Raw genomic sequence first — 922,746 nt, 5'->3', positions numbered from 1 at the left:
TTCTATCATTTTTTATACTGAGGAGTTCATGATTTTCAATATCTTTTACTGGAATTAGTATGGCGTGCTTTAATTTTAATGTCTCTAATATTTGATAAGTTAAATCATCCATACAACAAATCCATACAGTAAATTTAGCGTTGAAATTTTCTAAGGAATAATAAGAGGTCAATCCTTGAATTAATCGTTCTTTACTTATAATCATGGAAAAGTTCATAAAATGATTGGATTGATTCATTTTTCTTCTTAATTGTGAATCTTTATATAAGGTTTGAGCTTTATTTATATCTTTTTTACTTAAAAATTGTTTAGTATCTTTATTGAATTTATTTTTTAATTGATTTAAAACAAATTGAATTCTCTCTAAATACGGAGTGTAAATATGGTTTAATATATTATTGGGTATTGAAATTGCTCCTAAAGACCAAAGATCAAAATCATTTTCATTAAAGATAGTAATACATGCAAAATGGTAAACAACTAGTTTGTCGTTTTCAATAAATACATCGTTTTTAGTCTTGTCAATTTTATAATCGTTATTATATATACAGTTCCAAGGCGCAGCATTTATACCTAAGTTATTTGAAATTTTTACTTTTGGAAAATATATAGGGATATAATCTAAATACTTTTGGTCTCCAAATTTCCCCTCCTCAGCCTCGGCACTGCACCAATCTAGACATTTATTTTTCCACCATCTTACACTTTTTAGTCCATAGAGATCATTCTTAAATCCAATTAGCCCAGCCTGATATTTTCCATACATTTTTTCTACCCAATCACGATCTCTTTGGGGGGTAAGGAAAATAGAGTATTCACCCCATTCCTCAAAAATAATATTAGGATCAGAGAAAAAGCATAAATCACCATCACAATATAGAATAGATGGTAAATCATAATTGACCAATAAATATTCTATCAAGACAGATTTTAAAGTCCAACAATATTCATTTACTTTTCTTTTTCTTTTAATTGCTTTTAGTTCACTATCTTCTAATTCTTCAACTTGTAAAAGGTTTACATTAATTAAATTCATTTCTTTTAATAGTGAATATGCAAAAGGGTCTATACAACAAATCCACAATGTGAATTTTTCTGAGTACTGCATTAATGATTGCTGTAAAGCAATGATTTTCAAGACATATTCATTACCTACAATGACACAGAAATGATTATTTAGATCATGTTGTTGATTATAGAATTGGGGATTCATTCTTTTTTGAGTATTTTTTTTGGAGAGATTTGAAGCTTTAATTCCTGTTGAAAGCGGGTTAACTATTTTCTCATTAGAGGGGATATACAATCGAGGTAAACTTATTTTTTTATCATTAGAGTTCAATGTTTATTCAGTCCTCTCCACTAAAATTTATTAGGATTCCAACTTTCATCTACAGTTTTTAAATCTTTAGGTGTATCGACACTAGCCCAAAAGTCATTGTGTTCATAGACTGCGAGCTCATTGTCTTTTATTAAATTGCGAAGAGGATCTTCTTCTAGAACACAATCATCACTATCACCTAAATAATCGAATATTTCTTTGTTAAATACAAAAAAACCGCCATTAATTACTTCATCAAGTAATGGTTTTTCTTTAAAATCAATAGCAATTCCATTTTCGACCGTCAATAGGCCATATTGACTATTTTTTTTAATTCCAGTTAATGTAGCAATTTTTCCTTTTTCTTTATGGAATGCTATTAGTTGATCAATATCTATATTTGCTAATCCATCGCCATAAGTTAATAAAAAGGTTTCATCCTGTACAAAGGGTTCAAGTTTTTTTAGCCTTGCCCCGGTCATTGTATCAATTCCTGTATTTATAAAGTGTATATTCCAATTTTCTAATTCCTGAAGTAGCGTATATTGATTGGTTTTAAAATTCAAACTAAAGTCATTCTCTTTCCAGCTAAAGTCCATAAAATATTCTTTAATTTTCTCACCTTTATATCCTAGGGGCAAAATGAAATCAGAATGTCCATATTTTCTATACCAATTCATTATATGCAAGAGGAGAGGCTTTCCTTGAACTCGAACTAATGGTTTGGGAATGTCCTCTAAAATTCCTTGCATCCGAAGCCCTTTTCCGCCACACAAAATTATGACTTTCATAAATTTCTTTCCTTCCTCTCTATATATTTTACTAATTTAAACTATGTAGTTTGTTTGATAAATGTATACACGGTTGTACCATAATGACAATCAACTAAAAAATATATGTTAGATTTATAATTCAAATGCTGATTAAACGTGAAGAATACGCACTGTAGTTTATTCTCAATCTTATGTAAATTAGGTTATTCTAAAATCAATGCTTTATTTTATTTAATACTAATGAAAGAAATTACTTGTTTGTAAGATAAAAGAAGGGGAGGGGAATCAAGGGAATTAAAGAAGCTTATAATGAAAAATCTAAGAAGGAAATTAACTATTTAAAGGAAGAGTGAACAAATATTACATTGTAGATTTTACAAATTTAAAAAAGAGCACCGTATAAAGGTGCTCTAGTGATGGAATCAATTTTGTAAAGAACCATTTATTCAATAAAGAAGGACTTATGAGTTATTATATGAACGGTTTATTAATTAAGTGTGTATCAATTAGATGGGAATTTTATTTCTCTACACCTATTTTAATTTACTGGAAAAATCATGTTAAAAGTAAGAAGAAAAGTATTAAGTTAATGTTATTTTATTTAAAATATAATTCCAATCGGAATCATCACCTTCCCATCTATCCTGATAACGTGGGAGTTCAATTGAACAAACCCTCGATATTCCCCAATTTTGTTCAACGATATTAGATATATCCTCCTTAAAATTGACAATAAGAATATTAAAATCTTTATTTGTAATTTCGGATAATACGTTTTTTAATTCAACCGCTTCATCTCGATTTCCCCAAATCCTAATGAATAAAATTGATTCACTACTATTTATTTTTTCAAGGAATCGATTAATTCTAGTGTCTAATTTAGCTTTAAAAGAAGGATAGGTTGATTTCCAATCCTTTTCTGAGTCAATAGGAAAGTCATGCATTGAAAAACAATTATAATAAGTGTCCTTTATACAATAGGTAATTCGTTCTGCCCATTTAGTTTGATTATCAAATTCTGATTCAATAAGACCGTAACTTTCTGAACCTTCTATGACCATATTTTCCAACTTCATAAATTTTTCAAATCGATTTTGAAGTAATCTGTTTACATCTGAAAGTGATGGATAATAAAACCAATCTAAAGGTCCAGAAAATGTTCTTAAATGGTGCCTTTTGATTTGGTTAGTGACTTGACACAAGCCTCCTAAACTTACAATTACGCCATAGGATTTTTGTATATCATCTAGGTTCATCCTCATCATCCTTTTTAAAAGTAATTTAAATTATCTATTCAGTATATGATGCAATAACATATTGATGTGGACATATATATCAAAGTACATAGAGCTAAGACATTGGTATAAATTTGAAAAGTCAAAATCCCTAAGTTAAGGGGTTATATCTTTAATGTTATATCATTGAGTTGCTATTGGGATGAAAGCTGGTAGGGATTATACTCTCCAGTAACTTAAATTAGAAACCAGTTCTTGATTACTACAGTAAAATTGTTGTGCCTTTAAAAGAATCCTTAGATAAAAAAGAAAAATCTATTGGTTAGCATTTAACCAGTAGATTTTTCTTTGAGTTATTATCTTTTACATAATAATTATAGAAGATGGAAAATTCCACTTAGAAATAATTTTAAGCAGAAGAATAGACTAGTCTAATTTCTAATGGTTCCAGTATCTTTTATTTTGACGTGTGTCTTTACATTTATTTTAGCCTCTGCTAACGCTTGCAACCAATTTCCTTTTACTTTTTTCCACTCTTTATATTGAAATGCTCTAGCATATTGGGATAATCCGATTGGATCAATTTTATTCTGCTGTATTTCATATAACATATTTTGTAAATTATTATTAATTTCTTTTTGAATAGCACTTTTTAAATTATTTATATTTTTTTTATTATCATAGTGCCCTTTAATTGAATTCGGATTGGTTTTTTCTATTAAAGCTACATTAGCGTAAATATCGAGATTAAATACAAACTTTCCGTTTTGAAAATTAACAACTACCTTCCTTGTCGCGTTCTGTACGAATATAGAAGTGTTTGTTTTTTTGTTGGACTTTTTAGGAGGAAGCGCAAGGTGTAGTATCATTCGCCCGCTACTTTTTTGCTTATTTATAAGATTGAAAAATTTAACATCTTTTTTAGGGATATGAGTTAAATATTTCCCTTTTCGATTTAAAAATGCAATTCCTACTGTATCGATTTCATTCTTTGTTTTTTTGATAATTGGAACAGTTTGCGTCATTCCTTCTTCATTTTGTTCTCTCATTAATTGTTGAATTGTAGAAGAGACGGATTGGTTATTTTGAATTGACGATTCGATTACACCATTTATATAAGATGAAAGTGATGGTTTACTAGGCTTATGAATTGTAAAAATTTGTTCTGCAGGTCCATCTACAAGTACTACTTTAGCATTAATGGTAGCGTAAGGGTCACGGTAAGAAGAATCAAGCTCCTGCAGCCAATTTGCTTCTTGCGCTAATTTTTTTCCAATTAAAATGATTTCAGCTTTGGAAGCTGTCATAAAGCCCGTTAACTTCGTATCTATCTTACTGAATCCAGTATATACAGTTGATGCTTGTGTCCAATGTTCTATAGTACTTTTTTGCTGTTTATGATGAAAGAGTGGTATGCTTGTTCCAACTTTTATGTCTCCATTAGGGGTTCTATCCAAGCCAATTAACAGGATTAATGAAACCTTCTCAAGAGGAATTCTCTGACTACAACCAATTATATATACACAACAAATTACAATCCATATCCATTTTCGAATCAAAGTTGTTTCCTCCTAGTAATCCAAGTAAAAAGAATACTGTAAGCGAAAAATAAGATTGGTAATAGAATAAAGAAAACGACATTTAAGATATCCATAAGAGAATATATAAACAAATATTGATCCACATCGGGATTTAGGAAAATAAATAGGCCAACTATAAATAACATAAAAGCAAGCAGCGCCCAATTGCGGGCGTTTTTTTGAAGTGAAATGGCCACAGATTCAAAACTGAAAAATAAATACGGATATATCGTAGTGGAAAATACAATTAAATAGTAAGCGATATATATAATTTCTAATCGTTCCATGAAAGAAAAACGAACCCCTTTTAACAGATGAAATACTGGCCAGATTACGTCTTTTATCCCCTCTGGACTAAAGTATATATAAGAAAGAATAGTAACATATAGATAGAAAAACATGGTTCCAGTATTCGCTATTAGTAGTCCTTTTATGGCTTTTTGCTTTTTTTGTAAGAATGGATATATATAATATGCAATTTCTAGGCCAGCATAAGGAGTAATGGTTTCTTTTGTTGCCTTTACAATAGGGTATAATCCTTCTTTAAATATAGGTAGTAGGTGTAAAGGATTGTAGTTAGTCTTTAGTGAAAAAAGAAGAAATAGTGGCATCCAAGTAGTGAAGAAGAAAACAAGCATAGAATAACTAGTAAGAGCCCTTAACCCACTCAGGGTTAAAATAATAAAAGGTAATAGTAATAATATGGTGATTTGATAAGCAGGAGTGGAAGGGAATATCCACACTTTTACAATATCGGTTGCCTTTAATAAAGTATTAAATCCAGCAAAAAATAGATAAAAGGCATATGCAAGAAAAAGAATTGTCCCTATCCATTTACCAAAGTATGTTTTTAAGATTTGTGAGAAATTTTTGTTAGGATTTTTTTGTAACATTAATATAATAAATACCCCGATTATAGAAGTAACTATCCATCCGAGAATGATCGAAATCCAGCCATCTGTGCCAGCATTAGTAGCAAGGGGGCTTGGCATAATTAACATACCAGATGCAAGTTGAAGCGAATGAATGAAAATAATAAATTCGAATAAAGTTACTTTTTGGAACTTAAGATTTCCCATGTTAACCACCTTCTTTTTTCTTTCTTTGTTTCGGCTGTCCTGTACTCGAGCGGGTGGTAATCATCGAAATAGGAAATCTTACAAAAGAATCTTTTAACTCTTGGAGACGAAATGGTGCGATTGGCATTCCATATGGTGAACCATAGGAAGTTAGTGAAACAAAATGAGCAAATAAAAGCATTAATCCACTAACAATACCTACAATCCCATAAAAGTAAGCCAATAACATCATTGGAAAACGGATAAGGCGTATAGAACTTGATAAATCATAATTAGAAACAATAAATGAAGCAATGGCTGTAATAGATACGATAATAACCATAACGTTACTAACAAGACCAGCTTGAACAGCCGCCTGTCCAATTACAATCCCTCCAACGATTCCAATAGTTTGTCCAATTGGTTGTGGTAAGCGAATGCCAGCTTCACGTAGCATTTCTAGTGTAATTTCCATTATAAAAGCTTCCAATAAGGGGGAGAAAGGGACTTTGACTCTTGATGTTGCAATAGAAGTGTATAAGTCTATAGGAATAATTTCAAAGTGAAAAGAGACTATAGCAATATAAAATGCGGGTAAAAAAATAGCTATAATAAATCCTGCAAATCGTAATAAGCGAAAAAATGATGCGATGAGCCAATGAATATTATAGTCATCTGGGGTTTGAAAAAATCCAATCAAATTCATAGGAACAACCATTGCACCAGGTGATCTATCCATTAACACTGCTACTTTCCCATCAAGTATATGATTTGAAATGGCGTCTGGGCGTTCGCTTAAATAAGCCTGTGGAAAAGGAGTCCAATTTTGATCTTTTGTATAATTAGATAGCTCTCCAATACTTAATACCGCATCTGTTTTGATTTTACAGATTCTAGTTTCTATTTCTTGGACTACATCTGCGTTTGCTACATCACCTAAGTAAATTAAATAGACTATAGAAGTGGCTCGTTCTCCAATCGTCAGCTTTTTGATCTTTAACTCTGTAGAAGGAATATATCGACGAATAAGACCTATATTTTTTGTGGCATTTTCAATAAATCCATCATGGGATCCTTTAATAGTAACTTCTGAAATTGGCTCTTGAATCGCCCTTTCTGCCCAGCCTTTTGTGTTTATTAGAAGTGACCGCTTTTCTCCCTCCATAAACAGTACACATTGCCCCTCAAGTAACCCTTCTTTAATTTCATTCCATGTATATACTATTTTGGTATGAGTAGCAATAATATTAGAATTAAATATTTGACTGTCTTCATTTACTTCTTGTAATAATGGTGTAACAACATTGGTTTTTAATGCAACACCATCTGTAAGGCCTTCAAAATAATATAGTAAAATATTCGTGTTTGTTTTTAATTGCAAAGGATGTTCAATTAAATCTGCACTAATATCAAAGATATTATCTAGTGTATTTTTAAGTTGTTTTAAGTTACTTGTTTGAATCTTTTCAATGGTTTTATCTGTCTTAGTTTCTAAGGTCTCTTCATTTAAGGACAAAATTGACACCTCTTTAATATATAACGATTAGTTGTATTTATTATTTTTATATGATTGAATTTTATTCACTAATTTAAACTAATTGGAGATAAGAATTAATAAATTTGATGTGCTATATTATTAATTCAATAATTGAGAGCAAAAAGCAGATGTAATTTGTGTGGAAATTTAAGTATTAAGATAGAATTGAAATTTGAATGATTATAATAAAAAGAACCCTTGATAGGTTCTTTTTTAGTTGGTAAATATGTTGTCAACAATAGATGGCGATAAAGGTAGTAATTTAGATGTCTTTATGTTAATCAGCTAAATTTTGTAGGAAGAATTCATTTTTCATTTATTTGGGTGTTCTAGTGTATTTGAATTTTGCGCACTAACAAATTTTGTTTAGGGACAAAATGCATTTTCTTAATTATCAGAAAAAATAGCGCAACAAAATTCCTATTAATTATTTTGGTAGGTATCAAATATTTCTTTGGCCTTATTTTCTTGATATTACCGTACGTTTATATGTTTCTAAGGGAAAGAAATACTTTCATGTTACCATCTATTGTTTGATTAAGATGGTAACATGAAAGTGAAACGTTTACAACCAGAAAATAAAGAAAAAATATTAAAATGCGACTTTTTTCGACAATTATTCTATGTTTATATTTAATTTTATTATAGGAAAAGGCGGAGGGAAGCGGACCTTTTCCTATAAACTGTTTTGTTGGAATTAGAAATAACTAAAAAAGTAATAATAGCTTAAAATTAAAATGAAATTCAATGATAAAGTTATTATTGAATTTTTGAACCTCAGGTGTCTTGAAAGTATGGTCAAATTTTAATCCACTTTGCATTTCTTCCTTTTGTAACTAGCTTAATATGGCCAAACAGTTGCAAGGAATTTAAAGCCTTACTGATTGTACTCTCTGCAATGTCTGGATAAGTGTTACGAATACTTTCTTTAGTAAAGGGTTGTTTTTGTTTAAGTATAAAATCCTGAATTCTCTCAACTTTAGTATGTTTACATATAGAATCTAGAACTGTGTTATGAAGATCTTTGTAAGCCTCTAATATAATGGTTAAAAACGTTTTTAACCAAAAGCTATTATTATGTTCCTCGCAGTACCAATTCACCGAAGATTTATAAATCGAATTGTAATAATCAGATTCATGTTTCTTAATATATTTATCCAAACATACATATTTTACAAATGTATGTCCACTCTTAATTAACAGCAATTGCATTAACATAAATGCCAACCTGTTATTACCTTGATTGAAAGGGACTATGCAATAAAAATTTAATATAAAACGAGCTATTAATAAAAGTGAATGAAGCCCCTTACTAGTATTTAATGAGTTGTATTGATCACATAATTGCTCCATAAACTGTGGAATAAGTTCATGTGGAAGAATGCGGTAACTATTCAAGTGCATTCCATGTTCTGGAATTCCTGGAATAATAAAAGGTTTTTCACGCCATTTGGCACTGTCAGAGGTAATGTAATGTATTAGTTGAAAATGTAATTCCTGTATAGTTGCTGGATTGATTAATAAAGTACAGGAGTTTTTATGTACAAAAGAAAGTGTTTGATAATAGCAAAAAATAGCATCTTCCGAAATATTTTGAGGTACGATATCATCTAAAATAAGTTCTTTTAATCTTTTATTAGGAACTTTTATATCCTCGTAAATAGTTGTGAAATTTTTTATGTAATGTAGTGGTATAGTTTTTTCTAAGCTATTAAATATGTCCTTGTTTTGTTCCTGATAAGCAGCTAATTTTCCTTTGAATTCGCTAATTTCACTTATTAAATTTATTAACCTCCTTTTCAATTCAATATTTTTATACTTATCATCAAAAAAGTCTCTCATTTTTGTTCCCCCTGTAACCCCTTAACACGTTGTTGCATATATCTTTCCATTCTAAAGGTATTCCACGACATCATTGTAAAATAACGACATTTTCGTTCTGATTTTAAATATATATCAGAATCTATATTTTTATTTAACAATTAAAACATGGAGATTATAAAGAAGAATCGTTAGGATTCAATTTTAATAGGCATAATCCTAACATCAAATGTACAAATGTACAATAAAAAAATAAAAAATATAAAACTATCGACTCTTTTGAAAGATTATTTAAAAGGGTTTTAAGAAATTGTAGGTATAGAGTGCTTTAGTTTAGCAGTAAATATTGAAGTGGTAATAAAGTTTTCATAGGTAATCATAAAGTAGATAAACTATTAATTTGTGACAATTATGTGTCTAATCTATTATATACTTTTATGAGAATTCTAAAATTAAATCCTAAAGAGCTGAATTTTCTATATTTATCATAAAGATCAGAAGAGGTGTGTTGATGAAATGTATCATTTTATATAAAAATATGTAACGTTTAATACTCGTATTGTAAAATATTTTGACATACGTTAATTTAAATATTAGGTACAGGAACATTTAATAAAAACTCAGTACTAAAATACCCTTTAAACGTTTCACCCTAAAAATCGTTCTCAAGCACACTGAAATTCATCCTTTGTTTCTGTGCCTTATTAGCTAAAAATAACATAATAAATTGTTAAAATGTGATAATTAAAAATGGGATTTTAAATCTTTTCTCTTTTCTTAAACGTTAACAATCTCTTGATAATTTGTTTAAAGTAAGGAAATACAGGATAGAAAATAGCTATTAATAAAGAAAATACAGTTAAGCTAGATACCTTAAGCTATTTTATGAGTAATTAAGCGTTAGTTTGAATTAGTAGGGGTATTATATGTGTTTTAACCTCAAGTGTATATGTTTAAGGTTAAAGGATTTGTGAGTGGTATAAAAGCAAAAAATTTATTTTTCCTATATGAGGAATTTTTTTGTTTTAATATTTGAATTTTTTGTGAAATTAAACGGAGTTTTTATTCTTCTTTTAATACATAATGTTACAAAATTGCGTAATTGTATTTAATTTATTTTTATAGGAGATTAAAAATAATAATAAATGCACCAATTTATGAGAGATATTAATATATTAATTGATGATTTGTTCGTTTATCCTTATATTGCTATTATATTAGCGAAAGCAATATATTGGGGGGACAAAAATGAAATTGAAATTAACATCTAAATTGGAAAGATTAAGAACAAGTAAAAAGGGGATTGGTGCTTGTGTTTTGGCTGCAGGCATGACGGCAATCACAATGGCTCCTCAAAGTGCGTATGCACATGGGTTTGTTGAAAAGCCGAGTAGTCGTGCTGCTTTATGTAGTCAGAATTATGGGGTATTAAATTTAAATTGTGGAAATGTAATGTACGAACCTCAAAGTCTAGAAGCACCTAAAGGATTTCCAGATAGTGGACCGATTGATGGGAAAATCGCTTCGGCAGGAGGGTTGTTTGGAGGTATTCTTGACCAACAAACATCAAATCGTTGGTTCAAAAACACAATTAAAGGTGGAGTAAATACATTTACATGGAAATATACAGCAGCACATTCTACAAGTAAATGGCATTATTACATTACAAAAAAGGGATGGGATCCTAACAAACCATTAACACGTGCTGAATTAGAACCAATCGGAACTGTGAAACATGACGGTTCGGCTGCATCAAATAATTTAACACATACAATTAATGTACCAACTGATCGTAATGGTTATCATGTTATTTTAGCTGTATGGGATGTAGCAGATACGTCAAATGCTTTTTATAATGTAGTTGATGTAAATTTAGTAAATAATGAAACTCCTGATACAGTAGCTCCAAGTCAACCAACTGAATTAAATGCCTCTAAAGTTTCTGCCAATAGTGTTGAAATAACATGGAAGGCTTCCACTGATAATATAGGTGTAAAAGAATATCAAGTGTTACGTAATGGAGAAGTAATTGATACGGTACCAGGTACAACTTTTATTGATAAAAAATTAAAAGCAGATACGGAATATACTTATACAATAAAGGCATTAGACTCTGCTGGAAACATATCAAAAGAAAGTGAAAAACTGAAGGTTAAGACAACACATACAATCCCCGATATAGAGGCTCCAACTCAACCAAAAGGATTACATAGTATGGGTACAACATCGACAACTGTTGATTTAATGTGGAGTCCGTCAGAAGATAATGTAGGTGTTGACCATTATATTGTATATAGAGAAAGCGCTGGGGTTATGAATAAAATTGGAACAGCGGCTAATACATCCTTTATGGATAAAGATTTGAAGGCTAATACATCGTATAATTATGTAGTGACGGCGGTTGATTTAGCTGGAAATGAATCTAGTAGAAGTGATGTTTTGAATGTAACAACAAAGTCAGAGAATTCCGCATATGAAAAATGGGATGCAAGAAAAGCATATACTAAAGGTGATAGAGTAGTACATGAGGGGAAAGTGTACGAAGCGGTTCAAAATCATCAAGGAAATGGCGACTCAAATTGGATTTTTGCTTTATCGCTTTGGAAGCCAGTTTTGAATAAATGATAAGCTCAAAAAGATAGTTTACAATTTTGGATTGCTCTTTAAAAATTAAGGGCTGTTCCAAATATAATTATCTAATGGATTAAATGATATGTTAATAAAGTGAAACTGTAATCAGTGGAGGTTTTGTTCATCCCCGACTGATTATCAGCCCTCACCAATCGGGCTTTTACGGGCGCCCGTTAACGCGGGATAAAATTTAATCGCTATCCTAATGTTTACGAAATGAAATTAAAAAAAGAATCCCAATGGAATTCCATTGGGATTCTTTTTTTCTAATTTGTAATAGCGTAAATTTTCACTGTGAATTTGCTAGTGGCACCAATTGGACTTGCAATATAATATTTAGTATTTGTGTAAGCTTCAGTCTTAGATTCATGTGAAATATTCTTCCAACGAGTGGAATCTATTCCCAGGGAAACATCAATCATTACATTGAAAGAAATAGTAGAAGGATAATCTTTTTCTGAAGGCTCAATAACCCATTTTAATTCTTTTGTACCTACAGGTAAACTATCAATTTTAAAGTTTTGGCTGGATCGATTTTGTTGCCCTGATAAAGGACTAGATTCAGATGCTATTTGCGAAATTAATATTTCTTTTTCATTTGAATGTATACCATTTAATTTAATGATACTATCAATTAAACCTGGACCAGGAAAATCAGCTGCGATGATACCAGAATGTTTAATTGCGCCTTGTTGTAAGAGTTCGGTCCCAAGTATATTCATCCCCCCATAGTATACTTGTCCGTTTCTATCGCGAGGGAAATCACTCCACGCATTAGTGGAATTCGTTTGAATCAATTTAGGACTACTGTCAGTATTTCTGCCTTCTTTTCCGCTTGCAACAAACCAAGGATATACATTATTTAAAAATGCGGCTGCGCCCCCCGTACCACTAAAATGGTTGAGGTGAATTTTTCCATTATTAAAGTTAGTATTTGTATTTTGTAGATGGTTTTTTATCGCAATCCATTTTGTGTATATTTCGTTTGGTCCGCTTCCAATTTCAAATTTATCTTGTATATTCAAACCTTCGTAATCAATCCCGTACAATTGAGTGGATGTAAAGTTTTGTAAGATTACAATTTTCCCGCGGGTATCTCCTAAAGTAGGATTATTTCTATCTGAAGTTTGTACGGAATTAGGATCCCAAAAATATGAAGCATTAACGTTTTTGTATTTTAAAAATATCTCCTTAAATGATAGAGATCCATTTTCAGGAGTAGTTTCTTCTTTTAAGCGCATTAATATTGTTTCTGTTGGATGAGCTTTTAAAAATTGAATGGTCTCTTTCAATACATCTTCAAACACAGCTTTTTGATTTACAACACCATGATACATTGCAAAAGAATCTTTTACACGTTTAACACGCATATCTACATATCGAATTCCGGAATTTAATTGTTGGGATAAACTCATAGTTTGATTTCTTGTCAAATTTTCATCAATAAAACTTGCTCCATGTAAAGCCATTGTACCGTGAGTCCCTGGAATAGATATTTCACTTATTTTTGTTGAATCTTCTATTTTCGCCATCCACGATGGATTTTGATACCCTATATTGGATTCATAGGAGTAACCTGGATGACTATTAGCTAAAATAGTAGATGGTGTACTTAAACTTGCTAGTGTAATACAAGTAAGGATACTAATTTTAAAGAAATTTCTCATTTTTATTTTGTTCATTTTTTCTCTCCTGACCTTTAAACAATTGTTAGATGATTTTTTACTATATTTATTGTTTTTCATTCTTAAGATAATAAATTTTTGTATTTAGAAATAATTAACAATAGGGGGAGTAAGTTATTTGAGACTTTAATAATTTGTTATTATAAATTGTCTCTAATAGCCAAATGGATTATTGAAAAATCGAAGTATAGCCTCCCAAAAAAACAACTGTTTATTGCATTGAATACAAACAAAACAGAAGTCCTAAAAAAGACTTCTATTTTGTGACATATAATGAATAATAAGGTGGTAAACAAATCAAGATAATGTGATTGAGTGGTAAAAATTTATTAATAGCTGTTTTAGAATCTCTTATAACAAGGCTGATTACAAAAAGCGGATCTCTACACTGCTAATAAAAATTGAAAAATTCTACTCATTAAAACTTAGACTAACTACAGTTGCAATTGATTGGGCTGCATGTTCCCAGCTTCCATCTATAACTTTACCAATTTGCTGACCAAGTGTATTTAAATCATTTGGATTAACTGGAATTCCATTATACGCAGCAAGAATTGATAAAAGTGGAGCGGCAAATGGTGTCCAACCACCTCTATCAATATTAAATACAGGTTTATCTAGTACCTTTCCATCTTGTACTGTAAACTCATAATAAAATTGATCATCTGGACGAAAACTTAAATGATGAGAAATTTGCCCCTTAACATATTTTTTTCCTGCACCTAGGTTTACTACTTCTATTTCTTTTACATTAAATTCATGTTCAAATACTTTAATTTTTTTGACTTCTGGACCATTTAAGGCAGCTTGAACGGCTGTTTCCAAATTATTTTGTGCCAAAGGTTGAATACTCGATTGTGCCTCTTTGTGTTGAATAGGAGCCTCTTTTTCTGCAGCAAACACCGAGGTAGTAGGTAGTGCACCTGTAGCTAACGTAGCGGCAAGTGCTGTTGTCATAATGATTTTTCTTTTCATCTTCATAGTTTTTCTTCCTCTCTTAAAGTTATGATATATAATCTTTTAAAGACTGACACGGTGCAATTTTTTTCATAATGCACGTAAAAAATTAGTTTAAGAATTATGTGAAATCTTGTCAGAAAATTAAAGTTAATTATATATGTATTTAAGATGATATCTATCTACACATATTTTTTCAATTTTTAGATAAATGAAATAGTAATGACTTCTTAAGAATTAATTTAGCACCTTGTTTATCTAGAAAAGTCCTATAAACACATTTAATTCATAGTAAAAGTAATATATTTGATATTAAATGTCTTGCATAATGCGATAAAAGTTCACAATTTTTTTTATCATTATATACAGAAAAAGGTAACGAAACTTAAGCGATATGTAATACTTGTCATAGTTGTGAATTATGTAAATCTATTTAGTGTAACAGCTAAGATGTTAGATCTTGTTTTTCTTAAAAACATTACTTATTCGGATTCATGAAAAGGATTTTAATGGATTAGTTTGATTTGATATAAAAAGAGGACGCATTTTTATTTGCGTCCTCTTTTTATGATAATTTATTTTACAAGTTAAGAAGAATCTTTGATCATCTAAATAAATTCTATCACCCTATTAGGAGATGCTAGTAGAACAATATGGACTTTTATTTAGTTCATTTTCTAACAGTTCGTTTAATTCAATACTATAGGCAAGCATAGTACTTAGTTCAGAACCTTCTTCTATTGTTTTATTGATAATACTCTTTCTTGGTACTATTCTAAGTATTTTTCAGCTAGGTAAGAGGGGTATGTTGAAATAGGAGGGCCCATCTTAAAGTAGGATAAATTGGTCTTTGAAATCGGTATACAGTTCTTTAATAAATATAGTTTTTGCAATATATCTTTATCTATGGGATGAAGCATATAATCTGTCATGATGAAATAATTGTGATGGTAGATAAATACTTTTCCTTCTGGTAAAACCGCGTGACGAGATAAATTTGGATAAATAGGTGGTCCATCTGAAAATTGATTTAAACTACGTTGTGAAACTTTAATAATTTCTTGAACTGAAAATTTAAATTTGCGAAATGCAATGGTGTCAATAAATGGACGTTTTTGATTATTTTCTATATAAAATAACTCTCCTTTTTCACTTTGCACAACCCGTAGATTTGGAATTGACTCTGTAAGGGTTATGGGGGGCCCTTCTGTATATTTGTAGATAAATGGATCGGGAATTAAGACAATTTCATTTTGATTATATTTGAAGTAAGAAAGCATATCTTTCGAAATAAGCCTGCGTTTAAAGTTATCAATTAAAAATACTTTACCTTGTGAATTACTAAATAAAATACCATTTAAATCTTTTGAAGGGAGGTTAGCATATAGGTTTTGGAAAGAGAATGGTGTTTTAAAAGTAATATCGAGCACTTTGTTAATGGGATAAAAAGGTTGAAATGTATTTAGGCGTTTCCAAAACATTGCATCTCCAGCAAACCAATATAAAGGATTTGTATCCCAATATCCACAGTACTTTTCATAGACTTTTAATAATATTCTTCTAGTATGCATAATTGAACAATGATCTACAACATTAGCAGCTGTATATAAAATTTCCGAAGCTTCTCTCACAAATTCATTTGTAGGTTGTAGGTTATAATCAACATATTTTACGTATTGGGAAGAGTAGACTACATCAATTTCAGGATGTTTTTCTAAGAAAGACAACATTTCAGCTAATCTGTTTGGAAGGTATATAGTATCATCTGTTAAATAGCAAATATAATCCCCACAAGTTAATGGTAGTGCCTCATTGATAAGTGTTGCATATCTTGTAGTTTTATATCGTTCATCATCTTGTATAAAACTATTCGTATAAGTAATTCGAGGATCCTCTAGATAATTTTTTATGACATTTATAGTTTCTGGACAGGAGTTATCATCCATAATAAAAAGTTCCCATTCTTTATAAGTTTGCATTAGAACACTTTCAATAACTTGATTAATTAATGATGGCTTATTATAACTAGTAAGGATAATTGATATTTGGGGTTGCAAAGTCTTCACCTCTATTGAGAATATTGAATGTGTTTTTCTAGTGAAATCTAATAATTAAAGCTTTATCGACACTTTCTTTTTTATACTTAAATAATTTATGACTTTTTCATAGATATGGTATGGACTATAGTGGAGAAAAAAGAGACATGGGTGAATATAAATACTGCTATTAATTTTTTATAGATAAAGAAACCTTTTTTAAAATTATCGGAACGGTTTGTCCTTTCTATTTATATAATAACGTAACTGTTTTTGTATTTATTGATAAGGAGGAGAGAGAGATTTGCCTAAAATTTCAGTTATAATGACAAGTTACAATAAGCCTGCGTTTGTTGAAAAATCTATATTAAGTGTATTAAACCAAACCTTTCAAGATTTCGAGCTTTTTATAATGGATGATGATTCAGATGAAATGACCCAGAAGGTGATTCAACCATTCATAAATAATGAAAATGTACATTTTTATAAAAGTAATGTAGCTCATATTTCTGAAAGGACAAAAAAAGTAAGATATGCCGCTTTAATTAATGAGGCACTTAAGCATGCTAAAGGAGAATATATAACTTATATTACAGATGATAATCAATATGAAGAAGAACGTCTTAAAAAGATGTCTAGTTATCTTGATGAGAATAAAGATGTTCAAATTATTTATTCTGCATCAAAAACGATTCATATAGATGAAACAGAGATGCCTATTAAAACGGTTGAGAGACCTGCAAAAAAAATTACGAATAATGCTCCATGTACAATTGATCATTGTTCTATTATGCATAGAGCATCTGTTTTACCAATTCTTGAAAAAAGGTGGAATTCTTATTGGGATGAAGATCCTCAGTTTTACCGGATAGGAGATGCACGCTTCTTTTGGAGATTAAATCACTATTGGGATTTTTATCCCTTAGATGAAATTTTAGATATCAATTATATTACTCCCCATTCAATACATGCGCAGTTATTTGCAGAAGAAAAAAATGAATTTGTGCAATTATTACCACCACAAAGAACATGCAAAGAATTAAGGGAAGACTTAAGAAGAAAAAGAGGGTGAAAAATTGAGTGACATTTATTTGAAAAATTACTGGCTATTAAATTTAGAGTATATAAATATTTTTTCAAGGTTAAAGCATTATAATATTCCTTTACCATTACTGAGTAATTTTTATCAATATTTAGATGAAGATATAAAAAATAAAATGAAAGATAATAATTTTTACAAGCAATTGTCAATTGAGCCAATAGCAGAAACACAGTTACAGTTAGAGTTTGAAAAAATAATGTCTGTATTTCAATCAAAAATAAAAAGAAAAAACCAAAATGGAGCAATCCTCCTAAATTCAGATTATCTCCGTTTTTCAGTAAGTAACTTTACTCACTTTAATCCAAATCAAACAAAGATATTAACTAGATCAAAAAAGACCGAACTCTATGGTCTTCCTACAGTTTGTGCACCAGATTATATAAATAAATCTGCTAATACCGCACATGTTTTTATAGAAAAAGCTAAAGAAATCTTTTTAAAGTTTAATAAGCACCCACTATTTTCAAACCTCTTTTTTCAAAAAAAATTACTAAGCGACCTTCCTATCATGATTGAGAAACTTAATATGGCTCATTTTATTTTTAAAGAACAAGATATTTCTGGTGTGATTGTCGGTACTACGGAAGATATAACAAGTAGAGCTCTTACTTTTCTTTCTAGTAGTGAGGGTATACCGAGTTATTGTCTGCAGCATGGTGCAGTAATGGGGGAAGAAGCATACTTTCCGGTTTTCGCAACAAAACAGGTCGTATATGGGAAATATGAAGAAGATTGGTACCTTCAAAAAGGGGTCAGTGAATCTCAAATCGAAATACTAGGGCACCCCAGATATGATGAGATCTTTGATAGAGTATATATGGATAAAAAGAATCTTTTTAATAAATTAAAAATAGACCCCTCTACAAAAGTGGTTTTTATTGCAACCCAGCCATTTAAAACTTCATTTTATACTGAATTGACAGAAAAGTTAGTGGAAGACAAAAATATTACGGTTATTATAAAACCACATCCTTGGGAAAAAGGGCGTAATTTAGTGGGAGAATATATTAAGTTAAGTAACTTATATCCTAATGTTAAATATATAACAAATGAAGTAAACATATATGATGTTATTTTACATGCAAATCTTGTGGTTATCTCAAATTCAACAGTGGGATTAGAGGCAATGTTATTAGATATACCTGTAGTTGTTTATAAATCTTTATTAGAGGAAAGGGATTATAAATATTACGATACATTAGATTGGCTTGTAAATCATTCTATGGAGGATATGACTAGCACGATTAAAAAGGTTCTAAATAATCCTTTACAATCAAATTTAGCAAAAGAATTAAGAAGAAAATTTATTAATGAAAACTATCCGCAAGAAGCATGCACAAAAAGATTAATAAATTTAATTCAAATTGAAAAAGATTAAAATCGTCACCATTTATAAATATTTGAAGTAAAAGATTATATCCTCAGTTTTCAATGATTAATATGTATTTTAAACTTGCAATAGAAACGTATGTTTCTATATCCGGCAAACTAGTTTATCTCTCAACAAATGGATTGCCTATGGAATTACAAACAAGTTGAAGAGAGTTTTTTTGCTAAAATTATTTTTTAATATGAGGAGGTATATATTTTCATGTTTTTTAAAGATAAAAATGTTTTAATTATTGGTGGAACAGGAACAATTGGAAAAAGCATTCTTTCTAATGTTCTACAGGAAAAGCCAAAAGTGGTAAGAGTTTTTAGTAGAAGTGAATACAATCAATTTTTATTACAAGAAGAATTTAGGGATAAAAATCGAAATATTCGTTATTTAATTGGGGATATTCGTAATTATGATCGAGTATTTAGTGCGATGGAAAATATTGATTATGTATTTCATGTGGCCGCGATGAAGCATGTTTCGTTTTGTGAATATAATCCGTTTGAAGCAGTTTTGACCAATATTTTTGGAACACAAAATGTAATAAAAGCGGCAATTGCTCAGAAAGTAAAAAAGGTAGTTTTTACAAGTTCTGATAAAGCGATTTCACCAACAAATAATTACGGTGCAACAAAATTGACTGCTGAAAGATTGATTACGTCAGCGGAATATTCAAAAGGTTCAAGTGAAACGACATTTACAAGTGTTCGCTTCGGAAATGTGATGGGATCAAGAGGCTCTGTCATTCCTTTATTTGAAAATCAAATTAAAGAAAACCAAAAAATAACTGTAACGGATCTTAGTATGAGTAGATTTATGATGACACTGAACCAAGCAACTATGTTAACAATTGAAGCAATGAAAATAGCAAAGGGTGGTGAAACTTTTATATTAAAAATGCCAGTTATTTCATTAAACGATTTAAGTGAAGTGATGATAGAAGAAGTTACAAAGTTATATGGATTGTCCAAGGAGAATATTAAAATTGAAGAAATTGGTTTAAAACCGGGTGAAAAAATGTATGAAGAACTTATGACACATGATGAATCTTTACAGGCTTTTGAATTACCAGATATGTTTATCATTCCTAGCCCATTAAAAAAGGGTACTCAATATGAAAATGCAAAAAGGGCGAAGGCAGGCTTTTACCGTTCTGATAATCAAAATGCTATTTCAAAAGAAGAGCTTAGAAATTTAATATTAAACCAGCAGCTATTAACAGGAGGGGAGAAAATATGAAAATATTAGTAACTGGTGGTGCAGGTTTTATTGGTAGGTGGGTTGTAAAGAGATTATTGCAGGATAAGCATGAAGTATGGATATTAGACAACTTAGCAAATTCAACTACTGCAAATATTACCGAGTTTGCACACGATCTAAATTTAAAACAATGCATTCAAGGAGATATTAAAGATAAAAAATTAGTTGCTCAATTATTTGAAAATAATTCATTTGACCTTTGTTATCATTTAGCAGCGAGTATCAATGTTCAAGATAGTATAGATGATGCTAGAGCAACTTTTGAAAATGATACAATAGGTACTTTTAATTTGCTAGAACAATGTCTTAATTATGATGTCAAAATGGTCTTTATGAGTACTTGTATGGTATATGATAAAGCTACTAATATACAAGGGATATCAGAATTAGACCCAATTAAACCAGCCTCTCCATATGCGGGATCAAAAATTGCTGCTGAAAACATGGTTTTATCTTACTATTATGCTTATAAGCTACCAGTAGTGGTTATTCGCCCATTTAATACGTATGGTCCATTCCAGAAAACAGGTGGGGAAGGTGGGGTTGTTGCCATTTTTATAAATAATAAATTAGATAATGTACCACTGAATATATATGGGGATGGAAAACAAACGAGAGACCTTTTATACGTTGAAGATTGTGCAGATTTTGTTGTGGCAGCAGGATACTCTGCAAAAGCAAATGGTCATATTATCAACGCTGGAACAGGGCAAGATATATCCATTAATAAATTAGCAGAATTGATTTCGGGAAATAAAGTAAGCATTCAACATGTAACTCATATCCATCCGCAAAGTGAAATTCAAAAATTATTATGTAACTATGAAAAAGCAAAAACAATATTAAACTGGGAACCAAAAGTTTCTTTAGAAGATGGAGTTATTAAAACAGAAGAGTGGATTAAATCTTTAAAAATTAATCCTAAGGAGAAAGAGTAATGGTAAGGGGAATCCTCGGTATGCATGGAGGAAAGCCTGTTAGAGAAACTTATTTACCATATGGCCAGCAACAAATTGATGAATATGATATTCAGGCTGTTGTAGATGTATTAAAAGGGGATTTTTTAACAACAGGACCAATGGTTCAACAGTTTGAAGAGGCTATAGCGAAATATGTGGGAGCAAAATACGCTGTTTCCTTTTCAAATGGTACAGCTGCATTGCATGCTGCCTGCTATGCAGCAGGCATAACTGAGGGAGATGAAGTAATTACAACTCCGATGACATTTGTAGCAAGTGCAAATTGTATTTTATACCAAGGGGGAAAGCCGGTATTCGCTGATATTGACAATGGAACATATAACATTAGTCCTAAATCTATAGAGGAAAAGATTACAAACAAAACAAAGGCTATTATTCCCGTACACTTTACTGGTCAGCCTGTAGAGTTAGAAGAAATACAAAAAATAGCAAAAGAAAACAATTTGATTATCATTGAAGATGCAGCCCACGCATTAGGAGCCACATATAAAAATAAAAAGATTGGTTCAATTGGTGATATGACAATGTTTAGCTTTCATCCGGTGAAACATATTACTACCGGAGAGGGGGGGGTAATTACCACAAATAATCCTCTGTTTTACGAAAAACTTTTTCAATTCCGTACGCACGGAATTGAAAAGAATCCTCGAAATCTTCTTGAAAATCATGGGCCTTGGTATTATGAAATGCAATTCTTAGGTTACAACTATAGAATAACGGATATACAAGCTGCTCTTGGCTTATCACAGTTAAATAAATTAGACTCTTTTATTAAAATTCGAAAGAAATATGTAGACATTTATAATAAAGAATTTAGTTGTTTATCTGAAATCATCATACCAAAGCAATTGCCTCAAACCGATTCAAGCTGGCACCTTTATATTATTCGTTTAAATACTAAATTATTAAAATGTAATCGAAAAGAAGTTTACGAGGCATTACAAAGAGAAAATATCGGTGTGAATGTGCACTATATACCCGTACATTTGCAACCGTTTTATCAAAAATTAGGTTATGGAAAAGGTATTTGTCCGCAAGCAGAAAATGTATATGAGGAAATTATTACGCTGCCTCTATTTCCTAAAATGACAGAAGCTGATGTGTGGGATGTAATACAAGCTGTGAGAAAAGTTCTTTCGTTTTATAGAGTTGCTAAAAATTAAATGAAAGGGGTGTTATTAAAATTGCAAAACCAAAAATTGTTAAGAGCAGTTACAAAAGGTGACATTAAAAAAGGAGAGATTATTACAGCTAATAAAGTAACAATGGAATTAAATGTTGTAGAAAATGCGCTTACCGAGCTTGAAGCAGAGGAATTATTACCTCAGGTAGCTGTATATAATTTGTCTGCAGGTACCCCAATAACAAAAGAGGTTATTGAACCTCCAAAGGTAGTAATAATTGTACTTTGCCGCTTAAAATCTACTAGGTTACCTTTAAAGGCAATATTGCCAATACACGGAGTTCCTTCCATTGAACGATGTCTTATAAATACATTAGCTATTCCAGGAAAACACCAGGTCATACTTGCTACTTCAGATATTGCACAAGATGACCCTTTGGAAAAATTTAATTTAGACGGGAAAGTTAAGATTTTTAGAGGTGATCCAGAAAATACCGCTGATCGCATGTTCCAAGCTGCAAAACAAGAAAATGCAAATATTGTCATACGGATTACAGGGGATTGCCCAGCTGTGTCACCTGAAATAAATACTTTTTTACTAGATGAACATTTGAAAAGTGGTGCAGACTATACACAGGCAGAGTTAAGTACGTTACCTGTTGGAACAGCAGGTGATATTTTTACATTAGAGGCAATCGAACGATTACTACAAACCCCAAAACCTTTAACTTATGCAGAATACCTTCCGTTTTATTTTATTAATAATCCACATTTATTTCGTATCAATGTAGTGAAACTTCCTCCAGCAGTTTGTTATCCTACTTGGAGGTTAACATTAGATGAACAACCAGATTTAGATATGTTCAATGAACTTTATAGAGGTCTGAATGTAAAATCTAAACCTTTATTCTTTCATCAAATAAAAGATTACATCCTTCGAAACCCTGAACTTATTGAAATTAATAGTCATGTAAAATTGAAATGGGCAAATCAACAATCATTAGTAGATGAGTTAAATAGAGAAACGATATTATAAATTAATAAATTGTAGTGCTTTTAGTGAGGAGGGAGTATCTTGCTTGAGAAAAAAATTGCCTTTCGCGCCGACGCATCTATTGAAATAGGTACCGGTCATATTATGCGTTGTTTAACACTGGCCCACGAGTTACGGAATAAAGGTGCTCAAGTATATTTCATTTGTCGTAAGCTAGAAGGTGATTTACATCAATATATTTTAAATAAGGGATTTTGTGTGTTTGTATTAGATGGAGATGGTGAAAATACAAATTTCTTAAGTTCAGAACACGGGAGTTATTTAAATTGGCTCAAATATCATTGGTTTGTTGATGCACAGCAGACCAATGATATTTTGTCGCAACTTCCCAAGTGTGATTGGTTAATCGTTGATCATTATGGATTAGATAATAGGTGGGAGTCTGCTTTAAGAAAAACTGTAAGGAAAATCATGGTAATCGATGATCTTGCAAATCGAATGCACGACTGTGATTTGTTACTAGACCAAAATTTATACGATAACCCTAATGATCGCTATAAAGATTTAATACCAGAGCACTCATTAGTAAAATTGGGGCCTAAATATGCTATATTACGGCCAGAGTTTCATGCTGCTAAGAAATTTTCACGAAAAAGAACAGGAGAAATTGAGAGGATTTTTATTTTTTTTGGTGGGCATGATGTAACAAATGAAACATTAAAAACATTAAGAGCCTTACAAAATATAAATCAAGATAACTTAAAAATAGATGTTGTGGTAGGAAGCCAAAATCCGCATAAAGAGGAGATTCAAACTTATTGTAAGAGTGTTTCTAACGCTTCATATTATTGTCAAATAGAAAATATGGAAGAGCTTCTCGTACGAGCGGATTTAGGGATAGGAGCTGGAGGAACAACCACATGGGAACGCTGCTTTCTTGGATTACCTTCTATTACAATTACAACTGCACAAAATCAAATTGAAGTAACCAAGGCTGTAGCAAAGGTTGGAGCTACATGGAATATTGGTACAGCTGAAAGTGTTTCGGATAAAGCAATTATGGAATGTCTAAACAAACTTTTATCAAATTCTAAAATAGTGAAAGAAATGTCTAATAAAGCTCTTTCTATACAGTGTGCCAGTAATTCAAATGAAATAGCAAAAAATATTTTAGGAGGATAGTATGTTAGATATTGAGGATTTTCAATTGGAAAGGTTAGAAAAGAAAGATTTAGAACTTATTTTAAATTGGCGGAATGCAAAAGAAATACGTTCAGTTATGTATGAAGATCATCAAATAACAATAGACGAACATTTAAAGTGGTATGAAAAACTCGTAATGGATGAAACAAAGGTTGCAAGAATATTAATATATAAAGAAAAACCAATTGGATTTGTTAATTTTACAAAAATAGATGAAATGAATCGAACTTGTTATTGGGGATTTTATATAGGTGAAAAACAAAGTGTAAGACGTGCCGGAACTGTATTAGGTTTATTAGCATTAAATTTTATTTTTGAAATTAAAGACATACACAAAGTATATGCAGAAATAATAGAATCAAACTGTATTAGTTTAAATTTTCATCAGAAACTTGGTTTCCAAGAAGATGGAAGATATGAAGATTATATTTATAGGGACAATGATTATATAGATGTCATTACAATGACCTTGTCCCGTGAACAATGGGAGGAAAGAAAAGAAGCTATAAAAATAGAACTTGAAGGTGAAAAAAATGAGTAATGTATATATCGGAGGTAGAGAGATTGGCAATAGTTTGCCACCATTTATTATTGCAGAAATGTCAGGAAATCATAATCAATCATTAGATAGAGCGTTGAAAATTGTAGAGGCAGCTGCGGAGGCCGGGGCACAAGGATTTAAAATTCAAACATATACACCAGATACAATGACTTTAAATATAGAAAATGGTGATTTTTCAATTCACGATACGAAAAGTTTATGGAAAGGCAAATCACTTTATCATTTATACAAAGAAGCATATACACCATGGGAGTGGCATAAACCAATTTTTGATCGCTGTATAGAGTTAGGGATGATACCATTTAGTACGCCTTTTGATGAAACAGCTGTAGACTTTCTAGAGACATTAAATGTTTCATGTTATAAAATTGCATCTTTTGAAAATACTGATATCCCCCTCATACGTAAAGTAGCCGCAACAGGAAAACCAATAATTATTTCGACAGGTATGGCTTCAATTGCCGAACTAGATGAAACAGTAAGGGCTGCGAGAGAAGAAGGGTGTAAAGAACTAATTCTATTAAAATGTACGAGTACGTATCCTGCGTCTCCAAAATCTACAAATATAGTTACCATACCTCATATGAAAGAGTTATTTAAATGTCAGGTGGGTTTATCTGATCATACACTGGGTGTAGGAGTATCTGTAGCGAGTGTTGCCTTTGGGGCCACAGTAATTGAGAAACATTTAACGCTCTCGAGGTTGGATGGAGGAGTTGACGCTAAATTTTCAATGGAACCAGCTGAATTTAAATTATTAGTAAGCGAAACTGAAAAAGCATGGGAATCTTTGGGGAATGTATATTATGGACCGACTGATATAGAAAAAGATTCTTTAAAATTTAGAAGATCATTATATGTAGTAGAAAACATAAAAGCGGGAGAATTCTTTACAAATAAAAATGTTAAAGCTATTAGACCAGGGAATGGCTTATTACCAAAACACATATCCAAAATTATTGGGAAAAAAGCGAATAAGGATATCGAAAAAGGGACGCCTGTTTCATGGGATTTAATTTGATATCGAGGAAATGAGAGTGTTTATAGAAAGATTTATAACAAAAATACTATTTAAGTAGAGAATAAATTTTAAAGGCCCTGTTTAAAAACAGGGCCTTTAAAAAGGGCATAATATTTAACAACTGAAGGTACCTTCATATTACCATTATTGGAATATCGATACCATATGTTAGGTGTTGAGAAATAAAAAGTTCATTCGGTACAACAAAGTGGCCAGCGAAGCTAGCTAAACACTTGTTGCACAAAAGAAAATTAGGCCCTGAAAGTAATAGATATGTAACCTAAAGTTACATTTATAGTGTTAACAAGCTTGCATATATTATACGAAAAGGTATCTAGTAAAAAATTTATTTTGTAGAAATAAAAAAGAAATTGTCACCGGATCACCTTTTGATAAAACAGCGTACTTTCAAACATAATATATTCAAATCCTTATGATATATGTAAATAAAAGAGCAGCTAGTGAAAGCTAGCTGCTTAATAAAGAAAAGAGAAGAACTACAGGGACGTTTAAATGAGTTCTGGCTTTCGCCTATCTTTAGTATTGACGGAATGTTTAGTTTTATGCTGAAAAACTTAAGAAGAGCATCTATAAAAAGACCTCTTTAAGGAAGAAATGAGATATTGAAAAGTGAATTAGGTTTTTAAAATTCAAGAAAATATATGACTATTTCATTATAATGTGACGATGAAACATAAAATAGTAGTTAACAAACTGGCCAGTATGGAAGCACAAACTTTGCATTTCAGCAAGGTAGGAACTATTTAATTGGTTTTGTACTGTTAATATTAGTTGCAAGTATTGAGTGGGATCAATGGCAAAATTTATCTTGTCCAATGTATATTATTGGATTTGCATCAATTGTTATATTAAAAATACTACCAGAATCAACATTTACTCCCGTTAAATTGGGAGCAAAAAGATGGTTTCAATTTCCTGTTATTGTTCAAATTCAACCATCGGAGTTTTTCAAAATTGCACTAATTATATTTGTCGCAAATTTAGTAATGAATCATAACGCTAAATATATGATTCGGACATATAAAACTGATTTCCTGTTGGTTGGAAAAATTATGTTAGTCTCAATTCCTCCTATTGCTCTGGTATATAGCCAGCCAGATACAGGGATGGTGTTCTTATACGCAGCATCTATTGTATTTATTCATATCAGGGATTCAAAAGAAATTAATTGCATTTTGTACATTCATTCCGGTAACTCTACTATCTACATTAATATTTACATACGTAAGATATCCAGATTTTTTCTTTAAAGAATTAGTTACTAGGTTAAAACCTCACCAACAATCACGCATTATAGGTTGGCTGAATCCAGCTGAAAATACAGATCAAGGGTATCAAACGCAACAATCTCTTTTAGCTGTTGGAAGTGGCGAATTACATGGAAAAGGATTTGGTCAAGGAAGTGTATATATTCCTGAAAAGCATACTGATTTTATTTTTGCTACCATCGCTGAAGAAGGTGGATTTATAATAGCGGCTCTCGTTGTATTGGTCTTGTTACTTCTTATATATCGAGTAACTATAATTGCATATTCAGCAGAGAATCTGTTTGGTACATTACTATGTGCGGGGCAATTAGTGTTCTAACACTTCGAATCTTCGAAAATATTGGTATAATGCCAGTAAAAGGAATTGCACTTCCTTTTTTATTATATGGAGGAAGTTCACTGTTTTCAAATATGATAATGATCGGGCTTATCTTATCGGTGCATAAAAATTATAAAAAATACATGTTTCAAGTGAAATAAAAGTTAAGAATATGTTATAGATTAATTTGAAGAAATCCCCTTGTGCATCTATATGCACAAGGGGATTTCTATTTTAATAAAGCTGTGACTGTAAAATAGTTGTTATAAAGTGGATTCTCTTATGAAAAGTATGCTGTGTTATCACTTTTGTATGAATTTTTTCAATCATTAATCTTTTTGAAATCGTGTCATCCAAATAAAGAGATACTTTATTTAAACAGTCTTCAAAGCTGTTATAGGATATAATTTCATCTTTATTGAAGAACGATAAAAGATCAGACTTTTCTTCAATAATTTGAAAGCCTTGGCAAGCGGCAATATCAAACGTACGATTATTAATAGTATTATTTTTTACTTTATTTTTATTTTTATTTTGTGGAAATAGATGACTACGATGAGGATTTAAAATAAGACTAGCGTTGTTATAATAGAGCGCAACTTCTTGAGGTGGAATCCATTCTTCTATAATTTTAATTCTTCGGTGATTTTTCCATTTTTTTAATAACTTATTTCTCCAATGTCGGCCAATAATAGTATAGTGATAGGGGGTATTTTCTAAAAGGAAATGTATTAATTTTACTCGGTTTGGATAAGGATAGCCAATGAATAATACTTCACTTTTATATTTTATATTTTTTAGACTAGGTTTAAATACGTCTATATTAGTTGCTAATGGTAAGTGATATACATTGGTATATCCTAAAGCTGTGTAATATTTAAGTGCTTCGCTATCAATAGTAAATATAAAATCAAAGTTATTTAATAGAAGAAGAGAAGTATCTATATAAAATGGATCCTCAGTTAACCAGACAGCTAATTTAATGTTCCATTTTTTAAAATATTGAATTGCTTTTTGTGGTAGATGATTACCTAATAAGGTGAATACAATATCGGGATGAAAAGTTGTTGTAATGAAATCCAATTGTTGTATTAATTCACTCGGTTGTATCGCTAACCATTCGAAATTTTGATCTATAAGTGTTCCTTGTATGCTTTGATCTAGATATTGATAAATTTTTGAGTAACCAGAAGTAATGTATAAGAGTTTCATATTTCAACCCCTGCTTTAGGTTTAAAATATATTATGAGATAAACGTAACACTTTCTATTTCTTTACAACTAATTTTAGTAATACTTGTAGTAGGAGGAGTAACTGAATTTTCCTCTTCTAATGTGACGATACAAGTATTAGGGTTAAAATTTGTAAAAATAGCAGGTCCAATAATATTCCCAGATTTACCAGTCACAGTAACGACTTCGCCTGGCTGTAAATTTTTAAAAATACTACATACTCCACCTGAACAACCAAATAAATTGCATAAGAACAAATTTATTCCTCCTTTAAACAATATACTATATCATATGAAGTTTTGTAGAACGATGTGTAGACAAGTAACCTTTAGAAGAGAAAAAATTTAAATTAAAGCAATTTATTGAAATAATAGGTCAATAGAATGTTACATCTCAGGGGATACTGATTAGATTTTTCATGAAAAAAGACATTCATTAGAATGTCTTAAATATGGATTAAGCTAGAAAAATATGAATCATTTTAAAGAGTGGTTAAAGTAACACTTTCTATATCTTCACAACTTATGAATGTAGTATTGGTAGATGAAGGGGTTATCACATCTTCTTCTTCCAATACTACTGCACATATATTCGGAAAGAACAGTGAAAAAGTAGCAGGTCCAATAATTTGACCTGATCTAGTAGTAATTGTAACAACTGTTCCCGTTGGCCACGAAGAGAATAGAAAACAAGCTAAACCTGTACAATCTGCCATAATAAATCCTCCTAACTTTAAATTTTAATTGAAGTAATAAAGTCCAAACATTTTATAGTGTATGTGGGAGTAACATGAAGTGCTTGGACTAATAGAAATCACTTTCTGGTTTTATCTCTTTATGATCAATGAGATAACTATTAAATCCTACAATACAAAGGTTTAATAAATACAATATGGTCAGAAGGTTTAATGAAAAAGATATTCTATGATATAGTAATTAGCTATTCCAAGGTCAAAATACTGTGAATAGGAATTATAAAGTGAGGAATTTTTCAGAGTAACAAATGGAAGTTTTAATAATGTAACAAAAATTGAACATAATCTTCATTAAAAAAAAGAACACAAATCAGTGCTCTTAGAAAGTAGACTATAGGGCTTTCGGATTAGTATATACTATCATATGCTCGTTTTTTTTAAGGGTGTAAACAAAATTAAATAAAAATAATACATATGAGGTTTTTAAAAGAGTAATAGCTCAACAGGATGGATTTGCATACATATAAACTAAATAACCATAATTTCATTTGTAAATTTATATAAACAAAAATATTTGAAAACAAACTTTTCGCGTTGCTAAATTGAATATTCCGGTTCTTATAAGTGACAAAGGATACTTTGAGAGAGTATTGAGACAAGGATAAACTGTAAGGAAAAATTATATAAGTGATTAATTAATATAAAACCATCCTATTATTGTATATGTGGACACTGGATGTTTCTATGTAGTTTGTTTCAAGTGACTTATAATCCAATGTCTATTGGCATGTGATGTAATTAAATGTAGCTAGAATACAGTATAATATTGAAAAATATAAAGTTTGTAGTGTTTGAAACAAATTAAAGAAGTAACATAAGGAATTTACGCATAAAGTAATGTTGATGGTAAAATTAACAGAATTTTCATTTTAATAAGATAAAAATGTGATGTTTTTAACGTATAATAATTTTACTACGATGAAAATACGGCCACAAATTAGTTAATTTAAAAATTAAATTTAGATAGGAAGAGGATAATGAAGACCAGAGATAGTTATAAAATTATTGTCGTTGGTGCTGGGACTGCAGGACTATCTTCTACTGCACATTTATTAAGAAATATCCCCCTATTGAAAGAAAGTATAGCGATTATTGATCCGTCAAAAAAACATTATTTTCAGCCACTATGGAGTTTAGTGGGGGGAGGAATTGTTTCAAAGGAAAGTACAATGCGTGATCAAGAATCGCTTATTCCAAAAGGGGCAACGTGGATCCCTAAAAGTGTTGTTAAGTTATTTCCGGATGAAAATAAGATACTGTTAGATGACGGACTGCTGCTTGAGTATGAAATTCTTATTGTAGCAGCTGGTATACAAATAAATTGGGAAGGTATTAAGGGCTTAAAAGAATCTATTGGGACTAATGGGGTATGTAGCAATTATTCTTATACATATGTTGATTCTACTTGGAGAGAAATCGAAAAATTTAAAGGAGGAAATGCGCTTTTTACCCACCCTAATACTCCTATTAAATGCGGTGGTGCTCCACAAAAAATTATGTATTTAGCAGAGGAGTATTTTTGTAATAGTGGTGTAAGAAACAGAAGTGAAGTAATGTTTTATTCTGCAAACACTGACATATTTCAGGTTCCACGATATGCAAATACTTTAGAACAAGTACTAGAAAGAAAGCAAATTATAACGAATTATAATAAAAACTTAGTAGAAATTATCGCCGAAAAGAGAGAAGCAATTTTTGAAGATACGCAAACGCTGAAAAGAGAAACCATACCATATAGTATGATACATGTTGTTCCACCAATGGGGCCACCAAATTTTATTAAAGAGAGTGAAATAAGTGATTATCAGGGATGGGTAGATATAAACCCTTATACTTTGCAGCATGTAAAGTATAAAAATATTTTCGGACTTGGAGATTGTACTAATTTACCTACTTCTAAAACTGGAGCGGCAATTCGAAAACAAATACCTGTCTTAAAACAAAATATTATGGACGTACTTAGTGGAAGAGATTTGCAGGCTAAATATGATGGGTATACATCTTGTCCAATTATTACAGGATATAAAAGTCTTATACTCGCTGAATTTAACTATAAACATGAGCCTCAAGAAACGTTTCCGTTTAATCAAGCGAAAGAAAGGTATAGTATGTTTTTACTTAAAAGATTTATGTTGCCATATATGTATTGGAATTTTATGTTGAAAGGGATCCTATAGGGGAAGATAGAAAGTGGTTATAAAAATTGAAAAGCAATTTGAAATACCTATTTGGAGGGAATAGCTATGCTTTTAAAATATTTTTATGATGAAAAATTAGCACATGCTTCCTATTTAGTCGGTTGTCAGAAGGAAGGCGTAGCAATTGTAATTGATCCAGGTCGCTATATAGAACAATATATAGAATTTGCTAAGAAAGAGGGAATGGAAGTAATTGCTGCGGCTGAGACTCATATTCATGCTGATTTTCTTTCTGGGTCTAGAGAACTTTCCAATCTTTATCATGCAAATTTATATGTATCTGATGAAGGAGATTGTGATTGGAAATATCAATATCTTAATGAAGGTCGATACAAATTGGTTAGAGAGGGCACAGAGTTTAAAGTAGGTCATATAAAATTTAATGTAATTCACACCCCAGGGCATACGCCTGAAAGTATTTCTTTTTTAGTGACTGATACAAGTCAAAATAATTATACGAATGATAAACCGATAGGGATATTCACAGGTGATTTTATATTTGTAGGAGATATAGGAAGACCGGATTTATTAGAAACTGCAGTCGGTATGAAAGATACTGCAAAAATAGGAGCGAAACAATTATTTGATTCTATACAAAAAATAAAAATACTTCCTGATTATTTGCAAATATGGCCATCACATGGTGCGGGAAGCGCATGTGGAAAAGCGTTAGGAGCAATTCCAACTTCTACATTAGGTTATGAAAAGATGTTCAATTGGGCATTTCAGTGTAATGAAGAAAGTGATTTTATATCAACTTTATTGACGGGACAGCCAGAGCCTCCAAAGTATTTTTCATTAATGAAGAATTTAAATAAGTATGGTCCGCCAATTCGTAAGAAGAGAAAAAGTAATGCTATTAATACAGTAGAAGAACTTCAAGAAATTTTGAAGAGCGTTCATCAAATAGTTGATATAAGGGATGTAGAGAGTTTTGCTGCAGGTCATATCGAGAAGTCAATTAACATACCTTATAACAATTCTTTCACAACTTGGTGTGGATGGTTATTAGATTATAAAACAGAAACGTTAATAATTCTAGATGAGGAAAAGATTAAAGTGGAGGCAATTATTAGAGAATTTGAATCTATTGGGTTAGATAATATTATTGCTTTTGCACCCTTAAAAGTAATACAAAGACTTGATAGATTTGAAAGTTACAAAGAAAAAACATCGATTGAATTATATCCGCATATAAAAGGTGGAAGCGTTAAGGTTATCGATGTGCGTAGTAAAAAAGAGTGGGAGGAAGGACACCTTCATGATGCAATACATATCACTTTAGGTAATCTATTTGAACAACTAGATTATATACCGAAAGATTGTCCAATAGTTTTGCAATGTCGAACCGGATTACGTTCCGCTATAGCAGCTAGTATTTTACAAAGAGCTGGTATAAAGGAAGTAGTGAATTTAAAGGGAGGATTTCTTGCATGGAAAAAAGAAAGGCTTCCTTATACAACAAGCAATCTCAATGTGTAGGGAAATATTATTACAATAGTAAAGAAGGTCGCCATTCACGGCGACCTTCTTTACTATGCGTTATACCCAAATAATTTTAAATCTTCTCCAGACCCTGAAATAATCTTCTCAAATCGTAATCCTACTTTTTCTAAAAGCTTTCCTGAGGCGATGTTATCTATAGAAGTAATTGCTACAATTCGATTCATGCCGAGCTTTTGTACACCGTATTCGATTATTGCAGAAGCTGACTCGTAGCCATATCCTTTTGAACGGAATGTTTCTAAAAAGGCAAATCCGATATCAACGTCTTCTAATGAATCTCTTTTAATAAGGCCACACATACCAAGTGGAGTGAGATCTTCTTTTCGTTCTACTAAGTAAAGGCCAAATCCGAGTTTGTTATACATATCGATGGGACCGTTTACAATATAATTTTTTGCATCTTCTAAGTTTCTAACTCCTTTGTCACCGATAAACTGAATCCATGCAGGATCGTTTACTAACTCAAGAATAAAAGGAGCGTCTTTTATATCAAACCAACGAAGGTTAAGACGTTCTGTTTTAAGAACTATCAATGATTACACCACCTTTAAAAAGTTATAACAATTAGTATGGATTGTGTAAAACAAAAGTGCAACATATTTTAATGGGGCTTTGTTTGTTCACATAAAGTTCGTTTGTTTTGTATAGAGAGATATTTTATAATTAGGATTGATTGTAAAGAGTGAGGTGCTTATACAATGACTCCTAGGTGACTAGGAGTTTTTACTATATAACTATCATTATTACTAAATATGACACACTACACATTCTACTCAAGGAGGTACATAATGAAGAAATTATATAATGCATCGTTTACGTATTTGATTATCGGTTTATTATCAGGGATTTTCGCTAGGGAGTATGGTAAGTATAAAGGGATTTTAGGATCTACTTTGTTAAATCTTTTGCATACACATACACTTGTACTTGGCTTTTTCTTCTTTTTAATTGCTTTAGGATTAGCAAAAGTATTCGCGTTTCATGAAGTGCAAGGGTTTAATAAGTGGTTTGTTTTACATAACATTGCATTAACATTAATGTTAGGTTCGCTAGCAGCGAGAGGGCTTCTTCAGTTAAATGGAGCTGACTTTAAAGGGTTAACTTATATTGTAGGATTTTCTCATTCGTTGATGGCAGTTACTTTAATTTGGTTTATGTTGTTAATAAAGAAATCGTTTAAAATGTAGTGAAAAAGAACTTGTAGCGTGTGCTGCAGGTTCTTTTTTGTATGTTCAGGTTTAATAATCTTATTTTTCTAATTATTCTGTATAAAGATGGTATACTTGTTTTAAAATTAAAAAGGAGAGTTGATTATGGAAATAACAATTGAACATGTAGTAAATGAATTAAAAGGCATACTTCCTGAAGATCGAGTAGTAATAAATATGACAGTACGAGAGTTACATAGTAAAGATGAATCTTATCATACTAGTAGTTTACCTGATGTAGTTGTTTTTCCAAAAACGACCGAAGAAGTTAGCGCGATAATGAAAATAGCGATTCAGCACGGAACAGCTGTCGTTCCATTTGGAGTAGGGTCCAGTTTAGAGGGACATGTAATTCCTTACGAAAAAGGAATTACAATGGACTTTTCTCTTATGAACAAAATACTTGAAATAAGAGAAAAGGATTTTCTTGTGAGAGTACAGCCAGGGGTGACGCGCTCTCAGCTTAATAAAGAATTGAAAAAGTATGGATTATTTTTTAGTGTAGACCCAGGAGCTGATGCAACGTTAGGAGGAATGGCTGCTACAAACGCGAGCGGAACGACAGCAGTAAAGTATGGTGTAATGCGTGATCAAGTTCGAGATTTAGAAGTCGTTCTTGCGGATGGAGGGGTAATACATACCGGGAATTTAGCGGCGAAGTCATCATCAGGTTATCATTTAAATGGTATTTTCGTAGGATCAGAAGGAACACTTGGATGTTTCACGGAGTTAACTTTAAAAGTATACGGTATACCAGAACATGTTATGGCTGCGAGGGCATCGTTTCCAACTATAAATGATGCAGTAGAAGCTGTAATTAACATATTACAAGCAGGTATTCCAATCGCGAGAATTGAACTCGTTGATGAATTATCTATGAAACAAGTAAATCATTACAATGAAACAAGTTACAGAGAAGAACCGACACTATTTTTAGAGTTTCACGGCAATGAAGCAGGGTTAAAGCAAGATATTGAATTTACGAAAGAAATCGTTCTTGATCATAAATGTAAAGAAATTGCGTTTGAGACGGAAACAGCAGCAAGAAATAAACTGTGGGATGCAAGGCATAACTTAGCGTACTCTTACGTGCATAGTTATCCTGGTAAAAAGCTAATGAGTACAGACGTATGTGTGCCAATTTCGGAATTAGCTGGCGCGATTCAACATGCGAAAGAGGTATTAGATAAAGTAGGGCTTATTGGCGGTATTCTAGGTCATGTTGGAGATGGGAATTTCCATGTACTCTTAATGATTGACACAAATGATAAAGAGGAAGTAAAGAAGGCAGACGAAATAAACGAAAGTATCGTTCTGTATGCTCTTAAACGAGGAGGAACATGTACAGGAGAACATGGCGTTGGAATCGGAAAACGAAAGTATCAAGAAGAAGAACATGGGGCGGCATTATGTGTAATGGAGAAAATAAAGAAAGCTCTTGATCTGCAAAATATTTTGAATCCGAATAAGGTGTTTCAATTAAAAGATAGGGGCTGATCGGGTGAAAGTACTAGAAGCGATAAGTAATATAGCTGGAAAGTATTTTGCATTTTGGGTTATTTGTATTGCAGCTATTGCATATTTCATTCCCGCGCCATTTCTCGGGTTAACTAGTTACATAACGATTTTACTTGGGGTTGTCATGTTTGGGATGGGATTAACATTGAAGGCTGTTGATTTCAAAATCATAGCTACAAAACCATTAGCAGTTATTATCGGTGTATGTGCTCAGTTTATTATTATGCCACTTGTCGCATACGTACTAGCCTACGTTATGAATCTGCCAGCGGAATTAGCAGCTGGGTTAGTGTTGCTCGGTTCAGTACCGGGTGGCACTGCATCAAATGTTATGGTTTATTTAGCAAAAGGGAACTTAGCGTTGTCTATTGCAATGACTTCAGTATCAACGTTACTAGCACCAATTGCTACACCGCTCATTCTACTATTACTTGCAGGGCAATGGATGCCAGTAAATGCTATGTCCATGTTTCTTTCTATCGTACAAGTCATTATTGTGCCTATTATTTTAGGACTAGTAGTGAAAAAGTTTTTCCCTCATATCGTTAATAAAGGAATGACTGTTATTCCTTTAATATCAGTTGTAGCAATTATCATAATTGTTTCTGCAGTTGTTTCAGCAAATGTAAGTAGCGTTACTTCTTCAGGACTTCTTATCTTTATTGCGGTGATGCTCCATAATGCTTTCGGTTTTTTGCTCGGATATATAACTGCGTTCGTACTTGGACTAGACGAAGGGACAAGAAGGGCTATTTCAATAGAAGTAGGAATGCAAAATTCAGGTTTAGGTGTTGCACTGGCGACAGCGCATTTTGGACCGGCGGCTGCACTCCCAAGTGTATTAGCAGCAGTATGGCATAACATTGCAGGGCCAATATTAGCAACCATCTGGTCAAAAAATGCAAAAAATGAAAAGAATACTTTTAGCGATGAAAATGTATTAATAAATATAGAAAAATAGGAATGATAAATAATGCAAAAACGTATTGTACATTTTGAAGGAATGGTTGTATTTTTAGCCGCGATTTATATGTATTCGATATATGAGTTTAGTTGGATTATATTTTTTGTATTCCTTTTAGCGCCGGATCTATCAATGTTAGCATATGGGATTAATAATCACGTTGGTGCGAAAATATATAATGTATGTCACACATATATCATATCCATATTAATTGTTCTAATAGGTGTCTATTTTAAGATAGATACCGTTATAATGATTGGCTTAATATGGACAGCACATATTGGAATGGATCGAATGTTTGGATATGGATTGAAATATGAGACGGATTTTAAGGATACTCATATTCAGAGGTTATAAGAAAAAGTATTCATATTTACAGCGGGTCTATTAAAATATTGAACAAAATTCAGTGAATGAATTTTGTTCAATTGTTGAGAAATATATATATAGATAGATACAAATAATCGAATTATGTTATTTTTATGATAATTAAAAGAAGGAGAGTGGATTTGATGAATATACAAATCACTGGCAATGAATTAATTAATAAGATGCTGAATGATTGGTATCGAGATATTAGAGCTCAACGTATAAGTGAAGCAAAAAAATTAAAAGAAGAGATCGATAAAAAGCTTTATATTATCGAATCAGATGTAAAGGTTTCATTTCACTATTATCTGTTAGAATTTCGATATAAAGTGCTAATAGATGGTTTAGGTAATTTGAAAAAAGCTTTTGATAAAATAGATGCATTGCCTAAACCGAATGATGAATATTCTAATTATTATTATTATTTATTCAAAGCCATTCATTATACAATTCTTACTAATTATAGTGAAGCTAGCAACTATTTTGAAAAAGCTGAAGGGTTATTAGAGCATATTTCAGATGAAATTGAATATGCAGAGTTTAATTATAGAGTTGCTATATTAAAATACCACTTGCATTACGCATATTCAGCTATTGAATACGCTTCAAAGGCAAGAGATATCTTTGTTAAACAAGCAGGGTATGAAGTGAACATAGCGCTGTGCGAAAATATATTAGGATTATCTTTTTCGGAATTAAAGCAGCATGATAAAGGTGAGGAATATATTGCGTCAGCAATAAACATTTTACAAAAAAATGATGCTGAAATGTTAGTATTAAGAATCAGACATAATTTAGGTTTATTGTATGCGAGTCAAAATCTTTCAGTTTTAGCAATTAGACACTTATCTGAGGTTTCTAAAAAAATGCCTACTCATTATAAGGCAATCTTTTTAGAGGCAAGAGAATATTATAAATTAGGTGAAATAGAAAAAGCGAAGGAATTAATTGAAAGTGGATTGAAGGTTTGTGAGGAATTAAAAAATGATGAATATAGATATCACTTTTTAATTCTAAAGGGATTTTGTCAGCATTTAGAGGTAGAAAAAATAGAAAAAATTATTCTTGAAGGTTTTTCTTACTTTGAAAGAAAAAATTTATCGGAGTATATTCACGAATATACCGAAAGTCTGGCATTAGAGTTTCATAAGGTAGGTAATATAGAAAAAGCAGAAAAGTATTTTTTTATGAGTTATGAAATAAAAAAGAGAATATTTGAAAAAGAAGCATTAAAATAAAGAAAAAACTTGGATTATCTATAATGGGAATAGCAGCTGGAGTTATGGGGTTTTATGGTAGAAGGTCTTTGCAATAAATTAGCTCACAGTGGATATGGTAGAATGTTTATAATTATAAAACCTAATGAAAATCCATATGCTGTCTCTGAAGATACAACGATGCCTGCAAAACAAATCTTCTATTGAACGTGGGTAATTAAACAAGTCACAAATTATAATTTGTGACTTGTTTAAGGTTGGATACTAAATGTGTTGCTTTCAATATTGAAAGCAACTTTTAAGTTTGTGATTAATAGTTAACTTAATAAATTTTGGGTTAAAATAAAAACAAATTTTTAATCAAGTCCCACAAAAAGTACGATAAGGGCGATTCGTCGGTGCAGGCGGAATGCAGTATTCTTCTTGATCTGTAGAATACGCATAAGGGTTTGATAAAGCTTCAAGAAGTTTCTCCATTACGCTATAGTCGTCATTTGTAACAGCTGCTTCTAGTGCTTCTTCTACACGGTGGTTCCTTGGGATGATTGATGGGTTATTATTTTTCATCATTTCGTAGGCGTTTTCTTTCGATTGTTCTTGTCTTTTTAATCGAGATTGCCACAGTTTGTACCAATCTTTATATTCAGGACTTTCAAATAGAGCTGTATTTTCAATAGCATCAAGAGTTAATGAACGGAATGTATTTGTATAATCTGCTTTATATTTCTCCATCATTTTTAAAAGTTGCTCAATAAGTGGTTGATCTTGTTCTTCGGTACTAAATAGTCCTAATTTCTTTTTCATTCCAAGGAACCAATGGTTTTCATACTGTACGCTAAATTTCGAAATTTCGTCTTGGGCGATCTTTAATGCTTCTTCTTCATCTTCGTGCAGAATTGGTATTAAAGATTCTGCTAATCGAGCGAGGTCCCATGCGGCCATATATGGTTGATTTCCATATGCATAACGACCTTGTGTGTCAATAGAGCTAAATACGGTTCCTTGATTGTAATTGTCCATAAATGCACAAGGACCGTAATCAATTGTTTCGCCACTAATCGTTATATTGTCAGTGTTCATTACACCGTGGATAAATCCAACAAGTTGCCATTTTGCGATAAGACTGGCTTGTCTTTTAATGACTTCTTGTAGTAATGCAGTATATCGGTTTTCATGAGCTTCAATTTCTGGGTAATGCCTTTTTATCGTATAGTCAGCTAGTGATTTCAGGTCCTCTATTGAACCACGAGCTGCAGCATATTGAAATGTACCGACGCGTATATGGCTACTAGCTACTCTAGTTAAAATTGCTCCAGGTAACTTTGTTTCACGATATGTTGCTTCACCAGTTGTGACAACTGCTAAACTGCGAGTAGTCGGAATATCAAGTGCATACATTGCCTCACTAATGATATATTCACGTAGCATCGGACCGAGTGCAGCACGGCCATCTCCTCGGCGTGAATAGGGAGTAGGGCCAGAACCTTTCAGTTGAATATCGAAACGCTCACCTGAAGGAGTAATTTGTTCGCCAATTAAAAGAGCACGACCGTCGCCTAACATATTAAAATGTCCGAATTGATGGCCAGCATATGCTTGAGCTAATGGATGAGCTCCTTCTGGGAGTGCATTACCAGCGAAAATAGCAATTTCAGCTTCCTTTTTCAGTTCTTCAGGGGTCAAGCCAAGAGATATCGCTAATGAATGGTTTAGTTTAACTAACTCCGGTGAACTTACGGGAGTAGGGGGGATTTCTGTATAAAATGATTGTGGTAAAGTCGTATAACTATTATCTAAATTCCAACCTGTTTCATTATTTTTAGTCATTGTATCTCCTCCTTTTTGTATTTTAAGTTATGTATTTGTACGTATGTATTCTTTGTAAAGTTAACTAAAAGTATAATATAATATTTCCCCTTGCAATCTATTGTAAGGACTTCATTGCACTATGTCTATTTAACAGCAAATTTAAAACCTCCATTTTAAGAAAATGGAGGTTTTATTATTATTTAATTTTTACAATTATTTTTCCTTTTGCTCTTCCAGACTCTGAATATTCCATTGCTTTTTGCGCATCTTCAAAAGGGAAGACTCGATCGATTACCGGTTTGATTTTTCCGGCTTCAATATAGTTTGCAATAGTACGTAATTGATCCCCGCTTGGCTTCATAAATAAAAATGAATATTGAGCATTATGCTTTTTTTCAAGTGCAGTAAGTTTTTTGCTGGCTAATGAAAATAAGAGAGTTTTAAAGAATCCTGAACCAAATTCTTTACCGAAGCGTGCATTCGGCATACCTGAAACGGAAACAATGTTTCCTCTGCTTTTTATAATATTGAATGATTTTTCAAGCGTTGCACCGCCGATTGTATCAAATACCGCATCATAATTTTTTAGTATATCTTCAAATTTTTCTGTTTTGTAATTAATAATTTCATCTGCGCCAAGAGACGTTACTAAATTTGCACCAGCTTCACTAGCAGTCGTTGTAACAGTAGCACCCATTATTTTTGCTAACTGAATTGCGAAAGTACCAACACCACCGGATCCAGCGTGAATTAAAATCTTTTGTCCTTTTTGTAATTGCATGATGTCATGTAATGCTTGATATGATGTTAAGCCAACAAGTGGAATCGAAGCAGCTTCCTCAAAACTTAAATTTTTCGGCTTTAAAGCTATATCATCTTCATGAATGGCTATATACTCCGCGAAAGTACCAATCTTATTTTTTCTTGGGCGAGCATATATTTCATCACCAACTTTAAAACGAGTTACTTTTGATCCAACCTTCGTGATGACACCGGCAAAGTCATTACCAAGGATTAGGGGCATTTCATATTTCAGTAACATTTTTACTTTTCCGTCGCGTATTTTAAAATCAATTGGGTTAATACTAGCTGCATGAATTTCTGCGAGCACCTCATACTCTTTTATTTCAGGAGTAGGTACCTCTGCCATACGCATTGGGACTTTTCCATATCTATCAATTATCATTGCTTTCATTTCTTATACCTCCAAGTTTTAATAAAAGTTTTGCAATAGCTTCTCAATATCTAATACAAGATTTTTTAATAAACCTAATTTTGTACGTATATCAATATAATAAAAATTCTTTGTACCTTCTTTTCTCATTAAAATAATGCCAGCTTCTCGTAAAATCTTAAGGTGATGTGATACTGCTGGACGGGAAAGGTGTGTTTGCTTCGTGATTTCTCCTACACGTAATCCTGTTTGACATTCCGTTTCCATTAGCACTAATAAAATAGCTTGACGTGTTTCATCACCAATTGCCAATAATACTTTTTGAGAATCAATAAAATCTTTTTTTATAATATTTAATTGTTCTTGTTTATTCATTTCAATCACTTTGCCTCCTGCTAATTAGTCGAAAGGTTTAAGATAACGAACCATTACTTCGATACGGTAATGCTACATGATTGTTGTATGAGGTGCAATATTGGGAAAGAAAATCGAGACGAATGAATTTTTTATTTTTGAAAATTATAGGGAGATAGAAAAGGGATTGGAAGGACTACATAACACAATAGATGAAGTTTTAAAAACAAAAAATGATGTAACAATAAAATAAGCGGTCGTAACCTTGTATAATCCATAAGGTTACGACCGTTTATAATGTTTTTATTATTTTTGATTTTTACGATAGAACATAGTTCAACGTAAAGTACGTTCTTTTGTTTTACACTTTCATACAGACATAATTCAGGTGGATTATAGATGTATGAAAAGGTAAAAGGGATTTTGGGGCGTAATCTATCTATATGATAATTCAAAATGAAATATAAGTCTATATTTTAATGTTTTTTTTGATTATATTTATGTCACTGAGCTCAGAACAATGATGTGGAGGGTAAATATATGAAATCGAATTATGTACCAGTTTTAATTGTTGGAGGGGGATTATCTGGGTTAGCGTCTGCGTTATTTCTTGCAAAACATAACATTGAGTACTTACTTATTGAAAGGCATCCGTCTACTGCCATTCATCCGAAAGCAGGCGGTCTTACTTTACGTACAATGGAGTTATTTCGAGAATTAGGCTTGGAACAAAGAATTAAATTGGCAGGTAAAGCATTAGAGAACTGCCGAGGAAGAATAGCGGTTCATACAATAGCTGAGGCAAATAAAGAAGAATTGGAACAAATGAGAGCGACGCAATACAGAAACGATGAAGAGTTACTTCAAAAAATAGAAAAGATTAGTCCATCAAAACAAACTGCATGTTATCAAATTATTTTAGAAGAGATGATGTTACAAGAAGCAAAAACGCTAGGCGGGCAACTATCTTTTTATCATGAATTAGTTTCATTTGAACAAAATGAAAACGGGGCAAAAGCAAAGATTCGAAATCGTGAAACAGAAAAAGAAAGTGTCATACATTGTGACTATGTAATTGCAGCGGATGGAGCGAAAAGTAAAATACGTGAGCAGTTAGGGATTAAAACTGAGGGGCGTGGAACCATTGGTGGCTATTATATGAATATTTATTTTGAAGCTGATTTAAGAGAGTTTATACAAGGAGACGCATTCGGTTTTTCGATGGTACTTCATCCGGAGGTTCTTGGTGCACTTATCCCAGTTGATAACGTAAAAAAATGGATTTATCATGTAGCCTACGATCCATTAAAAGGAGAGGGGCTAGAGGACTTCACTATAGAACGTTGTAAACAAATTATTCAAATAGCAATTGGAAGTACAAATGTTGAATCAAAAATATTAAGTGTTTTACCGTGGGAAGCGGCCGAAAGTACAGCGGTGAAATTTCAAGGAAATCGAACCTTTTTAGTTGGAGATTCAGCACATATTATGCCGCCAACAGGAGGATTTGGTTCAAATACAGGAATACAAGATGCGCATAACTTAGCTTGGAAATTAGCGGCTGTTATAAAAGGGAAGGCAAAACCAAAATTGTTAGAAACATATCATGAAGAGAGACACTCTGTTGCAAAATTAACGACAGCTTATGCAAGTAGTTTACTGTTTCGTGCTGCGAATAGAGAGGAAGGCAGTTTGAATAATATGGATGTTTTAGCTGTTACAGTTGGATATCAGTATTGTTCAGAGGCAATTATAGATAATTCAGTCACTCCACATAGAATGGATAGCATAGAGTTGAACGGGAGACCTGGAACACGAGCACCGCATTTATGGGGAACGTATGAAGGAAAGAAAGTTTCTACATTAGACTTATTCGGTAACAGTTTTGTATTACTTACAGGAGTAGAAAATAGTTCTTGGGCTGAGGCAGCACATGCTGTTTCAGCTAAATTAGGAATAAATATAAAAGGGTATCGTGTTGGCTTAAGTGGAGACTTTGTTGTTCCAGAAGATATTTTTAGCAAATTATATGGTATAGAGAATGGAGGTGCTGTATTAATTAGACCAGATGGCTTTATCGGATGGCGTTCGGAAAAAACGGTAGTAAATCCAGATATAGTATTGGAAGAGGTAATGAGAAATTTATTATGTGATTTTTAAGTAACTACAGAAATATTGTTTTATGTGCTTCACTGTACTGAAAAAAATATTCACAAATTTCAATAGGTTTGGTATGATTAAATTCGACAAGTTAATAGAGGCCGGAGATATTTGAGAAAAGCCATAAATTTATTTAGGGATACAGGAGTGTATTCTAAATAATTTATGGCTTTTTTTATTGAATGAATCGTACAAAATAGAGAGTTACATATGAAAAGGAGGACTATAGGAATTAAATAGGATAATACTAGTTTTCTATATTAATAATATAGATAAAGTATATTTGTAAGATTGGAATTTTAATATAGGTCTATAAAAATAATGAAAGTGTGTCTTCTATTTCGTGTAAATCTCATTAGCTTGTTGAAATTTGCAACGTAGGAAGGGTTAGAAGGATGAGAAAGATTATTAGCGTTTTAGTTATTTTCTTTATGACGGGAAGTATCTTTGTTGGGGGAGCTGTTCATGCGAAAGCAGAAGGGAAGCATGAATGGAATACGAATAAGTTTTTAAATATTGCACATCGCGGAGCAAGTGGACATGCACCTGAGCATACTTTTGCTTCTTATGATTTAGTGAAAAAAATGAAAGCGGATTATTTAGAGTTAGATATTCAATTAACAAAGGATGGCCAATTAATTGCAATGCATGATACAGCAGTTGATCGCACTACAAATGGAACAGGCGAAGTACGTGATAAAACGTTAAGCGAAATAAAGAGTTTAGATGCAGGAACGTGGTTTAATAAAGCGTATCCAGAAAAGGCTAAGCAAGAGTATGTTGGGCAAAAAGTTCCGACTCTTGAAGAAATCTTCCAAAAGTATGGAAGAAGCATGAAGTATTACATTGAAACAAAATCACCAGATGTGTATCCAGGAATGGAAGAGAAATTGTTAGCATTGTTAAATAAATATAATTTAGTAGGTCAAAACATGTCATCTAGCCGTGTTATGATTCAATCATTTAGTAAAGATAGTTTGAAAAAGATTCATAGTATGAATGAAAATATTCCGTTAGTTCAATTGCTTTGGTATTATCCAAATGAAAACAATGAAATTGTTGAATGGTCTGGCATTACACATGAACCGAAAAGTGTAACGAATGATGATTTTCAAGAAATTAAAAAGTATGCAGCTGGTATTGGACCAAACTTACGTAATGATAACGGAGAACTAATTATTGATGAATCATATATGAAAATAGCTAGGAAAAATGGACTGTTAATTCATCCTTATACAATTAATGAGAAACCAGATATGAGACTGTTAATCAAATGGGGTGCTACAGGAATGTTTACAAATTATCCGGATCGATTACATAGTGTATTGAAGGGGAAATAAGTGAAAAAGGGTATACCAGTGTTTTAGGTACACCCTTTTTAATTTAACTCCCCGATAAACAGAATCTCTTTTTCGTAGCATTCATCTTCATCATAAATAATTTCTTGAAAGCGAAGCGTTTCGAAGGAATGACAAACTGGAATTTCTAATTTCTCCCAAAAATCAATTTCATTTGAAAGAAGAATCCATTTTTGAAATTCACTATTTCTATTAAAAAAATTATGAAAGTAGTCCTCATTTTTAAATATAATGATTTGCGAACCCCACAAATTATTTATAGAAATTAAAACAACAACTCGATATGTATGTGTATCGCTCGGTTTCATATTTATTAAATGATTTGCTTGATTTAATAAGGTTTGAATACATAATCGCTTTACTTTTCTAGGTGTTTTACGAGAGTCGATAAAAGTTTGCGAAACTGGCAATAGCATATTCCAATATTCATCGTTATAGAAAATAGAAGGGAAAGTTTTTGTATGTTCCTCAATTCGCTTTATTAAAGTGTTTGTTTTTCGTTTCATACCACGTATTTTCTTTTCACGCATTGTGAGTCATCTCCATAAATTTTTGTAATGCAGCAGAGTGATATATATCTTTTCTAGTAATAAAAGTAGTAGGAACTTTTTTGAAGCTATTTGGTAAAGGGTTGAATGATATGTCATGTTTATGATCATTTAAAATAGACTTCATCATAATTGCTATGCCCATACCTGATTTTACACATGCGAGTATCGCCTCAATTGTTCCGAACTCTAATACTCGCTTAGGTGAAATTCCTTCTTCTTGAAGCCAATCTTCTAATAAATTTCTATAATAGCACCCGCGACTAAATGCAAGTAAATTCATGTCTCCGATGTCTTTAAAGGAAGATAAAGGATTTTTGCTAATGAGAACTAATTCTTCTTCACGAAATATATTTGTATGAAGTTCAGTATGCTGAGTAGAGCCAGCTATAAACGCTCCGTCCAGTTTTCGTTCTAATACAAGCCTAATCAATTGTTCCGTCGTATTTGATTCTAAAATCAATTCGACTTTTGGGTATTTCTCATAATAGGCTGTTAATATAGATGGAAGTCTTACAGCGGTTGTAGATTCTGTACATCCAATTTTTAAAGTGCCTCTTGGTTCGATCCCATTACTTTGAACTGCTTTAACAGATTGATCTATTAAGTGGATAATTTGTTTGGCGTATGTTAATAAAATCTCACCGTTAGAAGTTAAAGTTACACCTTTTCCGTTTCGGTAAAATAAAGGCACACCTAATTCGTTTTCTAGTTGTTTCATACGCATTGTTACGCCAGACTGTACATAGTTTAAATTTTTCGCTGCGTGAGATATGTTTTTTTCTTTCGCAACTTCGTAAAATACAGTTAAATCTTTTATATCCAAGTATCATCCCTCCATAAAAGGTATCATTTTTTTTGATGGATTACATAATAAATCTTTATTTTATATGATATCAGAACTTTCATACAATGAAAGGGGGATGGAGGGATTATTGTGTTAATGGAAGAAAGGGTGAATAGTACTTATAAGTGGGTTATGTTAATTTTTGCGACAGTTGCTCAAACAACAGCGACACTTATAACGTATGGTGTTGGAGCGTTTGCATTATTTTGGAAAGAAGAATATGCACTTACGAATACGGAGAGTGGATTGCTAGTAAGTGTTGTAAATATAGGACCGCTATTTTGTATGCTTTTTGTCGGGCGGCTACTTGATCAATACAATGAAAAGTTGTTAATTTCGATAAGCTCATTTTTACTAGGAGGTTCATTTTTACTGACTAATATGGTCAATGAATTTAATGGGTTACTCTTTGTACTTTTATTAGTAGGAACGTTTTATAGTGTTTCGCAGCCAGGAGGAAGTAAGGTGATAATAAAGTGGTTCCCAAAAGAAAATCGCGGGTTAGCAATGGGGATTAGACAAGCTGGTATACCGATTGGTGGCACGTTAGCGGGAGTATTGATCCCGTTTCTTACAATAAAATATAATATGGCTTATGCGGTAAATAGTATTGCATGCATTTGTATAATTGGAGGGTTTTTATTTTTTATATTTTATAAGGAACCATATATTCAAGAGAAAGTTAAACAAGAACGTATTAAACTTTCTTTTTGGATGCAGTTAAAAGAAGTGATGTGTAAAAAAGAGTTGTATGCAATTTATATAACTGGCATTTGTATGATTTCATTGCAAATGGTGTTAGTTGCACACTTTATAAAATTTTTAGTATTGGAACAATCAATCACGCCAATTTTAGCTGGAAAAGTATTTTCCGTTATGTTCTTTTCTGGAATGGTTGGTAGGGTTATATTAGCAGCTACTAGTGATTTGTTTTATAAGGGAAATCGGCGCACCCCTTTATTTATAACTGTTTGTATTTCTATTCTCTTCATTCTAATATTAGTAATGAGCATACATACAATAACGAATGTATTGTATGGTGTAAGTGCATTGTTAGGGTTCTTTTCGATTGGATGGTTTAGTCTTTTTATAACTGAAGTTGCAGAATCAGCAAGTGAAGAATCGGTAGGGATGACAGTGAGTTTTGCACTTACATTAAATCAAATTTCCATTATTGTTGCACCTGCTTTATTTGGTTATATTGTAGATAAGAAGGGATATACGTATGCGTGGTTATGCATAGTTGTATTACTAACTATTTCAGCGGTTAGCTTATATAGGAATTATAGAAAATAAAGGAATGTTAGCAATGTAAATTTTTTGTGAAGAAAGTCTAAAGAAATGTTGAATGAGCGACATTTCTTTTTTTATTTGTTGTATAATCAAAATGTAAATGAGATTCGTTTTCAATTTCGTTCATTACCTCTTTTGAAATTACCTGTAATTTTAGCCATAATTAGCTGTTTTTCTTTATCGTTATTTGCATGATTTATTTTATTTAAAAATTTTTCAGCATCATTTCCTTTTAATATCATAATTTGTTTTCCTTAATATTCAATTAATACCATGTTGTTTTTTGTTATCCGATAATGAAACATCTTATCATCTAAACGGTTGCGTTTATCGGTGTTTTTCATATTACATCTCCATTCTTTTTAGTATGTAACAAATGTTACAAAAGAATTTGAAATTATAGTGTAATGCATCCGATTGTATGTTGGAAATTTTGCTAGAAAGAAATACAATAGAGAGTAGTCAAAATTGAAAATGAGAAAAAGGAATCTAGTTTTAACATAGTGAATATTAAATAATATTATAATATACTTGATAATTAAAAGATATAAAATAGAATGGATGTACGTTAAGTGAAACTAGATAAAAGAGGGTTCCTAGTATGTTAAAGAAATGGTTAATCGTTTTCTTTATTTTTGCTGTTTTTTGTGGAAGTGTTGTTACACTAATACATGCAAATAAAGGAAAAAAATATGATGTAAAGGCATTTTTAAATGTAAATAGTAAGCAAAAAGATGTTAAGCAGGAAGTTGATGCGAATGCGAAAAAGCGTTATGAAATTGCAGCTGGAAAACTAGATCAGTACTTAAAAGATAAAGGATTTAATGGGAGTGTTCTTGTAGCAAGTAAAGATCATGTCATTTTACGAAAAGGGTACGGTTATGCGAATGTGAAAGATCAAGTATTAACAACTCCAAGAACGAAATATCGCATTGGGTCTATTACGAAAACAGTTGTTGCAATATCTATTATGCAACTAAAAGAAAAAGGGAAGTTGAACATTGAAGACAATGTAAATAAATATATCCCATCGTTTCCGGCAGATAAAAACATTACGTTACGAAATTTGTTAACACATACGTCTGGATTACCAGAACAGGGACAAGGTAGTGTTGACGCAGCATCACGGTTAAAATTAGTAACGTGGATTGGGGCACAAACGTTACAATTTCCAGCAGGGACAGGATGGAAATATACAGATTATAATTATATGGTGCTTGCATATATTGTAGAAAAAATATCGAATAAACCACTTGCTGAATATGTGAAAGAAAATATTTTGACTCCTGTTGAAATGCATGAATCTGGAATGGGCGCAACACTTCCAGAGGATATTTTCTTAGCAGAAGGGTATACGAAAAAAGATAATAAGTTAATAGCCACGCCTCGCTTAAAAATGAACTGGCTGTATGGTTGTGGTGAAATGTATACGACTGTTGAAGATATGAAAAAGTTAGATGAAGCTATTATGGATGGTAAACTACTTTCTAAACAAAGTGTATCAGATATGTTTTCTGCATCACCTGCAAGAAAATATGGATTTAGTTTCTATATTTACCCAGATTATTATCATAACCACGGTGTATTAGCTGGCTGGAACACTTTTAATAATTTTAACTGGGATAAACGAACGTTTGTCATATTATTTTCTAACGTCCAAAATGGTATGAATGATGCATTTAATCAAGAATTTAGGAAAATGGCGAATGATTTAATAGAAGGAAAATAATTATAAAAAATCGGTATTGATATGTAATTATCAATACCGATTTTTTTATTTTGTAAAGTTTTACTTACTGCCCACAAATAGCGGGATAAATAGGTAAGAAAGGTGATTGGCATTTGAATAAACCAAAATAGGTAGTTAAATGCTAAGTAATGTAAAGAATAATTGGTAATTTTTACATTGATAAAAAAGCTTGAGCTTCACACTATGTGAAGCTTTACATTATTGGAGACAAGAACAGGAGGTTGAAAAAATGAAAAAAGTAATAAAGTTTTGTTTAATAGCTACATTATCTACAACGATTATTAGTGGATGCTCTTTTGAGGGTAACAATGAAAATGTTAAAGGGAAAGAAGGAGAAAAAGTAGAGGTACAGAAAAATGCTGGGAAATATACGATGCCAGATGAAAAAGATAAACATGAAGGTACATGGCTGCAATGGCCACATGAATACACATATGGTGAAGAGTATAAGCAGGAAGTTGAACCTATTTGGGTTAAGATGGCAAGTGCTTTAACTGAGGGAGAGAAAGTCCACATTGTTGCATATGACCAGGAAGAAAAGAAGAGAATCAATAAGCTTTTAACAGATGAAGGGTTAAATATGGAGAAGATTGATTTCTTTATCGCGCCTACTGATGATGTATGGGCAAGAGATAGTGGACCGATTTTTGTTTATGACAATAATAAAAATTTAAAAATATTAGACCCGGCATTTAATGGATGGGGAAAGAAAACGCCTTACAAAAATGATGCTCGAATACGAGAGAATGTCAGTAAACAATCAGGAATTGAAAGAATTGATTGGGGGAAATTTGTCCTTGAAGGTGGTGCAATTGAGTTAGACAGCAATGGAACTGCTTTATTAACTCGAAGTGCAGTAACGAATAAAAATAGAAATCCTAATTTATCAGAAAAGGAAATTGAAAAATATATAAGTGACCTTGGGGTATCAAACTTTATTTGGTTAGACGGAGTACCTAATTTAGATATTACGGACTTTCATATTGATGGATTTGCTAAATTCCATAATAACTCTACCATTGTAACGATGAAAGAAGATGACCTAGCCGAATGGGGTTTATCTAATAAAGATATGAATACATTGTTAGATGCCAAAAATGCTTCAGGACAGAAATATAAGTATGAATACTTGCCGCTTAGTAAAGAAAAAGTTGCTTTAGAAAATGGAAAAACTCTCGATTATAAGGGATCGTATATCAATTATTATATTGGGAATACAGTTGTATTAGTGCCTAATTATAATGATCCGAATGATAAAATCGCAAACGATACGATTCAGAAGTTATACCCGGATCGTAAAGTAGTTGGCATTGATGTGAGAGAGCTTTATAAAAATGGTGGCATGATTCATTGTGTGACACAACAACAACCAATTGCATTGAAGTAATTAATTGTAATTTCGTTGTGCTGCTATATAGACAAAATAGGTGAAATCTTATCTTTACCTATTTTGTCGTTCCTTATTATTTGTAAAAATAAAAATTAAATATAATGATAATTGAATTGTAGTGTATGTTCGCTTTTCGTTTTATATGGTAAAGGAGAAAAATGTTTGTGTTAAAGAATTTTAAAATAGTGTTTTCGTATTTCCCTATCGTTTTACAGTACATTTTAAATGTAGCTTTAATTTGCTTAGGGGTTGTTCTAAGTGTATTTCTTATGAAAGAAGTCATTCAGTTTATACAAGAACTGAAATTGGATGGTAATGAATCTAGTTATCATTTAATTGATAGTATCGTCGTATTCTTTTTGTACTTTGAATTCATCGTAATGATTATAAAGTATTTTCAAATGAATTTTCATTTTCCATTACGATATTTTATATATATAGGTATAACAGCTATTGTGCGTCTCATCATTATAGATCACGATAGTCCGTTAGATTTATTGTTATATGCCTGTGCAATCTTTGTATTAATTAGTGCGTTGTTCATTGCGAATTCTAAAATGATGCGTCGGGATTTAGAATAGTGAACATTTGTTGTTGAATTAAATAAGATATTTTATCTTTTTGCAAAAAAGGAGTAACGGTATTGAAAGAAATAATCTTAACCAGCCTCATAATGATAGGGTTTATGATTCTATTATTTAATTGTATACTTTCGTGATTTAAAAGAATAAAAGGTTAATAGAGAAAGAGGTTTTTGTAAATATGGTTCATTACAATAATCAAAATAGTTTACATTTATAAGTTTTGCATTCATAGGTATTGAAGCAATAGGGGTTGAAATTGAAGATCCCTTTGGTCAGGATCCAAATGATCTTCCGCTAGAAGGAATTTGTATAGGAGTAGAAGCGCATTTAGTGAATTTATATAATCAAAACGATCTATTAGAAGTAATGGGTTTGAATCGTGATAAAAAAATCATTTAATCATTTATTGTTGTTTTAAAATAGGTTATTTAAAAAACTTGTCAAGAGTCAATTTAAGGCTTAACGTCAGCTTTATATTTTTTATATAAATATATAATATTTCTCCATGCTATAATCCATTCATGAAATATACGCGGTTCATGAGTTGTAATGAAAAGAGAAATGAATTGAGGAATAGTTGGCTTTGTGAAATCAGTTATGTAACTACTATTAAAAAGCGAGGTAAATAATATGGAACAAAAACATAATGGGATTATTTTTACTGCAATACCAGACGAATCGAATGAATATTATCAACCATTTTATGAAGACTTGATTTACTTTAATGAATGTTTAAATGAAAAGAAATCAATGGCAGATCAACTTATATCTTTATCTGTTGAAGAACAAGACTTTCATACGAGCTGTTTTGAGTATGATGATATTTGGCTAAGAGATGTTGCACCGGTTGCCACAAATCATCTAGTTAAATTTAAATATCGACCAAATTATTTGCCAGATGATCAAGGGCGATATTTAGATCAACAATTTAATAAATGGTTGAAAAAGAATGACTTTGAATATGTAAAATCTCCATTAATATTAGATGGTGGTAATCTTATTTGGAATAAAAAAGATACTGTAATATTAACAGAACGCATATTTGATGATAACGATGATTGGACAGAAGAGGAAATTATTGAGCAGTTAGAATGGGATTTAGATGTGAGCCGAGTTATTATTATTCCTGCTGAAGAAGGGGATGTACTAGCACACGCAGACGGAATGGTTAAATTTATTGATGAACATACAATGTTTATTAGTGATTTTTTAGGGGATCATGAATTTAGATATAGTGTTCAAGAGATTATTCAAGAACAAATGCCAGAAGCTGCATTTATAGTTGTTCCTTCATCGTATACAGAGAAAGGACAATATGATCAAGAGATAGCATCGGCAAAAGGATTGTATATAAATATGTTAGAATCATGTGATGCTCTGTATGTTCCTAAGTTTGGACTAGCTAAAGACGAGGAAGTTTTACGATATATTCAACAGTATACGGAGAAACAAGTTATTCAAATTCATGTAGGAGAAATATCAACAATGGGAGGCGCGATGAATTGTTTAACGTGGTATTGTCCAAGTCATTTGTTACCTTCGAAAATAAGAAGATTGAAAAATCAGAATGAAGATTTTTCAATGAAGAAGATTTTTGATTGGTTTTAATAAATAAGTAATGAAAAGAAAATGTATTCAAGGAGTATTGATATGTATACCATCGCTGAGTTTTCTCGGATTTGTAAAATGAGTACGCGGATGTTAAGACATTATGACAAAGAGGAGATATTAAAACCGGCATATGTGAATCCGGTTAATGGGTATAGGTATTATGAACAAGGACAGCTGGAAGTAGCGTTGAAAATCAAAAAGCTAAGGGAGTATAAATTTCCTCTTCCAAAAATTAAAATTGTTTTGCAGTCATCGGATCAAGATTCGTTTGTTCAACATATACAATCACAAATTATCGAGTTGTCTCAGGAAGTGAAGCAAAATTTACAGGTTATTTCAGAAATGAATGAAATGGTAAAGGTGAATAGTAGTCTAAATACTGCTCGTCATAGAAATTACGATATATTAATGGGAATGAGGAATGAAGTAACGATAATTATTCAAAGAGTAAAAATAGATATGGATGATATGGATGATTATTTTTATGACTTATATGAAGAGGTACAAAAAAATAATTTTCAAATAGTCGGTTCACCATCTGCAGTCTTTTATGATGAAGAATATATTCCAAGTAACAGTGATATTGAATTAAGAATCCCGGTTATGCAGGGGAATGATGAAGACGTAGCACAAGAGTATGAAATGAAAAAACTAAGTCCACATCAAATCGTTACTACTATGCATTATGGAAGTTACGACTATATTGGTTACGCTTATATAGCGTTAGAAGAATGGGTTGAAAAAAATGGGTGTGTAATAGTTAATTCGCCATATGAGGTTTATATAAAGGGGCCTGAATGTGATTGTTTAGCAGAAGAGTATGTGACACAAATTTGTTTTTTAGTTACGAAAATAGAATGAGAATAAGGATTGACATTAATATTATGTCAATCCTTATTCTATGTACGAAAGCAATTTATCATAATAAAAAGGCGAAATAAAGAGTCACCTTATAAAGTTGCTACAAGTAAATGAAGATATTCCTGTTGACCTTAACACGATGTCAAAGTATAGACTGTACGTACATTCATATAAGGGGTGAACACGTATGAGAAATATAGAAAATAGTTTGTTTTATATGCCTGCGGAATGGGAGAAACATGAAGGTACATGGCTGCAATGGCCTCATGATAAAGCTCATAGAGGTGAAGGTTACAGAGCTAAGCTAGATGATATTTGGGTAACGATGGCAAAGGAGCTTCATTACGGAGAAATTGTGCATATTGTTGTATATGATGAGGAAGAAAAAGTACATGTCCAATCGAAGTTAATGGAAGCGAAAGTGGATATGGATAAAATTGATTTCTTAGTTCAAGAGACGGATGATGTGTGGATAAGAGATAATGGACCGATCTTTGTAAAAGATAAGGAAGGCAATCTCTGCTTAACACACTGGGTTTTTAATGGTTGGGGAGATAAATATCCGTATGAAAATGATGCTGTTATTCCGGCAAAAATAAGTGAGATGTATAGTATTCCAAAAGTTAAATCTAGTGTCTGTCTAGAAGGTGGAGGAATAGAGATAAACGGAAATGGAACCTTAATGGCGGCAAAAACTTCTATTATAAATGAAAATCGAAACCCTACACTAAGTCAGGAAGAGATTGAAATGGAGTTAACGAAGTATTTGGGGGTAACGAATTTTATATGGATAACTGGTATTCGTGGTGAGGATAATTATGATGAAGATACGGATTACCATATTGATGGCGCAGCACGTTTTGTAAATGAAAATACAATTCTTTATGAATATGATCCTTTCGGGGAGAGTGAATCCTACCTTTTGGAGGCGTACGAAAAGCATTATCAAGAATTGAGACAAGCAAGAAATATAGATGGAAAACCATTTCAGCTTATACCAGTACCGGTGACAAGAAAAGCTGTAAAAGAAGCAGATTGTAAGGGCTCATATTTAAACTTTTATATTGGAAATGAGGTTGTATTGGTTCCTATATATGGCGATGAGCATGACAAGTTAGCGCTTCAAATTATTGAAGGGCAGTTTCCGGGAAGAAGAATTGTCGGCATTTATGTAAATGAGCTGTTTGCGTATGGTGGCATGATTCACTGTGTGACGCAGCAACATTTAGCATAAAGTAACCGAAATGAAAAAAGCATGCAGAGTATATACTCTGCATGCTTTTTATAATGCTGAAAACTCCTCAACAAGTTGAGTGAATTGTTTCAATGCACTTTCAATCGGTTCTGGCGTAGTTAAATCAACACCAGCTTTTTTCAATAAGTTTAGTGGATAGTCAGAACTTCCGCCTTTAAGGAATTCAATATAATGTTTTTGAGCATTTGGATCGCCGCTTAATAGTTTATCAGCGATTTGAATGGCAGATGCGAATCCAGTTGCATATTTGTATACGTAAAACGGGCGATAGAAATGAGGGATTCTAGCCCATCCGTATTTTACTTCTTCATCAAATACAAGTGAATCACCGTTATATTCTTTAAATAGCTTTTCATAAATTTCACTGAAGACTTGGGCATTTAATGGTTTACCTTGCTCAGCCATTTCATGTGTGATTTTTTCAAATTCTGCAAACATGATTTGTGTAAAGAAAGTACCTTTAAATTTCTCAATAAAATGGTTAACTAAATGGTTACGCACGTTCGTTTCTTTTGCTTCTTTTAATAAATAGTGAATTAATAACACTTCATTTACTGTAGAAGCGACTTCTGCCACAAAGATAGAATAATGTGCAGAAATTCTTGGTTGGTATCCATGTGAATAGTGCGTATGCATACCGTGCCCGCATTCATGAGTAAGAGTGAACAGGCTATTTAAATCATCGTGATGATTTAAAAGAATGAAAGGATGAACACCGTATACACCAAAGTTATAAGCACCAGAACGTTTTCCTGGTGTTTCTCTTACGTCTATATATCGTTTATCTTTAAAACTTTTTAATGTCTCAATATATTCTTCTCCTAAAGGAGCTAGTGATGCAATCATAATGTCAAATGCTTCACTATATGGGATGTCTTGTTTTGCACCTTCTACTAAATCGATGCCTAAGTCGTATTGTCTTAGTTCATCTACGTTTAATTTTTCTTTTCGAATTTCATTGTATGTATGTAATGTTTGAATGTTTTTTTTCGTTGTATCAATAAGGTTTTCATATACTTCTTTCGGAACCATATCGCCAAATAATGATTTCTCTAGCGCTGATGGATAGTTTCTTAGCTTCGAAACAGTAACATTATTTTTAATAGCAGCGGATAAAGTAGATGCGATGGAATTCTTTAACTGAACATATGGTTTGTAATATGCTTTATAAGCTTCTTTACGCTTTTCACGATTCGTATCTTCTATTAACTTTGCATACATTCCGCGTGTTAAGTTCACTTTTTCTCCATCGTCAGTCGTCACTTCACCAAATAATATATCTGCATTGTTTAACATACCAAATGTGTGCTGTGGAGAAGAAAGAGCTTCACCCATCTGTGATAAAATTGCTTCTTGGTCCTTATTCAATACGTGTTTTTTATAACGATATAATTCAAATAAGTCTTCTTTATAATATTGTAAGCCTTCTGTTTCTTCTATGTAAGAATGTAATGTGCTTTCGTCTATGCTAAGTAAGAAGGGGGAAAAGAAAGATTTAGCTGCACTTACTTTCACGTGTAATTGTGATACTTTATCGACAAGAGATTGCGCGTCAGTATCGCGTGTATCAAGGTCAGATTGTAATCGTGCATAAGCGAACATTAAAGATATTATGCTAGAAATTTCTTCACTCTTCGTTAAATAAGCTAATAAACTATTGCCATCGTGAATATTGCCATTAAACTCGTGTAATTCCTTCGTTAATACTTCAATTTTATGAAAATCACTTTCCCAATCTTCAATTGTATGGTAAATGTCTGTTAAATCCCATTTTTCTATATCAGCTACTTGTAATCGATCTTTAAGTTCTGTCATAATCATTTCCTTTCTAAACATGTAGTTATATTTCTATATAACTATGAAATACAACAAATTGCAAAAAATCCCTGCTGAAAATTGAAAAGCCTTGCTAAAATAACAAGGCTTACATACTTATAGTGTAATTCCAAATTTTGAATGTAAAAGGTTTGTAAATTGCATGTCTGTAACGGTTTCTTTCGTTTTTTTACCATTTTTCGCTACTGTAAGGCTATCTTTCGTTAAAGAGGCATGCCCATCTTCAGTTAGTTTTACAATAAGAGGTAGTTTATTAAAGGGTGACCCTTCATGTTCAACGATAATTTTTTGTGCTGTATTTGCTTTTTCTTCATCCACTTCTTCTATATAAAATGCATAGCCTAACGTCCAATCATCAGCAGAAGATTGATCCAAGAACTCATTGTTTTTCCGCATCTCTAAAATGTAGTTTCCCTTTTCGGTCATTTCTTTACGAATACGATAATCTCCTGTAACAGAGTGAATGACTTCACCTGAGAAAGGGACAGGGGCAAGAGGTAAGTATGATCCGAATCCTACTTCAATTAAATAAAGTTCATTATGATGTGTTAAAACGGTTGCAATATGGCCAGAATCAACAGCCCATATGGAGTTTGTAGCGTTATAAACTGTTCCTGAAACGAGATGAACATCGAATCCAGAATCTTTCAAGAAGTAATACATAGTAGGATTGAGTTCATAACAAAGACCGCCACGGTTATTTACTAAAATTTTCTCTTTCAAATTTTCTTTTGATATTTCTTTAAAATTCTTTTCGAGAATATTTAAGTTTTCAAAAGGAACAGTTTGTGCCATTGCGTACATAATGTTAGATAAATCTTCAAATGAAACTGTGTCTTTTTCTTCTATATATAATCGTACGAAAAATTGTTTTTGAAAGTCTGTCATAGAAATCCCTCCGTTATGTTTTTATAGGTAAATTGTAAACAATCTTGAATAGGATGTGAAATTAAAACTACGTTGAATATTTGAAGTGAGATTAAAAATAATGTGGGAGAGTGAGAGATTGCTACTTTACTAACGGTGGAACGAATATTATAATAATTCTGATAAACTATGCAAACGCTTTCTTAGAAGGGGATGGTGTACAGATGTTTAAAAGAGTAACAATAGTCGGATTGTCAGTTGTTATGTTTTTACCTAGTATATATGAGGGGAGTAAAGCATATGCAGATACAGTTAACAATGGAACGTTAATGCAGTATTTTGAGTGGTATGCTCCGAATGATGGGGATCATTGGAATCGTTTGCGTACTGATGCTGAAAATTTAGCGCAAAAAGGAATTACATCTGTTTGGATACCACCTGCATATAAAGGAACTACGCAAAATGACGTAGGATATGGAGCATATGATTTATATGATTTGGGGGAATTCAATCAAAAGGGAACAGTGCGGACGAAATATGGGACGAAAGCACAATTGAAGTCTGCAATTGACGCTTTACATAAGAAAAACATCGATGTATACGGTGATGTAGTTATGAATCATAAAGGTGGGGCTGATTATACAGAAACTGTCACAGCAGTTGAGGTAGACCCAAGCAATCGAAATGTTGAAGTATCAGGTGATTATGAAATTAGTGCTTGGACAGGATTTAACTTTCCAGGGCGTGGAGATTCTTATTCTAATTTCAAATGGAAATGGTATCATTTTGACGGAACAGATTGGGATGAAGGAAAGAAATTAAACCGAATTTATAAATTTAGGGGCATAGGTAAAGCGTGGGACTGGGAAGTGTCTAGCGAGAATGGGAATTATGATTATTTGATGTACGCGGATCTTGATTTTGATCATCCAGATGTTGCGAATGAAATGAAAAAATGGGGAACGTGGTATGCGAAGGAATTAAATTTAGATGGCTTTCGTTTAGATGCTGTTAAACATATTGATCATGAATATTTGCGCGATTGGGTAAATCATGTTAGACAGCAAACGGGGAAAGAAATGTTTACAGTAGCTGAATATTGGCAAAATGATATCCAGACTTTAAATAATTATTTAGCGAAGGTCAATTATAATCAATCTGTGTTCGATGCACCACTGCATTATAATTTTCAGTATGCTTCAACAGGAAATGGGAATTATGATATGAGAAATATTTTAAAAGGAACGGTAGTTGCGAATCATCCTACACTTGCGGTTACTCTAGTTGAAAATCATGATTCACAGCCTGGTCAGTCATTGGAATCTGTAGTGAGCCCTTGGTTCAAACCGTTGGCATATGCATTTATTTTAACGCGTGCAGAGGGATATCCTTCTGTTTTCTATGGTGATTACTATGGTACAAAAGGAAATAGTAACTATGAAATTCCAGCGTTAAAGGACAAAATTGATCCGATTTTGACGGCACGAAAAAACTTTGCATATGGTACGCAGCGTGATTATTTTGATCATCCAGATGTAATTGGCTGGACAAGAGAAGGTGATAGTGTACATGCTAATTCTGGTTTAGCAACGTTAATCTCTGATGGACCAGGAGGGTCAAAGTGGATGGATGTTGGGAAGAATAACGCAGGGGAAGTATGGTACGATATTACGGGTAATCAAACAAATACTGTAACAATTAATAAGGACGGGTGGGGGCAGTTCCAAGTAAGTGGAGGATCAGTTTCCATATATGTTCAGCAGTAATTTTGTGATGAAAAAGGAGAGGTAGACTGAAATATAAGTTTTCCTCTCCTTTTTATATGGTGCATATTTATTTTTCCTGAATCTTTATTGTAATAAAAGAACTAGTCGACCTTTATAACAACAAGAGATGCATTGGAATAAATAATGTCACCCGTGGCTTCTCTTATTCGTAATCGAAGAACATCTCCTTGGTTTAAAGGTAATAGATCAGTTCTGGCGGATGTGGCTCTTACCCCAGAAGCACCACCAACTCGTGTTTCAATTGCGAATTGAATGGAATCGTTTATTGTAAGATTTAATATGCTAGACGAAATAGCTTGTATTACAAATACGATTGAAAAGGATACAGAGTATACACCAGTGGTATCAATTGTAATGGAGTTGTCTACTGGATTTAGAGTAGTTCCACTAACAGGTCCTGGAATGGTAAAGTTGACATTTGTATTAACTACTGCTGAAAAACCGATTCCTACTTCAGAAGTTATTGTTCCAAATACGGGAAGAATCCCTAAACCAGTTGCGCCAGTGGGACCAGTTATTCCAATTCCGGTAGGGCCTGTAACCCCAGTGGGACCAGTTATTCCGATACCGGCAGGACCTGTAACCCCAGTGGGGCCAGTTATTCCGATTCCGGTAGGACCTGTAACCCCGGTGGGACCAGTTATTCCGATTCCAGTAAAACCTGTCGCACCGGTAGGGCCTGTGATTCCAGTAGGTCCAGTAGGTCCAGTAGGGAAAGTAAATGGTGGAATTGATGGTAGTGTGGGACCGATTAAATTTGGTTCCAGAGCAGGTCCATGTAAAGTATTATATTCTTCATTCATATAGTAAACCTCCTATCATTGCTTGTCATAATTATTAAATGTATTAGAGGAAGTAAATGACATTCGCAATAGCGGAGCCGCTTCTATAATTTTTCCTCAGCAAATATAGGTCTAGTTTAAGTGATATTGAAGCGTACAGTTACGTACTACTTAAGTATGACACCTTTACTTCTCACGTAACATATAGTATGATGATTTCAATAAATTAGATTTCAATGACTATAATATAAATTAATGAGAGGTGCTTTTTGTGAGTGCGGTAGGTACTAAATAGGAAAAATTTAATGAAATAAGTCAGATAAGAACAGGGGATTTTTATGTATACCATACCCCTAACTTTGTCATGGATTTATTTCGATACCTATGAAGATACCTACAATACTTTATAAAGCGTGTAATAAGGGACTGCCATCTATTTTTTATGGCTTATTTCCTCATATGTTATTACACATGCCTTGTAAATGTAAAAGCTGCGGTATCCCCGCAGCTTTTTTGTATATATTTTTAATGTATAAAAATGGTAATTGAATAATGTAGAACTCATTGGAATCTAATGAGTAGGTATCTTCATTTATGATAAAAATCAATCATAGTGAGGAGAAACAAAATGAATACGATGACTTTTGAAAAGTTACAATATAACGAATTAAAGGATATAGTGAAATCTTATTGTGTAAGTGGATTAGGTAAGGAATTATTAAACAAATTAGAGCCGAGTACGAGTCTAAAAGTAGTGAGAAATCGCTTGAATGAAACGACAGAAGCACGAGCTATATTAGATGCAGAGGGGCATGTTCCTTTCTTCGGCATTTCTAATATTGCTAGTACAATTCAAAAATTAGAAAAAGGGATGATTTTAGATCCAGAAGAATTAGTAAGTGTTTCAGACTTTTTACGTGGATGTAGAAAGATTAAAAAGTTTATGTTAGATAAAGAATTTTTTGCACCAGTATTAGCTTCTTATGCAAATTCAATGACTGAATATAAAAGTATTGAAGAGGAAATTAACTTTTCAATTAAAGGAAATAGTATTGATGTAGCTGCAAGTAAAGAGTTAAAGCGAATTCGAAATAATATTGATTCTGTAGATGGGAAAATAAAAGAACGTTTAATGAAATTTTTAAATAGTAGTGCAAATAAGAAATTCATTCAGGAATTCTTTATTAGTAAAAAGGATGACCGTTATACGATTCCAATTAAATCTTCCTATAAAAATCAAGTTGCTGGAAGTATTATTGAAGCCTCGGCAAAAGGCTCTACTGTATTTATAGAACCGCATACGGTTACGAAATTGAATGCAGAATTAGCAGGTTTGAAAGCAGAAGAAGCGGTTGAAGAGTATCAGATTTTAGCGACTTTATCAGGAATGGTGTTAGAAAACATTTATAGTATAAAGATTAACATGGAGCTAATTAGTCAGTATGATATGGTATTTGCGAAGGCAAAGTTTAGTAAATCGATTGATGGAATAGAGCCGAAGTTAAATGATCATGGCTACATTCATTTAGTGAATTGTAAGCATCCGCTTTTAACAGGGCAAGTTGTACCGTTACATTTTAAAATTGGTCAAGAGTATCGTAGTTTAATTATTACAGGGCCGAATGCGGGCGGAAAGACAATTGTGTTAAAAACGATTGGATTGTTAACATTAGCTACAATGTCAGGCCTTCATATTGCAGGAGATAGAGGTACAGAAATCGCTATTTTCGAAAATGTATTCGTAGATATTGGTGATAATCAAAGTATTGAAAATGCATTAAGTACATTTTCGTCTCATATGAAAAATCTTTCTGAGATTATGAGGATGTCAAATAATAATACGTTGCTATTATTTGATGAAATAGGGAGCGGTACAGAACCGAATGAAGGTGCAGCACTTGCAATTTCTATTTTAGAAGAATTGTACCTTGCGGGATGTATTACCGTTGCGAGTACGCATTACGGAGAAATTAAACGCTTCTCAGAAATGCACGATGACTTTATGAATGCAGCGATGCAATTTAATAGTGAAACGTTAGAGCCGCTTTATAAATTAGTTATCGGAAAATCAGGGGAAAGTAATGCACTTTGGATTGCGAATAAAATGAGCGTAAAAGAACATGTACTGAAAAGAGCGAAAGAGTACATGGGAAATAAAGAGTACGCTTTAGAAAAAGTGAATGAAAGTAAAATTAGAAAACCGAAATTTGTACAAGAAAAAAGAGAATCTCATTATGAGTACAAAATCGGCGATCGTGTGAATTTATTGGATTATGATGATTTTGGTATCATCTATAAGGAAAAAGATAATTTTTATAACGTTGTTGTATATTATAACGGTGAATTCGTTGAAGTAAATGTAAAACGTATTACTTTAGAAGTAGCAGCGAAGGAGTTATATCCAGAAGGATACGATTTAAATACACTATTTGTTGATTATAAAGAAAGAAAAATGCAACACGATATTGAGCGCGGATCGAAAAAAGCACTGCGTAAAATTCAAAAAGAAATAAGAAAGAATAGAGGATAAGTTAAAATGGTAACGATTAGACAAGAACAAAAAAATGATTATAGAAAAACAGAAGAAGTCGTAAAAGAAGCATTTTTACTTGAAGAATTTAGTGATAAAACAGAACATGAACTTGTAAAACGTATTAGAGAATGTGACGCGTTTGTTCCGGAGTTATCAATTGTTGCGGTAGATGAAGATATAGTTGGTCACATTATGTTATCAAAAATTACAATAGAACAAGATGGAACTTCTGTAGAATCGTTAGCACTTGCGCCAGTTTCAGTTGCTAGGGGCCATCAGAAGAAAGGAATTGGCGGAAAACTGATTACGGCTGCTTTAGAAAAAGCGAAAGAACTTGGATACGGATCAGTTGTAGTATTAGGACATCCAGAGTACTACCCGAAATTTGGTTTTAAGAAAGCAAGTGAGTGGAATGTAAAAGCACCGTTTGAAGTGCCTGAAGAAGTGTTTATGGCGATGGAGCTAAGAGAGAACGCTCTCCAAGGTGTAGAAGGAGTTGTTCAGTATTCGAGTGCTTTTGCTGAGTAGGAGTAACGGTTAAGAAATGTAATCATAAAAGATGCTATCTTTTTGTATGGATATACAGAAAGATAGCTTTTTTTATTAAGCGGATCTACTGACGTATATTTTGCTCAATGAATAATTGAGGTGGTAAAATTGAGATAGAAACGTAAAGGGAGAGAATAGAATGAATAAGCGAGAAACAGATAGCAATGAGAATGCAGTTACGTTATATGTTACAAGACACGGTAAAACAATATTAAATACGAATCATCGCGCGCAAGGTTGGGCTGATTCTCCATTAGTAGAAAAAGGTGTTGAAGTTGCCACAAATTTAGGAACAGGATTAAAAGATATTCATTTTATGAATGCGTATAGTAGTGATAGTGGCCGAGCGATTGAAACTGCTAATTTAGTATTAAAATATAGTGAGCAATCAAAATTAAAACTTGAGCAAAGAAAAGATTTGCGAGAATTAAATTTCGGTATTTTTGAAGGTGAAAAACTTGAGAATATGTGGGATGTGGTTGGAAAAGCTGCAGGCGTTCCATCACCAGAAGAACTTATGAAGTTTTCTATTCAAGAAGTGATTAATCTTATTAGAGTAGCAGATCCTACAAAACAGGCGGAAGATTGGGAATTATTTTCTACTCGTATAAAAGCTGAGATAGATAAAATTAGTGAAGAAGCTGCTGGAAATGGTGGCGGTAACGTTTTAGTTGTCGTTCATGGGCTTTTGATTACTACCTTAATAGAAATGTTAGACAGTAGCAAAACAAAACTTGGGGTGGAAAATGCTAGTGTGACGAAGATTGTATACCAAGATGGAACATATACAGTCGAGTCGGTTGGAGATATGAGTTATGTTGCAAAAGGGAAAGAAAGTGTGGAAATATAATTAAATCTCCAAGAGATATAAGAAAAGGAAGGTAGAGAAATCTAGCTTCCTTTTCTTATTGGAACGATTATGGAATTAATAAAATCTTCCCTGTACTTTTTCTGCTCTCTAATAATTTATGTGCAAGAGCACCATCTTGTAAGGAGAATGTAGTAGGGCACTCAATGTTTAATTTGCCAGTTGCGATCCAATCGAATAATTGAGTAGATCGTTTTTTACGTTCTTCATAAGTGGTAAGAACGTTCCAAAGGTCTCCGCCAGTTAAAGTTTTTGAAGTATCCATAAGCATACGTGGATCAACTGGCGCAGGATTACCACCAGCCATTCCGTAAAATACGACAGTACCGCCAATTTTAGTAGCGTTAAAACTGTCCTCTAATGTAGAACCTACTGATTCATATACAACATTTACTCCAGTTCCATTAGTCATTTCAAGTACTTTCGTATGCCATTCTTCGTTATATAAAAATACGTGATCGGCACCAGCTAATGTAGCTATCTTTGCTTTCTCTTTTGATGACGTTAAACCAATTACTTTTCCGCCATATAGTTTAATCATTTGAACAAGAAGTTGACCGACGCCATCAGCTGCAGCGTGTACTAAAGCTATATCACTTTGTTTTAGTTGATAGCTATCTTGCGTTAAATAATGTGCAGTTAATCCTTGTAATAAGACAGAAGCAGCTGTTTCAAAAGAAATAGAATCTGGTAGTGGGATTACTTTTTCAGATGGAACGGCAACTAGTTCTGCATTTGCAAATGGGACGTCCGCAAATGCAATACGGTCTCCTAGGTTGATAGTAGTAACGTCAGCTCCTACTTTTTCAACAATTCCAGCTCCTTCATAACCTAATACATAAGGCGGATTGCCAGCAAGATGATAATCGCCGCGGCGTCTATAAATATCAGCGAAGTTTAATCCGATTGCTTTCGTGCGGACTAGAATTTCATTTGGATTTATGATTGGATCATGTATTTCTTTATATTGTAGTACATCTGGATTTCCAAACTGTTCGAAACAAAGTGCTTTCATATGGAATCCCTCCATTTGTATTGTTTGTCGATGCTCTTTATCATACAATACAAATATCAATAGGCAAAGAGGATTATTTTGATGAAATCAATCGGAAATATCGATTGAAAAGAGGGATGATAAATGGAGATAAAACAATTAATTACATTTAAAGTAGCAGCAGACACTTTGAATTTTACACAAACTGCAAAGAAATTAAATTTTGCCCAATCAAGCGTAACGGCACAAATTAAAACGTTAGAAGCTGAGCTTGGTACACCGTTATTTGAAAGATTAGGAAAACGCCTTTTCTTAACTGAAGCAGGAAGAAAGTTTCAACTATATGCGGACAAGATAATCGCACTTAGTAAAGAAGCAAAGACGGCCGTGAAAGATGATGAGGAAATAGCAGGTACGTTAATAATTGGTGCACAAGAAAGTCAATGTACATACAGACTGCCTTCTATATTAAAGAGGTTTAAAGCACAATTTCCTCAAATAAAACTTATATTTAAACCAGCACATTCCAATAAAGATGCAAAGGAACAATTGATGGAGGGGAAAGTAGATCTTGCATTTATTTTGGACGAATGTAAAACAGAAGATGTTTTACATGTGGAACCACTTATGAAAGAAGAATTAAAAGTAGTAGCTGCTCCTACGCATCGTTTACTTGAACAACCTTCAGTTTCTATAAAAGATTTAGAGAGTGAAACACTTCTACTAACAGAATTAGGCTGCTCGTATCGGACTTTATTTGAAGAACTATTTCGTACAGAAGATGTGTATCCAGCAAATAAAATTGAGTTCGTTAGTGTCGAGGCAATTAAACAATGTGTTATTGCAGATTTAGGTATAGCTGTTCTACCAGCGATAGTAGTAGAAAAAGATATAAGAGAAGGGACAATAAAAGAGTTACATTTAGAAAATGCAATTTCATCGATTTATACACAAATTGCTTGGCATAAAGATAAATGGATGACAGCACCACTGCAGCAATTTATTGATGTAACAAGGGAGTTTTTTACAACGGATTAAGTGGAGAAATATTTATTTTATATAAAAGAAAAAATGGCAATTTTGTATAAAGAACCGATGCTTGAATATAACAAGTATCGGTTCTTTTATGTTTTAAATATAGAATGCTATAAAATGTGTATTTCTCAACTTTTTTTCTTACAAGGATAAGTGAAATTCTTCGTATATTCCAATAATCATCAGGGAATTTACAACGTTTATTCGTTTCTGTAAGATGCCTCTAGGAAGAGTGAAAGGAGGGCTTACATAGCAGTATAGCTTGTCTTTAGTATACGTACTTATTGTGAGGGGGAATTTAAAATGTTTAAAAAGTTAATGAAAGTATGTGTGTTAAGTGCGGCAAGTATAGGTGTATTATTTAGTTTTCAAGGAAGTACATTTGCAGCTACTGATTTAAGTAGTTATTATGACGGGAAAAATCCAGCAACAACGAAAGTATACGGGGGAAGTACAACATGTGATGCAGATGGATTTAATGCAAAGTCTACAGCAGTTTATGAAGGTAGTAAAAAAGTGGGGACAGTGTATTTACGTTACAGTAATAAATGTCATGCAGCATGGGCTAAGTTTGTGTTAGATCAACCAGCACCAGCTGTTTCGGGAGGAGTGTACGCGTACGCTGTTGTAAATAAATACAAAAATGATGTATTCCAAAAATCAGTTACTTCTAATCAGGGGAACGGCACAATAAAAACAGGTCAAACGAGCACTTATACAGGAATGGTATTTGATTTAACTGCTGATTTCGGATACACAGCAGATGCTGAAGCAGTTACGTTTAATAACGGTTACGGGAAAACAGCACGTTACTAATAAAGGAGTGAAATTATATGAAACTTTTAAAAAAGACGAGTGCATGTTTATTGCTATCTTTACTCGTTGTAACTAGTATGTTTAGCACGATTAATAGCGATAAAGCATATGCAGAAGATCATTCATATGATGGGAAAAGTCCTTATTATAATAGTTGTGATCAATCCGCAGTAACGAAAGAGAAGAAATGGATAGATTCAAATTCTTATGTAGAATTAAAATTTAGCACGACGTGTAAGACGGCTTGGGCGAAAGTTACTGTAACTCGTCCAGCAGTTTATAATAACGAAGCTGATGCAAGGGTTGTTAGAAAAACAGATGGAAAGGCATATACTTGCGGAAGTGCTGGAGGAAATGGTGTTGTAAATAAAGGACAAACATCATGCTATACGCCAATGGTATATGACTTGGATCCAAGAAAAGCGCAAGCACAGGGGAAACATGCCATTCCGAATAGCGATGCTTATAATTATGCGGAGACTATTTGGTATTGATGAGGATATGGAGATTGTAAGGTAGAGTATTTTAAGAGCATGTTTAGATTGGATTTCAAAACATGCTCGATTTGTATTCATTCTAATTTTTTCGGTAATCATAAACCATTGAATTAACTAAGGTCAGTATCAGGAGGAGTATATCCAAGGTACCTAGCCATCGATACAATTTGTCCTTTATGATGAAACTCATGAGTCTCCGTATGAGTTAAAAGCCATAGCGGAGTTGTGCTCCAAGGTTCTTTTTGCCACTTTACTTCATTTGTTATATTTTCGAGCCAACGGTCATTGTATTCATCTAAAAAACGTTGTACAGTCTCATCTACTAACTTAAATCTAGCACGGACTTTTTCCACATCTGCATGCTCAATTTCGTAATCGCTAGCAAATGAAAAATCTGCTCTTTTTTGCTTGAATGCGAATGATCCAAGCCAGTATCGGTAGCAATCGGCTACATGAATATGCGTCTTTATAATGCTACCGCTCCCGAAATTAGGAACAGTGCTATGTAATTTTTCTAGTGGGATTTCTTCCAAAAACGAAAATAGAGTTTCTCTTGTAGAGCTAATAAGATCATATTGTTGTTTTAAAACATGTAACATGTAATTGACACTCCTCTATTATTTACTAAACTAACTGTGTAGTAAGTAATTCTATATTTATTAGGGGTGAACCTTTTAATTATTTTTACTAAGCATATTAGATGTTTTTCTTAATCGTTTCTGATAGATTAAACAAGGTGAAACGTTAATAAGTTGAACATTCTTAGTTCATAATAAATTGTACATCAAGAAGGGGAACGATAAAATGAATAGACTAGTGGGTTTAAAACAATTTGAAATAACGCGCGGGGCGTTACTTAAATTTATGGAAACGTTAGATGATAAAACTGCGGATACGCAGCCAGAGGGTTTTAACAATACAATTCGTTGGCATATCGGTCATGTGTTAACGGCAGCAGAGGTTTTCATGTTTGGAAAAGAATTCAAACAATTACCAACTGAATATCCAGGTATGTTTGGGTATGGATCACGACCATCTAAATGGAAAACAGAAGGACCATCGTTAGAAGTATTAACGGCTCAATTAAAAGAACAAGCAAAACGTATTAACGAAATTCCAGCAGAAGCATTTGAAAATAAACTGCCAGAGCCATTCCTAGGATTGGAAACAGTAGGGGAGCTTTACGGTATGATGCTTTATCATGAAGCTGATCATATTGGGCAAATGAAAGCGATGGAACGTATTATTAAAGCTCTTTAGTCTTAATTGCATATAACAAGCAATACAGTTGTAATGTTAAATAATATATACAAAAAAGGTAGATAAATTATTATCTACCTTTTTTGTATAACTTCTTGAAGGATTAGGGATTATCATCGTGGTGCTGATGAAGAAGGATTAGAGAATTTTATAATTTTTTAGGTTGTGATTATTAATTGTAGTATTCCTAAATATGGAATATAAGTATAATGATAGAGAAGAACTAGAAATAGGGGTGAATACTATGATTACATTAGAGCAAAAGTTAGAGCAATATAAACATACATATGTACAGTTAAAGGGAGAACTAAAATGGAAAACGAGTGATTCTCGAACAGGAATGATGATTGCTGCTATGTATGCAGGTAGTGATAAATTGTTTAATCTCGAACGTTTTTTAGAAATTAGTAGTTATATTAAGAATCAGGTAGGGATGTTTTCATACTTAAAGTCTTATCATCGTTTTGTAGTGGCCGCAACATTAGATATTCACTTTACAGATTACAAGAAAGCTTTTCGGACGTTTTTAGATTTATATGAACAATTGGTCACTAGTGGCTTTAGCCGGAGTATATTTACTTATCTCGCAGCAGCTGTGCTTTTAACAGAAGAAAATGAACAGCATGGCGCGCACATTCAGCGTTCGATGCAAGTATATAAACGCATGAAAAAGGATCACCTCTTTCTTACAAGTACAAATGATTATCCGCTCGCGGTTTTATTAGCAGGACAATCAGAGAATGTAGAAACACTTATGGATCGTGTAGAACGTCTGTATCAGAAACTAGCGAAAGCTGGTTTGCGTAAAGGGAATGATCTTCAGTTTTTAAGTCATATTCTTTCACTAAAGAAGGATGTCCGTGAAGAAATGTTAGTTGCAACATGTACAAACATATGGAATTTGTTAAAACAAGAAAAGGTAAAAGTGAAACAGATGCATTATCCAGCAATCGGGCTACTAGCGTTACTTGAAGATGGAGAAAAAGAGATTTATGCTATTAAAGCGTTGATTGAAAAACTGCAGGGGGAGAAATTATTCCGTTGGCATGCAGATGCGAATATTCTTATTGCTATTCAACTGTTCGTAAGTCAGAAAGGTGAGGAAAGTAAAGCTACCAACACAGGTTTACAAACTATGATAGAAGTCCTCATACAAGCACAACAAGCAGCTATGATGGCAACGATTGCCGCTTCATCTGCAGCAACATCTTCTGCTAGTAGTAGCTCATAATATGTAACTACTTTAATAAGGAAGGTAAAAAAGCCCATCACTTTCTAATGAGTGATGGGCTAACTATTTTTACATAATCAGCATTATTTTTTCGACTCTTTCAAATGTTTGAGTTGTGTAACAATCATAATGCTAATAACAACGAGTAAAAACCATGAACTAATTTTGCTTAAGTGAACGAGATTCCACGCTTCCCGTTGATTTGGATATTGCCATGCTCCGAAAAATGTTGCGATGTTCTCTGCAATCCAAATGAAAAATCCGATAAGGAAAAAGGAGAGAACGAGTGGCATTTTATATGTAACGCCTTGTAATGAAAATTGTACAAATGTGCGAGAGAAAACAATGAATAGTAGTAAAGTTAATATCCATCTAAAATCGTATGTAAAGTGGTGTGTGAAAAAATTGAAGTAAATCATAGCTCCTAACGGCACGGCAAAAATAGCTTTCGGCCAATGATGCATTTTTAAATGCAACCTTCTCCACGCTTGACATATGTAACTCGCGACACTCGCATACATAAAACCGCTGTATAGCGGAACTCCAAAAACCTTCGAATATGCCTCTTCGGGATAACTCCATGAACCGAAATGTACTTTATATATTTCTAGTAAAAGGCCGATGAGGTGGAAGATGGTAATTACTTTTAGTTCGTCTTTTGTTTCAAGACCCGTCTTGTACATAATCCACTGCATAAGAAGGCATACGATGAGTATGAAATCATAGCGGTATAACCCTGGGATTGAAACAATTTTTGAAAGGGCTAGTGTTAAGAAAATAACAACCGGGAACAAACAGGATAATGCTTGTTCATAAGTGAAATTGAGTAGCTGTTTTATATAAAACATGTTTTCACCTTCTATAATTTTTCGTTTTAATTGAATAATCTGAAGAATAATTAAGTATACTATAGTTCTAAATGATAGAAAACTATAATTAGTTTGTTTGAAAAAACAAAAAATGTAAAATGAAGTTAATTCAATGTAGAGGAGATGTGTCAATGTCAGCGCTTATTGTAAGTATCCCGTTTATAAAGCAGTTTATGGAACTAGGGGATAAATGGGCTGAAACAATTATCCCCATTATGTAATAAAGGGGGATTTTGAAATGACAATGAATCTTTTTCGAAATAAAACGATTAAATTATCAGTTATGAGAGAAAAAGATGTTGAATTGATGGCTATGTGGCAAGAGGATAGTGAGTATTTAAGAAATGTAGATACAGATGTAGCATTCCCGCAATCTTTAAATGAAATAGCAAGTGATGAGTTATTAAAAGGACGGAGATCGAATAGTGTTTCTTTCATGGTAAGGACAGTTCAAGAAGATCGCTTAATTGGTTTTGTGGCGATTCATGGTATAGAGTGGAATAACAGAACAGGTTTATTAGCCATTGGTATAGGAGATGCGAATGATAGAGGAAAAGGATATGGGAAAGAAGCAATACATCTTATTCTAAAGTATGCTTTCTATGAATTGAATTTACACCGCATCGGTCTCGATGTTATTTCGTATAATAAACCTGCCATTGCATTGTATAAAAAGATGGGTTTTCAAATGGAAGGCTGTATGAGAGAAGCGGTTCAAAGAGATGGGAAGTGTTTTGACCGTCTGATTATGGGGATATTGCGGGATGAATGGATAGAGCTGCAAGGTTAGAAAGTACATTCGAAATTATATATGTAGTATGCAGGAGATATAATGGTAATTGGCGAAAATTTACAGTGTGTTGATTGAATTTATAAGGAGTCATGCAAAATGAATTTAGAAAAGGCAAAACCAGTAAATGAAGAGGTCGCCGAATTAAAAGAACTTATTAAAGAGTTACACGGAAGTGTGCACCAACTTCAAAGTGAAGTGCAGCAACTAAGGCACGAAAGACCAGTTGTTGAAGTGAGAAAAGGTGTTCAATTATCACCAACAATTGTCGGACAAATTGGTGGTATGATTTTAGGTGGTTTAGCAATTATCGGTATATTTTGGTGATGAAAAAAGGTTTGCAGCACGGATGCTGCAAACCTTTTGTATTTGACGATATAATTTCATGCAATACAACTTTTACATTAAATAACGTAAATATATATAAGCATGTGATAACAAGAGTGCAACAATAGTTAATGGTAAACCAATTTTTAAGAAGTCCATATAAGAGAAGCCATGTCCTTCACGTTTTGCAATACCAGCAACGACTACGTTTGCAGATGCTCCGATTAGTGTTCCATTTCCTCCTAAGCAAGCTCCAAGAGATAACGCCCACCATAGTACTTCGATTTGCGGAGAATCGACAGATAGTCCGAGTCCTGTAGCTAAGTCTTGAATAAGAGGAATCATCGTTGCGACAAATGGGATGTTGTCGATTGTCGCAGATGCGATGCCAGATACCCATAAAATAAGTATAGCTGCGAATCCGATGTCACCGTTTGTTACATCGATTACTTCTCTTGCAAGTGAAGAGATAAGTCCGATATCAATTAACCCGCCAACGAGAACAAATAATCCGGCGAAGAAGAAAATGGTAACCCATTCAACGTGGGCAAATACATCTTCAATATCATGTTCTTTCACGCCGATTAACATAAGAAGTGTAGCGCCTGTCATCGCGATAACAGCAGCGTCTACATGAATAATCGAATGAAGTACGAAGCCTAAAATTGTTAGTCCTAAAATCGAAATAGATTTTAAAAGGAGGCTTTGATCTTTAATGTAATCTTTTTCGTTTAATGCCATTAGTTTTTCGATTTGTTCAGGTGTTGTTTTTAGTTTGTTACGATACATGAAGTAAATAATGCCAAGTGTCACGATAGAAATAATAATTACGATTGGAGCTAAGTTAAGTAAAAAGGCGTTAAAGTCTAAATGCTTGTTTGCTGATCCAATCATAATATTAGGTGGATCACCGATTAATGTTGCTGTTCCGCCTATATTTGAAAACAGCACTTCTGAAATCAAATAAGGCACAGGATTTACTTTTAAAATACGTGTAATGGATAATGTAACAGGAACGATTAATAAAACAGTCGTTACATTGTCCAAAAATGCTGATCCGACAGCAGTTAATAGGGATAGTAATAATAAAATGCGAATCGGTTTTCCGCCAGCTGCTTTTGCCGCTTTAATGGCCACAAATTCAAAGACGCCTGATTGACTCGTAATATGTACGAGAATCATCATCCCAATTAAAAGGGTAATCGTTTCCCATTGAATATGTGATGTGAAAGCAGTATGTAAATCTACAACTCCAAAAATAATCATAATAGCAGCACCGAATAGTGCGATTACAGCACGATTCAATTTCTCAGAAATAATAAATCCGTACGTGATTAAAAATACGGCAATTGCAAAATAATATTGCCAATTTGCTACTTCATGTGCTGACTGTTCCAATCATGTCACCTTCTTTAAATTATGTATTCAATTGTCGAAATGTATCTCGCTGCAATAATACGGGATAAAATATATTGTAGCAAATTCAAAAAAGAAAGAAAACTATTTAACAAAGTGAAGGAAAAAATGTATTTTTTACATATCATATAAAAAATATAAAAAACACAGTGCAAATTATTAGGAAAAGTGAGCGTTGTCCTCTAATATAGAGATAGCAATTTACATTATTTTTGCGTAAAATGGTTTAAAGAGGTGAATTCCGATGGAAATAGTAAAAGATAGTTCTCTTATTCAAAATGAAATTGAACGTTTTGTAAATAAAGATGTATATATTCATTTAGAAACGACAAACGGAGCGTATGCATCACACATAAATGAAAAGATGATGACAGTTGGTGCTTTCATTCGAAATGCGATTATCCGTTTTGAACGCGGGAAGATAACTGGAACAAATCCATACCGAGTTGGTCTGAAAATGGATCACGGTTGGGTATATGCTGAAGGTATTACGCACTGGGAAGTAGACGATCAAGAGCGTTTATTATTAGCTGGACATGATAATTTAGGTCGTCTAGCAGTTGCACTTGAGTTAAGCTTAACACCATTTAAGTAAGAAGGAGGGAAACTTATGGAGAGACATGTACTTGTTGTATTTCCGCATCCAGATGATGAAGCATATGCTGCGGGAGGAACAATTCGCTTATTAACAGATCAAGGAGTACCTGTAACATATGCATGTGGTACTCTAGGACAAATGGGACGTAACATGGGTAAGAACGTATTCGCTAACCGTGAAACGATTCCACATATCCGTAAGAAAGAATTGAAAGATGCTTGTGAAGCGATGGGTATTAAAGATTTAAGAATGCTTGGCTTCCATGATAAAACGTTAGAATTTGAAGATGTTGATTTCGTTGCTGACAAAATTGAAGCAATCATTCAAGAAATAAATCCATCTCGAATTATTACATTTTATCCAGAGCACGGTGTACATCCAGATCATAATGCATTTGGCCGCGCTGTCGTTCGCGCTGTATCACGTATGCCAAAAGAAGAGCGCCCAGTTATTCATGCTGTTGCGATTACGAAAAATCGTGAAGCAGTATTAGGAGAACCGGATGTTGTAAATAACATTAGTGAAGTATTTGATCATAAATTAACTGCATTAGGTGCGCACCGTTCACAAACAGAAGCAATGCTTGAAGACACGCATGCAAAAATAAAAAACAAAGATGCAGCAACATTAAAATGGCTGCAACTTGAACAGTTTTGGACTTATAAATGGGAGTAGGCTAGAAGGATACCTTCTAGTTGCTCTTATATAGAAAAGCGCCGTCACTTGTGATGGCGCTTTTTTTATTGAAGACTATATATTTCTTAGGGGGCTTCAAAATTTTTAAATTAACATGCAGTATAGCCTCCATCAACAAGAAGTGTTGTACCGTTAACAAAACTAGCATCATCACTTGCTAAAAATAAGACAGCTTTAGCGACTTCTTCTGGTGTTCCAAGTCTGCCTTGTGGATGAAGTGAAGCTAAATATTCTTTCTGTTCAGGATTAACACTACCAAGTAAAGGGGTGTCAATATAACCGGGGCACACCGCATTAATACGTATTCCATATTTAGCGTAGGCAGTACATAAATTTTGAGTTAATAGTTTCACACCACCTTTTGCAGAGGAGTATGCTGTTGGGGTAGGTAATGAAACAAAACTATGAATCGAACCAGCGTTAATGATGACACCACCTGTACCTTGTTTAAGGAATTGTTCAATCGAATATTTATTAGAAAGGAATACCCCAGACAAATTAATATCAATAGTTCTTTTCCATTTTTCATAGGATAATTCATTTGCCGGTGCATCATCAGCAACGCCGGCATTGGCATACATAATATCTAATTTACCGTATGTACTTACTGTCTCATGAATTAGCTGTTTAATATCTGCCTCTTTTGTTACATCAGTTTTAATAAATAACGTATTATATCCATGTGCATTCAATTCATCTGATAGTTCTTTTCCACGTTCAGAAAAGTCAGCAATAACTACTTTTGCACCTTCTTCGATAAAAAGACGAACAGTAGATTCGCCAATTCCACTTGCTCCACCAGTTATGATTGCTACTTTGTCTTTCAATTTCATATAAACCTCTCCATTCATCAATGAATTTAAGTCGAATTTTAAAATCTGGTTATATCACTATTAACCTTAAATAGTAAGTAGATAGAAGAAAAAGCTCGCGTTTACTTAATTGTAAAAGCCCGATTGGTGAGGGCTAATAATCAGTGAGGGATGAACAAAACCCCCACTGATTAAAGTTTTACTTTATTGTACTTTTTGATACAGTGATGGATGAAAATATTAATTTGGTCAATTTTATCATTAGATTGAATATTTGGTAAAGAGCTCTCGAAAAGAGCGAGTGCCGATGCTGAAAAATTAAAATAAACATTCAGTATTATTTGTAGGGTAAGGAACAAAGGGGAGAGATGCATAACGAAAAATACTATGCTAGTTAAATAGGAAAAAGCCTTGCAGGGGGGCAAGGCTTTAAACAGGGTATTAAAAATTATTGATTTATTAAGAATAACTTCTTCTTGTGAATAAACTAATTTTAGCATGATAACTCATATATATGTGTTACGAATTTGTGAATAAAAACTCAATGATAAAAGTATGAGTGCAAGGAAATAATGTATTTGAAATATGCATTATTACACAAAGTTCAGTTGAAATAGGGAGGGAAATAAAAAAGCGCAATGAGCAAAATAATTAAAAGACGAATTATACCAAAGATTAGTGGAACGCCTAATACTAAATTACTTTTTGCATTTAATTCTTTAGAATTGATTTTTAATAATGTATGTGAGAAGCGTATATTTTGAATTATTTAATAGAATAATATATATTTATATTGATTTAATGATTTTAGTTTTTTAAAAATGGGGAAATGGATATGAAGGTTAAATTTGCCGTAATAAAAGATGAGAACTTTGATTGTAGTTTTTTGGAAACAAAATTATTGAAAACTTTTAAAGAAGTAGATTGTGAAGCAGATATTGTAAAGGTTGAGGATGAAATTTTTGAAAACAATGATATACAAATGCATTTGTCAGAAATAACCATTAATGTTACTGGGAAAAATATCGGATTTAGATCCGTTTCAGCCAGTATATTTATTGTTCTAGAGAGTTTATCAATACAGCTATTTCGTATTCATATTAGTATACTTTAAGCAGTTCAAAAAGTGGATTCTTCAGAAAATCATACTGATTATATTGAGTTGTAAATATGAAAATAATAGAAATTATCGTAGGTGCTCCCGAATGTTGGATTGCACATTGTTTGTTGTTAAATAAACAAGGGATACTTTTTCTAATTTGAACGTATCTTAACGCTAATTTATAAATAGAAGAATGGAAACATGTGAGTAATTCAATTAAAATGTACAAATAATTTGGTACGCGGATATACGGAATGTATTCACAGGTAAGAGGGTTGTCTCATAATATATATAGATTTTTCTATTAAGATGAACAGAGGGTGTGAATATATGGAAGATGTTTACGCTAAAATTGACAGTCTCAAGGCGGAGCAAAAAGAAATTATGCGAGACATTCGAAATTTAGAAACGCGTACCACTATTAATGAGAAAGACATAGCAACAATCAATAAGCAATTAGAAAAAATAAGTACAAACACAACTTGGATTTTGCGAATTATTATTAGTACGATAATAATGTCAGTTTTAGGATTGATATTAAAAGGAATGATTTAGTCTTGTGAAATAGAACAATATAAAAGAAAGAGGGGAGCTCCCTCTTTCTTTTATATAAATGAGAAGCTATAAATTTTCTGTTTCCTTTTCCTTTTCATCTGCATATTTTTCCTCTAAAGAAATTAATAGAGGAATGGATACAGTTACTAGAATGATTAAAGTAGTTATAAAAGATTTAGAAAGAGAAAAAGAACCTTCAATGAAAGGTGATAAAAACTTGAATGAAAGTATACTTGTTATTAAGGAAATTACTAAAAAGCTAAAAAGAGATATATTTTTATTCTTTATAGATGTCTCTATAAAGTCTTTAACACAGGTTATTACGACAAATATAGTTAATATGATAAGAGAAACAAAATAATGTGTTAAATTCGTCATACTAATAGTAGGGTCTTCTATTATGTAAGCAAGTAACTTAGATACTAATATTCCTCCAAACAATAAAATAATAAAAGCAAGTAATCCTTCCAATATATAAGTGCTGAAATTGTCTTTCTTGTTAAAGAGTTTATAGTTTAGAGTAGATTGGGTTATTTGAATTAGGAATAGGGTAATAATCCATACATAATATACAAATGGTAATTCTCCTGAGAATAGAGAAATTAGAAAGTTTACTACTGTCCTTAAAATTTCAATCATTACGAAAGTCCTCCTACTTGTTCAGCTTTATGACATTAGGAATATATGAGTATATCATTTTATAATTAGGTTTATAGATTCAAACTATTTCTAATTATTCCATAATAAGGTGGTTATATCAAGTAGTTATCTTCTATGGCGTGTATTAGTTGTTCACTAATATAGTTAATACTAGAAAAATAAAAGTAATATGTAATATAATTGAAAAAGTATATTTAAAAATCGATGTTAATATTACCCTCCTATAAGTATTAACATACGTAATTGAGGTGTTTTCTTTGTTGTTTTATGACCGGATTTCTATAATGGCCCCTCCTGTTCCGTAGCTAAGGAAAGTCTTTTATTTCTGGGATTTTCAAAGTTATAGGAGGGTATGAAAAATGAAAAAAGTCTCAGTACCATCACTTTTGTTAATGATTGTTCTTGTCGCATTTCCGCAAATTAGTGAAACGATTTACACACCGTCTTTACCTGATATTTCAAAGGCGTTACATGTAAGTAATAATGAGGTGCAGTTAACGCTTAGTGTGTATTTTGCTGGATTTGCTTTAGGTGTATTTTTTATTGGATGGCTATCAGATATAATTGGCCGTCGCCCAGCAATGTTATTTGGAATTGTAATATATGGCGCTGGGAGTTTCTTATGCTATATTGCAAATTCCATTGAATTTTTATTGGTAAGTCGTTTTATTCAAGCGTTTGGAGCAAGTGCAGGATCAGTTGTGACGCAAACGATTCTTCGTGAAAGTGTAGAAGGGCATAAGAGGCATGTTATGTTTGCTCAAATCTCGGCAGTCATTGCTTTTACACCAGCGATAGGACCGTTAATTGGTGGCTTTCTTGATCAAATGTTTGGATTTAAAATAGTATTTTTAAGTTTAGTTGTTATGAGTATCGGTATTTTTCTGTATACGTTTGTTTCTCTTCCTGAAACAAAAACGGGCTCAGTAACGAATAAAATAAATGTATTTTCAGTCTTGAAGAGGCTAATTACAAATCCGAAAGTAGTAACATATGGGCTATTAATTGGAGGAGCAAATGGTGTTTTATTTAGCTATTATGCAGAGGCGCCGTTTATCTTTATTGAATACTTTCAATTATCGCCTAGTATGTATGGATTTCTAGGAATTGTTGTAGCGTCTGCTTCTATTGTTGGAGCGAAAGTTTCGAAACGTTTACTTGCTACTTATAAACCAGAGAAAATTATATATATCGGTTGTCTCGTAATGACAGGAGGAGCTATCCTTTTATCTGTTATTACGTTTGTTGGATCAAATCCAAACATAATATATATGATTGGATTTTTAGTAGCGATGTTTATATTGCTATTAGGAATTGGAGTAGCATTACCTAATTGTTTAAGTTTAGCGTTAGTAGATTTTCAAGATGTCATTGGTACAGCAGGTGCATTGTTTAGCTTAGGGTACTATGTAATTGTAACGATGACAATTTGGGGAATGAGTCAACTGCATACAGGATCGTTAATGGTGATGCCACTTTATTTTCTGGTTATTGTAGTTATAATGGTAGTGTTTACTAGGGTGTTTATCTTTGGTAAGCAAACTTCGAAATCGATTTAAATATGAAATGGTAAAAGGGTCTCATTAAAAATGAGACTCTTTTATATTTTATGCCTCAAAATTGGACTGGACTAAAGAAGTTAGTAATTTATTAATATATTAAATTTCTGATTGGTATATGAATCTAACGTTTGGGAAATCACGTTATCAACTATGAAGATTGAAGTACATGAGATGTGAAACCGAGGAAGAAATGCCATCCTTGGTTATTTATATTGTAATAATATTCATACCGGAATCATATTGAATAGATGTATTTTATTGTTAATTTAGTTAAAAATTAAGCAGGCTTATGTATAATAATTTATTGAAAAAATAATTGAATTTTTCAGATTAATGAATTAATATAAGGTAAGTAATTTTAAGATTTATAGAATATTGGAAGATGAAGGTTTTGAGAATTTTATTAGGAGCACAAAACGATTTTAGGATAGCTTTAAAGCTAGTGTAAAATGACGTTTGCTTCATCATTTTCAGGGCCGAAAGGAATTAGGGGAAAGCATCTTGTTTTAAAATGCGGCTATGAATCATCTAAGAGGGGGAAGTGAAGTGGCAAACAAAGAATTGAAAAGAGGTTTAGAAGCACGTCATATTCAAATGATTGCTTTAGGCGGAACAATTGGTGTTGGTTTATTTATGGGGTCAGCCAGCACAATTAAATGGACAGGTCCGTCAGTAATGCTTGCTTATGCAATTGCAGGTATTTTTATCTTCTTCATTATGCGTGCCATGGGAGAAATGTTGTATATGGAGCCAAGTACAGGCTCATTTGCGACATTCGGTCATAAGTATATTCATCCGCTAGCTGGTTATATGACAGCGTGGAGTAACTGGTTCCAGTGGGTTATCGTTGGGATGTCAGAAATTATCGCGGTTGGAGCGTATATGCAATATTGGTTCCCGGATTTACCAGCTTGGATACCAGGTATAATTGCCATGGTCATTCTTGGTGCAGCTAACTTAATTTCTGTTAAGTCATTTGGTGAATTTGAATTTTGGTTCGCGATGATTAAAATTGTTACGATTCTATTAATGATTATTGCGGGATTTGGTCTTATTTTCTTCGGAATTGGTAACGGTGGAGAAGCGATTGGTATATCTAATCTTTGGTCAAATGGCGGTTTCTTTACAGGTGGTTTTTCAGGATTCTTCTTTGCATTATCACTTGTAGTTGGAGCATATCAAGGTGTGGAATTAATCGGAATTACTGCTGGTGAAGCGAAAAATCCGAAGAAGACACTTACAAGAGCAATTCAAAGTACAATTTGGCGTATTTTAATATTCTATATTGGTGCTATTTTCGTTATTGTAACTGTGTATCCGTGGGATCAATTAAGTACAATTGGTAGCCCGTTCGTAGCGACTTTTGCGAAAGTTGGTATTACGGCAGCAGCTGGACTTATTAACTTCGTTGTAATTACAGCGGCAATGTCTGGTTGTAATAGTGGTATTTATAGTGCTGGACGTATGCTTTATACGTTAGGGATAAATGGACAAGCACCAAAATATTTCACAAAACTTTCTGGAAATGGTGTACCTTTATTTGGTACAGTTGGCGTAATTATCGGTTTAGCGGTTGGTGTTGTATTAAGCTATATTGCACCGAAAAACTTATTCGTATATGTATATAGTGCGAGCGTACTTCCTGGTATGGTACCATGGTTCGTCATTTTAATTAGTCAAATTCGTTTTAGAAAAGAAAAGGGAGCAGAGATGAAAGATCATCCGTTCAAAATGCCATTTGCTCCTGTAACAAACTATTTAACGATTGCCTTTTTAATTATGGTATTAATCGGAATGTGGTTTAACGATGATACTCGTATTTCACTAGTTGTAGGTATTATTTTCTTAGCTATCGTTACAATTAGTTTCTATGCTTTTGGAATAGGGAAGCGAGCTCCGTTAGACGTTCAAAACAATAAAGAGATTTCAAGTAAATAAAGAAAAGGCTGTTCATCTGGAACAGCCTTTTCTTATTGTTGATATAATTTGATTTGTGATAGATATATTTGAAAAATCGTTGATATATTGTACGTTATGATAGATATATTTGAAAAATCGTTGATATATTGTACGTTATGATAGATATATTTGAAAAATCGTTGATATATTGTACGTTATGATAGATATATTTGAAAAATCGTTGATATATTGTACGTTATGATAGATATGTTCGAAAAATCGTTAATATAATTTCACATACTATCTGTCACTATCATGATTAAAATTTCTCTAATACGATTTTCCCGATGGTACGTCCACTTTCAAGTAGTGCATGTGCCTTCTTTAAGTTTTCAGCGTTAATCGGTGTTAATGTTTCATTTAAGGTAGTCTTTAAAATGCCTTCATCTAGTAGTTCGCTTACTTTATTTAATAGTTCGTGCTGCGTAATCATATCGCCAGTTTCATACATTGCTTTTGTAAACATAAACTCCCAAACGAGTGTAGCACTTTTGCTTTTTAAAATACCCATTTCAAGAGGGTGTTCATTTTCTACGATAGAGCAAATTTTGCCTTGTGGTTTAATAAGGTCACATATTGCTTGCCAATGTTGATCTGTATTGTTTAAGCAGAAAATATAATCTACATCGCTGAATCCAAGGCTTTGTAATTGCTCTTTTAAAGGGGCATGATGGTCAATTGTATGGTCAGCTCCAAGCTTTTTAACCCAGTCTATCGTTTCGCCGCGGGAAGCAGTTGCAATTACATTTAGTCCAGCCCATTTCGCCAGTTGAATTGCAATTGAACCGACACCACCAGCTCCGCCGATAATTAAAATGTTTTTAAATGAGTTCGTATCTTTTTTAGTATAATCAATGCCTAAACGTTCAAATAAACCTTCCCAAGCTGTAATCGCTGTTAAAGGAATTGCGGCAGATTCAGCATCATTTAACGTTTTTGGTTTCTTACCAACGATTCTTTCATCAACTAAATGATATTCACTATATGTACCTTGTCTCGTAATGCTTCCAGCGTAAAACACTTCGTCGCCTTCTTTAAATAACGTACAACCTTCGCCCGTTTGTACGACAATACCACTAGCATCCCAGCCGAGTATTTTTGCTATATCTTCTTTTTTATCTTTCGGAGAGCGAACTTTTGTATCAACTGGATTAACGGAAATTGCGTTAATTTTAACGAGTATATCTCTTCCTGTAGCAACAGGTCTTTCAACTTCAATATTAATTAAACTGTTTTCTTCTTCAATAGGTAAGTATTCATGTAAACCAATTGCTTTCATTTCTATTCCCTCCATTAAAGTAAGAGTCATTTACTCTTTTATTATAGATGGTGAAATGCCATTATGTAAAAAAGTACACTCTTTTTTATTTATGCTGGTATGAAAGTGTGGAAGGAGTTTATTTCTAAAAAGCAGAATTTTTTATTGTGTTACTTTATCTTAAATTAAATGTAAAGGTGGATACATAATGACAGTAAAAAAGCTTTATTTCATCCCAGCAGGTCGTTGTATGTTAGACCATTCTTCTGTTAATAGTACGCTCACACCGGGAAATTTATTGAACTTACCTGTATGGTGTTATCTTTTGGAGACGGAAGAAGGGCCTATTTTAGTAGATACAGGTATGCCAGAAATTGCGGTTAATAATGAAGGTCTTTTTAACGGTACATTTGTTGAAGGACAGATTTTACCGAAAATGACTGAAGAAGATAGAATCATAACTATTTTAAAGCGTGCAGGGTATGAGCCAGATGATCTCCTATATATTATTAGTTCACATTTGCATTTTGATCATGCGGGAGGAAATGGTGCTTTTTCGAATACGCCAATCATTATACAGCGTGCTGAATATGAGGCGGCGCAATATAGAGAAGAATATTTGAAAGAGTGTATATTGCCGCATTTGAACTACAAAATTATTGAAGGGGATTATGAAGTGGTACCTGGTGTTCGGTTATTGTATACACCAGGACATTCGCCAGGGCATCAGTCACTGTTAATTGAGACAGAAAAATCCGGTCCGATATTATTAACGATTGATGCATCTTATACGAAAGAGAATTTTGAAGATGAAGTGCCGTTTGCAGGATTTGATTCAGAATTAGCTTTATCTTCAATTAAACGTTTAAAAGAAGTTGTGGCGAAAGAGAAACCAATTATTTTCTTTGGTCATGATATAGAGCAGGAAAAGGGATGTAAAGTGTTCCCGGAGTATATATAGTGCAAAAAGTCATGAGCTCGCGTGCTCATGACTTTTTCGTTTAAATAATTTTTTTAAATAAATTATAAACTTTTTTTGAACTATCTTCGTTTAACTGATAGTACGTAAGGTTTACATCATCAGGAGTATCTTGCTGAGCAATCATCACTTCGCTGTTGTGATGATCAACTACCCATATGGAATATTTTTTATAAGTTCCATCTTCGAAAGTAATCCACATATCACAATCTATTAAATCTGATCCTTCCTCATCCAATGTTAATTTGCCTTTTTTTGCGGTATTCATACTGTTAATAAACGTTTTTAACTCATCTGTTTTTGTGAGAAAGATATCCTTTTTTGTTTTAATTGATTCGACATGTATATCTTTTATTTCCTGTTTTCCTAAAAAAACAGGAGGCTCATTTGGATCTCGGGAGCTTGAAATAATAGTAGCTTTCTTTTTCGGCTTATTTGCAGTATACAGATCTTGAATAGATTTTCCCGAGTTTACAAACCATACAATTCCAGAAATAATTAATACGCTACCTAACAATAAAATAATTTTTTTAATAGGATTTTCTCCTCTCTATTACTTTGTGTGAAGAGCTTTTCTATTAATATATGATAGGTAAGCGTAAAGTATTATAGTTGAACTTGGTTATGCTTCACAGTTTTTATCGGGCGATCTATGAGTAAATTGTAAGTGAGCCCAATTAATACGAAAATGCCACCGATAACTTTACCGATAGAGAGTTCATTTGTCAGGAAGAAATCAATAATAGTCCCCGCAAATAATTGTCCGATAAAGATGAGTAATGTTAAATAAAAGGCTGATATTTTAGGAGTAATATAGTTGGATAATGAAATAACGATAACGCCTACTAATCCGCCTAAGTACACGGCGATAGGAATAGATTGCAACGTATGAATAGGGATATACAATGAATCTGAACTGAAAATTAAAAATAACATAGAGAAAAATAATCCAGTAATATAATTGAAAAACGTGCCTTCCCAGTTTCCAATTTCCTTTGCTAAATTCGCGTTAATAATTCTAGCAACGACGATAGAAACACCAGCTAAAATAGCGATCGTAATATATAACATATTTTTGCCCCCATTAATAAATTGTCATGATAATAATCCCAGAAGAGATGAATGCTAATCCAACTAGTTTTTTCTTTTCAAACTTTGCAACTTTCATTCCTAATAAGCCGAAATGATCAATAACGATGGAAGCAATAGATTGACCGAGTAAACTTAATGCGATCGTAATAGAGGCACCGAGGACGGAGAAACTTATATTATTAAAAAGAACAGTGAATACTCCAATCGCTCCAGCGCTATATAAAAAAATCGGAATACCTTTATCGAAATGAATTTTATGTTTGTTTAAGATTAAAATGAAGATAACTGCAATTAAACCGACGAGGTGAATGACAACGCTTGCTGTATACTTCCCAATTAACTCGGATAAAATTCCATTCAATGGGAGCATAACGGCGATGAGCACACCAATAAAGACAGAAAGAAAGTTATACAATGTAATATCCCCTTTATATTTCATATTTGTAATGACTGTATCATGCTGAAATTGTGTATTGTTATGACATATGTCATAGTGGAAGAAGAAAATTTTAATTACAATGGGGATGAGTTGTAAAGGTGGGGGACTATGAAGAAAGTATGTAATTCTATTAAACTAGCAGAGTATATGAAGAAAAATAATATTGATTCATTTTTTAGTCATGATATGAAGCCATATATGGAACTTATATTTTTTAAAAAGAATGAGTTTATTTGTAGAGAAAATGAAGAAATAGAGTATTTATTTTTCTTCGTTGAAGGAAAAGCGAAAGCGTTTAATACATTAAGTAACGGGAAATCTGTATTGCTATGTTTCTATGATAGTTTGCAGCTGTTAGGAGATGTTGAGTTAATTCATTCTCAAAAGACTGCTTCAAACGTACAAGTAATGGCAGATTCATATTGTGTTGCTTTACCTTTAGGAAAAGTGAGAAATCAGCTATTTCATGATGCGAAATTTTTAAGATGTATTTGTGGATCGTTAGCACATAAGTTAAATCGACTTTCAAAAAATAGTACAATTAATTTACTATATCCACTTGAAAATAGACTTGCAAGTTACATGTTAGCAGCAGGGGAACGAGCGGTGCAGCACGGAAATCGAATTGTGTTTAGTGGGAATTTAACGGAAACAGCTGAATTGTTAGGAACGAGTTATCGGCACCTATTACGTACATTAAATATTTTTTGTGATAAAGAGATTATAAAGAAAAACAATGGTTGCTTTGAAGTAGTGAATGTGGATGTTTTGAGGGAATTGGCTGCGGATGTTTATAAATAGGAGATGAAGTTATAAATGATTACACCTATATTTAGAATTTTTGATATTGAAAAAGCAAAACTATTTTACATAGGTTTTTTAGGATTTAAACTGGATTGGGAACATCGGTATGAGGAAAATATGCCATTATATTTGCAAATTTCGTTACAGGATACTGTGATACATTTATCAGAACATCATGGTGATGCCTCACCAGGTGGTGCGATTCGGATCAAAATAGATGATGTAAAGGATTATCATTCTGTATTATTAAGTAAAGAATATGCTTATTCGAAGCCGAATATAGAAAAAACACCTTGGGGTACAATTGAATTAACTGTGATTGATCCGTTTTTAAATAGAATTATATTTTATGAGGAAAAATTGTCGGAGTAGAAAGGATTCATATACAAATATTCATGGGTTAAGTAGTGTAGTTACGTGGTAAATGTAATGAAGAGTAGTTCATAAAGTAGTGAACTGCTCTTTTTCATGTTGTTAAACAGATTGAATTATTGAAAAATAAATCGTATGATAAAATACATGAACAAATGAGCATATATTCATTTGTTGTAAGGAGGAGGGAAAAGATGTTAGATGCAATCATTGTTGGAGCTGGTCAAGCGGGATTGACAATAGGATACTACTTGAAGCAGGCAGGATATAATTTTTTATTACTCGAGGCAGGAAACCGAATTGGTGATTCATGGAGAAATAGATATGATTCTTTGCGGCTCTTTACACCGAGTGAATATAGTAGTTTACCAGGTAGGATATTAAAAGGAGCAAGGAATGAATTTCCACATAAAGATGAAATTGCAACTTATTTAGAAGAATATGCAAGACATTTTCAATTACCGGTACAATTACAAACGGAAGTTCTAAAAATAAAGAAAGAAAAAGAAATATTTGAATTACATACTCCTACAGAAATTTTACAAACGAAAAAAGTTATTATTGCATCAGGTGGTTTTCAGCAACCATTTATTCCCTCAGTTTCAGAAAATCTTTCACCACATATTTTTCAAATACATTCATCACAATATAGATCATCATCGCAAATTCCACAGGGGAAGGTACTTGTAGTAGGTGGCGGAAATTCAGGAATGCAAATCGCAGTAGAACTTGCAAAAACGCATGAAGTTACGGTGTCTATTAGTCATCCCTTAACGTTTTTACCGTTACAACTTTTTGGAAAAAGTATTTTTAATCTGCTAGAAAAAGTGGGTTTATTGTACGCTGAAATAAATACAAAGAGGGGAAGATGGTTTCAGAAGAGAAAGGACCCTATTTTCGGTTTTGAAGGTAAGAAACTTATTCGTAATGGAGCAATCAAACTACAAGAAAAAGTAGTAAGTGCATCAGGAAATAACATTATGTTTCAGAATGGTGATATTTATAGTGCAGAAAGCGTTATATGGTCAACTGGTTTTGTTCAAAATTATAATTGGATTGAAATTGAACAGGCAGTGAATGAGAAAGGGTTTCCTAATCATATAAAGGGAGTTAGTCCAGTAAGAGGATTGTATTATATCGGATTGCCGTGGCAATCTCAAAGAGGCTCTGCGCTTATTTGTGGTGTAGGAAAGGATGCAGTATATTTGCTTTCTGAAATCAAAAAAATAGATCAGTAGCAATAACTACTGATCATCCATATGTACATGAATTAGGAGAGGTCAAACATTTATTAACTTTATTATAATAGATTTTCACAGAATTAAAAACTGAAAATTCAAATTTCATGTTGAGAAAGTTTTTTGTATCGAAATATATGAAAAAATAGGGATTTTCATCCCACATTAACGGACAGTAAGGCCTCCACTGATTAAAGTTTCACTTTATTAAAAGGAAAAATGATATTTATATTTTAGTAAATTATGATATAGTCTAAATAAGTGTGTTTTTCCATAAATGTAATTATTTTCATTGTAGTTTCGTTTATATAAGGGAAGGAGAAGTAATTATGAAGTTTGATGATCAACGCTTACTAGGAGTCCGATTAGGTTCTGTACTTGTGACAGAGGAAAATCAATATTTAGTAATTAAGAAAAAAGATCATTATGCACTATTAAATATACATAATTTAGAATGCACTCATGTTGAAGTGCAGTTAGAACATTTGGAAGAAATGTTACATGAAGATTTCCAGGAAAGTATAACGGAGATTATCGCACCAGAACATATAAAAATTGTTGCGAAAAATGTTATATAGATAAAGAAGCTGGAAGGAACAGCTTCTTTATTTTCATTATAAGGATAACGTTTTTACAACCTCACCAATGATCCCTTCCATTTGATGAACACCTAAATCGGAATTGGTCATAATAACAGCGCCATTCCCGCAGTATGGATAACAAACCATCATACATTGAAATCCGACGCCCCATCCGAGTGAATAAATCTGTAATTCTTCATTAGAATCATCTAGAAAAACACCTAATCCAGTCCATTTTGAGCAACCTTGAGGAGAAATCATGTCTAGTACTAATTTTTGAGAAAGTTTTAGTTTGCCCTTTCCTTGTAAGGAATGAATGATTTCAATGACTAAAGCTGATAAGTCAGTGAAATAAAACAAATGAAAGTTAGTAAGGGGGAACATTCATGGAATTCTGGATGGTTATACCGATAGTAGCCTTTGGATTCATTTATATCGCTGAAAAATTAACTACAATTGAAAAGAAAAATGATGCGCGTTTAAAGAGAATTGAAGATAGATTACAATTAATTACGAAAGAATTGGGAATTGTAGAAAGAGAACCTGAAATTAATAAAGAACTACGCCAGCTTGTAGAAGAAGGCAAAAAAATTACAGCAGTTAAGAGAGTAAGAGAAGCTTTTGGTTTTTCCTTACTAGAAGCGAAGCAATATGTTGATAAATTATAAAAAAGATCACCCATTTGGGTGATCTTTTTCACTGCACCATGCGTGTATTTACATAAGCCGCGATTATAACGTGTCCAATTATAATGATAGGAAATAAGATTTTGGCATTAGGAGTAGTGAAGACACTACCGATTGTCGCAATGACACCAGCAATTAAATTATAAAGACCTACTATTTTTGATAGTGTCACTTTATCAAGCACGCGGCGTTCGTTGAATCCTGATAAGAGGCAAGTGTATTGTTTTACTCCGATGAAATAAGCTAGTGCAAATGAAATGATTGCTACTATGAATAATGATGGTGAAGCGAAGAGAGTCATTGCAAACACCTCCGTTAATGGGCTATAAATAAATTATAGTCTGAATGTTATAATTTAACAAAATACAATTTTGATTTTAAATGTAATAGAAAAATGGAGTATTTGTAATGAGGGGAGATTAAGTATGAATATTGTGGAGTTTCAGATTGGGATGACAAATTAACGAAGGAACTAATAGAAATGGTAGAAAAGAAATTTCAGAAGCGCGTAACGGATTTCATTATTACACATGCGCACGCTGATCGAATTGGCGGAATAAAAACGTTGAAAGAAAGAGGTATTAAAGCGCATAGTACAGCATTAACTGCAGAATTAGCAAAGAAAAATGGATATGAAGAGCCGCTTGGAGATTTACAAACAATTACGAGTTTGAAGTTTGGCAATACAAAAGTAGAAACGTTCCATCCAGGGAAAGGACGTACAGAAGATAATATTGTTGTTTGGTTGCCACAATATAAAATTTTAGCTGGAGGCTGTTTAGTGAAATCTGCGGAAGCAAAAGATTTAGGAAATGTTGCAGATGCATACGTAAATGAATGGTCTACATCGATTGAGAATGTGCTGAAGCGATATGGAAATATAGATTCGGTAGTACCTGGTCATGGAGAAGTAGGAGACAGAGGATTACTTTTACATACATTGGATTTATTAAAATAAGAAATTGTAGAAATACAAAAGAGAGGAGAAATAATTTTCTCCTCTCTTTCTTCTAACTATATTTAAATGCTGAATCTGTCGATTACGCCAGCATGTATTACTGAGATTTTAATTCCAAGTATACAAATACTAGAACTGTCATAATTGCTATAACAACGTAAGTAGCATCAAGCATTATAAGTGTTTTTAAAGTTTCAGTCATTCTAATTCACCCCTGTTATAAAAATATAACATGATCTTTTTATTGATTAGATAAGAGATCATAAAGATAAAATGTATATGAAATTTCTTAAGTAGTTTCTATATAAATATATCATATAAATAATGTAAGTAATGTTAAGATAGTGTAAATGTATTGTAAATAAAAAGCTTTACAATAAAGGCTTTAATAAAAAATGATAGTTCCTTAAAATAAAAAATACGCTATTCTTTCTATTGAATGATAGAAAAGGATGGCGTTTTTGTATGTCTATTTTCATATGTGATGAATTGCAACTATTTGTATAAGGGTTCAAAAAATTTTCGTTGTATATATTTCTCCAAATTAATTATTTAGCTATTTAAAAGTATCGAAAGATGTGTGCACACTAATGTACATTTTTTAGTGTCAATAAAAATATTATGTCAACAATATGAACTGTCACAAATCTTTATATATTATTGTGATTGATATCACATCACTTTTTTTCAATGGGTATTATGCTTAAGGTGTAATAAATGATTGGGAGAGGGTGGGATGATATGTTTTGTTATCAATGTGAACAAACGCCAACAGGCGGATGTAAAGTGATGGGTGTTTGTGGTAAGAATGAAACGATTGCGAGTTTACAAGATACGATTGTGTTTGGGCTAAAAGGAATTGCAGCTTATCGCACACATGCTGCTCAGCTAGGGTATACGGATGCATTTGTAGATGCTACAACACAAGAAGCTTTATATATGACATTAACAAATTCTAATTTTAACGAACAAGAGCATATTGATATGGCTATGAAAGTTGGGAAATCAGCTTTACGGGTGATGGAGTTATTGGATGAGGCACATACGAATCATTTTGGTGTGCCAGAACCTGTACAAATTACACAAAATCGTGTAGAAGGTAAAGCAATTGTAGTTACGGGCCATAATTTATTTGCATTAGAAGAACTATTAAAGCAAACAGAAGGAAAAGACATTAATATTTATACGCATTCTGAAATGCTACCAGCACACGGATACCCGCAGCTGAAAAAATATAAACATTTAAAAGGAAACATCGGTAAGGCATGGTATGATCAAAGACGCATTTTTGAAAAATTTACTGGTGCCATATTAGCTACAACGAACTGTGTTATGCCAATTAAAGGCTCGTACTCTGATCGATTCTTTTCATATGACATTGCAGGTTTAGAAGGTGTACAAAAAATTGAAAATGATGATTTTACAACGTTAATTCAAAAAACGCTAGAACTTCCAGAAGTACATATGGAGTCGGATGAACAGTTAGTGACAGGGTTTCATCATAATACAGTATTATCATTAGCTCCAGAAATTATTGACGCAGTAAAAAAAGGGAAAATAAAGCGTTTCTTTGTTATCGCCGGTTGTGATGCACCGGGAAAAGGCGGAGAATATTATCGTGAATTAGCAACGTCACTTCCGCCAGAAACGGTTATTTTAACAACTTCTTGCGGGAAATTCCGCTTTAATGATGTGGATTACGGTGTTGTACCTGGTACGGAAATTCCGCGTTACATTGATTTAGGACAGTGCAATAATTCAATTTCTACAGTGAAAATAGCGGCTGCTTTAGCTGATGCTTTTCAATGTGAAGTGAATGAATTGCCAGTAAGTATTGTCCTATCATGGTTTGAACAAAAAGCGGTTGCCATTTTACTAGGGCTATTTAGTCTTGGGATTCAAGATATTCGCATCGGTCCAAAGGCTCCTGAATTTATTTCAGCTGGCGTGCTTGATGTATTACAAGAAACATTTGGTTTAAAACTAATTACAAATGCAGCAGAAGATATGGCTATGATGTTATCGTAACGGAAAAGATGTTTTCACTTAATTGTGGCTTTATAAATCATTTGTATGTGTGTGAGTAAACGTACATACATACAAATGATTATTAATAAAGAAAATTTGCTATATCTATAAATTTTATAATTTTATAAAGCTTTTAAAGTGTAACACCACATACCCATCACCTTAAGATTTTAAGTATCCCCAAAACGAAATTTTTACATGAATATCTATAATTTCACCTCTTTTTCATTTGATTTGAAAATAAGCTTTCTATTTTTAAAAACCAACGATACCACCTCAAATTATATGAATAAAATCCATTCATTTATTAGGAAAATGGATTAAAAATAATAAGGTAGACTAAAAAGTAAAATATTATTTATGATAATCATTCTTTTATAAAATTCAAATTGGAAATAGCCCTACTCATTTTCAAAATGGAGGGGCTTTTTTTACTGTAAAATCAATATCTGCAGCTTATTTTTGTTGAAAAAATTCTCATTCTTATTTTGATAGTGATATGGGTACATATACATGCACATCAATCTTTTATTATGAAGTAGCCCTTGAATATATTGTTTTTTATTGACAGACATAAAAATGATTTATTTGCTGTATTGATAATTTATAGACGTTATAATAAAATATTTATGTATATGTAAACTTAATTTATTTTTGTTTGGTTTTCATTGGGAGGTTAGGCAGTGTTAATAACAATAAAATAATGGATATATCACCTGCAAAAAGAATGAAACCAATACGGAGAAGATGATTTCGTTAAAAATTCGAAAAATAAGCGTTATTAGCTCTTGAAGAAAAATGACTAGAAAAATTACAAGCATATGGAAAATAGGGTTATACAAAAAGTCTTAAAGGGGGACGGAATTATGGAGAAAAGAAAGTATTCAGTAACACCACAAGATCGAATGAATTATGTATTAGGTCTTTATTCTGCAGATCAACAAATTAATGCAGTTCTTTATTTTCCTGTAGGTATATCCAAGGAAATACTTGAAGAATCAGTAAGGATAACGTTGCAATTGCAACCAGTTTTGAACAGCCGGTTTGTAGAAAATGATATTCCTTACTGGGAGGAACATTCATCTGACACTAACTCATCTATTTGCTTTTTTGCAGAAGGAAATAATCAAGAACTTGAAATAATGGCAATAGATTTTATTAAAGAACCTGGTGATCGTATACAGGGGCCTATGGTTCAAACGAAATTATTACGGGGCACTACAACAGATATGTTAGTTGTGAAATTATCTCATCTATGTTCAGATGGTGCAGGAGTCAAGGAATATATTAAATTGCTTGGAACAATATATACGCACCTTTCATTGGGACGGTCTAAGAAGCAAATTATAAAGGAATTTGATGAGGGAAATGAGAGTTGTCGAGATCAATCACATGTATTCAAATACGCTGGAATATCGGACATAAAAAGTGCGTATCGTCCTAACCAAGAACAACAGGCATCGTTATGGTCTTTTCCATCTCAACCTAACAAAAATAAATTTCCCCAAATGTCCGTACGGCGATTGAGCCATGAGCAAACTCTACGTTTAACCCAATGGACAAAAGCACAACAGGCTACCTTGAATGATGTAATCATGACTGCATACTTCCGAGCTTTATCACATTTCACTGTGTATGCAGAACCTCGCACTGCAGAAAAAATGATTGGCTTGACAATTGATTTACGTCGATATCTGCCTAATAATACAACTGGTGCTATTTGCAACTTATCCGGTATGGAAATGCCAGTGATTAAAATGGAAGACGATGAAACATTTAAGCAGACTCTTGTTCGAGTTAAACAATCAATGGATAAAATAAAGTCTCAAAATCCAGGTCTTTCTTCAGCAGCAGGAATGGAGCTACTGGCAGAAATGAAGCTATCTACAGTGAAGGAAATGTATAATCAGCAATATGAAGAGGCTGTACAGATGGGGATGGCGTTGCCATTACTGACAAATTTGGGAGTGATCGCTGAGGAACCTATTCAGTTTGGTCAAATTCAAGCTGAGGACGGGTATATGGCATCGCCTATTATGTATGCACCATTCTTTTCAATGGGAGTAAGCTCTTATAATGGAAGACTTACATTTACGATTGGTTATCATGTGCCGGATACATCAAAAGAAAAGGTAGAAAAATTTTTAGATAGTGTTGTGAATCAACTATCAGAAATAAAATAAAAGAGAATATAGAGAACAAATTTCTAACAGAATTGTATTTTAGGGGCTCGTATCATGTACGGATAATCTCTGGGAATTTTCTCTGACCGCACTTGCCTTTATGCTTTATATGCAATGGGAATGGTAGTGAGAAACAATTTGTATCGTGAAAAAACATGATATATCGGTATGAAAACAATAAAGCAGAGCTGATTTAAATTACACTTTGAATCAGCGCTGTTTTACTAGTTTGACGGCCCTTACAACAAAAAAAGGAGACTGTATCCGGTTAGGGTAAAGCGGATTTTTAATTTTTTTGAAAATAAAGTTGACATCCACAACTACTTAGTCATACAATGTAGTTGTAATAAGTAATACTGAATAGTGTAGTTTTACTCAAAAGCTATTCAGTAAAAATTCGCCTTAGTACTCTGTAGTACTGAATATAAGCCAGACAGAATAGGGGGTAAAGGAGGATCAGGACATGGAAAATTTAACTGAAATGCTGAAAGGTTCACTGGAAGGGTGTGTACTGGAAATCATTAGTCGCCGTGAAACGTATGGCTATGAGATTACCCGCCACCTGAATGATCTTGGGTTTACCGAAGTTGTAGAAGGTACGGTGTATACTATCCTCGTACGATTAGAGAAGAAAAAGCTTGTGAATATTGAAAAGAAACCATCAGATATGGGGCCTCCTCGTAAGTTTTATTCATTAAATGAAGAAGGCCGCCAGGAGCTTGAATTGTTTTGGGAAAAATGGGATTTTGTATCGTCAAAAATTAACGTCTTGAAGTCAAAATAGGTTCATAAGATAAAATGTTCTGGCCGATACTTTGAGAATTTCTTGTTCGGCTTTATAAAAAAGGAGGAAAATAAGATGTTAGAAATGTTCAAAAAGTTAATTGGTGATAAAAAAGAGTACAAAATGATGATGGCACGAGTTGAGGCTCTGCCAGAGGACTACCAATTTGTATTTAAGAAAATTCAAAACTACATGTGGAATTTCTCAGCGGGTAACGGGATGGATATGTTACACATACAGTATGAATTAATCGATTTGTTCGAAGCGGGTGCAGCGGAAGGAAGACAAGTGCTTGACATTACTGGGGATGACGTGGCTTCCTTTGCTGACGAACTAGTGGCAAACGCTAAAACGTATGTCTCCAAGTATCGTGAAGATTTGAATGAAAGTATTATGAAGAAATTGAGAAAAAAATAAATGCAATTAGTAATACCGACTGATTAGCTGGTTACAAATGTGAATTGCCGCCATCGCTATTCAGTTATATTTTTAAACCAGTACTAAGTAATACAGATTATCAGTGATACTAAATAGAGGGTGTATGTAATCTAATTTTATAAGGGGGAAAAAGTATGAGCAATGCAGCAATTTCTATAAAAGGGTTAAAAAAATCTTTTAAAGATAAAGAAGTCTTAGAGGGAGTGGATTTTGAGGTGCAGCGTGGCGAAATTTTTGCGCTGCTAGGCTCAAATGGAGCGGGAAAGACGACAACGGTCAATATCCTTTCGACGTTAATGAAACAAGATGATGGTGAAGTGAGTATTTGCGGTTTTGACGTCCAGCGACAACCAGATCATGTTCGTCAAAGCATCAGTATGACAGGACAGTTCGCAGCTTTAGACGGCATGCTTACTGGAAGGGAAAACTTGATAATGATCGCTAAGTTACGTGGTGTTTCCAATCCCGCACAAGTTGCTGATAATCTACTTGCAAGATTTAGCCTGACTGATGCGGCCAACCAGAGGGCAGACCAGTATTCAGGCGGGATGAAGCGCCGACTTGATATCGCAATGAGTTTGATTGGGGCGCCAGCAGTTATTTTTCTTGACGAACCAACGACTGGACTTGATCCGGAAGCGCGGATCGAAGTGTGGGATACCGTCAAGGAACTTGCCGGCAGCGGCACAACGATCTTGCTCACTACTCAGTACTTGGAGGAAGCGGAACAACTGGCGGACCGTATCGCTATTTTGCATGGCGGAAAAATTATTACGACAGGTACTCTTACTGAACTGAAAGAGATGTTCCCGCCAGCAAAAGTAGAGTATATCGAGAAGCAGCCGACGTTGGAAGAAATTTTCCTTGCGATTATCGGTAAAAAGGAGGAGATGTAAATGAAAAGCAAAACAGGGGTATTACTAGGGCGCTTAATGCGCAATATTATGCGTAGTCCGGATACAATTATTACGGTAGCAATTACACCGATTATGATGATGCTATTATTTGTTTACGTATTTGGCGGGGCTATAAAGACAGGAACGGATAACTACGTTAATTATTTATTGCCGGGAATTTTGCTAATGGCTATCGCATCCGGTGTAGCTTACACTTCCGTGCGACTATTTACGGATGTAAAGAGTGGGCTGATGGCACGTTTCATTACGATGCCTATTAAGCGCTCATCGATATTGTGGGCTCACGTTTTAACCTCTTTTGTTGCTAATGTACTTACTATCGTGGTGGTTATTCTTGTTGCATTATTAATGGGTTTCCGTTCCAGTGCTAATATTCTAGAGTGGCTCGCGGTAGCTGGAATACTTGGGATGTTTACGCTGGCGCTAACATGGCTAGCTATCATTCCAGGATTGAAAGCGAAGTCTATGGAAGGGGCGACTGCTTACTCGTACCCGCTAGTTTTTCTTCCATTTATTAGTTCGGCCTTTGTGCCTACCGAAACGATGCCAAAAATTGTTCGTGCGTTTGCAGAGAATCAGCCTGTAACTTCAATCGTGAATGCGATTCGTGCTCTTTTATATGAAGGAACTGTGGGTAACGATATTTGGATTGCACTCGCTTGGTGCGTAGGTATAATGGTCATCTCTTACTTTTTCGCCAGTAAAGCATTTAAACGTCAGTTAGGGTAAGAAACGAGATAAACGAAACCTTCAGGAATAATATATATTTAGAAAAGCACGGGAGATTTTCCGTGCTTTTATTATTTATCATGCTCTCATTGTAGTAAATGAAATGGTATTTAAAAATAGGATAATTATCCAGTGATAAAGCTTAATATTTGAGGCTCACTGCTTATGGAATGTATAAGCACACTCGTTTTTGTAAATCTGCTAATACTTCATCGGGTATTTCTTTGATTTTAATATCCTTCCCTAGAAAAAGCAGCCAATTTATTATTTCCATCACTTCATCGGGATTGTTAACATTGATAAAAGTTTTTAAAATGGCTGTGGATTGGTAAGGATTAGTATAAGATATTGAAATTTTTAAAGGATGGTATTTTTTGAACTGGGCAATTGCTGTCGGACCAAGTTCAAATACAAGGTTAATTGCTTCGTCCTTCTTACTTAGTTTTTCTAAAATATTTTTCTTATTTAGCCTTTTGTTCGTCGTGTATGGTTCGATATTAATGAGATCATCGACAGGAAACATCATCTTCTTTTCTTCTTTTAAGTCAAACCCTTCAATGATCCAATGGCTTTTTTCTTGATAAAGGTGCAATAGATAAATTGGATAAGACTTGATTTCTTCATCTTCTTTGATAGTAATCAATAAATGGTTATCTAAAAGAAGGATTTGAATGAGTTTTTCTAACATAGGATGGGGGAGATCAGAAAGCTCAAGTAGATCGGGATTATAAGGATTAGTCCCTTGGAAAAGCAAGAGTTGATTTAAAAGAACGAGATCATCTTGCTGGGTTTCTGAGATGAGTCCTAGTAGTTTTTCGGCTAAAGATTGACGACTCTTTAGGTAGGGAAGTTGTTGATTCCTCGTAGCCATAAAGGCAATAAAAAGAGCTTTCACTTCATTATCAGTAAAGCGAACAACGGGCAGGATAGAGTTGTGCATAACAAAATATCCCCCGGTCCTCCCAACTTCAGCGACAAGTGGCATTCCCATAGCTTCAATTTCTCTAATGTCTCTAATAGCTGTCGACCGTGATATGTTAAATTCTTGTATAATTTCAGATATTGTAAAGTGGGAGCGGTTGTTGATATACCGCATAATTGTATTAATCCGTTCAACTTTTTTCATTTTGGTCTCCTAAACAGTATCATTTTTTGACATGGTTTAAAGGTATTATAAACGTATCAGATGAAAAGATAAATCATTTGAATCATTTTAAAAGAAGGAAGGTTTTGAATATGAAAAATTATACGATTGAAGAAAAAGATAGCTTTATTGTGTTAGGTATTGGAACTGAAATTAAGAGTGACTATACAGACTTTGCTGGGATAAATAAAGAAAAGGAAGACTTTTGGTCGGCTGTTAAAGAAGATGGAAGGCTGGACACTTTAAAAGCTTTAGCTACAAATGAATACATTTTTTCCGTGAGCGAAGCGGTGAATAACAAAATGATGTATTATGGGGGTGTCATGACAGAAGCACAAATAGAAGAAGAATCTAGAGTGATTCAGTTTCCGAGGGGAGAATACTTAGTAGTGAAAGGGGAAGACAAAACGGCTAAAGAGCTAAGTAATAAGCTTACTGGCATCGCCTTCGGTCAAGCTTTACCAGAAGCAAAGGATTTTGCCTATGTTGGTGGACCGAATACAACGGTTGAGATGGGACAGAGAAATGGCCTAGTATTTGGTGAAATGTGGATTCCGGTTGTTAGGAAGTAAAGTGATAAAAGGTGCGAATATGGAAAGTAGAGGCTAATGATCTTGTATTGTTGGCCTTTTTGAAATGAATATAATATTCATATACTGCTACACAGTATGTTCTGATAAAATGGAATAAAAGGGAATTACTGTAAGGTGGTGGTGGGGAGAATAAAAAAGGCTATTTGAGCTATTCATAGTAACGTTTGTTTTTCTATTCCTTCATGTAAGTACATTTACTAATGAAAGATTTAACGATAAATTGGGATCCTTTACTTTCATTGTGCTACTTCTTATGCTTTCTATTTACACTGCATTTATAGAAAAGTATTTTGATGATATACAAAAGTGGATTCGAAATATTACATGTTGCTTTGCTTTATTCGTAGTGGTTTTAGTAGCTCTATGGATAGGTTATTTTTAGTCCTTACTTAAGAGAATGAGAAATATGTGATTACACTACATTCGATTCGACAATATGACTTAGCTGCATCGGTTTATATTAATCTTTTCTCTCCTCAATCATGATAAAATGTACAAAATGAGAATCCAATTTAATAGATATTATAAGAAAACCATCAATTTGATTATCCTTTTTCAAATTGATGGTTTTTATTTTTGAAATAAATATGTATTTTTTAAAAAAATATTTTTTGACCCCCATAAAACTATGTATTCCTCCGAATATGTATAGTGAAGAAAATAAATAGAAGAAAAATGACTATGAAAGAATATAGAAGCATTAATAAATTTACTAGATTAAGTGGGCATCCGAAATAAAAGGATGAAATTACCAATGATATAGAGAAGAGTTATTCAAGGATTGCAGATAAAATAGAAAAAGAATAAGCAAAACGAACGGTAGAAAATAAGAAAGTAGATAAAAATTAAAACTTAACTTTTGTGCCGAGAGAAAAGGAAAATCATTAAGAAAACGTTAGGAAAAGTTAGAATCGAAAAATATAACTAACAGCAAGAAGACAAGACCGAAGAAAAGTACCAAGAAAATCTGGTTAAATGGTCACTTGTGTAGTGGCCATTTTGCTATTTGAAGGAGGCTGGGAGATTACAAGTGTTGAGTTTAGTAATGAAGATCTTAAGAAAACCGAAAATAGAAGATATCGTATGTAACATACAAAACAACGAAGAAGACAAAGAAGCGTTTATCGTACAGTATCAGCCTTTTATTAGAAAATCAATCTCATCTGTCTGCCGCCGATATATTACAGAACAGGATGATGAATATAGCATTGGATTGTTTGCGTTTAACGAAGCAATTGAACAGTATTCATATACAAAAGGAAAATCCTTTTTAGCGTTTGCTGATCTTCTTATAAAAAGAGATGTAATTGACTATATACGTAAGGAGTCTAAACATAACTTTGTCTTTTTAAAAGAAGATGAGCAAGAGGAAATGTTAGAAATGCAAGTATCGCTTACGGAGTATATGAAAGAGATGGAAAATAGTAACCGTAAGGAGGAAATTCTTCATTTTCAAAGTGTGCTAGCTGAGTTTAAAATCACATTCTCAGAGCTTGCTAAAGAATCTCCTAAGCATCGTGATACACGTGAGCACTTAATAGAAATTGTAAAAATTATTATAAAAGAAGAGGAAATGATGGAAGAGCTGTTCCGAAAGAAAAAGTTACCGCTTAAACATATAGAACCACGTGTTAGGGTAAGTCGTAAAACGTTGGAACGACATAGAAAATACATTATTGCAATGTGTATTATTTTTGCAAACAACTATACATATATTCTGGATTACATAAGAGGGGAAAAGCATGATGAATAAAGGAATTGTGATGGATATAAAAAAGCATAGCGTAGTTGTTTTAACACCAAATGGAGAGTTTATTACGTGTAAAAGAAAAGGGGATTCTTGCATAATCGGGGAGGAAATCTTATTTGATGAGCAAGAACAAAAAGCATCGCATTTTTCGATCCCTTCCTTTTTAAAACCTGCATCAATACTTGTTGCTTGTTTTCTATTTGCAGTGCTGTTTTTCTACAACCAACCAGAAGAAAAAGTATTTGCTTACGTCTCAGTTGATATAAATCCAAGTTTAGAGGTGAGCGTAACAAAGGATTTTCGTGTTATAGATTTGCAGGCTTGTAATGATGATGGAAGGCGTATTTTAAAAGAATTGAAGCAATGGGAAAATAAACAATTGCAAGAAGTAATACGTAGGATTATAAAGCAAAGTCAAGAGGATAAGTATTTAACGAATGATAAGCAAGTTATGCTAACAGCTGTTGCAAAGGACAAGGCACTAGAACCACAGTTGGAAAAGGCGATGAAAGAATTAAAGAAAGAATATGAGCTAAAACATATTACAGTTGAATATCAAAGTAGCACAATGCAAGTACGAGAGAATGCTAGAAAAGCTGGAATTGGCACAGGTGTCTATATAAAGCAAGAGAGTGAGAAGAACAAATCGCTTACGCCTCCTGCCACGCCGTCTAATCCGGTGGAAAACGAAGAAGAGATACAATTGCAGCCGGAGTCATCTCCTGATGCATCACCGGATTTGTCTCCCGTACAAGAAAAAAAATATGAGAAGCCAGAGCATAAAGAACAAAAGAAAACAGAAGAACAGCCATCGAAGCAAATAAAAGAAAACAATGGAAGAGGATCCCAGCAAGAAAATAGAGGGAATCAACAGGAGAATAACAGTAGAGAATCTCAACAGGGAAATAATGGGGACCGACAAGGGAACAATGGAAGAGGATCTCAACAAGGAAATAATGGGAATCAGCAAGGTAACAACGGAAGAGGATCTCAACAAGGAAATAATGGGAATCAGCAAGGGAACAACGGAAGAGGATCCCAACAAGGAAATAATGGGAATCAGCAAGGGAACAACGGAAGAGGATCTCAACAAGGGGATAATGGAAATCAGCAAGGGAACAACGGAAGAGGATCTCAACAAGGAAATAATGGGAATCAGCAAGGAAACAATGGAAGAGGACCCCAGAAAGAAAATGATGGAAACGAGCAAGGGAACAATGGTAGGGGGTCTCAACAAGAAAATAGAGGCCACCAGCAAGGGAATGAAAAGAAGAATCAATAGAATATGGAAGTGAGAGATTCATTTCAAAGCTAAAAGGATTTCTCTCGCTATTGTGGGCAGTAAAACTCCCATCTCAAAATTTGGCTTGGGCAAAGAATTTAGGTGGGGGTTGGGCTGCTTGTAAATGCCCAATTGGTGAGGGCTGATTAAAGTTGCACTTTATTATTCTATAGTTCTATTAAGAAGGAGTATGTGAAAAATATAATGGAGAAAAACATTCAACAAGAGAAAGATAAAGAAAAACCTGTTTTTTATGATCCGAAAGGAAGGAGAAACATAGCCTTTATTTGGTTTCTATGTATTTCAATAGTTAGTGTAGGTGTTGTATTTTATTTTTTCTTTCAAAGTATTTTTTCAACACCAGAAATTCCAAACATGAATCCTACTGTAAAACAAGATACGAAACTTGTACCAATTAATCAAAAACTTAGTGAGGAGCAGTTAAAGAACGAAGAATTCAAGCCAAATACCGAAATGAAGGATAATAAAAATTTGGTGAATTCGACAAACGATAGTAAACAACCTAAAGAAGTGTATGGTTTTTATGTAAACTGGGATGAAAATAGTACCGCTTCTTTAAAAGAAAATATCGATTCATTAACCACGTTAGTACCAGAATGGTATCATTTAAAAGAAGATTTAACGATTAGAAGTGAGATAAAACCTGAGATTGTAAAACTAGCAAAAAAAAATCATGTGAAAATTATGCCGTTACTTACTAACTATACAGAAAAAGCTTCTGGCCCTGATAGTGAGCTTATCCATAAGTTACTGAATTCGCCGAATGATGTGAAGACGAAATTTATTAATGATTTAGTAAGCCAAGTTAAAAAGAATCAGTTTTCAGGTATTAATATTGACTTTGAGGCCGTACCTGAAAGTGATAGAGAAAACTTAACAAATTTTATGAAAGAACTTACTACGGAATTTCATGAACATGATTTGCTCGTTACACAAGATGTTCCAGCTAATGATAAGGCTTTTGATTATAGTGCGTTAGCAAAAATAATAGATCGAATGATTGTAATGATGTACGATGAGCACTATGGAGCCGGGGAACCAGGACCAATTGCTTCAAATAAATGGTTCCAACATACATTAAAAGAACTGAATATTCCGTCTAATAAGCTTATAGTTGCTTTCGGTAACTATGGATATGATTGGGAAGTGAATAGTAAAGAAGCTGCGAAGTCTTTAACTTTCTCAGAAGTTATGGCAATGGCTCATGATTCAAATATGAAAATTCAATGGGATAACATGAGTGGAAATCCTTATTTTAGATATAAAACAGGAGAGAAAGAACATACTGCATGGTTCTTAGACGGTGTTACTCTCTATAATCAAGTGAAAATCGCAATGGACAACAATGCAAAGGGGGTTGCGTTATGGAGATTGGGAGCAGAAGATCCTACAATATGGAAAGTTTTAAAAAATCCTATTGAGGCACAAAAAAATCCTAATGTATTACATAAAATCAATAGTTTAGATGAAGTAAATTATTCTGGACAAGGTGAAATTTTACAGATTGAGAATGAAAGAAAAAATGGATTGAGAGATTTTAAAGTAGGCAAAGATGGTTATCTTACAGATGAAGTATATCAATCCTTACCATCTGCATACGAAGTGCAACGATATGGAAAACCGAAAGGGAAACAAGTAGTATTAACATTTGATGATGGACCAGACCCGAAATATACGCCAGAAATTTTAAATATATTAAAAGAGAATAAAATAAAAGCTGCTTTTTTTGTCCTTGGTGAAAACGCACAACTAAATCCTAGTATTGTAAAAAGAATATACGATGAAGGGCATGAAATTGGCAATCATACTTTCAAGCATCCTAACGTAGCTGATACGTCTTTACTACGAACAAAAGTAGAACTTAATACGACGCAACGTCTGATCCAGGAAATAACTGGGCATTCTACAGTTTTGTTTAGGCCACCATACGAAGCGGATGCTAACCCGGATTCCTCAAATGAAATAGTGCCTATTTTACGGGCGCAAAATATGAACTATACAATGGTAGCAGAAAAAGTGGATCCCGAAGACTGGGCAACACCATCAACAAATGAATTAGTAAAGCGTGCTCTTAATCCCGTTTATAAGGGAGAGGGAAATATTATTCTTCTTCATGATGCGGGAGGGAATCGTACCCATACAGTAGAGGCGCTCCCAATCATTATTAAAGACCTAAGAAAGCATGGATATAGTTTTGTAACAATCTCGGATTTAATGAATAAAGAACGAGAGGAAATTATGCCTCCTGTTTCTTCAGAGGGGAAGCAATATTTACTTTACAATAAAGCTGTCTTTTCAGGGGCAGGATACTTTAAACATATATTAACAACTATTTTTTATGTTGCTATTGGATTAGGGATTTTTCGATTCTTATTCTTAATTTATTTTGCATGGAAGCAGAAAAGAAAAACGCTATCTCGCTATATTAATTCGTCATATCAACCTTTTGTTAGTGTTGTCATAGCGGCATATAATGAAGAAAAGGTGATAGCTAAGACGATTCGCTCAATTTTGGATAGTAATTATAGAGAATTTGAAGTTATTGTTGTGGATGACGGATCGACAGATGATACGTCAAAAGTAATGAAAGAAACATTTTATAAACACTCTAAAGTTCGTTTCATTCAGAAAGAAAACGGCGGGAAATCATCGGCAATGAACCTAGCGTTTCAACAATCGCGAGGAGAAATCATTGTTACTTTAGATGCGGACACTATTATTGCGCAAGACGCCATTTCTCTAATGATTAGACACTTTGAAGATCAGAATGTAGCAGCAGTTTCAGGTAATGTTAAAGTGGGGAATAGACGAAATTTGTTAACTACTTGGCAACATGTTGAGTATATTACAGGGTTTAATTTAGAACGTAGAGCTTTTGATGAGTTAAATTGTATTACAGTTGTTCCAGGGGCTATTGGGGCGTGGCGCAAGAAGAATGTAGTTGAATCTGGATATTTAAGCGAAGATACATTAGCAGAAGATACGGATCTTACTATTACATTTTTACGTCAAGGGCATAGAATTGTATATGAAGAAAAAGCGTATGCTTTTACGGAATCACCTGAAGATGTGAAAAGTCTTATTAAACAGCGGTATCGTTGGTCATATGGTACGCTCCAATGTCTTTGGAAACATCGAAAAGCTTTGTGTAATTCAAAACATAAAACATTAGGGTTTATTGCATTGCCTAACATGTGGTTATTCCAATATGTTCTGCAATTCATTGCTCCTTTAGCGGATATATTAATGATCATGGGGCTATTTGGTAGCGATCCGCTAAAAGTTTTAGGATTTTATTTTGTATTCTTTTTATTAGATCTGCTCGCATCTCTGTTTGCATTTAAATTAGAGGAAGAGAACCCTAAACCGTTAGTGTGGTTAATTTTACAACGCTTTATTTATCGTCAATTTATGACTTATGTTGTCATTAAATCTATATGTTCATCGCTTCGAGGAGTAGCGGTAGGATGGAATAAACTAAAGAGAATGGGGAGTGTTAAACATTCCACGGAACATAAGGAGGCATCATAAGAGAGCAGACTTGAAGTGACCCCTAAAAGTTAGACACGGTTATTTGATTAGGCAGCTTGATAAAAGTGAGTCCGGTATTGTACCGGGCTCATTTTTAATTTTGCCTTAATCCGTTTCGTATTATAATAATCTATATATTTTTCTAATTCTATTTTAAAGTGCTCTACATTTTCAAATTCTTTTATGTAGAGGAACTCCGATTTCATAATCCCAAAGAAATTTTCTATTACTGCGTTGTCGTAACAGTTGCCTTTTCGAGACATACTCTGGACGATAGCTCTTGATTCTAGTGTACGGACGTATTGTCTCATTTGATAATGCCATCCTTGATCCGAATGCATCAGTAGCTGGTGCGTTTCAGGTAAACGTTCCAATGCTTTCTCTAACATGTCTGAAACAAGCGAATACGTCGGTCTAGAACCAATTGTATAGGTAATAATTTCACCATTATACAAATCTAATACAGGTGATACATACAGTTTTTCTCCAAACAATTTAAACTCTGTGATGTCTGTTACCCACTTTTGATTCGGTGCATCTGTATGAAAATTACGCTCTAAAATATTAGGTGCAATTCTACCGACTTTTCCTTTATAGGATTTATATTTCTTCATACGCACAACACACTTTAACCCAAGCTCTTTCATAATGCGCTGAACCTTCTTGTGGTTCACTTTCTGGCCACGATTCGTTAATTCATCACGAATGCGACGGTAACCATAACGACCTTCATTTTCCTCATAAATCGCTTTAATCTCAGCTTTCAAATCGGCATCTACATCTGGACGATTCATTTTCTTTACTAAATCATAATACGTGCTTCGAGGAATAGTAGCTAGCTCCACGAGTGCCTTCACCGAATATTTATGCCTTAATTCATAGACTACTTGCGCTTTGTCTTGTTTTGTGATTTTTCCTTGTTTTGAACTAAGGCATTTAACTTTTTTAAGTACTCATTTTCCATCTCAAGCTGTTTAATGCGTGCTTCAAGTGCTTCGACTGACCCTTCAGCTAAATGTTGTTTTAATTGTTTATTTGAATCTTTTTTCATGGATGGACGCCCCTTTTTCTTAGATTGAAGGGCATCAATTCCTTGTGTTTCGAGCTGTTTTTTCCAAACAGAAATCGTTGAAGGGGCAGGAATATTAAAGATAGCTGCCGTCTCAAATAAGGACATACCGTTTTCAATCATAAAGTTTAGTACGTCTAGTTTAAATTGTTGTGTGTAATTTGTACATCGTTTTAGAAAAGCTTCCAGACCATTCTGTTTATATTGGTTTACCCAATTCAAAATGATTGTGTCACTTATACCGAGCGATCTACCCATTTCTCGATAACTTTCATTTCCGTTCAAATAACGTAGAACGATTTGTATTTTTTCATCAGCTGTAAATTTAGCCATAGAAAAACTGCACCTCCAATTGTTAGACTGTGTCTAACAATTGGGGTGCAGTTCAACTATCTGCTCTTTTTTTATTGATTTTAGTAAGTTGAATATAGAGTAGTGGTGAGACATTATGTTAAGATTCTCCTTTAGTTTCGGATTAAAGTTTTTTTATATTTTTTTAAAATGACGGACATAAAAACGCATATACCTTCGAATTATATATATGGATAACATAAATATGTATATAAAAGGGGAGAAATAAGATGAGAGAAAAAAAAGAAATGTTTCAAGAAATTGCTGAGGTGTTAAAGGTATTGGCGCATCCCGTTCGTCTATCTTTAGTAAAAATAATGCTTGCAAAAGGCCCTACTAATGTAACAACAATGTATGGGGATTTACAAATGCCTCAAAGTACAATTAGTCAACATTTATCTAAACTAAAAGCTGCTAAAATGGTTACAGGTACTCGGAAAGGATTAGAAATTTATTATGAGGTAACGGACAATCGCACAAAATCAATATTAGCATGTTTAGTTTAAATACTGATTGTCTAGACATTAAGAAGAGGATGCAAAAGTAATTCTTTGACTACAATTTTTAAGATTTTATACAAAAGTAATATGTATAAGTGCATGTGATTTTCTTACTAACATAAGTTGTATGTAGGGTGGTTATTAATTTGTTATACTTCTTAATTAGCTTATTTTATTAAAAATTAGTAAGGTGAAGGATTATTTATGTACACATGAAATATTTTATAAAGAGTACGACTTTACTCCAAAGTTACATTTTTAGTTTTTTATCTATAGATCTAATACTAAAGGGAAAATAACTGAAATATAAATGTAATTGAAAGGAGTGGAGTAACAATGGAGGTAAGCCTTTTTTTAGGATTTTTTTGGGGGTGGATAACGGTTATCATCTCAGGAATACTTTTTGTACGACCATCTATACTACGTGAACTGAAAAAATTAGTGGTAGAAGACAGAGGATTTGGAATTATGTATGGCTTTCTATCAATTTTCCTCGGGTTAGGTACTGTTATCTTACATAATGTTTGGACACTTAATTGGCAGGGACTCATTACACTTATTGCATGGCTCGCACTATTAAAAGGGATTTATGTAATTGCATATCCTGAACCATCCAAGAAAACCGATTTTGAAGTAAGAGTACTATCTACTCGTATAGTGCTTGCTATCCTTGGTGCTTTATCTTTATGGATGCTTTTCATACTTTATATGAAATAGAGACAAATATTTTTGATCATGGGAGTATATAGGTGAGGAGTTTTGGGTAGTCCTTTGGAACGGGATTTTATAGTTAACTGTAAATATAGTGTTTCTTCCCTTGTAGATATGTTTTTATAAATAGTGAGATGGGCAAAACGAAAAGAGTCCTAAATAAATAGGATTCTTTTCGTTTTATAAAAGTGAACTTATTTTGTATCACTAATACAATGGATGATTATTTTTCCGGACTATTCGCAGTTATCTATCTTGGTATACTCAATGGTGGCTATGTGACCATCCGGTCGAATCAAAACGGTATCTATATTTTTTAACTTGGAATCTTGTATTTCTCCTATTATCACCTTTATGTGTGAATCAATATTTATTTTATTTATCTTATCTATATAAGTAGGGTGTATTAATAAAATAAATTTACCATCCTGCATTAATTCAAAGAGTTTATAACTTTTCTTATTTAGAGAAGAAATAGTGAGGTTTGTACATCTTTTTCCTATCAATGGATGCCTTTCTATATCGTGCATCGACGAATACATTATCCCTAAGCCACTTACTCTTTCAGATAAATCTTGATTTATCTCGGGGTATGTAAGTAGGTACGAAAATAAATCCCTCAATTCCATTCCTGCGTTTGAAAAGTTTATCATTAATTGTTCTTGCGCTTGTACTTCCTTGAAAAATTGTTTTCCCACAGCATGTCTTTCAATATGATAACTTTCTAATAGGCTTTCATATTTTTTTTGTTTTATTGCAAGTCCTAATTTCCATCCTATATTAAAAGCATCTTGTAGACCTACATTCAAACCTTGTCCTCCAGCAGGGAAATGAATATGTGCTGCATCCCCAGCTAAGAATACACGCTTATGTTGATAAGTATTTGCTAGTTTGGTTGCATTGCCAAAACGAGAAAGCCATATTGTGCTCTTAATTTGAAGATGTTTACCTGTAATACTATAAATACTATCTATAAACTCTTTTTCTGTAACAGCAACATGAACAGGTATTGTCTGATTCTTAGGGTCAATAATTGCAAAACGAAATACATCAGGTGTAATAGGTACCATCATTAATATCCCATTTATATTAGAAGTAGATAAAAATGGATTATCTGGTATACCTTCTAAAATAACATCACCTAATATAGCGGTAGTTGTTGTGTTTGTTCCATTAAACGGTATATTTGATAATTCACGAACTATACTTCTTGCTCCATCAGCTCCTATTACATATGGAACTTCTATTTTATATATTGTTTCTCTTTGTTCTATTTCTAGTTGTACGAATGTTTCATATTGTTTTAAGTCTTTCAGAGTATGCCCGCGTTTAATGACTACGCCTAATTCTAATGCATGTTCTTCTAATATTTCTTCTGTAATAGATTGGGGAATAAAAAGTGTATACGGAAAATCAGTATTTAAATTTTTAAAGTTTAATCTTGTATCTAAGGCAGCAAAATGACTTGTATTTAATTTCTGTCCTCTAGCTAAAAATCTATCTGCAATACCTCTCATAGCCATCAATTCTAAGGAACGAGGGTGTAGTGTGAGTGCTCTAGAATTTCGTACCCGGTCTAATCTTCTCTCTAAAACAACAACTTTTACGCCTTGGATAGCTAATTCACATGCTGCCATAAGTCCAACTGGACCACCACCAACTACCGCTACATCATAATAATTGTCCATATCATGCCCTCCATTTATTTAATTGTTTAAGAGCTAATGTGAAAAATTGTAAATAGATTAATGATATCTATTGTACATATATAATTATACTTCATTTTAGTTTCTTCGGAAACTAAAATGAAGTTCCTAGGAGAAGTCTACATAGTAAGTGTGTAGTTAAAGCTATATATCGTTTCTGCAGCTTCTTCTGCTTGTGCTATTTTTGCTAAAAATGCTACTGCTGTAGTTCCATATGGGAGTTGTAAAGGTCTTTCCGCTATTCGTAGTTTTAATGAAGTAGTAGTGGTTTTAACTCGACTTCAAATAATTCGCTTTCAATTTCATTAAGTGCATACATTGATACAGGGTGTGGAGAGGTATTAGATAAGACTTGTGATGAAAGAAGTGCTCCTGATGAGGAGTAAAATGTAACAAACACTTGTGAAAATGGAGGGACCATAATGATTACACGGTCAGTTTTTTGTAACGTATTAACCAACTCCAAAATAATATAGTTTTATAAAAATCAAAAAAAAAAAATAGATAAATATAAAGATATTATTATGGGTACTTTTCCGATAGTGAATTAAGAAAATTAATAAACTCTTTATTTTATTGTAAATAATTTAAGAGCACACAAATATGCGCGCTCTTAGAATAGAAAGGTAGTTTTCTATGAGTAGGGAGTCCTCATATAATAAAATATGCTTGTCCAATTTAAATGTGAGAAGTTTTTTATAAAAATGCTATTTGGTAAGTCTATGTGAAAAATCACCTTGTACAGGAACTCTTTGCAAAGTATTTTGTCTGCAGTCATGATTATTAAAGTTGATGAGAGCTGTTATTCGACTAATAAAACCACATCTCAAATTGTTGACTATATGTCTAACAACTAGGATGCGGTTCAATTAATAAAAATTGTCCGAGCAAAATATAAGGTGAAAAGTATAAGATACTTTTGTTATAAAGAGTATTTATAGATGAATGTTATTGTTTTTTATTTCTGAAAGATTTGGGGTTCTAAATTACGAGTTGTTGGAGTCCCTCTAATATAAAATTTCAGTAGAAATATTGAACTACTAATATGAATGTAGAAGATTTAATAAAGACGGTAATGTTTTTTTAGTCATGTAATCTTTTCAATTGATGATCTTTTCCCCATTCACATAGTTCATCCATAATTTGCATTAAAGATTTCCCGTATTCGCTTATTGTGTACTCAACCTTTGGTGGTACTTCTTGATATACAGTACGATGGATAATCCTATCAGCTTCAAGTTGGCGAAGTTGTTGAGTCAGAACTTTTTGCGTAATGTTTGGGATTTCTCGTCGGATTTCGTTTGTTCGCATTTTTCCATCCATCAACACACATAAAATATGAACTTTCCATTTTCCGCCGATTACATCGAGTGTCGTTGCAATTGGGCAGTCTTCATTTTGATTCATATAACACCTCCACAGGTACTTTAAGGTTCCTATAGCACTTTAAAGTACGTACTTTTCAATTATATGTGACTCATTCATACTAATACGTAAAGGGTTGAATAATTTATAAAGGGGATGAAAAATGATGAAAACACTTGTAATTGTAGCACATCCTGATATTGAAAAATCAAAAATTAATAAAAGATGGATTGAAGAACTTGAGAAATATTCGGATGAAATTACGGTGCATGAATTGTATAAAGTGGCACCGAATTGGGAGTTTAATGTGGAAGAGGAACAAAAGCTGTTAGTAGAACATGACCGATATATATTTCAATTTCCTCTCTACTGGTACAGCTCACCACCTTTATTGAAAAAATGGTTCGATGATGTATTAACATATGGGTTTGCATACGGATCACAAGGAGATAAAGTGAAGGGAAAAGAATTTGGTGTAGCTATTTCTATAGGTGGATTAGAAAAAGACTATGAAAATAGTGGGATTACAATGGATGAGTTGACGAAACCATTCCAAGCTACATGCTTATATACAGGTATGGAATTTATACCTTCCTTTTATTTATATGGTGCAGAATATAAACTAAGTGATGAAGAGATTGATAAAAGTGCACCTGAATATGTGCAATATGTGATGAACAAGAAGTATTCTAATATATAATGAAAAATAGCCATTTACTTGTGAAGTAAATGGCTATTTTATATTCTTCTTATATTCACTAAGTGTAATCTTTAGTAAATTAATAGTTAATCTGGTAAAATAAAAAACCTAACATATATAAAGGGGAGTTTTACTTGAGAACGATGCAAAAATTATTACAAAAAAGAGCAATGCAATCACCAAATTTGGAAGCGCTTGTAGGTGGAGAGAAAAGGTATTCGTTTCAGCAGTATAATGAACGAGTAAATCAGCTTGCACATTATTTGTTACATAATGGTGTGCAAAGAGGAGACCGTATAGGAATACTATGCAAAAATAATCACCCGTTTCCAAGCGTTATGATGGCAAGTTTAAAAATTGGAGCGGTATGTATTCCGCTAAATCATCAGCTTACTGCTTATGAATTAGAAACGATTGTAAAAGAAGCGCAATTAAAAGTATTAGTTATTGATGAAGAATTTAGTGAAGTATTATTAAAGATTGATGCTGTTAAAGAAATCCCTTATGTAATTCAAACGACAAAAGAAGGCTTTGGTTCATTTGAATTAGAGTTGCAAAAACAGCCAACGTCAGAACCGAACGTAGAAGTTCATGAAGAAGACGATGCCATTTACTTATTTACTTCAGGAACGACTGGACAGGCGAAAGCATGTGTAATTGGACATAAAAACTTGCATCATTATTTTGCTGAAATTGCGGGCCAAAGAGAAATCCCAGCAGGTGAACGTTTTTTATCCGTGCATCCATTGTTCCATATGAGTGGCGTGCTTTCTATTTTAAATTGTATTTATCATGGCGTTACGATGATTTTCTTAGCTGATTCGAATCCTGCTATTATTTGGGATAAGATTGAAGAAGAGAAAATTACTACGATGCTTGCGTTCCCAGCTGTTTATAGTTACATGCTTGATGAGCTAAATAAAAAAGAACGTAACATTTCAACCTTTAAAGTAGCACAAAGCGGTGGTACAAAAGTGCCAGAAACACTCATTCAAAAATATATGGAAAAAGGAATATATATGGTGCAAGGCTATGGCAGTACAGAAGGTTGGGTTGTAACCTCATGGCATCCAATGATGGGAAAAGAAAAGATGTCTTCTGTAGGAAAAACACTGAAACATGTAGAGGTGAAAATTGTTCATCCAGAAACAGGTGATGAACTAACAACAAATGAAGTCGGAGAGATTCATGTAAGAAGTCCATACATGTTTAAAGGATATTGGAATAATGAAAAGGCGACAAAGAAGGTAGTGAAAGATAATTGGTTTAACATGGGTGATGCTGGCATGATAGATGACGACGGATTCCTACATATTATGGGAAGATATAAAGATGTTATCATACGCGGTGGTGACAATGTATATCCAGATCAAGTAGAAGATGTTATTCATGAACTACATGGTGTTTTAGAAGTTGCAGTAGTTGGCGTTCCAGATGACTTTTGGGGAGAAGTTCCAAGAGCTTACATTGTGAAGGATGGCGAAACAACATTAACAGAAGAAAGTATTACTCAGTATTGTAAGGAGAAATTAGCCAGTTACAAAATACCAGAAGTGGTATTCATAGAAGAATTACCGAAAAATGCTTTAGGAAAAGTGTTGAAGAGGGAATTACGAGATGTAGTTCTTATGAAATAGAAAATTATGAAACGATGGAGAACCCAGTTATGTATAAAGCATGACTGGGTTTTTATGTATCAAAAACATAATAATTTACTAGATTTTGTATTTCGTGTAAGATAATAAAGAATATTCAATTAATAATTCGAGGGATGAAATTAAATGAAGCTACCGTTATTAGAAGTAGAGACGGATAGACTCATTATCCGTCCATTTCAAAAAGATGATTACGAAAGTTGGTTAGGTGAATTTAATAAGAGACTGCCATCGCAGTATAAATATGACGATGGCTATCAAGTTCTGGTATCATCAACAAAAGCATGGTTCACGGAATGGATAAGAGGTTTTGATGAAGCAGCACATAGAGATGAGATGTATGTATTAGGCATTTTTCGTAAAGAAGACGGAGCTAATATTGGAAAGTTAGAGCTGATAAAAATTTTACGAATGGATTACCAATGGGCGATGATGGGGTATTCCATACATAATCAATACTGGAAAAATGGATATGGCATAGAAAGCGTGAAAGCTGCGTTATCGTTATTTTATAATAGTCTTCATTTTCATAGAATTGAATTACATATACATGTTGATAATGAGCCATCCGTTCGTCTTGCGGAACGATCAGGTTTTTCTTTTGAATGCGAGAGAGAGGCGTTTTCTTTAGAGAATGGTAAGTGGATGGATTTTCTTATTTATTATAAAAATAAAGAAATGAACAAATAAGGAGAAAAGAAAATGAAGACTATAAACGTATTTCATTACGACGCATTTACGAATAAACCAAATAAGGGAAATCCAGCAGGTATTGTATTAGAAGCAGATGGATTAACGGAAGAGAAAATGCAAATTATTGCTGAAAAAGTTGGATATAACGAAACAACTTTTGTTCTTTCTTCAGAAGTAGGAGATATAAGAATGCGTTATTTTACACCTGGTTTTGAAATGGATTTATGTGGTCATGGGACAGTAGGGACGATATATGCCTTGCGCGAAAAAGGTTTATTAGAAGAGAAAAGTAACCTTACGATTGAAACGAAGGCTGGGATTTTACCGATACAAATAGGTGTAAATAAAAATGGAGAAACCTTTATTAAAATGAGACAGGCAGCACCTCAGTTTAAAGAATTTACAGGTTCAAAAGAAAATTTAGCTCATAGTATTGGTTTAGAAATAAATGATTTAGATGTAAGTTTACCGATTGTATATGGAAGTACTGGTAATTGGACTGTAATTGTACCGATTAAAAATCTTAATGCATGCGAGAGAATGAAACCTAATAATGCTGCATTTCCATCAGTATTAAAAGAAATACCTAATGCTTCTATTCACCCAATTTGTCTAGAAACTTATGATGAACTAGCACAAATGCACGGCCGTCATTTTTCATCAGCTTACGCTGGGACGATTGAAGATCCAGTGACAGGAACAGCTTCAGGTGTAATGGGAGCGTATTATGCGGAGTATTTAGAGAAAGATTTTGAACATGAATTGGATTTAATCGTTGAGCAAGGACAGGAAATAAATAAAGATGGTCGTGTAACTGTTTATGTAACGAAAGAGATAGAAAACGAGAAGTTACAAATAGATATTGCTGGAACAGCGGTGTATGTGAAAGAGTTTGAAGTTTCAATATAAAGTGAAACTTTAATCAGTGGGGGTTTTACTGCCCGGTGAATAGCAAGATAAAAAAGAAAGCCCGGAATACATCCGGACTTTCATTATCTGTTCAATACTTCAATGTACGAAGCATTTCCGGTTGTTCTTAAAGCGGAGCGGAAATTATTATTTTCTAACGCCACAGCAACTTGTTGTAACTGCTGTGCATCATCATGATGGATAAGTAAGCTGTCAGCACCGCTTTCTTCTATATGAATGTGTTCGACATTTCCGATAGCATCATGTACAGCTTTTAAAAATTCAGGTTTCATGGTGTCCTCCTATATGTATGTAACGTTGTTATTTAGTATTTCCTTATTTTTGAAATATAAAAGTAAATGAAAGGAGAAATAAAATGAATATAACGCAGTTTAACGAACAGATAACATCATTATTTGAAGAGCATCTTCACAAATATGGCGATGATGAATATGGTTTTACTCATATAAGTAAAGATGAATTTCACAAAATCGGTTACACAACAAATCTGACATTAGAGACGATTGAAGAAGCGTATAAAAATGGAGTCGATATGATAGTTACACATCATGCGCCGTGGAGTTTTTTATTTGGTATGGAAAAGGCTTGTATTGAGAAATTGAAGCAATATGAAATGAATCATTTTTGGATTCATTTGCCGTTAGATTTTGTAAAGTTTGGCACGTGTACGTCGTTATTTAACGGAATTGGGATAGATACAATACTAGAATATTCCACGTATGAGGAAGAAGAACTACCGGGAATAGGAGAATATAAAGAAGCGATTCCTTTTTCAAACTTAGTTGGAAAACTGGAAGAAAAAATGGAAGAGAAAGTGAAGAGCTGGAGAAATCATGATAAACCAGTAAAACGGATTGCGATTTTAACCGGTGCAGGAAACAATACAAATTTAATTGAACGTGCATTAGAAAAAGGATGTGACACGTACATAACAGGTGAAAAAACATTATATACAGTGCAACATGCGAAATTTAAAGGGATTAATTTAATTGTAGGCAGTCATACTTTTACAGAAGTGTTTGGTGTAGAAAGTTTGGCTCATAAATTACAAGACAGAGACCCGGCAATAGAAATTATTAGAGTATATGAAGAGCATTTAGAGTGATGAAATCACATCACATTACCATAAATGGAATGAACTATATGATGGAATATTGAAGAAAGCCATTGTAATAAAATAAAATTGTTGTTTGCTATATTAGGATGGTTGGCAGGATTCCCCTCACGTTTGTCAAATAATAGTAAAGTTGTCTTTTAAATTAAGGGAATATTCCGAATTAAAGGTTGAGAGAATGGAAATTTCAATAATCACTGCACAACTAATTAAGGAAAAAGTTATTTCACATTATCCAAATAGCGTAAAAGCATTAAACGGGGGAACGACAAGTACTGTATATTTGTTGGATGAACAATACGTTGTAAAGTTGAATGAATCGGATGTCATACGTGAAGAAGCTTATTTTCTTCAGTTTTATAAAAAGGACGAATTATTTCCAAAGCTTTTATATAAGGAACCTTTAAATCGCTATATTGTTTACTCATTCCTTGAGGGCACAACGTCTTGCAAACTAGGCCATAAACGGAGTGTTCTTTGTAAACTTGTAAAGGAAGTTATCAATAAGTATGAAGTGGCTACAGAGGTTGATGGCTGGGGATGGAAAGAAAATCTGCTTCAATCTTGGAGTGAATTTTTAACAACAAATGTGATAGAAGCTCATGAAAATGTAAGACGTTACATAAGTGAAGAAGAGTATAGAACGGTTCTTAATTTAGCAAATAGGGATGCTGGAATAAATCAGCCATTTTTATTGCATGGTGATCTTGGATTTCATAACTTTATATTTAAAGAGAATAAACTGCACGGTGTAATTGATCCTTTACCAGTGTTAGGAGATCCTATATACGATTTAATTTACGCGTTTTGTTCAACTCCGGAAAATTTAACAAAAGAAACAATTAATTATGCGATGAAACAGTGTGTATTTCATAAAAAAGACTGTGATTTATATGAAGAAATAGTCATAGGATTATATTTACGTATAGACACATGTTTAAGACACCACCCGAAAGATTTAGAAGATTATTTAATAGCTTGGCGTTATTGGATGGGTGAAATTAAGCCGGCTTTATAGCACAAATATTTTTGGGGGAGATAGTGAAATGAATGTTGCAGAAGCGAAAAAGGATTTAGCAATAAAAACGAAGAGAGGCTTACCGATTATATTAGCCGGCGTTTTATTTTGGATAGTTATGAGTATAACGGGATTTGTTCTTTCTGAAAAACAAGTGGTGTGGGTATATTTAATTGGTATGGGCTGTGTGTTTCCTTTTGGCTTAATGATAGCTGCTATATTGAAAATTGATATGTTTGCGAAAGGAAATCCGTTAGGGGTTTTGGCAGGCTTAATTGGTGGGATAAATGTATTGAATATTCCACTTGTATTACTTGCCTATTTTCAATTTCCAGAATGGTTACCTTTTGTAGTAGCGATGTTAATAGGTGTTCATTTTATTCCGTACGTATGGATTTATGAAAGTAAAAGTTATGGTTTATTGTCAGTAGGGACTGTATTTGTAACGTCAGTTTGTGGGATTCTTTTTGCAGAAAAAGGATTTATTGTAATTCCATTATCGGTTACAGTTGTCTATTTACTTACTTTTATAAGTTTGTTAATTGAAAATAAAAAAGCAGATCATTATCAACAAAAGTCAGCTTAATAAAGAAATAGGGATAGGGGGAATTATTATGGAAAATTTCGTTTGTACAACGTGTGGTGTGCAGTATGCAGCGAGTGTAGAAGAACCGGTGAGTTGTCATATTTGTGATGAAGAGAGGCAATATGTTAACCAAAAAGGACAATCTTGGACGACACTAGAAAGCTTACAAACAGGTGATACATATAAAAATGAAATAATCGAAGAGGAAAATGGACTTTATAGTATTACGACAAAACCAGGATTTGCGATCGGTCAAACTGCATTTATAGTGAAAACAGAGTCATATCGTTTACTATGGGACTGTATTACGTATTTAGATGAAACGACAATTGAGAAGATAAAAGAGCTTGGTGGATTAGATGCAATTGCATTGTCTCATCCGCATTATTATTCAACGCAGGTAGAATGGGCGGAGACATTTGATGTACCAATTTATATACATGAAGATGATAAAGAGTGGGTAATGCGCCCGAGTAGTCGTATTATTTACTGGTCTGGAGAGTCATTACAATTAGCTGATGGATTAGTCATTCATCGTTTAGGGGGACATTTTAAAGGTGGATCTGTCTTACATTGGGAAGAAGGTAATGATGGAAAAGGGATTTTGTTAACAGGTGATATTATTCAAGTTGTAGCGGATGAAAGGTGGGTAAGCTTCATGTACAGCTATCCAAACTTAATTCCACTACCAGCGAGAAAAGTGGAAGAAATGGTGAATCGAGTGAAGCCGTTACAGTTTAATCGTTTATACAACGCTTTTCATCGAGTAGTAAAAGAAAATGCAAATGAGGCAGTTGAACGTTCTGCTGAAAGATATATAAAAGCAATAGAAGGAAAGTTGTTTCATACGTAAAAGGAGAATAGCTTAATGAAAACGTTAGTATGCTTTGGAGATAGTATTACAGCTGATGAAACATTTTTTAATGGAATGCCGAGATTAACACCACGTTTGCAAGAGGTGTTTCCGAACTGGAAAATAGTGAATGCAGGTATTCCAGGTGATAATACATTTGATGCGTTAAATAGAATTGAAGAAGATGTAATATCATATAAACCAGATTTCGTAACAGTTTTTCTTGGTACGAATGATGCAGTCCCTTTTTCTCAAGTGTCATTACAAGCATATAAAGAAAACTTAGAGAAGATTGTGAACCAAATTTCATCAAATAAAGTACTACTGATTAGTCCTGCACCAGTTGATGAAGAAAGACAGCATAACAGAACAAATAGAGTACTTGGTCAGTATGCAGACGTGGTGGAGGAAGTGGCGAGGGAAACAGGAAGTTATTTTCTAAACGTATTCGCTGAAATGATTCAAGAACGGGATTATAAAAGATTTGTAGAAAATGATGAAAAAGATGGATTACACTTTGGACCAGAAGGTTATGAGTATGTAGCGAAGTTAATTGGTGAAAAGTTAAAAGGGATTTTATAAGGAGCAAAGCACTTAGTGTTTTGCTTTTTCTTATTTCTTTCGCAGTCCATAAACTTATTGATTGCTGTAATTTGGACAAACGTTTTGCATTTGTATGTGCGTAAAAGGCTAGTACTGTTTTAAAGTAATATAAATTTATTTTTTAAAATTTATATTTCGTAGTTGAAAATCAATAAAGGTGTAACTATAATAGTTACAGTAAGTTCGTTGTTTTGAAATGTACACATTGAATTACAAGAATGAAGGGAGTTTTTATGTAAATCAAAAAGTTATAAAAATCTATTAATTTTTATAATGAGATAAAATGTTTTTTGTTCGTACAAATTATTAAATATGTTATTTCTAATAGAAAACTAGAGGTGGAAAAATGAAAAATTTTAAGGGTATGTTGATATCATCACTTGCAATTACAACTTTTGCTGGGGTAGGTACGACATTTGTAACAAATACAGTACATGCTGCTAATAACGATTCTAGTAAAATACAAGTTCGTTCTAATAAGAGTATAAACACAACAACTGGCTCGAGAGGGCCTGTATTATCAGTCAATCCTTATGATGAACCTAGATTTTCGAGACAGGGATATCTTGAAGAGGCACCTTTAGGAATTAATGCTCCTTATGCTTGGGGAATTAAAGGAGGAAATGGTCAGGGAGCAACTTTTGTAGATTTGGAAGAAGGCTGGTTATTAAATCATGAAGATTTAGTCGGTCAAAATATTGAATTTATGTCTGGAAAAATGAGTAATGATCTTTCTCACGGTACTTCAGTTCTAGGTGTTGTTTCTGCAGCTGACAATGGAATTGGGAACATTGGGATTGCACCAAAAGCAAAGGCAAAAGTAATTTCAGTGATCCGAGATAATGGGAGAATCGATGTAAGAGATGCTATTTTAAGTGCCGTAGATTCTTTACAGGCTGGAGATGTTTTATTAATTGAAGAATCCTTTAAATATGATGGATATGGAGATGACCCTTTACCAGTCGAAGTGTATCCTAGTATATTTAACGCAATTCGCAAAGGGACAGATAAAGGCATTATTATTGTAGAAGCAGCTGGTAATGGTGGGATTGATTTAGATGAATTTAAAGACCGTAATGGTAAACAGATTTTAAATCGAAATAGTCCAGACTTTAAAGATTCAGGATCTATTATAGTTGGAGCATCTACTGCAAGAGTTCCTCATAAACGTTTAGCTTTCTCTAACTATGGTAGTAGAATTGATGTATATGGTTGGGGAGAATATGTTGATACATTAGATACATATCAAAATCAAAATAGTAAAGGACAAAAAATTACAGATCAGAACATAATTAATCGTTATACTCCTAATTTCCGTGGTACTTCTAGCGCTTCGCCTATAATTGCTGGGGCTGCTGTATCGATTCAAGGGATTGCTAAAGAACATTTAGGTAAGGCATATTCACCAAAAGAATTGAGAGCAATTTTAAGTAATCCAAATACAGGCACAAAGTCTAATAACCCATCATCTGATAAAATAGGGGGTTTACCAGATTTAAGGGCGATTTTGTCTAACCTTGGATATAATAGTGATTTGACTACCAATGATCCTATGGTATTTCCAGATAACATAGAAAAAAATGAAGGAAAAGAAAATTCAACTTTCGTATTTCCAGGTGAAGAAACAAAAAGAACAGGTGATAAAAATTCAACTGTAACCTTCCCAGAAGAAGATTTAAAACAGGAGGAAAAAGAAGAGGAAAAAGAAGAGGGAAAAGAAGAGGGATTAATTGTTTTTCCTGATTAATAAAAAAATACTACCTTCCATTTGGAGGTAGTATTTTTTATTTCTTGTCATTAACAAGCAGGCATGAAAGTTGTATTTGTTTATCTTTCATAATGAATTTAACCACAAAGTCGAATATTTGACTGTTAATTAACTTTTTCTTCTCAATCAATTATATTAATTAATCTAGAAATGCTTGCTGCAATGCTTTGAGCCCATCGCTGTATATACCATGGAACAGATTAATTGCCTCTTCATCACTAACTTCAACAGGAGTGAACGTACCAGACCACTCTACTAATGATGTGTTACTTTCAGTACCTTTTTTCACCCGGATTGTAGATAAATAATTAGTGACCGGGAACGGTGCATTCATGATTGAATACGTGTAGTAGCGTTCCTTATCATTGAATACTTCTAAGCGTTCTATAATTGTATCACCATCTGGATTAGCTAGATGACGTACACGACCGCCTTCAGTTAATTTACTACTAGGTATATAAGGTAACCAGTCTGGAAGGGAGTTGAAACCTCCGATTAATTGCCATACTTGTTCAGGTGAACCGAAAATTTCCATAGATGTAGTAGTATATGTCATGTTCATTACGCTCCTTTTCATCCCGGTATTTACGGGTAAATAATCAGTAGGGGGATAAACCGCCCCACTGATTAAAGTTTCACTTTATTTTACGTTGGTTGGTAGTGGTGCATTAGGTGCTACTAGTTTTTGTTGGCGCATTTCTTCTCAGAATGCTACTGGAATTACTATGTTTAATGCGTTTTGATCTTCTACAATACGTTAGGAACAACGGCAGTAATACTTGATGCCCTCTAATAGTTTTTAGCAATGTATAAATTTATAGGTCCATAACTTATAGTGAAAATGAATTTAATCGTGGATTTTTTATTTAATATATAATTAAAAAATTAAAACTATATACTTTTAATGATTAAATTATATAATAAATATAGAAACGAAAATTTATGAGCAAGGAAGTTGAAAAACATGACATTAACAATGGGCTTTATTGGATTTGGAAAGTCAGCTAACCGCTATCACTTACCTTATGTAAACACACGTAATAATATAAAAATAAAAACGATTTTTGTACGTCAAATAAATGAAGAATTAGCGGATCCATATGAGGAAAAAGATGTTTACTTCACTACTGATTTGGACGAATTGTTGAATGACAAAGAAATTCAAGTAGTGACGATCTGTACGCCAGCACATACGCATTACGAATTGGCGAAAAAAGTTATACTAGCCGGAAAATCCGTTATCGTTGAAAAACCATTTTGCGATACAGTAAAGCATGCTAAAGAATTATTAGCTTTAGGACGAGAAAAAGGTGTAGTAGTTATGCCTTATCAAAACCGCCGTTTTGATGGTGATTTTTTAGCTGTGAAGCAAGTAGTTGAACAAGGATTCCTTGGTGATATTATTGAGATTGAATCACATATTGATTATTTCCGTCCTGGTTCAATCACTCATGAAGCTCCAAAAGAAGAAGGTTCATTTTATAGTTTAGGTATTCATACGATGGACCGCATGATTTCACTATTCGGCCGTCCAGATACGGTGACATACGATATTCGTAATAATGAAATGGAAGGTGCGGTTGATAATTATTTCGATGTTGGTTTACATTACGGAAATCAGTTGAAGATTAAGCTGAAAACGAACCATGTCGTAGCAAAAGATTATCCACGCTTTATCGTCCATGGAACAAATGGATCATTTATTAAATATGGTGAAGATCAGCAGGAAAATGATTTGAAAGCGGGGATTATGCCTGAGAGTGCAGGGTTTGGTGAAGATTCACCGATGTACTATGGAGTTGCTAAATATCGTAATGCAAATGGTGACTGGATTGAAAAACAAATTAAAACGCCGCTTGGTGATTACGGTCGTTTCTATGATTCCGCGTATGAAACAATTATAAATGGTGCACCAAAACTTGTGAAAGACGAAGAAGCGGTAACGAATATTGAAATCTTAGAAAATGGATTTGCTGCCCCATCACCTTCAGTTTACAAACTTGAGGCTTTACATTTGAATGAATAGAAGAGAGTTTGCAGTATAAAGGAGGTATGAAAATGGCAAGCGGATCAACACAAGTAAAATACCTCGGCATTTATCAAAAGATTAAACAGCAAATTTTAGACGGTGAATATAAAATCAACGAAAAAATTCCGAGTAGCCCCGTCCTTGCTGAAGAATTTGGTGTTTCAGCCCTTACTATTAAGAAAGCGCTGGATCTATTAGTTAGAGATGGCTACATCATCCGCCGGCGCGGAAGCGGAACAGTGGTGCAAGATTGGCGTCAACAGGAAAAGGCACGAATGATTCAAACTTTAACGGGTACGAAAGCTGTATACGGCAGTGGGGTAGAAAGTAAAATTATCGAGTTTGCGATTGTTGGGGCTGATGAAGTAGTTGCTGAGAAATTGGGAGTTTCAATCGGTGATTTCGTCTATAAAATCATTCGCCTCCGCATCATTCACAGCATTCCGACGATTATGGAGCATACATGGATGCCAATTTCGGTTATCCCAGGTGTTGAGGCTTCTGTTTTAGAGGAGTCGATATACTCACATATTCAAAATAAACTTGGCCTTGAAGTAGGGACATCTGTTGTCAGGGTTAAAGGAATTCGCCCAGATGATAGGGAAAAGCAGTTTATGAACTTAACAAATCAGGATTTCCTAATGCGAGTTGAACAAGTAGCTTACTTAACAGATGGACGAACTTTTGAATATTCTTATGCAGATCATCTACCAGAAACCTTTGAGTTTGAAACAGTCATTACGGCAAAAAATTATAAAGAGACATAAAAACCGGTTGAGGCAAGTATTGTCTCAACCGGTTTTTATCTTGGATAGAATTTACACATATAGTAGGAGCAGTTATTATTCATCGGCTGTAATCAGCATGGATGTGTTCCCGTTTTTTTCAAGATGAACTTCTCCCCAGGAACAGAGGGAATCGAGTATAGCTCCTAAAGACGAACCGTAATCGGTTAAAGAGTACTCTACTTTCGGTGGTACTTGGTCATATATTTTCCTTTGGATTACACCATCTTCTTCTAGTTCCCGTAATTGTTGCGTTAACATTTTTTGCGTAATACCAGGCATTAATCGTTTTAATTCACTCGTTCTTTTTGTCCCTTTTTTTAAATGACAAAGGATAACAACTTTCCACTTTCCGCCAATAACTTCTAAAGTCGCCTCTACAGGAATATTGTATGTTTTCATAAAAAAACTCCTTTGATGAATTTAGATTATAGTTTTGAGCCTAAATACGTTGTAATACTAAAATTATTTCTTTTTAGTGCCGATAACACTTTAAAGTACGTACTTTTTATTATGTTAAATATATTCCATAATAGCACTTGTAAGCAAGAAATGAATAAAATGTGCTTTGAAGTGCATTTGAGATTGGTTAGCTGTAATACTATGAGGACATTCATACAAAAGAAAACGATTTGTTGCGTTACAATAATTAATCCAAGACTTAACAGTTGATTAATCGAACTGTAAAGTTTAAAATTACAGTAAGATTTTTAGAAGTGAGTTGTCATCGTCTGTAAAATGTAGTTTCAACAATGTTATAGAAGAAGCATTTTGAAAAGAAATGAATAGTAGAGATAAACGAAACATTACGTGAATTTGATTCTAAACTGTAATTTTTTTTAATACATTTCAATAACCGATATGTAAAATGTACGTTTGATAAAAAACATTAAAGGAGTGAGTTAAATATGGTAATTCTATATACAACAGCAAGCTGTGCTTCATGCCGAAAAGCGAAAGCATGGCTTGAAGAGCATCAAATTGATTATATTGAAAAAAACATCGTATCAAATTCTATGACAGTTGATGAGCTTAAAGCAATTCTTCGTTTAACTGAAGAGGGGGCTAATGAAATTATTTCAACTAGATCCAAAACTTTTCAGGACTTAAATATAAATATTGAGGAGCTTTCGCTTAATGAATTTTATAAATTAATAATCGAGTATCCACTAATGTTGCGTCGCCCAATTATGCTGGATGAGAAAAGATTACAGATTGGTTTTAATGATGAAGAAATTCGCAAGTTTTTACCACGTAGCGTTCGAACATTTTTAAACATTGAACTGCAAAAATTGGCCAATTAATAAGTAATATTTTTTAGAAAAAGTTTTTTGAAAGGAGGAAGCAGAAGATGATTGAAGTATGTGTTACAGTTAATTATAATGATAGAAATTATCAAACAAATGTTATTGTGAGTAAAGATACGATTTGGACAAAAATTAAACAACTGGCAGAAGAACAAGTGAAGAAACAGTGGAGTGTTTAATTTTATTTTCAACTTAAAAAGCTAAATGAAGTTATCGGATATAGGCCAGACCGGATAGAATATAAAGGAATTAATTTTTTATGGTAAGAAGTATTCTATATGTTTGAACGTTCTAACCTATCTGTAATATTTATGGCTACAGTATGTTAATATATGAGAAACAATATTTTTAATCGTAGGAGGAAAACAATGAACAGCGACTTTACCTTGGCCATTCACAGTTTAACTTATTTAGCTTTACAGCCAGACCGGATGTCAACAAGTAATGCTATTTCAGAAAGTGCAGGTGTACATCCAGTACGTATTCGTAAAGTACTAAGTTTGTTAAAAAAACATAAGTTTATACAATCAAAAGAGGGAACTGGTGGAGGCTTTATTTTCGCTCGCGATTTAGGTGAAGTTAATCTTTGGCATATTTATCAGATAACCTCTGAAGGTGCTTTGCAGCCGAAGTGTCCGGAATCAAACGATCAGTGTGTTGTAGGTTCGAACATGCGAAAAGTTCTTTTTGCTATTTTCTTAGGTGCTGAAGAACATCTAGGTGAATACTTAAAGAATTATACAATGAAAGAAGTTGTTGACCTTATTAATCAAGAGCGTTAAGCGGCTTAATTATTATATAGCCGTGAGTTCTTAACACATAAATGTAATGAAAAATATTACAGTTAAATTTATTTTTTTATGTTGTTTATCGTCACTAAAAATAATTTGTAGGAAGGTGAAAGAGTATGATGTCAAAGCATAATCCTGTTTTAAAAGTAGGCGATTGGGTTCGAGGAATATCAGTAGAGGGTGAATTAATACTTGGTTATATTGAATCATTTGATAATGTAGGGGAAGTAGTTAAGGTTAATGTTGTGAAATGTGACAACAGAGATACAATAAATAAAACAATGTCCTTTTTAAGTAAACATGTAAAAAAACTCCCTGAATCAAAGGCAATAAATAAGGAACAAATTCTTTACCTTATAGACCTTGCATTATTAACAGGAGACGAAGAATGGTTTATCGGACTTTCTTCAAAATTAAACTCGATAAACGAGCTAGTTAATGGGGGAGTTTAATTTTTTAGCTTATACCCTAATCAATAATATCCTTTCTTTTGTTGCATCTTAATAAAAGAGGGGATGGATGTTATGAAAATAAGATTAACAATGGTTAGCATCATATGTCTGTTTATTTTTTTATTACCCTGCATTTCTGCTCAAGCAATTGTAAAAAAGGAAAATGATATAAACAGAAATTTTGGCATAGATTTAACTGGTTATAAACTTTATTCGTTTGGTGAATTTAACCAATTAGATTATAAGATAACACCACTTACTCAGTTGTTTTTAGGAATAGTGCAAACAGAAGGTGAGTGGATTAATGAACCACGATTATATATTAAGGGAAATAAAGGTTATTTTCATCTTTTGAAAGCGGACGGTACGAATGTTCTTTATACCGTTGAAAAGAGCGGGGATTTTTGGAGAATTATAGATGTAAAAAGAAAGAAAATCAGCAGAATAACTGTATCAAAACAGCTTTTAAAAGAAGTAGTAATTGAGCTCTTATTGGAGCCAATAAGTAAAGAGGTTGAAAACTATTATAAGGAACCAAAACTTTGGTATCGAGGTTCTGAAAAAATACTTGAAATAAAAAAAGATACAACAAACTATACTTTTTATGTAACTGTTCAAATTCAAACTTTTGAGGGTGCACACAACCCGCCTTATGGAGAGGACACAATTACTTTTCGCATAAAAGGAAATGATCTAAAAACGATTCATTATAAACATAGAGATATTCCTGAAGAAGAGTCGAACAAACTACAATTAAGATAACATTGAAGTGATTTGTTTGTGCATCCTTGATAATGATAATTATGTAAATGAGCTGTCCATATGGGGCAGCTTTTTTGTTTTTTTACTCAGTGTATCTTTTTAAAATGTATATGAATTCAATATTAATAATATATATCCTAAAATTTGGTTTTTTTATTTTGGAATTTTTTCTTTTTACCTACATTAATTATTTATTAGAATATCTTTTATGTTTAAAATGAAATTTTTTGATAAAGGGGATATAAGTATCTTTATAATGAGTAACCTAGAAAAACAATGTATTATTGTATTTTTTTACTAACTAATTCAGCTTTAAGCGATAAAAACAATGGCTACATGCTAACTGTAAAATATTATCCATATAAAATTATTCCACTTTAATATTTCTGAAAATATAAAAATATTAATTTTATAAATATACACGTTATAATGAGGGCGTCGAGAGAAATTTTATTATCTCTGGAGAAAATATAAAAAATGCGATTACTAGTAAGAAAGGTGTGTGATTAGAGGCGAAATGTATGTAAAGTGCTTCAGTGGCTTGTGTAAGCAATATCATCAGTGCTGCCGAAGTTATTAAAGTAATGTATAGAATTGAGAAAGAAATGCCTCGCAAATTAAGAGAGGCCGGTTTAGCTAAAATTACTGTTAAAAGTAAAAAAAGAGAAACCATTAAAGTAATACACTGTTATTAGAAATGTTGCAACGTATTTATGAAGTCTATTCTATATTGTTCTCTTAAGGGGTCTTTATATAAAGAGCGGATATTATGAGTAAACTTTTTTGTGAACGCTAACAATTATATTAGGACGCTAACTAGCGAATGTTTCAATTTGGTTTCATTATGATGAAGGACATACAATGTGGGGCAACTTGTAAGGAATTCATTTTCCGAAAGGGAATATTTGTTAGCAGCAAAGAGAGATGTAGAAATAGATACAAGGGGGAGTTATTATATGAACGGGAATACTGCAAAGAAAATAGAAGTTCAAGCTGAAAATACCGCACTAAAAAATGAGCAATATGCAGATCCGAAAAAGTGGCATAAGCAGGATACTACATGGGCACTCAGTCTATTTGGAACTGCAATTGGAGCAGGGGTGCTCTTTTTACCGATTAATGCAGGTTCAGGTGGTTTATTATCTTTACTACTAATTACATTACTTGCATATCCAGTTATGTACTACTCACATAGGGCGCTTGCTAAAATGATATACGCTTCTAATTCTGCTGATGAGGGGATCACAGGTACAATTAGAGAGTATTTCGGAAATAAAGCGAGTATCATTTTTAACATCGTATATTTCAGTTCAATTTATACAATCGTACTAATGTATTCGGTTGCGCTTACAAATACTGCAAGTAGTTTTATCGTGCATCAATTGCACATGCCAGAGCCTCCAAGGGCTATTTTATCACTTGTATTAGTTCTTGGTCTTATCGCTATACTGAATTTTGGTCAAGATATCACTGTAAAGATCATGAGTATGCTAGTGTATCCTTTCATAGCTTCTCTACTGTTTATCGCAATATCTTTAATTCCACAGTGGAATACGTCAATGCTTAGCTTTTCAGCTGTTTCTACTGCTTCAACAGGAACAGGATATTTGGGAACGATACTGTTGATTCTACCAATCATCGTATTCTCATTTAATCATTCACCTATGATTTCATCATTTGTTGTGAAACAGAGAGCTACGTATGGAATCGAAGCCACTGATGCTAAATGTGCGCAAATACAAAAGGTTTGTTATATCATGACATTCGTTGTAGTTATGTTCTTCGTTTGGAGTAGTGCACTGAGCTTAACTCCAGAGGATTTAAAAATGGCAAAAGAGCAAAACTTATCAATCCTTTCATATCTTGCGAATGAACTTAATTCACCTGTAATCACGATTGCAGCTCCAATTATTGCTTTTGTGGCTATTACAAAGTCTTTCCTTGGCCATTATATCGGAGCATTTGAAGTAATGCGTGACATGATTATTAAGTTCGGTAAATCACGTGGAAAAGATATTGAAGAAAAAACAATTAAGACAATCGTCCTTACTTTTGTTGTATTATCATGTTGGTTTGTTGCTTATACAAATCCAAGTATTCTTGGACTTATTGATTCTCTAAGCGGTCCTTTAGTTGCTGCTATCTTATGTCTATTACCGATGTATGCGATTCAAAAAGTGCCAGTACTAGCTAAATACAAAGGGAAAATGAGCAACGTATTTGTTATTATTGTAGGTGTACTTACTGTCTTAGCAAGTATTAAGTCATTATTCTAATTCACTATTATTGGTATTAGTGTAAAAATAGTTAACATGAAAAACTTTTTGGACAAACTTCTCACATTGGAGAGTTTGTCCTTTTTTAGTCATTCTATCAACTTGCCGACAAACAAGCCACCTTCCAGGCAGAAGGTGGCTTGTTTCGGTATTAATTTATTTTAACTATTCATGTCTGAATGGCCCTTTTGGAGCAATTAGCTCTAAATTAGTACCATCTGGATCGGGGAAGTAGGCAACTCCTGTACCAAATCCAGATTTCTAGCCGTCTTCTTGAAAGATAATTGGTTCGTCATATGGTGCTATCCTATGCCCATCAAGCTAACAAAATGGATTGCCTCTGAAACAAAAAATGATTTTTATTACTATAAAAAACGTAAAGTATCTGTTTTTAGAAAAAAATAATTTTTATAAATTGATGGAGATATAACTCAATTCTTTTATATATTTAGTTAAATATGATTGTCAGAATGAACTTAAAGTAATTATGATTTCTAGAAATACGAACTGATGTTTTGAATTGGTTTAAAGTTGCTGGAACAAAATAAAACCAATTGAGCAAAAAAACTTGCAAAAATAAAAAGAGAGATGTATATTAATTGATGTATCAATAATTGATACATCAATTAATATTTTGACAAGAAAGAAAAGGAACATTTTATGAAGGAAATGTTCGTAAATATCAGTGGAGAAGAACGCAAAATACTTATTCATGTTCTATTACAGATACAAAAAAATGTAGAGAATATTAAAGAATAGAGAGTGTAGGGGGCAGAATAGTGTGGAAATAATCGCAGCTATTTTAGTCGGGATCGTAGCATTAGAACATTTGTTTATCATGATCCTTGAAATGTTTTTTATTGATTCAAAAGTAGCGAAACGTGCTTTCAAATTACCGAAGCATTTAGAAGGAGATCGAAACGTAGCCATTATGTTTGCAAACCAAGGTTTATATAATGGATTTTTAGCGGCTGGTCTCATTTGGGGACTTGTACTTGGGCTCAATCCAATTGGTTATATGGTCCAATTATTTTTCGTGATTTGTGTGGTGATAGCAGCTATTTTCGGAGGTTTCACATCTAATAAATCAATTATTGTGAAACAAGGACTTCCAGCTGTTTTAGCACTAGTTGCTCTTTTATGTATGATATAGAATCAAAGTTTCTCAATAAAAGAACTCATTTTTGAAAAAATACGCTATTCTTTCTTTAGAATTATAGGAAAGGATAGCGTTTTTGTATGTCTATTTCTATATGTAGTGAATTACAACTATTCCTTCAAGGGATTCAACTGCTTTTCAGCTTTTGGATATATTTTCATCCATCTTTGTTTCCTCCTATTGTTGGATAGTGTAATAATTGATAAAAATTTTGATGAAATTGGATTATAATGATTGATCAAAAAAGCTAGTGATTAAAAATATTATTCTTTAGTACATACATTTTTAAGATGTTAAATATATTTCATAATAGTCTCTGTAAGATAAGGGTAACTAGAATAGTACTTTTTATAACTTTGAATATCATTCATAATAGCACCAGTAAGAAGAAAACAAGCTTTACGGTACTAGTCACCAAAGATGTTACAGTAGTTTATTTAGAATCAGATTGATTGAAAGGTTGTACTATATGGCCTAATAATTTCGAAAAAATGTCGGTGTGGCATAAAACAATTATGGAGGTTAAAGATATGAGTACTTCAAATTTGAATGAAATAAGTAAACGAATTTTAATAGAGGAGGAAACACTTCAATTTTCCTCTTTTACAAATGAAGATGCACTGCAACTAGGTTTATTTATCGTTGAAACAGCGAAGAAAGAGGGGAAATTGATTGCTGTTGATATAACGAAAAACAGTGTGCAATTGTTTCATTTCAAAATGACAGGGACAAATGAGGAAAATACGAAATGGATTGAGCGTAAAAAACGAGTCGTTTCTCTGCATGATCATAGCTCGTATTATATGCAGATACAAAGTGAAATAACTGGAATCTCATATAATGAAAAATATCTTTTAGATACTTCGGAATATGCTGCGTTTGGTGGCTGCTTTCCTATCAGAATAAAAGACGTAGGGGTTATTGGAATGATAACAGTTTCGGGATTACCACCAGAAGAAGATCACGAATTGGTTATAAGAGCAGTTAAGAATCATCTGAAGCAATAATAAAAAGGCCAAAACGAACAAGAATATGTTCATTTTGGCCTTTTTATTATTCATTTCATGTAATGAACATAGATCTAATCTTTTTCTAATAAATACATGAGTACTAAAAGATATTAGGGAATGAAGAATCTTTAATCCGAGACACTTTTCTTGACGATGATAATTTATGTAGTTAATATGATAGATATAAAATAACTTAATTACTTTTAATAATTAAATTATTTTATATAAGTTATAGTAATTAAGTAGTATGTGGTAAAAATGCTTTGAATTGCCACTATTAATATTGGGGACAATGAGAAAGCGACAAATATAAAAAATTTGAAGTTAAGAAGCAAGAGTGAATCAACAATGATAGTAGCTTCTGTACAATGCATTTTTACTATAGTGACAATGACTATACATCACGAGGGGGACTGAACTTGGAATCAATGACCTTTGTTTTATTTGGAGCGACAGGGGACTTAGCAAAACGCAAAATTTACCCCGCGCTATATAACTTATATAGAGATCAAAAGCTTCCAAAGCAAATATCTGTTATCGGGCTTGGAAGACGTGAAGTGTCTCATATAGATTTTCAAAAAAGAATAAAAGAATCAATAGAGACGTTTTCTCGTCAGAGGGAAGAAGGTACTCCGGAACTCGAAGGTTTTTTAGATAATTTTCGCTATTGTCCATTAGATGTGAGTAAACCGGAAGACTATGAGAGGTTATTACAAGTCGTTCGTGAAAGGGAAGAGGAACTACATATAAAAGGTAATAGAATGTTCTATCTTTCAGTTGCTCCTGAATTTTTCGAGACCATTGCTTTAAATATTAAGGAAAGCGGACTTGATAAAACAGATGGATGGAAACGCCTGATGATTGAGAAACCGTTTGGGCACGACCTTACATCTGCTCGTGAGCTTAATGATAAGCTTAGTCGCACGTTTGAAGAAGACGAGATATACCGTATTGATCACTATTTAGGTAAACCGATGATTCAAAACCTTGAAGCGCTAGAATTTGCAAATCCTGTTCTCCAATCGATTTGGAACAAAGAACATATAGCAAATGTACAAATTACAGCTAGTGAAACAGTTGGGGTTGAAGAAAGAGCCGGATATTATGATCATGCAGGAGCCATTCGAGATATGGTTCAAAATCATATGTTACAAATATTAATGATGACTGCTATGAATCTGCCGGAAAAGGTTAATGCGTGTGAAATTCGAGAGGAAAAACGAAAAGTAATGGAGACGCTTCGTAAAGTGAAAAAAGAAGACGTTCAAAGCCATATCATTCGCGGTCAATACTCTTCAGGAGAGATAAAAGGCGGGCAAGTTGTAGCGTATAAAGGGGAGCCAGGAGTAAATCCTTCTTCTAACATAGACACATTTGTTGCTGCTCGTTTGTGGATCGATAATCCATTTTGGACTGGCGTTCCATTTTATATACGAACAGGAAAACGAATGAAAGAAAAGTCCACTCGTATTGTAATCGAGTTTAAAAATACGTTAAAACAGCAATATCAAGATAATAATCCAAATGCAGCACCTAACTTATTAATAATTGAAATTAGCCCAGGTGAGAATGTTTCATTACAGTTAAATAGTAAAAATCCATTGAAAAATGGAGAGATTGAACCGATGCGTATTAACTTTACTTGCGAGCAAGTGGATGTGGGAGTACCTGAAGCGTATGAAAGACTCATTCACGATGCGGTGAGTGGAGACGCTACATTCTTTGCACATTGGAGAGAAGTTGAATTGTCATGGGAATGGGTACAACCAATTCTTGAAGCGTTCGAGGAAAACTTATTACCGCTTCATGAATATGAGTCTGGTTCATATGGTCCAGAAGCGTCTAATGAACTGTTGCAAGAAAGTGGATTTAAATGGTGGTTAGATCAAGAGACGGAAAAATAAGTACTTTCTTTCATGAAAGCATTTAGGGGGACGATTACTATGGCACAAAACATAAATCAATTAGCAGTGAATACACTTCGTACGTTATCGATTGATGCTATTAATGCGGCAAACTCAGGTCATCCAGGTCTTCCGATGGGAGCAGCACCAATGGCTTATGCATTATGGGCGAATCATTTAAATTACAATCCTAATCACCCAGAATGGTTTAACCGTGATCGTTTCGTTTTATCGGCAGGACATGGATCTAGTCTGTTATATAGCCTACTTCATTTAGCTGGATATGACGTTTCAATTGATGACTTGAAAAACTTCAGAAAGTTAAATAGTAAAACACCAGGACATCCTGAGTTTGGGCATACTCCTGGAGTTGAAGCGACTACAGGCCCGTTAGGACAAGGGATTGCTAATGCTGTCGGAATGGCAATGGCAGAAGCTCATTTAGCAGCGAAGTTTAATAAGGATGGTCACTCTATTATAGATCACAATACGTATGCTTTAGTCGGAGATGGTGACTTAATGGAGGGTGTCGCTTATGAAGCGATGTCAATGGCAGGACATATGAAACTTGGCAAGTTAATTGTACTGTATGATTCAAATGAAATTTCACTTGATGGTGAATTAGGCATTGCTTTCTCTGAAGATATTCAGAAAAGGGCAGAATCTGTACATTGGCAATATGTAAGAGTTGAAGATGGAACCGATGTCGATGCTATTACAAAAGCCATTACATTAGCGAAAGAAAATACGGATCAACCTACTCTAATAGAAATTAGAACCATTATAGGTTATGGAAGTCCAAAAGTTGCTGGAACGAATAAAGCACATGGTAATCCGCTTGGAGTAGAAGAAGCGACAGCGACAAAACAAGTGTATGGTTGGCACTATGAGGAAGACTTCTTTGTGCCTGAAGAAGTAACAGCTCATTTTAATGAACTGAAACAAAAAGGTATTGAAAAAGAGAACGAATGGAATGAGCAATTTAACGTATACAGAGAGTCAAACCCTGCACTAGCAGATGAATTAGAAAAAGCGATTACAGGTGAGGTTTTAATTGAAGCGAAAGACATTCTATCTTTTGATACTGAAAAAACAATTTCCACTCGTGTTGCAAGTGGGGAAGCTATTAATCATTATGTGAAATCGATTCCTTCTATTTTCGGTGGAAGTGCGGATCTTTCTCATTCTACGATGACAGATATAAAAGGTGAAGCAGTATATGCAGTAGAATCATATGCTGGACGAAATATATACTTCGGTGTACGTGAACATGCAATGGGCGCGGCAGCGAATGGACTGGCTCTCCATGGAGGAGTAAAACCTTTCGTAAGTACATTCTTTGTATTTAATGATTACCTTCGTCCATCGATTCGACTGGCTGCACTGCAAAAGTTACCTGTTACTTACGTATTTACACATGATTCGATTGCTGTAGGAGAAGATGGTCCAACGCATGAACCAATTGAACAATTGGCAGCGCTTCGAGCAATTCCTGGTCTAACAGTTATCCGTCCGTCAGATGCAAATGAAACAGCAAGTGCTTGGGCGTATGCTTTACAGCAAACGGATGGTCCAGTCGTTTTAGTACTGAGCCGTCAAAATTTACCGGTGTTTAATGAAACGAAAGCGAACATAGAGAATCTCTCTAAAGGAGCTTACGTATTAACACAAACAAATGAAAATCCGGATGTAATTTTAATTGCGACAGGTTCTGAAGTATCCTTAGCTGCTAGTGCGAAAGCAAAATTAGAAGAAGAACAAGTTTCTGTTCGCATCGTTGCAATGCCGAGCTGGGAGTTATTCGATCGCCAATCGAACGAATATAAAGAATCCGTTCTTCCGTCTTCTGTAACGAAACGAGTATCTCTTGAGATGGGTGTATCTCTAGGTTGGGAACGTTATGTAGGACAAGAAGGAAAAGTACTATCAATTGAAACATTTGGAGCTTCAGGAACTGGAGCTGAAGTCATGAATCTATTTGGATTTACGACAGAAAATGTTGTTCAAATTACAAAAAATGTGTTGAATTCTTAAGCTATGACTGTGAATACCTTTCTGTACATACTAACATTTCAGTGCTGAAAGGTATTCCAGATTGTAGTGATATGGATTTTTAATAAAAGATGATTTGAGGAGGAATTATATTATGCAAGTAGGATTAATTGGGTTAGGTAAAATGGGATTAAATTTAGGGAAAAATTTAATGGATCATAAACATGAAGTAGTAGCATTTGATTTAAATACGAGCGCAGTAGAAGAAATGAAAGAGTACGGGGCAACGGGTACATCTAGTTTAAGTGAACTTGTTCAGTCATTACAATCACCAAGAATTCTTTGGGTAATGGTACCACACGCTGTTGTTGATTCTGTTATTGATGAGGTTACACCACTTTTATCAAAAGGAGATATTTTAATTGAAGCTGGTAATTCACATTATAAAGAGTCTATCCGCCGATATGAGCAATTAAAGAAAGATGGCATTCACTTTATGGATGCAGGAACTTCTGGCGGAATGGAAGGCGCTCGTAATGGTGCTTGTTACATGATCGGAGGAGATCAAGAAGCTTGGGACATCGTTGAACCTATCTTCCGCGATACTGCTGTAGAAAATGGATTCTTATATGCTGGAAAAGCTGGTAGTGGTCACTTCTTAAAAATGGTTCATAACGGAATTGAATACGGTATGATGGCTGCTATTGGTGAAGGATTTGAGATTCTAGAGAAAAGTGAATTTGACTACGATTATGAAAAAGTATCAAGAGTATGGAACAACGGTTCAGTCATTCGTTCTTGGTTAATGGAATTAACAGAAAATGCATTTTCTAAAGATGCAAAATTGGATGAGATTAAGGGTGTTATGCATTCTTCTGGTGAAGGAAAATGGACAGTAGAAACAGCATTAGACCTTCAAACAGCAACTCCTGTTATCGCAATGTCTCTATTAATGCGCTACCGCTCATTAGACAATGATACATTTACAGGAAAAGTTGTAGCAGCTCTGCGCAATGAATTTGGCGGACATGCAGTAGAAAAGAAATAAAGTGAAACTTTAATAAGTAGGGGCTTCATTCCACACCAATCGGGCTTTTACGGGATAAGCATATTAAACATGTAACTCATCAACGTTTAAAAACTGGAGGGAATTAATCATGAAATTTTTTATTGATACTGCAAATCTTGAGGACATAAAAAAAGCATATAAACTTGGAGTTTTAGCTGGTGTTACAACGAATCCTTCTTTAGTAGCAAAAGAGGGCATTAAATTTGAAGACCGTATTGCAGAAATTTGTCAGGCAGTTCCTAAAGTTGAATCTGTTTCGGCAGAAGTAACGCCAGATGCTGTTACAGCTGAAGAGATGATCGCCCAAGCAGAAGAACTGATTAAAATTAACGGTGGCGATGAAAAAGTTACAATTAAACTTCCGATGACGTTAGCTGGATTAGAAGCTTGTCGCTACCTTACTGAAAAAGGTGTGAAAACGAATGTTACACTTATTTTCACGGTGAACCAAGCACTTTTAGCTGCTCGAGCAGGTGCAACGTACGTTTCTCCATTTTTAGGACGCTTAGATGATATTTCTGAAGATGGCGTATTATTAGTTGCTAAAATTGCTGAATTATTCGATGTTCATCAACTAGATACACAAATTATTGCGGCTTCTGTTAGACATCCAGATCATGTAACTCGTGTAGCGATGGCAGGTGCTCACATTGCAACAATTCCTTATAAAGTAATTGAACAACTTGCTATGCACCCATTAACAGACCAAGGTATTGAGAAATTTGCTGCTGATTGGGCGAAAGCGCCTAAATTATAATGAAGTGAAATGTTCACTAATTGCTTTTTTACGAGAGGGTCAATCTCTATGTGACTTCATCCTATAAACTTAATCTTGATTTTGACATCTTATTACGTGAAAACAGCAATATCATATAGAAACGATTCATTTTCAAATTAGTACAATAGATATGAAAAGGCCCCCTTATGAGAGTAAAGTTAGTTAGCACGTAATTCTCATAAGGGAGAGTCTTTTTTCGTATAAACCATGGTGCTCCCAAGTATGTATGCATAATTAGTAAAGAATTGAGAGTGTTCTTTTTTAATGGGATATTCTGAAAGGGGTTACATAGTGAGATCGAAATATATGATCGGTGTAGATATTGGGACAACTAGTACAAAATCGGTTTTGTTTTCAATTGATGGATCTGTTATTGCAAGTCATGGAATTGAATATCCTTTATATTCTCCTACGCCTGAAATAGCAGAACAAGATCCAGAAGAAATCTTTCAAGCGGTGATACATACGATTAAAGAAGTTGTGCAATCAAGTAATATACAAGCGGTTGATATTCTCTGTGTTTCTTTCAGTTCGGCAATGCATAGCGTTATCGCTGTAGACGAAGATGGAAATCCGTTAACGAAATGTATCACGTGGGCAGATAATAGAAGTGCAAGCTGGGCGGAGAAAATAAAGAATGATATGAATGGTCATGAAATTTATTTACGTACTGGGACACCTATTCATCCGATGTCACCACTTTCGAAATTAGTTTGGTTACAGAATGAGCGGGTAGAATTGTTCGCAAGAAGTTATAAATTCATTTCTATTAAAGAATATGTTTTCTACAAGTTATATAAAGAATATGTAATTGATTATTCTATAGCATCAGCGACAGGGATGTTTAATTTGAAATCTTTAAAATGGGATGAAGAGGCTTTACATGTTGCGGGAATTACAGATGACAAGCTTTCTAAACTTGTTCCAACAACGCACAGTTTAACAGAATTAGATGAAGAGCTTGCCAAAGAGATGAATGTACTTGTTTCTACGCCTTTTGTAGTAGGAGCGAGTGATGGAGTACTATCTAATTTAGGTGTAAATGCAATAGACCCTGGCGTTGTGGCTGTTACAATTGGTACAAGCGGTGCGATACGTGCTGTAACAAATCGTCCTGTAACAGATCCAAAAGGTAGAATTTTTTGTTATGCGTTAACTGAAGACCATTGGGTAATCGGTGGTCCAGTTAATAACGGTGGTATGATTTTCAGATGGGCTCGTGACCAATTGGGCACTTCAGAGATTGAACTTGCGAAGCGTTTAGGAAAAGATCCATATGAAGTACTTACTGAAATAGCAGCAAATGTGAATCCTGGATCTGACGGTTTATTGTTTCATCCGTATTTAGCAGGGGAAAGAGCTCCTTTATGGAATGCAAATGCACGGGGATCTTTCTTTGGACTCGGATTGCATCATAAGAAAGAACATCTTATCCGTGCTGTTTTAGAAGGAGTAATTTATAATTTATATACCGTTCTTCTCGCTTTAAAAGAGCTAATTGGCGAACCAAAAAAAATTCAAGCGACAGGCGGTTTTGCAAGATCGGAACTTTGGAGACAGATGATGGCAGATATTTTCCATCAAGACGTATATGTTCCTGAAAGTTTCGAAAGCTCTTGCTTAGGTGCTGCAATCCTCGGTTTATATAGTTTAGGTGAAATAGATACATTATGCGTAGTTTCTGAAATGGTAGGGGCAGATTTTCATCATGGGCCAAACATGGAAAGTGTGGAAAAATATAAAGATTTAACACCAATCTATATTCGTCTGTCTCGTCAATTGGAAGAAGAATATGAAAGTATAGCAGCGTACCAAAAAAAGTGGGTTTAAAAGCTATTTATCAAGAAAATATGGTAACGTATAAAGAGGTACTCCGATTTTTTAGGATACTCTTTCAACATAAAATATTTTAAGAAGTATGATGAACGAAAAATATAGGGAGAGAGGGTTATAAAAATGAAGGATAACAAAGAGTTTATTGGATATGTTGGAACTTACACAAAAGAAAATAGTGAAGGAATATATAAAATTACTTTAGACACAGAAGCAAAAAAAATTAGTAATGTAACACTTGCCGCTAAGCTGGATAACCCTACATATGTAACGATTAACCGAAATAATGAGTATCTCTATTCCGTTGTTAAGGAAGGAGAATCTGGTGGTGTAGCTGCCTATTCAATTGATAGTAAAACTGGAGAGTTAAAGGCAGAAAACAGACAAGTAGTAGAAGGGGCTTCTCCTTGTCATGTGAGCGTTGATAGTGGGAATCATACGGTAGTTACAGCAAATTACCATAAAGGAACGATTGAGTCTTTTGAAATAAATGAAGAAAATGGAACTGTAAATCCTGCTTCATCTATTATGGCGCATGAAGGTTCAGGTCCAAATAAAGAAAGACAAGAAAAACCACATGCACATTACGCGGGATATACTCCTGATGAAAAATATGTGATAGGTGTTGATTTAGGAATTGATAAGTTAATTACGTATGAAATAAAAGATAGTACATTAACAGAAGTGAATAGTTTATCTGTAAATCCAGGGAGTGGTCCAAGACACATTACTTTTCATCCAAATGGAAAATACGCTTATGTAATGACGGAGCTTAGTTCAGAGGTTATTGCGCTAACATATAACTCGGAAGAAGGATCCTTTACAGAAGTACAGTATATTTCTACTCTTCCAGAACACTTTGATGAAAATAGTCAAGGAAGTGCTATCCATATTTCTTCTGACGGCCGTTTTGTATATGCAGGTAATCGTGGTCATAATAGTATCGCTATTTATAGCGTAGATCAAAATTCAGGTCAGCTTACATTTGTTGAACATACATCTACAGAAGGAAATTGGCCGAGGGACTTTGTATTAGATCCCACTGAAAAGTTTCTTGTTGCTACAAATGAAAAGTCACATAATCTTGTGCTATTTTCAAGAGATGAATCTACAGGAAAGTTAACACTTTTACAATCTGATGTTGCTGTGCCAGAGCCTGTTTGTGTGAAGTTTTTAAATGTTTAAGTTGTGTTCGATATAATTTCATATACTCAGAAAACAATAAAAAGCAAAGCGATATCGCTTTGCTTTTTATTGTTTCTTTTTCGGTCTACGTACTAATTCGCCGCCGCAGTTTGGACAAACGTTGTGTCTTTCTTCTGTACATGGTGCGCAAAATGTACATTCATATACACAAATGTATGCTTCAGAATCTTGTTCGAGCGATTGATCGCAAATTTGACAGTTTGTTTTCATTTGTAGTGCCATAATAAGTCTCCTTTTAGTTAGAAAATTTATAATTTAATTATAATTCATTAAATAAAAATAGTCCTTTTCAATTGAAAGGAAATCGAATGATAAAGTTATGAATTGAAACGAAAGATGCCGGTTTATTTTAAAATTGATTATTTATTACAGTTGGAATATTATGAAATAGTCAAAAGACAACAGGGGGTATAGATTTTGACTAATCATAATGATCATTTAAAAGCAAACTGCGAAAAATGCTTCGGTCTATGTTGCGTTGCATTACCGTTCGCAGCATCGGTAGATTTTGCAGTGAATAAAGATGGTGGTAAACCATGTTCCAACTTACAATCAGATTTTAAATGTAGTATACATAAAAATCTTAGAGGAAAAGGTTATAAAGGTTGTACAGTATTTGAATGTTTCGGCGCTGGGCAGAAGATTTCTCAAGTTACATTTAACGGGGTTGATTGGCGGAAAGATGCTAAGCATGCGAGAAAAATGTATGATGCTTTTCCAGTTATGCATCAACTTCATGAAATGCTTTGGTATTTGAATGAAGCGATTCTTTTAAAGGCAACACAGCCAATTCATAAAGAGCTGAAGACCGCAATTGAGGAGACAGAGCGACTTTCGAATTTAAATCCAGATAAGTTAATGAAAATAAATGTTCCAGTGCATAGGGCAGAGGTAAACATTCTTCTTTTAGAAACGAGCGAATTAGTATGGAAGGAAATGAATACTGCGCGTAAGAAACGAATCATACACCGCGGTGCAGACCTTATGGGAGCAAATCTGAAAAAGAAAGATTTACAAGGTGCAAATTTAAGAGGAGCATATTTAATTGCGGCAAACTTAAATGGAGCAGACTTACGAGGGGCAGATCTCATCGGAGCAGATTTACGAGATGCAGATATTCGCGGGACTGATTTTACAAATAGTATTTTCCTGACGCAAGTTCAAGTTAATGCGGCTAGAGGGGACAAACATACGAAATTACCGAAATTATTGTCTCGTCCATCGCATTGGAGTGCGTAAAGAGTGAGGAGTATTTAGTGTGGATATATTTCAGTATTTAGAAGAGGTGCAAGAGGATGCCTTTTCGTTAGCAGTAGAGCAAATAGAAGCGAAGTATTATGATATTTGTTGCATGTTGGCGTCTACAGAATATGCAGAACGAATTAAAGCAATTGATTTAGAGTCATATAAGGAAAGTATTCGAGTAGGTTTGGATGCAGCTGTAGAAATGGCTACTAATGAAGAAGCAAAGGCGATTTATTTAGAGTATGATCTTGATAACGAGTGGAATAGTCAGTTTTATCCCGCATTAACGGGCAGTAAGACCCCCACCTCAAAATTCAGCGAAAGCAAAGAAGTTACGTGGGAAGTCAACTGCCCGTAAAAGCCCGATTGGTTCAACTAATAATCAGTGGGGATGAAGAACGCCCCCACTGATTAAAGTTTCACTTTATATTTGTGAGGAATATGTTTCAATGGAAGAAGAGGACGATAATTGGGCTTCAGAATGGACATATAATATTGAGGGGCCGGGGTCTGTAGAATTAGCGGATATGTATAATGAAAATGGCTTTGACACAAGTGAAAAAGCAATCGGTATAACTTTATATTTAATTGCTAAAACGCTGTGTAGTTTTATAAGTGTACGTAGTGAAGTGCAAAGTAATATACCGATTTGTATTGGTTTTCACGACCAAGATCCAATTATACGAACAGGCAGAGACTAAGAATCTCTGCCTGCTTTTTATTTCTTTTCAAAAGTAGTAATTAAAACGCTACATATAATGAGAATACCACCAATGAAAAAGTTACTATTTAATGTTTCATTTAAGAGCAACCAACCAAGTAACGATCCAACGATAGGTTGGAAGAAGAAAAATAAGGAACCGATGCTTGCATCCAGTAATTCTAATCCTTTATTCCAAAGGAAAAAGGCACCTGCTGTTGAGACGATTCCTAAGTATAATACGCCTAATATTACGTACGTATTTACTGTTCCGATAGAGGCCGCTTGTAGCTCCCATATCATAAAAGGTGTAATAAAAAAGAGTGAAAAGAAAATTGCGTACGTTGTAATAACTAAGGATGAAAATTGGATTGAAGCGATTTTTACATAAATAGATAGTAAAGCCCACGTAATAGCGGCTCCAACTAAAATGATTGTTCCGATAAAATAGGAGCCGATTTCAATATCCCATCCGATTACGATAATGACACCGATTGTCGCTATTATAGTAGATAAAAGTCTACGAGCAGTTAGTTTTTCTTTCAAAATGAGCGCTGCAAATATAACCATAAATGCAGGTGTAGCTGATGTAACTAACGAGCCTGTATGAGCGTCGGATAATTTTGTTCCGATAAATTGGCATGTGATTGAAATGAAATAGCCGATAAATCCAATCCAAGCGAATAATAGCCAATCTTTTTTGCGAATGGTTGCTTTTTTCTTTTGCTTTTTCTCAGCTATTTTCAAAATGAAATACAAAACAACAAAAGCGATAATAAAGCGTAACCAAACGAGTGTCAGTGGTGGGATAAAATCGAGTATGTATTTGCTAACAACATACATACCACCCCATATACTTGCTGTTAGTGATAAATATATAGCTCCTAAAATTGTTTGTTTCATGTAAAGTACCTCCGTCTATTTTTAGGGTAATATGAGTTCCCTAAGACGAGGCGTAGTGTATGTGCTAAATGAATGCCCGTCTTAGTTTATAGACGGCCTACAGGCTGATCGTTTTCGAATGAAGTGTTGTAGTACATGAGTGCATTCCTCCTTCATATTTTATAATGATATTATAACTTAATTTTCAGTTTATTGTACTGGGTTATTTTTTTAGAAATAGAACGGTATGTTCTAAAATAAGAAAATTTGAAAAGAACAGGTGATTTCATAAATATATTTGGCTAGCACGTAATTAATGAAATTTAATAATTTAATTATATAAGTAGAATCATATTCTATAAGTTTAAGAAAATATATGAAGTTGTGTATAAATTGTGAATAATAAACCGTCACGTTTGACTGTACAGTTTATGTGTTGTATGATGTAAGTAATATAAACAAGGGGGGAAGATCGTTGGGAAGGTGTATCGAATCGGACAGTTGGCTCTCATGGCTCACGTGTCGAAACGAACGATTGATTATTATACGAATCTAGGTATCTTAAAAGCGGAGCGATCTCAATCTAATTATCGCTATTACGACGAAACAGCATTTGAGACATTACAATTTATTGAGAAGTGCAAAGAAATGCATATGCCGCTTTGTGAGATTAAAGAGAAAATCGAGGAGAAGAAGAAGCTGCTCGGTATCAATGAACACGTTTCGAAACAAGTGAATGAAGTGACAGACCATATTCACCGATTAGAAGTGGAGCTTACTGAGTTAAAACCGCTTTTAGATGAATTGACTGATTCACAACGTGAAAAAATATCGAAATCTTTATCAGGTCAAACGACAGCTTTAATACAGACACTTGCTCTATTATTATAGAATAAGTGAAATCCGACCTCTTTAATTTTTGTATCGGGCTATGTTTTCTAACAAATAAATAAGAAAACATTATAGTATACAGGAGGTGGACACCTTAGTTTTTTAACTAAGGGGATTCATTGGAAATATTTAATTTAGTCATGGTTGCGATTTTAATCGCATTTACTGGATTTTTCGTAGCAGCAGAGTTTGCGATTGTAAAGATACGTTCAAGCCGTATCGATCAGCTTGTTGCGGAAGGAAAACGCGGTGCTTTAGCAGCGAAAAAGGTAACAACAAATTTAGATGAATATTTATCTGCTTGTCAATTAGGTATTACAGTTACAGCTATGGGATTAGGTTGGTTAGGTGAACCGACAATCGAAAAGTTATTACACCCGTTATTTGAGAAATGGAACTTAAATCCTTCTATTTCATCAGTATTAACATTTGGTCTTGCTTTTATGATTATGACGTATTTACACGTTGTAGTAGGGGAATTAGCTCCGAAAACGATGGCAATTCAAAAGGCTGAAAGGGTAACGTTATTATTGGCAGGTCCATTAATGATGTTCTATAAAGTAATGTATCCATTTATTTGGGTATTGAACGGTTCAGCTCGTGTGATAACTGGTTTATTCGGTTTAAAGCCAGCTTCAGAACATGAAGTAGCTCATACAGAAGAAGAATTACGTCTTATCCTTTCAGATAGCTATGAAAGCGGCGAAATTAATCAAGCTGAATACAAGTATGTAAATAACATTTTTGAATTTGATAATCGTATTGCGAAAGAGATTATGGTACCGCGAACAGAAATCATTGGTTTCTACCTGGAAGATTCAGTAGAAGAACACATGAAAGTAATCCAAAATGAGCGATACACACGTTATCCGATTTTTGGGGAAGATAAAGATGATATTATCGGTATGGTCAACGTAAAAGATTTCTTTATTCGATATATGACCGAGGATCAAAAAGATTTATCATTTATTCGCTCGTATATGCGTCCGATTATTGAAGTGATGGAAACGACTCCAATTCACGATTTATTACTTCAAATGCAGAAAAAGCGAATTCCGATGGCTGTTTTATATGATGAGTACGGAGGAACAGCCGGAATTGTAACGCTTGAAGATATCTTGGAGGAAATCGTCGGCGAAATTCGTGACGAATATGATGAAGATGAAGCACCACCAATTCAACATGTGAACGAGCAACATATCATTGTTGATGGAAAAGTGCTTATCTCAGAAGTGAAAGATTTATTTGGATTACACATCGAAGAAGATGATGTGGATACAATCGGTGGATGGATTATGATGCAAAATCATGAAATCGAAGAAGGACAACACGTTGAGGCGGAAGGTTATGAATTTAAAGTGTTAGAAAAAGACGCTTACCAAATTAAACGTGTTGAAATTCGTAAGATGGAACAAGAAGAAGAGAAAGCAGCAACTGTGTAAGTTGCTGCTTTTCTTCTAAAGTACAAAAAATGAGAATTTAGGAGCGGATATTTTGATTCAAGAAGCCTTACGTGTATATCGATTACAATTGTATGTGATCTTTAGTGGTTTACTACTTATGTGGACGATTACTCCGTTTGGAAAACAAGTGACAGGGTTTGGTATTGGATTAGCAGTAAGCGCCTATTGTCTTTGGTTATTAGCTCGCAGGGTGGAGAAACTCGGAAAAAGTATCGTAATGAAGGAAAAGGCTCCTGGGTTAGGAGTTCTAAACCGATTTGCAGCTGCCATTTTAGGAGCAATCATCATGTATGAAATTGAGCATGAAATGGAAATGTGGGCATTTGGTACAGGCATTTTAGGTGGTCACTTTTTAATGATTGCAAATTTAGCTTATGCGAATATGCAGTTAGTGAAAGAGGAAGAGGAAGAGAAGCAAAGGGAACATGCTTCGAAAAACATAGAGCTATGATGAAAGGGGCCTAATGGGGTTCCTTTTTTGTGTTTAAGTGAGCTAATGAAAGGAATCAATTTTACGACAAATATAATACGCTTCTTTTTTTCGTTTTTCAATAGTATGAAAAATAATGTAAAAAAATTTAAAAACCCATCGATTTCTAAAGGTTATGTATGTTATTATGACAAAAGACTTTTTGAAAGAGGTGGATACCAATGTTACAAGCGTTACTTATTTTTGTGCTTCAAATTATTTATGTTCCAATTTTAACAATCCGTACGATTTTGCTTGTAAAGAATCAAACAAGATCCGCTGCTGGTGTTGGATTGTTAGAAGGAGCTATTTACATTGTCAGTTTAGGTATTGTGTTTCAAGATTTATCAAATTGGATGAACATCGTTGCCTATGTCATTGGCTTTAGTACAGGACTTTTATTAGGCGGTTATATAGAGAATAAATTAGCAATTGGTTATATTACGTATCAAGTTAGTTTACTAGACCGTTGTAATGAATTAGTAGATGAACTACGTCACTCTGGATTTGGTGTTACGGTATTTGAAGGCGAAGGAATTAATTCTATACGTTATCGCTTAGATATCGTTGCAAAGCGCTCTAGAGAGAAAGAACTGTTAGAAATCATTAATAAAATTGCACCGAAAGCGTTTATGTCTTCTTATGAAATCCGTTCATTTAAAGGCGGATATTTAACGAAGGCGATGAAGAAGAGAGCGTTAATGAAGAAGAAAGATGAACATGCATCGTAAAGAAAAGGGAGTAGTGCAGCTTTAAAAGCATGGCATAATCCCAAAATAAAAAGAGAGGAATCAAGTTTGAAAAAGATTCCTCTCTTTTTTATGTATTATTTTTTTCTACTCTTTCTTAAATTAACAAGTAACCATACAACTTGAATAATTATTGGTAATATAAATGCAATTAATAAAACGATAAAGGCTATTAATTTCAGCTCAGGTGTTTGAGTAACACCGGTCCCATCAACCTCTCTTAGCAAAATGATAGCTGTCAATATCCCGAAAGCTATAATCCAAAATATGTTACCAATCCACCAATAAATCCATCTTCTTTTCATGCTAGCACCCCTTATATTTACCCACTGTTAAAAGTAAATTTTCGTTCGTTACATTTATAATGAAATGCCTATAAAATTAATTTTTTTTAACTGTATACCTAACTTGTTTAAAGGTTACCATTTCTCCATCTTTATCATCATCTTTTGTTTGCAAAAGTTGAACTTTTGGCTTGTAGTCCGTCCTATGAGCGTGTTCGATATCTTTAATGTTAAGCTTGTAGGATTCACCATTATTAATTTTTTGTTCCAATACTTTTTTATTAGCAACATAAATAAAGGTCACTTTATTTTCATCAATGCCCTCGGTCTTAATTTCTAATTCATTATCTTTTGTTGTAATGGTTGGTGTTAATAATTCCATACTGCCGTTTCCAGTTTCTAAAGAATTTCCTGCAATAGCTGAACATCCGGATAATATGATTCCGGTGAATAGAAGAACAGCTAATTTCTGTTTCATAACATCCCTCAATTCCATGTGAATTTTGATTTTGGTATTGCTAGATTACTAGTGTGGAGCGTAAATGTTTAGTTAGTACCCTTTTAATTGTACCATAATATGTAAATTAAAACAGGATGTATATCCAATTTAAGGGAGATTAAAAAATTTACTGATTGTTGTAAATTCGTGTGTTTTAGCTTCTATTTCAATCGAAATGTAGACGAGAGAAAGAAATTTTTTTATAGAAATTATAATTTTTACATTTTACAATAATGATAGGGAATAGATGAATTCATTTACTTCGGAGGTAGTTATTTGAACATTAATGAGAAGGCAATTGAAATGTTTGAACAAAATAAATATGAGGAAGCAATGGAACTGTTTCAACAAGCAGTACATGAATCTAGAGACGTACAATCTCTCAATAATCTGGCTTGGATGTACTTTTATGAGGAAGAGAATGATGATAAAGCTCTTGAATTAATAAGAGAAGTTGTTAAGTTGAATCCTTCTTCATACTTTCCTTATAACATCTTAGGGGAAATTTACACGAAACAAGAAAAATGGGAAGAAGCGAAAGAAGTATTGCAAAAATCTATTTCGATGCAACCATCGGATGAAGCATTTCACAATGTAGCTGTAGCGCATTATAACCTTGGAGAGTTAGAAAAAGCTTCGGAATTTTTTTTGCGAGTTGCAGGGGATTCGGACTATATAATGTATAGCTATGTAAAATGCTTAATTGATTTAGGGCGAACGACAGAAGCGAAAGAGAAGTTAGATGCTTTTAACAGGAAATCTGATAATTTTTTAGGAGAAATTCATGTAGCAGATTTATATGTTGAGTTGAATTGCTATAACGAAGCAATTGAATGGTTCGAAAAGGGATACAAAGAAGTTTGGAAAAGTCCTAACTGGATTGGTAGGTTTGTATATGCTCTATATAAAGCTAATAATTTCTCCCGTATAAATGAAGTTATACAGGAATCTATCGAAGCGAAAACATCAGAAATAGAAGATGTTCAGAATGAAGAAGTAGAAGAAAACTGGACAGAAAAAGATAAGAAAGAGTTAATTGAGGAATATACAGAAGAGAATAATTGTTATAAAACAATGATAGAACGTATCAAATCTGGATATGTTCCAGGGTTAGAATTTGAAACTTATCATTTAGGGGGGTGCTATTTATTTGGTTGTAAAAGACATAATCATCTTGAATATGAAAAATAAAAAGATTCGACTGTCAAGTATGATGGTCGAATTTTTTTATTATAGGTTGCTTGTCTAAAGGTACCATTTCAATTGTAATGTGTTAAAGAGGTTTCGTCTCATTACATAGGTATATATCCTCTTTAGAGCTCCCTTTTTTAATATTTAAAATATGGAGTGAAATAAAACCAATAACTCCTATTCCGCCGAAAATAAGCCATGGTGTATACATTCCGTTTAAATTGGATGTAAACGATGTCCCGGTATAGTTACCGATGATAAAACCAAATGCGAGTGATAGTTGATAAAATCCGAAGAAAGTGGCTGTATATGATTCATTACTGTAATTTGCAATAGCGATATCAGCGTTAGGTAATACGAGTGTTTCACCGATTGTAAATAAAATTACACAAATAAAGAGCCAATATGGGTGTTGAAATAAAGGAATGAGTAAAAAGGAAATACTCATTAATAAAACACCGTATTTAATAATCGAAAGTGTGTTGTATTTGTGGAATAATTTTCGGAATAATACCATAAATATGACGCCTGTTATCGCATTTATCGTAATAACGAGTGTAGCAAGTTGATTGCTATTACTAATGTTTTTCATATGAAGTGGAAGTGCGACAGTAAGCTGAGTAAACATAATATAGAAGAAAATCATGATAAAGGAAAACAGAAGGAAAGACTTGTTTTGTAAGATGGCCTGTATTCCTAATGTAATAGACGTGTTTTCAGTAGTGACATGGAAGTGATTTTTAAGTAAGTAAAAGATAAAAGCAAATAACAGCATAAGAGATCCTGTTAGAGAGAAAGCGTAGAGTGGATCGAGTAAGAGTAAGAACCCTCCTGCAATTGGTCCGATTATTGCACCGCAATTAAAGCTAAGGTTTAAATATGTAAATAAATTTTTTCTCAAATGAGCTGGCTGTGCGCCAAATATAGCGCGAGCGGCAGGTTCGTAAAATGCAGTTCCGAAGCCAATAAGTGCAGAAGAAATAGAAATTGTATAGAAATCAGAGCATATTCCTAAAGCGATAAATCCGATTCCTCTCAAAAATAAACCAGCTATCATCATAATGATATAGCCTATTTTGTCAGCAATTAACCCTGAGAATAATGGGATAACTCGTGATGTAATTGTCATAACCGTCAACACTGTTCCTACTTGGACAGCAGAAAAATGAAGAAAGGTTAATAGATAAATAGCTAAAAATGCGTATACTGCAAAATACCCAAAAGACATAAAAAATGAAGAAATAAGCATGAAACGTATCGGTGTTGAGAAACTTTTCATAGAAATCTCCCTAATTATGTAACCAGTAAAATTATTTGATGGTTAACTATTTTATACTATAATTATACATAAAGTCAGAAAAAAGTAAATTTTAAGAAGAAGGTGGATCGAATTGAATCAAAACGCTCCAAATGAACTAGAATATATTCGGGAATTTTTAAATACATGGAGAATACCAAACGATACGAGAGAGCCAATTGATTTGCTGCAAACAAAAGAAGATATAAAGCTCTTTATGAAAGAATATTTTGATGAAGAGTTTCCATTTCATACGATAGAGGAATTAAGAGGTTTTCGAGAAGATATTCGGATGACAATTGAAGGCGAAGGATCATTGCAAAAATGGTTAGAGAAATACCCATTTCATGTACATATAAAGGAAGATATGAAAGGTATTACATATGAACCAGTATATGAAGAGAATGTGTATACAAAAGTGCTAAGCATTGTGTTAATGTCAATTCAAGAAAATGTGTGGGGAAGGTTAAAAGCATGTCCAGATTGTCGCTGGGTATTTTATGATTATTCGCGAAATGGAAGTAAAAGATGGTGCGGTATGTATGCTGGAGAAGAAGGAGGAAGAGCATGCGGGACGATTGCAAAAGTGAAAAACTACCGGGCGAAGAGAAAAGGGCGATCTGGTTATGATATGTAAGTAATATTAGAGAAAGAAAAATGGATGGGGGGAATGATATGGAAGGCACACAAATGTTAGCTTTAAACAAAAAGTGTTGGGATACAGTTGCACCATATTTCTTTCAAGTGAACAAATTAAAACAGCGAATAAAACGTAAAAGCGTTGGAATCCAAAGTTAATATGCGGAGCAATGGAAGAAGAAGGAGATATTCAGAAAGGGTATTTTGATATTATATATTCCATTTATGCATTAGGTTGGACTTCAAATTTAGGAAAAACAGTAGAGTTTATATATTCCTATTTAAAGCCAGGAGAAAGTTTTATTTTTAGTTGGGAGCACCCAGTATATTCAAACTTACAATATGGTACAGAAGAAGTTGCTATAAAGTCTTCTTATCATGAGGAAACGTCCATTACGTTTGAAACATTTAAAGGAGAAAATGTACAAGCGATATTATATAAGAGAAAAATAAGTACATATATAAATGAGTTAAATAGAGCAGGCTTTATAATTGAGAGAATAGAAGAGCCTGAACCATCGAGCTCGTTTGATGGAGAACTAGCTGAGCCGTCTACGAAATATTATTCTTTATATAAAGCTAGGATGGTACCAACTACTTTTATTATTAAGGCGAGGAAATAAATTGTTTTATAAAAAGAAGCCTATCGTTTCAAATAGTTGAAATGATAGGCTTCTTTATTTTTAAAAAATAAGGTCAGAGGTGTACTTTTTTTAAAAAAATGCATTTCATATAAAAGGTGTAATGATTTTAGGGAAGGGGGATTGTTGTGCGTCATCATAAAAATTGCAAAAAATTCGGAGTGGCACTGCCTCTTCCGCTTATAGGTGCAACTGGTCCAATAGGTAATAGTGGCCCTGTAGGTCCAACTGGAGGGCATGAAGGTCCTGTTGGTCCAACAGGGACGACTGGACCGACGGGAGCAACTGGTCCCCAAGGACCTCAAGGTATCAGGGGAATACAAGGTTCGCGAGGGACAACAGGAGCGCAGGGAATACAAGGAGCTGTTGGTGATACCGGAGAGCAAGGTATAACTGGTCCAACTGGCCTCCAAGGTGCTCAAGGATTAATCGGAAACCAAGGTCCAATTGGTGATATTGGGGTACAAGGATTAGAAGGAACACAGGGAGCTACGGGTCTTGCTGGTAGTCAAGGAATACAGGGCATACAAGGAATACAAGGGGAAGTAGGTGAGCGAGGACAAACGGGGGCACAAGGAATACAAGGAGAGAGAGGGGTAACTGGAGTTCCAGGGGTAACTGGTTCCCAAGGTCCTCAAGGTGTTCAAGGGATACAAGGAGAGCAAGGGGCTACTGGTATACAAGGAGAAGACGGCGCTCAAGGAATACAAGGAATTACTGGAGAACAAGGACACCAAGGTGATCAAGGGGCACAAGGTGTAGTAGGACCAACTGGTTCTACTGGAATACAAGGTCCTCAAGGTATAAGCGGAATAAAGGGAATAACCGGTGTAACAGGCCCTCAAGGTCCACAAGGAGTTCAAGGAATACAAGGAGTAAGTGGATCCACAGGTTTTCAAGGAGCAAAAGGAGTACGAGGGATAACAGGAGCAACTGGTCCTACTGGTACACAAGGCTCAGAAGGACCACCGGGTGGTCCGACGGGAACAACCGGTCCAATTGGTCCATCTAGTGGAGTGACTGGTCCATCAGGTCCACCCGGCCCGCCAGGAGGTCCAACAGGTCCAACGGGTGCGACTGGTTCAACAGGTGTAAGCGGAGGGATAGGACCAATTGGAGCGCAAGGAGTGCAAGGTATAACAGGTCCAACAGGTCCTCAAGGTGTAAGGGGAGTCCAAGGTTCCCAAGGTGTAGTTGGAGCAGTTGGAGTCCAAGGGGCACAAGGTCCTCAAGGTAACCCAGGTATAACGGGTCCAACGGGTGCAGAAGGTTCTCAAGGAATACAAGGTACGCGTGGAGTAACTGGTCCGACAGGTGCAGAAGGCCCTAAAGGTATTCAAGGTATTCAAGGTGTAATAGGCCCAACAGGTGCACAAGGAATGGTGGGAGTACAAGGGATAGCCGGTCCAGCTGGTGTTACAGGAGCGGAAGGAGTTCAAGGTGAACAAGGAATCCGAGGAGCAACTGGTCCAGCTGGAGCGCAAGGTATACAAGGAGTACAAGGAATTCAAGGGGAAACAGGAGCAGCTGGAGCACAAGGTCCTCAAGGAGTTCAAGGGATACAAGGGACTACGGGATTGACGGGTGCACAAGGTGCACAAGGTCTTCAAGGAGTGCAAGGAATAATCGGTCCGACTGGAGCTATTGGTTTGCAAGGTCCTCAAGGATTACAAGGAATAACGGGTCCAACAGGAGTTCAAGGAGTGCAAGGAATACAAGGAGTGCAAGGAATAATCGGTCCAACAGGAGCACAAGGAATTAGAGGTCCCCAAGGAAATACAGGGGAGGTCGGTATAACTGGCCCTCAAGGAGTCCAAGGGGCACAAGGTAGTCAAGGACCCCAAGGCCCACAAGGGAATATTGGAATTACTGGTGCAACGGGTGAAACTGGAGCTACTGGAGCAACCGGGTCAACTGGACCACAAGGTGTGCAAGGTGTTCAAGGGATTACAGGAATACAAGGAATAACAGGAATGACAGGCGATATAGGCGCAACGGGTCCGCAAGGAATACAAGGTATACAAGGAATTCAAGGTTTGCAAGGCCCAATTGGAGCAAGTGGGGTGACAGGTGCTAGTGGTAGTATAGGCCCAGTTGGAGCGCAAGGTAGTCAGGGGCAAAACGGAGCGGTTGGACCAACAGGCGCAACTGGTAATGTAGGATCAATAGGTTTCTCGGGGATAGCAGGAGCGACTGGAGCGACTGGTTTACCTAGTGGGGGCGGTTATTTCTTTTCCACTGCAACGAGTACAATTGCAGCGAATGCGCTAATACCAATTAATTCTGGTTCTACAATTTTTGGAGCAGGAGTTAGTTTAACAAATGCGACAACTATAACGTTAAGTACGCCAGGGATATATTTAATAAGTTATTATTTTCAAGGGGATGCAATTTTGGGGAATGAAACGATTTCGGTAAGGCTTGTTTTAAACGGAACGCAAGTCGCAGGGAGTTTTATTCTTTATGTTACAAAAGGTAATTTTATATTAGAACCAGCGATTTCAAATACGATGGTAATTGAAGTTACTTCTCCAAATTCCACTTTGTCATTACAAAATGGTCCATTAGCTATTGGGCATGTAACGACATTAGCGGGAGTAATAACAGCTAGCTTAAACATATTACAAATAGTTTGATGCGTTACAAACGGGAGGAGATGCTTGTGAAGAATCAAGATAAGTGTAGTAAGTTTCAAGCACCTATTCCTTTTCCGCCGCCAGGTATTACGGGGCCCACTGGACCAACCGGTCCAACAGGTGCTTTAGGTGGACCAACTGGACCGCAGGGAATACAAGGCGTACAAGGTCCAATCGGTCCAACAGGTCCGACAGGAATACAAGGGGTGCAAGGGGTACAGGGAGAAAATGGTCCAACAGGTCCAACAGGTTTAACTGGACCACAAGGCTCTCAAGGTAGTCAAGGACCTATGGGAGAACAAGGCCCACAGGGAATACAAGGTGTTCAAGGAATTCAAGGCGAAAGAGGTCCGACAGGTCCAACTGGTATTCAGGGGATACAAGGAATTCCTGGTCCAATCGGTCCAACAGGTTCAACAGGAATACAAGGCATACAAGGAATGCAAGGGGAAGTCGGTCCGACAGGTCCAACAGGAATACAAGGTATACAAGGAGTGCAAGGGGACAATGGTCCAACAGGTCCGACTGGAAATACTGGTATACAAGGTGTTCAAGGTAATTTAGGAAGTAGTGGTTTACAAGGTATAACAGGAATACAAGGAATACAGGGTCTAATTGGTCCAACAGGCCCAACAGGTTCTCAAGGAATCCAAGGGGAACAGGGGCCAATGGGGCCACAAGGGGAAACTGGTGTTCAAGGTTTACAAGGTCCCCAGGGAGAAATGGGGCAGGTAGGTCCAACCGGTTCTCAAGGAATCCAAGGAGTGCAAGGTGTAATCGGTCCGACAGGGGCAACTGGTTTACAAGGGGATCCAGGTCCAACTGGATCAACCGGATCAACTGGGATAACCGGTCCGACTGGTTCTGCAACGGGTCCAACAGGAGCAACAGGTCCAACCGGTCCTCCGGGAGGCCCAACCGGTCCAACCGGTCCAGCAGGATCACCAGGGGGTCCAACCGGTCCGACAGGAGCAACAGGGGCAACAGGGGCGACAGGAGCAACAGGAGCAACAGGAATCCAAGGAGTGCAAGGAATACAGGGTCCAACAGGAGCAACCGGTTTAACAGGTTTGCAAGGGGTACAGGGGCCGATGGGGGCAACCGGTCCAACGGGTGACCAAGGCATTCAAGGTCCACAAGGGATACAAGGAGTAACCGGCCCGACAGGTCCGCAAGGTCTACAAGGATTACAAGGCTCAATCGGCCCAACCGGTCCGACAGGTCCCCAAGGAGTGCAAGGGGCACAGGGTCCAATCGGTCCAACCGGCCCACAAGGGGTTCAAGGTATACAAGGTGAGCAAGGAGTAAGGGGAGCGACAGGTCCAACTGGTTTACAAGGTCTACAAGGCGTACAAGGTCCGAGTGGCCCAACTGGCCCACAAGGAGTGCAAGGCGTACAAGGTCCGAGTGGCATAACAGGCCCAACCGGTCCTCAAGGAATACAAGGTATCCAGGGACCGCAAGGAAGTATAGGCCCAACCGGTCCTCAAGGAATACAAGGCGTGCAAGGTCCCCAAGGTCCAACAGGTCCGACAGGGGCAACGGGTCCTCAAGGAATTCAGGGAATCCAAGGTCCAATTGGTTCAACTGGTCCCCAAGGAATTCAGGGGATACAAGGAGTGCAAGGTCCAATCGGCCCAACAGGTCCAACCGGCCCTCAAGGTCTACAAGGAATAACCGGCCAGGGGGGGCCAACCGGTCCAACAGGAGCAACCGGTCCGACTGGAGAAACGGGTCCCCAAGGTCCTCAAGGAATTCAAGGGTCACAAGGAGAAATGGGTCCAACGGGAGCAACCGGCCCGACTGGAGAAACGGGTCCCCAAGGTCTTCAAGGAATCCAAGGTCCCCAAGGGATAACGGGTCCAACGGGAGCAACCGGCCCGACTGGAGAAACGGGTCCCCAAGGTCTTCAAGGAATCCAAGGTCCCCAAGGGATAACAGGTTCGACGGGAGCAACCGGCCAGACGGGAGTGACTGGTGCCACTGGCCCGACTGGAATACAAGGCATACAAGGAATAACTGGAGCAACAGGAGGAACGGGAGTAACAGGCCCAACCGGCGCCACTGGTCCAACCGGCTTAACTGGAGCAACAGGATCATCTGCTATATCGACAGGTGGTGGCTATTTCTTTTCTACATCAACAAGCACAATTGCAGCAAGTGCCAATATTCCAATTAACTCGGGATCCACTGTATATGGAACTGGTGTATCTTTAACTAGTGCTACAACTGTCACAGTATCGACGCCAGGAATATATTTAGTAAGCTACTATTTCCAAGGGGACGCGACTGGTGGGAATGAAGTAGTATCTGTAAGATTACTATTAAATGGAACACAAGTAACAGGGAGTTTTATACAAAATGTAACGACATCAACTGTAGTATTGGAACCATCTATTTCAAATACGCTTCTTGTAAATGTAGCTAGTGCAAATTCAACGTTTATATTACAAAATGGCCCGCTCGGTGTTGGGCATGTGACTACAATAGCAGGTACGATTACGGCAAGTTTAAATGTAGTGAGAATATTATAAGAAATATAAAAACACAAGGAATGTCTTTTTAGACACACCTTGTGTTTTTGATGTTAAATGAACAATTTTTTATCCTGCATTAACGGGCAGTAAGACACCCACTACAAAATTCAGCTAGAGTAAAGAAGTTAGGTGATAGATCAACGGACCGTAAAAGCCCGATTGGTTTAACTAATAATCAGTGGGGATGCCCCCACTGATTAAAGTTTTGCTTTATCTTTTTGGCTGAAAAATATGTTGAAAGAAGTATTTGTGATGTAAGTTATCTACAATTTTATTTGCTTGATATGTGCGATGTTGTTCGAGTCGAAGTCTTTGCTCCATCATTTTTATTGCGTGATCAGATAAACGTAACATAATACATATCTCCTTTTCTATAAATATAGGTGACTATTTGATATCGATCCCATATTTATAATTAAGGAGGCAAAATGTGTAACATAGGCAAAAAGCACCTTCCTCTCCCATTACGCTTACGAGGTTAGCTGTCGGACTCGGGAAGTGAGAGTTTCCCTACTTAAAAAAAGATTCGCCCCAAGTAGCATAGCTACAAAATTGGTTCCCCCGCTCCAAAATTTGGACTCAGCAAAAGGTATTATAAGGTAAAAGGTAACATAAATAAAACGATTAGTCAAATTATTTTATTTTTTCTGTTTTTTCAGTTGTGTAAGTACTATTCCATCAGGTAGTTCGGTGTATGTTACTTCAAGGAAGCCGTGTTTTTTATATAATGCGATAGCAGGGGTATTTGCTTTACCTGTTTGTACAATGTATGTCATAGAAGAAGGGAACATGTTAAATATATAAATTAGGAGTTTCGTCGCAATTCCTTTTTGAAAAAAATCGGGCGATACAACTAACCTGTGGATATCAATTAGTTTTTCTTCTTGTACAAAAGAAATAAAGCCGACAAGTTTATTTTCAGAAAAATATCCATAGAATGTTTCAACGCAACTTTGAATATCGTTTACAGTATCATATAAACGGGGTATGGCAGTACTATTTAAGTAGTCCCCTTCAACTTTATAGGCTGGAATTTGAACTTGTAAAATGGATGTTGCTACTTCAAAAGAAGTGGAATTTAACTTAAGAATCATAGATAATGAAGCCTCCTTTGAATATGGTATATTAATATAATTGCTTTATGGGTGAGTTTGACAATATTTTTCTTTTTTGCATATAATATATGTATCTCCATATGTAAAATAGTAGTAAATATATTTCTATAGTGAAATATGATTAGCAATGATAAATACATATGTTTGTATTGAATCATACAAACTATAATAGAAATGGAGGACTAAAAATGGGATGGATTATCACATTAATAGTTGGTGCTATTATAGGTGCAATTGCTAGTTCTATAACGGGTAAAAATTTCCCAGGTGGTATGTTCGGAAATATTATCGCAGGTTTATTAGGTGCTTCGTTAGGTGGTAGATTATTTGGATCCTTTGGGCCATCATTTGGTGGGATTCATGTCGTGCCGGCATTATTAGGTGCAATCGTGTTAATTCTTATTGTATCATTTGTAGTGAAAGCTGCAAGGAAATAGAGATATAGATTATGATGAAGAGCCCTGAATAAGGGCTTTTCATCATTCGAAGAGGTGGTTTCATTGGAGAAAATAAATATAAGAAAAAGAGATAAGTTAAGAAAGTTTTTTAGAGAACAAAATTATTTGGCGGTATTGCTTGGATTTGCGTTATTGTTTATTAATATTTTATTACTAACAAAAATATCATTTGTTTTTACACCGTTTATCGTATTTTTAAAAACAATTTTCTTCCCAGTACTATTGGCAGGCGTGCTATTCTATATTTTGCATCCATTCGTTTCACTTTTAGAAAAGAAAGGTGTTTCAAGAATCGTATCGATAGCCTCAATATACTTAATAGTAATCGGATTATTTGTGTTTTTAGTTGTAACTGTTATCCCTATTATTAAAGATCAAATTGATGCATTAATTGATAACTTACCGTACTTTGGCCATGAGATTGAACAAGCAGCGCGTAGATTCGGGGAAAGTAATTTACTTGGTAAAATTCAGGAGAATTTAAATATTAATGTTGCGAATATGGTAAAAGACTATACAGTTGATTTTACAAAGTCATTATCATCAGTAACTGGGAATGTAACTGGATTCTTGAGTACTGTTACAGAGGTTGTTTTAACATTTGTAATGGTTCCATTTATATTGTTCTATCTTTTAAAAGATGGCGAACAATTGCCGAATCACTTCTTAAAATTCATTTCAGAACAAAGACAACCAGCAGCAATGAGAATACTAGATGATATGCACTATGCGATTAGCTCGTATATTAGAGGGCAAATTATCGTGAGCTTGTTTATCGGTATTATGCTATTAATCGGTTACCTTATTATCGGTATTAAATATGCGGTACTACTTGCGATTTTAGCGATGATTGTAAATATCGTTCCGTACGTAGGACCAATTATTGCTATTACACCAGCGTTAATTATCGCATTTATTGACTCGCCAGCAATGGTGTTAAAAGTAATCATTGTTATGATGGTTGTACAATTAGCAGAAGGTAAATTTATTTCTCCTCAAGTAATGGGGAAAAAGCTAGATATTCACCCAATTACAATCATATTTATCATTTTAACTGCCGGAAACTTATTCGGGATTATGGGCATTATTTTAGCCATTCCAGGATACGCGATATTAAAAGTGTTAGTTACGCACGGTTATAGATTTGTTAAGTTGAATACGTGAAAAAAGAGCTAAAACAGTGGGAACTGTTTTAGCTCTTTTTTATTAACAATTCATTTGCATATTGGCGCGCCCATTGATCCGCTTCTAATATAGCATCTAGTGAAAGGTCTTTTACGTTATGATGAGCTTCAACTGTTTTGTAAATTGTTTTTTCAATATCGAAAAAGACAATTTCATTTTTTAAGAATCGTGCATTCGCAATTTCATTTGCTGCATTTAATACAGCGGGAGTAGTACCACCGATTTTGCCACATTCATATGCGTATTGTAGACAAGGGAACTTCTCTAAATCTGGTTTTTCAAAATGTAAACTACTGATTTCTAATAAATTTAATTTTTTATAGGAAGAAGGTAGCCGAGTAGGATAGTGAAACGCATATTGAATAGGCATTCTCATATCAGGAGCACCGAGCTGTGCCATAACTGATCCATCAATAAATTCTACTAAAGAATGAATGATGCTTTCTTTATGAATCATTACATCAATTTTTTCATACGGAATATCAAATAGCCATCTCGCTTCCATTACTTCGAATCCTTTATTCATTAATGTGGCAGAATCAATCGTTAGTTTTGCGCCCATTAACCAGTTTGGATGTTTTAAAGCGTCCTTAGCTTGTAACGTTTGCATTTCTTCACGTGTTTTATCACGAAAAGCACCACCGGAAGCTGTTACAATTAACTTCTCAATCTCTTTATTATTTTCTCCGTTTAAACATTGGAAAATAGCTGAATGCTCACTATCTACTGGAATTAAGCGACATCCGTTTTGTTTCGCTAGTTCAGTTACGATATGTCCAGCTGCAACTAAAGTTTCTTTATTAGCAATAGCGATATCTTTCTTCGCTTTTAATGCTTCAATTGTTGGGAGTAATCCTGAAACACCGACAACAGAACTTAATACAAGATTTGAATCAGGGTGAGTAGCTACTGCAATTAAGCCATCAGTCCCGTGTGTGATTTTTGTATTTGCTGAAATACGCGTACGAAGCGTGTCTGCTAAGTCTTTTGTCGCAACGCTTACAATACGAGGTTGAAACGTTTTGATTTGTTGCTCAAGAAGATCAATGTTATAATTTGCGGTTAAACCGACGATTTTGAAATGTTCAGGATAAGCTGAAACGACATCTAATGCAGATGTGCCGATGGATCCTGTGGAACCTAAAATGGATATATATTTTACCATGAAAAAACCTCCAAAGTTGTTTTGAATATTTCTGCAAACCTATATAAGATTAGACAATTGAAGTGGAAATTCCTGCTATATAAAATAGAAAATTCGGGTTTGTTTGGAAGTGGAATGTGATAAACTGTAAAAAAATAACGAAAAAGCAATGAAAGAGAAGAGTACATATTCGAAACTTTTCAGAGAGCTGATATGTGGTGAGAATCAGTAAGGGATGAATATGGAATGGGCTCTGGAGCTTCTAACTGAAATGAGTAGGTAAAGACGGTTACTTCACGTTAAGAAGTTGAAGTGAGCTATAATGATAGCTAATTAAGGTGGTACCGCGGGAGTTTCTCGTCCTTTTTAAGGATGAGAGGCTCTTTTTATTTTGAGAAAGGAGGAGTTAGTGTGAGTGAAAAAATAATGTTAACAGGAATTAAGCCGACAGGTTATCCGCATTTAGGAAATTATATTGGCGCGATTAAACCTGCATTACAAATGTTAAAGAATAATGAAGGAAAAGCATTGTACTTTATAGCTGATTATCATGCATTAAATGCTGTGCATGATTCAGAAAAGTTCAGCAGTTATACGAAAGAGGTAGCAGCTACTTGGTTATCGCTTGGACTTGGGGAAGATGTTATTTTTTATAGACAAACAGAAGTGCCGGAGATTCTAGAATTAGCTTGGATATTAGCTTGCTTAACTCCGAAAGGACTTATGAACCGTGCTCATGCGTATAAAGCGAAGGTGGAGCAAAATAAAGAAGCGGGTTTAGAGATAGATGCAGGAGTGAATATGGGATTATATACGTATCCGATCTTAATGGCGGCGGATATATTACTATTTCAAGCTACTCATGTACCAGTTGGGAAAGATCAAATTCAGCATATTGAAATTGCACGTGATATTGCGACGTATTTTAAGCATACATTCGGCACGACATTTACACTTCCGGAGTATGTCATACAAGAAGAAGGAGCAATATTACTAGGACTTGATGGAAGAAAGATGAGTAAAAGTTACGGGAATGTAATCCCATTATTTGCAGAGAAAGAAAAACTACGAAAGTTAATATTTAAAATCAAAACAGATTCTTCACTTCCGAATGAACCGAAAGAACTAGAAACGTTATTTATAATTTATAAAGAATTTGCGACAGAGGCTGAAATACAGTCGATCCGTGAAAAATATGAGACTGGAATCGGATGGGGTGATGTGAAAAAAGAGTTGTTTCGCGTTGTAGATCGTGAGTTAGCTGGACCTCGTGAGAAATACGCTAGGTATATGAATGAGCCAAATTTATTATACGAAGCGTTAGAAAAAGGTGCTGAGCGGGCAAGAGAAATCGCGAAGGTAAATTTAGCTGAAATTAAAAAACGGATTGGATTTGAGAGGGGGCGCTGAGCGTTCCCTTGTTTATCTATATAATATTCTTCATATTGATATGTAGAGCAAGGAATTCGCACTTCTTTTCAAAACTTATTAGTTGCATATGTTAAAAAGTATGCTAATATAGGGTTACTTATTAAATGTGTTTAATAAGTATAATTTAAGTCACTTATTAAAGAAGTTTAATAAGTGGATCTCATTCAATAAAAAAGGAGATGAATGTATGAAAACGGAGAAAGAAAAGATGGTGGCAGGAGAAATGTATATGCCAGATGATGAAGAGTTAGTAGCTGATAGAACTGAAGCAAAACGTTTAACACGCCTTTATAATGAGGCGATGGAGATAGGAGATGAAAAACGTTTTACGTTATTAAATCAGCTTTTAGGTTCTTCAGCTGATGGGAAAGCCCAAATTAATCCTGATTTTCGTTGTGATTATGGCTACAATATCCATGTTGGAAAGAGCTTTTTCGCAAATTTTAATTGTGTGATTTTGGACGTTTGTGAAGTGCGAATCGGTGATAATTGTATGTTTGCACCAGGTGTTCACATTTATACTGCTACGCATCCGTTGCATCCGGTAGAGCGGAACTCTGGTAAAGAATATGGAAAGCCAGTAAAGGTAGGTAACAATGTTTGGGTTGGCGGGGGAGCTATTATTAACCCTGGTATTTCAATTGGAGACAACGCTGTAATTGCTTCAGGGGCAGTTGTGACAAAAGATGTACCTCATAATGTAGTAGTTGGTGGTAATCCAGCTAAAGTTATTAAAACGATAGAAGAATAAAGGGCGTTTTCAACAGTTCGTAAATTATCGTATAGACAATGTGAAAGGTGTTTCATATGGAGAAATATAGTGCGGACAATCATAAAAAGAGATTACTTGCCTCTCGAAATGCTCTTTTTCTCTTATTTGCTTTGCCAGGTGTGGCATTTGCTACATGGATTTCAAGAACAGCAACTACTCGAGATATGTTAGCAGTGTCAAATGCAGAAATGGGCTGGATTTTGTTCGGACTATCTGTTGGTTCAATAATTGGTTTACTGAGTGCAAGCCGCTTCATTGACTGTAAGGGAGCTAGAGACGTTATTATAGGCAGTATGTTTTTTATGATTGTTGGATTGATTTGTTTAGGTATAAATATTTATTTTGTTTCTAGTATGGGGGCTTTTAGTAGCTTACTAGTATTTGGAGTAGGCTACGGATTGGCGGAAGTCGCATTGAATGTAGAAGGTTCTTCCATTGAGCAGAAATTAGGAACAACTCTTCTTCCGAAATTCCATGGCTTTTTTAGTGTAGGAACTTTAGTAGGCGCGCTCAGTGGTTCTGTCGCAGCGTCGCTTCACATCCCGATTCTGTATCAGTTTCTTGTGATTTCGGTCATATTTCTATTACTTGTATGTATGGTGTATCGTTTTCTTCCGCATGGAACAGGAAAGAAGGAGAAATCGCGGAACAAAAGGAGAGAGAAGCGTACTTCCTTACGTATGGAAAAAAAGGTGCTTTTAATTGGTCTTTTTGTGCTTGGAATGGCATTTGCAGAAGGTAGTGCAAATGATTGGCTACCTATCGTGATGGTAGATGGACATGAGCAAAGTATAGTGGCAGGTTCTATTATGTACGCAATTTTTGTATTAGCAATGACGTTAACTCGTATGTGTAGCAGCTATTTCCTTGATCGATTCGGTCGTGTCGCTGTCGTACGTGCCACTATTATGATGGCGATTCTAGGAATTTCAATCGTAATATTTGGGAGTAATTCGTATTTTCTAGCATTTGGTGTAGTACTGTGGGGGATTGGTGCAGCGCTAGGTTTCCCAATTGGTCTGTCAGCTGCTGGAGATGACCGTGAAAATGCGACTTCTAATGTTGCTGCAGTTTCTATCATTGGTTATACAGCCTTTTTAGTCGGACCACCATTTTTAGGGATACTTGGGGAAGCATTCGGAATACGTAATGCCTTGCTAGCGGTTTTATTATTTGTTCTTTTGTCTGGAATTGTATCGTCTATTACAAGAGAGAATACACCGAGCTAAATAAGGATTGCATGCAGCGGAAATATATCATCTCTATTGCTTTAGAAAATGATGTATGATATATTGTCAACGCAACTTATTAAAAGTGTTTAATAAGTATGTTGATTAAGGTGGTGAGCGATTTGAGTGAACAATTTGTTACTCAAAAATCAATTAAAGAGACGATCCTTCGCGGCATTCGTACGGCTCTTCTAGAGCAAGGAAGTGCGACGAAAGTTGAACTTAGTAATACATTAGAAATTAGTTTTCCAACGATAAGTAAATTTATAGAAAATATGAAACAAGATGGTGAAGTCACTTTAGTCGGTTTAGATGATTCAAGTGGCGGAAGAAGAGCGAAACGATATGCGTATAATCCAGAATATATGTTAGGATTAGCGATATTTTTAGAAAAAAATGAGACGAATTATACAATTTTTAACTGTTTAGGGGAAGTAAAAGAACAAGGGAGTACTTCAAGTGCATTAATTGATGCGGGACTAAGCGTATTAACAGAACATATAGAAAGTCTTATAGCTATGTTTCCAAAAATAAGTTCTATATCAATTGGTGTCCCTGGTGCGGTCGATAATGGGCGTATTTTCTATATTCCTGGATATGAAAAGTTTCAAAATTTTAATTTGAAAAGTCACTTTGAGGAACTGTTTTCTATACCAGTAGTAATAGAAAACGATATGAATGCTGCAGTGCTCGGGTATCATAAAAACACGAGGAATAATGACAATTCCTCTCTTGTATATTTGTATTCAGGTCAAAATGGCCCAGGTGCGGGGATTATGGTAAATGGAGATGTCGTACGCGGAAGTACATTTTTCTCAGGAGAGATATCTTTCGTTCCGCAGTATGATAATAAAAATTTCTTACAAGCTTTGAGAAGTGGGGATTCGCATAATTCAGAGGAATATAATATAGATGCTATTACTCGTTTAATAGCTACATGTATAGCTATTATTAACCCTCATACGTTTATCTTCTGTGATGATGAAGTGAATCAATTTGTAATAGATCAAATTGTAAAAAGTTGTCCGCAGTACATTCCGGCAGAACATATTCCGAAAATAACAGTGAGCAACTGGAAAGAAGATTATTTATATGGGTTAAAAAGCCTTGGACTTGATCTTATGATTACGAGAACAAATAAAGAAAATTAAATGTACTGGCAATGAAGCATCCAATTGCCAGTTGAATAACATAAAAGAAAAGGTGTCGATTATGAAAATTGAACATGTAGCAATTTGGGTGAATGATTTAGAAGGAATGTGTGATTTCTATAAACAGTACTTCGGTGGTGAAGAAAATAGCTTATATCACAATCCGAAAAAGCAGTTTGAATCTTATTTCATAACTTTTGAAGGTGGTGCGCGTCTAGAACTTATGAGACAAGTAGGGATAGACGATAAAATAAAAACACAAACAGTAGGATATGCGCATATTGCTTTTTCTGTAGGTAATAAAGAAAAGGTGAACGAATTAACTCATACATTAAGAGAAGCAGGGTACCCTGTGTTAAACGGCCCACGAACTACAGGGGATGGTTACTATGAAAGTGTAGTAAGTGATCCTGAAGGGAATCAGATTGAGATAACAATCTAACATTATATTTACTAATAAAAAATAAAATTTTGTTGTTCCCCCAAATGTTTACGAGAAACCTATTATTTCTGCAGAAAGGGGGACATAACATTGAGTGAAATCATTTTTATTTTCTGTATATATCCATTGCTTATTTGTATTTTTTCAATAGCTGTGACATATAAAGTAGGTACATTTTACGCGATGCCAATTGTAACATTTCTTATTTTTCTTATGTTAAGTGTTACAGTGCACGATCCAGCATTTTTCTTTTGGGTTGGCATGTATACTATTCTTTCATTTATTGTTTCTTATATAACTATCCTTTTTATAAAGGGATATAAAGTTGTAGAAAGAGAGCGTTAATATCATTTTGGGGAAATAGGGATTTACGGTGAACGATAACAACCTCATTTCACGTTGTAATGACGGGAAATGAGGTTGTTTTATTTATATTTTTAATTAGAGTGATGAAAATCGCGAAGAATCCCCTCAATGACTGGATGAAGAGTACTAGGTAACTCATCAAACGGAAAGAAACGTAATTCTTTTGACTCAGTTTTATCACATATAAGCTCCCCGTGAAATTCGCGGCAAATATAAACAACGAGTACACCATGTACTTGATCGCCGTTTGGATAGATTTGAAAGAAATCTGGCCCTGAGTATGTACGGAATAGTTCTGGATTTTTAATAATAAGTCCAGTTTCTTCAAATACTTCTCGTTTTAAAGCACCTTCTAACGTTTCGTTATATTCTAAGGCACCCCCAATAATGCCCCATCGGTTAAAATCTGTCCGAAGCTGCAGTAATACTTCATCTTTTTCATTTAATATAATGGCATGTGATCCTATTAAAATAAGTGGATGATTTCCTACTAGATTTCTCATGTCTTCAATGTAGCCCATATTTTTGCTCCTTGTATTTAATAATAGTTAGGGAGTTCTTTTAACATTCTTTCTGTTTTACGCGCTGTAAAAGCTAAGTTATGGTCATCTTTCGTTCTGAAAAATAATGTGCGTAAAAAGGTTTTAATGTTGGCGCATAAAATACAATACTCATTAAGTGAAAGGCGTTTTCTAATTTGAGGAAGCCTTTTTATTTTTTTATGAATAATAGAAATTAACTCGTTTTGAGGAAAATCATGATACAGCATTGCTAGTAATGGAGTAACAATGCGTTCATCTTCATTATTATGAAAAAGGTCAGATGGAATAAAAATTTTATTTAATAAACAATGAATTAATTCTTCGTACCATTCAAAGGTCGTATACGTATTATGAACAATTTCGGTGAAAGCATCAGATACGTGAGCAAGACAATGAGCCCATCCTTTGTTTTCAATATAGCCTCGAAAATCCGTTTCTAAGTTTGTATATGTAATGAGTTTATTTTTTATTTCTTCGATATCCTCCTCTGTACAAAAGTAGTGCGAATTAGCGAATTGGAGTATTAACGCAATTAACGAAACAGTGTAAGAACGTGTGAAAACCCCATCTGTATGTGGGGAGTAAATGTCACAATATAAATACTCATCACTTAAACAAGTTTGCAGAAGTAATTTCAGCTGATCGTCCATAAGGAATTCATGATGAATGAAATGCGCAAAACATTTATATATAAGTTGGTAACGAACGTAGCTATCAGTCGTTCCGATATACTGAAGCATGTTCAAAGTTAACTCATTTACGTCTATATGCTGTAGTTGCGTATAGTCATTTTGTTGTATAAGCTCTAACTGTTGTTGCAATGCTGTAATATCCACTGGAGAACCTCCTCCGCACTTTAAAGATGCGATCTTTTCTAGTATTCTATATATTCAAGGACAATCCTGCTCATGCAAGGAGAACGATTAGAAATTCGAGTATGATATAGATGAGGGAAGAATATGACGACGATAGAACAGTTAGAAAAACATTTTAAAATAAGAAGAAGTGCTTCTTCTATTATGATAAAAGAAAATAATGCAGAGATTTTTACAGAAGAGCAATTAGAGGAAATGATGCAATATTGCGTTGCTGAAGCTAAAAAAGGTGAATTAGAAAAACTACATTTTGAAATTTCTTCAAAAAGCCCAAATTATGATGTGTATAAAAAATGTTTTGAAACGTATTCATTTGAATATGTTACGGAAAGCATGATTGTATTTAAAGATATATACGAAGTAGAAGATATAGAAAGTGAAGTTGATTTTAAGTTAATTGAAGAAGTAGGGGAAGAGGCTTTTTATTCACTGTGGAATGAAGCGACGGGAGAACCAGTCGTTCATGATCAATTTGTGCATATGATGCTACAAGAAATTGGTGAGCAATGGAAAGAACATTGCTTAACAGCGAATGTCGATGAAAAGCCGATAGGAATTGTAATCCCGCATATTGAAAGAGGTACGTTAGAAGAAGGGAAACTTATGTACTTCGCAGTTACTCCAAATATGCGTAATAAGGGATATGAAGCTGCATTATTTGCAGGTGCGTTGTTTGTCTTAAAGGAAATAGGTGCATCTTATTATATTGGTGAGACAAATATACAAAATGAATGGATGAAGGATGTTTTTGAAAAGAATGGATGTCAGCTGCTAAGTTGTACTGAGCGGTATGTGAGGGTGTTTTAGGAGGATGAATGGTCTATATTCTCGAACTCGTATAGCGGGAGGGGACTATTTATTCGCACCCTGATCGCGGGACAGTTGTATATAAAGATTTAGGTGATGAACAAATTGCATATGTCTTTCGAGGGAATCCGTGTACAACTTATGAACAAGTAAAAGAACTTTTTGCCTCTTTGTAAGATAAAAAGAAAAATGAGAACGACAAAATAGATATTCCTATAATACAATAAAGAAAGATTCGATTATATGAGAAAGCGTTGGTGAAAGAATGGAGCAGCAAAGAAATTGGCTACAAGCAACTGTAGAAAGAATTGAAGATAATACGTTACAAATAAAGTGGGAAAATAATATAGAAGAAGTTCGTATTTATTGGAGTACTTCACCAGATCATATTGAAGAAAATGGAGAACTACTTGCAACGGTAAATGGAGAATTATCATATACAATTGAAAACCCGAGTGAAAATGAACGTCCATATTTTAGATTAGTAGGAAGTAATGGACAAGCAGTAACAGTAGCCGAGCGTAGATTGCCATTACAAGGTGCGTTTAACTTCCGTGATATGGGAGGATATGAAACGACTGAAGGCCGTAAAGTAAAATGGGGCAAATTATATCGTTCTGAAGAATTAGCAGGGCTAACTGAATGGGATATTGCCTATTTGCAAAAGTCTGGCTTAAAGTTAATTTGCGATTATCGTACAGACTTTGAAGTGAAGCATAAGCCGAATCCAGAAATTACGGGTGCTCGTCAAGTGTGCTTACCAGTTATGCAAGACTTAGCGAAAGACTTAAATATAAATGAGTTTTTCCAAGTTGGTGACCTTTCTATGTTAGGAAAACCAGGTGAATATCTTGTGAAAATGAACCAAGGTTTCGTAAGTGGTAACGAGGCATTCGTGAGCTTCTTAAACTTAGCGCAAAACCCGGAAAACTTACCGTTAGTAAACCACTGTACAGCTGGAAAAGATCGTACTGGATTTGGTTCAGCATTATTACTACTTTTACTAGGTGTACCAGAAAAAACAGTAATGGAAGACTACTTACTAAGTAACGGATTTCGTGAAAAGCTAAATGAAAAAATGATGGCCTTTTTAGGTGCGAAATTACAAAACGATGAGAGCAGAGCGATATTAGGTGCAATGTTTGAAGCACGTGCTGAATACTTGCAAGCTGCGATTGGTGAAATTCAAAAGCAATACGGATCAGTTGAAGCATACGCTGAAAGGGCTCTTGGCTTTACGAAAGAGTCGTTAGAGGAAATGAAAGAGTTATTGCTGGAAGATAAGTAAGAAGAAGGGAGGCTGGTTTTAATTAGCCTCCTTTTCTTATTGTTGTTATAATTAAGCTATGAGAATATAGGAGTTGAGGAAAACATCATGAAATACAAAGTTATATTATTCGACGTAGATGATACATTATTAGATTTCCCTGAAACGGAAAGACACGCATTACATAATGCGTTTGTACAGTTTGGTATGCCTACAGGGTATAATGATTATCTTGCAAGTTATAAAGAGATTAGTAATGGATTATGGAGAGATTTAGAAAATAAAATGATTACGCTAAGTGAATTAGCAGTAGATCGATTTAGACAATTATTTGCACTTCATAATATAAACGTAGATGCGCAGCAATTTAGTGATGTATATCTTGAAAACTTAGGGAAAGAAGTACACCTTATAGAAGGCGCAGTACAATTATGTGAAAATCTACAAGATTGCAAGTTAGGTATTATTACGAATGGATATACGAAGGTGCAACAATCAAGAATCGGAAATTCACCTTTATGTAATTTCTTTGATCACATTATTATTTCTGAAGAAGTTGGTCATCAAAAACCAGCGCGTGAGATTTTTGATTATGCATTTGAGAAATTTGGAATTACGGATAAATCAAGTGTACTAATGGTCGGAGATTCGCTAACTTCTGATATGAAAGGCGGAGAAGACTTCGGCATTGATACGTGTTGGTATAATCCGAGTTTGAAAGAGAATAAGACGAGTGTTAATCCGACTTATGAAGTGGAGAGTCTGCTACAAATTTTAGAAATTGTAGAAGTGGCTGAAGAAAAGGTAGCTTCATTTTAATTGTGCTGATATTTGTCGAAAAATCGATATATTTGAAAAATCGTTGATATATTGTAAGTTGCGATAGATATATTTGAAAAATCGCTCATATAAGTTCATATACTAAGATATAGAACAAAAAATAACGCTACTATACAAGGTCATTCACGTGTTATAATGCGTGAATTAAATATACGTATATAAATAGTTTCTCAGAGTGATGCGATGTCATGTATGATTAGTGTAACAACTAGAGGTGAATGAAGGATGTTAACGTTTTTATTTGAGTTAGACAAGGTTATTCCGCAGACGAATGAGCCACGGTATGTTGCTTATACAAATGGTTTTATCGAAGGGGATTTAACAATCTGTATGGATGACAGAGTATTTTTTCAAAAGTCACGTATGAAGGTTGCAGAGCTGGGCATTTATTTAGGTCAGTGGATGGAACAAGTTCAACACGGGCAAAACGTACCTATGAAATATGAAACGGCTGACCGTGAAGAGGTAATTCTTGGTTTCTTCTATAAAGAGGATCATAATCAATGGAATGTTTCTTCCAGCTGGCAAGAATTTGAACTTCAAGAGCGTATAGCTACTACAACATTAATAGAGAGTGTTCAACGCTATTTGTATGAGCTAAATAAAGAACTGCGCATGATAGAATATCCTGTGACGTTTGATCAGTACTTAAGAGGAGAGCGAATGATGCAGCTTTCTTACAAACGACCGTGTGATAGCAAAGCAGATACGACGCCGGTAGAGGTTTATAATGGAAGCGAGCAAGTAGGCGTAGTACGGGGCTATTATAAAAATACGCTGATGAGAGTGCTGGATTTTATTCCGAAAATTGGTAGTAATATCATTTATGAAATAAAGGATAGTAAGGGCAATATTCGCATCATTGCAAAGGATGTAAGTAGGCAGCGCCAAAGAAAGATTTTAGTAACGTACATCGATAATAATGATGCAGAGCATGAAATACTTGTATGTGACGGAAAGTTATTGGATGCAAATTTCATATTTACCTTTACATATAAGGCAGAAGAATATGTTGTTCATAAAACTTCATTTGGAATGGGGAAATTATTACGAAAAGGCTATGTAATTGCAGATTGGAATATTCGTCTTGAGGAAGATACGTATTACATCGAGATGAATGCATATGCTGGAGATTACATGGAGGATCAATACTTACTATTAGGCGTATTTCATGCGGTTTTATATGGATAATCAATGAGAAATACCGTCATTCTTCTTGGAAAGAATGACGGTATTTTTTTATGTGATTCTGGTGACAGGACGCCTTTAATCAATCCTCAAAAATAAAAATCTCATCAATTGTACTATGTAGTGCCTTCGCTATATCGTGAGCAAGTTGTAAGGAAGGATTGTATTTACCTTTTTCGAGATGACTAATTGTTTCACGGCGTACACCAACTTGCTTCGCTAAATCTTCTTGTGTCATGTTCAATTTTGCGCGGTATTCTTTTATCTTCGTTACGAACGCCATGGTGCATCTTCCATTTCATCAACAGGTTTATCATAAAAGAACATAGAAAAACCGAACGTAATAATGAGTGTGCCGAAAATAAGAGCGATATCAATTTCTTGTAGCGCCGGGTTTGGAAATAACATTTCAATAAATATAATGATAGCGGTAGTTAGTAATGTAACGATAAATGCATTGCGACACGATTTATTGACAATTTGTTCAAACAGTTCATCGTGTTGAACTGTTCTATACGATGTGAAAAAGGAGAAGAAACAGAACATAGTAAACAATCCTTTTTCATAAAAAAATCCGAGGAAACCGAAGAAACCGAGAAATCCTAAATATTTTATCCAAGTTGTTTTCATGATAGGTCCTCCTTACGTTGTTAGAAATAAGTCACGTTATGTTACAAATATATCACAATTGGATAGGAATGGTAATAATAGTTTTCCAGTTTGCTTCATAATAATAGTAAAAAGAGGAAATATGCTGCGAAATAAAGAGGATAATATTGTAAAATGGTTGTAAGGAGGGGGAGGAAGAAATGCTAACTTGGATCATGATCGTTGTATTACTTGTAGTGATTACTGTCATTGCGACGGTGTTAATTGGGCGGAATGGTGATGCAAATTATAGCAAAGCGACAAAGGGGAATATTAAACGATTAACAATGATTTATATTATACTAGCTGTCGTTTTAGTTGTTGGATTAGGGGTGTATATTTATTTTAAAGGTTAAATAAACTGAAAAATGTAAAAATCTTAAAATAGAAGTATGCTATAATATCAATATAGTTATTTGGTAATTAAGGAAAGGATTGGATGGAATGATTGAAATTACGAATGTGTCAAAAAGTTATAATGGGTCTACCTATGCAGTAAAAGATTTAAGTTTATCTGTACCTAGCGGCGAAATCTTTGGATTTTTAGGACCGAATGGTGCGGGTAAATCCACGACAATTAAGATGATTACTGGCATTCACGGGGTGGACAAAGGGACGATTACGATTAACGGAAAAAATATTATGGAAGAGCCGATGGAAGCGAAGAAGACGTTTGGTTATGTGCCGGATAGCCCAGATATGTTTTTACGTTTAAAAGGAATTGAATATTTAAACTTTATGGCTGATATGTATGAAGTGCCGAAAGAAGTAAGACAAGAACGAATAGAGTCTTTAGCGAAGAAGTTTGATCTTTATAATGCATTATCTGATCAAATTCAAAGTTATTCGCACGGTATGAGACAAAAAATCGTTATTATTGGTGTGCTCGTGCATGAACCAGATGTATGGATTTTAGATGAACCGTTAACAGGGCTTGATCCGAAATCTGCATATATTTTAAAAGAAATGATGAGAGAACATGCGGATAAAGGAAAGATTGTATTTTTCTCTACACACGTATTAGAAGTAGCGGAAAAAATATGTGACCGGGTTGCTATTATTAATAAGGGGAATTTGCAGTTTAAAGGAAATTTAGATGAAATGAGAGATCATTTTAAATCCAATGAATCACTTGAAAAAATGTTCTTGGAGATGACGGGCAATGAGTAAAATTTGGACGTTAACGAAGGTACTATTAAAGTTAAATTACGCAGATTTTATAGCAGATAAGAAGAAGCGATGGGCGTATTTATTTTCATTTGCAGCTATTTTATTTGTTGGATTTTTAATATTTGGTTCGATGACGCACGGAATGTATGAAGGTCTGAAACAATTAGGGCAAGGGCCGGGAATGATTATTGCAATGGGACTTGCGATTGCGAGTATATGGGTATTTTTAATGAGTATAACGAACATTTTAACTGTATTTTACTACAGCAATGATATTGAAATGTTACTGCCGTTACCATTAAAACCAGCGCAAATTATTTCGGCAAAATTTTTAACGGTATTAATTACACAATACGTAATGAGTTCATTTATTTTATTACCAATCTTCATTACGTACGGTTTAAAAAGTGGCGCATTTATTACATATTACATATATATGATTTTTATTTACTTACTCTTCCCAATCGTGCCGTTAGTATTAGCTTCGTTACTGATGACAATTATTATGAGGTATACAAATATAGCGAAAAATAAAGATCGAGGAAATATATTTATTGGAATCGTAAGTATATTATTTATTGTAGGAATTAACGTATTTATGCAGTGGAGAAATAAAAGTGCGTTTTCTGGAGATGGGGCTGCGGAATACCTTGTAAATAATCAATCTTCTCTTTTAGTACAAATGACAAATTATTTTCCAACTACATATTTTGGAGCAGTGGCATTAGTAGAAAATGCAAATTGGAAGGGACCTTTATATGTAATAATCTTTGCAGTTATTTCATTTGTCTTCTTTGTGTTGTTTTATTACATAGCAGAGCGTACATATTTAAAAGGGGTTATTGGACTTTCAACGAGTACAGCAAAGAAACAAGTTATTTCGGCGGAAGGTTTACAGAAATCAACAGTACAAAGTTCGCATTTAAAAGCGTATGTGAAAAAAGAATTTAAAACGTTATTCCGTACACCACAATTTTTCTTAAATTGCATTGTACAAACTTTCGTTATGCCAATTATGTTGTTCTTTATTTTATTTGTGCAAGATGGAAATTTAAAGTTTATTACAGAGTATATTAACAATCCAAAGACAACAGGATTTGCAATTGGTGTTGGTCTTTGTGCATCGTTATTTTTAATGGGTAGTAACGTCATTGCAACAACGTCATTTTCGCGAGATGGAAGCTCTTGGTTTGTGAATCGTTATTTACCAGTAAAGGCTTCGGATATCTTTTTTGCGAAAGCAATCACTGCTTGGTTAATTAATGTGATCATTTTAGCAGTATTCGGTATTACGATGGCAGTTGTAGCTGGGATTTCTCCAGTCTTTATGATACTGTGGTTTTTACTAAGTGCGAACGGGTTGTTATTAATTAATTTAATCGGAACACGCTGGGACGCGCAAACTGCAGATATTCATTGGGATACAGAGCAGAAATTATTTAAGAGCCGATATACCACTTTGTGGAATTTTTTAGCTAATATTTTAATAGCTTTAATTATTGTGGGGGGAGTAAGTGTATTATACTTCTTCCTTAATGTCGGACTGTGGGTTATGTTTATCGTTTTATTTGTAATGTTTACGATTGTAAATTATATCTTTATTAAAATGTTAAAATTAGGTGCTGAACGTATACTGTCAAATATTCAATAAGAAGATAGATCCTCTGTATTCATGCAGGGGATCTGTGTATAGATGGAGGAGAAAAAGGTGAAGAAAATAGCAATTGTAACAGGGGCAACTCGTCTGAATGGAATTGGTGCAGCTGTATGCAAGGTGCTTGCTCAAAAGGGGATAGACATTTTTTTCACGTACTGGCCAAAGTATGATAAAGCGATGCCATGGGGAATGAGTGATCAAGAACCCTTTTTGCTGAAAAAGGAAATTGAAAGTTACGATGTTCGATGTGAAATGGCAGAAATCAATTTATCGCAGTCTTATTCGCCAAATCGTTTGTTTTATATGGTATCAGAACGGTTAGGTGATCCATCTATTCTAGTTAATAATGCAGTATATTCTACTCATACGAGAATTGAGGAATTAGATGTAGAGCAGTTGGATAAACATTATACAGTTAATATTCGGGCTACTATGCTATTAAGTTCATTGTTTATAAAACATTATTCACTTAAAACGGGCGGGAGTATTATTAATCTTACTTCAGGACAGTCAGTAGGTCCAATGCCAGATGAACTAGCATATGCAGCAACGAAAGGGGCAATTGAAGCATTTACAAAGTCAGTAGCACCAGTAGCGATGGAGAAGGGGATTACTGTTAATGCCGTTGATCCAGGACCAACAAATACAGGGTGGATTACAGAGGAATTAAAACATTATTTAGTATGGAAATTCCCGCAAGGTAGAGTTGGAGAAACAATGGATGCTGCGCGCTTAATTTCTTTTTTAGTAAGTGAAGAAGCGAAATGGGTTACTGGGCAAGTTATTCACTCGAATGGTGGTTATTCATAAAAATATTATGTTAACAAATGTTGAGAAACAAAAAACGAAAGGAAATTTTATTTTTTTGTATAAATAAAATGTCAAGAAAGATAAAAATTTGATAGAAGAGTATATCGTCATATAAAGATAGTAATTCTTAATGTGACAATATACTCTTTTTCTTTTACTTACGAGCAGAAAAATGAAGTAGAAGAAACTCGAATATTAAAATGAGTTTATCAGTTTTTGTCCGTATTATTATGAAGATTACTGTCGGAAAGATGGTAATTCGTATGAAAAGGGATTTTTTAAGGGGAAATCGAATCGTAAAGGGGAGGATAAATAAAGTAAACATAGGGGGATTTATATGAAAATGAAAAAGGTCGCTATCGCATCGATAACAATTGGTACAATGCTTACTATGGCAGCTTGTAGTCCATCAGCAGATAAAGAGGCAGAAAAGAAAGAGCAAGTAACAGCGCAAAATGAAGGAGAAGCAAAAACGACAAGTGCAGATGAAGCGTCCAAAACAACGAAAGATACTGAAAAAGAAACAAATACTTCTTCAAATGAAAAAACAGATAAAGATGCAAAAAATACGAAAGAATCATCAGGAACAGAAAGTAACGGCAAAACGTCAACTCAAAATGAGAATGTGAAAACAAAAGAAAAAGAAACGACAGGAAAAACGAATGACCAAACGACTAGCGGGAAAACAGCAGATCAAAGCACAAGTACAAGCTCAAACACAAACAATAACGAAAAGACAACGAAAGATCCGAAGAAAAGTGTTGCTGTGAAAACGAACGTTAAAGAAGTTGTGGCATTAATTGATAGCTTGGACAAGCAGTTAGCTGCTAATCCAAAATTGGAAACAGTGAATAAGCTTGGCAAACAAATTAATGAAAAGTGGGACGTGATTGAAAAAGAGCTAGAAGCATCACATCCGACGGATTCTAAAACAATCGGTCAAAGTATGTATCCGTTAATTGTAGGAGCGGAGAAAGAAAAAATCGATATTAATAAAATGAAATCATTAACGACGAAAACGAAAAAAGATTTAAATCAGTTATTGACGAAACTTTCATAGTTTCAAAAGCCTACTCGTGTGAGTAGGCCTTTTTTAGGTTGTTGTAATGTGCACAGTATAACTTATTTATTATCATTTTCAATTACGATGCGAAAGGAACTGAATGCTTGTTGACTGATATAATCTTCTTCGCTAACTTTAAAAGGAAATGGAAAAGCAACGAGTTGAAAATTACTTTCCTGATCCACTGAAGGCAATGTGAAATTAAAGATTTGTCTTGTTTCAGGTGCAACCTTAGTATAAACGACTTTTCTATTGTTAAATATTTCAACTTGTTTCCAATCTTTAAAAGCTACGATTGCGTAAGTCATTTCATCATTCGTTTCATTACCGTTTGATAGGGTTAATTGCTTGCCTTCCTTTTCAAAGAAGACAGTTTGTAAGTTCTCTTCACGGTTCGTAACAAATAATGGTTCGTAAAGACCATCTTTTAAAATAGCATCTGGATCTATAAGGGAGAGTTTTATTTTTTCGTTTTCTTTCTGAAAAGGATGCATTGAATATCGCATACTTAGAATATCTTCTAAAATTGCTGCTTTATTTAAGTTATTATCTTTTAATTTGTATTCAGGTTTTTTAATTATTAAAAAGGTTAATTCATTTCCATTAGGAGAGGTGTGTAAAGAGATTTTCGTAGTAATTGAACTGTTTGGTTTCATATCAAAAAAATAGTGTGATATTTCATTAGTAGTATCTTCTATTCTAAAAGGTTTTTGTTCGTAATCTTCTAGAACAATTAATCCATATTTTCGGTTTTCATTAATAGTATGTACGAATGATAATGTTACATTAATTTTATTATCCTCACTAGTAATTGTACTGCCATTGTTGATATGTTGGCCTTGATTATCCTTCAATCCGTAAGAAATAGTATTGGTTTGTTGCTCTCGTTTATTTTCTATGGAAAGAGGATGAGGTTGTATGATTGAAGTATTGAACAAAATATAAATTGTAAGTAATGAAATAAGTAAAACACCGCTAATAATATATATTTGTTTCATAAATAGCACCTCAATATATGTAAAGTATTAGAGAAAAAAGATATGCAAGATGCATATCTTTTTTCTCTTTCTTACCAGAAGGCTTTTGTTTCGTGATTTACATCATTATAACCACTTAATTTATAGGTATGATTACCGATAGCGTAATCATCTCCATAATAAACGCTTGTGTTGGTCGCTGTAGCATTTACAAAGGATGATTTTTTTGCACTATTACTTTTCGTATTTACTAATGAGCCATCGCCATTGAAAGTTCTTGCTTTTGCATAAACATAGTCTTCGGTCGTAGTTGATTTCGATTTCGCAACTGCATATGGGTTACCAAAAAAGGGAGTATATACGCTAATGTTAGAGTCATTCTTAGGTGCAGCTGCAACAGTCAAACTAGGAACACTAGATGTTTTTGTTGATTGAATTGTATCAAAGTCAACTAAAACGGGCTGCTTGTCTACAGTATCGACCTCTGAAGCACTTGCGTTATTAGTAAAACCAAAACCTAAAACCGCTAACCCTAAAGTTGTCACCGATAAAGATTTTTTCATATTCACTAATTTTCCCACCTTTTTAAATTTTTGAGTTCGAACTCAATTCAAACAATATATGAAAATTTCGAAACTCTCAATGGTTTATCCCATACTTAACTTTTCTTTTACTTTCGATTCAACATGTCTTCATTTGCAAAAAAGCGAATATATCTTCTAATGCTTAGCCAGCAAGGGATACAGGTTTAATTTTATGAAATTCGTGTAAATTTAAATCTATTCATGTCATTATCTCTGTTATTTTTAAGTTCATATGGGAAACTTATTAAAAAAAGGATGGTGACAAAAATGACAATCGATCGAATTTGTACAATTGGACCCGCAAGTAATAATAAAGAAACGTTAGCACAGTTAATAAAGAATGGTATGAAAATTGTTCGACTGAATTTATCGCATGGCACGCATGAAAGTCATAAAGACATCATTCGTTTAGTGAAATCATTAGATGACTCTATTAAATTTTTGGGTGATGTACAAGGTCCTAAAATAAGATTAGGTGAAGTGAAGGGAGAGCAAATTACACTTCAGGCAGGAGATTCTTTTATTTTACATACACAACCAGTTACAGGGAGTAATACAGAAGCAAGTGTTGATTATGAAGGAATTGCGAATGATGTGAAAGTAGACAGTAGAATTTTGATTAATGATGGAGAAGTTGAATTAATTGTTGAAAAGATAAGTACGGACAAAATAGAAACAAAGGTTAAAACAGGTGGCAATATCTCATCTCATAAAGGAGTTAATTTACCAGGTGCGACTGTTCGTTTACCAGCTATTACAGAGAAAGATAAAAAAGATATTCAGTTTCTTTTAGAAGAGGATGTTGATTTTATTGCGTGTTCTTTCGTACGAAAACCTAGTCATATAAAAGAAATACGAGATTTTATACAACAGTATAAAGAAACTTCTCCAAGTTTAATCGCTAAAATAGAAACGATGGAAGCAATCGAGAATTTTCAAGATATATGTAAAGAAGTAGATGGAATTATGATTGCAAGGGGCGATTTAGGAGTAGAGTTACCATATCAATGTATTCCCCTTTTACAGAAAATGATGATTCGTGAATGTAATCGAACGAATACATATGTCATTACAGCAACACAAATGCTTCAATCTATGGTAGATCATTCTATTCCAACAAGAGCAGAGGTGACTGATGTGTTTCAAGCTGTACTGGACGGGACGAATGCAGTTATGCTTTCAGCTGAAAGTGCATCAGGAGAACATCCAATCGAAAGTGTGAGAACATTACGTCTCGTTTCAGAATTTGCGGAGCATGTTAAAAAAGATGGACCTTTTGCGATGAAAGATGTACTGCAATTACTGCGTGAGTCTCTGGATGAGTAATAAATAAAAAGAGGGCGGATATGCATCCGCCCTCATGTTTTTCATTCATACTATTCTTGCTCTTGCTCATCCAAAATCTTTTCAAACGCAGCAGATACTTTATCAAACTCTTCATCATTTTCAATGTATGAAAACTCATTATCTTCTTCTACTTTTAAAAAGAAAATATCAATGTCTTCCTCAGTTTCTGTTTGGATATCTTCAACAAAGGCAACTGCAATATATTCTGCGCCTTCGACATCCATCGCTCCAAGTACTTCTACTTCTTGCTCTTCGTTATTCTCATCACTAAGAGTAAACACTTCGCCAACTTCAATATCAGACATATTCATTCTCCTCCTGTTCGACTCTAAAAAATAGAGCGCTCAAACTGTATACATACTAATATATCTTTCCATGAAAAATCAAATTCATACATAAGAAAAACGACTGATAGTTCTTTAGTATAAGTATCCAGCTATTAGGAGCATTATTTGTGTGTGCTATATTACTTAATCCATTCAACAATTGTATCCATAGTCTGTCTTGTTTTATCACGCTTTGGCTCTTCTTTACGGTAACCAAAGGCAACCATAACTGATGCTTCAAAGTTATCGCCTTGTATAATGCCTTCTTGACGAAGTAAAGAATCTACTTCCTCTTTATCAAATCCTTCTATTGGACAAGAATCAATACCGATTTGAGCTGCGCTCGTCATCATATTACCTAAAGCAATATAAGTTTGTTTAGATGCCCAATCAAATACAGCACGATCGGATTGTAATAAGTTAAAATCTGTTTCCTGGAACTTTTTGAAGAATTCATATCTAATTTTTTGAGTGTCTTCAGGCAATCCAATAATATCGTTCATCATATATTTAATATACTCTGCATCATAGTGCATATCTTTAATGTTTCTTGAAAGAACAATGACGAAGTGGCTTGCTGTTGCAAGTTGCCCACCAGCGCCCCATGAATACGGTTGTAGTTTTTCTCTTAATTCTTTATTTTGTACGACAATAAATTTCCAAGGCTCATATCCAAAAGAAGAAGGAGATAATCTGCCTGTTTCTAAAATGAATTTAAAATCCTCTTCTGAAATTTTGTGTATAGGATCGAACTCTTTACATGCATGTCTGAAATGAAAAGCCTCCATAATTTTCTCTTTTGTAATTTCTTTTGTATTTGTCATAAAAGTTCCTCTTTTCGTTAATTTATTTTGTAAGTAAATTATATTTTTAAAGTAACATTGACACAAGTACGCACATTTTTGTGTTATAGTATCAAAAAAGATACTATTGGTAAGGGAAAGGAGTTATGATGGATTGTTCGAATGAAAATAATATAAATTACCCATTTCTAAATAAATATTCTTGTCCAGTTGAAGCTATGGTTGAGGTTATTGGTGGAAAATGGAAAGGGGTTATTTTGTATCATTTATTAGATGGTACAAAGCGGTTTAATGAATTAAAAAGATTAAAACCTAATATCACACAAAGAATGTTAACACTGCAGCTGAGAGAACTTGAAGCAGACGGCATCATCCATCGTGAAGTATACCGTGAAGTTCCACCTAAAGTAGAATATTCGTTAACTGAGCTTGGTGAATCACTACGTCCAATGATTCTATTAATGATGGAATGGGCGACTCATAATATGGAGAAAGTTTTGGAAAGTAGGAATACGAAAAATAATAGTTAAGAGTTGTAGAAATAAAAGGTGTTTTCCATACGTAAAGACACCTTTTATCCCGCATTAACGGGCAGTAAGATCCCCACCTCAAAATTCAGTGGAAGCAAAGAAGTTAGGTGGGGGATGAACAAAACCCCCACTGATTAAAGTTTCACTTTATTTCTATGTTTTTACTTTTTAACTTCAACTGCTGAAATTGCAAAGTCATTCAAGTTTACAGTTTTACCATACCAATCAGAGTGTTTGAAGACGATACCTTTACCATATCCTTCAGTTGAAGTACGATCCCATAGTGTTGTCGAATAGCTAGCAGTAGGGGATGCTGTACTTACAGAAGAAATTCTATTTTGCCAATTAGGAGGCAAATTTTTAAAACCGCTACTAAGAGAAAAATACTCGCCACCTTTATTTGCATGTTCATAGAAATCTGTACTATTAGGTCCGCTCCCTCCAACACCAAGGGGATTGATTGTATTATTCAACCTTTGTTTGTCTTTTTCAATAAAAGAATCTAAACTTTCTTTGTTCGAAAATCCATAAGATAACCAGTCTCCATTTTGATTTTGTTTCGGTAGAACTACAGTTATTTTTACGTCTTCCTTAGATGGAGCACCCAATTTGTTAAACGAATCTACAGTCTTTTCATCTACAGTTACATATTCAAAAGAGCTAATCGAATAATCCTTTTCGGTACTAGCTGATACTGACCCCAGTCCTCCAGTTAACGACGAAACAGTTAATAATGCACCTGCTACCAACTTTTTCAGCATGGATTCATCTCCTTAAAACTTAGATTTTTTACATAACTAAAATGTATGTTAATTTGAATGTATTATAAATATTTAGAAATTTATAAAAATTAAACAGAATATTCTTTTATTAGTCTGGAGTAAGGAAAGTAATTAAAAATGAAAAAAGGTTTACTTAAAAAGTAAATCTTTTTTGCTGACCTATTTCAAAACTCAATGGATTAAAATTTCATTTTATCCATCTATGAATCATAAACTTCTTTTGCATTCGTAGAAGCAGCATCTAATAAAAGGAAGATGGCTGCTATCATATGTAGAAGGATTTCTATATAAGGAAAGAAGGCAACTAGAGTAACGATAATACCTATATAATGAGCGTACGTATTCATGCCTGCTTTTTTAGCTAATAAAATAGTAGTGATATGTAAAGCCATCAATAGTAGTAAAGGTATCCCATCTAGGTTAACAAGACTTGGAAATATATAATAGCAAGGAAGTAATAAAAGATGATAGATCCCTGTAGGCCACTTTAGTGCTTATATGTAAGTTTTCAAAGTAAATCCTCCTAAAATAATTAATATTTATATATTACCAAAAAAGGTAGGTGATTGGATATTAAACACTTGTGGTTTTTAGTATAATATAATTATTTTATGTTAACTAATTGTTTCCTTATCTATAAAATAGAAAAACCACCCAAACGAGGGTGGTTCGTATTATAAATAACTACTTAAAGAAGAAAGGGGAACCTTCACCTCACTACCTTCCTTCATATTCCGCAGCATAACGGTTTCTGTACTAAGTTCTTCTTCACCAATAATAAGCACGTAAGGGATATTCTCTTTATTGGCATAATTAAGAGCACGTTTTAATTTGCGTCCTGCTAGTTCGAGTTCGACTTTTAAGGAAGTGGTAGAACGTAATTGCTGGGCAATTTGTAAGCATTGTAATTCTGTCCCGAGTGAGATGATAAATACATCCGCTGTAGATGATATCGTTTCTTTCTGTGAGAGTGCTGTATAAATAACGTCTAAACCGAATGAAATACCGACTGTTGGATAGCTAATATTATCGCCACGGAATGCCCCAATAATATTATCGTATCGACCGCCGCTACCGATGCTAGATGTAATCGATCCATCTTTTAAAAAGATTTCATATACGGTGCCTGTGTACATTGTAAGTCCTCGCGCTAAAAACGGATTGAATATAGCATTTTCATTTATTCCAAGAGCGATTAAATATTGCTGTAATTGTTGCAATTCGTTTACTCCATCGGCAACGATTGGAGTATTGAAAGCGTCTTTAAAGTCATCAATTGAAAGCTTTAGACAAGATAATACAGTATTACATATTGTATCAGCCATTTCTTCAGAAATTCCGCGCTCTAATACATCTTTTCGTACACCATCAATCCCAATCTTTTCGATTTTGTCTAATGATAAAATGACGTCACTTGTTAATTCAGTAGGGATGTTAATGGCCTGAAGAATACCATTTAACAGTTTTCGGTTATTATATTGGATCGTTATCTCTAAGTTTAATGTTCGGAACAGCTCAAACGCCATGCTCATGAGTTCCGCTTCAGCCATGACTGATTCTACACCGACTATATCAACGTCGCATTGTATAAATTCACGAAATCTTCCTTGTTTAATTGGCCCATCTCGAAATACTTTCCCAATTTCATAACGTTTAAACGGAAGGCGGATGTTCGGATTCATTGCCACGACTTTTGCGAATGGAATAGTTAAATCGTATCGTAAGGCAAGGTCACGTTTTCCTTGATCCTGAAGTGTATATATTTCTTTTAATATTTCATCGCCACCACCGTACTTGTAAGACATAAGCTCATACATATTTAACATTGGTGTCTCTAACGGTTTGCATCCGTATCGTTCAAATGTATCTTCGCAAGTTCTTTTAATTTTATTTCGCAGCACTTGCTCCTCTGGTAAATAGTCTTTCGTTCCTTTTACATTTTTCATTTCCATTGTAATCACTCCTTTTTTTAATTAAAAAAAGCTATGCAGGTATAAAAATACCCACATAGCTTTATGAACGCTTCGTGGGTCAACAGGAAAAGCCCTGTACCCACGAAGAAAAATTTTTCTTCGGATACACGGCGTTACGTATGATGATGAAGTTGGAAAGAAGTATTAAAATTTCGCATTGCAAATCTCTCCTTAACGTAAGTTTTTCCAAATTATATCAGATGATTTTTGAATTATCAATATTTTTAGTTTTGAAATATACGTGAAGTTATGTAGGAGAAATGGAAAAGGGTGTATAATAAAACTTAATAATATGAAATAACCTTTTAAGGAGAACGTTATGAAAAAAGATAAAACAAATGCGATGCGAATATTAGATAAAGAAAAGATCGAATATTCGATGATGTCATATGATCCAGACGATGGGAAAATTGATGGCGTATCAGTAGCCGAGAAAATTGGACGAGAAGTGAGAGAAGTATATAAAACGTTAATCGCTCAAGGGAATAGTAAAAATTATCATGTGTTTATCATCCCAGTAGATGAGGAATTAAATTTAAAAGCTGCCGCAAAAGCAGTAAGTGAAAAGAAGATTGAAATGATTCCTGTAAAAGATATTACGAAAGTGTCAGGATACATTCGCGGTGGTTGTTCACCAGTCGGAATGAAGAAGTTATTTTCTACATGTATCGATGAAAGCGCCCAATCACTTGAAACGATGATCGTAAGTGGCGGGAAGATTGGTATACAAATTGAGCTGAAAGTGGATGACTTGGCGAAAGTGACGAGAGCGCAGTTTGGAGAGGTAACGAAGTAAATATACATATAAAAAGAAGTTCTAGTTTTATGGGACTTCTTTTTATTTTAGGAAGATTTTCATTAACGATTGCTGTAGGATAAACTAGTTTAGTATATATTTTTTTTACGATGTAAGTTATTTGGGAAGGTTATTTTTTTATCGGATTTATCTTTAAAAACGAACATTTTTTAAAAACTTAACGAAAAATGTTCATGTTTTAATTGCGCGCACACTAATAGTTTGTTATATTATCCATATAATAATTTTGAATAACATCACTCGTATATACTCGGTAATATGGTCCGAGCGTTTCTACCTAGTTCCCAATGAAAGAACTGGACTACGGGTTAAAGTATTCGGCCGTTCTATGCTAATGAGCGCTACCGATCTATAATTTGGCATTTGTTTTATCTTTTGCTCAATTAACTTTGACTACCGTAGTTCTAGAAAGTAGAGATTCTTCTACAATTTCTAGAACTTTTTTGTTTGGACCAAAAGCATCGAGTATAGAAAACACAACAAGAGAAAGAGGAGAGATTATTTATGAAGAAGAATACGTTGAAAAAATGTGCTGCCCTAGTAACTACTGTTGCATTGTCATTCTCGATACTTGTGGGATGTAATGCGAGTCCGAAACAAGTTGAGGAAAAAAGCAATCAAAAACCTATCTTAATTCAAGGGCCAATGCCGATAGAAGCAGAAAAGTTTGCGAAAAGGCTAAAAAATGTGAAAGAAGAAAAGTCTGGAACTTTTGTATTTTATAAAGGAACTGTCGACAATTATCCTGTAATCGTTGCGAAAACAGGTAAAGGAATGGAGAATACAGCAGCTGCTACAGCGGTGGCTATTGAAAAATATAAACCTACAGCAATTATTAACCAAGGAACATCAGGTGGACATGATCCAAATTTAAATGTATTTGATATTGTATTAGGAAAACAAGTTGCAAATATAGGTTCATTAAAAACAACAAATATGGATGAGAATCAAGGAATTGAGCCGACAAAATGGATATCTATGGACTTAATGGCTTCTGAAGGAAGTGCAGGAGAAGATCCAAATGCTGAGAAAATCCGATACTACGAAGGAGATAAGGATTTACTTGCAGCAGCTAATGCGGTAAAAGATAAATATACAAAAGGTAAAGTGGTTGAAGGTACTATAGGCTCAGCAGACCTTTGGAATAATGAAGTAGATAGAATTAAGTGGTTCCATACAAAATACGGTACATCTGTAGAAGAAATGGAAGGAGCTGCTGCAGCTCAAATCGCGAAAGCTTATGATGTCCCATTTTTAGGGATTCGAGTATTATCTAATAATAAAACAAACGGCGGGAAATATAACCCAAATACAGCAGCCGCAAATCAAGAATATGTATATGAAGTAGTTAAAAAATATATAGATTCAATGCAAAGTAAATAGTAGTAGTTCTGCTCCAGCATAAACGTCAAGTAACTGTAAATGTTTTCGAGACGGATAAACTTGTCTTAGGAATGGTAGTTGAAAAAAAAAGCTTGTTTCTTATAGAAAATATAAGAAACAAGCTTTTTTATTTAAAATAAATTGGGTAATTAAACTATAACATCAATATATACCGTTGAATATCATAATAATATAATGGGGGTGATGTTATATGGCACTTACTACAGGACCAATTGAAAACGTAGGAAATCAACCTGCTAATGCAAATAGAGTTAGGGTAAAGATCCTTAACCGTACTGCGGGCCCACTTACTGGAGTAGCTAGAGTTTTTAGACTTGACGGTTCATTAGTATTAATTGAACAGGTAAACTTCAATGTGAATTCTAATGCTTCTACTTTTGCAACTCTAAGTTTAGTTCATCCTGCTTTTGGACAAGCATTTGAATATGAAGTTCAAATTGTTCCTAATCAACCTGGTGGACTATATAGTGTTTATGGACTAACAGCTGACAGTGTTATCATTACTGCACAACGTGTTGTGAACTCAGAATTGACACAGTTTCTTTAATTAAAATAGATTGGTGCCTACATGGTATCCAATCTATTTTTGTACGTATTATTCAGAGAAAGAAAGGTTTTACACAAAAATAAAGACAGTTATAGAAAAGGGAAAAGTCGAGCTATCATCTTGATTTTTATTATTTCTGTCTTAGATTGTATCTGTTTTGTGGCATGGTTTTCTTTGAATGCTTTTTATTCAAACTGTTTTTTAAAGTATTTATCAAATATGCATTATTGCATAAATAAACTTAAATTTATAAGTTAATATTAAACTACTTTTTAATTGTAAAGAATATTTTAATAATCTTTATAAGAGAAGGATATTCCATGTAAAAAGTGAAATTGTTTGGAATGTGAATAAACAAAAAGTTTAGAAGTGATACAGACTGGATAGAGTCGTGTATTAAATAAACAGAAAAGGGGTATGGATTTCTAAAAGGTTTCGGGGGTTAGAAAGCACTTTTTAGTGAATAGCTTCAAATTATATTTTAAAGGGGAATGGGTATATGAAGTTTCGAAATACAAAGATTGCTATGATTACACTATCTTCATTTTTTATTTTAGGTTCTGCATCGCTATCATTCACAGATACTATACACGGTGAAGTAGCTCCTGCATCAGCACAAGAGATTATTGTAAAAAGTTATGACGATACATATTATAATAACGCAATAGGAAAAACGGGGTTAGAATTAAAGAAGGAACTGCATAATATTATTGATAATCATACAAAGTTATCATACAGTGCGGTTTGGGAAGCACTAAGAGATACTGATGAAGATCCAAATAATAAAAATAATGTGTTACTCTTATATACTGGTCGTTCGCAAGGGAAGCTTACGAATGGATCAGGAGTAAATAACTGGAACCGAGAGCGTGTTTGGGCAAAATCTCACGGTGACTTTGGAACGACTGCAGGACCTGGAACAGATCTACATCATTTAAGAGCGACGGATGTATCTGTAAATAGTTCACGTGGAAATCTGGATTTTGATAACGGTGGTGTAAATCATTCTGAAGCGACAGAATGTAAATATGATAGTGATTCTTGGGAACCTCGTGATAGTGTAAAAGGAGATATTGCTAGAATGCTGTTTTATATGGCTGTTCGTTACGAGGGGGACAACGGCGAAATAGATTTAGAACTAAATGAAAAAGTGAATAACAATAAAGATGCATACATGGGGAAACTATCTGTTTTATTAAAATGGAATGAACAAGACCCGGTCGATGATTTAGAGCGAAAGCGTAATGAAGTGATTTTTACAAAATATCAACATAACCGCAATCCTTTTATTGATCATCCTGAATGGGTAAATAAAATTTGGAACTAAGATTTTTAAAGGTATTATATTTTGATAAAAGGGATTGATCATTATGATCAATCCCTTCTTATATGTTTACTAGAATAAATGATTTTTATAGGATTGAAGAGGAGAATAGGATAGATATTTTATCAAGTTAAGTATATATGGGTATTTTAGTACGGTCCCCACTCAATATTCACCCCAATAATAAGAAAAACAAGTCCAATGATAAACCAAATGAATGCAAGTGGAGCCATGAATCGAATCCATTTGCCGTAAGAAATGCCGCTTGCTGCGAGAACGCCCATTAAAACACCGGAAGTTGGATTTAAGCAGTTTACTACACCTTCCCCAAGCATAACAGCCTGTACTGTAACTTGGCGTGTAATGTGCATGAAATCAGCTAATGGAGCTAATATCGGAATGAAAATAACCGATTCTCCTGTCCCGGATGAAATGAGGAAATGTAATGCGGCACTACTCACATACATGCCGATAACACCAAATACAGGGCTTTGTCCTTCGAGAGCTTGTGCGAGTTGGTTAACGATTGTATCAAGTAATTTGCCTTGTTCTAAAATGACTGAAATACAGCGAGCCATTCCGACGATTAAAGCACCGTAGATAAGATTTTGGCAGCCAGTTAGAAAAGTGGATGCGATATCGTTTGCTTTCATGCCACCTATTATTCCTGCTGTAATTGCAATGAAAATAAAAGTAGCGGTCATTTCTGCGTCCGTCCAATGTAGACGAAAAGCGCCTATTAAAAATGCAATTAATGATAAAGCTGAAACGAGTAAAATTAATTTATGACGTATCGTCCAAGGAACTTCTTTTTTCTCTGTTTCTTTTTCGTTTGAAAGAGCGTTACTTGGAAACCAGTTGTCGCCGAGAATGCTTCCTTTATTTGATTTTTTCAAGCGTTTTACATACCAATTTATATAAAGGATAGTGGCAAGTAAAAAAGATATATAGATTGCGGTGCGTAAACCAATCCCGGAAAACATCGGAAGTTCTGCGATCTTTTGTGAAATGCCTAAAGGTGAGGGAGATAAAATAGTAGCATTAAAACCAGCATAAGTGCCTAAATAAATAATTGCTACACCGACGATAGCGTCCCATTTTAATGTGCGTGCAACGATGATGCCGATGGGGATAAAACCGATAACTGAGTTAACGATAATACCAGTCGTTCCAAGAATAGAAAAAAGCGAAGCAACTATACAAATGAAAAGTAATTGCTGATTACGAAATTTGTTAATAACATGATAGATTAAACCGTCAAGAGCACCTGTTTTTTCAAGAATTGCAATGGCTCCACCTGTAAATAAAATTAGAAAGATAATAGGAGCAGCAAGTGTCATTCCTTTTTCAATAGCGGTAAAAAAAGAAACAAATCCTACAGGTGATTGCGGAACAGAATGATAGCTACCTGGTATTGTCGTTGTAACGGTCCCGTTTGTAACCCTTTTAAATTCTCCAGCAGGAACGAAATAAGTAGCAATGGCGCAAAGTAAGGCAATAAAAAATAGTAGTACGTACGCATCAGGCATTTTAAACTTTGGTTTACTAGGTTGTTTTTTTGCCTCAGTTTGTATTTGCATAAAATCCCTCCTTCTTCACTTTGTTAATTTTTAATATTCTGAATTTAATCTGTGAAATAGATTATAATAAAGGTAGCTTCTTAAGGCAATAGTTTTTGTATCCTTTCCCGTACATACAAATTATTGCAATATTAGACAGGGAAACGATAATAAGCCAAGAATATGTTATGTAGAAAGAAAAAGGAAAAGAGGGAACAAGATGTGGAAAACTACAGATCTATGTGATGAATTTGAAAAGGAATTACAAATATGTCGCCAGTCTTTTCGGTCTTTTGGGAAGAAAGAACAATTCTACGGAAAAATTGCAACTGTAAAAGTGAAAGATGATAATGTACTAGTGAAGGAAGGATTGCAAACATTACCAGAAGGAACAGTATTAGTTGTTGATGGCGGAGCGTCTACGAATTGTGCTTTACTCGGTGATAATTTGGCAGCTATTGCGGAAGAAAGAAAGCTAGCAGGAATTATTGTGAATGGGTATGTTCGTGATTCTAGTGAACTAAAGAATATTAATATTGGTATTTTAGCGTTAGGAACGATACCAAATAGAAGTGTGAAAGAAGGAAAAGGAGAACGAAATATTTCATTGCACTTTGGACAAGTAGAATGGAATCCAAATGAATATGTCTATGCGGATGAAGATGGCGTCATTATTAGTGAAAAGAGTTTACATAGTTAAGAGTTAATAAGTTATTATTCTTAGAAAATAAATCCGATAAAGCATGGACAAAATTCTTTGTCAATAGTAAAATAATACAGAAATTTAAAATTTACAGAATGTATAGGTTTATCGTTTTATGATAACTTAAATGGGAGTAAGTTGTGCCAAGAAAAGTGAATGTTATCACAATGATACGTTCATAAACAAAATTATTTTTCCTATACAAATATAGCCGCGAATGATGCGGGTAGGAGGTGTTGTACATTTTTGTTCGACACTTACAAAAAGAGAGTGTCAATCGCACGCCCTTGAAGGGCCTTTTTTTGTGTAAATGGTAGTAAGGGAGGAAATTTTGGGATGGCAATGTTGAAAAAATGGCTGCTTACGTCGTTAATGGCAGTGACACTTGTATTTGTTTCTTTTGCGAATACAGTACATATTACGTTTGCTGAAGGAAATACAGCAAAACTTGCAATTATTGGGGAATCACAAAAAGGCATTATGTTATGTCCGAAAGAAGAGCAAATTAAAGATGGGGAAACAGCTTTAAGTTTGCTGCAAAAGGTCATGGGGGACAAGGTAGAATCTGAAACGATGTCGTTTGGAACATATGTAAAAGGCATCGATGGTTTAATGGCCGGGGCTACAAGTGCTTGGCTGTATGATGTAAATGATAAGTCTGCAGAAGTCGGAGCAGATAGTTATAAATTAAAATCTGGAGACGTTGTTGTCTTTCGTTTTGTTTCAGACTGGAGCAATATAAGCCAGGAAACATTGAAAGAAACGTTAGATAAGTTCGGAACGTGTAAAACAGAAGAACCTAACGGTGGCAAAACAGAAGAACCAAAACCAGAAGGTCAAGACGGTAAAACACCAGATGGGAAAAATCAAGGTGACCAAGACGGTAAAACGCCAGATGGGAAAAACCAAGGTGATCAAGACGGTGAAAAACCAGATGGGAAAAACCAAGGTGATCAAGACGGTGAAAAACCAGATGGGAAAAACCAAGGTGACCAAGACGGTAAAACGCCAGATGAGAAAAACCAAGGTGATCAAGACGGTAAAACGCCAGATGGGAAAAAACCAGAACAACCACAGCAAGAGAACATTCAAGTTCCAAGTGCACAATTAAATGAAGCCATTTCTAAAACATCAGACAAGATGTTACAAGATGGAATTGAAAGTGATTGGGTAGCTGTAGCGCTTTCTCGTTCTGGAAAGAATGTGCCAATTGAGGCAAAATTAAATTATGTTAAGTCAGTAACTGAAAAAGTAGAAAAGCGTATTAACCGTTTTTCAGCGACAGATTTAGCTAGAACAATTATTATGATGAATGCAATGAATGCAGACCCTAAAAATGTAGGTGGACATAATTTAGTTCAAAAATTGTATGAGTCAGATAAAGTGAATTCTGTTACAGGTTATGCATTTGCTTTACTTGCATTTGATACGAAGAAGTATGAGATTCCAGTTGAATCAAAATGGAACAGAGTTGCTCTAGTGGAAGCACTGTTAAATAATCAGCATACAGACGGTGGATGGACTTATAATAGTTCAGGTAGTAAAGATAGTGCTAGTAGCGTTGATGTAACAGGTATGGTTTTATCAGCATTAGCTCCTTATCAAGAGCGATCAGATGTGAAACCAGCTATACAAAAAGCTGTTGCTTATTTATATAACGAACAGCTGCAAAATGGTGGTTTTTCAGCTGATGGACAAGAAAATTCAAATAGTACTGCGCAAGCAATTATTGGATTATCGCTTGTTAAAGATGTAGATCAAAACCGTCTTCATAAGGCAATACAAAACCTATTATCATATCAACTTTCAAATGGTGAATTTAAATGGTTACCAAGTGATCAAAATGGTAACGGAATGGCTACAGAACAGGCTCTTTTAGCATTACTTCAATTTAAGGAAATGGGAAAATCTATTTATGATTGGTCTAATGTAGACGTTGGTGATGTAATTAAGCCAAAACCGATTGAAGAGCCAGAAAAGGTCGTTGAACTAGAAAATAATGTAGTAGAAAAAGAAGTTACTGAAGAACCGAAAGAACAAGACCAAGTACAACAAGAAACAAAAGATGAAAATCTAAAAGTAGTTGTAGATAACGAACCGGTTAAGAATAAAAAAATCGGAAACGGTAACAGTCTACCAAAAACAGGAGCATCTTCTCATAGTGCAGCAACAGAAGTAGGTATGGGTGTATTATGTATTGCTTCTGCATATGTATTATGGAGACGTAAAGCAGCTTAACAAAAAATTAGGAGCAATTATTTGCTCCTAATTTTCGTATGAAAGGTGAGAGATAGGATGAGTAAGGTGAAATGGTTCATTTCTTTACTGCTTTCGCTCGGGCTACTTGCCGGATGTGAAGAGGCAGCTGTAAAGCCTGAGAAGAAGGTAGAACCGAAGCAAGAAGAGGTAGCGAAACAAGAAGAACAAAAAGATGAAGCGAAGCCGGAAGAAAAAACAGAAGAAAAGCAAGCTGAATCAGAGCAAAAGCAGCAAGAAGAGCAGAAAGAGAAACAAGAACAAAAAGTAGAAGAGAAGCCGAAAGAGGAAAAGCCGCAGGCACAATCAGAGGTAAAGAAAGAAGAGAAACAACAGGAACAACCGAAAGAACAGCCGGCTGTAAATAAGCAACCAGAGCAGCAACCAGCACAAGAAGAGAAACAACAACCGAAAGCACCAGAAGTAAAAGAAGAAGCAAAGGTTGTGAATCAGCCGAAAGAAACACCGAAGCAGGAGCAAAAAGTTGATCCGAATAAAGCGGAGAAAACGATACCGACTCCGGCAGTACCAAAACCTGAACCACCAAAACCAGATCCAGTACCAGTACCGAAACCGCAAGCAAAACAAGTAACAATCTCGGTAAAAGGAAATAACGGATATATAATGGGTGCGAAAAAGATGGATGTACAAGAAGGCGATACAGTGTATAAAGTATTGCAACGTACAGGATTAGATGTTGATGCAAGCGGATCTAGAGATAGTATTTATGTAAAAGGTATTAATGATTTATATGAAAAAGATATTGCGGATACTAGTGGATGGAAATATCGTGTGAACGGTGCTTTTCCAAACCATAGTGCTGGTGTAGCTACGGTAAAACCAGGAGATACAATTGAGTGGGTATACGTATTACAATAAGAAAGGCATTCGGTAAAGGGCTATGAAAATAAGTTTTTCTTCTTTACATCCTTTTGTGAATTTTTTCTATTATATCGGGGTGATGATACTATGTATGATGTGTCTTCATCCTCTTTTTTTAATTGGAGCAATACTATTAATTGTTATTTTAAATGTGATGCAAGGGAATAGCGAAAAGATAAGAAAGATGTTACCAAGCACAATTATTTTCTTTTTTATGGTCATTTTATTTAATTCGTTATTAACGCATAGAGGCCGAACGACATTATTTTGGTTAGGTGATAGCCGTATTAAGCTTGAGGCGATTATGTTTGGAATAGTAATGGGGTTATTACTAGTTGCAGTTATGTTTACGTTTGCGTCATACAATGATATTATTTCCAGTCATAAATTTTTATATCTGTTTTCAAGAATTTCACCGAAAGTTGCATTGTTAACGATGATTACAGTGAGATTTGTTCCTTTGTTTATAAGGCGATTAAAGAAAATCACACTCATTCAAAAGACGAAAGGTGTGCAGGTAGATTCAGGTTCGATAATTGAACGCGTCAAAAATGGTATGCAATTGCTGCAAGTATTATTAATTTGTTCATTGGAAGATGCACTGCAAACGGCAGATTCTATGCAAGCTCGTGGATTTGGTGTAACGAAACGTACGACATATATTCGCTATAGAATGGAAAAACGAGATTGGTATACGCTCAGTTATTTAAGTATTCTATTTATAATTGCTATCATATGTAGTACGTATGGCGGAGGAAAGTTAATCATTTATCCGAAAGTCGAATCTATTTTATTTCAGCAATACGATGGGATGATGTTTATCGTATTTACGATGTTTATTAGTTTACCAATTATAATGGAAGGAAGGGAATGGTTATGGTGGCGCATGCAGAAATAAACAATTTATCATTTGTATATGCTGATGAAAATGAAAAAGCGTTACAGCATATTTCTCTTTCTGTTCAAAAAGGTGAGTTTATTGCACTTACTGGAGAATCGGGATCTGGGAAGACGACGTTATTAAAACATTTTAAAAAGGAGTTACTTCCAATTGGTACGCGTTCTGGAGAGATATTTTATGAGGGTGTTTTAATAGAGGAAGTAGCTGATTTGTTATCTGCCCAAGAAATTGGGATGGTATTTCAAAACCCAGAAAACCAGATTGTTATGGATACAGTGATTCAAGAATTAGCATTTTCTTTAGAAAATATCGGATTACCATCACATATTATTCAAAAAAGAATAGCAGAGCTTATTAGCTTTTTAGGATTTCAAGATTTATTGCATCAATCTGTTCATACGTTATCTGGTGGGCAGAAGCAGCTTGTCAATTTAGCTGCGGTATTAGTTATGCAGCCGAAATTGCTATTATTAGATGAACCGACAGCGCAGTTAGATCCAATTGCTGCAAAAGAGTTTTTAGGATTATTAAAACGGATTAATGAAGAACTTGGAATTACGATTATTTTAAGTGAACATCGTTTAGATGAAGTTATCCCGCTTGCAACACGCGTTGTTTGTATGGATAATGGCTGTATTATGTATGATGGTAGTCCTAAAACTGTTATTACGAATATGTGGGGAGTAGAAACATTCCGTCCATTTATTCCGCAAATTCCAAGGCTATTTTTAGAGTGGAATGTGAGAGATATTCCGTTTACGGTGCGAGAGGCGCAAATGAAAATGAATAATTTTTCAGCGATATCATATGTAAATGAGCTAATAGCACAAAGTGAAAAGCAAGAGGTAATTTTAAGCGCAGAGCATATTTCGTTCCAGTACGAAAAAAATAGTCCGCTTATTTTACGTGATTTATCAGTTTCGATTGAAAAAGGAAAATGGGTAGCGCTCGTTGGAAAGAATGGGACAGGGAAGTCTACACTGTTAACGCTTTTAGCTGGTTTGCAAAAAGTGAGAAGAGGGAAAGTAAAGTGGAATGGGAAAGTGATACATAAAATTGATTCGAAAGAACGATTTAAAAGTATTGGGTATGTATCGCAGCATCCATATTATCATTTTACATTTGATACAGTGTGGGATGAGGTGTATGAACGTGCACGTGAATTATACGGAGAACAAGGAAAAGAAATAGCAGAAGATACGCTAAAACAGTTTTGGTTGTACTCGCTTAAAGAACGCCATCCGCACGATTGTAGCGGAGGAGAGCAACAATTACTTGCGTTATGTACGACATTATTATCAAAGCCAACTTTATTATTACTGGATGAACCGACAAAGGGGCTAGATCCGTGGAAGAAAGAAAGAGTAGGAGAGCTATTTAGGAAGCTACAAAAAGAAGGTACAACAATTGTAATGGCAACGCATGATATTGAGTTTGCAGCGAAATACGTGGATCAATGTATGATGTTATTTGATGGGACAGTCATTATGAATGATGCACCGAAAGAATTTTTTAGTGGTAACTTCTTTTATACAACATCTATTAATCGATTCATTCGAAAAGAATTGCCATATGCATTAACGTGGGAGGATGTGTACGAAGCGTGTCCAAACGATATGTTGCATTCATAATATGTATTTTTGCAGTAATAATAGGCACATTACTCTTTACTACACTTATTATGGACGGTTATTACATGTTAAGTAGTTTGTTTTTATTAGTTGTTATTATGTTACCTTTCTATATCCGTTTTGAAAGGAAGGCGTTTGTTTCACGTGAAATTGTTCTCGTTGCTGTATTAGCGGCAATTGCAGCAGTAAGCCGGGTGCCATTTTCTATTTTACCAAGTGTACAACCAACTTCTTTTGTCATTATCGTTTCTGCAATTGTATTTGGAAGTGAAACTGGTTTTATGATTGGTGCTACAGCAGCAATCATATCCAATATTTTTTTAGGACAAGGTCCATGGACACCGTGGCAAATGTTTTCATGGGGCATGATTGGTTTTATAGCAGGTCTACTTCGTAATACATTTTTTATGAAAAAGCTATGGGGAAGACTTCTTTACGGAGTAATTGTTGGCTTTTTATTTGGCTGGATTATGAATTTCTGGGGCCTTCTCGGTTTTATACGAGAAGCAACGTGGGAAACTGTCATTTCGTATTATATCGCAAGTTTTTACTTTGATTTGAGCCATGCGATTTCGAATGTTATTTTCTTATTACTATTTAGTACTTCATGGATTACGATTCTTACAAGATTTAAAAAGAAATACGGTATATTAGATGAGCATAACGTGACATAGAAAAGCATACTCATATAAGGTAGGGTCGCGACTTACATATTCGTTTGCCTCTTTCATGCTTCTTACATATTGTAAGGAGCATTTTTTTGTCAAAAAATTGATTTAATATGCATCCGTTATTATATAAAATTATTTGTATAATGGTAGGTGAGAACTTTTTTCAAAAGTGAGGTGTATAGTTAATGAAGTTAGTTATTCCGAAGCAACATGGTGCATGGGCCATGCTTGTTATTCCTTTTTTATTAAGTGTCGTACTTGGGAAACCTACTATTTATCATATTCCATTGTTTTTAGCGTGGTTTTTTATCTATTTAGCCACGTATCCATTTCTTACGTACATAAAGCAAAGACGAAAAAAAGAGTTTTTACAAGCTGCCATTGTTTATTTCAGCATTGCGTTCCTATTTGGGATGATTTCTTTATTATATGAGTGGCGAATTCTTTTATTCTTAATAGTAATGATTCCATTATTTATAGTGAATATGTATTACGCCCGTCAAAAAAATGAAAGAGCACTATTAAATGATATTTGTGCAATCATTGTGTTTTGTATCGGTGGGTTAATTAGTTATTACTTTTCAATGAAGCAAATCGATCATACAGCTTTATTCATTGCACTTATTTCATTTTTATACTTTTTAGGTAGTACGTTCTATGTGAAAACGATGATTCGTGAAAAAAATAACCCGAAGTATCGTCTTATATCTTGGGGATATCATATCTTATTAACGATAATTGTATTTGCGATTAATCCGTGGTGTTCTCTTATTTTTATACCAAGTGTCATTCGAGCAATTGTGTTGTATGGCAAAAAAATTTCTATTATAAAAGTAGGAATTTTAGAAATTGCTAATTCTGTATATTTTTTAATCATAACGGCAATAATTATGAAGTATGCCATTTGAAAAAACTTCCCATCAATAGATGGGAAGTTTTTAATCTTTTTCTAAAATGTGAACGGTGTACTCGCAACGTTGAATAGCTTGTTCAACAGCATAAAGTGATTGTTCAATACGAGCGCGATTAAAATCTTTTTCAACTGTTTCGAGCGCTTCTTCTAAACAATTTTTAGCTTCTTGTAATGATTGAAAAGAATCTTGTACATATCCGCGAGCATTTTGATGCATTTCATAATCCTCCTTGCATGTTCGTATATGGGTAGTATGAACAGTAAGGAAGAAAATATAATTTGTTATATTTATTATATTTGTTTGACAATTAAAGTGGAATTACGTATAGTAAGAATTAAGTGAATATTTTCTTATCCAGAGAGGTGGAGGGACTGGCCCGATGAAACCCAGCAACCGCGATGCAGGTGCTAATTCCAGCAGAACATATTTGTTCTGGGAGATAAGACGAAGATATATACGTAACTTCTTCTTATCGGAGAGGTTTTTTTATTGCAAAAAAACCGATTACGAAAATTTATATTAAGAAGAAAGGGGTTGCGCATTACTGTGACACTCGAAAAATACGTAAAACTGCGTAGTACAGTTTATGAATATATGATAGAGCAAGATAAGCCGATATCATTGTTAGATATTCAAGAACATATCGTTTCGCATCATGAAGGAAAATTCACGAAAAAGATGTTGCATCAATTTTATTTATCAAGATTATTAGACGAACTAAAACTGGATGGGAAAATTACATTAGCTGATGAATATCTCTATGCTGAAAAAGGTGTATTGTATAAGGCGAGAAAAGGGAGCTAAGCTCTCTTTTTTTCTTAAAATAACGGAGTATGTAGAGTAAAAGACTGCTAAAGCAGCCTGATACAGGGAATGGTGTTGAGTGTGTAGTGTCAAAAATTGAATGTGCCTGAAAGAGGCAATTCATATCGGCTGCAAATGAAAAGAGACACCTTCGCCGAATAGGTGTCAGTCGTTTTGTCACGTAGACTTGCTACTTAACAGTAATTAGAATAACATGCAGGATTTTTGAAGTCAAAAGGGAATTAAAGGAAGGGGTACAATTATGTACGCTTACTTATTAAAAGATATAACGAAATGGATCCCAAAGTACATTGTAGATAAGGGATATGAATATTATGAAGATGGGCATGTAGAAGATGTTGAAATACAAGATAAAAAAGTGTTTGCTTTCGTTACTGGAAATGCAGGGAATTATGAAGTAGTTATCGATCTCGAAGATTTTTCAGAAAGTAACTGTGAGTGTCCCTATGAAAATTATTGTAAACATATGGTGGCAGTTGTTTATGATATTCAAGGTGCTGGTGAGAGTGCAGTTAAAGAGAAACTGAAAGATTTAAAAAAAGAAGAGTTACTTATATTATTAAATCGATTGTTGCAAAGTTCGAAAAACGTACAAATTGTAGAGAAGTTATTAAAGAAGGAGAAACTTTAACGTATAGAGGGAGTTGTTTTGTAGTGAACGTACTAATTATATATGCTCATCCTAACCCTTCAAGTTTTAACGCGGCGATTTTCAATCATGTGCAAAAAGGACTACAGGAAACAAATCATTCAGTTACCGTACTTGATTTATACAAAGAACAATTTGATCCAGTCCTCGTATTTAATGAAGAGAAGAAAAGACGCGATTTAGTAAATGAAGAGGAAACAGCTCGGTATAGAACGTTAGTAGAAGAAGCAGATACACTTCTATTCATCTATCCAATATGGTGGTGGGGGATGCCAGCAATTTTAAAAGGATTTATCGATCGTATTTTCGTAGCTGGATTTGCTTATAAATATGAAGGGGCTCTGCCGAAAGGATTATTGCAAGGGAAAAAAGCATGGGTTATTAATACGTTAGACTCGCCTCTATGGTACGTCGCATTGTTATATCGATCAGCAGATTGGATTATGATGAAGAGAGGTATTTTACGTTTTTGTGGCATTCGCGATATAAAACGGTCAGTGTTTCAATCTGTGAAAACGAGTAAAGTATCAAAGCGTGAGAAATGGTTATTACAAATAGAAGAAAAGGCTCGTGCATTATGAATGAAGTCGATCGTATTATAAACTGTGTTCAGTATGATGGCGAACTTTTTCGGAAGTATGTTACGTGTTTACTTCAATTGAAAAAATGCAGCGAAACATTTCAGCAAATTCAAATAGAGTTAAGAAATGATTATTTAATAAGAGGAATTTGTGAAAGAGAAGTTGATGAGGTAGTACGGGGAAGTAAAGAATATGAAATGCATTTTCTTCCTAAAGTATTACAGTGGAATTTTTTGAGGGAAAATCCACATCTAATTGAAAAAGTGTGCGAAGATTTTTTTGCATTTGAGTCATTACATCTTACGGAGTTAGAGTGGGAGAAGATTATAAATTTCATGGGAAATAAGTGATTTATTATGTAAAAAAGCTAGTATAAAACTAGCTTTTCGTTTAAATAAATAAGAAGCATAGACTAATGATAAAACCCGCATATAGTAAGTTCACAACACAAAATCCCATAATGTCACGAGCACCTAAACCAGCTATCGCTAATGCTGGTAATGCCCAGAAAGGTTGAAAGGAACGGTATTTGAATATTGATCTAGTTGATTAATATGCAGCAAGTGCAAAAGGATTTTATTTTCTTTTGTGGAATGTTATTTATATTTACCTTATTAAAATTTAGAAAGGAGAATATTTATGAAACATTCCTTAATGGAGACAAATTCAGAACCAGAAAAGAAAGAATCGTTGCTTACACGATGTGCAAATATATTTTCGAGATGGTCTCAGAAATATGTCCCGGATGCCTTTGTTATTGCAGTGCTGCTCACTTTATTTACTTTCATTATAGCTTTGTTGATGAATCCCTCAAATCCGTACAAAATCGTAAAATCTTGGGGGGATGGGTTTTGGACTTATTTAACGTTTACAATGCAAATGGTATTGCTAATGGTTACAGGGATGACGTTAGCTTCTGTCCCGTTTATTAATAGAGCCTTGCAGTCTGTTGCAAAGTTAGCCGATACACCTCAAAAGGCCTATACGATGACATTTTTGATCAGTGCAATTGCATACTATATCAATTGGGGGCTAGCCGTAGTTGTGGGAGCTATCATTGCAAAGGAAGTAGCAAAAAAGAATGCGAATGCACATTTTCCATTACTTGTAGCTGCTGCTTATGCTCCGACAGCCTTATATAGCGCAGGTCTCTCCAGTTCTATTGGCCTGACAATTGCCACAAAGGATCATTTTCTTGTAGATATGATTGGAATTATTCCTACCTCACAAACAATCTTTAGTTACTCTACTTTAATTATTTTTTTCACTCTATTCATCACGATGCCAATTATTATTGTACTTATGGCTCCAAAAAGTGGGATTATCAGCTATAAAGCAATCGAAACTGATACAAATTCTTTTGTAAAACCTCCTCAAAAAAGTTTAACTCCTGCGGAAAAACTGGAATGGACACCAGTTTTAGGAATAATATTAGGCGCAATCGGCACGTTGTATTGTGTTTATGAATTCATGAACGGTCATAGTTTAGATTTAAATATCATTAATTTGTTTTTCTTGTCACTTGGTTTGCTCCTACATGGTTCTCTTGGTAACTTTGCACAAGGATTTAAAGAATCTGCGCAATCCATTTCTCCAATTATCTTACAGTTTCCATTTTATGCAGGGATTATTGCTGTTTTAGGTAGTTCAGGTTTGGGAAGCTCAATCATTGAATGGATGGCATCCATTGCGTCAAAGGATACATTTGATATATTTACATATTGGTCAGCGGGGCTGGTAAACTTATTGGCGCCATCTGGCGGGGGGCAATGGGCTTTACAAGGACCACTGCAGGTCCCGGCAGGATTGAAGTTAGGTGTAGATCCGGCTACTATCGCTATGGCGGTAGGTTGGGGGGACGCATGGACAAATTTGATTCAGCCGTTCTGGGCATTACCTCTTTTAGGTGTGCTGGGATTGAAAATTAAAGACATTATGGGTTATTGTTTCATTCTTTGCATTTGGGTTGGCATAGTTACAAGTTTATTGATGTTATTTGTATATTAGCTTTAATAGGAATGCCAATACTATCAAGTAATACTATTAAAATGAAAAAACCTATTCTTTCTATAAATATATAGGAAAGGATAGCGTTTTTTTATGTCTATTCTTGTATCTGATGAATTACAATTATTTGCTTAAGAATTTTAAAGATTGTTATCTCCAAATATCTTACGAGAGATTACTAGGGATGTTGGTTTTGTGCAACAAACAGATAGGTACCAAGCAAGTATTTAGTTACTTTATATGCTTGGATGAGTCAAAATACCACTAAAACTTCTTTCACATGTATGGAATGTACGGTTTTTTATCCACAAGCTGTTCTTTATCAAGCTCAGCATGATGATCACCATTAACATTATGGTTGAAAGTATACAATATGGTATGGCAGAACCGAGAGTGTTGGAAGTACTACGAGAACTGTTGGACATTATTAATAAGCGACAATAAAAATTTTTTCCTGAACGCAAGAGGAGTTTTTTATTGGGAATAGTAAGGATGAGGGGAGGTGCATTACATATGGGAAAAGGTAGAAGTAATAATGCAGGTAAAAAGCAACCAAATTTCGATGATTCATCTAATTTCGCTAAACAAAGCCAACCGACAGAAAAGAAGAAGAAATAAAAAAAAGGATCTCTCTATATCAAGAGAGATCCTTTTTTACTATATTGACGTTTTAGCACAACAGATCGAGTGTTCAATTGAATAGTCATAACTGTGCAAGGTTTAAACTCCTGCTTCCACTACTGTGGAAGCTTTTCTAAATGATGTGCAATATCAATATACATATTTGAATAAACCGAATGTATTTCATTACTTGGCGTTGCGTTAGAAGAGAAATGAACGATTACCATATTTGCTTTCGGATCGATGTAAAGTGTTTGTCCGTAACTACCTAACACTTCGAAAGCACCTTGTTCATTGTGGGGAATCCACCATTGATTATGATAAGAAATAGAAGCGCCAATACTAATTTCAAGTTCACCTTCTTGTACATTTTTTACACTTTCTGTAATAGAAGAAGGGAGAATTTGTTTTCCGTTATATTCCCCGTTGTTTAATAGTAATTGCCCGAATCTCGCCATATCTCTAGCAGTTGCATTTAAGCCAGCGCTTGCTTGTTCTATTTTCATTTCATCTGTAACGTAATACGCGTTTTCTTCCATACCAATTTGAGACCAAATTCGTTCGCTTACATTTTCAGCTAGTGATTTACCAGTAATAGTTCTAATAATCCAAGCAAGCGTTTCTGTTGATCCGTTATTGTAAGAAAAGGAAGAACCAGGCGGTGCAGTTTCTTCGGCTTCCCGTAACATATCATAAATTTTCATCGGACCGTCGTAATTTTTGCCGCGGGGTAAAATATTGCTAGCTAAATATAATTGTGCATCTTGATTTTCTAGCCCAGGTTGCTCATATCCATGAGTAGGATATTCAGCTGAAACTTGCATGTCCATTAATTGCTGAAGTGTGGCATTACCGAACGGTGTGTTTTTTAATTCTTTTATGTAAGTGTCAGCTGTTTTTTCTAAGTCAATACGTTTTTCTTCAGCGAGAGATTGTATAATTGCCCCGGTAAAGACTTTTGCTAATGATGCCATACCATGAGGTTCATTCTGTTTATACTCATTGAAATATCGTTCATAAACAAGTTGTCCATTATGTACAACGACAAAAGCATCTGTTTTGTTATCGTCTAAAAGTTTTTTTAGAGGAGTTGTATTTCCGAATCTACGCTCCACAGCAAAATCATCTAAGTTTTGCAATGCGGAAGGGAAGTGAGCAATTTGGTCAGGGTTGTTTTTTACGTTATTAACTAAAGTGAATTCTTTCATATGTGTATACGACCAACGTAAGTAAGGGTCATTTAACCAGTTTTCTTTTGTCACATTATGTTTTGATGGGGTCGTTTTATTATGTTTGAAGTAAGTAAACCCAAGCCCTGTAATTACAAATATGAATGTTAGTATAAGTAAGAGTAGGGGAGATTTTTTTAGTTTCATATATGGCCCTCCTTTTTATTTCTACTATAAGTATACGCTCGTCTTGAAAGAAATACAAAATAAGGAAAGTAAACGGGGAAGTTTACTTTCCTTATTAACGTTAAGCGGAAATTTTTCCGTCTGTAGGTTGTTTCTTGAATTTTTGTTTTCGTCCGTGTAATCCGTAATATAAAAGTAAAGTGAACGCAACGATAATAGCTGCGATAAAATACATATTATGATAACTGGATTTCGCTGCGACAATACCTAAAATGAAAGAACCAAAACCAATACCACTATCAAAGAATGAAAAATACGTAGCTGTCGCAGAACCACGTCTATGGTTTGGGGCGGCAGAAATTGCAATCGTTTGGAAACTCGGAATTAATGTTCCGTAACCTAAACCGATTAGCATACCTGCGCCAAGGAACCAAAATGAAGTTTGTGCTTGGCTTAATATGAACATTCCGATTGTGAAAATAATGATTGCAGGGTAAACGAGTACATTTTCACCGAAGCGATCAAAAATCTTTCCTGTAAATGGACGAGAAATGACAACAACAAGTGCGTATACAATAAAGAAGTAACTTGCAATTTCACTTAAACCGAGTTCTTTCGCATAAATAGGAATAAAGGATAAAATACCACTATAAGAAAAGGCTAAAACAAATCCTGTAAGTGCAATCGGAATAGAAGATGGTTCGATTAAGTCTTTCCATTTCATTTTTTCACGTTTTTGTTTGCTAACAGGTGCTTCGTGAGGAATATCGACAAGTAGCCCTAATAAAAATGCAAGTAATGAAAATACGGAACAAACGATAAATAATACAGTAAACGAAAAATGAGAAATAATTGTTAAACCTAAAAAAGGACCAATTACCATTGGCAGACTCATAAATACGCCGAAATATGCAAGTGCTTCGCCTCGTCGATGAGCTGGCGCAACATCAGTTACAATCGTACCAGTAGCTGTCGTTGCCATCCCGAACCCAATACCGTGTAAGAAGCGAAGGGCAAGTAATAAGAATAAACTTTGCGCACCGAAATACATAACAGTAGCGGCTAAAAATAATGAAAGTGAAATAAATAATATTTTCTTTCTTCCTAAATCATCGAGCCATTTTCCTGTGAATGGTCTACATAAAACAGAAGAAATAAGAAACACAGTTGCAACTAAACCAATTTCCTCAGGTTTTCCTTTTAGGCCGTCTATTACATAGACAGGCAGAGTAGTCATAAGCATGTAAAATGTTAAGAAGAGAAATAGACTACTAAAACAAGTTCCGAGGAAATCCTTCGTCCAAAGTTTCTCACTTTGCATCGTCATCCCTCCAATTTAATCTAAATTTTTAATAATTTGTTGTAACATTTGAAATGCTTGATGTAAATCATCTTCGTTAATACCTTCTAGCGTTTTTTCTTCGAAAGTGTCAACTTCTTCTTGCCATACTGGAATCATCTTTATCGCTGTTTCGGATAAAGAAATAAGCTTCTCGCGGCGATCTTTACCTTCTGTACGAATAATCCATCCCATCGTTTCCATACGTGTTAACGTACGAGTCATCGTTGGTGATTCAACATTTAAATACTGGCATAATTCTGTTTGCGTACAAGAACCAGTTTGATTAATGCGGAAAATAACAGCCCATTGCGCACTAAATAACCCTGTTGGAGATACACGTTCATTAAATTTCTTCGTAAACTTTCGAGAAGTCTGGCTGACGATGTGAAAAAAATGTTGTTTTTCGTCCATGTATTTTGATCCTTTCAAATTAGTTACCTAGCTAACTATATACTTTTTTATAATAATTGTCTAGTAATAGACATGTTGATTTATGTAAAAAATTCTTATAGGTTTTATGTTGCGAACGTATATTCTACGTGCTATTCTTTAATTAAGTAAAGAATTTTCTTTCTATTAAATAGAATGGGGGAACTTGTGATGATTAAGCCTGCAACAATGGAGTTTGTTTCACTATCGAACGGAGAAACGATTGCATATCAGGAAGTTGGAAGGCGAAATACAGATATTCTTGTACTCATTCACGGGAACATGACATCGTCACAACATTGGGATTTAGTCATTGAAAAGTTGCAAGATCAATACCATATTTACGCTCTTGATTTAAGAGGGTTTGGACAATCAACGTATAATCGATCGATAGATTCATTACAAGACTTTGCAGAGGATGTAAAATTATTTATCGACGAGTTAAAGCTAGAGAAATTCTCATTAATGGGCTGGTCAATGGGCGGTGGCGTTGCGATGCAATTTACAGCGAATCACCCAAATTTTGTAGAAAAGTTAATTTTAGTAGAATCAGTAGGAATGAAAGGATACCCAATCTTTAAAAAAGATACGAATGGGCAGCCGATTGTATCAAGTTTAGTAAAGACGAAAGAAGAAATTGCGCAAGATCCAGTACAAATCGCTCCAGTATTAGATGCGATAAAAAATATGAACAAACTATATTACCGTACAGTATGGAATCTATTAATATATACACATAATCAACCTGAACCGGACCGTTATGAAAAGTATTTAGATGATATGTTAACGCAACGTAATTTCGTAGATGTGAATTATGCGCTCATTACATTTAATATTTCAGATGAACATAACGGGGTTGTAGAGGGAAGTAAGCAAATTCATCGTATTAAAGCGCCAACACTCGTCATACAAGGTGATAGAGATTATGTCGTACCGCAAGTAGTCGGTGAGGAATTAGCGAAACATTTGCCAAATGCAGAGTTGAAGGTATTAGAAGATTGCGGACACTCACCGTTTATTGATTGTTTAGATGTATTTATAAAACATGTAGAGAATTGGTTAGAACAGAAATAATCCCCGAAATGAGAAGTGTTGCATATACTATAACATTTGTATGTATAAGGGGAGATTATCAATGCATAAACCATCCTTAATCGCTTATTCGCCATATAATCATCATATCTATACAAAAATAATGATAGATCCGATGTATATGCAAGTTTCACCAGCTGTAGTTCCTTTACAAATGCAGCAGCCACTAACAGTTCATATGCAACATTACTTATATGGACCATCATTTTATGAAAATCCATATTTTAAACACTTTCATTACAATGTGAAAGCGCAAGTTTGGGAAGGATAAGATAACAAGCTAAAAGGTTCATTCTTTTAGCTTGTTTTTTATTGCGAATATTCGTACACGCATTTGAAGAAACAGTTTATAATGAAAAGTGGAAGCGTGAGAAGGAGAGGGAAAGGGATGTCAATGCGTTTTACTTTTTGGATTATGGTTGGGATTGTAGCAATCTCGGGTTTGTCACAAGGAATGCTCTTACCTGCCATTGCAATGATTTTTGAACAAGAAGGGGTTAGTTCAAGTATTAATGGTATTCATGCGACGGCATTGTACATTGGGATATTAGTCATTTCGCCGTTTCTTGAAAAACCGATGCAAAGGTTTGGAATGAAGCCGATTATTGTTATAGGTGGGTTTCTCGTTATTATTTCATTATTCTTTTTTACACAAACATTTTCGTTTTGGGTATGGTTTATCCTTAGATTTCTAGTTGGAGTCGGAGATCATATGCTTCATGTCGGAACACAAACATGGATCACGACAACATCGGACCCAAGTAAAATAGGGAGACAAGTATCGATATACGGTGTATTCTTCGGAATTGGTTTTGCCGTTGGTCCGTATTTAGCAAGCACTGTGCAGTACGGTCTTGCGACACCATTTATTATATCTACTGTACTTTGTTTAATAGGTTGGCTTTTACTACTTCCAACAAAAAATGCATTCCCAGCGCAAGATGAAAGAGAAGTGAAGAGTGAATCATCATTTTCTCGTTATAAACAAGTTGTTGGATTAGGATGGATTGCACTGCTAGGTCCACTTGCATATGGCGTACTTGAAGCAATGTTAAACAGTAACTTACCAGTATACGCACTTCGTAAAGGGTGGTCTGTTTCAGATGTATCCTTCTTATTACCAGCATTTGCAGTTGGGGGTATTATTACACAAATTCCGCTCGGTATATTAAGTGACAAATACGGAAGGGACCGTATATTAACGTGGACGTTTAGCATAAGTACGGGAATTTTTCTACTTGCCGCCGTATTTGATCAATATTACTGGATTGTCTTTGCCTGCATGCTTTTAGCGGGTATGGTTATTGGATCGTGTTTCTCTTTAGGGCTTGGATTTATGACTGATTTATTACCGAGACATTTACTACCGGCAGGTAATATATTATCCGGAATCGCTTTTAGTTTAGGAAGTATTATGGGGCCTGTATTAGGCGGCGTATTTATAGAAAAAATACAGTATACAAGCTTTTTTATTGCGGTTATGATTATAATGGGAATTCTAGCAATGTTATATATGGTCTACATGAAGAATCAATTCGCATCAAGAAAAATAGAAAGTAGGTTAGGGCATGACAAAACAACCTAATAAAAAGAAATTTGAAGTACTAGAAAATGAAACAATTACAGACTGCTTAGCACGTATGGAACAAGAAGGCTACGCTCCGTCTCGTCGTATGGAAGAGCCGATCTTTCATGAAGTAAAGAAAGACGGCAAAACAGTAGTTGAGCCGTGCGGTAGGAAGATTGTTTTTGAAGGGAAATTGAAGTAATCCAATAACAAATTCTCTTTATCGTATAGAGCCATCCAATAGCTGGATGGCTTGTTTTTTTATTAATCAATGAAGGAAGGAATTAATTAAAATGAATCTTCCTTTCATTTCTCCTAATTGGCTTCTTTATATGGGTCAAAAGATTGCTACTTTTTTTGTATATTGGTAAAATAAGTTCTTGGGTCTTACTTATCGTTATCGGTATAATGTTTGTCGCTTAACGTAAAGAAATTAGTTACAATGATTCCATAATATTTAAAGGGGGTACAGCAACGATCCCCTCTTTTTGGAGCCACTCACAAACGTAAAGCAAGAGAAGAGGCTATATGAACTATTCTTCTATCTTGTTTAGATTAAACGAGTTACTGCAATTGGAACAGGTAGGTATATGAAACTAGTCGACATCCTGATGGATCATGTTTTTCTAGCAATCTATCAATTCTGATGGAATTGATAGATTGCTAGAGAATGGAAAATGATTATCTGTATATTCCGAAGTAAATGTAACAGAGTGTCCTTCCATAATTAAGGGTAAAACCAAAATACGTTGTTTTAAAGAATGATTTGTTAGAACTGGTTATAAGTAATAAAACAGAAAAGAGGATCACATGTTAGATACTTTACAGAGAAGTAAAAAGTTTTTTTTATTATGTCTTATTTTTTTAGTGCTTTTAACTGCTTGTGGTAATACAGATGTTAAGACATCTAAAGCTTCATTACCACCGGCTGAATCTAATATAGATACATCATTAAAAGCACCAAATTGGGTAGAGAAGAGTCCTATCCAACAGTCTCCTAATTTTACGGAAGATAAAAAAGTAAAATCGGTTGTGAATTTAATAGCAACGGGTGATAATTTATATCATGACGCAGTAATTAAAGATGGCAAACAAAAAGACGGTTCATATGATTATAATTATATTTATGAAAATATCAAAAAAGCTGTTAAATCAAGTGATCTTGCTATCGTGAACCAGGAGACTCCAATTGCAGGAAATAATCTAAAAGTAAAGGGATATCCGACTTTCAATACACCTGAAGAAGTAGGACAATCTTTAGTGGACACTGGATTCAATATAGTGACTCAAGCGACAAATCATGCTATGGATATGGGTATTAAAGGTGTTGCGAATACAAGAGAATACTGGAAGAAATATCCGGATGTTATCCCAGTAGGCATGAATGAGAGTCAAAACGAGCGTAATGAAATAAAAACGATTACAAAAAATGGTATTCGCTTTGCGTTACTAAATTATACATATGGTACGAATGGAATTAAAATTCCGGCTGATAAGTCTTGGGCTTTAAATTTAATTGATAAAAAAGCGATACAAAATGATGTGGAAAAGGCAAAGAGTAGCTCTGATATGGTGATTGTTATGGTGCATTGGGGAGTAGAATATACCTCAACACCTTCAAAGCAACAAAAAGAAGTTGCTCAATATTTAACAGATTTAGGTGTAGATGTAGTAATTGGAAATCATCCACATGTAATTCAACCAATTGAGTGGAAACAAAATAAAGAGGGACATGAAACGCTAATCTATTATTCTCTTGGAAATCTTATTTCTGCGCAAGAAAAATTAGAAACATTGGTTGGAGGATTATCTTATGTACAATTTGTTAAGTATGAAGATAAAACTTTTGGTATACGACAAGCGGCAATCGTACCGACAGTAACCGACTACGCTGATGGTAAGAAACAATTTAAAATTCAATTTTTAAAAGATTATTCGGATGAAGATTCTAAAAAACATGGAATTAAAAAATTTGTCGGCCCCGTTTCTTTGAAGGATTTTAAGGAGATTCCTAGAGACGTGTTGGGAAATTGGTATAAAGACTAATAAACAAAAAGGGAATGAGATACAATTAAAAAATTTATAATTTTAGCATTGGTATTGGCAATGGGATGGAGTCTTGCTGCTTGTAGTGGAAAGCAAACATCTCAGGAAACTACTAATAATAACGATAAAAATAAAAAAGAGATACATGCGAATAAAAAAGATGTTTTATCTATCTCTGATCCTAATGATTGGAGAATTATCCTTGTAAATAGAGAGCATATGTTATCAAAGGAACTAGGAATTGAATTAACAAGTATTACCCAAAATGCTAAGCCGAATATGAAAATAGATAGTAGAATTGCAACTTCCTATCAGGATATGGTAGCAGCTGCAAAAAAAGAGGGAATCAATCTTTATTTAAGATCAGGTTATCGAGCTATAAAATTACAACAAACCTATTATGATGCTTCAGTTAAAAGCTATAAATCTCAAGGCTTGTCGGATAAAGAGGCTAGTGCTAAGGCGTTGGAATATCTTCAGTATCCTGGTGCAAGTGAACATCATACTGGATTAGCGTTAGACATTATTTCAGTTGAATGGCAGAATACTGTAGAAGATTTAAATGCAAAATTTGAAACTACCGATGCATTCAAATGGTTAGATAAGAATGCTGCAGAGTATGGATTTACTCTCCGCTATCCAAAAGATAAAGAGAATATTACTGGCATTAAGTATGAGCCATGGCACTATCGTTATGTAGGAAAAGAAGTTGCTGTTTATCTAAAAGAAAAAGGGTTAACTTTAGAAGAATATAACGAAAAAATTAAGTCTGGTAAGTAAAAATATGCTTTAATTTTATTAAACATTATGCACTGCTACAGGAAAAGGTGAATCTGAGGATGTGTTAACCTTCCGCCTAGTATTGTAAAAACTGAGTATGATAATTTGAGCACGTATGAACCAGTTATCGTGTAAAAAGATGTATGTATTAAGAAATTAAAGTTAAGGATCTGATATTCATATCAGATCCTTTTTCTATCGTTCTTTTAAGAGCGACTGAGCCAAAATATTGGAATGAATATAGAAACAAAACAGCCAAAGGAATAGTATAACGAATCAGGGAGTCTACTCGTACGCTTCATTGGGATTATCCAGAAATAGTTGTTGATGAAATAAGAAAGAACTGGTCTTACTCTCAAGCAAGGATTTAATACGAATGAATTGGATAAAAGGTAGTAATAAAAAACACTGCGCCTGGCAGTGTTTTTTATTATTTCTGCACATAAATACATAGTCATATTGATTAAAGTTTCACTTTATTGAAGAAAAATGCGAAAGCCATTCATAAAATATGGAAATGTTAAAATCCCTTTGATAAAATAGCAATATGTAAAAATAATTATTTGTTAATTCTTAATGTAATGAATATTCATGTTTAAATATACGAATTTAACTACATAGTTATTGTGCTAAAGGGGGAGAAAGATGTTAGATGAATTGTACAATGCTTTTTTAAATGCGTCTGGTTTTACAGAAAGTGCGAGGAAACGAGATCGGTATGATGATTTACATGATTATTTAAAAGATAAAGAAAGAGAGTTAAAGCAATTCATTCAAGAGGCTGAATCAGCGAAGAGAGAGTATGAGAGTAAAAGTAATGGTTTAGAAGCTAATAAAATTCCGGCAGTTGAATTTGAACAAAAACGTCATGAAAAGGATGAAGACTTAAATACAGTATTATCCTATTTTAAAAGTGCATTAAGCGATATTGGATCTGCAAAAAGTACAGCTTATGCAAAGTATTTGGAATATAAAGCGAAAGCAGAATCGGAGAAAGCGTCAGCATACGCTGCAGCGACCAAGGCTTTTGAAGAAAAGAAAAAGGAATTTGAAAACTTTATCCATTAAGCATACAAAGAATGGAGGGAACGAACATGAGTGGTAAAGAGGTTGAAATTATAGGAAGTAACACTGCAAGTGCCATTTCTTACGCACAAAACATTGAAAATGGTATGAAGGATTCTTTAAACCAAGCGAAAGACTTAAAAGCATATGTCACAGGTGCGAAATGGAATGGAAAAACGCGAGATGCTTTTTTAAGTTACCTTGATTTGATCATTCAATATAATTCAGAAATGGTAGAGGCATTTGAAGGGCATACGAAAGCTTTGAAAGAGTTAGATAAAAGCATTCAAACGTACGGAGATAGATCGGAAGTAAGGGCGATAAAACAATTGTGATGGAGAAACGAGGGATAAAAGAATGGGGAAAGAAATGAGTTTTGCACCTGCTGAATTATATGTTCTCGCAGGTGCAGCTGGGGTTACCGATATATTTGGATTGCCAAACCGTGACGCAATTATTTTACTTGATGCAGAATGTGTCACGAAAGCAACTACGAGTTTAAAAGAAAAAGGCCTACTTACAAGTGAAAATGGAATTACCCCTGCAGCTTTTCAAATAATTGAACTATTAAAGGAATATGAAAATTGTCATGAATACACGAGAATGAATAATGTATTAATTGGCTTTTTAAAAGAGGATAAAGACCGAGTGGCTGTATTAACAGAAATAGAACCAAATAAAAAATACGAGATCGACTACATACCAAAACCGGACGTATATTTTTCATTATTAACACGCATACCCTTCTTATTGAGAGAACCGAGAGAAATAGAAGATACATTTTTCTCAAAGAGAATGACAGAGGCAGAACAACAAACATTTGAGGAAAAAGATTTATCAAATAAAGACGTTATAGCGATAGAAACGTATACGAGGCCTCGAAGTAATAGAGGAGGAAAATGGGAATGTTTCTTATATTTCACTGAAGGAGAAGATTTCGTTCAAATAGATGTAGATCGTAATCGATATGACTGGGTGAGCCTCTATGCGGTTAATAAGAAATTGTATGACGTGTTAAAAATGCCATATAAAAAGTTAATTGACCCGAGACAATTCTCGTTAGGAGGTATTCAATAATGCAAGTATCAATGGGAGATAGTGGTTCTGGTGGTGGAGAAGAAGTATTAGTTAATTTTCAAGAACTACTAGATATAGTAATGAAGTTAGAAAATATATATAAAATCCATGTAGACGTCATTGGAACGAATATTGAGAGTTTATTAAGCTGTGATTTTTATCAAAAAGGTGAAGCGATGAGAGTAATTGAAAAATATCCTGATATATTACACAAAACACTAGAATTGGCTGAACACTATTCTAGGTCAGCGACAGTTGTAGGGAATGTATGTGTAGAAATGCTTGAAAAGGACGAACAATTACGTGAAATATTAAGTAAGTTGTAGAAATCACCATACGGCTGGGGGGATGAAAACGAGATGGATGTGAAATATAGACCTGAACCATGGCAAAACATGGGAGATGGTATGAATCGAATTACAAAAGATGCACTCATGAAATTACGGGAAGCAAATGAATCATTAAAAAGAATTGATGGAAGAATACGAGATTTAGACTCGGATGGTAGTATACATTTTAATCCTAAAGATCAATCGCAAAAAATCGGGGAATTACTTGATAGTTATACGACATTACAAAAATATTGCGGAGAAGCAGGGCGATTAGTCTCTGAACATATAGATAAACCTTTTTTAGTAGAAATGGATAAATTCGCTCAAAAAGTGAGAGATACATCTATTCTCAGTTTTGAAACAAATAACCGAATTGGCTCCACAACAACGACAGTATTACCAGGTGCGCATGCAGGCTACGGAAGTGTACCACAAACAATACAGAAGAAGAAAGATAAAATAACAGTAGAAGATATTTTTAGAGATTCTCCTGCATTTGATAACGTACTTAGGGCAGAATACAAAGAACTAAAAAAACAAAATCCAGATGCAAAATTAAATTATGAAGAATACAAGAAAGTAGTCCCATCCACACGAGGATTTGAATACAAATCGATAGAAGATGAACAGAAAAAACTAGAAATGGTGCGAGACATAGGAATAGGCGTAGGAATCATCATCACAACAATCCTTTGTCCACCACTCGGGGCCGCTGCCGCAGTAGTATACGGAGGTGTACAAATAAAAAGCGGTATCGACGGAGAAGACTGGGGAACACATAGGAAATTGAGCCAAGAAGAGCGGGTAGGAAACATCATTTTTGGCGGATTAGATGCAATCCCAGTTGTTGGAGCAGTAGGAAAAGGAGTAAAAGGATTCAAAGGCACGAGTGAATTAGCTGATTTAGCCAAATTATTAAAATTCAAAGAAGGAATGCCTGGTTTTAATCCAAATTTGGGTAAAAATGTGGTACAATCGCTTAAGGAAAATAAGACTTTAAAAAATGCACTAGATGCTATGAAAAATACTCCTATTCCAGTAGCAGTTAGGACGGTGGATACTGGAATAGGAATGAAGCTTCCTTATATAGAATCTTCAACTGTTGGAGAAGTAGCCGGAAAGTTTTCAAAGGCAAGTACGGCAGCTAAGGATGATGCTTATCAACTTGCTAAGGGTAGTGGAGGGGTTAAGGGTACGGGTGAAGCTACTAGACTTATTCCAGGTACCCCTGGAAAGGTTACAGGAGGTAGTTCTACAAAATTAGGGCAAAATTTATTGGAATCCATGGGGCTTCCACGTTCTGCATCACGGAAAGGATATCAGGCGCAACATATAATACCTAAAAATTTAAGAAATCATCCGGTATTAAAGAAAATTGGAATGGATATGGATCATGCTGATAACGGGATATTTTTACCGATACCAGCAAAAGATCCAAGTGCTTTGTCTAGGCATAGAGGATTTCATAGTGTATATAATAATGTGGTTAAAGATCAGTTAGATAAATTAAATATCAATCAAAGTATTAAGGAGTTGGAACAACAAGTATTTGAATTGCAACAAAAATTAAAAAAAGGTACAGAAAGTGGCTTGCCATTATACAAATCAAAGGTATTAGAAATTGGTATTGAGAAGTTTTACAAAACAAAATTAAATGAAGAAATAAAGATTTGGCAAAGAGGTGGCGGTGCTACTGAAGAACTTTGGGAAAGGTGGATAAATAAATGAAGTACGGAAAAAACACTCAATTAGTCGAAGAGGTTATTAATTTTATTACAAATTTACAACTTTTTCATAATGAAAACCTTCTAAATCGTGATGTTGTTATGGTTAATGAGTATGAAAGAGCACAAGAATTGGCATGGTCTCAAGATTTGGATGAGGTTGAAAACGTTTGGGAAGATATTAAATCCTCAGAAGGTGGGGAAATAATAGGACAATTATATGAGCATGATTTAAACTCTATGGAGCGTCCTATAAGGGAGATTATTCAATCATCTGAGAACTATCCAGGTGATTTTGTATTACAATATATTGATATTTTTGAAGAAATAATTGGAGATTTACATATGTGTGCACTAAATCGTTTAGTAAATGGAAAAGTTGATAATTTTTATGAAAGAATCTTTGAGGTTTATAAGCTTGGGGGATGGCCTTGTGGATGGGAAGGTGAATATCCACAAGGGAGAATAATTGTATATTCACCAGATAAAAAATAAAGTATATTTGTAGTGGAAAGAAAAACAATAAGTGGTTTAAAAGTAGAGACCCATGATGGTTGTACCATCATGGAGTATTACGTACAATGATAGAACAGAAAACGAGGTGCGAGCTTAGGTGAGATGACATTTTACCGAAAGATGAATATAAACGCATGGAAGAGACATAAAATTAACGAACTCGTACAAGCTCGTTAGTTTTAAATTAATATTTGTCACGATATATATAAGGTGTCATACTATTATTATAAAACTTATAAATTAAAGCTACTTAAAAACAGATGAACTTAAAGCGCTTGATTGTCAATTATGGCAACAAGTGCTTTTTTGCATTTTAGAGTAGAAATAAGTTGGTAAACGTATAATTTTATAAATGTATTAAGTGTTAAATTTTATAAACTGTAGTGGCTTTGTACAGTGTACGACACTACTAGAGAAAAAACTATTGTAAAAATAAAGGGTTGTATTATGTTTTGAAGTCATCGTAAAGTACGTTTTAACGGATTTACGTTACGAACACGTTATCCGCAAAAAAACGGATAAACGTTACAGGGACTCAAATTACTGTAACGGGAGGGGATTTATGAGGGGAAAGAAAGTAGTTGGTTACATACGAGTTTCAACGGAAGGACAAGTACGTGATGGGTATAGTTTAGCGTATCAAATAGAAGAGATTGAACGTTACTGTAACGAAAATAATTTAGAACTACTTCGTGTGTATGAAGATAGAGGATTAAGCGGAGCGACTGTTGATGAAGAGGGATTAACAGTTGAACGTGATGGACTACAAGAGCTATTGTCCGATATGGCGTATAAACAAGTAAGCTATGTTGTTGTGTTGAATACATCACGATTGTGGCGCTCTGATATGGCGAAAGTATTGATACAACGAGAACTAAAGAAACATGAAGTAGATGTGAAGGCAATTGAACAATCAAGCTATAGTATTTACACACATGATCCAAATGACTTTTTGGTGAATGGCATGTTAGAACTATTAGACCAATATCAAAGACTTGAAATTGCATTGAAGTTAAGTAGAGGTAGAAAGAAGAAGGCTGAACGAGGTGGATATGCAGGTGGTGGCGTACTTTTTGGCTACAAGGCCAAAAAAGGACAAAAGGTGTTAGAAGTAGATGCTGGGAAAGCAGTAGTTGTACGTAGACTATTTGAGTTAAGACACATTTTTAAACATTGGTCACTTACCCAATTGGCAGAACAATTGAATGTAGAAGGCTACTGCACAGCGAAAGGTAAACAATTTACGAAAGTACAAGTGAAACGCATGTTAGATAGAGAGAATTTTTATCGTGGCATGTATAAATACGGGAAAATACAAACAAAAGGACAACATGCAGCAATTATTTTATAAACTCACTTAAAAAATTAGCTCATTTTACTATACATACTACTAAAGAGATGAAAAATGGATAGGCTTGCGTACCTATGCGCATCGAAAGATGAACGCTCGAACTAAGGTTGCCGACATTTTTGTATATGACTAAATCATTGAATAGAGGGATGAGTTATGCATAATAGACAGAACTATTTGTATGTAGGAGTAGATTTACATAAGGAGTATCATACGGCTGTTATTATTAATTGTTGGCAAGAGAAATTAGGAGAAATACAATTTGAGAATAAACCATCTGCATTTTCGAAGTTTTTATTAGAAGTAGAGACATATGTGAGTGATGGTTTATCAGTTGTATTTGGTTTAGAGGATGTTGGCGGTTATGGAAGAGCATTAGCGAAATATTTAGTAGATCATGAACAAGTAGTGAAAGAAGTAAATCCAGCTTTATCATTTTTAGAACGAAAGAGCCAAGTGATGATACAAAAAAATGATAGTTGGGATGCGGAATGCGTAGCCCGTATACTAATAAATAAGTTAAATCAATTACCAGATGCAAAGCCAAACGATTTATTTTGGTCGATACAACAACTAGTTTCAAGAAGGAATGCATTAGTAAAAGCACAAAGTGCATTAAAGAACCAACTACATATTCAATTAAACCATCATTATCCAAGCTATAAAAAGTTTTTCTCAGAGTTAGATGGAAAAACAGCATTAGCATTTTGGCAGCAATATCCGTCACCCTCTTGTTTAGAGGGGGCTAATATAAAGCAATTAACAGCTTTTTTATTAGATGTTAGCAACAATACATGTTCAGTAAAGAAAGCAAGCGAAATATTAAAACTTGTAAAAGAAGATGGACAAACAATGAAAGAGTATCAGGAAACGCGAGATTTTTTAGTAAGAAGTATTGTAAGGGACATTGAGTTTAAAAAGAAGGAAATGAAATACATCGAAAGAGAATTAAACCAGCTAGTAAAACTACTAGATTATCAATTAGAGACGATGCCGGGAATAGAACTTGTGACGGCATCGGCATTAATTGCAGAAATTGGGGATGTAAGGCGATTTTCAAATGCCAATAAATTAGCACGATTTGCGGGGATTGCACCTGTTTACTTTGGTTCTGGTGGGAAAGGTAAGACACACAAAAGCAAACAAGGAAACAGGGCGCTACACGCTTTATTTTATAATTTAGCAGTACAGCAAGTGCAAGTAGCAAAAGGGAGTAAGATGCCACGAAATCCAGTGTTTCATGCGTACTATCAAAAGAAGCTTAAAGAAGGAAAAACAAAAGGACAAGCATTGGTATGTATTATGAGAAGGCTTGTAAACATTGTATATGGCATGATGAAATATAAAACAGCTTATGAATTGCCGGTAGTGGAAGAAAAAGAAGTAGTTTAATAAGGTTTTACATGGTTTGCTTTTTTATTGTGAGGGTTTAAGATTACAACATAGGGTACGGGTGAGACTCCTAAGATAACTGAAATAAAAGAGAAAGATCTTGGGAAGCACATTGTTAAAGGAAAAAATGGAAGGAAAGAACTTGCGCCAAACGTACGTTATATCACTGAGGATGGTTATAAATATACAACAGATGAGCTTGGTAGAATAGTAGATGTTGAGGCGGAAGGATTAATACTTCAAAAAGGAAAACGAAACACAGGAATGCAAGTGGCTGCAGGAAGAGAAGATAGATTGCCTGATGATGATGGTGGGCACTTGATAGGGACGCAATTCCATGGATCCGGTGATATTGATAATTTAATCGCTCAAAATAAACAAATTAATCGTTCGGGTGGAGAATGGTATAATATGGAGAAAGAATGGGCTAATGCATTAGGTGGGAAGCCTCCTAAAAAAGTATCAGTAAAAATTGAACCAGTATACTTAGGTTCATCGCTAAGACCAAACTCATTTAAAATAAAATACCAAATTGAAGGCCAACGTAAGGTAATACGTGAAATACTTAATAAAACAGGAGGTTGATGTAAAAGTGTTCGAATTAGAATTAAATAAAATCTATCAAAATATAGCGCAAAAAATAAATGATACAATTCCCGTAGAATGGGATATCTTTTATTTTAATGCAGAGATTTATAACCAAGAGGGTGGGGTATTATTCTTTTTCAATACCCCAGATAGATCGGATGAATATATATATTCCCATGATATACCAGATGTATTTAATGTGAGTGAAAAAGAATATGATAAGACATATGATGAATTATTTCATTTAAGTGTAGAGTTACAGGAAATATTTATAAAAAATAATCAGGAACCTTGGTATTCTTTTGATATGATTGTGACATCTGAGGGGAAAGTAAAAATTCATTATGGGTATACTAAATGGTATCAATCTACTTTTGGACCGAATGACCGAGTGGATTATTTTGAATATAAATATTTAGGGAAGAAACCTAGTAATGAAAATGAGCGAAGAAAATTCGAAGAGATGAAAGAATATGAAGAGCAAAATAAATCTTAAAATATTTTTTTGTTAAATTAAGGAATGTATTATTAGCGAGTAAATATGTAAAATATCCAAATTAACTAGCTTTAGTTGGACTATTGAAAGAAGAATAGTGACGGATTAATGTTACTTATAGAACATATGAAGTTAAAGCACTTTATTGTCTACTTGAGGCAACGAGTGCTTTTTTAATAGATAAACATGCTGTAAATTTTTAGAAATTATTTTTTATGAATTCAGGCTAACAAAAATTACAAGTATTATATAATTGAAATTAAACTAGCAAAAGGTGTGGACTCCGTAACCCCATTCGCTAAAGGTGTAGAAATAATGCCAGATGGAAGTGTCGTTAGATCTGGAACGAACTATAGCGGAAAATTCCAAGAAGCCCATGATGCCTCAAAGGCGAGTATTCAGAGTAGGATCTCGAATTTGGAGAGTGGTGGGGTTAAGGGTACGGGTGAAGGACCTGTAAAAGTAAACTATGGAGAACAATATGCTAGGGAAAAACGTAAAAAGATATTAAAGCCAAATGTTGAGTATACAAGTAAAGAAGGATATACATATACAACAGATAGTCAAGGGCGTGTTGCAAGTTGCGAGGGTAGCCTTCAATTAGGTGATGGTAAGCGGAATAACTACGCTCAGAGAGTGGTAGGTGGGAATGACCGTTTGGATGATGATGACGGCGGACATTTAATTGCAACTATATTTAAAGGCTCTGGTAATATGGATAATATAGTTCCAATGAATAGTAACTTAAACAGAGGAGAATGGAAAAAACTAGAGAATGAATGGGCTAATGCTCTTAATGATGGTGATAAAGTTAGGGTGAAAATAACGCCGAATTATAGCGGGAATTCAAAACGTCCAGACAGTTTTGTTATTAGATATAAAATTGGTGATGAAGATAGATGGAGATTAAAGAATTTTGATAATGTACCAGGAGGAAAATTAGATGAATGATGAAAAATTAAGCAAGTTATACAATGAAATAGCAGAGGTTGTAATTGATACAATTCCAGAGAAGTGGTTTAAGGTTTACCTGTATGGTGAGGTTGGGGAAGGTGCTCAAGAATCATATTTTTATTACTACCCTGAAGAGAATAGTACTCCTATTTACAGTCATAGTATTTTTGAACTCTTTAATGTCCCAGAAGAAGAATATTTTAAGAAGTGGCATCGTTTGTTAGATTGTATTAAGAGAAGGAAGAAAGAGTTTATTGATAATGATCAAGAAGCTTGGACAAATTTCACTATGATTTTTGATAATACAGGAAAGTTTAATATTGACTTTAATTATGATGACCTTTCAGATGAAAATTCCCACGAGAGAATGATTATTTGGGAATATGAACATCTTGGTCTTATGCCTAAAAGTAATTCAGGGAAAAAATACTTAGAAAAGCATCTTAAAAATCTTGAAGATACAAAAAATTGAGTGCAATACCATATATGATAAAAGTTTATAGTGGTTTAACGTAAACATGCATAAGCATATATGAGAAGTGGGTAGAAAAAGAAATGGCTATTTTGAAGAGTAAACTCCATGATGGTTGTACCATCATGGAGTACTATGTACAATGATAGAAAAGAAAAAGAAGTACGAGCTTTGGCGAGATGACATTTTACTGGGTGCTGAATATAGACACATGGAATATATATTAAACTAACGAACTTGTACAAACTCGTAAGTTTTAACGTAGTAGTTGTTACCACATATAAAAGGTGTCATACTGTTACTACAAAACTTACAAATTTATGCTACTTAAAAACATATGAACTTAAAGCACTTGATTGTCAATTAAAGGCAACGAGTGCTTTTTTGCGTTTTAGCGTAGAAATAATGTGGTACAATCGCTTAAGGAAAATAACACTTTAAAGAATACACTAGATGCTATGAAAAATACTCCTATTCCAGTAGCAGTTAGGACGGTGGATACTGGAATAGGAATGAAGCTTCCTTATATAGAATCTTCAACTGTTGGAGAAGTAGCTGGAAAGTTTTCAAAGGCAAGTACGGCAGCTATGACGCTTATCAACTTGCTAAGGGTACGGGTAAAAATCCAGAAATAGTGAAATTTACAGAGGAACAATTATCTACTAAACCCTTATATTCTAGAAATCCTGAAAAATGGCAGAAAAAAGGTGGGAAAATCGAAATTAGTGAGGAAGGAATATGGACTTATATTGATTGGGAGATTCCTCCAAATCGAGTTTCTTATCCTGGAGGTTTTCCCAACTTTAAATCTGCTGGGTTGGTAAGACAAGAAGTTCCGATAGGTGAATTTAATAGATATGACATTGATTTTGCTAAAGCTGATGAATTAGCTCCAAATGGACCAAAATTAGATGAAAACACATGGCACCATCATCAAGATTTAACAACAATGCAAGAAGTTAGTAAAGAGATACACAGAAGATTTCGACATATGGGTGGAATGTCATTAGCTAAGAAGTTAAAAGATTAAATAGGAGTGAAATAAATGAATTTAAATGCTTTTGGTAAAGCAACTGAAGAATCAATTGAAGAATTAGAAGAGTTTTTAGGATTTTTACTTCCGGAAGATTATAAAAAATTTTTAAGTGAATATAACGGAGGGACTTCGAAAGTTAGGTATAGTAAATTTTTTGTTAAAGAATTAAATCAGGAAATCCCTTTAGATGTTTTGTATGGTATAGGTGTAACAAAAACTTTTGATTTAAGTGAATGCTATGAAGAGTTTGAAGAAGATATGTTACCGACCAGTTTAATCATAGGAGATGATCCGAATTCAGGGTTAATTGTACTTATTACAGATACTGAAAACCATGGTGTATATTATTGGGATCACTCTTTTTATTTTCCACAGTCTAGTGAAGAAGAAAATACGTATAAAATAGCTGATAGCTTTAAGGATTTTATTAATGGATTGAAGAATCCTTAATTACCAGCTTTTGTATGTTGTAATTAATAATTTAAGATATTAAGCAAATATACGAAATGGGTTACAGTAACTTTATAAATGCTAAAACTATACTTTATACATGAGAATGCTAAAAAATGTGGTACTTGGTTAAAGATAACAATCATATATGTAGATGAATAGAAAATAAAGTGTATTTGCAGTGGAAAAAAAGTAGGCTATTAAAAAGTGCATACTTCAAAACACATGGAATGCATATTAAACTAACGAACTGATAGAAACTCGTAAGTTTTAATGTAGTAGTTGTCATGACATATAAAAGGTGTCGTACTGTTACTAAAAAACTTACAGATTTATGCTATTTAAAAATACATGAACTTAAAGCACTTGATTGTCTCCGAAAGGCAACGAGTGCTTTTTTATTAGATAGACATGCTATAAATTTTTAGAAATTATTTTTTATGAATTCAGGCTAACATAAATTATTAGTATTATATAATTGAAAATACATTAGCAAAAGGTGTGGACTCCGTAACCCCATTCGTTAAAGGTGTAGAAATAATGCCAGATGGAAGTGTCGTTAGATCTGGAACGAACTATAGCGGAAAATTCCAAGAAGCCCATGATGCCTCAAAGGCGAGTATTCAGAGTAGGGTCTCGAATTTGGAGAGTGGTGGGGTTAAGGAGACAGGTGAAGGTAGTAATACAAACCCAAACAAAATTAAACTAACTTCAGAACGAGAAAAATACTATCGAATGAAAATAGATGAAGCCAAAGCGCGAGGAGATTATAAGGCAGCAGATGATATTAGATATGATTGTCATTGTGAAGAAACAAAACAACCTTTAGAGCGTAAAGATTGGGACGCTAGGACTGAAAATTTAAGGAAGAGCCAAGAGCGTGGAAGAGAAGAAGAAATAAAAGGGAGAAAAGCCTTGGGAGAACATCTTGATCGCCAATTAGAAGACAATAACGCTGGTGAGGTTGTTACATATACATCTAGTAGATGTTTAACGTTTAAATATAGGAAGAAAAACAATTAAGCTTTTATTTTATTTAAAATGGATACTCTATTAGTAGTGAATAATAAATAATTTTGCTTTGCTGTCTTAATTAAAATACGATCAGTTGTACCATATGCTGTTCCAATTCGGATTGCGCTTTTTTCTTCAACACCAGCATATGTATTATCTTCCGTTACCTCAGTGATTTCACATAATGGAATATGAATTTTAGAGAATTGCCATGAAATAATTAATTCATCTTTTGTTTTTTCAACATGAATACCTAACATATTACCAGAACCTTTCTATAATAAAATTTCACTCGTACTATTTTATTATACAAATTTATAAATTATATTTCTATTTTTTTACAGAGAGTATACAATTAACAACGAGAAAAAGGTTCATAATTACTTTCATTCCTATTATAACAAATTCTACAATAGAAAACAGAACGTATATTTGGTATAATCAAAATATACTATATGAAACGATGTACATGAGTTTGAGATTTATGAAAAAAGGTAAGTAATACATAATAATACATACGCTATAGGATTCAGTTCATGTTATAAAAATCAATAGTTAGAAAGGAAAAGAAGTATGAATCAAATTTCATTCGAAGATTTATTTGAAGAAGAAAACAAACGAGAAAAGTTGGAGGTAGCTGAGATTCCCGTACCTTTATCGCCCTTACAAAAGGCTATTTTAGAGTTAATTAATTCTGAAGAAATAAGTGCACTTGAGTTATGCGAGCAATTAATACGAGCTGGTAAAATATCAGATGAAAGATTCACAACGGATAAGCCTAAAGCATATGGGCAAGTATGCTTACTATTAGAAGGTTTTGTTAAAGAAGAAAAGCTTATTTTTGTCAAAAGTGATGAGAAAAGAGATAGAGTATATAAATTGAAAGAAGAAGATTCTAGCGAATAAAATGTGTAAAGTATAGTAATGAAATAAGGAAGTCCTCATATTTGTGTTGAAAGATTATTTTCACATAAGCGTGGGGATTTTTTTGAGGGAGGATGTATGAAAGCTATATTGCTAATAATTTTACGGAGTTTTTAAATAAGTTACATGATTAATAGTGGAAAGGATTCAAACTTATCTGGCAGTGATAAATGAAAATAGTTACATAACCTCGTTTCTAATAAAAAGGGGGGATTAAAATGAAACCGAATTATTTTACAATCGCAATGTATCCGACTGTAGCATTTAACGAAGAAGAGATATTAAATCGTCTTCTAGATGTATTTGAGTCAAACGAAAAATCCGCTCCTACTCATTGGGGAAACTGTGAAACGATGCAGGTAGAATATAATCGCCAGGAAATCATAGAAAAAGTAATTTCGGAGCGTAGAGTATCTGAAGTTCACCTGTATCGTGATAAAACAGTGCATTATTAACTCTACATCAGTAGAGTTAATAAATTATTTAAATAAAAAACTGTTAATAAACAACGAGAATTAATGACGGGTTATATTCACTTAAGAATATAACCCTATTTATTAGAACCAGTAGTATATAAGGAGATTATTCTACGAGTTATATACAAATATTAGACGAGGAATATTTGACGCTGTAAAAGAAAAAATATTGATTCTTATATCATTATTGATATTGTCCTCAATTTTCCTCATGTAGCACTTGAAAATCAGTAACAAGTGAAACGATTTTTCCTGCTTCATCGATTCCCCAATAGGAAGGATAAAATCCATCTCCATAACCTGAACGGAATATAATGATATTACTTCCTGTTTCCTCACAAACCACGCAATTTCCCCAATCTTCATCATGTTCTGTTAGTATGTCATCTATAAGATCATCATACAAACTAGTAAATTCTTCTCCTAGTTCTTGTTGTAACCTATCTTCTATTTCTTCTAACTTATCAATTGCTTCAACATCTGCAAAGCACCCTAAGCCTGTATCAACCGGGTAACCAAAAATATATCCGTCTTCCAGTTCACTTACATTTTGTTCTGGTTTTGTTGCCATCTTCCATCCTACCGCTTTTGACTCCGACAATTTCAATTCAGCACCAGCAATGACTCCATCTTCCTTATGCCACCAAGCAACAATTGAATATGTACCTGGCTGAATTGTTTGTTCGAAGTGATTTTTATTAAAAATAAGAGGATCACAAGCAACAATTTTACCTGAAGTAACTTTTAACTGTTCTAGTGCTTCGGAACGCAGGGCCTCACTATCCGGTTTAGATAATTCACGTAATAACTTTGACATAATGTTTCTCTCCCTTTCCTTTTAAAATATTTGTTGGTGCTGCCTCCCGTATATTTTTACATGAGTTACATTTGTGTTCTGTGGTATTTCTAGCGCCTTTGTATGTTCCTATAACTTCGATATTATCGCCATGAACTTCTAAAACCTCTGCGGCATATCATACCCGCGTTTTCTAATAGTTCCTCAACATATTCTTCATGCGTTTTACGTTTTCGGATATATTGCTCCGTACAAGTGTAGATGGAACAAACCTTTATTCATTGAAAAATATAACAAATGAATTTGACTTTAAAATTAGAACCAGTTTTGAGGATGTAAATAATAATCCACCCGTTGATTATATTATTTTAAGGGTAAAAATGCATTAATTAAAAATTCAATAAAAGAAGATTAGACTAGATAGTGTTTCTAGATTAATCTTCTTATTTTATATTCTCAAGGGATATCCCACTTCACTGCGACTCATTGCAATATGTCTACTTCTGTGACACATTACACAATTGTACAGTGATAATGAAGTAATATGAAAAAAAATATAAAGATTTAAATTTAATCCTATATATTTTTTATAAATTCTAAAAGTAAATCCCTTATTTTTGGTATGATTGACAGAGACTATTTAATTTCTTATGAATATTCTTAAAAAGAGAGTGATGCTATATGAAATCAATAAATATAAATGGGAATATATATCATATTGAATCTGTTCCTTTTGAAGATAAGAGTGAGCAGGATGAAGAGGGATACTACGAATATTTTTACAAAGGAGTCAATTTATCGTTTCACTCGGACAAAGAAATAATTAAAGCCCGAATTTATGAAGAGGAAGAAATAATATATTTTTTAAAAAATCCATCTCTTGCATTTGGTAAAGATTTTGAAGCTATAAAAGTATATATAATTAAAGAATATGATGTAAATAAATTTAAAATTCCAGGTGAAAAAAAGTCTATATAGAATTATAGCTATAATTCTATATAGGCTTTACCATGACCAATTATAATAAAACAGGAAAACTCACAAAGTATTTATGCCTGTGGGTGATGAAAGGAATGTATTCGAAATTGAGTAAATCAAGTGAAATAAGTAGATTTGAAAATAGATTCTCAGAAAATGTGATTGAAATAGCAGCTGTCACAGGGGCATTAGGAATCGGCGCATCAAAAGGCGGTGACAACATTTTGTGGACTGCGTCAATTGATTTGATTGCGTGGAAAGACTTACATACCAATGAAACGATTACAAAAGAAGATATACGACTCGCATGGTTGGTTGATGATGCAGAATGGAGAAAATCAAAAGACATTTTGACAGCAAATACAGTTGTAACATTACAGGTGCGCAAGTCAGAAAATTCATTGATGCTTGTTAAGGTTTTGGAAACACCATATAAAGATGATGAGTTGGAAATCATCTTACAAGATGCAATGAAACCGCTTTTTTATCATGATGAGATGTTGGGTGTGTTCGAACTCGATAAAAGAGTGAAAACTTTTGAAAAGAGAATATCTTGGACTGGTGAAGAATGTCATTTATATTTTGATTGGAGTGAAGACAAACATATGATGAAGTCTGCACTGGAAACAGCACATGCACTTTTCAAAGAGCAAGATGAATGGAAAATGAAAATGAAAATGTACGCTGCAAAAGAACTGGTAGAGTTAGCAAATGAATGGCTACAAGATGATGATGAAGCAGAAATCGACGAAATTACAAAAGAAATGTTCATTAATTCCATCACATTAAGCAGCTTAAGCGTTTATTCAGAAGGTGATTTTGAAATATTCTTTTCGGATGGAGATATATTTTGGGGACATTCTATCATTGTAAGCGGAAATATTCATGAGGGGCTCTCTTCGGCTGAGATTGCAGGATAAAGTGAAACTTCCATCAGTGAGGATTTTTCTTCATCCTTACTGATGGATTATTTAAACCACTCAGGCACTTACTGCCCAAAAGTAGCGCGATAAATTGTTATAGTTTTTGATTATTAGGCGTTTTCTTCTCGTCTATCTCTTCTCTTATTAAGTGAGAACTCCAAACCTCTTTAATAATTAATGAAATTTAAGGTTTACATATACGATGGAACTTGCATAGATGTTTTAAATAATCCCTTAGTATCTGATATGGATACGTTATTTGATAGTTGGCTATCTACAATGAAATATTTAGAATCAGCACAAGCAATGGCTATACCAAGTTTTGAGGAGGATCGGAGGGGTGTATCCTTTTCTCCAAATGTTTCTGGGAAGGATTATCTGAAAAATTAAAAGAAACGAGGTCGTAATTAGACTGGGATTTACATAAAAGCTTAGATGATGCAATTAGTTATTTCGGATAAACGTGATGTGATTTGTTAGGAGGTGAAGTTAAATGAGAAATGACTTAACATGGCCAGTACCGGATGAGACAGTTTCAGCAGAATATATAAACAATGTGGGAAAAGAGATAGGGTATATATTTCCAAGTGACTATGTAGAATGTGCTACAAATAATAATGGTTCAGCTGTATTACCTTATAAATTTGAAATAGATACGATAACAAAGGTATTTGGAATTTTGCTTACTTATGATGTAGATAGTAGTGAATATATCGTTAAAGTATATAACTAGTATATTTCTACTCTGCCAAATGAATTGGTGCCATTCGCATTTGATCCAGCAGGAAATTTAATCTGCTTTGATTATAAAAATCATAAAGAAGATCCAATTGTCGTCTTTTGGGAACATGAGGGGGCATGGGAAAAGGAAACATTGATGGAAAGTGAAGGGATTACGGCTGAGGAAGCAGAGGAAAGAGCAAGAGAAAATGTATACCATATTGCTAATAATTTTACGGAGTTTTTAAATAAGTTACATGATTAATAATATTATTCATATGAAATGGTTCGTATAAATGTAAGCAGCAATAAAAGGAGAGAGAATGATGGACTTAGAGCATTTAAAAAAAGATATTTGGTATGGAAAAGTTTCTAATCATACAATTGAAACTCTTAAGTCTAACTTAAGGGATAGTGCAACAGAGACAGAATCCTTTATTTTAATTAACGAATTGTTAAAGTTAGGTGATTTCTCCGTAAAGGGGTTACTAATTGAACTTATGAATAGTACTCGAAATGAGCTTGTTTTGCATTTATGCACTAGACTATTTTGTTCAGTAGCTACTCATGATGATTTATTAGAAACGAATAATTTGAAATTCCTTTCAAGTGCTTCAGAGGATGGAGTTCATAATTTTGTAGTAAGTGCTAGTGAAACTCTTTCATATCATGTAGTACCACATCTTTTAGCGTTACTAGAAGAGTGGGAAGATACCTTTGTTGAAAAAGCTATAAGAAATGAACTTTCATGGATGCTTGGAATTGAGGACGAGTATTATGAAGTATCGTTAGAAGAATTTAATGAAGCTTATTCTAGTTTTATCGAAAATAACGATACGCAAGAATACTATTATCGTAATAGACTATCTTTTCCTGGAGATTTGGCAAAGGAGTTAGTTTCGGAAGTTATGAGTTCTTTAAGAGATAGAACTACTTATAATGTTGTTACTATACCTTCCGTTTTAGGAGTGGAATCAAATGTCCTATTCAATACGATACGATAATAAAAAATGAAAAAAATAGAGAGTTGATGTCATATATCGATGTTTTAACAAAGAAAGAATGGAAGATTGGTAAAAAGTATTTTTATGGACATGTAGTCGTATAAGAAAGCAATATACGAGTAAAATCGAATACAGAGTGTATGATATACAGGAGGATAAAATGATCTCACCACAAGATTTTTTAGTGAATTGGAATGAAGAAATATACGGTTTAATTCATTATAATGAAAAAATCATTCACTCGTTTTCCTTCTCGAAAGAAACGAAAGACTTCTTAATTAAAGCAGGTTTTCCCGAGTCTGCTCCTCCATTTCTTACATTTGAAACTGCGGATAACGGTGGCGGGATAAGGTTGAGCGAGATACAAAATGAATTAGGTACGATGTATGATAAGTTTATATACTTTGGATTTACTGGTAGTGGAAATCCAATCTGTATTGATGAAGCTAAATCACAACTCGTATATATATAGATTATGACAATGAAAATAAAGTCGTTCTTATAAATAGTACGATAGAGAAGTTTGCAGAATCTTTACTTGTCTATGTGGAATTTATAAAAGAAGTAAAGGCTGCTAATGGAAGAAAGGCTTATATTGAAAAAATATACCTAAAGGTTTGGTGGAGTGGATTTCTAGTGCACTTCGAAAAATTGATGCAGCTGCTTTAACAGAAGGATGTTTTTGGACAGAGGAACTAGGGAGTTTTAGTGAATAAGTGTAGATAATACTAGATGGTATTTTTAGTGTGGGAAAAATAAAAATACATCTAGTAGCCCAATTAAATCTTAAAAGACATAAACACATCAAGAAGGTGAAAAAAATGATACTACCAGAGGATTTTCGAGAGAAATGGGATGTTAATAAAGATGGCCCACTCATTACATTTCCTGAAAAAGAATTAATAAACAAAAACTTTTCAGCTGAAGTGAAACGATTTTTGTCTATAGGAGGCTTGCCAGAAACACCGCCACCATATTTAGAATTTACTTCATCTCAGTCTTTCGTAAGGTCTATTATAAATGTATTTCATATGCCAGAAGAGTTTCGAAAATATTGGTATTTAGGAACAACAAGTTCTGGAGATCCAATTTGTATAATTGAAAAACAAGAAAAAATAGTATTTCTAAATAATAGTGATGCGTATAAAGAAGTGTTTATGAATTCTTCTATACAACAATTTGCAGCATGTTTATTAGTGTATTCAAAAATGATTGATAAGGCAGTAGAGATAAATGGTGAGGATGCCTTTATCGATAATAATATACCAGAGTGTACAATAAGTTGGTTGAGGGAAGAATTGAAAAAAATTGATGATAAGTGTATGGAAAAGGGTTCTTTTTGGTGTATGGAAATTGAGAGCTTATATGAATAATTAGAAGTGAAAGAAAAGAATAAATGGAGTACAAAGAAGAAAGTGACCGTATTTGGGTTGATATTATTTGTATTTATTGGATTACCTATTATCGAAGGGTATCAGAATAGTAAACTAGTTGAAGAAGGTACATCATTACATGCAGAAATTGTAGGTAGGCATGTAGAGAAGGAATTCATGTTTACACATCCAACATTAGTAGTTGAGGTAGACGGTAAAAAGCATAATGTATGGGTAAGTGAAGAGACATATAACGGAGCAGAGTGGTTAGGTAGACTAAAAGTCATCAAAACAAAAGATGGTAAAGTTGAGAAAGACCCTAGATATGAGGGTGAAGACTTAATCACGAGTTATTAAGGGACAAGATAAGGTTCCTATAGTGGTAGAAAGAAATGGTTCACTATTTGTTTTAAATAATGTAAGCGGAAAGATCGAATTCGAGGATTTTGAACGTGGGTTGTTTATAGAGGTTTCGAATAGTTTAAATGAGTTAATTTCTTGTTTGAGGCTATAAAAATAGTAAAGTAAAGAATGTTTATATGAATTATAGACCGGCTAGATGGGGTGGGAAAGTGGAATATAGTGGAATGGCTTCAGTTTGGTTTGGAATTTCTAAATCACTCCAAAATCTTGAGGAGTATGTCGATATAGATTACACGATAGATGGTGATTCAGTTCATTCAAAGTTTGGGACGAGCTTTGAATTCGGTTATTATGATGAAGATAATATTGAAATTTGTTTTTATGAGAATAATAAAAGGGAAATTGAACATAAATGATTTTTCTTATAGTGAACGAATTATTCCTAAAATAAAAAAGCTAGTAAATGGAGATAGTTTAGCGAACGATATTAACTTTGCTATTGTTCTTTATGATTTTAAATATAATGAAGTGAAAAGAGAGGATATGTTTGATGGTTTAGAGGTTACATTTATTGGTTCTATGCCGTACAGGTAGTTTGCAGGGAGCTGCAAATTCATTTCATAAACACATGGATAAACCTTGTAAAGGAGGGATACAAATGCATGCTTTGCCAAATCGTTTAGAAGAAGTCTTGGAAGAAGATATATATAAACGGGAAGATAAAGGTCAGGTGAATGAAGTAATAAATAGGTTAGGTGTAGAAGTGTCTAATACATTTAGAGAGTTTTATTATCGATTTGCAGGACCATTTTGGGAAGTGCATGTTCCTTATGAATTACTTGACATTATAGATGAAGAGAATAATATAGAATATTACACAATTATTGCTCGAAAGGAACATGGATTTCCTAATAAGTATTTAGTATTAACGGAAATGACAGCAAATGCTGTATTGGTCCTTGATAGTGTAACCGATAAAGTTTACTCAGTAAATTTTGAAGGTGGAGATGAATTACTTTGAAATGGAGAATTAAAGGAGAGTTGGCCAACGTTTTATATGTTTTTGAAAGAGTATTTCAAGTGTTAAGTGTTGATGGAAGTTAACAAGAAGCAGGGACACCTTAGTAATAAGTGCGAGAGGAATGACAGATAAATGAGAGTGAACAATTCAGTTTTTGGAGAGATTGAATATAATTATGCTTGGGCTAAGTGTATGCCTATAACTTTTATAGGCAATGTAACTGAGATTGATTTGATGATAGATGGTGAAGAAGATGGAGTGTTTGATGAAGGGCAGTATGTAGCATATCAATCATTAATAAAAAATTGGGAAGAGGTACAAATAAGTTTATTACATTCTATATTAGATTATTACAAACAAAGGCGATGTGAATTAGGATATGATATTGGAGTGCAAGAAAATTATCCATTAATTGAAACAAATGATCAAATACTAGAGATGATTAGTTTAGATGGTATTGTTGTTCCGTATGCAGATATTACGGAAGGACGAGAGGTTGGAATTACATTTAATTGTACGTGGGATATAGAAAATGGTGTAGGAGTTCGTTTATTAAATGAAAAGGTAATGGAAGTAGGTTATCAGGATATTATTTTTTAATATAAGTCGGGGGATATATAAACTGAATGAAAAAGGTGTCAACCTTTCTCGAATTGACACCCAGATACGAATCTGTTTAACACCTTACATACTTACGCTTAAAACCAAGTCTTCCTCTATCTAGTTCTTTCTGAATACTTTCAGAAGCATTTAACAAACTGCTTTTTTTATTATCACGTTTCACTTCAACTATACCAACTTCTTTTGCAATCTCGACTGCTTTTTCATGTAGTGGTACATATGAAATTGCCACGGTGTTTAGTAAATTATTCATAGCGGATTTTGTTCGTTCTGGAGAATGATGAATTGTATCTTTCACCATTTCAAGCATATCGGAAATTTTACTTTCGGAAAATTCATTGTCTTTGCGATTTCCTAAAAGCCAACAGTAGCAACTCCACCCGGCAGACATTTTAAGCTCGTCCCCACTTGCAATCCATTTATCAGCAACGTCTTGTGCAATATTTGACTCCGATAAAGTTACGGCTACAACATAATCAGATAGCATATAAAAATAAGCCCCATCTATCCAACGATCAAAATCAGACTCACTCATAGCTTTCGGATCCGCAATAATGCCTGCAAAGTACATAGCATCGTAATTACCTGTCGCATAAAGTTCTTCAGCTAACTCTTGGTTTAATTTTAATTGTTTGGCGATTGGTTTCATAGCACCTGTAGCTACTCCGAATACTGGCTCATGCGCACCGTTAGATATGTATATTTTTTTCGTTCGTTCCTTACCTAGAGCCTCAAGTTCTTGCATAACTGTTTTAAAATCCATAGCTGTGCACTTCCTTCCTTCATGTAAGAGCCTTTTTAAGTCTTTCATATTTCTTATTTTAATACTAATTGTATTTAAGAGGTATGTCTACTTTCTAAAGGCATCGAAACTTGGTTTGAATTTTAGATGAAATAAAGAGCTAATTAAAAGGGTGGTATAATATAGAAAAAGTGAATGATGAAAATCAAATAGGGGGTATTCAATTGGAAATAAAATTGAATCGATTATATAGAGAGATAGCGGAAACGGTTCATGCCATGATTCCAGAAGAATGGGAGAAATTTTATTTTTATGCACAAATATCAGAAGCTGGAGGGGGAACTTACTTTTTCTATAACAACTTCAGAAATAAACAAAATTATAAGTATAGTGTAGAAATTCCTTTTAAATACGAAGTTAATGAAGAGGAGTTTGAAAGGAAAGAAGATTCTTTATATAAATTGAGTAAGGAATTAAGAGATGTTTTTAAAGATAATCAGCAAGAGCTTTGGTACTCTTTTACAATGTCCCTGGAACATAGTGGGGAATTTAACATGCATTTCGATTATACCAATTGGCTCGAAACAGAATATAGTTTTAGTGATCAAATGATTATTTGGAAACATAAATACTTAGGTGAAGTACCAATTAATGAAAATGATAAAGCGTTAATTAATAAGTATGATAATGAATTTCCGAATAACCCCATTTAACTAAATGGAAAGAAGAAATGTTTTTTATAAAAATTATGTATTTTAAAGTAGTCGGTAAGTTATAAAATTGGTTCTGCAAGATAAAAAATAAAGGAGAACTACAATGGAAGTACATGGAATGGTTTCAATATGGATAGGTAATATGAAAACGCAAGATCAGTTAGATGCATATATCGATGTTACATATGATGAAGAAGGAGATGCTATACCAGCGAGTTTTTTTGTTGATTTTAATATAGATATGATTGATGTAGATGAGGATTTTATTGAAAAGGAAGTGTTAGAAGAAGCAAGTGATGACATTTCTATGTTATTAACGGGATGTTCATATGATGACAAAATACTTTCTCGAATTAACGAAGAAGTTAAATTAAAGAAATCCTACAATTCTATCATATTAATTTATAATTTTCAGTATGACAATTCGGTTAGTAATTTTGAAGGTTTTGATTTTGTGACTGCTACAAGCTATCTATAATGGTAAGAAGGTCACTGTAAGGTAAGGGAGTATGAAAAATATGTATAGTTTTTCCAATTAATATTTGGTATGATGGTGAATGGGAAAAATATACAAGTTTTTAGTAGCTCATAAAAGGGGGATTGAATTGAAAAGAACGATTGAATTCGTACTAGGTTTAATTGGTGGCATTATAGGAATTATTATTTCCATACTATTAATAGTTGTAGCGTTTAATATTATGGAAGGTTTTGATTATGAACTTTTAGCTTATTATTCTATTATTTTAACGGTTCAAATAGGGTTGCTTATTTTATCATGTTTAGTAAACAAGGTTAATAATAAAGTTTATGGAGTTTGTATGATTGTGATTCCTATAGTTATGTTATTTATGTCATTATTCTTTTTACTTATTCCAACAATATTACAAATTATGTCTGGTTCATTTGCATTTAGAACATTAAAGTTAGAATCGAATGTAAGCTAAATATAATTATTGAAGTCTGAAAATTCGGATTTTTAAACATTTTCGTTTGCAGTTCAAATTAACATAAAGTACAAAGTTGTACGCTTTAGGAGGAGAAATAAATGATTATTTGGTCTGGTTGGGGTTTTTTAGTCGCAATTATTGTAATTATTAATACTCTTTTGGGTAAGGCTATCTTTGGATCTATAATGGGGGACGCTACATATTTTCAAGACCATAGTTGGCCAATGGCGGTAATGTTTATTATATCAGGGGTTATGTCTTGGTATTTAGGTAAATATATTAATAATCCAGATGGGAAAGTTTATATAGATGCCGAAACTGGTGAAAAAGTTATGTTTAACAAAAAGCACTCATTATTTTTTATAAAAATGGAATATTGGGGACCGATTCTAGGAGTTATTGCGATTGTAATTTTAATTACAAGATAAAAAAAGAGGATGGGTATAGCAAGAGTAATCTATTCAAGTAAAAGGAGAAATCAGTCATGAATACAAAGAAACTACTAGGGGTAGCAGTTCCGGTCATGTTGTTATTTGGTTGTGGAGTGTCTGAGAAAACGAACACTTCTAAACAGGAGAAAACAGAAGAGTCTAAAGTAAAAGAATCGAAGTCTAATAGTAAGAAAGAAAAAGTTTCAAAGGAAGACTATCCTAATAAAGTGTATAAATTAGGGATAGAGTTTGATAAGTTGTTTGCGGAGCATAACAATATTACAAGAGAGGTTTTTGACGGTAAGAAAAAGAAATCAGATATAGTAGATAGTGTGAAAGAATTAAATAAAACGTTAGATAAATTCGAGTCGATAGATCCCCCTGCAGAGTATGTAAATCAACAAAAGGATTTTGAAAAAGCAATTAGTTATTTTAGAGAGTCTTTTTCTTTAATCAATGAAGTATTCACCCGAAAAGAAAAAAGAGAAAAAGGCGATAAGACTGATAAAGAGTTAATGGAGAAATCCGAAAAGTTAGTGAAAGAAGGAGATATTTACTGGCTTAAGGCATTCAAAGACCTTGAAGGGGATATTAAAATCGGTGACGGTACAGTATCTGTGAAAGATTTGAAAGAGTTAGATAAGAAAGCTGGAATTAATACGGATAACGTTATGAAGAATGTGAAGGATGGTATGGAATTAATTGGTAATTGGGGATTCAAAGGAACAGACGGTTTCATTATGTCACTTATTTTAAAAGGTGATAAGACATTTGAAACGTATGGTAAAGATGAGTATCCAAATAAAAAGAATTATATTGAAGGCACTTGGGAATATGATAAGGAAGCTTTTACAATCTATTTACATCTCAATAAACGTTTAGTAGACGGTGTAGAAGATACAATTCAAAAAAAGAAAATAGCATATAAAGTTCAAGATTATGATGGGGAAAACTTGCGATTATTTAATGAGACGTCATTTCATACAATTAAGTATGTGAAGCAAAGCTAAAGTTATGGAGGACTAGGTTTAAATGGTCTGGTCCTTCATTAAAGTGTGGGTATGTAAATAATATGTTATCTTTCGTTCTGTTTACTTAGTATCATGTTATTCTTTAATAGAGTAATAAATGGAGTTTTACATTAAATATATGAGGTTGGTTACAAATGATAAAGAAATTCACTAGATTAGTATTAATAGTGGTTATGCCAATCAGTCTTATTACAGGTTGTGGGGCTACTGAAAAAACTGAAGCACAAAAGCCGAAAGCGGTACAAACGGAGAAAAAGGACTATATGGATTATTCATATGGTAGCAAAGGTATATTAGTAAGTGGCAAAGCGAAAGAACGGCAACAATACGAGATTGGATATATGGATGATAATAAGTTAATTGGAATTGATGAAAATATTGAGGACTGTATTATTTTAGATAATAAAGATGAAGCAAGTCTCGTTTGGAAACAAATAGAGCGTGGGTCTATTATTGAAGTGCAATATAGTAAAAATCGCAACGATATCGTCGGCGTACAATTAGTAGAAGATCGTGAGCCATACGAAATTAGTGATAAGTTTGATCGAAATACGATAAACGAAATTGTTGAAAACGTTAAAGGGAATTTGTAATAGATGTATTTCGATAGTATAGGATCTCTTATTATGAAATTGTGAATCAACGGCATTTTTTATATGAAAATGCCGTTGATTTGTGTTAAAAAATAAATGCTATTCTATAGTCTTGTAGAAAAACACGTATTAATCATAAATGAATTATTCTTCGTTCAGCTGTGATGATCGCCGCAAGGTTATTATCCAAAATAAAAGAGCACAAGCACTAATAGATACACCTAATATGCATACGCCATCCCAACCATATTTTGCATACGTATTTGTTGAAAGAATTGCACCTGTTGCACTACCGATAGAATAAAAAATCATGTAACTGGCAGTAAGTCGACTTCTTGCTTCGGGACGCACTGTGAACAGCATACTTTGATTGGTGACATGTACAGCTTGCACCGCTAAATCTAAGAGGATAATGCCGAAAATTAGTAATAATAGAGAGTGATTAATAGATTTAATTAGGAGCCATGAAAGTACTAATAAAGATAAAGCTATGCCAGTTGTTCTTTGTCCTAATCCTTTATCAGCTAATTGTCCAGCTTTAGTAGCAGCTAATGCACCTGCAACTCCAGCAAGGCCGAACGCACCAATAGCTGTATGTGAAAGATTATGTGGTGTAGCACTTAGAGGTAATACTAAAGAAGTCCATAAAATACTGAATGAAGTGAAAATGAGCAATGCTAATATTCCGCGAATGCGTAAGAGTCGTTCTTCTATAAATAATAAGAGTACAGAACGTATTAACTTCCGGTAAGGCATAGTTGTCATTCTGCTCTGTCCAAGAGTAGGTAAATTACGATATAACAAAACAGTTACGAATAGTATAAGGGTAGCGGAAGTGAGATAAACGGACCGCCATCCAGCTAAGTCTGTTAATGCGCCTGCAAATGTACGCGCAAGGAGAATGCCTATTACAACGCCGCTTGTAACGAAACCTACTATGCGTCCACGTTCTGCTGGATTTGCTAAAATTGATGCGTATGCGACGAGTGTTTGCGTAACTGTTGCAAGAATTCCTACTAAGGCCATACCTATAAAAAGTACGATGGCCGAGGGAGCGGTCCCAATTACAATTAAAGCGATAACGGATAAAACCATTTGAACAATAATGAGTCTTTTTTGGTTTAATAAGTCACCAAGTGGAACTAATAAAAGTAATCCGATTGCATAACAAACTTGAGTAATAGTAATCACAATACCGATAGTTGAATGACTAATCTTAAATTCATTTGATAAAGAATCAAGTAGCGGATGAGCGAAATATATATTTGCCACCGCCATCCCGCAAGCTATTGCGAATAATAGAGTCATGTAGCGGGACATGTTTGTGCTAATAGGTGAATGTAACTGGGGATCATTATGTTTAAGAGTGGTCATCATCTTTTCCTTGCTATTCATAAAATCAGCTCCATTTTGTATTGTTGTAAATAACGTACCTAACGGTATGTTATTTTGTAAGTAAAATATAATCTTGAGTAAATATATATGTCAAGTTTCTTTTGATTTAATTCCATTTTCTTTGACACATCGTTTATAATTTAATACGATATATAATATACTGATTGGTACATAAAGTGTTAGTTTATAATCTGAAAATGTAGAGGAAGGGGATATTTTTAAATGGCTCGACTACGCGAATTTGATGAAGAAAAAGCTTTGGATGCTGCTATGCAACTTTTTTGGGAGAAAGGATACGCTGCTACTTCATTAAGTGATCTAACTGCAAGAATGGAAATACAAAAACCGAGTTTATATTCAGCTTTTGGTGATAAAGAGGGCTTATTTGAAGCGGCATTAAGGAGATACACAAATTTACATGCGGCTCGTATACGAACAAAACTTCAAAACGAACAATCTGTAAAAGAAGCAATTCAGATGTTTTTTGAAAATATGGTGGAAGAGGAATATAAAAAAGAGTTCAGTAAAGGCTGTTTTTGTATTAACACAATGGTTGAGCTTGCTCCTCATAATGAAAAGTTTGAAGTACTGACTAGAGAACACCAAATGTATCTTGCAGTTATTTTTCAAGAATTAATCATGAAAGGAATTCGATCAGGAGAACTACAAAGTGATTTGAACGCTAAAGCATTAGCGCAAACATTAGTCACGTCCTTAATTGGATTAACAGTGTTAATGAAATCACGCCCAGAACGTTCCGTTATAGATAATTCGGTATCTATAATAGTATCGTTAGTAAAATAATTTTTGAGTGAGATGTTAATCAGCAAATTAAATATTAAGAAAGTCGATTCCTTATTAAAATAAGAAATCGACTTGTTATAATTATATATTTTGTAAGTTGTCTTTCCAAAAATTATAGCTATTATCAATAACTTCTTTTAATTTGAAATAATTTTCTCAAGTAACTTGCACGTGGTAGAGAGTTTCTCCATCGTCTGTAAAAATACCTGAGTAATCATCTATATACTTCCACTCATCCTTATTGTTAAAGTAGTACATTGCGAATTGGTTGCCCTCATCATTTAACATGTCGTCTACTAACACGCCATCCCAATTTATATAAATTTGTGTGCCAGTCATTTGTTTAAGTTTAAATTGATTATTTTGACGGCATTTGTAATTAGTTGTAAAATAATGTTTGTTGACGAATTTTATAAAAAGTATGTTAGATGAAATTCATCTGTAGGGATGACATATAAATATTTTCTTAATGGGTATAAAATATAGTAATGTAAATATATAAATAAAAAGAAAATGTATTAGAAGTACATAGTAGATTCATATTTTAAAAAATTAATGTGACAATAAAGGGAGGTTGAGATACATACACGGCGGGAATGTGTATGTATCTATTATAATAATGAATAAGACAATCAAACAACAAGTAATCGCACTATCAACAAGTCTAGTGATTTTAGGGAGCGTACCTTTATCAGTATCAGCAGAAGAGATAAACAACTCTCAAACTGATCAACTTAATATTGCCCAAGGAGAATACGGATCGAGCGGATTAAATTATTCTAATTTCAAGTTGGAAGTTCCTAATCATGTACAAATTAACGAAGCAGAAGTATCTGAAAATGAAAAAATGCTTTTAGAAGAATATAAGCATAAACATGATGAAACAGAAGAATTAAACAAAATGCAAGATGCTAAGAAGGGACAAGTAGCAGAAAAGGAAGCTATTTCAAACATTGAAAAGGCATTTGAATCTGTAGATGGTCGAAATGATGGGTCTGATCGTCAAATGAAACCTGTTGCAAAGCCAAGAGGTATTCAATATAGCGCACAGAGTACGAAGAAATATGGAACACTTGCAGGAGTTCCATTTGTGGAGTGGATTGTTCCAGCAGGAAATCCTGATATTCGTCCTGCAAATCCGATGAAAGCACGTTACATTACAATTCATGAGACCGCAAATACAGCCGCTGGTGCTAATGCTGAAAATCATGCGAAATATTTATACAAGCAAGCAACTGAAGGCACTTTCCGAACAGCTTCATGGCATTTTACTGTAGACGATAAACAAATTTATCAACACTTACCAACAAACGAAAATGGTTGGCATGCAGGAGATGGAGATGGATCAGGAAACAGGGAATCTATCGGTATCGAGATCGCGGTTAACCAAGATGGTGATTACAATAAAGCATTAGAAAATGCAAAACGACTTGCAGGTTATTTAATGAACAAAGAAGGAATTGGTGCAGATCATATTTACAAGCATCAACAATGGAGCGGGAAAAAATGTCCTGACATTTTAATTTCACGTGGTAATTGGGCTGGTTTCGTACAAGGAATTCAGTGGTATGCAAATATAAATGCGCAGATTGATACGCCTTTACAAGATAAAAATGACTCATTTAATCCAAATGAAAATAATCCAGCTGAACCTAGCATGGAACTAGTGGTAAATGGTAGTGGCATCAATGTACGTAGTGATGCGGGTATTGAACATCGTGTTGTACGTAAAGCTTCAAACGGAGATCGTTACAAAGTATTAGCGGTTAAAAATGGTTGGTATAAAGTAGGTAATGGAGAATGGATTTTCTATGACCCAAGTTGGATTAAAATTAACTACAATGTACCAAAGGAAGAAGTACAAAAGCCAAAGGAAGAAGTACAAAAACCAAAAGATGATATTACAGGTGGCTGGTTTGAAGGGCATATTCGTAAATTAAACAGTCTAGGTATTATGCAAGGCGAAGGTAATGGTGTATTTGCGCCATATCGAAATGTAACGAGAGCGGAGTTTGCGAAATTAATCTCGAATGCTCTTAAACTACCAGAGGGAAATAAGTCATTTGTAGATATTAATGAGGCACATCCATCACTTCATGACGGTATTAAACATTGTGCAAGTGCAGGAATTATTAATGGTCGTGGTGAAGGGATTTTTGATCCTAACTCACCAATTACTCGTGAAGAAGTATCTATTATGATTGACAAAGCATTACGATACAAAGGAATTACAGGTGAGTTAGTAGCATTACCATTTACAGATAAGCATTTAATAACATACAAAGAATCGGTTCAACGATTATACAGCTTAAAGGTAGTTAATGGTGTTGGAAATAATGAGTTTGATCCCCGAGGTACAGCAACTCGTGGTCAGGCAGCTGCCTTTATTGTGAAGATGTTAGATTCAATGCAAAAATAAAATAAAACTTGAATCAGTGGGGCCACTCGCGTTGCAATCGAGCAGTTTATTCACCGAATTTTGAAATGAGAGTTTTACTGCCTGCAAATAGCAGAATAAATTGTATGTAGAAGCTGACATTGGTAGAAGTAAAAAATAAGAAGAATTTGAAAGGAGCTATCCAAAATAATAATTTGGAATAGCTCCTATTTAGTAGGAAGAACAAATTGTATTTCATAGATTGTAATGTAGAATGCCCTTCCAAGCCCCTCATAAGCCCCTACCAAGTAATAAATCACTAAGAAAAAACAAAAACAATAACAACTACAAGAACAAAACAAGCGCGAAAAAATGAAACCGGTGTTGTAGTAGTAAAAAAATTGTAATTCGAATGCCAAAACCATTCCCGCATTCCTATTTTTATAATGAAGGATTAAAATCTTCCTATTTACTAGCAAAGAGTGGAGGGAAACATATGGCGGTATACCGTAATGTGCAGGTGAACTTTTGGCAAGATGAATTCATATTAGATTTAACGCCAGAGGAGCGTTATTTTTACATATATTTGTTAACTGGTACGAAAACGAAGCAATGTGGTATTTACATATTACCGAAGCGTGTGGCAGAGCTTGAAACAGGTTATAGTATGGAGACTGTTGAGAAGTTGCTAAACAGGTTTGTTGAGTATGGAAAGATTTTATATGATACGGAAACGAAAGAGGTATTCATAATAAACTGGTTACACTATAACCCTATTTCAAATACGAATGTAGAAAAGTGCGTATTACGTGAGTTAAAGACTGTAAAAAGTAATGAGTTCATACATATGTTTTTACGTAAATGCCTTGAAGAAGAATACACGATTCCATTATTATTGCAGCATTTTGGTATGCCAAAAGAAGAGGATAATAGTAGTTCACAAGTAGTTATTGAAGAGAAAGAAGAAGCTGAAGAGGTAGAAAGTATAGAAGAGGACGTTCCAAATAGTGAAGTTTATAAGTTTTATGAACAAAATATTAGTAGTTTATCCCCATATATTGTGAAGGAATTGAAGAATTGGATACAAAGACTTTCTGGAGAGAAAGTGTTAGAGGCACTTAAAATTGCGTTTGAAAATAATAAGAAAACGTTAGTTTATGTGAAGGGGATTTTGAGGAATTGGTGTAGTGAAAAATTAAAGGATTTTAGTGGGGAGAAGTGCGTAATGGGAAGTTTAGAGAGAAGGAAATGTATTTTGAGTAGTGTATTTTAATTTACATTAACTTAACATAGAATGTATGTTCGTTTTTGTGAGATTTATGCTATACTACCATTAAATAAGGGTATTTTTATAATAGATAAAAAGATGCGGGGGGTACAAAGTTTGACTACTAGTACATCTGAGTTGTTTCAATATATTAATATGACAGAAGAACAGAAACAATTATCACAACGATATTTACAGACAAAAGAAGAAGGGATTTTAAAAGATATTCAACTAACGACAATTCGTGATCAAAAAAGAAGCGATTTTGCGGAGCGATTTATAAACGATTTTAGGAAAGTGCATAAACAAGATCTGGATTTTTTTCGATTATTTTACCATATACTCGAGGAGCAATTATTAAATGTTCTTGTAGTCCGTTTTGCGCATGTCAGTTTTTCTAAAATGAAGATTTATTTAGAAAAAAGTGCACTTCCTTTGGACAAACTTGTAGCAATCGCATGTAAATATTTATCCAGTATTTCAAGTTATGTGAATGAAGCAGATGTTTTTCTTAGAGAGTTAACAAGAGAGAATCCGAACTATATAGAGGGACAATTACATACTTTACCAACTAACCAGCAAGTAACATTACTTCTTGTAATGTTTGATGTAGATTATGAAAAGTTTCGTACATATAGTTCTTTATTGAATGAGAGGTTAGAAGAACATACAGAATTTATATTGAAACTGCTAGGGGAAAAGGAAAAGGTTGAAGCAGTTAAACGGTATTTAAAAGGTAAAGATGAGAGTGAAGTATTTATAGGTTGGAATTTACCGGAACATATTTGGCGGCTATTATTTTGTGTTCATAAATATTCGGATGTTGCGAGGCGATATATTGAAATATTGGCGAAGAAAAATGTTTGGGGTTTTATAAACTATGCAACACGTTATATGTGTCACACTCTCGGTCAGTCTCAAAACTACAAAAAAACTGGTAGTGTAAATAGAGAAACATATGAAGAAATTCAAAGTTTTTGTACACAGTTTTGGATTTCTAAGGAACGATTTTTCGCGCATCGTCTAAGGCAACATGATTTGAATAGTGAGGATTTTTGTAAGACGTATGAATATGAATTGCTATGCTTTATGTTGGAGGAAGATCCTGAATTTATTCAACGTACTTTGCAATATGTAAGTAAAATGAATTATCTCATCATCGCACGCACGTTAGCTGAAAAAGGATATGAGCTAAATATAGGGAAAATGCGAGAAGAATTTTTTGTTGCTGCTTTGCAAATAAAATTGTCTACAGTGCGGGATACATATCGTGATTATTTACTAGGGAAATTGTCACTTGAGGATATGGAGCAAATACTTAAAAATCCGAAATATAGAAGTATGTATTGGGGTATGCCGGTGTTAGAGGTTGCGCTTCTTTGGGATATAGATGATGTAGCGAAGAGGGAAGCTGTACTTACACTACAGTTTGGAGATGAAGATAGTGTTAATTTATACGAACTTCTTTACGAATGTTCTGTCAGGGGAGTAGAACCGAAACAAGTATTAGAAGATCTGCTTTCGTATGGATTAAGTAAGGAAAAGCTTATCGCTTATGCAGTTGAAGAAGCTGCATGTTACAGTGAAGAGCGAAATAAGGCGAAGGAAGCGCTTGTTTGTGTAATTGTAAAAGAACAAGCGTACATCATTGAACGATTTGATGAGTATTCTGCTGTGGCCAAAGCATATATTTTAGAAGAGTTAGCAAAGGATAACATGATTAAAATGCGTCCAATTTTAATTAAAAGCTTAGGAGATTCATCTAAAAAAATGCGTGAGTCTGTAGTTAAACTGCTTTCAAAAGATGTAGAAGCTGCAGCAGATGTAGCAGTTGAACTTCATAATAAAAAGAAAATTGTTCGTGAAAATGTGATGAAAATACTTATAGAGTATAAGCTTGAAAAATATACGAAACTTGTACAGGAAGCTTTGCAAGAAAGTAAAAATGAATCTTTCGCAGGGAAATTCTCGTTTTTATTTCAAACGGAGGAAGAAAAGATAGAAGAACTATGTGCACGTATTTTAACTGAACAAACAAGAAATTCACTTCTGCAATTGATTGGGGATGAGCCACAAATCCGTTTACGTGACTCTGATGAAATTGCTGATGCTGCAACTCCGTTAGCCTATCTACAACAGTATATTTCAGATGTTGTTATTGAGAAGAAAGAAACAGCAGAAGTAATTGGTAGAGCTTTAAATGAAGAGGACTTAAAAGAATATGTGCAAACAATATATCAAATATGGATTTCTCAAGACGCAGATGTGAAGAAACGTGGAATTCTTTCGTTATACGGAATGTATAGTGACGACAAAATGGTCGACATACTTATAAAGCAAATTGATGAATGGGTGCTTCAAATGAGAGGAAAGATAGCAGCGGATGCCGTTCGTGCTTTAGGTTTGTCTTCATCTAAGCTTGCACTTATGTCTATTCATGCAATAGCATTTAAATATAAACATAAGCAAGTACGTAATGCAGCAAAAGAAGCGCTAAGTCTTGCTGCGAAAACACGTGGTATAACAGAGGAAGAGCTGGAAGATCAATTGGTGCCGGACCTCGGCTTTACTATACATGGTGAAAAAATAATTGATTTCGGGAATCGAAGTTTTACTGCCATTTTAACTACAGAGTCAAAAATTGAATTAGAGACAGAAGAAGGAAAACGTATGAAGTCACTTCCAAAGCCGAATGCAAAAGATGATGTAGAAAAGGCTGAAGAGGCTAAAAAAGAATTAGCCTCTTTAAAGAAGGAACTCCGAAATACTCTTTCCATGCAAAAACAACGATTGGAAACGGCACTTTCATTAAAGCGTTATTGGTCACATAATGCATGGAAGTCTGTATTTATGGATAATCCAATTATGAAGCAATTTTCTATTTCACTCATTTGGGGTGAGTATAAGGAAGGGAAGTTGCTGAAGGCATTCCGTTATGCAGAAGGTGGCGTGTTCTGTACAATTGACGGGAAGAGTTATGAACTTTCATCTGGCACTGTTATTGGTTTCGTTCATCCGTTAGAATTGTCTGGGGCAGAGAAGGAATTATGGAAAGAGCAATTAGAAAGTGCGGGAATTGTTCAGCCGTTCCTACAAATTGAGCGTCCAGTGTTTGTAGTAGAAGAGAATGATGAGAGTGCTATTGAGAGATTTGGTGGTATTTTACTAAATGGTCGTTCGTTATTCGGTAAGATGACGAAGCTTGGATGGATCCGTGGATCTGTTCAAGATGGCGGTGTGTATTATACGTTTTATAAAGAAGATACTCGTACTGGATTAGGGGCAGGGCTTTCATTTAGCGGAGCGCCGATTGGTTATGAAGATGAAGAAGATGTATGTGTATTTGACATTCAATTTTATAAAGCAGGTACAGTGAATCATGGTTCATATGAATACGATGAAATTGATGATGAAAGACGCATTGTACCAAAAGAAGTAGATAAACGCTTCTTTAGTGAAATGTTATATGATGTGCAAGTAGCGACAGGTGCAAATCTTGGGCATAATGAAAGTTGGCGTAGCAAACGATAAGAAAGACCCCCTTCATTGGTAGGAAAATGAAGGGGGTTTTTCAATGTTTTTAAAAGGTTCATTCTCAAAAAGAAGCGAATAGTGTGAGAAAGGGGTGATTATATGGAGGTAGTTATAAAGAAGAAACGAAAAAGGGGAAGAAGAATTTTTATTTGGGCTAGTAGTATCGTTCTCTTGTTAGTTATTTCCGCTGCGATTTTTTTGAATATATATACGCTGAAATCTATGCCAAAGATAGATGGAACGATAAAGCTAGAGGATTTACAACACGCTGTTACGGTGAAGCGGGATAGTAAAGGTGTACCGCATATTAAATCGGAAAATGCACATGATTTATATTTTTCACAAGGATATGTACAAGCGCAAGATCGGTTGTTTCAAATGGATTTAAGTAGAAGACAAGCTTCTGGTATGTTAAGTGAAGTTGTTGGGGAAGCAGCCGTTGACCGAGATAAATTGTTTCGAACACTCGGTTTACGGCGAGCGGCAGAAGCTTCAGTTAGTCAATATGATGGAGAAGCAAAATATGCCCTGCAGTCATTTGCTGATGGGGTGAACGCTTTTATACGTGAGGCGAAAGCGGAAAAGAAATTACCAGTTGAGTTTACTATATTAGGTTATGAGCCTTCTGAATGGTCAATTGTTGATTCCTTAACAATTGGGAAGTATATGGCGTTTGACTTAGGGGGACATTGGCATGGGCAGGCGTTTCGATATTGGGCGCTGAAAAATCTTCCGAAAGAGCAAGCAAATGAGCTATTTCCTACATATCCGAAAGATGCACCTAGATTGCTAGCTGAACTAAAAACTACAAATGTGGACGTAGCACAAAGTTTTTCAAAAACGATAATTCCCCCGGAGTTTAACGGTAGTAATAACTGGGTTGTGAGCGGTGAGAAGAGTGCGTCAGGTAAGCCGATTTTAGCAGATGACCCTCATTTATCCCTTGCGACACCTTCTATATGGTATCAAACGAGACTTGAAATGAAAGATTTAAATGTGAGTGGCGTTATTTTCGCTGGAGTACCAGGTGTTATATTAGGCCACAATGACAAAATAGCGTGGGGCGTTACGAATACGGGGCCTGATGTGCAAGATTTATATATTGAGAAGAGAAATCCTAATAATGAAAATGAATTTCTGTATAACGATAAATGGGAGAAAGCTACGGTAGTTGATGAATCGATTAAAGTAAAAGGCGGGAAGACAATTCCTTATAACGTTACGATTACGAGGCATGGGCCAGTAATTTCAGAGTTTGCGGATAAGGGGAAGGAGAAAACGAAAACAGTATTTGCTTTAAAGTGGACTGCTTTAGAACCGTCAGCTGAGTTAAAAGCTGTATTAAATATGAACAAAGCAAAAGACTGGACGGAGTTTGAAACCGCTCTTCAAGATTTCCATACACCAACCCAAAACTTTGTGTTTGCATCAAACGATGGCACGATTGCTTATAAAGCGAATGGAAATATACCAGTGCGTAAAAAAGGCGATGGTAGCTTGCCTGTTCCAGGATGGACAGATGAATATGAATGGGAAGGGTATATTCCATTTGATCAGCTGCCGAAAGTTATAAATCCGAAAGAAGGTTTTATTTCAACTGCGAATAATAAAATTGTTGATGATGATTATCCGTACCATATTAGCAATACGTGGGCACAGCCATATAGGCAAATGCGTATTCAAGAATTTTTGCAAGAGAAGGAAAAGTATACGGTGAAAGATTTAGAAGAGTTACAGATGGATCAAAAGAATTTATACGGGAAAGAGTTTACTCCTATATTTTTAAAAGAGTTAAATAAAGCATCTTTAAATGAGGTAGAGAAAGAAGGCGTAAACCAATTAACAAAGTGGAATTTTTACGATAGTAAAGATGAACCGGCACCATTAATATTCTATTTATTAATGAAAGAGATTTCAAATACGTTATTTTCAAAAGAAATACCGAAAGATGTAATGAAGTTATTTGAAGGGAAGTCACAAGTTGTTGATGAATTGATTCGAAAAGAAGTAGCGGGAGAAAATAGCGCTTGGTTTACGAAGTACGGAGGTTTCACAAAAGTTGTGCATACATCGTACGAGAATGTAATGAAGAAATTGCAGAAGGAATATGGACCCGATGTTGGGGCCTGGAAGTGGGGCGATTATCATCAACTCGCTTTTACACATCCAATTTCGAAATCATCTAGTATGTTAGCGTTACTCGCTTTTAATCGTGAGAAACCAGTTCCAATTGGCGGAAGTCAAGTTACCGTTCAAGCAGCGAGTTACGGCGATAACGGCATTGTAAATCACGGGGCTTCTTGGCGATTTGTTATTGATACGAAAGATATGTCAAACGGTTATCATATCGTAGGGCCAGGACAATCGGGACATTTTAGAAGCGATTGGTATCATGATCAAATAGATGATTGGGTAAGTGGAACGTATCATACGACTACATTGAATACGGAGGGAATAGAGGGGAAGGTGCTAAATTTAGAACCGAAGTGATAGGGTGTTTTTGTTTGTGGAGGGACTAGTAATAATCTTTTTGATAATGAAAGCTTATCATTTAGAACATAACCCAGTTCTTAAATAATTTTAACAGCCAGCCTACTATCATTTAATTTGATAGTAGGCTGTTTCCATCTTCGAAATACGCTGTAGCAACTTCTTCAGGATTACGATTATTTCCACATGCTGCAAGTGCTGTAACAAATAAAGCCATTACAACTATTAACATGATTATTCCAGTTTTGAGGGGAATTAGTTAACAAAGACCAGGTATTATTTGCAACAGAACGGTCCCTCTGTACCCCTTGTTTCGTCATTTTTCTACGCCATCCAACTTGACAAATGTTTTTTTATCAAACTACAATGAAAATCATTATCAATAATATAGGGAGGATACTTTTGTCAATAAATGAAAAACAATATATTTATAGGTTAATAACCAGATCTTGTTAAGTCGTATGTACTATTTTTAGTTTAGCGTTGCCCAGAATGTACACCAATTAATCTCGCGAATTACAAGAAAATTATTATTGAAATGAGGCGTGCATTGTGAAGTTGGACGTGAATGAGTTAGCAGAGTATCTTGCCAATAATCCTTTCCGAGTAGAAGGAGTATATCGTTATGCTAAAAATCCAGGTGTGCCTTGTGCTGAGTCTACAGATTCTTTCCCAGGATTTGTATTTCCACTTACAGGGAAGACGCAATTTCAATTTAATGGTACGCCGTATATCCTTTCCCCAGGAAAAGTTATACATGGGGGTGCAAAAATGACATTAGCCCATAAAATGCTTGGTGAAATAAACTGGGAATATATTCTTGTTTTATATCAGATAAGCAATCCAGAACGAGAAGACTCTGGCTTTACTCATCAGCATTTTGAATTATTAACAGGACAATCTCCTCGTCTTGTCGAATTACTTATGCGTCTTTGGGATCTGTATAATCAGCGTGGAGGCATTTCGATGCTTCAGACCGAAATGCTGTTTCGCGAAGCGTTGAATGAAGCTTTATTAAGTGTTGTCAATAGAGAAAACAACTATGAGTCGCATACTTTATTCGAACGAATATCTAGTTACGTTCGCCAATACTATTATAAAGATATTACAATACATACGCTTACAGAACAAAATAATGTTAATCGAAATCGTCTTTCTTACGTGTTTAGAAAGCATGCAGGTATGGGGCCAGCAGAATATTTATTGAACTATCGTATAAAGATGGCTCAAAAAATGTTATGTACAAGTGGTGTGCCTGTACAACAAATTTCGCAGGCTGTTGGAATTGCAGACCCTTTTTATTTTAGTAGAGTTTTCAAGAAGCGAGTTGGCATTTCGCCTACTAAATATCGCGAGAAGTTCATCAATAATCCATACTAATGTCAACAGGGGTCCATTCTTATTTGAAAATCACTGTTCTATACTTATGGAGAGTTAAAGGAAACATTGGATTGAAAGAACTTTCATTGAAATCACTCCTTTGTACTATCTGAATGAAAAGTTCTGGCCGGAGCATTTTCTTTTTAAGCGTAATGACGACTTTTTTACTTAGATTATTGTAATATAGTGGAAGTTAAAAATGAGGAGGGATTATTATCCATTACCAACCTATTAAACTAAATGACGAGTTATCTAAAATTAACGATTATTGGTATCCACGAGTGATTGGTGAAATGAATGATGATCAAATTCAGCTTTTTAAAGCTAATGGAGATTTTATATGGCATGAGCATCCTGATACGGATAAGCTATTTATTGTGCTTGAAGGGGAGATGTTCATCGATTTCCGTGATGGACAGGTGAAAATTTCTAAGGGCGAGATGTTTATTGTCCCGAGAGGCGTTGAGCATAAACCTTTCACTGAAAAGGAATCCCACATCATGTTGGTAGAGCCTAAAAGGGAAATGGATTGATAATCGTAAAAAGATAAAAAAGGAGCGGAAATCCGTTCCTTTTTTATTTATCTTACTATTTTTAGGGGCTTAGTATGAGTAAGATGTGAATAAAGGATGAATAGCATTTTTATCAATAAAAATTTATTGGATTTTTTGTGGAATATATATGAAACGTTGTATAAAATAATCAAGAAAGCCAAAAATTATAGGGGGAAAGTTGTGAAGAAAAATAAGAGTTTAATAAGTTTTTTAGGAGTGTTTATTGTGTTGTTTTCTTTTTGTTTTCAAGGAAATGTACAGGCAGATGTAAATACTGTTCAATCTGGAAAAATCAAATCAGGAAACGTAACAGTATGGGAAGTTGGAAATGTAGCGAAAGTATTAGCGGATGTGGAGCGCTTAAATTTAAATACAGTAAATGTACCGATTCAAGTGGATATCCCAAATGTGACTTCTACTAACATGGTAATTAATCAAGCGCAAAAGCAACAAGCTATTATTTTAATTCAAGAATTATTAAAGCGTAATATTCAAGTTATAGTGGAACCGTTCCCGTATATTCAGCAGGGGAATGTTGGAGAGACAGAATGGAACCCAAGTAACATTAATGATTTCTTCTGGAATTGGAAGACGGTTATTCTGCAAGATATTTTTAATTCCATTACAAGTAAATACAATGTGTATGGACTAAAGATTGCTTCTAATTTCGTGAATATGGAGTATGCAGAAGGATACTGGAGCGATACAATTGATTTTGTTCGTAATCAGTATAAAGGAAATGTTTTGTATCAAATGAACTGGTGGTTAACAGCAAGCTGGGACCCTTCTTATGAAGCGAAGTTTAAAGAGAAAATCAATCGTCCGTATTTAAAAAAGGTGGATATTGTAAGTATTGATAGTTGGTTTGAAGTTTCAGGAAAAAGAAATCCAACATATGAAGAAGTAAAGAAAAGTTTATTTGCGACGACAGTGTATAATCGTGGACAAAATGTTGTTCAGCAATTGGAACAATTACATAATGCAACAGGAAAACCAGTTTACTTCGGTGGGTTTAACGTTCCGGCGCGTGAACTTGGATTACAAAATCCGTGGAATCCAGATGTTTCAAATGTGTTTTCAAAAGATGTACAATTAAATGGATGGCGTGCTTACCGCGATGTATTAGAACCGAAACCATATTTTAAAGGTTTTTCAATTTGGTTTATTGGCTCTAATGATAGTACACATGCGTATCAAATACATAGTAAAGAAGCAGAGGCAGTTATTAATGGGTGGTACCGAAAATAATTTTTATAAAATAGGTAAGTTTTAAAGATTACTACATATATTTCTAGTGAAAGGCCTTTCACCATCTTATCACCTAGGGGGCAATCATAATGAAATTTTTGTCTTACCTTACAGTAATTTTGGTGATTCTCGGCGGTTTGAATTGGTTATTTGTAGCGTTAGATTACAATGTAGTTGAGAAATGGTTTGGTTCTATGCCGGCGCTTGTGGACACTATTTATTGGCTCATTGGTCTTTCTGCTATTTATCAAATTTTTGATCGGTTCTTTACGAACGACTAGCTATTATTATTCTATTATTAGAGTGTTAAGTGCGATTATGTACTTAACACTTTTTTATGTATATATAAAAAGTCTGCACTTGCAAGCGATTCCATCGCGTCTTGCGTCGTAATAATAGAAAACAAATTGACCACATATTATATTTTAGGTTATAATTCAGAAAGTTTAAAAAATAATCAAATGAGAAATAGGGAGGTTATGAGGGTAATGGAGAGAGTCTATAATTTTTCAGCAGGACCATCAATACTCCCTTTGCCAGTTTTAGAGAAAGTGCAAAAGGAGCTTGTAAATTATAACGGGACAGGCATGTCTATTATAGAAATGAGTCATCGATCTTCTTATTTTCAAAGTATTATAGAGGAAGCGAGTAACTTACTTCGTGAATTAATGAGCATCCCTGATGAGTATGATATTTTATTTTTACAAGGCGGTGCGTCATTACAATTCTCTATGATACCGTTCAACTTAATGAATACGTATAAAAAAGCTGGATACGTACTAACTGGCTCATGGTCTAAAAAGGCACTACAAGAAGCCGAAAAAGTTGGGGAAGTACAAGTGATTGCTTCTTCCGAGCAAGAGAAGTTTACTACGATTCCTAAACTGGACGGTTTATTAAGTGATGAAAAACTAGATTATGTACATATTACTACGAATAATACAATTGAGGGGACAAAATATGTGGACATTCCACATGTAGAAAGAGTGCCGCTCGTTGCGGATATGTCCTCAAATATTTTATCAGAGCGATATGATGTTTCGAAGTTTGGTCTTATATATGCGGGGGCGCAAAAGAATTTAGGACCTGCGGGCTTAACGATTGCTATTATAAAAAGAGATTTAATTGGGGGAGCAGATCGCTCTTGTCCGACAATGTTAAATTATGAAACTTACAGTAAAAATAACTCCTTATATAATACACCGCCATCCTTTAGTATTTACGTAACAAAACTTGTACTAGAGTGGTTGAAAGAGCAAGGCGGAGTATCTGCGATTGAAGAACAAAATAAAATGAAATCTTCACTTATTTATCATTTTTTAGATGAATCTAAATTGTTTACTTCACCAGTTGACCCTGCGTATCGATCACTTATGAATATTCCATTTACAACACCGTCAGAAGAGCTGAACAATGAGTTTTTACAAAAAACGAAAGAACGCGGCCTTGTTACGTTAAAAGGACATCGCTCAGTCGGTGGTATGCGTGCAAGTATTTACAATGCGATGCCAGTGGAAGGTGTAAAACAATTAGTAGATTATATGAAGGAATTTGAGCTTGAGAATAGATAGGGAGATGGGGATATGTTTCGTGTTCAAACGTTAAATCAAATTGCAGAAAAGGGTTTGCAAGTTCTTGACGGAGAGCGTTATGAAGTAGGGGATAGAATGGACCACCCAGATGGTATTTTACTTCGCAGCTATTCTTTACACCAAGAAGAGTTTTCAAAAGACTTAAAGGCGATTGCAAGAGCTGGTGCTGGTGTAAATAATATTCCTGTCGAGCGATGTACAGAAAAAGGGATTGTAGTATTTAATACACCAGGAGCGAATGCCAATGCAGTAAAGGAACTTATTATCGCCAGCCTTATTATGTCTTCACGTAACATTATTAACGGTGTAAGCTGGACGAAAAATTTAGAGGGTGAAGAAGTACCGCAGCTTGTTGAATCAGGAAAAAAACAATTCGTTGGATCAGAAATTGCAGGAAAACGTCTAGGTGTAATTGGCCTTGGCGCAATCGGTGCTTTAGTTGCGAACGATGCGTTAGCGTTAGGGATGGACGTTATTGGATATGATCCTTATATTTCAGTTGAAACAGCTTGGCGTCTTTCTACACATGTGCAAAGAGCATTTAGCCTTGATGAAATTTTTGCAACGTGTGATTATATTACCCTTCATATTCCTCTTACAAATCAAACGAAGGGAATTATTGGGGAACACGCTATAGAGAAGATGAAAAAAGGTATGCGTTTATTCAATTTCTCAAGAGGAGAACTTGTAGATGAAAATGTTCTTCAAAAAGCGTTAGAAGAAGATGTTATTACGCATTACGTAACAGACTTCCCAAATGAAAATGTGATAAAGATGAAAAATGTAACAGCGACGCCTCACCTTGGTGCATCTACGTCCGAATCAGAAGAAAACTGTGCATTCATGGCAGCGCGCCAATTACGTGAATATTTAGAGACAGGAAATATTCGTAATTCAGTAAATTATCCAAACGTAGAATTGCCGTATATCGGAAAGAAACGAATTACAATTATGCATCAAAACGTCCCGAATATGGTAGGGCAAATTACAGGATGCTTAGCGGAACATCATATTAATATTGCCGATATGATTAATCGTAGTAAACATTCTTGGGCATACACAATGATTGATATCGATAACGGAATTGATGATATAATAAAAGAGAATATTGTAGAAAATATAAGCAAAATTACAGGTGTTGTAGCCGTTCGAATGATTGTGTAAAGGAGAGAGGAATGTGGCAAAAATACGACCGTTTCGGGCCATTCGTCCAGTAGAGGAAAAAGCGGCACAAGTGGCAGCTTTACCGTATGACGTATTAAATAGTGAAGAGGCAAGAGAAGTTGTAAAAGGGAATCCATATTCTTTCTTGCATGTTGATAAAGCAGAAATTGATTTAGACCCGGCACTTTCACCGTACGATGATCGTGTATATGAAAAAGCGGGTGAAAATTTAAATCGATTTATACGAGAAGAAGTGTTCATTCAAGACGAAGAGCCAGCGTTATACATTTATGAACTGACGATGCAGGGAAGAACGCAGTCAGGCCTTGTCGTTTGTACATCTATTGATGAGTATGAAGATGATACAATTAAAAAACATGAGAGAACGCGTCATGAAAAAGAGCTAGATCGTATTCGTCACGTAGATGTGTGTGATGCAAATACGGGTCCTATCTTTTTAACGTATCGTACAAAAGAAGAGATAAAGCATTTCATTGCCAGCTGGAAAGAAGAACATGCGCCAATCTATACATTTACAGCAGAAGACGGCGTTAGGCACGTTGCTTGGAAAATAGCTGATGAAGAAGTAATTGCAAGTTTAGTAAACTTATTTGAAGATATTCCTAACCTGTACATTGCAGATGGGCATCACCGTTCTGCATCAGCTGCAAAAGTAGGGATCATGCGAAGAGAACAATATCCGAATTACACAGGAGAAGAGGAATTTAATTTCTTCTTATCTGTTTTATTCCCACACGATGAGTTATCCATTTGGGACTATAACCGAGTTGTAAAAGATTTAAATGGTTTATCAGAAGAACAGTTTTTAAAACAAATAGCGCAATACTTTTATGTAGAAGAAGCGGCTGTTTCTCCGTATAAACCAAATGAGCCAAAAACATTTGGAATGTATGTAAATGAGAAGTGGTATAAGCTTACAGTGAAAGAGGAAACGTTTGATGCGAATGATCTCGTGAAAGGTTTGGATGTATCTATTCTGCAAGATCATTTATTAAGCCAAGTACTTGAAATACACGATCCGCGATCTGATTCACGCGTTGATTTTGTCGGAGGAATCCGCGGGTTAGAAGAACTAGAACGCCTTGTAAATAGCGGTGAATATAAAGCAGCGTTCTCACTATATCCGACATCAATGGAATCGTTATTAGCAATCGCAGACGCTGGAGAAGTTATGCCGCCAAAATCAACGTGGTTTGAACCGAAACTGCGCAGCGGGTTGTTTGTACATTCTTTAAAGTAAATATAGACTTCTACAGTTTTGAAAAACCGAAATGATTATAGTTTCGGTTTTTCTTATTTTAAAAGAGTTTTTGAGGAGGCGCATGGGATGAAATTACAAGTAGGCGAAAAAATCACCTTTGAACGAACGTTTACAAAAGAAGATGTTGCGCTATTTACGGAAGTATCGAAAGATGAAGGTGTTCATCATGTTACGCCAGATGAGCAAGGGAGATTCGTTGTACAAGGACTATTAACATCAACGCTGCCTATAAAAATTGGTGGTGACTATAACGTACTAGCTCGTCAACAAAAAGGACATTCCTAGTATTACAAGAAATGTCTTTTCCACTAAATTATAGGATATTTCGCTAAAATTCCAACTCTAAAATTAGTTTACTGGTTTGACCTGTAAACTGATAATTATAGGACCCTCTCAGATTTTCTAAGTTACCAGTAGCTTTAATAATTGTTCCTGGGGAATCTAAATTTCCTTTATCAAATATTCCTTGCTCTATAGCTGTAAATGTCCCTTGTTGCCCCTTATAAATTCCTTCAAAGTGTAAAAATCCAGAAATTTTAGCAGTAGCTAAGTGACCATCATTTATATTTGAGTCTAAATAATATAAGAAGTATTCAACAAAAGCTTTTCCTTTTAATTCACCATCAATATCATATTCGACATGTGCAATATTAATAGGGAAATCTTTTCTAGTATCATCGATTGGTTTTTCATCCCATTTACTTACTGTAAATGTTACTTCCATACACGTAATCTCCCTCCAATTATATACTTTTAAAAAGTACCAATTCACAGACATATCTCATAGGAGTGTTTTTATTCATTCCACGCCACTCTCTAAAATAGAAAAAGATACATTTTCACAATCAATTTCTGCCAACGCGCCGTAAGGTAAAATAAACTTTGGCTCGGTATGGCCAAAATTTAAATTATAAAGAATCGGTAAATCTTCTAAATGATGTTCCTTCATAACCAGCAGTATTTCATGTTTATATTCTTCATAATATTGTTCATCTTTCGGTTTACCGAAGATGATACCTTTTGCTTTTTGCAGAATACCTTGCGCTGCATAATTTCGTAACCAATATTTTATATAACTTGGTTCCGGATGATCTTCAGAGGTTTCAAAGAAAAGAATACTATTCTCCCAATGTTTTTTCTCAGGCCAAAGTTCCGTTCCTTTTGCAAATTCCAGTACTTCTATACAACCACCAATTAAACGCCCTTGTACAGTAGTAGAGCCTTGAAGTAGCTCATATCCTTTGTTTTGCTGCATCGTACGTCTTGTATCCTTATTACTCTCTATCCATTCTAAACGCTCACTCGTCCATTCATGAGCTGGTTGAATTTCGTCAATCGTTTCATTTGAAAAGAGAGTTCGATTTACCATTTCAACTGTATATGGATCCATCTCTACATTTTCAGCAAAATCAGTCAAAATTGCTGGACCGTATAAAGAGGAAAGGCCTGCTTTATGACAAAATAAATGTGAAATAGTAACGTCAGAGTACCCCATAAAAATTTTCGGGTTTTCGCGTATCACATTAAAATCTATATAGGGGAGTAACCGGATGCTATCTTCACCACCAATATTCGCGATAATTGCTTTCACGCGTGTATCTTTAAATGCAGTCATTATATCTTCCGCACGAGCCTCTGGATTGTTATAAAGGTATTCGCTACCTTTTAAACTATTTGGCATTGGGATAACCGTAAGACGAAAAACCTCTTCTAATCTTTTTACTCCTTGCTCATATCGCCATCTTATTTCAGAATCACCTGCTCCTCCCCATGAAGGACTTACTGTCGCCACGATATCTCCTGGCTGTAATCTCTTTGGTTTTATTAACATATGAATCCCGCTCCTACATAATGTAATGAACTACGGCTATACAAATTGTAGCGCTGAAAAATATGATGCATAACATTAGCTTCTTCATCATCAACAATTTCACCTGCTGTAACTCGAGAATCTAGACTCATTGTTGTATATTTAAAAATTACAGTATGCAACATTGCATGAGGAAAACGGTTGTTATTTTCACAACCTGTAACTATAATGATTACAGGTTGGTCGATACCAATCAAACAAATACAATCATCATGAATGGAGATGTTTCATAATGGGTATGAAAAAAATAATTTTAGCAGGTGCTTTAGGGATCGCAGCATTATCAGGAACAAATTTACCAGGACTAGAAGTAACAAAAGCGAGTGCAGCTTCTATTGAATCGAACTTCTCGACGTTAGAAGGACGAGTAGTAGAAGTAGATAACGGTGTAATTGTCGTAAAATCTAAGCAATACGAAGAACCTGTTAGTGTGTATATTGATTCATTTTCAAATGTGAAAGTAGGAGATGAAGTAAAAGCTACTGGATCTATGATGCGTAATTTTACAGAATATATGGTTGCAACTGCAGTTGAAAATACAACAAACAAGTTAGGTATGCACACGAAAGAAGATGGCTCACCTAATTATGTAATTGGAGAAGTATCAAAAGTAGGAACGATGGAAGATGAGGGAGACGGTGCTACTAAATATGTTGTAGTTGAGTATCCATCGCTAAATGGGAAGAAAGATATTATTGATGTTTTCTTAACAAAGGGACAAGTATTTAATGTGGGTGAGAAAGTGAAAATTGATATGGAGTATGTGGGCTGGGGTGGTATTTCTATTAACTGGAACACAGTTGATCATATTGAAAAAGTTCATGAAGCAAAGACGAACGCTGAAAATAATGATGATGTATGGATTTGGTCTTAATAAGGCGAGTATAGGTCGTTATTTGCAATTTTCTCCAAACAATACATGTAAAAACTAAATGTATCATGCAGTACCCATCTAATTCTCATTGCGTATGACAATTAGATGGGTACTTTTTTATTTGAAATTTGTGCAAGTCAATGTTTAGCATTTCTTTTTAAGAGTAAATTACGGTTGAAATCAAAACTTTATTTGCAGTACATAATAAATAATGTTGATTTTTTATCTTATATTAAAATAAAAACAAACCACTGTTCGATTTGAATATTCCACGATATAATAGTGAGAGTTTATGGCAGAATAAATATTTACATAAGAAGTGAGGTACTGTATGAAAAAAAGAACGACAGACATTATTTTTATTATTATCGGTGCATTTCTTTTTGCGTTAGGTGTTAATTTGTTTGTTATCCCGAACGAGTTTGGTGAGGGTGGGGTAACAGGTATCACGATTATTACGTACTATTTATTTGAATGGTCACCGGGCTTAGTTAACTTAATTTTAAATGCGATTTTGTTAATAGCCGGTTATAAGTTTTTAAATAAGATTACAACAATTTATACGATTATCGCTGTAGTTACGAACTCGCTATTTCTTCATTTGACAGAAGGCTGGACGATTGCTTCGGATGAAATGCTTGTAAATGCCATTTTCGGAGGAATATTTATTGGGTGCGGGATTGGTCTTATTATTCGCGTTGGTGGAACAACTGCAGGTACTACCATATTAGCAAGGATGACGCATAAATATTTAGGCTGGAGCATTAGCTACGGTCTACTGTTCTTCGATTTAATTGTTGCGTTTTCATCTTATTTCATCATTGGTGCAGAAAAACTGATGATAACAATTATTATGCTATATGTAGCAACGAAAGTGATGGAGTTTGTAATTGAAGGTTTAAATCCGAAGAAAGCCATTACGATTATTTCTGATAACCCGAATGAAATAGCTGGGAAGGTAACTACCTTAATGGGCAGAGGGGTTACTGTGTACTCAGGTCATGGCTATTACACGAAAACTCCAAAGGAAATTCTTTATGTTGTTATTAATAAGCAAGAAGTAGTGAAGCTAAAGCGGATTGTTCAAACTACGGATCCGGCGGCGTTCATCGCTATACACGATGTTCGTGATGTGTTCGGAGAAGGATTTGTTGATATTTCGAAGGCTTAGAAATTATTTTTGATTAAAATAATCTTAATACTAAAACGTAAGAATCTATTTTGAATAATCTTTTTTCAAAATAGATTCTTTTCTAATGGATCTATATTTATAATTAACCCCCATGCACTTTAAGCTCAATCTTTTACGTTCTAAAGAAAACTGCCGATAAAGCCCTCCAGTCTTTTCTTTAATTTTGAAATGTGAGAGTTGAATTACAATGAATTATATGTGATTGTTTAATCTATTCCCCATGAGTTTTGCCATTTGTTTCGCATCTGGATTTCCTTCATCGTACAATTTATCAATAATATTACTATAATCCCTCTCATTCCGATTTTGACTTAATTTATATGCAGCCTGGATGTCTCCTACTTTAATTTTAAACCCAACTATCCCTTTCAGTTCATTTTCTAAGAGAGTGGGGGAAAGTTTATCCCATAATATTGGATTTTCACGATGTTCTTCATATTTTTTCAACATTGTTGTTAATTCATCTATTAATTCCTGTTTATCTAAAATACTTGCTTTACCATATATATGAACGGCTTGATAATTCCATGTTGGAACTTCTTCATTTTCATACCAAGAAGAAGAGATGTAAGAGTGCGGTCCCTGAAACATTACAAGAACATCTTCGCAGGTTTCAAATGTTCTCCACTGGGGGTTCCCATAAGCCATATGTCCAGTAATAAAATAGTCATCGCCTTGTTTAGTTAATCCAAAGGGCAAATGAGTTGCGATTGGTTTCTCTTTTTTAGTTGTGACGATTGTTCCAAAAGAGTTTTTTTGAACAAAATCCCAAATTTCATCAACATTTGTGACTTTAAAATACTTTGGAATATACATAATAGCCCACCTTTCAAAAAAAGTTATATGAGTGTTTTGATCATTATAAGGTCAACTTGTTCGTTATCGCCCATATAAAAGGAATGAGAGCCAGCTTGTACAAAACCTAATTTCTTATAAAAAGCAATAGCATTTTCATTTTTCTCCCATACGCCTAGCCAAATATTCTTTTTATTATGTTCTATTGCAATTTCAATAGCATTATTTAGTAGATATTTACCAAGACCATGTTTTTGAAAGGAGCTCTTTATATAAATTCTCTCTACTTCAAGTGATTCATTTCCCATTTCTTCAGACTGAGCATCATCAATATTGACCTTTAAATATCCAGCAATTTCATCGTTAAAGTAGACAAAAAAGAATTGAGAAGAGATATTGGATAATTCTTTTTCTAATTGTTTTAAGTTAAATGCCTTTTCCAAATAGTGATTCATACTTTCGGGTGAATTCTGATGTTTAAAAGTCTCATTAAATGTTTCATAACTAATATCTTGAAGTCTGTGTATATCTTCAAGGGTGCACTTTTCTATATGTGTAGTCATTTGAATAGTTCGCTCCTTTATATAATCAATAATTTCTCTTATTTCCCTTTTTTACAAAATCCCAATCTTTTTCTATATTTTTTCTTACTCTTTGAAGAAGATTAGAAATAGTTTCCGCTTCTGTTTCCGAAAATCCCTCTAATGCAACAGTATTTGAATAATCGTTTTCTCTTTTAATAAAAGGATAGACATTTTTCCCTTTTTCTGTTGGGAAAAGTTTTTTGATTTTCTTGTTAGATTCATCTTCTTTCTTTTCGATAAATCCATTGATTTCAAGCTTTTTGATAGCACGGGCTGCAGTTGTACGATCTACTTTTATCATCTCAGATAGCTTTTCTTGAATGATTCCTGGGTTTTCACATATTCGCACAAGGTACAAATACTGACCTTTTGTAAGCTCATATTCTTTAAATTCTATATTACTAATAGAATCTAATGCTCTTGCAATCATGCCAATTTCACGAAGAATTTCTTTCATAATGAACTCCTTATCTTTTGTTTTTATTGCAAATGCAACAATTTGAAGTTACATTTAATATAAAATATTTTTATTGTAAATGCAACAAAAATGACGATGAAGAGGTTGATTAAAATGAAGTATGTTTTTTATGTATTAGGAATTTTAATATTAACCCTTGGTATTTCTGTCACAATACAATCAGATTTTGGCACTTCACCTTTTGATGCACTTTTAGTAGGACTTTCTTTAAATGTGGGGCTTACTGTGGGAAGCTGGGAAATAATAATAGCTTTATTATTAATATGTTGTAATTCGAAATTAAAAAGACAAAGACCAGAGGTACTAGGGTTGTTAACAGCATTCATAACGGGTATTGGTATTGATGTGTGGCTATTTTTATTACGCGATTTAATTACACCTGAAATATGGTACAGTAAAATGATTTATTTTGGAATCGGATTAGTTATTACAGGATTAGGAACTGCAATATATTTACAAACAAATTTTGCTCCCATTCCAATTGACCGATTAACTTTAATCATACAAGAATTAACTAGAACGAATATTTTTATAGCACGAACATTTATTTACCTTATATTCTTAATAATGGCAACGATTTTACATGGACCAATTGGTGTTGGAACTATATTAACTGTTTGTTTAGGTGGGTTATTACTGAATTTCTTTATACCACTTACTAAAAAAGTAATAGATCACTTATTCGTACACCAGAGTACGTCATCAAGTTATAAGAAAAATAAAGCAGCTGACCATAATGATAACAAAAGTATCTTCTAAGGAATCCTTTTCTTTAAATTACTTATACATTTGAAGACTGACTGTTTTTGAAACCTTCTTCAATCCACCAAGAACTTATAAATTCTATTTTTCTTTTTCTTGCAAAAAATCCAATTGTTTCTTAAGGTAAGGATGTAGAAGGATGAACGAGAGAGGGTTTAATGAAGATGATACATATTTTATTAGCTGATGATGATAAACATATTAGAGAGTTATTGCATTATCATTTACAAAAAGAGGGGTTTAAAGTTTTTGAGGCTGAAGATGGAAAGATAGCGCAAGAAGTATTAGAGAAGGAAAATATTCATCTTGCGATTGTAGACATTATGATGCCGTTTGTTGATGGTTATACGTTATGTGAAGAAATTCGTAAGTATCATGATATTCCTGTTATTTTATTAACTGCGAAAGACCAGTTAGTGGATAAAGAAAAAGGATTCATTTCTGGTACAGACGATTATATCGTAAAACCATTTGAGCCAGCTGAAGTCATTTTCCGTATGAAAGCATTACTTCGTCGTTATCAAATGCTGAGTGCTGATATTATTACGTTGCACGGTACAACAATTGACCGAAAAGGCTTTGAAGTGAAGTGTAACGGACAAACGATTTTGCTTCCACTGAAGGAATTTGAATTGTTATCGCAACTGGCTAGTTATCCTGGAAGAACATTTTCAAGGGAAGAATTAATTGAATTAGTATGGGGAATGGATTTTGAAGGGGATGAACGAACGGTTGACGTTCATGTAAAGCGATTAAGAGATCGTTTTTCAAAACGAACGGATGATTTTCAAATTACAACGGTGCGCGGCCTCGGGTATAAGTTGGAGCTGAAATAAGATGAAATCACTATATTCTAGATTTGTATTTATGACGGTCGGCATTATGCTACTTAGTAGTATTATAGGCTTTTTATTAACGAACGTATATTATCAAGTGAAGTTAAAACCGTATAATAGTGAAAAGATTTTAAAGTATGCTGAAGAAGTAAAATCGTTATATGAAAAGCAAAGTGAAGAAAATCAAGAGGCATACTTACGGTCTATTGCGAAGCTAGGATATGAAATTTATATTGTCGATGATCAAAAGAATGGAAAGCGTATCGGAAATGCATTTCGTAAGACGACAATAAGTGATGATACCGTTCATAAAGTATTGCAGGGGGAGACATTTAATGGTGTTTCTACTTATCCAACGCGCCTTTTCATTACAGGGTTTTTCGATAATGAATTAATTAATAGCGTCGGTGTCCCGGTAAAACACGGTGATAAACAGTACGCTTTATTCATTCGCCCTGACATTCAGCAACAATTTGGCGAGATGCGAATTTTCTTAGCGGTATTACTTGGGTTTATCGTTTTACTAAGTATTATTTTTATAGCGATTGCAGCAGGTTACATCGTTCGTCCCATTCGTAAATTTACGAAGGCTACGCAAAAAATTGCGAGTGGGGAATATGAAATTGAATTAGACGTAAAACGAAAAGATGAAATAGGAACGTTATCTACAAGCTTCCAAAAGATGACGAAGAGTATTAAAGAACTAGATGAAATGAGACAAGAATTCGTTTCGAACGTTTCACATGAATTTCAGTCGCCACTTTCTTCCATACAAGGTTTTTCAAAGACGTTGCAAACAGAAAAGATGAGTGAGGAAGAAAGAAATCATTACTTACAAATTATTGAGGGTGAAAGTAAGCGAATGTCTAGTTTATGTAAACAGTTACTTACGCTCGCTTCATTAGATAAAGAGGAAAAGGTTCTACAAATAAGAGAATTCAATCTACAGAAGCAAATTAAAGACGTCATTTTTATGCTTGAGTGGAAATGGCGGGAAAAAGATATCGCCGTTGAATTTGATGTGCCAGATATCACTATAAAAGGTGATGAAAACTTACTTCATCAAGTATGGAGTAACATTTTCACCAATAGCATTAAGTTTTCAAACGATGGTGGGACGATTGAGTTTTTCGTCGAAGAGTTAGAGTCTAGTGTCATTGTCTCTATATCTGATAACGGAATTGGTATGGAAAAAGAAGAGATGGACCGTATATTTGATCGTTTTTACAAAGTAGATACGGCAAGAGCGAGAAACGTAGAAGGTAGTGGTTTAGGATTATCGATTGTGCAGAAGATTGTGGAACTGCATAACGGAGACGTTTCAGTGTATAGCACGAAAGGGGAAGGGACTACTGTTCGGGTGGAGCTTCCGAAATAGATGGAAGAGGCTGTTTGGAAACGGCCTCTTTTTTGTCGTTTTATGTCGGCAAGTCGATATAATCGGAAAATCGCTGATATAATTTGAGTTGCGCCGATATATTGTGAAAATCGCCGATATAATTCTATTTGCGCTGATATATTTGAAAAATCGCTGATATAAATTTCACGTACTCCCATTTCTGCTATAAAGCCGCACCTTTTCCGCGCTCAAAAAGTATCAGATGTAATTTAATTTTCCCTTTGTAATCTTCTGTTCATATTCCGTTCATATTTCTTTTTTATGATAAGTGCATAGAAAGAAAGAGGAAGGAGCGAGCATAATGTTTTTAGCTCTGCGTGAATTGAAACAATCAAAATTAAGATACGGATTAATCGGACTTATCATGGTTTTATTATCATTTTTAGTTCTTGTTATTTCAGGATTAGCAAATGGATTATCATATGATAATGCTTCATCGATTCAAAATATGGAGGCAAATAAGTTCGTTTTAGCAGATGATGCGGAAAATAAATTACTTCGTTCACAAATTAAGAAAGACGATGTAGATAACGTAGTAAATCAAGTGGACGAGAAAGAGGCAGTTCCATTTCGGGTGAAAGTTTCAACGTATGAAAAGAAAGATAGTTCGAAAAAGGTTGATATCGCTATTTTTTCAAGTGAACGTGATTCATTTTTAGAACCGAACATTGTAAAAGGTGAGAAATTAGGTACAGCAAATAATGAAATGGTTGCTGATGAATCAATTAAAGAAAAAGGAATCGATATTGGGGATACAATTATCGATCCTGTTTCAAAGAAAGAATTTACAATCGTCGGATTTACGAAAGATCAAATGTTTAGCCATACACCAGTCGTTTATGTAAATGAAGACGTATGGGGCGCTATTTCACAACCAAACCAAAAAGATTATAGTGCAATCGCACTTAATACAGATAAAGAAGTAAAAAATGCACACGTAATTGACAAAAAAGAAGTGCTGCAAAGTATTCCAGGGTTTAAAGAAGAGCAAGGAACATTAACAATGATCATTGCATTCTTACTTGTTATCGCTGCATTACTAATTGGTGTATTCTTCTACGTCATTACACTGCAAAAAACACAGCAATTAGGTGTATTAAAAGCAATCGGTACAAAGAACTCGTATTTAGCAAATAGCTTAGTCGTGCAGGCGTTATTCTTATCAGTCGTTGCGATGGTAATCAGTATCGTTCTTGTACAAGGGTTAGAACAAATTTTACCAGCAGGTATGCCGTTCTTATTAACAACACCGATGATTGCACAATATGCAGCAATCTTTATCGTAATTAGTATTTTAGGAACACTTATTTCTTTATACCAAGTATTAAAAGTTGATGCGCTAGAGGCAATTGGAGGCGGGATGTAATGACTTCATTATTAAAATTAGACAAAGTAAGTAAAGTGTACGGAGAAGGGAATACGGAAGTAACAGCCCTTCATCCGATATCGCTTGATGTGAAAGCCGGAGAATTTATCGGAATCGTCGGTCCTTCTGGATCAGGGAAAAGTACGTTATTATCAATCGCGGGTGCATTATTATCACCATCAAAAGGGGATATTTACATTCGTGAGCAAAATATTACACAGTTATCAGAAAAGGAAATGACAGACATTCGTTTGAAAAAAATCGGCTTCATTTTCCAGTTTGCAAATCTTGTTCCATATTTAAATGTGAAAGAACAATTGCTTTACATTGCAAAGCTGAAAAAAGAAAGTAAACAAGAATCGGAAAAGCGTGCAGATCATTTATTAGCGGCATTTGGATTAGGAGAAAGAAAGAATCATTATCCAAATCAACTATCTGGCGGGGAAAAACAAAGGGTAGCAATCGCTCGTGCGTTCATGAACAACCCAGATTTAATATTAGCGGATGAGCCAACGGCAAGCTTAGACTCAAAACGTGCACGTGAAGTTGTAGAAATGATGAAACGTGAAGTGAAAGAGAGCCAAAAAGCAGCAATTATGATTACACATGATGAAAGAATGCTTGATGTATGTGATCGTATATTGATGCTTCGAGATGGACAGTTAATATAAAAAAAGGAAACCCGTACATGTATGTGCGGGTTTCCTTTTTTTTAATGGATTTATTTAGAGAATAACGTTTTAATTTTATTACGAGTAAGTAATAAAACACCGCCTAATACAGATAGCATTCCTAGAGCCATATTGTTTGATTGCTCGCTACCAGCGTTAGGAAGTTCTTTAGCGTTATTGTTTTTAGTACCATTAGTTTGTTTAGCCTGTGATACTTCATTAATCTTATTATCAACATTTTGCTTCGTTGTATGTATCTCAGCTAATTTGTCATCAATTTTTTTCTCAGTGTGTTTAAAGTCGTTGATTTTAATATCTAAGTCTTGTTTTTTCTTTGATAAATCGTCTGAAACAGTTTGTTTTGATTGTTTAATTTCGTTAATTTTATTGATTAAATCTTGTCTAGCTTCTTGTAATGCAGCTAGTTTGTTTTTCACATCTTGTTTAGCTAGTTCTAAGTTAGCGGAAAGACTGTCTAAATTGCCTTTAATTTTCTTAAGTTCCTCTAACGTGTTATCAGTATTCGGCTTGTTTTCTTTTAACTCAGCAAGTTTGTCCTCAGCAGTTTGTTTCGCTTTCTTTAACTCAGCTAATTTTTCATCTACTTGTTTTTTTACTTCCTTAAGTTCATTAACCTTTTGATCGATGTTCTCTTTATGTTGCTTCATTTCATTCACTTTTTCATCGACAGTTTGTTTATGTTCTTTAATCTCATTCACTTTGTTATCGATATTTTGCTTATGCTCTTTTACTTCAGCAACTTTATCTTCTACTTGTTTTTTATGCTCTTTAATTTCAGCGATTTTATCTTCGGCGATTTGTTTGTCTTGCTGAAGTTTTGCATCTAACTCTTGTTTATGTTGTTTAATCTCGTTAATTTTTTCATCAGCAACTTGTTTACGTTCATGTAGTTCATTCACCTTCGTATCAACATTTTCCTTAACCTTGTTAAGTTCATTCAATGTTTGATCCACGTTTTCTTTGTGTTGCTGCAATTTCGCATCTAACTCTTGTTTATGTTGCTTAATTTCAGCTAATCGATCTCCCGTACTTTGCTGAGGAGTAGCATCATTTACTTCCGCATGAGCAGGGTTCGCGCCAGCAATCATTGCTAAAGCTAGTGTAGACGCAGCGATTGTTTGTTTTGTTTTCATATTTTTGTACCTCTTTTCTTTCATATACATGAACTGTTTTGTGTAAAAATGAGCATATAGAAGTAGATTATCTTATTATTATATACTATGTTAGGCGCTTAGAGGAAGGATTTGCATAATAATCTATGATTATGTAATTTTTATAATCTCTTATTTGGGGGTAGGGGATAAACCTTTAGCTAGATGAACAATTTCTTCTATAGTAAAGCTTACATCTTTATTATTGCGAATAACAAACAAATAATCAGCCTCGTTTTCTACAGGATCTACCACATCATCGTGAAGTGATTCAGTTTGTTGTCGATCAAGTACTTCTTTGAAACTAGAATATCCACCTCTAAAAATATTCGTACTTCGCGTGCTTCGAGCCACTCTTTCGTAAAGTACATCATCTGGAATGTCAAAATGAACTAATATGCGTACATATTCATTCTGTGGAAATAATTCGTTTAGTAAATAGAATCTTCCGCTTTTACTGCGATTGGAATTACAAATAATAAGGTGTAAATTTGTATGTTCTTTCGCATAATCAACAATGAATTTTGAAAGACCGTGCTTAAATGTATTAGCACCTTCAGCCGGCTGTAATTTTTCATAATGCGTGTTAATAAATTCAGCTTGGTTATCTTGATCCATAACGAAAGAGTGGGGTAACTCTTTTTCTAAAGCTTTTGCAAATGTAGTTTTTCCACTGTGTGTTTTTCCAACTGTAATGATGACTAATCTTTTCATGACGCCCTCCATTTGTATTGTTATGAACTGGAATATTCGGTGTAGATCGAAATCTTCCTGCTAGAGATTACACAAATTGTTGGAGCATTAGTAGGGTGAAAACTTGACAAAAAAACTTATTTATGATATAATTTAACGATTTAAAAATATGGTGTATAATAGGGTTCTCCTGGCCAGGGGAACCCTATTTTTGTTGTGAAAATGAAGGAGAGTGTATGTGCGTGAAACAAGGTGAAGCAAGTGTAACGTCGTTAGTATCAGCTTTCGGAAGGGCGTATCATAGTGAATTTGATAATCCTAAAATCTTTGATGATTATGTAGCTAAAGATTTCATTTCACAAAAAGAACGTAACAATATTGAAACGAACATGGTTCAAGGGATTCACTTTTTCAATACAGACATTGCAGAGCAGTTTCAAGACAATCCAAAAGAAATATTAAAATGGATTACGCAAGTTCAGTTATCACCAACACCTTTAGCACGTGCCGCATATTGTGAAAGAGTATTACTACGTGAAATTATATTAGGAGCGAAACAATACGTCATACTCGGTGCAGGCTTAGATACGTTCAGTTTTAGACACCGAGAATTAGAAAATAAAATAGAAATATTTGAAGTGGATCATCCTTCTACGCAGGCGTTTAAGAAGGAAAGAATAAAAGAAGTAGAACTTGAAGTTCCAAATCACCTTCATTTTGTTTCGATGGATTTTACGAAAGGAATTTCCTATGAACAGTTACAGACTGAAGGATTTGAACATAAAAAGACTTTCTTTAGCCTTTTAGGTGTTACGTACTATTTAACGAAAAAGGAGCTTGCTAGTTTAATAGAGTGCTTGTTCGAGATAGTTCCAGTAGGGAGTTCTATCGTTTTCGATTATCCCGATGAAAACTTATTTACGAAAAAAGGACTATCCAATCGAGTTGAAAACATGGTGAAAATGGCTGCGGTAGGCGGAGAACCGATGAAATCATGTTATTCTTATGCCGAAATGGAAGCACTGTTAGAGAAGGCGGGCTTACTTATTTATGAGCATTTATCACCAGAGGATATAAATACATTGTATTTTGAAGGAAGAAATGATTATTTAGAAGCTTTTGAGACGGTGCATTATGTGCATGCGGTGAAGAGGTAGAGGTTAGTAGGCATGGAGAGGAATCTCTGTGCTTTTTTGTGGAAAACAAGAGGATAGGGTTTATTGGGAAAGATAATGAAAAATATATTGCTATATAAGTTATTATATCTAAATGAACATCAGGAAGAGTTTCGGGTATATTTGTCGGAAAACATAGAATATTCAACAAAAACCCATGATTATATTATATAATGATTTTAATAAACCATATTTTAGAAATTACCCCCGATTGTGTAGAAGGTATATTTTGTTTTGATAAGCTAAAATGTTTAGCTAAAAGAACTTGTAGTGGGGCTTGCTACAAGTTTTTTATTTGTAAAATTTTTATTGGCTAAAATATGGAAAAAAGGAGGATGCAAGTTTGATAAGAAATTTAAAGAAAGCAGCACTTAATTCGTTAGATGGGAAATGGGGAGTAAGTATAGGGATATCGGCGTTATACTATTTTGTACCAACTTTAAGTGCATCAGCAATCGCTAGTTTTATATATTTAATATTTGGCTTGTTTATTGGGATAATTGGTTTGGATGTTTTCTTTATTTATTCAATGGGTGGGCAACTACAAGTAGATCTAACAGCACTAGTTTTACTTATTCTAAGTTATTTTTTTATAGGACTGATTTGTTTCTTAATTTACAGTGTCATACAAGGTATCTTTAATTATGGGTATTCTGTTTTCACCTTACGCTTAGGTAAAAATGAAGATGCTAAGGTGGACGATGTATTTGTGGGGTTTAGGAAAAATAATTTGTGTAAATCAATGAAATTAGGAGTGTTGCAGGCTGTTTTTCTATTTTTATGGAGTCTGTTATTAATTGTTCCAGGTATTATTAAATATTTTTCTTATTCAATGGCATATTATATTTTAATAGAGAATCCGGATTATACAGCAAGTGAAGCATTAAGGGAGAGTAAAAGAATAATGAAAGGACATAAGTTCAAGTTATTTGTTCTTTGGTTATCTTTTATTGGTTGGTTTTTATTAACTGCATTTATAGGCATGTTTACATTTAATCTGTCATTCATATTCATTTCCCCTTATTACAACACAACTGTCTCGCATTTTTACTTAGACTTAATTAAGAAACAAGATGCTAGAGAAGCGAAGGTAAGTATATAAAGAATATAATTAGTAAGAAAATATGTATAATGTATATTTTCTCGATTGTGGACATGCAATTAAGCATATCCCTTTTTAATGTGATATTGAAAGAAATAAAGAAGCTGCAATTGGATATGTTTTACTTATAATAATTTGGACAAGGATGTTATAACATTGGAGGAATTTAAAATGAGGAAGAGTAAAATGTTTCAGGATTTTAATTTTAAGTTAGTGGTAATTGAAGCTTTATTAGATAAAGAGCCACTATTTCTAAAAGAATTGAAAGACTTAATAGAAAAGCATACGAATTATTTTGAATGGTATTCAGGAGCTGGGCCAATTGTTGAAATCAAAGCTTTTTTAGAAGCGTTAACTTTGGAAATAAGTGATTTGGAAAAGATTGAGTCCCTTTGCTTTGATGGTGGGAATGAAATTTATCATATTTTAAAGCCTGATTGGGACGGTGAAGACAGTTTATTTGATGTTATATCTGTTGAAGGATTTCAAAATCTAAAAAATTTAAAAACAGTGGAATATATTTCAATGTGTTACCCGAAAGTATTAGAACCATTAAAACAGGCTGGAATAGAAGTTGAGGATTAATGAAGAGAATTTAAAATGGTAAAGTACTTTATTGAAATTGTGTAAAGGAAATTAAAACACAACATATTAAACGAAGTGATTTATCGTATAAATTTACATTCAGTTAATATTAGTAGGTTAATAGAAAAATTAGTGTTAATTGTTAAATGGGGCGTGTAAAAAAGACAAAATCTCTTAAAAAACACTTAAATTTTTACTCCATTAATCTTTACAATCGCCCCCTATAATGTGAATTGGACAAGCACCTAAGAGAAAGCAGAACATGTCAGTTTGTACATTCTATTATTAGGGGGAGAATTTGTATGAAAAAGACAGTTGCTTCGTTAGCAGTTATGGCGGCATTATTACCGACGTTTTCAGCACATGCGGAAGGGAAAGAGCAAGTCCGGAAATCAGCTACAACTTTTAACGTTATTAGTGATATTCAAGGGGATTTAGGGGATTTTGATCATGTGCTAAAAGATATGAACAAAGTGACGCCACTTTCTAGAGCGCTTATTATGAATGGGGATATAACGCCAACTGGACAACAGTCACAATATGATGATGTAAAGCGTGTGTTAAATAAAAATAAGCATCCAGAAAATGTATGGTCTACTGTTGGGAATCATGAGTTTTATGCTGGGAAATGGACAGCAGATGGGAAACTCTCTCAAAGTACATGGCCAAATGGTGTAACTGAGGAAACTTTATTTAACCGCTATCTGAAATTTAGTGGACAAGAAAAAGTATATCATAAAAAAGAATTAGATGGGTATCCGCTTCTATTTTTAGGAACTGAAAAATATATGAAATACCACGATTCAAAAATGTGGGACGAAGTATATATGAGTGATGAGCAATTAGGTTGGTTAAAACAAAATTTAGAAGAGTATAGTCAAAAAGATAAAAATAAGCCAATCTTTATTTTCTCTCATCACGTTTTACCTGATACGGTATCTGGATCAAGACAATCGCCGTATTTACAAGATTATTTAAACGTGGATAAATTGTACGATATATTAAAAGACTATCCGCAAGTTGTTTTCTTCACGAGTCATACGCATTGGGATTTAAACTTACCTGACTGGGCTGGTAAAAAGAAAATTAAAGGCGGAGATGAAAAAGGTTTCACTGTTGTAAATACGGGGGGGATTGAAACAGGCTGGATGTCAGCGGGACCAAATGGAGGAGAGAAAACTGCTCCAGATGGCTATTCATTTAAACAAGGGTTACAAGTGAAAGCATATGGTAACGATGTAATTGTGACAGCTTACGATTACAAACGTGATAAGGATATAAAGAAGTTATTAATTAGTGATTCAAAAATTGCGCAGATGGCACCAAATGTAGCGGCAGATGATAGTAAAAATATAATTGTCGGTGCAACTGAATATATGGAGTATTCTATAGAAGGAACGAATGAGTGGCATACGTATAGTAAAGCAAACCCTCCGAAATTTGATGGGGATAAAGTGGTATATGTACGCCATAAAGGTGAAATGAATTTAGAGCCGGGATTAACACAGTTACTTCGTTTTTCGATAAATAAGTGATTGGAGGGAGTCTGCATTTGAATGTGTGGGCTCTTTTTGTTGATGAGAAATGGCTGCCTGTCTGTCGTTTTTTGTCGATAGATTGATATATTAAGAAAATCGTTGATATATTGCAAGTTACGATAGATATATTTGAAAAATCGTTGATATATTGTAAGGAATGAACGATATATTTAAAAAATCGTTGATATAAATTTCATGTACCGTAATTAAGTTAAAATCATTAATACGGTTTTACTTATCAAAACGAAATTCTAATACATTTTTAACCCAGAAAGATGACTTCACCATTTTTACGTGTAATAATAGTAACGTTACATATATTGTGAAAGAAGTACAAAAGGAGCGTTACAATGAATTTAGCTAAATTCCCGAGAAAAAAATATACAGAATCATATATACCAATTGAAAAGTTAAACAACTTTTCTGAAGCACTTGGTGGGCCGACTATTTATTTTAAACGAGATGATTTACTTGGTTTAACAGCTGGTGGTAATAAGACGAGAAAGTTAGAGTTTCTAGTTGCGGATGCAGAGGCAAAAGGTGCAGATACGTTAATTACAGCTGGTGGTATTCAGTCAAACCATTGCCGTCTAACACTGGCAGCTGCGGTAAAAGAAAAAATGAAATGTATCCTTGTATTAGAAGAAGGGCTTGAACCAGAAGAGAAGCCAGACTTTAACGGAAACTATTTCTTATATCATTTACTAGGTGCTGAAAATGTAATTGTTGTACCAAACGGGGCAGATCTTATGGAAGAGATGCATAAAGTAGCGAAAGAAGTTAGTGAAAAAGGTAATACACCATATGTCATACCAGTTGGTGGATCAAATCCTACTGGTGCAATGGGATACGTTGCTTGTGCGCAAGAAATTATGGCACAATCATTTGACCAAGGAATTGATTTCAGTACAGTCGTTTGCGTAAGCGGTAGCGCTGGTATGCACGCTGGTTTAATTACTGGTTTTGCTGGAACACAAAGCCACATTCCTGTAATTGGAATCAACGTAAGTAGAGGAAAAGCTGAGCAAGAAGAGAAAGTAGCAAAACTTGTAGATGAAACTTCAGCACACGTTGGTATTCCAAACTTTATCCCGCGTGACGCTGTTACGTGCTTTGATGAATATGTAGGGCCAGGATATGCGTTACCAACACCGGAAATGGTAGAGGCAGTTCAGTTACTTGCGAAAACAGAAGGTATTTTACTTGATCCAGTGTATACAGGTAAAGCGGTAGCGGGATTAATCGACTTAATTAAAAAAGGTACATTTAATAAAGAAGACAATATTTTATTCGTACATTCAGGTGGTTCACCAGCTTTATATGCGAATACGTCTTTATTTGCGTAAGTGTAAAAGCATTGGGTATCCAATGCTTTTTTGTTATATACTGGAATTATTGAGAGGTAGGAGGATGATATGAATTCAAATTTAAAATGGATTATATACAGTACTCGGCATTTCTATTCTATTAATCTTATTTGCGGCTTATGGGGTGTATTCTTATTTTGCATTTTAAAAGCGTAATGGAAGTGAACCATAATGTAATGTATGTTATAGTTTGATATGTTAATTACTTACAATAATTTCTACAAGGAGAATACATAATGAGAGCAAAGAAACTAGTAACGTTAGCAGTTCCATTTATGCTGTTAGTCGGATGCGAGGCAGGAGATAAAGATTCTACTCATAAGACTGAGCAAACTAGTAAAGCAATAACGAAAACAGTACTTTCCGAACAACAGTATCCGTACTACATATGTGAGCAAGTGGTAGAGTTCCAATTTAAGAAGGATGAACTATTACTAAACTTAGGAGAATCCTTAAAGGACAAAGAAAAAGCAAAAGCTGTTTTAAAAACATCAAACGAGATAGATAAAATTTTAGACAATATGGAACACATAAAAGTACCTGATACATACAAAGACATTCACAAATCCATACAAGAAGGGGTAACAGAGGCAAGAAAAGCAACGAAGTTAATTAAGGATGCTGGTAAAGAAGATAAACAGAAGGTTCAAGAAGCTACAATGAAAGGTACTGAATTTTTATCAGGTGTAGACGGAGAGCATTGGAAAAAAGCAATTTATGAGTTATCGCAGGAAAACAAAGATGCTTATAGTAAGGCACTTGATAAGAAAGTAAAGGAGCACTCAAAGTAAAACAGTAACTTGTAACAATACATATCCACCTAAAATTTCCGCGAATGCTATGCTAGGAAGTTAGGTGGGAGATTACTGTCCTTAAATGTGGTTGATTAAAGCTACAGCCACATTCTCCTGTTCTAATTAACTAAAAGAAGAACTTCCCCATCCCGATTAGACTACTAATCATTCCTATTCCACTCATGGTGCCTTTTCCTGCTGTAAATAAGTTTCCAAGCATTCCTAGCTGACCGTTACCTCCGTTATTTCCCCATCCCATTGGGGCCCACGGACTACCCCATCCTGGAGGGTTTCCAAAAACACCCGAGTTATTGGTATTGATATGAAAAGGCTTAGCTGGCGGCGATAATAAAGCGGCAAGATGACCTTGTGCGAACATCCCTGTATGATTGAATGGTTGGGCCCAGGGGAAGGGAGGTTTTTGAAAATTAAAACCTGCATGACCTGGTAATGGAGGCCAATTAGTAGGGTGACCTTGTGGCATTATCCCTGCATAATTGATTGGTTCCCCCCAAGAGAAGGGAGGGGGTTGGGGAGTGAATCCCGTATAATTGGCTGATGAATCCCAACTAACTGGATAGACTCGGTAACTCCAATTCTCAGGAATCTTCAAATCATTCATTACCTCAGATTTAGTTATTTCGGGCTGTGAATATAATGAAATTTGGTTAGTATATTGTTCCCCGTTTCCCTTTGAATTCAAATACCAATATTGGTGCATACGCTTATTCTCCTCACTTTAAAAATGTAATGTTAGACTTAGCCTATGTAATATTCCTTTTTATGGATGGTTACATAACTAGATCTACAAGCCTGTATTTAAAGGAATGGGTGTGTGGCCTTGTTGATTTAAAGTTTCACTTTATTTTAGAAGGGTATTTTCAGTCGCTTCTTTTATATATTTCAGCCTAATTTAAATTCCGTTAACAAACGTTTTTATAAAGGTTTAATCAAAAAAAAGATTTTAAAATGTTATGTTGGGCAAGTGGAATTGCTAAAAAGAGAATATCCATTCGAAGAGTTTGGCAAAATACTGCAAGGGTAATGTTTTCTTGTGCAAATATGTAAACGATTTAAACGAATCAATGAAATTTATAATGAAGGGGCAATTAAATATATGAGTGAAACATTACATAAAAGAAAACCACCATATTTAATGCTTGTAATCCTTTTTATTGGGGCATTTGTTTCATTTCTAAATAACTCGCTTTTAAATGTAGCCTTGCCATCAATAATGAAAGATTTAGACATTCAAGATTATTCAACGATCCAGTGGCTTTCTACAGGGTATATGCTTGTAAGTGGTATATTAATTCCGGCATCAGCATTTTTAATAACGCGTTTCTCGAATAGAAGCCTATTCATTACATCTATGGTGATTTTTATTCTTGGTACTGCCTTAGCAGCTGTAGCGCCGAATTTTGGTTTATTACTTACTGGTCGGATGGTTCAAGCGGCAGGCTCTTCAGTTATGGGGCCTTTGTTAATGAATATTATGCTAGTAAGCTTTCCAAGAGAAAAAAGGGGAACAGCAATGGGGATTTTTGGACTAGTTATGATTACAGCTCCAGCAATTGGACCGACACTATCAGGTTATATTGTAGAGTATTATGACTGGCGTTTGCTTTTTGAAATGATTTTACCGTTAGCAATCATTAGCTTACTGTTAGGGATTTGGAAATCTGAGAATGTCATGAAACAAAACAAAAATGCAAAACTTGATTATCTCTCATTACTATTATCTTCTGTCGGTTTTGGCGGTTTGTTATATGGATTCAGTTCTGCAAGCTCCGATGGTTGGACAAATAAAGTTGTCTTAACAACCTTAATCATAGGCGCTATTGCCCTAATTGCTTTTATTATCCGCCAATTAAAAATGGATGAGCCATTATTGGATTTACGTGTTTACAAGTACCCAATGTTTGCACTTGCGTCTGTAATTGCAATTGTCAACGCAGTGGCCATGTTTTCGGGGATGATTTTAACACCAGCTTATGTACAAAACGTCCGCGGTATTTCACCGCTGAGCTCTGGGCTGATGATGCTTCCAGGTGCGGTAATAATGGGGGTTATGTCACCAATTACAGGTAAACTATTTGATAAATATGGCCCTCGGATTCTTGGTATAGTAGGACTTTCCATTACAGCCGTTTCAACTTATATGCTGGCAAATCTGCAACTCGATTCTAGTCACACACATATTATTCTTATTTACACATTGCGGATGTTTGGGATGGCGATGGTGATGATGCCACTTATGACAAATGGCCTCAATCAATTGCCAACGCGCTTAAATCCGCACGGTACAGCTGTTAATAATACAGCTCAACAAGTGTCCGGTTCGATTGGTACTGCTATTCTTGTTACGATTATGAATTCTGTAACAAAAACAAAAGCTGAAAGTCTAATGGCTGATGTAGATCCAACAACCTTCACAGAGGCTACGAAGGCAATGTTAACTCAGAAGGCTTTATTATCCGGAATTCAATATTCATTCTATGTAGCGCTTGGCATGAATGTTGTTGCACTACTATTAGTTTTTTTCGTTAAACGTGTAGATACAAGTGCGGAAGCTGTCGAGAAGTTAAATCGGTAGAGAAGAATAAAACGCTAGATAATGATTCCTACAAGTTTTTTTGCTGCTAAGGCGCCGATATTTAAAGCTGGAAAAGAGCTGAAAGAAGCAGTGAAATAATTATATATAGTGAAAGAGGACCTGACGTTCATATCAGGTCCTCTTTCATTAGTAACACGGTATACTTGCTTATCGTATTGGTTTAACTAAACTACTGATTTTTCGAATACTACAATCTTAAGCTCGTCAACTTCTCTATTTTGGGGTGTTTTAGAAGAAAATAAATCAAAATGATCGTTTTATAAACAAATGCAAGAGATGAGATCCGTTTGCAAATTCTCATAAACATTATAATTTTAGCTTATCTTTTAACGCCAATATTAAAAGGATCCAATTATATTTATTCGCTTCATTTTAATTTAGTATTTTTCTACAATTTATAAATCTAATTGCCAAGCTTATACTCAATATCATAATCATGAATAGTTAGGGAAAAGATAAAATAAGGTAATCAATTACATATCTGTATCCCAGGCAATTAGTTGCTATTTCCTCTTTATTAAATGGGATATGCTATTTCATGCTTTTTTGAAAGGGTGTTTTAAATGGAAAAAAAAGTATCTGCCATTCCCCAGCCGAAAACATATGGACCGCTGGGTAATCTCCCATTAATCGATAAAGATAAACCGACTCTATCGTTTATTAAGCTGGCGGAAGAGTATGGTCCCATTTTTCGAATTCAAACTTTAAGTGATGCCATAATTGTCGTTTCTGGACATGAACTGGTAGCAGAAGTTTGTGACGAAACGCGGTTCGATAAAAGCATAGAGGGTGCTTTGGCAAAGGTTCGTGCCTTTGCTGGAGACGGATTATTTACTAGCGAGACTCACGAGCCTAACTGGAAAAAAGCTCATAATATTTTGATGCCTACATTTAGCCAACGGGCAATGAAAGATTACCATGCCATGATGGTCGATCTTGCTGTACAACTCGTTCAAAAATGGGCACGGCTTAATCCGAATGAAGACGTAGATGTTCCGGAGGATATGACTCGCCTTACGTTAGATACAATTGGTCTATGTGGTTTTAATTACCGATTTAATAGCTTTTATCGTGAGACCCCTCATCCTTTTATCACTAGCATGAGCCGTGCTCTAGATGAGGCAATGCACCAATTGCAGCGGCTGGATATAGAAGACAAACTCATGTGGAGAACGAAACGTCAATTTCAGCATGATATCCAATCTATGTTTTCTTTAGTAGATAATATTATTGCTGAACGTAAAAGTAGTGGAGATCAGGAAGAAAATGATTTACTTTCCCGTATGTTAAATGTACAGGATCCGGAAACTGGTGAAAAATTAGATGATGAAAACATTCGTTTCCAAATTATCACTTTTTTAATAGCTGGGCATGAGACAACAAGTGGATTGTTATCTTTTGCAATTTACTTTTTATTAAAGAATCCGGATAAGTTAAAAAAAGCCTATGAAGAAGTAGACCGTATTTTGACAGATCCTACTCCAACATACCAACAAGTTATGAAACTGAAGTATATACGGATGATTTTAAATGAATCGCTACGTCTATGGCCTACCGCTCCAGCATTCAGTCTCTATGCAAAAGAAGATACAGTGATTGGCGGGAAATACCCAATTAAGAAAGGAGAAGATCGTATTTCTGTTCTTATTCCACAGCTGCATAGGGATAAAGATGCATGGGGAGACAATGTGGAAGAATTCCAACCTGAACGATTTGAAGAGCTGGATAAGGTTCCTCATCATGCTTATAAGCCGTTTGGAAATGGCCAGAGAGCATGTATCGGTATGCAATTTGCACTTCATGAAGCCACTCTTGTAATGGGAATGCTTCTTCAACATTTTGAATTAATCGATTATCAAAACTATCAGCTGGACGTAAAACAAACATTAACGCTAAAGCCCGGTGATTTTAAGATTAGGATTCTACCCCGAAAACAAACTATTAGTCATCCTACTGTTCTTGCACCTACAGAGGACAAGCTGAAAAACCATGAAATTAAACAGCACGTTCAGAAGACACCTTCTATTATTGGGGCTGATAATCTTTCACTTCTTGTTCTGTACGGCTCGGATACAGGTGTAGCAGAAGGTATTGCAAGAGAATTAGCAGATACAGCTAGTTTAGAAGGGGTTCAAACGGAAGTGGTAGCTCTTAACGATCGAATTGGAAGTCTACCGAAAGAAGGAGCGGTTCTTATTGTAACTTCTTCTTATAATGGAAAACCGCCAAGTAATGCAGGACAGTTTGTGCAATGGTTGGAGGAACTAAAACCAGATGAGCTAAAAGGTGTTCAATACGCAGTTTTTGGTTGTGGAGATCATAATTGGGCTAGTACCTATCAACGGATTCCAAGATACATTGATGAGCAGATGGCTCAAAAAGGAGCAACAAGGTTTTCTAAACGCGGAGAAGCAGATGCAAGTGGTGATTTTGAGGAACAGCTCGAGCAATGGAAACAAGGCATGTGGTCTGATGCGATGAAGGCATTTGGATTGGAATTTAACAAAAATATGGAGAAAGAGCGTAGTACTTTGAGTCTGCAATTTGTCAGTCGTCTTGGAGGATCTCCTCTTGCACGAACATATGAAGCAGTTTATGCAACTATACTAGAAAATCGTGAACTCCAATCATCCAGCAGCGATAGAAGTACACGACATATCGAGGTATCCTTGCCAGAAGGCGCTACATATCAAGAAGGAGACCACCTTGGAGTGCTGCCAATTAATAGCGAGAAGAATGTTAATCGAATTTTAAAACGCTTTGGATTAAACGGAAAGGATCAAGTCATACTGAGTGCAAGTGGACGAAGTATAAATCACATACCTTTAGACAGTCCTGTTAGTTTATTGGACCTTCTTAGTTATAGTGTCGAAGTTCAAGAAGCAGCCACTCGTGCACAAATACGGGAAATGGTAACATTCACAGCATGCCCTCCTCATAAAAAAGAATTGGAAGCATTATTAGAAGAAGGGGTCTATCATGAACAAATACTAAAGAAACGTATTTCAATGTTGGATCTTCTTGAAAAGTATAAGGCTTGTGAAATCCGATTTGAACGCTTTTTAGAACTGCTTCCTGCGCTCAAACCGCGTTACTATTCTATTTCAAGCTCTCCACTTGTTGCACAGAATCGTCTGAGCATTACGGTCGGTGTTGTTAATGCGCCTGCATGGAGTGGAGAAGGGACATATGAAGGAGTCGCTTCTAATTATTTAGCTCAGCGTCATAATAAAGATGAGATTATTTGTTTCATTCGAACGCCACAATCAAACTTTGAATTACCTAAAGATCCAGAAACACCAATTATTATGGTTGGGCCAGGTACTGGAGTTGCACCATTCCGTGGATTCTTGCAAGCGCGTCGTGTTCAAAAGCAAAAAGGTATTAATTTAGGACAAGCGCATCTATATTTTGGTTGTCGTCATCCTGAAAAAGATTATCTCTATCGTACAGAGCTAGAAAATGATGAAAGAGATGGATTAATCTCTTTACACACAGCTTTTTCTCGTCTAGAGGGACATCCCAAAACATATGTACAGCATTTAATAAAACAAGATAGTATCAATTTAATTTCGTTATTAGATAATGGAGCTCATCTTTATATATGTGGTGATGGCAGTAAAATGGCTCCGGATGTAGAAGATACCCTTTGTCAAGCATATCAAGAAATTCATGAAGTCAGTGAACAAGAAGCAAGGAATTGGTTGGATCGTGTGCAAGATGAAGGGCGATATGGAAAAGATGTTTGGGCTGGTATATGAATGTTTCTTAATTAGATACGTATTAACTAATGAACTTCTTTCGAATAAATTTCACTTTATTAGTATCGTGTATTTAGCTGAATAATGATTAACCGGACTATTTAGTATCTACTAAATAAAAAACAGGACCTGATATGCATCTATCAGGTCCTGTTTCACATAGACATTATACATGGATATTTTCCACACATTATCAATGTTTGTAATGTAGTTAGCCTTGTGGGTCAGCTATAAAATCAGATATTATTTTTTCAATATCGAAAGGAGTAATCCCTTTATCCAAAGAGAAAATAGTTTCTGCTTCTTCGATGTCTTGAACGAGTTCACCTCTAGCTTCAATATGTAATCGGAACAAGTCATATAAATTCGGTTTAACTAAATTAGTTAAAGCCTTTCCAACTAGTATCATACCTTTTTGATTCGCCTCGATGGTATTATCATAAGTTAGATCTCTTGTAAGAGATAAATCTGTCCAAATCAATTTTCGTTCCTTTAAGTCTAAGATAACTGGAATAGAGATTTGGGTGTCGGCAGTAATATCCACTTTATCTTGAACAGTAGAAGGTTCAAATATTTCACCTGAACCAGGATATTGACGAACCATCCAACCAGTAAAGCATTCTGGTAAATCTTTATATGGTTGGTCTGTGTAAGAAAGCAAAGTCATGACTACATAGCGTCCACCATATTTCAGCACAGACGGAATATCGAAATCAATGAATTCAGATGCCCCCTTTGGTGCAGAAGTAATGTCTCCGCTATGGTAGGCTTTGAAATTTTTTGAACGTAAGTTCGTGAAGGATACATGTTCTTTGTATTGCCAATCTTCGTCGTACATTGCAGCAGACAAATCAATGTCAACGCGTCCTGTATGTTGTCCATTCACATAGCCTTCTTTCCACCATAGGAAAAAACGAATCGTATCTCCTTCTGGCAAATCTACTTTACTTCCTCGAGATAATGTGCGAAGCGCTTTGCTGGCTGAACGTTGAGAGAAGGGAACTAAGTGATTTTTTAACTGTTCATCCAAAAATACTTTTCCGAGACTTGGAAGTTTTGCGAAGCGATTTTTTAAAGTATCTTCACACATTTTTACAATCATTAAACAAATATCCTCTGAGATAAATGGAAGTGTATTTTCAATACCTATAGCTTTTGCTACATTTCCCTTTGGAAAAAAGGTACGAAATTCATTTTTATCATTTCGATGCTTAAAATGAGCTGTGAGTTGAAGTAATACAGGAGTAGAAACGTCTCCTATTATACTTAGAAACTCTTCGAGAATATGGAAAACATCTGTTGACTTATCACTACATAAACGGATTAAATGATCCAAGCGTCTGGCAAATTCCCCAGGGCGAGTTTTTAAAAGATTTTTCGCTGTCATGATATCACGATTCAACAAAGCTGCTTCTATTTTTCCATTAAATGTTTCAACTTTAATGTTGTTGCGAAGAATCTCAAATGCTCGGTGGGTTTTTGGGAAACGAGTATGATATTCTGCTGGATGAAGAATTTCACCTAGACGAATCCAACGTTTTTTGTATCGAAGCATATCTTCGGTAATGTTTCCGCATTGCTCTAACAATCCTAAAAGGAAGCGTCTTTCTGCTCGGTTAAACTTCTTGAATCGAACGGAAGATGCTAAACTCACATCGCCTTCAGATAAAGCAACTGCAAGGCGAAGAACATCAGTTGCTGTTTTAAAATACTTTGCAGCAGCATCGGCTGATATTTTTCTGTTTATTAATAAAACTCCAATTATAAAAGACATATTTTCCTTATGAGGAATTACATTAGGTAGAAAACAGGAAACATCTTCAGTGTGTGTAATAGCCCATTCTACATCTGTCTTATCAGTTGAGGAAATAGAGCTGTTTGCACTAATCAATTGAGAAATCATTTGATTGAAATCTTCTTCACTTCCTAAGTTAATAACTTTCAAATCAACGCTATCTAAAAGAGGAAGTCGTTCTTCTACTTTTGATACAGGTAGGCGCAACGTCACATAATGAATAATAGCATTAATGTATAAATCAGCGTCACTTAAATCCATCATTTGTTGCGGAAAGTTTGGATACATAGGAGCAAACTGAATATGTGCACCAACCATTTCTTTTAAATGTTTTACCAACTCTTTGTAAAACGATGTGAATGTATCAACCGAAAGTGTTTGCAACTCTTCTATTAAAGGCTCGGAAAAAGTAAATCCTAAACTTTCCAAGTTTTTTAAAACAGTGGCTAAATAAATGTTCGGTAGTTTATTTTCTTCTCTTTTTATAATTACTTTCAAACTTCTTCTTATGTAAATAGAATTTTTCATGAGAACGCCAGCTATTCACTCCTTATAAAAGAGGGGAATAGTCTGACTGTCCTCCTTTCAGTGGTAGATTTTTATTTTTACATGCATAAACACACTAATTGTAGAAAAATACACAGAGGTTACATAGCTATTTTTTAGTGAAAAATTAGGGGTATAACATTTAGTTGTTAAGTGGTAATTTGTTAATTAAGAAAAGAAAACCTCTACATCAATGGTTGATAAACTAAAGTTTATTCAATCCCAAAGAAGAAAGAGGTTTTATAGTCTAATTATTTTTCATAGGGAATTGACAACTCTAAAACTATTTGAAATTTCTGGAAAAGAAGGAAGAATTGTCATAGCCTATGTGTTTAGCAGGAAAGTAACATCCCTATTTCGCCAAAGAAGTTAGAAGGAAGGAACGTCATAGCCTGCTTTATTAGTATATTCTCTTGCGAAGAGCAATTCAAGTATACTGTCTGATTTTTTATATTTTTCTTAAAGGGGAATTTTCATGTTTATCCCGCATTAACGGGTAGCCCGATTGGTGAGTGGGATTAAAGTTTCACTTTATAAATAGGGAGACCATCACATGCCCTTTTTATAATACTATTACGGGAGGATTTTTATTTTTGATATATTATACCATTTATTTAATGGTATAATATGGTATTAGTTCTATGGAATGGAGTTGAATGAGTATTATAAATACAAAAGGTGAAATTAAAAAAACAAAAAGAAAAGTATTACTAACTATAATTACTATGTTAGTAATTATAATTGGGTTTGGATATTGGAAATTTTTTAGTTTGCAAGGTGTTCCAAAAGGGGAATTAATTCGAACAGTGAAATCTCCAGATGGAAAATATCTCATCAAGACTTATTTTCATAATGCAGGATCATTAAGTGCGGATGCTGTTAGGGGTGAATTAGTTAACCTTGATACAGATTCAGAGAAAAATATATATTGGAATTATCCAGATACCGATCCATATATTGAATGGGTAAATAAGAATATTGTTAGAATTGGAGATCAAACTTTAGATATTTCACAGAAAGAAACCTATGATTGGCGTGATGATGATAAGCACGTTAAAGAAATGCCTAAACAGTTTAGTAGATAAAGCAAGAAAATTTAAATTTATTTAATCTTATTCGTTTAACTATAGATAGGATTATATGAGTAAAAAAGTCCATTTAGATCTTCTAAATGGACTTTTTTAGGTTTCTAGATACGACTACTGATAAAAATGGAACAAACTTGTTACTTAAGTTGTCTATTAAGTATACGTATAAAACAGGTGTTCATGATAATTCGCTCATTTTATCCCGCTATTTACCCGTAAAAGCCCGATTGGTGAGGGCTTCTTGCATTTCACTTTATGAAAAGTGAGATGCAAGAAGAGTGATATCCGATAGACTTTTTCATTGTGTCGGTATGTATAACACCTAGAAAAACTATATATTCTTGAAAGAGGTTGAAAATGTATGATAGTCTTAAACAAGTTTTTTAACATTTTACATTACAAAAAGATGGTACCTGTAGTATTTCTTTCATGTGCAACGCTTATAGGCTGTTCCGATGGTAATACTCAATCTGAATCACTTAAACAAACGAAACAAACAAATCAAATCAAACAAGAAACTACTGGTAATGATTCTTTTGCTAAACTTGAAAAAGAATTTGATGCTAAACTTGGTATTTATGCATTGGATACTGATACGAATCAAACCGTTACGTATCAATCAGATAAACGGTTTGCATACGCATCTACCCACAAAGCTTTAGCTGTGGGAGTACTTTTACAAAAGAAATCAATAGAAGATCTAAATCAAAGAGTTTTGTATACTCGTGAAGATCTTGTTAATTACAATCCAATTACAGAAAAGTATGTTGATAGGGGGATGACTCTGAAAGAGCTTGCAGATGCTTCCCTTCGATATAGTGATAATACTGCACAAAATCTTATTCTTAAACAATTAGGTGGACCTAGCGAATTCAAAAAATCACTGAGAGAAATAGGAGATACCGTTACAAATCCTGAACGTTTTGAACCAGAGTTAAACGAAGTGCATCCAGGAGACGTACATGATACTAGTACCCCAAAGGCATTAGCTACTAGTCTTCAGGCTTTTGCGTTAGGAGATGTACTTTCAACTGAGAAACGGGATTTATTAATAGATTGGATGAAAAGGAATACTACCGGAGACAACTTAATTCGTGCTGGAGTTCCAGGAGGATGGGAAGTAGCTGATAAGACGGGCTCGGGATCTTATGGAACCAGAAATGATATCGCAATTATTTGGCCACCAAATAAAAAACCAATTGTTCTTGCGATACTTTCTAATCATGATAAAGAGGATGCTAAATACGATGATAAGCTTATTGCAGAAGCAACCAAAATAGCGCTGGGCGTCTTAAAAGCTAAAAATAAATAATAATAGTATTAGTTATTGAAATTTTCCTGTTTTTCCGTCACAATACTGTGACGGTCTTTTTGTGTATTTTACAAAGAATCGTCTTAATTAAAGAAAAAAAGATAGAAACTATCTCTAGTAAGTTTATTAATTAAGTAACAACAAATATATGCTTTATTGTATACTTATTGCATTTAATGTGGAGGAATAATATGGAGTCAAAAATTCTTATTGTTGATGATGATAAAGAGATTAGAAATCTTATCTCTGTATATCTAGAAAATGAAGGCCTAAAAACTCAAAAGGCAGAAGATGCTATACAAGCTTTACAACTGTTAGAAGAAAAGGAATTTGATTTGGTTATTTTAGATATTATGATGCCGAATATGGATGGCATTGAAGCATGTATGAAAATTAGGGAAGATCGCAATATGCCTATCATTATGCTATCTGCAAAATCTGAGGATATAGACAAAATTCAGGGCCTAGCCTCTGGTGCAGACGATTATTTATCAAAACCGTTTAACCCATTAGAATTAATCGCTAGAGTGAAATCCCAATTAAGAAGATTTAAAAAATACAATACGTCCGTAGAACATAATAAAAGCATTCTAGAAATTGGTGACTTAACCGTAAATACAGATACACGTCAAGTATGGGTAAGAGGAAAAGAAACAAGGTTAACTCCAAAAGAGTTTGCTATTCTCGAACTACTTGCCCGCAATAAAGGGATTGTCCTGAGTGTAGCAAAAATATATGAAGCAGTTTGGAAAGAGGTTTTTTATAAATCAGACAATACCGTCATGGTGCATATTACAAAAATAAGAGACAAAATTGAAGAGGATTCTAAACATCCCATTTACATTAAAACTGTTTGGGGAATTGGGTATAAAATATGAAGAATGTTAGTTTCAGAAATAAGATCATTATAAAACTTCTTGGTGCTGTTGCAATTAGTTTTTTTATTTCATTTGGTTTAACAATCCTCATTTTGGCATACGTCATAGATCCATTATTTATAAAACACGAAGAATTTGGTATGTTTGAATTCAATGTCGCAATGTTGTTCTTATTCGCGTTCGCAATCTTTACCTTTATTATACTTTTTTTGATATTGGTTCGAAAGAAAATAGTATATTTGAAGCTTATTTCTGATAACGTGAATGATATTGCCAATGGAAAACTAGGTCTAACAATTGGGATTAAGGGGAAGGACGAATTGACCCAACTTGCTAAAAATATCAACTATATGTCTAAGGAATTGGAAAATACATTTGAACAAGAAAGACGATTAGAACGTACAAAAAATGAGCTCATAACTAACGTATCTCATGACTTACGCACACCGTTGACATCTATTATTGGTTATTTAGATTTATTAAAAAGAGGGCAATACAACAATAACACACAATTACAGGAATACCTTGAAACCACTTATTCAAAGTCACAGAGACTGAAATATTTAATTGATGAGCTGTTTGAATATACTCGTTTATCAGGCATAGATGCTAAGTTAAATCTTAATGAAGTTGATTTATCAGGTCTGTTGGAGCAAATAGTTGGAGAATACATTCCTATATTTGAAAAGGAAAGTTTAATCGTTCAAAAATCAATTACACAAGAAATAATACCTATCTTCATAGATGCAGAAAAAATGGTACGTGTATATGAAAATCTGTTTATGAATGCGATAAAGTACAGCATGAAACCATCCCAATTATTCATATGTCTTGAATTAATGGATAACAAAGCAATTTTAAAAGTATCAAATAAAGTCGAGAGATCGCCTGTTAGCGATCCAAATAAATTGTTTGAAAGGTTTTTCAGGGGTGATAAGGCAAGAAAAAATAATCAAGGAAATGGGCTGGGACTTGCTATCTCAAAAAGAATTGTTGAACTTCATGATGGTAATATACATGCAGAATATAAAGATGGCTGGATGTCCTTTATTGTTGAACATCCAATCAAATAGAACGGCTTATGGAATTACAGGTTCCATAAGCTTTTTTTATAAAACTTAAGAATTCTTAAGGATTTTACAGGGTGTTTCCTAATTTTTATAGTTTATCATGGGTGTATTCAAAGTGATGAGGTGAGCAAAGAAGAAAAAAGGAAAGACTTCATTGTAGCTTTAGGGTGAATGCGATATGACTATTTTATTAGTAGTAAACAAACGTAGTAGCTTATTGTAATGAAATAAAAAATGTAGGAGGATATAAATGATAAAGCCAGTTGTAGATGTAAAAAACATTCAAAAATTGTACGGTAAAAAAGGTGAGAATCAATCACATGCATTAAAAGGTGTATCATTCTCAATTCAAGAGGGGGAGTTTGTCGGTATTATGGGGCCTTCTGGTTCTGGTAAAACAACATTATTAAATGTAATTTCAACGTTAGATAAAGCGACAGGCGGCGTTGTTGAAATTGCAGGAACGGATATTACGAGGATGAAGCAGGGTGAACTTTCTGATTTTCGTTCACAAAAGTTAGGATTCATTTTCCAAGACTTTAACTTATTGGAGAATTTATCTATCTATGAAAATATCGCACTCCCACTTTCACTTCAAGGTGTTTCATCTCGTAATATTGGAAAGAAAGTAGAAAAAGTAGCTGATATGTTAGGCATTACAGCTATACTTCAAAAATATCCTTCTGAAGTATCTGGTGGACAAAAGCAACGTTCCGCAGCAGCACGTGCGTTAGTGCATGAGCCAGCAATTATTTTAGGGGACGAACCAACAGGAGCGCTTGATTCTAAAAATGCAACAAGTTTACTGGATGCGATGACAAACTTAAATAAAGAGCAAGGTGTATCCATTATGATGGTTACGCATGATCCTTACAGCGCAAGTTACTGTCAGCGTATTTTATTCATTCAAGATGGTGAGTTATATAAAGAAATTCATCGCGGTAGTACCCGTGAAGAATTCTATAAAGAAATTTTAGATGTGCTTGCAAACTTAGGCACAGAAAAAGCGTAAGGAAGGAAGTTCAATCATGTTATTTAAGCTTTCTATGTCAGGCCTAAAAAGTAAGTTGCAAGATTACATTGTTTTACTTGTTGGTCTTATTGTCTCTATTTCAACTTTTTATATGTTTCAAACGCTAGCATCCAATAAAACGTTCCTTGAATCTAACTCTTCTATTAGGGATATTGTGGCTGTCTTTAAAATTGGTTCCGTTTTGTTAGCGATTATCACATTTTTCTATATTTTATATGCAAACTCTTTCTTATCAGCTCTTCGTCAAAAAGAATTTGGTATGTATATGATGTTAGGAGCAAAAAAGCATAAAGTTACCTTACTTATGTTCATTGAAACAATCATATTAGGTGCCACCTCTCTTTTGATTGGAATTACAATTGGTGTAGGACTTGCAGAAGGTATCGGTCAGCTATTAATGAAACAACTCGAGTTTGCTGGTGAAGGTTATAAAGCATTTTATCTGCCATCAATAGCTATTACTTGCGTCTTCTTCTTTGCACTATTTGTATTATCTGCAATTATGAATAGTATTAAATTATCGCGTATTTCTGTACTACAACTTGTACATGCAGATGCACAAACAGAACGTGTTGCCATAAAAGGAAAAATGACAGTTGTAATTGCATTCCTTGGTATTCTTTTATTAGGTATTGGTTATGCATCACTGATCTATATGTCATATGCAAATCCGCTAATTGCTTTGGGATTAATGGCCGTCGGATTAATCTCAGCAACCGTTGGTACTTACCTTATATTTGGATCCCTTCTTCCAGTTATGATTAACAAGCTAAAGAGTAATAAAAAACGTAGTGAAAAAGGCCTCAATGCTTTTACTTTTGCACAATTAAATTTCCGCATTAATAGTCTAACAAATGTGCTTGCAACAGTAGCAATTTTAGTGGCTCTTGGTGCTGGTGGAATTGCTTGTGGTATGGCATTTAAAAACAACATTATAAACATGACAGATCAAATGCGAATTTACGATTCAGTCATTCATAATCCAACTGCGGAAGAAAAGACAATTTTGGGTGGTATCTTATTTCAAGAAAAATTTGAATACCATTACAAAGTTGATGATAGGTATGTTTATTATCTTAAAGAAGATGTAGAAAAAAATCGTCCTTTCTTGCAAGGTATGAAAATAGAGAAAGTTTCAGAGGAAGTACCAATTGGTGCATTTTCAATAAAATGGGTTAAAGGAGAGATCGACACAAAACAATGGATTCAGGCTTTCAGAACGATCCAGCCAAATTATATGTATCCTGATTATGAAATCAAAATTGTAGAACAAAACATATACGATGGGTTGAAGGGTAAAGAAAGTACTGTATTTATAGGGAAAACAGATGATTTTGGATCATACATAAAAGAATGGAAAAAACTTGATGAATTACAGATAGCAAAATATAAAAATGTGAAAGCGGAAGAATTGGATAGTAAGTATCAAAAATATATTACGAGTCATGATTTTTCCAACGGACTAATGTTTATGGGCTTTTTCGTTGGAGTTGCATTTTTAGCAATGATGGCAAGTTGCTTAATGTTTAAAGTTCTGTCGGGAGCATCAAAAGATGTAGCACGTTATCAAATGCTTCGTAAAATTGGTGTTCGCCGAGAATTATTAACAAAATCAATCTATAAAGAGTTATTCTTCATATTCTTATTCCCAGCAATTGTGGGGATTACTCACATATTAGTTGGTATGAACATGTTTGGATCGCTTTTAATCGATCCGTACTTTCGTATTTGGTTACCACTTGTTATTTTTGTAGTAATTTACTCGATTTATTACTTGATTACAGTTCAATTATATAAAGGGATTGTACTCCCGAAAAAAGATTAATGTAATGATGTTATTTATACGAAGTATAGACATAATCGGACCTCGTTTTATTGATTATTTTGAATGGGTACAAGAAATTTAGAAATAATAGGTGGACTAGCACTACAGTCCATAAACTATTTATTTTAGATTTTAAATTAAAAATTTATCTTTTATCTAAGAAGGGGCGCGGCAACGATTACTACTTTTAGGGGCCATTGGCAAGTTTTATTTAATAGGATTAATTTGTATGAGTTTTCTTTAAAGCTTGTAATGCTATAATCTCATAAGTTAAAGTTTCACCCTGAAAATCTATTATTTATAATGAGTAGCCCGAAAGAGAAAGGATTGTTGCCGTGTCCTATCACCATCAAGCAAGGTTGATAGGTATGTATGCGTCACTACGCCATATAGTAAAAATAAAGGCTCAAAAACGGCTTTTGTCGATTTAAAAGCTGCAAGGATTTGTTTAATTTTATGAAAAAAAGTAAGAATCACCAATATAATTGGCGGTTCTTACTTTTTTTTACATACATATTATTAGCATGATAGCATTAAAAATTTTTGTACGGAGAGAGGTTTCTATATGCTCTATGATGAAAATATAAGTTTAACAGGACGTATTGTATCGCCTGGTGAAGCGCAATATGATTCAGCACGTCAAGCGTTCAACACATTTTTTAATAGATTCCCTTTTGTTATTGTCTTTGCACAAAATACTCAAGACGTTGTGAATGCAGTACGATGGTCGTTACATAATAACGTACCTATCCGAGTACGCTCAGGAGGGCACAATTATGAAGGCTTGTCAGTTTTAGATGGTGGTATTGTAATTGATGTCAGTGAGATAAATCAAATAAAAATAGATCCAACATCAAAAACTGTTACAGTAGGAGCTGGTTGTAAAAATCTCCATCTAGCTGAGCTTCTTGGGAAAGAGGGATTAGCTATTCCTAATGGGGTCTGTCCTAAACCAGCTATCGCAGGAATAGCGCTAGGTGGTGGGCAAGGTATTCTTTCTCGACCATTAGGACTACTACTTGATCATGTCGTAGAAATAGAAATGGTTGATGCTAACGGCTGTGTATTGCAGGTTAATGATCAGGAGCATCCTGATCTATTTTGGGCTTTACGTGGTGGAGGCGGAAGTTTCGGTATTTGTACATCTTTTCGCTTTCGTACTCAGGAAATTAAGACTGTTGGTTTTGTTGAAGTTAGTTGGAGGCATCAAGATTTAAAAGCCGTTATACAGGAATGGCAAAAGTATACTCTACCTACTTCTGATAAACGCTTTACTCCTACATTATTATTGTCTTCAGAAAAGACAGCTCCTGTGTTGATGCATGGGATTTTTCATGGATCAGTTACAGACTTACAGAAATTGATACAACCACTTCTCAAAATTGGATCACCTATAAAGGTAGACATAAAAGAACTCTCTTATTTAGAAGCTATAACGTTAATATCCAATCATCAGCCTACAACTCCTTTTCCATTTAAAAGCGTAGCACCTTTTATGGATTCTTTATTACCTGAAGAAGGTATTGCTACGATTCAACATTTTATGAGTCAATCTCCACCTAATTCTACTGTTTCTATATTTTTTCAGGGCTTAGGGGGGACTGTTTCTGCAGTACCCGAGGAAGCAACTGCTTATTTTTATCGAAAAGCTCTAATGAATATGGTGTTATTTTCCACTTGGGACAAACCTGAGGGAGCTGCACAAGGGATTCGTTGGGTAGAAGCTTTTCGTCACGCGTTAATTCCTTTTACGAAAGGTGTCTATGTTAACACACCTGACCTCTCAATGAAAGATTGGTCGGATTTATATTATGGTGAAAACTTTAAACGATTGACTCAAGTGAAAGCTAAATACGATCCAGAAGATATTTTCAATTTTCCACAAAGCATTCCACCTGTTTATAAAAAATAGAAATCCTTTGCCGACCTTAAATTTTGCAATTTATAAAGAATGATAGATAATCCTTTTTGGAAATAACAATTAAAAGAGAGAGATAACATTGATTATTGACTGTATCAAAAGTTAAATCACTTCTTTACAGAAGGAGAAGGAGAATTAAGTCAATCGGATGAATAGTATAGTCCTGCTAATATCCCAGAGTATGTTATAAATGATATTGCCACTTGGGTGCAAGGAAGAGTGAAATGAAATTAGCAACTATATTTTTAAATGACTATTTTCAGAGACAACAAGTGAATTAGGGGGGACTGGTTTAGAGGAATTCCCACATGAAAAGACCTGAAACTGTCTTCCGTATAGCGATAATAAAGATGTTTAATTTCTAATATAGAAAACAATAGCGTTGCTACATTCAATATGTAGTAACGCTATTTAAATTTTTTAAAACAGGGTTAAATTTTTCAAAAAAATTACCTATCAAAAATAATATTCAACTAAATTCATAAGTTTATCCCGCATTAACGGACAGTGAGACCCCCACCTCAAAATTCAGCGAGAGCAAAGAAGTGAGGTGGGGCGGGCTGCCCGTAAAAGCCCGATTGGTGAGGGCTGATAATCAGTGGGGGATGAACAAAACTCCCACTGATTAAAGTTTCACTTTATCCTTTACTGTATCTTGTAACTACATTTTACCTTGCTGTAGAGAAACAAAAAACATTTTTCTTATTCAATAATTCCAATTTCTAGAGCCTTTTGAACAGCTTCTTCTTTGTTGCGGACTCCTAGCTTTGTATAAGCTGTGGAAGCATAATTTCTGACCGTACCATTCGATAAATATAACCTTGATGCTATGGTAGTGTATCGAAGTCCCTTTGCCACTAGCTGCAATATTTCTATCTCCCTAGCTGTTAGCTCATAAGCGGTTGCTTTTGATTGTGGTGTCTCTTTTTGCTCATCAAACTTCTCAAATATTTTGTGAGACATTCCCTGATCAATCAGTGTCCCACCTTTGTGAATAAGTCGGATCGTATTAGCTAGCTCCAATGTTTCAATAGATTTGAGTAAAAAACCATCCGCACCGTTGCGAAGGGATTCCAACGCCTGTTCGGTATCCTGAAAAGTTGTGAAAATCAATACGCGGATATGTGGCCATTGTTGCTTGATTTTTTTGGTTGCTTCGACTCCATCCATGTGCTGCATATCTAAATCCATAAGTATAACATGGGGTTGAAGGCGCCCACACAAATCGATGGCTTCATTGCCATCCTCAGCTAAACCGACTACATTTAAATCTTCATATCTATCGAGTAGTGTCCTCAAACTTTCCCGAACAAATGGTTGATCGTCTACAATTAACAAACGAATAAGTCCATCTTTTATTTCAGTTTGTCGCGGTATGGTACATGTAACAAGCATTCCTTCCTCTGGCTTTGTATATACAGACAATTGACCTTGCAAGTTCATTGCCCGTTCTTTCATCGCATTCATACCAAAGCCTTCCTGCCATTCTACATTTCCTTTTCCATTATCTTGAACTTCTAACCTCGTATATTGTTCGTCAAACTGCAATGAAACTATAATTTCAGTCCCCTGACCATGACGTACTGCATTCGTAAGGGACTCTTGTAAGCAACGAATGAATGCGATCTTCGCTTGCCGAGACAGCTGATATTCCTCTCCGAATGTCCTAAAACTTACATTTACCTGAGCGTGCTCCTGAAATTCGGCTCCAAGATTTTGTAGAGATTGAATTAAGGAAGGCGATTGACATGAAGAATCCATTTGATGTAGGTAACCTCTCACGTCCTCGATACTTTTCCGTCCCATTTCAAGCAGAGAGTCTAGCCTCTGTATACCCATTTCAGTAGAAAGTTCGGTACGCAACGTTTCCATCCCCATAATAATAGAAGTATAAGCATGACCAACTGTATCATGAAGCTCACTCGACAGTCTGTTCCGTTCTTCCGCCAGTGTGATGCGTTCAATCTGAGACATATATTGCTCAAGTACCGCGTTTTGTTTACGAATTGATTCATTTTGTTTATGATTGACGATTAATAAATGAAAAGCGAAGCCCATTACATAAGCAAGTCCATAGTAGGTAACCAAAATCCAATAGCTATTACTTGGCGCAACCGCATAGAGAATTCCAGTTGTTATAAAAACTGTTGTTGGAGCTGTCCAATAATAGGACAAATGCTTACTATTCGCAGCAATTAGAAAAGCCGATATCAGAAATGTAACGTTAGCTTCCGGAAATAAAGAGGTTAAATATATACACAGTCCACCATATAGCAGTATTTCTGTGAACAAGTAATATTTGTAATTGAACAGTAAGGCTACCCATGGAATCGAGAAGGCAACAACCTCCCAAAAAATAACAATCCAAAGTGGCAATGTTAAACTATCCTGAAAATCTAATGTGGTTATGGCGATAGAGACACTAACAAGTATACGGACTCCTAACATAATCCAATCGTACCAAAACCAATACTTAACCATATCTAACAAGTCATTTACCCCCTAAATAGCCTACCTTTTTACTTCCTATAGTATAAATTAATCCTTCATGCCTTATTATACTTTTTAATTTAAAACTGCGATACTACTCACAGACTGCAAACTTCTATTGATTTAGTTGCTGAATCATACTACGTGTATAGCCCCCAATTTTCTGTGTCAAACCTTCTACTATTCTAATACTTATGGCGGTAAATACTATACCCATAAACATTACAAAGAGTGACTTGGCAAACGTATCTATCTGTATGAATATAATATTCATATCGATGTATCGATACAGTAGTGGTGCCAACAGGAACATAAGTGGCATTACATAAAAAATGATTGCACTAATAAGACTGAAAATGCCAATCACAAATTTCTGCATTAACCAATAGACAGCAGACCAAGTACAACGATCTGTAAGCACTAATTTCACCTGAGCCCAGTTCGATGTATCCATTGTTATATTTCTATCGTAAGAGTCTGTTGAAATATCTGTATAAATTTTCGTCTGTATGCGCTCGAATTGGATAAAGTGTGTGGTAGTCTGTAGTACGCGCATAATTAATGGAATCCCAACAACAGTAAATGAAAGGGTGAAACTAAATAGCAGAGCTATTAGATAAAAACAAAAATAAAACAATCCTGTAACGAAAGTTAGCAATAAAAAATAACCATTCTGGATGAATTTTGATTTCATAAAGTTCATCGCTCCTATCTATGTAATAACCGAATCATACTGCTTTTTTTGTCATTCTCACTAGTGTAAAAGTGTCATATGACATTTCTAAATGATGCTAAAAAGGGGAGAACAGCCTACTGCTGGTTAAAAAGATGCTTATATCCCGCTATTTGCCGGGCAGTAAGACCCCCACCTCAAAATTCAGGTGGAAGAAAAGAAGTTAGGTGGGGGTCGGGCTGTCCGTAAAAGCCCGATTGGTGAGGGCTGATAATCAGTTGGGATGAACAAAACCCCTACTGAATAAAGTTTCATTTTATTAATCCTCCACAAAACAATCCCGTTTTTGCATTTGCAAGAACGGGATTGTTTTGTACTTTTATTTAATATGAGATGGACTTGTTTTTCGAATGTGAAAAATAATATCAAATTGCTCAAGCAATGATTTATCAAAGTATGTCGATTCGTTTGGGAATATTTGTCCCCCTATACTTAGTAATGGTCTTTTGGCTTTAACCCATTTCTCTGCTTGTCCTTTAAGGTGACGGTTATCCAATAAAAACATGTTATATGGTACTTTTCCGAGGGTATAGTTAAAACTATTTACATTTTGTGGAATCTCACGCGTTGTAATCTTACCTCCAGTAGAAGGATCATATTCGCTGTATAAGGTGAAATTCCCCTTCGTAGTTGTACTACCAATTGTGACATAATTATTGTCTAAACGTTCCTTCAAAAATTGCCCCGCAACATAAGGGTATAATTTCTCATCGATAATTCCTTTAGCAATATGAATATTGTGTCCCCATACCATCGTTTTACCACCAAATGTTTCTTGTGCCCACATTGCATGATCGGCCAAGTATTGCTCATGTAGCTTTAACATACTTGGATAGTCGTTAGGAATTAGCATTGTGGTAAATTTCTCTATTGCACTTGCCGTTGCTTTCGCCCAGATGTACTCGGGTGAAACTATTTCTGTGTTGGCTTGTTTATTCTCATCTTTTAGTAATCGAGCTACTCTCTCAGCGTTTGCTTTGAACTTTTCTTTTATTTCAGGAGCAAGGTCCATATATTCCTGTGTACTTCCATTAAAAGCCGACAATTCTTTATAATTTTCTTCTACTTCTGCCAGCAAATTTGGTCGATGCAGCTTTACATAATCAATTACTTTATTAAAGCAACCTTGGTCCAATTCCTTTAAGTCGAGCCCGATAAATTGGATCTTTTTTTTATTGGATGGATCGGCATTATAATCTTTCATCCACTCAATCATGGCTATAATTTCATCAGTAGGATATAACAAGTTTAAAAACTCCCTAGGGTTTCCTTTTCCTGTTTGGATATATTCATTTAGCTTTAAGCCGTTTCCCCAATCTTCTTCCATTGCGAAATTTGTAAAACCCATCTCAGTAACCAAATATTTCACAAGGCGAAATTTCATAGTGAAAATTTCAGAGCTTCCATGAGTATTCTCTCCTAATCCCACATATTGCGCGCTCCCAATCATTTTCTTAAGTGGTTTTAAATCCTCAAATGATTTTGACGGCTCTATCGTTTTTAATGGGTAAGCCTGTGATTGTATGGATTTAACTATATTTTTTTGTATTGATTGACCTGAATTTTCGACTGCTACTGTTTGAGCCTTTCCTACTTCTACACATCCTGTGACTAATAAAGCTGTACTAACCATTGCAATTATGCTTTTCTTATTCATTTTTTCCACCTCAATTGAATTATTTGTAAAGTAAGATTGATTCATTGTACTTGAACGAATCAATTGCCTTAATTCAATTGTTATCTATTCCATATCATATTTTCTAGTTACATATTGTCATAAGGTTAATTGACACAGGTCATAGACTAATCATTACACTTTTGTACTATCGGTTATGACAACTTATAAATAATAATTACATTGATGAGTCGTAAGTAAGACTAGACTATAAATTGGGGAGGGATTTTAAAGATGAATGAATCTGTATACAAAAACATTTTTATTCTAAGTTGTGTCTGTGGAAATGACAAGAAGTAAATTCGATAAACAAGTGAATGAAAGGGGAAGGGCGGATTAAAATGATATTACACGCAAAATCGTTCCACAATAAAGATAAAATCCAACGTGCTAAAATAGGACTTCAACTCTTTTTGAGTATCTTAATCATTACTTCTATTATCCTAAATGTAGTAGTAATAATTACGAAAAGTATGCCGCTTATTGTGGTATATATGTTTACCCCAGCATTATCTTCTATTTTGACTCGCATAATACTGAAAGAAGGGTTTAAAGATGTATCTTTTAGTCTCGGTAACTTAAAGATATGGAAGGGGATTGGGTTTGCTCTGCTAATCCCTATGATTATTTGTGGAATTACTTATTCTATCGCCTGGTTGAGCGGAATTGCGGGGTTTCAGTATCCCGAAGTTGGTATGTTTATTTTAGAACCGATCTACAATATGCTTGGGCTTCAGTATGTAACGGCACCATTCAACTTCATTTATCTAGTAGTATTGAGCGGCATTTTCGGAAGTTTGCTTGGCTTAATCCCGGCTTTGGGAGAAGAAATGGGTTGGCGAGGTTATATGCTCACAAGGCTAGTCGATGCAGAGTTTTCACGGCCCATCCTTATTAGTGGATTGATTTGGGCAACGTGGCATGTTCCAATAGTTATTGCTGGTCTATATGTAGCGGGACCATCTGTCGTTCTTTCAGTACTTGGTATCTATCTTTGTATTGTACCATTCAGTTATATTACAGCTTATTTACGACTTATCACAGGTAGCATTTGGCCTTCGGTTATTATCCATGCTACTTGGAATGCCATTATTCAAGGACCTTTCACACGTGCAAGTACAGGGTATCAAACTGAGATTTGGATTGGAGAATCTGGCTTGATAACCGCTATTATTATCTTGATTACTGCAATAATTACGTCTCGAATCGTAAATTTTACTAAATAGCATACGGATGTGTTTTAAATTCAATTAGTGAAATATGACGAGGCGAAATAAGATGCACCTAAAAATATTAGAAAAAATCTAGTTGAATGGACTCTTACTTAATCTTAGGCTGCTGGATATATGGGAGGCATCAAGCTAAGGGTTTAATTTATAAAAATAAACTTGATTGTCATAAAAAACATAATGTTTTTCATTTAAAGGCTATGAGATGAAATTTCATCATCTTCATCACGTTAGACCTTCAGGAAATAAAAAGTTAAACGATTATACAAATACTCTAACTGAAAAAACGATAGTCCTTTTATCAAAAATGTAGAAGGACTATCGTTTATTTTTTTGACAAAATTAGGGGGTGATGTTCATAAAATGGAGAATATAATTCGTATTTTACGTAAAGAGGAAAAATTTTCAGAATAAGATTTAGCTAATTTTCTTGATGTATAACGATTGATTGAAATTTCACTTTATGACTTGTAAAGGGATGTTCAATGCATCGTACCATTAAAAAATCTAAATTTAATCGATGAATTGCGATAAAATGTGGTCGGAAATAATGAAATTTTAGGAAAAATAAGGTACACTAGTCTATGATTTTAGTTGAAAATCGTTTGACGTTAATGCATACGGGGGAAAGATTGATGAACAACAATACAACAAATGAATCAGTTGAAGAAATTGATCAAAAACGAGTAAGATCAAAAAAACGTTATACAAATTGGAAGTTTATCGCAGTGGGTATTGGTGTAATTGCACTTCTTATTGGGGGAATGAGTTATTATCAGGCAACTCACTTCAATTCGAATGTTACAATTAATGACACAAAAGTTGGTGGTCTGAGCGCTGATCAGGCAATACAGAAATTAAAGACATCTGGACTAGCAAACAAAGTCTATGTTGATCAACAACAAATTTTAGATGAAAAAGATACAAAAACGGAACTTACGGAAAAAGATTTGCCTCAAGTTAAGAAACTATTAAAAAGTCAGTGGACATTTTTCCCTACCTCAAAGGGAGAAAATTATTCATTGCTACCAGAGAAGGCAGATCAGTATCGTAGTGAAACGATGAAAAAACTTGTAGAAGAAAAGCTCATCTCTATGAATGCAAAATTAAAAGCGCCTCAAGATGCTATGGCGAAGCTAGAACAAGGAAAAATAGTTATTTCGAAAAGTGTTGAAGGAAAACAGTATGACGTTACTAGTCTACTAAAAGATTACGATAAGCAAAAATATAAAAGCGAAATTCACCTGAAGTCTGCATACATAAAACCTATTAAAGAAGACGATCCAATTGTCAAAAAAGAGGAGAAAGCACTACAGAATCTTCTTGGGCAGTCTGTTGAGTATAAAGTGCAGAATGAAGTTTATCCTTTAAAAGCGAAAGATTTAATTCAAAATGCCTCTATGTCAAAGGATATGAAAGTTACAATTGACGCGAGCGACATTAAGAAGAAAATTATTGAAATTAATAATGCCAAATCAACATTAAATAAAGATTTCTCATTTAAAACGCATTCCGGTTCAATCATATCAGTAAAAGGGCAAGGCTACGGCTGGGCACTAGATGTTGAAAAAGAAACTAAACAAGTTCAACAAGCCTTTGAGAAAGGCGAAAAATCGCTTTCTGCTTCTAATATTCATGGAAATGGTTGGGAGAAGGAAGGTATCGGTTATAAAACAACATCGAATAATGGCATCGGAGACACATATGCAGAAGTTTCAATTGCAGAGCAACAAATTTGGATTTATAAAGATGGAAAATTAGTTGTTACAACAAATGTAGTAACTGGTAAACATAGCACGGGTGAAGATACATCACCAGGTGTTTGGTACGTCCTATATAAACGAACACCATACACGCTCAGAGGCAGCGCAGTAGGTAAAGCTGATTATGCAGTTAAAGTAGATTACTGGGTCCCATTCACAAATAGCGGTCAAGGGTTCCACGATGCCGGTTGGCGAAAAGACTGGGCAAATAATGCTTATTTAACAGGAGGATCAGGTGGGTGTGTGAACCTTCTTCCTAATGTTGCAAAAACTGTATATGATAGTTTGAACACTTATGATCCAGTTATCGTGTACTAAAAAATAGCTAAGTATCAAGAAATAAACAAAGCAGGAAATCTTACCTGATGGTATATGAAAAAAACACCTCTTGCATTCGCATACTAAGTGTGCAAATGTAATGGAGGTGTTTTTGTTTGAATATAAAAGTGTATTGCTTATAAGAAACAAAGTAGAAAGAGATTGAGAATAAGTATTCAAATAATCAATAAAATTGACAATGAATATCATTTTCACTTAATATAGAATCGTCGCATTTAATTAGACATGAATTTTTTGTTAATATAATAGATTTCTATTAAGTTGTCATATTTACGAACTATCATTAAATATTTTAAGAATTTAAACGTAGGAAAGGGTAATATAAAATGAACTGGAAAAAAGGCGGGTTATGGGTTATTATTTTTTTCGTTGTAAAAGGCACGATTTCTACACTTTTAATCGTTACAGGTGCTAAATATTTTGATTTATCATTTATGCAACTTATCTTATTAATTCTGACCTTATTAGTGATTTCTCTAATAAGTCGAAAATTGCTGTATAGACATAAACAAAACAAAAAGCAAAAAGAGCTAAATATATAATGGAGCCCCAGAGACCGTTGGATTTCTGGGGTTTTATTTCGATAGTTTTTTCGCATGTATATCAATTTAACAGAATAGGTTGTCCAAAATGATAAAATCGATGATGTTTAAAATGCGTCAGTTATTTTTACATAAGGATTGTAGAGAGCCTTTAAATATCAATCTTTATTTTGAAGCGACAGATGCGCATAAATTATGCTTGTTTTTCAATTGGTAGTTTAAATGTAAAAGTACTGCCTTCTCCTAATTCACTTTCAACTGTAATTTCTCCTCCGTGTAGTTCGACAATCCATTTTACCATAGACAATCCTAAACCTGTGTTTCCGATGTTTGAAGATGTTCGTGCTGCGTCAACTCGATAGAAGCGGTCCCATATTTTAGTAATATGTTGCTCGCTGATGCCTATACCATTATCAGAGACTTTACCTATTATGTTGGTTTCATCACGGAATAGTTGCATATTCACAGTTCCACTCGCTTTACTATAAGCAATCGCATTCGTTAGTAAATTCATTAATAAACGCATCATCAATGTTTGATCGGCTTTAATAAATAGGTCTTTCTCTATATTAATTGTTATATCAATCGAAGCCTCTTGTACCATTAATGAGAGCTCTTCTACGACGATTTCCGTTAATTCACTCATATTGATACATTCAAATTGGAAAGTATTATGGTTTCCTTGGTCAGCTCTTGCTAATAATAAAAGTTGTGAGATTAGAGTGGATATTTTACGTGATTGCTTTAAAATTACTTCTAACGATTCTTCCATTTCTTTCGGATTATTCTTCTGCGATAAAGCGTATTCGCATTGTGAAATAATAACAGATGTTGGTGTTCTTAATTCATGAGATGCGTCAGATGTAAATTGTTTTTCACTTTCAAATGATGTCTCCAATCGCTCAAACATTTTGTCAAAGGTTTGTGCTAAATGATACATTTCGTCTTTCGGTGAACCTTGTAAATTAATTCTCTTCGAAAGGTCTTTACCATCACCAATTTTACTAGCTGAATCACTCATTTGTTGCACAGGTCGAAACGCCCTTTGTGTAATAAAATATCCTCCGAATGCCGCAATAAGAATAAGTAATGGGAATGAGATGATTGTTACCACGATAAGCGTATTCATCGTTGAGGATAATTGGTTCATAGTCATTATTCCACGAACCCAGACTTGCTCATCGCCGCCTGCATTATGGAGAAAATCATATACTATCCATTCTTTATTGCCGTCTTTAATGGTTTGTATTTCATCGGATTTAAGCGATATCTTTTTATTAAAGCTTGTTGGACTATGTCCTACTAACAGCTCACCTTGTTTACTATAAATACTAATATTTACGCCATCTTCTAAGGTTTCAAAATCATCGTCAATCTTTAACTGCCCATGCTTATATTTGATATCTTCCATGCTTTCTTTTACTGTGCTCTTTAATTGATCTTTCATATTAAAAAGCAAAACTTTATCTGAAGAAGTTAAAATAAAAGCTAACACGAGTGCCATAATAATTACAATTAGCCCCGTATACCACAGGGTTACTCTCATTTTTATTGATAGTCTTTTCATGATTCTACTCGCAATACGTAACCAGTTCCTCGTACTGTATGAATTAACTTCGTTTCAAACTGGCTATCAATTTTTTTGCGAAGATAGCGGACGTAAACATCAATAATATTCGAGCCACCTTCATAGTCGTAATTCCACACATGTTGCTCAATTTTATCTCGTGTCAGCACAACTTCTTTATTACGAATCATATATTCTAAAATAGCAAATTCCTTACTGGAAAGAGTGATAACTTGGTCTCCTCGTGTTACTTTATGCATATTGCAATCTACCACTAGGTCAGCGATTTCAAACACATTAGATGTATTTCCTGTTTTTCTTCGCATTAACACTCGAATTCTTGCTAACAGTTCGTCAAAAGCAAACGGCTTTACTAAATAATCATCCGCACCTAAGTCGAGTCCTGTTACACGATCATCAATTGTATCTTTAGCTGTAAGAAGCAAGACAGGAGTTGTATTATTGTCCGCGCGTAATCTTTGTAATACTTGTAAACCATCTATTCCTGGAATCATAATGTCAAGCACAATCAAATCGTAGGTAGCCATGTTTATATAATCCAAGGCATTTTCTCCATTCCCACATGCATCGACACTATAATGTTCTGCATTTAATCGTTTTACCAATATATTTTGTAAGTCTTGTTCATCTTCGACAATAAGAACTCGCATTAACATTCTCCTTTTCTTCTTATTAATATGTATCACTATAATTCCAAAACATTAAAGCAAGATTAGAAACGATTTAATTATATCATTTTATCCAGCATTAACGGGCAGTAAGACTCCTCCTTCAAAATTCGGCGAATGCGAGGGAGTTAGGGGAAGTCGGGCTACCCGTAAAAGTCTTCACTTTATTTTTTTATACATTAATCTTCCTTTAATGTTTGTTCAGTAATATAAAGGCAAGGATAAGGTGCACATGTAAAGGGAGGAAAACAGAATGCGAAAATGGATGCTGATTGGAGCGATATCTTGTGTATTGTTAACAGCTTGTTCTACTCAAGCTGTTAACAATACAGAAGTGCAACAACTGAAAGTGGAAAATGATAAATTACAAAAAGAAGTTGCTCAACTACAACAAGAACCAAACAAAACAGAGCCTGCTACGAATGATACGAAGCAAACACAAGATTTCAAAAACGAAGTCACATCTATTGTAGAAAAGGCAAATAACACGAAACCAGTTGGAGCAAAAGAAGATAACTTAAATATGTACTTGGCAACAAAAAAAGAAATTGACCAATTGGATGACAAGATAGATCTATCTGATAATCAGCTAGAAGCAGATTATCACGCTGGAACGATAACTGTTGAACAATATCAAACGCAAGAAAAAGAACACGATATACTGGAAGATCAATTAGAGCAAGCAGAAAATGCGCTTGAAGCAAGATTTGGAATAGAGGAGTAATCATTAAGGAGTGGATGAAAATGTTAAAGCATAAAAAGAAAATAATTATAAGTGTAATTGCTATTTTAGTAAGTGGTATTGCTATTGTTGGTGGATATTATGGTATGGGTTACAATTATGCAAAAAAGAATGAAAATTACACAGAGAAACAAGTTCGTGAAATTTCTTTAGCTCATACAAATGGAGAAATTATTAATGTGAAAAAAGAATTCGAATTAGAAGATGATAACTTAGCACAATCAAAATTTGAATATGAAGTAGAAATCAAGACACCTGATAATTTGTTAAATATTTTAAAGGTTAGTGCTAGAACGGGTACAATAGAAATCGATAATGAAGATTGAAAAAATATCGACAAATAAAATATTACGTACTTGATTTTTGTTATCGATAGCGAAGAAAAAGACGGTTCCCTAATTTTACAAGGGAATCGTCTTTTTTTTTGTTCTATGGATCTATGCATTTTTTATACTTTCCTATCCTGGTGCGGTTTTAGGGTTCTTGTCTCTTATTGGATTAACTGAAAAACTGTATAAAACCTTGTATACCCTTAGTGTGGTTTTTTCCGAAATACTGGCGGTACCCCGTCGCTATCAATCAAAGCTCATACAACGTCAATTATATTAGGGGGTGTTTCAGTTCTCGTTTTATCTTTTTACAATGATGAATATGAAATAATGACTTCCACTTATAAGAATGTGAAGAAGTGTTGATGCCAGTTGGAACTGTGGTAAAGGTTGAGGGTGGAATCTAAGGGAATATTAGAGATGTGCATGAAAGGTTATTAATCCATCTTCTATAAAATCGTGGGATTATATATGCACTTATTATCCTGGAGATTTTAAAATAAAACCTATCTAATTATAGAAGTGATTTGAACGTAAGGAAATTGTAAGAAATGGATAAGAAAAAAGAAATTTTTATTGTGTAGGATACAAATATAGAGAAGCGTAAAAGAGGGAGGGTAAATAGGATACATTTATACGAAAAACAAACTAGTAATAAGAGCATTCTATTGGTGGCAATTACTGAAAGAACAGAATACTCACTACAGTTCCTACAGGAAAGGGAAGAATCAATGGATATGGTCTAGGAATCTATGAAATTATATTTCCTAACGGTGTCCCGATATGGGAACATACAGATGTTATTCTAGGATTTGATACTTTTGCTGGAGGGGCATATGTTGACGGCAATTTGAACAGTATGGGTAGAGCCGAGAATACTGGTCTTTTTAAAAGTATTTTACTTGTTGAATATAGACAGTAGGGATAAAGCCAGAATAGTAGTTTATGTGATGTTTGTAATTGAACAAATAAAAGATGAAATCGATCATTTATCTAAGGAGGAATTTTTCTTATGGAAAATAAATTATCTGGAGTGTTAGCCGCTACCTTAGCTCTAACGATGAGTCTACCAACAGGAGCGATAGCGTCTTCTAGCAGTAAGACTCCGGTTGTATCTAGCCAAGAAGTTGCTAGCAAAGATTTGGAGAAGATTGCTGCAGAGAACGCTGCACTGCTCACGAAGTCCTATGAGACGACTAGTGTACAGTATGCGCTGATTGATAATGGTAAACTTATTTTGTCGGGGCAGACAGGTAAGAACGACATAGAAGGGAAAGAGCCACTAACCAAAGATACTCTATACGGAATTGGTTCAACCAGTAAAGTATATACAGCTGCGGCTGTTATGAAACTGGTAGACGAAGGAAAAGTTGATTTGGATGCTCCTGTTGCCCGCTATATTCCTGATTTTAAAATGAAAGATAAACGATATAAGCGTATTACACCGCGTATGCTGTTGAATCACTCCTCGGGTTTGCAAGGTTCGACGTTCAATAATGCATTTTTATTTAAAGATAATGATGCTTATGCCCATGATATATTATTGCAACAATTGTCCAACCAAAACTTGAAGGCAGACCCTGGTGCGTTCTCAGTATACTGTAATGACGGTTTTACACTGGCTGAGATCTTGGTAGAAAGAGTCAGCGGTATGAGTTTTACTGAATTTCTACATCAAAAGTTTACAGAGCCATTAAAACTGAATCATACGATAACATCGCAAGACAAATGGGAAGACGAAAAGCGGGCTGGACTGTATTCTCCGACATACCAGGGACAGCTACCAAGTGAAATGGTGAATCTAATTGGTACGGGAGGAATCTCTTCTACTGCAGAAGATGTGGTGCGATTCTCACAAATATTTATGGGACAGGGAAAAGAAATTCTCTCTAATAAAGCAGTCAAGGCGATGGAACAAGAAGAATATAAAAAAGGAATGTGGCCGGGAGATAGCGGAAATGTGTTCAACTATGGACTTGGCTGGGATAGTGTAAAACTATACCCATTCAGTGAATATGGGATAAAAGCGTTGACTAAGGGTGGGGATACGATACTGCAACATGCTACATTGGTCGTGCTTCCAGAACAGAAGATGGCAGCAGCTGTATTGTCCTCCGGCGGCAGCAGCATGACAAATCAACTGTTGGCAAATAAATTACTGCTAGCTAGGCTTAAAGAGAAAGGGACAATTAAGGATATAAAGCCAGATAAATCCTTCGGAAAGCCCGTCAAGGCTAAAGTGCCTCAAGACGTGGTAAAAAAAGCAGGATTTTATGGAAATAGCTATAGCCATTTCAAAATAGAAATTACGAAGAAGGGAGAACTGGTTTTACCAACTAAACCGGAAGAAAAATATGTATATACGGCGGATGGAAGCTTTATAAATGAGAAGGGTACTTCCAAGCTTAACTTCGTCACAGAGAAGAATGGAAAAGTTTATTTGAGAGAGAGCACATATGAATTATCACCGGGATTGGGGCAAAATGTGCTGACTCACTATTTAGCCCAGAAATTAGAAAACAATGTGTTACCGAAGAAAACAGCTGCTGCATGGGCGAAGCGCGAGGGTGGCAAGTTCTATCTCGTTAACGAAAAATTTAATTCTATGAACTATCTAGGACAACTAATGCCTCTTAACACACAAATTACGATCAAGGATGGATATTGGGACGGCAAAAAAATTACAGGTCCGAATACGGCGACGCATCAAATTCAAATTCCTGTGATGAATGGGCGGGATACAAAGGAAGCCCATTTCTATACAGAGGATGGTACTGAATATATGGAGATGTCCAGCTTTTTATACGTCAGTGAATCTAACGTAAAACCCCTTGATACAGGTCGATTATCAAAAGTTACATTGCAAAAAAATGGGCATGCGAAATGGTTTATGGTCCCGCAAGAGGCAGCAGGGAAAACGATGAATGTGGAGTTGCCATCAGGAAGTTCATTCGCGGTGTATGATGAGAATGGAGTATGCGTCAATTTTACCGTCGTTAGTGATAATAACAAAGTGAAACTACCAGAGAATGGAACGGTTGTATTTGCTGGCGCACCGAACTCCGAATTTACAGTCGCATTGAACTAGCTACAACTCGGGATAGACTTCAATAAAACAGTGCGACATGGAAAAGATATTTTATTTGTATCTTAAGTATTACCTTATTACAATTAAATTCTTAGCTTAATAGCAATGGGATAGCACCACATGCCTATCAGCCTAAGAAAATAAATCAACCCCATGTCCATCAAGCTAGTAAAAATAAATACCCAAAATATAGTAAAATTGACATCTCCAGAGTAAAAATGTAAAAAATTATTGTTTAGGGGCAACATAAAACCTTAGTTTGATAACGATATGGCGCTACTCATAAAAAAGAAATAGGAGAGAATATCCTATTTCTTTTTATTGATATAATAAAATGTAATGAATAGATCCAAAGTAATGATAATAATTAGAAGTAACAAGTGTATAAGTGCATCAGTTTTTCCGTTTAGTAAAGACTTTACAAAGAAATCCCATTCTGTTTCATAGGGAGGTTCTACCCAATTTCGTTGCAGACCTAATACCATTCCATTTATAAAATAGACAATACTTAATAGAATCCTTCCAACAAATAAGGCAGCTGTTTTTATATTCCAATCCTTTATCTTGATTACATAAAGGATTGGAAATAGTATCAGTATCCAAAAAACAATAATAAAGACTGTATTTCCCATTCTCTCCTCCTAACAAAATGATTGTATTTTTAATCTTGGCAAATTCTTAGGTTGGAGGTATGTTTCATTGTTACTGGTTAAAAACAAGGACCGTAATTCCGGCTCCTTTTCTATCCCGCAAAATAAAGGTTTGTTTTATCTCTCTGTCTCAAAAAACTCAATCCACTCTCCATCAGGACCAGCGAAGAATATGTAACGTGTTCCATCTGGTAATGTTTCGACTTCTTCTCCTAGTAAAAAGGTTACTGTGTGTTTCTTTAGTCTTGTGATTTCTTCTTCTAATGAATCTACCTTAAAGCAAATGTGATGTACTTTTCCTTCTGCCGGAAGAGAAGAATTGTAGCCTTCAATTAATTCAAGTATCGTTTCCTTCGATTCTTCTACACCTAAAAAAGCGAGTTTTAAGTCTGGGTTTGGGTGTCTCATTCGCTTAATGAGCTGTAAGCCAACTACTTTTTCATAAAAAGTAATAGATGTTTCTAAGTTTGCAACCATAAGTCCTACGTGTTCAATTCTTCTAACTGGCATGTAGATTCCTTCTTTCTGAAAATTATATACAATATATTATTGAAAATTAAGAAAATAAGCAAGATAAAAACCTTACAAATTTAAGCGTGTTGTATGGTATAGTGAGAAAGTATGTTTGGGGAGAAGGAAGGAGATTATACGATGAATATACCTACTCAAACTCCTTCATTATCGGAAACGATGAAAGAGTGGCATTATGCATTAGCATATGAAATTAAACATTGGAAAACGATAGGTGGTAGTAAAATTTCTATCATGAACGGTCGTTTTTTATATACAGATTATGAGAATACAGTGTATGTATTTCAGCTTATTTCGGAAGTAAGTTTACCTGAAGGTTCACCAATTCGAATTGAGTTCGATGGTGAGGAAGCGACAGGAGAAGTATTATCTGTACATGGATTAGAAATAGAATTGAAATTAAATGATTATATACAAGGTGAAATAAGAGAAGCGGTTTTATACAGTGAACCGTGGCAACTTTTAGAGCAACTGCAAGAGCGATTGAAAGAAGCACGTAAAGATAAGCTAAAACGTAATCGTATAAAGCGTCTCGTTGATGGGACGAGCAGTCCGAAGCATATTGAGAAGATGAAAAATCCGAAAAATGAACTAGCATATCGTTCGTTTTACAATCCGACAACGTACGTATGGGGACCGCCTGGAACAGGGAAGTCGTACAATTTATCACGTATTATTTCGGCTCATTACCAAAAAGGAAAATCGGTACTTGTGTTAGCTCATAGTAATGCGGCAGTGGACGTATTAATGAGCGAAGTAACGAAACAAATTGAGAAGAAAAAGAAATGGACACCTGGCGAAATTGTTCGTTACGGTTATAGTCAACATGAACATATACGAAATCATGAAACATTACTTACGTCGAAGCTAGTTGAAACGACGAACGGATCTTGGGGAGAAGAAAGACTCTATTTAGAAGAAACACGACAAGATCTTCGTGAAAAGATTTTATCATATAAAGCGACTTCTGCTGATAAGAAGCGTATACAAGAGATTGAAAGTGATCTTCGAAAGCAAAAAGCGAAAATTAAAGAAGTAGAAAAAGAATATATTGAAAATGCGAAAGTAATTGGTGCAACTCTATCAAAATGTGCAATTGATGCGCTAATTTATGAGCGTACATTTGATTTAGTTGTCGTAGATGAAGTGAGTATGGCGTTCGTTCCGCAAATCGCATTAGCTGCTTCACTTGGAAAACGTATCGTTGTTTGTGGCGACTTTTTACAATTACCTCCAATTGCGATGGCGAACCATGAACTTGTTCGCAAATGGCTTGGGGAAGATATGTTTTACCATGCTGGGATTGTTGAGTCTGTTAATAAATCAGAAGCACATCCGAACCTATTTATGTTGCAGGAACAAAGACGTATGCATGCGGATATATCGAAGTTTACGAATTCGTTTATTTATAAAAATAGAGTATACGATCATCCGTCTGTTTCAGAGCGTAAAGAACTTGCGCAATTGCAGCCGTTCGCAAATGAAGCGAGTGTTTTATTTGATACGAGCCAAATGGGAGCTTTTTCGTTAAAAGATGCGGCTTCTGGTTCACGTTTTAACATTATGTCTGGTTTAGTAGCGATGCAAATGATGTTAATCGGATTATTAGACGGTGTTCAGTCGATTGGTGTTGTGACACCTTACAGGGCGCAGTCACGCTTTTTATCAACGTGTATTAGAGAAATGTTGCAGAGAACGAAATATCAAAACATACCAGTTTTAGCGGCGACAGTTCATAAGTTCCAAGGTTCTGAAAGAGATATGATGATCTTTGATACGGTTGACAGTTATCCGCAAGAACGACCTGGCGTATTATTCTTTGATCACAAAAACCATCGCCTCGTCAATGTAGCAGTGACAAGAGCGAGAGGGAAGTTCATTCAATTATCAGATTGCCATTATATGCGTAAAAACCTTTCGAGAAAACAAGCGTTATCACAATTAACAGCTCATATAGAACGTCATGGAGATGTGTATGATCGCACGACATCAAGACAATTGTGGGAACGGAAAATTTCGAAACGTTTACGCTGGTTTATGGAAATGAATCTTGAAGAGCCGAAAGGGTTATTAAAAGATATTTTAGCCGCAAAACGAAAAATTATTATTTCACTTCCAAGTACAAAACAAGTGGATAAGCGAGTATGGCAAGCGTTAATGCGTACAAATGCACAGATAACAGTTTATAGTGATGGACCAGTTCCACTGAAAAATGTAAAGTTACAAAGACAAAATAAAGCATTCCCGTTTATCGTAATTGATGATGAAATCTTCTGGGCAGGCGCACCGCTTACATCTCAAATGATGTTTGAAGGTAGTACAGAATTTCCGTACGTATGTGCCAGACTGCAAGCGCCAGAAACAATTGGTGTATTAAAAGGATTTTTAGATATTCGGTAAATTCGGATAGGAATTCCTTGACTTTTATTTGGAATGAACTTAGAATGAATGTAATTTAATATAATTTTATGAAAATTCTTATCACGAGAGGTGGAGGGACTGGCCCTATGATACCTCGGCAGCGGATTCGTTATGAATACTGTGCCAATTCCAGCAAGGTAACTTGAAAGATAAGAAAGAAGCTCATTTCGATTGTATATACAGAAGCCTCTTTCTATCTTTTAGAAAGAGGCTTTTTTACGTGAAAATAAAAGGAGGAAGAACAATGGGAGCGACAGGAGTAACGTCACAAAGAAAAACAATTGAAGAGAGTATCGAAAGAAATAAGGAAAAGTACATAGAAACAAGTCATGATATTCATGCGAATCCGGAGATTGGAAACCAAGAGTTTTACGCATCCAGAACGTTAAGCTTATTACTAGGTAGTGCAGGATTTCAGCTGCAACACAATATAGCTGGACATGAAACAGGTTTTATCGCGCGAAAAAGTTCAGGAAAACAAGGACCAGTCATTGCATTTTTAGCGGAGTATGACGCTTTACCAGGACTAGGTCATGCGTGTGGTCACAATTTAATTGGCACAATTAGCGTTGCAGCAGCAATCGCATTATCAGAAACGCTTGAAGAAATTGGCGGGGAAGTTGTCGTGTTTGGTACACCAGCAGAAGAAGGCGGGCCAAATGGTAGCGCGAAATCAAGTTATGTAAAGGCAGGTTTATTTAAAGACATTGATGCGGCGCTTATGATTCATCCGAGCGCAAAGACAGCGACAACGAGTCCTTCATTAGCAGTCGATCCACTTGATTTTCATTTTTACGGAAAAACAGCTCACGCTGCAGCCTCACCAGAAGAAGGGATTAATGCATTAGATGCGGTTATTCAGCTTTATAACAGTATTAACGCACTTCGCCAACAACTGCCGTCAGACGTGAAAATTCATGGCGTTATTACAGAAGGCGGAAAAGCACCTAACATTATTCCTGACTACGCCGCGGCAAGGTTCTTCATCCGCGCAGCAACGCGAAAAAGATGTGCAGAAGTAACAGAAAAAGTAAGAAACATTGCTGAGGGAGCAGCGTTAGCAACAGGTGCAAAAGTAAAAATTCATCAATTCCAAAATGAAATCGATGAATTACTCGTAACAAAAACATATAACGATATCGTAGCGGAAGAATTAGAACTATTAGGTGAAGAGGTAAATCGTAAAGAAAGAGTAGGGATCGGTTCAACCGACGCAGGAAACGTAAGTCAAGTCGTACCGACAATTCATCCGTACATTAAAATCGGACCAGATGACTTAATTGCACATACGAATGAATTTAGAGAAGCAGCACGTTCAGAACTTGGAGATAAAGCATTAATTACATCGGCAAAAGCATTAGCAAATACGGCGTATCGATTAATTACGGAAGAAGGGTTGTTAGAGAAGGTGAAGGAGGAGTTTAGAGAGGTGCAGAGGAATCAAGGGTAAGGGATTAAGGTGCTTTTTTCGAATAGCAATCGAATTAATAAGTAGAGATATAAAAAGAACATTGAAAAATCAATGTTCTTTTTTGTTTGCTAGTCATTGATTTTGTTGGTTTTTCTCAAGAAAGAGAAAATTTTACTGTTAGTGAGGATAATAATACGTATCCCTTTATTAGAATGACAATTTCTCCTCGAACTCACTCTTTAAAACAATTAAAGGAGATGATAATCCGAATTGCATTAACGAGTCTAAAAACGCAGCGAGGGAATCCATCGAATCGCTCATGACCTTCATCATATAATTAAATTCCCCGCTAATTCGATATAAATCAGTTACTTCAGGAGCGGCATTACAATATTGGATGAAATCAGAGCATTGGCTCGTTTTAAACATGATGAATGCTTGAATGTTTTTATTAATTTTGGAAGGCTCAAATTTCGTTCGGTAAGCCGCTATAACTCCTTGATCTTCAAGTTTATTAATACGCTCTTTTACAGCAGGTTGCGTCATGGATATAATTCGTCCTATTTCTGAAACAGAAATTCTCGCATTTTCATACAACAAGTTCATAATCTTATGATCGATTTCATCCAGTTTTACTGTGTTTTGCATTGTGTAGTCTCCTTATTTTATTTTCTAAAGTAAAACGTAAGTTATAACTATAATATCATAAGTGAACGAACTGAATTACTTATAAATCTATATTTAAAATTATCGGTGTTTGCATAAAAATATAAGTGTTGGATTTTTTAAACGGAAATTTAGAAAGGATGGAAAAAATGAAGAATCTTGATGGGAAAGTAGCGTTAGTAACAGGGGCGAGTCGCGGTATTGGTCGTGCGATTGCGATGAGATTGGCAAACGACGGTGCATTAGTTGTGATTCACTACGGACGAAATAAGGCAGCTGCAGATGAAACAATTAGTGAGATTGAATCTAATGGAGGAAAAGCATTCTTAATTGAAGCAGAACTCAATTCAATTGATGGTGTCAAGAAGCTAGTAGAACAATTGAAGAATGAATTACAAGTAAGGGTTGGTACATCAGAGATTGATATTTTAGTAAACAATGCAGGGATAGGTACACAAGGAACGATTGAAAATACGACAGAAGAAGTTTTTGATGAAATTATGTCTGTAAATATTAAGGCACCGTTCTTCTTAATTCAGCAAACATTGCCGTTACTACGAGCAGAGGGGCGTATTATTAACATTTCATCAGCTGAAGTACGACTTGGTTTTACAGGCTCAATTGCATACGGCTTAAGTAAAGGTGCATTAAATACGATGACACTTCCTCTAGCTAAACATCTCGGAGAAAGAGGTATAACAGTGAATACAATTATGCCTGGATATACGAAGACAGATATTAATGCAAAATTGCTAGATGATCCGGAAATACGAAGTTTTGCTACGAATTCATCTGTGTTCGAACGAATAGGGCAAGTTGAAGATATTGCAGATGCAGTAGCATTCCTTGCTTCTGCTGATAGCCGCTGGATAACAGGGCAGATTTTAGATGTTTCTGGAGGGTTTTGTTTATAGGGGGCACTACTCCATACCCATCAAGCTAATCAAGTAAATTACTAGATATGAAACGATCCTTGTTTCATATCTGGTAATTTATAGAAAGATAGGCATGCTAAAGAAGTCTATTAAAACGTGATTTTTTGGCTAGGCAACTTGAATAAGGGGGCATTTCTTTTTCTTAAGTTGATGGGTATGTATGGTGACCTCTATTAGACGATAGTGAATTAACAATTTCGGGGTTCAGTTCAACTTTATTCAAAATAAGATTTTTTTTGCAGTAAAATCAATGTTAGTGGAACTTTTTTAAACAAACTTTTTTCTAAATTAACATAAATACTTGTAATATTTAAATTAGTACTATATAGTTCTAGTTATGACAAAGGTAAAATTAATGAATCAAAAACGTGTGATTGAAGTAGCTGCAACATTATTTTTAGAAAAAGGGTTTGCTTATACAAGTATGGATGAATTAGTACGTGTAAGCAAAGTTTCAAAGTCTAATGTGTATTATCACTTTTCTAATAAGGAAGTATTATTAGAAGGGGTCGTTGATTATTGGATTGAAATGTATCAATCTGCAATTGATGACGTACTTTCTCAGAACCAATTTTTAGTTGAAGATCGTATCCAACTGTTTTTAAAGCAATTATCACAAGGAGTTCAGTCGAGAGAGTATAAGGGGAGCTGTCCATTTATTACTCTTTATATTCAAAGTCCTAAACAGGCCACGCAAATAAAAGAAAAAATAGGTCTTTTTTTTACAGGATTACAAAAGAAAGTTTCTCTATTACTTAAACAAGGGGTAGAGAATGGAGAATTTAGAAATACGATTCATATTGATGAGGTTGCATCACTTTTTATTACAAATCTTGAAGGAGCGTTATTTATTTCAGAAACATTGAAGGATGCAACTGTAATCACGAAAACAGCAGATCATTTTTTAAAATTGCTTCGATAAAAGAAGCATTTTTTTTAAATTAAATTAGTACTGATTAGTACTAAAAGGGGGATTTTATATGAGAACAGTATTTTTAACTGGTGGAACAGGCTTTATTGGAAAGCAATTAGTGAAAGAATTAGCCAAAGAGGATGTTAAAATTCTTCTTTTAGTAAGGTCGAAAAGTAAAGCAATACGCCTTTTTCAAGAAAGAGGAAACTTAAAAAAGGAAGTTATGGACTTTATTGAAGGTGATTTGACGAAAAAAGATTTAGGTCTAAGTGCTGAAGATAAGGAGAGGGTATTGAAAACGGATGTGATTATTCACGCAGGAGGCCCCATGGATATTCAAGCGACAAGTAAAGAGGCAGCTTCCGTATTTTTAAATGGCGCAAAACATATTAGTGAATTAGCTAAAAGTATTCATCAATTGAAGGGCTTGCAACAATTTATTCATGTTGTAGGTTATATGAGTCCCTTTGATGATAAAAATAGCAAGATTGCAATTGATGTGTTTCAAGAAGGAAATAATTATTTGAAAATAAAAAATCCATATGAGAGAACAAAATTTTTAGCAGATCTTTATATCCGTCAGCAGGCATCAGCAGTAGGTTATCCGCTTTCTGTAATTAATCCGCCAACTGTAGTCGGTAGTAGTAAAACAGGGAGTACAGAGCAGATAGCAGGATTAGGTTTGCTTGTGATGAGTATGCGAAGAGGGCTCATGCCAATGATTCCTGGAGGTAAGGGATATAGGTTACCACTTATTTCAAACGATGAGCTTGCGAAGTTTATTGTGCAGGTTTTCAGATTAGAGCAACCGACTATTCAAACATATACACTTGTTGAAGACAAACAGCACGATCAGAACATTGCTGAGTTATTAAGTATTATGTCAGAAAGTATGAATATGAGGGCACCAAAAATCTCTGTCCCAATGCCACTTATGAAAGCAATTATGAATAGTGGAGTAAGTAAAATAACAAAAATTCCTTCTGATGGACTGAATTTTATTACAAAACGAAAATTTTCAAATGTTTCAGCGAAAAAAATTATGGGAGGAGATTGGTTTAAGGAGACGAGTGTAATGAAATTTTTCCCTGCCGTAGTAGCTGATCTGGATTATCGAATGATGTATCAATATGGCCAGCATAATCATGTATTTAAACGAACATTATGCGATAACAATACCCTTTACCAATTACAAGGAGAGGGTAAACCGTTTATTTTATTACATGGTTTATTGAGTGATGGAGAGGATTTATTTCCTTTAGCACAAGAGCTTCATGAAAAAACTGGTCAACCTGTATGGATTTTGGATCTTCCAGGTTTGGGACGTTCTCCTTTTAAACAAGAGAAAAATCTTCTAGCTATCTATTTGAATGTAGTGAAAAAGTTATTGGAGAAAGCTACGAATGGTGCACATCTAATTGGCCATTCATTCGGTGCATTTATTCTTCTGGAAGCATTGGTACAAGAGTACATAGATAAGAAGTATTCAATTACGTTACTTCAGCCACCTGTTGCTAAAAAAAATGCTAAATTGCTAAATGTTCCCCAATTTATAAACAAATGGACATTAAAATTGGCAACTCCTAATTTGATAGGGCGTTATTTATTAAATAATGGTTTGTTTGAAAGTATGGAGAGCATCCCTGAACATTATATCGAAAAAGTAAGTAACAGTTTTACTTCTCCTAGAATTTTAAATACTACGGTTCAGCTTAACAGTTTACTACTGAAAAAAGATCAAGGTGATTTCAAGGAAGTAACAAAGTATAATCTTCACATTATTTTGGGGGATTATGACAGAGGTTATTCTGCTCCATCGTATCTTGGTAAGGTTGATTTTGTTCCATATGGCCATCATTTTCCTCTTAGCCATCCGAGTGAAACGGCAAGATTAGTAATGAAAAATAGTAATACTAGCAGATGAGAGTTTGGGATAAATAAAAAGTGTGTAGTAAAATCGTTGTGTTTTTGAAATAAAATCGTACTGTGTGGGGGCCCACCCCATCACTATCAGACTAAGAAACGCAAATACCTCAAAACGAAAAAATGAGCATTTTATTACAAGATAGTACAAAATTTCGTTCTGGGGGTGCTATAAAATTTTAGCTTGATGGCGATGTGGTGCTACCCCATGCCCATCAACTTAAGAATGTAGAACTCCCCAAAAAAATTATGAGTTTTTTGTTACAAGTTATCACAAAATTTCGTTTTTGGGTAGTTTTATTTTCTTAGCTTGATGGCGATGAGCGGTACCCCATAAAGGCCCCTGATACATAATTGATGTTCTGCCATTTGTAGAAAACAATCCACTTATACCATTTTAACAAGAAGAAATATCTCGTCCATGTTGTAATATTGGCTTACGTTAAGCTTGTGAAAAAAACATATTTATGTATAATACAATTGATGTATGATACATTAGTTGTAGGAGGGTGACCTATTTGAAAAGAGAAGATGCCTTAAAACTAAGAACGGATATTAAGAAAATGATTATAATAACTGGGGTTTTTGAATCTCAAAATTTGCCCAATGGACCATTTGAAAAACCTTTACCAACTTCTCAAATGATGGCGTTAGAGGAACTAGAGGTGGAAAAATTAACTGTTTGGCAACTATCCAATAAACTTAGATTAGAGACTTCAACTGTAAGTAGATTGGTAGATAAGTTAGTAAAAAAGGGGCTTGTTTATCGTGAAGTAAATGAAAAAAATAGAAGAGAACTTTTTCTGCACCTCACAGAAAAAGGTCACATAACTGTTAATTGCTTAAGAGAGCAATCCATTACATTTTATCAAAGTATTCTCAATAATTTATCAGAATCAGAACAAAAAATAGTTGTGGATGGTTTTGAATTATTTATTGATTCTATTTCTAAGTCTTTTGATTAGAGTGAGGTAAGTCATAACATTTGGAGGATAAAATGAGTTTGCATTTTGAACGTCCTATTATTGAATTAAAAGAGAAATTTGATGAATTAAAGAAAATTATGAAAGAAAATAATGTAGATTTATCGTCAGAAATTCATGAATTAGAAAAACGTTTAAATAAAATGCAAGATAAAATTTATTCTAATATTACACCTTTTCAACGAGTTCAAATTGCAAGGCTACGTAACCGACCCACGACATTGGACTATATACCTTTATTGTTTACAAACTTTCTCGAACTTCATGGTGATCGATTATATGGTGATGATAAAGCAATGATAGGTGGTATTGCAAAATTTAAAGGAATGCCCGTTACGGTTATTGGTCATCAAAGAGGTAGAAATACAAAGGAAAGTATAGAAAGAAATTTTGGAATGGCACATCCAGAAGGTTATAGAAAAGCGCTAAGACTTATGAAACAAGCTGATAAATTTAATCGCCCTATTATTACATTTATTGATACAATAGGCGCCTATCCAGGGATAGGGTCTGAAGAACGTGGGATTTCTGAAGCGATAGCTCGAAATCTATTTGAAATGACTACACTTAAAGTGCCAATTGTTTGTATTGTAATTGGAGAGGCATCAAGTGGTGGAGCTCTTGGCATTAGTGTCGGTAACCATATCCATATGTTAGAGTATTCATGGTACTCGGTGATTTCGCCAGAAGGAGCAGCATCTATCCTATGGAAGGACGCTAAGTATGCTCCAGAAGCTGCTGAACATATGAAAATTTCAGCAAAAGATTTAAAACATTTAGGAATTATTGATGAAATCATTCCTGAAATTAAAGGTGGAGCACAAAATGATATAAAATCACAGGCAAAAATGATTGAATCTGTAATCGAATTATCTCTAAAAAAATTGATACTATTATCCTCAGAAGAGCTTATACAACAGCGGTATGAAAAGTATAGACAAATAAAGAATTATAAATGAAAATATTTAAAGTCCGTATTACATTTCGGAGGATTCTCGCGGAAAAATTTTAAATATTTTGTAAGTAACCTCTTAAACTGGGATATGCTGATACTATTACTCTACAAAAGATGTGTGATTGGTATGGAAAAGGAAAATTTGTTCAAATGGAAGCATTATCACATACCCATCAACTTAAGAAATTGATTGTTCCCCAAAACGAAAAAATGAGCTGAATTCTCATAAATAATTGTAAAAAGGTGAAAATTTCGTTATGGGGGGTATCACAAAAGCTTAGGTTGATGGCAATGGGGTACCGCCACATCGCTATCAAGCTAAGACCATAAAACGTTAATTATAATAGAGGTTGTTTCTTTTTTTTAAAAGCTACGTGTAGGGAATTTAAAGATTTGCATACGAAATAAACCCTAATGGGTTTCAATTTTTTGATTTAAGCCGCTTGATTATCAAACATGGTACAATTGTAAATGACACCTAATATATCAAAGACTGTTTTCTTCTCATATCGATGAGATTTTCTCCCGTTTTGCTGTAGGAGGTTGAACAGGCGAATTAAAATCTTTGATAGCTCTTGGGTGTCTTTCTGTATAGCTTGGAAAATAAGAAGAAAGTAATCTTTAATCATATATATGGCCTTATATTCACTCAGTTCTCGTTTCTTTTTCATAAGAAGCAATTGTCGCATTTGAAACATGGTAGAAGAACAAAGTAAAATGGCAATCAGTTGCCCATACAAATGGCATTCTAATCGTTCTCGTTTTATCTTTTTACAATGATGAATATGAAAGAATGATTTCCACGTTTTAAATAAAAGCTCGATTTGCCAACGTAAAGAATACCAATCATGTACTTGTCCCATCGGGACAATATCTATAGAGGTATTTGTCATATATACATTGATACCGCTAAGTCGTTTACTACGAGCAGAATACTTCATTCCTTTCTTTTTTTCTCTTACAGTTTGATCGTGTAATCGTTTTTGTTGTTGTTCTTTTGTTAGTCGATGAACAATCACACGAGTCGGCACTTTATCAGTCATTCCTACATAAGCGTCAGCTATTTCACATGTTTGTCCTGGTTGAAGAGAGCTCATTAAACCCTCCATATCTATTTGAATATACTCTGTACCTTTCTTAATTCTTCCATCTTGAAAATAATCAGGATTGGGATTTTTTTGATAAATACGTGTATTCGACTTGATACGAGAGATATAGTAAGCCTTTTGGTCTTGTATATGTTTAAGATCTTTCAAATGAAAATACCCTAAATCTCGGATACATAAATCATTCGCTGTCACAGTTGGAACACGCAGGGAACCGTAGGTTCGATCATGTTGTTTACCTGGACCTGTATGGATATGCAGGAACTGGCCACTTAATAGATCATACTCTAGCTGAATCTTCACCCCCGCTGTATGGCTGTATCCTCCTGCACCTGGATAAACAAATGAAAAGGGATCTGGAAGTTGAAATGCAGTTGAATCTAAAATACGAATACGCTTGAAAACAGAAATATATGGAGAAGGAATAGGTATAGATGAGGCCAATTTTTGGTTTAGTAGTTTAGATAATATGTGTTGTAAAAATTGGACAGCCGCTTTATTAAATCGTTGATTCAGTCCCTCAGGACTGATGAGCACTTCTGTCGATGCTTCTAAACAGCTAGATAACTGGGTTGAAGAAGTTGTAGCGACATTTTGACTCATCCATACACATAAAGCGACTAAATCTTTTGCTTGGTATTTACTAGTTCTTTGTACAAAATCAACATCTCTAGCAAGATCTCGTAAGATATTTGGAGATAAGAATTTTTGAATTTCTTGAGCAAATAGTTGTAATTCATCAGATACAGAAATAGACATACAAAAACGCCATCCTTTCCTATGATTCTACAGAAAGAATAGCGTATTTTTTCATTTTATGGGGTATTTTGTTTTGGTATCTTGATAGCGATGGGGTGGACTCCCTTTTTAACATAAGGGTAATTTATGTCGTGTTTAGCAATTATTCATTACATAATGCAAATGATTGTTTACATTTTGTTAGTAATCATTTACAATTACAGTAATTGTAAATGAGGAAAGGGGAATTATGATACTAGAAAACAGAGTTAGAGAATTACGAGCACGATTTAGATGGACTCAGCAAGACTTGGCCGATGCAATTGGGGTCACAAGGCAGACAATTGGATTAATAGAAAAAGGTGATTATTCTCCATCTGTCACTATGGCGTTAAAATTAGCTGCTGTATTTCAAGTTACCGTAGAAGAGGTTTTTTATTTAAAGGGAGAGGAACGATTATGATAAAACAGGTTTTAAGATCTCCACTTATAGGGGCCAGTATATTTGTGTTGATTATTGCATTTTTACTATTTTCTCTTATGAATACACAAGTCATTTTAGCTAAGTTATGTTTCGGGATTTTAGTGACGGTTACTTTTTTATGGCTCATTCTCACAAGGATTTATAACCGAAAGAATCCTCATGATAAGATTAGGCTATTTGGTTTTATACCATCCGAATTTCGTGAAATAGATGAAGGGCAGCAGTGGGTAACCTATAAGGCTTGCCGAAATGTGTATATTTACTATAGCATTGCGCTTCCAGTAACGGCAGGGATTTGCTTTCTCTTTTCTCAACATAATTTTGTTCCATTATTGTGCATTGGTTTACTAGGTGCAGGTCAATATATTGTCTATTGGTTAACCACTATTTTTATTTTAAATCGTATTTAACAAAGGGGATGAAACAATATGGTGGAGTGGGCTCAAAATGCGGGGGCATTATGGCAATATGTAGTGTTATTTCTTTTAGCATTTGCCCCATGGATGGATGTATCAATTGTTGTACCACTTGGTATCGCATGGGGATTACAACCATTTGCAGTAGGAGTAACAGCATTTGCAGGAAATCTTATCTTGGTTCTATTACTCGGTTTTTTCTTTAAACAGTATGCAAAATGGCAAGCAGCAAGAAAACAAAAAAAAGGTATAACAACACCTTCTAAAAAAGAAACCCGATCAAGAAAAATATGGGATCGATATGGTATTCCAGGTTTGGCTCTTCTAGCTCCAATTCTCGTAGGAACTGATATTGCAGCCGTATTAGCTTTAACATTTGGATCTAACCGGACACACGTCATAAGTTGGATGACGGTCAGTCTAGCAGTATGGACAGTCATTTTTACAGTTGCTGCGATGTATGGACTTAGCTTTTTAAATATTATTTAGGATATCATAGTGATTTTAGGTAATCTAAAATCGTTCACTACCTAAAAATTATGGAGTGATGAAGTGAGTTCATATGATATTAGGAGAAAAGCTTTGACCAAAAACATTTGAACACTCAACTAGCTGTACGATATGGTCATAGTACCGTAATTCACGAACCTATATGGATAGAGACACATTGCTATCAAACTAATATTTTGAAGCATCCTCAAAATAAAAAATGAGCATTTTGTTACAAGTTAGTACAAAATTTCGTTCTGGGGGGTACTATAAAATTTTAGCTTGATGGGCATGGGGCACTTCAAAATATTAGCTTGATGGGCATGGGGTCCCGCCCCACAACCATCAACTTAAGGATTTAGACTATTTTTGAGATTAAAAGCACGTTACTATTCTCTTATGTTAATGAGAAAGGGTGACGTGCTTTTTATGAATATGCACCAAAAACAAGAGTTATCTTTATTTGCCGAAGAGTTATATCGATTTTTCTCATTTGGGGGTATTTGTTTTTCTTAGATTGACGGTAATGGGGCACTACTCTATAATAATCAAATTAAAAGTTAAATAGTTATAGAGACTCCATTACTAGGAAATATTGTAACTATTAAGTTGTAAAAAGAACCGTAGTTTTTCATTTTTGAAAAGGCGATGGTCCTTTTTACTTGTAGCAAAGATATAATGGGAGAAATTTTTTCTAAATCAAAAAACTTGATTAATAAGTTGCATAATAAACTCACTAGCGTATATACTATAAACATCAAAAAAAGTTGATGAAGGGAAGTGAACTACAGTGGCACAAGATTTTCAGCTCTATGAGAAAAAATTTAAAGCGTTGGCGGACCAGAAACGTCTAGAAATCATGTATGAACTTTGTCAGCGAGGACAGACGTGTGTATGTGATTTAACCGAAGTTTTTGAAATGACGCAATCTAAGTTGTCCTATCATTTAAAGATTTTATTAGATGCAGGTTTAATTGTAAAAGAAACAAAAGGTACGTGGAGTTATTATGATTTGAATGATGCGGAAGTGAATAATTTATTATCAGAAGAATTGTGTTGTATCTTTAGAAAAACAGGAAAAGGTAGTTGTTGTTAAAATTTTGTACTATTAATCAAAAAAAATTGATTAATGACATATAAAGAGGAGGAATAAGGTATGAGATATGTTCACGTCGGTATAAACGTTACGAATTTAGAGAAATCTATTGAATTTTATGAAAAGGTATTTGGTGTATTACCAGTTAAAGTTAAATCAGATTATGCAAAATTTCTATTAGAGACGCCAGGACTTAATTTCACGCTAAACGTACGAGATGAAGTGAATGGAAATCAAGTAAATCACTTTGGTTTCCAAGTGGATACAGCTGAAGAAATTACATTACATAAAGAGCGATTAGAAAAAGAAGGTTTCTTTGCGCGTGATGAGATGGATACGACTTGTTGTTATGCAGTGCAAGATAAGTTTTGGGTAACGGATCCCGATGGTAATGAGTGGGAGTTCTTTTATACAAAAGCTGATAGTGATGTTCACAAAATAGAAGATTCATCTTGTTGCATGACTTCAAATGAGGTAGCTAAAAATTCTTGTTGTTAATAGGAGATGGAAAATAAAATGAAACGTTTATCTTTTCTAGATCGATATTTAACACTATGGATTTTTCTAGCTATGGCAGTTGGAATTGGTTTAGGGTTTGTGTTTCCTAGTGTAGTAGATGGACTGAATACATTACAAGTTGGAACGACGTCTATTCCGCTTGCTGCTGGTTTAATTGTCATGATGTATCCACCATTAGCAAAGGTTCGTTACGAGGAAATGGGCCGAGTATTTAAAGACGTAAAAGTATTGGTTTTATCTTTAGTACAAAACTGGATTATTGGACCTGTACTTATGTTTGTTTTAGCAATTATTTTTCTTCCTGATAAGCCAGAATACATGGTCGGGCTCATTATGATTGGTTTAGCACGTTGTATTGCAATGGTAATTGTTTGGAACGACCTTGCTGATGGGGATAAAGAGTATGCGGCAGGTTTAGTGGCTTTTAACTCAGTATTCCAAATGTTATTCTTCTCCGTTTATGCATACGTGTTTGTAACAGTCATTCCAGAATGGTTAGGAATTGAAGGTGCTATTGTCGATATTACAATGATAGAAGTAGCGAAATCCGTATTTATCTATTTGGGAATTCCTTTTATAGCAGGTATGTTGACACGCTTTGTACTCGTTAAGTTAAAAGGAAGACAGTGGTATGAAAAGGTGTTTATACCGAAAATTAGTCCACTTACATTACTTGCATTACTATTTACAATCATCATCATGTTCTCCTTAAAAGGGGAGATGATTGTTAGCGTGCCACTAGATGTGGTAAGAATAGCGATTCCGTTACTCATTTATTTTATTGTAATGTTTTTTGTATCTTTCTTTATGGGAAGAAAAATTGGTGCAAACTATCCGGTGACGACAACGTTAGCATTTACAGCAGGTAGTAATAACTTTGAGTTAGCGATTGCTGTAGCAGTTGGTGTGTTTGGTATTCATTCGGGCGCAGCATTTGCAGCTGTTATCGGGCCGTTAGTGGAAGTACCTGTAATGATTGCACTTGTAAACGTCGCTTTTTGGTTTAAGCGTAAATATTTTAATGATCAACCAGTATAATTTAAAAACAAAGGTGGAAAACAACATGGAAAACAAAAAGACAATCTATTTCTTATGCACAGGAAATTCATGCCGAAGCCAAATGGCAGAAGCGTGGGGCAAACAATTTTTAGAAGATAAGTGGAATGTGTATTCTGCAGGAATCGAAGCACATGGAGTAAATCCGAACGCAATTAAAGCAATGAACGAAGTAAATATCGACATAACAAATCAAACATCAGATATAATTGATGCAACCATTTTAAATAGTGCTGATTTAGTCGTTACGCTTTGTAGTCATGCAGATGCTGTCTGTCCATCTACTCCGCCGCATGTGAATCGTGTTCACTGGGGATTTGATGATCCAGCAGGAAAAGAGTGGTCTGAATTTCAACGTGTTCGCGATGAAATTGGTGAACGTATAAAGCGATTTTCTGAAACAGGGGAGTAAAGTAAAGAGTCAATCTTCTATTTTATAGGGATTGGCTCTTTTTATTATCTACTTCTTTGGTTTAAAACAACTATTAAAACGAATAGAGAATATTCTGTCATGGTGGTAAAGTTAGTATAGAGCAGTTTCAGGGGGGATAACATATGATTTCTGAATTAAACAAGGATGATTTTTATAAATGTAACCGTTTAGTAAATGAAAAAGGGCAATTGGAGGTAAAGGCTGTAATTGCAAGAGTGAATCCTGGTCGTATATTTGTAGATAACATTTATTGTCCTAATTTACGATTCAAAAAAGAAACAATATGGGGTGTCCGAAAATGAAAATACAAATTGTATTGTTTGATGGCTTCGGAGAACTTGTCTCTTTCGCGCCGTTTGAAGTACTGAAAAGAGCAATAGAAGAAGGGGCTCCGTTTACAGTTGAACTCGTATCAAGTGAACGAAAACAAGAAGTTACTACCTCGTTTGGAGTTACGGTTACACTACATGATTTTTTACGAATGGATAATCGCCCAGATTTGTTAATTGTACCTGGTGGTGGCTGGAATCATAAAGCTGAACATGGGGCACGAAAGCAAGCAGAGCTTGGAACACTGACAGAAACGATTAGAGAGATGCATAATGAAGGAACGATTGTTGCGGGAGTTTGTACAGGAGGTATGCTACTAGCAGCCTCAGGTATATTGAATGGTAAAAAGGCGACAATGCACCATTTGGCACAGGGTGAAATGAGTAAATATGGGGCAGAACTTCTTCATTACCGAATTGTAGATCAAGGCGATATTATTACTGCAAGAGGAGTTACTTCAGGAACTGATTTAGCTCTTTGGATTACGGAAAAGTTCGCAAGTTCTAAAATTGCAGCTGCTGTTGAATATAGAATGGAATATGAGAGGCGAGGTGTTGTTTGGAAGTAATTTAATTATATTTTTTGCTGCAGAGCGTATCAAATATTGTAAAAGAGAAAGAGCCAACTCATACGAGTAGGTTCTTTCATTTATATACTATATTGCTTATTTTTTCAAAGTAATATCTTTTTCAAAAAATCATAAAATAGATAATATATTTTGTTCCACATTGATAATTATTTTCATTATATATTTATAAATTAGTAAAATTTAGTTTACAAATTTTCATATAGCTTATATAATTTGACTCATATAAAAAAAGTTTCCTTAAGGAAACTTAAGCGCGGGTTTACATTCGCTTTATATTTTTTTGCTTAAAAGTTGCCTTTGTGCAAAATAATTATATACACGAAAAAAAGAAAGGGGAATGCATAAAAAATGTGTGAGGCTATAATTGTTAAAGATTTGTTTGTATCGTATCAAGGGAATCAAGTAGTTCAAAATGTCTCCTTCGATATTGAAAAAGGGAAGCTCGTTGGAATTATTGGTCCAAATGGAGCGGGGAAATCTACTTTAATGAAAGCTGTATTAGATTTAATCCCAAATGATAAGGGATATGTCCAAATTCTTGGAGAGGATATTCGAAGCGTTAGAAAGAGTGTTGCATATGTACCGCAAAGAAGTGATATAGATTGGGACTTTCCGATTACAGTTTTAGATGTCGTGCTAATTGGAACGTATCCATCTTTAGGTATGATGAAAAGACCGAAGAAAGAGCATCGGGATTGGGCGTTTGATTGCTTAAAAAAAGTCGGAATGGAAGAGTTTAAAAATCGCCAAATCGGTGAGTTGTCAGGTGGACAACAACAACGTGTCTTTTTGGCGAGAGCTTTAGCGCAAAAGGCGGAAATATTCTTCTTAGATGAGCCGTTTGTCGGAATTGATGTAACAAGTGAAGAGACAATCATTAAAATTCTTAGGGAACTACGTAAAGAAGGAAAAACGATTGTCGTTGTCCATCATGATTTAAGTAAAGCAGAATCGTATTTTGATAAATTACTATTAATGAATAAAAGCTTAATTCATTACGGAGAAGTACGCCAAGTATTAGAACCAACTGTTATGTCAAAAGCGTATGTGAATCAAGGAATATTGTTTAATAATGCAGCGGAGGTACATTCATCATGAAGATTGTAGAATTTATAGATGCATTAACGCAGTATAGTTTTCTGCAGAAGGCGTTATTAACTTCCGTTATGGTAGGAATTATCTGTGGTGTCATTGGATGTTTTATTATTTTACGAGGTATGGCATTAATGGGTGATGCCATTTCACATGCTGTTCTTCCAGGAGTAGCGCTTTCTTATATGATTGGAATGAACTATTTTATAGGAGCGGTTTTAACAGGTGTTATTACTGCAGTAGGAATCGGATTTGTAAGTCAAAATAGTCGTATTAAACATGATATGGCGATAGGAATTATGTTTACATCTGTTTTCGCTGTAGGGATTATTTTAATTACCTTTATGAAGAGTAGTTCTGATTTGTATCATATTTTATTCGGGAATGTCTTATCGGTTCGTTCTTCTGATATGTGGATGACACTGATTATTGGAGTGGTCATTATTGGTCTTGTAATGTTGTTTTACAAAGAATTACTCGTATCCACGTTTGATCCAACGATGGCGCAAAGCTATGGATTACCGAATAAATGGATTCATTATGGCTTAATGATTCTCCTTACAATGGTTACAGTAGCTTCACTTCAAACTGTTGGAATTATTCTAGTCGTTGCGATGCTTATTACACCAGCGGCTACAGCGTATTTATTAACAAACCGTTTATGGGTCATGATTTATTTAGCAGCAGGCATTGGTGCGCTTTCATCTGTAGTAGGGTTATATTTTAGTTTCTCTTATAATCTTGCTTCAGGTGCAACAATTGTTCTTGTCGCAACATTCTTGTTCGGATTGGCATTCTTTTTCTCACCGTCACAAGGTTTGTTTTGGAGAGCTATCAAAATTAGAAAAAATAGAGCAGAGTTGTCATAATTGATTGGAGGATAATGATGAAATTTAAAAATGTTGTATTATCGGTAATTTGTATTTTTGTATTTGCATTAACAGCGTGTTCGAGTAACACAAATGGAAAAGAAGAGGGTAATGGAAAATTAAAAGTTGTAACTACATACTCCATTATATATGATATGGTGAAGCAAATTGGTGGAGATAAAGTTGAGATTCATAGTCTTGTTCCAATCGGAGCTAACCCGCATGAATATGATCCACTACCAAAAGATGTTATGAAAATGACAGATGCAGATATGGTATTTTACAATGGGCTAAACCTAGAAGAAGGTGGAGCGTGGTTTAAAAAGCTATTAAAAACGGCAAATAAATCAGCGAAAGATGCACCGGTTTATAAAGTAAGTGAAGGTGTAGAAGCTATTTACTTAGAAACAAAAGGATTAGAAAAAGAACCAGACCCACATGCTTGGATGAATATTAAAAATGGTATTTTATACGCTGAAAATGTGAAGCAGGCATTAATTAAAGAAGATCCTAAAAATAAAGAGTTCTATACTAAAAATGCTGATGAGTATGTAGCAGAACTTCAAAAGTTACACGATGAGACAGTAAACAGAATTCATCAAATTCCTGAAGAAAAACGTTTCTTAATCTCTAGCGAAGGTGCTTTTAAATACTTTGGAAAAGCATATGACATTAAGACGGGATACATTTGGGAAATTAACTCAGAGAATCAAGGTACGCCAGATCAAATTAGAGATGTTGTAAGTTTAATTCAAACAAACAAAGTGCCAGCTTTATTTGTTGAAACAAGTGTAGATCGACGTAGTATGGAAACTGTTTCAAAAGAAACAAACGTGCCAATTGCAGGGACAATTTTTACAGACTCACTAGGTAAATCAGGTGAGGATGGAGATACTTACTTAAAAATGATGAAATGGAATATAGATACCATTATTAATGGGCTACAAAAGTAGGATTTATCTGTTTTTCAATGTAGCGTAACTATTGAATTTTTATAAAATAAGAGATGAAAGAGCTAGCTCATATGAGTTGGCTCTTTTATTTATCCCAATATTTGCGGGCGGATAAGATTTCCTCCTTAAAAATTCAGCGAATGGGAGGGAGGGCTGCCCGTAAAATCCCACTGAATATGTACTAATAATCAGTGGGGGTGACAAAACTTCTACTAATTAAAGTTTCATTTTATAATTTTTACTTTATTAAAAGTAGATTTGTTAGAAAGGATAATCATTTATTGATATAATGAATGGATGCGAAGCAGGAAATAGATAGAAAGATACTGCTAGTAATTTATACTTAAAATGTAGGGAGATTGAACAGAGTTATGGGGACAGAAAAAGAAATTAGTTCCGCTAAATTAATATGGAAGATGACGCGCCCACATACATTAACGGCGACGTTTTCTCCTGTAATTTTAGGGACAGTGGCATCACTTTATGTTGCCAAAATTGATTGGCTGTTATTTATTGCGATGATGGTTGCATGTTTAGCATTGCAAATAGCAACTAACTTATTTAATGAGTACTATGATTTTAAACGTGGATTAGATACCGCTGAATCCGTTGGCATCGGTGGCGGAATTGTCCGTCATGGATTGAAGCCAAAAAATGTGTTAACAGTTGCACTTTTATTATATGTCGTAGCAGCTTTTATTGGCATTTATATTTGTATGAATAGTAGTTGGTGGTTAGTGGTTATTGGTTTAATTGGAATGGCGGTTGGCTATTTATATACAGGTGGTCCATTACCAATTGCGTACACTCCGTTTGGAGAATTAGTTTCTGGATTGTTAATGGGGACATGTTTTGTACTTATTGCTTTCTTTATTCAAACAAATACGATAACGATTGAAAGTGTATTGATTTCCATTCCAATTGGGATTTTAGTCGGTGCAATCAATATGTCAAATAACATCCGAGATATAGAAGAAGATATTAAAGGTGGAAGAAAGACATTAGTAATCCTCCTTGGGAGAGAAAAAGCCATAGTAACACTAGCGGTAGCCTTTTTCATTGCGTATTTATGGATTGCCGTAATTGTATTAATGGGTTATATAAGCCCTTGGGCATTAGTTATGTTCCTAGGTTTGAGAAAGCCAATCTCTGCTATTCAAAGTTTCCAAAAAGGAGCAAAGGACCCTGGGTATATGCGCATCGCAATGAAATCAACAGCAATGACAAATACGATTTTTGGCTTCTTATTATCGGCAGGATTATTAATTAGTTATCTGTTTTAGATAAAAAATCTTGTTAAATAACTTAACCCCAATTTCTCAATTTTAATATGGAGAAATTGGGGTTTTTATTTTGACTTTGTTTAATGCTAAAAACAGTTTCATTTGAAATATAAATACCAATAAATTGCAACTTCATCATTTTCAATATCTAAACCTTTATAAACAAGAAAATCAAACCCACCAATTACAAATCCACATTTTTCATAAAATTTACATGCTGCGACATTATTATTTTGCGTTTCAAGCATGATCCCGGGCATGTTGCCTTCTTTTGCCCATCGCTTTGCCTGATCAACCAATCTTTTACCAACTCCGAGTGTACGATGTTTTTTATCCACCGTTATATCTTCTATGTAAGCATAGTGATTCCAATTCTTTTTCAATACCATTAATCCAATGATTTGGTTATGTAACAGTGCTATGTAAATGACTTGATTAGGTTTATTTATATATTCATTGTAAGCCAGTTCTTCATTATCATCTTGATTTTGTAAATAACTTTTTTCATAACTTGGAACGTCTTCTACTGTATATTCTATGCGTCTATTTACTTTGGAAAGAGAAAGAATTAACCGAGCATTCACTATAAAACTGTCATCGATCTTCGGGAAATTGTCTAAATCATTTGTTTCTAACTCTCTAATTAAAAGATTCATCGGAGCACCTCCACATAATAATATTTCTTCTAGTTCTTTATTTGATTCAAATGAATTCCAATTACAAAATTATAATAGAATTTCAATAGTATGGCTAACTCAGTATTTTATCTTTATAACAGCATACTATTATCTTGATATAAAAATTTTGTTTAGAAAGAGTAGTATTTTTTATTTTGGATGTATATCCAGTTTTCAAATTTAACTGTATTAGAGAAAATAATATTTTTCTAAAGAGTGGATGCAGTACGCTATTCTTTAACTAATTTCGACATTATCTGCATTTTATCTTCACCTTCCTCTATTAATCTATTTATTGTAAATATCAACTGGAGTTAATGCTTAGCTGTATAAATAATGAATATGAAAATTAGTAGGGAAAGGATCGAAACATAATGAAAGAATCACAAAATAAGAAAAAAATAAATGTAGGAACTAAGGCAATACTATCTCTAGGGGTTGTTTTAGCAACGACCTTTTTCACCTTCTTTTTAATTGGGAAATGGAACTCTATCCCAGCGAAGGGAGTAGCTAATGAAAGTAGTAATCAAGTTAATACGCAACAACAAGAAAAGAAAAAGGAAACACCACCAGCAAAACAGAAAAGACCTGATGGAAAACCGGTAGGAAAGGTTGTTTATTTAACATTCGATGACGGTCCTAGCGAATTAACTGGGAAATTTTTAGATGTACTAAAAGAGCAACATGTTGCTTCGACATTTTTTATGCAAGGTAGCAATTTACAGAATACCGCTTTTCAGGAAAACGTAAAGCGAGCGGTAAAAGAAGGACATTATATTGGTGCTCATAGTATGACACATAATAGTGATAAGTTATACAAAAAAGGACAATTTGTACCGGAGATGAAAGAAACGTTAGCTCTTATCCATAATATTACGGGTACAACTCCTAAACTAGTTCGTCCGCCATATGGATCTGCACCAGGATTAAAGGGCGAGGAAATTCGTAACCAAATTGTAGAAGCAGGAATAAAAGTTTGGGATTGGACGATAGATTCAAATGATTGGAAATTAAAAGGTAATCCACAGCAAATTATAGAGAATGTAAAGCGTACAACAACAGAAGATGTGGAAGTAGTTCTAATGCATGAAAAACCACAAACATTACAAGCGCTTCCTGAAATTATTAAATTTTATAAGGAAAAAGGATATGAATTCGGGGTATACAATGAAGCGGATCATTTTCAACTAAACTTCCAGAAAGATCAACGTCTATAGTATAAACATAATTATCTTAAAAAGGTGTTTTCCATTACTAAATCAATAACTAAGCCAAAAGTTGATTTCTTATTTTATAAAGAAATCGGCTTTTTCGTTTGTATATTACGTTACAAGAGTTTTCTTATTTTCTCCGGAATGTCCTTTTTAGAAATGTATGCAACAGAGTCTTTATAGTAAGAGTATTATGTTGGAGATAATCAAAAAAACGTATATTGCAATATAAAAATTCACTTTAATACTAAAGGATACATGACAACGATTCCTATAAATTCTTCTCAATAATTGAAAATAAAATCAATCCAGATTATTATATTGTTATTGTAATTACATTTTATTGAAGGAGGATACAAAGATGAAAAACTCAAAAGGCTCTATTGAATCAGAGATAAGCAAAGCAATTACTCACTGGGAAAAGGACTACCTAGGACGCGGGTCTATATCCGTTAAGACAGATATATTACGGGATATGATTATCGTAAATTTACAAGGTGTTTTAACGCCGGCTGAATATAGTGTTTGCGAAACAAAAGACGGTATGCTAACGATAAAGAAGAATCGTTCGGAGCTAGTTGAATCTGGAATTGATGATCTGAAAGAGATTATACTAGAATTAACTGGAGAGAAAGTGAAAAGCTTTCATACGGATATAAGCTCCCGTACAGGCGAACGAGTAATGATTTTTAAATTGCTTCATAATCTTGAGGAGAAATTTTAAAAATACCTTAAGGTTAGTGGAAGGATTAAGAAACCTACAAGTTTTGCACTTTATTAACAGGCTAATAATTAAAAACTTGAAGTTATTTAGGTATAATAAATCTTAATTCTAATAACTCTTAAAAAACGGATAAAGAAATTGACAAACTGCTTAATATGGTTTATATTATAATTGTTTTAAAAAATTGATAGATGCTCATTTTAACAGTTTGCTATAATTAAGGCTTTAGCATTTTTTTAATATGTAATATTGACTAAATGAAAAAGTTTCTTAATTAAAAGATAGCGTATAACATAAATTGATATATTGATTGCATAATCTAGGAGATCAGAAATATACATTTCTTTTTAACAGGAGTAATACATACATTATTATCCTCTATAAAATGGGAGCTCTTCAAAAAACTTTATTGAAGTTAGTTGAAGGGAAACCGACAATCTCCATAATTCAATGATGATATAAAATCATTGAATTATGGAAGTTGTCGGTTTTTTTTATGGGAAAAAACGATGCACTAAAAAGAGTGAATGAAAATTGAAATTTAAAAAATCATCTTAATTAAAAGGAATTTTTATAGGTTATTTTCGCTTAGAAGGGAGTATTTAACATGTTAATTTCGCTGAGTTCATCAACACTGTTAACATTATTTTTTATGGCGCTTAGTGCTTCTTGGCTAAGTGGATTATTGTTTTTACATGCAAGGATACCTTTACGTTTTGTTCATATCCATATTGGTATCGCTGCTTTGCCTTCATTGATTTCTTTACTCGCACTTGTTAATAACAATGGAGATAGAGTTGTGGGGCCTTGGCATCTAGATACTTTAGCTTGGTTAATGGCTTTCTTTGTTCTTACAATTGGTTTAATCATTCAGCGTTTTTCTGTACGTTACTTAATGGGAGACCGCTCATATCGAAAATACTTTTTACTTTTTACATTTACTACAGGTGTATCTTCGGTTGCATGGTTAAGTGATGATCTTCGTTTAATGATCATTTGTTGGGGAGCAACGCTTATAGGATTGGTTCTACTCATAGGGCTAAATAAAGGTTGGAAAGTAGTTAGTGAAGCAACTAAAATCTCTGGCTATTTATTTACAATAAGTTGGATTGCGTTGCTATCAGCTATCATTTGGTTGTTTCAAGGCACTGGACAGTGGCAGTTAACGTCAGTTTTAACGAATGAAAATGTAGCGCTACATGGAACATTGGAGAGAACAGGAATTAACTTATTAATTATATTAGCGGTGATGATTCCAGCAGCACAATGGCCTTTTCAAAGATGGTTAATTGAGTCAGCTGTAGCTCCAACTCCTGTTTCTGCTATTATGCATGCGGGTTTAGTAAATGCTGGCGGTATCATGTTAACTAGATTTTCAACTCTTTTTCATGATGATATTGCACAAATAATTTTACTAATTTTCTCTAGTATTTCTGTCTTAATAGGTACAGGAATTAGTTTAGTCCAAGTTGATTATAAACGTCAGCTAGTAGGTTCAACTATTGCACAAATGGGATTTATGCTTATTCAATGTGCATTAGGCGCCTATTTAGCGGCTGTTATTCATTTAATTTTACATGGTTTGTTTAAAGCTACACTGTTTTTACAAGCTGGTTCTTCAGTAGAACGTTTTGGGGTAGTGAAGCAGTCTAATGAAAAGATGTCCAATTTATGGATTATGGTCGGACGTGTTTTAGGATTATTTATAGCAATTACTTTCTGGTTTATGACTTCTGGAGAGGGGTATCAACTAGTTAGTGCGTTAATCTTAGGCTGGTCACTATACTTTTCATGGAAACAGCTTGTTGTTTTTGGAGAGGGAAGAATGGGACGAATTGCTGGCGTAATTGTTTTGATTGGATTTTCTCTCATTTACTTTACCGTTCATAATTCTCTTTACAAATGGTTGCATACTGACATGTATCAAAGTGTTCAACCTTCAGCTCCAGCCGTTATCTTTGTTATATGTATTTTACTATTTAGTAGTGTTATTAGTACTTTCGTTACTCGTAATCAATCTTCTACTTTATTCGCTGTACTTTATCTTTGGTTAGTTCGAGTAGGTGAGGCGAGAAGAAAGTCAGTAGAAAGTCACCCAAGCTATCTGAAACATTATGTATCAAAGGGAGGTAATTCGTGATGAGCATACCGTCAATATTAAAGAAAGATACAAACATTGATATGCAAGAAAATACTATAAATGATTTAGTTGCATCTGCTAGCCGTGTTATTGCGCCACTTTGGCCTATCTCTACGTTTGCAGCTCATCACCCTTGGATGGGACTTGAAAAGCAATCATTTGAACAAGTCGCAAATTGGTTAAAAGAAGCTCGTAATGTGGATATTTATCCTAGTGCCTCCATGATTCATTCGGCAAAAGCGAAAGGTGAGATTGAGGAATCATTTTTACAAATGAGTTTGTCTCGTTGGCTGGATTCACAATCTTTTAATATTCCGCGAGAGAAAGCAGAGCGATTTTGCCAAGCAGCTTTAAAGTTAGAAAAATTACCTTCTAGTTTATTATCATCGACAGAATTAAATAAATTGGCAGAAGAAATGATATATATAAATACAACAAGTATGAAAGCCTCTGTTATGCAGCCAATAAGTTCGCTTATAGAAAATCGAAATAGTGAAAACCTATCTGATATTCTTAATTATCATATCATTAAATGGTGTAAATTATATCTTGATGACTCCGGATCAAGTTGGACGATGCCAAATCGAGAGAAAGGTTTTTATCGTGCATGGCAACACCTTATTACATTTGATCCAGCGCTCAGTAAAAATGAGCGTAAAGTTTTAAAAGATTGGCCACAAGATGCCCAAGTAGCTTTAGCGAGAGCATTATCTGAACTAGGAATTTCTGAATCTAACATACAAGCTTACCTTGAAGGGCACTTACTTTCTTTGCCTGGGTGGGCAGGAATGATACGATGGCGTTCACAACAATCAATTCAGGAACAGGAACTCCTAATAGAATATTTAGCAGTTCGAATTTCTATGGAGCTGGCTATTACAAAGCCTTATTTACCTTTAAAAAATCAAAAGGTTGAGAAAAAAGTTGCAATCGTCCCGCTTATAGCTTCTTGGATCTATTGGGGGAATATTTCAACACGGGAATGGTTACAAATGCCTGCTGCTGAACAAAGTGAATTATTAGTATTCGCTTATCGTTTTGATGAAAATATTCGTAGGAAACTTTGGCTGGAAGCTTGGGAACAGACGCATGCAGAGCAATTAAGGAAGAAGATTGCTTCTAAACAACGTGCAACTAATGATAAAAAGCGTGTATTAGCTCAATTAGCATTCTGTATTGATGTACGTTCAGAACCGTTTCGTCGCCACCTTGAAAAATTAGGTCCGTTTGAAACATTTGGAATAGCTGGTTTCTTTGGATTACCAATTGCAACTAGTGAACTAGGTAGTAATAACAACCATCCTTCTTTGCCAGTTATACTCAAACCGAAACATCAAATAAAAGAGCTCACAAATGAAAATGAACTTAAATCTTATGAGCAACGTAAGAGGGTAGGCAGTTCGGTACGTTATACATTTAAAACGATGAAACAGAACGTACTGACGAGTATGGCGCTACCTGAGTTAAGTGGTCCTTTATTTGGTCTACAAATGGTGACAAGAAGCTTTGTCCCAAGAGGAGTTGGTGCTTTCATTCGTAACCTTCGTAAAACTATGTTACAAAAACCTGATACAACATTCTCACTTAATCATGTTCATGACACAAAGGGCGAGATACCTATCGGTTTTACGAAAGAAGAAAAAGTGAACTATGTGCGTCAAGCTTTAAAAATGGTGGGACTGACAGAAAAATTTGCTCCTTTAGTTGTAATGTGCGGACATAGTAGTCAAAGTACGAACAATCCTTATGCTGCAGCACTTGAGTGTGGTGCTTGTGGCGGAGCAGCAGGGGGATTCAATGCAAGAGTTTTTGCTACTTTATGTAATCTTCCAGAAGTAAGAGAGGCATTGGCTGCTGAAGGTATTAAAATTCCTGAGGACACCATTTTTGCAGCAGCTGAACATAAAACAACAGTGGACGAATTGGAATGGATTTACGTCCCGGAACTTTCGGAAGCTGCGCAAGAAGCATTTGATTGTATCGAGTCGATTATGCCAAATGTGAGCCAACATGCAAATAGAGAGCGTTTAACGCAATTACCAAATTTTAAAACGAAAATAAAAAATCCGAGTAAAGAGGCACATCGATTTGCAGAAGATTGGAGTGAAATACGTCCAGAATGGGGATTAGCTCGTAATGCATCTTTTATTATCGGGCAACGAGAATTAACTCAAGATTGTGACTTAGAAGGTAGGGCGTTCCTCCATAATTATGATTGGAAACAGGATGAAAGTGGCGATATATTAGCTAACATTATTGCAGGACCAGGAACAGTAGCTCAGTGGATAAATTTACAATATTACGCTTCAACTGTAGCACCTCATTATTATGGTAGTGGAAACAAAACAACCCAAACTGTAACGGCAGGTCTCGGTGTTATGCAAGGGAATGCAAGTGACCTGTTGCCAGGCTTACCTTGGCAATCGGTTATGCAGTCAGATAGTGAGACGTATCATTCACCACTTCGTTTACTAATTGTCATTCAAGCACCTATTGAATATATAGAACGTTTGTTAAATAATGATTTCACATTTCGAGAAAAAGTTCAAAATGGATGGGTTAGACTTGCAAGTGTTGATCCAGAGGGACGCTGGAAAAACTGGTAACAATTATTATTGTTACTAGCTTAAAAGTTTCATAAATACAATAATGAAGAAGGAGTGCTCCATATGAATTCAAAGAATAAAAAAGTTTTATTATTAACAGACATTGAACACGGAATAGAGCCTAGTATCCAACAAGTAACTAACATTCACCAAGAAAACATGTTGACTATACACAGCTATGATTCTGTAATTGTACATCCTTATGGAGATATAATGAGATCTATTATTATTGCTATTTATCAAGAAAATGTTAAAGAAATTTTTGTTGTCGGAATAGAGGATAAAGAAACGTCTTCAGTTAATCTACAAACTCAACGTGATTTCATAAAAGATAATATAGAATTAGACTATCTCTTTAAAAATTGCATGCCTGAATTTTCAAGTGGTAGCCTCGATGAATGGCTAAGTGGAAAAGAAAATGTTAGTGAAAATATTGAGAAGAGTATAGATATGATTTGTCATCATCCACTAGTACCGTCTGATGTTAAAGTTCATGGTTTCAAGATTGATAGAATAGGGGAAAAAGAAACGGTTGTTAAAATTCCTACTAATAAAATAGTTGAAAAAGTTAACTAATTTATTAAAGACAAATAAATTCTTATGTATAAATTGCTGTTGTATAATAAATTTTATTATGTTTTAAGAATCAGAAGAGGTAGCCATGCAAAACAAAATTATCGTTATGTTTCAAAAAGATTTTCGTTTATATGATAACCCAGCTCTATTTGAGGCTGTTCAGTCCGGGGAGGTTCTTCCGGTATATGTACAAGATGAAACTTTTTCAATAGGAAGTGCGGCAAAGTGGTGGTTACACCATGCTGTAATAGATGTAAAGAAGCAACTTGAGGCATTGGGCTCTACTTTAATAATTCGTAAAGGACGTACGGAGGAAGAAATACTTTCTCTCATAGAACAATTAGATATAACGGCTGTATATTGGAATATTTGCTATGATCCGGACAGATTACAATCTAATCAAAAAATGAAAATGATGTTAGAAGATAAAGGTATTATTTGTAAGGAATTTAATTCGCATTTATTATTAGAACCGTGGATTATAAAAAAGAAGGACAACACTGAATATAAGGTGTTTACGCCTTTTTACAATGCATTTCAAAAGCAGGTAATACCTAAACCTATTAGCAAAGTGCAGAGTATAAAATGGGGAAGCTCTTTACCAGCAAGCTTATCTGTTTCAGAATTACACTTGCTGCCAACTATACCGTGGACATCTCATATTGAATCAATATGGGAGCCTACAGAGGAAGGGGCATACAAAACATTCAAGAAATTTTTCTCTAGCAAATTAGCCTCTTATAGTGAAGGAAGAGATTTTCCAAATCAAAATGCTCATTCGATGTTGGCGCCATATCTTTCATTTGGCCAAATATCAGTGAAGTTAATGTATCATTACTTAATAAATAAAAGTACCGAAAGACAATGTAGTCTTTTTGAAAAACAAGTGAATAGTTTTATACGCCAATTAATTTGGCGAGAGTTTTCTTATTATTTGCTATATCACTATCCGTTTACAGTATATAAACCTCTTAATAAAAACTTTGAACATTTTCCGTGGAATAAGGAAGAGGAGTTATTAAGAGTATGGCAAAAAGGTGAAACTGGTTATCCGTTTATTGACGCGGGAATGCGGGAGCTTTGGAAAACAGGTTTTATGCATAATCGGACAAGAATGGCTGTAGCCTCTTTTCTTGTAAAGCATTTGTTAATTCCGTGGCAAGAAGGAGCAAAATGGTTTATGGATACACTACTAGATGCTGATATTGCAAATAATACAATGGGATGGCAATGGGTTGCTGGAAGTGGAGCAGATGCATCACCGTACTTTCGTATTTTTAATCCTATCACACAAGGAGAAAAGTTTGATAAAAATGGAGAGTATATAAGAAAATGGGTACCAGAATTAAGAGATATACCGAATAAGTATATACATAAACCTTGGGAAGCACCTGAGCATATTTTACAAAAGGCCAATATAAAGCTTGGTAATACATATCCTTTGCCAGTCGTTGATCATAAGGCAGCAAGAGAGAGAGCACTGTGTGCATATAAAAGTATGAAAGAGTTCGTATAAAATAGATTAAACGATATGTATTTGAAATTTAAATATTAGAAATTTATCCATTACAAGGGCATACTAATCATATAAAGTTTCTATAATCTTCTAGTAAAAAGGAGAATGTTTATGAAAAAATCTAGTATTATAGTATTTTTACTAACATATGGTTTGTTTTATGTTTCTAGTGTTTTATTCCCTATTGATCGTACTTGGTATGATGCGTTAGAAAAGCCGTCTTGGACACCTCCTGGTATGACAATCGGAATGATATGGGCTGTATTATTTGGACTTATTGCATTATCAGTTGCAATTATTTACAACAACTATGGATTCAAGCCAAAAACATTTTGGTTTGTATTCCTTTTAAATTATATGTGCAATCAAGCGTTCAGCTACTTTCAATTCAGTCAAAAAAATTTGTTTTTAGCAACAGTAGACTGTTTACTAGTCGCTATTACTACGTTACTTCTCATTATGTTTTCTTCCAATTTATCTAAAGTATCGACATGGTTGCTAATTCCATATTTTTTATGGTCTGCATTTGCTACATATTTATCTTGGACAATTTATAGTATAAATTAAAGACGTAAATGAAAACTTGAGCACAATAAAAATGCTCGAGTTTTTATGTTTATTAATGATAATCTAAAGTATAGAATATATACATCTTAGGGAGGTCATACATATGAAGAAATGGATGAAAATTGTTCTGTACTCTTTACTTGGTATTTTACTTATAGGGAGTATTACTTTTTTTACTTGGTCCCAGTTTACTTACAAACCAACGAAAGAGGCTTTGTCGTTAGTGAATGATAAAAAAGATGAAGATAATATAGTTTTTGGACAGAAAGATGCTAAAATAGGGGTTGTTTTTTATCAAGGTGCTAAAGTAGAAGCTGAAGCTTATAGTTACTTAGGAGAAGCTCTTGCAAAAGATGGGTATTTTGTAGTAATGCCTAAGTTACCATTAAACTTAGCGATACTTGGAATCAATGCGGTAGATAGTGTAATTGAACAGTACCCTGAAGTTCAAAAATGGTACGTTGCTGGACATTCAATGGGCGGAGCTATGATTTCTAAGTATGCCTTTCAGAATGAAGACAAGGTAGATGGGATCATTTTCTTAGGCTCTTATCCTGCAGATGATTTCTCTACAAAATCGATTCCAATGTTATCTATTTATGGAGAAGTAGATGCTTTAGCAACTGTAGAAAAAATAGAGAACAATAAAAAGTTAATGTCAAAGAATACAACTATGCACATGATAAAAGGCGGAAACCATGCTCATTTTGGCATGTATGGTGAGCAAAAAGGTGATAATGCAAGCTTAATTACGTCAAAAGCACAACGGGATGAAACAGTTAAAGTAATTGAAGAATGGTTGTTAAAACAATGATAACGAACTTAATAAATCGATCGAAAGAATTCTCCAAACGGTAGATGGGAGCGATAATAAAGAGCCAACTCGTACGAATTGGCTCTTTTATTTCTTTGCTATCTCCAATTGTCCCCTTATTTTCTCTGGAATGTCCTTTTCAGAAATAATATCGTAGGAATAGACATACTTACCTTTCACATGAATTTTTAAGTAAATTTTTCTTGTAAAATCATTAGGCGTGTTCGTTCCAACTTTATATTCTTTTTCATTGCTTAATTCATCAACACCTTTTAGTGAGTACATAGCTCTTCCTTTATGATGATAATCTGGAACACCATATCCTTTCGCAACGGCATATACATTCTTTTCTTCAGCAATCGGATTAAATCTGTCTAAATCTCCGCGTAATATGAAAGGTAGTAAGTATATAGGGAGGCCTATTCCTAGTATGCAAATTACAAATTTCTTCATGATCGTTTCTCCTCTTGTTCATTTACATGATTCAGTATAGAAAAAAATTCTTATAAATATAGAGGGAAATTCCTTAAGGTTTTCTTAATAAAGTTTAACCGTGTGAAAAAAGACTAACTTGAGCAGTAAGCTTACGGAATGAATAGCCAAATAACCTGTTTTCTTTATTTTTTGAGGATAGGTTATTAGGTTTTATATTGGTATGAGTGAATTAAGAAATAAGTGAGATTTAGGAAATAGAATAAATTTATTTTACAGTAATAAGAGAATTAACTAAATAAATGAGAGTGAGAACAATTAAAGAAAGCATCTAGTGGGGTGCTTTTTTCTTTTGAAACAGAGAATCTCATGGGTCATTTACATGTAAATTAGTGCTGTGCTTCTAAGTCCTTGGAAAATCCAACAATAAAAAAAGAGGGGGAGGGCATTTTTTATTGAAGTTTGTTAATGATAGATTTTTAATTAGTTAGGGGGGATCGTAAAATAGATTATTAATCTCTTTGATAATTTTTATTTTCCTTATAGTTGGCATACTGTATTAGAAATTTTAAATTTTGAAAGGAGAATCAATAAGTATGGGTAAGAAAAGAAGAACAAGTAATAAGTTATTACTTGTTAGTGCGATTTTTTCAATAACAATTCCCTCAGTCTCATATGCGGAGGAAGTAATTTTACCTGAAAATTTTACGAGTTCTTCAAGTTTGTATGAGGGACGGAATACGGAAGTATTGAAAACAAGCTTATATCCTGATACATATAATTATCCGTTTAACCATCAATTTATTTCGAAATTAAAGGAAGCAAACACAACTATAAAAAAAGTAGACAATAGTGATGATGAAAATCCTATTATATCTACTACTCTTTCATTTATTCGTCATATGAATAGTGAAGATTATAAATCTGCATTTGATTTAACCTCAAGGTCATTACAGAAAATAATATCCGAAGAATGGCTGAAGAGCTATTGGGAGGGACTCCCAGTACAATTACAAGCAGGTTCTTTTATAGAAATTGGAGAGGTTACACAAAAAGAGACAAATCCTGTTCATACAAATGTGGAGATTCAATTAGTTTTTGAAAAAATGACTGTACCTTTACTAATTAAACTAGATCCATCTGGAAAAATAGACGATTTTCAACTAAGCATGTCGTTTAGTCCTGTTGCAGAGCGTCCATCATATAGTAAGCCTGAATCATTTGTTGATAAAGAAGTAGTAGTTGGAAGTGGTGCATTTCCATTACCAGGAACATTGTCGGTTCCAAAAGGAAAGGGTCCTTTTCCAGCGGTTATTCTTGTTCAAGGATCAGGAGCAACCGATCAGGATGAAACAGCGTTTGCTTTAAAACCATTTCGCGATTTAGCTGAAGGTCTTGCATCGAAGGGAATTGCTGTTCTTCGCTATAATAAAAGAACTTATGAACATGGGTTGAAAACACAATTTAGTCCCTTTTATACAGTTGATAAAGAGACAACAGATGATGCTCTTTTTGTAACTCAATTTCTTAAAAATGAGCCTCTAATAAATAAGAATCAAATATATATTCTTGGTCATAGTCAAGGTGGAATGATGCTTCCGAAAATGATTGAAAAAGACCAAAATAATAATATTGCTGGGGCAATTGTAATGGGTGGGCCAGCTCGTACGATCCAAGACGTTGTTTTAGATCAATTTGAGTACCTTTTTTCTATTGGAGCAATGAATCTAGATGAATATAAATTCTACAAAGCACAATTTGAATTATTAAATGATCCAAATTTCTCTAGTCAGAATCCCCCAAAAGATTTTTACTTAGGATCAGCAATATTTTGGGATTCTATCCGAAAAATTAAAGCAGCCGAAATGTCAAAAGAACAAAAGACACCGATTCTTATTATTCAAGGGGAAAGAGACTATCAAGTTCAATCAAAAATCGAAATTCCTCTTTGGAAAGAACAATTAAAAGAACGAGATAACGTCGATTATCGACTATATCCGAAGTTAAATCATTTCTTTACAGAAGGTGATGGAGAAATAAGTAAACCGGATGAATATTATAGTCCTGCTAATATCCCTGAGTATGTTATAAATGACATTGCTGCTTGGGTGCAAGGAAGATCGCAATTAAATTAGCAACTATATGTTTTAATAAAGACTTTCTTTCTGTAATCAAACTAGAAACATTATTAGGTTATATGTTTTTTAGCACTCTTTTAAAAAGAGTGCTTTTTTATTTTCCTAGGATTTAATTAACGAAAAAAATATCTTGTACTCCTTTTGTAACTTTTTCTAAATAGAAATTTTCTATAAAACAATGGGCTTGCTTTCCAAACAAATCGTTATTTGTAGCACTTTTATCAAAGCAAACTTCTCGTGACATCGCTGTGATATTCAAAAACATTTATAACTTATTTTATGAAATTTTTTGAAAATTTAGGTTTAACATCTTTAAAATAGGTGTATTACATATTACATAACAACTAAATAAAAAAATAAAAAATTTAAAGGAGGAAAAATACAATGCACAAGAATGAAAGAAAACCGGTGGTTCATGAATATGAAAATGAACAGGAAGTAGTTATGAAAGTAAAAGAGCTAGAATTGCAAGGGATTCACCAAGATGACATGTATGTCTTAACACATGAAAAACATCTAACAAAAAAGATTGCGGATGATACAAACACAAATACGATTGGAGTAAAAGAACAAGGATTGGGAACAAGTATTATCAACTTTTTCTCCAAAAAAGGGGACGAACTTCGAAATCAAATGGAAGAAATGGGATTGTCGAAGGAGGAAGCTAACTTATATGAAGAAAAGCTAGATCAAGGGAGGATTTTACTCCTAGTAACAGCTGAAACACCAATGGCGAGTGATAGGAAGTCGCAAACCTATCATTTTCTCTAATAGATTGCAATAGGTAAGGTAATTATTTTAAGTTGTAGCATTGAAGAAAATAAAAGTAGAGAAGGGTGAGAAAAATGAAACATACAATATTTAAATATGCTGTGATTGGGATTACGACCGGAGTCATCGTCTCCCTATTAAAAAAAGAAAATCGGAAAGCTATACAAACAAAAGGAAAAAGCGTAAAAGAAAAACTACAAGAAGGAAACATAAAGGAAACATTGGAGAAGGTAACTGAGACAAGTAAACAATTCTCTGCAACTGCAGCTAATGTTGCAAAACAAACATTACCACAATTGCTTACAGCCACACCAGTTGTCATTTCTACCATTAAAGACTTAACAGAAAACGAAAGTAACAAAAAGAAAAAAGATGAAAAGGATTACGAAATAAATGAAAATAGTAGGAACCTAGACGGAGAAAAAACGGAAAATGAAAAGAAATATGTGAAAGAAGGGAAAGAAGAGAAAGAAGAGAGTGCCTAGATTTAATTCTTAAAAGAGAAAGTGAGGAAAAAAGTATGAAATCTCTGTATGCAATTGATGTAGGAATTGGCTTTACCAAGCGGGCATATCGACAGGATGTAGATTCTGAGATGACGATTAAGAGTGAAGCTTCCACACTAGCCCCTGTACCTAATCATACTGACAGTGAAGATTTAACAAAGGTGAGTTTTATAGACTTAGACTTTGCATACTACATGGGAAATGAAGCACATCAATCTGACGCTTCATTGCTTCCTCCATTTAATGAAGAAATAGAAAATTATTATGAAAGCGAACGTTTTAAACAACAAATATTTGGTTGCATTGCAAAGGATTATAAAGAAAATGTCGTGTTACCTTTAGTTGTTACCGGGCTTCCAGTCACTTGTTTTGGTAGTCAGCACGAGCAATTACAACATGCACTAAAAAAAGAAACTTCCGTGCAAATTGATGGGAAATTTATTAATATTACGGTGGAAAATGCTTTGATTCTTCAGCAACCAGTCGCTTTACATGCCTATTTCTTAAAAGAGGGAATTATTCAGGAACAAGATCGCATCTTAATTATTGATGGTGGATTTCGTACATTAGAAATGGCAGATATGAAACAGAATCTCATTTTAAATCATTATGAGACGGAACTAGGATGTAGCAAGCCTTTGAAAAATATTAAGAATATCCTGCAGAATCATGCGGGTGAAAGTAATCAATTGCATATTAACGACATGCCAAAAATATTAGAAAAAGGATATGGAGATCGAGACGAAAATTATGAGACAAGTCAGGTGGATATTTTAATTCAAAAAGAGTTGGATGCACACTTCCAAGACGTCATGCGTGTATTACAAGAACAATTTAAGTTAGACCAGTATGATACTATTATTTGGACCGGAGGAATAGTAGATATCCACAAAAAACGAATTGAAAAAATGCAAGGTGAAATTGCTTCTTTCCGTATGGTAGACGCTTCAAAAGAGGCCGCGCTTCATGGATACTATATTATTGGAAGTCAAGTATTTGAGGACATCACCAATCAATCTGCATATGAATCCAAATTATAATAACGACTGAAATGGAGTTCATTGAATAGACGTGCCAAATTATGTAGCTTCTTTTCCACATATAATAAATTCTTTATAAGAAAAGATAAAAAGTGCTTGTATAGAGGAAATGTTTAAAATTGAAAATAAAAATAACTAATATATAGGGGGTCTTCCTTTTAAAAGAATAAGACCTCCTATGTCATTTATTTTGTAATTTAGATGATTTAAAAACTTTTCCTCCAAGACATGAATACCTACATACAAATTTCGTATTACGGATATGATTCGATCAAACATAAAACTATTTAGAAAGGAAGAATAATATGGAATGCATAAAAATGACGAAATGGAGTTGGTATCATGTGAAAACTAGTGAGCTTGAAAAACTTTCTTCTATAATCCCTCGTGATGTAACATCTTATTTCTCTCAATTTGTAAAGAAAATAAGTTCTCCTTGTGAAAATGGATTATATGTTTATACGTTATCACCAAGTCAAACTTGTGTATATGGTTCGTTTTTATATGATCAAGATAAAAAGGACGCCAAAATTCAAAAATTTCTTCATTATTTCGTAGCTCATGGAATACTGATAACAGTTCAGGAAAAAGAGGAAGAGGATTTCCAAAAATTAATACATAATTTCCCTATGGGTATAAAAAATTGTAATAGTTCCGCTGAAGGAGTATGTGCTATCTTATCAATATTTATATCTCACTATTTACGAAAGGTTGACTATTTTGAAAACAATTTCAGAAATGTATTATGGGATTTTTATCATCATAATAACATAGCAGTTTTAGAAAGAATTTATCATATTCGTCATGAATTATTTATGAACACACATGTGTTTCGCTTAATACAGGAAGTGTTACAAGGCTTGGAGGAAGCTTGGTTAGAAAACTTAACAAACACCCTTTGTTATAAACAAACACACGTAAAATTAGAGCGTGGATTACAACTTGTTAAAGAGTACCAAGAAGAATTAGACACGATGATTCATTTACAAGAAGTTGTTTCTTCTCATCGTGGGAATGAAATTATGAAAGCTCTTACTGTATTAACTGCTGTGAGTACGCCTTTGACAGCTTTAGGAGCATTATGGGGAATGAATTTTAAATACATGCCTGAACTAGAATGGAAATATAGCTATTTAATCGCTCTCTTATTTATTATTTTCACAACGGTAGGTATGTATATGTATATGCGATTCAAAGGGTGGACAGGTGATTTATTACGAGTAAAGAAAAAGAAATCTTTTTTTAAATCTAATTAGTCCTGTTTATAAAAAATATGATAGATATATAGTTAATAATATTTATTAATTGGGGTAGTGCCATATCCCTATCAAGTTAAAGTTTTGATGTCCCCGCAATGATAAAAATTGTGAATATTTATATGAAAGATTAGAGCTCTCCTTCTTGTAGGAGGGCTCTAATCTTTGTTTAAAAACTATAGCATATACATGGGCAGACTCAATATGTGAACTTTGTCCGGATTCAATTTAGAATATAAAAAAGGAGAACTTGCGTTAGAATACAAGCTCTCTTTAAAAGAAATAACGTAATTGAGATACTTATATATTAACAATTTTTTCTTCTAATTCCATATTTCTTATGTTGAGAAATAAATGATAAGGGGCTTAATAAAACTAAAATGAATTATTGACATAATATTTCGACGATAATATAATAAATCTCGAATTCAAGATAACTTGTAAAGGATTGGTAATTATGAGTGTGATTAATGATGAGAGCTTATCTTTAAAGTTATTTGTTACATTATCAAGGGCAGCACAGGCAATTACTAAGCGTATTGAAGAGGATATAAAAAGTTATGGACTTAATCCAACTGAATTTGCAGTGCTTGAGCTACTATATAGTAAAGGCGATCAGCCTATACAAAAAATTGGAGGGAAAATATTACTTGCAAGTAGTAGTATCACGTATGTAGTGGATAAGTTGGAAAAGAAGAGGTTCTTAATACGAAAACCATGTCCAAAAGACCGCCGTGTCACGTATGCGTCAATTACTTCAGATGGTATTCAGTTAATGGATAGTATTTTTCCTCAGCATAAAGAGGCGATTCGGCATATATTTGGTGGTTTGGACTATATTGAGAAAAAAATGATAATCGAAAAGTTGAAAAAATTAGGGTATTATGCACTCGAACTATAAATTTTTAGAAATATATCTCGAATTAGTAATGTCCTAATTAAATCTAATTTAAATAAATAGGAGGAAAAATTAATAAATGGTAGTAAATTTATTATAATACAAAATGAATAAACCATGTAATTTCAATTGGTATAGCATGAAATAAAGTTGTTATGTTAACGTATACATATCGTCCTTTAAATTATAAATCTTTCATAAAGCGGAGAGTGGGTATCAAGAATGGAATTACGTCATTTAGAGTATTTTATTCAAGTTTGTAATAATAATAGTTTCACTAAAGCTGCGGAAGTTCTAGGTATTTCACAGCCGACTTTAAGTCAACAAATCCGTGTTTTAGAAGGGGAACTTGATACACCCTTGTTTCATCGAGTTGGAAGAGGTATCAAAATGACAGAAGCGGGTAAGCTGCTATTTGATAAAGGAAAATTTATCATGCAACAATTTGATGACGTGTATAATGAAATTTTTGAATTAAAGGGTGTAAAAAGAGGTGTGATTACTATAGGAGGTTTATTAGAGGATCTCACTTATTTAACACCTTATATTATGAAGTTTCAACAACATTATCCCAACATTGTAGTAAAGATTATAGAATCCGAAGTTGCTGTAAATCAAATCGTTGACAAAAATATTGATTTCGGGATTACACGTAGTGCTCAAATTCCAGACATATTAACAAGCACCCTTTTGTATAGTGAAGAGCTCGTCCTTGTAATTCCAAAAAATCATCCTTTGAATGAAAAATCATTTGTTTCTTTTCGAGAATTAGTAGGGCTGAGTAGAATAATGGTTTCATGTAGTTGTCGTGAATCTATTAAGATATATTGTGAGAGTTTAGGGTTATCTTTATCTGAAGCAAATATAGAAACAAAATCTTCTATTTCTCTATTGAGCCTTGTATACAATGGACATGGGGTTGCCATAATACCTCTTTCACTGGTTAACTTTGTTAATAATGATACTTTGAGCATAGTTCGTATTACTGATCCAACACCAAGCCAAGATATTAATCTTATTCACTTTGATGATAAATTTTTAAGTTTTGCAGCACGTATCTTTATGCAGAAGTTAAATGATTCGCAAAAAGTATCAGTGTAATAGAAATAATAATGATTCTAGTGTAACAATTGAAAAATTAAGATCTATATTAAAGTCAAAGGGCAGTGGATTTATATGTGTGGTGTAGTCGATCAAGAGGGGGATACCATTGACTTTTAATTAAGGAAAAAAGGACAGACTTTGCAAGGAGAGAAGGCTATCAAAAACAAGTTAAGTTAATCAATCAATTCTTCGGTCTTATCGCATAGTAACACATTCCATGTAGGGATATAAAATGCTATTTCGAATCTACATACCCTTATTGCAGAAAGAAAACCACCGGCATTATACCGGTGGTTTTGACTTAGAAAGCAAAGCAAGTACAACCGATACCCCATGTAGTTCCATCTTTTCCTATTACGGTATGAGTGTGTTGATGGAGAGGGTTACTGCAACTATGTAACTTGTTATCATGGGAATCGTGGGAAAGTATAGTGTTGGCTAGGTTAGCACCACCATAACCATAAACGCCCGTCGGTGACCAATCAGGTGATGCTGGCGGCAATTCAGGTGATAAATTTTTAAATTCATCATTTCCATAAACAACCTGCCCACCCATAATGGTGAGTAATGATTCAAGGTTTTTGATTTCTTCTTCTGGCACAGTAAAGTAGTCAGCAGACAATACAGCAAGATCAGCAAACTGACCTACTGCCAGGGTTCCCTTTTTACCTTCATCATCAGAGAACCACGCACTTCCTTTTGAATATAATTCCAGGGCTACTTTTCTATCAAGTTTATTTTTTTCATCGTATATGGAAAGCCCACCAATGGTTTTTCCGGCAACCATCCAGTAAAGGGCAACCCAAGGGTTATAGCTGGAAACCCTAGTTGCATCACTACCGGCGCCAACAGGTATACCAAGGTCTAACATACGATAAATCGGAGGAGTACGCTTTGCAGCTTCCTTTCCGTATAAATCAACAAAGTATTCACCTTGAAAAGCCATGCGGTCTTGGATGGCAATACCGCCATTTAAAGCCTTAACACGTTCCATACTACGATCTGAGATTGTTTCTGCATGGTCAAACCACCATCGTAGACCATTAAAAGGAATTTCACTGTTAACTTCCTCAAATACATTTAAGAAACGTGTGATTGACTCATCATAAGTTGCATGTAAACGGAAGGGCCAACGGTTTTCCACCAATAGAGAAATTACTTTCTTTAAGTCAGCTTCCATCATCGTAGCTAGTTCAGGCCGTGGCATTTGAAATTTTTCAAAATCGGCTGCTGAGAATACTAACATCTCTCCGGCACCATTCATTTTATACTTATCACTTCCTTGACCTGGAGAAACAATTTTTGCCCATGAAGCAAAGTCTTCATATTCATGATTTGGATTTTGCGTAAATAGATTATAAGCAATACGCAAAGTTAATTGTTCCTTCTCGGCTAAATGTTCAACAACTTTGTAATCATCCGGATAATTTTGGAATCCACCACCTGCGTCAATAGCACTTGTAATACCTAATCTATTTAATTCGCGCATAAAATGGCGAGTTGAGTTAATCTGGTCGTCAAAATTAAGTACTGGTGCTTTACCCAAACTTGAATAAAGAATAGAAGCGTTAGGATTCGCAATTAAAAGGCCTGTTGGATTACCTCGTTTATCCCGCTCAATTAAGCAGCCTGGAGGGTCTGGTGTATCTTTCGTATATCCCAGTGCATGCAGCCCTGCACGATTTACAAGTGCTCTATCGTAAAGATGTAGCACAAAGACAGGAGTGTGTTCAGAAACGGCATTAATTTCTTCCAAAGTTGGCAACCGTCTCTCTTTAAATTGAAATTCAGACCAACCTCCAACTACTCTTACCCACTGAGGAGCAGGTGTACGCCTTGCCTGTTCTTTGAGCATTTCTAGAGCAATAAAAAGTGATGGCACGCCTTCCCAACGTAATTCCATATTATAATGTAGACCACCACGAATAACGTGTATATGAGAGTCATTCAGGCCTGGAATAGCTCTCTTTCTTTTAAGGTCTATTTTCTTTGTTTTTTCCGTGGCACTATTAAGAAGCTCATCTCCACCTACTGCAGTGACTAAACCATCAGTTATGGCGATAGCAGATACCTCAGGTTGAGAAGGGTCAAGGGTAGTAATTTTTCCGTTATATAAGATCATATCCGGTAAAGTCATGTTCACACCTCGTCTACTTTCTATTATTTTGTAACCATGGATGAAATAATTTACCGAAAATCGGCATGACTACCCATGATAGCAAGGACACTATACATACAGAAACAAAAAAAGCTGACATAATAGGATTCATATGTTTTATAATAGGTCCTATCAATTTAGGAACTAACATGCTAAGAGGCCATACACCCAAAAGGGTAACGATAGACATTTTCCATTTTGGCGGTGGAACTGGCGTTTTCGGAGTAACAAACCAATAAGCCAAACTGCTTTCAGTTTTGTAAGTTGGATTAGTGGCTTGAAATTGCTCGGCCGTTTTTAACAAATCCCGGCGAACATCTGATTCTTGCCAAGCACGTAGATGCTCATACGTATCAAAGCGAAAAATAACAGTATACTCTCTGGATTCGTTACTTGGGACTATTAGATTTACACCTAAATGTCCTGGGAATTTAATAGCCGCAGCCTCAATTTCATGTCTCCATGTTTCAAACTGTTTTTCTTTACCCTGTTGAATTTCCCATGTAACAATCGTTGTTACTGGATTAGCAGCATCCATTGTGTTCTCTGTATGAGTCTCTTCGACAGCTACTCCTTCTAGTTTCATATTTTTCTGCTTGGAAGCGCGCCGTGAACCATAGTATATGCGTATTCTACACCTTGACCATAAGCGCCAGTGTGTTCTTTTACAATCTCCATTACAGCATCATAAGTGTCTTTGTGTGCCCAATCACGTTGGTATTCAAGTAAAACTTGAATTGCTGTCACTGGAATTGCACCAGCTTGTTCTACACGACGCATAGCAGCGTTATGTGCTGTCAAACTAGTACCACCTGAAGCATCATCAACTGCATACACCTCATAGCCAGCTTTAATTGCTTCAAGCACAGGGAATGCAAGGCAAACTTCAGTCCAAAGTGCTGCAAATATTAATTTCTTTCTACCTGTTGCTTTAACTGCTTCAACAAATTTTGGATCTTCCCAAGAATTCATTGAACTGCGTTCTATAATTTCATGGTTTGGGAATATGTCAAGAATTTGCGGCCAAAAATAACCAGAAAAGCTGCGTGTTTCAACTGTAGTAAGAATAGTAGGTACGTTAAAAGTTTTTGCTGATTTAGCAAGCAGCATAACGTTATTAATCAATGTTTGTCTATCAATACTTGCAACTCCAAAAGTCATTTGAGGCTGAAAATCAATCAAAATTAAGGCACTGTTCTCCGGATTTAACAATTCTAAATTACTCATAATAAAACGCTCCTTTTTTAATTGTTTAAAATCAATATTATTGAAAATAATGTTTTTTCTGTTAATTAAAAAGAGAGTGCTGATTTAATCAGCACTAAATGTATACTATCCATTTTTTAAAAAGTGATTTAAAGCTATTTCCTTGAAATACATTTATGCATTTTGTTTACTAAGATCTCGCTGTGCGCCCATATAGCTTCCAATTATATTTTGATAGCCTGGAAGATTGCTAGCAAGCAAATTGCCAAAACCTTCGACATCGTTGCGCCAATCGCGTTGTAATTCGCAAGCTACGCTAAACCAGTTCATAAGTTGCACACCACTATGTGCCATACGAGTATTTGCAGCATCTGCAACTTGTTTATTGAAAGTACCTGAAGCATCAGTAACAGCAAATACTTCATATCCAGCTTTTATAGCGGAAAGTGCAGGGAAAGCAACACAAACGTCCGTAACTACGCCGGCGATGATAATTTGCTTTTTTCCAGTTTCTTCGATTGCTTTTACAAAATCATCATTATCCCATGCGTTAATTTGTCCAGGTCGAGCTATTTTTGGTGCATGAGGAAAGAGATCAACCAATTCTTGCATTAAAGGTCCGTTAGGTCCGTTTTCAAAACTTGTTGTTAAAATAACTGGTAAATCAAAAAACTTAGCAGTATGAGCAAGAGCTAAAACATTGTTCTTGAATTCATCAACACCATAGTCACGTACTAGTCCGGACATAAGACCAGTTTGATGATCTACTAAAAGCACGACAGCATCATCTTTGTTAATACGAGAATAGAGATCAGTCATTATGTATTCCTCCTAAAAATTAAGTAATCGAAGAAAGTTTAAATAGTCGAATACTATCATAAGTTTCTTCGTTTATAACTAAGCTGACCAATAATATTGGTTATAGCAGCATTCACAGAACATGAAGTGCTATACAAATTTATAGTATTTGAAAACTGATTCATTAATCAATTCTAAATTATCTATAATTTGTATAGGTCGTAACTATAGTTGTTTTCACTATAAAATAGATTGGTTTTACCTATACATCCTATAGATAGAACAATATTGATAGTCACCTATTTTTGTTATTACAATTGAATATGAGTAATGTTCAGTAATTATTTTATGATGAAAAAGGTATTAGAGGGGGGATTGTTCCAAACGGAGAAAAAATGCATTGGAACAATAGAGTTTCATACTTAGAGTTCACAACATAAACGTGCATGAATAGCTTATGAGATTCATCCGAATTATTGAAGAAAAGGATACATATTAAAGGAGGTAGGAGAATGGCAAAAATTACTGTAGGAACCGAAAATCAAGCACCAATTGAGATATATTATGAGGATCATGGTATAGGAAAACCAGTTGTACTCATTCATGGTTGGCCGTTAAGTGGTCGATCTTGGGAATATCAAGTTCCCGCTCTTGTTGAGGCTGGATACAGAGTTATAACATATGATCGTCGAGGCTTTGGAAAATCATCTCAGCCGTGGGAAGGGTATGAATATGATACCTTTACTTCTGATTTACATCAACTATTAGAACATTTAGAGCTTCAAAATGTCACACTTGTTGGTTTTTCTATGGGGGGAGGCGAAGTAGCCCGGTATATTGGGAAATATGGAACCCATAGAATAGAGAAGGCTGTATTTGCCGGAGCTGTACCACCATTCCTTTACAAGTCAGCAGATCATCCTGAGGGTGTATTAGATGATGTAGCAATTCAAGGATTTGAAAATGGAGTGAAAAGTGATCGCATAGCATTCCTTGATGAGTTTACGAAAGGTTTTTTTGCTGCTGGAGATCGAACTGACTTAGTTAGTGAACCATTTCGACTTTACAATAGGGATATCGCTGCGGGTGCATCACCTAAAGGAACATTAGATTGTATCGCTGCTTTCAGCAAAACAGACTTCAGAAGCGATTTAGCCAAGATTAATATACCTACCCTTATCATTCATGGTGATTCAGATGCAACTGTACCATATGAATATAGTGGGAAATTAACACATGAAGCAATTCCTAATTCTAAAGTAGCATTAATAAAGGGTGGTCCACATGGGCTCAATGCAACGCATGCTAAAGAATTTAATGAAGCACTCCTATCATTTTTAAAGGACTGATTACAACTATATAATTGTTAATTGAGACATTATAAATAAGTTAAAATAAAGCTTTATAAAAGATGCTCTTGGATAAATCCAGGAGCATCTTTTTAAATATTGATATTGAGATGTTAGGTTAATAAATCGCCATAAGTTTTGGATTGAATATTCTTCTTAACAGCTAAAATGTATTGATTAGAGTTTTTTAGATTTCTTAGAAGTATTGTTATATTACTATCAAGATAATATTTCTTCCTCAAAACAAAGAAATATACATTTTTTTGAGGAAAAAATATCTTGTCAGAAAACAATAAAATCTTATTAATTTTTATAATTGGTAGAATTTTTATGGAAATAATTCTCTTAATATATTAAAATAACATCGTATTATGTCAGATTTTAATTAGGGGAGAGAAATTTTATGTTGAAAAAAATCATTCCAGTTGCTTTAGCATTAAGTACAGTTACTTTTACTAGTGTATTTGCTGCGCCTTCAATCCAAGCGAGTACAGAACCAAACCGCTACATAGATGTGCAAATGCTCGGTATTAACGATTTTCATGGGCAACTAGACACTGTAAAAAAAATTAACAATAAAGATGCAGGGGGAATTGAGTACTTAGGGGCTTATTTACGTGATCGTGAAAAACAAAATCCGAATACATTAAAGGTACATGCTGGCGATGTTGTTGGAGCAAGTACTCCTGTTTCAGCATTATTACAAGACGAACCTACGATTGAATTTCTAAATGATTTGAAATTCGATGTTGGAACTATAGGAAATCATGAATTTGATGAAGGTGTTGCGGAAATGAACCGCCTTATTTATGGTGGATATCATGAGAAAACAGGGAATTTTAAAGGAGCAAAATTCCCATATGTTGCTGCAAATTTCTATAATAAATCCACCGGTCGTTTATTTTTACCACCATTCACTATAAAAAAGGTACAAGGAGTTCCTGTTGGATTTATCGGAGTTGTAACAACGGATGTTCCTAACCTTGTTATGCCTACTATGCTAAAGAATGTGGAAATTACAGATGAAGTTGAAGCTATTAACAAATCCGTAAAGCAATTAAAAAAACTAGGCGTTAAATCTATCGTTGTTCTTGCACATAACGGAGGTACAACAGATGGGAACGGCGTAACGAATGGTGATATCGTCCGATTAGCAAATGAGACTGATCCAGAAGTCGATGTTATTTTTGGTGGGCATAGCCACACGTATGTAAATGGAACTGTTAATAATAAACTTGTCGTACAAGCAAATTCATATGGTATGGCTTTTGCTGATGTTGATGTAAAGATTGACCGTAAGACACAAGATATTGTTGAGAAAAAAGCAGAAATTGTTACAACTTACCATGAAGGCATGGAGCCTGATAAAAAAATAAAGAAGAAGATGGAGAAATATCAAGCAAAAATCGCACCTCTTGTTAATGAAGTTGTAGGTAAGTCTATTGCTCCACTAGATCGCAAACTCAATACGGCTGGTGAATCTACTCTCGGAAATTTGGTTGCTGATGCCCAGCGTGCAACAATGCAATCCCAAATTGCACTTATGAATCCTGGTGGTATTCGTAATGACTTAGATGCTGGTGATATTACATGGGGAGAGATATATGGTATTCAACCATTCGGAAATCAATTAATAAAAGTAAATTTAACAGGTCAAGACATTCGTGATATTTTAAATCAACAATGGCAAAAAGACATAACAAGAATGCTTCAAATTTCAGGGATCCAATACACTTGGGATGCGAACAAGCCTAATGGAGAAAAAGTAACAAGTATTCGCTTAACAAATGGAGAAGAAATTATTCCTTCGAAAACTTACAGCGTCGTTGCTAACGCATTTCTAGCTTCAGGTGGAGATGGATTTGTATCTTTTAAAAACGGTAAAGATGCTGAAACAGGACCAACTGATTTTGAAGCATTAGTAGATTATATAAAAAAATCAAAAGAACCAATTCAGTCTATTATTGATGGAAGAATTCAAAAAATAAATTAGGTTTTTATTAATCTCAAAAAAAATAGATTACCTATACTTTTTATTGTACAGGTAATCTATTTTTTGTGGGTTTGAAATAAAGTCTTACTGTGGCCAATTAATAGTGACGGTGAATTTGGCCCCTATGGAACATTAAAATTGGATGATCCAAACAGTTATAACTACATTTTTGGACAGGTCAAAAAAGATCAATTTTTTATTGATTTACGTAAGGCGAACGGCGTGACAAAAACTTGGTTACACGAACAACATCCAATTTTCGCTGGAATAACTACCGAAGGGCCTGATATACCAAAAACTGTTGATATATCATTAGGTAAAGCGTTTGATATACTTGTTCAAATTCAAAAAGTGAGTCCATCTCAAGTACATCAATAAATTTAGAATAATATGCCTTAATGACAAATTTCATAGTGTTTCATATAACACAATGAAATTTGTTTTATATAGCAAGAAGAATAATCGCATTAGAAAAAATTAGCAGTTTAACCTGTTAAGAGTAAAACGAATCTTCAATATGTAAAGCGCAAAAACACTGAAGCGAAAAGCATCGGTGTTTTTTGCGCTTTCGGGCACAGATGCTACTTCAACCCTAGTGTACAAGTGATTTTGTATGTAAGGAATTTGTAAGGAATAGGTAAGAAAAAAGAGATTTTCATTGTGTAGGATAAAAATATAAGGAGTCGTGAAGGGGGGATAAGTACGGCCTATATATAACAATCAGTAACAAGAGTGTTTTGTGAAAATAATGAGTACAATGATTGCAAATGCATTGTTGCCTTTTCATCATTGGGAGAATGGATAGCTGTGTGGTTCGTATATGACACTGCTATCAACTATCTATACAATTTTAATAGAAGAGAGGAATTCTTTATGAAAACACGCAGTAAAATTACATGTGCAAGTCTAGCACTTTTAATAGCTGGAAGTTCCCTGTTATACATAACACCAACATCAATTGTAAAAGCAGAACCTACGCAAAATGTATCTAGTTCGTTACAAACAAGTACGAAAAGCGATCGTACTTCCGTTAAGAAAGCAATGCGAGATGAACTGCAACTTGGATACCCGGGAATACTCGCTCAAATTTCTAAGGGGGGTAAAACTTGGAGTTATAGTGCTGGGATAGCGGATTTGAGAACTAAGAAACCAATGAAAGCAGATTTTCGCTTTCGCATTGGCAGTGTGACGAAAACGTTCATTGCAACAGTTCTACTTCAATTATCTGGAGAGAACCGTTTGAATCTAGACGACTCAATTGAAAAATGGTTACCTGGTGTGATTCAAGGAAACGGATATGATGGTAACCAGATTACTATCCGGCAAATATTGAATCATACAAGTGGTATTGCTGACTATATAAATTCAAAAGACTTTGATATTACGGATATAAAAAAATCGTATACGGCTGAAGAATTTGTAAAGATGGGGATTTCACTTCCCCCAGACTTTGCCCCAGGAAAGGGTTGGTCTTATTCAAACACAGGATACGTATTACTGGGGATCCTTATTGAAAAAGTAACTGGCAACAGTTATGCCGAAGAGGTTGAAAATCGGATTATTGAACCGCTTGATTTGTCAAATACATTCCTACCTGGCAATTCAAGCGTGATTCCAGGGACTAAGCATGCCCGTGGCTATTTGCAACTAGACGGAGCGAGTGAGCTAAAAGACGTTACTTATATTAACCCAGGTAGCTCGGATGGAGATATGATTTCTACTGCTGACGACTTAAGCAAATTCTTCTCTTACTTACTAGGTGGCAAATTACTGAAGGAACAGCAGTTAAAACAAATGCTTACTACAGTTCCTACAAATAGAGAGGGAACCGGATATGGTCTTGGAATCCTTGAAATTAAGCTTCCGAACGGTGTCTCAGTATGGGGACACAGGGGGGCCGTTCCAGGGTTTTCCACTTTTGTTGGTGGAACACTTGGAGGTAAACATATACTCGCTATCAATTCGAACAGTTTAAACATTAATAACCCGGAATTTTTTAAAAACATTTTACTTGCTGAATTTAGCAAGTAGGAAAAACGGATAAATTTTGTCATTTGTAATTTCCATCGGAATGGATTACCGCTTGAAATGAGTATAGAGGGATTAAGTATCTAGAAACAATCAAGCCAATCATGAAGGATGGCTAAGTAAAAGGATTTGTTTATACATTGGCCAATTAAAAGAGCAACACATATAATGAGTGATTATGTATATAGTATTGCATTTGTGTTGGTATCGTCACGGATTGTAAATTTGTATAAGGTGCGAAGTCTAATTTAAGACTTCGCACTTTTGCTGTTTAACAGCTTTTATTACGAAGCTATTAACAATAGAAAAAGGAGAATGTAACTAGTTATGTGGATACTACTGTATGATTGGTGCAACAAATTGTGACTCTAACGTATTTGAAAGGTTTGATAAATTCACCGTTTATCGTCCTGACATTGATATTAAAAAGGCATTTAGTGGTACTGCAAGACATCTTGCTTTTGGATCAAGTATCTATAATTGTGTAGGAGCAGCATTTGCAAAATTAGAAATTGAAATAGATTCAACGATCAAAGATAATATTAGCGGAAAAAAATTGAGGGACATTAAAGATTTTGTGAAGAGGACTTCAAAAATGAAATAACATTGTAATAAGTTATATTTCTATTATTAATTGAAAGTTATTACCCTATAAATTCAGTCATTTATTATATAACTGAGTGCATAAAAAATGAACCGAACTCTATTAAATAACGTAAAAGCTAAAAGGTTTTCGCTTTGGGAACATCTCAAAATATTAAATTGATGGTAACTTTGTTGTAGCTCTTTAAACATACCTATATTAAAACCCAAATTTCTCAATTTAATGCTGAGAAATTTGGGTTTTTCTAAAGGAATCAATTTTTTAAAAAATTTTTAGAAATTTAAAGATAAAGTATTGTATACATGTAAGTATGATTAAAAATGAAAAGTTGTAAATGCTAAATTTAATTAAATATGCCTTACTCTCTTTAACATTGGCCTGAATGAATAGTTTATAGGAGATTACACTGGCTAAAGATGCGATAATTGTTCCAAGCCCTCCAATATTTACTCCTAGTAATAAAGCTTTCCAATCAGAAGTAAAGTTTGATAGAAGAATTGAAGTAGGAAAATTGCTAATCAATTGACTCAAAAATATGGAACTAAAGAAGACTGAAGTATCTCCTCTTAAATTAGCGCGAGCAAATGTCCCCAGTGCATCGGAATGGGAAATGTTTCCGATAAAAATAAAAAAACAGACAAAGGTTATTAGAAGAAAGTAATCGATCTTAAATAGTAAGTTTCTATCTAACGTAAATGCTGCTATCAGTGTGACTATTAGCGCGATGTAATAATTAATAACACCAAAAATAGATGCAATGATAGTAATAAGTATCAAAATCCAGACGGTAGCTTTTTTTCGATTTTTCACGGTAATAACAGGTAGTTCTATTTTCAAATCTGTTTTTTGAAGTTTTTGAGTAAATATAAATAATAAACTAATTCCAAGTACAGCTAAAAGCAGAATTGAACCTAAAAATGGGATGAGCTTAATTCCATAGTAAGAATATAGGTATAAATTTTGTGGGTTTCCCATAGGCATCAAGCTACTACCGATGTTTGCTGCAATTGTCTGCAGGATGATTGTCTCCATCATGTTCATTTGTGTTTTTTTACTAATGACAAGTGTTATTGGTACAAAAGTGAGGAGAGCAACATCATTTGTTACAAACATGGAGCAAATAAAGCATAACAAAATTAGAATAATAGATATTGACCTGCTGTTATTGCATTTATTTAAAATCGCAACGGCAAGTTTGTCTAATATCTTTAGCTGTTCCAAGGCCTTAATGGCTACCATCAGATTAAATAAGCTAATTAACACTTCAAAGTTAATATATTCGATCTTTGGCGAATGTATTAAGCAGCTTACAATTGCTAGTATCAGTGAAATGGTAAGTACTAAATCCTTTTTTAAAAATTCGAATTTCATAAGGAGTCTTTTTTTATTTTGAACGAATACTATTTCTTTCACAATACACCACCTGTAATCTATGTTAGTAAATATACGTTTTTTGGGATAACTCGATATTGCTAGAAAAGAGGATGTCATAAGGTCCTAAATAAGAGTTTTGTAATGTTTCATCCCTTCAACAAAATCTTTTTTTCTTAGTGTCTTTCCTGTTGTAAATATGTGCAATATAGACGAATCCAACTAGGGGGATTAATTGAGAAAACAAATGTTTTTTGTATGATAACATAAATAAATTAAATGTTTTATTTTTTTAATATTCTTATAATATTCCATTGATTCTTGATTTCAAATACTTTATATGAACTTCTAAAAGAGAAAAAATATGCATGTTTTTATGAAGAAAATAGAGGCTTGTCAGAGGTTAGGTAGAACAGCATCCGCGACGTTTGGATACTGTATAAAATTCACAAAATCTCACTGTTTTTTTAGATGAAAAATCTTAAAATATTTTTTTGTTTTTATAAAAATCTGTACTTTTTCGTAACATTCTGTACTTTTAATTATAAATTAAAGACAAGCTTCTCTTAGTTGAAGATTGAAAGCGCTTCATAGTTTTTCTATAAATTTTTTATCTAGCCTATTTTTGAGATTAGTAGTGAGAAAGGAGATATTTCCATGTTCTTGAGAAAATTAACAAATAACCAGTTAATCACTATTGATTTTATGATTTAAATCACCGGTAAACGAAACAAACATAATAGTACAACAATGTTAGTGGATAAAAATATTAGTTTGCAGAAAGGGGTAGAGCATCCGTTTGTATAAGCGTTAAGTACTTCAAAATTTCAGTTTTACGGTTACATGTTGTGCTGTTTGCTTAAACAGGCCAATCCGATTAATATAGAAAATTTTTATCCTTGTTGTATTTGAATATGAAAGAGGTATTTATACCAGGAAATATAGGTGATTTTATATAAATTATAATATATAAACTTTGGCATGGAGTGATGATATGGAAAGGTTTTTTGTAGAGTTAGTCGGATCAACAAATGATTTTTTATGGTCTAAATTGTTAATTATTATGCTTGTTATTTGCGGAATTTATTTTACATTTAAATTGAATTTTGTACAGTTTCGAATGTTAAAAGAGATGGTCCGTGTATTAATGGAGGGGAAAAGTGGTTCTAAAGATCAAATCTCTCCTTTTCAAGCGTTTTGTATTGGTATGGCAGCCCGCGTTGGGACAGGGAATATTACAGGAATTGCGATTGCAATTGCATTAGGTGGTCCTGGAGCTGTATTTTGGATGTGGATTATTTCTATTATTAGCTCGGCATCTAGTTTTGTCGAAAGCACATTAGCACAGATATATAAAGTAAAAGATAAAACTGGTTTCCGCGGTGGTCCATCCTATTATATGGAAAAAGGGTTGAATAAACGTTGGATGGGAGTATTATTCTCTATTTTAATCACAATTACTTTTGGACTTGTATTCAATTCAGTACAATCAAATACAGTTACAATTGCTTTTCAAAACTCATTTGGTACAGATCGTCTAACAGTTGGGATAATCATGGCCATTGCTTTCGCTGCGATTATTTTTGGTGGTGTACAACGTATTGCAAAAATGGCTGAATACAAGGTGGTATTTTTAGCGGTATTATACATTGGAGTTGCATTATTTGTTGTAGTTACCAACATATCAAAAATGCCGGAAGTTCTTTCTCTTATTGTTCAAAACGCATTTGGTTTTAAACAAATAGCAGGCGGTTCAATTGGTGCAGCACTTATGAATGGAGTTAAACGCGGTTTATTCTCAAATGAAGCTGGTATGGGAAGTGCACCAAACGTTGCTGCAACAGCAACAACAAGTCATCCGGTGAAACAAGGACTGATTCAAGCATTTGGTGTATTAACGGATACACTAATCATTTGTACTAGCACCGCCTTTATTATTTTGCTGTCTGATGCATATAAACAACCGGGGTTAAATGGTATTGCACTTACACAAGCAGCATTAAGTGAACACATAGGCCCTTGGGCATCGGGTTGTCTTGCTATCTTTGTTTTTTTATTTGGATTTGGTGCGTTAATTGGCAACTATTATTATGGTGAAACAAACATTCGCTTCTTACATACAAGTAAAGTGTGGTTAATGATATACAGAATAAGTGTGTTGGCTATGATTGTATTTGGTTCTGTTGCAAAGATTCAAATTGTATGGGATTTAGCGGACTTATTTATGGGCTTTATGGTTATTATTAATTTAATTGCTATTACCTTACTTTCAAAAGTAGCATTTGCGGCGTTACAAGATTATATAAACCAGAAAAAAGCTGGTAAAGATCCTATTTTTTATAAAGAAAACATTAAAGGACTTGAAAATATTGAATGTTGGGATAGTTATGAGAAAACTTCAAAAAAGAAAAGTGTGTAATAAGAAGGATATTCAGACTGCAATATGTCTGAATATTTTTCTTGGTTCTAGTGCAAATATTATTGATTATAGTAAAGAAAAAATCATTCTATATAAAGTTAATAGTACGGGGGAATATTATTAAATGATAAAGGATTCTAGCGTTCAAGTTGAGGGGCAAGAAAAAGTTTGCTTAGATCAATGGGTAGCTCATTATCGAGCGTATGCAGCTAAGGGACGAAGCGCCAGTTATATTCCCGCTCTGGGGGAAATAAATGTATCGCAGTTAGGTATTTGTATAGTAAAGCCAGATGGAACAATGATAAAATCAGGAGATTGGGAGATACCTTTCACATTACAAAGTATATCAAAAGTAATCGGTTTTATAGCCGCTTGTTTAAGTCGCGGTATTTCTTATGTATTAGAACGAGTTGACGTAGAGCCAACTGGAGATGCCTTTAATTCAATTATTCGTTTAGAGATACATAAACCAGGAAAACCTTTTAATCCTATGATCAATGCTGGAGCGATTACGATAGCTTCACTTTTGCCAGGGACATCGGTGCAAGAAAAATTAGAATCTCTATACGTATTAATTGAAAAAATGATAGAGAAGCGTCCCGCTATTAATGAAATAGTATTTCAATCAGAATGGGAAACGGCTCATCGTAATAGAGCATTAGCATACTATTTAAAGGAGAATGGTTTTCTAGAATCAGATGTGGAGGAGACACTAGAGGTTTACTTAAAACAATGTTCGATTGAAATAAATACAGAAGATATTGCCTTAATAGGGCTTATACTAGCACATGATGGATATCATCCTATTCGCAAAGAACAAGTGCTCCCTAAAGAAGTAGCTAGGTTAACAAAAGCTTTAATGCTTACTTGTGGAATGTACAACGCTTCTGGAAAATTTGCTGCTTTCATTGGATTACCAGCTAAGAGTGGGGTATCCGGCGGAATTATGACACTTGTTCCCTCAAAATCTAGGAAGGATTTATCGTTTCAAGATGGATGTGGTATTGGTATTTACGGACCAGCCATTGATGAGTATGGGAATAGTTTACCAGGAATTATGTTGTTAGAACATATTGCAAAAGAATGGGATTTAAGTATATTTTAAAAAGGAGCACAGATATTTTGGTGTTAGAGCGAGTCCAAAAGTGTTCAGACCTTATATTGTGTCTGAACATTTTTGAGTTATAAAGTATCTTTCTAAAGTAGAAGAGTGTAATGAATACTCACAATCTATAATGCTTTCGTTTATAACTTATTTATCAGTTTTTGAAAAAAATAGAGTAAGTATTGTATTAATGCAAATAGGTTTGTATACTGACTGTTAGGCGAAAGTGAGAAGTGATTATTTTGAATCTTAGTAATTTAGTAAAAAAAGACATCTATATTCTCGTTTTAATGATACTTACAGTACCCTTAGTAGGTGAAATAAAGTCATTTCCCTTAAATGAAACATTTAGAATGAGCTTTGGTGCACCAACATTTTTCTTTTTTTTATTATTGTTTCGACGATTTCCAGCATTTTTACCGGGTTTTTTAACAGCGATAGTCGTGGTAGTATTTCGTATCTCAATGGATGTCATTATAAAGGAAAATATGGATTGGCTAGCCGCTTTTCATACTCACTATCCTAGTTTTTTCTTTTATTTTACTTATTCGTATCTCTTTCATTTAGCAAAAATCAAACGTTTTTATCATCAACCACTAATGATTGGTTTTATTGGTTGCATGATTGAAATACTGTCAGACTGTGTGGAATTAATGATTCAATATTTCGTATTAAAAACATCGATCACATCCGAGGCAATAAATGAGATCATTGTTATCGCATGTTCCCATAGTTTTATAGTTCTAAGCTTTTTCAATATGATGAAATTGTATGAAGCACAATCAAGGGAGCGACATATAAAGAAACAAAATGAACATATGCTCATGCTCATCTCTAATTTATATGAAGATGCTGTTCATTTAAAAAAAACATTACAAGATGCTGAGAATATAACAAAAAAATCCTATGATTTATATAAAACTTTAGACTCTTTTGAGCATAAACAGATGGATTTTCAGTTTGAGGATTTAAGGCAACAGGCATTACAAATTGCTGGTGAGGTCCATGACGTTAAAAAGGATAACCAACGTATTTTTGCGGGACTTTCAAAACTAATTTCTGATGAAAGTTTTACAGATTATATGTCTGTACATGAACTGGTAAATATCATTATACGGGCAAATACGAAATATGCACAGTTGTTAGAGAAAGATATCCAATTTGTGTATAAAATTGATGGTGTGCATCCTCATTATCATATTTATACAATCTTATCTATTATAAATAATATCGTTACAAACGCTGTAGAAGCTATCCAAGGTATGGGAACCATCACAATTGACATTAATAAAGACCACCATTTTGTTGAATTTCAAATAGGCGATAATGGTCCTGGTATTTCTTCAAAATATAAAGATTCAATTTTTGAGCCTGGGTTTACTTCTAAATATGATGATTTAGGCAATCCATCGACAGGTATCGGATTATCGTATGTTAAAGAAATGGTCGCACAACTTGAAGGTGATGTTACGCTTGGGGACAGAACCGAAGGAAAAGGATCAATTTTTATAATTAGATTAGGGATTGATCATATAATTTCGAAAGGGTGATTCTATGTATTTTTATATAGTAGATGATGAAAAAGCGGTTCGCTCAATGTTGGCTCAAATTATCGAGGATGAAGATCTTGGGGAGGTTATAGGAGAAGCTGAGGATGGTTTATCTTTAGAGCAACAAATGGTAATCCTTAAAAATATAGACATTTTATTTATCGATTTGTTAATGCCGAATCAAGATGGAATAAAAACAATTCGTCAAATAAAGCCTTCGTTTAAAGGGAAAATCATCATGGTCTCTCAAGTAGAATCAAAAGAATTAATTGCTGAAGCTTATTCGCTTGGTGTTGAATACTATATTATTAAGCCAATTAACCGGATTGAAGTATTAACAGTTGTTCGGAAAGTCATTGAACGAATTCGTTTGGAAAAATCAATAAAAAACATTCAAGAATCGCTTAATATGGTACTAAAATTGGATAGTAATTCAAGTGTGCAAGAAAAATACCGTAATGAAAAACATTTAAATACTTTCAATCATTTTCAAAATTCCATTCATTTTCTTTTGTCTGAATTAGGAATAGCCAGTGAAAGTGGAAGTAAAGATTTAATGGATATGCTAGATTATTTATATAAATATGAACAAGATAACACGTTGGAACAAGGCTTTCCCTCACTAAAAGAGATTTTTATGAATTTGGCTCAAAAAAAACTTGGGGATTCAGCTGAAGATGCCGAATTAAAAAGGTTCATAGAAGCTTCCAAACAACGGATTCGGAGAGCTATTTATCAATCATTAAACCATTTAGCATCCCTTGGACTTACTGATTTTTTAAACCCGAAGTTCGAAAATTATGCTTCTAGATTTTTTGATTTTACTACCGTAAGGAGAAAGATGACAGAATTGAATAATGAACCAACATTACCTGCTCGTATTGATACGAAAAAATTTATTCAAGTTCTTTATTTTGAAGCAAAACGAATACACCTGGAGTTAAGATGATAAACTCTTGCTAATTATTATTTTCAATTGCTAGATTGATAATTGTTTTCATGTTATTTGTTTTATATAGTTTTTCTAAGAGAGTATTTTCCTTTATTTCATATTGATTTTAAAATCAGAAAATTCCGTATCGATTCGGTAGAAGTGTATGAACTTATAACAAAAGAATATGTATTTTTTATTTTTTTAAACATTAATATTCATTTAAAAAAACGAGTATTTTCACAATGAAATATAAATACATAGTAAGTTGAATTTAAAAAAAGATGCTATCTTCTAGCATCTTTTTTTCTTTAAGAGGAAATATCATTAATACTTATATTATTTGAAATTCAAATGCGGGCATATAAATAACGGAAAAGGAGATAATATTTAACAAATTATAATTGGAAATGGTATTTTAGGTCAGAAATGTTTTTATACTAATTAGGTTATTGGTACTAAATAAGCATAAAGTATCGCTTTTCTGCTCTTTAATCTTATCGTTATTTTTTATTAAGTACATATCGTTTTTTAGAAATCTCAATCCTAGCAGAGTATATAAATTGGGTGATAAAAATGTGGAACATAATTACTTCTTATCTTCCAGATTGGAAAGTCTTTGTACAAGCTTTTATCTTGTTTTTAATTCCGTATACTATCTCAAGAGTTTTTCATTGGGTTCGTATGTCAGAGAAAGAGTGGGAAGAATGAGTTGGTGGAAGTCAAGAGACAAACAAGTGAAAAAAAATAATATTCAAAGTAAAACGAAACAAGAGCATAAACCTTCTCAAAATGCAATCGTTCATTTCACAAATGATTTTGCCTCTAACTTAGAACTTATAAAGCAACAAATCGGACATAATTCTGATGTTCGCTTTCGGAAGTTTAATATTGGACGCACAGATATTCAGGCTGGGATCGTTTTTGTTGATGGCCTATCAGATAAAGAGATAATTGACAAACATATTATGAAATTACTAATGGATGATTTTTCTGATGAATATAAAAATGAAACTTCTTATGTGGAGGGGACTGTTTCAAAAGAATATATTAAAAATAAAGTTCTTACAATTAGTGAAGTAGCAGAAGTCCATTACATAAAAGATTTAATACCCAAAGTATTGATAGGTTCAACAGTTCTTTTAATTGATGGTTTAGCAGATGTGTTTATTCTTGGTACAACAAAAGCAAATAAACGAAACATTGAAGAACCAGTATCGGAGGCATTAGTCAGAGGGCCACGGGTCGGTTTTACTGAAGTATTAAGTGATAATACCTCACTTTTGCGACGACATTGTGCGGATGAGAGCTTATCATTAGTAAAGCTACCAGTAGGAGAACGTGCAAAGAAAGAGTTAGTTGTCGCATTTATTAGAGATCTTGCTAGTACAGAATTGGTGGATGAAGTAAAAAACAGAATTCAGAAAATTGACATAGACAGTGTACTCGAATCTGGTTATATAGAGCAACTCATTGAAGATAATTATCTAAGTCCTTTTCCACAGATTCAAAATACAGAACGACCTGATCGTGTTATTAGTGCTTTAATGGAAGGTCGAGTAGCTATTTTGTTAGATGGAACACCATTTGTTTTAATTGCTCCAGTTACATTTAGTATGCTGCTGCAATCACCAGAAGATTATTATGAAAGGTGGCTTCCTGGTACGCTTCTCCGCTTATTACGCTTCATGACAGCTTTTGTTTCATTATTTGCTCCAGCACTGTATATTTCTTTTATTTCATTTCATCCAGGATTAATTCCCACTAAGCTCGCTATTTCTATTATCGGATCGCGAGAAGGAGTTCCTTTTCCCGCTTTAATAGAAGCGTTAATTATGGAAGTAGCTATCGAAGTTTTGCGAGAAGCAGGTTTACGTCTGCCTAAACCGATTGGACCTGCAATGGGAATTGTGGGCGGTTTAATAATTGGTCAAGCTGCCGTAGAAGCAGGAATTGTTAGTCCAATAATGGTTATCGTTGTTGCGGTAACAGCTATTTCTTCTTTTACTATTCCACAATATAGTGTAGGAATTACGTTACGCATTCTTCGTTTTGTAGCTATGTTTTGTGCTGCGATATTTGGTTTGTATGGAGTTATTCTCTTCTTTCTTTTACTTTGCAGTCATTTAGTGAAACTGAAAAGTTTTGGCGTTCCTTATACCAGTCCTGCTGTTCCATATCGATTCAGTGACTGGAAAGATTTTATGGTTCGCATGCCATTAAAAATAATGAGACGTCGACCAAAAATAATGCATACCCAAAAAAATATCCGCAAAAGGTAGCTGATGACGAAAGGAAGTGGCCTTCAGTGATTACTAAACTTAAAGACCGAATAACAACTTCACAGGCAGTTGTTATTATTGTAAATTACATACTTGGGACAGGAATTCTCACTCTGCCTAGAGCATCTGTGGAAAAAGTGAAAACACCAGATGTATGGATAAGTGTGATATTAGGTGGAATACTGGCAATGGTTTCAGGAGTAATTATGGTCAAATTAAGTCAGCAGTTTCCAGAAAAAACATTTTACCAATACAGTCAAGATATTGTAGGGAAATGGATAGGCAGGTTGCTTAGTTTTCTTATTATAGGGTATTTTCTTACAACTTCAGCATTTCAAATTCGTTCAATGGCAGAAGTAATAAGCTTTTTTTTGCTCGAAGGAACCCCCACATGGGCTATTGTTATGCCTTTTATGTGGATAGGTCTCTATTTGATTATGAGTGGTATTAATTCAATTGCACGGATGTTTGAAATAATATTTCCTATTACTGTTTTTATTTTTTTAATCATTTCCTTTATGAGCATCGGAATATTCGAGATAGATAATCTCCGTCCCGTATTAGGTTTGGGAATTAAACCAGTATTAGATGGGATAAAAACAACGTCTCTCGCATATACAGGTCCTGAAATTATGTTAATTCTTTTGGTATTTATGGAACAACGAAATAAAGCAGTAAAAGCTATTTTAGTTGGAATTTCTATTCCGTTAATCTTTTATGTAATAACTGTTGTAATGGTCATTGGTGCATTATCAATTGATGGGGTTGTAACAAGAACATGGCCGACAATTGACCTTATGCGCAGTTTTGAAATTTCTGGATTGATATTTGAACGTTTTGAATCTTTACTGCTTGTAATATGGATTATGCAAATATTTGCTACCTATACGATTAGTTATTATGCAGCTGCATTAGGATTAGCGCAACTCTTTAAAAAGAGTATTCATCCGTTTATTTTTGCTTTGATTCCAATCATTTACATCATTGCTATGACTTCGAAAAATATAAATGACTTGCTTAAATTGGGGGATATGCTCGGTAATGCTGCTTTATTTTTATTTGGTTTACTGCCACTGCTTCTTCTTATTATTACGCGATTAAAAGGAGGAGTAGTGTGAAAAATAAATTTAATTATATGCGGTTCTATTTTGCTTTGTTATGGACGCTTTTGCTTCTATTTTTAACAGGATGTTGGAGCAGTAAAGAAGTAGAAGAGTTGAGTTTAACTGCAGGTATAGCACTAGATAAAGGGAAGAATTCAACAATTGAGAAAGAAGATGAGGAAGGAGGTTATCCTAAAAGAAATCTTATAACAGCTACTTATCAAATTGTTAGTTCGCAAGCACAAAGTAAAGGAAATGGACAACAAAAACGTTATATTAATGTTTCTGAGACAGGTGATTCCATTCATCAAATTGTTCGTGAGTTTTCATTGAAAAGAGAGAGCACAATGTTCAGCCCACATTTAAAAAACATTGTTATTAGTGATAGTCTTGTACGTACATACAGTTTAGAACAATTACTTGAACAGTATCTCCGTGACAATGAAGTTCGGCTTAGCTGTATGCTCTTAATTAGTAAGGGGCTAGCGAAGGAGGTACTGGAATCAAACAAAAAAGGAGAAATTCCAGCATTTCGTTTGTCTGGAATTGCAGATAATAGAAATAGAACAACAAGGATTTTACCTCCTGTATCGCTCGCTAAATTGGAAGGAAAGATGCGGTCAGGATCCAGTTTTCTTTTGCAAAATATAATCTCGATAAAAGGGGAAACAAAATTTGCAGGAGCTGCTGTAATTAAAGGGAGGACAAAAAAGTTGATGGGCTTTTTAAATGAACAGGAATTGGAAGGAGTAGTATGGATAAACGGAAAAAGGAATGGTGGTGTGGTAAAAACTTTTGATAAAGAATCAAAGAAACTCATTATATACGAAATAAAGTCAATAAAAAGCAAAATCATACCACATGTTAACGGAAATAATATTTCCTTTGATGTAAACATTGAATCAGAAGGGCGTTTGTCTGAAAATTGGATGCAATCAGGAAAAGATTTTGAAAATGAATTTTTAAAAAAGGAAGAAAAAGCTATTGAAAAAGAAGTAAAGCACTTAGTACATCATGTTACAAAAAAAATACAAAAAGAATATCAAGTCGATATTGCGGGTTTTGGCAACCAATTAAGAATTAAACACCCGAGAACATGGGAGAAAGTCAAAAAAGATTGGGATCAAAAATTTAGTAAAGTACCGATTAAATATCATATAAATGTAACTATACAAGATTATGGAGCGTCAAGTTTAAAACGATGAGATACCTTAATTGAAATTATATTTGAATCAAAACAAAAAGTTATAAAAGTTTTAATTTGAAAATTTTTGTAACTTTTTGTTTTTTTATGTCCTTCTTATTATAGATTAAAGAAATGATTTTATCCCGCTATTTGCCGGGCAGTAAGACTCACACCTGAAAGCAAAGAAGTTATTAGAGGTATATGTAAGCTCTATATAGGAAGGAGAATTTTGAAATTCTATTGATAAACCAAGTAATTGTAATAGCCCTTATTTAGAATAATAATTTCAAAATCAATAAAATTTAGAGTAGAAGGAGCAAGAGCAAATTATTATGAATAAACAAATAGGTTTTATCGGATGTGGAAACATGGGTATTGCTATGATAGGTGGGATGATTAAAAAAAATATAGTTTCTCCAGATCAAATAATTTGTTCAGATTTAAATGTCATTAATTTAAAAAATGCTAGTAATGAATATGGCATAACTATAACTACTAACAACAATGAAGTCGCTAACAGCGCTGACATTTTAATTTTATCAATCAAACCAGATTTATACTCATCGGTAATTAACCAAATAAAAGATCAAATAAAAAATGATGTAATCGTTGTAACTATTGCTGCAGGAAAAAGTATTAAGAGCACTGAGAATGAATTTGGTAGAAAGTTGAAAGTTGTTAGAGTAATGCCTAATACACCGGCACTTGTTGGAGAAGGAATGTCTGCGTTATGTTTTAATGAAATGGTTACAGAAAAAGATATAAAAGAGGTACTGAACATATTTAATATTTTCGGCCAGACGGAGGTCATAAATGAAAAACTAATGGATGTTGTTACATCTATTAGTGGTTCTTCTCCAGCATATGTGTATATGTTTATAGAAGCCATGGCAGATGCTGCTGTACTTGGCGGTATGCCGAGAAAACAAGCTTATAAATTTGCGGCTCAGGCTGTATTAGGTTCTGCAAAAATGGTATTGGAAACAGGAATACATCCAGGTGAATTGAAGGATATGGTTTGTTCTCCAGGTGGAACGACGATAGAAGCTGTAGTAACGCTAGAAGAAAAAGGTTTAAGAACAGCTATCATTTCAGCTATGAAACGTTGTACGCAAAAATCTATGGAAATGTCTAGTTTAACTAGTAAGTGAGAAGCGAATTTATATAATATTTCAAATCTATTTAATGTAAAAGAAATATTATAAGACTATCTAATAACTAAGTAAATTTATATACAACAATAATGAGAAGAGCAAACCTTATTTTAAAGGGGATACAGAGAATATGAGTAAGTTATTAAAAAAGAAATCCGTTACACAATTGTTGGAGCATAATCAAAGTAAGGCCTTAACGAAAACATTAGGAGCATTTGATTTAATTATGTTAGGGGTAGGCTCGATAATTGGAACGGGGGTTCTTGTGTTAACTGGATTAGTAGCAGCAAGAGATGCTGGTCCAGCAGTTATTTTTTCATTTGTACTTGCAGCAATTATATGCGGATTTATAGCATTATGTTACGCAGAAATTGCTTCCACACTCCCGGCGTCTGGTAGTGTATATACGTACTCATATGCAACAGTTGGTGAGTTTGTTGCTCATCTAGTAGGTTGGTCTTTACTGTTAATATATATTGTGGCAACAGCGGCTGTCGCTGCTGGATGGACAGGCTATTTCCACAATTTAATAAAAGGGTTTGGATTAGAGATACCTAAAGCTCTAGTAACGATCCCTTCACATGGTGGTATTGTGAATCTACCAGCAGTAATCATTACATTGATATTAGCATGGATGTTATCCCGTGGTACAAGGGAAAGTAAACGAATCAATAATATAATGGTATTGATTAAAATTGGTATGATTTTGTTGTTTATTACAGTTGGTATATTCTATGTAAAACCAATGAACTGGATACCAATTGCACCATACGGTTTAAGTGGGGTTTTTACGGGTGGAGCAGCTATTTTATTCGCTTTCACAGGTTTTGATATATTAGCAACTTCAGCAGAAGAAGTAAAAGATCCGAAGCGTAATCTTCCCATCGGTATTATTGCATCATTAATCATATGTACAATTATTTATGTTATCGTATGCCTTGTTATAACAGGAATGGTTTCCTATAAAGAATTAAATGTCCCTGAGGCAATGGCTTATGTAATGGAAGTGGTAGGACAAGGAAAAGTCGCTGGTGCAATTGCTGCAGGTGCTGTAATTGGCCTTATGGCTGTTATTTTTTCCAATATGTATGCAGCAACACGAGTATTCTTTGCAATGAGTCGTGATGGATTGTTACCGAAATCATTTGCGAAAGTTAATAAGAAAACTGGAGCACCCACTTTTATAACTGGATTGGCAGGAATAGGGAGCTCTATAATAGCTGGGTTTATTGATTTGAAAGAATTGGTTAATTTAGTTAATATCGGTAGTTTGGTGACGTTTGCGTTAGTTTGTCTATCAGTTATTATTCTACGTAAATCACACCCAAATTTAAAACGTGGATTTATGGTACCTTTTGTACCTGTATTACCAAGCGTTTCAATTGTATGTTTTTTGTTTTTAATGCTAAATTTACCGTTAAGGACATGGATGTACTTTAGTATTTGGATTACTATTGGGGCAGTCATATATTTCTTTTATTCGATAAAACACAGTAATTTAAATGAGGAAACGATCTCGAAATTACATAATAAAATTGCGAGATAATAACGATAGAAAATTTTATTAATAATCATATTGATAGTTGAGCAACATAGAAACAGTTTTTTGATATTTAGCAAGAAATAAAATGAAAAATCCTAGGACAGCTGAGTGCCTTTTTTAGAAACCTTGCCTGTTTTTCATGATTTAAAACTAATAAGGAGAGGAAAGTATGAGTGAATTGCATTTTATGAGTCTAGAAGAACTGGATAATGAATTAGAAAAAGATGACAGTGGTATTTATTTTATTAAAGATTATAATGACAATATTATTTATATAGGCAAGGCTTTTAGTATAAAAAGTAGAGTATTAGCTCATTTTAATAGTTATTCCAATATTAAGGAATATGTACATTTATTTAATAAAGTAGCGTATCTCATTGAAGATAGTTTGTTAAAACGCTCATTGTTACAAGTTACTTATATGATTAAATATAAACCAGTATTAAACAAAGAAGTCCAAAAAGAATTCCCAGAGTTATATACTCAATACATTAAGCAAACAAATAAAAAATCCATGTTGTTAGAAATTGAGGAAGCTAAAGAAAAAAGGGATGAGTTAAAGAATAGATTGATAAAATTAGTAGGCGGAAAAACTATGTTTTATGACATAATTTCTCTGTTAAACAATGGATATAACTATCATGTTCTCGCAAAAGTATTGAGCATAGAACTTCAAACTTTAATTATAATGAAAGAACACCGAAACAAATTCCCGATGCCACATAATTATAAGAGGACAATTAAGCATCAAGATATAATGTATGCTTTATCTGGAAAAAAGAATTTAAGTATTTCAAGGTTAAACACTTAACTTTAAAGTAGTAAATTCGTTGCTTTTGTAGCTTTTATTGTTATATTGAACTGCAATGTACATTTGTGTTTCAAATTTAATTGGTGGAATAAGGGGAGGGAAAGGGTTCCTATAAAAATGCTGGAAGAAATTAGGTTACTTATGCATAAATAGCATAAGTAGGCACATGTTATTTATAAATATATTGGAAGTGCAATTATAAATATTCAAAGATACGAAAGTAATACAAATGAAATTCTTATTTCTGCTACTACAAGTACTATTGAGCAAATAAAGTATGAAATTGCTTTTGAACTAGGAGTCACACTGGGACCTGATACATCACATCATCTGCAAATGGTTCGGATCGGTGGAGAGATTACAAAACGCTTAGTTCGAATGGCTGATAAACAGTTAACAGGTCAATACAGATTACACTAAGAAAATAATCCGTATATATATGGATTATTTTTCCTTTAATTTACAAAAAAATAAATTTCGGAATTGAAAAAACCTCTCAGATTCCTTTGTGATAATCTTTTTTAGTTGTGTTAATGACATAGGTATCTAAAAGTGGTAAATTCGATACGAACGATGTATGAGCTCTTAAAATAGTTTTGGTGTTATTTGTAATTTTAATTCCATAATACTTAAGCTGATATAATATAATGTTTTATGTCTAAATCGATATAAAATAATAATTGTTAAGTGATATTTCTTTTTTTATAGAATAAGTAAAAACTGATACTGTAGTAATTACTGTTTTGAGATCAATTTACTGTGTACCTTAATTATTGAAGTTTTTTGTTGATTAACAACTATTGTGTTTGGAAATTAATAATAAGTTTATCCCGCTATTTGCCGGGCAGTAAGACCCCCACCTCAAAATTCAGCGGAAGCAAAGAAGTTAGGTGGGGGATCAACTGTCTGTAAAAGCCCGATTTGTGTGGGCTAATAATCAGTGGGGGATGAACAAAACCCCCACTGATTAAAGTTTCACTTTATGTGATGCGGTAATAAAACTAGCTATTTTGCTATTCTTAGTATTTGTAAAGTCTATATATTTTTCCCTCTTTTGTGGAAAGTAAAACTAATGTTACGACCAGTAATATAGTGTCATTTTTTGAATATTCCATTCGTTTTTTATTTTTATTTTTAGTTGATGAAAAGACCTTTCTCTTAATTAAATGTTTAATTGAGCACTTGAATTTCCTCCACCTTGTACTTTTCAAAACATAGTGTTTCAAAAATAGCCGTATCGCTTTCCTCTTTTTCCGATTTCACGACTTCTTTATTATCTTTTTCTAAAATTTGGAGCAAAATAGTTTTTCAGTTTCATATTTAAATTAGCAGTATTTATTTTTTGAATTCAATTTGTATAAATGATTGAATTGGAACTTTGACTGTTATTTCTTGCGGTGGTACAGTATCTCCTGTTACTTTCGTTTTATTTGTAATATTTTTCTATCTCGGTCCTCGCATTGACTACCACTGTATTTTGTAGTGCTTCACTGTTTTCTCAAGTTCAATAATTATATCTTGTAGAATTAAGAAAAGAACTTAGCTTATTTCGTTTACTTATCTACTCTGATATTTAGATGCTAACTACAATTAAATAATATATGATTTTTATAAAAAAGATATAGTAATATTTTGTTGTGAATTGTACTAATTTGATATTTTATAGTATTATTTGTCGTGAATTATATCTAACAGAATATATTTTATGGATCTATAAAGGAGAATGTAATGAATACTTCTATCGATATACAACACTTGTGTGATCTTGCACATAAAGCATTTAATGCCCCTGTACATATTTTATCTGCAGACAGAAAAATTTTATATCATTCTACATCTGATAATGTTTGTAGTCCTTTTTATTCTTCAAAAGAAGAACATCTTAGTGATATTTATCAAGAAAACGATCCCTTTAACTTGCCACTTTTCCGAAGTAACAACTATCTTGAAAATTTTGTTCTAATTCATATAGAAAATCATGATGATATTAAAGGGACTATTATAATCGGTCCTACTATACATCCAAAAGATTCAGATGATATGATCATAAAATTTCAGAAAGAATTTAAATCAAATGATAACATTCAAGAAAGACTTGCCTATTATCAGTGTTTATCTGAGATTAAAAAAACTACATTAATTGATATGGGAATTCTATTACATTACATGATTTTCAATGAAAAGTTAGATGTAGATATTGTCTTGGAAAAAAATAAAGTACTAGAGGAAATTCCTAATAAAAATGTGAAACCTGATTTATATATTTTAAAACGTCGACAAAACAAACCTAAAACGCACAATATGTCATTAGTAAATGATTTCTTTTCGACTATTAAAGAAGGGAATAAAAAAAAGTTAATACAGTATATGTATGCGGTTTCGCAAGAAGATGTTGAACTTATGCTAATAGAGGATCCGCTCAGGAATCAAAAAAACCTTGGAATTATTGCGATTACCTTAGCCACTCGATATGCAATAGAAGGAAACCTGCCACCAGATATTGCTTTTGCTCATAGTATTTTATATATACAAACCCTGGAACAATTAGATAATGTAGAATCTGTAAAGCGATTGTCAGGGGATGCTTTACGTACTTTTGCAGATCGTGTGAAAGAATACAATGCAAAAAAGTATTCTTACGCGGTTACTACATGTATAAAACATATTAATAAAAATGTTTACGATGGAATATCTCTGAATGAACTTGCTAATCATTTAGAAATTACGCCTACTTATCTGTCTAAACTATTTAAAAAAGAAATGGGAATTACTTTAAGCGAATATATTCAAAGGGAACGAGTGGAAGAAGCAAAGAAATTATTAACACTCACTACTTATTCGTTATCAGATATCTGTGCTTGGCTTAACTTTAATGACCAAAGTTATTTTATAAGAGTTTTCAAAAAAATCACTAGCATGACCCCTAGGCAGTACCGTGAAAAATATACAATAATATAAGTTTGTTACCTACTGTCTCCAATGTAAAGACTTAAACATGGGTGTAAGTATCCCAAAAAATGAAAATTCACTAACCATTATTTTGCTAAAGGAAACAAAAAGATAGAAGGCTGCAAAGTGTTCCAAGGAAGCTTTGTAGCTTTTTTGTAATTTAAAACCTATGTTTATAACGATGATAAGTTTATAGACTAATATCTTCATATTAGATATTTATTAATAATGATATTGGGATATTTCGTAAAAAAATCAATAATATAACATATATTACTAAATATATCTACATTTTATGCAATTATACATAACTAAATAAAGGTAAAAAAGTATAAAAAAACCTATTATATTATTCTATAAGTATTTTTTCTAAAATAAAATTTCTTGGTTGAGCTAAAATAGTTATTTTTAACCGTATACACATTAATTTGTAATCATTACAATTACAGAAATGAAATTTACGAATAACTATATTTATATAATTTTTTTCGGTTCATATTTTTATTTAACAGTAAATTATCGAGCATAATCGACAAAATTTTTCTATTTACGCATTAAAAATTTAATGTTTTAATGAACAACATAACTGGTATGACCAGACAGAAAGGAGAAGGTTACGCTAATAGGAATTATAGTGAAGTTATAAGTAACATTATGTCTTTAATAATTTTCTAAATAGTCAATTTATTTACAAGAGGTCAAGAATCAAATTGGTAATAAACGTGTTCTAAGTTTCTGCATAACAAAAGTGAAGTTATTCCGCAATAAAAGTATAAGTAATGTACAGTATAATTTCACCTTTTGTTGTCTACTAAGGAGTTTGCTGACAAAACTAAGAGGGATATTATCAAATTGAAATTAAACAATGTTATGACAAGATTAACTGTAAGCATTGGTTTATTGATCCTCACGATTCTGTAAGTTAAACCGCAACTTTAGGAAAGAATTAATAATTTACTACTCATAAGGTGCCTGATTCAAATATAGTTAATAAATTTTTGTTATTTATATTTAAAAAAATAGAGTATCGAAATGAGAGATAAATAAAATCCTTACATCCTATTAGAAGTAAAAAACAACGATATTAACGTATCTGAAAGATTTCTCCTTCTTATCCAGTTTACAAAGAGAGCGGTCGTACAAGTTATATGAATTAAGTTATAAAAACAATGGTAAAGGAGTGTACGGAATGAAAACTAAAATAATGACAGGATTATTAGTCACATCCATTGTAACTGGAGCAACTATTCCTATCAATACTCTCGCAACACCAATCGTTCAAGCGGAAACTCAACAGGAAGGCATGGATATTTCCTCTTCATTACGAAAATTAGGTGCGCAATCTAAATTAATCCAAACGTATATTGATCAATCTTTAATGAGTCCTAATGTACAGCTAGAGGAAGTCCCAGCTTTAAATACCAATCAATTCCTAATCAAACAAGATATGAAGGAATGGTCATCGGAACTCTATCCACAGTTAATTCTATTAAATTCAAAAAGTAAAGGATTTGTAACAAAATTTAATAGTTATTACCCGACATTAAAATCGTTTGTAGACAATAAAGAAGATAGAGAAGGGTTTTCGGATAGACTTGAAGTACTTCAAGAAATGGCTATGACGAATCAAGAAAATGCGCAACGACAAATCAATGAATTAACAGATCTTAAATTACAGCTTGATAAAAAATTAAAAGATTTTGATACTAATGTGGCAACTGCGCAAGGCATACTAAGTACAGATGGAACAGGAAAAATAGATCAGTTAAAAAATGAAATATTAAATACCAAAAAAGCAATTCAAAATGATTTACAGCAAATTGCATTAATACCAGGAGCTTTAAATGAGCAGGGATTTGCTATATTCAAAGAAGTTTATAGTCTTTCAAAAGAAATTATTGAACCAGCTGCTCAAGCAGGGGTGGCAGCGTATAACAAAGGAAAAGAAATTAACAACTCTATTCTAGAAGCGGAGAAAAAAGCGGCGCAAGAAGCGACAGAACAAGGTAAAACTGCTCTAGAGATTGAATCAGCAAAAAAAGCAGCTCGTGAAGCAATTGAGAAAAGCAAACAAGGTGAAATAGCAGCCGCAGCCGCAGCAAAAACACAAGAGTATGACCTGATGAAGGTCATTGATACCGAAAAGATTAAGAAAACATTTGGCGTTTTTGCTGAAGTAAATAAATTAACAGCAGAACAGCGAGCATATTTAGATGATTTAGAGAAACAAAATCAAAAAATATATGATTTAACAACGAAACTATCAATAGCTGATTTACAAAAATCAATGCTTCTTCTTACACAAAATGATTTGCATACGTTTGCAAATCAAGTAGATGTAGAACTGGATCTACTAAAGCGCTATAAAGAAGATTTAAATCTAATAAAAAATAGCATTACAAAATTATCTACTAATGTTGATACAACTAACGAGCAGTCTCAAAAAGATACATTAAGACAATTAAAAAATGTAATAAGTTACCTTGAAGAACAAGTATATAAATTTTAATATTGCGTTTTTAGGGAATTCATACAGATTATAAGCATTTAGCGAAAGAAGGAGAATAGTCATGAAAAAATTTCCATTCAAAGTACTAACTTTAGCTACATTAGCAACTGTTATAACTGCTACTACCGGTAACACTATTCATGCATTTGCACAAGAAACGACCGCTCAAGAACAAAAAGTAGGCAATTATGCATTAGGCCCCGAAGGACTGAAGAAAGCATTAGCTGAAACAGGGTCTCATATTCTAGTAATGGATTTATACGCAAAAACAATGATTAAGCAACCAAATGTAAATTTATCTAATATCGATTTAGGCTCAGAGGGGGGAGAGTTGCTCAAAAATATTCACCTTAATCAAGAGCTGTCACGAATCAATGCGAATTACTGGTTAGATACAGCGAAGCCACAGATTCAAAAAACTGCTCGTAATATTGTAAATTACGATGAACAATTTCAAAATTATTACGACACATTAGTAGAAACTGTACAAAAGAAAGATAAGGCAGGTCTAAAAGAGGGTATAAATGATTTAATTACTACAATCAATACAAATTCAAAAGAAGTTACAGATGTGATTAAGATGCTACAAGACTTCAAAGGGAAACTATATCAAAATTCTACAGATTTTAAAAATAATGTTGGTGGTCCAGATGGGAAAGGTGGATTAACTGCAATATTAGCAGGTCAACAGGCAACGATTCCACAACTTCAAGCTGAAATTGAGCAACTTCGTTCTACACAGAAAAAACATTTTGATGATGTATTAGCATGGTCAATTGGTGGTGGATTGGGAGCAGCTATTTTAGTTATTGCAGCTATTGGAGGAGCGGTAGTTATTGTTGTAACTGGCGGTACAGCAACACCGGCTGTTGTTGGTGGACTCTCGGCTCTTGGTGCAGCTGGTATCGGTCTAGGAACTGCGGCTGGTGTCACAGCATCTAAGCATATGGACTCCTATAATGAAATTTCTAACAAAATCGGAGAATTAAGTATGAAAGCAGATCGTGCTAATCAAGCAGTTCTTTCGCTTACTAACGCGAAAGAAACATTGGCATATTTATATCAGACTGTAGATCAAGCGATATTGTCTCTAACAAATATTCAAAAGCAATGGAATACAATGGGCGCAAATTATACAGATTTACTGGATAATATCGATTCTATGCAAGACCACAAATTCTCTTTAATACCAGATGATTTAAAAGCCGCTAAAGAAAGTTGGAATGATATTCATAAAGATGCAGAATTCATTTCAAAAGATATTGCTTTTAAACAGGAGTAGAACTGAAATTTAAAACCTAAATTGGAGGAAAATGAAATGATAAAAAAAATCCCTTATAAATTACTCGCTGTATCGACGCTATTAACTATTACAACTGCTAATGTAGTTTCACCAGTAACAACTTTTGCAAGTGAAATTGAACAAACGAACAATGGAGATACGACTCTTTCTGCAAATGAAGCGAGAATGAAAGAGACCTTGCAAAAGGCTGGATTATTTGCAAAATCTATGAATGCCTATTCTTATATGTTAATTAAGAATCCTGATGTGAATTTTGAGGGAATTACCATTAATGGATATGTAGATTTACCTGGTAGAATCGTACAAGATCAAAAGAATGCAAGGGCACATGCTGTTACTTGGGATACGAAAGTAAAAAAACAGCTTTTAGATACATTGAATGGTATTGTTGAATACGATACAACATTTGACAATTATTATGAAACAATGGTAGAAGCGATTAATACAGGGGATGGAGAAACTTTAAAAGAAGGGATTACAGATTTGCGAGGTGAAATTCAACAAAATCAAAAGTATGCACAACAACTAATAGAAGAATTAACTAAATTAAGAGACTCTATTGGATATGATGTTAGAGCTTTTGGAAGTAATAAAGAGCTCTTGCAGTCAATTTTAAAAAATCAAGGTGCAGATGTTGATGCCGATCAAAAGCGTCTAGAAGAAGTATTAGGATCAGTAAACTATTATAAACAATTAGAATCTGATGGGTTTAATGTAATGAAGGGTGCTATTTTGGGTCTACCAATAATTGGCGGTATTATAGTGGGAGTAGCAAGGGATAATTTAGGTAAGTTAGAGCCTTTATTAGCAGAATTACGTCAGACTGTGGATTATAAAGTAACCTTAAATCGTGTAGTTGGAGTTGCTTACAGTAATATTAATGAAATGCACAAGGCGCTTGATGATGCTATTAACGCTCTTACTTATATGTCCACGCAGTGGCATGATTTAGATTCTCAATATTCGGGCGTTCTAGGGCATATTGAGAATGCAGCTCAAAAAGCCGATCAAAATAAATTTAAATTCTTAAAACCTAATTTAAATGCAGCGAAAGACAGTTGGAAAACATTACGAACAGATGCTGTTACATTAAAAGAAGGAATAAAGGAATTAAAAGTGGAAACTGTTACTCCACAAAAATAGGGAAATATTAATTCTGCGTAAAGTGAACTAAAACATAGAAAGTCTATGATTACACTGTTAAACAGAAAAGTAATAATTAATAAATCCTTATATAACAGAAAGGCGGAGTCTCATTAAAGACTTCGCCTTTCAATTATATATAAGTATGATTCGAATAAAAAATAACCTTGTAGTTTAATTGCTTTTTTAAAATTTGCAACAGAATCGGTTAATTTGAAGCGGATTATATACATTTTCTTTAATACTTAATGATTTGAAGGCTGCTAAAGAAAGTTCAAACGATACTGATAAAAGATGTAGAACTCATTTTGAAAGACATCGCTTTTTAATAAGATTAGAACTTGAAACCATACCTTATATAGGAGGAATACGAAATGATGAAAAAAATCCCTAATAAACTACTCGCTGTATCAGCGTTTTTAACTATAACAACTACTTATGCAGTCATACCACTAGAAACTTTTGCGATTGAAATTGAACAAACGAACACTGAAAATATATCTCTTTCAGCAAATGAAGAACAGATGAAAAAAGCTTTGCAAGATGCTGGTTTATTTGCAAAAGCTATGAATGAATATTCTTATTTGCTAATTAATAATCCAGATGTGAGTTTTGAAGGAATAACTATTAATGGAAATGCAGATTTACCTAGTAAAATTGTACAAGATCAAAAGAATGCAAGAGCACATGCTGTTACATGGAATACACAAGTGAAAAAACAGCTTTTTGATACATTGACAGGCATTATAGAATACGATACAAAATTTGAAAATTATTATGAAACATTAGTAGAGGCGATCAATAATGGAAATGGAGATACTTTAAAAAAAGGGATTACAGATTTACAGGGAGGAATTCAACAAAATCAAAAGTCTGCAAAAGCATTAATAGAAGAATTAATTCAATTAAAAAATGCTATTGGAGAAGATGTTAGAACATTTGGAAGTCATAAAGAGACATTGCAATCGATTTTAAAAAACCAAGGTGCTGATGTGGAGGCTGACCAAAAGCGTCTAGAGGACCTTTTAGGACAAGTAAAATATCAGAAAGACATAGAATCTAAGGGGTTAGACATGGTAAAAATCCCCTTTATTCCAACCTTGATTGCTGGTGGCATAATGATAGGTGATGCAAGAGGTAAGTTAGGTTGGCTAGAACCTGAATTAGCAAAATTGCGTCAGACTGTAGATTATAAAATAACATTGAATCGTGTAGTTGGAGTTGCATTTCATAATATTAGTGATATGCATAGTACGCTTGATAGTGCTATCACTGCTCTTACTTATATGTCTACGCAATGGGAGGATTTAGATTCTCAATATTCGGGTGTACTGGGACATATTGATAAAGCTGATCAAAAAGCTGATCAAAATAAATATAAATTCTTAACCCCTAGCTTGAATGCAGCGAAAAACAGTTGGAAAACATTAAAAACAGATGTTGTCACTTTGCAAGAAGGGATAAAAATTGCAGAGAAAAAAGAACAGGATTTTTTGAATCAGCTTCGTCCATCAAACGTTTTCTACTTTTATAAAAAAATTCATAACGCATACACTTTTGAAATAAAGACTGGAACAAATGCGCCAAATGCGTCTTATAAAGTTATGAATTTAACTAAAAACACTGTTCATAATATGTGGAGTGGAGGGGCTAATACTAACATGTGGGCTGATTGGCTTTCATTCAATCCAAATGATGAATTTGCGGTAGTAGCAGTAGTGGATGGTAAAGAATATGTTGTGTATAAAGACAAAGTACAAAATATAATGAACTGAATCTGAAAGTAACGAAGTAATTGGAGCTGGAGAATAAACTAGACACCAAGTTAATTGAAAAATCTCCTTATATCCTAGAATATTTTGCTCAAGAAAAAGAATTTGTTCAGCGAAAAAGTAAATATTGAACCAAGGAGTTAGTTGTATTATGTGTATGGTTTTACCGAAAGGTTTCAAGTACATTACTCATACAATTATGTAGTTATCCTGAAGCATCTACAGGTGTTCTTATCGACCTTGAAGAACTACTTAGCTTCCTAAGTGGAGTGACTTTATGCAAAATTAAGTGAACGTTTTTGTACATAGATTAGTTGACATTTATATAGATTTTTTCCATTTTCAAAGATAGTTTTGTTTTTTTATGTTATTTTTCAAAAATTACTGTTGAAGTTTCTATATTCATGACTCAGCATATAATCATTGTTTAATGAAATGACATACCACGTCCCTTAGAGTTTCATACGTATTACGATAACTTAAAGAAAAAAGATAATAGTAGTCAACGGTTACTATTATCTTTTTTGAACTATTTTTCATTAAAATATCTCATCTGCTGTGCTCCTTATTTACTTTTCCAGATTTTATCCTAGTTTAAAATTTATGCATTTGAACTGTTTATACAATTTGTAGGATTTTTAGCTTTTTTGTCGAATACACTTAATGCAAGGAGGGACATTACATGATTATTAAAGATTATTTCATCAACCTTTCTATTTTTTCTTTATTAGTTAGCGCAGCAATATTTATTCAAGTGTTTACAATTAATTCTAGTCGATATTTCGAAAAGCTCTATGGAGGGATTATTGCAGTTACGTTAATGTTCTTTTCTTTTCCATACATGGGATTTTCTTACGATCTTCGAGTTGTTCCTCTTATTCTATCTTTTATTTACTTTGGTCGTATTGCTGGTTGGATTACGTTAATTAGCATAATTGTAATGCGTATCTTTTACACTGGAGGGTATTGGGAACCTCCTGTGATTGCTTATTTAGGTATGGGGATTCTATTTTCTACTTTTAAAACTTATTTTAAAAAACTACATCCTTTTAAAAGTGCATCGTTATATTTTTCTGTTTTTATTGGAATAAAGTGGTTAGTTGGCGTATTATTTAATACTACATTACTTTACACAGGAGGCCTATTATATATAGCGTTAGGACTTTTAATTGGGCTATTCCTTATGGAAGCCTACCAGAGATTGTATTATTTAACACAGGACTTATCTAAAATGAATCGAGAATTAAAAAAATCGGAGCAAGAACTTGCAGATACCGTACATGAGCTTCAAGGAGGAATTTTTAAATTTAAAAAAGTGGATAAGCACTTTATACACACTTTATGTGATGGACAGTTTTATTATCAAAACGGATTTTATTCTGAACAGGTGGTAGGAAAAAGCTTACGTACTATTGATGCTTCTATTGTTCCTCCACATTTAGTTCCACAATTGATGAAGTACTATCTTCAGGCATGGGAAGGAAAAGAAATTATATTTGAATTACCTTGGCCAAATGATAAAACTATTATTCTTATTGCGCTTAGGCCGATTAAACGAAATGGACAAGTTATTGAAGTTGTTGGTTCTACAGTTGATATAACCGAAAGGAAAAAGGTAGAATCAGAATTAAGCGCTACCAAAGAATTATTGGAATCATTTATAAAGCACAATCTAGATGCTATTACCATTTCTGATCGAGAAGGGCATATTTTACAAGCCAATAAAGCTTATGAAAAGATATTTGGGTGGTCATCACAAGAAATCATAGGTAAGAGATTACCTTGTGTACCAGATTTTTTAATGGAAGAATCGCTCGAAAATATTCGGAAAATTCTAACAGGTGAATCTGTGGTTACTAGATTAGAAACTGTTAGACAAAGGAGCGATGGGAGTCTTCTTGATGTTAGTCTGACAGTTTCTCCTATACTAGATGTAAGAGGAAATGTGATAGCTTTATCAGCAATATGTAGAGACATCTCTGAAAGAAAACAAGCAGAAAGAGAACGGCATCGATTACACCGGCAATTAAGAGATAGTGAAATGAAGTACCGTGCACTAATCGAACAAGCAACTGATGCGGTATATGTAGTAGAGCTGAATGAAGATAATGCTCCAAGTCGATTTATTGAGGTGAACCCTGTTGGGTGTAGAAGATTTGGATATAGTAGAGAAGAGTTGCTCTCATTATCATTTTCAAATATAGTACCACAAGATTCTCAAATGATCGTAAGGCTATTAGAAAAAATTAAAAAGGGACAAACTTCCTTCACTTTGCAAGATGAATATGTTTTTCCAACAGGAAAAGTAATAACAGCTGAGTTTAGTGTTCGTGTTTTTAACTTAAATGGTAAAAAGGTTTTCCTAAGTATTTCTCGTGATATCACTGAACGGCTAAAAACAGAAGAATTATTACGAAAATCTGAAAAACTTGCTGTTGTAGGACAATTAGCGACTGCAATGGCTCATGAGATTAATAATCCATTAACTGCAATGAAAGGGTTCATGCAATTACTAAAATCAACAGAAAATGAGAATAATCAGGGTTATATTAATATAGTATCATCAGAGATTGAGCGTATAGAGAGCATAACAACTGAATTTATGGCGGTAGCCAAACCACAGGTGGTAAAAATACAACCTAATGATATTAGTGTGCTAATGGATCAAGTTTTAATGCTACTACAACCTCAAGCAATGATGCATAATATAAAATTTAGAATCGATCTTAACCCTGGTATTCCATTGATTTCATGTGAAGGAAATCAATTAAAACAAGTATTTGTTAATATATTAAAAAATGCAATTGAATCTATGCCGATGGGAGGGGAAATTCTGATTCAAATAAATATACTTGATAATAATCAAGTAAGAATTCGTTTTATCGATCAAGGGTGTGGGATTCCAAAAGAACGTATACCATACCTTGGAGAACCTTTTTATAGTATTAAAGAAGAGGGGGTTGGCTTAGGGTTAATGATCTGTTATAAAATCATTGAAACACATCAGGGAAAGGTATTTATTGAGAGTGAAGTGAATAAGGGGACTACAGTTGAAGTCACTCTCCCTATTTGTACACTTCAAAATTAATATATTCTTTTACTGAAATTTTTAAAGAAACCATACAGAATGTAATGCTAATGTTACTTAATGAAATAATAAAGAGAAGAACACTAATAAATTTACCCTATAGAATAGACAATTGAAAAAGCTTGTTATAAAAACATCCTTTCTTTAGAACTAAAAGAAAGGATGTTTTTAATATTGTAATTATGCTCGAAAACATTTCTTATTTTTACTTTTAATACATTTTTTAACTAATTTTGGTTAAGTTATTTTCAAAGGCGTTATTATTAATTCAATAAGTATATTTACATATCACCATCCCTAATTTTAAAAATAGCAATTTCCTGAAAACTATATATAGTTTCTTTCTGAAAGGAAGGGTATTATCAATTGAAACCACATGAAAGAATATCTGTTTACTCTATAGAATCTTTGCAGGATTTAATGAAATTACTAAAAAAATCTAAAGATTTTATAACGTTGGAAATTGCTTCTAATAATTCCTCTATAGTCATTTCATATTTTAGAACATTAATCGATGTAAATATATTTCATGAAGAGGTTTTGACTTATATAAAAGAGAAGAGCTTCGATTCGTTACAAGATATTCACTCTGTCTTACCTTTTGAGAATTCAAAAATAACAAATCAAATGGAAGATATTCAGGATAGTATTTTAAATGGCTATATACTGATTCAGTTCGATACAGATAAATTAAATTGTTTGTTAGTAAATGTGTCAAAGAAAGAAAAAAGGGATATTACAAAAGCCGAAATTGAATACAATATTGTGGGTCCGCAAATCGCATTTGTCGAAGATTTAGATGTAAATTTAAATTTAGTACGTAGAAAGCTTCCAACACCTTATTTACAAATGAAAGAATTGAAAGTAGGATCTCTCTCTAACACAACTGTTGCGATTGTATTTATTGAGGGAATTGTAAATGATCAAAATCTACAAGAAATTATAAAAAGGGTAAGTCAAATAAAAACAGACCATGTTTTGGATAGTACTTATTTGATGCAGTTAATTGCAGACAACCCGAATTCTATATTCCCTCAATTTTTGAATACAGAACGTCCGGACCGTGTGGCAGCTGTATTAGCAGAAGGGAAAATTGCACTTTTTGTAGATGGCTCGCCTTATGCTATCACTCTTCCAACAACATTAATTGACTTTTTTTCTACGACAGAAGATTACACCATGCCTTGGATTATTTCCTCCTTTTTTCGACTGCTAAGGCTTTTTGCTTTTATTTTTTCTGTCTTAACAACTCCATTATATGTTGCAATTTTAACATATCATTACGAGCTAATTCCGAGAGAACTTCTTGAAACGTTAATCATATCGAGAAGTAAAGTACCTTTTCCTCCAGTTATTGAAGCACTTTTTTTAGAAATAACGATTGAATTACTGAGAGAAGCGGGGGCACGTTTACCAACTAAAGTGGGTCTAACTGTCGGTATAGTAGGTGGTATTGTAATTGGACAGGCATCGGTAGAGGCAAGTCTTACAAGTAATGTACTTATTATCATTGTTGCACTTTCAGCCCTTAGCTCATTTACAGCACCAATATATCGAATTGGTAATACAATTCGAGTAATTCGTTTTCCTTTTATAATCGCCGCACACCTGTTGGGTTTATTAGGAATTGTTTTAACAAGCTCTTTGCTTTTAGCACGTTTATTACGTACAGAATCATTAAGACGTCCTTATTTGTTTCCTTTTTATCCTACACGCCTTACAGATTGGAAAGACAGTATTGTACGTATGCCGATTTCAGCGATGTTTCGACGTCCTATTTTTTCAAGGTCTAAACAGCGTTTTCGCTTTAATCCAGAAGAGGTAGAGAAAAATAAAATACTATCAAGAAATGATTTTGATGATTGAATTTAACAGGGAGGAGCATTATGAAACAGATCCCAATTGAGTATCAAGTCTCTCCATATATGGTATTTTTTTTAATTATTACTATACAGATGGGGGTTGGTATGCTTGGTTTTGAAAGGATTAGTGCAAAATTAGTTGGAAATGATGCGTGGATTAGCACGCTACTTTTTGGAATATCTGTTAATCTTATGATTTGGATCATATATCAGATTTTAAATCAGGGTAATGGAGACATCATTGCAATCAATCAAAACGTACTTGGAAAATGGATTGGTGGAATATTCAACTTCATTTTTTTATCCTATATTGTATTGTTAGGTGCAACAACACTACATACTTATATCGAAGTAGTACATGTTTGGATGTTTCCTTCTATTTCATCTTGGGTTATAGCTGGGGCTTTTTTGGGTTTATGCTATTACATTGTTACTGGAGGATTTCGTGTAGTTGCCGGAATCGGTTTCTTTGGAATCGTTATCCCAAGCATTCTAATCTTCACATTTTTTTATCCTTTGCAGTATGCAGATTTCCGAAATTTATTTCCAATTGCACAGCATTCATTCCTAGAAATTATGAAAGGAATGAAAGGAAATATGTTTAGTTTTTTTGGATTTGAAATGTTATTGCTGTACTACCCATTTATTAAAAAGGCAAAAACGTCTCAAAAATATGCGCACTATGCAAATTTAGTAACGACTATTGTCTACACATACCTTATGATTTTAACTCTTGCGTTTTTTAGTGAAAAACAACTAGCGAGTGCGATATGGGCATATTTAAGCATGATTAAAATTATACAATTTCCCTTTATAGAGCGGTTTGAATACATTATTGTTTCTGTTTGGGCTTTTTTTATATTACCCAATGTTTCCTTTACATTATGGGGAGTAAGTCGTGGTATAAAAGAGGCACTGGGAATAAAGCAAAAATATGTTTTGCCAGTTATCATCCTATTCATCTTTGTTTTATCATTTTTCTTGAATAACCGTAATAAAATTAACTTATTAAATACTTGGACAGGTCAAATGGGCTTTATATATATATATGTATACCTACCTGTACTATGGCTAATTCAAACCGCCAAAATAAAGTTAAGGAGATAAACATGAAGCGATGGATACTTTTCCTTATAGTAAGTGTCTTCTTAATAGGTTGTGCTAAAACGAAAATTGTGGATGACATTGACTTAGTTCAAGTTGCGGCATATGATACCGAAGCAAAAGGTAAGCTAAAAGGAACCTTTGCGATTTCAGCTTATAAAGGAGGCGGGGAAGGTGAAACGAAAATCTATTCAGCATCAGGCCAGACTGGTAGAGAAGTTCTTGCAAGAGCATCCGAAAAATCTTCTGGACCTCTAGAGTTGGGGCAATTGCGTGTTATTATATTTAATGAAAAAATAATTGAAAAGGGAATGCAGGAAATTTTAGAGACTTTGAATCGAAATCCTAGTGTAGGAAATGCAATTTATTTAGCAATTACAAATGTAAAAGGGGAATCACTATTAAAGGGGAACTATTCTGAAGAAAAAGAAATTTCTTCCTATCTATCCTCTTTACTGGAGCAAAATATGGATAATGGAACGCAGCCAAAAACAAATTTTTTTATGTTTTTAAACCAACTTAATGATGATGCGAGAGATTCATATTTACCGATAATATCTAAAAAAGGTAATGTGTTGGAGTTAGATGGAATAGCACTTTTTAAAAGATGTAAAATGGTTGATAAAGTAAACCCTAAAGATTTATTTGTATTTAAATTGTTGACAGATAATTTTAAACAAGGTACATACCAATTCAAACTACCTGGTTCCCCAAATACTTACGCCACGATAGAGAATATAAAAGCTAGAACAAAATATAAGATGGAGGGGAATAGTAAGCATCCATTCGTAAATGCTCATATTCAAGTTAAAGCTGAAATTCAAGAATTTACAAAAACAAAAAATCTAGATAATCCTAAAGAAATAAAAAAATTAGAAAAAATTATGGAAAAAGAAATAGAGAAAAAAGCAACTACATTGATAAAGAGATTTATTAAAAAAGACACAGATCCTATAGGACTTAGAAAGCTTGGTAGAACTCACGTAAGAAAATGGAACAGTCAAGAATGGGAAGAATCCTATAAACATTTACGTTTTCGTGTAACAGCTGATGTAAAAGTAACCCAATCTGGTGTTACAGAATAAATCAAATAAGATATGGGGAATTTTAATGAAAAAATATAGTCTCGCAGGAGATTAGGGAGAAGAGAAACGATTAACAAAGAATTTCATAAACATTAAGATGCTTTGTTAATCGTTTTTATACCTGTAGCTTTATCACTTATAGTAATCATAATTATAATAAAAGAACACCGAAACAAATTCCCGATACCACATAATTATAAGAGGAAAATAAAGCATCAAGATATAATGTATGCTTTGTCTGGAAAAAAGAATTAAGTACTTCAAGGTTAAACACTTAACTTTAAAGTAGTTGTAGCACTTCAACTAGACTGTGCCCCCGAAAGTTAGAAAGGTCGGTTTATTAAGTAGTCTCTAGGGAATGAGCCTAGTACAATACTGGATTCATTTCCTTTTATTTTTCCTTGATTCTTTCATGATTATAGTACTTTATCTACTTTATCTACTTTGCTAATTCTTGTTAATTCTGTTATACTTTCAAATTCTTTCGATACAGAAATAGACATACAAAAACGCCATTCTTTCTTATAAATCTACAGAAAGAATGGCGTATTCTTCAAAAGTGAGTTCCTTTATTGAAAAGCTTTAGTTCTATATGACAGATAAAAGGGCAAGCAACGCTAAAATAGCGAGAAATCCTTGTTTCATGATAATTGATTTATTGGATGTGAAACCTCCGAAAATAGCTGCTACCACTACACAAATGATGAAAAATAATTGAATCATATAACCAATGGGATTATTTCCAAGTATAAGTCCCCGAATGAGGCCAGCTGCTAAGAATTCATTATATAAACCGTTTGCAAATTAATTGTCTAAGTATTTCTAAGTTTAAAGAGTACAGTGTCTTCGTTTTTTATTGAATCAACTTTTACATGTTGGTTCAATATTTTCTATTCTCTTGGAACTTAGTTCTCGTTTACTTCTCACAAAAGCAATAAAATCTATTATCTCTTCTGTTGACAGTGCTTCTCCATCTATTAAAAGTGTTGGATCTGGATCGTTTAGGAGTCTTGTAATATCAATTACATCTTTGTTTTGATGTGAATGTTCAATTCGACCTAATATATAATCTACAGATGTATCAAATAAATCGGCTATTTTTGATAAAGATTGTAATGAAGGTAATCTATAACCATTTTCATACCCGGCATAGGTGCTTTTCGCAATCCCAAGTCGATCTGCTGTCTCTTGTAAGGACCATTTTTGATTTTTTCTTAATTTAGATAAACGTTCCAGCATTCGTCTCATACCCCATCTAATTTTATTAAATTAATTATAACATAGAAAAAGAATCAAGAATAGAAAAAAGTACGCGTATTGAATACAAAATCTTGATTAATTCAAATTAAGTTCTATAATGATAAATATAAATACGCATTACGCGAACGATATATCGTTGTTTATTTTATGGAGGGGTTGTGTATGAAGAAAATTTTATTACTTGCAACTGGTGGGACAATTGCATCTGTGGAGGGGAATGAGGGGCTTGTTCCAGGATTGTCCGCTGAGGAATTATTGAATTATTTTTCGAAGTCTTCTCGAAACTTAGAAATAGATTGCAAAATCTTAATGAATATTGATAGTACCAATATGCAACCTGAGCACTGGAAAGAAATAGCTAATGCTGTTTTTAATCACTATGATGACTATGACGGGTTTGTGATTACACATGGAACGGATACGTTAGCTTATACATCTTCCGCGTTATCTTATATGCTTCAAGGTTTAAGAAAACCAGTTGTTTTAACAGGTTCACAAGTACCTATTAGTTTTAAAAAGACAGACGCAAAGAAAAATGTAGCTGATGCTCTTAGATTTGCCTGTGAGGATGTTGGGGGTGTGTTTATTGTTTTTGATAGTAGGGTGATTATTGGGACGAGAGCAGTTAAAATGCGAACAAAAAGTTATGATGCATTTGAAAGTGTGAATTATCCATATGTTGCTGAGGTAAATGAAGATGAACTGAAATATCATTGGAAGCCAAAGTCCTCCCATAATGAACTTTCAATAAATACTAATTTATGTACGGATGTTTTTCTTATGAAATTGTATCCAGGTACAAAACCAGAGATATTTGATTGTTTAAAAGATTTGTATAAAGGGGTTATTATTGAAAGTTTTGGTAACGGTGGATTACCTTTTGAAGGAAGGAACTTGCTTTCGAAAATTCAAGAGTTGACTGAAATGGGGATTGCTGTAGTGATTACTACTCAATGCCTGGAAGAAGGAGAAGACATACTTCTCTATGAAGTAGGACGGAAAGTGGCACAACATCAAGTAATATTATCTGGAGATATGAATACGGAAGCCATCATAGCAAAATTGATGTGGGCGCTTGGGAAAACTAATAAATTAGAAGAGATTAAAAAAATTATTGAAGAGCCTTTAGCCTACGATTTAACAATAAAATCTGATAAGGATTGGTAATGACTTCATATGATTTATTTAGGTTTTACATTTAATATGGGGGAGAAATTAAAATGGCAATGACAAACAAGAACGTGCGAGTGGAGAATGATTTTTTGGGAGGAAAGGAATTACCTATTGAGGCATATTACGGAATTCAAACTTTACGCGCTGTTGAAAATTTCCCGATTACAGGGTATAAAATTCATGAAAGTTTAATTAAAGCGTTCGCAGTTGTAAAAAAAGCTGCAGCGCTTGCCAATACAGATGTAGGAAGATTGGAATTAAACAAGGGCGGTGCCATCGCAGAAGCTGCTCAAGAAATTCTTGATGGAAAATGGCATGATCATTTCATCGTAGATCCAATCCAAGGCGGAGCAGGTACTTCAATGAATATGAATGCAAATGAAGTCATGGCCAATCGTGCTCTTGAATTATTAGGAATGGAAAAGGGAGACTATCATTATATTAGTCCAAATAGTCATGTAAACATGGCGCAATCAACAAACGATGCATTCCCAACGGCGATTCATATTGCAACATTAAATGCATTAGAAGGCTTATTACAAACGATGGGTTATATGCACGATGTATTTGAATTAAAAGCAGAGCAGTTCGATCATGTTATTAAAATGGGTCGTACACATTTACAAGACGCTGTGCCAATTCGTCTTGGACAAGAATTTAAAGCGTATTCTCGCGTACTTGAACGTGATATGAAACGTATCAAGCAATCACGTCAACATCTATATGAAGTAAATATGGGAGCAACTGCAGTTGGTACAGGCTTAAATGCAGATCCAGAATATATTGAAGCAGTTGTAAAACATTTAGCTACAATTAGTGAACTGCCACTTGTTGGTGCAGAAGACTTAGTAGATGCAACGCAAAATACGGATGCATACACAGAAGTATCAGCAGCACTGAAAGTATGTATGATGAATATGTCTAAAATTGCGAATGACCTTCGCTTAATGGCATCAGGTCCACGTGTTGGCTTAGCGGAAATTATGTTGCCTGCTCGTCAACCAGGTTCATCTATTATGCCAGGGAAAGTAAACCCTGTTATGCCAGAAGTAATTAATCAAATTGCGTTCCAAGTAATTGGTAACGACCATACAATTTGCCTTGCTTCAGAAGCAGGACAGTTAGAATTAAACGTTATGGAACCAGTACTTGTTTTCAACTTACTTCAATCTATTAGCATTATGAATAACGGTTTCCGTGCCTTTACAGATAATTGCTTAAAAGGAATTGAAGCGAATGAAGATCGCTTAAAAGAGTATGTTGAGAAGAGTGTAGGAATTATTACAGCCGTGAACCCTCATATCGGTTATGAAGCAGCAGCTCGCGTTGCGAAAGAAGCAATTGCAACAGGTCAATCCGTTCGAGAACTTTGTGTGAAAAACGGTGTACTGTCACAAGAAGACTTAGAGTTAATTCTAGATCCATTCGAAATGACGCACCCAGGGATTGCAGGAGCAACTCTTTTAAAGAAAAATTAAAAGAAGAGGGGGGAGAAGTCCCTCCTCTTTGTTTACAATATAAGGATGTTATACGTGAATAGAGGTAGAGAGATTATAAGTAAGTATACAGTGGCGTTTAATGGTTCATAGAAACAAAATTAAGAGGAGCAGCAATATAATCAACATCACTTTTAAATAAAGAGGATTTATTAAAACATCCTATCATGTTAACAACAAGTTTACATGAATCTTTATAAATAACTATGACCAACCATGAATCAATAGTTGGCCATAATGATCTTAAAGACCCATATCTTTTAATCCAGGACTATGCTCATTTGGCATTTCAGGAAGTTCTGGTACAGGAAAACCTTTTGGCGGGTCAGTTACTGCTAATGTTCCTTTGTTTCTACTTGGTGATTCACCTTGGAATATTTCTCCCATTCTTGTTGGATCTAAGCTAAAATTAAATTGTGCGTTATGGAATCCCATGTCTACATACTTTCTGCACTCTGGGTATTTATTAATATCATAGTTCGGCACAGGGAAGAGTTTTCCCCATTCAACACCCAATGTCTCTAAAGCTTTTGCGAAAGCATTTTGATGTGCATTATCACGTACAATTAAAAATGCAAGAGTTTCTCTAAATGTTTGATTAGAACTCATTTCATAAATTCTAGTCTTTTGAAGTACGCCTGTAGATTCAAGTACGACATTATCTAGTAAATCGCTAATTAAGTTTCCATGACTATATACCCAAGATCCATTCCACGGATTTCCAGCTGCATCAACAGGCAATGAACTTTGAGCACCTACAATAAAGTGGTGAGGGTTTGCATGTTTAACCGCTTCATCAAGCGGTGCTTTGTCAATACCAGCATTTCCTGGCGTAGGTTCACCAGATCCAGTTAGTAGCTGATTAATTGTATGTTGTACAAGTTCTACATGGCTTATTTCCTCTAAAAAAACACCTCGAAGTAAATCGCGATATTGCTTCTCTTTACCTCTAAAATTTGAGCTTTGGAAGAAATATTGCATCATTGTACGCATTTCCCCATAATGCCCGCCTAATATTTCTTGTAAAACTTTTGCAGCAGCTGGGTCTGGTTTATCCGGCTTAATCATATTAATTATTTCCTCTTTATAATAAAACATGAAGTACACCTCTTTTAAGTTAGTTAACATTGTTATCGTGTCCGCTATTTGGTTGCTTAATACTTTAATTCATGTTTTTACCAATTATTTATTAACTCAAAATGCAAAGTTTTTGAAAATAACTATTTTAGATGTGAGATGAAAATAGGGGATAGATACTTATCTTTTCATTAAGAATAATGAATTGTAGCTTCAAGGCTTCAGAATGACTTTTATACAATCATCTTCACGATTATTAAAAATTTGATAACCGTAGCTCGCTTCTTCAAGGGGGATTTTGTGTGTAATAATCTCTTTTGGATCAAATTCTTTATTTGTTATTTTTTTAAATAGTTCCGGCATAAAATGAATGACAGGTGCTTGTCCCATTTTAAGATTAATATTTCTAACCCAAAATGCCCCGAGTGGAAATGCATTATAATTGCCACCATAAACGCCAGTCATTTGAACCGTTCCATATTTCCTTACGGCTTTCGTAGCGATTTGAATAGGGCCGAGAGTTCCGCCTTGTAGTTTCAATTTTTGTTCCAGAAATTCTAGAGGCGATTTTTTTCCATCCATTCCCACGCAATCAATGACTACATCGGCACCGCCATGTGTAATTTCCTTTAAATGTTCTCCCATATCTGGAAATTTTGTAAACTCAAATACCTCAACATTGTTAATCTTTTTTGCGTAATTCATTCGATAATCTAAGTAATCCACTGCTATTACGCGCTTAGCACCTTGCATCCAGGCAAATTTTTGTGTCATTAATCCAACAGGTCCACAACCAAGGACGATAACGGTATCACCTGGTTTAACGCCTGCGTTTATTACACTCCAATAGGCTGTTGGTAAAACATCTGATAAAAATAGTAGGGATTCATCTTCAAGATCGCATGATTCCGGTATAACAAATGGAGTGAAATTTCCAAAAGGAACTTTTAAATATTCTGCTTGTCCGCCTGGATGATTACCAAATTTCTCCGTATAACCAAAGTATCCACCAGAATCGTAATGAGGGTTTGAGTTATCACATTGACTTTCCATTTCATGTTGGCAATAGAAACAATGTCCACAAGAAACGTTGAAGGGGATGACAACACGATCGCCTTTTTTCACTTTAGTGACATCTGGCCCGACTTCTTCAACGATTCCCATTGGTTCATGGCCGATAATGTATCCTTGAGGTAAGGGCATGTTACCTTGATATAAATGTAAATCAGAACCGCAAATAGCGGTTGAAGTAATTCTTACAATAATATCATCTTTTTTCTCTAACTTTGCATCATCAACTTGTTTAACTTGTACTTGATTTGGTCCTTGATAGGTTACAGCTTTCATCTCATATCTCCTTTTGGATTATGTCTCAAAACATAATTTTATTTAATCTCTTGGTGAAATAGAAATCTTTCTTTTATATACTGAAGGGAATTAGGAAGTATACATAGTGTTGTTATGAAAGTATGTTATATCAGTTATTCTTTCTTATATGTTTTGCCCTACTTTAAGAAAAAAATCAATTTTTATTCATAATCTAATTCCCACAAAAAGGATAATTATTATTTCATAATTTGTAGCATATTAAAAACATCGGAGGTGAAACAATATGGCAAACAATAATAGTGGAAGTCGTAATGAATTGTTAGTTGGAGGTGCTGAACAGGCCCTTGATCAAATGAAATATGAAATTGCACAAGAGTTTGGTGTACAACTTGGTGCAGATACAACAGCTCGTTCAAACGGATCTGTTGGTGGTGAAATTACAAAACGTTTAGTAGCAATGGCTGAACAACAACTTGGTGGTAGAGCTAACCGCTAAGTAAATTGGCATACAATATAGCAGATATGTAAATCAATTTCTTTTGTATATGTATAAAAATAAAAACCCTTATAGTAAATGGATTCTCACTCAAAGATTATTGATAATCTTCTTTCATAATCTTTGAGTATTTAATTTGTAAACTACTTTCCTAAACAATAAACACGCAGTGTTGGAAAGGTGTTTTCCATGCATAGTAGAAAATCTTTTGCAGGAAAAAGCATACTTAAAAATTTGATTTCAATATTGAAATCAATATTGATTATGATATTTTCGAAAGGGAGGAATTTAAAAATGGGTATTTTAAGTGGAAATCCTCAAAATGAACCGTTACATTACGGAGAAGTATTTGATATTTGGAGTTATCTTCTAGCTGCACAAGGTGGAATCGCAAGCCATCAAGTGTTTATGAATCACACAGGTGACGAAGATTTGAAGAAGTTTTTAGAAAGCTTAATTGAAAATGATATGAACTCGGAAATAGAAGAGTTAAAAACTCTTTTAAAGGTTAATGGCGTAGCTTTACCGCCTGCTCCTCCAGAACGACCAGTTGCATCTATCGAAGACATTCCCCCAGGGGCACGTATTAATGATGCTGAAATAGCAGCAGCTGTTTCTACAGGATTAGCAGCTGGACTTGTGACATGTAGTCAAGTGATGGGAAAATGTCTTCGAGAAGATGTAGGGATGTTATTCGGACAATTTCATATGAAAAAAGCGCAAGCAGGTGTAACTTTGCTGCGTTTAAGTAAGAAAAAAGGGTGGGTAGTTCCACCACCGTTACATGTAAGAAACTCTGATCAAGCTTAATAACCAAAAATAAAAAAGTGGCATTGGCCACTTTTTTATTTTTTAGATGTATCCCCAATTTTGGATTTATTTATTGTAGAAGAATCCATATATTCATCTGACATTTCCATAGCATATTTATCATGATGAATATGCTTGTGATTTCTTAATTCATCGTCGTTACGCAGCACTAGTCTCTTCATATAAATGTGGAAGAAAATTTCTGTTCCACCAATAATTAAAGCGGCTATAAATGAAGAAAGTCCAATATTACGAGTAGTGTCTAAATTAGTGAATAAGTATGTTAGTAACCAAATTCCGAAAAAAGTTAAGCCGAAATCTGCCATTGTAGCAATCATATTTCCGTATTTAGGTAAAATGAAGAGATCGCCGATTAAATAGGCAGCCCCTGTTAAGAAAAGAGAAATGAGTAATACTCTAGGAATTGAAATGCCTTGAAAGATACTGAGTACGATAAGTAATACTGCAGTTATCGCTGTGTATTTAATTAATAAAGCAACAATATGTTTCATCATTTTCCTCCATTATTTAAACGTATATGGAATAAAAGATTTCATTAAAAACGGGTTGTGCTATATAGCGTAACCCATTTTAATCAACCTTTAATGGTAAGAAGTACAACCTGGGTAAGAAGCGGGCTTATACTACAGATAGTATTTGAGGAATATCGAGTTTTATTCACAAGGCGTAGTTCTATTCTAATAATAGAGATGTTGCCTAAGTACAGTGTTTTTTATTAAACTTAATAATTTTTTCCGTTTTGATTTTGTTTCTTAAATATAAGAATAAAAATTATTTTCATGCTTAATGTATCTTTTAGTCTACATATTTTCCATAATCGGGTAAAGCGATTTTATCAAATTCTTGAACGAGTGTTTTGAGGCTTGTTGATAGCAATTCACCCGACATCGGTATCCCATGTCCAGTAACAGCGGTTAGAGGCTTTAACTTCTCTAGCTTAATAACTGACTCTTTAGCGGCTTTCCAGTCTGTTGTTAAATAACGAGGCGGACCGCTTATTTCCTGTTCTTGAGTTATTACTTTATACAGATACTCCTGTTTCACTGTAACAAAAGCGTCCCCAGCAATTAAAGTTCGTTCTTTTTCTCGGAATAATGAAATATGCCCTGGAGTATGTCCTGGTGTATGAATCCATCTAAACTCTGGCATATGGGGAACAGTTCCATCGGTAGGTAGCGCTTTTACGTTATTTCCTAAGTCAATTGGTTCGTTTGGGAACAGAGGAGACATTTTTGCTACCATACCACCTTCAACTGTAGGGTCTGGTTCTGGATAGCTTTGTTGTCCGGTCAGGAACGGTATCTCCATCTGATGTGCATAGACGGGAACATCCCAATACTTGATGAGTTCAATTATTCCCCCAACATGATCAAAATGGCCGTGAGTTAAAATAATGGCTTTTGGGCGACTATTGGTACCAAATCGATCCTCAGCGATAGAGATAATTTTATTTGCACATTTAGGCATTCCAGCATCAACTAAAACAAAATCATTGGTCTCAGGATTTCCAGCAAAGCATATATTGACGATTTGAATCGTGTAACAAAATAAATCAGGCAATACTTCAATGCCATGACCACTTTCAATTGAAGTTGCTGGAATAAACTTGTAATCACTTCCATAATTCATTTCATTGTCCAATTTTTCTCCCCCTTAATATATTTTAATACGACATTATAGTTCCCTAATCTTGAAAATTCATTTTGGCGAATTTGAGAAAAGAATTAATGTGGGATTAAAAAACAATAATTTAGTCCTAGAATTAAGAGAGATTCATATCAATTTATATAAAGTGCAAACAGGAAATATTAATTTTACAATTGTAGTTTCTACTATTTTTTGAGGAGGGATTACGAGTTAATAAAAGATTCATCTGGATATTATAATGTAAGTTTATACAAAAATTACATAACAGTAGCTGATATAAATCCATTAAATAAGACGATTACTTGTATCGATGCTTTTCATAATCAAAGAATGTTTAAGTTTGGAGATATAATTGAAGTGAATTCGAGGGGATAAATAAAAAAGATTATCTCTTCCTAACTTAATTATATCATGTAAATCAAGTTCGAAATAGACTGTTTCTTCTCATTTACTACTGATACAATCAAGAACACAAGTAAAGTAAGGAGAGATGTTACATGAGTTCTTTCGTTCTCGATTTTCAGGAAATAGAAAACACGTACCTTTCACTTGTCGGTGGAAAAGGTTTGAATTTAGGGGAGTTATCCAACATTCAAGGGATACAAGTGCCAGAAGGATTTTGTGTTACAACGATAGGGTATGAAAAGGCCATCGAGCAAAATGAAGGGCTTCAAATTTTGTTGCAGCAGCTAACGATGCTAAAAATTGAGGAACGAGGTCAAATTTGTGAAATTAGTAAGAAGATTAGAGAAGTCATTATGGCGGTGGAAATTCCAGTTGATGTAGTGGAATCAGTAGCTCATCATCTCTCTCGCTTTGGCGATGAACATGCGTATGCAGTGCGTTCGAGTGCTACTGCTGAAGATTTACCGTATGCCTCGTTTGCTGGTCAACAAGATACGTATTTAAATATTATTGGAAAAGAAAGTATTTTGCAGCATATTAAAAAATGCTGGGCTTCTTTATTTACAGATCGAGCGGTTATATACCGAATGCAAAACGGTTTTGATCATAATCAAGTTTCTATATGTGTTGTCGTTCAAAAAATGGTTTTCCCTGTGGCTTCAGGGATTTTATTTACTGCCGATCCGATTACTTCGAATAGGAAGGTGTTGTCAATCGATGCCAGCTTTGGACTTGGCGAGGCGCTAGTATCTGGATTGGTTTCTGCCGATAATTATAAGGTAAAAGAAGATGAAATCGTCGGAAAGGTCATCGCAACGAAAAAATTAGCCATCTATGGACGAAAAGAAGGCGGAACAGAGACAAAGAAAATTGCTCCTAATCAGCAAAAAGTTCAAACACTTACTGAACAACAAATTTTACAACTAGCACGCATCGGAAGACAAATCGAAGTTTATTTTGGTTGTCCGCAAGATATTGAATGGTGTTTAGTTGATGATACATTTTATATAGTCCAAAGCAGGCCGATTACGACTTTATATCCAATTCCAGGAGTAAATGATGGGGAAAATCATGTGTATATATCGGTTGGTCACCAACAAATGATGACCGATGCGATGAAACCACTTGGGTTATCTTTTTTCTTGTTAACGACTAGTGCTCCTATGCGTAAAGCGGGAGGCAGGTTATTTGTTGATGCTACGCAACAATTAGCTTTACCTGCTAGCAGAGATTACTTAATAAACACTTTAGGAAAATCGGATCCACTTGTAAGAGATGCATTAACGACTATAATCGAGCGAGATGATTTTATTCAATTGTTACCGGATGATGAAAAAGGAAAGAGTGCTAGTAAAAGTAAGCAACCTGCAAGTTCGCAAACAGAAATCGAAAATAATACGGCAATCGTTACGAATTTAATACAGAATAGTCAAGAATCGATCGAAGAGTTAAAACGAAACATGCAAACGAAATCAGGTGTGGATGTATTTGATTTTATTTTGCAAGACATCCAGCAATTAAAGAAAGTATTATTTAACCCGCAAAGTATAGCTGTTATTATGGCTGGTATGAATGCTTCAACATGGATGAATGAAAAGATGGAGCAATGGCTAGGTGAAAAAAATGCAGCAGATACACTTTCTCAATCCGTACAAAATAATATTACTTCAGAAATGGGTTTAGCATTATTAGATGTTGCAGATGTGATTCGGCCGTATCCAGAAGTCATTGCGTATTTACAGCATGTAGAAGATGACAGCTTTTTAGATGAATTAGTTCAGTTTAAAGGCGGGGAAAAAGTTCGGGATGCAATCGAGGCGTTTCTAAGCAAATATGGAATGAGATGCAGCGGAGAAATCGACATTACGAAAACGCGCTGGAGTGAAAAGCCAACAATCATTATCCCGATGATTTTAAATAATATAAGAGACTTTGAAGCTGGCGCTAGTAAGCGAAAGTTTGAAGAAGGACTACAGGAAGCTTTGAAAAAAGAAGAAGAGTTAGTAGAGCGATTACAAGACTTGCCGGATGGAAAACAAAAAGTAGAAGAAACGAAGCGAATGATTCGCAACATCCGTAATTGTATCGGTTATCGTGAATATCCAAAATACGGCATGATTAATCGTTATTTTATATATAAGCAGGCGTTATTGAAAGAAGCTAAGCAACTTGTGCAGAGCGGGGTCATTCATGAAGTCGATGATATATACTACTTAACTTTTGAAGAACTTCACGAAGTCGTCCGCACAAATAAACTAGATTACGAGCTTATTCATAAGCAAAAAAATGAGTACAAATTATATGAAAAACTAACGCCGCCGCGAGTTATGACGTCTGATGGAGAAATCATTACAGGTAAATATAAACGAGAAAATCTCCCAGCTGAAGCAATAGTAGGTTTGCCTGTTTCTTCTGGAGTGATTGAGGGGAGAGCACGCGTTATTTTAAATATGGAAGACGCGAATTTGGAAGAGGGAGATATATTAGTTACGGCATTTACCGATCCTGGCTGGACACCTTTGTTTGTTTCTATAAAAGGGTTAGTAACAGAAGTCGGTGGGCTTATGACGCACGGAGCAGTAATTGCACGTGAGTATGGATTACCAGCAGTCGTCGGAGTAGAGAATGCTACGAAACGAATAAAAGACGGTCAACGAATTCGGATACATGGAACAGAAGGGTATATTGAAGTGTTGTAAGTAAAAGAGCATCCACTATTATAGTGGATGCTCTTTTATTATATAGCTGACTTATTTCTTTAAACCAGCCGCATAAAAAGGTCCATGAACTGCAATAGTTGATAAAAAGCGAGCAATCTCCTCAGGTGTTTCTTTTTGTCCATTATTTAACCATTGCTGTATGACACCTATATGTGCAGATGCCATATAAGAAGTTAAGTATTCGCTTGGAACAAGTAAATTTTCCTTATTAATGAGAGGACCATTCGTATCTTCAAATAATGTTTTCCACATAAAATCTTTCAGTTTTGTTTGGAAAGATAAATCTCCATTTGGGCTAAGCACAGCTCTCATAAAATCACTATTTTCATTTAGAAATTCAAGAATAGAAGTGATAAGTATAAATGGCATTGTTGGAGAAGGATTTGTTCCAAGATCAGCAATAACTTCCGGGAATTTCTGTTTGGCAATTTTAGAAAACTCGTACATAATGTCTTCTTGGCATTTTGTCATTAAATCAAATTTATCTTGATAGTGCGCATAGAAAGTACCGCGATTAATGTTTGCTTTCGTTGTAATATCTTTCACTGTAATGGCGTCAAAACCTTTTTCTTCAATTAGCTCCACCAATGCATTTCGTATGGCGGTTTTCGTACGAACAACACGCAAATCTAAATTGCTATCGCGCAACGCATGTCCCTCCTTAATTTTACTCAACACATTTAGAAAATGTGTCTTATAACCGACACATTCCCGATTTTTGATTATTGTATATGGTTCAACTCGAACATATAATTCAAAATATAAATAAACAACACGTTGTTGATTATTATAAATCAAATTAAAGGAGGAAAAAAGAAAATGTTTAAAAATAAACTTTTATTTTTATCACCAGTTATTGCACTGCTTGTTGTTTTTATTTTTTCATTAACGTTATTTCCAACTGTTCAACCGCAGCCGAAAAACTTGCCAATTGCAATTGTAAATGAGGATCAAGGTGTAGAAATTCCAAATCAACCGAAAATGAATATGGGGCAAACAATTGTTGATACGGTGAAAAAATCATCGAAATCAGATGAAGAACCTGCGGTAAAGTGGGTAGAAGTGAAGAATAAGGAAGCAGTTCAAAAAGGGCTAAATAATAAAGAGTATTATGCAGCGTTAGTCATTCCGAAAGAATTTAGTGCAAAACAAGCATCGTTACGAACACCACAGCCATCTTCACCTGAGATAGAAATATATATTAATCAAGGAATGAATACGGCTGCATCAACTATGGCAGGACAAATATTAAATGGCGTGGTTGATAATATGAACAATAATGTCCGTACACAAATATTAGAAGGGTTGAAAACAAAAGGAGCTACTGTAACAACAGACCAAGCTGAGAAATTAGTAACACCTATTGTAAAGAACGTGAAAAATGTGAATGAGGTCGGCAAAAATAGTGCGAACGGTAACTCACCAATATCATTGTTCCAACCGTTATGGATTGCAAGTTTAGCTAGTGCAGCGATTATTTTTATTGCGATTAGTAAAATGCCAGTAAGCTCAAGAAAAGAAAACTTTCTGTTAAAAGTAAAACAAATCGTAACAGGGGCTATTGCGACACTTGTAATTGGGTTTGGTCTTACATGGATTGCAGATGGGATGGTAGGGTTAAATATTTCGAACTTCACGGATACAGCTCTATTCTTATCTATTACTTCTTTTAGTTTCTTCTTAATGATATCTGCGGTACTTTCATTAGTTGGACTAAAAGGAATCGGTTTATTCGCTTTATTACTATTCTTCGGAGCGCCGTTATTATCGTTAGCACCTGAGATGTTGTCTCCGTTTTATCAAGACTGGGTTTACTCATGGTTACCAATGAAATTTATGATTGAAGGCCTAAGAGAAATCTTCTTCTTCGGAAAAGGATTAAGCTGGAATACACCTGTTACTGTACTCGTTTGGATTGGTATAGTAAGTATGGTTACTATATTAGCAACTACATTCAAACGTAGTGTAGTAAAAGGGCATAAAACAGAATTGAACGCTTAAAAAAAGCCGTTTCACTAAATTAGTGAAACGGCTTTTTTGTGATGAAATCTAAAAGCTGAAGAATGAGTATCTGCTGTTGTCGCCTTAGAATTAAGTCGGAATCTCTAAAAATCGCGTACGTTCCAAACAATCTCACCACGTTCATCATCCCACGTACTGTGATGACGCTTAAATCCTATCTTTTCTAGTACCCGGAGTGAAGCGATATTCCAAGTGCCTACAGTCGACCAAAGTCTATGGCGCCCAGTAGCAATCGCAGCGTCCAGTACAACGGATGCCGCCTCAGTTGCATAACCTTTACCATGGGCGCTGCGGAACAACTCGTATGCAATCTCCGGCTCTTCAAGTGTGGAACGACCGATAATTAAGCCGCAGTATCCGATGAAATCGCCTTCATTGCGCCTTCGAATAGTGAGAAGGGAAATGCCATTTTCCTCTGCCTTCTTGCGCATCTCAATGAGCCGGTTACGAACGGAATCAACGGCTGGAATGTCCACACCACGTTCGCCAATTAATTTGCTCAGCCAAACGGAATCGGATTCCTCCCACATACTAAGCTCAAGTCTTTCGGTTTTCAGCTGGAAGGCCATAGGTTTAAATAAAGATGGCATAGTGGTACCTCCTAGTTATATGACTGGATTCATAATAGCTTCGCATCTCAACACCACATCTGGTTGGAAACCTGATTCATTCGCGAATTTATAGCAACAGCGTACAAAAAAATAGTGATATTTTATCCGCTATTTGCCGTGTAGTAAAATCCCCATTGATTATAGTTTCACTTTATGAATAAGCAATTCCTTTGCAAAATAGACCCTTTTCTCAAACTTTACTTTCAATCTAAAGTCGTCCCGTTATATACACAGGCTCCTACTATTTCTAAATGCATAAAATGTTAAGCGAAAGTATGGAGGGATACGATGTATAATTCGAATTATTATGATTGGTATAGACAAAATGATAAGTTGATTAGTGATATTGAAAAAGCTATAAACGGAGAGTATAGCGCTATAAGCTGCTATGCAAAATTAGCGAATATGGCTCCAAATCAAGTAGAACAAAAACAAATTCTTGAAATTCGTAATGATGAAATAAAGCATTTCCACAACTTTGTACAAATTTATACGAGTTTAACTGGTAGGCAGCCAAAACCACAAATTACTGAAGACTGCCCAAATACGTATTTACAAGGATTAGAGTTCGCTATACAAGATGAACAAAAAACAGTAGATTTTTATTTGGAAATTTCAGATGAGACATCGGATGCACATCTGAAAGAGTTGTTGCGGAGAATAGCTGCGGATGAACAAAATCATGCAGTATGGTTTTTATATTACTTCGTGAAGTCGAAGTGAGCATTAAGAATGAACGACTGATGTGGTGCATATATTAAAAAATATTTTAAAACGTAGTGCAACAATTGAATGAAATATTTAAATGTAAGCAGAAGGAAACCGTTTCGCTAGTAGTGGAGCGGTTTTTTTATGATGTACATATGTATCGACAAAATATAGTAATTACATTTGATATATAATGTATGAAATGAAAATGAATAAGTTAGGAGCAAGCATATGAAAAGAGGGATTACAGTAGATATTCTAGATGGATATGATAATTTACTTTGGAAAGTATTAAAGCCAATTGATATTACTGTATTTGATTGGCAAGTCATGGGAAGGGAGGAAGCTTATATAATAATAGGGAATGAATTAGGTTCAGAGTTATTTTCAGAAGATAACGAGATTATGGAAGGATCAGAATTAAAAAAGCTAATAAAAGATAACATATATTATCTTTTATTTTTAGATTTAAAAGCATGTCCAAAAGGAGAGGTACTAGGAGAAATTGCAACATTTGAAGAATTTAAGGAGAGTAAGTGTGAAGTAGTCGTATTAGTAGCGGATGGTGAGTATATACAAATTTATGCGAAAAACCAAGAAGAGATTGAAATGATGTATGAAAACGCAGTGAATCAAGGATTTTATGTAGAATATATTATAGATGAAAATGATGGAAGGACGCATTTGTCAGTATGGTAGCAATTTGAAAGGGGAACGGCAATATGGAGAGAAATATAAGTAAAGAACATGAAATTCGAATTGCTACTGAAATTGAAAGTGATAGTATTCTCCTTTTATTAAAAGAAGTAGCGCAATGGCTACAATATAAAGAAGTGGATCAGTGGCAGTATCTTTTAGGAGAGGAAGCTACGGCTGAAATACTAGAATGTATAAGAGAAAAATATACATATGTTGTTCTGAAAGAAGATGAAATAGTTGGTACGGTTACAGTTTCTCCTAAACAAAATGAATGGGATGAACATATTTTTGGTAAAGAGGAAGTTTCTAACTCATTATATATTCATAGATTTGCGGTGAAACGGAAGTATAAGGGAAATGGAATAGGCGAATGGATTTTACAGTGGGTAGAAGAGAATGTGCAATGTGATAAAGAGTATTTGAAGTTAGATTGTGTGGGGCATAATCGTACGTTGAATGATTTTTATAAGAAAAATGGTTTTGAATATGTTGGAAGTACGGATGGGCTTAGTAAGTTTCAAAAGAAAAGGAGAATGTGAATGCATCTAATTAATGTAAGTTTAGTTGAAAAGTTAATACAGGAACAGTTTCCCGAATGGGCCCATTTAGAAGTGAAACCTGTAAAGTTTAGTGGGCATGATAATAGGACGTTTCACTTAGGGGATGAGATGAGTGTAAGATTGCCAAGTGATGTGGCATATGCACCGCAAGTAGAGAAAGAAAATAAGTGGTTACCACTATTAAGTAAGAGGCTTTCTTTACCGATTTCTACCCCACTTGCGAAAGGAAATCCATCTGAAGCGTATCCATTGCCTTGGTCTATTAATAAGTGGATAGAGGGGGAAACAGTTACGAAACAAAAAGTTCGTGATTTAAATGAATTTGCAGCGGATTTAGGATCTTTTTTAGTAGAATTGCAATCTATTGATGCGAGTAACGGACCTTTAGCTGGAACACATAATTTTTACCGGGGCGGACTTATATCGGTATATGATGAAGAGGCGAGAGTTGCTATTGAAAATAATAAGGATGTTTTTGACGAGGCATTATTAAAGCACCTTTGGAATGTAGCACTTAGTTCAACATGGGACCGTAAGCCAGTTTGGGTTCATGGAGATGTAGCGCCAGGGAATTTACTCGTTAAAGATGGAAAGCTTTGTGCTGTAATTGATTTTGGTATTTTAGGAGTAGGAGATCCTGCATGTGATGCGGCGATGGCTTGGACATTTTTTGATGAAAATAGTAGAAACGTATTTAAAGAAGTGTTACGTATGGACGAAGAAACATGGAATAGAGCGAGAGGATGGGCACTTTGGAAGGCGTTAATTACATATGACGCAAATAAGGATAGTAATGAGAGGGTGGCAGAAGAATCTTATCGTATCATTCAAGTGATTGTGGATGATTATAAAGGGGAATAGAAAAGCCTATTTCAAAATAGGTTTTTTCATATGATTAAATAGTAGAAACGGAAAGAAGGAATATAACATAATTATACAGAATATTTAGATAATAGGAGGTGTCGAATTTTGAGTGAAATTGAATTAAAGAGCAATATAATTAAGGCAGGGCGAGAGAAGGGGATTATTCTCCGGTTTATACTTGCTAGTCTCGTTGGAGTGTTTATGTTTTTCGTTCCTGTTACGATAAACGGTGCATCGTCTATTATGATTGATCACATCGTATCGTGGATTAGGGCTTCGGTTCCTGACGTAGTACCTTATTATGCATTATTTGTTATGGCAATTGGTGCAATTTATCCATTTTATACGAAGAAATGGAATGCATCTATCGTAGACATTTGTTTTTCTATTTTAAAAGTAGTTGGCGTTGTTTTTGGCATATTATATTGTTTAAAAGTAGGACCAGCTTGGTTCTTTGCGCCAGATGTTGGACCGTTTTTGTATGAGAAGCTAGTCATATCAGTAAGTTTGCTCGTTCCAATTGGCTCGGCGTTTTTAGCGTTATTAGTCGGATATGGATTGCTTGAATTTATCGGTACATTTTGTCGTCCGATTATGAGGCCATTATGGAATACGCCGGGGAGATCGGCAATCGATGCAGTTGCGTCCTTCGTTGGAAGTTATTCGCTTGCCCTCCTTATTACGAATCGCGTGTATAAAGAAGGAAAGTATACCACAAAAGAAGCGGCGATTATCGCTACAGGATTTTCTACAGTATCCGCTACATTTATGATCATCATCGCAAAAACATTAGATATTATGCATTTATGGAATGTTTATTTTTGGACTACGCTTGTTGTAACGTTCATCGTGACTGCTATCACCGTAAGAATCCCGCCCCTCAGTAGAAAACCAGATACATATGTAACAGAAGAAGGGTTCCCAGAGCCTGTTTATAAAGAGAAAATGTTAGAATGTGCTTGGGAAGATGCGTTAGAAGTATCAAAGTCTGCACCGAGCATTATGAAAAATATTGCAGTGAATTTAAAAGACGGATTTATTATGACGATGGGAATTTTACCATCCATTATGTCAGTAGGATTAATTGGTATCGTCTTAGCGAAGTTTACGCCAATATTTGATTGGATCAGTTATATTTTCTATCCGTTTACATGGCTATTACAATTACCAGAAGCAGACTTAGCCGCTAAAGCCGCATCAGTTGGTATTGCAGAAATGTTTTTACCGTCATTATTAGTTGTAAGTGCGCCACTTGTGACAAAGTTTGTCATTGCAGTTGTTTCCGTATCATCTATACTGTTTTTCTCCGCTTCCATTCCTTGTATATTATCAACAGATATTCCGTTAAAAGTATCTGAACTTATTATTCTGTATGTGCAGAGAACGATTTTAACGTTGCTTATCATTACGCCGATTGCTTATTTGTTGCTTTGAACTAGAATGTAAGTTCTAAATATATGACGTTTACTAACTTGTGTAAATGAATATTTATTGTAAAATCGTAGGTAGTGCGAAATTATAAGTGCGATGCTTGAATAAAGGCATCGCATTTTTTATTTTTAGATGTACTACACGTTTACGAAAAAATATTTTTATATATTAATAAAACGATATCGATGGTATGTTATAGTAACAACAAAGGGGGCTTACAAATGGAAATTATTCACGAAAGAGCAAAGTTGCGGTTAATGGATAATACTGATGTCGAAACTTTGTTTTCGATTGTAGAAGGAAATCGGGATATTTGGGCGTATTTAATCTCTAAAATGGATAGTGTGCAAGATATGCAACAATACGTTCAAAAAGCGATAAAGGGTTACGGAAGAGGTACTCAAATACCTTTGGTAGTCGTAGATCAACAGACGAATAAGATTGTAGGAAGTACACGTTTATATAATATTTCAGTAGAAGATAAGACAGTTGAGTTAGGGCAAACGTGGTATCATCCGAGTGTGCAACGTACGAGTATAAATACAGAGTGTAAGTATATGCTTCTCCAGTATGCTTTTGAAAAACTGCATATGCTTAGGGTACAAATTAAGACGGATGCAAGAAATGAAAAAGCACAACGAGCAATTGAAAGGTTAGGCGCAGTAAAAGAGGGTGTGCTTAGAAATGAAAGAAAATTACCGAATGGTTATGTGAGAGATGCGGTGGTGTACAGTATTATCTCGAGTGAATGGCCAGGCGTAAAAGAACAATTGTTAGAAAAATTACAGTTATATAAAGAAAAGGTATAATTCGTGTTTTGAAAGGTATATTGTTCGTGAGATATGAAAAATATACCTTTTTTCTTACAAAATGCTACTTTATTTTAATTCCTTTTGTTTCATCGTTCCCTTCTGAGAAAAAATTCGTTACAATGTAGTTGTATGGTAATAAACTTATGAATTTAAAAAAATGTAATGAATACCGCAAATGAAAATGAATTGATAATCCTCAATTTTAAATGAAAACCCTTTTATATATAAATAACAAGTAAAGTTCCTTCTTTTAAATAAACTCAAACAAAACGATTTGATATAAATGTTTTTTATAGAAGTATGGATGATGTACGGAGGCAATTACAAATGAAAGAAAATAAGAAGAGTAAGAAAAGACGAATCTTTCAAGTATTTTTACTAATGATTTGTTCTGCTATTTTATATGTAAGTTATGCAGCTTATGATATTTGGAGTTATCGTTTTAAAGCAAATGATGACGTGAAAACGGATGCTGGTATCGTACTAGGCGCAGCTTCATGGAACGGAAAACCATCTCCTGTATTTAAAGAAAGAATTAATCATGCGATTTCTTTATATAGGAACGGAAATATTAAAAAGATTATTTTTACAGGTGGTACAAAGTTCGAGGCAGAACTTGAGGAAGCACGTACTGCAAGAGTATATGCAATGAAACAAGGTGTAAAAGAGGAAGATATTTTAATTGAAACAAAATCCCTTTTCACTGAAGAAAATTTAAAGAATGCGAAGCAAGTTGGAATAGAGAACGGAATACACACATACACGATTGTAAGTGATCCACTTCATATGAAACGCGCAATGAGAATCGCAAAACATATTAATATTGAAGCATATGCTTCACCAACGCCGACATCAGCATATAAAACGTTAGATACAGAAATACCATTCTTCTTTAAAGAATTATTCTCGTATATTGGATATGTAACCTCTTTGCCGTTAAAAGCATTGAAGGGGGACTAATATAAGAAAAGGATCTATCCTTAAATAGGAACTTTTCTTATTAGTCAAAAACATTGTATTTTTATCGGAATAGTGAAACAATAGAGAGGTAGCTTCATATAATCATAATGACAAAATGAACGGTTTATGAATCGAGCATAAAGTGAAACTTTAATCAGTGGGTGGGTTTCCCACTGATTATTAGTTGAACCAATCGGGCGTTTACGGGCAGTTGATCTCCCACCTAACTTCCTTTGCTTCACCTGAATTTTTAGGTGGGAGTTTTACTGCCCGTTAATGCGGGATAAAGGAGATTATAGTATGGCACTCTCATTTGTTGAAACAGAAGAACAGTCTTTAATTATTGAGAAAATAAATAAATTGATTCCGAAGTTCATGGAAAGGGAGCATCAACTAAGTGAATTAGGATCATTTCCGTATGAAAATATAAATGATTTGAAAGATATCGGATATACGAAATTAACGTTACCGAAGGAATTTGGTGGTAGTGCGATTTCTTTATATGACTTCGTTTTATTTCAAGAAAAAATCGCGGAAGGCTGCGGAGCTACTGCATTATCGATTGGCTGGCATCTTGGCATTGTGAAGGAGCTAGCGGAAAATCGCTCTTGGGATGATGATGTGTTCAAATGGTTTTGCGAAGAAGTAAGCAATGGTGCGCTCTTTAACAGGGCAGCAACAGAGCCAAAAACAGGGAGTCCGACGCGTGGTGGTAAGCCAGAAACAATAGCGATTCAACAAGGCGAGAAGTGGATTATAAATGGAAGAAAAACTTTTACAACAATGGCGCCAGTACTTGATTATTTTATTATTTCAGCAAGTATGGAAGGCCAAGAAGAAGTTGGTGAGTTTGTCATTCCAAGAAATACGCTCGGTGTATCCATTGAAGAAACGTGGGATAGCGTTGCAATGCGAGGGACTGCTAGCCACGACCTTGTCTTACAAAATGTAGAGATAGACAACCGCCTTTTTACGGATGTAAAAGGCGGGAAAGTGAAACAAAAGGGTATTGGCTGGTTGCTACATATACCAGCATGTTATTTAGGAATTGCACAATCAGCAAGAAATTATGCAGTTCAGTTTGCGGGATCATACAAACCAAATAGTTTAAACCATTCTATTAGTTTATTACCGAATGTTAGAAGATTAGTTGGAGAATTAGAACTCGAGCTTATGCAAGCTCGCGTCTTTTTATATCAAATTGCGAAAAAATACGATGAGGCAGAAGATAAACTGTCACTGCAAGCAGAATTAGCGGCAGTGAAATACGCCGTAACAAATGCGGCGATATCCATAGTGGATAAATCAATGCGCATCGTAGGAGCAAAAAGTTTATCAGAAAAAAATCCGCTCCATCGTTACTATTTAAACGTCAGAGCAGGATTACACAATCCGCCGATGGATGATGCAACATTGTCTATGCTGGCGGATGCGGCGTTTCGGTCGTAGTTTTTAAAGCTTATATTTTATTGTTTATGGATAAAATAGTTGTTTTGAAAGCACGGGTTTGATTAGTGATCAAATCCGTGCTTTTTATGTGTATGAAGTACTTGGGTGAGATGTAGGTTTTTAATATAAATGATTATCATGGTTTTGTGATTGTTTCTTGTTGAAAAATTCTTGTTGTAATGCCAGTTTGAAGGCTGTATAAACATTTTTCGTATTTAATCCCAAATTAATGGTCTTTCTAAGTTTATCATTCGTAAATATTGTAAAAATTGACCTGCATGGACCGCATCATGATAGGCAATTCGTAATAGCATGTCTCCTAAATATCTTTGATAGCCAACATCGCTTCGATCGATAAGGGTTGAATCTAGCTCTGCTATGTTTATGGATTGAACATACTCTATGAAGTCAGTAAAGTATGATTGTGCCAATTCAATTTCCTTTTTTACACAAGTAATTGGCTCTTCATCATACGGGAAATGTATATCATTTATTGAGCCGTTGTTTTTTAAAATCATATGATAGTAAAAAGTTGAGCTCCATACGTGACGAATCATCTCACCAAAAGAAATAGCCTCATTATCAGGCCTCCAATTAAGAAAATTATCGGGAAGAGAATTCCATAATTTTTCTGAGCGCCTTCTCGTCTCTTTCAAATTTAATATACTAAGATCAATTGCATTCATAATAAATTCTTCTTTACTATTAAACTTAAAATAATTGTATCAATTTAACAGTTAGGGTATCATCGAAATATGAATGTATATCCGAATATCTCATATATAGCTAAACTAATTGCTGAACCTACAAGAGCAATCATCTTAGATTGTCTAATGAATAATCAGGCACTACCTGCTAGCGAATTGGCTTATATGGCAAAAGTGTCACATCCAACAATTAGTTCTCATCTTTCTAAATTAGTAGAGGGGAATCTACTTACAGTTGAACAACATGGTAGACATCGTTACTATCGACTTGCTAATCAAGAAGTTGCAGAAGTGCTTGAAAAGTTAGAGACAATCGCACCAACAGTTCAAGTTCGCTCTTTAAAACAATCAGGTCAACTAAAACAAATTCGTTATGCTCGAACTTGTTATGATCATCTTGCAGGCAAACTCGGTGTAGAGATAACTGAAAAATTACTAGATAGGAAATTTATAATTTTAGAGGATGGAGAATACATTGTAACAGAACAAGGTAAACAATGGTTTCTGAATTTTGGAATAAATGTTGATGAGGAAGATACAAAAAGGAGGGTATTTGCAAAACCTTGCCTTGATTGGAGTGAACGGCGTTACCATATTTCTGGTTGGCTAGGGTCTGCAATTGCAAAACTGCTTTTTGAACAAGGATGGATTACGAAAACGGATAAGAACCGAGCTGTCCATCTTACAAAGAAAGGTGTAAAGTTATTGGAAGATCAATTAGGCATTGATATGAAAACTGAGGAAAGAAAAGCTTGAAATTAGAAAAGTCCGTCAAAATGACGGGCTTTTTCATTATGGTAGGAGTGTACATGAATAATAGGATGTTACCAATAATCGTTGCCAATAAAAAATCTTTCTTTTCATTCTTCTTTTTTAAGTTTTAAAGGAGAAAGCTAGGCTTCTTATTTTTACTAATGTTATAATAAGAAAAAAGCACGAAAAGAGGTCATCTCATGCTAGAGGTTATTGCAACATGTTTAGAAGATGTAAAAAGAATTGAAAGTGCTGGCGGGAAGCGGATTGAATTAATTTCATCTTATACAGAAGGTGGTTTAACACCAAGTTATGCTTTTATAAAAAAAGCGGTAGAAGCGGTGAGTATACCAATTCATGTTATGATTCGTCCGCATGCGAAGTCTTTTACATATACGGAAGAAGAAATTGAAATGATGAAAGAAGATATTATAGTTGCGCAGAAGTTAGGAGCAGCTGGTGTAGTATTAGGCGTATTAAACGAACAAAATGAAGTAGATGAAGAGAAATTAGCGGATTTACTATCTGTTGTAGATGGAATGAATGTAACGTACCACCGTGCGATAGATGATATAGAAAATCCAGTAGAAGCGATGAGAACTTTAAAGAAGTTTCATAAAGTAACTCACGTTTTAACTTCAGGTGGACAAGGAGATATTGTAGACAATATTCCGGTGCTTACAGAAATGCAAAAAGTAAGTGATGGTCAAATTCAGCTTGTAGCTGGAGCTGGCGTGACGAAAGAAAATATAAAGCGATTGCTAGATGAAACTGGAATTTCGCAAGCACATGTCGGTACAGCGGTAAGAGAAGCAAAATCATGTTTTTCTGAAATAGATCCTAATGTAGTACAAGAACTAGTTGAAATAATAAAATAAGTGCTTAAGAAAGAGGAGAAACGATGAAGGAAAATACGAAGAAAGAATTATTCTCTTGGGCTAAAACGATAGGGTTTACCCTTGTATTAATTGCTATTATTCGCGGCGTTTTATTTACACCTTCTTTAGTACAAGGTGAATCGATGATGCCCACTTTAGAAAATAACGAACGAGTTCTCGTGAATAAGATTGGTTATAGTATAAGTGGATTAGATCGCTTTGATATTATCGTCTTCCACGGAAAAGAAGGGTACGATTTAGTAAAACGAGTAATTGGTTTGCCAGGCGATACAGTTGAGTATAAAAATGATGTTTTATATGTAAACGGCAAAGCGATGGAAGAACCATATTTAAAACAGTTTAAAGAAAAAGCAGTAGGCCGTGTATTAACTCCAGACTTTACGTTAGAACAAATCACAGGGAAAACGAAAGTGCCAGAAGGCCAAGTATTTGTTTTAGGGGATAATCGTGAAGTTTCTAAGGATGGTCGCATGTTTGGCTTTATTTCAGAAGATGAGATTGTCGGAAAAGGACAAGCTGTTTTCTGGCCGTTGAAACAAGTAAGAGCGTTATAAAGTGTAGTGAAGTATGGGAGAGATATTCTTCCGTACTTTTTTATTTGTTTAAAATCTATTGAATGAATTGAAAGAATATTTTATAATTTTAAATTATATGTTTGTTTCGAAAAATGGAATTTAAGTTCCGAAATTCGGAACGAAAGGGAGAGAGAATGAGTATAAATAAAACGGCAGTTAAGACAATGGATATTTTAGAGTTGTTTTATGAGCATGAAGAGCTAAGTTTAACTGAGATGGTTCAGCTTACAAATATGCCGAAAACATCTGTTTATCGTTTAATTGGCTCGTTAGAAGAGATGGAGTTTTTACAAAAAAACGAAAAGGGGAAATATCGTTTAGGGGTCGTATTTTTACGGTTCGGTCAACTTGTTTCACAACGATTATCAGTAAGAAATATAGCAATTCCTTATATGAAAGAACTTAGAGATAGTTTAGGACAGGCAGTTAATTTAATAATTCAAGATGGTAATGACGCAATTTATGTTGAAAAGATGGAAGGTGTTCAGCCAGTACGCGTGTATACGGCGGTTGGAAGAAGAGCACCGCTTTATGCTGGTGCATGTCCGAGAATTTTACTATCGTATGTTTCTGAGGAAGAGAAACGGAGATACATAGAGGAAGTGGATTTAAAACAGTTTGCAGATGGAACAATTGTGGATAAGGAACAATTGCTAGAAGTGTTGCAAATGGCAAAAAAGGAAGGCTACACAATTAGTTATTCTGAGTTAGAAAATCATACAGCCGCAATAGCAGCGCCCATTTTCGCAAGTGATGGAACGGTTGTAGCAGGCATTAGTATTTCGGGATTAGCAATTGAGTACAGCGAAAGTAACATTTCATATTTTATCGCTAAGGTGAAAGAAACAGCACATCGCATTTCGAAAGAACTCGGCTTTTTGGCATAGAAAGAGGGAGTAGGATGAAATTTTCTGCGTTAGGGGATCAAGCAATTATTGTTACATTTGGTGAAGAAATTAAGATGGATATATATGAGAAAGTACAGCGGTTATTTCAAGCACTGCAGCAACATCCGTTTGCAGGAATGATTGAGTGCGTTCCGTCGTTTACTTCATTAGCTGTTTACTACAATGTATACGAAGTATGGAAGAGAAATGAGAGAAGTGAAAGGCCATATGATTACGTTCACCAGTATATAAAGGAGCTGTGTGATTCTTATAAAGAAGAAGTAAAACAGGATGTGAAACATATTTCTATACCAGTGTGCTACGGGGGTGAATATGGACCTGATTTAGAAGAGGTTGCACATTATAAAGGTTTACAAGTAGAAGATGTGATTCGAATACATAGTGAAACTACATATTTTGTATATATGCTTGGTTTTACACCAGGGTTTCCGTATTTAGGAGGACTATCAAAAGAATTAGAAACACCTAGAAAAGAAACGCCACGATTACAAATCTCTCCTGGTTCAGTAGGTATTGGCGGAAATCAAACAGGTATTTATCCGCTTGAAACACCAGGTGGATGGAATATTATCGGCCGAACACCTATTACTCTATTTAATCCGAACGAAGAAATACCAACATATATTCAAAGTGGTATGTATTTACGATTTATCCCAATAACGAAGGAAGAGTACGTATCGCTTGAGGGGGCTAAAAAATGGATGTAGAGGTTTTGCATGCAGGGATGTTTACAACAGTCCAAGATTTAGGGCGATCTTATTATCAACAATATGGTGTACCTGTTGGCGGGGCGATGGATCAAAGTGCAATTCGGATGATCAATATGTTAGTTGGTAATGAAGAGAATGAAGCGGCACTCGAAATGACGATTATGGGACCTAAATTGTTAATAAAGAAAACGACTTTACTTGCGATTGGTGGAGCAGATATGGAACCGTTACTGAATGGAGAACGTATCCCGTTATGGCGTCCCATTTTAGCGGAAGAAGGTAGTATGCTTTGTTTTGGAAAAGTAAAAAGTGGTTGCAGAGCGTATGTGACTTTTGCGGGTGGCATCCATATTGATCGTACTATGGGAAGTAAAAGTACGTACATACGTGCTGCGATTGGCGGTATAGAAGGAAGAATGCTCAACAAGGGTGACTACTTCCAAATTGGTGCACAACCAGAAATGGCGAATCGTTTCATTCAAGACTTACAAAAAGATGGGAGAATAAAAACGAAATGGGCAATTAACAACAGCGTACTATCAAAGTATAAGAAACATCCTAAGCTTCGTGTCATAACTGACTTTGAATATGATCAATTTACAGAAGAAAGTAGAAAGGCATTTTTTACGAAAGAGTATAAGGTATCTAATTATGCTGACCGCATGGGCTATAGGATTGAGGGAGAAGTTTTAAATAGGATTGAAGAAAAAGAGGTTTTATCGAGTCCTGTTACATTTGGAACCATTCAAGTTCCAAATGGTGGACAGCCAATTATATTAATGGCAGATAGGCAAACGACAGGTGGCTATCCGAGAATGGGAAATATCATTTCTGTAGATTTACCTCTTCTTGCCCAGCTAAAGCCGGGGGACTATGTTTCTTTTGAGGAAATTACGCTTGAAGAAGCGGAACAATTGTACATAGAACAAGAAGTAAATATAAATCTATTAAAGAAATTTATCGCTTTACGAAGCTGAAATTAGGAGGGATACATTGTGACTACAATCGATTTAAACTGTGATTTAGGAGAAAGTTTTGGAGCTTATAAAATGGGGAATGATGATGAAATTCTTCCGTTCGTTTCCTCTATAAACGTTGCTTGCGGTTTTCATGCGGGTGATCCGTCTGTTATGCGGCAAACTGTTGAAAAAGCTTTGGAGCATAACGTAGCGATAGGGGCGCATCCTGGATTTCCTGATTTAATTGGATTCGGTAGAAGAAACATGAATGTTTCAGCAAGTGAAGTATACGATTATGTTTTATATCAAATCGGCGCATTAGACGCATTTGTAAAAGCGGCAGGCGGGAAAATGCAGCATGTAAAGCCGCATGGTGCCTTATATAATATGGCGGCAACGGATTCGAAAATTGCAGATGCAATCGCTAAGGCAATTTATCATATGAATCCGAGTCTATCGCTTTACGGATTAGCAAATAGCGAGGCGTTTATACAGGCTGCAGAAAAATACAATGTAACTCTCGTACAAGAAGCGTTTGCGGATCGTACATATAAGCAAGATGGAACGTTAACGAGCCGTACAGAAGAAAATGCACTTATAAAAAATGAAGACGAAGCGATAAAGCAAGTGCTTCAAATGGTGAAAGAAGGCTATGTAAATTCGGTCAATGGAGAGGAAGTAGCAGTTCAGGCGCAGACGATTTGTTTACACGGTGATGGAGAAAAAGCAGTACAATTTGCGGGAAAAATATACAGAATATTCGAACGTAATGGTGTTTCTATTTGTGCACCGAAATAAAAAATAGGGGGAAGTGCTGGGATGATTAAATTAATCGGAATACTACTTGTTGCAGTGGGCTTTTTATTTAGATTAAATACACTTTTAGTAGTTATGGTTGCAGGTATTGTTACGGGGATGGTTTCAGGATTAAGTTTTTATGATGTGATCAGCATGTTCGGTAAATTTTTCATAGAAAATAGATATATGTCTATGCCAATTATATTAACTTTACCGGTAATCGGAATTTTAGAGCGTTACGGTTTAAAAGAAAGAGCAGAAGCACTTATAACGAAATCAAAAGGAGCAACAACTGGAAGAGTATTAATGTCATATTTTACGATAAGAGAATCGTCAGCGGCACTAGGGCTTAATATTGGTGGGCATGCACAAACGGTAAGACCGCTCGTTGCACCGATGGCAGAAGGGGCCGCGCAAGGTAAATACGGTAAACTTCCTGAAAAATTAAGAGAAAAGATTAAAGCAAACGCAGCTGCTGCGGAAAATACAGCTTGGTTTTTCGGAGAAGATATTTTCATCGCAACTGGTGCTATTTTATTAATGAAAGGGTTCTTCGATTCAGTAGGTATGCATGTGGGTGTATGGGATATGGCACTTTGGGGCATTCCAACTGCAATATCTGCACTTATTGTAAGCTGGATTAGATTTAGAAGGTTTGATAAATATATAGAGAAAACAATGAAGGCAGAAGGAAAAGAAGAGAAGGAGGCAATCTAATATGAACATCATCACAATGGATACAATCTATTATGTATTAGGGATAATCGTTGCTTTTATCGCTGTTCGTATCGCATTCGATCGTGAACATCCCAACAGATTCGGTTCTAGTTTATTTTGGGCATTGTTTGCAGTTACATTTTTATTCGGAAATGTAATTCCGTCGTTTTACGTTGGCTGTATCGTGCTCGCTATGGTCGTTTTAGCCTCGCTAAATAAAGTAACAAAATCAGAGGAAAAAGAAGTTCCAGTACAAGAGCGTGTAAAACATGCTGAGAAATTAAAAAATAAAATTTTTATGCCTGCACTATTAATTCCTATTTTTACAATTATCGGTACGTTGACCTTAGGGAAAATTAAATGGGGAAATGTCTCTCTTGTTGATCCAGATAAAGTAACATTAGTTGCATTAGCGCTTGGTGCATTACTCGCATTCGTTGCGGCGATGCGTATTACAAAATCAAAAATAACAACGCCTGTACAAGAAGGAAGCAGACTATTACAAGCTGTCGGCTGGGCTGTAATTTTACCACAAATGTTAGCAGCACTTGGCGGTATATTCGCGAAGTCTGGCGTTGGGCAAGTTGTTTCAGATTTAGTCGGACAAGTGTTACCGACAGAGTATCCGTTCGTTGCTGTTATGGCGTATTGTTTAGGAATGATGCTTTTCACAGTCGTAATGGGAAATGCATTCGCAGCGTTTGCCGTTATTACTGGCGGAATTGGTTTACCTTTAATTGTTCAAATGCACGGTGGGAATCCAGCAATTATGGCAGCACTCGGTATGTTTGCTGGATATTGCGGAACGCTACTTACGCCAATGGCAGCAAACTTTAATATCGTTCCGGCGATGCTTTTAGAACTAAAGGATAAAAATGCAGTTATTAAAGCACAAGTACCAATTGCTCTTTCAATCTTTATTATCAATATGTTTATTATGTACGGCCTTGTATATCGTTTCTAATTAGGAGGGAAAACTATGAAAACAGTATTATTAACAGGATTTGATCCGTTTGGCGGAGAAAGCATCAACCCAGCTTGGGAAGTAGCAAAAAGTTTGCATGAAAAAACAATTGGAGAGTACACGATTATTAGCAAACAAGTCCCAACGGTATTTCATAAATCAATAAAAGTATTAAAAGAATATATAGAAGAACTAAACCCTGAAATGATTATATGTATCGGACAAGCTGGGGGCAGACCAGATATTACGATAGAGCGTGTCGCAATTAACGTTGATGATGCAAGAATTGCTGACAATGAAGGGAATCAGCCCATAGATGTGCCAGTTGCAGAAGAAGGACCAGCTGCTTATTGGTCTACACTTCCGATGAAAGCAATCGTAAAAAGACTGCAAGAAGAAGGTATACCAGCTTCCGTTTCACAAACAGCAGGTACATTCGTTTGTAATCATTTATTCTACGGTCTCATGCATGAACTAGAGAAGCGTGATAAGAAAATAAAAGGCGGATTTATTCATATTCCGTTCTTACCAGAACAAGCGAGTAAATATCCAGGGCAACCGAGTATGTCACTTTCTACTATTCGTAAAGGGATCGAATTGGCAGTTGAGGTAACGACAACAGTTGAAGTAGATATTGTAGAGGTTGGGGGTGCGACGCATTAAATAAAACGAATTGTACAACACCTCCTGTAAACAACTGGTATAATAAGTATAGGAATATACATAGAGGTGATTTTTGTGCAACAATTTGAAGAAGTACGTTCAATTTTAGAAAAAGCGAAGAAAATTACAGTATTAACAGGCGCTGGTGCAAGTACGGAAAGTGGTATTCCAGATTTTCGTTCAGCAAATGGATTGTATGCTGATGCGAATGTGGAGATGTACTTATCAAGAGGGTACTATAACCGAAGTCCGAAAGAATTTTGGAAGCATTATAAAGAAATCTTTCAAATTAATACGTTCCATCAATATAAACCAAATCGTGGCCATCGCTTTTTAGCTGAGCTAGAAGAACAAGGGAAAGATATTACGATTTTAACGCAAAATATTGACGGTTTACATCAATTAGGTGGCAGTAAGCACGTCATTGATTTACATGGAACACTTCAAACAGCACATTGTCCAAAATGTAAATCAGGCTATGATTTACAGTATATGATTGATCATGAAGTACCGCGCTGTCAGAAGTGTAATTTCATTTTAAATCCAGACGTTGTTTTATACGGAGATACATTGCCGCAATATCAAAATGCGATGAAACGTTTATATGAAACAGATGTACTTCTCGTTATGGGAACGTCATTAAAAGTACAACCTGTCGCTTCATTCCCGGAAATCGCAAAAAGAGAAGTAGGGGCAACAACTATTTTAGTAAATGAAGAGTTAACAGAACAGGAATATAACTTTGATTATGTTTTTCAAAATAAAATTGGTGAATTTGTTGAAGGATTATCTTCAATGAAATAAGTTATCGAAAAAACTGAGGTATCCGCCTCAGTTTTTTATTTGAGTAATCACTGTTTTAAGCCATATGAAAACATTTTGATAATGTAGTAACCACATCTCTATAATTTATAAAAATCAATTTGCCCCATTTTTCTTTTAGAATAATATTCATGTTATTGTGCATTAAGGGAATGGTAATAAATAGGATAATTAATTAAAAAACTGAAAATTAAATCTTTTATTTCTTTTGTAATTAATATAAAATTCTATATATATCATATAAATAAATTTGATACATAATGATTTTGCGTAGAAATGTTAATAGAATGAAGCGAGGGAGCGAAATGAGACAGAAAAAGGAGCAGAAGAAACAATCGAAAAAGAAAAAGACTCATATTCCTTTTCGGTTAAATGTACTATTTTTTATTGTCTTTCTTTTATTTTCAGCTATTATAATTCAATTAGGTAAAGTACAAATCATTGATGGAGAAACGTATAGAAATGAAGTAAACAAAAAGGAAGATGTAACGGTAAGCACTCCCGTTCCTAGAGGGAAAATGTTTGATCGGCAAGGTCACGTTATTGTAAATAATAAACCATTGCGAACCGTTACATATACGAAAATGAGAGGAGTAGACTCGAAAGAAGTTTTACAAGTAGCAAGAGATTTAGCCAAGCTGATTGAAATGTCGCAAGAGGACATGGATAAGTTAACAGAGACAGATAAGAAAGATTTTTGGATGCAGTTAAATGAAAAGCGGGCAGCAGCGAAAGTAACGAAAGAAGATGAGAGTAAATTTAGAAAGCAAGAAATAGAAGGAAAAGAATTAGATAAAAAAGTAGAAGAACTGCGCCGGGAAAGAATTACACAAGAAGAATTAAATGAGCTTTCAAAGGAAGATATAGAAGTATTAGTAATTAAAAGCAAAATGAATGCAGGATATAAAATGACACCGCAAATCGTTAAAAAAGATGTAAGTCAAAATGAATATGCTGTCGTTAGTGAAAGATTGGCAAGTTTACCGGGGGTAGATACGACAGTAGATTGGGAACGAGAATACCCAAATGATAAAATACTGCGCTCTATACTAGGTAGCGTTTCTAATGAAAATGAAGGGTTGCCAAGAGAACAATTAGATTATTATTTAGTTCGTGATTATAATCGAAACGATCGTATTGGTAAAAGTTACATTGAAAAACAATACGAAGATGCACTACATGGAACGAAAGAACAGTCTAAAAATATTATGGATAAAGCAGGGGAAATTGTTCGAACAGAAAAAGTGACCGAAGGAAAAAGTGGAAATAACTTAATGTTAACAGTCGATATGGATTTACAGAAAAAAGTAGAGGGAAGCCTTGAAAAGAATTTACGAGCTTTTCATGCTGCAGAGCCGATGATGGATCGTGCGTTCGTAGTAATGATGAATCCGAAAAACGGTCAAATTTTATCAATGGCAGGAAAGAAAATTGTAAATAAAGATGGCGGTATGCAAATAGAAGATTATGCATTAGGAACGATGACAAGTTCTTATGAGTTAGGATCAACTGTAAAAGGTGCTACTTTATTAGCTGGATATCAAACAGAAGCGATTAAGCCATATACACATTTCTTTGATGCACCAATGTATTTTAAAGGAAGTTCTAAGCCGAAGAAATCGTGGAAAGAATTTGGGGATATTGATGATTTAAGAGCTTTACAAGTTTCATCGAACGTTTATATGTTTAATACAGCTTTAAAAATGGCAGGCATTAATTATGTCCCAAATAATCCATTAGATATTAAACAAGAAACATTTAATAAAATGCGCTACTATTTTAGACAATTTGGCCTAGGTGTGTCGACTGGTATTGATCTGCCAAATGAAGCAATCGGTCAAGTAGGTAGAACTGATAACATACCCGGATTTTTACTTGATTACGCGATTGGACAGTATGATACATACACGCCGCTTCAGCTTGCGCAATATATTTCCACAATTGCAAATGGCGGTTACCGAATGAAACCACAAATTGTACAAGAAGTTAGAGAGCAACCGAATAGACCAGAGGATGTAGGAAAAGTCGTTCGGTCGATTGAACCAGTTGTATTAAATCGAGTGGATATGGACACTTCGTACATTAATCATGTAAAAGAAGGGTTTAGAAGAGTTTTTCAAGAAGCTGACGGAACAGGTACCGGAACGTTTAAAGGTTTACCATATAAACCAGCGGGAAAAACAGGAACAGCTGAGACGGTATATGGTGGAGAAAGTGATATTGGAAGAGATGAGAATAACAACCGAAAAAAATGTTATAATTTAACTCTTGCCGGTTATGCACCATATGATGCTGATCCGGAAGTAGCTTTTTCAGTTGTTGTACCATGGGTGAATGATGATAAATCAGGAATTAATTCTGCGATTGGTAAAGAGATTTTGGATGCGTATTTTGAATTAAAAACAAATAGATCAAATACAAATTCAATTTCAGTAGAACAACCGAACAAGGCACAGTAAAAATAGTATCACTGCATGGAAACATATTGTGCAGTGATATATTTTTTGAGTTAAAAAGCGCTTTATAAGGTGGGAATGGATATGAAAAAGGAAATTAAGAGAGGCTGGGGAAAGTACATACTATTTATATTGGTGATGGTAATAGGCTACCATTCTTTTACTTTATGTAAAGTGGAAGGGGAATCGATGCAGCCGACTTTATATGAAGCAGATTACGTATTTGTAAATAAAGCAGTAGTACGTCTTTCTAATTTACAACGCGGAGAAATTGTCATTATAAAGGAAGCGGATGAATCGAAATATTATGTGAAACGTGTAATAGAGCTTCCGGGTGATGTAATTAACATAACGAACGGAAAGGTATATGTGAACGATAAAAAGCAAGAAGAACCATATACGAACAAAGATTTATTTAACAACACACAAGTGTTTTATAACTTTCAAAAGACAAAAATTCCGCCAAATAAGTTATTTGTAATGGGAGATAACCGCGAAGTAAGTAGAGATAGTCGAAATGGCTTAGGATATATTGAAGAAGATAACATAATTGGCAAGGTGGAATTCGTATATTATCCTTTTTCAAAAATGAAAATGATAGAATAAGTGGGGGAGAAGCAAAACCCCACTTATTAAAGTTTCACTTTATTTTCTTTAAAAAACCTTTTGGATTAAATGATATGAAAAATTTATGTTTAGACTCGTCGATTATGAAGTTATTATTTTTAGTTAAAAACTCATCCACAGCCTCCATCGGACCAGGACCCCAATCGGGAAGAAGCGGATTTCCATTAATGGAGGTATCTTCTACAATCATATAACTGCCAGTAGTGACGATAGATTTATATAGTAATAGTTCTTTGGATACATGCTCTTTACTATGATCAGAATCTAAAATAACTAAAACCACATCATCAGGTTTGCGCATGCTTACTATTGTTTGGACGGCCTGCACAGAAACAGAAGAGGCTGTTAAATACGTAATCCGATTATGTGATGGCCGATTTGGCTGCGGAGTTATATCGATAGTAAGTACGTGACCTTTTCCAATTAAATCTAACATAGAAGCTAAATACAGTGCACTACCACCGTGAAAAGTCCCGCATTCAATAATTAAATCGGGCTTTAATTCATAAATAATTTCTTGATACAAAAAGAGGTCAGAGGGAAGTTTACAGATTGGAACTCCGAACCAGTGTGTATCGTTTAACCACACGAGGCTGTTGTAATATTGGTTTAGAAATTCATTGCTTATATTATCGATTTTAAATTCTCCTTTCTAAAAAGGATTCTCTCGTTTGACGTAAAGTGTTTACGCATGAAAGTTGTACTATATATTATGTAGTAAGGAATTGTAAGGCGAGTGTTTTTACTTGAAAATAAGCCAAATAACTCATGTGGAAAATGAAAGGAAATGATTGTATGTACAAATACACAATTTGTTTTATTAGAAAAAGCGATAAAATACTGCTATTAAATAGAAATAAAAAGCCGAATATGGGGATGTGGAATGGTGTTGGAGGAAAAATAGAAGATAATGAAACGCCATACGAAGGAATAATTAGAGAAACGTTTGAGGAAACGGGTATAGAACTTTCAAGTGTAATGTATAAAGGGACTGTTGGTTTTAAAGGTAAAGATGAGCCCCAGGCTAGTGAAGGAATGTATGTGTTCGTTGCTGATTTGCCAGATGGAATGCAAATGAATACACCATTTCGTACGGCTGAAGGATTATTAGAATGGAAAGAAATTGATTGGATATTAGATGGTGATAATAGAGGTGTTGTTAGCAATTTACCAAAATACTTACCGACAGTATTAACAGAAGAAAATAAGTTAAAACATATATTCACGTATGATAACCGGAATATTATTCATTACACAACTGCATGTTTGACAGAAGATGATGCGAATAAGCGATATGAAAAACAACTCATTTCTCAATAGAAGAGGATAGTGAAAAATCACGTTTTTGCTCTCATTATATATGCGAGGTGATTATATGTTTCAGAAATACAATTTATTGGCCATAATTGTAATATGCATGATATAACTTTTCTTATGGTGAAAGAGTAGAGAATATACGTAAACGGAACAAAAAAGGAGGTGGCTTTGCTACCTCTTTTTGTTAGCTACGAATCGCCTTAATTATAAATCGATGTTGATTCACATCTAAATATCCTTTTTCCAAAATAATCTCATGTATACGATATAACTCCTCAAAGTACTTTTCGACAGTAAAATCAGGAATTTGCCACGGAATTGCTTTTAAATAATAGATGATAGCGCCAATATCATAAAAACGTTGGAAAGGGAATTCTTCTTTTGCTTCTAAAATAGTAAATCCATTTTGGTTTAACTCACTGCATGCAGTTTCGAGAGACCAATTTGCAAACTCACTATTTAGAGGCGTACCCAATTGTTCATTAAGTTCAACGCAATCAAGACCGCCAACTTGTTGTGTAAGAAATATTCCATTAGGAGAAAGTATTCTATTTACCTCAGAAGCAGAATAGGATTCATGTTGATTCAGAATGAAATCAAACTGTTCATTTTGAAATGGTAAAGCAGTATCATCACTTACTGCCACAACTGTAACCCCTAAAGGTTCTAATTTCTTCTGAGCAATTGGCACGTTTGGAGCGTAGCCCTCAGTAGCGAATGTAGTTGACGGGAACGGTTGTAACATAGATAAAAACTCTCCGCCACCAGTACCCATATCGAGCATTGATTCTGCACGTTGCATAAGCTGAAAAGCAGTACTGCCGTACGACCACGATAATGGCTCGCTCTTCATTCGACCCGTTTCTGAAATGAAAGAAAAATCCCAGCCACTAAAGTTTGTATTTGCACTTTCTAATAAAGTTAAAAATAATGGATCACGTTTCATAAATTTGTCCTCCTATTTTTTAATGGATAATATGATGAGAAAAGAAAAAGGGAGGACCTCTTATTAAAATGAAGCAGTTTTATGTTTCATGTTCGAATAGATTCATATAAATTCGCTCCTTGTGAGAATGGTTATTTATATATTCGGGATAAATAAGTGGAAATCCTTTGATCAAGAGCTAGGGAATTTAGTAGATATGACTAAGGAAGTTCTAAATCGCTTGGAAAGCATGATAAGTGATAAAAATATATTAATTGGAATGCACCGAGAGAAATAATCGTTATTCACGAAAAAATATAGATGGAGGAAGCTTTGTTAAACCTGTTGAAGAATGCAATAGAACATTCTAAACCAGGTGGTAACATAATGATTCAGGTCAAAAATTCTCCAATCTATATCGAACTAGTGATCCAAGATTTTGGAGAGGGAATTTTAGCTGAAGAATTACCTCATATTTTTGAACGATTCTATAAATCAAGTAGTTCTAAAAAGCTTGGCTCGAATGGAATTGGGTTGGCACTTGTCAAAGCTATTATTTAGGCTAACTAACATATTGTATGTTTCAGTATCTATTTTATAAAAAAGAAAATAGATGTAACGGTCCTCCTTTTAATAAAAAAATCCTATAAAAATATAGTGCTCTTAAAAAATTTTGTTACAAATTTGTTTTGTTTGACTTTAAAAAAGGAAAGTAATATTTATTTGTAGAAAATTTTTAAGGATAAAAATAGGATGAATATCCATGGTAAGAAAAAGGGGGCACTTAAATGTTAACAAATGATTTAGATTTTCGATTAGAACCACGTTTAAAAGAACTGTATGAACAACATAAAATAAGAGCGCAGAAGATAGACTGGGCTTATCATGAGTTTTTACCATGGGATAAGGGAATGGACTTTAAAAGAGTTCCTTGGGATGAAAGTCAAGTTACTCTCCCTTCTGGTGTAATTACGGCCATTGAAACAGCTTTATTAACAGAAGTGAATTTACCATGGTTTACAACGTATTTATCTGCGACTTTTAAAGGTTCCCTTTCTGTTATTACAGACTTTATTCATACTTGGACCTCAGAAGAGGATCAACATTCGAATTTATTAGAGACATATTTACTACTCACTCGAAGTGTAAACCCTAAACGTATACATGAATTAAGAAAATCAGTCGTTGAGTGTGGATTTGAGCCTGATTTTCATACACCAATCGAAGCCATGACATATACGACGCTACAAGAACTTGCAACAATGGTGTTTTACAATAATGTAGCTAAGGTGGCAAGTAAGCATGATCCAGATCTTGCTACATTATTACGCCGTCTTGCAAAAGATGAAACACTTCATTATGCGTTTTATCGAGACGTTATTCGAACACATTTAGAATTGGAACCAAATTATTGCTACCATATTGCCAATGTGATTAGGAATTTTAAAATGCCAGGTGCCGTCATGCCTGATTTTGAAAATAGAATGGCTGTGATTGCAAAAGAAGCAAACTATGGCCCACTACAATATTTTGATCAAGTACTTGATGTAGTGGTTGAGTATTGGGGGTTAAAAGATTTACGACCAATTGCCCCTCTAGCAGAAAAAGCAAGAATTGAGATTTTGGAGTATCATATAAGATTGAAAAAAATACGGGATCGATTTGGCCGTTTTCAAGGGGAAATTGATCTACGTTAATGGGTGGAGATTTCAGGATATACGCGTATGGATTCCCTTTTCTTTTATTGGAAATCTCGAACGCTCTTTGGTATTTTACGGCTGTTTTACTTGATTTAACTTTTGAAGAAAAAAGTAATTGACACCTAAAATGAACTTGTGATATTATTAAATATTTGATAAAAAACAACATATGTGTTAAGCTTGAAAAGGTTACCACATATGGAGGTGGATTATATGTTTCAAATTGGCGATAACATTGTTTATCCAATGCACGGAGCAGGTATAATTGAAGCCATAGAAGAAAAAGAATTCTCAGGGGAAAAACAACAGTATTATGTCATCAAAATGTCAATCAGTAATATGCAAGTCATGATTCCTACGGGTAAAATATTGAATTCGAATATACGCCCAGTTACTGATATACTTGCATTAAAACACATTATACACATTTTTCAGCATGAAAAATCATGTAAATTACTGCCGTGGAAACAAAGGCATAAAGTGAACACGGACAAAATAAAAACGGGTGAAATACAAGAAGGTGCTGAAGTTGTACGCGATTTAATGCGTATGAAGAAAGAAAAAACACTGAATACAAGTGAAAAAAAATTGTTGGATGATGCATATAAGTTTTTGGTCAGTGAACTAGAATTAATTAAAGGAATCACTGAAAATCAAATAAAAAGTTTCTGTTAAGGTTTATTATAGATAATGTATTATATCTCCCGAAAACATCCTGAATTTTTCGAGAATATGATGAGTATTAAAAGTAAATCATTTCAAAGACATTCAATTTCTTCAACTCACTTTTAGAGTAGAAACCTCTTTTGTTATTACTTCAATCTAATCCATTTTTATTTTTAAATTTATTTTACGAACATTCGAAGTTTCATTAAATAACTCGATTAAATAGTCACTTGATTTTTGCAATCCTGATTCACACTGGCACGGACAAGGAGCCGTAAGGATGAAAGAGAGGTAGGGCTTTCATTGTTTTAGGTAATATACTATCTAAGTCATTATTTCTAGAAGAAAAAACAATCAATCTCACCGCCAGCTTTAAGAGTTCCTTACATCTACTGAGACAGTGAATAGTAATTGTTTATCTTCTTTACGTAAAATTGATAAACGAACTGGTAACACCATATGGTAAACTACAAAAAATGGTTTCCAGACCAAGAAACCATTTTTTATTTTATTTACATAACAATAGTAAATTAAGCAGTAAGAAGGAGTCCGCACATGAAAAAAATGTTAACAAAAGAATTAAGTAATGAATTAAAGAAGCGAGAAGGGATTATTTCTATTACAGTTGAGCCTTATGAAAAAATCGAAGTTGGTGGAATTCGTGTAGATGGACCAGCTATTATTCTAATTAATCAAGAATAGGTAAAAATAGTTGCATGCAAGGAGAAAAGGATCAGCCTTTAAGAAAAGGGGGATCCTTTTTGCTTGCTGCAGCTAATATGGGATATACATAACTTTTATCTGATGTGTTGGGGTTAAAAGGAAGGAGAGGATGGAGATTATCATGGTGGAAAGCTTAATATTGGTAGGATTTCTTTTTACGTTATATAAATTAGTTGATAAAAAAACAAACTAATTATTTAAAACGATAGATTGTTTCCTTTTTAAGGCCGAGATTTATCTGAGAGTGAAATGGATCATCTAAAGGAGGAATTAAAATGGATGCAAGGAAAGAACGCATAAAATACGAGAAGATGTCAAAGAATTATGATCGTATTTATTTAGTTTCGTTTATCCTATTAATTGTACTTGTTTGTAGTAGTGTGATTATCATAGGAGCTACAGGCGGAAAATATGGAGTGTTTTTATTGTTAGCAATTTTACTTAACGCACGTATTACGAAAGAATCTCAAAAAAAGTATGAGCACTATTCTAATAAAGGGCGTATTTAAAATGATACATAACCAGAAAGGAACAACCTAGATGTATATTCAAAATATCCCTTTATCATCTCCTATTAACTAGTAAAAGTAACTTTATATAAATCATTTTTTTAGCAATGTAGAAATAGAAACCGTACCCTATTAAAATGTTATTTCCGTCCATATAATGAATTATCCTTCTAGCATATTTATAAGATTTATATCATATATTAGTAGAAAGAATGCAAGTTAGAAAGGAGTTTTATAGAATGAGTTATTTGGAGGGAAATGACTTTAGTAAACAAAATATGGTAAGTGTGCCTAATCCCTATGTATATCAGACATTACAATCAGTAATTGGTAAACATGTGGTTATTGAAACTGTAAGAGGCAATATAAGAGGTAAATTAAAGGATGTGAAACTAGATCATTTGCTCATTGAAGATACGGTGCCATATATTGTACGCATTCAACAAATTGTATGGATTATGCCAAAACAATAATCACATGTAATTTGATTTATAATAGATTAGCATTATAAATCAAATAAAAACACAGGGTTTTATCTCTGTGTTTCTTCAAATTTTCGTTTTTGGATATATGCTTGAGCATGGATAATTTCTTTCTGAAGTTCTTTTAATTCTTCCATAGATCCAGATTCAATCCTCATGTACGTAGTAACTAGACTAATCATCATATCCATCTTCTCTACTATATTTTGAATGACCTGTTCAGATTGCTCTTTTTTAGGGTGTTGTATTGCTATTAGAGCATTTTCTATATAATTGTTCTTTCTTTGCTGGATATCATAAATAAACTGTTTTGTGTTTGAGTTCATTTGTTATTCCTCCGTTTTGGATATACTTCTATTCTATCATATTTGAATGGTGAATATTAGATTCCCCTAAATATACACCTGTCACATACATCTCCTCAAATATAGAAAATAATTCCTTAACGTACAGGGAGCTAATCAAAATATGTTAATTTTGTGTCTAAACGTACAATTTTCGTTTTTGATATGGTGAGCCCTAATTGTAGTGCCCAATCCGATGTAAATTCCTCAATAACAACAGATTTTTCCATATCTCTAATACCCTTATGTATTTTGTGCTTGAATATAATATCAGATTTAGATAAGCAAAACTATTTCAAGTGAATAGAATCCACTCTTTAAGAATACATAAAAAATATATATACAAGCGTATTCTAATCACTGCATCATTGGTGAAAGTAGAATTCTATAAATTTTGGAGGAAGAGATATGCAAAAAAAGGTTCTCCTGTTTACAGATTTAGGGATTGATGATGCGTTTGCTATACTGTACACCTTTTTTCGTAAAGACATTCAACTTGTAGGAATTGTGGCCGATTATGGAAATGTATCAAGAGAAGATGTAATAAGAAATATTAACTATTTAAAGTACATTGCGGGAAGAGAAGAAATACCTGTATTCCTTGGTGCTTCTGTACCGTTGACAGGTATAGTGATTCAATATTTCCCTGAGGTACATGGAAAAGTTGGATTAGGACCTATTATTCCACCTGAAATTTCATATCCAGTTTATCCTTTAAATGATATTTATCAAATTATAGAATCAAATTTAGAAGATCTTACAATTATCAATTTAGGAAGACTTTCTTCGCTAGCTACGACTTTTGTATTAAATTTAGAAACAATGCGAAATGTAAGAGAATGCATTTGCATGGGGGGAGCTTTTTTCTATCCAGGTAACGTAACTGCTGTGGCTGAAGCTAATTTTTACGCAGACCCGTATGCAGCAAACTTAATTCTGCAGCATGCAAAGAACTTGACGATTATTCCTTTAAATGTGACTCAACACGCGATTGTTACACCCGAAATGGTCCAGCAAATTGATGCATTTCATCGGAGTACACAGGATCTTGCAGGACTCATCATCAAACCTATGTTAGATTATTATTATAATTTCTACTCCAAGTCTAATCCTGGTATAAGTGGAAGTCCTATGCATGATTTTGTAACAGTTTGGTATTTGCTAAATCAAGACGCTGTTAGTCTTTCAAGAGTACCTATTAAAGTAATCCCTGATCAAGGAGAAGGATTTGGTCAAAGCATTGCAGATTTTCGTTTTGTTACTAATCCAGGCTATAAAACGCATAATGTAGCTTTTCAGTTTGATTATGAAAAATTTAAGAAAGATATTATGGAAACGTTCCTAAAGAAGAGAGTGTAATAGACTTTATTAACTTCAGATAATACGGATTATGAGAATCAAATGTCACTTAACTTAACTGTAAATATCAAATTAACAAAACAAGTTCCCCTAAAATAAAAAAGACGTTGACTTCTCTATGTAATTAACTGTCGTTTCATGTCCAGCGATGATGAATAGCCAAATTGTCGAAAGAAGCTCGTTCTTATTCAACTTGTTTTCTTGCTCTCTTGTTTGAATGAGATCGTTTATCAAATCAGAATCAGGATTTAGACGCTTTTCGTTAAGTAATGTCTCAATGTAATGAATAAACTTTTAAGTGTTGTTTTAACTTCAGTTCCCTGAATAGGTTCCACAGAGGTGTCCATGAGTTTTTTGTCTATTTGCGGAACTGGTTTCGATCAGTGGCGGGAATCCCAAGCACCTCTGAAATGAAAATAATGGGTAGTGGTTAAGCAAAATCTGCAATAATTTCCATCTTTCCTTGTTCTTGTACAGCAACTAACAATTCGTCGGCAAGTTGCTGAATACGGGAACGAAGGTCCTCAATCATACGTGGTATAAAGGGTTTAGAGACCATCCGACGCAGGCGAGTATGATTAGGAGGATCTACCGTAAGCATATTCGGACTCTAGATTCTACAACATTTCAACTTACAGACAAGTTTTCTTGACATATACATTATTTTAGACAAGCCTTTTATAATGCATATAGGGTAAATTGTTAAATTTTGATTTTTTATATGTAAAATGATAATAAAGTTATTTAATTTCAAAAGTCCAAATAAGTATAACCCGATCTAAATTTAGATCGGGGTTAAAAATATAGTTGTTTAATCTTGATGTAAGAAACGTCACTAGATTGAAAAATATAACAAAAAAGTTATTGAAAAATGAATCTTTTCACTTGATATATATTTCTTCTGGAGCATTTATACATTTTCATAGTAACCAACCAGCTAATCAATATGATTCCTGCAAAAAGTAATAGTAAATTACTATACAAATGAGTGAAAGAATTAGCATTCATAGGTAGTAATTTTCGGTTTAGCAAATGTATCGATAATAATCCACCTACAATCGCAATCCCCATTCCTTTCGTTAGAAAGCCTGGGAAATTAAGCAAACTCATTCTAGTACCAGCAGCCTTTTGTTCCAAACTACTGAAACACTGATAGAGATAACTGTTTTGGTCATGAACTCACTGTTGTAATATGTCTAGTGTGTCTTCATGGTATGTTTCAAGAAAAGGCCGAATGGCATATTCAGCGTTATTCCTTTTCGTTATTTCATACATGGTGTTGAATGAGGTTTCAAAATCGTTCAGACCATATTTTTCAACGTATTTTGCGATAGGCATGTACATATATCCGTTTGTGAATGTGCCTACTTCTGTTGTATTTTCTGGTCCTAATGTTTTCAGTAATATATGTATTGCTACATTAAAATCTTTTTGTAAAGCATTGTGTAATTCATCTGCTATTACTTCAATACGTTGTTTTAACTCTAAATTTTCAACTTTATATGTTACAGAATCTACAAAGATTCTTTTAGAAAAATTAGGATCGTGTTTACAAATAGAATCAGCTATTTTCTCTGCTAATTCTTCATTAAATAAAAATTTTAACGGAACATATTTACCCATTTTTTCACCTCGGTGGTCAAATGAAAACAATTTTTATTTTTTAATCGACAATCCATAAACTAAAGTCTCACTCGGAGTCGTAATACTAAAACCTGTCGTCTTATAATCAAGTTTCACTGTATCACCAGTGTATTCTTTCGTGAATGAATCCATTTGTACGATAAGCTCTACATCTTCATATACAACATCATCTGCGTTATATGTATCCCAAATTAAATCGACATCAACGAAAATACTACAAGAGTTCGTCATTGTTCCTCTAATGCGAACGATCTTTTTATCTTCACGTTCTAATCTACGTATAGCTGCTTTTGCTTCATCAGTAATACGAATGTTCATTGTATCCCAACCTTTATTTATATTTCCTTTATTATTGCAAAAACAGGAGCAATAATAAAGGAAAGAGGTTTGCAACAAAAAACGAGCAAACAAATTTGTTTGCTCGTTTCACTTTATTTTAGTTCACATTTATCAAGTGGAATCACTTTTGTTTTTTTCGTAAATTTATAACCTAACCATAGTACTAAGAAGAGTGGTAAACCGATGTAAGAAACGAGTACACCGTTCCAATCAATTGCTTCACCCATAAATGCGCCGTAGTTTTGTCCTAAAATTACGATGATACAAAGTGTAAATGCGAAGATTGGACCGAATGGGAACCATTTTGCTCTATATGGTAAGTCTTTTAAATCTTTTCCTTGTGCGATATATGCTTTACGGAAACGGTAATGACTAATTGCAATTCCGACCCATGCGATAAAACCAGACATTCCAGATGCGTTTAATAACCAAATGTATACAACACCGTCACCGAATAAAGAAGCAATGAAAGCAATACTACCAACAATTGACGTTACGATTAATGCGTTAACAGGTACACCGCGGCTATCTAATTTACCAAGAAACTTTGGTGCTTTTCCTTGGCGAGCTAAGTCCCAAAGCATACGAGTTGATGCATACATACCAGAGTTACCAGCAGATAGTACAGCAGTTAAAATAACAGCGTTCATAACAGAAGCAGCAAAGGCAACGCCCGCTTTTTCAAAAATAAGTGTAAACGGACTTACTGTTACATCACTTGCAGCAAGGCTTTCAGTTGTATAAGGAATTAGTAAACCGATAACGAGAATCGCAAGGATATAGAATAAAAGAATACGCCAAAAGATTGAACGAATTGCTTTTGGGATATTACGTTCTGGATCAGATGTTTCACCAGCAGCTACTCCTAATAATTCAGTTCCTTGGAAGGAGAAACCAGCTGCCATAAATACACCGATAATTGCCATGATACCGCCGTTAAATGGTGCATCTGCAACTGTGAAGTTTTTAAATCCAACAGTTTCGCCGCCCATAATTCCGAAAATCATCATGAAACCAACAATTAAAAAGATAATAATAGTAACTACTTTAATAAGTGCGAACCAATATTCAGATTCACCAAACCCTTTAACAGATAAATAGTTTAAAAGGAAAATAATAGCTAAACATAATCCACTCCAAATAAGAGAAGGAGTATCTGGGAACCAAAATTTCATAATTAATGTTACAGCTGCAAGTTCAGCAGCAATCGTAATTGCCCAGTTATACCAATAGTTCCATCCAAGTGCAAAGCCAAGTGATGGATCAACAAATTTTGTTGCATACGTACTAAAAGATCCAGTAACAGGCATGTAAGCTGCAAGTTCAGCTAAGCTTGTCATTAAAAAATAAACCATAATTCCAATTGCGGCGTATGCAATTAATGCGCCACCAGGTCCAGCTGTATGGATGACACCACCGCTGGCAAGAAATAGTCCGGTACCAATTGTACCACCGAGAGAAATCATCGTAAGGTGACGAGATTTTAATCCGCGTTTTAATTCACCTTGTCCTTGTGTAGTTTGCGTTTTAGAGGTAGATTGATTTGTTGCGCTATTCATGTTCAACACTCCTTTTCTTGTAGGTTAGGAAGGAGCGGGGGAGAAAAATACAAAAAACCGCCAAAGGAATTTGGCGGAACGTTTCACAAATAACCACCCCATCATACCCTTCCGTTAAGATAGCACCCCACGTTTACACGGTAATTTGTAAACGTGACAGTTCTGTTCCTTTCGGAGACAGCCCCAGCTCATATTTCCAGAGAAGAAATATAAACTTCGGCAACCTTTCCTTTCAAACGGAGTTGGTGACATTCTCTGTGTCTCGTCCGTTTTACTCATAAAAGTCGCAACCTCTACCTCATCGGATTGATGAGGATTTGATATATTGCTAAGATTTTTAATATATGGCAATTGTAATGACTTTCTGAATATATTGCAAGATATTTTGTTAGGAAAAGTCAAAAAATATCGGTTATTGTATAGGAAACGCTTGCAAAACTCCACCCGAACCTACTATTATGTAGCAATAAGCAAAGAAAAAATTGTTATACAAATGTTTCGCAAAAAATATTGAAAAACCCTCTAAATTAAAAGAAAATTCAGAAAAATATAATTCGACATAACTATCAAAAGAGGATTATTCCTTAAATTCGTTTCAAAGAATAAGTATAAATTTAACGGATAGAATGAATATTCTTTTTATTTTTAGTAAAATTGAGGTATTGTTTAATTGAAAAGGGGAAATCAATATGAAATTAGAAACAGAAAGGCTCTATATAGTGCCGTGTACAGAAGAGAGGATTCAAATTGCTAACGAGCAAGGATACAATAGCGGTCCGCATATTGTAGGGCATGTAAAGAATGTAAAACAAGATGCAGCTATATTACCATGGGGTGCGTGGTATGTTCTTCGGAAAGAAGATGATAGCGTTTTAGGTGATATTGGGTTTAAAGGGAAACCAAACGAGAAGCAAACAGTAGAAATTGGCTATGGATTTATTGAGAAATATTGGAATCAGGGCTATGCAACAGAAGCTGTAAGAGAACTAATCGATTGGGCTTTCAAAACAGGAGAGGTAGAAACAATAATTGCAGAGACACTCCTAGATAACTATAGTTCGATTCGTGTTTTAGAAAAGTTACATATGAAGAGAGTAAATGCTACAGAAACGATGATTAATTGGAAAATAGAAAAATAAAAAATACCGCTCGAAGTATATCGGGCGGTATTTTTATCGTTATGGTAGCATTTGTTTTTGATCATTCGGATATCCGGCTGTCGATGCGTTAGAACGCTTGGAATGATTGCGAACAGCAATGAAAATAGAAATAATAACGACAAGACCAACTGCCACGTAAGAAAGTGAAATAATAGTTGGATCCACTTTAAATGTAGTCAGCAGTGTACGTATATTCGTAAAGATAATAAGACCACCAACTAATACCCCAAGTAAATGTGCTGGAACGATACGAACTAACCATGCAGCAATTGGAGCTGCGACAATACCGCCAAGCATTAAGGCAAATACCCAAACCCAGCTTACTTGTTCCCAGCCAAGTGAGATGAAGAAACCAATTGTTGCAGCGAGTGAAACAGGAAATTCACTCGTATCTACAGATCCAATAACTTTTCTAGCTTCATTTCCTCTTGCTAGAAGAACTGGTGTCGTAATCGGCCCCCAGCCACCGCCACCAGTTGAATCAACGAATCCAGCGAATAAACCAAGCGGCACAAGTTGTTTTGCAGACATACGCTTATTTGAAGCAACAATTTGTTTTTGAAGGACGAATCGTAATAAAATATAAACCCCTAAAGTAAATAAAAAAACGGAAATGTACGGTTTAATTACATCGCCAGGTAAATTACTTAAAAAACATGCCCCAACAAATGCACCAATTGCTCCAGGTAATGTAAGTCTGGAAACTGTATATTTATCAACGTTTCCAAATTTGATATGAGATGCGCCGGAAGCGGCGGTTGTAACGACTTCAGCTAAATGAACAGAAGCGGAAGCTACAGCCGGTGCGATACCAAACATTAATAATAGTGAGGTAGATGTTACCCCATACGCCATTCCAAGTGCCCCATCGATCAATTGAGCGAAAAATCCGATAATAGCAAAGACAATTAATTTCTGCATAAATAATCCCCCTGTAATAATAAATGAAAAAGGCACTTTTCCCGTATGAGAAAAGTGCCTTTGGTTTTTCCAATCAGCAATAATTAAATTTGTTTCATTATAATACATATTAATCGTATAAATCAACTGGGTTTTAAAGTTTTTTGAATTGAATGCAAGAAAAATAAAATATACAATAAAAGAATGGAGAGAAAGGGGAGAAGGACATGTTGCGATTTGATCATCTAGTACACGCCGTACATTGTACACCGGAAGAAGCGGCAAAACAAATGCAGGCGCACGGATTTTATACTGCAATAGGTGGAGAGCATATTACTTGGGGTACTTGGAATAGTTTATGTTATTTTGATTTATCATATATCGAATTTTTAGCAGTGCAGCATGAAGAAAAAGCGAAAGAAGCAGACAATCCATTAGTACAAGAAACAGTAGTGAAATTACAAGACGGAGAAGGAATGCTGCAAATCGCAATTCGAGCAGATGCAATTGAAGACCTAGCAGTAAAGTTTAGTAAGCACGGTTTACATACGATAGGACCATTTGAAGGGAAACGTATGAGAAAAGATGGCCGCCTTTTAGAATGGAAAATGTTATTTGTAAAGCAAGAAGAGAACGGACCGAAATTACCTTTCTTTATACAATGGAATGAAACGGACGAAGAAAGAAGAAATGATTTACGTAACATTGGAACGATCACTGAACATAAAAATAAAGTACAACAAATTGAAACGATCCATTATGCAGTGAAAAACGTTCGAGAAACGGTGCGGAAATGGAAAGAAGTAATGGGGCTATCTACAAGCTCAGTTGTGAAAAGTGAAAAATGGAATGCCGAGTGTCAAAGTGTAGTATTTGGAGATATTCATGTGCAGTTTTGTGAGCCGATTGGAGAAGGGCTAGTGCTAGAACATCTGAATAAGAATGGCGAAAATCCTTTTGCGGTGGAATTTAAAGGAGAAAATAAACAAGAGCATGAAGTGCTAGGTAGTTTGTACATATATTGATAGAGGTGAACGTTGTGAAGGAAACGCTTAGAGAGATAGAGAGAAAACTAGAATGGCCTCATATTGTAAAGTGTACAGCTATATCAAAAGGTTTTTCACATGAAGAGAAATATAAAATAGAGTTAGAAAACAGAGTAACATATTTTGTAAAAGTATGTGATGCTGTTCATTTTGAACGTAAACAAGAAGAATATATGTATATGAAAAAATTAGAGTCATTACATATTCCAACGCCTAAGTTAATTCATTTTATAAAACTTGAACAAATAAATAAATGTGTTCAAGTATTTGAATGGATCCAAGGTATAAATGGTGAAGAAGGTTTAGGGAAGCTAGCCGTGGAAGAACAGTACCATGCAGGAAGAAAAGCAGGAGAAGTACTAAAGAGGATTCACTCAATTGGAAGAGAAAGTGCAAGTAATAAATGGGAAACGGTTCGATGGAATAAATACGAAAGATACGTAGAAGCGTTAGCAAATTATGAAATAGACTTCCTTGATTTGAAGCCAGTATTAAGATTTGTAGGGGAGCATAAACAATTATTGAAAAATCGCCCTATTACCTTTTTACACGATGACTTCCATCCAGCAAATAGTATGATTCATAATAAGGAGTTTATCGTTATCGATTTTGGTGGATATGATTTTGGTGATCCAATACATGATTTTTATAACGTAGCGATTTTTACTACAAGAATAAGTAAACCATTTGCGGTTGGACAAGTTCACGGATATTGCGGAGGCGAACCGTCGCTTCATTTTTGGAAACTGTACTCATTATATGCAGCAATGACATTCCCAGCTGATATCGTATGGACAAACCGAAGCACGCCACATTTAGTAAATGATATGAAGGAAAGATTGAACGGAATTTTAGAAGATCATAATCATTTTTCATCCTATATTCCAAAATGGTATCAATCACTACATGAGGATATAATAAACTATAAGTAATGGAGGGATTCATTTGGATAAAATAGCGGTAATTTCAGATATACATGGTAATATTCCAGCATTAGAATCTGTACTGCAAGATATTAAATTAAGAGGAATCGAGCGCGTCGTGTGTCTTGGAGATTTAGTCGGAAAAGGTCCTCATTCTAGCGAAGTGATTGAAATCATTCGTAAAGAATGTGAAGGAGTTGTAATGGGGAACTGGGATGATTTCATTACAAAACCGACTGAATTTGAAACGTTAAAATGGCATCAAAAACAATTATCGGAAGAACAAAATGACTATTTAAGAAGCTTACCATTTTCAATCGAATTTTTTATGAGCGGCAAACTGATCCGTATGTTCCACGCTTCACCGAGAAGTTTATATGAAAGAATTCAACCACATGCCTCAAGAGAAGAGCGTATTAGTATGTTCGAAAATAGTGAGCTCACAGAGAATATAGAAGGGGAAAGAAAACCAGATGTCGTTTGTTACGGTGACGTTCACCAAGCGTTCGTTCAAAATTTCAGAGGGAAAACGTTATGTAATGCCGGTAGCGTAGGAAACCCACTTGAAATAACACAAGCTTCCTATTTAATATTTGAAGGAACTTACAATGAAAAAGAAGCAGCGAGCTTTTCTATTCAACTCGTACGAGTACCGTATGATATTGAACTAGCCATCAGACTAGCAGAAGAACTCGATATGCCAGAAATTGAAGAATACAAACAAGAATTACGGACTGCTTTATATCGAGGGTTTAAGGGAAAGTAAGCCAATCATAATATATCAACGATTTTTTTCGATATATCGACGATTCGAAAAAGAATATTGACTTTCCTACAAATAGCGACATAAGTTATAACTCATAATTATATTATGTAAACCGATTGTGTGGAGGCAATATCATGAACCGAAAACAACAAATCAAAAAAATTGCAGATCATATTTTAAAGCTAAACTTAACCCATCCAACAAGAGTTGGAGTAAGTGGTATTACAGCGTCGGGAAAAACAACATTTGCAAACGAACTAGCGGAAGAAATAAAAAAACGAGGATTACCAGTAACACGCGCCAGCATTGATGATTTTCATAATCCGAGAGCAATTCGATACGCGCAAGGAAAAGAATCTGCAAGAGGGTATTATGAAGATGCACACGATTATACAGCTTTCAAAGAAAGATTATTAAAGCCTTTAGGGCCTAACGGGAATTTACAATATGATACGATTTCTCATAACTTAATAACGGATATACCTGTCCATAATGGGCAGCTATTGGCTCAACCTAATATGGTACTAATAGTAGATGGGACGTTTCTATTGAAAAAAGACGTAGAGCATTTATTTGACTATAAAATTTTCGTAGATACAGATTTTGAGATTGCGAGAAAACGTGGTGCAAAGCGCGAGACTGAGGCTTTTGGAAGTTATGAAGAAGCTGAGAAAATGTTTTTAAACAGATATCATGCGGCCTGTAAGATGTATATAGATGAGCATAATCCGAAAAGTTGTGCGGATGTTGTATTTCAGAATAGTGATTTAGGAAATCCAGAAGTTATATTTCATGAATGAGCGTATTACATAATCAGAAATATATGTATAGCCTTTTGTTTATTGTTATAATTAAATTAATTTTATGAAGCAAATAAAAGGGGATAAGACAATAAAAAACGCAAAAAGGGGACAAGAAATATAATGAATGAAGTACTAGAACTAAAAGAAGAACTACTACAAATTAAAAATAATAATTATGCTGTACCAGAAGACGTAGATGCTTATCCATATGCACAGTGGATGTTAGATTATATCGGGTCAACTGATGCTGAATTACGCGATGATTTAATTTATAGTACGCTTTACAAATGGATTACAAATGATGTGTTTAGACAAAAAGAATTACGAGGATTAATGCTGCAAGCAATTAGCCCTGATTATTTATTTTATAAAATTGGTGAAAAGGGAACAGATTCTGTCTTTAAACGTGCGTTCTCTGTATTAATTCCGCCGCTTATTTTATCTGTTCATGAAAGAGAACCACTGTTATCTGAAGAACAGCTGTATAGTGTGGCAGAACAAGTACTAGAATATGTATATTTAGAAGAAGATGTAAGAGGATACGTAGAAGGAAAAGGCTGGGCACACTCTACTGCACATGCAGCAGATGCGCTCGATGCTTTAGCACGTACAATCCAAAATCGTGAGTTCTCATATGCAATACTAGCTGCTGTTCGCCAGAAGGTACGCTTACATGACTACGTATACATTCACTTTGAGGATGAGAGATTAGTAGCACCAATTATGTCGTTACGTAACCAAAATCTTTTAACTGAAGAAGAGTGGAGCAACTGGTTACATAGTATAGCAATTGTTGAAGACATCCCGCATCCTCAATATGATATTTTAGTACAAAATATTAGAGCTTTCTTAAGAAGTTTATATTTTAGAGTTTTAGAGACAGAGGGTAGTACAGCCTTTACAGAGGATATATTGGAGACTTTGGAAGGGTTGCGTAGGTATTAAAAATACGTTTTTCTAAGAGAAAAGTACATAAAACCACTACCTCCCAACCATACTAAAAAATGTGTTGGAGGTGAATGTTATGGACAAAAAAGACTTTGAAAAAGTTTATAATGATTACTTACATCAAGGAGAAGAACAAGCTCAATTTGAAGTAGACCATGAAGTTAATTCAGGAGCAGAACAAATTGTTGCTGTTCGTAAAAATGATGATGGTGATTTAATTGCGTTTAAAACAAGTAGCGGGAGAGAGTTAGATTATATGACTGCCCTTGAAGAAGCAAAATCAGGGAAGTTAGCTCATGTAGACGTATTTCATAAGTATGGCAGAGATATTATACGTAGTGAACCTGATGGAATAAAGGAAAATAACTTAGATAATTTACCTTCATTTTAAACGGGTAAACCTCAAGAAGAGAATGTTCATTTGGATATTCTCTTCTTTGTGTTGCGAAGTTTTCCTTGCGAAAAGAAGGTTCATCTTTAATGAGCGATCATACTTTTAAAGAGTGCTCTAAATTTCTCTTTATCTTCTGCTGTAAATGGTTTCGGTCCCTTTGTACGCTTACCGCTTTTGCGAACCATTGCACTTAAATACCGTGTTTGTAACAATTGTTCAATGTTGTCATTCGTATACTTATAGCCTTTATGGTGTAGTACGATACAGCCTTTTGCTAAAGCGAGTGAAGCAAGACCGTAATCTTGCGTTACGATTAAATCTTCTTTTTTTGCTAACTGCATAATCCGGTAATCTGCAGCATCTGCTCCAGAATCAACATAAATTGTTTCGACACCTTTTGGCTGCTCTGCATTAGAATAATGTGAAAAGCTAGTAACGAGGGTAACAGGAATTTCCACATTCGTAGCCTCAAAAATAATTACATCTTTTACAGGACAAGCATCTGCATCAACGTAAATCTTCATTTTATCACTCCTATAAATAGGTTCGAGTTGATAATAATGGTAGATTTAGGTTTTGTCAAACGAGAAAGCTTTATTTAAAGTTATTTTCACATACCAAAATAGCCTCGCGTAAACGAGAAATACCTTCCTCAATTTGATCAATATCCACTTTTCCATAAGATAAACGTATATAACCATCTTTCGCACCGAAAATACTACCTGGCATAAAAGCAATTTCTTGTTTTAAACTTTGCATAATGATTTGTTTTTCGTTTATAGGTTCTTTTAATTTCCCCCAAATGTATATACCACCAGTAGGGTTTGAAAAAGAGATTTTATCATGAAGTTGCTCGTTTAGGGCACGAACGATAACGTCTCTTTTTTCTGCTAGTTGTTTTCGTAACGGTACGATATGAGACTGAAATGGTACAGTTTCAAAAAATTGTTGCATAAGCCACTGCGGGAAAATACTCATTCCTAATTCCATTTGGTGCCGTGCATCTGATAATCGCTCTACGACAGACTGCGGGGCGACAAGCCAACCGACTCGTAATCCTGGCGCAATCATTTTTGATAAAGAATGTACATAAATGACAGTTCCATTTTCATCTATTGATTTCAAAGTAGGACAAGGTTGTTTCTTTTCTAGCGTCAGCAAACTAGATGGATCATCTTCAACGATTGCAATTCGTAAATCTGCGCAAAGTGATAATAGTTTTTTTCTACGGTTTGGATGAAGCATCGTCCCCGTAGGGTTTTGGAAATTTGGATTTAAAAAAATCATTTTAATGCGGTGCTTTCTGTATAGCTCTTGTACATCGTCTGGATTAATGCCGTGTTCATCGACAGGTAATGGGAAAATACGAATACCTGCTGATTGGAATAACGGCAGGGAATAACAGTGTGAAGGACTTTCGAAAGCAACAGCATCACCTGGATTTAATAAACATTGCACGATAAGGTGCAGTGCTTGTTGAGCGCCGGATGTAATCATAATGGATTGTTCAGTCGCCTCAACTTTTAAATATTCCTTCATATATTTTACGACCGCTTGTCTTAGCGGGAGATAGCCTTGCGGATGATCGTAACTTAATGAATGCGTTAACGGTTGTTCACGTAAAATCGTTTGTAGTTGATCGTGAGGATAAAGATTACAACCGAGTTCTCCATTAGCGAAATCTATAATATTTTCATTTTGTTGTACTTCTGCCCGAATATGGCGAAGTAGTGGTAAGTTTGGTAAAAAAGTACCACCTTCTACGAAATTTCTCCAGTTCGGCGTTAATGTTGGAGAAACGCCCCACATATGTGTACTCACACGTGTACCTTTACCAGTCGTACTTTCTACAATTCCCATAGCACGAAGTTCATTATAAGCAGTCGTTACTGTACTTCTGTTTACATTTAACTGCGTAGCTAATTTCCGTTCTGAAGGGAGGAAGCTTCCTGGAGGAAGTTCTCCATATGTAATACGTTTTTCAATAAAGTCAACCACTTGCTGATAAATAGGGATTTTACTGTCACTATCTAGCTTCCATTCCATACAAACGCCTCCGTATCTCTTATATACATTAAGTATAACAAATTGGCTGGGTAAAAAAACAGCCAATTGGACGGTGCTATATCCAGCCAATTTTACTATGCTAAATATGGAAGGGGAGATTCGGATGAAAAGATGGCAAATGGAATGGCTCCTAGTATCAGTAGCGTTAGTATGGGGAGCAAATTATACAATAGGAAAGTATGGCGTGGCATATATGTCATCCATTCAATTTAATAGTTTACGATTTTTAGTAGCATCACCGGTCTTATTACTTATTACATTTATGATGGAACGCTCATTACGTATTGAAAGAAAAGATTGGTTACGATTAGTAGTAGTCGGTATCGTTGGTACAGCAATGTATCAAACGATGTTTATGTTATCTGTGAAATATACTTCAGCAACGAACGCCTCATTATTAATTGCGATGTCACCTATATTTACAGGGATATTAGCAGTATTGCACAAACAAGAACGTTTTTCGATGAAAGTACAAATTGGTTCAATAGTAGCGTTTATTGGTGCAGCATTTGTTTTATTAACAGGACATACAGGAGGAGCTACTTACGAATATGCGTGGCTCGGAAATGTAATTGGATTAGTCGCAGCAATTGCGTGGGGATGGTATCCAATATTAGCGCAACCTCTTATTACAAAATACTCCGCAATGAGAGTTACATCATGGTCTACTTTAATTGGAATTGTACCACTTGTTATATACTGTTTATTCAACGTAAACTCTTTAACATGGCCAGTAGATACGCCAAGCTGGGGTTCACTAGCATATTCAATCATCTTTGCGACCATCTTCGGACTATCAATGTGGTATGTCGGTATTAGTCAAATAGGCTCAACGAAAGTAATGGTTTATATGTATCTCGTACCATTGTTCGCAGTTATCTTTGCGGCAGTTACAATTGGAGAGCAAATTAATATGATGCAACTCGTTGGCGGACTTATTATCTTCATCGGCTTATATGTTGTAAAAAAAGGCGGAATCAAAAAGCCTGCTTTCAATTTGAAAAAAGTCAGTTAATAGTAAAAATGATCTCTTTCATATAGAAGGAGATCATTTTTGTTTTCGTAATAAAAGTGCTTGTTCAACCGCCCATTTTTGATGAGCGTGAATGAGAAGCTTAACAGCAAGTAATGGAGACATCCATCGTAAAACATGATCCTCCCCACAGTTTTCAGTTTGTTTCTGCACCATGTTCGCAATATAAAAGAATCCATCATTCAAATAATATGTATCTTCCTTTTCTGCATAAAAATATCGAACCGCATTACCGATATACTGATCAATTTTAATTGCCCATCCTAATTCCTCTAGTAGTTCACGGTGCAAGCATTCTTCTTTTGTTTCATTACCTTCCATACCGCCACCAGGTAAAAAGTAACGGTCACCTTTTTGGATAACAGCAATCATTGAAGAAGATGAATGGAAAATAACTGCATAACAACTAGGTCTTAATACATAATGAACGGTACGCTTTTTCGAGCCAAACGTAAGTTTTGAAATCATAAAACACGACCTTTCTCTATAAAATACATAAAAGGGATATTAAGGTAAATGTAGAATGATATAAGTATAATCTTAATAGATTGGAGTGGTAACAACATGATAAATCGAAAATGTTCAAGGTGTAAAGAGATAACGGGTACAATACATGGGGGTAAAAAAATTAAGGAAGAATTTTTATGTGAGGACTGTTTGCAAAAAGGAATTGCGAGCGGGGAAATCGAATTATCACAAGTGGAGAAAGAACAAACTTCGTATCTTTCTATAAAAATATTAAAAATAATGAGTGTTATTTATTTAATAGTATCAATTATAACCGCTTTTTCTGCTGGAGCATTTATACAGGATCCAGGGCTTGGTGGAATATCTTTTTCAATAACAGGTGCAGTTGGTGTTATGATAATTGGATCGATATTTCAGTCTGTTCTTGTATTTTGTGGAATATGGGTATTCATCCTTTTAGTAGAAACGGTTATTAAAATTTATGAAAAAATGAAGTGAGTGAAAGGGAGAAACATATGCAAGTAAGAAACATCCAAGGGGAAGATTATGTAAAGATTCATTCTGTTTTAAATGATTGGTGGGGCGGTAGAGATATGGCTGCTATGTTGCCAAAACTATTCTTCGTTCATTTTCAAGAGACGAGTTTTATCATTGAAGAAGATGGCGAAACGTTAGGTTTCTTATGTGGATTCTTTTCACAAACATATAAAGATGAAGCATATGTTCATTTTATCGGTGTCAATCCGAAGTATAGAGGAAGAGGAATCGCATCGACATTGTATTCTTATTTCTTTGATATCGCTCGTGCAAATAATCGTAAAGTTGTAAAAGCAATTACGTCACCAATTAACAAAAAGTCGATACAGTTTCATCAAGAAATCGGTTTTCGAATTGAGGCCGGGGATGATGAGGTAGAGGGTGTATCGGTACATACAAATTATGATGGGAACGGCGGTAGTAGAGTTTTGTTTTTGAAAAATGTGTAAAAGTAGGCTAGCTTAACGGTAGCCTTTTTGTTGTGAGGAGATAAAAATATGGAGAGTAAACAAAGTAGAAATGAATACTTACGACGCATTTATAAAGTGCAAGATTATATAGAATCACACATAAATGATTCACTATCCATTGAAGAGCTAGCGGATATAGCAGGATTTTCAAAGTTTCATTTTCATCGGATTTTCAAGGGGATAGTAGACGAGCCATTATCACGGTATGTAAACCGATTGAAGTTAGAAAGGGCAACAAATCTACTTACATATCGCACAGATATGACGATTACACATATTGCGTATCACTTCGGGTTTACAGATTCAGCAGTTTTCTCCCGCACATTTAAAAGTCATTACGGAATAAGTCCATCTCAATATCGAAACGATAATAGCAAGAATTGCAAAGACGTAAGGAGAGCTTCTCAATACAATAAGTGTAAGAAGGTTCGAGGAAATGTTGAAATTGTAACAGCGGACGATATACACGTCGCATACATAAGGCATATCGGTACATATGAAGAGTTAACGATAGCTTTTCCAAAAATGATAGAGAAATTATTTCATTACGCAGCGAAGGAAAACTGTCATGTATTTGAGGATACGAAAGTATTAACCATTTACCACGATCATCATGAATTTACTGAAGAAAATCATTTAAGAACAAGTTTATGTATAAAAATTCCAGAGGGGTCCCCAGTAGAAACGAGCGACATTGGAATAATGGTAATACCTTCTGGAAAGTATGCGGTAGGTCATTTTGAAATATTCCAGGATGAATATAAAGGAGCATGGGATTTCTTATACGGTGAGTGGCTTCCTAATAGCGGATATAAACCGAGAGATTCGTATCCTTTTGAAATGTATAAAAATGACCCAAGACGGCACCCGGAAAATAAACATATAGTTGATATATATGTACCGATCGAACCTTTTTAATTATAGGTTAAAGGGGAATGAATGATGAAAACTGCTGAAAAGTTAGATCAAATTATAAAAGAAGAATATAAAAATATGAATGGTATGTTAGTAGTACAGAAAGAGAATGCTATTTTTGAAAAATATTATAACGGACACGGTCCAGATGATGCATTTCATGTAGCGTCAGTTACAAAAACGATAATCTCTGCGTTAATTGGGATATGTATAGATAAGGGCTATATAAAAAGCGTTGATCAAAAAGTAATAGAGTTTTTCCCTGAATATACACTTAAGGCATCTGACATAACAGTGCGACACCTCCTTACAATGACAGCACCATATCCTTTTACGGATTGGCAGGAACCGTTAGAAGAACTATGTACACAAGAGGATTGGGTACAGTATACACTTAATAGAATGGGGAACGGCGGAGAAATCGGATCTTTTAAATACTCATCTGCAGGAGCTCATTTACTATCAGCAATTATTACGAGCACAACAGGAAAAAGTGCTCGTGAATTTGCAAACAAATACTTATTTCAACCACTCGATATGAGAGAAATTCCAAACTATAATATGAAAGCATTTGGATTTGATGACCTATTCGGAAAAGATGTGAAAGGATGGGTTCACGATCCAAATGGTATTTCAACAGGCGGTTGGGGACTTACGTTAACGGTTAGGGATATGGCGAAGTTTGCACAGATGTATTTGAATGAAGGTATTCATAATGGAAAACAAATACTATCAAAATCATGGATAATAGAATCAATAGCGATGAATTCAAATCAATATGGTTACTTATGGTGGTTACGAGAAGAAGATGGAATCTTTTCATACTGTGCTATGGGTGATGGTGGGAATGTAATTGGCTGCGTACCAGAGAAGGAACTGGTGGTGGCGATTGCTTCTGAAGTCATACCGAATGCAGAGGATAGATGGAAGTTAATTAAAGAGTGCATACTTCCTTATTTAAAAGATTAATATGGTTATTTTTATAAAAACAAGAATAAAAGGTTTAGTTAAACTTGTTTTTTTCTTCATGATAGAAAAAAGTGATGTATTAACTAAGTTGAGCACCTAAGATTAGAAAACTTCAACACCTATACGATTATTGAATAGGTGTTGAAGTACTTTATAATTTGTTTAGGTACTTTTAACTTTTCGATGTATTAGATACATAATGCCAAACACAATTACGAGCAAGATAAATTTAATTAATTCCATTAGGCTAATATCCCATTTTGTTTCTACTCCATCTGTTAAATAAAATACATTAAACATACCATGTAAAATTGCAGGTGTTATCACAGAGCGGCTATACTCTCTCGTATATGTCAAAATTATAGATAATATAAATAATAATGAGAGATAGCTTAATATTCCTATAAGCTGAAACTCATAATTTTTATAAAAGATTGATACTGGTAAATGCCATAAAGACCAAAGTGATGCAGTAATGATTGCTGTTTGTTTTAATGAAAAATTTTTTCGTAAATGGTAATGAAAATTTCCACGCCATATGATTTCTTCTAAAAATGCAGAAAAAGCAGCAATTGTAAGACCAATGAGCAAGAGAACTCCCAATTCATTCCAATGATGAAATAAGAAATTTATATTATAAATATAAAAATAAAAATGGAGACATAGTCCTAGAAGTATTGGGGATAAAATGGAGAAAATTAATGTTTTTATTTTTGGACGTGAAATTCCAAATGTATGAACTATTTTTTGTTTCGTATATAATTTCTGATATAAAATAGCAGCTAAAAGCGGAATGACCATCGTAAACCCTAAATAATTACGACCATTTTCTATGTTCAGTAAGATGATATATACAAGCGATGTGAGGCAATACATACATAATGTTGAATGATAAACTATGTTTCTATTCATATTGTTCACCTACTTACATGTATAAGTGATTAATCAAATATCCGATATTTTAATTATATATGAAATGGAAATTACATATGTTGAACTTGTAGAAAAAGTTAGACTAACCCCGTAACTTTTCACAGCAAAAAATCGTTTAACACAAGTAAGGATTTTCAATCACGAATGGGGGAGAACTATGAAGATTCTAATTTTAGGTGGTACACGATTTTTAGGAAGAGCTTTTGTAGAAGAGGCATTAAAAAGAGGGCATGAAGTTACATTATTTAATCGCGGAACGAATAAAGAAATTTTTCCTGAAGTAGAGCAGTTAATTGGTGACAGAAATAATAATGTTTCAAGTTTAGAAAATCGAAAATGGGACGTTGTCGTAGATACGTGTGGATTTTCTCCACATCACATTAGAAATGTTGGAGAAGCCTTACACGATAATATAAAGCATTATATATTCATTTCAAGTCTGTCCGTTTATAAAGATTGGATTCCGCCTCATATAAAAGAAGATTATATATTACAATCCGAACCTACGGGTGATCAAATAAAGGCTGTGGAGAATGGTGAAGTTTCTCCTTATGAGTATTACGGTGCGCTGAAAGTATTGTGTGAAAAAGAAGCAGAGAAGTATTGGCCAGGGCGTGTTTTACACGTAAGAGCAGGACTTCTTTCAGGGATGTTTGATTATACAGATCGGCTTCCATACTGGATTGGACGTGTAGCAAAGGGAGGAAAAGTGTTAGTTCCAGGAAGAAAAGGCCGTCCAGTGCAGATAGTTGATATAAAAGACGTCGCAAACTGGGGACTAAACATGGCAGAAAACAATAAAGCAGGTACATTCAATATAACAGGTCCGAAAGATGAATTGACGATAGAAGAGCTATTAAATACGTGTAAAAAGGTTACGAATAGTGATGCTGCATTCGTTTGGGTAGATGAATCATTTATGAAGGAACATAAAGTGCAGCCTTGGACGGAGATGCCTTTATGGATTCCGGAAACTTTTTCATTAGAAGGCGAAACGAAGCCATGGAAAGGTGGGTTTTCTATTAGTGTCGAGAATGCTGTTAAAGCGGGACTTACTTTTAGCAGATTAGAAGATACTGTGACGGATGTGTATGAGTGGATGAAGAGTATGGAGGAATGGGAATTAAAAGCAGGGATTTCAGGCGAAAGGGAGAAGGAATTGTTAGAAAAATGGTATCAATAAATTTAGAGGAGCTCTTTGAATATAGTTGATTGCACATAAGGAGGAGAAAAGGTTATGTGGAAAGAAACCATTCATAGTATTTCATCAAACTTAAGCTTAAAAAATCCCGCTATGAAGGAAGAGCTTATTGAAATACAAAAGTGTTTACTTGTGGAATTACCGAATGACTTATCACAGCTATTACAAGAAACAAACGGTATAGCAGGTCAATACGGGGACTTTGTTTGGTCTGCCTCGAAAATAAAAAGAGAAAATATGAATATGAGATATATAGTTGATTTTAAAGATTTATATATGCCTTTTGACTGTTTATTGTTTTTCGCTGATGGTGGAAATGGTAATTTGTTTGGTTATTCCATTTTGAATGGGATAGTGCAAAGAGATGATATATATGTATGGAACCATGAAAATGATAGTAGAACGTGGGTTGCTCCTTCTTTAAAAACTTTTATGGAGTGGTGGGAAAGTGGGAAGATAACAATTTAAATATAGTATCAAGAAAAAACGCTTTGTTACGAAAGAAACAAGGCGTTTTTGGCAATGAATAAATCTACCACTCAATCGGTTCTTCCCCATACATGTCCCATAGCTTAGGAAACATCTTTTTCAAACCTTCTTCTTCATCTTCATTCCAGTCTAACTTGATAGCAACTTCCTCAGATTGTTCTTCTGTTTCAAACTCTTTTGCTTTCACACTACCAGCTATGCCAATTTCTCCGTAAAACACAACGTAGTCTTTATACCGCATTAGATAGCAGTAAGACCTCCACCTCAAAATCGAGCAAATACGAGGAAGACCCGTATAAATAAGTTGTATGAATTACATTTATTATTAGATTGTGTTCGTGACTATATTTTGGGAATTTTCTGTTGATTTACAATGTACGATAGTATATATTGTATATAAAGTATATATACAATATTTTTAAAAAGAGGTATTTGCATGCAAATCGTTATTACGAACACTTCAAAGGAACCTATTTATGAACAAATTGGTGTCCAAATAAAAAAACTTATTTTACTAGGTGATTTAAAGCAAGGAGATGCTCTTCCTTCAATGCGTCAGTTAGCAAAAGATTTAAGAGTAAGTATTATTACAACGAAAAGAGCATATGAAGAACTGGAAAAAGACGGTTTTATTTATTCAATTGTCGGAAGGGGGTCCTTTGTAGCAGAACAAAACATTGAAACTATGAAAGAAAAAAAATTAAAGACAGTTGAAGAAAAGTTGTGTGAAGCGATTCAAAATGCTAAACAAATGGATGTTTCTTTAAATGATCTAAAAGAAATGCTTACAATTTTATACGAGGAGGAAAACTCTTGGAAAACGTAATAGAACTTCAAAATGTCAGTAAATCTTTTCAAGGATTTCAAATTAAAAATTTTTCGATGGAAGTAAAAAAAGGATTTGTTACGGGTTTTATTGGCGGAAATGGATCAGGTAAATCTACAACGATTAAAATGATTATGAATCTAATGAACCCGGATAGTGGAAATGTCTCTTTATTTGGCATGAACTATTCGACTGATGCGAAGGGAATTAAAGAAAGAATTGGTTTCGTTTATGACGATAATGTGTTTTATGATGAACTCACATTAAAGGAAATTACTAAAATTATTGCGCCTGCTTATAAAAAATGGGATTTTAACCAATTTACATATTATAAAGATCTGTTCGAATTACCATTAAATAAAAAAATGAAAACATTCTCCAAAGGAATGAAAATGAAAGCCTCTCTTGCAATTGCCCTTTCACATCATGCTGAACTAATTATTATGGATGAGCCTACTTCCGGACTCGATCCGGTATTTAGAAGAGAATTATTGGATGTTTTACAAAATATTATGCAGGATGGTGAGAAAACTATCTTTTTCTCATCTCATATTACAACGGATTTAGACCGCATTGCCGATTATATTACATTTATTCAAAATGGGAAGCATATTTTTACAAAAGATATTTATGCCATTGCAGAAGATTATATTTTGGTCAAAGGACCACTAGATATGTTAGATTTTGATACTGAGCGTGAATTTATATCTGTATGTAAGGCAAATACAGGTTTCGAGGGATTGATTGAAAATGTAAATTCTATCGAAACTTTATTTAATAAAGAAGTGGTGATTGAAAAACCAAGTTTAGAGGATATTATGTATTTCATGAAAAAGGGGGAGTCAAGATGCTTAATTTAATTAAAAAGGATTTGATTTTACAAAAAACCTTTTACCTGCTTATCTCTTATTTCTAGTTACCTATTTGTGGGCCGGCATGGATGTAGCATATGTCATAATCATTTGTAGTGCCGTTTTTGTAATTAACACATATCAATCTGATGATAAAGATAATGCTAATATTTTAGTAAACTCATTACCGTATACTAGGAAGGAAATTATAAGTTCAAAATATGTTGGAACCTTATTTTTTACAATAGTAATCATCCCATTTTGTTTAGTTGGAAAATATTTTATTTTAGACAGCATGGAATTTCAACTTTCCTTAGAAAGTTACATCCTAGGCTTCTTGGCAGTCATGCTGATTACTGCATTTTACATCCCATTTTTTGTTGCATTTAAAGTGAAAACACTTGTACCAGTTTTTATATTTTTATCTATTGGAGTTATATATTTAATGCGAAATACCCCATATTTATTAAATAAATATGCTAATGGCGTACTGACCTTTTTAAAAGAGATTTCAAATTTGAAATTATTTCTTATATTTGCTGTCATAGCAGTGGGGTGCTATGGGGTTTCATGGATATTATCTATTCGTATCTATCAGAACAAGGCTCTTTAATAGCAAGTTCTAAAAGGAGGATCATTTAAATGACATCAAAAAAAGGGCGTCCTATTCGAATACGAAATTGGCTGAAAACTCTTGGAGCATTTTTCGTTATGCAACTAATTTTTATCATCCTTGATATGACTTCGTGGATACCGAATTTCAAGGAAGGAGGAGTTGGGGAGCGTCTCGTTAATTCAGAGTTCTTTACGGAATGGTTCGCTCCTTATAAAACAAAGCAATTTAACGTATTAACGCTAGTTATGGCTATTTTATTATTCCTAAATGTATTAACAAGTGCAATAAAAGACGCTTTTTCTAGAAAAAGAATTAATTAGCACATAAGTTGACCTTGCGTTTTTTTATAATGTCTTAACAATATTTAAAAACAACAGGGTAAAGATAAAAACTCCATTTATTGAAGTTTTACTTTATCTTTTATAATGATTTCTTATAAATTATTTGATTTTTCAGTTTTGTGCATTGACAATGTTTCCATTCGTCCCCCATAATGCTGCTCTAGTGTGTGCAATGATCGTGACATATGTATTTATACTTGTGATGACAAATGATGCGTATTGTTTTTGGAAAGTTAAAAAATTATTGAATGGAATAGAAAAATTGAGTAATCTTATTTGTACATCACATACATAATAGTTTTATAGTGATTTTTAAATAAAGTATAGGGGGGAATGAGGGATGGATCTTACATTTAAAGTAGAGGAAACATGTTTTAATTACCGAGTCGGAGCAATTTGTAAACATGATAATAAAATTCTTATTCTACAAGGTGACGGTGAAGATTTTTGGTACGTACCAGGCGGAAGAGTGAAAATGCTAGAAAATAGTGAAGATGCGTTAAAACGAGAGCTTGCTGAAGAGTTAGCAGTTCCTATCGAGATAAATAGATTAATATGGTCAGTAGAAAATTTCTTTACACTTTCTGAGAGGAAATTTCATGAAATTAGTTTTTATTATGAAGTAGAGCTTCATGAGTTACCTGCAAATGGGGCAGAGGAATATATTTTGGAAGAAGAAGGTAGAACATATTTCTTTAAGTGGGTGCCGGTAGAAGAGTTAGATACATATAACTTACAGCCAGCGTTTATAAAAGAGAAAGTAAAGGATGTATCAGTTCATACAGCACATATCGTTTTACAAAAGTAAATGTATTAGGAGGGGATAAGGGTGAAGGGGACAAAAAAAGAGATTCATATAGAAGGAAAAGTAATTCCATATACACATATTGAAAAAGGTTCAAATAAGATATGCTTTATGTTCTCAGGTTCAGGATATAATTACGATAAACCGTTATTTTATTATGCGACGATGTTAATGCTTGAACATAAAATAGATGTAGTACATATTCATTATTCTTATGACGAACAAGTAATGAATAAATCAATGGAAGAAATAACGAAAGTAATGATGGATGATATTAATCCTATAATGAAGGAAGTATTAAAGGGTAAGCAATATAACGATACTATGTTTTTAGGGAAGTCACTTGGAACAATTCCGATTGCAAATGATTTAATGAAGAGAGAAGAGTTTTTACAGTCAAAAATGATACTACTTACACCTTTACTAACTTTTGATTCTATTTTTGAGGCGATTTTACATAGTCATCATGAAGGGATATTAGTAATTGGAGATAAAGATCACCAATATAATGCAGATCAAATTGATCAGTTGAATAAAACGAATCTAACGATCGATGTTGTTAAAAATGCAAATCATTCTGTAAATGTTGGGGAATATGAAACAGAGAATTCAATTGAGGCGATAGCAAATATAATAGAAAAACTTAAAGAAGTTATTAGGACAAACTAACCTATCAATACATGCAAAAAGAGGTGCAATTTGCACCTCTTTTTTACTTAATAAGCCCTCAAAACATGAAGTAAATAATCCTTACGATTCAGCGGATTATAATCAACACGTTTTCGAGTAGGGAAGGGAGCCTTCAGTTCTTTGTAACCAGATGGCTTCATTGTAAATATTCCTTCTCCTTCAGTGAATGAATGGAGTATTCGCTTAAAATTCTCTGTTTTCGCAACAGGTAATGAGCCTGTTAACTGGTAAGAATCATTGTATAATTTAGGCTCGCTAAAAGTTGCTGGAATAGCAGCTAATTTATACATCGCGGTACTAATTGCGTACTCCGGTACATTCAATTCAAACTCGTTTACTGGTTCATATACATATGTTTCAGCTTGAATTAAAGCATCCATTAAAACGAGTGGTGTTAAGTTCCTAAAGTCACTCGCTGTTGTAACAGGACTAGCATAACCTGTATGTGTTAACGTGACGATAATGTCCGTAACTTCCCATCCGTATAAACCTTGTTTTAACGTTTGAAATACAGTATCTTCAATTGCTTTATGAAATGCTAATGGAAGTGACCCCAGTTCAACACCTAACTTATATGTTACGCCAGAATTAAGTTCATCACGTTCGATTTTAAAACCAATTGTTGCGTAAAATGGATTCGCTTTTTCGCCCATTACTTCAACACTTTTCCCTATGCCAATGGGTTTTTCAATACATACGACACGCGTATTTGAGAAAGTAACTTGCAAATTATATTTCTCATAAAGAGTTGTTTCAATTACTTCTTTTTGAACTTCACCGAAAAGGCGAATATATAGTTCATTATGAATATCATCTTTCCACACTTTAATAAGCGGATCTTCTTCACATAGCTCCATAAGTGCAGCGTATAGATCATGAATACGTTCTTTTGGTAATGCTTCAATAGCAGCTTCCATTTGTGGTTCGGCAAAGTGAATATCTTTTATATAATCAGTCCGTTCACCGATAATATCACCAATTTTAATATCACTAAGTCCCCACACTTTGCAAAATTCTCCGCTAGGAACGATTGAAGCTTGAACTGCATTTCCGTTATGAAACATACATATTTTCTTAATCTTTTCTTTATGAGCTAGAGCATCATCACGCAGTATATGAACATATTTTCTAACGTGTAAACGACCAGAAAAAACTCTTACATATGCAATCTTTTCCCCAGAAGGTTCACGTTCAATTTTAAAAACAACACCGGATAATACTTCATTTTCTGCCGACTTATTAGCGGGAATTAAGTCTGAAATATTTTCGAGCAGTTCAGTTACACCTGTACCTGTCATGGCTGAACCGAAAAAGATAGGGAACACATTTGCTTGCGCTATCTGTTTAATGAGTTCCTCTCTTAATAGTGCGCCCGGTACGATTTCATTATTTACATATGACTCAAGTAATGATTCATTATATGGTGCTAACAGTTCCATACAATTTTCATATGATTTGTATTCAATGATTCGGGCTTCTTTCGTTCCTTCGTTTTCTACAGAGTAGAAAGGGAATGCTTCATTTGAAAGAACCTCTTTTATTTGTTTCATAACTTTTTCAGTATTTGCACCGCTACGATCAATTTTATTAACGAATAAAATAGTCGGTATGTTTAGTTTCTGTAATGTTCGCATTAAAATTTTTGTTTGCGCTTGCACACCTTCAGCAGCAGAAATAACTAAAATTGCACCGTCTAGAACACGAAATGATCGCTCCACTTCAGCGATAAAATCAGCGTGTCCAGGTGTATCAATGACATTTACTTTTATGTCATTGATACAGAAAGAGACGACAGATGCTTTAATCGTAATTCCGCGTTGTCTTTCTAATTCCATTGAGTCAGTTTGCGTATTACCACTATCTACTCGGCCAATTTCTTTAATCACATTTGTTTCATAAAGAATACGCTCAGTCAAACTCGTCTTGCCAGCGTCTACGTGCGCGACAATCCCTATATTTATTGTTGTCATATGTGAATATCCTCATTTCATTTTCCATTTTTAATTCCTCATTTCTATTTGTGTATTGCCGCATTACAATCACTCTCCAGTCATTTAAATTAGTACTATTATAGTGCAATTAACATTATTTGTAACGCGACAAAGCGCCTTAATTTGGAAAAATATAAATGGAAACAAAATGCTTGCATTCTAAATAGATATAGATTATATTAATTGACATATCAACTATTGATACATCAAACGTTTTTATTTTGTGTATAAAGGAGGGATAGTTTGACAAGTTCATGCTCAAAAGAAGCGATTATTTTATATAAATTACACTTTCTAAATAAAGAAGTAAGTTCGAAGTTTGAAGGTTGTACGGGTATGAGCCAGTCCCGATTAGAGCTTATACTTCAGTTATATGAAGTAGGTGAAATTAGTCAAAAAGCACTTCAACAAGAAGTGAATATTGATAATGCTGCGATAACGAGGCACTTAAAGCAGCTTGAGGCAAATGAAATGATTACAAGACGTAAAAATCCAGATGATAATAGAATTACGTTAGTTTCTCTTACTGAAGAGGGACGAAATAAAATTCAGGCGTTTCAAGAGGAAAAAGAACGTTTTGCAGCTTCAGCATTTAAAGGGTTAAGTGAAGAACAGCGCGATAATCTTTTAACTATGTTAAATCACATTCAAGAAAATATAAAAGAACTATAAAAAGGGAGAATTCAACTATGACTAACTCAGTAAAAACAAATAATTTTAACGAAATTTTAACAGGACGCCGTTCAATTCGTAAATACGATCCTTCAGTGAAAATTAGTAAAGAAGAAATGACAGAAATTCTTACAGAAGCAACACTTGCACCATCTTCTGTAAACATGCAACCATGGAGATTTTTAGTGATTGAAAGTGACGAAGCGAAAGCGACACTTGCACCACTTGCGAAATTCAATCAATCTCAAGTAGAAACATCTTCAGCAATGATTGCTGTATTTGGTGATTTAAACAACTTTGATAACGCGGAAGAAATTTACGGTACAGCTGTAGAGCGCGGTTTAATGCCAGCAGAAGTAAAAGAAGATCAAATGAAAAAACTTTCAGCTTACTTCTCAATGGTTACACCAGAAGTTATGAAAGATACAGTACTAATTGACGGTGGTCTTGTAGCAATGCAATTTATGTTAGCGGCTCGTGCTCACGGTTATGATACTTGTCCAATTGGTGGATTTGAAAAAGACCAAATCGCAGAAGCATTCGGATTAGATAAAGAACGTCACGTACCAGTTATGTTAATTTCAATCGGAAAAGCTGCTGACAGTGGTTACCAATCAGTACGCCTTCCAGTTGAAAAAGTTTCTGAATGGAAGTAATTTTATAAATACAGAAATAAGTGAGATATGAGAGGGGAAACATCATGATTATAATTCACGCAATATTTCAAGTAGATCCAGCAAAACAACAATCATTTTTAGAAGAAATTCGTCCGCTAATTCATAGTTCAAGAGAAGAAAGTGGAAATGTATCTTATGATCTTTATAAAGATACGGAAAAAGAAAATGTGTATACGATGGTAGAAGTATGGAAAGATGAAGCAGCAGTTGCAAGTCATAATAAGAGTGAACACTTCACATCTTTCGTTAGCAAAGTAAAATCGTTTTTAACTGCTCCTCTTGATATAAAAGCTTATAATGGAGCGTTAGTAAAATAATATGGTGAAAAGGATATCCTTAGCGTTTGCTATGGGTATCTTTTTTTATTTTGATAGGAATATATTTACTTCTACTGTGATGTGTTATAATTTGGAAATGAATAATTCTTAATTTTCAGAATAAATAAAGTTAGGAGATATATACATGAGTACATTAAAGAAAATTACGGACAATATTTCGAAGGTTATTATAGGAAAAGATGAAGCGATTGAACTTGCAGCTATAGCACTTATAGCAAGAGGGCATATTTTATTGGAGGATGTACCTGGGACGGGGAAAACAACATTAGCGAAAAGTTTGGCTAAAAGTATAGATGCTAAATTTCAAAGAATTCAATTCACAGCGGATACTTTGCCTGGAGATGTTATTGGTCTCGAATATTTTGATGTGAAGGAATCGGAATTTAAAACGAGGTTAGGTCCTATTTTTGCAAATATAGTAGTAGTGGATGAAATTAATCGAGCTGTATCAAGAACGCAATCTTCGTTATTGGAAGTGATGGAAGAACGTACTGTTACGATTGCGAAACAGACACATTCATTACCAGAACCTTTTTTAGTTATTGCAACGCAAAATCCTCTTGAATCGGCCGGTACATTTCCTTTACCTGATGCACAACTAGACCGTTTTTTACTAACTATACGTCAAGGCTATCCTACGAGAGAAGCAGAAAAGGAGATGATGAATCGTTTTCAAATGAATGATCCGTTAGAAACGTTACATTCAATTATTTCAACTGAAGAAATTATTACAGTGCAAAAACGAGCAAGAGAAGTGTTAGTAGGGAATGATGTGCAAGATTATCTACTTGAGATTATTGAGGCAACGCGTAAACATGAGTTAATTGAAATTGGAGTAAGCCCGCGGGGGACGTTGGCATTTATGAGAGCGATTCAAGCAAGGGCAATATTAAATGAAAGAGATTATTGTACGCCAGATGATATTAAGACGCTCGCAGCATCTGTTTGCGCTCATCGTTTAACGTTAACGATTGAGGGGGAGATGAAAACAACGAGAGAACAAATCATGAAAGAAATTCTTCATACGATTAATGTGCCAGTGGAGAATGTACAATGAATCAACAACTTGTGTATACACCTTTAGCGGAGCCTTTAGTAATGGGAGTTATGTCAGGTGTAGCCGTTATTTTATGTGTATTTTCAAGTAATCTATTGTTTTTATCTCTCGTATTTTTGTATGTAATTTTAATAGGTGCGATGCATGTATACATACGTAAAGTATCTCGTGTTGAATGGGAATACAGTCAAGGGAATTCAAACGTTTTTATAGGTGAAGCGAATGTGTGCAAAATGAAAATTTCAAACAAGTCGTTATTCCCTATTTTCAATATCGTATTTCGATTTAAATGTGAAAATAAGTTAACTTGGAATCATGATGAAATAAACAAAAATCATAGTACAGGTTCAAATTATTATATAAATTTTAATATAAAAGGAAGAGAATCAGTTTCATTTGATTTGCAAGCTGTAGCTGTAAAAAGAGGAATTGCGAAATGGGAAGAAGTTGAAATTGTCATTACGGATCCCTTTGGATTCATAACGAACCATATAACGTATAAACAAGTTGAAACGCCGTCTTATTTAGTTTTACCAGCTGTTCCGAAAATCCAAGTTCCTGAATTGCAAGAATGGTCACGAGGGTTTCGAAAAGCGATGTCATCCCCCTTATATGATGAAACGAAAGTAATGGGAGTGAAGTCGTATGAAAATGAAGATTTTCGTTCTATCCACTGGAGTGCAACAGCGAAAACAGGGACGATAACCGCGAAAAAGTACGAGCGAACACAATCAGATAAATATGCGATATATCTCAACTTGCAAAATAAAAGCGGTATTTCTTTGCGAAATGATACAGAGGAACTCATTGAATTAACGGCAGGCATATGTAAACAACTGCTTATGCAAAACTGTTCATTTGAAGTATGGATCAATAGCGTAAAAGATAACGGTTTGCTACATATAAAGAACGGTCATAACCGAAAACATTTGCAAAATGTATTAAAAGTACTTGCCTCAATATCGGACCAAGATACTCCTGTATCGTCTACTTATTTTTACACAGCAGGCTTTCGGCGAAAAGAATTGGATGCAGTTCCTTTAATTCTTGGTACTTCCCCAAAGAAATACAGTAGAACGAATAAATGGGTCGTAATTAAAGAATAAGAAGGGGTTTATGTTATGGCTAATAAAGAGCGACATATGAAGGTGAAGATTTGGAGTATTAGAGTTTTCATGATACTTTTCTTTACGGTTAGTGCGATAACGTTATCACAAGGTGTTGTGCATGTACAAGACATAGTAAAAGGGCTTTTTTCTAGTAAGACGGAGACAATATCGGAAAGAAATTATGATTTTACTAGTTTAGACGAACAGTTTGATGAACCTGAAAGAATTATAGATGAAGAAACAGGAGTTGTAGATACAAGAACAAAAATAGATAGGGAAATTCCACTTTTTGTACGAAAAAATTCATGGACTGATGTGTTTTCTGTTCTTTCAAATTCATGGATTAGTGTCGTTTTTTATGTAATTATTGCAGTGGTCATTCTATATGCTTTTTATAAATTAATGAGGAAAAAGGTAATGAATTCAGAAATAGAACAGGATAAACAATCGATAACAAAAGAAAATACGGATAGAACCGAAAAGAACAAGAAAGTGAAGCATCAGTTTGAACAGCCGTTACCTAAAGATAAGATAAGGCAAACGTTAGTGGAATGGGAAAGAACTTTACCATTTCACGAACAGAGAAGGTCATATGAAACGATGCAACAATGGTTAAGTAGAATTTGTAGAACGCGAGATATTATTCCGATATATGAGTCTGTCCGTTATGGAGAAAAGACGTATACGGAGTTAGATGTAGAGAAGACTGTACGATGGATAGAGCGAGACGGGAAAGCGTGACATTAATATAAGTAAATGAAATTAACTGTAAATTAATTTCATTTACTTATATTTAATTACATGGTAATGTATACTTACTTTTTTATATCTCTACCAATGGAAAAAAGTTGCCTTAGTAGAGTATTGCTCGTTACATTTTTTATGAGTTTATCTTCGCTTCATCAGTATAGAATGAAAAAGAGATGAATTGATTACGGGTAGCATGTAAATAAAAAATTATAATTTATTTTTAAATTTTTATAAGGGTGTGAAAATAGAATGAAACCTGTATTGAAAAACATACTCCTTTCCTTTATTTTTTCTGCAGCAGGGATGTGTTGGTTTCTGTTTATGTTAGTTAGAGGAGGCGGAGACTGGTTATTGTCTTGGGTAGGTGTATTCATGGCCTTTTTATCTTTATACACGTTAATAGATTTATATTGTAAGTATACATACGATAAAAAATGGAGTAAATTGTTTATCAAAGCAACAGTTACTACCTTTAGTTTTGCAGTATTGGGAATCACCTTTGGTATTGTACACGAGCTATTACAGCCATGGAGTCTCAGTTTAATGGTTTGGTATTGGTTGTTAGTGTTACTTTTATTTGTAACGACCATAATATTATTAGTTTTTGTATTATTTGTTAATCGTAAAAATTATAATATTCCTGGGAGATATAGAATACTTATACTGCTTAATCTATTTCTTACGTTAGCACCAGTGCTGTGGCCATTAATACTTACTATTATCGGGAATGGCATGAACGCTAGTGCAGGATGGTAAAAGTAAATGAACTAAAAAGTTGATATAGGGTTTTAAATATGTAAAAGAACGAGTTTTCAAAAATTGAAAACTCGTTCTTTTTTTATTTTCATACATTACTTTTTCTCATCTGGGCGTCTAATTTTGAAAGTAAGTATTTCGTAAGGAATGAATAAGAAAAAAGAGAGTTTTATCATTTAGGATGAAAGTATAGCTTGAATCAATACGATATGAATAGAGGAGAGAAAGCCTTATGAAAAAATGTTATTCCATTAAGTTAGCGAGTTTGGCAGTTTTATTAGCGGGTACTACTTTATTCACACCCGGTTTTACTGTGAAAGCAGAGTCTATTCAAAATATTTCTAATTCATCAGAAGCACATGACCAAAAGAATCGGAATGGTTGGAAACAAGTCATGCAGGAAACAATCCAAATTGGAGCGCCAGGGGTATTAGCTAAGACGTATAATAACGGTAAAATTAGTAGTTATAATGCTGGTTTGGCGGATTTAAATAGTAAGAAACCAATGAAATCGGATTATCGTTTTCGGATTGGAAGTGTGACGAAGACTTTTACTGCTACGACTGTTCTTCAATTAGTAGGAGAAAATCGTGTGCAGCTTGACGATTCGATTGAAAAGTGGCTGCCCGGCCTCATTCAAGGAAATGGTTATGATGGCAATCAAATTACGATACGTCAACTTTTGAATCATACGAGTGGTATAGCTAATTATTTAAAGTCAAAAGACGCTGATATTATGAATTCGAAAAAAACGTATACAGCAGAAGAAATAGTAAAGATAGGACTTGCTCTACCCCCAGATTTTTCGCCAGGTAAAGGTTGGTCGTATTCAAACACAGGATACGTAATACTAGGAATGCTTATTGAAAAAATAACGGGTAATAGTTACGCAGAAGAAATCGAAAAGCGCATTATTGAACCTTTGGATCTATCAAATACGTTTTTACCAGGGAATTCACCCGTTATTCCAGGTAAGAATCATGCTCGAGGGTATATGAAAATTGACGAAACAAGTGAATTGAAAGACATGACGTATTATAATCCGAGTTTAGCTAATTCAGCGGGAGATATGATTTCAGATGCAGACGATTTAAATAAGTTCTTTTCATCTTTACTCGGTGGTAAGTTATTGAAGGAACGCGAGCTAAAAGAAATGCTTACTACAGTTCCTGTAGAAGGAAAAGGGGTTGGTGATGGATATGGTCTTGGAATCTATGAGACTAAACTTCCAAATGGTGTCTCAGTATGGGGTCACGGAGGATCAATTCCTGGGTTTATGACTTTTGCAGGCGGAGTAATGGGAGGCAAGCATACATTTGCTGTCAATGTTAATTCTTTAGGTCCGGTTGATATTCTTACACAGTTTGATAAAATGATGCAAGTTGAATTTCAGAAATAGATGGAAAGAATGTGAATGGAATCCTGCTTTAAAGGACAGTATTAACATTCATAGTAGAACATCAAGAGTAATTCAACAATAAAAAAGGATGTCAGTTACACGACATCCTTTTTTATTGAGAATCAAAGAAGTATGTTTTGAATTTTGAAAATTGTTATTTTTGCAATTGTTCCATATAATGAAGGGTAGAGGGGTTATACAGGGGAGTTATGAATGGAGAATACTTTAGTTAGTTAATTGTTTTTATTTTAATAAATAAAAGTAAATTGATGTGGAGTGAAATTCATTGGGAGAAAATCAGTTTAGATGGAGTAACAAGCAATTAAGAGAACATGTTGAAGTAATAGATGGTAAAAGAAGTCCGCACATTTTATTGAAGAATGCAACGTATTTAAATCCCTATATGCGCGAGTGGGTACAAGCAAATATTTGGATCTATGATGATCGCATTATTTATGTAGGAGAAAAACTACCAGCGCAACTACAAGAATGCGAAGTCATTGATTGTGATGAAAAGTATGTAGTTCCTGGCTACATAGAACCACATGCACATCCATATCAATTATATAATCCTGAAACGTTAGCAAATTATGCGATGCAGTTTGGGACGGCGACTTTTATTAATGATAATTTAACTTTATTTTTCACATTACAACGTGAAGAAGCATTTCGTTTATTAGATGAATTTGAAAAGATTTCAGCAAGTATGTATTGGTGGTGTCGTTTTGATGGACAGACTGAATTGCAAAACGGGGAATCTTTATTTAATCGTGAAGAAATAATAGAGTGGCTAAAGCATAAAGCAGTTCTTCAAGGCGGTGAGCTAACAGCGTGGCCAAAGTTATTACATGGCGATGATGAAATGTTACATTGGGTGCAGGAAACGAAACGATTACATAAAAAAGTAGAAGGACATTTTCCAGGTGCATCTGAAACGACTTTAGCAAAGTTAAAACTGTTAGGTACAGATTGTGATCATGAGGCGATGACAGGGCAGGAAGCTTTCGCTCGTCTTATGCAAGGTTACACGGTTTCCTTAAGAAATTCTTCAATCCGCCCAGATTTAGAAGTGTTATTGAAAGAATTGTTGGAACTAGGAGTAAAACAGTTTGATAGATTCATTCTTACTACAGACGGCTCACATCCTTCATTTTATGAAAATGGAATGACAAACGTAATGATATCTACCGCGATAAAACAAGGAGTGCCAGTTATAGGTGCTTATCATATGGCAAGCTATAATATCGCCCGTTATTATAATATGGAGCATCTACATGGTTCAATTGCGACAGGTAGAATTGCTAATATAAATATTTTAGAAAGTAAAGAAAACCCGGTTCCAATAAGTGTAATTGCAAAGGGGAAATGGGTGAAGCGCGACGGAGTAAATAAAAATGAATCAGTACAAATAGACTGGAGTAAATTCAAAGTAACTCCATTATTATTAGACTGGTCCATAGAAAAAGAAGATATGATTTTCCCGCATAAAATGGGTATACAATTATTGAATAATGTTATAACAAAAACATACACGACTGAAATTGATTTAAACCGTGATGAACTTTCACTAGATCATGATGAGTGTTTTCTAATGATGATTGCTCGTGACGGTGCGTGGCGAGTGAATACAGTTGTGAAAGGTTTTGCAAAAGAACTTGGTGGGCTTGCTAGCTCTTATTCTGGTACCGGCGACATCATTCTTATTGGGAAGAATAAAGAAGAGATGCTTACAGCTTTTCATAGAGTAAAAGAGCTTGGCGGGGGAATGGTAATAGCTGAAAAGAATGAAGTATTACACGAAATCGCATTACCATTGCTTGGGATTATGTCTAATTTGAAAATGAATGAATTAATACAGGAAGAGAAACAGATGGTGAAATTACTACAAGAGCGTGGTTACGCGTATGACGATCCGGCATTTACCATTTTGTTCTTTTCTGCGACGCACTTGCCTTTTATACGGATAACACCTATAGGACTATATGATGTGAAAAATAGTAAGGTACTGGACTCACCGGTAAATTTAATAAAGCAATATTAAAAGGAAAGGCCCTATAATAGTCTAAATTATAGGGCCTTTTACATTATTAGTATAAGAATATTGTAAGCCTCAAATGATATAGTATCTAAATCATTTGAGGTGATATGTAAATATGAAAAAAATATTTTACATTTTAAGCATATTTATTCTGTGTGTATCGATACAACACGTTGTACATTCCCAATCAGATGCACCAAGGTTATCTTCGGATTGTCTCGAAGAAAGAAAAGTTCGAGATGAAAAGTATGTGAAGAATATAATACAGGACATTAAATCCACATTTAATTTAAATATTGATGAACATAGTTTTTGGGAAGTAAGTAAAAGAGATCTGGAGGCTGCCCATTTGATGTATGGTGGAAAGGAAAATGATTCTTATTATAATTCGCTAACTAAAATTTATGATAGTGGTGGATTTAGCGAACAGCCCAGCTTATTTGTGAGGGCGCAAGAAGCATTTTTACTTTATAAAGAAAAAGATAATATCAATGTAATGAAACGCCTAAAACTAGACGTTGAAAAAGGGGAATGGCTCGTTATAAAAACGAAAAAGAAGAAAGGGAAAAAAGTGAAATTCAAGCCTTTGCAATGTGAAAAAGATTATATGAAAAAGAGAAATGAATAACAAAATACTTATTCATGCTGTTTTTATTCAACGATATTTTGCTGTTGATTTGAAATAGAAAAAGGTAAACGAACATATTAGCTTTATGGAATGTGTTTGTTTACCTTTTTTTGAGAGATTTAAAAATTGGGGATGTTTTTAGTTGGAAATTATGTACTGGCTAATGAACTTATAACATTCAATGAATTTGTTCTTCATAAACATTAGATTTTGTGTCAAATGATTTATACATTGCCGAACCACCTATGTATATTTTATTCTACAGTATTTATAAAAGAATATTGGCCATGCATAAGAAATATGATTGGCACAGTTTTTGCTTGTATTAAATGTAAGGAAGGGAGATTGTATGTAAGGAATCTGTACTCGTAATAGTATAAAACAAGCTACTATTGCATTATTAATCATAGTTGTATTTATAGCGGAACTGTAAATACATACAAATAAGTAGGTTTTCGGTTTAAAAATTCTGAATTTTCTTTTAAATTATTAAGGGGCAATGGTATGGTTAAATATTCGAAAATTTCTAAGTGGATTCTTGGTGTTGGACTAGTGACAATAACATGTAATGGTTTGCAAATTCAAGCAGAGACAAAAGAGAAAAATGTGAAGAACGTATTACAAATGGAGCCGGTAGGAATACAGAAATCTGTTGATGAATTGGCGCACCCTTCAACAGTACAAGAAAATGCATCTTTTACAAAACGGTTAAAATTAGCGGATTTATCGCAGCGTCCACTAGCACCAAACGATAATATTAAACCGTTAGCTGAAGAAAAAAAGTATTCAATGGCTGAGTTAAATCAATTAAATAATAAACAATTAACTGATCTTCTTGTGACAATTAAATGGTATCAAATTTCAGAATTATTTCAGTTTAATAGTGATAGTCTTAAATTCTATCAAGATGATAGTCGAATGCAAGCAATTATTAATAAACTAGCAGAACAAGGACAAACTTATACGAAAGATGATTCAAAAGGGATTGAAACATTAGTAGAAGCTCTACGTGCAGCATTTTATTTAGGTTTTTACCATGATGAATTAAGCAAACTAAATGAGCGTAGCTACCATGATAAATGTTTACCAGCTTTAAAAATAATTGCAAAAAATCCAAATTTCAAACTTGGTACATCAGAACAAAATAAAGTAATTGCATCATATGGAAAATTAATTGGAAATGCATCAGCAGATGTTGAAACGGTTTTATATGCAGGTGAAATTTTTAAACAATATAATGATAATCTTGCAACTTTCATTGAAGATCGAACAAAAGGAGACGCTATATATGAGTTGATGAAGGGAATTGACTTTGATATTCAGACGGATATGTACACGACTGGAAAAGAGCCAAAAGATACGATGTGGTTTCGAAATATTGATAACTTTATTAATGAAGTAAATCGTTTTGCACTACTTGGTACAGTAACAAATAAAAACGGATGGTTAATTAATAATGGGATTTACTATGCTGGACGATTGGGCAAGCTTCATAGCACGCCGACAAAAGGACAACAAGTTGTTACAGATGCAATGCGAATTTATCCATATTTAGGAGAGCAATACTTTGTTGCGGCAGAACAAATTACTACAAATTATGGAGGAATAGATGCAAACGGAAAAACTGTAAATTTAGATCAAATTCGAGAAGAGGGTAAAAAGAAATATTTACCGAAAACGTATACGTTTGATGATGGAGCAATTGTCTTTAAAGCTGGGGATAAAGTTAGCGAAGAGAAAATTAAACGTCTATACTGGGCGGCAAAAGAAGTGCGTTCTCAATTTTATCGTACAGTTGGTAGCGATAAACCACTTGAAAGTGGACATGCTGATGATGTGTTAACGATGGTTATTTATAATAGCCCAGATGAGTATCAATTTAATCGTCAACTGTACGGATATGAAACGAATAATGGTGGGATTTATATTGAAGGGACAGGGACTTTCTTTACATATGAACGTACACCAGAGCAAAGTATTTATAGTTTGGAAGAATTATTCCGCCATGAATTTACGCACTACTTACAGGGAAGGTACGAAGTTCAGGGATTATGGGGACAAGGAGAAATGTATCAAAATGAACGTTTAACATGGTTTGAAGAAGGAAACGCAGAGTTCTTTGCAGGTGCAACGCGATTAGATAGTGTAGTACCGCGAAAAAGTATAATTGGTGGGTTATCTAATGATCCTGCAAAACGTTATACAGCATCACAAACATTAAATGCGAAATATGGAACGTGGGATTTTTATAATTATTCGTTTGCGCTGCAATCATATATGTATAATAAGCGCCCTGAAATGTTCGATAAAGTGCATGATTTGATTCGCGCAAATGATGTTTCAAGTTACGATGCATACCGTGCTACATTAAGCAAAGATAATAAGTTAAATGAAGAATATCAATCTTATATGCAAATGCTTATTGATAATCGCGATAAGTATACAATTCCACAAGTATCAGATGAGTATTTAACTCAGCATGATCCAAAATCGCTTTCGGACATTACTTCAGATATTACAAATGAAGCGAAATTAAAAGATGTGAAAGTAACAAAGAATAAATCACAATTCTTTAATACATTTACACTACAGGGGACATATACAGGAAGTGCGGCTAAAGGAGAAGTTGAGGACTGGAAAGTGATGAATGAAGCAACAAATGATATGTTGAAACGTCTTTCAGGAAAAGAGTGGACTGGATATAAAACATTGACTGCTTATTTTGTAAATTACCGTGTAAATAATGCTGGGCAATATGAATATGATGTTGTGTTTAGCGGAGTGAATACGGAAGAAGGTACGGCTGTAGAAAAAGAACCAAATAATTCATTTGAAACAGCAAACCCACTATCTTTGAATATTTTGTTAAGAGGAACCTTGAGCGATCAAGATCAGGGGGATAAATTTGTTATTGATGTAAAGGATCAAAAAGATTTACAAATTTCTGTTACGAACGAACAAAATCTTGGACTGAACTGGGTATTATATTCTGAATCAGATCTAAATAATTATGTAGCTTATGCAACAAAACGTGATGGAAACAAATTGCTTGGAAATTATAATGCAAAGCCAGGGAAATATTACTTAAGTGTATATAAGTATGGTGGTGGAACAGGGAATTATACGGTACAAGTAAAATAGTTTACTATAATTTATTTTGAAAGGAAACTTATTGCATTTTTTAGCAAAATAAAGTATGTAATGTTAAAAATTAAACTATATCAATATATCCCTGTCCTAATTATAGAACAGGGATATATTGGCTTTATATTTTTAAATTAAATAATTTCATTGGATTTTGACAAGAAAATAATTAATATAGATTTGAATTCTCATTCGTAAAGAATACTTTAATCTTCTTAATGCTCTTTCATTTTTGTCTCAATGCTTGTTTTCAAATCAGTTGATACTTGATTGAAATACCCCAAAACGATCTCCCTAATATCATCGGATATAACTTTCAAATCACTAGCTAAGTTCTCAGCGAGATGTTCTTTTTCTATCGGTTTTAACTTCGTATAAAATTCACTAGCCTGCGTAAAGTCATTTTGTTTTGTTATAGAAGTTCTTTCAAGTTTACCTTCAACGTATCTTCCGTCACCGCTCGTTATTTGCTTAGTCGGTGTCCAATCTTGCTGCTGGTTAATCGTTAATTTGCGAAATTCGGGACCAATTCTTCTTCGTTGTGAATCACTGTAAATATTAGCGCGCCCTTGCAGCATTTTATCATCTGATAGTTCTGCACCATCCAGTAAATTAGAAGGGGAAAATGCGACTTTTTCTACTTGTTCCATAAAATTTTCAGGATTTTTATTTAATACCATTTTCCCGACTGGTATGAGAGGATACGTCTGTTCATCCCATACTTTTGTGTCATCTAAAGGATCATAAGATAGGTGCGCTTCATCTTTCGGATCCATGAGCTGGACGTATAAGCCATACTCCACTGGTTTACCATTTTCAATTGCATCATATAAATCTTTCCCGCTATAATCAGGATTTTCGGCAGCTAGTTTAATTGCTTCTTTACTAGTAATGTACTGTACACCTTCAAATGGGTACCAATGATACTTTACATACTTTCGATTACCTTCCGCATTTCTCCAAATGTATGTATTTACACTATGTCCTGGTATGTGGCGAAGACTTTTGACTGTACCATTATTAGAGTATAAACGGACAACAAAATGAATAGATTCAGGTGCTTTAGCGACAAAACTCCAAAATCTATTAGGGTCTATTAAGTTATTTTTAGGTGAAGGCAATAATGCTTTAATTGTTTCAGGGAAACGCATAGGATCACGAACAGAAAAAACAGGGATGTGATTGCATAAAAGGTCAAAAATGCCTTCTTTCGTATAAAATTTTGTGGAAAAACCGCGTACATTTCTAGAAGTATCCGGTGTTCCTTTCGTACTAACAGCTAACGAAAATCGCACCATAACAGGAACTTTCTCATTAGAATTTTGTAAAAAACTTAATTTAGTATGTTCAGACATCGAATATATCGTTTGAAAATAACCGAACGCACCAAATCCTTTTACATGAACAGGTCTTTCTAAAATTTTTTCATGAATAAATTCTTGTAATGACTCATGCAGTACACTATCTTGCTCTAGTACGGGTCCACGTGAACCAACTGTTTGAGAGTGAAGTTTAGCTTGTTCATTACGTTCGTCATTTTCATTAAAGTCTTTCCCTAGTATAGATTGCCCCTGTTTATCATAGTTTTCATCCATCGATATAGCCTCCAAATCTTTTTTGTCCATTGTTACTAAATATGATTTTATAGCCTTAATTATGTATGACACGCACAGTTCAAAGCAGTAACATACCGCTAGATGAAAAAAACACATATGTAGTGGACCTGTTGAAATAGAAGAAATTATGGAAAAATGAATATCGGGAAGAGAAAGCACACGTTTTACTAAAAATGTGGAAGAAAACCACTATTAAAATTTCAATCTTAAAACTTAATTTATAAACGATTATATAGAGAATGAACGTTAAAAAAGGGAAAATAACTAGGAGGAATTTAGCATGTCGGATTGGTTTCAATTAGATAAAGAATATATGATGTCTACATATTGTCGTACAGAGGTTGCAATGGAAAGGGGAGAAGGGTGTAAACTGTATGATGTAGATGGTAAAGAGTATTTAGATTTATTTTCTGGCGTAGGAGTAAATGTATTAGGATATAATCATCCTAAAATTGTACAAACGACAATGGAGCAAGTTGCGAAATCGTTGCATTTACCGTTTCATTTTTTAAACCCAGTTGCAATTGAGTATGCAAAGAAATTAGTAGGTTGTACTTTAAAAAGCGGAAAAGTCTTTTTTACAAACTCTGGTACGGAAGCGACAGAAACGACATTAAAATTAATTGATAAATATAGATCTATTGCGAATGAAGAGCGTGATGGAGTAGTTGTGTTAAAAGATAGTTTTCACGGGAGGACGTTAGGGGCACTACATTTTACGAGACAAGAAAAAGTATATCAAAATTTTCCTAAAACATCTATTCCTGTATATGAAGTAGAGCGCGAGAATATAGACCAATTAGAAGAAACCATTATTAAAGAAAATCCAATTGCGATTATGCTAGAGCCTGTTTTAGGTAGCGGGGGGATTTATCCTTTATCAAGTGAATATTTACATGGTGTTCAAAATTTATGTAAAAAATATAATGTACTTCTTGTCGTTGATGAAGTTCAAAGTGGAATGGGTCGAACGGGAAAACTATTTGCTTATCAAAATTTTAATATTACACCGGACATTATTCAAATCGGTAAAGGAGCAGGAGGCGGGATACCGCTAGGGGGAATTATTGTAGGTGAAAAGTTATGTGATGTATTTTCACCAGGAGATCACGGGACAACGTTTGCTCACTCATCAATGGGAACAGCATTAGGTTTAACTGTATTAAATACATTACTTGATGATGGGTTAATGCAAGAAGCTTATGAAACGTCACTATATTTAAATGACAAACTGCAAGACATTCAGAAAGAAAATTCTTATTATATTCAGGAAGTGCGTCATGCGGGGATGATGTTTGGGATAAGTGTGAATGACACGAATGAAAATGTGAAGAAATTACAGATTGAGTTAATGAATAAAGGGATGTTAGTCGATGTAACACAAGGGAATATTATTCGATTACTTCCGCCGTATATTATTACGAAAGAGGAAATTGACGCATTCACTTATGAATTTATTTCCTGTGTTCATAACATAGCTGCTACAGCAAGTATTTAAAAAAATATAAAAAAATATAAAAAGCTAAAGAAGCCGCTATTTTAGCGGCTTCTTTAGCTTTTTAAAATAGTAAATTACTTAACATAGAGAGCATCTCATTGGACAAATAATTAATTATGTGAAACAATAATAACAGATAAGGAGACGTTAATTTTCCTTAAGTGCTTCGAATTAATTTTATTCAATAAGAGAAGGTGTGCTTAAAGAAGTTAAATTAAATAAGGAGCTGTTTTATTATATGCAACAAAATAATGATTTAAATTTTGAACCTCAAGACGTTAATATTGTCAATCCTAAACAAGCCAGGAAAGCAGTAATTGCTACTGGTATAGGAAACGCAATGGAGTGGTTTGACTTCGGATTATACGCGTATTTAGCGGTTATTTTAAGTCAATTATTCTTCTCAGGTGTTGATAATAGTGGATTGCAGCTTGTACTTACATTCGGTACATTTGCAGCAGCCTTTCTCGTTCGACCAATCGGAGGTGTATTCTTTGGTAGAATAGGAGATAAGTACGGCCGAAAAATCGTGTTAAGTACTACTATTATTTTAATGGCACTTTCTACATTATTCATCGCATTACTACCAACCTATGAACAAATTGGTGTATGGGCACCAATACTACTTTTAGTTGCCCGAATGATTCAAGGCTTCTCTACAGGCGGCGAATATTCAGGTGCAATGGTTTATATCGCAGAATCTTCTCCAGATAAAAAGCGTGGTATACTCGGTAGTGGTCTTGAAATTGGAACACTCTCAGGTTACATTGCTGCATCGGTAATTGTTACCATTTTGACGTTATTGTTAACAGATGAGCAAATGCTCAGCTGGGGATGGCGTATTCCGTTCTTAGTAGCTGCACCAATTGGTTTGGTCGGTTTATACTTACGCCGTCATCTAGATGAATCTCCAATCTTTGAAGAGATGGAAAAAGCACAAGAGGAATCTGAAGACAATGAACAATTTTCATTTATGGATATTATTAAATATCACAAAAAAGACTTCTTATTAAGCACAGTAATTGTCGCCTTCTTTAATATTACAAATTATATGATTCTTTCGTATATTCCTTCTTATCTAACTCAAGTACTTAAAGTCGAAGAAACAACAGGCTTATTAATTATTTCTATTACGATGGCACTTATGATTCCACTAGCACTATATTTCGGTAAGTTAAGTGATAAAATTGGTAATAAACGCGTTGTGCAAATTGGTTTACTTGGTTTAACTGTATTTGCAATTCCAGCATTTTTACTAATAGGTAACGGACATATTGCAGCTATATTTGCAGGTATTTTCGTACTAGGTTTCTTCTTAAGTGTATATGAAGGAACATTACCTTCATTATTACCATCACTCTTTTTCACCGATGTACGTTATCGAGCACTTTCGATCTCATTTAATATTTCTGTATCGATATTCGGTGGAACAACACCGCTCGTATGTTCATACTTAGTTCATGCAACTGGTAACCCGCTCGCACCGGCATTTTATTTAGCAGGTGTAAGTATTATTGGATTAGTTGTATTTAGTGTACTATTTGTTACGACTTCAGGGCGTGCGCTAAAAGGTTCATATCCTACAGTAGAAACGAAAAAAGAAGCACACCTAATCGCTAAAGAAGACCCTGAAGAAACACTTTGGTGGCATGAAGAGTCATTAGAAATTGAAGCAGGGAAGAATGCTTCCATTTAAAAAGCAACGTAGAAGTATAAAAAGACTCCTATGAATAAATAACGGGTTCAGTTACGGGAGAGAAAATATAAAATAACAAACAAAAAAGGGATGTAAATCACATATGATTTAGCATCCCTTTTTATATTGTTATTAAAATGTTTAAGCACTTTTATGTACTCTTGCTATTTTATATACTAAAACCATTGCTAAATTGGTTGTCTAGAAAGACCTTTAATGATAGCTCGTGGAGATGGTAAAAGTTATATCTATTCTAATTTTAATCCAAAATACGCACAAATGGCTCTAACGATAATTCGAACCCATTATAACTTTTGTATGCCATTTACCACAAACGAAGGGAAAAAGAAAGCAGTAAAAACACCAGTATAACGATTGGGTATTACTGGAAAATCGTTTGATTTAAAAGATATAATTTAATTTAGATAGTTCACTCAAATAATGGTGGACTATATTTTTTAAAAGGTAAATGGAAAATTACGTTAAAATAATTATAGAGATTGTGAAAAAATGTTCTTAAACTAACGGTCAGGTTACTTTAAGCAGGATTTTTCAAAGGAAATGGTGAATATCATATTTTGAAGGGGTGATTGCAGTGAAGTAAGTGATTTTTTTATCTTGGTTAAATACTTTGAAGAAAGGGATTTATAATTATGAACACAAAACTAATAATAGTAGAAGGTTTACCTGGATTTGGAAAATCAACCACTGCAAAGCTAATAAATGAAATTCTAAGCCAAAATAAAATTGAAGTTGAACTATTTTTAGAGGGAAATTTGAACCATCCAGCCGACTATGATGGTGTATCTTGTTTTAATAAATTTGAATTTGATAGATTATTATCTAACAGTGGAGATTTTAAAGAAGTGCTTCTTAAAAGAGTTCTAAAAAAAGGAAGCAATTATTTATTACCATACAGAAAGATAAAAAATGAGTTTGGTGATCAGTTTTCGGACGAATTATTTAACGATATTTCAAAAAACGATATATATGAATTGTCATTCGATAAAAATGTTGAATTAATTGCTGACAAATGGAATGACTTTACTGAAAGTGCTCTAGAAGACAATAAGGTTTATATCTTTGAATGTTGTTTCATACAAAACTCATTAACTATTGGGATGATTAAATATGGTGAACAAAAAGAAAAAATAATAAATTATGTAATGAAAGTTGCAAAAATTATAGAGAATTTAAATCCAATGTTATTGTATGTAGAACAAGATAATCTTGAATTTTCATTTAGGAAGGCACTAAAAGAAAGAACTCCAGAATGGTCCACAGGAATCGTCGACTATTACACTAACCAAGGCTATGGGAAAGAACATAACCATTCAGGTGTAGAAGGAGCGATAAAAGTTCTTGAAGCTAGAAGGAATTTAGAATTAGAAATATTCGATATGTTAAAAATGAAAAAAGAAAAAATCAATAATACAAAATATGAAATTGACTCATATAGCTCAATGTTAAAAGATAAGTTAACAATACAAATGGTGAAATAGCTTTTTGCACTAACTGGTACTTTAGTTGAAGAAGGAAATGAAAACGCTCAGAATATTTTCTGAGCGTTTTAGTTTGCTATTTATAATGCGAAATACATACAAATTATTGTGTTATTTCTAATGGTTATTAGCATTTTTCTCTCCCTAAACTGAGCACATGAATGAAAAAATAGGAGTCTTTTGTTGTCTTATTTCTTTCTTTTCTTCAAATGTTTTTGATATGCATAAAGATTATGAATCTCTTCCTTAAATTCATGCAGAAGTACAATGCTTTTACCATTTGAATAACGCACCGTATTATAAGCATCTATAATAATATCACTTTGAATATTTACATCTTCTTCATCATGTATTCTTTCTAGCCAAGCCTCAACAGTTTCTCCCCGTTTTCTATTTAAAGGAGGGGTTAACTTACTCTCTAGCTTGAAAATTTCCTTCCGAATTTCGTTATGTGGCGGTTTATTTCGTTTAAAACGATTTTGGCTCATTCCTTCTTTATCAGTAATGATAGTAGATTCGAAGACGTGCATATTTGGTAAACTGAATTGTTTTCGTTTTTTTACTATTTTCCAAACGACGTAAATAGCGATAGCTGTACAGACTATTATTGTAGCGCTATTTATGAGTATTGGATCAAAATCAGGAATTTTTTTTCCGTCTTCAATTTTTGGTTTTAAGAGATGTCCTTTATTTGCCCAAACATCTTCAGTATCTTTTAATTCCGCTGCTTTAATTAATGGCATTAAAGCATAGCCGACGCCTAATGCGACTACTTCCGTTATAAAACCAAAAATAAGTCGAATGAAAGGAAATATTTGAACAATTAATATACTCATTAAGCCAATCGTAATGATAGAAGCAAAACGTAATAGTTGTTGTTTGCGATTTGCCCCGGTTAACCAAAATGTAATCATAAGATGCAAGGCTAACATTAATAGTTTCCACAACGGTGGAAAGGGTGCATAAAATATAACTGAAACGACAAACCATACAATACCACCTAAAGATTTTTGAACTGGATATCCAGGTCCGACCACATGTACGATAAAGAAAAATAGTGGTAATATGATTGTGCCAAAAAGAGAAAAAGGTAAAAATAAAGAGAAAAGAACGATTTGAAGAACTAAAAGTATTACAAATCCTGTTGTTTTTTTCTGCATAAATTTATGAATAAGAAATACTCCAATATAGCCTATTGTTAAAAATATTGCAATACTAATTAGTTCATCTCTTTCTGTTAATAATGAAAGCAGGAGGAGCAGAATGAAATCATGAATGTGATATAGCCAAGTTTTCAACCGATTCCACCATCCCTTCACTAGTAATGAGAAACGTTGGCTGCGAGAGAAGAGGGAGTTCATTTCTTTGTAAACCAATGTATATCATTGTAGACGATCGTTCTCTCTTTCTCGTTACATAATGAAGGAATCCTTGTTTCGGAAGTAACGTACTATCATCTGAAATACGGGCTAATTCTTCTAAAGCTTTTGCATATTGCGTTTGCCCTTCATGTAACGATAAATGTAATGCACCACCTTCTGCTAATACACTAATAAATAATTCAAACGGTATTTGATGCTTCGTTGCATATTGGCAAATGTATGTTGCGAATGAAATTAAATCTTCAACATTATCTTTCCAACCAAATCCACGATCGGCAGCTAAAGAAAGACAAATCGTCCAACTATAATTTTTTACAGGTTCATATTGCTTCGCTTGTAATTCCTGCATTTTAGCAGATGCCTTCCAATGAATAGAACGGAATGATTCACGTTCATAGCGTTTTACACCTATAATAGATGTTTCGTCATTGTAAAAAGAAAAATTCGTTTGATAGGATCCGATTAAAAGTTGCTGAAGTTCTTGCAAACCTGCTACTTCTTTAGGAGAAGGATACACAATAATTTCAGTCCTTAATTTATCAAAAACAGGTAAATGTACAGTTAATAGATGAAATGGATCTTTTAATACACATTCAAACTGTTCAATTTGAAACACCCCACGCTTCGTAGCGGTTAATGTTAAATCCCATTTTTGTGCCGAATGTGCAGGTTGTGAAAATGGGAAAGAGAATAACGTTTTTGATATTTGTTCAATGCCTTGCTCTTTATGCGGTATAAGGGACGAATTTAAATGAAAGTAACAAACACCATTAACGAGCGGTATGCTGGCTCCATTTTTTAAATGAATAAAAAACTGTCCAGATTCCTCAGGAAAAAGCCGTGTAGTTTGTTTCTCATTTATGATTTGAAACTTCTTCTCTATGAAAGCGACATATTTATAAATAAAAATCGCAAATATATAATAGAAGAAAAAGAGAAACATAAGCATTCGTTGCGGGAAAAAGAATGTGAAAAGTAACGCGATTGGAACGGTTAGTTGAATAATATGAAGTTGAAAAAATAAAGGTACAGTTACAACGCGCTGTCCATTCATGCTTGCTCAATCTCCACGGGTACATCAACTTCTTTTAAAATACTTTGCATAATATCATTTTTTGTCGTACGTAATGCACCTTCCATTGATAAGACGATACGGTGATTCCAAACAGAAGGAACTAACAATTGTATATCTTCTGGTGTGCAATATTCTCTCCCATGTAAAAAGGCTAAAGCTTGAACAGCACGTACTAAAGCTAATGTGGCACGTGGGCTTACACCGTTAGCGATATAATCATGATTTCTTGTAGCATGAGCAAGTTTAATAATGTAATGTTCTAACGGTTCCGAAACAAATATTTCTTTTACTCGTTTTTGAGCTTCTAAAATATCTTCTAATGAGATGACAGATGTGACACTTTCTAATGGTAAATCGTTCCGAAAACGTCGCATCATTTGTAACTCATCTTTAGGAGTTGGATAACCAATTGAAATCGTCATTAAAAAGCGATCAAGCTGTGCATCTGGAAGAGGGAAAGTCCCTTGTGATTCGATTGGGTTTTGCGTCGCAATAACAAAGAACGGTTTCGGCAGAGGCGTAGATTTTTTTTCGAGCGTCACTTGTCGTTCTTCCATCGCTTCTAACAAACTCGACTGCGTTCTCGGCATTGCACGGTTAATTTCATCTGCTAGCAAAATGTTTGTCATAACCGGTCCAATTCTTAATTCGAATTCGCTTGTTTTTGGGTTGAAGTATTCAATACCTGTTACATCACTTGGAAGTACATCAGGGGTGAATTGAACGCGAGAAAAACTACCACCAATACTTTTGGAAATGGTTTTCGCCAGTAACGTTTTCCCAGTACCAGGCACGTCTTCGAGTAGTGCATGTCCATCAGCAAGAAGTGAAACGAGCAGTAGATCAATAACATTTTCTTTCCCAACAAACACAGATCCGATGTTTTCTTTCAATTTATGTATCATATGTACCATTCCTTTCATTATAAAAGAGCTAATATTTCTATATTTTAACAAATTATTCAGAAAATTTGTATGGTTTTTTAATTCAAAGAAATGGATATTTAATTATTAAATTACTCTTGCATATTTTGGAATATGATTATACAATATCGATATATCATAAGGCGATGCATCGGAGGTAGTTATAATGAATGCGAAGGCGCAAAAATATATTCCGTTAACTGAGGCGACATATTACATACTGTTATCACTAGTGAAACCAATGCACGGATATGGAATTATGCAAATGGTAGAAGAGATGACAAATGGGGAAGTAAAGCTTGGTCCTGGTACTTTATACGGGAATACGGCGAAGTTACTAAAAGAGAAGTTAATTGTTGAAGTTGCCTCTACAGATAGAAAGAAGTGCTATGAGTTAACGCCGTTTGGGAGAGAAGTGCTGGAACTGGAGTACAACAGATTACAGCGGTCTGTAAAGAATGGAAACAGTATATTAGGGGAGTGAATGGAAGATGGAGACAAAGAAGATATTCAAACCTTTCGCAGTATGGAGCTTAGAAAAAGAAGAAGCGTATTTACGTAAAATGCATCAACAAGGCTGGGCGTTACAAAAGTATAACGTAATGTATAGGTTTAAGAAAACTGAGCCGAAAGATGTAGTATATAAAGCAGACTTTAGATTAGAGTATAAAGATTCGACAGAAAAACAAAAAGAATATATCGAAATATATGAAATGTGTGGTTGGAAACATGTAACGAGTTTTGCGAAGTGGAATTACTTTTGTAAAGAAGTAGAAGAGGAAAATGAGTTACCTGATATTTATTCAGACAAAGAAACGAAGATACAAAAACTTGTTGAATTGATACAGTTCGTTGCAATTATGTTTGTAATGTTAATTCCAGTGCTTTACTTATGTTTTCTTGGAGTATCAGAATCAGGATTATATAAAGGTATGGTAGGGTTTTTAGTTTGTATATATTTATATGCGTTCATTAATTTATTTAGGAAGATTAAAAAGTTAAAAAAGGAAATATTTTAACAAAGAGTGATATTCTTAGAGAAGATATATATTGATGGGAATCAACTTCTCTAATTTCTATATATATTTTTTTTGTTCATTCTTTTTTATATAATAAAAGACCAACTTTTTAATTCATAGAACTAACAGTTACAAAGATAATATCAGTAACAACACCTAAAAAAATCATAAATGAAGAAGAAATAATCAATAATAACGAACTAGCAATTAATATTAATTTATTAGATTTTTGATTTTAAAAATGGTAGTAAAGTAAAAGACTACAAATAGTAGAAACAATCCATATTGTTAGATCGTAAGGAGTCGTTATTTTCTCCCAATCGAAGATCCAAAAGTAAAAGATGACTATATGACAAGTTAATAGTAGAAATATTGATGGAAGCGTTATCTTTTTATTGTTTGTTTTACCTCTCTTATGTAAACATTTCCAAAAGAGTGCGAAGTTTAACATATAATAAGGAAGAAACACATTTTTAATTAAGTTATTAAACGGAAAAATCCCTTATAGAAAAATCTATTTCTATAAGGGATAATAATGTTTTTATTAGAAAGACTGATTTTGAGCAGGTTTAATAAATTGTTCTGGGTTTTCAACAAGCCCACATACAGCGCATTGGACGCGATAAGTAGGTCCTTGATAGGCCATATGAAAAGCATTCATCGTGTCATTTGTATATTCTTCTTCTACTTGACCAGTTTGTGGATTTAATTTGACTGGTTTTACTTGTTGCTCAAGAATATTAAAGCGAGTACGGTTCGTTTTACAACTTGGACATAGCATTGGTTCCATATGTATACACCTCCATTTGTATCATTTCTTAAACTCTTTAATTTTATGCAAGCAAAAAACTTTCTCAATATAAATAGGTGTTTAATGTATTTAAAATTCAGAAAAAATAAAATATAATAAAAGTACGAACTGGTTATGTCCAAACCAAATCTCCTGTTTTATGCCAATAAGCTGGGGGGCCGAGAAATCGGCCTCATTTTTTTTGCTCATTACTACAAAGAACAAGGTTTTTATGAGACTTTTGTCGAAATTTTAGGGGTAGATATAAAGGGGGATGTAAAATGGATTTGAAAATGAAGTACATCATTTTATATGTAGAAAAGTTTGAGGAATGTTTAAAATTCTATAAAGATATTTTACAGTTACCTATAAAAGCAGAGCACGGTACATATATTGAATTTAATACTGGAACTACCATTTTAGCGATGAATACGCGGCAAGATGTGAAAGAATTAACAGGACTACCGCTTACAGAAGGTGAATTACAGTCTTCTCATTTCGAATTAGGATTCGTTGTTGAGAATGTACAAGAAACGATTGAGCAATTTAGAGAACAAGGTATTAAGATTTTAGTTGAACCTATTGTAAAACCGTGGGGACAAACAATTTCTTACATTGCTGATCCAGATGGAAATTATATTGAAATTTGTAGTTCATTAGAATAGAGGGAGAAAGAGAGATGGGATTTCCGAAACTAGAAACAGAACGTTTATTCTTAAGAGAACTTACACTATTAGATGCGGAAACGATGTTCCGTTATTTTTCGAAAGAATCTGTTATACGTTATTTCGGAATGGATTCTTTCCAAAATATTGAGCAAGCGAAAACAACGATTCAAACGTTTAAAAATCGTTATGAAGAAGGAAGTGTATTTCGCTGGGGAATCGAGAAAAAAGGGACGGGCCAATTAATTGGGACGTGTGGATTTCATTTAATTAACAATCATCATAGACGAGCTGAAATTGGTTATGAATTAGATGATACATATTGGGGACAAGGGTACGCAACGGAAGCGTTACAGGCGATTTTAGCTTACGGGTTTGAAACATTGCAACTTATAAGAATTGCTGCTGTTGTATATGTAGAAAATAAAGCTTCTCAAAAATTATTAAGTAAAGCAGGGTTTCAAGAAGAAGGATTACTTCGAAAACATATGATTCAAAATGGAGTTGCTCATGATACTATTTTATATTCTTTATTAAAAGAAGAGTGGAAGAAGTAATGAGCACAAACGAACTTATAAAGATTATGAAGAAGCATAGGGAAAATAGATTCATTTTAGGTATAGATGGTTTAAGTCGATCTGGAAAAACAACATTCGTAGCAAATTTAAAAGAAAATATGAAACAAGAAGGCATTCCGTTTCATATTTTTCATATTGATGATCACATAGTGGAGCGTAATAAACGCTATCATACAGGATATGAAGAATGGTATGAGTATTATTGTTTACAGTGGGATATTCCATACTTGAGGCAGAAGTTTTTTCAGAAGTTACAACATGAGACAAAACTGACTTTGCCTTTTTATCAAGAGGAAACAGACTCATGTGAAATGAAAAAAGTACAGATTCCTATTGTAGGCGTAATTGTTATTGAAGGAGTCTTTCTACAGCGAAAAGAATGGAGAGATTTCTTTCATTATATGGTCTATTTGGACTGTCCAAGAGAGACAAGGTTTCTACGTGAGAGTGAAAAAACGCAGAAAAACCTTTCAAAGTTTGAAAATAGGTATTGGAAAGCAGAGGATTATTACTTAGAAATGGAATTGCCGAAGGATAGGGCGGATTTAGTCATTGAATGATTTGAAAATAGAAGGTGAATAGAATGAATATTTTATGGGATTTTGATGGGACGTTATTTGATACGTATCCTGCATATACAATGATGCTTTCTGAAATATTAGGTGATTCAGTAGAAAAACAAGAAATATACAAAAACTTAAAAATATCATACTCTCATGCAATTCAATATTATAATATTTCATGCGAGCAGGAAGAAAAAATTAAAGTTTTGAAGGGGAAATTTACTCCAAAAGATATGGAACCTTTTGCGGGTGTCGAAGAGGTTTTGAAATTTGCAAATAAAAATGTGATTATGACCCATAAACATAGGAAAGGGGTTATGGCCATTTTAAAATATTACGGCTGGGAAAAATACTTCGTAGATATGGTTACAATTGACGATGGCTTTCCTCGAAAGCCGAACTCTTTGGCTTATAATCATCTGCATAAAAAATACAATATTGATTTAGCTATTGGAGATAGAGAATTAGATTTATTACCTGCAAAAGAATTAGGTATTTCAACATGTATGTTTCAAGGTAATTGTGATGTAGCGGATTATTCTTTATCACATTACTCGGAGTTTTTTAAGGTAGTGATAAATAGAGAGTTTTCTTTATAAAATAAGTTAGTATTTAAGACTGTATATTTCATTTTAAAGGTACAGTCTTTATTTTTTAGAACTATTTCATTTTATTTTCTGTATATAAAAATTGCTAGGAGTTAAAGAATGTCCGTCCATCTTTATTAAAGAAGTAGCCAGGTTAATTGTTAGATAGAAATAAACTGAAGGATAAAGTGATAGCGTCCACTTTATCTTTTTTATGTTTTAACCAAATTATGGTTATTCGTGTTAATATGAACTCATAGCTATATAGAAGGGGTGGGGTTAGTATGAAAACAGAAATAGTTCCTAAAAAGAAGTACAGTATAATAAGCTATATATCTTTACTCATCGGCATTTTGTGTTTTCTATTCGTTTTTATAACGCCAACAAGGATAGCCAATGCAGGTAATATAGTTGGAGATTATATTACAATTACCCTGACAGGTGTAGGTATCATGCTTTCAATAATCACAATGACGAAAAGAACAGAGAAGAAGGGAATTGCTATTCTTTCATTAATACTGTCCTCATCATTTTTTATATTTTGGATCATAGCAATTATCCTATTGTTTACTGGTCAAATTAGTTTTGCGCCGTAATGTGTAATAAAAAGAGTCCTTCTCGTATGAAGGACTCTTTTTATTCGGTATCTTCAGGTTGATATTCTAAAATATCCCCGGGTTGGCATTCTAATGCTTTACATATTGCTTCTAAAGTTGAAAAACGGACTGCTTTTGCTTTTCCATTTTTCAAGATAGAAAGGTTAGCCATTGTAATTCCAACCTTCTCCGAAAGTTCTGTTACACTCATTTTTCTTTTTGCTAACATTACATCAATATTAATAATAATTGCCATATTATTCACCTCAGACCGTTAAATCATTTTCTGATTTTATATCTATAGCATCTTTTAATAGTCTTTGGAGAACGGCAGCAAAGACCGCGATTACCATTGAAGCAAAAATCATAATCATTCCGATAATAATAATGCCAGGGGCGTCATCTCTCTCTGCCACGAGATAGAAAAGTGGCATACCTAATACATATAATACACTAATTGCCAATGCGCTGTACTTAATATTTTTTAAAGCTTGAACAGATAGCTCTGAGAATGCGTTATTTTTATCAATATAGTTTAAAAGCTTAAATGTTTGGTACAGTGCGAAGTAATAAGGTATTGCTGTTGCGTATAAATTGATAAATACAAGATATTTAATATATGCAATATCTGGATATAATTCTGCGGCAAAATTTCCTATTTTAGGGACTAAAAAAATGCACATAGCAAGAACGGGGATTCCGATCAGAATTACAACGGTCTTTAAAAAGAGTGTGGATCCTTGTTTCATAAAAAGCACCTCATTTATTTAATATCTTATTAATTTAACATGAAATTTATTGTTTAACAATAAATTTTTATTTCTTTTAATTGAGGATTTATTGTTAAATAAGTAATTAATGAAAAGGATGTTAAATCTTTTTTATAAGATAAATGATACATATCAATATTTAATTAAAGAAAGAGAAAGTAACTATTGTTAGCTTTATGAGAATTGGGAACTAATAAAACATATGTAGGTTTTGGTATGGAAAAGGAAATAAGGTGTATTGAAATGAATGCAAAGTTTATGGAGGAACAATCATGTTGAATTATGGTGTGAAGATGAAAAAGTTACTATTGGTGGGAGCTATAATAGTAAGCGTATTAAGTACGGAAAGTATGATGAATTATCATGCGGCCAAAGCTAAGGTGAAAAAAGTAGAACACCAGCCTAAAAATATAATTATGATGGTTATGGACGGAACGAGTTCAACGGCGACAACATTGGCTCGCTGGTATAAAGGGGCACCGCTTACGTTAGATCAAATTGTAACAGGAGGTGTTCGTACGTTTTCGGCGGAATCAGCTATTACAGACTCAGCGCCAGCAGCAACAGCATTAGCAACTGGAAATAAATCGAATTCAGGATATGTAGGTGTACTACCTTCTATTGTAAATTCACCTAGCTTAAAGCCAATAAAAGAAGAGGACAAGTTACGGCCGGTCGCAAACGTATTAGAAGGTGCAAAACGTACTGGTCGTGCAACGGGAATTGTTGCTACATCTGAAATTCAGCATGCTACTCCGGCGGGATTCTCAGCTCACCATGTCAATCGCAAGCGATTTAACGTAATTGCGAAGCAGCAAGTATATCAAAATATAGATGTCGTATTAGGCGGGGGAAAAGCGGCGCTTCTACCTATAAAAAGTAATGGAATCCGAAAAGATGGTGAAAATTTAGTAAAGGTGATTCAAGACAAAGGATACGATTTTGTTGAAACGAAAGATGCGTTATTGAACTCCAAATCTAATAAAATTTGGGGCTCTTTCTCACATCATGCTCTTGCGTTTGATATGGATCGTATAGCAACAAATCCAGAACAACCGACACTTTCTCAAATGACAGAAAAAGCAATTCAAACATTATCAAAAGATAAAGATGGCTTTTTTTTATTCGTAGAAGGTAGTAAGCCAGATTGGGCAGCTCATGCTAATGATCCGATTGGGATTATTAGCGATGTATTGGCATTTGATGAAGCGGTAGCAAAGGCGTTACAATTTGCGAAGAAAGATGGGGATACGATGCTTATCGCTTTAACTGATCATGGTAACAGCGGCATCTCTATAGGGAATAGGAATACGACAAAAGGATACAATACTACACCGGTTTCTGCATACATTGATCCATTGAAAAAGGCGAAAATGACACTTGAAGGAACTATAAATAAACTGAAATCTGATTTATCAAATGTAGAAGATGTAGCTAAACTATACGGTTTGGATAATCTAACTCATGATGAAAAAGAAAAATTAAAAGCGGAAAAAAAGAAAATGGATGTAGGACGAATCCTTACTACATTATTGGCTAATCGTGCAAATATCGGCTTTACGACAGGAGGACATACAGGTGAGGATGTATTCTTATATTCTTATGGACCTCAAAAACCAGAAGGCTTAATCCAGAATACAGACATTGCGAAGACGATGGCCAAAGCGATGGGCTTTAACTTAGAAGAAGTAACGAATAAAATATTTTTAGAGAGTGAGCAAGCCTTTAAGAAAATCGGTGCAACTGTAACAGCCGACAAAACCGAAGGAGTAAACCCGTTACTTGTGGTAAAACATAATAAAGTAGAAGCACAACTATTTGGTAACAAAAATATAATTCGTATCAATGGTAAAGGGTATGAATTAGGAAGTATTATTGTAGAGAGTAATGGAAAGTGCTATGTACCACAAGAAGCAATTCAACTATTTGTAAAGCATTCTCGTTAAAAAATTGCCAACCAGTTAAGCTAACTGGTGGCAATTTTTTGTGTTCATTCTAAATATAAGGGCTCGGATTGTTTTGTAAAGTTTTTCAGAGGAGACTTGTATAAATGTTAAAGGGGAATTATATTCTTTTCTTACATTAAAAAATTTCGTTTTGTAGAATAGAGAATTTATACATATAGTAAAGTCTAATGTATTATCAATTAATATTTACGAAAAATATATTAATACTTTAGAATTTCTTTAATTTTCATTATTTTTTATTTAAGGTTATCCGTTATATTTATAATGTGTTTATTTCAATTTATCGTATTGTAGCGCAGTTTCATATAATTAGAAAGCAATCCTCAAAATAAAATCTCCACTAGAGTAAATTTATTATTTTTTTGCGTTTTTTATTTACAAAAATTATTATGCCGCTAAGAAAACTGTAGTTTATTGAATTAGAGATATATTAGAATTTATTTGAAGAAAGAGAGAGGGAATAAAATGAATATAGTGCACTTACGTCCTAAACAGCGTTCTAAGTATCGAATTATGCTAGGGACGTGGTATTACTCTACAAAGAGGTATATTCAGTGGTTATCAGACGGAAAAACATATGCAAAAAGGTTCCAACAAGAAAAGCTACCTTGTACAGCAATTCAGCACCGAACGATATTACTCCGTAAGCTCAAAGATGTAGATATGTGGTATCAACAGAATAAGGTTGTTAATTTGAAAATTGCTGTTAAAAAACTAAATGGTATCGTCATTAGACCAGGAGAAACATTTTCTTACTGGCGTTTAATAGGTAAGCCTACGAGGAAAAAAGGGTATGTAGAGGGTATGGTATTACATTACGGATCTTTTCAAACAGGTATTGGAGGAGGTCTTTGTCAGCTTTCGAATTTAATATATTGGATGACTTTACATACACCACTGACAGTAACAGAACGATATCGTCATAGCTTTGATGTCTTTCCTGATTCTAGGCGAACTCAACCGTTTGGGAGTGGAGCAACTTGTTCCTATAACTATTTGGATTTACAAATTAAAAATGAAACGGACCAACCGTATCAACTTCATCTTTATATGACAGATGAATATTTAGTTGGTGAATGGAGAACAGTCTATCCGCAACTTTATCAATATGAAGTGTATGAGAAAGAACATTCAATTCAACCTGCATACTGGGGCGGTTATATACGACATAATGTGATTCAACGTAAAGTATATAATCAACAGAAACAGTTAATAGAAGATCAATATGTAACAGAGAATCACGCTATAATGATGTACGAACCACTATTAGCTTGTAATAATGAGAATAGTGAGTAATATGGTAATCCATAGATTAAATAGTATAGAAAATATTTAATTCTTATTTTTATTAAAAAAGTATGAATCCCAGATTTACTGGATTTTAATTGTAACTAAGAACATATAAAAGTTCACTCTTATTTATAGGAGAGTCTGTTTGTTTTTATATCTTATGTATTTCACCCTGCATAAAAAAATATTTCTCAACATTTTATTTGTTGAAAAAGATTGAATATTCGTATTATAACGAATATTATGTTGTTATCGGCAAAAAACGATAATTTGCAGACACTGGGGAGGAAATACATTGAAAAAGAAAAAGAAATTAAAACCATTAGCGGTATTAACAACAGCAGCAGTACTAAGTAGTACGTTTGCTTTTGGAGGTCACGCAGCTTATGCTGAGACACCAACATCATCTCTACCAATAGATGAGCACTTAATACCGGAGGAGCGTTTGGCAGAAGCGCTAAAACAACGGGGGGTAATTGATCAATCTGCATCACAAGCTGAGACGTCAAAGGCTGTCGAAAAATATGTTGAGAAAAAGAAAGGGGAAAACCCTGGGAAAGAAATCTTAACAGGAGATAGTCTTACACAAGAAGCTTCTGATTTTATGAAAAAAGTAAAAGATACAAAAATGAAGGAAAATGAACAGGCACAGCAGCCTGAAGTAGGCCCAGTAGCTGGACAAGGTGCAGCATTGAATCCAGGGAAATTAAATGGAAAAGTACCTACTACATCAGCGAAGCAAGAAGAATACAATGGAGCTGTTCGAAAAGATAAAGTACTTGTTTTACTTGTAGAATTTAGCGATTTTAAGCATAACAATATTGATCAAGAGCCAGGATACATGTATTCTAAGGACTTTAATCGTGAACATTATCAAAAAATGTTATTTGGTGATGAACCATTCACTTTATTTGATGGATCGAAGATTAACACATTTAAGCAATATTATGAAGAACAATCTGGTGGTAGCTATACAGTTGATGGGACTGTAACAGAGTGGCTTACTGTTCCAGGAAAAGCATCAGATTATGGTGCTGATGCGGGTACTGGGCATGATAACAAGGGGCCTTTAGGACCAAAAGATTTTGTGAAAGAAGCATTAAAAGCAGCGGTAGCAAAAGGAATCAATTTAGCAGACTATGACCAATTTGATCAATACGATCAAGATGGTGATGGAAATAAAAATGAGCCAGATGGCATTATTGATCATTTAATGGTTGTACATGCTGGCGTTGGTCAAGAAGCTGGCGGCGGTAAATTGAAAGATGATGCGATTTGGTCACATCGTTCAAAACTAGGTTCAAAACCATATGCAATTGATGGCACGAAATCTTCTGTTTCGAACTGGGGCGGAAAGATGGCTGCATATGATTATACAATCGAGCCTGAAGACGGAGCAGTTGGTGTGTTTGCACATGAGTATGGCCATGATTTAGGCTTACCAGATGAATATGATACAAAGTACTCAGGACAAGGTGAACCTGTTGAGTCATGGTCTATTATGAGTGGTGGTAGCTGGGCTGGAAAAATTGCAGGAACAGAGCCAACGAGTTTCTCGCCACAAAATAAAGAGTTTTTCCAAAAGAATATGAAGGGGAACTGGGCGAATATTCTTGAAGTAGATTATGACAAACTTAGCAAAGGAATCGGTGTTGCAACATATGTAGATCAAAGTACTACAAAATCTAAACGACCTGGAATTGTTCGTGTTAACTTGCCGGACAAAGATATAAAAAATATCGAATCGGCGTTTGGTAAGAAGTTCTATTACAGTACAAAAGGAAATGACATTCATACAACACTTGAGACACCAGTATTTGACTTAACAAATGCAAAGGATGCTAAGTTCGATTATAAGGCATTTTACGAACTTGAAGCGAAGTATGATTTCCTTGACGTATATGCGATTGCAGAAGATGGAACGAAGACACGCATTGATAGAATGGGCGAAAAAGATGTAAAAGGCGGCGCGGATACAACTGATGGTAAATGGGTTGATAAATCATACGATTTAAGCCAATTCAAAGGGAAAAAAGTAAAACTGCAATTTGAGTACTTAACAGATATTGCAGTAGCTTATAAAGGATTTGCGTTAGATAATGCAGCCTTAACTGTAGATGGAAAAGTTGTTTTCTCTGATGATGCAGAAGGTCAGCCAGCAATGACGTTAAAAGGCTTTACTGTGTCTAACGGATTTGAACAGAAAAAACATAATTACTATGTAGAGTGGAGAAATTACGCTGGTTCTGACACTGCGTTACAACATGCACGTGGCCCAGTATTTAATACAGGAATGGTTGTATGGTATGCGGATCAAAGCTTTACAGATAACTGGGTAGGCGTTCATCCAGGTGAAGGGTTCTTAGGAGTAGTAGATTCTCATCCAGAGGCAATTGTAGGGACATTAAACGGACAACCTACTGTGAAGAGCAGTACGCGTTATCAAATTGCCGATGCGGCATTCTCATTTGATCAAACACCAGCATGGAAAGTAAATTCACCAACACGCGGTATCTTTGATTATAAAGGATTACCAGGAGTGGCAAAATTTGATGATTCTAAGCAATACATCAACAGCGTTATTCCTGATGCAGGACGTAAGTTACCGAAGCTAGGACTGAAGTTTGAAGTAGTAGGCCAAGCTGAAGACAAGTCTGCAGGTGCAGTTTGGCTTCATCGATAAAATAAGGTAAAAAGAAGAGAAGCTGCGATAAGTCGGTGAAACTGACTGATTGCAGCTTTTTTCTTCTTGTGAAAAAACTCGCTGTTTTTTATGTACTTATTGGAAAAATATGAAGTTTTTTTGATACATAAAATGCTCCGTCTGTCCAATTATAGAAGCTATTTTGGACGTAAGAAATTTGTAAGTAATGAGTAAGAAAAAAGAGATTTTCATAGTATAAAATATTTATTATAGCTACTTTTAACACCTGATACTAATAGTGTGCTATAATATGAATTAGCAACAAAAAGGAAAGGAATTAGAACAATGACCTTAGAAAATACTAAAAATTTAAAAAAACAAGTTGCTCCTTTTGAAAAATCAACGATTAAAAAAAGTGTTTGGCAACTGATCAACACAATCGTGCCATTTATTATTTTATGGTACCTTGCTTATAAAAGTTTGTCAGTTTCTTATTGGTTAACATTAGTTCCAGCACTGTTAGCCGCTGGATTTATGACAAGGATTTTCATTATTTTTCATGATTGTACCCATTATTCATTCTTTAAAAGTCGACGTGCAAATAGAATAGTTGGAACGTGTATGGGTGTTTTAACATTATTCCCATTTGATCAGTGGGGGCATGAGCATTCTATTCACCACGCTACGAGTGGTAATTTGGATAAGAGGGGTACAGGGGATATTTGGACGCTTACAGTAGATGAATATGTAGCAGCACCATTTAGACTCCGTTTAGCATATCGTTTATATCGCAATCCATTCGTTATGTTTGGGTTAGGCCCAATTTATGTTTTCCTGCTTAAAAATAGATTTAACCGAAAAGGTGCTAGAAAAAAAGAACGTATGAACACTTATTTAACAAATATTTTAATCGTTGCTGTAGTAGCTATACTTTGCTGGGCGATTGGGTGGCAATCGTTTCTGTTAGTACATGGTACTATATTCTTAATAGCAGGTTCAGTAGGGATTTGGCTGTTTTACGTACAGCACACATTTGAGGATTCTTATTTTGAAGAGGATAAAGATTGGGAATATGTGAAAGCGGCAGTGGAAGGAAGTTCTTTTTATAAGCTTCCCAAAATTTTGCAATTTCTAACGGGTAATATTGGATTCCATCATGTTCACCATTTAAGCCCAAGAGTACCTAACTATAAACTAGAAGAGGCACACAATAATACGCTTCCTTTAAAAAATGTACCAACGATTACGCTTGCTACAAGCTTACAATCACTGCGTTTCCGTCTTTGGGATGAGAAAAGTAACAATTTTGTTAGCTTTAAAGATGTCAAAAATATAATTAAAAATAATGTTTCTGTTCGGGTGAAATCTGAACTATAATTGCATCGCATATAAAACTCCCCTTAATCATTTTCGATTTAAGGGGAGTTTTTGTTATATATAACTGATATCGAGGACGTGGAATACTCATATGTAGGTATAAATTTAAGGATACGGTAATTATATTATGTAAATAAGATTAATCATCATAATTTTTTATTATTGTGAAGGATATCATACATATATAATGGAAAGCAGAAGGTAGATGATAGTAATTATAAGAACAGAAACAACGTAATATAATAATTCTTTCAAAAGGAAGGGGACATGAAAGATGTTGAAATTACAAGGAAAATACAATGAAGCGAAAGTATTTACGAATAACGTTGATGAGACTGCGACTGGGCAGATTATTGATCTTTGTAATCAAGAATTCGTAAAGGATAGTCAAATTCGTATTATGCCAGATACACATGCAGGAGCAGGTTGTACGATTGGAACAACAATGACAATACAAGATAAAATTGTTCCTAATCTTGTAGGGGTAGATATTGGGTGTGGAATGGAAGTTTTTGTAATTGATAAGAAAAAAGAAGAAATTAATTTCGATTGTTTAGACGAAATAATTCGTAAATTTGTTCCAAGTGGTTTTCGTATACGAGATAAAGAACATCGATTCTCAAAAATGATTGATTTTGATGGTGTGAGAGCTCCATTTACATCACAACGCGCTCAAAAAAGTATAGGTACTCTTGGGGGAGGAAATCATTTTGTCGAATTAAATGAAGATGAAAAAGGAAATGTATATATTGTCATTCATAGCGGTTCTCGTAATTTAGGTAAGCAAATTGCAGAGTATTACCAAAAATTTGCATATGAACAACTCACTGACGTTACATCAATGAAAGATGAGATTATTAAGAGATTAACTGAAGAGGGTAGAGCAAAAGAAATACAAGAAACTTTAAGAGGAATTCAGAAGCCTAAGATTCGTAAAGAACTAGCTTATTTAGAAGGGCAAGGATTCAAAGATTATATGAATGACATGAATATTGCTCAAAAGTACGCTACGTTAAATCGTAAAGCAATGATTGATGAAATTGTTATGAAAATGGACTGGAAAATAACGGATCAATTTACTACAATACATAACTATATTGACATGGAAAATATGATTCTACGAAAAGGTGCTATTTCAGCTCAGAAAGATGAACGAGTCATTATTCCAATTAACATGAGAGATGGTTCAATTATTGCATTTGGTAAAGGTAATCCAGACTGGAACTTTTCTGGTCCGCATGGGGCAGGACGTATCATGAGTCGTAAGAAGGCTAAAGAATTATTGAGTCTAGAGGACTTCCAAAATACGATGACAGAGGTGTGGACTACATCGGTAGTAGAGAGCACAATTGATGAGGCACCAATGGTATATAAGCCAATGGATGAAATTATCGAAAATACGAACGAAACAATAGATATAAAGCACATTATTAAGCCATTATATAATTTTAAAGCGAATTAGAAGGGTTAAATAAGCAACTAGAAAAAACTATTTTTCGCATTTTATGTTCGCAAACAATCTAATCAAGGGAAGTAGTTTCATTTTATGGTGATGGGATACGAAAAAAAGTCGATTTCCTGTGGAGTTAAGAAATCGACTTTTTTATTTATTATGTGAAATGAAAACAATCATTAGCTTAATAGTAAATGATTATAACCGTCTATTTCTCCCAAAGTTCAATCAATCGACCTTCAGGATCCTTAATCCAAATAAACTTTCCAAACTCACTCATTTCTTCTTTCTTTTCAAGAGGTACACCAATATTCTCAAGATGCTTTATAGTCTTGTTTAGATTATATACTTGGAAATTTAACATTACTTGTTGTTCTGTTGGAAAATAATTGTCATTCTCAGTAAAGAAAGAAAAGATGGTCTCATTTCCTAACTGGGGTTTAATCACAGTCCCATTCCAATCTTCTATATCAAGTTTCAACACTTCACTGTACCATTTTTTTATAACATCAAGATTCTTAGTTCTCCAAAATATTCCTCCGAAACCTTTTATCATCGTATCTAACTCCTGTCTGTCTTTAAATATATATTAAATATATCAAAACAAAACAGTAATAGTAAGCTGAATCATCAACTTATGAACAGTAAAAATCATAATTGCTAGTATTGTAGCATTTACTACATTAACACTTTCAACATCATCATTGGCAAAACTTGAAATCTGGGGGGAAGGTATTGAAATGCTCACTTTTCAACCCATAGTTCATCTGAGAAATTCAGAACTTAAAGTGTTATAAATAATCCTTTCAATAGTAGGGAGAAATGAAAGAAGGAACGATAAAAGACCATACATGAAGTGAAGCGCCACGTGTGGTCTTTTATGTATCGTCAAATATTACATAGTCTCGCTAATTTTACTTTCACTATGAGTGTTAGTAGATATTCTTTTCTTAACTTTAAAGTGATAGTAGGTATAGCAAAAGATGATAAATGGTACAGTGCAATAGATTCCAAGTCGTTGTTCTGGGATAAAAATAAGACTGATTAATATAATGCCATACAATCCAAAACCAAGAATTGGTACGAGTGGATAAAGTGGTGTTTTAAATTTTAAGTCTTCTAATTTTCCACCGTCTGCTAAATAATGTTTGCGGAAAAAGAATTGAGAAACACAAATTGACATCCAAACAATAATGGTAATGACTCCGGAAATTGAAATGAGCCATAAGTAAACCGTTTCAGCAGCTACTACGCTTGTCAAAAGAGAAAAAGCAGAAATAGCTATCGTCATGATTAAAGCGTTGAGAGGAATTCCACGTGATGATAATTTCTTTAAAAAGGTTGGAGCCATTTCGTTTTTTGATAAAGACCAAAGCATTCGAGTAGCAGCGTATAGTCCTGAGTTTGCAACAGAAAGAACAGCAGTAAGAATAACAAAGTTCATAATATCAGCTGCATATGGAATACCGATATTATCAAAAACAGCAACGAATGGGCTCTTTGTTAATCCAGCTTCTTCCCAAGGAATTAAAGCAACAAGAACAAAGATTGCTAAGACGAAGAAAAACATCGTGCGCCATATAATATTTCTAATAGAACGAGGTAAAGTTTTTGCTGGATCTTCACTTTCACCTGCTGCGATTCCAACAAGTTCTGTACCTTGGAAGGAATAGTTGACTGTAACCATTGTTAAAAGAATAGCGGCAAGTCCATTTGGGAATAAACCACCATGATTTACGAAATTTGATAATAGCGGAGCGGGTTCGTCGCCTTTTAAATCAATAAAACCGAACATAGCGGCGCCGCCAAGAATAATGAAAGCGATAATGGCAGATACTTTTATACTTGAAAACCAAAATTCTGTTTCTGCATAACTACGAGCAGATAATGCGTTAATAGTGAAGATTGTAACGCCAAATATTAAACACCAAACCCAAACAGGAATATCAGGAAACCAGCGCTGCATTGTAATGCCGGCAGTTGTAAATTCAAGACCGGTCGTATTCGCCCAGCTTAACCAATACAACCATCCGATTGTAAAGCCAGTTGCAGGATTGATGAACTTAGTGGCATATTCCTGGAAAGAACCTGAGACAGGCATGGCTACAGCGAGTTCACCAAGACATAGCATAACGAAATACATTAATAATCCACCGGCCATAAAGGCAAGTACGGATCCGCCAGGTCCAGCTTGACTTATTATAAAGCCAGATCCGTTAAATAACCCCGTTCCAATCACACCACCGAGTGCAATCATGAATAAGTGTCTACTTTTCATCGTTCGTTTTAATTCATTGTTTGTATTACTTACTTGGGCCATTGTTTTCCTCACTTTCGTAGTTGATAGAATAAAGTTTGATGTTTTTCCGTATTATGGAATGTATTCCGTGATGTGAAATCTTGTTATAATTTTCAGATAATTAAAAAGAAAAGTCAATATTTTTTTGTTTGCGTTTTCAATTCTTTGTTAGTGATATGTTTTTATTGTTAGAAAATTAAATAAATAAATTGATTTCATTTCGAATGTTTGCTAAATTGATAGTTAATTAAGCATACTAACATATTACGAGTAAAGTTGAGGCGAGTTATGGTACAGTCCATTGATCGAGCGATAAGTATTATTAAATTATTGAATTCTACAAATGAAAAAGAGTATTGGGCTATTTCTGATATAGCAGATGGAACACATCTCCCAGTTAGTACAGTACATAGATTACTTAACTCTCTAATGGAGCATGGGTTAGTTACACAAATACCAGAGACAAAACAGTACAAAATTGGACCAATGTGGATGGAAATAGGGTTACGTCAATTGGAGAAGGTAGACTACAGATCAGTTGCAAGAGAAGTGATGAAGCGGTTGGCCTTTGAAGTCGAAGAAAGTGTCTATTTAAATATTCCAAACGGAACACATTCTATTATCATTGAAAGAATGGATAGTCCTTTAAAAATTCGAGTTATCGATAATCTAGGGGAACAAATTCCACTTTCAATTGGTGCCGCAAATAAAACGATGCTTGCTAATATGAAAACGAATGAAATGGAACATATTGTAGAACATTTACTTTCTTCATTACCAGAACAAAAGCAAATTCTTCTTAATCAAATAAAGCAAATAAAAAATGAAGGATATGCTGTCAGTTATGGTGAAAAAACAGAAGGGACAGCTTCAGTAGCTGCACCTATTATCGGATTTAATCATAAAGTAGTAGGAGCATTAAGTGTTGGGTTAATTAGTCATCGTATTAATGATGATCGACTATCTTTTCTTATTAGCAAGGTAAAACAAGCGGCTCATGAAATATCAATAAAAATCGGCAGTACATCAGAACTATAATTTTGATAGCTGTCGTCATTTTTTATTCATATACTGGAATTAGTTTTCATAATGTGGAAAAATAGGGGGATTTATATGTCAAAGTGGCAATCAAAAGAACAATTGATTCAATTATTAAGCGGTCTTGTTGAAATTCCTAGTATTACCGGTTCAGAAGCTGAAGTAATATTGCCAGACTTTGTTGTGGAACAGTTATCTGATTTACAGTACTTCAAAGAAAACCCGCATCATTTACAAAAAAATCCGACAGGGGACGGACGATATTTTGTTACAGCACTAGTAAAGAAAAGCGATAGTATAAAAAATACTGTAATTCTAGTAAGTCACTTTGATGTTGTAGATGTACAAGATTACGGAGTGTGGAAAGAAGATGCATTTAATCCTAAAAAGTTAACATCTATGTTTTATTCTCATAAAGATGAACTTCCAGACCATGTACGTGAAGATATAGAACATGGGGAATGGCTGTTTGGTAGAGGAACAATGGATATGAAATGCGGTCTAGCATTACAAATGGCAATGATTGAACAAGCATGTGAAGGAAGATTCGATGGGAATGTTCTTTTATTGGCTGTACCAGATGAAGAAGTGAATTCTGTAGGGATGAGGGCCGCTGTTCCGGGACTGTTAGATTTAGCTAGAGAGCATAACTTAGATTATAAAACGGTCTTAAACTCAGAGCCTATGTTTTCAAGACATCCTGGTGACCAAAATAAGTATATTTACACTGGCTCTATTGGTAAAGTGTTACCTGGTTTTCTTTGCTATGGAAAAGAGACACATGTAGGTGAACCTTTTGCAGGCTTAAATGGGAGTTATATGGCTTCATTAATAACAGCAGAATTAGAGTTAAACACAGACCTTTGTGATATTGTAGAAGGGGAAGCGAGTCCTCCGCCAACTAACTTACTTCAAAGGGACTTAAAAGAGGATTATTCTGTACAAATTCCGCATCGTGCAGTTACATTATTTAATTTGTTTTTATTAGAAAAATCAATGACAGATGTAGTTTCATTGTTACGTCAAAAAGTAACGAAAGTAGCAGAGAAAATAGAAGAGTCGTATGAAAAACATGCATATCGTTTTTCTAAATATAATCCATTTATACCACCTAATCTTAAAGTAAATGTATTAACTTATGAAGAGCTTATCACATATGCAATTGAGCAACATGGACAAGAAAAAATAAATCATATTCAATCTAATATTATAAAAAATAGAGAAGATAAAGATGATCGTGCGGTAACGATTGATTTAGTAGATAAATTAGCGATTTTATGTAAAGAAAAGGCACCGATGATTGTACTTTTCTTCGCTCCGCCGTACTATCCAGCTGTGAGTTCGCGCAACAATCCTTTAATAAAAGAGGTAGTTGTAGAAATGGAAAAGTATGCACACTACAATCATAAGATTACATTTGAAAACCAAAATTATTTTGGGGGGATTTCAGATTTAAGCTATGTAGGCTTGCAGTATCCACTGGATTCAATGAGTTCGCTTGTAGACAATATGCCATTATGGGATAAAGGTTATTCAATTCCGCTTCAGGAATTAGAAGAGTTTGATGTTCCAGTATTAAATATGGGGCCGGTAGGAAAAGATGCACATCAATGGACAGAACGTCTAGATGTAAACTACGCATTTGAAACACTATTAGATATGTTACCGAAATGCATTGAAAAATTATTAGTTTCTAATAAAATTACACAATCACAGTAGGGAATAGGTAAGGGATAAAACAGAACCTTTAAAGAAGATTCGAATTAAATTATTTTAATATAATTAAAAACGGAACGGCCAAGCTCAATTTTATATGAGTTTGGCCGTTTATCATGTAGTGGATTTTTAATTAAAATTATGTGAATTCATAGCTAACGTAATCTCTTTTATAGTTTTATTTTTTAGTTTGACCAGATAGTTCAACAGACTTTTGCGTACAACGTTGCATAGCTGAAATAATCGCTGTTCGTAATCCTTTTTCCTCTAATGTTGCTACAGCTTCTATTGTCGTTCCACCAGGAGAACAAACCATATCTTTCAATTCACCTGGATGTATTCCTGTTTCTAGTACCATTTTTGCAGAGCCTAACACAGCTTGAGCAGCGAATTTATATGCTTGATTTCTTGGCATACCATCTAGTACAGCAGCATCTGCCATCGCTTCTATAATCATATATACATAAGCTGGTGAAGAACCACTTACGGATGTGACAACATCCATTAATTTTTCACTTACGATCTCTGTTTGACCAAAACTATTGAAAATGTTTAGTACATCTTCTAAATCTTTTTCTGTCACCATTTCATTAGGGCATAATGCAGACATTCCTTCTCCAACAAGAGCAGGAGTATTAGGCATTACTCTTACAACCTTTAATTTTTTATTAAAGGCATTTTCAGTACTTTCAATACTTTTCCCAGCAGCAATCGTAATGATGATAGCATCGTTTTTGATTACTTCTTTTATTTCATTAATTATTGATGCGTATAGGTCTGGTTTGATTGATAAAATTAAAATATCAGCATTTTTAGCTACTTTATTGTTGTCGGTAGTTGTAGTTAGCCCATATTTTTCACTAGCATTTTTTAAATTAGCAGTGTTTAAATCTGAACAAATAATATGATTTGAAGACACTATCTTTTTGTTTATCATTCCGCCAATCATAGCCATTCCCATATTTCCGCAACCGATGAATCCAATTTGTTTATCCATAATAACTCAATCTTGCTCCTTTTATAATCAATTATATCGGTTTGATATTATTATCTTAGAATAAGAATAACATCCCTGTGCAATATAAAGAAACATTCTAAGAGAATATATTCCTTTTTGCAACACTAAAAGATAAAAATTAATTATATTCGACATTATGTAAATATATACACTATAATTTAAGGTTTTATGTTTATGAATATGAGTTAAACTTATATCAATTTGTATTTTCATTCAGTAGGGCAATAATTTCATACAAGTAACTTGTGGCTCTATTTATTTTTTAAAATAACTCTTGACACCGAATCGAACTATATCGCATAATATAAAAAAATTAGATCGAAAATCGTTGAAGGGAATTAGTACATATGTCTTCTTACGAAAGAGAGTGGAATTCACCGGCTGAAAGATTCCTCGTATAGAATGTATCGAACCTATCCCTGAGTCTTAAATGAAAGTTTAGGCGTTCGCCTGCGTTATAGGCACCAAGTGGATATCTATGTATATCAATTAAGGTGGTACCGCGGAACAATGACCGTTTCGTCCTTTTTATTTTATTAAGGGCGAAGCGGTCATTTTTATTTTGCTCTTAAATACTTCAATGCAGCATTGATGAGAATAGATATAGTTGCAAAGTGAATGAAGTGTAAACTATAAAAACTTTGATTTTAGACTTGGGGGATAAAAAGGTGAAAAAACAACGAATTGTTGTAAAGATTGGAAGTAGTTCCTTGGCAGATAGTCACGGAGGCATCTCTACAGAACAGCTTTCAGATCACGTTGCCGCATTGGCTCGGTTGAAAGAGGAAGGGCACGAGGTTGTGTTAATTACATCTGGAGCCGTCGCTGCAGGTTTTTCAGCGCTAGGATATCCTAGTAGACCTGTAACGATTAAAGGGAAACAGGCTGCAGCAGCTGTCGGACAAAGTTTGTTAATGCAGGCGTACACGGAGGAATTCCGTAAATATGGCATCGTTACTGCGCAACTTTTGCTGACGAGAAGTGATTTTTCTAGAAAAGAACAATATAGTAATGCTTACGCTACGTTAGGAGAATTACTAAACCGTTCCGCTCTTCCAATTATTAATGAAAATGATTCCATCTCTTTAGAGGAGCTGACGTTCGGTGATAATGATATGCTGTCAGCTTTAGTAAGCGGGCTTGTTTCGGCGGATATGCTTATGATCTTTACGGATGTGAACGGGTTATATGACAAAAATCCTCAGAAAAATGCGGATGCAAAAAAATATTATTTTCTTCCTGAAGTTACGGAAGAAATTTCTTCTCTTGCAGGAGATGCTGGCTCAAAACTTGGGACTGGTGGTATGAAATCAAAAATCGATGCTGCAAAGACAGCACTCTCTCTTGGTGTGAGTGTATTTATCGGGACAGGACGTGGACAGGAAAAGTTTGTAGATGTTTTGAAGGGTAAGGGTGATGGAACGTATGTTGGTAATGCTCCTCAAAAAGAAATGAAGATGAACAAGCAATGGATTGCCTTGCATTCGCTTGTTAGCGGACAAATTGAAGTAGATGCTGGGGCGGCTACTGCCATCATTCAGCATGGTAAGAGTTTACTTCCAGCTGGTGTTACGAATGTATCAGGATTTTTCCAAGTGGGTGAAGTTGTAGAGGTTGTAACGCAACAAGGGCGCGTAATAGGAAAAGGACAATGCACATATAGTGCAGAGGAACTAAGAGATGTAAAAGGTATGCAAAGCCAAGATATTCAAGTAAGAGGCGAGAGACATAGTTATGAAGTCATTCATAGAGATCATTGGGTTTCACTTTAAAAAGGAGGAAATGAAAATGAATGAAGTGTTGGCAAAGGGGATAAAAGCAAAAGAGGTTGCTAGAGAGCTTGTGCTTAAAACTACAGATCAAAAAAATGAAGCACTTGCTGCAATTGCTAATCAGTTGATAGTAGAAACAGCTTATATTTTAGAAGAAAACAAACGGGATATTGAAGAAGGTAAGGAGAAAGGATTTTCTCATTCACTCCTTGATCGCCTTTTGCTGAATGAACAGCGAATTGTTGATATGACAGAGGGTATTAAGCAGTTAATTGAATTACGTGATCCTATTGGAGAATGTGTAAGTGCATGGGAACGACCAAATGGACTATCTATTCAGGAGATGCGCGTACCACTTGGTGTTGTCGGAATGATTTATGAGGCAAGACCGAATGTAACTGTTGATGCTGCTACAATTTGTTTAAAAACAGGAAACGCAGTAATACTACGTGGTAGTTCTTCTGCTATCCATTCTAACAAAGCCATCGTTAGCGTTATTCACCGGGCGCTTAAGCAAACTAGCTTGCCTTCAGAAAGTGTACAGCTCATAGAAGATACAACGAGAGATAGTGCAAAACAGTTGTTTACATTGAACGAGTACTTGGATGTTCTTATACCAAGAGGCGGTAAACAATTAATTGATACAGTAGTGAGAGAAGCGTCTGTTCCAGTACTTGAAACAGGTGCGGGAAATTGTCATATATTCATTGATGAAACAGCAGATAAACAAATGGCGTTTAATATTATTATAAATGCAAAAACACAGCGTCCATCTGTATGTAATGCAATTGAGACGATTGTACTTCATGAGAATTGGGCAGAGCAATATGGTAGCGAGTTGTTTTCTTCCTTGAAGGAAAGAGGAGTGGAGCTACATGGTGATAATAAAGCAGTGGCGATTGATTCTTCTATCTTACTTGCGACAGAAGAAGACTGGGAAACAGAGTTTTTATCTCTCACACTAGCAGTGAAAGTGGTTTCCACTGTTGAAGAAGCGATTCATCATATAAATACGTATGGATCTATGCATTCTGAAGCAATTATTACTGAAAACGAGGAAAACGTCAGCAAGTTTTTTACTTCTGTAGATGCCGCGGCACTTTATCATAATGCATCGACTCGTTTTACAGATGGATCCGAATTTGGATTCGGAGCGGAAATTGGTATCAGTACACAAAAGTTACACGTAAGAGGACCAATGGGGCTTCCAGCATTAACTTCTACAAAATATGTAATTCGTGGAAATGGACAAATTCGAAAATAATAATAAAAGACACTCAATTGGCTTGAGTGTCTTTTATTATAAAAATTATTTACCATACAAATAGCCCAACGAGCATAGCACTTAATAAAGAAACAGCCATCCCGCTAACAAGAAGCTTCCAAACATTTTTACCGATGACTGATGATTTTTCTCCGCCAAATAATGAATTGTAAGTTCCGTAAATCATACCTACTGTACTAAAGTTAGCAAAAGAAGCTAGAAATGTCGTTGCAACCGCAACCGTATGCGGTTGTAGCGACTTTAAGTTTGATTTTAAATCCATCATTGCAACAAATTCATTCGTCGTTATTTTGATCCCCATTAATTCAGCTACATACATAGCATCACTGCCTGATAAACCGAGTAAAAATGCAAAAGGACTAAAGATAATGGAGAAGATTTTTTGAATTGTTAACCCCGTTACAAAAAATCCTAAAATCCCATTTAAACATGCTGTTAAAGCTACATAACCAATTACCATAGCTAAAATAACGATAACCATATTCATCCCAACTAACATACTGTTTGAAATAGTAGAAAAGAAATCCTTTTTTTCATGTTTTGAAGGTGTGTAAACAACGTCTTCTTCTTTCGAAACTTCCACAGGATTTAATACATTGGCTAAAATTAATGCGTTAATACAGTTTAATGGGATTGCGCTGAAAATATATGTTGCTGGAACCATTGATAAATAAGCACCAAGAATGGATCCGCTAACGCTACTCATACTCATAATTCCAAAAGTCAACAAACGATTTTCTTTTAAAACAGATAATTGATCACGAACAACTGCAAGTGCTTCGGTGTTCCCTAAAAACATCATTTGAATGGAAAAGAAACTTTCTAACTTTGGCAAACGAGAAATCTTTGAAATAACTGCACCTACTTTATCAATAATCCAAGTTAAGATTCCGAAATAAGATAGAATATCGAAAAAAGTAATAACAAAAATGATAGGAAGTAATGCACTAAAGAAGAAATCAATGTGTGGACTGTCCATAGCGGAAGGAAATGCAAAGCGAATACCTTCGTTCGCGCATGCCAGTAGCCAACTGAAAAATGACGCAATTTTATTAATGATAATACTGCCGAGTTTCGTGCCTAACATAAACCACGTAATAAAAAGCTCCAATATGATGAGAATTACAATTGGTCTCCATTTTATATGTTTTTTATTAGGCGAACATAAGAAAACGATTAATATGACAACGAAAATCCCTAACATATTTAATATGAAATGCATGTCAACCACTCCTTGAGCTTTATTATTTGTATATAAAAAAGCTCTTATTCTTCTTAATTTAGAATGAATGTGGTTTAATTTATATTTTTGTAAATTCTAAAAATATAGAAGGGTAAATTCGATAAAAATAGAATTTAATACATAGCAAACAAGGAGGAGATAAAAATGGAGGTCTATCACATAAAGAGTAAAAAGAGGGAAACATACAACGTTCAGGTGAAATATTCGATACTTTTCGAATGTGCACTTGGCATTGCAGCAATTACTCATAAAAGGTTAATTGATACTCTTGAAAAGACTGAAAGTGAATGGAAAGGAATTAGACAATCATTAACAAATGAGATGAGAGAACACTTGCAGTTTGTAGAAGAACATAATACGTGGAAAGCATTGCTTCAGTTATTGTATAAAGAGGATTTTCAAGATTTATCGCAGTTTAATTTTAAAATTGATTTACTTTCAGAAGAAGATTTGAAATTTATATGTTTACCGTTTTTAGGGGAGAAGTATGAAGAGAAAAGACGTTTAGCTGCAACGGGAGTTGTATGTGCAATACACGAACTAAAGGAATTAACGCAGGATCATCCGTTTTTTTCTACTTATATTAGCTTTATATGTGATGTAGATGTACAAGTGCTGAAATCTCATTTAATCACTGTAATGACAGGTTGGTATGAGAGTGTAATTAAGAAAGAGGAGGAAGTACTTTCTATATTAAAACGAGATTATGAAGCAAAAAATGAAATGAATAAAAAGATGAAACCGGAAGAGTTTGTCGAGTGGGCGACTGGCGGAGTGAACTATATGCCAGAGCCAAGTGTTCATCACGTACTTCTTATTCCGCAAATGACGTACAGACCGTGGAATATTGAAGCAGATATTGAAGATACGAAAGTATTTCATTATCCAGTTGCGAATGAAAGCATTCATCCTGAAGATCCGTATGAACCGAATTATTTTTTAGTTCAAAAACATAAGGCTCTTGGGGATGAGGCGAGATTGCGAATTGTAAAAATGTTGTTTGAAAAAGAACGTACATTACAGGAAATAACGGAAAGATTGCAGCTTGGTAAATCGACAGTACACCATCATTTGAAATTGTTACGTGCAGCGAAGTTAGTTGATATACATGACGGAAAGTATGTATTAAGGAAGAAAGCAGTACAGTCGTTAGCAAAAGAATTAGAAGCGTTTTTGAATAGATAATATGCAACAAGAATGTACATAAAGGGAGGAATTTAAGAGAAAAGTTGGTGAGCTATAGTGAAGAGTGTATTGAAAAATCGTTCTTTCTTTTTTATGTGGATTGGTAGTGCAATCTCAGAATTAGGAGGGGCTTTCGGAACGTTATGTAATTCAATTCTAGTATATGAATTAACAGGATCGGAAATGGCTTTAAGTAGTATGTGGCTATTATATTTCATCCCATCACTCATATTGCAATTAATAAGTGGCCCATTTATTGATAAATGGAGCCGGAAGTGGATTATGATATTTTCACAATGGATACGAGCGTCCGTATTTTTATTACCTTTGGTGATGCTAGTTTCGGGTAGTATAGAAGTTTGGCACATTTATGTTGTTCAAATTGTAGTGGGACTTATTACACCACTTTATACACCTGCGAGTCAGGCAATTACACCGAGCATTGTAGGGAAAGAACAACTTCAAGATGCAAATGCGTATATTGATGGGATGACTCGCCTTATGATGTTTCTTGCGCCAGTATTAGGCGGAGTAGTCATTCATTTGATTGGAACAGAACTTACATTATCTTTCGTATGCATATGTTTATTTGTTAGTGGCACTTTCTTATTTTATATAAAAGAAAATAGAACGTCGCAACCTATTCGGAAAACGTGGCTAGAACAATTTCTTCACGGTTTTACATATTTTTTCACAAAACCAATCATCGTTTGGCTCGGTATATTTCTTACTTTCGTGCAGTTTGGAGTAGGGGTAACGATGGTCACAAATCTTCCTTATATAAAAGACGAGCTGTCAGCGGGATATGCAGAGTACGGCTATTTCATGGCAGGTTTTCCACTTGGCTACGTAATTGGCTCAGTATTAGTCGGAAAAGTAACATATAAAAGCCGGCGTATACTTATGCTTGGAGGATTGTTTATAGGGGGGCTCACATACATTTCATTAGGGTTCAATCATAGTATTGTCATTGCAATAATAATTGAAGTAATAGCAGGGATTTGTATTGCATTTTTCAATGTTCATAACACGACAATATGCCAACAAACCGTCCCAAATAATATGATAGGACAAGTATTTTCAGTGCGTTTATTTTTTATACGATCCGCTATGCCATTAGGTGTGTTAGTAGGGGGAATATTGAGTGAAATGTGGGGAGTAAGAGCGCTATATGTAATCATCAGTGCAATTATATGTGTTACATCTTTAATAGGGATGTTACTTCCATATTTCAAATTTTTAGATGAGGCGATAGAAAAGAAATCAGCATAATTCAAAAAATTAAAACTTTACAATTGAAAATAATTATCATAATCAATTATAATAGAAGCATACTAGTATTCGTATTACAAAGAGGGAGTGGGATATATGTTTATCGAAACGAAAACATTTACAGTAAAAGAAGGTACATCAAATATAGTTGTAGAACGTTTCACTGGAGAAGGTATTATTGAAAAATTTGAAGGCTTTATCGATTTAAGTGTTCTCGTGAAAAAAGTAAGACGCGGCGACGAAGAAGTTGTCGTAATGATTCGCTGGGAATCTGAAGAAGCATGGAAAAACTGGGAAACAAGTGAAGAACACTTAGCTGGACATAGAGCAGGCCGTGGTAAACCAAAACCAGATCATATTATTAATGTGGATCACGCAGTTTATTATGTGAAATCATCGAAATCGGCTTATCAACAGTCTTAATATACAAGCAGAGGATACATGTTGTAGAAGCAAACATGTATCCTCTTTTTTATTAATGGGGGATGTAAATGATAGGAAATCTTTCATTCATTAAAAAAATGTTCTAGGATATAGAAAAAAATATTAGACTTATAAAGCATAGTCTTAGATGGAACGCTTGAATATCTTGCCTTACATATTTAAGGGTTATGAAAATGAGTCTATATCCCTTCTGTTTAAAAGGAGATGAGTACATGAAGCTGAATCATTTAAATTTATGTGTTGATGACTTATCAGAAGCGAGACATTTCTTTGAAACATTTTTTGATTTTCAATTTTTGGAACAAAAAGGGAAAGCACTTGTAGTTATGAGTGATGAGAGTGGATTTATACTTGTGCTAAGTGATCCAAAAGCATTTAAAGGGAATAAGGAAGTTACGTATCCGGAAGCTTTTCATATTGGTTTTTTAGTGGAAACTACAAATGAAGTGGATCAAGCGTATAATCGTTTAGTAGCAGGCGGCATTGAAATAGATAAGGAACCTTATTCGATGCGAGGTAGTAGTTATGGTTTTTATTTTACAGTATTTAATGGCTTATTAATTGAAGTGTCTTGTCTTGATTATAGAGAAGGTAAGAAAATTTCAAAGCTTAATAGTAATCACCAAGAGTAATCATTTGAAGGTGTATATTTAGCCCCTTATCCAGTTTGGAAAGGGGCTTGTTTATTTTATTACCTTATTTATCTTACTATTTGTGGATTGATTATAGTCTCACCTTATTTGTCTATCTGAATTTCAAATTCAAGCACAGCTTGATCTTTCCTAAACGGGATACTGAGTTCTTTAAATCGTAAGCTTATTCCAGACAAATTATCAGGAAGGACAGGAGATATAACGAATTGATGATTCATATGTCCATCGGTGCCACCACCACCTTCTGACCAGCAATCGTATGTATCATCTATTGATAATTGGAAGAAACTACGAGGCTTATTTTCAATAAAATCTTCATCCGTGGAATCCCAATCGCTATATAAATAAACTACACTAGCATTTGCATATTGCCGAATAAAAGTTACAGTATACATGACGCCATTATGTTCATAAGTTTTAAAAACAGGTACATGTTTTTTGAAGCCAGTTGGTTCAACGCGAGGTTTAAATTCTTCTTCATCCATCATGGAAGAGAATAATGAGTTTAGATAGTCTGGATAAAATTCGTATTGCTTAGCCCATTTATAAATCGCTTCATCATGTGGAAAACCTGGGTCATCACCTGAAAGTTCTTTTCGTTCTTTTAATAGGGCGCAAATTTTTTCATCAATAGAGTATAAGCGTTCATCGTAATGATCGGTAGGACGTTCGAAAGTCATTCTTCGCATAATCATTCCTCCTTTACTTTATTTTAACAAAAAAGACAGACTAATAAATAGTCTGTCTTTTTACATTAATTCTTCACATCATCATAAAGTTCAAGCGCCTCTTTCACATTCAATCTATTCTTCACAATACTATGTATTGCTTGAATCATCGCAGCTGGGTGCTCAGATTGCCATATGTTTCGGCCCATGTCTACTCCGATCGCGCCTTCTTGCAGTGCATTGTACGTAATGTTTAATGCGTCTTCGATTGAATCTAGTTTTGGGCCACCCGCGATGACAACTGGGGCAGGGCATGTGCTCGTTATTTTTTCGAATCCTTCGCAGTAATACGTTTTAATAATATCAGCACCCATTTCAACACATACGCGGGAAGCAAGTGCTAGAAAGCGAGCTTCACGTTTTTGTAATTCCTTTGCGACTGCGGTAATACCGAGTACTGGTAGGCCGTAATCGTGAGCTTCAGAAACTACATTTGCGAGATTCGAAACAGTTTGTGTTTCATAGTCTGATCCGACAAAAACAGAAACGCCAACGCCAATTGCGTTTTGCTTCACTGCTTCTTTTACAGGTGTAACAATTGTTTCATTCGCTAAATCTTTACCAACGACAGTAGCGCCGCCAGATACACGCATAACCATCGGTGTACTGCAGTTTTCAGGAATACAGGAGCTAAGTACACCGCGCGTTAAAAAGAGGGAGTCTGTATAAGGAAGTAAGTTTTTTACTGTTTCAAGTGGTTGTTCTAGTCCGTGAATTGGTCCTAAGAAATATCCGTGATCTATTGCTAACATAACCGCTCTACCATCAGGTAAAATTGTATTTAATCGATTTTTAAATCCCCAAGTCATTCGAAATCACTCCTTCGTTAATGTTGGATTTTCCGTTTGTACCGTATCTTTATTTGGTAAATGTGGTGACTTTATAAAAACAGCTTTAAAAGGTTTATCAGAATGGTTAATCAGATAGTGAGATTCATGAGGGCGAACTTGCAGGACATCACCTTGTTTAATCGGAACTCTTTCGTTATTTACATAGAAGTCTATTTCACCTTCTAACGCATAAAAAACTTCTTCACACGTTGTATGATAGTGATTTTGAAACTCTTGCCCAGGCTGAATGACAACAAGACCAAGATCAATATTCGGGCCTTGTATTAAATATTTCGGCCCGTTATCACCGAAGCGATAGGAGAAATCATTTTCATTCGCTTTTAACATACAGTTCACTCCTTTATGTAAATGAGTTACAGTGCACCTGGCGCAATCCACATATGTGTTGTAAGTCCTTTATCAGCTAAAGTGAGCTGACTGTTATACACGGTTTTCCATGTTTCATAGAATTCCTTGTATAGCTCGTGATTTTCCGTGATTGGTTCAAATGTATTTTCCCACTGTAAAAATTGTTCGGCAGCCTCTTCCATAGATGTATATATTCCAGCGCCAACTCCAGCAGCAATCGCAGTTCCTAAAGCAGCTGCTTCTTTCACAACTGGTACTTTTACAGGAATGCCGAGTACGTCTGATAGAATTTGTGGCCATAGTTTCCCTTTAGCGGCACCGCCAGCAAAAACAACTTCAGAAGGGAATGTATCAGTAAGATTTTCAATTAGTTTTAAGTTTCCAAGTGTAACGAAGGCCGCATTTTCTTCAATAGCACGGAACAGTTCCTTTTTTCCGCATTTGTCAGCGTCTAAACTTAAATTTAAGAATGAAGGTGCGGCATGACGCCAAGAAATGTAGTTCATAACGTTTGAAAAAGTAGGGATAATACCATATGAACCGACAGGTACGTCTTTCGCTTGTTCTTCTAATAATTCATAAGCGTCTACACCGAGTTTTTCAGCGAGCTTTTTTTCTTCTTGGCAAAAAGCGTCTCGAAACCAGCGCATAACAAGACCAGGGAAAAAAGCGATTGTTTCATATTGCCATAGATTCGAAATGACATGGCAATTTACACGAATCGCAGCATATGGATCTGTAATTGGTTCTGTAATATTTACTTCTTGTTGCCAAAAGCTGCCTCCGCATATTAATGTTTGATTTGGTTTCACGACTCCAGTTCCGAGTGATGCCATTTGAGCATCTCCGCCGCCAGCGACGACAGGAATTCCTGCCAGTAATCCAGTTAATGCTGCACACTCTTTTGTAACGTTTCCGATTACTGTACCAGCCTCATTTACTTTTGGTGAAAATGGCAAAGTTATACCACACTCTTTAGCGACATCGTTATCCCAATTTCTATTTTGTAAATCAAAGATTCCAGACGTACAACCGTTGGAAGGGTCGATTTGCAGTACATCGCTTAATTTATACAAAATCCAATCGTTTAACATCGTAAAGGAGTGGATATTACAATAGATTTCTGGTTCATGTTTTTTAATCCAAAGTAGACGTGGTAAAGCACCTAATGAAAAAGTTTGCCCAGATTTTCTGTATAAATCTTCTTCAAGATGTGAGCGGATTTCTTTTAGCTCACTAACTTCAGCGGATGCACGGCCATCAACATTTGCACATGCCCATATTTCTTGCCCATTTTTATCATATAAAACAAAACCTTCTCGCATACTTGTAGCGCTAATAGCTTGAATAGAAGAAGGAAGTATATTACTTTTTTGTAGAACTTCTTTCGTACACTGTTGTACGAGTTGCCAGTTTGCTTTTACATCAAAATTCATAGAACCGGGGTAACGAGGATCAGTTTTATGAACCCATTCTTTTTGGCTTACTGCAATTTGATTGCCTTGTAAATCAAAAAGAACAGCTCGAATGCTTCCTGTACCAGCATCGAAAGCTAATAAAGTAGACATTAAGAATCACCTTCCTTTCTTAATAAGGAGAGCGCAGTTTCTTCATCAGTAATTAATGTATGAATAAATTTCCCTTTTAAAGCCCCATAAATGGCATCTATCTTTTGAGTACCTCCAGCCACACCAATGACATGCTTCATACTGCGAAGAATCGTAAGTGGTGTGCCAATTAGACGATTATGATGCGAGAGCTCTAATAAATCACCATTCGTATTATAAAACTGTCCTAAAATATCGCCCGCCCCGTTTTGACTTCGAATATATGTCATTTCACGTAGCGTTAATTTTTCTTCTTTTACAATCGTAGCGTCTTGAGATAACCCGCCAATACCGACAACTGCCGTATGTGCAAGTGAAGCGACATGAAGCATATCTTTCACGCTTGGTTCTGATAAAATACTTTGTGCCATTTCAGTAGAAGATGCTAGAAAAGGAGTAGGAATAATATGAAGATCACCTTGCATGTAGTGTAAATAGTTTTGTTTTCTTGGGAGATAGTGGTTTACTCCGCCTGTTAGCGTTACGAATGAAAGATTAATAGAACTTTCAAAATGAATGTTTTCTAGCATTTTACTTATTGTTTCACCCCAGCCGATGCCGAGTAAATCACCTTGTTGGAGATGAGTCTCTAAATATTGTGCAGCGGCTTTTCCGAGAGAAGCGTGATAATTGTCTATTGGAGTAGGGATAATGAAAGCATCTTTTAAGTGGAATTTTTTCATTAGGTCACGCTCAATACTTAAACAGTGTAAACCAGTTCCTTTTACGTGAAATGTAACGATACCTTCACTGCGTGCCTTATCTAATAACCGGACAACTTTATTTCTTGAAATGTGAAGAAGTGAAGCAATTTCCTGTTGTGTTAATTGGTCTTTATAATAGTACCAAGCTACTTTAGTTAATAAATTCTCTTCAAAGTTCAGCTGTGTCATACTCTTCATCCCTTTCAACAATTGACCACTCCTTAAACATATGTGCCACATATTTTGTTTATTCCAGTTGAAACGATTAATTGTACGTAGAAAAAAGTGTTCTAGATATAAAAAAAGGAATATACAATGCTACAAAACAAGTAGAACAAATAATCATTTTCTCAAAAAATGTTCTGGATAAAGGCAGGTGACATCATGTGGAGAACGTACCTTTATTACAAATAAAGAAAATGAGTAAGGCGTTTTTAAATCAACTTGTATTAAAAGAAGTGAACTTACAAGTAGAGCGTGGAGATATATACGCTTTAGTGGGGGGGAATGGCGCCGGGAAATCAACATTAATGAAAATATTAACGGGGTTATATTCGTATGATGATGGAGAGATGTATGTAAAAGGAATGAAGCAACAGTTTTCAAATCCGTCAGAAGCACATAGAAAAGGTATTTATTTAATACCGCAAGAACCACTCATTTTTCCGCATATGACTATTGAAGAAAATATATGTATCGGGTTAAAAGAAAAGAAAAAGAAACTAAGAGTACAGATTCAGCAATTGATTAACAGTCTAGGGTGGGATATTGACCTTTATGAGTTAGGAGCATCATTATCCATTGCGCAGCAACAGTTAGTAGAAATCGTTAGAGGATTAATAAGAGAAGCTGAGATTCTTATTCTAGATGAGCCAACATCGACATTAACAACACACGAAATTAAGAGTCTTTTTGTGTTGATGAAAAGTTTACAAGAAAAAGGAATTGGGATGATTTATATTACGCATCGTTTTCCAGAAATCTTTGAAATTGCCAACAAAGTAGCAATACTACGTGATGGAATGATTGTAAGCCAAGGTGATGTATGTGACTATACATATGACATGCTAATGGAGGGACTATTGCCAAAAGGATATAAACAGAAAGAGAAAATAGAAGTAGTTCAAGAGACAGCAAGGACGAAAAAAATATTAGAAGTGGTTGATATAAATGGTCACGCATTCAAAAATATATCATTCACTGTACATGCGGGAGAGGTTGTAGGTGTTGCTGGCATTATAGGATCTGGCAGAACGGAATTAGCAGAAGCGATATTTGGATTGAAAACTATAAAATCAGGGTCTATCTTATTAGATGGAAAATCAATTGATACGTGTTCTTTGCATAAAAGGCTAGACGAAGGACTAGTTTATGTGCCAGAGGATAGGGCGAGGAATGGAATTTTCTCAATGGCTTCTGTTAAAGAAAATATTGCAGCAGCAAGTTTACAGCAAAATAAGCGCTTTTTTATAAATCAAGAAAAAGAAAGCGCTTTAGTTAATTTTTTTATAGAACAATTCCGAATTGTTGTACAGAATATGAATGAAGAACTCGCATCTTTATCGGGAGGAAATCAGCAAAAAGTCGTACTTGCGAAGTATCTCGCATGTAATCCGAAAATTATTATTCTTGATGAACCGACTCGCGGAATTGATGCGAAAGCAAGGCTTGAAGTGTATGAGACGATAGAAAAAATGAAAAGGGAAGGGCTTGCAATTTTATTAATCTCTTCAGATGTTGAAGAAATTGTTCAATTAGTAAACCGTGTATATGTAATGAGAAATGGACGATTTGTTTCTCATATGGAAAAAGAACAACTGAGTGTGAATGAAGTTACACGCCTTGCAAACGGAGGTGTAGCGAAATGAAACGTATGTTAAAAATGCATGAAACGTCTATCATACTGTTACTACTAATTTATATAGCCATGGTCGGGATAATAAATCCTAGTTTTGTTCAGTTTAACTCGTTATCGTTAATGATGAAATCAAGCGTTATTTTAGTCGTTCTAGCAATTGGCCAATCGTTCGTTTTATTTACGAAAAATATAGACGTATCAGTTGGCTCAATTATGGGATTAAGCGCGGCAGTTTGCGGGATGTTATTAACGAACGGATATAGTGCAGTCTTGTCGATACTTGCTGCTATAATGCTTGGTGCTATTATCGGTTTCATAAACGGGATTGGAGTTGCAAAGTTTCGGGTACCAGCCATTATTATGACATTAGGGATGTTAGGAATTGTTAGAGGTGCAATGTTAATCTTCACAGGCGGGAAGTGGATTGAAGATACTCCAAATAATTTTAAGAAACTTTCATCTATCGTCATACTTGGTCTGCCGATAATTGTATGGGGTGTTCTTATTATTTTATTACTACTATACTTCTTTTTAAGGAAGGTACCATACGGAAGATACTTCTATGCGGTAGGTGACAATGAAGATGGTGCGAGGCTCATTGGGATACCTGTTAATAAAGTAAAGATAAATGCGTTTATTATATCGGGCATAAGTGCGGCAATCGCTGGTTGCATATTTGTTATGAATATCGGGTTCGTTCCAAATCAAACTGGTACAGGAATAGAACTACAGGTGATCGCAGCTGCTGTGCTAGGAGGAATTCATCTAAAAGGAGGAACCGGTTCTATATTTGGAGCCGCATTAGGAGCATTATTTTTAGAAGCAATAAGCAGTTCACTCGTCTTTTTAAAAATACCAGCATTTTGGAATAATGCTATTTCGGGTTTTTTACTATTACTTATTATCATACTAGATAGTGTCATGAAGAAGTGGAAAGTAGAGAGGAGGATGAATCTATGAAGTATTTTTACAGATGGGAAGGTGTTCTAATCGTATTACTTCTTATAGAATTCATTCTCTTTAGTTTTATAAATCGTGATTTTTTAAATATTAGTAATCTCCTTTTTAGTACAAATGATTTTCTGTTTATAGCAATCGCAGCGATTCCAATGACTTTCGTTATTGTAACAGGAGGAATTGACGTATCTGTAGGATCTATTATGGGGCTAACTTCGATTTTAATTGGTGTACTTTGGATGAATGGGATTCATATTTTATTAGCAGTAATAATGGCACTTATAGTCAGTTGCTTAGCAGGCGCTTTAAATGGATTCATTATAAAAATGACAGATGTAGAACCACTAGTTGTTACACTCGGAACGATGTTTTTATATGGAGGAATTGCACTCGTCATTTCAGGAGGGGCGGGTGCTTCTGGATATGAAGGGATAAGTGGTTTACCTGATGCTTATGTACAACTAGCAAATGGTAGTTTTATAGGAATACCTAACTTATTATGGCTTCTTATCGCATTAACAATTGTATGCACGATTTTGTTTCACCGAACGATATATGGACGCCACGTACAATTAACAGGAGCGAACGAAAATACAGCAAAATACACCGGGATTCAGACGAAGAAAGTAGTAATCATTGCTTACATACTTTCTGGGTTAGGAGGTGGATTAGGGGGTGCTTTCTTAACTGCATATTTCGGTTCCGCACGTGCTGATATGGGAAGTGAAACAATATTACCAATCATTACAGCAGTCGTATTAGGCGGGACACTTATTACGGGAGGAAAAGGAAGTATTATTGGTACTGTACTAGCGAGTATTTTTATAGGCCTTATGCAATATGGCCTACAAATGACAGGTTTAACAAATGAACAATCAAATGTAGTAATAGGTATTATCCTTATTCTTTCAGTTATTATGAGACATTTCAAATTACATCAATTCTTAGCAGGGAAAAGACGGAATTTGCATAAGGGGGAAATGTCATGAAGAGAAAACTAGGGATTGTATTGATCGTATGTATTTGTTTAATTGGTTTAATCGCTTGTTCCAGTCAAACGGCAGATAAGAAAAAAGCAGATGATGTGAAATTTGCATTTATCCCGAAATTAACTGGAGTTGGCTTCTTTACATCGGGCGGTGAAGGAGCAAAGGAGATGGGAGATAAGCTAGGCGTACAAGTGAAATATGATGGGCCGTCTGAAGCGAGTGTATCAGGGCAAGTAAAGTATATAAATAATTTCATTAATCAAAACTATGATGCACTTATGGTTTCCTCTACATCAGTTGATGGTTTATCGCAATCACTGCAGCGTGCTAAGAAAAAAGGAATGACTGTCTTAACGTGGGATTCTGATGTGAATCCGAAAGACCGTTCTTTTTATATAAGTCAAGGGACACCAGACCAACTTGCTAACTTATTAATTGAAATGACTTCCAAGCAAATTGGAGATAAAGGAAAAGTAGCTTTCTTTTATTCTAGTCCAACAGTAACGGATCAAAACCAATGGGTAACGAAAGCGAAAGAAATTATTAAAAAGAAATATCCGAACTGGGAAATTGTAACGACGCAGTACGGTGAAAATAATGCGCAAAAATCGTTATCAGTAGGGGAGAACATATTAAAAACGTATCCAGATATTAATGCAGTCATTTGCCCGGATGCAACGGCACTACCAGCGATGGCACAAGCAGCTGAAAACTTGAAAATGGATAAAAAAGTTGTTGTAACTGGCTTCTCTACACCAAACGTTATGCGTGATTACGTAAAACGAGGAACAGTACAACAATTTGGATTATGGGATGTAAAACAACAAGGTGCACTCGCAACGTATGTAGCAAATGAAATAGTAGTAAAAGGGAAGAAGTTAAAAGTAGGGGATAGTTTTGAAGTAAAAGGAATCGGAAAAGTGAAAGTAGAGCCAAACTCCATCCAAGGTTATGATTATGAGGCAGAAGGAAATGGAATTATTGTATTGCCAGAGCGGGTTGTATTTACGAAAGAGAATATTGATAAGTATAATTTCTAGTAACGAAAAAACGTCCGAATATATCGGACGTTTTTTATTTCTTCATTAGTTATGAACTGTTTCTTTTTCATTTAATCCAAGCGTACGACCTGTAGAAGTGTGTAGGTCTTGGAACAACCTTGGATTTTCAGTTAGTGAAATGCCATATGAAGGAATCATTTCTTTTATTTTTTCTTCCCATTCTACCATGCGGCTTGGGAAACATTTTTCTAATACTTCAAGCATGACGTGAACAGCAGTAGAAGCACCTGGTGATGCGCCTAGTAATGCGGCGATTGAGCCGTCAGCTGCACTTACTACTTCTGTACCAAATTGAAGTGTTCCTTTACCGCCAGCATCAGTATCTTTAATTACTTGTACACGTTGTCCAGCAACTACAATATCCCAATCTTCACTTTTCGCGTTCGGAATGAATTCGCGTAATTCTTCCATGCGTTTTTCGTGCGATAACATAACTTGCTGAATTAAGTATTTTGTAAGTCCCATTTCTTTTACACCAGCAGCTAACATCGTTAAGACGTTATTCGGTTTTACAGAACCGATTAAGTCAAGATTTGAGCCAGTTTTTAAGAATTTAGGTGAGAACCCTGCGAATGGTCCGAATAATAAAGCTTTTTTATTATCTATATATCTCGTATCAAGGTGAGGTACAGACATTGGCGGAGCGCCAACTTTAGCTTTACCGTATACTTTCGCATGATGTTGCTCTACAACTTTTTGGTTTTTACATACCATAAATAGTCCACTTACTGGGAATCCACCGATATGCTTTGATTCAGGGATACCAGTCTTTTGAAGTAGAGGTAGACTACCGCCACCACCGCCAATAAAGACGAATTTAGCAGTATGATGCTCAATTTTACCACTATTCATATCGTGTACTTTCACTTCCCACAAACCATTTTTCGTGCGCTTAATATTTTCAACACTATGCTTGTAGTTTAGCTCGACATTTTTCGTTTTTAAGTAATCAAACAACATACGTGTTAATGCACCGAAGTTAACATCTGTTCCAGAGTCAATCTTCGTTGCCGCCATCGGTTCATTAGATGTACGGCCTTCCATAATGAGTGGAAGCCATTTTTTTAATGTTTCAGGAGCGTCGGAAAATTCCATTCCTTGAAACAGTGGATTTTTTGAAAGCGCTTCAAAACGGTTTTTTAGGAACTCAACATTTTTTTCCCCTTGTACTAAACTCATATGAGGCAGTGGCATAATAAAATCTTGTGGATTACGAATTAATTTGCTTTTTACAAGATATGCCCAAAATTGTCTTGAAAGCTGGAATTGCTCATTCACTTTTACAGCCTTACCAATATCTATAGATCCGTCAGATTTTTCGGAAGTATAGTTCAGTTCGCATAGCGCAGAATGCCCTGTACCTGCATTATTCCATTCGTTAGAGCTTTCTTCCCCGGCACTTGCGAGTTTTTCAAAAACTTTAATTTCCCATTCAGGTGCTAATTCTTTTAGTAATGAGCCTAACGTTGCACTCATAATTCCTGCACCAATTAAGATAACGTCTGTTTTTTGCTGCATGTTGCTCATGATAATCTCTCCATCCCCTATATTGGCAAAAAAGTGTAGGTGTTTTCTATGTCTAAGCCGTAAAAGAGAAACACCGCCTAGGCCCCACCTAGGTGTATACCTTTTTTGTCTCAATTATATAACCATCTCATACTCTATTATAATAATTAATAGACTAAAATATCTAGTGTTATCTGATAATTTTAAACTATTTAACGTTTTATTCGCTAAAAATCTTATTTAACAAGCTCTTTTAAGGTGGTAAATAGAAAAAAATTACAGTTTGAAATTATCTCGAAAAAGCTTACGTATCCTTAAGTGACTAAATCGAGTACCTTTTTATGGGATTATTCTTTCTGTAATAGTAAGATTATTCTGAAAAATAAAAAGGAGGGACTCTAATGTGTACAAAAGAACAAATTTCAAACTTATTTCGAAACTTTTCAATAAAGGAATGTAAAGGGTCAAGTGATTTATATGAATATTTATCAATGAAAATTGCTGAAGATGAGGAAGTACTTACACTATCGTCCTATGCTCAGGTAGGTCAACCAGTCCCAAACTTACTATTAGGTGCAGTACATTATTTATTGCTAGCAGGGAAAGAACATCATTTAAAAACGTATTATAGTAGTTTAGTTGAAAATGCTGATACAAATTTAGATAAAGCTTTTAATCATTTTAAAGATTTCTGTAAAGAGTACCGAGAAGAAATCATTACTTTGTTACAAACGAAACTCGTTCAAACAAATGAAGTAAGACGGTGCGCATACTTATACCCAAGTTTCTGCTACATATTTAACAAAGTGAAGAAGCCGTTAGCGTTAATTGAAATTGGGACAAGTTCTGGGTTGCAACTGTTCTGGGACCAATATAGTTATTCGTACGGGACGGATGAAATGTACGGAAATATAAATTCAAATGTGCATGTAACTTCTGAAATAAGAGGGGAGAATGTACCGCATTTTCTAAAAGAAAGCCCATCTGTCGTAGAAAGAATCGGACTGGACTTACATGTGAATGATTTACATAATGAGGAAGATTATTTATGGTTACGTGCTTTAATTTGGCCAGAACATAAAGAAAGGCTTGAGATGTTTGATCAAGCTGCATCTTTAGTGAAAAATGAATCTGTCCAATTCATAGAAGGAGACGGTGTAGAGCTATTATCATCTATTATTGAACAAATAAGTGAAGAAGCTGTTATTTGTATTTTCCATACACACGTTGCAAATCAAATACCAGAACAAGTAAAACATAAGTTAGAAAAACAAATACAAGAAATTGGCGCAAAACGTGATGTATTCCACCTTTATAACAACATGTGGGATCGTGACCTTCATATTGATTATTATATTAACGGAAACGAATATCGTGAAACGGTTGGAGAAACAGAAGGGCACGGGAGATGGTTTAGCTGGAAGATTGGAAATGAGACGCCTATTTAGATTAATAGGGGCGCCCTCACTTGTAAAAGGTGGGGCCATAGGCTCAATCATGGACTAAATGGTTAAGGAATAAATTTATTAGTAACATACAAAAAATGCTTCGGAGAAATCCTAAGCATTTTTTGTATTACATTTAAACCCCATAATGGATCATGTACTTCTGTTCTGCTGTAGCTTGTTCAATCTTTGAAGCTAACTCAATCAGCTCATCAGAATTTTTGAAGAACTTTGAAGATGTAACTGTTTCATAGAATATTGCTAATGATTCAGGCGGGATAATTGTAATACCGTAATAAGCTAAACCGTATTCCTGATTTTTGACTGTATGAAAGTAGGTTTTCATAATTGATAAATTTCGATTTAAGCTACTGATAATATCATCATCAACAGAAATACAATGATATTTCTCTGGTGTATAATCTTCGTAATTTTTTTGAGAAGTAAAATCGTCAATTATTCCAAAATCATGGACACATGCCATCATTATCATCCTTTCAATTTTAATAAAGTGAGTTCTATTAAAGTAAAATGGTCATTCGTTTAAGTGTAATAGAAATAGTTATGTAGTTCATAAAATATCTTCGGTTCTTCTTCGTGAAGACAGTTTATTTATCGATAAACTCATCGGGAGCCCAAGTGGCGATTTCATTCCCAGGTGCAGCGACTACAAGCCATTGCTCACATAGAACACCAGATTGCCAACATTCATAATAATCATGAAAACCATTTACAAAAATAATTTGTCCACTATCTAATGTAATAATTAAATGAGGGCTTTCTAAGCCAAGTTGTATATCGGTAACTTTTTGTCTTCTTATCTTAAATATTCTTTCATATTCTTCTTCCCCAGAATAAACTTCAAATTCATCTTCATTTAATGGGTATCTTTTTTGAGGTTTATTAAATAAACACCATTTTGATTCGATATTGATATATAATTGTCCGTCATAATCAACTGAGTCGTGAAAGTTTGTGAAATGAATCTTTATAGCGCCTGGAGAAATACCAAATTGTAATCCATCAACTTGTGATCCGATGAATAGATTTTTCAACACCTTTTCAGCGTAAATTTTATCCTCTTGATTCATTCTTGAAATCCTCCTTTTCTTAAAAATATACCTTATATTTTTATTGTAATAAATAAATTTTCATGTAAAATGAACCTTTTGTGAAAAACGAGCGAATATATTGTGAAAGATCATGAGAAGGGGTTGTAATGTTGGATGAAGTAAAATTGAAAGAATGGCTATAGAGTTTGCTTTACTGTTAAAGTATTTCATATAAAAATCACGCATTCATTCTAAGTCATTTACCCAAATTACGATATGTTCAATTTTCATAGGTTTCATCCATCCTATCTGTAGCAATTAGGCTTCCACTGTATTAAGTTTGCATTTGCATTGCAACAATTTTGCTTTGGTGTTAAAGCTAGTTGTTAATTTTTGATTATGTACGTACATACAATATGTAATTAAGTAAATGATCAACATAGTAATTACAGAAAAGGGTGAATGAAGCATATGAATCAATTTGAGCAAATGATGTACGTTGGTGTCATCATGTCTACTGTACTATCCGTAATGATTTTAGGGTCCTTATATTATAATCCTCGACTATCATTAACTGATTATCCGAAAGATATTCAAAAAGTAGTTTTTCCAAAATCGATTCATGAAAAAAAGCAAACCATTTACTTTAATATTGTATATAATGCTATTCTTTTCGGTTGTCCTTTCGTTTCTACATATATATTACATAAGCATGAAAAATTAATGTATATGGATGCTTATTTACACACTTTTGGTATTTTAATGATTTTCAATTTAGTAGATTTACTTATAATTGATTGGCTAATTTTTTGCTGGATTACTCCAAGGTTTGTTGTGATTCCTAGTACAGAAGGAATGAAGGGATATAAAGATTATAAGTTTCATTTAAGAGGTGCTATAGTCGCTACTAAAATTTTAGCAATCGTAAGTTTATTTTTGGCGGGAATTGCAACAACTATTTAGTGTGAAGAAGGGCATGAAGCTTTTATAAAAGATAAGGATATTTATAATATATAGAATTAGAAATAAGAATTTGATAGTATTGGAGTAAGGAGTTTTAATAACAGTATATTAAACAATATTAATATACTGTTGCAAATGTTTTGATATTATGTAAAATTATACAATTTTACAGAGGCATTTGATAAAATTCAAAAAATATAATGGAGGCTAATATGAAAAAAGTAATTGGCGCAGCAACAGCAACTATTTTTGGATTGGGGGCATTTACCACAACTGCTACCGCAGAAACAATCGTAACAGCAGATGTACTTAACGTACGTGAAAAACCGACTACAGAATCAAAAGTGGTCGAAAAAGTAAAGAATGGGCAAGAGTTAAAAGTCATCAATACTGAAGATGGTTGGTCAAAAATTGAATTGAACGGTAAAGAAGTGTTTGTAAGTTCGGAGTTTACAAAAGATGTGTATCATGTAACGGCGAATTTGTTAAATGTACGTACCGAAGCAAACACAGAATCAGAAATTCTTGGCAGACTGAAAAAAGATGATGTAATTGAATCAACGCATCAAGTAAAAGACGGATGGCTGCAATTTGAGTATAAAGGAAAAACAGCTTATGCAAACGTTTCTTTCCTATCAAGTACAGCACCAACTGAAAAGAAAACTGAAGAGAAAATGAAGCAAGTAGCGAAAGTACAAAAATCAGTTAAAGAAAAGAAAGAAGTAAAGACGCAGAAAGTAGCAAAAGCGAAAGAAACAACGAAAGCACAAGAAATAGTAAAGCCTAAAGAAGAAGTAAAAGTTAAAGAAGAACCGAAAGCGCAAGAAATAGTAAAGCCTAAAGAAGAAGTAAAAGTTAAAGAAGAACCGAAAGCGCAAGAAATAGTAAAGCCTAAAGAAGAGGCAAAAGTCAAAGAAGAAGTAAAAGTTAAAGAAGAACCGAAAGCGCAAGAAATGGTAAAGCCTAAAGAAGAAGTAAAAGCTAAAGAAGAAGAAAAAGTGCAAGAAATAGCAAAAGCTAAAGAAGAAAAAGCGCAAGAAATAGCAAAAGCTAAAGAAGAAGAAAAAGTGCAAGAAATAGCAAAAGCTAAAGAAGAAAAAGCGCAAGAAATAGCAAAAGCTAAAGAAGGAGAAAAAGCGCAAGAAATAGCAAAAGCTAAAGAAGAAGAAAAAGCGCAAGAAATAGCAAAAGCTAAAGAAGAAGAGAAAGCAAGAGAAATAGCAAGAGCTAAAGAAGAAGAGAAAGCAAAAGAAATAGCAAAAGCTAAAGAAGAAGAGAAAGCAAGAGAAATAGCAAAAGCTAAAGAAGAAGAGAAAGCAAGAGAAATAGCAAAAGCTAAAGAAGAAGAGAGAGCGAAAGAAGTATCAAAAAACAACATAGAGTCTGCTAAACGTGAATTAACGGTAGTAGCGACAGCGTATACTGCTGATCCAAGTGAAAATGGTACATATGGTGGACGCGTTTTAACTGCGATGGGGCATGATTTAACGGCAAATCCGAATATGAGAATTATCGCAGTTGACCCGAAAGTAATCCCATTAGGATCTAAAGTATGGGTGGAAGGTTATGGAGAAGCTATCGCTGGTGATACTGGAAGCGCAATTAAAGGTAATCGTATTGATGTATTAATGGGTTCAAAAAGTAAAGCTATGAATTGGGGAAGACAAACTGTTAAAGTGAAAATTTTATAGTAACTATAATGATCCAAATAGAAGTCAGTTCTCTTTATTGAGGCTGGCTTTTATTTTTTTAGTGGAAGTATAATAGGATTCTTAAATGACTTATTAATAAAACTGTAATAAAACATAAAAATTGTATCATGTTTAGAAAAACTATTAAGAATGAGGTAAGGAAGTAGAACAGAAGGGTATTGAGAAGTAGAGAAGAATAGTATGTTGCTACAATTACACAAGATATCGAGGAACGTGAACTTATTTCAGTAGTTGATTTCCAGTTTGGGGAAATGAATATCTATTTTTATTTATGTCAAGATTGTTCTGTAATGAAGACCGAGATACAAGGTACATAATGTAAATAAGACTGATTGATTATGTCAGTCTTATTTGTATATCTTAATATCATTAAAAATCACATCAAATATTTCTTTTTGCGTAAAGTTATCTGTAAAAATAGTTTCTCTCGCAACCTCAATTGTATCGTGCGGATTATACCATTTTTGTAGGGAATCTTCACCAAATTCATGTCGTTTGTCCCTTGTGTTATGTCGTCTAATAGTTTCCTCTAATGATAAATCAAAGTAATATGTAAATGCATTTTTATCAAAATAACGAATTAATTCTTTTAACATCTCACCATACCTACTACTGTTCAATATACCTTCTAAAATAACAAATTCACATTTTCCTTTTCCGTACTTTGTAATTTCAAATAGTAAATCATGTGATAAATTACCCATTGTGTCGTGTACTCTAAGCATATCTCTACGCACAACATCCTGTGATACTAAAAGTGTACCTTGTCCGAAATGTTCTTGTAGTTGCTTTGCAATCGTTGTTTTACCACTTGCGGAGTTTCCTCTAAGAATGATTAAAGTGGATGTAAGTATAGGTTTAGACATAATGTATTCCCCCAACGGTATTAATTATATAGAAAATTTTAACAAATAAAGTGAGGAAAGTGTATAATTAATATGATGGATATTTAAGGAGGGGATTAGATGGGGGATATATTAAAAAATGCACAACCTATATGGAAACGGACTTGGTTTCGTTATCTAGGGGCATTTTTTATTGTTCAGTTACTGTTTATTTTGTGTGAAATAACTGCGTGGGCACCAAACTTTAGGCCAGGCGGAGAGTTTTTTAATAGAATATTAAATTCTCAATTTTTCACTGAATGGTTCACACTCTATACAATCCCGCAATTTAACGTATTTACAGCATTTTTTGCGATTACATTACTACCATATGCATTAGTAGGTGCAATGAAAGATATAACATCAAGAAAAAATATAAAGGAATAATAGAGGTATAATATGCTTTTTCAAAAAGAAGGTTTATTGATTAGATACGTAATGGAAGATGATGCATCTATCGTTTCTAAATGGTTAACGGACCCAGCAGTCCTGCGGTATTACGAAGGACGAGATAATCCGCAGTCTGTAGAAAAGGTGCTTGATCATTTTATACATAATCCAAACAGTAATGAAAAAAGATGTTTAATAGAATTTGATACCGTTCCGATTGGTTACATGCAAATGTACCCAGTTGATTCAGAGTGGAAAGCGTTATATGGCTATAAAGAATCACAAAATGTATGGGGAATGGACCAATTTATCGGTGAACCAGCCTATTGGGGAAAAGGAATTGGACAAAAACTCGTTCAGGCAGCAATTACATACATTATGGGTGAAATGGGAGCAGAAGCAATCGCAATGGATCCGAAAGTAAATAATGAACGAGCGATAAAGTGTTATGAAAAATGCGGATTTAAAAAAGTAAAGATTTTAAAGGAACATGAGCTGCATGAGGGGAAATTAGAAGATTGTTGGATGATGGAATACAAACAATTATAATGAATATGCAATGGCTTATATAAACGAAGGGAGCTGTGCGAAATGAAAAAAGCGTTAATCGTAATTGATGTGCAAGCGGGTATGTATACAGCTGGAATGCCAGTACATAATGGGGAAAAGTTTTTACAAACATTGCAAGAGCTTATTGGGGAATGTCGTTCAAATGATACCCCAATTATTTATGTCCAACATAACGGTCCTAAAGACCATCCGTTAGAAAAAGGTACGGATGGGTGGCGAATCCATGCGGCAATCGCTCCGCAAGAAGGAGATAATATTGTTGAAAAGACGACGCCAGATTCATTCCATAAGACAAACTTAAGCGAAGTGTTACAAGAGAAAGGAATTGAACACGTTATTCTTTCGGGAATGCAATCAGAGTATTGTGTAGATACGACAACGCGCAGAGCATGTAGTGAAGGATATAAAGTAACGTTAGTGAGTGATGCGCATAGTACATTTAATACAGAAGTGTTACGTGCTGAAGATATTGTGCAACATCATAACGCAGTATTGGGAGCGTTTGCGGATGTTGTTGCATTAAAAGACTTGAAAGTGGCTGCCTCTAAATAAGAGGTAGTTTTTTTATTAGAAAAAAGCGTCAAATATTGTCGGTAAGTCGATATTTTGAAATAATCGTTTATATAATTTCACGTACCATAATGAAAATATACAAAAAAGAAGCACCACATAATTAAAAAGGGTGCTCCTGCATTAAAATGTTACTTCTTCTTGTCTTTATCCAATATATTTTGTTCTTCAGCAAACTCCGTACCATATGCAAAGCGGCGATTAATACGAATGTTATCATTGTTGTGCCTTGTATGAGAGTTTGAGAAGCGATGAACGATTACTTCAGATAAAGTGAAGACGATGGCAGAAAGGATACTGCCCCATGCAATTTGCATATAGTTGTCTAATAAAATATTACCGAAAATCCATACGCTTAAATATGTTAATAAGAAATCCGACATAATGGCACCAGTATTGCCAATTCGATTTAAAATAATTTTATCAACGAACATGTAGGATACGATTGTAACAAAGAGACTGAATGAAATAATTTGAACAAACGTTGCAGGGAAAAATAAAGCAAGCCCAATGCTAAATGCGATAATGCACGATATAAACTTGATAAGCACTACTGTGAAATCATTCAAAATTCACACCTCCGATTTATACATAGTTTTTCAATAAATTCTGGAGTTCATACATTGTAACGGATTTATTTACGTAAAACTTTTTCATGTTCGGAATTTAGTCTAAATATTATAAAAACAACGGAAAAATGTTATAGTAAAATGAGAGTGTATGACATTTTTAGGTAAGGGGGAATCCAGGATGTGGATTACTTCAGAAGTAGAAATTCCAGATGAGTTAATCGATCACCTTGAGCAAGGAAAGTTAGTGTTATTTGTTGGAGCGGGAGTTTCTATGAAAGGGAAATCAAACTTACCGAATTTTGATAATTTAGTTGATGCAATTGCAAAAACGTTATATGTCGAAAAACGTGAAATAACAGAACCACATGATTATTATCTTGGTAAAATTGCAAAAACAAAAGATGTACATCAAGTTGCAAGAGATCTTGTTCATATAGAGAAATCAAAACCGAATCCATTGCATTTTGCAATTCCAAGGTTATTTCCTTTAGATACAGATATCCGCATTGTAACAACAAATTTTGATCAACATTTTACAACTGCAATTAAGGAAATAAATAGAGATATCAATGTTTATTATGCTCCAGCTTTACCGACTGGGAGAGCATTTAAAGGTCTTGCTTATATACATGGTAATGTAGAACAGGAGAAAGAGGCTTTAATTTTAACAGACGGTGATTTTGGAAGGGCTTACTTAACCGAAGGGTGGGCGAGAAGATTTTTAGTCGATCTATTCTCGAATTACACCGTTTTATTCGTTGGATATAGTCATAATGACCCAGTAATGAAATATTTAGCAACTGGTTTACCACCAAGTACAAGACGATTTGCTTTTGTCGCACAAGGGGAAAATACGTACCACTGGGAACATTTAGGGATAAGACCAATTGTGTATCCGAATAAAGTGAATAATCATCAATCCCTCGTAAAAGCGGTAAAACGCTGGGCGGAATTAATGGGCGATAATTATATTACGAAAAGAATGCGTATTCGGGATATTGTAACGGTTCCCCCGTCAGTAGAACAGGAACAATTATCATACATAAAGCAATCAATTAAAAAAATTGAAACAGTTCGTTACTTTGTGGAATTTGCTCATGATTATGAATGGGTCGAATGGTTAGAAGCAGAAGGTAAATTACAAAATTTGTTTATGCTTACGCCAAACTATAATGAAGTAGATGAATTACTTGCAGAATGGTTAGTGGAACAATTTCTTTTTAGTCATCAGAAAGAATTATTTCAATTAATTTATAAAAACTATTCTAAAATATCACGGTTATTATGGAGAACGATTTGTAACTACTTAAACGAAACGAAGAGTAAGATGGATCCGTTGTTGTTTGCAAGATGGACACTCTTTTTATTAGAAACAGCTGAAAAAGATAGTAGCTCTATAGAAAAGATTTCTAAGTTACTGCAAAAATGTTCTTTTCCTGAGCATAAGGAAATTGCCTTATTGTTACTAACTTTTATTTTAGATGGAAAACTGAAGTTGAAACGTGTAAGAAAATGGGGAAATGATACGCAAGAATCAATAGAACTCGAGGAATCGAGTCGCTTACCAGTATCTACATTTTCTCATGTGGAGCAAATTTGGAACGAAAAGATGAGGCCATATATCACCCATTATGCTGTTCCAATTATGATGATCGGATTAGAAAAATTGAGAATGTTGTCGTTAAGACAAACGGCACTGAAAAAAAGAAATAAGGAAGATGTAGAAAAAGATTTTCATCAAAATGATCTTGCATTTTTAATACAAATTGTAAAAGAGTGTCTAACTTATTTATGTGAAAACAATGAGAAAAAAGCGGATTATTATATTACAGAAATGATAGAAGCAAATAGTGTACTTCAAAAGCGAATTGCAATTGACGCGATGAATAAAAATATTTTTGTTCGTGTAGATGACAAAATGAAATGGTTGTTACATGAAGGACTTCTTTTAGATTTCACTTATAAACACGAAGTTTTTCAACTTTTAAAAAGGCATTATGCACATTGTTTAGAAGAAACAAAAGAAGAAGTCACTCGAACTGTAATAAAGCATCTTACAGAAGAGAGGGTATTTGATGCATGTCTCGTATTAGACTTATTATTCAAGTGTGATTCAAATAGTCCATCTACGGCAAATGGGTATGAGTTAATGAAGCAAAAGCATCCTCATTTTCATTCTGAACGATACAGTGTACAAAAGAAAGAGGATACAGCGCAAAGCATTACTTGTAATGTAACAGCTGACGGATTATTGCAGCTGAAAGATGTTGAAATTATGAAGCAAGTTCGGCAATTTTCGCAAGATGGTGTTTTTGAACAACGCCATTTTTTAGAGATGTTATCAAAAGCATGTAAATTGAATACAGAGTGGAGTATTTCATTCGCATATCAATTAGTAGGAGTGCAAGAAATAAGTAATGAAGTATGGTTTGTTTGTATTAGAGAATGGCGAAATAACCGAGGATTGACAAATGATCAAATCCAAAAAATTATTCCGCTATTGCAGAAATTTGTTAGAAATACTGCTTATCATTGGTTAATTAGTAGTTTTCTATATGAAATTAGTAATCGACTAGAAGAGTTAGAAGAGAATAGTATACGTGTTGTAAAACGCTTTGCTTTTTCAGTGTTTCCTCAAGTTATGAAGAGTGATACGGATTTTAAGCTTGGAAAACAAGATTTTTACAATGAATCAATTCAGCATCCTGTTGGGAAAATGACGGCTGTATTATTAAAGTTGTTATCATATGATCATTTATACGATCGTAATGTATATGAATATTTATTTTTATTTGAAGAACAAGTAAGAGTTAATTTGGAACGAACAAACTTTATGTTTGCTCGTTTAATAGCAGATATTACATTTCTATATCATATTGAAAAGCAATGGTGCCGAAAATATTTGTTACCATACTTAGATTTAAAAAAACAAAATGAAATTACGGAATATGCATGGGCTGGTTTATGTTACACGCAAATAAATTTACCTTTATTTACAGAAATGAAGCGTTTTATTAAGTATGCGATAGAACATTTGGAAGTATTACATCCGCATACGAGGGAAGCTTTCTTGAAGTGGCTTAGCTTTGTATTTATTAAATGTGTACTATATTGGGAGCAAAAAACAGAGTGGTTATACCCTTTACTCATACTAGAAAATGAAGAAAATAAAATTAAATTTATGCAGTTTTTATGCTATTACGTCAAAACATTAAGCGTAAAAGAACAACAAAAATTTTGGACAGCTTGGCTCAGTGTATTTTTACGAGAACGACCAAAAATGGGTGAGATAACTGCGAGAGAATATGTAATGCTTTTACGTATTATCTTATACATGGATGAAATATTAGAAAAAGGATTATGTATTATGTCTCGTGCATTTTCAAGTGTACATGGTAAATGTACAGGTGAGGAAATGAAGCAGTTATTGATTGAAATGCTTCATAAAAAAGAAAGTATGAAAGCGCATAAAGAAATGTTTGCAAATGTGTTTTTTATTTTACTACAAACATGTCACGAAGCCGTTTTATTTGAAAAAGAAATCATACAAATAAAAGAATTATTAGTTCAGTATGAAGTAGAGGAATATGTTTTACATTTACTAGAAAATGAAATAATTCGCATAGGAATTGTAATGGGTGATTTACAAAAAGAATTATAGGATGAAAGTGGAATTTTAAAAAAATATATAAAAAGTTGTTGACAGTGTTTTAAAAAGCGTTCTATAATACGAATCATACTTATTCAATTTCAAAAACATTTGAATAAACAAAGTGCAATGAAGAGATCACAGTAGTGGTTAGTCTTACTGTAACAGAGAGCTGGTGGTTGGTGTGAACCAGTACAGGGATAATCATGAATTACAGTCTTGGAGCATCTTTTTCGTAATAAAGATAGTTTGTCTTTATGAGGAAAAAGCGGTCAATTGATCGTTAACAGTGAAGAGAGGTAGACGGAAAGTTAGTCTACAACTAGGGTGGTACCGCGATAAATATCGTCCCTACTGATTTATTCAGTAGGGACTTTTTGTATTTTAGTGGTCCAACTTGAAAATAAAATAGTCATGCATTGAAAGGAAAAGCAGTAGTTGTTGTTTCCCTGTAACAGAGAGCTGGTGGTTGGTGCGAACCAGTACAAAAACAAGAGCGAATTACAGTCCTGGAGCATCTTTTTCGTAGTAAAGATAGTATTTGTCTTTATGAAGGGAAAGACGGTCAGATGATCGTTAACAATGAAGAGAGGTAGACGAAAGAAGTCTACAACTAGGGTGGTACCGCGATAAATATCGTCCCTACTGATTGCATCAGTAGGGCTTTTTTGTACAAAAAAGTGGGTTTTTAACTAGTAGTTCATGTCTTTGTACGAATTATTAGTTTAAAATAAGAAGAGGTATCGATTCCACTATAAATTTGTATAATTAACCAGTTCAGAAAATAGAGAATCTTTTATTCTCTTACTATACTTTTAAAACATTAGAGGAGGATTTCCAAATGGCAAATCATGAATTAGATCAATTACGTAAACAGGTAGATGAAATTAACTTACAACTATTACACCTTTTAAACAAACGTGGTGAAATTGTTCAAAAAATTGGAGAGCAAAAGCAAGTACAAGGTACGAAACGCTTTGATCCAGTACGTGAGCGTGAAGTACTTGATATGATCGCAGAGCATAACGAAGGACCATTCGAAACATCAACTGTTCAACATATTTTCAAAACGATTTTCAAAGCAAGCTTAGAGTTACAAGAAGATGATAACCGCAAAGCGTTACTAGTATCACGTAAAAAGAAACAAGAAAATACAATCGTTGATGTAAAAGGTGAATTGATTGGAAACGGAGCACAAACGTTCATCATGGGACCTTGTGCAGTAGAAAGCTTAGAGCAAGTTCGTCAAGTAGGGCAAGCGATGAAAGATCAAGGCTTAAAATTAATGCGCGGCGGTGCATTCAAACCGAGAACATCTCCATACGATTTCCAAGGTTTAGGAGTAGAAGGACTTCAAATTTTACGTCAAGTAGCAGACGAGTTCGACTTAGCAATTATTAGTGAAATTTTAAATCCGAACGATGTTGAAATGGCATTAGACTACGTTGATGTAATTCAAGTTGGTGCACGTAACATGCAAAACTTCGATTTATTACGTGCTGTAGGTAAAGTTAACAAACCAGTATTATTAAAACGTGGATTAGCAGCAACAATTGATGAGTTCATTAACGCAGCGGAATACATCATTGCGCAAGGCAACGATCAAATTATTCTTTGTGAGCGTGGTATTCGCACATACGAAAGAGCAACACGTAACACATTAGACATTTCTGCAGTACCAATTTTAAAGAAAGAAACACATTTACCAGTTATCGTTGATGTAACACATTCAACTGGACGCAGAGATTTATTATTACCAACAGCGAAAGCGGCACTTGCAATTGGCGCAGATGCAGTAATGGCTGAAGTGCATCCAGATCCAGCAGTTGCATTATCAGATTCTGCACAACAAATGGACATTCCAGAATTCCATAGATTCATGGATGAGTTAAAAGGTTTCAAAAATAAATTATCTTAATTCCATATCATATATGCATTGAAGAGGAAACAGTAGTGCTTATCTCACTGTTAAAGAGAGCTGGTGGCCGGTGTGAATCAGTACAAAGGTAAGCATGAATTACAGCCTTGGAGCATCTTTCCCGACAACTTATGGAGGGGAAGACGGTCAAACGATCGTTAAAGAAGAAGAGAGGTAGACGACAGTTGTCTACAACTAGGGTGGTACCGCGATAAACATCGTCCCTACTGAGCGCTCAGTAGGGACTTTTTTGTACAAAAAAATAGTAAAGGGGCAAGAGAAATGAGATACATTACAGCTGGAGAATCACATGGACCGCAGTTAACAGTTATTTTAGAAGGTGTACCAGCAGGTTTGACACTTACGGCGGAACATATTAATAAAGAATTATTAAGAAGACAAAAAGGTCATGGACGCGGAAGACGCATGCAAATTGAAACAGATACAGTTGAAATTGTAAGTGGTGTTCGTCACGGGATGACACTTGGATCACCGATTACGTTAATCGTAAAAAATGATGATTTCAAACATTGGACGAAAGTAATGGGTGCCGAGCCAATTTCGGAAAAAGAAAGTAAAGACATGAAGCGTACAATTACAAAACCACGTCCCGGACATGCGGATTTAAATGGAGCAATTAAATATGGTCATCGTGATATAAGAAACGTATTAGAGCGCTCATCTGCAAGAGAAACGACAGTTCGTGTAGCTGCTGGTGCAGTTGCAAAACAAATTTTAAGCGAATTAGGCGTGGAAATTGCAGGACATGTTCTTGAAATTGGTGGAGTAAAAGCAAAACATATTTCAAACTTATCAATTGAAGAAATTCAAACAATTACTGAAAACTCACCAGTTCGATGTTTAGATAAAGAAGTAGAGCAAGAAATGATGAATGCGATTGACAACGCAAAAAGTAGTGGAGATTCAATCGGTGGCATCGTGGAAGTCATTGCAGAAGGTATGCCAATTGGCGTTGGTAGTTACGTTCATTACGATCGTAAATTAGATGCAAAACTTGCTGGTGCAATTATGAGTATAAATGCATTTAAAGGTGCTGAAATTGGCGTAGGTTTTGAAGCGGCACGACAACCTGGAAGCAAAGTGCATGATGAAATTCTGTGGGATAAAGAAAAAGGATACACGAGAAAAACGAATAATGCCGGCGGTTTAGAAGGCGGTATGACAACAGGTATGCCAATTGTCGTAAGAGGCGTTATGAAGCCAATTCCTACTTTATACAAACCGTTAGCAAGCGTTGATATTGATACGAAAGAAGAATTCCAAGCGAGTATTGAAAGATCTGATAGTTGCGCAGTACCAGCAGCGGGTGTAGTAGCTGAATCTGTTGTGGCATGGGAACTTGCAGATGCACTAGTCGAACAATTCGGAAAAGATCGTATGGAATTATTAAAACAAAACATTATGCAACACAATAACTACGCAAAAGAATTTTAATAAAAAGGTGGGTTTAACGTGCAAGTAAAGGATCAACTATCATCATTACAACCATATAAACCAGGTAAATCACCAGAACAAATGAAAGAAGTGTACGGAGATCATTCGTTTGTGAAATTAGCATCGAATGAAAATCCATTCGGTTGTTCACCGAGAGTTTTAGAAGAGTTGCAAAAATCTTGGTTGGAACATTCTTTATATCCTGACGGAGGTGCTACAACGCTCCGTCAAACAATCGCAGATAAGTTGCATGTGCAAATGGAACAAGTACTTTGTGGTAGTGGTTTAGATGAAATCATTCAAATAATAAGCCGCGCCGTATTACGAGCGGGAGATAACATTGTAACAGCAGGTGCAACATTCCCGCAGTACCGTCATCATGCGATTATTGAAGGCTGTGAAGTGAAAGAAATTCCTTTAAATAAAGGTGTATACGATTTAGACGAAATTTCGTCAGCGGTAAATAATAATACGAAAATCGTATGGATTTGTAATCCGAACAACCCGACGGGCACATATGTGAATGAGCAAAAATTAACTCAATTTATTGAAGGCATTAGTGAAAATACGTTAATTGTCATTGATGAAGCGTACTATGAATACGTAACAGCAAAAGACTTCCCTGAGACATTATCGCTTTTAGAAAAACATAAAAACATTCTTGTACTTAGAACGTTTTCTAAAGCATACGGATTAGCTTCTTTCCGCGTTGGATATGCGATCGGACAGGAAGAGCTAATTGAGAAATTAAATGTTGTACGTTTACCATTTAACGTATCTTCATTAGCGCAAAAAGCAGCTACAATTGCTTTTAGTGATGACGAGTTTATTAAAGAAATAGTTCGCGTGAATACAGAAGGATTACAGCAATACGAGAGTTTCTGTAAGGAAAACGGTATACCATTTTATTCGTCACAAACTAATTTCATCTTCTTACCGGTAGATAATGCTGGAGAGATTTATGAAGCTTGCGCACATGCAGGGTTTATTATTCGTCCATTCCCAAATGGTGTCCGTATTACAGTTGGAACAAGGGAGCAAAATGAAGGAGTGATTTCAGTGTTAAAACAACACTTTGAAAATAAAAAAAGTAAGTCTCGAGATGAGGCAAATGCGTAAAAAGGTAGTATTAATTGGAACAGGTTTAATAGGAGGCTCTCTCGCATTAGCAATTAAGAAAGAGCACGATGTAATGATAACAGGTTATGATATATTTAAAGAGCAAGTAGAGCGTGCAAAAGAATTACACGTAGTAGATGAAATAGCAGTTGATTTACAACATGCATGTGAAGAGGCACATTTAATTGTTTTTGCTTCTCCAGTTGAAGAAACGAAGAAGTTATTACACAAACTTGCGTCATTCCGTTTACGAGAAGATGTTATAGTGACTGATGTTGGTAGTACAAAAGGGTCTATTATGAACGAAGCGGAAGCTTTATTTTCAAAGGAAGTTTCTTTCATTGGGGGACATCCGATGGCGGGTTCTCATAAAACGGGAGTTGAAAGCGCAAAGGCGCATTTATTTGAAAATGCATTTTACATTTTAACACCGATGAATCATGTACCAAATGAACAAGTGGAAGACCTTAAAGTATGGTTAAAAGGAACAGGATCACATTTTCTTGTTTTAAATACAGAAGAACATGATTATGTAACAGGGATCGTTAGTCATTTCCCGCATCTTATCGCAGCAGGTTTAGTAAAGCAAGTTGAGAAGCATGCAGGAGATAATCCGCTCATTCATCAACTAGCTGCTGGAGGTTTCAAAGACATTACACGTATCGCATCTAGTAGTCCGAAAATGTGGAGTGATATTGTAAAGCAAAATCGAGAGCATTTAATGGTATTATTAAAAGAGTGGATCTCTGAAATGGAAGGTTTATATAAGACAGTTTCTACTGGAGATGCAGGCGAGATTCAAAACTATTTTGCAGATGCGAAAGAATACCGTGATTCTTTACCAGTAAGAAAGAGTGGTGCAATTCCTGCTTATCACGACTTATACGTTGATGTATTAGATAAGGTGGGGGCATTGGCTCATATTACGAGTATTTTAGCGCGCGAGGAAATTAGTATTACGAACTTGCAAATATTAGAAGCGCGTGAAGGACTGCTTGGGGTATTACGTATTAGCTTCCAAAGGGAAGAAGATCGTATGAAAGCAAAGCTAGCGCTTGGAGAAGAAGAATACCAAACTTATGAAACAATTTAAATGAGAAGGTGAAAAACGTGAAAGAAAGAACAATACAACCTGTTAATAACGGATTGAATGGCAATATTACAATCCCAGGTGATAAATCCATTTCACACCGTGCTGTTATGTTCGGTTCGATTGCAGAAGGGAAAACAACAATTAAAGGTTTCTTGTCCGGTGCAGACTGTTTAAGTACTATTTCATGTTTTAAAGAAATGGGAGTAGAAATTACGCAAAACGGTGATGAAGTTACTGTAGTTGGTAAAGGATTAGAAGGTTTACAAGAACCGAAAGCTGTATTAGATGTTGGTAATTCTGGTACAACAATTCGATTAATGTCAGGTATATTAGCTAACACACCATTTTTCTCTTGCGTACAAGGTGATGAATCTATCGCAAAAAGACCGATGAAGCGTGTAACAAACCCATTAAAACAAATGGGTGCAAACATTGACGGCAGAGAAGAAGGAACATTTACACCGCTAACAATACGTGGTGGAGATTTAAAAGCAATTGAATATATTTCTCCTGTTGCAAGTGCACAAGTAAAGTCAGCTATTTTACTTGCAGGGCTTCGCGCAGAAGGTGTAACAGCTGTTACAGAACCACATATTTCCCGCGATCATACGGAAAGAATGCTTGAAGCATTTGGTGTTAAAGTAACTCGAGAAGGAAAGACAGTGAAGCTGTCAGGTGGACAAAAATTAACAGCAACAAACATTCAAGTGCCAGGTGACGTATCATCAGCAGCATTTTTCTTAGTAGCAGGTGCAATCATCCCAAATAGTAAACTAGTATTACAAAATGTAGGAATGAATCCAACTCGTACAGGTATTATTGATGTTTTAGAGAAAATGGGTGCTACGTTCACTGTAGATCTAATTAACGAAGGGGCATCAGAACCAGCTGCAAATATTACAATTGAAACATCTTCATTAAAAGGAATTGAAATTGGCGGAGATATTATCCCTAGATTAATCGATGAGATTCCTGTAATCGCATTAGCGGCAACGCAAGCGGAAGGAATTACAGTAATTAAAGATGCACACGAATTAAAAGTAAAAGAAACAAATCGTATTGATACAGTCGTTGCTGAGTTAACGAAACTAGGAGCTCGCATAGAAGCAACTGATGACGGCATGATCATTTACGGAAAATCAGCTCTAAAAGGCAATACAGTAAATAGTTATGGTGATCATCGCATCGGAATGATGCTTGCGATTGCTGGCTGCCTGGCAGAAGGAAAAACAATTATTGAAGATGCAGAAGCAGTAGGTGTATCATATCCTACATTCTTTGATGAACTTCAAAAGTTAGCTAAATAATAAGGGTGGAAAGCAGATACGTGATGTATCTGCTTTTTTTGTTAAAACGTCTTTCTAATTTCACTTACCGAACTACAAAAGTAAGAATTGTGATACAATTCAAACAGGGAATGGAGGAGAATTATATGAATGTCATACAATTAAAAGAAGATAAGTTCAGAGAAGCATTACGTTTATCAGAATACGCTTTTCAATATAAAGTAGATGAGGAACGATTACAGCAGCAACTTACAAAGATGAAGGAAAGTCATAAAATATACGGCATTATGGAAGGGGAAGACTTAGCAGCAAAACTACATCTTATTCCGTTTCATATTTACATAGGTAAAGAAAAATTTAAAATGGGTGGCGTTGCAGGAGTAGCGACGTATCCAGAGTACAGAAGAAGTGGGTATGTAAAAGAGCTACTTCAATATTCACTTCAAACGATGAAAAAAGATGGCTATACAGTCTCTATGTTACATCCATTTGCGGTTTCATTTTACCGTAAATACGGCTGGGAACTTTGTGCGAATTTAGTCACATGTCATATGACTAAGAGCGATTTAGTGATGAAAAAACAAGTAAATGGCACTGTGAAACGTTTCAATAAAGAAAATCATCCAGAAGAAGTCGAGAAGCTCTATGAAGTATTTGCAGAACGTTTTTCAGGTATGTTAGTTCGAGAGAAGAACTGGTGGTTACAAGCAGTTTATGATGATTTAACATTAGCGATTTACTATGATGAAAATAAAAAGGCAGCAGGTTACATGTTATACAAAATAGAAAACTATAAAATGACAGTAGAAGAATTTGTACCACTGCATAATGAAGCACGAAATGGTCTGTGGAACTTTATTTGCCAGCATGATTCTATGATTAAAGAACTTGAAATGACAGTAAGTGAAAACGAACCGTTGCTATATTCATTGCAAGAGCCACGCGTGAAGACAGAAATAAAACCATATTTTATGGGAAGAATTGTAGATGTAGAGCAGTTTTTAAAACAATATGAGTTGAGCTGGAACAATGTACAGCAAGAAGTGATTCTACACATTACAGACGCATTTGCTCCGTGGAACAACGTATCAGTGAGGCTTGCGAATCATGAAATAACAATTATGAAAGAGGAAACAATAGATAAAGGAATTAAGCTGGATATTAACGCATTATCTACAATAATGTTTGGCTACAAGCGTCCGTTAGAACTTAATGAACTAGAATTCATTAGCGGAAGCGAAGAGGAAATACAAGCATTTGAGAATATAGTTCCAGTACGTAAAGCTTTTATTTATGATTTCTTTTAAGCTTTAAATAGGAAATGGGGCTGTCCCAAACAAAATTTGGGACGGTTTTCTCTTTGGTTCTCGTTTTTGTCGGTAAGTCGATGTATTCTAAAAACCGCTGATATAAATTGATTCACAAACAAGGGATTAAAATTGCAACTATACGTAGTTACGCACTTGACTTTTAGTCCTTGTAATTTATAATTAAAAACGGAATGAATTTTCATTCCTAAAAATAGAGGTGGAAAAAATGGCTAAAAACAAACAAGAGGATATTTTTGATGCTGCGATGCAACTTTTTGCAGAGCGTGGTTACGATGGTACGACAATTCCAATGATCGCTGAAAAGGCAAAAGTCGGTGCGGGTACTATTTATCGCTATTTTGAAAATAAAGAGGCACTAGTTAACTCATTATTTTCAAAAAGTATGTTAGAGCTTTCTGAAATGATAAAAACAGATTTTCCTGTTGAAGCAAATATTCGTGAACAGTTTAGTCATACGTACAACCGTTTATTTGAATTTGCGAGAAACAATGTGGACGCTTTTTTATTTACAAATTCTCACTGTGACAGTTATTTTCTTGATGAACAAAGTAAGAAAATATTTGACGATTTTATAGGCTTCTTTATGAATATTATTGAAGATGGAATCGCAAAAGGTTTTCTTCGTCCATTGCCTCCAGTTGCTTTAATTATTATTGTATATCAGCCGCTAGAAGCATTAACGAAAGTAATTGCAACAGGGCAATTAGAATACTCGAAAGAGTTAGTAAAAGAATTGGAAGAAAGCTCTTGGAATGCTATTAGAATCATTTGATTCTATAGCTTTATAAGGACAGGAATGAATATTCATTCCTAAATAGATTTAAAAAATGAAAGTAGGAGAGGGTATTTGTGCAACCAAAGGAATGAACATTCATTCCGGAAAAGATTAGTTTAATAGGGTCTATAGAATAAATCAATAGAATGATAGGAATGAACGTTCATTCCTAAAAATAGTTTCAAAATAATAGGAATGAATATTCATTCCGGAACTAACATTATACTTTCAAAACGGGAGATGATTAAAATGAGTAAGCTAAAAAATTGGAGAAGTTTATCTTTTCTATTATGGATAGTTATTACTATTACAATGATCGTAACGATGCCTAATATGGATAAATTAGTGAAAGAAAAAGGGCATATTACGATTCCGAATACAGAGCAAAGTAGTATCGCTGACAAAATGATAAGAGAGATGGATAAAGACGGGACAGAAAAATATGATGTTATAGCTGTTTTTAATAGTGGAAGTAAAGCAGCTTTAACAACTGAGCAAAAAGATGAAATAATAAAAACAATCAACGCTTTACAAAATGAAAAAGAGCAATTAGGAATGAACTGCACCCCAATTGTTAGACACAGTCTAACAATTGGAGGTGCAGTTTTTCTATGGCTAAATTTACAGCTGATGAAAAAATACAAATCGTTCTACGTTATTTGAACGGAAATGAAAGTTATCGAGAAATGGGTAGATCGCTCGGTATAAGTGACACAATCATTTTGAATTGGGTAAACCAATATAAACAGAATGGTCTGGAAGCTTTTCTAAAACGATGTACAAATTACACACAACAATTTAAACTAGACGTACTAAACTTTATGATTGAAAACGGTATGTCCTTATTTGAGACGGCAGCTATCTTTAATATTCCTGCCCCTTCAACGATTTCTGTTTGGAAAAAACAGCTCGAAACACAAGGAATTGATGCCCTTCAATCTAAGAAAAAGGGGCGTCCATCCATGAAAAAAGATTCAAATAAACAATTAAAACAACATTTAGCTGAAGGGTCAGTCGAAGCACTTGAAGCACGCATTAAACAGCTTGAGATGGAAAATGAGTACTTAAAAAAGTTAAATGCCTTAGTTCAAAACAAGGAAAAATCACAAAACAAGACAAAGCGCAAGTAGTCTATGAATTAAGGCATAAATATTCGGTGAAGGCACTCGTGGAGCTAGCTACTATTCCTCGAAGCACGTATTATGATTTAGTAAAGAAAATGAATCGTCCAGATGTAGATGCCGATTTGAAAGCTGAGATTAAAGCGATTTATGAGGAAAATGAAGGTCGTTATGGTTACCGTCGCATTCGTGATGAATTAACGAATCGTGGCCAGAAAGTGAACCACAAGAAGGTTCAGCGCATTATGAAAGAGCTTGGGTTAAAGTGTGTTGTGCGTATGAAGAAATATAAATCCTATAAAGGAAAAGTCGGTAGAATTGCACCTAATATTTTAGAGCGTAATTTTCATACAGATGCACCGAATCAAAAGTGGGTAACAGACATCACAGAGTTTAAATTGTTTGGAGAAAAACTGTATGTATCACCTGTATTAGATTTGTATAATGGTGAAATTATTACCTATACAATTGGTTCTAGACCGACGTATTCGCTTGTTTCAGACATGTTAGAGAAAGCATTGGAACGTTTACCTGAAACGCACCAGCTACTGATGCATTCGGATCAAGGATGGCATTATCAAATGAGACAATACGTCCGTACACTAGAATCAAGAGCTATCGTCCAGAGTATGTCTCGAAAAGGCAACTGTTACGACAACGCAGTAATAGAAAATTTCTTTGGGATTATGAAATCGGAGTTCCTCTACATAAAAGAATTTGAAAATGTAGAGCACTTTAAAATAGAATTAGAAAAATATATAGATTATTATAATACGAAACGGATTAAGGCAAAATTAAAAATGAGCCCGGTACAATACCGGACTCACTTTTATCAAGCTGCCTAATCAAATAACCGTGTCTAACTTTTAGGGGTCACTTCAGAATTAAGGAAGTTGTTTCACATTTAGATAATAAAGACTTGGAAAAACAATTGATATCTAAAGACAATACGACCATTTTAACGCAAATTTCTGTAGATAAAAAACATGGTGAAATATCAAAAATTGCAAATGGGCTTCATAATAAAATTAAACCGAAGGGAGTTAAAACGTACTTAACAGGAAGTGATTTAATAGCGGGTGATTTTCTTACATCCTCTCAAGAGGGAGTGAAAAAGACAGAAGTTATTTCTATCATTTTCATTTTAGTTGTATTAATCATTGTATTTCGTTCACCAATTGTTCCAATCGTTTCTCTGCTTACAGTGGGTGTATCATATTTAGTTTCAATGGGGATTATTGCCCATCTAGTAGATCAATTTAATTTTCCGTTTTCTAACTTTACACAAGTGTTTGTAGTTGTTGTCCTGTTTGGGGTTGGAACAGACTATAACATTTTATTATATACAAGGTTTAAGGAAGAATTAAGTAAACAAGAAAATGCATTTTTAGCTACGAAAGAAACGTTTAAATCGGCAGGGAAAACCGTTTTATATAGTGGGATAGCAGTACTAATTGGTTTTGCATCTCTTGCTTTAGCGAGTTTTAAATTATATCAATCTACTTCAGCCGTAGCAATTGGTGTCGCAGTATTATTACTCGTATTAACTACGTTAAATCCATTTTTTATGGTGCTTTTAGGAAAAGGAATGTTTTATCCAGTAAAAACATTTAAAGGTCATGAGGATAGTCGTTTATGGGGATTTCTTGCGAAAAACTCAGTAGTAAGACCATTCGCAGCTTTAATCATTGTATTTGTGATATCGATTCCTTTCCTAATGAAATATTCTAACACACTAAATTACAATGATTTATTTGAAGTAGATAATAAATATGAATCGAAAAAGGGGATTAACGTAATAGAAGAACATTTTCCACCTGGTTTTTCTTCACCAAGTACGTTAGTCATTCAATCGGATAACAAGTTAGACGAGGCGAGTTCTCTTCAAACTTTAGATGAACTAACTGATAAGATTTTGAAAGTGAAAGGTGTGTCAGAAGTATATTCACCGACGCGTCCAACTGGGGAAAGGATAAAAGAACTATATATAAATAAACAAGCTGGAGAACTAAATACGGGGTTAGGAGATGCCAATGGTGGTATAAAGGACATTAATGATGGGTTAACTGCTGCGAAAGATAAAATGGGTAGTAAAGACTCAAATAGTCTTGCAAACGTTCAAAAGTTAATTGATGGAACAAACGAAGCGAAAAACGGTGTAACGGCATTAGGAACAGCTTTACATCAACTATCAAGTGGTATAAATGACGGAGCACAAGGTGCGCAACAAATTGAGGGTGGATTAACTTCAGTAAATGAAAATATAAATGTTTTATCTAATGCAACTTCACAACTTCATGCTGGTTATGCACAGTTAGAAAAAGGTTTAAGCTCTTACGATCAATACTTCGGAAGTATTTCTCAAGCAATTGATGGTGCGAAAAAAGGTTATGAACAAATTGAAGTGTTAATGACCAATTTTATTCAAACGAAACCAGAATTAGCAAATGATCCGAACATACTACAAACGATAGGAATTGCTAAAGAGGCTCAGAAGCAATTAGGTGTGCTTTCAAATGAATTAAATCAATTAGCAACGCATCATAAAGCGGCGATGGGCTCATTTAAAGAAGCGAATCAATCGTTATTGAAAGTGGATAACGGTTTAAAAGAAATGAACAATGGAGTTACTAAATTACAAAAAGGAGCAGCTGATCTTAAAAATGGATTAGATGAAGGTGCTTCAGGTTCTAAACAAATTGCGAACAAGTCATTTGAGTTACAAACCGGATTAACAAAAATAAATGATGGGCAAGGCCAGTTATTAACCGGGCTGAAAGACTTGCAAGAACAGATGAGGCAATTACAATCAGGATTATCTAAAAGTACAGAAGGGCTCGAAAAGGTAAGTAACGGACTAGGGGATGCTCAGAAATATTTAGGAGAATTGAATGAATCAAAAAGCTCTGAGAAATTTTATATTCCAAAAGAAGTTTTAGAGGGAGAAGATTTCCAAAAAGCATTGAATACGTACATGTCACATGATAGAAAGACTGCTAAAATGACAATCATTTTAGACGTAAATCCGTATTCAAAAGAAGCGATGCCAATCATTGAAGAAATTAATAAAACGATAGACGGTACATTAAATGGTACAGAATTAAAATCAACAAAAAAAGCGATCGGCGGTACAACAGCAAGAAACGTTGATTTAAAAGAAGTAACGGGCCAAGATTTCTTACGTACAGCTACAATTATGTTAATTGGAATTGCGGTTGTATTACTCGTTATTACACGGTCATTTTTAAATACAATCTTCATTATTGGATCTTTAATATTAGCTTATTTTGCATCACTTGGTATAAGTGAACAAATTAGTACACACATACTAAACGTAGAGTCATTGAGCTGGAATGTACCATTCTTTAGTTTTATAATGATAGTCGCTTTAGGTGTGGATTATAGCATTTTCGTAATGATGAGATACAATGAGCTAGAGGGGGACCCAGCAACGAAAATTGTAAATGCATCTCGTCACATAGGAGGAGTCGTATTATCAGCGGCACTTATTTTAGGTGGTACATTTGCTGCATTAATCCCTTCAGGTGTATTGACGCTTATACAAGTAGCATCTGTTGTTGGTGTTGCACTGTTATTATTAGCTATTATTGTGATGCCAATATTGATACCTGCGTTAATAGGGTTAACGAATAAAATGAAGAATTATACGAAAAAATTAAGTAAAAGAAAGTAAAAGAATCCCCTTTTAAAAGGGGATTCTTCTTATTTAATAAATTTGTCCATCACATCTTTATATTTTGCGAATTTTTCATCTTTCATATCTCTGTTCATTATGAAATATGCTTCTATATAATATTATTTCGTTAAAAACGTACATTTTATTCAAGATAGAAAAGGGATGAATAGTAATCAACCGTTGCTATTCATCCAGCTTCTACTATATAATAGCTATAGTCTACAATAATTGAGTCGTAATATGCGATTTTTTAAGACAATAGGTGAGAAAACGCTGAAATAAGCGGTATTAGTAGGAGGACACAAATGATTACAGTAAGTAACGTTAGTTTGCGTTTCGCGGATCGCAAATTATTTGAAGATGTTAACATAAAATTCACGCCAGGTAACTGCTACGGTTTAATCGGAGCAAACGGTGCTGGTAAATCAACATTTCTAAAGATTTTATCTGGAGAAATTGAACCATCAACAGGTGATATACATATTACGCCAGGTGAGCGTCTAGCAGTATTAAAACAGAACCACTTCGAATATGAAGAGTTCCCAGTATTAGAAACAGTAATTATGGGTCACACGCAACTTTACAAAGTAATGCAAGAGAAAAATGCTATTTACATGAAAGAAGACTTTAGTGATGAAGATGGAATGCGTGCTGCAGAACTTGAAGGTGAGTTCGCTGAGCTTAACGGTTGGGAAGCTGAGTCAGAAGCTGCAATCCTTCTAAAAGGTCTTGGTATTGGTGAAGATCTTCACGACAAAAAATTATCAGAATTGACTGGTGCAGAGAAAGTAAAAGTATTACTTGCTCAAGCATTATTCGGTAAACCTGATATTCTATTACTAGATGAGCCTACCAACCACTTGGACTTAAAAGCGATTCAATGGTTAGAAAACTTCTTAATGAACTTTGAAAATACAGTAATCGTTGTATCCCATGACCGTCACTTCTTAAATAAAGTATGTACGCACATGGCTGATCTTGATTTCGGTAAAATTCAACTTTATGTTGGTAACTATGACTTCTGGTATGAGTCAAGCCAGTTAGCTTTAAAATTAACACAAGATGCTAATAAGAAAAAAGAAGAGAAAGTAAAAGAGTTACAAAACTTCATTGCACGCTTTAGCTCAAACGCATCTAAAGCGAAACAAGCAACTTCTCGTAAAAAATTATTAGATAAAATTACATTAGATGATATTAGACCATCATCACGTCGTTACCCATTCGTTGGCTTCACACCTGAGCGTGAAATAGGAAATGACTTATTAACTGTTGAAGGTCTTTCTAAAACAATTGATGGCGAAAAAGTGTTAGATAATGTGTACTTCACTTTAAATAAAGGTGATAAAGTTGCATTTATCGGTCGTAACGATATTGCGATGACAACATTATTTAAAATCCTTATGGGTGAAATGGAGCCAGATAGCGGTTCATTCAAATGGGGTGTTACAACATCTCAATCTTACTTCCCAAGAGATAACTCTAAGTACTTTGAGAACAATGACTACAACTTAGTTGATTGGTTACGCCAATTCTCTCCACAAGATGAGTCAGAAAGCTTCTTACGTGGTTTCTTAGGCCGTATGTTATTCTCAGGTGAAGAAGTTAAGAAGAACGTTTCTGTATTATCTGGAGGCGAAAAAGTTCGTTGTATGTTATCTAAAATGATGTTAAGTGGTGCGAACGTAATCACACTTGACGATCCAACGAACCACTTAGACCTTGAGTCTATCACTGCATTAAACAATGGTTTAATTGCTTTCAAAGGTACAATGTTATTCACATCTCATGACCATCAGTTCGTACAAACAATTGCAAACCGCATTATCGAAGTAACGCCAAACGGTGTAATCGATAAAGAAGCAACTTACGATGAGTACTTAGAAAATGAAGAACTTCAAAAACAAGTAGATGCAATGTACAAAGGTCAATAATATATAATGAAAAAACTCGCTCTTTTTAGAGCGAGTTTTTTTGTCGAGAAAACATAACACCATTGGTGGGGGCAAATGAATAATTATTCAAATATAATATTAGTGAACATGAGGATTTTTCATGTATGGAAGAGATGTAATGACTTTAAGATTTAGTTGAAGCAGGGGAATGTAAGGTGAGCAATATAATTAAATAACATTATTTTGTCATGTGAAATATGTACCAAAATTGGAGATAGAATAGTTTGCGAATGAGTTTATAAAGGTATATAGTATGGGATGTCATAATTAGTGGATGAATCTTGGGAGAAAACAGGAAATGTTACAAATTTATTTTATTAAATAGAAACCAAGGTCAAAATGTTTAAAAAGAAATAGTTGAATAAATACAAGCTTCAAATTATAATTACTAATATTCTTCATATAGTTAAATAAAAAAATCTATTTGAAGAAGAAAAATCGAATAGAGAGACAGACTTATAAAAAATAAGCCTTGGATGATCAAAAGAGGTGGAGAAATGAAACAGTTCTTATTAAAGAGCAAAAGTGTGTTAAGCAATCATTTTGGATTCTTTCTGTTTGCCGTTATTTTATTGTGGCTCAAAACGTATGCAGCCTATGTAACGGAATTTAATTTAGGAATTTCAAACACAATCCAAAAATTCTTGCTGTTTTTTAACCCGCTTAGTTCAGCAGTTCTATTTTTAGGACTTGCATTATTTGCAAAAGGGAAGCGATCTTATATTTGGTTAATTGTTATCAACTTGTTATTGTCGATTCTTTTATATGCAAACGTAGTTTACTATCGCTTTTTCAGTGACTTTATTACGTTCCCAACATTAACACAAACGAATAACTTTGGAGATTTAGGTGGTAGTATTCTTGCGTTGCTACATCTTTATGATCCACTATACTTCTTAGACACGATTATATTAATTGTGTTAGTTGCAACAAAATTTGCAAATCCAAAACCAATTCGTGTTGCGAAGCATAAAGTATCTCTAGTATTTGTAGCAGGTATTTTATTATTCAGTGTTAATTTAGGTCTTGCAGAGTCTGACCGTCCGGAATTATTAACAAGAACGTTTGACCGTAATTATATTGTGAAATATTTAGGGGCATACAACTACACAATTTATGATGGAATTCAAAGTGCGAAAGCATCGACAGAACGAGCATTAGCTGATGGCGATAATATGACAGAAGTACGAAATTATTTAACATCAACTTATGCAAGTCCAAATCCTGAGTATTTCGGTAAAGGAAAGGGAATGAACGTAATTTATATTCATTTAGAGTCATTCCAAAACTTCTTAATTGATTACAAATTAAATGGTCAAGAAGTTACACCGTTCTTAAACTCATTTACAAAAGATGCGAATACGCTATACTTTGATAACTTCTTCCATCAAACAGGACAAGGGAAAACATCTGATGCGGAGTTTATGTTAGAGAATTCAATGTTTGGTTTACCGCAAGGTTCTGTCTTTACAACGAAATCTCATAATACGTATCAATCAGCACCAGCTATTTTAGGACAACAAGGATACACATCAGCAGTATTCCACGGTAACTACAAAACATTCTGGAACCGTGACGATATTTATAAATCATTTGGTTTTAATAAATTCTTTGATGCGTCATACTACGATATGAATGAAAAAGACGTAGTAAACTACGGATTAAAAGATAAACCGTTCTTTAATGAATCTATTCCGTTATTACAAACGTTGAAACAACCGTTCTATACGAAGTTTATTACGTTATCGAACCATTTCCCTTATCCAATTGATAAGGCAGAAGCAACGATTGAACCAGCAACAACAGGTGATTCATCAGTAGATACGTACTTCCAAACAGCACGCTATTTAGATGAATCTGTAAAAGGCTTCATCGATTACTTGAAACAATCTGGTTTATATGATAACTCAATTATCGTTATGTACGGAGACCATTACGGTATTTCAGATAATCATAACGCAGCAATGTCAAAAGTAATGGGTAAAGAAATGAACTCATTTGAAAATGCACAGTTACAACGTGTGCCTTTAATCGTTCGTGTACCAGGAGTGAAAGGTGGCGTACAACATCAATATGGCGGTGAAATTGACGTTCTTCCTACGTTATTACACTTACTAGGTACAGATACGAAAAACTATGTTCAATTCGGTTCAGATTTATTATCACCAGAGCATAAACAAGTCGTTGCGTTCCGTAACGGTAACTACGTAAGCCCAACTGTTACTGCACTAAACGGCAAATACTATGATACAACAACTGGAAAACCTGTAGAATTTACAGATGAAATAAAGAAAAATGAACAAATGGTTCAAAACTCACTAAAATACTCTGACCAAGTCGTAAATGGTGACTTATTACGATTCTACACACCGGAAGGATTCACTCCAGTAGATCGTTCGAAGTATAACTATAACAATCGTGATAAAAACAAAACGAAGGTAAAAACGTCTCCGGAAGGGGAAGCTAAATAATAAAAGGCGCTATTCATATGAATAGCGCTTTTTATTTGTAAATATACCATCATTATTAGACAGAACTAGCTGTTGCTTTTTGTTTTGCTTTTCCGAAGAACACTACACCAACAATGATCATAATGATAAATGCCCATTTAATGAAAGGGTTACTTTCGAAAAATCCAGCGAACCATTTCTCATCTACAATCATTTTTGCAGCAGTATAAGCTAAAACCGCTGCTCCAATCGTAATGATGACAGGAAAACGATCTACCCATTTTAAAATCAATGTACTGCCCCATACGACTACAGGAATAGAAACTAATAGCCCGATGATTACTAAAGAAAAGTTACCATGCGCAGCTCCTGCAACAGCGAGTACATTATCAATACCCATTAACGCATCAGCAATGATAATGGTTTTAATAGCAGACCAAAATCCTTCTTCTGCCTTAATATCATGGTCTTTGCCTTCAGCAATTAATTTGTAAGCAATCCATATAAGAAGTACACCACCAATTAAAAGTAATCCTGGTATTTTTAATAACCAAACGACAACTAAAGTAGCAAGAGCTCTTATAGCAATTGCTCCAACGGTTCCCCAAATGATAACTTTCTTTTGTTGATCTTTCGGTAATCGTCTTGCTGCTAATCCAATTACAATGGCGTTATCTCCGGCTAACACTAAATCGATTACGATAATTGCTAATAAGGCAGACAAATATTCAGGTGAAAGAAAATCCATAAATATATCACTCCTTATAATTAATATGTACTTATAAGCTATTCCGTATTAAGAATTCTAAGGATTATTTATTAAAATACAATCTCTTCAAATAGTAATTAAGGATTATAATTATGGTGCATAAACACTTAAAAAGATGGATACGGTACAATTCTGGAACCATCTTTTAAGTGCTTAATTTTTAATTATCATTTTTTGTTTGAAGATTTACTTTCGTATCTTTGATTATTACTTTTTTAGGCGTGAAACATGCAATAATTAAAGCCACAATAGATAAGACTAACATAAATACGTACGCATCACTTGAGCTATAGATAGAAGATAAGTTTGTTACTTGCATAGCTGATATATTTCCATTCTCACTAGATAACTGTGAAATGTGTGAAGTGGATTGAATTGTATACACCGTGATAATAACTGCTGTTCCAATAGCACCTGCTAATTGGCGAATCCTACTATTTCAAGCTTAACGGTTCAGAAAATCGCAACAAAAGCAGGGTTAAATCGAACAACATTTTATTTGCATTATCAAGATATTCAAGATTTACTAGACCAAATCACTAGCGAAATTTTAAATGAGCATTCAAATAAAATTGTTGATTTAATACATGCAAAAGATTTATCAGAAAAACAAAAGCTAACACAATTGCTAGATTATTTATATATTCACCGAAATTTTTTATTTATATTATTTAAAATGAATCAATTTGAGGAGCAATTGTTTTTATTTTTAAAGCAATTAATAGAAACGAGAAGAGAGAATACGAAAAAGAATTTACCTGATGATTACGTTGCAGTTGATATTAAAACAGCCTCTTTGGTAGGGATTATCATGTGGTGGATAAGGAATGGACTTCACTTTAGTTCAGATTATATTGCAAATCAAATTTATTTAATGTATAAAGGATGATATGTTAAAATCAGTCATATGTATTAGTAAATAAAAATCATTATATCTAAGAGTTGAAATTAACGGGAGATAGAAAGTGTCTTACAAGTTAAGAAAGGCGTATAAATTTCAAATTTATAAAGTAAAAGTTTTATAGCAAGAAGATGAGAAAATTATGAATTTTCAAAATAAAAAATAGCATTACATTTAGAGGTGGTGAAATACCAATTTAAAGATGCAAAAGAGGAGTGTGATAGAAATTGGCTAATAGTAAAAGCGAAACTGTCAGAAGGAAATAAAGTTTTTGAAACGATGGATCCTTTTCTACAAACGTTCGACTTACAGCGTATGAAAAAATGGTTTCAATCATTACCGAATCCTACATATACCGAACTAGATTTCATAGAGCCTAATATAGCGTTTGAATTAATGGGGGAAAATGAAGATGAGTTTCAAATTGTAGTCCGATTATCTCAGGAACTTACCCCTTCATGGTGTAAGGAAGAGGAGTACGAATTTTCTATAAGTATTACACAAGAGGACAGAGAAAAGATTATTCTTTTTATTGAAGAGCAACAAAGAAATTTCCCAAAACGATAAAAAAGACTTGATAACCTACTAGAGGGAATCAAGTCTTTTCATTACATACGATTATCATGCCAGAAGTTTAATGGGAAGTGTTCGTTCTCATTATATGCTTCTAATTCATATCCTTTTTCTTTCAGTCCTTTAATAATTCCAGGTACTGCTTTTACCGATTGTGGATGAATATCATGCATAAGGATAACTTCTGTTGGATTTGTAGCACCATGTAGTACGTTCTCTACAATTTTAGCAGATGCAGCATCAACTTGCATTTTGTTATATTTCCAGTCTAAAGAATCAATTGTCCAATCCCAAACCTTTAAGCCATTTTCTACAACTTTGTTGCGAAGAGCTTCGTTTAATCCTGGCATTGATCCGTAAGATGGGCGAGTTAATACTGGTGATTTACCTAAAACACCAGCGATTAAGCCTTGATCTTCCTTCATTTCATCTACATAATGACCTTCAGTGTAAAGTTTCTTGTAGTTATGAGTCATACTGTGCATCCCAACGTAGTGGCCTTCAGCATCTTCGCGTTTTACAAGATCAGGGAAAGCTTTTACGTTTGAACCAATTAGGAAGAATGTTGCTTTTGCATTTTCTTTCTTTAACATATCTAAAAGCTCAGCTGTGTATTTTCCGGGACCGTCATCAAATGTTAAGTAAGCGACTTTTCTAACTTGTCCGTTATAATGCTTTGGAGCCTCTTTCGGAGCAAGAGATGTTTGAATCTCACTTACAAGTTGAACAGATTTTGCTTCATCCTCTGTACTAGCTAAAGCAGTATGTACTGATCCTAAAGCGGCTTCGTATGTAAATAATACCCCCGCACAAACCAACATAGCCCTTTTTACCAAAGTTGTCATTCGAATTCCATTGTGCATAATTTTCCTTCTCTCTATAAAAGTTCTACTCTACTATATTAGCAATTATAGGTAGGGAAATGCAAAAAAACTTTTTTACAAGTGTAAAAAAGTTTGGCAAAAAGTATGCAAGATTTTAAAGGAATGTCATTTTGGAAGAAACATCACAAATGATTGGATAAATTGAATGGTGAATTGGAAACAATACAAGGGATATTAATTTTAGGAGGTGCTTTAATTGAATTATAAAAAAATGCTTTCAATATTAATGACAAGCATATTTACAGTAGGATTATTAATTGGCTGTAATCCAGCTCCAAAAGATGAAAAAGAGCCAGATCCAACGGAGGAACCTTCTGAACAAAGACAGGAGGAAAAAAATAATGAATTAAACAAAAAGGATGAGCAAGAACCAGATCCAACAGAAGAGCCATCTGAGGAACAAAAGAAGAAAAAAGAAAATGAGTAGTTGTAGTTTAATGAAATGTGTAGCATGATTTTGTAACAAAAAATACTTTTTAAAACATACAACCACTTTTCTTGCTTTATAAAAAAGTGGTTGTATAAAATTGTATATGAATTTAAACATTTCATGGATATGACTTTTGCTTTAAGGCTACTTTTTAATTCATGTAGTTTGTGATGTTTATTTCCCCTAAAATGAAGCTTGAAATCAATATTCATCTCTCGTTACAAACTCTTCAATCATCAAATTTAATTGATCCGATATTTCTATCAACAAACTTCTATATTAAATACCTCGTACAACATAATAGCACCTAATGCAGTAATTCCTTCATAAAGCATTATAATGCTTTTTATTAAAATCTTTCCTTAATTTAAGCCTAATATCCCCCTGATGTGTGTTAGTAAGTATTGTTGTGTTAAAATTTTGACAAAAACTATTAATTTATTCGTTTATTTTATGAAGATTTGCTCCTTCTTTTAACGATTAAAGGATTAAATATATTAGAAAGTTTTAATAAAATTAAAACTCTATTTTCTTGGAAGTAGGAAATAAAAAATTTATAGGAATTAGACTAAAGTCTTAAAACGAAAGGAGACTAATCATACTTTCGTATCACTTCATTTTCGTTCCAATTATTGATTCGAATATTTTTGTTTTTTATTAAAATATTGGTAAAGAAATAATTATATAAAAAAAAGGAGTGGGAATATGAATAATTATATTTGTACTACATGTGGAGTACAGTATCCCGAAAATGAAGAAGCACCTTCTCGTTGTAAAATTTGTAATGAGGAAAGACAATATGTTAATCCAATTGGGCAGTCATGGACAACATTAGAAACAATGCAAAATAGCAATTTATACAAAAACGAAATAATAAAAGAAGAAAGCGGTTTGTATAGCATTACTACTAAACCTAAATTTGCGATTGGACAAACAGCATTTTTAATACAAAGTAAAACTCTAAATGTTATGTGGGATTGCATTAGTTATTTAGATGATAAAACGATACAACGTATATATGATTTAGGTGGTATTCAAGCAATAGCACTTTCTCATCCACATTATTATTCTACACAAGTTAAATGGGCAGAAACATTCAATGTACCTATTTATATTCATGAAGATGATAAAGAGTGGGTGGTTCGTCCGAGTAAGCAAATTAAATTTTGGTCTGGGGAGCATCTTTTGTTATCGGAAGAACTTATATTACATCGCTTAGGAGGCCATTTTAAGGGCGGGACTGTTATACATTGGAAAGACGGTAATGAAGGGAAAGGTATTTTGTTATCAGGTGATATTATACAAGTAGTTTCGGATCAAAAATGGGTAAGTTTTATGTATAGTTATCCCAATCTTATTCCATTACCAGCGAATAAAGTTAGAGATATGGCAGAGAAAGTAAAAGATATCCAATTTAGTCGACTATATAATGCATTTCATGGTGTGGTGGAAGATGCAAATAAAGCTGTACAAAGATCTGCTGATCGGTATATAAAGGCCCTGCAAGGAGAACTATTTCATACGTAATAGCTTGTATTTCATCTCTACATTTATATAACTAATTTTATATGAATTTTATACGAAAGTCCTATTGTTTATTAACTTATAGGTCTTTCAACTTAGGAAGCTCACACTAATGAGGGATGTTAAAGGGAATATATGTAACCTATACTAATTACTATAAAGCTTTGGAAAATGAAAAGGAGGAGATTTGCATGAAGAATTGGGTTCAATTTAGAATTGCAAGACCAACAGATAGATTTGAAGAAGTGATAAGTTTTTATGAAACAGGATTAGGATTAAAACGTATAGGGGAATTTCACAATCATGAAGGATATGACGGGGTTATGTTTGGTTTACCAGATGAAGAATATCATTTGGAGTTTACTACACATGTTAATGGAAGTCCATGTCCGGCACCGACAAAAGATAATTTACTAGTTTTTTATATGCCTAATAAAGGTGAAATTGAAAAGATAGTGAATCGATTAAGTAATATGGGCTATCATGAGGTGGAACCAGAAAACCCGTATTGGATAGAGAAAGGAACCACAATAGAGGATCCAGATGGTTGGAGAATTGTGCTTATGAATGCATCTGAATAAAGAAACTATTATTATATGAAATAGAGTGTAACAAAATGATTTAGACATAAATCCCTACAGTGTTTGTAGGGATTTTTATATAAGAAAATCTTATTGAGAGAGTTATTAAAATGTAGAAAGATTTTGGCTAAGAGCAAATGTAATAAACATAATTTATGAAGGAGGTATAAAAGTATGATAGTAAAACATTTTAAAGAGTTTTCTAAACATGTTGGAAATACACCTCTCATGAAATTAGAATGCGAAGAAACGAAGAACCTTTCTATCTATGCTAAATGTGAATGGCATAATCCTACAGGATCAATTAAGGATAGGGCCGCACTTGGAATGATTAATAAATATTTACAAGAAGCGGACAAAAAACAAAATATTTTAGAGTATAGTGGTGGAAGCTTAGCGAGGTCAATTGGGTGTATTTGTAATTATTTAGGGATTGAATGCACGTTAGTGTTAAGTTCTGCAACTGGTCAATCTCTATTAAATAAACTCAAATATTATGGTGCTAACGTAATCTTAGTTGATAAATGTAAGGGGTTTTACGCAGTAATTGAGAAGGCAATAGAGATTAGCAAACAAAATCCAGAATTATACTTTTTATTCCAACATTATAATAATGCAAATATAGTAAGTCATATTGAAGGTACAGGGCGAGAAATTATTGCACAAATGATTGGAAAACCAATACATGCATGGGTAGCATCTGCTGGTACTGGTGGAACTCTAATGGGAGGCTATACAGCAATAAAGAATTATACAAAAAATGTTGAACTACATTTAGTAATGCCTGCTGAATTGCCTTATGCTTCGGAACAACCACCAAATGATTTAAAGAAATATGCTGGATCAGGTGGGTTCGGCTTAGGAAGGAAACAACATTTCATAGAACAGGAAGAAAATTTGATAGAAAAACAATGGACTTATTCATATGAAGATACCCTGTATGAAATGGCACGTTTTTACAAAGATACTGGTATAAAAATAGGAACTTCTGCGGCAGCGAATTTATTAGCTGCTAAACAAATTGGGAAAGAAAAAGGTGCGAATTTTAATGTAGTTACAGTTTTTCCGGACGCAGGGTCAATAGAAGAGTGGTCAGATGTAAAAAAATTAGTTGAAAAATAGGGGATAGACCAAATGATAGAGAGGACCATCAAAAAACTGTATGTTTAACTGGTACAGTTTTTTGATGGTGTGGCTGTGTAATGTTTAGAAATTTCACATACCGTATTTTAAAAATAAATATAGGAAAACCAAAAAGTAATGTAGAATATATCGTGCATACATGTATAAAGTCAACATAAAAGATAAAGAGGTGGGTATATGTTTCTTGAGGAAGTAATGCAGCAACTAGAGAAATATGGAACAGAACAAAATCGTAAAACGTATAAAAACCACGGAGCGAAAGAGCCACTATTCGGAGTTAGTTTTGCGAATTTAAAATTGTTAAAAAAGAAGCTAAAAAAAGATCATGATTTAGCAGTTGAATTGTGGGAAACAAAAAATATGGACGCAATGACATTAGCAACTTATATTTTAGATCCGAAGAAAATAACGACAGAACAGCTTAATAGTTGGGTTCAGGATGTTGATTATTACTGTTTAATGGATGTTCTTATGACATCTATATGTACTTCGCCAATTGCAATAGAAAGAATGGAAGAGTGGACAAAGTTTAATGATGAATGGATTGGAAGAGCTGGCTGGTCTTTATTAGCAAATATAGCGATTAAAAATAAAGCGTTACATGATGATTTCTTCTCTCCGTACTTAGAAGAGATTAAAGAAAATATACATAATGAAAAAAATAGAAAAAAAGAAGCGATGAATAGTGCTTTAATCGCAATAGGAATTCGTAATGAAGACTTAGAGCGACAAACGATTGAAATTGCGCGTGAAATTGGAAAAGTAGAGGTTGATCACGGTGCGACATCATGTAAAACACCAGATGCAGAAAGCTATATAAAAAAAGCGAGAGAAAGAGCTGAAAAAAAGAAAGTGAAATAAGAAAAGAGGAACGGTTATGAAACCAATTAAAGCAGCACAAAACATAATTACATCACAATTTCCGAATTGTGATGTAGCTTTACTCGGCGGAAGCGTTGCACGAGGAGAAGCGACGAAAACATCTGACCTTGATATTGTAATAGTCGATCAAAGTTTAACTTCTTGTTATAGAGAATCTTTCTATAGTAATGGATGGCCTGTTGAGGTGTTTGTTCATAATTTTGAAACATATAAAACCTTTTTCAAAATGGATTGTGATCGAGGGAGACCTTCGTTACCACAATTAGTTTCAGAAGGGATTGCATTAAAAGGGGAAAAGGAAATTGTTGAGAAATTAAAAAAAGAAGCGAATGGTTTACTACATAAAGGACCAGATAAATGGACGGAAGAAACGATTAAGCAGAAGCGATATTTTATTACGGATACTTTAGATGACTTTATTGGTGCAACGAAAAGAGAAGAAGAATTGTTTATCGCTAATCTATTAGCGGATTTAGTACATGAATATGTATTAAGAGTAAATGGTAGGTGGCTTGGGAGTTCAAAATGGTTCATTAGAGTGCTAAGAAGGTATGATGAGCAATATGCAAACAAATTTGTAGCCGCTTTTGATCATTTTTATAAAACGGGAGAGAAAAATGAATTAATTCATTTTATAGAAAAGACGTTAGAACAGTATGGTGGAAGAGTGTTCGAAGGATTTTCTATTGGTAAATAAAAAGGGGAGAGAAAAATGAATGTACCATATGTTCAATTAAGAGAATTGACATTAGATGATGTAGAAGATCGCTATCAATGGTCATTAGATAGAGATGTAACAAAGCATTTAGTCGTACCAGATCAATATCCTCCGTTCACTCGTGAAGATACGAGAAACTGGATTGAAGCTTGTATAAGCCGAAAAAATGGTTATGAACAAAGGGCAATTGTTACTGAGAAAGGTATACATATTGGATGGGTAGACCTTAAAAATTTTGATAAAACAAATAAAAATGCAGAACTAGGAATTGCGATTGGAAATAAAGACTATTGGGGTAAAGGATTTGGAATGGCAGCTCTAAACAGCATGTTACATATAGGTTTTTCCCAGTTTGAATTGGAGAAAATTTGGTTACGTGTAGATGAAGATAATACACAAGCTAAAAAGAGTTATGAACATGCCGGATTTGTATGTGAAGGGTTAATGAGAAATGATCGATTGAGACAGGGGAAGTTCATTCATCGCTATCGTTACAGTATATTAAAAGAAGAGTATGAATTAAAAAATAATAACCTATAAAAATATTATGTAAATGAAAAAGGGGAAGATAAAATGATTCGATTACTTACAAAAGCGGATGCAAAACAATATTGGGAGTTACGTTTACAAGCACTACAAGTAAACCCAGAAGCATTTGTAACGACTTATGAAGAAGCAGTACGTCAAGAAAACCCTCTTGAACGCGTTGCTAGTAATCTTTCATCTAACAGTAGTTTTACATTTGGTGCTTTTAATAATGAAAATCGTTTAGTTGGGGTTGTTACTTTATTAACAGAAGAAAAGGATGCATATAAGCATAAAGGGCATATCGTTGCAATGTATGTAGATACTGAAAATCGAAGAAGTGGTCTTGCACGTGATTTAATACGTAAAGCAATTGAAAGGGCAAAAGAGATGAAGCTAGAGCAATTGAACTTAGGGGTTGTGTCAACGAACGAACCAGCCAAACGATTATATGAATCAATGGGATTTAAAACGTACGGAATTGAAAAAAGGGCTATAAAAATGAATGGTGTGTATAGTGATGATGAACATATGGTGTTGTTCTTTTAAGAGAGGAAGTTTAGCATGAAAGATCTCCATTTAGAAAGAAATATGGACCTTCAAGTAGCGATTTTGTATGCGACGGTTGCTGATACGTTTAATAGATTGCAAAGGTTAGTAGAAGGTACTGAAGAGAACGAACTATCCTATAAAGGGTCTGAAAATAATGAAAATAGTATTGGGCAGTTACTTCAGCATTTAGCAGTTGTCGATTTACATTGGGTGTATCGTTTCAAGGGAGAAGATGTTCCAACAACATTTGAAAATAAATATGGTCCTATGTTGAATGAAGTAGGAGAAATGCCGAGTTTAAGAAAATACACGTTGCAAGAGTTAATGCAAGATTATGAAGCAGTGCAAAAATTGTTTCATGAAGAATGTATGAAACTAACAGAAACTGATTTAACGCGGGAAGTTTTGTATGAAAAAGGGGAAACTGCGACTATAAGATGGGGAATTTGGCATATAGCAGATCATAATCGATATCATCAAGCACATATAAGTCGATTGAGGAAATTATATAGAGCTAGATTACATACAAGTTAAAGATTGTGAATTTTAATTATATTTATTTTGTTGTATAGTATTAGGGAGAAACTAAACAAGGGGTTTTACAATGAAAGCAATTGTTATAGGGATACTGGCATCATTTTTCTTTGCCTTTACCTTTGTTTTAAACCGGGCAATGGACTTAGAAGGTGGAAGCTGGATTTGGAGTGCATCATTACGGTATTATTTTATGGTTCCAATGCTATTACTTATTGTTATGTATAGAGGGAACTTAAAGCAACTCTTTCAATATATGAAAAACAATCCGAAAGAATGGTTAGTATGGAGTATCGTTGGATTTGGTCTCTTTTATGCACCGCTTAGTTTTGCTGGAGCGTTCGGACCAGGTTGGCTTGTTGCATCAACATGGCAAATTACAATCGTTGCAGGGATTTTGTTAACACCATTTTTTGCGGTGGATCCACTACATAAAAAACTTCCGATGAAGGAATTAGTTATGTCGGGTATTATTTTATTTGGTGTTGTTCTCATGCAAGTAGAACATGCTTCTTCATTAGGTATTCGTGAAACCGTTTTATGTGTAGTTCCTGTACTTATTGCAGCATTTGCGTATCCTCTTGGAAATCGAAAAATGATGCAAGTTTGTAAAGGGGAATTAGATGTATTTCAGCGAGTACTCGGTATGACATTAGCAAGTTTACCATTTTGGTTTTTATTATCTGGTTACGAAGTATCAACTGGCGGATTACCGTCAAGTAGCCAAGTTTTTCAATGTTTTATTGTAGCAGTTAGTTCGGGGTTAATCGCGACAGTATTATTTTTCTTTGCAACAGATCTTGTGAAAGATGATCCACAAAAACTAGCAACAGTGGAAGCGACGCAGTCTGGTGAAGTTTTATTTGCGCTAGTAGGAGAGCTGATCTGGTTATCTGCACCAATTCCGTCATCATTATCTTGGATTGGTATGAGTCTCGTTATTATTGGGATGATACTTCATAGTTATGTAGCTGTCGTTGTAAAAAAAGAAGAAAAAATAACGGCGTAATGAGACTAGCTCTTTTTATTAAGAGCTAGTATTTTTTCGTAGAAAGGGATGAAAGTATGAATTTACAACTTGTTGAACAACTTGAAAAAGATTCAATATTAAATGTGCTACAATATGCCGTCGGTCCAAATGAAATAAGCTTAAAGAAAGCAGTATTACTTTATCAAAATAATAAAGGGACTTTGTACAAATATGAAGAAAAAGCTTGTATAGGTATAGAAGTAATCGGAGCAACTAAAGCACGAGTATGTCATATAGCAGTGGATCCAGATTATCGTCAAAAAGGAATTGCACTGCAAATGATTAAAGAGGTTGTAAGAATATATCAATTGACTTATATAGAAGCAGAGACAGACGATGGGGCGGTAGAATTTTATAAAAGAATTGGTTTTCGAGTTAAAAGTTTAGGAGAAAAATATAAGGAAATCGAAAGATTTCATTGTTATTTGGAAAAATAGTATAAAAATATGCATATGGAGTATAGTCTGAAAAAATAAGATCTACATTTTTCTTCATTTCAAAAAACTCTCGTTCATCATTATCTACGATTTTAATAGAGTTTTGAGTCTTCAGTATAATAATATACATATTTTTGTAGTAATGAATATGATTAAGTTAAAAATTAAGAAAAATATGATAATATATTTATATAAAAGTTTAAATTTACATGGCTAGTGGGGGAACCAATATGAAAATGAATGATATAGTAGCAAGTACAAAATTTCCAAATACAATCGAAACAATAACAAAAGATTTAAAAGCATTAGGAATCGAAAAAGGAATGACAATTATCGTTCATTCATCACTAAGTTCTATCGGGTGGATATCTGGTGGTGCGGTTGCCGTAGTAGAAGCATTAATGAAAGTTGTTACGGAAGAAGGAACGATAATAATGCCAACGCAATCTTCGGATTTATCCGATCCGAAACATTGGTCAAGACCACCTGTACCGGAAGACTGGTGGCAAATTATCCGAGATAACGTCCCGGCATTTGATTCACGTATAACCCCAACAAGGGGAATGGGTGAAATAGTTGAATGTTTTCGTACATATCCGAATGTAGTACGTAGTAATCATCCGTTAGGAAGTTTTGCTGCATGGGGAAAACATGCAGTAGAAATAACAATGAACCATTCGTTATCAATGAGCTTTGGAGAAGAATCTCCATTAAGAAAAATATATGATTTAGACGGGTACGTATTATTAATTGGTGTTGGATATGATTCCAATACGTCTGTTCATTTATCCGAGGTGCGTACTGGTGCATGTGAGTTAATACAAGTAGGAGCACCTATTATAGAAAACGGTGAGAGAGTGTGGAAAGAGTTTGTTGAAATGGATTACGAATCTGAGAAGTTTGTTGAAATTGGTGTTGAGTTTGAGCGAAAAGGAACTGTAAAAAATGGGAAGATAGGGAATGCAACGTGTCGTCTAATGAAACAGCGTGATATAGTTGACTTTGGAACAGAATGGTTTCGTAAGAAAAATTAGTAAGGGATGGTTACAATGAAAGGGAAAAAGGTATTAATTACGAGCGGTGGTTGTCTAGAAAAATGGGATCAAGTACGCGGGCATACGAATATGGCTAAAGGTACAATCGGAAGGATAATCGCAGAAGAACTTCTAGCTAAAGGGGCACATGTTATATATTTACACGGTTATTTTGCGGAGAAACCGAGCGATGTACATAGAGGGTTAGAATTACATCCATTTGAAGGGATTGTTGATTTACAAGATAAAATGAAAAGTATCATCACACATGAAAAGGTTGATGCGGTTATTATGGCAGCGGCTGGATCAGATTGGATTGTGGAGAAGATCTGTGATCAAGATGGTAATGTTCTTAATATGAACGGAAAAATTTCAAGTGATATTGCACCGATTATTCACTTTCAAAAGGCTCCAAAAGTATTAAAACAAATAAAAGAATGGGACCCAGAAACAGTACTTATTGGTTTTAAACTTGAAAGTGATTTAAATGAAGAAGAACTGTTTGAAAGAGCGAAAAATAGAATGAAAGAAGCAAGGGCGAATGTAATGATTGCGAATTCACCACATTCTTTATATTTGCGCGGAGCTGTGCATTATGTAATTGGACAAGATGGTAAAGGGAAGTTGTGTAATGGGAAAGATGAAACAGCGAAAGAAATTGTCAAAAGCTTAGAGGTATTATGTAATCGTGTCACTGCTTTTTAAAATTAAGTTTTTAGATAAGAATGAATCCGCATAGTAATAAGTAAGCGAAACTTTAATTGGTGGGAATTTTACTTTTACACGAATGTGAAGCGTATATCAATCAAGAGCTATACACAGAATAATTGGTGAGGAGTGGATTCTATGGAACATTTATTAAAGCAAGCTATTAAACTTAGAAACGAAAAGAAATATGCGCAGTCTAAAGAGATGCTTATAGGATTAACAAACTTTACAAAGGATGCAGAAGTACTGTATCAGTGTGCGTGGATACATGATGTAATGGGGCTAGAAACAGAAGCAGTTCCGTATTATGAGCAGGCAATCGCAAATGGACTTGATGGCGAATCCCTTTGCGGTGCTTATATTGGTCTAGGAAGTACATATCGTTGTATAGGGGAATATGAAAAGGCAATTACAGTATTAGAAGCTGGGGTGAAAAAATTCCCAGAGAACGATCCGATGAAAGTATTTTTATCATTAGCAAAATATAACGTAAACGATCACGAGTCAGCGATGAAATTATTACTTGAAACTGTCGTGAAAGTAGAGGAAGTAAAAGAATTTGAACGTGCCATTTCATTTTATAAAGACCACTTAAATGAGGTTTTTAAATAAAGGAGTGAACGTATGAATGTTACACTATCGCGAAGGCGAAAAGGTATTTGGATTGGACTCGTCTCTTTAATTATGCTATCAAACTATTTATTGTATGCTCTTCCAATAGTACCAGCTGCGCCGAAAGAAGTTGTACTTGGGTCATTATTAGATTGCATGTTTGTCATTCCAATCATCACGTATTTCTTCATTATTCGAAAAAGGTACTCGTTAACGTATATAGTTCCTGTTGTAATAGCTGGTTATATTTTTGCAAGATTTATTATTCCAAGTGACTATTTACAAGATTTTTCATACGTTTCTTATATTATAGTTGCAGGAGAAATTGCTTTTGTATGTTTAGAGTTATTCCTTCTATATAAAATTGTTAGAAAGCTTCCTACCATAATAAAAAAATATAAAGAATATAAAAGTGAGTACTCTTCATTTTCTTATGCAATTGATGCTGCGTTTGACGCTACTATGAAAAGAAATAAATTAATAGATATCATTGTAACGGAGTGTAAGTTAATCTATTATGCATTTTTATCGTGGCGTGAAAAAGTACCAGAAGGTGAATACGTATACTCATATCACAAAAAGACTGGTGCAATAGGTGTATATATCATGATCATCCATGCGACCTTAATAGAAAGTATTGGTTTTCATTATTTGCTACACCAGTGGAATCCAGTAATAGCATGGATTTTACTTATTTTAAATGTATACGCGATGATTTATTTTATAGCTGAAATACAAGCGATGCGTAAAAATCCACTTATCGTAACAGAAGAACAAGTAATCATTCAAATTGGATTAGGAAAGAAAATTGTTATATCATTTACACAAATTGATAATATTGCGTTCTACAAGGATGAATTGCTAACGGCAAAAGAAGGGAAACAGGTATTGGATGCAACTGTTATGGAGTTCATAAAAGAACCTGCTACTTTTGAAATAACATTAAAAGAGCCAGTGAAAGCACAGTTGTTATATGGATTTTCTAAAACAGTAAGTCGTGTGCACTTAAATGTTGATGAAGAACGAAAATTTTATGATGCGGTTAAGGAAAAGTTAAAACATGAGTAATAGTGCTGTTAGTTACATAAAAACAAATAAACTTCCGTTAGAAGTGAAAAACTCTTTCTAAATAAGAAGGAGTTTTTCTTGTATAAATCATTATATAAAAAACTATATACTTCTTTATCACTATATAAATGGATATAATTGAGGATAGAACTAGTGTAAGGGGAAACAAAATAATGAATAAGTTACTTACATCGAAAAGTGAAATTATAGAAAGAAAAATCCGGTATAACTCAACAATAGTAGATCACAATTGTTTATTACTTGAAAAGCAATCACAAAGTATCGTTTTATTTCACGAGGTGCAGTATTCATTTACAATGACTGCAAATGATACTAAGTTAACAATCCCAAAAGGGAGTTATACAATCGCATATTACTGGAAAGATTGTCCGTACAATTTATACGTATGGAGAGATATAAAAGGGAAGTATTTAGGTTCCTATTTTAATATCGTAAAAAATACACAAATAAAAGACGAAGTGGTTTCCTTCGAAGATTTAATCATCGATATTATGGTACTTCCAAATGGAGAATACTTCATATTAGATGAGGATGAATTACCAGAACCATTAGGAAATTTCGAAGGTGGTTATGTGAAGGAAGCTCTTTATATATTAATGGATACAATTAAAACGTTCCTTCCAAAAAAAATAAAAGGGACTGCTGATATCTTTAAAAATAAATAATGTTCGCTAAAACCCAGTTGACTTATCGGAAATATTTGTATAATATGTACTTAATTCCATAACGTATTGCTGATTGGAGAAACCAAAGGCATTTTATCTGTTGATAAAATGCCTTTGGTTTTTTTATTGCACAAATACTGAATCTGTTCATTTATATGAATCATTTTAAGGAGGGGAAGAAATGACTGTTTCAATTGATGGGGTATCAAAATATTTTTTGAAACAAACTGGTACTGTTCAAGTATTAGAGAATATTAATTTTCAATTAGAGAAAGGGGATTTTGTTACAGTAATTGGTCCGAGTGGGTGTGGAAAAAGTACATTACTAAAAATTGTTGCAGGTCTAGATAATGATTTTGAAGGGGAAGTTGTTATTGACGGGGAGTCTATCTTAAAACCGAGTAAGAAACAAGGTTTTATTTTTCAAGAACATAGGCTTTTTCCATGGTTAACAGTTGAAGAAAATATAGCGGCAGATTTGTCGTTAAAAGATAAGTATGTGAAAGATAAGGTGAGAGAATGGGTTGAAATCGTTCGTTTAGATGGCTTTGAAAAATCGTATCCGAAAGAAATTTCAGGTGGGATGTCACAACGTGTTGCGATAGCGAGAGCGTTATTAAGAGATCCGAATGTATTATTACTTGATGAACCTTTTGGAGCGCTGGATGCTTTTACTCGAAGTCATTTGCAAGAAGTATTGCTAAATATTTGGGAGCAGAAAAAAACAACAATGATATTCGTTACACATGATATAGACGAAGCGATTTATCTTTCAAACCGAATCATCATTATGAGTGCAAAACCAGGGAAAATACATAAAGTGATTGAAAATAATTTGCCTTATCCGCGAAATAAAACTTCTCAATCGTTCCAACAACTTCGAACGAAAGTATTACAGCAGTTTGAATATGGAGGATTGATTCAAACAAGTATATAGGAAAAGGGTGATTTTATATGTATAAAAAATTTAAAGTTCTTTCTTTTGCTTTAGCTATATCAGTATGTTTATTAGGATGCGAAAAAAGTACAGCAAGTAGTAAGAAAGAAGATGTAACAATACAAATTGGTATACAGCAAGGATTAAGCCCGCTATTACTAGCAAAGAAAAAGGGATGGTTTGAAGAGGAGTTTAAAAAAGAAGGAGTTAAAGTGAAATGGACAGAGTTCCAAAGTGGACCTCCTTATTTTGAAGCAATCGCATCAAACCGGTTAGACTTTGGTGAAGTAGGGAATTCTCCAGTCATTTCAGCGCAAGCAGCAGGTATTGGATTTACCGAAATCGCCAATACAAGTTATGCGAGAAAAGGAACTGGAATTCTCGTTCAAAAAGATAGCAAGATTGCGAGTGTAAAGGATTTAAAAGGTAAAAAAATTGCAGTAGCAAAAGGAAGTAGTGCCTTTAATTTATTGTATCGAGCACTTGATAAAGAAGGTATTGATGCAAAAGATGTAAATGTCATTCAATTACAACCAGATGAAGCGCAGCCTGCATTCGAATCAGGATCAGTAGATGCATGGGCGATTTGGGACCCTTTCATATCATTACATACGTTAAATAAAGGTGCGAAGGTGATTGCAGACGGTGAAACATTAAATGTCTCTTCACCAGAATTTTTAATTACGAGGACAAAATTTGCGAAAGAACATCCAGAATTAGTTGAGAAATTCCTCAAAGTTTATGAGAAAGCACGTGTATGGCAAGATGCTAACTTAGATGAAGCAATAAAAGTATACACTTCTGTAAAAAAGATAGATGCAGAGATTGTAAAAGAAGTGTTTAATCACGACAAACCAATTTTAGTTCCGGTAACGAAGGAAATAATAGCAGAACAACAAAAGACAGCGGATTTTCAATATAAGCTCGGTTCTATAAAGAAAGAAATTAAGACGGAAAAAGTTGTAGATAATTCTTTCGTAGAAAAAGCATTGAAAGCGAAGTGAAAAGAGGTTTTGTAAAGTGGAAAATACGAAAGCTGTTATGAAACCAGCGAGTATAACGATTAAGAAAAATGGCATAAAGAAGGTACGAAAGTTAAATGTAAAAGTTTTAGTAAGGGCGATTACTATACCGGTTATTATATTAATAATTTGGCAGTTGGCTGGCGTATTCGGTCTTGTTTCTAAAACAGTTTTACCAACACCATTAGATATTTTTCTAGCTTTCCAAGAGCTTATTAAAACAGGAGAGTTATTCGGCCATTTAAGTATTAGTGTATTCAGGGCTGCGGCTGGTTTCTTTATTGGTGGGGGCTTAGGAATCATTTTAGGAACGATTGTTGGATTTTCAACGAGAAGTGAGCAATATTTAGACCCATCTGTGCAAATGTTAAGAACTGTACCTCATTTAGCTGTTGCGCCGCTTTTCGTATTATGGTTCGGTTTTGGTGAAACATCGAAAGTGCTATTAATTGCAGATGGTGCATTTTTTCCTTTATACGTAAACGCATTTTTAGGTATTAGAGGTGTGGATTCAAAGTTATTTGATGTTGCGAGAGTGTTAGAGTTTAGCAAAAGAAAACTAATTACGAAACTAATTTTACCATCTGCATTGCCTAACCTTTTACTAGGAGCAAGGTTATCGTTAGGTGTTGCATGGGTGAGTTTAGTAGTAGCAGAACTTATGGGATCTACAGAAGGTATTGGTTATATGATTATGGATGCAAGGCAATTTTCAAATACAGATATCGTATTTGTCGGCATAATTATCTTTGCATTTGTTGGGAAGTTTTCTGACTCTCTAGTACGTTTATTAGAAGTGAAGTTTTTAAGATGGCGAGATAATTTTAAAGGTGAGACTAGGAATTAACATATAAATTATTAGGGGTAATTTATATAGAATTTGTTAGTATACGTTTCAAAATAAATAAGGGGTGTGTAAAGGTATGGAATTATTATGGTTTATTCCGGCTTATGGAGATGGTCGATATTTAGGAACGACAAAACGAGGAAGAGCAGCTGAATATGGTTATTATAAGCAAGTTGCTGCGGCAGCTGATTATTTAGGATATACGGGTGTTTTACTTCCAACTGGTCAAGGATGTGAAGACCCTTGGGTGTTAGCTTCAGCTCTTGCTGCTGAAACAGAAAAACTAAAATTTTTAGTAGCAGTGAGACCAGGACTAATGTCACCTACAGTTGCAGCGAGGATGGCATCTACATTTGATAGAATTTCAGATGGGAGACTACTTATTAATGTAGTAGCTGGAGGAGATCCAGTTGAACTACAAGGAGATGGATTATATCTTGAGCATGATGAAAGATATGAAGCAGCGGATGAATTTTTAAAAGTTTGGAAATCGACATTGCAAGGTGAAACGATTTCTTTAGAAGGAAAACATATTCAAGTTACAGATAGTAAAGTTGTATTCCCGCCAGTTCAAACACCATATCCTCCTATATATTTCGGAGGATCATCAGCTGCTGGAAAAGAAGTAGCAGCTGAACATAGTGATGTATATTTAACGTGGGGAGAGCCACCAGAGCAAGTGAAAGAGAAAATAGAAGAAGTAAGAAAACTTGCAGAAGAGAAGGGCCGTACAGTACGATTTGGCATTAGATTACACGTAATTGTAAGAGAAACAGAAGAAGAAGCGTGGGAAGAGGCAGAACGTTTAATTCAATATGTGGATAATGAAACAATTGAGCTTGCTCAAAAGACATTTGCAAGATATGATTCGGTTGGTCAAAAGAGGATGACACATTTAAATAAAGGTACGAGAGAGTCGTTAGAGATAAGCCCTAATTTATGGGCTGGAATCGGACTTGTAAGAGGTGGGGCAGGTACTGCACTTGTAGGCAATCCACATACAGTAGCAGAAAGGATAAAAGAATATGAATCGTTAGGAATTGATACGTTTGTTTTATCAGGATATCCGCATTTAGAAGAAGCGTATGAAGTGGCAGAATTGTTATTCCCATTATTGAAAAACGAGAAGAAAGAAGAAAATAAAATGGTTGGTGAAATGATTGCTGATGCATATGCATTAAAAAAATAGTGAGAAATAAAGTTTCACCTATTTATTGCTTTATTTTGTTTACTGCCTGTTAATACGGGATAAAAAACCCGCAAGTTATTCGCTTGCGGGTTTTCATCGTAAATTATTAGAAAATATGGTAAAATTAAAGGGTAACTTAAGGTGCGGTTGGTTGTTCAATTATCACTTCTCCGAGTAGGAGGGGGGTGATAATACGTGAGTGAAATAGCGTTGCTACTGCAAGGTGGACTGTTTCTCGTTGCATTGTTAACGTTCGTCGTCGTTTTAATAGACAAGCTCAAAAAATAACAACCCACCTATGCTTATAGAATGTGGGTTGTTTTGTTTGTAAGAAACAAATAGGATAAATGAACAATCCAATCTGCTAAGTTACGTGGACTAGTGTGTAGCCGCACACTAGTCTTTTTTATTTATATACAATTTATAATTGGTTTATGTGATTGTATTGTTCTTTTCATACTCATTATAACACAGTGTCTTTTCATCAAGAAAGGAGACCGTATGTTCTGGTTTCTGTTATATAGTAGGTGCTTTTTCTTTAAACAGCCCATCCATATACTGTTTTAAACTTTGGACATAAAATTTCTGCGTATTCACATTATTTACACCGACAATCGGCGATGGAAGGTCAAATCTTTTTTCTGATAAATGAACGACAACATCAAAGATATCAAACAAACGAATGAAGCAAAACAGGCCGTCTTTATCGCTAAGTAAAATAAAGTAATGATTTTCACTACTTGTATTTAGCGTATTCCATAAAGAACTTTTGCTTAAATCACGTACAATGCTTTTTTCTTTTAGTTCCACGAAATCTGCATTGGAGAGAATGGTAGAAATATCAATTGCATCTTGATCTTCAAAGTAGCCGTCAACTGCTTGTACAGCGAATGTATAAGCCATTTTTAATACACTCATTTTATATTTACGGTTATCTAATAGTAATTCACGTTGAATAGAACTCGCTACTTTCGTTACACGTTCCTCTTTCCAAATTTCATTATGTAAGGAAATATCGTGCTTTTTACATAGTTTCATAATTAATGCATTAGAATAAAGAATCTCGTCGCTTACTTCGACAACATCAGTCTCAGCAGCCGCAAGTTCCTCACCGTGCTCATTCGTATAGAGTGGGGAATCAATTTGTCTTTTCATTTGTTCAATCTTAAATTGACTCAATTTATGCCTAATTAAAGGGCGATCGATATTTGTTGTCATTTGTTCATGACAAGTATCACAAATTGAGTTTGTGAAATAATATCCACATAATATTTCTGGAATGACATATTGTTCACTAAGTTCTTTCGTATCTTTTCTGCAAATGATGCATTGTGTCATTTTTATCACCTTTACCTGCAAATTTGTATGTAATCTCATTGTAGTGTATTTATCGGTATTTTGGAATATTGTAAAGGAAAATATTATGTGAAATTCATACTTATTTTGGTACAATGAAGAGAAGTGCTAGTTTAAAGGAGGCCGTTTTTTTGAAATCAAAAGTGCACTTTTGGACATTAGAAGTGCTAATGGTTGTAGGAATCATATTTATTTGCACAAAAATATCATTTTTATTTCAACCGATTGGTATCTTCATATCAACATTATTTTTCCCAATCTTAATCGCGCTTTTTTTATACTTCATATTTAATCCTGTATTAATCTTTTTGGAGAATAAAAAAGTACCTAGAAATTTAGCGATATTACTGTTATATCTTTTTATCATAACATTAACTGCGGTTGGCGTTGGAGTAGTTGTTCCTACGATTTCACAACAGCTAATGGACTTAGTAAAAAATATGCCAGGCTACATAAAAGAGGGAAAAGTATACATACAAGAATTATCACATCATAGGTTGTTTGAATGGTTATCTACACAAAACTACGTTTCCATTGAAACAATTGAAAAAAATGCAATTGAATACTTAAAAGATATACCAAATACAATTACGTCGAGTGCAACGGCTTTATTTGGTATTATCACGAACGTTGCATTAGTTGTATTTACTGTACCGTTCATTTTATTTTACATGTTTAAAGATGGACATGCCTTTCCAGGAAAAGCGGTAAGTTTATTACCAGAGTCTTACCGTGAAGAGGGGCTTCATATCATTAAGGAAACGAACGAAACATTATCTGCATATATTCAAGGACAAGCGCTCGTTTGTATATTTGTAGGTGCGTTTACATTTATCGGTTATTTAATTATCGATTTACCGTACGCTTTCGTTTTAGGAATTATTGCAGCATTTACAAACATCATTCCTAACTTAGGGCCATTTATTGGGGCAGCGCCAGCTGTTATTGTAGGACTGTTCGTATCTCCGATGCAAGCATTGTACGTAATTATTATCGTAACAATTGTACAACAGTTTGAAAGTAATATTATTTCACCACGTATTATGAGCTCGAAATTAAACATCCACCCATTAACAATTATTATGCTAATTTTAGGGGTAGGTAACTTTGCTGGAATCATCGGAATGATTTTAGCAGTACCAGTTTATGCAGTAACAAAAACAGTTGTTTCGAACTTAGTGAGATTGTTTAAGACGAAGAGAAGTAATCGGAATTAGTAAAACCTGAGAAAGATACACCGCTTTTTAAGTGGTGTATCTTTTGTTTATAAAAAATAATTAAAAGTGGGTTGATTTGATTTTATTATATATTTTTTATACATCAAATTCAGTGATGAACTTGTGTGATATAAGGCTCTATAAAACTATGTGGAATCCCTATGAACTATCCAAATCATTTCCTTACAGCGCGCTATCAACATCAAAATCGACTCCTTTCAATTCTATATAGTTAAACGATTAAAGGTGAGTGTAGTATTTGCTTCTACGATCTCGAATTTCATTAATAACTTGTTTATATTGTCTTTCTTGTTTTAATTCATTTTGAGATATTGTTTCTTTTTGAATCGTAATCGTTAAAAAGAAAAGGTGAAACTTCATATGTGAATTCCTCCTTTCGAATTGGAATTACAGATGACTACAGTAATGACTTTGTCTTTCTTTTACAGAATCCATAGCCTGATTAATTTGTCGTTCATGAAGCATTTCAGACTCAGAAAATTTATTTTTTTGAATGGTAATGGTTAAAAAGAATACTTTAAATTTCATTGGATAATTACCCCTTTATAAGTGATTTAGAAAAGACGAGTGTAATAAGAAGATTGGCGCTCTTTTACTTCGTCCATAATGTTTTGGATGTGTTGCTCACGTAAAATCTCTTTCTGTGAAAGCTTACGTTTTTGAATGGTGATTGTTAAAAAGAATGCTTTAAATTTCATGAATATATTACCCCTTTAAAATATATTTTTAATACATTTGAGTGTAGTATGAACTTTTAATGTCAGTTATTTTATCAGTCAGTTGTTTTAACTGTTGTTTACGAATGATTTCAGTTTCAGATAAAGTATTTTTTTGAAGCACAGTCGTAAAAAAGAAAATATGAAAAGTCATAAATGAATTCCTCCTTTCGAAAAGGAATTACAGGTGATTACAGTAAAGTGCTTGGCGCTCCTTAACATCATTCATAGCTTTTTCAATTTGCTCATTATGAAGAATTTCATCTTTGGAAATTGTATTTCTTTGAATCGTAATACTTAAAAACAATACGCTAATAGTCATTGAATGTTGCTCCTTTCTTAGAAAAATAATGTAAGAGACTAAAAAAACCGCGCAAAAAAACCACAGGAAGATACAGTTCTCCTATGGCGGGGCGTGAAAAAGCCACAGGAAAGTATACGACCTCCTGTGGCGAATTTATGAATTAAATGAAATAAAGTACGATTTTCAATTCTCCATTAGGGTGGTCGAATTCATATTTAATTGTCCAGAAAACACAGGTGCAGTTAACGCTAAAGTTAATGCATGTAATTGTAATTTCATCATTTCCTTCGACCTCCTTTTAGAATTTTTTTCTTACGTTAGTAAGTATATACAATTAATGGATAATTGTAAACATAAAAAATGAAAATTTTTAATTTTGATTAAAATGCGTATATTTAAAAAGGGATTTGAAAGTAAATATTGTAATTAACGAAATATCGATAAAAATGGGGGATGCTAAATGAAATATATGCATCATAACATAATCGTTATGCTAACAATTTTTTTATTCATTACGGCTTGTTCTAACGGAGAAAGAATAAAAGATATATATGATGTTAGGTCAGATGATTTTAAGAAATATACTGGGACATACGTTGGTAATAATTCAGATGTGGTTGCAATTATTAATCATTTATCCGGTGGTGGAACAGTTCAAAGTATAAGTTTAGAAAATGAAAATATAAAAGTGAACTATGGTGCAAAAGAGAGTGGAGCTCTTACAGAAGAAATGATTGAGACGTATTGGTTTGATGAGAAAGATACGATGAAGAAGAATTTTCTCTTTAATGCTACCTATCTAGTAATTTTAGTACCAAACGCAAAAGCTTATGAGTTTCAAATAGAAAATAAAAACTTTAAGATAACGAGGGAAGAAATGTTATCAATTTTGCATAGGGAATTCGATGATTTTCCAAAAGAAAAAGATATATGGGATAAAAATAAAGTTATAAAGTTCTTTAACGGCAATGAAGAAAAAATTAAAATGCTTGTGGAAGATAAAGATTTTCGGAAATCTTTATTTGCTAAATATCCAGTAAGCCAGTTGAAATAATGGAGGGGAGAAGATGGAGTTAGTATACAAAATTTCTTATCATAGAATGCAGGATCATTATTACAATTTTTGAAAGAAGATATTCCATACATCCCGCATGTAACAGTCGGAAGAAAAGAAAGTGCCGAATTAGCTGCTGAAGTAGTGAAGGAGATTCCTAGTTTGCATGGGAAGTTAAATTGTGTGATTGATAGAATAAGCGTGGAGCGAATTGGAGAGAACGGGGAATCAATTATTGAATTTGAAGTGCCATTTCTAAAAAGCTGACAAAAGTCAGCTTTTTATTTCGTAGCATGAAGTAATGCACCAATTGCACCGCTATTACCACCATCTTGTAAAAAGATTGGTGTTTTATTTTGATATTCGGTGTAGCTACTAATAATATGTTGAAGTTGTATGTTATTACATAAAGTTGAACCAATATAAATAATGTGTTCAATGTCTTTTGTTTCGGCGAATTGAAGGCTTAGTGCAGTAACGACTTCACCGACAAGTCCTTGCACAGTAGCTAGTATATCGGAGCTACTATTATTTGATTCTGTAATGGCTGCTTTTCCGAAGTTGCTAGCAGTTAAGTTATTATCGATAGGGGAAAGAATACCACCATAAATATCTCCAACCGTAATATCTAGTTCTTTTCTAGAGCCTACTTTTGTTAGAGGGATTACATCTTCAAAATGATCTATATTTGTTAACAATTTTGAAAGTCCCATAATAGTCCCACCGCCAACTCCGGTTCCACCAGCGCGAATATATTGTTCATTATAAACGTAATGGATAGAAGTACCTGTACCGATATTGGTTAAAATAAAATTGCGTATAGCATGTTTTTCTTCTTTTAATATGTATTGGACACCTGCAAGAGTAGCTTTAAATTCGTTTAGCTCTACTATTTTATATGAACTTGTAAGCAGTTGCTGTAATAGTTTCGATTTACCACCCGTAATACATATTTGTTTTATGCCATTGTTGCTTTTAATCCAATCTATTATTTTATGTTGTTCATGCGAATAAAATTTTTCAAAAGTTAATAGCTTTTTTTCGTTAAAATAAGCTATTTTCGTTAATGTGCCTCCAGCATCGATACCGATAGTACGTTCCATTTCCCTACTCCTAACTACGTAATATATTTTCTTATTTATTTAATTGGTTGAGAATAGATATTTCCAACTAATATAAGGAACACTTTAATCTGCTTGATATATTAATAGTTTTTCTATAGTTAAAATAGGCTGGTCGTTTACAGTTGCAATACCTTTACCAAGAATAAAACCTCGGCGATTGCGCATTAGCTCATAATGTAAATCAAGTTTATCACCGGGATATGCTTTTCCGTGGAATTCAACTCCATCTAAAGAGGAGAGAAATCCTAGTCCTTCAGAATCACTTGTATGTATAAATGCACTAAGCTGAGCAAGTGCTTCTACAATTAACATATGAGGCATATGTTTGTGACTATCGTTTATAAACCATTCGTTATTTGTAATGAGTTTATATCCTGTAACGAATTCATCTTGTTTTACATTTATTACTTTATCAATCATTAAAAATGGATAACGATGGGGAAGTGTGTCTTTAATATGCATATGAAAGTACCTCCAATTAATAATACCCCTGCTAAAGTTAAGCAGGGGAGTGGGAACTAATTTTTAACTAATTCATTTACTTTTTCAAGGACGAAAATGCCGCTATTTCTAATGTTTTCAACAACTTGTTGCAACACTTCTTTATCTTGAACGAGTGCAATACGTACGAAGCCTTCTCCGTGAGGTCCAAATGCGTGACCTGGTGTAACAACGACATTCGCACGATCCATTAATGCATAAGCGAAGTCTAGAGAAGTCCATCCTTGTGGAATTTCAGCCCAGACAAACATACTACCAGCTGGCTTATCGACATTCCAACCAAATGTTCGGAATCCATCGACTAAAGTATCTCTCCGTTCTTGATAAATATCGCGGTTTTTCTCACAAAATGCAGCGCCATTTCTTAGTGCTGCAGATGCCGCTTTTTGAATTGGTAAAAATACACCGTAGTCGGTATTGGATTTAAATTGAGTAAGTGCACGAACAATTTCTTCGTTTCCAATCATATATCCAATACGGCTACCTGCTAAACTATAACTTTTTGACAAAGAATTGATTTCTACGCCAACTTCTTTAGCACCATGTACAGAGAGGAAGCTAATTGGCTTATTACCATCGAAATAAAATTCAGCATAAGCAAAATCATGGACAACGATAATATTATGCTTTTTCGCGAATGCGATTACTTCTTTAAAGAAATCTTCATGGGCCATTGCTGGAACGGGATTCCCTGGGAAGTTTAAAATCATCATCTTCGCTTGATCGGCAATTTCTTCAGGGATGACTTCTAAGTCTGGTAAGAAATCATTCTCTTTCTTTAAAGGCATGTAGTAAGATGTTGCACCAGCCATTTGAATACCTGTTTCATAAGCTGTATATCCTGGATCAGGAACTAATATAATATCACCTGGATTTGCATAAACCATAGGTAAATGAACGAGCCCGTCTTGTGAACCCATTAATAATAAAACTTCTTTATCCGCATTTAATAAAACGTTATGAGTGTTGTTGTAATATTCAGTTACAGCTTCGTGAAATTCTTGAATACCTGATAATGTATACCCGTAGCTCTCTTTCTCACTCGCTGTATGTACCATTGTTTCTCTTACAAAATCAGCGGGCGGCATATCAGGATTTCCGATGCTCAAATCAATCATGTTATGACCTGCTGCAATTTTTTCTTTTTTATAGGCTCCTAATTCACTAAATATAGAAGATTGGAATGCTTTCATTCTAGTTGCTAACGTGTAAGTCATCAAAACCCCTCCTAAAACAGTGCTTTCATTCTGCGTTTTTAATTATTCTGAAAACACATGTTTATATTTTATCATTTTTTTATGAAAATTAAAACGATTGACAAATTTAGAGGAAGTATTAGCCTATTTTGAAAAGTATCGATGTAAATAGCGTAGACGTGTTAATTGAAATGTCTATTATAGGATTCATTTTATATAACTTAAGTTATTTTATAGTTTTTATTAAGTATTTGTGGAAGATTTCTAAAGTGAAATAACGCAGAAAATATTTTCTGCGTTTCCTCTGAAATATAATCATTTCTTTTTATACGTGCATAATTTTTCAGCTGTCAAAAAGTATACATTTAATGTACCGTCGGCAACTTTTAAAGTTTGCTCTGATGTAAATGAATTACCATAATCAATGTGATATACATTAGAATTTTTGACAAATGAGCCTTTATATAAATCGTCTTTATTCTTTGTGGTTTGCATTTCTACTAAATTTTGCACAATTTCCTCTTTATTTTCTTTTTTGACAACTGTTTCAAATTTATAATATACAGGGCATTCACCATTTTTATTGTCAACGACTTCCCAAGAACCGTATATATCGTTATTGCTGCATCCACTAAGTAGGATGATTAGTATAGGAATTGTAAGTAGAACCTTTTTCATTTTGTGCTCCTTTCTTTTAAATTTGAATAAACGTGCGAATACGATAGGGATATTATAATAAATAAAGTTTAAATTTTTTTAAAGAATTATTTAATTTCATATAAAAATTTAGGAGAAATTAAATAAGCATGAATCTAGTGTAAAGTCAGATTCATGCTAGTACCATAGCCTATGTTATATCTTTTTTGAGGATAAATAAAGAGGAAAGCAGAAGCACTATTCCATTTAATATATATACGCTTGCGATCATAAAGGCTAACGTACCTGCGCCAAATCCTGCTTTATCGAATATAGAAGCAAATGTTGCGATAGTCAAAAAGACAATGGGAGTCAGTAGTAAAAATATGAAACCTGCCACGATTCTTTTTTTAAAACTATGTCCAGATAAGGAAATGGCTAAAAAGTTTAGGATGCTAAACAGAGCAATTGCAAAGAGCAGGACAATAAATACTTCAATGCCATCAGACATTTTACCACTCCTTTTATAAAGAGTACTCTTTATAATCTATTCGAAATAAAAGGGGGATACTCCTTTAGGTAATTTCAATAAACGTAATAAATAGGCGTATTATAGAACAAAGAAGTATGGATTCAATATTATATCCATACTTCTTTGTTTATTTTATAAATTCGCAGATTGTGAATGCTGTTTTTCATAATGTTTCTGCTTAGAAAGGGAAATAGAAATAATCAATAATGAAACGACTCCGAAGATGAGAACCATATATTGTAACCCAATTGTATCTAAGAAGAACCCTGTGCCAAGTAAGACGATTTGGAACATAACCCTCTCAAACATATTACGGAATGAGAAGAGGCGACCGTGATAACTTTTTTCCACTTTCGTTTGGAAAATTGTCGACATAATAGGGAAGAAGCAGCCAACACTAAACCCAAACAAACCAAATGATGTAAGAGCCATCCATTTTATATCGCTAAAGAACAATGACAGGTGTGCAAAAGCAGTACAAATTGCGAAGAAATATAGTAATTTTTCGGGTTTGAAATGATCAGATAGACGTTTAATTACGAAGGCACCTAACATAAATGCGACACCTTCAATTGTATATATGAACCCTTTAATCGTAGGATCATGTTGCATTTCGCTAATGTTAATAACCATTAAATTAAACCCTGCTATAAATAATAGAGGGATGATACTTAATATAAGTGCTGTAAAAGCAATAGGAATTCCTTTTAAAATACGAAATACTTCCATAAAGCTATTATCTTTTGCAGCTTGTTTACTTGGTGTTGTTGATTTCTTGTCTTCGAATTGTAGGAAGAAAGTCGAGAGGAATAATAAGGCGTATGCTGCCATTGAGAAGGCATACATGTACTGTAAACTCATCACAACTAAAAGAATTCCACCTAGTGAAGTACCTGCAATACGAGCGATTGTACCAACATTCATATGTACACCATTCATTTGTAATAACTCATGCTCACGTACGATGAGTGGAATTACAGATTGTAATGCAGGGAAATAAAATGCTGCTGAAATTTGAAGAGCAACCATAAATGCAATCATAAATGCGATACTTTCAAATTGAATAGCAAAAAACATGAAAATAACACTTAAAACTCGACCAAACCCAGCGTAAAGAAGAACTTTTTTCTTTTCATACTGATCGATGACACGGCCAGCCATAGGTCCAACTAGAACACCGGCTAATAGTCCGATAAATAATATAACTGATTTCATGAAATCAGAAGGGACATATTTTTGCATAAATTCAAGGTTGCCAAGAATACCAAGCCATAATCCTAGACCTGCAATAAACTCCCCAATTAAAACAATCCAAACGTTTTTATTACGCCACATAACATAAAACCTCTCCGTCTTTTAAAATGAAAAACTCGTATATAAAACCTCCTTATTTATGTAGTATTTTTATACGAACTTTTTTAGAGTCAGAGTCTATATTACGTGTTTCATAATTGGATTTCAATCTTTTTGATTTGTAAAAAATTTGATGTATTAATTGATGAAATAAATGAAGCAAAACGTAAAAAATTCATGATTAAAGCTAATAGAAAGTAAGGATAAATATAAAAAAGCAAGAACGTATAACTACGTCTTGCTTTTCCAAAGTACAAAATTAAACATTAATTTCAATTAGCAATATTTACGCTCTTGTCCAATAGCTAAAGCGCTAAAAGATAGAGGACCAGCAACTTCTGTACTTGCACTACTAATAAGGTTTTCTACAGTTAATGAATATTCGTGTGTTCCACTGCTAACGTTTTGGTCTGTAGCTTGGAATGTTTGTACGTAAAATTGTTCAGAATTTGTTGATTCAATACCTACTTGTGTATTGAAAATTTCAATGTTATCAAGGAAAATTCGGAATAAAACTTGTGAAATCTCAGTTATACCTTCTACACCAACTGTAGCTATTAATTCTACTCGATTATTACGTGAATCTCTACTTGAAATTCTCAATTTCAAATTTACTAGAATTACTTTGTTTGGAGAAGAGGGGATTGCAAAAGTTGTTGCATCAGTTTTACTTATAGGTTGAGTAGCTTAATAATCAATGATATGAGTCATATTCACAACCTCTTCATATACTGAAATACGGAAATAGGGATGAATTATCTTGGACAAATACTAGAATATTATAATAGAGTCCACAACAATTGTTGAAAAGAAGCAATTTACATAAAAGCATCAAGAATATATCATAATAAGATGATATTTTTCTTAATGCTTTTTGTAATTAAGCAGAATATTCTTCTTTACGTACTTCAAAAAATTCATTACGTCGTAAGTAATTATAAATTCTCTCAGAAACTTCTTCTTCTTCAGACACTAAGAAACGATGGTCAAAAGCGTAGAAAGATTGACCTTTAATTAATTTTACATAATATATATTAAACGCCTCCTGACACTAGATTATTACTTTCTTCATATTATGATGGCCTATATGTCTGCTAAAAATACTTGGAGTTTCAAAGGAAGTAAGTAAAGGGATGAAAGAGCTTACAATTTTGTAAGGTTTATGTCACCTTTTTCGATAGTTTACATTCACCAATTTCTTCTATACTACAAATAAGTTGCATAAAATAAGGGGGTAAAAAGATGGATGAAGTAATTGGAGAAGTTGTAGCAGGTATTTGTGAATTTGTAGTAGAAGTAACAGCGGATGCTATAGGAAGTTTAGTTTCCGGAAATGATGAGGAAAAAGAAACATTATAATAATTTGTAAAAGTATAAAGTTGATCAAATTGTAAAGGCTGATTTCTAAAGGGAAGTCAGCTTTTTATTTTTTACATTATATTAACTTAATTTGAATATTCATTTGTTATTATATTGAAGAAACCTATATAAGGAGGTGAATAAACAAATATGTCGAATTCGGGGGCTGATTTATCTGTTTCTCGTTTGATTGTGGCAAATGTAGAGGAAAAGGAATATCATTTTATTGTTCGTGAACATCCGATTGTAGGGAAAGTTATATCGCTATTTGAAAATGGTAAAGAATATGGTTTACTAGATAAACAAATCGCTAATAAAGATAAATTTATTACATCGGAGCTTACTAAATTAGATTATTTTAACTTAGATGTTTTATATCATACACCTGGGTGGATATGGATTGGTATGGATCAATTTGGTTTACATGCTCGTGAGGCTACTTATAACGAAGTAGATGTTATTATGAAGTTGAAAGAGGATTTATATTATATAGATATATACGAAGAAATAAAAATGTAGTAAATATTTAGTCAGGTTAGGGGACAAGTTCCCGTAGCCTTTTTTGTTTAATAATAAAACGTAAAATTATATTATTTTGATTATAGGTAAACTTGATAAGAAGTGAGATGAAAAGAGGATTTGAAAATACATGAAGAGAATTGTAATAATTATATGAATCGTATATGTAAATAACAATAGAAAGAAGATGATAAAATGAGTAAGGAAGAGCTTGTGAAAAAACAGTTTGGCAGTAATGCAGATAAGTATGTGAATAGTAAAATACATGCTAAAGGACAGGACTTACAATATGTAGTTCAACAAGTTGCGTCTCGCCATAATAATCGTCTTCTTGATGTTGCTACTGGTGGCGGACATGTTGCGAATATGTTAGCACCTATGTTTGAAGAAGTAGTTGCACTTGATTTAACAGAACAGATGTTAGAAGAAGCAAAAGGTTTTATAAAGCAGAATGGTCATGGAAATGTGTCTTTTGTAGTAGGAAACGCAGAGGATTTACCATTTGCAGACCATTTTTTTGATACAATTACATGCCGGATTGCAGCCCATCATTTTACGAATCCGGCTCAATTTATTTTTGAAGTAAATCGTACGTTGGAGGATAATGGATTATTCATCTTAATAGATAATGTTTCGCCAGAAAATAATGAATATGATACATTTTATAATTTTATAGAAAAAAAGCGGGACCCAAGTCATGAACGAGCTCTAAAAAAGACAGAATGGCTTACTTTATTAGAAAAAAACGGTTTGCAAATGCAGTCATGTCTTACTTTTGATAAGAAGTTTGATTTTGACTGGTGGTGTAATATGATGAATGTCCCTGTACAAAAGCGCGAAAAATTAACAGAATGTATGATGAAAGCACCAAACGAAATGAAGGGATATTTTAATATTCAATTTAAAAATAATAAAGTAGATTCATTCTATACTGAAATGGCTATGTTTATATGTAAAAAAAGTACAACATTAAAAAGATAAATGTGTTGCAGTCTTTCTGAAGTACGATATACTTAGTACAGAGAAACTGAGAATTGAGGAATAGTTATAATGATTCGTGTACGCATTGAAGGTACTGAGGAAGAAATGCTTGAATTTATGGGGAAAATGCCGGACATTCCTGGATTTGAAAAGACACATATGAGAGAGCCGAGAAAAGGAAATAACCCGAAATACGATTCGAGTAAAAATGTACTAGCATATTTGTCTTATAAAAAGATTGAAGTCGCCAATAAATAGGCGGCTTTTTTAGTTTGCGCTGTTTCACCGCCTTGTCTTTTTCACATAATAATGATAGTAGATTATGCTGAAGAGGGGTGAGAATAGTTAATAAGAAAATCATCTTTTTTGGAGACTTTGGTATTGATGACGCCGTAGCGTTAATTTATGCAAATAAAACATGTAAATTAGATATTCTAGGTATTGTTGCAGAGTACGGGAATGTATCACGAGAAATCGTTACGGAAAATGTTTATTTTTTAGAAAGGTACTATGCTACACATGTAAAAATTATTGAAGGTGCGAGTAGGCCGATGACAGCTGAAGAACCTTTGTTTTTCCCTGAAATCCATGGGGATCACGGTTTAGGTCCTATTAATCCACCTGAGATGAGAATTTGTAAACGAGAAAATTTTTGTGAATTAATCAAATTAATCGAACCTTGTCCAGAAGATATTATAATTGTGGCGACAGGAAGACTAACGACGCTTGCTACGTTATTTTTATTGTATCCCAATATAATGGATCGTATTTGTTCGTATTATATAATGGGCGGTGCTTTCCTATTTCCAGGTAATGTTACACCAGTATCTGAAGCGAATTTTTATGGTGATCCAATTGCAGCAAATATTGTTATGAAATATGCGAAAAACGCTAGTATATACCCGTTAAATGTAACACAGGGCGCGCTTATTACGCCTGAAATGGCCAATATAATAGATAAACAAGGAACTGGACAGGCGAAACTCATTAAACCAATGATTGATTTTTATTATGAGAACTTCTATAAAAAAGAATATCCGGGTATTGGTGGAAGCCCTATACACGATTTACTACCGTTTGTCTCGTTTATAAATGATAGTATTTTTGAATATAAAAAATCGGCAGTGTGGATTAGTACGATAAATGATGTGACTAGGGGCCAAAGTGTAGCTGACTTTAGAAAAATAGCTGAACCAACAAGGTTTGATGGTCGGCCGATTCAAAGAATTGCTGTTGGTTTTAACTATCCTGCTTTTAAAGAAGAGTTTATGCGAACAATATTGAAGCCAGATTGTCCTTAATGTGTTAATAATAAGTCGGATAAATCGTTAGTCCGAAAAATGGTTTATCAGTCTGTATTATTCTCAAAAGTCTTATAGTTGAGCAGCATGAATAACTTATGAAAAATGTCACATAACTAATGGTAAGCAATTGTTTCTAATTATATTTTGATTGGTTAAATATAAAGGAGGTTATTATATGATTTGGTCTTTAATCGTTGGTGGTTTATTAGGATGGTTTGCAAGCTTAATTACTGGAAGGGATGTACCAGGTGGTGTAATTGGTAATATTATTGCTGGTATTATCGGTTCTTGGATTGGTACGAAATTACTTGGTAGTTTCGGTCCTGTAATAGGCGGATTTGCAATCATTCCTGCTTTAATTGGTGCGGTTATTTTGATTTTCATTGTGAGTTTTTTACTACGAGCAATGCGGAAATGAATGTAGCAGGACTGTTTACATTTGTAAGCAGTCCTTTTTATATGTTATGCTAGTATTATACAATCAGGAGGTGTCAGCATTGAAATCATTTACAGTAAATTTCCATCAAGAAGATAATGCAAAAGCGACAACAGTACATAAATTAAGTGAAGAGGACTTCAATAAAGCAACTGAAAAAGGTACTCGTCATTTATTTGATTTAGATACAAACGTTGGCTTCTTCGTATTCTTTGATGCAGAAGATGCAGAAGGAAATGATCAATACTTAATGTTACAATATGAAGGGGATCATGAAGAACCAACTGCGTGCTACGGATTTGATTTAAAACTATATTATCAATTTTTAGCGCTATACTTAAACGATCTTGAATTCCAAGGCGAAACAGATGAGGAAGAGGAAGAATACGGTCCAATTCATCATTTAGCGCACTTACTTTATCATATTGTTGAAGATGGTAAATCAATCGAAGTATAATATACATATTTGAAGCTGTCCTTTTGGGGCAGCTTTTTTATATGACATTGAATTGGTGTATTATTAGTTGAACCAATAAGGCTTTTACGGGCAGCCCTGCCCATCTAACTTCTTTGCTTCTGCTGAATTTTGAGGTGGAGATTTTACTGCCCGGCAAATAGCAGGATAAATTCATAATAGAAATTTATTTATTACTTTCATGTTAGCATCGTAAAACACCTGTTATAATGATTGTAATTAAATTCATGGAGGCTAATTCTATGCTTGTAGATGTAAAAGCTTTTATTAAAGCTGCAGGTTTAACATGTATTTCATCATTAAGTGGAGATAACACGTTTGTTTATAATTTTGAAACTGTAAAAAACACTATCGCTACACTTTTTAAGAAGCTAAGATTTACCATTTAATTTCATTTCAACCAGTAGGAAAAGAGTAATCACTTCCTACTGGTTTTTTTTCTGTTTGAAGGAGCTGTTGTGACAACATGTTTTAAGTGATAGATAGAGGATATTGTCATTGAGAAGAGAAGGGTTAAATAAGGAGATGAAAATGGTTTCGTTTATCAGGAGGTAGTTACTTCGGATATAACAGACTTGGTTACTTTTTAGAAACAGCTTTTGTAATATATTTTGTACAAGCTTTTTGAGAGAGTGAAGTACTGACTTTTTGGAACAAAAATAATTTGAAAAGTAGTGTAATGGGTTGGTTAACGAAATAAATAAGATGCAATAGGGGGTGAAAATGATGAAAATATATTTAAAAATAGTTATGTTATTTTTGGTGTTTACATGTATGTTTGCGCTAGCCGCATGTAAAGAGACAGACGAAAAAAACGAAACAAATCCAACTTTGGAAAATAATAAAAATAAACAAAGTAATTCTTCAGAAGAACAGAAAAATCTTGAAACAAAACCAAGTAATGAAAAAACAACAAAACCATCAACTGAGCCAGATTCGAAAAATAGAACATTTAATCAAAAATCAATTAACCACATTAAAGATTTGTTTGAATTAGCAAAAGAAGGAAAAGTACCTAATGTACCATTTGGAGCCCATACAGGGGATATTGAAGAAATAGAAAAAGCATGGGGGAAAGCGAATAAAACCGAACAAGCAGGGAACGGAATGTACGCAACTTTTACAAATAAAAATGTTGTTTTTGGATTTAATAAAGGGTCACAAGTTTTTGATGTACGCTCATATCATGCAGAACTAAAATCGATTACATTACAAGAAATTGAAAAAGTGTTAGGAAAACCATCTTCAGTTAAAGGGAATGGTGGAGACAAAATATATGTATACAAAGTAAATAACCAGTATGAGTTAAAATTTGTCATTCCAAAATCGACTGGTAATGTAGATCATATTTCCGTGTTTTCACCAGAGGATAGTATTAATAAAATGGCAGGATAAGAAATTAAGTGATTTCAAAAACACCTCGCTCTTTAAGTGAGGTGTTTTAGTTGTAAACAAGGAACGTCTCATTTCATATGCGAAATACTTCACTTTTGTTTTTTAGCATGCATCCAATAAGAAATGTTGATCTACTGAAAAAGTAGTAACTTATAAATTATGTGTAGGCTGGTTTGCGATTTTTTTTCGTTCCAAATTTTGAACAAATAACGCTTGTACAATACCTCCAACTAATAAGAAACTAGCGCAAATATAAAACAGCATACTTCCATTTAACTTACTTAATAAAACTGCACCAATAACTGGTCCACACGTTCGAGATATATCCCAGTGTATACCGTAAATTGAAAAATATAAACCACGTTTATCATGAGGTGCAATTTCTGAAACGAATCGTAATAAATGGTTTAGAGCAATACTTTCTCCAATGACTAAAAAGAGTAAGGTGAAGAATAACGACAATATCGTCGTTGAATAACTAAAGCCAACTGCAGCTATTGTATAGCAGGCGTAAGAAATAAGGATGATTTTCGCCATAGAAAATCGTTCAGACCATTTTACGAGGAAGATTTGTAGAATGATTTCCAAAATGGCTTTACATGTTGAAATAAATGCGAGTATGAATACGAGATTAAGAAATACATGTTCTGCAAAAATACGATAATTCGTCTCAGTTTGTGCATAAAAAAAGCTAATAGGAAGTGTAGAAACCATAAGACCGAATATGGCGTAATGTTTAAAAATAAATTGCTTTGGTGAACTTGCCTCAACTGTTTGTTTTGACATACTTATTGGTGGAACGGTTTCTGGGAGCTGGGTCCAAACAACAACGGCATATATCGTAAGGGTTACACTTTGCACGATAAATAAATATTCTGGGTGAGTATTATAAAAACTTGCACCGATTAAAGGACCGACTACGGATCCAATTGCTCCCATCGTTTGTAGGAGAGCAAAAATTTCTGCTTGCTGCTCTTTTTTTGTTAAATCAGCAATTTGTGCACGTTGAGCCGGAATATATAAGGAACGGCCAATGCCATTAATGACATATAACAGTGCAAATATAAAAACGGATTGAGCGAAAACGAAACTACCGATTGCAACACTTTGTAGCAATAAGCCGAGTAACATAATCTTTTTCCGGCCATATTTATCAGTAATTCCTCCAGCAATAAGTGTAAATAAAATGTCTGAAAGTGGCTGTAATCCGAAAATCAGCATAGTTATTATTACATTGCCGTTTAACATTTTATTGACGTAAATAATCATAATGATAGCTAACATAGATTCAGTCGTTCTGGTTAATAATTCACCACACAGTCTAATAAAAATAGGTTTATTGTAACGAAGTAAGAGATAATTCAATATTAATTCCTCCTTTCTATATTGAAATGATAAGATGAAAGAAGAATTGGAAAAAGTGTAGAAACAATAGGGAGTATTTTTCACCTTTTAGGGGGATTATGATGTTTATTTTAGATCAATACATTGAACTATGGAGTGCTTATGGAAAAGGGGAAAAAGAGGGAGAACAATTGGAAGTAACAGTGCAAAATATATCTGAAACATTATTTTGTACAGAGCGTAATAGTAAATTAATTATAAAAAAATTAGATGAGTTAAATTGGATCAAGTGGTTTCCAGGTCGCGGCAGAGGAAATCGTTCTAAGTTAATATTTCAAAAGGACCCGATATCTTTAATTTTAGATAGAGGAAAAGAAATAACGAAAAAAGGGGATGTGAAAAGCGGGAGCATATTTGTGGAACGCTATAGCTCACATTTTCCATTAGTAAAGGAAGAATATCACTCCTGGGTGGATTCAATATTTGGTCATAAGATTGAAATGACATCTGAAGGGAGAAGAGATGTACTCCGGTTGCAAGTACAAATGAATTTAGATATCACATTAGATCCTGTATACGCTACAATGCGTTCAGAATGCCATATGGTAAAACATATATTCGATACACTCGTGTATGTAGACGGTAATACAAACATTATAGAGCCAAGACTTGCATTTCACTGGGAATATAATGATGCTGAAAAAATATGGACGTTTTATTTACGAAAAGGAGTTCACTTTCATAATGGAAAACAACTTACTGCACATGATGTTATATACTCATTGAATCGATTTATGAAGCTGGAAAATAATGCACACGCATGGATGTTACAACACGTTGAAAGTATTCGTTCAGCGGATGACTACGTTGTCGAAATTCAATTACATACGGAAAATCGAATGTTTTTACATATGCTAAGTGCAGAACAGTGTTCTATCGTGAATAAAGATGAAGCAGGAGAGCTAATTGGAACAGGGCCTTTTCAATTATATAAAAGTAATGAAAATTTGTTCATTTTAGAAGGTCATCCTTTATATTTTCGTGAAAGACCTTTTTTAGATCGTGTTGAGTTGTGGAATGTAGAACAAGGTGTAAGTACATACGATGTTTTAGTAAAGGCGCAGTATAAAGATAAAGAAAAACATAATAAAGAATTGTCTCGGCTTGAGTCGAACGTGACATATATAACATGTAATCATACGAAAGAAGGACCAATGCAAGATGAGTTATTTCGGAAAGCATTATATAAAATCATTCATGGTTATACAATCGTTCAAGAACTCGGCGGAGAACGTGGAGAAGTGGCACAGAAACTAATATTAGCAGGTGAAAGCATTGTAGAGATTGAGGAAGATGTAGAAAGTTTAATTAAAAGGAGTACTTATCATAATGAAGTGCTACAACTCTACACATTTACAGGACGAGATCATGTTGAAGATGCACAATGGATACAAAAAGAGTGTGTGAAGTACGGGATTCGTGTAGAAAATAATTTTCTTGACATAGAAGAGCTATTGGAAGTAAGTACGATACAAAAGGCCGATATGATGCATGATAGTGCCACAATAAGTGAACGAATAGAAGATAGTCTATTATATATGTTTCTTACAAAAAATAGTTTTATTCATGGACAAAGCAGCATGGACTTTCATGAAAAGTTGTCTCCTTATTTTAAACAAGAAGAATTAGAGAAAAGAGTTACACTGTTACGCGATATTGAGGATACTTTGTTACGTCAAATTCATATTATTCCTTTATATCGTAATAAACAAGAGGTAAGTACACATGAAAAAGTCCAAAGTATAATGATTAATTCACAAGGTTGGATTGATTTTTATAATATTTGGTTTAAATCTTGATATATAAGGGCTTTTGCGCATTTTCATAAGATGTGTAAGAGCCTTTTTTTGTATGTGGGAATAGGTTTGTTTTACACATTGTTACCCTACTTGTGATAAAAGTCTATTTACAGCGTAACAGTGTTATGTTACATTGTTATCAGGAAGGGGTGTTATACAGTTGAGTACAGATTTAATTTCAAAAAAAGATTTATTAGAACTAACTGGTATTTCATACGGACAGTTATATAGGTGGAAGAGAAAAAATTTAATACCGGAAGATTGGTTTGTACGAAAGTCAACATTCACGGGTCAAGAGACATTTTTTCCGAAAGAAAAGATATTAGAGCGCATCGATAAGATCCAAACGATGAAAGAGGATTTATCACTTGATGAACTAGCGAATATGTTTTCACCGAGTGTGAGAGAAATTCTTTTAACAAAGGAAGACATTTTACGTAAGGAGATTGCATCAGAACCAGTTTTACAATTTTTCATAGAACAAACGAATAAAACAGCAGAGTTTCAATTTGTAGATATTCTTTATGTGTACATGTTAGAAGAATTACTACAATCGGGAGAGATTAGTTTAGAAGAAGGAAAAATGGTCTTGCAAGTTTTACGTGAAAATTATGAAGCAATTAAACATAAAACTTGTGATTTAATCGTTGTCCGAAAATTAGGGATTTCTACATGTTTATTAGTTTCAAACGTGGACGATTTAATTTTTGAAAAAGGCACTAAAATCGTTTTACGCGAAGCGATTATGAAATATACCGAAGCATTAAAAACTAAATTGTTGTAGTGGAGGAGAAAGTATGCGTACAGATAATTTGATTATAAATGGTTACGGTTCATCCAATGGCGGCGAGTTTCATAAAGTACAATTAAACGGAAAAGGAACTGTGAATGGAAATGTTGAATGTGAGCAATTTGAATGTAACGGTTACGGTGCAGTTACTGGCGATTTGAAAAGTAGCAGTGCACGAATTAGCGGATCTGGTAAAGTCGATGGCACAGTTCATGCTGAAACGATGCGAATTGATGGGAAAGCAACAATTACGCAAGATGTAAAGGCAAACAGTTTGAAAATTGCAGGAAAAGGTACGATAGGTGGAAATGTCACTGGTGAAGAATTTAAGGTCAATGGTCAAGCTACAATTGACGGTAATTGTGAAGTGGATACTTTTTCTTCAGAAGGACAATTTACAATTGGCGGATTATTAAGCGCTGATGAAATAAATATTAATATTCACGGTACATGTCGAGCGAAAGAAATTGGTGGTCAAACGATTAAAGTAAAGCATAGACTAAGTACTTTTAGTAGGCTGTTTAAATCAGTATTTGGTATGCAATTAGAGGCTGAACTATTAGAAGGTGACAATATCGATATTGATTATGCTCACATAAGAACGGTAAGAGGAAATAATGTTACGGTAGGACCGAACTGTGAGATTGAACTAATCGAATATACGGGTGTTCTTACTGTTGATAAAAGCGCAAATGTAAAAGAAATTAAGCAGATTTAATGGAAGGGAGAAAATGATATGGAACATCAACACAGTCTTACTGTTAATGGTTCTGGTAGTTCAGCGGGCGGAGATTATAATAAAGTAAAGATTCGCGGTGAAGGAACGATTTCTAATGATATGAGCTGTAATGAATTTAAAACGTACGGCACGAGTGAAGTGTGCGGTAATATGAAAGTGAAAAGTTATGTCGTGTATGGAGATAGTGAAGTACAAGGAAATGTAGATGCGGAATCTGTAAAAGTATACGGAAATACACAAATGCATAGTGATGCTCATATTGAAAAAATAAAAGTAAGAGGTATGATAGAAGTTAAGGGGAAATTAACTGGTGATTTCGTAGATGTGAAAGGCGCTTTAAATGTAAAAGGAGATATTGAAGTTGAAGAACTATCACTAACTGGTGGCCTTGAAAGTGATGGATTACTTAATGCTGAAAATATTGAAATTTCACTTCGTTATGAAGGTAGCAAAGTAAGAGAAATTGGCGGTCAGAAGATTACCGTTCGTAAAAAAGTGAGATTTATTCCATTTACCAATCATGCTGGAAGCCTCCAAACGTCTATCATTGAAGGAGATGATATCTATTTAGAACATACGATTGCTGAAGTTGTAAGAGGAAACAACGTTACAATTGGTCCTGGATGTGAAATTAGTATTGTAGAATATCATACTAGTTTTAACCAAAAAAGTAATGCAGTCGTAAAAGAACATAAACAAATATAAGTAGTATGAGGGAGAGCAAGGTTATGGTTGAGAAGAATAATAAGCTCGGCTTTGTTGTAGCGGGCTTATTGCTAGGTATTTTAATGGCATCAATGGATAATACCATTGTCGTTACAGCGATGGGAACAATCGTTGGTGATTTAGGAGGCCTTGAAAACTTTGTATGGGTCGTTTCTGCCTATATGGTCGCAGAAATGGCAGGTATGCCGATATTCGGAAAACTATCAGATATGTATGGTAGAAAGAGGTTCTTTATTTTCGGTTTAATCGTCTTTATGATTGGTTCGGCACTTTGTGGTACTGCTGAAAATATTACACAGTTAGGGATTTATCGTGCTATTCAAGGTATTGGCGGCGGGGCATTAGTGCCGATCGCGTTTACTATCGTTTTTGATATTTTCCCTCCTGAAAAGCGTGGGAAAATGGGTGGTTTATTCGGAGCAGTATTTGGTTTATCAAGTATTTTTGGTCCGTTGCTTGGTGCGTATATTACAGATTACATAAGCTGGCACTGGGTATTTTATATTAACTTACCGCTTGGCGTTTTAGCACTTATTTTTATTACATTCTTTTATAAAGAGTCAAGAGTTCATAGAAAGCAAAAAATTGATTGGTTTGGCGCAATTACTTTAGTTGGAGCAGTAGTTTCTTTAATGTTTGCGCTTGAACTTGGCGGACAAAAGTATGATTGGGATTCTAACTTTATTTTAAGTTTATTTGGTGGATTCGCTATTTTAATTATTGCATTCATTTTTATTGAACGTAAAGTAGAAGAACCGATCATTTCATTTGAGATGTTTAAACAACGTTTGTTCGGAATGAGTACAATTATTGCTTTATGTTACGGAGCTGCGTTTATGTCAGCAACTGTATACATTCCATTATTCATTCAAGGTGTATACGGTGGCACTGCAACAAACTCGGGATTATTACTTTTACCAATGATGTTAGGCTCAGTCGTAACAGCGCAGTTAGGTGGGTTTTTAACGACAAAGCTTAGCTACCGAAACATTATGATCATTTCTGCGGTTATTATGCTAATTGGACTATTTTTATTAAGCACATTAACGCCAGAAACAAGTCGTGTATTATTAACAGTGTATATGATTATTATCGGATTTGGAGTCGGCTTCTCATTCTCTGTACTAAGTATGGCAGCTATTCACAACTTCGGTATGGAACAGCGCGGATCTGCGACTTCGACGAGTAATTTCATTCGTTCATTAGGTATGACACTTGGTATTACAATCTTCGGAATGATCCAAAGAACAGGTTTCCAAGATCAATTAGAAGAAGCATTTAAAGGCATGAGCGGGGGAATGAATACAAACACATTAGGGGATTCAAGAGCCATTTTATCAGAATCGGCAAGATCTCAAATCCCTCCGCAAATATTAGATAAGATTATTGATGCTCTTTCTAGTTCAATTGTTCAAACATTCATGTGGGCATTGGTACCAGCTGGATTAGCATTCATATTCATTTTCTTTATGGGAAATGAGCGCATGGTAATTAAGAAAGAAAGAACAAACAAATAAAAAAAAGTGAAACATCAAAAGCGTAATGAAAAAGCTCCTTTCCAATTGGAAAGGAGCTTTTTCGTATGTATGGTGTTAGATTAGCCTTCAATAATTTCGTATTCTTCGTCTGCAAGTAATAAAATTTGTGTTTTCTTACCTTTGTTTTGAACTTCAATTACATCGTATGCACCTAAGTCTCTTACTTTGCTTTGAGAAGCGTTAACCATAACTTCCATAGAATCGATTAAGATATCTTCTTCAATGTATGATTCAGGCAATGCCATATCTTCAGTTTCTAATACACATGCATATAGATTTTGTAAGTTTTCAGCAGTTGGGTTTTGTTCCTCAACATCAATGATGTTTTTTACTGCTTCCATATTTTCTTCTTTTACTTGGTATACTTTAATTTTAGCCATTGTTTTAATCTCCTTTATAACGTAATCGTAGAGGCTACACTTCATTATAACGTTTTTTTCATGAAAGATGAAATTGTTATATGTATTTATAGTAAAAATTATGTGTTATTACTCATTATTGGTGTAATTCCCGTACTAATATTATGAATAGATAACGATATTCCTACGTTAAAGTTATATTGTCCAAGCTTTTTTGTTTTCCTTTCATATATATGTATTAGCTATTCTATATAGAGAAGGGATGGAGTGTAAGTGGATTGTGAGCCGAAACGTGATTGTGGGTGTTGCCAAAATAGTATATGTGAATTTTTACAAAGTCTAGAACCGTATACTAAAGTTGAAAGTATTGTAATAGTAGGAAACGAAATCGTTGTATCTTATTTTCTTTCATTTAATGCGATGAAAGGGATTGTATCATTCGTACAAGAAGACAGTGAGGTTATTTTTGTAGATTGCTCAAAAATTGATGTAATCCGAATAGGAAAAGTTTGTAGTTGCAAATCGAAAGTTAAATATATTGAAGAGGACTTTAGCTTGCTAGGAAATGTGTGCCCGCAATGTTTAACAGAGGGGAGTACAATCTTTTTTGATTTTCATAATCCAGAATTAAATTTATCTTTACAAGCGAAAACAATTGATGCACCTATATGTACTGAATTTACAGATGAACTTGGGAATGTAGTAAAGCAATTTGCAATTGTAGGTGAAGCGATTGTTTCTAAGGATTTTGTTCAAGTACCTGAACTGTTAGATTTTCGATTAGTTTTATCGGATACTGCTGCGAACCCTTTGAAGTTTGGAATGCTGTTCATTAATTTTCCTGATATTACATTCGTTATTCTTTTCGCATCTAGTGGATACTTAAACATTTCAAATTGTTTAAAGGTAGAGAGTGGAACTGGTAATATCGAAATAGAAGAGCTGAAAAAAATGATAAAGGATGACGTTAACACGTACAAGTCAGTTGTTAAATTGACTAAAGTATATAAAAATGGTGAAATGGAATCTTTTATTTCTAAGAAGGAGTTATAACGCATTTTTTGATAAATCCTCATACATTATGTTGAGGGTTTATACATACACGATGTATATTCTAAAGTTTAAAAAGTGAGATACTCTTTTTTTATTAGATGTTATAATAATTTTATATTTGTGAATGATTTATAATTATATAAAAATTTAGTTTAATAGGTGTTTTCTTATATGGTAAATGGTTGATTGAAAAATTATATAAGTTTATTCTAAAAGATTTAGAATAAGATTGATTTTATAGAAGGCGGGAATGTAAATGATACATGAAGCGAATATACATACAAGAAAAAAACTAGTTTCTATGTTTGATGATTTCAATAACGTTATTTTACTTTCTTATTTACAAGGGCATATGGGGACTGCTTGGGTAAATGATCTTGAAAATCCAACAGTAGCACAAGTTACGGTAGGAATTTTCACATTTTACGCTGGAGACCCAAATGTGCAAGAAACAGAAGAGTTATTACGTAACATTCCTGAAAGAATTTTAGTTATCGTAAATAGTGAAGAGTGGAAACAACGCTTAGAAACATTCCATGAAAGAAAAATAGATAAGTTTTTACGCTATAAGTTCAAACGAAATTCAGAAGGTTTTAATCGTTCAAAATTACAGTCTTTTATATCAATACTTCCAAAAGGATATGAGTTAAAAAGAATAGATGAGCATATCGCAAATAGCCCTACATTACATAAAATCTCTGAAGATTTTATAAGTCAATTTCAGTCGGTAGAAGATTATATAAACCGTGGTATAGGTTATAGCATTTTATATAACGGAGAAGTTGTATGTGGTGCATCCTCGTATAGTATTTATAATGATGGAATTGAAATTGAAGTTGCGACTGATCACAATCATAGAAGAAAAGGCTTGGCAACTGTAGTTAGTGCAGCTCTTATATTGGATTGCTTAGAAAATGGAAAGTATCCAAACTGGGACGCAGCGAATACTACATCTGCTAACCTAGCAGAAAAGTTAGGATATGTTTTTGATAAAGCGTATGATACTTATTTTGTGGATAATAGATGAGTGAAGGAAATTACATACTAAAAAATAAATACGCCCTAGTACGTAAGTCTAGGGCGCATTTATTAGTTGGTAAATATCTTCATAACAATCTTATCACATTTTATCTTTTGAATGTTTGGAATTAAAGATATTTATGTGACTTTTTGAAAAAATAAAAGAGCAGCTAGCAAAAGCTAACTGCTCCTCTCCAAGGGAGAATGGAGAAATACAATCATGTTACCTATAGTATTGACGGAACATTGAGTTTTAATCAGCCATTTATAAAAGGAGAGATAAAATATCTTTGATTAATCCTTAGGCTCCGATTAGGAGTACTGATAGAAAAACGATTGAGAATATACTTTTTATTATATTTACAATTTAAATAGTAGAACGTGTTTATCGTAGTTCTCCAAACACCAATTATATTTTTTTAGAATAATTGGATGGACTGCTTCTTTCGTAGTATCGACTTCAGTATAGCCATATTTCTTATAAAAGTTTTCTAATTCCTCAAAAGGAAGACAATATACATCTTGTATTTGTGATTTTTTTACAGTTTCTACTAAAAATGAAACAAGCTCACCAGCTAATTGTAGCCCTCTAAATTTAGGGAGAATAAAAATCCCGCCCATTTCTATAGTATCTGCATCTATTTGGACTAATCGTCCAACACCTGCATACTCGTTGTTATATGTAATAATTGCAACTTTATCTCTCTTTAAATCACTTCGTACAAATCCTATTGATTCATATTGATTATTAATCCATTTTAAATCGTTAGATGTAGCTAGTTGAATACTCATATACATGCTCCTTCCGAATACTAGCGCTCTCTTCATTATATAGAACATAAGATACTATATCAAAGGAACCTTGAGATAGCACATTTGTTTAAGTTATTAGTTAAAAGTGTGGGGTTGCTGGCATTGAAATGTAGGCTTCACCAAATATAGGATAATAATGTTGTGAATTTAGTGTTACATAGTCAAAATAAAAAATAGTTCATGTGTTCGATAACGCACGATTTTTTTAGTGTAGAGAAAATCATAGGGATATTTTAATTAGTAGCTACTGTATTCATTGAAGCTATTAAGGAAATGTGGTAATCGCCAGCCTTAGTGATACAAATCATATTAGGATTTAGTAAAAAAACTCTTCCTGAAAAAGAGGGAGATTAAAGATAAGAGCACTTCGAAAAGTGCCCTTCAGTAACGACTACTCATTCTAAAAATATTATATGAAGTTAAGTGTATTTAAGTATGGGTCTTTTATATAAATGTGAAATGAAAGATGGTTGTCTTCTTGTTAGAAGGCTATTTTTTGTTATTACAAAAAAGAATTAGAAGTAAAATATAAATTCAAGTTACTTGTCCAAACAAATTATTAAAAAATACATAAAATGCTAGTAGTTAGCCAATATTTTAATATTGCTAATTTTTTAGTTTAAAAGGGGTGATTTTATGTGTGATTGTGAAGTTTGTAGACGAAAGAAAAACCGGGATCCATTAAATCGGGATTCTGAACGAAAAAAAGTGGATTCTGAGCCAATAAAAAAGGATTGTGAACCAAAAAAACAGGTTTCTGAGCCAATAAATCAGGATTCCGAATCAGTAAATTCTTATTCATATAGTAAAAATGCAAATTTTTTAGAAGAAGCTATACAAACAGATGAAATCGATCAAGTTTCTGAGGAATATATTGAAATAGTAGATTCAGCAGATGTACAAGTTACTACTACAGATACAAAAGCTGCGCTATCCATCCAAGCTGCGTTACAAGCAGCTATTGTGGTTGTAGTAAGTATTTCTATAGCAGATAGTGAAAAGGCAGATAAAATAACACAAGAATTGTTTCAAAAATCATCTATTAAACAAATTAATAGACAAAAAACATTTATTAAAAATTCCAGAAACGTAACCGTAACAACTACTGATACAGATATTGCAGTGAATATTCAAATTCTCCTTCAAATTTTATTAGCGTTACTAGTTAAACTAAACATTTTATAAAGTGTCTATCCCATTTATATTTAGCTATAATGGTTCACTCAAAGTAAATATTTTTTTGTTGTAATATGTGGTACAAGCTTGGACTTCTTATTATGACTAAATTAAAATTCAAGATTGATGGGAAGGTAAGTGGGGATAACTATACAATAGCAAAGGTGAACTTATTATTTAACAGTAATTAAAACTTATATATGTTAAGTAACGGGAGGCTGTCTTCGCATTAGAAGACAGCCTTTTGATTTCATTAGTAAAAAGAAGGGAAAATAGAAGATTAAGTTACTTGTCCAAGCAATTGTTATTTAAATACATATAATGCTGGTAGTTATTTGAAATTTTTATAGAAAACTGATAGGAGTGAACATTGTAAATGGATGATTTAAATAAATTTTCTTCCTTTAAGTTTGATAAAGATCAAAAGAATATAATTATAGACCTTTTACTCTCAGATATTTTTAATAGGCATGGGATAAATGAAGAAAAACTAAAAAATTTATCGCCAGAAAAAAAGCAGCAAATTAAAAGTATTATTTCTGAAATACAATCACAGGTTAATAATTATTTAGATTGAAAGGGGGTGAACTTATGGAAAAAACATGTCATTCAGATGGAAATAAAAAGTGGAGTGCATTAGATTCTTCAAATCCTCATCCGTCTTTTAAAAATGCTAGCGTTTCAGAAGCAGCTGCGCAAGAAAGTAAAACTTATCAAATTTCTGAAGAATCTATTACAATAGTTGATTCAGCAGATGTAGAAGTTACTACTACTGATACAAAAGCTGCGTTATCTATTCAAGCAGCTTTACAAGCAGCTATTGTGGTTATAATAAGTATTTCTATAGCAGATAGTGAAAAAGCTGATCGTGTAGCACAAGAATTGTTTCAAAAATCATCTATTAAACAAATTAATAAACAAGAAACTGTTATTAGAAATTCTAGAAATGTTACAGTTACGACTACGGATACAGACATAGCAGTAAATGTTCAAATTCTTCTCCAAATTTTATTAGCTTTACTAGTAAAATTAAATATTTTATAAAATGTTTAACCTGTTTTTTTATATAGTGATTCTTACAGGTGAATATAGTACAGGCTATAAATATTAATCATTAACATCGCCAAAATAATAATGAGAAGAATGTGATGGGAAATAAAGTTTGGTTGTTTTATGGAAATTTAAAAGCCATTTCCTTTATTGGATGTGGCTTTTAAATTTTAAACAGTATAAATTTTAAATAGTATAAATTTGAAAAGATTATATTAAGATAAAGAATTAAAATATGATGATACAAAATACTTATAAAATTATTCGTGTTATTGAAAAATGATAAGAAAAAGGTGTTTAAAATAGAACCATTTTCATTAATAGTTCAAGTTTTGAAGAATAGTGCATACAATATAAAGTGTTTTCCTTTCTTCATTTAAGTTTTACGTATATAATTTAAAAGTACTATTTTTATTTTATTATTTTATATTTATAACAGAATAGAGGTTTAAAAATGGGTGTTAAAATCATTACGGATAGTGCGGCGGATTTACCAGTAGAATTGCTGCAAGCATATGATATTGATTTAATTCCACTCCGTGTATATGATGAAGTAGAAACAGAGTATTTAGATGGAGTAACATTAGAGTCAGTTACATTACTGCAAAAAATGAGAGAAGGCGCTGTTTATAAAACGTCATTGCCTTCACTTGAAACTTTCCAAGAAAAATTTGTTTCTTATGCAAAAGAAGGTAATCCTTGTATATATTTAGCTTTTTCATCTGAACTGTCTGGTACATATCAATCATCAGTTGTCATTAAAGAGGAAGTAAAAGAAACATATGCAGATTTAGATTTAGAAATTATTGATACGAAATGTGCTTCGCTTGGTCAAGGGCTTGTCGTATTAGAAGCTGCTAAAATGGCAAAAAACGGCGCATCAAAAGAAGACATATTAAAACGTGTCGCTTTTCTAATGAACCATATGGAACATATCTTCACTGTAGCTGACTTACAGTACCTTGTTAGAGGCGGGCGCTTAAGTAAAGTAGCAGGATTTATCGGTGGTTTATTAAACATTAAGCCGATTTTGAACGTGGAAGAAGGAAAACTTGTCCCACTTGAAAAAGTACGAGGGAAAAAGAAAGTATTAAGCCGTATTGTTGATATCATGGAAGAACGTGGAAAATACCTTAAAGGTCAAACAATCGCTATGACTCACGGTGACGACTTAGAAACAGCTGAAGCGTTAAAAGCATTAATTACTGAAAGATTTGGCTGTGAAGTATTTATCGTAAATACAATTGGTGCAGCAATCGGTGCACATACAGGTCCTGGCGTTATAACGTTATTTTTCTTAAATGAAGTAGAGTAAAGGATTGATCTTTTGATCAATCCTTTTTTATTTTTTAATCTGTGATAATCGGTCGATATGGTATGGATGAAGATGAAACCTTTGAAGTTAGCCTATATCAAATGCAATCGTGTAGAGGGAGTATTTTTTATATGTGAAATGATACTTTATGGTAGAAGAAAAGATATAAATAAGAATGCATTTATAGAAATCTGAATATTTAAGGATATCGAAATTTTTTTATTTCATATATAATTGTGTAGGAAGAAATATCTGTAACTATTTGTAAAAATAGGGGGCGGCTATAAAAATGCAAGAAATTGCTAGATGGGATTTAAATCGATTGTATTTGAATGAGGATATTCTATTTCCGATTTTAGAGTTGAAAGAGCAATATTTTGTAACAAAAGATGTAGAGGTTCTTTCAAAGCTTATACAAGCTATTGAAAAAGCAGAATACTATTTGTATTGTCAATGGGTTGAAGAAAGTGTTTCATCTGACCTTACTAAATTGAATGTGAAAGTGAAGGAACTAAAAAGTGAAGTACAGCAAATAATAAAACATAGTGAAGTAGAAACTTCCGATAATATTAATATTAAGTTTATAAAAAATGAACTTAGTGCGTGGGAAGATATGTACATACAATTACGGGATAGGATAGAAATAGAGCACAATAATAAACAATTATCCTTTGGACAAGCAAATAATATTGCAATGAATAGTGAAAATGAAAAGGAAAGATTAGAAGTATTCGAGTTACTTACAAGTACTTTACATAAGGAAAAAGAAATCTTTGCTACTGTATTAAATCAAATAGGGAGATTGCGTAATGCAAAGAGTAATGAAATAGAAGATAGAGAGATTTTAACACAATCTTTTCATGCGAATGGCATTTCAGAAGCTGTATTATTCCAAATGTGGAATGCGACAGAAGAAAACCTTGATAAATTAGTAAGTGCTTTAAACGTGTATAAGAAGGGAAAAGAGTCAATTACATGGCATGAACTTATGACAGTAAAGGAAAGTAATGAGGTTATAATTCCTTTTTCAGTAGCAGTACAAAACGTTTATGATGCATGTAAGAATATTGATGAAGAATTAGCAGAATTTGCACGTAATGCGATAGAAAGTGGATGGGTAGATGCTGAACCGAGAGAGAATAAACCACCAGGTGGGTTTTGTGCTCCATTTTTCAGTGAGAAAGAATCACGAATTTCAATGCGCTATGATGGGAGTATAGATAGTGTAAGAGTGCTCGCTCATGAATTAGGACACGCTTGGCATTTTTATAATATGAGTTTCGAACAATCTATATCTTTTTTAGATGATAATTTGCCAATGAGTACGGCTGAATCAGCATCTATTTTCTTTGAAACGGTACTCTTAAATTATCTAATTGAAACAACGGATAGTAAAGATATGAAAAAGTCATTACTTAGCTGGAAAATAAGAAATAGTTTTAATTATGTAATGGCAATACGAGCATCGTATCAGTTTGAAAAAACATTTTATGAAAAATGTAAAGAGGGTCCTTTAAGTGCTGATGAAATTGAGAAATTATCTATAATGGCACAGAAAGAAGCTTATGGAAATGCTTTAAGTGAATACCAACCGTTTGTATGGATGAAATATATTCAATTTTATATAGCAGATGTTCCTTTTTACAATTATCCATACACATTTGGATATTTAGTAAGTTTTAGTTTATTAGAAATCGCTCAAGAAAGTAAAGGTACTTTTCATTCGAAATATAAAGAGTTTTTACGAGAAACAGGAAAGGTTCCAGTAGAGGAGCTTATGAAAAAATATTTTGAAATAGATATAAGAAATTATGAATTTTGGAATAAGGCTTTTATTCAAATTTCTAAAGATATTGATGAATATTTGCAGCTTATGTAAGGGGAGAGTATAGTGGATCAGCAGTTTATAAAAGGTATACCTTTTTCAACTTTAGAATATGCAAAAGCTATAAGTTTATTAAAAGGTTGGCTACATGAACAACAAGAGAAACCAAGGTTTGTAGTAACTGCAAATCCTGAAATTGTTATGTCTGCAAAGGAAAATACGGAAAAATCAAAGCAGTTTAAAAAGATGTTACTATCTGCGGATTTAATAACAGCGGATGGGATTGGTGTCATAATTGGCTCGAAAATATTAAAAGGAACTTTGAAAGAACGTGTTACTGGAGCGGATTTAACTCACGATTTAATAAAATATTGTAACGACAATGAATATCGTGTCTTTCTTTTTGGAGCCGCTCCAGAAAGTAATAAAAAGGCATTAGAAAAATTAAATGAGCAGTTCCCAGGAGCGCAGTTTAAAGGACAGCATGGATTTGTAAATGGTGAAGAAATAGAAGAAATAAAAATGAAAATTAAGCAATTCAAGCCGCATTTACTACTAGTAGGACTAGGTTCACCAAAACAAGAAGAGTTCATCTATGAAAACATACAAACATTAAACGTTCCGCTATCTATTGGTATCGGAGGCATGATTGATATAATATCTGGTACTGTAAAAAGAGCACCGAAAATGATGAGGGATACCGGAACTGAATGGCTGTATAGGTTACTCTCACAGCCGAAAAGGTTAAAGAGACAACTTGTACTTCCGAAATTTTTATTGTCGGTTATGTCTGAGAGGATTAAAGGGATTAATTAATAAAGGAGACTACATACATGAACAGAATCGGCATTATTGGAGCAATGCAAATTGAAATAGATTTACTTTTAGAAAAACTAGTTATACAAGAGGAACAGACAATAGCGGGAATGCCTTTTTATATTGGAGAATTCATGGGAATAGAAGTAATTATTACACGTTCTGGTGTAGGGAAAGTAAATGCAGCTGCATGCGCGCAAACATTAATTCATAAATTTGATGTAGACTCTATCATTAATACAGGCGTTGCTGGTGGGTTACATCCAGATGTAAAAGTTGGCGATTTAGTTATTTCAACTAACGTAACCCATCATGATGTAAGTAAAAATCAAATGAAAAACTTATTTCCGTTCAAGGAAGAATTTATCGCAAGTAAGGAATTGGTAGAGTTAGCACGTAAAGCATGTAATAGTAGTAGTTTACGTACTAGGGTTCATGAAGGAAGAATCGTCAGCGGTGAATGTTTTGTTGAAGATTCAAAGTTAAAGGCGAAATTAATAGACGAATACGCACCTCATTGTACAGAAATGGAAGGAGCAGCAATTGGACATGTCGCCTACATAAATGATATACCGTTTCTTGTTATAAGATGTATTTCTGACAGTGCAGATGATGAAGCTCAAGTTTCTTATGATGATTTCGCGAAAACTGCCGCAAATTATTGTTCAGAAATTATCGTTGAGATGCTGAAAAATATATCGAGTAATACTTATAGTTCAAAAGGGGAGAATGACATGTTACAAGCGTTAATTTTTGATATGGACGGAACGTTATTTCAAACAGATAAAATTTTAGAATTATCGTTAGATGATACTTTCAATCACTTAAGATCACTACAACTATGGGATACAGTAACACCAATTAATAAATATAGAGAAATTATGGGTGTGCCGTTACCGCAAGTTTGGGAAGCTTTATTACCGGACCATTCTATTGAAGTAAGAGAACAAACAGATGCATATTTTTTAGATAGACTAATTGAAAACATAAAAAGCGGAAAAGGCGCTTTATATTCAAATGTAAAAGAAATATTTACATATATAAAAGAAAATAATTGTTCAATTTACATTGCTAGTAATGGTTTAACTGAATATTTACGAGCAATCGTAACTTATTATGCTTTAGACAAGTGGGTGACTGAAACGTTTAGTATTGAACAAATACAATCGCTAAATAAAGGTGACTTAGTTAAAAGTATTATGAACAAATATGATATAAAAGAGGCAGCGGTAGTTGGTGACAGGCTATCTGATATAAATGCAGCGAAAGACAACGGTTTACTTGCGATTGGATGTAATTTTGATTTTGCGCAAGAAGATGAACTTGCTCAGGCTGATATAGTAATAGATGATTTAATGGAGTTGAAGGGGATATTATCTGAAGTGAAGAATACGCACGCTATAAATTACATAAAGTAACAACCATAAAAATGCTCAGAATAAATGATTCTCGAGCATTTTATATATTTTCGTACTTAGGGGGAATGGACTTGAAAGATATACATATTCAACAAATAGAAAAATTAATGGGATATGAATTCAGTCATCTCGTTCAAGACAGTGAAGAAGAAGGTTTTAATTTCCTTATAAGGCTAATAAGTGAATATAAAAACGAAATAAATACATTCAATAAAACTGGAGAATGTTTATATGGTATTTTTCAAGGTGATATGTTAATTGGAGTTGGAGGTTTAAATGAGGATCCGTACACAAAAGACAATAAGATTGGGCGGTTAAGGAGATTTTATATTTCAAGGGATTATCGGCGTTTAGGGTTAGGGAACTTATTATTAAACCAACTATTATGTCATGCGGAAAAGTATTTTGAAGTGATTGTTTTACATACTGACACGAAGCAAGGGGATGTGTTTTATACTGCGAATGGATTTGTAAAAGGGGGATTATATAAGGGATCGAGTCACTACAAACTATTATAGAGATTGCTATCCAAATAATAGCTACGAACAGGTTTTTTGTTGGTAAATCGATATATCTTAAAAATCGCTGATATCTGAAGTTGCGATCCTTATATTAAAAACCAACTTTTATAATTTCATTTACTAAATTGTTATTATAAAAAAGAGCACCTTAGCTTTTAAAATTTAGCTTATAAGGTGACTCCTTTTCAGTCAATTACGTTTTAACGTTCATTTGTTTCAATAATAATCCTGGTTTACCTTTTACATAATAAAAATGCGGATTATTTTCATCATCATAAAGCATAATATAAGGCTTTTCATTTAGTGGGAGCAGTATAAGTACTTCGTCTATTGTAGTGTGTAACCATTGATTAGTAATAGAAACCGGCTTAGATAATGGGATTTTTATCATATAGCCATCTTTTGGAACGACATTTAAGTTTTTAAATGGACCAGTAATTGCTTTAGCGTATTGAACTGCTTCTTTTTGGACTATTGGATCTAAAGATTGTTTTTGAATGACCATTTCTTTTTGACAATCAAACACTTCAATTTGTTGATTTGTATTTGCTAATGCATTTGTTGATAATAGAAATAAAAGAAGAGAAATGACCCCGATTTTTTTTATCATAATACAACACCTCACCATTACTATCCCCTCAAAAGCTTTAAATATTTTTCTGTCACATTCATGTAACAAAGATGTTGTATGATACAATTGGTTTTTGTTTAAAAGCAATGGAGGAAAAAATATGAAAGTTTTAATTGCAGATGACGAACAAGATATGTTAAGAATTTTAAAAGCTTATTTTGAAAAAGAAGGCTTCGAAGTTTTATTAGCGAAAGACGGAGAGGAAGCACTTCAAATGTTTTATGATGAAAAAATTGATTTAGCAATTTTGGATTGGATGATGCCGAAACATAGTGGTATTACTGTCTGTCAGGAAATAAAAAAGAATTCAAGCGTAAAAGTGTTAATGCTTACGGCGAAAAGTGAAAGCGAAGATGAATTAGCAGCGCTTCAAAGTGGGGCAGATGAGTACGTAAAAAAACCATTTCATCCAGGAGTACTAATTACACGAGCGAAAAAGCTTATTCAGCATGATGATATTATTCAAGTACAAGATGTAAAGATAAATTTCGCCAAAAATAAAGTATATAAAAATGATATAGAGTTAGAAATTACAAAAACAGAGCTCGAATTAATAAAATGCTTTTTAAATCATAAAGGAACGATTTTAACTCGTAAAAAATTGCTAGATATTGTATGGGGATTTGACTATTTTGGAGAAGAGAGAACTGTTGATACACATGTAAGAAGGCTGCGTAAAAAAATTGGAGAAAATATTATTAAGACGCATCGCGGGCTGGGCTATAGTTTGGAGGAACAAAGTGAATAAACTTGGAAAAAAGTTATTTTTCAGTATTTCTGCAACTGTTATTCTCATCTTTATGATTTCGTTATTATTCATTAACAATCTCTTACCGAACTATAATATTTATAAAACACGTGAAAACTTAAATAAATTTACAACACAAATACAAAATACAACAGTGGAAAATATAGAGGATGTTATTCATACAATTGAAAGTGAAAACAACGTTACAATTGCGTATACGCCAATTAATCAGTCAGAAGATGCTATGAACGAAGCATTACGCATGCAACTTACGAAAAAGAAAGTGACGTTAAATAAGCTTTGGATTACGAAAGACGAAGTCATGAAAGTGAAGACGGAAGGGCAATCGAATAAACTGTACGATCAAGGAAAGGTAAAAGCGAGTTTTTTTGCTAAATATATTGCGAAAGATGATACGATAATTTTAATTGGGACTTCTATTGCGAATTCAAATGAAATTATAAGTACGTTAAATACATTTTACTTATACATCGTATGTTTCTCGCTGCTTCTTATTATTTTACTTGTGTGGATACTTTCAAAAATAATAACGACGCCACTGAAAGAGCTAAGTGATGTAGCTCAGGATATTTCACATTTGCAGTTTAAAAGAACGAAAGTGAAAACGAATGATGAAATAGGAGAGTTGGCCAATAGTATTAATATCATGAGCGAAAAACTACATGAAGCACATCAAGATTTAACTGATCGTAATGAACATTTAAAACGATTTATGGGTGATGTGACGCATGAATTAAAGACACCGATCGCATTAGTAAAAGCATACTCTATGGGGATTAAAGATGGACTAGATGATGGGACTTACGTAGATACAATTATTAAACAAACAGATCAAATATCAAACTTAATTGAAGAACTATTACGATTTTCTAAACTAGAAAGAGATATTTTACAAAAAGAAGAATTCCCTATTGAACCACTGGTCCAGAGTATATTAGATAAGCATCAGATTGAACTGGATTCGAAAGAAATTAACTTGCAAGTAAACTGTAATACGAGCGATACAATCGTTTATGCAGATTTAAATAAAATGAGAATGGTATTTCAAAATTTAATTTCTAATGCAATAAAATATTCAGCAAATCAAAACATAATAATTACTTTAGAAGATAGAAATAAAAGTATATATTTTCAAATAAAAAATGGCATTCATACGGAAAAAATTAAAGATATCGATAAAATTTGGGAGCCTTTTTACGTACTAGAATTTTCTCGTAGTAAAGAAAAATCAGGTACAGGATTAGGACTAGCGATAGTGAAAAGTATTTTAGAAAGACATGGTTTTGAATATGGAGTTTCCTCTATAGATGGAGAAATTCAATTTTATATAAATGTGAAAAAGGATTAATGAAAATATTAGTCCTTTTTGCAGCTTTAGAGGTTAGCGATACAGGATGAATCACCATAATTTTCAAAATTGATGTATTAAATGGAGAATTAGCAAATGTTCTACTTTCATTAAATTCACGTGAAGTTCACAGGGAAACGTTACATTTACATAGTTACATTTGAATTTAATGAAGTGAGGTATTCGGATTTGAAAAGAAAGAAATTAGTAATAGGTAGCATTTTAATGGGGATGACGTTATCTTTATCCGCATGTGGTTCATCAGATAATATTGTAACTACAAAATCAGGAAGCATTTCAGAAAGTGATTTTAACAAAAAATTAAAAGAAAACTACGGTAAACAGAATTTATCTGAAATGGTAGTAGAGAAAGTATTAGATGATAAATATAAAGTTACGGATGAAGAGGTAACGAAACAACTAAAAGAATTAAAAGACAAGATGGGCGATAATTTTAATACATATATGGAATCTAATGGTGTGAAAAATGAAGATCAGTTGAAAGAGAAATTAAAGCTTACTTTCGCTTTTGAAAAAGCTATTAAAGCAACCGTAACGGAAAAAGATTTTAAAGATCACTATAAGCCAAAGCTTCAAGTTAGCCATATTTTAGTGAAAGATGAAAAGACAGCAAAAGAAATTAAAGAAAAATTAAATAGTGGCGAAGATTTCGCGGCATTGGCTAAACAATATTCAGAGGATCCAGGTTCTAAAGAGAAAGGTGGAGAACTATCTGAATTTGGACCAGGTATGATGGTGAAAGAATTTGAGGATGCTGCATATAAGTTAGAAGTTGGTCAATTGAGTGAACCTGTTAAATCTTCCTTCGGATATCATATTATTAAGTTAACGGATAAAAAAGAGCTTAAATCGTATGAGGAAGAGAAAGAGAATATTCGTAAAGAATTAGAACAGCAACGTATACAAGATCCTCAATTCCATCAACAAGTTACTAGAGATCTGCTTAAAAATGCAGATATAAAGGTATCTGATAAAGACTTGAAAGATACCTTTAAAGAGTTAGAAAAATAATAAATGGAATGTAAGACAATCGATAGAAATATCGGTTGTCTTTTCCTCTATTTATCCCGCTATTTGCCGGGCAGTAAGACCCCCACTTCAAAATTCAGTGGAAGCAAAGAAGTTAGACGGGGGCCCTGCTGCTCGTAAACGCCCGATTGGTGAGTGCTGATTACAGTTTCACTTTATAAAGAAGGGGGGAGTGGGAAAATACTTTCACACCTGCATTAAATTTTACTTAATAAGAAATCTTTGAGTTTCTCAACTTTTATATAAAAATAAAACTGAATTTTCAGTTATTTTTTATATAGTAAAAGAGAACGAATAAGGGGAGGGAACATTTTGAGTAAAAAGAAAATGGCAATTACACTGTCAGCAATGCTATCTGCAACAATTATACCTAGCTTTACTATGGATGTGCATGCAGAGAAGAAGGAAGAGACTAAAAATACGAAAATTGAATTAGAAAATGGGATGACAAAGCCGATTTATTCTCTCGATGAAGCTATTATCGAAAATTTATATGTAGAGACAGAAGTTGATAGTGATCGCGACGGTAAGAAAGACAGAGTATCGATAAAAGTTATGCGTCCAAAGACAGATCCGAATGTGAAGGTTCCTGTTATTTATGAAATGAGTCCATATCGATCTGGATTAAAAGATGTTCCTGTATATAATGTAGATGAAGAATTGTATGCGTATGAAGGAAAACCGTATGGAGCAGTTAATCTTGGTTCGTATGGGAACTATTACGTGCCAAGAGGTTATGCAGTTATTCTAGGCGAAAGTATCGGTACTGGAAAATCAGATGGATGCCCTACAACTGGAGATGAACAAGAAATACTCGGTACAAAGTCTGTTATTGATTGGGTAAACGGTCGCGCGAAAGCATTTACAGAACAGGGTGAGGAAGTTCAGGCAAATTGGTCTACAGGAAATGTAGGTATGACTGGAGTTTCTTATAATGGTACATTACCAAATGCTGTTGCGACTACTGGAGTTGAAGGTTTAAAAACAATTATTCCAATCGCAGCAATTAGTAGTTGGTATGATTATTATCGTGCAAATGGTGCAGTCATTGCTCCAGGCGGATATCAAGGAGAAGATACAGATAATATGGCAGAAGCAGTACTGACAAGAAAGAATCCAGAAGTTTGTGGTCCGATAATGACAGAACTTACTGCTGGACAAGATCGGAAAACGGGTAATTATAACGATTTTTGGGATAAAAGAAATTATGTAAAAGATGCTAAAAATGTAAAAGCGAGTGTATTTGTTGTTCATGGTTTAAACGATTGGAATGTTAAAACGAAACAGTTCGCACAATGGTGGGATGCTCTTGGAGAAAATGATGTACCTCGTAAAATGTGGCTATATTAAGGTGGACACGGTGGGACATCAAGTAATAACTGGCAGCAAACACAAAATAAATGGTTAGATTATTGGTTGTACGGAATTGAAAATGGAATTATGGATGAACCAATGGTTGATGTGCAAAGAGAAAATAAATCGTGGCAAAAGATAAAAAATTGGCCAGATCCAGCGGCTGTACCTTCAAAAATCCGTATGTATTTAAGTAATAAATCAGTCAATTTGCGACTAAGTATGGGATCGGTTAATAAAGTTTTCTCATTCGTAGATGATGCACAAATAAAATCAAATCAATTAGTAGCAAACCCAGAATTAGAAGTAGCCAATCGATTAGTATATACAATGCCTGTACTGCAAAAAGATACGCGTATAAGTGGTATACCAAAGATTTCAATTACAGGAAATATTGATCGATCTGTATTAAATTTAACAGCATTACTTGTTGACTATGGAGGAGCGAAGCCGGAAATCGTAACGAGAGGCTAGATGGATCCACAAAACTTAAAGAGTATAGAAAATTCAACAGCGATTCAACCGGGCAAAGATTATGCATTTACATGGGACATGCAGCCAGATGATTATGTATTTAAAGTGGGGCATCAAATCGGAGTTGTTTTAATTGCAAGTGATTATGATTATACAATTAGACCGAAAGCTGGAACGAAACTTACAGTAAAATTAAGTGAAGTGACATTGCCGATTGTGAAATAAATATTTTTTCTAAAGAGCTTACTAAAGTAAGCTCTTTAATTTACAGTCTGAATTTTTAATTTTTATATTTCAAATTGGAAGGTTATGTAATACAATATCATTATATTCTATGGAAAGTGAGTGATATATTATGACAGTCAGCTCTTTCAAAATCTCATTAAAATTCGAGGTACAGGAAGATTAGTTGAATTGAAATCTTCCGTACGTAAAAACGGAGGAGAAAATAAATGTTTAGTTTTTATAGTACACTTTGTACGGAACTGTATGATTACACAAAACCAGTCGGTTATTCTTTGAATGGTGATATTGAGTATTACAAAGAACGTTTAAAAGATTGTAGAGGAAGAATCCTCGAAGCTGCAGTAGGTTCAGGGCGTGTCATCATTCCACTTCTAGAGGCTGGTTTTACAGTAGATGGGATAGATTATTCACCTGAAATGCTAGATTCTTGCCGTAAGCGCTGTAAAGAGAGAGGCTTACATCCTAATTTATATGAAGGAAGCTTGCAACAATTATCACTTCCGCATAAATATGAGGCAATTATCATTCCTACTGGATCTTTTTGTTTAATTGAAAATCGTGTCGATTCTATAAACGCATTGAAATATTTTTATGAACATCTTAATCCAGGCGGACGATTAATCGTAGATATTATGCTTCCGTATGACTGGAAGACTGGGGAAATTCATACATCGACTTTTTCTTTGCCGAGCGGAGACGGAATCACATTAGAAAATAAATCAATTGAAATAGATTGGCTGAACCAAGTTACTGTATCATATTTGAAATATGAAAAGTGGAGTAAAGGACAGTTAGTACAAACAGAACTACAACGCTTTGCGGTACGTTGGTATGGAATAGAAGAGTTTAAACTTCTGTTAGAAAGTATAGGTTTCTCTAATATTACTTGCTCTGCTGAATATGCTTATAAAAACGAACCGTCAAATGCAAATCAAATGTTTACTTTTGAAGCTGTGCGAAAAGAATAGAACTAATACTATGAATAAAAAAATAAGGCAATCGATTAAAAATCGGCTGCCTTATTTTTAATTTTATGTAATTGTTTATAGAGAAAGATCGGAGGGAAATAAATGAAACTTATATTAATATTTGGCCCACAAGCAGTTGGGAAAATGACAGTGGGTCAAGAATTAGCAACATTAACCGGTTTAAAACTTTTTCATAACCACATGACAATTGATTTAGTAAGTCCAATTTTTGATTACAGTACGACAGAAGCAAAAAGGCTAGTAAGTTTATTTCGTAATGAAATATTTGAAGAAGTATCTAAAAGTGATTTATCTGGAATGATTTTTACGTATATATGGGCATTTGACCTCCAATCGGATTGGGATTATATACATTATGTAGAAAGTATTTTTGAATCAAAAGGTGGGACAGTGTATTTTATAGAGCTGGAAGCGGAATTAGATGAAAGATTAGAACGGAATAAAAGTCCGAATAGATTAGAACATAAACCGAAAAATAGAGATATTGAGTGGTCTCAAAATAATTTGAAAGAGACGATGAAAAAGCATAGATTAAACTCTCTTCATGGTGAAATTGAAAAAGAAGAGTATATAAAAATTAATAACACGTATTTGAGTGCAAAAGAAGTAGCGGAAATGATTAAAGAGAAGTTTCAATTGTAAAATTTTTGAAGTCTATTTCGTTTCCATTGTCTAAGCATTCTCCTACTAATTACATATACTATTTATGTTAAAATCGGTCGCTATTTTAATATATATAACTATACAGGGAAGAGGAGAGAATAAATTTGGAAAACGTAGAACAAGATAGAATTGAAAATCAAGTGTATTCAAATCGTGTAGTAAGATCAGAATTTGATGCGAATTGGGAAACTTGTATATCAAAGAGTGGTTATGTAATTTATGTAGCAACAAGTAATAATGCTGAAGTAATAGTGCTTCTTGCAGATGGTTCAAGTAAATTATTAATTTTTGAAAAAGGCGGTAAAGTAGTAGTAGGTGGCGGTGGAACAAGTCATTACAGTAAGCCGCATATTGCAATAAATATTTAAGGTAAAACATGTTAATTGAGAAGAAGCTGGAAAACGGTTAGTCATTCATATTTAGAGAATGACTAACCGTTTTTAAATGTGGTTTTTGAAGAATTATATAAGCAATATAAAAAGCATTTCCTATTTCGGCAAATGCTTTTTATATGTTATAGTATAATAGTGTCCTAAAGTAATGTTATTTTAATATATTTCAAATTTTGTTGTGTATTATTTTTATATTAAATTAGCACTAAAGTATTTTTTTATATAAGGAGTAATAATTAGAGAAATGAAAAATATAGACTTTATACTAGAAAGTGATGAGGCATTAAAACCGTCTGAACGATTAGTGCTATTATTATTAGAGAAGCATAGAATGTTATATACGAACGATCTATTGGCATTATCAAATTTATCATATAAAACATTAACAGATTCATTAACGGCGCTTGTTTTAAAATCGTATGTGTTAAAGGAAACAGGTAAGGGAAGAAGACAGAATTGCTATAGATTAGTATGATAAGGCAGCTGTTTTAGAGATTTTTACATATGTTTTTTAATCGTAAGGCGAAAATGTGTTTTTGGTTTTCAAACGAAAAACTTACTATAAGAGGGGCTAAGATAGTAGTATTTCATTTTTGTAAGTGTAATTATTTCGTCATTGAAAATACAAAAATAAAATAAACCGCATAAAACAGAAATAAAAAAACAATCCATTTTTAAAATGGATTGTTTTTTTATTGGAATAATATTATTTGATATGTTGAAAGCATGAATAGCAGAATAAACATTACCTGCTTTAGTTCATGCAACTGAACGAATACGATGAAAACTATGTGTATAGTTTTTTTAATTGCTTTTTTCAGTAACTCTAATGAAATCATAGTCTTTATTGTTTAAAGGTATTATTTTAAACATTATTGCTATTCAACATTAAGTACAAAAGTAATTTATAATATTATTATGTAAACTTAAGTTTTTAAAAGGAAAATGTAATAATTAATAGAACATGTAGAAGGGGATGCTTAAATATTTTGAAGGATAGGAGATTATTATGGAGCATTTACAATCAATAGTACAAGCTGTTTTAAGTGGTCATAAGGAAAAAGTAGTGGAGTTTATAAAGGCGAGTCCAAGTATTGTTAACGAATGTAGTGAAGATGGCTGGACACCACTTCATTTAGCAGCTTATTTTGGACAGAAAGAAATAGCGAGTTTTCTTTTAGAAAGCGGTGCAGATATACATAGTAGAGCGAAAAACGAAAATGAAAATACGCCTTTGCAAGCAGCAATTGCGAACAAGCAAAGTGAACTTGTTGCTTTCTTAATTGAAAAAGGATCAGATGTAAATATTATGCAAAGTGATGGCTGGACAGGACTTCACGAAGCGGCATTATTAGGAAATGAAGAAATAATTATGTTACTCCTTAAAAATGGAGCTAATAAGATGATAAAGAAAAATGATGGGAAAACAGCGTATGATATTGCATTAGAAAAAGGATATGATCATCTATTACATCATTTGAAACAGGAAGTGAACTTATGATGAATAAATGGAGTGTTGGTATATTTTTATTTAATGAAGTAGAAGTGTTAGACTTTGCAGGGCCATTTGAAGTTTTTTCTGTAACTGAGGTGAATGAAGAAAAACCATTTACTGTTTATACCGTTAGCGAGAATGGGGAAATGATTACAGCAAGGAACGGATTGAAGGTACAGCCAGATTATAGTATTGAAAATTTACCACCAGTGGATATTTTAATAATTCCGGGTGGGCTAGGTGCTAGAGAATATGAAATAAAAAATGAAATAGTAATAAAATGGATTCGCCAACAAATGAAAGAAGTAAAGCTGATGACTTCAGTTTGTACAGGAGCGTTATTACTGGCGAAAGCAGGTTTACTGGAAGGGTTAAAAGCAACAACACATTGGGCTAGTATTGAAAAGTTTAAAAATGAGTTTCAAAATGTTGAAGTTATAGAAAATGTAAAGTTTGTAGATGAAGGACATATTATAACATCTGCCGGAATTTCAGCTGGAATTAATATGGCATTTCATATTGTGAAAAACTTGTTAGGTGTGCATGTTGCGGAGGACACAGCGAAGCGAATGGAGTATGATATTAGTTTGCCAAATTAAAAAGCCCGGATTGGGCTTTTTATATTGAATGAATATAGTTAAGCTCTTCATCACTCAAAATAGGGCGAACAGATGCATTTGCATTTTCTTGTGCTTGCGTTCCTGACTTCGCACCAGGAATTACAACACTTACTGCCGGATGAGAGAGTACATAGCGAAGTGCAAGTTGCCCTAGGGTCTGATTTTTTTTTGAGAGCAACCGAAGTTTCTCTACGGTTTGTAAGTCTTCTTGAAACCAAGTTTCATTTGGCCAATCTTTGCGTAAATCTCCATCTGGAAAAATTGTTTTATTTGTAAATTTTCCAGTTAAAATGCCCATTTTTAATGGACCACGAATAACAGCCCCTAGATTTTTCTCTTGTAAGAATGGTAATATATCTTTTTCTGGTTTTCGATTTAATATATTGTAATCAAGTTGTACGATATCAATTTCGTTGTTGTTATTGAAATGATGAATGTATTGTAAATCATGAGTCGAAACACCGACTGCTCTTACTTTGCCATCACGTTTTAATATGTCAAATGCACGTAGAAATGCTTCTGTTTCTCTACGATTATGCCACCAAATATGACAAAAATAAAGATCAATATAATCTGTTTGAAGACGTTGTAAACTTGTTTCAAATACGGCGATGATTTTTTCAGGAGTATCATATACAGGAACGCCATTAGTGTCGTAGTGATGTCCGATTAAACCACCTTTCGTTGATAGTATAATATCATTACGATGTCCTTTAATCGCGGTAGCCACCAACTTTTCACTATGTCCTAAACCATATACATCCGCAGTATCAATAAAATTCACACCACACTCAATGGCTTTTTTTATAGCAGTTATAGATTGTTTATCGTTAACAGGTCCCCATTCATCACCACCGATTGCCCATGCCCCAAAACCTATTTCAGAAACAGTTATTCCAGTGTTACCTAATGTGCGGTAATGCATATTTCCCCTCCTTGTAAGCATGTTATAACATGGATATGTAGGGAAGGAATTTTGTGTGTGAAAAAACTCTTCTACAATAGTAGAAAAAGAATTACAGAAACTACTATTTTATAGCAGCATGTATAAAAAAAATCGGTGTAAATATGGAAATGTCGTCGAATGCTATCTTTAATTGGTTAATTTATGGGATATTTTTGTGAAGGAGTTTATTTTATAAGAATAGAATTTAGTTTAGTAAGAAAACGTGCCGATGGTAGTGAAAAATATGGGTTAGGGGGATTTGAATGAGGAAACTCAAACGAGTAAATGTTCCTAATATACCAGAGCAGTTATCACAACCTAGTGACAAGCGTAGGATAAATAAAAAGAAGTTAAGGCGACTTATTTTAATGGTCCTTTTTATTGCAGCAACTACTCTGTACGTTCAATATATTTTAACGAAACAACAAGAAGTAATTGATAAGAAGAAAGGTACGATTACGGATCAAAAGGAACAATTAGTATCTTTAAAGAAAGATAAAGATTCTTTAAAGACTAACATAGAAAATTTAACAGACGATGAGGAAGAAATTTTGAAGTTTGCGAGAAAAGAGTATCAATTTTCTAAGTCAAATGAAACTATATTTGTGATGCCCAAGTAATGAAAAAAATAGTTAGCCGTCGCTAACTGTTTTTTTTATGTATGAATGTAATGGTACAAGGAATAATCACATATTGTAAAAATGAAGAGTTTAAGCTATTTTCATAGATATGGAATATGCACTAAAATAAATGTTGTTAAAATTCTGTCAATTATATTATAATACAAGGTAAGCGGATACATTTTTTAATCAACGTTGAGTTCCTCGCTCATACGACTATTAAGAAACCCGTTATCCTCGTATACGAAAGGAAGATAGCTGTTGTACGCTTCAAATACAATTTATATCGTAGGGGATGCGAAAGCACCTCAAAATAATCCCATTACTGAAAAGTTTAAAAGCTATTTCGTAGCATTTGTACTTGTTAAGGATACAGGGGAAATTGTAGATGTAGACTGCTCAGCGACAATTGCATTAACATCTCAATTTGTTAAATATTTATTTCTACATAAAAATATAAATGACCCGGCGTTAGTAATGGAAGTAAAGAACCGATATTTCGGCTCTTCTCAAAAAGCGTTACTTGTAGCGCTAAAAGATGCACAGAAAAAATATAATCAGATTGCTGCTTTGTCTACTCAATCATAGACAAAATCCAGCCGTAAGAATCATTCTTATGGCTGGATTTTTTTATTTCACATTATCATCCTACATCAAAAGTAAACGGAAACAAAGTAGAGAGATAGGAGAGTAAATGCCCAATAGGTTTACTTAATAATCTGTGGGTATAAATCTCCGGTGGATTAAAATTTCACTTCATTGGAGAACGAAAGGATGAACAAAATGAAAATTACAGATGTAAAAGTAAATCGTAGACGTGTAAAACTTCATACACCGTTTAAAACCGCGCTTCGTACTGTAACAGAAATTGAAAGTATAGATGTTTATATTCATACAGATGAAGGAGTGATTGGTAAGGGAGCTGCAGCCGCAACGCCAGTTATTACGGGTGATTTCACCAGTGGAATAGAAGAAGCGATTTTAGGACCGATGCGTTCATGTTTAATTGGTCAAGATATCATTCAGTTTCAGCAGTTACTACAGCGCATTCAAATGAGTTGTATTAGAAATTCAAGTGCGAAAGCAGCGGTAGATATCGCTTTATATGATGTATATTGCCAATATCAAAAGGTGCCGTTATATGCATTGTTAGGCGGGAAGAAAGAAATTTATACGGATATTACAGTGAGTGTGGATGAGCCTGTATTAATGGCAAAAGAAGCGAAGAAACATATAGAAAAAGGATTTCAAACATTAAAGATTAAAGTGGGTAAAGAGGCGCATTTAGATTTGGAACGTATTGAGGCAATTCGAAATGTGGTACCAAGAAATACGACATTACGTTTAGATGCGAATCAAGGTTGGAGTCCAAAAGAAGCGGTCTCTATCATTCAAGGGATGGAAAATCGTAATTTAAATATAGAATTTATTGAACAACCAGTACACGCGAAAGATTGGGATGGGTTAAAGTACGTCAAAGATCGTGTGCAAACGCCAATTATGGCCGATGAAAGTATATTTTCAGCAAGTGATGCATTAAAGCTCGTTCAAGGAAGATATGCAGACTTAATTAATATTAAATTAATGAAATGTGGTGGCATACGTGAAGCATGGCGTATTGCAGATATCGCAGAAACAGCTGGTGTGAAGTGTATGGTGGGAAGCATGATGGAATCTTCACTTTCCGTTAGTGCTGTTGCGCATTTAGCGGCAGCGCATCCTAATATTCATTATTTTGATCTTGATGCACCGCTTTGGTTAATGGAAGAGCCGGAAGGAATGACTTATTCTGGATCAAAGGTAAACCTTCAATCGACAGTGAATAGTAAGTCTTAGGAGAAGAGACTAGTAAACTATTTTTTTAAGGGGGATATATATGAAAAAAGTAGGAACTGCATTTTTAACAACTTTATTTATATTTTCATCGTTTACATCGGCAAATGCTGAAGAAAAGAAGGATAATAAAGCATTTATAGATGTATCTGCTGCAACGTTATGGACAGCACCTGATGCATTAAGGCCAATCGATACACCGAGTGCAACAAATCCAGTGGATCTATGGAAATGGACGAAATCAATGACACTTGACGAGAAACTATGGTTAACAAATGCAAATAAATTAGAAACACAAGCGTTACTCGGTCAAGAAGTAACTGTTATTGATAAGAAAGGCGAGTGGGTGAAGGTATTAGTGCATGGACAGCCAACGCCACGAAATGAAGAAGGTTATCCGGGCTGGATGCCTGAAAAGCAATTAACATATAATCAAGAATTTGCAGATAAAACAAATGAACCTTTTGTGTTAATAACAAAGCCAACAGCGATTTTATATATAAATCCTTCTGAAAAACATAAATCACTTGAAGTCAGTTATAATACAAGACTGCCGCTATTAAGTGAAGACACAATTTCATACCGTGTATTGTTGCCAAATGGTCAGAAAGCATGGCTACGAAAAAATGATGGAACAGTTTACCGCTCTCAAACTGATATTCCAAAACCGACCGCTGATGATTTAATTAACACAGGGAAAATGTTTTTAGGTTTACCGTATATATGGGCTGGTACAAGTGGTTTTGGATTTGATTGCTCTGGCTTCACGCATACGATCTATAAATCGCACGGCATTACAATTCCGCGAGATTCTGGACCGCAATCAAGAGCAGGGGTTGCAGTTGATAAAGAAAACTTACAAAAGGGAGATTTAATTTTCTTTGCACATGATCAAGGGAAAGGTAGTGTCCATCACGTTGCAATGTATATTGGTGATGGCAATATGATTCACTCACCAAGAGCTGAAAGGTCGGTAGAGATTATACCACTAAATACACCAGGATATATAGAAGAATACGCTGGTGCTCGTCGTTACTTACCTTAAAAATAGAGGGGGTTTTTAAATGAAAAAAGTTGTTCGTTACTCATTAGTTAGTACTCTATTAGTTTCTTCATTTTTAGTTGGCTGCGCAAAAGAAAAAACTACAACAAAGCCGAAAGATGAAAAGAAAGTATTACAGTTACTAGAAACGGGTGAAATTCCGTCGTTAAACTCAGTGAAAGTCACAGATGCAGTCTCGTTTAACGTTTTGAATAACGTAATGGAAGGACTATTCCGTCTATCGAAAAATGATGAAGTAATTGAGGCAGGCGCACAAAAATATGAAGTGAGTAAAGATAGAAAGACATATACATTTCATTTGCGTGATGCGAAATGGTCAAACGGAGATCCAGTAACCGCTCATGATTACGTATACGCTTGGAATCAATTGATTAATCCAGATACCGCTTCTCAATATGCATACATTGCGTACGATGTGAAAAACGCTGAGAAGATAAATAAAAAACAACTAGGTCTAGATGAATTAGGAGTAAAAGCGAAGGATGATAAAACGTTCGTCGTAGAGCTAGAACATCCTGTACCGTATTTTACGAAATTATTAATTTTACCATCCTTCTATCCAATTAACGAAAAATATGCGAAAGAGCAAGGTGATAAATACGGATTAGAAGCAAATAAAGCGGTATATAATGGACCATTTACATTATCAGAGTGGAAGCATGAAGCTAGCTTTACAATGAAGAAAAACGATAAGTATTGGGATAAAAAAGAAGTGAAGTTAGATGAAGTAAACTATCAAATTGTAAAAGAACTTTCAACTGCGGTAAATTTATATGAAACAGATAAAGTTGATAGAGCTGTTATTTCTACAGAATTCGTGGATAAATATAAAAATAATAAAGAGCTAAAACAATATACAGATCCAGTTATGTACTTCTTCCGATTTAATGAAAATGTACCGATTCTTAAAAATAAAAATGCACGTCTTGCGCTAAGTACAGTTTTTGATAAGAAAGGACTTGCGGATTCATTTTTAAATGATGGTTCGGTTGCTGCAAACTATTACGTACCAAAAGGATTTTTAAAGGGACCAGATAAAAAAGATTTTAGAAGTACGGCAGGTGAGTTTAATAAAACTGATGTAAAAAAAGCGAAAGAATATTGGGAAAAGGCAAAGCAAGAAACAGGTACAGATGAAGTGACGTTAGAACTATTAAATTATGACTTAGAAAACTTTAAAAAAGTTGGAGAGTACATTAAAGAGCAGCTTGAGAAAAATTTACCAGGTTTAAAAGTGAATGTGAAATTGCAACCACATACGCAAAAATTAGCACTAGAGAAGAAGAAAGAATATGAAATGTCGTTATCACGCTGGTTACCGGATTATCCAGATCCAATGACTTACTTAGAAGTATTCCTTTCTGGAAGTAGTGTTAATAATACAGAATATGCAAACCCAGAATATGATGCGTTAATTAAGAAGATTAAAACAGAATTAGGTAATGATGAAAAGGCTCGCTGGAAAGCAATGCAGGATGCTGAAAAAATGCTACTTGATGATGCAGTAATTGCACCGGTATTCCAGCGCGGATTATCTTACTTACAAAAACCATATGTGAAAGATTTATATGTACATCAATTTGGTCCAGCTACAAGTTTAAAATGGGCAGATGTACAAAAATAAAAGAATGGGGAAACAGACTTCACGTATGTGATAGTCTGTTTTTTTGTACAGTTCCGAATGAAATATAGACATTTCATATGTTTTTTTACGACTTAAAAATAAAATTATTACTAAAATTCCAGTGTGAAATTTATGTAGAATCTTGTATAATTAACGTGTTTTTATGGAAACATTTTCTTGCGCTATTTCTATAGGATTTAATAGAACAAGGAAGGAAATACATACATGTATATAATAGACAAATAGAATGGAACATCATGTATAGAGAAAAAGGAGAGAAAAGATGGCGTGTCAAAGACAAGGGTTACAAGTTAATAACGATAGAAAGAGGGACAGAAGATGAAAATGAAGCATGCTTTTGGTCCTATAATTTTAGCGTGTGTGCTTTTTTTCATTATCATTCTAATCCCATCGAAAAGTTTAGTATCGCTTATTAGTGATAAGAAGGTAGAAGATGCGGCTACTTCTTTACAAAAAGAGAAATTACAAAGTGTTTTCTTACAGCAAAAAATGTTAGAGAATTCACAGTATTTACCGATGTACGGTTCATCAGAATTTTTACGAATGGATGCATATCATCCGTCTAATTATTTCAAAGTAAATCCAGCTGGTTTTACACCGTTTTTAATTGGAACTGGCGGTACACAAAGTTTAGCTCATATTTTAAATATGACATCTACTATGGATGAATTAGAAGGTAAAAAAGTAGTCTTTGTTCTTTCACCACAATGGTTTACAAAGACTGGTGTATCACAAGGGGATTTCACTAATAATTTCTCCAAACAACAAGCATATCATTTTATTTTTAATGATGAGATAAATCCAGAAATGAAGAAGCAAATCGCGAAACGGCTATTAGATTATAAAGTTGTTCAAGAAGATGATATATTAAAAAATTCATTAGAAGGTATTGTATATAATGATACGAAACATAACATAAAAGCAGGTTTAGTTAAACCACTTGCTTATATGTATCGAAATATTTTAGATCATAGAGATTTATTTAACTCTTTATTTAAAATCGAACCGATGAAAGAGAAAACCAATAGCGGGCTTCGTTCAATTTCTTGGGAAGACGCACGTAAACACGCAGAACAAGAAGGGAAAGCTGAGTCTACTACAAATACATTCGGAATTGAAAATCCGTATTATCATAAGAATAATCTGAAGAAAAAACTAAAAGGTTTAAAAAACTTTAGAGCAAATGAAACATATGATGAATCACCAGAATATGATGATTTACAAATTATTTTAGATTTATTTAAAGAGAAAAATGTCAAACCACTCTTTATTTCTGTACCTGTAAATGGGCCTTGGTATGATTATACTGGCTTCCCGAAAGAACGCCGTGAAGTGTATTATAATAAAGTTCGAGAACAGGTTGAGAAAGCAGGATATCCAGTAGTTGATTTCTCTGGTCATGAATATGATAAGTATTTCTTAAAAGATACGATTCATTTAGGCTGGAAAGGTTGGATTTATTTTGATGAAGCAGTGCAGAAATTTTATTCTGAGAAATAAAGTATAGAAATCGGAATGGCTATGAGCCGTTCCGATTTTTTTAGTATAGAGGATTTTGGTGAGGGCAATTTGGGAATGCATGTATATCTTGAACCTGTCTATAATCATAATGTTTCATTGCGAACTGAGCTTGATAAAGGTATTCATACACATATAATTGACCATCATGCGCTGAACATAATACGCCAGAAGTTCCTTGCCCATTTATGAAGGAAATACCGATAGGGCGTCCGATTAAGTATGGTATTTTTTGCTGCCAATGCATAGGGGAATCAATCCTTTTTGAGATAATATACGAAAGAAATGATCAAATGGTTGCTTATCCATGTAAATGTAGATGGAAAGGTGTTATATAATTCCTGAAGATTAATTCATATATAAATAAAAAACCGCTATAATTCCGAATGAATTTATAGCGGTTTTTATTATATTCTTAAGCGAGATTTTTACGCTTTTTTGTCCATTTTTTTATAACGAAGTATAAAAGTATAAGTACGACGCCACCAATTGCGAATGATTTCACATACGGACCAGCAATATCATTTATATTCTCCCAATTTTCACCTAGTTTTTCACCTAAATAAATGAAAATGATTGACCAAGGGATGATTGCGAGTGCTGTTAATGTAGTGAAACGTAGTAAAGGCATTTTTGTAATACCAGCAGGAATTGAAATCGCATGACGCACTACTGGAATGAAGCGTGCTGTAAAAATGACGCCAGTTCCGTAACGATTAAACCAATCTTCTGCAGCATCTATTTGTTTTTTATGTATGAAAATATATTTTCCGTAACGTTCTAATATAGGGCGTCCGCCGTATCGTCCAAGCCAATAAATAAAGATTTGAGCAATAACACCGCCAATTGTACCGAATACAACAGCGCCTATAAATGAGATACTTCCATTGAATACTAAGTATCCTGCATAAGCAAGGACAATTTCACTTGGGATAATTTCAATCATAAGTCCAAGCATAATGCCCCAATAACCTAATCCTTCAAAAAACGTTAATACTGAATGAATAAAACTACTTAACATTGTTGCACCTTCTAGTTTATGAATTTTTGAGTATAAGAACCTTTTATTTAATCACATAAAAGGTTCACTATATGTAGATTATACCTTATTTACATAGGGGATTGCTATTTCAATTCTTTTATGTCTCTCATAAGTATTATAGTAAAGGATATAAGCCGCGTTTTTATGAAGGGTTAATGAAAAGATTATTAAAAATTTCTCATATATCAATGATAATAGACTGAAAATTAAGTATAATGGTATAGGTCTTTCATTTACAAAAATAGGAGGAGAACGTATGTATATTACAGATCCGATTTATGGACCAATCTCTATTGGTGATAGAGATATCCTTCGATTGATAGATACAAAAGCATTTCAAAGGTTGACGCATATTAAACAACAAGGACATACTTATTTTTTACATGAGAACGCAATACATACAAGAGAAGAACATTCGATAGGTGTATATGTGCTAGTAAATAAAGTGATAGAACATCTTACTGAGATTCGTGACATACATTTATCGAAATATGAACGAAAGCTAGTATCTACTGTAGCCCTTCTACACGATGTTGGACATGGGCCATATTCACATTGTTTTCAGCAAATATCGGGTGAAGATCATGATGAGTGGACGGTACGAATCATTCAAGAGGACGAAGAAATACGTACGATTTTAAATCAAACACCTAGATTATTAGATGATGTAACGAAAGCTTTAACAGAAGATGGAGTTTTTCCAATTATAGATGAGCTCTTATTTAATTCATTAGGAATGGATCAATTAGATTTTTGGAATAGAGATATATATTACTCATCGCTTGAATTAGAAGGTTTACAGATAGAAGAATTGATTGCTAACATGCGTTTAATTGACGGTAAACTTGTTATTGAAGAATCGGGAATCCCCTTCATTGAACAATTAATGAAAATGAAAGAAGGGCTTTACAATAATGGATTTGGCCACCCGTTTGTGATAGGAAAAGACATATTGCTGCAAACAATTTTTAAAATGATAGAGGAGAAAAATCTTTCGTTCTATACTCCTGAACTTCAAAACTTCTTTCATAACGGAGAGAAGTTAGAAGTAGAGGACTTTCTTCCGTTACAAGATGAAATCATTTTAAATGAAATAAAGTACTTTGCAAAATCAAAGGACGTACAATTAGCGACGTTAATTCAGCTTTATTTTTCAGAAGCCAAAAGTTTATCTTTTGAAAAAGGACTAGAGGGTGATTTTAAAAAGGAAAATAGCACTTTAGCAGTAATAACTGAGAAAAAGGCGTACAGTTCATATGTAGGTGGTATTTACGTCTATAGTGAGGGGCAGTTAGAGGATATTATAGAAAAATCCCCTTTTATTCAACAGATAGTGAGATTACCTAAAAAAGAATATGCATATTCTTTTTAAATTGGTTTGAAAACATAAAATAGATGGGGTGGAAATGTGAACTGGAAAGAACGTCTTCTAGAATTGGATGATTTACCAATTATATTAGAATGGTATAACGACGAAGAATTACATAACATAGCAGATGTGAAACCATTTAAGCGATATACAATAGAAGAACTTCGGGAGTATTGGACTAAAAAATTAGCGCGGTCTTATGCAAGTTATCATGTAATAATAGTGAGAGATGAAGTAATAGGAAGAGTCGGATTAAAAAAGACGAAATATGATGATACCTATGTGATGGAATACTCTATTCTTATTGGCGTTTCGAATTTATATTCAAAAGGACTTGGAACAGAAATTACAAAGTATTTCATAAGTAAATCGTTTTTAGATTCCGATATACAAGCAGTTGTATTACAGGTAAGGGAAGACAACAAAAGGGCAATTCGTTGTTATGAGAAAGCTGAATTTAAAAAAGTAAAATCATATATAGAGAATGAAGTGAAAGTGTATGATATGCATAGAATTAAGAATGAGAAAATAGCACATTAAAAAAACAGTTAATTCTGAATGTAATGAGGGTTAGAGGGATATATGGAACCTTAAATGACACTACTTGTAGATATGCGTAATACTACGGCTTTATATGAAATGAAACTTAAATTTAAATAAATCAAGCAAGCATTTGTTGTATATTTGGAACAGATGGTTGCTTGTTTCCGTTATAAAAAAATAGAAGCATTTCTGCTCCTATTTTTTAAGGCTTCACATCTAAGTTCTGTAAAAATAAAGTTGCTGTTACGTAACGCTTTGCTAACATTTGTACATAAGCGGTATGTACAGAAAGGGTCGCAATGATAATAGCGTTACGAATTGCTTCGCGTTGTTCGTTATTAATTTGATCGAACTTGCTTGCGATTTTATCAGCTTTTTCTTTTACGATGTTTTCAATTGTATGAACTGTATCTGTTGCATTTAGTTGTAAGCAATTCCCTTGATTGAGTTCTTCAAATAGAGAAGAGTATGCTACATATAAATGAACAGGATTGATTAAATCATCACTTCGATCGGCTGGGTCATTAACGATAAGGCGTAATAGCTTACGAATTGATTCAAAATCAAGTGCTGTTTTTAAATCTTCGACAATGAACAGTAAGGCTGCTTGTTCAATCGAATATTTTTTCCCTTTTTGAGGAGAGCCAATCATTTCTTTTATATCTCGTTTCACCCAGTTTTGCATAGCAGTTACAGAGAAACTTGTGTTTTCAATCTGATTGCCAAGCGCAACTATTTCATTTAAAGAAAAACCGACATCAGTATCGTCAATTTTAATCAGTTTTTCAAAAATAGGTGAAAGTGCGGTAGTAATAAAAGCTGTAACGCTTTGTCCGCTTTCAATATCTTTTTTATGTGACTTTGCCCAAGCTTCTTGTAAAATACCGAGAGGCTTTTTCGTATTCCATCCTCTTAGTGATAGAAGAAGGGTAGCCATTTCGTTTCGTGTGAGATGAAATGTTTCCATCTTTTCACCTCCAAAATAATAAAAAGTTCTTATGAACTTATAATATGTTTTGTTTCATTTAAAGTCAATTCTGTTTTGCTTAATTTTTCCTTTGTCACCAAACTGTTGAAAGTAAATAATACTTGCATATTTCGACAAAAGTTCATATAATAAGTTCATAAGAACCTTTAAAATGTTCTTAAAAATAAATCTATCATTCTGAATTTACTAGAAAGATAGATTTCACATATATCTATATAAAAGGAGAATGGATATAATATGTTGAAAAAACTTGTAGCAGTAATGACAGCATTCATGGTTATCTTTGGGGCTAGCAGCTTTATGTTCGTAGATCATGCAGCAGCGAAAAGTTACAAATCTGGTAAAAAATCATTTACACCAAGTTCAGGTCAAAAGTCAAAAGTTGATTTAAACAAAAAAGACTCAAATGTAAATTCTCAAAAAACGACTCCAGATTCAAAAACGAAAGCAACAAACACAGCACCAAAAAGTAATAAAGGAAGCTTTATGAAAGGTATATTACTAGGTGGTCTTGGTGGTTTACTAATGGGTAGCTTATTTGCAAATATGGGAGCTCTTGGTTCTGTATTAGCATTTATGGTAAATATGTTAGTAATGGCTGGTATCGTAATGTTAGCAGTTCGTGCATTTAAATACTTCAAAGACCAACGTAAAAAGAAGGCAGATGAAGTAGCATGGAAACAATAAAAATTTCTGAACAAGAATTAATAAATGCGCTTTGCGTATATATAGCTGAAAAAAGACAAGTGGGTCCAGAAGAAGTGTTAGTTGAACTCATGTATGACGATGACTACGGTTTCTCTGCGGAAGTAGAGGTAAATGGTCGCCAGCAAATTTTAATTCAAGCAAACTTAATCGAAGCATTACGCTTATTGCTTGACAGAGAATATAATGTCAATTCATTCGCAGCGAGATTACAACTTGAATTAGATGATGAAGAAGGTATTTACGCATTAGCGAAATTTAATAACTCGGATGAGTAGAGAAAAGAGCTGTTGAGAATAATCTCAGCAGCTCTTTTTAGTATGTGCATATGTAGAAGAATAATCACGCCAAATTTCATTCATCTTTCGTCTACCGATATCTACCATCGGATTAAACTGAATTGCAGCTTTCTGACGAACAGAGTGAACGTTTTGAATGGCGTGATATAATTGTTGGTCGACTATATCATGTTGTTCACCTGCATATTTAGCAATTGATAGACCTGCAACAGTTCCTTGCGCCATCGCAATTTTTCCGCTTTCAATGCCTGTAATATTGCCAGCTACAAATAAACCTGGAAGAGGGGTTTCCATTGTTTCGGAATGGAGAGGAACGTGTCCGCCTAATTCTGAAATGTAATGGAAGGGACAACCAGCTACAGCTGCAAGTTCGGCAAGTGGGTATAATCCCCCGGCAATACAAACAAAATCTGCTTCATATATTTTCTCTGATCCATTAATAACATTTCCTTTAGAGTCAATATTAGCAATACGTACACCTTCAACTTGATCTGTTCCGATAATTTCAAGAGCTGCTTTCCGAAGGTGAAGTGGCGTTCCGTTTATTTTCATTCCGCTGTTTGGATAGAATGTTAATCCAGCTTTTCGAATCCAATCATATTTCATAAAGTGGCTACCTATTCGTAAAATAGCAGAAGGAGCGAGATGTGCTGCATTTAAAAGAGAGTTTAAAACTTCTTCAGGTTCACCAGCTTTTTGACTTAACTCGCTTTTTTCAGGGAGTACAATATGATCTACTTTAATTCCCGCTAATTGCAATTCACTTAAAATGGCGAAAGACAAAATGTTAGCACCAATAATGATTCCTTTTTTTCCAACTTGCACGCGATGAACATTTGTCATAACTTGAGCTGCTCCAATTGACATCACTCCTGGAAGTGTCCAGCCTGGAAGGGGAATAGAATATTCCGCAGCACCAGTAGCAAGTAGTACGAACGGTGCTTCTAACGTACCGATATTAGTATGTACAAACCAATTGTTTTCATCTTTATCTAAATTATAGACCGAAACACCGCACCTGATATGTACTGAAAGTGATTCTGCTTCTTCATGAAGTCGCTTCGATTCTTCTATTCCGTTCCACCATTCTCCAGTAGGCTCTTGATGCAACTGTCCTAACAATCTCCCGCCCGGCTTCATAAATTCATCAATAACGAGCACTTTTAGTCCGAAACGAGCACAAGAGATAGAAGCAGATAATCCCGCTGGTCCTGCACCAATGATAATTACATCACTCATCGTTTTTTCACCATCTCTCTCACGATATTCGGATGCTGTTTCCCGCTTTCAACAACCATGTTTTCTTCTACAACAGTTAAGCATGCGCGTACATTTGTTTGATTATTTACTGTCACGCGGCATTCGGAACAGTGCCCGATATTACAATAAATACCTCGCGGTGTCCCGCTATCTTCATGAACTCTTAATGTCCGTATTTCATTTGCTAACAGGGCAGCAGCTATCGTTTCATGTTCATATGCTTCGTATTGATGACCGTTAAATTGAAAAGTAATACGCTCACTACTTTGTAAAGTACCTAAAATAGGGTGATGTGTAATTCTACTCATTTACTTTCACCTACCGATCCAAAAGTAACTGCACGTATTGGTGGTTGATATTTTAACGGTAGTTCATTAAGAGTTACGTCAGGATTCGCATTTTCTATCATTCGATCTATCATTATTCTGCATGTGCGACCACCGCAAAATCCCATGCCAGCACGTGTTCTTAGTTTTAATTCTCTTGCCGAGCAGTTATATTCAGCAATTGTCGATTGAAGTTGTCCATATGTAACCTCTTCACAACGACAAACGATTAAGTTGTTTTTATTTGTCATATGTATTCCTCCTCTAGTTCGGTTTGCACAAATTATATATGCAAAAATCATGCCAATATAGAGGGGAGAGGGCTACCTATAAACGCCTGATTGGTGCATACTGATTCTTTATTGAAGTCCGAGTTTCTTTAAACGGTTATATAAAGTAGCCCTTGTTACGCCAAGTTGTTTTGCGCATTCTAATTTATTCCCATTTAAAATTCGTAAAGCCCTTTCAATAACTTTTTTCTCATGCTCATCCATCTCTTCTTGTAAAGAAAGGATTGTATTATTGTTGCTGAGTAATAGGGAATGAGCTGTATGGTTGTCTAAAGTTTCAGTCGTATGAAATGGTAAATATTCTTGTTTTATAATTCCGTCTGTTGCGAATACCACAAGCCGTTCAACAACGTTTCGAAGTTCGCGAATATTACCTGGCCAATTGTAATGAAGCAGTTCATGCATAATGCTTGAAGGTAGGTCACGAATTGGTCGGTTATAGTTGATCGAAAAATCGTTTAAGAATGAGTATGTGAGTTCGATAATATCCTCTCGTCTTTCACGCAGCGGTGGAATATGCAGGCTAACTACATTTAAACGATAATATAAATCTTCTCGGAAAGTTCCTTTTCTCATTTCTTCTTGTAAATCCCGATTTGTAGCAGCGATAATGCGGAAATCAATATTAATTTCTTTTTCTCCGCCAACTCGGTAATACTTTCGTTCTTGTAGTACACGTAACAGTTTTACTTGCATATCGAGCGGCATTTCGCCAATCTCATCGAGGAATAAAGTACCGCCTTGTGCGAGTTCGATTTTACCTTTTTTCCCTTTACTATTCGCTCCAGAAAAGGCCCCACGCTCGTAACCGAATAATTCACTTTCAAATAAAGCTTCTGGAATTGCCCCGCAGTTAATCGAAATGAAAGGCGCCTTCGCTGCTTCACTTGCTTCATGAATTGCTTTCGCAAATACTTCTTTTCCAACTCCGCTTTCCCCAAGTATTAAAACAGTTGATTTCACCGAACAAACTTTTCTAGCTAATTGTATCGTTCTTTGTATAACAGGACTTTTCCCATTCATCGCAAGGAATGGATCGGATTCATCTTTATACTTTGCCACTTCTTGTTCTAAACGGTGCATTTCATGTGACATATTAAATAGTTTTTCATTTAAAGCGACTTGATTTGTAACATCTGTTTCTGAAACGACTGCTCCTATAATTTCATCATTACAATAAACTGGATTTGAATTAATTAATACGAATAAATCGGGACGAGGCTGATGGAACTGAGCGACTATATTTTTTCCATCATGTAAAGATTGTAAAATTTCCAAGTCTTTATAATCAAAAAAACGAGTAATCGGTTGCCCAATAATCTCATTATGGTTGACTGAAAATATTTTTTCAGCACCATCTGTCCAAGTTCGAACGCATTCTTTACTATCAATGACTGTAACAGAAGAGTCAGTTGTTTGTATTACGGTGTTATAAAATGACTGTAGTTCATTGTAGGACTTATAAAGAAATAGAATCATTTGCTGAGAGGTTATACAGAATATCGGCTCATCGTTTTCGTTAAGGATGATAACAGCTAATTCATAAGAAAAAGCGTCAATTAATGCAGTGAATGAGTCATCTACATAAATAATGGCGCAATTATATTCTTCTGTAGTAGAAGGGAGATAATAAAACCTTCCGTTTACTTGCTTAATGTGATTAAGGCTACATGTATGATCGATTAAAATACTTTCCAAAAACTCTTGTATAGTCGGAAATGAAAATGCCATAATATCCTCCCGTTATGTATAAAAATTTTGACAGTGATAAAAAAATAATACACCTATTTACTATAAATTTGAATTATTTTTACAAATAAAAATATTGTTTATGGAAATTGTATATGTGCAGAATTGGCACGTCAATTGCATAAAAGAAAGTGAGAGGTTTAGGGAAAGGAGGAGTATATTGTGAGGCACTGCGACGTTTTAATTATAGGTGGTGGAATAATAGGGTGTTCTATCGCTTATTACACTTCAAAATACGGAAGAGACGTAACAATCATTGAAAAAGGAGAATTTGTCAGCGGGACGTCTTCACGGTGTGATGGGAATATTTTGGCCATTGATAAAGACCCAGGGTTTGATAGTCAAATGTCTTTAGTAAGTCAAAAATTAGTAACTGATTTAAGTGAAAAATTAGAGCATTCATTTGAATATAGGGCACCAGGAAGTATTCTCGTATGTGAGTCAGACGAAGAGATGGAAGCTGCGCAGCAATGGGTAGATCGGCAAAAAGAAGCTGGATTACCGTTTCGAATGCTTGATAGGCAAGATATAAGAGAAGAGTCGCCTTTTTTTGCTGATGATTTATTAGGCGGTTTAGAATGTGCGACGGATTCAACTGTGAATCCATATCTCCTTGCTTTCTCGCTTCTGTCAGAGGCACAAAAGTTTGGCGCAAAAGCCTTTAAGCAGACCGAAGTAAAGAGTATGAAAATAGAGACGAATGGTTCATTTGTTGTAGAAACTACGAATGGTACTTTTACAGCAAAACAAGTTGTAAATGCAGCCGGTGTGTGGGCTCCTAAGATTGGTCAGATGTTAAATGTAAATATACCAATTGAACCGAGAAAAGGGCATATTATAGTAGCATCAAGGCAACAACATGTAGGATGCCGTAAAGTAATGGAATTCGGTTATTTAATTTCTAAATTTGGCGGAAAAAGAAAAGTAGATGCTTTAACTGAAAAATACGGGGTTGCGCTCGTATTTGAGCCTACTGAAAGTCAAAATTTCTTAATTGGAAGTAGTCGTGAATTTGTAGGGTTTCATACGAGAATAAACAATGAAGTCATTAAATGTATCGCAAATAGAGCGATTCGCTTTTATCCGAAAATGGCAGATATGATGGTAATTCGTTCTTACGCTGGTTTACGTCCGTGGACAGAAGATCATTTGCCGATTATTTCACGAGTGGAACATATTCCGAATTATTTCATTGCCGCTGGACATGAAGGGGATGGGATTAGTCTTGCAGCAGTTACTGGGAAAGTAATTGAAGAGTTATTAAATGAAAAAGAGACAATTATTCCTATTGAACCACTTCGTTTGAGTCGTTTTACAGAAAGGGTGTTAAACGGATGAGGTCACAAAGAGTCTTTACGACTATTGATACACATACGGGCGGGAATCCAACGAGGACATTAATTAGCGGACTTCCAAAGTTGATTGGAGAGACGATGGCAGAGAAGATGTTACATATGAAAAAGGAATATGATTGGATTCGAAAATTGTTAATGAATGAACCGCGTGGTCATGATGTAATGTCAGGGGCATTATTAACAGACCCGTGTCATCCTGAGGCTGATATAGGTGTTATATACATAGAGACAGGTGGATACTTACCGATGTGCGGTCACGATACAATCGGTGTATGTACAGCGTTAGTTGAATCAGGTTTAATTCCAGTAGTTGAACCGATTACTTCTTTAAAACTAGATACCCCGGCTGGCTTAGTGGAAGTAGATATTGCTGTTCAAGATGGAAAAGCAAAAGAGGTATCTTTCTGTAACATACCAGCTTTTTTATTGAAAAATATTACTGTACACGTCAAAGACATTGGAACTGTAGAGGCTGATATTGCGTATGGAGGGAATTTTTATGCCATTATTGATGCGAATTCAGTAGGCCTAGAATTAGTACCAGAAAATGCATCTACAATCATCGATAAGGCGATTCATATAAGAAACACAATTAATGAGAAGTTTGAAATCATTCATCCAGAGTATTCGTTTATTAGAGGATTAACACATGTTGAATTTTATACAGATGCTACTCATGAATGTGCGAATGTGAAAAATACAGTTGTTGTACCACCAGGCGGAATAGATCGATCCCCATGCGGTACAGGAACATCTGCGAAGCTAGCTGTATTATACGCTCAAAAAGAAATCAAAATTGGTGAAGAGTTCATTCATGAGAGTATCGTTGGTTCTTTATTTAAAGGATATGTCGTGAATACGACACATGTTGAAAATATTGAAGCTGTCATAACGAAAATTACGGGATCAGCTTGGCTTATGGGTATGCATAAATTTTTTTACAATGAAATGGATCCACTCAAAGAAGGATTTTTGCTAATTCCGCCGATGGAACATGAAACGGAGGATATAAAATGAACATTCAAAAAATGTATACAGCAGTAGACGTACATGTAAATGGCGAGGCATTTCGTGTAATGAAAGACGTACCATGCAAATACTACTACAGTTTGGAGCAATTAAATGAACAATTTTCAGGTGAATTAGCAGAAGAGAGGAAGCTTTTATTAAATGAACCACGTGGTTTTATCGGTTTGAATGGGTGTATTGTCGTTCCATCTATCCATAATGAAGTGGATGCAGCTGTATTATTTTTTAATCATGAAGGTTCGATTCCGCTTCATTATGGGGGCATTGTTGCGGTAATAACGATGTTACTCGAAAGTGGGTATTTAAAAAAGAGAGAGTCCAATCAATACAAAATTGAAACGTTATCTGGAATATTTTTAGTTCATGCGTATGTAGAGAATGATGAAGTTGTATCTGTTTCGTTTGAAAGCAAACTTTGCTATTTGATTGAGGAAAATTTACAGGTTGGTAATGTAAGTTATTCTCTCATACAAGCAGATAAAGTATATGCAGTTGTAGAAAAAGGTGCGTATTCGCCAGAAATTCGTGTTGAAAACATTCCAGAATTGAAAAGATGGGGAGAAGCTACACTGCAGGTTATACAAAAACAGTCGCTAATAAAAAGGCTTATTTTAGTAGATCCTTCGCAAAAAGAAAAGAACCATATAAAGTCGATTACATTTCATGAAGATAACTTTATCGTACGTTCGCCAGGTTTTGTTTCTACTATCGTTTCCTATGTTCATGCGTTATTTAAAAATGATTATATGGCGGATAAACCTTTTAAAAATGAAAGTATATTTAATAGTTTTATAACTGTGGAAAAAGTGAAGAAGGAGGAGCTAGGGTACATTTTCCGTTTTGAAAGTAGAGGATTTATTACAGGAATGCAGACGTTTCTATTAGACCCTACGGATCCATTTCCGGCAGGGTTCTTATTAAAATAAAATGTGATAAGGAGAGATAAATATGCAAAAAATTAAAGGGGCATTTCCAGTATTAATAACACCGATGGATGAATTTCAGGAAATTAATTGGGATGGGGTAAAACAAAATGTAAATTACTTTATCGAACAAAAGGTTGCAGGCATCATCATTAATGGAAGTACAGGAGAGTTTGTAAGTTTATCAAAAGAAGAGCGATTTAAAATGGTAGAAACCGTTTTGAAAGAAATTGATGGCCGTATTCCAGTCATTGTTGGAACTGCTGCGGAAACCACGAAAGAAACAATTGAATATACGAAACATGCAGAAGCGCACGGAGCGGATTGTGCATTAATTATAAACTCTTACTATTGTAAACCGAAGGAAGAGGAGATCTATTTTCATTTTAAAGAAATCTCAAACTCTGTAAATATACCAATTATGTTATACAATAATCCATTTACTTCTGGTGTTGATATGAGTACAGAGCTAATGCTCCGTATTGGAAAAGAGTGTGAAAATGTTACACATATTAAAGAATCTAGCGGAGATATTCGAAAAGCAAGAGATTTAGTAAGACAAAGTGAAGGGGCTTTCCAAGTCTTCTGTGGTTCTGAAGATTTAGTTATGGAATCATATTTAGTTGGTGCCTCGGGATGGGTTTCAGTAGCAGGAAATATCGTTCCTGGTCTCGTTACACAAATGTATGAGCATTTTCAAAATGGTGAATTAGAAAAAGCATGGGAAATAAACGATGCTATTTTACCACTTTGCGAGTTTCTTGAAGGGTCAGGGAAATATGTTCAAATCGTTAAACGTTCCATGGAATTACATGGGCAAGCGGGAGGACCTTCTCGCTATCCAAGACTAGGATTAACTGTTAACGAAGATCAAAAGCTTCAAACGATTTTATCAAATATTGCAGCTCATGCAGCTGTTTAAATAAGGAGGAGAACATAATGTTAAAGACAAATATTGAGCTGAAACCAAAAGTGGAAGCGTTTTTAAATGAAGAAATTAAAATGTTTATTAATGGCGAATTTGTTTCTGCTATTGGCGGAAAGACGTTTGAAACGTACAATCCAGCAACAGAAGATGTTTTAGCAGTCGTATGTGAAGCGCAAGAAGAGGATATTGATGCTGCAGTAAAAGCAGCAAGATCTGCATTTAAATCTGGTCCGTGGGCAGAAATGACTACTGCTGAAAGAGCGCATCTTATTTATAAATTAGCAGATTTAATTGAAGAACATAGAGAAGAGTTAGCACAATTAGAAGCTTTAGATAATGGGAAGCCGTATCAAGTAGCACTTGAGGATGATATTTCAGCGACTGTAGAAAATTATCGTTATTACGCAGGATGGGCTACAAAAATTATTGGGCAAACAATCCCGATTTCAAAAGATTACTTAAACTATACGAGACATGAACCTGTAGGTGTTGTAGGTCAGATTATTCCGTGGAACTTTCCGCTCGTTATGTCTTCTTGGAAAATGGGAGCTGCACTGGCGACAGGTTGTACGATCGTATTAAAACCAGCAGAGCAAACACCTTTATCCTTACTATATACAGCAAAACTCTTTAAAGAGGCTGGATTTCCAAACGGTGTTGTAAACTTTGTACCAGGCTTTGGTCCTGAAGCAGGAGCGGCAATTGTAAATCATCATGACATTGATAAAGTTGCTTTTACAGGATCTACTGTTACAGGAAAGTATATTATGCGTCAGTCTGCAGAAATGATTAAGCATGTAACGTTAGAGCTTGGCGGCAAATCACCAAATATCATTTTAGAAGATGCGGACTTGGAAGAAGCAATTAGTGGTGCATTCCAAGGTATTATGTATAATCACGGTCAAAATTGTAGCGCAGGATCACGTGTATTTGTTCATCGTAAACATTATGAAACTGTAGTAGATGCACTTGTGAAAATGGCGAACAACGTAAAACTTGGAGCAGGTATGGAGAAAGGAACGGAGATGGGTCCACTCGTATCTAAGAAACAACAAGAGCGTGTGTTACATTACATTGAGCAAGGGAAGAAAGAAGGTGCTACAGTTGCGGCTGGTGGTGAACGTGCGCTTGAAAAAGGTTATTTCGTTAAGCCAACTGTATTCACAGACGTTACAGACGATATGACAATCGTTAAGGAAGAAATATTTGGACCAGTTGTTGTTGTACTTCCATTTGATTCGACAGAAGAAGTAATTGAACGAGCGAACAACTCATCTTATGGCCTTGCTGCGGGTGTATGGACGCAAAATATCAAAACGGGTCATCAAGTGGCAAATAAATTAAAAGCAGGAACAGTGTGGATTAATGATTATAACTTAGAAAATGCAGCTGCACCATTTGGTGGATACAAACAATCTGGTATTGGCCGCGAATTAGGTTCATATGCGCTTGATAATTATACAGAAGTGAAAAGTGTTTGGGTAAATATAAAGTAATAGGGCGTTTTACTGACAAAAATTGAGGGATGAAATAATGAAAGATGCGGACAACTAGAAAGTTTGATAATAGTTGTCCGTTTTCTTATATACAAAATTGTTTTTCAAAAGAATGATAAGGGGGATTTGGATGGAGAATTTAGTAGAATGGTTAGTAGGGCAAGTGTGGAGTATCGGTTTAGTTGTTTTTGCATTAGGGGCAGGCGTATATTTCACGATTGCAACACGCTTTTTGCAAATTCGTTATTTTAAAGAGATGATTAAACTATTATTTGAAGGAAAGAGTTCAGAGACGGGAATATCATCTTTTCAGGCATTTTGTTTAGCCTTATCAGGAAGAGTTGGAATTGGTAATATCGCAGGGGTAGCGACAGCAATCGCTTTCGGCGGGCCTGGAGCTGTATTTTGGATGTGGGTAATGGCTTTGTTAGGGGCAGCGAGCGCGTTTGTTGAATCAACATTATCTCAAGTATACAAAAGTAAAGTAGGGAATGAATATCGCGGCGGTACTCCATATTTCATTGAGAAAGGTTTAAAAATGAAATGGTTTGCAGTCATTGTAGCGGTAGTTGTAACACTTTCATATGGCGTGTTATTACCAGGTATTCAATCTAGTAGTATCGCAGTTGGATTTGAAAACTCTAATGGTATTAACAAATATATAACTGGTATATTTTTAGTCGTGTTACTAGCAGCAATTATTTTTGGTGGTGTAAAGAGAATAGCTGGCGTTTCTCAAATGCTTGTTCCATTTATGGCAATTGGTTATGTAATTGTTACATGTATCATATTAATTGCGAATGTAACGGAGATTCCAAGTATGTTTGCTTTAATTTTCTCTAGCGCATTTGGTGTAAATGAAATGTTTGGTGGAATTGTTGGTGCAGCTATTGCATGGGGCGTAAAACGCGCTGTATTTTCAAACGTTGCTGGTGTCGGAGAAGCGACGTATAGTTCGGCTGCTGCTGAAGTATCGCATCCTGCAAAACAAGGATTAGTTCAAGCGTTTTCCGTATATATCGATACAATTGTCGTATGTACAGCGACAGCTCTTATGATATTAATTACAGGTATGTATAATGTTATACCTGAAGGGAAACGCGCTATTGTAAAAAACATAGGAAATGTGGAAGCAGGTCCAATTTATACGCAACAAGCAGTTGAAACTGTGATGACAGGGTTTGGTCCAATATTTATTTCAATTGCAATTTTCTTTTTTGCATTTACAACGTTACTCGCTTATTACTATATCGCTGAAACGACGCTTACTTATTTAGATCGTCAATTGAAGTATGGCTGGTTAAAACCAGTTTTAAAATTTGGATTTTTAATTATGGTTTACATCGGTAGTGTTGAATCAGCGTCGCTTTTATGGAATCTCGGAGATTTAGGAATCGGTAGTATGGCATGGTTAAACTTAATCGCGATTCTATTATTAAGTAAAATCGCATTAAAAGTGTTAAAAGACTATGAAACGCAGAAAAAAGAAGGGAAAGATCCAGTATTTAATCCTAAAAATGTGGGGATTGAAGGATTAACATTTTGGGAAGAAAGAAGTAAAGAGGTTGAAAGAAAAAGTTCTAGAGAAAAAGTTATTGTAGATGATAATTTAAAATTATAACGTAAATTAACTGAAAATTATTAATTTAAAAGAAGGTATATTGCCTCCATTTCATCGCATACTACAATAGGTATGGATAATATGACTGGAGGGAATAAGATGGAACATGAGCAACATAGTTCGATAAATGATATTCTACATCATTATAAAGAAGGTATAGGTAGTTTTACAAATCAAATTCCTGAAATCGCTGAGACATATAATGCGTTTACGCAAGCTTGTTTTCAAGAGGGTGCTTTAACAAAAAGAGAAAAACAACTTATTGCATTAGGAATTAGTTTAGCAACGCAAGATGAGTATTGTACAATTTATCATACAAAAGGTTGTCTTGATCAAGGATGTTCGGATAAAGAGATTCTGGAAGCATGTGGTGTTTCAGCAGCATTTGCTGGCGGAGCTGCGATGAGTCAAGCGGTAACTTTAGTGCAAGAGTGTTTAACAGAACTGAAAAATCAAAAGCATTGAATAAAAAAACGTTTTAAACTTTATGTTTAAAACGTTTTTTTATGTGAAATTAAATTTGTATTCACTTTAGTATTCTATATCTTCATAAATCGAATTCTCTACATCAGGAAGAACTGTGTATATACTCTTACCGATTAAAGCTTCTAATTCTTTCTTAATTGCATAAAACCCTTTCCAATGTAAAGATGTATGAGATGTTGTACCATGACGCAAACCAACGGAAATTAATCTTCTTTCCAGCGTAGTAAAGCCATCCGCGTCAGCAAGAGCGTCACAAAGAGTAATTACTTTATTGTATAAGTCGTAGTTACTATGTTCATTCAATATTGCAACCAACCGGCTTTTCATATGGTCAGGAACGAGATGCCATTCCGCTGCGATATCTATATGTTCATTTTTACAGGGAAATGAGTGTGTCACACAAATAATGGCGTTTCCTGCATATCCTAAATCATTCATATACATATAACCATCATAGGAATGAATGACCGATTTGGTAAAACCTTTGTATCTTCCGATATCATGCAAAAGGGCAGCGTTATATGCTATGTCAGCATCTAGGTCATACCCTTTTTTTATAAGTTCTATAATTATGTTTTCAGTTGCATGAGCAACATGTAGTGAATGTTCAAACCAAGGGCCCGGGTTTTGTTCATATGCCCATTCGAGTAGTTCTTTTGCGTACGTTCTATCTAATATATATTTCATATCGTTATCCTCTCACAAAAAATCATATCTTAATATAAATTCATCTTATTATTTCATTATTCCTTCTTTAAAAATTGTTACAATGAAACAAAAGGGGGAAAAGTAATGCGAAATTTAGTAATTGAAGAAATTAAGCAACTAGAAAATGATATGGAAGAACTTTCGAAACTTTTGAAAACGGTTGTAAATGATGGGGCATCAATTGGTTTTTTGCCTCCACTGGAACAAAAAGACGCAACAAAGTATTGGCAAACAGTCATAGCGCCAGAAGTGATATTGTATGTAGCTAAAATAAACAACGAAGTAGCAGGGAGTATTCAATTACAATTAGTTACAAAGCCTAACGGAATTCATAGAGCCGAGATTTGCAAATTAATGACTCATCCAAACTTTAGACGTAACGGTATTGGACGATTGCTTATGCAAAAAGCAGAGGAACGAGCGAAGCAAGAAAACAGGTCTCTTTTAGTATTAGATACTAGAGAAGGAGATCCTTCCAATAAATTGTACAAATCATTAGACTACCAAGAAGTTGGAACAATACCAGGGTATGCAATTTCTCCGAATGGAAAGTTAGATGCTACGGTTCTTTATTATAAATGCATATAAATTGTGATTAAAAGGTTATCATACTGAATAATAAGAAACTATTTTAACACCGTCTATATTTTTCTGGCGGTGTTAAATAAATTTATTGATATAATCCATTTAACGCACTAAATGAATTTGAGAAAGTTTTTAGAGGGTTCTTTTAGTAATGATTCTCGTCTTATAATAAATGTAGAGAAGATGACTAGCCAACTATAGTTATTTTCGCTTTATTATCGGAAGGGGATGAAAGAATGAAAAAGAATAGTTTACAAAAGATGAAGAAAGTTATTTTAAGTGGTGGCGTATTACTTACGGGATTATTAACATTTGGATTTTCAGAAAAGGCTTCAGCTCATGGTTATGTAGAATCACCAGCGAGCCGATCTTATTTATGTAAGCAAGGGGTAAATGTAAATTGTGGACCGATTCAATATGAACCACAAAGTGTAGAAGGGATAGGGGGATTTCCGCAACTAGGACCTTCTGATGGACAAATTGCAGGGGCTGGTCATTTTCCTGCTTTAGATGTTCAAACTGTGGATAGGTGGAAGAAAGTTACGTTAAATGGCGGGACGAATACATTCAAGTGGAAACTAACTGCTCCTCATAGTACAAAAGAGTGGAAATATTATATTACGAAAAAAGGCTGGAATCCAAATAAACCTTTAACGCGATCAGATTTAGATTTAGTGCCATTCTATGTGAAAAATGACGGTGGGGCTAGACCAGGGACAACAGTAACGCATGAAGCAAATGTACCAACTGATCGTAGTGGATACCATCTTATTTTAGCTGTTTGGGAAATTGCAGACACTGGAAATGCGTTTTATCAAGTTATAGATGTAAACCTTGTGAATAATGGCTTAGCTTCAAATTTCGCTTTTAACAACGTAGTGCAAGCTCCTACACTATTTTAATTGAAACATATATTTCGATCATCTAATTCATTTTAGATGATTTTTTTTATGAAAATGATGAAAAATATAGAAGAAAGTGCAATTATTTATAAAAAAATATGCTTTAAATATTGTCATATTTGCTTCTTTAAGATATCCTTTTCATGAAGAGGTGGAAAACATGGAAAAAGTACTAGTTTTCGGGCATAAAAACCCAGATACAGATGCAATTTGTTCTGCAATTGCTTATGCAGAATTGAAAAAAGAATTAGGAATGAATGCTGAGCCTGTACGTTTAGGCGAAATCAGCGGTGAAACTCAATTTGCGTTAGACTATTTTAAAGTAGAAGGACCGCGTTTTGTTGAGACAGTAGCAAGCGAAGTGGACAACGTTATTTTAGTTGACCATAACGAGCGTCAACAAAGTGCTAACGATATCGAATCAGTTCGTGTGTTAGAAGTTATTGACCATCACCGTATTGCTAACTTTGAAACAAGCGATCCTATATACTATCGTTGTGAGCCAGTTGGATGTACAGCTACAATCTTAAACAAAATGTACAAAGAAAATGGCGTTACAATTCGTAAAGAAGTTGCAGGTTTAATGTTATCTGCAATTATTTCAGATTCTTTACTATTCAAATCTCCAACTTGCACAGAACAAGACGTAGCAGCTGCTCGTGAATTAGCGGAAATCGCTGGTGTAGATGCTGATAGCTACGGCTTAGAAATGTTAAAAGCTGGTGCTGACTTAAGCGGAAAAACAATGGAGCAATTAATCTCTCTTGACGCTAAAGAATTCCAAATGGGTAATGCGAAAGTTGAAATCGCACAAGTAAACGCTGTTGATACAAACGACGTTCTTGTACACCAAGCGGAACTTGAAAAAGTAATTTCTGCAGTAGTAGAAGAAAAAGGTTTAGACCTATTCTTATTCGTTGTAACTGATATCTTAACTAACGATTCTGTCGGTCTTGCGATCGGTAAAGCAGCAAACGTTGTTGAGAAAGCATACAACGTATCACTAGAAAACAACACAGCTACATTAAAAGGTGTTGTATCTCGTAAAAAACAAATCGTACCAGTATTAACAGAAGCATTCCAAGCTTAATTTTATTGAGTACACATAAACAGCAAGGACAAGTAGTCAGATTGGCTACTTGTCCTTTTTTATCTCTAAAAAACAGAAAATTAAATGCAGGATTTAATAATTATAGTGAGTATGCCTTTAAACAAAAAAATAGAGATTACAGTATTGAAGATTGTTTTAAGTTTCATGAGTCGATAGAAAAGTGTGTTGTACCAATTTGGAAACAGTTAGGAAGTTTTCTTAAAAAGAATCTTGATGTAAAAACGTATCGTCCCTGGGATCTTGCTCCTTGTAATTTGCAAAAATATCCATTTGAAAATTACATTAATTTATTGGATGGAATTGAAGAAATGTTGCGGAAGACAGATTCATGTTTTTATGAGGAATTTACTCATATAAGGAAAGCGGGATTAATTGACGTACAAGAACGGAAAAATAAAGCACCAGGAGCTGCTTGCTTTACCTTATCTCATAGTAAAGACGTTTTTGTTTATTCTAATTTTAGTTCTTCATTTTATGCGATTCATGCATTAATACATGAATTGGGGCATGCATTTCACTTTTATAAACAATTTAACAATGAAAGTAGTATGCAGGAAAGATACCTTCGTGAAGAGGTGGCGGAACTTTATTCCCTTAGTCTTGAATTACTATTAATGGATAAGCTTAATATTTTTTATACGCAAGAGGATGATTATAAAGAAGTACAGCAAGCTCAATTATATCGTACTTTATCGTTATTAATATCGTCAGTTTCAGGAGATGTATTCCAGCACTGGCTTTATACAAATCCAAACCATTCACCAGAAGAGCGAGATGAGAAATATATTGAACTATGTAAAAGGTATCAATATTCATCAGTTGATATTGCAGGAGTAGAGAATGAAATTGGTTCGAGTCATTTCACTTTGTTCAGTTTCCTTTTTATAAAATTGAATATGCAATTGCGCAAATAGGAGCGATGCAATTGTTTCAAATTTATCGAGAGAATCAGGAACAAGCGATTGCTTTCTTTAAAGAGGGAGCGAGTTCAGATTGGAATTTACCTATACAGGAAATATATATAAATACAGGTGTTGCGTTTGACTTTTCGGAAGAAAGGATACAAAGTACTGCAAGGGCTATTTTAGATTTGATTAACGAATTAAAATAAGGATAGCGTTAGCTATCCTTATAATCGTTTATTCGTAAGATTTTTTCTTGTTTATATAAAATGTGATTATCGCAGTAATGAAGAAAATAGGTATCGCATACACTTGCCCAACAAATAACTTCCAGCCGACATAATTATAGCCTTCAGATGCTGGGATGATAACGGAAATAACGCAAACGATAAAATAGACTAATAGTGCAGGGATAATATTTTTCATTTTTATGAACCTCCTTTTTAATTATATCTATACATCCTTATGTTAAAATTTATATTTAATATTTTGAAGAAAAAAAGCAAAAATTTTTATGGTATTATAATATTTGCAATGAGAGTGATCCATAGTACGCATATGGTAAAATGTGTAATTTTAGCTTTCGGAATTATTATATAGTATTTCGAGAGAAAAATGTACAAAATAACGAATTTTATTTACAGAAGTAAAGGGAGTAGAAATATATATGAAAAGGCTATGTATAATTCCTTGTGGAAAAAAGAAAATTTGGGATAAGCATTCAAACTACGGACCGATGGAAGCAAAAGATGTATATATTAGTCCGTTCGGAAAAGCATGTCAGGCATACGCAACTATGTTTTTCGAAAACTGGGTTATATTATCAGCGAAACATGGATTTTTAAGACCAAATGATATTGTATTAGAAAACTATGATCTTGCATTTGATTCAAAAAGCGATGAGGTAATAAGTATAGAGCAATTACAAAAACAGTTGGTAGATAAAAGTTTATTACAGTTTGACGAAATCGTCTTACTAGCAGGAAAAAAGCATAAAAAAGTAGTGACAAAGTTATATCCAGAAGAAATGATTACATATCCGCTAGAGGGGTGTAAAGGGATTGGGTATATGTTGCAGAGGTTGAAAGAAGCTGTGAAGGAAGGGGAGGAAATATAGGTGAAGTTTCAGTGATTTTAAACTCTATTTATTTAGGGAGCTTAGGCATCGCCGAAAGGGTGATGCTTTTTTGTTCGTGCCGTCAATTTTAGAAAATGTAGGGTGTATGGGTACAGTTAAGATTGTAAGTGGGAATAGCAATAAGACAAGTTTTGAATAGAATATTAAGAAAGGAGATGTTGATGAATAATGGCTAGATATAGTTTGCACGGAGGACATAATAGTATTGTTCAAGGTGCTAATTTCGGGAATCGGAAAGAACACGTTCTGGATAGGCAAGTTAAAGATGCCGTGGCGGCTAAGTTAAGAGCCTTAGGACACACGGTTTATGACGATACGGACGAGGTAGGAACAACTCAATCACAAAATTTAAATAATATCATTCGTAAAAGCAATTCCCATGCTGTGGATTTAGTTATTTCTTTTCATCTTAATGCAAGCGATGGAAATGGACAGGGTGTTGAGGTTCTGTATTATGATCAGAAAGACTTGGCGGCTAAAATCTCAGCTCAACTAGCAAAAGATATTGGATGGCGTGATCGAGGTGCAAAACAGCGTACAGATTTAGCGGTATTAAATGGGACGAAAGCACCTGCTATTCTTATAGAATTAGGATTTATTGATAATGAATCTGACATGGCAAAATGGAATGTTGATAAAATTGCTAATTCTATTGTGTTTGCTCTTACAGGACAAACTGGAGGAGGTACAGTGGATTTGCTCAAAGTAAAAACTGGCGGTGTAGCATTTAGTAATTTACAAGCTTTGGCTCAAGCGATGGTTGATGCGGGTATTGATGGACAAATTGTCGTTCAGAAAGATGGCATTGGTTATGCTATAACGAATGGCTATCCAGCTGGAAATATCGATAAATTTACAGCTTGGTTAGATGCGCGTAAGTGGTACTATGAGTATGTGAGATAAAGTAAAACTTTAATCAGTGGGTTAAAAATACAAGTTGGCTTTTATTATTTTAATGGCTCACGATAATATACTATGTAACCACAAATATGGACAATGTATATAATTAAAACCACCTATCAAAAAGGTGGTTTTAATTATATACTTTAGTTTTTTTGAATAATCATCTTTTAAATCTATAATAATATTCTATTTTTCGATACATAAGTTAAATTTTAAATCATTATCAATGAATACAAAATCTCTACTGCTAATTAAAAAACTGACTTGATTGTTTAAGGGATAAGAGCAAAAAATACAATCTCTGAATATGATAATAAAAAAGGGGATGATGAATAATGGGTTACATTGTAGATATTTCAAAATGGAATGGCAATATTAACTGGGATATCGCAGCCCCACAATTAGATTTCGTAATTGCACGTGTGCAAGATGGTTCAACTTATGTTGATCCTTTATATAATAATTATGTACAAGCAATGAAAGTAAGAAATATTCCGTTTGGTAATTATGCGTTCTGTCGTTTCGTTTCAGTAGAGGATGCACGGATAGAAGCAAGAGACTTTTGGAACCGTGGTGAAAAAAATGCCACAGTTTGGGTAGCTGACGTAGAAGTAAAAACAATGAATGATATGAGAGCGGGTGCACAAGCATTTATTGATGAATTACGTAGATTAGGAGCTAAGAAGGTCGGTTTATATATTGCTCATCATATGTATGCTCCATTTGGAATGGCAAATGTCAATTCTGATTTTGTATGGATTCCTCGTTATGGTGGTAACAAACCGGCGTATCCATGTGATATTTGGCAATACACAGAAACAGGGAATGTAGCTGGTATCGGAAAATGTGATTTAAATGAGCTAATTGGAAATAAACCGTTAGCTTGGTTTATAAATCAAACTGTTGAGCCAATAAAGAAACAAGAAGGGGTTGGAATTATAGTGAATAAATATAACAAAGTAGTTACTTATGAATTTGGTGTAAATTTAATTCCTGACATGATTCAAATGATGGATAAGCTTGGATATACTTCTAAAATAATATCTCCCGGAAATAACCAAGGACTTGTGTATTTCGAGACAGATTATCGTCAAGGGAACGAACTGGACAAAGTAACGGCTTGGTTAGATACGAAAGGAATTAAATTTTTTTATACAAAAGAGTAGTTTGCTAAATAAAAAGCCGTCATGTGACGGCTTTTTATTTTTATGTAATCTTCTAAATCTAGTTATAATATGGAGAAAATAGACTAATAAACAAGCCTTTGTATACTTTCAAACATAGAATATGATGAATTCTATTAAGGAGGAAGCATATCCATGGGGAATACTTGTCATTGTGGGCATTCCCGAAATTGTAATAAATTTTGGGATAATTTAATGTTTGGGAGATGTAGATGTAAACGCAGTGATTTTCACGAATGTTGTTGCAAAGAGAAACCGAAATGTGAGTGTGAAAAATGTCATTGTAAAACAAAACCGAAATGCCATTGTAGAGATGAAGATGAAGGGTATTAATAATAAAAAAGAGTACGATTGAAGTGACCCCTAAAAGTTAGACACGGTTATTTGATTAGGCAGCTTGATAAAAGTGAGTCCGGTATTGTACCGGGCTCATTTTTAATTTTGCCTTAATCCGTTTCGTATTATAATAATCTATATATTTTTCTAATTCTATTTTAAAGTGCTCTACATTTTCAAATTCTTTTATGTAGAGGAACTCCGATTTCATAATCCCAAAGAAATTTTCTATTACTGCGTTGTCGTAACAGTTGCCTTTTCGAGACATACTCTGGACGATAGCTCTTGATTCTAGTGTACGGACGTATTGTCTCATTTGATAATGCCATCCTTGATCCGAATGCATCAGTAGCTGGTGCGTTTCAGGTAAACGTTCCAATGCTTTCTCTAACATGTCTGAAACAAGCGAATACGTCGGTCTAGAACCAATTGTATAGGTAATAATTTCACCATTATACAAATCTAATACAGGTGATACATACAGTTTTTCTCCAAACAATTTAAACTCTGTGATGTCTGTTACCCACTTTTGATTCGGTGCATCTGTATGAAAATTACGCTCTAAAATATTAGGTGCAATTCTACCGACTTTTCCTTTATAGGATTTATATTTCTTCATACGCACAACACACTTTAACCCAAGCTCTTTCATAATGCGCTGAACCTTCTTGTGGTTCACTTTCTGGCCACGATTCGTTAATTCATCACGAATGCGACGGTAACCATAACGACCTTCATTTTCCTCATAAATCGCTTTAATCTCAGCTTTCAAATCGGCATCTACATCTGGACGATTCATTTTCTTTACTAAATCATAATACGTGCTTCGAGGAATAGTAGCTAGCTCCACGAGTGCCTTCACCGAATATTTATGCCTTAATTCATAGACTACTTGCGCTTTGTCTTGTTTTGTGATTTTTCCTTGTTTTGAACTAAGGCATTTAACTTTTTTAAGTACTCATTTTCCATCTCAAGCTGTTTAATGCGTGCTTCAAGTGCTTCGACTGACCCTTCAGCTAAATGTTGTTTTAATTGTTTATTTGAATCTTTTTTCATGGATGGACGCCCCTTTTTCTTAGATTGAAGGGCATCAATTCCTTGTGTTTCGAGCTGTTTTTTCCAAACAGAAATCGTTGAAGGGGCAGGAATATTAAAGATAGCTGCCGTCTCAAATAAGGACATACCGTTTTCAATCATAAAGTTTAGTACGTCTAGTTTAAATTGTTGTGTGTAATTTGTACATCGTTTTAGAAAAGCTTCCAGACCATTCTGTTTATATTGGTTTACCCAATTCAAAATGATTGTGTCACTTATACCGAGCGATCTACCCATTTCTCGATAACTTTCATTTCCGTTCAAATAACGTAGAACGATTTGTATTTTTTCATCAGCTGTAAATTTAGCCATAGAAAAACTGCACCTCCAATTGTTAGACTGTGTCTAACAATTGGGGTGCAGTTCAGATACGTACTCTTTTTTAGGGTGGTTATATTCCATCTTGAACAGATTTCTTTACAATTACCCATGTGTCTTTCTTTTTAACCGTTATAGCTACATTAGTTCCATTAGATTCCTTATAAAAGATATATCCATTGTTTGAGTTTACATATGTTACTGGCTCACCTATGCAATCTCGCGAGCAGGATTTGTTGACCAGTTCAATTAGGGATAGTTCGCTTGGATCGGTTTTACTTGCTTCTATAACAGCATCAAGGTTTGTTTTTCGATAACCTTGCAAGTTTATATGAAAAAGCTGCTCTATTTCTCCTGTAATGCTAGTATTCATTACTTCTACTGAATTCTTTTTTTCTTGAAGAAATCCGTTTTCATAAAGTAATTTTGTATATCCAATCCATGCTATTAATACTAGCATGAAAAACATACCCGTCATTTTAAGCGTTCGAAGTCGTTTACTTATAATTGTTTCTGAGTATTTCATTCAGTCTAATCCTCCAATGTTTTTAATTTAAAATATGCTTGGATACATACTTTTAGAAGAGGATGAGAATGAATGAGTTTTCAATAAAAAAGAAAACATCCAGAGCTAGATGCTTTCCTTTTTTGTATGTTTCGCTATCTGTTAGTTACTTGTTTCATCAGCGGTCTTATTTCTTTAACTGGTGGTTTCTTATCATAGGCATCAACGTAAGAAAAGTAGTAGTTTAAGTTTCTTAGAAGACCTTTTCCTATTTTTGCACTTAAGAAAGGAAATACTTGTCCAGTATAATCATCGAGAGATTTACAGTAATATTTTTCATCTAAATATATACTGTATTTACATGTTAGTTCTACTAAAGGATTCCCTTCATCATCAAATACTTCTTTAGAATCAATAATATCTATTAGTGCAAATTTTTCATTTAGGTAAACTTTCTTTTTTTTCTCGTGTTTATTTGTAAGTATAAAAACGAGCCCAATCGCGTTAATCAAACTATTTCCTCCTATAAAAAACGGATATTAATAAAATATATCGATATAAGCTAAATGTAAAGAGGAGAGGTGAAATATCATGGAGAGAAAGTTAAATAAGCCGATTTATGTTGGGGAATCGACTTATTTTATCAAGTATTACTTAGTAGTAATACCTACTCTGATTAACATTTCACTTTATTGAAATACTTGTGGGAATTGTTTTACGATTGCGTTTGTTATCATGTCGGCCATTTCTAATGCTTCTTTTTCAATTTTATCGTAAAGTTGTACTCCTGCTTCATAATCTTTATTTAGGAAGGTAAGTGCTTCTGCTTTCGTTAGTGCTAAATGTTCATAAAACATTTTTCGGAATTCTTCTTTTCCTATATATGGGTTGATGTTATTAAGAAACTCAACGATTTCATCACCATTAGCGTACCATTTTTTCTCTATAGCGGCAGCTGCATTTTGATTACCAGTTTTTGCGGCTTTAACAAGATCTGCTGCAATGACTAAGTGATCCTTAATTAATGCACTATATTTTTTTACTGCATCTTCACCGTAAAATGGTTCAAGTGATAGTCCCATATGTGTTGCGTTTTGTAGAAGTCGTCCAACAGTAACGTTAACATCGGGTAAATTAAATACAATACTTATAATAGCCAATCTCGTCCAAGCGACGTGTTGTTCCCATAAAGAACGCATATACCCTTTTAAAAAATTCTCGTTTTTACTAATTCGGTAGTTACGTACAGATAAATCATAGTTTACATAAGGGTTATGGTAGGGGGAGTAATACGATTGCCAATAAGAATACATAAATAGTAACACTCCTTTGAACATGTATAACTCAAAGTATGATATAGATTTATGTTTAGTTACGTGTCCTAGATTATTTTTAGGGAATTTTGAATTGGAGAAATTAGGTGAATGATCTTGTGGTATATATGAATAAATTGAATATAAAGTAAAAGAGGGTCTGCAAGGGAAGTTACAGACCCTCAAAAGGGTATTGCCGAGATGTCGGACTCGACTACGTAATGTTATCATAAAATTCTTTTGAAAAAACCTGGTAAATGTGTCCAAATGAAATTGGGACCTTAATAAAGTCAAAGAGACCTGCTTCCCGCGGCAGGCCCCATTAACTAGATAATGTCGATGAGCAAAAACTCATCTGGAGTACTTTCATAGTAACAAGTAAAATGTGTTTTGTGTATTGAGAAAGAAGAATTGCATAATTATATGTGAACAATTAAAATCCCAACAATTTATGATTATCATTAATTGTTGGGATTTAAATATGGTTATAAAATGGAAAAAAGACTTGGAAGTGAGATTGAGGTGTAGAAGTAAGTAATCATGAAAAAGACCTGCTAATATAAGCAGGTCAACTTAAGGGGTTTATCCAACAGATTATTATATATGGTAACAACTGAATTGTAGTAAGTCTATACATTTAATATTGAGAAAAATTCTGCGAATGATATATTTTTTGCGCATATATTAACATCTAAAAAGTTGAGAAAGAAAATTAAAAAGCTTTTTATAAGAGAATAATGGTTGGTACTTATAGTATGATTCATATTTCCACGCATCATTATTAGAGAATTGGAGTTGTGTTGTTTTCTTTTTTGCCGTGATGGAACTCATATTATGATGTTTCATATAGAAACCTCCTGAATTTATATGTATACGATTAGTAGTATTCAAGAAAGGGAAATAAAATGAATATTTAAATTGAAACTCTTTCTTCATGTTTACTGGATTTACGTTATAAATGTTGTAAAACATATAAAACATGGATGCTAATTCATATTAAATAGGTGGAGAAACATAGAATAATGAAAAAATAATAAGCATCTATTCATCTCTTTCAAGTCGCATAAGTGATTGATATAATAGAAGTAGATGAAAGATAAAGAAAAGCAGGTGACTCTTTTTTGTTTACTAAAGCACAAGAACTTTTAGCGTCCTACTTTGGTTATTCTTCGTTTCGAAGAGGACAAGATGAAACAATTAAAAATGTACTAGATGGGAAAGATACAGTATGTATTATGCCAACGGGTGGCGGTAAGTCGATTTGTTATCAAATTCCGGCATTAGTATTTGAAGGAACGACGTTGGTTATATCGCCTTTAATATCACTTATGAAGGATCAAGTAGATACATTGGTACAGAATGGCATTTCAGCTACATATATTAATAGTTCTATTTCTATTGCCGAAGCAAATCAGCGAATTCAATTAGCGAAACAAGGACATTACAAATTACTTTATGTCGCGCCTGAGCGTCTTGATTCGATGGAGTTTGTTGACCAACTTATCGATATGAAAATCCCTATGATTGCGATTGATGAAGCACACTGTATTTCACAGTGGGGACATGATTTCCGTCCAAGTTATTTACATATACATCGCATATTAGATTATCTTCCAGAAAAACCGCTCGTATTAGCATTAACAGCAACAGCAACACCGCAAGTACGTGAGGACATTTGTAACACACTTGAAATTAATCAAGAAAATACAATTATGACAACGTTTGAGCGTGAGAACTTATCGTTTTCTGTCATTAAAGGGCAAGATCGAAATGCATATTTGGCGGATTATATTCGTCAAAATCAAAAGGAATCTGGGATTATATATGCAGCTACTAGAAAAGTAGTCGATCAGTTATATGAAGATTTAATGAAGGCTGGAGTTTCTGTATCAAAATATCATGCTGGTATGAGTGATAGTGATCGAAATGAGCAACAAGAACTCTTTTTACGAGATGAAGTAAGTGTAATGGTAGCAACATCTGCATTCGGGATGGGTATTGATAAATCGAATATTCGTTACGTAATTCATTATCAGCTTCCAAAAAATATGGAAAGTTACTATCAAGAAGCAGGACGTGCTGGTCGTGACGGATTAGATAGTACATGTATATTGTTATATTCTTCTCAAGATGTACAAGTACAGCGTTTTTTAATTGATCAATCAACTGGAGAATCACGTTTTTCAAATGAACTTGAAAAATTGCAAAATATGACCGATTACTGTCATACAGAACAATGTTTACAATCATTCATTTTGCAATACTTTGGAGAAGAACCGAAAGAAGATTGTGGACGCTGTGGTAATTGTACAGACGATCGCGAGAGCATTGATGTGACAAGGGAATCACAAATGGTTTTATCATGCATGATTAGAACGAACCAACGCTTTGGGAAGCAAATGATAGCGCAAGTATTAACGGGGTCGAAAAATAAGAAAGTTATTGAATTTAATTTTCATACTTTACCAACGTATGGGCTTTTATCGAACCGTAGTGTAAAAGAGGTCAGTGAGTTTATTGAGTTTTTAATTTCAGATGAGTTAATTGCAGTTGAACATGGCACTTATCCGACGTTAAAAGTAACAGAAAAAGGGAAAGAAGTATTACTTGGTAAAGAGAATGTTTTACGAAAAGAACGAGTAGAGACAAGACAAATTGTACAAGACCATCCTTTATTTGAAGTGCTTCGTGAAGTACGTAAAGAAATTGCACAAGGAGAAGGTGTACCTCCGTTCGTTATTTTCTCTGACCAAACATTAAAAGATATGTGCGTGAAAATGCCGCAAAGTGATTCCGAATTGTTGACGGTAAAAGGTATCGGAGAACACAAACTTGTGAAATATGGCTCGCACTTCTTACAAGCAGTTCAGCATTTTATTGAGGAAAATCCAAATTACGCTGAAACGATTAAGACAGAAGTAGTTGCAGAGCGTAAAAAGTCAGGAAAAGCGTCCGCAAATTCTCATTTAGAAACGTATGAAATGTATAAACAAGGTATTGATTTGAATGAGATTGCAAAAGAACGTAACTTATCAAGACAAACAATCGAAAACCATTTAATTCGCTGCTACGAGGATGGAATGGAAGTAGAGTGGCAAAGTTTTGTTCCAGCAGAGTATGAATCTCTTATTGAAACTGCCGTTCAAAATGCTGAGGGTGGTCTGAAATCTATTAAAGAACAGCTTCCGAATGAAGTGAGTTACTTTATGATTCGTGCTTATTTACAAATAAGAAAGTAGAGACATATAAAGGGGATAAGATTTTATGTATCATGTTTTCGTTTATGGCACGTTAAGAAGAGGACAAACGAATGCTCATTATATGTTAGGTGCAACGTGCATTGCAGACAGAGCTTGGACATATGGAAAATTATTTGATACGAATGAAGGATATCCGGCTATGACTTATTCGATTGAAGAAAAGGTGTATGGAGAAGTTTATGTAGTAAATGATGAGATATTGTGTAAGTTAGATGAACTAGAAGAATATACAGGTAATGCGGAGACCGATTTATATGATCGAATCACGCAAACAGTATATGTTGCTGATAGGGAAATAGAAGCATATGTGTATATCGCTCAAGATAAAAAGATGATATTGAAAGTTATTGATTCTGGTGACTGGGTGGAGTATCAAAAAGAAAAATAAAAGTAGCTAAAGAGTAGATAGTGGAATAATCCATTATCTACTCTTTATACTTTCACTTTCAAAATTCTTATTATTTTGATGAATTGTAAATATAGGGAAATCAAAAGGAGGATTTTTCATGGGCATTAGAAATTTAGTTTCTCACCTGTAACAGAAAAATAATTTGCAGGAGGAGAATAATAATGAACGAATTAAATGTAAAAGAATTTTATAAAAAACAATTTGAACTAATAAGCTATGATATAAATAATGAAAATTGGTTACAGGAAGTTGCTAAAGAAGTGCAAGAACAAGTTGGATATCCAATTCAGACGATGTTAGAACTAGGAGCTGGAAATGGCGGATTTGCAAGGGCGATGTCTAATTTGAATGTAAAAATGACTACTGTTGAGCTTGTACCGGAGTTAGCTATGTTTGCAAAAGAACATGCTACTAATGATATTGAGGTTCATTGCGCCGATTTTTATAAAATTAACTTTAAAGAAAAGTTTGATGTTGTTATTTATTTAGACGGATTTGGTGTAGGAACAGATGAGGAACAATTGATTCTATTAAAACGAATTAAAAATTGGATGATGGATGATGGATGTGCACTTATTGATATTTATCAACCGTTATATTGGGAAAAGGCCAATGGACAAGAAATGCCGATAGGTTCTGCAATGCGAAAGTATGAATATGATAGTGAAAATGCAAGAATGCTAGACCATTGGTGGGAAATAGATTCTTCAAATGATATCGTGACACAATCTTTACGCTGCTATGCTGTAGGTGAGATTAGTAATTTATGTGCCGAGGCTCATTTAAGTATAGTTGGGATTTTCCCAGGAGGAGCGCATGATTTTGAAGCTGGGAAATATAAAGAGCGATCCTCTTTAAATGAATGTTTATCATATCGAATAAAAGTAAAAAAGAGTAGGGATTAAATCCTTACTCTTTTTACTTTTATTGTGTGAATAATTGTCGTTTTTGTATACATCAATTTAATATATGTGTAGTTGTGTGATTTAAATGTTGCATATTCTTTTTAAATTAGAAAGATGAAAAGTAAGTTTTTTCGGAAAATTTAAATAGAAACTATTGACTTTATGATTGGATTTTTAATACAATGATACTTCGACTGAAAAATTAGAACGGACAGGAGGGAATCGTCGAAATGAGCAACATATTTGAAGATGAGTTACAAAAAATGAAGGATACTTTGCATACGATGGATGAGCAATTGGATAAGCTTGAAAAAATCCCAGTTTATTATGGAGAAGATTTTAAGGAGCAAATTCTTGAAAGTATGAGAGAGTCTAATAGACAAAATTTACGTATTGGTGTGCAAGAGCCGTACTTTGGAAGGTTAGATTTTCAGGAAGATGGTAAAGAAGCAGCTATGCCGATTTATATTGGAAAAGTAGGGGTTTCGGATATGGACACGATGAAACCAATCATTATTGATTGGAGAGCACCTGTCGCAAGTATGTTTTATTCATTTACCGGTGGAGAAGAATTAGCATTTTATCAATCACCAGATGGGTTAGTAGAAGGTGATGTGTATTTAAAACGAAACATTTCTATTCGAAAAAGAGAACTTGAACGTGTCGTTGATACATATGTAAAAGGAAATGAAGATGTATCACATGCCGATGATTTTCTTCTATATCGATTAGGTGAGAATAAAGATAATAAACTAAAGGATATTGTTTCAACGATTCAATCGGAACAAAATGATATTATTCGTGCGGAAAGAAACTTGCCATTATTAATTCAAGGGGTTGCAGGGAGCGGAAAGACAACAATTGCTTTACATCGCCTTGCTTTTTTGATTTATGAATATCGTGAGCAGCTAGAAGCTGAGAGAATGATCGTATTTGCGCCGAATAGTCTGTTTTTAGACTATATTTCGAGTGTACTTCCTGAATTAGGTGTAGGGAATATTAGTCAAACAACGTTTCCGGATTGGGCATTACGTACGTTAGATGATTCAGTGAAACTAAAGCAGACAGAAGAAAAATTGAAAGAAGCATTTTCAATTAATCGTGATGAAGAAAAGGTTATGCTCGGTAAATTGAAAGGTACACTGGAATTTAAGTTCTTTATTGAAGAGAGAATGATTCAATTTGAAAATGAATTAATACCAACAAGTGATTTTGAGGCATGGGACAAAGCTACTATTCCAGTAGAAGACATAAAAAAATGGATGCAAGTTGAATATAAACATTATCCATTAAAGAAAAGAAGAGAAAGATTAGTCGGCCGAATGAAGCGCTGGATTGAAATTGAACTGAAAAAGTATGGAGAAACAAACGAGAAGAAATTATTAAAAAAAGAAGCGACAAAGAGATTGAACACTTATATGAAGTTTTGGCCGAAAATGAGCCCACTTTCACTATATAGTTCAATATTGAAAAGTAAAGAAATACTCGAAGTATTGCCTGAAGAACTTGTGAAAGAAACTGAAAAGAGTTGTCGTAAAAAAGAAGTGTATGTAGAAGATTTACCAGCTTTAATTTACATACATCACCGCATAACAGGTATTGAAATCGGACAGAAATTCCATCACGTCGTTATTGATGAAGCGCAAGATTTTCCACCATTCCAAGTTTATGTATTAAAAGAAATTACACTAGGTAATTCTTTTACTATATTAGGTGATTTATCTCAAGCAATTTATGATTATCAAGGAATTGAAGATTGGAGTGCTTTTAAAGAAGTATTCCAAGAAACAGGTTATTATGAACTGACGAGAAGTTATCGTTCTACAAAAGAAATTATAGAATTTGCGAACGAAATAATTAAAAATGCAGAGATTCCAGTTGGGCTCGCAACACCAGTTTTTCGCAGTGGTGAAGATGTTAAGGTAATCCATGCAGAAGATCAATTTAATGAGATTATGAAGACGTTAAAACATCTACAAAACGAAGATGTGAAAACCATTGCGGTAATAGGAAGAACAGACGATGAATGCCGCGATATATATGAGAAATTAACAAAAGCAGGATTGGCTGTAAACGTTATTGAAGCAGATCAAAGTAAATATGAAGGTGGTATTTCAGTAGTACCTGTCTATTTAGCGAAAGGTTTAGAATTTGATGCGGTGCTTTTAATTGATGTGGATGAAGAACATTACAAAAACACAAAACATGATGCAAAGTTACTATATGTCGGATGTACGAGATCACTTCATGATTTATGGATTTTCCATAGTGGGGAAGCGTCACCTTTAATTAAAGGATTAAAATAAAGTGAAACTATAATCAGTGGGGAGTTTTACTGCAAGCTAATCTGGGATAAATATAAAAAGAGGATTTTCTAGTACTGTATGAAAATCCTCTTTTTTATATTGAAATGGTAGATGTGTAAAATGACAATAAAGTTATTTAATTTTAAAACCTAAAACAAGTATAACCCCGCTCTAAATTTAGGACGGGGTTAAAACATAGTTATTTAATTTTCGATATAAGATACTTCACTGTACTTAAAAATATAACAATAAAGTCGTTTGAAAATCTAAGTTTTATTCAACAATATCGCCCATTGTTGAATAATGTTCAATTTTAAACGAATAAAGCCATTAATATTAAATTTTGATAGCTATCATCCAATTTTACACCCTTTGCTTTTTTACCCTCTTCAAAGAAGCCTAGATTCTTATATAACTGGATTGCACCTAGATTATCTTCCATTACCTCAAGACAAACTTTTTCAATCTTACTGTTATTTTTAGCCCAATTGATTAACGTTTCTAGAAGAGCTCTTCCAATACCATAATTTCGATATTCAGGTAGTATGGTCATCGCAAAAGCCCCTTGATGACTAATTTTTTCTTTGTTTCCGTTCTTAAAATCTATTGCACCGACTAACTTACCATCAACTTCAGCAATAAACTGTACATAATTTGGATTTTCATGATAAGCTTTTAACGTTTTTTGAATAGCATCGATACGCACCTTTTTTACATCCTCAACCGTACTTAGCGTGTATGGAGCGTTTATTAAAGCTTTTGAAGCAGAATCTAGTATTCTTTCTGCATCCTGTTCTTTAGCTTCTCTAATTATTACTGTTTTTCCATCCTTAGATTTATAAGTAAAAACATTAGTTGATAAGATACTACACACACCCTTTCGGAATATAATTAATTAAAATTTTTAACTGTTTCGCGATTCTTAAGTAAGAAAAAGTCGTATCACCTTTTTCTGCATTCGCTCTGCTTCAACTTAATAACGATTATTTCAAATGTTTCTAATTTTTACAATAATTTATTCCGTTATATAACCCGATTTTTGAATAACATGACTGGCGTTTTTTAAACAAATTCATTATCTCTGTACAAGATGAATTAACGACTTGAGCTGTTGTATAAATAATATACAATGACCTTTTCTAATTCCTTAGTTTGTCCTTTTTCCCGTATACGAACGGCATCTACTGGAATTTGTGTATGTTTTAACCAATCTAGAATAAGGTGTAGTTGTACTTGTATTTGACCAATGTGTAGCTTCTTTATGTTCTTATTCTGAATTCTATTAATTAATTGCAGCATATAGGGAAGTTTTTCTATACATTCGCTTAAATCTCCGCAATAACCTGAAGGGAATTCATTTGTACCAAATTCTAAAGTATTGATGTAATTAGAAACTAGGTATATCATGGCTTTTTGTTCGGTATAACCACCTAATTCAATCGCTTTTCGAAGGGATTTTTCTAAATCGTCTTCTTTATTGCTAGAGTCCATATAAATTCCTATCCATCTAAAAGGTCTTGAATCAATCGGATTGTTTTCTGTCCATCTATATAGAATATCAATTAGAAAACTATTTAGTGAGAAAGTTAAGACCTCATCTTTTTCGTTTAATGCATCTAAAATAGTAAACAGCGAAATGGCAAACTCTTCTTGATCTTTTGATTCCCATTTCTTTGCATTTGAAATAAATGTCTCTAAATGTTTATAAGCTAATTTTCGAAGTCCCGCTTCGCGATGCTGACAGTAACAAATAAAATCATGCCAATGTTCATTTGTATTCATATTTATAATAATGGTTTGTAATGCAGTGTGAGGTTTATGTATTATAAGTCCCCCAATCTATTAAGAACGTGTTGAAAATTTAGTGTTATTATATCATTACATAAATTAAAAAGGGAGAGTTACTATGATTACAAAAGTAATTACGAAAAGTAATTGGGAAATCGCAAAAATAATTGGAGAAATTAATGAAGATTCACTTATAGAAGAGGGATTTATTCATTGTTCATTAGTAGATCAAGCTTTAAAAGTTGCAGAAAAATATTTCAAGCATGAAGAAGATGTTTTATTACTTACAATTGATCCAGCCCTATTAAAAGCAGAAGTAAAATATGAACTTGCTTCTAACGGTCAAGAATATCCGCATGTTTACGGAGTAATTAATGTTGAGGCGATTGTAGAGGTTGTTCCATTGCATAAAGAAAACGGAGAGTTTATCCCGCATTAACAGACAGCTCGATTGGTGAGGGCTGATAATCAGTGGGGAATGAACCAAACCCCCACTGATTAAAAAAGATAAGTATGTTATATATGTTAGTGAGAAAAGCGCAAATCATATAGTTAGTGTGTTTTATTATCCGTTTTTTTGTAAAAAATATTGTTTTTATCACACTAATACTGTACGATACATAGTATAAAACATATACTGTATGACATATAGTAATGGAAAAGAGGTGAGTGAATGGATGCTTTATTAAATTCGTTAATTACTGAACTAAGAAGAGGAACATTAACATTAGCGGTTTTAAGCCAGTTAAGAACACCGCAGTATGGGTATTCACTTGTCCAATTATTGGAGAAATCAGGGATCACAATCGATCAAAGTACTTTATATCCACTACTTCGCCGATTAGAAAAGCAAGAGCTAGTGACGAGTAGTTGGGATAAAACGGAGAGTAGACCGCGTAAGTATTACGTTTTAAGTGAATACGGATTAGAGATATTTTTGCAGTTAAAAAAGGAATGGATAAAGGATTCGAAGGAACTTTATAACTTATTAAAGGAGGACAAGAATGAATTTAATTGATATTTATGTCGAGGAAGTAGCGAAGAGATTACCTGAAAAAAATCGTGAAGATATTATTCTTGAACTACGGTCAACAATCGAGGATATGTTACCGGATGATTATAATGAAGATGATGAAAAAAGAGTTCTTGAAAAATTGGGAAGTCCAGTTGCATTAGCTAATGGGTACTTGGATAGACCAATGCATTTAATTGGACCACGTTATTTTGATGTATATATGACATTATTAAAAATGATCTTACCAATCGCAGTTGTAATTGCGCTTATTTCAATGGTTGCAGAAAATTTTATTAGTTATAGTGGTGATCAGGCTGTATTAAATGTTATTTTAAAATTGATAGGTGAAGGCATTGGAAGAACGTTTGAAGTAGGTTTCCAAGTATTTTTCTGGCTGACAGTTGTGTTTGCTGTTATAGAAAGAACGGATAAAGAAAAGGACCCACAACCATTAACAACAAGTTTAAAAAAATGGACGCCAGATGATTTGAAAAATATTGCGTATATCCCGAAGAAAAAGGCGATCTCAAAGTTTGAAGTGTTTGGAGGTCTAATGTGGACGGCAATATGGGCTACACTTTACTTCTATGCGAATCATCTCGTTGGCGTATACAATGGTACGGAAAATGGACTGAAGTTTGTCTCGCCAACTTTTAATCAAGATGTTTTACTGCAGTATTGGCCAATTGTTGTAATTATGATCGTTTTTGAAATAGGTATATCCCTTTATAAATTAGTGCAAGGAAAATGGACGCAAAGATTGGCGATTGGAAATGCTATTCTTCAAGTAGCTGGGACGATAGTATTCATTGTAATTGTAGTAAATCCACATTTATTTAACACAGGATTTATTACGTATTTGGCAAATGCATTTACTATTTCCACAGAGGAGTTTAAAACGTGGCTCATTGGGGGAGGAATTTTCTTCTATACGTTATCTGCTGCAATAAATATATTTGATGGTTTCCGAAAAGCTAGTATTCGTACGTAGATAAAAATCGGAAATTTCGGTAAAATAAAACTATTAAAAAGATAGTGAAATAAGATGAACATGATGAAAGGAAGAAAACAATGATAAGGGAAGCAACGAAAAGAGATTTAGCATACATTTTAGATATTTATAACGATGCGATACTTTATACAACAGCTGTATATGCGTATAAACCTGTAACCCTTGAAAATAGAATAGATTGGTATGAACAAAAAAAGGCCGAAGGGTATCCAATTTTTATATACGAATTAGATAATAAAGTAGTAGGATTTGCGACATTCGGCCCATTTAGAGCGTGGCCTGCTTATAAATATTCAGTTGAACATTCTGTGTATGTAGATAAGACATATAGAAAAAATGGCATTGGGTCTTTATTCATGAAAGAATTAATTAAAATTGCGAAGGAACGAGAGTATATGACCTTAATTGCTGGAATTGATGCAGAGAATGAGAAAAGTATTGCCTTGCATCAAAACTATGGATTTGTTCATGCAGGGACAATAAAAAAAGCTGGTTATAAGTTTAATAAATGGCTAGATTTAGCTTTTTATCAGCTGGAGCTTAACGGTCCTGAAAATCCTATAGAAGAATAAATATTTTTCGGTAGCAAGAAAAAATTCATGCTACCTTTTTCTTATTTTAATAGCTGATGAAAAGGTTTTTTATATTCAATATTGAATTATTAGAAGTTAATATAACGATATGAAAAGAGGGATGGAAATGGAAACTGTCATAAATAAAATAAAAGAGGTACAATCTAATTATGTGGGAATGGAAATTTATTCTACAAAAAACAATCGTATAGTTGCTTCATATAATAGTGAATTAAATATTCCGTTAGCATCAGCAGCAAAATTAGTTATTGGATTTGTAGTAGCACAAATGGTGAAGGAAAATAAACATAATTGGAATGATATACTTCATCACATTAAATTTAATCCGCATGAAGATAGTACGCAGTTATATCCGCATTTACAAGGAAGAACTTCTTTAACACTTAGTCAAGCGGTCGAGGTAATGATAGCTTGTCATGATAGTTACGTTGCACAGTCAGTTGTAATGCACTGTGGTGGATGGGATGCTGTGAAAATGTATGTACAAACGTACTTTTCAAAAATTCATATACAAGAGAATGCTAGAGATGAGAAAAATATTGGAGACTTAAATGAAGTTCTTGCCCTTTTGATACAAACCTTTCAAGGTTATAAATCAGAACCAGAATTATGGGAACCAATTATTAGTGGCATGGTAAGACAACAAGGAGAGTATGAAGAAATCCCATATTATCATTTAGCTCATATGACAGGTGGATTGCTCACAGCTACAATAAATATTGGTATAATAGGAATGTTTAACGAATTTCCGCTTCTTTATGTGATTGGGGGAAAAGATTTACCGAATCGACGTGAAAATAAAGAGGTAGATGAAGCTTTTGCAGTAGTTTTAAAGTACATATACAAAGAATATAGTGAAAACATGCTAGGAGTGAGCGGTTGAAAAGAAACTTAAAGACTTCAACAATCATTATTTTAATTTTAACGATTATTGCTCTTGAAGTTGGAATCGCACTATCTAATCCCAATTTGTCATTAGATACAATTTACTTTGCAGCAATCCTTATTTGTATTGTATTGCTTTTTGGTACACGTGTTTCTGAAAAGAAAGAAAGTAAATCGAAACGAGGGCGAAGAAAAACAGCTCTTATATTTTGGCCATCTATTTTATTGTCTATCACTTGTTTCGCAGTTATAAGTTACATAAGGATAGGCTATGTCTCTGTACCAGGGATAATTGGCTTTTCATGCTTTGTTACATATGGTGGATTCGTATGTATTAGTATTTTAAAGAGAAAAAATAAAATGTAGCTTACTGAGCTGAAAGGAAGCAATATATATGAAACATATAAAGAACGGTACACGCACTGAAGGAGAATATATTAAAAATAAAGTTATTCAATATAATATGTCCATCTTAACAGATGAGGCAAGACAGACGATGGAAGAAGTAAGCCTCGTAGTAAAAAATGAAGAAGGAAAAATTTTTGGTGGCGTAACAGGTACGATGTATTTTTATCACCTTCATATCGACTTTTTATGGGTTGATGAATCAGTTCGTCATGACGGTTATGGTAGCCAACTTTTACATGAAATTGAAGGTATTGCGAAGGAAAAAGGGTGTAGATTAATATTGCTAGATTCATTTAGTTTCCAAGCACCAGAATTTTATAAAAAGCACGGTTACAGGGAGTATGGTGTCGTTGAAGATCACCCGAAAGGTCATAGTCAGCACTTTTTTGAAAAGAGATTATAAAGTGAAACTTTAATCAGTGGGGGTTTTACGGGTAGCCGGATCCCACCAAACTTCTTTGCTTTTGCTGAATTTTGAGGTGGGGTCTTACTGCACGGCAAATAGCGGGATAATAATATTATGTATACTGGTTGATGGGAGAAAGCATATGTACACGTATAAATTGCAACAAGAACAACCAGTCTGTGCAGAAAAAATAAAAAAACTTTATGATTCTGTCGGTTGGTGGCCAGAAAGAAAAGAAGTCGATATTGAAATAATGTTAAAGAATAGTATAGCAATTGGAGTATGGGAAGAAAATGAATTAATTGGATTTGCTAGAGTCGTTTCTGATGGTGTTTTTCGAGCATACATTGAAGAAGTTGTCATACATGAGAGTGTAAGAAATAAAGGTATTGGAGAGAAGATGCTTACAATATTACTTCGAGAAATATCTCATATTGATATTGTTAGTCTATTTTGCGGAGAGAAGCTAATAAAGTTTTATGGTGAGCAACAATTTCAAGCAACGAAGCAAATTGTGATGCATCGTAATCAAACAGGGAAAGAATAAGAGGTGCCAATTAAAATGAATGCAACAAGAGCGTACTGTTTATCGAAAAGAAAAGCGACAGAAGATTCTCCAGATGGTTGGAGTGCAACATGTATGAGGCTTAATAATAAAATATTTGCGATAGTAAATCATGAAGAAGGTGAAAAAGCTGCGATTACATTGAAGTGTGATCCAGAAGTCGCATTAAGAATAAGAGAAGATTATCCAGAAACAATTATTCCAGGGTATCATATGAATAAAAAACATTGGAATACCGTTTATATTCGTAAGGGTATAGAACAGGAGCAAATAAATAAAATGATTGATTGGTCGTATGATTTAGTACTACAATCATTTTCAAAGAAAAAGCAGCAGGAGTTAATGAATTAATATGTATTAGGAGTGTGTGTAATGAAAGATTCGATTAAAAATACGTTTGATAAATTAGCGAGTACATATAAAGAAAATCTAGATTTCGCAAATCCATATAACAGTTATTATGAAAGACCGGCGATGATGGAGCTTATTCCAAAGGAACTAGAAGGAAAAAAGATACTAGATGCTGGATGTGCAGCTGGATGGTATACTTCTCAATTCATAGGAAGAAGAGCAAATGTTACAGCAATTGATATAAGTCCTGAAATGGTAAAAGCAGCAAAAGAAAATATAGGAGAAGAAGCAACGTTCCTTTGTCATGATCTGCAAGAAACATTGCCATTTGAAGATAGTACGTATGATGTGATTGTAAGTTCGTTAACTCTTCATTACTTAGAAAATTGGAATCAAGTATTTCAAGAATTTCGTCGTGTACTGAAGCCAGATGGAGAACTTATTTATTCTATTCATCATCCTTTTATGGATTTCACAAAGTTTCCATGTGAAAATTATTTTGAAAAACAGTTATTAATAGATACTTGGGTTAAACCGAATATTACTATTGAAGTCAAGTTTTTCAGAAGGTCACTACAAGACATAATAAATGAAACTACAAATTATTTTGTATTAGAAGAGATAGTGGAACCGAAGGCAGTTGAAAAGATGAAAGAAGTAGACGAAAAATCATATTATTATCTAAATATGAATCCACATTTTCTTATCATAAAAGCAACTAATAAATAGCTAGTAAAATAACTTTATTTTACTAGCTATTTACAGTTATACATTATATATTAGGAGACTTTAAAATGAATACGAAACGAAATAGAGTATTATATGCACTATTTACTATAGTTGTTATTATTTTAGGTCTTAGCTCAAGGAAGTTTTCTTTTGCACTACCACATCTATTAAATGATTACTTAGGCGATGCTTTATGGGCATTAATGATTTTCACTGGCTTTGGATTTTTGTTTCTTAAAACAGAGACGAAGAAGTTGTCTTTTATTAGTTTAATGTTTTGCTACGGGATTGAAGTGAGCCAATTGTATCATGCTGAATGGATAGATAGCATGCGTGCAACGACTTTGGGTGGACTCGTGTTGGGATACGGTTTTTTGTGGAGTGATTTAGTGGCTTATACAATTGGTGTTGGAGTGGGAATACTGTGTGAGGTTATTTTTCGGAAGAAATAAGAATTGTAAAAGGAGTATTTGTAAATGGAACAAGCACTGGAAATTGCAAAGTTTTGGTTTCAAAATGAACATGTCACAGCTACTGTAATGCAACCAAAAGTAGCGAAGGTTATATGCAAGAATAAAGAGTATATTTTAAAGAGAACGGGATCGATAGACCAACTTCTAGTTGAATTCGATGTTTTGGATCAACTGTATGAAAAGGGAATTAAAGTACAGAGAGTAGTAAAGACAGAAAATGATGAACAATATGTATTATATAAAGAAAAATATTATTGCTTATATGAGTATGTTGCCGGAAGTGTTTTAGAAATAAAAGATACGGATAAGCTGGAAAGGCTAGCAAGTACAATTGGAGAAGAAATAGCTAATCTGCACAAAGCATTATATTCGGTGAATAGTGATCATGAGTTAATAAAAAGAAATTTATATAAGACGGTATTTGAATGGGCTATACCAATTTTAGAAAAGAATGAGTATGTTCATCGAGAGGTAATTCAAAAGATGGAGCGAATGCACACAGATTTCAAGGAAACGGTCCATCCATTACCGAGACAAATTATTCATCGTGATATGCATCTATCAAATGTAATCTTTAAAGATGATAAACTGGAAGGGTTTATAGATTTCGATATTTTAGAAAATAATGTAAAAATATTTGATATATGTTATTGCTGTACAAGTGTATTAAGCGAGGTATTTAGTGATGAAAGATTAAGAGGAAAATGGTTACATATCGTTAGCAAAGTCTTTGAAGGTTATTATAAACAAAATGATTTAACGAAAGAAGAACTAAAAGCTATTTGGTATGTTATGCTTTCAATTCAAATTATCTTTATTGCTTATTTTGTCCAGTTACCAGATTTATTAAAGTTAAATGAAGAAATGTTCTTCTGGATCTTTGCTAATAAGGAAGATATTGAAGAAGTTATAGAAGGTATCGTAAAGGTATGAAAAAAATAATATTAATTGGTTCTGGTGGTTCAGGAAAATCTACACTAGCAAGACAGTTAGGAAATAAATTAAATATTAAGGTGCATCATCTTGATGTATTATTTTGGAAACCGAATTGGGAAGGTGTTCCGAGAGAAGAACAAATAACAGTTCAAAATAACTTAATTAAAGATGAGAAGTGGATTATTGATGGGAATTATGGCGGGACGATGGGTATCAGACTGAATGCAGCTGATACAATTATTTTCCTTGATATTCATAGAACAATTTGTATTTATCGTGCTTTTAAAAGAATTGTAAAATACCGAAATAAAACAAGACCAGATATGGGCGCGGGGTGTGAAGAAAGATTTGATTTGCAATTTTTTAAATGGATATGGGAATATCCTAATGCTAAACGACCTACAATTTTAAAAGAGTTAGAGCAATTGCCCGAAGAGAAAAAGGTTATTGTTTTAAAATCTCCAAATGAGGTTCGGAAATTTTTAGAGCACATATAATAATAGAATGTAACACAAAAATTCTTTGTGGATCTTACCGATTAGTTTAATAAAACTAATCGTTTTTTATTATGAAAAATTTAACGCTTTTTGAAAATTGTATTTTGTAATGAGTATATGACTATAAGTTCATATAAAATGAACGTTTGGAGGAATAGAAAATGACTAACGATTTAATTCAACTAATCGATTCATTAATGGTCAATATTCCAGCTGGAGAGGTAGTATTAAGAGATGATCGAATAAAAAAAGAATGGCTAGTACAAATTCAACCATTTCTTCTTGCAAAGTATGCTGTAACAATGGAACTATATGATGCTATTACAAATAGTACATTAAATAATTTTGAAAAAAATCATAAACCAGTTGTAAATATTTCATGGAACGATGCCATTGCGTTTTGTAATGTACTTTCAAAAATAGCGGGATTAAAAGAATATTATTCTATTAGTGATGTTGGTCAAATTGTGAAATGTAATTTAGATTCGAATGGCTACCGATTACCATCTGAGGCAGAGTGGCAATATGCATGTAAAGCAAGTACAACCGGATATACATACGGGAAACTTCTTGATATAGCGTGGTATAATGAAAATTCAAATGGACAAATTCATGACGTTGGCCAAAAGGAACCGAATGCATGGGGACTTTATGATATGCTAGGGAACGTTTGGGAATGGTGCTATGATTTGTATGATGAAAAAGTATACGGATCATACCGCATTTTTCGTGGAGGTAGTTGGGCGGAGACAGCGAGAGGTTGCGGCGCTACTTGTCGTCGCCGAAGCCATCCCACATTTCATATAGAAGATCTCGGTTTTAGACTTGCTAGGTCAATTTAGCAGGAATATGATACGAACAACAAAGAAAAGAGTATGGAGAGAATCCATACTCTTGCTAACATAGAAATGATTTAACGTAAGGAGTGTTTATAATGGCGCGTGTTTTATGTATTAACGCTGGATCAGAAGGACATATAAATCCAACTTTACCGGTTGTAGAAGAATTGATTTCTCGCGGTGAAGAGGTCGTTTATTTCTCAATAGAAGCTTTCAGGGAGCGGATTGAAAAGACAGGTGCTACTTTACGAACGATTGATGATCAAAAATTTATAAAAGCGTTTCTATCTGGAGGCAGAAATTATTTACAGGAAAGAATAAACGGTCTTCTACATACAGCGGATATTGTTATACCTAGTGTTCTAGAACAAATTGAAGGTGAACATTTTGATTACATAATTCATGATTCTATGTTTGGCTGTGGGCACTTAATTGCTCAAATTCTTAAACTGCCATCCATAAATTCATGTACATCTTTTGCGCAGGATGAAAAATCTTTTGAACAAATGTTAGGTCATCTGTCAAAAAATATTCCAGTAGAAATTCATGATAAAATACAGAATGATTTTCAAAACTTAACGAAGGGAATTGCTGAAAAATATGGTGTTGAAATAAAATCACAGTATGAAGTTTTCTGTAATCCTGCACCCCTTACTATTGTGTATACAATTAAGGAGTTCCAGCCTTTTGGTGATACGTTTGATGAAACATATAAATTTGTAGGACCATCTATCTCTGCACACGTGAAAAACAGAGACGTTGATTTTACTTCAATTGAAGAAAAAAGTCCGATTTATATTTCATTAGGTACTGTTTTTAATGAAGCGATTGACTTTTATAAACTGTGTATGAAGGCCTTTGAGAATAGTGAGCATACAATTGTTATGTCTATTGGTAATAAAACGAAAATAAGTAATCTAGGCGAAATTCCTAAAAACTTCATTGTGAAACACTATGTGCCTCAAACCGAACTGCTTACTTATACGAAACTATTTATTACACACGGCGGGATGAACAGTACGCATGAAGGACTATATAACGGGGTTCTGCTCGTTGTAATACCGCAAAGTGCAGATCAGCCAGCAATCGCAAAGCAAGTGGAGAGTCTTGGAGCAGGAGTTCAATTACATATGAATGAATTAACCGTGGAGAAATTGCGTGAAAGTGTGGAGTTAATTTTAAATAACCCTTCATATAAAGAGGCTGCTTTGAATTTGAAGGAATCATTCCGAACATCGGGTGGATATAAGGAAGCTGTTGATGAAATTTTTACATTTGTAGGTCAGTAATAAATATAAAGTTATACATGAAAAAAGTGTCTATATTAAATGATATAGACACTTTTCTGTTGTAAGAAGAGAAGAATTGTTTAAATGGAAAAAATGAAAATACTAAATGTGAATTTTGAGAACTAAGTCTACAATTTCTGCTGCACACTTTTATTTTATCCCGTATTAACCGACCGTAAAACCCCAACTAATTAAAGTTTTACTTTATGATTTCAGGATGTGGTTTTATATGTTAGTAATAATTTCACTGTTTCTGCACAACTTCTGCACATGCTTAGGCGAGTTCTATGTCATGATATATTCATAAAGTGAAATATTTCACAAGGAAAAAATATATTTTCACTGCGGTGTATGCATAATTAATACATACATCGGTACAAGTTTGTCTCTTGTTATTCTTTTACATCAAAGCCCACATTCCACTACAAAGTATAACAAGAAGGAGACATGAACATGAATAATCGATTTTTAAAACAACTACAAAACATGAAAATGAACAAAAAAAGTTTAGGAGCTGTAGCATTAACAGCTGGAATTATTAGTACGACACTTATTCCTCAAAATGCTTATGCGCACGGTTTTGTTGAAAAGCCCGGTAGCCGATCCGCTTTATGTAGTCCAACTTATGGTGCGCTAAATGTAAACTGCGGAAGTGTTATGTATGAACCACAAAGTTTAGAAGCTCCAAAAGGGTTCCCACAAGGTGGTCCAGTAGATGGACAAGTTGCTTCAGCAGGCGGAAAATTTGGTGGTATTTTAGATCAACAAACAGCAAATCGTTGGTTTAAAAATACAATCACTGGTGGGGAAAATACATTTACTTGGAAGTATACTGCGCCTCACTTAACGAGTAAGTGGCATTACTATATTACTAAAAAAGGATGGAATCCAAATAAAGCGCTAACAAGAGCAGATTTTGAACCAATTGGAACTGTGCAACACGATGGTTCTGCAGCTTCAAATAATTTAACTCATAAAATTAATGTACCTACTGATCGTAGTGGATATCATGTGATTTTAGCAGTATGGGATGTAGCTGATACAGCAAATGCATTCTATAATGTAATTGATGTTAATCTTATTAATGATGTGAAACCAGACATAGAAGCGCCAAGTATTCCAAATGGACTTCAGACGAAAAAAGTAACAGCGAATAGTGTAGAACTAACATGGAACTCTTCTACGGATAATGTAGGGGTAAAAGGATATCAAATCTTCCGTAACGGAGAGATGATAGATACAATACTAGGCACTCATTTTATTGATAAGAAATTACAACCAAGCACAGAATACTCTTATACTGTAAAAGCAATTGACGCAGCTGGAAATGTATCGAAAGAAAGTACAGCGCTTACAGTAAAAACAACAGTTGCGACTCCTGATACAGAAGCACCAACACAACCAAAAGGATTACATAGTATGGGAACGACAGCATCAAGTGTGGATTTAATGTGGAGTCCATCTGACGATAACATTGGTGTAGACCATTATGATATTTATAGAGAAATAGAAGGATTAATGAAAAAGATTGCAACATCCAATACAACTTCTTATATGGATAAAAATCTGCTTGCTAATACTACTTATAAATATGTAGTGAAAGCTGTTGATGTAGCTGGAAATGAATCCGTACAGAGTGATATATTCACAATTACTACAAAAGCTGAAAGCGCTTCATATGAAGCGTGGGATGCAAAAAAAGCATATAAAAAGGGAGATAGAGTTCTACACGAAGGAAAAGTATATGAAGCAGTCCAGAGTTATCAAGGAAATGGTGATCCAAACTGGATTTATGCATTATCATTATGGAAAACAGTGTAAGCTTTACCTAGGCATGAACTAAGAGATGATGGGCTTTGATGCAAAAGGGAATCTTGAGAATTCGCTTTTCTATTTATAAAAAAGACGACGTATTCAGCGTCGTCTTTTTTTCTAAATTTTACTTCCCTTCATTCAATGATGATAAGTCCCGTAATTAATTAAACTAAAGTGTTATTTTAATAAAATAGCGGGAAAAGGAGAGATTTATAGAAAAATCGTTGTGTATGATTCTAAAATGTTTTTGAAAATGTATGGAGTGAAATAAAAAGAACCCTTTGTAAAACGGGTTCTTTTGGTGCGTTAATCTATTAATTACAATCTTGATGATATTCATCACATGAATCTTTATTATCGTTACAGCAAATACAAAATGTTTTTTGCACAAATAAACTAACTATACTAGTAGGGCCTTCCTGTTTCGTAAAAGTAAGACTTTGAAAATCTTCAACTTGAAATATTTTTGTTTGAACAGGTTGTAATGTTGTAGTAATTGGGCGGCTAGATTTTCTTGTTAGAATAGTTACTTGAACGGGTGCACTCATCCCGACAACGAATAACTGAATTAATGTTTTATTATGATTGTTTGTGAAATCCTCAAATACAGTTTGTGGAGCGGTGGTTTCAAGGAAAACAGATAAAGGTATATTTCCATTTGCATTTTCTTCAGAACCAGTTATCGTATGAGTTTCAATAAAACAGTTATTTTTTTGATCGTTCGAATACGATTGGTTTTTATAATATTTTTTACCATCTTTATAAAAATAATTAGCCATAATTATTTTGCTCTCCTTTCTTTGGAATATCAATATATATAGTATTAATTAAAAGGAAAGAGTGCTTGTACTAAAGAATAATATCCGCTCTTGAAAATAATTGAAAAAACAATTTGATATGCATACTATTTGAGAATGTTGTAGTTTCTAACTAAAAATAAGCACACATTAAAGTGTGCTCTAGATAAGAAAGGTAAGAATCTTATGAATGGAGAATCTCCATTCAATAACATATGCTTGTCAAATTTTAAGGTGAAAACTTTTTAACAAGAAAGTTATTCAGAAAATTTTCCTGTGATGATAAAATTATATTTTTGATTTTAAATGTTTGGAATTATGGATGTCGAGATGGATTTTTAAAAAAATTATAGAAATTTAATTTTACTATAAATAAAGGAGCAGTTAGCCAAGTTTAACTAATCGATATATAGATATTATATTGAGTTATGTATTGTATTCGAGGAGGAATAAAGAATGTGTACGTATTGGGAAACGTATTTAGAGAATTCTCCGAGAAGCAAGAAAAAAATAAATGAGCCGTTAGCAAAAGCTAACGGCAAACAGGGATGTCACACTAGATGTATTTATAATATTAAAGAAATATTGATTTTTATTCAAATGGAGAGAAGTAGGCTATTAACATGGAGATGCATAAATTCATATCCTGTAAGTAGTAAATTAATGACGGGATAGATTGAAAATGGATGATCCGATTAAGGAGATAGTTGGTGCTTGGTTTGTTGCAGTAGGGACAATTATTGCTGCGGTTGGTAGTACACCTTTTAAAAAATTGAATGACGAATTAAGAAGAGATTTAAACGTATGGGGGAATGTATTACAGGCAACAGGGAACGGCCTAGAAGCTGATGGACAAGGGGAAATATCTCTTGAAAAAATCGGTAATGAAATCCAATCAATTGGTAATGTAACGGTTTTAACAGGACTCATTATAGAATTTGAAGATAATACACAAAAAAAAGTAGTGATTGCAGGGAATTGGATTCAAGCATTAGGTGGTATTACATCAATAGGTGGTGAATTAGAGGATAGTTCCGACATAGATGAATCGTATAACATTGTTGGGAATGTGTTACAAGCGACTGGAAATTCATTACAGGCAATAGGTGGAATAGATGAATTGAAAGCTAGTCGGGATAAAGTGGAAGAAATTTCGGAAGGAAATGAGGAGGATGGACAGATTATAGTGATTACGGGGAGCTGGATTCAAGCGGTTGGTTCAGTAGTTTCATTAATCGGTCAAATAAGAGAAGAAAGACAAGAGATTTTAGACAACAATTCATAGTGAGTTTAATAAAATATTCTTTTTAAAGTGAAAGCAAACAGAATATAGTGCGAATAGAAAACTAGAGAATGCCAATTTCATTAAGGGTGTTTTAAGACTATGTATGCTAGGTTCTTTGCTTTCAAGTTAAAAGTTCTTTCATTGGAATATTCACTAAAGAGACTTTCAAGTGAATAAGATACAGAGAGGTGACTATATGAATAAACAATATAGTCACCTTTCTATTATGATAACATTTTCGTCATAAGTATATGTGGAATGCTATCTTCCATGAATATATCAGAAGAAGTTTGATAGCCTAATTTTTTATAAAATCCTTCAGCTTGTGTTTGACCGTGTAGCTTCACTTTTGTAACTTGTTCGTTACGAGCAATTTCTTCTAACGTTTGAATGATAACTTTACCTAATCCGTATGTACGATAATCTTTTAAAATACAAATACGTTCTAATTTTCCGACACCATCAACAAATCGTATACGCCCTGTGCCTACAGGAAACTCATGATAATAAACTAAAATATGTTTACATTGCTCTCCGATTTCATCGAATATATCGAATTCATCTGCAAGAGGGACACCTTGTTCTTTTACAAATACTTCTTTTCGAATGTGAAAGGCAGTTTCTAAATCAGTAAGTTCTGTTATAAGTTTGGATTGCAAAATGTTCAGTCCTTTCTAGTGTAATCAGCTTGTGTTTTCATAGTATATCATAATAAAGTGCTATTAAGAGAAGATGAACATACTAAAAAGCCAACTTTAAAAAGTCAGCTTTTATTACAATTCCTTTATCCCATTTTTAGTGCAGATAATTGCTTTACTCGTCATACTTATAAACAATCCTGTTTCAACTACACCAGTAATCATTTTTAATTGGGTGTGTAAATGGGCAGGATTAGAAATATGATTAGAGAATATACAATCGATAATCATGTTATTGTTATCGGTTATATAGGTTTCATTATTTTTCAAACGTAATGTTGTTTGACACCCTAAAGACTGAATTTTATTTTCGGTTTGTTTCCATGAAAAAGGGATGATTTCAACAGGTAATGGAAAATTACCTAAATGTGTTACAAGTTTCGATTCATCAGCAATGATAATTAGTTCTTTAGAGGAAGAGGCAACGATTTTTTCACGAAGTAATGCACCACCACCGCCTTTTATAAGTTGTAAATTTGAATCGATTTCATCCGCTCCATCAATTGTAAGATCAAGACTTTGTACGTCGTTTAACGAAATTAGGGGGATATTTAGTTGCTGTGCTAATGCTTCAGTTTCCTTTGATGTCGGTACAGCTTGAAATGATAATCCTTCTTTTACATACTCACCTAATTTTTGTATTGTCCAATATACAGTAGAACCTGTACCAAGCCCAATCTTCATGCCATCATTTACAAAGTTAGCAGCATATTCGCCAGCGAGTTGTTTTAAATTCATCGCTTTACTCCGCCGGACGTGGCCCAGCATCAAGACTTGAATTTTCAACTGTAAGTACCGGACGAACGACTATATCTTTATGTACACGCATTTGACAAGATAATCGTAAATGATCTTCAATCCCTTTTTCCGTCATTGCATGTTTCTCATTCGCACTCGCTTCACAGAAATCACCTGCTAGTATTTCTACTCTACAAGTCGTGCAACGTGCATTCCCGCCGCAACGATGGAGAATGTTGACACCGCTATCTTCAATTGCTAATACTAACTTTGTTCCTTCTTTCACATCAAAAGTTCCCGCACCTTCAATTGTTAATTTTGGCAAATTTGTTCCTCCTCACGTAAAATTGTACATAACATATTTATGACCGCGAATTCTTGAACATAAACATTATTTTTTTATACCCCCGTAACTTTTTTAAATGTAGAATCGTTTATTAAGTAAGCGCTGAAAAGGAGTGGTTATTTTGTGCACAAAAGTAACTCATGTTTTAAAGAATCATATCGATATGAATCATTCAAATATAATTTTTTTAATTGAACAATATGGAGAGCTAAAAAGATACTGTACTTTTTTAACGAAAAACAAATGGGATGGGGAAGATCTCGCCCAAGAAACGGTGTGTAAAGTGCTTCAAAAATATAGAAATAAAGATATTTGTATGACACTCGTCTATAAAATAGCTAGAAATCGTTGGTTAGATCAGATGAAGTCTAAGTCTGTTCATGAAAAAATAAGAGAACAAATCACTGTTGAAGAACCACATGAGAACATTGCAGATTTGCATGAAATGGTAGGGAAAGTATTGTCTTCATTAAATGTACAGCAATCCGCAATTTTATTATTAAAAGATGTTTTTCAATATAGTATCGCTGATATTGCTAAATTGTGTTCTGTATCAGAAGGTGCAGTGAAAGCTTCTTTATTTCGGAGTAGAAATAGGCTGAAAACTGTAAGTGAAGAAGGGATCGAGATAGTCGAATTCACAGAGGATATTGAAGTTGTTGTAACGTCTATTCGTGAGGAAAGACCGGAATTGTTAACGAAACTTCTTCCGACAATAGATTTTACTAAGTTACCATCTAAACAGCCAGTCTTATTATTTAGTGTAAAAAAACCTTCTTCCTACAGTTGTATGCTTTGCGTTGCATAACAAGTATTGGGGGGATTTAAAATGAATGCAATTCCATATGTAGTAGAACAAACAAAATTAGGAGAACGTTCCTATGATATATATTCAAGGCTATTAAAAGACCGCATTATTATTATCGGTTCAGAAATTAATGATCAAGTAGCGAGTAGTGTCGTAGCTCAACTATTATTTTTAGAAGCAGAAGATGCAGAAAAAGATATATATTTATATATCAATAGCCCAGGAGGTTCAACGACAGCAGGTTTTGCAATATTAGATACGATGAATTTAATTAAACCAGATGTACAAACGCTATGCATGGGCTTTGCGGCATCATTTGGTGCATTGTTATTATTATCAGGAGCAAAAGGAAAACGGTTTGCGCTCCCTAACAGTGAAATTATGATTCATCAGCCGCTTGGTGGTGCACAGGGGCAAGCAACAGAAATTGAAATAACAGCAAAAAGGATATTAAAGTTAAAGCAGGATATTAATAAAATGATTGCAGAAAAAACAGGCCAACCGATTGAAAGAGTAGCGCATGATACAGAAAGAGATTATTTTATGACCGCAGAAGAAGCTAAGGAATATGGAATTGTAGATGATGTTGTTACGAAAAAATAAGATGAAAAAGGCTAGAGGATATGTTAATTCTCTAGCCTTTTTATTAATCTTTTACCCATTCATCAACTAATGCTTGATTTTTTTTAATCCATTTTCGCGCAGCTTCTTCAGGATCTTTTGTTTTATTTAACATGACCATTAACGTACCAAGTTGTTCATCGGTCATTTTCCATTTATCAAAGTATTTTATAACATCTGGGTGATCTTTTTCGAAACCTTTACGAACGGAGTAATAAATGTCATCTTTTTCACCATATACTTTCTTAGGGTCTTTTAAATATTTTAAGTCAAATTCTGAAAAACCCCAATGCGGATTCCAAAGCGTAACAGCGATTGGTTTCTTTTTCGTATATGCTTTCTTTAATTCACTCATCATCGCAGCTTCTGAGGATTGGACAAGTTTTAGTTTTATATCATATTCTTTCATTGCTTTATTCGTTAAATTCATAAGACTACTACCAGGTTCGATACCGACAATTTTATTATCTAATTCATCTTTATGAGCATTTAAGTCTTCAATACTGTTAATATTTTTCACATAGGAAGGTACGACTAGACCAAGTCCAGTACCTTCGTACCATTTTGATTTTAAGACAATATCATCTTTATAACGATCGTTTAGCGGCTTATCCGTAACGGGTAGCCATACTTCTAAATTCGCATCAACATCACCACGAGCGACACCAGTCCAAATTGCGGCTTTTTCTAAATACATGAGCTCAACTTTGTAGCCTTTTTCTTCTAATAAAACTTTCCACATGTTTGCAGTTGCAATATTTTCTTTCCAACTTGTTACACCAAGTTTAATTTTTCCTTTCGAATTTGCATTTGTTGCATTACATGAAGTGAAAATCATAGTAATAAATAATGCAAGGCATATAAACCAAATTTTCTTTCGCATCGAAAACCTCCTAAGTAGTGTTTGCCTTATAAAATAAATGTATAAGTAAGCATTCTTATTATGAACGGAAACGAGAATTTTAAAGAAATCTTATGAATGTCATTTTTATGTAATATTTCTTTGCAAAATCGCAACACTATGTGAATAGATGGGTAGAAAAGGAGTAGTGACATGGATAATACAAAGGTGCGTGTTGAAAACGTAACAAAAGTATTCGGGAAACATCCGCAAAGAGCCCTTTCTTTATTAAAAGAGGGGAAAAGCAAATCGGAAATTTTAAAAGAGACAGGAATGAACGTTGGTGTAAAAAAAGCAACGTTTGAGGTATACTCTGGAGAAATTTTCGTTATTATGGGTTTGTCTGGTAGCGGGAAATCTACGCTAGTTCGTATGTTAAATCAATTGATTAAACCAACTGCAGGTCATATATACATAGATGGTGAAGACATCGCAACGATGGGAAAAGAAGAGTTACGGAGAGTAAGAAGAACGAAAATGAGTATGGTATTTCAGAAGTTCGCTCTATTTCCGCATCGTACGGTTATACAAAATGTTGCATATGGTTTAGAAATACAAGGGGTTTCGGTAGAAGAGCGAGAGAAAAAAGCGTTAGAATCGCTACAGTTAGTAGGACTCGATCATCATAAAGATAATTATCCAAGTCAACTTAGTGGTGGTATGCAGCAGCGCGTTGGAATCGCAAGAGCACTAACGAATAATCCAGATGTATTACTAATGGACGAGTCATTCAGTGCATTAGATCCACTTATTCGAAAAGAAATGCAAGATGAATTGTTAGAGTTACAAGATAAAATGGAAAAAACGATTATATTTATTACACATGATTTAGATGAAGCGCTTCGAATTGGGGATCGTATCGCATTAATGAAAGATGGAGAAATCGTCCAAATTGGAACGCCAGAAGAAATTATGATGAGCCCCGCTAATGAATTCGTAGAAAAGTTTGTTGCGGATGTGAATTTAGGAAAAGTAATTACAGCGGAATCTATATTAAAACGACCAGAAACTTTATTAATTGATCGTGGACCACGTGTAGCCCTTCAAATTATGAGGAATGCAGGTGTTTCAACTGTATATGTTGTCAATAAAAAGTATGAGTTTTTAGGTATATTAACCGCGGATGATGCGAGTAAAGCAGTTCAAAAACAATGGCCGATTGCTGATTTATTACTTAATGATATTCCGCATGTGTATTTAGATACTTTACTGGAAGAGACATATGCAAAAATGGCGGAGATGAAATATCCGTTACCAGTAATCGATGAGAAGAAAAGGCTAAGAGGAATTATTAAACGTGAAAGTGTCATTCAAGCTCTTGCAGGAAACATTGAGGAAGAGGTGAAAGACGATGAATAATATACCACGTATTCCTTTAGGAGAATGGGTCGACTCATTTGTTGCAAGTTTATATGAGCACCTTGAAGGCATATTCCGAGGTTTCTCTTATATTATCGGCGGATTCGTTGATTTACTCACTAATTTTTTAACAATAATACCGGCCATATTGATGATTATTATCCTTTGTTTCCTCATTTGGTACACAACGAGAAAAGTATCATTAATTATTTTTACACTAATCGGCTTATTGTTTATTTTAAATATTAACTACTGGGCACAAACGATGCAAACATTAGCACTCGTACTTACGTCTGTTATTATTTCAATTATTGTCGGAATTCCAATTGGAATATTAGCATCTCAAAATGAACGTTTTTCAAAATTTTTAAAACCAACATTAGATTTTATGCAAACAATGCCGGCATTCGTATACCTCATTCCAGCGATTACATTTTTCGGAGTTGGTGTAGTACCTGGAATTATTGCATCGGTAATCTTTGCAATGCCACCTACAATTCGTTTTACTGACTTAGGAATTAGACAAGTTCCAGAAGATTTAATTGAAGCAGCGAATGCATTTGGATCCACAGCATCACAAAAACTATTTAAAGTACAATTACCACTTGCAACCGGAACGATTATGGCTGGTGTGAACCAAAGCATTATGCTTTCGTTATCAATGGTTGTAACAGCGTCACTTGTAGGAGCTCCTGGGCTTGGAGTTGATGTATATCGCTCGGTAACACAAGTTAATATCGGAATGGGATTTGAAGCTGGATTAGCTATCGTAGTAATCGCAATTATATTAGACCGAATTACACAAGGGTTCCATACGAAAAGAAAATAATGACCAAAAAACACACTTTTATACTACAAAGTGTGTTTTTTATTGCATCCAGTTTACATACGAACGATAACAGAACCTCCAGCTGGTGCACAAACTTGGTTTTGCTGTTGTTCCATGGATTTAATTAATTGATTATTTTCTTCGATTAATGAGATTAATTTAGCTAACTGACTTTCAAGGCTAGCGATGCGCGGCATCATATATTGTGAATCATGATGCAATGTATTCCTTACAGGATGGGGGGAATAAACATACTGTTGATTTATATTTGGATTCCAATGAGGATGCATTTGAATCGTTCCTCCGTCAATAAATTACGGATCTTTCTTATAGTAAATGCCTATATATATTTAATGGTTACTTGAAATTTTTTCATTATAAAAGGAGTATGTACAGAAAATGGAAAATATTATATATGAAGTTAAAGTGCTTTTTTTGAAAAGATTCAAGCGAGATAGTGCGTATATTAATACATTTAAGTGAATGCATGTTGTTTAGGGAGAAATGATGGGAGGAGATGCAATTTTGGCTAAAAATAAAAAAAGAAATGATGCTTTGGCAATAGGTGTCGGTATAGGGGTTGTAATCGGTGTATTTCAAGGGCACTTTACAAATAATTTAGTAATCGGAATTGTGATTGGGATTATAATTGGGATTGCGTTTTTGAAGAAATAATGAGGTGTAAATTCATTTCAAAGTTGTAGTATCAAAAGAATGAATATTCCGAATGTTAAACCTGTTTTTCCTTTTTTTGTGATATTATATATGAAAAGGATGGTGATGGATATGTCAACAAACAATCAAGTAGAACAAAACTGCTTCATTTGCGAAAAACATAAAGGAAATATTATAGTTCCAGGTGGAGCTATTTACGAAGATTAACTCGTTTACGTTGGACATGTCTACTGGGATAGTGAAGAAACATACCTAGGTTATGTAATGATAGATATAAAAAGACATGTACCTGGCCTTGCTGAACTAACAGATGAAGAAGCGAAAGCGTTAGGACTTATAACAAGTAGAGTAAGTAAAGCGCTAAAAGAAAGCGAAGGTGCAGAGCATATTTACACTTTTGTTTCAGGAAATGGTGTACCACATATGCATATGCACATTATTCCACGTTATCCCAATACACCAAAAGAATTTTGGTCACCAACCGAAGTAGCGAAATGGACTGGTGCACCATATGGTGATGAAGAGAAAATAAAAAAACTATGCGAAAGAATACGTAAGTATATGGTAAATGAGTATGCATACAACAAATAATACACAATATTCATGGGTTGGAAATATAGAAATGTGTTTAGGAGAAATTTCAGTTAAGCAATATGGTGATATTGTACTTGGTAAATATGGCGGGAATATAAGTGCTGGAGCGAAAAAGAATGAAGATGGTGCGTTAGTTTGGTCGAATGATGATTGGGAGTTTACAGCTATTTTAGATGGACATAATAGTGCGGAAAGTGTTGATTTAGTAGTAAATACAATCGAAAAAGAATATGAAAATATAAGAATAATTTTGAATGAACCAATTGATACAGTATTTCGATCTGTTGAAAATCATATACTTTCAATTTTTCAATCCTCTTCATTTAAAGAAAAATGCCAAAGAATTAAAGGTGAAACAGCTTGCTTACTATGTGTAAGAAAAGAAAATTATATATGGTGGCTTTCTATTGGTGATTGTTTAGTGTATGTATTTCATGAAGAGTTACATAAGTTAGGGCAATATGCATTAAATCAACGTCATTTTTACGAATGGATTGGAAATGTAAACACATTTGATTTACCTGTTCCTTGTTATTCATCAGGTATTCGTGAATTACGTACTGGAAAGAACCGAATTGTAATGGTGACAGATGGGGTATTAGAATGCGGGGAACGCCGATATGAAACGCCATTAAATCTGTATAATAATATGAATAGAAATAATATTAAACTTAAAGAAAATGTTCACAATGTTTTAGAACATGTTCATCATCAATTCGGACGAGATAGTGCGACCATTATTAGTTGGGATGTTGAAAATAAAGATAATGCTACGTATCCGAGTGATCAGCCGGAGAAAAGGTAAAGGAGGAGGCCTTTCTGTTTCTTTTGAAACTAATTGTCTTATTGTTATGGATTATAATTTTAATTTTTTTAGAAAAAATCGTGAGGAAGAAGTTAAATATACCGAGACAAACAGGATGGAATAGTAAATATGTCAGTCAATCACATAAATGGGGACAATGGATCATCATTATTTCTTATGTAGTACTTATGATGATAGGTTCAATTTGGAATCCAATATACATGACTTATATACCAATTTTCTTTTTTATGACGTTGTACATTTTTCAAGGATATATGCAGTGGAAATATGATAGTAAAGCAAAAGAATATATTATTTCGTTTGGAATTGTTCCGTTATTAATAATTACAGGTATTATTTTGAATGTATTCTATAATACGTATTGGTGATGGATGGTCATACAAATAAAGGGTGAGAAAATGATAAGACCACATTTACGGGCTGAAGTAATGATTGTAAACGACGAACATTCAAAAGTACTAGTACAATGTGATGAAAACGAATCATTTTATCGTTTTCCAGGTGGCTCTATTGAATTTGGTGAAACGTCAAAAGAAGCAATAATTCGAGAGTTAATAGAAGAATACGATTTGAAAGTTCATGTTCAAGAGTTAGCAATTGTAAATGAACACATTTTTGAGTGGGACAACGAAAAAGGTCATCATTGTACATTGATATATTGGGGGACTGTTGAAAAAATCATTACAAATGAAATAAGGCATAAAGAGCATGAGGATATTATATTAATTTGGAAAAGTCTAGAGGAATTACAGGAGAAGCCGACATATCCTGAAGGAATCATAAGTTATTTAGAAGGGGATAACCGTAATATAGTCCAATTTATTTCAAGTAATTAAATGAAATAATAGGAGGGGTGAAAATAGGAGCTTCTACTTTTTGGATTATAACTATTGTTTTTTGTATAGCTGTCTATTTTCTCGATAAGTTTTTAAGAAAAAAATTGAATATGCCCAAGGGTGGTTTTTGGGGATATAAGAAACATGTAAATAGTTTACATAAAAAATTGGAAATAGGACTACTTTTTATTTATTTAATAACTAGCTTTATGTTTATCTTTAAATTCGAAAGTGTTAATATTGCTTATGTCATTTTTACTTATTTAGGTGGGAAGTTAATCTTAAGAGCATTGATGGAATGGAAGTATGATAGAGAGTCGAAAGAATATATATTTTCGGTAATTGGGGTATTCACGTTTATTTTTATGACTTCGATACTATTTTACTTCTTTCCACCTGCTGTATAATAAAAAAATTGATAGTATAAATAATAAGATAACTAACGAATAAGAAACCATTTACTTAGGAATAAACGGTTTCTTATTCTGTGTATGAAATTCTGTCTTTTTCATTCAATCATTTATTTTAGCTAGTATGAATGTAATGAAATTTGTTTTGTCCTCCGCATACTTATGTTTATCAGTAGGATTAGCTTGTGAAAGTTGAATTTTTAATTGTTCATACTGTATACGAGATGTTTTATTGTCTATTAAGTAATCTCGAAATTGTAATTGTTCTATTAAATATTTATTTCCTTGTTCATACATATGAATTTGATGAGTTCGTGGCTCTCCTTTATTAAAATAGTATCTTTCAGGCAATACATCTTTTCTGTATTTATAATTTAGTAGTTCCAACTTTGCGATACATTGTATGCCAACTGCATTATCTTTTAGTTCTATTGCTATATCAATAATTGGCTTTGCACTTAAATATGGAATAGAAGTACTACCAATATGGTGTATCGCTAAAATATGTTCGCCAATTTGTTCCTCAATGATTTGTTTCTCTTTCATAAACTCAATTTCCCATTCTTCAGTCCACGGCACTAAAAACACTTTCCCATACGGTAAACCTAACATTTAATTAGCACCTCTTTCAAAATAGTTTTCAAAAAGTTTATTACATCTTCTTAAAGCTTCTCAAAACAAGGTGTTCCCACAATCTCCAAGGAAGAATCTTCTTCGTAAAGATCATAAATTTTACACCTTTTCCAATAGGATATCGTAAAGTAGTACGCTTTGTTTCAGCAATTTCAACGATTTTATTAGCAACATCTATCGGATGACCAAATGTATCACTACCGCTATTAATATGTTTTTGTATTTTATCCATATATTCTTTGTAAGGAGATGTTGTATCAGATTGGTTTTCAGCTAGTTGTTTACCAACCTCCCATATATTTGTGTTGTAAGAACCAGGTTCAATTAAAGCGACGTCTATTCCGAAAGGTTTTAATTCTAAGCGAAGCGATTCACTCCAGCCTTCTAATGCATATTTTGAAGATACATAAGGAGATAAACCAGGAAATCCAACTTGGCCGCTAATGCTGCTTATATTAATGATTTTTCCGCTTTTTTGTTCTCTCATATATGGTAAAACAAGCTGGGTAATTGATATAGCTCCAAATAGGTTCGTTTCAAATTGTTTACGGTATTCCTCTACTGGAATTTCTTCTACAAAGCCGCCATTTGCATATCCTGCATTATTAACAAGAAGGTCTACTTTTTGTATTTCTTTTAAAAATAATTGGAAGTTATGTATAGAATTTTGATCGGTTACATCTAATTGTTGAATTTTTATGTTTTGTTGTAAGTTGAGTTGAGTAGCTTGAGATAGTAAGTTTACTTGTTTTTCAAGGTTTCGCATTGTAGCGATAACTAAATAATCTTTTTTTGCGAGTTCGAGTGTAGTTAATAGTCCAAATCCACTTGAGGCTCCTGTAATTATTGCGATTTTTTTATTCATTTTCCGCCAGCTTTCTTTTTCTTTTATCATAACGAGTTATGATAAGAAAATCTATTATTCTTACATTTAGTATGAAATCAATTTGTATGTAAAAAAGGGGATTATAGGGAATGAGCGTATATAGAGTAGTGTATATTAATATGATAATGAAATGAGGGAAAAAAATGGTCCATGTGAAAGATGTATTAGCAGATCAGCTATTAGCGAATGCAAATGATCCTAGTTGGTATATGCCATTTTCCGATGCAGTTAAGGATTTATCTGAGAGGGAAGCTTGCTGGAAACCGAATGAAGAGAGTAATAGTATAGCTGAAATCGTACAACATTTACTGTATTGGAACTCTACGTGGCAAACTAGGTATAAAGAATCAAATGTGAATGCAGTACCCGCTATAGGAGATAATAACAAAAGTTTTATGCTTTCAGATAATCAAACTTTCGATGAATTACGGGAAAAACTACTAGAAAAACTGTTACAATGGCAAAATCTCATTAATGAAGAAAAGGTTGAAAGTGATGTAGTGGGATTTCCTGTTTCTGCAAAGTGGTGGGAAGTGTTAGCGAATGTAACAACTCATAATGCATATCATATTGGGCAAATTATTTACATCCGAAAATTACAGCAGAGCTTTGAGAATGAATAAGATAATAGTTCTCAAATTAGGTGAACAAAAGTGGACAAAACGAGACATCTGTCTCATTTTGTCCACTTTTTTATTATGAAAGAAATGAGAAAACCCATGAAATCAAGGATTAGAATTTGGCATAGTACTTGCAATATAACAGACGAACAAGAAAATAGGAGGGCTGGACATGTTAAAAACAACTGAAAGTAAAGGGAATGAAATTACGAAAGAACAAGCTCGTTGGATGTATAAAAAAATGTTAGAGATTCGTAAATTTGAAGATAAGGTGCATGAATTGTTCGCGCAAGGCGTTTTGCCAGGTTTCGTTCATTTATACGCAGGTGAAGAAGCGGTAGCAGTTGGTGTATGTGCCCACTTAACGGATAGTGACAGTATTACAAGTACACATAGAGGTCATGGACATTGTATCGCAAAAGGTTGTGATTTAAATGGTATGATGGCTGAGCTTTTCGGGAAAGCGACAGGGTTATGTAAAGGCAAAGGTGGTTCCATGCATATTGCCGATTTAGATAAAGGAATGCTTGGTGCAAATGGCATTGTAGGTGGCGGTTTCCCACTTGCTTGCGGTTCAGCATTAACAGCTAAATATAAAGGAACAAAGGATGTAAGTGTTTGCTTCTTCGGTGACGGAGCAAATAATGAAGGGACATTTCATGAAGGGGTTAATTTAGCAGCGATTTGGAAGTTACCGGTTATTTTTATCGCAGAAAATAATGGTTATGGTGAAGCAACTACATTTGAATATGCTTCAAGTTGTGATTCTATTGCCAATCGTGCAAAAGCTTATAATATTCCAGGTGTTCAAGTAGATGGAAAAGATCTTCTCGCTGTATATAAAGCTGCTGCAGAAGCAGTGGAACGTGCGCGTAATGGTGATGGTCCAACAATTATTGAATGTATGACATATCGTAATTATGGTCATTTCGAAGGTGAAGCGCAAACATATAAAACAACAGAAGAAAAAGAAGAACATTTAAATGAAAAAGATGCAATTGTGAATTTCCGTAAGCATTTAATTCATGAAGGTTTATTAACAGAATCTGAACTTGTTGATATGGAAAAAGCAGTAGATGATGCAGTACAAAGATCCATTGAATTTAGTGAAAATAGTCCATACCCAGACGATGAAGAATTATTAAAAGATGTATACGTTTCTTACAAATAAGAGGAGGGTGAAAAATTATGACTAGAACAGTAAGTATGTCAACTGCAATTAATGAAGCGATGAAAATCTCAATGCGTCGTGATGAAAATGTAATTTTAATAGGTGAAGATGTTGCAGGCGGTGCACAAGTTGATCACCTGCAAGATGATGAAGCTTGGGGTGGTGTTCTTGGTGTTACGAAAGGACTTGTACAAGAGTTTGGTCGAAATCGTATATTGGATACACCAATTTCTGAAGCGGGTTATATGGGAGCTGCGATGGCAGCTGCTGCAACTGGGTTACGTCCGATAGCTGAGTTAATGTTTAATGATTTTATCGGTAGTTGTCTTGACCAAGTATTAAACCAAGGTGCGAAATTCCGTTATATGTTTGGAGGTAAAGCGAAAGTACCCGTTACAGTACGTACGATGCATGGCGCTGGTTTTAGTGCAGCAGCTCAACATTCACAAAGTTTGTACGCATTATTTACGAGCATACCAGGTATTAAAGTTGTTGTTCCTTCCACACCGTATGATGCAAAAGGCTTATTATTAGCGGCAATTGAAGATGATGATCCAGTAATCTTCTTTGAGGATAAAACACTTTACAATATGAAAGGTGAAGTGCCAGAAGGATACTATACAATTCCATTAGGAAAAGCAGATATTAAACGGGAAGGTTCTGATGTAACAATTGTCGCAATCGGAAAGCAAGTTCATACAGCGCTTGCAGCTGCAAAGCAATTATCGAAAAAGGGGCTTGAAGTAGAAGTAATTGATCCACGATCTTTATCACCACTTGATGAAGATACTATTTTATCATCTGTTGAAAAAACAAATCGTCTTATCGTCATTGACGAAGCGAATCCTAGATGTAGTATTGCAACAGATATTGCGGCAATTGTAGCGGATAAAGGTTTTGATTTGTTAGATGCACCTATTAAACGAATTACAGCACCACATACACCTGTTCCGTTCTCACCACCACTTGAAAAGTTGTATTTGCCAACGCCAGAAAAAGTAATTGAAACTGTATCAGAAATGATTGGAGACCAATCTTTATTACATGTGTAATAAAACGATGAGAAGGGAGAGAGACACATGGCTGTAGAAGTTGTAATGCCGAAGTTAGGTATGGCGATGAAAGAAGGTATTATTACGAACTGGAATATTAAAGCAGGCGATAATGTAGCAAAAGGAGAACTAATTGCTAGTATTAATTCAGAAAAAATTGAAACGGAAATTGAAGCGCCAGCTGATGGTACGGTACTTGATATAGCTGTAAGTGAAGATGAAGGAGTGCCGCCTGGTACTGTAATTTGCTACATCGGTAAACCGAATGAAAAGGTAGAAATGCAGGAAAGCACACATGTTGTAGAAGAAAAAACATCTAATATAGAAGTACAAAATGTACAAAATCAAGAAGCAAATGGGAAAGAAGTATCGAAGCAAAGAATTAAAATTTCACCTGTAGCGAAGAAAATTGCAAAGTCTGAAAATCTGGATATCAAGGCATTAGTTGGTACAGGTCCTGGCGGAAGGATTACAAAGGCAGATGTATTAAAAGTACTTGAGGTAAGAGTAAACGTTCCGGAAATATCTGAACGAGAAGAAAGTAAAGCGATTCCTGTTACTGGTATGCGTAAAGCAATCGCAAATCGTATGCACGCAAGCTTACAAAATAGCGCACAATTAACGTTAACGATGAAAGTAGATGTAACAGATTTAGTTGCTTTACATAAAGAAATAGCGGAAGTTGTACAAAAAAGATATGATAATAAATTAACTATTACGGATTTCGTCTCGCATGCTGTTGTATTAGCACTTGGAGAGCATAAAGAAATGAACAGCGCTTATATAGATGATGCAATTCATCAATTTGAACATGTGCATTTAGGCATGGCAGTCGCATTAGAAAAAGGGTTAGTCGTTCCAGCTATTCGCTTTGCAAATAATTTATCTTTAGTAGAGTTGTCTAAAGAGATTAAGAATGTGGCACAAAAGGCACGAGCAGGTAGCTTAAGTAGTGATGATATGCACGGAACGACATTTACAATTAGTAATTTAGGTAGCTTTGGTATTGAATATTTCACACCGGTATTAAATACACCTGAAACTGGTATTTTAGGTGTAGGTGCAATTGAACATGTTCCTGTATTTAAAGGGAAAAAATTAAGAAAAGGAAGTATGTTACCTTTAAGTTTAACATTCGATCATCGTGTATTAGACGGTGCACCAGCAGCTGCATTTTTACGCACAATTAAACATTATTTAGAAGAACCTATAACAATTCTTTTATAAAGAGAAGGTGAGAGAATGAGTAAATTAGTTGTTATTGGGGGCGGACCTGCTGGCTATGTAGCAGCAATTACCGCGGCTCAAAATGGCAAAGATGTCACTCTTATTGATGAAGCTGACCTTGGCGGAACATGTTTAAATGTTGGGTGTATGCCTACGAAATCACTGTTAGAAAGTGCTGAAGTACATGACATTGTGAGAAAAGCGAATGATTATGGAGTTACGATTAATACAGAAAATATCTCAATTGATTGGGGTCAAATACAGGCGAGGAAATCACAAATCGTAAAGCAACTCGTCCAAGGAATACAATATTTAATGAAGAAAAATAAAATTAAAGTTGTAAAAGGAAAAGCGAAATTCGAAACGGATCATCGTGTGCGAGTTGTACAAGGAAATAAAGAAGAAGTAATTGATGGAGGGAGCTTTATTATTGCAGCTGGTTCCGAACCTACAGAATTACCATTCGCTCCGTTCGATGGAAAATGGATTTTAAATAGTAGCCATGCAATGTCTCTTGAGAGTGTACCATCTTCATTGTTAATCGTTGGCGGTGGTGTAATAGGATGTGAGTTTGCAAGTATTTATAGTAGACTCGGCACAAAAGTATCGATAGTTGAGATGGCACCGCAATTACTACCTGGTGAAGATGAAGATATCGCGAATATTTTAAGAGAGAAATTAGAAAAAGATGGTGTGGAAATTTTTACGGGAGCAGTTTTAAAAGGATTAAATAACTATAAGAAGCAAGCTTCATTTGAATACGAGGGAATTACTTACGAAGTAACTCCAGAATTTGTTCTTGTTTCTGTAGGAAGAAAACCACGAGTACAACAATTAGGATTAGAAAAGGCAGGAGTTCAGTTTTCAAATAAAGGGATTGCTGTGAATGAACATATGCAAACGAACGTATCACATATTTACGCAGTTGGTGATGTGATCGGTGGAATTCAGCTTGCTCACGTTGCCTTCCATGAAGGAACGACAGCAGCATTACACGCAAGCGGAGAAGACGTGAAAGTAAATTATCACGCTGTTCCCCGTTGTATATACACAGCTCCAGAAATAGCTAGTGTCGGGTTAAGTGAAAAAGGTGCAAGAGAACAATATGGTGATATTCTCATTGGAGAATTCCATTTTACAGCGAACGGAAAAGCTCTTATTTTAGGAGAACAAACGGGTAAAGTAAAAGTCATTGTGGAACCTAAATACCAAGAAATTGTAGGGATTTCTATTATCGGTCCTCATGCAACTGAACTTATTGGTCAAGGGACCGTAATGATTCATACAGAAGTTACCGCTGATATAATGAGAGATTATATTGCAGCGCATCCAACCTTATCTGAAGCGATTCATGAAGCATTATTGCAAGCTGTAGGACAGGCTGTACATGCTTAAATCGAATTATAATAAACCACTATTCTCTAAATGAATGAGAGAATAGTGGTTTGAATTTTTATAGAAGAAATTAAATCCTCTATTACTTTTTAATGTCAATAGCTGAAGTTTTATCGTTCCATTCAGGAGCTAAATTAGCAGTTTTACCGTACCAATCAGCGTGTTTAAATAAAACGCCTTTTCCATATCCTTGTGTTGAAGTGTGTTCCCAAAGTGTTGTTGAATAACTTGCAGAAGGCGACGCTGTACTTACAGAAGAAATTCTGTCATTCCAGCTAGATGGTAAGTTTTTAAAGCCACTGCTCCAGTAAATATATTGGCCACCTTTATCTTTATGTTCATAAAAATCAGTACTACCAGCACCACTACCTAAAGGATTAATATTATTTTTAATTGCTTTTTTATCCTTTGCAATATACGCATCCAATGTTTCGCGGCTAGTAAAACCATAAGCTAGCCAATCTCCATTTTCATTTTGCTTAGGTAATACCATAGTAATTTGGATATCTTTCTTATCCTGATCACTTAATTTTGCAAATGAATTAACATTTTGTTCATCCACTTTTAAATAATCAAATGACTTAATTGTGTTACTTTTTTCCTCAGCGCTTACTGCACCTAGTCCTCCAGTTAATGCAAAACCCGCTACTAATGTCCCTGCTACTAATTTCTTCAACATATAACCATCCCTTTTTGTTTGAATTTTTGTACAGGTGAATCTTGTACAGCTAAAATGTATTCTAATTTTATACTTTTGTAAATATTCTGAAGTTTTAGAAATAATAGGCGGAATATTTACATTTTTACATTATTTCTTTAGAAAAAATGGTTATTGGAATGATATAATAAGTGGATGTATTGCTTTTACTGGATGTAAAGATATTTTAGGAGAGGTGTCATTGAAATATTTTACAAGAGAATGGTATAAAAAAATGCAAGTTTTAGAATTTGTAAGTTTTATAGAGTCTATAAAAGAATGGTCGGAAATGGATATACAAAGTTTAAAGGAAGAAATAGAGGAAAGGAAAATAGATTTATTAAAATTCCTTCCTGAATCGATATACTCAATTATACAAAACATAACAATTAATTCAGAATACCCCTCAGGTGAACTGAAAAAACTTATGCAAGAGTGGACAACAGATTATGAGAAAAGAATGGCACAATTAGATCAATCATACGTAGAATATTTTAATTCCATTGAGAAAAAACTTCCGTCAAATGTCGCTCAGTTACACAAGACATCACTACACGATAGTGTAATTAAAGTAATAAAGAGAGAATCAGAAGATACTTTGTCTATCGTATTAGATTGCAGTGGTACTTTTAGTGAATTTGATAAACTTGAAGTAACCTTTATAGGAGTAACAAAGTGTTCTATGCAGGAAAACTTTGACAGTGCTTGGTGGCTATATCATGAAATAGCTCTTACTGAAGATGGTTTTGAACTAGGTGTTTTATTTGACTCTCCATTTAGAGAAGTGACGATTTGCGCAGCAGATGTATTACTTGTGAAGAAATAATGTTGTATGGAGTATTACAAACGTTTGACATAATAAAAAAATAAAGTTATTGTAGATACATGGAGTCTACAATAGGAGCTGTACTATGAAATATTCTAAAGCTACAAATTATGCTCTTCATACAATGCTTTTTCTGGCAAAGGCCACACCAAATAAGTTAGTTAGTGTTTACCAATTAGCAGAAATGCAAAATGTTTCACCAACGTACTTGTCTAAAATACTAACTAAGTTGACGAAGGAAGGGATGATACACTCATCATCTGGTCCAAAGGGCGGTTACTCGCTTAGTAAGAATTGGGAAGATATTTCATTTTTAGATATTATACATGCAATTGAAGGCAAAACATCATTGTTTGACTGTTGTTTACATGACAAACCTGGATGTTTAATTAATGAGGCAATGCTCGCAGCAGAAGAGAAAATGGAAGAAGAGTTAAGAAATCAAAAAATCGTAGATCTTGCGAAAAAAATAAAAGTGGATTTTTAATCTGCTTTTATTTTTAAATTAATTAAGGATAAAAAGGCTCTTTAATATCTTTAATTGTAGTTAGAAAATGATATGAAGAAGGAGAGAAGATGATGAATAATTTTTGGAATGATCGATATAAATCAGATGAATATTTTTACGGGGAAGAACCTAATACATTTATTAAAGAACAAGCATTTCGTTTAGCAAATCACAATAAAGTAATAGCATTTGCGGAGGGAGAAGGTAGAAATGCTGTATTTCTAGCAAGACAAGGGAACGAAGTAACAGCTATTGATTATTCGAAAGATGGATTAGAAAAGACAAAAAAATTGGCAGAGAAGCATAACGTAAACGTGCATACAAAAAAAGTAGATTTATTAGCTGATAGTTTGCCAGAAAATGAATATGATGCGGCAATTATGGTATTTGGACATTTTCATGATGATTATAAAAAAATGATATTAGATAAAATGATACAAACGATAAAGCCTGGTGGATTAATTATGTTTGAAGTTTACTCAAAAAAACAAATAAACTATAGTACTGGTGGACCAAAAGATGTTGATATGCTGTATGATCCAATTGATATCCTTACTTGGTGTGAAGAACATAAGGTAATTCATTTCTTTAATGGAGAACAAGAGCGAGTTGAAGGGAAAGGGCACACTGGTTTAGCTGATGTTATTCAAGTTGTTATTAGAAAATTAATATAAGTGTTAATGAAAGTTAAATGTATGAATGTAAAAAGACCAGTCGTATAAGACTGGTCTTTCTATTTAGATACTAAATTATCAAGCTTCCAATATGTATTTGTTAACGGCGCAGCTTTGCTATCTATGTATAAATACATATTATTTAAATCTTTTGGTGAAGTTTTCAGTTCAAATACAACGTCAGTAGTTAAAGAGAATTCGTGTGGAACATTTTTATAGTGCTCGTCACCTATCGGATGAGCTTCACCTTCATATTTCTGACCAGTTTTTTCATCTTGTATGAAATATTTTATTTCCGAAAGATCAATAGTTTGTCCATCGTCTCGAACATTATTAATCATAACACGAGTAGTAAGGCGCCGCTCTTCGTCTATTTTTTCAAACTTTGCATTCTCAACTGTCGCTCTATAGTATTCATTTTTAACTATTTCTCCATAGTGCATTGCATTCTTTTCGAGAGCGCTCTTTTCTTGTTTTGGTGTAGTATTGCTATTGCACCCTGTTAATATTCCTGTAAATAATAATGCTGTACATGTCGTTTTGATTAGTGATTTCATAGTAATCCCTTTCTGTATTAAAAAGTAAAACATAGGAATAATTTTACATGAATAAGGAAATAAATAGAAGTCTTTTAGTGGAATATGCAAATCTGCATTTATTTTATGTGAAGTTAACAAAATAGAAAAAGAGGAAAACACTGCATAAAGACGGAAGAAAAAGGATTGAAAATATTGTGAAACGGAAGAAACGTGCATATAATTAATATAAAGTTCAAATTTCTGAACCTTCAATAACGGTGGTGATAACATGTTTACTGAAGAACGTCGAGAGAAAATTTTAGAACTACTTAATACAGATGGAAGAGTAATAGCAAAGGATCTTGCGGAAAGATTTGATATGTCTATTGATTCTATAAGAAGAGATTTGTCTATTATGGAAAAGGATGGTTTATTAAAAAGAACGCACGGAGGTGCAATTGAACTTACGCGAGTGAGAAACTTAGCTGCGGAACCAACTAAACGTTATAGTGATAGCTCAATATATGAGGACACAATTGCAAGAGTTGCGGTATCTTATATACAAGAAGGTGATTCAATTTTTATTGGTGGGGCTTCCGTTCATAATGCGATGCTGAAATATTTACCGGAAGTATCATTTACGGTTATTACGAATTCTATAGAAATAGCTGGTTATCTACGAGAATATAAGAATATTGATACGTATTTAATTGGCGGAAAAGTAAAACCTTCAGGGAATATTACTGATACACTTGCCTCTGAATTAATAAGTAGATTTTCTATTGATCTGTATTTCTCTACAGGTGGAGGCATTTCATTACAAGGTATTAGTACCGCAACACCTGAAGTTGCTTATTTTAGTAAAAGAGTAAGTGAAATTGCTAGAAGAAATATTTGTTTAGTTCCGCATAATAAACTTGGAATAGATTGTTTTATAAGAGGAGAGTCTCTAAAAAAAATTGACATTATTATAACTGACGAAGAGGCTAGTAAAGAAACTGTTCAGGACTTTGAGAAACAAGGTAAACAAGTTGTAATAGCGCCATTATATTCATTTGAAAGGAGTTTGACATGATTGTAAAAGAGCAAGAGTTTCATATAAATGGATTAACTTATACAATTCGTTCTGCAGCTGAGAAAGATGCAGAGCAGTTATCGAAAATTAGAGTTCAGATTGATGGAGAAACTGAAAATATGGATAGAGATGCTGGAGAGGGATTTATAGATGATCTAGGATTTCAAAAAATAATAAAAACAGATAGTGAAGAGACTAAGAATCTCTTTTTAGTTGTAGAAGTGCACAATCGAATCGTTGGATTTTCAAGATGTGAAGGGTCAAATTTTAAGAGATTATCTCATAAAGTGGAGTTTGGTGTTTGTATTTTAAAAGAGTTTTGGGGATATAGAATGGGTAAGAGTCTATTGCAACAATCTATTAAATGGGCTGATGAAAATGCAGTAAATAAAATATCTTTACAAGTATTAGAGACAAACGAGAAAGCTATTCATCTGTATAAAAAATTAGGTTTTGAAGTAGAAGGCATTTTGAAAAATGACAAAAGACTATCGGATGGAAAGTATTATAATACGGTAGTGATGGGAAGGTTTACTGATACTTTTCATAAAAGAGGGGAAGAGGTATGTTTTACAGAAGGAAGTACTATGTAGTGAAAAATGAATTCATAGAAGTATTTAATGATCATTTCAATAACACGAACTTACCTAATCAGTTAAAGCATGGCTCTAGGCTAATAGGACGCTGGATGAAAGGTAATAAGAATGGTACGTCTGAAGTATTCGCCATATGGGAATATGATAGTTTTGAACGGTATAAAGAAATTGAATCGAAAATTAGAAGTGACGAGATTCATGTAAAAAGAATACATGATTGGTATGAAAAACATGGCGGAAGAGAATATGTTTTACAGAAGTACATAGTAGAGATGAAAAATGAAGAGTTAGTATGTACTGTAAAATAATAGGAGCGAAGACTAATGCAGGTCAGAACGAAATTATATATTAGTTTATCAGCCGCTATTTTATTTGCAATAGCCGTGATTGTTTTCTTTATAAATGGTAATCCACAAAAGTGGTTTTGATTATGTATTTTCTTTGCGTCCATTATACAAAATATGGTGCTACTAAAAAAGAATAAAGACGCGCATTAATATATTCAAATTATTAACATATTTGTGTCATCTTTCTAGTTGTATTGAAAACGCTTTTATTCAGTTTTATAATAGAAGTATGTTTTATAAATCTCCAAAACAATTAAAAGGGAGATGATACAATGTTAGCTTCACCGTTTTACTTACATACATGGAAAAAGTTTATTGATGAAGGAGTCTTTGATTCGAACCGTATAAACGAAAGAATTTCAGAGTCATGGCATCGATGTAGACAAGCAAATGTGAATCCTTATATGAATAAAGGTCAGAAAATTTTGTCTTCTAATGTTTTTCAAGAACAAAAGAAAAAGAGTGAAATTTTTCTTGATATAGCATTACCTCAAATACAAAATATGAGAAAAACCATTGATGAACTACAAATGATGGCATTATTAATCGATCCAGATGGTTATGTTCTATCGTTAAGTGGAAATAAACAAACGTTAAAGCGAGCGAAACATATTAATTTTATTGAAGGTGTAAAATGGACAGAAGCAGCTGTTGGTACAAATGCAATTGGAACAGCGCTAGAAATTGAAGAAGCTATTATGATAAGTGGTACTGAACATTATTCCGTGGCATCTCATAGCTGGAGTTGTGCGGCTGCTCCTATCCATAATGATGACGGGAAATTAATTGGTGTTCTAGATTTCTCCTGTCCAATTGAATTTTCGCATCCATATATGCTCGGTATGGTAACTTCAATTGCACATGCAATAGAACGTGAATGTAGCATAAGAGTTCATCAAAATGAATTACACTTAATTCATCGTTTTTTGGATGTCATTGATAGTGACGAACAAGTAGTTATTTGTAATCATCGTGATGTTATCGTTTCTGCGAGTAAGAGTGTTCGTGAACGAATAAATAATTGGTCAAGAATGAAGCTTGAAGAGTTAATGCACCATGGATTGGAAACTAAATTAGAGATACCAGTATATAGTAATGAAAGAATGATTGGGAAATGTATGTATTTAAAGAAAAACAAACAAATAAATACATATTCTGCTTTCGCATTTATAAAAGGAATTACTTTTTCAGGAGTTACCGGGACAAGCAAAGCATTTCAACACACACTAGAAGAAATTAAGCTTGTTTCACCGACTGATGCTAGTGTGTATGTATGTGGTGAGACAGGAGTAGGAAAGGAATATGTTGCGAGAGCGATTCATGAAAATAGCCCAAGAAAAGATGGGCCCTTTATAGCTGTTAACTGCGGTTCTCTGCCTAAAGAATTAATGGAAAGTGAATTGTTCGGTTACGTTGAAGGTGCGTTTACAGGTGCGCGACGTCAAGGGTATAAAGGGAAATTTGAACAAGCGCATGGAGGAACATTATTTTTAGATGAAATTGGTGAAGTACCACCAGAGATGCAAGTAGCATTATTGCGTGTTTTACAAGAACGTACAATAACTCCAATAGGAAGTTCAAAAGAGGTACCAGTAAATATTCGTATTATTACTGCCACACATAAAGATTTACTACGGTTAGTAGAAGAAGGGAAATTCCGTCAAGATTTATATTATCGTTTGCACGTTTATCCGTTATATGTTCCATCGTTAATAGAAAGAAAAGAGGATATCTCATATTTTATACAACACTTTTGCGAACGGAAGAATTGGAATGTTGTATTTCCAAAGAGTATTTGCAATCAATTTTTACAACATACATGGCCCGGAAATATTCGAGAACTAGTAAATGTATTAGAACGCATTTACATCTTGTCGCAAGGACGGGAAATATGCGAAAAGCAAGTCGCTTTTTTGCTACAAACAATGATGGGAAATCAACAACAACTTGAGTTACAAGTTGAAAATAAAACAGAACATCCACTAAATTTTCGCGAAAAAATACAGCGTGATAGCATGATTGAAGTATTACAAAAGACAAACGGAAATGTTTCATTAGCTGCAAAACTATTAGATGTACCCCGTAGTACATTTTATAAGCGAATGCAAAAATATAAGTTATAAAGTAGATTTTTGTAATCTACTTTTTCTTTGTGGGCTCATGTTCTGTCGGAATCTGCGCTTACCGGGGAAATAATAGAATTGTTAGAAGGGAAATTTCCTAATGGAGGTTAGTATGTGAAGTATATTGAGATTGGAATCGGGAATAAGTGGTTCGTTCGAACGGAAACTGAAAATAAAGATGGGACTGAATTTGAAGAACGAGGAATTATAAAACCTATTTACTTAGAGTCTGTATACGTACGAATTTGGTTTCGGAAAACGTGTTTTATTTTTGATACGAAAGAGGGTTTTAAGAAAGATAAGAAGAGAAGGATTGAATATAAATTTATTGTTGGAATTGTGAGTAGGGTGACTGAAGAAAAAGTACGCTAATGAAAAGCATGTAAAGTAAAAGTGGTACTCAATCTATTGAGTACCACTTTCAGTAAATGATAGAAATTTGTTTGCAAGTTTTTCTTGCGACATGTTTTTATCCTTTCTATATAGAAGTTTGTATTAAGAATATTATGCAATAAATATCAGAAAATAAAGTTATTAATAGATTAGGAGAGAATAGTATGTCAATGTCACTATATTATAAAAAAATCCGTGAGCAATTAGGGCATGAACTAATATTCATGCCGAGTGTAGCTGCTATTATAAAAAATAAACAGGGGGATATTTTATCCCGCATTAACGGGCAGTAAGACTCCCATCTCAAAATTCAGCGAAAGCAAAGAAGTTAGGTGGGGGATCAACTGCCCGTAAAAGCCCGATTGGTTCAACTAATAATCAGTGGGGATAATAAAACCCCCACTGATTAAAGTTTCACTTTATTTCAATATCCTGGTGGGGAATACTGGAGTTTGCCAGCTGGAGCAATTGAACTTGGGGAAACTCCAGAAGAAGCAGTAGTTAGGGAAGTTTGGGAAGAAACAGGATTGAAAGTACAAGTAAAAAAACAAAAAGGAGTATTTGGAGGAGAAAAGTACCGCCATACATATCCGAATGGTGATGAAGTAGAATATATTATTGTTGTGTTTGAGTGTGAAGTTAGCGGTGGCGAGTTGAAATCGATAGATGGTGAATCGTTAAAACTAAAATATTTCCCTTTATCTGAAAAGCCCCTTTTAGCATTGCCATACCTAGATAAAATATTTTTATAAATGTAAAATAGCACACCGTATTTATTGCAGGTGTGCTATTTATATAACCCCGTCGTATACATTTCCGTCAATGTATGTACTATCTCTTCTAACTCTAATTTTTTATCATTTTTCACAATCGCCCAAAGAAACATCTCATTCATTGCGAACCAAGCACGTGCTACAATTTCTTTATTTAATTCAGGCTGTGCTAATCCACTTTCTTGAGAGTATGTAATATCCTGCGTAATATTGTTTATGAAGCGTTCCCGTATCTCGTCCCATTTTTTACGTATCTCTTTTGATAATCCGATTGCTTCTTCTACAACTTGTAAAATAGCTCGTTCTTTCTTTGCTAGTTGGAGAAATGCTCTAACTTGATTTCGAATCATTTTATGAGCTTCTTCCTTCGTTTGAGGCAAAAAGGAGCGCTTGGCAATATTATGAAATTGATTCATAACATCTTCCATTAAACTAATTAGGAGATCGTCTTTGTTTTTGAAGTATACATATGCTGTTCCGTAACCGGTTTCTGCATGTTTAATAATTTGTGTAATTGTCGTTTTTTGAAATCCGTTACGTATAAAAATAGTGTAACCAGAGTGTAGTAGTTTCTTCTTCGTTTCTAAGGAGCGGTGTTTTCTTGATGAAAGAGTAGAGTTTTTCAAAGAATCACCTCTTTATACTGAAATGTCTGAAAATATAACTGTATTGTAAAAGAAGTTCATATATAAAGTCAACTGACATAATATCATTGACGTTATATCAATTAAGGTGCTATATTTCAATTAGTTAGAATAAAAAGAAAATTAAGAGAAGGTGACACCATGTATAAAGAACCATTTCAACCAACTTATGAGTATGCGCTTGAATGTGATAAACATGATGAACTGAAAGATTTTCAAACTGAATTCTATAAAAAAGAAGGTACTATATATTTAGATGGAAACTCATTAGGGCTACTTTCAAAAAGAGCAGAGAAATCATTACTTACGTTGCTAGATTCGTGGAAAGAATATGGAATTGACGGCTGGACTGAAGGTGAGCACCCGTGGTTCTTCCTTTCAGAGAAATTAGGTAAACTTACAGCCCCTCTTATTGGAGCTTTACCGGAGGAAACTATTGTAACCGGTTCTACGACTACAAATATACACCAAGTTATTGCGACGTTTTATGAACCGAAAGGAATACGTACAAAAATACTTGCGGATGAATTAACTTTCCCGTCAGATATTTATGCACTTCAAAGTCAAATACGTTTAAAAGGATTAGACCCAGATGAGCATCTAGTAAGAGTGAAAAGCCGAGATGGTAGAACACTTTCTGAAGAAGATATTATTCATGCGATGGAAGATGATATCGCTTTAATTTTATTACCTTCTGTTTTATATAGAAGTGGTCAAATTCTTGATATGAAACGTTTAACAACGGAAGCACATAAACGAGACATTCATATCGGATTTGATTTATGTCATTCAATAGGATCTATTCCGCATCATTTCAAAGATTGGGATGTTGATTTTGCTGTTTGGTGCAATTATAAATATTTAAATGCAGGACCGGGTGGTGTTGCAGGACTTTATGTAAATAATAAACATTTTAATAGACTGCCAGGGTTGTCTGGATGGTTTAGTTCTAAAAAAGATAAGCAGTTTGATATGGAGCATACATTAACAGCCGCTGATCATGCAGGTGCTTATCAAATTGGTACACCTCACGTATTAAGTATAGCACCATTAATTGGTTCTCTTGAAATTTTCAAAGATGCTGGTATTGAACGTTTACGTGAGAAGTCTTTACATATTACGAGATACATGCTGAATTTAATTGATCATGAATTAAAAGATTTCGGATTTACAATTGGAAATCCGTTAGAGGATGAAAGTCGAGGCGGGCACATTTATTTAGAGCATGCAGAAGCAGCACGTATATGTAAAGCGCTAAAGGCAAATGGAGTAATTCCAGATTTTAGAGCGCCAAATGGAGTGAGACTTGCGCCGGTCGCTTTATATAACACATACGAAGAAGTGTGGAAATCTGTACAAATATTAAAGGGAATTATGAAAGAAGAAAAGTATAAGCAGTTTGAAAATAAGCGAGAGGTTGTGGCATAAGTATGAAAACATCAGAGTGGATTGATATTTCACAACCGCTAAATAATAATATTGCAACGTGGCCAGGAGACACACCGTTCTCGTATGAAGTTTCATGGTCAAAAGAAGAAAGTGGCTCGGTAAATGTCGGAAAGTTAACGATGAGTATTCATACAGGCACTCATATTGATGCACCATTTCATTTTGATAATGATGGAAAGAAAGTATTGGATTTAGATGTTCAAGTTTATGTTGGCCCAGCACGGATTATTGACGTTTCTAATCTTGAAAGCATCGGGAAAAAGGAATTAGAAAACTTTCATTTAGAAGGTGTAGAACGATTATTATTACGTACATCTTCACATGGAAAAAATGAAGAATTTCCAGATGTGATCCCTCATTTACGTGCAGACATAGCACCTTTTCTATCAGAGAAAGGTATTCGTTTAATCGGAGTAGATGTACCATCAGTTGATCCGTTAGATGATAAAGAATTAGCAGCGCATCATCAATTATTTAAACATGGAATTCATATTTTAGAAAATGTCGTATTAGATCATGTAGCAGACGGTGATTATGAACTTATTGCATTACCACTTGCATTAACTGATGCAGATGGAAGTCCAGTTCGAGCCGTTATTAGACCAATATAAGTAGAATTATATAAAAGGGGCGTTTGGCTAATATGAAAGAAAATGAAAAAGTAATTATGGAAAAAGGGATTCATACGGATTTTAAAGAGAATATGACGTATGGGGAGTATTTACAATTAGATAGTTTACTATCTTCTCAAAAAAGATTATCGGACCATCATGATGAAATGTTATTTATCGTTATCCACCAAGCAAGTGAGCTTTGGATGAAGCTCATTTTACATGAGCTAAATGCGGCGATTGAATCTATTAAACAAGATAAATTACAACCAGCTTTTAAAATGTTAGCACGTGTATCGAAAATTCAGTCTCAAATTATTCAATCTTGGGATATTCTTGCGACATTAACACCATCAGAATATATTGAGTTTCGTGATTCACTCGGTCAAGCTTCAGGTTTTCAATCGTATCAATATCGTATGATTGAGTATGCACTTGGCTATAAAACGCCGCACGCATTAAAAATTTATGAAAAGGATCCAGAATTACATGCACGACTTCATAAAGCGCTACATGCACCAAGTCTATATGATGTCGCGATTCAAGCATTAGTAAAAGAAGGATTCCCTATTCATAAAGATGTGTTAAACCGTGATATTACGCAGCCTTATGAAGAAGATGCAACAGTAGAAGCGGCGTGGTTAGAAGTGTATGTGGATGTGAAAAAATATTGGAATTTATATCAGCTTGCTGAAAAATTGATTGATATTGAAGACTGGCTACAACAATGGCGTTTCCGTCATATGAAAACAGTAGAAAGAATTATTGGACATAAAATGGGAACAGGTGGATCCTCCGGTGTTTCTTATTTAAAACGAGTACTTGATCAAAGATTCTTCCCAGAGCTTTGGAATGTTCGTACGAAATTATAAAAATAAACCTGTCAGTTCATTATGGCTGACAGGTTTATTTTTATTTGAGCACAATTATGTTTAAAATGAAGTAACAAGATATAATAAATGGAGTAACTATTTAAATGGAGGTAAAGTTTTTGGATTTCAAGCAACTAGAAAATAAATTCGAAAAGAAAAAAGTGAATACATTTCTTGTTTATCAAAAAGGGGAATTAACAACTGAGTATTATAAAACACCTGAATGTGCAAATAACTTATATAAAATAAATTCGATTACAAAAAGTATCGTATCTTTATTAATTGGTATTGCAATTGATAAGGGCTATATAAATGATATACATACACCGATTACAGAGTGGATTGAAAATGTACCTGGGGAAAAACATGATTTGACGCTTTATCACTTATTAACAATGACTACTGGTGAGGATTGGAAAGAGTTTGGGAATGGAGTAGTATTCCCAAATGACTTTGTAGAATCAGAGAACTGGGTACAGTACATATTAGAAAAGCCAATAATTGAAAAACCTGCTACAAAAATGAATTATAATTCAGGTTCTTCTCATTTACTGAGCTATATTATTCAAGAAGCTACTCGAATGTCGACAGAGCGGTTTGCAAAGAAATATTTATTTGATCCATTAGAAATTAACGAATACGAATGGCAACAAGATCCGCAGGGTATATATGTTGGCGGCTTCGGTATGAAAATGAAATCTACAGATTTATTAAAATTAGGAAAATTATGTTTACAAAATGGATATTGGAATGGGAAAGAAATTGTATCAGCACAATGGTTAGAAGAGTCAAGCAGGGCGCAATTTGAAACATATGAACATGTCGGCGCATATGGATATCACTGGTGGGTATTACATAACGAAAGATTTCACATACCGTATTGTATATATTTCGCTATGGGATATGGCGGACAATACATCGTTATCATTCCTCAGTTAGAAGTAGTAGCTATTATAAGTAGTCATATGCCAAAGCGTGGGCTCGTTCCATTAAAATTATTTATTGAGCATGTACAGGGAAATTCTAATTATTTATAAGAAAAGGAGGGAATGTATGAGGGGTGAAAAAACTTTATCTTTATTTAGATTATGTTTAAGTCTTCTAGCATGTAGCGCCATTATTACGCAATTCATAATCAGGGCACAAGTGAAACCGTTCAATCCAGTTAACTTTTTTAGTTTCTTTACGATCGAAAGTAACATTTTAGTTGCATGTATTCTCCTTTTAAGCAGTATCGGAACAGCTACATTTGGTCGATCAGAGCAGTTTGGTATACTTCGTGGTGCGGCAACGGTATATATACTTACGACAGGACTAATTTATTTTTTACTATTAAGAGGATTAGAAGAATCACTTCAAACTGCAATACCATGGGTAAATACGGTGCTGCATTATATCATGCCAATTACCATGCTTTTAGATTGGATTTTAAATCCACCAAATAAGAAAATCACCTGGAAAAAAGCTGCAAGTTGGCTCTTATTCCCGTTTTTTTACGTTGTATATAGCTTATTACGTGGTCCAATCGTAAATTGGTATCCATATCCTTTTTTAGATCCGAGAATAGGAGGATATGGTAGAGTCCTTTTATATAGTATAGGGATAGCTGTTGTAATTGGCGCTATTTGTATATTGGTAAGATTTTTAGGGAATCGAAATTTTAGGAAAGAATTTTAGAAATGCAAGAACCCCCACTGTTTCTGTTTTTAACAGTGGGGGTTCACTTTATCTACTCGTCTTCTGAAACGACAACTTTATAAATTTCTCCGTCTTCGTTTCAAATTCTACATCAACAAAAACACCATATTCTTTTCCATCTTCACGTAACCACAATTTAAATTTTTCAACAGTTATTTGAACTGTTTTGGGTTTTCTACCTATATGTAGATAATCAATAATTTCTGCTTTTGGGTATTGTTCTTTCGTCTTTTCTACGGCAAGTTTACCCCATTTGGCATACGGCGGCTGCGCATGAACAATTGATGAGCCTGTATATATATTTGAACATGTTGTTAGGAACAGAATGACGAGTGCGACACGTTTTAACGATTTTTTCATGATGAACTCCTTTTATCCTTTTTTTATATTGTTTACATATTTTTTCAACGATATTAGTTTGGATTTTTTTGTCTTCTTTACATAAAAGCGAGGCTTTTACAAAACATAACCAAGAAATCATTTCTGTAATTAAGGAGGGAAAAGTATGCGCCAAAAAGCTATTTTTAAAATAGCAGTTTTACTTGCGTTCATAGGACTGTCTTTAATGGTCAGTAGTATACAACTAAAGAATGTAGAAGCTTTTTCTAATCAAGTCATTCAAAGAGGAGCATCTGGCGAAGATGTTATTGAACTGCAATCTCGTTTGAAATATAACGGATTTTATACGGGAAAAGTGGATGGTGTTTTCGGATGGGGTACATATTGGGCACTTCGGAATTTTCAAGAGAAATTCGGATTACCCGTTGATGGTTTAGCTGGAGCTAAAACGAAGCAAATGCTCGTGAAGGCAACGAAGTATGACAAGTCCACTGCCAATAAAGGAAATAGTGGTAGTACTGCACAAAAAAATAAACCATCTCAAAATAAAGGGACAAATGTTCCGAATGGTTATTCGCAAAATGACATTCAACTCATGGCAAACGCAGTATACGGGGAATCACGTGGTGAACCGTATTTAGGACAAGTTGCAGTAGCTGCTGTTATTTTAAATCGTGTTACAAGTGCATCATTTCCAAATACCGTTTCAGGAGTAATATTTGAGCCAAGAGCCTTTACGGCAGTTGCGGATGGGCAAATATATTTAACGCCAAATGAAACAGCGAAAAAAGCTGTATTAGATGCGATTAATGGATGGGATCCAACAGGAAATGCTTTATATTATTTCAATCCAGATACTGCGACTAGTAAATGGATTTGGACTCGTCCACAAATTAAAAAAATCGGTAAACATATTTTCTGTAAATAGAGCGGAGGTGGGACAATGTTACGAGGTATTATCATTGTATTATTAACAGTCGGTGTAGTAGGAACAGGATACTGGGGCTATAAAGAGCACCAAGAGAAAAATGCGGTTTTAATTAGAGCGGAAAATAGCTATCAACGTGCATTCCATGATTTAGCATACGAAGTCGATTTATTACACGATAAAATTGGCACAACACTTGCGATGAATTCACGATCATCTTTATCACCTGCATTAGCGGATGTATGGCGTTTAACATCTGAAGCTCGCTCAGATGTAGGGCAACTTCCTTTAACATTAATGCCATTTAATAAAACGGAAGAATTTTTAGCGAATATCGGTGATTTTAGTTACCGTGCAGCCATTCGTGATTTAGAAAAAGAGCCTTTAAATGAGCAAGAATATAAAACGTTGCAAACTTTATATTCAAATGCAGGAAATATACAAGATGAACTAAGAAAAGTACAACATCTTGTTTTGAAAAATAATTTACGCTGGATGGATGTAGAAATGGCACTTGCATCAAATCGCGATCCAGCAGATAACACAATTATTGATGGATTGAAAACTGTAGAGAAAAACGTAACATCATATTCTTCTACAAACTTCGGACCGACCTTTACAAGTGCGCAAAAAAATAAAAAAGGCGGATTTGAAGCGCAAGGAAAGGCAATTTCTAAAGATGAAGCGGCGAAAATTGCAAAATCGTTTTTGAATTTAAAAGGAAATGAAAAAGTAGATGTTGAGAAAAGCGGAAAAGGTGCGAAAGAATCTTTCTATAGTGTGAAAATTAAAGATGAAGCAACGAACAATGAGTTTTATATGGATATTACGGGAAAAGGCGGATATCCAATTTGGGTTATGAATAACCGCGAAATTAAAGAACAGAAAGTTAGTTTAAACGATGCAGGTAGTAAAGGTTTGAAATTTTTAAAGGACCATAAGTTTAATAATATGGAGCTTTATGATAGCTCTCAATATGATAATGTTGGTGTGTTTACGTATGTAGTAAATGAAAATGGAGTACGAATTTATCCAGAAGCAATCCAAATGAAAATTGCTTTAGATGACGGTTCTATCGTAGGGTTCTCCGCAAAAGAATATTTAGCGTCGCATCAAAAACGAACAGTTCCATCGGCAAAGTTAACTGTAGCAGAAGCAAGAAAGAAAATCAATCCGGATGTGAAAGTAATGGAAGAACGTAAAGCTGTAGTAGTCAATGATTTGCATAATGAAGTACTTTGCTATGAATTTGTAGGTACTTTAGGAAAAGATACGTACCAAATATTCATTAATGCTAATAGTGGGGCCGAAGAAAAGGTAAAGAAAATGCAAGCTGTTGAAAAAATTTATGATTAAACCTTAATAGTGAAGTGGTGAAAATAATGAAAACTCTAATATATATATTGATGCTTTGCTTCGTTATAACTGGATGCAGTATTGGAAAAAAAGACAATCCAAACGAAAAGCCGGAACAAAAAAATGTCTCAATGAAAAATGTTAATTATACGAATAAATCAAATAAGCCAAATGAAAAAGCAGCAGATCATTTAGCATCTTTAGCTGCAAGTGTGCCAGGTGTGAATGATGCGACAGCCGTAGTAGTCGGCAAATATGCAATTGTAGGTATAGACGTAAAAGCAAAACTTGATCGAACTCGAGTTGAATCAATTAAATACTCTGTTGCAGAAAGTTTAAAAAATGATCCTGATGGTGCTAATGCAGTCGTTGTAGCAGATGTTGATACGTATGAACGCCTCAAACAAATTGGAAAGCAAATTAAAAAAGGAAAAACAGGTGAAGGTATACTAGATGAATTAGCGGCTATTGTGGGCCGAGTAATGCCACAAGTTCCAAATGATATGATTGAAAATAGAGAAACGAATCCAATTAAAGATAATGATAAACAATTACCAAAAGATGAAAAACAAGAGCTAAGAAAAGAACAGGATGATCAATCAAATAATCATTTGAATAAATGAAATTAGCCTCGTACTTAATTGTACGAGGTTTTTGAATATAATATTAAATATTCAGTTTATTTTTAAGGGAATATATGGTTTAATTATGATGGGAGGGACAACTGTTATGATGAAAAAAAGCGCATGTATATTGTTTAGTTTTTGCTTAGGTTTCAGTATGACAGCGTGTGAACAGAGAAAAGAAGTGAAAAATCAAACAGCAACTTCTTCTACTGTGATGGAAAGGCAACAGAAAGCGTCTATCAATATAAACCATTTCTCGAACATAAATGAAGGAATGACTTATACAGAAGTAAAAGATTTAATTGGTTGTGAAGGGGATTTACTTATAGAAGAAGGGGTAGAGCATTCTACACAAATTAAACAAATTTTTGCTTGGAAAGGAAACGATCCAAATTCATTTGTTGAAATTACCTTTTTAGATGGAAGAGTGCATTCAAAAGTACAGCAAGGTATAAGTTAATAAGCAAAAAATGGGAGAGTTTAGCATGAACATACACACAGGGGAAATTCAATTAGTTCCGTATAAGGAGAAATATAAAGAAGTTATACAAACATTTACTTTACCAAGTGAACAAGTTCAGTTTACATCAGATCCAAGCGCATTACTGGAGAAAGCAAAAAGTGATCGTACAAAAAATGTGATTGTTATTTTAGATTACAATGGGGTACCGGTTGGTCTTTTCGCATTGCAAACGGGAGATAGAGTAAAGGAGTTTACGGATAATGAGGATGCTTTACTTTTAACATCATTTTCTATTAATCACAATAGACAAAGAAAGGGATACGCTAAAAAGTCATTGTTATTATTAGAAGAGTTTGTAAAACGTTATTTTCCAATAAAAAATGAAGTTGTACTTGCTGTGAATGAAAGAAATATTCCTGCACAAAATTTATATGCAAAAGTCGGCTTCAAAGATAAAGGTTTTAGAAGAATGGGACCAATTGGCCAACAAATAATAATGCATTTACCTATAATGAAATAATGAGATAGAAAACTTACTCTTGAATATTCATGTAGTAGGTTTTTTTATTTTAACAATATATAATATATGTATATAAAATGAAACAGAAATGAAGGATATAAAAAATGAATCAAGATAGACAATGGAATATTGTTGGGGGAAGAGTGATTAAAACTGGGATTGCAGTTTTTCTTACAGTGTTAGTTTGTAATTTTTTTAACATCCCAACTATTTTTGCTGTAATAACAGCAATTGTTACAATTGAACCAACTGCAACAGACTCAATAAAAAAAGGGCTTATTCGCTTTCCGGCCTCAACAATTGGATCGGCATATGCCATGACTTTCACATTTTTCCTAGGCCATCAAGCAATTTCTTATGCATTAGCTGCGATGTTTACGATTGTTACATGTCAAAAACTAAGGTTACATGCGGGAACATTAGTCGCGACTTTAACTGCTGTAGCTATGATTCCAATTACGGCAGATCATTATTTTACTGCATTTTTAATTCGTTTAGCTACTACATCTACTGGTATTATAGTATCTACTTTAGTGAATTTTTTCATTTTCCCACCACACTACACGAAAACGATTTTTGGATGTACAGAGGATCTATTTGCTAAAACAGCAAATATTATGGAAGAATGGATTACTGCATTACTTGCAGGAAAAGGTATGAAAAAGGAGACAGCTCAGGATCTATCTAAATTGACTTTATTATTGCATAAGGCGATACAATTTGTTCAATATGAGCAGAAAGATTGGAAATATCATCACCATACAAAGAAGGAAATGAGAAGCTTTTTACTTGTACAAAAGCAATTGCATTTATTACAGCAAATCATTTACCATATAGATAATTTAGCTCGAGTGTCAATTGAGACCTGTGACTGGTCACAAAGTGAAAGGGAAATATTACAACAAACAACTTATTCTATAATTGCTATATTGAGAAACCGTTGTAATGAAATTGATGAGGAACATTTTAAACTTATTGCTGAATTAGACAAGCAATTTTGGAGTTATAAAAATGATTTAAAAGATTATAAACCAGATCATTATCATCACCATTTCTCAAGTGAATCTATTATTTTATTTGAGGTATTATCTATTCATGATATGTTAGAAGAATTAAAACAAATATCCGAGAAATATGAGTGGGAAAATCAATTCAGTTGATAAATTCATTTTATTGTGGGGGAATAATATGACAATTTATGTTGCACTACTAAGAGGAATCAATGTCGGTGGACATAAAGTAATCAAAATGGCTGATTTAAAACGATTGTTTGAATCAATAGAATTAAAACATGTGAAAACATATATACAAAGTGGTAATATCGTGTTCGAATCTGAGGAAGGTATAAACTTTCTAAAGGACCGAATACAATCTGAAATGAAAAATGAATTTGATTTCGATGTTCCAGTCATGCTAAGAACACATGATGAATTTATAAATATTATTAAACAATGTCCGTATGAAGTTCATTCATTGTTAGAAGGAGAAAGTGTTCATGTTGCTTTTTTAGCTAATGTACTTTCTGAAGAAGAGAGTAGTCAATTGCTTACATTTAAAAGTGAACTTGAAGATTGCTATATAGATGAGAAGGTTGCTTATTTGTTTTTCAAAAATAGCATTCGAAATTCTAAATTAATGAACCAGTTTCAGAAGTTACATACACCAGCTACAGTTAGGAATTGGCGGACTGTGAATAAATTAAAAGCAATTGTAGAGAGTATGTAAATATAAAAAGATGAGGTTTTCTACATGTAGAAAACCTCATCTTTTTACTTATATTGTTTTGCAACTATGAGTTCGACAATAGGATAAATAAAGAATGAAGAGCAAATTGCGATGAACAGAGGGAGGTTTTTAACGCCATCTAAATTAGCCCCCATAGAAAATCCTTCGGAGAAGATTAATAAAAGGAACATTATAACTACAAGCACAAAATACGCAATTTTAAAGCTTTTATATGTAATTTGTTGGCCCATTTCATCTTGACTTTCTTCTGATACACCGTGGGGATCTCCCCAAGTAATGTGATTAATTAAATTACTAAGTATTAACGAAATAGCAAAAATCGTACTACCCAAAATAGAACCTTCAGTGATGTATTTATATGTGCCATGTACTATTATTGCAATTAATGCTAAAACAATGATGATAAAAATAGTTTTTTTAGTATTCAATAAATAATTGCCCCCCTCGATTGTAAAAAACTCTTTACAAATATAAGTATAAAATTGGAAAAGTATCATGTCAAATACTTTTTACATAAAATATGTAAGTATGCAATATTTTGGTTTTATGATAAATAAAAAATTACAATACATTTGAATGTAAAAGAATGGGCTCGCATATATTTGGAAGGGATGTCAGATTAATTTAGGGGGTAGTTATGTCTATACTTTTAAAAGCTGGTGCAGATGCAGGAAACAACGGTTTGAAGTTAATGGTGAAAGGGCAAGACCCTATTTTTATTCCGAGTATTTATTCTTTATATATAGGTGAGCCTACAGGACTCTTAGATGAGGTAGATGTTTCATTATCTGAATTAGAAAACCACATTGATGTGACTATAAGTTCGCCATCGTTAATGCTAAATAATGTACGATACATCGTTGGAGAAAAAGTCATTCAAGATCAATTAAAAGGTACTGAGGTAGAGAAGAAATCGAATAAGTCAACGGATGAGTTAATGGTTATTACAATACTATCAGGTTTGGCGGTAAGCGCTATGCGTCAAAGTCCAACTTCTAGCCATATTAATATTCGTTATGATTTATCTGTCGCTCTTCCTATGCAGCTTATTACACAAGAAATAGCTGCTGAAAATGCAAAACGTTATATGGGAAATCATAAGGTTATTTTCCATTATCCGAACGGACGCGATGTGACAATTAATGTTTCAATTGAGTTTTGTAAATGCCTGCCTGAGGGCGCATCTGGGACGTGGGGCATTGTATACGATGAAGAAGGAAATGTTGTGAAACATAAAATAGAATGTGAGCCGAATCAAGTTTCTGAAATTGATTTTGTAGATAAGACTCTACTCTCTTTTGATATTGGTGCAGGGACGACAGAAGAAGTTGTTTCATTAGGGGTAAATTTCCGTCCGCAACTAAGTAAAGGTTTATCTTATGGTGTAAAAGAGACGTTATTACAAATTATCACGAGATGGAACCGAAAGTATCCAACTAAGACGATTGATAGTATTACAGAATTCAATCAAATTTATTTAAATGATAAGCATCCGAGAAATACCTTATTAGTTGAGGAATCACAGCCGGCACTATTAGGTTTAGCAGCTCGTGTTGCAACAGATATTATAAATAAAATTGATGATATGAAAGACGATCCATACGTGTTTATTTATGGCGGTGGTGCAGTAATTATTAAAAACAGTTTAAAAATGATTTTAAAGCAAAAAGGACGACTCAAAAATGTAATCTTTGTAGATAATCCGTTATTTACCAATGCACGAGGATTATTAGTCTATACTTGTTCGCCAAAATATAGAGAGCATAAGCAAAAAGAGTTAGGATTTACAAACTTAACGATAAGTTAGTTGGTGGAAGTATGCGATCTAGGCGATATAAACGTGGTGATCGAGTAAAAATCAATATTCATAAATCGGTATCACCTGAAATGCTTGCGTGGCTGAATAAACAATCAAATCCAACTAATTTCTTCTTTTTTGCTGCGCAGCAACTATTTAAACAAGTAGGAGATATTGACGTTTCTAAAGCTTTACCAAGCAGCCATGTTTTCTCATTATATGTGGAGCCTTCATCCTTATTAAAAGTTGAAGTAAACCCTTTTAAAAACATGACACTAGAAACAAATACATCCACCGAAAATGCAAAAAAAAAATTATGGGAATCTGTTGATCAATTAGATTGTCCATTTTTTTAAACATAGAAAAATATAAGAAGTCCCATCACTATACATACGAATACAGTGATGGGTTTTTGTTTGTAAATAGAAGGGGCACAATATAATTTGTGCCCCTTTTGTTAATTATTTGTTTGTCTAAATTTCAGATGTATGTTTAGAAACAGCAGTAATTATGTTTTCCCAGTCATCTGGATGGTTTTCATGGCCTGCCCCTTTAAGAGTTAATAGTACTGAGTTTGGAATTTCATCAATTAGTGCGAGGCCATGTTCGAATGGGAGTGCTGTATCATCTGTTCCGTGAATAACCAATGTAGGTGCTTGTATGGAGTGAAGTACACCTTCATATGCATCATCACCTTGAAGTAAAGCATGATTAAACATACTTAATAAATTATTTGCGCGTTCTATTTCTTGTTTTACTTGTGTATAAACTCTATTTTCATCAAATATTCGTTCTGATCCACATAATAGACGAGATCCTGAAACTAAATACTCTGCCACATCGTTTTTATTTGTCCAATCTATACTTGTGCCATTTACATGATGTGTTAAAATTCTTTCATCCATTGGAGGTAAATCGCGAGTATTGTCATCAGATCCTATTACACTAGTCGCTAGTAAAGTTAGCGTCAAAATTCTTTCGGGATGTTTTATAGCGGCAATTTGAGCAATCATACCACCTAATGACATACCAAATAGGTGAGCTTTATCAATATGATAAGCATCTAGTACTCCAATTGCATCTTCAGCCATATCTGTTACTGTATAATTGGAAGTTCTAGGTTCGTAGGCAACAGAGCGTCCAACATCACGGTTATCAAAGCGAATAACAAATTTCCCCGTACTAGCCAACAGCTCACAAAACTCTTCGTCCCAATAAACCATGGAACATGTAGCGCCCATAATTAATAAAATAGCAGGGTTCTTAGGGTTCCCAAAGCTTTCTGTACATATATCAATTCCGTTTATTTTAAATATCTTTTCACTCATATAGTTAGCCTCATTTCTTTTGAATTTAATTAATAAAACAGTTTTGGATGATTCTAAGATGTGTGTAAGATTCTTTTTGAAATTCATCCCGCTATTTGCCGGGCAGTAAGAGCCCGATTGGTGAGGAATGATTAAAGTTTTACTTTATAATGCTTTTTGCATAATTACCCCCAAAAATAAGTATATGGTAATTCAAGGCAAAAAATTTTGAGAAATAATTGTATGTTATTAAAATAAACAGCAAGGAGGAGAGGAAATGAAAGCAATTGTTATTGATCCATATGGCAGTGTTGAAGAATTGAAAGAAAGACAAGTTTTAAAATCGGTTGTTAAGAATAACGAAAAAGCTCAACAATAAATAATAGCCCATACTACACATTGTCATTTTCGGGTATTATTTATTGTTGGCTATTGTGTTATTACTTCTAACAAATACTGTTTCGTATTGTATCATGTAATTTCTCTAATCCAATTGCCATATCTTTCTCGTTTAACATTGAATAGCTAATTCTTAATTGGTTATCATTTGTTTCGTAGTTTAATAGACAAGCTGTTCCTGGTAAAAAAGAGACATCTACTTCATTTGCTTTTTGTAATAAGGTAAAGGGATCTATCGAATCAGGCAGTTTCACCCATAAATTAAAACCGCCATTTGGTATCTCAAAGTTTAGTCCTTTTAATGGCGATAGTATATCAATTGTTAAATCACGTCTCATTTGTAAAGCTGTACGTAATTTTTCTAAATGATTTTTCATACGTTCCGCACGTAAGAAAGGTAGAAGTGCCTTCTGTGTTAATAAAGGACTACCGATATCCATGGAACCTTTCACTGCATATAGCCATTCAAAAATAGGACCATCGGCAAAAAGTGCTGCGATACGGAGTCCTGGTGCTAACGTTTTACTAAATCCTTATATATATATCACGTGGCCATCCTTATCAAAACTTTTGATTGGTGGTGGGACTATAGCACCTTCAAAATATATTTCTCCGAAAGAATCATCTTCAATGATAAAAAATTGATATAGCTCCGCTAGTTCTATAAGTTCCATTCTTCGTTCTTTACTCATTACTGTACCTGTCGGGTTCTGGAAGGTGGGATTTGTATACAATAAAACAGGATTTTTACTTTGACAAATATCATCAATTAAGTCGGAGCGAACTCCATGATTATCAAGAGAAATAGGAATGATTTGAACACCTTTATTGATGAAAACGTCAAGCGCAGCACTGTAACATGGACTTTCTACTAATACGATATCTCCAGGTTTTAATAATGTTTGAGCAATTAAATCAATTCCTTGTTGTGCTCCGCTTGTAATTAATAATTGAGATGGGTCCGTCACTAATTTCTGGTGTTCATTTAAGTAATTTGCTATTTCAACTCGCAGTTCATAATCGCCTTGAACTGGCCCATAAGTTGCTAACAACATCGGATTTTTATCTAGCAATTTATGCATTTCGTCTGCCAAAAATGGATTTGGTAACAGACGAGGATACAGAATTGCTTGTGAAAAATCATAATATTTACGGTGCTTATTCATTGCATATTGAGAACGCATAACATTAATAGATCTTGATTGTTGCCATTTATACGGTATCGGTTTGAAATCTTTCTTTACACGTTTATATATGTAAGCACCTTTTCCTTGTTCGATGCGTATATACCCTTTCGTTTCTAACTGTTTATACGCTTTACGAACAGTTAATACATTGATTTGTAAATCTGTGGCCATACAACGTAAAGAAGGAAGGGATTCACCATGTGAAAGCATACCACTTTGTACTCTTTCAACAATTTGCATATATATTTGCTTGTAATACGGTATGTTTGATTCTTTACGCAATACAATCTTCATAGTTTCACCTATTTTTCTTTTTAATTTAATTAAAGCGAAAAATATATAGGGAATCAACTACAACTTGAAGTAACTGTTATATGTATTGATACACTGTTATACACCATACCCTCTATACTCATTTTAAGAGTAAAAAGGAGGAAGAAAAATGGTCATTTTTAATTACATTTTAGTATGTATTATTTTCGGGACAACATTTTTAACAATAAAAATTGGAATTGAAGCAGGGGCGCCACCGTTGTTTTCAGCAGGAATTCGATTCTTTTTAGCGGGCATAATCCTTATGATTATTTTTAAATTAAAGCGAAAAGAAATTATGCCACATATATTTTCAAAACGTATTATGTATGCTGGATTTTGTTTAACATTTATGACATTCGCAAGTTTATATTGGTCAGAACAATATATTTCTTCGGGATTAGCTGCTGTTCTTTCTGCTACGGGACCAATGATGATTTTATTAATACAAGCAAAGAGGAATAGGGAGAAATTACAAAAGGAGCAACTCGTTGCTTTAGTTATCGCACTAATAGGTGTTATATTTGTTTCTTTACCAGGAATGCATCAACAAGTAAGTTTCATATGGAGTATTGCTTGTATTGTTTTAGTTATAGGAGAGTTATTTTACGGAATAGGCTCTATTCGTTCGAAAGAAATACTTTCAGATTTATCAAATGTATCACCATTTCTTATTAACGGTATTCAAATGTTTTATGGAGGGATTTTACTACTAATCGCATCTATTATTGTAGAACAACCAAATGTAACTGTATTAACTTCATGGAGTGTACAATGGCCTATTTTATATCTCATATTTATCGGATCGATCGGTGGACACGGACTATATTACTGGCTCTTATCAAAAACAAATCCAGTATTTCCATCGACGTGGTTATATGTATCACCATTAATTGCAATAATTGTGGGATATATCATTTTAGGAGAACCTTTAAATCCTATAATGGGAATGGGGGCTTGTTTTATATTGATTGGTGTATTTTTAGCCAATCGTTCTACACTACGGACTTATTTCAAAAAAGGGCGGTTATTAGAGAAGGAGATGTAGTTTAATAAAGCAACAGCCCTGTATATTACAGGACTGATACAATAAAAAACACAGTTGGTTATTTTTCCAACTGTGTTTTTTATAATTAATTCACTTTTTTAATAAAACCTTTATAATGACGTTTTACAAGCTGGCTTTCTAACGTCTTCATAGTTTCTAGTGCTACACCGACAATGATAAGTAAGCTTGTACCACCAATTTGGGCAGAAGGTGGTAACGTAGCAATTTTCGTGAATACGAGCGGTAATATAGAAATTGCACCTAAGAAAATTGCACCGATAAATGTTAAACGGTATAAAATTTTAGTTACATATTGTTCAGTTGCTTTACCAGGACGAATACCAGGAACATATCCATTTTGCTTTTTCAAATTCTCAGCCATTTGTTCAGGATTTACTTGAATAAATGCGTAGAAGTATGTGAAAGCAACGATAAGACCGACATAAAGTGTCATTCCAATTGGATGTGCGAAATCAAGATTTGCAACTAACCATTTTGATATGCTTGAATCAGGGAAGAGCTGCGCAATTGTACGCGGCGTCATTAAAAATGCAGAAGCAAAGATAACTGGTATAACACCAGCACTATTTACTTTAAGAGGTAAATGAGTGTTTTTTGCTCCTTGATATTGATTGTTTCCTGAAACAGCTTTTGCATATTGTATCGGTATTTTACGTACAGCTTGTTGAATGTAAATAACGCCAACAACTATCGCTAAAATTACGAGTCCAATTAAAACAATTTTTATTATGTGCATGAATAGCTGATCGCCAGCATTTTGGAATTGTTGTAAATAAATTTGATTTGCAACATTTGGAATCGCGGCAACGAGACCTGCGAAGATAATCATCGAAATACCATTACCAACTCCGTTAGCGGTAATTTGTTCGCCTAACCAAAGTAAAAATGCAGTACCTGCAGTTAAAACTGTCGCAATAAATAAGTATGTAGTCCAGCTTTGATCTGTTATTAATTGTCCACCAGCTATATTATTAAAGCCATAAGACATTCCGATGGCCTGTATGAATGCGAGAATGATTGTAAAGTATCGAGTGAATTGAGCTGATTTCTTACGGCCCATTTCTCCTTGCTTTGCCCATTCCGAAAATTTAGGTATAACATCCATTTGAAGTAATTGTACTATGATAGAAGCTGTAATATATGGTGTAATACCTACAGCAAAGATTGAGAAGTGTTGCAGTGCTCCTCCACCAAATACGTTTAACATACCTAGAACGTTAGCTTGATCTTGTACTTTTAATACCTCTGCGTTAGTATGAGGAACTGGAATAAACGTGCCAATTCGAAAAACGATTAACATCGCTAGTGTAAAAAGGATTTTCCTTCTTATCTCAGCTACTCTCATGAAATTTGAAATCGTACGAAACATTATGTCGCCTCCTATATTTTTATCAGTAAAAAACTGATTATTATACCCTATGAAGTAACCACAAACCTCCTTCCGCACTAAATTCATTTGACAAATGGATTTTCATACACTTTGTAGTTTTCACGGATATAAAAATATAAGGTGTTATATAAGCGACCTATACACTTTTCGTAATCATTCAATACCCATAATATATCGAATAAATTCACAAATGTACATACATACGCATGAAAAATGAATAAATAGGGTCATTTTTTACATTTATTTAATGATAAATTGATAGGACATTATTATTCACGATTGTTATACATGTTATAAAAATAAAGGCAAGCCACTATGATTTATAGCTTATATTCATTCAAATGTGTCAGCTAATAGTGTCTCCCAATCTTTAAATGATAATTTATTAGTTATATGTTTTAGTGCATTAGGTACAACAATATGACAAATAAGTTCTAAGCTATTACCATCTGGATCAATAAAATAAACAGATGCATTACCTTGATGTGGACGGACAAAGGGTTCAATAGATTCATTACTTCCAAACGGAACGGTTTTAATTTGAAGTGAGTGTAACCAATGTAATGATTCTTTTAAATCCTCATATGAAACTCTAAATGCAATATGACGTAAAGAAGGATGATATTTTGTTTCGTATTCAGAGCCCGCCCATAATCCTAGCCAACTTTTCCCATCCTCAATCCAAAAGAATGCTGTTGACTCATCGCTCCAGGCTAACTTCAATCCTAGTTTTTCATAAAATTCGATAGATTGTTGTAAATTACTCACTGGTAAATGTGCTTCGTATATTCCTTTAATCAATTAAAATCCTCCACCTTTTTATTTCCTTACAATTAATATATCGATTTAAAAAGAATGTAAAATCAAATAAAAGTATGAAAGTACATACTACTTTAGTAGTAGTAATCAATTATATTACAATTGAAATTTATCCCCCGCTGATTAAAGGTTCACTTTATATGATTAGAGAATTCTTTTAATTTAAGAAGGAATAAATGTTAAAAAAAGCTAATTAAACAGTGTACGTATTTATAGGGGAGAAGATGTAAATGAAAGTTGTTATAAAAAAATTACCACCATTAGAAGTAGCGTATATAAGACGAACTGGTAGCTACTTTGAACCGCAAAATCACTGGGGAAAGTTACTGAACTGGTCAATTGAAAATAACCTTTATCCACCAGAGCAATCATTTATCGGAATATCATTAGATAATCCTGAACTCGTTGCAAGTCATAAGTGCCGGCATGATGCATGTGTTACGATTCCTGAAAACTTCGATAAAGAAAAGTATCATGATGTGCAATTTAAAAGATTAGATGGAGGTACATATGGTCTATACCAGTTCTATGGTGAACCTCATAAATTAAGTGAAGCGTATCAATACATGTATGCAGAGTGGCTACCAAATAGTGAGTATGATGCAGATTATGATAGAGATAATTTAGAGTTTTGCTTAAATAATGTTCCTGAGGATTTAGAAGGAAAGTTAAAGGTTGATTTATTTGTGGCTTTAAAATGAAATTGGAATAGTAGTGAAAGAAAATCTTTTTTCGAAGATAATATTTCTAGCGTAGGAATTTAAGTATGTAGGTTGCAATGAAAGGAGAATCCACATGGATACATTTGTAAATAACAAGTTTTATGAAACGAGATATCAATTAGTTGAGGAAATTAATTTGTTGAGTGATGCTCAATTTAATAGGAAACCAGATAAGGATAAATGGAGTATTGCACAAGTTTGTCATCATTTAGTTTTATTAGATGAAAGAGTGATAACAGTTATTTCCTCAGGGTTAAAAAAGTTAGATAGTACCCAAAATGAGCGTAAAGAAATTCACACTATTTTATTAGATAGAACGAAAAAGTTTATAGCTCCAGAAATGATTGAACCAAGTATAGAACCATTTGAAGTGGAGCAAATGCTCAATATGCTAAACGAATCAAGAAAAGAATTGATGCGTATTATAAACAGGGGAAACGATTGATTCATATTGATTCAGAAGAAAACAAAAATAGAATGAAATTAGTTGAAAGTAACCAATAAGCTTAAGAAAATATAAAACTATCCGATTTTCTGTATAAGTATAACCCCGTCTTAAATGAAGAGCGGGGTTATTTTTTTTGAAAGTGTTTTTATTTAGAAGGAAATAAATCAGCAACGAAATTCAAAAAATTAATCATCATAACATATTGTATATGCACGTTTTAATAAATTGAAATGATAATGAATGATATATCCTTATTTTGAAAGTACACTTCACACCCTTAAGGAAGGGGTATTCTGTCAGGAAACGATAAAATACAATTCTGTTAGGGGATGTATGCAATTTATTCTCTTTATTTTTGCAACAGAACCACCTTCAAAATTATCTTTTGTAGTTGAAGTTTCCCGAATAATAAGTTACATTTTTAAAGTTCAAACAACTTTACGAAAGTACAAAAAGGGGAGAAATATTATTATTATGCAAAAAATGAAATGGAAGAACTATGTATGTTACTTTGTAATTCTATTACTGCTCGGAACAGCAGTAATAGTCAAACCACCTATCTCTAAGGCTGAGGAATCTGAAGTTAATATTACATTGTTAGGTACTGCAGATATTCATGGCAGATTTATGCCTTGGGATTATGCGCTTGATGGAGCAAATATGAGTGGAAGTTTGACGCAGCTTTATACGGTTATAAAGAAGGTCCGTCAAGAAAATCAAAATACCATATTAGTAGATGCCGGGGATACAATTCAAGGAAACTCAGTAGAATTATTCAACGATAAGCCACAATCGCCAATGATGGTAGCGATGAATACAATGGGATATGACGCCTGGGCATTTGGAAATCATGAATTCAACTTTGGATTAGATACATTGAAAAAAGTTAGTGAGCAATATAAGGGAAAAACGTTAGCAGGAAATATTTATAAGGAAAATGGAGAGCGCTTTCTTCCTGCATATACAATTGTAGAAAAAGGTGGAATTAAAGTTGGGATTATTGGTATGAATACACCAATGATTAGTGATTTTGAAAAAGGGACAGATCACTTAAATGGTTTAGTGGTGAAAAATCCGGTAGAAGAGACGAAAAAGGCAATTAAGGAATTAGAAGGTAAAGTAGATGTAATGGTAGGAGTTATGCATATGGGATTAGAAAATGAGAATGGTATCCCTGGTACTGGTGTTCAAGATATTGCAAATGCTTGTCCGGAACTAAGCGCTATTTTTGCGGCTCACATGCATAAACTTGTAAAAAAAGAAGTTGTAAATGGCGTAATTATTACAGAGCCAGATAAATATGGAACACATATTTCACGTATTGACCTTACTTTTACAAAGCAAGATGGGAAGTTGGTTTTAAAAGATAAAACTGCTACCGCTATACCTGTAAAAAATGCTGATGGAACAACGATAATATCTGATCCTACACTTGAAGAAACACTAACACCTTTTCACGAATATGCGAGAAGAGATGCAAATGTTGTAGTCGCTCAATTAAAGGGTAGAAATCTTGTTCCTGAAAATGAAATAAAGGGTATCCCAAGTGTTCAGATTCAAGAAACACCTTTATCAGATTTCTTTCATGAAGTCATGCTCTACTACAGTAAAGCAGATGTAGTAGCCCATCAAATTGATAATGATTATGCCCGTTTGGATACAGGTCCTATTAAGAAAAAAGATATTGCGTATAATTACCAATATGCCTTGGGAGAAATTACAGTATATAAGATTTCTGGAAAAGATTTAAAAGACTATATGGAATGGGCAGCAGGATATTTTAACTCATCTCGTGCCGGAGATGTAACCGTTAGCTTTGATAAAACCCGCCGTGCATCTAAATACAGTACGAACGATTTCTTTGGAGGCGTAAAATACGAAATTGACTTAACAAAACCATACGGAAGTAGAATTACAAATTTACGCTCTATTCGTACAAACAAACCAATCAAAATGAGCGATGTTATGACGCTGGGAATGAATGCATATAGAATGGAGGCTCTTCAGGCAAAAGGAGGAGCTTTAGAGGGGCGTAAGTTTGAACAAATTTGGTCATCTAAACAAGAGAATGCATTTGGAGAAACAGGTGGAACCATTCGTAACCTTGCTATTACATATTTAAAAGAGGTAAAGAACGGTGTATACACACCAAAAGTTATGCGTAATTGGAAAATTACTGGTGTAGATTTACATTCTTCAGAGCATAAGGCTGTAGTTGATCTTGTGAATAAAGGGATTTTAGAAATTCCAAAAACAGAAGACGGAAAATACACAAATATAGCATCTATAAATACGAAAGATTCAATTACAAAAGAAGAGATTGTAGCACTCTCACAAAAAGCAAATATTAATCCAAATCAGTTTAAGCATATAAAAACGAAAGGTGAATTTTACAAAAAACTTAGTAGGATTACTAAAAAAATATAAATTATAAGGTTTCTTATAGTAATTGTTATTTTAATAGCATTAAACCCACTCTTACAATAGTAAAGAGTGGGTTTTTATGTTGTTATTTAGATGTAAGTGCACTTTTATTAGAATGAATATAGATAATTAACCAATTGGATGAGCGCCTAAAAGGACTCTTTTTTATTCAAATTAATGTTCATATGTGTTCCGTTCATTATTTATAATATTGACCACAATTTATGTAATTTTGCATAATGTTACATAAATTGTGTATTTTCTCTTTTTTCCGACAGAAATAGACAGTATACTTTGTACAAGCTTTCTATTTCAAAAATTATACGAGGTGAAATAATGAAAAACACAAAGACATTAACTAAGGTAGCATTAACAACAGGATTAGCTTTAACAGCTGTGGCACCATATGGGGTAGGTCATGCAGAGGAAACAGATCAGTTACAAGTTCAAATTCAGGAGGAATCGTTCCGTTCGGGTGAACTTACACAACCGTCACAAAAGGCACCAGAAAATGTAGTAAAGGATGCACTTAAGGAGAAAACAGAGCAAGCTCTGTCCCAAAAACAAGTCAATGGAGAAGCAGGAGTAGATTATAAAGTCCTTCAAAAACGTGGTTCGTATGATGGAACTACACTTGTACGTATGCAGCAAACATACGAAGGAAAAGAAGTATATGGCCATCAATTAACTGCACATGTAGATAATAATGGTGTTATTAAAAGTGTTTCAGGTGATAGCGCGCAAAATTTAAAACAAGAAGAATTGAAAAAACCTATTAATCTATCAAAAGATGAAGCAAAACAATTTATTTATACGAAGTACGGGAACGATATCAAGTTTATTACTGAGCCAGAAGTTAAAGAGGTTATTTTTGTTGATGAAAATAATGGACAAGCTAAAAATGCATACCAAGTTACCTTTGAAGCCGCAACACCAAACTATGTTTCTGGTACTTATTTAGTAAATGCACAAAATGGTGATATGTTAAAAAATATGGTACAAGAATCTAACTTAAAGGCCAGTGACAAACTAGTTGGAGCTTTAAAGAAAAGTAAACAAAGCAGTCTTACATCATTAACTGGAACAGGAAAAGATGATTTAGGTATTTCTCGTTCATTTGGTATCTCTAAACAAAGTAATGGCAAATATGCTCTTGCTGATTATACAAGAGGGCAAGGGATTGAAACATATGATGTGAATTACAAAGATATTACTAAAGAAGAAAGCTATTATCCTGGTACATTAGCGACTAGTACTTCGGCAACATTTAACGATCCCAAAGCGGTAAGTGCTCATTACTTAGCAACAAAAGTATTTGATTTTTATAAAGATAAATACAAGCGTAATAGCTTTGATAATAAGGGACAAAAGGTAGTTTCAGTTGTACACGCTTGGGATTCTGAAGAGACGAATGATCCGAAGAATTGGCAGAATGCATTAAGTGCTAATAATGGAAGTATGCTTGTATATGGTGATCCTATTGTTAAAGCATATGACGTAGCTGGACATGAATTTACACATGCTGTTACTTCTAGCGAATCTAATCTTGAATATTACGGGGAATCCGGTGCGATTAATGAGGCACTATCTGATATTATGGGAACATCTATTGAGAAATACGTAAATAATGGAAACTTTAACTGGACAATGGGAGAACAAACGGGATCTGTTTTCCGTGATATGGAAAACCCAGCTTCTGTTCCATCTTCACTTGGAGTACCTTATCCAGATGATTACAGTGAATTTAACGATTTTAATGGATGGGATCAAGGCGGTGTTCATTTTAATTCAAGTATTATTAATAAAGTTGCGTATCTCATTGCAAAAGGCGGAACTCATAACGGAGTGACTGTTAAAGGAATTGGTGAAGATAAAATGTTTGATATTTTCTATTATGCAAATACTGATGAGTTAAACATGACTTCTAATTTCAAAGAATTGAGATCAGCATGTATTCGAGTGGCAACTAATAAATATGGTGCAAATACAGCTGAAGTTCAAGCAGTTCAAAAGGCATTTGATGCAGCAAAAATTAAGTAATTTAGAAATATAGTTATCATTCATATATTAATACATTATGAAAAAACAGCTAATATCATTTTAAGGATATTAGCTGTTTTTTTACTTAGCAATGTATTGTTGGAAATAAACTGACTAAGCAATAATTAGGTGCGTTATCTGTAAGAAGTTGCGACAAATAAATAAGGTTTAAAGTGTGTAAAAACAGAAAATTAATAATATATTGACCTCTTGATAGAAAGTCTATAAAATGAAAGCGATAACAAACGATTGCTTTAAAATGATTTCCCTGACCTTTTAGCATTTACAAATATATGAGGGCATACACAAATCTATTTTTTTAAGCAATTTATGCAAACGCTTCCGTATTAAAAGGTCATTGAAATACATACGTGAAAATAGCCAATATGGAGGTGAAGCAAAAGAGATTTCTAGATTAATTTAAGCAGTGTTATTCAGTGTAAGCATAATAAATCGCTAGTAATATTTGAAGAAAGGGTGTATGTGGTGCAAATTATAAAAAGATTAATTAACAAAACAGTTTTATTACTTACTTTAATCGTTATGTTATCATCTGTTTTCTCCTTTCAGGGTGTGAAGGCAGTTTCAAATTCGAAAACAACTGAAGTTATCATTCATTACAAAGAGAAGCTTGGAAATACAAAAGACTGGAATCTTTGGTTATGGGGAGAAAATGCAAATGGTACATCTTATGAATTTACTGGTGAAGATGAATTTGGAAAATACGCTAAGATAAAAATAGACGGTGACTATAATCGTGTAGGATTTATAGTTCGAACAAATGAATGGGAAAAAGATGGTGGGGATCGTTGGATTGAAAATATAAAGGGCGGTCGTGCTGAAGTATGGATTCTTTCGGGCGATGAAAAAGTATATAACTCTAAGCCTTCTTCAGATCTCTCAATTCAAAAAGCAACTATTGATAGTTTCCATGAAATTACCGTAACGACTAATGTCCCGTTTCATATTAGGGAAAAGAAAATTGAAATTGAAGGCATTAAAATTAAAAATATTAGTCCTTATGATATAAATAGTGGAGATATTACTAATAAGGTCAAAATAATTACGGAACAGAAAATTGATTTAAAACAAACATACAAAGTTAAAATAGAAAACTTAGCTGATACGAATACTGAAATTGGTAAAGTCATTCGTAGCGAGGAATTTGATAATTTATTTTATTATAGTGGTAACGATTTAGGGAATACATATACCGCGCAACATACAAAGTTCCGTTTATGGGCTCCTACTGCAAGCGAAGCGAAGTTAGTTACATATAAAAACTGGAACGATAAAATAGGTGCTGAAATAAACATGCAACAAGGTGAAAAGGGAACTTGGACAGCAGAACTAAAGGGGAATCAAAAAGGGCTCTTTTATACGTATAAGGTCAAAATTGGTGATACATGGACTGAAGCGGTTGATCCATATGTGCGTGCTGCTTCTGTAAATGGAGATAAAGGTGCAGTCGTTAATTTAGAAGAAACAAATCCGAAAAAATGGAAAGCAAACAAAAAGCCAAAATTTAAAAATCCGGAAGATGCTATTATTTATGAGTTACATGTACGCGATCTTTCCATCCAACCTGAAAGTGGTATTAAACAGAAAGGGAAGTATTTAGGTGTAACAGAAAAAGGAACAAAAGGGCCAGAAGGTGTAAAAACAGGACTTGATCATATAAAGGATCTAGGTGTTACTCACGTTCAGTTTTTACCGATATTTGATTATGCTTCTGTAAATGAAGAGACTTTAAATGAACCGCAATATAACTGGGGATATGATCCTAAAAATTTCAACGTTCCAGAAGGCTCCTATTCTACAAATCCTTATGAGCCGACTGTGCGAATAACTGAATTGAAGCAAATGGTTCAAACACTACATGATAATAATCTTCGAGTAGTGATGGATGTAGTATATAACCATATGTATAACGCTGCTGAATCTAATTTCCATAAGTTAGTTCCAGGTTATTATTATCGTTACAATGAAGATGGAACATTTGCAAATGGAACTGGAGTAGGAAATGATACTGCTTCAGAAAGAAAAATGATGAGGAAATTTATGATAGATTCCGTCACATATTGGGCAAAAGAATACAATTTAGATGGATTCCGTTTTGATTTAATGGGTATTCATGATTATGAAACGATGAATGAAATACGTAAAGCTGTTAATCAAATTGACCCTTCTATTATACTACACGGAGAAGGATGGGATTTAAATACACCTCTTGCAGCTGAGCTGAAAGCAAATCAAAAAAATGCAGAGAAAATGAAAGGGATTGCTCATTTTAACGATAATATACGTGATGGGTTGAAAGGTAGTGTATTTGAGGAAAAGGAAAATGGTTTTATAAATGGAAAGGAAAACATGGAAGATCGTATTAAAAAAGGTATTACGGCAGGTATTGACTACGATACAAATTCGTCTACCTATCAAGATCCGGAACAGGTATTAACTTATGTGGAAGCACATGACAATCATACATTATGGGATAAACTTGAGTTAACTAATTCAGGTGACAGTGAAGAAGTGCGAAAACAAATGCACAAATTGTCTTCTTCAATTTTATTAACATCACAAGGAGTTCCATTTTTACATGCAGGGCAAGAGTTTATGCGGACGAAATACGGTGATCATAATAGTTATAAATCTCCAGATTCAATTAACCAGATGGATTGGCTGCGCCGTGCAACGTTTAATAATGAAGTAGATTATATGAAGGGTTTAATAGAATTACGCAAAAAGTACTCAGCTTTTCGAATGACATCTGCAGAGCAAATAAAAACACACGTATCATTTATTGATGCTCCGAAAAATACTGTAGCTTATACAATAGAGGGGAATAAAAATGAATACTTTACAGTGGCTCACAATGCAAATAGAGAAGCTGTTGAAATAACACTTCCATCGAAAGGGCCTTGGAAAGTACTAGTAGACAGCAAGCAGGCGGGAAGTAAACCACTTTATGTTGTCCATGACAATAAAATTAAAGTTCCTGCATTAAGTTCATTTGTCTTAAAAACAGAGAAACCGATTAAATAAAAGCGAAGAATGTGGAAATAAATACTGCATTGAGCAAATTTAACAAGGATTGCAAATAAAAAAAACGAAGTGAAGATTATTCTCACTTCGTTTTTAAAGTTAATGTAATATAATTTCACATACTGTAATTATATTACAATTTAATAAAAGAAATAAGCAATAGATTATTTCTTTTGTGGCAGTAGGAGAAGAAGATATCTTTGAGTTTATTTATAAAATTACCTGAAATACATTCGTAATTCAGATAATGTTTATTATATATTCGAACATATAACGAACTAGATGTTCGAGTTGTATTAATTCCTACAAATCGTTTAAAAATAACAAAGGCGTAAAAAGTATAAGGAATTAAAATAGAGAAAAGACACCATTCAAGGTGTCTTTTCTCTATTTTGAATATGAAATGTAAGTAACTCGATTGTATGTAATAGTATGTGATATTTTCACACTAACTGATTAAGAAAAATTTAAAACTCTTTTCTTAATCTATTTGTAATAAATTACATCATAAAATTTTATCGATATAATAAATAAAACTTTCTCAACATTATTTGATTTAATAACTATATTCAACCGCTCTCCAATCCATTACAATAATTTCACATTGGAAATACATGAATATTCTCAACGTTATAAATAGTTTATACCTTATAGGATTACTATGGGAAAGGATGTGAAATATCCAAAAAGAAATCATTTTTTATGATGAAATAAAAAATTTTAATGAAGAAAAAGTTATTTCATTATTTTCAAGTTTCGTTAAAGTGCATGTATTTATAATCACTATGAGACAAGGAGCAGAATCCAAAAAAATTTTTGTAAATTAGAAAATTGCATTTCAAAAATAAGTTAAACGTTTATGGAGGGTTATATGAGCGAGAAAATTTATTACTGGTCTCCGATTAAGCATTGGGAGAAGTTGCATAATGAAGTTTTGATAGGGGAAATGAGATTTACAGGTATTCTGTCTGAGTGGTTTCCAGATTTTTATTTTATGGCTCAAAAAGGTGTGAAAATTAGTGAACTAGTAGAGCGCTTTTCGTTAGGAAATGTAGAAGAGACACAAAAAAACATAGAGCTCATGATAAAAAATCGTGTGTTAGTAAGTAATATATTACACCCAAGAGAAGTATTTTCTTCACAAGAAAAGATTTTTTCAAATCCATATAGCAACCAGATTCGCTTTTCTAAAGAAAAGTTAGATAAGTATATGAGTGAACAATTAAATCGCACGCACGTTGCTGCACGGTCGACCGAAATTCAACTTGAAACAACAAATGAGCTACCTACTATAATCAAGGAACGTAGGTCTTGTCGTCAATTTGATATGGTAAAACATATTAGTTTTTCGGAATTTTCCCGATTCTTATCAACTCTAAAACAGGTTAGGGAAGAAAAAATATACTATCATTACGCAAGTGCAGGGGGGCTCTATCCCATTGATATCTTTGTTTATGTAAAACCAAAACGTATAGAGGGTATGAAAGCTGGATTTTATTATTATAACCCATCAAAAAATAGTCTTGTGTTTGTAAACAGCATTGATCAAGTAATCAAAAGTGATCATGAGTTAATTAATCAGGATTTATTTACTCAATCTGCCTTCTCAGTTTATTTGGTTTATAATGCGAACGCTTCCATCCCGAAATACGGTTCAGATGGATATTTATTTGCTTGTATTGAGTCAGGCATTATCACTGCTACCTTAAATATGGTTGCTGAAACATTAAATTTAGGGGTTTGTTCAGTTGGTCATATGAAATTTGAAGATATTCAGCAATTTTTATGTTTGGATAATCATCAAGTGTTTCTCCATGGGCTTGAAGTTGGCTTAAAAATTAACGAGTAGAAGAAATGAATATTAGGGGGATAAAGGTAAAAATGCACATTAAAGATCGAAGTTCAATTCATGAAAATAAAGAAGTAGAAGCGTTTTGGAAGGAGCAATTATCTTCCGAGATTCTCGATTTTTCTGTATTTAAATTTAATAGCGATTACCAACTAAATAAAGAAACACCTTGTGAGTACGTTCAAGTCATAGTGAATGTAGAATTTAGTAAAAGTATACAAAAAATAAGTAAGTCTCAAGATTTATTATTATTTAGCTGGTTTCAAGCCGCTTTAAGGGTTTGTTTGGCACATTATACAGATCAAGAAAGAATTACTATTGGTATTCCTATAATTGAAAAGAATCTTGAACAAAGTGAGAATCTTAATAAGTTGATTCCTTTAGGAAGTGAAATCCATCCGCATCACACCTTTAAACAATTAGTAAATGAGATTGAACAAACGACTTTATTCGGGTATGAAAATCAGGAGTATCCGCTCTCTGAATTATTAGTTAAACACAATTTAACTCCTTTTCAAATTGTAATCGGGATGGAAGGATTACATAATGAAAATTCGCTAGAAGAATACGCAGAGAATAATTTAGTCCTATGGATACGAAGAAAATGGAATGAAATACATAATGAATTTGAATTTCAAATTTCTTGTAAGTCCCGTTCATTCTCTTCTTTGCAACAGTTTGCCAATTCGTATTGTTATGTTTTAAAGCAAGTTTCACAAAATCCGAATTTGGCATTGAAAGATATTTGTATTATTGCAGAAGAAAAAAAAGAGTTGTTAGAAGGATTGAATACTTTTCAAACGGGCATAGACTTGTTTCAATCATTTCAAGATTTGTTTGAAGCGCAAGTATTAAAAACTCCAGATCAAATTGCTGTTGTTTGTAATGATCAATCTTTGACATATAGAGAATTGAATAAGAAAGCGAATCAATTGGCTTCTATTCTTCAAAGTAAAGGTGTTTCAAAAGAAAGTATTATTGGCGTTATGGTAGATCGGTCATTAGAAATGATTATTGGTATGATGGGGATTTTAAAAGCAGGAGCAGCGTATTTACCAATCGACCCTAACTACCCAACTGAACGAATTGAATATATGTTACAAGATAGTCAAGCAAAATATTTACTTAGTAAGCGAACAGAGGAAGTATTGCCGCAATTTGCGGGTGAAGTACTGTATCTTGATAAAGAATATCTTTCCCAAGGTGAAGAAAGTAATTTAGTACGAGAACATAATCCTAATGATTTGGCTTATGTTATTTACACATCAGGATCGACAGGAAATCCAAAAGGGGTAATGATAGAACAAAAATCGCTAGTTCATTTTTTAAATGTAATGAGAGAAAAAGTAAAAGCTAATCAATCATTCTTGTTTCTTGCTAGTGTATCTTTTGATATTTCCTTGTTAGAAATATGTCTTCCTTTAACGCAAGGTTCAAAAGTAGTAATTGCTACAGAGGAACAGTTTGCAACAAAAGAATTGGCTCATTTGGTCAAAAAACATAAGGTGGATTTATGGGAATCAACGCCATCGCGAATGGAAGTGATTTTGAGTGATCCAGAAGGGGCAAATTTTCTAAAAGATTTAAAATCTATTTTATTAGCAGGAGAAGCATTTTCCATTGATTTGGTTGAAAAAATTCGTTGTATCAGTGAAGCAACAATTTTAAATATTTATGGTCCCACAGAAACAACCATTTGCGCAACAGTAAAAGACTTGAGCACTTCCAAAGAAGTTACGATCGGCAAACCAAATCCGAATTATCATTCCTATATATTGAATAAGTATGGCCAATTAAAACCATTTGGAATTCCCGGTGAACTCTGCATTGCTGGAGTAGCGGTAGCACGAGGGTATCTTGGTAAAAGTAAACTGACAGATGAAAAATTTGTACCGAGTCCTTTTACGGCAGGAGAAATGATGTATCATACAGGTGATCTCGTTCGTTGGTTGCCTAATGGAGAGCTTGAGTATTTAGGTCGAATGGATCATCAAGTGAAAATTCGGGGGTATCGGATTGAATTAAGAGAAATCGAAACTCAATTAAGGGAATATCCAGAAATAAACCAGGCTATCGTTGTTGATCAAGTGTATGGAAATAGGAAATTATTAGCTGCCTACTATGTATCGGATAACAAGGTGTCTTTTGGTGAGATCAGAAAATATTTAAGTGATAAATTACCTGAGTTTATGATTCCTGAAAAAATGATTCAGGTAGAAGAGATTCCATTGAATCCAAATGGAAAAGTGGATAGAAAAAGGTTATTGGATATAACACAAACGGATTATGTATCAATCCCATACGTTGCCCCGCGCAATGAAATTGAACAAAAATTAGTGTGTGCATGGGAAAAAGTTATGGAGATTGAGGGAATCGGTATTCATGATAATTTTTTTGCATTAAAAGGAGAATCCATTAAAGCACTTCAAGTAATTAATTTACTAAGAAAAGACTGCTTAAAAATAAGTACAACAGATTTTTTTAAGCACCCTACAATCGCTCAACTGAGTTCTTGTGTAAAGTTAGAGCATAAAGAGGAAAACTTTGAAAGTAGACCAACTCATGTTAAAGATTTATCTAATCCATTTTCCTTAACAGAAGTTCAGACAGCGTATATGTTAGGAAGGAATTCACAGTTTGAATTAAGTGGTATTTCACCTCAAACATATTTTGAATATGAAACAACATTGGATATCAATCGTCTTTCAAAAAGTTTTCAAAAGGTAATCCATCGTCATCCAATGTTGCGAGCTGTAATTTTACCAGAGGGAAAACAGCAAATATTACAAAGCGTTCCTGATTACCAGATTGAAATAGTGAGTCTCATAGATTTAGATGATAGGAATCAACATGCTCGCTTACAAGAAGAGCGTTCTCGAATGACTAACCATGTATTCCCTTTGGGGCAATGGCCTTTGTTTGAATTGAAAGCTTTTCTTTTAAAAGAAGACACGTATTTATTATGTTTTCGATACGATGCTTTGTTAATGGACGGAGCAAGCATGAACATTGTTGGACAGGATTTGTTGCATTATTATTATAAACCAAATCAAAAATTAGAATCTTTATCTTTTGATTTTCAAGATTATATGTTTATCTATGATGAAATGGAACAAAGCGAAGAATATAAAACAGCAAAAGATTATTGGACAAGTAAGCTTCCTGACTTTCCGTTTGCACCTTCTTTGCTGTTAAAAAAGGATCCAGCAGAGATTGCTACTCCTAAATTCCAATCACTTACAAAAATCCTGGATAATAAAAAATGGACAAAGCTAAGAAAGTTAGCACAAGAGAAAGAGGTAACTCCTTCCGCTCTACTTTGTACAATATATGGTGATGTGTTGGCATATTGGAGTAATCAACGTCGATTAGCAATTAACTTGACTGTATTTAACCGTTATCCTGTTCATGATGAAGTAGAACAGATTGTTGGAGATTTCACATCGCTTATTTTATTGGATGTTGATGTAAAACCAGAGCAAACTTTCTTTACTAGAGTAAAAGAAACGCAATCTACTTTATTAGATGGCCTTGAACATCGTCATTACGATGGAGTTAACTTTATTCGAGATTTTACTCGATATCATCAAATGACACCAAAAGCAGTTATGCCAATCGTTTTCACCTCGATGTTAGCAGGTGCAGGTGCTTTCTCTTGGGAACAACTTGGTTCTCTTCGCTATATTCATGCTCGGACTCCACAAGTGTATTTGGATAATGTAGTAATTGAAAAAAATGGTGAGTTATTAATTAGCTGGAATTATGTTGAAGAGTTGTTTGATATTGATGTGATAGAAGCAATGTTTTCCCAATTTGTTGACTTATTGGAACAATTGGTGAAACAAAGCGATATAACATCTTTGCAGATGAAAGAGTCCGATCAAACTTTAATTGAACAATATAATGAAACAACAGAAAAAATACCTTCAACTACTCTGTATCAATTATTTACAGACCAAGTAAAACGTACACCGAATGAAGTAGCGGTGGTATTTGAGCAAAAATGGTTAACATACTCGGAACTTCATAAACGCTCCAATCAAATTGCCCACTTCTTAAAAGAGCAGGGCATTGGTCTTGGTGACAAAGTGGGTCTTTTAGCCAAAAGACGAGTTGACACAATTGTTAATATGCTAGGTATTTTAAAAGCAGGTGCTGCTTATGTTCCGATTGATCCCGATCATCCTTTAGATCGCCAAACATATATTTTAAAAAATAGCTCATGCAAGCTTTTATTAGAACCTAGTCTTTATGAAGAAAATGATTTGTCATTTTATACAACAGAAGACATGCCCGCTATTGCTGGTCCAGAAGATATTGCCTATATTATATACACTTCAGGAAGTACAGGAAAACCAAAAGGAGTAATTATTACTCATCAAGCGGTTACAAATACGATTCAAGACATAAATCAAAAATATGAGGTAAATGAAGATGATCGTATTATTAGTATCTCTTCCATGTGTTTTGACCTATCTGTATACGATATTTTCGGAGCTTTAAGCACAGGTGCAATGTTAGTAATGATTCGTGATCCGAGAGACATGCAAGAATTAATCCGCACTGTCGAACGTAGAGGGATTACAATTTGGAATACAGTGCCTGCAATCATGGATTTGGCATTGGATCAAGTAGGTTCTCATTTTGAACATTCTTCTTTACGTTTAGTTTTACATAGTGGAGATTGGATTCCGCTTTCTTTACCAGAAAAAATAAAACGACATTTTCCGATTGCAGAAGTAGTTTCACTAGGAGGGGCAACAGAAGCATCGATTTGGTCAATTTATTATCCGGTCAAACAGGTGGAATCACATTGGAATAGTATTCCATACGGGATGCCCTTGGCAAACCAAACGTATTATGTGTTGAACTATGAAAAGAAAATGTGCCCTGTTGGTGTAATTGGAGATTTATATATCGGGGGAGTGGGCCTTGCTAAAGGATATTTAAATGATGAAAAGAAAACAAATGAAGCGTTTGTGTCACATCCTGATTTTGGTCTTATATACAAAACAGGAGATTGTGGAAAAATGCATTCTGAGGGATATATTGAATTTTTAGGCCGCCAAGATTACCAAGTAAAAATTCAAGGGTATCGAGTAGAGTTAGAAGAAATCGCTCATTGTCTTCTAACTTATAAACAAGTCGAACATGCCTTCGTAATTGATCAAACAGATGAGAACGGAATAAAATTTTTAGTTGCATATGTGGTAACTGAGCAAAATATTAGTACAACAGAACTACGAAAGCATTTGCGAGATCACTTGCCAGATTACATGATTCCTTCTTATTTTGTTTATTTGGATCAATTACCCTTGACTCCGAACGGTAAATTAGATAGAAAAGCGCTCCCTACTCCCGAGAAACAAACAAATGAAGTATTTATTGCTCCAAAAACTGAAATGGAAAAAATATTAACTAGTATTTGGCAAGAAGTACTCAAAATAGATCAAGTTGGAGTAAATGATCATTTCTTCGCCTTAGGTGGAGATTCGATAAAAGCGATTCAAGTGTCCGTCAGATTGTATCGACAAGGATTTGAGCTTGAACCAAAAAATCTATTTTCATTTCCTATATTAAGGGACATGGTTCAATTTGTTAAAAAGCTAGACCATTTTTCAAGTTCACAAACAAATGATGTAAACATAATGAACGATAATAAAGCTACATTACTAAATATTAAAGATAAACAACTTAATCAACAAACACTTACCAAAATACAAGAAAAAATGCCGGATATAAAAATAGAACGTATTTACCCGTTAGCACCTTTCCAAGAAGTTATTTATGAACATGCTACGAATGAACCTGATACAAATGCATATTTTGAACAAACAATTTGGGCACTTGAGGGGGAGTTGGATATTAAACTCTTTATTCAGTGTTTCCAACAATTAGTTGATCGTCATGATTCTTTAAGAACAATAATTGTGCAAGATGAACAAGCAAAACCTTGGCAAGCTGTTCTATATGATGTTCAAATAAATTCAGAAATAAAAAACTTGATTGAGATGACGAAACAAGAACAGCAAGAATTCCTAAAACAGTGGATGAATGAAAATTTAAGTCGAGGATTTAAAAATGATGAACTTATGACACGTCTCTGTATATTCCAACTAGGTAATAACGAGCATAAGGTAATTTGGAGTTCCCATCATCTATTATGTGATGGTTGGAGCGTCAGCATTTTGATAGACGAATTATTCCAGCTCTATGAAACAACAAATGCGGGAACTACGGCGGGGTTACCTATAGTAAAACCTTTTGAAACATTCATAGACTGGACTTTGGTACAAGATCATGAGAAAGCACGTCATTTTTGGAGGGATTATTTATCAGGATACAATCAGAAAATTAGTATTCCTAAAAAGAAAGTCCCATCTAAAAGTGAAGGGTTAAACTTCACTTTTATGGATTTAACATTAGACAAGGATTTGACTAATCAGTTACAGACATTTGTAACTAAAAACAATATAACTATGAATACAGCACTACTAGCTGTATGGGGAATATTACTTGGCAAATTCAACGGAACGAGAGAAGTAGTATTGCCTAATCTCGTATCAGTCAGACCTCCCGAAGTAGAAGGAATTGAAAGTATGTTCGGTCTGTTCACAAATGTTTTGCCTATCCGATTAGCATGGACAGAAACGCAGTCTTTTGTGGACTTCCTGCAAAAAGTTCAACTAGAAACATTAAAATGTAATGAGTATGCATACTATTCATTTGTTGATATACAAAAGCAAAGTGAATTAAAAACTGAGTTGACTGACCATCTTTGGGTTTTTGAAAACTATCCAACTAATCCAGCAATCTTTTCTTCAAATGAAAACAGACATTTTGCCATCACGGATTACGAAGTTGTTGATGAGCCACATGTAAAGTATGGAATTATGTGCTTCCCTGAAGAAAAACTTACAATAAAGTTTGGATATGATCAAACTTTATATGAAGCGAAGAAAATACAGGAAATATTAAATCACATCCATTGCTTAATCAACATGATTCTTCAAAATCCAATACAGACAATCGATGATTACAAATTATAAAAAATGAAAAGGCGAGCAAGGACTCGCCTTTTTAAATAGAATAGGGGTAAATCAAATGACAAAAAACTTGCAGCTATCAGCCGAAGAGATGCGTCAGTTAGGATATCAAGCGGTTGACTTGATTGTTGATCATATGAATCATTTAAAAAGTAAACCAGTTTCAGAAACGATTGATAGTAATATTTTTAGAGACAAGCTAATTGAAACGATTCCGGAAAACGGATCTAATCCAAAAGAATTACTTCATTTTCTTAATAACAATGTGTTTAATCAAATTACTCATGTGGATCATCCTCATTTTATGGCTTTTGTGCCAGGTCCTAACAATTATGTTGGTGTATTAGCAGATTTTTTAGCAAGTGGGTTTAATGTATTTCCTACAGCTTGGATAGTAGGTGCAGGTGCTGAACAAATTGAATTAACGACAATTAACTGGTTAAAATCAATGCTAGGATTCCCTGATTCAGCTGAGGGCCTATTTGTCAGTGGCGGTTCCATGGCTAATTTGACTGCACTTACTGTAGCGAGACAGGTCAAGCTGAATAATGACATAGAAAATGCGATTGTTTATTTTTCTAACCAAACTCATTTTTCTGTAGATCGAGCACTTAAAGTATTAGGTTTTAAACAGCATCAAATTTGCCGAATTGAGACAGATGAAGATTTAAAAATTTCAGTTAGTACTTTAAGAAAGCAAATAAAAGAAGATCGACTAAAAGGGAAAAAACCATTCTGTGTTATTGCTAATGCAGGGACAACGAATTGCGGAGCGGTTGATTCCCTCAACGAATTGGCTGATCTTTGTAATGATGAAGATATATGGCTACACGTGGATGGAGCTTATGGGGCTGCAGCAATTCTCAGTGAAAAAGGAAGGGAGTTATTAAGTGGAATTCATCGTGCCGATTCTTTAACGTTAGACCCGCACAAATGGCTTTTTCAGCCTTATGATGTTGGTTGTGTACTCATTCGAAATAGCCAATATTTAAGTGAAACATTCCGTATGATCCCAGAGTATATTAAGGATACAGAAACTAATATAGAAGAAAAAGTGAATTTTGGGGAGCGTGGAATTGAACTTTCTCGTAGATTTAGAGCATTAAAGGTATGGCTTTCTTTTAAAGCATTCGGAGTTACAGCTTTTCGTGAGGCAATTGATCATGGCATTATGCTAGCTGAACAAGTTGAAGAGTTTTTAAGGAAAGAAAAAGATTGGGAAGTAGTAACACCCGCCCAATTAGGAATTGTTACTTTTCGTTATATTCCATGTGAGCTAACATCTACAGATACAATTCATGAAATAAACAAAAAATTGGTGGAAGAAATTAATCAAAGAGGATTTGCTATGCTAAGTACTACTAAATTAAAAGAAAAAGTAGTAATTCGACTTTGCTCTATCAACCCAAGGACAACAAAAGAAGAAATACTTCAAATCATGATGAACATAAAAGCATTGGCAGAGGAAATAAACACATCGCCTAAACATCTTATATCTGTTTCTCAACCTTGATATATTAGACGGATTTTACATATTAATAGCCGATTCTCATTTAGAATCGGCTATTATGTTTAAATGATAACATATATACTATTTATAAGTATTTATCTTGTAATGGGATTAAGCCTCAACCTTGGATACTCGTTTGAAACCAGTCTTTATTGCTTGTACTATTTCGTTCACAGCATAAATAGATACATCGGCATTTGGATTTAATCCTTCAAACCAGTGATAGGCATTTGGATATAAATGAAACTCCACATCAACACCAGCTTGCGCTAGTTTGCTTACATAGGTTAATGTTTCGCTGCGGAATGGATCTAATTGACCAACAAATGTGTAAGTATACGGTAAGTCACTATAATCCTCAGCTCGAGAAGGTGCTGCATAGGCAGGGATTTGATCCGTTCCATACATTTCTCCTAAATACATTTTCCAGCCAGCTTCATTTGCCTTTTGATTCCAAACAAATCCCTCTTTAATTCCATTCGCTGAAGGTGTATCATTTCTGTCATCAATCATTGGATATAGTGGCATTTGTAAACAAATTGAAGGATATTTTCGATCTCGGGCTAATAATGATAATGCTGCTGTTAGTCCACCGCCGGCACTTACTCCTGCAACCCCAATACGATTTGAATCAATGTTTAATGACTTTGCATTATCAGCAATCCATTTTAAAGCTGAATAACAATCCTCAATTGGTGCTGGGTAAGGGTGTTCAGGTGCTAAGCGGTAGTCTACAGATACAACCACACAGCCAGCTTCTTTTGCAAACCTCATACAAGTATCATCGTTATCATCTATAGAACCTAAGATATAACCACCACCATGTATCCATAATAAGACAGGTAAAGATTCATGATTTGATTTTGGACGATAAATTCGTAATGGTAACGGATTATCATCAGGCCCAACAATGACTTTATCTGTTAAAGAAAGAGAGTCATCAACAACGGTAGGTGGTCTCATTTGAGCTATTCCTTCTCTGATTGATTGCAAGTTTTCCGGGCGTAAATCGAGATCCGGAAACATCTCTAACCCTTGTAATAATTCTGGATTTACTCTAGTTTTCATTTTAGCACCTCTATTTGTAATTGTTTTCAAATAAATGAAGTGTATATTCTAAGTAGTTTAATTGTGAAAGAACACCACAATTAAATTGTAAATTGGATATGTTATAACGGTCAACAGAATATTCGGAAATTAAAACCTTTCTCAAGAAGGACTTTCATGCAATTAATAATACAAGTATTGGATTTAAGAGCAAAGTGGTTTAATGTCGTTGTAATTATGTACATTAGAAAAATTTCTTTTTGAGTCTAAAAAAGGATTAGATTCTTTTCTAGACTCATGAAGAATTATGAAAAGCAAAATTTTATAGATAGTTATCTTAAAAATAAACAAAGAGAGAAGAACTAACCAATGTTCTTCTCTCTTTTTCATATGTAATTAGGGTATCCTTAACTGCAAATACGGATGGTATAGATTAATGGATGAATAATTTCCTTTTAAATTAATAACGGAATACATAAAGATTTTTATATGTAATATTGCATATACAGGGACTACTAGTGAAAATGTTGAGCAATGTTTTTCCATATGGTAAATTAGTTCCTTAGTTATTTATTTTATTTCATTTTCAATCGTGTAAGGCTAGGGGCGAAGATTTACAAAGGTGACTAGTAAAAAATATAACAATATAAGTATAAGATTTTGTACTTAGTAATCTCGCGATTTAAGGCATGACATTGGATAAGTGCGGGGAGTTCAATCGATTTTGAATAAAATCAATAGTATCAGTTGCAATTTTTTTACGTTTAAGAACGATCCCGGCATGCCCACATTTATAAATATATCGTGGAGGTCTTTCCCAAGATTCCCACAAGTAGTCTGTATCCTCAGAATGCACATATAGATCATGCTTACCTGAAATTAATAAAATATTTTCTTTTTTTACTTTTGGCAATGCTTGACTCGGTTCAGTGATTTTCCAATAATCTATTAAATCATCATACGTAACACCATGATGTTCCAAGTCTTCTCTAATAAATTTACCTGGAGTTGTATTCCAAATAGAATAAGAAAGTCGATTTGCATAGAAAATGGATGCTAACACATCAATTTCTTCTTCAACAAGAGAGGTTAAGTTAGTAATAAATCCGCCTAAACTAATTCCTATTAGAATGAGGGGCCCATTTTTATTTGCTTTAATCCATTTAATCAAAGCCCGTAAATCAGCTACCGCTTGTCTAGTTGCTTGTACTGTTCGTTCAATATTTGCACTTACCATGTACTCTCCACTGAATAAGGATTGATCGGGTTTTCTTTCAAAATGATAGGGTAGAGTGAAATAATACATATTCCACTTCAGGCTGGTCATATGGTCATGGAATATTTTTTTACACGTTCGTTAGAATCCATTCTCCAACCGTGAACAAAGATAACATGAGGGGCATCTTCAGTTTTATGTAAGAATAATTCCCCAGTTACAGAATCGTTGCGTGAATCACCGGATTGAACCGAGCTTTTATAGTTGAATTGCCCAACCATGTATTCATTTTCCTGCTTTGAATGCTTAATGTCAAAATGAATATGTGATGGTTTTACTTTATAAAAAGATTCTATGTCCTTTATATTTAATGAAGTGTTAGAAAGGGAAGTATACTGAAACTCTACACTTCTTTTTTTATGTAAATCATACAAGGCGTACCGATCAATGAGTTTTGAAAAAATCAAATTAACCTCCTCCAAGATACATATTGTTTAAAACATGGACAAAATTTATGTTGTAAATTAATTATAAAATATTCTCTTTTCCTAATAGTAGGTGATAAATTTGTATATCATATTATAAAGCTTGCAATAAAATAAAACTATAAATATATACTAAAATTTAAGAAGTAAGTTAATGTTCATATCCATATAAAAGAATATTAAATTGTTTCTTTTCTTATTAAAAGATGTAATTTCTATTAGGAACTTACATTCTCATATAAATATTTACAAATAGGTTTCTCTATATTTATTGTATAGAAATTACACAGTAAATATTTTTTGTGCTACATACATTAAATTAATCTTAACCTTTAATAAATTTATTAAACGGAATAACTCCATATCAATATTCAAAAACGGCTGCATTTTTGAATTTGTGTTCTAGCTTTTCTGAAACAGGTAAATAACTACACATAAACTCCTTATATCTCTAGTTAAACTACCGATTAGCTCCATATAAACTCTAGATAACCTATATAGAATACAAGTTATCAAGGAGGTAAGAAAAAATGAATTTTATGAAACGAGCAATTCTCAGTATGAAAAAAAGGATAGGAACATCATTAATTTTGATGGCAGTTTTTCTGATTGTTACAAATTTGGTTCTTTCAGGTTTCACAATCCAAAATGCATCAAAAAAAGCAGCGGATGCTGCAAGAAAAAAACTTGGTGCAGATGTTACTTTAGGTCTTGATTTCGACAAATTAGGTCAAAAAGCTAAGGAAACTGGAGAAATGCCAAATCCGCCGCAGCTCGATGCAAAAGAAACAGATCAATTAGCGAAGTCCAAGTATGTAAAAGATTATAATTACATAGCTAACACTTTCGGTATTTCTGATGGGCTTAAACTAGTAGGAGCTTCAGAAGGAGAAGGAAAAGGTAAAGTGGGAATGGCGGCTGCGCGAGGCGGTTCAAGCTCTGGTACAGAAATCGATATGAACGCTTCTTTTATGATTGAGGGAGTTCGCAAGACTGCATTACAAGAAAGCTTTAAAAACGGAAAAAGTAAAATCATTGATGGAAAACCAATAACAGAGCAAATGAAGGATCAGAATGTAGCTTTAATGGAAAAACGATTAGCGGAATTAAACAATTTGAAAGTAGGAGACAAAGTTAAAGTGCAATCAGGGGATAAGAAGGAAACCCTTGAGGTTGAAATTATCGGTATTTACGAAACAAATGAGCAAGCAATGGGTCAACAGGCTCCTCCTATTATGGATCCAGCTAATAAACTATATATGCCGCATTCAACTATGAAAAAATTAGAAGTAGACCAAGGTATAAGTAGTGTTCAAGTCGTGTATTTCTTGAATGATCCACAATATATTGATGCATTTAAAAAAGAAGCAAGAAAATTTAATATTGATTTTAATTATTATAAATTAGATGCGCATGATTCATTGTACAAGCAAATGATTGGTCCTATCGAAAATATCTCTTCGACTTCTCAAATGATTATTTATATTGTATCGATTGCAGGTGCGATCATTTTAGGATTAATCATAATGCTATCAATTAAAGGGCGTCGTAAAGAAATGGGAATTCTATTGTCCATTGGAGAGAAAAAGTGGAAGCTGATGGCGCAATTCGTAGTAGAAGTAGTGTGTGTCGCTATTTTAGCATTTGGATTATCCATAACAACAGGAGCTAAAGTTTCTCAATATATCGGGGATAATTTACTTTCGAATGAAATTGCTACTTCAAGCGAAGAAACAGATACCTCGCAACATGGTACTGTAATGATGGCTGGACCTGGTGGTACTCTACAAAATCAAAAAGAAGATCCGATTAATAAAATTGATGTAAGTGTAACAGGAGAAGATGTAGGAAAAATGGGTGGAATTGGACTAGCTATTGCTATAATAGCAACGCTTCTTCCGGCATTATCTATTCTACGTTTAAACCCAAAACAAATTCTTTTAAAAGATGAATGAGGAGGCTCGATATGGAGACAATTTTACAGTTTAAAAATTTAGATTATTATTATGAAAGTAATGGAAAAAATGTAGCGATACTAGAAAATGTTAACTTTTCTTTTCAAAAAGGACATTTCTACACGATTTTAGGACCATCTGGATCTGGTAAAACCACAACTCTAAGCTTAGGTTGTGGACTAGATGTCCCTAAAAATGGTTATGTACTGTATAATGGCAAAGATATTAGAAAAATCGGTTTGGATCGATACCGTAATCAAAATGTATCTGTAATTTTCCAATCTTATAACTTAATAACCTATATGACAGCTCTTCAAAATGTCTTAACAGCAATGGAAATTACAGGTGTTAAAGTGCAAAATAAAACAGCAAGAGCATTACAGTTATTAGAGAGGGTAGGACTCTCAGAAGCTGAAGCGAAACGAAACGTCCTGCAACTAAGCGGTGGGCAACAACAGCGTGTAGCAATTGCTCGAGCACTATCTTGTAATGTTGATTTATTGATTGCGGATGAGCCAACAGGAAACCTTGATGAGCAAACCGCAATGGATATTATAGAACTGTTTCAAGAACTTGCACATAAAGAGAATAAATGTATTATTGTTGTGACGCACTCACAGGAGGTTGCTAAAAAATCAGATCGTGCAGTGTATTTAAGTAAGAAGAAGTTGGTTGTAAATGAAATCTAATATAAACATCGTAGCTGTTCAATTCACATAATTTTCAAAATCTAGACCTTTCAAAAGCTTATATTTGTTTTATAATAAAATCAAGCCATAATCAAAATGGTCTCCCTGTACTGAATGTTAAAATAGTTTGTTGTTCCCGTTTTAATAATATTTGAAAAAGAACTTGTAGGATATTCTACAAGTTCTTTTTAGTATAATTGGTTACCTATATCATGGGATAATCATACATAAAAAACGGAACATTACCTAGATGTATAATCTAAATATCGTCCCGTTTACCTATCTATGTATCTGTATAGTTATTGCAGAATTAAACCTACAATCATAATTAAACTAAATACTATCATCCAACCAAACGCGCAATATCCAAAAATTTTAATCCATTTAGGTAATTGATTCATGTTAATTTTATTTGTGGGAACTCCTTGCATCGAAAACATCATTTTTTGATCTCTATCTCTATTATTTTGTTGTTCATACATAATATCATCACCTTTCCAGAACTATTGTGTTTATAGTATATCAACCTAAAGAAAATTATGTACAGAATAAAAGAGGATAGCATATATATTATGTGGTGAATTTTATAAATAAATGCATTTAATTGCCATGATTCTAAGTGCTAATACGTTATAAATACTGAACAAGAGCCCTACATAAATAGGACTCTTGTTCTTCAAATATTAACTTGCTGGATATGCATCAGAACCAAGATAACGTTCTTTTATAATTTGAAGATGATGAAGCTCATGACCGGCAATGATGTATGCTAATGCACGAACTGTAACTTCAGAATTATTCGCATTTCCTCTTTGTGACCAGGCTTCTTTATCTAAGCTTCTAAGTAAATACAGGGTAGATTGGCGAACAACTATTAAATTCTCAAGAAGATCTTGCATAGATTGCTTATCAAAAGCAGCTCTAAGAACATACATATCATCATTATAGCCTGGAAGTTCTGCTGTCCCGCCTCGAGCGATAGATAGCAATCGATACGCCATAATACGTTCTGTATCTGCTATATGACCGATTACTTCTTTTATACTCCATTTAGTAGGAGCATACCGGAAAAGTCCCTTACTATTAGAAATTCCCTTTAATAAAAGATTCGTTTCCTTCATTTGTTGTTCTAGAATATGTATGATATTTCCGTCTGATACCAAGTTGGTATACGTTGCATAATAGGAGTTATATTCACTTACCTTTGGTCTTATTTCCATACGAATCATCCTTTATGTTTAATCTTTACATATAGCTTATCATAAAAGAATTCCAAATTAATCTGAAAAATGGAGGTGAATAAACATTTTTCATCCTCCTTTTCAGTTTCATAGATGAAATGTATCTCAAATAAGAGAATCTAATTTGCTGCTAAGCGTAATTTCGCTTTTTTTTGCTGTTATAGGTAAACATTTAAGTTGAATACAGTTTGTCACTACTTATGACAATCGCCATTTAAAAAGTAGCATACGTCATTAAACGAAAAGCCTGTTAATAAGTTTATACTTACTACAAAAACAAATAAACTCGCCCTATTTAAAGGAGAGTTTATTTGTTTTTATGTTTAGATAGCGGAATACTCATGCAAAATTGCACACTATGTTCCATATTTTTTATTGAATACTTTATATCTAACGTTTCAAGAATTTGTTTAACAATATATAGCCCCAAACCACTTCCTCCAGTATTTCGATTCCTTGATTTTTCAATTCGATAAAATGGTTTGAAAATTTGTTGAATATCTTCATCTTTAATATTGATACCTGTATTTATAATTTTCATTTCGATTTGATCTTGTTTAGAATTCTCTCTTAACTTTATATAGACTTTTTCATTATGTGGTGAATACATAACCGCATTGTGGATAATATTTTTGCATGCTTTTTCTAAAAGAGCACAATCTGTATAAATAGAAAGGTCAGAATCAAATTCTTTTATTATTTCGATACTTTTTTGAGAAGCAAAAAATTCGAGATCTTTTGTGATTGTACCTATTAACTTTGAAGGATTAACTTCCTCTACTTTTAGTTTGAAGGTGTGTTGTTCTAATTTCGATACGCTTAAAATTTCACGAACTAATTGTTCCATACTTTCAATAATTTGATGATTTTTCTTTAAATATTGATCACGATTTTGATAAGGGCCAATATTGTATATCATCCCTTCTAAGTATCCTTTCATTACAGTAAGAGGGGACTTTAATTCATGTGCTACAATCGCAAAAAACTCTCTGCGTTTTGTTTCTATTTCTCTTTCTTTTTCAATATCATTTTTTAATTGTTCATTTGCTTTTTTTAAATCAAACATAGCTTGTTGTAAGTTAATAGACATGTCATTCAAACTATTAGACAATTCTCCTAACTCATCTGTAGAGCGAACCTCAATTTTTTCGGAGAAATCTAAATTTGCCATCTTTTGTGCACCTTCATTAATATAAATAAGTGGCTTTGTAATAAACCTGGAATAAAAATAAGCACTTCCTATACCAATAATGAGCACAATGATACTAATATAGGGGAGAAATCGTACTAAAACCTGTGAAGCTTCATCAATCGGTTGAAATGTAGCAAAGACTATAAGTGTTAAACTACCATCTTGGAATTGAATTGGTTTCGTAACGTTATATGAATTGCTAAGGGTACTTGCATTCTCGAATCGTGTTGCTTTAGTAACTACTGTTTTTTGCGTACCACTTTGAATAAAAGAAAATGAAGGAGAGTAAATAATTACTCCTTCTTTATTTTGAAGGTAAAGCATCGCATTATTTTTTTTTGCGTATTCATCAAAAAGTGGTATCGCATCTTGAAACGTAAGATTTTTAGACTTATCAATGATTTCGTTTATCCCTGTTTGAAGTTGATCTGTTTTATATTGCTCATAAAACGTAGGGAGAAAGAAGTATAAAGTTAAATAAATCAATACTGCAAAGGATAACAAAATGAGAGATGTAGTCATAAAGAGTTTATAAGTAATTTGCTTCATCTTCATGAGTTTCACAATACTATTCATCAATTTTATAACCAATACCCTTTATTGTTTTAATATAAGGGATAGCTAATTTTTTGCGTAGGTTTTTAATATGTGTATCAATTATTCGTGTTTCTCCAAAATAATCGTACCCCCAAACCTTCTCTACGATATTTTCTCTTGTAAGTACTTTTCTCTCATTTTGAAATAGTAGTTGTAGAATTTCAAACTCTTTTGTCGTTAATATAATTTCAACATCATTTACATAGACTCTATATGCATCCACATCGATACGAACTTCTTTAAATATCAAATGATTATTTACATTTTTATCATAACTTCTTCTAAGTACAGCTTCGACTCGTCTAATCAAAACATGAAATGAAAAGGGTTTTGTTATATAATCATCGATCCCAAGATCGAATCCTTTCATTTGATCTTCCTCTTCTTCCAACGCAGTTAGCATAATAATTGGTACGTTTGACTGACTTCGAATCATTTTAGAAACTTCAAACCCATTAAGATTGGGCATCATGACATCTAGGAGAATTAAATCAAAGGATTGCTTATTAAATTGTGTCATACCCTCTAGTCCATCTGAAGCGACTACCACTGTATAATGCTGTGTCATTAAAAATTGTTTAATTAATTCCTGAATTTCTTGATCGTCCTCTACCACGAGAATATGATAGTTTTTCATAATATCACCTCTGGTAGTCATTATAGCCGTACTATCTGGAGTTTATGTGGAGATACAGTAGTAAACTTCATAGGACGTTTACTACCAAAAAGTATTATTAGCTATATTACTTTTTTATGGAGAAATAATTGATTAAAAAACTTATCGTATGAATTGATGTATGAATAATATTTACGAAAAACTAATGTATAATAATGTGAATTGTATGTAATTTCTTAAAGTTTGTGAAAATATACTTGTGCTTCTTTACCAAAAGAGGGAAAGGGATTTTAATATAGAAGAAGCTACAGTAATACTAGAGTGTGTGCCAAGAACTTTGGATTTCTCTCATCTAGTTTCTATTTAATCGTTAATCACTACATAACAATGTTCTGGCTAAACCAAAAGTTTAAAGGTACAAACTTGGAGAGATTTATATAATGTTAGAAAGGTTGTGAAATGATTTGAAGTGTTATAAAGGTATGCTGTTTGATTTAGATGATACCTTACTTGATAGGGATAAGGCAGTAGCGGCATTATTTTTAATTGTTTTAGAAAAGTGTTATGAAAATGTAGATGGTGCGGCTAAAAGCAACATGTTACAGAAATTCAAAGAATACGATAAAAGAGAATATGGCATAAGTAATAAAACGACAGTTTTAGAATCATTGTTTGATGAATTCACGCCGAAGTATAGATTGCCACGCAATTATATCCAAGATTTTTGGAATAATAATTTCCCTAGATGTTTTTCAATAGACCAAAATACTATTCATTTCTTAAATCAAATAAAGAAGCACTTTAAAGTTGGAATTATAACAAATGGCTCAACTCAGAGGCAAAAAGCTAAAATATTTAACACGAATTTAAATAGGTATTTTGAAACAATCATTATTTCTGAAGAAGTGGGATTTAGTAAACCTGATAAACGTATATTCGAACTAGCGTTAAATAAGCTAAATTTACAGCCGGAAAATACTTTATTTGTTGGGGATGACTTAGAAAAGGATATTGCTGGTCCTCAAAATATAAATATAAAAGGTGTGTGGTTTAACCCTCAAAAAATCAAGAATACTACCAAAATACAACCATATGCCGAGATTAACACTTTGGATAGTTTGTTAAGTTATGTTACTCCACAATATTTTTATAACAAGTAAAAGCAATTTCATATATATATTCAAAAATATAAAAAAGAGAAACTATCATTAATTTCATTGACCGTATTAGTAATAAAGAATAGAGGCGATTTTAATAGCTGCGGCTAATTTAATCTATGATTAATACGAAGTTTTGTAAAACAATTTTACTCATACGGTGCACATTATAAAGGGGTGGGACTATGGACATAAAGAAAGTAGTAATCGATGGAATCAATATTGCGGTCATTAGAAACGATAAGGTATTAATATCGGATGTTCAGTCTGCATTAGATACTATGGCAACAGTTCAATACGAGGTAGATGCGAAGCATATTATTATCCACAAGTCATTAATAAGTGAAAGCTTCTTTGATTTAAAAACACGTCTTGCGGGTGATATCCTTCAAAAGTTTATAAACTACAAGGTAAAGATTGCTATCATTGGGGATTTCTCTATTTACACTAGTAAAAGCTTAAAAGACTTTATTTATGAATGTAATAAAGGGAATGACATTTTTTACTTAGCAACTGAGCAACAAGCAATTGAAAAACTAAGTACATTAAAGTAAAAATTATATCCTGCTAAATTCCCCCATTTCACTTAGTTCATGATTATATACGATATAGAAGAACTGATGTTTGTGGTAAACTAAGAGATGAATAAAGGGGGAGTTTTTTTGAACAATTTTAATGATACGATCCGAAATTTAAATAATATAGTTTACCAACCTAACAATTTAATGATTACGAATCTAAAAGAAGAAAAGCAAAACGCAGAATATGCAGGATGTTTATTCCGCTTAAATAACAAAACCATTCGTTTTAGAAAATCAAAAGTTACTCCTAATAAAATTGGTCAATTTGTTTCTTTTTGGGAGAAAGATGACAACATGCAAAATCAAGCATTTTCTTATGACGCTGCTCCTGATTTATTAGTTATTACTTGTATAGATGATCATAAACTAGGACAATTCATTTTGCCTAAAGAGATTCTTCTTAAGGAAAAAATCTTGAGAACACAAAATCAAAAAGGCAAGATGGCTATGAGGATTTATCCTATATGGGATAAGCCTGTCAGCAATCAAGCTAAAAAGAGCCAAATGTGGCAACTTCAGTATTTTGTTGATTTAAGCGATTGTAATAATTTACCTATAGACAAACTATTAAATTTGTATTTGTAGCTTCTTATCTTTAGTGATCTTGTCGGTTAGACTTTTTGTACCGGTACAGTTACATAAAATGTACGTTGTTACAGTACCCCTTAAAACTTACAATCAGCATATATTATTTATACTTATAAAATTTTAAGGGGTGCTAAATATGACAAGTTTACAAGATCAGCTTTTCGCAAGATTAAATCTTAAAAAACGTAATGAAGTAACGTTTGAAGAATTACCTACTATACTCTTTTCATTTGCACATACTATACCATTTGAGAATTTAGACGTTATAGCACGAAATACGAATCAAATCTCTCTGGAAAACTTACGAGAGAAAATTTTAACTAGTTCCCGTGGTGGACTTTGCTACGAATTAAACACCCTTTTTTACTATTTCTTAAAAGACTGTGGCTATGATGTACAACTGGCATTAGGTACGGTTTATAAAAATGATATAAATGCATGGGCACTTGAGGATGGCCATATAACAATTATTTTAACTTATGATAATCTACAGTATTTAATTGATGTAGGTATAGCTTCATTAGTACCTCTTGTTCCTGTACCTTTTACTGATGAGTCTGTTTCTTCAAAGAATGGTTCGTACCGGGTGAGACGAAAAGATACGAGTAAAGGAAATTATGTTTTAGAAAGAATAGATGCTGAAGGAGAATGGAAAGTTTGTCATGCCTTTTATAAACATATTATTGATGAGATAGTAGTAAACGATGTTCAAAGAAGAGTAATAGAAGATGAGAAATCTATTTTTAATAAGGGACCAATTGCAGTGAAATTGACGGACTCTGGGCATGTCTCTTTAACGAATAATAGTGTAACTGAAATTATTTATGGAGCAAAAACTAAGCGTGAGGTTACAGAAGAGCAATATAGAGAGCTTTTATATACTTTATTTGCTATTAAGTTATGAATAATAAAGATAGCCGGTACTTAATCAGAGGCGGCTATCTTTATTATTTTTTGGTGTAAATGGTTTTCGTCTAATATGTTTCGGAAACTGCGGTATAGTTAATGTTTCCTCAGTTTCTTCATATGTATGAAAAACTGGTTCTTTTGCAGCAGAATAATATGATTTAAAGTTTGATTTTCTTAATACATATAATACACTAGAACAGTACGAAAAAGTATGTACAATGAATTTTGAATGTAAAGGAAGATTATTATGTCAGTTATTGATAAATTGAAACTTAATAAGTATACAAATATGGTCGTAATTAACGAACCAAGTAATTATGACATTTTTACAGGTAAAGAAACTGTATTCTCAAAAGAACACGATGCTATCTTTATATTTGTAGAAACGCTTGATGAAATGGTGAAACAAACGAATTTTATTATTAGTAATGAAGAATTACTAATTGAAAAAGGTTACGTGTTCTTCGCATATCCGAAAAAAGGTAATGCTCGTTATAGTACGTTTATTCACCGTGATGAGATGTTTCCGGCATTAAACGTTGGAGAAGATGGTTATGTGGGAGAAAGCAATATTAAATTTGCACGAATGGTAAGTATGGATGAAGTCTTTACTGTTGTAGGTTTAAAACGTGAAAAGAAAAAAACAATGAAAACATCTGCTATGAGTCAATGTGTTGCCGATTATGCAGATCGAATTAAAGATGTTGAAGCATTATTAGCTAATCATCCGAATGAACTTAAGTTTTATCAAAGTTTAACGCCTGGATACCAAAAAGATTGGGCACGTAATCTTTTTTCTGTGAAACAAGAAAAAACACGTGAAAAACGTCTAGAGAAAATGATAAAAATCCTTTCACAAGGCTATAAAACAATTGAATTATTCCGTAAGAAGAAAAAATAATGACTAAGAAAGTCACAATGCTGCAACAATTAATTGTGATGAGTACATTGAAAAAAGCATTCCTTCTATTATACTAAGGAATGTTCTTATATTTATATAATTAGCAAAAGAGAAAAGGTGTTTGAAATGAAATCGTATATTGTAGTTGGATCTGGAATTTTAGGAGCGTCTACTGCTTATCATCTTGCTAAGGCAGGTGCGAATGTTACTATCGTGGATCGCCAACAATTAGGGCAAGCAACTGATGCAGGAGCAGGTATTGTATGTCCATGGCTATCACAGCGTCGTAATAAAGCATGGTATAAAATCGTTAAAGGCGGTGCACGTTACTATTCTTCGTTAATTCAGCAATTAGAAGAAGACGGTGAAACTGACACAGGATATAATCGTGTAGGTGCAATTAGTTTACATACTGACGAAAAAAAGTTAGATCAAATGGAAGAGCGAGCTTATAAACGACGTGAAGATGCCCCAGAGATTGGTGAAATCACTCGCTTATCAGCTGAAGAAACAAAAAAATTATTCCCAGCATTATCAGACGAATATAGTTCTGTTCATATTAGTGGTGCTGCACGAGTAAATGGAAGATTATTACGCAATGCATTAATAAGTGCTGCGAAAAAACATGGTGCAACTTTTATAAAAGGCGATGCCATATTAGTCCGTGAAGGAAATCATATTACTGGAGTTATAGTAAACGATGAAACAATTTTAGCAGAAAAGGTTCTTGTAACTGCAGGTGCATGGGCGAATGAAATCTTGAACCCATTAGGAATTAATTTCTTAGTTACATTCCAAAAAGGACAAATTGTTCATCTGCAAATTGAAAATACAGCAACAGAAAATATGCCAGTTGTTATGCCGCCAAACGATCAATATATTTTAACGTTCGACAATGGTCATGTCGTAATTGGTGCAACACATGAGAATGATACGGGTTTCGATCATCGTGTAACAGCAGGTGGTCTACATGAAGTATTCCATAAAGCATTAGCAGTTGCACCTGGCTTAGAAAATGCTACAATGCTTGAAACGAGAGTTGGATTCAGACCATTCACACCAGGATTCTTACCTGTTATCGGACCGCTACCTAACTTTGAAGGAATTCTCGTTGCGAATGGATTAGGAGCTTCGGGTTTAACAGCTGGTCCATACTTAGGAGCGGAACTTGCTAAACTAGCGCTCGGACAACCGATTGAATTAGATTTAAATGATTATGACGTTGCTGGAGCAATTGAATAATATGGGGTACTGCTAACATTTAGGAAAACCATGCTAAACAAATTTGACAAGGAATAAACAGTTTTTCCTCTGTTAAGAGTATGCCTGTTTATGAAAAATAAAATTCTTTAAAAATAGAGGGCCGACATTATAAACCTGCATTAATAATGTAGAATTGTGATGTCGGCTCTTTATTCATATTGATTTAAAACTTATTTTCGAGAGGAGGTTAAGTAATGAGAGCACCATATCAAGTATTGATATTTCCTTATATAAAAACTGACGATTCTATTCAATATGGTATTTTTAACCGAAGTGATTATGGTTATTGGCAAGGAATAGCTGGTGGCGGAGAAGACGGTGAGATTCCTATTGAATCAGCAAAACGGGAAGCGTTTGAAGAGGCTGGTATTACAAGAGAATGTCCATATATACAATTAGATTCTGTGTCTTCACTACCAGTAGAGGATGTAGTTGGAGGATTCCTTTGGGGAGAAGAGGTTTATGTAATAAAAGAATTTTCTTTTGGAGTTAAAGTCCCTACAAAAAACATATCATTATCTAAAGAACACTTCAATTATAAATGGTTATGCTTCGAGGAAGCAGTAACGTTTTTGAAATGGGATAGCAACAAAACAGCATTGTGGGAATTAAACAAAAGGCTATTAAAACAATAAAAGTTTTAGCTAACAAAGATATTAGTGGAACAAGAATTTGAACAATTAAAAAAATCTTGCTACACTTCTAAACAGTGTTTTAGATTATAAAATAGAGTAATATAGATTTGGCATGGGTAATGAACTAAGAGAACTTGCACTAAGAAAAGCCCTATACAGTTGCCTGTGAAAAAATGAAAATAGTTAGAAATATTTTTATGTTGTACAGTTTTTGGCTATGAATAGCGGAATAAATATTAAGTATTCAACAGTTCAAATAGAACGAGTCATCTTTTTATTTTAAGAAGAAAGATGACTCGTTTTATGCTAAAATTCGCTTAGTGTATATTTTCGTTAAAATGTGGGTGGGCCCCTTTTAGCAAAACCGGAGTGGGAATGATGAGTATAAATAGTTTTGTGGGATTAATAAAGGACGAATTATTAAAAGAGGTAAGCATACGAAGTGAGGATGAATTCGAGCCTGTAGTAGTTAAAGATATTCCTAGACTTTGGAAGTGTTTAGGGACAGGTAATTATGCCGCAGTATTCATGCACAGAGAATACAAAGATTGGGTAGTGAAAGTTTACGTGCGAGAAGGAGAAGGAATTGAAAAAGAGTCAGAAGCATACCGAAGAATTGGAAATCATCCTTCTTATTCAAAGCTTATATATAAAGGAGAAAATTTCATAGTATTGAAACGTTTAAAAGAAATTACTTTATACGATGCTATTCATAAGGGGATTAAAATTCCTAAGCAGGTAATACTTGATATCAATGAGGCTTTGGAGTATGCGAGGGAACAAGGGTTAACTCCTTGTGATGTTCACGGGAAAAATGTGATGATGGAAAAAGGAAGGGGATATGTGGTCGATGTATCTGATTTCTTAAAAACAAAAGAAGATAGTAAGTGGAGAGACCTAGAAAAGGCATATTTCACCTTTTATTTTCCTTTCATTTATAAATTGCCTTTCCCCGTTAAAATACCGTATTTTATGTTAAACATTGTTAGACGTTCGTACAGAAAATATAAGAAGCTTAAAAAGAAATTCAAATTATAAAAGGACCACATATGTTCCCAAAAACGAGTTGAATTCACATAAATTACTGTAGAAAAATTTAAATTTTTGTTTAGGGGCTACTTCAAGACCTTAGCTTGCTGGGTATATGGTGCTACCCCATTACTATCAATTTAAGAATTGATAGTAATGGGGTATTTAATTTCTTATCTTGATGAGTATGGGATACTGCCAGCATTTCTTCTATCTTCTATATTCTTGTTGTAGGGTGTTATAAAATTCTTAAGTTAATAGGCCTTGAGTGGCATACATAGCAGAATTAACGAGTAAATGTAACAATCTCATCAACAGCTTTGATATAACCACCTGCCTCACGGAATGATTGACTAATTTTTTTGGCATTCTCTTTGTAAATCGAATGCTGCAACACTTCATTAACGGCATGTTTTAAATCCTCGGCCGATAATTGCTGGATATTTAACATAAATCCTGCGCCAAGTTCGTATACTCGCTCAGCAATCGTATGCTGATCATTTATAAATGGGAGCATAACTAGAGGTACTTCAAAATAAAGTGATTCACTTGTGCTATTCATTCCACAATGACTAATAAATACATCCGCTTGACGCAGTATATCTAATTGTGGAAGATAGTTACCAACAATAAAATTATCAGGTATATCTCCTAGCTGCTCCACTATTAATTGTTTGCCTATACTAAGTACTACTTTCGCATTGAGATCTTTTAAACCGACGAAACATTTTTGATAGAATTCAGGCTGATTATTAATTATGGTTCCCATAGAAATATGCAACCCATTTTCCAGGTAAAGACTGTGCATCATAGAGGATGTAATCGTATGTTTCTTTGGAGGTTTCTTCAAAAATGGCATCAGTAATTCTTTCCATAGCATGAAGGAAGTGTAATAAGTACTCTTGAGGATGGGAAGTCATAAGATTTATAGTTTCCGAAAGCTCTCTTTGTGCCTCTTGATTGATGGGACGGAATTGTGCACCTGCTTTTTTGATTTTTTCTTCAAAATCATTTGATGAATAATAGACAATGTTGTCTCCACGTTGTACTAAATCATGTACTAATCCTAATGTTGGATTTAAGTGTCCTTCTCCACCTATATTGATGTAAAGTGCTTTTTTCATCTTTATCCCCTCCAGTAAATTTGATATCGTAAAATGTAAACGATTTTTTATTTTGTTTGAATTATAACAAACGAAGTGAATAAATGTCTATTTTCATTTTTGAATATTCTTAATTTTTAGAGGGTGTTTTATTTAGATAACTTGATGGCGATGGGTTCACCATATCAAAACAAGAAAATTGTGCGTATAGACATATTTTTCAACCGCTTCCTGTACGTTAAGGGAATCGTTATTTTTTTACAGTTTTTTTATTATGGAATTCAAAATAACTAATTATAATAGGTGAAAAAACAATCAATAGTTGGGTTACGGAAAGGATTCGAATTTACATTCTTTCTCAATACATATTATGGATAAATAAAGTAAAATATGGGTTAGGGTTATGTCTCATGTTGTGTTAATCCTAACAATAACTAAGGGTACATAATATGCTTTCATACCTTTGAATAATTTTGTTATAGAAGGGATGGAGATTTAAATGGCTCAAATTGTTGGTATTGATAGATACCTTTGTACTGGGGCTTTAATCTATATGCGTGAGGGCCTTTCCCTAAGTCTTGTTAGGAAGTAAGGAACAGCAAGCAAACACTTATACAATATGAATAGAGGAGAGGAATGCCTTATGAAAATACGTAGTCAAATTACATGTGCAAGTTTGGCCCTTTTAATAGTTGGAAGTTCCCTGTTATATACAACACCAACCTCAATTATAAAAGCAGAGCCCACTCAAAATGTATCTAGTTCGTTACAAACAAATACGCAACGAGATCATACTTCCGTCAAGCAAGCAATGCGGGATACATTGCAACTTGGATACCCGGGGATACTTGCTAAAACTTCTGAGGGTGGAAAAACGTGGGGGTATGCCGCTGGAATAGCGGATCTGAGAACCAAGAAACCAATGAAAACAGATTTTCGCTTTCGCATTGGGAGTGTGACGAAGACGTTCACCGCAACAGTTGTACTTCAATTAGCTGGAGAGAATCGCCTGAAGCTAAACGACTACATCGAAGACTGGTTGCCTGGTGTCATTCAAGGAAATGGATATGATGGTAACAAGATTACTATCCGGCACATATTGAACCATACAAGTGGTATCGCTGAATACTCAAGGTCAAAAGACGCTGATTTTACGGATACAAAAAAATCGTATACGGCTGAAGAGTTAGTGAAGATGGGGGTTTCTCTGCCTCCAGACTTTGCTCCAGGAAAGGGCTGGTCTTATTCAAACACAGGATACGTATTACTGGGCATTCTTATTGAAAAAGTAACTGGAAACAGCTATGCGGAAGAGGTTGAAAATCGAATTATTGAACCACTTGAATTGTCGAATACATTCCTACCAGGCAACTCAAGTGTTATTCCAGGCACTAACCATGCCCGTGGATATGTCCAACCAGACGGAGCAAGTGAGCTAAAAGACGTTACTTATTATAACCCAAGTGCAGGTAGCTCTGCTGGAGATATGATTTCTACTGCTGACGACTTAAACAAATTCTTCTCTTACTTGCTCGGTGGCAAATTACTGAAGGAACAGCAACTAAAACAAATGCTTACTACAGTTCCTACAGGAAAAGAAGGAATCGATGGATATGGTCTTGGAATCTATGAAACTAAGCTGCCAAGCGGTGTCTCGATATGGGGACACTCAGGTGGTATTCTAGGGTTTACAACTCTAGTTGGAGGTACACTTGGAGGCAATCATACGTTGGTCGTCAATTGGAATAGTTTGGGTAGAACTGGCAGTCCTAATCCTTTTAAAAATATTTTACTTGCTGAATTTAGCAAGTAGGAAAAAAGGAAAAATTTATCGTAGTTTTCATAGTTGAAAATGTACTTTTCTGGTTCAAAAGCCCCAACTTATTTTCAAGAAAACTTTGGGGCTTTTTTTGTTTTGGTGGCGTTTATTCTTAAGTTGATGGATGTGTGGTTCTACCCCAAAATAAAAAGATTAGGAGTGAATCCTAATCTTTTTATTTATACATATTTTTGGTTGTTATATCACTATCAATTCCAAAACGGGATATTTTGAATAAATGAAACCGTCAAAATTAGTGTTGATGCGGAACCAGCAGTTACTAAAGTTACTATTTTTCGTCCATTCTGTTCTTTTGAAGGTTTTATAAGTTCTGTAATTAACACAATCCATATTATGATAGAGACTATTGAAATAATATTTATAGACATATGTAACACATCCCTTCTTGTTTTTACATAAATATTTCTTATTTTGTAAAATAAAAGCGATTTAACAAGAAAATATGGACCGCATTACAAATCAATATTTTCCTGTTAAACCACCTTTTTTAAAGAGAAATACGACTGATAAAATGATAACAACAGCCTTCAAACTTCCCCAATATGGATAAATAGTATGATCTGTTAGACTAGCATATTGAAAAATATTCTCTAAACCGAAAATTCCTATCATGACTGCTAAAATAAATGAAGCTGATCCATACGTTCCGTTATGATAGAGGGTAAATAAGTATATTGCACATATAAGTGGTACGATGATTTGTAATAAGAGTGTCATAATTAGTCCCCCCAGTATATTGATACTTATATTATATACAAAATTGTAATAAAAAGGAATGCGACTTATTTAATACTAACAGAACTACTCTAATCATATTCTTCTATAAAAAAGAAGAAAAAGGGGTGTACAGTTAATTGACAAAAGTTAAAGTTAATTTACGACCCATTGTTCATAACGTAAATTTACCAACCGTATTGAAAACAACGATACTTCCAGGTGAATCGACCGAAAGACTATTTATCGCAACTCAATTAGGAGAGATTTTTTACATAGGGGACGGAGTTATAAAGAAATTTTTAGATATGCGTCACCTAATTATTAAATTAGGTACATCTGAAGAAGGTGTTTCTAGTAGCGGCTATGATGAACGAGGATTACTAGGACTTGCATTTCATCCACAATTTTATCAAAACGGTTTATTTTATCTTCATTATTCAGTAGCCGGAACTCAAGGTCCAGGTGCACTTTCTGAACAATTTAAACCGAATCCTTGTGACCCTAAAACGTTAAATTTAAAGTGGGTTAATAGAAATACGCAATATGATCACATTGATACAGTGGAAGAATGGACTTTACAATCTAACGGCCAAGCTCAAAAGCGACGAACATTACTGAATGTAAGAAGACCATTTTTTAATCATAACGGAGTCAATAGTTTAAACTTTTCACCTGAGACTGGAAAACTTGTTTTTACAAATGGAGATGGCGGATCAGGTTATGATCCATTTAATTTAAGCCAAGATGATTTAGAAATAGCAGGAAAAATAATTGAAATCGATGTAAATAAAAATACATTTATAAATAACCCTCCTGTAGTTACACGCTTTAATGACCTTCCTTTATCTATACAAGAAACACTTACAGTAATTGCAAAAGGAGTACGTAATATAACCGGCATTTCATTTCAAAGGTTTTATAATCAATATATCAAATACACCGGAAATGTCGGACAGGATATTGTAGAGTCTATTTTTTCATTTGTTCAATATAAACCTATACCAGTTACAGAACTTGTTCAAATGCATTTTATGAGGTTAACTCCCAATCAAGATGGTTTTATCAATTTTGGGTGGCGAGGATGGGAAGGGGATTTACCTACTTCTTTTATACGACATTGTTCCGAAAATCAGACTTTGGATGAGAGAACAATAGTTTATTATGATGAAACAATACAAACTTCAGTGAAGCGTATTCTGCCTCTACTTAGTTATTTTCATAAAGATTTTAGAACCGATAAGTTTGGAGGAACTTCACTTACAGGAGTTCAGCCATATATGGGAAATGCAATTTCAAATTTAACGGGTAGCGTTGTTTTTACCGACCTTGCTAAGAAAGAAGATTCTCGACCGCCAGTTAAGGGTGTTTTAGCTTATACTAGAGCCGGTACAGACGGTAAACATGCTGACTTTCATGCTATTGAAACCAATTATGATTTTGGTACGCAAGCAGCTTATTATATGAGTTTAGGAACAAATTCGGCTCAAACTAGGTTATATTTAGGAGTTTACGGTTCTATGAAAGTAACTGATTTTAACAAAGGTACCATTTTTGAAATTATTCCTTGATACGATACAAATGCTCAGTCTAAAAACATAAGGAATTTATTCTGTTTCCAAAACGCAAGACTTAACTTGTCCCCCTAAAAATCTTCAATGTATTAGCATCTATTAACTTGGAGAAAGTAACTCATAAACCATATGTGTACGAATAATATAGAAAGTAATGAATGAGGTATCTTTAGGGGGTATTTTAATGAATCGTTTTGTACGTTATTGGTATCAACTGATGATAGAGCATGATATAAGCTTTGTTCATAAAAGAAACTTGTCCCTTGCGAATAAGTTAGTACTTACAGCTTTGATGAGTGCATTGGCCACCATGTTTCAAGCAGCGGGGAACTTAATTCCTGGTATAGGTTTGCTCATTAGTCCATTTTCGACATTGCCGATTTTTTTTGCTATTCTCTATTCTATTCGTGAGGGAATACTTTCTTATATTCTTACTATTTTTCTATTATTTATTATTGAGCCAAGTGAACTAATTGTCTTTCCTTTTACTACAGGCTTATTAGGACTAGCCTTAGGACTAGCCTTTTTAAAATTCAAGAGGAGAATTTGGATTGTTTCCTTTTCAGCGACTTGTCTACTTATAGGGATTATGATCGTTCTCGATGTTTTCCGTTTTCCGGTACTTGGTCCTACTGTTCATACAACTATGGACATAAAAATTATTTTATCAATATTTATACTGAGCTTTCTATACTGCTGGATTTATGCAGGTTTTTGCAGAATAATGATGAATAGATTATGTAAAGTGTTGTATTGACAATGGCATAATGAAGATTGGAGAATGCATTCATGACTAACGTTGCAGTTAGAAGACCAAATTTGAATGATGTAGATGAACTATATTTATTTTTCCGGATAGTTATTACGAATACATACAAAAATGAAGGATTGTCACAATTATTGGATGACATAGAAAATGAAATTAACTCAAAAAAGCAGTATTTGAAAAGTGATTTTGATAGTAACGGAGAAAGTCGTTACTTTTTATTAGCAATTGATACAAGTAACGATAAAATCATTGGAACAATCGAAATTGGTCCAGCAAGTACATTGATTAATAGTTGTACAGGTGGTGTACTTAAAAATTTGTATGAAATAGGAACTGTATTCATACTTCCGGAGTATCAAAGAAAGGGAATAGGGAGTTTATTACTACATACAATGTTTCTTACATTACTTAGCAGAGGGATAACAGAATATTGTTTAGATAGTGGATATAAAAATGCGCAAAGTATATGGACGAAAAAGTTTGGAAAACCTAGCTATGTATTGAAAGATTACTGGGGCGAATCCAGTGATCATATGATTTGGAAGAACAATTTACATGATACACCTATAATATTTGAATTATAAAATGAAATATGCCTCTGAACATAGCTTTTCTTACTTATGTATGCTATTATTTATCTTTATAATAAAAGAGGACGTGAATGAACTTGATTAAAATTAGTATCCCTGAAGTTGATGTTACAATTACTGAACGTAAACAAGTTATTAAAGGAGACGAGCCAATCATTACTCCAATTAATGGATTTATCGATTTTCACTTGTTCCCTAGAGATAAAGGCGGCATTTTTATGTTTTACAATATTAATGACGAACTACTTTTCGTAGGTAAAGCTCGTAAAATTAGACAACGTATTAAGAAGCATTTTGAAGATAATGTTTCACCAATTAAAAATCACCGTGATGAAGTATACCGCATTGATGCATGTATCGTAGAAGATCCAACAGAAAGAGAAATTTACGAAACATATATCATTAATGAATATAAAGCGAAATATAACGTTGATAAAGTATTCTACAAATAATGAACATTAATAAAAAACAATCCTAGCTAATATGCCAGGATTGTTTTTTATTTAGATTTATTCTTCATATCTTTCTCCTTTTTTCAAATGATTAGCCACAATAAAACAGAATATCCCTATAAATATAAGTACAATACCAATCGTTTTATGTTTTCCCTCAAAGAAAGGAATATCTGAAATAACATTTGTCATACATAGTCCTAAAAATACAAGGATAGGGCCTACCCAAAGTAATACATTACCAAATTTTGTGTGCTTCCACATAATAACCCTCCTTAATTCTCTTTACATATATATCCATAAATTAAAAGTAAATTCATAGAGAAATATAGTTTTTTTCATATCGAAAATTTAACCCTCATATATTGGTACAAGCAAAAGAGAAAGGAGACCATCATGAATTGGTTAGAAGCTTTCATATTAGGTATAATTCAAGGTTTAACAGAATTTTTACCAATCAGTAGTACCGGACATCTTTATTTAGGAAGGCATTTATTTCAATTAGATAAAGCAGGCTTATTTTTAGATACGATGTTGCATATTGGGACTTTACTTGCAGTGTTTATTTATTACAAAAAAGAATTTATATATTTAATTAAAAACCCATTTTCAAAGCTCATGTTATTACTTATTGTTGGGACGATACCTGCAGTTGTTATTGGTTTATTGTTTAAAGACTTCTTTGAAGATATTTCAAAAACAGGAATCACGATCGGTTGGGAGTTTTTAGTGACCGGATTCTTTCTCTACATGGCAGATAAACAAAAGAATGGTCGTAAAAAAATGGATGACATCACATATAAAGACGCATTAATTATCGGTTCATTTCAAGCGGCTGCTATTTTCCCAGCGATTTCTCGTTCTGGTATGACAATCGTCGCTGCATTATGGAGGCAGTTAGACCGTGAAACTGCTGCTTACTTTTCTTTTTTATTATCAACGCCAGCCATTGTCGGAGCCATTATTTTGCAATTTGTAGACGTTTTTCAAGGGAAAGCAGAATCTATTTCTAGTACATCTTTAATTGTCGGAACGTTATCAGCAGCGTTTTTTGGATACATAGCCGTTTCATGGATGATTCAATATTTAAAACGTCAATCCTTAAAAGTATTCGCGTATTACGTATGGGGATTAGGTATTTTAATTTTAATGTTGCAATTTACTGATGTATTTTAAGTATAATGATAAAGAAGTTAATTAGTTTAAGATCCTGTTTCATTCATACAAGGCAGGATCTCTTTTTATTAAGGGGGAAAATATGTTTAATACGGCTATCGTTATTGGTGGAAGTGTGGCAGGAAAGTTTGCAGCAAAAGCATTATCAACTTCTTTTAAAGAAGTAATCATTATAGAAGCTGGTGAAAGATGGGATGGAAAGTCTTCGAGAAAAAGAGTTCCACAAAGTAATCATCCTCACGTGTTATTAAAAGGTGGAGAAAACGCAATTGAAGAATTGTTTCCTAATATTACGAACGAATTAATAGAAGCGGGTAGTATTATAAACAACTTTACGCGTGATTTGAAATGGCATCAATTCGGTCTATGGAAACAACCGTTCATAGGGGAAGTACATATGATTCAACAAAGTCGTCCTTTGCTAGAATGGCATATTCAAAAACGAATACATCAAATTTCAAATATTACTATTAAATATGAAACATTGGTTAAAGGGTTATTGGTAGATGCAAAGCTTAACAAAGTGTGTGGAGTAAAAGTTAAATATTTAGAGACAGACACACAAGAAGAAGTTCATGCAGATCTTGTAGTTGATGCGAGTGGATTTGGCTCAAAAAGTATAGAATGGCTACGAGAATACGAAATTGAAGTAAAAGAAGAGAAAGTTCGTATTGATTTATTTTACGCAACGAAAATGTTCAAACTTAAAGAAAATGAGGAGTTAGACTGTTGTAATATGCTAATGTCTCCGAGTTTCCCTGATAACCCTTATGGCGTTCTTATTCAAACGATAGAAGATAATCGTTATTTTGTTACTTTCAGTGGATACGCAAATGAGAAAGCACCACAAACAGATGATGAGTTTTATGATTTTGCTGAAAACCTATCAATTTCTAATGTTACAGACTTCCTAAACAAGGCTGAGGGAATTACTGATATAAAGACATACAAAATTCCTTATCAAGTACGCCGGCGATTTGATTTAGTGAATAATGTACCAGAAGGCTTATTAGTTGTTGGAGATGCGCAATGTCGTTTTGATCCCGTTTTCGGCCAAGGCGTATCAGTTGCTGCTATGGAGGCTCACCAGTTGCAATTACTTCTGCAAGGCAGAAAACAGCTTGATAAAACATTTACACAACAATTTTATAAAAAGACAGCTAATATAATAGAAACCCCTTGGGATATGACAACGACAGAAATATCACGTCACCCGCAGCTAAAGAGAGAATTAACTACAAAACAAAAATTTCAGCTATGGTATACGAAACAAATATATCGACTATCCGCAAGTAATTCTGATGTTTATATTCGATTAGTACGAGTGATGAATTTAATTCGTAGTCCATTTCATCTTTTTCATCCGAAAGTGCTACTATCTGTATTGCTTAATCGAAAGAAATAGCAGGAATATAATTGATTAAAAAAGAATGTATAACAGTTAGTAAATCAAGAAGGAGAATACGAGATGGAAATATACATAGAGCAACTAAAGAAACAAGATGTTAAGGATTTATTTACGTTTGAACTTACGAATAAATCTTTTTTTGAAACAATGGTACCAAATCGTGGCTCGAAATATTTTGAATTTGAATATTTCCAAAAACTACTAGACGATTTATTAATAGAACAAGCGGATGGAGATTCTTATTTTTATTTAATTCGTAATGAAGAAAAAGAAATTGTAGGGCGAATCAATTTAGTAGATATAGATACGGAAACTCGAATTAGTTCACTAGGGTATCGGATCGGAGAAAAATTTACTAAAAAAGGAGTTGCAACAGCAGCCGTAAAATTAATTTTAGATGTAGCGAAAAATAATGAAATTACTGACATTTATGCTAAAACAACGACTAATAATCTCGCATCACAAATTGTACTAGAAAAAAGCGGATTTTCTTCTTATCAAAACGAATCAGATACAACATCTGTAGAATTAAATGGAGAACATGTGAAGTTTGTACATTATATTTGGAGAAATACTTCGCGCTTATAATAAGGAGGACTTATTCATGAATGATTTGCGTTATCCAATTGGCCAATTTACATACAAACGTCCTATAACGGAAGAAATGATTGATACATGGATTCAAGAAATTGAAGATTTACCTCATGAACTAACAAAGGCAATTAAAGATTTAGATCAGAAGCAGTTAGATACACCATATCGCGTTGGAGGTTGGACTGTACGCCAAGTAGTTCATCACGTCGTTGATAGCCATATGAATAGCTACATACGCTTTAAATTAGCACTGACAGAAAAGAATCCAACTATTAAGCCGTATAAAGAAGAGAAGTGGGCAGAGTTACCCGATTCAAAATTACCGGTAGATGTTTCACTAGTAATGCTAGATTCATTACATAAAAGATGGGTTAACCTTTTATATTCTCTAGAAATTGAAGATTTAGAAAAGACATTTAACCATCCTGAAACTGGTGAAACAAAACTTGCTGTTGCAATAGGACTATACGCATGGCATGGTCGTCATCATACCGCTCATATTACTTCTTTAAGAAAGCGTCTAAATTGGTAACATGGATATTATATTAGAGAAGGCGACAGAAACTGATGTAGAAGTTATATTTCAAATGCAAATAGACTCATTTAGCCCTTTATTACATAAATATAAAGACTATGAAACAAATCCAGCAAATGAAACTATCGAAAAAACTATTTGTAGAATAAATCAAGTAAACGGTGGCTTCTATAAAATAATAGTGGATATGAATCTTGTTGGAGCGATATGCATTTCACAAAAAGAAACACCCTCTAAATTTTGGATCAGTCCAATGTTTATTCATCCGGGTTATCAAGGAAAAGGAATTGCTCAAAAGGTGATTACATTAATTGAGGAAATGTTTCCTGAAGCAACGAGCTGGGAACTTGCTACTATTTTAGAAGAAGAGAAAAATTGTTTTTTGTATGAAAAGATGGAGTATAAAAGAACAGAAGTTATAAAGAAATTAAATGATAAAACTACACTTATTTATTACAAAAAAGAAAGGTAAAGCATATAAAACACGCTTTACCTTTTTATGTTATTTTAGATTAAATATACAAAAATGATGTATTTTCTTCCAAAATACTCGGGTTAGTAATTTCTGAAATGAATAAAAATACAAGAAACCACTACTTTGTCGTATATGTCACTAACGCTTTTTGAATGCTTAAAATACTATCGTCACCTTTAAATTCTTTCGTAATTGGATCCTCCATACTAGACACCCAAATTTTAAGTTCTGCATCTAAATCAAAATGCCCAGCCGTTTCGATGCTATATTGTGTAATACTTTTATAAGGAATAGAATGGTATTCTGTTTTTTTGCCGGTTACTCCTTGTTTATCTACTAAAATAAGTCGACGATTTGTAAATACGATTAGATCACGAATTAATTTATAAGCATGCTCTACTTTTTCATCGTCTAGCATAATCTTCTCTAAATCACGTTCTACACTTTCAGAACTCGTATTTGATGCATTTCCTAAAATACCGCTAAATAAACCCATATTAAATTCCTCCTTTAATATATGTGGAATGAATTACTTATATTGTAACATGTTACTCACAAAGATATTATGACATTACTTTAGTAGTTTCTGGTTATTGTTGTAATTAGTTTATATAACCTCATCTTAAAATCTTGTGCTAATATGAAATTAAGAAAAAAGAAGCAGAGGGATATAACATGAAGAATATCGGTTTAGTATTAGAGGGCGGAGGAATGAAAGGTTTATATACTGCAGGTGTACTCGAATATTTCATGGAAAAGAACTTATTCTTTCCGTATGTAGTCGGCGTATCAGCTGGAGCCTGTATGGGGGCAACCTATTTGTCACGTCAAAAAGGGAGAAATAAGAAAGTAAATACAGAACTAGTATCAGATTACAGGTATATATCTTATCGAAATTTAATTCGAAAACGTGAATTATTTGGGATGGACTTTTTATTTGATGAAGTACCTAATAAAATTGTCCCGTTTGATTTTCAAACTTTCTTAAACTGTAATGAACAATTTGTTATAGGGACGACTGATTGCGAATCAGGACGAGCTGTTTATTATAATAAAATAGAACATGGAAATGATATTTTAAAAATCATCCGTGCATCTAGCTCAGTTCCGTTTATAGCACCTGCTGTAGAATACGATAATCGTAAGTTGTTAGATGGAGGAATTATAGATCCTATTCCAGTTCTAAAAGCTCAAACTGATGGTTATGAAAAGAATGTAGTTATCATGACAAAACCAGAAGGATACGAAAAGCAGCGGAATAAATTTTCTAGACTGGCTAAAATTTTATATAGAAAATATCCGAATATCGCAGAATCTTTAGTAGAACATTATCGTTTTTATAATGAGACGATATCTTATATGAATCAAATAGAACAAAAAGACAACTTTTATGTCATTCAGCCTAGCGTACAGCTTCCAATAAGCGGAATAGAAAGAAATAAAGAGAAACTTGTTAATTTATATAACCTTGGCTATATAGATGCTCAATATCATTATGAAAACTTATTAAATTGGATAGAGAAATAAAGGAGGAGAAAGTTGAAGTTAGGAAAAAGGGTTATTTTTAATGAATTGCAGAAAATGCCTAGTCCGCTGTACAAACCGTTTCCTTATCGCGCTACAGCAAAATTGCAGCGAAACTTAGAAAGTAGATTTACCGAAGATAATTGTATAAACGCTGATTTTAATCATCATTGGATGCATACAGCAGCTACTTTAAATTCTGTACTAAATGGAAACGAACAGAACATTACGTTTCAACAAATAAAGTGGTTAAGAAAATCGTTTTTTGAGTGGTTTCCGCAATATCGTTTTCTAGAAACAGAAATTGTGAATTATCCCATTTTGTATAGAGATTTCATAAGTTATGAGAAGACCAGGAAGCTATTACTTTATTACCTTACTGAATAAAAGCGAAAACGTACAGGTTACATTACTTGTACGTTTTTTGTTCATAAAACATTCAATATTAACAATTAGTTTATATAGGAATTCTAATGAGAAGAAAGAAGTACATATAATAGAATGATACAGGGGAGGAGAGAGGAATAGCTGTTTTGCTTTAAGTTATTGTCCAACTCGAATACAGTTAGTTATTTATGTTAAAATATTTCGAGTGAAATCAAGCTTTTAAGGATTTCATTGAACATTAAACAAAACAAGTTAGCAACGTAGAAGGGATAACATTAACATGAAAAACGTATCAAATATAGATAAAGTAGAATCAATAAAATCTTTACAGTCAACAATTAGTAAACTTGAAAATGCCTTATCACAGATGACTCAAAAAGGATCAAATACTACTTTAGTGAAAAAAAGACTCAAAGCAGCTAGTATCGGCTTAGCTATGTTAGAAAGTGTTTGGAAGCAAGAAACTCATCATTATACTCAGGAAGATTTAGCAGAAGCTCGTAATGTTCTGATTGGTTTGCTTCCATCAATTGAAAAGATTTACGTTAAGTCAAAGCTTGGGAGTCCTCAAAGAACGCTTTTAGAAAGAAGAATAAAATCGTTTGAACTTTCTATTCAAGCAATAGACAATTATTCTAGTAAATAACTTATTTAAAGAGTCTTATTACAAAAGTGTAGCAAGACTCTTATATCATTCTATCAAAATTAAATATCCTTACTGCCACATTGCAGCAAAGGCAAAACATCTTGATCTACCTCATAATTATTCTCAAACTTCACATCTTCAAGAACATTTCATTGTCTTTAATAAAAATCCATGCATTAAGTAATCTTCAATCGCAAAAACACTCAATTATTTAATTTACGAAAATGGAATACCGCCATGTATTGCTGTAGATCATGTTAATCAGCTAGAAGAACTAACTTTTGAAAACGATATTCCTCGCATTGAAAATCAAATTTCATCTATAAATTCTAATGCAACTCAACTTCACTTTTATATGGTAGCAGGACAACTTGAAAACAAACCTCTTTTAACGGCCAATAATCACTTGTATAGAGCTTTAAAAGATAAAGGGTACAAAACCACTTATGAAGAGTTTCAAGACGGTCATGATAGCGTGTGAGGGTGAAAAAAGTTATTTGATGGATTGAAAGCTTTGAAATAGATAAAAACCACACTATAAAATAAAAAGGAGAGAAAATCTATGAATCAGGAAGAACTCGATAAAAAATTAAAGAAACAAGAGATTTTAGTAAAAGATGAAAAAGTTTGGTCGTATACGTATGAGGATCATATTAGTTCTATCGTTAAACAAGCAGAACAGAAAGGAGCTTTTGATAATTTACCTGGTAAAGGTAAACCTCTTAATCTCGATAAAGATCTTTCTTACAATCCTGAAAAGCAACTTTATAGAACTTTAGCAAATAATTATATTTTGCCTAGGTGGATTGAGCTTTCAAAAGAAATTAAAGATTTAAAAGAAAGACTAAAAGAAAATACAAATACGGCAGAAGCAGCGGAATTAATTCGAACTATCAATAAAAAGGTTTTAGAGCATAATTTACTTTGTCCGACAAGCGCGCAAAAAATGAGGGTGAAAATGGATTTTTAACGATTTTCAATTAAGCTATCGCTTACTATATAATTAAGTTAGGCATTTTCAATTCGTTACTAAAGGGAGGCAAATGTAGTGAAGAATACGTATCAACTTCAAATTCCGAAAGAACTAGAACAGTATCGTAGTATTTTAGAAGAAAGTGTGAAACCGTATGTTAAAGTGTCTGGAACATTAGCAGAGACAACGCTTTTTGAAAGTAAGTTTGGTGGTTATCCGTATTTACCTATAGATCAAGAGCATCCTAAAGACTCAAATGGACAACCTATGATGCTACTTGCGCAGTTAAACTTTGAAGAAATGCCGCATGTTGAATATATGCCTCAAAAGGGATTGTTACAGTTTTTCGTAAGTCCTGAAGAAGATCTTTTTGGAGCAGATTTTGATCATCCCACAAGCCAAAAAGACTTTCGAATTGTTTATCATTCTACAATCACAGCGGATTTAACTAAGGTGATTACTGATTTTAGTTATTTAAACACTTTACATTTAGAGAATTTTATCATACCCGAAGCAGCAAAACTAAAGTTTGAGTTGGCATATCAACCAGTAACACCAAGAGATTATCGATTTGAAATGATTTTTAGTGATAACATTGATTGGGAAGAGATTGTTGATGAAGAAAATAATATAGAATTAGGCGAACTGTATGATGATTTATGTAAAGATCAAGGACATAAAATTGGTGGATATCCATTTTTCACACAGACAGATCCGAGAGAATGGGAAGAAAAATACCAGCAACATGACATATTATTGCTGCAAATCGATACAGACGATTCATTAAATATTATGTGGGGCGATTCTGGGGTTGCTAATTTCTTTATACGTAAGGAAGAGCTGTTAAATCTAGATTTTTCCAATGTCATTTACAATTGGGATTGTTACTAGAAGATATAAATAAATTAATAGCAAACAAAAAATCTTCCTGAAGGTGAGGAGGATTTTTTATGTTAAAAATAAGCGTTATGTTAACTAGAATAAAAAACAATGAGTGTAATGAAAGGCAAGCCTAAATAACAGAAATAACAACAAATAATGTAAAGTTGTAAAACGTGTGCAAATAGCAATAAGTTCATTAAGTAAAACATAAAATAAAATTACTAATTTATATTTTGTATAGAAATAATTTTTCTGTATAAAAATTTCTTGCCGATCAAAAATGATTTGGATTCGTTAAATCTTAAGCGATTATTGAGTAAGATTTGCTGTGATGAATTTATAACAAATAAAAACGATAAAAACCGAAGAAATTTGTTTAGATAAGATTTCATATGAATCTCACTAAAAATCTCCGTTCCGTCTCATTAAGTATAGTTTACTTGGTTTTTGATACCTGTAATCACTTTGTCTCTATAACTACCTATAATATATATTATGTTAACTAACTTTAAATTATAAACTTATTATAAATAACTCAGTTTTTGTGATTAGCCTCCCCTCGTTCTTTTTAATCATTCTGTGTGATGGATTGTTTAGTTGTTTGTTTTATAAGTTGTTGATGAAAATGTCTCCAGATATAAATTATATTTAAGACAATAAAAAATGCAATTCGTTTTAACTGAACGCATTAAACGAATTGCATTGATATGATTACGGATAAGTTCTTAAAATTAGTTTGCTATAGCAATTGCTTCAATTTCAATTAATAAGTTATCGTTAATTAACTTTCTAACTTCGACAGCTGAACTTGCTGGTGGATTCTTAGTATCAACGTATTGATCTCGTATATCTCTAACAATGGCCATTTGAGAAATATCTGTTAGGAAAAATGTTAATTTTACTACATCATTAAATCTTAATTCCGAAGTTTCTAATGCACTTTTAATATTTTCGAAAACTTGTCGCGTTTGTGTAGCTAAATCACCAATGCCAACTATTTGACCATCAGTGTTAATCGCTACTTGTCCAGATATGTAAATTGTTCGTTTAGCGTTACTAACTTCCACTACATGTGAATATCCAAAAGTTGGTGGCATCGTTTCTGGATTGATAAATTTCTTTTGCAAGGTGTCTCTCTCCTTTTTTATCAAGAAAATTGTAAAATCTATGTATTTACTATATTCAATCAATAAAATTAAGAATCCTTTATGATTTAAAAATAAAAAACCTTAGAATAGCTATCTTCATACCTATTCTAAGGTTTTTTAGGATTTTATATTTAGTTATCGCTAGTGGACATTGTTAAATTAATCTTTTCATAATCTCTTTTAAATTGATTATCATTTTTTAGCCAACGTTTGAAAGCCGATTCGCTTATTTCTAAATTTGAACAAGTTGTAGCATTACATTTATTTTTCATATATTCTTCAAGGAAATTTTGTTTTCTTTGTTTAACGGCAGTTTGAGTTTGTTTTAATTTTCGATCTTGTAATTGATCTAAACTCAGACTTTCTCTCTGAAACACTTCATATTTTCTATGCAAATAAATATCTTTGTCTTTATAAATCCAATTTGAAAATAGTTGTATTGATTTTCTTCCAGATAAAATAACGCGATAATGTTTGTTTTGATTTAGTAAATCGGCTCGTAAATTGCGATTTTGAAGAATTTGATGTAAAGAATTCATAAAGTTATATGATCCACCTACGAAATTAACTGTATAAGTTTCATACTTGACGTAACCATCCCCATCAAAATACCCACGAACAAAATGATGCAAATATTCTTCTGGTACAAAAGGAAATTCGATGTTAAATGATTTACATGGCATAATTCCGTGTATGTTCATAAGGTCGTCTTTTATTGTTTTGCTATTAATATTTAGCATGTATACGCTTGTTTTTTTTGTTTTGATAAAGTGGCTGGTTTGTTTTTAGTTCTTTTTTTATATTTTCTAAAATATAACTTTCTTTTTGAGATATACTGACACATTGATTTTCTTTCTGTATAACACCATCTGCTGCTATAAACCCTAAAATATAAGCCATATTGTTTGACCACGTTTTAAAGTAATCTTCTGTTATGTCATACTTTCTCTTCCAACTCCCTATAGCACGCCTTGGTACGTTATTGTCTGATAAAACCATACGAATATACCTTGCAGACACATTAGCAAGCACAGCGATTTCTGAGGTGCTCTTCCCTTCAGTATACAAATGCATGATTTCAGATTTTGATAGTTTACATTTTGATTTCTTTTTTCGCTCTATGTGCACTTACATCCTCTCCTTCCTTTCTTTTATTAGAGACATATTTTCTTCTATAACATACAACGAAACATATGTTCTCTGTTGCGTATAAGAAGGAATTTACTAAATAAAAACAATTTACATGTACTTAATATTTGTCTTAGCTGCTGCTGTGCGATTTGTACTTTATAGATACAAATAATGAATTTGACGGATTTATGAAATACAAGGCATTTTAGATGAAAGGTAAAATAATATAGTTTAAACTACAAATAGCTACAATAACAACATACGTAAATTGTTAATCGTAAAAAGGAGAACGAATGAATAAGAAATATACAAATCAAATTCATACTGATATGAGTTTTAAACCGAAAGATATTATAAGTTTAATGACGGATTACTTTAAAATAAAATCAAAGCTGCGTCCTATAAAAGGTTTGCCTATCGTTTTATCAAATAAAGATAATGAACCGTTAGAGAGTGTTACATGGTTTGGCCATTCTGCTTCTCTTTTGAAAATAGAAGGTAAAAAACTGTTATTAGACCCTATGTTTGGAGATGCCTCTTCCCCATTTCCTTTGTTTAATAGTAAACGCTATAGTGGTGTTTTTTCTTTAGAACGTGATGACCTTCAAGAAATTGATGCGATTATCATTTCTCATAATCACTATGATCATTTGAATTACAAAAGTATTATGCAGTTAAAAGATCGCGCAAAGCACTTTTATGTTCCAACTGGAGTTGCACAATATCTTATTAAATGGGGTGTTTCGCCTAGTAAAATTAGTGAGCATAATTGGTGGGACGAAATTACGTTTGATAATATTAAGTTAGTATGTGCGCCTGCAAGGCATTTCTCTGGACGAAGTATGACAGATAGAGATTGTTCATTATGGTGTTCATGGCTTATCCTTGGTCAAGAGACTAAAATTTTCTTTAGTGGCGATAGCGGTTATGCCCCTCACTTTAAGGAAATTGGTGATAAATATGGTCCATTCGATCTTACATTGATGGAATGCGGACAATATGATCCGAGGTGGTCTGCGATTCATATGTTGCCTGAAGAAACTGTACAAGCTCATATTGATGTACAAGGAGAATTACTTCTTCCGATTCATTGGGGTGCTTTTACATTAGCATTACACGAATGGAGTGATCCGATAGAGCGTGTTACGAAAGAAGCTAACCGTTTAGAAGTTAAAATTACAACGCCCCAAATTGGCGAATCTATTACGTTAAAATCTACAAACTATCCTTCAACAGCTTGGTGGAGAGAAATTTAATTATAAATAGAAAAAGAGCGAACTCTCTTATAAGGAATTCGCTCTTTTTCTGTATTTAAACTTATTTCACTATATTTGATTTCCCGCTATCTAAAATTCTATTTGCTGGTACACTGGACATTTCAATCACTGTATTCATACTTTTATCAGTTAGTTCAATGAGTTCGTTTTCGTGATTGATTTTCTGTAAATCCCACACCATTCCATGGAACTCGTTATGCTGTCCACTTACCTTTACAATACTTTTCGTTTTATTTGTAGGTTGTATTTGAAGGTTTGTAAATAGGTTACCACTAATTTCATTTGGCGTTGTTACATTACTATCCATAAAAATCATATTTACACAATCTTCGAGAGAGAAGTTCATAAAACGGTTGGCATTTATCCATGCATGTCCAGATTGTGGTTTCTTTGCTACTAATTTCACCCCAGTTTCCATGCCTACAACTTTTATATTTTCAAAATTAATAAATGAAATTTCATTTTCCTTCCCACCAGAATACAAAGAAATGCCGGTACCTTTATTCGTTTCTGTCCAATTGATAATATTTATATCTTTTATTTGTGTTTTGTGCCAAGTGTTATAATACTTATTTTTTCCGTCTAAATATATAACTTCAGAATTAAATTTAGGATCATCTATAGCTATATAAGCTCCTTCAATAGAAGCGTTTTTTTCTAATTCTAGAACTCTAAAATTACCTTCAACAACAAATTGTGTTCCATAACCAAATAATAACTTTACACCCTGTTTCACTACGATTGGTGACGTAATTTTATACTTCTTATCATCAAGCAATACTGTTTTAATTTTACTAGATTCTGCTTTATAAATAGCAGATTGTATTTTGTTTGAATCATTTTTACCTTTAAAGTCTTCTACATACACCTTATCATTTTTAGCTAAACCTTCTTTTTTGTTGTATTGATAAAAAGCAATAGTAATTAAAACGATACCTATGAGTAAAATAATTATTTTCTTCATCACACTCATCCTCATATAAATTTTCTCCTTAGCTACTCTTCGAATAATCTATGGCTTTTATATTTAGGTGATAATTATTTTGCTGTGTATGATAGATTACGATTCTTACTTTTTATAATGGAATTATATTATCTATAGAGTTGTCCTGCTTAGCTAATTCTTTATTCCTATAATCTATTAATTTATGATTAGATAAAATAAAATTATGCTCTAATATTAATTCATTGTGGAGCACTTCAACTAAAAATTTAGGTATCATCTCTCCTACACCGTAATTATAGTCACTAAGAATCCAAGAAACCTCTTTCCAATCTAAAATTCCTTCTGCGACTTTTTTTGGAGTGTGATATGTAAATTCATGAAGTAACTCTACTAGATAAACATAAATACCGCCAGAATATGAAGAATCCTCCCATTTAATAATGCCTTTAAATTGAATTTGGTCATACGTAACTTTTATATTAGTCTCTTCCTTTATTTCACGAATCGCATTTTCTAAAGGTGTTTCTCCCTTTTCTATCTTTCCTCCTACCCCATTCCATAATCCTTTTACCGGATCATATTCTCTATTTAACATAAGTATCTCTTCATTTCTTTTTATAAAACATAAAGTGTGCTTGTACATAATGTGATTCCTTCCTCCGTTTTTAATAAGCTCTTACTGGAGATATAAGATGGATTGCTGCAGATTGCTCTCCTGCTTCAATCAATATCGGTCTCATAGAACCGCCAAAGCTTAAAGTAATCGTTTCTTCTTTTATTGCTCTTAAAGCATCAACCATAAAACGCCCATCGAAAGATATATTTAATTGTTTTTCACCTTGAATCGCATCTATTTGTTGCGTTTCGGATATTTGCCCAATTTGAGAAGCGTTTGAAGAAATTTTAATTGTAGATTCGTTTATGATTTCTAAGTTAACATTGTTATTGGCCCATTCACTTGCTAATAAACTTGATCGGTCTACACCTTGTAATATCTTTTTTCTATCTATGTTAATAATCGTTTTAAAGTCATTTGGAATAAGGTTAGAAATATTAGGATATTTCCCTTCAATTAGTCTTGAATATAATGTAGTTGTTCCAAGCGTAAATATAATATGACTCTCTGAAAGGTAAATATATACGAATTCCGAATTGCTGTTCATTAATTTTAGAAGTTCACTAATGGTTGCGCTTGGTACAATACAATTTGCTTTTACATCTGAGGAAAGTCGCGTTTCACGTATCGCTAGTCTATGTGAGTCAGTTGCAGCACAAATAAACTTATTATTAGATAACTCTATATGCACCCCAGTAAGAACAGGTCTAGATTCATTTTTCGCTACCGCAAAGACTGTTTGTTTAAATACTTCAATCAATTGCTCTGTCTCTACCTTGATTTCTGCATGATTGTCTATAAGCGGTACATTCGGAAACTCATCTGCAGGAAATCCATTTAAACTTAATGTGATTTCTTCTGATTGTATCTTAATAATTTGCTCATTCTTACTTTTTATTGCTATATCACTTGGCATTTTCTTTATTATTTCAATGAAATACTTTGCAGGTACAACAATAGTTCCTGCCTTTAAAATAGTTGCAATTTTTTCGTCTTCAATTGAAACAGGAATGAATTTTTCAATAAAAATATTCGAGTTACTTGCAATTAAAGTAATTCCAGATTGATCTGCAGTTATTTTTATACCAGATAATATAGGAATTAAAGATTTTGTTGATATCGCTTTGTTAACTTCTGAAAGTGCTTGAGTAAATTGTTTGTGATTAACGATGAACTCCATGTTTTCCCCGCCTTACATGAGATAATATTTTTATGAAGATTGATGAACGATTGTTCCGTTAAAAAAATAAGGTACTGTTTCTTTCTTTTGTAATAAATCTAGTAAATGTTCTGGTATGCGTAAATACGGTGCTGCTATATGTAATTCCATCCAAGTAATCTCTTCGATTTCTTTTGGTCTTGATATATATGTCTCCCCGCCGATTATTTCGCCTAGAAAATTAAAGAAAATTGCATGATGATCTCTTTCCTCGAAAAAGGCTTCGCTGATAGAACAAATCCCTTTTACGTTTATATGTAACCCTGTTTCTTCTTTTACTTCCCGAATTACTCCTTCTTCTAAGGTTTCTCCTAATTTAACTGCGCCACCCGGTAATGTATAATAAGAACCATTTTCCCCTTTGTTTTTTACCATTAAGATCTTTTCATTAGTTTTATCGTACAAAATCGCGTATGTAACATTAACTTTTTTCATATGTACCTCCTCTATTTTTAATAAAAGGAATTTTCTGTCTTCTATCCATTCTACCATTAACTCCTTTTAATATATATAAGTTAGTTAAGTCTTGCCTTTACCGCTATTGGTGGAGTTAATAAGAATGGGCCACTGATATATAAAGAAAGAACGTATCTTAGGAAGATTATCCAAAGAACGTTCTTGAAGTTTTAGCATGAAAATTGATTAAATTAAAACTAAAATTAATAATAACCTCGCCTTGATTACATTTGTATTCCAAATACTAATGTTAACAAATTCTATATACTTTTTAGCCGTTTTTCTAAATAATAATGATTATGTCCTTTCGGATGATCTTCACTTACTCCAATTACTTTATATCCATGTTTTTTATAAAAAGCAGGTGCTTGAAAGCTAAAAGTATCTAAATTGATTAACCTACACTCTTTTTCAATTGCAAATTCTTCAATAAGTTTTATTAACTTGGTTCCATAACCTTCGTGTCTATATTCTTCAGAAACCCATAGAAAGTCAACGTGTACATGGTGCCAAAAAATTATTGCTGTTACCCCACCTACGATTTCTTCTTTTTCATTTCTTACTATGAAACTAACCTTTTCTGAAGGTGTTTTTTCTTCATCTGCGAGATATTTTTGATTATATTCAATTACTTTCTCTCTTATGTAATCACTATCTTCTTGTACCCACTGCTGTACTATTTTCATTTTAAGTGTCACGCTCCTTTTTACTTATCTATTCAATTTTATAATGATATTGTCCTGTCTTTAATGAGTTAGTAAAGAAGCAAAGTTAATGGAATAAAAAAGAGCCCTAACATGAGGACTCTTTTTAAAATTAAGCAACTTTCCGATGTAGATGTTTTAGTTCCTTTGTCTTCTCTGCAGTTGGTGGACGGATTAATATTGAAATAATGAAGGAAATAACACTTAAAACACCGATTATAATGAAAGTTGGTTGAAATCCCCCGAGTATCGCTCCAATAAATGATCCTGCAAGCGCACCAAATCCGAAACCTTGGTAGACAATGCCGTAATTTGTACTATGGTTTTTTAATCCAAAGAAATCTCCGACAATAGCTGGGAATATAGTTATATTACCACCGAAGCAAAAGGCGACACTTGCTACACAAGCAAAATAGATTCCGTAATTTAGCGGGATAAAACTTAAAGTAAAGACTGACAATCCTATAATAATAAACGTTGCAGAGACAATTTTCATTCGGCCGATTTTATCTGATAACGTCCCAAGAATGATTCTACCTACTGTATTAAAGATTGCAATCATAGCAACGGCGTTTGCAGCAGTTGCTGCGCTAAGTCCAACGAGTTGTACGCCGATATCTTTTACCATACTGATTAAATACAAACCACCCATACACGAGGTGAATAACATAAAAAATAGCAGATATACTTGTTTCGTTCGCATCATTTCACGCGGAGTATAGTCATTGTGTAATGTTTCAGTTACAGCATTACTTACAATTGCCTCACGTAAGAAGAACGATCCGATTAACACTAAAAGTAACACGATAATACCCCAATATAAGAATGCTTGTGATACACCAAGGTTATCGATAAGATTTCCGTTTATATATCTAAAGATTAAGCTGCCCATTCCATACGCTGATACAGATATACCTGAAATAAGCCCTTTCCGATTTGGAAACCATTTAATTAAATTAGATAGTGATGTAATATAAGCTGTTCCATCCGCATAACCAACAACGACACCAGCTAATAAATATAATAGTGGTAAAGAAGAAACTTGTGAACTAAGTATTAAGCCGAGTCCTAAAACAATTCCTGCAGTAGCAATAAGTTTTCGAAGTCCTAATTTTTTCTGCAACTTTGCTGCAAATAAAGTTGAGAATGATAAAGAAAAACTTGTTATGGAGAAAGTTATCGCTACTGAATTAAGATTCCATCCAAACTTACTTACAAGGGGTTGATTAAATAAACTCCATGTATAAATTGTTCCAAGGCCAATTTGAACAATGATTGTACCTAGAACAATTAGTAACGGATTTATAGAACTTTGTTTCATACTAACTTGTCCCCTTCTTTTATCTTGACATGAATTTTCACAGTTAGTATATCCATCATAAATTACAAGATACTGTACGGAAAATGGTAATTAAGTTCATATACACAAAAAGACACTTCATAAAGAAGTGCCTTTTGCAGGTTATATCAGATATTTCTAAAGAAAGCTTTGTTAAGATAAGACATTTTCAAATGCTTATGTATATATGTTATCAAATAATTTCTTAAATGTTATGAGACTTAAGACGTATTTTTCATTCATCATATAGTCGGATGAAAAATTAATATTCGATTTCATCAAAATCTTTCGGCTGCGGTACAGTTTGCATATTAGCTGCATCTTTAGGATCGCTATAAATTGCATTTTGCTCTGTATTTACATCTTTTATATTTTGCTTTTTATTTTTGTTCACTTTATCTTTCACTTTCAATCACCCCTTTTTGTTATAGGAGTAATTATGCCCTAATACGGTTACTAAATGTATCAGCGACTAAATTACTAAATTCACGTAAATAATATAAGTAATTATCACCGCCGTAGTTATATCTTTTATTATACATTTTTGCAACAACTACATTATATTCAGGTATTACTAAAATAGTCGGTCCAGTAATCCCTAATATTTGATACGACCCTTTTGGAATACGTTCACCAAGTTCGCTTAATTGTGCAGGCTCATTTTGGATGAACCAAAACACCCCATTTTGTGGTAGCTCTTTGTTTATAAATGTTGGACTCTGCAAACTCGTAGCAATTTTTATAACTTCTTTTGGAACGATTTGTTTATCATGTATCATGCCTTGATTTAGATGAAGATTGCCCCACTGCGCAAATTCTCTAGCTGAGACAAATAGATTTTTTTCAGTACCATCATTTACTGTACCAATTCCACTTATCGGGTCTTCATTTGGATTATTAATAATTTCAACCAAATTTTCATCTTGCTGTATTCTCCATCCTGTTTCTTGAAATTTAGCAGGTTTAAAAACACGCTCTTTTAACAATTCAGGAAAACTTTTGTTATATAGCTGATAAATAAGACGTGTCATCATTCTTACATTAATATCTCTATACGCCCATGATTGTCCCGGTTCAAATTCACGAAAAATTGTCCCGTCATTCGTTTCTTCTAATCCGTGCGAATGTGTTACTAAATGTCTTATCGTCGTTTTACCAAGCAATACAGGATCAAAGTCTTTAAAATATTTTATCGCTTCATCATCAATAGAGTTTATTTTCCCCTCATAAAGCGCATACGCTATTATTAATCCTAAATAACTTTTTCTAGCAGAAGCAACGTTAAATTGTGAAGGTGCTGTTACTTTCTTGCTTGTAGATGTATTTGAGTGATAACCACTATAATGCTCTAGCACGATTTTATTATCTTTTATAATACAAAGTGCTGCAGCAGAACTTTGATTTTTTTCTTTTATATTTTCTACCCAAGAAATCAACTTTTCGTATGTATACAAATAAATCCCCCTTAACACTAATACAAAATTACAGCATGAAAGAAAAGTATAAACAGTATTTACACCTTTCTTTCATATAAAATATTAATGATGTACTATATTTAAATAATCCACCAGTTCCAGCAATTAAAGCAACCAAAACAACCAGCGCAACCTACGCAACGTCCACCACAGCCACCACATCTACCGCCGCCACAACCGCCACAGCGTCCACCACAACCTCCGCATCCTCCGCAACGACGTGCATCGTCTTGAATGTAGTAGTATGGATATTGACTTTGTTGTTGATCCCAATACACAACATTACCAGTTTGATAATCATTAAGATTTAATGTTTGTAGTTCATGTTGAAACTGATTCATTAAGAACCCCTCCATTTATAAATATAAATTCCGCCCAAATATTAAAGTTAATAAATTCTTGTGAACAAAGTAGAAACAAGACTATAGACTAAATGCGTACATCAACAAAATATGAACTTACACTAGGTGATGTACCTTGTTTTTCAGCCTATTTTCTTTATATTCATTCGATGGACGTATTTACTATAAATAAAGTGATTTAAAAATTACTAATCCAACAATTTAGTAGTTCATCACTTAACTTTCTTTCTAGTAATTCCTTCACTAAAGGCATTGGCATGATTTCATAATGATTTAAGGCTTCTTTATTACAATCTATCCATTGAAATGCTAAATGAGACTCGCTAGATTTCGGTGGTAAGTCCGTATGTAAATCTTGTGACTCTACTTCAAAAATGTGGTTAATTTCATGATGAAGCACTTCTTTATCTTGCCATTGATTTTCTATGACTCCTAAAAATTGTTGTATACTACAGTTTACTCCAAGTTCTTCTCTTAACTCTCTTATTAATGCATTCTCGGCTGATTCTCCAATTTCAACATGGCCACCAGGTAAAAAATAATGATGGCCAATATATTCAGCAACTAATAATTTTTCATCTTTTATCATGACTGCTCGTACAATATGATGAAATTTACTTTTCAATTGATATTCCTCCTAGTTATTCAATGTATAGTTGCTCAAAATAGTCATTTAGTATTGGTATAATATAAATCATAGGTGTTTCATACGGATGAATATCATTAATAACTTCAAGAGCATCTTTTACAAGTTCTCGTTTACACTTTATTTCAACTTTACATTCTTGCCCTTCGCATATTCGACCAATTTCTCCATTAAAAGGAGATACCTCGTCTAAAGGTCTCCAATATCCTTTCACTGAACTATAGGAAAGACAATGGTCATATTCGCCCGTTTTACATGCTCCAATTTTATTTAATTCATCCCTTAATGTTTCAATATATTCTTCAGGAATGAACACTTCAATTTTCACTTCAGTAAATTGCATATTTCATTTCACGCCTTTACTTCCTAATAGTTAAACAAATAAACGATATACTTGCTCGCCATCATACTCCTGTTCTAATGATTTGAAACTGTATCGTTCATATAGTTTCTTTGCAGAGATATTATCTTTATGTACGGTTAATCTAATTTCTTTACACGATTTAAAAGTATTTTTTATTATATTAATACTTTCTTGTAATGCTGCTTTTCCATATCCATTACCTTGCTGCTTTTGATCAATAATAAATCCGTTAATCCAATACATATCTGATGTCTTTCTTACAACTGCATGCATTACAAAACCAACCATAAGGTCACCAACGTATATAGCGAATGGTATGTACTCTACATTGTCACCATCTGGTTTTATATATACTTTAGCAAGCGAAACTGCTACGGATGGAACAAATTTCAACTGATTTTCTTTAACTTGTAGCTTTAATGCTTCTTCCCAATTTTCTCTCGTAACAACCTTTAACTGGACATTCAATATTGTAAGCTCCTTTATCTAGAGGGATGTATTTTTATATTCAACGCATTGAAATAATTCCCTTTTTCGACAACAACTTATAACATGATTTTTATAAAATCTTGAATGAATTTTTGTTCATCTATTTCTAATGCTATATGGGCCCCTTCAGGTATAGAGCTAGGGCGGAAATCAGCAAATGTTTGTCCTTTCGTATCTCCGTATGTATCTACATTTACTGTACGATGCACAAATTCAAAAAAACTTGGATTTACTAATCCACTTATTGCAACCACATCATGTAGCAAAGGTCCTTCGATAGATGGATTAAGTTTTTGGTATGCAGATAAATAGTAGTCATACATTGGTTTCATTATCATATGAAATGGATTCTTTGTATTAGCTTGAATATAGCTAAATACATTTGGTGTTAACACAGCTTTGTTTGTTACATTTAAAGGGAATATTAATAAATTCTTTGCTTGATGGAAAACAATTTTACTTGCTATAGGATCTCCATACACATTTGCCTCTGCTAACGGCGTAACGTTTCCTACTTCTAAAAAAACACCACCCATGAAATATATTGCTTTTACATCTAGCATTAAATCATTCCATAAATTAAAAGCAATTGCTAACGAGGTAGATCTTCCTACATCAACAATCGTTAAATCTTTTTCGTACTTTACAAGAATCGCAGCGATACTACCAAAATTGTATATTGGAATAGATAATACGCTTTCTGGAACATGGATGGGCCCTAATCCTTCTGCTCCGTGAATTTCAGGGTAGTACGTAGTAATTTCTTCTGTAAGTGGTTTTGTTGCACCACTAATGACAGGAATGTCTTGTCTATTTGCTAACTGTAAAATATACGCTGCATTATGTGCAGCATGTATATGCTCAACATTTCCGTATCCAGTTACAATACCTACAATTTCAATTTCGGGATGCAGTAAACCATACATAATGGCAAATGAGTCATCAATACCTGGGTCTCCGAAAAATAATACTTTTTCCAAGAAATACTCTCCCCTCATAAAAACATAGAGTCATCAATAACTATGTATATGAAAAAAGCAAGTATATCTATGCGAATTTTAGAATGGATAATGTTTTACAAAATATTAAAAAGGAACTAGCGTATGCTAATTCCTTTCTTAAGTAACCATTCTCAAATTTAATTAATTATCGTATCCTTCATAAATTGCATCATTTATTTGATTTTGTATTTTTTTATCATCAGGTACAGGTTTCCACCAATTTCCTGTAATAAATAACATAGTTAATAAATTATAACTATCACTAAAATAACTTTCTCTCTTATTCTTCATCCAATCCCAACCGCTATTTACCCACTTTTGATTATTGCTACTCGTTATACTTGCAGCAATAAACGGTGAAACAAATACAGCAGTTGAATAACTACCAATATTAGATCCATTTAATTGATAACCATCCACAATTTTAGAAGGATTTCCATTCGTTTTATTTTGAATCCATGAAGAGACTTTATCAGAAATGACTTTACTTCTTTTCTCGCCGTACATCGCATAGTCCATTACAATTCTCAATGGTACCCGACTAGCATTGTAATAATATGCATTTGTATATTCTGACTCCTCTAAGAAGTCTTTAGGTGCGGGTTGTGGTGGGTTTTTTACAACGAAATCTGAAATAAGTCCTGTATTTGGAGAGTACTTATTACTAAATTGCGTATAAACATCGTACAAATTATTAATAACAGTAAGCCAAGTTTTATCACCTGTAAATTCATAAAATGCTCTAAGGTGTGACATCATCCAATCAGATGGCCTCGTATCAAGTGAATTTTTAGAATCCCAATCTCCTAAATTTAGTCGGCTATTATTTGTAACATTACTAGCTTTAATACCTTTTGTAATCATGTCTTGTGCTTCTTTTAAATAATTAACTGTTCCATTTGATCCCCACTGCTTATGAGCAAGAAGAAGAGAATACGCAATATCTAAATCCCCATCAGTAGCAGAATCAAAATGACCTTGTGCTTTTTTACTATCTGCGACAACCCATCCCATTAAATTAGGATTTTGAGAGCTTTTAAAAGTTCTTGCTGTTTTAAATAAACCGTCATAGATTTTTTGAGCATTCGAATCATAACCAGCCATTAATACTGTAATTATCATCCCATACCCTTGACCTTCTGAAGTTCCAAGTGGCTTAAACCCATCCGCATCACCTGTAATCTCTCCTTTTACATAATAACCACCAGGTAAAGAAGATAAATCATTTTTCAAATATTTCTTTTTCCAATTATCGTAGTAACTTCTTACAGAAGCATTTAAACTTTCCTGTGTAACATGAGTAGGTTTTATAACACCTGCATAATTAACTTGCTGGGGAAATGGTTTCATTTCCTTTGCAGAAGCTACTTGTTGATTAACTACAGGAATAGAATTTTGTACTGAATTGTCCGTTACATTTGCTGCGAAACTAGAATTAGAAAAACTAGCTAGTCCGATTCCTATAATAGAAATACATGTGAAAAATTTTCTTTTTCCATTCATTATGTTGTCATCTCCTTTTAAAATGCTTACTACATAAAATGTAACATACAATATTTAACTGAAATACAAAATATTATATTTATCAACATAAGAAAGAAACTATATGAAAAAGTATCATAAAATCATTATTGAATTACATTATACGGATTGATTATTTGCTAAATTCCTATGTTTTTCTTTTCTTAATACTGGTATATGAGCAATCACGATACCAAGTATAGTAATCCCTCCGCCAATTATCGAAACTAAAGTTGGCACTTCTCCTAACCATAACCAAGCAATAAAACATGCAGTTACTGGGGGTTAAATATAGAGAGCTTGTTGCCTCAGCAGCACCAGCATGAGATATGATATAGGCCAATGCGATATATGGGAGTACTGTTGGAAATAAGCCTAAATATAAAACACTCACATTCACTTCAAGAGGAGCTGCTAGTATTTCTTGATACATTCCCGGTAAGAAAATAAGCATACATACAGTACTAGATACAATTGTATATATGGTGAATGGTAAGAAGCCGTACTTTTTTAAGTAAGAAGTTTGGAAAACAAAATATAGGCTTTCTGAAATTGCTGCAAATAATATAAATAATCCCCCACTATTTAATTGAATACTATCTCCTTGACTAAATGATATGAGAGCAATTCCTATAAAACTAATTACACCACCGATCCAACCATTTAATTTCATTTTTTCGTTTAAAAATATAGAAGCAAGAATTGCCGTTACTATAGGTGTGACCGAAACAATTAAACTTGCAGAACCAGCATTTACTGTTTTTTCGCCGTAGTTTAATGCAATGTGATAAAAAGTGAATCCTAAAGCACCGAACATAAAAATTGCTGGGATATCCTTTAAATCCGGTAGCCGTAACTTGTAGATAAAAGAAAACAACAGAAGTATAAATGAAGCGATTAATAAGCGTAGTAAAGTAAGATGCTCAGGTGTATAAGATTCAAGCCCCATACGAATTGCCGGAAAAGCAGTTCCCCATATAAGAATCATAAACGCGTGTGCATATATAATGCGTAAATCCCATTTTTTATTATGCATGTTTTCTCTCCCTTTCTAATAAACCAACCATTTTTAAATTACCAATTATTTCTTTTCATCATATTTAATAGTTGATACAATGTCTTCAACCAGTTATTTATCGTAAAAACCAACCACTTGGCATTTTTAAATTGAACGAGGGAGTTTTTTTATGACAACGAATAAAAAACTGCCTAAATATCGGCAGATAGTAGATTATATGAAAGAAAAAATCGAAAACGGAGAATGGCCGATCGGAAGTAAGATCCCTAGTCAAAGGCAGTTAGCAAAATTATTTCATGTAAATCGAAGTACTGTAATAACTGCGCTCGATGAACTTATGGCAGATGGCTTAATTCAAGGGAAAATCGGAGCAGGAACAGTTGTAACAAATAATACATGGTCATTATTAGCGACGAATCCCCCGCCTGATTGGAGTGAATATGTAAAAGCTGGTATTCATAAACCTAGCAAGTTAATGGTACGAGAAATAAATGAAGCAGAAGCAAATAAAACACTTATCCATCTTAGTAAAGGTGAACTTGCACCTCAACTTTTCCCGCTAAAAACGATGCAGTCCATTATGAAAAACGTAAGTGACGAATTAGATTATTTCGGATACGAAGAACAAAAAGGTTTTTTACCGTTACGTGAGGCAATAAGTAAATACGTAAAATCATTCGGAATACATGTATCACCGGGTTCTATATTAATCGTCTCTGGTGCATTACAAGCATTGCAATTAATATCAATTGGTCTTTTGCATAGAGAATCAACTGTTTTACTTGAACAACCTTCTTACTTATATTCACTTCATGTATTTCAATCAGCAAATATAAATTTATCTGGTATAGCTATGGATCATCACGGTATTTTACCTAACGAATTATTAAAACGCATTAAATACAGTCAAAAGAAAAACATTTTATATTCTATTCCTAGTTTTCAAAACCCAACTGGGATATTAATGTCTCAAGAACGAAGAAAAGAAATAATAAAGATATGTGAAAAGAAACAGTTACCTATTATTGAAGATGATATTTATCGTGAGTTATGGATTGATGAACCCCCTCCAGCTCCTTTAAAATCAATAGATAAACATGGACATGTATTATATGTTGGTAGTCTATCTAAAACACTTAGCCCAGGACTTAGAATTGGATGGATTATTGGACCTGAACCAGTTATTGAAAGATTGTCAGATATAAAAATGCAAACAGACTATGGATCGAGTTCGTTATCCCAAAGAGTTGCTGCTGAATGGATAAAAAAAGGTTTTTATGAAGAACATCTTGCAAACGTAAGAATTCAACTAAAAGAACGAAGACAAATCATGATACGGGCTTTAAATAAGTATTGTGCAGATATTGCAACGTGGGATATTCCTAGCGGCGGATTCTTTATATGGCTAAAGGTTGTACCTAGCATTCCGATGAAAAAATTATTTTCAGAGGCACTATCAAAAGGAATTCTTTTAAATCCAGGACGTATTTATGAAGAAGAATCAGAACCGTACATTCGTTTATCATATGGATATGCTTCTCCAGAACAAATGACTAACGGGGTTAAATTGCTGAGTGAATTAATCCGTAAGCTAATGGCATAATAAAAACTCCTCTTTTTCTATAGAGGAGTTTTTATGTATCTTATTTACCACAACCGCATTTCCTGCCCCAACACAATAAGTCCTTCATAAGGATCTCCTTCAATGTTTAATACTTGAGCAAAAGCAGGTTCTGTTTTTATACCGTTCTCTTTTAAGCGAAGAATTTCTTCCCTTATATGTGGATGCTGCATTAATAGCATGTGCTCTACTATCATATGTCTATATGCATTTTGGTTACGCACTGGCTTAGGCTGAGCAAATAATTCAAATTCAAAACCTTCGAATTCAAAATTTACCTTTATCGATTCAGTACCTTTCATTTTTTTCTTTTTTATATTGTACCCTCTATAAGAACCATATAAAGATCTCATTTCCTGCTCAAAAACATCAAAGTTATGTACTTCCATTACTATATCTAAGTCAGATTGGAGAGTATCAATTCTTATAGGGATTGTCCCGCAAAGAACGGGACTATACAAAGCTAAATCCTCCATTATGTTTAGTTTATTTAAAACATCATATACCTTTTGTTGTTTGTCATTCCCTGATTGTAAATATGTAATAGATGTAAACATGGAAGTCTCTCCTTCATTTCACGTAATACGTGGCTCACTAAAATCAAGAAAAATTTGTCCGTTTAAATTTGTTCTAGGATTACCTTTATTTCAATATATTAAGGCCAACAAACAATATGTTTCAACTTTTCTCCTATACTGCAATACTATAAAAATAAAAAAGGAGGAATTATTATGAGCATTTTTAACATTCTTTTAACCATACACATACTATTTGGAACAATATGCTTAATCACTGGTATTGTAGCGATGGTTGCTCAAAAGAAGAAAGGAAAACATACTGAATGGGGCGAGATATATCATGCATCCTATGTTGTCATTACCCTTACGGCAATAATATTATCCATTATCAACTGGGATAAAATCGCATATTTATTTTATGTAGCAATCTTCTCTTATTCATTTGCAATTTATGGATACCTCGCACGAAAAAAACGTTGGAAAAATTGGCTCCATCACCACATTAGAGGTATGTTAGGTTCTTATATAGGTGCAGTCACCGCACTTTTAGTAAATGTCGGCATCCATATTCCCATTATAAATTTACTTCCGCCAATATGGTTTTGGTTTTTACCCACATTAATTGGTATCCCCCTCGTAGCCAGTGTATCAAAAAAATATAAAAAGCGTAGTTAAAATTAATTACATTTTGATTACTTTCTGATTATTAGAATGAAAAATTATACTCTATATATTACGAATGATATTATGAGCACTCGTCCTATGAACATCTATAATAAAATGCCGCCCAACAGGACGGCTCTTATTTTTACTTTACAAATGTAACATATTCACCAGAAACCCATTGATTTCCACCAACATTATACCAACCATCTTTATATCCAAACGATTGATATTTTGCACCTTGGTACACATTTTTCACAATACCGTAATTTGTTCCTGGTCCGGTACGAACACGCAATACATCCGCTATTATAGTAACTACGCCTACACCATCGTTTGATGATTGTGAAGTTGCGGGTACATTTCCTCCCGTATAACGAATATATGATGGATCGTTATAAATCCACTGATCGCCACCTAAATTTAACCAGCCATTTGATTGCCCAAATACTTTGTAGGACTCTCCTTTCCCTAATTGGCGAATAACACCATATCCAGTACCAGGTCCTTTTCGTAAATTTACATTGCTACCGTTAATATAAGCTACCCCTACACCATCATTCGTTGGAGGAGGAGTCGCTACGTTTTGAGAACCTTTTCCAAAAGTATCCGTTCCATACCCTTTGTAGTTATATTGCAAATGCGGACTATCCACAAATCCTTTCCAGTCACCGCCCCATTCAAAGCCAATTTGTTTAGCATAACGAATTGCTGATGCCCACGGTTCTTTATTATAGCTATTCCAATCTTCTGTACCATTCGACTGAATTGGAACAAAATCTAATGCTTGTCCTACTAAGTGATATGAGCGCATCGTTTGCGATGCTCCTTTACGAACATATTCACGTTGTCGCTCGACCGTACGGATTGTTTCGTAAATTAACACTTCAATACCATTGTCAATGCAGTACTGATACCACTTAAAAGCGGCAGCTTTCGTATTATCCGCTAATTTATTCAGATTACTTACATTTCTATTGTGATATTTCAATATGCAACATCTCCTTTTCTATTATCATATGCAAAATTCGTCTCATGGGTTGTACATATACCTAGAACGATATGAAGTACAAATACATAAGAAGCCAATTCATCTAAAAAGGTTTTCACTTCTAGCTTCAAACTTTGTAAACTGAAATCAAAGCAATAAAAAACCACAACCTAGGTCTTCCAGTTGCGGTTTTTGGTATTTTCTTTTGATATGATACATGCCTTCTTGCATTGATAATCCTAGTATACAGGTTGTGTAAATTTTCCCTTTATGAATAACACTACTTATTCATGATTTTTCAAATCCAATATTGAATGTAAATGATCTGGATAATTGGTAAACATCCCGTCGACTCCCCATGCAAGTAACTTTTTCATATCATTTTCATTATCTACTGTAAATGGATGAACTTCTAATCCACTTTTCTTTATTTTCTTTACATAATCTGAATCGATATATTTGTAATTCATACCAAGACCTATGCAGTACATTTTATACTTTTCTATCTCTAATTTTGTTAATTGAACTGCTTTTTTATAAGGTAATAATTGTACTATGGATATATTACTATTTAAGCTATGAATCTTTTGTAGACTTTCTTCACTAAACGATTGAATAATAACTTTATCCTGTATTTCGTAGTAATTAATAATTTCTAATAATTTTTCTTCCATTCCTAAATATTCATCAGGTGATTTTGTTTCGATATAATAGTTCGCGTTATGCCCAAACGTTTCAATAATTTCTTTTAATGTTGGGACTTTAGCATTTTCAAATTCTTTCTTTGCTAAGTTCGGATATTTTTCATTAAAAAAAGAACCTGCATTTAGTTGCTTTATTTCTTCTAATGTATGCTCTTTCACTAGCCCAGTACCATTTGTTGTACGATTTAAGGTTTCGTCATGCATAGCCACTAAATGTCCATCTTTTGTCATTTGGAGGTCAATTTCTATATAATCTCCATTCATTTGTTGTCCTAATTTATATGCTGCTATTGTATGTTCAGGTGCGTACGCAGAAGCACCTCTATGTGCGATATTTTTTATATGATTTGATTGATTAATAGCTTTAGTATACTTATGTTCATTTATTTTCTGAAAAACAAAGATACTTATTACTATAAAGGCACAAATTATTGTAACAAGATATATCTTTTTCATAACGATTTATAAGCTCCTATATAAAGACGATTTAACTAGAATGATTTACTCAATTAAATGTCGATTTTCCAATACAGTCATTTTACCGATAGCTTGAAATCCCGATTTTTTATAAATATTGATTCCATCGTGTGAAGCTTGTAATACACAATAAGTATTTTTAAATTTTTGTGCTTCTTGCAGAAGGAAATTGAACATAGTAGATCCGAATCCTCGTCCTCTCATTTCTTCTTTAGTTGCTATGTCATAAATACCAATACTATCTTTTGAACATATCAATGAACCAACAGTTACGACTTCACCTTCATAAAATCCTAAAAATAGTTTCATATTCTCACTGTTCCATAAATCAAGATTAGAAATTTGATTATAGAATGCTTGTACATGTATACCTTCTTCTGATGTGCCGAATAGATTAGCTAATGTTTCTCCAAATTTTTTTATTTTTCCAGATGAAGATGCTTCTTGAATTGTAAAACTTACTGGCATGTTTATTGGTGGAGAAATTGTTTCTAAGTCTGCTACCATCGCAATATTCTGTTCCGCTTCTTTTAAACCGATTTTAATTAACTCGCTTTTTATATCTCGCTCTTGCTCCTCATCCCATAACCAAATACTCATTGGAAATTTTTTTTGATTATAGTAGAATACCTCCTTATATAATTTCTCAATCCCTTCCGTTAAATTATTATTTAGTAGAGTAATAACATTGAATGTATCGGCAGGTAATCCGCAATCAACAGAAATATAATCTTTCGTTTCTTTTACACTCATTCCGGGCACAAATTGCGCAACATATGAAGTTTTAAACACAAAGTTATCTATTAGTAATTGTTTATAATTCATCAATAGTTCTCCTTTTCATAAAAAGTACTACTCGAATCCTTCTATATTAAATATAACATATTAGAAATTTACCTTTTTCTATAAAAAGTACTTCTTTAAATTGTGCTCTATAGTTTAAAATAATTAAAAATGATATAACGTTGTCGGAATGAAAAAAGTGGTATATAATAAATATTAACATTACTAGTAATTATTTTAGGTATTCCTAGAATAAAGGAGCGATACATATGAAAATTACTATTTATTTCGGAAGTCATGAAGATCAAGATGTTCGTACTATGGACTGTCATTTAGATGTAGAAGATACAGAAGAGATTGTTTCTGTATCATAATATAAATAGTTAGGATAAACCCTATTCCTTACAGCGTTTAAGGCACCTTTTATAAGGTGTCTTTTTTGTTATATTTTCATCAAAAACCCTTTACTTTATAGCGTTTTAATAGTAAAATATAAACATACGAACAAATGTTCTTTTTATTTTAAACGTACATGAAGGGATGATTTTAACAATGGCTCCATTAAAGCGCAGAGGAAGAAAAAAGCAAGCACCTATTATTTCAAATACAGGCTTTATCGGCTCTGTCTTTATTGATACATTGGAGTTACAAAAGAAATCCTATTATTTCGCTCGTAAAAAACTTCAAATTGTTCATCACGTATTAGATGGTCTCTCTGGAGCAACAAGTGCTTTATTTAAAGAACATAACATTTCAGCATACATGTCATGTGTGTATTTACATAAACAAAAGAAAATTGGTTTTGTTCTTTCAACGAAACCATTTGAACAAAGTGATGGCGTTGCTTATTTTGTAAATTATTTAATCGAAAAGAATTTTTACGGCGACCATGACGAAGATGTAGAATATCAAGAAGTATTTAATACAGGTTTTATCGGTGTAGTATTCGCTGATTTGTCTAGTATAGATCGCTTTAATTTCGAGTTTGAAATGGGTATGCTAACGAAATTAATGAAAGATATGATTATTCCGGTTAAAGAACTCTTTTTACGCCATAATGTACCGGCTTACATCTCCACTTCTCATTTAGAAGAACAAAACAAATTAGGTTTCGTTCTCTCTGTAAAGCCATATGATGAACGCGCTGAAGCTGATTTATATTTTGAAGCGTATTTAAAAGAACGAGGATTATTTATTGGTGATGAAGAAGATGATATTGATAAAATTGTTATTAGAAAAACAGCTGAATTACGATAGAAAAGCGCAGGATGCTGATCCTGCGCTTTTTAAGTTACGTTAAACACTATAATCTTTTGAATGAATTTCTAAATTTAACTTATTTGTTAAAATTTTATTCAAAGTAAAAAATACAATCCCCCCTGCAATGGGAAGCGTGTAGGCTGGAATGAAATTTAATAATAGTCCTGATATTGCAAGTGCTATTGGCTGCATTATTTTACCTAAGCTTAATCCAATACTAAGAACTCTTCCTCTATATTCTTCAGGAATCTCATTTTGCATGAAATACATTAAAGGAATATCAATTTGTGCTATCATAAACCCTAAAAAGAACATAATCATGCAATACGTAGTAACATATACCAAATTATTTACTACAATAGATTTAAATAAAACAGGTATTCCTGAAACTATCATAAAAATTGCCAACATAAAACTTATTTTTTTCAATAGATAAGAATAAGAAAAACAATCAGTTATCTTTTTTACTAATATTGCACCAACTATCATACCTATCGGAAAAGTCCCTTGAATCATACCAAATTGCTTAGAACTAAGATTGAGAACTGTGTTAATAATGTATGGCAACGGAACAGTTACAGCAAAGCCTAAAAAGAAATTAAGTGAAATTAAAATACTAAAAGTATTTTTTAAGCTTTTCCGCTCCAATAAGTAAGAGTATCCCTCCTTTATATCTTCAATAAAATTAATTTCTCTAATTGAACATTCCTCATTTATGTTTTGCTCGCACAATTTAAAGTTTATAAACAATATGGATATAGCCGAAAGGATAAATGAAATACCGTTAATAATTATAAAAGTTTTCATATCAAAGACTGCAAAAACAATGCCCCCTAACATAGGCCCTAAAATTAAAGATATAGAATCGATAATTTTACTTATAGAATTAATACTCATTAACCGTTCTTTAGTAACCATATTCGGTTTTACGGCCTCTAATCCTATTCCAAAAAACGTTGTAAATACTGTCATAAGAAAGGTAGTAGTATAAATGATGAATAAGTTTAATCCATAATAGCTGCTTAATATATAAACAGTTATTAATAATAATCCGCTTAGTAAATCCATACAAATAACCAGTTTCTTTTTATCAACCTTATCAGCAATGACACCGGCAAATGGATTCATAACAATCATTGGAATCGTTCCTAATATGAGCGAAATTGCAAAATTTAACGCAGATCCGGTTATTTGTAAAACATACAATCCTAATGCAAAACTATAAATAGAGCTACCAAATAGTGATACTGTTTTTGCAATTGAATATAAACTAATATTTCTTAATTCTTGATTGCTTTTTTTATTTTCTATATGTAATCGTAAACTTCCCATCACTTTTCCCCCTGCCTAACTTTGTGTTACGTACATTGTAAGTTCTTGGGTCAACCCAATAGCAATATGTACTATTTGAAAAGTTTTAAGGGAAAATAAATAAAAGATGGGGTTAACCCCATCTTTTTCCGAAAAATGAATATGTATAAATTTCTTCTCCTTGAACAAAGAAATCCTCGTACCTTCCCCCTCGTATCAAATAATTTGAAGTACTTTCATCAATAGATTGAAACTGTAAATTTTCGATTTCTTTTGTTACTTTTGCAGATGTAAAATTCTCTCTGAGTCTAGGTGCAATTTGGCTATTTATACTAAATTTATTAAATAAAATAAATGAACTTAATAAATAACAATTGTGTTTAAAAAGGGAATTTAATTCACACAATAAGAACTCCTCATATTCAAAACTATAATTACTTGTACCTGATTGATCGATTACAATATCAACAGAATTATTCTGAATAGGTATGTTTAGAAAGTCGGCACAGATAAATACAATATTTCTTTTCACATTTCTTCTCTCAATTACATCTTTTAAAAGTAAAAGTTTATTCAAATCTCGATCAACAGCAATATATAAACACTCTTCCGGTAGTTCTTCATAAATATTTCGTAAAAAGAACCCAATACCAGACCCTAAATCAAGTAGTATTTTTTCATTTAAATCTAATTGCATTAGTTTCTTTTTCGCCCATTCTCCTCCTCTTTGAACATTTTCCAAAAAAGCAGTATCAGTTTCATGAATATAATCCGAAATAGAATCTTCAAGTGATTTCTTTTCATACGCTTTCACTGAGTTGCCAGCTGTTAAAACCCCTGAAATAATCGTGTATTCTTCACCACAATTACAAATTAACTTTCCCTCAATAATTTGATTCTTATTAATAATGCCATCTTCAAGAATTAAATTTCCGTTACACTTAACACATTTAAATAAATGAAGTACTTTTAAATCTACCCCTAAAATTGAACTCGAAATTTCAGTTTCTATAGATAAATTATGTAACGCTTCCTTTAATTTGCATTTTCGTTCCTCTAAAGTTTTTATTTCTTGTTCAATCTTTTCATATTTTACTTTAAATAAAGATTGATAAAAATTATCCTTTTCATAGTCTAAGGATTTCCCTAAATTTTTATAAAGAAACAGTTCTTTAATTTCATACAAGCTAAACCCTAGCCATTTGTACTCTAATATAAGTTCTATATCCTTTTGACAATACTCGTCAAAAAAATAGTGACTTCCTTTTTTCTCGGGAATAACGAGTCCGAGGTCCATATAATGTCTAATCGTATCTACACTTACATTATTTACTTCTGCAAACTTACTGATTTTCATCCTAATCACTACCATTTATATATTTGTTTATACATACTTCTTTATTATTTTAAAAAATCCTTTCATCTGCCTATACAAAATTATTTATGCTATGAAAAAGATGTAATTAATTTTAAAGTTTCGCCACATACCCATTAAGCTAAGCTTATATAAGCTTAGCTACTCTTTTTTAATCTTGAATTTAAAAAAGAGTAGCAGGTAGTACGTTTATGTCTATATATCTAAAAACTGTGAGTTCATGGATGAATTTAAAACTGCGGCGTAAGTACTGCAGTTTCTTCCTTTTTCATTGAGTTGAAATATGTAAAGTTACGTACTTTAACTGTAGCGGACTTGTACTACGCGTTCATATAAATTTTATAGACGTTAAGGATTTTGTTTTATGGGAAGTGTTCTTGCTATGGAATCGGAATTGTAAATATAGATGAACGTGATTCAAATCAAAAAAAGGTACTCCTAGAAGTACCTTTTTAACTATTCTATATGTGCGAACGTTTTCAAAAATTATTGGATATAAATTGACGTACGCATTGTATTAAATGGCGCGTTTATAGATGTTTTTTGGTATTCAAATGTTCCTTGTTGATGTCCAGACGCATCCCATTTGTAATACCAGCCAACGATTGGTTTTCCGCCGATTATTGTGGATCCAATACTTTTTACATTAGAACCATTCATTTTAGTAAACGGATTTTGACCGTATCCCATCTCTTTCGTTGTAATATATAAGTATTTTCCCCCGTGGTTACGTGTTGTGCTAAAGCTGTTTTGGTTAATTGTTTCTACTCCGCCCAGCTCAGACTCTACTTGTACGACGTTTAGTGAAGTAAGTGGTGCTGCTGGTCCAGCTGAAGCTTCTGTTGCCATCCCTAATCCGACGAACGCTGTGATTGCTAACGATGAAATCCCTAGTGCTGCTTTTTTAAACATAAAAAACATCCCCTTCCATCTATTGTTTTCTCTTTCATTGTCAATATAATCCTAATAATCTTATATGTAAATAGATTGTAACTGTAGAAATAAAAGGTAGAATATTCTGATTTATTAGCATTTAAAAATATGACTTCAACTTTTTTCGTTAAAGATAGTCATCAATCTCTAACTACCTAATGACCTCAAATAAACGCTATTCAAGTCATTTTAAGAGGTACAAAAGACCTTATAGTATATAAGGTCTTTCCCAACACTCTGAAAAAACCCGTGAATGATTCACGGGTTTTACTTTAATAACTAATTGCTATTGTTCCCTCACCTGCATGAACCGCAAATGAAATTGGTAATGGATATAATTTGAAATCCATTTCGGGGAATGCTTGTTTAATATCTGCAATCCATTCTTCCGCTCCAGCTTTATCGTTAGCATGGAACATATGAAGTACTTTTGGTAATTCTTTTTCAAGTTCATTTTTAATATATTCTCGACATTTTTGGATTTTACGAACTTTCTTTTCAAGTAAAAGCTCTCCACCTTTTACTTCTAGTATTAAGTTCACACTTAATAAACTTCCAAGTAAAAATTGAATACCCTTTACACGACCACTCGCATATAAACCTTTTAAACTCTTTGGGAATACATGAAAAGGTCTTCTTTTTTCATCTACTAATGTTTTGTGTATATCTTGTAAAGTCATACCATCATTGTATAACGATTTCGCTTTTCTAATTAATTCATCCATTGGATAACTTGTTGTTTCACTGTCTAATACAGTTAATGGAAAACCTGCCATTTCTGCAGCTAACTTCATATTTTGATAGGTTCCACTTACTTTTCCGCTAATAGCAACTGCAAATCCTTCTTCATATCCTTCTTTGCATTTTGTAAACAACTCTACCATTTCCCCAATATTAGGTTGTGAAGTAGTGACTGTTTTACCTTCGTTTAACGCATTATAAACCCGTTCACGTACACCTTCTTCACAATCTTTGTACGAAATTCCATCAATAATAACTTCGATTGGGATAACAAAGTTATCTCCTTCTGTTTTAAAATTCGCAGTTGTACTATCAGTAATCCAAGCAACACGCTTCATGTTGTTCCTCCCTTAATTCAATTCCTCTTTTCTAATTTTTCTATATATTTATGTTATAAAAAGAGAATATCCCTGTAATAGTAACAGGACTTTATTATTTTGGCTATAGTAGATGTATATTAAATGTGACTATTTCTTGTCTATTCCACAAATAAAAAAGAAAATCAAGGAATTTGCTCGATTTTCTTCTTATTCATATACTATTTAAAAGTTTCATTATCTAAAATTACAACATAATCATTCGTTAATCTTCCTGCCTCTTTTGTATAACTAACAAGCCTTTGTATATTATCACAGCAAATTTTTGCTCCCCATACGAGTAACGGTACGCCAATAAAATCGATATGGAACCTTCTAGAAAACAGACCACCAAAAGTCATTGGTAAAGGTACGGTTGGTGATGTATTAGAAAAAATAATTTTTTCATGACTTTGATAATGTTTTTGCAAGATTTCTCCTAAATGCTTCATCGCTGGTACAACAACTTTTGATGCGCCACATCCAATCGTATATACAGGATGACCGTTTTCGTCTATTCCATGAAAAATAATTTTTCCCATATCTTCTGTTTTCAATTTATTAAAGTAATCTACATTCAAAATTTCTTCTTTTGTTAACTTACGATCCGTTGGTAATTTATTTAAATGATATGCTGCAGCTAGTGATGTTGTATGTGTACCGCCGAAGTCTGTGTAAATGTATATCATATTATCATCCCTTGTTGTAAAAGTTCAATGTTATTTAGTATTACCGTTCGCAACAATGTTAAACAAGGGATGCATGTATTTACGCTTTTTGTGTTAATTCATTATATTTTTTCCAAATATAATAACGTCTACTAATTACGGTGCCTAATGTAATACATAAAAAGGCATTTGTTACAACCATTAGTGTCTGGTGCGTGCTACCAGAAAACATACTTTGTTTAATAATAATTTTTGCTCCTAAAATAACAAGAAGAATTATTGTACTTACCCAATTTCCTTTCCGTAGTACATGACCCGTTTCACTATCTAATCGAAATGTTAAAGCTTTCCCCCGTATAATTCCAATACCTAAGCCAATTCCAAGCATTACAAAAAACAGTAGTCCTTGCAGCAAAGTTATTTGTCCCATACGAATAATGGACTGAACTGTTACAAAGCACAACAAAGCCGGAATGAGCCAAATACGGTTTATTTTCACTTTTCGTTCTTTACTTTGCATCAAAACAATAATAAGAACAACAAGTAAAATATCCATTTAGAATCCTCCTATAAACTTGTTTATCTTTAAAGATTATATTCTCCTCTTTTCATTCCATAATTGAAATACAATAGCTACTTTCAAGTGTAAGATGGAAAATGTGAGTTCTCATCAGCCTTAAGCATTATTTATAAAAATAAAAAGACGTACTTTTTACTCGTACGCTTTTAATAACTTGTTTAAACTCCTATTTATCAACTAATTCCACACCTTTAGAATTAGTTTTACCCAACAATCGAATGTTAAATTTATTAATAGCTTTTAAAAAGATATTATAAATACAATATCCAACAATAGAACCTATAACATTACAGATCACATCATCAATATCAGTAATACGTCCCACTCCACTAAATAAAGACTCAATTAATTGTAGCAATTCAATACTAACTGATATAGCAAATCCTAATAAAATATTATTTTTGAATTTCGTATATTTATCCCATAAAATTGGTGCTGAAAATCCTAAAGGCATTAATAATAAAATATTCCCGCCTACATTTCTTACAATTAGACCAATCATAAACAGGGCATCCCCATCATAAGCACTACCAATTTGATTGATGTCTTTAATAATTGATGCAAATGGTATTATATTGACCGAGCGATTCAGATTTTCAACATTAGAAGGAAAACCAATTGGTAAAGGGAATAAAGTTACTGCAACAACCATACAAATGTAGACCACGAATAAAAAACTTATTATTTCTTTCCACCAAATCACATGTTTTTTATTTTTGGTACCAATTAATATTCCACGTACAATTAAATAACAAATAACCCCTAAAATAATAAACAAACTACCGTTGATTATATACAAATTGCTAACACGCCCTTTCATATGAATGAATAATTAAAATTTACAACTATATAGTAATGTTTTCGAATTCCAAAATCTATATAATTGTATATATTTTTATGAAATTATAAAACCCTTTATTTACTAAATAAAGGGTTTCTCGTTAACTAAAATATTTTTCAAAATAGAAACTATCATGAACCCGTTTAAATTATTTTTGTATCTCTTCTTTAATATCCATATAATTAAAAAGCTCTTTCTATTTCTGTCATTAATTTTTCGGGTCCTGCCCCTTTATTCGATGGAATAACTAAAGTGATTCCTAATTCTGGATATATAGACGAGCGAAAACTGACGCCTGGATCATATCCCATTATATGATATTTGAATACCTTGTTTTCTCGTGTTTCAATCCATATTCCATAGCCGTAAGACTGTTTATCATTTACTTGAATGTGGGGAGTTAAAAGTAACTTTGTATATTCCTTTCCTAAAATTTCATTATTAAATAGTGCCGCCCAAAATTTCAGCATGTCTGGTGCAGTAACATATGCACCTCCATCAGCTCCTCCTTTTATTGGTATAGAGTAGGCGTTTGTTCTCCAATTTTGGTTAGTTTCATCCTTTATATATCCTAGTGCTGTATGTCTTGGTAATCTATCTAAAGAAAAATAGCCAGAATCATTCATACCAATTGGATTAAATATGTTCTTTTCTATATACTCCGTAAATTTAAATCCCGTCTGTTCTTCTATTATTAATCCGAGTATGATAAAACCTGCATTGTTGTAGTGAAACTTACTTCCAGGTGTAAACATCATATTACTGTTTTGGAATAATGGTAAAAAATCTTTTAAGCTCTTTAATAGATACATAGGTGTTTGTTTCCAAAGATCTTCGAAGTTATCCATAATACTTTCATCAAAATAATCTGGTATACCAGCGCTATGCGTTAGTAGTTGATGTATTGTAATATCTTCATCAAAGTTTGGAAATTTTATCTCTAGACAATCTTTTAATTTTGTATGAAAAGAAATAACACCTTTTTCAACAAGTTGACAGATGCCAATTGCAGTGAAAATTTTACATCCTGAGGCAATGCCGAATCTTGTTTGTATCGTATTGCTTATACATTCACTTTGGTTTGCGTAACCCAATGCTTTTTCATAGACTAGGTTTTTTTCTTTTTTTACTAAAACTACTCCAGAGAAATCTATTTCCTTTTGTATTTCTTTTACAATTTTATTAATCTCATCTTTTGTTTTTATCACGACAACCACCCTTATCTTTCCAAATTGTTCTTTCCCCTTATTAATTTTTCCATATAAAGGGGAAAGAACCCCCTTATTGAATACGATAAATTGTTAATGAGAACACAAAGTTTATTTCGAATTTATCCCGCATTAACGGACAGTAAGACCCCCACCTCAAAATTCAGTGGAAGTTAAGCGGGGGATGAACAAACCCCCCACTGATTAAAGTTTCACTTTATTGATTCAGTAGAATACAACTTAGATTGCAATGGGAATAAAGTAAACACACACAATACGATAGTGATAAATAACATTATTAATGACCCTACAATAACTACAAGTTGTATAGAAATGAACTGAGTCGCAACACCAGATAATATTGTAATAAAAATTGTTACTAACGCAATAATAAGCCCATATATACTCCCGATCCGTCCCATCATATGAACAGGGATGTTATTTTGGTAAAATGTATAAAATCCTGTATTTGCATATGCCATCGAAAAAGATAAAATAAAGAATCCAATAGCAGCTATTAAAAATACATTTGAAAAGGCATAAATTAAATAACCAATTGCGATGAATAATGATCCTATTCCAATTAGAAATGAAGGTGCTAATTTCTTTGACAAAATTGTATTTGTTATGGCACCTAATATATAGCCTGCACCAGCTATACTAACTAGAAAACCGTATTCACTATCTGTTAGTAGTAATACCTCTTTCGCAAACGATAGTTCAAGTGAATCAGTAGCAGTTGCTAATACGAACATACTTTGAAATAAAAAATACACATATACGACATACACATGTTTTCTACTAAAATTTATAACAGTGCTCCAATCTTTTTTTAATACTGTAAGGGATAATGTATTACTAGTTGTATCCGAATCTTTTTTCTTATCAAGGTTGGGTAAAAGTAATGTAATTAATCCTGATAAGAGAAATGCTATAGCATTCATATATATAGCGAATTCTGGTGTACCCGCAATTAATAATCCCCCCGCTACTGCTGGTCCAATTAGTGATGCACCAGATCCTATTAAACTACGTAGTGAGTTGAAACGTTGTCTTCGCTCTACTGGAATTAATTTCGTCATATACGTCATAGCAGTTGACTCATAAATTGCACTGGCCATACTTATAAAGAATACGAATACATAAACAATCCAAAGTGACGGAAGTAAAGGTAAAATAGCGATAAATAACGCACGATATATATCGAGGTGAATCATTAACTTCCGTTTATTTAAACGATCAATCATACTCCCAGACCAAGCGTTTGTAAATAAAGTGGCTAATGGTTTTATTACATATAAAGTAGCAACAGCTAAGGCTGAGCCACCCATATTATAGACAAGTACATTCAGTGCTATTAAGTAAATCCATGCCCCTAAATTCGCAATACCAACTCCGGACAATAGTAATAAAGGATATTTCCAATCTTTAAGTAAGTTTTTCATTTTTGGCCCCCGCTTTCCAAATTGTTTTACAACAATAAAAAAATCCCACCCCCAAGACTTTTAATCTTAGGGACGAGATTATCATCGCGGTGCCACCCTAGTTTGTTAATATGTCACCATACTAACCTTATCAGGTACTGCATTCTCATTCATGCTTATACCATAGCTCTATAACGGGAGCTCCCGTCACACCACCCCCTTCATAACAGGTTCCGGTGTGCTGCTCAGAGGCTTGATTCAATAAAGAATTTTTACTCCTTTTCAGCTAAATGGAGCTCTCTGTGAAAAATTCATTTTATTTACTATTCTCTTCACTGCATTTGATTTTTTCCATATTATCACAAATGATTTTAACTGTAAATAAAAAATAATCAGATATTTAATAACGTATTATTATTAATTCACTTATTTATTATTTTTTCTAAAAATTACGGTGCGTGAAATTACTTATAACTCTAAAGAAAGAGCCATTTTCATATAGCTCCTTCCAAATACCTGAATTAATTCGTATTCGCCTCTGTTAACGGTTGTAACGGCGGTTCTAATTCTATTTCTAGTGTATCTCCTTCTTGTAAACCTTGTCCTTTTTCAATACTTTGGCTCGTTACATAACCCGTACCAGAAGTTTTCAAATCTAATTTCAAAAGCTTAGAGAAATACATAACATCACGCATGGACCAACCTTTTACATTTGGCATATGTGCGTTATTTCCTAATAAAAATATACGATCTCCTTCACTTATTACCTCGCCAGACTGTGGGTATTGTTTTATTATTTTTCCTTCTCCTAAAATTACCGGCTGTAGCTTCTCTTTTTCTACACTTTTCTCTATTGTATCCATCGATTTATTTACATAATTTTGCACTTTTAATTGAGATTGTTTCGCTGCATCAGCTATTTGTTTTTCTGTATACGGTTTCACTTTTAAATATTCAAGGCTGTTTTTTATAACAGGTTTAAATATTTCAGCAAGAGGCTGAGCTCCATACTCATCTCCTTTTAACTTTGGCTGCTTAATAGCTAAGTATACGATTAACTCCGGATCATCAATTGGAGCCATTCCTAAAAAGGAGAAAATGTAATTCTCTTTCCCTTCCATATATCGGCCGTTTTCAGGATTCGGGATTTGTGCTGTTCCTGTCTTACCTCCAATTGGATAACCATCCACTTTATACATTGTACCAGTTCCTTTTGAAGATGTTATAACACGCTCCATTAAGCTTCTAACCTTGTCCGCTGTTTCTTTTTTTATCGGATTCCCAATTTCTTTCGGTTGATTTTCCATAATAACTTCTTTGTTTGTTGGATTTACAATTTTATCAACGATATATGGTTGCATCATTTTCCCGTCATTTGCTATTGCAGTAGCCGCTTGGATTAATTGAATAGGAGTTACTGTAGAACCTTGGCCGAAAGAAGTTGTAACTTGTTGAATTTGCGTATTTAATAATAAAGTATTTTTACTTTCACCAGGTAAATCTATTCCTGTTTTTTGATTGAATCCAAATTTTTTCATATATTGCTTAAATTTATTTGGTTTCAGTAACTGATCTTCTAAAATAGAGAAAGCTACGTTTGATGACCTTTCAAAACCTTCATCAAACGTAATTGATCCCCATCCAAATCCACCATTATGATCTTTTATATCAGATGAACCCACGGAATATTTTCCAGATTGAAAATATTCTTTTCCGTTATATACACCTTCATTAATGGCAGCTGCTAACGTAAAAACTTTCATTGTTGAACCTGGTTCATATGCATTTGCAATCGGATCATTTAAAAAGTATTCGATATCACCTACATTAGGATTGTAACTAGGTTTACTAGACATTGCTAAAACCTTTCCTGTTTTTGGATCAGCAATAATTCCAATTAACATAGAAGGATCATAATGCTCTTGTGCTTTGTTCATCGCTTCTTCTAAAAAGCTATTAATTTGTTTATCAAGGGTTAAATATACGTTATTCCCATTTTTAGCAGGTTCTACTTTACCTATATCATTCGTAAGCGGAATCCCCCTTCGTGTACCCACATATTCTATATTCCCGTTTGTAGAGCGCAAATATTTATCCAAACTCTTTTCAAGCCCAAACTTTCCTTCTGTATTCCCTTTATCATCTGGTCTAGCAAAACCAAGTATATAGGATGCAAAGTCTTCATTCGGATACACTCTTGCTTTTTCCGTCATAAAAGATACACCTGGTATTTTTAAATCATTAATTTTTTCCTTCGTTTCCCTAGATAAGTTCCGACCAATTTTTCCAATTTCAACTTGTGTACGCCCTTCATGCAAGTTTTTCAATACTTCTTCTTTATCAATTTCAAGCGCATCGGCTAATTGTTGTGCGGTTTCATCTTTATTTTTCACTTTATCTTTTCCTTTTAAATTCACAACAACTCGATACGTTGTAGAATCTTGTACTAACACCTTCCCGGTTTGGTCATAGATAGTGCCACGATTCGCTTCTAAAACACCTTTTTTATTATGTTGTTCATTCGCTAGATCCTTTACATTCACATTATGCACGACTCCTACTGCCTGAATATAGAATATACGCAAAATCATAATAAGAAACAAAACAATAAAAGCAATCATCATATATCGAGCGCCTTTATTCGTTTGGAGTTTTTGCATACTTATCTCCTCTCTTTTGGAATGGATTCGTACGAAGATACGTTTTTAAATTTGTAATTTTTGTTTGCGATATTATATGTTTCGAAGTTTTCTTTTTAATTCCTTTAAAACAATGCAAAACTAACTGTTGTTATTTTGTGTCATTATTTTATATAATTTAAATTCGGTGCGTGAAATTTCAAAATATTAATTAGTACAACTTGATTACAGAGCACTCTAAACTCTTTTCGTATTTCCTATAAAAAAGTTCCCCTCTGGATGTCCAAAGGGGAACTTTTTTATAATACAATTATGCGATATGGTTATATTTCGCTAAGAAAGGAATTCGTCTCGCTACTAATGCATACATTTTGAATACAAGTTTCGCTATTGGTTCAAACATACGTGCACTTTGCATTACTAATGCGCTCATAATAAGTGTTAAGAATGCTGCACCAAGTATATCTAAAGGATAATGAACACCTACGTACATACGTGATATACCGACTAATACTGCCCATAATAGCGCGATATATTTCAGTTTTTCTCCTCTAAGAATAAATACGAAGACGATTGAAAATACAAGTACAGAATGATCGCTAACGAATGATGAATCTGCTGCATGTGGTACTAATTGATGTACATCATGTGATACGAACGGACGCGGATGGTAATATACTGCGTGTATAAGAACATTTACTAATAATGCAAAAATAACCGAAAGCGTCGTATATAAAACTGTATATTGTTTTCTAATTGCCTTATCTTTCTTTCCATTATTAAACCATAAGATAAGCATAAATAAAATGGCTACGTATGCAGCGCTATTTGTAATAGCAACCATTAACGTATCTAATAGTTTGGATGAATCAGCAAAATTATTAAACCACTGAAATACTGTGTAATTCATTAAACTCTCTCCTTACATACAAGTGTTCTTGATTTACACAGTATACAATACCATTATGAAAATAGGCTTAAACTTTTTTCATCTAATTCTCATTTTACTATTATTCATATGACAATTATAAAACAAATTTTATACGCAATTTATGTATAAAGCTGGTAAGCCTTTATAATAAGGCGGTTCGTATTTTTTCATGTTTGGGATACATAACATATTCATTTAAATATACTAATTGCAAAATCATATTTTTTAATTCATTTGAAGTACAATATTTCCGAATTGTTCTCCATGTTCCATACGGCTTAGTGCTCGAATTGCTTCTTCTAACGAGTAAACTTTATCAATAATTGGTTTAATTTGATGTTTTTCTATAAATTTTATCATCTCATTAAATTCCTCACCGCTACCCATGGATGTTCCCATAATATCAATTTGATTGTAAAATAGCGCGCGTAATGGTAATTCAATTTTATCTCCTGAGCTTGCACCAAAATTCACGATTCTTCCATTTGGTTTTAATACATCAAAATATTTCAAAAAAGTTGCCGGACCTATACTATCTATTATTAAATCTACTTTTTCACCTTGTAAGCTCTCTTCCCAATTTCCAGCACTATGAAAAGAAATATCTGCACCATATTTCTCAGCAAGTTCCCTTTTATTCTCTACCCTAGAAGTAACACTCACTTTTGCGCCAATTGCTTTCGCGAATAACATGGCAAATGTAGCAACACCACCGCCTATTCCCGGAATTAAAACGTGTTCGCCGCACTTCAGTCTACCTTTTGTAAAAAGCGCTCTATATGCAGTTAGTGCGGATAAAGATAAAACACCTGATTCTTCCCAAGTAAGATATGAAGGCTTTTCTACTACATTTTCAGCTGGTACAATTACATATTCAGCAAACGTTCCATCTTTCGGTCCACCTAGCACTTCCGGTAACTCCGGTACTTCAGTAGCATGTTCCCATCCAATACTAGGATTAATAATAACTTCTGTATGTAGTTTAATATTTGAAACTCCTTCTCCTATTTCTGTAACAACTCCTGATCCATCTGACCCTATTACTAATGATAGATCCATTTCTTTTCTATTATTTATAATAAATAAATCCCTATGATTTAATCCTGCAGCTTTTAACTTTACTTTTACTTCACCTGCATTAGGACTTATCTCAGGTGAAAATTTATATTCTAATCCCTCTAATCCTTTTTTATATTGATGTACAATAGCTTTCATTGCTTAATTCCCCCTTAATATTTCCAATGTACTCGAAATATCAAAATAAATAAAATAGTTTGCCTCCAATAATTAGAACTTATATATTTTGTCATGAAAAAAACAAAAAATCCCCTCCCTATAAAAAGTATAGGAAGAGGTTTCAAAACTAGTTAGATAAGAATCTATAAATTTATTAAGTTCTAGCTAATTCTAATATTTTTCGAATAAACGGCGCTTTTGCCTTTGTATACGACACACGATCAAAAGTATATGTAATAGCAAGCATCTCTTTTAATTCTCTATATTCTTCACGTGCCCATTCATGGCTTATTAGAAAGTCCCGAAATAAAATATTGTTTCTCCATTCTTCGCTATTATAAATATAAACATGCAAATGATGAGTACCTGCTCTCCATTTTCCCTTTCTAAAAAAGCGCCAATTCGTAGCTTCTTTTGGAACAAACTCATATCCAATTTCAGATAGAATTTCTATCCAGTTTTCAGTAATTTGCAAGTCCGTTACGCCAATCATCATATCAATAAGAGGTTTAGCTCCTAATCCTTTTACTGCAGTGCTTCCTATATGTTCAACAGCAATTATTTCTTGTCCTAACAAGGAACAGAATTTCTCTTTTTCTTTTATATACTCTTCAACCCAGTCTTTTTGATATGCTTTAATAACAATTTGTTGGTCCATTATATTCACCTCTTTATAAGTGTTTATCATTATATTTATAAAATTTTATATTATTAGCATAGGATTTCCATAAAATATGTCGAAATAGTGGAATGTACAACTTAATTATATTAAATGTGAGGTAATCTATGAAAGATAATTCCGTGGAAATTCAGTTAAATAACGTAACATTCCAATTGAAAGAATATCATAATTTTGATTGGCTTATTAAATTAGGGACCGTATTTGCAGTTTTTGACCAGCAAGATTCAGGTAATATAAGTTTTGGTATAGAAAAAGATGGTCATAAGAAATTTATTAAATACGCAGGAGCACAAACAATTGCATATGAAGGAACAACAAGGGATGCTATTGAAAGGCTAAAAAATTCAGTTACTATCTATGAAGATTTAAAGCATGACTCGCTTATAAGATTAATCGATCATTTTCCAGTTCAATCTGGATATGTATTAATTTTCGATTGGTTTGATGGTGAATGTCTTCATTCGCATTGGCGTTTCCCACCTCCTGAGAAATATAAAAATCCAAACTCTCCATTTTATAAATTTAGACATTTGTCTGCTATAAAACGAATTCATTCCTTACATTCCATTTTTTCTTTCCATACTTATGTAGAAAAGAAAAACTATGTAGCGATAGATTTTTATGACGGTAGTATTTTATATAATTTTAATACAAACGAAACAAAAATTTGTGATATAGATTTATACAGTAAGAAACCTTACATAAATAAAATGGGCCGGCTATGGGGTTCCTCCCGTTTTATGTCACCAGAGGAATTTGAACTAAACGCTATAATTGATGAAAGAACAAATGTATTTAATATGGGAGCAATGGCTTTCTCACTTCTAGGCGGTGAAAAAGATCGTTCCTTTATAAAATGGGAAGCAAGTAAGGAATTATATGAGGTAGCGTATCGTGCTGTAAATGAAAATCGGGCAGAACGGTATGCATCAGTTACAGAATTCTATGATTCGTGGTTAAACGCGGCGAATGCAGAAAGGATATAACCTTAAATTATTAAAAGAAATATAGAGTTTATACTGTTATCATGTATATTAAGACTGTTTTTATGAGTATTTCGTATAAAGTGTGATGTAACTGATTAAAGCTATTTTCAAAGGCGACATATCGGCAATAAGTTATGTCTATTCTGTATAAGTGTTAGCAAGTTCGTTTGCAAACTTGCTAACACTTTTTTGTTTAAATAATTCACACATTTTTTCTTAATATACTGATTATGTTTCCAATTGTGTATTAATGTGTGGGTTTGACTACCCATATTTTAGACAAAATGGACGGTAAGGGTGAGGACAATATAAATATGTCTTTTTCTTTGTATATGTTTATTTCACGAGCTATAAATTTTTTCAATTCCAAGCATGTGTATCATATTCTTCATTATTACAATAAATGCATTTCACGGTAAAGATAGGGAATTTGTATATCTAATATTCATAATTTATGTTATGGTACAATATGTTAATTAATTACAATACTTTCTAAAAGGGGAATACATAATGAAAGCAACGAAACTCATAGCGTTGACAATGCCAGTTCTATTATTGTTCGGTTGTGGGCTAGGAGATAAAGATTCTACTCCTAAGACTGAAGAAACTAGTAAAGCAATGTTGAAAACTACAATATCTGAGGAACAGTATCCAAGTTACATGTATGAACAATTACTAGATTTTAACTTTAATAAGGATGACATAATAATAGGTTTAGGTTATGCACTAAAAGGTGATGAAAAGTATAAAGAGGTATTCAAAACGGCAAGTATTTTGGATGAAGCTTTAGATCGAATGGAGAACGTAAAAGTACCTGATAAGTATAAAGACACGCATAAACTCATCTTAGAAGGGATAGAGGATGCAAGAAAAGGTACAAAACCAATATTAGAAGCTAAAGGTAAAGATGTAAAAGAAGTTAGTGTAGTTATTGCGAATAGTTCTCCCCACCTGTTAGGCATGGATAGAGAACAGTGGAAAGAAGCAGTTTACCAATTAGCTAAAGAAAACAAGGATGATTTCTCTAAGGTATATGATAAGAAAGTAGAGGAACATCAAAATAGAAAGAGTAACTCGTAATCAATTATACAACACGATAAGGAAATATAAGAAAATGATGATCAAAAAGGTAAATTATTAAATTTTATTGAAGCTAAATACGAAGTTAAAGAAAAGAAATAATACATACTTAATATTTCTTTTAGGGCGCATCTTCATGAAAGTTGTACGCTCTATATTTAAAGGCTTTCGTTTAATGGGCTTAATTGTAAAGACTTAACTTAAAGCATTATCTAAAAGTAAACATAATATCCCTCCATGACTCTAATGGTACCATTAGCAAGGACAAATTTGAACAACTAGGATATTTATGTAAGTCAGATATAGTGTCTCTTTATCAGTTGCAAGAAAAAAAGTGGCTCCCTATTCTCTCACATGGAATCCACTCTTTCTATTTCTACAACTCTATTTTTATACGTTCCTCTTCTTGTCCTTAACAGGACTGCCATCACTAAATCATTAACATAATTATCTTTAGCGGAAGTTAAAAGTTTTTATTTTCTTACTCAATTAAAGCGCCCGTTAGTTAAAGATTATGGATAATTAATTTGAAAGTGTTTTATCTAAATACACCTTTTCTTTTGGAAAGCCAATCTTCTAAGGCATCTTCGTGTAGTTTTGTGAATAATTTTGGTATTTGGTCTATTGGGAAGTATTTTAAATCCAAAGTCTCAATACCATCTACAGTAAGTTCTCCGCCAATTGGCTTACATTGAAAACAATGAGTGATAGTCTGAGCTTTATCTCCGTTCGGAAACTCACCAGAATATTTAGAGTAGACACCTATAAGATGTTCAACCTCAACATTTAATCCTGTCTCCTCAAATATTTCTCGTTTAGCGGTTTCTTCAAGAGATTCTCCAAGTTCCATAGCACCACCTGGTAGACCCCACTCATTTCTATCTCCCCGTTTTTGTAAAAGAATTTCATTTCGTTCGTTATAAACAATACCTCCAGCAAAATTAAGAAATATTAAATCATGCCCTACTTTTCCCCGGATATAACGAATGTAGTCCTTATTTGTAGTCATAAATTCCCTCCTAATTTATATATAAAATACAAATCAATTATATATAAGGATAGAAGAAAATGGTAACAAAAATGATAATATTCCTTATTCTCATAAGGAATTCGCCCTTTACTTTTTATCAATCTATGCGTTTTTTAAACATTTCTATTCTAATACCTTCATTTCCCGAATCCCCTTTCAAAATAAAGAGAACACCCTTTCTTAAAACAATTTTATCGCGGCTCTAAAAATTGGTGTCCTCTAGTTTTCTAGCCGGACTATATTCTATTTTCAAGCTCATTTCTATCTCCCCATGAATAAAACTCAGCATTCTGTTTATACTACAACTACATCTAGAGACACATCACTGTTTAGAGCGGCTAGGTTTTGTTAGCTGCTCTTTTGTTTTTTACACAAATAAAATCAATAACTCAGCATATAATATCTATGTAGCTAGATTATTACCTCTGTATCGAGCAGTTAGGCTGGGCTAACTGCTCTTTTATTTATGACAAAATGAAACTTTTTAACAGAATTACTTTCGTATAACATTTTCAATCTCGCTTACACTATAACTGTAACTTTAAGTTACACATCTATTACTTAGAGGGCCTAATTTTCTTTTGTGTAACAATTGGTTAGCTCATAAAGTTAACCAATTTGTTGCGTTAAATATTTTTTATTTCTCAATACTTAATACCTGGAATTAATTCTTATTTATTGGTATTAAACTATTGACATTGATTTTCCTCATATGCAATTTTTGAAAAGGCCTTTTCTCTCACATCAGGCCCTTTTATTTATAAAAAAAGATTATTTTATATAGATTACTATAAGCATCCATAAAGCCAAAGCACCAATTAGCGAGTACTATACGTGTATATAGTATCCTTACTTCAAAGTCTGTTTTCTTGAAGATTTCTCGTAATGGAGATGTCTCAAAATGTTAGCTTGATGGGCATGGGATCCCGCCCACATTTTAACGAAAATATAAGCTAAGCAAATCCCAACATAAAGCGAGCCGAATTTTCTACCCTTAAGAAAAATTTCGGTTCGTTTTATGGTTTCATGACAAGTTGTTTACTGAATAATAAAGTTCTTTATTGGAACAGGCTACTTTCTTCAACAATCTGGCCCGATTGTTGAAGAAGAAATATAATAAAAATGCTTTTGATTGTTTTATTAAACGAATTAAACCGCAAAAAACAAGAAGAATCCCCCCCTTTTTACTAGTACACTAAATCCTATAAAAGGGGGGGATCATGAACAATAAAGCCATTGGATTATTTCAAGGAATTGCGTTATACATTTCAGCTATTCTAGGATCAGGTGTCCTTTTTTTATCGGGGGTAACGGCCTCAATAGCGGGCCCTGCATCTATTGTATCCTGGCTTATCGTTATTATAATTAGTTTTCCGCTTGCTTATTCCTTTGCTAGTTTGGCACGGATATATCCTGATTCTGGTGGAGCAGCAACCTTTGTTAGAAATTCTTTTGGATATCATCTTGGCAATATCGTTGGGTGGTTTTACTTTGTAACAGCAGCAGTTGGTCAAACGATTGTATCTTTAACTGGTGCTTTTTACGTCAGTCAGGCATTTGGATTTTCGCATTTTGAAACAATTATAATTGCCGTCTTTATTTTGGTAATTGCAGGTGTTTCCAATTATTACGGCGTAAATGTTAGTGGTAAAGTTGCAGTGATTTTAAGTTCCTTATTACTGATTCTTTTAGCGTCAGCTGTATTTGTGGCGTTTCCAAGAATACAATGGGGGAATTTTACTCCCTTTGTTCCAAATGGATGGTTTTCTGTCGGGAACGCTATAATGGTTATCTTTTGGGCATTTTTTGGTTGGGAGGCGATTTGTAATCTGGCTGAGCACTTTAAAAGGCCAGAAAAAGATATTATCAAAGGAGCAGTTATTAGTGCAGTTGTCATTGGATTATTATTTTTAGCGCTAAGTCTTGTCACTATTGGAACGGCCACGTATGGCAGTCAAGAAAGCAACCTGTCTCCTATCGGTGTTATAATGGGAGGTACAGTAGGCGGAGGTGCCAAAGTCGTTACAGCTGTTTTAGCTTTAATTATTTGTACAGGGACAGCGAATGCTTTTGTAGCCAGCCTAACGCAATTAGGATATTCATTAAGCAGAGATGGTGCTTTCCCAAAATTTTTCTCAAGGCTGCATGCAACTACTCAAATTCCAAGACAGATGGTATTGTTTGTTATCTGTTTTTCGGTAGCAGGTGTGTTAGTGACAAAAGCTTTGTCACTAACGTTTGATGATATTTTGTTTATACCGACTTCTCTTGGGATTCTAGTTTATGTTCTTTCAATGGCGGCAGGCGTTAAATTATTTAGGAAGAACACACTGGCATGGTGGGCATCGTTAATCTCTTTCATTTTATGTTTGCTGGTGATTCCATTTTTTCAATTGTATATATTTGTTCCGTTAATTGTCGTGGCTATATATGTGATTTATATGATTTTAAGTAATAAGATTTTCGCCTACAAGGGAGGATTAAAATCTAATGAAAGATCAAAATAACCTTTCTAGAGATACCATGTGGAAAGCAACAGTATCATGTGATTCAGCGTATGACGGGATATTCTTTTACGCAGTCAAGACAACTGGAATTTTCTGCCAGCCTTCTTGCAAGTCTAAGGTTCCTAATTATGAAAATGTATCCTTTTTTTCAAATGCGCAAGAAGCTCAAAGGGCAGGCTATCGCCCATGCAAAAGATGCCGATCAGATCTAAATATAAAAATATACGACCCGTTCGAATGCGTTTTAGAAGATACTATGCGATTGATAAAAAATAATTATGTTCAAAACATGTCTTTAAATGAAATTGCATCAAGGGTAGGAGTTAGTCGTTTTCATTTAAATCGGAGTTTCAAAGAAAGAACAGGGTATACTCCTCGAATATATCTAGAAAGGATCAGAGTTAAGAAAGCAAAGGAACTGCTCTTGACAACGGTCTTTAATAGTACAGAGATTGGTTATCAAACAGGCTATCAAAGTGTATCTAGCTTTTATAATGCATTTAAAAGAAATACAGGATTTTCACCGAGTCAATTCCGGGCTTTCCATAGTGGAAATACCGTAAACCAAGAACTTGACTGAATTCACGTTCTTTAACAAAAGATAGCATGAATTAACAAGAGTGCTTTGTACTCATCGTATTTTTCGATAAATCATTACTGATTGATTAAAAGTAAACAACTTTGTATTGAACAATAATAAGCAATTTTTTCTCTGTTATAGAATTGTAGGCTTTTTAATTCAATCCTCAACAAACGGGCAGCATTATTGAACAAGTTTTATGAACTTTAGTGGTAGCATCATTAGTGAATTGCTTTATAACAACTAATTAAGGAGGGATAGAATATGAGAAATAACTTTCAAATCGTTGCGTTACAAGAGAAGGAGTTTAATAACCTATTTCTAATGAATGAAGAAGTATTAAAAAATATCGGGGCAGTCAAAATAATAGCAAATAAAAATCCTGGATATCCTTGCAGGGTAAGTTTGAAGGATGCAGAGGTAGGAGAAGAGGTAATTTTACTGAATTACCAATATCATAGTGTTAATTCGCCTTATAAAGCAAGTGGTCCTATATTTATACGAAAGGGAGCAACTACTGCTAAGCTAGATGTAAATGAAATTCCGCATATGTTACATCATAGGTATCTATCTGTACGCGGCTACAATGCTGACTCAATGATTGTAGAAGCAAGGGTTACAGAAGGTGTAAATTTAAGAGAAAATATAGATGAAATTTTTGATAATAAAGAAGTAGAATATATTCATATTCTTAACGCTAAACCAGGATGCTATAACTGCCTTGTTAATAGAGTGTAAAAAAATTGAAAATGCAAAACTTCTATTATCCTATAAGGGGTACCACTAATCGCTATCAAGCTAATTCAACAAAATCTCCCCTAAAATGAAAAAATACGCTATTCTTTTTGTAAATACCCCCTACTAACAATGTTCTAGCTTCTTGCTCAGATATTCGAATAAAAACAAATTCCTCTATGGCTACATTTCCAACTTCCACTTCAATTTCTACTAGAAGAAAGAATCTGTTTCTAATTTTCACATTTCCTATGTATACGTACACTTTCCAACACGCCTTCTAATTCCTCTTGTTTCGCTGTTCTATCAATTTTTGGTAAGAAAGATAATTGTTTAGTCATATAAGACCGCTCCTTTTTATTTTTAGATTATTTTTGTCTTATTGCTCCACGTCTTCGTTCATAACAAGGTCTATGCATCCCCATTAAATCCTCAATTTCACGAGTACTTAATTTCTCTTTTGGTTTTTTCTTCTTTTCTTGCTTGGATTTCTTTTTCCATTCATGTAACTGATTTTTTAACCCCTCCATTACCCCATCTCCCTTTTCAAAATAAAAAGGACACCCATTCGTAAAACAGCCTTAATTGCTGCTTTAATGAATTGGTGTCCTCTAGTTTTCTAGCTGGACGATATTCGAATGTTGTTTTAAATATCCCAATAGTCACTATTAACATCATTAGTATATTTGCTGATTTCCTTCTCTTTCCCACACTTTTCACATTTGAAATAACTAACTATCCCCATCTTACCAGTTTTAAAATCTTCATTGTCATGACTATTAATAAGTTTATATCTATGTATACATTTAGGTTCTTTTAATTTACCCAACCAATTTCCTAACATAAATTAACCCCTTTCCTCTCGAAGATATTCTTTCTATTCCCATCTTCTTAAGAATACCTTAGAAAATATTTCTAATAAATGTAACTTGGTAGCTTATTTTTCTTTAAACAAAAGGATTATTTTGTTAAAAAATTCATTCCAATTTATAACCACTATCTTTTTCTTATATTTTCCATTAAAATTTAATAGAAATATTTTGATAACAAAGGAGCAACCTATGAAGCATAATATAAATTTTTTGCTGGTATTAAAGGATTCTCTAAAGCAGGTAATTGGATAGCAATGCTTAGAAGCATAGTAACAGTTCTGCTAACATTGTTATTATCAGTGTTTTTAACACTAACTTTAATCGTTGGTTATGCATTAAGTTAAATGTAATTCTTCACGAATAAAACTAAATATTACGTCAATACTATACATGACATTAGATTTTCTCCTTGTTCCCCCTTGGAGATGAGCAGTTAGCTTTTGCTAACTGCTCTTATTTTCTACAATTGGTTTCATTTACCTGATGTATTTAACGTAATATTAAGTTACAATATAAACGAATAAAATATATTTGGCAGTTATACCATTACCCTAGGAAACTAGGGTTTTTATTTCTATAAAATGAAATTTTTATTGTAATTACTCACCCATAGTTTTATATTTTTCAAACATTCCATTCTTCCGGAGAGTATTTACTAGCTGCCTTATCGTTAATTCCGTTCTTCCTAATGCTAAAGCAATTCCCTTCACCTTTCCGAATCCATAATACTTACATATGTAGGCTAATTCTTTCGTTGTATACGGCTTCTTATGATTCGGATCGTAATCAGGATGATACTTCATTCGGCCCTGCGCATCATATTGAACTTCCACCCTGATCACTTTCCTTTCAAATGAAGTTTCTATTAAGCTACTTGATAAGCTTTACAAACCCATGATTCATCTTCGTCTGCATCATCCGCAAAGAATATTTCTACCTTCAATTTCAAACCATTCTCCATTGCGGCCGTCGCTTCAAATACTCTGCTTATATGGTCAAATTGCTTGATATCCTCGTCCTCAACCATTCCGAATTCTTCTCGGAGACTATCGTAGAATTTTTCTACTGCACTTTCTAAATCATACTGACTTTTATATGTTTGTTCGTGAATTAACTGGACCTCCATTTTCATTCTCCTTTTCTAATAAAATAGCGTTTTTGTTTAGTTTCACTCTAAAAGTAAAATTTTCATTTTTTCATTCAACCAAGTTCATAACATATTCTTTTCCCCCGATAAAATAATGATTAGGTGTTCCATGCGCATTTTATTCACCGGAAATAATACCTTTCACGTACTTACGTATTAGAAACTTCATTTCTGCTTCTTCTCCACTAGCAATTTTGTTCACTTTTTTGATACATTTATGAAACATTCACATGTTATCTTCAATATGTTCTATTCTTTTTGAAAAACCATGTGAGAATACCAAAATAAGAAGCCTTAGAGCCCTAACTCTAGGGCTTCTTGTTTTCAAATAAGGATTTTGCTAAAAAACTACACATTTATTAAGAACATGCATAAAATATAATGTGGTATTCTTTTTCAATATTAATGTTTATCCGAGAGCGCCTTGAATGGCGCTCTTTAATTTCCAAATAACATTTTTAGATAATTACGAGAGCGGATTTTATTATGTTGTACAAGCACTACTTCACTTTATTAAATAGACTATATAGATATCCAAAAGAAGGGAGCTTTAAATTCATATGGCTGATTACTTTTATAAAGATGGTAAAAAATATTATAAAAACCAATCACATTCCAACAATCAAAAAAATAACTGTTTTATTGAAACTCATACGATAGCTGGTTCTGCAGAAAATGCAAATGGAAATATACCTGTGTCAGTTTTCCTTGAAACCACCGCTCCACAAACTGTATTTGAGGATTTTACAAACAATCATAATAAAACATTAATTCAGTTATTCGTTGTCGGTATGAGTGCACCCGTTCAAGTAACTATTCTAACAAGAAGATCTAGCGTACCAATTACTACTACATTACAACCTGTTCAAACAAAAATATTTCAAGTTGAAGATTTTCAAAGTCTTACTCTTACAAAGCAGGAAGGTTCTACTAGTGTAGTTAGTTTATTTGTTCAAAAAACATTTTGTATATACTGTAACGATAATAACGATTCATGTGATGAATATTACCACGAATGTAATTGATATATTAAATCACCAGAAAAACCCTTTATATAAAGGGTTCTTTTTCTTTTCCTTTTACTCCCCTTATTTTACCGTTTTTTATTATGTTTCCTAACTTACAGTAATGTCCTTAAAAAATTTTTCATATATATTTATCAAACGCACTTTAAAATCCCAGAGTTTCAAATAATTTCAAAAGTCGACTGACCAACAATATTCGACTTATCTTTAAAAACTTATTAAAAATAACTTAGATACAAAAAGGCTACGTTTTATATAAGATAAAAAATTATCTTACGCAAAGGAGCTTGATTATTTGTGAATTACCAAAATGATAACAACTCTAACATTCACAAACCTTGTTCTTGTCCATCTCCCACGGCTAACAGTTTAAATGTTGTTCAAACTACCCCATCAATAGTTTCTGTAAACTCTGCGATTCCACTAGATACCGTGGTAAATTCTAATGGTACGGCAATCTCATTCACACCACCAACAACTGTTTTACTTGAAGGTGGAAGAACCTATTTGGCAATCTATGAAGTGCAAGTTATTATTCAACCAGGAGGTAATTCGGCAGGTATAACTATGTATCTGAATAATAATCCTATCATTGGCTCAGGTACTTCTCTAGGATATACAGCCGGATTCACTTCTGTATCAGCACCCGCAATTTTCACAACACCTCCAGGTATAACAAGTACTCTTACTGTTAATGTAGGACCATATTCTAATACATTAAATACGTTGGGCTTAACTCTTGCTGTTGTAGCATTAACATAACAAAATGTAAAACTCTCTAAAATGATTTTATTTGTCCCTTAACTGTCTATTGGGCTAGCCTCTAAGAACTCCCCATAACTACATATAGAAAAAGTACATTATTTGGTTCGATAGTACTAGGTGACTCGGCTAGCACAATTGTTGAGTCACCTATTTTTTATAATAAAATAACGCTTTTAATTTTATTTCCATGAATACAGCAAAAAAAGAGGCCCTATGGCTCTTTTTTTATTCCTTAATAACAATCTAAATATGATAAAATATATCCATCACTCATATGTCCAAATATTTAATTTTCATAGCACCAAAATTATAACTAGACTTATATATAAATAAAAAAGCACTCATTATGAGTGCTTTTTAAAGGTTATAACCTATCCATTTTTGTCCTAACAATGTATTAATTAAATACCATGCTTGTTTTACTTTAACAGGTTGATAAGCAACATAACCTACTACATTTGGGTTACCAGGATCATTATATAAAGGTTGTTTAGATCCAACATAATTCAATAATTGAGATCCGCCGCTTGTATAAAGATCCGCTTTATGATTTCCGTAAGCCATAACTTTTGAAGAATTGATAGACATAAATGCGAATGCTAGTACAAAAAACACTACAAAAACCTTTTTCATTTTCTTTCCCCCTTGCATTATTTTATATTTCCATTTTTTGCATTACTTAATTTTCAGTATATTGTAAATATAAAATTAGCAGTAACTTACATATCATATCCTATAACTGAATTTGTTCATATATGGTAAAATATATCCATCGCTCATATGTCCAACTATGCAATTTTCAAAGTAGCAACATTACAACTAGACTTATACAATATAATTCAAAACAAAATGAAGGAGTGTTTTAAGTGAAAGGACATATTCGAAAAAGAGGAAATAAGTACTTAGTGTTTTTCTGGTTATAAGACAAAAAAGAAGCAGTAAAAAATGTGGCGAAAAAGATTACGGATTTAAATGAAGGGACTTTTGTGGAACCGTCTAAGCTTACTTTAAAAGACTATCTCGTTCAGTGGCTAGAAATTAAAAGGATGAGTTTAGAAAAGAATACCTACGTTTCTTATAGTAGCAACATAACCCACCATGTTTTACCGAACATGCAGAAAGAAGCAGTAAAAAGTTTTGGTAAAAGTATCTTTGAATAGCTAATGTTTGCATTTTATAAAAAAAGCTAAATAAATCTTGTATGAACAAGGTTTATACATCCTAACACATGTTATCATGTATAATACATATGTTAAGTAAATTCAGAATAACGAGGCAAATATTATGGACTTTGTTTATATTAACCAAAACGTATTAAATAACCTTCTATACATTTTATGTAGTATATTTGTTTTTTATTTCATATATGATAGCAGGCATTATTTGAAAAAATACAAAATATTACTGATTCCCCTTTGTTCTAGTATCCCGCTTATTTTATGTATGCGATACCCTATCTATATGGATGAAAGTTGTATTCATGATTTAAGACAAATTCCGGTCATAATAGGTACGCTTTATGGTGGATTCCCTGTCGGTATCATATTGTTTACAATTTTATTAATTACAAGATTTATATTTTATGGCTTTAATATGCTAACAGTCGTTGTTTACGGAATAATGTTCATCGTTACAGCACTCGCATCTTCAAAATTTAATACATATAATAGAAAGCTTAAAGTAGCTTTTTCCATGTTTTTAACCTTTTTCCTAGCAATATTTACAACTGTAATTGTATTAACTTTATCAGATTTTGAAGTGAATAATTTGTATATTATTTATTTCATGGTATTACCGACTACTTTAATGTTATTTATTGTTTATATAAATGAAGTTATAAAAGATGCTGTATTAATGCGCTCAAAATTAATTAAAATGGAAAAAATGGAGATTGTTAGCCAACTCGCTGCAAGTATATCGCACGAAGTAAGGAATCCTTTAACGGTTGTAAAAGGATTTACACAGCTTTTAAAAACACCAAATTTAACTCCTGAATCAAGAGACGAATATATTAAACATATACTTGAAGAGTTAAATCGTGCCCAAGAAATTATCGATGATTACTTAACGTTTGCCAAACCTTCTCCAGAAAAATTAGATCAAATTTCAGTAAAACAAGAGTTAAATCGAGTTATTAATATGATATTGCCATTGTGTAATATGAATACGATACATATTACACAGGATTTTTCTGAGGCAACCATTGTTGGTAATAAACAACACTTTCAACAATGTTTTTTAAACTTAATAAAAAACAGTATTGAAGCAATGCCTAATGGTGGTACCTTAAATATTTCCTCATCTATCAATAATAGTAAAGTTGAAATACGAATTGAAGATAGTGGAGTTGGAATGTCACAGGAGCAAATACATCGATTCGGTGAACCGTATTTTAGTACAAAAACGAAAGGCACCGGTTTAGGTACGATGGTTGCTGTTAAGATTATTGAGACGATGTATGGAAATTTAAAAATCCGAAGTATCGTTAGTAAAGGAACGACTTTAACGATTACGTTCCCAAAATATAGTAAGAATACGCATTAAAACAAATAAAAAAGGAGCATAGTCGCTCCTTTTTTATTTGTTTCGATACATAAGTATCTTCAATGTTTTTTAGTTTACATTTGTGAAGACTAATTAAAAATTAGTATCCTCCGCCCCAGCAGCTGCATCCTACAATTATTAATAGAATGAATAACACAACTAATAAAGCGAAACCTCCACCAAAACCACAAGAACCACCGTAACTCATATTTTCTCCTCCTTTTGGTTTGAAAACTAATAGGTAGTTGATCATTTTAACTGGTTCGTATTATACATTATGTGTATATCCCTTTTTTGAGCATGTCTACATAAAAATAAGTAAAAGCACTCGTTTAAAGAGTGCATTAAAATGGATACCAAAAGTTTTGAAATACGTTTAATTTTAAATATACGGCAACAATGAATATGAAAACACCGGCAAATAAAGCGATGAAATCTTCACGTTTCGCCTTACTTGTATAAAACCATGTACGTTTATCCTTCTTTCCAAATCCTCTTAAATCCATTGCATTTGAAACCGTATCTATTCTTTCTAGAGAATGAATGATTAGTGGCCAGAAAATTAAAACACGGTTCTTCATACGAACCCATAAACTTGCTTCTCCTTTTTCAAAAGCCACTCCTCTCGCTTCTTGCGCGTGTTTAATAATTTTATACTCAGACTGGATGTCAGGAATATAACGCAGTGCAATATTTATTGCATATGTAATCTTATAATGAATACCAAATTTATTTAAACTACTTACAAATTCACTTGAATCTGTCGTGTAAATAAAAAGAAGTGTAAATGGTAATAACGTAAAATACTTTAATGAAAGTGTAGCTGCATAAAATAATGTTTCATATGTAATTGTTGCATATCCAATATGTAAAAACGAGGTATATGATTCAGTTAATTCAGATCCATGAGTGGGTGTAATAAATAAAATCATGACAGAGTTTAATAAACTAAATGTAAATATGACACTAAAAACAATTAAAATTTTACGAAATGGAATTTTAGCAATTCCGAGTCCAATACACCCAATAATAAATAAAATTAGCAACAACCTAAAATCAAAAAACAAAAAAGTAATCGTCATACAAAAAATAAATAAAAACAATTTTACTACCCCATCCATACGATGAAAATATGTACTATGCACCTTCCTCCCTCCTATTACTGTCTAAATAAAGCTCCATAAATTTTTCTGGACATACAATCCCACTAAATTTAACAAGCTTGGTTAAAGAACTCTCTCTTAAGTTGGCTCTTTGTAAGGTTTCTTGATCACCAAATACATTAGACACTGTATTATCCGCAATAATTTTCCCTTCATGTAGAACTACTGCACGGTCTGCATATTCTAGTGCGAGATTCATATCGTGAGTGATAAAAACAAATGAGATTCCCTTTTTAGCTAGTTTTTTAATAAACGACATAAATTGTTTATAATGATAATAATCTTGTCCCGCTGTCGGTTCATCTAATATGATAAGCTTGGGATCTATTGTTAATACAGATGCGATTGTTACTCTCTTTTTTTGCCCATAGCTTAGCGCTTGAATTGGCCAATTACGAAATGGATATAAACCACAAATTTTTAAAGTTTCTTCTACTCTATTCTTAATTTCTTCCTTAGAAAAATTATTTAATTTTAATGTAAATGAAACTTCTTCAAAAACAGTGGGCTGTGTAATCATATGATTTGGATTTTGCATCACGTAAGATATGGTTTCCCCACGTTTACGAATAGACCAAGAACTAATATCTTCACCCTCTAACAAGATTTCCCCATTTTTCATTTTGTTTATGCCTATAAGACTATGAGCTAATGTTGATTTCCCTGCTCCATTATGTCCCAACAGTGCCACAATTTCTCCTTCATATATTGAAAGGTTTACATTTTCTAATACTTTTTGTTTATTAGGGTATGAAAATGATAAATTCTCCACTTTAAGTAATTCCTTGTTTTTAGTATTACCTTTTAATATGACTTGTTTCTCCATCCACTCTCTTATAACGTTGCTTACCTTTTCCTTTTGAAGGTTTTCCATTGGATATATTACGTCATTATTACTATCAAAATGTAATCTCTTTAATGCTTCGATGTAAATAGGCTCTCTTAAGCCAATACATGGTAATATATTTGACGCTAAGATTTCTTTTGGTGTTCCTATTGCAATGACTTTACCTTCATCAATTAATATAACTTTGTCTAAATCCAGCTTTAAAATTTCTTCTATTCTATGTTCGATAATAACAATCGTTTTATTATATTGCTCATGTATATCTTTCATAAGTTCTATCGTATGTAAGGCGCTTAGCGGATCTAAGTTCGCTAACGGTTCATCGAACAATAATATATCCGCATTTGTTGTTAATAAACCAGCAAGAGAAACTGTTTGTTTTTGACCTCCTGATAATTCATGTGGACTTTGTTTATGAAACGTATGCATCTTCACCTTTCTTAATGAGTCCGAAACAATCTTTTTCATATCCTCTTGATTTACACATTCATTTTCTAAATAAAAAGCTACATCTTCTTCTACTGTCATACCAATAAATTGAGCATCTTGATCTTGCAAAATTGTTCCCACATGTTTACTCTGTTCAAAAATACTGCCTTCCCTCGGGTCTTTACCGGCAATTAATACGTTACCTGTACTAATCCCTTCATAAGAAAATGGAATTAGCCCATTGATACAATGAGCTAATGTCGACTTTCCTGAACCACTTCGTCCAGCAATTAGCACTTTTTCCCCAGGGTATATATGAAAGGTAATATCACTTAAAGTAGGCTGCGCAGCATGCCCGTATTGAAAGGTGAATTGTTCAAACGAAATAATTGGTTGCATGTTAACATCCCTACTTTTCAATTTTTAAATGTGCATGTTTCTTATTGGATTTCGCCAAGCCAATTGTAAGTGGCAATCCAAGAACTAAGAATACGATAACATCGGAAATTGTTGCTCCTAATACTTGTATAACAATTTTGTCAAATGGTTCTCCCATCACAATAATATCGAATGCCCCAGCAAATATAATAGCAATGACAATACCAACTAACCCAGTAATTGCTAAATAAGAAATATCTCCCTTGTTAAATGACCCGTTTTTCACACTAAAACCAACTCTTTTTTGAATAAGACCCATTGAAAAACCAATAATCCCTGAACTAATAACCCAGCCCCACCAAATCCCCCAGCCAGCAATCGTATCTGTTACGGTATGACCGATAAGTCCGATTAAGAGTCCTGCCACTGGACCAAATAATGCTCCAAAAACAGTTAATATAGCTAATGCTGGTTTAATAAATGTATTCGGTGCAATAGAAAATCCCCAAAGTCCTAATATCCCGTATAAGGCTGCTCCAATCCCGATTGCTACTACTAACTTTGTTGATAATTTATTCATTACAATTCCCCTCTCATATTGGTCAACTTTTATTATTCTATATTTATTTTAAAAATGAATTATGCATCGACACTTCCTTTCTATACAACAAAAAAATGACCTCTTACATAAGAGGTCATTTTCTTTCACGTTCAAGAATCCTCTTATCTTTCAAAAAACACATCGTGTCCTCTGCGGAATTAGCACCTTCCTATAAAATTGCATAGGGGTTGCTGAGGTTTCTTAGGGCCGTTCCCTCCACCTCTCTGGATAAGTATTAATTTGTAATTCGTATTATGGCACTAAAAAGCATAAATTTCAATACTTTTCTAACTATTTTTATTTTTCGTTAAATAGTACATTTAAATCATTGTATTCTTATCGGAATTATGAAATAATAAATTCAAAATCGTTTCGGGAGGAATGCATTATGAAAGTTATTGGTTTAATTGGGGGATTAAGTTGGGAATCTACATCATTATACTATAAACATATTAATACACTTACACTCTCTCAATACGATCAAAATGCGAAGCTAGTTTTATATAGTATGGACTTTGGAGAAGTAACTACTTTATTACAAAACCATCAATATGAAGAAGTAAAAAATGAACTAGTCACGGTTGCAAAGAAGGTTGAAAAATCTGGGGCTGACTGTTTATTAATGTGTTCAAATACTGTACATCTATTTGCCGAAGAAGTAGAACAAGCAATCTCTATCCCGCTTCTTCACATTGGCGATGTAAGTGCTAAAGAAATGGTAAAACAAAATATAAAACGTATCGGACTATTAGGAACAAAACAAACGATGGAGCAAGATTTCTATAAATCACGATTAGCGAAATATAACATTGAGACAATTATCCCAAATGAAGAGGAAAGAACAGTTATCCATCATGTCATATTAGATGAATTAAGTAAAGGGATCATTTCAGAAGCATCTAAAGAAAAGCTATTACAAATTACAAAGTCATTAATTCAAAACGGCGCTGAAGGTATACTATTAGGCTGTACTGAAATACCTTTACTCATCTCCCAAAATGATCTTACTGTTCCCGTTTTTGATACTGCTTTTTTACATGCAAATACTGCTGTGCAATTTGCTGGATAAGAATATACAAGCATAAAGGTACGAACCTCTATGCTTGTATATAGTTACGACTATTTCCCCCGCTATTTACGGGCAGTAAAACCCCCAACGATTAAAGTTTCACTTTATTTAAAAGAGATTCAATAACTGCAATTACTTCTTTTGAACCACCACATTCTAAAAAGCTATCATTAAGTTTTCGTATACCATGCTTATACTTTTCGTTTGAAAGAACATCTGTTACAGCCTCTTTTAAAGTGTGCACATTAACATGTTCTTTCAATAGTCTACGCGCTGCTTCCAGTTCAGTTAATCTTTGCGCTATCATAGGCTGATCTTTATCATGCGGTATTATTACAAATGGGACATTATAATGAATGGCATCGTGTACGCTATTCATGCCGCCATGTGTAATAAAAACATCCGCTTCATTTAATATTTCTGATTGAGGTACGTATGGAGCAATTATAAAATTATCTGGTGCTTTCTTAATTTTAGAAATATCATTTCTATCACCAATTGCCATTACAACTATCCCATCAAAATCTGAAAAAGTATCAATACAAGTATTAAAGAATGGTTCGAGTCCTTCAAGCAGTGTTCCCATTGAAATATAAATAACTTTCTTCTCTTTAAGTGATTCCAGTGGAAACTTTATATTTGTTTTACGCTTTGAAATACTCGGTCCAATAAAAATGTTATTTTCTCCGAACGATTCGCTATTAGGTTGGAAATAACGACTTGTGTATACGAGACAAACATCACCCTTATTATTCATAAATTGAAGATTATTCTTTGGTTTTACTCCAAATTCATGTTCCATCTGGTTTAGTAATTTTTCAGAGATCTCCTCTGGTTGGAATGGTATATCTGCATTTGAATGAAAAGGTAATGTCTTCAAAAACTCTGAAGGAATTAAAAATATAGGCGAGGACACTACACCTGGAACTTGTAAATACTCCTTTACTAACTCTCCCGCACCAAATATATCATAAATTACGAAATCAAAATTTATGCTTTCACTTAATTGTTTCGTAATTTCTAATATATATAAAGAAGTTTGAACATGCACATGAAAGAAAGCATTTAACCCAGATGAGGTTTCAGCATCAATAGAAATCTCCTTTAATAGATCCGGATGTGTATGTACAGTAGCTCCTAAATCTTCAATCCTATCTTTAAAGTTTGCAGTTGTAATATAATGTACGTTATCCCCTCGTTCAGTAAAGGCTTTCACTAAATTTAATGTAGGGTTTACATGTCCCTCTGCTGGAAAATTAACTACTAAAATATTTAGCACTTATTCCTCACTCCTTACATTTCACTGTTTTAATTAAAGCATACTGTTATTTGTACATGTAATCGTCCCCTAATAGTCCTAAAATGCTTGCTACATTATGTTGATAAATAATTTTCAGTCATCAACATAAAAAAAGCATCTACCTATGTAGATGCCTAACCGTGATAAGGAGTGTTCTGTGAGGTTAGAACAAGCTTCTCTGCTTGTCCTATGCTATCAATATATGATTTATTTTATAAAACGTGAATAGTTAATAGAATTATTTTATCCATTTTATATGATCAAATGGATAAAATACCATTTCTACTTTACCTATTATATTTGACTCATCAATAAGTCCAAGTGTATTCCTACTATCTTTACTATGATTACGATTATCCCCTAACACAAATAATTTATGCGTAGGAACTTTTATTTCTCTCAAATTTGAAAAACGATTGGATACTTGTGACATATCTAAATGTATATACGATTCATCACGCTTTTTACCGTTAATAAATACCTCATCCTCTTTTAGTTGTATGTTATCCCCCGATAATCCAATAATTCGTTTCACATAGTAAGTAGGCTCGTCTTCTTTTTTTATAATGACAACATCTCCATGATGAAAAGACGATAAACAGACGTTTACCTTATTAACAAGTATATAATCTTTTTCATTCAAAGTAGGTTGCATCGAAATTCCTTCTACCATACAAAATAAAAATGACTTATTAATAAAAATAACCCCTATTATAATTAAGATGTAGCTACATATGTTCCTCCAATATTTTAGAATAAACGGCTTCATATATACCTCATTTCTAATCTATTCCCAGATAAAAACGCCTCTAGTTCACATGAATGCTAGAGACGTTTCGTCCATTTTAATTCTCTTTAGAGGCATCTGTTTTTGGCGCTTCACCAGTTAATCGCTTATTTTTCAAATCAAAATAAGCATCTAAAACTTCTTTTCCAATATCGGAGTTAATGCCCGATTTATCATTTTCAACCCACGGTACTACAACAGAAAATGCTACTTCTGGATCATCATATGGCGCATATCCAGCTAATGTTAAGTTATAACATTCTCTACGATCGCCTTTCGCATTTCGCCCAATTTCATTTTCTCCACCATATACAGTTTGTGCGGTCCCTGTTTTACCAGCTGGTTTATATGGTGCTTTTTGGAACGCTCTTACTCCCGTTCCATCTCCTTCTTGAAATACTTTTCTAAATCCTTCTTTTACTTGATTAATATATTCTTGTTTCATATCGATTCTATTTAAAACAACGGGTTCTATTGATTGTACTACTTTACCAACCTCATCTTTTTGAACGGTTTGTTCTCTAATCTCTTGAACAATTTGTGGTTTCATTCGATACCCTCCATTTGCGATAGTCGAAATATATTGTGCAAGCTGAAGTGGTGTATATGTATCATATTGTCCAATAGAATAATCTAATAAGAAACCAGGCTGATTATCTTTTCTTCCAATTTGTCCTGCAGTTTCATTCGGTAAATCAATACCAGTTTGTACGCCTAGTCCAAATTGCCTGAAATAATATCTCATTTTATCAAAATATTCTTGTTTAATATCTAGTGAACTATTTTTCACATAATCCACACCAGCAATTTTTAATGCTATATTAAACATATAAACGTTTGAAGAAACTTGTAACGCTCTTAGATCGTCTATATCACCAAAATTTTTCCAAGACTTCTTTTCCTTAGTTCCTTTAAACTTCATAGGTGCATCATAAAAATGTGTTCCAGGAGTTATTGCATTTGTTTCAAACCCTGTTAACACTGTCGCACCTTTAACCGTTGATCCAAGCTCATATGAACTTGTCAGCGTGCCTAAAGCATAATCTTCTACTTCCATTTTCCCATCTTTTTCTACAAGCCTTTTCCCAGCCATTGATAATACTTGGCCATTTTTAGGATTCATCATCACTACGAAAGCACGGTCTAACATTGATTCTGATCCTTTATATTGTTTTAATATTTTTTCTATACTCTCCTCTACTTTTTTTTGCAATTCCATATCTATGGTTAAAGTTAAATTTTTACCGCTTTTTCCTTCCGAAACCGTTTCCGTTCTCATTGTATTGCCTTGTTTATCAGCAATGCTTCTTACTTCTTTTTTCGTACCATGAAGTACATCTTCGTATTGCTGTTCGATATAACTTTTGCCGACCCTATCATTTCGGCTATAATCACGCACTAAATAATAATCTAATCTTTCACGTGGCAATCCTTCATCAGCATTTGAAACGTTACCAAGAACGGAACGAAATAGACCATCATTTACATAGATTCTCTCCCAATCAACTGATGCGTCTACCCCTGGAAGTTTCGCTAAATTTTCACTAATCACCGCATATTCCTGTTCACTAACGTCCTTTTTAATAATTTGAGGTGCCATCTGAAAACCTGAGGTCATTTTACTTTTAATAGCTAACACTTCTATATCTTTAGCCGTTAGTTCTTGAAGATTTTTATCTGTAACGCGCTTCCTTTTTAAATCTTCTATTTTTTTGTCTAGCTCTTTTCCGGTAATATCCTTATCTCGGAACTTATCTATTTCTTTTTTTGATACTAAGTCTTGAGTAAGTTCTGGATTTAATTGCATCCAAAAGTCTTTCTTATCAGTCTCAGTTAACTTATCTATATCTTCTTGCGGCATTTCAATAATGTCTGCAAGTTGTCTTGCTGATTTTAATATTTCTTCTTGTTTTACACCTTTCACCTTTGTATATGTAATCGTACGTAAAGATTTATTATCAACTACTGGATTTCCTTCACGATCAAATATTTTCCCACGTGGTACAGAAAGGCCCACGGTTGTATTTTCTCTCTTCTCTACTTCATTTTTATATGTTTCTCCATCAAAGATTTGCACTTTTCCTAACTGAATAATGATGCCAGAAAATAATAAAAAAACACAAAGGAATAAAATATTTAACCGGAGAGGTACTACTCTACCACTCTTCTTCTCTTGTTTTTTCACCTTGTCATAATCTCCTCCTTACAATATTCCAAATAATAATCACTTTTCTATATTAAAAGTAATGTACAATTTTTATACATTGCTTTGTACAAATATTAATATAATGTTTAAAACTTAATAGAAATTAAAACAAATGTAAAGAAAAGATAAAGTTTACTAAATTAAATATAAAAAATACCCAATAACAAAAAGATTAGCTTTCACTAATCGCTTTGTTATTGGGTATTAATTGATTTAAGAATTACTACTAGTGCGTATTGCTATACATTTATCGTCACAATTAGAAAAAGATTGTTTACTTTGTACTTTCGGTAAGTAAATTGTTACTGTTGTCCCGACACCAACCTCGCTCATGATACTAATTGTCCCTTGATGACTTTCAATAATTTTATAACTTAACATTAATCCAATACCAGTCCCTTTTTCTTTCGTACTATAAAAAGGTTCACCTAATCTCTTAATTCTTTCTTCAGGTATTCCTATTCCTTCATCTATTACATGAATGATGACACCATCATCATTTATTTCTTTTATGTGAATTGAAATTTCCCCACCATTTGGCATAGCTTCGATTGAATTTTGCAAAATATTAATAAATACTTGTTTCAATTGATTTTCCGAGCATTCAATAATTATATCTTTGTCATCCGTAAATAGTTCAACTTGAATATTTGTCATAATTGCTTTTGTATTCATTAACGATACGACATTTTTAAAAATTTGATAAATATTTTTCTTTTCTGTATTTATCTCATCTGTTTTAGCAATTGACAAAAATTCTTGCAGGATCGCTTCTATCCTTTCAATTTCAGAAAGCATAAGATCAAAATATCTTTCTTGATCTTCTTTATTAATTTGGAATAACTGTATAAAACCTTTAATTACAGTTAAGGGATTTCTTACTTCATGAGCTACCCCAGCTGCTAATTGACCAATTGCTGCAAGCGTATCTGATTTGTTTAGCAATTCTTCTGTCTTTTTTCGCTCTGTAATGTCACGTACAATAATCATAATTTTATCATGTAATAATGGTAAGCACCTAGCTTCAAAGAAATCAATACTTCCATTAAGTGTGAGTGGATATTCTACAATTACATTCGTTCCTTTTTTCTTCACTTGATTAATGGCTTCCTGAAACTGCTGTGCTACTGAAGATGGTAATACTTCGTAAAACTTTTTTCCCATAAAAGCTTCTGCGGGTACGTAAAACTTTGTAGGAGATCCTGCTTTGTAATCTATAATTGTGCCATCATCTTCTGTTAAGAAACATAAATCTGGTAAAGCTTTAAATATTAATTCCAGTTCAGATGTTTGTTGTTTTAACTGCTCTTCTATCGCTTTTAAATGTGTAATATCTACACCAACAGCCCAATAACTATATCCTGTTACAGGAAACTGTTCTGATATATTAGACCACATTATTGTTTTGATTTCACCATTTTTACATGTTAAGTGCATTTCCCAATCTCTGAAATTTTTTCCACAAGTTAAAAATTTCTTTTGTATTTGCTGGCGATAACTATGATCAGGATATAATAATTGAAGTGCATTTGGATTTCCAATTATTTCTTCAGCGGTATAACCTGTTACAATTTCACATTCTCGGTTCCACAAAACAAAATCTCCATTATAATCAAGCGCATCGACCATAACAGGCATGTTTTGTAAAATCGTATGTAGTTCCTCCTCTTTCTGAGAAAGCAACGTTGTTTTTTTACTTTGAATTACTTTTATTGCGCCATCTAAAATTAAACTTGAGAGCATTTCAAAGTATTTTTGACAACTGAAAATTTCGCTTTTTTTGGACCATACAACAAAAGATCCTAAATGTTGATTGTATAAGAAAATGGGGATTTCAATCTTTGGAAGTTTACTCTTAATTATCTCATTCATTCCGAATGAAAAAATACACTCTTTTTCAGCATCAAGAAGTTGATGTGATATGTTAGTTAATTTATAAAATTGTTCTGCCATGGTTTCTATTGTACTCACATCAATAAGTTCCATTAGCCGCGAATTCATTCCTTTTTCACCTCAATATGTAAAATTAATACAAATCTAAAATTCATACTTCTCCATTATACGAAGAAAGCTAGTGTAGGTATATAGCTGTAGAATAATTATTCGCACAAATTTTATTTTTCAATTAAAATAAGAAAAGAATGTATATACTGAATATACCTTTAATTAGTAGATATTTCGTTCATTCCTCCTTACATTCACTGAATTTTTCCTTGAGGGTCATACGCGTCACTAATAACGGTATAAAAATGCAACAAGTATAAAATTCATAAAATATTCACAAATTTCATGAAAAATATAAACATTTATTCCAATATATTCTATATAATGAAATGTAATAAGGCTTCTATGAATCTCATAGAATACCTTACCCCTAATAAAAAAGAAAAAAGAATCCCTTTGGATTCTTTTTTCTTTTTTAATTACATTACATATTTATATAAAGCATGTGCCACACCATGTTCTTCATTTGATAACGTTTCGTATTTACAGATTGTTTTTATTTCTTCAACTGCATTACCCATCGCAATTGATATGTTCGCTTTTTCCATCATAGAAACGTCGTTTAGCCCATCACCTATCGCTACAGTGTTTTCAACTGGAATATTAAGATATTCTGCTAAAGTATATAATCCATTCCCTTTTTGAGCATCTCTATGATTAATCTCTAAATTGTGCCAATATGAAGATGTAATTGCTAAATCTGTATTATGAATAAATGTTTCTTTTAGTTTTTTTAATTTCTCAATATCATAAGAAAATGGTAATAGTTTATGCACATGTATATCTGTTTCTACAATTGGCTTACAACTTTCCGCACTATGAAACGCTGTATGCTCAAGATATAATGCTGCGATTGTTTTTAACTCTTTCAAGTCGAAATTTTCTTTTGAATTCTTCACATACTCAATTTCATTACGTACACTCTCTACTCCATAATCCGGTACATACACACCTTTATCAGTATAAAGCTGATAATATAAACCATTCTCTTCAAGATATTCCACAATTTCAAGTGCCTGCATATTTTGAATTGGATATCTCTTCATCATTTTCTTATCTTTATATATAAGCGCACCATTTTCCGCAATGATTGGACACTCTAAATCAACTTCTAACAATAATCGTTCAATATCAACAATAGAACGTCCAGTACAAATTGCTACAACATGGCCAGCTTCTTGACATGTTCGAATTGCTTCTGCATTTTCTTTACTAATCATTTTATTCCCCGAAAGAAGAGTTCCATCTAAATCAATTGCGATTAATTTCATTATTTCTTCACCACTTTCTATAAATACACGAGTTCTAATTAATTATTAGGTATCGTTTTCATACAATCCTCGTGAGGTACTTCTTATTTATAATTTATGAAAAGCGTTTCAGGTCAAGAAATAATTAAAAATAAAATCCAAAGCTTTTCTTTTTAAAAAGCTTTGGATTTCAAACTATGAATTATAACTAATGTATTTTGTCTCACACATGTACACATTTTTTTCTTCAGTTGGGATATATACTTTAAACTTTTCTAACCGTTTTCCATAGATATGAATTGTGATAACGCTTTCCTTTTTGCTAATTTCAAGAATATGACAATCCGCAGGTGGAATGACTTTATCGGTTTCTCCTTCTCCCAAATAAAGATTTCCTGTATGTGTTAAATAAACAAGTGAATTTCCAAGTTGTTTCGTTTGTATAAAGTTCTGCACCATTATCCTTCCTGAAAAGACGCCTTCTACCCCCCATGTGCCGTCATGATCATGTAAAGGTGTAGATTGTCCATCTTTCCATACGAGAGCTAGTACTTCAAAACGTTTGAGCGGATCCTCATACAATAAATGTCGTGCATATTGAGTCGAATTCGCCTTCTGTTTATCTAACGGAAGCCATGTTTTCTTTTCTAAAAGTTCTTCTAGTAACTTTTCAATGCCACACACTATTTCTTCTTCAAATAAACCGTTTTCCATAAGATCTGTAACACCTTTAATAAACTTTTGAAATGATTTACTTCCATTACAAGTCAACATAGGAATCCTCCTCTACGTTTTATACAACTCCATATTAAGGTAATTACCTGAAACTCACAATTGAGAAACAAAAAACAAGATGCAAATGTATGCACCTTGTTGAGATTTTTATTTGGCTTTCAATCGAATAGGTAAGTATTTTAATGTTTGTTCATTTTCCAATATACATTTTTCTAAACAGAAAGATGGAGATAGCTCTATTTTTTCAAAAGCATTTATAAAGGTAGTTAATGCAATCTCAGCTTCTAAACGTGCAAGTGGTGCTCCTAAGCAAAAGTGAGGACCTTTCCCAAAGGTTAAATGCTTTTCATTTCCTATTCGATGTACATTAAATTGAGAGGGGTGTGAAAATTTTTTCTCATCTAAATTCGCTGCACTAACCCACGCAACAATCATCTGATCCTTTTTCATTAAAGGGCCAAATATATTTGTATCCTCTGTAATCCTCCGGGCCAATGTAACAGGAAAGCGATAGCGTAATACTTCCTCAATCGCTTTTGAAATTAAGCTAGGGGTTTTTCTTAAATCTTCATAAATTCCAGGTGAATCTACTAAAAAGCAATAAAAGCTATTAATAATTAAATTTGTAGTGGTTTCATTCCCAGCCGCTAGTAAACCTAATGAAAAGGTTACAATTTCTTCATCGGTTAATCTTTCGCCTTCATATTCAGCTCGAATTAAATCGGAAATGATATCATCAGTTAAATGATATCTCTTTTCCTGAACGATCGGTAGAAGATATGCTTTGAATTCATTTAATGCTATCTCTTTCTCCGCATCCAGATCATTAAACTTTTCTTTACTATACGGCATAAATAAAATATCAGACCATTCTTTAATTTTTTTACGATCTGTTGTTGGGACTCCTAATAAATCAGAAATAACGGTAACAGGTAAAGGGGCAGCAAACTGTTCAACGATATTAACTTCACTATATTTTTCGATATGCTGTACAAGTTCATCTGCGATAGCCTGTATTCGAGGTTTCCACTGTTCTAGACTTCTTGGAGTAAATGCCTTAGAAACAATGGAACGTACATTGCGATGTTCTGGTGGATCTGTAGAGTTTATATTTATTCTAGTTTCTAATGGAGGGATTGAGAATTGTCTGCGCTCCCTTCTACTTGAAAATAAGCGATAATCTGATAAAACACGATTTACATCATCATATAAAAAAACATTCCATACATCCTGCTCTTCATCATAATGAACTGGGTGATTATCCCTCATCAAACGATACCATTCATATGGATTCCATAATTCTTCTTTTGTTTTCAGCTTTGAAATTTCATGAACTAAAATAACATTTTCAGGTGAAGCCATAGTTCTTTCCTCCCTTTTCTTTTACAATAAAAGTGATAGGTCGGCAGTTCAAAGTTGTATAAACTATCATATGTTATTTTAACATATACTAAAGGAGATTTTTCATTAGAGAACTTGAGAAATATATAAGGGGGATTTTTATGTACGTTGACATTTTACTACTAGCAGAATTAACGACAGGACCAAAACATGGATATGAAATCAAAAAAAATGTTCAAAATCGTTTAGGTGAGAATTTTGAATTAAATCACAACATGCTTTACCCTGCCCTTCGGCGCTTTGAAAATATGGGTGCTATAACGAAAAAAATACATAAACAAGTTGGAAAACCAAATCGAAATATGTACGATATAACAGAAACAGGAGAAGAAATTTTTTCTGAAATGTTACGAGAGTTTCCCGAAAAACTTGCGACAAATAATGCAGAATTTCTTGTTCGTATCGCACTATTTGAAAAACTTGAATATGAAGCTAGAAAAGAGATTTTGACTGTACGTCAAAACGTACTACATAATCAACTTACCGCTATCCAGTCTCTAGAGGTTACCTCACCCTTTATTACTGAAGTCATTGAATTTAGTAAATCACGAATTGAACATGAATTGAGTTGGATTACATCACTTATGAAGAAAATATGAAAAAATAACAAAAAAAGCTAAAATCAATGAATGAAAATGATATTTATTATCAATACTATCATTAATAAAAGGGCAACCACGATTTGGCTACCCTTAAACAATTTACACTTCTGGATCGAATGTTTTGCAATCTGTTTCTTCCGTTGTAGATGCATGTTTACCTTTATGACTTACTACGTAAATTGCCTCTGCACTACATTTATTACCGTTCGCCCAAAATTTACAGTTGTTTACTTCACATAAAACGTCTTGTGCCATAGTATCACACCTCCTTGTTCTATTATCATTAACAAAATTCGGAGGTATGATACTATTCGTCATCCATTTTTTATTCCCTTTTTAGCTTTCTTAATGGTTCAATATCTCCGCGTACAATAGCATCAATATTTCCAGTTATTTTTTCAATATCAAAATGCCACCATTGAATTTGCAATAATTCTTGAATTGTTTCATTTGAAAATCTCTCTTTTATTTTATTTGCAGGGTTTCCACCAACAATTGTATATGGTGCGACGTCTCTAGTCACAACAGATTTAGCTGCAATGATTGCACCATCCCCTATTTTTATTCCGGGCATAATTGTTGTATCCATACCAATCCAAACGTCATTTCCTATAACTGTATCACCTTTGTAAGGTAAATCAGACAAACTAGGTGTATACTTCTCCCACCCATTTCCAAATATATTAAATGGATATGCCGAAAATCCATCCATCCGATGATTGGCTCCGTTCATAATAAAGTTAACTCCAGATGCAATACAACAAAACTTTCCAATAATAAGGCGATCTCCAAGAAATTCATAATGATGTAATACTCGATTTTCAAATTTTTCTCCATCTTTCGCATCATAATAAGAATAGTCACCAACAAGTATATTAGATTTTGTTATTGTATTTTTTATAAATTGAACGTTTTGATTTCCTTCAATAGGGTATTTAATATTTGGATTAGGATTCATTCTGTACAGCACTTCCTTTACCACTTATTTCACTTTCTATCGCTATTACTGGCTTTAAATTGTATATAGGTATAATAAACAATAATCCAATTATAAAAAGTAAAGCCGTCCCTTCATACATCATACTTAATGAAAACATCTCTTTTAATGAGCCAGCTATACTCATCGTTACTACCATTGAACCGGTAAATAGCGGACTTAAAATACCATTTACACGACCTATAAAATCGGTATCGCTATTTTGAATAATAAGCGTATTAATACCAATTTGGATACAAGGAAGAGCTAAACCACTAAAAAGCTGCGCTGTAAGTGTAACCCATAAATTTGTAGAATACCCTATAATGCTAATACCAATTGCTTGACCAAGCATACCGATAATTAACATCTTTTGCGGAGCAACGTTTTTCGCAAATACCATCGCTAATGCCCCGCCAACAATCATTCCCGCACCATTTACTGTTAGTAGCCACTGTAAACTCTCTTTTGATAATCCTAACTGCTCAGTCACAATAAATATACCTAATGGCTGAATTAATCCTATACCTAGTCCTGCAGCCATAAAACAAAGCCCCAGCAAAGTTAATGCTTTTTTCTTTTTGACATACTTAATACCGTCCTTCATCTCCTGCAACAGAGTGATATCTTTCTTTTCTACGTCGTTTTCAAGATCTTTCGGAAGAAATAACAATACAACTGCCGCAAGTACAAACGAGATGCCTGTTATGATGATTGAAATATAAATTCCAAAACTATGAAAGATAAATGTCCCTAGGATTGGTCCTAATACCATAAATATTGCAAATATCGTTTGATATATAGACATTGCTAATTGAATTTGTTCCGTTGATAAATGTTGTTTAAACAACTTCATTCCAGATGGTTGTGAAAACTGTGAAAGGATTGCAGAGATAAGTGTCACAAAAAACACAATTTTCCACGTTCCAAACATAAGCGTAATTAATACAGCGAATACTGAAATGGAACTTAACGTCTCACACCATATCATTGTCTTCTTTGGCTTCCACCTATCAGCAAAAGTACCGCCAATAAATGAAAAAATAAAAATTGGAGCGAATTCAGCAACTGAAATCATCGAAATAGCAAAAGCATCACCTTTTGTCATTTCCATTACATATAGTAATACCGCAAAGTTTCGAACCCATATTCCTATTTGTAAAAATAATGCTGATGCTAAAATCCCTTGAACAAACCGATTTTTTAATACTTGTGATACCCCATTGTTTTGTTTCGTTACTACATTTGTCGACATAAAAAAGCCTCCTATTTCATGTTCTGAACAGGAGGCAGCACAAATCATATAAAAAGACTATATATTCGCAGAGCGAAATACATCCCTTTTCTATAAATGTACAGACTAACCCTATTCAGAAGAATATTTCGTTTTTTAACGAAGATCTCTTACAAATAGAATTAGTTGATCATTGGGATGTCTTCACCCTTCCGTTTCGAATTTAAATAACACATACATACTCTATGTAAATCATTTTCGATGTATGCATGTCTCCTTTTACTATTCTAGAAAGTTAAAGGCAATTCCTCTAAAGAACGCATTAAATAGTTACCTTGCCATTTAATTTCTTCACGATTCCCTTTTATTTGTAGTTCAGGCATTCGATTAAACAAAGTAGTAATAGCAATCTTTGCTTCCAACCTAGCAAGTGGAGCGCCTAAGCAGAAATGGCTACCATGACCAAAGGCAATATGACGATTATTTTCCCGAGTAATATCGAATACTTCTGGGTTTTCAAATACAGTTTCATCACGGTTTGCAGAAGCTAAGGCAATGACAACCATATCTCCTTTTTCAATTGTTTGGTCGTGAATTTGAAAAGGTTCATCTGCCCATCTTGAAGTTGTAACCTCAACTGGAGAATAATATCGTAGTCCTTCCTCAATAGCGGCATCAATTAATTTTGGATTTTCTTTTAATAACTGTAATTGATCTGGATTTTCGAGGAGCGCTAATACCGTATTTGTTATTAAATTTACCGTTGTCTCGTGTCCCGCCACAATTAGTAACATTATCATTGAATATAGTTCCCGAGCGCTAAGTTTATGCCCTTCACTCTCTGCAAGTATTAAAGCACTCACCAAGTCTTCTTTTGGCTCTTTTCGTTTAATATCAACTAAATATTGAAGATATGTAATAAACTCAGATAGTTGCTTTTCAGTTTCTTTTATTTCTTCTGGTGTTTCTGGGTAAGCAATGACAGCATGAGACCAAATTCTAAATTTCGCTTGATCTTCTTTTGGAATGCCAAGCATTTCACTTATTACAATAATCGGTAAAGGGAACGAATAATCATCAACAAGATTTAATGAACCCTTTCGCTCGACTTCATTTAACAAATCATCTGCAATATCCTGTATTCTTCCTTCCAATTGCGTGATCATCTTCGGTGTAAAAGCTTTTTGTACGAGTGATCGTAAACGATTATGGTTAGGTGGATCTGAATTTAACATATGAGTAGTTAAATAATCACTATTGTCAACAGTAAGAAACACATTCAATGTATCTTGAGAAAATACATTGGCTGGATCTTTTTTTAAGCGACTATCTTTTAAAAGTGGCAAAGCATCTTCATATCTTGTGATAAGCCATTCCGCACCTAGTTCAGTTTTATTCACAAATAAGATAGGTTGCATTTTTCTAGATTCTTTATAAATTTCATACGCATCTTCTTTAAATTGAGCTGAAGCTAAATTAATGCCCTCCTCTATTTTTAGTCCAACCTTGTTTTTCATTGACATTGTATTCCCTCACTCTCATTTGTTTTTGAAAACCAACCCAACATATGCATTATACTCTAATAAAAACGTGAAAATTGTAAATTTTTAACCAAAATCTTACTTCGTATATTGAAAAATAAAAAAGTGAGAGAGTAAAATCGTTTCACTCTCCCACTACTCTTTATGCGAAGCACATAAAATTACTAATTTGTTGATAGCGATAACTTACTTTACGACGACGACCACCTTGCCAAGTGTAACCTGATACTCCGTTTCTTCTCACTTCAGTCGGAAAGAACCATAAGTCCCTTCCGAAAGGACCAGGACGATGTAAACGTAAATAGCCCCATCTTCCTAGACAATTACACATCCATGATTTCATATTGCCCGCTTGAGATGGAGACGCAAAGGTAGACGGTAACGACGGAGCTTGCGACGGCGGTGGTGACGTTGGAGCATCTTCCGCATCATCTGGTCTGTAATCTTCTTGTTCCATATCTCTCGCTTCATCTACAGATTCATACCCGTAGTTTTGTGGATTATAATACATCGCTTGATCATATGGATAATTTTGTTGGTTATACATATTAACAAATCACCTACTTTTCATTCATTACCTTTAACATTTATATGTGATATGCCCTCTCTGGGAAGCTTATGTTATAGCCCAAATTCAACTTAAAAAGCTCGTATTATTAAAAATACGAGCCTTTCAAAAATAGAAGGTGTTTATTATTTCCTTAACTTCACACTATAAAAACGCATTTCATCTAACGAACCTTCAAATTCAAATACTTCTTGTTTAATTAATTGTTTCAAGCGATATTCTAAGAAAGTATCTCCAACCAATTGTTCAACAAGACCAAGTGCTTCACCAATTACTCTAGGAGCTTTGAGGAATTCTCGATCAGCACCCACACTTTTCGCGCATTCAATTATAAATTGATCAAAATAATCTTCTTGTACAGAATATACTTCATTTTCTTTCCACACTCTTAAACATTCTACGCTTCCCGATATTCTATCCCATTCATGTTCAAACTTCATTCGCTTCTCTTCAGTTAAATAAGGTAACTTTGCAAAACTTTTTTGGAATAGAGCTAAACTTTCAGGTGGTAATTCTCCAGTTCCACGAATATCATACTCTTGTTTTAATATTTCTCGACTTGCTTCAGATGTATTAATAACTCGAATGTTTTTCTTATCCTTTAATTGTGCCATTACAAAACTTAGGCCTACATGTTCATGTGCATTATCAGCCTTCCAAATTGTAATAGGCGTTTCAACAGGAATAGTATGTAGTTCTTCTATAGTTGCTATAAATCTTGATAAATATTCTTCTTCAAAATAACTATCATAAGCAGTTAAATTATTTATTAACCACTTCTGTCTTGCTAGTTGCCCCCCATTCGTATGCAACTTATATATCGGTCCAATTGAAAAGAATTCAGAAAAAGCAACAACACTCTCTTCAGATAATTCTTCTTGACTTAACATATATGTTAAGCAACCAGCCGTTGAATCATCAAAAGCAATATGTACGTGCGTACTTTCTTTTACATTTCTTTTATAAGTAGGATTACTCGTTAATTGTTTCGGAATATCCATCAAATTTTTAATTGTATCTTCACTATAGTTTTCTTCTAATAAGTTTAACTGTATGAGAATACTTTGAAGTAAATCTTTAACCTCATCCTCGTACATATCCTCTACAGCATTTTTAATTTTATCTATCACACAAATCCCTCTATTCATTTCAAAAATAACGTAGATTATAGTGTATCATTTTAGTATAGTTCTTTAAAGTCAAATCCAGATTGCTAGAGCAATCTGGATTTTCAACAAATACTTTCCTTATATTTTTGAATTGCTAAATATTTTTACTTTGAAAATCCTTGTATCTAAATGTATAATTATATAAAAACAAAAATATGGGAGCTACATTTATGGAGAAAGTACTTACTAATTATAGACATTACTTAAAAAATTGGAGATTTATATTTATTTGCATACTACCTGTTATCGCCTTATTCGTTACTTTCTATGTCATCTTCGAACTACTGTTTCATCAAGATTTCTACTTATCTAACTTAATTTCTGCTATCATATTATTTTTAATATTTACTAATGTTAAAGATAAATTTAAAATTAAAGGCTAAAGAACATTATTTAAAAATAGCCCTTTATTCTTGCATCCTACTATAAAATAAGCCTTGCAGTAAATTTTTACAAAAATAAGAGCACCCTGCAATTGGATGCTCTTATGTGATTAGAAGTTTTTTCTGAGTATTAAGTAGGACACGAAGATCTTGTCCTACTACATAATATATGCTTGTACTTATTATTTCGTGCATATATTAAGCACCATGTTCAGGTACTTAATATATGCATAGTCATTGCTAAAAAAATCTACTCAAATATTCACTATACAATTTCATATTTATAAATTAAAAAACATCCATTGGGGATGTTTTTTATCTAACGATTTTAAGCTTCCATAAACTTAGCCGGTACACCAATTTTTTCAACTACAGAAGATATATTAGTAGGATTAATCATTACATTTTCAATACATACTAATTTATTTTCTAATATCCCATTCTCTGTAGTAATAAGTTCTTCAAACCGATCTAAAGTCATTGAAAATTTGTGTTCACTTCCACCATTCATACTAACTTTTACATACTTCATAGTGTCACCGCCTTTCATAATAATTTACATTTCGACAAGAAGGCGCTTACACCCTTTTTTTATTTACTCTTGGATTTCTCACGTTTACATATATTTTGAGAAAAGAAACTACTATTATTTACTCACAAAATTATTACTAATAAGAAAGATAAAGATAAAAATGCACAAAGTGGAATATATAAACCAGTATCCATTCTAGCGAAGTGCGTATCTTTTTGTCGTTTAAAGATACCAAAATAATTAAACTCACCAATTACTCTAATAGAAAAGACGATCATACAAATCCAGGAACCGACTTGAATAATAACATTAGGAACTGCAAAATGAACAATATTTGCTTGTTGCAACAAAATTATCGCTGCCATACTTAATAATAATGCAATGAACAATGTCATTCCGGCACGAGGTGTAAACGCCTTTTCCCCTGATTTAGTTGGTATAACACTATTTGTCCCCCAATTACCTCCGAAACCCCAATATACATGTAAAAAGCTAACTAAGAATAATATACAAGCAGATATATATGTAATGATAAGCATTTTATCCTCCCCTTATTTTATTTAACTTCTCACCTATAAAATATGCTATCCCCCCCCTCATTAGCAACCTTTATTTAATTACATAAAAAAACCGTAATGATTTATCAATATTAAGATAAGTCATTACGGGGTTATTAAACTTCATTATGCATTAAACCTATTTCTTCGGCGTTCCATCCTTGTTTGACCTTGAACTTCATTTTCTTTGTATGGATCTATTTTCTCTGTCATTTTATATGTTGCAACTGGTTCTTCGTACTTATGCTCATGTATCTTTTCTGGAATTTTACTTTTAGATTCTTTCCCACCAAACTTAAATAGTTTCATCTTTAATTTCGGTAATCTCGGAAGACGAATCTTAAATGATAATCTTTTGCGTTTCTTTTTTGGTCCAAGTAGATTTATATTTTCTTTATTATTATCTTTCTCTTTGCGGTGAATGAACATCGCAAGTAATCCTCCTAATACAAGTCCTCCAATTAATAGTAATATATATACATAATGGCTTGTCATTAAACTCGTCATGCGTTCAAGTATGACTAACGACTGTACTTCTTTTATATCCCATAGTAAAGCGGCCCATAATGAGAATAATCCCAAAGTAAGTCCATATGTACGAAAACGAAATAAACATGGAATTAACGCGACACATGCAGCAATTTTCGCATTTGCTATGATTGAGCTTGTTGTAATATCCTGATGCCAAATAACTAACAGTAATGTTATAAATGGCGCATACGCTATCCAGCTGCATATACGTGAATACATCTTTTTAGCAAAATAACTACCGAAACTAGTAAAAAATAAAAGCCCTCCAATATATACAGATTGTTCTAGAGGGATTTGCTTTGTAAGTCCTGCAATTGGAAAGAGGACGCTCAGTAGCATTAAGAGCACATCTAATTTCTTCACCATTCCCCATTCCTTTCAAATTTTTTCAATTAATAAAAATCGCTTTTCCATTTGGTATAGTTTTTGTATTTCTAAAAAACATATTAATCCTGTCTGCACATAAAGTAAATATGTAAACGAAAAGATACTTGACAAATGATATCCTTATTTGCATAAAAAAATGACAAATCCTGATCGATATAACGAGCAGGATTTGTTTACTAGTATTTAAAGTAGAATAATTGAATCTTTCTTTTCTACTTTTACTACATCTACATCCAATTCATCATCAAATTCTTTAAATTCTCTTGCATCTATGTCAGTAATATAACTCTTTATTACTTTTTCCATATGTACGGAATATGTCATGTGTACATTCTTTTTCGAAAGCATACTAGAATTACAGCACATGTAATGTATCATTTTAGCGATATAATCCCTTTCTACAGGTTTTACACCTAATGGTAGAATTTCAATTATATATCGCTGAAAAACTTCACTACAATTAAGTGAATATTCACCAGTGCTATAATACATCCCTTTTTGATCTGCATATAAGCCTATTCTATCTAGAGCATCATCACATTCTATTACACCGTAGCTTGGTACATCAAAACCTGTATTTATTCTAATAATATTTAAGTTGGGAACCTTTAATACCTCTGGAACAATATCAGGTAAAATATCTGTATTAATTTCTTTATTTTGTAACTCTTTTATCCAATATTTTCTCAAATTTGCATCTACAATGAAGTAAACTTGTTCATTTTGTTCTTTTGCATATTGTACAATTTCCATTAATGTTTCGAAAACATATTGTTTAAAAAGAGCCCCCATATCATTTCTCTTTGATGGTTGTGATAAAAATGCATTATGTTTATTTATATTTAATAATACGTAATCAATCTTTTGCCACTCTGTATTCCCATATAATTTATATAAAATTTCTTTTCCTTTTATTTTTGAAAGAATAGGTAAGAAATCAAATTTCGATATTCGTTCAATTGATAAATTAACATATGTACAAGGTAAATTTATCTTATTCCAACTACGCTTCAAAAATCCTTTTTGTTCTAATAGACTAAAAACACTATTTACAATTGTTTTACGAGATACACTTTGGCCTATAAATAAATTAATAAATGTTGAAATACGATTTGTTCGTGCAAATCCCTCTCTAATGATTTGTTTTGGATCAATTTTTTCGCGTCCATCACAATTTTTCATTGCGATTAATGCTAATGTCGCATCACTGCGCTCACCCGCGGTAGCATAGACAGCTTTCGTAACATCATCTACAAGATTTGTTTTATATTTTTGACAATATTGCATTTTATATGGATTTTGTAACACCTTTTCAATATTGTATCTCACAATCTTTAATAATACTGGGAAATCTGTATTCAATACATAAGAATTTTCACCAATTTTAGTCAAAACAATTTCGCTATCAAGTAATGCTTGTTCTATTTCCAGCGCTATATTTTCAGACCAAACTTCTAATGTTAATGTCTCTAATCCTTTTGGTGCAAATAAAGGAAATAATTCATTTTTGTTATTTGTTGCTACCTTTTTACATTCTGGAAGTATTGTGAAATAAGAGAATTTACGCTGGAATTCTTTAAATAAATACTCTCTTTCCTTTACTTTTATACCTGGTTCTATTTTAGTACCTTGGACTTTATATATTCTTTCATTGTATGGAAATAACACCCTTTTATTTTCCCCGACAATATAATCTTTCGGATATTGGAGAATATGGTCTAAATCCAAATCTCCACCTATTTGAAAATCATCTTTTAAATTTCTAAATATCTTAATCCATTTCATGCCGGTTGTAGCTTGTTGCATTTTTAGTTTTACAAACCGTATTTTTTTATTATTTGATGCAAACTCTGGGGTAGAAATCAATATCATCCCTCGTTTTCGTCTGAAAAGTAAAGGAATATCTGGATGATTATATTCTTGATAAAATCTCCGAATCCCTATTGAAATATTTAATAATGGAGCGTTCTCACCACCACGGGTTATGCATTCGAATCGATATACATAGGAGAAAAAATCTTGTGTTTTTTCATCTTTTATTGGCCCTGACATCGCCTCACAAATATTTTGTGATCTAAGAGGAGAAAAATAGATTTCTTCTGCATTTGTATTTTCTAAATATATAGGACGCTCACAAAAAATATGTGAGATTAAAGCGGGCACCCACTTAGAATACGTTTCATTATCATGTAGTACTGGCAAATTAGAAATCAAATCGGATTGCCATTCATATTTTGGTGGCTCTACTAATTTATTTGGTTTCCAATCATGAATAATCTCATACCAACTTTGAAAAATATAATCGAGCTGCTCTTGTTTAATAGGTTCTTTTGATACAATCCATGGTGTATTTTCATTTAATACGTACGGATTATGCTGAATAAACAATATATCAGAAAACATATCATACAGTCTTTCATTCAAACGTTTCAACTTACTCGTTAATAAAAACGTCTTATAATGTATCTCTACGATGTCCAGCCATTCAATAGGAAAGTATATAAATGATACCTTTTCATTTAAAAGAGGTTCTACTATATTTTCAAATGTTAACAACCTTAATTTTTTCATAAAATGATTCTTTCCTTTCTTCAGTTGTCTTGATTATCAAAAAGCTAGAACAAAAGTTACTTAATCTAATCCATTTAAACAAAGTATTTAAAAGAAAAGTAAAAACTATCTACATAAAACATTATCAAACCGACTCTTTTAAAAATTAAAAGTAATTATTATCTACAACACCTCTTAGTATTCGTAATTTAATACATTTAAATTATATAATATATATAATATATTGTACTTATCATTTACAATAACTTTACAGAAAAACCAAAAAAGAACACCTTAAATCGGTGCTCTTTTTACAAATATCAAGCGTTATGTAGTTGAACATATAGATAACATGAACCCTCCAAATGAAATTACTCCTAGTAAACCTACTATAAATCCTGTTAAACAAATACAATCAGCAAGACAAATAGAAGACTGCGATAATGGAACGAATGACCTACTTGTACTCGACCCATATTGTTTTATTTTTTCATAATTCATATCTAACATTAAATGTAGACATGTTACACCATCCTCAATAGTATGTAGAGATTCTTTTTCTAATCGCTCCAATAATTTACTATCAAAAGAAACTGATAGAGGATACTGCTTATCTAATTTTATATTTTGATAAATTAGTTGCAAACGAGATAATATATTATTTTTCTTCTTTTCAGATGTTACTGTACATTTCATATTATTAAATTCATTTAATAACAGTGTCAATTCATCTCTTTTTCCGTATAAATCTTTAGCTATTTTTCTCTTTACTTTATACGAATGGAAAATAGATTTTAGTTCAACCATATTCATACACTTCCTAATTACATATTATTTACCCAATTATTTTATAGATAAACAGTACTTTTTAATCTTATTTAAAATACACTCAAGCAACTTATTTTACTATCGATTAACATTACATTAACCTTACACGGTTGTAATAAAATCATTAGCTAGAAGGAAGCAATGCCCAAACTAGACAGATATTTAATGATAAAACCATAAGAAAAAAACAATGATTAGATTTTAAATCTAGTCATTGCTTTATCCATCACATCTTGATTACACCTATATATCTTATTGTTACTCTTTCACTTGAATGATTGAATATATCCATTAATAATGACTATATTCTTTGTCGGCACGTACATATATAAAACTAATGTTTTTTAATTGATAAGGTGAAACTTTAATTAGCCCTCATCCATCGGGCTTTTATGGGCAGCCGGCCACCTAACTTCTCTTTGCTCTCGCTGAATTTTTTTAGGGTCTTACTGCCCGGCAAATAGCAGGATAAATGCAATCAATATTCATACGTTATAATAGTACCAGTAGTATCAGTAGTACCACTAAAACCATTAAAACAGTTAGAGCAACCGCCACAACCTCCGCAACCAAAACAACCGAAGCAACCAATACAACGGAATCCGCCACAACGACCTCCGCCACAACCCCCACAGCGACCACAACCCCCACAGCGACGAGCAGCATCTTCAATATAGTAATATGGATATTGATTTTGCTGGTCCCAATAGACAATATTTCCAGATCGGTAATCATTAAGGCTTAACGCTTGTATTTCTTGTTGAAACTGATTCATTTTCATAACCTCCGTTTATAAAATACAACCTCATTGATGCTTCCCTATATTTCTGTTCGTTACATCTAAGTAGAAATAGCGCTATAAACTAAGTTCAATACGTACACCAACAAAGTATGACTTATCACTAGATGATGCACCTTGTTCATATACCTATTTTTACTATGGGCTCATTTTTATAAATAGAAATTATAAAATATAAATTCTAGCGTCATATCTTCATACTTACTAAGCTCAATTAATTTCTCAATAATCACGCGGACAAATCCTATATATTTCCATATATCACTTAGATTTTCTTGTACTGTAAATGCCTTTGCTATAACACCTCTAAGTAACCGGTTTCTATGACGGTTAAGAAATTCCTATAAAGAAAAAAGCCCTAATTAGGGCTTTTTATTCTATTTCTCCAGCAAAGCTCTCTATGAAATTTCTAATTGAAAAAAGACACACTTAGATTGATGCGTCTTTTTGTGATGCCTCTTTTGTGAAATCATATAATGCAATTGCGCCTAAAAGAACAAGTATACCTTGAGGAACATCTAGTAAAATAGTTTTCCAAATTTCTGGAATTACCCATTTAATATCTGCTGCTGTTTCAAGATATGTTTGGAAATAGCTGATTGTAAAATTAATTATCCCTAAAAATACAAACAACGATAAACCAAATCGAATTAATTTCTTATTTGTAAACATATAACACCTCTCAAAATTCATTGGATATTCCTGCTTTTGCTTCTTTATATTTACATATCTCTATATTTGATTTTAACACACAAAGAACTCAAAAAAATACAATATGCAAATTTGCATATTGTATGAACAGCACTTCATGTTAACTTAGAAATTCCTGCAAAGAAAAAACAACTCCGTTACAGCTAACAGCTCGGGTTTCTTTTCTTATTTAACTTCATACCACCAACATTTACGTTCTTTAATTATAAAATAAATGTGACAGAAGTTTATCCAGTTAATGCGTAGACAATTAAATGAGCTAAATTATCGATATTCTATTTCACCATATCCGTAGCACTAATGACTTTACGCAAATTTGACAAGAAAAAATATAGAGATAGGTATGATCCATACCTATCTCTAACATTACTTCTATTCTTTATCCAATTACGTCTTTTACGTCTGTATCCACTGGCCACTTTTCTAATGTATAAGCCATTTCCCAAAATGAATATTCATATTGACTGCTAATAATAAAATGCTGTTTCATACGCTTGCGGTCTGCCTCTGTTACTTTTTCAGCAATAGTATCTAACCGTGTAATTTGTTCTTCAACTAGCGTACGGAACCAATCAGATCCATAAGCAGAAATCCATTCGTTATAAATTGGCTCTTCCGGCTGACATTCTTTTAAACGTTCCCCAATTTCGTAATACAACCAATAGCAAGGTAAAATTGCTGCAATGATATCTCCTAAATGCCCTTCATACGCAGCACGATACATATGTGAAGTATACGCATATGCAGTTGGCGCAGGAATAAAATTATCTTTTTCTTCTTTTGTTATCCCTAGCTTTTTAGCAAAATTCTCATGTAAAGATAACTCGGCCTCATATGTATTTTGAGCATGATGTGCCATACGAGCTGTCGTCTCTAATTCAAGAGCTTTTGCAGCTCCTAAAGTTTGTACTCTAGCAAAATGACTCAAATAATATGAATCTTGAAGCACATAATAGCGAAAACTAGCTAAATCTAACGTTCCTTCACCAAGTTTTTTTACAAAAGGATGGTTAAAACTCGCTTCCCAAATTGAATCTACTTCTTTACGTAATGATTGTGAAAAAGTCATTTAAATCCCTCCAATAATGTATAAAATATAAGTATTTATCCACAATTATTAAAGCTGTAAAATAAAAAAACTTTCTTTACAGGCGTAAAGAAAGTGAAATTGACAGTATTTATTTACTCATTAAATAGCAACGTCTTTCCCACTTCCCTACGCTGGCATTAACCAGATCAGGTACTAAGAGTCTCAAAATCACATTTGATCTCAGCCTATAAAAGGCCCCCCTAGTGGATAAATATTTTGTTTTTATAATGTATTCATCATAGCTTACTTCGTGAAACTGTCAAAAGAATTAGTTATATAATCCCCTTAAAACCCTTCTTCTTTTCTAACTTTTAATGATGTTTCAATAATCATATCTAATAGTTTGCTATAACTAATTCCCGCTGCTTCTGCACTTTTTGGCAATAAACTTGATTGTGTCATCCCTGGTAATGTATTAATTTCCATTACATATGGAATTCCATCCTTCACCATCATATCAACTCTTGCATAAACACTACATTTTAATGCTTTATAACAAGCCAGTGACGCTTTATTTACACGTTCATTAATTTCCGCTGGAAGTTCGATAACTTCCTCAACTGTACTAGTATCATCATATTTTGCATTGTAGTCAAAGAACTCGGCTGCATGTCGAATTGAAACTATAGGTAACTGTTTTCCATCCAGAATGGAACATGTAATTTCATCACCTTTTATATACTTCTCAATTACTACTTCAGAATCCCATTCAAATACAGTTTCTAGCATTGAGATCAATTCATTTTTATTGTAAACGATTTTCACCCCGACACTCGATCCGCCAGAGTTTGGTTTTACCACTAATGGAAATCCTAACTTATCTAACTCATCAAGCTTTAGATCCTCCATTTTTGTAAGTTCAATCCAATCTGGTGTTTCTACACCTTCATAACGTAAAATCTTTTTCGAAATATTCTTATCCATACATATACTACTAGATAACATATTACTTCCGCTATAAGGAATCCCTAAACTCTCCAGTGTTCCTTGAACTGTCCCATCTTCTCCATATTTCCCGTGTAATGCGAGCAACGCAAAGTCAATGTCTTTCGCTTTTTCAATTAAATCCATTTTTTCATTTAATGTAATTGGGACTATTTCATACTTATTTTTATCTAAATGAGCAATCATTTCATTCCCTGTCATAATTGAAACTTGTTTTTCAGACGATACCCCGCCCATAATAACACCGATTTTCATTTTCTCAACTCCAAATTTCATTTTTTAATGTATCACCAATTATTTTAATTCCCCGAACTATTTCTTCTTCTTTCAAGCGCGAAAACCCTAATCGGAAAGTGTTCGCCCCTTCTCCATCAGAGTAAAAAACATCTCCAGGTGAAAACGTAACGCCTTTCTCATAACACTTTTGTAAAAGTGTGCGGGCATTCATATGCTCTTCTAGCTCTATAAATAAATGAAGTCCACCATCTCCAGTCATTCTTTTGAAAGGAATGAACTGATTACACGCGCCGACAGCTAACTCATATTTTTTCTTATAAACCGATCTTGCCTTTTTTAAATATTTCTCAAAATATCCCTCATGTAAATATTGAAATAGAACCGCTTGATCTAACGTAGATGTGTGGATTGTTCTTGCTCTTTTTACGCTTTCTAAATAATGAATCAGCTCTTTATCTGCAATAATCCAACCTACACGTAAACCAGGGAAAAGTACCTTTGAAAAGCTACTAATATAAATCACATTATTGCCAGCTCCAGCAAAAGTTAATAAGGGAGCTAAATGTGAACCTGAATAACGTAATTCTTCATTAAATCCGTCCTCTATAATAGGAACCTTATATTTCGAGAATAACCTCATCAATTCCGTTCTTTTCTCTGAACTCGTAACAATACCGGTTGGATTATGATAAGAAGGAATTAAATAAGCAAAATCAAAATCTTTTTCACGTAAGCTTTTTTCAACTTCATTCGTATCAATACCATCCTCATTCATATCAATCCCATGAACTTCAAGTCCATGTAAACGGAACAGCTTTAGTGCAGCGTGGTGAGTTGGATTCTCACAAATGACACGACCGGATTTTTTTGATAAAGAAGAAAGTACAATATCCAATCCTTCTGTAAATCCATTTGTAATTAGAATATCTTTATTCGAAATGTCTACACCTTTCATTTCCATGTAATGAAGTAAATAATTCATTAACGGTTTATATCCCTTTGCATATCCGTAGTTCAATACGATGTCCCCTTCAATGGACATACGAGTAAGAAAAGCTCTTTTGAAGTTTTCAACATCAAATAGCTTCTCATCCGGGGCTATACTATTAAAAACAATCATTCCCTTTTCCCAACGAACACCATGTTTCATTAAATCTAATTCATCCGCTAATGCGGTCACTGTATTAAGTTTATTTTTCCAATCTATTTCAACAGACGAAGTGTTAGATATATCTACCTTCGCAACAAAGTTCCCTTTTCCTTTAACTGCATAAATGAGTCCTTCTTGCTCTAAATCTGCATAAGCAGCAAGTACAGTGTTTCTACTCACACTTAGTAATTCACTTAGTTCCCTTGTTGATGGGATTTTTTGATTCCCGAGCAAGTGCCCTTTCATAATCATCTTCTTCAAATAATCTTTCAATTGAATATAAACGGGACGATCTTTAACAACTTTAAAATCCTTAAACAATTCCTTACCCCCTGCAATCATTTTTGCATATTTATTTCATTCACAAAAGGTCCACGACATATGTATTTTTTATAAAGGGCGGTACGGTCTTACAAGTCTTTTCGATATAAGTTAATTACATCTTTTAAAGCTGCAGCTGCAGCGCCTCGTGGATTAGAAGCCCCACCAATTGTAGTAACTTGTCCCATCGTATCTGTAAAGAACGTAATTCCTTTTTCGGTCCCATTTACTTTTGCTAACGGATGATCTTTTTCTATTTCGCACGGTTCAACATTTAAATTCACATTGCCACCCTCATCCTTATATATTGATGCTATTAATTTAATAATTTTATGTTGTTCCTTAGCATTTTGTATTTGCTGTTTTGTAACGTGCTCGATTCCTTTTATATGTATATCAGTAAGTGTTTTCTCTGTTTCCATTAAGCTGTTTGTCAAAAGTAACAATTTACACGCACTATCTGAACCACTTATATCTAATATAGGGTTTGTCTCAGCAATTCCTTTATTTTGCGCTTCTTTCAGTGCTTCTTCAAATGTCATATCTTCCTCATACATTTTCGTAAGAATATAATTAGTTGTTCCATTTAATATTCCTTCTATTTTTTCAATACTGCAACCGGCTAAACTAAATTGTCCGATATCTAGCGTCGGTAGTGCAGCGGCTGTTGCACCGCTATATCGAATTCGTACATTTACGCCTCTTGCTGCTTCATTTATTTCTCTCCAGTTTGTAACGAGTGCACCTTTTGAAATTGCTACTATATCCATCTGTTTCTCAATCGCTTGTTTCATATATTGTTTCCCTGGATTTCCATCTTTAAGATTTGTAACTGTTGATTCTACCAATACAGTACCACTTATGCTAGTTGTTGCACGTTCCTTCGGATGATACTCTAAATATTTTTCAATTGCAGCGGTACCGCCACCATACATCAATAAATGATGAAGAGATAAGCCGTCTTCATTATGTATTGCAATATTTCTTCCTAATACGCCACTTACAACTAATTGAATCCCATATGTTTCATATATATATGAATACTTTTCATTTAATAATTTTATAAACTCTCTGCCTACTGTTCCGTATCCTGATAATACAACTTGAATCTTCATAATATCCCCCCATATTTTTCTACCAAACCCCTCTTTCAATATAATATAAAGCGCTCTCGAATTCCATCGAGAGCGCTTTATTATTACTTATTTCGGTAAACGTGATAGCTTTTCAGCAATTGTTCTATAAAACTCTTGAATGCTAGAAAAACCTAACGAGTCTGAAACACTTAATCCTACCATGTCGAGATGATCCCAATTCGCTTTCGTTTCGATATGATTCCATTTTCCAACCTGTAATGACTCATGATTATTTACAGCAACATTAGAAATTGGTGCAATCATAGAATTGGTATTTACTACACCATCATTTTGCCACCAAGAAGTATCAACTAACGGACGGTTTTCTTCATATCTCGCATAAGAACCTAAGAAAAATGCATTCCCCATCAACACTTTATTCATCGTTATATGAGGCAAATGTAAACCTGTAATAGGTGCTGCTTGTGATGCATGTCCACTATAAGATAAGTAATAAACATCCGGTTGCGTCTTTACCCAATTATTTAACTCCTTTGCACCATCTGTACTTAAATCCCATTGACTTATATCTTTTGTATTTTTCCAAAGTGAACTATTTAGAATACGATTACTATATTGGAAAAAGGACTCTCCAGCAATCTTCTTTATACCCCATTGATCCAATTTAAAATCATATAAAGATAAATTATTGTTTCCTCCAAAGCTCGCAGCTGTAATGAGTAAATCTTTAACGAACGGCAGCAGAAGACTACCATCCGCAAGTGTTGTACCGTTGTGAGGGGTTGCTAATGTTGTAACACTATGAACATATGATTTTCCGCCTTCAAATAGTGGTGATATTTTGGTGTCTGGGTGATTTTTCGCATAATTCTTTTCTTCAAAACTACCTTCTTTTAATAGCTGTACTAATGTTCTAATCGTTTGTCCACCCATGCTATGCCCAACTAAATGAACTTTATTTGTTTCACTCCAATTCGGCGTAAAACCACTATAAGTTCTGCCAAAACGATTATGTCCATGTTTCTCAGCATGCGAGGCACCATAGTCTACTGTGCCACCGCTAATTTGCGCATACAATTCACATGCACGATCCCAGTTACTAGAAACAGGTCCAACAGCTGCGGTATGTACCGTATAACCATTTCGTTTCAAATCTTCCTGTATATCATGAACACCACCCCAATACTTTACGCCAAGCATTTCTTCTCTACCCCATCCAGCAAATCCATTCACCAATATGATAGGATAATTATTTGGTTGCCTCTCTTCAGCATATGATATTTTCGCTACGAATGAACATAAGGTCACTAATGCGAAAAAACATATTTTTAAAAATAACTTCCCCATACTTTCTCCCCCTAATAAAACGTTTACATTTTTCTTCTAAAAATTAACACAATGTTTTAACAACTTAAACATAATGTAAAGTATTTTATATACGTTGTATATATAGAAAACATATACAATTGTTGATAAATATTAATTCAAGTGAACATTTACTTTTTACAATACAACTTGTAAATCTGTTTATTTGAATTTATAATTAGATATAGTTTCCTCATGTTAAAAAAATTTAAAAACCATAAGAAAACTAATCTCATTGCTTGAAAAGGAGGAAAAAGCATGCAAATCGGATCAAATATTCATACATTATCTCAACCTACTAAAATAACTCCATCTACTCTTGAGCATAATACTATCTCTTCTACTAAACTGGAAAGTAAGAAAGTAAATGATCCTATCAAGTTTGATATTCGTTCATCTGAAAAAGAAATGAAACAGCCTGAGCATAAATTTAATGAATTAGATTTATGGAAGATGTTAAAGGATAAAGGTGTTCCTTTATGGATCATCCTTGAAATGCTACAAAAGGCTCGTAAAGAAAAAGAAGCCCAAAATAATTCAGTTCAAAATTCAAATGCGATTGAGGAAACAAACGAGACTCGATTAAATGAAGTAATGTAAAGCATAATATTTGATTGGTCTACAAACTAAAAAGAGTTCGGGGGTGATAAAGTTTCTATCAACCTCGAACTCTTTTTTTATGATTTTTCTCCAATCGTTACAAACTGGAAAGATACTTTTCCTTCCAAACCTTTAATTAGTTTTTTTACTTTAACATTTTCATTAACCAATGTATTATCTGTCGACATTTTAGGTTTTTCGTCACCTAGAGATTTTTTCAAATGAAGAAGATGCATTTTCATTTCATTTGCCTTTATTTCTTTATACACACTATTTTTTGCTACAATCATATACCATTCCGTTGAATATTTACGATTGTTACCTATCCAGGCATCACTATCGTATGTAACAGGAATCTCTTCCCCTCCTATTTTAATACTTTTCATAGTCTTATCGTCTTCACTTGTAAATAATAGTGACCCTTCTTTTGGGAATTTCGGTAACGTATCTATAATATAATTGGAGCCATTATCTTGTTTTCGAAAAAGTTTTTCTTTAATCAATGCTTGTGCTGTAGATTCATTTAAAATTAAGACATTTCCATTTCCAACTTCCCCTTTTTTCACAGAAAACACTTCATTTTCTTCCGTAATTTCCTGATAACGATTAATAATTGGTGAAATATTATTTTCATCTCCAATAATTAATACACCGTTTGCAGGAAATGAGTTGTCCTTTTTAGAACATGCACTAAAGCTTATTAAAAGTATTATAGTTAACATAAAAATAGTTAATATTCTTTTCATCACGATTCCTTTCATCATACAGTTCATTTTTCCACATACTTTAGTGTAGTCTTACAAGCTAATAAATTCTATTGCTCCATAACCTTATAAAGCTTTTGCAGGTAACGCCAACGGGTTATAAAGAAATATAAAACTTGTATACATATAAATGAAATTAAAATAACGATAGAGCTATTTATGATAGAAAAATCGACTAATTGCTGTAATGCTATATAAGCAACTACAGTATGAATCACTGCAACGAAAATTGGTAAAAAGAACATTAATAATAACTGCCTCGTTACAACTTTTTTCAACTCACCTTTACTTAATCCCATTTTCGAAATCATTTTATATTGCTGTTGGTCGCGATCCAAATCTGTATATAATCGGAAATAAATAAAACTAGCGGCGAATGTAAAGAAGACGATTCCAACTAAAATACTTACCATAAGTAATAAACCATTCTTTTGCTTTGCTTCCAACAAGTTTAATGTTAAAGCTTCAAAGTAGAAATCTCTGTCCCTAAGATTTTTATCGAATATACTCTTTAATTGATTTGAAATCTCTTTCGTTTTTATCCAATCATCTACAACAAATCCGTAAGTACGATATGGAATTTCTTTATTAACTGGGTCACTAGTAAGAGGTATTCCATCATATACCTGATCTTGAACAGCGATATAAATAGTTCTAGAATCATGTGGTAAAACTAAATTTTCTACAGCTTTTTTCACATGAAATGTCTTTGTCCAGTCACCTTGAATGACTTCTATATTCTTTTTATACTCGCCATTTTTAAATTCTTGTTTTTGTGATACGACTCCAGGAATTAATAAAATTTCATCTTCTTTTTCAATTGTTTCTTGTTGATAGCCTAGTGCTTTAGCAAGATCGTTGTATTCACTTAACTTCATTACATTTACGCCATTTTCTGTGTATATATATGAAGATGAAGCCATTCGATACGGAATATTAGCATCAGAAAGGTGTTTTTTTATAATAGAAAGATTTTTATTCAATACTTTGTCATTTTCAAAACTTCCATACAAAAATGTATACGGATTTGTCATCCTTACCAAATCCCTATTTCCAATTGCGGCCGTTGTACCAATTGCTGTAAATGCAACTGCTGAAACAATAGATACTATAAAAAACATCGTTGCATTATCTTTCATACGGTAAATTAATTCAGAAAATGTTAATATATTTGTTCTCTTTAAAAAGAAAGATTCTCTCCTTTTAGCAAGGTGCAGTATATACACGCTACACTGTGTATATAAAAAGTACGTTCCTATAATTACTAGAAGCACACCTATTCCAAGCGTAATAAAATTGGTACTTGGTATGAAGCGAAATACTGAAAAATATCCATACCCTATACTAATTAAAGAAAGTATCGATAATAAAACTGAAGATTTCGGTTCAGGTTTTGGCTTTTCCTCTGCTCGAATAAGTTCCACAAGTTCCGTTACTTTTATCATTTTAAATGTAAATAATGAAACAATTAAAAACAAGAAAAGAAATGTAATAACTGTTAATAATACAGCCTGCACTGGTATATAAAAAGGTAAACCATTATTAATCATTAATACACTTGCACTTATCAATAAGACTAGTTTAGAAAATATGAGTCCAATGAAAATCCCTATACAAATTGAACCAAGTCCAATCAACATATTTTCAATTAATAATAATTTCTTAAGCTGTCTCATTGACATACCTTGCATCATTAAAATACCAAATTCTTTCTTACGCGTTTTTAAAAACGAACTAACTGAATATAGAATGAAGAAAAATGAAAATACAAAAATCAATCCTTGCGAAACTGAAAATCCCAATGTACCAAATGCACTTATTGTTGCACTTGTCGATTTCAACTCACCTTGTAAATCAGGATGAAATAATAAAAGAGCATACGTAAAGAAAATCATAATAGAAAATGCACTACTTAAAAAATGGGCAGCATATGTACGCTTATTGCGAAAAATATTATTAAATGCGAACTGACGAAAAGTCATGCCTTTTCCCTCCTAACAAAGAAAGGACATCCATAATCTTTTGATAAAAAGTTTGCCTACTTTCACCACAATAAATTTCGTTATATAGTTGACCATCTTTAATAAAGATTACTCGGCTGCAAAAGCTCGCTGCATACGGATCATGTGTAACTAACATCATCGTTGCTTTTTCTTCTTTATTTAGAGTATCAAGCATCTCCATTACATCATTTGAAGATTTAGAGTCTAAATTCCCTGTTGGTTCATCTGCAAGTAACAATTGCGGCTTATGAACGATCGCACGAGCAATTGCTGTTCTTTGAGCTTGTCCCCCTGATATTTCAAACGTTCTTTTACTCAATATATCTATAATGTTTAATTTCTGTGCAATCTCTTCCACTCGTTTGTTCATATCTTGCACAGAAACACCATCTAAAGTCATCGGCAATACGATGTTTTCTTTTACAGTAAGTGTGCTAAGAAGATTAAATGATTGGAAAACAAATCCTAATTGTTTTCTGCGGAATAACGCTAATTCTTCTGATGATAATTGGAAAGGATTTGTACCATTAATAAATATTTCTCCCGATGATGGAGAATCAATAGTAGATACCATATTTAATAACGTTGTTTTCCCACTACCTGACGGGCCCATAATTCCTACAAATTCACCTTCTTGAATTGATAAATCAATATCTACTAATGCTTTAAAAGGTACTTTCCCTCTATATACTTTACTAATACTATTTGCCTGCAAAATTTCCATTTATATTCTCCCTTCATTTCCACCGCTCACTATAGAGTGTAAATGAATTGTCTTACAGCTCATATTGATTCATCTTTCATTTATCTTACATGCTTGTAAGATTTCTAAAAAAACTGATAACAAACCTATTTTCAATCTATAAACAAAGCATATCTATCTTATAATATTTGCATATTGGTTTGAATTACAATGCTATTTTCTAATCTTTATTTTATTAATATGAAAAGACCGATTTTTATCGGTCTTTTTACTTTCAAATATTATATTTTAACTGTTGTATGTAGTTAAAGCATATTTGAGTTACCCATTAAATACTATTTCACTTTATAATAACCTCTGCAAAAAAAATGAGTGCTTCGGTTTCATTGCAATCAAAAACGAATTGTAAATATCTGAGGCGGAAATGAATGTGTTTATCCAACATATAAATAATAAAATTGATTTAATATTTCCTGATACAAAGAACGACATCATGGCAGGTACTACTGATAATACAATAATAGGCAAGCTCATAAAGACCCAAAATCTCGTTTTGGATAAGACTGCATTTGTATTTAGCCCAAAAAATCTTTTACTAAATGTTAAGCTAATATCCCCTTTTTTACTTATTACTAAAATGTGTAAACATTCGTGAATGATAAAGATTAAGGTACCTATGCGGGATAAAATGAATAAAAAAAAGCTTAGAGTTTTAGCTCTAAGCTTTTTTATGATTTCGTATTAATTCCTTTTACTGCACAATATTTTTTATCCATTCAGATTTACTCAATACATAATGATTATATAGTTGATTTGCTATCTTGTGTTCACTCAAATAAGTAAACCCACATTTTTTAATAACTTTATTTGATGGTACATTGTTAATTAAAGTAATTGCGTTAAGGACAATTAAATTTGTTTCTTTAAACAAATAGTCAATTAAGCCTTTAGTCGCTTTTGTAGCATAGCCATGATTTTGATGTTTATTTGAGATAGCATACATTATCTCTCTGTTTGGTGAAGGGAGTTCTTCTTTCATGCCTGTGCAGCACCATCCAATGCATTCATTTGTAGCTTCCTTAAATATTCCTAGCTTTAACATATGATTATCTATGTTATTCGTAGTTTTCACTGCCTCAAGAAATGCTTTGTTTGCTGGTATTTCATAATTTGCAATCCAATCCACCCTTTGTTCTTTCGTCGATTTCCAGTCTGGTAAAAACTTTTCTATTTCCGGTTGATTGGCTATTTTATAAATACTTTCTGCATCTTTGACCATAAACCCTTGCAAGTATATATCTCCACAATCTATTCTAAATAACTTAGTTGAACTCTCTTCTCCCATGTTAATTCCCCTTACTTACGTTATAACGCCTTTATCTGCTTCGTAAGTTCTATAAATCGTTCATCAAGTTCTTTATATTCTTTGTCGTTAGAAGTTAAAAAGCTTAATTTCCCTAATACTTCTTGTCTCTCTGTTTCTAACGTTAAACGTAGCTCTTCAATATTATCTCTTGTTTTAGTAGGTTCTTCTAGCTGCTTTTGTATCGTATTGTTTAAAAACACGAGTTTTATGTTAGTTGTTTTCTCTAGAAAATATCGATCGTGAGAAACAATTATTAATGTTCCGTTATACTCAGCTAATGTATTTTCAAGTTGTTCACGTGAAGGTAGATCCAAGTGATTCGTCGGTTCATCTAAAATGAGTACATCTTTTTCATCTAAAATATAAGCCATTAGCTTACATTTTACTCTTTCTCCCATACTCATATGCTCAATCGGCTCTTTCCATTGAGAAGCTTGGAACCCTAAATGTTTCATTAAATTTTGGACTTTTCCTCTTTCTTCAAACGTCTCTTTAAAAAATAAATCTTCTGGCGTTTTGTCCAGTGGCAAATCAAAAACCTCTTGTGTTAAATAACCGATGTTTGCAGATGGTGAAATCCATATTTCTCCTTCAGCAGTTTCCGCTCCCATAATCATCTTCAGTAATGTTGTTTTCCCGCTACCGTTTGGTCCAACAATTGCAACTTTCTCACCGTGCTGAATTGTAAAATTAACGTTTTCAAATAATGCTTTTCCATTAAATTCTTTTTTTAATTGCTTTACTTCTAAAAAGCGTTTTCCTACTTTTTTACTCGCTTGAATAGAGAACTCAATTGAATACTCTTCTTTCACACGTTCTACTTTCGTTTTCTCCAGCTCTTTTTCGAGACGTTTTCTTTTTGACTTCACTTGCGCATCCATTCGTTTCGCTTTTACACGATAAAACTCTTTAAAACTTTCTTGTTTTGTAGACTGCGCGTGTGCCTTTTGTGACCATGAACTTAATTCTTTTATATGTGTTTCTACTTGTTCTATCTTTTTTTGCTGCTTTTCATATTCTCGCTGCTGCGACTTCCTTCTTTGCTCACGTGCTTTCATGTAGCTTGTATAATTACCACTATGGTCAATTAATTTTTTGTCCTCAATTGACCATATTTTTGTTGCGACAACATCTAAAAAATATCGATCATGCGATACAATGATAACTGTACCTTTCATATTTTTTATTTGTTTAATGAGAAATTCCGTACTCATTTCATCTAAATGATTTGTCGGTTCGTCTAATATTAAGACATTAGGATTTTTAGCAAATCCTTTTGCTAATCGAATTTTTAACTTTTCACCACCACTTAAAGTATGAAAATCGTTCGTTGGCACGCCCCATTTCGCAAGCAGTTCTGCTTCTTTTGCAATTACATCGTTACTAATAAAAGATTCTATTTCTTGCTCAACATATGCGGTTGTCATATTCATTTGCTGCCATTCAACAATCCCTTTTGAAGGCTCAATCTTTCCATTTATTAATCGAAGTAACGTTGATTTACCAGCACCGTTTTTACCAATTAATCCGATAACATCTCCTTGTTTTACTGTCACATTCATTTTCTCTAACAACATATTTTCTTTTATTTCAACATAAACATCATTTAATTTTAATAGTTCTTTCATAATACCGATCCCTTTCATTAAGGGAGAATAAAAAAATCCTCCCAAATAAATTTGGCAGGATTAGTCGTTAAAATATTTACACCCAAATAAGCTATTACGCAACATAAATAGCAATACCGTTGTATGGAAATCGGGCAGACTAATCCTATTTTTTAGAAATTGAAATTTATTGAATTTCAACATTTAAAAATAAGATTAGTTAATCATCGTCCACCCATCATTCCTTTCCCTCATTAGTAACCATATTGTACCATAATAGTACTGTATGAGTAAATGCAATTATTTGTGCTGCTAAAAAAGATTGCTTTCTTTTAAGGTCTATTCATTATTTCTTCACTTCATATCGAACAAGTATCAGCCACATTTGTTGTACTACTTGCTTTAGCTTTCCCTAGCAATAAAATTGTAAGCATTCCCTCTTATATAAATTTTATATAAATTCATCATAAATCATATATTATACATACTAAATTTCAGTTCTTATAATAAAGGTATCATTTTTAAGGGGTGGTTCTACAATGGAATTTAGTAAACTAGGAAACAGTGGATTAACAGTAAGTAAAATCGCATACGGGAACTGGATAAACCATGGTGGAAAAGTAAACGAAGATACTGCAAATGATTGTGTAAAAGCCGCACTAGATGTTGGAATTACAACGTTCGATACTGCTGATGTTTATTCGGACACGATAGCTGAGGAAGTACTTGGCCGATCTTTGCAAGGTATACGCCGAGAAAGTATAGAACTATGTACAAAAGTATGCCATCCGACCGGTCCTGGAAAAAATGATCGTGGATTATCAAGAAAACATATTATAGAAAATTGTAATGCATCGTTAAAACGATTACAGACAGACTATATCGATATTTATTATGCACATAGATTTGATATAACAACTCCTCTTGAGGAAACAATGTTAGCTTTCTCAGATCTTGTAAGACAAGGTAAGGTTCTCTATTTAGGCGTAAGCGAATGGACATCAGAACAAATTACCCGTGGTGCAGCACTTGCACGCGAATTGAACATTCCATTTATCGCTAGCCAACCTCAATATTCGATGTTATGGCGAGTTATTGAAACTGATGTGATTCCAACATGTCAACGTGAGGGACTTGGCCAAATCGTATGGTCGCCACTTGCACAAGGTATTCTTACAGGAAAATATCAACCTGGTAAACCATTACCAAATCAATCGCGTGCTAACTCCGATGCTGGAAAACTGTTTTTTGACAAACTCGTGCAACGTTGGATGAGTGATGATGTGCTTACCGCTATCCAGGAAATTAAACCTATCGCACAAGAAATTAACCTTACCTTATCTCAACTCGCAGTTGCTTGGGTATTACAAAATCCAGCTGTTTCTTCTGCAATTATTGGTGCTTCAAATCCGGAACAAATAAGAGAAAATGTAATTGCTTCTAGTGTTAAATTGCAACCTGAAATTATGGATCAGATTGACAGTGTATTAAAAGGTTTCGCTGAGTATGATACTAGTAAAACAGGTTGAATCATGAGTAAGTTTTATCTATAAATAAACACCCCTTGCCAACTTCCCACAGCCCATCCTATAAAGATGGGCTGTGGGAAGTCATATAAACCTCTCTAACAACTGTTAAAAAGTTCTTTAACACGACAGACTTTTCATCCTTCCTCCATCCAGCATATAAATTTATTTCCGGTGTATTTTCTAGAATATCTTTATACATCACTCCTGATTTTTTATAGCTTTCCACCGAGGATGGAACGACAGAAATCCCCATTCCAGCTGCAACTAAGTTTACAATCGTTTGCATTTGAACTGCTTCTTGAACAATATTTAAACTTACCCCATATTTCCAAAAGTAACTAATAATTAAATCATAAAAATTTGTACCGAAATGACGAGGAAATAAAATGAATGGTTCCTCCACTAATGATTTGATTGAAATATTAGGTAACGAAACGAAAGGGTGATTTTCATGCAAAACCAACTTTAAACACTCTTCAGAACAAACTTCAGAAGATAATATTTCATTATTTTGCTCCGAACGAATAAATCCAATATGAATTTGTTTTTCGTAAAGCGCTTTTATTTGTTGGTCTGTTGTCATCTCACGTAATATGAGCTGAATTTTTGGAAAACGTTCTCGAAATGTTTTTAATATGCCTATAACTGTTTCTGTAGAATCGACAAAACCGATGATTAAATGCCCGATTTTCCCTTCATCTGCAAGCTGTGTTTCTTTAATCGTTCTATCTACTTGAAGTAATGTTTGCCTAGCACCTTCTAAAAAGACTTTCCCCGCCTCGGTAAGCTCAACCATCCTTTTTGTCCGGTGAAAAAGTTGAACTCCTAATTCTTCTTCCAATTTTCGAATTTCTTGACTTAAAGGCGGTTGTGCCATCATAAGACGCTCTGCTGCACGACTAAAGTTTAATTCTTCTGCCACCGTTATGAAATATTTCATTTTACGAATATCCATTTCAAGCCTCCTATCATTCGCAACTTCTATAAGATTCTATTTTTATTATAAAAAATGGTTCATGTATGTAGTCTTACATTTATTCTTATTGGGTTCATTTTGCCTCTCTTATCTATAGAATATTTCATTCTCCAATGTTATCAAGGGTACAAAACAAGGCTAAAAAACTTATCTCCAAAGTTCTTTAGCCTTGATTACTTTTTACACATTAAAAAATATTACTCGCACTACCGTACCTTTACCAACTTCTGAATGGATTTCCACACTATGTCCTAATTGTTTTGTAATTTCATATACAAGATATAGCCCCATTCCTGTTGATTCTTTAAAATCTCTACCGTTTTCTCCTGTAAAGAAAGGTTTGAATACTCTTGGTAAATCTTGCTTCGGTATACCTACGCCATTATCAGCAATTTCAAGTATAACGGTATTACCTTCCTTACAAGCTTTCATTTTAATCTTTTCTCTACTACCTGATGAATACTTAATCGCATTCGATAGTATTTGTCCGATTAAAAACTTTAACCATTTCACATCACTTTCTACAGTAATGTCCTTATCAATTTCAAGCTCTGGATATACAAAATTCCGTATAAAGAAACGTTTATGTTCATGTACCGAATCATTCACTATTTTATGTAGTTGTACCCTTTCTACATAAAAATCTTGTGTGAACGCTTCTAATCGTGCGACATATAGAGCCATTTCCAATCCCTTTTTTAATCGGTCTGTTTCCTCATTTATACTTTCAAAACGTGAATCTACTTCATCCTGTGTAATTAATTCTATTACAGATAAAGGTGTTTTCATTTGATGGATCCACTGATTCATAAAGGTTAAATGGTCATTATTTTTTCTCTCTTGTATTTGCAGCTGATTTTGATAATGTCGATATTGCACCTCAAGTAGTTCTTGAAGAGCAGCCGATACAGCTGCAAAATCAGATTTTTGAACAGATTCATCTAAAGATTGCATCGGGTTTGCTAGGCGCTCATAAAAAGAACGATGTGTAAAATAACGAAACACTAAATAACTTCCCATAAAGAAAACACCTAGAAACATTGCGTATAACGCCGTTGTAATATGATTATGCCCATCAAACCAATATACGAGAAATATAGCTAGTAGTTGAATTATGGTAAAGCAAATAACTGGTATATGATCACGTATAAACAACCTTATCATTTTTCTATACCATTATCCCAAGTAATGTGCAATCTATATCCAACACTACGAATCGTTTCAATCGCACCTTCTATATGTAACGTTTGTAACTTTTTACGCACACGTGTTGTATTTACACTTAATGTATTATCATCAACATAAGATTCACTATCCCATAATTTATTAAGTAACACTTCTCTACTCACAATACGCGGATAATTTTTCATTAATGTCTCTAATAAAATAGCTTCGTTTCTCGTTATATCAATTTCGTCGTTTCTAAGTTTCAATACAAGCCTTTCAGGATATAAACAAAGGCCTTGTTGCTCAATCATTCGCTCTTCTAGTTTCGGTGCATAATCTCCATATGCACGTCTTAAATGACTACGAATTTTCGCCACTACAACTTCATAATGAAAAGGCTTCGGAATAAAATCATCGCCACCGTTTTCTAACGCCATAACTTGATCCATCGTGCCTTCACGGGCCGAAATGAATAGTATCGGACATGTAGAAACACCGCGAATTTGACGACACCAAAAGTACCCATCAAAACTCGGTAAATTAATATCTAATAAAACTAACTCTGGTTGTTCTTCTAAAAAAATGTTTAATACATTTTGAAAGTCCGATACAATAACTCCTTGATAACCATATTTCGCAACATGTGTCGATAATAGTTCTGCAATTTTCATATCGTCTTCTACAATCATAATTTTGACCATTATTGAACTCCTTTTTAATCCACAATCTCAAATATACTTATATAAAATAAATACTACCTCTTTTCACAAAATCAGTAAATTAAAAAAAGGATGCTTTTATACGAAAGTATCCTTTTTCGTCCCTTATCTATTTAATATGAAATTTACTAAAAGTAAATCCTAGTTTCTCCACATAATCCATTCCTAGTTCCATACGCGCTGTTTTCAGCGGATCCACAACTTGGCAAACTTTTAAATTACCTGCTGCCGATAATAAAAGCGTTGCATCAGCTTTAGACATTGCTAATTCTTCATGTAAAAATGTCACCATATTACGTACAGCACGATTTGCTGCATCATCTAACAATTTCTCTGAAGCAATCGTCATCATTTTTTCTTTTTGAATAGCCATTGGTAATGGCCATTGTTTTCCTTTTATCGTTTGAACTGTTACCGTTACCTCACCAGCAACCTCTACACCACTAACACCAATTTCACCATCACCCATTGCTGCGTGTAAATCACCTAATACTAATAGTGCTCCTGGGACATTAACTGGTAGTAGTAGTGTTGTTCCTTCTTTAATTTCTTTACAGTCCATATTCCCGCCGTGATCATGCGGTGTGCCACATGAAATGCTCTCTTCTTTCGGTGCAGTACCAATTACCCCAATCATTGGATTAATCGGGATTTGTAGTTCACTTGAAAACAAAACATATTCATTATGTATTGGGACAATTTTCACTGTATTTTCATTTAACTCATCACCCATTACACCAAGGTTTGCACCTGTAGTTAAAACACCCTGCTCTGCAATTTCAATTTTTTCAATCGTTACGACTAATATATCGCCAGGTTCTGCTCCTTTAACATATACAGGTCCAGTCGCTGGATTAATTCGGTTCCAATCTAATTCTTGTAACACAACATCTTCAGAATCGATTTGATTTTCAAAGCAATCATATGTTTCAAATACAAGACTGCTCCCAATTTCTACTTCCATACACGGCTTATTTTCTGGTGACATTGAGTAAATGATATGGTCTTTATGAATTCGATACATAATACCTCTCCCTTTTATATTTATCTACTATTACTAATTAGCTTTTTTTATACAAGCTCCTCTTAAAATTAAATGTTATTTTCATGTAAAAAAGCACGCAGATTGTTTTATAACATACACTCTTTACTATAACAGAAAGGTGGTATCACTATGCCCCTTATTCCATACAACGAAAGTGATGTTGATTTACTAGCTCGATTAATTCGTGCTGAAGCTGAAGGCGAAGGTCGCCAAGGTGAGGAGTTAGTTGGATGCGTTGTAGTAAACCGTGTATTTTGTGATTGCTTAGATTTTAAACAACTCCGTACCGTACGAGACGCTGTATATCAAAGCCCCGGCGGATTTGAAGCAGTACAATATGGATATTTTTATCAACGCGCTCGTGAATCAGAAAAAGAAATCGCACGAAAAGTTTTACAAGGTCAATGGCGCTGGCCTGCACGATGGGCTCTTTGGTATTTCCGTCCAGTTGGAGCTTGTCCGCCTGAATGGTATAATCAGCCATTTGTAGGACAGTTTAAAAGCCATTGTTTTTATGAACCAAGTGGTGATGAATGTCCGAAAATGTATTCACGATAGTAAAATTTGCAACGCAAGTACTTAGAAATTTTGGTACTTGCGTTGCTTTTAACTGTGTTTTAGAAATCTAATAGTGTGATGAAATTTTCTATGCCTACTACATGTATTAATAATGGTATACGAGGACCATTTGATTGATTCATAATGAGCTTATATATAATAGTGAATAATTGTTTTTGATTTTCTTTCATTATTTTTTTATTTTCATGATGACAAATCGCATATAATTGCTCCATTAAGTGAGAGTAATCTTTGTTAGAACGAAGTATATCGCAAACTTCTACTAACCATTCTTTCTGTCTTTCATCCAATGTGTTGTAAAACTCTGTATTTCTCTCTTGATTTACCGCAATTAATTTTTCAGATTGAAAATTTCTTATCCAATACTCTGTGCGATTACTCACCGCTCTCATTTCATCTAATGCATAGCTCCTATCTATTTTCTTTAATATCCCCTGTAAAATAGTTGAATCAAAATTTAATAATGGTAACGTTCCTGCTACTTGATTAAATTTCGGATATTCTTTAAACCCGATAGTAACTCTAGAAAGTTTAATTGCATCAAGTAAATCTTCATTTTTGAGCGTTTTATTTTCATAACTATCTTTCAATCGCTCATATTCTGTATAATTGCGAATCACATCTTCATCAAGACCGATATGAAAAGCTGCGTTTGGTCTATATTTTGCAAACATAAACAGAATTACTTCTGGTAAATACACTTTTAACAACTCACTAGGTGTAATACTATTTCCTGAAGAACTAGACATTTTTTCATGATTGCCTTTAATTCCAATAAAATCATAAGCAACATAATGAGGAGCTTCACGATTGAATATTTTCCTTGCAATTTCTTTTGATACATTATAACTACCCGTTTCTGCTGAATGGTCTCTGCCACCCGGCTCAAAAACAACCTCCTCTATCATCCATCTCATCGGCCAATCGATTTTCCAATTTAGTTTCATTTTATTTGTATTTAATACGGATAACTCTTTTTCATTTCCGCATTCACATTCATACCGGATTGTTTTTAATACTTCATCAAAATGTGTAATAGTTGTTGTATCTTTCCCGCACCTCTCACAATATAATGTAGCTGGATAAAAGCTCTCTCGCTCTTCTTCACTACACTCTCCAGTTTTAAAATCCATTAAAATATCATATATATCTTTTCGTTTATACAAAGCCTCTAATATATTTTCGTTATACCTTCCGCTTCTATATTCATCATGTTGATAAATAAATTCCACTCCAATTCCAAATGCTTGAAGCGATTTTTCAAACTCTTTTTCAAAATGCTCCGCATACGAGTTATGACATCCATACGGATCTGGAATATCACAGTATGGCATACCAATATACTTTGCAAAAGATGGATCAATATTTTTTGGAACTTTTCTAAACCTATCATAATCATCCCACGAAAATATAAAACGAGTCTTTTTCCCTAAATCTTGAAGTGCTCTTACTACGAAATAAGTCGTTACGATTTCACGAAAGTTCCCAATATGAACAGAACCTGACGGACTAATTCCAGATGCACAAACAAACGTTTCTTTATTTGGATGTTTCCTAATTAATTCATGTGCTACTTCATACGCCCAATGCATATATTACTCACCTCAATTATTTTTTGTTTTCTAATTTCCAGTTTTATGCAACAAAAAAACTCTCACCCCCAAGATTATTCATCTTGAGGACGAGAGTTGTTAGCTTCGCGGTACCACCTCAGTTTGTTAATATGTCACCATATTAACCTCTTCAGGTACGGCAAAATATGCTTATACCCTATCTCTATAACGGGAGAACCCGTCGCACCATCCCTAAATAAATTAGTTCCTTGCGCAGCTCCAAGTCTTTTTTCGTTAAGATGTATACCGCTCTTTCTCAGCTACCAGAGCTCTCTGTACGTATTCTTTCTTAACTACTCTTCTCTTCTATGCCTTAAATATTAGTTTTTTAATATGATAATTTATAACACTTTTATTGTCAAACTTTTCCGAATCGAAATCGTAAAATTATCTAAAAAAATTCTTTATCGCTTCTAATTGAATTTTGTGGCTACACTCATCACAACAATATGCCCCTTTTGGTTTCTCTTTAAATCGCTTATATTTTTCACTACCTTCGTAAACACGAAATATATTCTTACAAGAAAAGCAAACAATTTCATAAAACATCATATGCATTTTCCTCTCCTTGTTTATACACTTTTTTAATCACTTGTGAGAAGGTCATTTTTCTACATTATAAATTTTAATATCCTTTGACTAAAAGGTTTACCTCTATTCTTATCGAATTATATTAATATCTTATAACGCGAGGTGAACATCTTGTTCAGTAATATAGAATTAGTTTTAGATGCTAAAGCAAGTTTAGCTGAAGGACCATGTTGGAATGAAAAAAAGCAACTTTTATATTGGGTTGATATTATGGAGAGAAAATTATGCATATACAATCCTACCGCTAATACGAACCGAGTAATTGCTCTCAATCAACAAATTGGCTGTGTTGTTCCATATTTAGAGGATGTACTACTCTTAGCTATGGAAAACGGCTTTTATTCTATTAATGTAAATACAGAAAAACTGACACATATTTTTGACCCCGAACAACATTTAATAGAAAATCGTTTTAACGATGGAAAATGTGATCCCGCTGGTCGTTTCTGGGCAGGTACTACAGATACATACGGTATTAATGCTGCAGGTTCCTTATATTGTTTACATAATAATTTGAGTGTAGAGAAAAAAATTTCACATGTAAATACTTCAAACGGAATGGCTTGGTCACCTGATCATACATACCTTTACTTTATAGATACACCTACTAAAAAAGTGGTTCGCTATCAATATAATATACGTACTGGAGAAATTCATAATCCAAGTGATGTAATCATTTTCTCTGAAAATGACGGTCTACCTGATGGTATGACAATTGACGAAGAAGGTTGTTTATGGATTGCACATTGGGGAGGTTCAAAAATAACTAGATGGAATCCCTCTACTGGAGAACAAATATTAAGTATTCCAATTCCTGCGTTATATGTAACATCATGTACGTTTGGTGGGCCTAACTTAACTGATTTATATGTTACAACAGCCAGAACAAGAATGACGGATGACGAATTAAAACAGTATCCACATGCTGGTGGTATTTTTCGAATTCAAACAAATGTTAAAGGCTGCCCCACCTATTCATTTTGTAATGAAAATATTGGAACTGACACAATATGAACCGTATCGATTACATAAGACAAGAAGAAAAGGAATATCACGATCTTTGCTATGAACAATATAAACTATTTGAAACTGGATCTTGGCTTCACAAGCCGGTTAAAACAGTTATGGATTTAATGGACTACTTTGAAGAGAAAAACAAATTACAAGTGCTTGATCTTGGCTCTGGCGTCGGTAGAAATAGCATTCCAATTGCACAAAAGATTAAAAATGCTAGCGGAACTGTTACATGTGTTGATTTACTTGATTCCGCTTTAACAAAGCTACAAATTTATAGCAAAGAACATGACGTATTCGAGGTTATAAAAACAGAACAAGCAGCAATTGAAAACTATCATATTAGATCTAATACTTATGACTATATCGTTGCAGTATCAAGTTTGGAACATGTCAAATCAGAAGAAGATTTTAAAAATGTACTCCAATCTATGAAAAGAGGTACAAAAAACGGCGGTATTAATTGTTTAATTATTAACTCTAACATACAAGAAATTGATTCAATAACGAATGAAGAATTAGAAGCTTTAATTGAAATTAATCTTTCAACCGAAGAAATGATAAGTGCTTTAAAAAGCATTTATAAAGAATGGAAAAAACTAAAAGTTGAAATAAAGGAATTAGCTTATAATATAGTTCGTAATGAAAGACACGTTCAATTAAAAACAAATGCCATTACGTTTGTCGTTCAGAAATAACACTATAAAAAGTAAGAATATTTCCTCATATATTCATAGGAATACCCTTACCTTTTATTTTGTTATTAGTTTTCGCATCATCTAAAATATAATTTTCATTCGAAATACTACTCAGCTATTAATTGAATTCATTAACTGGAAGAAATATTCCACTTCATGAGTCTCATTCAATTTATACCATGAATGAAGTGTATCCGGCGCAAATACATCTAATTTCCTTAATACTTCCATGGCAAATTCTAGAGGTGCTACACCCGATGCAGTAATAAGATTTTCACTGGATGCTACAGGTCCTACTTCATAAAAATTTTCTCCTTTATAAGTAGGACAAACCATTTTCATATAATCTAAATTATTACTTGTGTGATTTATAGAATCCAAGTAACCGTAATTTGCAAGACCTATAGTTGCACCGCAAATGGCAGCCACAATTGTACCAAGCCTTAAGGCTTCACCAACTTTTTTCAAAATAGGTTTATGTATTTCTTCACTCCAAGTATTCCCTCCAGGTAAAATTAATAGATCGTTACTCTCAAGGATACATTCATCTAGGGAAATATCCGGCTTTATATTCAAGCCCCCCATTGAAATAATCGTTTCTTTATTTATTCCAACTGTTACTACTTTAAAAGGCGCTACATCTTTTTTGAAATATCTTCCTGTATTAATTTCAGCAATTAAATGTCCGTATTCCCAATCAGACATCGTGTCAAATACATATAGATATGCTTTTCTTGTTTGCATTCAATAACACTCCATTCATATACTACAGTTTTAAATAAAAAAAGTACTCTTTTCAAGTTTAACATTTTATGCAATATTTATGGTTTAAAATTCCAAATAAAAGAGCACTTGTTTCCGCAAGTGCTCTTTTCGGGGATTTTGAGATACCCTATTAACGAAAGTTAAGGTTACTTAAAGTTAAGAGGTATTTATACTATATGCTTGTCCTTTATATTTGTGCATAATCAATATATAAATATCTTTAGAAATATTTAAAAACTTTTATTTATAGTTCTTTCTGGCATTTTATCATTAAGAAATTTATTGAAGGTTTATTCTCCATGTTCTTATTTGGTTCATCAATTTCGGAAACTTGTACTAGTCCATATTTATTAAAATCTCGTTTTATAGATTCAGAATTATAGAATAACATTTTTACGCCTTCCATTATTTCGAAATAGTCTTTATCCAACTGTTTCCCCTTCCCAAACATTGGGGCTTTTTGAGAAACAGTTGTGAAAACCATATATCCACCTGGTTTTAGCTGATTATAACAACCTTTAATAAATTGCTCTCTCTCTTGCTTATTCAACAAATGTAGAAGTGCATGACTATATATACCCTAATATGATTTGTTATCAAAAGGCATCTCATTTACCGAACCGTGATAGATACTAATATCTTCTAGGCCATTTTGCATTGCTAAATTAATGGCTGTTTTTGAAATCTCAATACCTGTTACATTTATACCATTATCGATAAAAACCTTTGCATTTCTTCCATATCCAATACCAGGAACTAATATATCCTTAACGTTCTTTTCAAGGAAAAAATCTTTTGTACAAATTGCAGATTCTGTAGGTTCAAATCCCCACATCGTTTGTTTTTCAATAAAACTTGATTCCCAAAATTCCATTATGTATCTATCTCCTTATTTTCAATCCATTTTTAGTATCAAATTAAAAGCATTTTTGTATTTGCTATACAGTTTTTTCTTCTACTCATACCACTTACCTTAGTCATCGTAGCTCCATTGAATATAGCATAATAATAAGCCTATATCTAATATAAAGATTGGTTAAAAATCTACCCTATTTTATTAATCCTTACGTTTATAGAAAATAAAAAAACAGCCAATATTTTTATGGTAGTATTGGCTGTTTCTCATGAGAAATTATCTTTTTATATTGTACCGATCTAATACTTTTTCTAACATTTCTAAAGTTATTGGTTGTGCTTCTTTTATTAATTGATAACCAATACGCCCATTCGGTTCCGCTGTAACTTGCTGTAAACTCTTTACGTCATGAATCCCTTTTTCTCTTAATTGCATATAAAGTTGTTGTTCCGACATTTTTGCCTGCATCAAATTCTCTTTTACAATCTCTCCGTTTTCAACAATTATAATGCTACTTCCATTTAGGAATTGTTCCACCTTCCTTGATTTCAATTCAAAGAAATGAATGATAAGTAATATGCTTGCAAATATGATAGCCGCAAATATAGAGGGGACTACTTTTCTACTTAATACAGGTTCTACAATAATACGGCCAATTGATACAACTATAATGATTTCAGCTCTTGTCATTTGGCTGGCAGATGTACTACCTGTCATTTTCAAAACAATTATTCCAGTAAAAGTTAATATAATACTTTCCAAAATTATATTCATAACTACCCAATCCTTTAATGGTGTATTTTACTATCATTCCCATTAAAGGTGTGTTTTACTTACCTATTAAGTTGTTAAATCCTTCAGACCATGATGGAAATAAAGGTATCCAACCATACTCTTTACGTGCCTTATTATTGGAAGCTCCTCTTTCCCAACTATTTTTCCCATCTTGAACTTTAGGCTGAGGTGCCCCTATCGCTGCTGCATATATTGGTAACCATTCTTTACTAGTTGCTGGATAATTATCTACAATATTTACGATTCCTGAAGGCCAATTAAGGGCTAGCATAGTAGCTCTTGCAGCATCTTCAACATGTATAAACGAGCTTATCCCGTCTGATGCGATAATTTCATTATTACCATCAGAAAGTATACATATTTGTCCATTAGTTTTAAGAGCTTTTTGCAATGCATGAAATCCACTATTTGTAGCAGAACATTCGAAACCATAATTATATGTTTCTATTATTTTTTCTTCTGAATCATATATGTTTTTCGCACCAAAATTCTTTGCAAAATCTCTTCTATTTTTATTAGGCTCAACAACATCCACGTGCTCAACGCCTACATAGTATTTTAAGAAATAACAAGCGAGTAAACCAATAACTCCCATTCCAGTTATAAGTACTTTTTCATCCTGTTGCGGGTTTAGTTTCAATACTCCTTTAGCGGCATCACACGAAAGAATAGATAATAAAGCAACTTTAGGTTGTATAGAACTAGGCACTCGAATTACTTTATGCCCCTTAACTATCCCTATTGTTTCATGTCCATAAAAAAAACTACTTTATCGCCTACGTTTACATGTGTTACTTTATTACCAACTTCAATCACTTCACCATAACTTTCATATCCAGTTTTTCTTGGATAAAAAAGATTCGTATCCGTAACATCGGATCCATTATACTGTGGTAACTCGGCCCCAATGCTTATAGCTCCTGCAATTGTTTTAACAATAATTTCATCGTCCTGTATGGATCTAATTTTACCCGGTTCCCACTTAAGTTGTTTCGCACCTTCTAAAACTAACTTATACTGTTCCATTCATATCCTCTCACTTTATAAAAATATATTCTCACTAAATTTCAAACAATGTATAATAGATTCATCCAAAATTAAAGCTATAACGTTGGCTAGCACCCAACAGTGATAACATGATAATTGAATTTGATGGATATAGAATAAACGAGTATGTTATTGGCCGTAACTGTTCTATTAACGAATTAATAACGATGTATTTAAATGTAAGAAATGAAGAGATATCTAATGAGGATCTGCTACGCTTATTTTGTGTACGATATTATTACAAAAAAAATCCAAAGTTACTACAAGAAGACGTCACTAGCAATGTTGTCATTGATTTAGATACGGACTATATTTATATCCCAAATAGATAACAGTAAACTAGATTGATTAGTATTTATGATTCAGCTAAGTGTTTAATAAAATAAGTAATTGCCCAAATTAATGTCGCAAATTGAGTGACAAAATACATTGTCCATTCAAAGCCAGTCAGTTTTCTCTCTCGTTTAACCTTCTTTAAGTATCTGTAAAATATGAGTGTACTTAAAACATAAGTAACAATGATAATTGCTGTAAATCATCGACTATACGTACCGCCATAGACTCCATCGCCCTCCTATTCAAAATAAAAGCTATACTTTAAGAGTATCATTAATTGGTAGTTTATTTCCATTTTAAACACTTATGTCATAAATAAAAAGAGCACTCAGCTATGAAGTGACCCCTAAAAGTTAGACACGGTTATTTGATTAGGCAGCTTGATAAAAGTGAGTCCGGTATTGTACCGGGCTCATTTTTAATTTTGCCTTAATCCGTTTCGTATTATAATAATCTATATATTTTTCTAATTCTATTTTAAAGTGCTCTACATTTTCAAATTCTTTTATGTAGAGGAACTCCGATTTCATAATCCCAAAGAAATTTTCTATTACTGCGTTGTCGTAACAGTTGCCTTTTCGAGACATACTCTGGACGATAGCTCTTGATTCTAGTGTACGGACGTATTGTCTCATTTGATAATGCCATCCTTGATCCGAATGCATCAGTAGCTGGTGCGTTTCAGGTAAACGTTCCAATGCTTTCTCTAACATGTCTGAAACAAGCGAATACGTCGGTCTAGAACCAATTGTATAGGTAATAATTTCACCATTATACAAATCTAATACAGGTGATACATACAGTTTTTCTCCAAACAATTTAAACTCTGTGATGTCTGTTACCCACTTTTGATTCGGTGCATCTGTATGAAAATTACGCTCTAAAATATTAGGTGCAATTCTACCGACTTTTCCTTTATAGGATTTATATTTCTTCATACGCACAACACACTTTAACCCAAGCTCTTTCATAATGCGCTGAACCTTCTTGTGGTTCACTTTCTGGCCACGATTCGTTAATTCATCACGAATGCGACGGTAACCATAACGACCTTCATTTTCCTCATAAATCGCTTTAATCTCAGCTTTCAAATCGGCATCTACATCTGGACGATTCATTTTCTTTACTAAATCATAATACGTGCTTCGAGGAATAGTAGCTAGCTCCACGAGTGCCTTCACCGAATATTTATGCCTTAATTCATAGACTACTTGCGCTTTGTCTTGTTTTGTGATTTTTCCTTGTTTTGAACTAAGGCATTTAACTTTTTTAAGTACTCATTTTCCATCTCAAGCTGTTTAATGCGTGCTTCAAGTGCTTCGACTGACCCTTCAGCTAAATGTTGTTTTAATTGTTTATTTGAATCTTTTTTCATGGATGGACGCCCCTTTTTCTTAGATTGAAGGGCATCAATTCCTTGTGTTTCGAGCTGTTTTTTCCAAACAGAAATCGTTGAAGGGGCAGGAATATTAAAGATAGCTGCCGTCTCAAATAAGGACATACCGTTTTCAATCATAAAGTTTAGTACGTCTAGTTTAAATTGTTGTGTGTAATTTGTACATCGTTTTAGAAAAGCTTCCAGACCATTCTGTTTATATTGGTTTACCCAATTCAAAATGATTGTGTCACTTATACCGAGCGATCTACCCATTTCTCGATAACTTTCATTTCCGTTCAAATAACGTAGAACGATTTGTATTTTTTCATCAGCTGTAAATTTAGCCATAGAAAAACTGCACCTCCAATTGTTAGACTGTGTCTAACAATTGGGGTGCAGTTCACTATTGAGTGCTCTAAAAAATATTAATTAAACTCAGTTCCTTGTAATGGTTACATGTAATCCCCCTTACTTTTTATAACTCAGTTCTATTACTTGTGGTATATACTTACTATCATATTTTCTCGTATAGATTTCTCCATCTGGAGTAACTAATTGTAAAACAATCTCACCACAAACCCCATCTAGTATTTCAAATTCACCTTGTGCATTTGAAATACTGCGTTCCTTACTTTCTTCAATTGAATCTTCATATATTTTCACATTAGATATAGGTTCGTTATTTTGATCTACGATAATACCTCTTGAATACTTACCAACCGCGATGCATTGGTCATCTTTTTTATAATATTTAGTCACAACTATAGCTCCAATTATTATAGCGGCACACACAAACAAGAGAATTATTTGGCGCCTCACAACAAACCTCCTAATTCAAATTATTCTTTTCTAAACTGAAAATTCAAGTGTCTTGATTGGTTGATTTCCTCAATTACTTTACGAATACCTTCTTCAATCTTATCTTCTTTTACATTCGAAACATTTAACTTTAACAGTTTTTCTTTAGGAAAATTCCTCATATAATTCTTATCAATAGTATCGACACTTATTTGCATGTCACCTAATTTTTGTATAAGTGTTTCTGTAACTGTGTTTTTCTGCATTTCTAAACAAGTGTGTATTCCAAATGTGTTTTGTCTATTATATGTAAATAATGATTGATCTTCATTTTGCACTTTTTCTAATGTTTCTGCTAGTTTTATTGATCTATTGTAGTAGGAAGAATTAATTTTACTTTTATGACGTTCAAACATACCGCTCTTTATATAAATTTCTAAAGCCGCTTGAGAAATCATCGGACTATCAATATCTAGTATCTTTTTGTATGTATAGAAAGCATTTGCAATGGATGGTGGGATGACTGCAACTCCAACCCTTAAACCAGGAAAAATAATCTTCGAATAACTTTTCAAATATATGACATGACTACAATTATCCAAGCTATATAACGGATCTGCTTTTGAATCAGTTTCTAAATCTGCTAAATAATCATCTTCCACTATAAATACATTGTATTTCTTAGCCAATAGTGCGATTTTTTCTTTCTCATCTTTAGAATAAGAAGTTCCAAGCGGATGATGATATCTCGGTATCGTATAAAAGAATTTTATTTTTCCAGTTTGAAATATTTGCTCCAATTCATTCAAATCGATACCTTCATTCGTACGTTTAATACCGATTACAGGAACTTTATTTATTTCTAGATAATCAATATATAGATGATATGTTGGCTGTTCAATTAATACAGTTTCATTTCCATTCGGAAATGGTATAGAAGTTAATATAGCAAGCGCCTGCTGCACACCTGACGTTATAAAAATATTGTCTTCTTTCGTGAACACTTGATAATTTGCCAACTGTTTTTGAATGACTGGAATTAAAGATGGTAACCCTTTCGGTGTTCCGTATACGAACAAATCATTTTTATAAGTATCAATAGCCTTATTAATGCAATGCTGAAAATCTAAATATGGGAAAACATCTGGATCTGGTGCTGAAGAAGCGAAATCAATTATCTCGTTATTTTCTATGGTACTCCCAGATTTCTTAACAACGTAGTATCCACTTTGAGGGACAGAATATATAATGTGACGCTTTTCTAATTCATGAAGCGCACGTATAACTGTTGCCTTATTACATTCATATTGCGTAACGAGTGACCGTATAGACGGTAATTTCTTCCCTTCTTTTATTTCTCCATTTTGAATCATATTTTCTATGTCGTTTAAAATATGTAAATACTTATACATATTACACCTCCTCCAGCAATTCTATATTTAATTACATCGGTTCTCTATTCATATAGCATTCATTCCTCAATTAGTTAATTTTCCGATCATCTATATCGTAAATCCCAATAGCATATGAATCATTTTCAATCCATTTCTTTACTGCTTCTGTTTTAAGTACCCCTTCAACTTCTTTTTCTATTTTCTGTCCAAGTTCTCTCGCCCCTACTTCATCATCGCTAAGCTTAGTTTTTATATCAATGGTAACAGGTTGATTCTTTTTATAATTTATTTGCTGAATACCAAACCCTTCATATCCATTTTTTCTGAATACGTCATCAAATATATGTCCAAAAACTTGATTCCATCTACTCTCTGCCTTTACAACTTCTCTATTTCTTTGAGTTATATTGATTTTATAAGACGTTACACCTTGTATCACCAATCTTTTATTAATATCATTTTTTATTTCGTTACTATCTTCGCTATCAGCAATCTCTAAATCTAATATTCTTTCTTTTTCATCTCTTATAGCAGCACTAAAAAAAGATTCCTCCTTTACCGCGGCTGTAGCAATATCCATCACTATAGACTCTTCACTTTTAGCATCTTCAATCTCATTCTCACAGGCACATAATAAAGTGAAACTTTAATCATTGGGGGTTTTGTTCATCCCCAATGATTATTAGTTGAACCAATCGGGCTTTTACGGGCAGTTGATCCCCCCACCTAACTTCTTTCGCTGAATTTTGAGGTGGGGATCTTACTGCCCGTTAATGCGGGATAAAACAAGTGGAAATAAAAATACAAGTAACTTCTTTCCCTTTCTCATGCAGCACCCCTCCATATATTTTCATTTACGATAAACTTTTTACTTTGACATATAAATACCTTCTTTAATTATTTAAATTTAACATTATTTCACATTTACCCCACTTAACAAGGGAATTACAATTAATAAATAGAATATCTCTATGAATAAATAAAAAGTGAGGGATATATAATGCAACGTGTAAATACGATTGATATTAGTAATGTACTACAATTGGAAAAAACTCTTTCGACTTTATTAAATAAAATGATTTCTTCAAAACTAGACCTTGAAAATTGGTTAAAAGAGCAGTCAAAAGTAATTTGGGACATCGAAGAACAATTAAGATCACATTACATCGCCTTTCAATGTAATACGGATGATGAAGAAATAAAGGATACTTTTGAACATGATCAACAATTTGTAAAGCCACTTTTAAAGCGGTACCAAAATTTATTGGATAATAAATATTTAGAGTCACCTTTTCGAATGGAATTAGATTCTAACGTATATGGTTTATTAGATACAAAAATAAAAAATGCTCAAAAGTTATTTTGTGAGGAAAATATCGAATTAGAAATACAGGAAGACAAATTAGTCACAGAGTACTTTGAAATTACTGGAGGATTAAGTGGAATTTGGGACGGAGAAGAAAAAACGATAACAGAATTACAATCCTATTTACAAGATTCGAATCGTGACACCCGTAAAAAGGCAAAAACCATTATTTCTGAACAATTTTTATCTGTTGAAAAAGAACTCCAAAACATATTAAATCAATTAATTGAAATTCGCCATCAAAAAGCAAAAAATATTCAACTAGAGAATTATCGCGATTATATGTTCAAAAAATACGAGCGTTTTGATTATTCAGCGAAAGATTGCTATGAACTAGCTGAATCCATACGTAAGTATGTTGTGCCTCTTAAAGATAAAATATTGCTAGAGAAAAAAGATAAACTGCAAGTTGATACGCTTCGCCCGTGGGATGTATCAGCTGTAACTCCAGATCAAAAAGTACTTAAACCTATTGCAAATGAAAATGATTTAATTGAAAAGAGCACTCATATCTTTAATAAACTAGATGTTGAATTTTCAGCACTTTTAAACCGAATGTATAAACACAATTGTCTTGATTTAACAAGCCGCAAAGGAAAAGCAGCTGGTGGCTTTTGTGAGTACTTACCAGCTTCACAATTATCTTATATTTTTATGAACTTAAATTATACACAAGATGATATTGTCACTTTTATACATGAAATGGGTCATAGTATTCATAACGAACTCATAAAACCATTAAAATTACGACAGTATATAGAAATTCCAGCTGAAACAGCTGAGCTAGCCAGTATGACAATGGAGTTATTCTCGCTTAATTATTGGGATACCTTCTATACAGACAAAAAAGATTTAAAACAAGCAAAAATTAACTTCTTTAAAGATGTTATTTCATATTTACCTATTATGCTTATTGTCGATCAATTTCAACACTGGCTGTATGAAAATCCAAGTCATACTTCTGAAGAAAGAAATGAAAAATACTTACAACTTCAAAAACATTATCAGTCTAGCGTCATACATATTGATGGCTACGAAAACTGGATAGCAACGAGTTGGCTACCTGTACTCCATATTTTTGAAGTACCATTTTATTATATTGAATATGCGATCGCCCAACTTGGTGCATTACAAATGTATAAACAATATAAAGAGGATCCTAAGCAAGCGCTAGAAAATTATAAAAAGGCATTATCACTAGGAAGCTCGCAATCTATAAAAGAAGTGTATGATGCAGCCGGTATTCGTTTTGATTTTTCTGGTGAAACAATTAAAGAACTAATGCTATTTGTAGAAAAAGAATTAGAATTACTTGAGCAATTATAAGAAGAAAGCTGCACCTATATTTTTGGTGTAGCTTTCTTCTTTATTTTATTAATCAGCTCTATGTACTGAGTATCTCCATATCCGATTGTTGGAAAAAGATAAAACAACTTTATTAATAATTCACGAGTTGATAAATCTTTATTTTTAGAGATGAATTTCATTACTGCATTATCTTCTGTTAACATTTCTAAAAATAAGTCTATAGCCTGATACATTACAGGTGGTACCTTATGAGAGGTCTTTTTATGGTTTACTAATACTTCATTGTATATAGAAGAATAATTCCCCAATTCAAGTTCAATTTGATTTACTTTAAATTCATCCTCTCTAAAGCTATTTAAGTATACCTTCCCTTCATAAGCAGACTGTTCAAGGTGAGAAAGTATGGTAAGTAGGTTCATTTGGCAAAACATATCTTCACCAAACCATAGAACAATACATTTATACTTTTTCGTAAAAAGGTTTTCTAACGGATCTATAACCTTTTTTATATAACTTTCTACTGAACTGTTATGTCCTTTCGCTCTTGTTTTAATAAACTCTTCATTAAAAACTTGAGTAGTAGCCGAGTTCACACACATTGCCTCATTAAATGGTGCATAATCAGAATCACCCATTAGCTTTTCGTTTTTAAATTCTTCATACATAACTTGACCATTTAATATGTTAAGTACCTCTTTATCAAATAGCTCACTCTTCCTATTTCGTAACTGCTCAACCTCTATTTTTCTAGAAATATTCATATTAAACGCCCCTTCTTTATTTAAATTTAGTTTAACAAATGATTGAATAGGCATTTTGTTAAGTTGGTATTCTCTTGGATTCATTCCAAAAACATTTTTAAAACTTCTACTATAAGCCTCTTGGGAAGAGTAATCGTAATCCAATGCGACCTCAATTATCTTCCTACCATTCTTTAAATCCTCCGTAGATAAATACAACCTTCTAAGAAGAATATAACGTCTAATACTGAAACCCGTTACTTGATGAAATTTAAAAGAGCAATAATAAGGAGAATACCCCATGTAACGAGATAATTCATCTAATGAAAATCTCTTTTTTAAATTGCTCTCAATCCAATTAATCATCTATTGTATATGTTCATTCATTTCCTTCACTCCTTATTTAAAAGTATAGGAGAAGTGCGTTTCTTTCTTTTGATATTTCTTGTGTTTTATAACATGAGCCTTTCTCTAAAGTCTTTATAATCTATATATAAGTATTAATTTTATATTTTTTCATCTATCTTATTTTGTCATACCTTCTATTCATTTTTCAATTTAGCGTTAATGAGTATGTTGGCAACACCTTACTAATTATTAAAGGTCAATTTACATCATATTTCATTTTAAAGGATTTCAAAAATTAAACACGAATTTTATAAAATAAAATTCTTTTAATTCCCAAGTTAAAAAATTAAGGTTTGGAAAGGACGTTTCAATGAACAAGCTAGAAAAAGAAATACTTCAATTCATAAATGAACAGTATCCGTTGAATTTTATTAACATTAAGCCAATAACAAATGAGATGTATGAATGTCTTACAGAACAAGGTACATACTTCAGTAGAATTACAAACTACAAAACATATGAAGAACAGATAGAGGAAGTTTTATATACAAATTTTTTATATCAAAATGGTTTAGGTGTTCCACCAATAATCCCTTCATTACAAGGGAATTTTGTAGAAAAATTCACATTAGACAAGGAGATTTTTGCTGTATTATATAAAGCTGCTTCTGGTATACATTTACCAAGGTCTGAATGGAATTCTAATATATTTAAAAAACTTGGTAAACAAATTGGAAAATTACATCGTATATCTAAAAGCTTTGAAAAGATTAAACCAGTAAAACATATAAACGATTGGTATGAAAATGAAGAATATAATTTTCTTAAATATATCCCTAAAGAAGAAAATACAATAAGAGAAATTGCATCTGACGTTTTAACTTCCATAAAAGAGCTACCAAAATCCCCTTCAAATTACGGCTTAATACACGGAGATTTATGGTTAGAAAACATTTTAGTCGAAAATAATTCAAACTTAACAATGATAGATTTTCAAGACTGCGAAAAACATTTTTACATATTCGATTTAGCCGTTCCTATTTATAGTGCAATAGAATATTCATTTGCTGGAAATGGGAATATCGTTGACTATGAGTATTCTATTACAAAAGCACTATTTGAAGGCTACCAAGAGGAAAATGAGCTACCAAAAGAGATGAAAGACAAGTTTCCGTTATTTATTAAATTAAAGGAGATTTTTGAATATAGCTTAATGCATATGTATTGGGATAAAGATGAATTAACGGAGGAACAAGTACGGATTATGAACCTTTATAGGATGAAGATCGAAAATAAGAATACCTATATCAATATTTAAGAATACTGTTGTTTAACTACAAGGAAACTTTGGTTAAACAACAGCATTTATTAATTAGCTGACAACCTTTTTTATGACTTATAAATACTGATTCAATAATCTTTTCAAATACACTTCATTTTGCGGTGATACTTTTTCAGAAAATCTAGCTGCAATAATAATAGGAGCCCATTGAAAAACTTCATCTCTTGATATGCCGGTACGACTGCAATATATATGTAAATACATCTCAGCTAATTCTACCGAAGATTGTGAGTACAACAAGTATGTTCGAAATACATCTGCGCGAATATCACCTGAACTAGCATCTACCCAATCTATAACTTTCACTTTCTCTTCCTTACTCAAAATCAAATTAAATGGATGAAAATCTCCATGACATAGCCTAAAATCAAATGTAATAGATTCTAATTTTTGTAATATATCCTTCTTTTTGCGTTCATCCAATTTATGCACAGATTTAATTTGACGCTCTAACCTTTCCCTCATTAACTCCATTTCATCTGTATTCACATGTATAGCATGGATCTTTTTTTGCTCATTAACACAAAGGCCGATATAACGCTCTGCCTCATTTAAATTATTAAGCAGAAGATCACCAATGTTGTCCCCTTTTACATGTTCCATAATAATTGCCTGTCTATTTTGTATCTTTGTCACTTCAAATACGTTTGGAACTGGCAGCCCGCATGAATAAGCATATTTTTGTTTTTTTGCTTCATTCATAGACTCTGTATCTGGGAGGTAATCTTTAAATAATTTTACAACCTTATCAGTTAAATAAATTTCTGCAGTATTCCCTTTTGCAATTGGATTACCTAGATTCACTTCATTTCTCTCCTTAAAATAAGTTTGAATAATGCTTAATCCTTTTCTTTGCATTCACTCTAATCATAACGAAAACCTTCTTCACGAAGATATAAAAAACTTACCACTTTCTATCCTTAAATAGAAAGTGGTAAGTTTAGTTCTTTAGGAATATTGGAATGAAACTCTGGTGTATACACAATAGAAAATGAATATCCCTGCTCAATAAATGATACTTCATTATGTTTACATTCAAAGGGAACATTATTTTTCTTAAAGTTATTTTGGATGTGCTGTAAAAATGCTGAATCCGGTGTTCCGAAAGAAACATGAACTTTCGGTGGTAAAGCTTTCATTGCGATTGGAATCCAAGGTCTCTGCCACCAAGTCGCGACGATATATGCAGTGCCACCTATAACAAAGTTAAAAATATCCCCATCTTCCATCGTTTTCATATTTAGATTTGATTTTAACCATTTCGTAAAAACAGGTACACTTTTAACAGGAAGACCAATTTCCCTTACGTATAAAATGTTTAAAGGTGAGTGTGGTACTAATACATCTTCTTTAACATAACTATGCGCGATAATTTCGAGAAGATTTCCATCGCCATCTCTGAAATATAAGTTGAATCGGCCGCTCTCTTCATCAATTGTATGACCATCTTTCCATTTTACAATGAGTAATCCAGACTTTTCAAGCCATCTTGCAACTTCATGAAATTTTGAATATGGAATCTCAAAAGCAAAGTGCGCAGGTGCAATTGGTTCATATAATTCTTGAAAACTAATTGTAGTGTACGGTGTTACTTTAAATTGAATAAATGATTCTGTTTCTTTTTTTATTGGAAAAGATAATATGTCCCTATAAACTTGTTTTACCCCTTCTATGGAAACCGTTTGTAATTTTATATCTAATATATGTGTAATCACGTTACATTCCCCCTTGTTTCTTATTATCTATTCTTATTGTATTACACTTATAAATAGATAAAATCAAACGGAAGGATGGATTTTTCATGTAGAAACTACAACTTTAGTATGAATATGTTAGCTCCAATTATTTTTTATTTCTGCTATAACAATTTCTGGTTTATCCCAGTGCAACATGTGTGTAGTATCAGGAATTACTTTTACTATACTGTCCGTTTTCTCTTTAAAAACATTTACTGTCTTATCTCTATAATCCGCCCAAACTTGTGGGACTGTAGCTCGAAGTAATACAATATTAGCCGGTAGCTTCTCATATATATCTATAGTTTCATCTTTATGCATACCTCTTATTATATTACTAGCTGTATTTCCCCTGGCATGCCACCATACTTTATTATCCATTTCGATCCCTAGATCCTTTACAGCAACTTCTAACAATGAAGACCACCTAGTATAAGCTGCTTTTTCACTTTTGAAAAATTCGTCCCAATTATTAAAAACGTATTCATCAAAGTCCTTTTCATAATAAGCCATTTCATCTTCCAACGTTTCTTCTTTAAGCCTTTTTGTTTGATATCCACCATCAATAAGAATACTTCCTTGTACTTTTTCTGGATGATTTAACAAATAAAATAACGCTACAAAACTTCCCCATGAATGTGATAGAAAATAGAAGTATTCGATTCTCAATTCATTTATTATTTCATTTAACCAATTTGCTAAATTGTGCATCTCATAATCTTCTGTTCTTTCAAATGGGGGTGTTTTACCATGTCCAGGTGCATCAACGGAGATAAATCTATACTCTTCTTTTAATTCCTCAGCAATTTCTATAAAACTTAAACTCGTACTACCTAATCCATGTAAACAAAAGATAACGGGCTTGTCATTATTCCCCCCATTCAGTAATATGTACATTTATTTTTTCATTGCTAATATAGTAACGTTTCAAAACATTTATCCTCCATATTTTGATTTTTTAATTTACACTTTATTTATTTCTATTATTTTCAAGTATCTCCTGTATTCTTTTCCACACAAAAAGCTGCTTTTCTTTAAATGAAAAGCAGCTTTTACACTAAAATATATTATAATTTAACAGCAATAATCATAAATCTTTTTGAATTAGTACGAATCCCTTTTTCAAAACTATACGTATCAATGAACTTTTGTAAAATAGTAAAATCCTCTTCCTGTTCTCCGAACCTAGGAATAATAGGGGTATGTTTTAATAAGAAAATGAGATCTTCAGACCTACTGTAATAATCAGTAACATCATATTCACGTACTTGCACGAGATCAAATCCTGCACTAATAAGTTCATTCATATACTTTTCTTTTAAAGTACCATCCCGTTCACCTAAGCATTGCCCTCTACCAAATGCTTCTTTCAGGTTTAATTTATCATTCTCACTTACTTGTTGTGTTAAGAATAAGGCACCCTTTTTCATTACTTTCGCTAACTCAGATGCCAGAAACGGGGCATGACAACTTGAAGCAATATCAAAATGTGCATGTGGAAATGTTAAAGCTTCAGAACCCATTTGAAGAAACTCAACATTTTGTACACCTGATTTTTTCAAGTTAGAATGTGCCGTTGCAATCATGCCGTTAGAATTATCAATTCCAATCAACAATTTAGCTGATGATGCTATGTTAAGTACATTTTCTCCTCCCCCTGTACCAACATCAAGTAAAATATGTGATGGTTTACACCTTTCTTTTACCTCACTATAAAAGTCCCATGTATCTCCTACAGTTTCACATTTTATTTTACTAAAATCCCATCCATTTAATCTTCCTACTTTATCATAGAAGCTTTTATACTCTAATTCGTTCATCTTATTACTTCCCCTTTGTAAAAATAAATTAAATATGTATAATAACCTACGACACTCCTTAATTATATATTATAAATTATTAAAACAATATTTCCCTTCACACTACAATAAGTTTACATAACATTTTTATGGTTTATCTTTATCTATATATTCTAAATGCCCTCTTCCCCAACTACACATACTATCCAAAACAGTACTGACTATTTTTCCATGTTCAGTTAAGCTATATTCTACTTTAGGTGGTATTTCTTGATAAATTTCGCGTTTTATTAGTTGATCTTGCTCTAATTCACGTAATTGCTTCGCTAACGTCCCTTGAGATATATCTGGTATCAATCACTTTAATTCACCAAAACGTTTCATTCCATCTGTTAGCAAAATAAACAAAATGAGTGGCTTCCATTTCCCACCGATTATTTGTAATGTTGCTATTACCCCTTTTAACTTCGGTTCTTGTAAATCCATTTTTCTCACCTCTCCTCAGATATCATAAAGTGAAACTTTAATCAGTGAGGGTTTTGTTCATCCCAAACTGATTATTAGTTGAACCAATCGGGCTTTTACGGGCAATTGATCTCTTACCTAACTTCCTTGCATTTTCCTAACTTTGAGGTGAGAGTTTTACTGCCCGTTAATGCGGGATAAACCATATTTAGCGATTTTTCCAATTACTTATCCGCATAAATAGCGATTAGTACGAAATTTACGACTATGTACATATAAAGTGCGTACTTTTCACTTGCTCCCTTTTAGCGAATAATAAAAGCATAGCACAGTTATATTCTAAATTTTTTATTAAAGGAGTGGCTAAAATATGTCTATTACTACATTAGAAAATAGTCGTATTGTTATCATTGGCGGGAGTTCTGGTATTGGATTGGCAACGGCAAAACAAGTAATTGAACAAGGAGCACATGTTATTATTGCAGGGCGTTCGGAAGAAAAATTAAAAGTTGCTAAAAAATTAATAAATAGCAATCATCTTCAAACTTATATATTGGATAATCAAAATAAAGAGCAATTACAAATTTTTTTCAAGACAGTTGGGAACTTTGATCATTTATTCACACCGGGAGCCTCTTACACACTTGGACCAATTACCTCTACAGAGGAAATTGCTGAAAGTAGCTTCATCGGAAAGTTTTGGCCTCAATATTATGCCGTAAAATATGCAATTCCTTTTCTTTCAAACTCTGGATCTATCGTGTTAATGTCCGGTGCATTTAGTCAAAGACCACTTAAAGGCGCACCTGCTTATGGAGCTTGCAATGGTGCTATTGAAAGTTTAGGGAAGGCTTTAGCTGTGGAATTAGCTCCTATTAGAGTTAATGTGGTTTCTCCTGGAACAATACAAAAAGAAAATGAACAAAATGAAAATAGACTAGTTGCTTACGAAGCTTATAAATCTCTTTCACTTGTACAACGAGCTGGATATAATGATGAAATTGCACATACTGTCCTATATTTAATGCAAAATAGTTTTACTACGGGTAATGTATTGTTTCCTGATGGAGGGTACACATATCATTAAATTATTTAAGACAAAAGCCCCTTATTACGGTGGCTTTTGTTGCTCATTTAAACATTGCTGAAATTTCCAAATAGATGATTACATTACTTTAGTACCAACTGGTTGGTTTTTAGATGATTCATTACAATCCGCTCATTTTGTACATTTGCAAATAAAATTGTGCTAGTAGTTGACGAATCGAATCTCGAAGTAATTTGTCTTGATATTTATGGATAAGTTTCCAAAGAAAAAAGGCATATAATTAATGCCTTTTTTCTTTATCATTATTTAACTGGATAACAAACTTCTGTAACCCACTTATTAGGATCCGATTCCATCGCTGGGCTCACATGATAAATATTAAACATCGGGCCTGCTAATTTGTAACCTTCTGTCTCAATCCATTTTGCCGCAGCCTCATTTACAGCTGTCATCTGTTCATAACTTCCATTAACTGTTATAGAAGCTATATTGGTTGATTTCATATTTTTAAATGTAACGTCTTTTGTATTTTCGTGCTTACCTAGAATACTTAGCTGTATTTCTATATCTACATCATTTTCTTTGTATTCACGATCATGGAAAACCGCAATACTATAACTCGGATGGGCAATACTAATATTTTTCATTTGAATTTCTTGCATTAATACACTCCATAAATCACCTTCGCAATTATACGATGGAATAATCTTTCTAACACTAGCTACAGTTCTTTCTGGAATTTCTTTTATTGAAACATGATAATTCATCTCAACAACATCCTCTCTCATAGTTTTCATTGAGTCTTCGAGGAGACGTAATTGTTTTTGGAGGTTATTCATGTCTTCTTTAATTTGAGCACTACGATTTAAAAATTGCTCTTTTATGCTATCTATATTATCGCATTCTATTATTTCTTTGATGGTAGCAATATTAAACCCCATAGCTTTTAATGTTTGAATTTGATTTACCTTTTTTAATTGGTCAGCTGAATAAAATCGATATCCACTCTGCTCATCGACTTTTACTGGTTGTAATAATTCCACTTTATCGTAGTGTCTCAACATACGTATACTAATGGAAGATAGTTTCGAAAAATCCCCTATTTTAAACATGATTTCCTCCTATAAGTTACATCTACTTTGAAGCTCAACTTCATCATAAACAATGACATTATGTGAGGGTCAACTATTTTTAACGATTTAAATAACAATTTAACATGTTATATTTATATAATTAAAAACCTATATTCCTGTTTTTATGACTACTGCAATTGATAACCATTAGTTATTTTTCTCAAGACACTCATAAACCGCCATCATATCTCGTTTATCCAACTCACGAATACGATTAAAAATTGGTATTTGCCCAACAGCTTCTGTTAATAAGCTCTCATCCACAACATCACTAACTTTTCCAGTTAACCACGTTTGTACATCCACGCCCTCGACAACTTCTTTTAACCCTTCGTCATTAATACCACTTGCATTACAAGTTACACATGGAATTGTTAGTTTAAAGACACCATCATGTAGATTATCTTCGGTTATCACTTTCTTACCTTTACAAAATGGACATGGATTACTTTTTTTAATTTTATTAATTTGGGTAACTATTTTTTTGTATCCAAACGCTTCGTATACATACGTAAGTTTTTTATATTTACCATTTGTGAAATACTTATCTATAATGTTTTCTCTCGTTTCATAAACATTAGGGAAATCACAAACAGTTACTTGATTATTAACACTAATGGATTCGATATTTCCTTTTATTTCACCCCAGAATGGTAAGACATTTTGTAACACCATTTCATAGTTTGAAAAGCTTGCTTGTTCTAATTCAAACATCTTCAGTGCAACTTGTGCTTTTCTTGGCAATAAAGAAACATCTTCTGTCAATGCCATATCGCCACCAACAATAGACTTCAATTTAACAAGTGTCGGTAAATCACCAACTGTTTTCACTACTTCATTAATAGGCTGATTAATTATTTCACGAATATCTACGTTATCAAATTTAAGTGGTTTATGATGATTTAAAACCGTCCCCTCGCAAATTGGACATTTCATCATTTTTTTTGAACTTTTAATTTCTTCTTTAATAGGTGCTTTTGAAATAACAATATATCCACCAATAATTGTATTAAATCCTACCCATGTTCTGCGTGTCTTTCCTTTTTTATCATAAAATGATTTTTCAAAATACCCGTACCAAAACGTATGCTTTTCTTCTTCTGACATATCATTATAGCTCTTTGACAAATCGTGATCAAGCTCATTTTTTATTTCTTCGAATAGAAATTCTATTTTTTCATGCTGATAAAATTTTAATACCTTCATGATTTCTGGATCGAATAGCCCATCCCAAAATGGAACACTTTTATCTTGAATGGCAATATCTTTATCAAAAACTTCAATTTGAAGACGTCCAGAACAAGATGGACAATGATTGTCCTGTGAATAGAAATCAAAACTTCTCGTATCTTTATTAATTGGATGAGCAGCTACAATATGATTAATTAATCCACCAATCTCATATAAGAAACTATATTGACTATATAAATGTCTTTCAAGATCAATAGCAATAACAGGTGCGATTGTATCAGATTCATATTCACCATAAATTAACCTAGCCATTGATGATAAACTTTTTAAAATACCGCCCTTATAAATATTTTCGGCATTTTTAAAATAGTTAATATGATTTTCTTCTAAATAGTGAACCCCTTTTTTCTGCTTAAGCATTGAAGAGATGTGTATTTTCTCTGTGCTATTCACATTACTTTTTTGACGATAGTAATCCTCATGATTGACAACATCCAAATGCTCTATAGATTCATTCTGCCTTTTTCCAAAATCAACTATATAATCAGAGCTTTCTAACATGTAACGATTATGCTCAATCATAATGATCGAAACTGATTCATCTTGCAGAATACCTCTAATACTATCGATAAATTGATTTAAAATATTTTGTGATAAACCTTTTGAAGGCTCATCAAAAATAAATAATGTATGTGGATTTCTAGTGTTTGCAAATAATTCCGAAACTAAATGAACACATTGAAACTCACCTGTCGATAATGTTTGTGTTTTTCTCTCTAATGTTAAATAGCCAAGCCCTAATTTAATTAGTAGGCTCAAACGTTTATAAGCGATATCTTCATTTGGAAGTTCATCAATAATATCCTCAATCGAGCGCTCAAAAATATCATCAATGTCTTCACTATACTTTGTCAGTTTCTTTTTAATATCTAGGAAAGTTGCTACAGTTGATCGACTTGTAATTGATTGATTTCGGTCTTGTCCTACCATAACTAATTTATCTTTTGGATATCGTTTCAAAAAATCTGTAGCTAGACATTCGTTGACAAGTGTAGATTTCCCACATCCTGATTCTCCTGTAACTGTTACAAGCCTGTTTTTAGGAATTTGAAACTCAGCCATTTGGATATTACGGCAATATAAATCATAGAATGTATAATATTCTGTTGGTATTTCTTTATTTCGATCCCACAGTATTGACTTTGGTCTTGGTGATTCTTCCACAATTTTCCCGCCATATTTTCCGCTACCAGGCCCAAAGAACAATTGCTCATCAGTTGTATCTAGTACTGTATCTGAATGATCAATAAGCCAAATTTGATTTTTACACCCTAATCGTTTAATCTCTTCTAAAATTTGTAATAAAGTTTCATGATCAAGTCCAACTGAAATCTCATCAATAATAATTACAGCATTTTCACTTACTGCCATGAATTCGGCCAAATAAAGTCGTGTTAACTCTCCACCTGATAACGTACCCATAATTCGATTTAATGTTAAATAACCAATGTTCATATTAATAATATTTTGCAGTATATGCTGTTTTTCTTCACTAATATTTAACTCTTTTGCTAGTGAAAGAATAGATTCAATACTTAAATCATTAATATTTGAGATTGAATGTGGCTTGTCCAACAAATCAATTTCATGTTGTTCAATTTCTTCACTATAACGTTTTCCCTTACATTTTTTACACTCAACATTTTTTGTAGTACCACGGCCTTTACAACCAGTACACCAGCCTAATTGATTATTAAATGAAAAGACCTCTGGAGAAAGATTAAATACCTCAGCAAGTTTTTCCCGAACCTCTGTAAAAACACCAGTATGAGTACCAATCGTTGAACGCGGATTAGACGAAATCGATGATTTTCCTAGAAAAAGTACTAAAGGTATTTCTTCCATCTTAATGGCACTAAAATTTGTTTCCATAATGTTAGGAAATAAATATTGATATTCAGCCTTTGGCAATAAAGAAACTAATCGTTTTTTTGATTCTTCACCAATTGTTTGGCAAAAAGTTGTTTTACCCGATCCAGATAAACCAGCAATTCCAAACGATTTATTAAACGGTATAGTTGCATCTAATTTATTTATGTTATTAGCAATTAATTGATTTACTTTCATATTAACCTCTATTCTTATTTATTCACAAAAGCATTTTTACAATATAATAATTACATAATGAATATTACCTATTATGCAATTATCCTCTCGCTTCATGAATCTTATCCTTGTATATTTCAAACCATTGTTGCCATTCATCTTTAGAAAATTCTTTCTCTTCTCCTTTTAAAACGTAAGAAAAAAGATTTAAACAAATATGCCAACCAGCTATATCTCTCGGTGTATGATCTGTTAATTCATGAATGTACTCTTTAAGAAGTAAAAGAGTACCATTTTCCTCTTTATGTATTTCAAATCGGACACGGTCTTTATCCCAAGTAAATTCAAGTACTGAGTTTAGTTGACATTCTAAAATATCAATGTTTATGAATGAACCGTCCATCATGTCGAACTTTATTATTCCACCAGTTTTAAGGCTTTCAATCTGTAAATTGGACATCCATTTTTTCAGCTTACTGTTTTCTGTTAATACAGACCAAACTTCCTCTACCGTATATGGAAATTCGCGTTCAAATTTTACAATATATCCACCAGTTAGTTTCCCAATTTCAGCTATCATTTTAATTGCCTCCTTATATAGAATATATGTTCTCATCTCATTTTACACGAATATAAATATAAAATAAATATTTATGTCAGCGAAGTGTTAATTTAAAGTGAATGGTGCTGAGAAAAACTTAAATATTTTCTAAATCGAGTTATATAATATTGAAAATTAAATATAGATTTGCGTACAAATAAAAAAGCCGCATTTGCGACTTATGAAATCATAGGATTAACTCCTGTTTTGTTGAATGATTAACGCTTAATCGCATCGACAATTAGCGATGGAAAACCAAGTTTATCGCCTTTATTTCTAGAATCATACCTTTTCAAACGGAAAATAACACCGTCGTTTGCATCCCATTCGTTGTAATAAAACCGACCATTTTCATCACAATATTCAAGTAAAACTACCTCGAATCCAGCAGTTTCAAACATTTTCGTTAATGTTATATAATTATGAACGATTTTATGACTTGCTGCTGGATGATCTTTCGGACCGGGTCCCCCTATTTGAACTATATTTTGATATGCCTCATCCTGAAAGAATGCATCAGGGACTCCGCACCGAATATGACCAGATGGTTTTAAAAATTCATAACAAATTTCAGCTGCTCTTACACCTTCTTCAAAAGTAAGGTGTTCCCATACATGCTCAGCTAAAATAGCTGAAATAGAGTTGTATTCAAATCTTCCTTCCCACGTAGCTTTATCTAGTAAGTTAAGTTCATCTTCTTGCGTTTGAATCCAACCTGGATTATTATTAAACACTCCAGCTCCGACAACTACTTTAATTTCGTCTTGTTTTATTGCCACCATGTTCACCTCTTAAACATTTTAATTCATTAATATATTCTATGTTTACTATTATCCTTCCTCCTTCAACAAATGTAGTAACATGAGTCCAGTACAATACCGAACTCATGCCCTAAAAACTCTCTAACGCAACAATCTGTCTAACTCTATAAAATTAGTTCATAATATACGATTTTTCTTACAGAAATATAGCACAGCAAACATTAGCATAATACCAATTACGTAAAAAATTGTTGTTCCGCTCCCACCAGTATTAGGAATTACCCAATTATTCTTCGCATTTTTTACTGTTATTTTTTGTGTCTTTACTGCTTCTGTAATTTCTATTTCTATTGGATCCCTAAGTAACATGTATCCGTTCGGTGCTTTTATTTCTTTAATCGTATACTTTCCAATTGCTAATTGGTTGGAAATTACCTTTCCTTTTTCATCCGTTATTAATCTACTAACTTCTTTCCCTTCTTTATCTAACACTTGAAATACAGCGCCTTTTAGCTTTAATTCACTATCCTTATCATCAACTTTTTCAATTTCAAATTGCCCAGTCGGATCTGGCAATTTCTTATTTTCTATTTTAATTTCTACTACTGTATCTTTTTCTATTTTTACAGTTATTTTTTCTTTTAATAATTCGTAACCTTTAGGTGCTTCTACTTCCACTAAGGTATAGTTTCCTATTGGTAAGTCCTTTGATATCATTTCTCCTTTTTCATCTGTTATTAACTCTCCAACTACTTTTTCTTTTAAATCTTCTATATGAAACTTTGCTCCTGCTAGTTTTTTATTTTTATCACTTATGTCTACTTTCACAAGCTTCATTTTCCCCATTGGATCTGGCAATTTCTTATTTCCTATTTTAATTTCTACTACTGCATCTTTTTCTATTTTTACAGCTATTTTATCTTTTAATAATTCATAGTCTTTTGGCGCTTCTACTTCCACTAAGGTATAGTTTCCTTTTGGTAAGTCTTTTGATATCGCTTCTCCTTCTTCATTTGTTACTAGTTCTCCAACTATTTTTCCTTTTGAATCTTCTATATGAAACTTTGCTCCGACCAATTTTTTATTATCATTATTACTATCAACTTTTTTTATTTTTACTTTTCCAGTACTAGGCTTGTTCCAATGTTGCCAGTTAAATTTGAAATTGTGAAATTCAAATCCACCAGTTTGTTGTACCGCACCGACAAATGCTTGTCCATTAATCGAACCGCCTTTTGTTTCTAATACAGCATTGGGGGCAAACACACTACCAACGACACCATATCCCTCTGTTATAATTTTTTTCGCATTTGGAAAAACCCAAATCACTTTCCCATATAGCTGAGTAAACGGGGAATTAGGAGAATATGGTTGTGATGTAGGAACTATATCTGTAGCCCTTCCAATATTGTTCGTGTCATATAGAATAGACCCATTTTTAAATGTAACCTCTGTTGCATCCGAATACATAACAATAAAATCTTTGTCCTTAGCATTTGGTAAAAATACATCTCTTATATCTAAATTAATTTTCCCTGTCAATTCTGATGAAACATAAATATTAGGATTGTTTATATCTTTTCCGATTCCATGACTCATATTTGGAATTGGGGTATTTGTTTTATATTGACCTGCATTTTTACTGACTTGGTTCACTATATTGCGAAATTCATTAAATTTCGCGTCAATTTCTAGTTTTTCTTTATAAACGATACGATCATAAGAGGATTGTATGATGCGATCTGGATCACTCTCTTTTGTCATTACTACTATTCCGTTTTGAATGATAAAAGATTCTTCTCTTGATTTCTTAAATTTTCCAGACAACAACAAGGACGGATATCCCTCATCAACCCATTTTTCACCTACTATATTAGATGTTCCCGCTGCAGCACCTACAATTGTATACCCCGATGCATCCATATCACCTTGAACTGCAGTTGCTCCTTCAATGTCGCCACCTATTGCTTTATGGTTACCAAAGACAACTGCATTATAACGCGATATATCACCTAGACCTTCTAAGTTTGTCGTGGATCCATATACTTCTTTTGGTACATATATGACAAAACTTACACTTAACATTAACAAAACAATAAAATGAATACTTACCAGCTTTAATCGTAGCCTCAATTCCTTTGTTCCCACCTTTACCGTATTTTTTCTATAGTCGAATAAAATGACATATTCACCAATGAGGATTTACTTCATCTTTTATATACTTTATATACTTTCTTTACTTATCTCTGAATTTCCGGTCCCACTGTCCATTAATGCAGGATAAATAAATACATTCTATCTAGTTAACCTTTTCTTATAAATTACGACTAGAAACACACATAACAATAGGATTGGAACTATTACAGTCCACTTATTAAATATAAATATCTCTGTACTCACTTTTTGTTTTTCTTTCTCGTTTAACTCCACACGCACACCTCGAACTAGCAATCTATTGGTGTTTACTCCATAAGGCGTACACGTAATTAAAGTTGTATAATCTTTTTTTTCTACAATTTGTAGATCGTCCGTTTCGTGTGGTAACACTACTTTAATTTGATCTACTTTATAAGCAAGAACTTTGTCTAAAGAATGAATATAAAAAAGATCTCCTTCGCTCAACTTATCTAAATCTGTAAATAATTTTGCTGATGGTAAACCACGATGCCCTGTTAAAATAGTGTGCGTATTTTCTCCACCTATCGGGAGCGAAGAAAAATCTAAATGACCTATCCCGTGGCTCAATACTTCCTCAGATGTCCCTTGATAGATTGGCAGTTTTATATTAATTTTCGATATTTCAATATACCCCATTACATCTCCTAAATTTAACGCATCAGCATATGCTTGATGATTACTTTTTTTTTCAGAAAATGGATCAGTAAATGTTTTCGTGGAAGTGTGAACTTGTTTATTATATTCGGCTGCTTCTTTTTCCCTACGTTCGACTTCTTTCTTTTGTAGCTCTTTGATCTTCTTATCGTAAGAGCTAATCTCAGAATAATGTGCACGAGTCGCCAACCAATTACTAATAGTAGGATATAAAAGAACACCTAATCCAAATAAAAAAATACCTCCCAAAACAAGATTTCGTTTCATATTTCCACCTCTGTATATGCTTAAATATCGAAAAGAGGGAAGCATTTTTCTTCTCCCCTTTTCCCATAGTTACATGTTCCTAAAATCTTAATTATTAGCAAACTTTTTTCTGAAGAAAACAAATGCCGCTGTAACCATTAACGTAAGGCCTATTACAGTAAAAAGAGTCGTTCCTATGCCACCCGTTACCGGAAGAACCCATCCACTTTTATTATTTTCAATTGTTAATTTAACCGTTTGATTATTTTCGCTAATCTTTACATCAATGGGATTTTTTAATAATTGATAAGAAGCTTTTGTACCATCTTCTTTTGTATATGTTGGAGCTTTCGTTTCGAAAATTTGATAGTCTCCATATGGAATGTTAGACCATTTAATAACACCATTTTCATCTGATACACCTGTTACTTCTTTTCCTGCTACAACAACTATTTTTCCATTTTTATCTTTAAGTACAAACTCTGCACCTTTTAATTTATTCTTATTAGCACCATCAATTTTTGTTAACTCAATTATTCCAGTTGTTGGAACAACAACTACAGGTTTAGATTCCTTTTCTCCAATTACATCATTTTTATTTGTAAAATCAATTTTTGCTGTATTTAAAATTTCCGAACCAGATGGTACTCCTTCTTTTACTTGAGATTTAATTTGCAAATGAAATTCTTTTTTACCATCTAATTTTGTGAAATCTTTTACTGTAGCTGTTACTTTTTGACCTTCTATAGCTACCTCTACAATGCTTGCATTTACTTCTGCTCCATCAATTTTCACGATTGGCTTTCCTTGAATCACTAAACGATTATCCAAAGTATCTGTTACCACATATTTTTTGTATTCCTTAATGTCTTCTGGAATTAATGTTTTAATATCATAATTATAATTAGTTAACGGATTGATTGGTAACGCTTCCAATTTTCCGTTAATCTTTTTATCAATTATTGGTTCTTCATAGTTTTTCACTTCTAATTTAACTACTGTACCAGAAGTAATAGTTCCATCTTCATTAATTGTTCCGGAGTTCTTAACAAAAAACTCACGTTTAGTTGGATCTATTACATAGCCTTTCGGAGCTTTTGTTTCTTGGAAATAGTATTCTCCATACACCAATCCTTGCACGCGAATATGACCATTAGCATCTGTTACTAACTCTTTTTTCACTTCTGTACCGTCTTTTTTAAATAAAGAGAATACTGCACCTGCTAATGCTTTTTCATTTACACCAGTTTTTATTAAATCCACTGCACCACGTTTAACCTCATTTTTAGGATACATGTGAACATCATAGTTTAGCACCTTACCCTCTTTATTCGTTAATGGGATATCCACTGTATACGTATTGGGATTTAGATTAACATGTGGAGGTCCTGCCACTTCTTTCACCTCATAACGTCCTAGCGGAATATCTTTTAATACAGCTTGTCCGTTATCATCTGTTACTACTTGCGTTGGAGTTGCTCCCATTACAGGTTTCACATCTTCTTTCACGATTTTCCCATCGTTTGAAATTTTTTCAAAAGACGCAACCTTTTTCACTTCAAACGTTACACCTTTTAATGGTTTCGCATCTTTTGGCACCTCTTGATTTGCAGAACCGTCACCTTCTAGTCCCTGCGCTCCATCTTTTTCTTGTTCATACTTATGAATCGTTAAAGTACCTTTAGATGGTGAATCTGCCTTTACTAATACACTAGACCATGTAGAAAATGTTAAGAATAACACTAAAAGCACACTAAATATTTTTTTCATTTCTCTTATCCCCTTTACTACTTCTATCATTTTAAAAATCTCTTTATTACTATTACCTTCTTAAAAGCAATAGTGTGCCAAGTATCAGATTTAAACGAATAACATAAAATATAGTCGTCCAACAATCCATTGTTTACAATCACTTATTCACATTTCTTATCTTCTATTATTACGTTGTCTCTCCACATGATATATGTAATTTTCTCCCCTAAATTACACTTATATCTCTACTTCAAAAATCATTACATTTGTTACATAATAGCTTTCACTGCTAATTTCGACTAGTCACTTACTGTCAATCTATTAATTTCTCACTTCCTATCCCTATTTAAAATCCAACCTTAATCATTTTTAATACATATAAGTAATAACCAACAAATAAGTGTGACGATTCATATTTTACGCTACTGTCCAAAACTATTACCTGTATATTCAAATAATATGTGCTATTCATGTTAAATTATGGTATTATTCTTAGAAGTTTATAACTTTTATTTATATTTTTTATTAATAAAGGTTTTCCGTTTCTACTTATGAAAAAAGGAATATATGTTTATTTAACTATTACGCATAACTGTAAGGAGGAAGAATATGACTAAAAAGCTCAGTCTAGTTGAGATAGAGTACATTTGCAATATGTTTTTCCAATCTTTTGAAATTCCAGTTTGTTTTTTAGATTGTAACAAAAATATCCTTTTAGAATTCACATCAAAAAATGATTCACACTTGTTGTATACATCAAAAATAGAACAGTTACATGTGCTTTTTCAGAGAAATGATACATATAATTCCCCCATCTTCAGAACTCACGAACATCTAGGGCACTTCATTTTAATTCACATAAAGAGCGATTATATGGTGAACGGTACTGTTATTATTGGGCCCTTGGCACATGTAAATTTTTCTACAAGTAAAGCGGATAGTAAACTTAATTTTATTCCAAATTATAAAAGAACAAGAGACCATTATTTTTCATTGTCAGTCAAAGATCAAAATTTCTTTGTAAATATAGCAATATTGTTCTATAACATTCTCTATAAAAAAAATTCAGATGTAAGCACATTTTCAAATAACAGTGACTCACTTCATATAAGTCATAGCAGAATCTTAAACGAAGATGTATATATTTCAATGCAAAAAGACGAATCCATTTATCATAATTTATATATAGAGCAGCAACTACTTGGTTCTATAGAAAACGGGGATAAAGAAACCGTGCTCAAATATTATTACGAATTCCAACAAGAGACTCTTTCATCTTTATCTTCATTCCATCAATTAAGACGTCATAAAAACATTTGTATTTCATCCATTACGCTCGCCACTAGATATGCGATAAAAGGGGGTCTTCCATCTGGGATAGCTTACAAAATTTATGATTTACATATTCAAAGAACAGAAAATTTAAAAGACAAAGAATCTGTTTGGGATTTATTAAAAAATGCTTTTTGTACCTTTGCAGACCGTGTAAAGGCACAAAAAACACAGCAAAATTCACAGACTATTGCTATTTGCAAAAACTACATTTTTAAAAACATTTACAATCCAATATCTGTTAAACAACTTGCTAAATTTGCAAATGTGAATTCAGATTATTTATCTATATTATTTAAAAAAGAAGTCGGTATTTCATTAATTGAGTACATTCAACGTGAACGAATCGAAGAAGCAAAGAAATTATTAACTTTCACCACCTATCCCTTATCAGACATATGCGCTTCGCTTAATTTTAGCGATCAAAGTTATTTTACTAAAATTTTTAAAAAATTCACCAATGAAACACCTGGTAAATATCGAAAATCTCATGTTGTCATTTAGAGTGACACTTCCATTAAAGCAAAGTGTTTTCAGTAACTTATCAATGGCAAATTAGAAGTACTCCTATATTCATGAGCTATAGGATTTATGCTATTTTCAAATCAAAAAACACGTTACTATTCTCATTAAAATAAAAGAATAGTAACGTGTTTTATATGTAATATAGTTCTGTAGACAGAATAGTATCCAACTGCAAATTTTTATAAAGGCCAAATGTACCGCTTAACTATTAAAATCTTAATAAGTAAAAAATCCATATTTCGTTTTATTTACTTTCTACTTTATTTCTTTTGAATACTGAACTCTTTTCTTCAAACGAATAATCCCTACTATTATTTTTGTATCTTTCTAAATTTGCGAATCAAAGTGAGTACTGTACCTGTAATAATCATCAATATGCCGATTGCTGCACTGTTAGTTGTACTTACACCCGTCTTTGGCAGCTCCTTATATGTATATTCTTTTTTATCTGTATTACTGTTATTTGAGATACTATTGCTATTTGTCTTATTAGCAAGACCATTAGGTTTGCTAGTTTCTTTATCTTTCACTAATACTTTTTGTATTGTATTTACCTCATTACCCACGGAATCTCTTACACTATATATTATTTCATAAATACCAGCTTTAGTTGTATCTATAGTTCCTTTATACGCTACTTTAGAAGTAAGATCACCGTCTTCTTTGTCAGTAGCCGATACTCCTATCAACGGATCAAATTGATCACCCTCAGTAATCGAAGTTGTAGCAGGTACTTTTAGTATTGGTTTTTCATTTTTAATTTCTTCCCTAACTTTGACCGTTACAGTTTGCTTCGCCGTTACTTCATGACCTTTAGAATCTGTAACCGTGTACGTTAATACGTAAGTACCGGCTTTTGATGTATCTACTTCACCATCAACTTTAATTTTAGAAGTGAGATCACCGTCTTCTTTATCGATAGCTAATACTTCTGCCATTGGAACAGATGAATCTCCTACATGAAGTATCGCTCCAACAGGCACTGTTAATTTAGGTTCTAAATCTGATATTTCTCCATTTCCCTCTACAATTACAGTCTGTATAGCCGTTGCATTCCCGCCTTTAGAATCAACAACCAAGTATTCCACAATGTATGTACCTGGTTTTGAAGTATTTACATCGCCTTTATGCTTTACTTTATTTGTTAAATCACCATCTTCTTTATCAACAGCTTTTACATTTCTCATTGGATCAAACGTATCTCCTACACGTAGTGTAATCGTAAACGGTACAGTTAACTCTGGAGCTTGGTTTTCTGCTGTTTTTTCGTTTTCTTTCACTTTTTCTATAATTTTTGCAGCATCAAAAGCATTTTGGACTGCTTGAACTTCAATTGAGTTCGTTCCATATTTATTAGTTGCCACTTTAAGGCATGCCAATTTCAATTCAGAAAAATTAGAAGTCATGTTTAATTCATCAGTATTTGCATAATAGAAAATATCAAACATTTTATCTTCACCAATGCCATTTACATTTACACCGTTATGAGTACCACCTTGTGCAATTAAATACGCAACTTTATTAATAATACTTGAGTTAAAATGAACGCCTCCATAATCCTCTCCATTTAAATCATTATATTTACTATAATCATCAGGATACGGTAGTCCATCTGAAAAATTAATTGCAGTTGGATTTTTCATATTACGAAAAATCGATCCAGTTTGTTCTCCTATTGTCCAGTTAAATTCCCCATTATTTATGTATTTCTCTATAGCCATTCCCATAATATCCGATAATGCCTCATTAATTGCCCCAGATTCTCCTGAAAATTCAAGGTTAGATTCACTTGATGTAACTGCATGTGTAAATTCATGACCGGCTATATCGAACGCTTTTACCATAGGATCTCCATATAAAAGCATACTAATGTTATTAATATTAGTACTAAATGCATTTTCCCAATTTTCAGGATCATTTGTTCCTCCAGAATCCCATGCATGTACAACTGAAACTACTTTGTTTCCTTTATTATCAAAACTATTACGCTTATATTTTTCTTTATAAAAATCGTATACCTTTGTTGCTAAGAAATGAGCGCTTACCGCCTTTGGATCATTAAATGTTGTTGAAACGCTAGTTGCTAGTATACCAGGATAATAACTTTCTTCATTTGTAATATCTCTATAATTTACATCATATGTCTCAATTCCTTGTCCTCTTGTGTAATCAGCAAGCGCATAATTCCCACTGGTCTGTTTAGAAATACCAAATGTACGAGTTACGCCTAAATCATCTTTTCCTGTTCCAGTTAATGATGTAAAATTGCTAGTTTTATTTTCCTTAACGGATTGAACATACTCTTCACTTATTTTCAAACTTGATTCTTGTACCATATCTTTTAACATTTCACCATTATGAGCATTCACTAAATAAGTTCCAGATACATAATTTGGTGTTGTAGCAGCAAATGTAACTTGATATGCATTGCTAGCCTGTCCATGATTTTCATCAACAAAAATAACTGCCTTAACTTCTGGCTCAGAAATAAATTTAGTATCGTTTCCGTACTTTTTATAAATATATTGTTTTGCTTCTTCTTTTGATAAATTAATAGGTTTCTTTAAATCTTCTTGTGTTAAATTTTGTGCGCTATCTCCTGAAATACTTTTAATAATACCTTTTTTATCTACGTGAGCAGTCAACTGGTGACCATATACTTCTTTTCCTTCATATATTTGTTGCATGCGCACAAGTGTAGTTCCATCATAAGAACCACGTTTTTGAAGAACCTTGTAATCTACTCCTGTTTCTGCACTAACTTGTTTTGGAGACAAAGCATGCTCCGTATTTTCCTTAAGTGCATCTTTCACTACATTCTCTGGCGCCTTTTTTGATGGTTGTGTAAGATCACCTGTACGGAACGAATCCTCTTGAATTTCTACTTGCATTTGACCAGTTTCCTCTGCATGACCTAATCCATATGGCGTTACACTTGTTAAAACGAATCCTGTTGTTAATGCAACTATAGCTATTTCTTTTTTATTTCCCATGATATTCCCCTCGTATAAATTCCTATTATTTATATGAAACTGCTAAAATGTATACAATCTATTCCTAACATAAAAAGATGACTTTTGTAATCAACAAAAGCCACCTCTTTAATATGTAATATCCCTAAAATGTTTTTAATACATAATTTCTATACAAAAAAGAAAAAAGCATTCATTAACGAGCATTTTGCAATACTTTTATTAGGTCATTTATATTTTCAACTTTCTGTTGAAACTGATCAAGTCTGCTATGTAGCAATGAAGGATTTTTATCTTCAGTTGAAATAACTTGTTTTAATTCGTTTTCTAATTTATCATACATATCAAAGAAATTATCAAATTCTACACTTACAAGCTCTTCATTTTCGCGATAGAATCTTTTTGCTTCTATATAAGTCATATATGATTTATTTAAAAATCCTAATGAAATTAAATATTTAGAAGTGTTTTCTTGATAAATAGCAATATCACACGCTATTTTAATATCAGAATAAGTCTTTTGAACAAGACAATGCAATTCAAAAATCTTAAACTTTAATCCATTATTCATTTCATCCCCTCCCATCGTATCTATTCTACATAAAATTAGAATATTATACAAAGAAAATTATTAGCATGAAATTGACAATTAAAAAGATAACTTAAGGATAAACAAATTCCTCTCATTACAAATTATAGTTGCGAAGCATTTACCAACTTAACAGAAAAAATAAAAAGCGAAAAGAATAAATCCCTTCCGCTTTTAGAGTAATAAATACATTTCATATTGCGCTAAAGAATTCTTTTCAAATCCACATTTCTTTAAAAAACCCTCCAGTAAATTATTGTTAGGAAACCCAATTGATAAACTTGATAAAATTAATTCTTCTCTTGCTACTTCTAATAATTTCATCCCAACACCAATATTTCTATAAACTTTGTCTACGAAAATAAAACTAATTTTACCTTGTTCATTTACACATAGAGAGCCTTTTAAGTCATTATCGACATATGCACCATAAAATACATTATTTGTTTTTTCGATATAATCAACATCATTTTGCCAATTTATATGGAAGTTTAACCATTTCTGAATTTCATCTTTAAAAGTTGGAAATTCTAATTGTTTTACTTCAATATCCTTACAATCTTTATTCATTATTTTAGTCAAATCATTTAAATTATAATAAGAAAGATCGTACACTTTTTCATAGCCCAACTTATTATAAAAATGAATCGCTCGGTCGTTTCCTACAATGACTTCGAGAAAAAGTTGCTTACATCCATGTTGAATCGCCTCTTCTTTATGCAGTTCAAATAATTTTTGACTCACACCAATACCGCGGTAATTAGGATGAACCGCTAATGTTCCACAGCGCATAGTCTTTATACTTTCATAATCCTTTATACCACCTAATATTACGCCAACTGATTTGTCACCGTCTAAAGCAAGAAAAGAATGTTCTAGCAAATTACCTTCTGGTCCAAAAAAACGTTGTATAAAACCCTCTTTTGAAACTTCCATCTTAATAATATAATCGGAAAATCCATCTTTAAAAGCTTCATATACTAAATCAATATTTACTTCACTACACCTTTTATATTGAATCATATAAAATTGCCCTCCAATTGCTTGTATTAATCTCAACATGTACCCATATAATATATTCCATCTATTATAAATTTCAGCTCTTAATTTGAAATGAACGGACATTTCCCTACATATAACTTACTATTAATTTGTTTTATAACAAACTATCTATTATTTACTACATTAATCTCATAAACACGTAAAAAAGCAATTAAATGCTCACATGCTCTTTCGCATGCTAGCATTTTAAAGATTTTTTGTTCTTCTTTCGTTTTATCATTTGCTTGATCTGAAGCAGCTTTTAAACATAAAAATGGTTTTTTATTTATTTGACACACATAGGCGAAAGCTGCTACTTCTTGATCAACTGCCAATGCTCCGTATACAGTATGAAGTAAATATCTCATTTCTGAACTACGAATACGTTGATCTCCAGATAAAAATGTACCGAAATGTATCGGATCATACAATCGTATTTTTTTTATTCTTCTTACAAGTGATTTTGTTGTTTCAATAGGTGCTGTTCTACCGTTATATAAATTAAAAACATCTTCTCCTGAGCCAGCAGCAGTAACATCGTGTTGTATTGCGTTTAGTGCTACTACAATATGACCGTTTTTCACTTTGTTTGATAAACTTCCGCATATTCCTGTCATAAACAACTCATCTGGCTGAAACTCACTAATTAACAATTGTACACAACTAGCGCAGCTTACTTTACCGACACCAGTTACAACTGATATAATTTCCAGCTCATTGATAGTATGAAAATGAAATTCCCAAGCTGCTCTTTTTTCAACACGTTCACTCGGATAATGTTGATGCAAATACGTCAGTTCTGGTTCCCATGCAGATACAATTGCAATACGTTTCATTACACGCTTCACTTCCCCTATTGTCATTTAAATAAGTTATCTATACTTTCTCGTTCATAATCTGGAATCCATTCTTTATATTTCTTATATAAATCTCGTATTATTTCTTTATTCTTCGCAATTACTTCACATCCTCTATCATCATACATAAACATGACAATATCTTTCGTTGCATTTATGAGAAATATATCTGGATAAGAAATTTCTTTTTTCCGTCCAAATCGAGGATACAAAACAGAGAAATCCTCATGATTAGCAGCTTGTATAAGCGATTCATATTTAATATCTTCCGCAAGACATTTTAAAGAAAATTGATATGTACAATATAATGTGAAACTTTAATCAGTTCATCCCCCACTGATTATCAGCCCTCACCAATCGGGCTTTTAGGGGCAGCCCGCCCCCCACCTACCTTCTTTGCTTTCGCTGAATTTTGAGGTGGGGGTCTTACTGCCCGGCAAATAGCGGGATAAATCTGCCTCTTCATCTTCAAATAGAAACGGTAACGTTTCTTGTCTTATATGAAATCTTAAATCTCTTTTCTTAATATATTTATTGTATACATTTATTTTCTGTGGAGTTTTTGTGTTTTCCTTTTTAAATCTATAAACATTTGTCACTACAAACACTACATCTTCTTTTGAAAATATGTCTTCAAATAAGAATTTATTATATGTATATAGCTGAGAAAAGTATTCCATATTTAAATCGTCGGTTCCTTCTACAATTTGATATTTATCTTTTCCAAAATCAAAATACAAATGATTTCCCCACTGAGAATATAAGTACGGTACTAATGTAACTCCTGGAAATGTTTGATTCATATATTCTTTTAATTGCATTTCCTTGTCCCTTCTACTGTACAATTCTTTTTAAATACCAATATGCTTCTTCTAGCCACGGATGTATAACTTTCAATGTATCTTTCCTTTCCCACAAATATGAAATATATACAAAAGCAGCTTTTTCCAAAGATTTTTCCAATCCTTTTTTTATTTCTATTAAATATGGTGGTGTCCCCTTTTGATCCCATTCTATTTTATCTGCAACAAATAAAACTAAATCCATCTTTGTTGGGTGTTTACGCAGTGTAGTATGACAACAAATTGCATCTAATACGTCTTCATCTTCTACTTTAAATATTTCTTTTGCGATTACTCTCGATAGTTTTTGATGAATAATCATAGGAAACTTTCTTTCTGCTTCCTCTATTTCTACCCCAAATTCTTCAGCAACTGCAATCCGCTCCTCGTTCGGAAAAATGCCACTAATATCATGTAAATATCCTGCAATTGCTGCTTTTTCTTTATCTACGTGAAACTTTTCTGCAATCTTTTTTGCCTTATTTGCCACACGAATTGAATGTTTATATGTAAACTCTTTATTATATTTTAGTAGAAAATCTTTAATATCATTGTCTATTTTTCCAGTTGGAGCAAATGAATATATATCATTATATAACATAGAAAATCCCCCTTATAACTAACTTTCAGTATAATGCAGAATTTAAATATCTTTGTTATTTTATATTCGTTATTAATCTTTTTACTCCTTTTTAATACGTTACATGAAATTTTATACAGAATCATTGCTACAAGTACATAAATGTTTGATATTATAGTAATGTTGATGATTTGTAAGGAAAGGAACTACAAAATGAATAAAAACATATTAATTATTGATGATGATAAAGAAATTGTTGAATTACTTGCTGTTTATTTGCGAAATGAAGGCTATAACATTTATAAAGCTTATGATGGCGATGAAGCATTGCAGAAGGTTTCTACATATGAAGTTGACCTTATGATTTTGGATATTATGATGCCAAAACGAAACGGATTAGAAGTTTGTCAGGAAGTACGTGAAAATAATACTGTACCAATTCTAATGCTTAGTGCAAAAGCAGAAGATATGGATAAAATATTAGGTCTTATGACAGGTGCCGATGATTATATGATCAAACCATTCAATCCATTAGAATTAGTAGCTAGAGTGAAAGCTTTATTACGAAGATCATCTTTCCAAAATGCTACTACGCAAAAGAATGAAGATGGTATTATTCGTATTCGCTCTGTTGAAATACACAAACATAATCATACTGTTAAAGTAAATGGAGAGTATATTAAACTAACCTCTATTGAATTCGATATTTTATATTTACTTGCGAGTAATACAGGAAGAGTATTTAGTTCAGAAGAAATTTTCGAACGCGTTTGGAATGAAGATGGTTATGGTTCAAATAAGACGGTAATGGTCCATATTAGCAACTTACGGGATAAACTTGAAACGGTAATGAATGGAGAAAAATTTATTCACACTGTTTGGGGAGTTGGCTATAAAATTGAGAAATGAAGCATTTGATATATTAAAAGATATCCCTAAATGGAAACTTATTTTTTGGCTCTTACTAGCTATCACACTCACTCCTATTACTGAATTAATTATTTATCGCCTCGTTACGAGTGTAATTGAAAGTTCACTTACTCTAACCGAGCTCGGTAAAGAATTCATTCGAATTTTTGGTTATGAAAAGTATAAAGGGGTTAAAGAATCTTTATGGATGATGATTGTTTCTTATTTGTTTTTATTTTCTATTTTTTCATCCTATCTTTACATTTTTTATCGTCACGAGAGAAAACTTTACTATGAAACTTGTATAAAAAAAATGATAGAAGAAATTCGTTACATTGCAAATGGAAACTTCAATCATAAAGTTTCTGTTGTAAATCATAATTATTTGGAAGAGTTAGCAATCGGGATCAATGAAATTGTTGAACAATTAAAAGTCTCAATTGATGAAGAAAGACAAGCGGAACAAGCAAAGAGTGAACTTATTACAAATGTATCACATGATTTACGTACTCCCCTTACTTCTATAGTTGGATACGTAAATTTAATTCATCATGATAATTATAGAGATGAAGTGGAATTGCGATACTATATTCAAGTCATTTATGATAAAGTAACTCGTCTTAATGCATTAATGAATGACTTGTTCGAATATACACGTGTTCAAAATAAAGAGTTAAGCTTGTATTCTGTCCCCATTGATATTGTAGAGTTACTTGGACAATTAACTGTTCAATTCCGAATACAGGTTCAAGAAGCTAATATAGAATGTAGACCTTCTTTCCCATCTCAAAAGCTCATGGTATTAGCTGATGGTGACAAATTAGTGCGTGTGTTTGAAAATCTTATTATAAACGCTATCGCTTATGGAAGCGAAGGTCGCTATATTGACCTTACTGCTTATGAAAGCAATAATATGATTACAATTGATATAACAAATTACGGACAACCTATTCCTAGTACGGATTTACCTCATATTTTTGAACGTTTTTATCGCGTTGAAAAATCGCGCTCTACAAACACTGGTGGATCTGGACTTGGATTAGCAATTGCAAAAAGTATAGTCGAATTGCATAAAGGAACAATTGAAGTATATAGTGATGACGAAAAAACAACTTTCACTGTAAAACTACTCCCCTACAAAGGTTAATATCACAAATAAAAAGTTCAATTTCTTATCATATAAGAAATTGAACTTTTTCCATTAATTACAAAAAATTAATAATCCTTTATAATTCTTTAGAAATTCTTTACCTTTTCTTTCTTCCTAATTAAGCATTCTTTTTTACAATACTATTATTGATGTCATAATAGGAGGATCGCTTATGCAATTCTTAAAAAAATTCGCTATTTTATTATTATCTTTTTTCATTACTGCACTTATCGTTTTATATTTTTACCTTTATGTAAATGGTCCGATTATTCAAGCTAAATCAGCTATCTTAATAAATGCTAATTCAGGTGAAATTGTTTATAAAAAAAATGAAGAAACTCCAGTACAATCAGCTGCTTTATCTAAATTAATGACAGAATATATCGTATTGGAGCAACTAAATGATAGAAAAATACAGTTAGATGACTTCGTACAAATAAGTAACGAAGTATTCCGAGTAGAAACAAGCCCTATACAAGTAACATCGAATGATAAAACAACGGTTCGTGATTTACTTCATGCATTGCTACTGGCAGGGAATAATCGTTCTGCACTCGCTCTTGCAGAACACATTGCTGGAAATGAAGATAACTTTACAGTATTAATGAATAAAAAAGCAAAAGAACTAAAGTTATTACAACCATCTCCATTTCTAAACTCTACTGGAATTAATAATGATACAAATAAACAATCAACTACAACAGCAATAGACGTAGCTAAATTAGCAGCACGATTAATAAAAGATTTTCCAGATGTATTGAATATTACGAAACTAACCTCTTACCAATTTTCCTTCAAAGATTCCCAGGTTTTCAATACGAATAAAATGATATATTCCCTTAATGAAAACATTAAACTTCAAGGTGTTGATGGCTTACAAACTAGTTTTTCAACTAATGGTAATTATAGTTTTGTCAGTACAGCAAAACTTGAAGATACTAGACTAATTTCAGTAATATTAGATGCAGATGAAGAAAACATTTCATTTATTGAAACAAAAAAGTTGCTACAGTATGGTTTTGATCCTTCCTCGTACTCTGCACTCCAAGCTTTTAAAGACACCCTTACATCGTGGACAATATTGCTTCAGTTTAAAAATTTAATTATACAAACTATAATGATTTTTTTAATCATTACCACCTTAATGTTTTTACATATACGTCAGAAAAAATCCGAGGATTTCAATTAAGAAATCTTCTTATATATAAAAACCGACTTGCGTTTGAGATGCAAGTCGGTTTTTAATTCTATTATCCTCTTCCAATTAAATTTGCTGAAACTGGTTGCAAGTTTAACTGCCTCGCCCATATAGACAGCTGACCAATATGATGAATTTCATATCCCATGTCTTAAAACCTATGTTTTTCGAGGCATACACCCATCTCTGTTTCCGTTCATTGTGTTCGTTTGTTTAGTTTAAATGGGTTAATCTATTAATTCTATTAAATCCAACAATTTAACTATTACATATTAAAGTTCTATTCATATACTATAGTAGATTACTAGAAAGGAGGCTTAACTATGGATAGTTGCGTTGTATTTGTAAACGGACAACCTTTTTTAGTTCTTTCAGTAGCTGGTATTGAAATTGCTAGATTAGAGATTTCCCTTCAAGTAGCATTAGCTCTAAGAGTGCTTGGGATACCAATCTGTGATTAATTACCAAATTAATAAAAAAAGAGGGCATTAGCCCTCTTTTTTTATTTTCTTCTCACCTTTTCTTAACAACAAACAAAATTCAAATTTGATTAATTATAAAAAATTAAAGTACATGAACGTTACATGAAACACTTGTTAAGATCGCTGTCCTTCACACTATTTATTTCGCCGACATTATATAATCAAAGCACACGATGATTAACTTTTTATACGGCTTATTTTAAGTGTGCTAGCCAATACTTTTACTTGTATGTTCTATACACTCATTCTCTACGGTATACTGATACCAACTTATATTTTTTGATGAGAGCCCATTTCCCTATATCCCTCTTTATTCCCATGCACTTTTTTCTCAAATCCAAGCTAAATAATCTATATTGTTATCTTTTAAACTCGCCTCACTATCCGATTATATTAATAACCTATCACCTGGTAACCATTATCTAATTTATCTTCAATTGGATGGTCCATCATTTATACTTACGGATTGGCTTTCCCGTATCTATTGTGCATGGACATTAGGTTTTCTAGCATCTAGCTCATTTCTTTAAAAATGTAGGGTATTTCGTCTATTATTAAATGAATAATGTTTGGAAGGGTGATGTAATATGACAGAAATTAAAGTAGGGCTTACACAATTTTTAGACTTCACACTGAAAGGTAGTACAGCTAAAACAAACTTTATAAAAAATCTAAAATCCCAACCTGAATATCAACCAGCTTTTGATTACTGGAAACAATTACGAGAAACTGTTATTAAATTTCATCAAAACAAACTACCTTTTGAATGTTTCGAAACATTAGTACAAACGGTTGATCAGAAAAAAAAACAAAACTACATTGATGTTATAAAGCAATACAAAAAATTCATTAAAAATAAAGACATCTCCTGGTTTGATCCAGGTAAATCACATTGGAAATCAGATGATTTAATCGTCCGTTCATCACCTGAACTTGGCTTATTCATTAATAATGAGCCACATCTTATCAAACTGTTTTTCAAAGGAAAAAAAGAGCGAATTGATAAATACAACATTAACTCGACACTTACACTATTAAATGAATCAACATTTTCAAATGAACGAAACGATGTGAATTATACGGTACTTAACATCCAAAAGAACAGAATGTATACGAATAACTCTATTAATAATAATCATTTAGTAGCGCTTAAATCAGAAGCTAACCAGTTTTGTTACATATGGAATAATCTGTAAAGTTTACTATTCATCCCTTTCAATACCTTGTTGATGCATACTTTAGTTACAATTTTTACAGATTCATTCAGTTTCGTTTAATTAGGGCTCACCCTCTTATTCCTCAGAAACAATGCAGGTGGGCCTTTTTCAAAAATGGTTTCTTTGTCAGTTTTAATATACTAGCTCTCCCCCTGAAACAGCTGCAATTGAAATTATTTTTGTTTTATTATCCACTATACCCACCAAGCCCCTTTTGTTAACATAATATAATTATAAATTACTATTGTTGCTACTTCTTCCATTCATATTCTAACATACTCATTTCCCATAAATTCCAATACGTTTCTCCTACTCTTTTTGACTCTCTTAATAAGCCTTCTTTTACAAACCCTATTTTTTCGTAACAGAAAATGGCCGATGTATTAAAATCGTACACACCAAGAGTTACCCTATGTAGTTTTAATTCGTCAAAAGCAATATGAAGTACTGCTTTCATCATATGTTTTCCTATAGAACGTCCTCTCATCTTCGTATTACCAACTAATACTTTTCCAATTCTAGCGGACTTATTAATATTATCTATTTGCCCAAGCGAAATATGACCAATAACGTCTGAAGTCACTTCATCTACCACTTTGAAAGCGAGTGTATTTGCACTTTCTATATACTTCTCTAATTGCTGTTCGTCTAAAGGGAATGTGAATGCATTTCCTGACCATTGTATTAGAAATTCTTCGGAGTTAATCCAATTTATTAATTGTTTAAAATCAGATTTCTTAAAGCTTTCTAGTTTAATCACTTCCTTGCTCCTTTCATACATCATGCTTTATAACCTCAAACTTATTTCTATATAAAGAATATATTCTCCTTTTATATGAAATTAAAATAAAGCCATTCATGTGAATGGCTTTACAAAAAAGCAGCATAATTATGCTTTGTTTGCTACATCAATACCATTAAAATCAAAGTCAGCAGTAACCGTTGTAACAGGTGGGAAAATTGCTTCAATTTTACAAATGGAAATAATTACTCCAACCGATCCAGGAATAGCCGCAAGCCTAACTAGATCACAACTTACAGACGAAACAGTACCTACATAAGTACGTCCCTCTGTATTAATTTGAACTGTTCGATTAATTAATTTCTTAAGTTCATCTCTAATTCCTTGTACACAAGAATTATCACATTTCTCATGCTGTTCTTTTTTACACTCTTCGAATACTTCCCAACAATCATCTTGTTTACATGTACACTTCTTTTTACAATTATTAAATCGAGAACCCAATACCTCACCCCCTAATCCTTTCTATTAGTAAAGTATGTCCACTAGCTTAAAAGGGTACGAGGCAAACACATAAAAAGAAAAAAAACAAACAATTGTACTATACTTTCTTTTCATTATTCATTATAAAAACAGACTTCTCCTAATTAAAAGCTTGTTTAATGAGCGGCCGTGAATTTAGTCCTACTCCATTTAATGTTTAGACACCACTTTCTAAAACAAATCTTTTTTCTTTTAAATAAGACGCACCTTAAAAACACACTAGATTTTTCCATTAACTCACATATACATAGACTTTATTTGTGGATTTTTCCTTTGTTATTGTGAAATATACATTTAAAAAAGCGTACTCGAAAATAAGATATTATTTGTAATCAGAACGCTTTCTTCAACAAATGTTTATTGGAAAACACCATAACTAGTAGTAGTTCTCTCCACTATCTCTTAAAAATTAGCATGGTTTGTATGAACTCTATATCGAGTAGAAAACACTCTATCATATAAAGATAAAATAGTAGGTTAATAAACAAGCCATTTTTTTATTAAAACATAGAATAATATGAACACTATTGAAAGGAGGTAGAAATGAATGTCTTGGAAAAATGATTGCTGGAGTTCTCAGAAAAAGCATTGTTGTGATGATTGGTGGAAATCTAAAGAAAAGCATCATTGTGATGATGATTGGAGTTCTCAGAAAAAGCATTGTAATGATGATTGGTGGAAATCTAAAGAAAAGTGTCATCGTGACGATGATTGGTGGAAATCTAAAGAAAAGTGTCATCGTGATGATGATTGGGGTTCTAAACGAAATAAGTGTCGTTGTAAATGTTTCTTTATTTGTTGCCATTGTAAAAGAAAAAATTGGTAATTTTTTTAATGTCAACGTAAAGGAAAGAATATGGCTTTTGGAACCAATCGGGCTTTTCCGGAAAGTTAATCCCACACCTACTTCCTTACTTTCGCTGAATTTTTAGGTGGGGGCATTACTGCCCGGCAAATAGTGAAATAAATACTAGAATGTAATATATAAAAAGCTGACTGAGTATAGTCAGCTTTTTATATATTAACACGTAAAAGTTTTAACAGACATATAAAGCAGGCACGCTTTGTTATCACCTTGTTGTAAATTAGTATTTCTCCATTGAGTAGACATTCCATAATATCGTATTTTGATTAAAACTATAAAACATACTTAACACTAATAGTAGAATTTTTCTTCATCAACTTCACTTTTTCTCTTTTTATAAACATAAGAAAGGATCTCTATTTATATAGAGATCCTTTCTTATGTTTATAATTTACTAGACTGTAACCCCTGAATAAACGGAACTACTTCAGGATTTACAAGTGAAGACAAATCACCTAATTCTTTTCCTAAATAAGCTGCTTTAATAACACGGCGCATCACTTTAGAATTACGTGTTTTCGGCAAATCTTCTACAACGTGGATGTCTTTAGGACACAACGCTTTTCCGATATGAGAGTTTACTAAACTCATTAATTCTTTCTTTAATTCTCCTGTGAATGTTACATGGTCTCTTAATACTACGAAACAATGACAAACTTCACCTTTTACTTCATCAGGTACACCAATTGCAGCAGCTTCGATTACATCGTTATGTTTCACAAGAATAGATTCATATTCAGCAGGTCCAATACGTTTACCTGCAATATTTAACGTATCGTCTGAACGCCCTGTGATGATATATTGTTCACCATCGTAAATGACCCAGTCACCGTGGACCCATTTATTTTCAAAACGCGACCAATATGTGTTTACGTAACGTTCATCATCTTCCCAGAAGCTTTTCGTCATACCTACCCAAGGTTTCTCTAAGCATAATTCTCCGACTTCATCTCGAATTGGTTTACCTTGATCATCCAGTACGACAGCTGCCATTCCTGGTAAAGATGCATTAAAACTAATCGGTGCTATTGGCTTAATAAGAACATTACCGAAAATCCCACCAGAGATTTCAGTTCCACCTGAGTAGTTACAGATTGGTACATTTCCTTTTCCAACTGTTTCAAACAGCCACATCCATGGATCAGGATTCCAAGGTTCTCCTGTTGATGCAAATACTTCCAAACTCTTTAAAGAATGTTTATTGACATACTTATCACCTTTTGCCATTAATGCTCGTATTAACGTTGGTGAAATACCTAGATGAGTAATTTCATATTTATCAACTGTCTCCCATAACCGGTCTGCTTCTGGGAAGTCTGGAACACCTTCGTACATAACCATCGTTGCTCCATTAATGAGTGAACCGAATAATAGAAATGGCCCCATCATCCAGCCCATATCAGTTACCCATAATACACGATCACCTTGTTTAATATTCATTCCAAATCCTGCATCAAAAGCTGCTTTCAAAGGAAATCCTGCATGCGTGTGTACTGTTCCTTTCGGCTTACCAGTCGTTCCTGATGTATAAATGAGCATTAATGGATCATCACTTTGCATTTCTTCGGCATGTATGAATGGTTTTTCTTTTTCTAGCGTACTCCACGAAAAGTCATAGTTATGTGGTGTAAAATCATTTCCTGCATGACGAACGATTACCACTTTTTCAACAGTTGGGCAATGTTCACAAGCTTTATCTACTTCATCTTTTAAAGAAACAATTTTTCCTCGGCGTGAAAATCCATCTGCGGTAATAATCATTTTTGAACCTGCCGCTTGCACACGTGTCATGACTGCATCAGACGCAAAGCCTGAGAATATTGGTGAAATAATTGCACCGATTTTCATTACAGCTAGCATCGCAACAACTGTTTCTGGAATCATCGGCATATAAATTGTTACACGGTCACCTTTCTCAATACCCGCGTGTTTCAAACCATTTGCAACACGGCTTACCCAGTTATCAAGCTCTTCATATGTAAATGATTTTGAAGTTCCATTTTCCCCTTCGTACTGAAGTGCTGGCTGTATTCTCGTTTCTTCATCCGCAAGCCAGCGGGATAAAGCTGATTCTACAACGTTACATGTTCCGCCATTATACCACTGTGCAAACGGTGTACCATTTTCTAAATCTAACACTTCTGTATAAGGTTTCATCCATTGATAGCCTACTGCTTTTTCTGCCTCTCCCCAAAACCAAGCTGTTTCCTCAATAGATTTATTATAAAAAGTTTCATAGTCTTCATATCCCAATGATTTCATCCAACCATATAAACGTGTTTTTTCCTTATACTCTTCTGTTGGAAACCAAACTGCTTGTTTCAATGTTTTCCCCTCCTTAACTTTTTGAGCAAGAAAGCCCTAAATAGGGCTTTTAAACTGGATATACAGGATGTTTACGATCCGTGAATAATTGATATTTACTCATATACATTTCGAAACGTCCTTTTAACTCTTCACGTAAATTGTTTGGATGAACAATACCATCAATCACCATCTCTGATGCTAAGTGGTATATATCAATATCTTTCTTATACTCTTCACGTTTTTCAGCAATGAAGCTAGCGCGCTCTTCTTCTGGTAAAGCTGCAATTTTATTTGCATATACAGCATTAACCGCAGCTTCTGGACCCATTACCGCAATAGAGGCTGTCGGTAATGCCAGGCAGCAATCTGGTTCAAATGCTGGACCTGCCATCGCATATAAACCAGCGCCATATGCTTTACGAACAACGATAGAAATCTTCGGTACAGTTGCTTCACTCATTGCAGAAATCATTTTTGCACCGTGGCGAATAATACCAGCACGCTCTACTTTTGTACCAATCATAAATCCTGGTACATCCGCAAGGAATAATAATGGAATATGATATGCATCGCATAAATTAATAAACTTAGCAGCTTTATCAGCTGAATCGTGAAATAATACACCGCCCTTCATACGCGGCTGATTTGCAATAATACCAACTGGCTTACCATCAATACGTGCTAAGCCTGTAATTAGCTCTTGAGCAAATAATTTTTTTACTTCATAGAATGAACCTTCATCAATAACTCTATTAATGAGATCTTTCATATTGAAAGGAGCATTTTGATTTTCTGGAATGATTTGTTCTAACGTTTTATCGAATTGTTTCGGTTCTTGAGGTGTAACCAATGGAGTCTTTTCTAAGTAGTTGTTTGGAAAATATGAAATGTATTGTCTTGCTTGTGTAATCGCATCTTCTTCTGTCTTACATAAAACATCTCCGCATCCTGATACAGAGCAATGCATACGAGCTCCGCCCATCTCTTCTAAAGTTACCTTCTCACCGATAACCATCTCAGCCATACGAGGAGATCCTAAATACATAGATGCATTTCCTTCTACCATCATTACAACGTCACAAAAGGCTGGAATATATGCACCACCAGCAGCAGAAGGTCCAAATAATAAACATACTTGAGGAACTTTACCTGATAATTTCACTTGATTATAGAAGATTCTTCCTGCACCGCTGCGCCCTGGGAACATTTCTACTTGATCTGTAATACGCGCTCCAGCAGAGTCGACTAAATAAAATAACGGAACACGTAATTTTTCAGCTGTTTCTTGAATACGTAAAATCTTTTCAACTGTGCGTGATCCCCATGATCCAGCTTTTACAGTAGAATCATTAGCCATTACACACGCAGTACGACCATGTATTTTACCCGTTGCAGTTACAACGCCGTCCGCAGGTAAGCCTGTTTGTTCACAGTTAGCAAATAATGCATCTTCTACATATTCGCCATTATCAAATAGAAGCGCTAAACGATCTCGAACAAATAATTTTCCTTTTGCTTTATTTTGTTCATGATATTTCGGTGCCCCGCCTTGTTTAATCGTTTCAACACGTTCTTCAAATGAATTAGATTGTTGTTTTTGGTCTAACATATTTACTCCCCCTTATACATCGGTTTACGTTTTTCTTTGAATGCCTGTAATCCTTCTATTCGATCTTTCGTATGGATTACACCTTCATACGCTTGTTTTTCCATTTGTAATCCGGTATGTAAATCAACTTGAATACCATTTGAAATTGCCTCTTTTGCTAATCGAACAGCAATAGGTCCATTACTAGCAATTTTCTCTGCTATTTCAATCGCTTTCTCTTCAAGTAAATTAGCTGGTACAACAAATTCTACTAAACCATATTCTTTTGCTTCTTGCGCTGAAATACGTCTACCTGTATAAATTAATTCTTTCGCTCTACCAACTCCAATTAATCTTGGTAAGCGCTGTGTACCACCTGCTCCTGGTATAATTGCAAGTGTCGTTTCAGTAAGACCAAGACTTGCAGATTCAGCAGCAATTCTAAAATCACAAGCTAAACTTAATTCCGTACCACCACCAAGTGCGATTCCATTTATAGCAGCAATAACTGGCTGTGGTAATTGTTCAACCATCTCCATAGTAGTGCGAATCATACTAACAGCATGACGAACTTGTTCTTCATTCATATCGGCACGCTCTTTTAAATCTGCACCAGCACAAAATGCTTTTTCACCAGCACCAGTCAAAATAACTACACGTGCGCTTGAATCTTCACTTATTTGAGTTAATATAGTTTGTAATTCATCTAATAATGCCAAAGATAATGAGTTTGCTTGTCTCGCACGATTTAACGAAATCTTTACTACGTGAGGTGTTACGTAATCAACGGAAATGTTTTGTAATTGTAGCATCTACTCACCTACTTATCGTTTTATGTTGAAGCGCTCTATACACATGACTCGGTAATTGGATATTTAACTTACTTTGAATAAATTGACTAGCTCTCAATAACTTTTCTTCGTCTATATTCGTTTGGACTCCTAATTTATGGAGCATATGTACTAGGTCATCAGTAGCAACATTACCTGATGCTCCTGGTGCATAAGGGCAGCCCCCGAGTCCACCACAAGAACTATCAAACGTTGTAATACCGTATTCTAATGATTTAACTACATTCGCTAGAGCCATTCCATACGTATTATGAAAATGCATTGCAAACTGCGAAGCATCATACTTCTTTAATAGGTGTTCTAATACTTGTTCTACTTGTAATGGATTCGCTACACCGATTGTATCCCCAAGAGAAACTTCATAAATGCCGTATGAAAACAGTTGATTACATAATTCGTCAACTGCTGTAGCACTTATATCCCCTTCATAAGGACATCCAAATACAGTAGAAACATAGCCTCTTACCTTTTTCCCTTCGAATAATGCCTGTTTTGTTATATCTTCAATTACAACTAATGCTTCTTTAATCGATTTATTAATATTACTTTTATTATGAGATTCACTTGCTGATAAAAAAACATTCACCTCATCTACATTTTGCAAAAAAGCTCGTTCCAAACCATTTTGATTCGGAACAAGCGCAGCATATGTAACATTTGGATCCCTTTTCAGCTCAGAAAATACATCATTTGCATCTGCTAATGCAGGGACCCATTTTGGGTGAACGAATGAGGAAACTTCAACATACGACAATCCTGCTTCTGTAAGTAGTTGAATCCATTTTACTTTATCTTTTGTGCCAACAATCTTTTTTTCATTTTGTAAGCCATCACGTGGCCCGACTTCTTTAATGACAGCAAAATTAGGTAGTTTCAATTCGCTTCCCCCTATATCTCCCTATTCAATTTCTAATAATACATCTCCTTCATTTACAAAATCGCCTTCTTGCACATTAATTTTCATAACTGTGCCGGCTTCTTCTGAAATGATTGGAATTTCCATTTTCATAGATTCCAAAATGACGACATCCTGCTCTTCCTCTACTGTATCTCCTACTCCTACAACAATCTTCCAAACGTTTCCTGCCATCGATGCGTATACTTTCGTCATCATTTTTTCCCCCTTAATATTGTTAAATCTTATTTTTTAACGAGTTGTTTCGTTACAAAACCCGTTGTATAAATACCCTCTTTGAACACTTCGTCTTCCAAAACTTGCAGTAGCATTGGCGTGTTCGTTTTAATACCTTCTACTTTTAATTCTTCTAGAGCATCATGTAATTTCGAAATTGCTTCTTCACGAGTCTCGCCATGTGCAATGACTTTCGCAATCATTGGATCATAGAAAGGTGTAATCGTTACATGATTTTCTAAGAAGTGATCGATCCGTACATTTGACGGTAATGTTAAATTTGTAATTTTCCCAGGTGATGGGAAGAATGTTTTCGGATCTTCTGCATAAATACGAGCTTCAATGGCATGACCACTACGTTTTACACCATCCTGAGTAAATGATAGTTTCTCTCCACTTGCGATAAGAAGTTGCTGTTCTACAAGGTCTAATCCCGTAATTTCTTCTGTCACTGGATGCTCTACTTGTAATCTCGTATTCATCTCTAAGAAATAGAAGTTCTTCTGATCATCTACAAGAAACTCA

At 33.7% G+C, this 922,746-nt stretch carries 889 protein-coding genes, 60 pseudogenes, 7 riboswitches and 7 other annotated features (2 of these 963 running past the window's edge); of the genes and pseudogenes, 613 read left to right on the top strand and 336 right to left on the bottom strand.

The annotated features are described in order from the left end of the window. From NZ044_RS17225 to NZ044_RS17195, 7 genes are all read right to left on the bottom strand, one after another. On the bottom strand, window positions 1-1,339 hold the 5' portion of the coding sequence (locus NZ044_RS17225; RefSeq protein WP_079245801.1) for a glycosyl transferase. The gene continues 731 nt to the left of window position 1, outside the view; only the first 1,339 of its 2,070 coding nucleotides appear in the window; its start codon is at window positions 1,337-1,339; its stop codon lies off the left edge, out of view. A 20-nt stretch (window positions 1,340-1,359) separates the two neighbouring features. Continuing rightward, window positions 1,360-2,109, bottom strand: a complete 750-nt coding sequence (locus tag NZ044_RS17220; RefSeq protein ID WP_000864426.1) for a sugar phosphate nucleotidyltransferase — start codon at window positions 2,107-2,109, stop codon at window positions 1,360-1,362. A gap of 563 nt (window positions 2,110-2,672) precedes the next feature. Then, window positions 2,673-3,347, bottom strand: coding sequence for a papain-like cysteine peptidase (locus NZ044_RS17215; protein ID WP_001046794.1), 675 nt, complete (start codon window positions 3,345-3,347; stop codon window positions 2,673-2,675). A 410-nt stretch (window positions 3,348-3,757) separates the two neighbouring features. Next, entirely contained in the window at window positions 3,758-4,885 is a 1,128-nt protein-coding gene (locus tag NZ044_RS17210) for a Ger(x)C family spore germination protein (protein ID WP_000619984.1), read from the bottom strand. Continuing rightward, window positions 4,882-5,985, bottom strand: a complete 1,104-nt coding sequence (locus NZ044_RS17205; RefSeq protein WP_000527367.1) for a GerAB/ArcD/ProY family transporter — start codon at window positions 5,983-5,985, stop codon at window positions 4,882-4,884. Before NZ044_RS17205 ends, NZ044_RS17210 begins: the two co-directional genes overlap by 4 nt. A 1-nt stretch (window position 5,986) precedes the next feature. After that, the gene (locus NZ044_RS17200; protein WP_000055704.1) at window positions 5,987-7,480 is read right to left on the bottom strand and encodes a spore germination protein; all 1,494 of its coding nucleotides are present in this window, start codon (window positions 7,478-7,480) and stop codon (window positions 5,987-5,989) included. 819 nt (window positions 7,481-8,299) lie between these two features. Then, window positions 8,300-9,343 (bottom strand): Fic family protein, encoded by a 1,044-nt coding sequence (locus NZ044_RS17195; protein WP_001204206.1) that lies wholly within the window; start codon window positions 9,341-9,343, stop codon window positions 8,300-8,302. A gap of 1,227 nt (window positions 9,344-10,570) precedes the next feature. Between NZ044_RS17195 and NZ044_RS17190 the strand changes: the two genes are divergently transcribed. After that, window positions 10,571-11,947 carry a lytic polysaccharide monooxygenase gene (locus tag NZ044_RS17190; RefSeq protein ID WP_000769023.1) on the top strand — a complete coding sequence of 459 codons (1,377 nt, stop codon included), beginning with the start codon at window positions 10,571-10,573 and terminating at the stop codon, window positions 11,945-11,947. 272 nt (window positions 11,948-12,219) lie between these two features. Here the strand turns inward: NZ044_RS17190 and NZ044_RS17185 are convergent, their stop codons facing one another. From NZ044_RS17185 to NZ044_RS17175, 3 genes are all read right to left on the bottom strand, one after another. Further along, window positions 12,220-13,635, bottom strand: coding sequence for a phosphatidylinositol-specific phospholipase C (locus NZ044_RS17185; RefSeq protein WP_098506422.1), 1,416 nt, complete (start codon window positions 13,633-13,635; stop codon window positions 12,220-12,222). 414 nt (window positions 13,636-14,049) lie between these two features. Continuing rightward, window positions 14,050-14,619: a hypothetical protein gene (locus tag NZ044_RS17180; protein ID WP_000782791.1), complete on the bottom strand. Its 570-nt coding sequence runs from the start codon at window positions 14,617-14,619 to the stop codon at window positions 14,050-14,052. A 746-nt stretch (window positions 14,620-15,365) separates the two neighbouring features. Beyond that, a complete protein-coding gene (locus tag NZ044_RS17175) occupies window positions 15,366-16,652 on the bottom strand; it encodes a glycosyltransferase family 2 protein (RefSeq protein WP_001183018.1) in 1,287 nt (428 codons plus the stop codon). Window positions 16,653-16,935: 283 nt separating this feature from the next. Between NZ044_RS17175 and NZ044_RS17170 the strand changes: the two genes are divergently transcribed. The 11 genes and pseudogenes from NZ044_RS17170 (at window position 16,936) to NZ044_RS30875 (ending at window position 28,023) form a co-directional block, all read left to right on the top strand. Then, the gene (locus NZ044_RS17170) at window positions 16,936-17,703 is read left to right on the top strand and encodes a glycosyltransferase family 2 protein (RefSeq protein WP_001124407.1); all 768 of its coding nucleotides are present in this window, start codon (window positions 16,936-16,938) and stop codon (window positions 17,701-17,703) included. 4 nt (window positions 17,704-17,707) lie between these two features. Then, entirely contained in the window at window positions 17,708-19,111 is a 1,404-nt protein-coding gene (locus tag NZ044_RS17165; RefSeq protein ID WP_001280559.1) for a CDP-glycerol glycerophosphotransferase family protein, read from the top strand. Between the two features lie 213 nt (window positions 19,112-19,324). After that, window positions 19,325-20,350 carry an SDR family NAD(P)-dependent oxidoreductase gene (locus NZ044_RS17160; protein ID WP_000465155.1) on the top strand — a complete coding sequence of 342 codons (1,026 nt, stop codon included), beginning with the start codon at window positions 19,325-19,327 and terminating at the stop codon, window positions 20,348-20,350. Next, complete coding sequence (locus NZ044_RS17155; protein ID WP_000699376.1) at window positions 20,347-21,309, top strand: dTDP-glucose 4,6-dehydratase; 963 nt, start codon at window positions 20,347-20,349, stop codon at window positions 21,307-21,309. The genes NZ044_RS17160 and NZ044_RS17155 overlap by 4 nt, the downstream gene beginning before the upstream one ends. Beyond that, window positions 21,309-22,514 carry a UDP-4-amino-4,6-dideoxy-N-acetyl-beta-L-altrosamine transaminase gene (gene pseC, locus NZ044_RS17150; RefSeq protein ID WP_000251480.1) on the top strand — a complete coding sequence of 402 codons (1,206 nt, stop codon included), beginning with the start codon at window positions 21,309-21,311 and terminating at the stop codon, window positions 22,512-22,514. The genes NZ044_RS17155 and pseC overlap by 1 nt, the downstream gene beginning before the upstream one ends. Next, complete coding sequence (locus NZ044_RS17145; protein WP_000679359.1) at window positions 22,515-23,510, top strand: cytidylyltransferase domain-containing protein; 996 nt, start codon at window positions 22,515-22,517, stop codon at window positions 23,508-23,510. Between the two features lie 39 nt (window positions 23,511-23,549). Then, the gene (pseG, locus tag NZ044_RS17140) at window positions 23,550-24,650 is read left to right on the top strand and encodes a UDP-2,4-diacetamido-2,4,6-trideoxy-beta-L-altropyranose hydrolase (RefSeq protein WP_000890380.1); all 1,101 of its coding nucleotides are present in this window, start codon (window positions 23,550-23,552) and stop codon (window positions 24,648-24,650) included. Window position 24,651: 1 nt separating this feature from the next. Then, window positions 24,652-25,212 (top strand): UDP-4-amino-4,6-dideoxy-N-acetyl-beta-L-altrosamine N-acetyltransferase, encoded by a 561-nt coding sequence (gene pseH, locus NZ044_RS17135; RefSeq protein WP_000884084.1) that lies wholly within the window; start codon window positions 24,652-24,654, stop codon window positions 25,210-25,212. After that, entirely contained in the window at window positions 25,205-26,254 is a 1,050-nt protein-coding gene (pseI, locus tag NZ044_RS17130; RefSeq protein ID WP_000073382.1) for a pseudaminic acid synthase, read from the top strand. Before pseH ends, pseI begins: the two co-directional genes overlap by 8 nt. 767 nt (window positions 26,255-27,021) lie before the next feature. Further along, window positions 27,022-27,862, top strand: a pseudogene (locus NZ044_RS17125) (FtsW/RodA/SpoVE family cell cycle protein). Next, entirely contained in the window at window positions 27,838-28,023 is a 186-nt protein-coding gene (locus NZ044_RS30875; protein ID WP_423776933.1) for an FtsW/RodA/SpoVE family cell cycle protein, read from the top strand. The pseudogene NZ044_RS17125 and the gene NZ044_RS30875 overlap by 25 nt, the downstream one beginning before the upstream one ends. 73 nt (window positions 28,024-28,096) lie before the next feature. Here NZ044_RS30875 and NZ044_RS17120 read toward each other — a convergent pair whose 3' ends face one another. From NZ044_RS17120 to NZ044_RS17110, 3 genes are all read right to left on the bottom strand, one after another. Next, the gene (locus tag NZ044_RS17120; RefSeq protein ID WP_340949878.1) at window positions 28,097-29,074 is read right to left on the bottom strand and encodes a CgeB family protein; all 978 of its coding nucleotides are present in this window, start codon (window positions 29,072-29,074) and stop codon (window positions 28,097-28,099) included. Between the two features lie 31 nt (window positions 29,075-29,105). Further along, on the bottom strand, window positions 29,106-29,351 hold the full coding sequence (locus tag NZ044_RS17115) for a hypothetical protein (RefSeq protein ID WP_000477970.1): 246 nt from the start codon (window positions 29,349-29,351) through the stop codon (window positions 29,106-29,108). A 224-nt stretch (window positions 29,352-29,575) separates the two neighbouring features. Next, window positions 29,576-29,809, bottom strand: a complete 234-nt coding sequence (locus NZ044_RS17110; protein ID WP_000752669.1) for a hypothetical protein — start codon at window positions 29,807-29,809, stop codon at window positions 29,576-29,578. 1,016 nt (window positions 29,810-30,825) lie between these two features. Here NZ044_RS17110 and NZ044_RS17105 point away from each other — a divergent pair. Together NZ044_RS17105 and NZ044_RS17100 are read left to right on the top strand one after the other, a co-directional pair. Continuing rightward, a complete protein-coding gene (locus NZ044_RS17105; protein ID WP_000857326.1) occupies window positions 30,826-32,025 on the top strand; it encodes an FAD/NAD(P)-binding oxidoreductase in 1,200 nt (399 codons plus the stop codon). A 66-nt stretch (window positions 32,026-32,091) separates the two neighbouring features. Then, window positions 32,092-33,528, top strand: coding sequence for an MBL fold metallo-hydrolase (locus NZ044_RS17100; RefSeq protein WP_000925300.1), 1,437 nt, complete (start codon window positions 32,092-32,094; stop codon window positions 33,526-33,528). Window positions 33,529-33,581: 53 nt separating this feature from the next. On the opposite strand, the gene NZ044_RS17095 is transcribed toward NZ044_RS17100, so the two are convergent. Continuing rightward, on the bottom strand, window positions 33,582-34,085 hold the full coding sequence (locus NZ044_RS17095) for a GNAT family N-acetyltransferase (RefSeq protein ID WP_000636433.1): 504 nt from the start codon (window positions 34,083-34,085) through the stop codon (window positions 33,582-33,584). Between the two features lie 255 nt (window positions 34,086-34,340). Here NZ044_RS17095 and NZ044_RS17090 point away from each other — a divergent pair, with 255 nt between their 5' ends. From NZ044_RS17090 to NZ044_RS17065, 6 genes are all read left to right on the top strand, one after another. Beyond that, window positions 34,341-34,739: a DUF2871 family protein gene (locus NZ044_RS17090; RefSeq protein ID WP_000737896.1), complete on the top strand. Its 399-nt coding sequence runs from the start codon at window positions 34,341-34,343 to the stop codon at window positions 34,737-34,739. A gap of 126 nt (window positions 34,740-34,865) precedes the next feature. Continuing rightward, window positions 34,866-36,257, top strand: coding sequence for an FAD-binding oxidoreductase (locus NZ044_RS17085; protein WP_000406575.1), 1,392 nt, complete (start codon window positions 34,866-34,868; stop codon window positions 36,255-36,257). 4 nt (window positions 36,258-36,261) lie between these two features. Further along, a complete protein-coding gene (locus NZ044_RS17080) occupies window positions 36,262-37,239 on the top strand; it encodes a bile acid:sodium symporter family protein (RefSeq protein WP_000865817.1) in 978 nt (325 codons plus the stop codon). A 12-nt stretch (window positions 37,240-37,251) separates the two neighbouring features. After that, a complete protein-coding gene (locus NZ044_RS17075) occupies window positions 37,252-37,599 on the top strand; it encodes a DUF4260 domain-containing protein (RefSeq protein WP_001172057.1) in 348 nt (115 codons plus the stop codon). 155 nt (window positions 37,600-37,754) lie between these two features. Then, window positions 37,755-38,849: a response regulator aspartate phosphatase gene (locus NZ044_RS17070; protein ID WP_001025501.1), complete on the top strand. Its 1,095-nt coding sequence runs from the start codon at window positions 37,755-37,757 to the stop codon at window positions 38,847-38,849. 54 nt (window positions 38,850-38,903) lie between these two features. Beyond that, window positions 38,904-39,035, top strand: a complete 132-nt coding sequence (locus NZ044_RS17065; RefSeq protein WP_000229165.1) for a hypothetical protein — start codon at window positions 38,904-38,906, stop codon at window positions 39,033-39,035. A 153-nt stretch (window positions 39,036-39,188) separates the two neighbouring features. Here the strand turns inward: NZ044_RS17065 and NZ044_RS17060 are convergent, their stop codons facing one another. From NZ044_RS17060 to NZ044_RS17050, 3 genes are all read right to left on the bottom strand, one after another. Then, entirely contained in the window at window positions 39,189-40,655 is a 1,467-nt protein-coding gene (locus NZ044_RS17060) for a protein adenylyltransferase SelO (RefSeq protein WP_000164912.1), read from the bottom strand. 178 nt (window positions 40,656-40,833) lie between these two features. Continuing rightward, on the bottom strand, window positions 40,834-41,832 hold the full coding sequence (locus tag NZ044_RS17055; RefSeq protein WP_079245796.1) for an NADP-dependent oxidoreductase: 999 nt from the start codon (window positions 41,830-41,832) through the stop codon (window positions 40,834-40,836). Window positions 41,833-41,850: 18 nt separating this feature from the next. Then, window positions 41,851-42,195, bottom strand: coding sequence for an ArsR/SmtB family transcription factor (locus NZ044_RS17050; protein WP_000571870.1), 345 nt, complete (start codon window positions 42,193-42,195; stop codon window positions 41,851-41,853). A 91-nt stretch (window positions 42,196-42,286) separates the two neighbouring features. On the opposite strand from NZ044_RS17050, the gene NZ044_RS17045 reads away from it, so the two are divergent. The 3 genes from NZ044_RS17045 to NZ044_RS17035 all read left to right on the top strand — a co-directional run bounded on the left by NZ044_RS17045 (window position 42,287) and on the right by NZ044_RS17035 (window position 45,665). Continuing rightward, window positions 42,287-42,418, top strand: a complete 132-nt coding sequence (locus tag NZ044_RS17045) for a hypothetical protein (protein WP_000516656.1) — start codon at window positions 42,287-42,289, stop codon at window positions 42,416-42,418. Between the two features lie 287 nt (window positions 42,419-42,705). After that, window positions 42,706-44,325 (top strand): FAD-dependent oxidoreductase, encoded by a 1,620-nt coding sequence (locus NZ044_RS17040; protein ID WP_000841683.1) that lies wholly within the window; start codon window positions 42,706-42,708, stop codon window positions 44,323-44,325. Between the two features lie 395 nt (window positions 44,326-44,720). Further along, window positions 44,721-45,665 carry a glycerophosphodiester phosphodiesterase gene (locus tag NZ044_RS17035; RefSeq protein ID WP_001226361.1) on the top strand — a complete coding sequence of 315 codons (945 nt, stop codon included), beginning with the start codon at window positions 44,721-44,723 and terminating at the stop codon, window positions 45,663-45,665. Window positions 45,666-45,703: 38 nt separating this feature from the next. Here NZ044_RS17035 and NZ044_RS17030 read toward each other — a convergent pair whose 3' ends face one another. Both NZ044_RS17030 and NZ044_RS17025 read right to left on the bottom strand, forming a co-directional pair. Next, complete coding sequence (locus tag NZ044_RS17030) at window positions 45,704-46,213, bottom strand: DUF3916 domain-containing protein (protein ID WP_001208325.1); 510 nt, start codon at window positions 46,211-46,213, stop codon at window positions 45,704-45,706. Then, window positions 46,206-47,057: a LysR family transcriptional regulator gene (locus NZ044_RS17025; RefSeq protein WP_000351677.1), complete on the bottom strand. Its 852-nt coding sequence runs from the start codon at window positions 47,055-47,057 to the stop codon at window positions 46,206-46,208. Before NZ044_RS17025 ends, NZ044_RS17030 begins: the two co-directional genes overlap by 8 nt. Before the next feature lie 117 nt (window positions 47,058-47,174). Between NZ044_RS17025 and NZ044_RS17020 the strand changes: the two genes are divergently transcribed. Beyond that, on the top strand, window positions 47,175-48,374 hold the full coding sequence (locus NZ044_RS17020; RefSeq protein ID WP_015945864.1) for an MFS transporter: 1,200 nt from the start codon (window positions 47,175-47,177) through the stop codon (window positions 48,372-48,374). 110 nt (window positions 48,375-48,484) lie between these two features. Here NZ044_RS17020 and NZ044_RS17015 read toward each other — a convergent pair whose 3' ends face one another. After that, a complete protein-coding gene (locus tag NZ044_RS17015; RefSeq protein ID WP_002044322.1) occupies window positions 48,485-48,613 on the bottom strand; it encodes a hypothetical protein in 129 nt (42 codons plus the stop codon). A gap of 359 nt (window positions 48,614-48,972) precedes the next feature. Between NZ044_RS17015 and NZ044_RS17010 the strand changes: the two genes are divergently transcribed. From NZ044_RS17010 to NZ044_RS16980, 7 genes and pseudogenes are all read left to right on the top strand, one after another. Then, complete coding sequence (locus tag NZ044_RS17010) at window positions 48,973-50,100, top strand: serine hydrolase domain-containing protein (protein WP_000915206.1); 1,128 nt, start codon at window positions 48,973-48,975, stop codon at window positions 50,098-50,100. Window positions 50,101-50,350: 250 nt separating this feature from the next. Then, window positions 50,351-51,508 carry an agmatine deiminase family protein gene (locus tag NZ044_RS17005; RefSeq protein ID WP_000755771.1) on the top strand — a complete coding sequence of 386 codons (1,158 nt, stop codon included), beginning with the start codon at window positions 50,351-50,353 and terminating at the stop codon, window positions 51,506-51,508. A gap of 167 nt (window positions 51,509-51,675) precedes the next feature. After that, window positions 51,676-52,092, top strand: a complete 417-nt coding sequence (gene psiE / locus NZ044_RS17000) for a phosphate-starvation-inducible protein PsiE (RefSeq protein WP_000916570.1) — start codon at window positions 51,676-51,678, stop codon at window positions 52,090-52,092. A 210-nt stretch (window positions 52,093-52,302) separates the two neighbouring features. Continuing rightward, window positions 52,303-52,494: pseudogene (locus tag NZ044_RS16995) on the top strand (bestrophin family protein); the annotation flags it as partial. Window positions 52,495-52,725: 231 nt separating this feature from the next. Then, window positions 52,726-53,703 (top strand): agmatine deiminase family protein, encoded by a 978-nt coding sequence (locus NZ044_RS16990; protein ID WP_000435525.1) that lies wholly within the window; start codon window positions 52,726-52,728, stop codon window positions 53,701-53,703. Window positions 53,704-53,745: 42 nt separating this feature from the next. Beyond that, window positions 53,746-54,567, top strand: coding sequence for a MerR family transcriptional regulator (locus NZ044_RS16985; protein WP_000287988.1), 822 nt, complete (start codon window positions 53,746-53,748; stop codon window positions 54,565-54,567). A 187-nt stretch (window positions 54,568-54,754) separates the two neighbouring features. Next, window positions 54,755-55,801, top strand: coding sequence for an agmatine deiminase family protein (locus NZ044_RS16980; RefSeq protein WP_001244188.1), 1,047 nt, complete (start codon window positions 54,755-54,757; stop codon window positions 55,799-55,801). A gap of 48 nt (window positions 55,802-55,849) precedes the next feature. Here NZ044_RS16980 and pepF read toward each other — a convergent pair whose 3' ends face one another. Together pepF and NZ044_RS16970 are read right to left on the bottom strand one after the other, a co-directional pair. Then, the gene (gene pepF, locus NZ044_RS16975) at window positions 55,850-57,637 is read right to left on the bottom strand and encodes an oligoendopeptidase F (RefSeq protein WP_000137532.1); all 1,788 of its coding nucleotides are present in this window, start codon (window positions 57,635-57,637) and stop codon (window positions 55,850-55,852) included. A gap of 117 nt (window positions 57,638-57,754) precedes the next feature. Beyond that, entirely contained in the window at window positions 57,755-58,546 is a 792-nt protein-coding gene (locus NZ044_RS16970; protein ID WP_000129232.1) for an arylamine N-acetyltransferase family protein, read from the bottom strand. Window positions 58,547-58,749: 203 nt separating this feature from the next. Here NZ044_RS16970 and amyS point away from each other — a divergent pair, with 203 nt between their 5' ends. Beyond that, complete coding sequence (gene amyS, locus NZ044_RS16965; RefSeq protein WP_000476900.1) at window positions 58,750-60,291, top strand: alpha-amylase; 1,542 nt, start codon at window positions 58,750-58,752, stop codon at window positions 60,289-60,291. A gap of 101 nt (window positions 60,292-60,392) precedes the next feature. Here the strand turns inward: amyS and NZ044_RS16960 are convergent, their stop codons facing one another. Then, entirely contained in the window at window positions 60,393-61,115 is a 723-nt protein-coding gene (locus NZ044_RS16960) for an exosporium leader peptide-containing protein (RefSeq protein ID WP_340949875.1), read from the bottom strand. 607 nt (window positions 61,116-61,722) lie between these two features. On the opposite strand from NZ044_RS16960, the gene NZ044_RS16955 reads away from it, so the two are divergent. The 3 genes from NZ044_RS16955 to NZ044_RS16945 all read left to right on the top strand — a co-directional run bounded on the left by NZ044_RS16955 (window position 61,723) and on the right by NZ044_RS16945 (window position 65,026). Further along, window positions 61,723-63,624, top strand: a complete 1,902-nt coding sequence (locus NZ044_RS16955; protein WP_001095201.1) for an endonuclease MutS2 — start codon at window positions 61,723-61,725, stop codon at window positions 63,622-63,624. 6 nt (window positions 63,625-63,630) lie between these two features. Further along, a complete protein-coding gene (locus tag NZ044_RS16950; protein WP_000256473.1) occupies window positions 63,631-64,155 on the top strand; it encodes a GNAT family N-acetyltransferase in 525 nt (174 codons plus the stop codon). 160 nt (window positions 64,156-64,315) lie between these two features. Continuing rightward, the gene (locus NZ044_RS16945) at window positions 64,316-65,026 is read left to right on the top strand and encodes a histidine phosphatase family protein (protein ID WP_001042048.1); all 711 of its coding nucleotides are present in this window, start codon (window positions 64,316-64,318) and stop codon (window positions 65,024-65,026) included. Between the two features lie 67 nt (window positions 65,027-65,093). On the opposite strand, the gene NZ044_RS16940 is transcribed toward NZ044_RS16945, so the two are convergent. Then, window positions 65,094-66,059, bottom strand: coding sequence for a quinone oxidoreductase family protein (locus tag NZ044_RS16940; protein WP_340949874.1), 966 nt, complete (start codon window positions 66,057-66,059; stop codon window positions 65,094-65,096). Window positions 66,060-66,182: 123 nt separating this feature from the next. Between NZ044_RS16940 and NZ044_RS16935 the strand changes: the two genes are divergently transcribed. The 3 genes from NZ044_RS16935 (at window position 66,183) to NZ044_RS16925 (ending at window position 68,383) form a co-directional block, all read left to right on the top strand. After that, window positions 66,183-67,076: a LysR family transcriptional regulator gene (locus NZ044_RS16935; RefSeq protein ID WP_000403874.1), complete on the top strand. Its 894-nt coding sequence runs from the start codon at window positions 66,183-66,185 to the stop codon at window positions 67,074-67,076. 300 nt (window positions 67,077-67,376) lie between these two features. Then, a complete protein-coding gene (locus NZ044_RS16930; protein WP_000473731.1) occupies window positions 67,377-67,889 on the top strand; it encodes a YjfA family protein in 513 nt (170 codons plus the stop codon). A gap of 17 nt (window positions 67,890-67,906) precedes the next feature. Beyond that, entirely contained in the window at window positions 67,907-68,383 is a 477-nt protein-coding gene (locus tag NZ044_RS16925) for a DUF2690 domain-containing protein (protein WP_000771161.1), read from the top strand. Window positions 68,384-68,496: 113 nt separating this feature from the next. On the opposite strand, the gene NZ044_RS16920 is transcribed toward NZ044_RS16925, so the two are convergent. After that, window positions 68,497-68,985, bottom strand: a complete 489-nt coding sequence (locus NZ044_RS16920; RefSeq protein WP_098506416.1) for a DinB family protein — start codon at window positions 68,983-68,985, stop codon at window positions 68,497-68,499. Window positions 68,986-69,190: 205 nt separating this feature from the next. Here NZ044_RS16920 and NZ044_RS16915 point away from each other — a divergent pair, with 205 nt between their 5' ends. Further along, the gene (locus NZ044_RS16915) at window positions 69,191-69,646 is read left to right on the top strand and encodes a DinB family protein (RefSeq protein ID WP_001081119.1); all 456 of its coding nucleotides are present in this window, start codon (window positions 69,191-69,193) and stop codon (window positions 69,644-69,646) included. Between the two features lie 193 nt (window positions 69,647-69,839). Beyond that, a complete protein-coding gene (locus NZ044_RS16910) occupies window positions 69,840-70,877 on the top strand; it encodes a DUF4003 domain-containing protein (RefSeq protein WP_003309751.1) in 1,038 nt (345 codons plus the stop codon). Between the two features lie 83 nt (window positions 70,878-70,960). Here NZ044_RS16910 and NZ044_RS16905 read toward each other — a convergent pair whose 3' ends face one another. After that, entirely contained in the window at window positions 70,961-71,725 is a 765-nt protein-coding gene (locus tag NZ044_RS16905) for a DUF817 domain-containing protein (RefSeq protein WP_000499395.1), read from the bottom strand. A gap of 259 nt (window positions 71,726-71,984) precedes the next feature. Between NZ044_RS16905 and NZ044_RS16900 the strand changes: the two genes are divergently transcribed. Continuing rightward, window positions 71,985-72,536 (top strand): GNAT family N-acetyltransferase, encoded by a 552-nt coding sequence (locus NZ044_RS16900; RefSeq protein WP_000178511.1) that lies wholly within the window; start codon window positions 71,985-71,987, stop codon window positions 72,534-72,536. A 99-nt stretch (window positions 72,537-72,635) separates the two neighbouring features. Beyond that, entirely contained in the window at window positions 72,636-72,863 is a 228-nt protein-coding gene (locus tag NZ044_RS16895) for a hypothetical protein (RefSeq protein ID WP_001047304.1), read from the top strand. Window positions 72,864-72,935: 72 nt separating this feature from the next. On the opposite strand, the gene NZ044_RS16890 is transcribed toward NZ044_RS16895, so the two are convergent. Continuing rightward, window positions 72,936-74,261 (bottom strand): ArsB/NhaD family transporter, encoded by a 1,326-nt coding sequence (locus NZ044_RS16890; RefSeq protein ID WP_000437992.1) that lies wholly within the window; start codon window positions 74,259-74,261, stop codon window positions 72,936-72,938. A 262-nt stretch (window positions 74,262-74,523) separates the two neighbouring features. On the opposite strand from NZ044_RS16890, the gene NZ044_RS16885 reads away from it, so the two are divergent. Next, entirely contained in the window at window positions 74,524-74,874 is a 351-nt protein-coding gene (locus NZ044_RS16885) for a YojF family protein (RefSeq protein ID WP_000407045.1), read from the top strand. A gap of 15 nt (window positions 74,875-74,889) precedes the next feature. Continuing rightward, entirely contained in the window at window positions 74,890-75,552 is a 663-nt protein-coding gene (bshB2, locus tag NZ044_RS16880; protein WP_000439482.1) for a bacillithiol biosynthesis deacetylase BshB2, read from the top strand. Between the two features lie 110 nt (window positions 75,553-75,662). Here bshB2 and NZ044_RS16875 read toward each other — a convergent pair whose 3' ends face one another. Next, window positions 75,663-76,406 carry an SDR family NAD(P)-dependent oxidoreductase gene (locus tag NZ044_RS16875; RefSeq protein WP_340949873.1) on the bottom strand — a complete coding sequence of 248 codons (744 nt, stop codon included), beginning with the start codon at window positions 76,404-76,406 and terminating at the stop codon, window positions 75,663-75,665. Between the two features lie 814 nt (window positions 76,407-77,220). Here NZ044_RS16875 and NZ044_RS16870 point away from each other — a divergent pair. Both NZ044_RS16870 and NZ044_RS16865 read left to right on the top strand, forming a co-directional pair. Next, window positions 77,221-77,499 carry a hypothetical protein gene (locus NZ044_RS16870; protein ID WP_000864999.1) on the top strand — a complete coding sequence of 93 codons (279 nt, stop codon included), beginning with the start codon at window positions 77,221-77,223 and terminating at the stop codon, window positions 77,497-77,499. A gap of 318 nt (window positions 77,500-77,817) precedes the next feature. Further along, a complete protein-coding gene (locus NZ044_RS16865) occupies window positions 77,818-78,042 on the top strand; it encodes a hemolysin XhlA family protein (protein ID WP_000390464.1) in 225 nt (74 codons plus the stop codon). A gap of 66 nt (window positions 78,043-78,108) precedes the next feature. Here NZ044_RS16865 and NZ044_RS16860 read toward each other — a convergent pair whose 3' ends face one another. Beyond that, window positions 78,109-78,681, bottom strand: coding sequence for a DUF5823 family protein (locus tag NZ044_RS16860; RefSeq protein WP_000570041.1), 573 nt, complete (start codon window positions 78,679-78,681; stop codon window positions 78,109-78,111). A gap of 380 nt (window positions 78,682-79,061) precedes the next feature. Between NZ044_RS16860 and NZ044_RS16855 the strand changes: the two genes are divergently transcribed. Both NZ044_RS16855 and NZ044_RS16850 read left to right on the top strand, forming a co-directional pair. After that, entirely contained in the window at window positions 79,062-80,261 is a 1,200-nt protein-coding gene (locus NZ044_RS16855; protein WP_000758008.1) for a multidrug effflux MFS transporter, read from the top strand. A gap of 549 nt (window positions 80,262-80,810) precedes the next feature. Continuing rightward, complete coding sequence (locus NZ044_RS16850; protein ID WP_001284408.1) at window positions 80,811-82,202, top strand: amino acid permease; 1,392 nt, start codon at window positions 80,811-80,813, stop codon at window positions 82,200-82,202. Between the two features lie 280 nt (window positions 82,203-82,482). On the opposite strand, the gene NZ044_RS16845 is transcribed toward NZ044_RS16850, so the two are convergent. Beyond that, entirely contained in the window at window positions 82,483-83,502 is a 1,020-nt protein-coding gene (locus NZ044_RS16845) for a zinc-binding alcohol dehydrogenase family protein (protein ID WP_086403304.1), read from the bottom strand. Between the two features lie 187 nt (window positions 83,503-83,689). Between NZ044_RS16845 and aiiA the strand changes: the two genes are divergently transcribed. Further along, window positions 83,690-84,442, top strand: coding sequence for a quorum-quenching N-acyl homoserine lactonase AiiA (gene aiiA / locus NZ044_RS16840; protein WP_000216598.1), 753 nt, complete (start codon window positions 83,690-83,692; stop codon window positions 84,440-84,442). A 40-nt stretch (window positions 84,443-84,482) separates the two neighbouring features. On the opposite strand, the gene NZ044_RS16835 is transcribed toward aiiA, so the two are convergent. The 3 genes from NZ044_RS16835 to NZ044_RS16825 all read right to left on the bottom strand — a co-directional run bounded on the left by NZ044_RS16835 (window position 84,483) and on the right by NZ044_RS16825 (window position 85,991). Beyond that, a complete protein-coding gene (locus tag NZ044_RS16835; protein ID WP_118961654.1) occupies window positions 84,483-84,977 on the bottom strand; it encodes a hypothetical protein in 495 nt (164 codons plus the stop codon). Window positions 84,978-85,066: 89 nt separating this feature from the next. Next, window positions 85,067-85,531 (bottom strand): DMT family transporter, encoded by a 465-nt coding sequence (locus NZ044_RS16830; protein ID WP_000965812.1) that lies wholly within the window; start codon window positions 85,529-85,531, stop codon window positions 85,067-85,069. A 13-nt stretch (window positions 85,532-85,544) separates the two neighbouring features. Next, the gene (locus NZ044_RS16825; RefSeq protein WP_002082423.1) at window positions 85,545-85,991 is read right to left on the bottom strand and encodes a DMT family transporter; all 447 of its coding nucleotides are present in this window, start codon (window positions 85,989-85,991) and stop codon (window positions 85,545-85,547) included. A 108-nt stretch (window positions 85,992-86,099) separates the two neighbouring features. Here NZ044_RS16825 and yeiL point away from each other — a divergent pair, with 108 nt between their 5' ends. The 4 genes from yeiL to NZ044_RS16805 all read left to right on the top strand — a co-directional run bounded on the left by yeiL (window position 86,100) and on the right by NZ044_RS16805 (window position 88,983). Next, entirely contained in the window at window positions 86,100-86,792 is a 693-nt protein-coding gene (gene yeiL / locus NZ044_RS16820; RefSeq protein ID WP_000754833.1) for a transcriptional regulator YeiL, read from the top strand. Window positions 86,793-86,807: 15 nt separating this feature from the next. Continuing rightward, window positions 86,808-87,167, top strand: a complete 360-nt coding sequence (locus NZ044_RS16815) for a glyoxalase superfamily protein (protein WP_000632392.1) — start codon at window positions 86,808-86,810, stop codon at window positions 87,165-87,167. A 194-nt stretch (window positions 87,168-87,361) separates the two neighbouring features. Continuing rightward, entirely contained in the window at window positions 87,362-88,405 is a 1,044-nt protein-coding gene (locus tag NZ044_RS16810) for a flavin-containing monooxygenase (protein ID WP_000882899.1), read from the top strand. Window positions 88,406-88,734: 329 nt separating this feature from the next. Further along, entirely contained in the window at window positions 88,735-88,983 is a 249-nt protein-coding gene (locus NZ044_RS16805; protein WP_000666947.1) for a hypothetical protein, read from the top strand. A gap of 36 nt (window positions 88,984-89,019) precedes the next feature. Here NZ044_RS16805 and NZ044_RS16800 read toward each other — a convergent pair. Beyond that, window positions 89,020-89,334: pseudogene (locus NZ044_RS16800) on the bottom strand (serine hydrolase domain-containing protein); the annotation flags it as partial. A 38-nt stretch (window positions 89,335-89,372) separates the two neighbouring features. On the opposite strand from NZ044_RS16800, the gene NZ044_RS16795 reads away from it, so the two are divergent. Continuing rightward, entirely contained in the window at window positions 89,373-89,654 is a 282-nt protein-coding gene (locus NZ044_RS16795; protein ID WP_000397727.1) for a hypothetical protein, read from the top strand. Between the two features lie 28 nt (window positions 89,655-89,682). Here NZ044_RS16795 and NZ044_RS16790 read toward each other — a convergent pair whose 3' ends face one another. Then, on the bottom strand, window positions 89,683-89,973 hold the full coding sequence (locus NZ044_RS16790) for a DUF3784 domain-containing protein (RefSeq protein WP_000171767.1): 291 nt from the start codon (window positions 89,971-89,973) through the stop codon (window positions 89,683-89,685). A gap of 141 nt (window positions 89,974-90,114) precedes the next feature. On the opposite strand from NZ044_RS16790, the pseudogene bla (NZ044_RS16785) reads away from it, so the two are divergent. The 7 genes and pseudogenes from bla (NZ044_RS16785) to NZ044_RS16755 all read left to right on the top strand — a co-directional run. Then, a pseudogene (gene bla / locus NZ044_RS16785) lies at window positions 90,115-90,630 on the top strand (subclass B1 metallo-beta-lactamase); the annotation flags it as partial. A 741-nt stretch (window positions 90,631-91,371) separates the two neighbouring features. Then, the gene (gene hcp, locus NZ044_RS16780) at window positions 91,372-92,658 is read left to right on the top strand and encodes a hydroxylamine reductase (protein ID WP_340949872.1); all 1,287 of its coding nucleotides are present in this window, start codon (window positions 91,372-91,374) and stop codon (window positions 92,656-92,658) included. 866 nt (window positions 92,659-93,524) lie between these two features. Then, window positions 93,525-94,841 carry a condensation domain-containing protein gene (locus NZ044_RS16775; protein ID WP_098506624.1) on the top strand — a complete coding sequence of 439 codons (1,317 nt, stop codon included), beginning with the start codon at window positions 93,525-93,527 and terminating at the stop codon, window positions 94,839-94,841. A gap of 463 nt (window positions 94,842-95,304) precedes the next feature. Next, window positions 95,305-95,625: a PadR family transcriptional regulator gene (locus tag NZ044_RS16770; protein WP_000429487.1), complete on the top strand. Its 321-nt coding sequence runs from the start codon at window positions 95,305-95,307 to the stop codon at window positions 95,623-95,625. 75 nt (window positions 95,626-95,700) lie between these two features. Next, entirely contained in the window at window positions 95,701-96,042 is a 342-nt protein-coding gene (locus tag NZ044_RS16765; RefSeq protein ID WP_000891986.1) for a DUF1048 domain-containing protein, read from the top strand. A 155-nt stretch (window positions 96,043-96,197) separates the two neighbouring features. After that, a complete protein-coding gene (locus NZ044_RS16760; RefSeq protein ID WP_098506625.1) occupies window positions 96,198-96,959 on the top strand; it encodes an ABC transporter ATP-binding protein in 762 nt (253 codons plus the stop codon). Further along, window positions 96,960-97,709 (top strand): ABC transporter permease, encoded by a 750-nt coding sequence (locus tag NZ044_RS16755; RefSeq protein ID WP_000837798.1) that lies wholly within the window; start codon window positions 96,960-96,962, stop codon window positions 97,707-97,709. A 163-nt stretch (window positions 97,710-97,872) separates the two neighbouring features. Here the strand turns inward: NZ044_RS16755 and NZ044_RS16750 are convergent, their stop codons facing one another. Next, window positions 97,873-98,835 carry a helix-turn-helix transcriptional regulator gene (locus tag NZ044_RS16750; RefSeq protein ID WP_098506626.1) on the bottom strand — a complete coding sequence of 321 codons (963 nt, stop codon included), beginning with the start codon at window positions 98,833-98,835 and terminating at the stop codon, window positions 97,873-97,875. 110 nt (window positions 98,836-98,945) lie between these two features. Between NZ044_RS16750 and NZ044_RS16745 the strand changes: the two genes are divergently transcribed. The 5 genes from NZ044_RS16745 to NZ044_RS16725 all read left to right on the top strand — a co-directional run bounded on the left by NZ044_RS16745 (window position 98,946) and on the right by NZ044_RS16725 (window position 106,030). Further along, window positions 98,946-99,425, top strand: a complete 480-nt coding sequence (locus tag NZ044_RS16745) for a GyrI-like domain-containing protein (protein ID WP_086403308.1) — start codon at window positions 98,946-98,948, stop codon at window positions 99,423-99,425. A 175-nt stretch (window positions 99,426-99,600) separates the two neighbouring features. Beyond that, window positions 99,601-99,828, top strand: coding sequence for a DUF3963 domain-containing protein (locus NZ044_RS16740; RefSeq protein ID WP_082180115.1), 228 nt, complete (start codon window positions 99,601-99,603; stop codon window positions 99,826-99,828). A gap of 648 nt (window positions 99,829-100,476) precedes the next feature. Beyond that, entirely contained in the window at window positions 100,477-101,199 is a 723-nt protein-coding gene (sigI, locus tag NZ044_RS16735) for an RNA polymerase sigma factor SigI (protein WP_002082432.1), read from the top strand. After that, on the top strand, window positions 101,189-102,478 hold the full coding sequence (locus NZ044_RS16730; RefSeq protein ID WP_000981215.1) for an anti-sigma-I factor RsgI family protein: 1,290 nt from the start codon (window positions 101,189-101,191) through the stop codon (window positions 102,476-102,478). Before sigI ends, NZ044_RS16730 begins: the two co-directional genes overlap by 11 nt. Window positions 102,479-102,682: 204 nt before the next feature. Next, the gene (locus NZ044_RS16725) at window positions 102,683-106,030 is read left to right on the top strand and encodes a glycosyltransferase (protein ID WP_000414294.1); all 3,348 of its coding nucleotides are present in this window, start codon (window positions 102,683-102,685) and stop codon (window positions 106,028-106,030) included. A gap of 47 nt (window positions 106,031-106,077) precedes the next feature. Here the strand turns inward: NZ044_RS16725 and NZ044_RS16720 are convergent. Then, window positions 106,078-107,432, bottom strand: a protein-coding gene (locus NZ044_RS16720) for an IS3 family transposase (RefSeq protein ID WP_085959122.1) whose coding sequence is annotated in 2 segments (ribosomal slippage) — window positions 106,078-106,979 and window positions 106,979-107,432 — 1,356 coding nt in all. Because the reading frame shifts where the segments join, the coding sequence is not laid out codon by codon here. A gap of 248 nt (window positions 107,433-107,680) precedes the next feature. Here NZ044_RS16720 and NZ044_RS16715 point away from each other — a divergent pair. After that, a complete protein-coding gene (locus NZ044_RS16715; RefSeq protein WP_001208312.1) occupies window positions 107,681-107,956 on the top strand; it encodes an ArsR/SmtB family transcription factor in 276 nt (91 codons plus the stop codon). Window positions 107,957-108,286: 330 nt separating this feature from the next. Beyond that, on the top strand, window positions 108,287-108,667 hold the full coding sequence (locus NZ044_RS16710; protein ID WP_000453955.1) for a hypothetical protein: 381 nt from the start codon (window positions 108,287-108,289) through the stop codon (window positions 108,665-108,667). Window positions 108,668-108,897: 230 nt separating this feature from the next. Here the strand turns inward: NZ044_RS16710 and NZ044_RS16705 are convergent, their stop codons facing one another. Further along, window positions 108,898-110,349 (bottom strand): FAD-dependent oxidoreductase, encoded by a 1,452-nt coding sequence (locus tag NZ044_RS16705; RefSeq protein ID WP_000371167.1) that lies wholly within the window; start codon window positions 110,347-110,349, stop codon window positions 108,898-108,900. A gap of 1,101 nt (window positions 110,350-111,450) precedes the next feature. Beyond that, window positions 111,451-111,774: a winged helix-turn-helix transcriptional regulator gene (locus NZ044_RS16700; protein ID WP_098506627.1), complete on the bottom strand. Its 324-nt coding sequence runs from the start codon at window positions 111,772-111,774 to the stop codon at window positions 111,451-111,453. A 124-nt stretch (window positions 111,775-111,898) separates the two neighbouring features. On the opposite strand from NZ044_RS16700, the gene NZ044_RS16695 reads away from it, so the two are divergent. The 4 genes from NZ044_RS16695 (at window position 111,899) to NZ044_RS16680 (ending at window position 115,689) form a co-directional block, all read left to right on the top strand. Next, window positions 111,899-112,432 carry an NAD(P)H-dependent oxidoreductase gene (locus tag NZ044_RS16695; protein ID WP_002082441.1) on the top strand — a complete coding sequence of 178 codons (534 nt, stop codon included), beginning with the start codon at window positions 111,899-111,901 and terminating at the stop codon, window positions 112,430-112,432. Window positions 112,433-112,566: 134 nt separating this feature from the next. After that, the gene (locus NZ044_RS16690) at window positions 112,567-114,069 is read left to right on the top strand and encodes a class I adenylate-forming enzyme family protein (protein ID WP_118961656.1); all 1,503 of its coding nucleotides are present in this window, start codon (window positions 112,567-112,569) and stop codon (window positions 114,067-114,069) included. Window positions 114,070-114,213: 144 nt separating this feature from the next. After that, on the top strand, window positions 114,214-114,777 hold the full coding sequence (locus NZ044_RS16685) for a GNAT family N-acetyltransferase (RefSeq protein WP_098506628.1): 564 nt from the start codon (window positions 114,214-114,216) through the stop codon (window positions 114,775-114,777). 12 nt (window positions 114,778-114,789) lie between these two features. Next, entirely contained in the window at window positions 114,790-115,689 is a 900-nt protein-coding gene (locus NZ044_RS16680) for a PhzF family phenazine biosynthesis isomerase (RefSeq protein WP_098506629.1), read from the top strand. Window positions 115,690-115,772: 83 nt separating this feature from the next. Here the strand turns inward: NZ044_RS16680 and NZ044_RS16675 are convergent, their stop codons facing one another. Further along, a complete protein-coding gene (locus NZ044_RS16675) occupies window positions 115,773-115,982 on the bottom strand; it encodes a hypothetical protein (RefSeq protein ID WP_000801655.1) in 210 nt (69 codons plus the stop codon). 83 nt (window positions 115,983-116,065) lie between these two features. On the opposite strand from NZ044_RS16675, the gene NZ044_RS16670 reads away from it, so the two are divergent. The 6 genes from NZ044_RS16670 to NZ044_RS16645 all read left to right on the top strand — a co-directional run bounded on the left by NZ044_RS16670 (window position 116,066) and on the right by NZ044_RS16645 (window position 121,631). Further along, window positions 116,066-116,815: a Nif3-like dinuclear metal center hexameric protein gene (locus tag NZ044_RS16670; protein WP_001027990.1), complete on the top strand. Its 750-nt coding sequence runs from the start codon at window positions 116,066-116,068 to the stop codon at window positions 116,813-116,815. A gap of 187 nt (window positions 116,816-117,002) precedes the next feature. Further along, entirely contained in the window at window positions 117,003-117,842 is an 840-nt protein-coding gene (locus NZ044_RS16665; protein ID WP_000406146.1) for an aminoglycoside phosphotransferase family protein, read from the top strand. A gap of 28 nt (window positions 117,843-117,870) precedes the next feature. After that, window positions 117,871-118,428, top strand: a complete 558-nt coding sequence (locus NZ044_RS16660) for a DUF7010 family protein (RefSeq protein ID WP_001099747.1) — start codon at window positions 117,871-117,873, stop codon at window positions 118,426-118,428. A gap of 28 nt (window positions 118,429-118,456) precedes the next feature. After that, complete coding sequence (locus tag NZ044_RS16655; RefSeq protein ID WP_016077434.1) at window positions 118,457-119,281, top strand: MBL fold metallo-hydrolase; 825 nt, start codon at window positions 118,457-118,459, stop codon at window positions 119,279-119,281. 15 nt (window positions 119,282-119,296) lie between these two features. Then, window positions 119,297-119,863, top strand: a complete 567-nt coding sequence (locus NZ044_RS16650; RefSeq protein WP_000855216.1) for an SGNH/GDSL hydrolase family protein — start codon at window positions 119,297-119,299, stop codon at window positions 119,861-119,863. 367 nt (window positions 119,864-120,230) lie between these two features. Further along, window positions 120,231-121,631, top strand: a complete 1,401-nt coding sequence (locus tag NZ044_RS16645) for a S8 family peptidase (RefSeq protein WP_277514579.1) — start codon at window positions 120,231-120,233, stop codon at window positions 121,629-121,631. Window positions 121,632-121,791: 160 nt separating this feature from the next. On the opposite strand, the gene NZ044_RS16640 is transcribed toward NZ044_RS16645, so the two are convergent. Continuing rightward, complete coding sequence (locus NZ044_RS16640) at window positions 121,792-122,208, bottom strand: SRPBCC family protein (protein WP_086390686.1); 417 nt, start codon at window positions 122,206-122,208, stop codon at window positions 121,792-121,794. 84 nt (window positions 122,209-122,292) lie between these two features. After that, window positions 122,293-122,409, bottom strand: a pseudogene (locus NZ044_RS16635) (aldo/keto reductase); the annotation flags it as partial. A gap of 207 nt (window positions 122,410-122,616) precedes the next feature. Between NZ044_RS16635 and NZ044_RS16630 the strand changes: the two are divergent. Both NZ044_RS16630 and NZ044_RS16625 read left to right on the top strand, forming a co-directional pair. Next, window positions 122,617-123,678 carry an oxidoreductase gene (locus NZ044_RS16630; RefSeq protein WP_098506631.1) on the top strand — a complete coding sequence of 354 codons (1,062 nt, stop codon included), beginning with the start codon at window positions 122,617-122,619 and terminating at the stop codon, window positions 123,676-123,678. A 32-nt stretch (window positions 123,679-123,710) separates the two neighbouring features. Next, window positions 123,711-124,448 carry a GntR family transcriptional regulator gene (locus NZ044_RS16625; protein WP_044784242.1) on the top strand — a complete coding sequence of 246 codons (738 nt, stop codon included), beginning with the start codon at window positions 123,711-123,713 and terminating at the stop codon, window positions 124,446-124,448. A 75-nt stretch (window positions 124,449-124,523) separates the two neighbouring features. Here NZ044_RS16625 and NZ044_RS16620 read toward each other — a convergent pair whose 3' ends face one another. Continuing rightward, window positions 124,524-124,868 carry a winged helix-turn-helix transcriptional regulator gene (locus NZ044_RS16620; RefSeq protein ID WP_044784243.1) on the bottom strand — a complete coding sequence of 115 codons (345 nt, stop codon included), beginning with the start codon at window positions 124,866-124,868 and terminating at the stop codon, window positions 124,524-124,526. A 506-nt stretch (window positions 124,869-125,374) separates the two neighbouring features. Between NZ044_RS16620 and spxA the strand changes: the two genes are divergently transcribed. The 6 genes from spxA to NZ044_RS16590 all read left to right on the top strand — a co-directional run bounded on the left by spxA (window position 125,375) and on the right by NZ044_RS16590 (window position 130,054). After that, window positions 125,375-125,770, top strand: a complete 396-nt coding sequence (gene spxA, locus NZ044_RS16615) for a transcriptional regulator SpxA (protein WP_000236187.1) — start codon at window positions 125,375-125,377, stop codon at window positions 125,768-125,770. 47 nt (window positions 125,771-125,817) lie between these two features. Further along, window positions 125,818-125,952 (top strand): BA3454 family stress response protein, encoded by a 135-nt coding sequence (locus NZ044_RS16610; protein WP_000573532.1) that lies wholly within the window; start codon window positions 125,818-125,820, stop codon window positions 125,950-125,952. Window positions 125,953-126,141: 189 nt separating this feature from the next. Beyond that, window positions 126,142-126,555, top strand: coding sequence for an Rrf2-family transcriptional regulator SaiR (gene saiR, locus NZ044_RS16605; protein ID WP_001083469.1), 414 nt, complete (start codon window positions 126,142-126,144; stop codon window positions 126,553-126,555). 128 nt (window positions 126,556-126,683) lie between these two features. Further along, a complete protein-coding gene (locus tag NZ044_RS16600; RefSeq protein ID WP_033669682.1) occupies window positions 126,684-127,016 on the top strand; it encodes an IDEAL domain-containing protein in 333 nt (110 codons plus the stop codon). Window positions 127,017-127,088: 72 nt separating this feature from the next. Continuing rightward, on the top strand, window positions 127,089-127,778 hold the full coding sequence (locus tag NZ044_RS16595; protein ID WP_000702349.1) for a DUF3888 domain-containing protein: 690 nt from the start codon (window positions 127,089-127,091) through the stop codon (window positions 127,776-127,778). Between the two features lie 956 nt (window positions 127,779-128,734). Further along, window positions 128,735-130,054, top strand: coding sequence for an aromatic amino acid transport family protein (locus NZ044_RS16590; RefSeq protein WP_001014174.1), 1,320 nt, complete (start codon window positions 128,735-128,737; stop codon window positions 130,052-130,054). A 165-nt stretch (window positions 130,055-130,219) separates the two neighbouring features. On the opposite strand, the pseudogene NZ044_RS16585 reads toward NZ044_RS16590, so the two are convergent. After that, window positions 130,220-130,348, bottom strand: a pseudogene (locus tag NZ044_RS16585) (VOC family protein); the annotation flags it as partial. 487 nt (window positions 130,349-130,835) lie between these two features. Between NZ044_RS16585 and NZ044_RS16580 the strand changes: the two are divergent. From NZ044_RS16580 to NZ044_RS16545, 8 genes are all read left to right on the top strand, one after another. Beyond that, window positions 130,836-131,207 (top strand): DUF1304 domain-containing protein, encoded by a 372-nt coding sequence (locus NZ044_RS16580; protein ID WP_000402472.1) that lies wholly within the window; start codon window positions 130,836-130,838, stop codon window positions 131,205-131,207. A gap of 497 nt (window positions 131,208-131,704) precedes the next feature. Next, window positions 131,705-132,220: a heme-degrading domain-containing protein gene (locus NZ044_RS16575; RefSeq protein WP_118961664.1), complete on the top strand. Its 516-nt coding sequence runs from the start codon at window positions 131,705-131,707 to the stop codon at window positions 132,218-132,220. A gap of 422 nt (window positions 132,221-132,642) precedes the next feature. Then, entirely contained in the window at window positions 132,643-134,127 is a 1,485-nt protein-coding gene (gene zwf / locus NZ044_RS16570) for a glucose-6-phosphate dehydrogenase (protein WP_340949869.1), read from the top strand. A gap of 39 nt (window positions 134,128-134,166) precedes the next feature. Next, complete coding sequence (gene tkt / locus NZ044_RS16565; protein WP_000068270.1) at window positions 134,167-136,161, top strand: transketolase; 1,995 nt, start codon at window positions 134,167-134,169, stop codon at window positions 136,159-136,161. Window positions 136,162-136,273: 112 nt separating this feature from the next. Next, window positions 136,274-137,167, top strand: coding sequence for a phosphogluconate dehydrogenase (NAD(+)-dependent, decarboxylating) (gnd, locus tag NZ044_RS16560; RefSeq protein WP_001195925.1), 894 nt, complete (start codon window positions 136,274-136,276; stop codon window positions 137,165-137,167). 109 nt (window positions 137,168-137,276) lie between these two features. Next, complete coding sequence (gene fsa, locus NZ044_RS16555) at window positions 137,277-137,945, top strand: fructose-6-phosphate aldolase (RefSeq protein WP_000667676.1); 669 nt, start codon at window positions 137,277-137,279, stop codon at window positions 137,943-137,945. Window positions 137,946-138,272: 327 nt separating this feature from the next. Beyond that, window positions 138,273-139,796, top strand: a complete 1,524-nt coding sequence (gntK, locus tag NZ044_RS16550; protein WP_142331113.1) for a gluconokinase — start codon at window positions 138,273-138,275, stop codon at window positions 139,794-139,796. A gap of 126 nt (window positions 139,797-139,922) precedes the next feature. After that, a complete protein-coding gene (locus NZ044_RS16545; RefSeq protein ID WP_000654322.1) occupies window positions 139,923-140,984 on the top strand; it encodes a lactonase family protein in 1,062 nt (353 codons plus the stop codon). A gap of 66 nt (window positions 140,985-141,050) precedes the next feature. Here the strand turns inward: NZ044_RS16545 and NZ044_RS16540 are convergent, their stop codons facing one another. Then, entirely contained in the window at window positions 141,051-141,227 is a 177-nt protein-coding gene (locus NZ044_RS16540; protein ID WP_001207874.1) for a DUF1272 domain-containing protein, read from the bottom strand. A 195-nt stretch (window positions 141,228-141,422) separates the two neighbouring features. Here NZ044_RS16540 and NZ044_RS16535 point away from each other — a divergent pair, with 195 nt between their 5' ends. Next, window positions 141,423-142,244 carry a pentapeptide repeat-containing protein gene (locus NZ044_RS16535; protein WP_000181443.1) on the top strand — a complete coding sequence of 274 codons (822 nt, stop codon included), beginning with the start codon at window positions 141,423-141,425 and terminating at the stop codon, window positions 142,242-142,244. 19 nt (window positions 142,245-142,263) lie between these two features. Further along, window positions 142,264-142,951, top strand: a pseudogene (locus tag NZ044_RS30870) (hypothetical protein). A gap of 17 nt (window positions 142,952-142,968) precedes the next feature. On the opposite strand, the gene NZ044_RS16520 reads toward NZ044_RS30870, so the two are convergent. Then, a complete protein-coding gene (locus tag NZ044_RS16520; protein ID WP_000814767.1) occupies window positions 142,969-143,853 on the bottom strand; it encodes a DMT family transporter in 885 nt (294 codons plus the stop codon). A 462-nt stretch (window positions 143,854-144,315) separates the two neighbouring features. Between NZ044_RS16520 and NZ044_RS16515 the strand changes: the two genes are divergently transcribed. From NZ044_RS16515 to NZ044_RS16500, 4 genes are all read left to right on the top strand, one after another. Next, entirely contained in the window at window positions 144,316-144,723 is a 408-nt protein-coding gene (locus NZ044_RS16515; RefSeq protein WP_000285639.1) for a MerR family transcriptional regulator, read from the top strand. 119 nt (window positions 144,724-144,842) lie between these two features. Further along, window positions 144,843-146,165 carry a hemolysin family protein gene (locus NZ044_RS16510; protein ID WP_044784248.1) on the top strand — a complete coding sequence of 441 codons (1,323 nt, stop codon included), beginning with the start codon at window positions 144,843-144,845 and terminating at the stop codon, window positions 146,163-146,165. Between the two features lie 52 nt (window positions 146,166-146,217). Continuing rightward, window positions 146,218-146,637, top strand: a complete 420-nt coding sequence (locus NZ044_RS16505) for an ATP synthase subunit I (protein WP_000613871.1) — start codon at window positions 146,218-146,220, stop codon at window positions 146,635-146,637. Between the two features lie 200 nt (window positions 146,638-146,837). Beyond that, window positions 146,838-147,386, top strand: a complete 549-nt coding sequence (locus NZ044_RS16500; protein ID WP_000938443.1) for a DUF2179 domain-containing protein — start codon at window positions 146,838-146,840, stop codon at window positions 147,384-147,386. 95 nt (window positions 147,387-147,481) lie between these two features. Here NZ044_RS16500 and NZ044_RS16495 read toward each other — a convergent pair whose 3' ends face one another. Together NZ044_RS16495 and NZ044_RS16490 are read right to left on the bottom strand one after the other, a co-directional pair. Next, window positions 147,482-147,709 (bottom strand): DUF3923 family protein, encoded by a 228-nt coding sequence (locus tag NZ044_RS16495; RefSeq protein ID WP_000830329.1) that lies wholly within the window; start codon window positions 147,707-147,709, stop codon window positions 147,482-147,484. Window positions 147,710-147,785: 76 nt separating this feature from the next. Continuing rightward, complete coding sequence (locus NZ044_RS16490) at window positions 147,786-148,166, bottom strand: hypothetical protein (RefSeq protein WP_000810640.1); 381 nt, start codon at window positions 148,164-148,166, stop codon at window positions 147,786-147,788. A gap of 297 nt (window positions 148,167-148,463) precedes the next feature. Here NZ044_RS16490 and NZ044_RS16485 point away from each other — a divergent pair, with 297 nt between their 5' ends. Beyond that, window positions 148,464-149,378: a tetratricopeptide repeat protein gene (locus NZ044_RS16485; protein ID WP_001024467.1), complete on the top strand. Its 915-nt coding sequence runs from the start codon at window positions 148,464-148,466 to the stop codon at window positions 149,376-149,378. 82 nt (window positions 149,379-149,460) lie between these two features. Here NZ044_RS16485 and NZ044_RS16480 read toward each other — a convergent pair whose 3' ends face one another. Beyond that, window positions 149,461-150,657, bottom strand: coding sequence for an MDR family MFS transporter (locus NZ044_RS16480; RefSeq protein ID WP_098506634.1), 1,197 nt, complete (start codon window positions 150,655-150,657; stop codon window positions 149,461-149,463). Window positions 150,658-150,769: 112 nt separating this feature from the next. Here NZ044_RS16480 and NZ044_RS16475 point away from each other — a divergent pair, with 112 nt between their 5' ends. From NZ044_RS16475 to NZ044_RS16460, 4 genes and pseudogenes are all read left to right on the top strand, one after another. Beyond that, window positions 150,770-151,312, top strand: a complete 543-nt coding sequence (locus NZ044_RS16475; protein WP_044784249.1) for a CGNR zinc finger domain-containing protein — start codon at window positions 150,770-150,772, stop codon at window positions 151,310-151,312. 38 nt (window positions 151,313-151,350) lie between these two features. Further along, window positions 151,351-151,937, top strand: a pseudogene (locus NZ044_RS16470) (methyltransferase domain-containing protein). Between the two features lie 146 nt (window positions 151,938-152,083). Then, window positions 152,084-154,591, top strand: coding sequence for a collagen-like protein (locus NZ044_RS16465; RefSeq protein ID WP_118961659.1), 2,508 nt, complete (start codon window positions 152,084-152,086; stop codon window positions 154,589-154,591). 20 nt (window positions 154,592-154,611) lie between these two features. Next, window positions 154,612-157,125, top strand: a complete 2,514-nt coding sequence (locus tag NZ044_RS16460) for a BC_3345 family exosporium-associated protein (RefSeq protein ID WP_098506635.1) — start codon at window positions 154,612-154,614, stop codon at window positions 157,123-157,125. Window positions 157,126-157,338: 213 nt separating this feature from the next. On the opposite strand, the gene NZ044_RS16455 is transcribed toward NZ044_RS16460, so the two are convergent. Then, entirely contained in the window at window positions 157,339-157,482 is a 144-nt protein-coding gene (locus NZ044_RS16455; RefSeq protein WP_000945244.1) for a hypothetical protein, read from the bottom strand. Window positions 157,483-157,579: 97 nt separating this feature from the next. Then, window positions 157,580-157,723, bottom strand: a riboswitch (cyclic di-AMP (ydaO/yuaA leader). 43 nt (window positions 157,724-157,766) lie between these two features. Continuing rightward, window positions 157,767-158,222, bottom strand: coding sequence for a GNAT family N-acetyltransferase (locus tag NZ044_RS16450; RefSeq protein ID WP_000601235.1), 456 nt, complete (start codon window positions 158,220-158,222; stop codon window positions 157,767-157,769). 209 nt (window positions 158,223-158,431) lie between these two features. Between NZ044_RS16450 and NZ044_RS16445 the strand changes: the two genes are divergently transcribed. After that, a complete protein-coding gene (locus NZ044_RS16445; RefSeq protein ID WP_000539733.1) occupies window positions 158,432-158,680 on the top strand; it encodes a GlsB/YeaQ/YmgE family stress response membrane protein in 249 nt (82 codons plus the stop codon). A gap of 63 nt (window positions 158,681-158,743) precedes the next feature. After that, on the top strand, window positions 158,744-159,865 hold the full coding sequence (locus tag NZ044_RS16440) for an AI-2E family transporter (protein ID WP_000411479.1): 1,122 nt from the start codon (window positions 158,744-158,746) through the stop codon (window positions 159,863-159,865). A 28-nt stretch (window positions 159,866-159,893) separates the two neighbouring features. Here NZ044_RS16440 and NZ044_RS16435 read toward each other — a convergent pair whose 3' ends face one another. Further along, window positions 159,894-161,051 (bottom strand): 1-deoxy-D-xylulose-5-phosphate reductoisomerase, encoded by a 1,158-nt coding sequence (locus tag NZ044_RS16435; protein WP_098506657.1) that lies wholly within the window; start codon window positions 161,049-161,051, stop codon window positions 159,894-159,896. A 139-nt stretch (window positions 161,052-161,190) separates the two neighbouring features. After that, window positions 161,191-161,398 (top strand) — a binding site (T-box leader). A 43-nt stretch (window positions 161,399-161,441) separates the two neighbouring features. On the opposite strand from NZ044_RS16435, the gene NZ044_RS16430 reads away from it, so the two are divergent. From NZ044_RS16430 to NZ044_RS16405, 6 genes are all read left to right on the top strand, one after another. Further along, window positions 161,442-162,440, top strand: coding sequence for a tryptophan--tRNA ligase (locus NZ044_RS16430; protein ID WP_017763422.1), 999 nt, complete (start codon window positions 161,442-161,444; stop codon window positions 162,438-162,440). Between the two features lie 208 nt (window positions 162,441-162,648). Continuing rightward, on the top strand, window positions 162,649-163,212 hold the full coding sequence (locus NZ044_RS16425; RefSeq protein WP_000845634.1) for a maltose acetyltransferase domain-containing protein: 564 nt from the start codon (window positions 162,649-162,651) through the stop codon (window positions 163,210-163,212). Window positions 163,213-163,268: 56 nt separating this feature from the next. Beyond that, a complete protein-coding gene (locus NZ044_RS16420) occupies window positions 163,269-164,462 on the top strand; it encodes an MFS transporter (RefSeq protein ID WP_000417593.1) in 1,194 nt (397 codons plus the stop codon). A gap of 122 nt (window positions 164,463-164,584) precedes the next feature. Continuing rightward, window positions 164,585-165,613, top strand: coding sequence for an ROK family transcriptional regulator (locus NZ044_RS16415; protein WP_000003031.1), 1,029 nt, complete (start codon window positions 164,585-164,587; stop codon window positions 165,611-165,613). A 61-nt stretch (window positions 165,614-165,674) separates the two neighbouring features. Next, window positions 165,675-166,055: a VOC family protein gene (locus NZ044_RS16410; RefSeq protein WP_000687550.1), complete on the top strand. Its 381-nt coding sequence runs from the start codon at window positions 165,675-165,677 to the stop codon at window positions 166,053-166,055. Window positions 166,056-166,145: 90 nt separating this feature from the next. Continuing rightward, a complete protein-coding gene (locus NZ044_RS16405; protein WP_001289513.1) occupies window positions 166,146-166,400 on the top strand; it encodes a YbeF family protein in 255 nt (84 codons plus the stop codon). A 92-nt stretch (window positions 166,401-166,492) separates the two neighbouring features. On the opposite strand, the gene NZ044_RS16400 is transcribed toward NZ044_RS16405, so the two are convergent. Beyond that, window positions 166,493-166,942, bottom strand: a complete 450-nt coding sequence (locus tag NZ044_RS16400) for an NUDIX hydrolase (protein ID WP_000540466.1) — start codon at window positions 166,940-166,942, stop codon at window positions 166,493-166,495. 17 nt (window positions 166,943-166,959) lie between these two features. Further along, complete coding sequence (locus NZ044_RS16395; protein ID WP_000355454.1) at window positions 166,960-167,799, bottom strand: DUF2785 domain-containing protein; 840 nt, start codon at window positions 167,797-167,799, stop codon at window positions 166,960-166,962. Between the two features lie 123 nt (window positions 167,800-167,922). On the opposite strand from NZ044_RS16395, the gene NZ044_RS16390 reads away from it, so the two are divergent. The 4 genes from NZ044_RS16390 to NZ044_RS16375 all read left to right on the top strand — a co-directional run bounded on the left by NZ044_RS16390 (window position 167,923) and on the right by NZ044_RS16375 (window position 171,943). Further along, complete coding sequence (locus NZ044_RS16390) at window positions 167,923-168,645, top strand: GNAT family N-acetyltransferase (protein WP_017763420.1); 723 nt, start codon at window positions 167,923-167,925, stop codon at window positions 168,643-168,645. Between the two features lie 265 nt (window positions 168,646-168,910). After that, the gene (locus NZ044_RS16385; RefSeq protein WP_017763419.1) at window positions 168,911-169,933 is read left to right on the top strand and encodes a tyrosine-protein phosphatase; all 1,023 of its coding nucleotides are present in this window, start codon (window positions 168,911-168,913) and stop codon (window positions 169,931-169,933) included. An 87-nt stretch (window positions 169,934-170,020) separates the two neighbouring features. Beyond that, window positions 170,021-170,731 carry a YjjG family noncanonical pyrimidine nucleotidase gene (locus NZ044_RS16380; RefSeq protein ID WP_000875913.1) on the top strand — a complete coding sequence of 237 codons (711 nt, stop codon included), beginning with the start codon at window positions 170,021-170,023 and terminating at the stop codon, window positions 170,729-170,731. Window positions 170,732-170,977: 246 nt separating this feature from the next. Beyond that, window positions 170,978-171,943, top strand: a complete 966-nt coding sequence (locus NZ044_RS16375) for a tubby C-terminal domain-like protein (RefSeq protein WP_063675549.1) — start codon at window positions 170,978-170,980, stop codon at window positions 171,941-171,943. A gap of 79 nt (window positions 171,944-172,022) precedes the next feature. Here the strand turns inward: NZ044_RS16375 and NZ044_RS16370 are convergent, their stop codons facing one another. Further along, entirely contained in the window at window positions 172,023-172,223 is a 201-nt protein-coding gene (locus NZ044_RS16370; protein ID WP_063675548.1) for a helix-turn-helix transcriptional regulator, read from the bottom strand. Beyond that, on the bottom strand, window positions 172,211-172,570 hold the full coding sequence (locus NZ044_RS16365) for a DUF3796 domain-containing protein (RefSeq protein WP_000859207.1): 360 nt from the start codon (window positions 172,568-172,570) through the stop codon (window positions 172,211-172,213). The genes NZ044_RS16370 and NZ044_RS16365 overlap by 13 nt, the downstream gene beginning before the upstream one ends. A gap of 179 nt (window positions 172,571-172,749) precedes the next feature. Here NZ044_RS16365 and NZ044_RS16360 point away from each other — a divergent pair, with 179 nt between their 5' ends. From NZ044_RS16360 to NZ044_RS16340, 5 genes are all read left to right on the top strand, one after another. Next, entirely contained in the window at window positions 172,750-172,944 is a 195-nt protein-coding gene (locus NZ044_RS16360; protein ID WP_000958863.1) for a hypothetical protein, read from the top strand. A gap of 88 nt (window positions 172,945-173,032) precedes the next feature. Next, on the top strand, window positions 173,033-173,758 hold the full coding sequence (locus NZ044_RS16355) for an ABC transporter ATP-binding protein (RefSeq protein WP_000570204.1): 726 nt from the start codon (window positions 173,033-173,035) through the stop codon (window positions 173,756-173,758). Further along, window positions 173,751-175,409: a putative ABC transporter permease subunit gene (locus tag NZ044_RS16350; protein WP_340949866.1), complete on the top strand. Its 1,659-nt coding sequence runs from the start codon at window positions 173,751-173,753 to the stop codon at window positions 175,407-175,409. Before NZ044_RS16355 ends, NZ044_RS16350 begins: the two co-directional genes overlap by 8 nt. Window positions 175,410-175,466: 57 nt before the next feature. Further along, complete coding sequence (locus NZ044_RS16345; RefSeq protein ID WP_002082465.1) at window positions 175,467-176,225, top strand: SDR family oxidoreductase; 759 nt, start codon at window positions 175,467-175,469, stop codon at window positions 176,223-176,225. A gap of 337 nt (window positions 176,226-176,562) precedes the next feature. Beyond that, window positions 176,563-177,285, top strand: coding sequence for a hypothetical protein (locus NZ044_RS16340; RefSeq protein WP_000782525.1), 723 nt, complete (start codon window positions 176,563-176,565; stop codon window positions 177,283-177,285). A gap of 62 nt (window positions 177,286-177,347) precedes the next feature. Here the strand turns inward: NZ044_RS16340 and NZ044_RS16335 are convergent, their stop codons facing one another. Beyond that, window positions 177,348-178,286 carry a hypothetical protein gene (locus NZ044_RS16335; RefSeq protein ID WP_000810164.1) on the bottom strand — a complete coding sequence of 313 codons (939 nt, stop codon included), beginning with the start codon at window positions 178,284-178,286 and terminating at the stop codon, window positions 177,348-177,350. Window positions 178,287-178,357: 71 nt separating this feature from the next. Then, entirely contained in the window at window positions 178,358-178,834 is a 477-nt protein-coding gene (locus tag NZ044_RS16330; RefSeq protein ID WP_001056355.1) for a hypothetical protein, read from the bottom strand. Window positions 178,835-179,116: 282 nt separating this feature from the next. Here NZ044_RS16330 and NZ044_RS16325 point away from each other — a divergent pair, with 282 nt between their 5' ends. Then, a complete protein-coding gene (locus NZ044_RS16325) occupies window positions 179,117-180,175 on the top strand; it encodes a pyruvate kinase (protein WP_118961661.1) in 1,059 nt (352 codons plus the stop codon). Between the two features lie 50 nt (window positions 180,176-180,225). Here NZ044_RS16325 and NZ044_RS16320 read toward each other — a convergent pair whose 3' ends face one another. After that, the gene (locus tag NZ044_RS16320; protein WP_002005464.1) at window positions 180,226-180,507 is read right to left on the bottom strand and encodes a DUF1292 domain-containing protein; all 282 of its coding nucleotides are present in this window, start codon (window positions 180,505-180,507) and stop codon (window positions 180,226-180,228) included. Window positions 180,508-180,662: 155 nt separating this feature from the next. Continuing rightward, window positions 180,663-181,346 carry an NAD(P)H-dependent oxidoreductase gene (locus NZ044_RS16315; protein ID WP_000185604.1) on the bottom strand — a complete coding sequence of 228 codons (684 nt, stop codon included), beginning with the start codon at window positions 181,344-181,346 and terminating at the stop codon, window positions 180,663-180,665. A gap of 128 nt (window positions 181,347-181,474) precedes the next feature. Between NZ044_RS16315 and NZ044_RS16310 the strand changes: the two genes are divergently transcribed. Then, window positions 181,475-181,855 (top strand): winged helix-turn-helix transcriptional regulator, encoded by a 381-nt coding sequence (locus NZ044_RS16310; protein ID WP_000340656.1) that lies wholly within the window; start codon window positions 181,475-181,477, stop codon window positions 181,853-181,855. Between the two features lie 161 nt (window positions 181,856-182,016). On the opposite strand, the gene NZ044_RS16305 is transcribed toward NZ044_RS16310, so the two are convergent. The 3 genes from NZ044_RS16305 to NZ044_RS16295 all read right to left on the bottom strand — a co-directional run bounded on the left by NZ044_RS16305 (window position 182,017) and on the right by NZ044_RS16295 (window position 184,589). Further along, window positions 182,017-182,616, bottom strand: a complete 600-nt coding sequence (locus NZ044_RS16305) for a hypothetical protein (protein WP_000914419.1) — start codon at window positions 182,614-182,616, stop codon at window positions 182,017-182,019. A 221-nt stretch (window positions 182,617-182,837) separates the two neighbouring features. Further along, window positions 182,838-183,110 (bottom strand): hypothetical protein, encoded by a 273-nt coding sequence (locus NZ044_RS16300; RefSeq protein WP_098506655.1) that lies wholly within the window; start codon window positions 183,108-183,110, stop codon window positions 182,838-182,840. 201 nt (window positions 183,111-183,311) lie between these two features. Beyond that, on the bottom strand, window positions 183,312-184,589 hold the full coding sequence (locus NZ044_RS16295; protein WP_000425331.1) for a histidine--tRNA ligase: 1,278 nt from the start codon (window positions 184,587-184,589) through the stop codon (window positions 183,312-183,314). Between the two features lie 340 nt (window positions 184,590-184,929). Between NZ044_RS16295 and ybaK the strand changes: the two genes are divergently transcribed. The 4 genes from ybaK (at window position 184,930) to NZ044_RS16275 (ending at window position 188,705) form a co-directional block, all read left to right on the top strand. Beyond that, window positions 184,930-185,406: a Cys-tRNA(Pro) deacylase gene (gene ybaK, locus NZ044_RS16290; RefSeq protein ID WP_000710860.1), complete on the top strand. Its 477-nt coding sequence runs from the start codon at window positions 184,930-184,932 to the stop codon at window positions 185,404-185,406. A gap of 241 nt (window positions 185,407-185,647) precedes the next feature. Then, a riboswitch (purine riboswitch) is annotated at window positions 185,648-185,751 on the top strand. Between the two features lie 180 nt (window positions 185,752-185,931). Continuing rightward, entirely contained in the window at window positions 185,932-186,810 is an 879-nt protein-coding gene (locus NZ044_RS16285; RefSeq protein ID WP_000742458.1) for a 5'-methylthioadenosine/S-adenosylhomocysteine nucleosidase, read from the top strand. A gap of 211 nt (window positions 186,811-187,021) precedes the next feature. Next, the gene (locus NZ044_RS16280) at window positions 187,022-187,378 is read left to right on the top strand and encodes a hypothetical protein (RefSeq protein WP_001229421.1); all 357 of its coding nucleotides are present in this window, start codon (window positions 187,022-187,024) and stop codon (window positions 187,376-187,378) included. Between the two features lie 499 nt (window positions 187,379-187,877). Then, window positions 187,878-188,705 (top strand): endonuclease I family protein, encoded by an 828-nt coding sequence (locus NZ044_RS16275; protein WP_340949864.1) that lies wholly within the window; start codon window positions 187,878-187,880, stop codon window positions 188,703-188,705. Window positions 188,706-188,851: 146 nt separating this feature from the next. Here the strand turns inward: NZ044_RS16275 and NZ044_RS16270 are convergent, their stop codons facing one another. After that, window positions 188,852-190,282 (bottom strand): YfcC family protein, encoded by a 1,431-nt coding sequence (locus tag NZ044_RS16270; protein WP_001166969.1) that lies wholly within the window; start codon window positions 190,280-190,282, stop codon window positions 188,852-188,854. 199 nt (window positions 190,283-190,481) lie between these two features. On the opposite strand from NZ044_RS16270, the gene rraA reads away from it, so the two are divergent. The 7 genes from rraA to NZ044_RS16235 all read left to right on the top strand — a co-directional run bounded on the left by rraA (window position 190,482) and on the right by NZ044_RS16235 (window position 198,213). Beyond that, window positions 190,482-190,961: a ribonuclease E activity regulator RraA gene (rraA, locus tag NZ044_RS16265; protein ID WP_098506654.1), complete on the top strand. Its 480-nt coding sequence runs from the start codon at window positions 190,482-190,484 to the stop codon at window positions 190,959-190,961. Between the two features lie 339 nt (window positions 190,962-191,300). Continuing rightward, entirely contained in the window at window positions 191,301-193,202 is a 1,902-nt protein-coding gene (locus tag NZ044_RS16260) for a DUF4430 domain-containing protein (RefSeq protein ID WP_118961662.1), read from the top strand. 57 nt (window positions 193,203-193,259) lie between these two features. Next, window positions 193,260-194,099, top strand: coding sequence for a DUF4430 domain-containing protein (locus tag NZ044_RS16255; protein ID WP_098506652.1), 840 nt, complete (start codon window positions 193,260-193,262; stop codon window positions 194,097-194,099). 22 nt (window positions 194,100-194,121) lie between these two features. Further along, window positions 194,122-195,000, top strand: coding sequence for an energy-coupling factor transporter transmembrane component T (locus tag NZ044_RS16250; RefSeq protein WP_016077455.1), 879 nt, complete (start codon window positions 194,122-194,124; stop codon window positions 194,998-195,000). After that, window positions 194,973-196,634: an ABC transporter ATP-binding protein gene (locus NZ044_RS16245; RefSeq protein WP_142331115.1), complete on the top strand. Its 1,662-nt coding sequence runs from the start codon at window positions 194,973-194,975 to the stop codon at window positions 196,632-196,634. Before NZ044_RS16250 ends, NZ044_RS16245 begins: the two co-directional genes overlap by 28 nt. Further along, the gene (locus NZ044_RS16240) at window positions 196,607-197,308 is read left to right on the top strand and encodes an ECF transporter S component (protein WP_000044893.1); all 702 of its coding nucleotides are present in this window, start codon (window positions 196,607-196,609) and stop codon (window positions 197,306-197,308) included. Before NZ044_RS16245 ends, NZ044_RS16240 begins: the two co-directional genes overlap by 28 nt. A 182-nt stretch (window positions 197,309-197,490) precedes the next feature. After that, window positions 197,491-198,213, top strand: a complete 723-nt coding sequence (locus tag NZ044_RS16235; RefSeq protein WP_000779995.1) for a YwiC-like family protein — start codon at window positions 197,491-197,493, stop codon at window positions 198,211-198,213. A 30-nt stretch (window positions 198,214-198,243) separates the two neighbouring features. Here NZ044_RS16235 and NZ044_RS16230 read toward each other — a convergent pair whose 3' ends face one another. Further along, window positions 198,244-198,435: a hypothetical protein gene (locus tag NZ044_RS16230; protein ID WP_000554032.1), complete on the bottom strand. Its 192-nt coding sequence runs from the start codon at window positions 198,433-198,435 to the stop codon at window positions 198,244-198,246. Between the two features lie 131 nt (window positions 198,436-198,566). Continuing rightward, window positions 198,567-198,665, top strand: a riboswitch (SAM riboswitch). A 100-nt stretch (window positions 198,666-198,765) separates the two neighbouring features. Here NZ044_RS16230 and NZ044_RS16225 point away from each other — a divergent pair. From NZ044_RS16225 to NZ044_RS16210, 4 genes are all read left to right on the top strand, one after another. Continuing rightward, window positions 198,766-199,023: a hypothetical protein gene (locus NZ044_RS16225; protein ID WP_000171476.1), complete on the top strand. Its 258-nt coding sequence runs from the start codon at window positions 198,766-198,768 to the stop codon at window positions 199,021-199,023. Between the two features lie 262 nt (window positions 199,024-199,285). Then, window positions 199,286-199,675, top strand: a complete 390-nt coding sequence (locus NZ044_RS16220; RefSeq protein WP_000271530.1) for an SWIM zinc finger family protein — start codon at window positions 199,286-199,288, stop codon at window positions 199,673-199,675. Window positions 199,676-199,698: 23 nt separating this feature from the next. Then, window positions 199,699-200,274 (top strand): NAD(P)H-dependent oxidoreductase, encoded by a 576-nt coding sequence (locus NZ044_RS16215; RefSeq protein WP_001101572.1) that lies wholly within the window; start codon window positions 199,699-199,701, stop codon window positions 200,272-200,274. Next, the gene (locus tag NZ044_RS16210; protein ID WP_044783988.1) at window positions 200,271-200,624 is read left to right on the top strand and encodes a group-specific protein; all 354 of its coding nucleotides are present in this window, start codon (window positions 200,271-200,273) and stop codon (window positions 200,622-200,624) included. Before NZ044_RS16215 ends, NZ044_RS16210 begins: the two co-directional genes overlap by 4 nt. A gap of 40 nt (window positions 200,625-200,664) precedes the next feature. On the opposite strand, the pseudogene NZ044_RS16205 reads toward NZ044_RS16210, so the two are convergent. Further along, window positions 200,665-200,790, bottom strand: a pseudogene (locus NZ044_RS16205) (TIGR00366 family protein); the annotation flags it as partial. Window positions 200,791-200,913: 123 nt separating this feature from the next. On the opposite strand from NZ044_RS16205, the gene NZ044_RS16200 reads away from it, so the two are divergent. Further along, window positions 200,914-202,281 carry a short-chain fatty acid transporter gene (locus tag NZ044_RS16200; RefSeq protein WP_000682890.1) on the top strand — a complete coding sequence of 456 codons (1,368 nt, stop codon included), beginning with the start codon at window positions 200,914-200,916 and terminating at the stop codon, window positions 202,279-202,281. 147 nt (window positions 202,282-202,428) lie between these two features. After that, a pseudogene (locus NZ044_RS30865) lies at window positions 202,429-202,577 on the top strand (IS4 family transposase); the annotation flags it as partial. A 441-nt stretch (window positions 202,578-203,018) separates the two neighbouring features. Here NZ044_RS30865 and NZ044_RS16195 read toward each other — a convergent pair. From NZ044_RS16195 to NZ044_RS16185, 3 genes are all read right to left on the bottom strand, one after another. Further along, window positions 203,019-204,278: a serine hydrolase domain-containing protein gene (locus NZ044_RS16195; protein WP_000768730.1), complete on the bottom strand. Its 1,260-nt coding sequence runs from the start codon at window positions 204,276-204,278 to the stop codon at window positions 203,019-203,021. 100 nt (window positions 204,279-204,378) lie between these two features. After that, window positions 204,379-205,578, bottom strand: coding sequence for an MFS transporter (locus tag NZ044_RS16190; protein WP_001190320.1), 1,200 nt, complete (start codon window positions 205,576-205,578; stop codon window positions 204,379-204,381). A 15-nt stretch (window positions 205,579-205,593) separates the two neighbouring features. After that, entirely contained in the window at window positions 205,594-206,010 is a 417-nt protein-coding gene (locus NZ044_RS16185; protein ID WP_000343679.1) for a MarR family winged helix-turn-helix transcriptional regulator, read from the bottom strand. 189 nt (window positions 206,011-206,199) lie between these two features. Between NZ044_RS16185 and phaZ the strand changes: the two genes are divergently transcribed. The 22 genes and pseudogenes from phaZ to NZ044_RS16075 all read left to right on the top strand — a co-directional run. After that, window positions 206,200-207,102, top strand: a complete 903-nt coding sequence (phaZ, locus tag NZ044_RS16180) for an intracellular short-chain-length polyhydroxyalkanoate depolymerase (RefSeq protein WP_000594887.1) — start codon at window positions 206,200-206,202, stop codon at window positions 207,100-207,102. A 61-nt stretch (window positions 207,103-207,163) separates the two neighbouring features. Continuing rightward, the gene (locus tag NZ044_RS16175) at window positions 207,164-207,391 is read left to right on the top strand and encodes a hypothetical protein (protein WP_000549501.1); all 228 of its coding nucleotides are present in this window, start codon (window positions 207,164-207,166) and stop codon (window positions 207,389-207,391) included. A 117-nt stretch (window positions 207,392-207,508) separates the two neighbouring features. Then, on the top strand, window positions 207,509-208,705 hold the full coding sequence (locus tag NZ044_RS16170; protein ID WP_000062804.1) for an MFS transporter: 1,197 nt from the start codon (window positions 207,509-207,511) through the stop codon (window positions 208,703-208,705). Next, entirely contained in the window at window positions 208,689-208,889 is a 201-nt protein-coding gene (locus tag NZ044_RS16165) for an NETI motif-containing protein (protein ID WP_000166303.1), read from the top strand. The genes NZ044_RS16170 and NZ044_RS16165 overlap by 17 nt, the downstream gene beginning before the upstream one ends. Window positions 208,890-209,497: 608 nt before the next feature. Continuing rightward, the gene (locus tag NZ044_RS16160; RefSeq protein WP_098506650.1) at window positions 209,498-210,733 is read left to right on the top strand and encodes a CapA family protein; all 1,236 of its coding nucleotides are present in this window, start codon (window positions 209,498-209,500) and stop codon (window positions 210,731-210,733) included. A 48-nt stretch (window positions 210,734-210,781) separates the two neighbouring features. Next, complete coding sequence (locus NZ044_RS16155) at window positions 210,782-211,513, top strand: M15 family metallopeptidase (protein ID WP_098506649.1); 732 nt, start codon at window positions 210,782-210,784, stop codon at window positions 211,511-211,513. A 645-nt stretch (window positions 211,514-212,158) separates the two neighbouring features. After that, the gene (locus NZ044_RS16150; RefSeq protein WP_000883462.1) at window positions 212,159-212,581 is read left to right on the top strand and encodes a hypothetical protein; all 423 of its coding nucleotides are present in this window, start codon (window positions 212,159-212,161) and stop codon (window positions 212,579-212,581) included. A 26-nt stretch (window positions 212,582-212,607) separates the two neighbouring features. Then, a complete protein-coding gene (locus NZ044_RS16145; protein ID WP_000014538.1) occupies window positions 212,608-212,913 on the top strand; it encodes a WXG100 family type VII secretion target in 306 nt (101 codons plus the stop codon). Window positions 212,914-212,935: 22 nt separating this feature from the next. Next, window positions 212,936-213,655, top strand: coding sequence for a DUF5081 family protein (locus tag NZ044_RS16140; RefSeq protein ID WP_000514121.1), 720 nt, complete (start codon window positions 212,936-212,938; stop codon window positions 213,653-213,655). After that, the gene (locus NZ044_RS16135) at window positions 213,655-213,981 is read left to right on the top strand and encodes a hypothetical protein (protein WP_001198201.1); all 327 of its coding nucleotides are present in this window, start codon (window positions 213,655-213,657) and stop codon (window positions 213,979-213,981) included. The genes NZ044_RS16140 and NZ044_RS16135 overlap by 1 nt, the downstream gene beginning before the upstream one ends. Window positions 213,982-214,014: 33 nt before the next feature. Continuing rightward, a complete protein-coding gene (locus NZ044_RS16130; RefSeq protein WP_098506648.1) occupies window positions 214,015-215,715 on the top strand; it encodes an AHH domain-containing protein in 1,701 nt (566 codons plus the stop codon). After that, window positions 215,712-216,206 carry a hypothetical protein gene (locus NZ044_RS16125; RefSeq protein WP_000873545.1) on the top strand — a complete coding sequence of 165 codons (495 nt, stop codon included), beginning with the start codon at window positions 215,712-215,714 and terminating at the stop codon, window positions 216,204-216,206. The genes NZ044_RS16130 and NZ044_RS16125 overlap by 4 nt, the downstream gene beginning before the upstream one ends. A gap of 583 nt (window positions 216,207-216,789) precedes the next feature. After that, entirely contained in the window at window positions 216,790-217,578 is a 789-nt protein-coding gene (locus NZ044_RS16120) for a recombinase family protein (RefSeq protein WP_098506647.1), read from the top strand. A gap of 156 nt (window positions 217,579-217,734) precedes the next feature. Then, a complete protein-coding gene (locus tag NZ044_RS16115; protein WP_000551904.1) occupies window positions 217,735-218,970 on the top strand; it encodes an IS110 family transposase in 1,236 nt (411 codons plus the stop codon). A 75-nt stretch (window positions 218,971-219,045) separates the two neighbouring features. After that, complete coding sequence (locus NZ044_RS16110) at window positions 219,046-219,555, top strand: DNA/RNA non-specific endonuclease (protein WP_079997227.1); 510 nt, start codon at window positions 219,046-219,048, stop codon at window positions 219,553-219,555. Window positions 219,556-219,562: 7 nt separating this feature from the next. Beyond that, window positions 219,563-220,054 carry an immunity protein YezG family protein gene (locus NZ044_RS16105; protein ID WP_000462360.1) on the top strand — a complete coding sequence of 164 codons (492 nt, stop codon included), beginning with the start codon at window positions 219,563-219,565 and terminating at the stop codon, window positions 220,052-220,054. Window positions 220,055-220,330: 276 nt separating this feature from the next. Next, window positions 220,331-221,005, top strand: coding sequence for a DNA/RNA non-specific endonuclease (locus tag NZ044_RS16100; RefSeq protein ID WP_340949857.1), 675 nt, complete (start codon window positions 220,331-220,333; stop codon window positions 221,003-221,005). Further along, on the top strand, window positions 220,998-221,480 hold the full coding sequence (locus tag NZ044_RS16095) for an antitoxin YezG family protein (RefSeq protein WP_000997351.1): 483 nt from the start codon (window positions 220,998-221,000) through the stop codon (window positions 221,478-221,480). The genes NZ044_RS16100 and NZ044_RS16095 overlap by 8 nt, the downstream gene beginning before the upstream one ends. Before the next feature lie 404 nt (window positions 221,481-221,884). Then, a pseudogene (locus NZ044_RS16090) lies at window positions 221,885-222,102 on the top strand (DNA/RNA non-specific endonuclease); the annotation flags it as partial. A 12-nt stretch (window positions 222,103-222,114) separates the two neighbouring features. Further along, window positions 222,115-222,510, top strand: a complete 396-nt coding sequence (locus tag NZ044_RS16085) for an HNH endonuclease (protein WP_000673073.1) — start codon at window positions 222,115-222,117, stop codon at window positions 222,508-222,510. 15 nt (window positions 222,511-222,525) lie between these two features. Next, the gene (locus NZ044_RS16080) at window positions 222,526-222,966 is read left to right on the top strand and encodes an SMI1/KNR4 family protein (protein WP_001052205.1); all 441 of its coding nucleotides are present in this window, start codon (window positions 222,526-222,528) and stop codon (window positions 222,964-222,966) included. A gap of 501 nt (window positions 222,967-223,467) precedes the next feature. After that, a pseudogene (locus NZ044_RS16075) lies at window positions 223,468-223,950 on the top strand (ADP-ribosyltransferase); the annotation flags it as partial. A 35-nt stretch (window positions 223,951-223,985) separates the two neighbouring features. On the opposite strand, the gene NZ044_RS16070 reads toward NZ044_RS16075, so the two are convergent. After that, a complete protein-coding gene (locus NZ044_RS16070; RefSeq protein ID WP_000900618.1) occupies window positions 223,986-224,240 on the bottom strand; it encodes a SunI/YnzG family protein in 255 nt (84 codons plus the stop codon). A gap of 313 nt (window positions 224,241-224,553) precedes the next feature. Between NZ044_RS16070 and NZ044_RS16065 the strand changes: the two genes are divergently transcribed. Both NZ044_RS16065 and NZ044_RS16060 read left to right on the top strand, forming a co-directional pair. Then, a complete protein-coding gene (locus tag NZ044_RS16065; RefSeq protein ID WP_001071926.1) occupies window positions 224,554-224,886 on the top strand; it encodes a DUF3895 domain-containing protein in 333 nt (110 codons plus the stop codon). 236 nt (window positions 224,887-225,122) lie between these two features. Beyond that, window positions 225,123-225,356: pseudogene (locus tag NZ044_RS16060) on the top strand (hypothetical protein); the annotation flags it as partial. Window positions 225,357-225,579: 223 nt separating this feature from the next. Here the strand turns inward: NZ044_RS16060 and NZ044_RS16055 are convergent. Beyond that, the gene (locus NZ044_RS16055) at window positions 225,580-226,197 is read right to left on the bottom strand and encodes a DUF4241 domain-containing protein (RefSeq protein WP_000040618.1); all 618 of its coding nucleotides are present in this window, start codon (window positions 226,195-226,197) and stop codon (window positions 225,580-225,582) included. A 660-nt stretch (window positions 226,198-226,857) separates the two neighbouring features. On the opposite strand from NZ044_RS16055, the gene NZ044_RS16050 reads away from it, so the two are divergent. The 12 genes and pseudogenes from NZ044_RS16050 (at window position 226,858) to NZ044_RS15995 (ending at window position 233,158) form a co-directional block, all read left to right on the top strand. Further along, window positions 226,858-227,154, top strand: coding sequence for a hypothetical protein (locus tag NZ044_RS16050; RefSeq protein WP_000836202.1), 297 nt, complete (start codon window positions 226,858-226,860; stop codon window positions 227,152-227,154). Between the two features lie 86 nt (window positions 227,155-227,240). Further along, the gene (locus NZ044_RS16045) at window positions 227,241-228,074 is read left to right on the top strand and encodes a DUF2262 domain-containing protein (protein ID WP_118961667.1); all 834 of its coding nucleotides are present in this window, start codon (window positions 227,241-227,243) and stop codon (window positions 228,072-228,074) included. A 180-nt stretch (window positions 228,075-228,254) separates the two neighbouring features. Next, window positions 228,255-228,467 (top strand): hypothetical protein, encoded by a 213-nt coding sequence (locus NZ044_RS16040; RefSeq protein WP_000669880.1) that lies wholly within the window; start codon window positions 228,255-228,257, stop codon window positions 228,465-228,467. A gap of 103 nt (window positions 228,468-228,570) precedes the next feature. Further along, window positions 228,571-229,062: pseudogene (locus NZ044_RS16035) on the top strand (SMI1/KNR4 family protein). 61 nt (window positions 229,063-229,123) lie between these two features. Further along, a pseudogene (imm47, locus tag NZ044_RS16030) lies at window positions 229,124-229,905 on the top strand (Imm47 family immunity protein). 56 nt (window positions 229,906-229,961) lie between these two features. Then, window positions 229,962-230,517, top strand: a pseudogene (locus NZ044_RS16025) (SUKH-4 family immunity protein). 105 nt (window positions 230,518-230,622) lie between these two features. Then, window positions 230,623-231,174: an SUKH-4 family immunity protein gene (locus NZ044_RS16020; protein ID WP_000602768.1), complete on the top strand. Its 552-nt coding sequence runs from the start codon at window positions 230,623-230,625 to the stop codon at window positions 231,172-231,174. Window positions 231,175-231,177: 3 nt separating this feature from the next. After that, window positions 231,178-231,531: pseudogene (locus NZ044_RS16015) on the top strand (hypothetical protein); the annotation flags it as partial. Between the two features lie 7 nt (window positions 231,532-231,538). Further along, window positions 231,539-231,688: pseudogene (locus NZ044_RS16010) on the top strand (SecY-interacting protein Syd); the annotation flags it as partial. Between the two features lie 25 nt (window positions 231,689-231,713). Further along, window positions 231,714-232,131 (top strand): annotated as a pseudogene (locus tag NZ044_RS16005) (immunity 22 family protein). Between the two features lie 64 nt (window positions 232,132-232,195). Continuing rightward, window positions 232,196-232,624: pseudogene (locus tag NZ044_RS16000) on the top strand (SMI1/KNR4 family protein). A 66-nt stretch (window positions 232,625-232,690) separates the two neighbouring features. Continuing rightward, a complete protein-coding gene (locus NZ044_RS15995; protein ID WP_001265695.1) occupies window positions 232,691-233,158 on the top strand; it encodes a DUF6985 domain-containing protein in 468 nt (155 codons plus the stop codon). A 76-nt stretch (window positions 233,159-233,234) separates the two neighbouring features. On the opposite strand, the gene NZ044_RS15990 is transcribed toward NZ044_RS15995, so the two are convergent. Then, window positions 233,235-233,942, bottom strand: a complete 708-nt coding sequence (locus NZ044_RS15990; RefSeq protein ID WP_098506646.1) for a DNA alkylation repair protein — start codon at window positions 233,940-233,942, stop codon at window positions 233,235-233,237. Between the two features lie 203 nt (window positions 233,943-234,145). On the opposite strand from NZ044_RS15990, the gene NZ044_RS15985 reads away from it, so the two are divergent. The 6 genes from NZ044_RS15985 (at window position 234,146) to NZ044_RS15960 (ending at window position 237,636) form a co-directional block, all read left to right on the top strand. Continuing rightward, a complete protein-coding gene (locus NZ044_RS15985; RefSeq protein WP_000403543.1) occupies window positions 234,146-234,634 on the top strand; it encodes an antitoxin YezG family protein in 489 nt (162 codons plus the stop codon). A gap of 103 nt (window positions 234,635-234,737) precedes the next feature. Continuing rightward, a complete protein-coding gene (locus NZ044_RS15980) occupies window positions 234,738-235,112 on the top strand; it encodes an immunity 22 family protein (RefSeq protein ID WP_000451796.1) in 375 nt (124 codons plus the stop codon). A gap of 127 nt (window positions 235,113-235,239) precedes the next feature. Then, the gene (locus NZ044_RS15975) at window positions 235,240-235,578 is read left to right on the top strand and encodes a DUF4064 domain-containing protein (RefSeq protein WP_000831395.1); all 339 of its coding nucleotides are present in this window, start codon (window positions 235,240-235,242) and stop codon (window positions 235,576-235,578) included. A 101-nt stretch (window positions 235,579-235,679) separates the two neighbouring features. Then, on the top strand, window positions 235,680-236,009 hold the full coding sequence (locus NZ044_RS15970; RefSeq protein WP_000587852.1) for a hypothetical protein: 330 nt from the start codon (window positions 235,680-235,682) through the stop codon (window positions 236,007-236,009). A 56-nt stretch (window positions 236,010-236,065) separates the two neighbouring features. Further along, a complete protein-coding gene (locus NZ044_RS15965; RefSeq protein ID WP_098506645.1) occupies window positions 236,066-237,022 on the top strand; it encodes a DUF3994 domain-containing protein in 957 nt (318 codons plus the stop codon). Between the two features lie 155 nt (window positions 237,023-237,177). Then, complete coding sequence (locus NZ044_RS15960) at window positions 237,178-237,636, top strand: hypothetical protein (RefSeq protein WP_000591641.1); 459 nt, start codon at window positions 237,178-237,180, stop codon at window positions 237,634-237,636. Between the two features lie 144 nt (window positions 237,637-237,780). Here NZ044_RS15960 and NZ044_RS15955 read toward each other — a convergent pair whose 3' ends face one another. Beyond that, entirely contained in the window at window positions 237,781-239,031 is a 1,251-nt protein-coding gene (locus tag NZ044_RS15955) for an MFS transporter (RefSeq protein WP_001085014.1), read from the bottom strand. Window positions 239,032-239,253: 222 nt separating this feature from the next. Between NZ044_RS15955 and NZ044_RS15950 the strand changes: the two genes are divergently transcribed. After that, the gene (locus NZ044_RS15950; RefSeq protein ID WP_000113331.1) at window positions 239,254-239,835 is read left to right on the top strand and encodes a TetR/AcrR family transcriptional regulator; all 582 of its coding nucleotides are present in this window, start codon (window positions 239,254-239,256) and stop codon (window positions 239,833-239,835) included. An 81-nt stretch (window positions 239,836-239,916) separates the two neighbouring features. Here the strand turns inward: NZ044_RS15950 and NZ044_RS15945 are convergent. Continuing rightward, window positions 239,917-240,195 (bottom strand): annotated as a pseudogene (locus NZ044_RS15945) (DUF7832 domain-containing protein); the annotation flags it as partial. A gap of 259 nt (window positions 240,196-240,454) precedes the next feature. Between NZ044_RS15945 and NZ044_RS15940 the strand changes: the two are divergent. From NZ044_RS15940 to NZ044_RS15885, 12 genes and pseudogenes are all read left to right on the top strand, one after another. Further along, window positions 240,455-242,254, top strand: a complete 1,800-nt coding sequence (locus tag NZ044_RS15940) for an S-layer homology domain-containing protein (RefSeq protein ID WP_118961679.1) — start codon at window positions 240,455-240,457, stop codon at window positions 242,252-242,254. 454 nt (window positions 242,255-242,708) lie between these two features. Further along, the gene (locus NZ044_RS15935; protein WP_098506644.1) at window positions 242,709-243,485 is read left to right on the top strand and encodes a DnaD domain-containing protein; all 777 of its coding nucleotides are present in this window, start codon (window positions 242,709-242,711) and stop codon (window positions 243,483-243,485) included. A gap of 111 nt (window positions 243,486-243,596) precedes the next feature. After that, window positions 243,597-247,010 (top strand): DUF4132 domain-containing protein, encoded by a 3,414-nt coding sequence (locus NZ044_RS15930; RefSeq protein WP_098506643.1) that lies wholly within the window; start codon window positions 243,597-243,599, stop codon window positions 247,008-247,010. Window positions 247,011-247,112: 102 nt separating this feature from the next. Beyond that, on the top strand, window positions 247,113-249,503 hold the full coding sequence (locus tag NZ044_RS15925; protein ID WP_079245750.1) for a penicillin acylase family protein: 2,391 nt from the start codon (window positions 247,113-247,115) through the stop codon (window positions 249,501-249,503). A gap of 552 nt (window positions 249,504-250,055) precedes the next feature. Next, window positions 250,056-250,883: a helix-turn-helix transcriptional regulator gene (locus NZ044_RS15920; protein WP_000762790.1), complete on the top strand. Its 828-nt coding sequence runs from the start codon at window positions 250,056-250,058 to the stop codon at window positions 250,881-250,883. Window positions 250,884-251,176: 293 nt separating this feature from the next. Beyond that, window positions 251,177-251,416, top strand: a complete 240-nt coding sequence (locus NZ044_RS15915) for a cupin domain-containing protein (RefSeq protein WP_000997179.1) — start codon at window positions 251,177-251,179, stop codon at window positions 251,414-251,416. A 201-nt stretch (window positions 251,417-251,617) separates the two neighbouring features. Next, window positions 251,618-252,685: a glycoside hydrolase family 113 gene (locus tag NZ044_RS15910; RefSeq protein ID WP_118961669.1), complete on the top strand. Its 1,068-nt coding sequence runs from the start codon at window positions 251,618-251,620 to the stop codon at window positions 252,683-252,685. Between the two features lie 89 nt (window positions 252,686-252,774). After that, the gene (locus tag NZ044_RS15905) at window positions 252,775-252,966 is read left to right on the top strand and encodes a DUF378 domain-containing protein (RefSeq protein WP_000670804.1); all 192 of its coding nucleotides are present in this window, start codon (window positions 252,775-252,777) and stop codon (window positions 252,964-252,966) included. A 207-nt stretch (window positions 252,967-253,173) separates the two neighbouring features. Then, window positions 253,174-254,256 (top strand): 3-phosphoserine/phosphohydroxythreonine transaminase, encoded by a 1,083-nt coding sequence (gene serC / locus NZ044_RS15900; protein ID WP_000442926.1) that lies wholly within the window; start codon window positions 253,174-253,176, stop codon window positions 254,254-254,256. 12 nt (window positions 254,257-254,268) lie between these two features. Further along, the gene (locus NZ044_RS15895; RefSeq protein WP_000490235.1) at window positions 254,269-255,441 is read left to right on the top strand and encodes a 3-phosphoglycerate dehydrogenase family protein; all 1,173 of its coding nucleotides are present in this window, start codon (window positions 254,269-254,271) and stop codon (window positions 255,439-255,441) included. Window positions 255,442-255,454: 13 nt separating this feature from the next. Continuing rightward, entirely contained in the window at window positions 255,455-256,702 is a 1,248-nt protein-coding gene (locus NZ044_RS15890; RefSeq protein WP_001063061.1) for a DUF1015 domain-containing protein, read from the top strand. 87 nt (window positions 256,703-256,789) lie between these two features. Continuing rightward, window positions 256,790-256,990, top strand: a pseudogene (locus NZ044_RS15885) (dehydratase); the annotation flags it as partial. Between the two features lie 61 nt (window positions 256,991-257,051). On the opposite strand, the gene NZ044_RS15880 reads toward NZ044_RS15885, so the two are convergent. The 3 genes from NZ044_RS15880 to NZ044_RS15870 form a co-directional block, all read right to left on the bottom strand. Beyond that, window positions 257,052-257,447: a DUF3224 domain-containing protein gene (locus NZ044_RS15880; protein WP_000454103.1), complete on the bottom strand. Its 396-nt coding sequence runs from the start codon at window positions 257,445-257,447 to the stop codon at window positions 257,052-257,054. Between the two features lie 75 nt (window positions 257,448-257,522). Next, entirely contained in the window at window positions 257,523-258,554 is a 1,032-nt protein-coding gene (locus NZ044_RS15875; protein WP_000905878.1) for a S66 family peptidase, read from the bottom strand. Continuing rightward, window positions 258,548-258,790, bottom strand: a complete 243-nt coding sequence (locus NZ044_RS15870; RefSeq protein ID WP_044784009.1) for a hypothetical protein — start codon at window positions 258,788-258,790, stop codon at window positions 258,548-258,550. Before NZ044_RS15870 ends, NZ044_RS15875 begins: the two co-directional genes overlap by 7 nt. Window positions 258,791-258,825: 35 nt before the next feature. Here NZ044_RS15870 and NZ044_RS15865 point away from each other — a divergent pair, with 35 nt between their 5' ends. Next, window positions 258,826-259,467 carry an ATP F0F1 synthase subunit alpha gene (locus tag NZ044_RS15865; RefSeq protein WP_098506642.1) on the top strand — a complete coding sequence of 214 codons (642 nt, stop codon included), beginning with the start codon at window positions 258,826-258,828 and terminating at the stop codon, window positions 259,465-259,467. 331 nt (window positions 259,468-259,798) lie between these two features. After that, window positions 259,799-260,638, top strand: coding sequence for a YitT family protein (locus tag NZ044_RS15860; RefSeq protein ID WP_000747488.1), 840 nt, complete (start codon window positions 259,799-259,801; stop codon window positions 260,636-260,638). Between the two features lie 213 nt (window positions 260,639-260,851). Here the strand turns inward: NZ044_RS15860 and paiB are convergent, their stop codons facing one another. The 3 genes from paiB to NZ044_RS15845 are packed head-to-tail and all read right to left on the bottom strand — an operon-like array spanning window position 260,852 to window position 262,495. Continuing rightward, on the bottom strand, window positions 260,852-261,475 hold the full coding sequence (gene paiB / locus NZ044_RS15855) for a protease synthase/sporulation negative transcriptional regulator PaiB (RefSeq protein WP_000275827.1): 624 nt from the start codon (window positions 261,473-261,475) through the stop codon (window positions 260,852-260,854). Between the two features lie 23 nt (window positions 261,476-261,498). Continuing rightward, window positions 261,499-262,017, bottom strand: a complete 519-nt coding sequence (locus NZ044_RS15850; protein ID WP_000207057.1) for a GNAT family N-acetyltransferase — start codon at window positions 262,015-262,017, stop codon at window positions 261,499-261,501. A gap of 25 nt (window positions 262,018-262,042) precedes the next feature. Then, window positions 262,043-262,495, bottom strand: a complete 453-nt coding sequence (locus NZ044_RS15845; RefSeq protein ID WP_000658983.1) for a MarR family winged helix-turn-helix transcriptional regulator — start codon at window positions 262,493-262,495, stop codon at window positions 262,043-262,045. Between the two features lie 114 nt (window positions 262,496-262,609). On the opposite strand from NZ044_RS15845, the gene NZ044_RS15840 reads away from it, so the two are divergent. The 5 genes from NZ044_RS15840 (at window position 262,610) to NZ044_RS15820 (ending at window position 267,550) form a co-directional block, all read left to right on the top strand. Then, window positions 262,610-263,275 (top strand): YczE/YyaS/YitT family protein, encoded by a 666-nt coding sequence (locus NZ044_RS15840; protein ID WP_000878285.1) that lies wholly within the window; start codon window positions 262,610-262,612, stop codon window positions 263,273-263,275. Between the two features lie 161 nt (window positions 263,276-263,436). Next, window positions 263,437-264,114 carry a response regulator transcription factor gene (locus tag NZ044_RS15835; RefSeq protein WP_000781960.1) on the top strand — a complete coding sequence of 226 codons (678 nt, stop codon included), beginning with the start codon at window positions 263,437-263,439 and terminating at the stop codon, window positions 264,112-264,114. A gap of 1 nt (window position 264,115) precedes the next feature. Beyond that, the gene (locus tag NZ044_RS15830) at window positions 264,116-265,492 is read left to right on the top strand and encodes a sensor histidine kinase (RefSeq protein WP_044783140.1); all 1,377 of its coding nucleotides are present in this window, start codon (window positions 264,116-264,118) and stop codon (window positions 265,490-265,492) included. A 322-nt stretch (window positions 265,493-265,814) separates the two neighbouring features. After that, on the top strand, window positions 265,815-266,879 hold the full coding sequence (locus NZ044_RS15825) for an ABC transporter permease (protein WP_000477741.1): 1,065 nt from the start codon (window positions 265,815-265,817) through the stop codon (window positions 266,877-266,879). Beyond that, window positions 266,879-267,550: an ABC transporter ATP-binding protein gene (locus NZ044_RS15820; RefSeq protein ID WP_000202594.1), complete on the top strand. Its 672-nt coding sequence runs from the start codon at window positions 266,879-266,881 to the stop codon at window positions 267,548-267,550. Before NZ044_RS15825 ends, NZ044_RS15820 begins: the two co-directional genes overlap by 1 nt. A gap of 50 nt (window positions 267,551-267,600) precedes the next feature. Here the strand turns inward: NZ044_RS15820 and NZ044_RS15815 are convergent, their stop codons facing one another. Both NZ044_RS15815 and NZ044_RS15810 read right to left on the bottom strand, forming a co-directional pair. Further along, window positions 267,601-268,704: an LPXTG cell wall anchor domain-containing protein gene (locus tag NZ044_RS15815; protein WP_340949849.1), complete on the bottom strand. Its 1,104-nt coding sequence runs from the start codon at window positions 268,702-268,704 to the stop codon at window positions 267,601-267,603. A gap of 150 nt (window positions 268,705-268,854) precedes the next feature. Beyond that, window positions 268,855-269,436 (bottom strand): AAA family ATPase, encoded by a 582-nt coding sequence (locus tag NZ044_RS15810; RefSeq protein WP_000826967.1) that lies wholly within the window; start codon window positions 269,434-269,436, stop codon window positions 268,855-268,857. Between the two features lie 215 nt (window positions 269,437-269,651). Between NZ044_RS15810 and NZ044_RS15805 the strand changes: the two genes are divergently transcribed. From NZ044_RS15805 to NZ044_RS15780, 6 genes are all read left to right on the top strand, one after another. Continuing rightward, entirely contained in the window at window positions 269,652-270,572 is a 921-nt protein-coding gene (locus NZ044_RS15805) for a class I SAM-dependent methyltransferase (RefSeq protein WP_079245747.1), read from the top strand. A gap of 361 nt (window positions 270,573-270,933) precedes the next feature. After that, window positions 270,934-271,692 carry a DUF975 family protein gene (locus NZ044_RS15800; protein WP_000620770.1) on the top strand — a complete coding sequence of 253 codons (759 nt, stop codon included), beginning with the start codon at window positions 270,934-270,936 and terminating at the stop codon, window positions 271,690-271,692. 171 nt (window positions 271,693-271,863) lie between these two features. Then, window positions 271,864-272,277 (top strand): DUF6892 domain-containing protein, encoded by a 414-nt coding sequence (locus tag NZ044_RS15795; RefSeq protein WP_001232168.1) that lies wholly within the window; start codon window positions 271,864-271,866, stop codon window positions 272,275-272,277. Window positions 272,278-272,579: 302 nt separating this feature from the next. Continuing rightward, the gene (locus NZ044_RS15790; protein WP_000754274.1) at window positions 272,580-273,812 is read left to right on the top strand and encodes a DUF4073 domain-containing protein; all 1,233 of its coding nucleotides are present in this window, start codon (window positions 272,580-272,582) and stop codon (window positions 273,810-273,812) included. A 353-nt stretch (window positions 273,813-274,165) separates the two neighbouring features. Beyond that, the gene (locus tag NZ044_RS15785; RefSeq protein ID WP_340949847.1) at window positions 274,166-275,161 is read left to right on the top strand and encodes a D-cysteine desulfhydrase; all 996 of its coding nucleotides are present in this window, start codon (window positions 274,166-274,168) and stop codon (window positions 275,159-275,161) included. A 257-nt stretch (window positions 275,162-275,418) separates the two neighbouring features. Next, window positions 275,419-275,973 carry a hypothetical protein gene (locus NZ044_RS15780; protein WP_001201794.1) on the top strand — a complete coding sequence of 185 codons (555 nt, stop codon included), beginning with the start codon at window positions 275,419-275,421 and terminating at the stop codon, window positions 275,971-275,973. A 130-nt stretch (window positions 275,974-276,103) separates the two neighbouring features. Here NZ044_RS15780 and NZ044_RS15775 read toward each other — a convergent pair whose 3' ends face one another. Next, window positions 276,104-276,697 carry a hypothetical protein gene (locus NZ044_RS15775; protein WP_000554429.1) on the bottom strand — a complete coding sequence of 198 codons (594 nt, stop codon included), beginning with the start codon at window positions 276,695-276,697 and terminating at the stop codon, window positions 276,104-276,106. A gap of 396 nt (window positions 276,698-277,093) precedes the next feature. On the opposite strand from NZ044_RS15775, the gene NZ044_RS15770 reads away from it, so the two are divergent. Then, a complete protein-coding gene (locus NZ044_RS15770) occupies window positions 277,094-278,572 on the top strand; it encodes a DHA2 family efflux MFS transporter permease subunit (RefSeq protein WP_000005102.1) in 1,479 nt (492 codons plus the stop codon). Between the two features lie 584 nt (window positions 278,573-279,156). Further along, window positions 279,157-282,354, top strand: a complete 3,198-nt coding sequence (gene cypD, locus NZ044_RS15765) for a bifunctional P-450/NADPH--P450 reductase (RefSeq protein WP_000412782.1) — start codon at window positions 279,157-279,159, stop codon at window positions 282,352-282,354. A 211-nt stretch (window positions 282,355-282,565) separates the two neighbouring features. Here the strand turns inward: cypD and NZ044_RS15760 are convergent, their stop codons facing one another. Continuing rightward, window positions 282,566-284,677, bottom strand: coding sequence for a TerD family protein (locus NZ044_RS15760; protein ID WP_000798032.1), 2,112 nt, complete (start codon window positions 284,675-284,677; stop codon window positions 282,566-282,568). A 674-nt stretch (window positions 284,678-285,351) separates the two neighbouring features. Here NZ044_RS15760 and NZ044_RS15755 point away from each other — a divergent pair. The 8 genes and pseudogenes from NZ044_RS15755 to NZ044_RS15720 form a co-directional block, all read left to right on the top strand. After that, window positions 285,352-285,780 carry a DUF5412 domain-containing protein gene (locus tag NZ044_RS15755; RefSeq protein ID WP_000022536.1) on the top strand — a complete coding sequence of 143 codons (429 nt, stop codon included), beginning with the start codon at window positions 285,352-285,354 and terminating at the stop codon, window positions 285,778-285,780. Between the two features lie 364 nt (window positions 285,781-286,144). Continuing rightward, a complete protein-coding gene (gene bla / locus NZ044_RS15750) occupies window positions 286,145-287,095 on the top strand; it encodes a class A beta-lactamase (protein WP_000636466.1) in 951 nt (316 codons plus the stop codon). Window positions 287,096-287,286: 191 nt separating this feature from the next. Continuing rightward, window positions 287,287-287,973, top strand: coding sequence for a response regulator transcription factor (locus NZ044_RS15745; protein WP_000444082.1), 687 nt, complete (start codon window positions 287,287-287,289; stop codon window positions 287,971-287,973). Further along, window positions 287,970-289,046, top strand: a complete 1,077-nt coding sequence (locus NZ044_RS15740; RefSeq protein WP_000800283.1) for a sensor histidine kinase — start codon at window positions 287,970-287,972, stop codon at window positions 289,044-289,046. The genes NZ044_RS15745 and NZ044_RS15740 overlap by 4 nt, the downstream gene beginning before the upstream one ends. A gap of 247 nt (window positions 289,047-289,293) precedes the next feature. After that, a complete protein-coding gene (locus NZ044_RS15735; RefSeq protein WP_118961672.1) occupies window positions 289,294-290,055 on the top strand; it encodes an ABC transporter ATP-binding protein in 762 nt (253 codons plus the stop codon). Window positions 290,056-290,071: 16 nt separating this feature from the next. After that, window positions 290,072-291,901, top strand: a complete 1,830-nt coding sequence (locus tag NZ044_RS15730) for an FtsX-like permease family protein (RefSeq protein ID WP_118961673.1) — start codon at window positions 290,072-290,074, stop codon at window positions 291,899-291,901. A 565-nt stretch (window positions 291,902-292,466) separates the two neighbouring features. Next, window positions 292,467-293,813, top strand: a complete 1,347-nt coding sequence (locus tag NZ044_RS15725) for an FAD-binding oxidoreductase (RefSeq protein ID WP_000964999.1) — start codon at window positions 292,467-292,469, stop codon at window positions 293,811-293,813. 42 nt (window positions 293,814-293,855) lie between these two features. Next, window positions 293,856-294,050 (top strand): annotated as a pseudogene (locus NZ044_RS15720) (alpha/beta hydrolase); the annotation flags it as partial. Window positions 294,051-294,524: 474 nt separating this feature from the next. On the opposite strand, the gene NZ044_RS15715 reads toward NZ044_RS15720, so the two are convergent. The 3 genes from NZ044_RS15715 to NZ044_RS15705 form a co-directional block, all read right to left on the bottom strand. Continuing rightward, a complete protein-coding gene (locus NZ044_RS15715) occupies window positions 294,525-296,312 on the bottom strand; it encodes a helix-turn-helix transcriptional regulator (RefSeq protein WP_000886420.1) in 1,788 nt (595 codons plus the stop codon). Window positions 296,313-296,427: 115 nt separating this feature from the next. Beyond that, complete coding sequence (locus NZ044_RS15710; protein ID WP_000836848.1) at window positions 296,428-297,006, bottom strand: sensor domain-containing protein; 579 nt, start codon at window positions 297,004-297,006, stop codon at window positions 296,428-296,430. A gap of 358 nt (window positions 297,007-297,364) precedes the next feature. Beyond that, window positions 297,365-298,702, bottom strand: a complete 1,338-nt coding sequence (locus NZ044_RS15705; RefSeq protein WP_098506802.1) for an erythromycin esterase family protein — start codon at window positions 298,700-298,702, stop codon at window positions 297,365-297,367. A 359-nt stretch (window positions 298,703-299,061) separates the two neighbouring features. Here NZ044_RS15705 and NZ044_RS15700 point away from each other — a divergent pair, with 359 nt between their 5' ends. The 3 genes from NZ044_RS15700 (at window position 299,062) to NZ044_RS15690 (ending at window position 302,593) form a co-directional block, all read left to right on the top strand. Further along, window positions 299,062-299,946 carry a CPBP family intramembrane glutamic endopeptidase gene (locus NZ044_RS15700; RefSeq protein WP_017763372.1) on the top strand — a complete coding sequence of 295 codons (885 nt, stop codon included), beginning with the start codon at window positions 299,062-299,064 and terminating at the stop codon, window positions 299,944-299,946. Between the two features lie 638 nt (window positions 299,947-300,584). After that, window positions 300,585-302,030: a L,D-transpeptidase family protein gene (locus NZ044_RS15695; RefSeq protein ID WP_001064075.1), complete on the top strand. Its 1,446-nt coding sequence runs from the start codon at window positions 300,585-300,587 to the stop codon at window positions 302,028-302,030. Window positions 302,031-302,377: 347 nt separating this feature from the next. Next, window positions 302,378-302,593, top strand: coding sequence for a hypothetical protein (locus NZ044_RS15690; RefSeq protein ID WP_001104104.1), 216 nt, complete (start codon window positions 302,378-302,380; stop codon window positions 302,591-302,593). 193 nt (window positions 302,594-302,786) lie between these two features. On the opposite strand, the gene NZ044_RS15685 is transcribed toward NZ044_RS15690, so the two are convergent. Both NZ044_RS15685 and NZ044_RS15680 read right to left on the bottom strand, forming a co-directional pair. Beyond that, window positions 302,787-304,160, bottom strand: coding sequence for a sensor histidine kinase (locus NZ044_RS15685; RefSeq protein WP_000826690.1), 1,374 nt, complete (start codon window positions 304,158-304,160; stop codon window positions 302,787-302,789). Beyond that, window positions 304,157-304,831 (bottom strand): response regulator transcription factor, encoded by a 675-nt coding sequence (locus NZ044_RS15680; protein WP_098506801.1) that lies wholly within the window; start codon window positions 304,829-304,831, stop codon window positions 304,157-304,159. The genes NZ044_RS15685 and NZ044_RS15680 overlap by 4 nt, the downstream gene beginning before the upstream one ends. 271 nt (window positions 304,832-305,102) lie before the next feature. Here NZ044_RS15680 and NZ044_RS15675 point away from each other — a divergent pair, with 271 nt between their 5' ends. From NZ044_RS15675 to NZ044_RS15665, 3 genes are all read left to right on the top strand, one after another. After that, complete coding sequence (locus NZ044_RS15675) at window positions 305,103-305,573, top strand: hypothetical protein (RefSeq protein ID WP_001233663.1); 471 nt, start codon at window positions 305,103-305,105, stop codon at window positions 305,571-305,573. Between the two features lie 20 nt (window positions 305,574-305,593). Beyond that, a complete protein-coding gene (locus tag NZ044_RS15670; RefSeq protein WP_000912129.1) occupies window positions 305,594-305,917 on the top strand; it encodes a PepSY domain-containing protein in 324 nt (107 codons plus the stop codon). A 1,015-nt stretch (window positions 305,918-306,932) separates the two neighbouring features. After that, a complete protein-coding gene (locus tag NZ044_RS15665) occupies window positions 306,933-309,008 on the top strand; it encodes a serine hydrolase domain-containing protein (RefSeq protein WP_098506800.1) in 2,076 nt (691 codons plus the stop codon). Window positions 309,009-309,316: 308 nt separating this feature from the next. Here NZ044_RS15665 and NZ044_RS15660 read toward each other — a convergent pair whose 3' ends face one another. Together NZ044_RS15660 and NZ044_RS15655 are read right to left on the bottom strand one after the other, a co-directional pair. Next, window positions 309,317-309,640, bottom strand: coding sequence for a hypothetical protein (locus tag NZ044_RS15660; protein WP_000528636.1), 324 nt, complete (start codon window positions 309,638-309,640; stop codon window positions 309,317-309,319). A 135-nt stretch (window positions 309,641-309,775) separates the two neighbouring features. Beyond that, window positions 309,776-310,168: a VOC family protein gene (locus NZ044_RS15655; RefSeq protein ID WP_118961674.1), complete on the bottom strand. Its 393-nt coding sequence runs from the start codon at window positions 310,166-310,168 to the stop codon at window positions 309,776-309,778. 111 nt (window positions 310,169-310,279) lie between these two features. Between NZ044_RS15655 and NZ044_RS15650 the strand changes: the two genes are divergently transcribed. Both NZ044_RS15650 and NZ044_RS15645 read left to right on the top strand, forming a co-directional pair. Beyond that, on the top strand, window positions 310,280-312,589 hold the full coding sequence (locus tag NZ044_RS15650; RefSeq protein ID WP_002162750.1) for an AAA domain-containing protein: 2,310 nt from the start codon (window positions 310,280-310,282) through the stop codon (window positions 312,587-312,589). Window positions 312,590-312,664: 75 nt separating this feature from the next. After that, window positions 312,665-312,766: riboswitch (SAM riboswitch) on the top strand. An 88-nt stretch (window positions 312,767-312,854) separates the two neighbouring features. Further along, window positions 312,855-314,060, top strand: a complete 1,206-nt coding sequence (locus NZ044_RS15645; RefSeq protein WP_000501376.1) for a M20 family metallopeptidase — start codon at window positions 312,855-312,857, stop codon at window positions 314,058-314,060. 168 nt (window positions 314,061-314,228) lie between these two features. On the opposite strand, the gene NZ044_RS15640 is transcribed toward NZ044_RS15645, so the two are convergent. Beyond that, on the bottom strand, window positions 314,229-314,669 hold the full coding sequence (locus NZ044_RS15640) for an Lrp/AsnC family transcriptional regulator (protein WP_001181721.1): 441 nt from the start codon (window positions 314,667-314,669) through the stop codon (window positions 314,229-314,231). Window positions 314,670-314,836: 167 nt separating this feature from the next. Between NZ044_RS15640 and NZ044_RS15635 the strand changes: the two genes are divergently transcribed. From NZ044_RS15635 to NZ044_RS15615, 5 genes are all read left to right on the top strand, one after another. Next, window positions 314,837-315,601 carry an SDR family oxidoreductase gene (locus tag NZ044_RS15635; RefSeq protein WP_000792677.1) on the top strand — a complete coding sequence of 255 codons (765 nt, stop codon included), beginning with the start codon at window positions 314,837-314,839 and terminating at the stop codon, window positions 315,599-315,601. 376 nt (window positions 315,602-315,977) lie between these two features. Continuing rightward, entirely contained in the window at window positions 315,978-316,544 is a 567-nt protein-coding gene (locus NZ044_RS15630) for a TetR/AcrR family transcriptional regulator (protein WP_001072318.1), read from the top strand. 58 nt (window positions 316,545-316,602) lie between these two features. After that, window positions 316,603-318,459: an alpha/beta fold hydrolase gene (locus NZ044_RS15625; RefSeq protein ID WP_001261152.1), complete on the top strand. Its 1,857-nt coding sequence runs from the start codon at window positions 316,603-316,605 to the stop codon at window positions 318,457-318,459. Window positions 318,460-318,976: 517 nt separating this feature from the next. Continuing rightward, on the top strand, window positions 318,977-319,423 hold the full coding sequence (locus tag NZ044_RS15620; RefSeq protein ID WP_002094076.1) for a MarR family winged helix-turn-helix transcriptional regulator: 447 nt from the start codon (window positions 318,977-318,979) through the stop codon (window positions 319,421-319,423). A 32-nt stretch (window positions 319,424-319,455) separates the two neighbouring features. After that, entirely contained in the window at window positions 319,456-320,400 is a 945-nt protein-coding gene (locus NZ044_RS15615; protein ID WP_000052084.1) for an acetyl-CoA carboxylase carboxyltransferase subunit alpha, read from the top strand. A gap of 430 nt (window positions 320,401-320,830) precedes the next feature. On the opposite strand, the gene NZ044_RS15610 is transcribed toward NZ044_RS15615, so the two are convergent. Beyond that, entirely contained in the window at window positions 320,831-322,261 is a 1,431-nt protein-coding gene (locus NZ044_RS15610; protein ID WP_079245733.1) for an IS4 family transposase, read from the bottom strand. A gap of 229 nt (window positions 322,262-322,490) precedes the next feature. Between NZ044_RS15610 and NZ044_RS15605 the strand changes: the two genes are divergently transcribed. The 13 genes and pseudogenes from NZ044_RS15605 to menA all read left to right on the top strand — a co-directional run bounded on the left by NZ044_RS15605 (window position 322,491) and on the right by menA (window position 331,849). Beyond that, window positions 322,491-322,703: a helix-turn-helix transcriptional regulator gene (locus NZ044_RS15605; protein WP_000599740.1), complete on the top strand. Its 213-nt coding sequence runs from the start codon at window positions 322,491-322,493 to the stop codon at window positions 322,701-322,703. Next, window positions 322,700-323,134, top strand: a complete 435-nt coding sequence (locus tag NZ044_RS15600; protein WP_000595642.1) for a hypothetical protein — start codon at window positions 322,700-322,702, stop codon at window positions 323,132-323,134. The genes NZ044_RS15605 and NZ044_RS15600 overlap by 4 nt, the downstream gene beginning before the upstream one ends. Before the next feature lie 18 nt (window positions 323,135-323,152). Beyond that, window positions 323,153-323,629 (top strand): small multi-drug export protein, encoded by a 477-nt coding sequence (locus NZ044_RS15595; protein WP_000230643.1) that lies wholly within the window; start codon window positions 323,153-323,155, stop codon window positions 323,627-323,629. Between the two features lie 790 nt (window positions 323,630-324,419). Next, window positions 324,420-324,725, top strand: a complete 306-nt coding sequence (gene arsR, locus NZ044_RS15590; RefSeq protein ID WP_000046018.1) for an arsenical resistance operon transcriptional regulator ArsR — start codon at window positions 324,420-324,422, stop codon at window positions 324,723-324,725. 60 nt (window positions 324,726-324,785) lie between these two features. After that, entirely contained in the window at window positions 324,786-325,223 is a 438-nt protein-coding gene (locus tag NZ044_RS15585) for an ArsI/CadI family heavy metal resistance metalloenzyme (RefSeq protein WP_001271002.1), read from the top strand. 18 nt (window positions 325,224-325,241) lie between these two features. After that, complete coding sequence (gene arsB, locus NZ044_RS15580; RefSeq protein WP_000826537.1) at window positions 325,242-326,282, top strand: ACR3 family arsenite efflux transporter; 1,041 nt, start codon at window positions 325,242-325,244, stop codon at window positions 326,280-326,282. A 25-nt stretch (window positions 326,283-326,307) separates the two neighbouring features. Beyond that, on the top strand, window positions 326,308-326,712 hold the full coding sequence (arsC, locus tag NZ044_RS15575) for an arsenate reductase (thioredoxin) (RefSeq protein ID WP_000428340.1): 405 nt from the start codon (window positions 326,308-326,310) through the stop codon (window positions 326,710-326,712). A gap of 143 nt (window positions 326,713-326,855) precedes the next feature. After that, window positions 326,856-326,993: pseudogene (locus NZ044_RS15570) on the top strand (GNAT family acetyltransferase); the annotation flags it as partial. 38 nt (window positions 326,994-327,031) lie between these two features. Beyond that, window positions 327,032-327,631: a DJ-1/PfpI family protein gene (locus NZ044_RS15565; protein WP_000701570.1), complete on the top strand. Its 600-nt coding sequence runs from the start codon at window positions 327,032-327,034 to the stop codon at window positions 327,629-327,631. Window positions 327,632-328,000: 369 nt separating this feature from the next. Then, window positions 328,001-328,750, top strand: a complete 750-nt coding sequence (locus NZ044_RS15560; protein ID WP_016098685.1) for a metal ABC transporter ATP-binding protein — start codon at window positions 328,001-328,003, stop codon at window positions 328,748-328,750. Further along, window positions 328,747-329,613 carry a metal ABC transporter permease gene (locus NZ044_RS15555; protein WP_000706183.1) on the top strand — a complete coding sequence of 289 codons (867 nt, stop codon included), beginning with the start codon at window positions 328,747-328,749 and terminating at the stop codon, window positions 329,611-329,613. Before NZ044_RS15560 ends, NZ044_RS15555 begins: the two co-directional genes overlap by 4 nt. Window positions 329,614-329,630: 17 nt before the next feature. Next, window positions 329,631-330,566, top strand: a complete 936-nt coding sequence (mntA, locus tag NZ044_RS15550) for a manganese ABC transporter substrate-binding protein/adhesin MntA (RefSeq protein ID WP_000669597.1) — start codon at window positions 329,631-329,633, stop codon at window positions 330,564-330,566. A 371-nt stretch (window positions 330,567-330,937) separates the two neighbouring features. Beyond that, window positions 330,938-331,849: a 1,4-dihydroxy-2-naphthoate polyprenyltransferase gene (menA, locus tag NZ044_RS15545; RefSeq protein WP_000536383.1), complete on the top strand. Its 912-nt coding sequence runs from the start codon at window positions 330,938-330,940 to the stop codon at window positions 331,847-331,849. Between the two features lie 98 nt (window positions 331,850-331,947). On the opposite strand, the gene satA is transcribed toward menA, so the two are convergent. After that, complete coding sequence (satA, locus tag NZ044_RS15540) at window positions 331,948-332,505, bottom strand: streptothricin N-acetyltransferase SatA (protein ID WP_016098684.1); 558 nt, start codon at window positions 332,503-332,505, stop codon at window positions 331,948-331,950. 395 nt (window positions 332,506-332,900) lie between these two features. Between satA and NZ044_RS15535 the strand changes: the two genes are divergently transcribed. From NZ044_RS15535 to NZ044_RS15500, 8 genes are all read left to right on the top strand, one after another. After that, entirely contained in the window at window positions 332,901-333,743 is an 843-nt protein-coding gene (locus NZ044_RS15535; RefSeq protein WP_081144015.1) for a polysaccharide deacetylase family protein, read from the top strand. A 355-nt stretch (window positions 333,744-334,098) separates the two neighbouring features. Beyond that, window positions 334,099-334,461, top strand: coding sequence for a DUF2294 domain-containing protein (locus tag NZ044_RS15530; protein ID WP_016098682.1), 363 nt, complete (start codon window positions 334,099-334,101; stop codon window positions 334,459-334,461). 607 nt (window positions 334,462-335,068) lie between these two features. Next, complete coding sequence (locus NZ044_RS15525; protein WP_016098681.1) at window positions 335,069-336,601, top strand: NADH dehydrogenase subunit 5; 1,533 nt, start codon at window positions 335,069-335,071, stop codon at window positions 336,599-336,601. Then, window positions 336,601-339,207, top strand: coding sequence for a DUF2309 domain-containing protein (locus NZ044_RS15520; RefSeq protein WP_086397093.1), 2,607 nt, complete (start codon window positions 336,601-336,603; stop codon window positions 339,205-339,207). Before NZ044_RS15525 ends, NZ044_RS15520 begins: the two co-directional genes overlap by 1 nt. 63 nt (window positions 339,208-339,270) lie before the next feature. After that, window positions 339,271-339,783 (top strand): carbonic anhydrase, encoded by a 513-nt coding sequence (locus tag NZ044_RS15515; RefSeq protein ID WP_086390639.1) that lies wholly within the window; start codon window positions 339,271-339,273, stop codon window positions 339,781-339,783. Between the two features lie 85 nt (window positions 339,784-339,868). Next, on the top strand, window positions 339,869-341,299 hold the full coding sequence (locus NZ044_RS15510; RefSeq protein WP_001179983.1) for a cryptochrome/photolyase family protein: 1,431 nt from the start codon (window positions 339,869-339,871) through the stop codon (window positions 341,297-341,299). A 111-nt stretch (window positions 341,300-341,410) separates the two neighbouring features. Beyond that, complete coding sequence (locus NZ044_RS15505) at window positions 341,411-341,866, top strand: TspO/MBR family protein (protein WP_000749748.1); 456 nt, start codon at window positions 341,411-341,413, stop codon at window positions 341,864-341,866. Window positions 341,867-341,969: 103 nt separating this feature from the next. Continuing rightward, complete coding sequence (locus tag NZ044_RS15500; RefSeq protein ID WP_098506797.1) at window positions 341,970-342,680, top strand: alpha/beta hydrolase; 711 nt, start codon at window positions 341,970-341,972, stop codon at window positions 342,678-342,680. 87 nt (window positions 342,681-342,767) lie between these two features. Here NZ044_RS15500 and NZ044_RS15495 read toward each other — a convergent pair whose 3' ends face one another. After that, the gene (locus NZ044_RS15495) at window positions 342,768-343,133 is read right to left on the bottom strand and encodes a YxeA family protein (RefSeq protein ID WP_000714889.1); all 366 of its coding nucleotides are present in this window, start codon (window positions 343,131-343,133) and stop codon (window positions 342,768-342,770) included. Between the two features lie 575 nt (window positions 343,134-343,708). On the opposite strand from NZ044_RS15495, the gene NZ044_RS15490 reads away from it, so the two are divergent. Next, window positions 343,709-345,247 carry an alpha/beta hydrolase gene (locus NZ044_RS15490; RefSeq protein ID WP_340949843.1) on the top strand — a complete coding sequence of 513 codons (1,539 nt, stop codon included), beginning with the start codon at window positions 343,709-343,711 and terminating at the stop codon, window positions 345,245-345,247. Between the two features lie 112 nt (window positions 345,248-345,359). Here the strand turns inward: NZ044_RS15490 and NZ044_RS15485 are convergent, their stop codons facing one another. Next, window positions 345,360-345,515 (bottom strand): acyl dehydratase, encoded by a 156-nt coding sequence (locus NZ044_RS15485; RefSeq protein WP_098506796.1) that lies wholly within the window; start codon window positions 345,513-345,515, stop codon window positions 345,360-345,362. Between the two features lie 119 nt (window positions 345,516-345,634). Here NZ044_RS15485 and NZ044_RS15480 point away from each other — a divergent pair, with 119 nt between their 5' ends. From NZ044_RS15480 to NZ044_RS15455, 6 genes are all read left to right on the top strand, one after another. Further along, window positions 345,635-346,021, top strand: a complete 387-nt coding sequence (locus tag NZ044_RS15480; protein ID WP_118961677.1) for a general stress protein — start codon at window positions 345,635-345,637, stop codon at window positions 346,019-346,021. A gap of 74 nt (window positions 346,022-346,095) precedes the next feature. Continuing rightward, on the top strand, window positions 346,096-346,506 hold the full coding sequence (locus tag NZ044_RS15475) for a hypothetical protein (RefSeq protein ID WP_000683212.1): 411 nt from the start codon (window positions 346,096-346,098) through the stop codon (window positions 346,504-346,506). A gap of 35 nt (window positions 346,507-346,541) precedes the next feature. Then, window positions 346,542-347,567: a ParM/StbA family protein gene (locus tag NZ044_RS15470; protein WP_000839446.1), complete on the top strand. Its 1,026-nt coding sequence runs from the start codon at window positions 346,542-346,544 to the stop codon at window positions 347,565-347,567. Between the two features lie 305 nt (window positions 347,568-347,872). Next, window positions 347,873-348,823: a magnesium transporter CorA family protein gene (locus tag NZ044_RS15465; protein ID WP_000388934.1), complete on the top strand. Its 951-nt coding sequence runs from the start codon at window positions 347,873-347,875 to the stop codon at window positions 348,821-348,823. A gap of 457 nt (window positions 348,824-349,280) precedes the next feature. Next, entirely contained in the window at window positions 349,281-349,724 is a 444-nt protein-coding gene (locus NZ044_RS15460) for a MarR family winged helix-turn-helix transcriptional regulator (RefSeq protein WP_000111431.1), read from the top strand. A 219-nt stretch (window positions 349,725-349,943) separates the two neighbouring features. After that, a complete protein-coding gene (locus NZ044_RS15455; protein WP_000423185.1) occupies window positions 349,944-350,822 on the top strand; it encodes a LysR family transcriptional regulator in 879 nt (292 codons plus the stop codon). Window positions 350,823-351,126: 304 nt separating this feature from the next. Here NZ044_RS15455 and NZ044_RS15450 read toward each other — a convergent pair whose 3' ends face one another. The 4 genes from NZ044_RS15450 to ycaC form a co-directional block, all read right to left on the bottom strand. Continuing rightward, a complete protein-coding gene (locus NZ044_RS15450; protein ID WP_000174494.1) occupies window positions 351,127-352,962 on the bottom strand; it encodes an amidohydrolase in 1,836 nt (611 codons plus the stop codon). Between the two features lie 13 nt (window positions 352,963-352,975). Continuing rightward, window positions 352,976-353,569, bottom strand: coding sequence for an antibiotic biosynthesis monooxygenase (locus tag NZ044_RS15445; protein ID WP_063675511.1), 594 nt, complete (start codon window positions 353,567-353,569; stop codon window positions 352,976-352,978). Next, window positions 353,566-354,210 carry a hydrolase gene (locus NZ044_RS15440; protein WP_000067162.1) on the bottom strand — a complete coding sequence of 215 codons (645 nt, stop codon included), beginning with the start codon at window positions 354,208-354,210 and terminating at the stop codon, window positions 353,566-353,568. Before NZ044_RS15440 ends, NZ044_RS15445 begins: the two co-directional genes overlap by 4 nt. 153 nt (window positions 354,211-354,363) lie before the next feature. Beyond that, window positions 354,364-355,008, bottom strand: a complete 645-nt coding sequence (gene ycaC, locus NZ044_RS15435) for an isochorismate family cysteine hydrolase YcaC (protein ID WP_000131212.1) — start codon at window positions 355,006-355,008, stop codon at window positions 354,364-354,366. A 491-nt stretch (window positions 355,009-355,499) separates the two neighbouring features. On the opposite strand from ycaC, the gene NZ044_RS15430 reads away from it, so the two are divergent. The 5 genes and pseudogenes from NZ044_RS15430 to NZ044_RS15410 all read left to right on the top strand — a co-directional run bounded on the left by NZ044_RS15430 (window position 355,500) and on the right by NZ044_RS15410 (window position 360,961). Then, a complete protein-coding gene (locus NZ044_RS15430) occupies window positions 355,500-356,336 on the top strand; it encodes an alpha/beta fold hydrolase (protein WP_063675510.1) in 837 nt (278 codons plus the stop codon). A gap of 403 nt (window positions 356,337-356,739) precedes the next feature. Then, window positions 356,740-358,329: a bifunctional metallophosphatase/5'-nucleotidase gene (locus tag NZ044_RS15425; protein ID WP_044783657.1), complete on the top strand. Its 1,590-nt coding sequence runs from the start codon at window positions 356,740-356,742 to the stop codon at window positions 358,327-358,329. 99 nt (window positions 358,330-358,428) lie between these two features. Next, window positions 358,429-358,707: pseudogene (locus tag NZ044_RS15420) on the top strand (erythromycin esterase family protein); the annotation flags it as partial. Between the two features lie 429 nt (window positions 358,708-359,136). After that, the gene (locus NZ044_RS15415) at window positions 359,137-360,360 is read left to right on the top strand and encodes a serine hydrolase domain-containing protein (protein WP_015945838.1); all 1,224 of its coding nucleotides are present in this window, start codon (window positions 359,137-359,139) and stop codon (window positions 360,358-360,360) included. Between the two features lie 340 nt (window positions 360,361-360,700). Next, window positions 360,701-360,961 carry a hypothetical protein gene (locus tag NZ044_RS15410; RefSeq protein WP_000578627.1) on the top strand — a complete coding sequence of 87 codons (261 nt, stop codon included), beginning with the start codon at window positions 360,701-360,703 and terminating at the stop codon, window positions 360,959-360,961. A 261-nt stretch (window positions 360,962-361,222) separates the two neighbouring features. On the opposite strand, the gene NZ044_RS15405 is transcribed toward NZ044_RS15410, so the two are convergent. Further along, on the bottom strand, window positions 361,223-362,374 hold the full coding sequence (locus NZ044_RS15405) for an anion transporter (protein ID WP_000659290.1): 1,152 nt from the start codon (window positions 362,372-362,374) through the stop codon (window positions 361,223-361,225). 952 nt (window positions 362,375-363,326) lie between these two features. Here NZ044_RS15405 and NZ044_RS15400 point away from each other — a divergent pair. The 11 genes from NZ044_RS15400 (at window position 363,327) to NZ044_RS15350 (ending at window position 376,836) form a co-directional block, all read left to right on the top strand. Then, entirely contained in the window at window positions 363,327-364,751 is a 1,425-nt protein-coding gene (locus NZ044_RS15400) for an alanine/glycine:cation symporter family protein (RefSeq protein ID WP_000439283.1), read from the top strand. A 124-nt stretch (window positions 364,752-364,875) separates the two neighbouring features. Beyond that, on the top strand, window positions 364,876-365,856 hold the full coding sequence (gene glsA / locus NZ044_RS15395) for a glutaminase GlsA (RefSeq protein ID WP_000588648.1): 981 nt from the start codon (window positions 364,876-364,878) through the stop codon (window positions 365,854-365,856). Between the two features lie 233 nt (window positions 365,857-366,089). After that, window positions 366,090-367,406 carry a sensor histidine kinase gene (locus NZ044_RS15390; RefSeq protein ID WP_000584786.1) on the top strand — a complete coding sequence of 439 codons (1,317 nt, stop codon included), beginning with the start codon at window positions 366,090-366,092 and terminating at the stop codon, window positions 367,404-367,406. Between the two features lie 4 nt (window positions 367,407-367,410). After that, a complete protein-coding gene (locus NZ044_RS15385) occupies window positions 367,411-368,355 on the top strand; it encodes a response regulator (RefSeq protein WP_000274088.1) in 945 nt (314 codons plus the stop codon). Window positions 368,356-369,044: 689 nt separating this feature from the next. After that, the gene (locus NZ044_RS15380; protein ID WP_000119226.1) at window positions 369,045-370,619 is read left to right on the top strand and encodes a spore germination protein; all 1,575 of its coding nucleotides are present in this window, start codon (window positions 369,045-369,047) and stop codon (window positions 370,617-370,619) included. Between the two features lie 26 nt (window positions 370,620-370,645). After that, a complete protein-coding gene (locus NZ044_RS15375) occupies window positions 370,646-371,737 on the top strand; it encodes a spore germination protein (protein WP_000628928.1) in 1,092 nt (363 codons plus the stop codon). Then, a complete protein-coding gene (locus NZ044_RS15370; protein ID WP_000790794.1) occupies window positions 371,734-372,927 on the top strand; it encodes a Ger(x)C family spore germination protein in 1,194 nt (397 codons plus the stop codon). The genes NZ044_RS15375 and NZ044_RS15370 overlap by 4 nt, the downstream gene beginning before the upstream one ends. 313 nt (window positions 372,928-373,240) lie before the next feature. Beyond that, entirely contained in the window at window positions 373,241-374,059 is an 819-nt protein-coding gene (gene proC, locus NZ044_RS15365) for a pyrroline-5-carboxylate reductase (RefSeq protein ID WP_001041290.1), read from the top strand. A gap of 133 nt (window positions 374,060-374,192) precedes the next feature. Continuing rightward, window positions 374,193-375,608: an amino acid permease gene (locus NZ044_RS15360; protein WP_340949840.1), complete on the top strand. Its 1,416-nt coding sequence runs from the start codon at window positions 374,193-374,195 to the stop codon at window positions 375,606-375,608. Window positions 375,609-375,774: 166 nt separating this feature from the next. Next, window positions 375,775-376,416 carry a nucleotide excision repair endonuclease gene (locus NZ044_RS15355; protein WP_001292175.1) on the top strand — a complete coding sequence of 214 codons (642 nt, stop codon included), beginning with the start codon at window positions 375,775-375,777 and terminating at the stop codon, window positions 376,414-376,416. 198 nt (window positions 376,417-376,614) lie between these two features. Further along, window positions 376,615-376,836, top strand: a complete 222-nt coding sequence (locus NZ044_RS15350; RefSeq protein ID WP_044783651.1) for an alpha/beta-type small acid-soluble spore protein — start codon at window positions 376,615-376,617, stop codon at window positions 376,834-376,836. Between the two features lie 750 nt (window positions 376,837-377,586). Here NZ044_RS15350 and NZ044_RS15345 read toward each other — a convergent pair. After that, the gene (locus NZ044_RS15345) at window positions 377,587-377,715 is read right to left on the bottom strand and encodes a hypothetical protein (RefSeq protein WP_003281887.1); all 129 of its coding nucleotides are present in this window, start codon (window positions 377,713-377,715) and stop codon (window positions 377,587-377,589) included. Window positions 377,716-378,144: 429 nt separating this feature from the next. Between NZ044_RS15345 and NZ044_RS15340 the strand changes: the two genes are divergently transcribed. The 10 genes and pseudogenes from NZ044_RS15340 to NZ044_RS15295 all read left to right on the top strand — a co-directional run bounded on the left by NZ044_RS15340 (window position 378,145) and on the right by NZ044_RS15295 (window position 393,231). Continuing rightward, complete coding sequence (locus NZ044_RS15340; RefSeq protein ID WP_001097907.1) at window positions 378,145-379,374, top strand: helix-turn-helix domain-containing protein; 1,230 nt, start codon at window positions 378,145-378,147, stop codon at window positions 379,372-379,374. A 1,180-nt stretch (window positions 379,375-380,554) separates the two neighbouring features. Further along, entirely contained in the window at window positions 380,555-381,874 is a 1,320-nt protein-coding gene (gene hblC, locus NZ044_RS15335) for a hemolytic enterotoxin HBL lytic component L2 (RefSeq protein WP_000850235.1), read from the top strand. 61 nt (window positions 381,875-381,935) lie between these two features. Further along, on the top strand, window positions 381,936-383,156 hold the full coding sequence (gene hblD / locus NZ044_RS15330; protein WP_000714435.1) for a hemolytic enterotoxin HBL lytic component L1: 1,221 nt from the start codon (window positions 381,936-381,938) through the stop codon (window positions 383,154-383,156). 36 nt (window positions 383,157-383,192) lie between these two features. Then, window positions 383,193-384,320: a hemolysin BL binding component B gene (gene hblA, locus NZ044_RS15325; protein WP_098506792.1), complete on the top strand. Its 1,128-nt coding sequence runs from the start codon at window positions 383,193-383,195 to the stop codon at window positions 384,318-384,320. Window positions 384,321-384,694: 374 nt separating this feature from the next. Continuing rightward, complete coding sequence (gene hblB / locus NZ044_RS15320) at window positions 384,695-386,095, top strand: hemolysin BL regulatory component HblB (protein ID WP_098506791.1); 1,401 nt, start codon at window positions 384,695-384,697, stop codon at window positions 386,093-386,095. A 20-nt stretch (window positions 386,096-386,115) separates the two neighbouring features. Beyond that, window positions 386,116-386,343: pseudogene (locus tag NZ044_RS15315) on the top strand (hypothetical protein); the annotation flags it as partial. 431 nt (window positions 386,344-386,774) lie between these two features. Beyond that, window positions 386,775-389,180: a PAS domain S-box protein gene (locus tag NZ044_RS15310; protein ID WP_098506790.1), complete on the top strand. Its 2,406-nt coding sequence runs from the start codon at window positions 386,775-386,777 to the stop codon at window positions 389,178-389,180. 366 nt (window positions 389,181-389,546) lie between these two features. Beyond that, window positions 389,547-391,046, top strand: coding sequence for a spore germination protein (locus NZ044_RS15305; RefSeq protein ID WP_000802307.1), 1,500 nt, complete (start codon window positions 389,547-389,549; stop codon window positions 391,044-391,046). Window positions 391,047-391,066: 20 nt separating this feature from the next. Further along, entirely contained in the window at window positions 391,067-392,149 is a 1,083-nt protein-coding gene (locus tag NZ044_RS15300; protein WP_000809703.1) for a GerAB/ArcD/ProY family transporter, read from the top strand. Between the two features lie 2 nt (window positions 392,150-392,151). Next, complete coding sequence (locus tag NZ044_RS15295; protein WP_340949839.1) at window positions 392,152-393,231, top strand: Ger(x)C family spore germination protein; 1,080 nt, start codon at window positions 392,152-392,154, stop codon at window positions 393,229-393,231. Window positions 393,232-393,819: 588 nt separating this feature from the next. Here the strand turns inward: NZ044_RS15295 and NZ044_RS15290 are convergent. Then, window positions 393,820-394,035: pseudogene (locus tag NZ044_RS15290) on the bottom strand (DUF1304 domain-containing protein); the annotation flags it as partial. Window positions 394,036-394,092: 57 nt separating this feature from the next. Beyond that, the gene (ansR, locus tag NZ044_RS15285) at window positions 394,093-394,470 is read right to left on the bottom strand and encodes an HTH-type transcriptional regulator AnsR (RefSeq protein ID WP_000893569.1); all 378 of its coding nucleotides are present in this window, start codon (window positions 394,468-394,470) and stop codon (window positions 394,093-394,095) included. 183 nt (window positions 394,471-394,653) lie between these two features. Between ansR and ansA the strand changes: the two genes are divergently transcribed. Together ansA and aspA are read left to right on the top strand one after the other, a co-directional pair. After that, window positions 394,654-395,658 carry an asparaginase gene (ansA, locus tag NZ044_RS15280; RefSeq protein ID WP_000722294.1) on the top strand — a complete coding sequence of 335 codons (1,005 nt, stop codon included), beginning with the start codon at window positions 394,654-394,656 and terminating at the stop codon, window positions 395,656-395,658. A 53-nt stretch (window positions 395,659-395,711) separates the two neighbouring features. Next, window positions 395,712-397,142, top strand: a complete 1,431-nt coding sequence (gene aspA / locus NZ044_RS15275) for an aspartate ammonia-lyase (RefSeq protein WP_340949838.1) — start codon at window positions 395,712-395,714, stop codon at window positions 397,140-397,142. Window positions 397,143-397,403: 261 nt separating this feature from the next. Here the strand turns inward: aspA and NZ044_RS15270 are convergent, their stop codons facing one another. Both NZ044_RS15270 and NZ044_RS15265 read right to left on the bottom strand, forming a co-directional pair. Beyond that, a complete protein-coding gene (locus NZ044_RS15270) occupies window positions 397,404-398,258 on the bottom strand; it encodes a manganese catalase family protein (protein WP_000500336.1) in 855 nt (284 codons plus the stop codon). A 192-nt stretch (window positions 398,259-398,450) separates the two neighbouring features. Further along, entirely contained in the window at window positions 398,451-399,584 is a 1,134-nt protein-coding gene (locus NZ044_RS15265) for a zinc-dependent alcohol dehydrogenase (protein ID WP_000649089.1), read from the bottom strand. 265 nt (window positions 399,585-399,849) lie between these two features. Here NZ044_RS15265 and sasP point away from each other — a divergent pair, with 265 nt between their 5' ends. Then, entirely contained in the window at window positions 399,850-400,062 is a 213-nt protein-coding gene (gene sasP, locus NZ044_RS15260) for a small acid-soluble spore protein, SasP family (protein WP_000002835.1), read from the top strand. A 294-nt stretch (window positions 400,063-400,356) separates the two neighbouring features. Then, on the top strand, window positions 400,357-400,872 hold the full coding sequence (locus tag NZ044_RS15255) for a DUF3231 family protein (RefSeq protein WP_000512140.1): 516 nt from the start codon (window positions 400,357-400,359) through the stop codon (window positions 400,870-400,872). A gap of 35 nt (window positions 400,873-400,907) precedes the next feature. On the opposite strand, the gene NZ044_RS15250 is transcribed toward NZ044_RS15255, so the two are convergent. After that, window positions 400,908-401,384, bottom strand: a complete 477-nt coding sequence (locus NZ044_RS15250; protein ID WP_000680681.1) for a YndM family protein — start codon at window positions 401,382-401,384, stop codon at window positions 400,908-400,910. Window positions 401,385-401,688: 304 nt separating this feature from the next. Next, window positions 401,689-402,534, bottom strand: coding sequence for an MBL fold metallo-hydrolase (locus NZ044_RS15245; protein ID WP_000368266.1), 846 nt, complete (start codon window positions 402,532-402,534; stop codon window positions 401,689-401,691). A 503-nt stretch (window positions 402,535-403,037) separates the two neighbouring features. On the opposite strand from NZ044_RS15245, the gene ppsA reads away from it, so the two are divergent. Then, on the top strand, window positions 403,038-405,644 hold the full coding sequence (gene ppsA / locus NZ044_RS15240; protein WP_000094222.1) for a phosphoenolpyruvate synthase: 2,607 nt from the start codon (window positions 403,038-403,040) through the stop codon (window positions 405,642-405,644). Window positions 405,645-405,695: 51 nt separating this feature from the next. Here ppsA and NZ044_RS15235 read toward each other — a convergent pair whose 3' ends face one another. Further along, a complete protein-coding gene (locus NZ044_RS15235; RefSeq protein WP_001205690.1) occupies window positions 405,696-406,313 on the bottom strand; it encodes a TetR/AcrR family transcriptional regulator in 618 nt (205 codons plus the stop codon). A gap of 171 nt (window positions 406,314-406,484) precedes the next feature. On the opposite strand from NZ044_RS15235, the gene NZ044_RS15230 reads away from it, so the two are divergent. Next, complete coding sequence (locus NZ044_RS15230; protein ID WP_063675506.1) at window positions 406,485-407,666, top strand: YhgE/Pip domain-containing protein; 1,182 nt, start codon at window positions 406,485-406,487, stop codon at window positions 407,664-407,666. Between the two features lie 104 nt (window positions 407,667-407,770). On the opposite strand, the gene NZ044_RS15225 is transcribed toward NZ044_RS15230, so the two are convergent. Beyond that, a complete protein-coding gene (locus tag NZ044_RS15225; RefSeq protein WP_063675505.1) occupies window positions 407,771-408,277 on the bottom strand; it encodes a GNAT family N-acetyltransferase in 507 nt (168 codons plus the stop codon). A gap of 309 nt (window positions 408,278-408,586) precedes the next feature. Here NZ044_RS15225 and NZ044_RS15220 point away from each other — a divergent pair, with 309 nt between their 5' ends. From NZ044_RS15220 to NZ044_RS15185, 8 genes are all read left to right on the top strand, one after another. After that, entirely contained in the window at window positions 408,587-409,021 is a 435-nt protein-coding gene (locus NZ044_RS15220; RefSeq protein ID WP_000282834.1) for a ferritin-like domain-containing protein, read from the top strand. 216 nt (window positions 409,022-409,237) lie between these two features. Next, complete coding sequence (locus tag NZ044_RS15215; RefSeq protein WP_063675504.1) at window positions 409,238-409,705, top strand: DUF2691 family protein; 468 nt, start codon at window positions 409,238-409,240, stop codon at window positions 409,703-409,705. 23 nt (window positions 409,706-409,728) lie between these two features. Then, complete coding sequence (locus NZ044_RS15210; RefSeq protein WP_000440746.1) at window positions 409,729-410,244, top strand: GNAT family N-acetyltransferase; 516 nt, start codon at window positions 409,729-409,731, stop codon at window positions 410,242-410,244. Then, the gene (locus NZ044_RS15205; RefSeq protein ID WP_118961880.1) at window positions 410,245-411,126 is read left to right on the top strand and encodes an aminoglycoside phosphotransferase family protein; all 882 of its coding nucleotides are present in this window, start codon (window positions 410,245-410,247) and stop codon (window positions 411,124-411,126) included. Window positions 411,127-411,234: 108 nt separating this feature from the next. Beyond that, window positions 411,235-412,563 (top strand): YjiH family protein, encoded by a 1,329-nt coding sequence (locus NZ044_RS15200; RefSeq protein ID WP_001289409.1) that lies wholly within the window; start codon window positions 411,235-411,237, stop codon window positions 412,561-412,563. Between the two features lie 218 nt (window positions 412,564-412,781). After that, a complete protein-coding gene (locus NZ044_RS15195) occupies window positions 412,782-413,369 on the top strand; it encodes a GNAT family N-acetyltransferase (protein WP_000402591.1) in 588 nt (195 codons plus the stop codon). Window positions 413,370-413,699: 330 nt separating this feature from the next. Next, window positions 413,700-414,332, top strand: a complete 633-nt coding sequence (locus NZ044_RS15190) for a YdcF family protein (protein WP_000662217.1) — start codon at window positions 413,700-413,702, stop codon at window positions 414,330-414,332. A gap of 300 nt (window positions 414,333-414,632) precedes the next feature. Then, window positions 414,633-415,781 (top strand): acyl-CoA dehydrogenase family protein, encoded by a 1,149-nt coding sequence (locus NZ044_RS15185; RefSeq protein WP_097891210.1) that lies wholly within the window; start codon window positions 414,633-414,635, stop codon window positions 415,779-415,781. Window positions 415,782-415,996: 215 nt separating this feature from the next. On the opposite strand, the gene NZ044_RS15180 is transcribed toward NZ044_RS15185, so the two are convergent. Beyond that, a complete protein-coding gene (locus NZ044_RS15180) occupies window positions 415,997-416,467 on the bottom strand; it encodes a DinB family protein (RefSeq protein WP_000991277.1) in 471 nt (156 codons plus the stop codon). 69 nt (window positions 416,468-416,536) lie between these two features. On the opposite strand from NZ044_RS15180, the gene NZ044_RS15175 reads away from it, so the two are divergent. The 13 genes from NZ044_RS15175 (at window position 416,537) to lepB (NZ044_RS15115) (ending at window position 428,318) form a co-directional block, all read left to right on the top strand. Further along, the gene (locus NZ044_RS15175) at window positions 416,537-417,244 is read left to right on the top strand and encodes an ArsR/SmtB family transcription factor (protein WP_001103796.1); all 708 of its coding nucleotides are present in this window, start codon (window positions 416,537-416,539) and stop codon (window positions 417,242-417,244) included. A 197-nt stretch (window positions 417,245-417,441) separates the two neighbouring features. Then, window positions 417,442-418,119 (top strand): copper homeostasis protein CutC, encoded by a 678-nt coding sequence (locus tag NZ044_RS15170; RefSeq protein WP_000895107.1) that lies wholly within the window; start codon window positions 417,442-417,444, stop codon window positions 418,117-418,119. Window positions 418,120-418,142: 23 nt separating this feature from the next. After that, window positions 418,143-418,694 (top strand): signal peptidase I, encoded by a 552-nt coding sequence (gene lepB, locus NZ044_RS15165; protein WP_000662490.1) that lies wholly within the window; start codon window positions 418,143-418,145, stop codon window positions 418,692-418,694. Between the two features lie 155 nt (window positions 418,695-418,849). Continuing rightward, window positions 418,850-419,602, top strand: a complete 753-nt coding sequence (locus NZ044_RS15160; RefSeq protein WP_097891212.1) for an IclR family transcriptional regulator — start codon at window positions 418,850-418,852, stop codon at window positions 419,600-419,602. A gap of 14 nt (window positions 419,603-419,616) precedes the next feature. After that, window positions 419,617-420,330, top strand: coding sequence for a 5-oxoprolinase subunit PxpB (gene pxpB, locus NZ044_RS15155; protein ID WP_044784028.1), 714 nt, complete (start codon window positions 419,617-419,619; stop codon window positions 420,328-420,330). Then, window positions 420,321-421,310: a 5-oxoprolinase subunit C family protein gene (locus NZ044_RS15150; RefSeq protein WP_044784027.1), complete on the top strand. Its 990-nt coding sequence runs from the start codon at window positions 420,321-420,323 to the stop codon at window positions 421,308-421,310. Before pxpB ends, NZ044_RS15150 begins: the two co-directional genes overlap by 10 nt. An 18-nt stretch (window positions 421,311-421,328) precedes the next feature. Next, window positions 421,329-422,090 (top strand): 5-oxoprolinase subunit PxpA, encoded by a 762-nt coding sequence (gene pxpA, locus NZ044_RS15145; RefSeq protein ID WP_044784026.1) that lies wholly within the window; start codon window positions 421,329-421,331, stop codon window positions 422,088-422,090. Window positions 422,091-422,111: 21 nt separating this feature from the next. Then, the gene (locus NZ044_RS15140) at window positions 422,112-422,807 is read left to right on the top strand and encodes a DUF969 domain-containing protein (RefSeq protein ID WP_000593392.1); all 696 of its coding nucleotides are present in this window, start codon (window positions 422,112-422,114) and stop codon (window positions 422,805-422,807) included. A 1-nt stretch (window position 422,808) separates the two neighbouring features. Next, the gene (locus NZ044_RS15135; RefSeq protein WP_001021658.1) at window positions 422,809-423,771 is read left to right on the top strand and encodes a DUF979 domain-containing protein; all 963 of its coding nucleotides are present in this window, start codon (window positions 422,809-422,811) and stop codon (window positions 423,769-423,771) included. Between the two features lie 15 nt (window positions 423,772-423,786). Beyond that, window positions 423,787-424,434, top strand: a complete 648-nt coding sequence (gene pcp / locus NZ044_RS15130) for a pyroglutamyl-peptidase I (protein WP_000859749.1) — start codon at window positions 423,787-423,789, stop codon at window positions 424,432-424,434. A gap of 75 nt (window positions 424,435-424,509) precedes the next feature. After that, the gene (locus NZ044_RS15125; protein ID WP_001183806.1) at window positions 424,510-425,238 is read left to right on the top strand and encodes an NAD-dependent protein deacylase; all 729 of its coding nucleotides are present in this window, start codon (window positions 424,510-424,512) and stop codon (window positions 425,236-425,238) included. A gap of 323 nt (window positions 425,239-425,561) precedes the next feature. Continuing rightward, the gene (locus tag NZ044_RS15120; protein WP_340949834.1) at window positions 425,562-427,715 is read left to right on the top strand and encodes a peptidoglycan D,D-transpeptidase FtsI family protein; all 2,154 of its coding nucleotides are present in this window, start codon (window positions 425,562-425,564) and stop codon (window positions 427,713-427,715) included. A gap of 81 nt (window positions 427,716-427,796) precedes the next feature. Next, a complete protein-coding gene (lepB, locus tag NZ044_RS15115) occupies window positions 427,797-428,318 on the top strand; it encodes a signal peptidase I (protein ID WP_340949831.1) in 522 nt (173 codons plus the stop codon). A gap of 34 nt (window positions 428,319-428,352) precedes the next feature. Here lepB (NZ044_RS15115) and NZ044_RS15110 read toward each other — a convergent pair whose 3' ends face one another. Beyond that, window positions 428,353-428,976 (bottom strand): cephalosporin hydroxylase family protein, encoded by a 624-nt coding sequence (locus tag NZ044_RS15110; protein ID WP_265736909.1) that lies wholly within the window; start codon window positions 428,974-428,976, stop codon window positions 428,353-428,355. A gap of 158 nt (window positions 428,977-429,134) precedes the next feature. On the opposite strand from NZ044_RS15110, the gene NZ044_RS15105 reads away from it, so the two are divergent. Continuing rightward, window positions 429,135-429,659: an NUDIX hydrolase gene (locus NZ044_RS15105; RefSeq protein WP_000280180.1), complete on the top strand. Its 525-nt coding sequence runs from the start codon at window positions 429,135-429,137 to the stop codon at window positions 429,657-429,659. Between the two features lie 181 nt (window positions 429,660-429,840). On the opposite strand, the gene NZ044_RS15100 is transcribed toward NZ044_RS15105, so the two are convergent. Then, window positions 429,841-430,602 carry a class I SAM-dependent methyltransferase gene (locus NZ044_RS15100; protein ID WP_118961881.1) on the bottom strand — a complete coding sequence of 254 codons (762 nt, stop codon included), beginning with the start codon at window positions 430,600-430,602 and terminating at the stop codon, window positions 429,841-429,843. 163 nt (window positions 430,603-430,765) lie between these two features. Here NZ044_RS15100 and NZ044_RS15095 point away from each other — a divergent pair. From NZ044_RS15095 to NZ044_RS15070, 6 genes and pseudogenes are all read left to right on the top strand, one after another. Next, a pseudogene (locus NZ044_RS15095) lies at window positions 430,766-431,139 on the top strand (sensor histidine kinase); the annotation flags it as partial. 230 nt (window positions 431,140-431,369) lie between these two features. Then, window positions 431,370-432,278 carry an acyl-ACP desaturase gene (locus NZ044_RS15090; protein WP_000957093.1) on the top strand — a complete coding sequence of 303 codons (909 nt, stop codon included), beginning with the start codon at window positions 431,370-431,372 and terminating at the stop codon, window positions 432,276-432,278. A gap of 216 nt (window positions 432,279-432,494) precedes the next feature. After that, complete coding sequence (locus NZ044_RS15085; RefSeq protein WP_000486295.1) at window positions 432,495-432,956, top strand: CarD family transcriptional regulator; 462 nt, start codon at window positions 432,495-432,497, stop codon at window positions 432,954-432,956. A gap of 546 nt (window positions 432,957-433,502) precedes the next feature. Then, entirely contained in the window at window positions 433,503-433,649 is a 147-nt protein-coding gene (locus tag NZ044_RS15080) for a BC1881 family protein (RefSeq protein ID WP_000738546.1), read from the top strand. A 296-nt stretch (window positions 433,650-433,945) separates the two neighbouring features. Continuing rightward, entirely contained in the window at window positions 433,946-434,179 is a 234-nt protein-coding gene (locus tag NZ044_RS15075; protein WP_000340032.1) for a hypothetical protein, read from the top strand. 239 nt (window positions 434,180-434,418) lie between these two features. Further along, window positions 434,419-434,652 (top strand): YuzF family protein, encoded by a 234-nt coding sequence (locus NZ044_RS15070; RefSeq protein ID WP_000120816.1) that lies wholly within the window; start codon window positions 434,419-434,421, stop codon window positions 434,650-434,652. A gap of 59 nt (window positions 434,653-434,711) precedes the next feature. Here NZ044_RS15070 and NZ044_RS15065 read toward each other — a convergent pair whose 3' ends face one another. Then, entirely contained in the window at window positions 434,712-434,987 is a 276-nt protein-coding gene (locus NZ044_RS15065) for a hypothetical protein (RefSeq protein ID WP_001087711.1), read from the bottom strand. Between the two features lie 426 nt (window positions 434,988-435,413). On the opposite strand from NZ044_RS15065, the gene NZ044_RS15060 reads away from it, so the two are divergent. Next, window positions 435,414-436,364, top strand: a complete 951-nt coding sequence (locus tag NZ044_RS15060; protein ID WP_001170286.1) for a nucleoside hydrolase — start codon at window positions 435,414-435,416, stop codon at window positions 436,362-436,364. Between the two features lie 117 nt (window positions 436,365-436,481). On the opposite strand, the pseudogene NZ044_RS15055 reads toward NZ044_RS15060, so the two are convergent. The 5 genes and pseudogenes from NZ044_RS15055 to NZ044_RS15035 form a co-directional block, all read right to left on the bottom strand. Then, a pseudogene (locus NZ044_RS15055) lies at window positions 436,482-436,971 on the bottom strand (cytochrome P450); the annotation flags it as partial. Between the two features lie 254 nt (window positions 436,972-437,225). Then, window positions 437,226-437,536: pseudogene (locus NZ044_RS15050) on the bottom strand (tetracycline resistance MFS efflux pump); the annotation flags it as partial. A 10-nt stretch (window positions 437,537-437,546) separates the two neighbouring features. Continuing rightward, window positions 437,547-437,987, bottom strand: a pseudogene (locus NZ044_RS15045) (hypothetical protein); the annotation flags it as partial. Between the two features lie 33 nt (window positions 437,988-438,020). Next, a complete protein-coding gene (locus NZ044_RS15040; protein WP_001026197.1) occupies window positions 438,021-438,326 on the bottom strand; it encodes an iron-sulfur cluster biosynthesis family protein in 306 nt (101 codons plus the stop codon). Window positions 438,327-438,439: 113 nt separating this feature from the next. Continuing rightward, a complete protein-coding gene (locus NZ044_RS15035; protein ID WP_001083394.1) occupies window positions 438,440-439,906 on the bottom strand; it encodes an amino acid permease in 1,467 nt (488 codons plus the stop codon). Between the two features lie 112 nt (window positions 439,907-440,018). Then, window positions 440,019-440,210, bottom strand: a riboswitch (Lysine riboswitch). Between the two features lie 385 nt (window positions 440,211-440,595). On the opposite strand from NZ044_RS15035, the gene NZ044_RS15030 reads away from it, so the two are divergent. Further along, window positions 440,596-441,045: a GNAT family N-acetyltransferase gene (locus NZ044_RS15030; RefSeq protein ID WP_098506534.1), complete on the top strand. Its 450-nt coding sequence runs from the start codon at window positions 440,596-440,598 to the stop codon at window positions 441,043-441,045. A gap of 39 nt (window positions 441,046-441,084) precedes the next feature. On the opposite strand, the gene NZ044_RS15025 is transcribed toward NZ044_RS15030, so the two are convergent. Next, complete coding sequence (locus NZ044_RS15025) at window positions 441,085-442,095, bottom strand: sulfite exporter TauE/SafE family protein (RefSeq protein ID WP_002082558.1); 1,011 nt, start codon at window positions 442,093-442,095, stop codon at window positions 441,085-441,087. Between the two features lie 98 nt (window positions 442,096-442,193). Between NZ044_RS15025 and NZ044_RS15020 the strand changes: the two genes are divergently transcribed. The 6 genes from NZ044_RS15020 (at window position 442,194) to NZ044_RS14995 (ending at window position 446,843) form a co-directional block, all read left to right on the top strand. Next, the gene (locus tag NZ044_RS15020; protein WP_016098661.1) at window positions 442,194-442,991 is read left to right on the top strand and encodes a VOC family protein; all 798 of its coding nucleotides are present in this window, start codon (window positions 442,194-442,196) and stop codon (window positions 442,989-442,991) included. Window positions 442,992-443,005: 14 nt separating this feature from the next. Then, complete coding sequence (locus NZ044_RS15015; RefSeq protein WP_098506533.1) at window positions 443,006-443,944, top strand: aminoglycoside phosphotransferase family protein; 939 nt, start codon at window positions 443,006-443,008, stop codon at window positions 443,942-443,944. Between the two features lie 13 nt (window positions 443,945-443,957). Beyond that, complete coding sequence (locus NZ044_RS15010) at window positions 443,958-444,701, top strand: metallophosphoesterase family protein (protein WP_000357646.1); 744 nt, start codon at window positions 443,958-443,960, stop codon at window positions 444,699-444,701. Window positions 444,702-444,835: 134 nt separating this feature from the next. Continuing rightward, entirely contained in the window at window positions 444,836-445,501 is a 666-nt protein-coding gene (locus NZ044_RS15005; protein ID WP_079245701.1) for a uridine kinase, read from the top strand. A 123-nt stretch (window positions 445,502-445,624) separates the two neighbouring features. Beyond that, complete coding sequence (locus tag NZ044_RS15000) at window positions 445,625-446,449, top strand: DUF2785 domain-containing protein (protein WP_086390627.1); 825 nt, start codon at window positions 445,625-445,627, stop codon at window positions 446,447-446,449. A 79-nt stretch (window positions 446,450-446,528) separates the two neighbouring features. Continuing rightward, the gene (locus NZ044_RS14995) at window positions 446,529-446,843 is read left to right on the top strand and encodes a DUF3892 domain-containing protein (RefSeq protein ID WP_000358166.1); all 315 of its coding nucleotides are present in this window, start codon (window positions 446,529-446,531) and stop codon (window positions 446,841-446,843) included. An 86-nt stretch (window positions 446,844-446,929) separates the two neighbouring features. Here the strand turns inward: NZ044_RS14995 and NZ044_RS14990 are convergent, their stop codons facing one another. Then, complete coding sequence (locus NZ044_RS14990; protein WP_000708771.1) at window positions 446,930-447,370, bottom strand: YaiI/YqxD family protein; 441 nt, start codon at window positions 447,368-447,370, stop codon at window positions 446,930-446,932. A gap of 70 nt (window positions 447,371-447,440) precedes the next feature. Further along, window positions 447,441-448,892 carry a MocR-like pyridoxine biosynthesis transcription factor PdxR gene (gene pdxR, locus NZ044_RS14985; protein WP_000454934.1) on the bottom strand — a complete coding sequence of 484 codons (1,452 nt, stop codon included), beginning with the start codon at window positions 448,890-448,892 and terminating at the stop codon, window positions 447,441-447,443. A gap of 124 nt (window positions 448,893-449,016) precedes the next feature. Here pdxR (NZ044_RS14985) and NZ044_RS14980 point away from each other — a divergent pair, with 124 nt between their 5' ends. Then, a complete protein-coding gene (locus NZ044_RS14980) occupies window positions 449,017-449,928 on the top strand; it encodes a DMT family transporter (RefSeq protein WP_000832992.1) in 912 nt (303 codons plus the stop codon). A gap of 33 nt (window positions 449,929-449,961) precedes the next feature. On the opposite strand, the gene NZ044_RS14975 is transcribed toward NZ044_RS14980, so the two are convergent. Next, complete coding sequence (locus NZ044_RS14975) at window positions 449,962-450,414, bottom strand: NUDIX hydrolase (RefSeq protein WP_000624006.1); 453 nt, start codon at window positions 450,412-450,414, stop codon at window positions 449,962-449,964. A gap of 96 nt (window positions 450,415-450,510) precedes the next feature. Here NZ044_RS14975 and NZ044_RS14970 point away from each other — a divergent pair, with 96 nt between their 5' ends. The 4 genes from NZ044_RS14970 to NZ044_RS14955 are packed head-to-tail and all read left to right on the top strand — an operon-like array spanning window position 450,511 to window position 453,305. Then, window positions 450,511-450,912, top strand: a complete 402-nt coding sequence (locus NZ044_RS14970; RefSeq protein ID WP_000610481.1) for a DUF3980 domain-containing protein — start codon at window positions 450,511-450,513, stop codon at window positions 450,910-450,912. 17 nt (window positions 450,913-450,929) lie between these two features. Beyond that, window positions 450,930-451,400 (top strand): GNAT family N-acetyltransferase, encoded by a 471-nt coding sequence (locus NZ044_RS14965; RefSeq protein ID WP_001198085.1) that lies wholly within the window; start codon window positions 450,930-450,932, stop codon window positions 451,398-451,400. 48 nt (window positions 451,401-451,448) lie between these two features. Further along, the gene (locus NZ044_RS14960; RefSeq protein ID WP_079245699.1) at window positions 451,449-452,339 is read left to right on the top strand and encodes an AraC family transcriptional regulator; all 891 of its coding nucleotides are present in this window, start codon (window positions 451,449-451,451) and stop codon (window positions 452,337-452,339) included. Window positions 452,340-452,363: 24 nt separating this feature from the next. Further along, window positions 452,364-453,305 carry a serine hydrolase domain-containing protein gene (locus tag NZ044_RS14955; RefSeq protein WP_098506530.1) on the top strand — a complete coding sequence of 314 codons (942 nt, stop codon included), beginning with the start codon at window positions 452,364-452,366 and terminating at the stop codon, window positions 453,303-453,305. A 162-nt stretch (window positions 453,306-453,467) separates the two neighbouring features. On the opposite strand, the gene NZ044_RS14950 is transcribed toward NZ044_RS14955, so the two are convergent. Further along, window positions 453,468-454,106 carry a CPBP family intramembrane glutamic endopeptidase gene (locus NZ044_RS14950; protein ID WP_206704229.1) on the bottom strand — a complete coding sequence of 213 codons (639 nt, stop codon included), beginning with the start codon at window positions 454,104-454,106 and terminating at the stop codon, window positions 453,468-453,470. Between the two features lie 289 nt (window positions 454,107-454,395). On the opposite strand from NZ044_RS14950, the gene NZ044_RS14945 reads away from it, so the two are divergent. After that, entirely contained in the window at window positions 454,396-455,421 is a 1,026-nt protein-coding gene (locus NZ044_RS14945; RefSeq protein WP_098506529.1) for an SDR family oxidoreductase, read from the top strand. 54 nt (window positions 455,422-455,475) lie between these two features. Continuing rightward, complete coding sequence (locus NZ044_RS14940; RefSeq protein ID WP_000265431.1) at window positions 455,476-455,907, top strand: SMI1/KNR4 family protein; 432 nt, start codon at window positions 455,476-455,478, stop codon at window positions 455,905-455,907. Window positions 455,908-455,971: 64 nt separating this feature from the next. On the opposite strand, the gene NZ044_RS14935 is transcribed toward NZ044_RS14940, so the two are convergent. Next, window positions 455,972-456,169 (bottom strand): hypothetical protein, encoded by a 198-nt coding sequence (locus tag NZ044_RS14935; RefSeq protein ID WP_001269542.1) that lies wholly within the window; start codon window positions 456,167-456,169, stop codon window positions 455,972-455,974. 195 nt (window positions 456,170-456,364) lie between these two features. Here NZ044_RS14935 and NZ044_RS14930 point away from each other — a divergent pair, with 195 nt between their 5' ends. From NZ044_RS14930 to NZ044_RS14905, 6 genes and pseudogenes are all read left to right on the top strand, one after another. Then, window positions 456,365-456,754, top strand: coding sequence for a GntR family transcriptional regulator (locus tag NZ044_RS14930; protein WP_001167593.1), 390 nt, complete (start codon window positions 456,365-456,367; stop codon window positions 456,752-456,754). After that, complete coding sequence (locus NZ044_RS14925) at window positions 456,742-457,614, top strand: ABC transporter ATP-binding protein (RefSeq protein WP_000432463.1); 873 nt, start codon at window positions 456,742-456,744, stop codon at window positions 457,612-457,614. Before NZ044_RS14930 ends, NZ044_RS14925 begins: the two co-directional genes overlap by 13 nt. Beyond that, window positions 457,602-458,218, top strand: a pseudogene (locus NZ044_RS14920) (ABC-2 transporter permease). The gene NZ044_RS14925 and the pseudogene NZ044_RS14920 overlap by 13 nt, the downstream one beginning before the upstream one ends. Window positions 458,219-458,247: 29 nt before the next feature. After that, window positions 458,248-458,541, top strand: a complete 294-nt coding sequence (locus tag NZ044_RS14915) for a YfzA family protein (RefSeq protein ID WP_000202090.1) — start codon at window positions 458,248-458,250, stop codon at window positions 458,539-458,541. Window positions 458,542-458,902: 361 nt separating this feature from the next. Continuing rightward, complete coding sequence (locus NZ044_RS14910; RefSeq protein WP_000366233.1) at window positions 458,903-459,370, top strand: NUDIX hydrolase; 468 nt, start codon at window positions 458,903-458,905, stop codon at window positions 459,368-459,370. A gap of 21 nt (window positions 459,371-459,391) precedes the next feature. Next, complete coding sequence (locus NZ044_RS14905) at window positions 459,392-460,036, top strand: hypothetical protein (protein WP_000679131.1); 645 nt, start codon at window positions 459,392-459,394, stop codon at window positions 460,034-460,036. Between the two features lie 47 nt (window positions 460,037-460,083). Here the strand turns inward: NZ044_RS14905 and NZ044_RS14900 are convergent, their stop codons facing one another. After that, entirely contained in the window at window positions 460,084-462,027 is a 1,944-nt protein-coding gene (locus NZ044_RS14900; RefSeq protein WP_025117848.1) for an elongation factor G, read from the bottom strand. A 264-nt stretch (window positions 462,028-462,291) separates the two neighbouring features. Here NZ044_RS14900 and NZ044_RS14895 point away from each other — a divergent pair, with 264 nt between their 5' ends. From NZ044_RS14895 to colA, 11 genes are all read left to right on the top strand, one after another. Beyond that, window positions 462,292-462,720 (top strand): MarR family winged helix-turn-helix transcriptional regulator, encoded by a 429-nt coding sequence (locus tag NZ044_RS14895; RefSeq protein ID WP_000204169.1) that lies wholly within the window; start codon window positions 462,292-462,294, stop codon window positions 462,718-462,720. Window positions 462,721-462,737: 17 nt separating this feature from the next. After that, on the top strand, window positions 462,738-463,376 hold the full coding sequence (locus NZ044_RS14890; RefSeq protein ID WP_340949820.1) for a nitroreductase family protein: 639 nt from the start codon (window positions 462,738-462,740) through the stop codon (window positions 463,374-463,376). 44 nt (window positions 463,377-463,420) lie between these two features. Then, complete coding sequence (locus NZ044_RS14885; RefSeq protein WP_000583827.1) at window positions 463,421-463,714, top strand: putative quinol monooxygenase; 294 nt, start codon at window positions 463,421-463,423, stop codon at window positions 463,712-463,714. Window positions 463,715-463,859: 145 nt separating this feature from the next. Continuing rightward, a complete protein-coding gene (locus NZ044_RS14880) occupies window positions 463,860-464,792 on the top strand; it encodes an AAA family ATPase (RefSeq protein ID WP_340949819.1) in 933 nt (310 codons plus the stop codon). Next, a complete protein-coding gene (locus NZ044_RS14875; RefSeq protein WP_001075956.1) occupies window positions 464,789-465,898 on the top strand; it encodes a DUF58 domain-containing protein in 1,110 nt (369 codons plus the stop codon). The genes NZ044_RS14880 and NZ044_RS14875 overlap by 4 nt, the downstream gene beginning before the upstream one ends. A gap of 15 nt (window positions 465,899-465,913) precedes the next feature. Further along, window positions 465,914-466,642, top strand: a complete 729-nt coding sequence (locus tag NZ044_RS14870; protein WP_098839831.1) for a hypothetical protein — start codon at window positions 465,914-465,916, stop codon at window positions 466,640-466,642. Window positions 466,643-466,900: 258 nt separating this feature from the next. Further along, window positions 466,901-467,407: a DUF3902 family protein gene (locus NZ044_RS14865; RefSeq protein WP_000805743.1), complete on the top strand. Its 507-nt coding sequence runs from the start codon at window positions 466,901-466,903 to the stop codon at window positions 467,405-467,407. Window positions 467,408-467,639: 232 nt separating this feature from the next. Further along, window positions 467,640-468,806: a serine hydrolase domain-containing protein gene (locus tag NZ044_RS14860; RefSeq protein WP_000710680.1), complete on the top strand. Its 1,167-nt coding sequence runs from the start codon at window positions 467,640-467,642 to the stop codon at window positions 468,804-468,806. Between the two features lie 286 nt (window positions 468,807-469,092). Beyond that, entirely contained in the window at window positions 469,093-470,847 is a 1,755-nt protein-coding gene (locus NZ044_RS14855) for an adenine deaminase C-terminal domain-containing protein (protein WP_340949815.1), read from the top strand. Between the two features lie 112 nt (window positions 470,848-470,959). Then, a complete protein-coding gene (locus NZ044_RS14850) occupies window positions 470,960-471,472 on the top strand; it encodes a hypothetical protein (RefSeq protein ID WP_000719367.1) in 513 nt (170 codons plus the stop codon). A 504-nt stretch (window positions 471,473-471,976) separates the two neighbouring features. Then, window positions 471,977-474,613, top strand: coding sequence for a collagenase ColA (colA, locus tag NZ044_RS14845; RefSeq protein ID WP_098506526.1), 2,637 nt, complete (start codon window positions 471,977-471,979; stop codon window positions 474,611-474,613). Between the two features lie 218 nt (window positions 474,614-474,831). On the opposite strand, the gene NZ044_RS14840 is transcribed toward colA, so the two are convergent. Next, on the bottom strand, window positions 474,832-476,211 hold the full coding sequence (locus tag NZ044_RS14840; protein WP_118961884.1) for a catalase: 1,380 nt from the start codon (window positions 476,209-476,211) through the stop codon (window positions 474,832-474,834). A gap of 301 nt (window positions 476,212-476,512) precedes the next feature. Between NZ044_RS14840 and NZ044_RS14835 the strand changes: the two genes are divergently transcribed. The 3 genes from NZ044_RS14835 (at window position 476,513) to NZ044_RS14825 (ending at window position 480,928) form a co-directional block, all read left to right on the top strand. Further along, complete coding sequence (locus NZ044_RS14835; RefSeq protein ID WP_001286468.1) at window positions 476,513-477,730, top strand: aspartate aminotransferase family protein; 1,218 nt, start codon at window positions 476,513-476,515, stop codon at window positions 477,728-477,730. A 238-nt stretch (window positions 477,731-477,968) separates the two neighbouring features. Next, complete coding sequence (locus NZ044_RS14830) at window positions 477,969-479,426, top strand: MFS transporter (RefSeq protein ID WP_001186930.1); 1,458 nt, start codon at window positions 477,969-477,971, stop codon at window positions 479,424-479,426. 653 nt (window positions 479,427-480,079) lie between these two features. After that, window positions 480,080-480,928, top strand: coding sequence for a hypothetical protein (locus NZ044_RS14825; protein ID WP_001093193.1), 849 nt, complete (start codon window positions 480,080-480,082; stop codon window positions 480,926-480,928). 188 nt (window positions 480,929-481,116) lie between these two features. On the opposite strand, the gene NZ044_RS14820 is transcribed toward NZ044_RS14825, so the two are convergent. Genes NZ044_RS14820 through NZ044_RS14810 form a run of 3 tightly spaced genes read right to left on the bottom strand, consistent with a single transcriptional unit; the run spans window position 481,117 to window position 484,290 of the window. Then, on the bottom strand, window positions 481,117-482,226 hold the full coding sequence (locus NZ044_RS14820; RefSeq protein ID WP_097826179.1) for a DUF4018 domain-containing protein: 1,110 nt from the start codon (window positions 482,224-482,226) through the stop codon (window positions 481,117-481,119). Continuing rightward, a complete protein-coding gene (locus NZ044_RS14815) occupies window positions 482,198-483,364 on the bottom strand; it encodes a DUF58 domain-containing protein (protein ID WP_001014386.1) in 1,167 nt (388 codons plus the stop codon). Before NZ044_RS14815 ends, NZ044_RS14820 begins: the two co-directional genes overlap by 29 nt. Continuing rightward, a complete protein-coding gene (locus NZ044_RS14810) occupies window positions 483,361-484,290 on the bottom strand; it encodes an AAA family ATPase (protein WP_000581417.1) in 930 nt (309 codons plus the stop codon). The genes NZ044_RS14815 and NZ044_RS14810 overlap by 4 nt, the downstream gene beginning before the upstream one ends. A gap of 184 nt (window positions 484,291-484,474) precedes the next feature. Between NZ044_RS14810 and NZ044_RS14805 the strand changes: the two genes are divergently transcribed. Continuing rightward, a complete protein-coding gene (locus NZ044_RS14805; RefSeq protein ID WP_097826178.1) occupies window positions 484,475-484,792 on the top strand; it encodes a PadR family transcriptional regulator in 318 nt (105 codons plus the stop codon). Between the two features lie 7 nt (window positions 484,793-484,799). Continuing rightward, window positions 484,800-485,327 (top strand): DUF2812 domain-containing protein, encoded by a 528-nt coding sequence (locus tag NZ044_RS14800; protein WP_000448309.1) that lies wholly within the window; start codon window positions 484,800-484,802, stop codon window positions 485,325-485,327. A 109-nt stretch (window positions 485,328-485,436) separates the two neighbouring features. Here the strand turns inward: NZ044_RS14800 and NZ044_RS14795 are convergent. After that, window positions 485,437-485,778: pseudogene (locus tag NZ044_RS14795) on the bottom strand (hypothetical protein). Between the two features lie 93 nt (window positions 485,779-485,871). Next, entirely contained in the window at window positions 485,872-486,117 is a 246-nt protein-coding gene (locus NZ044_RS14790; protein WP_000433605.1) for a hypothetical protein, read from the bottom strand. 135 nt (window positions 486,118-486,252) lie between these two features. Between NZ044_RS14790 and NZ044_RS14785 the strand changes: the two genes are divergently transcribed. The 6 genes from NZ044_RS14785 (at window position 486,253) to NZ044_RS14760 (ending at window position 489,106) form a co-directional block, all read left to right on the top strand. Further along, the gene (locus NZ044_RS14785; RefSeq protein ID WP_000042838.1) at window positions 486,253-486,408 is read left to right on the top strand and encodes a hypothetical protein; all 156 of its coding nucleotides are present in this window, start codon (window positions 486,253-486,255) and stop codon (window positions 486,406-486,408) included. Next, window positions 486,399-486,782 (top strand): VOC family protein, encoded by a 384-nt coding sequence (locus NZ044_RS14780; RefSeq protein ID WP_000364500.1) that lies wholly within the window; start codon window positions 486,399-486,401, stop codon window positions 486,780-486,782. The genes NZ044_RS14785 and NZ044_RS14780 overlap by 10 nt, the downstream gene beginning before the upstream one ends. Window positions 486,783-486,796: 14 nt before the next feature. Then, window positions 486,797-487,339: a GNAT family N-acetyltransferase gene (locus tag NZ044_RS14775; RefSeq protein WP_000506642.1), complete on the top strand. Its 543-nt coding sequence runs from the start codon at window positions 486,797-486,799 to the stop codon at window positions 487,337-487,339. After that, on the top strand, window positions 487,339-487,920 hold the full coding sequence (locus NZ044_RS14770; protein WP_000106089.1) for a kinase: 582 nt from the start codon (window positions 487,339-487,341) through the stop codon (window positions 487,918-487,920). Before NZ044_RS14775 ends, NZ044_RS14770 begins: the two co-directional genes overlap by 1 nt. Before the next feature lie 23 nt (window positions 487,921-487,943). After that, on the top strand, window positions 487,944-488,522 hold the full coding sequence (locus tag NZ044_RS14765; RefSeq protein ID WP_001024238.1) for an HAD-IA family hydrolase: 579 nt from the start codon (window positions 487,944-487,946) through the stop codon (window positions 488,520-488,522). 272 nt (window positions 488,523-488,794) lie between these two features. After that, the gene (locus NZ044_RS14760) at window positions 488,795-489,106 is read left to right on the top strand and encodes a hypothetical protein (protein WP_097826177.1); all 312 of its coding nucleotides are present in this window, start codon (window positions 488,795-488,797) and stop codon (window positions 489,104-489,106) included. A gap of 40 nt (window positions 489,107-489,146) precedes the next feature. Here the strand turns inward: NZ044_RS14760 and NZ044_RS14755 are convergent, their stop codons facing one another. Next, window positions 489,147-489,362, bottom strand: coding sequence for a helix-turn-helix domain-containing protein (locus NZ044_RS14755; protein ID WP_000974619.1), 216 nt, complete (start codon window positions 489,360-489,362; stop codon window positions 489,147-489,149). A 10-nt stretch (window positions 489,363-489,372) separates the two neighbouring features. After that, window positions 489,373-489,855 (bottom strand): DUF2975 domain-containing protein, encoded by a 483-nt coding sequence (locus NZ044_RS14750; RefSeq protein WP_000809118.1) that lies wholly within the window; start codon window positions 489,853-489,855, stop codon window positions 489,373-489,375. Window positions 489,856-490,148: 293 nt separating this feature from the next. On the opposite strand from NZ044_RS14750, the gene NZ044_RS14745 reads away from it, so the two are divergent. The 5 genes from NZ044_RS14745 to NZ044_RS14725 all read left to right on the top strand — a co-directional run bounded on the left by NZ044_RS14745 (window position 490,149) and on the right by NZ044_RS14725 (window position 498,616). Continuing rightward, window positions 490,149-491,822, top strand: coding sequence for an alkaline phosphatase (locus NZ044_RS14745; RefSeq protein ID WP_097826176.1), 1,674 nt, complete (start codon window positions 490,149-490,151; stop codon window positions 491,820-491,822). A 486-nt stretch (window positions 491,823-492,308) separates the two neighbouring features. After that, window positions 492,309-493,139: a VanW family protein gene (locus NZ044_RS14740; RefSeq protein ID WP_001028246.1), complete on the top strand. Its 831-nt coding sequence runs from the start codon at window positions 492,309-492,311 to the stop codon at window positions 493,137-493,139. A 289-nt stretch (window positions 493,140-493,428) separates the two neighbouring features. Then, window positions 493,429-495,816 carry an immune inhibitor A domain-containing protein gene (locus NZ044_RS14735; RefSeq protein WP_000727453.1) on the top strand — a complete coding sequence of 796 codons (2,388 nt, stop codon included), beginning with the start codon at window positions 493,429-493,431 and terminating at the stop codon, window positions 495,814-495,816. A gap of 306 nt (window positions 495,817-496,122) precedes the next feature. Then, window positions 496,123-497,154, top strand: coding sequence for a fatty acid desaturase (locus tag NZ044_RS14730; RefSeq protein ID WP_000171500.1), 1,032 nt, complete (start codon window positions 496,123-496,125; stop codon window positions 497,152-497,154). 274 nt (window positions 497,155-497,428) lie between these two features. Continuing rightward, window positions 497,429-498,616 (top strand): RtcB family protein, encoded by a 1,188-nt coding sequence (locus NZ044_RS14725; protein ID WP_340949813.1) that lies wholly within the window; start codon window positions 497,429-497,431, stop codon window positions 498,614-498,616. Window positions 498,617-498,815: 199 nt separating this feature from the next. On the opposite strand, the gene NZ044_RS14720 is transcribed toward NZ044_RS14725, so the two are convergent. Both NZ044_RS14720 and NZ044_RS14715 read right to left on the bottom strand, forming a co-directional pair. After that, the gene (locus tag NZ044_RS14720; protein WP_000589588.1) at window positions 498,816-499,163 is read right to left on the bottom strand and encodes a VOC family protein; all 348 of its coding nucleotides are present in this window, start codon (window positions 499,161-499,163) and stop codon (window positions 498,816-498,818) included. A gap of 339 nt (window positions 499,164-499,502) precedes the next feature. Next, window positions 499,503-500,927 (bottom strand): amino acid permease, encoded by a 1,425-nt coding sequence (locus NZ044_RS14715; protein WP_000079997.1) that lies wholly within the window; start codon window positions 500,925-500,927, stop codon window positions 499,503-499,505. A 267-nt stretch (window positions 500,928-501,194) separates the two neighbouring features. On the opposite strand from NZ044_RS14715, the gene NZ044_RS14710 reads away from it, so the two are divergent. After that, window positions 501,195-501,944 carry an IclR family transcriptional regulator gene (locus NZ044_RS14710; protein WP_000250748.1) on the top strand — a complete coding sequence of 250 codons (750 nt, stop codon included), beginning with the start codon at window positions 501,195-501,197 and terminating at the stop codon, window positions 501,942-501,944. A 51-nt stretch (window positions 501,945-501,995) separates the two neighbouring features. Further along, the gene (locus NZ044_RS14705; protein WP_118961927.1) at window positions 501,996-503,663 is read left to right on the top strand and encodes a M20/M25/M40 family metallo-hydrolase; all 1,668 of its coding nucleotides are present in this window, start codon (window positions 501,996-501,998) and stop codon (window positions 503,661-503,663) included. Between the two features lie 175 nt (window positions 503,664-503,838). Here NZ044_RS14705 and proC (NZ044_RS14700) read toward each other — a convergent pair whose 3' ends face one another. Continuing rightward, window positions 503,839-504,657: a pyrroline-5-carboxylate reductase gene (gene proC / locus NZ044_RS14700; RefSeq protein WP_000360720.1), complete on the bottom strand. Its 819-nt coding sequence runs from the start codon at window positions 504,655-504,657 to the stop codon at window positions 503,839-503,841. Window positions 504,658-504,997: 340 nt separating this feature from the next. After that, window positions 504,998-505,208: a binding site (T-box leader), on the top strand. Between the two features lie 138 nt (window positions 505,209-505,346). Here proC (NZ044_RS14700) and proB point away from each other — a divergent pair. Both proB and NZ044_RS14690 read left to right on the top strand, forming a co-directional pair. Next, window positions 505,347-506,450: a glutamate 5-kinase gene (proB, locus tag NZ044_RS14695; RefSeq protein ID WP_000744738.1), complete on the top strand. Its 1,104-nt coding sequence runs from the start codon at window positions 505,347-505,349 to the stop codon at window positions 506,448-506,450. 16 nt (window positions 506,451-506,466) lie between these two features. Next, a complete protein-coding gene (locus NZ044_RS14690) occupies window positions 506,467-507,714 on the top strand; it encodes a glutamate-5-semialdehyde dehydrogenase (protein WP_097826172.1) in 1,248 nt (415 codons plus the stop codon). Between the two features lie 49 nt (window positions 507,715-507,763). Here NZ044_RS14690 and NZ044_RS14685 read toward each other — a convergent pair whose 3' ends face one another. Beyond that, window positions 507,764-508,957 (bottom strand): NupC/NupG family nucleoside CNT transporter, encoded by a 1,194-nt coding sequence (locus tag NZ044_RS14685; RefSeq protein WP_000545482.1) that lies wholly within the window; start codon window positions 508,955-508,957, stop codon window positions 507,764-507,766. A 165-nt stretch (window positions 508,958-509,122) separates the two neighbouring features. Between NZ044_RS14685 and NZ044_RS14680 the strand changes: the two genes are divergently transcribed. From NZ044_RS14680 to NZ044_RS14665, 4 genes are all read left to right on the top strand, one after another. Continuing rightward, the gene (locus NZ044_RS14680) at window positions 509,123-510,163 is read left to right on the top strand and encodes an ArsR/SmtB family transcription factor (RefSeq protein WP_097826171.1); all 1,041 of its coding nucleotides are present in this window, start codon (window positions 509,123-509,125) and stop codon (window positions 510,161-510,163) included. Between the two features lie 57 nt (window positions 510,164-510,220). Beyond that, the gene (locus tag NZ044_RS14675) at window positions 510,221-511,435 is read left to right on the top strand and encodes an MFS transporter (RefSeq protein WP_097826170.1); all 1,215 of its coding nucleotides are present in this window, start codon (window positions 510,221-510,223) and stop codon (window positions 511,433-511,435) included. A 96-nt stretch (window positions 511,436-511,531) separates the two neighbouring features. Next, window positions 511,532-511,858, top strand: a complete 327-nt coding sequence (hmoA, locus tag NZ044_RS14670; RefSeq protein ID WP_000469498.1) for a heme-degrading monooxygenase HmoA — start codon at window positions 511,532-511,534, stop codon at window positions 511,856-511,858. Between the two features lie 233 nt (window positions 511,859-512,091). Then, complete coding sequence (locus NZ044_RS14665) at window positions 512,092-512,511, top strand: VOC family protein (protein WP_000773089.1); 420 nt, start codon at window positions 512,092-512,094, stop codon at window positions 512,509-512,511. Between the two features lie 104 nt (window positions 512,512-512,615). Here NZ044_RS14665 and NZ044_RS14660 read toward each other — a convergent pair whose 3' ends face one another. The 5 genes from NZ044_RS14660 to NZ044_RS14640 all read right to left on the bottom strand — a co-directional run bounded on the left by NZ044_RS14660 (window position 512,616) and on the right by NZ044_RS14640 (window position 516,977). Beyond that, window positions 512,616-513,221 (bottom strand): hypothetical protein, encoded by a 606-nt coding sequence (locus NZ044_RS14660; protein WP_118961925.1) that lies wholly within the window; start codon window positions 513,219-513,221, stop codon window positions 512,616-512,618. Window positions 513,222-513,286: 65 nt separating this feature from the next. Continuing rightward, window positions 513,287-514,069, bottom strand: a complete 783-nt coding sequence (gene lsrF, locus NZ044_RS14655) for a 3-hydroxy-5-phosphonooxypentane-2,4-dione thiolase (protein ID WP_098506522.1) — start codon at window positions 514,067-514,069, stop codon at window positions 513,287-513,289. A 6-nt stretch (window positions 514,070-514,075) separates the two neighbouring features. Beyond that, window positions 514,076-514,438 carry a cupin domain-containing protein gene (locus NZ044_RS14650; protein WP_000909986.1) on the bottom strand — a complete coding sequence of 121 codons (363 nt, stop codon included), beginning with the start codon at window positions 514,436-514,438 and terminating at the stop codon, window positions 514,076-514,078. Window positions 514,439-514,464: 26 nt separating this feature from the next. Continuing rightward, window positions 514,465-516,027: an autoinducer-2 kinase gene (gene lsrK / locus NZ044_RS14645; RefSeq protein WP_000105712.1), complete on the bottom strand. Its 1,563-nt coding sequence runs from the start codon at window positions 516,025-516,027 to the stop codon at window positions 514,465-514,467. Beyond that, complete coding sequence (locus NZ044_RS14640) at window positions 516,027-516,977, bottom strand: sugar-binding transcriptional regulator (RefSeq protein ID WP_000677766.1); 951 nt, start codon at window positions 516,975-516,977, stop codon at window positions 516,027-516,029. Before NZ044_RS14640 ends, lsrK begins: the two co-directional genes overlap by 1 nt. Window positions 516,978-517,156: 179 nt before the next feature. Between NZ044_RS14640 and NZ044_RS14635 the strand changes: the two genes are divergently transcribed. The 4 genes from NZ044_RS14635 to lsrB are packed head-to-tail and all read left to right on the top strand — an operon-like array spanning window position 517,157 to window position 521,614. Further along, window positions 517,157-518,638 carry a sugar ABC transporter ATP-binding protein gene (locus NZ044_RS14635; protein ID WP_000432604.1) on the top strand — a complete coding sequence of 494 codons (1,482 nt, stop codon included), beginning with the start codon at window positions 517,157-517,159 and terminating at the stop codon, window positions 518,636-518,638. Then, entirely contained in the window at window positions 518,635-519,588 is a 954-nt protein-coding gene (locus NZ044_RS14630) for an ABC transporter permease subunit (RefSeq protein WP_000827500.1), read from the top strand. The genes NZ044_RS14635 and NZ044_RS14630 overlap by 4 nt, the downstream gene beginning before the upstream one ends. Continuing rightward, window positions 519,585-520,574, top strand: a complete 990-nt coding sequence (locus tag NZ044_RS14625; RefSeq protein WP_000873535.1) for an ABC transporter permease — start codon at window positions 519,585-519,587, stop codon at window positions 520,572-520,574. Before NZ044_RS14630 ends, NZ044_RS14625 begins: the two co-directional genes overlap by 4 nt. Further along, window positions 520,571-521,614 carry an autoinducer 2 ABC transporter substrate-binding protein LsrB gene (gene lsrB / locus NZ044_RS14620; protein WP_000823653.1) on the top strand — a complete coding sequence of 348 codons (1,044 nt, stop codon included), beginning with the start codon at window positions 520,571-520,573 and terminating at the stop codon, window positions 521,612-521,614. Before NZ044_RS14625 ends, lsrB begins: the two co-directional genes overlap by 4 nt. Window positions 521,615-521,659: 45 nt before the next feature. On the opposite strand, the gene NZ044_RS14615 is transcribed toward lsrB, so the two are convergent. Beyond that, a complete protein-coding gene (locus NZ044_RS14615; RefSeq protein WP_000069147.1) occupies window positions 521,660-523,162 on the bottom strand; it encodes a malate:quinone oxidoreductase in 1,503 nt (500 codons plus the stop codon). 380 nt (window positions 523,163-523,542) lie between these two features. Between NZ044_RS14615 and NZ044_RS14610 the strand changes: the two genes are divergently transcribed. Beyond that, entirely contained in the window at window positions 523,543-524,589 is a 1,047-nt protein-coding gene (locus tag NZ044_RS14610) for a DUF2332 domain-containing protein (RefSeq protein WP_063675473.1), read from the top strand. Between the two features lie 133 nt (window positions 524,590-524,722). On the opposite strand, the gene NZ044_RS14605 is transcribed toward NZ044_RS14610, so the two are convergent. Together NZ044_RS14605 and NZ044_RS14600 are read right to left on the bottom strand one after the other, a co-directional pair. Further along, a complete protein-coding gene (locus tag NZ044_RS14605) occupies window positions 524,723-525,073 on the bottom strand; it encodes a hypothetical protein (RefSeq protein ID WP_025117865.1) in 351 nt (116 codons plus the stop codon). A gap of 121 nt (window positions 525,074-525,194) precedes the next feature. Beyond that, window positions 525,195-525,677 carry a hypothetical protein gene (locus tag NZ044_RS14600; RefSeq protein WP_001070897.1) on the bottom strand — a complete coding sequence of 161 codons (483 nt, stop codon included), beginning with the start codon at window positions 525,675-525,677 and terminating at the stop codon, window positions 525,195-525,197. Window positions 525,678-526,109: 432 nt separating this feature from the next. Here NZ044_RS14600 and NZ044_RS14595 point away from each other — a divergent pair, with 432 nt between their 5' ends. Together NZ044_RS14595 and entB are read left to right on the top strand one after the other, a co-directional pair. Beyond that, entirely contained in the window at window positions 526,110-526,601 is a 492-nt protein-coding gene (locus NZ044_RS14595) for a hypothetical protein (protein WP_001071246.1), read from the top strand. A gap of 212 nt (window positions 526,602-526,813) precedes the next feature. Next, complete coding sequence (entB, locus tag NZ044_RS14590) at window positions 526,814-528,292, top strand: cell wall-binding protein EntB (protein ID WP_277513482.1); 1,479 nt, start codon at window positions 526,814-526,816, stop codon at window positions 528,290-528,292. A gap of 368 nt (window positions 528,293-528,660) precedes the next feature. Here entB and NZ044_RS14585 read toward each other — a convergent pair whose 3' ends face one another. Next, window positions 528,661-529,179 carry a kinase gene (locus NZ044_RS14585; RefSeq protein ID WP_063675469.1) on the bottom strand — a complete coding sequence of 173 codons (519 nt, stop codon included), beginning with the start codon at window positions 529,177-529,179 and terminating at the stop codon, window positions 528,661-528,663. A 99-nt stretch (window positions 529,180-529,278) separates the two neighbouring features. Here NZ044_RS14585 and NZ044_RS14580 point away from each other — a divergent pair, with 99 nt between their 5' ends. From NZ044_RS14580 to NZ044_RS14570, 3 genes are read left to right on the top strand one after another with little or no spacing between them, the layout of a single operon-like run. Then, window positions 529,279-529,584 carry a YfzA family protein gene (locus NZ044_RS14580; RefSeq protein WP_063675468.1) on the top strand — a complete coding sequence of 102 codons (306 nt, stop codon included), beginning with the start codon at window positions 529,279-529,281 and terminating at the stop codon, window positions 529,582-529,584. A gap of 12 nt (window positions 529,585-529,596) precedes the next feature. Then, on the top strand, window positions 529,597-530,136 hold the full coding sequence (locus NZ044_RS14575; RefSeq protein WP_000898780.1) for a GNAT family N-acetyltransferase: 540 nt from the start codon (window positions 529,597-529,599) through the stop codon (window positions 530,134-530,136). A gap of 42 nt (window positions 530,137-530,178) precedes the next feature. After that, window positions 530,179-530,709 carry a cysteine hydrolase family protein gene (locus tag NZ044_RS14570; protein WP_118961961.1) on the top strand — a complete coding sequence of 177 codons (531 nt, stop codon included), beginning with the start codon at window positions 530,179-530,181 and terminating at the stop codon, window positions 530,707-530,709. 149 nt (window positions 530,710-530,858) lie between these two features. On the opposite strand, the gene NZ044_RS14565 is transcribed toward NZ044_RS14570, so the two are convergent. After that, window positions 530,859-531,296, bottom strand: coding sequence for a YndM family protein (locus NZ044_RS14565; RefSeq protein WP_000997702.1), 438 nt, complete (start codon window positions 531,294-531,296; stop codon window positions 530,859-530,861). A gap of 181 nt (window positions 531,297-531,477) precedes the next feature. Here NZ044_RS14565 and NZ044_RS14560 point away from each other — a divergent pair, with 181 nt between their 5' ends. The 13 genes and pseudogenes from NZ044_RS14560 (at window position 531,478) to NZ044_RS14500 (ending at window position 553,166) form a co-directional block, all read left to right on the top strand. After that, window positions 531,478-534,960: a DUF4020 domain-containing protein gene (locus NZ044_RS14560; RefSeq protein ID WP_118961960.1), complete on the top strand. Its 3,483-nt coding sequence runs from the start codon at window positions 531,478-531,480 to the stop codon at window positions 534,958-534,960. A 108-nt stretch (window positions 534,961-535,068) separates the two neighbouring features. Next, window positions 535,069-535,304: a binding site (T-box leader), on the top strand. A 54-nt stretch (window positions 535,305-535,358) separates the two neighbouring features. Next, window positions 535,359-535,595, top strand: a binding site (T-box leader). A gap of 194 nt (window positions 535,596-535,789) precedes the next feature. After that, complete coding sequence (locus NZ044_RS14555) at window positions 535,790-536,866, top strand: bifunctional 3-deoxy-7-phosphoheptulonate synthase/chorismate mutase (RefSeq protein ID WP_001273573.1); 1,077 nt, start codon at window positions 535,790-535,792, stop codon at window positions 536,864-536,866. 9 nt (window positions 536,867-536,875) lie between these two features. Further along, window positions 536,876-537,095: a binding site (T-box leader), on the top strand. Window positions 537,096-537,148: 53 nt separating this feature from the next. Further along, on the top strand, window positions 537,149-538,321 hold the full coding sequence (aroC, locus tag NZ044_RS14550; protein ID WP_001269426.1) for a chorismate synthase: 1,173 nt from the start codon (window positions 537,149-537,151) through the stop codon (window positions 538,319-538,321). A gap of 18 nt (window positions 538,322-538,339) precedes the next feature. Continuing rightward, window positions 538,340-539,440, top strand: coding sequence for a histidinol-phosphate transaminase (gene hisC, locus NZ044_RS14545; RefSeq protein WP_001197269.1), 1,101 nt, complete (start codon window positions 538,340-538,342; stop codon window positions 539,438-539,440). Continuing rightward, complete coding sequence (gene tyrA / locus NZ044_RS14540; protein ID WP_001228126.1) at window positions 539,433-540,533, top strand: prephenate dehydrogenase; 1,101 nt, start codon at window positions 539,433-539,435, stop codon at window positions 540,531-540,533. Before hisC ends, tyrA begins: the two co-directional genes overlap by 8 nt. A gap of 17 nt (window positions 540,534-540,550) precedes the next feature. Continuing rightward, complete coding sequence (gene aroA / locus NZ044_RS14535; RefSeq protein ID WP_000664637.1) at window positions 540,551-541,840, top strand: 3-phosphoshikimate 1-carboxyvinyltransferase; 1,290 nt, start codon at window positions 540,551-540,553, stop codon at window positions 541,838-541,840. A gap of 125 nt (window positions 541,841-541,965) precedes the next feature. Further along, on the top strand, window positions 541,966-543,126 hold the full coding sequence (locus NZ044_RS14530) for a GNAT family N-acetyltransferase (protein WP_063675466.1): 1,161 nt from the start codon (window positions 541,966-541,968) through the stop codon (window positions 543,124-543,126). A 229-nt stretch (window positions 543,127-543,355) separates the two neighbouring features. Continuing rightward, entirely contained in the window at window positions 543,356-543,922 is a 567-nt protein-coding gene (locus NZ044_RS14525; protein ID WP_001107300.1) for a TetR/AcrR family transcriptional regulator, read from the top strand. A gap of 252 nt (window positions 543,923-544,174) precedes the next feature. Beyond that, window positions 544,175-544,483: pseudogene (locus tag NZ044_RS14520) on the top strand (hypothetical protein); the annotation flags it as partial. A gap of 53 nt (window positions 544,484-544,536) precedes the next feature. After that, window positions 544,537-545,891, top strand: a protein-coding gene (locus NZ044_RS14515; RefSeq protein WP_085959122.1) for an IS3 family transposase whose coding sequence is annotated in 2 segments (ribosomal slippage) — window positions 544,537-544,990 and window positions 544,990-545,891 — 1,356 coding nt in all. Because the reading frame shifts where the segments join, the coding sequence is not laid out codon by codon here. Window positions 545,892-545,929: 38 nt separating this feature from the next. Continuing rightward, window positions 545,930-548,740: pseudogene (locus NZ044_RS14510) on the top strand (MMPL family transporter); the annotation flags it as partial. Window positions 548,741-549,048: 308 nt separating this feature from the next. Continuing rightward, window positions 549,049-550,674: an ABC-F family ATP-binding cassette domain-containing protein gene (locus NZ044_RS14505; RefSeq protein ID WP_016077543.1), complete on the top strand. Its 1,626-nt coding sequence runs from the start codon at window positions 549,049-549,051 to the stop codon at window positions 550,672-550,674. A 518-nt stretch (window positions 550,675-551,192) separates the two neighbouring features. Further along, complete coding sequence (locus tag NZ044_RS14500; RefSeq protein ID WP_000808775.1) at window positions 551,193-553,166, top strand: LTA synthase family protein; 1,974 nt, start codon at window positions 551,193-551,195, stop codon at window positions 553,164-553,166. Between the two features lie 55 nt (window positions 553,167-553,221). Here the strand turns inward: NZ044_RS14500 and NZ044_RS14495 are convergent, their stop codons facing one another. Both NZ044_RS14495 and NZ044_RS14490 read right to left on the bottom strand, forming a co-directional pair. Next, complete coding sequence (locus NZ044_RS14495) at window positions 553,222-553,893, bottom strand: TerC family protein (RefSeq protein ID WP_000346946.1); 672 nt, start codon at window positions 553,891-553,893, stop codon at window positions 553,222-553,224. A 181-nt stretch (window positions 553,894-554,074) separates the two neighbouring features. Continuing rightward, window positions 554,075-554,299, bottom strand: coding sequence for a hypothetical protein (locus NZ044_RS14490; protein WP_000288051.1), 225 nt, complete (start codon window positions 554,297-554,299; stop codon window positions 554,075-554,077). Between the two features lie 42 nt (window positions 554,300-554,341). Between NZ044_RS14490 and NZ044_RS14485 the strand changes: the two are divergent. Both NZ044_RS14485 and NZ044_RS14480 read left to right on the top strand, forming a co-directional pair. After that, window positions 554,342-554,803 (top strand): annotated as a pseudogene (locus NZ044_RS14485) (TetR/AcrR family transcriptional regulator); the annotation flags it as partial. Window positions 554,804-554,957: 154 nt separating this feature from the next. After that, window positions 554,958-555,382: pseudogene (locus NZ044_RS14480) on the top strand (WapI family immunity protein). A 41-nt stretch (window positions 555,383-555,423) separates the two neighbouring features. Here the strand turns inward: NZ044_RS14480 and NZ044_RS14475 are convergent. Further along, window positions 555,424-556,251: a peptidoglycan-N-acetylglucosamine deacetylase gene (locus NZ044_RS14475; protein ID WP_000551449.1), complete on the bottom strand. Its 828-nt coding sequence runs from the start codon at window positions 556,249-556,251 to the stop codon at window positions 555,424-555,426. Between the two features lie 217 nt (window positions 556,252-556,468). On the opposite strand from NZ044_RS14475, the gene NZ044_RS14470 reads away from it, so the two are divergent. The 21 genes from NZ044_RS14470 (at window position 556,469) to NZ044_RS14370 (ending at window position 573,019) form a co-directional block, all read left to right on the top strand. Continuing rightward, entirely contained in the window at window positions 556,469-556,699 is a 231-nt protein-coding gene (locus NZ044_RS14470) for a hypothetical protein (protein WP_001106986.1), read from the top strand. Between the two features lie 708 nt (window positions 556,700-557,407). Then, on the top strand, window positions 557,408-558,229 hold the full coding sequence (locus tag NZ044_RS14465) for a hypothetical protein (protein WP_001067271.1): 822 nt from the start codon (window positions 557,408-557,410) through the stop codon (window positions 558,227-558,229). A 188-nt stretch (window positions 558,230-558,417) separates the two neighbouring features. Further along, window positions 558,418-558,807 carry a VOC family protein gene (locus tag NZ044_RS14460; protein ID WP_000800678.1) on the top strand — a complete coding sequence of 130 codons (390 nt, stop codon included), beginning with the start codon at window positions 558,418-558,420 and terminating at the stop codon, window positions 558,805-558,807. A gap of 174 nt (window positions 558,808-558,981) precedes the next feature. Next, window positions 558,982-559,929, top strand: coding sequence for a PLP-dependent cysteine synthase family protein (locus NZ044_RS14455; protein ID WP_079245661.1), 948 nt, complete (start codon window positions 558,982-558,984; stop codon window positions 559,927-559,929). A gap of 198 nt (window positions 559,930-560,127) precedes the next feature. Beyond that, window positions 560,128-560,811, top strand: coding sequence for a DNA alkylation repair protein (locus NZ044_RS14450; protein ID WP_000478213.1), 684 nt, complete (start codon window positions 560,128-560,130; stop codon window positions 560,809-560,811). 16 nt (window positions 560,812-560,827) lie between these two features. Continuing rightward, a complete protein-coding gene (locus NZ044_RS14445; protein ID WP_098506209.1) occupies window positions 560,828-561,529 on the top strand; it encodes a nucleotidyltransferase domain-containing protein in 702 nt (233 codons plus the stop codon). A 15-nt stretch (window positions 561,530-561,544) separates the two neighbouring features. Beyond that, window positions 561,545-562,090 carry a GNAT family N-acetyltransferase gene (locus NZ044_RS14440; protein ID WP_001102493.1) on the top strand — a complete coding sequence of 182 codons (546 nt, stop codon included), beginning with the start codon at window positions 561,545-561,547 and terminating at the stop codon, window positions 562,088-562,090. A gap of 33 nt (window positions 562,091-562,123) precedes the next feature. Continuing rightward, complete coding sequence (locus NZ044_RS14435; protein ID WP_000620322.1) at window positions 562,124-562,624, top strand: GNAT family N-acetyltransferase; 501 nt, start codon at window positions 562,124-562,126, stop codon at window positions 562,622-562,624. Window positions 562,625-562,639: 15 nt separating this feature from the next. Continuing rightward, window positions 562,640-563,161 (top strand): DinB family protein, encoded by a 522-nt coding sequence (locus tag NZ044_RS14430; RefSeq protein ID WP_000653847.1) that lies wholly within the window; start codon window positions 562,640-562,642, stop codon window positions 563,159-563,161. Between the two features lie 70 nt (window positions 563,162-563,231). After that, complete coding sequence (locus tag NZ044_RS14425) at window positions 563,232-564,170, top strand: DMT family transporter (RefSeq protein WP_000644594.1); 939 nt, start codon at window positions 563,232-563,234, stop codon at window positions 564,168-564,170. A 56-nt stretch (window positions 564,171-564,226) separates the two neighbouring features. After that, window positions 564,227-564,628: a GNAT family N-acetyltransferase gene (locus NZ044_RS14420; protein WP_001053229.1), complete on the top strand. Its 402-nt coding sequence runs from the start codon at window positions 564,227-564,229 to the stop codon at window positions 564,626-564,628. Between the two features lie 236 nt (window positions 564,629-564,864). Further along, on the top strand, window positions 564,865-565,662 hold the full coding sequence (locus NZ044_RS14415) for an aminoglycoside N(3)-acetyltransferase (RefSeq protein ID WP_127726076.1): 798 nt from the start codon (window positions 564,865-564,867) through the stop codon (window positions 565,660-565,662). Window positions 565,663-565,677: 15 nt separating this feature from the next. Then, complete coding sequence (locus NZ044_RS14410; RefSeq protein ID WP_118961924.1) at window positions 565,678-566,367, top strand: phosphopantothenoylcysteine decarboxylase domain-containing protein; 690 nt, start codon at window positions 565,678-565,680, stop codon at window positions 566,365-566,367. Window positions 566,368-566,508: 141 nt separating this feature from the next. Beyond that, entirely contained in the window at window positions 566,509-566,982 is a 474-nt protein-coding gene (locus NZ044_RS14405; protein WP_000400637.1) for a tetratricopeptide repeat protein, read from the top strand. A 12-nt stretch (window positions 566,983-566,994) separates the two neighbouring features. After that, on the top strand, window positions 566,995-568,050 hold the full coding sequence (locus tag NZ044_RS14400) for a hypothetical protein (protein WP_001103388.1): 1,056 nt from the start codon (window positions 566,995-566,997) through the stop codon (window positions 568,048-568,050). 173 nt (window positions 568,051-568,223) lie between these two features. Next, entirely contained in the window at window positions 568,224-568,736 is a 513-nt protein-coding gene (locus tag NZ044_RS14395) for a DUF402 domain-containing protein (RefSeq protein ID WP_118961923.1), read from the top strand. Window positions 568,737-568,917: 181 nt separating this feature from the next. Continuing rightward, window positions 568,918-569,673, top strand: a complete 756-nt coding sequence (locus tag NZ044_RS14390) for an ABC transporter ATP-binding protein (protein WP_000218583.1) — start codon at window positions 568,918-568,920, stop codon at window positions 569,671-569,673. Window positions 569,674-569,690: 17 nt separating this feature from the next. Beyond that, complete coding sequence (locus tag NZ044_RS14385; protein WP_000276925.1) at window positions 569,691-570,677, top strand: aliphatic sulfonate ABC transporter substrate-binding protein; 987 nt, start codon at window positions 569,691-569,693, stop codon at window positions 570,675-570,677. Window positions 570,678-570,693: 16 nt separating this feature from the next. Then, window positions 570,694-571,542 carry an ABC transporter permease gene (locus NZ044_RS14380; protein WP_000432136.1) on the top strand — a complete coding sequence of 283 codons (849 nt, stop codon included), beginning with the start codon at window positions 570,694-570,696 and terminating at the stop codon, window positions 571,540-571,542. 76 nt (window positions 571,543-571,618) lie between these two features. Next, window positions 571,619-572,731, top strand: a complete 1,113-nt coding sequence (gene ssuD, locus NZ044_RS14375) for an FMNH2-dependent alkanesulfonate monooxygenase (RefSeq protein WP_000422253.1) — start codon at window positions 571,619-571,621, stop codon at window positions 572,729-572,731. A gap of 195 nt (window positions 572,732-572,926) precedes the next feature. Further along, entirely contained in the window at window positions 572,927-573,019 is a 93-nt protein-coding gene (locus NZ044_RS14370; protein WP_001289320.1) for a putative holin-like toxin, read from the top strand. A gap of 228 nt (window positions 573,020-573,247) precedes the next feature. On the opposite strand, the gene NZ044_RS14365 is transcribed toward NZ044_RS14370, so the two are convergent. Continuing rightward, window positions 573,248-574,069, bottom strand: a complete 822-nt coding sequence (locus NZ044_RS14365) for an HNH endonuclease (protein WP_000189714.1) — start codon at window positions 574,067-574,069, stop codon at window positions 573,248-573,250. A gap of 149 nt (window positions 574,070-574,218) precedes the next feature. Here NZ044_RS14365 and NZ044_RS14360 point away from each other — a divergent pair, with 149 nt between their 5' ends. After that, entirely contained in the window at window positions 574,219-575,304 is a 1,086-nt protein-coding gene (locus NZ044_RS14360; protein ID WP_098506202.1) for an AI-2E family transporter, read from the top strand. 240 nt (window positions 575,305-575,544) lie between these two features. On the opposite strand, the gene NZ044_RS14355 is transcribed toward NZ044_RS14360, so the two are convergent. Genes NZ044_RS14355 through NZ044_RS14335 form a run of 5 tightly spaced genes read right to left on the bottom strand, consistent with a single transcriptional unit; the run spans window position 575,545 to window position 576,363 of the window. Next, window positions 575,545-575,685: a YrzI family small protein gene (locus NZ044_RS14355; RefSeq protein WP_000668498.1), complete on the bottom strand. Its 141-nt coding sequence runs from the start codon at window positions 575,683-575,685 to the stop codon at window positions 575,545-575,547. Window positions 575,686-575,712: 27 nt separating this feature from the next. After that, the gene (locus NZ044_RS14350) at window positions 575,713-575,853 is read right to left on the bottom strand and encodes a YrzI family small protein (RefSeq protein WP_000669805.1); all 141 of its coding nucleotides are present in this window, start codon (window positions 575,851-575,853) and stop codon (window positions 575,713-575,715) included. Window positions 575,854-575,879: 26 nt separating this feature from the next. Further along, window positions 575,880-576,023 carry a YrzI family small protein gene (locus NZ044_RS14345; protein ID WP_000668963.1) on the bottom strand — a complete coding sequence of 48 codons (144 nt, stop codon included), beginning with the start codon at window positions 576,021-576,023 and terminating at the stop codon, window positions 575,880-575,882. A gap of 28 nt (window positions 576,024-576,051) precedes the next feature. After that, window positions 576,052-576,195, bottom strand: coding sequence for a YrzI family small protein (locus NZ044_RS14340; protein ID WP_000142727.1), 144 nt, complete (start codon window positions 576,193-576,195; stop codon window positions 576,052-576,054). A 27-nt stretch (window positions 576,196-576,222) separates the two neighbouring features. Next, window positions 576,223-576,363, bottom strand: a complete 141-nt coding sequence (locus NZ044_RS14335) for a YrzI family small protein (RefSeq protein ID WP_098506200.1) — start codon at window positions 576,361-576,363, stop codon at window positions 576,223-576,225. Between the two features lie 442 nt (window positions 576,364-576,805). Here NZ044_RS14335 and NZ044_RS14330 point away from each other — a divergent pair, with 442 nt between their 5' ends. After that, entirely contained in the window at window positions 576,806-577,399 is a 594-nt protein-coding gene (locus NZ044_RS14330) for a DUF4825 domain-containing protein (protein WP_000876530.1), read from the top strand. A 51-nt stretch (window positions 577,400-577,450) separates the two neighbouring features. Beyond that, window positions 577,451-577,666: pseudogene (locus NZ044_RS14325) on the top strand (2'-5' RNA ligase family protein); the annotation flags it as partial. A 14-nt stretch (window positions 577,667-577,680) separates the two neighbouring features. Here NZ044_RS14325 and coaW read toward each other — a convergent pair. From coaW to NZ044_RS14285, 8 genes are all read right to left on the bottom strand, one after another. After that, window positions 577,681-578,502 carry a type II pantothenate kinase gene (gene coaW, locus NZ044_RS14320; protein WP_000442496.1) on the bottom strand — a complete coding sequence of 274 codons (822 nt, stop codon included), beginning with the start codon at window positions 578,500-578,502 and terminating at the stop codon, window positions 577,681-577,683. A gap of 84 nt (window positions 578,503-578,586) precedes the next feature. Then, window positions 578,587-578,985, bottom strand: coding sequence for a 3-hydroxyacyl-ACP dehydratase FabZ family protein (locus NZ044_RS14315; RefSeq protein WP_098506197.1), 399 nt, complete (start codon window positions 578,983-578,985; stop codon window positions 578,587-578,589). 56 nt (window positions 578,986-579,041) lie between these two features. Continuing rightward, window positions 579,042-580,241: an LL-diaminopimelate aminotransferase gene (locus NZ044_RS14310; RefSeq protein ID WP_000222695.1), complete on the bottom strand. Its 1,200-nt coding sequence runs from the start codon at window positions 580,239-580,241 to the stop codon at window positions 579,042-579,044. A gap of 294 nt (window positions 580,242-580,535) precedes the next feature. Next, a complete protein-coding gene (locus tag NZ044_RS14305; RefSeq protein ID WP_000757024.1) occupies window positions 580,536-580,898 on the bottom strand; it encodes a hypothetical protein in 363 nt (120 codons plus the stop codon). 169 nt (window positions 580,899-581,067) lie between these two features. Further along, the gene (locus tag NZ044_RS14300) at window positions 581,068-581,367 is read right to left on the bottom strand and encodes a hypothetical protein (RefSeq protein WP_001279466.1); all 300 of its coding nucleotides are present in this window, start codon (window positions 581,365-581,367) and stop codon (window positions 581,068-581,070) included. Window positions 581,368-581,520: 153 nt separating this feature from the next. After that, window positions 581,521-582,723: an MFS transporter gene (locus tag NZ044_RS14295; protein ID WP_000269259.1), complete on the bottom strand. Its 1,203-nt coding sequence runs from the start codon at window positions 582,721-582,723 to the stop codon at window positions 581,521-581,523. 294 nt (window positions 582,724-583,017) lie between these two features. After that, complete coding sequence (exsC, locus tag NZ044_RS14290) at window positions 583,018-583,416, bottom strand: exosporium protein ExsC (protein WP_229145406.1); 399 nt, start codon at window positions 583,414-583,416, stop codon at window positions 583,018-583,020. A gap of 205 nt (window positions 583,417-583,621) precedes the next feature. Further along, window positions 583,622-583,774 (bottom strand): YqbF domain-containing protein, encoded by a 153-nt coding sequence (locus NZ044_RS14285; protein WP_074789873.1) that lies wholly within the window; start codon window positions 583,772-583,774, stop codon window positions 583,622-583,624. Between the two features lie 476 nt (window positions 583,775-584,250). On the opposite strand from NZ044_RS14285, the gene NZ044_RS14280 reads away from it, so the two are divergent. From NZ044_RS14280 to NZ044_RS14240, 9 genes and pseudogenes are all read left to right on the top strand, one after another. Next, window positions 584,251-584,619: a hypothetical protein gene (locus tag NZ044_RS14280; RefSeq protein ID WP_000071474.1), complete on the top strand. Its 369-nt coding sequence runs from the start codon at window positions 584,251-584,253 to the stop codon at window positions 584,617-584,619. A gap of 195 nt (window positions 584,620-584,814) precedes the next feature. Continuing rightward, a complete protein-coding gene (locus NZ044_RS14275; RefSeq protein WP_000031314.1) occupies window positions 584,815-585,600 on the top strand; it encodes a class I SAM-dependent methyltransferase in 786 nt (261 codons plus the stop codon). A gap of 69 nt (window positions 585,601-585,669) precedes the next feature. Further along, window positions 585,670-585,858, top strand: coding sequence for a DUF3970 family protein (locus NZ044_RS14270; protein ID WP_000621885.1), 189 nt, complete (start codon window positions 585,670-585,672; stop codon window positions 585,856-585,858). Window positions 585,859-585,935: 77 nt separating this feature from the next. After that, window positions 585,936-586,901, top strand: coding sequence for a nucleoside hydrolase (locus NZ044_RS14265; RefSeq protein ID WP_098506194.1), 966 nt, complete (start codon window positions 585,936-585,938; stop codon window positions 586,899-586,901). 178 nt (window positions 586,902-587,079) lie between these two features. Continuing rightward, complete coding sequence (locus NZ044_RS14260; protein ID WP_000638310.1) at window positions 587,080-587,322, top strand: GlsB/YeaQ/YmgE family stress response membrane protein; 243 nt, start codon at window positions 587,080-587,082, stop codon at window positions 587,320-587,322. A gap of 79 nt (window positions 587,323-587,401) precedes the next feature. Continuing rightward, window positions 587,402-587,797, top strand: coding sequence for a hypothetical protein (locus NZ044_RS14255; protein WP_000834883.1), 396 nt, complete (start codon window positions 587,402-587,404; stop codon window positions 587,795-587,797). A 260-nt stretch (window positions 587,798-588,057) separates the two neighbouring features. Next, window positions 588,058-588,204 carry a hypothetical protein gene (locus NZ044_RS14250; RefSeq protein WP_000959552.1) on the top strand — a complete coding sequence of 49 codons (147 nt, stop codon included), beginning with the start codon at window positions 588,058-588,060 and terminating at the stop codon, window positions 588,202-588,204. Window positions 588,205-588,344: 140 nt separating this feature from the next. Beyond that, window positions 588,345-588,515 (top strand): annotated as a pseudogene (locus NZ044_RS14245) (aminopeptidase); the annotation flags it as partial. Window positions 588,516-588,538: 23 nt separating this feature from the next. Continuing rightward, window positions 588,539-589,210, top strand: coding sequence for a YjgB family protein (locus NZ044_RS14240; RefSeq protein ID WP_015945824.1), 672 nt, complete (start codon window positions 588,539-588,541; stop codon window positions 589,208-589,210). Between the two features lie 150 nt (window positions 589,211-589,360). On the opposite strand, the gene NZ044_RS14235 is transcribed toward NZ044_RS14240, so the two are convergent. Continuing rightward, a complete protein-coding gene (locus NZ044_RS14235) occupies window positions 589,361-590,575 on the bottom strand; it encodes an MDR family MFS transporter (RefSeq protein WP_001108447.1) in 1,215 nt (404 codons plus the stop codon). A gap of 101 nt (window positions 590,576-590,676) precedes the next feature. Here NZ044_RS14235 and NZ044_RS14230 point away from each other — a divergent pair, with 101 nt between their 5' ends. The 5 genes from NZ044_RS14230 (at window position 590,677) to NZ044_RS14210 (ending at window position 596,185) form a co-directional block, all read left to right on the top strand. Further along, window positions 590,677-592,413: an ABC transporter substrate-binding protein gene (locus NZ044_RS14230; protein WP_098506190.1), complete on the top strand. Its 1,737-nt coding sequence runs from the start codon at window positions 590,677-590,679 to the stop codon at window positions 592,411-592,413. A 160-nt stretch (window positions 592,414-592,573) separates the two neighbouring features. Beyond that, on the top strand, window positions 592,574-593,197 hold the full coding sequence (locus NZ044_RS14225; RefSeq protein WP_000102242.1) for a YhbD family protein: 624 nt from the start codon (window positions 592,574-592,576) through the stop codon (window positions 593,195-593,197). A 13-nt stretch (window positions 593,198-593,210) separates the two neighbouring features. Further along, complete coding sequence (locus tag NZ044_RS14220) at window positions 593,211-593,921, top strand: bactofilin family protein (RefSeq protein WP_001258382.1); 711 nt, start codon at window positions 593,211-593,213, stop codon at window positions 593,919-593,921. An 18-nt stretch (window positions 593,922-593,939) separates the two neighbouring features. After that, window positions 593,940-594,647 carry a hypothetical protein gene (locus NZ044_RS14215; protein ID WP_000401029.1) on the top strand — a complete coding sequence of 236 codons (708 nt, stop codon included), beginning with the start codon at window positions 593,940-593,942 and terminating at the stop codon, window positions 594,645-594,647. Between the two features lie 23 nt (window positions 594,648-594,670). Next, the gene (locus NZ044_RS14210; protein WP_118961922.1) at window positions 594,671-596,185 is read left to right on the top strand and encodes an MDR family MFS transporter; all 1,515 of its coding nucleotides are present in this window, start codon (window positions 594,671-594,673) and stop codon (window positions 596,183-596,185) included. Window positions 596,186-596,265: 80 nt separating this feature from the next. Here NZ044_RS14210 and NZ044_RS14205 read toward each other — a convergent pair whose 3' ends face one another. Then, window positions 596,266-596,586 carry a hypothetical protein gene (locus NZ044_RS14205; protein ID WP_001062742.1) on the bottom strand — a complete coding sequence of 107 codons (321 nt, stop codon included), beginning with the start codon at window positions 596,584-596,586 and terminating at the stop codon, window positions 596,266-596,268. Window positions 596,587-596,838: 252 nt separating this feature from the next. Between NZ044_RS14205 and NZ044_RS14200 the strand changes: the two genes are divergently transcribed. Both NZ044_RS14200 and NZ044_RS14195 read left to right on the top strand, forming a co-directional pair. Next, entirely contained in the window at window positions 596,839-597,618 is a 780-nt protein-coding gene (locus NZ044_RS14200) for a BC_2878 family exosporium-associated protein (RefSeq protein WP_000340384.1), read from the top strand. 256 nt (window positions 597,619-597,874) lie between these two features. Continuing rightward, complete coding sequence (locus NZ044_RS14195) at window positions 597,875-598,645, top strand: GNAT family N-acetyltransferase (protein WP_000581062.1); 771 nt, start codon at window positions 597,875-597,877, stop codon at window positions 598,643-598,645. Window positions 598,646-598,998: 353 nt separating this feature from the next. Here NZ044_RS14195 and NZ044_RS14190 read toward each other — a convergent pair whose 3' ends face one another. Continuing rightward, window positions 598,999-599,430: a GNAT family N-acetyltransferase gene (locus NZ044_RS14190; RefSeq protein ID WP_000027164.1), complete on the bottom strand. Its 432-nt coding sequence runs from the start codon at window positions 599,428-599,430 to the stop codon at window positions 598,999-599,001. A gap of 657 nt (window positions 599,431-600,087) precedes the next feature. Here NZ044_RS14190 and NZ044_RS14185 point away from each other — a divergent pair. From NZ044_RS14185 to NZ044_RS14150, 8 genes are all read left to right on the top strand, one after another. Next, window positions 600,088-600,636: a spore coat protein gene (locus tag NZ044_RS14185; protein ID WP_000332789.1), complete on the top strand. Its 549-nt coding sequence runs from the start codon at window positions 600,088-600,090 to the stop codon at window positions 600,634-600,636. Between the two features lie 367 nt (window positions 600,637-601,003). Then, complete coding sequence (locus tag NZ044_RS14180; RefSeq protein WP_000342252.1) at window positions 601,004-601,204, top strand: spore coat protein; 201 nt, start codon at window positions 601,004-601,006, stop codon at window positions 601,202-601,204. Between the two features lie 14 nt (window positions 601,205-601,218). Continuing rightward, on the top strand, window positions 601,219-601,671 hold the full coding sequence (locus NZ044_RS14175) for a spore coat protein (protein WP_000415813.1): 453 nt from the start codon (window positions 601,219-601,221) through the stop codon (window positions 601,669-601,671). 460 nt (window positions 601,672-602,131) lie between these two features. After that, complete coding sequence (locus tag NZ044_RS14170; RefSeq protein ID WP_000538298.1) at window positions 602,132-602,992, top strand: DegV family protein; 861 nt, start codon at window positions 602,132-602,134, stop codon at window positions 602,990-602,992. 289 nt (window positions 602,993-603,281) lie between these two features. After that, window positions 603,282-604,871 (top strand): M3 family metallopeptidase, encoded by a 1,590-nt coding sequence (locus tag NZ044_RS14165; RefSeq protein ID WP_063675457.1) that lies wholly within the window; start codon window positions 603,282-603,284, stop codon window positions 604,869-604,871. A gap of 12 nt (window positions 604,872-604,883) precedes the next feature. After that, window positions 604,884-605,633, top strand: coding sequence for a WecB/TagA/CpsF family glycosyltransferase (locus tag NZ044_RS14160; protein WP_000372659.1), 750 nt, complete (start codon window positions 604,884-604,886; stop codon window positions 605,631-605,633). A gap of 17 nt (window positions 605,634-605,650) precedes the next feature. Then, window positions 605,651-607,051 (top strand): 5'-methylthioadenosine/adenosylhomocysteine nucleosidase, encoded by a 1,401-nt coding sequence (locus NZ044_RS14155; RefSeq protein ID WP_001079712.1) that lies wholly within the window; start codon window positions 605,651-605,653, stop codon window positions 607,049-607,051. A 71-nt stretch (window positions 607,052-607,122) separates the two neighbouring features. Continuing rightward, on the top strand, window positions 607,123-607,569 hold the full coding sequence (locus NZ044_RS14150; protein WP_000651675.1) for a GNAT family N-acetyltransferase: 447 nt from the start codon (window positions 607,123-607,125) through the stop codon (window positions 607,567-607,569). Between the two features lie 196 nt (window positions 607,570-607,765). On the opposite strand, the gene NZ044_RS14145 is transcribed toward NZ044_RS14150, so the two are convergent. After that, complete coding sequence (locus NZ044_RS14145; RefSeq protein ID WP_000591776.1) at window positions 607,766-608,182, bottom strand: hypothetical protein; 417 nt, start codon at window positions 608,180-608,182, stop codon at window positions 607,766-607,768. 121 nt (window positions 608,183-608,303) lie between these two features. Here NZ044_RS14145 and NZ044_RS14140 point away from each other — a divergent pair, with 121 nt between their 5' ends. From NZ044_RS14140 to NZ044_RS14095, 10 genes and pseudogenes are all read left to right on the top strand, one after another. After that, the gene (locus NZ044_RS14140; protein ID WP_000865984.1) at window positions 608,304-608,951 is read left to right on the top strand and encodes a response regulator transcription factor; all 648 of its coding nucleotides are present in this window, start codon (window positions 608,304-608,306) and stop codon (window positions 608,949-608,951) included. Next, window positions 608,944-610,320, top strand: coding sequence for a sensor histidine kinase (locus NZ044_RS14135; RefSeq protein ID WP_001037226.1), 1,377 nt, complete (start codon window positions 608,944-608,946; stop codon window positions 610,318-610,320). The genes NZ044_RS14140 and NZ044_RS14135 overlap by 8 nt, the downstream gene beginning before the upstream one ends. A gap of 189 nt (window positions 610,321-610,509) precedes the next feature. After that, window positions 610,510-611,352, top strand: coding sequence for a peptidylprolyl isomerase PrsA (locus NZ044_RS14130; RefSeq protein ID WP_015945822.1), 843 nt, complete (start codon window positions 610,510-610,512; stop codon window positions 611,350-611,352). A gap of 330 nt (window positions 611,353-611,682) precedes the next feature. Further along, window positions 611,683-613,422, top strand: a pseudogene (locus NZ044_RS14125) (Xaa-Pro dipeptidyl-peptidase). Window positions 613,423-613,649: 227 nt separating this feature from the next. Continuing rightward, the gene (locus NZ044_RS14120) at window positions 613,650-614,411 is read left to right on the top strand and encodes a class I SAM-dependent methyltransferase (protein WP_000490920.1); all 762 of its coding nucleotides are present in this window, start codon (window positions 613,650-613,652) and stop codon (window positions 614,409-614,411) included. A gap of 102 nt (window positions 614,412-614,513) precedes the next feature. Next, on the top strand, window positions 614,514-615,074 hold the full coding sequence (locus NZ044_RS14115) for an AAA family ATPase (RefSeq protein WP_098506183.1): 561 nt from the start codon (window positions 614,514-614,516) through the stop codon (window positions 615,072-615,074). A gap of 125 nt (window positions 615,075-615,199) precedes the next feature. Further along, window positions 615,200-615,463 (top strand): hypothetical protein, encoded by a 264-nt coding sequence (locus NZ044_RS14110; protein ID WP_000432422.1) that lies wholly within the window; start codon window positions 615,200-615,202, stop codon window positions 615,461-615,463. A 268-nt stretch (window positions 615,464-615,731) separates the two neighbouring features. Beyond that, a complete protein-coding gene (locus NZ044_RS14105; protein WP_000789031.1) occupies window positions 615,732-615,962 on the top strand; it encodes a hypothetical protein in 231 nt (76 codons plus the stop codon). Window positions 615,963-616,496: 534 nt separating this feature from the next. Continuing rightward, on the top strand, window positions 616,497-616,988 hold the full coding sequence (locus NZ044_RS14100) for an ankyrin repeat domain-containing protein (RefSeq protein ID WP_063675456.1): 492 nt from the start codon (window positions 616,497-616,499) through the stop codon (window positions 616,986-616,988). Continuing rightward, complete coding sequence (locus NZ044_RS14095) at window positions 616,985-617,581, top strand: DJ-1/PfpI family protein (protein WP_017763273.1); 597 nt, start codon at window positions 616,985-616,987, stop codon at window positions 617,579-617,581. Before NZ044_RS14100 ends, NZ044_RS14095 begins: the two co-directional genes overlap by 4 nt. 19 nt (window positions 617,582-617,600) lie before the next feature. Here the strand turns inward: NZ044_RS14095 and NZ044_RS14090 are convergent, their stop codons facing one another. Continuing rightward, complete coding sequence (locus tag NZ044_RS14090) at window positions 617,601-618,527, bottom strand: aldo/keto reductase (RefSeq protein ID WP_000559372.1); 927 nt, start codon at window positions 618,525-618,527, stop codon at window positions 617,601-617,603. A gap of 284 nt (window positions 618,528-618,811) precedes the next feature. Between NZ044_RS14090 and NZ044_RS14085 the strand changes: the two genes are divergently transcribed. The 6 genes from NZ044_RS14085 (at window position 618,812) to dltD (ending at window position 625,209) form a co-directional block, all read left to right on the top strand. Beyond that, window positions 618,812-619,168: an FtsB family cell division protein gene (locus tag NZ044_RS14085; RefSeq protein WP_001228728.1), complete on the top strand. Its 357-nt coding sequence runs from the start codon at window positions 618,812-618,814 to the stop codon at window positions 619,166-619,168. Between the two features lie 261 nt (window positions 619,169-619,429). Next, window positions 619,430-619,756 carry a DUF3870 domain-containing protein gene (locus tag NZ044_RS14080; RefSeq protein ID WP_000271316.1) on the top strand — a complete coding sequence of 109 codons (327 nt, stop codon included), beginning with the start codon at window positions 619,430-619,432 and terminating at the stop codon, window positions 619,754-619,756. 186 nt (window positions 619,757-619,942) lie between these two features. Next, window positions 619,943-621,004, top strand: coding sequence for a dipeptide epimerase (locus NZ044_RS14075; RefSeq protein WP_001038454.1), 1,062 nt, complete (start codon window positions 619,943-619,945; stop codon window positions 621,002-621,004). Between the two features lie 40 nt (window positions 621,005-621,044). Next, window positions 621,045-622,046: a C40 family peptidase gene (locus tag NZ044_RS14070; RefSeq protein ID WP_000755414.1), complete on the top strand. Its 1,002-nt coding sequence runs from the start codon at window positions 621,045-621,047 to the stop codon at window positions 622,044-622,046. Between the two features lie 19 nt (window positions 622,047-622,065). Then, window positions 622,066-623,688: a peptide ABC transporter substrate-binding protein gene (locus tag NZ044_RS14065; RefSeq protein ID WP_340949806.1), complete on the top strand. Its 1,623-nt coding sequence runs from the start codon at window positions 622,066-622,068 to the stop codon at window positions 623,686-623,688. Between the two features lie 339 nt (window positions 623,689-624,027). Beyond that, the gene (gene dltD / locus NZ044_RS14060) at window positions 624,028-625,209 is read left to right on the top strand and encodes a D-alanyl-lipoteichoic acid biosynthesis protein DltD (RefSeq protein ID WP_000782302.1); all 1,182 of its coding nucleotides are present in this window, start codon (window positions 624,028-624,030) and stop codon (window positions 625,207-625,209) included. 40 nt (window positions 625,210-625,249) lie between these two features. Here dltD and NZ044_RS14055 read toward each other — a convergent pair whose 3' ends face one another. Both NZ044_RS14055 and NZ044_RS14050 read right to left on the bottom strand, forming a co-directional pair. Continuing rightward, window positions 625,250-625,474 (bottom strand): hypothetical protein, encoded by a 225-nt coding sequence (locus NZ044_RS14055; protein WP_000558692.1) that lies wholly within the window; start codon window positions 625,472-625,474, stop codon window positions 625,250-625,252. 168 nt (window positions 625,475-625,642) lie between these two features. Next, on the bottom strand, window positions 625,643-626,248 hold the full coding sequence (locus NZ044_RS14050; RefSeq protein ID WP_000952913.1) for a DedA family protein: 606 nt from the start codon (window positions 626,246-626,248) through the stop codon (window positions 625,643-625,645). Between the two features lie 277 nt (window positions 626,249-626,525). On the opposite strand from NZ044_RS14050, the gene NZ044_RS14045 reads away from it, so the two are divergent. Together NZ044_RS14045 and NZ044_RS14040 are read left to right on the top strand one after the other, a co-directional pair. Continuing rightward, window positions 626,526-627,641, top strand: coding sequence for an HD domain-containing protein (locus NZ044_RS14045; RefSeq protein WP_098506177.1), 1,116 nt, complete (start codon window positions 626,526-626,528; stop codon window positions 627,639-627,641). 36 nt (window positions 627,642-627,677) lie between these two features. Further along, complete coding sequence (locus tag NZ044_RS14040) at window positions 627,678-628,178, top strand: GNAT family N-acetyltransferase (protein WP_063675453.1); 501 nt, start codon at window positions 627,678-627,680, stop codon at window positions 628,176-628,178. Between the two features lie 205 nt (window positions 628,179-628,383). Here the strand turns inward: NZ044_RS14040 and NZ044_RS14035 are convergent, their stop codons facing one another. Further along, entirely contained in the window at window positions 628,384-629,148 is a 765-nt protein-coding gene (locus tag NZ044_RS14035; RefSeq protein WP_000447231.1) for a DUF1836 domain-containing protein, read from the bottom strand. A 258-nt stretch (window positions 629,149-629,406) separates the two neighbouring features. Here NZ044_RS14035 and NZ044_RS14030 point away from each other — a divergent pair, with 258 nt between their 5' ends. Continuing rightward, on the top strand, window positions 629,407-629,856 hold the full coding sequence (locus tag NZ044_RS14030) for a hypothetical protein (RefSeq protein ID WP_097997441.1): 450 nt from the start codon (window positions 629,407-629,409) through the stop codon (window positions 629,854-629,856). Beyond that, window positions 629,844-630,152, top strand: a complete 309-nt coding sequence (locus NZ044_RS14025) for a YxcD family protein (RefSeq protein WP_000447759.1) — start codon at window positions 629,844-629,846, stop codon at window positions 630,150-630,152. Before NZ044_RS14030 ends, NZ044_RS14025 begins: the two co-directional genes overlap by 13 nt. Window positions 630,153-630,176: 24 nt before the next feature. Here the strand turns inward: NZ044_RS14025 and NZ044_RS14020 are convergent, their stop codons facing one another. The 4 genes from NZ044_RS14020 to NZ044_RS14005 form a co-directional block, all read right to left on the bottom strand. Further along, on the bottom strand, window positions 630,177-631,412 hold the full coding sequence (locus NZ044_RS14020) for an NAD(P)/FAD-dependent oxidoreductase (RefSeq protein ID WP_001286085.1): 1,236 nt from the start codon (window positions 631,410-631,412) through the stop codon (window positions 630,177-630,179). Then, complete coding sequence (locus NZ044_RS14015; RefSeq protein WP_000087063.1) at window positions 631,409-631,741, bottom strand: (2Fe-2S)-binding protein; 333 nt, start codon at window positions 631,739-631,741, stop codon at window positions 631,409-631,411. Before NZ044_RS14015 ends, NZ044_RS14020 begins: the two co-directional genes overlap by 4 nt. Continuing rightward, complete coding sequence (locus NZ044_RS14010) at window positions 631,738-632,010, bottom strand: (2Fe-2S)-binding protein (protein ID WP_000182619.1); 273 nt, start codon at window positions 632,008-632,010, stop codon at window positions 631,738-631,740. The genes NZ044_RS14015 and NZ044_RS14010 overlap by 4 nt, the downstream gene beginning before the upstream one ends. Window positions 632,011-632,118: 108 nt before the next feature. Beyond that, window positions 632,119-633,780 (bottom strand): sigma-54 interaction domain-containing protein, encoded by a 1,662-nt coding sequence (locus NZ044_RS14005; protein WP_063675450.1) that lies wholly within the window; start codon window positions 633,778-633,780, stop codon window positions 632,119-632,121. Window positions 633,781-633,960: 180 nt separating this feature from the next. Between NZ044_RS14005 and NZ044_RS14000 the strand changes: the two genes are divergently transcribed. The 7 genes from NZ044_RS14000 (at window position 633,961) to NZ044_RS13970 (ending at window position 641,615) form a co-directional block, all read left to right on the top strand. Next, window positions 633,961-635,136, top strand: a complete 1,176-nt coding sequence (locus NZ044_RS14000; protein ID WP_001215272.1) for an NAD(P)/FAD-dependent oxidoreductase — start codon at window positions 633,961-633,963, stop codon at window positions 635,134-635,136. Beyond that, window positions 635,133-636,170 (top strand): proline racemase family protein, encoded by a 1,038-nt coding sequence (locus NZ044_RS13995; protein WP_001257539.1) that lies wholly within the window; start codon window positions 635,133-635,135, stop codon window positions 636,168-636,170. The genes NZ044_RS14000 and NZ044_RS13995 overlap by 4 nt, the downstream gene beginning before the upstream one ends. Beyond that, complete coding sequence (locus tag NZ044_RS13990) at window positions 636,167-637,108, top strand: proline racemase family protein (RefSeq protein ID WP_001025577.1); 942 nt, start codon at window positions 636,167-636,169, stop codon at window positions 637,106-637,108. Before NZ044_RS13995 ends, NZ044_RS13990 begins: the two co-directional genes overlap by 4 nt. Before the next feature lie 22 nt (window positions 637,109-637,130). Next, window positions 637,131-638,027, top strand: a complete 897-nt coding sequence (gene dapA / locus NZ044_RS13985; protein ID WP_098506171.1) for a 4-hydroxy-tetrahydrodipicolinate synthase — start codon at window positions 637,131-637,133, stop codon at window positions 638,025-638,027. 17 nt (window positions 638,028-638,044) lie between these two features. After that, window positions 638,045-639,529 (top strand): aldehyde dehydrogenase family protein, encoded by a 1,485-nt coding sequence (locus NZ044_RS13980; protein WP_098506169.1) that lies wholly within the window; start codon window positions 638,045-638,047, stop codon window positions 639,527-639,529. A gap of 130 nt (window positions 639,530-639,659) precedes the next feature. Then, complete coding sequence (locus tag NZ044_RS13975) at window positions 639,660-641,150, top strand: alanine/glycine:cation symporter family protein (RefSeq protein WP_000429519.1); 1,491 nt, start codon at window positions 639,660-639,662, stop codon at window positions 641,148-641,150. A 72-nt stretch (window positions 641,151-641,222) separates the two neighbouring features. Continuing rightward, entirely contained in the window at window positions 641,223-641,615 is a 393-nt protein-coding gene (locus NZ044_RS13970) for a carboxymuconolactone decarboxylase family protein (protein WP_001999958.1), read from the top strand. Window positions 641,616-641,681: 66 nt separating this feature from the next. Here NZ044_RS13970 and NZ044_RS13965 read toward each other — a convergent pair whose 3' ends face one another. Further along, on the bottom strand, window positions 641,682-642,323 hold the full coding sequence (locus tag NZ044_RS13965) for an HD domain-containing protein (RefSeq protein WP_000874108.1): 642 nt from the start codon (window positions 642,321-642,323) through the stop codon (window positions 641,682-641,684). Between the two features lie 105 nt (window positions 642,324-642,428). On the opposite strand from NZ044_RS13965, the gene NZ044_RS13960 reads away from it, so the two are divergent. From NZ044_RS13960 to NZ044_RS13945, 4 genes and pseudogenes are all read left to right on the top strand, one after another. Beyond that, entirely contained in the window at window positions 642,429-642,932 is a 504-nt protein-coding gene (locus NZ044_RS13960; protein ID WP_001245261.1) for a GNAT family N-acetyltransferase, read from the top strand. Window positions 642,933-643,165: 233 nt separating this feature from the next. After that, window positions 643,166-643,831, top strand: coding sequence for a lytic polysaccharide monooxygenase (locus NZ044_RS13955; protein ID WP_000742282.1), 666 nt, complete (start codon window positions 643,166-643,168; stop codon window positions 643,829-643,831). 160 nt (window positions 643,832-643,991) lie between these two features. Beyond that, on the top strand, window positions 643,992-644,921 hold the full coding sequence (gene ppaC, locus NZ044_RS13950) for a manganese-dependent inorganic pyrophosphatase (RefSeq protein WP_000416871.1): 930 nt from the start codon (window positions 643,992-643,994) through the stop codon (window positions 644,919-644,921). A gap of 71 nt (window positions 644,922-644,992) precedes the next feature. Next, window positions 644,993-646,053 (top strand): annotated as a pseudogene (locus NZ044_RS13945) (M3 family oligoendopeptidase); the annotation flags it as partial. A 28-nt stretch (window positions 646,054-646,081) separates the two neighbouring features. Here the strand turns inward: NZ044_RS13945 and NZ044_RS13940 are convergent. Next, the gene (locus NZ044_RS13940) at window positions 646,082-646,270 is read right to left on the bottom strand and encodes a DUF4017 family protein (RefSeq protein WP_000789485.1); all 189 of its coding nucleotides are present in this window, start codon (window positions 646,268-646,270) and stop codon (window positions 646,082-646,084) included. A 241-nt stretch (window positions 646,271-646,511) separates the two neighbouring features. Here NZ044_RS13940 and NZ044_RS13935 point away from each other — a divergent pair, with 241 nt between their 5' ends. The 4 genes from NZ044_RS13935 to NZ044_RS13920 all read left to right on the top strand — a co-directional run bounded on the left by NZ044_RS13935 (window position 646,512) and on the right by NZ044_RS13920 (window position 649,424). Continuing rightward, window positions 646,512-646,961, top strand: a complete 450-nt coding sequence (locus tag NZ044_RS13935; RefSeq protein ID WP_000824878.1) for a DUF6884 domain-containing protein — start codon at window positions 646,512-646,514, stop codon at window positions 646,959-646,961. A gap of 189 nt (window positions 646,962-647,150) precedes the next feature. Beyond that, window positions 647,151-647,885, top strand: a complete 735-nt coding sequence (locus NZ044_RS13930; RefSeq protein ID WP_000135285.1) for an N-acetylmuramoyl-L-alanine amidase — start codon at window positions 647,151-647,153, stop codon at window positions 647,883-647,885. 335 nt (window positions 647,886-648,220) lie between these two features. Beyond that, window positions 648,221-649,051 (top strand): GH25 family lysozyme, encoded by an 831-nt coding sequence (locus NZ044_RS13925; protein WP_000540626.1) that lies wholly within the window; start codon window positions 648,221-648,223, stop codon window positions 649,049-649,051. 217 nt (window positions 649,052-649,268) lie between these two features. Then, window positions 649,269-649,424 (top strand): hypothetical protein, encoded by a 156-nt coding sequence (locus tag NZ044_RS13920; RefSeq protein ID WP_194841845.1) that lies wholly within the window; start codon window positions 649,269-649,271, stop codon window positions 649,422-649,424. Between the two features lie 33 nt (window positions 649,425-649,457). On the opposite strand, the gene NZ044_RS13915 is transcribed toward NZ044_RS13920, so the two are convergent. The 4 genes from NZ044_RS13915 to NZ044_RS13900 form a co-directional block, all read right to left on the bottom strand. Then, window positions 649,458-650,812, bottom strand: a protein-coding gene (locus NZ044_RS13915) for an IS3 family transposase (protein ID WP_085959122.1) whose coding sequence is annotated in 2 segments (ribosomal slippage) — window positions 649,458-650,359 and window positions 650,359-650,812 — 1,356 coding nt in all. Because the reading frame shifts where the segments join, the coding sequence is not laid out codon by codon here. 79 nt (window positions 650,813-650,891) lie between these two features. Then, window positions 650,892-651,344 carry a hypothetical protein gene (locus NZ044_RS13910; RefSeq protein WP_063675447.1) on the bottom strand — a complete coding sequence of 151 codons (453 nt, stop codon included), beginning with the start codon at window positions 651,342-651,344 and terminating at the stop codon, window positions 650,892-650,894. 134 nt (window positions 651,345-651,478) lie between these two features. Continuing rightward, window positions 651,479-651,835 carry a hypothetical protein gene (locus NZ044_RS13905; RefSeq protein WP_000606231.1) on the bottom strand — a complete coding sequence of 119 codons (357 nt, stop codon included), beginning with the start codon at window positions 651,833-651,835 and terminating at the stop codon, window positions 651,479-651,481. A 177-nt stretch (window positions 651,836-652,012) separates the two neighbouring features. After that, the gene (locus tag NZ044_RS13900; RefSeq protein WP_000287735.1) at window positions 652,013-652,636 is read right to left on the bottom strand and encodes a hypothetical protein; all 624 of its coding nucleotides are present in this window, start codon (window positions 652,634-652,636) and stop codon (window positions 652,013-652,015) included. Window positions 652,637-653,757: 1,121 nt separating this feature from the next. On the opposite strand from NZ044_RS13900, the gene recQ reads away from it, so the two are divergent. From recQ to NZ044_RS13880, 4 genes are all read left to right on the top strand, one after another. After that, window positions 653,758-655,875: a DNA helicase RecQ gene (recQ, locus tag NZ044_RS13895; protein WP_000494275.1), complete on the top strand. Its 2,118-nt coding sequence runs from the start codon at window positions 653,758-653,760 to the stop codon at window positions 655,873-655,875. Between the two features lie 25 nt (window positions 655,876-655,900). After that, window positions 655,901-656,284, top strand: a complete 384-nt coding sequence (locus NZ044_RS13890; protein ID WP_000274901.1) for a gamma-glutamylcyclotransferase family protein — start codon at window positions 655,901-655,903, stop codon at window positions 656,282-656,284. Between the two features lie 182 nt (window positions 656,285-656,466). After that, window positions 656,467-657,210: a class I SAM-dependent methyltransferase gene (locus tag NZ044_RS13885; protein WP_001004294.1), complete on the top strand. Its 744-nt coding sequence runs from the start codon at window positions 656,467-656,469 to the stop codon at window positions 657,208-657,210. A gap of 230 nt (window positions 657,211-657,440) precedes the next feature. Next, on the top strand, window positions 657,441-659,516 hold the full coding sequence (locus tag NZ044_RS13880) for a HelD family protein (protein WP_098506166.1): 2,076 nt from the start codon (window positions 657,441-657,443) through the stop codon (window positions 659,514-659,516). A 313-nt stretch (window positions 659,517-659,829) separates the two neighbouring features. On the opposite strand, the gene NZ044_RS13875 is transcribed toward NZ044_RS13880, so the two are convergent. Further along, a complete protein-coding gene (locus NZ044_RS13875; protein ID WP_340949801.1) occupies window positions 659,830-660,390 on the bottom strand; it encodes a GNAT family N-acetyltransferase in 561 nt (186 codons plus the stop codon). 221 nt (window positions 660,391-660,611) lie between these two features. Continuing rightward, window positions 660,612-661,298, bottom strand: coding sequence for a hypothetical protein (locus tag NZ044_RS13870; RefSeq protein WP_001095278.1), 687 nt, complete (start codon window positions 661,296-661,298; stop codon window positions 660,612-660,614). Between the two features lie 124 nt (window positions 661,299-661,422). On the opposite strand from NZ044_RS13870, the gene NZ044_RS13865 reads away from it, so the two are divergent. The 16 genes from NZ044_RS13865 to NZ044_RS13790 all read left to right on the top strand — a co-directional run bounded on the left by NZ044_RS13865 (window position 661,423) and on the right by NZ044_RS13790 (window position 673,123). Next, on the top strand, window positions 661,423-661,743 hold the full coding sequence (locus tag NZ044_RS13865) for a DUF952 domain-containing protein (protein WP_000629079.1): 321 nt from the start codon (window positions 661,423-661,425) through the stop codon (window positions 661,741-661,743). 234 nt (window positions 661,744-661,977) lie between these two features. Then, the gene (locus NZ044_RS13860; protein WP_000339346.1) at window positions 661,978-662,322 is read left to right on the top strand and encodes a PadR family transcriptional regulator; all 345 of its coding nucleotides are present in this window, start codon (window positions 661,978-661,980) and stop codon (window positions 662,320-662,322) included. Beyond that, window positions 662,309-663,310, top strand: coding sequence for an HAAS signaling domain-containing protein (locus NZ044_RS13855; protein ID WP_001048843.1), 1,002 nt, complete (start codon window positions 662,309-662,311; stop codon window positions 663,308-663,310). Before NZ044_RS13860 ends, NZ044_RS13855 begins: the two co-directional genes overlap by 14 nt. Window positions 663,311-663,390: 80 nt before the next feature. Beyond that, window positions 663,391-663,903: a GNAT family N-acetyltransferase gene (locus NZ044_RS13850; protein ID WP_000617519.1), complete on the top strand. Its 513-nt coding sequence runs from the start codon at window positions 663,391-663,393 to the stop codon at window positions 663,901-663,903. A 127-nt stretch (window positions 663,904-664,030) separates the two neighbouring features. Further along, on the top strand, window positions 664,031-664,807 hold the full coding sequence (locus NZ044_RS13845) for a serine hydrolase (RefSeq protein WP_000450757.1): 777 nt from the start codon (window positions 664,031-664,033) through the stop codon (window positions 664,805-664,807). Further along, entirely contained in the window at window positions 664,804-665,175 is a 372-nt protein-coding gene (locus NZ044_RS13840) for a hypothetical protein (RefSeq protein ID WP_340949800.1), read from the top strand. The genes NZ044_RS13845 and NZ044_RS13840 overlap by 4 nt, the downstream gene beginning before the upstream one ends. 28 nt (window positions 665,176-665,203) lie before the next feature. Further along, the gene (locus NZ044_RS13835; protein ID WP_000680538.1) at window positions 665,204-665,620 is read left to right on the top strand and encodes a GNAT family N-acetyltransferase; all 417 of its coding nucleotides are present in this window, start codon (window positions 665,204-665,206) and stop codon (window positions 665,618-665,620) included. A gap of 145 nt (window positions 665,621-665,765) precedes the next feature. Continuing rightward, window positions 665,766-666,170 (top strand): GNAT family N-acetyltransferase, encoded by a 405-nt coding sequence (locus NZ044_RS13830; protein ID WP_098506163.1) that lies wholly within the window; start codon window positions 665,766-665,768, stop codon window positions 666,168-666,170. 15 nt (window positions 666,171-666,185) lie between these two features. Beyond that, complete coding sequence (locus NZ044_RS13825) at window positions 666,186-666,539, top strand: MmcQ/YjbR family DNA-binding protein (protein ID WP_000994625.1); 354 nt, start codon at window positions 666,186-666,188, stop codon at window positions 666,537-666,539. Between the two features lie 21 nt (window positions 666,540-666,560). Continuing rightward, a complete protein-coding gene (locus NZ044_RS13820) occupies window positions 666,561-667,268 on the top strand; it encodes a class I SAM-dependent methyltransferase (protein ID WP_098506161.1) in 708 nt (235 codons plus the stop codon). A gap of 65 nt (window positions 667,269-667,333) precedes the next feature. After that, entirely contained in the window at window positions 667,334-667,720 is a 387-nt protein-coding gene (locus NZ044_RS13815) for a ribosomal maturation YjgA family protein (protein WP_001093452.1), read from the top strand. A 24-nt stretch (window positions 667,721-667,744) separates the two neighbouring features. Further along, entirely contained in the window at window positions 667,745-668,674 is a 930-nt protein-coding gene (locus tag NZ044_RS13810) for a phosphotransferase enzyme family protein (protein ID WP_000434085.1), read from the top strand. Continuing rightward, window positions 668,671-669,174 (top strand): DNA topology modulation protein, encoded by a 504-nt coding sequence (locus NZ044_RS13805; protein ID WP_000720571.1) that lies wholly within the window; start codon window positions 668,671-668,673, stop codon window positions 669,172-669,174. Before NZ044_RS13810 ends, NZ044_RS13805 begins: the two co-directional genes overlap by 4 nt. A gap of 161 nt (window positions 669,175-669,335) precedes the next feature. Next, entirely contained in the window at window positions 669,336-670,016 is a 681-nt protein-coding gene (locus tag NZ044_RS13800) for a formylglycine-generating enzyme family protein (RefSeq protein WP_079245606.1), read from the top strand. Window positions 670,017-670,108: 92 nt separating this feature from the next. After that, window positions 670,109-671,302: a macrolide family glycosyltransferase gene (locus NZ044_RS13795; RefSeq protein ID WP_098506157.1), complete on the top strand. Its 1,194-nt coding sequence runs from the start codon at window positions 670,109-670,111 to the stop codon at window positions 671,300-671,302. 453 nt (window positions 671,303-671,755) lie between these two features. Next, the gene (locus NZ044_RS13790) at window positions 671,756-673,123 is read left to right on the top strand and encodes a lytic polysaccharide monooxygenase (RefSeq protein WP_014895274.1); all 1,368 of its coding nucleotides are present in this window, start codon (window positions 671,756-671,758) and stop codon (window positions 673,121-673,123) included. Between the two features lie 308 nt (window positions 673,124-673,431). On the opposite strand, the gene NZ044_RS13785 is transcribed toward NZ044_RS13790, so the two are convergent. Continuing rightward, window positions 673,432-673,896: a hypothetical protein gene (locus tag NZ044_RS13785; RefSeq protein ID WP_000024965.1), complete on the bottom strand. Its 465-nt coding sequence runs from the start codon at window positions 673,894-673,896 to the stop codon at window positions 673,432-673,434. A 474-nt stretch (window positions 673,897-674,370) separates the two neighbouring features. On the opposite strand from NZ044_RS13785, the gene NZ044_RS13780 reads away from it, so the two are divergent. Both NZ044_RS13780 and NZ044_RS13775 read left to right on the top strand, forming a co-directional pair. Next, window positions 674,371-674,589 carry a hypothetical protein gene (locus tag NZ044_RS13780; RefSeq protein ID WP_000337734.1) on the top strand — a complete coding sequence of 73 codons (219 nt, stop codon included), beginning with the start codon at window positions 674,371-674,373 and terminating at the stop codon, window positions 674,587-674,589. A gap of 7 nt (window positions 674,590-674,596) precedes the next feature. Further along, window positions 674,597-675,199 (top strand): DUF6944 family repetitive protein, encoded by a 603-nt coding sequence (locus NZ044_RS13775; protein ID WP_000342605.1) that lies wholly within the window; start codon window positions 674,597-674,599, stop codon window positions 675,197-675,199. Between the two features lie 224 nt (window positions 675,200-675,423). Here the strand turns inward: NZ044_RS13775 and NZ044_RS13770 are convergent, their stop codons facing one another. The 3 genes from NZ044_RS13770 to NZ044_RS13760 all read right to left on the bottom strand — a co-directional run bounded on the left by NZ044_RS13770 (window position 675,424) and on the right by NZ044_RS13760 (window position 676,960). Then, on the bottom strand, window positions 675,424-675,858 hold the full coding sequence (locus NZ044_RS13770; RefSeq protein ID WP_001190875.1) for a GNAT family N-acetyltransferase: 435 nt from the start codon (window positions 675,856-675,858) through the stop codon (window positions 675,424-675,426). Between the two features lie 114 nt (window positions 675,859-675,972). Then, window positions 675,973-676,635 (bottom strand): ribose 5-phosphate isomerase A, encoded by a 663-nt coding sequence (gene rpiA / locus NZ044_RS13765; protein ID WP_001049995.1) that lies wholly within the window; start codon window positions 676,633-676,635, stop codon window positions 675,973-675,975. Window positions 676,636-676,639: 4 nt separating this feature from the next. Next, window positions 676,640-676,960: a 2Fe-2S iron-sulfur cluster-binding protein gene (locus tag NZ044_RS13760; protein ID WP_001125391.1), complete on the bottom strand. Its 321-nt coding sequence runs from the start codon at window positions 676,958-676,960 to the stop codon at window positions 676,640-676,642. 142 nt (window positions 676,961-677,102) lie between these two features. Here NZ044_RS13760 and NZ044_RS13755 point away from each other — a divergent pair, with 142 nt between their 5' ends. After that, window positions 677,103-677,789, top strand: coding sequence for an RNA polymerase subunit sigma-70 (locus NZ044_RS13755; protein ID WP_340949798.1), 687 nt, complete (start codon window positions 677,103-677,105; stop codon window positions 677,787-677,789). Between the two features lie 21 nt (window positions 677,790-677,810). After that, window positions 677,811-678,392: an ATP-dependent Clp endopeptidase proteolytic subunit ClpP gene (gene clpP, locus NZ044_RS13750; protein ID WP_098506152.1), complete on the top strand. Its 582-nt coding sequence runs from the start codon at window positions 677,811-677,813 to the stop codon at window positions 678,390-678,392. A 43-nt stretch (window positions 678,393-678,435) separates the two neighbouring features. On the opposite strand, the gene NZ044_RS13745 is transcribed toward clpP, so the two are convergent. Further along, a complete protein-coding gene (locus tag NZ044_RS13745) occupies window positions 678,436-679,293 on the bottom strand; it encodes a glycine betaine ABC transporter substrate-binding protein (RefSeq protein WP_001227626.1) in 858 nt (285 codons plus the stop codon). Between the two features lie 171 nt (window positions 679,294-679,464). Here NZ044_RS13745 and NZ044_RS13740 point away from each other — a divergent pair, with 171 nt between their 5' ends. Both NZ044_RS13740 and NZ044_RS13735 read left to right on the top strand, forming a co-directional pair. Continuing rightward, window positions 679,465-680,670: a quaternary amine ABC transporter ATP-binding protein gene (locus NZ044_RS13740; protein WP_000370608.1), complete on the top strand. Its 1,206-nt coding sequence runs from the start codon at window positions 679,465-679,467 to the stop codon at window positions 680,668-680,670. Continuing rightward, window positions 680,663-681,499: an ABC transporter permease gene (locus NZ044_RS13735; RefSeq protein ID WP_001059837.1), complete on the top strand. Its 837-nt coding sequence runs from the start codon at window positions 680,663-680,665 to the stop codon at window positions 681,497-681,499. Before NZ044_RS13740 ends, NZ044_RS13735 begins: the two co-directional genes overlap by 8 nt. Before the next feature lie 53 nt (window positions 681,500-681,552). Here the strand turns inward: NZ044_RS13735 and NZ044_RS13730 are convergent, their stop codons facing one another. Beyond that, window positions 681,553-681,789, bottom strand: a complete 237-nt coding sequence (locus NZ044_RS13730) for a hypothetical protein (protein WP_000553346.1) — start codon at window positions 681,787-681,789, stop codon at window positions 681,553-681,555. A 217-nt stretch (window positions 681,790-682,006) separates the two neighbouring features. Here NZ044_RS13730 and NZ044_RS13725 point away from each other — a divergent pair, with 217 nt between their 5' ends. The 6 genes and pseudogenes from NZ044_RS13725 to NZ044_RS13700 all read left to right on the top strand — a co-directional run bounded on the left by NZ044_RS13725 (window position 682,007) and on the right by NZ044_RS13700 (window position 684,837). Next, on the top strand, window positions 682,007-682,174 hold the full coding sequence (locus NZ044_RS13725; protein WP_000508401.1) for a hypothetical protein: 168 nt from the start codon (window positions 682,007-682,009) through the stop codon (window positions 682,172-682,174). Between the two features lie 99 nt (window positions 682,175-682,273). Beyond that, window positions 682,274-682,765: pseudogene (locus NZ044_RS13720) on the top strand (HIT family protein). Next, window positions 682,743-683,573: a PP2C family serine/threonine-protein phosphatase gene (locus NZ044_RS13715; protein WP_057187472.1), complete on the top strand. Its 831-nt coding sequence runs from the start codon at window positions 682,743-682,745 to the stop codon at window positions 683,571-683,573. The pseudogene NZ044_RS13720 and the gene NZ044_RS13715 overlap by 23 nt, the downstream one beginning before the upstream one ends. A gap of 23 nt (window positions 683,574-683,596) precedes the next feature. Then, the gene (locus NZ044_RS13710) at window positions 683,597-683,962 is read left to right on the top strand and encodes a DUF4181 domain-containing protein (protein WP_000767737.1); all 366 of its coding nucleotides are present in this window, start codon (window positions 683,597-683,599) and stop codon (window positions 683,960-683,962) included. 30 nt (window positions 683,963-683,992) lie between these two features. Next, a complete protein-coding gene (locus tag NZ044_RS13705; protein WP_000620904.1) occupies window positions 683,993-684,430 on the top strand; it encodes an NUDIX domain-containing protein in 438 nt (145 codons plus the stop codon). 23 nt (window positions 684,431-684,453) lie between these two features. Further along, window positions 684,454-684,837 (top strand): DUF4181 domain-containing protein, encoded by a 384-nt coding sequence (locus NZ044_RS13700; protein ID WP_041488163.1) that lies wholly within the window; start codon window positions 684,454-684,456, stop codon window positions 684,835-684,837. Between the two features lie 105 nt (window positions 684,838-684,942). On the opposite strand, the gene NZ044_RS13695 is transcribed toward NZ044_RS13700, so the two are convergent. Together NZ044_RS13695 and NZ044_RS13690 are read right to left on the bottom strand one after the other, a co-directional pair. Further along, the gene (locus tag NZ044_RS13695; protein WP_000901210.1) at window positions 684,943-685,452 is read right to left on the bottom strand and encodes a GrpB family protein; all 510 of its coding nucleotides are present in this window, start codon (window positions 685,450-685,452) and stop codon (window positions 684,943-684,945) included. A gap of 40 nt (window positions 685,453-685,492) precedes the next feature. Continuing rightward, window positions 685,493-686,338: an oxidoreductase gene (locus NZ044_RS13690; RefSeq protein WP_216364056.1), complete on the bottom strand. Its 846-nt coding sequence runs from the start codon at window positions 686,336-686,338 to the stop codon at window positions 685,493-685,495. Between the two features lie 164 nt (window positions 686,339-686,502). Between NZ044_RS13690 and NZ044_RS13685 the strand changes: the two genes are divergently transcribed. From NZ044_RS13685 to lpdA, 5 genes are all read left to right on the top strand, one after another. Next, window positions 686,503-686,982, top strand: coding sequence for a DinB family protein (locus tag NZ044_RS13685; protein WP_000233789.1), 480 nt, complete (start codon window positions 686,503-686,505; stop codon window positions 686,980-686,982). 169 nt (window positions 686,983-687,151) lie between these two features. Beyond that, window positions 687,152-688,150, top strand: a complete 999-nt coding sequence (acoA, locus tag NZ044_RS13680) for an acetoin:2,6-dichlorophenolindophenol oxidoreductase subunit alpha (RefSeq protein ID WP_000921300.1) — start codon at window positions 687,152-687,154, stop codon at window positions 688,148-688,150. A gap of 17 nt (window positions 688,151-688,167) precedes the next feature. Further along, window positions 688,168-689,202, top strand: coding sequence for an acetoin:2,6-dichlorophenolindophenol oxidoreductase subunit beta (gene acoB / locus NZ044_RS13675; protein WP_000198898.1), 1,035 nt, complete (start codon window positions 688,168-688,170; stop codon window positions 689,200-689,202). A 27-nt stretch (window positions 689,203-689,229) separates the two neighbouring features. Beyond that, a complete protein-coding gene (locus tag NZ044_RS13670; protein ID WP_000257746.1) occupies window positions 689,230-690,429 on the top strand; it encodes a dihydrolipoamide acetyltransferase family protein in 1,200 nt (399 codons plus the stop codon). A 15-nt stretch (window positions 690,430-690,444) separates the two neighbouring features. Further along, complete coding sequence (gene lpdA / locus NZ044_RS13665) at window positions 690,445-691,824, top strand: dihydrolipoyl dehydrogenase (protein WP_327956665.1); 1,380 nt, start codon at window positions 690,445-690,447, stop codon at window positions 691,822-691,824. A gap of 82 nt (window positions 691,825-691,906) precedes the next feature. Here lpdA and NZ044_RS13660 read toward each other — a convergent pair whose 3' ends face one another. Further along, entirely contained in the window at window positions 691,907-692,503 is a 597-nt protein-coding gene (locus tag NZ044_RS13660; protein ID WP_000914437.1) for a hypothetical protein, read from the bottom strand. A gap of 220 nt (window positions 692,504-692,723) precedes the next feature. Here NZ044_RS13660 and NZ044_RS13655 point away from each other — a divergent pair, with 220 nt between their 5' ends. The 3 genes from NZ044_RS13655 (at window position 692,724) to NZ044_RS13645 (ending at window position 694,529) form a co-directional block, all read left to right on the top strand. Next, complete coding sequence (locus tag NZ044_RS13655) at window positions 692,724-693,347, top strand: DUF4085 domain-containing protein (RefSeq protein WP_000873450.1); 624 nt, start codon at window positions 692,724-692,726, stop codon at window positions 693,345-693,347. A gap of 85 nt (window positions 693,348-693,432) precedes the next feature. Then, window positions 693,433-693,834, top strand: coding sequence for an Rrf2 family transcriptional regulator (locus NZ044_RS13650; RefSeq protein WP_000877653.1), 402 nt, complete (start codon window positions 693,433-693,435; stop codon window positions 693,832-693,834). 89 nt (window positions 693,835-693,923) lie between these two features. Further along, window positions 693,924-694,529: a class I SAM-dependent methyltransferase gene (locus NZ044_RS13645; RefSeq protein WP_002082658.1), complete on the top strand. Its 606-nt coding sequence runs from the start codon at window positions 693,924-693,926 to the stop codon at window positions 694,527-694,529. A 59-nt stretch (window positions 694,530-694,588) separates the two neighbouring features. Here NZ044_RS13645 and NZ044_RS13640 read toward each other — a convergent pair whose 3' ends face one another. Next, on the bottom strand, window positions 694,589-695,086 hold the full coding sequence (locus NZ044_RS13640) for a hypothetical protein (RefSeq protein ID WP_000838461.1): 498 nt from the start codon (window positions 695,084-695,086) through the stop codon (window positions 694,589-694,591). Between the two features lie 250 nt (window positions 695,087-695,336). Between NZ044_RS13640 and NZ044_RS13635 the strand changes: the two genes are divergently transcribed. The 7 genes and pseudogenes from NZ044_RS13635 to NZ044_RS13605 form a co-directional block, all read left to right on the top strand. After that, window positions 695,337-696,122: a DeoR/GlpR family DNA-binding transcription regulator gene (locus tag NZ044_RS13635; protein ID WP_000493642.1), complete on the top strand. Its 786-nt coding sequence runs from the start codon at window positions 695,337-695,339 to the stop codon at window positions 696,120-696,122. Further along, window positions 696,119-696,715, top strand: coding sequence for a GNAT family N-acetyltransferase (locus tag NZ044_RS13630; RefSeq protein WP_000635676.1), 597 nt, complete (start codon window positions 696,119-696,121; stop codon window positions 696,713-696,715). The genes NZ044_RS13635 and NZ044_RS13630 overlap by 4 nt, the downstream gene beginning before the upstream one ends. Then, window positions 696,688-697,026, top strand: coding sequence for an NIPSNAP family protein (locus tag NZ044_RS13625; protein WP_000499995.1), 339 nt, complete (start codon window positions 696,688-696,690; stop codon window positions 697,024-697,026). Before NZ044_RS13630 ends, NZ044_RS13625 begins: the two co-directional genes overlap by 28 nt. Before the next feature lie 311 nt (window positions 697,027-697,337). Next, window positions 697,338-699,188 (top strand): sigma-54-dependent Fis family transcriptional regulator, encoded by a 1,851-nt coding sequence (locus NZ044_RS13620; protein WP_000881380.1) that lies wholly within the window; start codon window positions 697,338-697,340, stop codon window positions 699,186-699,188. Between the two features lie 114 nt (window positions 699,189-699,302). Then, window positions 699,303-699,560 (top strand): DUF3977 family protein, encoded by a 258-nt coding sequence (locus tag NZ044_RS13615; protein WP_000873836.1) that lies wholly within the window; start codon window positions 699,303-699,305, stop codon window positions 699,558-699,560. 185 nt (window positions 699,561-699,745) lie between these two features. Continuing rightward, window positions 699,746-699,874 (top strand): hypothetical protein, encoded by a 129-nt coding sequence (locus tag NZ044_RS13610; protein ID WP_000062924.1) that lies wholly within the window; start codon window positions 699,746-699,748, stop codon window positions 699,872-699,874. Between the two features lie 126 nt (window positions 699,875-700,000). Beyond that, a pseudogene (locus tag NZ044_RS13605) lies at window positions 700,001-700,333 on the top strand (NUDIX domain-containing protein); the annotation flags it as partial. A 35-nt stretch (window positions 700,334-700,368) separates the two neighbouring features. Here the strand turns inward: NZ044_RS13605 and NZ044_RS13600 are convergent. Continuing rightward, window positions 700,369-700,980: a TetR/AcrR family transcriptional regulator gene (locus NZ044_RS13600; RefSeq protein ID WP_000798548.1), complete on the bottom strand. Its 612-nt coding sequence runs from the start codon at window positions 700,978-700,980 to the stop codon at window positions 700,369-700,371. Window positions 700,981-701,139: 159 nt separating this feature from the next. Here NZ044_RS13600 and kynU point away from each other — a divergent pair, with 159 nt between their 5' ends. From kynU to NZ044_RS13575, 5 genes are all read left to right on the top strand, one after another. Further along, the gene (gene kynU / locus NZ044_RS13595; protein WP_000276296.1) at window positions 701,140-702,426 is read left to right on the top strand and encodes a kynureninase; all 1,287 of its coding nucleotides are present in this window, start codon (window positions 701,140-701,142) and stop codon (window positions 702,424-702,426) included. A gap of 2 nt (window positions 702,427-702,428) precedes the next feature. Beyond that, on the top strand, window positions 702,429-703,058 hold the full coding sequence (gene kynB / locus NZ044_RS13590) for an arylformamidase (protein WP_000858071.1): 630 nt from the start codon (window positions 702,429-702,431) through the stop codon (window positions 703,056-703,058). Window positions 703,059-703,090: 32 nt separating this feature from the next. Beyond that, window positions 703,091-703,930: a tryptophan 2,3-dioxygenase gene (gene kynA, locus NZ044_RS13585; RefSeq protein ID WP_000661959.1), complete on the top strand. Its 840-nt coding sequence runs from the start codon at window positions 703,091-703,093 to the stop codon at window positions 703,928-703,930. A gap of 119 nt (window positions 703,931-704,049) precedes the next feature. Continuing rightward, entirely contained in the window at window positions 704,050-704,967 is a 918-nt protein-coding gene (locus NZ044_RS13580) for a serine hydrolase domain-containing protein (protein WP_340949792.1), read from the top strand. A gap of 16 nt (window positions 704,968-704,983) precedes the next feature. Next, window positions 704,984-705,607, top strand: coding sequence for a Pr6Pr family membrane protein (locus NZ044_RS13575; protein WP_001213866.1), 624 nt, complete (start codon window positions 704,984-704,986; stop codon window positions 705,605-705,607). Between the two features lie 48 nt (window positions 705,608-705,655). On the opposite strand, the gene NZ044_RS13570 is transcribed toward NZ044_RS13575, so the two are convergent. Next, window positions 705,656-705,988: a DUF3889 domain-containing protein gene (locus NZ044_RS13570; RefSeq protein WP_000749154.1), complete on the bottom strand. Its 333-nt coding sequence runs from the start codon at window positions 705,986-705,988 to the stop codon at window positions 705,656-705,658. 145 nt (window positions 705,989-706,133) lie between these two features. Here NZ044_RS13570 and sleB point away from each other — a divergent pair, with 145 nt between their 5' ends. The 7 genes from sleB to NZ044_RS13535 all read left to right on the top strand — a co-directional run bounded on the left by sleB (window position 706,134) and on the right by NZ044_RS13535 (window position 711,585). Then, window positions 706,134-706,895, top strand: coding sequence for a spore cortex-lytic enzyme (sleB, locus tag NZ044_RS13565; RefSeq protein ID WP_001249046.1), 762 nt, complete (start codon window positions 706,134-706,136; stop codon window positions 706,893-706,895). A gap of 15 nt (window positions 706,896-706,910) precedes the next feature. Further along, window positions 706,911-708,251, top strand: coding sequence for a germination protein YpeB (gene ypeB, locus NZ044_RS13560; RefSeq protein ID WP_000943737.1), 1,341 nt, complete (start codon window positions 706,911-706,913; stop codon window positions 708,249-708,251). A gap of 26 nt (window positions 708,252-708,277) precedes the next feature. Continuing rightward, window positions 708,278-708,874 carry a YhcN/YlaJ family sporulation lipoprotein gene (locus tag NZ044_RS13555; protein ID WP_000854056.1) on the top strand — a complete coding sequence of 199 codons (597 nt, stop codon included), beginning with the start codon at window positions 708,278-708,280 and terminating at the stop codon, window positions 708,872-708,874. A gap of 106 nt (window positions 708,875-708,980) precedes the next feature. Next, window positions 708,981-709,337: a hypothetical protein gene (locus NZ044_RS13550; RefSeq protein ID WP_000976437.1), complete on the top strand. Its 357-nt coding sequence runs from the start codon at window positions 708,981-708,983 to the stop codon at window positions 709,335-709,337. 10 nt (window positions 709,338-709,347) lie between these two features. Next, a complete protein-coding gene (locus NZ044_RS13545; protein WP_118961769.1) occupies window positions 709,348-709,860 on the top strand; it encodes a GNAT family N-acetyltransferase in 513 nt (170 codons plus the stop codon). A 104-nt stretch (window positions 709,861-709,964) separates the two neighbouring features. Then, entirely contained in the window at window positions 709,965-711,020 is a 1,056-nt protein-coding gene (locus NZ044_RS13540) for an aromatic acid exporter family protein (RefSeq protein WP_016077574.1), read from the top strand. 28 nt (window positions 711,021-711,048) lie between these two features. Next, complete coding sequence (locus NZ044_RS13535; protein ID WP_000158574.1) at window positions 711,049-711,585, top strand: DUF1697 domain-containing protein; 537 nt, start codon at window positions 711,049-711,051, stop codon at window positions 711,583-711,585. Window positions 711,586-711,629: 44 nt separating this feature from the next. Here the strand turns inward: NZ044_RS13535 and NZ044_RS13530 are convergent, their stop codons facing one another. Continuing rightward, complete coding sequence (locus NZ044_RS13530) at window positions 711,630-712,034, bottom strand: hypothetical protein (protein WP_001093136.1); 405 nt, start codon at window positions 712,032-712,034, stop codon at window positions 711,630-711,632. 209 nt (window positions 712,035-712,243) lie between these two features. On the opposite strand from NZ044_RS13530, the gene NZ044_RS13525 reads away from it, so the two are divergent. Together NZ044_RS13525 and NZ044_RS13520 are read left to right on the top strand one after the other, a co-directional pair. Next, a complete protein-coding gene (locus NZ044_RS13525; protein WP_000025620.1) occupies window positions 712,244-713,413 on the top strand; it encodes a ParM/StbA family protein in 1,170 nt (389 codons plus the stop codon). A gap of 11 nt (window positions 713,414-713,424) precedes the next feature. Continuing rightward, a complete protein-coding gene (locus tag NZ044_RS13520; RefSeq protein WP_001257762.1) occupies window positions 713,425-713,760 on the top strand; it encodes a hypothetical protein in 336 nt (111 codons plus the stop codon). Between the two features lie 117 nt (window positions 713,761-713,877). Here NZ044_RS13520 and NZ044_RS13515 read toward each other — a convergent pair whose 3' ends face one another. Next, entirely contained in the window at window positions 713,878-714,732 is an 855-nt protein-coding gene (locus NZ044_RS13515) for an alpha/beta fold hydrolase (RefSeq protein ID WP_001290768.1), read from the bottom strand. Window positions 714,733-715,157: 425 nt separating this feature from the next. Next, a pseudogene (gene pdxR / locus NZ044_RS13510) lies at window positions 715,158-716,591 on the bottom strand (MocR-like pyridoxine biosynthesis transcription factor PdxR). Window positions 716,592-716,739: 148 nt separating this feature from the next. On the opposite strand from pdxR (NZ044_RS13510), the gene NZ044_RS13505 reads away from it, so the two are divergent. Then, window positions 716,740-717,657, top strand: a complete 918-nt coding sequence (locus tag NZ044_RS13505; RefSeq protein ID WP_000234335.1) for a DMT family transporter — start codon at window positions 716,740-716,742, stop codon at window positions 717,655-717,657. 85 nt (window positions 717,658-717,742) lie between these two features. On the opposite strand, the gene secY is transcribed toward NZ044_RS13505, so the two are convergent. Both secY and NZ044_RS13495 read right to left on the bottom strand, forming a co-directional pair. Continuing rightward, window positions 717,743-719,047, bottom strand: a complete 1,305-nt coding sequence (secY, locus tag NZ044_RS13500) for a preprotein translocase subunit SecY (protein ID WP_000490132.1) — start codon at window positions 719,045-719,047, stop codon at window positions 717,743-717,745. 354 nt (window positions 719,048-719,401) lie between these two features. Beyond that, window positions 719,402-719,869 carry a VOC family protein gene (locus tag NZ044_RS13495; protein ID WP_000589638.1) on the bottom strand — a complete coding sequence of 156 codons (468 nt, stop codon included), beginning with the start codon at window positions 719,867-719,869 and terminating at the stop codon, window positions 719,402-719,404. Between the two features lie 248 nt (window positions 719,870-720,117). On the opposite strand from NZ044_RS13495, the gene NZ044_RS13490 reads away from it, so the two are divergent. The 8 genes and pseudogenes from NZ044_RS13490 (at window position 720,118) to NZ044_RS13455 (ending at window position 738,974) form a co-directional block, all read left to right on the top strand. Beyond that, window positions 720,118-720,588 carry an AraC family transcriptional regulator gene (locus NZ044_RS13490; RefSeq protein WP_000869618.1) on the top strand — a complete coding sequence of 157 codons (471 nt, stop codon included), beginning with the start codon at window positions 720,118-720,120 and terminating at the stop codon, window positions 720,586-720,588. Between the two features lie 94 nt (window positions 720,589-720,682). Next, window positions 720,683-721,051, top strand: a pseudogene (locus tag NZ044_RS13485) (DinB family protein); the annotation flags it as partial. Between the two features lie 480 nt (window positions 721,052-721,531). Then, window positions 721,532-723,484, top strand: a complete 1,953-nt coding sequence (locus tag NZ044_RS13480; protein WP_041488161.1) for a bifunctional metallophosphatase/5'-nucleotidase — start codon at window positions 721,532-721,534, stop codon at window positions 723,482-723,484. Between the two features lie 333 nt (window positions 723,485-723,817). Further along, a complete protein-coding gene (locus tag NZ044_RS13475; protein ID WP_000799184.1) occupies window positions 723,818-725,521 on the top strand; it encodes a M4 family metallopeptidase in 1,704 nt (567 codons plus the stop codon). Between the two features lie 486 nt (window positions 725,522-726,007). Next, entirely contained in the window at window positions 726,008-728,566 is a 2,559-nt protein-coding gene (gene pulA / locus NZ044_RS13470) for a type I pullulanase (protein ID WP_086390565.1), read from the top strand. Between the two features lie 871 nt (window positions 728,567-729,437). Beyond that, the gene (locus NZ044_RS13465) at window positions 729,438-730,415 is read left to right on the top strand and encodes a SagB/ThcOx family dehydrogenase (protein WP_340949790.1); all 978 of its coding nucleotides are present in this window, start codon (window positions 729,438-729,440) and stop codon (window positions 730,413-730,415) included. A 32-nt stretch (window positions 730,416-730,447) separates the two neighbouring features. Next, a complete protein-coding gene (locus NZ044_RS13460; RefSeq protein WP_118961768.1) occupies window positions 730,448-737,464 on the top strand; it encodes a non-ribosomal peptide synthetase in 7,017 nt (2,338 codons plus the stop codon). A 55-nt stretch (window positions 737,465-737,519) separates the two neighbouring features. Beyond that, window positions 737,520-738,974 (top strand): pyridoxal phosphate-dependent decarboxylase family protein, encoded by a 1,455-nt coding sequence (locus tag NZ044_RS13455; RefSeq protein ID WP_000164810.1) that lies wholly within the window; start codon window positions 737,520-737,522, stop codon window positions 738,972-738,974. 108 nt (window positions 738,975-739,082) lie between these two features. Here NZ044_RS13455 and NZ044_RS13450 read toward each other — a convergent pair whose 3' ends face one another. Together NZ044_RS13450 and NZ044_RS13445 are read right to left on the bottom strand one after the other, a co-directional pair. Next, window positions 739,083-740,039, bottom strand: coding sequence for an alpha/beta hydrolase (locus NZ044_RS13450; protein WP_340949789.1), 957 nt, complete (start codon window positions 740,037-740,039; stop codon window positions 739,083-739,085). Between the two features lie 661 nt (window positions 740,040-740,700). Beyond that, window positions 740,701-741,701 (bottom strand): annotated as a pseudogene (locus NZ044_RS13445) (alpha/beta hydrolase). A gap of 548 nt (window positions 741,702-742,249) precedes the next feature. Between NZ044_RS13445 and NZ044_RS13440 the strand changes: the two are divergent. Together NZ044_RS13440 and NZ044_RS13435 are read left to right on the top strand one after the other, a co-directional pair. Next, a complete protein-coding gene (locus NZ044_RS13440) occupies window positions 742,250-743,674 on the top strand; it encodes an ABC transporter permease (RefSeq protein ID WP_001010216.1) in 1,425 nt (474 codons plus the stop codon). Between the two features lie 11 nt (window positions 743,675-743,685). Beyond that, on the top strand, window positions 743,686-744,363 hold the full coding sequence (locus tag NZ044_RS13435) for an ABC transporter ATP-binding protein (RefSeq protein WP_000447865.1): 678 nt from the start codon (window positions 743,686-743,688) through the stop codon (window positions 744,361-744,363). A gap of 299 nt (window positions 744,364-744,662) precedes the next feature. On the opposite strand, the gene NZ044_RS13430 is transcribed toward NZ044_RS13435, so the two are convergent. The 4 genes from NZ044_RS13430 to NZ044_RS13415 all read right to left on the bottom strand — a co-directional run bounded on the left by NZ044_RS13430 (window position 744,663) and on the right by NZ044_RS13415 (window position 748,030). Continuing rightward, on the bottom strand, window positions 744,663-744,845 hold the full coding sequence (locus tag NZ044_RS13430) for a hypothetical protein (protein ID WP_000273237.1): 183 nt from the start codon (window positions 744,843-744,845) through the stop codon (window positions 744,663-744,665). Window positions 744,846-745,046: 201 nt separating this feature from the next. Next, window positions 745,047-745,583 (bottom strand): DinB family protein, encoded by a 537-nt coding sequence (locus NZ044_RS13425; RefSeq protein ID WP_098506139.1) that lies wholly within the window; start codon window positions 745,581-745,583, stop codon window positions 745,047-745,049. Window positions 745,584-745,911: 328 nt separating this feature from the next. Next, entirely contained in the window at window positions 745,912-747,372 is a 1,461-nt protein-coding gene (locus NZ044_RS13420; RefSeq protein WP_001084893.1) for a sensor histidine kinase, read from the bottom strand. Continuing rightward, entirely contained in the window at window positions 747,365-748,030 is a 666-nt protein-coding gene (locus NZ044_RS13415; protein WP_000800727.1) for a response regulator transcription factor, read from the bottom strand. Before NZ044_RS13415 ends, NZ044_RS13420 begins: the two co-directional genes overlap by 8 nt. A 461-nt stretch (window positions 748,031-748,491) precedes the next feature. On the opposite strand from NZ044_RS13415, the gene NZ044_RS13410 reads away from it, so the two are divergent. From NZ044_RS13410 to NZ044_RS13395, 4 genes are all read left to right on the top strand, one after another. Next, the gene (locus NZ044_RS13410) at window positions 748,492-749,169 is read left to right on the top strand and encodes an HAD family hydrolase (RefSeq protein WP_000895696.1); all 678 of its coding nucleotides are present in this window, start codon (window positions 748,492-748,494) and stop codon (window positions 749,167-749,169) included. 182 nt (window positions 749,170-749,351) lie between these two features. Then, window positions 749,352-749,720 (top strand): DUF4180 domain-containing protein, encoded by a 369-nt coding sequence (locus tag NZ044_RS13405; RefSeq protein ID WP_000351862.1) that lies wholly within the window; start codon window positions 749,352-749,354, stop codon window positions 749,718-749,720. Window positions 749,721-749,828: 108 nt separating this feature from the next. Beyond that, entirely contained in the window at window positions 749,829-750,332 is a 504-nt protein-coding gene (locus NZ044_RS13400; protein WP_118961929.1) for a MepB family protein, read from the top strand. Window positions 750,333-750,471: 139 nt separating this feature from the next. Continuing rightward, a complete protein-coding gene (locus tag NZ044_RS13395; RefSeq protein WP_000202741.1) occupies window positions 750,472-751,239 on the top strand; it encodes an arylamine N-acetyltransferase family protein in 768 nt (255 codons plus the stop codon). Between the two features lie 20 nt (window positions 751,240-751,259). Here the strand turns inward: NZ044_RS13395 and NZ044_RS30860 are convergent. Beyond that, window positions 751,260-751,464 (bottom strand): annotated as a pseudogene (locus tag NZ044_RS30860) (hypothetical protein). 27 nt (window positions 751,465-751,491) lie between these two features. Here NZ044_RS30860 and NZ044_RS13390 point away from each other — a divergent pair. From NZ044_RS13390 to NZ044_RS13375, 4 genes are all read left to right on the top strand, one after another. Beyond that, the gene (locus NZ044_RS13390; RefSeq protein ID WP_118961930.1) at window positions 751,492-752,145 is read left to right on the top strand and encodes a YdeI/OmpD-associated family protein; all 654 of its coding nucleotides are present in this window, start codon (window positions 751,492-751,494) and stop codon (window positions 752,143-752,145) included. 126 nt (window positions 752,146-752,271) lie between these two features. Beyond that, window positions 752,272-753,387, top strand: coding sequence for an NAD(P)/FAD-dependent oxidoreductase (locus tag NZ044_RS13385; protein ID WP_002082676.1), 1,116 nt, complete (start codon window positions 752,272-752,274; stop codon window positions 753,385-753,387). Between the two features lie 215 nt (window positions 753,388-753,602). Beyond that, complete coding sequence (locus NZ044_RS13380; RefSeq protein WP_001202616.1) at window positions 753,603-754,043, top strand: NUDIX hydrolase; 441 nt, start codon at window positions 753,603-753,605, stop codon at window positions 754,041-754,043. Between the two features lie 378 nt (window positions 754,044-754,421). Continuing rightward, window positions 754,422-755,081 (top strand): serine/threonine protein kinase, encoded by a 660-nt coding sequence (locus NZ044_RS13375; protein ID WP_000026523.1) that lies wholly within the window; start codon window positions 754,422-754,424, stop codon window positions 755,079-755,081. A 277-nt stretch (window positions 755,082-755,358) separates the two neighbouring features. Here NZ044_RS13375 and NZ044_RS13370 read toward each other — a convergent pair whose 3' ends face one another. Together NZ044_RS13370 and NZ044_RS13365 are read right to left on the bottom strand one after the other, a co-directional pair. Beyond that, the gene (locus tag NZ044_RS13370; protein ID WP_229145180.1) at window positions 755,359-755,841 is read right to left on the bottom strand and encodes a nucleotide disphospho-sugar-binding domain-containing protein; all 483 of its coding nucleotides are present in this window, start codon (window positions 755,839-755,841) and stop codon (window positions 755,359-755,361) included. After that, entirely contained in the window at window positions 755,825-756,196 is a 372-nt protein-coding gene (locus NZ044_RS13365) for a glycosyl transferase (protein ID WP_229145181.1), read from the bottom strand. The genes NZ044_RS13370 and NZ044_RS13365 overlap by 17 nt, the downstream gene beginning before the upstream one ends. Window positions 756,197-756,818: 622 nt before the next feature. Between NZ044_RS13365 and NZ044_RS13360 the strand changes: the two genes are divergently transcribed. Then, entirely contained in the window at window positions 756,819-757,988 is a 1,170-nt protein-coding gene (locus NZ044_RS13360) for a serine hydrolase domain-containing protein (RefSeq protein ID WP_000702513.1), read from the top strand. Between the two features lie 215 nt (window positions 757,989-758,203). Here NZ044_RS13360 and NZ044_RS13355 read toward each other — a convergent pair whose 3' ends face one another. Next, window positions 758,204-758,383: a hypothetical protein gene (locus NZ044_RS13355; RefSeq protein WP_000026325.1), complete on the bottom strand. Its 180-nt coding sequence runs from the start codon at window positions 758,381-758,383 to the stop codon at window positions 758,204-758,206. 91 nt (window positions 758,384-758,474) lie between these two features. After that, complete coding sequence (locus NZ044_RS13350; RefSeq protein ID WP_098506133.1) at window positions 758,475-758,732, bottom strand: hypothetical protein; 258 nt, start codon at window positions 758,730-758,732, stop codon at window positions 758,475-758,477. A 137-nt stretch (window positions 758,733-758,869) separates the two neighbouring features. Here NZ044_RS13350 and NZ044_RS13345 point away from each other — a divergent pair, with 137 nt between their 5' ends. The 4 genes from NZ044_RS13345 to NZ044_RS13330 all read left to right on the top strand — a co-directional run bounded on the left by NZ044_RS13345 (window position 758,870) and on the right by NZ044_RS13330 (window position 762,114). Continuing rightward, a complete protein-coding gene (locus NZ044_RS13345; RefSeq protein ID WP_000169959.1) occupies window positions 758,870-760,300 on the top strand; it encodes a PQQ-dependent sugar dehydrogenase in 1,431 nt (476 codons plus the stop codon). 187 nt (window positions 760,301-760,487) lie between these two features. Further along, window positions 760,488-761,060, top strand: a complete 573-nt coding sequence (locus NZ044_RS13340; protein ID WP_001079230.1) for a hypothetical protein — start codon at window positions 760,488-760,490, stop codon at window positions 761,058-761,060. 32 nt (window positions 761,061-761,092) lie between these two features. Further along, window positions 761,093-761,656, top strand: a complete 564-nt coding sequence (locus NZ044_RS13335; protein WP_000185962.1) for a GNAT family N-acetyltransferase — start codon at window positions 761,093-761,095, stop codon at window positions 761,654-761,656. 77 nt (window positions 761,657-761,733) lie between these two features. Next, complete coding sequence (locus NZ044_RS13330; RefSeq protein ID WP_001048947.1) at window positions 761,734-762,114, top strand: nucleotide excision repair endonuclease; 381 nt, start codon at window positions 761,734-761,736, stop codon at window positions 762,112-762,114. A gap of 57 nt (window positions 762,115-762,171) precedes the next feature. Here NZ044_RS13330 and NZ044_RS13325 read toward each other — a convergent pair whose 3' ends face one another. Next, window positions 762,172-762,378 (bottom strand): hypothetical protein, encoded by a 207-nt coding sequence (locus tag NZ044_RS13325; protein WP_098506131.1) that lies wholly within the window; start codon window positions 762,376-762,378, stop codon window positions 762,172-762,174. A 132-nt stretch (window positions 762,379-762,510) separates the two neighbouring features. Here NZ044_RS13325 and NZ044_RS13320 point away from each other — a divergent pair, with 132 nt between their 5' ends. The 5 genes from NZ044_RS13320 to NZ044_RS13300 all read left to right on the top strand — a co-directional run bounded on the left by NZ044_RS13320 (window position 762,511) and on the right by NZ044_RS13300 (window position 766,299). Continuing rightward, window positions 762,511-763,290, top strand: coding sequence for an undecaprenyl-diphosphate phosphatase (locus NZ044_RS13320; protein ID WP_001104289.1), 780 nt, complete (start codon window positions 762,511-762,513; stop codon window positions 763,288-763,290). An 82-nt stretch (window positions 763,291-763,372) separates the two neighbouring features. After that, window positions 763,373-764,695, top strand: a complete 1,323-nt coding sequence (locus NZ044_RS13315; RefSeq protein WP_000483453.1) for an FAD-dependent oxidoreductase — start codon at window positions 763,373-763,375, stop codon at window positions 764,693-764,695. Window positions 764,696-764,758: 63 nt separating this feature from the next. Continuing rightward, window positions 764,759-765,286: a GNAT family N-acetyltransferase gene (locus tag NZ044_RS13310; protein ID WP_098506128.1), complete on the top strand. Its 528-nt coding sequence runs from the start codon at window positions 764,759-764,761 to the stop codon at window positions 765,284-765,286. Between the two features lie 16 nt (window positions 765,287-765,302). Beyond that, the gene (locus tag NZ044_RS13305) at window positions 765,303-765,824 is read left to right on the top strand and encodes a YfiT family bacillithiol transferase (protein WP_000999062.1); all 522 of its coding nucleotides are present in this window, start codon (window positions 765,303-765,305) and stop codon (window positions 765,822-765,824) included. 1 nt (window position 765,825) lies between these two features. Further along, window positions 765,826-766,299 (top strand): GNAT family N-acetyltransferase, encoded by a 474-nt coding sequence (locus tag NZ044_RS13300; RefSeq protein WP_000351398.1) that lies wholly within the window; start codon window positions 765,826-765,828, stop codon window positions 766,297-766,299. Window positions 766,300-766,420: 121 nt separating this feature from the next. On the opposite strand, the gene NZ044_RS13295 is transcribed toward NZ044_RS13300, so the two are convergent. Further along, on the bottom strand, window positions 766,421-766,798 hold the full coding sequence (locus tag NZ044_RS13295) for a PH domain-containing protein (protein ID WP_000522474.1): 378 nt from the start codon (window positions 766,796-766,798) through the stop codon (window positions 766,421-766,423). 179 nt (window positions 766,799-766,977) lie between these two features. Between NZ044_RS13295 and NZ044_RS13290 the strand changes: the two genes are divergently transcribed. The 6 genes and pseudogenes from NZ044_RS13290 to NZ044_RS13270 all read left to right on the top strand — a co-directional run bounded on the left by NZ044_RS13290 (window position 766,978) and on the right by NZ044_RS13270 (window position 770,723). Continuing rightward, on the top strand, window positions 766,978-767,829 hold the full coding sequence (locus tag NZ044_RS13290; RefSeq protein WP_000789282.1) for a patatin-like phospholipase family protein: 852 nt from the start codon (window positions 766,978-766,980) through the stop codon (window positions 767,827-767,829). Between the two features lie 12 nt (window positions 767,830-767,841). After that, window positions 767,842-768,213: a YxiJ-like family protein gene (locus tag NZ044_RS13285; protein ID WP_000765972.1), complete on the top strand. Its 372-nt coding sequence runs from the start codon at window positions 767,842-767,844 to the stop codon at window positions 768,211-768,213. Between the two features lie 280 nt (window positions 768,214-768,493). Further along, complete coding sequence (locus NZ044_RS13280; protein ID WP_000800304.1) at window positions 768,494-768,859, top strand: hypothetical protein; 366 nt, start codon at window positions 768,494-768,496, stop codon at window positions 768,857-768,859. Window positions 768,860-768,968: 109 nt separating this feature from the next. Further along, window positions 768,969-769,382 (top strand): annotated as a pseudogene (locus NZ044_RS30855) (hypothetical protein); the annotation flags it as partial. A gap of 39 nt (window positions 769,383-769,421) precedes the next feature. After that, window positions 769,422-769,829, top strand: coding sequence for a DnaJ family domain-containing protein (locus NZ044_RS30850; protein ID WP_445661948.1), 408 nt, complete (start codon window positions 769,422-769,424; stop codon window positions 769,827-769,829). A gap of 78 nt (window positions 769,830-769,907) precedes the next feature. Continuing rightward, the gene (locus NZ044_RS13270; RefSeq protein ID WP_000799798.1) at window positions 769,908-770,723 is read left to right on the top strand and encodes a YwqG family protein; all 816 of its coding nucleotides are present in this window, start codon (window positions 769,908-769,910) and stop codon (window positions 770,721-770,723) included. A gap of 722 nt (window positions 770,724-771,445) precedes the next feature. Here NZ044_RS13270 and NZ044_RS13265 read toward each other — a convergent pair. Further along, window positions 771,446-771,841, bottom strand: coding sequence for a RidA family protein (locus NZ044_RS13265; RefSeq protein ID WP_016077585.1), 396 nt, complete (start codon window positions 771,839-771,841; stop codon window positions 771,446-771,448). A gap of 152 nt (window positions 771,842-771,993) precedes the next feature. Then, window positions 771,994-772,990 (bottom strand): annotated as a pseudogene (locus NZ044_RS13260) (LAGLIDADG family homing endonuclease). A gap of 296 nt (window positions 772,991-773,286) precedes the next feature. Between NZ044_RS13260 and NZ044_RS13255 the strand changes: the two are divergent. Continuing rightward, window positions 773,287-774,249: an MBL fold metallo-hydrolase gene (locus NZ044_RS13255; RefSeq protein ID WP_001037075.1), complete on the top strand. Its 963-nt coding sequence runs from the start codon at window positions 773,287-773,289 to the stop codon at window positions 774,247-774,249. A 61-nt stretch (window positions 774,250-774,310) separates the two neighbouring features. Here the strand turns inward: NZ044_RS13255 and NZ044_RS13250 are convergent, their stop codons facing one another. The 15 genes and pseudogenes from NZ044_RS13250 to NZ044_RS13180 form a co-directional block, all read right to left on the bottom strand. Continuing rightward, window positions 774,311-775,249 (bottom strand): hypothetical protein, encoded by a 939-nt coding sequence (locus tag NZ044_RS13250; protein WP_098506125.1) that lies wholly within the window; start codon window positions 775,247-775,249, stop codon window positions 774,311-774,313. A 97-nt stretch (window positions 775,250-775,346) separates the two neighbouring features. Next, window positions 775,347-775,859, bottom strand: coding sequence for an NUDIX hydrolase (locus NZ044_RS13245; protein WP_014895268.1), 513 nt, complete (start codon window positions 775,857-775,859; stop codon window positions 775,347-775,349). Window positions 775,860-775,881: 22 nt separating this feature from the next. Continuing rightward, the gene (gene dnaN / locus NZ044_RS13240) at window positions 775,882-777,012 is read right to left on the bottom strand and encodes a DNA polymerase III subunit beta (RefSeq protein ID WP_000394477.1); all 1,131 of its coding nucleotides are present in this window, start codon (window positions 777,010-777,012) and stop codon (window positions 775,882-775,884) included. Between the two features lie 30 nt (window positions 777,013-777,042). Further along, window positions 777,043-777,486, bottom strand: a complete 444-nt coding sequence (locus NZ044_RS13235; RefSeq protein WP_000757612.1) for an NUDIX hydrolase — start codon at window positions 777,484-777,486, stop codon at window positions 777,043-777,045. 281 nt (window positions 777,487-777,767) lie between these two features. Then, window positions 777,768-778,193 (bottom strand): GNAT family N-acetyltransferase, encoded by a 426-nt coding sequence (locus NZ044_RS13230; RefSeq protein ID WP_000706901.1) that lies wholly within the window; start codon window positions 778,191-778,193, stop codon window positions 777,768-777,770. Window positions 778,194-778,323: 130 nt separating this feature from the next. Next, window positions 778,324-779,532, bottom strand: a complete 1,209-nt coding sequence (locus NZ044_RS13225) for an L-lactate MFS transporter (protein ID WP_000814379.1) — start codon at window positions 779,530-779,532, stop codon at window positions 778,324-778,326. Window positions 779,533-779,812: 280 nt separating this feature from the next. Beyond that, complete coding sequence (locus NZ044_RS13220; RefSeq protein ID WP_000653680.1) at window positions 779,813-779,956, bottom strand: hypothetical protein; 144 nt, start codon at window positions 779,954-779,956, stop codon at window positions 779,813-779,815. Window positions 779,957-779,987: 31 nt separating this feature from the next. Continuing rightward, entirely contained in the window at window positions 779,988-781,004 is a 1,017-nt protein-coding gene (locus tag NZ044_RS13215) for a serine hydrolase domain-containing protein (RefSeq protein ID WP_000288927.1), read from the bottom strand. Between the two features lie 101 nt (window positions 781,005-781,105). Next, window positions 781,106-781,366 (bottom strand): heterocycloanthracin/sonorensin family bacteriocin, encoded by a 261-nt coding sequence (locus tag NZ044_RS13210; RefSeq protein WP_001071342.1) that lies wholly within the window; start codon window positions 781,364-781,366, stop codon window positions 781,106-781,108. Between the two features lie 199 nt (window positions 781,367-781,565). After that, entirely contained in the window at window positions 781,566-782,012 is a 447-nt protein-coding gene (locus tag NZ044_RS13205; protein ID WP_000836826.1) for an NUDIX domain-containing protein, read from the bottom strand. 16 nt (window positions 782,013-782,028) lie between these two features. Next, entirely contained in the window at window positions 782,029-782,376 is a 348-nt protein-coding gene (gene cutA / locus NZ044_RS13200) for a divalent cation tolerance protein CutA (protein ID WP_098506122.1), read from the bottom strand. A 30-nt stretch (window positions 782,377-782,406) separates the two neighbouring features. Next, on the bottom strand, window positions 782,407-782,865 hold the full coding sequence (locus NZ044_RS13195) for a GNAT family N-acetyltransferase (protein ID WP_001102680.1): 459 nt from the start codon (window positions 782,863-782,865) through the stop codon (window positions 782,407-782,409). 77 nt (window positions 782,866-782,942) lie between these two features. Continuing rightward, window positions 782,943-783,866 carry a nucleoside hydrolase gene (locus NZ044_RS13190; RefSeq protein WP_098506119.1) on the bottom strand — a complete coding sequence of 308 codons (924 nt, stop codon included), beginning with the start codon at window positions 783,864-783,866 and terminating at the stop codon, window positions 782,943-782,945. Window positions 783,867-784,028: 162 nt separating this feature from the next. Then, complete coding sequence (locus tag NZ044_RS13185) at window positions 784,029-785,390, bottom strand: glycosyl hydrolase family 8 (protein WP_098424918.1); 1,362 nt, start codon at window positions 785,388-785,390, stop codon at window positions 784,029-784,031. A gap of 138 nt (window positions 785,391-785,528) precedes the next feature. Next, window positions 785,529-786,444 (bottom strand): annotated as a pseudogene (locus NZ044_RS13180) (DMT family transporter). Between the two features lie 151 nt (window positions 786,445-786,595). On the opposite strand from NZ044_RS13180, the gene norG reads away from it, so the two are divergent. Next, the gene (gene norG, locus NZ044_RS13175) at window positions 786,596-788,029 is read left to right on the top strand and encodes an efflux pump transcription regulator NorG (protein WP_000210497.1); all 1,434 of its coding nucleotides are present in this window, start codon (window positions 786,596-786,598) and stop codon (window positions 788,027-788,029) included. 44 nt (window positions 788,030-788,073) lie between these two features. Here the strand turns inward: norG and NZ044_RS13170 are convergent, their stop codons facing one another. Continuing rightward, window positions 788,074-788,604 (bottom strand): DUF4269 domain-containing protein, encoded by a 531-nt coding sequence (locus NZ044_RS13170; RefSeq protein ID WP_340949784.1) that lies wholly within the window; start codon window positions 788,602-788,604, stop codon window positions 788,074-788,076. 174 nt (window positions 788,605-788,778) lie between these two features. Here NZ044_RS13170 and NZ044_RS13165 point away from each other — a divergent pair, with 174 nt between their 5' ends. Beyond that, entirely contained in the window at window positions 788,779-789,240 is a 462-nt protein-coding gene (locus NZ044_RS13165) for a DUF2306 domain-containing protein (RefSeq protein WP_000021744.1), read from the top strand. Window positions 789,241-789,373: 133 nt separating this feature from the next. On the opposite strand, the gene NZ044_RS13160 is transcribed toward NZ044_RS13165, so the two are convergent. The 4 genes from NZ044_RS13160 to NZ044_RS13145 form a co-directional block, all read right to left on the bottom strand. After that, the gene (locus NZ044_RS13160) at window positions 789,374-790,219 is read right to left on the bottom strand and encodes a M15 family metallopeptidase (RefSeq protein ID WP_000873744.1); all 846 of its coding nucleotides are present in this window, start codon (window positions 790,217-790,219) and stop codon (window positions 789,374-789,376) included. Continuing rightward, entirely contained in the window at window positions 790,216-790,386 is a 171-nt protein-coding gene (locus NZ044_RS13155) for a hypothetical protein (RefSeq protein ID WP_000232342.1), read from the bottom strand. The genes NZ044_RS13160 and NZ044_RS13155 overlap by 4 nt, the downstream gene beginning before the upstream one ends. A 117-nt stretch (window positions 790,387-790,503) precedes the next feature. Beyond that, window positions 790,504-791,379: a glycerophosphodiester phosphodiesterase gene (locus NZ044_RS13150; RefSeq protein ID WP_000725654.1), complete on the bottom strand. Its 876-nt coding sequence runs from the start codon at window positions 791,377-791,379 to the stop codon at window positions 790,504-790,506. Window positions 791,380-791,424: 45 nt separating this feature from the next. Beyond that, window positions 791,425-792,225, bottom strand: coding sequence for a GNAT family N-acetyltransferase (locus NZ044_RS13145; RefSeq protein WP_001107084.1), 801 nt, complete (start codon window positions 792,223-792,225; stop codon window positions 791,425-791,427). Between the two features lie 510 nt (window positions 792,226-792,735). On the opposite strand from NZ044_RS13145, the gene NZ044_RS13140 reads away from it, so the two are divergent. Next, on the top strand, window positions 792,736-793,440 hold the full coding sequence (locus tag NZ044_RS13140; RefSeq protein ID WP_000035353.1) for a hypothetical protein: 705 nt from the start codon (window positions 792,736-792,738) through the stop codon (window positions 793,438-793,440). Between the two features lie 39 nt (window positions 793,441-793,479). On the opposite strand, the gene NZ044_RS13135 is transcribed toward NZ044_RS13140, so the two are convergent. The 13 genes from NZ044_RS13135 to NZ044_RS13075 all read right to left on the bottom strand — a co-directional run bounded on the left by NZ044_RS13135 (window position 793,480) and on the right by NZ044_RS13075 (window position 808,344). After that, complete coding sequence (locus NZ044_RS13135; RefSeq protein ID WP_000535181.1) at window positions 793,480-794,775, bottom strand: MFS transporter; 1,296 nt, start codon at window positions 794,773-794,775, stop codon at window positions 793,480-793,482. 112 nt (window positions 794,776-794,887) lie between these two features. Beyond that, window positions 794,888-796,111, bottom strand: a complete 1,224-nt coding sequence (locus NZ044_RS13130) for a MerR family transcriptional regulator (protein ID WP_000703286.1) — start codon at window positions 796,109-796,111, stop codon at window positions 794,888-794,890. Between the two features lie 504 nt (window positions 796,112-796,615). Next, window positions 796,616-797,041 (bottom strand): DUF4879 domain-containing protein, encoded by a 426-nt coding sequence (locus tag NZ044_RS13125; RefSeq protein ID WP_000472921.1) that lies wholly within the window; start codon window positions 797,039-797,041, stop codon window positions 796,616-796,618. A 293-nt stretch (window positions 797,042-797,334) separates the two neighbouring features. After that, window positions 797,335-798,141: a DegV family protein gene (locus tag NZ044_RS13120; protein ID WP_000831922.1), complete on the bottom strand. Its 807-nt coding sequence runs from the start codon at window positions 798,139-798,141 to the stop codon at window positions 797,335-797,337. Between the two features lie 200 nt (window positions 798,142-798,341). Further along, window positions 798,342-798,848, bottom strand: a complete 507-nt coding sequence (locus NZ044_RS13115) for a DUF3189 family protein (protein WP_000639423.1) — start codon at window positions 798,846-798,848, stop codon at window positions 798,342-798,344. Between the two features lie 79 nt (window positions 798,849-798,927). Further along, window positions 798,928-799,383, bottom strand: coding sequence for a DUF1453 family protein (locus NZ044_RS13110; protein WP_000353715.1), 456 nt, complete (start codon window positions 799,381-799,383; stop codon window positions 798,928-798,930). Window positions 799,384-799,573: 190 nt separating this feature from the next. Then, on the bottom strand, window positions 799,574-800,206 hold the full coding sequence (locus NZ044_RS13105; protein WP_118961981.1) for a VanZ family protein: 633 nt from the start codon (window positions 800,204-800,206) through the stop codon (window positions 799,574-799,576). A 224-nt stretch (window positions 800,207-800,430) separates the two neighbouring features. Then, window positions 800,431-801,456: a serine hydrolase domain-containing protein gene (locus NZ044_RS13100; RefSeq protein ID WP_000598055.1), complete on the bottom strand. Its 1,026-nt coding sequence runs from the start codon at window positions 801,454-801,456 to the stop codon at window positions 800,431-800,433. A 212-nt stretch (window positions 801,457-801,668) separates the two neighbouring features. Next, window positions 801,669-802,901, bottom strand: a complete 1,233-nt coding sequence (locus tag NZ044_RS13095) for an MFS transporter (RefSeq protein ID WP_000793350.1) — start codon at window positions 802,899-802,901, stop codon at window positions 801,669-801,671. Window positions 802,902-802,966: 65 nt separating this feature from the next. Then, window positions 802,967-803,225: a binding site (T-box leader), on the bottom strand. 176 nt (window positions 803,226-803,401) lie between these two features. After that, window positions 803,402-805,540, bottom strand: coding sequence for a penicillin-binding protein (locus tag NZ044_RS13090; RefSeq protein ID WP_001170951.1), 2,139 nt, complete (start codon window positions 805,538-805,540; stop codon window positions 803,402-803,404). A gap of 289 nt (window positions 805,541-805,829) precedes the next feature. After that, entirely contained in the window at window positions 805,830-806,429 is a 600-nt protein-coding gene (locus NZ044_RS13085; protein ID WP_001110130.1) for an undecaprenyl-diphosphatase, read from the bottom strand. 246 nt (window positions 806,430-806,675) lie between these two features. Continuing rightward, complete coding sequence (locus NZ044_RS13080; RefSeq protein WP_000644526.1) at window positions 806,676-807,665, bottom strand: zinc-binding dehydrogenase; 990 nt, start codon at window positions 807,663-807,665, stop codon at window positions 806,676-806,678. Between the two features lie 175 nt (window positions 807,666-807,840). Continuing rightward, complete coding sequence (locus NZ044_RS13075) at window positions 807,841-808,344, bottom strand: GrpB family protein (protein WP_000372681.1); 504 nt, start codon at window positions 808,342-808,344, stop codon at window positions 807,841-807,843. A 128-nt stretch (window positions 808,345-808,472) separates the two neighbouring features. Here NZ044_RS13075 and NZ044_RS13070 point away from each other — a divergent pair, with 128 nt between their 5' ends. Both NZ044_RS13070 and NZ044_RS13065 read left to right on the top strand, forming a co-directional pair. Then, on the top strand, window positions 808,473-809,354 hold the full coding sequence (locus NZ044_RS13070; protein WP_000654529.1) for a protein kinase domain-containing protein: 882 nt from the start codon (window positions 808,473-808,475) through the stop codon (window positions 809,352-809,354). Between the two features lie 510 nt (window positions 809,355-809,864). Beyond that, window positions 809,865-810,434 carry a membrane protein gene (locus NZ044_RS13065; protein ID WP_000648401.1) on the top strand — a complete coding sequence of 190 codons (570 nt, stop codon included), beginning with the start codon at window positions 809,865-809,867 and terminating at the stop codon, window positions 810,432-810,434. 538 nt (window positions 810,435-810,972) lie between these two features. On the opposite strand, the gene NZ044_RS13060 is transcribed toward NZ044_RS13065, so the two are convergent. After that, on the bottom strand, window positions 810,973-811,443 hold the full coding sequence (locus tag NZ044_RS13060; protein ID WP_000210489.1) for an NUDIX hydrolase: 471 nt from the start codon (window positions 811,441-811,443) through the stop codon (window positions 810,973-810,975). Between the two features lie 1,241 nt (window positions 811,444-812,684). Between NZ044_RS13060 and NZ044_RS13055 the strand changes: the two genes are divergently transcribed. From NZ044_RS13055 to NZ044_RS13045, 3 genes are all read left to right on the top strand, one after another. Beyond that, the gene (locus tag NZ044_RS13055; protein WP_098506116.1) at window positions 812,685-813,971 is read left to right on the top strand and encodes an APC family permease; all 1,287 of its coding nucleotides are present in this window, start codon (window positions 812,685-812,687) and stop codon (window positions 813,969-813,971) included. Continuing rightward, a complete protein-coding gene (locus tag NZ044_RS13050) occupies window positions 813,955-814,551 on the top strand; it encodes a bifunctional transcriptional activator/DNA repair enzyme AdaA (protein WP_098506113.1) in 597 nt (198 codons plus the stop codon). The genes NZ044_RS13055 and NZ044_RS13050 overlap by 17 nt, the downstream gene beginning before the upstream one ends. A gap of 264 nt (window positions 814,552-814,815) precedes the next feature. Next, window positions 814,816-815,289, top strand: coding sequence for a DUF1203 domain-containing protein (locus NZ044_RS13045; protein WP_001245408.1), 474 nt, complete (start codon window positions 814,816-814,818; stop codon window positions 815,287-815,289). A 365-nt stretch (window positions 815,290-815,654) separates the two neighbouring features. On the opposite strand, the gene NZ044_RS13040 is transcribed toward NZ044_RS13045, so the two are convergent. Next, window positions 815,655-815,816 carry a hypothetical protein gene (locus NZ044_RS13040; RefSeq protein WP_002082702.1) on the bottom strand — a complete coding sequence of 54 codons (162 nt, stop codon included), beginning with the start codon at window positions 815,814-815,816 and terminating at the stop codon, window positions 815,655-815,657. 116 nt (window positions 815,817-815,932) lie between these two features. Continuing rightward, a complete protein-coding gene (locus NZ044_RS13035; protein ID WP_000901426.1) occupies window positions 815,933-816,130 on the bottom strand; it encodes a hypothetical protein in 198 nt (65 codons plus the stop codon). Window positions 816,131-816,215: 85 nt separating this feature from the next. Here NZ044_RS13035 and NZ044_RS30845 point away from each other — a divergent pair. After that, window positions 816,216-816,502: pseudogene (locus tag NZ044_RS30845) on the top strand (hypothetical protein). A 255-nt stretch (window positions 816,503-816,757) separates the two neighbouring features. Here the strand turns inward: NZ044_RS30845 and NZ044_RS13030 are convergent. Further along, a complete protein-coding gene (locus NZ044_RS13030) occupies window positions 816,758-816,991 on the bottom strand; it encodes a hypothetical protein (RefSeq protein WP_000453747.1) in 234 nt (77 codons plus the stop codon). 32 nt (window positions 816,992-817,023) lie between these two features. Continuing rightward, window positions 817,024-817,284, bottom strand: coding sequence for a hypothetical protein (locus NZ044_RS13025; protein WP_000453677.1), 261 nt, complete (start codon window positions 817,282-817,284; stop codon window positions 817,024-817,026). 581 nt (window positions 817,285-817,865) lie between these two features. Between NZ044_RS13025 and NZ044_RS13020 the strand changes: the two genes are divergently transcribed. Together NZ044_RS13020 and NZ044_RS13015 are read left to right on the top strand one after the other, a co-directional pair. Further along, on the top strand, window positions 817,866-818,330 hold the full coding sequence (locus tag NZ044_RS13020; RefSeq protein WP_000796390.1) for a hypothetical protein: 465 nt from the start codon (window positions 817,866-817,868) through the stop codon (window positions 818,328-818,330). Between the two features lie 297 nt (window positions 818,331-818,627). Further along, a complete protein-coding gene (locus NZ044_RS13015; RefSeq protein ID WP_001109242.1) occupies window positions 818,628-819,092 on the top strand; it encodes a hypothetical protein in 465 nt (154 codons plus the stop codon). Between the two features lie 360 nt (window positions 819,093-819,452). Here NZ044_RS13015 and NZ044_RS13010 read toward each other — a convergent pair whose 3' ends face one another. Further along, the gene (locus tag NZ044_RS13010; RefSeq protein WP_000755350.1) at window positions 819,453-819,728 is read right to left on the bottom strand and encodes a hypothetical protein; all 276 of its coding nucleotides are present in this window, start codon (window positions 819,726-819,728) and stop codon (window positions 819,453-819,455) included. Window positions 819,729-819,961: 233 nt separating this feature from the next. On the opposite strand from NZ044_RS13010, the pseudogene NZ044_RS13005 reads away from it, so the two are divergent. After that, window positions 819,962-820,210, top strand: a pseudogene (locus tag NZ044_RS13005) (site-specific integrase); the annotation flags it as partial. 169 nt (window positions 820,211-820,379) lie between these two features. Continuing rightward, the gene (locus tag NZ044_RS13000) at window positions 820,380-821,639 is read left to right on the top strand and encodes a sensor histidine kinase (RefSeq protein WP_098506107.1); all 1,260 of its coding nucleotides are present in this window, start codon (window positions 820,380-820,382) and stop codon (window positions 821,637-821,639) included. A 100-nt stretch (window positions 821,640-821,739) separates the two neighbouring features. Here the strand turns inward: NZ044_RS13000 and NZ044_RS12995 are convergent, their stop codons facing one another. The 4 genes from NZ044_RS12995 to NZ044_RS12980 all read right to left on the bottom strand — a co-directional run bounded on the left by NZ044_RS12995 (window position 821,740) and on the right by NZ044_RS12980 (window position 825,036). After that, entirely contained in the window at window positions 821,740-821,847 is a 108-nt protein-coding gene (locus NZ044_RS12995; RefSeq protein WP_000120182.1) for a YjcZ family sporulation protein, read from the bottom strand. A 136-nt stretch (window positions 821,848-821,983) separates the two neighbouring features. After that, on the bottom strand, window positions 821,984-822,784 hold the full coding sequence (locus NZ044_RS12990) for an energy-coupling factor transporter transmembrane component T family protein (protein ID WP_081143682.1): 801 nt from the start codon (window positions 822,782-822,784) through the stop codon (window positions 821,984-821,986). Continuing rightward, window positions 822,777-824,477, bottom strand: coding sequence for an ABC transporter ATP-binding protein (locus NZ044_RS12985; RefSeq protein WP_001182503.1), 1,701 nt, complete (start codon window positions 824,475-824,477; stop codon window positions 822,777-822,779). Before NZ044_RS12985 ends, NZ044_RS12990 begins: the two co-directional genes overlap by 8 nt. A gap of 10 nt (window positions 824,478-824,487) precedes the next feature. After that, on the bottom strand, window positions 824,488-825,036 hold the full coding sequence (locus tag NZ044_RS12980) for an ECF-type riboflavin transporter substrate-binding protein (protein WP_001038209.1): 549 nt from the start codon (window positions 825,034-825,036) through the stop codon (window positions 824,488-824,490). A gap of 140 nt (window positions 825,037-825,176) precedes the next feature. Then, a riboswitch (SAM riboswitch) is annotated at window positions 825,177-825,292 on the bottom strand. A gap of 153 nt (window positions 825,293-825,445) precedes the next feature. Here NZ044_RS12980 and NZ044_RS12975 point away from each other — a divergent pair. Then, entirely contained in the window at window positions 825,446-826,126 is a 681-nt protein-coding gene (locus NZ044_RS12975; protein ID WP_000864388.1) for an aspartate/glutamate racemase family protein, read from the top strand. Window positions 826,127-826,217: 91 nt separating this feature from the next. On the opposite strand, the gene NZ044_RS12970 is transcribed toward NZ044_RS12975, so the two are convergent. The 7 genes from NZ044_RS12970 to NZ044_RS12940 all read right to left on the bottom strand — a co-directional run bounded on the left by NZ044_RS12970 (window position 826,218) and on the right by NZ044_RS12940 (window position 835,770). After that, the gene (locus tag NZ044_RS12970; RefSeq protein WP_000932152.1) at window positions 826,218-827,405 is read right to left on the bottom strand and encodes a macrolide family glycosyltransferase; all 1,188 of its coding nucleotides are present in this window, start codon (window positions 827,403-827,405) and stop codon (window positions 826,218-826,220) included. Between the two features lie 259 nt (window positions 827,406-827,664). Next, the gene (gene lepB / locus NZ044_RS12965) at window positions 827,665-828,195 is read right to left on the bottom strand and encodes a signal peptidase I (protein ID WP_002162782.1); all 531 of its coding nucleotides are present in this window, start codon (window positions 828,193-828,195) and stop codon (window positions 827,665-827,667) included. Between the two features lie 76 nt (window positions 828,196-828,271). Continuing rightward, window positions 828,272-830,398 carry a peptidoglycan D,D-transpeptidase FtsI family protein gene (locus NZ044_RS12960; RefSeq protein WP_000743784.1) on the bottom strand — a complete coding sequence of 709 codons (2,127 nt, stop codon included), beginning with the start codon at window positions 830,396-830,398 and terminating at the stop codon, window positions 828,272-828,274. A 234-nt stretch (window positions 830,399-830,632) separates the two neighbouring features. Then, window positions 830,633-832,420, bottom strand: coding sequence for a PAS domain-containing sensor histidine kinase (locus tag NZ044_RS12955; protein WP_001088545.1), 1,788 nt, complete (start codon window positions 832,418-832,420; stop codon window positions 830,633-830,635). Window positions 832,421-832,842: 422 nt separating this feature from the next. Further along, window positions 832,843-833,694: a Cof-type HAD-IIB family hydrolase gene (locus tag NZ044_RS12950; RefSeq protein WP_000766389.1), complete on the bottom strand. Its 852-nt coding sequence runs from the start codon at window positions 833,692-833,694 to the stop codon at window positions 832,843-832,845. 174 nt (window positions 833,695-833,868) lie between these two features. Further along, window positions 833,869-834,447 carry a cysteine dioxygenase family protein gene (locus NZ044_RS12945; protein ID WP_000954440.1) on the bottom strand — a complete coding sequence of 193 codons (579 nt, stop codon included), beginning with the start codon at window positions 834,445-834,447 and terminating at the stop codon, window positions 833,869-833,871. A gap of 108 nt (window positions 834,448-834,555) precedes the next feature. Continuing rightward, complete coding sequence (locus NZ044_RS12940) at window positions 834,556-835,770, bottom strand: cytochrome P450 (RefSeq protein ID WP_081143678.1); 1,215 nt, start codon at window positions 835,768-835,770, stop codon at window positions 834,556-834,558. A gap of 140 nt (window positions 835,771-835,910) precedes the next feature. On the opposite strand from NZ044_RS12940, the gene NZ044_RS12935 reads away from it, so the two are divergent. Then, window positions 835,911-836,408 (top strand): PadR family transcriptional regulator, encoded by a 498-nt coding sequence (locus tag NZ044_RS12935; RefSeq protein ID WP_000289121.1) that lies wholly within the window; start codon window positions 835,911-835,913, stop codon window positions 836,406-836,408. Between the two features lie 102 nt (window positions 836,409-836,510). Here the strand turns inward: NZ044_RS12935 and NZ044_RS12930 are convergent, their stop codons facing one another. The 6 genes from NZ044_RS12930 to NZ044_RS12905 all read right to left on the bottom strand — a co-directional run bounded on the left by NZ044_RS12930 (window position 836,511) and on the right by NZ044_RS12905 (window position 841,860). Then, complete coding sequence (locus NZ044_RS12930; protein WP_000046095.1) at window positions 836,511-836,666, bottom strand: DUF1540 domain-containing protein; 156 nt, start codon at window positions 836,664-836,666, stop codon at window positions 836,511-836,513. Window positions 836,667-836,736: 70 nt separating this feature from the next. Then, complete coding sequence (locus tag NZ044_RS12925; protein ID WP_001069207.1) at window positions 836,737-837,369, bottom strand: Vat family streptogramin A O-acetyltransferase; 633 nt, start codon at window positions 837,367-837,369, stop codon at window positions 836,737-836,739. Then, the gene (locus tag NZ044_RS12920) at window positions 837,359-838,642 is read right to left on the bottom strand and encodes an MFS transporter (RefSeq protein WP_000106404.1); all 1,284 of its coding nucleotides are present in this window, start codon (window positions 838,640-838,642) and stop codon (window positions 837,359-837,361) included. Before NZ044_RS12920 ends, NZ044_RS12925 begins: the two co-directional genes overlap by 11 nt. A 266-nt stretch (window positions 838,643-838,908) precedes the next feature. Beyond that, a complete protein-coding gene (gene cypA, locus NZ044_RS12915; RefSeq protein ID WP_000062093.1) occupies window positions 838,909-840,144 on the bottom strand; it encodes a cytochrome P450 in 1,236 nt (411 codons plus the stop codon). A gap of 160 nt (window positions 840,145-840,304) precedes the next feature. Further along, complete coding sequence (locus NZ044_RS12910) at window positions 840,305-840,709, bottom strand: hypothetical protein (RefSeq protein ID WP_000282691.1); 405 nt, start codon at window positions 840,707-840,709, stop codon at window positions 840,305-840,307. A 146-nt stretch (window positions 840,710-840,855) separates the two neighbouring features. Next, window positions 840,856-841,860, bottom strand: a complete 1,005-nt coding sequence (locus NZ044_RS12905) for a DUF1835 domain-containing protein (RefSeq protein ID WP_000565700.1) — start codon at window positions 841,858-841,860, stop codon at window positions 840,856-840,858. Between the two features lie 209 nt (window positions 841,861-842,069). On the opposite strand from NZ044_RS12905, the gene NZ044_RS12900 reads away from it, so the two are divergent. Continuing rightward, a complete protein-coding gene (locus NZ044_RS12900) occupies window positions 842,070-842,282 on the top strand; it encodes a hypothetical protein (protein WP_000416836.1) in 213 nt (70 codons plus the stop codon). Window positions 842,283-842,610: 328 nt separating this feature from the next. Here the strand turns inward: NZ044_RS12900 and NZ044_RS12895 are convergent, their stop codons facing one another. From NZ044_RS12895 to NZ044_RS12835, 13 genes and pseudogenes are all read right to left on the bottom strand, one after another. Beyond that, on the bottom strand, window positions 842,611-842,814 hold the full coding sequence (locus NZ044_RS12895) for a hypothetical protein (RefSeq protein ID WP_000878369.1): 204 nt from the start codon (window positions 842,812-842,814) through the stop codon (window positions 842,611-842,613). 122 nt (window positions 842,815-842,936) lie between these two features. Then, window positions 842,937-843,353 (bottom strand): DUF3995 domain-containing protein, encoded by a 417-nt coding sequence (locus NZ044_RS12890; protein ID WP_000905578.1) that lies wholly within the window; start codon window positions 843,351-843,353, stop codon window positions 842,937-842,939. Between the two features lie 144 nt (window positions 843,354-843,497). Then, complete coding sequence (locus tag NZ044_RS12885) at window positions 843,498-844,265, bottom strand: DUF3959 family protein (protein WP_014894749.1); 768 nt, start codon at window positions 844,263-844,265, stop codon at window positions 843,498-843,500. Window positions 844,266-844,472: 207 nt separating this feature from the next. Further along, on the bottom strand, window positions 844,473-846,860 hold the full coding sequence (locus tag NZ044_RS12880) for an RNaseH domain-containing protein (protein ID WP_098506104.1): 2,388 nt from the start codon (window positions 846,858-846,860) through the stop codon (window positions 844,473-844,475). Between the two features lie 306 nt (window positions 846,861-847,166). Further along, entirely contained in the window at window positions 847,167-847,652 is a 486-nt protein-coding gene (locus NZ044_RS12875) for a hypothetical protein (RefSeq protein WP_002082715.1), read from the bottom strand. A gap of 209 nt (window positions 847,653-847,861) precedes the next feature. Further along, a pseudogene (locus NZ044_RS12870) lies at window positions 847,862-847,993 on the bottom strand (site-specific integrase); the annotation flags it as partial. 152 nt (window positions 847,994-848,145) lie between these two features. Next, on the bottom strand, window positions 848,146-848,448 hold the full coding sequence (locus tag NZ044_RS12865) for a heterocycloanthracin/sonorensin family bacteriocin (protein WP_082199992.1): 303 nt from the start codon (window positions 848,446-848,448) through the stop codon (window positions 848,146-848,148). A gap of 447 nt (window positions 848,449-848,895) precedes the next feature. Then, window positions 848,896-849,159, bottom strand: a complete 264-nt coding sequence (locus tag NZ044_RS12860) for a DUF3937 domain-containing protein (protein ID WP_002082716.1) — start codon at window positions 849,157-849,159, stop codon at window positions 848,896-848,898. Between the two features lie 397 nt (window positions 849,160-849,556). Further along, window positions 849,557-850,246 (bottom strand): thiaminase II, encoded by a 690-nt coding sequence (gene tenA, locus NZ044_RS12855; protein ID WP_000144509.1) that lies wholly within the window; start codon window positions 850,244-850,246, stop codon window positions 849,557-849,559. Window positions 850,247-850,373: 127 nt separating this feature from the next. Further along, a riboswitch (TPP riboswitch) is annotated at window positions 850,374-850,479 on the bottom strand. Window positions 850,480-850,552: 73 nt separating this feature from the next. After that, entirely contained in the window at window positions 850,553-851,467 is a 915-nt protein-coding gene (locus NZ044_RS12850; RefSeq protein WP_002082718.1) for a D-alanine--D-alanine ligase, read from the bottom strand. A 4-nt stretch (window positions 851,468-851,471) separates the two neighbouring features. Next, window positions 851,472-852,920, bottom strand: a complete 1,449-nt coding sequence (gene pdxR, locus NZ044_RS12845; protein ID WP_000471637.1) for a MocR-like pyridoxine biosynthesis transcription factor PdxR — start codon at window positions 852,918-852,920, stop codon at window positions 851,472-851,474. A gap of 89 nt (window positions 852,921-853,009) precedes the next feature. After that, a complete protein-coding gene (locus NZ044_RS12840) occupies window positions 853,010-854,035 on the bottom strand; it encodes a homoserine dehydrogenase (protein WP_000701766.1) in 1,026 nt (341 codons plus the stop codon). A gap of 87 nt (window positions 854,036-854,122) precedes the next feature. Then, window positions 854,123-855,364, bottom strand: a complete 1,242-nt coding sequence (locus NZ044_RS12835; RefSeq protein WP_000517058.1) for an esterase/lipase family protein — start codon at window positions 855,362-855,364, stop codon at window positions 854,123-854,125. A 276-nt stretch (window positions 855,365-855,640) separates the two neighbouring features. Here NZ044_RS12835 and NZ044_RS12830 point away from each other — a divergent pair, with 276 nt between their 5' ends. Next, window positions 855,641-855,982, top strand: coding sequence for a DUF3914 domain-containing protein (locus NZ044_RS12830; RefSeq protein ID WP_001165517.1), 342 nt, complete (start codon window positions 855,641-855,643; stop codon window positions 855,980-855,982). A gap of 77 nt (window positions 855,983-856,059) precedes the next feature. Here NZ044_RS12830 and NZ044_RS12825 read toward each other — a convergent pair whose 3' ends face one another. The 6 genes and pseudogenes from NZ044_RS12825 to abc-f form a co-directional block, all read right to left on the bottom strand. Next, entirely contained in the window at window positions 856,060-856,743 is a 684-nt protein-coding gene (locus NZ044_RS12825) for a lipoprotein BA_5634 family protein (RefSeq protein WP_231130553.1), read from the bottom strand. A gap of 53 nt (window positions 856,744-856,796) precedes the next feature. Beyond that, a complete protein-coding gene (locus tag NZ044_RS12820) occupies window positions 856,797-858,728 on the bottom strand; it encodes an ABC transporter permease (protein ID WP_000144146.1) in 1,932 nt (643 codons plus the stop codon). Beyond that, window positions 858,703-859,473 carry an ABC transporter ATP-binding protein gene (locus NZ044_RS12815; protein ID WP_000404444.1) on the bottom strand — a complete coding sequence of 257 codons (771 nt, stop codon included), beginning with the start codon at window positions 859,471-859,473 and terminating at the stop codon, window positions 858,703-858,705. The genes NZ044_RS12820 and NZ044_RS12815 overlap by 26 nt, the downstream gene beginning before the upstream one ends. 314 nt (window positions 859,474-859,787) lie before the next feature. Then, window positions 859,788-860,148 (bottom strand): annotated as a pseudogene (locus NZ044_RS12810) (DUF3267 domain-containing protein); the annotation flags it as partial. Window positions 860,149-860,203: 55 nt separating this feature from the next. Then, entirely contained in the window at window positions 860,204-860,797 is a 594-nt protein-coding gene (locus NZ044_RS12805; protein WP_000503550.1) for a GNAT family N-acetyltransferase, read from the bottom strand. A 20-nt stretch (window positions 860,798-860,817) separates the two neighbouring features. Next, window positions 860,818-862,446: a ribosomal protection-like ABC-F family protein gene (gene abc-f / locus NZ044_RS12800; protein ID WP_098506215.1), complete on the bottom strand. Its 1,629-nt coding sequence runs from the start codon at window positions 862,444-862,446 to the stop codon at window positions 860,818-860,820. 518 nt (window positions 862,447-862,964) lie between these two features. On the opposite strand from abc-f, the gene NZ044_RS12795 reads away from it, so the two are divergent. Then, window positions 862,965-863,954 carry an aldo/keto reductase family protein gene (locus NZ044_RS12795; protein ID WP_098506098.1) on the top strand — a complete coding sequence of 330 codons (990 nt, stop codon included), beginning with the start codon at window positions 862,965-862,967 and terminating at the stop codon, window positions 863,952-863,954. 58 nt (window positions 863,955-864,012) lie between these two features. On the opposite strand, the gene NZ044_RS12790 is transcribed toward NZ044_RS12795, so the two are convergent. The 4 genes from NZ044_RS12790 to NZ044_RS12775 all read right to left on the bottom strand — a co-directional run bounded on the left by NZ044_RS12790 (window position 864,013) and on the right by NZ044_RS12775 (window position 867,840). Continuing rightward, on the bottom strand, window positions 864,013-864,909 hold the full coding sequence (locus NZ044_RS12790) for a LysR substrate-binding domain-containing protein (RefSeq protein WP_000354655.1): 897 nt from the start codon (window positions 864,907-864,909) through the stop codon (window positions 864,013-864,015). Between the two features lie 201 nt (window positions 864,910-865,110). Continuing rightward, the gene (locus NZ044_RS12785; protein WP_002082724.1) at window positions 865,111-866,094 is read right to left on the bottom strand and encodes a sensor histidine kinase; all 984 of its coding nucleotides are present in this window, start codon (window positions 866,092-866,094) and stop codon (window positions 865,111-865,113) included. Further along, window positions 866,091-866,798, bottom strand: coding sequence for a response regulator transcription factor (locus NZ044_RS12780; RefSeq protein WP_098506093.1), 708 nt, complete (start codon window positions 866,796-866,798; stop codon window positions 866,091-866,093). Before NZ044_RS12780 ends, NZ044_RS12785 begins: the two co-directional genes overlap by 4 nt. Window positions 866,799-866,925: 127 nt before the next feature. Further along, window positions 866,926-867,840 (bottom strand): acetamidase/formamidase family protein, encoded by a 915-nt coding sequence (locus NZ044_RS12775; RefSeq protein WP_098506091.1) that lies wholly within the window; start codon window positions 867,838-867,840, stop codon window positions 866,926-866,928. 150 nt (window positions 867,841-867,990) lie between these two features. Here NZ044_RS12775 and NZ044_RS12770 point away from each other — a divergent pair, with 150 nt between their 5' ends. Then, on the top strand, window positions 867,991-868,419 hold the full coding sequence (locus tag NZ044_RS12770) for a cell wall hydrolase (RefSeq protein WP_001128402.1): 429 nt from the start codon (window positions 867,991-867,993) through the stop codon (window positions 868,417-868,419). A gap of 59 nt (window positions 868,420-868,478) precedes the next feature. Here the strand turns inward: NZ044_RS12770 and lysS are convergent, their stop codons facing one another. Next, window positions 868,479-870,032 (bottom strand): lysine--tRNA ligase, encoded by a 1,554-nt coding sequence (gene lysS / locus NZ044_RS12765; protein WP_000558611.1) that lies wholly within the window; start codon window positions 870,030-870,032, stop codon window positions 868,479-868,481. An 82-nt stretch (window positions 870,033-870,114) separates the two neighbouring features. Beyond that, window positions 870,115-870,371 (bottom strand) — a binding site (T-box leader). Window positions 870,372-870,440: 69 nt separating this feature from the next. Continuing rightward, on the bottom strand, window positions 870,441-870,611 hold the full coding sequence (locus NZ044_RS12760) for a DUF2197 domain-containing protein (protein WP_000551042.1): 171 nt from the start codon (window positions 870,609-870,611) through the stop codon (window positions 870,441-870,443). 144 nt (window positions 870,612-870,755) lie between these two features. Between NZ044_RS12760 and NZ044_RS12755 the strand changes: the two genes are divergently transcribed. Together NZ044_RS12755 and NZ044_RS12750 are read left to right on the top strand one after the other, a co-directional pair. After that, complete coding sequence (locus tag NZ044_RS12755; protein WP_000492426.1) at window positions 870,756-871,658, top strand: SMP-30/gluconolactonase/LRE family protein; 903 nt, start codon at window positions 870,756-870,758, stop codon at window positions 871,656-871,658. Then, entirely contained in the window at window positions 871,655-872,356 is a 702-nt protein-coding gene (locus NZ044_RS12750; RefSeq protein WP_001079445.1) for a class I SAM-dependent methyltransferase, read from the top strand. Before NZ044_RS12755 ends, NZ044_RS12750 begins: the two co-directional genes overlap by 4 nt. A 111-nt stretch (window positions 872,357-872,467) precedes the next feature. Here NZ044_RS12750 and NZ044_RS12745 read toward each other — a convergent pair whose 3' ends face one another. From NZ044_RS12745 to NZ044_RS12725, 5 genes and pseudogenes are all read right to left on the bottom strand, one after another. Then, window positions 872,468-873,100: a type 1 glutamine amidotransferase family protein gene (locus tag NZ044_RS12745; RefSeq protein WP_118961897.1), complete on the bottom strand. Its 633-nt coding sequence runs from the start codon at window positions 873,098-873,100 to the stop codon at window positions 872,468-872,470. 265 nt (window positions 873,101-873,365) lie between these two features. Further along, window positions 873,366-873,995 (bottom strand): annotated as a pseudogene (locus tag NZ044_RS12740) (class I SAM-dependent methyltransferase). A 258-nt stretch (window positions 873,996-874,253) separates the two neighbouring features. Then, window positions 874,254-874,751 (bottom strand): DUF421 domain-containing protein, encoded by a 498-nt coding sequence (locus tag NZ044_RS12735; protein ID WP_001021412.1) that lies wholly within the window; start codon window positions 874,749-874,751, stop codon window positions 874,254-874,256. A 55-nt stretch (window positions 874,752-874,806) separates the two neighbouring features. Then, window positions 874,807-875,481, bottom strand: a complete 675-nt coding sequence (locus NZ044_RS12730) for a zinc-binding dehydrogenase (protein ID WP_002082729.1) — start codon at window positions 875,479-875,481, stop codon at window positions 874,807-874,809. 29 nt (window positions 875,482-875,510) lie between these two features. Then, window positions 875,511-875,798: an alcohol dehydrogenase catalytic domain-containing protein gene (locus NZ044_RS12725; protein WP_253262803.1), complete on the bottom strand. Its 288-nt coding sequence runs from the start codon at window positions 875,796-875,798 to the stop codon at window positions 875,511-875,513. A 110-nt stretch (window positions 875,799-875,908) separates the two neighbouring features. On the opposite strand from NZ044_RS12725, the gene NZ044_RS12720 reads away from it, so the two are divergent. Beyond that, window positions 875,909-876,151, top strand: coding sequence for a hypothetical protein (locus NZ044_RS12720; protein ID WP_015945790.1), 243 nt, complete (start codon window positions 875,909-875,911; stop codon window positions 876,149-876,151). Window positions 876,152-876,174: 23 nt separating this feature from the next. Here NZ044_RS12720 and NZ044_RS12715 read toward each other — a convergent pair. From NZ044_RS12715 to NZ044_RS12695, 5 genes and pseudogenes are all read right to left on the bottom strand, one after another. Further along, window positions 876,175-876,377, bottom strand: a pseudogene (locus NZ044_RS12715) (hypothetical protein). Window positions 876,378-876,526: 149 nt separating this feature from the next. Then, window positions 876,527-877,881 (bottom strand): IS3 family transposase gene (locus NZ044_RS12710; RefSeq protein ID WP_085959122.1). Its coding sequence is split into 2 segments (ribosomal slippage): window positions 876,527-877,428 and window positions 877,428-877,881, totalling 1,356 coding nucleotides; the frame shifts between segments, so codons are not numbered across the junction. 120 nt (window positions 877,882-878,001) lie between these two features. Further along, the gene (locus tag NZ044_RS12705) at window positions 878,002-878,352 is read right to left on the bottom strand and encodes a hypothetical protein (RefSeq protein WP_001254186.1); all 351 of its coding nucleotides are present in this window, start codon (window positions 878,350-878,352) and stop codon (window positions 878,002-878,004) included. Window positions 878,353-878,372: 20 nt separating this feature from the next. Continuing rightward, window positions 878,373-879,743, bottom strand: coding sequence for an aminotransferase-like domain-containing protein (locus tag NZ044_RS12700; protein ID WP_000280114.1), 1,371 nt, complete (start codon window positions 879,741-879,743; stop codon window positions 878,373-878,375). Between the two features lie 70 nt (window positions 879,744-879,813). Beyond that, a complete protein-coding gene (locus NZ044_RS12695) occupies window positions 879,814-880,305 on the bottom strand; it encodes a DUF4030 domain-containing protein (protein WP_074790134.1) in 492 nt (163 codons plus the stop codon). A 420-nt stretch (window positions 880,306-880,725) separates the two neighbouring features. Between NZ044_RS12695 and NZ044_RS12690 the strand changes: the two genes are divergently transcribed. Then, complete coding sequence (locus NZ044_RS12690) at window positions 880,726-882,417, top strand: M3 family oligoendopeptidase (protein ID WP_001190030.1); 1,692 nt, start codon at window positions 880,726-880,728, stop codon at window positions 882,415-882,417. A gap of 14 nt (window positions 882,418-882,431) precedes the next feature. Here NZ044_RS12690 and NZ044_RS12685 read toward each other — a convergent pair whose 3' ends face one another. Further along, window positions 882,432-883,505: a helix-turn-helix domain-containing protein gene (locus tag NZ044_RS12685; RefSeq protein WP_257147518.1), complete on the bottom strand. Its 1,074-nt coding sequence runs from the start codon at window positions 883,503-883,505 to the stop codon at window positions 882,432-882,434. Between the two features lie 352 nt (window positions 883,506-883,857). Between NZ044_RS12685 and NZ044_RS12680 the strand changes: the two genes are divergently transcribed. Beyond that, window positions 883,858-884,805: a phosphotransferase enzyme family protein gene (locus NZ044_RS12680; protein WP_098506087.1), complete on the top strand. Its 948-nt coding sequence runs from the start codon at window positions 883,858-883,860 to the stop codon at window positions 884,803-884,805. A gap of 78 nt (window positions 884,806-884,883) precedes the next feature. Here the strand turns inward: NZ044_RS12680 and NZ044_RS12675 are convergent, their stop codons facing one another. The 5 genes and pseudogenes from NZ044_RS12675 to NZ044_RS12655 form a co-directional block, all read right to left on the bottom strand. Continuing rightward, window positions 884,884-885,633, bottom strand: coding sequence for an aminoglycoside phosphotransferase family protein (locus NZ044_RS12675; protein WP_098506085.1), 750 nt, complete (start codon window positions 885,631-885,633; stop codon window positions 884,884-884,886). A gap of 116 nt (window positions 885,634-885,749) precedes the next feature. Continuing rightward, window positions 885,750-886,544: a VOC family protein gene (locus tag NZ044_RS12670; protein WP_000627906.1), complete on the bottom strand. Its 795-nt coding sequence runs from the start codon at window positions 886,542-886,544 to the stop codon at window positions 885,750-885,752. Window positions 886,545-886,661: 117 nt separating this feature from the next. Beyond that, a pseudogene (locus tag NZ044_RS12665) lies at window positions 886,662-887,496 on the bottom strand (alpha/beta fold hydrolase). A gap of 136 nt (window positions 887,497-887,632) precedes the next feature. After that, complete coding sequence (locus NZ044_RS12660; RefSeq protein WP_098506082.1) at window positions 887,633-888,385, bottom strand: class I SAM-dependent methyltransferase; 753 nt, start codon at window positions 888,383-888,385, stop codon at window positions 887,633-887,635. A gap of 126 nt (window positions 888,386-888,511) precedes the next feature. Continuing rightward, window positions 888,512-888,850 (bottom strand): annotated as a pseudogene (locus tag NZ044_RS12655) (winged helix-turn-helix transcriptional regulator). 349 nt (window positions 888,851-889,199) lie between these two features. Between NZ044_RS12655 and NZ044_RS12650 the strand changes: the two are divergent. After that, a complete protein-coding gene (locus tag NZ044_RS12650; RefSeq protein WP_000029094.1) occupies window positions 889,200-889,916 on the top strand; it encodes an SDR family oxidoreductase in 717 nt (238 codons plus the stop codon). A gap of 263 nt (window positions 889,917-890,179) precedes the next feature. On the opposite strand, the gene NZ044_RS12645 is transcribed toward NZ044_RS12650, so the two are convergent. From NZ044_RS12645 to NZ044_RS12615, 7 genes are all read right to left on the bottom strand, one after another. Beyond that, the gene (locus NZ044_RS12645) at window positions 890,180-890,989 is read right to left on the bottom strand and encodes a MerR family transcriptional regulator (protein ID WP_000472619.1); all 810 of its coding nucleotides are present in this window, start codon (window positions 890,987-890,989) and stop codon (window positions 890,180-890,182) included. Window positions 890,990-891,157: 168 nt separating this feature from the next. After that, complete coding sequence (locus NZ044_RS12640) at window positions 891,158-894,328, bottom strand: ATP-binding cassette domain-containing protein (protein ID WP_000867735.1); 3,171 nt, start codon at window positions 894,326-894,328, stop codon at window positions 891,158-891,160. 79 nt (window positions 894,329-894,407) lie between these two features. After that, a complete protein-coding gene (locus NZ044_RS12635; protein ID WP_016077658.1) occupies window positions 894,408-894,887 on the bottom strand; it encodes an SRPBCC family protein in 480 nt (159 codons plus the stop codon). Between the two features lie 239 nt (window positions 894,888-895,126). Beyond that, window positions 895,127-895,690, bottom strand: coding sequence for a class I SAM-dependent methyltransferase (locus tag NZ044_RS12630; protein ID WP_000225730.1), 564 nt, complete (start codon window positions 895,688-895,690; stop codon window positions 895,127-895,129). Between the two features lie 156 nt (window positions 895,691-895,846). After that, entirely contained in the window at window positions 895,847-897,802 is a 1,956-nt protein-coding gene (locus NZ044_RS12625) for an MSCRAMM family protein (RefSeq protein ID WP_340949774.1), read from the bottom strand. A gap of 162 nt (window positions 897,803-897,964) precedes the next feature. Beyond that, window positions 897,965-898,768 carry a class C sortase gene (locus NZ044_RS12620; RefSeq protein ID WP_098506508.1) on the bottom strand — a complete coding sequence of 268 codons (804 nt, stop codon included), beginning with the start codon at window positions 898,766-898,768 and terminating at the stop codon, window positions 897,965-897,967. Window positions 898,769-898,855: 87 nt separating this feature from the next. After that, the gene (locus NZ044_RS12615; RefSeq protein ID WP_172583224.1) at window positions 898,856-900,517 is read right to left on the bottom strand and encodes an LPXTG cell wall anchor domain-containing protein; all 1,662 of its coding nucleotides are present in this window, start codon (window positions 900,515-900,517) and stop codon (window positions 898,856-898,858) included. A 591-nt stretch (window positions 900,518-901,108) separates the two neighbouring features. Here NZ044_RS12615 and NZ044_RS12610 point away from each other — a divergent pair. Further along, on the top strand, window positions 901,109-902,335 hold the full coding sequence (locus NZ044_RS12610) for a helix-turn-helix domain-containing protein (RefSeq protein ID WP_063675388.1): 1,227 nt from the start codon (window positions 901,109-901,111) through the stop codon (window positions 902,333-902,335). Window positions 902,336-902,667: 332 nt separating this feature from the next. Here NZ044_RS12610 and NZ044_RS12605 read toward each other — a convergent pair whose 3' ends face one another. From NZ044_RS12605 to yqeK, 6 genes and pseudogenes are all read right to left on the bottom strand, one after another. Further along, window positions 902,668-905,349, bottom strand: a complete 2,682-nt coding sequence (locus NZ044_RS12605) for a M4 family metallopeptidase (protein ID WP_086398380.1) — start codon at window positions 905,347-905,349, stop codon at window positions 902,668-902,670. A 175-nt stretch (window positions 905,350-905,524) separates the two neighbouring features. After that, window positions 905,525-905,899 carry a hypothetical protein gene (locus NZ044_RS12600; RefSeq protein WP_001059022.1) on the bottom strand — a complete coding sequence of 125 codons (375 nt, stop codon included), beginning with the start codon at window positions 905,897-905,899 and terminating at the stop codon, window positions 905,525-905,527. 192 nt (window positions 905,900-906,091) lie between these two features. Then, window positions 906,092-906,940, bottom strand: coding sequence for a GNAT family N-acetyltransferase (locus NZ044_RS12595; RefSeq protein WP_000617064.1), 849 nt, complete (start codon window positions 906,938-906,940; stop codon window positions 906,092-906,094). Window positions 906,941-907,083: 143 nt separating this feature from the next. Next, complete coding sequence (locus NZ044_RS12590) at window positions 907,084-907,821, bottom strand: phosphorylase family protein (RefSeq protein WP_002082744.1); 738 nt, start codon at window positions 907,819-907,821, stop codon at window positions 907,084-907,086. Continuing rightward, window positions 907,818-908,636: pseudogene (locus NZ044_RS30840) on the bottom strand (DUF3885 domain-containing protein). Before NZ044_RS30840 ends, NZ044_RS12590 begins: the two are co-directional and overlap by 4 nt. Before the next feature lie 13 nt (window positions 908,637-908,649). Further along, complete coding sequence (gene yqeK / locus NZ044_RS12575; protein ID WP_098506502.1) at window positions 908,650-909,258, bottom strand: bis(5'-nucleosyl)-tetraphosphatase (symmetrical) YqeK; 609 nt, start codon at window positions 909,256-909,258, stop codon at window positions 908,650-908,652. A 192-nt stretch (window positions 909,259-909,450) separates the two neighbouring features. Between yqeK and NZ044_RS12570 the strand changes: the two genes are divergently transcribed. The 3 genes from NZ044_RS12570 to NZ044_RS12560 all read left to right on the top strand — a co-directional run bounded on the left by NZ044_RS12570 (window position 909,451) and on the right by NZ044_RS12560 (window position 912,485). Next, a complete protein-coding gene (locus NZ044_RS12570) occupies window positions 909,451-910,146 on the top strand; it encodes a response regulator transcription factor (RefSeq protein WP_098425357.1) in 696 nt (231 codons plus the stop codon). Further along, window positions 910,136-911,293, top strand: coding sequence for a sensor histidine kinase (locus NZ044_RS12565; protein WP_098425356.1), 1,158 nt, complete (start codon window positions 910,136-910,138; stop codon window positions 911,291-911,293). Before NZ044_RS12570 ends, NZ044_RS12565 begins: the two co-directional genes overlap by 11 nt. Before the next feature lie 175 nt (window positions 911,294-911,468). After that, entirely contained in the window at window positions 911,469-912,485 is a 1,017-nt protein-coding gene (locus NZ044_RS12560; protein WP_001160048.1) for a D-alanyl-D-alanine carboxypeptidase family protein, read from the top strand. Window positions 912,486-912,546: 61 nt separating this feature from the next. Here NZ044_RS12560 and NZ044_RS12555 read toward each other — a convergent pair. Continuing rightward, window positions 912,547-912,636: pseudogene (locus NZ044_RS12555) on the bottom strand (DinB family protein); the annotation flags it as partial. A 181-nt stretch (window positions 912,637-912,817) separates the two neighbouring features. Between NZ044_RS12555 and NZ044_RS12550 the strand changes: the two are divergent. Further along, the gene (locus NZ044_RS12550) at window positions 912,818-912,955 is read left to right on the top strand and encodes a DUF3956 domain-containing protein (RefSeq protein ID WP_000376554.1); all 138 of its coding nucleotides are present in this window, start codon (window positions 912,818-912,820) and stop codon (window positions 912,953-912,955) included. A gap of 608 nt (window positions 912,956-913,563) precedes the next feature. After that, complete coding sequence (locus NZ044_RS12545; protein ID WP_000136050.1) at window positions 913,564-914,172, top strand: hypothetical protein; 609 nt, start codon at window positions 913,564-913,566, stop codon at window positions 914,170-914,172. Window positions 914,173-914,443: 271 nt separating this feature from the next. Here the strand turns inward: NZ044_RS12545 and NZ044_RS12540 are convergent, their stop codons facing one another. Both NZ044_RS12540 and NZ044_RS12535 read right to left on the bottom strand, forming a co-directional pair. Next, on the bottom strand, window positions 914,444-914,977 hold the full coding sequence (locus NZ044_RS12540) for a GNAT family N-acetyltransferase (protein WP_000990084.1): 534 nt from the start codon (window positions 914,975-914,977) through the stop codon (window positions 914,444-914,446). A gap of 105 nt (window positions 914,978-915,082) precedes the next feature. Continuing rightward, window positions 915,083-915,439 carry a hypothetical protein gene (locus NZ044_RS12535; protein WP_000535572.1) on the bottom strand — a complete coding sequence of 119 codons (357 nt, stop codon included), beginning with the start codon at window positions 915,437-915,439 and terminating at the stop codon, window positions 915,083-915,085. Between the two features lie 599 nt (window positions 915,440-916,038). Here NZ044_RS12535 and NZ044_RS12530 point away from each other — a divergent pair. Continuing rightward, on the top strand, window positions 916,039-916,410 hold the full coding sequence (locus NZ044_RS12530; protein ID WP_042992790.1) for a hypothetical protein: 372 nt from the start codon (window positions 916,039-916,041) through the stop codon (window positions 916,408-916,410). 317 nt (window positions 916,411-916,727) lie between these two features. Here NZ044_RS12530 and NZ044_RS12525 read toward each other — a convergent pair whose 3' ends face one another. The 6 genes in view from NZ044_RS12525 to NZ044_RS12500 are tightly spaced (at most 49 nt apart) and all read right to left on the bottom strand, a layout consistent with a single transcriptional unit that may run on beyond the window. Further along, window positions 916,728-918,668 carry an AMP-binding protein gene (locus NZ044_RS12525; RefSeq protein WP_000806483.1) on the bottom strand — a complete coding sequence of 647 codons (1,941 nt, stop codon included), beginning with the start codon at window positions 918,666-918,668 and terminating at the stop codon, window positions 916,728-916,730. A gap of 49 nt (window positions 918,669-918,717) precedes the next feature. Continuing rightward, on the bottom strand, window positions 918,718-920,259 hold the full coding sequence (locus tag NZ044_RS12520) for an acyl-CoA carboxylase subunit beta (RefSeq protein WP_340949771.1): 1,542 nt from the start codon (window positions 920,257-920,259) through the stop codon (window positions 918,718-918,720). Between the two features lie 2 nt (window positions 920,260-920,261). Continuing rightward, window positions 920,262-921,050: an enoyl-CoA hydratase gene (locus tag NZ044_RS12515; protein ID WP_000939799.1), complete on the bottom strand. Its 789-nt coding sequence runs from the start codon at window positions 921,048-921,050 to the stop codon at window positions 920,262-920,264. 4 nt (window positions 921,051-921,054) lie between these two features. Then, window positions 921,055-921,966 carry a hydroxymethylglutaryl-CoA lyase gene (gene mvaB / locus NZ044_RS12510; protein ID WP_000775428.1) on the bottom strand — a complete coding sequence of 304 codons (912 nt, stop codon included), beginning with the start codon at window positions 921,964-921,966 and terminating at the stop codon, window positions 921,055-921,057. A 21-nt stretch (window positions 921,967-921,987) separates the two neighbouring features. Then, on the bottom strand, window positions 921,988-922,203 hold the full coding sequence (locus NZ044_RS12505; RefSeq protein ID WP_001987345.1) for an acetyl-CoA carboxylase biotin carboxyl carrier protein subunit: 216 nt from the start codon (window positions 922,201-922,203) through the stop codon (window positions 921,988-921,990). A 26-nt stretch (window positions 922,204-922,229) separates the two neighbouring features. Then, window positions 922,230-922,746: the 3' end of an acetyl-CoA carboxylase biotin carboxylase subunit gene (locus NZ044_RS12500; protein WP_000486744.1), read on the bottom strand. Its footprint extends 821 nt past the window's final position; 517 of the gene's 1,338 nt are visible here — the last part of the coding sequence; its start codon lies beyond the right edge, outside the window; its stop codon occupies window positions 922,230-922,232.

It is taken from the genome of Bacillus sp. FSL K6-1338, assembly GCF_038006965.1.
GTDB classification, from domain to species: Bacteria; Bacillota; Bacilli; order Bacillales; family Bacillaceae_G; genus Bacillus_A; species Bacillus_A thuringiensis_S.
Note: the sequence above shows the minus strand (reverse complement) of the source record. Positions and strands in the feature narration are given on the sequence as shown.

Bases quoted from the DNA above. Each gene is read 5' to 3' on its own strand.
- ypeB (WP_000943737.1), top strand. From the start codon at position 706,911: ATGTTACGAGGTATTATCATTGTATTATTAACAGTCGGTGTAGTAGGA.
- coaW (WP_000442496.1), bottom strand. From the start codon at position 578,502: ATGGAACGTACTATCGGTATCGATGCTGGAGGCACATTAACGAAAATA.
- NZ044_RS13165 (WP_000021744.1), top strand. From the start codon at position 788,779: ATGAGCATTTTTAACATTCTTTTAACCATACACATACTATTTGGAACA.
- NZ044_RS14050 (WP_000952913.1), bottom strand. From the start codon at position 626,248: ATGTTAAGTAGTTTTATTCATTCAGTATTAACGTTTTTTGAAGGATTA.
- NZ044_RS14730 (WP_000171500.1), top strand. From the start codon at position 496,123: ATGACCTTAGAAAATACTAAAAATTTAAAAAAACAAGTTGCTCCTTTT.
- NZ044_RS12600 (WP_001059022.1), bottom strand. From the start codon at position 905,899: ATGAATAATGGATTAAAGTTTAAGATTTTTGAATTGCATTGTCTTGTT.
- NZ044_RS16725 (WP_000414294.1), top strand. From the start codon at position 102,683: ATGGAGAAAAACATTCAACAAGAGAAAGATAAAGAAAAACCTGTTTTT.
- NZ044_RS13690 (WP_216364056.1), bottom strand. From the start codon at position 686,338: ATGAATAAAAAAATCGCAATAATTACAGGAGCCTCAAGTGGATTTGGA.
- NZ044_RS12780 (WP_098506093.1), bottom strand. From the start codon at position 866,798: ATGGTCAAAATTATGATTGTAGAAGACGATATGAAAATTGCAGAACTA.
- NZ044_RS14445 (WP_098506209.1), top strand. From the start codon at position 560,828: ATGAAACCAATTAAAGCAGCACAAAACATAATTACATCACAATTTCCG.
- NZ044_RS17005 (WP_000755771.1), top strand. From the start codon at position 50,351: ATGAAAAAAGTAATAAAGTTTTGTTTAATAGCTACATTATCTACAACG.
- NZ044_RS12795 (WP_098506098.1), top strand. From the start codon at position 862,965: ATGGAATTTAGTAAACTAGGAAACAGTGGATTAACAGTAAGTAAAATC.
- NZ044_RS15710 (WP_000836848.1), bottom strand. From the start codon at position 297,006: ATGAAATCAAAATTCATCCAGAATGGTTATTTTTTATTGCTAACTTTC.
- NZ044_RS14580 (WP_063675468.1), top strand. From the start codon at position 529,279: ATGGGGGATATATTAAAAAATGCACAACCTATATGGAAACGGACTTGG.
- NZ044_RS12560 (WP_001160048.1), top strand. From the start codon at position 911,469: ATGCAATTCTTAAAAAAATTCGCTATTTTATTATTATCTTTTTTCATT.
- NZ044_RS15810 (WP_000826967.1), bottom strand. From the start codon at position 269,436: ATGAAAAGATTAGTCATCATTACAGTTGGAAAAACACACAGTGGAAAA.
- saiR (WP_001083469.1), top strand. From the start codon at position 126,142: ATGAACAGCGACTTTACCTTGGCCATTCACAGTTTAACTTATTTAGCT.
- NZ044_RS15795 (WP_001232168.1), top strand. From the start codon at position 271,864: ATGAGGAAGAGTAAAATGTTTCAGGATTTTAATTTTAAGTTAGTGGTA.
- NZ044_RS15700 (WP_017763372.1), top strand. From the start codon at position 299,062: ATGATATTACACGCAAAATCGTTCCACAATAAAGATAAAATCCAACGT.
- NZ044_RS14505 (WP_016077543.1), top strand. From the start codon at position 549,049: ATGATTACAGTAAGTAACGTTAGTTTGCGTTTCGCGGATCGCAAATTA.
- NZ044_RS13625 (WP_000499995.1), top strand. From the start codon at position 696,688: ATGTTTTACAGAAGGAAGTACTATGTAGTGAAAAATGAATTCATAGAA.
- NZ044_RS14420 (WP_001053229.1), top strand. From the start codon at position 564,227: ATGAATTTACAACTTGTTGAACAACTTGAAAAAGATTCAATATTAAAT.
- pepF (WP_000137532.1), bottom strand. From the start codon at position 57,637: ATGACAGAACTTAAAGATCGATTACAAGTAGCTGATATAGAAAAATGG.
- NZ044_RS13835 (WP_000680538.1), top strand. From the start codon at position 665,204: ATGAAACATATAAAGAACGGTACACGCACTGAAGGAGAATATATTAAA.
- NZ044_RS16705 (WP_000371167.1), bottom strand. From the start codon at position 110,349: ATGGACAATTATTATGATGTAGCGGTAGTTGGTGGTGGTCCAGTTGGA.
- NZ044_RS13975 (WP_000429519.1), top strand. From the start codon at position 639,660: ATGGAGAATTTAGTAGAATGGTTAGTAGGGCAAGTGTGGAGTATCGGT.
- NZ044_RS17070 (WP_001025501.1), top strand. From the start codon at position 37,755: ATGAATATACAAATCACTGGCAATGAATTAATTAATAAGATGCTGAAT.
- NZ044_RS16790 (WP_000171767.1), bottom strand. From the start codon at position 89,973: ATGACTCTCTTCGCTTCACCATCATTATTCATAGTAGCAATCATTTCA.
- NZ044_RS15745 (WP_000444082.1), top strand. From the start codon at position 287,287: ATGGAGTCAAAAATTCTTATTGTTGATGATGATAAAGAGATTAGAAAT.
- NZ044_RS17160 (WP_000465155.1), top strand. From the start codon at position 19,325: ATGTTTTTTAAAGATAAAAATGTTTTAATTATTGGTGGAACAGGAACA.
- dapA (WP_098506171.1), top strand. From the start codon at position 637,131: ATGCAAAAAATTAAAGGGGCATTTCCAGTATTAATAACACCGATGGAT.
- NZ044_RS13650 (WP_000877653.1), top strand. From the start codon at position 693,433: ATGAAATATTCTAAAGCTACAAATTATGCTCTTCATACAATGCTTTTT.
- NZ044_RS14970 (WP_000610481.1), top strand. From the start codon at position 450,511: ATGATAAATCGAAAATGTTCAAGGTGTAAAGAGATAACGGGTACAATA.
- NZ044_RS17155 (WP_000699376.1), top strand. From the start codon at position 20,347: ATGAAAATATTAGTAACTGGTGGTGCAGGTTTTATTGGTAGGTGGGTT.
- NZ044_RS12910 (WP_000282691.1), bottom strand. From the start codon at position 840,709: ATGTATAACCAACAAAATTATCCATATGATCAAGCGATGTATTATAAT.
- NZ044_RS15060 (WP_001170286.1), top strand. From the start codon at position 435,414: ATGCAAAAAAAGGTTCTCCTGTTTACAGATTTAGGGATTGATGATGCG.
- NZ044_RS13940 (WP_000789485.1), bottom strand. From the start codon at position 646,270: ATGAAAAATATTATCCCTGCACTATTAGTCTATTTTATCGTTTGCGTT.
- NZ044_RS13745 (WP_001227626.1), bottom strand. From the start codon at position 679,293: ATGCGAAAGAAAATTTGGTTTATATGCCTTGCATTATTTATTACTATG.
- NZ044_RS13115 (WP_000639423.1), bottom strand. From the start codon at position 798,848: ATGATATACATTTACACAGACTTCGGCGGTACACATACAACATCACTA.
- NZ044_RS16040 (WP_000669880.1), top strand. From the start codon at position 228,255: ATGAAATTTAAGGTTTACATATACGATGGAACTTGCATAGATGTTTTA.
- NZ044_RS16955 (WP_001095201.1), top strand. From the start codon at position 61,723: ATGAATACGATGACTTTTGAAAAGTTACAATATAACGAATTAAAGGAT.
- NZ044_RS14940 (WP_000265431.1), top strand. From the start codon at position 455,476: ATGTGGAAAGAAACCATTCATAGTATTTCATCAAACTTAAGCTTAAAA.
- NZ044_RS15360 (WP_340949840.1), top strand. From the start codon at position 374,193: ATGAGTAAGTTATTAAAAAAGAAATCCGTTACACAATTGTTGGAGCAT.
- NZ044_RS15090 (WP_000957093.1), top strand. From the start codon at position 431,370: ATGTTAACAAATGATTTAGATTTTCGATTAGAACCACGTTTAAAAGAA.
- NZ044_RS15730 (WP_118961673.1), top strand. From the start codon at position 290,072: ATGTTATTTAAGCTTTCTATGTCAGGCCTAAAAAGTAAGTTGCAAGAT.
- NZ044_RS16285 (WP_000742458.1), top strand. From the start codon at position 185,932: ATGAAGAAGAATACGTTGAAAAAATGTGCTGCCCTAGTAACTACTGTT.
- NZ044_RS14625 (WP_000873535.1), top strand. From the start codon at position 519,585: ATGAAGTATTTTTACAGATGGGAAGGTGTTCTAATCGTATTACTTCTT.
- NZ044_RS12680 (WP_098506087.1), top strand. From the start codon at position 883,858: ATGAACAAGCTAGAAAAAGAAATACTTCAATTCATAAATGAACAGTAT.
- NZ044_RS15755 (WP_000022536.1), top strand. From the start codon at position 285,352: ATGAGTATTATAAATACAAAAGGTGAAATTAAAAAAACAAAAAGAAAA.
- NZ044_RS15505 (WP_000749748.1), top strand. From the start codon at position 341,411: ATGAAAAAATCTAGTATTATAGTATTTTTACTAACATATGGTTTGTTT.
- NZ044_RS14610 (WP_063675473.1), top strand. From the start codon at position 523,543: ATGTGTACAAAAGAACAAATTTCAAACTTATTTCGAAACTTTTCAATA.
- NZ044_RS17105 (WP_000857326.1), top strand. From the start codon at position 30,826: ATGAAGACCAGAGATAGTTATAAAATTATTGTCGTTGGTGCTGGGACT.
- NZ044_RS16860 (WP_000570041.1), bottom strand. From the start codon at position 78,681: ATGATTGAAATTTTAAGGACAGTAGTAAACTTTCTAATTTCTCTATTC.
- NZ044_RS14065 (WP_340949806.1), top strand. From the start codon at position 622,066: ATGAAAAAAGTTGTTCGTTACTCATTAGTTAGTACTCTATTAGTTTCT.
- NZ044_RS13320 (WP_001104289.1), top strand. From the start codon at position 762,511: ATGAATTGGTTAGAAGCTTTCATATTAGGTATAATTCAAGGTTTAACA.
- pxpB (WP_044784028.1), top strand. From the start codon at position 419,617: ATGAAATTTTCTGCGTTAGGGGATCAAGCAATTATTGTTACATTTGGT.
- NZ044_RS12925 (WP_001069207.1), bottom strand. From the start codon at position 837,369: ATGAATCCTAATCCAAATATTAAATACCCTATTGAAGGAAATCAAAAC.
- NZ044_RS14935 (WP_001269542.1), bottom strand. From the start codon at position 456,169: ATGCGGTATAAAGACTACGTTGTGTTTTACGGAGAAATTGGCATAGCT.
- NZ044_RS16275 (WP_340949864.1), top strand. From the start codon at position 187,878: ATGAAGTTTCGAAATACAAAGATTGCTATGATTACACTATCTTCATTT.
- ansA (WP_000722294.1), top strand. From the start codon at position 394,654: ATGAAGAAAATTTTATTACTTGCAACTGGTGGGACAATTGCATCTGTG.
- NZ044_RS16450 (WP_000601235.1), bottom strand. From the start codon at position 158,222: ATGATTCTTAAGTTAAATTCCACTTCTTTTGAAGTAGCAACATCCATT.
- NZ044_RS16350 (WP_340949866.1), top strand. From the start codon at position 173,751: ATGAGTAAAATTTGGACGTTAACGAAGGTACTATTAAAGTTAAATTAC.
- NZ044_RS16305 (WP_000914419.1), bottom strand. From the start codon at position 182,616: ATGCTGAAAAAGTTGGTAGCAGGTGCATTATTAACTGTTTCGTCGTTA.
- pcp (WP_000859749.1), top strand. From the start codon at position 423,787: ATGAAAACAGTATTATTAACAGGATTTGATCCGTTTGGCGGAGAAAGC.
- NZ044_RS16425 (WP_000845634.1), top strand. From the start codon at position 162,649: ATGAAAACGGAGAAAGAAAAGATGGTGGCAGGAGAAATGTATATGCCA.
- NZ044_RS13935 (WP_000824878.1), top strand. From the start codon at position 646,512: ATGAAAAGGCTATGTATAATTCCTTGTGGAAAAAAGAAAATTTGGGAT.
- NZ044_RS13490 (WP_000869618.1), top strand. From the start codon at position 720,118: ATGAAAGTTGTTATAAAAAAATTACCACCATTAGAAGTAGCGTATATA.
- NZ044_RS13870 (WP_001095278.1), bottom strand. From the start codon at position 661,298: ATGAATACAAATGAACATTGGCATGATTTTATTTGTTACTGTCAGCAT.
- NZ044_RS13775 (WP_000342605.1), top strand. From the start codon at position 674,597: ATGGATGATCCGATTAAGGAGATAGTTGGTGCTTGGTTTGTTGCAGTA.
- NZ044_RS14575 (WP_000898780.1), top strand. From the start codon at position 529,597: ATGCTTTTTCAAAAAGAAGGTTTATTGATTAGATACGTAATGGAAGAT.
- NZ044_RS16825 (WP_002082423.1), bottom strand. From the start codon at position 85,991: ATGAAATATAAAGGGGATATTACATTGTATAACTTTCTTTCTGTCTTT.
- paiB (WP_000275827.1), bottom strand. From the start codon at position 261,475: ATGTATATTCCAAAGTATTTTAAAGTCACAAATGTTGATGAAATTTGG.
- NZ044_RS16280 (WP_001229421.1), top strand. From the start codon at position 187,022: ATGGCACTTACTACAGGACCAATTGAAAACGTAGGAAATCAACCTGCT.
- NZ044_RS14435 (WP_000620322.1), top strand. From the start codon at position 562,124: ATGATTCGATTACTTACAAAAGCGGATGCAAAACAATATTGGGAGTTA.
- NZ044_RS15815 (WP_340949849.1), bottom strand. From the start codon at position 268,704: ATGAAAACAAAACAAACAATCGCTGCGTCTACACTAGCTTTAGCAATG.
- NZ044_RS14335 (WP_098506200.1), bottom strand. From the start codon at position 576,363: ATGACTATTAGCGTATTGTTTTTAAGTATTACGATTCAAAGAAATACA.
- NZ044_RS16710 (WP_000453955.1), top strand. From the start codon at position 108,287: ATGGAGGTAAGCCTTTTTTTAGGATTTTTTTGGGGGTGGATAACGGTT.
- NZ044_RS15965 (WP_098506645.1), top strand. From the start codon at position 236,066: ATGAATACAAAGAAACTACTAGGGGTAGCAGTTCCGGTCATGTTGTTA.
- NZ044_RS16135 (WP_001198201.1), top strand. From the start codon at position 213,655: ATGCAAGTATCAATGGGAGATAGTGGTTCTGGTGGTGGAGAAGAAGTA.
- NZ044_RS12635 (WP_016077658.1), bottom strand. From the start codon at position 894,887: ATGATAGCTGAAATTGGGAAACTAACTGGTGGATATATTGTAAAATTT.
- NZ044_RS15080 (WP_000738546.1), top strand. From the start codon at position 433,503: ATGAAAAAAATGTTAACAAAAGAATTAAGTAATGAATTAAAGAAGCGA.
- NZ044_RS12605 (WP_086398380.1), bottom strand. From the start codon at position 905,349: ATGGGAAATAAAAAAGAAATAGCTATAGTTGCATTAACAACAGGATTC.
- arsC (WP_000428340.1), top strand. From the start codon at position 326,308: ATGGAAAACAAAAAGACAATCTATTTCTTATGCACAGGAAATTCATGC.
- NZ044_RS16495 (WP_000830329.1), bottom strand. From the start codon at position 147,709: ATGAAAAGAAGATGGATTTATTGGTGGATTGGTAACATATTTTGGATT.
- NZ044_RS16920 (WP_098506416.1), bottom strand. From the start codon at position 68,985: ATGTTACATGTTTTAAAACAACAATATGATCTTATTAGCTCTACAAGA.
- NZ044_RS14155 (WP_001079712.1), top strand. From the start codon at position 605,651: ATGAACAGAATCGGCATTATTGGAGCAATGCAAATTGAAATAGATTTA.
- pseH (WP_000884084.1), top strand. From the start codon at position 24,652: ATGTTAGATATTGAGGATTTTCAATTGGAAAGGTTAGAAAAGAAAGAT.
- NZ044_RS16990 (WP_000435525.1), top strand. From the start codon at position 52,726: ATGGAACAAAAACATAATGGGATTATTTTTACTGCAATACCAGACGAA.
- NZ044_RS12950 (WP_000766389.1), bottom strand. From the start codon at position 833,694: ATGAAATTAATCGCAATTGATTTAGATGGAACTCTTCTTTCGGGGAAT.
- hblC (WP_000850235.1), top strand. From the start codon at position 380,555: ATGAAAACTAAAATAATGACAGGATTATTAGTCACATCCATTGTAACT.
- NZ044_RS13125 (WP_000472921.1), bottom strand. From the start codon at position 797,041: ATGTTTAAAAAAGCAGCACTAGGGATTTCATCGTTAGCAATCACAGCG.
- NZ044_RS16310 (WP_000340656.1), top strand. From the start codon at position 181,475: ATGGATTGTTCGAATGAAAATAATATAAATTACCCATTTCTAAATAAA.
- NZ044_RS16245 (WP_142331115.1), top strand. From the start codon at position 194,973: ATGGTTATGGTGGCGCATGCAGAAATAAACAATTTATCATTTGTATAT.
- NZ044_RS15120 (WP_340949834.1), top strand. From the start codon at position 425,562: ATGAGACAGAAAAAGGAGCAGAAGAAACAATCGAAAAAGAAAAAGACT.
- NZ044_RS14850 (WP_000719367.1), top strand. From the start codon at position 470,960: ATGAAAAAAATATTTTACATTTTAAGCATATTTATTCTGTGTGTATCG.
- NZ044_RS14450 (WP_000478213.1), top strand. From the start codon at position 560,128: ATGTTTCTTGAGGAAGTAATGCAGCAACTAGAGAAATATGGAACAGAA.
- NZ044_RS16765 (WP_000891986.1), top strand. From the start codon at position 95,701: ATGTTAGAAATGTTCAAAAAGTTAATTGGTGATAAAAAAGAGTACAAA.
- kynB (WP_000858071.1), top strand. From the start codon at position 702,429: ATGAAAACATCAGAGTGGATTGATATTTCACAACCGCTAAATAATAAT.
- NZ044_RS16375 (WP_063675549.1), top strand. From the start codon at position 170,978: ATGTTAACGTTTTTATTTGAGTTAGACAAGGTTATTCCGCAGACGAAT.
- tkt (WP_000068270.1), top strand. From the start codon at position 134,167: ATGGCACAAAACATAAATCAATTAGCAGTGAATACACTTCGTACGTTA.
- NZ044_RS15635 (WP_000792677.1), top strand. From the start codon at position 314,837: ATGAAGAATCTTGATGGGAAAGTAGCGTTAGTAACAGGGGCGAGTCGC.
- NZ044_RS17090 (WP_000737896.1), top strand. From the start codon at position 34,341: ATGAAGAAATTATATAATGCATCGTTTACGTATTTGATTATCGGTTTA.
- gnd (WP_001195925.1), top strand. From the start codon at position 136,274: ATGCAAGTAGGATTAATTGGGTTAGGTAAAATGGGATTAAATTTAGGG.
- NZ044_RS30875 (WP_423776933.1), top strand. From the start codon at position 27,838: ATGTGCGGGGCAATTAGTGTTCTAACACTTCGAATCTTCGAAAATATT.
- NZ044_RS15600 (WP_000595642.1), top strand. From the start codon at position 322,700: ATGATAAAACAGGTTTTAAGATCTCCACTTATAGGGGCCAGTATATTT.
- cypD (WP_000412782.1), top strand. From the start codon at position 279,157: ATGGAAAAAAAAGTATCTGCCATTCCCCAGCCGAAAACATATGGACCG.
- NZ044_RS15430 (WP_063675510.1), top strand. From the start codon at position 355,500: ATGGCAAAAATTACTGTAGGAACCGAAAATCAAGCACCAATTGAGATA.
- NZ044_RS13330 (WP_001048947.1), top strand. From the start codon at position 761,734: ATGAACTTGATTAAAATTAGTATCCCTGAAGTTGATGTTACAATTACT.
- NZ044_RS12955 (WP_001088545.1), bottom strand. From the start codon at position 832,420: ATGAATTCGCGGCTAATGGAACTTATTGATGTGAGTACAATAGAAACC.
- NZ044_RS12785 (WP_002082724.1), bottom strand. From the start codon at position 866,094: ATGATAAGGTTGTTTATACGTGATCATATACCAGTTATTTGCTTTACC.
- NZ044_RS13340 (WP_001079230.1), top strand. From the start codon at position 760,488: ATGAATCGTTTTGTACGTTATTGGTATCAACTGATGATAGAGCATGAT.
- NZ044_RS12610 (WP_063675388.1), top strand. From the start codon at position 901,109: ATGACTAAAAAGCTCAGTCTAGTTGAGATAGAGTACATTTGCAATATG.
- NZ044_RS16665 (WP_000406146.1), top strand. From the start codon at position 117,003: ATGGAAATTTCAATAATCACTGCACAACTAATTAAGGAAAAAGTTATT.
- NZ044_RS15725 (WP_000964999.1), top strand. From the start codon at position 292,467: ATGCTCTATGATGAAAATATAAGTTTAACAGGACGTATTGTATCGCCT.
- NZ044_RS13635 (WP_000493642.1), top strand. From the start codon at position 695,337: ATGTTTACTGAAGAACGTCGAGAGAAAATTTTAGAACTACTTAATACA.
- NZ044_RS16235 (WP_000779995.1), top strand. From the start codon at position 197,491: ATGAAGTTAGTTATTCCGAAGCAACATGGTGCATGGGCCATGCTTGTT.
- NZ044_RS17085 (WP_000406575.1), top strand. From the start codon at position 34,866: ATGGAAATAACAATTGAACATGTAGTAAATGAATTAAAAGGCATACTT.
- NZ044_RS14185 (WP_000332789.1), top strand. From the start codon at position 600,088: ATGTGTGATTGTGAAGTTTGTAGACGAAAGAAAAACCGGGATCCATTA.
- NZ044_RS15565 (WP_000701570.1), top strand. From the start codon at position 327,032: ATGAAAATACAAATTGTATTGTTTGATGGCTTCGGAGAACTTGTCTCT.
- NZ044_RS13505 (WP_000234335.1), top strand. From the start codon at position 716,740: ATGGTCATTTTTAATTACATTTTAGTATGTATTATTTTCGGGACAACA.
- aiiA (WP_000216598.1), top strand. From the start codon at position 83,690: ATGACAGTAAAAAAGCTTTATTTCATCCCAGCAGGTCGTTGTATGTTA.
- NZ044_RS14915 (WP_000202090.1), top strand. From the start codon at position 458,248: ATGACATCAAAAAAAGGGCGTCCTATTCGAATACGAAATTGGCTGAAA.
- NZ044_RS13660 (WP_000914437.1), bottom strand. From the start codon at position 692,503: ATGTTGAAGAAATTAGTAGCAGGGACATTAGTAGCGGGTTTTGCATTA.
- NZ044_RS14165 (WP_063675457.1), top strand. From the start codon at position 603,282: ATGCAAGAAATTGCTAGATGGGATTTAAATCGATTGTATTTGAATGAG.
- NZ044_RS13960 (WP_001245261.1), top strand. From the start codon at position 642,429: ATGCGAAATTTAGTAATTGAAGAAATTAAGCAACTAGAAAATGATATG.
- NZ044_RS13380 (WP_001202616.1), top strand. From the start codon at position 753,603: ATGAGAGCACCATATCAAGTATTGATATTTCCTTATATAAAAACTGAC.
- NZ044_RS12595 (WP_000617064.1), bottom strand. From the start codon at position 906,940: ATGATTCAATATAAAAGGTGTAGTGAAGTAAATATTGATTTAGTATAT.
- NZ044_RS12695 (WP_074790134.1), bottom strand. From the start codon at position 880,305: ATGGATATTGCTACAGCCGCGGTAAAGGAGGAATCTTTTTTTAGTGCT.
- NZ044_RS13715 (WP_057187472.1), top strand. From the start codon at position 682,743: ATGAGTATGCATACAACAAATAATACACAATATTCATGGGTTGGAAAT.
- NZ044_RS13555 (WP_000854056.1), top strand. From the start codon at position 708,278: ATGAAAACTCTAATATATATATTGATGCTTTGCTTCGTTATAACTGGA.
- NZ044_RS16755 (WP_000837798.1), top strand. From the start codon at position 96,960: ATGAAAAGCAAAACAGGGGTATTACTAGGGCGCTTAATGCGCAATATT.
- NZ044_RS16410 (WP_000687550.1), top strand. From the start codon at position 165,675: ATGAAAATTGAACATGTAGCAATTTGGGTGAATGATTTAGAAGGAATG.
- NZ044_RS13995 (WP_001257539.1), top strand. From the start codon at position 635,133: ATGAGGTCACAAAGAGTCTTTACGACTATTGATACACATACGGGCGGG.
- NZ044_RS14415 (WP_127726076.1), top strand. From the start codon at position 564,865: ATGAATGATATAGTAGCAAGTACAAAATTTCCAAATACAATCGAAACA.
- NZ044_RS15310 (WP_098506790.1), top strand. From the start codon at position 386,775: ATGATTATTAAAGATTATTTCATCAACCTTTCTATTTTTTCTTTATTA.
- spxA (WP_000236187.1), top strand. From the start codon at position 125,375: ATGGTAATTCTATATACAACAGCAAGCTGTGCTTCATGCCGAAAAGCG.
- NZ044_RS13955 (WP_000742282.1), top strand. From the start codon at position 643,166: ATGAAAAAGAATAGTTTACAAAAGATGAAGAAAGTTATTTTAAGTGGT.
- NZ044_RS15020 (WP_016098661.1), top strand. From the start codon at position 442,194: ATGTTGCGATTTGATCATCTAGTACACGCCGTACATTGTACACCGGAA.
- NZ044_RS14740 (WP_001028246.1), top strand. From the start codon at position 492,309: ATGAATATAGTGCACTTACGTCCTAAACAGCGTTCTAAGTATCGAATT.
- NZ044_RS14440 (WP_001102493.1), top strand. From the start codon at position 561,545: ATGAATGTACCATATGTTCAATTAAGAGAATTGACATTAGATGATGTA.
- NZ044_RS14890 (WP_340949820.1), top strand. From the start codon at position 462,738: ATGACTAACTCAGTAAAAACAAATAATTTTAACGAAATTTTAACAGGA.
- proC (WP_001041290.1), top strand. From the start codon at position 373,241: ATGAATAAACAAATAGGTTTTATCGGATGTGGAAACATGGGTATTGCT.
- NZ044_RS16855 (WP_000758008.1), top strand. From the start codon at position 79,062: ATGAAAAAAGTCTCAGTACCATCACTTTTGTTAATGATTGTTCTTGTC.
- NZ044_RS14085 (WP_001228728.1), top strand. From the start codon at position 618,812: ATGAGGAAACTCAAACGAGTAAATGTTCCTAATATACCAGAGCAGTTA.
- NZ044_RS12720 (WP_015945790.1), top strand. From the start codon at position 875,909: ATGATAATTGAATTTGATGGATATAGAATAAACGAGTATGTTATTGGC.
- NZ044_RS13390 (WP_118961930.1), top strand. From the start codon at position 751,492: ATGTCAGTTATTGATAAATTGAAACTTAATAAGTATACAAATATGGTC.
- NZ044_RS12790 (WP_000354655.1), bottom strand. From the start codon at position 864,909: ATGGATATTCGTAAAATGAAATATTTCATAACGGTGGCAGAAGAATTA.
- NZ044_RS13855 (WP_001048843.1), top strand. From the start codon at position 662,309: ATGAATTTAATTGATATTTATGTCGAGGAAGTAGCGAAGAGATTACCT.
- ansR (WP_000893569.1), bottom strand. From the start codon at position 394,470: ATGCTGGAACGTTTATCTAAATTAAGAAAAAATCAAAAATGGTCCTTA.
- NZ044_RS13300 (WP_000351398.1), top strand. From the start codon at position 765,826: ATGGATATTATATTAGAGAAGGCGACAGAAACTGATGTAGAAGTTATA.
- NZ044_RS13805 (WP_000720571.1), top strand. From the start codon at position 668,671: ATGAAAAAAATAATATTAATTGGTTCTGGTGGTTCAGGAAAATCTACA.
- NZ044_RS15105 (WP_000280180.1), top strand. From the start codon at position 429,135: ATGTACAAATACACAATTTGTTTTATTAGAAAAAGCGATAAAATACTG.
- NZ044_RS13695 (WP_000901210.1), bottom strand. From the start codon at position 685,452: ATGTTAGGTTTACCGTATGGGAAAGTGTTTTTAGTGCCGTGGACTGAA.
- NZ044_RS15775 (WP_000554429.1), bottom strand. From the start codon at position 276,697: ATGCACCAATATTGGTATTTGAATTCAAAGGGAAACGGGGAACAATAT.
- NZ044_RS15380 (WP_000119226.1), top strand. From the start codon at position 369,045: ATGAGTTGGTGGAAGTCAAGAGACAAACAAGTGAAAAAAAATAATATT.
- NZ044_RS13025 (WP_000453677.1), bottom strand. From the start codon at position 817,284: ATGGAGGTCCAGTTAATTCACGAACAAACATATAAAAGTCAGTATGAT.
- lsrB (WP_000823653.1), top strand. From the start codon at position 520,571: ATGAAGAGAAAACTAGGGATTGTATTGATCGTATGTATTTGTTTAATT.
- NZ044_RS15100 (WP_118961881.1), bottom strand. From the start codon at position 430,602: ATGAAACGTGATCCATTATTTTTAACTTTATTAGAAAGTGCAAATACA.
- NZ044_RS16870 (WP_000864999.1), top strand. From the start codon at position 77,221: ATGAAGGTTAAATTTGCCGTAATAAAAGATGAGAACTTTGATTGTAGT.
- NZ044_RS16020 (WP_000602768.1), top strand. From the start codon at position 230,623: ATGATACTACCAGAGGATTTTCGAGAGAAATGGGATGTTAATAAAGAT.
- NZ044_RS13645 (WP_002082658.1), top strand. From the start codon at position 693,924: ATGATGAATAATTTTTGGAATGATCGATATAAATCAGATGAATATTTT.
- NZ044_RS16335 (WP_000810164.1), bottom strand. From the start codon at position 178,286: ATGAAACAAATATATATTATTAGCGGTGTTTTACTTATTTCATTACTT.
- NZ044_RS15690 (WP_001104104.1), top strand. From the start codon at position 302,378: ATGAACTGGAAAAAAGGCGGGTTATGGGTTATTATTTTTTTCGTTGTA.
- NZ044_RS14685 (WP_000545482.1), bottom strand. From the start codon at position 508,957: ATGCATTTCATATTAAATATGTTAGGGATTTTCGTTGTCATATTAATC.
- NZ044_RS13450 (WP_340949789.1), bottom strand. From the start codon at position 740,039: ATGAAAACTAGAGTAAATCCAGAATTATTACAAGGGTTAGAGATGTTT.
- NZ044_RS15495 (WP_000714889.1), bottom strand. From the start codon at position 343,133: ATGAAGAAATTTGTAATTTGCATACTAGGAATAGGCCTCCCTATATAC.
- NZ044_RS16370 (WP_063675548.1), bottom strand. From the start codon at position 172,223: ATGGCGTTCGTAACGAAGATAAAAGAATACCGCGCAAAATTGAACATG.
- NZ044_RS13810 (WP_000434085.1), top strand. From the start codon at position 667,745: ATGGAACAAGCACTGGAAATTGCAAAGTTTTGGTTTCAAAATGAACAT.
- NZ044_RS16145 (WP_000014538.1), top strand. From the start codon at position 212,608: ATGAGTGGTAAAGAGGTTGAAATTATAGGAAGTAACACTGCAAGTGCC.
- NZ044_RS16140 (WP_000514121.1), top strand. From the start codon at position 212,936: ATGGGGAAAGAAATGAGTTTTGCACCTGCTGAATTATATGTTCTCGCA.
- NZ044_RS15665 (WP_098506800.1), top strand. From the start codon at position 306,933: ATGGAAAATAAATTATCTGGAGTGTTAGCCGCTACCTTAGCTCTAACG.
- NZ044_RS14190 (WP_000027164.1), bottom strand. From the start codon at position 599,430: ATGAGTATTCAACTAGCTACATCTAACGATTTAAAATGGATTAATAAT.
- NZ044_RS16885 (WP_000407045.1), top strand. From the start codon at position 74,524: ATGGAAATAGTAAAAGATAGTTCTCTTATTCAAAATGAAATTGAACGT.
- NZ044_RS14865 (WP_000805743.1), top strand. From the start codon at position 466,901: ATGAAACCTGTATTGAAAAACATACTCCTTTCCTTTATTTTTTCTGCA.
- NZ044_RS16930 (WP_000473731.1), top strand. From the start codon at position 67,377: ATGTTTAAAAAGTTAATGAAAGTATGTGTGTTAAGTGCGGCAAGTATA.
- NZ044_RS15785 (WP_340949847.1), top strand. From the start codon at position 274,166: ATGAATTTAGCTAAATTCCCGAGAAAAAAATATACAGAATCATATATA.
- NZ044_RS15995 (WP_001265695.1), top strand. From the start codon at position 232,691: ATGAGAGTGAACAATTCAGTTTTTGGAGAGATTGAATATAATTATGCT.
- NZ044_RS16385 (WP_017763419.1), top strand. From the start codon at position 168,911: ATGGAGCAGCAAAGAAATTGGCTACAAGCAACTGTAGAAAGAATTGAA.
- NZ044_RS14815 (WP_001014386.1), bottom strand. From the start codon at position 483,364: ATGAATGGACAGCGCGTTGTAACTGTACCTTTATTTTTTCAACTTCAT.
- NZ044_RS13820 (WP_098506161.1), top strand. From the start codon at position 666,561: ATGAAAGATTCGATTAAAAATACGTTTGATAAATTAGCGAGTACATAT.
- NZ044_RS13415 (WP_000800727.1), bottom strand. From the start codon at position 748,030: ATGAAAAACTATCATATTCTCGTGGTAGAGGACGATCAAGAAATTCAG.
- NZ044_RS13440 (WP_001010216.1), top strand. From the start codon at position 742,250: ATGAATTTTATGAAACGAGCAATTCTCAGTATGAAAAAAAGGATAGGA.
- NZ044_RS13295 (WP_000522474.1), bottom strand. From the start codon at position 766,798: ATGGGTTTATTTAGCGGTATTTTAGGAAATGCATCAAATACGAGTTCT.
- NZ044_RS14230 (WP_098506190.1), top strand. From the start codon at position 590,677: ATGTTTATTTTAGATCAATACATTGAACTATGGAGTGCTTATGGAAAA.
- NZ044_RS13145 (WP_001107084.1), bottom strand. From the start codon at position 792,225: ATGAATTATAAACAATTACTAATAGATAACTTTGTGTTTAAAACTTCA.
- NZ044_RS14680 (WP_097826171.1), top strand. From the start codon at position 509,123: ATGGAGGTCTATCACATAAAGAGTAAAAAGAGGGAAACATACAACGTT.
- NZ044_RS13120 (WP_000831922.1), bottom strand. From the start codon at position 798,141: ATGAAGCGTGTTGCTTGGATTACTGATAGTACAACTGCGAATTTTAAA.
- NZ044_RS14425 (WP_000644594.1), top strand. From the start codon at position 563,232: ATGAAAGCAATTGTTATAGGGATACTGGCATCATTTTTCTTTGCCTTT.
- NZ044_RS17180 (WP_000782791.1), bottom strand. From the start codon at position 14,619: ATGAAGATGAAAAGAAAAATCATTATGACAACAGCACTTGCCGCTACG.
- NZ044_RS13385 (WP_002082676.1), top strand. From the start codon at position 752,272: ATGAAATCGTATATTGTAGTTGGATCTGGAATTTTAGGAGCGTCTACT.
- NZ044_RS12820 (WP_000144146.1), bottom strand. From the start codon at position 858,728: ATGACTTTTCGTCAGTTCGCATTTAATAATATTTTTCGCAATAAGCGT.
- NZ044_RS16640 (WP_086390686.1), bottom strand. From the start codon at position 122,208: ATGACATATACTACTACATCTATGGAAATTTTCGGTTCACCTGAACAA.
- menA (WP_000536383.1), top strand. From the start codon at position 330,938: ATGGGGACAGAAAAAGAAATTAGTTCCGCTAAATTAATATGGAAGATG.
- kynA (WP_000661959.1), top strand. From the start codon at position 703,091: ATGAAAGAAAATGAAAAAGTAATTATGGAAAAAGGGATTCATACGGAT.
- NZ044_RS13040 (WP_002082702.1), bottom strand. From the start codon at position 815,816: ATGGAGGGGTTAAAAAATCAGTTACATGAATGGAAAAAGAAATCCAAG.
- NZ044_RS13550 (WP_000976437.1), top strand. From the start codon at position 708,981: ATGATGAAAAAAAGCGCATGTATATTGTTTAGTTTTTGCTTAGGTTTC.
- NZ044_RS13090 (WP_001170951.1), bottom strand. From the start codon at position 805,540: ATGCAAAAACTCCAAACGAATAAAGGCGCTCGATATATGATGATTGCT.
- ppsA (WP_000094222.1), top strand. From the start codon at position 403,038: ATGAGTTCTTTCGTTCTCGATTTTCAGGAAATAGAAAACACGTACCTT.
- NZ044_RS15970 (WP_000587852.1), top strand. From the start codon at position 235,680: ATGATTATTTGGTCTGGTTGGGGTTTTTTAGTCGCAATTATTGTAATT.
- pdxR (WP_000454934.1), bottom strand. From the start codon at position 448,892: ATGGAATGGAAGCTAGATAGTGACAGTAAAATCCCTATTTATCAGCAA.
- NZ044_RS15250 (WP_000680681.1), bottom strand. From the start codon at position 401,384: ATGAAACATATTGTTGCTTTATTAATTAAATACACAGCGATAACTGCA.
- NZ044_RS13135 (WP_000535181.1), bottom strand. From the start codon at position 794,775: ATGGGAAGTTTACGATTACATATAGAAAATAAAAAAAGCAATCAAGAA.
- NZ044_RS15950 (WP_000113331.1), top strand. From the start codon at position 239,254: ATGGCTCGACTACGCGAATTTGATGAAGAAAAAGCTTTGGATGCTGCT.
- NZ044_RS15535 (WP_081144015.1), top strand. From the start codon at position 332,901: ATGAAAGAATCACAAAATAAGAAAAAAATAAATGTAGGAACTAAGGCA.
- NZ044_RS15790 (WP_000754274.1), top strand. From the start codon at position 272,580: ATGAAAAAGACAGTTGCTTCGTTAGCAGTTATGGCGGCATTATTACCG.
- NZ044_RS16985 (WP_000287988.1), top strand. From the start codon at position 53,746: ATGTATACCATCGCTGAGTTTTCTCGGATTTGTAAAATGAGTACGCGG.
- NZ044_RS16660 (WP_001099747.1), top strand. From the start codon at position 117,871: ATGAATGTTGCAGAAGCGAAAAAGGATTTAGCAATAAAAACGAAGAGA.
- NZ044_RS14825 (WP_001093193.1), top strand. From the start codon at position 480,080: ATGAACACAAAACTAATAATAGTAGAAGGTTTACCTGGATTTGGAAAA.
- NZ044_RS13740 (WP_000370608.1), top strand. From the start codon at position 679,465: ATGGATAATACAAAGGTGCGTGTTGAAAACGTAACAAAAGTATTCGGG.
- NZ044_RS14280 (WP_000071474.1), top strand. From the start codon at position 584,251: ATGTCGAATTCGGGGGCTGATTTATCTGTTTCTCGTTTGATTGTGGCA.
- NZ044_RS14690 (WP_097826172.1), top strand. From the start codon at position 506,467: ATGAATGAAGTGTTGGCAAAGGGGATAAAAGCAAAAGAGGTTGCTAGA.
- NZ044_RS13790 (WP_014895274.1), top strand. From the start codon at position 671,756: ATGAATAATCGATTTTTAAAACAACTACAAAACATGAAAATGAACAAA.
- NZ044_RS13425 (WP_098506139.1), bottom strand. From the start codon at position 745,583: ATGGAAATAAGACCAAAGGTAAGTGAATATAACTCCTATTATGCAACG.
- NZ044_RS15445 (WP_063675511.1), bottom strand. From the start codon at position 353,569: ATGAAACTAGAAGGAGTAGCTGTCGAAGAGACTCATACAGAGAACACA.
- NZ044_RS16700 (WP_098506627.1), bottom strand. From the start codon at position 111,774: ATGAATCAAAATGAAGACTGCCCAATTGCAACGACACTCGATGTAATC.
- NZ044_RS16960 (WP_340949875.1), bottom strand. From the start codon at position 61,115: ATGAATGAAGAATATAATACTTTACATGGACCTGCTCTGGAACCAAAT.
- NZ044_RS14410 (WP_118961924.1), top strand. From the start codon at position 565,678: ATGAAAGGGAAAAAGGTATTAATTACGAGCGGTGGTTGTCTAGAAAAA.
- glsA (WP_000588648.1), top strand. From the start codon at position 364,876: ATGATAAAGGATTCTAGCGTTCAAGTTGAGGGGCAAGAAAAAGTTTGC.
- NZ044_RS16715 (WP_001208312.1), top strand. From the start codon at position 107,681: ATGAGAGAAAAAAAAGAAATGTTTCAAGAAATTGCTGAGGTGTTAAAG.
- NZ044_RS14295 (WP_000269259.1), bottom strand. From the start codon at position 582,723: ATGTGGCGTAATAAAAACGTTTGGATTGTTTTAATTGGGGAGTTTATT.
- NZ044_RS13305 (WP_000999062.1), top strand. From the start codon at position 765,303: ATGAATGATTTGCGTTATCCAATTGGCCAATTTACATACAAACGTCCT.
- NZ044_RS13525 (WP_000025620.1), top strand. From the start codon at position 712,244: ATGTCTATACTTTTAAAAGCTGGTGCAGATGCAGGAAACAACGGTTTG.
- NZ044_RS16045 (WP_118961667.1), top strand. From the start codon at position 227,241: ATGAAAGGAATGTATTCGAAATTGAGTAAATCAAGTGAAATAAGTAGA.
- NZ044_RS17190 (WP_000769023.1), top strand. From the start codon at position 10,571: ATGAAATTGAAATTAACATCTAAATTGGAAAGATTAAGAACAAGTAAA.
- kynU (WP_000276296.1), top strand. From the start codon at position 701,140: ATGTATAAAGAACCATTTCAACCAACTTATGAGTATGCGCTTGAATGT.
- NZ044_RS15875 (WP_000905878.1), bottom strand. From the start codon at position 258,554: ATGTTAATAAAACCAAAGAGATTACAGCCAGGAGATATCGTGGCGACA.
- NZ044_RS16270 (WP_001166969.1), bottom strand. From the start codon at position 190,282: ATGCAAATACAAACTGAGGCAAAAAAACAACCTAGTAAACCAAAGTTT.
- NZ044_RS15270 (WP_000500336.1), bottom strand. From the start codon at position 398,258: ATGTTTTATTATAAAGAGGAAATAATTAATATGATTAAGCCGGATAAA.
- mntA (WP_000669597.1), top strand. From the start codon at position 329,631: ATGAAATTTAAAAATGTTGTATTATCGGTAATTTGTATTTTTGTATTT.
- secY (WP_000490132.1), bottom strand. From the start codon at position 719,047: ATGTTTCGTACGATTTCAAATTTCATGAGAGTAGCTGAGATAAGAAGG.
- NZ044_RS16160 (WP_098506650.1), top strand. From the start codon at position 209,498: ATGTTAGATACTTTACAGAGAAGTAAAAAGTTTTTTTTATTATGTCTT.
- NZ044_RS17055 (WP_079245796.1), bottom strand. From the start codon at position 41,832: ATGAAAGCAATGATAATTGATAGATATGGAAAAGTCCCAATGCGTATG.
- cypA (WP_000062093.1), bottom strand. From the start codon at position 840,144: ATGTCAATGAAAAACAAGGTTGGACTAAAAATAGAGGAGGGCATTAAT.
- NZ044_RS13515 (WP_001290768.1), bottom strand. From the start codon at position 714,732: ATGAGTGAAAAGATATTTAAAATAAACGGAATTGATATATGTACAGAA.
- NZ044_RS16830 (WP_000965812.1), bottom strand. From the start codon at position 85,531: ATGTTATATATTACGATCGCTATTTTAGCTGGTGTTTCTATCGTCGTT.
- NZ044_RS13685 (WP_000233789.1), top strand. From the start codon at position 686,503: ATGGTCCATGTGAAAGATGTATTAGCAGATCAGCTATTAGCGAATGCA.
- NZ044_RS15465 (WP_000388934.1), top strand. From the start codon at position 347,873: ATGGAATGCATAAAAATGACGAAATGGAGTTGGTATCATGTGAAAACT.
- NZ044_RS15180 (WP_000991277.1), bottom strand. From the start codon at position 416,467: ATGAATGCAATTGATCTTAGTATATTAAATTTGAAAGAGACGAGAAGG.
- NZ044_RS16775 (WP_098506624.1), top strand. From the start codon at position 93,525: ATGGAGAAAAGAAAGTATTCAGTAACACCACAAGATCGAATGAATTAT.
- NZ044_RS15355 (WP_001292175.1), top strand. From the start codon at position 375,775: ATGAGTGAATTGCATTTTATGAGTCTAGAAGAACTGGATAATGAATTA.
- NZ044_RS13150 (WP_000725654.1), bottom strand. From the start codon at position 791,379: ATGAAAAAGATATATCTTGTTACAATAATTTGTGCCTTTATAGTAATA.
- NZ044_RS15295 (WP_340949839.1), top strand. From the start codon at position 392,152: ATGAAGCGATGGATACTTTTCCTTATAGTAAGTGTCTTCTTAATAGGT.
- NZ044_RS15640 (WP_001181721.1), bottom strand. From the start codon at position 314,669: ATGCAAAACACAGTAAAACTGGATGAAATCGATCATAAGATTATGAAC.
- NZ044_RS12945 (WP_000954440.1), bottom strand. From the start codon at position 834,447: ATGTTGACTTGTAATGGAAGTAAATCATTTCAAAAGTTTATTAAAGGT.
- norG (WP_000210497.1), top strand. From the start codon at position 786,596: ATGACAACGAATAAAAAACTGCCTAAATATCGGCAGATAGTAGATTAT.
- NZ044_RS16175 (WP_000549501.1), top strand. From the start codon at position 207,164: ATGCATAAACCATCCTTAATCGCTTATTCGCCATATAATCATCATATC.
- NZ044_RS12775 (WP_098506091.1), bottom strand. From the start codon at position 867,840: ATGTATCGAATTCATAAAGACCATATCATTTACTCAATGTCACCAGAA.
- NZ044_RS15595 (WP_000230643.1), top strand. From the start codon at position 323,153: ATGGTGGAGTGGGCTCAAAATGCGGGGGCATTATGGCAATATGTAGTG.
- NZ044_RS14980 (WP_000832992.1), top strand. From the start codon at position 449,017: ATGAAAAGATGGCAAATGGAATGGCTCCTAGTATCAGTAGCGTTAGTA.
- NZ044_RS13410 (WP_000895696.1), top strand. From the start codon at position 748,492: ATGCTGTTTGATTTAGATGATACCTTACTTGATAGGGATAAGGCAGTA.
- NZ044_RS14765 (WP_001024238.1), top strand. From the start codon at position 487,944: ATGAATATTTTATGGGATTTTGATGGGACGTTATTTGATACGTATCCT.
- NZ044_RS16065 (WP_001071926.1), top strand. From the start codon at position 224,554: ATGAATCAAATTTCATTCGAAGATTTATTTGAAGAAGAAAACAAACGA.
- NZ044_RS14015 (WP_000087063.1), bottom strand. From the start codon at position 631,741: ATGAGTAGAATTACACATCACCCTATTTTAGGTACTTTACAAAGTAGT.
- NZ044_RS16210 (WP_044783988.1), top strand. From the start codon at position 200,271: ATGAATGAAGTCGATCGTATTATAAACTGTGTTCAGTATGATGGCGAA.
- NZ044_RS17145 (WP_000679359.1), top strand. From the start codon at position 22,515: ATGAAAGGGGTGTTATTAAAATTGCAAAACCAAAAATTGTTAAGAGCA.
- NZ044_RS13910 (WP_063675447.1), bottom strand. From the start codon at position 651,344: ATGAAATACTCAGAAACAATTATAAGTAAACGACTTCGAACGCTTAAA.
- NZ044_RS15400 (WP_000439283.1), top strand. From the start codon at position 363,327: ATGGAAAGGTTTTTTGTAGAGTTAGTCGGATCAACAAATGATTTTTTA.
- NZ044_RS13735 (WP_001059837.1), top strand. From the start codon at position 680,663: ATGAATAATATACCACGTATTCCTTTAGGAGAATGGGTCGACTCATTT.
- NZ044_RS14525 (WP_001107300.1), top strand. From the start codon at position 543,356: ATGGCTAAAAACAAACAAGAGGATATTTTTGATGCTGCGATGCAACTT.
- NZ044_RS14780 (WP_000364500.1), top strand. From the start codon at position 486,399: ATGGATTTGAAAATGAAGTACATCATTTTATATGTAGAAAAGTTTGAG.
- NZ044_RS17035 (WP_001226361.1), top strand. From the start codon at position 44,721: ATGAGAAAGATTATTAGCGTTTTAGTTATTTTCTTTATGACGGGAAGT.
- bshB2 (WP_000439482.1), top strand. From the start codon at position 74,890: ATGGAGAGACATGTACTTGTTGTATTTCCGCATCCAGATGATGAAGCA.
- amyS (WP_000476900.1), top strand. From the start codon at position 58,750: ATGTTTAAAAGAGTAACAATAGTCGGATTGTCAGTTGTTATGTTTTTA.
- NZ044_RS16845 (WP_086403304.1), bottom strand. From the start codon at position 83,502: ATGAAAGCAATTGGTTTACATGAATACTTACCTATTGAAGAAGAAAAC.
- NZ044_RS15030 (WP_098506534.1), top strand. From the start codon at position 440,596: ATGAAATTAGAAACAGAAAGGCTCTATATAGTGCCGTGTACAGAAGAG.
- NZ044_RS15190 (WP_000662217.1), top strand. From the start codon at position 413,700: ATGAAAGAAAATAAGAAGAGTAAGAAAAGACGAATCTTTCAAGTATTT.
- NZ044_RS14055 (WP_000558692.1), bottom strand. From the start codon at position 625,474: ATGCATTGGCAGCAAAAAATACCATACTTAATCGGACGCCCTATCGGT.
- NZ044_RS16895 (WP_001047304.1), top strand. From the start codon at position 72,636: ATGAATTTAGAAAAGGCAAAACCAGTAAATGAAGAGGTCGCCGAATTA.
- NZ044_RS12980 (WP_001038209.1), bottom strand. From the start codon at position 825,036: ATGAATAAATTATCAACAAAGTTAGTAGTAGCAATCGGGATTGGAGCA.
- NZ044_RS14745 (WP_097826176.1), top strand. From the start codon at position 490,149: ATGTTGAATTATGGTGTGAAGATGAAAAAGTTACTATTGGTGGGAGCT.
- NZ044_RS16355 (WP_000570204.1), top strand. From the start codon at position 173,033: ATGATTGAAATTACGAATGTGTCAAAAAGTTATAATGGGTCTACCTAT.
- NZ044_RS13460 (WP_118961768.1), top strand. From the start codon at position 730,448: ATGCACATTAAAGATCGAAGTTCAATTCATGAAAATAAAGAAGTAGAA.
- hmoA (WP_000469498.1), top strand. From the start codon at position 511,532: ATGTTTATCGAAACGAAAACATTTACAGTAAAAGAAGGTACATCAAAT.
- NZ044_RS16645 (WP_277514579.1), top strand. From the start codon at position 120,231: ATGAAAAATTTTAAGGGTATGTTGATATCATCACTTGCAATTACAACT.
- NZ044_RS13885 (WP_001004294.1), top strand. From the start codon at position 656,467: ATGAACGAATTAAATGTAAAAGAATTTTATAAAAAACAATTTGAACTA.
- NZ044_RS13045 (WP_001245408.1), top strand. From the start codon at position 814,816: ATGAGAAATAACTTTCAAATCGTTGCGTTACAAGAGAAGGAGTTTAAT.
- NZ044_RS13170 (WP_340949784.1), bottom strand. From the start codon at position 788,604: ATGTTTACATCTATTACATATTTACAATCAGGGAATGACAAACAACAA.
- clpP (WP_098506152.1), top strand. From the start codon at position 677,811: ATGAATGCAATTCCATATGTAGTAGAACAAACAAAATTAGGAGAACGT.
- NZ044_RS16150 (WP_000883462.1), top strand. From the start codon at position 212,159: ATGTTAGATGAATTGTACAATGCTTTTTTAAATGCGTCTGGTTTTACA.
- NZ044_RS16695 (WP_002082441.1), top strand. From the start codon at position 111,899: ATGAAAACACTTGTAATTGTAGCACATCCTGATATTGAAAAATCAAAA.
- NZ044_RS16380 (WP_000875913.1), top strand. From the start codon at position 170,021: ATGAAATACAAAGTTATATTATTCGACGTAGATGATACATTATTAGAT.
- NZ044_RS14025 (WP_000447759.1), top strand. From the start codon at position 629,844: ATGGAAACAATAAAAATTTCTGAACAAGAATTAATAAATGCGCTTTGC.
- NZ044_RS15625 (WP_001261152.1), top strand. From the start codon at position 316,603: ATGAGAACAGTATTTTTAACTGGTGGAACAGGCTTTATTGGAAAGCAA.
- NZ044_RS12615 (WP_172583224.1), bottom strand. From the start codon at position 900,517: ATGAAAAAAATATTTAGTGTGCTTTTAGTGTTATTCTTAACATTTTCT.
- NZ044_RS13705 (WP_000620904.1), top strand. From the start codon at position 683,993: ATGATAAGACCACATTTACGGGCTGAAGTAATGATTGTAAACGACGAA.
- NZ044_RS16945 (WP_001042048.1), top strand. From the start codon at position 64,316: ATGAATAAGCGAGAAACAGATAGCAATGAGAATGCAGTTACGTTATAT.
- NZ044_RS17030 (WP_001208325.1), bottom strand. From the start codon at position 46,213: ATGCGTGAAAAGAAAATACGTGGTATGAAACGAAAAACAAACACTTTA.
- NZ044_RS13970 (WP_001999958.1), top strand. From the start codon at position 641,223: ATGGATAATATGACTGGAGGGAATAAGATGGAACATGAGCAACATAGT.
- NZ044_RS14180 (WP_000342252.1), top strand. From the start codon at position 601,004: ATGGATGATTTAAATAAATTTTCTTCCTTTAAGTTTGATAAAGATCAA.
- NZ044_RS13350 (WP_098506133.1), bottom strand. From the start codon at position 758,732: ATGACACTCTTATTACAAATCATCGTACCACTTATATGTGCAATATAC.
- NZ044_RS17100 (WP_000925300.1), top strand. From the start codon at position 32,092: ATGCTTTTAAAATATTTTTATGATGAAAAATTAGCACATGCTTCCTAT.
- NZ044_RS15065 (WP_001087711.1), bottom strand. From the start codon at position 434,987: ATGAACTCAAACACAAAACAGTTTATTTATGATATCCAGCAAAGAAAG.
- NZ044_RS16185 (WP_000343679.1), bottom strand. From the start codon at position 206,010: ATGGACGAAAAACAACATTTTTTTCACATCGTCAGCCAGACTTCTCGA.
- NZ044_RS14885 (WP_000583827.1), top strand. From the start codon at position 463,421: ATGATTATAATTCACGCAATATTTCAAGTAGATCCAGCAAAACAACAA.
- NZ044_RS16195 (WP_000768730.1), bottom strand. From the start codon at position 204,278: ATGAAACTAAAAAAATCTCCCCTACTCTTACTTATACTAACATTCATA.
- NZ044_RS16490 (WP_000810640.1), bottom strand. From the start codon at position 148,166: ATGAAACAGAAATTAGCTGTTCTTCTATTCACCGGAATCATATTATCC.
- NZ044_RS14345 (WP_000668963.1), bottom strand. From the start codon at position 576,023: ATGAAATTTAAAGCATTCTTTTTAACAATCACCATTCAAAAACGTAAG.
- NZ044_RS16165 (WP_000166303.1), top strand. From the start codon at position 208,689: ATGACAAAACAACCTAATAAAAAGAAATTTGAAGTACTAGAAAATGAA.
- NZ044_RS12835 (WP_000517058.1), bottom strand. From the start codon at position 855,364: ATGGGGAAGTTATTTTTAAAAATATGTTTTTTCGCATTAGTGACCTTA.
- NZ044_RS13280 (WP_000800304.1), top strand. From the start codon at position 768,494: ATGAAAAACGTATCAAATATAGATAAAGTAGAATCAATAAAATCTTTA.
- NZ044_RS14115 (WP_098506183.1), top strand. From the start codon at position 614,514: ATGAAACTTATATTAATATTTGGCCCACAAGCAGTTGGGAAAATGACA.
- NZ044_RS16745 (WP_086403308.1), top strand. From the start codon at position 98,946: ATGAAAAATTATACGATTGAAGAAAAAGATAGCTTTATTGTGTTAGGT.
- NZ044_RS13370 (WP_229145180.1), bottom strand. From the start codon at position 755,841: ATGGGAACCATAATTAATAATCAGCCTGAATTCTATCAAAAATGTTTC.
- NZ044_RS13545 (WP_118961769.1), top strand. From the start codon at position 709,348: ATGGGAGAGTTTAGCATGAACATACACACAGGGGAAATTCAATTAGTT.
- NZ044_RS15585 (WP_001271002.1), top strand. From the start codon at position 324,786: ATGAGATATGTTCACGTCGGTATAAACGTTACGAATTTAGAGAAATCT.
- NZ044_RS16070 (WP_000900618.1), bottom strand. From the start codon at position 224,240: ATGTTAGGTATTCATGTTGAAAAAACAAAAGATGAATTAATTATTTCA.
- NZ044_RS15915 (WP_000997179.1), top strand. From the start codon at position 251,177: ATGAATGATGATCAAATTCAGCTTTTTAAAGCTAATGGAGATTTTATA.
- NZ044_RS15865 (WP_098506642.1), top strand. From the start codon at position 258,826: ATGGGTATGAAAAAAATAATTTTAGCAGGTGCTTTAGGGATCGCAGCA.
- NZ044_RS15735 (WP_118961672.1), top strand. From the start codon at position 289,294: ATGATAAAGCCAGTTGTAGATGTAAAAAACATTCAAAAATTGTACGGT.
- NZ044_RS12840 (WP_000701766.1), bottom strand. From the start codon at position 854,035: ATGAAGATTCAAGTTGTATTATCAGGATACGGAACAGTAGGCAGAGAG.
- NZ044_RS14220 (WP_001258382.1), top strand. From the start codon at position 593,211: ATGCGTACAGATAATTTGATTATAAATGGTTACGGTTCATCCAATGGC.
- NZ044_RS12825 (WP_231130553.1), bottom strand. From the start codon at position 856,743: ATGAAAGGAATCGTGATGAAAAGAATATTAACTATTTTTATGTTAACT.
- NZ044_RS16315 (WP_000185604.1), bottom strand. From the start codon at position 181,346: ATGACAAATACAAAAGAAATTACAAAAGAGAAAATTATGGAGGCTTTT.
- NZ044_RS13140 (WP_000035353.1), top strand. From the start codon at position 792,736: ATGGCTCCATTAAAGCGCAGAGGAAGAAAAAAGCAAGCACCTATTATT.
- entB (WP_277513482.1), top strand. From the start codon at position 526,814: ATGAAAAAAGTAATTGGCGCAGCAACAGCAACTATTTTTGGATTGGGG.
- lepB (WP_002162782.1), bottom strand. From the start codon at position 828,195: ATGAAGCCGTTTATTCTAAAATATTGGAGGAACATATGTAGCTACATC.
- NZ044_RS16545 (WP_000654322.1), top strand. From the start codon at position 139,923: ATGAAGGATAACAAAGAGTTTATTGGATATGTTGGAACTTACACAAAA.
- NZ044_RS15215 (WP_063675504.1), top strand. From the start codon at position 409,238: ATGAAAAGAGGGATTACAGTAGATATTCTAGATGGATATGATAATTTA.
- NZ044_RS16250 (WP_016077455.1), top strand. From the start codon at position 194,122: ATGAAAATAAGTTTTTCTTCTTTACATCCTTTTGTGAATTTTTTCTAT.
- NZ044_RS14595 (WP_001071246.1), top strand. From the start codon at position 526,110: ATGAATCAATTTGAGCAAATGATGTACGTTGGTGTCATCATGTCTACT.
- NZ044_RS12645 (WP_000472619.1), bottom strand. From the start codon at position 890,989: ATGTTTAAAATAGGGGATTTTTCGAAACTATCTTCCATTAGTATACGT.
- NZ044_RS13930 (WP_000135285.1), top strand. From the start codon at position 647,151: ATGGCTAGATATAGTTTGCACGGAGGACATAATAGTATTGTTCAAGGT.
- NZ044_RS13325 (WP_098506131.1), bottom strand. From the start codon at position 762,378: ATGTGGAAGCACACAAAATTTGGTAATGTATTACTTTGGGTAGGCCCT.
- NZ044_RS12865 (WP_082199992.1), bottom strand. From the start codon at position 848,448: ATGAAAATGAATCAGTTTCAACAAGAAATACAAGCGTTAAGCCTTAAT.
- NZ044_RS14585 (WP_063675469.1), bottom strand. From the start codon at position 529,179: ATGTCTAAACCTATACTTACATCCACTTTAATCATTCTTAGAGGAAAC.
- NZ044_RS14665 (WP_000773089.1), top strand. From the start codon at position 512,092: ATGAAGCTGAATCATTTAAATTTATGTGTTGATGACTTATCAGAAGCG.
- NZ044_RS15195 (WP_000402591.1), top strand. From the start codon at position 412,782: ATGGAAATTATTCACGAAAGAGCAAAGTTGCGGTTAATGGATAATACT.
- NZ044_RS16610 (WP_000573532.1), top strand. From the start codon at position 125,818: ATGATTGAAGTATGTGTTACAGTTAATTATAATGATAGAAATTATCAA.
- NZ044_RS12735 (WP_001021412.1), bottom strand. From the start codon at position 874,751: ATGAATATAATTTTGGAAAGTATTATATTAACTTTTACTGGAATAATT.
- NZ044_RS13055 (WP_098506116.1), top strand. From the start codon at position 812,685: ATGAACAATAAAGCCATTGGATTATTTCAAGGAATTGCGTTATACATT.
- NZ044_RS14880 (WP_340949819.1), top strand. From the start codon at position 463,860: ATGAGTACATTAAAGAAAATTACGGACAATATTTCGAAGGTTATTATA.
- NZ044_RS14270 (WP_000621885.1), top strand. From the start codon at position 585,670: ATGATTCGTGTACGCATTGAAGGTACTGAGGAAGAAATGCTTGAATTT.
- NZ044_RS14250 (WP_000959552.1), top strand. From the start codon at position 588,058: ATGCTTGTAGATGTAAAAGCTTTTATTAAAGCTGCAGGTTTAACATGT.
- NZ044_RS14615 (WP_000069147.1), bottom strand. From the start codon at position 523,162: ATGAGCAACATGCAGCAAAAAACAGACGTTATCTTAATTGGTGCAGGA.
- NZ044_RS14090 (WP_000559372.1), bottom strand. From the start codon at position 618,527: ATGCATTACCGCACATTAGGTAACACTGGAATAACTGTTTCTGAAATA.
- NZ044_RS14975 (WP_000624006.1), bottom strand. From the start codon at position 450,414: ATGATTTCAAAACTTACGTTTGGCTCGAAAAAGCGTACCGTTCATTAT.
- NZ044_RS14500 (WP_000808775.1), top strand. From the start codon at position 551,193: ATGAAACAGTTCTTATTAAAGAGCAAAAGTGTGTTAAGCAATCATTTT.
- NZ044_RS15140 (WP_000593392.1), top strand. From the start codon at position 422,112: ATGATTAAATTAATCGGAATACTACTTGTTGCAGTGGGCTTTTTATTT.
- NZ044_RS14950 (WP_206704229.1), bottom strand. From the start codon at position 454,106: ATGGTCATTCCGCTTTTAGCTGCTATTTTATATCAGAAATTATATACG.
- NZ044_RS14870 (WP_098839831.1), top strand. From the start codon at position 465,914: ATGGCTAATAAAGAGCGACATATGAAGGTGAAGATTTGGAGTATTAGA.
- NZ044_RS14315 (WP_098506197.1), bottom strand. From the start codon at position 578,985: ATGCATATTAAAGACACACTTCCCCATCGTTATCCATTTTTAATGATT.
- arsB (WP_000826537.1), top strand. From the start codon at position 325,242: ATGAAACGTTTATCTTTTCTAGATCGATATTTAACACTATGGATTTTT.
- NZ044_RS13315 (WP_000483453.1), top strand. From the start codon at position 763,373: ATGTTTAATACGGCTATCGTTATTGGTGGAAGTGTGGCAGGAAAGTTT.
- NZ044_RS14715 (WP_000079997.1), bottom strand. From the start codon at position 500,927: ATGGCCCAAGTAAGTAATACAAACAATGAATTAAAACGAACGATGAAA.
- ycaC (WP_000131212.1), bottom strand. From the start codon at position 355,008: ATGACTGATCTCTATTCTCGTATTAACAAAGATGATGCTGTCGTGCTT.
- NZ044_RS14210 (WP_118961922.1), top strand. From the start codon at position 594,671: ATGGTTGAGAAGAATAATAAGCTCGGCTTTGTTGTAGCGGGCTTATTG.
- NZ044_RS16595 (WP_000702349.1), top strand. From the start codon at position 127,089: ATGAAAATAAGATTAACAATGGTTAGCATCATATGTCTGTTTATTTTT.
- NZ044_RS16940 (WP_340949874.1), bottom strand. From the start codon at position 66,059: ATGAAAGCACTTTGTTTCGAACAGTTTGGAAATCCAGATGTACTACAA.
- NZ044_RS14400 (WP_001103388.1), top strand. From the start codon at position 566,995: ATGAATGTTACACTATCGCGAAGGCGAAAAGGTATTTGGATTGGACTC.
- NZ044_RS14405 (WP_000400637.1), top strand. From the start codon at position 566,509: ATGGAACATTTATTAAAGCAAGCTATTAAACTTAGAAACGAAAAGAAA.
- yqeK (WP_098506502.1), bottom strand. From the start codon at position 909,258: ATGTTATATAATGATATATATTCATTTGCTCCAACTGGAAAAATAGAC.
- NZ044_RS13890 (WP_000274901.1), top strand. From the start codon at position 655,901: ATGTATCATGTTTTCGTTTATGGCACGTTAAGAAGAGGACAAACGAAT.
- NZ044_RS13050 (WP_098506113.1), top strand. From the start codon at position 813,955: ATGAAAGATCAAAATAACCTTTCTAGAGATACCATGTGGAAAGCAACA.
- NZ044_RS13465 (WP_340949790.1), top strand. From the start codon at position 729,438: ATGAGCGAGAAAATTTATTACTGGTCTCCGATTAAGCATTGGGAGAAG.
- NZ044_RS13575 (WP_001213866.1), top strand. From the start codon at position 704,984: ATGAGGGGTGAAAAAACTTTATCTTTATTTAGATTATGTTTAAGTCTT.
- NZ044_RS14785 (WP_000042838.1), top strand. From the start codon at position 486,253: ATGTCCAAACCAAATCTCCTGTTTTATGCCAATAAGCTGGGGGGCCGA.
- NZ044_RS13620 (WP_000881380.1), top strand. From the start codon at position 697,338: ATGTTAGCTTCACCGTTTTACTTACATACATGGAAAAAGTTTATTGAT.
- sasP (WP_000002835.1), top strand. From the start codon at position 399,850: ATGGCAAACAATAATAGTGGAAGTCGTAATGAATTGTTAGTTGGAGGT.
- NZ044_RS16760 (WP_098506625.1), top strand. From the start codon at position 96,198: ATGAGCAATGCAGCAATTTCTATAAAAGGGTTAAAAAAATCTTTTAAA.
- NZ044_RS16905 (WP_000499395.1), bottom strand. From the start codon at position 71,725: ATGTTTTATATAAAACAGCTACTCAATTTCACTTATGAACAAGCATTA.
- NZ044_RS12590 (WP_002082744.1), bottom strand. From the start codon at position 907,821: ATGACAATAGGGGAAGTGAAGCGTGTAATGAAACGTATTGCAATTGTA.
- NZ044_RS15070 (WP_000120816.1), top strand. From the start codon at position 434,419: ATGAGTTATTTGGAGGGAAATGACTTTAGTAAACAAAATATGGTAAGT.
- NZ044_RS15040 (WP_001026197.1), bottom strand. From the start codon at position 438,326: ATGAACATTCGTATTACTGATGAAGCAAAAGCAGCTATACGTAGATTA.
- NZ044_RS12640 (WP_000867735.1), bottom strand. From the start codon at position 894,328: ATGAAAGTAAATCAATTAATTGCTAATAACATAAATAAATTAGATGCA.
- NZ044_RS16575 (WP_118961664.1), top strand. From the start codon at position 131,705: ATGTCGGTGTGGCATAAAACAATTATGGAGGTTAAAGATATGAGTACT.
- NZ044_RS15085 (WP_000486295.1), top strand. From the start codon at position 432,495: ATGTTTCAAATTGGCGATAACATTGTTTATCCAATGCACGGAGCAGGT.
- NZ044_RS14605 (WP_025117865.1), bottom strand. From the start codon at position 525,073: ATGATGGCATGTGTCCATGATTTTGGAATAATTGACGATTTTACTTCT.
- NZ044_RS16520 (WP_000814767.1), bottom strand. From the start codon at position 143,853: ATGAAACAAACAATTTTAGGAGCTATATATTTATCACTAACAGCAAGT.
- NZ044_RS15300 (WP_000809703.1), top strand. From the start codon at position 391,067: ATGAAACAGATCCCAATTGAGTATCAAGTCTCTCCATATATGGTATTT.
- NZ044_RS16540 (WP_001207874.1), bottom strand. From the start codon at position 141,227: ATGGCACTACAAATGAAAACAAACTGTCAAATTTGCGATCAATCGCTC.
- NZ044_RS16125 (WP_000873545.1), top strand. From the start codon at position 215,712: ATGAAGTACGGAAAAAACACTCAATTAGTCGAAGAGGTTATTAATTTT.
- NZ044_RS17010 (WP_000915206.1), top strand. From the start codon at position 48,973: ATGTTAAAGAAATGGTTAATCGTTTTCTTTATTTTTGCTGTTTTTTGT.
- NZ044_RS16295 (WP_000425331.1), bottom strand. From the start codon at position 184,589: ATGGAAATGAAAAATGTAAAAGGAACGAAAGACTATTTACCAGAGGAG.
- NZ044_RS14010 (WP_000182619.1), bottom strand. From the start codon at position 632,010: ATGACAAATAAAAACAACTTAATCGTTTGTCGTTGTGAAGAGGTTACA.
- NZ044_RS12760 (WP_000551042.1), bottom strand. From the start codon at position 870,611: ATGCATATGATGTTTTATGAAATTGTTTGCTTTTCTTGTAAGAATATA.
- NZ044_RS16805 (WP_000666947.1), top strand. From the start codon at position 88,735: ATGAAGTTTGATGATCAACGCTTACTAGGAGTCCGATTAGGTTCTGTA.
- NZ044_RS14240 (WP_015945824.1), top strand. From the start codon at position 588,539: ATGATGAAAATATATTTAAAAATAGTTATGTTATTTTTGGTGTTTACA.
- NZ044_RS14495 (WP_000346946.1), bottom strand. From the start codon at position 553,893: ATGGATTTTCTTTCACCTGAATATTTGTCTGCCTTATTAGCAATTATC.
- NZ044_RS15650 (WP_002162750.1), top strand. From the start codon at position 310,280: ATGTTTGGGGAGAAGGAAGGAGATTATACGATGAATATACCTACTCAA.
- NZ044_RS13360 (WP_000702513.1), top strand. From the start codon at position 756,819: ATGAAAATACGTAGTCAAATTACATGTGCAAGTTTGGCCCTTTTAATA.
- NZ044_RS15555 (WP_000706183.1), top strand. From the start codon at position 328,747: ATGAAGATTGTAGAATTTATAGATGCATTAACGCAGTATAGTTTTCTG.
- bla (WP_000636466.1), top strand. From the start codon at position 286,145: ATGATAGTCTTAAACAAGTTTTTTAACATTTTACATTACAAAAAGATG.
- NZ044_RS13250 (WP_098506125.1), bottom strand. From the start codon at position 775,249: ATGAGGATGAGTGTGATGAAGAAAATAATTATTTTACTCATAGGTATC.
- proC (WP_000360720.1), bottom strand. From the start codon at position 504,657: ATGGATAAACAAATTGGATTCATCGGTTGCGGAAATATGGGAATGGCT.
- NZ044_RS15615 (WP_000052084.1), top strand. From the start codon at position 319,456: ATGAGTTTGCATTTTGAACGTCCTATTATTGAATTAAAAGAGAAATTT.
- acoB (WP_000198898.1), top strand. From the start codon at position 688,168: ATGACTAGAACAGTAAGTATGTCAACTGCAATTAATGAAGCGATGAAA.
- NZ044_RS14140 (WP_000865984.1), top strand. From the start codon at position 608,304: ATGAAAGTTTTAATTGCAGATGACGAACAAGATATGTTAAGAATTTTA.
- NZ044_RS13725 (WP_000508401.1), top strand. From the start codon at position 682,007: ATGGGAGGAGATGCAATTTTGGCTAAAAATAAAAAAAGAAATGATGCT.
- lepB (WP_340949831.1), top strand. From the start codon at position 427,797: ATGAAAAAGGAAATTAAGAGAGGCTGGGGAAAGTACATACTATTTATA.
- NZ044_RS17110 (WP_000752669.1), bottom strand. From the start codon at position 29,809: ATGGCAGATTGTACAGGTTTAGCTTGTTTTCTATTCTCTTCGTGGCCA.
- NZ044_RS15760 (WP_000798032.1), bottom strand. From the start codon at position 284,677: ATGAAAAATTCTATTTACATAAGAAGAAGTTTGAAAGTAATTATAAAA.
- acoA (WP_000921300.1), top strand. From the start codon at position 687,152: ATGTTAAAAACAACTGAAAGTAAAGGGAATGAAATTACGAAAGAACAA.
- NZ044_RS15470 (WP_000839446.1), top strand. From the start codon at position 346,542: ATGAAATCTCTGTATGCAATTGATGTAGGAATTGGCTTTACCAAGCGG.
- NZ044_RS16480 (WP_098506634.1), bottom strand. From the start codon at position 150,657: ATGAAAAGTTTCTCAACACCGATACGTTTCATGCTTATTTCTTCATTT.
- NZ044_RS15210 (WP_000440746.1), top strand. From the start codon at position 409,729: ATGGAGAGAAATATAAGTAAAGAACATGAAATTCGAATTGCTACTGAA.
- NZ044_RS15675 (WP_001233663.1), top strand. From the start codon at position 305,103: ATGCGAAAATGGATGCTGATTGGAGCGATATCTTGTGTATTGTTAACA.
- NZ044_RS13430 (WP_000273237.1), bottom strand. From the start codon at position 744,845: ATGTATGAACAACAAAATAATAGAGATAGAGATCAAAAAATGATGTTT.
- hblA (WP_098506792.1), top strand. From the start codon at position 383,193: ATGATAAAAAAAATCCCTTATAAATTACTCGCTGTATCGACGCTATTA.
- NZ044_RS15185 (WP_097891210.1), top strand. From the start codon at position 414,633: ATGGCACTCTCATTTGTTGAAACAGAAGAACAGTCTTTAATTATTGAG.
- NZ044_RS15135 (WP_001021658.1), top strand. From the start codon at position 422,809: ATGAACATCATCACAATGGATACAATCTATTATGTATTAGGGATAATC.
- NZ044_RS13860 (WP_000339346.1), top strand. From the start codon at position 661,978: ATGGATGCTTTATTAAATTCGTTAATTACTGAACTAAGAAGAGGAACA.
- NZ044_RS15515 (WP_086390639.1), top strand. From the start codon at position 339,271: ATGAATTCAAAGAATAAAAAAGTTTTATTATTAACAGACATTGAACAC.
- NZ044_RS14530 (WP_063675466.1), top strand. From the start codon at position 541,966: ATGAATGTCATACAATTAAAAGAAGATAAGTTCAGAGAAGCATTACGT.
- NZ044_RS13225 (WP_000814379.1), bottom strand. From the start codon at position 779,532: ATGAAACAAAGTTCTATAAATCCGTTACTAATTGTTCTAGGTACAATC.
- NZ044_RS12860 (WP_002082716.1), bottom strand. From the start codon at position 849,159: ATGAATTTTGAGAGGTGTTATATGTTTACAAATAAGAAATTAATTCGA.
- NZ044_RS16670 (WP_001027990.1), top strand. From the start codon at position 116,066: ATGAATATAACGCAGTTTAACGAACAGATAACATCATTATTTGAAGAG.
- NZ044_RS15440 (WP_000067162.1), bottom strand. From the start codon at position 354,210: ATGAGTAATTTAGAATTGTTAAATCCGGAGAACAGTGCCTTAATTTTG.
- NZ044_RS16680 (WP_098506629.1), top strand. From the start codon at position 114,790: ATGAAGACTATAAACGTATTTCATTACGACGCATTTACGAATAAACCA.
- NZ044_RS14830 (WP_001186930.1), top strand. From the start codon at position 477,969: ATGCAACAAAATAATGATTTAAATTTTGAACCTCAAGACGTTAATATT.
- NZ044_RS15265 (WP_000649089.1), bottom strand. From the start codon at position 399,584: ATGAAAGCTGTAACCTATCAAGGACCAAATCAAGTACAAGTTAAACAA.
- NZ044_RS15655 (WP_118961674.1), bottom strand. From the start codon at position 310,168: ATGCCAGTTAGAAGAATTGAACACGTAGGACTTATGGTTGCAAACTTA.
- NZ044_RS12690 (WP_001190030.1), top strand. From the start codon at position 880,726: ATGCAACGTGTAAATACGATTGATATTAGTAATGTACTACAATTGGAA.
- NZ044_RS14020 (WP_001286085.1), bottom strand. From the start codon at position 631,412: ATGAGTGATGTAATTATCATTGGTGCAGGACCAGCGGGATTATCTGCT.
- NZ044_RS14900 (WP_025117848.1), bottom strand. From the start codon at position 462,027: ATGACAACAATAAATATAGGGATTGTCGCGCACGTAGACGCTGGCAAG.
- dltD (WP_000782302.1), top strand. From the start codon at position 624,028: ATGAAAATGAAGCATGCTTTTGGTCCTATAATTTTAGCGTGTGTGCTT.
- NZ044_RS14275 (WP_000031314.1), top strand. From the start codon at position 584,815: ATGAGTAAGGAAGAGCTTGTGAAAAAACAGTTTGGCAGTAATGCAGAT.
- NZ044_RS17205 (WP_000527367.1), bottom strand. From the start codon at position 5,985: ATGGGAAATCTTAAGTTCCAAAAAGTAACTTTATTCGAATTTATTATT.
- NZ044_RS15220 (WP_000282834.1), top strand. From the start codon at position 408,587: ATGTATAATTCGAATTATTATGATTGGTATAGACAAAATGATAAGTTG.
- NZ044_RS14725 (WP_340949813.1), top strand. From the start codon at position 497,429: ATGTTGAAATTACAAGGAAAATACAATGAAGCGAAAGTATTTACGAAT.
- NZ044_RS14720 (WP_000589588.1), bottom strand. From the start codon at position 499,163: ATGATAAAAGGTTTCGGAGGAATATTTTGGAGAACTAAGAATCTTGAT.
- ybaK (WP_000710860.1), top strand. From the start codon at position 184,930: ATGAAAAAAGATAAAACAAATGCGATGCGAATATTAGATAAAGAAAAG.
- NZ044_RS15840 (WP_000878285.1), top strand. From the start codon at position 262,610: ATGAAGTATGTTTTTTATGTATTAGGAATTTTAATATTAACCCTTGGT.
- NZ044_RS13060 (WP_000210489.1), bottom strand. From the start codon at position 811,443: ATGACTACAAATAAGGACTACATTCGTTATATCCGGGGAAAAGTAGGG.
- NZ044_RS14860 (WP_000710680.1), top strand. From the start codon at position 467,640: ATGAAAAAATGTTATTCCATTAAGTTAGCGAGTTTGGCAGTTTTATTA.
- NZ044_RS14395 (WP_118961923.1), top strand. From the start codon at position 568,224: ATGAATAAGTTACTTACATCGAAAAGTGAAATTATAGAAAGAAAAATC.
- NZ044_RS17195 (WP_001204206.1), bottom strand. From the start codon at position 9,343: ATGAGAGACTTTTTTGATGATAAGTATAAAAATATTGAATTGAAAAGG.
- NZ044_RS13095 (WP_000793350.1), bottom strand. From the start codon at position 802,901: ATGAAAAACTTACTTAAAGATTGGAAATATCCTTTATTACTATTGTCC.
- NZ044_RS14800 (WP_000448309.1), top strand. From the start codon at position 484,800: ATGGAGACAAAGAAGATATTCAAACCTTTCGCAGTATGGAGCTTAGAA.
- NZ044_RS14770 (WP_000106089.1), top strand. From the start codon at position 487,339: ATGAGCACAAACGAACTTATAAAGATTATGAAGAAGCATAGGGAAAAT.
- NZ044_RS15925 (WP_079245750.1), top strand. From the start codon at position 247,113: ATGGAGGTAGTTATAAAGAAGAAACGAAAAAGGGGAAGAAGAATTTTT.
- NZ044_RS15990 (WP_098506646.1), bottom strand. From the start codon at position 233,942: ATGGATTTTAAAACAGTTATGCAAGAACTTGAGGCTCTAGGTAAGGAA.
- NZ044_RS12920 (WP_000106404.1), bottom strand. From the start codon at position 838,642: ATGTCGACAAATGTAGTAACGAAACAAAACAATGGGGTATCACAAGTA.
- serC (WP_000442926.1), top strand. From the start codon at position 253,174: ATGGAGAGAGTCTATAATTTTTCAGCAGGACCATCAATACTCCCTTTG.
- NZ044_RS15175 (WP_001103796.1), top strand. From the start codon at position 416,537: ATGAATGTATATCCGAATATCTCATATATAGCTAAACTAATTGCTGAA.
- NZ044_RS13065 (WP_000648401.1), top strand. From the start codon at position 809,865: ATGAAAGCAACGAAACTCATAGCGTTGACAATGCCAGTTCTATTATTG.
- aspA (WP_340949838.1), top strand. From the start codon at position 395,712: ATGGCAATGACAAACAAGAACGTGCGAGTGGAGAATGATTTTTTGGGA.
- NZ044_RS16620 (WP_044784243.1), bottom strand. From the start codon at position 124,868: ATGAAAACATACAATATTCCTGTAGAGGCGACTTTAGAAGTTATTGGC.
- NZ044_RS15860 (WP_000747488.1), top strand. From the start codon at position 259,799: ATGAAAAAAAGAACGACAGACATTATTTTTATTATTATCGGTGCATTT.
- NZ044_RS15850 (WP_000207057.1), bottom strand. From the start codon at position 262,017: ATGACTACACATATAGAAAAGTGCACCCTTGAAGATATACACAGACTT.
- NZ044_RS14120 (WP_000490920.1), top strand. From the start codon at position 613,650: ATGTTTAGTTTTTATAGTACACTTTGTACGGAACTGTATGATTACACA.
- NZ044_RS13990 (WP_001025577.1), top strand. From the start codon at position 636,167: ATGAACATTCAAAAAATGTATACAGCAGTAGACGTACATGTAAATGGC.
- NZ044_RS16200 (WP_000682890.1), top strand. From the start codon at position 200,914: ATGAAACATTCCTTAATGGAGACAAATTCAGAACCAGAAAAGAAAGAA.
- NZ044_RS13395 (WP_000202741.1), top strand. From the start codon at position 750,472: ATGACAAGTTTACAAGATCAGCTTTTCGCAAGATTAAATCTTAAAAAA.
- NZ044_RS14705 (WP_118961927.1), top strand. From the start codon at position 501,996: ATGTGGAAAAATAGGGGGATTTATATGTCAAAGTGGCAATCAAAAGAA.
- NZ044_RS15490 (WP_340949843.1), top strand. From the start codon at position 343,709: ATGGGTAAGAAAAGAAGAACAAGTAATAAGTTATTACTTGTTAGTGCG.
- lpdA (WP_327956665.1), top strand. From the start codon at position 690,445: ATGAGTAAATTAGTTGTTATTGGGGGCGGACCTGCTGGCTATGTAGCA.
- NZ044_RS15005 (WP_079245701.1), top strand. From the start codon at position 444,836: ATGAACCGAAAACAACAAATCAAAAAAATTGCAGATCATATTTTAAAG.
- NZ044_RS16655 (WP_016077434.1), top strand. From the start codon at position 118,457: ATGGAAAATTTCGTTTGTACAACGTGTGGTGTGCAGTATGCAGCGAGT.
- NZ044_RS16120 (WP_098506647.1), top strand. From the start codon at position 216,790: ATGAGGGGAAAGAAAGTAGTTGGTTACATACGAGTTTCAACGGAAGGA.
- NZ044_RS12570 (WP_098425357.1), top strand. From the start codon at position 909,451: ATGAATAAAAACATATTAATTATTGATGATGATAAAGAAATTGTTGAA.
- NZ044_RS14260 (WP_000638310.1), top strand. From the start codon at position 587,080: ATGATTTGGTCTTTAATCGTTGGTGGTTTATTAGGATGGTTTGCAAGC.
- NZ044_RS13610 (WP_000062924.1), top strand. From the start codon at position 699,746: ATGTCAATGTCACTATATTATAAAAAAATCCGTGAGCAATTAGGGCAT.
- tenA (WP_000144509.1), bottom strand. From the start codon at position 850,246: ATGACTTTTTCACAATCATTACGTAAAGAAGTAGATTCAATTTGGGAA.
- NZ044_RS12745 (WP_118961897.1), bottom strand. From the start codon at position 873,100: ATGCAAACAAGAAAAGCATATCTATATGTATTTGACACGATGTCTGAT.
- NZ044_RS15630 (WP_001072318.1), top strand. From the start codon at position 315,978: ATGAATCAAAAACGTGTGATTGAAGTAGCTGCAACATTATTTTTAGAA.
- NZ044_RS13405 (WP_000351862.1), top strand. From the start codon at position 749,352: ATGGACATAAAGAAAGTAGTAATCGATGGAATCAATATTGCGGTCATT.
- NZ044_RS15805 (WP_079245747.1), top strand. From the start codon at position 269,652: ATGTGCGTGAAACAAGGTGAAGCAAGTGTAACGTCGTTAGTATCAGCT.
- NZ044_RS16970 (WP_000129232.1), bottom strand. From the start codon at position 58,546: ATGACAGACTTTCAAAAACAATTTTTCGTACGATTATATATAGAAGAA.
- NZ044_RS13730 (WP_000553346.1), bottom strand. From the start codon at position 681,789: ATGCATCCTCATTGGAATCCAAATATAAATCAACAGTATGTTTATTCC.
- dnaN (WP_000394477.1), bottom strand. From the start codon at position 777,012: ATGGAGTTCATCGTTAATCACAAACAATTTACTCAAGCACTTTCAGAA.
- NZ044_RS15880 (WP_000454103.1), bottom strand. From the start codon at position 257,447: ATGGAAGTAACATTTACAGTAAGTAAATGGGATGAAAAACCAATCGAT.
- NZ044_RS14310 (WP_000222695.1), bottom strand. From the start codon at position 580,241: ATGACTTACACGTTAGCAACTAGAATGAAAGCATTCCAATCTTCTATA.
- NZ044_RS14760 (WP_097826177.1), top strand. From the start codon at position 488,795: ATGAAAACAGAAATAGTTCCTAAAAAGAAGTACAGTATAATAAGCTAT.
- NZ044_RS15705 (WP_098506802.1), bottom strand. From the start codon at position 298,702: ATGAATAAGAAAAGCATAATTGCAATGGTTAGTACAGCTTTATTAGTC.
- lysS (WP_000558611.1), bottom strand. From the start codon at position 870,032: ATGCATTGGGCGTATGAAGTAGCACATGAATTAATTAGGAAACATCCA.
- NZ044_RS14195 (WP_000581062.1), top strand. From the start codon at position 597,875: ATGATACATGAAGCGAATATACATACAAGAAAAAAACTAGTTTCTATG.
- NZ044_RS15980 (WP_000451796.1), top strand. From the start codon at position 234,738: ATGGAAGTACATGGAATGGTTTCAATATGGATAGGTAATATGAAAACG.
- NZ044_RS12895 (WP_000878369.1), bottom strand. From the start codon at position 842,814: ATGAAGTATGTAAAAGTTAGTATGAATGGTGGAAGTGAACACAAATTT.
- NZ044_RS12815 (WP_000404444.1), bottom strand. From the start codon at position 859,473: ATGGAAATTTTGCAGGCAAATAGTATTAGTAAAGTATATAGAGGGAAA.
- NZ044_RS12890 (WP_000905578.1), bottom strand. From the start codon at position 843,353: ATGCTTATCATTACATATATATCTGCTTGTATATTATTCTTAGTTAGC.
- NZ044_RS14390 (WP_000218583.1), top strand. From the start codon at position 568,918: ATGACTGTTTCAATTGATGGGGTATCAAAATATTTTTTGAAACAAACT.
- NZ044_RS13075 (WP_000372681.1), bottom strand. From the start codon at position 808,344: ATGGACCAACAAATTGTTATTAAAGCATATCAAAAAGACTGGGTTGAA.
- NZ044_RS12875 (WP_002082715.1), bottom strand. From the start codon at position 847,652: ATGAATATGGTTGAACTAAAATCTATTTTCCATTCGTATAAAGTAAAG.
- NZ044_RS13245 (WP_014895268.1), bottom strand. From the start codon at position 775,859: ATGTACAAGCACACTTTATGTTTTATAAAAAGAAATGAAGAGATACTT.
- NZ044_RS12630 (WP_000225730.1), bottom strand. From the start codon at position 895,690: ATGGTGGCAATAAAACAAGACGAAATTAAAGTAGTTGTCGGAGCTGGA.
- NZ044_RS14600 (WP_001070897.1), bottom strand. From the start codon at position 525,677: ATGAATCAAGAGGATAAAATTTACGCTGAAAAGGTGTTGAAAAATCTA.
- NZ044_RS14570 (WP_118961961.1), top strand. From the start codon at position 530,179: ATGAAAAAAGCGTTAATCGTAATTGATGTGCAAGCGGGTATGTATACA.
- NZ044_RS13035 (WP_000901426.1), bottom strand. From the start codon at position 816,130: ATGTTAGGAAATTGGTTGGGTAAATTAAAAGAACCTAAATGTATACAT.
- NZ044_RS14930 (WP_001167593.1), top strand. From the start codon at position 456,365: ATGCAAATCGTTATTACGAACACTTCAAAGGAACCTATTTATGAACAA.
- tyrA (WP_001228126.1), top strand. From the start codon at position 539,433: ATGCGTAAAAAGGTAGTATTAATTGGAACAGGTTTAATAGGAGGCTCT.
- NZ044_RS16320 (WP_002005464.1), bottom strand. From the start codon at position 180,507: ATGAATATGTCTGATATTGAAGTTGGCGAAGTGTTTACTCTTAGTGAT.
- NZ044_RS16255 (WP_098506652.1), top strand. From the start codon at position 193,260: ATGAGTAAGGTGAAATGGTTCATTTCTTTACTGCTTTCGCTCGGGCTA.
- NZ044_RS30850 (WP_445661948.1), top strand. From the start codon at position 769,422: ATGAATCAGGAAGAACTCGATAAAAAATTAAAGAAACAAGAGATTTTA.
- NZ044_RS14475 (WP_000551449.1), bottom strand. From the start codon at position 556,251: ATGCACAATGGAATTCGAATGACAACTTTGGTAAAAAGGGCTATGTTG.
- NZ044_RS15485 (WP_098506796.1), bottom strand. From the start codon at position 345,515: ATGTTTTTGAATATCACAGCGATGTCACGAGAAGTTTGCTTTGATAAA.
- NZ044_RS15830 (WP_044783140.1), top strand. From the start codon at position 264,116: ATGAAATCACTATATTCTAGATTTGTATTTATGACGGTCGGCATTATG.
- NZ044_RS16050 (WP_000836202.1), top strand. From the start codon at position 226,858: ATGAAATCAATAAATATAAATGGGAATATATATCATATTGAATCTGTT.
- NZ044_RS14840 (WP_118961884.1), bottom strand. From the start codon at position 476,211: ATGGATGAAAACTATGATAAACAGGGGCAATCTATACTAGGGAAAGAC.
- aroC (WP_001269426.1), top strand. From the start codon at position 537,149: ATGAGATACATTACAGCTGGAGAATCACATGGACCGCAGTTAACAGTT.
- phaZ (WP_000594887.1), top strand. From the start codon at position 206,200: ATGATTAAGCCTGCAACAATGGAGTTTGTTTCACTATCGAACGGAGAA.
- NZ044_RS13830 (WP_098506163.1), top strand. From the start codon at position 665,766: ATGTACACGTATAAATTGCAACAAGAACAACCAGTCTGTGCAGAAAAA.
- NZ044_RS15510 (WP_001179983.1), top strand. From the start codon at position 339,869: ATGCAAAACAAAATTATCGTTATGTTTCAAAAAGATTTTCGTTTATAT.
- NZ044_RS13290 (WP_000789282.1), top strand. From the start codon at position 766,978: ATGAAGAATATCGGTTTAGTATTAGAGGGCGGAGGAATGAAAGGTTTA.
- NZ044_RS12515 (WP_000939799.1), bottom strand. From the start codon at position 921,050: ATGCTACAATTACAAAACATTTCCGTTGATTACGTAACACCTCACGTA.
- NZ044_RS12935 (WP_000289121.1), top strand. From the start codon at position 835,911: ATGTACGTTGACATTTTACTACTAGCAGAATTAACGACAGGACCAAAA.
- NZ044_RS15025 (WP_002082558.1), bottom strand. From the start codon at position 442,095: ATGTATTATAATGAAACAAATTTAATTATTGCTGATTGGAAAAACCAA.
- NZ044_RS15255 (WP_000512140.1), top strand. From the start codon at position 400,357: ATGGGTATTTTAAGTGGAAATCCTCAAAATGAACCGTTACATTACGGA.
- NZ044_RS12660 (WP_098506082.1), bottom strand. From the start codon at position 888,385: ATGAACGAATTAGAGTATAAAAGCTTCTATGATAAAGTAGGAAGATTA.
- NZ044_RS15225 (WP_063675505.1), bottom strand. From the start codon at position 408,277: ATGCCATCTTTATTTAAACCTATGGCCTTCCAGCTGAAAACCGAAAGA.
- NZ044_RS17120 (WP_340949878.1), bottom strand. From the start codon at position 29,074: ATGAAACTCTTATACATTACTTCTGGTTACTCAAAAATTTATCAATAT.
- NZ044_RS13850 (WP_000617519.1), top strand. From the start codon at position 663,391: ATGATAAGGGAAGCAACGAAAAGAGATTTAGCATACATTTTAGATATT.
- NZ044_RS12540 (WP_000990084.1), bottom strand. From the start codon at position 914,977: ATGATGTATGAAAGGAGCAAGGAAGTGATTAAACTAGAAAGCTTTAAG.
- NZ044_RS14910 (WP_000366233.1), top strand. From the start codon at position 458,903: ATGGATCTTACATTTAAAGTAGAGGAAACATGTTTTAATTACCGAGTC.
- NZ044_RS14875 (WP_001075956.1), top strand. From the start codon at position 464,789: ATGAATCAACAACTTGTGTATACACCTTTAGCGGAGCCTTTAGTAATG.
- NZ044_RS15170 (WP_000895107.1), top strand. From the start codon at position 417,442: ATGCTAGAGGTTATTGCAACATGTTTAGAAGATGTAAAAAGAATTGAA.
- NZ044_RS16325 (WP_118961661.1), top strand. From the start codon at position 179,117: ATGACAATCGATCGAATTTGTACAATTGGACCCGCAAGTAATAATAAA.
- NZ044_RS13475 (WP_000799184.1), top strand. From the start codon at position 723,818: ATGAAAAACACAAAGACATTAACTAAGGTAGCATTAACAACAGGATTA.
- NZ044_RS13435 (WP_000447865.1), top strand. From the start codon at position 743,686: ATGGAGACAATTTTACAGTTTAAAAATTTAGATTATTATTATGAAAGT.
- pseC (WP_000251480.1), top strand. From the start codon at position 21,309: ATGGTAAGGGGAATCCTCGGTATGCATGGAGGAAAGCCTGTTAGAGAA.
- NZ044_RS16170 (WP_000062804.1), top strand. From the start codon at position 207,509: ATGTCAATGCGTTTTACTTTTTGGATTATGGTTGGGATTGTAGCAATC.
- NZ044_RS13880 (WP_098506166.1), top strand. From the start codon at position 657,441: ATGAGCAACATATTTGAAGATGAGTTACAAAAAATGAAGGATACTTTG.
- NZ044_RS17215 (WP_001046794.1), bottom strand. From the start codon at position 3,347: ATGAACCTAGATGATATACAAAAATCCTATGGCGTAATTGTAAGTTTA.
- NZ044_RS13925 (WP_000540626.1), top strand. From the start codon at position 648,221: ATGGGTTACATTGTAGATATTTCAAAATGGAATGGCAATATTAACTGG.
- NZ044_RS15955 (WP_001085014.1), bottom strand. From the start codon at position 239,031: ATGAATAGCAAGGAAAAGATGATGACCACTCTTAAACATAATGATCCC.
- cutA (WP_098506122.1), bottom strand. From the start codon at position 782,376: ATGCAATTTACTGAAGTGAAAATTGAAGTGTTCATTCCTGAAGAATAT.
- NZ044_RS14030 (WP_097997441.1), top strand. From the start codon at position 629,407: ATGTTGAAAAAACTTGTAGCAGTAATGACAGCATTCATGGTTATCTTT.
- NZ044_RS13795 (WP_098506157.1), top strand. From the start codon at position 670,109: ATGGCGCGTGTTTTATGTATTAACGCTGGATCAGAAGGACATATAAAT.
- NZ044_RS14660 (WP_118961925.1), bottom strand. From the start codon at position 513,221: ATGCGAAGAATGACTTTCGAACGTCCTACCGATCATTACGATGAACGC.
- NZ044_RS15895 (WP_000490235.1), top strand. From the start codon at position 254,269: ATGTTTCGTGTTCAAACGTTAAATCAAATTGCAGAAAAGGGTTTGCAA.
- NZ044_RS16950 (WP_000256473.1), top strand. From the start codon at position 63,631: ATGGTAACGATTAGACAAGAACAAAAAAATGATTATAGAAAAACAGAA.
- NZ044_RS14365 (WP_000189714.1), bottom strand. From the start codon at position 574,069: ATGACACAATGCATCATTTGCAGAAAAGATACGAAAGAACTTAGTGAA.
- NZ044_RS12550 (WP_000376554.1), top strand. From the start codon at position 912,818: ATGGATAGTTGCGTTGTATTTGTAAACGGACAACCTTTTTTAGTTCTT.
- NZ044_RS14215 (WP_000401029.1), top strand. From the start codon at position 593,940: ATGGAACATCAACACAGTCTTACTGTTAATGGTTCTGGTAGTTCAGCG.
- NZ044_RS15160 (WP_097891212.1), top strand. From the start codon at position 418,850: ATGAGTATAAATAAAACGGCAGTTAAGACAATGGATATTTTAGAGTTG.
- NZ044_RS16230 (WP_000554032.1), bottom strand. From the start codon at position 198,435: ATGCATCAAAATGCTCGCGGATATGTACAAGATTCTTTTCAATCATTA.
- lepB (WP_000662490.1), top strand. From the start codon at position 418,143: ATGAAGGAAAATACGAAGAAAGAATTATTCTCTTGGGCTAAAACGATA.
- abc-f (WP_098506215.1), bottom strand. From the start codon at position 862,446: ATGAAAGAACTATTAAAATTAAATGATGTTTATGTTGAAATAAAAGAA.
- NZ044_RS15530 (WP_016098682.1), top strand. From the start codon at position 334,099: ATGAAAAACTCAAAAGGCTCTATTGAATCAGAGATAAGCAAAGCAATT.
- NZ044_RS15340 (WP_001097907.1), top strand. From the start codon at position 378,145: ATGAATACTTCTATCGATATACAACACTTGTGTGATCTTGCACATAAA.
- NZ044_RS12830 (WP_001165517.1), top strand. From the start codon at position 855,641: ATGCAAATCGGATCAAATATTCATACATTATCTCAACCTACTAAAATA.
- satA (WP_016098684.1), bottom strand. From the start codon at position 332,505: ATGAATCTTTTAATTAGAGAGTTAGAAACAAATGATTTAGACAATTTC.
- lsrK (WP_000105712.1), bottom strand. From the start codon at position 516,027: ATGTCTACTTTATTAGCTTTCGATGCTGGTACAGGAAGCATTCGAGCT.
- NZ044_RS15835 (WP_000781960.1), top strand. From the start codon at position 263,437: ATGAAGATGATACATATTTTATTAGCTGATGATGATAAACATATTAGA.
- NZ044_RS14995 (WP_000358166.1), top strand. From the start codon at position 446,529: ATGGACAAAAAAGACTTTGAAAAAGTTTATAATGATTACTTACATCAA.
- NZ044_RS16130 (WP_098506648.1), top strand. From the start codon at position 214,015: ATGGATGTGAAATATAGACCTGAACCATGGCAAAACATGGGAGATGGT.
- NZ044_RS16810 (WP_000882899.1), top strand. From the start codon at position 87,362: ATGTTAGATGCAATCATTGTTGGAGCTGGTCAAGCGGGATTGACAATA.
- NZ044_RS14100 (WP_063675456.1), top strand. From the start codon at position 616,497: ATGGAGCATTTACAATCAATAGTACAAGCTGTTTTAAGTGGTCATAAG.
- NZ044_RS13815 (WP_001093452.1), top strand. From the start codon at position 667,334: ATGAATACGAAACGAAATAGAGTATTATATGCACTATTTACTATAGTT.
- NZ044_RS13630 (WP_000635676.1), top strand. From the start codon at position 696,119: ATGATTGTAAAAGAGCAAGAGTTTCATATAAATGGATTAACTTATACA.
- NZ044_RS16400 (WP_000540466.1), bottom strand. From the start codon at position 166,942: ATGGGCTACATTGAAGACATGAGAAATCTAGTAGGAAATCATCCACTT.
- NZ044_RS15150 (WP_044784027.1), top strand. From the start codon at position 420,321: ATGGATGTAGAGGTTTTGCATGCAGGGATGTTTACAACAGTCCAAGAT.
- NZ044_RS16625 (WP_044784242.1), top strand. From the start codon at position 123,711: ATGGCAAGCGGATCAACACAAGTAAAATACCTCGGCATTTATCAAAAG.
- NZ044_RS16500 (WP_000938443.1), top strand. From the start codon at position 146,838: ATGTTACAAGCGTTACTTATTTTTGTGCTTCAAATTATTTATGTTCCA.
- NZ044_RS15780 (WP_001201794.1), top strand. From the start codon at position 275,419: ATGAGAGCAAAGAAACTAGTAACGTTAGCAGTTCCATTTATGCTGTTA.
- NZ044_RS15425 (WP_044783657.1), top strand. From the start codon at position 356,740: ATGTTGAAAAAAATCATTCCAGTTGCTTTAGCATTAAGTACAGTTACT.
- NZ044_RS12995 (WP_000120182.1), bottom strand. From the start codon at position 821,847: ATGAGTTACGGTGGTTCTTGTGGTTTTGGTGGAGGTTTCGCTTTATTA.
- NZ044_RS14175 (WP_000415813.1), top strand. From the start codon at position 601,219: ATGGAAAAAACATGTCATTCAGATGGAAATAAAAAGTGGAGTGCATTA.
- NZ044_RS13640 (WP_000838461.1), bottom strand. From the start codon at position 695,086: ATGAAATCACTAATCAAAACGACATGTACAGCATTATTATTTACAGGA.
- NZ044_RS14330 (WP_000876530.1), top strand. From the start codon at position 576,806: ATGAAATATATGCATCATAACATAATCGTTATGCTAACAATTTTTTTA.
- NZ044_RS14555 (WP_001273573.1), top strand. From the start codon at position 535,790: ATGGCAAATCATGAATTAGATCAATTACGTAAACAGGTAGATGAAATT.
- NZ044_RS14340 (WP_000142727.1), bottom strand. From the start codon at position 576,195: ATGACTTTTCATATTTTCTTTTTTACGACTGTGCTTCAAAAAAATACT.
- NZ044_RS15385 (WP_000274088.1), top strand. From the start codon at position 367,411: ATGTATTTTTATATAGTAGATGATGAAAAAGCGGTTCGCTCAATGTTG.
- fsa (WP_000667676.1), top strand. From the start codon at position 137,277: ATGAAATTTTTTATTGATACTGCAAATCTTGAGGACATAAAAAAAGCA.
- NZ044_RS12725 (WP_253262803.1), bottom strand. From the start codon at position 875,798: ATGGAACAGTATAAGTTAGTTTTAGAAGGTGCGAAACAACTTAAGTGG.
- NZ044_RS13965 (WP_000874108.1), bottom strand. From the start codon at position 642,323: ATGAAATATATATTAGATAGAACGTACGCAAAAGAACTACTCGAATGG.
- NZ044_RS14465 (WP_001067271.1), top strand. From the start codon at position 557,408: ATGAATAATTATATTTGTACTACATGTGGAGTACAGTATCCCGAAAAT.
- NZ044_RS16815 (WP_000632392.1), top strand. From the start codon at position 86,808: ATGATTACACCTATATTTAGAATTTTTGATATTGAAAAAGCAAAACTA.
- NZ044_RS12685 (WP_257147518.1), bottom strand. From the start codon at position 883,505: ATGATTAATTGGATTGAGAGCAATTTAAAAAAGAGATTTTCATTAGAT.
- NZ044_RS16365 (WP_000859207.1), bottom strand. From the start codon at position 172,570: ATGAAAACAACTTGGATAAAATATTTAGGATTTCTCGGTTTCTTCGGT.
- NZ044_RS16910 (WP_003309751.1), top strand. From the start codon at position 69,840: ATGGAATATAAGTATAATGATAGAGAAGAACTAGAAATAGGGGTGAAT.
- NZ044_RS13085 (WP_001110130.1), bottom strand. From the start codon at position 806,429: ATGAATTACACAGTATTTCAGTGGTTTAATAATTTTGCTGATTCATCC.
- NZ044_RS16900 (WP_000178511.1), top strand. From the start codon at position 71,985: ATGACAATGAATCTTTTTCGAAATAAAACGATTAAATTATCAGTTATG.
- NZ044_RS12530 (WP_042992790.1), top strand. From the start codon at position 916,039: ATGATTGCTGGAGTTCTCAGAAAAAGCATTGTTGTGATGATTGGTGGA.
- hblB (WP_098506791.1), top strand. From the start codon at position 384,695: ATGATGAAAAAAATCCCTAATAAACTACTCGCTGTATCAGCGTTTTTA.
- NZ044_RS13235 (WP_000757612.1), bottom strand. From the start codon at position 777,486: ATGAAAAAAGTTAATGTTACATACGCGATTTTGTACGATAAAACTAAT.
- NZ044_RS16260 (WP_118961662.1), top strand. From the start codon at position 191,301: ATGGCAATGTTGAAAAAATGGCTGCTTACGTCGTTAATGGCAGTGACA.
- NZ044_RS16390 (WP_017763420.1), top strand. From the start codon at position 167,923: ATGACGACGATAGAACAGTTAGAAAAACATTTTAAAATAAGAAGAAGT.
- NZ044_RS13210 (WP_001071342.1), bottom strand. From the start codon at position 781,366: ATGAATCAGTTTCAACATGAACTACAAACATTAAATCTTAATGATTAT.
- NZ044_RS14835 (WP_001286468.1), top strand. From the start codon at position 476,513: ATGTCGGATTGGTTTCAATTAGATAAAGAATATATGATGTCTACATAT.
- NZ044_RS15820 (WP_000202594.1), top strand. From the start codon at position 266,879: ATGACTTCATTATTAAAATTAGACAAAGTAAGTAAAGTGTACGGAGAA.
- NZ044_RS15905 (WP_000670804.1), top strand. From the start codon at position 252,775: ATGAAATTTTTGTCTTACCTTACAGTAATTTTGGTGATTCTCGGCGGT.
- NZ044_RS16770 (WP_000429487.1), top strand. From the start codon at position 95,305: ATGGAAAATTTAACTGAAATGCTGAAAGGTTCACTGGAAGGGTGTGTA.
- NZ044_RS14070 (WP_000755414.1), top strand. From the start codon at position 621,045: ATGAAAAAAGTAGGAACTGCATTTTTAACAACTTTATTTATATTTTCA.
- NZ044_RS12650 (WP_000029094.1), top strand. From the start codon at position 889,200: ATGTCTATTACTACATTAGAAAATAGTCGTATTGTTATCATTGGCGGG.
- NZ044_RS14945 (WP_098506529.1), top strand. From the start codon at position 454,396: ATGAAGATTCTAATTTTAGGTGGTACACGATTTTTAGGAAGAGCTTTT.
- NZ044_RS16630 (WP_098506631.1), top strand. From the start codon at position 122,617: ATGACATTAACAATGGGCTTTATTGGATTTGGAAAGTCAGCTAACCGC.
- NZ044_RS15935 (WP_098506644.1), top strand. From the start codon at position 242,709: ATGGCGGTATACCGTAATGTGCAGGTGAACTTTTGGCAAGATGAATTC.
- NZ044_RS14355 (WP_000668498.1), bottom strand. From the start codon at position 575,685: ATGAAGTTTCACCTTTTCTTTTTAACGATTACGATTCAAAAAGAAACA.
- pseI (WP_000073382.1), top strand. From the start codon at position 25,205: ATGAGTAATGTATATATCGGAGGTAGAGAGATTGGCAATAGTTTGCCA.
- NZ044_RS13785 (WP_000024965.1), bottom strand. From the start codon at position 673,896: ATGGCTAATTATTTTTATAAAGATGGTAAAAAATATTATAAAAACCAA.
- yeiL (WP_000754833.1), top strand. From the start codon at position 86,100: ATGAAGAAAGTATGTAATTCTATTAAACTAGCAGAGTATATGAAGAAA.
- NZ044_RS16795 (WP_000397727.1), top strand. From the start codon at position 89,373: ATGGAATTCTGGATGGTTATACCGATAGTAGCCTTTGGATTCATTTAT.
- NZ044_RS14755 (WP_000974619.1), bottom strand. From the start codon at position 489,362: ATGGCAATTATTATTAATATTGATGTAATGTTAGCAAAAAGAAAAATG.
- NZ044_RS13365 (WP_229145181.1), bottom strand. From the start codon at position 756,196: ATGAAAAAAGCACTTTACATCAATATAGGTGGAGAAGGACACTTAAAT.
- NZ044_RS14965 (WP_001198085.1), top strand. From the start codon at position 450,930: ATGCAAGTAAGAAACATCCAAGGGGAAGATTATGTAAAGATTCATTCT.
- NZ044_RS12750 (WP_001079445.1), top strand. From the start codon at position 871,655: ATGAACCGTATCGATTACATAAGACAAGAAGAAAAGGAATATCACGAT.
- NZ044_RS12900 (WP_000416836.1), top strand. From the start codon at position 842,070: ATGGAGAAAGTACTTACTAATTATAGACATTACTTAAAAAATTGGAGA.
- NZ044_RS14075 (WP_001038454.1), top strand. From the start codon at position 619,943: ATGAACAAAATGAAAATTACAGATGTAAAAGTAAATCGTAGACGTGTA.
- ppaC (WP_000416871.1), top strand. From the start codon at position 643,992: ATGGAAAAAGTACTAGTTTTCGGGCATAAAAACCCAGATACAGATGCA.
- NZ044_RS15230 (WP_063675506.1), top strand. From the start codon at position 406,485: ATGTTTAAAAATAAACTTTTATTTTTATCACCAGTTATTGCACTGCTT.
- NZ044_RS16590 (WP_001014174.1), top strand. From the start codon at position 128,735: ATGAACGGGAATACTGCAAAGAAAATAGAAGTTCAAGCTGAAAATACC.
- NZ044_RS16220 (WP_000271530.1), top strand. From the start codon at position 199,286: ATGTACGCTTACTTATTAAAAGATATAACGAAATGGATCCCAAAGTAC.
- NZ044_RS14650 (WP_000909986.1), bottom strand. From the start codon at position 514,438: ATGTTAAAAGCGAATGAAAATGATTTCTCCTATCGCTTCGGTGATAAC.
- NZ044_RS16080 (WP_001052205.1), top strand. From the start codon at position 222,526: ATGAATTTAAATGCTTTTGGTAAAGCAACTGAAGAATCAATTGAAGAA.
- NZ044_RS13865 (WP_000629079.1), top strand. From the start codon at position 661,423: ATGATTACAAAAGTAATTACGAAAAGTAATTGGGAAATCGCAAAAATA.
- NZ044_RS13335 (WP_000185962.1), top strand. From the start codon at position 761,093: ATGACTAACGTTGCAGTTAGAAGACCAAATTTGAATGATGTAGATGAA.
- NZ044_RS15770 (WP_000005102.1), top strand. From the start codon at position 277,094: ATGAGTGAAACATTACATAAAAGAAAACCACCATATTTAATGCTTGTA.
- NZ044_RS15940 (WP_118961679.1), top strand. From the start codon at position 240,455: ATGAATAAGACAATCAAACAACAAGTAATCGCACTATCAACAAGTCTA.
- NZ044_RS13080 (WP_000644526.1), bottom strand. From the start codon at position 807,665: ATGAAAGCTATTGTACATCAATATAAAAAAGGATTAGAGGGATTAGAA.
- NZ044_RS14105 (WP_000789031.1), top strand. From the start codon at position 615,732: ATGAAAAATATAGACTTTATACTAGAAAGTGATGAGGCATTAAAACCG.
- NZ044_RS16360 (WP_000958863.1), top strand. From the start codon at position 172,750: ATGCTAACTTGGATCATGATCGTTGTATTACTTGTAGTGATTACTGTC.
- hcp (WP_340949872.1), top strand. From the start codon at position 91,372: ATGTTTTGTTATCAATGTGAACAAACGCCAACAGGCGGATGTAAAGTG.
- NZ044_RS15460 (WP_000111431.1), top strand. From the start codon at position 349,281: ATGAGTGTGATTAATGATGAGAGCTTATCTTTAAAGTTATTTGTTACA.
- NZ044_RS16600 (WP_033669682.1), top strand. From the start codon at position 126,684: ATGTCAAAGCATAATCCTGTTTTAAAAGTAGGCGATTGGGTTCGAGGA.
- NZ044_RS13230 (WP_000706901.1), bottom strand. From the start codon at position 778,193: ATGAAAATAGTACAGCAGTGGGTACAAGAAGATAGTGATTACATAAGA.
- NZ044_RS13420 (WP_001084893.1), bottom strand. From the start codon at position 747,372: ATGAATAGTATTGTGAAACTCATGAAGATGAAGCAAATTACTTATAAA.
- NZ044_RS15845 (WP_000658983.1), bottom strand. From the start codon at position 262,495: ATGAAAGAAATTCTTCGTGAAATTGGCATGATTGCAAGAGCATTAGAT.
- NZ044_RS13310 (WP_098506128.1), top strand. From the start codon at position 764,759: ATGGAAATATACATAGAGCAACTAAAGAAACAAGATGTTAAGGATTTA.
- NZ044_RS15455 (WP_000423185.1), top strand. From the start codon at position 349,944: ATGGAATTACGTCATTTAGAGTATTTTATTCAAGTTTGTAATAATAAT.
- NZ044_RS12520 (WP_340949771.1), bottom strand. From the start codon at position 920,259: ATGTTAGACCAAAAACAACAATCTAATTCATTTGAAGAACGTGTTGAA.
- lsrF (WP_098506522.1), bottom strand. From the start codon at position 514,069: ATGACTTGGGGATTTAAAAATCGATTAAATACAATTTTACCTGATGGT.
- NZ044_RS16420 (WP_000417593.1), top strand. From the start codon at position 163,269: ATGGAGAAATATAGTGCGGACAATCATAAAAAGAGATTACTTGCCTCT.
- NZ044_RS12930 (WP_000046095.1), bottom strand. From the start codon at position 836,666: ATGGCACAAGACGTTTTATGTGAAGTAAACAACTGTAAATTTTGGGCG.
- NZ044_RS13900 (WP_000287735.1), bottom strand. From the start codon at position 652,636: ATGTATTCTTATTGGCAATCGTATTACTCCCCCTACCATAACCCTTAT.
- NZ044_RS15670 (WP_000912129.1), top strand. From the start codon at position 305,594: ATGTTAAAGCATAAAAAGAAAATAATTATAAGTGTAATTGCTATTTTA.
- NZ044_RS14460 (WP_000800678.1), top strand. From the start codon at position 558,418: ATGAAGAATTGGGTTCAATTTAGAATTGCAAGACCAACAGATAGATTT.
- NZ044_RS12850 (WP_002082718.1), bottom strand. From the start codon at position 851,467: ATGAAAATCGGTGTTATTATGGGCGGGGTATCGTCTGAAAAACAAGTT.
- rpiA (WP_001049995.1), bottom strand. From the start codon at position 676,635: ATGAATTTAAAACAACTCGCTGGCGAATATGCTGCTAACTTTGTAAAT.
- NZ044_RS16750 (WP_098506626.1), bottom strand. From the start codon at position 98,835: ATGAAAAAAGTTGAACGGATTAATACAATTATGCGGTATATCAACAAC.
- NZ044_RS13670 (WP_000257746.1), top strand. From the start codon at position 689,230: ATGGCTGTAGAAGTTGTAATGCCGAAGTTAGGTATGGCGATGAAAGAA.
- NZ044_RS15960 (WP_000591641.1), top strand. From the start codon at position 237,178: ATGATAAAGAAATTCACTAGATTAGTATTAATAGTGGTTATGCCAATC.
- NZ044_RS15075 (WP_000340032.1), top strand. From the start codon at position 433,946: ATGGATGCAAGGAAAGAACGCATAAAATACGAGAAGATGTCAAAGAAT.
- NZ044_RS13255 (WP_001037075.1), top strand. From the start codon at position 773,287: ATGAATAAGAAATATACAAATCAAATTCATACTGATATGAGTTTTAAA.
- NZ044_RS14095 (WP_017763273.1), top strand. From the start codon at position 616,985: ATGATGAATAAATGGAGTGTTGGTATATTTTTATTTAATGAAGTAGAA.
- NZ044_RS13020 (WP_000796390.1), top strand. From the start codon at position 817,866: ATGGCTGATTACTTTTATAAAGATGGTAAAAAATATTATAAAAACCAA.
- NZ044_RS17220 (WP_000864426.1), bottom strand. From the start codon at position 2,109: ATGAAAGTCATAATTTTGTGTGGCGGAAAAGGGCTTCGGATGCAAGGA.
- NZ044_RS15645 (WP_000501376.1), top strand. From the start codon at position 312,855: ATGGGAGCGACAGGAGTAACGTCACAAAGAAAAACAATTGAAGAGAGT.
- NZ044_RS13570 (WP_000749154.1), bottom strand. From the start codon at position 705,988: ATGAAAAAATCGTTAAAACGTGTCGCACTCGTCATTCTGTTCCTAACA.
- NZ044_RS13185 (WP_098424918.1), bottom strand. From the start codon at position 785,390: ATGAATGGAAAAAGAAAATTTTTCACATGTATTTCTATTATAGGAATC.
- NZ044_RS15605 (WP_000599740.1), top strand. From the start codon at position 322,491: ATGATACTAGAAAACAGAGTTAGAGAATTACGAGCACGATTTAGATGG.
- NZ044_RS14455 (WP_079245661.1), top strand. From the start codon at position 558,982: ATGATAGTAAAACATTTTAAAGAGTTTTCTAAACATGTTGGAAATACA.
- NZ044_RS13130 (WP_000703286.1), bottom strand. From the start codon at position 796,111: ATGAAAATCAGTAAGTTTGCAGAAGTAAATAATGTAAGTGTAGATACG.
- NZ044_RS17020 (WP_015945864.1), top strand. From the start codon at position 47,175: ATGGAAGAAAGGGTGAATAGTACTTATAAGTGGGTTATGTTAATTTTT.
- NZ044_RS17075 (WP_001172057.1), top strand. From the start codon at position 37,252: ATGCAAAAACGTATTGTACATTTTGAAGGAATGGTTGTATTTTTAGCC.
- NZ044_RS15560 (WP_016098685.1), top strand. From the start codon at position 328,001: ATGTGTGAGGCTATAATTGTTAAAGATTTGTTTGTATCGTATCAAGGG.
- NZ044_RS16980 (WP_001244188.1), top strand. From the start codon at position 54,755: ATGAGAAATATAGAAAATAGTTTGTTTTATATGCCTGCGGAATGGGAG.
- NZ044_RS14005 (WP_063675450.1), bottom strand. From the start codon at position 633,780: ATGGCATTTTCATTTCCGACTATACAAGAGTTTTTGGAAAGTATTTTA.
- hblD (WP_000714435.1), top strand. From the start codon at position 381,936: ATGAAAAAATTTCCATTCAAAGTACTAACTTTAGCTACATTAGCAACT.
- NZ044_RS16190 (WP_001190320.1), bottom strand. From the start codon at position 205,578: ATGCAAAGTGAGAAACTTTGGACGAAGGATTTCCTCGGAACTTGTTTT.
- NZ044_RS12620 (WP_098506508.1), bottom strand. From the start codon at position 898,768: ATGAAACGAAATCTTGTTTTGGGAGGTATTTTTTTATTTGGATTAGGT.
- NZ044_RS16925 (WP_000771161.1), top strand. From the start codon at position 67,907: ATGAAACTTTTAAAAAAGACGAGTGCATGTTTATTGCTATCTTTACTC.
- NZ044_RS14775 (WP_000506642.1), top strand. From the start codon at position 486,797: ATGGGATTTCCGAAACTAGAAACAGAACGTTTATTCTTAAGAGAACTT.
- NZ044_RS12700 (WP_000280114.1), bottom strand. From the start codon at position 879,743: ATGTATAAGTATTTACATATTTTAAACGACATAGAAAATATGATTCAA.
- NZ044_RS12545 (WP_000136050.1), top strand. From the start codon at position 913,564: ATGACAGAAATTAAAGTAGGGCTTACACAATTTTTAGACTTCACACTG.
- NZ044_RS15825 (WP_000477741.1), top strand. From the start codon at position 265,815: ATGTTTTTAGCTCTGCGTGAATTGAAACAATCAAAATTAAGATACGGA.
- NZ044_RS16115 (WP_000551904.1), top strand. From the start codon at position 217,735: ATGCATAATAGACAGAACTATTTGTATGTAGGAGTAGATTTACATAAG.
- NZ044_RS15410 (WP_000578627.1), top strand. From the start codon at position 360,701: ATGATTGGTGCAACAAATTGTGACTCTAACGTATTTGAAAGGTTTGAT.
- NZ044_RS16685 (WP_098506628.1), top strand. From the start codon at position 114,214: ATGAAGCTACCGTTATTAGAAGTAGAGACGGATAGACTCATTATCCGT.
- NZ044_RS14810 (WP_000581417.1), bottom strand. From the start codon at position 484,290: ATGATACATAAATTGAAAGAAAACATCGGATCTGTGTTTGTTGGGAAA.
- NZ044_RS15205 (WP_118961880.1), top strand. From the start codon at position 410,245: ATGCATCTAATTAATGTAAGTTTAGTTGAAAAGTTAATACAGGAACAG.
- NZ044_RS14300 (WP_001279466.1), bottom strand. From the start codon at position 581,367: ATGTCTGATGGCATTGAAGTATTTATTGTCCTGCTCTTTGCAATTGCT.
- NZ044_RS13110 (WP_000353715.1), bottom strand. From the start codon at position 799,383: ATGGATATTTTACTTGTTGTTCTTATTATTGTTTTGATGCAAAGTAAA.
- NZ044_RS14560 (WP_118961960.1), top strand. From the start codon at position 531,478: ATGTGGATTACTTCAGAAGTAGAAATTCCAGATGAGTTAATCGATCAC.
- NZ044_RS14630 (WP_000827500.1), top strand. From the start codon at position 518,635: ATGAAACGTATGTTAAAAATGCATGAAACGTCTATCATACTGTTACTA.
- NZ044_RS14805 (WP_097826178.1), top strand. From the start codon at position 484,475: ATGAATGCGAAGGCGCAAAAATATATTCCGTTAACTGAGGCGACATAT.
- NZ044_RS12880 (WP_098506104.1), bottom strand. From the start codon at position 846,860: ATGAAAAAATTAAGGTTGTTAACATTTGAAAATATAGTAGAACCTCTT.
- NZ044_RS13010 (WP_000755350.1), bottom strand. From the start codon at position 819,728: ATGAAAAAGGTTTTTGTAGTGTTTTTTGTACTAGCATTCGCATTTATG.
- NZ044_RS13535 (WP_000158574.1), top strand. From the start codon at position 711,049: ATGACAATTTATGTTGCACTACTAAGAGGAATCAATGTCGGTGGACAT.
- NZ044_RS16460 (WP_098506635.1), top strand. From the start codon at position 154,612: ATGCTTGTGAAGAATCAAGATAAGTGTAGTAAGTTTCAAGCACCTATT.
- NZ044_RS16055 (WP_000040618.1), bottom strand. From the start codon at position 226,197: ATGTCAAAGTTATTACGTGAATTATCTAAACCGGATAGTGAGGCCCTG.
- gntK (WP_142331113.1), top strand. From the start codon at position 138,273: ATGATCGGTGTAGATATTGGGACAACTAGTACAAAATCGGTTTTGTTT.
- NZ044_RS15480 (WP_118961677.1), top strand. From the start codon at position 345,635: ATGCACAAGAATGAAAGAAAACCGGTGGTTCATGAATATGAAAATGAA.
- NZ044_RS13825 (WP_000994625.1), top strand. From the start codon at position 666,186: ATGAATGCAACAAGAGCGTACTGTTTATCGAAAAGAAAAGCGACAGAA.
- NZ044_RS14710 (WP_000250748.1), top strand. From the start codon at position 501,195: ATGGTACAGTCCATTGATCGAGCGATAAGTATTATTAAATTATTGAAT.
- NZ044_RS14960 (WP_079245699.1), top strand. From the start codon at position 451,449: ATGGAGAGTAAACAAAGTAGAAATGAATACTTACGACGCATTTATAAA.
- NZ044_RS16730 (WP_000981215.1), top strand. From the start codon at position 101,189: ATGATGAATAAAGGAATTGTGATGGATATAAAAAAGCATAGCGTAGTT.
- NZ044_RS16340 (WP_000782525.1), top strand. From the start codon at position 176,563: ATGAAAATGAAAAAGGTCGCTATCGCATCGATAACAATTGGTACAATG.
- NZ044_RS13520 (WP_001257762.1), top strand. From the start codon at position 713,425: ATGCGATCTAGGCGATATAAACGTGGTGATCGAGTAAAAATCAATATT.
- NZ044_RS13000 (WP_098506107.1), top strand. From the start codon at position 820,380: ATGGACTTTGTTTATATTAACCAAAACGTATTAAATAACCTTCTATAC.
- NZ044_RS16875 (WP_340949873.1), bottom strand. From the start codon at position 76,406: ATGAAATTGAAAGACAAAGTAGCAATCATAACTGGTGGAGCAAGTGGA.
- NZ044_RS12940 (WP_081143678.1), bottom strand. From the start codon at position 835,770: ATGGCTTCACCTGAAAATGTTATTTTAGTTCATGAAATTTCAAAGCTG.
- NZ044_RS16650 (WP_000855216.1), top strand. From the start codon at position 119,297: ATGAAAACGTTAGTATGCTTTGGAGATAGTATTACAGCTGATGAAACA.
- NZ044_RS15035 (WP_001083394.1), bottom strand. From the start codon at position 439,906: ATGAATAGCGCAACAAATCAATCTACCTCTAAAACGCAAACTACACAA.
- NZ044_RS15610 (WP_079245733.1), bottom strand. From the start codon at position 322,261: ATGTCTATTTCTGTATCTGATGAATTACAACTATTTGCTCAAGAAATT.
- colA (WP_098506526.1), top strand. From the start codon at position 471,977: ATGGTTAAATATTCGAAAATTTCTAAGTGGATTCTTGGTGTTGGACTA.
- NZ044_RS16915 (WP_001081119.1), top strand. From the start codon at position 69,191: ATGAATAGACTAGTGGGTTTAAAACAATTTGAAATAACGCGCGGGGCG.
- NZ044_RS16445 (WP_000539733.1), top strand. From the start codon at position 158,432: ATGGGATGGATTATCACATTAATAGTTGGTGCTATTATAGGTGCAATT.
- NZ044_RS16935 (WP_000403874.1), top strand. From the start codon at position 66,183: ATGGAGATAAAACAATTAATTACATTTAAAGTAGCAGCAGACACTTTG.
- sleB (WP_001249046.1), top strand. From the start codon at position 706,134: ATGCGCCAAAAAGCTATTTTTAAAATAGCAGTTTTACTTGCGTTCATA.
- NZ044_RS12770 (WP_001128402.1), top strand. From the start codon at position 867,991: ATGCCCCTTATTCCATACAACGAAAGTGATGTTGATTTACTAGCTCGA.
- NZ044_RS12505 (WP_001987345.1), bottom strand. From the start codon at position 922,203: ATGATGACGAAAGTATACGCATCGATGGCAGGAAACGTTTGGAAGATT.
- NZ044_RS13540 (WP_016077574.1), top strand. From the start codon at position 709,965: ATGAATCAAGATAGACAATGGAATATTGTTGGGGGAAGAGTGATTAAA.
- NZ044_RS14205 (WP_001062742.1), bottom strand. From the start codon at position 596,586: ATGGCTAAAATTAAAGTATACCAAGTAAAAGAAGAAAATATGGAAGCA.
- NZ044_RS12985 (WP_001182503.1), bottom strand. From the start codon at position 824,477: ATGCAACCAATTATTTCGTTTGAACAATTCACCTTTCAATACGGGCAT.
- NZ044_RS16865 (WP_000390464.1), top strand. From the start codon at position 77,818: ATGGAAGATGTTTACGCTAAAATTGACAGTCTCAAGGCGGAGCAAAAA.
- NZ044_RS17040 (WP_000841683.1), top strand. From the start codon at position 42,706: ATGAAATCGAATTATGTACCAGTTTTAATTGTTGGAGGGGGATTATCT.
- NZ044_RS13780 (WP_000337734.1), top strand. From the start codon at position 674,371: ATGTGTACGTATTGGGAAACGTATTTAGAGAATTCTCCGAGAAGCAAG.
- NZ044_RS12805 (WP_000503550.1), bottom strand. From the start codon at position 860,797: ATGGGAGAAGAGAGTTCAACTAAGTTATTTAGAATAGATTGTGGAGAT.
- NZ044_RS15740 (WP_000800283.1), top strand. From the start codon at position 287,970: ATGAAGAATGTTAGTTTCAGAAATAAGATCATTATAAAACTTCTTGGT.
- rraA (WP_098506654.1), top strand. From the start codon at position 190,482: ATGTGGAAAACTACAGATCTATGTGATGAATTTGAAAAGGAATTACAA.
- NZ044_RS13375 (WP_000026523.1), top strand. From the start codon at position 754,422: ATGAGTATAAATAGTTTTGTGGGATTAATAAAGGACGAATTATTAAAA.
- NZ044_RS17185 (WP_098506422.1), bottom strand. From the start codon at position 13,635: ATGAACAAAATAAAAATGAGAAATTTCTTTAAAATTAGTATCCTTACT.
- NZ044_RS15500 (WP_098506797.1), top strand. From the start codon at position 341,970: ATGAAGAAATGGATGAAAATTGTTCTGTACTCTTTACTTGGTATTTTA.
- NZ044_RS16435 (WP_098506657.1), bottom strand. From the start codon at position 161,051: ATGGTAAAATATATATCCATTTTAGGTTCCACAGGATCCATCGGCACA.
- NZ044_RS17015 (WP_002044322.1), bottom strand. From the start codon at position 48,613: ATGATATTAAAAGGAAATGATGCTGAAAAATTTTTAAATAAAATAAAT.
- NZ044_RS15520 (WP_086397093.1), top strand. From the start codon at position 336,601: ATGAGCATACCGTCAATATTAAAGAAAGATACAAACATTGATATGCAA.
- NZ044_RS15525 (WP_016098681.1), top strand. From the start codon at position 335,069: ATGTTAATTTCGCTGAGTTCATCAACACTGTTAACATTATTTTTTATG.
- NZ044_RS16455 (WP_000945244.1), bottom strand. From the start codon at position 157,482: ATGTTACGTTTATCTGATCACGCAATAAAAATGATGGAGCAAAGACTT.
- NZ044_RS14790 (WP_000433605.1), bottom strand. From the start codon at position 486,117: ATGGAACCAATGCTATGTCCAAGTTGTAAAACGAACCGTACTCGCTTT.
- NZ044_RS14955 (WP_098506530.1), top strand. From the start codon at position 452,364: ATGAAAACTGCTGAAAAGTTAGATCAAATTATAAAAGAAGAATATAAA.
- NZ044_RS15680 (WP_098506801.1), bottom strand. From the start codon at position 304,831: ATGCGAGTTCTTATTGTCGAAGATGAACAAGACTTACAAAATATATTG.
- NZ044_RS16095 (WP_000997351.1), top strand. From the start codon at position 220,998: ATGAATGATGAAAAATTAAGCAAGTTATACAATGAAATAGCAGAGGTT.
- NZ044_RS12975 (WP_000864388.1), top strand. From the start codon at position 825,446: ATGAAAGTTATTGGTTTAATTGGGGGATTAAGTTGGGAATCTACATCA.
- NZ044_RS15000 (WP_086390627.1), top strand. From the start codon at position 445,625: ATGAATGAAGTACTAGAACTAAAAGAAGAACTACTACAAATTAAAAAT.
- NZ044_RS14350 (WP_000669805.1), bottom strand. From the start codon at position 575,853: ATGAAATTTAAAGTATTCTTTTTAACCATTACCATTCAAAAAAATAAA.
- NZ044_RS13455 (WP_000164810.1), top strand. From the start codon at position 737,520: ATGACAAAAAACTTGCAGCTATCAGCCGAAGAGATGCGTCAGTTAGGA.
- NZ044_RS15450 (WP_000174494.1), bottom strand. From the start codon at position 352,962: ATGACTTTACCGGATATGATCTTATATAACGGAAAAATTACTACCCTT.
- NZ044_RS17065 (WP_000229165.1), top strand. From the start codon at position 38,904: ATGGTAGAAGGTCTTTGCAATAAATTAGCTCACAGTGGATATGGTAGA.
- NZ044_RS15695 (WP_001064075.1), top strand. From the start codon at position 300,585: ATGAACAACAATACAACAAATGAATCAGTTGAAGAAATTGATCAAAAA.
- NZ044_RS13480 (WP_041488161.1), top strand. From the start codon at position 721,532: ATGCAAAAAATGAAATGGAAGAACTATGTATGTTACTTTGTAATTCTA.
- NZ044_RS15685 (WP_000826690.1), bottom strand. From the start codon at position 304,160: ATGAAAAGACTATCAATAAAAATGAGAGTAACCCTGTGGTATACGGGG.
- NZ044_RS14990 (WP_000708771.1), bottom strand. From the start codon at position 447,370: ATGAAGATTTACGTTGATGCAGATGCTTGTCCTGTAAAAGATGTAATT.
- NZ044_RS17060 (WP_000164912.1), bottom strand. From the start codon at position 40,655: ATGACTAAAAATAATGAAACAGGTTGGAATTTAGATAATAGTTATACG.
- NZ044_RS13980 (WP_098506169.1), top strand. From the start codon at position 638,045: ATGTTAAAGACAAATATTGAGCTGAAACCAAAAGTGGAAGCGTTTTTA.
- NZ044_RS14035 (WP_000447231.1), bottom strand. From the start codon at position 629,148: ATGGAAACATTTCATCTCACACGAAACGAAATGGCTACCCTTCTTCTA.
- NZ044_RS14305 (WP_000757024.1), bottom strand. From the start codon at position 580,898: ATGAAAAAGGTTCTACTTACAATTCCTATACTAATCATCCTACTTAGT.
- NZ044_RS14430 (WP_000653847.1), top strand. From the start codon at position 562,640: ATGAAAGATCTCCATTTAGAAAGAAATATGGACCTTCAAGTAGCGATT.
- NZ044_RS13845 (WP_000450757.1), top strand. From the start codon at position 664,031: ATGGAAACTGTCATAAATAAAATAAAAGAGGTACAATCTAATTATGTG.
- NZ044_RS13070 (WP_000654529.1), top strand. From the start codon at position 808,473: ATGAAAGATAATTCCGTGGAAATTCAGTTAAATAACGTAACATTCCAA.
- NZ044_RS14750 (WP_000809118.1), bottom strand. From the start codon at position 489,855: ATGAAACAAGGATCCACACTCTTTTTAAAGACCGTTGTAATTCTGATC.
- NZ044_RS15660 (WP_000528636.1), bottom strand. From the start codon at position 309,640: ATGGGAAATACAGTCTTTATTATTGTTTTTTGGATACTGATACTATTT.
- NZ044_RS13355 (WP_000026325.1), bottom strand. From the start codon at position 758,383: ATGTCTATAAATATTATTTCAATAGTCTCTATCATAATATGGATTGTG.
- ssuD (WP_000422253.1), top strand. From the start codon at position 571,619: ATGGAATTATTATGGTTTATTCCGGCTTATGGAGATGGTCGATATTTA.
- NZ044_RS14045 (WP_098506177.1), top strand. From the start codon at position 626,526: ATGTATATTACAGATCCGATTTATGGACCAATCTCTATTGGTGATAGA.
- NZ044_RS13800 (WP_079245606.1), top strand. From the start codon at position 669,336: ATGACTAACGATTTAATTCAACTAATCGATTCATTAATGGTCAATATT.
- NZ044_RS14145 (WP_000591776.1), bottom strand. From the start codon at position 608,182: ATGATAAAAAAAATCGGGGTCATTTCTCTTCTTTTATTTCTATTATCA.
- NZ044_RS14385 (WP_000276925.1), top strand. From the start codon at position 569,691: ATGTATAAAAAATTTAAAGTTCTTTCTTTTGCTTTAGCTATATCAGTA.
- NZ044_RS15475 (WP_000683212.1), top strand. From the start codon at position 346,096: ATGAAACATACAATATTTAAATATGCTGTGATTGGGATTACGACCGGA.
- NZ044_RS14170 (WP_000538298.1), top strand. From the start codon at position 602,132: ATGGGTGTTAAAATCATTACGGATAGTGCGGCGGATTTACCAGTAGAA.
- NZ044_RS16675 (WP_000801655.1), bottom strand. From the start codon at position 115,982: ATGAAACCTGAATTTTTAAAAGCTGTACATGATGCTATCGGAAATGTC.